The sequence below is a fragment of the Pseudomonas sp. FP2254 genome (assembly GCF_030687695.1).
GTDB classification, from domain to species: domain Bacteria; phylum Pseudomonadota; class Gammaproteobacteria; order Pseudomonadales; family Pseudomonadaceae; genus Aquipseudomonas; species Aquipseudomonas quebecensis.
Window position 1 is genome coordinate 3,129,140 of the sequence record NZ_CP117444.1, and the last position, 922,746, is coordinate 4,051,885.

Below are 922,746 nucleotides of genomic sequence, written 5' to 3' on the forward strand. Positions count from 1 at the left end.
CGTGAACGCCCCCTTGCGGTAGCCGAACAGTTCGCTTTCCAGCAGCCCCTCGGGGAAGGCGGCACAATTCTGCACCACGAAAGCCTTGCCCTTGCGCGGGCCTGCGTCGTGGATCGCACGCGCCACCACCTCTTTGCCGGTTCCGGTCTCGCCCCGCAGGAGCACGGTGCTGGGGGCAAATAACACCTTACCGATCAAGCGACAGGTTGCCGCCATAGCGGCGCTGTTGCCGATCAGCCCGAATGCACCCATACGAGGCGTGGCGCCCATACGCGTGTGTGCAGGCCCCGTACGCTTGAGCAGCGTGAGCTGCCTCAAGGCAAAGCTGCCCAATTGCCCCAATGACGACGCGTAACCCTGCAACGATTGTTTACGCAGGCTGGCGCACAGCAACAGGCCGGCAACGCACTTGCGCCGCCCGAACAACGGTATGCAGGACAACGACTGCCAGGGTGTCGCCATTGCCGGCAGGAAGCCGCACGCATAGACGCTGCGCGTCAACTCATCGAGCGACAGCGGGGTAGCCTGATCGATTACGTAGTGCAGCAGTTGCTCATGTTGAAAGTCCGGCCCGCACGTGGGGTCAGCGGGTCGCGTGACCCCTGGCAAATGCTGGGCAGTCAGCTCGAGCCGACCCGTTGTCTCGTCGCGCCAATACAACTGGCTCAGTTCACAACCGCTGAGCTGGGCCGCCGCCGCGACGCACGCGTCAGGCAAGCTGGCTTCGTCACACTCACTGCCCAGGCGAGTGAACCAGGCCAGCAAAGCCTCGGCATAGTCCAGGGGATGGGGTACTTGGCTGAACGGATTGTCTGTCATTGGCTGAACTCGCAGATCGGCTGGGCGTTGGCGTCCAGACCGGCATGCACGCGCGCTACGGATTCGCCGACAGCCATGGTCTCCAGAAGCCGGTCAACCATCTGCGGCAACAGGCAGCTGTCGATCCATTGGTCGATATAACGGGCGCCACTGTCGCTGTGGCTGCAACGTTCGGCCATGTGCTTGACCAGATCGTCCGTATAGCTGAACGACAAACGACGCAATTGCAGCCTGCAGCCGAGACGCTCCAGCTTGAGCCTGGCCAGATCGTGAAGCACGTCACCGGCGATCGGGTAATAGGGCACCACACGCATTCGAGCCAGCAGGGCCGGCTTGAAATAATCACGCAACATCGGATAGATGGCCGCTTGCAGTACCTGCGGGTCGGGCCGCTGAGCGTCGGCACACAGCTCGGTGATGCATTCGCTGCCCAGGTTGGAGGTCATCAGAATCAGCGTGTTGCGAAAATCGATCTCACGCCCCTCGCCGTCGTTGGCCAGGCCCTTGTCGAAGATCTGATAAAACAGATTCAACACGTCGGGGTCAGCCTTCTCCACTTCGTCCAGCAGCACCACTGAATACGGGCGCTGACGCACCGCTTCCGTCAGTACGCCGCCCTCCCCGTAGCCGACGTAGCCGGGAGGTGCACCAATGAGTCGAGACAGCGCATGCTTTTCCTGATATTCAGCCATGTTCAGGATCGTGACAAAGCGCTCGCCGCCATAGAGCAAATCCCCCAGGGCCATGGCCGTTTCGGTCTTGCCTACGCCACTTGGGCCCACCAGTAGGAATACGCCAACAGGCGCGTCGGGCGTGTTGAGACCTGCGGCGACGGCACGCAAGTTGCGATCAAGGGCCTGCACGGCATGCTCCTGACCCAGGATGCGCGAGCGCAGCGCGTCAGCGAATCCCAGGACCGTCTCACTGTGCTCGACCGCCAGGCGTTCAACCGGAATACCTGTCCAGGCGCTGACGACCTGGGCCACCAGGCGCGGACACACCTCGAGATGAACCAGGGGATGTGCGCCCTGTCGGGCACGCTGTTCTGCCAGCACCTGTTCCAGGGCATCCACGTCCTGCCCTGCCTGGCGGGCATCGTCCAATTGCTGTCGCAGTGCAAGTACCTGTTGCGCGCACGCCTGCTCTTCAAGCCAACGTGCTTGTAACTGTTGGTACGCGTGCTCGACAGCCGCCAGTCGCCGTTCCAGCGCGCGCAATGCCTGCGCATCCACCGGCAACCCTGCGTCTGTGTCTCGCAACAGCGACAGACGCTGTCGCAGACATTCAGCCTTCTGCGCACCCAGCCGCTGCAGCGACTCGGGTGCGCAGACCCGGCTGATACGTGCACGGGCACAGGCGGTATCCAGTACGTCCACGGCCTTGTCGGGCAACTGGCGCCCAGCGAGGTAGCGGGCACTCAGGCAGGCGGCGGCCACCACGGCGTCGTCTCGTACATAGACGCCATGGCTGGCTTCATGCACCGGCACCAGGCCACGCAGGATCGAAACCGCCTCCTCAACACTCGGCTCGCCGACCTTGACCGGTTGAAAGCGCCGGGCCAGGGCGGGGTCTTTCTCGAAGTAACGTTTGTATTCCGACCAGGTGGTGGCGGCGATAGTGCGCAACTCACCTCGGGCCAGCGCCGGCTTGAGCAGGTTGGCCGCATCGGCGCCACCCGCCTGGGCACCCGCGCCCACCAGCGTATGCGCTTCGTCGATAAACAGAATGACCGCTTGTGGCGAGGCGTTGACCTCATCCATCACGCCCTTGAGGCGCCGTTCGAATTCGCCCTTGAGACTGGCTCCGGCCTGCAGCATGCCCATGTCCAGGGTCAGCACCCGTGCGTTTCTGAGCGGTTCCGGCACCTGATCGCTGGCGATCCGCAAGGCAAGCCCCTCGACCACGGCCGTCTTGCCTACGCCGGCTTCGCCAACGAGAATCGGGTTGTTCTTGCGTCGTCGCGCAAGGATATCGATCAGTTGGCGAATCTCGCCATCGCGACACAGCACCGGATCGATCCGGCCTTCATGGGCCTGCCGGGTCAGATCGTGAGTGAACCGTGCCAGGCACGACTCACCATCGCTTGCCGGGGCGCCCTCCACCTTCCGACTTGCAGCAAACTCGCGCACGCGCTGCGCATCCAGGCGGCTCAGCACGCGTTGATAAGCGCAACCTTCAGGCTGTGGCGGGTGACACAACAACGCCAACAACAGCGCGGCATGGTCCACCTCGGTTTGATGCAACTCCAGATGGGCCACCAGCAAGGCGTTTTGCAACCATTGCACCAGGCCCTTGGCGAACACCGGATTAGGCGAAGCACTCGTTTCAATCCTTGGCCGCAGCGTGGCTGCCAGTTCAGCGCTGTCAACCTCGGCGTCAGCCAATGCCTTGATTAACAGGCCTTCGCAGTGTTCCAGCAGGACGCCCAGCAGATCCTCTACAAGAACCTCGCCGCCTCCGCGCGTCACGCAACGCTCGGCTGAGCGTTCCAAGTCTCGCCGCGCCTGGGGATTCAATGCGCGGATAAGTTGTTGCAGGTCTACATTCATCATATGCCTCTGCCCTTGCGGCGAATATTGCCGGTCACGATGACCGCGCCATCGGCGCGTGCAGGCGTCAGCCAACTGGCCCAGCCCAATCGACAAACGTTGTGTTCGCCAAGCTGCAACGGTCTGATCTCTTCTTTGCTCAATACCAGGCGCAGGTCATAGTCCAGTGGTTCGCGCGCGATCAGCCCTATCAGTGCACACAGCGGCGGGTGGTCGGTGCCCGAAGGTAAAAAATCGTGAAAACGCTGCCAGTCGAGGTCCGGCAGGTGCACCCTGAATTTCCCGCTGCGGTCGTCGACTCGGCAGCCAAGGACATGGTCCACACCCAGCGCGTTGTTGGCGTCGCCAAGCCTGTTGCGCTGCGTCGGTGAAATAACAACCGAGCGCGCCACCCATTGCTCGACCCACAGGCGGGAGTGCCTGAAGTAGTAACGCAGCACCGTCTCGATCAAGGCCGCGGAATGCACGCGCAGGCTGAGCAACCCGAGATAAGGCAGCAGTCGCTTGCAGTTCAACTGGGCGGCATCGCGAATCGGCTGGCCTCTCAACCCGGCCAAGGCGAACATCTGTTCGGAAAACCTGTCCCGCGCGCCCCCCTCGAAGCACGCGCGATAGCGGTACTTACGCCAGATCGGCAGCATCAGGCGGTGCAGCCGGTGGTGGAACAGGTCCAGGAAGTCACGGGCAGCATTACCGCCCGCCCCATCGGCAAATGCCTGCTCGCCGTAGAACGCCGGCAGCGGCGAGCCTGCGCCACATAGGCTCAGCACGTTTAGACGAAGACGCGCGTGCCATTGTCCCTGCTCGACAAAAAACTCCAATCGATCGATATCGTGACCGGGAAATCCGAGGCCTGGGTTGGCCTGGAATTCCAAACGGTCATACAGCGCGTCGTTATCCAGCAACGGATGCGCATCGCGTAAACGCCGGATCACCTGCGAAATTGCCTGGAACAGCGAATATTCACGGATGACACGGGACAGTTGCGTTAAATCAGAGGCTGCTGGCCCATCCGGGTTGGCCATAGGTACACATCTCCTTGTGTGCTGGTGACACGTAGTTCGTGGCAAGTGTTGAGGCCCGCATAGAGCGCGAAGAATTCGTTGAGTACCGAGGCGAATACAAATATCTCGCCCTGCCCCAGGAAGCCTTGGGCGTCGATGCTCAGGTCGATCAGCACGCCTCGCAACGGCATGCCTCGATGCAATCGATCAACCTGGACGTGACTGATGGAGCGCAATGCGCCCAGTCTTCTCTGGCTGATTTTCCTGGCCTGCCGGTCGTGATAACGCGGCAGGTCGTAAGTTTCCAGAACGCCCTTCAACGCGTTGATATCGCTCAACGACAGGTAGTTGAGCGACATATTGCTGATCAGGCGCCAGAGAAAATCCTGGTCCAGGGGCGGTGCGAGGCTATCGGTCGGCGCGCAGATGTTGCGAAACGACAGCCCTTCGGGGGTCTGCTCGCAGGGCTGGTTGATCGCTCCAGCCGCTAGTTGTCGAGTGAGGTTATGGTTGGTGCAGGTCAGCTCGATCGACAGCGTTTCCTGCTCGTGTCCGACGCCATCGGCAAAACCCAACCAGGTGTCGAGCCCACCATGCTGCGCCGAAGCGCGCTGGCGAATGGTGTAGCTGGGCGGGCCTGCGGAGGCGTTCCCATGGCCATCGTGTTCAAACGATTCAAAGGGGACGTACGCCCGGTAACCCTGGCCGCCAGGACGCCAGCCTGTCACTCGGTCGACGGAAAACACACCGGCGTTACCTCGCGCATACTCTCCGGGAATCAGCAGATACTCGTCCTGCTTGCCATCCAGGCGAATCGGTACCGCATCATGTGTGAACAGGTTGACGATGGGCGTGCAATACAGCTTTACGTTGTCCCGAGTCAGATGCTGGAGCTGCGAGGGTTGGTTGTGTAACTCAAAGCGCAACGTCACGCCGCAGATTCGCTTGATGACCTCGTTGGGCAAGCGTCGCAGCGCATCCAGCCCCGTCACATCGACGAACAGGTACTTGTCGGGGAAGATGAAATACTCCTGCAAATGACGGTAGCCAGTGAAGGTGTTCGGCGGATAGGGGATCAGCGCCTGATCCTGCGCGAAGCCCACCGGCTGCACCTGATCCGCGCCAATGCGCAGCGATAACGCCTGGCCATCACGCTCGGAAATCGGCGCACCTGCACGGTCCAGTGGCAGTAACTGCACACCCGTAAGATGACGCAGCAGCCCCAGGTACAGGCCTTGGCTGATGTAGCGGTCCCCGGTCAGGTGCAGGCGCAACTGGTCAAATGCGCACTGACTCAAGTCGCCCTCGGCACTGATGCGCAACTGCAGGCTCAACACTGCCTGCTCTCCCTGAACGCTGTAGTCCAACGCGCTCAGTTGAAGGGGCAAGACCTGGGTCGCGTAACAGGTTCGAAAGCGGCAACGTTCGCCTTCGACCGAACCACTTTCCACCGGTGTATCCCGCGCAACCATGACCCCAGGCCCAGCCGTCTTCAATGGGTCGAACTGCAGGATGCTGAGTGCTGGAATCGGGCGCATATAATTGGGCCATAGCAAATGCATCAGGGAGTGCGTCAGCTCCGGCAATTCGTCATCCAGTTTCTGACGCAGGCGCCCGGTTAGAAAAGCGAAGCCTTCCAATAACCGCTCGACATCCGGGTCCTGGCCGGCTTCGCCGAGAAACGGCGCAAGCGCCGGATTGCGTTCGGAGAACTGCCGTCCCAGCTGACGCAAGGCGCTGAGTTCGCTTTGGTAATAACGGTTAAAGGACATCGGGCAACACCTCGATACGTCCCGCATCACGCAGGTGTGCGGTAAAGACCACCGGTTGCACGACGCCATCAATACGCAGTGTGGCGTCGATGGCAAATGCCAGGCACAAGGGGTCATGATCGCGCGGCAGCACACGCACACGAACGTGGCTCAAACGTGGTTCGTAGGCTCGAATAAAACGCTCGATCAGCAAGCGTGACTGGCTCAATGATTCGTGCAGGCTCTGGTTCATCTCATTGAAGTCAGGCAACCCATAATCCGGCAGCGTCTGCACGCTCCCCGCGCGGATGCTGAGCATCTTGCCCAGGTGAGCCGCGACAGATGTCACGCCACAGCCGGGCTTGGCCGACGGTGCTGCAAATCGTTCGAACAGGCTGTGGTTGCGAGTCATGACCTGGCGCTTGCTCATTCTTTGTCGAGCTTGCCGACGAGGGACAAGGTGAAATCGGCCCCCATGTATTTGAAGTGCGGTCGCACGCTCAGGTTGACGCGGTACCAGCCCGGTTCGCCTTCCACATCACTGACGACAATACGCGCCGCACGCAGCGGGCGCCGTCCACGGACTTCGGCGCTGGGGTTTTCCTGATCGGCGACGTACTGACGAATCCACTTGTTGAGTTCCAGCTCAAGGTCGGTGCGCTCCTTCCAGGAACCCAATTGCTCGCGCTGTAGAACCTTGAGGTAATGCGCCAGACGGTTGACCACCATCATGTACGGCAGCTGGGTGCCCAGCCGGTAATTCAGCTCCGCCTCCCTGCCCTCGGTACTGATGCCGAAATGTTTGGGTTTCTGTACGGAGCTGGCGGAAAAAAACGCAGCATTGTCACTGCCCTTGCGCATCGTCAGGGCAATGAAGCCTTCTTGCGCCAGCTCATATTCACGGCGGTCGGACACCAGCACTTCGGTAGGAATCTTGGTTTCGATCTCGCCCATGCTCTGGAAGTGATGCAGAGGCAAGTCTTCCACTGCACCGCCGCTTTGCGGGCCGATGATGTTCGGGCACCAGCGAAACCGTGCAAAGCTGTCGGTAAGGCGCGTGGCGAAGGCATAGGCGGTATTGCCCCACAGGTAATGTTCGTGGCTGTTCACCACGTTTTCCCGGTAAGCAAAGGTCTTGACCGGGCATTCCAGTGGGTCGTAAGGCGTGCGCAAGAGGAAGCGCGGTACGGTCAAGCCGATATAGCGCGAATCTTCGCTCTCGCGAAAGCTTTGCCACTTGGCAAACTGCGGCCCCTCGAAATGGTCCCTGAGATCCTTGAGGTCAGGCAGGCCCGTGAAGCTCTCCAATCCGAAGAAACCCGGGCCGGCAGACGCGATAAACGGCGCATGAGCCATGCAGGCCACACTGGCGGCGTACTGCATCAGTTTCACATCGGGCGCGCTGGGAGAGAGGAAGTAGTTGGCGATGACGGCGCCCACGGGCTGGCCGCCGAACTGACCGTACTCGGCGCTGTAAATGTGTTTGTAGAGCCCGGACTGCGTCACTTCCGGAGAGTCTTCAAAGTCATCCAGCAGGTCCTGTCGTGAAACGTTCAGCAGTTCGATCTTGATGTTTTCGCGAAAATTGGTGCGGTCGACCAGCAACTGCAAACCCTTCCACGACGATTCCAGGGCCTGGAACTCCGGGTGGTGCAGGATCTCGTCCATTTGCAGGCTGAGCTTCGCGTCGATTTCGGCGATCATTCGATCAACCAGGCGTTTTTTCACCGGCTCGCCGCTGTTGTGCGGCTTGATCAATTCTTCGATAAAGGCTGAGACGCCACGCTTGGCAATGCCATAGGCTTCGTCGTCCGCGCTCAACAATGTCTGGGCAATGATGTTGTCGAGAATGCCGTGCTCTTGAGCGGCGTGGGCAACGGTTTGAGTGTGTTGGGTATTCATGGCGTCAGTGTCCTTTTACTGAGGTATGTCAGGCGGATGGGTCGCTCAGGCCCAGCTCCGCCAGTACCCGCACGCGGGATTCGTCGTTGGTCAGGGCTTGCTCTATGGCCTTGCGAAAGCTTGGTGTGTTGCCCAAAGGCCCCTTGAGCGCCACCAGCGCCTCACGCAGCGCCATCAGTTTTTGCAGTTGAGGAATCTGCTCAACCAGATGCGCAGGGTTGAAGTCCTTCATCGAGTTGATGCGCACCTGAATCCCCAACTCCTCGGCATCGGCGCCCTCCTGAAGTCGATTGGGCACATTCAGGGTCAGGTTCAATGCCTGGTTGGCCAACACTTCGTCCAGGGTGTTCTTATCGATGGCGATAGGCTTGCGGTCTTCGAGCTTGCGCACGTCTTCGCGCTGGGTGAAATCCCCCAGCACAAGCAGTTTCAACGGCAGCTCGACTTCTTCCTGGGCGCCACCGATAGCGGGTTTGAACGTAATATTGATGCGTTCCTTCGGGGCTACGGAACCTTCTTTGGCCATGGTATTTCTCCTTGTTCGGGGGGCTCGAGAGCCTATTCAAGTACCGCTTCAAGATCGAAGAGGCACAGCCTGCGATGGGTGTCTTCCTTGCGCTCGCGCACGGCATGGCTTTGCGGCACGAGGTCACAGCAACGGTGCAGCAATTGGGCGACATGCAGCGCAAGCTCCGGCTCCCAGCGGTCCAGCCCGGTGCGCTGCAGTTCTAGATCGAGTTGGTCGAGCTGGATCTTTGCCAGTTCATGCTTGCCCGCTTGTACACACAGGCGCGCCTGGGCCAGGCGCCAGTAAAAGCGCTCACGGTCGCCGCGAGCTCCGTGCAGGCCTTGCTTGAGTTCATGTACGACGGCCTTCAGGCCCTCCTTTCGCAGCCTGGGCTGCAGCGCCTGCAGGGCGACCTCCCAAGGCTGGGCATCGGCGGCCTCACACAGCGTTTCGGGCGGCTGCCTATGAGGCCGCACCTGCAAGGCAATCCAGGTCCGGGTGCCCGCATCGGCAAACGGACTGCCGTCGTGAAAGCGAAATTCAGGCAGGTCGGGCAGCCGTTGCAGCAGCAGGGCAAAGCTCACTTCCAGCTCGCTCATGGCCAATGGCGCCTGCGGGGCCTCCAGGCATTGCCAGACCATGTGCAGCCCATCAAACCAGAACATCGCACCCGCCAGGCTGGCCTCGAGCTCAAGCAGCAGATCGGCGTACTGGCCCTGGGCGAGCCACTCCCGGTAACGCTTGAGCTTGTCGGGCGCCGGGCCACGCAGCGTGGTGATCCGCTCCGTGTCGGCTTGCGGATAGCTGATCAGGGTCATCCACATCAACGTGCGATTCAGGCGCAATGCACGCAGGTCGGTAGCGTTCTGACGCAGCCACCAGGCGCACAATGGCCGAGCTTGTTCCTGCAAGGAACGCAGCCATTTATGGGCGTCCTTTTCGCTGTCCAGCGACAGTTCGGCTCGCAGCAATTGAGTGGTCGCACGGTTGGCCTGAGCAACGACACCGCTCAACTGGGCGTCAGCAGGATCGCCTGGCGCGGTATGCTCCAAGCGCTGGTCCCATTGCCTGCGGATCGACAGCAACAGCGGCGCGTCATCACCCAGGTGACTGCTCAACAACTCATCCAAATGGGCCAGTCGCTCGAGCAAAGCGCGATGCAGCGGCTGCTGGTCATGCAGCGAAACAATCTGCGCCGACAATGACTCGAGACGCAGAACCAACCACGCGAATGCCGCGGCTCGGGTACGGTTTTTTGCAGGATAAACAATCGACCAATGACGGTCGCACAGGTGACACAACATCCCAAGGCCCGCCAGCAGACCCGCAAACGACTCACGCTGGTGCAGCGCCCAGGTCAGCCAGACAGTCACGCGCAGATCCTTGGACTGACGGCGCAGCAGCTGCTCACTGACTTCAATGACCTTGTGCCAATCCGGCTGGGAGGTGCCGTGCATTGAGTGGACCTTAATTAGTTTCCAATTCCAAGGCCTCGTACTCGGGCGAAAAGCGCACGTCACCACCCGCGAAATGTTCTTGCGAACAGGGCGCACGGACAACTTCAATATAATAAACACAGAGCTTTTCATAATAATTCATTTTAACCACGCGCAACTTAAGAGCACGAGAAGCCAACTAATCGCATTGCATAAACGCATCATATTTCAGATATATTTCGCCAGAACGACAACGAAGTCTGCAAACAGTAGACTTGCCTCCAGCATTCAGCAAGCCACCAGTCGCCACTTAAGCAATTTCCTACAACCCAATAAAATCAAGGCCTGCGCAGCATTTTGCACAGTCAACTAAGCCCAATTCGTCAATTAAATACTAAACCCCAGCCTTTGAAGCCCGTTCACTGCGAGCAATTAACTGCGCACTCATGCGCAAACAATCCACCATTAACTTAACTCTCACTCGATCATATTCGACCAAAACAAGCACGTTATCGCAGCAACCCCGCGCCTTTATTGGCTCACGCACTTTCCGGCACGCTTTTTGTTATAGGCATTTGACCAGTCGACGCAGCTGTCGTCTGGAACTACCTATTTAACCAGGCAAGGAAAACCGTCATGCCAACACCCGCGTATCTCTCCATTACCGGCGTCAAACAAGGTTTGATCACGGCAGGCACGTTTACACAGGACTCGGTAGGTAACATCTATCAGGAGGGGCACGAGGATCAGATCCTGGTCCAGGCCTTCGCCCACCAGGTCATCATTCCCCGCGATCCGCAATCCGGGCAGCCGACCGGGCAGCGGGTTCACAAGCCGCTGATGATCAGCAAGGTCTTCGATAAATCCTCACCGTTGCTGTTCAGTGCGCTGACCAGTGGCGAAGAGGTCAAGTGTCGACTGGAATGGTTCCGGACTTCGTCGGCCGGTACCCAGGAGCATTACTTCACCATCGAGCTGGAGGGTGCCACGCTGGTGGATATCCAATCGCGCATGCCCAACTGCCAGGACCCGGAAAACGCCCATTTCACGCACTTGGAGGATGTGTACTTCACCTATCGCAAGATCGTGTGGACACACGAAGTGTCCGGTACTTCCGGCTCCGACGATTGGCGCAGCCCGGTAGCGGGTTAAGCCGCTCGGCACGGAAACGGCGCCCATGGACGGCACCGTTTCCGGTTGCGGCTAGACCATTGCCAACCGATGTTTGCGCTGGGGCGGCCCGAAGACACGGTCGATGGCGTCCAAGTCGTGCTTGTCCAGAACCAGGTCGGCAGCCGCCGCGTTAAGCCGGATGTGTTCCGGCGTAACCGCCTTGGGAATGGCGATCACACCGTCCTGGCGCAGCACCCAGGCCAGGGCCACCTGGGCGGGAGCTGCCTCGTGACGAGTGGCGATCTGCTTGAGCGTCGGACTGGACAACAGTTCTCCGCCCTGGGCAATCGGACAGTAGGCCATAAGGGGTAAGTGATGTTGTTGCCACCAGGGCAGCAAATCAAACTCGATGCCGCGCTCTTGAATGTTGTAGAGCACCTGGTTCGTCGCACAGGCCGGGGATGCCAGTTCCTGCAGGTCGGCTACGTCGAAGTTGGAAACGCCCCAACGGCCGATCTTGCCTGCCTCGCGCAGACGCTCAAAGGCTTCGACGGTTTCTTCCAGGGGGTACTGACCACGCCAGTGCAGCAGATACAGATCGATATAGTCAGTGCCCAAGCGCTGGAGGCTGGCTTCACATGCACGCGGAATGCCCTTTTGGCTGGCATGGTGCGGATACACCTTACTCACCAGAAACACCTGGTCGCGTTTACCATGAATGGCCTCGCCGACCACCCGTTCAGCGCCGCCTTCGCCATACATTTCGGCGGTATCGATCAAGGTCATGCCCTCGTCGATGCCCAGTTGCAACGCCGCGATTTCAGCCCGGCGATGATTCGGGTCTTCGCCCATGCGCCAAGTGCCCTGGCCGATGACAGGGACGGGCACGCCCGCCAGATCAATGCTACGCATGACAACCTCCTGCTCAATTCACGGGTTAACACTGTGGCATTGACCGGACAAAAGGGTTCAATCGAAGTATGGTTGTGCCTTGCTCAATCGCCAGGAAGGACCTGCAATGCTGTTTGTCGTGATGCTCGGGGGCAAACACCCACGGGCCAGTATCGAAGTTCATGATGTGGTGTTCGCTGCGGCGGATACGCTGCAAGGCACTTACCCGCAACTGCGCGATGCCTGGTTCGGCAATGCCAAGGGCGTGCACATCGATTCGTGGATGGAGGTCGACGGCGTCGACGGTTGGAAAATCGAACTCAGCCACCTGGCGCCCCAGGCCGGCGCCCATCATCTGTATTTCATCAATCTGGGCGGCTATGAGACCGACAGCTTCGGCGAGGCCCATCATTATGTGCTGGTGGTTGCCCGTAACAAGCAGGAAGCCACGAGCAAAGGCAAGCAACAGATGCGACGGCACTGGTCCCAGGCCCATACCGACGCAGTGCTGGATGTGGACGACTGCCTGCCCATCGACCTGGTGGATGGCCGCTACCTGCACCTGGTCCAGGGCGCACATCTTCCAATCGTCCAGCGCAACGATTACATCGTTCTATAGTGAAACGTCAGCCTGCCTGCCAAAGGCATGGCCCGCCGCCGCACCGCTCAGGCAATCCCTGGGAACTTTGCCGGGAAATAGCCGCCTGATTCCGGTACGCTCACCCTTTTCATTCAAGGAGTTACTCTCATGGCCAAAGCCACCGCCCGCCACATCCTCGTGTCCACCGAAGACAAGTGCAACGAACTCAAGGCCCAAATCGAAGGCGGCGCCGACTTCGCAGAAATCGCCAAAGCCAACTCCAGCTGCCCATCCAGCCGCGACGGCGGCAACCTGGGTTCGTTCGGTCCAGGCCAGATGGTTAAAGAATTCGATACCGTGGTATTCAGCGCTCCAGTCAACACCGTGCAAGGCCCGGTCAAGACTCAGTTCGGCTACCACCTGCTGGAAGTCACCAGCCGTCAGGACTGATCCGCCCTGCGCTGATGCGTGAAACAACGGCCCGCCATCTGGTGGGCCGTTGTGCATCCGATCACTGGCGACGGTGCCGCCGTTAGCGTACAAATCCCTATTCTTTTATCCGGCGTTCAAGGCTGACAATGCGATTGGCTTTTTCCACACCCCTTCTCGGCACTGCGCTGGCCCTTGTGCTGGCGAGTACCGCCGTGATCGCGGCGCCACAAGCGTACCTTACGGTGTACGGTGAACCGGCCAAGTACTCGGCCGGTTTCACCCATTTCGACTATGCCAACCCCAATGCACCCAAGGGCGGCAGCCTGCGGCGTTCGGCTATCGAGATCGGGCGCTTCGATCATGTGCTGCCGTATATCGACAAAGGCATCGGCGTGTCCCAGGTCGATGGCTGGCTTTACGCGCCCCTGGCCCAGCGCTCCCTGGATGAGCCTTATACGGTCTATGGCCTGGTCGCCGAGAAGATGGAGCGTGCCGAGGACGGCCTGTCGCTGCGCTTTTACCTGAACCCGAAGGCGCGCTTTGCCGATGGCAAGCCGATCACCGCCGAAGACGTACGCTACAGCTTTGACCTGTTGATGACCCAAGGCAGCCTGCGCTTTCGTACGCTGTTCGCCGACGTCAAGCACGTAGAAGTGGAAGGCGAGCGCCAGGTGCGCTTCGACTTTTCCAGCAATGAGAACCGCACCCTGCCCCTGGATATCGCCACCCTGCCGGTGTTTCCTCAGCACTGGTGGAAGACCCGCGATTTTGCCAACGGCGGCGGCTACGAAGCGCCACTGGGCAGCGGCCCCTACAAGGTCAGCAAGATCGATTCGGGCAGCACCATCACGTTTACCCGCGACCCCGACTGGTGGGGCAAGGACCTGCCCATCAGCCGTGGCCTGTACAACTTCGATCACCTGAGCCTGGAGTACTTCGGCGACACCGAAGTCGCACGCCAGGTATTGCGCGGCGGTGCCTACGACTTCAATCGCGAGTTTTCCGCCACCGGCTACTCCATCGGCTACAACGGCCCTGCCCTCGACGATGGACGCCTGCAACGCGCGCATTTGGCCAAAGAGATGCCGCAACCGGCACAAGGCTATGTATTCAATGTGCAAAAGCCGATGTTCAAGGATCGCCGCGTACGTCAGGCCCTGGCGATGTTGTGGGATTTCGAGTGGGCCAACCGGCAGATGATGCGCAATATGTACATCCGCCAGCAGAGCTTCTTCTCCAACAGCCCGCTGGCCGCCAGCCAGTTGCCAACCAAGGAGGAACTGGCGATTCTCGAACCGCTGCGCGGGCAAGTACCCGATGAGGTATTCACCCAGGTGTTCAAGGCACCGGTCACCGACGGCAGCGGCATGATCCGCGACAAACAGCTGCAGGCCCTGAGCCTGCTTGAGGAAGCTGGCTGGAAGCCCGACGGCGACAAACTGGTAAATGCCCAGGGCGAGCCGCTGGAGTTCACCTTCCTGAATGCCCAGGCCGGCCTCGAGCGGCTGCTGCTGCCCTACAAGCGCAACCTGGCGCAGATCGGTATCACCCTGAATATTCGTCGCATCGACTCCTCGCAGTATGTAAACCGCTTGATGAGTCGAGACTACGACATGATCGTCACCGGGTTCCCGGTCACCACCTCTCCGGGGATGGAGCTGTACAACTACTTCGGTTCGGCCGCCGCGTTCGATTCGGGGGCCAATAACTACATGGTGCTCAAGGACCCGGCCGTCGACACCCTGATCAAAGGCCTGGTCAAGGCCGACACCCAGGCACAGATGCTCACCTACGCCCATGCCCTGGACCGGGTGCTGCAATGGAATTATCTGTGGATTCCCAATTACTACCCGCCCGGTACGTCGGCGGCGTGGTGGAACCGCTTCGGCCGCCCGGCCATCGAGGCCAAGAACGATGAGGCCCTGGAAACCTGGTGGGAAATCAGCCCCACACCGCTGACGAATGAACAAATGAAAGCCGAACTGAAAAAACGCGCGGAGGCCCGCTGATGTTTGCCTATATCGTGCGGCGCCTGCTGTTGATCATCCCGACCCTGGTGATCATCCTGCTGGTGAATTTTGTGATTGTGCAGGCCGCCCCCGGCGGCCCGGTGGAACAGGCGATCGCCCACCTGCAAGGGATTGGCGGCGGTGGCGTCGGCGGCTCGTCCGGCGAAGGCATCGGCAGCGGTTCGCGCGCCAGTCGCGGCCTGGACCCGAAACTGATCAAGGACATCGAAAAGCAATACGGCTTCGACAAGCCCGCGCCGGAACGCCTGTGGTTGATGCTCAAAAGCTACGCCCAGCTGGACTTCGGCAACAGTTTCTTCCGTGGCAAGAGCGTGATCGACCTGATCCTCGAAAAAATGCCCGTGACCATTTCCCTCGGCCTGTGGGCCACTCTGATCACCTACCTGGTGTCGATCCCCCTGGGCATTCGCAAGGCCGTGCGCCATGGCAGCAGCTTTGACGTGTGGAGCAGCACCGCCATCGTCATCGGCTATGCCATGCCGGCGTTCCTGTTCGCGATGTTCCTGATCGTAGTGTTTGCCGGTGGTACCTCCCTCAACTGGTTCCCGGTGCGCGGCCTGGTCTCGGAGAATTTCGAAGAGCTGAGCACCGTGGGCAAGGTGGCCGATTATTTCTGGCACCTGGTGCTGCCGGTGACCTCCCTGGTGATCGGCGGGTTCGCCACCTTGACCATCCTGACCAAAAACTCATTCCTGAATGAAATCACGCGTCAGTACGTAGTCACTGCGCGCGCCAAGGGTTTGAGCGAGCGCCGCGTGCTGTACGGTCATGTATTTCGCAACGCCATGCTGCTGGTGATCTCCGGAATTCCCCAGGCGTTCATCAGTGTGTTCTTTGCCGGTTCGCTGCTGATCGAAGTGATCTTCTCCCTCGACGGTCTGGGCCGCATGAGCTACGAAGCCGCCGTATCACGGGACTACCCGGTGGTGTTTGGCTCGCTGTTTATCTTCACCTTGTTCGGCCTGCTGATAAAACTGATCGGCGACCTCTGCTACACCCTGGTGGACCCGCGTATCGACTTCGCCGCGAGGAACGCCTGATGCTCAATCTGTCACCGGTGGCCCGCCGACGCTTCGAGCGGTTCAAGAAAAACCGTCGCGGCTGGTGGTCGCTGTGGCTGTTTATCGGTCTGTTTATCCTGACCCTGGGCGGCGAGTTGATCGCTAACGACAAACCCTGGGTGGTGAGCTACAAGCACGAATTGTATTTCCCGGTGTTCAAGCGCTACACCGAGCAGCAGTTCGGAGGGCAATTGCCATTTCAGGCCGATTACCGCAGTGATTACGTACAAAAGCTGATCAAGCAGGACGGCGGCTGGATGCTGTTCCCGCCGATCCCATTCAGCGACGACACGCCCAACTACGAACTGACCCGCCCTGCCCCCAGCCCGCCCTCGGCGGTGAACTGGTTGGGCACCGACGACCAGTCGCGGGATGTGCTGGCGCGGGTCATCTTCGGCGCTCGGGTATCGATCCTGTTCGCCCTGGCGCTTACCGCGATCAGCGCGGCTATCGGCATTGCCGCCGGCGCGCTGCAGGGATACTACGGCGGCTGGGTGGATTTGATCGGGCAGCGTGTACTTGAGGTGTGGTCCGGCCTGCCGGTGCTGTACCTGCTGATCATCCTGTCGGGTTTCGTCGAGCCGAATTTCTGGTGGCTGCTGGGGATCATGGCGCTGTTTTCCTGGCTCGCGCTGGTGGACGTGGTGCGCGCCGAGTTCCTGCGCGGGCGCAACCTTGAATACGTCAAGGCGGCGCGGGCCCTGGGCCTGGGCGATGCCAAGATCATTGGTCGGCATATCCTGCCCAATGCAATGACTGCGACCTTGAGCTACCTGCCATTTATTTTGACCGGTGCCATTTCCACGTTGAGCGCCCTGGACTTCCTCGGCTTCGGCATGCCGGCGGGCAGCGCGTCGCTGGGTGAGCTGATCGCCCAGGGTAAACAGAACCTGCAGGCGCCGTGGCTGGGCCTGACGGCGTTTTTCACCCTGGCGCTGATCCTGTCGCTGCTGGTTTTTATCGGCGAGGCGCTGCGTGACGCCTTCGACCCACGCTCATGAGTGATTGCAAATGAACCTGATCGAGATCCGCGACCTCTGCGTCGCCTTCAACGGCCAGGCCGTGGTACGCAACTTGAGCCTGGAGGTGCGCCCCGGCGAGTGCCTGGCGCTGGTGGGCGAATCGGGCTCGGGCAAGTCAGTGACCGCCCATTCGATTCTGCAACTGTTGCCTGAAGCCGGCAGCGCCACCACCGGCTCGGTGAAATATCGCGGCAAGGAACTGGTGGGAGCGCCTGCGACGACCTTGCAGAAACTGCGCGGCAACCGCATCGCCATGATTTTCCAGGAGCCGATGACCTCCCTCAACCCGCTGCACAGCATCGAAAAACAGATCGGTGAAACCCTGTTGCTGCACAAGGGCCTGGGCGGCAGGGCGGCGCAGGCGCGCATCCTGGAATTGCTTGAGCTGGTCGGTATCCAGAAGCCCAGGGAACGCCTCAAGGCCTATCCTCATCAGTTGTCCGGCGGCCAGCGTCAGCGGGTGATGATTGCGATGGCCCTGGCATGCGAGCCGGAGCTGCTGATAGCCGATGAACCGACCACCGCGCTGGATGTGACCGTGCAGCGCAAGATTCTGCTGCTGCTCAAATCCCTGCAGCAACGCCTGGGCATGTCGCTGCTGTTGATCAGCCATGACCTCAACCTGGTACGCAGCATCGCCCAACGGGTGTGCGTGATGCACGCCGGCGAGATCGTCGAGCAGGCCGAATGCCAGGCGCTGTTCAGCGCGCCGCAGCACCCTTACAGCCGCCTGCTGCTGGATGCCGAACCGGCGGGCGACGCCCTGTGCAGCGAGGAACGCGAGACGGTGTTGCAAGTGAATGACCTGAGCGTGCAGTTCCGCCTCGGCGGCGGGCTGTTTCGGCGCAAAACCTACCTGCGCGCGGTAGACGGCATCAGCCTCAGCGTGCAACGTGGCAAGACCCTGGGCATCGTCGGTGAATCCGGCTCGGGCAAATCCACCCTCGGCCAGGCGATCCTGCGCCTGCTGGATTCACACGGCGGCATATGCTTCCAGGGCCACGCCCTAGAAGCCCTCAACCATCAACAGATGCGCCCGTGGCGCAAGCAGATGCAGGTGGTGTTCCAGGACCCTTACGGCAGCCTCAGCCCGCGCATGTCAGTGCAGCAGATCATCAGCGAAGGTCTCGAAGTGCATGCCCCGTGCAGCCTGGCCGAGCGCGAAGCGCAGGTCATCCAGGTGCTCAAGGATGTGGGCCTGGACCCCGCCAGCCGGCATCGCTACCCCCACGAGTTTTCCGGCGGCCAGCGCCAGCGCATCGCTATCGCCCGCGCGCTGGTGCTCAAGCCGGCGCTGATGCTGCTGGACGAACCCACCTCCGCTCTGGACCGCACCGTGCAGAAACAAGTGGTGGCGCTGCTGCGGGAACTGCAGGAAAAATACGGCCTGACGTATCTGTTTATCAGCCATGACCTGGCCGTGGTGCGGGCCATGGCCCACGACATGATCGTGATCAAGGACGGCCAGGTGGTGGAGCGCGGCGCCAGCCATGACCTATTCGAGTCACCGCAGCACCCCTACACCAAGGAACTGATGGCAGCGGCGCATATCCCGCTGTAGGACGTTATGGGATTCCACTCACCCTTTTGCTGGCGGCATGGGCATGAACCTCACCGATAACCTCACCGATTACCAACAGGTACGCGGGCTGGCGATCCAGTCGCTGTTCGAGATCATCGAGCAGTCCAGCGAAGGCACGGTGATTGTCGACCGTGATGCCAACATCGTGTGGATGAACGAGCGCTACGCCAGGCGCTTCGGTCTCAAGAGCGCCGAAGAGGCCATCGGCCAACCGTGCGAACAAGTGATCTCAAACAGTTTGCTGCGCCAGGTGGTGCGCACCGACCGGCCGATCCTGCTGGATATCCAGGACACGCCCAAAGGCCCGCTGGTGGTGATGCGCCTGCCGATTCACAACGATGCCGGCGCGGTGATCGGCGCCATCGGCTTCGCGCTGTTCGATGAGCTGCGCAACTTGTCGCCCCTGATCGAGCGCTACCTGAGCATGCAGCAGGAACTGGCCTCCACCCGCTCGTTGCTGCGCTCACGCCAGAGCAAGTACACCTTCGCGCATTTTATCGGCACCAGTGCCGCGAGCCTGGAGGTCAAACGCCGGGCGCGGCGCAGTGCAAAGGCCGAGTCGCCCGTATTGCTGCTGGGGGAAACCGGCACCGGCAAGGAGCTGCTGGCCCAGGCCATTCATGGTGCGTCGTCGCGGGCGCACAAGGCGTTCGTGAGCATCAACAGCGCGGCGATCCCCCACGACCTGCTGGAAGCCGAATTTTTCGGCACGGCACCTGGCGCGTTTACCGGGGCGGACCGCAAGGGTCGCTCCGGCAAGTTCCAGATCGCCGAGGGCGGTACGTTGTTTCTGGATGAAATCGGCGATATGCCGCTGCCGCTGCAAAGCAAACTGCTGCGGGTGTTGCAGGAAAAGGAATTCGAACCGGTCGGCTCCAACGAGATGCTGCACAGTGATGTGCGGGTGATCGCGGCCACATCGATGGACCTTGAAGCGGCAATCAAGCGCGGCGAATTTCGCGCAGACCTGTACTACCGCCTGAACGTGCTGCCCATCCAGGTGCCGCCCCTGCGCGAACGCCTGGAAGATATTCCGGCGCTCAGCGAGGCGATCCTCGAAGAACTGCGCAGCCACCACGAACTGGACCGCGAAGCCCTGGCCCTGCTGGCCCAGCATGCCTGGCCGGGGAATATCCGCGAGTTGCGCAATGTGCTGGAGCGCGCGGCGCTGTTGAGCGATGACCTGGTATTGAACGCCGAGGAAGTCCGCGCGGCGATCGGCACCTTCAGTCCGGTGGCGCGTAGCAATGCCGTGGCGGCGGTAGAAGGCGAAAGCTACAACGCGGCGCGAGAGCGGTTTGACCGGCAGGTGATTGTGGCGGCGCTCAAAGGGTGTGAAGGCAATGTGGTGGAGGCGGCTAAGCGGTTGGGGCTGGGGCGATCGACGTTGTACAAGAAGATGGTGGCCCTGGGCATTACGCAATCTCTAAATAGAGACAAGCATCTCAATAAATAGACAGACTGGGTGGGAGGGGGCTTGCCCCCGATGGCATTGGGTCAGCCGCTATTTTCCTGGCTGATAGACCGCTATCGGGGGCAAGCCCCCTCCCACATTTGATCCGCGCCTGTCTTGAAATTGAGACACGGCTTAAAACCTGTTGAAAAATATCCATATATTTCAAGCAATTAACCACTTGGCACACATCTCGCTATAGCCCTTCCCACAGCGTCACCCACAAAAATAACAATCCCATCTGGAGACACACCATGAGTGTGATCATTGCCCTGGCAGCCCTCGCGCTGCTGATGCTGGCTGCCTACCGTGGCTATAGCGTTATCCTGTTCGCCCCCATCGCCGCCCTTGGCGCGGTGCTGCTGACCGACCCTTCCGCCGTCGCCCCTGCCTTTACCGGGGTGTTTATGGAAAAAATGGTCGGCTTTATCAAACTGTATTTCCCCGTGTTCCTGCTCGGTGCGGTATTCGGCAAGTTGATTGAGTTGTCGGGCTTCTCGCGTTCGATCGTGGCGGCGGCGATCCGTTTGCTCGGCACGCGCCAGGCGATGCTGGTGATCGTGCTGGTCTGCGCCCTGCTCACCTACGGCGGCGTGTCGCTGTTTGTGGTGGTATTCGCGGTGTACCCGTTCGCGGCGGAGATGTTCCGCCAGAGCAATATCCCCAAGCGCCTGATCCCGGCGACCATCGCCCTGGGTGCGTTTTCCTTCACCATGGACGCCCTGCCCGGCACGCCGCAGATCCAGAACATCATCCCCAGCACGTTCTTCAACACCACCGCCTGGGCGGCGCCGTGGCTGGGGCTGATCGGCACGATCTTCGTGTTCTGCGCCGGCATGCTCTATCTGGCACGCCAACGCAACAAGGCCCAGCGCGCCGGGGAAGGCTACGGCACCGACCTGCGCAACGAGCCGGAAACCGCTGAGAACCTGGCGCTGCCCAACCCGTGGATCGCGCTGTCGCCGCTGATCCTGGTAGGCGTGATGAACCTGCTGTTCACCCACTGGATTCCGCAGTGGTACGGCAAGACCCACAGCCTCAGCCTGCCTGGCATGAGCGCGCCGGTGACCACCGAGATTGCCAAACTCACGGCGATCTGGGCGGTGCAGGCGGCGCTGCTGGTGGGGATTATCGTGGTGCTGGTGTTCGGCTTCTCGGCCATCAAGAGCAAACTCGCCGAAGGCAGCAAGAGCGCGGTCAGCGGTGCGTTGCTGGCGGCGATGAATACCGCGTCGGAATACGGCTTCGGTGCGGTCATCGCTTCGCTGCCGGGGTTCCTGGTGCTGGCGGACTGGCTTAAGGGCATCCCCAATCCGTTGGTCAACGAGGCGATCACTGTGACGTTGCTGGCCGGTATCACCGGTTCCGCCTCGGGCGGCATGAGCATCGCCCTGGCGGCGATGTCCGAGAGTTTTATCGCGGCGGCCCACGCGGCCAATATCCCCCTTGAAGTGCTGCACCGGGTCGCGGCCATGGCCAGTGGCGGCATGGACACCCTGCCCCACAACGGCGCGGTGATCACCCTGCTGGCGGTCACCGGCCTGACCCACCGCGAAGCCTACAAGGATATTTTCGGCATCACGATTATCAAGACCCTTGCGGTGTTCGTGGTGATCGGTACTTTCTATGCCACTGGCATTGTATGAGGTGTACATGACGACATTGAATGGCAAGACCGCCCTGGTCACCGGCTCCACCAGCGGCATCGGCCTGGGTATCGCGCTGAGCCTGGCCAAGGCCGGCGCCAACCTGATCCTCAATGGCTTTGGCGATGCCAGCGCGGTAATCGCCCAGGTGCAAGCCTATGGCGGCCAGGTCGGCCACCATCCGGCGGACGTCAGCGACCCGGCGCAGATCGCCGACATGTTCGCCTACGCCGAGCGTGAGTTCGGCGGCGTGGACATTCTGGTGAACAACGCCGGCATCCAGCATGTGGCGGCGGTCGAAGACTTCCCGGCCGAGCGCTGGGACGCGATCATCGCGATCAACCTGTCGTCGGTGTTCCACAGCACACGCTTGGGCCTGCCGGGCATGAAGGCCAAGGGCTGGGGGCGTATCGTCAATATTGCCTCGGTGCATGGCCAGGTCGGTTCGGTGGGCAAGGCCGCTTATGTGGCGGCCAAGCACGGCGTGATCGGCCTGACCAAAGTGGTGGGCCTGGAGACCGCCCCCAGCAACGTAACCTGCAACGCGATCTGCCCCGGCTGGGTGCTGACGCCGCTGGTGCAGAAGCAGATCGACGACCGCATTGCCCAAGGCGTGGACCCGCAGCAGGCGCAGCATGATCTGCTGGCGGAGAAACAGCCGTCGCTGGAGTTCGTGACCCCGTCGCAACTTGGCGAGCTGGTGCTGTTCTTGTGCAGCGAGGCCGGCGCTCAGGTGCGTGGTGCGGCGTGGAATATCGATGGGGGCTGGCTGGCCCAATAGATCAAACACAGTGGAACGCTGTTGTTTGGAAGACGTGCATAAGAACAAGAGACCTGGCTGATGTCCGAAATCCTCTGGCAACCCTCCCCGGAACGCATCCGCAACACGCGCATGGATCAGTTCCGGCGCTTTATCAATGATCGCCACGCCGTGCAGCTTTGCGACTACCCGGCGCTGCACCAGTGGAGCATCGACCGGCGCGCCGAGTTCTGGCAGGCCATTGTCGCGTTTTTCGACGTGCAGTTTCGCAGCCCGCCCAGCGCCGCGCTGATCGAAGGCGACGCGATGCCCAGCGCCCAGTGGTTTCCCGGTGCGACCCTGAATTTTGCCGAGCACCTGCTGCGCCGCCGCGACCATCACCCGGCCGTAGTCGCCGTCGGCGAAGACGGCCAGCGCGAACAACTCACCTACGCCGAACTCGCCGCCCATGTCGCCGGCCTGCAAAACAGTCTGCGAGCGGCGGGCGTCAGTATCGGCGACCGCGTCGCGGCGTGTATGCCCAATACCTGGCAAACCCTGGTTGCCATGCTTGCCACCACCAGCCTTGGCGCGATCTGGTCGTGCTCTTCGCCCGACTTCGGCACCCAAGGCGTGATCGATCGCTTCGGCCAGATCGAACCCAAGGTGCTGATCACCTGCGCCGGTTATCGGTATGCCGGCAAAACCATCAATCAGAGCGCCAAGCTCAATGAAATCCTCGAACGCCTGCCGTCTTTGCAGCAGTTGATCGTGGTGCCGTACGCACGGCCGCAGGCTCGGGTCGAGGACTATCGCACCCGGGCCCGCGTGACGCTTTGGCAGGACGTTTACCAACCCGGCGGCGAGCCTGCGTTTGTTGCGGTGCCGTTCGATCATCCGCTGTACATCCTGTATTCCAGTGGCACCACTGGGGTGCCCAAGTGCATCATCCATGGCACCGGCGGTGTGCTGCTTACCCATCTGAAGGAACACGGCCTGCATGCCGACCTGTCCCGCGACGACTGCCTGTTCTACTACACCACCTGCGGCTGGATGATGTGGAACTGGCTGGTGTCGGTATTGGCCCTGGGCGCTACGGCGGTGCTCTATGACGGCTCGCCGTTTCACCCAGGGCCTGCGCGCTTGATCGACCTGATCGACGCGGAACGCATCAGCGTGTTCGGCACCAGCCCCAAGTTTCTCGCCACCCTGGAAAAGGCCGGCCTGCAACCGCGCCTGAGCCATGCGCTGGGTAGCCTCAAGGGGCTGATCTCAACCGGCTCGCCGCTGTCACCGCAGAGCTACGACTACGTGTACCGCGAGATCAAGGCCGAGCTGTGCCTGTCGTCGATGTCCGGCGGCACCGACATCGTCTCCTGTTTTGTCATCGGCAACCCGGTGCTGCCGGTGCGCCGTGGCGAAATGCAGTGTAAGAGCCTGGCGATGGCCATCGAGGTGTGGGACGACCAGGGCCAGCCGTTGATCGGCGGAAAAGGTGAGCTGGTGTGTACCCGTCACTTCCCCGCCATGCCAATCGGACTGTGGAACGACCCCGACGGGCAGAAACTGCGTGCGTCGTATTTCAGCCAGTTCCCCGGCGTATGGGCCCAGGGCGACTACGCCGAGGAGCGCGCCAACGGCAGCCTGTTGATCCACGGGCGTTCGGACGCGGTGCTCAACCCCGGCGGCGTGCGCATCGGCACCGCCGAGATTTATCGCCAGGTGGAAAAAGTCCCTCAGGTGCTGGAAAGCCTGGCCATCGGCCAACGCTGGCAGGACGACGTTCGGGTCGTGCTGTTTGTGCGCCTGGACCCTGGCGTCGTGCTCGATGAGGCGCTGGAACAGCAGATCCGCCAGGTGATCCGCGCCAACACCACACCGCGCCATGTGCCGGCGAAGATCCTCGCCGTCAGCGATCTTCCGCGCACCATCAGCGGCAAGATCGTCGAACTGGCGGTGCGCAACGTCGTGCACGGCGAACCGGTGAAGAACACCGACGCCCTGGCCAACCCCGAGGCCCTGGAGGCGTTTCGCGACCGTCCCGAACTGGCTTGAAGATGAAAGGTTTCAGCTCTGAGGGGCCGATTTGCGAGACAAAACGCCAGGGCGTGCTATTTTTCCAGGGTAGTCACTTATTGCCCACTCACGGGATAATGGGTGTTTTTATCTTTCAAAGCGTTACGCTCAGGGCTTTTTCATGAATGGAACATCCACCGGTAGCGAAGCCGCTGCATTGATTGCACGGCTGGACTGGGCACGAAGCCCGCTCGGTGAGGCCAATGACTGGCCGCAAAGCCTGCGCACAGCCGTCGATATCGTGGTCAATTCACCGATGCCGATGCTTTTGCTGTGGGGCCACCAACTTATCCAACTGTACAACGATGGCTTTGCCCGGCTGGCGGGCAACAAGCACCCCGATGCCATGGGCCAGCCGGCGCATCAGACCTGGCCGGAGCTGGAAAGCTTTACCGCACCGATCTACAGCGCCGTGCGCGACGGGCAGACGCGCACCTTCAGCGAGCAGCGCTTTGTGCTGCAGCGCAACCACCGCGACACCGAAATCTGGCTGGACCTCACCTACAGCCCGATCCGCGACGAAAGCGGCCAGGTTGCCGGCATCCTGGTCACCGCCATCGACACCCACGAGCGCCGCAGCAAGGCCCTCGAGCTGCAACAACGCTCCGAAGCCAGCCTGAAGGCCCAGCACAACAGCGAGCAACGCCTGCAATTGGCGCTGGCCGCTACCGACGCGGTGGGTACCTGGGATTGGGACATTGGCGAAGACCACTTCATCGCCGACGCGCACTTCGCCTATCTGCACGGCGTCGCACCCGGCGACGCCGGCCTCTTGCCCATCAGCGCCTACCTGCAAGGTGTTCACCCCGAAGACCGTGGCACGGTGGCGCGCAGCATCAAGCATTGCATCAGCCACGGCACCGAATACGCCGAGGAGTACCGTTTGTTGCTGCCCGATGGCGAGGTACGCTGGATCTTCGCCCGCGGCCGCTGCTACAAGGACCACCAGGGCCGGCCGGCGCGGTTCCTCGGCGCCGCCCTGGACCTGACCGAACGCAAGACCACCGAACAGGCCCTGCGCCACCTCAATGAAAACCTCGAAGAGCGGGTCGCCCAGCGCACCCAGGCGCTGGCCGAGGCCAACCAGCGCCTGCAAAACGAAATGTACGAACGCGAGCGCGCCGAAGATGCCTTACGCCATGCGCAAAAGATGGAAGCGGTAGGCCAGCTCACCGGCGGCATCGCCCATGACTTCAACAATATGCTCACCGGCATTATCGGCAGCCTGGATCTGATGCAGCGTTACATCACCGCAGGGCGCAGCGAGGAGATCGGCCGTTTCATCGAGGCCGCCGTGTCCTCCGCCCATCGCGCCGCCGCCCTCACCCATCGGTTGCTGGCGTTCTCCAGGCGCCAGTCGCTGGACCGGCGCCCACTGGACCCGAACCAGCTGGTGGCGTCCCTGGAAGACCTGTTCCGTCGTACCAAAGGCGCGCACATTCGCCTGAATGTGCAACTGGGCCAGGACATCTGGCCGGTCAACACCGATGCCAGCCAGTTGGAAAACGCGTTGCTCAACCTGGTGATCAATGCCCGCGACGCCATGCCCGACGGCGGTGAAATACTGATCGAAACCGCCAACAGTTACCTGGACGGCACCGACATCACCACCCTCGAACCCGTCAAGGCCGGCGATTACGTGATGCTCGGTGTGTGCGACAACGGCACCGGCATGGCGCCGAAGATTCTTGCCAAAGCGTTCGACCCCTTCTTCACCACCAAGCCTATCGGCCAGGGTACTGGCCTGGGGCTGTCGATGATCTACGGGTTTGCCCAGCAGTCCGGCGGCCATGTGACCATCCAAAGCGAGCCGGGCCAGGGCACCTGCGTGCGGCTGTACCTGCCGCGCCTGCACGGCACCTCCCTTGAGAGCAGCCTGCCGGCCAGCCTCGGCGAAGCGCCGGTGGCCCAGGCGGGCGAAGCAGTCGTAGTGGTCGAGGATGACCTGGCGGTGCGCATGCTGGTGGTGAACCTGCTGGACGAATTGGGCTACACGGCACACCAGGCAGCGGACGCGCGTACCGCGTTGCCGCTGCTGGAATCGGACCTGCGCGTGGACCTGCTGGTGACCGACGTGGGCCTGCCGGGCATGAACGGCCGGCAACTGGCGGAAATCGCGCGCCAGCACCGTCCGGGGCTCAAGGTGCTGTTCATGACCGGCTACGCCGAAAAAGCCTCCGAGCGCCAGGGCTTCCTGGAGGATGGCATGGACATGGTAGCCAAGCCGTTTTCCATTGATCTGCTGGCGACGAAAATCCGCGCGATGATCGGCGTCGACGAACGACTTCAGGCATAATCGCGCGCCGTCGCACACCTGGTAGAAAACCATGAAAGCCCAAGCCCGTCATATCCTGGTGAAAACCAGCGAGGAAGCCGAACAACTCAAGCAGCGCATTGCCAAGGGCGAAGCTTTTGATGTGCTGGCCAGGAAGTACTCCACCTGCCCGTCGGGCAAACGTGGCGGCGATCTGGGCGAGATCCGGCCAGGGCAAATGGTTGGGGCGATCGATGCGGTGATTTTCAAGAAACCGCTGCGGGTGGTGCATGGGCCGGTCAAGAGCAAGTTCGGGTATCACTTGGTGCAGGTGTTTTATCGCGATTGAGGGATGCCTTCAGGGCCCTATCGGGGGCAAGCCCCCTCTCCCACCGTGGAATGCATATATCTGGAGGAATGCAATCGACTGTGGGAAGGGGCTTGCTCCCGATCCGCCGAAGGCGGCCATTCACTCCAGGGGAATCAATGCCCCCGGAACCTGAATCACCCGACTGGCCAGACGATGTCCAGCCAACGCCGCCACCTCGGGTGAACCACCCTGGAGCCGGCTGGCCAGATACGCCGCACTGAACGAATCCCCCGCCGCCGTGGTATCCACCACCTTCTCGATCTTCAACGCCGGCACGGCAAAATGCTCGCCGTTGCAGCGGATAAGGCATGTATCGGCGCCACGCTTGAGCACCACCTCGGCAATGGCTGGATAGGCCGCGAACACCTGCTCGGCGTCCTGATAGCCAAACAACCCGCGCTCGTCATCTTCGGTGAGCAAGGCGATGTCCACTTCGGCGAGCACCGCGTGATACGCCGCGCGCGCTGCTTCCACACTGGGCCACAGGCGCGGACGGTAGTTGTTGTCGAACACTACCTGGCCGCCACGGCGGCGGGTTTCGATCAGCGCCTGCAGCAGGCGCGCACGGCCGACCTCACCGAGCACGGCCAGGGTGATACCGCTGAAATACACCACGTCGTAGCTCGGCAGCGCCGCCAGAACCGGCTCGGCGGCAGGCGTGGTGAAGCAGTCGCGCACGGCGGCTTCGTTGCGCCAATACAGAAATTTTCGCTCGCCCTGGGCATCGGTCTGGATGCAATACAAACCCGGCAACCGCCCCGGCAGGCGTTGGACCAGGCCGAGACCGAGACCTTCGTCGGCCCATTGCCGGCACATTGCATCGCTGAAGCTGTCATCGCCCAGGGCGGTGACGTAGTCGACGCTGCCGCTTTCGCCCAGCTCACGGCGCAGGTACACCGCGGTGTTGAGGGTGTCACCGCCGAAGCTCTGGTGCAGGCTGCCGTCGGCGCGGTGTTGCAGTTCGATCATGCATTCGCCGATCAGGGCGATGCGAGGGGTTGTGTTCATGCCTGAGTCTCTGATGTGGCTGAGGGCTCTATCGGGGGCAAGCCCCCTCCCACATGGGAACGCATTTCAACAGGTGGGTGGGGGCTTGCCCCAGATAGGGGCGGCGCGGTTTAGAAGCAGGTGTGCAGGGATTCGATCACTTGCAATTGCTCATCCACCAGGCAGCCGACTTGCCATTTGTCGAAGGTCAGGCACGGGTGCGAGGTGCCGAAGGAAATGATGTCGCCAATGCGCAGTTCCAGCCCCGGCGCCACAGTCATAAAGGCGTGCTGGTCCATCACGGCCGTGACGCTGCAGGCACTCACGTCATCGCCTTCGGCCGGCAGGACACCGGCCTTGTAGCGCTTGAGCGGCATCGGCAGGCCGGCGTCGTAGGCCACGTCGCGCTTGCCCAGGGCGATGACTGCAAACCCCGGCTCGGGCAGCGATTGCACGTGGGCCCAGACTTCCAGGGCCGGGCGCAGGCCTTCGCTGAGGTCGCTGCGGCGGTCGAGCACGCAGCACTGCGCATCTTTGTAGATACCGTGGTCGTGGGCCACGTAGCTGCCGGGGCGCAGTACGCTGAGAAAACGCCCGGCGGCGTTCTGGGCTTCGAACGACTCGGCGATCAGGTCGTACCAGGCCGACCCCGAAGCGGTGACGATGGGCTTGGCCAGATCGAAAGCGCCGCTGTCCTGCAGTTCCATCGCCAGGCGCACCAGGCTCGCGGCAAAATCGCGAATACCGCGGATGGCGTGTTCGCCGTGGATCACCCCTTCGTAGCCTTCGATCCCCGTCAGTGCCAGGGCCGGCTGCGCCTTGATCGCCTTGGCCAGGTCGCGCACGTCCTGCTCGCTGCGGCACCCGCAACGTCCGCCGAGCACGCCATACTCGATCATCACGTTCAGGCGCAGGCCACGGGCGGCAAAAAACCGCCCCAGGTCGGCGACGTTGTCCGGATGGTCGACCATGCAATGGAACTCGAAATCCTGGTCGGCCAACAGCTCAGCAATCAACGCCATGTTCGGCGCGCCCACCAACTGGTTGGCCATCAATACGCGGCGCACGCCACCGGCATAAGCAGCACGGGTCTGCACCGCGGTGGCCAGGGTAATGCCCCACGCGCCCTGCTCGATCTGCCGTTTGAACAGCGCCGGCATCATGCTGGTCTTGCCATGGGGCGCCAGCTCGGCACCGCTGTTGCGGACAAACGTCTGCATCCAGCGAATGTTGTGTTCCAGGGCGTCACGGTGCAGCACCAGGGCCGGCAGGCTGACGTCGCGGACCAGATGGGCACCGACCGCGGCGGCGCCTTTTTCAACGGCATTGAGGGCAGGCATAAGAGGTTCCTATTCGTTGATGCGACGGGCCAGATGGTTGGCGCTTTCGATCAGCACCCGGCGATAGTCGTTGTAGTTGTTGAGGGCGTCGGCCCGTGGCGCGACGATGCACAAAGTCGCGATGCTCACCCCTTGGGCATCCCGCACCGGGGCGGCGAAACAGTGGGTGAAGGTGTCGGCCACGCTGTCGAACGAGAAGAAGCCGTCGAGGCTGGCTTGACGAATCTGCGCCAGGAAAGTCTCCAGCGGCAGGCGCTGGCCGTCCGGCAGGATGAAGTCGTCGGGGTCGATCAGGTCGACGATCTGCTGATCGCTCAAGTGCCCCAGCAGCAGACGCCCGGAGGCAGTCCAGGGGATGGGCGCGTTTTCGCCGATGTCCGAGGAAATACGGAAATGCCGCTCACCTTCGCGCATCAGCGCCACGGTGTATTTGCGCCCGTTGAGCAGGCACATCTGGGCGGTCTCGTGGGTCTGGCTGACGATCTCCTGCAAGGCATGGTCGGCCTCGCGGGTCAGGTCGAAATGGCGCAGGTGCGCCTGACCGAGAAAGTACAGTTGGCGGCCCAGGTAGACGTGACCGTCCTTGCCCACCGTTTCCAGGATGCGCCGCTCCAGCAGCGAGGCGACCAGTTCATAGACCGTGGACTTGGGGCTGCCGATGCCGCTGGCGATATCGTTCGGGCGCAGCGGTTGGCCGATTTCCTTGAGAAAATCGAGAATATCGAACGCGCGGTCCAGGCCTTTGGCGCGGCGTTTGATGGTGTCTTCGGTCATGGTGGTTTTCGGTCCGGTCGAATGTGGGGGGAGCCACTCCCTCCCACATGGGTTCTGTATGGAAGTCGAAGCATTTAGCCTTTTTTCTTGTAGGCCACGCAATCGATCTCGACCTTGCAATCGACCATCATGCTGGCTTGCACGCAAGCCCGCGCAGGGGCGTGTTCAGGGGTGAAATATTCGCCGAAGACTTTGTTGAAACTCCAGAAGTCCCGTGGGTCTTCCAGCCATACGCCGACCCGGACCACGTCTTTCAATTCGTAGCCGGCTTCTTCCAGAATCGCTACCACATTGCGCAAGGTCTGGTGGGTTTGCTCGACAATGCCGCCGGTAATGATTTCGCCGTCCACTGCCGGCACCTGGCCTGACACGTATAACCAGCCATCCGCCTCCACGGCACGCGCGAAAGGACGAGGCTGGCCACCGCCGGCAGTACTGCCGGCTCCGTAACGAGTGATGCTCATAACGATGTGCTCCTGATTAAAAACGAATGTTCTTCAAAAATTCCGCCAGGCGCGGCGATTGCGGACGTTCGAAGATATCCTTCGACGAACCCTGCTCCTCAATACGCCCCTGGTTCATAAATACGATCTGGTCGGACACTTCATAGGCGAAACGCATTTCATGGGTGACCAGCAACATGGTCATGCCCTCTTCGGCAAGGCCCTTGATCACACTGAGCACTTCGCCGACCAGTTCCGGGTCCAACGCCGAGGTCACTTCATCGAACAGCATCAGGCTGGGGTTCATCGCAATGGCGCGGGCAATCGCCACGCGCTGTTGCTGGCCACCGGACAATTGGCCGGGAAAGTGATTGCGCCGCTCTAGAAGTCCTACGCGCTCAAGCCATTTTTCCGCGAGCGCTACCGCCTGGTCCTTAGGCATTTTCTTAACTTTCAGTAAGCCCAGGGTGACGTTCTGCAACGCGCTCAAATGCGGAAACAGGTTGAACTGCTGAAACGCCATGCCCGTCATCGCCCGATGCTGAGCGATCACGCGCTCCGGGTGACGCACGCGTTTGCCACCGACGTCGCTGTAGCCAATCGACTCGCCGTCCAGGGTGATCTGGCCGCCCTGGAACTCTTCCAGCAAATTGACGCAACGCAGCAGTGTGGTCTTGCCTGAGCCGCTGGAGCCGATCAGCGTCACCACATTGCCGCGCTGCATCGACAGGTCGACGCCCTTGAGCACTTCGACCTCGCCGTACTGTTTGCGCAGGCCGCGAATGTTCAGCAGCGGTTCGGTTGTGTGAGATTGGTTCATGGCAAGGCCACCCGCTTTTCAATGTAGCGCCCGAATAACTCGATGGCGTAGTTGATGACAAAGAACAGAAACCCGGCGAACAGGTAGAACTCCAGGGTCATGAAGGTGCGTGCGATCACTTGTTGGGTGCTGAGCAGCAATTCGGCCACGCCGATTACCGACAGCAACGTCGAAGCCTTGACGATTTCGGTGGAGGAATTGACCCAGGTCGGCAGGATCTGGCGCAATGCCTGCGGCAACAACACGTAGCCGAGCGACTGCCGGAACGTCAGACCGATCGCCTTGCTTGCTTCGAGTTGCCCACGGGGAATGGCTTGCAATGCGCCGCGCACGATTTCCGACACGTGGGAGCCGCAGAACAACGTAAGCCCGACCGCACCGGCCTGGAATGCGCTGATCTGCCAGCCGAGCGCCGGCAGCATGTAGAAGCATGCGAGCACCAGCACAAACACCGGGGTGCCACGGATCAGGTCGACATACAGGCGAAACGGTGCACGCATCCAGAACCTGCCGTAGGTCAGGATCAACCCGGCGACGATACCGATCAGCGTGCCAAAGATAATAGCCAGCGCCGACACATAGACACTGGCCTGAAACCCCGCCCAGAGCGTGTCCCGGGCGATCCACAACGCATGCAACCAGCTGGGAGATTCGTACATGGGGAACCCTCCTTAACGACGGATCGCCAGACGTTGTTCCAGGTAGCGGAGCAACAGGGCAATGAGGTAACAGGCGGCCACGTAGAGCGCGGTCGTGACCAGCCAGGTTTCAATCACCCGGTAGCTTTCGACGTTGATCTTGCGGGCGTAATAGGTCAGTTCCGGCACGGCGATCGCAGCGGCCAGGGAGGTGTCCTTGAACAGCGAGATAAAGTTGTTCGACAGCGCCGGCAGCACATTGCGCAGCATCACCGGCACGGTGATATAGGCCCGAATGCGCCACTCGCCCAGGCCGATGGCCAGGCCGGCTTCGCGCAGCCCCTTGGGAATATTCAACAGCCCGGCGCGGAACACTTCGGTCAGGTACGCCCCGGCGTAAAGCGACAAGGTGATGATGAACGAAGGAATCTTGTCCAGACGAATGCCCAGGCTGGGCAACGCAAAGTAGATCAATAGGATCAACACCAGGATCGGTGTATTGCGCACCACCGTCACATACACCGAGGCCAGCATGCGCAAGGCGCGGTGCCTGGACAGCATGGCAAACGCCATCAGCAGGCCGATCGCGCAGCCGATGGCGATCGACAGCAATGCCAGTTGCAGACCCAAACCGAGCCCCGCCAGCAAGGTGTCGAAATCGCGCCAGACGGCGGCAAAGTTCAACTGATAATTCATGGTCAACGCTACCTGAGAGGGGCGCCAGTGTTGGCGCCCCGGTTTTTACACGTCACTTGAACTCGACAGGGAAGCCAATCGCCGGCTCCGGCAGGTCCACGCCAAACCATTGCTTGAAGGACGCTTTGTAGGTGGGGAACTCCACGCCGGTCATGGCTTCATGCAGAGCCGTGTTGACGAAGTTCAGCCAGTCCTGATCGCCGCGCTTGACCGCGCAGGCGTAGGTCTGCGGGCTCCAGGCGTAGGCCGGGCTGCGGTAGCGGCCGGGGTTCTGCACCATCAGGTATTTGACCGAGGACTGATCGGTGGCGGCGGCATCGGCGCGGCCGGAGTTCACGGCCTGGTACATCAGGTCAACGCTGTCGTATTGATCGACCTTGGCCTTGGGCAGCGCCTGGTGCACCAACTCTTCGGCGTACACGTTCTGCAGCACGGCCACGGTAACGCCATCGCCCGCGGCCTGCAGGTCGTCGATTTCCTTGTACTTGCTGTTGTTCGGCAGCAGCAGGCCCACGCCTTCGCGGTAGTAAGGCAAGGTAAACGCCACCTGCTGCGCGCGGCTGGCGGTGACAGTGATGAACTGGCAGCTCATGTCGACCTTGTCGGTGAGCAGGTTGGGAATTCGCGCGTCGGACGACTGCACCACGAACTCGACCTTGCTTGGGTCGTTGAACAGCCCCTTGGCCACGATGCGGCCGATATCGATATCGAACCCTTGCAACTTGCCATCCGCTCCCTGGAAGTGCCACGGCGCATTGGTACTGCCTGTACCCACGATCAGATGCCCACGTTTGAGCACATCATCGAGCTTGCTGCCCGCCGCCTGCGCAACGCTGGCGAGGGAAGCCGATGCGGCGAAGAGAAAAACACACGCTTTGAACACGGAAGGTCGGTGATGCATGACAAGCACTCCAGGGGTTGTGTATTCCGCTATACCGGAACTTAGTTTGTAACAACGGAATAGACAGCAGAAAGTGTGCCATACGTAGACGCGGAAAAATATGCTGGTGGGAAATACCTTTTAGATCAGTGAGATAGGCTTTTGATGAAATACGGCTAAGAGCCAGTATCGGCTGCTAAGGTGCTACCTGCGGCCACAGGTTGGGTGATAACGCCTCAATTGGGGGCGGTGGGAGCGTGGAAATATCGAGAGGGGGAGCTAGGCTTTCAGGGTCAGGCGCGGCGTGTTGTTTTGGTTTTTTTGAAGGCGGGGTGCGGGGGCGATGATGAAGACGAGTGTTGTCGGGTTAGTGGTTTTTGCGATGTTTGCCGGGCATGCACTGGGCAGCGAGGACCGTCGCGCGTGCAAGGAGGAGTTGGCGAGGCTCAAGGAGTCCTTCGATGCCAATTACAGCAGCCAGAACCATCACGACTATCGCCGCGCCAAGGCGTCTCGCGACAATGAGGAATACCGCAAGTGCGCGAACCAGGCGCGCAAGGCGCGCGAACGCGCGGAACGGGAGGCTGACCTGTAAAGGTTGACAGTAGACGCAGGCGTGGGCCCGGCTTAGCGTTGGTGAAAACTAACTCTATCCAGGAGGCTCACGCCATGGGGTATGCCACCGCAACGATTGCCAACGCCCAGGAATATCAACGGATCTTGAACACCAAGCGTCCGGTATTCATTTTGTTTGTCTCTGAGCATTGCCCAGCCTGCGTAACGGCCGGGCCGCTGTTTGACCGAATTGCCCGACAGTACCCGCGCGTGCGCAGCCTGGTGGTGGATTGCGCGAAGACGCCGAGGCACCCTGACGTGACGGGTACCCCGACGTTACTGATTTATATGCGCGGCACCTTGATGGAGAAACTCAAGGGCTTCGGGCCCGAGACCAAGCAACTCCGTGTCGTGCGCAGCACCTTCAAACACTATTCACGTCGCAAGGTTGCAAAACCACTTGCGTCACCCGCCGCTCTTCTACCGCGACCACCGTCAAACGCCAACCCTCATGCTCCAGCCGGTCGCCCACCACGGGCAGACGATCGAGCAGGCTCATCACCAATCCCGCCAAGGTCTGGTAATCCTGGGTAGCGATGGCGTTGAAGCCGATGCGTTGGCGCACGTGCTGCAGATTCAGCGCGCCGTTGACGCGAAAGCCCGCGCCTTCTTCAACAATGTCCGGGCCTTCAATTTCGCTGGCATCCGGCAGTTCGCCTGCGATGGACTCAAGAATGTCGGTCATGCTCAGTACGCCGATAAAATCACCGAATTCGTTGATCACAAACGCGATGTGGGTCGACTCCTGGCGCATCTGCTCCAATGCATTGAGGATCGAAAAACTCTCCAACAGATTGATCGCCCGGCGCGCCAGGTGCTCAAGGTTCGGCTCGTTACCAGCCAGGCATTCCTTGAGCAGTTCCTTCTTGTGCACAAAGCCTAATGGCTCATCAATGGCACCGTTACGGATCAACGGCAGCCGGGAATAGGACGAATGCATCAGTTTCAGGCGAATAGTGTCGCGATCGTCCGACAGATCGATGAAGTCGACCTTGGCCCGCGGTGTCATCAGCGTGCGGATCGGTCGCTCGGCCAATTGCAGTACGCCGCTGATCATGACCCGCTCGCGTCGGTGGAACAGCGGACCTTGCGCCGCGTCCGGTTCGCCCAGCAGATCGGCAACCTCTTCACCGACCTCTTCCACCGCCAGGCTGCGGCCGCCCAACAGGCGCATGACCGCATGGGCGGTGCGCTCACGCACCGGCAGCACGCCCTGCGCCGATTTCCTGCGACGGGCGCGGGCAATCTGGTTGAACACTTCGATCAGAATCGAGAAGCCGATGGCCGCATACAGGTAGCCCTTCGGAATATGAAAGCCCAGGCCTTCGGCGGTCAGGGCGAAGCCGATCATCATCAGAAAGCCCAGACACAGCATAATCACCGCGGGGTGGGCATTCACGAAGCGCGTCAACGGTTTGCTCGCGACAATCATCAGGCCGATGGAAATGATCACGGCGATCATCATCACCGCCAGCTCGTCCACCATGCCCACGGCGGTAATCACCGCATCCAGGGAAAACACCGCATCGAGCACCACGATCTGCGCCACGATCGGCCAGAACAGCGCATAAGCCGCATTGCCCGAACGCTGTGCCACATGGCCCTCCAGACGCTCATGCAATTCCATGGTCGCCTTGAACAGCAGGAACACACCGCCGAACAGCATGATCAGATCGCGCCCCGAGAACGTCTTGTCAAAGACCTCGAACAGCGGCTGGGTGAGCGTTACCAACCAGGAAATACTCGCCAGCAGGCCCAGGCGCATCAGCAACGCCAGGGACAAACCGATCAACCGCGCACGGTCGCGCTGCTCGGGCGGGAGCTTATCCGCCAGGATCGCGATAAACACCAGGTTGTCGATACCCAGCACCAGTTCCAGCACAATCAAGGTCAACAAGCCGAGCCAGGCCGTTGGATCCGCTAACCATTCCATTTATGAAGTCTCCTGGTTGAATTCAGAATGCCGGACACGGCAAGACGCGGTCAGAAGACCGGGACAAGGTTAGCAATCGAAAAACGGGATGTTTCAGCGGGAACGGCAGCAACAAGCGCCTTGGGGAGAGACGACTGGGGGGCTCCGAGAGGGTATTCATGCAAGTCCTGTGATCAGAAAAGGACTTAAATCCTACATTCGAAACGCGACTTTCCCACAACACAAAACCATTACAAAACCTGTACCTGACACATAAACCAGGTGGGATGGGCTTGCCCCCGATCGCTCACCACAGCAAGCCCGCTCCACACAGTTATTTATCAGCCTTAAGATGTGTGCACAGACCCACGCCCACAATCACACTGCATTCTGAATCCAGGTTTACCAAAAGCGCTGCTGAGTCAACCGACTCCACCACGTCAACAACACTCGATCCACCGACCCGCTCGCCGCCAACCCCACGCGCTCCTGCAAACTCTTGCGCTCGGCATAGTGCAAATGAAACACCTCGGCCGTCTTCGCCTTCGTCGCCAGGTATTCATCGCTGGTCTGCAGTTCATCAACCAGCTGTTTATCCAACGCAGCCACACCCAGCCACACTTCGCCGGTCGCCACTTCGTCAATGGCCAGTTGCGGGCGATAACGCGAGACAAAGTTCTTGAACAGTTGATGGGTAATGTCCAGATCCTCCTGGAACTTCTCCCGGCCCTTCTCGGTGTTTTCGCCAAACACCGTCAAGGTGCGCTTGTATTCACCAGCGGTGAGGACTTCAAAGTCGATATCGTGCTTCTTGAGCAGGCGATTGACGTTGGGCAACTGCGCCACCACGCCAATGGAGCCGAGGATGGCAAACGGGGCGCTGATGATCTTCTCGCCGATGCATGCCATCATGTAGCCGCCGCTGGCCGCCACCTTGTCGATGCACACCGTCAACGGCACGCCGGCCTGGCGGATACGCGCCAGTTGCGACGAGGCCAGGCCATAGCTGTGCACCATACCGCCGCCGCTTTCCAGGCGTAGCACCACTTCGTCCTTAGGCGTGGCCAGGCTCAGGAGTGCGGTGATTTCATGGCGCAGGCTCTCGGTGGCCGAAGCCTTGATGTCACCGTCGAAATCCAGCACGAACACGCGTGATTTAGCTTCGGCTTTTTGCTTGCCCTTCTTTTTCTCAGCCTTGCCCTCGGATTTGCGCAGGGCCTTGAGCTGGTCCTTGTCGAGCAGGCTCGACTCCAGACGTTCGCGCAGGCCTTTGTAGAAATCGTTGAGTTTGCTGACCTGCAATTGGCCGGCGGACTTGCGCCGACCTTTGCTGCGCAGCGCCGCGAAGCTGATCAGCACCACCAGAATGGCGACCACCAGGGTGACGGTTTTAGCTAGAAAACTTGCGTACTCGGCAAGAAACTCCATAAGACACCTATGAGGCTCGAAAGCCGCAGTCTACGGGGATTGGCGTCGCTGTGTCTAACGCTGTTCACTCGGTCAGAAACCTACAAAAAAAACGACAGGGTCCTACTTGAGTAGTTCGATTCCCACACAATTTTCAGACGTACAACTCAGCATTTACAGGGGAAAACGACTTTAAACTTCGCGTTGAAAGCATTCGACAGGACCCCTGCTCATGCGTCCCTTCCCGCTCGATATTCGCGCCTGCCTGCTCACGGCCCTGTCCATTGCGTCGAGTGCCGCCACGCCCGGTCTGGCCGCTACCGTGCAGGCCAACCCGGTTGAGCTGCGCACACAGGAATTCGAACGCCGAACCCGTGAACATCTGGAACGCGAGCAACGCTTGCGCCAGCTCGAACGCGAACCACCGGCGCCGGCAAGCCCCTGCGCACCGTCGCCCGTCACCGACGAGCCCTGCTGGCACACGAGCGGGCTGAGCCTGGCGGGCAATTCCCTGTTGGACCCTGCGCGCGTGCGCAGCCTGCTGCAGTCACACCTCACCGCCTGCATGAGCGCTACGCAGATAAACCAACTGCTCGCGGCATTGACCGCGCTGTATGTCGACGCGGGCTTTATCGCCAGCCGGCCGTACTTGCGGCAGGCGCCCGAAGATGGCCAACCCTTGGATATCGTCATCGAACAAGGCTTTGTCGAGAGCATCGAGCTGGCCGACCCGAGCCTGCCCGTGTCGCTGCGCGGTGCGTTTCCCGGGATGCTGGGCCAGCCGCTGCAACTGCGCGACCTGGAGCAGGGCCTCGACCAGTTGAACCGCCTGCGCTCACTCGACCTGACGGTGCAGGTATTGCCCGGCACCGAGCCCGGCGGCTCCCATCTGCGGGTGCATCCGCGCAGCGTTGCATCGCGCCTGAGCAGCATTGCGCGGTACAACAACCGGGGCGCCGACACCACCGGGCGGCACACGGGCGTGTTCAACCTCGCCTACGACAGCCCGCTGGGCCTGAATGATTTCATCAACCTCAGCGCCAGCACCTCCCTGGCCGGCAGCACCCGTTACAGCCGCTCCGAGGGCATCTACTATTCGCTGCCCTACGGGTACTGGACCCTGGCCCTGACTGCCAGCCAGGCGCATTACCGGTACGGCATCGAACTGCCCAGTCAGACCATCAGGGCCAACGGTCAGGTCAATCAGTATGGCGTGGGCCTCAACCGCCTGTTGTGGCGCGACCAGCGCACCCTGCTGAACGGCAACCTGCGCCTGAGTACCAAACGTTCACGCAGCTATATTGCCGACACCTTCCTGGCGATTCAGAGCCCAAGCCTCACGGTGGCCGAAGCCAGCCTCAACCTGCTGAGGATCTCCGACGGCATCTGGAACGGCACACTCAGCTACGCCCAGGGCCTTCGTGGGCTGGGCGCCGACCGGGACAGCCAGCACCCATCCCCGGGCCTGCCGCGCGCGCAGTTTCGCAAGTACCGCCTCGACATCGACTACACGCGTCAAAGCCAGCGTGTCGAGCGGTTATGGAGCAGCCAATTGACGCTGCAATACAGCCCCAACCCGCTGCCAGGCCTGGAGCAGCTGCTGGTCACCGACCATTACGCGGTGCGCGGCTTTCGCCTGAGCACACTGGCCGCCGCCAACGGTGCGGTGTGGCGCAATACCCTCAGCCTGCCACGCCCGCTTGCCGAGCAATGGCATATCAGCCCCCGATTGGGCGTCGACCTGGGCTGGAGCCAGTACGTAAACGGCGCCGACATCCAGCGCGTGGGCGGCGCCAGCCTTGGCATGGCGCTGTCCCGGCGCGACTGGCAGCTGGACCTGGATTACCAGCGCGCCCTGTTCGGGCCGGCGTTGCCCGCCAAGGCGCGAGGCTTCTGGCTGATGGAGTTGAGCCTGCCTCTGAAATGACCCTTTCACAACAACAAGAAGACCACACCATGAGCCGTCATTCTCGATTTCCCCGCGTTCACCTCAAACCCTCCCAGACCCTGCGCTGGGCAATCTGCAGCCTGATCAGCCTTCACTCAGGGCAACAAACCTTCGCCGCCGACGTGCTACCGGTGGCCGGCAATGCGCAGCTTGTCACCGCACAGGGCGTGCCGGTGGTGAACATCGTCGCGCCCAACGCGGCCGGGGTCTCCCACAACAAATTTGTCGACTACAACGTCCAGCGTGCAGGCCTGGTGCTGAACAACGCCTTGACCGCGGGCCAGTCGCAACTGGCCGGGCGGCTGTCGGCCAACCCACAGTTGCGCGGGCACGAGGCACGCTTGATTCTGAATGAAGTGGTCAGCCGCAACGCCTCCCGCATCAATGGCGCACAGGAAGTGTTCGGCCGCCCCGCCGACTACGTCCTGGCCAACCCCAATGGCATCCACGTCAATGGCGCCAGCTTCATCAATACACCGCGCGCCAGCTTTGTGGTGGGACGCCCGGAGTTCGAGAACGGTGCGCTCAAGCGCCTCACCACGTTCGATAGCGTCAACGCGCTGAACGTCGGCGAGCGAGGTGTGCACAACAGCACCGGCGCTATCGACCTGATTGCCCCGCGCATCGACACCACCGGGCCTGTCAGCGCACGAGACGACCTCAACCTGGTCCTCGGACAGAACCGCCTGCGCTACAGCGACAGCAGCCTTGAAAGCAGCCGCCGGGCCAACACGCGCCCGGTGGATGCGCAACTGCTGGGCGCCATGCAAGGCGGGCGTATCACGCTGGTCAGTACTGCCGAAGGCGCCGGGGTCAGGATCGCCGCGCCGTTGACGGCACGCGGCGATATCAAGGTCACCTCAGCCGGCAATCTGGAAATCTCCGGCATTCCCGACCCCCTGCGTATGCGGGTCAGCAGCACCTCCGGCGATATTGCGCTGCAGGCTCGGGATGACCTGAACCTGTCGGCGGTAGACGTGCAGGGCCGCGCCATCGATGCGAGCGCCGGGGGCACCCTGCGGCTTGACGCCAAAACCCGCACTAGCCGGGACGAGAAACGTGAGTCCTGGAAAAAGAAGGTGCTGTTCGTCACCCACGAAACCTACGACAAAACGACCCTGAAAACCCGCGTCGAGCAATTCGGCACCCACCTCAAGGCGCGCACCGACCTAACGCTCAAGGCCGGCGCAGACCTGCAGCTGGCCGCCTCCACCGCGACCGCCGGCGGCACCTTGCGCGCCACGGCCGGCCGGGACCTGCGCCTGACCGCGCTGAACGACGCTGAGACTACACGCGAAACGCTCAAACACCGCAAAGGCCTGTGGCGCGGCGACTACGACACCACCCGCGGCACCGAGACCGCGCGCGGCAGCAGCCTCTCGAGCGGCGGCGCGATGACCCTCAGCAGTGGCAAAAACCTTGCCGTGCTCGGCAGCCAGGTGCAGAGCCGGCGCGACCTGACCATCGAGGCCGGGAAACAGGTCAACATCGGCGTAACACGGGCCGCCCGCAAGCGCATTGAGCAGAACTACGAAGGCGACCTGGTCTCCGGCGCGTTCTTCGGCAATAAAAACAAGGACAACCTCTCGCAGGACACAGCGGTCGGCAGCCGCGTCGGCGCCCAAGGTACGCTGCGCGTGCAGTCCGAGGATGTGCTGATCAGCGGCAGCCAGGTGCTCGGCCAACGCGATGCGCTGCTGATCAGCAACAGCGGCGCCTTGACGATTGACGGTGCCGAGAGCCGGGTGAGCTCGGACAAATCCAATACCGACAGCAAACTGTTCGGCTTGCTCAAGGATCACACCGGCGAGCGAAAAGACACCAGTACTCAGGTGCGCAGCCAGGTGCAATCGCACAGCAACCTGCGCCTGCAAAGCGCCAAAGACCTGAACGTGATCGGCTCCGATGTCCAGGCAAAGGCCGAACTGGCGTTGAGCGCCGCCGCAGATATCAATGTGCTGGCAGCCACCCAGCGCGAGACCACCGTCACCCAGACCGTGCGCAATGGTTTTTCCCCCTCCACCAGCGAGACCAAACAGCAAGCCCCCGGCATCAAGGACTCCAATCAGTTCCAGGCGGGCGTCAATTACACTCAACAGCAGAACACCACCACCCTGGAGCGGCTGACCCATGAGGGCAGTCAACTCAAAGGCGGCACGGTGGACCTTACCGCAGGCGATAAGCTGCGCGTCACGGCCTCTGACGTCAGCGCAACCCTCGGCGACTTGAACCTGAGCGCCTCATCCATTGAGTTGCTCAGCGCCGCCGACCAGACCACGCAGACCCATGAAAACGACAATTTTGCCATTGGCTATTACACCACCGGTGGCATGGACCGTGCGGGCGGCGGTTACACAGTCGGCAAGGAGCAAGGGGTGCAAACCCAGACCACCAATACCGTCAAGACAAGCCAATTGGACAGCGCGGGCGACCTCACGCTTGTCGCCGGGCAGGTTGTTACCGAAGCGGCGCAGCTCAAAGCCGGCCAGGACCTGACAATCAACGCCGGCAGCGTGGAGAACCGCGCGGTGTCCGACAGCACGGTCGAAACCGAGCAGGTCAGCCGCTGGACCGCCAGCATCGGCGGCAATGTGGAATACAAAGACGTCACACGGCCGGTGCAGAAAGTCGTCGACGGGGTGGATCAGAGCAAGTTCTACCAGCCCTCGGTGCTGGATGCGCTTGACCCACCCAACCTGGGCGTCGACCTGGCGTTCAATGCGCTGGAAACCGGCGCCGAAAAAGGCGTCAGCACGGCGGTGGTTACGACGCTCGAAGGTGCCTCGGTGAAGGTGCAGGTCGACGGGGCGCTGGTGGACACCGGCACTCGCTATGTGGCGAACGCCGGCAGCGTCTCGATCAACGCCGACAGCCACGCGTTCACGGCCGCCGAAAACCGCACCTGGCAACGGGACACCGGCACCGACGCCGATGTTTCACTGCGGCTCTACACCACCACTGGCCGAGACATCAACGGGCGAATCCTCGGTGTGGGCGGCAGTTTTGATCTGGCGGGCGCCACCGGCACCGCAGTGCCAGGCAGCCTTGAAGCGACACACGGCATCAGCGTGCAATTGGGCAGCGACGGGCGCTATGAGGGCACCCGTTTCAACGCCGGGCTGGGTGACCTGAAGGTGCACACGCCGGGCTCGCTGACCTTTGATGAAGCCCGTAACTGGCAGCGCTCCGGCGAAGGCACCTTGAGCGGTTTCGGTTGGCTCGAAGTGGGCAGCAGCCCCGCCAGCAGTAAAAAAGCCAACGCCGGCGGGCAGTTGGATAAGGCCGAGCTGACCGTAGAGGACTCCCAGGGCCGCGCAGCCAGCCTGGTCGCCGCAGGGCTGACCGAGATCAGCGCCGGGCAGGACTTGACCTTGCACGGTACGCAAGTCGGCGCGGCGGACGGCGGCGACGTTAGCCTCACGGCCGGCAACCGCCTTGAGTTCCTGGCCGGCATCGATACCCACACGGCCGACGGTAACAGCCTCGGCGGCGGCGGTCGCGCCAGCGTCAAAGGCTCTCGCAGTGACACGGCCAACAGCAAAAGCGGCAGTGCCGGTGCCCAGTTCAGCCTGGCCGATGTCAATGAACGCAGCACCGTGCAGCGCAGCGGCTCCCTCGACAGCTCCGGGCGTGTGCGCCTGCAGGCCGGCAGCGTGCGACTGCAAGGCGTCCAGGGCCAGGCGCGGGCATTCGAGCTGGCCGCGACGCAAGGCCAGCTGTTGCTGGAGTCCGCGCTGACCCACGAACAGCGCAACAACCGCTCCATCGCCGGTGGCCTGGGGCTCAGCGGCAGCCGCGGTTCGGACGCAGCCAGCAACGGCGCCGGGCTGTTCGCCCGGGCCAAGGGTGGGGTCGATACACTCAATAGCCAGACCCACACCAATACGCGCCTGCAGGCCGATCGCATTCAACTCGACAGCCGGGGCGATACGCGGCTGCTGGGCGCTGTGGTCACGGCGCACGACGTCAGCGGCACTGTCGGCGGCGACCTGATCGTGCAGAGCCGGCAAGACCAGGTAACCGGTTTGAAAGTGCAGGTGGATACGCAATTGACCACCGAGAAGAACCCGGCCGGCACCGTGGATAAACTCAGCGTGGCCAGCGGCCCCCTGGCCGGCAAGCTCAAGAGCGGCAGCAAAAATCTCTATGAAAAAACCGCCGACAAGGCGCGTACGCTCAAGGACAAGCTGACCGGCAGAACCGCCGCCGCGCCCTCGGGCAGTCCCGCAAGCGGTGCTGCCGATAGCGGCTCCGCGTTGAAAAATCTGTTGTTCCAGAACCCCGCCCATCGCAGCACCACCCCGACGCTGCTGGTAGATGTCACCCGGTTGAGCAATGACACAGTCGCCCAGGCGTCCGGCATCAGCGGCCGCGACGGCGTGGCCCTGCAGGTGGGCGGCGAGGTCGAGCTGACCGGCGCTCGCATCCGTTCCAGTGATGGCGGCGTGACGCTGGGTGGCGCGAACGTCACTACCCACGATGTGCGGGGCCGTGACACCCGTACGGACTTCTCGCTGAATGTCTCCACCTCCCCCGAGCAGCTGAGCAAGGCCTTGTACGCGCAATTCACCGACAGCGCTGATCCACAGCGCCAGCGCGATGAACAATTCAACCTGGGCCTGCTGCGCGGTGGCGGCCATGACCAAAGCCAATGGTTGACCGGCGGGATCGATCAACGCCTGCGCTGAAGTGCACGGGCCCCGCACGGCGGGGCCCTTGAGCGAACTCTAAGGAGCTTTTAAAACAAGCGTATGTTTTTTCATTGACAGCTCTCCGGCATCCTCATAACCTCGCCAGACTTTCAACGTACCGGGTGACGGACGTGGGCAGCATCTATTTGATTCGACATGGCCAGGCCTCTTTCGGTGCAGACGACTACGACGTGCTGTCGCCCATCGGCGTGGAACAAGCGCAAGTACTCGGTCGCCACCTGGCGGACATGGGCCTGGTGTTCGACCGCTGCATCGCCGGCGACCTGCGCCGCCAGCAGCACACCGCGACGGCCGCCTTCGACCAGTACAGCGCGCTCGGCCTGCCGATACCAGCCCTGGAAACCGACAGCGCCTTCAACGAGTTCGACGCCGACGCCATCATCCGCGCCCTGCTCCCCGACCTGCTGACCAGCGAGCCCGAAGCCCTGGACATCCTGCGCAATGCCGCGCAGAACCGCAGTGAATTCCAACGCATCTTCGCCCTGATCATCGAGCGCTGGCTGGCCGGCACCTACGACCCGCCGGGGCTGAAGAGCTGGCTGGGGTTCATCGAACGGGTGCAAGGCGGCCTGCAACGCATCCTGGACGCGGCGAGCAACTCGCACAAAATTGCGGTGTTCACCTCCGGCGGCACCATCACCGCCCTACTCCATCTGATCACCCGAATGCCCGCCGCCCAGGCCTTCGAACTGAACTGGCAAATTGTAAACACCTCGCTCAACCAGCTGAAATTCCGCGGCCGCGAGGTGGCCCTGGCTTCCTTCAACAGCCATACCCACTTGCAACTGTTGAAGGCGCCGCAGCTCATCACCTTCCGATGAACCGCGGCCAACCGTGACCCCAAGGTCACTGGACTCTACCCTTAAGGATCGAAACCATGACTGACGTAGCCAAAGCTGTAGAAGCAATGAAAGCCAAATTCAACCCAAGCGCCGCCGAAGGCCTGGACCTGGTGTTCGGTTTCCGTATCGACGACACCAAGAACTTCTCCCTGATCGTCAAGGACAAGACCTGCGAACTGCAGGAAGGCGAAAACCCAGACGCTCAGGTCACCCTGGTGATGGACAGCGAAACCCTGGAAGGCATCGTCAGCGGCGAGACCGATGGCATGCAGGCCTTCATGGGCGGCAAGCTGCGCACCGAAGGCGACATGATGCTGGCGATGAAGCTGAGCGAACTGTTTCCGTCCTGATTCGCGGGCGACCCTGAGTCTCTGTGGGGGGGCTTGCTCCCGATGGCGGGTTGTCAGTCGCTTCATCAGTTGACTGATCCACCGCTATCGGGGGCAAGCCCCCTCCCACATTGGGACTGCAGCAACAACGCCACCAGCGCACTCCAACCCGTTTGGTGTGAAGCTCCCAACCCCCTCCCCGTCTCGCCATGGAAATACTCATGGAACAACACCAGGTCACGACTGGCCGGGTCTGCCTCCAATTGTGCATACCCTGCCATCGACGGTCGTGAACCGTTTTCATCCCGCAGAAACAGGCGGGTCATCCGCTGGCTGAGGCTGTCGGCCACTTCCCCCAGCGACGCCAGGTAGCCGCTGCCCACCGGGTACTCCACCGAGAAATTATCCGCGTAGTAACGCTGAAATTCGCGCAACGATTCGATCAGCATGTAGTTCACCGGCATCCACAATGGCCCGCGCCAGTTGGAATTGCCGCCGTACAGGCGCGAGTCGGATTCACCCGGCTGGTAACGGGCGCACAGGGTATCGCCATTCATCTTCAGCGCCAGTGGCTGCTCGGCGAACGCCTTGGACAGGGAGCGCACGCCAAAGGCCGAGAGGAATTCGTCGGCATCGAGCATCCGCCGCAGCAAATCCTTCGTACGCTCGCCACGCAACAGCGCGAGTAGCAGGCGATTGCCCTGGCCCGGTTCGTTCCAGCGCGACACCAGCTTGGCAAGGTCCGGCCGGTGATGCATGAAACCCAACAGCCGTTCACGCAACCCCGCCAGCCCTTCGTGTTCGCGCTGTTCCAGCACCAGCACGGCAAACAGCGGCATCAGGCCGACAATGGAGCGCAGGCGCACCGGCTCGTTCTGGCCGTCGGGACGGTGCAGTACGTCGTAAAAGAACAGGTCCTGCTCGTCCCACAGGCCTTCGGCGCTGTCGTCGACCCGGTTAATGGCGCCCGCGATATACAGGAAGTGCTCGAAAAACTTCACCGCGATATCGACATATACGGCATTGCGCTTGGCCAACTCCAGAGCGATACGCATCAGGTCCAGGGCATACGCCGCCACCCACGCCGTGCCGTCGGCCTGATCGAGCTGATAGCCCGGCGGCAGCGCGGCCGAGCGATCGAACAACGCAATATTGTCCAGGCCCAGGAAACCGCCCTGGAACAGGTTGCGCCCCTCGGCGTCCTTGCGGTTGACCCACCAGGAAAAATTCAACAGCAGCTTGTGGAAGATACGCTCAAGAAAATCCAAATCGCCGATACCGGTGAGCGCCTTGTCCTGCTGATACACCCGCCAACTGGCCCATGCGTGCACCGGCGGGTTGGCGTCGTCGAAACGCCATTCGTACGCTGGCAGTTGGCCGTTGGGGTGCATGAAGCGATCTTTCACCAGCAGCAACAACTGATGCTTGGCATACCCCGGATCGATCAGCGCCATGGCAACGGCCTGGAACCCTTGGTCCCAGGAGGCATACCACGGGTATTCCCAGGTGTCGGGCATGGTCAGGATGTCGAAATTGGACAGGTGCCGCCAATGGCTATTGCGCAGATGCAGGCGCTCGCGAGGCGGCGCAGGCTGGGTGGGATCGCCGTCGAGCCATTGATTGACGTCGAAGTAGTAGAGTTGTTTGGACCACAGCAACCCCGCCAGAGCCTGGCGCTGGACATTGCGCGCGTCCGCGTCGCTGATGCCGTGTTGCAACGCCGTATAGAAATCATCTGCCTCCTGGCGACGCTGCTCGAACAGCTTGCGCGCATTGACCTGGGGCGCTGCCAACGGCGCGAAGCGCACGTACAGGGTCTGGCTGGCCAGCCCCGCCAGATCGAGGATGAAACGCGCGGCGACCTTGGTGCCGGCATCGCGACGAATCGCCGAATCAACGCCGCCCACCAGGTAATCGTTGATGCCATCTTTGAACGGACCCGGCGCTGCCTGCCCGTTCAACCGAACGACATTGCTCTCGTTTTCACAGAACACCCATTCCAGCCCGTCCTGGCCCCAGGCGCTGAGACGGCGATCCGCCAGCTCAGGATGACGCGCCAACACCTGCTCGCCGTCCAGGCTCAGCCGTGGCTTGGGTGCATCGAATGTCCAGCTCCAGTCATTGCGCGCCCACAATTGCGGCAGCACCTGCAGGCGCGTGGGCTGCTGCGAGCGGTTGTGCACGGTGATACGCATGAAAATATCGTCGGGCTGGTGCTTGGCGTATTCGACGCTGACATCGCAATAACGGTTGTCCTCGAACACCCCGGTATCGAGGATTTCATACTCGGCATCGCTCAAGCTGCGCCGGGCGTTCTCGGCGACCAGATCGTCATAGGGGAACGCGGCGTGCGGGTACTTGTACAGCATGCGCATGTAGGCATGGCTCGGTACGCCGTCGACGAAAAAGTACAGCTCCTTGACGTCCTCCCCGTGGTTGCCCTCGGCGTTGTTCAGGCCGAACAGACGCTCCTTGATGATCGCGTCGCGCTCGTTCCACAGCGCCAGGCCCAGGCACCAGTGTTGCGCCTTGTCGCTGAAACCGGCCAGGCCATCCTCGCCCCAGCGATAGGCACGGCTGCGCGCGTGATCGTGGGGAAAGTAGCGCCAGGCATCGCCGTCGGCGCTGTAGTCCTCGCGCACCGTGCCCCACTGGCGTTCGCTCAGATAGGGCCCCCACGCGCGCCAGGCGTCGGCGCACTCACCAAGCAGGCGCCGGCCCTCGATCGTTTGCAGAATAGACGCGCTCATCCAATCCTCCATCAGGCAATGGGTGGCGGCCAGTGTAGAACCCCTGCGCGTATCAATGCACATGAACTCGGTTTTACCTTGACTCATTCGTTTGCAGAATGAAGTCCAGAGGATTCTTCGTTTGCAAGCCGCCCCAGGGCTCAACAAAATCCAGCCGACGCTCACGCCCTCTTCCATTGTCATCAGGAATTTTTCTATGCCAGCCAGCGCACCTGTCAGCCCAGACGAGATTCGCAAGGGCTTTTCCAAGGCCATGTCCGAGATGTACCGCGAGGAAGTCCCGCTGTATGGCGCGCTGATGGAACTGGTGGCGCAGGTCAACGCGCAGGCGCTTGAGGCCGACCCGGTACTGGCGCAACAGCTGCATCGCACCGGCGAAATCCAGCGCCTGGACATGGAACGTCATGGCGCCATTCGCCTGGGCACGGCCGCCGAGCTGGCCACCATCCGCCGTTTGTTCGCGGTCATGGGCATGCAGCCGGTGGGCTATTACGACCTGACCCCGGCGGGCGTACCGGTGCATTCCACCGCGTTCCGCGCGGTGCATGAAAGCGCGCTGCAAGCCAGCCCGTTTCGCGTATTCACGTCGCTGCTGCGCCTGGAACTGATCGAAAACCCCGAACTGCGCGTCTTCGCCGAAACCGCCCTGGCCAAACGCTCGATCTTCACCCAGGGCGCCCTGGCGTTGATCGAGCAGGCGGAGCGAGACGGCGGCCTCAACGCAGCGGATGCCGATGAATTTATCCGCCAGGCCCTGGAAACGTTCCGCTGGCACCACACCGCGACGGTTACCGCCGCGCAATACCGGCAACTCAGCGACCAGCATCGCCTGATCGCCGACGTGGTGGCCTTCAAGGGCCCGCATATCAACCACCTCACCCCGCGCACCCTGGACATCGACCAAGTACAAGCCGCCATGCCCGGTAAAGGCATCACGCCCAAGGCCGTGATCGAAGGCCCGCCCCGCCGCCAGTGTCCGATCCTGCTGCGCCAGACCAGCTTCAAGGCCCTCGACGAACCCATCGCATTCACCGACGCCCAAGGCAGCCACAGCGCACGTTTCGGCGAAATCGAACACCGCGGCGTCGCACTCACGCCCAAGGGCCGCGCGCTGTATGACCGCCTGCTGAATGCCGCCCGTGATGAGTTGGGCGCCTTCCCCAACGAGAGCAACGCCGCGCGCTACACGCAGTTGATGGCGCAGCACTTCCAGGCGTTCCCCGATAACTACACGCACATGCGCGAACAGGGCCTGGCGTACTTTCGCTACTTCGCCACGCACACAGGCATGGCAGCCCGCGGCCAGGCCGACCAACCCCGCACCCTGCCGGCGCTGATCGACGCAGGACACATCGATGTAGAACCATTGGTCTATGAGGACTTCCTGCCAGTGAGCGCAGCCGGAATCTTCCAGTCGAACCTGGGGGACGCTGCGCAAAGTCACTACGCGGCCAACTCGAACCAGGCCGAGTTCGAGCAGGCCCTGGGCAGCCCGACCCTTGATGAATTGAAGTTGTATGCAGAGACGCAACAGCGATCGATGGAGGAGTGTTTGCGGGTGTTGTTGGCCTGAACGCTGCCGTTCATGCGGTCCTGGATAAAACTGCCCTTTGAGTGGGAGCGAGCTTACTCGCTCCCAGGTTGTGCTCAGCCCAATTGCGCCACGATCTTGTCTTTCACCAATAAGCGTTTTTTCTTCAGTTTTTCCACGTCCTCATCGCTGGCACTTGCTCCTTCGGCCTTCACTACGTCCGCATCGGCGGCGTCGTATTGGCTGAGCAGCGAGTCCAGACGTTTATCGCTTGCCCTGCGTTCGTGAACGGCTTCCTTGCTCAACCCCAAATCCTGATACAGGTCGTGTTTCACTGGCATGGCGTACCTCCGCATGTTGATCAATGGCTGACGCCCTTGAAGCTAGACCATTGACCGGGGTCTTGTCATGTCCAGGATCAATCTCGCCCCGTTCGTCGCGGCAGGAGAGATGAGATCAAACCTTTTGCGCAGTCCTGCCCTCCACTGCAGATCGCACACCGAGGGAGACCGGTTCATGACTCACCCAGCCACTGCTGTCGACACCCAATGCATCAACACCCTTCGCACCCTGGCGATGGACGCCGTGCAGAAGGCCAATTCCGGCCATCCCGGCACGCCCATGGGCCTGGCGCCGGTGGGGTATACGTTGTGGAGCCGGTTTCTGCGCTACCACCCGGAGCAACCCGACTGGCCTAACCGAGACCGCTTTGTGTTGTCGGTGGGCCATGCCTCGATGCTGCTGTACTCGCTGCTGCACCTGGCCGGTGTGGTGGAGATCGACGCTCATGGCCAACGCACCGGCGAGCCGGCGATCAGCCTGGACGATATCAAGCAGTTCCGCCAAGCGGACTCCAAGACGCCCGGCCACCCGGAATACCGCATGACCACCGGTGTGGAAACCACCACCGGCCCGCTCGGCCAGGGGTGCGCCAACAGCGTCGGCATGGCGATGGCCGAACGCTGGCTGGCCGAGCGCTTCAACCACGACGGCCAGGTGGTGTTCGACTACAACGTCTACACCCTGTGCGGCGACGGCGACATGATGGAAGGCATCAGCAGCGAAGCGGCGTCCATGGCCGGGCACTTGAAGCTGGATAACCTGTGCTGGATCTACGACAACAACACCATCAGCATCGAAGGCCACACTGAGCTTGCTTTCAGTGAGGATGTGATCAAGCGCTTCCAGGCCTATGGCTGGCACACGTTGCACGTCACCGATGCCAACGATCTGGCCGCGTTGAGCCACGCCCTGCAAACATTCCAAACCAATACCGGCGCGCCCACGTTGATCGTGGTCGACAGCGTGATCGGCTACGGTTCGCCTCACAAGCACAACACCGCCGCCGCCCATGGCGAGCCGTTGGGCGACGAGGAAATACGCCTGACCAAGGCCGCGTACGGCTGGCCGCAGGATGCCAGTTTCCTGGTGCCCGACGCCGCGCGCACGGCCCTGCGCGATGCGCTGTACGAGCGCGCCGAGCCGTTATTCCAAGCGTGGAACCAGGCGTTGGCCGGCCTCGACCCGCAGCGCGCCGATGAGTTACGCCGCATGCGCGCAGGCTTGATGCCCGAGCATTGGCAGACACAATTGCCCAGCTTTGCAGCGGATGCCAAAGGCGTCGCCAGCCGCGCCTCCGGTGGTGAGGTGCTGAACGCCTTCGCCCAGCAGATCCCGTGGTTGCTCGGTGGCTCGGCGGACTTGTCGCCGTCGACCAAAACCAACCTGACGTTCGACGGTGCCGGGCGTTTCAGCGCCGACGACTACAGTGGTCGCAACCTGCACTTCGGCATCCGCGAACATGCCATGGGCGCGATTGCCAATGGTTTGGCATTGTCCTACCTGCGGCCGTACACCTCGACGTTCCTGGTGTTCAGCGACTACATGAAACCGCCGATCCGCCTTGCGGCAATCATGGAATTGCCGGTGGTGTTCGTGTTTACCCACGACTCGATTGGCGTCGGCGAAGACGGACCGACACACCAACCCATCGAGCACCTGACCCAACTGCGCGCCACCCCCGGATTGCTCACCCTGCGGCCTGGCGACGCCAATGAAACCCTGGAACTGTGGAAGGTCGCCCTGGCCCAGACCCATCGGCCAAGCTGCATGGTGCTGTCACGCCAACCGCTGCCGACGCTGGACCGCACGCTGTACGCGCCGGCTTGCGGTGCCGCCAGGGGCGCCTATGTGTTGGCAGGCGCTGACGCGCCTGAAGTCATCCTGATCGCGACGGGCAGTGAGGTCAGCCTGGCCGTGGCGGCCTATGAACAGCTCAAGGCTGACGGGATCGGCGCGCGAGTGGTGTCCATGCCCAGCTGGGAGCTGTTCGAGGATCAGGACCAGGCCTACCGCGACAGCGTGCTGCCGCCGGCGCTGACCGCCCGAGTGGTAGTCGAACAGGCCGGCCCCTTGGGCTGGGATCGGTATGTGGGCCAGACGGGCGCCAAGGTGGTGATGAACAGTTTTGGTGCGTCGGCACCGCTGAGCAAACTCCAGGCGAAGTTCGGATTCACGGTTGAGCATGTGGTGAAAGAAGCCAAGGCCCAGATCCGACTGGCATCCCACTGACAGTCACCTCTTTGCCAGGGCGGCGCGGGGAGCTCGATTGAATCGGGCTCCCTCAGCTCTTTTTGCGACTACGACCTAGCGCCGATTTCACACTTTGCGCGCCATATGCTCGGCAATCCGCGCGCGCAACCAGCGCTCCGCCGGGTCGTTGTCATGGACCCCGCTCCACACCATCGATAACTCTGCCGCATCAATCTCGAACGGCGGGTCTTCGGCGCGCAATGACGTGCCCTCGGTCAGCGCGCATGCCGCGTAGTCCGGCACGGTGGCGATGATCTGCGTGCCGGCCAGCAAGGCTCGCAGGCCACTGAACTGCGGCACCGCCAGCACCACTCGCCGCGCCCGACCGATGCGCGCCAGGTCCAGGTCGATATTGCCGCTCAAGTCCCCGGAAAACGACACCATCGCATGGGGCCGCTCGCAATAGTCATCCAGGCTCAGCGGCGCTGCGCCGTCGTCACCGCGCAGGACCTTGCACGGGATATCCCGCAGCTTCCTGCGCTTGGCATTCGCCGGCAGTTCGGTGGTGTAGCTGACGCCCACCGAGATCTCGCCACTGGCCAGCAACGATGACATCAGCAGGTAATTGGCCCGACGTACCACCACGATAATCCCCGGTGCTTCTTCGCGCAGTTGGCTGAGCAAGGGCGGGAACAGGCCGAATTCGGCGTCGTCGGACAGGCCGATGCGAAATACCGCGCAGCTGGTGGAAGGGTCGAAATCCTTGGCGCGGCTGACCGCTCCGGAAATGGTGTCCATGGCCGGTTGCAGCTCCTTGAGGATCGCCACCGCCCGTGGCGTAGGCTCCATGCCCCGCCCATTGCGCAGCAGCAGCGGATCGTCGAACAGGTCGCGCAGACGCCCCAGCGCCGCGCTTACCGCCGGTTGCCCCATAAACAGTTTTTCGGCGACCCGGGTCAGGTTCTTCTCGAACATCAAGGCTTCGAAAATCACCAGCAGGTTCATGTCGACGCGGCGCAGGTCATTGCGGTTCATGGCGCTATCCAGACGGTTATCAGGCCGCCAGCTAAGCACATTCAGCATGTTGCGGGTTGCATGCCTGTGCTGTCTTTTTCGCCGATCCAGGCGGCCGAACCTGGCAAAATTAACAACGATTAACTCGTCAGGCACAGGCTCCGGCGCCAAGAATGCAGCGGTCTACACTGCATCCATTCACCGGGAACGTTCCCATCGACTGCGGATAACTGTCATGGCCCGACTTGAGTACTGTGCGCCCCGCCTGCCCGCCACCGGCGGCCTCTGCCCCCGGCGCGAACGTATCGCCAAACAACTGATCCTGGCCAACCTGGGCGAAAGCCTGACCATCGCCGACCTGGCCCAGGCCTGCGCGCTGTCGCGCAGCCATTTCTCCCGGGCGTTCAAATGCACCACCGGATTGTCGCCCCAGGAATGGATTCGTCAACAACGCATCCAGCGCGCCAAAGAGCTGATCATTTCGTCTTCCCTGAGCCTGACGCAAATCAGCCTGGAGTGCGGGTTCTGCGACCAGGCGCACTTCTGCCATATGTTCACCCGCAGCGAAGGGGTCAACCCGATGACCTGGCGAAATCACCAACTGCGTCACAAGTCGCAGGTGATCGCCGCCTAGTGGTATGCACGCGCCTGGCCTATGCTGGCCGCCTACCGTTCCCAGAGCATGGCCACCCATGAGTGACCTTCGTGATCAGGCCGTGCAGTTCGGCCCCTACCGCGTCCACCCACGCCAACGCCTGGTGCTGGAGGCCGATCGCCCCCTGCGCCTGGGCCGGCGGGCGGTGGATATTCTGCTGATCCTGCTGGAGCAGGCCGGCAATGTGGTGAGCAAGCAGGAACTGATCGCGCGGGTCTGGCCTAAAAGCGTGGTGGAAGACGGCAACCTGCGGGTGCACATGGCGGCGCTGCGCAAGGCATTGGGCGATGGCCAGGCCGGGCAGCGTTATATCGTCACGGTGGCCCAGCGCGGCTACAGTTTTGTTGCGCCACTGAGCATTGAACCGATGAGCCTGCCCAGCGATGGTGTTCCCCAGCGTCCATGCCACAACCTGCCCCTGCGCCGCACTCGCATGATCGGGCGCCATGCGCTGATCGACAGCCTGGTGCAGCAGTTGCCCGCACAACGCTTTGTCACCCTGACCGGCGCCGGCGGCATCGGCAAGACCACCGTGGCGCTGCGCGTGGCGGAATTGCTGATCGGCCATTACCGCGACGGGATTCACCTGCTGGACCTGGCGCCCCTGAGCACACCGTCGCTGATTCTGCCCAACCTCGCCGCCCTGCTCGACCTCGCACCGGCCGCACACGGGCCGCTGGTGACCTTCGCGCGCAGCCTGCAGGAGCGTCAGCTGCTGTTGGTGATCGACAACTGCGAGCACCTGCTGGACGACATCGCGCTGATCAGCGAAACCCTGCTGCGCCACGCCCCTCACGTGCACATTCTGGCCACCAGCCGCGAAGCGCTGCGCGCCGAGGGTGAGTACGTGCAGCGCCTGGACCCGCTGGCCTGCCCACCCGCCAGCGTCAACCGCGCCCAGGCCCTTGGCTACCCGGCCCTGCAACTGCTGATCGAACGGGCCATGGCGCATCAGGAGCACTTTGAACTCAGCGAAACCGAGCTGCCCCTGGCGATCGATATCTGCCAACGCCTCGACGGTATTCCCCTGGCCATCGAACTGGTAGCGGCGCAGATCGAGCGCTTCGGCCTGCCGGGACTGCTGACGCAACTGGACGACAATCCCGGCCTGCTCAACCGTGGCCGGGACAACGCCCTGCCCCGCCATCACACCCTGCGCGCCACGCTGGACTGGAGCTTCAACCTGCTGGGCGCCGACGAGCAGATCTGCCTGCGCCGTCTGGCGGTGTTTCGCGATGGCTTCAGTTTGGCCAGCGCCACAGCAGTCATCGCCGGCCAAGCGCTTTCGGCGGCGCAGGTGCCCGGCGCGATCACCCAGCTGGTGGGCAAATCGCTGCTGAACGTCGAGCCCGGCGATGACGACATGGTCTATCGCCTGCTGGATATCACGCGCGCCTACGCCCTGGAAAAACTCAGCCTCGCCCAGGAACTCGACGCGACCCGCGAGCGCCACGCCGAGCGCTGCCTGGCGCTGATGGAACAGGCGCAGGCCGATTGGTCATCGTTGGCCACGCAGCCGTGGATCGATCGCTACGCACCGCTGCGCGAAGATATCCGCGCCGCGCTCGATTGGGGCCTGGGCGAGGAAGGCGCGCACGCGCTGGCCATCCGCCTGACCGTCAGCACGATGCCGCTGTGGCAGGAGTTGTCACTGCTGCGCGAACACGGTTTGTACGTGGGCAAGGCCCTGGACCTGATGGCCAATACCGATGTGCCCTGCCCGCAGTTGGCCATGCAGCTGCAACTGGCCCTCGGCAGCCTGTCATACCATGCCGTGGGCGGCGCCTTTCAGAGCGGCGCGGCGTTCGACGATGCCAGGCGCCTGGCGGAGCAATGCCAGGACCTGGGCGGGCAGTTGCGTGCGATCTCCGGGCATTTGGCGGTGAATCTGTGTAGCGGTCGCTATGGCGAAGCGTTGGCGCAGAGCCAGCAGTTCGACCGCCTGGACCCGCGCACCGACCCCTTGCTGGGCGTGAGCAATCAACGCCTGCAAGTGTTGGCGCAGCACTACACGGGCAACCAGATTCTGGCCCGCCAGAATGCCGAGCAGGTGCTCCAGCGCATGGCCCACAGCGGCCACTTGAACCGGTTCGCCCACGGCATTGGTGTGCAATACGACCAGTGTGTCGCCTCGCTGACCGTGCTGGCGCGCATCCTGTGGCTGCAAGGCCATGCCGAACGCGCCTGGCGCACCGCCCGCCAGGCCTTGGAGCTGGCACAGCAAATCAACCACGGCACCTCGATCTGCTACACCCTGGCCCTGGCGGGCGTGGTAATTGCCCGCTATAACGGCGACCAGGCAGCGGCGCAGTCGCTGCAGGCGCTGCTGCTGGAGCAGTCGCACAAGCATGGCGTGCAGCTGTTCCAGACCTGGGCCGCGCATTACGCGGGGATCCTGACCGGCAACGACCTGCAGGGCCTGGGATTGATCGATGACATCCTGATCACCCTGGGCGCCAGCGACGTCGATGAGCACGGCGAGGCCCGCGCCCGCAGCGGTGCCGCAGGCTGGTGTGCGCCGGAGATTCTGCGAGTGAGCGCCGAACAACGGCTGCGCCAGGGCGACACGCTGGCCGCCGAAACCCTGCTGCAGGAGGCGATCGAGCTGGCGCGGCGCCAAGGTGCGCTGGCCTGGGAGCTGCGCAGCGCTGTGTCATTGGCGCGGATATGGCAGGGCCAGGGCCGCGCGGATGCTGCACGGGACATGCTCAAGGCCGTGTATGAGCGTTTCAGCGAAGGTTTCGCCACGGCGGATCTAGTCGACGCTCGCCGCCTGTTCGACCAGCTGCAGGACAAACGGCCGGCCTGAGAACGTTCCCAGGTAATGCGTGTAGCCGTGCTGCAGGCGCTCCACCTGGCGCGGGTCGCGCAATTGCGCCAAGGCGTAGCTGCGCAGGCAGTTAAGCAGGCGATAGCGACGGGCGCCTGGGCCGGGCTGGACGCTGAGCAGCGAGACATTCACCAGGCGCGCCAGCACGTATGACAGGTCGGCATGTTCCAGTTCGGTGCCGGTGACCAGCGCGCTCAATGTCGGCAGGTCCACCGCCTGTTTGAACAGGCCCAATTGCAGGAACAACCAGCGTTCCGGCAGGCTCAGGCGCTCATAGGTCCAATCGAGTGCGGCCATGAGGGACCGGTGACGTTCCACTGCGGTGCGGCGCCCTCGGGTCAATACCTGCAGGCCTTTGCGCAGTTGCGCCTGCACACCACGCATGCCCAGGGCGTCCACCTGCGCCGCCGCCAGTTCCAGCGCCAAAGGCAGGCCGTCAAGGCGCCATACGATATCGCGCAACGGCGCCAGATCCTGGAGGCGCAACACAAAGCCTTGCTGACCGGCGCGTGCGCGCGCCACGAACAACTGCACCGCCGGGCAGGCCAGCGCCTGTTCGACACTGCCCAGCGCGGCCGGCGCCGGCACCGCCAGGCGCGGCACCTGCTGCACCCATTCGCCGGGCAGGTGCAACGGTTCACGGCTGCTGATCAGGACGCTGACCCGTGGCGCGTACGCGCGTATTGCTCGCAGCCACTGGCGGCAAGCGCTCAGCAGCAGGTCGGCGCCATCGAGCACCAGCAGCAACTGACGCGACGCCAATTGACGCGCCAGCTCGTCGGGCGTGCCTGGGGGTTGCAGCTGCAACACCGCCGCCACTTGCTCGAACATTGCCCTCGGCGCCTTCACCGTGGCCAGGTCCACCCACCACACTCCATCGCGGTAGCGCGGCAGGACGCGTTCGGCCAGCGCCAGGGCCAAGGTGCTCTTGCCCACGCCGGCGTACCCGCTGAGGGTGATCAGGCGCTGCCCGGACAAGCGTCGGGCCAGCATGCCCAGCAGCTCGTCGCGCCCGATCACCGGGCTGAGTCGGGCGCCGAGGTTGTGCCGCGGCGCCGCAGCCAGCAGCGGCGCACCCTGTACCACGGCCGCAAAGCAGTAGCCGCGTTGAGGATCATTGAGGATGTAGCGCTGCCCATCGAAGGCACGGCGCAAGGCGGCGATGTGCACGCGCAGGTTGTTTTCTTCCACCACGCTGCACGGCCAGACGCGCTCGATCAAGGTCGCCTTATCGACGAATTGCCCTGGTGCCTCGAGCAGCACTGCAAGAATATCCAGCGCCCGCCCGCCCAGGGGCACGGGCCAACCCGCCTTGCTGACCAGGCGTTGCTGACGGTGGAAGACATAAGCACCGAAGCGCAGCGTGCCATCAGCGTCCATCGACTGAAGGTTGTTCATGTCTCGTCATCGCGCTGGAACACCCGGTCTTGGGCGTTCGCGCATCCTTTTCCGTGGGCCTGGCGCTATCTTGCCAGCTGGCCATGACGGGACAATGCTGGCACAGGGAGCGATACGGACAATCCGGTGCGCCAGACGGACACGCTGTCGTTAACTGAACTGTTGTCGGTATTGGGTCGGGGTCAGGCCGAGTTTTTCACTGAAGAGAAAGCGCATATGCCGCACGCTGCCGAACCCGGCGTGGAACGCCACGGTCTTGAGCGGCAGCTCGGTGGTTTCCAGCAGATGCCGGGCGCGGTCGATGCGCGCACCCTGCAGAAAAGCCATGGGCGTCATCTGCACGTCCTTGGCGAACAGCCGTGCAAAGTGGCGTGCGCTCATACCGGCCAGCGCGGCCATGGATTCGATGGTGAAAGACTGCTCCAGGTGCGCCAGGACATGGTTCTGCACGCGGGTGATCGGGGTTTCCTGAGGCGCCACGGCTGAGGTCATGGGGCTGAACTGGGCCTGGCCGCCCTGGCGCTTCATCACCACCAGCAGCACTTTGGCCACTTCCACCGCGACCTGTTTGCCATGGTCCTGGGCGACCACCGACAGCGCCAGGTCGATCCCCGCCGTGACCCCGCCGGAGGTGATCAGGCGACCATCCTGCAAGTAGATGCGATCGGTCTCGACGATGGCCTCGGGAAAGGCCTTGATCAATCGCTCGGTGTAGTGCCAGTGGGTGGTCACGCGATGGCCGCCCAACAGCCCGGCGTACCCCAGCACAAAGGCACCCGTGCAGATCGAGCCGTAGCGTCGCGCCCGTGGCACCGCCGCCCTGAGCCACGGCAGCAACGCCGGATGGCACTCGTTGTAGGCCCCCGGCCCACCGGGCACCAGCAGCAGGTCGTAGGCATCGTCGGCCTGCTCCAGCAACAGGTCGGCCTGCACCATCACGCCATTGGAGGCGCGCAACGGGCCGGGCTCGGTGCCCAGGGTAAGGATCCGATAATGCTGCGCGGGCGGCAGGTAGCGGTTGGCAATGGAAAACACTTCGAGCGGACCGGCCATGTCGAGCAGAAGGAAGTCCGGGAACAGCGCCATGGCCACGGTTTTCATACAGCGAAAGCTCCAGAGAAGGAAATGCGGCGGCCATTATGGCACGCCGGCGACTGTCAACCACAAGTGGACAGTTATTCAGTTTTGATCTTCTTAATGAATTCTACGGCAACCAGTAACCTTCTTCTCAACGCCAGCGCCCTGCATGTCGCAGCCCGCGCTTACTTGAGGACAAGACCATGCTGACCCTTCGCAAAGCTTCCGAACGCGGCGCCGCCAATCACGGTTGGTTGAAGTCGTTCCATACCTTCTCGTTCGCCAACTACTGGAACCCCGCCGAGCAGGGCTTTTCCGACCTGCTGGTCATCAACGATGACCGCGTCGCCGCCGGCAAAGGCTTCGGCCAGCACCCGCACCGCGACATGGAGATTTTCTCCTACGTGCTGGAAGGTGCTCTGGAACACAAGGACACCCTGGGCACCGGTTCGGTGATCCGCCCCGGCGATGTGCAACTGATGAGTGCCGGCCGCGGCGTGGCCCACAGCGAGTTCAACCATAGCCAAACCCGTGGCGTGCACTTCCTGCAAATCTGGATCGTGCCCTCGGTGGCCGGCGCCGAGCCGCGCTATCAGCAGGAGCACTTCAGCGAAGCGCAGAAACGTGGGCGTCTGCAGTTGATCATCTCGCCGGACGGCACCGACGGCTCCTTGAGCGTGCGCCAGGACGCGCGGGTGTATGCCGGGCTGTTCAACGGCGATGAAACCGCCACCCTCGATCTGCCGCCAGACCGCCATGCGTACATTCATGTCGCCCGGGGCAGCGTGCAAATCAATGGCCAACGCTTGCAGGAAGGCGACGGTGCCCGCGTGCGGGATGAACGTCAGATTCGCCTCAGCCAGGGCGAGGACGCCGAGGTGCTGGTGTTCGACCTGCGCCCGCATGACTTACCGCAGATGCCATGACCGACCGTGCGGTGACCCGGACAACGGGCCATCGCTGGCGTCGATAGTCACCATCAGCCCAATGAAGTTCTCTTCAAAAATGCAAGGCGTAACATTCAACCCATACCCGGCAACACCCCAACTTAATGACTCGGAGCACACACTCATGAAACGCCAACTCCTGCTTAGCCTCGCTTTCTCGGTACTCGCTACCAGCGCTTTTGCTCACCCCGTCGTGGCCGAAGGCGGCGCGGATCGTCTGATCGAAACACGTGTTGCCGAAGGTGGCGCGGACCGTCTGCAGGAACGCGGTCTGGCTGAAGGCGGTGCGGATCGTCTGCTGGAACGTGGCCTGGCTGAAGGCGGTGCGGATCGTCTGCAGGAGCGCGGCCTGGCTGAAGGCGGTGCGGATCGTCTGCAGGAACGCGGCCTGGCTGAAGGCGGTGCGGATCGTCTGCAGGAGCGCGGCCTGGCTGAAGGCGGTGCGGATCGTCTGCAGGAACGCGGCCTGGCTGAAGGCGGTGCGGATCGTCTGCAGGAACGCGGCCTGGCTGAAGGCGGTGCGGATCGTCTGCTGGACAACCATGCTTGACCCCTCGCTGTTTGCGAGGTACCCCAAACCGGCCTGATCAGCCGGTTTTTTTTCGCGTGTAATAGCGCCGATTCACCCAATCGCACGGTTTGCCTGAAATCAGTCATTTGCAGACCTACCCCAGCCCTCGCCCGCTCATTAAAGTGCCACCCTTTGATCAAGACTCGGATGGGCTGATGAATCTGTGGTTTCGCTTGCTGTATCTGCTGTGCCGTCGTCCCTGGCGCAAACCTGCCCATGGCCTGGCCACTACGGTGGTGCGTATGCGCGTATGGCCCCTGGACCTGGACATCAACCGGCATGTCACTAATGGCCGCTACTTTTCCCTGGCGGACGTGGCGCGCATGGATTTCGTGCTGCGCACCGGGGCGTTTCGCGTCGCACTGCGGCACAAAGCGCTGCCGATCGTGGGTGATACCTGGGGTAAATTCCGCCGTGAATTAAAGCTGTTCGAAGCCTTCGAAGTGCACACCCGCATGCTCGGCTGGGACGCTAAGTGGAGCCTGATGGAACATCGTTTCGTCAGTCGCGACCGCGTGGTTGGAGTGGTGGTCATGCGCGGGCTGTTCCGCTCGGCCAAGGGCACCTTGCCGCCAAGCGAGTTTGTCCGGGAACTGGGACTGGACGAAGCTTCGCCGCCCATGCCGCAGTGGCTGCAGGACTGGGCACGCAGTTGCGATGAAATGAGTGTGCAACTGCGCACTGAAGAGCAGATCCCCTAGGCATTTTTTCGTGACACAAACCCGGTGGAAGGCGCTCGGTCAGTCGATACCTGCGCTGCTGACCCACCGCTATCGGGGGCAAGCCCCCTCCCACCTTGGATTACCGCTGGCCTTTGGATGGCTGTAATACCTGGCGACCGAGCCGGGGACCACTGTGCTCAGGTGAACACCGTCAAAACTGTGGGAGGGGTGTACAACCCTCCCACCTTGGGTTACCGCTGGCCTCTGGATAGCTGTAATACCTGGCGACCGAGCCGGAGACCACTGTGCTCAGCTGAACACCGTCAAAACTGTGGGAGGGGGCTTGCCCCCGATGGGGCCTGCTCAGTCGATACCTGTGTTGCTGACCCACCGCCATCGGGGGCAAGCCCCCTCCCACTCTGGTTACCGTTGGCCTTTGGATGGGTGTAACACCTGACGACCGAGCCGGGGACCACTGTGCTCAAGTGAACACCGTCAAAACTGTGGGAGGGGGCTTGCCCCCGATGGGGCCTGCTCAGTCGATACCTGTGTTGCTGACCCACCGCTATCGGCCAAGCCCCATCCCACCTTGGGTTACCGCTGGTCTTAGGACTGGCGCAAGGCCCGGTCGGTCATTTGATGCGGTAGTGAAAGGTATTGCGCACCTCCGGCACGGCCACGGCCTTGCCATCAACGATCCTCGGCTGGTAGCGGAAGGTGTTGGCCGCCGCCAATGATGGGCGGATAAACAACGGGTGGCAGCCGTCCAGTACCTTGGGGTTTTCCACGCGGCCCTGGGGGTTGACGGTGTACTCCACCGAGCAGTCGCCCTCGATGTTTTTGTCCAGGGCCCGTTCGGGGTATTCCGGGGCTTCCTTGCTCAATGGCATGTATTGGCGGCTGTCGAACGCCGGAGCCGAAGCAGGTACGGCGGCGCGGGCTGTTTCGGCGGCCTGGCGTTGTTGGGCCTGGCGTTGCTGTTCCTGTTCACGCTCGCGCTGTTCGCTGGCCAAGCGCTGCTGTTGTTGCTGCTCTGCTTTCTTTTCTTCGACACGCTTGCGCGCCAGGGCGGCTTTTTCGAACTTTTGTGCTTGCACACGAGGATCGACTGCGGGTTTGACCGGCGTTGGCAGTACCACCGGTTCCGGCGCTGGCGGCGTTACCGCAACCGGTTCGGGGGCCGGTACTGGGACCGGCGCCGGGGGCAGCATCACCAGTTGGGTGTGCATCACGCTCGGGGCCTCCGGCGTGGGCGGTTGTGGCGCCCAGCCCAGCATCAACAGCACCAGCACGATTACGTGCAAGGCCACCGCCAAACCGGCGGCCAGGCTATTGCGCCAGAAGCCCGAAGGCGCCGCGGGAGCCATCGGCAAGGTTGGACTGTGCATATTCATCGCCGTCATTGCGGGGCCTCGGTCACCAGCCCCAGGTTACTGACACCGCCCTTCTGCAACACCGCCATGGCAGCCACCACACGGCCATAACCGGCATTGTCGTCGGCACGGATATACACCTGGGTGTCACTGCGCGCCGCCACCACCTGCGCGACCTTGGCGCCCATTTCTTCCAGGCTCACTGCGCTGTCGGTCTGGTGCCGGGTGTCCAGTTCCTCGCCGAGGTTCCAGTAGTAGCCGCCGTCGGCCTGCACCGACAAGGTGAGGATTTGCTGGCGGGTGTCGGTGGCCAGCGCCTCGGCGGCGACCTTGGGCAGTTCGATCTTCACGCCCTGGGTCAGCATCGGCGCGGTGACCATAAAGATCACCAGCAGCACCAGCATCACGTCGATATACGGCACCACGTTCATTTCGGCCTTGGGCCCGTGCTTGCGTTGTGGCCTGACTAACATCGGAGTGCTCCTGCTCAGGCGGCCACGGCCAGGTTGATTGGCGTACCGCGCAAGGTGCGATGCAACCGCACTTGCAGCTCGTTGCCAAAGGCGTAATAGCGGGTGAGCAAGGTCTGGCTGCGCGCCGAAAAACGGTTATAGGCAATCACCGCCGGAATCGCCGCAAACAGGCCGATGGCCGTGGCGATCAACGCCTCGGCAATCCCCGGTGCCACCGTGGACAGCGTGGCCTGCTGCACCTGGGACAAGCCCAGGAACGAATTCATGATGCCCCACACGGTGCCGAACAAGCCGATATACGGGCTCACCGAGCCCACGGTGGCCAGGAACTGCAAGCCCTTTTCCAGTTCGATTTCCTGCGCGGTGATCGCCACCTGCAAGGCCCGCTCCACGCCTTCGAGCACTGCCGGATCATGGCTGTGCAGGTGCTGGTATTCCTGGACCCCAGCGATGAAGATCGGCGCCACTCCACCCTCGCCCGCCTGCAGGGTGTCGCGGTAAAGCCCCGGCAAATCCGGCGCCGCGCGAAAGCGTTGCACAAACCCGTTCAACTGCCGCTCCAGACGCCGCAGCACCGTGCCGCGCTGAATAATCAGGTACCAGCTGCACAACGAGGCCAGCAGCAAAGTAATCATCACCGCCTTGACCAACAGGCTGGCGTCACTGATCAGGCCCCAGATCGTCATATGTTCCATCGTCGCGTGCATGGTGAATGTCCTCTATCGGTTTAACGTGCAGTGATTAAAAAGTCATGACTGGCTGATGACAGCTCAGGGCAGTTTCAACGTGCGGGTCACATCGGCCCAGGGCACAAACTTGAAGTTCTGGGTTTGCTCAGGCATGCGCTTGCGCCCGTCCTGCACCACCAGCATGCCCTGGCTCCACGGCCCGCCGAGGTTGACGGCAGTCGCTTCCAGGCCATCGGTTTCCGACGCGCCATCGATACCGGCAGCGGCATTCAGGCCGACCCGGAAGGCACCGCGACTGGCGAACGGCGGTTCGGCATCCAGCACCAGGTAGCTGTCATTGCCCTGGCTGGAGATCACCAGGTAGTCATGCTGCGCGCTCTGGTACAGCGCCAGGCCCTCGACGTCCGCCTGCAGGTGCGCGCCGACCTTGATCACACTGGTCAATGTCGCCGGTTGATCGGCGCGGGCATCCACGGCCCACACGCCTACGTCTTCCTCGCCGATAAACAAACGCTGGCGCTGATCGTCGGCGACGCAGCCTTCAGGTTGGCTGTCGACCTTGAACTGGCGCACCAACTCGCCCTGCACGTGACCGTCCGGGGCGCTGAGGCGGTATTGCAGGAAGGTGCCGTCCTTGCCGTTGGCAATCGCATAAAGCTCACCGCCGGCAGGCTGGAACAGGCACATGCCGTAGATCTCCTTGAGCGGCGTCGGCACCTCACCGGCCTCGCGCAACTCGCCGGTCTGCCGGTCGATGCTGAACAGGCTCAGGCTGTTGCGATCGCGATTACTCGCCACGGCCAGGTCAACCGTTTGCCGGCCGAGCTTGAAACGCGGGCGCACGTCGACGTTGTTCAAACGCCCCACCGCCAGCTCCTGCAGCAACTTGCCGTCGAGATCGTAGGCCAGCAGGCCCTGTTTTTTGTTGGTGCCCAGAACGCGGCTCTGCCCTGGGTGCTCGGGGTGAACCCAGATCGCCGGGTCATCCGCCGCATCGCCCTGGCGCCCCACCGGTTCGCTCTGGCGCAGCGCGGCGACCTCCGGCAGTACCGGCGCGACCGGCACGGGTTTGGCCTGCCAGTCGAGGGTGCCTTGGTACAGCTGGCCGTTGTCGTCATCACGTGCCAGCAATTGCCGACCGTTGATTGCCAGTTGCTCAGGCTCCTTGAGGCCGGGCAGGCGCAGGCTCGGTTGCTCCACCCAGCGCGTGCCGGTGTGCTGGAACAGATGCAGTTGCGCGGTTTTCGGGTCCAGCGCAACCATCCCCCCCGGCACGAGCGCCATGGCCCCGGCTTCACGCTTGGGATCATCGAACAGCGCCACCGGCGTGCGTTTGACCGCTGCCTCGGGATGCGCCGGGTAGGCCCACCACCCGACGTTTTCTTCGTTCACCACCAGTTGCTGCGTGGCGTCGTCCACCTGGCAGAACTGCGCCGATGGCGGCAGCGGCACCCCACGCACACGGCGGGCTTCAGCAAGCAGTGTCGAGCCGTTGCCTACCAGCCACTGCTCGCCCTTGCCCTCCTCCCCGACCAGGAACACAAACAGGTTGGCTGCCGCGTCGCGATACAGGCAAAGACCGTTCACAGGGAAGTCGCGAGGCGGCAGGTACAGCGGCTGGCTCCAAGTTTTGGCGGCGGTATCGAGGTTGACCAGCAGTGCCTGCTGGCGGTCGTTGTCGAGGCTGGCGACCACTGCCTGGGTGCCGGTGGCACGTGTATCGAGGCTGCTGAAGTGACCGTTGAAACGCGCCAGTTCGGCGCCCTGGCTGTCGAGCATCTGCAGACCGTCACGCGGGCTGGCGGTGAGGCGCGTCTGACCATTGGGCAGGAAGGCCACGGCTTCGGCCTTCAGACTGGGTGCCCAGGGGGTCAGGGCCAGGTCGGCGGCAGAGACATGGCCGCAGGTGGCCAGGGCGATCAGCAGGTACAGCTTGGAAATTCTCATGAACGAACAAATCCTTCGACAAAAATGCAGAACGCTGTGGGCTTGAGGGCTTCAGTGGGTCAGCTACTGATGCGTCAATTGCCAGGCCCTCATCGGGGGCAAGCCCCCTCCCACATTGGAATTGAGTGAGTTAGAAATGCGTGAAGGTCAGGCCCACTTTGTAGGTGGGGCCGTACTCTTCGTACTGGCCGTTGTAGCCGCGGTGGCCGGTGTAGACGAAGTACGACTCATCGGTCAGGTTCTGGGCCTCGAAGCTGACTTGCAGGTTCTTGCTGAGGGAATAGCGCGCGCTGAAATCGACGAAGGTCTGCGCGTCGACATGCAGGTCGTGGGCCTTGTCGTTGATCGACGCCAGCTCATACAGGTAGGCCGATTTATAGTTGGCCGACAGGCGCAGGCTGAGCTTGTCGTCTTCCCAACCAAGCATCAGGTTGCCGACGGTGTCCGACTGGCTGGGCAGGCTGATGTTGCGTTTGCGATTAGTGCCGCTGGCAGCGTCGAAACCTTCGATGTCCGCGCTGGAGCGGCTGAACGTGCTGTTGGCGCCCACCAGCAGGCCGTTCCACGGCGCGGGCAGCCAGTCGAATTTCTGCGAGTAGGCCAGCTCCAGGCCATACAGCTTGGCGCTGTCGCCATTGGCGTAGGTGTGGGCCTCGGCGAAGTTGGCCCAGGCCCCGCTGCCGGCCAGGTCGGTGTTGTAGACGAAGTTCTGGATGTCCTTGTAGAACACGAACGCCGAGACGGTGCCGGCACGCCCCATGAAATGCTCGATGCCCAGGTCCAGGTTGCTCGACTCCAGGGGTTTGAGGTCCGGGTTGCCGAAGGTGGCTTCGTCATCGTCGATCACAAACCCCGGCGCCAGTTGGCCGAAGGTCGCGCGCACCACGGATTTGGTCCAGGCCGCGCGCACCTGGGTGTTCTTGTCGATCTGATAGCGCGCGTGCAGGCCCGGCAGCCAGTGATGATAGCGGCGCCGAGTGTCGGTGGCGGTGAATTGCCCGTCGGTGGCGCCGGTGCCCTTGGCTTCGAACTCGGTGCCTTCGTAGCGCAGGCCGGCGATAAAGCGCCAGTCGTCGATATCGATCGTGTTCATCAGGTAGCCTGCGTTGATGTCTTCACGCAGGGTGAAGTCGTTGACCCGTGATTCGGTCTCGTCGTAGAAGTCCGCGCGGTTGAGGCCGCCGATCAACTGCTTGATGCCGCTGGCGCTGATGCCAGGGCCGTAGTTGCCCAGGCGATAGTCGACGTTGCCCTTCTGGAACTGCGTCAGGTTGAGCTGCTGGTCGGTAAAGCCCAGGCTGTCGAAATCCTTGTAGACCCAGGCTTGCAGGTCGTTGTCCTTGTTGCGCCGGCTGACCTTGCCGCCGAATTTGACCTGGGACGCGTAGCCGCTCAGGTCGTAGTCGCGGGCCAGGTCCAGGCGCAGGTTTTTCTCGGTGTCTTTGGTGTTCTGTTTTTCCCAGTCGACTTTGTCGAGGGTGAAGTTGGCCGGGTCGTAGAACGCGCTGCCGATGATCGGGCGCGGTTTGTCTTTGTCGTAGAAACCGCTGTCGGCGAAGTCGCCGCCGTCGAAGGTGGCGCCGGCAATGTGCGCCGGGCTGTCTTCGCTGGACTGGCTGTAGCCGGCCTGGCCGCTGAGAGTCCACAGGCCGAGCATGCGTTCGCCGCCGAACACGTAGGACTGGATCTCCTGGGTCTCTTCGCGGTTCTTGAGCTTGCGTTTGCCCTCGGCTTCGCCCAGCTGGCCCGGCGCCTGTGGGTCGGCAAATTCCAGGCTGGTGGAGTTGCGGGTTTCGGTGTCCGTATAGCGGCTATAGAGGGTGCGCAGGTAGTAGCTGCTCAGGTCATCGGGCTTGTAGTCGAAGTTAAGGCCACCGCCGGCGCGTTCGCGGCTGATGTCGTAGTCGCGCTGCTCGAACTCGTTGAGCCGCGCACCGTCGGTGAAGTCCCAGGCGCCACCGGTCTCGACGTTGTCCGAGCCGAAATCACGCTTCTGCCAGCTCAGCGCCGCGGCCACGCCGAAGTTGTCGATGCCATCGCCGAGGCTGAAGCGGTTACTGGCGGCCCCGGAGAATTTGGGGCTGGTCTGACGGGTGTTCTTGTCGTAGCTGGCTTCGCTGCTGCCGGTGTAGAACAGGCCCTTGTGATCGAAGGCCGACAGGCTTTGTACGTCGACGGTGCCGCCCAGGGAATTGGCGTCCATGTCCGGGGTGAGGGTCTTGATTACCGACAGCGACTGCACCAGCTCCGATGGCAACACGTCCAGGGCCACGGCGCGGCGGGCGCTTTCCGGGGATGGCACCAACGTGCCGTTGATGGTCACGCTGTTGAGGTCCGGGCCCAGGCCGCGCACGCTGACGAAGCGCCCTTCGCCCTGGTCGCGCTCTACACTGACGCCAGGCAGACGCTGCGCCGCTTCGGCGACGTTCTCGTCCGGCAACTGGGCCACGCCGTCGGCGTGCACCACGCTCTTGATGCTGTCGGCGCTACGCTGCTCCTTGAGCGCCTGGCTGATGGCGGCGGCCTGGCCGACCACGTCGACATGCTCGGTGGCGGCCGCGTCAGCCGCATAGAGCCGCTCGCTGGCTATCGCCAGGGCCAAGGCAGTAAGCGTGAAGCTGACGAGCCCGGTGCGCTTGTACATGCAATCCTCCCCAAGAATCCGTTCGGCGCCAGGCAAAGGGCCCGGCAACTGGGAGGGCACGCTAGGGGTGGGGGATGACGGTTCTGTGACAGCGATCCGCGTAAAGCCCTGTAAACCGCGGCTTTCAGCCATGAACTGAGATGAAATGAGCTGATATGACCTGCAAATCTCCGCTGTGGGAGGAGGCTTGCCCCCGATGGCTGTCTAGCAGCCGACAGATATGCCAGCTGCCCCACCGCCATCAGGGGAATTGGTATCTACATAGCATGAGAAAATGAGTTTGTTGTGGTGAGCAGGCTTGCCCTGCGCTGGGCTGCGAAGCGGCCCCATTCCACGCGATGTGGTTTTAGCTGATACACCGAGGCGCCTGGATTTGGGGCCGCTTCGCAGCCCAGCGCGGGGCAAGCCCGCTCACCACAACAAGCCCGCTTTTTGTGGCGCAGCGTGTTTGTGGTGAGCTGATTCGACCTTTCCCCGTTGTCATCCAACCGTCACATCCATCTGCTGTGCTGGCGCCCTTCGCTTCTTTGCCCAAGGACTCGCGGCCATGTTCTCCGTGCTCAAACCCCACCGCTGGAAACTCGCCCTGCTGCTGCTTGCCGCCAACCTGGGGCTGATGCTGCACCTGGCCTGTGGCGAGCTCAAAAGCGTCAGCGAATGGGAATGGCTGGATATCGTCGGCGAAGGCGGCTCGGCCCTGCTGGCGCTGGTGTGGCTGGGCCTGGTGCTGAAAAGCCGCCCCGCCGGACGGGTCACCAATTACCTGGTACTGGGCCTGTCGTGCATCTTCTTTTCCTGGTGGATCGACAGTCTGGACGAATTTATCCGCTTGCCCGACAGCGTCACCTGGGACCATTGGCTGGAGTCCGGGCCGATGCCGGTCGGCATGATCCTGCTGACCCTCGGCATCTACCACTGGCACCGCGAGCAACTGGCGATCAGCGCACAAATGGAGAAACGCGAGCGGGTGTTCCGCGAACATCGGCTGTTCGACAAGCTCACGCCCCTGGGCGGTGCCGACTACCTCAAGCGTCAGTTGGCCGAGAGCCTGCAGGACAGCCGCGAGCAGGTCCAACCGCTGTCGCTGCTGGCCCTGGACCTGGATAACTTCGCGGCCATCAACCAGGCCTATGGGCATGCCGAAGGCGATGCGGTGTTGCAGGCCCTCAGCCAGTTGCTGTTGCTCAACCTGCGTCGCCAGGACCTGCTGTGCCGACTGGCCGGCGACCGCTTTGTGGTGCTGCTGCCCAATACCGGCGAGCGCCAGGCCAAGGACATTGCCCTGGAATTGCAGCAAGCGGTGCGTGGCCTGGCCCACAAGACCCGCCAACAGGGCGAGCGCCTGCAGCTGGCGGCCTCCACGGCGGTGGTGATGGCCCTGGACGAGCCGCCCCACGACCTGCTCAAACGCCTTAACCTGGCCTTGGCCAAGGCCAAGCAACCCCTGGCGAAAAGTGCCTGACATGGCGATCAAAACACGCTGGTATGAAAGCGACAGCCGCTTCATCCCTGGGCACTATCAACCCGCCACGCTGATCGACCTGGCTTTGTCGCGGGACATCGACAGCCATCGCCTGCTGCGCGGCACCGGCTTGTTCCACGAAGACATCCTGGCCGGCAACGCGCGTTTGAGCCCGCAGCAATTTCTGGGATTGATCGGCAACAGCCGCAGGTTGCTCGACGCCGACGACAGCAGTTTTCTGTTCGGCCAACGCCTGTTGCCCGGTTACTACGGCGCCGCCAGCCACGCCCTGGGCCATGCGCAGAACCTGCACCAGGCGCTGGAGGTACTGATCCAGTTGCAGGTGCTGCTCAGCCCGCTGGTAGCGCTGCATCTGGAGTTGGACGAACACCATGCCTACCTGTACTGGCAGGACAGTTGCGGGGCGGGCGAGCACTGGCGCTTTCTGCTCGAGGCCAGCATGACTTCGCTGGTTGCCATGAGCCAATGGCTCAGCGGCCAGCGCCTGCCCTGGGCCTGCAGTTTGAGCCACGACGAGCCGCGCTACGTCGAGCAGTATTGGGTGCACCTGGGCGAAGACACCCGCTTCGCACGCCCCCTGGACATGCTGTGCATCCCCCGCGAGTACCTGGCGCAGGCCTGGCCCGGCGCCTCGGCCACCGCCGCTCAGGTTGCGCGTCAACAGGCCCGCGCACAGATCGACCAGCTGGGCTTCGCCGACAGTTTTCTCGACTGCCTCTACGATTATCTACGCGATCAGGTGCGCCAGCCGCCCAACCTGGAACAGGCGGCGCAGGCGTTCGCCATGAGCCCGGCGACCCTCAAGCGCAAACTGCACAAACACGCCACCGGTTTTCAGGAACAGGTCGACCGCGTGCGCAAACAGGTGGCCTTGCACCTGTATCAGGTCAAGGGTTATAGCAACGATGAGGTGGCGGCGTATCTGAACTTCAACGACGCGGCCAATTTCCGCCGCGCCTTCAAGCGCTGGACCGGCAGCACGCCGAGCCTGATCCGTCAGTTGTTCAACAGCCGCTAGCCAGGCGCTCGCGCAAAAACTCCACCAGCGCCTGGACCGGCCGTGAGCTTTGCCGGTGCTGCGGATACACCGCCGAGAGCGTCAAGGCCTCGGGGGCGAACGCATCCAGGACGGTGACCAGCCGCCCGTCCTGCAGGGCCTCGGCGACGATAAAAGTGGGCAGGTAGGTGACGCCTAACCCGGCAATCGCGGTGTCGCGCAGTAAATCGCCGTTGTTCACGCGCATGCGCCCGCTGACACTCAGCGCCTGCACCTTGCCTTTGAAGCGCCATTGCACTTGGCGGCCGTGGCCGTAGGGCAGGCAGTCGTGGTCGACCAGGTCTTCGGGTTTCAGCGGCGTGCCGCGCAGCGCCAGGTAATCCGGGCTGGCGCAATAGACCCGCGCGACACTGGCGATGCGCCGCGCGATCAATGTGGAGTCTTCCAGGGTGCCGATGCGCAGCACCAGGTCGTAGCCCTCGCCGATCAGGTCCACGGGACGGTCGCTGAGGTCCACCTCCACCGTGACCTGCGGATAACGCTGCAGGAACAATGGCAACAGGCAACCCAGGTGGGCAATGGCAAACGACAACGGCGCGCTGAGGCGAATGGTCCCGCGCGGCTCGCTGTTTTGCCCGGCGATGCCCTGTTCGACCTGCTCGACTTCACCGAGCAGGCGCAAGGCGGATTCGTAATAGCTCTGCCCCAGGGGCGTGACATCCAGGCGGCGCGTGGAGCGATTGAGCAAGCGCACGCCCAGTCGGTCTTCCAGCTGGATCAGGCGACGGCTGACAAACTGCTTGGACAGGCCCAGTTGCTCGGCGGCGGCGGTAAAGCTGCCGGATTCCATGACCTGGCAGAACAGGCGCATGTCTTCGAAGGGGTTCATTGTCGCTTCTCGGTGGACATTTGAAGGGTTTTATAACCGGACGGTCGCAACACCACAAATAAAATGTGGGAGGGGGTAAGCCCCCTCCCACATTGATGACCTACAGACTTGAAAACCGCTTACTTGGCCGTGAACGCCGAGTAGCTGTTCATCAGGTTGCGGTAATTGGGGATACGCGGCGACAGCAGGTTGGCCAGGCCTTCCATGTCGTTGCGCCAGTCAACCTGCAGCTCGCAGGCCACGGCGAACCAGTTGACCAGTTGCGCGCCGGCGGCGGTCATGCGTGCCCAGGCGGCCTGTTGCACGGTTTCGTTGAAGGTGCCGGACGCGTCGGTGACCACGAACACGTCGAAGCCTTCGTCGAGGGCGCACAGGGTCGGGAACGCTACGCACACATCCGTCACCACACCGGCAATGATGATCTGCTTGCGACCGGTCGCCTTGACGGCCTTGACGAAGTCTTCATTGTCCCAGGCGTTGATCTGGCCAGGCCGGGCGATGTACGGCGCGTCCGGGAACAGTGCCTTGAGCTCCGGCACCAGCGGGCCGTTGGGGCCGCTTTCGAAGCTGGTGGTGAGGATGGTCGGCAGGTTGAAGAACTTGGCGACATCGGCCAGGGCCAGCACGTTGTTCTTGAACTCGTTGGGGGAGAAATCCTGCACCAGGGAAATCAGGCCGGTCTGGTGATCCACCAACAGCACCACTGCGTCATCTTTGTTCAAGCGCTTGTACGTCATGGGTTAACTCCTTGGGTTGGGATTAGAAGGCAAAGCACGAGCAGCCGAACGCGCCCCAGAAACCCTGGAAGTCGCTGACCGGCACACTGGAAAGGCGCGCCTTTTCATGGCTGTGGGCATGCACGCCGCACGGGCCGCTGCATTGATGAACCTGGGCCTGCAACGGCGAGATGGGGCGCCAGTGCCCCGGCACCTTGACCACCGGCGACCAGTCCGGCAGCACCGGCACGCGCGGCGGTGCGTAATCTTCGAAGTCGCCGGCGCCATACACCACCTTGCCGCCGACCACGGTCAACACCGACTCGATCCACTTGATGGCTTCTTCATCGACGCTGAAAAAATCCGCCGACAGCGCGGCGACGTCCGCCAATTGGCCGACCTTGATCTGGCCCTTCTTGCCCTGCTCCGAGGAGAACCAGGCGCTGCCATGGGTAAACAGTTCCAGCGCGGTGAGACGCGGCAGACCTTCGGCGTGCAGTTCCAGGCCGCCGACGGTGCGACCGCTGACCATCCAGTACAGCGAGGTCCACGGGTTGTAACTCGAGACCCGCGTGGCATCGGTGCCGGCCCCTACCGGTACGCCTTCGGCCAGCATGCGCTTGATCGGCGGCGTGGCTTCGGCCGCTTTGGCGCCGTAGCGCTCCACGAAATATTCGCCTTGGAACGCCATGCGGTCCTGGATCGCGATACCGCCGCCCAGGGCGCGTACGCGTTCGATGTTTTTCGGGGTGATGGTCTCGGCGTGGTCGAAGAACCACGGCAGGCCATTGAACGGAATATCGCGGTTGACCTTCTCGAACACGTCGAGCATGCGCGAGATCGATTCGTCGTAGGTGGCGTGCAGGCGAAACGGCCAGCGCTGCTCCACCAGGTGACGCACCACCGGTTCCAGTTCCTGCTCCATGGTCAGCGGCAGGTCGGGGCGCGGTTCGAGGAAGTCTTCGAAGTCGGCTGCGGAGAACACCAGCATTTCACCGGCACCGTTGTGGCGCAGGTAGTCATCGCCCTGATGCAGGGTGACGCTGCCGGTCCAGTTCTTGAAGTCGCTGAGTTCTTCCTTGGGCTTTTGGGTGAACAGGTTGTAGGCGATGCGCACCGTCAGCTGCTGGTCCTTGGCCAATTGCTCGATCACGGCGTAGTCATCGGGATAGTTCTGGAAACCGCCGCCGGCATCGATGGCGCTGGTCAGGCCCAGGCGATTGAGTTCGCGCATGAACTGGCGAGTCGAATTGACCTGGTATTCCAACGGCAGTTTCGGGCCTTTGGCCAGGGTCGAATACAGGATCATCGCATTGGGCCGCGCCACCAGCATGCCGGTTGGGTTGCCATTGCTGTCGCGCACGATCTCGCCACCCGGCGGGTTCGGCGTGTCCTTGGTGTAGCCAGCCACGCGCAGAGCCGCTCGGTTGAGCAAGGCGCGGTCGTACAGGTGCAGCACGAACACCGGGGTGTCCGGCGCGGCCTGGTTGAGTTCTTCCAGGGTCGGCATGCGTTTTTCGGCGAACTGGAATTCGTTCCAGCCGCCCACCACCCGCACCCACTGCGGCGTCGGGGTGCGGTCGGCCTGGTCCTTGAGCATGCGCAGGGCATCGGCCAGGGACGGCACGCCTTCCCAGCGCAGTTCGAGGTTGTAGTTCAGGCCGCCACGGATCAGGTGCAGGTGCGAGTCGTTGAGGCCGGGGATGACCGTGCGCCCCTTGAGGTCGATAACCTGCGTTGCGCTGCCGCGCAGCGCCAGGGCTTCACCGTCGGTGCCGACGACGACAAAGCGCCCCTGGTGAATGGCGACGGCGGTCGCACGCGGGTTTTCACGGTCCACGGTGTGGAACTGGCCATTGAACAGGATCAGATCGGCGTTCATAGGGTTTCCTTTACAGAGGCTTCGAGCCAGGGAGCGAACAGGCGTGTGGCGGCCGGCATCAGCAGGTACACCACCAGTACCACGATGGTCACGGTGACCAGGAACGTGGACACCACATAGTTGGAGAGCAAAGGATGCAGGCGCAGCACCGGGCCCCAGACGATCGGCACCAGCAAGGTCAGCGGCAGGATGACGCAAAGCGTCACCACGGCCTGCTTCCAGCGCGGTGGCTTGGCGGCGCTGTCGGCCAGCGGGGTGAACCAGAATTCATTGGCGGCGCCGATTTCGGTCTGGTCGCCATCGGCCAGCATCGGTGCGGCTTCGTCAATCAGGGCCTTGCGTTGGGGGGAGTCGAGCCAGCGTTCCAGGTCATCGGTGGAGCGGTAGCGCAGCACGCAGGTAAACAGCGCGAGGCCGTCCTGCTTGCCGCGTACCACGTCGACGCCCAGGTGCCCGGGCCGTTCGCCGGCAATGCGCACGATGCGCCGCAGCCAGGCTTCGTAGTCCGCCTCAAGGCCGGGTTTGATGCGGTGTTTGACCACCAGGGTGACGATTTCGTCGGGCCCTGTCTTGGGTGCTGGTTCCATGGCGTGCCCCTCTGCTTCGAGATTTCAGCGATGAGGGGAGTTTGCCGGGGGCGGGCTTGGGAAAATTGGATATACGTGCTGTGTGGATGAAGTGGCCTACCAGCCTTCTTTCAACATCCGCAACTCTAGGTGCTGCAGCAGCATGATGGTCTTGCCATCCACGATCTCGCCGCTTTGCACCATCGCCAATGCGTGTTCGAAACCCAGCTCCAGCACTTCGATGTCTTCGCCCTCTTCTTCCAGGCCACCGCCCTGGCCGACCTGGTCGGCGGGTTGGTATTCGCCGATGAAAAAGTGGATGCGCTCGGTCACCGAGCCGGGGCTCATGAATGCCGCGTACACCTTCTCGACATGCCCGACGCGGTAGCCGGTTTCCTCCTCGGCTTCCAGGCGGATGCGTTCTTCGGGACTGGCATTGTCGAGCAGGCCGGCCGCTGTTTCGATCAGGTAGCCATGGTAGTCATTAACGAATGTGGGCATGCGAAACTGGCGGATCAGCAACACGGTGCGTTGCGCACGGTTGTACAGCAGGATGGTCGCGCCATTGCCACGGTCATACACCTCGCGTGTCTGGGCCTGCCAGCTGCCATCGCGACGGCGCAGGTCGAAGCTGTATTTCTTGAGGTTGTACCAGTTGTCCGAGAGCGTTTCTTCGGCGGTGATGCGTACGGGGCTGCTGTCCATGATCGGGCCTTTGCTCAAAAGAGCAGGAGCATGTCCCGCAGCTGTCGCCAGCGTCAAGCCGGCCTACGATGGTCGAAATAGTTCCTGCCGGTGCGGCGCATCTGGTAAAAACCCTGCTTGATCCGTTGACCTGGAACGTTCATGTCGTCTCGTTTGCTGTCTCGCCTGGGCCTGCGCTGGTTTCCCCTGCTGTGCATGGCGTTATTGATCGTGGGCCTGCCGGTGGGCTGCAGTCTGCTGCAACACAAGGAGCGCGAGCTGGTGTTTCGCATCGAGCCGGGCACCGCCAGTTGGTACAGCGGCCTGCCCAAGGCGGTGCAGGAATTCGAACTCAAGCCGGCCAGCTTCAAAGCGGGGCAGAACATTCACGCCTGGTGGTACCCGGCGGCCAGCAAGGACGCGCCGGCGATCCTCTACCTGCACGGCGTGCGCTGGAACCTGACCGGGCAACTGTTTCGCATCGAGCAATTGCATGCCCTGGGTTTTTCGGTGCTGGCCATCGACTACCGGGGCTTTGGCCAAAGTCACGGCGACCTGCCGTCCGAAACCACGGTATATGAGGACGCACGCATCGCCTGGGAACGCTTCCAGGTGCTGCAACCCGATCCACGCAAACGCCTGATCTACGGACACTCGCTTGGCGGCGCGGTGGCCATCGACCTGGCGGCGGAACTGGGCCGGCAATCACCCGTGCCGGTACGCGGGCTGGTGATCGAATCGACCTTCACCTCCCTGGCCGATGTGGCTACGGCCGTCGCCGATACGTCGTTGCCGGTGCGCTGGCTGCTGTCGCAGAAGTTCGACTCCATCGACAAGATCGCCGACATTCGCATGCCGCTGCTGGTGGTGCACGGCCTGGACGACCGCTATGTACCGCCGCGCTTCAGCGAGCAATTGTTCGCCGCCGCTCAGCAACCCAAGCGCCTGTTGCTGGTGCCGGGTGCCAGCCATAACAACAGCATGAGCCTGGCCGGCCGCACATACCGTGAGGCCCTTGATCACCTGATGCAATCGAAGATGCCGACGCAGGCCATTACCCACTCCACAAGCCGTGACGGCGACTCTTGAGCGCTTTTCGGCACTGGGTTCGAACAGGCCTGTCAAGCGCAAACCCTGGCCATGCTGGGCCAAACCACCGGTTGATCAAATAATGACCTTCGGCGAAATCGCCAACCCCGCCGGGGTCCGGCAAAGTTATCCACAGAGATACCCACGGTTTTCGTGGACAACTCTTTTTATTTTTTTACGATTTTTTTGTGCGGTATGGCACTTCGGCAAAGGGGCTTGCCAGCAAAACCCTCGCCACTGCGATTGCGCAGCCTGATCACCGAGTCGCATGCGTCGAATATCGAGGCATATACGCAACCCCAGCTGGAGGCGCTGCACGGGGATGCCTAGCCACCGCAGTGGTGCGGGTTTGTCCTATGGCTTAACGTGTGACGTCGCATAATCGATGGCCAGTTGAACCGTGGTGATTTTCTCGGCCTCCTCGTCTGGAATTTCCATTTCAAACTCATCCTCCAAAGCCATCACCAGTTCCACCGTGTCCAGTGAGTCGGCCCCCAGATCGTCCACGAATGAACTGTCGTTCTTGACGTCGGCTGCTGCGATGCCCAGCTGTTCGGCAACGATTTTTTTTACACGCTGTTCGATGTCACTCATTTAAATATCCTCACTGGGTGACCTTGGAGCCGAGCGTTTCTTTGGGGCCCAGTACGCCGGTCGCATGCAGTAGTTTGTCGACGGCATGCAACACGCCAATGTCCTCAAGGGTTGCGTTCTTATTCAGGATGCGCCGCAGACAGGCGTAAATTTTCAACTCGCCGATAGCTGCGTCGTCATACCGCACACGCTCGTCGAGGATGATGTTGGCTTTTCGGTCGATATTGACTTGTAAAAACTGCTTCAACTCGGATTTAGTCATGGCCATTCTCCTGGCTGAGTAGGTGTACACCTATAACTATATCCACCGTAGCCAAAGTGCCTACTGTCAGATCTGACAGGTCTATAGAACGATTGGCAATAAACAGCGACTAACCGCCAGTCATAGCGCGCTGAACCCTGCCCGCTCTTGCTCAAGCAAGTACAAGGCATCATCCAGCGCGTGGCCACTGGCGGTGTTATCGAAGATGCACCACGTGGGAATACCGTCCTCGATGGACTGAGCCAGACGTTGCGCATACGCGCGCACCCGTTCGGGTCCATATGCGCTGTGGTAGATGCGTGGCGAGCCGTGCAGGCGCCAGTAGCGCACACCCTGCCAGCCGCCGGGCGCCTCGCCCCCTTCCAGTACCAGCGGGTCGGCGGCGACCCGAGCGATGTGCAGGTCCTGCAGCAACCCCTCGGCTTCAAGCCAACTGCAATGGCGAGGTTCCAGCACCACCGCGCCGAGATAGCGTTGACGCAGGGCACGAAAAAACACCGCGGCCGTCACCGGCTCGTACGCCAGCGACGGCGGCAATTGCACCAACAGACAGCCCAACGTGTCGCCCAGTCGCTGGCACTGCGCGAGGAATTCGTCCAGCGCGGTTTCGCAGTGCGCAAGGCGCAGCTGATGGGTGATGAGCTTGGGTACTTTCACCGCAAACCGAAACGTAGGCGACACGGACTGCGCCCAGCGCGCGTAGGTCGCGGGCAGGTGTGCGCGGTAAAACGAACTGTTGATTTCCACCGCATTGAAGCGCGAGGCATAGCGTTGTAAATGTGTGCCTTGGGCGGCAAACGCCGGCCACTGTTCGCGCGGCAGGCTCCAGCCGGCGCAGCCGATGTACAACGGCGCCGTCAAAACAGCACCTTGGCGGCGTCGCGCATAAAGATTTCAATGGTCTTGGGCCCTACGCCCTCGAACTCGCCCAAGCGCTTTTCGAACCCATGGCGGTCAGCGCTGGCACGGCGGATATGCGTGATCCTGCCGGCGTACTCGGCGTTGAGCTTGGCGCTCAGGTCCAGCAGGCGCTGGGCCGTGCTCTCGTCATATCGCACGTAGTGGGCACGCCCAAGCATCGACACCAGCTCGCGCGACGTGCAGTGCTGCAACTTGCGCGGCGTGTCACGCCCGTGCTCCTCGACGATCACCTTGTACGCCTGCGCCGCAATGGGCGCCTGGATTCGCTTGCCCATCAGAAAGCTGGCGACAAACCACTTGAACAGGCTGGCGTCATCCTCGGGCTTGAGGTCGATGCCCAGCTCGGCCGCGCTGATCGCTTTGGCCATGCTCAGTGGCCCAATTTGCGCTCAGCCTTGGCGGCCTGCTCATTGATCGCATCGGTCTGGCGCTCGGTGTCCTTGATGGAGGTGGGTGTGAGCACCTTGTCGACCTTTTCGGTGTTGGGATTGGGGCGCTCCAGGGTCTGTCCCTTGACGGGAGTGTCCGTACCTTTCTGCGCCTCTTCGGAGCTGACGGGGGTGGGGGTTTTGTCGGCGTTTTTAAGGTCGGTCATGGGGAATTCTCCTGAGATTGAAGAGCCGGCATCACGCGCCGGACTCATTCAGCAGAGCCTGGGGCATTTCGATAGTTCAAGGAAATTGCCCAGCCAAACCGTTGGTGAAAAAAGCGCAAAAAAATTTAAACCTTTTGCGTGCGTGCCGGCTCAACACCCAGGTAGCGACACTCGTCATTCACAAGGAGAGACACCATGACTACCAAGCTGATGAAACAGATGGGCCTGACTTTTGCGCTGGTTGCCGGTTCGATATCCGTTGCCTTCGCCGCCACCTCCAACGACTTCGTGGACAACGCTGCGCAAAGCGGTATCACCGAAGTCGAAGCCGGCAAACTGGCCTTGCAGAAAAGCAGCTCGGCTGACATCAAAACCTTCGCCCAGCACATGGTGGATGATCACACCAAAGCCAACCAGCAGCTGATGGCCCTGGCCAAAAAGCATGACCTGGAAGTGCCGGACGACGCCGCACTGATGGACAAGGCCAAGAAAGCCATCCTGGAAATGCGTGACGAGTCCTTCGACAAGGCCTACGCCAATAACCAGGTGAACGCCCATGAAGAAGCCGTGGAGCTGTTCAAGAAAGAGGCGAGCTCGTCTGACAATGCCGAGCTGAAAGCTTTCGCCACCGAGAAGCTGCCGACCCTGGAAAAACACCTGCAAATGGCCAAGGAGCTGCAAAGCAAATACGCCAAATAAAGGGCGCGATCAGCCCTGCGCATGAATACGGCGCGGGGCTTTTTACGTGCGGATATTGATGCCCCTCAGACAGGAGACACGCGATCATGAGTACATCACTCAACGGTAAGAACATCCTTATCATCACCTCCAATACCGGTATTGAACGCGACGAACTGGTCAAGCCGCTGGAAGCGTTGCGCGGTTTCGGCGCCAATGTCACTCACGCCTCCAGCAAGGGTGGCACCACCCAGACATTTGTAGGCGACACCGAAAAGGACAAGACCGTAGAGTCCGATGCGCAACTGTCGGATGTGGTCAGCCAGGATTTCGATGCGCTGGTGATTCCCGGCGGCACGGTCAACGCCGACACCCTGCGCCAGGACGCGGCAGCGCTACGACTGATCAAGGACTTTGCCGACGCCGGCAAGACCATCGCCGCCATCTGCCACGGCCCGTGGACGCTGATCGACGCGGGCGTGATCAAAGGTAAAACCCTCACCTCCTACAAGAGCGTGCGCATCGACCTGGAAAACGCCGGTGCGGCAGGCTGGGTGGATGAGCAGGTCAAGCAATGCACGGCCAATGGCTGGACCCTGATCACCTCGCGCACGCCGGATGATCTGCCGGCCTTCAACGACGCGATTGCCAAGGCATTGGCCGGCTGATCAGTGGATCGTTAAAAAAACAGGCGCCCCATGGGGCGCCTGTTTGCTGTACAGCGGATGCTCAGTGTTTATCCTGCTGCGGCATCTCGCGCTTAGGCCCGAACATTGCCCACGCAATCAACCCCAGCAACGGCACGAAGATCAGGATGATCAGCCACAACCCCTTGGTTTCCCAGCCGCTGGTGCTGCGCAGCACGGCATTGATCGCCCACAATTCCAACAGCAGCACAACCACCGCCAACCCGATCCAGACATATTCTAATTGCATGTTTCACCTCCTGAGGTCTAAGGCTTAGGTCAACCGGTTGCGCCCAGGGTTCCATCGGATTTTTATGCGTGCCTCCAGCACCCCGCACGCGCCTCTCGGTTCGGTGCGGCGTAATGCAAGGTAACCGGTGCCGGACCATGCAAGCTGCACGATCGCGCCTCTCGTTGATGTCGTCTAACTTGCTGATTAAAAACATCTTTATGCAAAAGCCTAAGTTGGTACGGCTGATGCAACAGCCTGACGGACGAGGCGCGCACTTCGACGCGCCCGAATCCTATCCGTGAGGTTTCACCATGAATGCCATCGACCTGCTCAAAGCCGACCACGAACGCGTCAAGGCACTGCTGACCCAGCTGAGCGAATCCACCGAGCGCGGCGTGAAAAAGCGTACTGAGCTGCTGGCCAAGCTCGAAATGGAGATCACCCTGCACACCAAGCTTGAAGAGGAAATTCTCTACCCGGCCTTCCGCAAAGCGGGTGGCAAAGAGCAGGACATCATGTACCACGAAGCCAAGGAAGAGCACCGCACCGTCGACAGCCTGGTGCTGCCTGATCTGAAGCAGACCGAGCCGTCCACCACCGAATTTTCCGGGCGTGTGAAAGTGGTCAAGGAACTGCTGGAGCACCATATCGAAGAAGAGGAAACCGAGATGTTCCCCCAGGCCCGCAAGCTGCTGGGCAAGGCGCAGCTGGAAGAGCTCGGCGCCGCGATGGAGGCCATGAAGGCCGACTATAAAAAAACCATGACCAAGCCGATGGCCGCCTAACCGCCGGCCGGACCGCGGGCCACCCTCCAGGGGCCCGGGGTTTGTGCAATGACATAAGGGGATCGCGTCATGAAGACCACCACGTCCCGCAGGATCGCACTTTCCGTCTGCCTGTCGGCGCTGCTCGCCGGCCCCGTCCTTGCAGCATTCGGCGATAACAACAGCGCAGCCGGTTCGGCACTGCCGCCGGGCAACTACCCCAGCAGTCCCAGCAGCGCCCCCAGCACTGGCAACAGCGACAGCAAACACACCGACGACAGCCCCCGCAAACAGCCTCAGAAAAAAGCCCCTAAACCTGCCGAAACTTCCAAAGAGCGCAAGGACAAAGCGCGTTCAGGTAACTGACGGGTTATCTGCGGTTGTAGGGCGATTCAAATGTGAGGGGTGCGATTTGCTTGCGTTAACCATAGGTGTCTACACAGCTTCGGTGAAAACCTGATCTGACAAATAACTCCGTGGTTATCGGCGCAAGTCGCACCGCCCCTCTCACAGGTTCGAGCGCAGCACCGCCATTGGAACCCTCGGCATGCATTGTCCACACAGGTGAATCTCCCTTCACAGTGAAGACACCTGCATGCGTACAGCTCAATCTCCCGCGAGTCGCTTTCCAGCCTCGGCCTTCGCGCGGCAAAACCCGCAGAATGTAGACAGCCTTGGGCCCGGCGAAACGTCCAACAGTGGCCGATCGACACGCGCGGCACCGGGCGACTCGGTAAAGGAGGCGGACGACTTACTGAGACGCTCGTGCTCCGCCGCCCTCATGGACAGAGTGATTGCACTGCAAGCCAACCCGGCAAACGCCCCACCCGCCGCAACCATCGACAATATCCCGGTCAACTCTACCTTCGGCCAGGCATTGGCGCGGTTTACCGAAACGCTCAAGCAAGAGCCGTTTGCTTCGTTCGCGCGTAATAAAAAGATCAACCTCACGCACTTCAGCGTGGTCCCGTCAGAGGGTCGGATCGAATGGGTCAGCAATGGCGTACGGATGAAGCTCACCCGTAACAACCCAGCCTGGAACCAGGTATCCGGCGACCTGCTCGCCGCAACGCGCGAGCTGATGCCAACCTTGCCGGGCGCCTTCGAATACACCGGCGCGCGCAGTGCCCCCTGAACATCATCAGCAACTTTTATGCGGCCCGTGGCGCCACCGACCTGCCCACGACCTCGCTTGCAAGCAACGGCCTGAAGCCATCACGCGACGTCCCTTCCCTGCAGGTACCCCTGGCGACGGATGCGAGCTATCAACCATCGGACTACCAACGCGTCGCACAAAACCGCAAACATTTGGTCGACTCCTTATCCGGCACCCTCGGCCCCGCAGCGGCGTCCATGTTCGGCGTAGCGTGGTCGGTTGTGCAGCAATCACTGTCGAGTAAGCCTCGCGACGCGTATGAGCAACGCCTGGTCACCGCCTTCACCGACGAGCTAAGCAAGGCGAACCGGGGCGAGGAGCCTGCCTGGGTGCGCGTGCCCGCCCAAACGGGGTTAGGCCAATGGCTGGAGCTGTATCGCAGCCTGTTCGACCATCCAGCGGTGTGGGAGTGGATGCAGGTCAAGGGGCTCGACCTGGCACAACTGGAACTGAACCCGTCCACCGGTACGCTGTTGGTCAAAAAAGCCGATGATGTCGCGGTGTTTACACCGACCGACGAATCCGGCTGGGGGGCTATCGCCGGCCCGATCATGACGGTGGCCAGGGTGATCGCGCCTTCACCCGATCAGTCGCTGCAGATCGTTCCAGGCAACGGTTTCATTGCCACGCCACTGGGCGTGGTTGCCGACTTCCAGAGCGAACCGCCCCAGGCCGACAGCGCTGCCCAACGCGCGCGTATCCAGTACCTGAACGCACAGCGGGCCTTTGATCCGATTGCACCAAACGACCCACTGCGGTCTGCCGACACCCGATCTTACGTAGCCCTTGGCAACCTCGGCACCCAGGCTCAGGCGCAGTTCGCGGCATTGGCCCAGTCCAGGGCCGACAAGCGTGATTTCGCTACGCGCCTGCTCAATGTCAATCGAGCGCTGCCGAATGTTCGTCAGGAAGCGAAAAAGTGGGCCGAAGCAATCATCCTCAAGTTGACCGGCAAGCCCTTCGATGCCGACACAATCTATCTGAACCGATTCGACGGCTCCCAAAGCGCGGACACCCAGACAGGATGGGAGCACATGGGCAAGGAACCGAAGTCTTCACTGCGCTTGCCCGATGCCTTGCTCAAGAATTTTTCGGAACACGACGCGGTGCCCAACAACCTGGATTTCGAAGCCGGCCTCTACTTCGACGGCCCCGGTAAAAGTCATGCCGGAGGCTACGGCAAACATAACGAATTCCCCCTGCCCCCCTCAAAGATCATGCACGAAGCGTGGTCCACCGACTTCCAGAAACACATGAACGACAAGCTGGACAGTTTCTGGACGGACCACGCCGACGAGTATCGCGACATCCTTAAAGGCCAGTTTATCTACAGTGCCCGCAACCAGTTCAATGCGTACGAACGAGCCTCCCCCGCCGAACGCGCCCGAATCCCGGCCGCAGAACAATTTACCCGCAGCGACTATGAGTGGGTCATGAAGGCCGTCTCTAATGTGCCGGTGGGTCCCGAGCAACCGGTGCCGCTCCAAGCACTGCAGGCACGCGCACCGGTCAAGGGCAAGGTCCGCGTGCATGCATTCGATATCAATGGTTTCAGATCCACGGACATCCTGCGATTCACCGAGCAGGACGACGGCCGGTACCTCTACCTCAAAGGCCGTCGTGACGGTCGGCAGATCCTCTACATCCCAGGCCGCACGCCAGAGTTCCTGAAGTTCGCCTCGCTCGAAAGCATGGACAAATGGATCGCCGATGAATGCAAGGACCCGAACAAGCGCACAGCGTTGGCATCGCACTTCAGCCTGTCCGACCGCCAGGACACCTCCAGCAGCGCTGTCGTGAGCCTCTTCAAAGCGCTGATTCCGTTTGGTGACCAGCTTCTCAAGGATCGCCCGGAGAAAGGCGTCGACACCGCCCTGCGCAACTTGAGCACCGGCGCCTGGGATCGTCTGGAGGGCACCGTGATCGACAGCGGCAACCTACGCATCACCGGCGATGTGTTCGACAGCATCATGCGGGCGACCTGCCAGCGGATGAGCCGTGATGCAGAGGTCACCATCAAGTCCAACGATGAAGTGACGCGCGACACCTGGCTCAACGACCTTTGTGTGGCAGCCGGCCTGCTGGGCAAACTGGCCCCCATCGCCGAACCGGTGGCGGCGCTGGCGTTTCTGGCAGGCCTCGGCGAAAGCGTTCTGGGGGCGCAAAAATCCCTTTCAGGCGACACCGAGGCCGAACGCCGCGACGGCGCAGCAAAGGCCCTCGACGGTTTGCTCAATACGTTGTTCTCCATAGGCGCCGCCGAGCGGCCCGAAGATCCCTTCTCTGTCTCCCGCGAGGCGGCGGCCACAGGTACAGCAGTCGGCCGGCAACGCTTCGCCGACGGTGCCGCGCCGCTGATGCTCGAACGGCCTGTTTCGTCCGACGCTTACACCATTGCCCGCTCCAGCGGCTTCGATCTGGTAGAGGGCGAAAAGGTCTATCGCTACGATGCCGACCAGCCTGGGCTGTTGAGTGATCTGGAGTCCACCGAACGCACGGACCGCCTCGACCGGTTCGAGGATGTTTGTCCGGCGCCGACTGCCCTGTCGCGCAGAGCCAAACGCGGCGCCAATGATAGGTGCTTCACCAAAGCCCTGGAGCCCGTCACCGACTTGGCGGGCAAAGAGCTGCAATCGCTGGAGCACGTTCGGCTGTTCCCCGCTGCGCGCAAATCCTTGTTCAACGGCGACCGGGAAGTGATTTTCGAAAAGCGCATCAATCGAGTGGTGGATACCGAACTGGGGAGCAAGCTGGTGCCGCTGCCCGGTAAAGCGCACGTCCGATACAAAACCGTGGTCAAAGGCGACATCAGCAAAAACGCTCGATTCGGCATGTACGACAACAGTGACAGCGCGTTCCTGCGCGAGCGCACCTATGCGGTGAAACTTGGCCGAATCAGCGACGTTTGTAATGATTCCCGTGAAGTCCGTGGCGTTGTGGTTTCCAGTTCCAACCCTGCCGACACACGCAAGTACCTGATCGTCGAAGCAGACACCGCAGCGTTCTACAAAGCGCTGATTACGGATGGGCAGACCGGCAAAGTGAACTTCATTCGCTGCGAAGCCACCGCGGCGGATCTGGATCTGGTCAAGCACTACCGCAGTGAACTGACCCAGCGCCAAGGCACTGCCGCGGTGCCTTTCGACGCCGACTTGATTGCGCTGCCACAGCTGGACAAGGCCCTGAAACAGTTGCGAAAAAATGGCTACACAAAGGCCCAGATCCAGGACCTCAAAGCCAGCGTTTCAGGTATGACCGCCGAGCAAAAACGCGAAGTGGTGTACCAACTGCAAAGCCGCCACGCCATCGAAAAGCCGGATATTGCCCTCAAGCCGGCACGTGTGCGCCCATTGACCAAACCCGCTCGATTCAGCACGTTGACGGCCGAGCAAAAAAACGCCTTCTACGCTAAAGGCACGCAGGACTCGGTCAGTCGCGGGCTCAAGGCGACAGGCCTGGGGCCGGGTAACCAGGTGCATTCAGCCAGCGATCTTGCACGCGCCGAAGCGGCCGCCACCACCGTGGAGTGGATGCGCCGTACCACCAACCCCCATGCACCGAATCGAGGGGACATGATCCTGAAGGCCGGAGCCGGCAACTGTGGCGAAATGAGCCAGCTGTCGAAGGACATCGTGACCAAAAGCGGTGGCCGGGCTTATGAATGGTCGGCGGGTAACGCTCATGCGTTCACCGTGATCGGAGGCCCTGTGGAGCGCCCGCCGGCAACCCGTGATTTTTCCGAGGCTATATGGCGGGATGCATGGATCGTCGATCCCTGGGCCGGTATTGCCTGCCCGGCCCGTGAGTACACGAGCCGGCTCAAAGCGGTAATGACCGAATGGCAGGCCGGTGGGCGGAAAATACTGAATGGTCCCACCGGCGTTATGAGCCCCACCGATCCAAAGTGGCTGGACGAGCTGATCGAACAGCCCAAGGCTCCTTACGACCACAGCTATGAGACGCCCACCGCGCCAGGCACCCTCGCCGAGGTCATCTCTCCCCGGACGGCCCCCCGCGAAGAGGTGGAAATGGGGTTCAGCCGCACGCTCGATGACAGCGATACGGTGTTGTCCACCCGAGGTCTGTCGGACTGCTCAGCGCTGGTGGTACTGACGGACCTTAAGAACGGCGTCTATGGCAAACGCACCTTGATGCACCTGACCGGCAGTAACGTGGCGATGGGCTTGAGCCATGGACACGCGGCCACTGAACTGGCGGCCCTGGAACAATCATTGGACGGCGGCGGCAAGGTCATTTTCGTCGGCGGCAGCAACTCAAAATCCGTTGTGGGCATGGCCAGTGTATTGGGTCAGGAAGTAGACGGTCGCAAACCTCTGCTCTCGATTGTGCAAAAACCCGGTGTGACAATGACCCTGGCCAGCGCGACCGCCATCGATGTGAAGCCGGACGGGACCTTTACCCTGGTCACAGACGGCGGCACGGAAGGTGTCTTCAGACCGGACAAAATCAAGGAGGTCTTGGATTTCATCGACTGAAGACAGGTCAGCGCCGCGAACAACTGAGTCAGATCAAGTCAGCGCCTGCCAGCCGCGGAACTCACCGCGCCGGGTCAGCGCGCTCCAGGCGAAATCCCAACCGGGCGGCGGCAAAGGCGGTTGTTCAACGGTGACGGGCGGCGTGGCTTTCCAATCGAATACCCGCAGCGTGCGCCACGCCAGCACGATACCTTCGGCCCGGCTGTGATCGGTATTGATCCAGCCTGCCGCAGCGGCGGCCATGAACGCTTCAACGGGTTCCTCATTGATGCGCGTGCGGTAGGCCGAGCCGAGCAACCAACGGCACACGTTCAGGTGGTAGGTCCAATCCCCGGCCGGCTGGTTGCGGTAGGCCCAGGTCATAAAGCTGCGAAACAGGTTCAGGCCTTCGGGCGGGTCGAGTTTGAGCAGCGCCGGGCAGATGTCGAACAGGCTGTGCCAATAGGGCAACAAACGGGCGTCCAGGTGGACGAAACAACGGGCATTGCTGGGGTATTGCGCAGGCGCCGGTGCTGCGCGCAGGCGAACGGCGCCGGTTGGCGATGGATAGCTCATGAAACGCACTCACAGTCGTGACGATAGAATGCCCCCTGGTCACAGGAGGCCCAAGGCACACGTCAGAAGGCGGGAGAAGCGCGAGGGTTGGCCGAGGGCCAGGCGTAGCGCGGCGGCGCTTTGTTGCGCTGGGCATGGGCCGGGCGCGGGGTTTGACCCAGGCCCAGGAGCCAGGCCAGGCCGATCAGGAACACCAGGGCCACGTTCAGGGCTGCGCACACCGGGCAGGCAATGTAGTTCGAAATGTTGCTGGAAGCCGCGTCACCCGACCCTTTATCGGAAAGTGGCGCGGGTTTGCCGTCCACTGAACAGAACGCCCCGCCGATCCCGTTGAGCTGCTGGCCGAGCATCTGACCATGGCTCAAACCGCACACGAACAGGTTCATCAGCACGCAGCAGTACAGGGTCCAGGCGATCAGGGAACGGTCGGGCAGGCTCAATTTCATGGCGGCGACTCTACCATCACCGCCGCCAACGGATGAAGCGCGACGCGCCCCTGTGGCAGAACGTCGCAGATTACGCAGGCGGGTAGGGGTTGGTAGACTTGGCGCCCTTCGCGTTTCTTACTTCAAATGCCTGCTTTTCCCAGCCTGACGGCTAGACCCGGCGCAATGCAGGCGTTTTACAGGATGCACAGTTGATGAGTACGTTATTCACCCGCCGCAAGGTCCTGGCCGGTATGGGCCTGATGGGCCTGGGCCTGCTGGCCGGTTGTGACAACAGCCCCAAACTGAACTTCAAGTACGGCAAGGACTTGAGCGACAAGATCATGGGCCGCACGTTCAAGCTCAAGAACACCGAGGGCGACACCGTCACCCTCAGTTCCTACCGTGGCCTGATGCCGGTGGTGTTCTTCGGCTTCACCCAGTGCCCGGCGGTGTGCCCTACTACCCTCGCCCGCGCCGCCCAGGCCAAGAAGCTGATGGGCCGCGACGGTGAAATCATGCAAGTGATCTTCATCACCCTGGACCCGGAGCGCGACACGCCGGAGATTCTCGACAAGTACGTCAAGGCCTTCGACCCCAGCTTTGAAGCGCTGTACGGCACGCCGGAAGAAATCGCCGTGGCCGCCAAGGAATTCGGGATCTTTTATGAAAAGATCCCCGCCGGCGACACCTACACCCTGTCCCACACCGCCACCAGTTTTGTCTTCGACACCCGTGGCAACCTGCGCCTGGGGCTCCAGGCATCCCTCACCGCTCAAGAGTGCGCAGAAGACCTGCTCACCGTCATGGAGGTCTGCTAATGACTGCCGTTCAACACCTCAAGCGCCTCACCCTTGGCCTGGCCCTGCTGGGCCTCGTCGCTCACGCCAGCGCCCAGGTGCAGGTCAGCGACGCCTGGGTTCGCGCGACCGTTGCGGGCCAGCCCTCCAGCGGCGCGTTCATGACCGTCACCGCCGACGTCGACAGCAAGCTGCTGCGTGTAGCCTCGCCGGTGGCCAAGGACGTGCAGATCCATGAGATGAGCATGAAGGACGACGTCATGCGCATGGGCCCCGTGGACTCGGTGGCCCTGCCTGCCGGCAAAGCCGTGACCCTCGACCCCAACGGTTACCACGTAATGCTGATGGGCCTGACCGGGCAGATCAAGGAAGGTGACCCGGTGCCGCTGACCCTGACCGTGGAAAATGCCAAGGGCGAACAGCAGGCGATTGAAGTCAAGGCCACCGCCCGAGGCGTAGACGGCATGGACCCTAGCCATAAGCACTGATTGCAGCTGCTTGGTTCGGGTTGGCTCACCTCAACCCGTCCATCAGTCCACGATAAACAGCTTCGCACCGTCCAGCGTCGATGAACGGTGCGCTTCCATATCATTGCCCACCTGATAACTCATCCCGGCCGTCAACGTAAACCGACGCCCATCCGCCAGCTCGGTGTGCAACTCGCCTTCCAGACACAACAGCACATGACCGCGCGTGCACCAATGATCCGCCAGGTAACCGGCGCTGTACTCCACCATGCGCACGCGAGTCGTGCTAAAGTGCCCGGTGCGCCAGGTGGCACTGCCCGTTACGCCGGGATAGATGACGGGTTCAACGCTGGACCAATCGGTGGTGCAAAACGGGACGGCGGTAAGATCCATGGGGGCTCGGGTGTGAGTTAAGGGGGCTTGAGGCTAAGGGGCTGACAGGGGGGGCGGTAGACACAGATGGAGTAGTTTTGCGGCATACAGGCAACCGTGCTTGTTATTCTGCTTCCCCATCACCGAGGAGGCATGCTGATGCTGATCGACCCCGCTTACGTCTTGTTTGAGACCGACCATTGGCAGCTCAATCATCACCTGACGTCCAGGCTAGCGGGTTACTTGATGCTGGGCGCCAAGGCGCCGGTGGACTCTCTTCGCCAGTTCCCGCGCGAGACTTTCAAGGTGATCCAGCATGGCCTTGCCATACCCGCGTCCGGTGAATGCGGGCAACACGAACAGCGCACCGATTTCGTTGTTGTCCAGGTCAAGCATGCCGGTGGCTACAGGCTCATCGTTAAGCCAACCCAGATAAAACGATTTGTCCATCAGTGCGCTGTAGCCGTCCTCGGCTTTGCCACGCGTCCAGACTGCCATTTGTTCAGCGGTGTAGGCGCCGACGCATTGGCTGCGGATGGCTTCGCGGCGGATGTCAAAAGCAGCGACTGCGTCGTTGAGGGTCGCGCGTTTTATTTCCAGCATTGATCCTTCCCTTTATGCGTTTTCATTACCCGCTCGGGTGAATGAATAACGGTCCCTGTCCGTGCGTAATTGCCAATCCTGGTTTCGTCAATGATATGCGGCGCGGGTTCAGTTATAGATGCGCTGACCGACACGCCGCCATCGGGGGCAAGCCCCCTCCCACATTGGTATCCCGGTTACCGTCAGATTTTCACACTGCCCTTGACGTCGATGACCATGGCCAAAATTGTCGAAAAAGTATCCGCTACGATGCCTGACGCGAACAAGCCCATTCCCATTTTTTGAGCCGTGTTCAACGCAGAGTCCCAGCGAGGCCGCTATGATGTGGCCTTCCGCTTAACGCCCCAGGAACACCGATGCCCGCCCTCACCCTGCGCAACGCCATGCCCACTGACGCCGCTCGCTGCTATGCAATTGAAATCACCGCCTACGAAGGTGACGAAGCCGCGACCCTGGAAAAGATCGCCACGCGCATTGCGCTATACCCGCAAGGCTTTTTGATCCTGGAAGCCGACGGCGAAATAGTGGGTTTTATCAACGGCGGCTGCGCCCATGAAGTGGTGATGTCGGACGAGGCGTTCAAGGAACTGGTGGGGCATTCGGCCGAGGCGCCGAATGTGGTGATCATGTCGGTGGTGGTCGACCCGGCGCATCAGGGCAAGGGGTATTCCACGGTGCTGATGACCGAGTTTGTGCAGCGCATGCGCGCGATGGGCAAGCGCACGATTCACCTGATGTGCAAGGAACAGCATGTGCCGTTGTACACCCGCATGGGCTACACCTATGTGTGCCCTTCACCCTCGGATCATGGTGGCATGGCCTGGCATGAGATGGTGATGACGCTTTAACCAACGGAGGGTTTCGCGATGACCGCAGCGCTTATTGAAATCAGCGACCAACCCAACCCCGACGCCGAGCGTATTCTCGGCAACGGCCTGGCCGCGTTCAACGAAGGTATCACCGGCTACAACGACCGCCTGCCGCTCACGGTATTGATCAAGGACCCCGATACCGATCAGGTCATCGGTGGCATCACCGGCAAAACCACCTTGGGCATGGCCTTTCTCGACCTGTTCCACTTGCCCGAGACCCTGCGCGGCACAGGCCTGGGCAGCCGGTTGCTGCACGCCTTTGAGGATGAAGCCCGACGCCGGGGTTGCCTGAATGCCGTGCTGTACACCCTCAGCTTCCAGGCCCCGGGGTTTTACGAGAAGCATGGCTGGGTGCGGTTCGGGGAAATACCCTGTGCGCCACAGGGCAGCAGCCGCCTGTTTCTGTCTAAGCAACTGTAACCGGGACAAGCGCCTCGCCGAAAAGCCTGCCGTCACCAGCTCCCCGAAGCCCCGCCGCCACCGCTGGAACCACCATCGCCGGAAGAGCTGCTGGAGTCTGAGCTTGAATCTGAACTCGAACTCGAACTCGAGCTTGAATCCGAGTCCGAACTCGATCCCGAACCGCCACTGCTCTTGATGAAAATGAACAACGCCGCAAACGACGCGATTGGGAATGCAAACAGCCAGCTGTTGCGCCCAAGGTCCATCAACATTCCCGCCGCCCCATACACCGCCACCGCTGCCAGCAACCGCGCGATAAAACCCACGCGGCTTTGCTGCCACGCCATCCTCATGACCACGAACAGGGCCAGGTACAACCCCAGCACCACCAACGCGCCCACCGGATACGCCAGCCAATGGATAAAGTCGACGTCGGCGTACCAATGATTCACCACGACCAATCCCAGGATGTAAACCAGCAGGCCAATGACGCCATAAAACACAGCGCGCGCCAGCCACAATGCACCGAATGTCGCGCCACCGATCAGCATGACCAACGGCATCACCAGCAGGAACAGCAACCCGTCGCGGCCGCCACCAAAAACCGCCAGCAGCACGGTAACCGCCACCGCGGCGATCAAGGCACGCCGCCAGTGCAGTTTGCCGGCGGCAAGCAGTACGCCGCCGATGGCACCCGTGATAAAGGCCAGCAACAGCGCGATGATCTGGGGGTTAAGGTCTGGCTTGGCGACTTGGGGCAAGTCACCACCGTCCACCAGCACAACCAAGTCATTGACGCCCTGGGTAACGCCACCCGCATAGTCGCCCTGACGAAACGCCGGGGTGATGTGCTCCTCGATGATGCGGTGCGCCAGCAGATCGGTGACGGTGCCCTCAAGGCCATAGCCCACTTCGATGCGCACCTTGCGGTCATCTTTGGCCACCAGCAGCAGGATGCCGTCGTTGACGTCCTTGCGCCCCAGCTTCCAGGCGCGGAACAGTTGGTTGGTGTAATCCTCAAGGTCCGCGCCGCCGAGCGTGGGTATCAACAGCACGGCGACTTGCGCGCCTTTGCGTTGTTCCAGATCGGCCAGTTGCTGTTTGAGACGCACGGTGGTGGAGGCGTCAAGCGTATGGGTAAGGTCGATCACCCGCTGGTCCAGGGCGACACCAATGGCCGACGTCTGGGCGTGAGCCGTCGCCAACAGGCTGGCGCACACAAGCAACAGCAGACTCAAGGCGGATTGCCGCAACCGACGCATCATAATTTGTTACCCGAGGTTTCTTCCTGAAGGCGCCGACTTTACTCTATCGGCGCTATAACGCGTGACCCAAAGCGTTTGACTATCTAAAATGGCCGCCAATAGCAATACGCCATAATTTTCGAGATGCCCATGGATTTACGTCACCGCAATAACGTCAACGTCATGGGCAACGGGACCTCGACCCTGGTGTTCTCCCATGGTTTTGGCTGCAACCAGGCCATGTGGAACGATCTGGTGCCGGCGTTTCTAGAGCACTTTCGCGTGGTGCTGTACGACTTGGTGGGCGCGGGCCTGTCGGACCTCAGCGCGTTCGACAAAACCCGGTACGCCACGCTGGACGGCTACGCCCGCGACTTGAACGAGATTATCGACGCCTATGCCGAAGGCCCGGTGATTCTGGTCGGGCATTCGGTCAGTGCGATGATCGGCACCCTCGCCGACCGCCTGGCGCCAGGACGTATCGCAGCCCATGTGATGATCGGGCCGTCGCCGCGCTATATCGATGACGAGGGTTACATCGGTGGATTCAAGCGCAGCGACATCGATGAACTGCTCGACACCCTCGACAGCAACTACCTGGGCTGGTCCAGCGCTATGGCGCCCGTGATCATGGGCGCACCTGAGCAACCGGCGCTCAGCGACGCCCTGACCGACAGTTTCTGCCGCACCGAGCCGGAGATCGCCAAACACTTTGCGCGGGTGACGTTTACCTCGGACAACCGCCAGGACGTAATCGGCCTGGCTACCCCGGTGTTGATCCTGCAATCGAGCGACGACCTCATCGCCCCGGTGGCGGTGGGCGAATACCTGCACCGTGTGTTGCCCAACAGCACGTACTGCCTGGTGGACAACGTCGGCCACTGCCCGCACATGAGCGCACCCCAGGCATGCGCGGCGGCCATGCACGGTTTCCTGGCGCGGTGGACGGCCACCCGTGCCGGCTGACGTGTTCGACAGCGCCGCCTGCGCCCTGGCCGTTACCGGCGAAGATGGCACGATCCTCAAGGCCAATGCGCGCTTCGGCGATTGGCTGGGGTTCAGCACCGCCGAGCTGTGTGCGCGCAGGTTTCAGGACCTGCTGACCATGGGCGGGCGAATCTTCCATCAGACCCACCTGGCACCGATGCTGCGCATGCACGGCAGCATCACCGAAGTGAAACTGGACATCCTGCACCGCGACGGCCACAAGGTGACCGTGCTGCTCAACGGCAATAAACGCGTGCAGGCCGATACGGTGGTGTACGACCTGGCCCTGTTCGGCACCACCGACCGTGACAAGTACGAGCGCGAACTGCTGAACGCCCGCAACCTGGCCGAAGCGCTGCTGCAGGAAAAAACCGCCACAGAGCTGGCGCTGCAGAACGCCCAGGCCGAGTTGAACGCGGCCTATGCCATCTCCCAGCGCCGCGCGGTGTTCGCCGAGCAGATGATGGCGATCGTCAGCCACGACCTGAAAAACCCGCTGACCGCGATCCGCATGGCCTCGGACTTTCTCAGCCGCAGCGAACGCACCGCCAAGGAGCGTCAGCTGCTGGGGCATATCGGCCAATCCTCCGAACGTGCCCAGCGCATGATCGCCGACCTGCTGGACTTCACCCAGGCGCGGGTCGGCCACGGCATCGTGATCAAAGCCGCGCCACTGGACCTGCACCAGGTGATTCAGCGCGCGGTGGATGAACTGCGCGTGGCCTTCCCCAAGGCCACCCTGTTGCATTGCACCGAAGGCAGCGGCCAAGCGTGCCTGGACGCCGACCGCGTGCAGCAGATTATCGGCAACCTGGTGGCCAACAGCGTGGCGTATGGCGATCTGCAGGAGCCCATCACCATTACCTCGCATCTTGGCGACAACGCAGGTGCGGTGTCGGTGCATAACCACGGCGCCCCCATCCCGCAGGCCTTGCTCGAAGGGCTGTTCGAACCCATGACCCGCGGCACCGACCAGGGCAGCGATGTACGCAGCGTGGGCCTGGGGTTGTACATCGTGCGCGAATTGGCCAAGGTGCACGGCGGGGATGTGGCGGTGAATTCCTGCGCGGCCGCCGGCACTACGTTTACGGTGACGTTTCAGAACACGTAGGCGCTGGCCACTGAACTATCCAAGGACCACACCATGCTCATCGTCTTCAGCGGATTGCCCGGCACCGGCAAAACCACCATCGCCCATGAACTGGCGCGGCGGCTCAACGCGGTTTACCTGCGGATCGATGTGATCGAGCAGGCCATTCGCGATGCCGAGGTGCTGGCGGGTGATGTGGGGGCCAGCGGTTACGGCGTGGCCAATGCCGTCGCGCTGAGCAATCTTCTGTTAGGGCATCGGGTGATCGCCGACGGCGTCAATCCAGTGCGGGAAAGTCGTGCGGCGTGGCAGGCGGTGGCCCTGGCGGCGGGCGTTAAGTTAGTGGATGTACAGGTGATTTGCTCCGATCGGCAGGCACATCAAGGCCGGGTTGAAAGGCGCACCGGGGATATCCCCGGCCTGACGCCACCCACTTGGCACTCGGTGATGACCCATGAGTATGAAGCCTGGGCGCAAGCGCCGTTGACCGTCGACACGGCGACGCTGTCCGCGACCGAGGCGGTTGAAACGCTGCTCGCTCATCTAGGGCGATAAGTGGAATCGCGGTGGTGTTTTTGGGGCCGCTTCGCGCCCCGGCGCGGGGCAAGCCCGCTCACCACTTATAGCCACCCTGAGCACGCTTTTGCAGTGAGCTTTTAGGTGATGAGCGGGCTTGTCGCATCGTCGCACCTCCCGCGCTGGGGCGCGAAGCGGCCCTATATTCAGAGCACGCTGCCCATCGCCTTCATCAGCACCAGGTCCCGCCCGTAGATATCCGGCGCGTACACCAGGCCGCCCTGGCGGTCCACTTCCACTGTCCAATAGCCCAGCAGTACCGGCACCGGGGTAGCCAGGCGAAATTCATGGGTCACGCCGGTGGCCAGCAGTTCGTCGGTGCGAGCGCGCTCGGCAGGACTGACCAGCAGGTCGCGCAGCAGCAACGGTTGTTCAACCCGCACGCAGCCGGAGCTGAACGCGCGCGGGCCCTTGGTGAACAGCGGCTGGCTGGGGGTGTCGTGCAGGTACACCGAGTAGGGGTTGGGAAAGCGCATCACGATTTTGCCCAGCGGATTGCGCGGGCCGGCTTCCTGGCGCAGCAGGATGTTGCCGGGGTGTGCCCAGTCGATCTGTTCCGGGGCCAGCGGCTGGCCTTGGGCGTCGAGCACCTGCAGGTTCTGCTGGCGCAGGTATTCGGGATTGAGGCGAATGGCCGGAAGTTTGTCCTCGCGCATAATCGTGGGCGGGATGGTCCAGGTGGGGTTGAGCGTCAGCCGGGTGATGCGCGATTTGAGCAACGGTGTCTGGCGCTCGGCGCGGCCCACTTGCAGACGGGTTTGCCACACGGGGATGCCGCTCTGATAGACGCTCAACTGTGCCGCGGCGACGTTGACCAGCACGCCTTCGGGCTCCAGGTCCTGGGCCAGCCAGCGGAAGCGTTCGAGGTTGATGCGCAACTGCTCGCGACGCACCGCCGGGCTGAGATTAAGTTCGGCAACCGTGCCGGCACCGATCACGCCATCGGCCTGCAATGAATGGCTGAGCTGAAAGGCTTTGACCGCGTCTATAAGCTCCGCGCGGTATTGCTTGCCGACGCCCTGGGGCTCAGCGGCCAGGTAGCCGCCGTCGTAGAGACGCCGTGCCAGCTGCGGCACCCGCGTGTCTTCCATGCCGGGGCGCAACAACGGGCCACTGCCCACGGCGTCCCAATGCGGCAACGGTTGCAGGCGCACGCTCGCATAGGCATTGCGCAGGCTGCGATACAGATCGGCGCCGGGGCGCGCTTGATCGAACGCCTGGGCCATGTCCTGCAGGCCCACCGCAGCAAGGGCGAGCACTTCAACGTCGGGGTCGCGGGCAGGCGGCTGGGAATGCCACAGCGGTTCGAAGCGTGATTGTTGCAATCGTCCGTAGTGCAGGTCCTGCAGGGCCTGCAGGTAGTGGCGGCTGCTGTCGATATCGCTGCACAGCACGTTAGCCGTGGCATCCACGGCAGGCAGGCTATAGTGGGAAGGGTCCAGGCCGTCGTCGGCGAGCAGTTGCAGTTGGGCGTGCAAGGCTTGGCGACGGGCTTCGTCGGACCACAACGCGACATCACCTTGCTGCTGATAAAAGGCTTGCAGGCGCCCCTGTGCGGCGGCGTCGATCTGCGGCGCAAGGCCGGGGCAGACACTGGGCAACTGCGCCAGCGCCTGCTGCACGGGCGCCAGGTCGACCGGTGCCGGCGTCGTCACCGGCAAGGGCTCGACCGGCAGCGCGTCGGCCGTGGCGACCAATGGTGCAACGAGCAAGCAAATGCTCAAGTAACATGCGTGTTTTTTGAACAATGCTTTAGCTCCAATCCACAGTGGGGGGTTGTACTGTAGATGCTGACTTTCCTGTGCCGCCTCGGCCTGATGGCCGCAAGCCTGGCTGCGTTGAGTAACTCTGTGCTCGCCGCCAATGGCAACGTGCCTTCCTTGTATAACAGCCTGGCGCGATCGGCTCCAGAACTCAATCCCACTGTGCTCAAAAGCGCCCTTAACGCGGTGCAATGTGCAGTCAGCAACGGCGAAGAACGCTCCGAACGCCTGGCCGTGATCGATTATTCCCAACCTTCGACCGCCCGTCGCCTGTGGATCTTCGACCTGCGCAAGAAAACCCTGGTGCTGCGCGACCTGGTGGCCCACGGCGCCAAGTCCGGGGAAAACTTCGCCACCCAGTTCTCCAACCTTGAAGGCAGCCACCAGTCCAGCCTTGGCCTGTTCCGCACCCAGGAAAGTTACCTGGGCACCCATGGTTATTCACTGCGCATGGACGGGCTGGAGCCGGGGTTCAATGACTCGGCCCGCGACCGCGCTATTGTGATTCATGCCGCCGATTACGTCAGCCCACTGTGGAGCAAGCGCGAAGGCCGTATTGGCCGCAGCCAGGGTTGCCCGGCCGTGCGCCCGCAAGTGGCGCGTCAAGTGGTGGACAAGCTCAAGGACGGCCAGTTCATGTTTTCGTGGTATCCCGACCAGCGCTGGTTGAAGTCTTCCACTTACCTCAATTGCAAGCCCCAACAGGTGGCCAGTAGTCGTACAATCCGTGGCGGTTAGCCTGTCCCCACCGATTAAAGAGAGCACCCCATGCTTCTACATAAGTCCACCTGGATCGAGATCGAGCAGTTTCTGCAGCGCAGCCGCACGGTGGTGGTGCCCATCGGTTCCAACGAGCAGCACGGCCCGACCGGTCTGCTGGGCACCGACTGGATGTGCCCGGAAATCATCGCCCATGAGGCACAACGGCACGCCGACCTGCTGATCGGCCCCACGTTCAATATCGGCATGGCCCAGCACCATCTGGGGTTTCCCGGCACCATCTCTCTGCGCCCCTCCACTTTTATCGCCGCGATTGGCGATTGGGTGCGCTCGCTGGCCGGGCATGGCTTCGAGAAGATCCTGTTCCTGAACGGCCATGGCGGCAATATCGCCACGATTGAAGCGGCGTTTTCCGAGTTGTACGCCGAAGCCAGCTTCGCCCGGCGTCCGGCCGGGTTCGCGCTGAAACTGGTGAACTGGTGGGATCTGGAGGGTGTCAATGAGCTGGCCCATCGTCAGTTCCCCGTGGGTCATGGCAGCCACGCCACGCCGTCGGAAATCGCAGTGACGCAATGGGCTTACCCGGATGCAATCAAGACAGCCGACTATTCGCCGCAGATCGCCAACACCGGGCCGATCCGCGAAGCGCTGGACTTCCGCGCACGCTTCCCCGATGGGCGCATGGGTTCCGACCCGGCGCTGGCGACGGTGGAAAAAGGCGGGGAACTGGTGGCGTTGGCCGCACAGGGGCTGATCAAAACAGTGCGTCACTTCGCTGACGAAGTTAAACCGTAAATCCGCTTGGCGGGAGGGGCCAGGCCCCTCTCCTATCAGCGCATCGCGTTATTGGCATTCCTTGGCCGCTATCTCCAGGCGCGACGGCGTAATAGTCGACGCCAGCGGCTTGCGCTCATACAAAAACACCTTGGCGCCCTCCCCGGCCTTGTAGGCTTCGAGCACATCGTCGGCGGCAATCCGGCTGGTCAACAGCACTTTGGCGTGACGCGAGTTTTGCGTCACCGTGGAGGTGATAGCGTGTTTTTCCAGCTTGGGCAGCACGCACTGCACATAGCCTTCAGGGGTTTTGGTGGTCTGCAGGGTCAAGCTCGGAGTGTTAGGGGCAGAGACGCAACCGGCCAGCAACAAAGAAGTGAAGGCCGTGGCCGGTACGAAAAAAGAGCGCATGAAAACATCCTGACGATAAAAGTAAAAGTTCATATCAACCCGCACGCATCAGCGCCTTGAGCGATGCATCGAACTGCTTCAAGGCGTCGAGCTGTACATCGCGCTGCTGTTCGATCTGCGCCGCAATCTCCGGCGCAGCCTTGTCGCGCACCCACACCGACGGCACATGACGGTGTACCGAGCCCTCGGCCTTGGCGATGTATTGCAGATCGGCATCATAGAACCGCGCCACAAACCGCGCTTGGACCTGGTCATTACGCGGGGTCAGCAACTGGTTGTGAGTGTCGAGCATCACCACCACATCCGGATGCGCTCGCACCAGGGCATCCAGGTTGTCGTAGACGGTGACCGAGACGAAGCTGCCCTGCAGCGAATGCATCAACCAGTCCATGGCAAGTTCCGGGTCGGAGCTGTTGACGAACGCTGCGCGGATGCGTGAATCGAGGGCATCCTTGGCGCCGTTCAAGGCCATGTCGTGGTAGCGTTCAAGGTAGCTGAGATTGTCGCGGGTGTTGTCGCTCAGCAACACACCCACCGATTGCGTAGGCTGCAGAGAGTCTACGCTACCGACGATAGGTAGCAAATGGCCTGCACGCAGATCGCCGGCAATTGCCGCGTTATTGAGCGCAGCCGCCCCCAGCATCAGAATGATTGAACACAATTGAATAAACGTTCTCATCGCGCATTTCCCTGAACGGCGTGTCGATGAGGCAATTTTGCGCTTATGCGGCAAAAACAGAACTTGCGTTACGTGATGGTGACTATTATCTGAAGCGATAGTGCACCGCTAAAACTATAAGGACCACGCCATGAAGCCCCACCAGAAAACCTTCGACCGCATCCGCGAAGCCGTCCTGCCGGAGTTTCGCGATCGGGTCGCCGATTACCTGGCCGAGTATGAGCAGGTGCTGCAGGATAAGACGGTGGACGCCGACCGGTTCCAGGCCAGCGCGCAGCAGTTGCGCGGCTACCTGCGCGGTTTGAACACCACGCGGGTGTTGGGCATGGCCGATTGGGAAGACCTCGACCGGCGTGCCGCGCAACTGGCCGAGCCGGCTACAGCGCCGGACGTGGCTGATTGACCCACGCCTGCACCGACGGCCGCTGCCACTGGCGCTGCGCATACGCCACCAGCTCGGCGGGCACTGCGTCGCCATTGAGGATCAGGCGGTTAAGCATCACCGCCAGGTCTACATCGGCAATTGACCACTCGCCGCACAGGTGAACCGGGTTATCCGACAGCAGTGCCTGGGCCGCCGCAATCAATTTAGCCGCGGCCGCTTCGGCCACTGGCGACAACGGCGGCATTTTCTGCCCGCAGAACACCACCAGCGTCGAGCGCTCCTGGCGGATCGGCAGCAAATCACTGCGTAACCAGGCCTGTACTTGGCGCGCTTTGGCACGCTGCTTCGGGTCGGTGGGATACACCGGGATAGGCGGGTAAACCTGCTCCAGGTACTCGGTGATCGCGGAGGACTCCGACAAGGCAAAATCCCCCTCGATCAGCGTCGGCACCCGTTGTGTCAGCGACAGCCGCGCATAGTCGGCCGCCTGGTTTTGCCCTGCCTCCAGGTCCAGAGGGATCGTATCGAACGCCAGGCCTTTTTCTTGCAGGGCGACGAAAACCGACATTGCGTAAGGGCTGGTGTAGAGCGAATCGACGTAAAGACGCAACGGTTCGTGGCGCATGGCGATCTCCTTGAAATGAAGCCCTACGCTACGAGATCGACGACGATAAAGACAATGCAGGCTTTTTATGGGGGCATTCCCGGCAGGAATAGCCGTTACCCGGCAAAGCCTCCGGTGTCCAGGAACGCCTGCTCCTCTGCCGTGGTGATCCGCGCCAGCACTTTATTGCGATGGGGGAAGCGCCCAAATCGTTCGATGATGCGCGCATGTTCCTTGGCCCAACGAAAGGTGTTCGCATCCAGCGTCTGATTGAGTTGCAGGGAGCGTTGCTGGTCGGCGCGTTCTTCGGAGTGCTCGAATGGCAGGTAGCAGAAGGCGCGCAACGCCGGTTCAACCTGCTGGTCCAGCCCGGCGTCGAGCATGCGCTGCGCATACAGCCGCGCCAGCGGGTCGGTGGCGAACATATGCGCGGTGCCGCGAAAGGCGTTGCGCGGGAATTGGTCCAGCAGGATCAGCAGGGCCAGCGCGCCTTGCGCCGAGTCCAGCCAACCCTCCAGCTCGCGGCGGGCGGCTTGCAGATGGGTGGCGTAGAACGTGTCCCGGAAAGTGGCGTCGAAGGCTTCGCTCTTGGCGAACCAGCGCTTGGGGCCGGCGGTTTTCCAGAAATCGAGAACGTCCTGGGCGGTGTGACTGGCTGTGGCGTCATGGGGGATCACGGTGGCGGACTCCAGTAAGGCTTAAACAATAACGGTATCAGAAGCACGGCACGACACACTCGAATGTTATAGGATAACACTCCTTCTCAACCGGCCCTGTGACCCTCGCCCATGACCGACGCTGCCCCTGCGCGCCAACGACTGCTCTCCATCGACGCCCTGCGTGGCCTGGTGATTCTGTTCATGCTGCTCGACCATGTGCGCGAGACCTTCCTGCTGCACCGCCAGGTCAGCGACCCGATGAACATTGACAGCACGGAGCCGGCGCTGTTTATCAGCCGCACGCTCGCCCATCTCTGCGCACCGGTGTTCGTATTACTCACCGGGCTCTCGGCCTGGCTGTATGGTCAAAAACACCAAGGGCGGCGCGATGTGTCGGCATTTCTGTTCAAGCGCGGGCTGTTTCTGGTGGTGCTGGAATTTACCCTGGTCAACTTCGCCTGGACCTTCCAGTTACCGCCCAGCGTGATCTACCTGCAGGTGATCTGGGCCATCGGCGTGAGCATGCTCGCCCTGGCCGCGCTGGTGTGGCTGCCGCGCGCGTTGCTGATCGGGCTGGCGCTGCTGCTCATTGCCGGCCACAACCTGCTTGACGGCGTGCACGTCGCAAACGGGTCGGCGCTGCAACACCTATGGGCGATTGCGCATGAACGCAGCTGGATAGACCTCAGCGAGAACCTGCGCCTGCGCGTCACCTACCCAGTGTTGCCGTGGATCGGTGTGATTGCCCTGGGCTACGGCCTCGGCCCGTGGTTTGCGCAGATGACCTCCCAAAGCGTACGCCAGCGTTATCTGTTGTGGGCCGGCGCGAGTGCGCTGGTGGGGTTTGTGGGGCTGCGTGCAGCCAATGGCTATGGCGAAAAACCCTGGCAGGCGTATGACAGCGACGTGCAAACGTTGATGAGTTTTTTTAATGTGACCAAGTACCCGCCTTCGCTGTTGTTCCTGATGCTGACACTGGGGATTGGGCTGTTGCTGTTGCTGGCGTTTGAACGCGCGGGGCATCGACGCTGGATTGGCGTGTTGGCGGTGCTGGGTAGCGCGCCGATGTTCTTTTATCTGCTGCATCTTTATGTATTGAAAGTGCTGTATGTCGCCTGTGTCGCGCTGTTCGGCCTGAACCATGGCAACTACTTCGGCTTCGACACTATCGGTGCGGTATGGCTGCTGGCGCTGGTGTTGCCCTTGGCGCTGTACCCGCCCGTGCGCTGGTTCGCCACGCTCAAAAACCGTCGCCGCGACCTGGCCTGGCTTAAATACCTTTGAGCTGACACCGATCCAGTTGTGGGAGGGGGCAAGTCCCCTCACCACAACAAGCCCCCTCCGCACTTTTTACCGTGTCAAGCCAGCTCGGCGCGCAGTTGGCGGGCCGCGGTGACCATATGAATCAACGCCGCTTCCGTCTCCGGCCAGGCGCGTGTCTTCAACCCGCAATCCGGGTTCACCCATAAGCGCTCGGCGGGGATGCGCCGGGCGGCCTTGCGCAGCAGGTTGGCCATCTCCGAGGCATCCGGCACACGAGGCGAGTGAATGTCATAGACGCCCGGGCCGATGTCGTTGGGGTAATCGAACGCTTCGAAGGCCTCCAGCAACTGCATGTCCGAGCGCAAGGTTTCGATGGTAATCACATCGGCATCCATGGCCGCGATGGACTCGATCACGTCGTTGAACTCGCTGTAGCACATGTGCGTATGGATCTGGGTTTCATCGCGCACGCCAGCGGCGCACAGTCGGAACGCTTCGGTGGCCCAGTCCAGGTACGACTGCCACTGCGCCTGACGCAACGGCAAGCCTTCACGGAATGCCGCTTCGTCAATCTGCACGATGCGGATGCCCGCGGCCTCCAGGTCCAGCACTTCATCCCGAACCGCCAGGGCCAATTGCCGGGCCTGCGCTTCGCGGCTCACGTCTTCGCGCGGGAATGACCACATCAACAGGGTCACCGGGCCGGTCAGCATGCCTTTCATTACCTTGCGGGTCAGGCCCTGGGCGTAGCGGATCCACTCGACGGTCATGGGGTGCGGACGGCTCAGATCGCCGACAATCACCGCCGGTTTCACGCAGCGCGAACCGTAGCTCTGTACCCAGCCGAACCGGGTAAACGCATAGCCGTCCAGTTGCTCGGCAAAATACTCGACCATGTCGTTACGTTCGGCTTCGCCGTGTACCAGTACGTCCAGCCCAAGGTGCTCCTGCACCTCGACTGCGTGGCGGATCTCGCTGTGCATGGCTTCGACGTATTCGGCCTCACTCAACTTGCCTTGCTTGTAGGATTGACGCGCCAGGCGGATCGACGCGGTCTGCGGGAATGAGCCGATGGTGGTCGTGGGAAACAGCGGCAGATCAAGGCCGGCGCGCTGCCGCTCGATGCGCTGGGCAAATGGCGACTGGCGCTGGCTGTCCTCGGCCGTGATGGCGGCTACGCGCGCCTGCACCGCCGGTTTGTGGATACGTGGCGAACCCGCGCGAGCTGCCTGCACGGTGCGGCTTTCAGTGAGTGCGGCGCGCACATTGGCGGCGTCTGGCTGATCGACCGCCTGGGCCAACAGCACCACTTCGGCGCATTTCTGTACGGCAAACGCCAACCAACTTTTCAGCTCGGCGTCGAGCTGGTCTTCACGACCGAGGTCCACTGGGCTGTGCAGCAACGAACACGACGGCGCCACCCACAGCCGATCGCCAAGGCGCTCATGCGCGTGCTGCAGGGTCGCCAACGCCTTTTCCAGGTCGCAGCGCCAGACGTTGCGGCCGTTGACCACGCCCAGCGACAACACTTTGTAGGCGGGCAAACGGTCGAGGATGGTCGGGTACTGGTCCGGCGCGCGCACCAGGTCGATATGCAGGCCGTCCACCGGCAGGTTGGCGGCCAGGCCGAGGTTTTCCTCCAGGCCACCGAAGTAGGTGGCGAGCAGTTTTTTCAGCGGATCGCGCTGGATTTGGTTGTAGGCGCGTTCAAACGCGTTCTTCCACGCCTGCGGCAGGTCGAGCACCAGGATCGGTTCGTCGATCTGCACCCATTCCACCCCCAGTTCCGCCAGGCGCTGGAAGATCTGACCGTACAGTGGCAACAGGCGATCGAGTAAATCGAGCTTGTCGAACTCGCCACCCTTGGCTTTGCCCAGCCACAAGTAAGTCAGCGGGCCAATGATCACCGGCTTGACGGTGTGCCCTAGGTCGCGGGCTTCCCTGACCTCATCGAACAGTTGGTCCCAACCGAGATGGAAGTGCTGGTCGGCGCTGAACTCAGGTACGAGGTAGTGATAATTGGTGTCGAACCACTTGGTCATTTCCTGGGCATGGGCACCGCCGCAGCAGGGGTCGCTGACCCCTCGGGCCATGGCGAACAGAGTATGCAGCGTGGCCTGGCCATCGGCTGGGCGAAAACGCTCGGGGACCACGCCGAACATCAGCGAGTGGGTCAGCACTTGGTCGTACCAGGCAAAATCACCGGCCGGCAACAACTCGATACCCGCCTGTTTCTGCAGCGCCCAATGTGCCTGGCGCAGCTCACGGCCCACGGCACGCAGGCCGGCTTCATCGAGTTCGCCCTTCCAGAAGGCTTCCTGGGCTTTTTTCAATTCTCGGTCGCGTCCAATGCGTGGAAACCCGAGGGAATGAGCGACTGCCATGACGTGCAACTCCAATACAAGTGGTAATGGCGGCTATTGTCGGCAGGTGATCAGAGTGAGACAAACTCATTTTATTTTAGATGAACACAAGATTCGCTCATGTTAACCCCAAAGTCGGGCAAGTCCTGGCTGGCGGCCACCCCTGCATCGGGCATACCATGCGTCAAAATAATTACTCATTTGAGCATTCATGATCAAAACCAGTCTGCGTAGTCACTTGACCCTGTGGTTTGCCGGTTTGTCATTGCTCACGCTGTTGAGTGTCGGATTCTATGTGGGCCATATCGCCACCGGCCAGGTGCGTCAGGCCAGCGGTAATGCCTTGCTCGGCGCTGCTCGTTCCACCGCTGCGCTGCTGGCCATGCAACTGCGCGAACGCCAACTGGAAGTGTCGCTGCTGAGCAAGGCGCCGTTGATGCGCCTGGGCAACTTGGACGCGCCGGATATCCTTACACTGATGGAATTGCGCAGCCAATCGCGCGCCGAGTATGCATGGATGGGCGTGGCCGACACCCAGGGGCGTGTGCATCAGGCGGTCAACGGGCTGTTGGTCAATCAATCGGTGCAGCAACGCCCCTGGTTCCAGGCCGGCATGCGCGGCGAGTACACCGGCGATCCCCACGAAGCGGTGTTGCTGGCCAAGCTGATGCCGGGGTCGCCCAGTGGTGAGCCGTTGCGCTTCATCGACTTTGCCGCGCCGATCCGCAACGCCCAGGGCGAGACGATCGGCGTGCTTGGAGCCCACGCGCATTGGAGCTGGGTCACCCATATCGTCGAGTCGGCCACCCAGCAAAAAGACGCCGTGCCGGACCTGCAAGCGCTGATCATCGACGGCGATGGCAAGGTGCTCTACCCCGAGGCACTCGCCGGCCAACAGATACCCCCAACCCACCTGAACAGCCCCTCCGGCTGGACCTCCGGCAACGGCTACGTGACGGCATCGGTGGCGGTGCCGAGCCCGTCCAATGCCCAGCTGTCGTGGTACATCGTACTGCGCCAACCGCTGGATATCGCCCTGCAACCGGCGCGCGAGTTGCTGTACAAACTGCTGATACTGGGCGTACTCGCCGCAGTGGTGTTCGGGCTGGTTGCCTATTATCTGGCGTCGACCCTCAGCCGTCCGATCGAACGGCTGGCCAAGTCAGCCAAGCAGGTGCAGGACCAGCAGCCCGGCGCGGTGTTTCCCCAGGAACACGCGGTGCTGGAGATCGCCCAACTGGGCCGCTCGCTGGCCGGCATGACCCAATCGCTGTTGAGCAAGGAGCGCGAACTGCAGGAAGCCAACGCGTCCCTGGAGGCCACCGTCGCCCAGCGCACCGCCGACCTCACCCAGGCCAATGCCGAACTGCTTAAACTGGCCACGCACGATGCCCTTACCGGCGTTTATAACCGCCGCCGCTTCGACGAAAAACTCGCGGAAAACAGCCTGCTGTTTCAGCGCACCGGCCGCACCTTCGCCCTGCTGCTGATCGACGCCGACTACTTCAAGCGCATCAACGACACCTACGGCCACGCTATCGGGGATGAGGTGCTTGCGCACCTGGCCTCGGTGATCGAAAAAACGACCCGCGCCACCGATTTCGTCGCCCGTTACGGCGGTGAAGAATTCGCGGTGCTGCTGCCGGAGGTGGACGAACCCGACAGCCCCGAAGTGGTCGCCGAAAAGATCCGCGCCGCCGTGGCAGCGGCAGTGTTTCCTACGGTAGGCCAGATGACGGTGAGCATCGGCATCGGCGTGGCCGAACCCGCCGACCGCGATTCCCTGGCGCTGCTCAAACGCGCGGATCTGCGGTTGTATGAGGCCAAGGCGGCGGGTAGGAATAAAGTGGCGTGAGCTTAGGGGCAGGTGTACGGATGGACCAGATTCTTCAGGCCGACCCAGGCTTTTCAATACGCAGACTCCAGGCACTTGCGGAACCGATTCGTGCGCTGGAAGCCGAAGCAGTGGCCGAGGGCTTTCGTTTTGTGACGCGACTGATCAATGAGTGGGAGCATCGCACCGCGCGATTCGAACGACCCGGAGAGTGCCTGCTGGGCGTGTTCTACCAAGGCCAATTGATTGCCGTCGGCGGTCTGTCCATCGACCCCTATACAGGCCCAGCAGTGGGTCGGCTACGCCGGGTATATGTGACGCGCGCAATGCGTGACCGCAAAGTGGGCAAGACACTGGTGCAGGCGCTGCTGGAGTTCGCAACGCCCAGCTTTCGCACCGTGCGCCTGTCTACCGATACACCTGACGCTGCAGCGTTTTATCTGCGCTGCGGCTTTCATCGAATCAACGATGCCACGGCCACCCACGCGATCAAACTCAAGCGAGCCGGCTGATTGTGGGAGCGCGTGCGTGACAGTCTGGACGCCCCTCAGTCATGCTGGGGAAGGCAAGCTAAGCGAAATCCCGGCGTCAGAGTGGCCCATCATACTGACGGCCTGTCACATTGGCAGGCCAGATTAAAAGTGGCGCAGCAAAATCCGCCCACGAACCTTTCGATCTGTTCCAAGTGCGGGCACAATGCGTGTCCTTTTTTGGCAGGCACCGCCGCAGGCTCTCAAAAATGATCAAAACGCCGTACTACCTCATCGATAAACAGAAGCTTCTGGTCAATATGCAGAAGATTGCCTATGTGCGCGAGCAGTCCGGCGCCAAAGCGCTGCTGGCGCTCAAGTGCTTTGCCACTTGGTCGGTGTTCGACTTGATGCAGCAATACATGGACGGCACCACCTCGTCGTCGCTGTATGAGTTGAAGCTCGGTCGCCAGAAGTTCGAAGGTGAAGCGCACGCCTACAGCGTGGCCTGGGCCGACGATGAAATCGAAGAGATGCTGGAGAACTGCGACAAGATCATCTTCAACTCCATCAGCCAACTGCAGCGCTTTGCCGAACGCAGCGAAGGCAAGACCCGTGGCCTGCGTGTGAACCCGCAGGTGAGCAGCTCCGACTATCTGCTGGCCGACCCTGCGCGTCCGTTCAGCCGCCTGGGCGAATGGGACCCGGTGAAAATCGAAGGCGTGATCGAGCAGATCAGCGGCTTCATGTTCCATAACAACTGTGAGAACGGCGATTTCAGCCTGTTCGACAAGATGCTCGGCACCATCGAAGAGCGTTTCGGCGAACTGCTGCACAAGGTCAAGTGGGTCAGCCTCGGCGGTGGCATCCACTTCACCGGCGAAGGCTATGCGCTGGACGCCTTTTGCGCGCGCTTGAAGGCGTTCTCCGAGAAGTACGGCGTGCAGGTCTACCTGGAACCGGGTGAAGCGGCGATCACCAACAGTGCCTCCCTGGAAGTCACCGTGCTCGACACCCTCTACAACGGCAAAAACCTCGCCGTCGTCGACAGCTCCATCGAGGCCCACCTGCTGGACCTGCTGATCTACCGCCTCAACGCCAAGCTGGCACCGAGCGAAGGCGAACACACCTATATGGTGTGCGGCAAATCCTGCCTGGCCGGGGATATCTTCGGCGAATATCAATTCGATCGTCCGCTGGCCATCGGCGATCGGTTGTCGTTCATCGACACCGCGGGCTACACCATGGTCAAGAAAAACTGGTTCAACGGCCTGAAAATGCCGTCCATCGTAGTGAAACAACTCGACGGTACAGTCGAGGTGGTTCGTGAATTTGGTTACGAAGACTACCTGTCCAGCCTTTCGTAAGCTGGCGGATAAAGGAGAGATAAAGCAATTGAAAAAGAACGTTCTTATCATTGGTGCAGGAGGTGTCGCCAAGGTGGTGGCCCACAAGTGCGCGCAGCACAACGACGAGCTCGGTCGTATTGCTATCGCGTCGCGCAACATCTCCAAATGCCAGGCCATCATCGACAGCGTCAAGGCCAAGGGTAGCCTCAAGGTACCCGCCGATATCCAAGCCTTCGCGCTGAACGCCCTGGACGTGGAAGCGACCAAGGCCCTGATCCGCGAGACCGGCTCGCAGATCGTCATCAACGTGGGGTCCGCGTTCCTCAACATGTCGGTCCTGCGGGCCTGCATCGACACGGGCGTAGCGTACCTCGACACCGCCATCCACGAAGAGCCGGGCAAGGTCTGCGAGACCCCGCCGTGGTACGGCAACTACGAATGGAACCACCTGGAAGAGTGCAAACAGAAGAACATCACCGCCATCCTCGGCGTGGGCTTCGACCCGGGTGTCGTCAACGCGTATGCCGCGCTGGCGCAGCAACAGCATTTCGACCGCATTGATTCGATCGATATCCTCGACGTCAATGCCGGCTCCCATGGCAAATACTTCGCCACCAATTTCGACCCGGAAATCAACTTCCGCGAATTCACCGGACAGGTGTGGAGCTGGCAGAACAGCCAGTGGACCAGCAACACCATGTTCGAAGTCAAACGCACCGACGACCTGCCGGTAGTCGGTTCGCAGAACCTGTACCTGACCGGCCACGATGAAGTGCACTCGCTGTCGAAAAACCTCGACGTGCCCAACGTGCGTTTCTGGATGAGCTTTGGCGAGCACTACATCAACGTGTTCACCGTGCTCAACAACCTCGGTCTGCTGTCCGAAAAGCCGGTCAAAACCGCCGAAGGCCTGGAAGTGGTGCCGTTGAAAGTGGTCAAGGCCGTACTGCCCGACCCGTCTTCGCTCGCCCCTGGCTACACCGGCAAGACCTGCATCGGTGACCTGGTCAAAGGCACCAAGAACGGCCAACCGCGTGAGGTGTTCATCTACAACGTCGCCGACCACGAAGAAGCCTTCGCCGAAACCGACAGCCAGGGCATCTCCTACACCGCCGGCGTACCACCGGTAGCCGCCGCGCTGCTGGTAGCCCGTGGTGAATGGGACGTGCAGCGCATGGCCAACGTCGAGGAACTGCCGGCAGAACCGTTCCTGAAGGCGCTGGACGTGATGGGCCTGCCGACTCGGATCAAGGACGAGCACGGTGATCGTGCGTGGGATGCGATTGCCTGATAGGTAATGGCTGACCGAACAAAAAAATGCGCTCGAAGGGGCGCATTTTTTATTTGGGCGGATACCTATCTCCAAACCACATTGCAATTGCGACGACCAGCCACACCGAGCACTGTCAATTCTCACAGGTTACCGCGCACGCAATACCCGCTAGGCTTAACCATGGAGTGGCTGACCTGCAGGTTTGCTGCCCATTCATCCTGTGGGTAGGGCAGACTCATGAACCTCAACAACAACCGCGCCGCCCGTGCCATCGCACTGGTGTACAGCGCCTGCTGTTACGTGGTGTTCCTAATCACATTCTTATATTTGATCGGCTTCGTCGGCAGTGTGGCGGTGCCCAAAAACATCAACGATGGCCCCCTCCTCGCTTGGCCACTCGCCGTGCTGATCAACTGCGCACTGATCCTGCTGTTCGGCGTCCAGCACACGGTCATGGCACGCAAAGGCTTCAAGCGGTGGCTGGCGGCAGTCATTCCGATGTCCTTTGAACGCTCCACGTATGTACTGCTCAGCAGCCTGGTGCTTGTACTGATGTTCTGGCTGTGGCAACCGATGACGCTCACCGTTTGGGAAGTTGAAACGACGTGGGCCAGGGGCCTATTGATTGGCCTGTTCTGGTTGGGCTGGGGCATCGCTTTACTGGCAACCTTTTTAATCGGCCACTTCGAACTGTTCGGGCTCAAGCAGCCCATCGACCGTTGGCGCAGGGCCACGCCACAGGCGCCAGAATTCAGAACGCCATTGTTTTACAAGATCGTGCGTCACCCGCTGTACCTGGGTTTCCTGATCGCCTTTTGGGCAACACCGCACATGACGGCTGGGCACCTGTTGTTTTCGATGGGGATGACGGTTTACATCTTCATTGGCGCCAGCTTTGAAGAAAAGGATCTGGTGGCGTTGTTTGGTAAGCGGTATCGGCGGTACCAGCAGGAGGTGGGCATGATTTTGCCGTGGGTGAAGTCACGCAAAAAAGACGCTGAATAAACCTTTGTGACGAGCGGGCTGATCGTTCCCACGCTCTGCGTGGGAATGCCGCCCGGGACGCTCCGCGTCCCGCCAAACGGTGCACGGCTTGAGTACCTCGCACTTCGTTCTGCAGCACAACGAGAAAAATCCTGGCCTGCGACGGCAGCGTGGCATTCACTTTCCGCGTTTGCTCTTCTCGGATTTTTCCGACAAGGCTTTCAGGTTGTCGCTCGGAACTTCGCTGACTAACCTCTCCTCCGTCGCTGCCAATTCAGCGACCGGATTTGACCGTCCGACTTCAAAGAGCAACTGCGCCAACACCGAGCTTAGGCGTTTTTTTACGTCTGATGTATCGTGTCGCGGCAGCTGTACGCGGGATACCTTCGGGTATGCCGGTTTTGTTCTTTGGGCCGGTCGGTCAACCCGCGTACAGCTGCCACCCTCTTCGATTGACCGCGAATCGTGGCAGCCCTATTTACAAAGGAGCTTCACCATGATCAAAGACACCCCAAATCCCCCAGATAGACTCTTCACCGTACGCCCCAACCTGGGCACAGAAATCCTGCTGGTCAACGCATCCCAGGATCTATCCTCCATCACCGACATCGCCACGCACCTGGCCTTTGAAATCGACGGTGCACAACGCAATGTCGCGCTGGGCATCTGCCGAATGCTGGAAGGTGTCCAACTGTTGGTAGACAAAGCATTGGATGACGCCCATCCAGCGGCATGACACTCAGGTAATCGTTCCCACGCGCGTGGGAACGATCTCAAAACACCGACCACCCAATCCGCTCACTCAACAGCTCCAACGCCTTGATCCCAGCCAGCGAATTCCCCGCTGCGTTCAACTCCGGCGACCATACGCATACGGTAAATTGCCCCGGCACCACCGCGACGATGCCGCCGCCCACACCGCTCTTGCCCGGCAAGCCCACGCGATAGGCAAAGTTGCCCGCCTCGTCATACAGCCCGCTGGTGGCCATGATCGAGTTGACTTGCTTGGTCTGGCGAGCCGTGAGGATCTGCTCGCCGCTGTGGGCGCTCGTGCCCTCGTTGGCCAGGAAGCTGAACGCCTTGGCCAGGTCCAGGCAGCTCATCTGCAGGGCGCAGTAGTTGAAGTAGCTGTGCAGCACCGCGTCCACGTCATTGTGGAAGTTGCCGAAGGATTTCATCAGGTAGGCCATGGCTGCGTTGCGTGCGCCGTGCTGGGCCTCGGAGTCGGCGACGACGCTGTTGACCAGGATCTGCGGGTTGCCCGACAGGCGCCGCACGAAATCGCGCATCGACAGGATCGGCACGGCGAAGCGCGACTGGTTGATGTCGCAGATCACCAGGGCGCCGGCGTTGATGAACGGGTTGCGCGGACGGCCGCGTTCGAACTCCAGCTGCACCAGGGAGTTGAACGGCTGCCCCGAAGGCTCGTGGCCCAGGCGTTCCCAGATGCTTTCGCCGCCATGATCGATCGCCTGCACCAGGCTGAACACCTTGGAAATACTCTGCACCGAGAACAGCGTGTCGGCGTCGCCGGCGCGGTAAGCCGAGCCGTCGTTGCCGTACACCGCAATGCCAAGTTGGTTGGCCGGCACATCGGCCAGCGCGGGGATGTAATCGGCGACTTTGCCGAGGCCGATCAAAGGGCGCACTTCGTCGAGAATCGACTCCAGCAGCGCCTGCATGTCTTGTCCTGTCATCGTGGATTGAATCAGTGGTAAACGGGGCGCGCAGGATACTTCAGTGGGCGCGAAAGCCCCACACAATCTCTACCACTCGCTCGGCCACGACCAGATACACCAGGATCAACAACAGTTGCAGCGCCAGGTGGTAGCGCAACCTGGCGAGGCGGCGGATGCCATCGCTGACGTTCAACAGCATCAGCATGCTCGACAACACAATCAGCCCCCACCCCGCCACAGTCGAGGCAAACACGCCAATAAACAGCGGCTGCTGGCCCAGCAACGTGTTGGTACCGGCGGCGAATAACAGCGCACACACCAGCAGGTTTTTCACATTGTCGAAAATCTGCGCACTCAAGTCGTTTTCCAGCAGGGCCACATATCGCTTCCAGAACGTACGCATCAGTCATCACCGGGCAGGAATCGGTCGTCAATCAAAGTAGTTCAAATGCCAAGGTGCTGCACCGTCCCATGAGTCCAGACAGGCGCCAGATTGACCCACGCTCAGCGCCGGACAAATAAGAACGCACTGAATCAATCACAAGAAGCGCAGAACCTTACCGGGGTGAACTACTCCCGCGGCCCCACCCCCGTCCCAAACCGCCGAATCGCCAGGCAATACCCCACCAACGCCAGCGCCGCCAGCAGCCCACCCGCCGCGCCAATCCAGGCGAAGCCGAAGTGGCTGCCGACCCAACTGCCCATCAGGGCGCCGCCGCCGATGCCGATGTTGTAGATACCGGAGAACATCGCCATGGCCACATCCGTGGCGTCGGGAGCCAGCACCAGCACCTTGGATTGCATGGCCAGCCCGAAGCCCATGATCGCCATGCCCCAGAACACGCTCAAGCCCACCAGGTAGGATTGGGCGCCACTCAATGGCAGCAACAGCGCCAGACAGGCCGCCAGCAGGAACACAGTACCGACCACGAACAGATGCGGATTGAAGCGGTGCACCAGGCTGAACAGCAGCGAGCCGATAATGCCCGCGCCGCCGAACACCAGCAGGATCAGGGTCACGGCGCCGCCGCCCATGCCCGCCACGCCTTCGACGAAGGGTTCGATGTAGCTGTAGGCGGTGAATTGCGCGGTGACGGTCATCGCCGTGAGCACGTACAACGCCACCAGCGCCGGGCGCTTGAACAGCAGTGGCAGGCTGCGCAGGGAGCCGGAGTTCTGGCTCGGCAGCGGCGGCAAGGTACGCGCCAGCCAGAACACCAGCCCGCCCGCAAACGCGGCGATCACCAGGAAGGTGGTGCGCCAGCCCATGGCCTCGCCTAGCAGGCGGCCAAGGGGAATGCCCAGCACCATCGCCAGTGATGTACCGGTGGCCAGCAGCCCGAGGGCTTGCACCTGTTTGCCTGCCGGCGCCAGGCGCACCGCAAGAGACGCCGTGATCGACCAGAACAGCGCATGGGACAAGGCGATGCCGATGCGACTGACCATCAGCAGGCCAAAGCTGGTGGCCACGCTGGAGAGGATATGGCTGGCGATAAACAAGCCGAACAACACGATCAGCAATTTGCGCCGCTCGATGTTACGCGTCAGCAGCATCACCGGCAGCGAGGTCAGAGACACGATCCAGGCATAGATCGTCAGCATCAGGCCGACGCTGGAGACCTGCATGTCGAAGCTGGCGCCGATGGCGCTGAGCAGCCCGACGGGCACGAACTCAGTGGTATTGAAGACGAACGCGGCCAACGCCAGGGCGATGACCGGTTGCCAATTGGTTTGGGGGGTTGCGGCTGAAATGCTCATTTACAGGTCGTCGTACTCGGTTTCCGCGCGGTTCAAGGCGACCCAATGCCGGCCCTTGAGCAGCGCGGAAAAATAGTAACACGGACCTTCAAGGATCGACCCGTGCCATGAGTTCTGGAATTGACTCCGGCCGTTTGGCATAACGCTGCGCCAGCGCCGCACACACCATCAGCTGGATCTGGTGAAACAGCATCAACGGCAGAATCAATACGCCCATGCTCGCCCCGGCAAACAGCACCTGAGCCATCGGCACACCGGTCGCCAGGCTTTTCTTCGAGCCGCAGAACAGGATGGTGATGCGGTCCTCCTGGTTAAACCCAAAGGCCTTGCCCAACACGGTGGACGCCATCAGCACCAGCGCCAGCAGCACGCAGCAGGCCACCACCAGCCCGCCCAGTTCCCACAGCGGGATCTGGTGCCAGATGCCTTCATTCACCGCTTCGCTGAACGCGCCGTACACCACCAGCAGGATCGAACCCTGGTCGACGAACTTCAGCCACGCCTTGTTGCGCCCTACCCACTCGCCGATCCAGCGCCGCGCGATCTGCCCGGCGATAAACGGCAGCAGCAATTGCACGCTGATTTTCACGATGGCATCGACGGTGGAGCCGCCGTCGCCATGCACGTTGAGTAAGAGGGTCACCAGCAACGGCGTGAGGAAGATCCCAAACAGGCTCGACGCCGCCGCGCTGCAGATCGCCGCCGGGATATTGCCCCGCGCCAGGGAAGTGAAAGCGATGGCCGACTGCACCGTGGCCGGCAACGCGCAGAGATAAAGCATGCCCATGTACAGGTCTTTGCCGATCAACGGCGACAGCACCGGCTTGAGTGCCAGCCCCAGCAACGGGAACAGCACAAAGGTCAGGCCGAACACCAGCAGGTGCAGGCGCCAATGGCCGGCGCCGGCCACGATGGCCTGGCGCGAAAGCTTGGCGCCGTGCAGGAAAAACAGCAGCGCGATGGCCAGGTTGGTGACCCAGCCGAATGCCACGGCGGTCTGGCCGCTGGCGGGCAATAGGGAGGCGAGGATCACCGTGGCGATCAGCGTGAGGGTGAAGTTGTCGGGCAGAAAGCGGGGCCGGGTCATAGTGAAGTCTTCCAGGGGTTGCCAAGAGCGTCACCGCGACTCTAACGTAACGCCTTGTTACCGACTAACGCCAACGAGCCAGTAAATGCCGCCTAAAGGACATGCCAACACCGTGCGCCGTAGCATTCCGGGGCTTTCCAGCCTGCCACGGCCGGTGTACGGGCGCACCGAATCGCTGCCCAATCGCGCGTTGACCCGTCGCCACAGTCACCCGTGGGTGCAATTGTCCTACGCGATTTCCGGGGTGCTGGAGATCCAGACCAGCGCCGGCCGCTTCGTCGCGCCGCCACAGCGGGCCGTGTGGATTCCGGCGGGCATGCCGCACCGGGTGTACAGCACGCCCCACACCGAGATGCGCAGCCTGTACCTCGATTGCAGCGTCACCCCATGGGCGGCCGGGCATTGTCACGTACTGGAGGTGAGCAACCTGCTGCGCGAGCTGATCCGCCGCTTCAGCGAACTGCCGGTGGAATACGCCGAGGACGGCCCCGACGGACGCCTGGCCCAGGTGATCCTCGACCAACTCGCCGCCGCGCCGCAGGTCGACCTGATGCTGCCGCTGCCGATGGACCCGCGCCTGCGCCAGATCTACCGCAGCCTCAACCAGCGCCCGGAACAGCAGACCACCCTGGGGCAATGGAGCGACAAACTGGGGGTCAGTGAAAAAACCCTCAGCCGCCTGTTCCTGCGCGATACCGGCCTGACTTTCCGCGCCTGGCGCCAACGCCTGCGCCTGCTCAGCGCCCTGCCCGCCCTCGAACATGGCGAACGGGTCACGGACGTGGCGCTGGCCAGCGGGTATGAATCGACATCGGCGTTCATCAATGCGTTTCGCCAGCAGTTCGATGCCACGCCGGGGGAGTTTTTCCGCTGATTCCAGCGTCAGGATGAAATATCAAATACAGCAGCCAGGCGCTTGCGGCCTTTGGGGGTGAGCGTTAACGCGCGGGTATCGAGCGTGCGCATCAGCCAGCGGTCATGCAGCATATGCGTCAGCAACTGCGCGCCCAACGCACCGCCCAGGTGCGAGCAACGCTGGCTCCAGTCCAGGCAGGGATAAGCAAATCGGCGGCGCGCCGAGCTGTCCGGAACTGCCTGCAGCGCCAGCGCCGTCAGCCGTTCGGTGCCTGTGGCGGTCAGTTGATATCCGCTGTCCTGCAGGCACATCCACTGCTTGCGCAACAACGCATCGTGCACTTGGACGCCAAGTTCTCCGGCCAGGTGGTCGTAGCAACTGCGAGCGTGGCGCAGGTGGCAAGGCGTCGAGGGTTTGAAGGCCGGCGCGTCGAATGAGCTGATTGAAAGCAAGCCTTCCAGCGCCCTGGCGACATCGGCACTGACCAATTGAAAGTAGCGATGCTTGCCTTGAGTGACCAGGGTCACCAGCCCCTGTTCCAGCAGTTTCTGGAAATGGCTGGAGGCGGTCGACGGGCTCTTTTGCGCCACTACCGCCAATTCGGTCGCCGTGCGCGCGCGGCCGTCCAGCAGGCAGCAGAGCATACGCGCCCTGGCGGGGTCGGCGATGGCGGCGGCGACACTGGCCAGTCGCAGCTCGGACTGCTCAACATCCATTGTTCGATGCTCCTCGAAGTGAACGACAGGGCGCAAGCATAGCCTGTGCGTCCACCAAAAGGAGATAGCCATGCGTGACAAGCATTTTTTCGGACACACCGTGCTCAGGTGCACATTCATTCTGGCGATGCTCGGATGGGGCATCGGCTTTTACGGCCCGCCGATTTATCTGCAGGCGGTGATGGAGCGCACGGGCTGGCCAATCGCTCAAGTGTCGGGCGCCGTCACCCTGCACTTCCTCAGCGGCACGCTGGTGATTGCCAATCTGCCCCGCCTGTACGCACGGTTCGGCGTGCCGGCGATCACACTCGCGGGCTGCGCGATGCTGGGCATCGGTGTGAATATCTGGGCCCGGGCCGACACCGTGCAGGTGCTGTACCTGGGCGCGATCTGCTCGGGTATCGGCTGGGTGACCCTGGGCGCCACTGCGGTGAACACTTTGATCGCGCCCTGGTACGTCAAGGAGCGGCCAAAAGCCTTTGGTAAGGCTTACAACGGCGCCAGCCTGGGCGGGGTGATTTTTTCGCCGTTGTGGGTCGTGCTGATCGAGCGCTTCGGCTTTGCCGTGGCTGCGCTGATGGTGAGCCTGGTCGCCGTGGTCGTCATCGCCGGGTTCTCGCTGCGGGTCTTCAACCGGACGCCGCGTGATCTCGGGCAACATCCGGATAACCAAGCCCAGGCGGAACCGGTGAGCGTCTCCCAGGCCGATTCGCCCTGGACCACCGCACAGGCGTTCAGGTCAGGTTCGTTCCGCTCGTTGGCCGCCGGCATGTCACTGGGCCTGTTCGCCCAGATCGGCCTGATCGCGCATTTGTATTCCCTGCTCAGCACACGTCTGGGCAGTCATGAAGCCTCCGTGGCCATGGCGCTGGCCACCGCCAGTGCAATGGGCGGTCGCTACGTTGCCGCCCATTTGATGATCGGCGGCTTCAACCGTCGCCACCTCGCTTGCCTGGGGTACGCGGTGCAGTTGCTGGGGACCTTGATGCTGCTGGGTCTGGACCTGCATCCGGCATTCGCATGGGCCGCCGTGCTGCTGATCGGCTCGGGCATCGGCAATGCGACTTCGCTGCCGCCGCTGATTGCACAGGTTGAATTCAATCGCGCGCACACTGCCAAGGTCATCGCCCTGATGGTGGCCGTCAGCCAGGCCACTTACGCCTGTGCGCCGGCGTTTTCCGGGTTGATCCGCTCCGTCTTCGACGACCCCGGCCACACGATCATGGCGATGGTGGGCGCGACGGTGGCCGTTCAATTGCTGGCGATGCTGTCGTTCTATCGCAACTCATCCACCCGCGAGCGCAAATAGTGCCCAAACCCGCCCCCGGCTGTTATTGTGCGGCGCTTTGAAAAGCTGCCATGCCACTGCGAGGAAACGGACGTTGAACACTGACGAAAAAATGACCGGAGACCTGTTCGAGGTCGATAAGCGCCTGTCACTCAAACCGGTGGTGGAGTTTAACGCTTACCTGCGCAGCGCATTTGGCGACGGCCCGTGCACCTGCATTCGTTGCACGGCCAGTGGTGGCGACGAAAACGGCTATGAGTTCCAGCACACCTTCGGTTTCGACGGTAAACCCACGCATCGCCGCTTTGCTTCAACGGCGGGCAGCGATGTGTTGCAGGCATTGAAAAAGGCCTGGTTGTCGTATACCAAGGCAGAGCTGCCCGCGAGCGGCGTGTTGGCCCTCGATACGGTAAAAGAATTTGTCGAGCCGCAACTGCACAAACGCCTGGCGCCATTGTTTTTGGCCAGCGGCCTGGCCAGCGAGGTAGACGGTCACTTGAACCTGTTGCCCCAGCTGGCTTAAAGCCCCCCGCAATACGCGCCGAACCGGGATGAACCGGCGTTTTACGCAAAGGATTGAGATTGATGACCCGAGAAAGCATTACCCGCTACTGGCACGCCGTGGAGCTGCTGCAACCGCAGTCGGCCCCCAAAATCGAAAAGCGCGACAGTCTGTTTGCATCGTTCCTGCATGACTGCAATGCGGCGCGTCCGGTGATGCCATGGGCTGCCGGCAGCCCGGCGCACGGCCAGCAAAAACCTAAAGACCGGGTCTGGAGCCACACCCTCTTCGCCCACCTGTATGACAGCCGCCGGGTGGCCGAAAGCCTTAAGCAGCTGTACGGTGCCGACCAAGGCTACAAAGAGCCGCCGAAAACCCGCGAATCCGCGCTTTTCGCGCTGAAGTTCACCGAGCAGGGCCTGATGGTGCAAGACAGTCTGGTGCTCTCCAGCGAAGCCTGGTTCCTCGGCCGCGCCCTGGCAAACAGGGATTGGACCCGCGGCTTCGACGAGGAGCAAAACTATCTGCGCGAGGACATCAAGTCGCTGATGGGCGGCCCAGTCGATGCGGCGATGTTGGTCGAGCTGACCGAGAAGATTCGAAATTTCCTCGGCCTGGACGACTTCTTCAGCGCCCCTGAGCGCTACAACCACCGCTGGCGCTCCACGCCCATCAAAATCAAGAACCCAGCCCAGGAAGACGACCCGCTCAACAGCTTTCTGCTCGCCGACTTGGCCGACGTGGCGGACAGCCTGCGCAATGGCATCACCAGCGCACCGCTGGCGCAGTACCTGGCGCGACATGCCCCGGAACAGCGCTTGCACGTCGACGATGACGATGCGTCCCTGGCGTTAATCGAGCGTCTGGCGCCCAAGCACTACCCGTTGGGCTGCTGGCCGGCCGAGCATCACCTGGGGCTGGTGCATTCCCAGCAATTGGCGGTGAATACCCTGCTGCATACCTTGAGCGATGGCGAAGGGGTGCTGGGCATCAACGGCCCGCCCGGCACCGGCAAAACCACCCTGTTGCGCGATCTGCTGGCCGCCGTGGTCACCCAGCGCGCCGATGCCCTTGCCACACTGCCCCGCGCGTCTGCCGCTTTTGTCGACGGCACGCCCGAACGGGTGAGCGACGGCACGGACTTCCAAACGGTGCATGCGCTCAACCCGGCATTGTTCGGCTTTGAGATGGTGATCGCATCGTCCAATAACGGCGCCGTCGAGAACGTCACCTTGGAGCTGCCGCAGCGCGACAAGATCGACCCCAGTTGGCTGCCGGATGCTGACTATTTCGGCGAACTGGGTGAACTGGTCAGCGGCAAACCCGCCTGGGGCCTGATCTCCGCAGCGCTGGGCAGCAAGGCGCGGCGCCGCACCTTTATCAGCCGCTACTTCTACGGCCAGCCACCACGCAAACCCAAGGCCAGCGACCTCGAAGAACAGGCGCACGACTGGCTGTCGGCCTTGGAGGCCGAGGAACTGGACGACGACCAGGAAGAAGAAGACGAGCCCGGCGAAGACAGCCCAGATCAGGCGCGCCGTGGCTTCCTCGGCTGGCTCGGAACCCAGGCCGATATCAGCCGCACCTCCGCGCAACGCCTGAGCACCTGGCAGCAGGCAGTGGCGGATTATCAGGCGGCCAAGGCTCACGCCGAACACTTGAGCGCCGATGCCCAGCGCATCAACGACCATTTGCAGACTGTCAGCGCGTTGCGCGCGCAAATCGTTGAGCAAGAGGAAGCACTCAAGCGCTTGACCCACACGATCAAAGAGACCGATGCGCGTATCGCGCAACTCGACGAGCGCGAGTTCAAGCCCGCCCATGACGCTCTGCAACACAGCCTGAACGAGGTGCAGCAGCATCTGGCGGCCAAGCCCGGGTTCTTTGCCAACCTCCTGAGCCTGTGGGGCACGCAGCGACGTTGGAATGAAGTACAAGGTGTTATCCGCAGCCGGCACACCCTGGCCGAGGATAGCTTTGAACAGGTCAAACGCAGCGCCGCGCGCCTGACCGGCGAGAGCAAGGCGCTCAATAACCTGAGCGCGGAACACCAGCAGGCTCTGGGAGGTTTGCGCGAGCGTCAGCGCCAGCAGATCGAGCAAATCACCACCCTGGCCAAGGCGTGCAAGGCAGAGCACCTGCTGGCCTGGCTGCGCCACGGCATTATCGGACGCGGCGAGGCCATTGAGCTGATTGAACCGTGGTCGATAAAAGGTTGGCGCCAGGCCCGCGCCCGAGTGTTTATCCAGGCCCTGAAGTTGCACCAATGCTTCTTCGAGCTGGAAGCCAAGCGCGTTCGCGCCAATCTGTATTTCATCAACCGTGTGTTACAGGGCGGGCGCTTCCAGGGCGTCTCGCGCGCGGCGATCCGTTCGAGCTGGGCGTCGTTATTTATGCTCGTGCCGGTGTTGAGCAGCACCTTTGCCTCGTTCGCGCGCTCGTTCGGCTCCCTGGGCGTCGGTGAAATAGGCTGGCTGCTGGTGGACGAAGCCGGCCAGGCCACCCCGCAAGCGGCGGTCGGTGCTCTATGGCGCGCACGCCGCGCCGTGCTGGTGGGCGATCCGCTGCAACTCAAGCCAATCGTCACCGTGTCGGAAGCGGTGCTGGAACATATGCGCACCCGCTACGGCGTCGACGAATACTGGCTGCCGACGCGCCAGTCTGCGCAAACCCTGGCCGACGAAGCCACCCGCTGGGGCCGAATGATGGGGCCGCCGCAGGCCAAGCGCTGGGTCGGCTTGCCGCTGGTGGTGCATCGTCGCTGCGACCGTCCGATGTACGCGCTGGCGAACCGCATCGCCTACGACGGCGCCATGGTCTTCGGCACCGTGCCGCCCTCCCCGGCCAAAGAAACACCGGCCAGCCTGGCCACCGGCTGGGTCGAAGCCCATGGCCCTTCATCCGGCAACTGGGTTGCGGCCGAAGGCGATGCCCTGATGCGCCTGTTGGCGATGCTGCGCCAGGACGGAGTGAAGATCGCCGACATTGCCGTAGTCACGCCCTTCCAGGCGGTGCGTGATCGCCTTAAAGAGCTGCTGCCGCGCAAAATGCTCTACGGCACCATTCACACCATGCAGGGAAAGGAGGCACCCGTGGTGATCATGGTGCTAGGCGGCAGCAGCGAAAACGCCGGTGCGCGGGACTGGGTGGTCAGCGAGCCGAACCTGCTGAACGTGGCCGCCACCCGGGCCAAGCGTCGCTTGTACGTGATCGGCGACCGCAACGACTGGCAAAAGCGTGCGTTGTTCTGCGATGTGATGACGTTGCTGCCGCATCAGGCGCTGGCACCTGGTCGCCCGAGCGAGACAAACGCCTGAATCCGCGCTATTGCTGACGGTCATACCGGCCCACAGGCTCAACGGAGTACTCGATGACCACGCCAGGCAAAAAGATGAGCTGTGATCCAGGGCATCGTGCCAAACGCCGAACTGGCGCACGCCTCCGCGCCCTTCGCGGTGGTGTATGCCCAGATGTTCGCGCCGTGGGTCGGCAACGTGATCATCGCGCTGGCGGTGGTGGCCTGTATCGGTTCATTGGTGGGCTGGCAGTTCACCCTGGCCCAGACGGCCAAGATGTCGGCGGATCAACGCATGTTTCCGCGTTTTTTCAGCCGGATCACCCAAGCCAACGCGCCACTCCTGGGCCTGTTGGCCTGCGCCGCGCTGCAAAGCCTGATCGCCTTGTCGACGATCTCGACCACCGCCTCAGCGCAGTTCAGCAAATTGGTCAGCCTGGCGGTGGTGACCAACCTGGCGCCCTACGTCACCGCCCTCACCGGGCTGATGGTGATGATGCACAAGGAAGCCGTGCAGGTACGCAATACGCTGGCGGTGCTAGTGGCTACGGCGTATTCGCTGTATGCGATCCACGCCTGCGGCGCAGAGGCGGTGTTTGGCGCGATGTTGGTGCTGGCGTTCGGTTACGTGCTGTATGGTTTTCTGGCTAAACGCTTCGTCGGCGATGGGCGGGCCGAGAGTTGCTAAGCCGGCCTCAGCGCAAACGGGTCACTGCCAATGCGACCACGGCAATCCGCTCCACGCGCTCGTAACCCGGTTTTTCCAACTCCTCGCCGAACACGTCCGGGTCCAGTTCGCGGTAGGTCCAGCCGTAGGCATCGCTGCCGAGCAACGGCTTGACTGCGGCGAGGAAGGGGTCCTCACCGGCGACAATCGCCGCACCGGTGTACAGCACCAGGGTGCCGCCCACCGCCAGGCGACCGAGGGCCTCGCTGACAATCCGCACCGACAGTTGCTCGCCCAGGGCACCGCCGCCGTGCCGGTAGGCGCGCTGGCGGTCGTCGTTCATATAGGGCGGGTTGGCGACAATCAGGTCGAATTCGCCTTCGACGCTGTCCAGCACATTACTGTGATAGGCGCTGACGTTGCCCAGGCCGGCCAGCTCCGCGTTCACGGCAGTCAGGCGCAGGGCGCGGGGATTGATGTCCACCGCGAGCACTTCGGCGTCGTGGCGCGCCCGGGCGATCACCAGCGCGCCGACGCCGGCGCCGCAACCTATGTCTACCGCGCGTTTGATCGGCTCGAAACGCTGTTGCAGGTGGGCCTCGATCAGTTGCGCGAAGCGGTAGCTGTCCGGGCCGAAAAATACCGCGTCCGATTGGGTGGTGGGGTACGCCGAATGGGCGATCAACAGATCATCCAGGCTCGACCAGCGCACCGTACTGCGCCACAGCGAATCGTGCTCTTCGACCACGTCGGCATGCTGCAACGCTTCGCGCACGCTGTCAGGCAACAGGTCGCGGTCGAACGGCATCGACCAGCCGAACACGTCGCGCAGGTTCATCGCCTGCGGGGTCGCGAGGCGACGATAGACGCGGTCATGGGTCAGCGGCGTGGGGGTGATGAAGTGATAGCCGTCGTGTTTCAACCCTCGGCCCAGGTCCAGCAAGGCGCGGTCGGCGAGTTGTTGTGCGGACATAAGCGGGTTCCTTAGCGCAGGCGCGCACGCAGTTGGATAAAGCGCCGCGTGGCATACAGCCCCGCAGGGGTGCAATGGCGGCGGGCCGACAGCCAGGGAATCAGCGCCGTGAGCTGCTGTTCATCGGTCAGGTTGCTCAGCGATTCGACCAGGGACTGAGTGTCCGGGTCCGTTGGACGGTGCGAGTCGCGGGCCAAGGGTCTGCCGCGTCCAGGCCGCACCGCCGGGACACGCTCGGCGCTGATCCAGTCACCGGCGATCCAGTCGTGCAGCACCTGCTTTTCATAACCGCTGAACACGCCGAACATCGCCGCGCCGGCGCCTTCGATCAGTTGCCAGAAACGGCTCTCGGTTGGGTCCTGATTGCGTTTGATCCAGCCCTTGTCTTCCAGAGCCTGGAGAAATGCGCCGATCTGCCCGGGCTTGGCCAGCCACTGGTTGACGGTCTTGCCTTCGAAGCGGCAGTAATCCGAATGCATGTGCTGGCCGAACGTGCGCTTGCGCTCCAGCATGGCCACCACTTCGTCATGCAGGTTGAGGCCGTCGATGACGGCGTTGGTGCCCGGGCCCAGGTCATTGAGGCGATAGCCCTCGGCGACACGTCGGTAAAAGTCCGCCCTGCCCTCGCCCAGCGGTAATAGATCGATCACCGATTGCGCCGCCTTGCAGGCGTGGCCGGTGCTGGCATTGTCGATGGTTACATGCAGGGTGAAGTAATAAGGGTCGATGCCCAGCTCGCTCAGCTCATACGAGGTGATGAGCAGGTGCAGGGGCAACTGTTCGTAGCCAAGGTTGTAGCCGATGATTTCCGGCAGGAAGTCCTCGCCGCACAGGCCCAGCGCCATTTGCAGAGCGCCTTGCAGGTAATGGTCGTCGTCCAGGCCGGCTTCGCTGGCGGCGTCGTGATCGCTGAGCAGCTTGCGGTAGATCACCACATGATTTTGCGCGGCCTGACCGTCGCCCAACTCTTCCAGGTAGGTGGTGAGCAAGCCGTCGAAACGCGGGTCGTGCCAGTGGGCCAGCAGCCCGTACAACCAGGCGCCGTCGACCTGTTTGGTCGGTGCTACGCGCTGCAGGCAATACAAGGCATGGGCCTTGTTCTGGAAAAAGCGCCGGGGCCGACCTTGCTGGCGTTGTTCCAGGTACTCGGCGTAGGCCTGGGCGACTTCGGCGCAGCGCTGCTCCACCCACGCCGTAAGATGTTCAGGCACTTCGGGCAGATCGCCGGGCAGCTCGCGCGCCAGGGTCAATTGCGCCTGCACGAAGTCGCGCGCGACCTCTTCGGCGCCCTCGACTTCGCTGTACAACTGCTGATACAGGTGTTGATAACGACCGTGAGCCGAAAGAAGCATCGAGGCCGGCTGGCCTGAGAGCGCAGTGAGGAACGTCATGATGGCAGTGTCCGCAAAGTCCTAAACAACCAGGCCTGCCGACAAGGCGGCCCCGTGAGCGCGTTGAAACACGCGTGTCTAGAATGCAGAGCGTCGGAGTGTGCAGAAAATTCAAATTGGGTTCAGATGGGCTGGACCAGCGGTCGATTGATTTGGCGCGCAGTGGGCCTGCATGGCTTGGCAGGGCTTATGGGGTGGATGGGCTTTCTGTGGCGAGCGGGCTTGTCCCGCGCTGGGCTGCGAAGCAGCCCCTTTTCAGGCGATGTGTTCCATCTGACACACCGAGGTGCCTTAAGAAGGGCTGATACGCAGCCCAGCGTGGGGCAAGCCCGCTCACTACAAAGGGCGCTTACTTGCGCGCCGCCTCCCATTGTTTAAGCAGGTCGTTGTAGCCGACAGTTTCGCCCTTGGGCTTTTCGTTGGCCAGTTTCGGCTTGGGTGCGCCCGGCTGGTCGAACCAGTATTGCGCGTCGCGCTCGGGGTTCATTTTCGGGCCGCACACCGGTTGCACCTTGGAACGTTCCAGGCGCGTCATGATCGCGTCCTGTTCCTTGGCCAGGTTGTCCAACGCCTGCTGCGGGGTTTTCTCGCCGCTGGCGGCGGCGGCGATATTGCTCCACCACAGCTGCGCCAGGCGTGGGTAGTCCGGCACGTTGGTACCGGTCGGGGTCCACTCCACGCGGGCCGGGCTGCGGTAGAACTCCACCAGGCCGCCCAGTTTCGGCGCCATGTCGGTCATGGCCTGGGAGTTGATGTCGGACTCGCGAATCGGCGTCAGGCCGACGATGGTTTTTTTCAGTGACACGGTTTTCGAGGTGACGAACTGCGCATAGAGCCAGGCCGCCAGTTTCTGCTTCTCGGGAGTGGACTTGAGGAACGTCCAGGAACCTACGTCCTGATAGCCCTTTTTCATGCCCTTTTCCCAGTAAGGCCCTACCGGCGACGGCGCCATGCGCCATTTCGGCGTGCCATCGGCATTTACCACCGGCAGGCCCGGTTTGGTCATGTCGGCGGTAAACGCGGTGTACCAGAAGATCTGCTGGGCGATATTGCCCTGGGACGGCACCGGGCCGGATTCGGAGAAGGTCATGCCCGCCGCTTCCGGCGGCGCGTAGGCTTTCATCCAGTCCACGTATTTCTGGGTGGCGAATACCGCCGCCGGGCCGTTGGTGTCGCCGCCACGGGTGACACTGGAACCCACCGGGTGGCAGTCCTCCACGCGAATGCCCCACTCGTCCACCGGCAAGCCGTTTGGCAGGCCTTTGTCGCCGCCGCCGGCCATGGAGAACCAGGCGTCGGTGAAACGCCACCCCAGGGACGGGTCTTTCTTGCCGTAGTCCATGTGCCCATAGATGCGCTTGCCGTCGATTTCCTTGACGTCTTCGCTGAAGAATTTGGCGATGTCTTCGTAGGCCGACCAGTTCACCGGCACACCGAGTTCATAGCCGTACTTTTCCTTGAACTTGGCTTTCAGCTCCGGACGCTCGAACCAGTCGGCACGGAACCAGTAGAGGTTGGCGAACTGCTGGTCGGGCAATTGGTAGAGCTTGCCGTCCGGGCCGGTGGTGAACGACAGGCCGATAAAGTCCTTGAGGTCCAGGGTCGGCGAGGTGAAGTCCTTGCCTTCGTTGGCCATCAGGTCGGTGATCGACTCGGTCTTGCCGTAGCGAACGTGGGTACCGATCAAGTCGGAATCGTTAACCCAGCCGTCGTAGATGTTCTTGTCGGACTGCATCTGGGTCTGCAGTTTTTCCACCACGTCGCCTTCCTGCAGCAGGTCGTGGGTCAGCTTGATGCCGGTAATCTCACTGAAGGCCTTGGCCAGCACCTTGGATTCGTACTCGTGGGTGGTGAGGGTTTCCGACACCACGTTGATCTTCATCCCACGGAACGGCTCTGCGGCCTTGATAAACCACTTCAACTCTTCGAGCTGCTGGGCTTCGGTGAGGGTGGACGGTTTGAACTCGCTGCCGATCCATTTTTTCGCGGCATCTTCGTAGGCATCGGCCCAGGCCGACGCGCTCAAACCGCTCAGGGCCAGTACGGCGGCCAATGAAATGCTATGTCGCAGCTTATTGTTCTTATTCAACATAGAGACCTCCTGGTTGTTTATTTCATAAGGGCATCAGCCCCAGCGCATCACACTCAACAGCCATACCAGGGACAGCGCGGACGCTACCCAGATGCTCCAGTCGGTAACGCCGATCACCAGCAAATGCAGGTAGGCGCTGCCGAGAAGACCGATAAACAAGCGATCACCACGGGTGGTGCTGATCGGCAGAAAACCGCGTCGAGGGATGCTCGGCGAGCGCAGCTCCCAAGTGGTCATGCCCGCCAGAATCAGGGCGATGCCGCCGAAGAACAGCGCGGTGGGGGTGGTCCAGGCCATCCATTCCATCATCGAATCCTCTAGACCCGGCCCAGGGCAAAGCCCTTGGCCACGTGGTTACGAACAAACCAGATCACCAGCATGCCCGGCAGGATAGTCAGCACCCCCGCCGCTGCCAGCACGCCCCAGTCGATACCGGAGGCCGAAACGGTGCGGGTCATCACCGCCGCAATGGGCTTGGCATTGACCGACGTGAGGGTGCGCGCCAGCAGCAGCTCGACCCAGGAAAACATAAAGCAGAAAAATGCCGTCACCCCGATGCCGGAGCCGATTAGCGGAACAAAGATTTTCACGAAGAACTTAGGAAACGAGTAGCCGTCGATGTAGGCGGTTTCGTCGATTTCCTTGGGCACGCCGGACATAAAACCTTCCAGAATCCACACCGCCAACGGCACGTTGAACAGGCAATGGGCCAGCGCCACGGCGATGTGCGTATCGAACAGGCCAATGGACGAATACAGCTGGAAAAACGGCAACAGAAATACCGCCGGCGGCGCCATGCGGTTGGTCAGCAGCCAGAAGAACAGGTGCTTGTCGCCCAGGAAGCGATAGCGCGAGAAGGCATAGGCTGCTGGCAACGCCACGCTCAGGGAAATCACTGTGTTCAGGCTCACGTAGTACAGCGAGTTGAGGTAACCGGTGTACCAGCTCGGGTCGGTGAAGATCACCTTGTAGTTAGCCAGGGTGAAATCCTGCGGAAACAGGGTCAGCCCACCGAGGATTTCTGTGTTGCTCTTGAAGGACATGTTCAGCAGCCAGTAGATCGGCACCAGCAGGAACAGGATGTACACCAGCAGCGGAATCAGCTTGCGTTTGCTCATGTTGGCGGCCTCAGCGGTTGGCGTCGGAGTGGGTCATGGCGGTGTAGAACAGCCAGGACACCAACAGGATGATCAGGAAGTACACCAGAGAAAACGCCGCCGCCGGGCCCAGGTCGAATTGACCTACGGCCATCTGGGTCAAGGTCTGACTCAGAAACGTGGTGGCGTTACCTGGCCCGCCGCCGGTCAGTACGAAGGGTTCGGTGTAGATCATGAAGCTGTCCATAAAGCGCAGCATTACCGCGATCAGCAGCACGCCCTTCATCTTGGGCAACTGGATATGCCGGAAAACCGCCCAGGCTGAGGCCCGATCGATACGTGCGGCCTGGTAGTACACATCCGGAATCGCCCGTAGGCCGGAATAACACAGCAGCGCCACCAATGAGGTCCAGTGCCATACGTCCATCACCAGCACCGTGACCCAGGCGTCCATGGTGTTGGCCGCGTAGTTGTAGTTGATGCCCAGGGCGTTGAGGGTCGAGCCCAGCAGGCCGATGTCGGCGCGGCCGAAGATCTGCCAGATGGTGCCCACTACGTTCCAGGGAATCAGCAACGGGATCGCCAGAATAATCAACACCAGCGACGACCACCGGCCCTTGGTCGGCATGGTCAGGGCGATGGCGATGCCCAGGGGGATTTCGATCAGCAGCACGCAGGCCGAATAGATGAACTGGCGCAGCAGCGAGTCGTGCAGGCGCGGGTCGAGCAGTACTTGCTTGTACCAGTCGGCGCCGACGAAGTAGCGGCTGGACTGGTCGAAAATGTCCTGCACCGAGTAGTTGACCACGGTCATCATCGGGATCACCGCACTGAACGCTACCAGCAGGAACACCGGCAGTACCAGCCACCAGGCTTTGTTGTTCTGCACCTTGTTCATGGCTGCACCTCCAGCAGGTAATCGTCGGCATAGAGCATCAGCCATTGCGCGGGAAAACTGATGGACGCCTGGCGTTGCGGCACCGGTTTGTCTTCGGCCAGGCGCACCTTAAGCGTCGCACCGTCGAGGTTGAGGGTCATGATCTTGTAGGTGCCGAGGTCTTCCAGATGAGTGATATCGGCTTGCAGGGCGTCAGGGTTGTACTCGTCCCATACATGGATAAATTCCGGACGAATACCTACCTGGAGCTTTTGGCAGTTCGACTCGGCAATGCGTTGCTGCAATGCGCCGGACAGCGGCAGGTGCGTGCCGGCAAAGCGTACACCGCCCGCCTCGGCCTGCACCTCAATCAGATTCATCCCAGGGCTGCCGATGAAATAGCCGACAAAGGTGTGGCTGGGCCGTTCGAATAACTCACGTGGTGTGCCGAACTGCACGATCTGCCCGCCGTACATCACCGCGATCTTGTCGGCGAAGGTCGACGCTTCCAACTGGTCGTGGGTGACGTAGACCATGGTGATATTGAACTGCTCGTGGATCTGCTTGAGCTTGCGCCGCAGTTTCCACTTCAGGTGCGGGTCGATCACCGTCAGCGGTTCGTCGAACAGGATCGCCGACACGTCGTCACGCACCAGGCCACGGCCCATGGAGACTTTCTGCTTTTCGTCGGCGGTGAGGTTGCGGGCTTTTTTATTCAGCAGGTTTTGCAGGTCGAGGACTTCAGCAATTTCCTGCACTTTGCTATGAATTTTCGCCTCGGCCATGCCCTGGTTGCGCAACGGGAAGGCCAGGTTGTCGAATACCGTCATGGTGTCGTAGACCACCGGGAACTGGAACACCTGGGCAATGTTGCGTTTCTCCGGAGTCAGGTCGTTGACCACTTGGGTGTCGAACAGCACCTGGCCTTCGGACGGGCTGAGCAACCCGGAGATGATATTGAGCAGGGTCGACTTGCCGCAGCCCGATGGGCCGAGCAACGCGTAGGCGCCGCCCTGCTCCCACACATGGTTCATTTCCCGGATAGCGTAGTCTTCAGGCCCTTTGGGCGTAGGGCTGTAGCTGTGCGCCAGGTTCTGCAAATGGATCTCGGCCATCAGGCAACCCTCGCGACACGGCGCCCGGGGGCCTGGACCAAACGGCCCTGGCCATCGAACACAAACAGTTTATGGGTGGGGATATACACGCGGATCGGCGCGTCGACATCGTACTCGTGCACTCCCGGCAAGTGCAGCACCAGCAGAAAGTGCTCGCTGCGCACATGCAGGAAGGTCTCCGAGCCGCTGATCTCAGCCACCTCCACGGTCACGGCCAACTCCAGGTCGTCGTCGTTGCTCGGCACCAGGCTGATGTGGCTGGGGCGCACACCGAAGCGGAACTCGCCCTCACCAATGGGGCGCAGGTCGACATTCAGCGGGAAGTGCACAAAGTTGGCGAAGCTGACTTCGTTGCCGCTGATCCGCCCGGGCATCAAGTTGATCGGCGGTTCGGAAAACAGCTCGGCGGCCAGCACCGTTTGCGGCTGGTGATACACCTCGGCGGCCTTGCCGCTCTGGATCACCCGGCCTTCATGAAGGATGGTGGTGGTGCCACCCAGCGCCAGCGCTTCATTAGGCTCGGTGGTGGCGTAGATGGCGATGGTGTGACGCGCGGCGAACAGCTCGCGCATTTCCTGACGCAGCTCTTCGCGCAGTTTGTAGTCCAGGTTCACTAGCGGCTCATCGAACAGGATCAGCTCGGCGTCCTTTACCAAGGCGCGCGCCATAGCGGTGCGCTGTTGTTGCCCACCGGACAACTCCAGCGGGTGCCGTTGCAGGAATTTCTCGATGCGCAGCATCCGGGCGGTTTCCAGCACCTTGCTTTGGATCAGCTCGTCGCTCACGCCGGCCTGGCGCAAGGGCGAGGCGATGTTCTCGAACACGGTCATGGTCGGGTAGTTGATGAACTGCTGATAGACCATCGACACGTTGCGCAGGCGCACCGGTTTATGGGTGACGTCCGCGCCGTTCATCAGGATGCGGCCGCTGTCGGGCTTGTCCAGGCCGGCCATCAGGCGCATCAGGCTGGTCTTGCCGGACAGCGTCCGGCCAAGCAGAACATTGAACGAACCCGGCTCGAAACGCAGGTTGGCGTCGTCGATCCAAGTCTGGCCTTCTACAACGCGGGAGACATGTTCCAGGGTCAATGACATGACACGACCTTTTTATTATTGGAATGAATCTGGCCATTCGTCAGAGCGAGTTTCGTGCCAAAAATGCAGGTGCTTGATTCACAAGCAAATGGCCTCAAGGTGATGTTCAGGAGTGAACAATTTGGCTGAACAAGTGAACAGCTTGGGGGTTGACAGTGAACAGTTCTGAACAACACTCTTTGAACCCGACTGACTGTTCAACACACAGGTCCAAGGTGGCCCGGTGGCGTCAGGTAGATCGTGCAAGACCCCAAAACAATAAAAAGAAGGTCACCCCATGGCCGAACCCTTGGCTCACGACACCATCATCCAGGACTCCTGGCGCCGTTGCCGCGCCTTTGGCCTGGACCACCAAAGTACGCCCAGCTTTGACCAGTTGCCCGCCGAGGGCATCAGCCAACTGCTGGAGAGCCAGCACTCCCTGGTGCAGACCACTCACCAGGAAGTACTGCCCTACTACGAAAATATCCTCAGCAATTCCAACTGCCTGATCATGCTGGCCGATAACCAGGGCCAGGTCCTGACGTCATGGGGCACCCAGCGTTTTATCGAACCCAAGCTCGCCCGTGGTTTCAGCGCCGGCGCCAGCTGGCTGGAACGCGCCAGCGGTACCAACGCCATCGGCACCGCGCTGGCCTGTGCCCAGGCGGTGCATATCGAGCATGACGAGCACTTCCTCAAGGCCAACCGCTTCATGACCGGCTCGGCGGCGCCGATCTTCGATGCCCAGCGCGAAATCATCGCCGTGCTGGATGTGTCCAGCGACAGCTACCTGCCGCCCTCCCATACCCTCGGCATGGTCAAGATGATGAGCCAGACCGTGGAGAACCGGTTGATTCTCAACCTGTTTCGCGGCGAGCACTTCCAGCTGACCTTCAACACCGGATTGAGCAACCTCGACAGCCAATGGGCGGGGCTGCTGATTTTCGATGAAAGCGGCCAGGTACTGTCGGCCAACCGTCGCGCCGACAACCTGCTGGGCATCAGTTTGTCGCGGGTGATGATCGACAGCCTGTTCAAGGTGTCGTTGCTGGAGTTGCTCAACCAGCCCGAAGGCTTGCCGTTTTCGTTGCAGGCGGCCGGGCGCAACCGCTTCCAGTGCCTGCTCAAGCGCCCCCTCCAGCAGCCGGTGCAGGCTCGCGTGTTTACCGAGCCCAAGACCAGCGAACCACCCGCGCCCCCGCCACCGGCGTCAATCGGGCTTAATACCCTGCATTTCGGCGACCCACGCGTGGAAAAAGCCGTGCGCCAGGCCGAGCGCCTGCTGGAAAAAGACATTCCCCTGCTGATCCACGGCGAAACCGGGGTGGGTAAAGAAGTATTCGTCAAAGCCCTGCACCAGGCCAGTTCCCGCAGCCGCCAGGCGTTTATCGCGGTGAACTGTGCGGCCATTCCCGCCGAGTTGGTGGAATCGGAACTGTTCGGCTACGAAAAGGGCGCGTTCACCGGCGCCAATCAGAAAGGCAGCATCGGCCTGATTCGCAAGGCCGACAAAGGCACACTGTTTCTCGACGAAATCGGCGACATGCCGCTGCCGACTCAGGCGCGGCTGCTGAGGGTGTTGCAGGAGCGCTGCGTGCAACCGGTGGGCAGCAGCGACGTGTTCCCGGTGGATCTGCGCATCATCTCCGCCACCAACCGGGCCTTGCGCGAGCTGGTACAGGTCGGGCGCTTTCGTGAAGATTTGTACTACCGCATCGGTGGCCTGACCCTGGAACTGCCACCGCTGCGTGAACGTCACGACAAACAGGCGCTGTTCCAGCAACTGTGGCAACGGCATCGCGAGCCGACGCAATGGGCCGGTTTGAGCGCCGAGGTGCTGGCCCTGTTCGAGCAACACCCCTGGCCAGGTAACCTGCGCCAGGTCAGCAGTGTGCTGCAGGTGGCGCTGGCGATGGCTGAAGAACAGCCGATCCGCGCGGAGCATTTGCCGGACGACTTTTTTGTCGACTTGGGCCGGGCAGCGCCACCGCCGGCCAATGACGGGCTGGAAGACAGTGGCGACCTGAACCAACGCCTGAAAGCCGCTGGCGGGAACATTTCCCATTTGGCGCGGGAACTGGGAGTAAGCCGCAATACCTTGTACAAACGTCTGCGCCAGCACTGACGCTTTAAGCGCAGGGAAGCTCGCTGCCCAGAACGATCACGCGCTTTTTGTGATGCGCGCTGGGCATGTGGATCAGACTGCTGTGGCTCAACGCCAGCTCCACGACACACCTGTGTAGACGCCGCGCCCCTGCGCCGGCGTAGAGCGCGCCATATCCAAACCTTGGTCGTCATAGCCCGGCGTAACGGTGTTGGCGTAGCGTCGATTGGTCAGATTGCGCAGATCGACCCAGGCCTGCCAGTCGCCCTTGGGGGCGTCGTAGCCGAGGGTTGCACCCAGGATGGTGTATGACGCGGCGTAATAGGAATTGGCATAGTCCACCGCTACCCGCGACGAACGCTCGGTGTTGAGGCTGCTGTAAAAGCCTGCCGGGTGGCTGTAGCGCAGTTGTGCCTGGTAATAATGCCTGGGGATGCCCGGCAACGTGTTGTCGCCGAAACGGTCGTCGTCACGGTAGTGAAAGTCGCTGAACGTGTAAGCCTGGCGCAGGGCGAGCCGGCCGTTGCGGCCGCCGTCCCACAGCGGGCTGAGCAGGTTCAGTTCCAGCCCCTGGTGCACGGTGGGGCTGGCGTTGGATTCGGCGATCACGGCATTGCTGGTCGGTGTTTGCGCCTGCGTCTCTACACTGAGCAACTCGTGGCGCACTTGGGAGCGGTACAGCGCCAGGTCCCATTCACCAAACCACTGCTCGCCGCGCCCACCGATTTCCAGGGTGGTGGCGGTCTGGTTTTTCAGTTTTACGCCTTCGCGTTGCAGGCCCGTGGCCGGGCCGCTGCCTTGGGGGAAATATTTATTGGAACCCCAAATCATCGACCATGCGTGCGGCGGCTCGACCGAGCGGCTCAGGTTGCCGTACACCTGCAACTGCGGTGTGAAGTCGTAACGCAGGCCGATGCGCGGCGCGTAGTCCCAATCGTGCTGACTGACCGGCGTGCCGGTATCCGGGTAGGTCACTTCGGTTTCGCGACGGGTGTAAATCGCCGCCAGACCGGTGGTCAGCCACAAGTCCGGCATCAATTCCAGGTCGTTGCCTACGTGCAGTACGGTGTCGGAGCCCAGGTAGCTGTAGTCGCGGGTCTTGGTGCCGGGCGCGTAGGAGGCGGTATTGCCGGCCGGCGTACGCACGTATTCCGACGTGCCGTTGTTGGGCATCGCCTGGGTGGTGCGCAGGCCGACCGTGGTTTTGCTGTCGTGGCCGAACAGCGTGTCCTGGCGGATGTAATTGAGGGTGCCGCTGATATCGGTATAGGCCACTTTCAGGCGATTGGTGCCTTCGCGCAGGTCCATCGGGTAATCGTGGTAGGCCAGGCCTGCTTCGAGCCGACTGTTGTCATCCAACTGCAAGGTGGTCTTGTTGGCCAGCCAGGTGGAGCCGGGTTGCAGGCGCTTGGAGTCGCGAGCGACATTGAGCGTATTGGCTGCCTCGGGATCATGGCTGATCTGATTGCGCGTGAGTTTGCCGGGGGTGTCGTTAGTGGTTTCGCGATAACGCAGGTAGAAACGCGTTTCCAGGTCCGGGTTGAACCGGTAGCCGAAGTTGGCGGCAACCCCCTTGCCCGAGCCGGCACTCTGGTGCTGATAGCCATCGGACTCGGAATCGGTGAGGCTGATGTAGTAATCGGCATCGCCCGAGACCTGGCCGGAACTGATCTCGCGCTGGCCATAGCCGCGACTGCCCAGCTCATAGCGCAATTGCAGCTTGGGCGCGTCGTAGCCGGTGCGGGTCACATAGTTGACCGCGCCGCCCAGCGCCAGCGCGCCCTGGTCGAAGCCATTGGCGCCGCGCAGCACTTCAACCCGGCTTTGCCATAGCGGGTCCTTGAGCTCGTAAGGTGTGCCGCCGGGGCCGGTCAGTGGCAGGCCGTCGAACATTTCGTAGAGGCCGGAGGCATGGGCGCCGGGGCCGCGATTGAGGCCCGAGCCGCGTATAGACAGCTTGACCCCTTCGTTGTTGGCCGCCTTGGCATACACCCCGGCCTGGTACTTGAACACATCTTCGTTGGTGCTGACCCGGCCCTGCTGCACGCTGTCCATGTCAATGTAATGAGTGCCGCCAGGCACGTCGCGCAATTGCGCCCGGGCCACTTCGCCAGCGCTGGGCTCACCGCCGGTGACTTCGACCGGCGCCAATTGCAGCGCATCGGCATGCGCAAAGGAAGTCAGGGTCAGTGCAGCAAAAAGAAACGCAGGTTGACGCGACAGCATGGGTAATCCTTGGAGTTCGGGGGCGTGAACGGCGTGGCCGAGCACGCTGGCAGTGTTGGGAAGGCAGCGGCACCCGGCAAGTCACGCCTAAGTGACCAACCGGAGCCCTCCCACGCTCACATCGGACGGCGTCGTAGGCTTGGGGCCACAACACCGACGAAACCTCTACGCCTTGGTTGAGGTCCACTGCCTAACTCATCGCGTTGCATTGAAAAGGAAACGCCCATGTCGCTGACACACGAAGGTACTGCCGATGTACTCCTGGCATCGCGCCATCTCGGCGCCGAACCGGAGGAATGCCCCAACCCATCGGTGACTATCAGACTGACGGAGCAAGGTACGCCGACCATTGCGCGCCTGGAAGTGGAAGGCCCGCTGCAATGGCCGGGGCACGCCAATCACGTCACGGTGACGCTGCCCAACGGACGGGAAATCAAAGGGGTGATCGTCGAGATCAATCGGGAAGCCGAAGGCGCGCATTGGCTGACGTTCAGCCTGGATGACTGAAAACCGTCAGCCGGGCAGGCAGGCCCGGCTGTAGAACACCGCCAGCAGGGTGCTGGCGGTTATTGCAGCTCGTTAGCGAAACGGCCCACCGCACTGACCACTTGCTTGGCGCCGCCCTGAATCTCAGTAATCACCGCACCGGCCTGGTTGGCAAGGGTCAGGCCCTGCTCGGCCTGTTCGCGGCTGCTGAACATCTCGGCGATGGCTTCATCGGCCAGCCGCTGGTTCTGCTGAACCACGCTGACGATCTCTTCGGTCGCGGCACTGGTACGACTGGCCAGTTGCCGGACCTCATCGGCGACCACCGCAAACCCCCGCCCCTGTTCGCCCGCCCGCGCAGCCTCAATCGCCGCGTTGAGCGCCAGCAGATTGGTTTGCGCGGCGATGCCACCGATGGTTTGCACGATGGCGCTGATCAGCAGCGATTGCTTGCCCAGCGCCTCGATGCTGCTGGTCGCCGACTGCATCTGCGCGGCGATGTTCTGCATGGTCTGCACGGTGTTCTGCACGACCGCCGCCCCACGTTCGGCGGTCACATCGGTCTGCTGTGACACTTCATAGGCCACTCCTGCGGCTTCCTTGACCTCGGATTCCCTCAAGACCTGGTCGGTCACCACACTGGCAAACTTGACCACTTTGCACAGGTTGCCTTCGGCATCGTGCACGGGGTTATAGGTAGCTTCGAGCCACACTTCATGCCCGCGGCTGTCCACGCGCTTGAAGCGACTGGCGACATATTCCCCGCGATTAAGCGTCTGCCAGAATTGGCTGTATGCGGGCGACGCGGCCTCCTGCGGGGTACAGAACATGCTGTGCTTCTTGCCCACGATCTGCTCGAGCGTGTAGCCCATGGCGTCGAGAAATTGTTTATTGGCAGTGACCACGGTGCCATCCAGCTTGAACTGAATCACCGCCGTCGAGCGCAGCAGCGCGTTGATGAACGCTTCGTTTTCCTTACCGATTTCGATGGCGCGGGTGACTTCGGCACCATAGGCCTGAACATATGACAGCTGGCCATCGCGCCCTTTAATGGGCAGCCAGGTCAGGTGGAACCAGGCCAGGCTGCCATCGCTGCGCAGGTAGCGGTAATCATCGTTGACCGGTTCACAGCGCGCGACCGCGGCGTTGAAGTTACGAAAGCAGGGTAGATCCTTGACGTAGGCAGGGACTATCTCATTCAACAAGCGCCCCTCGACTTGTTCGCGGGAATAGCCGAGGGCCCGTGCAAAGCCCTCATTGACGGCTGCGATGCGAAAGTCGGCATCCAAGCGTATGGAAATCATGCCTCGGTCACTCTGCGCGACGAGTTGACGTAGCAGGAAGAGTTCATCGTCCTGGTCCAGAAGGTCCTTCTTCAAGCGTCGATTAAACATGTTGGCGTCCACTGAGGGTTTTCATCACTGCATCGGCTCAGTCGCCCAATGCTTTAAACACAGGTCGACGAACTGTCATGATAGCTCCCGGTTGAAGACGCGCCAGGCCGCTTTTTCCCGGCCCTGGGCCCAGGAAAACTAGGGAGTGGACACCGTCAGGGTCTGCATCAACTCGTCGGCCTCCGAGCCCGGCGCAAACCTGAAGCCTGCCATCTCGTCAGTGCCGAGTATGTCCTTGAGCGCCCCCAGCAGTTGCGCCTCGTTCGGCGAATCGCGCAGTAACCTGTGGGCCGGCAGCAACACATCGGCAGGCACACCCTCCACCGTCGCGGCATCGATCAACGCAAAGAGCATGAAGCGCAGGCGTATTTCACGATCAGTAGGCCAAACCGTTTTTCGCTTACCCAAGGTAGGGCCTCGTTTTTTCGGAAAAGTCCGAGGCTATTGCCCAGGCCAGGGTGTTTCAAGCACCGGCAGGCAAGATAGGCCGCTTCCTACAGGGGAAAGGGAAACACCGCACCAGGCAGTGCGGCAGTCGGCTCATTGCACGGGCAGAAAGTTCATCAACAGCAGACTTTGTGCATAGTTCAGGCCGATACGTCGGTAGCGTTCATCAAGCATTTGGGTAAGCAAGTCGAGACGCGCCACGATCTTGCCGAACTCCACCGCAAAACTGAGGTTGCTGCCCTCCTCCGATATTTCGTTGGAAAATAGCAGTAAAACGCCATTGGCATCCTGGCGCTGGCTAAGCAGCCAGGTGGCCTTCTCGATATTGCGTGCAGCGTTGCTGACGAACTGCGGGTTGATCGAATCGGTCAGGTAGAACTCCGTGCGCCCGCCGTGAGCCGTCACGATCATGCTGCCGATCGCATAGATGAACGCACCGACACGATCGCCCTTGAACTCCGGACTCAGGGAATAACTCAGCGCCACCAGGTCGCGGCGCTCGCCCAGGGCCGCCAGTGGACGACGCTGTTCGATGGCCTGGCGAATTTCCCGCTCGGCGCTCACCGCGTCCGGGTAGCCCGACTGCCGCCATTGGTTGGGGTTGCGCAGATACAGCTTGCCCATCAGCAAATAAAGGCTTTGCAGGTTGTCACGCATGCTCAACGTGGCCATGCGATCGACACTGGTCTGAAAAAACTCATCGGGTTTGCCGTTGCTTAATTGCCGGGTGATATCGTGACCCTGCTGCTGGCTGCAGCCGGTGACCAAGACCCAAACTACCGCCAGCAGCAATGGCAAGCGCGCCCGGCAACTGACTGGCATTGATAATCTGAGATTCATCGGCACCCGATACTGAATAGTCTGCCCACGCGTGAATCGGCGTAGTTGGGACATCGATAGAGCGGGAAAATGTGAAAAAGTGCGGCGCAGGTGTCCAGATTGTTATGACGAATAGGCGGTAGAGCCGTGAATAATTCGTTTCACGATCTATACTTGCAGGACCAGCGACGTACATAAGCGGTCACTGTAATCGAGGGTCACAACAATGAGACATCCCATTCGAGCTCAAATGGTTGTGCAGATGATTTGCCTGCTATCGGTGGCTCAGCTTTTTTGTTGATTGGAAAGTAACCAGGCTGCCCTACACGTTGGCATCACAGCGACGCAAAGGTGTCGAATAAAGGAAAGCGTCGCCCGTGGCTGAGTACGGCGACGCTCAGCCTATCTGATCAGCATGCGCCTGGCGGAATGCCGTCCTTATTGAAATCTTTCAAACGCTCGCGCTCCTCTTCAGTAGCGTGCGCTGGTGTTTCCTGCTCGGGTTTTTTCTGCTTTTCGTCAGTCATGGACGCATCCTCTGGGTGGTTATGACTTGGGTTGCTGCAGCGAACAGCAGTTCAAGTTAATCGCTGAGGCGCGCGAATAAAACGCCGCTTCCCACCGTCATCTATCACCACCGTAGAAAATTTGAATTAGCCGGTTGTCCATCGGGTCAAGAATTATGAACGCAGTAATCTGATGAGGTAACAGCAATGACTATCCAAGCAGAGACACTCGTACAACTGACCGAAGCACTGCAGAAACGTGGCCTTAATCTAGTGTCGGATGTGCACTTCACGCGCGCACCTTATCGGCGTAATCATCGCTGGATTTGTATCGTAGAGTAACTCCATCTGCTGACGGCCTGGCTCGATGGCCGGTCGTCGGCACCTCTTCCCTTCCCATTCCTTAGATGGCACTGGCGCTTATCCACGCCCGATGTATTGGATGGAGCCAGCCGCGAATGACTGGCTCGAAGCAATGAGGCAGGAGTCGCGTTAGGTTGACTGCCCGTTTCCGAGATTTTGTGGTTTTTTTACATTTTTTCGATTCTTTCTCTCGTATTGGTGATGAACACACCAGACGATCAGAAGCAGTGCCGAAAATGCAAAAACGCCCATCAACAGCTCTAGCGCGGGACCTTCGTGTGAAAACATTTTTTCGTTCCTCGTCCTGAAGTAACGCACCTGAAAAAAGGCGCTTCCGAAATTGTTCGTAACAATTCATACATTTTCAGGGTAGTCGCCAAATGCGCAGGTGACAACCCAAAAAACCCCAGAACCGTTGATCCAGACACGTCAGTCGTCGAAAAAACGCCGAGCAGATACCCAAGCTCGATCCATTGCAGTTTCGCGCCGGACCCCAGAACACCCCCTGAAGCGCTTGATCATTAGCTAAATAGCGACTTGCTCTTCAGATTACTCTTCAAACCCCAACTTTCCACCACCCGCGCCCAATATCCGACTGCTCGCCGTTGCGTAGCGACCCTGTCAAGAGCCAGTTCTTGCGCTCCAACGCCCAGAGCCGGATCTGGTTCTCTTGCCACTTATTGTCAATGGGTAGCGCAACTGTCGACCTGAGACATCAGATGCTCGAGTGGATGCTGAAAGCCTGTACATGCTTTCTGAGGGTGTGCCTCTTTGAGGGCGGCCGTCGCGAGCCGAGCCGCCGGGGCGGCACCACCCTTCGGGCATTCATCCTTCACGCATAAGGGCTTCGACCTGCGCGCAGCGCTTGCGAGGGAACGCACCACTCCTCGTTAATCCGTAACCTGCGGGCAAGGGTTAAAAACCTCGGTTACGTCGACCATTGTATGCCACGGGATGGCAGTGCCTGACACCATTCCGCCTACGGTTTGCTGTCGACCCGACTTGCGTACATAGCCGCCATCCGTTCCAGTGAAGACGTGCTGCCCCGGCTTCGTCAGATAATCAAAAAAACTGACTTTCACAGGCAAATTCATTTGCCCACCCGGCGTGATGACGGCGAGCATGATCGCTCGGTCTTTGGTGAAAACAACGAACGGCTCGACCCCAGTGCGACCACCAACTGTCTTCACGCATTGCACTTGCTCTGGGAGGATGCGTGCGGTTTCAGTGTAGGTGTGGTTGTTGTAGAGGCTGAGGATCAGGCCTTTGCTGGTCAACACTCCCAAGCCTTGAGTGGCTCTGCAGCTGCCTTCGCTTCCATATGGGAACAAGCACCAGTTCGTTTCCGACACGGCTTGAATATCCGATGGTGCGATTTTCAGATCGCGCTGGATTTGGGCTTTTGATTCCGGCGTGTCGTAAGGGATCATCACGCATCCCCCGACTGTCAACGCCGCGATGAAGCCTATGGCCGCAGCTACGTTTTGGATTGATGATTTGAAAATGTTCATTGTTCGCTCTCCTTGCTGTATTGCCACCACTTGAACGCTGTGGTGATTTTGGTAGCGAACCTTACGGCATGAGCGGCAAACAGTCATGCTCGTGCTTGTAGCCGGATCGGTAAATGACTTGATTGGACGCTTACCTATTTCTGGATCTAGCTTTGACAGCGTGACCATAATTTCGGCAATGGTTTCGCGCCCCCAAGGATAGGGAGAACTCAGCTGGTGGTAACCCGGCTTTCGCCTGTATCTGCACTCGACGCCATCGTATGCCATGGGCGGCTACCGGCTTCTGGCGCGTTACCGACGCGCCATCAAGCATGCCGCTCATACGTGAGGTATCCATGCGCTCCCGTCCCGGTGCAAAAAAAACCCGCTTTCTGGTACATAAACTTCGCAGGGTTGTCAGGTCGTACACTTAAAAGCATTTGAGTGAATCCCTGTCCTGCCGCGTCCAGCGCGCACGCCTCGGTAGATCGCTGGGATATCAGTCACGCGTGCTTGCCTTAGTCGTATTGCCATTCCATTAGCCCCTGATTGAACGAGACCGGATGATATGGCGCACCTGGCCTTTCGCAAAGCTCGCGAACCACTGCGCTGAGCGACTGCTGCACATCAAAGACGGGCGCCACTGCCGTCAAAATAGACAAGTTTTCGGAAACCCTACCTCAACGTTTCGGAATGCCTATCAAAAACCGGCGTTATCGACCCAAACCCCAGAAACGCAAAAGCCCCGCAATAGCGGGGCTTTCGTGTGAATCTTGGCGGGAAACCAGGGATTCGAACCCTGGGAACGCTATTAACGTTCGCCGGTTTTCAAGACCGGTGCATTCAACCACTCTGCCAATTTCCCTTGTGCGATAACGGATGATAATAGCCCATCCCGTCTCAGCGGGCGCCATAATACCCGAATGAAACACACTGTCAAACTCTCGCCATCGCTTGTTACAGAGCGTCTGTTATGATCTTTGCGACTGAACGTTTCAAAACCCAAGGAGTGTCGCCATGCGCGAACAGAATTACGCAGTGAATGGCAACGCGCAGGCTGAGCAGCTTGAAGTCAGCCGCGTGTTGCGCAACACCTATGGCCTGCTCGCCCTCACCCTCGCCTTCAGTGGCGTGATGGCGTTCGTAGCGCAGCAAATGCGTGTCGGCTACCCGAATATCTTCGTGGTGCTGATCGGTTTCTATGGCCTGTTCTTCCTCACCAACAAGCTGCGCGACTCGGCCTGGGGCCTGGTGTCGGCGTTTGCCCTGACCGGCTTCATGGGCTTTATCCTCGGCCCGATCCTCAACCGTTACCTCGGCATGGCCGGCGGGGCGGAAGTGGTCAGTTCGGCGTTTGCGATGACCGCGCTGGTATTTGGTGGTTTGTCGGCCTACGTTCTCATTACCCGTAAGGACATGAGCTTCCTGGGCGGCTTTATCACCGCTGGTTTCTTCGTGTTGCTGGCGGCTGTGGTCGCAGGCATGTTCTTCCAGATCAGCGGCTTGCAGCTGGCGATCAGCGCCGGTTTCGTGCTGTTCTCCTCGGTGTGCATCCTGTTTCAGACCAGCGCCATCATCCACGGCGGTGAGCGTAACTACATCATGGCGACCGTGAGCCTGTATGTATCGATCTACAACCTGTTCATCAGCCTGTTGCAGATCTTCGGCATCATGAGCCGCGACGACTGATTCACAGCGGAAAAAAAATGCCCCGTATCGAAAGATGCGGGGCATTTTTGTTTTCAGGGGTTCAATACTGGTTGGGTTCCATTTCCAGCTCAACCTTGAAGCGCTCGGCGATATCATGCTGGATGCGCTGGGCCAGGTTGGCGATGTCGTGCCCTGAGGCGCCGCCATAGTTGACCAGCACCAACGCCTGCAGCGCGTGCACGCCTGCGTCGCCATCCCGGAAGCCCTTCCAGCCGGCCTTGTCGATCAGCCAGCCGGCGGCGAGCTTCATTTGCCCATCGGCTTGTGGATATGCCACCAGATCCGGATACAACGCCTTGAGTTCCTCTGCCAGCGCCTTGGACACCAGCGGGTTCTTGAAGAAGCTGCCGGCATTGCCCAGCACTGCCGGGTCCGGTAGTTTTTCCTGGCGAATACTGCAGATTGCGCGGCTCACATCACTCGGCGTGGCTTCGGTGATGCCTTGCCCGGCCAGGCGCTGCTGAACCGGGCCGTAATCGAGTTTGAGGTGGCTGGCACGGCTGAGGGCGAAGCGCACGCGCAGGATCAGCCAACGACCGGTCTCGTGCTTGAACACGCTGTCGCGGTAGGCGAAGCGGCACTCCTCCAGACTGAAGTCGCGCAACTCACCCGTGTGGCGATCCAGGGCGGTCAAGCCGGCGAACACGTCCTTGATCTCTACGCCATAGGCGCCGATGTTCTGCATGGGTGCCGCACCGACGGTGCCAGGGATCAGGCTGAGGTTTTCCAGGCCGCCAAAGCCGTGTGCGAGGGTCCACAGCACAAAGGGGTGCCAGGCCTCGCCTGCCTCAGCCTCGACCACCACCTGCATACCATCATCGTGCAATACCCGGATACCTTGGGTGGCCATGCGCAGCACCAGCGCTGGAATATCCCGGGTCAACAGCAGGTTACTACCGCCGCCAATCACCAGCAGTGGCAGAGCGTGCGTCGCGGCATAGGCCAGCGCTTCGCGCACATCATCATCGCTGCGGGCTTCGGCAAACAGCTGAGCACGCACATCAATGCCAAAGCTGTTGAATGGCTTGAGCGACGCCTGCGCTCGCATATGCAAGGTCATAGGCGCCCCTTCAATTCGATCACCAGTAAATCGCAGGCGGTCTCGATCAAGTCCAAGACCCGCTCAAAGCCTTGTTCACCTTCGTAATAAGGGTCTGGCACTTCATCCACCACCCCTTCGTAGCGACGCAGGAACAGGTCCAGTTCAGCCTTGCCCTGCGCGGGCTGCATCGCCTCGAGGTTGCGCAGGTTGCTGTGGTCCATGGCCAGGATCAGATCGTAGCGGGCAAAATCGGCGCGCGACACCTGTTGGGCGCACTGGGCCGACAGGTCATACCCACGCCGCAGCGCGGCCCGCTGGCTGCGTTGGTCGGGCGGGTTGCCGACGTGCCAGTCGCCGGTGCCGGCCGACGCCACCTCGACCTGTCCCGCCAGCCCGGCCTCACGCAATTTATGGCGCAGCACACCTTCGGCAGTCGGCGAACGGCAGATATTGCCCAGGCAGACGAACAAAACTTCCATCAAGCCCCCAGCAAACGACGAACGCGCTCAAGGTCTTCCTGGGTATCGACACCGGCCGGCGGCGCTTCGAGGGCATCGCCCACATGAATGCGCACGCCATGCCACAGGGCCCGCAGTTGCTCCAGGGATTCGGTGTTTTCCAACCAGCACGGGCCCCAACCGACGAAGTCATGCAGGAAACCGGCGCGATAGGCGTAGATACCGATGTGACGGCGATAAGGCACGCCTTCCGGCAATACGTCAGGCCGCTTGGCAAACGCGTCACGCGCCCACGGCAACGTGGAACGGCTGAACGTCAGGGCCAGGCCATTGATGTCGCTGACCACCTTGACCACGTTCGGGTTGAGTAGGGTCTCGATGTCTTCGATCGGTTCGGCCAGGGTCGCCATGCGCGCTTCGGCATGGGCGGCCAGGTTGGCGGCCACCTGGTCGATCACGCTCGGCGGAATCAGTGGCTCGTCGCCTTGCACGTTAACGACGATGGCGTCGGGTGCCAGGCCCAGTTGCGTGGCCACTTCCGCCAGGCGATCGGTGCCGGAGTTGTGGTCTTCACGCGTCAGCACCGCTTCGGCACCGAAACCCTTGCAGGCCTCGATGATCCGCGGGTCGTCGGTGGCTACGACCACCCGCTCGGCGCTGCTTTTACAGGCCTGTTCCCACACCAGCTGAATCATCGGTTTGTCGCCGATCAGTTGCAGCGGCTTACCGGGCAAGCGGGTCGAGGCATAGCGTGAGGGAATGACAACGGTAAAGGCAGTGGTCATTTATCCAGACGCTCGTCGGTGGTCAGGGTGCGGGCTTCACTCTCCAGCATCACAGGGATGCCATCACGGATCGGGTATGCCAGGCCGGCGCCTTTGCTGATCAGCTCGGTTTTGTCGGCACTGAGCTTGAGCGGGCCTTTGCAGATCGGGCAAGCGAGGATATCGAGCAGTTTGGTGTCCATGAATGTGTCCTGGAAAGAAGCGTTTTAAGGCAAGAAACGGGCGGGCAGCAGGCGCATCAACTGGTTGTCGAACCAGGCGACAAATGCCGGCGATGGCCGCGCATCCACCGCAAGGTACCACCAGTCGGGCTGGGCGAAGGCGCGGCACTTCACCGCGTCTTTCTCAGTCATGACCAGCGGCAACGACGGTGTAAAACTCAAGACTTCAGCGCTGTACGACGCATGGTCGGCAAACGCATGGGGTATCGGCCGCCAGTGTAGCGTTTCAAGGGTGTTGAAGAAACGTTGCGGGTTGCCGATGCCCGCGACCGCATGCACGGCCTGGCCCTTGGCAAAGTGATCCACCGGCAGGCGCTCACCGGTCTGCAGGTTGACCAGCGTGGTGGGTTGCAGGCTGAAGGCAAAGCCACCGTCCCGATCATCGGGGGCACCGTTGTAGAGCAGCGCGTCGACGCTCAGCAGTCGCTCCGCCGGCTCGCGCAGAGGCCCGGCAGGCAGGCAGCGGCGATTGCCCAGGCCACGCGCGGCATCGATCAGTACCAACTCCAGGTCACGGGCCAGGCGATAGTGTTGCAAACCGTCGTCGGAAAGGATCAGGTCCAGGGGTTCGCTGTCCAGCAGCGCCTTGACCGCACGGCCGCGGTCCGGATCGATCATCAGGGGTACGCCGCAGCGCTGCACAATCAGCAGGGGTTCGTCACCCGCCGTCTCGGCGCTGTGGCTGGCCTCGACCCGCCACGGCAAGTGCGGCGGCCTGGCGCCATAGCCTCGGCTGACCACGCCTACACGCAGGCCGCTGCGGCGGCAGTGCTCAATCAGCCATAGGATCAACGGCGTCTTGCCGGTGCCGCCCACGGTGATATTACCGACCACCACCACTGGCACGGGCGCCCGGTAAATTTCGCCCTCGCCCGCCAGGAAGCGCGCACGCTTGCGCTGCACCACCCGGCGATACAGGGCTTCCAGCGGCCGCAGCAACAGCAGAGCCGGATGACCTTCATACCAACCTTTGAGCAATCGATCGGACATGGCCATCAGGGTTGGCTCGCCGCCTCGACGGTGCTCATGCGCAAATGACTGAAGCCCAGCTTGCCGGCGGCATCCATCGCGGTGACCACGGCCTGGTGCTGGGTCTTGCCATCGGCGCTGATGGACAATGGCATTTTCGTATCGCCGCCGGATTCTTTCTGCAACGCGTCCATAAGACTGTTGAGATCGTTTTTCTCCAGCACCTGGTTATTCACCGAAAACACGCCCTCGGCGCTGATGGCGATCTCCAACTGCTTGACCTGCTGGTCTTCGGCCGGCGAACCGCTGACCGCTTCGGGCAAGTCGACCCGCAACTCGGTCTGCCGGGTAAACGTGGTGGTGACGACAAAAAACAGCAGCAGGATAAACACTACGTCGATCAAAGACGCCAGGTTGATATCGACATTTTCCCGTTGCTTGCGGCGAAATTTCACGCTTTGCCTCCAACCAGATCCACGTCGCGATCGCCCTGCACCACTTCCACCAATTTGATGGCTTCCTGTTCCATGCCCACGACCAGTTCATCGATGCGGCGCTGCAGGAAACGATGGAAGAACACCGAGGGAATCCCCACCATCAAGCCTGCCGCGGTGGTAATCAGTGCCTTGGAAATGCCGCCGGCCAGCACCGCCGCGTTGGTGGTCATACCCGCGCCCATGAACGAGCTGAAAATATCGATCATGCCCAGCACCGTACCCAGCAAACCGAGCAGCGGCGCCATGGCGGCGATGGTGCCGAGAGCGTTGATATAACGCTCCAGTTCGTGGATCACCCGCGCGGCGGCCTCTTCGATGCACTCTTTCATGATCTCGCGGCCGTGCTTGGAGTTGGCCAGGCCGGCGGCGAGGATTTCACCCAGCGGTGAATCGGCGCGCAGTGCCTTGAGCTTTTCCTTGTCCAGCTGTTTGTTCTTGATCCAGCCCCACACCTGCCCCAGCAGATGCTCGGGGGTGACACGGCTCGCGCGCAGGGTCCACAGGCGTTCGGCGACGATGCCGAGTGCGGCGATGGAGCTCAAGATGATCGGCAACATCATCCAGCCGCCGGATTTGACCAATTCCCACACAGTGAATGCCCCCTCGAAAAAGTGCGCCACTTTACCATATAGGTTCGACAGCGGGGCTCGTCGACCCTGGCATTGCCCAGGGTCGTCGCGCATACCGGGTCAGGGTAACCGTTCGCGCCAGAAACGCCGTTGACCGCGCGCAACCTCCGGGGTCGCAAAAGCGCCCAATTGCAGACGCACGGCGCCTTGCTGGGCGCTGTCGTAGACCCGGCTGCCCAGCGCCCGATAGCGCTCCATGACCTGCGGATGGGGATGTCCGAACGCGTTGCCGCGCCCGCGCGAGATCAGCACCGAACGGGGCGCAAGGCGCTCCAGAAAGGCCCAGGAGGACGAGCTGTGGCTGCCATGATGCGGCGCTTGCAGCCAGTCGGTCGGCACCGCCAGCGGCGAGTCGAGCAGCGCCCGCTCGGCGGCGTGATCGATATCGCCGGTCAGCAATAGGCGCTCCCCGTTGGCCTGCACTTGCAGGACACAGGATTTCGCGTTGCCGCTGATAGCCTCAGGCCATTGCCATAATTCAAAAGCCACCCCGTCCCATACCCACTGCCGGCCACTGACACACGCCTGCGCGCCGAGCAGGGCCGGCAGCCTTTGCGTTTCTCCGCTGATCACGCGGTCAACCGGCATGCCTCGCGCGATCGCCACCGCGCCGCCCGCATGGTCGGCATCGGCATGGCTGAGCAGCAGCAGGTCCAATTTGGCGACGCCAAGTTTCTTCAAGGACGGCAGCACCACGCGCGCGCCCAGGTCGAACGCTCCCGAGCGCGGCCCGGCGTCGTAGAGCAACGTGTGATTGCGAGTACGCAGAATCAGCGCTTGCCCTTGCCCTACATCCAGTTGCAACACATCGACCTGGCCGTGGGGCACCGGCGCGCGCGGAGGGAATACCGCCAGCAGCAGCATCGGCCAACCCAGCCCCCGCAGCGGCACGCCGCGGGGCAATAACAGCACCACCGCGCCGAGCAGGCTGACCAGCCAGGCAGCCCACGGCACTTGGGCCGGCAGCCAGGCGGGCATGTGCCCTGCGAGCCAGGCCAGGCCGACGAACAACCCATCCAATGCGCCGCCCGCGAGCCACAACAGCCCTTCCCCTACAACTGGCACGCTCAACAGGGCGGTGCCCAACAGCGCCAATGGCAGTACGACCAGGCTGATCCACGGCACGGCCACCAGATTGGCGAGCGGCGCACTCAGGCTGATGGGCAACCCCAGCACCAGCAGTACCGGAAACAGCCCAACGGCGATCGCGCATTGCGGCCGCGTCCATACCTGCCAGAGGCTCCACGGCCCCAGACGCCCGCTGAACGCCAGGATCAGCACCGCCACCGCCGCAAACGACAGCCAGAAACCTGCCTGCAGGCTGGCCAACGGCTCCAGGATCAACACCCCATTGAATGCCAGCAACAATGGCCACCACACGCCCAGATGACGAAAACGCAAACGCCACAACAGCACCAGCCCTACCATCACACACGCACGCTGCACCGGCACGCCGAAGCCGGCCAGCAATCCGTAACCCAGGGCGGCGGCAAACGCCAGGCCACAGGCCCACGGCAGCCACGGCCAGCCTCGCGGCCAGGCGCCCCGACGCGCCAGCCCGGCGATCAGCCCGTAGATCAGGCCTGCCAGGAGGCCGATGTGTTGCCCGGAAATCACCAACAGATGCACCGTGCCGGTGTCCTGCAAGACCTGCCAGTCCTCAATGGTGAGGCCGGAGCCATCGCCCAGCACCAGAGCGGCCAGGCCCGCCTCGCGACCATGGGCATCCACCGCCAGCAGCCGCTGGCGCACGCCGTCGCGCCAGGCATTGTGCGCTGGCGCCAGGCGTTGGCCGTCTTTCACCGAACCGGTCGCACCGACACGCTGGGCCAGCAGCCAGGCTTCGCGGTCAAAGCCATGGAAATTCAGCAGACCGGCAGGCCGTTTCAAGGTAATTGCCAAACGCCATCGTTCGCCGCTGCGTACCGGCGGGCCGTCACGCCAGGACACGCGAATACGCTTGGGTAATCGACCCGCCCGCGACCGTGCGTCGGTCAGTTCGAAACGCACCGCCTCTTCGGTTTGTTGCGGCAACCCCGTCACCCGGCCTTCTACCCAACGGGTCTGCCCATCCAGCGCCGGCGACAGCCGGTCATTAAGGGCCCACTGCGCGCCGATAGATGCCCAACTCAGTCCCAGGAGGAAAAACGCCAGTGGGTAGGTTCGAAATGGCAACAGCATCAACGCCAGCGCCAGCATGCCTATCAGCCATCCCGTGGCAGGCAGCGTGGGTAGGAACACCACCGCCAGCAGCCCCAACGCAAGCGCACACATCCCTGTCCTCATGAATCATCCTTTTCAAGTGATCCACTCAGTCTTAGACGGGCCTGCGACAAGGCCTATGATGTTTTGTCACAAAGTCTGAATTTCCTGTTTATAGAATGCGGGCATACTTGCCCCTCGAACCGACCTGGACCCCTTATGCCTCGGCGCTTATTCAAACGGTACATGCCCGACCCCACCAGTATCAGGGAACACAAGTCATTACAGTTTCTCGGTACGTTGCTGCATGATCCGAACCTCTGGCACCTCAACCGACACTCGGTGGCGCGGGCCATGGCCGTGGGCCTGTTCGCGGCGTTCATTCCGATTCCCTTGCAGATGCTGCTCGCAGCGATCCTCGCCATCACGGTGCGCGGCAACATGCCTATCGCCGTGAGCCTGGTGTGGCTGACCAACCCGATCACCATGCCGGTGGTGTTCATTTGCACCTATCTGACCGGCGCCTGGCTGATGAACGTCCCCGCGCGCAGCCTTCCCGACGACTTGACCTGGGAATGGATCAGCGGCCAGTTAAGCACCTTGTGGCAACCCTTTCTGCTCGGTTCGGTGGTACTGGGGCTGGTGCTGGGCGCACTGGCCTATTGCCTGACCATGGGCTACTGGCGTTGGTGGGTTGCCCATCAATGGAAGAAACGCAAACAGCGTCGCGGCTGAGATCTACAGCGCCGGCAGGCGTAAATGCATACGCAGGCCCGCGTCGGTATTTTCCGCCCACAGGCTGCCGTCCTGACGTTGCAGCGCATTGCGCGCGATACTCAACCCAAGGCCGAAGCCGCCATCGCCCGGGCGCGAGCCGTCCAGCCGAGTAAACGGCGCAAAGATGCGCTCCAGGTCCCGCTCATCGATTCCACCGCCCTGGTCTTCCAGCCATAAGTGCCAGTACTCCCCTTCGCGCCGCCCGTCCAGGCACACCACCCCGCCCGTCGGAGAATGCCGTATGGCATTGCGCAGGATATTTTCCAGGGCCTGGGCCAGCCCATTGAGGTTGCCCCGCACCCAGCATTCAGGCCCCAGCAGGCACGGCAGGCGCGACGCCGGCCAATCGCTTTCAAAGCAGGCGTTTTCACGCAACATGTCCCACAGCGCCTGCAATTGGATCGCTTCCTTGACCAGCGGCGCCCGTTCGGCGTCGAGCCAGGCCAGTTGCAGACTGTCTTCCACCAGCCGCTGCATCGCGTCGATTTCCCGGCCCAGGCGCTCACGCAGCTGCGCCAGGTCCTGCTCACTGTCGCAGGCCACGCGCAGGCGGCTCAACGGCGTGCGCAGTTCGTGGGACATGTCTCGCAGCAACTGCTGCTGCAGCACCACTGTGCCCTGCAAGCGCTCGGACATATGGTCAAAGGCGCGGCCCAGTTCGCCCAACTCATCCTGGCGACTGGTCGCATCTTGCGACAAGCGTGTGTTCAATTGGTCGGCGCGCCAGGCGTTGGCCTGTTCGCGCAACTGATTGAGCGGCATGATCAGCAGGCGATAGAGGCCAATGCACAACAACAGCGTGAACAAACCAGGGATCACGCCGTTGGTGACCACACGCCAGAACACTTGATAGCGACCGGGCATAAAACGCTGCGGCAATTCGATCACCAACGAACCGGCCTCGGGGTCGGTGGGGAATGCAATCTTCAACCAGGGCAGCCCTTTCACATGCCGGCTCACCGGCCAGTCCAAGCCGCGCAGAAAGGTCAGGCGCTGGCTCTCCGAGCTGCTCAGGGGATAACTGCTCAATGATTGCAGGTCGTTGCCGATCACGCCGACCCAGGTGGTTTCCCGAGCCCCCAGCATCTGCAGCCAGGCATCGACGCCTGCATGGCCACCTCGGTTCCAAGCCTGCTCCGCGCCCGCCGCATAACCGCCCAGGGTAAATTTCGCCTCTTCGGACAGGTAGGCGTTCTGCTGCTCCATGTAGCGGCCCCAGGACCAACTGAGCCAGATCATCAGTAAGCAGAAAGCAATCAACAGGCAGGCCAGCTTCCAGAACAACGAGTGCTTGCCCGGCAGGCGCTTCAAAGGACGTTCAAAGGCTGTCATCGCGACCGCTCAGCGTATAACCCCTGCCCCACACGGTGCGCACTTCGCGCTCGGTGTAGCCGATGGCCTTGAGCTTGCGGCGGATCTGGCTGATATGCATGTCGAGGCTGCGGTCATGGGGGGCATAACCGCGTTGCAGCACATGCTGATAAAGAAAGGCTTTGCTCAAGACTTCCTCAGCGTTGCGGTGCAGGGTTTCCAGCAGGCGGAATTCGCTGCGGGTCAGGCCGGCGGCGTGCTGCTGGTGGAAAACATCATCCAGCTCATCGTCAAAGCGCAGGCCCGGCACGTCTTCGCATAGGGCTGGCCGGGCAGGCAACGGCCGTCGGTCAAGCGCCACGCGACGCAGAATGGCCTCAATGCGCACACGCAGCTCAAGCATGCTGAAAGGCTTGGGCAAGTAGTCGTCTGCGCCCAGGCGAAAACCGCTGACCCGGTCGGCCTCGGCGCCCAGGGCCGACATCAGGATCACCGGGGTCGAATGACTTTTGCGTAAATCGGTGAGGATCGACAAGCCATCCAGCCCCGGCAGCAGAATATCCATCAACACCACGTCGAATGCACGCGCGCGCGCCATGTCCAGACCCTGTTGGCCGTTCTGGCACCAGGTGACCTGAAAGCCACTGCGCTCCAAGTGTTCATGAACGTAGGCACCGAGCACGGGATCGTCTTCGATGGTCAGGATACTGGCTGCGGGAGTCATTAGCGTCTGCAAGTCATTCTCAATCGCCAATTATTCAAGATTAGCCCGCCGCAGGCAATCGCCGCTCGCCCTCCAATATCCTGAAGATTGTCGGCGGTGTCGAATTTGCAAGATTACACCCCGCGCAAATGGCTACACTGCGCAGGTGGCGCGGGCGGGATGCCTGCGCGAACGATTGATTTCAATGTAGTAGCAGGAGAGTGGCGTGCTTAGAAGAATGGGGATAAAAGGCCGCGTACTGTTGCTGACCTTGTTGCCGACCAGCCTGATGGCCTTGTTGTTGGGTGGGTATTTCACCTGGATGCAGCTGTCGGAGCTGCAAACCCAGTTGCTGCAGCGCGGCGAGATGATCGCCGAGCAATTGGCGCCACTGGTGGCACCGGCCCTGAGCAGCAGGAACGTGGACTTGCTGGAGCGCATCGCCACCCAGTCCCTGGAGCAGCAGGATGTACGCACCGTGTCCTTCCTCGCGCCCGACCGCGGCACCCTCGCCCACGCCGGCCCGACCATGCTCAATCCGGCACCGATAGGCAACAGTTCTCACCTGTTGCAACGCACCGGCAACGACGCCACCCGTTACCTGCTGCCGGTGTTCGGCCGGCATCGCAACCTCGCGGGCGACCTGATTCCCGACGAAAGCGACCGCCTGCTGGGCTGGGTCGAAGTGGAACTGTCCCATAACGGCATGTTGCTGCGCGGCTACCGCAGCCTGTTCGCCAGCCTGCTGTTGATTGCCATCGGGCTGATCTTTACCGCCGCGCTGGCGCTGCGCATCAGCCGCACGATCACCTCGCCGATCGGCCTGATCAAGCAAGCCGTGGCCCAGCTCAAGGACGGTAATCTGCAAACGCGTCTGCCCGCGCTGGGCAGCCAGGAGCTGGATCAGCTCGCTTCGGGCATCAACCGCATGGCCGAGACCCTGCAGAACGCCCAGGAAGAACTGCAGCACAGCATCGACCAGGCCACCGAAGACGTACGCCAGAACCTGGAAACCATCGAAATCCAGAACATCGAGCTGGACCTGGCGCGCAAGGAAGCCCTGGAGGCGAGCCGCATCAAGTCGGAGTTTCTGGCCAATATGAGCCATGAAATCCGCACGCCGCTCAACGGCATCCTCGGTTTTACCCACCTGCTGCAGAAAAGCGAACTGACGCCGCGTCAGCTCGACTACCTGGGCACCATCGAAAAATCCGCCGACAACCTGCTGGGCATCATCAACGAGATTCTCGACTTCTCCAAAATCGAAGCCGGCAAGCTGGTGCTCGACAGCATTCCATTCAACCTGCGCGACCTGCTGCAGGACACCCTGACCATCCTCGCGCCCGCCGCCCACGCAAAGCAGCTGGAACTGGTCAGCCTGGTCTACCGCGACACGCCGCTGGCGCTGGTGGGCGATCCGCTGCGGCTCAAGCAGATCCTCACCAACCTGATCAGCAATGCGATCAAGTTCACCCGCGAGGGCACCATCGTGGCCCGCGCGATGATCGAGGAGGAGCAGGAAGACACCGTGCAACTGCGCATCAGCGTGCAGGACACCGGCATCGGCCTGTCCAGCCAGGACGTACGCGCGCTGTTCCAGGCCTTCAGCCAGGCCGATAACTCATTATCGCGCCAGCCCGGCGGCACCGGCCTGGGGCTGGTGATTTCCAAGCGGTTGATCGAACAGATGGGCGGCGAAATCGGCGTCGACAGCACGCCTGGCGAAGGCTCGGAGTTCTGGATCAGCCTGAACCTGCCCAAAACCCGGGACGACGTCGAGGACCTGCCCTGCGCGCCGCTGCTGGGGCATCGCGTGGCCGTCCTCGAAAACCACGAGTTGGCGCGCCAGGCCCTGCAACACCAACTGGAGGATTGCGGCCTGGAAGTCACCCCGTTCAACACCCTCGAAAGCCTGACCAACGGGATCACCAGCGCCCATCAGACTGAGCAGGCCATCGACCTGGCCGTACTCGGCGTGACGGCCAACGACATTCCCCCGGAGCGCCTCAACCAGCATTTGTGGGACCTGGAGCACCTGGGCTGCAAGGTCTTGGTACTGTGCCCTACCACTGAGCAGATGCTGTTCAATCAGTCGGTGCCCAACCCCAACAGCCAGTTGCAGGCCAAGCCGGCGTGTACCCGCAAACTGCGTCGGGCGCTGTCGGACCTGATCAGCCCGCGCCCTTCGCGCAGCGAGCCGGGCGAACCGTTGTCCAGCCGCGCGCCGCGTGTGCTGTGCGTAGATGACAACCCGGCGAACCTGTTGCTGGTGCAAACGTTGCTGGAAGACATGGGTGCCAAAGTGCACGCGGTGGAAAGCGGTTACGCCGCCGTCGACGCAGTCAAGCAGGAGGCCTACGATCTGGTGCTGATGGACGTGCAGATGCCCGGCATGGACGGTCGCCAGAGCACCGAAGCGATACGCCAGTGGGAAAGCGAGCGTCATGGCACGCCGCTGCCGATCGTCGCCCTCACCGCTCACGCCATGGCCAACGAAAAACGCGCCTTGCTGCAAAGCGGCATGGACGATTACCTGACCAAACCCATCAGCGAACGGCAATTGGCCCAGGTGGTACTCAAATGGACCGGGCTGGCGCTGCGCAACCAAGCGCCGGAGCGCACCACCGACGGCCTGGCCCCTGGCGTGCAACTGCCGGTGCTGGACCATGAGGAAGGCCTGCGCCTGGCCGCCGGCAAGACCGACCTGGCCGCCGACATGCTCGCCATGTTGCTGGCTTCGCTGGAAGCGGACCGCACGGCCATCAGCGTCGCTCGCCAAGCCAATGACAACAACGCGCTCATCGAACGCGTGCATCGCCTGCACGGCGCCACACGTTACTGTGGCGTGCCGCAACTGCGCGCTGCCTGCCAGCGCGCTGAAACCCTGCTCAAGCAGGACGACGCCAAGGCCTTGCACGCACTGGACGAGCTCGACATGGCCATCGCCCGATTGGCCAGTGAAGCGCGGGTCAGCGCCTGACGCGGCCCATTGATTTGAATACGCAGGGAGCTTTGCAATGCGCGTAATTCTGTTCAGCAGCCAAACCTACGACCGCGACAGTTTTCTCGGCGCGCCGCTGCCGCCGGGTCTGGAGCTGCAGTTCCAGCCGGCGCGGCTGAACCTCGACACCGTGGCGCTGGCCGAGCACCACGAAGTGGTCTGTCCTTTTATCAATGACGACCTCAGCGCCCCGGTGCTGGAACACCTGGCCAAGGGCGGCACGCGCCTGATCGCGCTGCGTTCGGCCGGTTACAACCATGTCGACCTGGCCACCGCCAAGCGCCTGGGCCTGACCATCGTGCGCGTGCCCGCCTACTCGCCCCACGCCGTGGCCGAGCACGCCGTAGCGCTGATCCTGGCGCTCAACCGCCGCTTGCACCGCGCCTACAACCGCACCCGCGACGGCGATTTCAGTCTGCACGGATTAACCGGCTTCGACCTGGCGGGCAAAACCGTCGGCGTGGTCGGCACCGGGCAGATCGGCGCAACCTTTGCCAGGATCATGGCCGGATTCGGCTGCGCGCTCCTGGCCTACGACCCCTTCCCCAATCCCGACGTGCAGGCGCTCGGCGCGCGCTACGTGAGCCTGCCGGAGCTGCTCGCCCAGGCCCAGGTGATCAGCCTGCACTGCCCGCTCACTACAGACACCCGGCACTTGATCAACGCCGTTTCACTGGCACAGATGCAGCCTGGGGCGATGCTGATCAACACCGGACGCGGCGCACTGGTGGACACGCCCGCCTTGATCGACGCCCTCAAGGACGGTCAGCTCGGCTACCTGGGGCTGGACGTGTACGAGGAAGAAGCCCAGTTGTTCTTCGAAGACCGCTCCGACCTGCCCTTACAGGATGACGTCCTCGCGCGCCTGCTGACCTTTCCCAACGTGATCATCACCGCGCACCAGGCGTTCCTGACCCGCGAGGCCCTGGCGGCCATCGCCACCACCACGCTGACCAACATCGCGGCATGGGCCGACGGCCAGGTGCGAAATCAGGTTGATGGTTGATCAGCGGTCACATAGCGCGCTGATGATAGGCCGGCACCCGTGATAGGATGCCGCGCCTATTTGGAGGATCCATGGCCGAACACGATTTCCGCTTCAGCTTGCTGAGCCCGCAACACACCCTGATCGAATGCCGCGCCCTGGTGCCGGGCCGTTACCAGGTCACCGGCAACGGTGGCTCGATCAAACATGGCGACGTTCTGATCGTCACCCTGCGCGGCAGTAAAACCCTGTCGATGCGTCTGACCGTCGAAGGCGATGCGCGCTACTCCATCCGCCCGGCCGGCCAATGGGTCGCCATGGCCCAGGGGCCGAAATTCGGCGAATTGGAGATCCACACCTGGAAGGTCAACTGCGACAGCTGCGACGCCGTGCTGGAATTTGAGTTCGCTGTGGAAACCAAGCTGACCAAGGAGCCGCTGCAACCGGCCGCCAAAGCGCGTGTCGCGGAGTTGGGCTGGGCCAGCGACGGCGACAAGCACCGCTGCCCGAGCTGCCGGAAGGCCACGCAATGAAAGGCGTGCTGCTGATGGCAGCACTCGGCGCGGGCCTGGCCGGCTGTGCGGGCGATGAGGTCAAACTCAAGCAGGACCACAGCTACGTGGTGGAGTGGATCGGTGAGCGGCCGCTGATGGATTACGCGCACCTGACCGTCACCCTTGGCAATGACGGACGTGCCTACGGCAATGGAGGCTGCAACCACTGGTTTGCGCCCTACATTCTGGACGGCGACAAACTCAGCTTCGGCAAGATCGGCAGCACCCGCAAACTCTGCGCCGAGGCCCTGATGGAGCAGGAGCACCGCTTCTTTCAGGCCCTGCAAAACGTACAACGCTGGGACGTCTCGCCCATCGAGCAGACCCGCTTCTGGCCGGCCGAAGGCAAGCCGATCCGCCTGTGGCTCGAAGAAGGCTGATCCGAGTTCTGACCGGATGAACATCCAACGGTGGGACCAGAGCCCTCTCCCACCGTTGCGTTGAGAGCTCGCTTTACCCGCGCAACGCCTTGAGCCTGGCCAGCACCCCTGCGGCCGTCTGCTCACCCATCAACTGCTCGCGCACCTTACCCTTGTCATCGATGATGTACGTCACCGGCAGCGCTTCGCTGCGCGGAATCTCGAAGATGCCATCCGGGTTCTGCGCCAGCACCGTGAACTTGATCCCCAGTTTCTCGCTGGCGGCCTTGAGTTCTTCGCCCTGCACATTGTCGAAATTGACCCCGAACACTCCGACGTTCTGGCCTTTGAGCTGTTCGGCCAAGGCATTGAGCTCGGGGATTTCCGTACGGCAGGGGCCGCACCATTCGGCCCAGTAGTTGATCACCACCCACTGTTTGTCCAAACGTTCGGCCGCGACTTTCTGGCCGTATTGGTCAATGCCATAGTCATTCCCGCAGCCGCTGAGCAGCAGGGTTGTAATGATCGCCAATGCACCGATCAGTCGACGTGTCATGGGGTAATCCTTCGTAAAAATAGACATGGGCTGCGACCGGATGCCTCTTACGGTTTAAGGACCGGGCGCCGCGCAGGTAGAATACCCGCCACCTCCTGCAAGATGCGACCCGCATATGACCGATCTGACGCTTTATCACAACCCGCGCTGCTCGAAATCGCGCGGTGCCCTCGAACTGCTGGAAGCGCGCGGCCTTACCCCGACCGTGGTGCGTTATCTGGAAACCCCGCTCAACGCTGCGCAAATTCAGGCGCTGCTGGGCAAACTCGGCCTGAGTGCGCGCCAGCTGCTGCGCACCGGCGAAGACGAATACAAAAGCCTTAACCTTTCTGACGCCAGCCTCAGTGAAACCCAGTTGATCGACGCCATTGCCGCCCATCCCAAGCTGATGGAACGCCCGATCCTGGAAACCGCCGACAAGGCCGTCATCGGCCGTCCTCCGGAGAACGTATTGGAGATTCTGCCGTGACTGCGCCCTATGTGCTGGTGCTGTATTACAGCCGCAACGGCTCGGTCAGTGAAATGGCCCGGCACATTGCTCGGGGCATTGAGCTGGGCGGCATGGAAGCACGCCTGCGCACGGTGCCGGCGGTGTCCACCGAGTGCGAGGCGGTAGCGCCGAGCATCCCGGACGAGGGCGCGCTGTATGCCAGCCTCGATGATCTGAAACACTGCTCGGGCCTGGCGCTCGGTAGCCCGACGCGTTTCGGCAACATGGCCGCACCCCTCAAGTATTTTCTCGACGGCACCAGCAACCTGTGGCTCACCGGCGCATTGGTGGGCAAACCGGCCGGGGTGTTCACCTCCACGGCCAGTCTGCACGGCGGCCAGGAAACCACGTTGATGTCGATGCTGTTACCGCTGCTGCACCACGGCATGCTGATCACCGGCCTGCCCTACAGCGAACAGGCCCTGCTCGACACCCAGGGCGGCGGCACGCCATACGGCGCCAGCCACCATGCCGGGCCGGACGGCAAGCGCCTGCTCGACCCCCATGAAATGGCGCTGTGCAAAGCCCTCGGCCTGCGCCTGGCCACTACCGCCACGTTGCTGGAGAACGGCCGTGGCCAGAAAGCCTAAGGTACTGCCACCGCAAGCGTGGCTGGAGCCACGGGTAAAAGTGGCGCGCGCATTAAGTCTGCTGGCGTTTTTGGCGCTGGTGGGTTTGTTGTGCGGGTATTACCTGTTTGTCGCCGATCTGCACGGCGCTCGCCCCTGGGTGATCCTGCTGATCGAGTTGGTGCCATTGCTGATACTGGCACCGGGCATGCTGCTCGGCAGCGCCCGCGGGCACTCGTGGATGTGCTTTGCGGTGAACCTGTATTTCATCAAGGGCGCGTTGGCGGCGTATGACCCAAACCGCCAGTGGTTCGGCGTGCTGGAAATGCTGGCGAGTCTGGCGGTGTTCTGTACCGCGCTGCTGTATGTGCGCTGGCGCCATCAGTTGAACCGACGCCTGGCCGCATAAATCCTCCGTGGCGAGGCGACTCGCCACGAACGCCGCGCTGACCGTGGGGGTCAGTGGTTGACGGTGTACGCCAGCATCATCGACAGCTGGCACATTGGCCGACCACTCTCGGCATGCCACTGGTTGAAGGCGCCCTGCACCGTCGCCAGGTCGCGCAGGCTGGTGGGGGCCTTGTCGACGATCTTCTGTGCATTCAACGCCGCGACCACGTCATCGCTGGGCACAAAAGTGTCCTTGCCGACCATGCGTAGAAAGCGTGGGGCCGACAGGCCGCCCAGCTGGTGGCCGTGCTTGCTCAGGTATTTCCACAGGCCAACGATGTCGGTCACCGGCCACTCGGCGATGAACGCGCCGAAGCTGCCTTTTTCCTGGGTGATATCCAGGATCATCTGCGCATTGCGCGGCACGCTCTTGAGCTTGCCCAGGTGACGAATGATGCGGGTGTCCTGCATCAGCCGCTCCAGATGCTCGGCGCCCATCAACACGACCTTTTCCGGATCGAAGCCAAAGAACACCTGTTCGAAGGCTGGCCATTTGGCGTCCACCACGCTGTGCTTGAGGCCGGCGCGAAATACCCGCAGTGCCAAGGTCGACAGGTAGCGATCATCGCTGATCCTGCGCAATTGCGCCGGGGTCTTGGGAGTCGGCAAATGAGCTTCCAGTTTGGCCGCCGAGCCAAAGCGATTCAGACAATATTCGTGCAGCCACTTGTAATCGCGCATGCCCTCTCCTGGCAGTGGAATTGAAAACGGCGCCCGCGAGCGCCGTGTGTCAGAGCCTTGAATCGACTCAGAGGTTCACCACATTAACGAAGCGCGACGCGGCGGTCTCATCGATCCTCAGGCTGGTGAAGTCGAACAGGTTGCGGTCGGCCAGCTGCGACGGGATCACGTTCTGCAGGCTGCGGAAGATGCTTTCGGTGCGTCCGGGCGTTTTGCGCTCCCAGTCCTGCAGCATCTCCTTGACCACCTGGCGCTGCAGGTTTTCCTGGGAGCCGCAGAGGTTGCACGGGATGATCGGGAATTGCTTGAAATCGGAGTAGGCCTGGATGTCCTTCTCGTTGCAGTAGGCCAGCGGGCGAATCACCACGTTGCGCCCGTCATCGGCGCGCAACTTGGGCGGCATGGCCTTGAGCGAGCCGTTGAAGAACATATTGAGGAAAAACGTCTCGACGATATCGTCGCGATGATGCCCCAGCGCCATCTTGGTCGCGCCGATCTCATCGGCAAAGGTGTAGAGCGTGCCACGGCGCAGGCGCGAGCACAGCGAGCAGGTGGTCTTGCCCTCCGGAATCAGCTCCTTGACCACCGAATAGGTGTCTTTTTCGACGATGTGATACTCGATGCCCAACTCTTTCAGGTAGGCCGGCAGCACATGCTCGGGAAAGCCCGGTTGTTTCTGGTCCATGTTGACGGCAACGATCTCGAACTTGATCGGCGCGACCTTTTGCAGGTGCAGCAGCACGTCAAGCAGGGTGTAGCTGTCTTTGCCGCCGGAGAGGCAGACCATCACCTTGTCGCCGTCCTCGATCATATTGAAATCGGCGACCGCTTCACCGGCCAGGCGACGCAGGCGTTTTTGCAGTTTGTTCTGGTTGACCGTAAGAGTGCCCATGGCGCTTGGATCCGCTTGAGGTGTGTGACGAAAAGCGCAGCATTTTACCGGGATGCGCCAACGAGTCCAATGCGCGGTTGCAGTGCTCCACCTACAGACCCTGGCGCGATTACGCCGCGTGTTTACAGTGCAATATGCTCTAACGGGCCTACGGCTTTTGCGGTCATCCGTTCCTATACTGCGACATAAGGTCGCATACAAGCTATCCAGACCTTTCAGGCCAACTGGCCCGTGGGCGCTCCGATGGGGGGCGATGGTAATAACGACAGGAGTGACTGGCATGATCCATCACGTCGTGGGGCTGTTTACCCATCCTGACCAGGAATGGCGGGAGATCCGTGGCGATAAGGAAGAAAGCATCGGCCACATGTACCTCACTCATACGCTGATTCTTGCGGCGATTCCCGCCCTGTCAGCCTTCATCGGCACGACCCAGGTCGGCTGGGTTATCGGCAACCGCGCACCCGTGATGTTGACTCAGGAAAGCGCGTTGTGGATGACCATCATGTCCTACGCGGCCATGCTCGCCGGCGTGGCGGTGATGGGCGCCTTCATCCACTGGATGGCGCGCACCTACGACGCCAATCCCAGCATGGCGCGCTGCGTGGCGTTCGCCACTTATACCGCGACCCCACTGTTTATCGGCGGGCTGGCGGCGCTTTACCCGCATATGTGGCTGGGCATGGTCGTGGGGACAGCGGCGATCTGCTATACGGTGTATCTGCTGTATGTGGGCGTGCCGACCTTTATGAGCATCGATCCAGATGAAGGCTTTCTGTTTTCCAGCTCCATACTGGCCGTAGGTTTGGTGGTGCTGGTGGCGATCATGGCGTTTACCGTGATTGTCTGGGGCCTGGGCGTCGGGCCGATCTACACCAACTGACGCCCCCCACCGCGCCGGCAGGGCCACCGCAAGGTGGCCTTGTGCGTCTGGCATGCCATTCGGCGCCTGACAGATTCGGAAACATCCGGTTTACGGCATACTGGGCGTCTCTGGAGATAGATACAGCATGCCCGAGCAACTCAATACCCGCGTCGAAGAGTGTTTCCAGCTAGCCGAGTCCTTTTTCAAACGAAGCTTCAAACGCCCCCAGGTCAGCCTCAAGCTGCGGGGCCAGAAAGCCGGTGTCGCGCATTTGCACGAGAACCTGCTGCGCTTCAACCCCCAGCTTTACCAGGAAAACAGCCAACACTTCCTCAAGCAGACCGTGGCCCACGAAGTGGCGCATCTGATCGCCCACCAATTGTTCGGCGAACGCATCCAGCCCCACGGCGAAGAATGGCAATTGATCATGCGCGGGGTTTACGAACTGCCGCCGGACCGTTGTCATACCTATGCGGTGAAACGGCGTCAGGTGACGCGCTACATCTACCGCTGCCCGTGTGCCGATAGCGACTTTCCATTTTCGTCGCAGCGTCATGGCATGGTGGCTCAGGGGCGGCGGTATTTGTGTCGGCGGTGTCGGCAGACCCTGGTGTTCAGCGGGGAAACGCGGGTGGAATGAGGGCCTCTTCGCGAGCAAGCCCGACTCCCATATCTGACCGCACGGTCATGTCGATCAACTTTCAAATGTGGGAGGGGGCTTGCCCCCGATAGCGCCAGATCAGTCACCCTACCACCTTGCTCCGCCGCAAATCGGCTATCCGCTGAGCACTGAAACCCAGCTCCACCAACACTTCATCACTGTGTGCCCCCACGGCGGCGCCAATGTGTCGGGGCGCCGGCAACCCTTCTGAAAATTTCAACGGGCAGGCAATCTGCGCCTGGCTCGATCCATCGCTTCTGGGCACTTGGCTGACCAGTGCCCGCGCCATTATCTGCGGATGGGCCACGGCTTCGCTGAGCGTCAGCACAGGCTCCACGCAGGCATCCACACCGGCAAACAACTCACAGAGCTGATCAAAACTGCGTTTTTCGAATTCCACCTGCAACGCCTGCTTGAACGCCGGCTGCCGTTCGGGTGTGAGGCCGTGGGCGGTCAACTCCGGCCGGCCCAGCGCCGTGCACAAGGCCTGCATGAACGCCGGCTCCAGGCTGCCCACCGACATCCAGCGCCCGTCCCGCGTGCGGTAGTAATCGTAGAAACTGCCGCCATTGAGCACCTGGGTTTCCCATTGAGGCTCTACACCGCACGCCAGATAACCCGCGCCAGCCATGGCGTTTAGGCTGAACGAGCAGTCCGTCATGCTCACATCCAGGTATTGCCCCACCCCACTCTGCTGCCGCGCGATCACTGCCGCCAGCAAGCCGACGACCGCGTGCAGCGAGCCGCCGCCCACATCCGCCACTTGCACGCCCAGGGGCAACGGCCCGCTGTCCTGGCGCCCGGTATAACTGGCCATGCCGGCCAGTGCCAGGTAGTTGATATCGTGGCCGGCACGGTCCTTGTAGGGCCCGGTCTGGCCATAGCCGGTGATCGACACGTAGATCAGTCGCGGGTTGATCGCCTTTAACGCCTCATACCCCAGACCCAGGCGCCCCATCACGCCAGGCCGGAACTGTTCGAGCACAATGTCGTAATCCGCGACCAGCGCATGCACGATCTCCAGCGCCTCGGCCTGCTTGAGGTCCAGCGCCAGGCTGCGTTTATTGCGATTGAGGTACGCGTGGCTCGCCGAGGTACCCTGGTCGTGGGGAGGCAACACACGCAGCAGGTCCGGGCGCGTGGGCGATTCGATACGCAGTACCTCGGCGCCCATGTCCGCCAGCATCAAACTCGCAAACGGGCCGGGCAGCAAGGTGGAGAAATCCAGCACTTTAAGGGACGCCAGTGGACCAGGCATGGAAACTCCTTTTGGGTGTCGAGTTCCCACAGACTAAGCAGCCCGTTGCCTACCGGCAATCGTCAGAACAGTCAGCGACAGTGACCGTTTTGATCACGGCGGGCTTTTTCGTGCAGGCGGCTTTATCATTGGCCCACGTTTGCTTGCCGAGTGTTCCATGAAGTTTGCGATTGCTTTGTTTTCCGCCGCCCATGCGCCCTCCTCGCGCCGCGCCCTGCTGTTTGCCCAGGCCGCGCTCGCCGGCGGGCATGAGATTGTGCGGTTGTTCTTCTATCAGGACGGCGTGTACAGCGCGGCGAATACCGTCGTGGCGCCCCAGGATGAGCAGGACATCGCGCGCCAATGGCGCGAGTTCGTCAGCCAGCATCAGCTCGATGGCGTGGTGTGCATCGCCGCCGCCCTGCGCCGTGGCGTGCTCAACGCCGAAGAAGCCACGCGCTATCAACGCAGCGCCGTGAACCTGGAGGCACCCTGGGCGCTGTCGGGCCTGGGGCAATTGCACGACGCCACCCAGGCCGCCGACCGCCTGATCTGTTTTGGAGGGCCATGACATGTCCAAATCCTTGTTGGTAATCAGCCGCCAGGCTCCGTGGTCCGGCCCAAGTGCGCGCGAAGCGCTGGACATCGTGCTGGCCGGCGGTGCCTTCGATCTGCCGATCGGCCTGCTGTTCATGGACGACGGCGTGTTTCAACTGGCCCCCGGCCAGGACGCCAAGGCCGTGCAGCAAAAAGACCTCAGCGCCAATCTGCAGGCCCTCGGGTTGTTCGGCATCGATGACGTGTTCGCCTGCAGCCACAGCCTGGCCGAACGCGGGCTTACGCCTCCCGCCAGTGCGCAGCCCTTGGACAGCGCCGCTGTTTCCCAGTTGATTGAACGTTACGACCAGGTGATGACCCTCTGATGTCGACTCTCCATGTGGTTTCCCACTCGCCCTTTACCGACAGCCGCCTCGCCAGTTGCCTGCGGGTCTGCGGCGCTCATGATGCAATCCTGCTGTGTGGTGACGGCACCTACGGCCTGCACAACGCGGCGCTGCAGGCCAAAGGCGTGAAGGTCTTCGTGCTGGCCGAAGACCGCCAGGCACGCAATCTGCCGCTGCCTGAATGGGCCGGCAGCGTGGATTATCCGGGATTCGTGCAATTGTCGATCGACTACGACAAGGTCAACACCTGGCTATGAATACGCTCATCGTCGGTACGCGCAGCCTGGAACTGGACAAGGACGGCTATCTGGTCGACCTGGATGACTGGTCCGTCGAAGTCGCCCACGCCCTGGCCGCCGCCGAAGCCTTGGAGCTGACCCCGGACCACTGGCAGATCCTCGATCTGCTGCGCCAGTTCTACGCCGAATTCCAGCTGTCCCCGGCCACGCGCCCGCTGATCAAGTACACCGCCTTGAAGCTGGGCCCGGAAAAGGGCAACAGCCTGCACCTCAACAAACTGTTCAACGGCACTCCCGCCAAACTCGCCGCCAAACTGGCGGGCCTGCCCCGGCCGACGAATTGCTTATGACCGACTTTGCCCCACTGACCCTGCAAACCCCCGACGAGCATCCGTTTGCGCCGTTCGTGCGCATCCTGGGCAAAGGCAAGCGCGGTGCGCGCAACCTCACCCGTGAGGAAGCCCGCGAAGCCATGGGCATGCTGCTCGACGAAAAAGTCGAGGACACCCAGCTCGGCGCCTTCCTGATGCTGCTGCGGCACAAGGAAGAAAGCCCGGAAGAACTCGCCGGTTTTACTGAAGCGGTGCGCGAGCGCCTGAACGCTCCGGCGCTGAACGTGGACATCGACTGGCCCAGCTATGCCGGTAAAAAGCGCCATCTGCCGTGGTTTCTGCTGGCCGCCAAGTGCCTGGCGCAAAACGGCGTGCGTATCCTGATGCACGGTGGCGGCGCGCACACCGCCGGGCGGCTGTACACCGAGCAATTGCTGCAAGGTTTGCAGATTCCATTGTGCCGCGACTGGCAGCAGGTCGAGGCCGCGTTTGCCCAAGGCAACCTGGCGTTTATCCCGCTAGGGGATTGGGCGCCGCAGTTGCAGCGCATGATCGACCTGCGCAACACCCTGGGCCTGCGCTCGCCGATACATTCCCTGGCGCGCCTGCTCAACCCGTTGAACGCCCGATGCGGCCTGCAGAGCATTTTCCACCCCGGCTATCAGGGCGTGCATCGCGATGCCAGCGGCCTGCTCGGCGACACGGTGATCGTGGTCAAGGGGGATGGCGGCGAGATCGAGATCAACCCCGACACCCTCAGCCATCTCTACGGCACCACCGGCGGCCAGAGCTGGGACGAAGAGTGGCCGGCCCTTTCCACCCAGCGCCATGTCAAACCGGCGACCCTGGAGCCTGAACACCTCAAATCGGTATGGCGTGGCGATGTCGAGGACAGCTACCCGCAACTGGCGCTGATCGCCACCATGGCCCTGGCGTTACGCGGCCTTGGGCAACCCCGGGAGCAGGCATTTGCGATGGCCGAGGAGTACTGGCAAGCGCGGGACAGATCGATTTAATCGATAATTGACCCGCAGTCTTTGCGCTTTTAAATCGAACCCTGAGCTTTAGACTGGCCTCCAACGCTTATTAGTCGAGGAGCCAGTCATGGGTTTGCTGATCGAAGGACACTGGAAAGACCAGTGGTACGAAAGTAGCGCGGATGGCGCTTTCCAGCGCGAGCAGGCGCAACGCCGCCACTGGGTCACCGCCGACGGCCAGCCCGGCCCGAGTGGCGAAGGCGGCTTCAAGGCCGAAGCCGGTCGCTATCACCTCTATGTCTCCCTCGCCTGCCCGTGGGCACATCGCACGTTGATCCTGCGCAAGCTCAAGGGCCTGGAAAACCTGATCGATGTGTCGGTGGTCAGCTGGCTGATGCTGGAAAACGGCTGGACCTTCGATAAGGCCAAAGGCTCCACCGGCGATCGACTCGACGACTTTGCCTACATGCACCAACGCTACACCGCCGACACGCCCGACTACACCGGGCGGGTCACCGTACCGGTGCTGTGGGACAACCAGCTCAAGCGCATTGTCAGCAACGAATCGGCGGAAATCATCCGCATGTTTAACAGCGCGTTCAATGGGCTGACCGGCAACACCCTGGACTTCTACCCCGAACCGTTGCGCGCCACCATCGACGCACTCAACGCGCGCATCTACCCGGCCGTCAACAACGGCGTGTACCGTGCTGGCTTTGCCACCTCGCAACAGGCCTACGAAAGCGCGTTCAATGATGTATTCGCCGAGCTGGACCATCTGGAACAGCACCTGGGCGAGCATCGCTACCTGGCCGGGGAATACCTCACCGAAGCCGATGTGCGGCTGTTCACCACGCTGATTCGGTTTGATGCGGTGTATTACAGCCACTTCAAATGCAATCTGCGGCGAATTGCCGATTATGCGAACCTGTCGAATTGGCTGAGGGAAATGTATCAGTGGCCTGGCGTGGCCGAGACGGTGGACTTCGAACACATCAAAGGGCACTACTACGCCAGCCACCGCACCATCAACCCCACCGGGATTGTGCCGAAGGGGCCATTGCAGGCGTTCGATACCGTGCACCATCGGCAGCGCTTGAGCGGAAAAGGGGTGTGGAGCTGATCCAACATCCTGGCTGACTGCCAGGCCGCGTCGGGGGCAAGCCCCCTTCCACAGGGTGATGGCGCTTCAGGCTCAGACCTGAGACTGGGCGCCTTCAAACCACTTCAGTTTCTCACGCAGCACCACCACCTCACCCACGATTACCAGTGTCGGCGCATGTACTTCATGCTCCGCCACCATGCGCGGCAAGTCCGCCAGGGTGCCGGTGAACACGCGCTGGTTGGACGTGGTGCCCTGCTGGATCAACGCCGCCGGCGTGTCCGGCGCACGACCATGCTGGATCAGCTGTTCGCAAATGATCGGCAAGCCAATCAAGCCCATATAGAACACCAGCGTTTGCGAAGGCCCTACCAGGTCCTGCCAGGGCAGGTCAGAGGTGCCGTTCTTCAAGTGTCCGGTGATAAAACGCACGGATTGGGCGTAGTCGCGGTGGGTCAACGGAATACCGGCATAGGCCGCGCAGCCGCTGGCCGCAGTGATGCCCGGCACTACTTGGAACGGGATGCCATGGGCGGCCAGTTCCTCGATTTCCTCGCCGCCACGGCCAAAGATGAACGGATCGCCCCCTTTAAGACGCAACACGCGCTTGCCTTGCCTGGCCAGGTCCACCAATTGCTGGTTGATCTGGTCCTGCGGCACCGCATGCTCGGCGCGCCGCTTGCCGACATACACGCGCTCGGCGTCACGACGGCACAACTCCAGGATCGCCGGGGCGACCAGGCGGTCGTAGAGCACCACGTCGGCCTGCTGCATCAGGCGCAAGGCGCGAAACGTCAGCAGGTCGGGATCACCCGGACCGGCACCCACCAGGTAGACCTCACCCGGCGCATGGGGCGGCGCACCGTTGACCTTCTCGACCAACAGGCGCTCTGCCTCGTCGCCCTGCCCGGCCAGTTGACGGTCGGCAATCGGGCCCTGGAAAACTTCTTCCCAGAACGCACGACGCTGCTGCACATCCGGGTACAGGCCTTTGACCTGGGCCCTGAAGCGCGCGGCCAACCCGGCCAACTGGCCATAGGTGGACGGAATCCAGGTTTCCAGTTTGGCCCGGATGAGTCGCGCCAACACCGGCGCGTCGCCGCCACTGGACACCGCGATCACCAGGGGCGAACGGTCGACAATTGCCGGGAAGATCACACTGCACAAGGCCGGTGCATCCACCACATTGACCGGCACGCACCGACGCTTGGCGTCGCTGGACACTTGCGCATTCAGCGGTTCATCGTCCGTCGCGGCGATAATCAGGGTGCAACCATCCAGGTCGGCTTCCTGATAACCGCGCAAAATCAGGTCCCCGCCACTGCCCTGCACCAGCACGCGCAACTGGTCTTCGATCTGGGGAGCAACCACCCGCAGCACGGCGCCGGCATCGGCCAGCAGCCGGGATTTGCGCAAGGCAATTTCCCCACCACCGACCACCAGCACCCGGCTGCCGCGCAGGTTGTGAAACAGCGGCAGAAATTCCATTTAGCCGATAACCTCGACGCCCGCCATGTACGGCTTGAGCACCTCGGGCACGCGGATCGAACCGTCGGCCTGCTGGTAGTTTTCCAGCACGGCGACCAGGGTACGGCCGACGGCCAGGCCCGAACCGTTGAGGGTGTGCACCAGCTCCGGCTTGCCGGTCTCCGGGTTGCGGAAACGCGCCTGCATGCGACGCGCCTGGAAATCACCGCAGTTGGAGCACGAGGAAATCTCGCGGTACTTGTCCTGGCTTGGCACCCACACTTCGAGGTCGTAGGTCTTCACGGCGCTGAAACCCATGTCGCCAGTGCACAGCGCCAGTACGCGATACGGCAATTCAAGCAGCTGCAGAACGCGCTCGGCGTTGGCGGTCAGGCCTTCCAGGGCTTCCATGGACTTGGACGGCTCGACCACCTGCACCATCTCGACTTTGTCGAACTGGTGCTGGCGGATCATGCCGCGGGTGTCGCGGCCCGAGGCGCCGGCTTCACTGCGAAAGCATGGGGTGTGGGCGACAAATTTGATCGGCAGTTGCTTGGCGTCGAGAATCTCGCCGGCAACGATATTGGTCAGCGACACTTCAGCGGTCGGAATCAGATAAAAGTCGGCTTCGCCGTCGCGACTGATCTTGAACAGCTCTTCCTCGAACTTCGGCAACTGGCCTGTGCCCTGCAGCGCCGGCGCCTGAACCAGGTAAGGTGTATAGGCTTCTTCGTAACCGTGCTCGCCGGTGTGCAGGTTGATCATGAACTGCGCCAGGGCACGATGCAGGCGCGCGATCGGGCCGCGCAGCAGGGCAAAGCGCGCGCCGGACAGCTTGGCGGCGGTCTCGAAATCCAGGCCACCGCTCAATTCGCCCAGGGCGACGTGGTCCTTGATCTCGAAATCAAAGGCTTTGGGCGTGCCCCAGCGGCGCACTTCGACGTTACCGTCTTCGTCTTCGCCGACCGGTACCGAGGCGTCCGGCAGGTTAGGGATACCCAACAGGATCTGATCCAGCTCGGACTGGATCTTGTCCAGTTCGGCCTTGCCGTTGGACAGCTCGGTGCCCATGCGCTCGACGTCCGCCATCAACGGCGCGATGTCTTCACCGCGCTGCTTGGCCTGACCGATGGATTTGGAACGCGCATTCCGCTCAGCCTGCAGTGCTTCGGTGCGGGTCTGGACGGTCTTGCGCTGTTCTTCCAGCGCTTCGATGCGCGCGACATCCAGGGCAAAGCCACGGGAAGCCAGGCGGTCCGCTACGTCCTGAAGGTTGCTACGTAACAGTTTGGAATCGAGCATGTCGGTCTCTCGTTTATCAAAGTTTGGTCAAGGACAGGCCGGCCCAGGTGGCGAGCAGCCCGCCGAACACGCTGATGCCCAGGTACCCGAAGGCGACCAGGGCCTGCCCGCTTTCCAGCAGGCGCAGCGTATCCAGTGAAAAGGATGAAAAGGTCGTCAGACCGCCTACAAAGCCGACAATCAAGCCGGCGCGAATCTCAATCGGCACTTCCGGGCGCAACAGAAACCAGCCGTACAACAGCCCGATAATCAAACAGCCCACCAGATTGACCGCCAGGGTCGCCGCATAAAAATGCTTCGGCCAGTTGGCGCTGACCCAGGTGCCGGTGGCGAAACGCAATAATGTACCAGCGATGCCGGCCACGGACACGGCAAGAATTGTCTTGAGCACTACTTTCTCCGCTGTTTGGGGCTGAGGCGATCGAGTTGCGCGAGATGGTTGAGCTTTTCGCCGATCTTCAACTCCAGGCCGCGAGGCACCGGCTGGTAGAACGGCTGGGGCTCCAGAGCATCGGGAAAGTAGTCTTCGCCGGCCGCGTAGGCGTCCGGTTCATCGTGGGCGTAGCGGTATTCGTCACCGTAGCCCAGTTGCTTCATCAACTTGGTCGGCGCATTGCGCAGGTGCAGCGGCACTTCCAGGGAACCGTACTCGGCGGCCGCACGCAGGGCGGACTTGAAGCCCATGTACACCGCGTTGCTTTTGGGTGCGCAGGCCAGATAGGTGATGGCCTGGGCCACGGCCAACTCGCCTTCCGGGCTGCCGAGGCGCTCCTGCACATCCCACGCCGCCAGACACAGGCTCAAGGCTCGCGGGTCGGCGTTGCCGATGTCTTCGCTGGCCATGCGTACCACGCGACGCGCCAGGTACAGGGGGTCGCAGCCCCCGTCGATCATGCGCGCGAACCAGTACAACGCGCCGTCCGGGTTGGAGCCGCGCACGGATTTGTGCAGCGCTGAAATCTGGTCGTAGAACGCTTCGCCGCCCTTGTCGAAACGGCGACGGGTATCGCCGAGCAGGCTTTGCAGGAGGTCGACGCCGATCTCGCTACCGTCTTCGGCCAGGTCCGACGCGTTTTCCAACAGGTTGAGAAAACGTCGGCCATCGCCGTCGGCGGCGCTGAGCAGGATTTTGAAGCCTTCGTCGCTGACGCTCAGTTGGCGCTTGCCCAGGCCTTTGTCTTCGCTCAAGGCCCGGTGCAGCAGCTTCTGCATGGCCGCTTCATCCAGGCTCTTGAGCACATAGACCCGTGCACGCGAGAGCAAGGCGTTGTTGAGTTCAAACGAGGGGTTTTCGGTGGTGGCGCCGATAAAAATCAGGGTGCCGTCTTCGACATACGGCAAAAACGCATCTTGCTGCGATTTGTTGAAGCGGTGCACTTCGTCGACGAACAGAATGGTGCGCTTGCCGTATTGGCCGGCCTGCTGCTTGGCGACTTCGACGGCCTGGCGGATCTCCTTGACCCCAGCCAGCACCGCCGAGACCGTTTCGAAGTGCGCGTCCGAGACTTTCGCCAGCAGACGCGCCAGGGTGGTTTTACCCACCCCCGGCGGCCCCCAGAAAATCATCGAGTGCAACGCACCCTGTTCCAGCGCCTCGCGCAGGGGCTTGCCGCGCGCGAGCAGGTGTTCCTGACCGACGTACTCATCCAGGTTGGTCGAGCGCAGGCGCGCGGCCAGGGGCTGGGCAATCGGGTCACTTCGAAACAGGTCCATGGGCAGCGTTTGAAACCTCTGGGCAGTTTATTCCTGGATCACGTCGGCACCCTTGGGGATGTCGAACTTGAACTTGGACGCAGGTACTGGCTGGTTGGCCTTGACCCCGCTGAACAGGATATCGGTGCGCTGGCCGACGCTGTCGACCAGGCGCATGTTATTGATCACGCCGTTGCCGAACGACAGGGACAATGTGTCAAACAGCGTGTCCTTGGATTTCGGCTTGAGGGTGAACTCGATCACGTTGCTGGTCTGCTTGGAGGTGATGTCGAAGCTTTCGTTGATTTTCGACACATCGCCCGACAGCAGCAGCGCCGGGGTCTGGTTCAGGCGCGGGTCAAGCTTCTTGATGGTTGCCTGCTCCAGGTCCGGGTCCCACAGCGTGACCTTCTGGCCATCGGAAACGATGGTCTGCTCAGCCTTGCCTTCGGTGTGCCAGTAGAACAGGCCTGGGCGCTGCACGGCCATCTCGCCCGCAGTTTCCTGCAACTGGGTGCCGCCCGCATCCAAGGTCAACTGGGAGAAGCGCGCGGTAAGGGTCTGGGATTTGTCCAACAGATTCTTCAAGCTGGTGACGGAAGCCGGGTCGGCATGCGCCGAAACAGCAGTCAGGGCCAGGGCCGGCAACAACAGCATGCGAATAAAGCGCATGGGAGTCCTCATTGAGTCGTTAGGGCATGCCGCATGCTGCCATGCGGCACGTAGTCAGTCGCGCATCTGCCCGGGGGCAATGACTTCGCGCGAGCCGTTGGTGTTCATTGCGGTGACGACACCGGCGTTTTCCATGGCTTCGATCATACGGGCGGCGCGGTTATAGCCGATCTTCAACTTGCGCTGCACGGCGGAAATCGAGGCACGGCGACTTTCCAGCACGAATGCCACGGCTTCGTCGTACAGCGCGTCGGTCTCGGCGTCATCGTCGCCACCGCTGCTGCCGCCGTCGAAGCCGCTGCCGGCCTCTTCAACGCCCGCGAGGATGTCGTCGTTGTATTCCGGCGCGCCGCGCAGTTTCCAGGCTTCCACCACGCGATGGACTTCATCGTCGGAAACGAAGGCGCCGTGTACGCGGATCGGCAGGCTGGTGCCCGGCGGCATGTAGAGCATGTCACCGTGGCCGAGCAGCTGTTCGGCGCCGCCCTGGTCGATGATGGTCCGCGAGTCGATCTTGCTCGACACCTGGAACGCCATGCGCGTCGGGATGTTGGCCTTGATCAGACCGGTGATGACATCCACCGATGGACGTTGTGTCGCAAGGATCAAGTGGATGCCGGCGGCACGAGCCTTCTGGGCGATACGTGCGATCAGTTCTTCGACCTTCTTGCCAACGATCATCATCATGTCGGCGAATTCGTCCACTACCACGACGATAGTCGGCAGCTTGGTCAGCAGCGGCGCTTCGTCGTGAATGCTTTCGCGTTTGTACAGCGGGTCGGTCAGCGGCGTGCCGGCGTCCTGGGCTTCCTTGACCTTGGCGTTGAAGCCCGACAGGTTACGCACGCCCATCTTCGCCATCAGCTTGTAGCGTCGCTCCATCTCGGCCACGCTCCAGCGCAGCGCGTTGGCGGCGTCCTTCATGTCGGTGACCACCGGGCAGAGCAAATGCGGGATGCCTTCATAGATCGACAGTTCAAGCATCTTGGGGTCGATCATGATCAGTTTGGCGTCTTCCGGGCCGGACTTGAACAGAATCGACAGGATCATCGCGTTCACGCCCACCGACTTACCGGAACCGGTGGTACCGGCCACTAGCAGGTGTGGCATTTTCGCCAAATCGGTGATGACCGGTTTGCCGCCGATGTCGTGCCCCAGGGCCAGGGTGACCGGCGACTTGAAGTTGTCGTACTCCGGCGTCGACAGCACCTCGGAAAAGCGCACGATCTGGCGGTCTTCGTTGGGAATCTCGATACCTACGGTGGTCTTGCCGGGAATCACTTCCACCACGCGCACGCTGGTCACGGCCAGGGAGCGCGCCAGGTCTTTGGCCAGGTTGGAGATACGGCTGACCTTGACGCCAGCCGCAGGCTGGATTTCGTAACGGGTGATCACGGGGCCTGGGTGAATGGAATCGACCGACACTTCGACGCCGAATTCCTTGAGTTTGATCTCCAGCAGATGGCCGACGGCCGCCAGGGACTCGGGGGAATAGTTGAGTTGTTTCTTTTCAGCCGCGTCGAGAATAGAGATAGGTGGCAAGGTGCCTTCGACCGCGCTGTCGATAAACAACGGGGCCTGTTTCTCTTTCTGCACGCGATGGCTCGGCTCCGGGGCCTTGGGCGGCGCGGGGGCGATGACCGGCGGTACCTGCTTCTCGCGGTCCGACATGTGCTTGCTCAGGGCCTGCTCGCGCTCGATCAGGCGCTCCTTGACCTTGGCCTGCTCGCGACGATCCGGCGTGCTCGGCGCCACCACTTCGTTGACGCGGGTATCCACCTCGCGCAGCTGGGCCACCATGCGTTTGCGCTCGACCCGGGCCGCCCACCAGCGATTGGCGGCGCCTTGGAACAATTCAAGCAGGTCAAGGGTGATCTTGCCGGTCACGTCCATCACTTTGAACCACGACAGGTCGGTGAACACCGTGAGGCCGAACAGGAACAGCGCGATAAACATCAAGGTGCTGCCCTGGATATTCAGGGTCCTGCGCGCCAGATCGCCCAGGCTTTCACCCAGGGCACCGCCCGCGCCCGCCGGCAGACCGGTGGGGGCATGAAAATGGATATGGGCCAGCGCGGCGCCGGACAGCACCAGGAACACCAGGCCGATCAGCCGCCAGGAAAACAGCCAGCCGCTCCACTGCCACGGCTCGTGGCGCTGGCGGAAGATCTGCCAGGTCTTGATCGCCAGCAGCAACGGGAAGATATAGGCGAAGTAACCCAACACCATGAACAGGATATCGGCGCTGTAGGAGCCGACGGGGCCACCGAAGTTCTGTACGTCGTCGATCTTGCTGTTATGGCTCCAGCCCGGATCGTCCTTGCCATAGGTGAGCAAGGCCATCATCAGGAACAGGCACAATGCGCCGATCGCGATCAGCGCACCTTCCTTGAGACGATAATGCAGGTGCTGACGCCAGGCCGGCACGACTGTTTTAGGTGTCGCGGTGGATTTCTTCAAAACGGGTCTTTTCCTGCGCTTTTAGCGCGTCCATCTGTTGAATGACTGCAAAATAATGCCGGATCCGGGCAGCTGAAAAATGAACCAACGGGGTGAAAATTACTTTCAGCACGGGTGCTTGCCGTGCGAAACGACGATAACGCCACACTGGCCGCATTGTACGGGTTTGTGACCACGATGCCACGCCATTGCCTGCAACTCGACGGCCTGGCCGATTACGCTGTTGCGACGGGTTCAATTTGAGCATGCATTGCCTTTGCTGACAAAGGCTTATGCGCTGTTTCCGACAATCCAAAGCAGCTTGGCAAATGGCCTGCATGTGACCGCCCCGCTTACGACCGCACCCTCGGCCCAGAGTTGCAGAAACACCCGCTCATGCTAATCCACGCCAACGGCCGATTCGGGCTGGCCCCAGGGCGCCGCGTCGACAATAATCAGCACTCGCGCGGCAGGTGCCAAGCCTGCCACTCCCCTCCCCTTTCGCTAGCCTGGATACCCATGCTGACCTGGTTACAACGCGACTCGCTGACTTTCCCCCCGCTGGCCAAGGCCATGCGCGAACCTAACGGCCTGCTAGCCGCCGGCGGCGACTTATCGGCCGAGCGCCTGATCCAGGCCTATCGCCACGGCTGCTTCCCCTGGTTTTCGGAGGGCCAGCCGATCCTGTGGTGGTCGCCGGACCCTCGTACCGTGATTTTCCCCGACGAACTGCACGTGTCCCGCAGCCTGGCCAAACTGTTGCGCCAGCAGCGTTACACCGTGACCTTCGATCAGGATTTTGCCGCCGTCATCCAGGCCTGCGCCGCACCACGCGCCTACGCCGATGGCACCTGGATCACCGAAGGCATCCAGGCCGCCTACCTGGAACTGCACAGGCGCGGCCATGCCCATTCAGTGGAGGTGTGGGACAACGGCACGCTGGTAGGCGGCCTGTACGGCCTGGCCATGGGCCAACTGTTCTTTGGCGAATCGATGTTCAGCCGCGCCGACAACGCCTCCAAATTCGGGTTTGCGACCCTCACACGGCAACTGCAGGCCTGGGGCTTTGTGTTGATCGACTGCCAGATGCCCAACGACCATCTGCACAGCCTGGGTGCACGCGGTATTTCCCGCAGCGAGTTTGCGGGCTTTCTGCGCGACCACCTGGACCAACCCAACGCCGGACCCTGGCTTTCTTAGGCGACTTGCGCTGACCTGGCTTACACTTATTTCAAAGCTTATCCCGAGGGTTGATCATGACCGAGCTGGCGCGCTTGAAGTTTTATGCCACTCAAGCTCACTCTTGCAGCTATCTGCCCGACGAGCAGGCCACCACGCTGTTCCTCGACCCCAGCCAGCCCATGGACGTGCATGTGTACGCCGATCTTTCGGAAATGGGCTTTCGTCGCAGTGGCGACCACCTGTACAGGCCCCATTGCCAGAATTGCAACGCCTGCGTTCCGGCCCGGATCCCCGTGGGGCAATTCCTGCCGGACCGCAACCAGAAACGCATCCTCAAGCGTAATGCCGACCTGACAGTAACGTCGGCCAGGCCGAGGTTCACTGAAGAGTATTTCGACCTCTACCAACGCTATATCGAGCAACGCCACGCCGACGGCGATATGTTCCCACCCAGTCGCGACCAGTTTTCCACGTTCCTGGTACGCGACCTGCCCTTCTCGCGATTCTATGAGTTTTGCGCGGGTGGTCGGTTGCTGGCCGTGGCGGTCACCGATTTGCTGCCTAACGGCCTATCGGCGGTGTACACGTTCTACGAACCCGGCGAGGAGCGCCGCAGCCTGGGGCGTTTTGCCATTCTCTGGCAAATCGGCGAAGCGCTGCGCCTGGAACTGGAGGCGGTGTACCTCGGCTACTGGATCAAAAACTGCAAAAAAATGAATTACAAGACCCAATATCGGCCCATTGAGCTGCTGATTAATCAAAGATGGGTCACGCTTAACTAGAACCCCTTGGCTTAAACACCCTTTTTCGGGCACAATGCACGCCGCTTTTGCCTGGCGCAGTTGCACCGGGCCATTCACTGGATACCGAGGGCTTTACTGCATGTCGAAAGAAGACAGCTTCGAAATGGAAGGCACTGTCGTCGACACCCTGCCCAACACCATGTTTCGTGTGGAGTTGGAAAATGGGCACGTCGTAACCGCGCATATCTCCGGCAAGATGCGCAAGAACTACATTCGTATTCTTACCGGTGACAAAGTGCGCGTCGAGCTGACGCCCTATGACTTGAGCAAAGGGCGCATCACTTACCGCGCTCGCTAAGCAAGTCAATACAAAACGCCCGGTTATGCCGGGCGTTTTTGTGTGCATGATTTTTCAAACATCGAAGGGGCTCTGCGGTGAGCTCTCTCCCACACTGGATCTTCATTGGTCTGGCAATCGCATTTCCACACAGCAAAAAGGCGCCTTTCCAGACTGTGTGAAAACCTAGCAATCTGTCCGGCCCTTTAAGAGAATGCTCCGTATCGAAAGATACGGAGCATTTTTCGTTATGGCCTACATACAAGGCGAGTCCCGCAGCCAGACCAGCCTGTTCCCGGTCTCGCTGGAGGAACTGATCCCTGAAGATCACCTCGTACGGGTCATCGACCTGTATGTCACCAAGCTCGATCTGGGCCAGCTCGGTTTTGAGAAGGCTCAGCCCAAGGCCACTGGGCGCCCAGCTTACGACCCCGCCGATCAGCTCAAGCTCTATCTCTATGGCTATTTTCAGCGCATTCGATCGTCGCGGCGCCTAGAAGCTGAGTGCCAACGCAACATCGAAGTGATGTGGTTGATCAACCGGCTTAAACCCGACTTCAAGACCATCGCCGACTTTCGCAAGAACAACAAAGTAGCGTTCGTTACGACGTGCCGAGCTTTTGTGCAGTTCTGCCGATCCGTCGGCTTGATTGCGGGCGATCTGGTTGCGATCGATGGCAGTAAGTTTCAGGCAGTCGCTTCCTCGCGACGCCACCTGAATTTGAATCAGCTCAAGCGTCAGGAGGAGAAGCTGGATAAACGGATCGCCCAATACCTGGCTGACCTGGATGCCGTTGATAAAGCAGAGGGCGAGCAAGTGGTCGATCGCACTGCGATCAAGGCGGCACTGGCGAAGCTTGAGGCCAAGCAGCAAGACAACCGTAGTTGCCAAGCTTTGATGAAGTCGATGGGGCTGGAGCAATTCAACACGCACGAAAGCGATGCCCGAATGATGCGCACGCCAAAGGGGGCTCGTGTTGCCTATAACGTGCAAACAGCCGTGGACGCAGAGCACTGTCTGATTTTGCACCATGAGGTGACGCAAGATGGTGACGACCGCAAACAGCTTGAACCCATAGCTAAAGCTGCCAAGGCCGAACTGGGGCAGGACACGCTGACCGTGACAGCCGATATGGGCTACTCAAATGGCCAGCAATTCCAGGCGTGCGAGGATGCCTCCATTACCGTGTACGTGCCGCCAAACCGAACTTCGAACCCAGGCGGAGAGACATTATTCGAGCGCCAGGACTTTACCTATGACGCTGAACAGGATCGATACCAGTGCCCGGCAGGTCAATGGCTAACCCTGAAGCAGCGTTGCAAAGGCGACCGGATCTACCAGGCGGCAGTCAGCGACTGCGCTGGATGTGCGCTGAAAGCCCAATGTACAAAGGCTCAGCGCCGCTATGTCTCACGTCACGCACAAGAGGAAGCCTTTGAGCGTATGGCACAGCGGATGCAACTGCATCCAGAGATGATGGAGCGACGCAGATCCATCGTGGAGCACCCGTTTGGCAATCTCAAACAATGGCTATTTGGGAACGGGCGGTTCTTGCTACGACAACTTGAAGGGACGAAAGCTGAAATGGCCCTGGCCGTGACCGCGTACAACTTCAAGCGGGCGATCAGTGTCTTGGGAGCCAAGAAAATGATGCAACTGATGGGCTGAAGAGCCTTTTTCAGCACAAAAACAAACGCCCCGAACAAGTCGGGGCGTTTGGTCTAAGGCCTGTCAGTGTGTTTTCACACAGTCTGTTTCGACGCCTTTTGCATGGGTGCGGTACGATCAGGCCATTTCAGCGGTGGTCTCGAACTCGAAGGTCAGCTCGCCATCCTTCAGGTCGATATGCACCACGCCACCATGGTCGGACAGCTCGCCAAACAGGATCTCCTCGGCCAGTGGCCGCTTGATCTTGTCCTGGATCAAACGCGCCATTGGGCGGGCGCCCATTGCCGCATCGTAGCCACCTTCGGCGATCCAACTGCGCGCCGCTTCCGTGACATCGAGCTGTACGCGCTTGTCTTCCAACTGCGCCTGGAGCTCGGTAAGGAACTTGTCCACCACGCTCTTGATAACCTCATGACTGAGGCGACCAAACTGGATGATAGTGTCCAGACGGTTGCGGAACTCCGGTGTAAAGCTCTTCTTGATCACTTCCATCGCATCGGAAGAGTGATCCTGATGGCTGAAGCCAATCGAAGCCCGCGCGGCCGTCTCGGCACCGGCGTTGGTGGTCATGATCACGATCACGTTGCGGAAATCCGCCTTGCGCCCGTTGTTGTCGGTCAGGGTCCCGTGATCCATCACCTGCAGCAGCAGGTTGAAGACTTCCGGGTGTGCCTTCTCGATTTCATCGAGCAGCAATACGCAGTGAGGCTGCTTGGTGATCGCCTCGGTGAGCAGACCGCCCTGATCGAAGCCCACATAACCAGGAGGCGCACCAATCAGGCGTGACACGGTATGGCGCTCCATGTACTCGGACATATCGAAGCGAACCAGCTCGATACCCATGGCCTTGGCCAATTGCCGCGCCGCCTCGGTCTTGCCGACGCCGGTAGGACCGGCGAACAGGAACGAGCCGACAGGCTTGTCCGGCGACTTGAGGCCCGCGCGCGACAGCTTGATAGCCGTGGACAGCGAATCGATGGCCGCATCCTGACCGAACACGGTCAGCTTGAGGTCGCGCTCCAGGTTACGCAGCAGCTCCTTGTCCGAGCTGGTGACGTGTTTTGGCGGAATCCGCGCAATTTTCGCCACGATATCTTCGACCTGCGGCACATCAATGCGCTTCACGCGCTTCTCGGCTGGCTGGAGACGTTGGTAAGCACCCGCCTCATCGATTACGTCAATCGCCTTGTCAGGCATGTGACGGTCGTTGATGTAGCGCGACGCCAACTCCGCGGCCGAGCGCAGCGCTTCATCGGTGTACTCGATGCCATGGTGCGCCTCGAAGCGGCCCTTCAGGCCACGCAGGATGCCGATCGTGTCTTCAACCGAAGGTTCGGACACATCGACTTTCTGGAAGCGCCGCGCCAGGGCGCGATCCTTCTCGAAAATCCCGCGAAACTCCTGGAACGTGGTGGAGCCGATGCAACGGATATCACCCGACGACAGCAACGGCTTGAGCAGGTTGGACGCATCCATGACCCCACCGGAAGCTGCGCCGGCACCGATGATGGTGTGAATCTCATCGATGAACAGGATCGCTTGCGGGCGTTTTTTCAACTCGCCCAGCAACGCCTTGAAGCGCTTCTCGAAATCGCCACGGTATTTGGTACCGGCAAGCAAGGCGCCCAGATCGAGGGAATATACGACACTGCTGGCCAGCAGATCCGGCACCTGATTGTCGACGATACGCTTGGCCAGGCCTTCGGCAATCGCGGTTTTACCCACGCCGGCCTCGCCGACCAGCAGCGGATTGTTCTTGCGACGACGCGCAAGGATCTGCGCTACGCGCTCGACTTCAAGCTCACGCCCCACCAGCGGATCGATCCGCCCCTGACGCGCCAGTTCATTGAGGTTGCTGGCATAGGCATCCAGTGGATTGCCCGAAGAAGAAGACTCGCCGCCCTCGTCGTCCTGCATATCCTGCTCACCCTCGGAATGATCGCCGTGCCCAGGCACCTTGGAGATACCGTGGGCGATGTAGTTGACCACATCGATACGGGCAACGCTCTGCTGCTTGAGCAGAAACACCGCCTGGCTTTCCTGTTCGCTGAAGATCGCCACAAGCACATTGGCGCCCGTGACTTCACGCTTACCGGAGCTCTGTACGTGGAAAACGGCACGCTGCAATACCCGCTGAAAACCCAGGGTCGGCTGGGTTTCACGGTCCTCGTCATGCACGGGGATCAGTGGCGTGGTGGAGTCGATAAACTCCTGCAGATCATGCTTGAGTTTGTCGAGGTTGGCGCCGCACGCACGCAGAACGGTGGCGGCAGCTTCATTATCCAAAAGTGCCAGCAGCAGGTGCTCGACGGTCATGAATTCATGACGCTTCGAACGAGCCTCCTTGAAGGCAAGATTGAGGGTGACTTCGAGCTCGCGGTTTAACATAGCTTCACCTCATACCCAAGTGGTCGGCGTTAACCGTCCTTCTCGATTTCACAGAGTAGCGGATGCTGGCTTTCCCTGGCGTACTGGTTGACCTGCATGGCCTTTGTCTCGGCGATGTCGCGGGTAAACACTCCACATACTGCCCGTCCTTCTGTATGAACGGCCAGCATTACCTTGGTCGCCAACTCGCGGTTCAGGTTAAAAAACACCTCGAGCACTTCGACCACGAAATCCATCGGTGTGTAGTCATCGTTGAACAAAACCACCTTGTACATCGGCGGCGCCTGTAAGGCAGGCTTGGCCTCCTGAACAGCAATGCCTGCAGAACCGTCGTCATCGTGTTCGTGATCCGGTCGATCCTGATTGAATGTTAGTCGAATCTGGCTGATTGCATGCATGGAAAGAAAGGTTCGTCAGTTGTTCAATACAGTGGTGGGGGCAACCTGTCAGAATTTCAACTCTGACCGACTGGTCGCCTTGACTATCGGCAAAACGGTGTTACAACCAATAGAACCCACAGTGGGTAAAAAAGGTCCGCGCAGTCAACCTTATTTATTCGGGTTAGGACGGATAAACTGGATGATACTCCAGTGATGGAGTCTGGTGCAGAAGGAAATGGGTTATGTCTGGCAGCAAGATCAAAGGTAAGGTCAAGTGGTTCAATAACGCCAAGGGATACGGCTTTATTAATGAAGAAGGTAAAACCGATGACCTTTTTGCGCACTATTCAGCGATCACCATGGACGGCTACAAGACGCTGAAAGCAGGCCAAAGTGTGGAGTTCGAAATCATTCAGGGGCCAAAGGGACTGCATGCCGTTGAAATTTGTGCGGCCTGCGCGGCGGCGCCCGGGACGGCCCACGACACGACGCACGAAAAAAAGCCCAAAAAAGATCAATCCTCTAAAGAAAAGAAGCAACTGGCCTGATCGCATTTGGGTAAATAGCCTGCAAAAAAAACGGCCATTCTGGTTCAGCAGAATGGCCGTTTTATTTAGCCTGCCTTACATATGCGAAATCAACGCATCACCAAAGCCTGACGACGACACCAGCTTCGCGCCGTCCATCAGTCGCTCGAAGTCATAGGTCACGGTCTTGGCCGAAATCGCGCCATTGGTCCCCTTGATAATCAGGTCCGCCGCCTCGATCCAGCCCATGTGACGCAGCATCATTTCCGCCGACAGGATCAGCGAGCCGGGGTTGACCTGGTCTTTGCCCGCATACTTGGGCGCGGTGCCGTGAGTCGCCTCGAACATGGCGACGGTGTCGGACAGATTGGCGCCCGGCGCAATACCGATGCCGCCGACTTCCGCCGCGAGGGCATCGGACAGGTAGTCGCCATTGAGGTTAAGGGTGGCGATCACATCATATTCCGCCGGCCGCAGCAGGATCTGCTGGAGCATGGCGTCGGCAATCGCATCCTTGACCACCACATTCTTGCCGGTTTTCGGGTTCTTGAACTGCATCCAAGGCCCGCCGTCCAGCAAGGTCGCGCCAAACTCCTGCGCGGCCACTTCATAGGCCCACTCTTTGAAGGCCCCTTCGGTGAACTTCATGATGTTGCCTTTGTGCACGATGGTCAGCGAATCACGATCGTTATCCACCACATATTGCAGGGCTTTACGCGCCAGACGCTGAGTACCTTCCTTGGACACCGGCTTGACGCCAATCCCGCAGTCCTGGTCGAAACGGATCTTGGTGACGCCCATTTCCTCCTTGAGGAACTTGATCACCTTGATCGCTTCAGGCGAACCGGCTTTCCACTCAATACCGGCGTAAATATCTTCGGAGTTTTCACGGAAGATGGTCATGTCCACGTCGCCAGGCTTTTTCACCGGGCTGGGCACGCCTTCGAACCAGCGGACGGGGCGCAGGCAAACATACAGATCGAGTTGCTGGCGCAGGGCAACGTTCAACGAACGGATACCGCCGCCCACCGGCGTGGTCAGCGGGCCCTTGATGGACACTACGTAATCCTTGACCGCGTCCAGGGTTTCCTGGGGCAGCCAGGTGTCCTGGTCGTAAACCTGCGTGGCTTTTTCGCCGGCGTAGACTTCCATCCAGGAAATCTTGCGCTTGCCGCCATAAGCCTTGGCAACAGCTGCGTCGACCACCTTGATCATCACTGGGCTGATGTCGACGCCAATACCGTCACCTTCGATGAACGGGATGATCGGGTGGTCAGGAACATTGAGAGAATGGTCTGCGTTGACGGTGATTTTGTCGCCGACTGCCGGAACCTGAATCTTCTTGTATCCCATGCTGAACTCCATCTATGGATTGAACATCTGGCTGCGTTCGAGCCTACTCCAGATAAATGACGACTGAAACCTAGCGCCATGCTCATTTGCATCGAAAACAGCATAAATTGTCGCCTACAAGCCTGAAAGCAAAGGGAAAAACGCCAATCTTGAGCACAACGTGCGACTTTAGGCGTAACCCGGTACCTGCGACCTTTAGACCAATGGACGACCCACCTTTTGTATGAAGGCTCAGCGTAAGCATAGCGACCTATGTATAATGCCGCCGCTGACCCAAGAGTCACGCCGGCAGACCGCTCTGGAACCGGGCCCTCCGCCAGAAAGCAGGACTATTACAATAGTCCACCCGCTTGACGCTCGACTGATGCAACCCAACATCACCGCGAAGAAACCTCGACATTTCGCTCATGGATGACTTTGAACGAACGCGCTCCACCCGGCGCATCTCGAGTTTCTGCGCACGCTTTCAGCAAAGAAGAGAGTTAATCCGAATATGCCCACCCGCTCGAAGATCATCTACACCTTCACCGACGAAGCCCCCGCCCTCGCCACCTATTCACTGCTGCCTATCGTAGAGGCTTTCACCGCTTCCGCTGATATTGCCGTGGAAACCCGCGACATTTCCCTCGCCGGGCGCATCCTCGCAAGCTTCCCGGAGCAACTGGGTACCAAGGCCGTGCCGGACCACCTCGCCGAACTGGGCGACCTGGCCGTAACCCCTGAAGCCAACATCATCAAACTGCCTAACATCAGTGCTTCGACCCCTCAATTGCATGCGGCGATCAAGGAATTGCAGGCCCAGGGCTACGCCCTCCCGGACTACCCGGAAACCGTAACCACCGACGCGGAAAAAGAAACCCGTGCCCGTTACGATAAGGTCAAGGGCAGCGCCGTGAACCCGGTACTGCGCGAAGGCAACTCCGACCGCCGTGCGCCATTGTCGGTCAAGAACTATGCGCGCAAGCACCCGCACAAAATGGGCGCCTGGGCGGCAGACTCCAAGTCCCACGTTGCCCACATGAGCAATGGTGACTTCTACGGCAGCGAGAAAGCCGTACAGATCGAAGCCGCCGACGCGGTCAAGATCGAGCTGATTGCCAAAGATGGCACCGCAACCGTGCTGAAGGAAAAGACCTCGGTACAAGCTGGCGAAATCCTCGACAGCGCAGTGCTGAGCAAAAACGCCCTGCGTGCGTTCATCGCCGCCGAGATCGAAGACGCCAAGAAACAAGGCGTATTGCTGTCGGTACACCTGAAGGCCACCATGATGAAGGTCTCCGACCCGATCATGTTCGGCCAGATCGTTGCCGAGTTCTATAAAGAAGCGCTGACCAAGCACGCTGCCGTGCTGGAACAGATCGGCTTTAACCTGAACAACGGCATCGGCGACCTGTACGCCCGCATCAAGGCCCTGCCGGCCGACCAGCAAGCGCAGATCGAAGCCGACATCCAGGCGGTCTACGCCGCTCGCCCTTCCCTGGCGATGGTCAACTCCGACAAAGGCATCACCAACCTGCATGTGCCGAGCGACGTCATCGTCGACGCCTCGATGCCGGCCATGATCCGTGACTCCGGCAAAATGTGGGGCACCGACGGTCAACTGCACGACACCAAGGCCGTGATTCCGGATCGCTGCTACGCCACCATCTACCAAGCCGTCATCGAAGACTGCAAGGCCAATGGCGCGTTCGATCCAACCACCATGGGCAGCGTTCCGAACGTTGGCCTGATGGCCAAGAAAGCCGAAGAATACGGCTCCCACGACAAGACGTTCCAGATCAAGGCTGACGGTGTGGTCCGCGTCACCGACAGCAAGGGCAACCTGCTGATGGAGCAAACCGTCGAAGCCGGCGACATCTTCCGCATGTGCCAGACCAAAGACGCGCCGATCCAGGACTGGGTCAAGCTCGCCGTCAACCGCGCCCGCGCCAGCAACACCCCGGCCATTTTCTGGCTGGACCCCAAGCGCGCCCACGACGGCGTGGTGGTCGAGAAAGTTCAGGCCTACCTGAAAGACCACAACACCGAAGGTTTGGACATCCGCATCATGTCGCCGGTCGACGCGATGAAGTTCACCCTGGAGCGTACCCGCAAGGGCCTGGACACCATCTCCGTGACCGGTAACGTATTGCGCGACTACCTGACCGACCTGTTCCCGATCATGGAACTGGGCACCAGCGCCAAGATGCTCTCGATCGTGCCGCTGATGAACGGCGGCGGCCTGTTCGAAACCGGCGCCGGCGGCTCGGCACCCAAGCACGTACAGCAACTGCTGGAAGAGAACTTCCTGCGCTGGGATTCCCTGGGTGAATTCCTGGCCCTGGCTGCATCCCTCGAGCACTTGGGTGTGACGTACAACAACCCCAAGGCCCTGGTACTGTCCAAGACCCTGGACCAGGCCACCGGCCAGTTCCTGGACAACAACAAGTCGCCATCGCGCAAAGTCGGCAACATCGACAACCGCGGCAGCCACTTCTACCTGGCGCTGTACTGGGCCCAGGCCCTGGCCGCTCAGTCTGAAGACACAGCGCTGCAAGCGCAGTTCGGCGAACTGGCCAAGACCCTGGCTGCGAACGAGGCGACCATCGTCGCCGAGCTCAATGCCGTACAGGGCAAGCCAGTGGACATCGGTGGCTACTACGCACCGAACCCGGAGTTGACCAGCAAGGCCATGCGCCCAAGCAACACCTTTAACGCGGCGATTGCCAAGTTGAAGTAAGGTTGTAAGGATGCAAAGAAGCCCCGGCCCCGTGCCGGGGTTTCTGTTTCCAGCGCTCAACTCAGGAAACCGGATCAAATATGGGAGGGGCTTGCCCCTTCCCACATTGACTGTAATCCAGATCCAAGAACGCACCGCCCCCTGAATCAAGAGGCACACCATGACCTGGCAACCCCACATCACCGTCGCCACCATCGTCGAAGACAACGGCAAGTTCCTGATGGTCGAAGAGCTCAAGGGCGGGCGCGCCGTACTCAATCAGCCTGCCGGTCACCTCGACCCGCATGAAACGCTAACCGAAGCCGCCGTACGCGAAACCCTTGAGGAAACCGGTTGGGACGTGGAAGCGACCGGTATCGTCGGCATCTACCTGTACACCGCCCCCAGTAATGGCGTGACTTATCAACGGGTCTGCTTCATTGCCAACGCCTTGAAACACCACCCGGACTATCAACTCGACGACGGCATCCTCCGCGCCCGCTGGCTGACCCGCGACGAACTGATGGGCCTGCGCGACGCCTGGCGCAGCGAGCTGATTATCCGCTGCATCGATGATTATCTGGCCGGCCAGCGGCACAGCCTGGAATTGATCCGCCCTTCTCTTTAGCCTTGCGGGCCCAGGCCTGCTAGAATCGCGTCCTTTTTCAAGACACCCGTTGAAACCCTATGCGTGATCCAGCCCCTTCTGACACACAAAAGAAGCGCGTCATCGTCGGCATGTCCGGCGGCGTGGATTCTTCCGTTTCCGCCGTTCTGCTCATGGAGCAGGGTTATGAGGTGGAAGGCCTGTTCATGAAGAACTGGGAAGAAGACGATGGAACGGAATATTGCACCGCCATGGACGACCTCGCGGACGCCCAGGCCGTGTGCGACAAGATCGGCATCAAGCTGCACACCGCCAACTTCGCGGCCGAGTACTGGGACAACGTGTTCGAGCACTTCCTGGCCGAATACAAGGCTGGACGCACGCCGAACCCGGACATCCTGTGCAACCGCGAAATCAAGTTCAAGGCGTTCCTCGACTACGCCATGATCCTCGGCGCGGACCTGATCGCCACTGGCCACTACGTGCGCCGCCGCGATATCGATGGCCGCACGGAACTGCTCAAGGGCCTGGACCCAAACAAGGACCAGAGCTACTTCCTGCACGCCGTCGGCGGTGAACAGATCGCCAAGACTCTGTTCCCGGTGGGCGAGCTGGAAAAGCCGGAAGTGCGCAGGATTGCCGAGCAGCACGGCCTGGCTACCGCCAAGAAAAAGGACTCCACCGGGATCTGTTTTATCGGCGAGCGCCGCTTCAGTGACTTCCTCAAGCAGTACCTGCCGGCGCAACCGGGCGAGATCAAGACCACCGAGGGAGAGGTCATCGGCCGTCATCATGGCCTGATGTACCACACCATCGGCCAGCGCCAGGGCCTGGGCATCGGCGGCCTCAAGGACGCTGGCGAAGAGCCGTGGTACGTGCTGGTCAAGGACTTGGAACACAACGTGCTGATCGTCGGCCAGGGCAACGAGCACCCGTTGCTGTTTTCCGGCGCCCTGCTGGCCTCGGAGATCTACTGGGTCAACCCGATTGACCTCACTACCCCACGCCGCCTGACCGCCAAGGTGCGCTATCGCCAGAGCGACCAGCCCTGCACCCTGGAAAAGACCGCCAACGGCTACCGCGCCACCTTCGATGACCCGCAGCGCGCCGTCACTCCCGGCCAGTCCGTGGTGTTCTATGACGGCGAGGTGTGCCTGGGCGGTGGCGTGATCGAAGTCGCCGAACCCTGGAGCAACCCGGCATGAGCCCGACCCAGGAGCAATTGACGGCATTGGGCGGGGTATTTCTGGCCGCGGTGCTGGTGGACAAAATCGCCAAGACCGGCCAGGTCACCGAGGCGGGCCTGACCTGCATGCTCGGCAGCCTGCTGATCCGCGACCCCAAGGACACCCTGGAAGTCTACGGCGGTGATGACCTGGCGCTGCGCGAAGGTTACCGCGCCCTGATCGGCGCCCTGGAGCGCGACCCCAGCACCTTGCAACGCGAGCCACTGCGCTACGCCCTGTCGATGCTCGGCCTGGAGCGTCAACTGGCCAAGCGCGAGGACATGCTGGAGACCATCGGCAAGCGCCTGCCACAGATCCAGTCCCAGGTGGAGCACTTCGGCCCGGCCCACGAAAACGTGATCGCCGCCTGTGGTGCGCTGTACCAGGACACCTTGAGCACCCTGCGCCAGCGCATCCAGGTGCATGGCGACATGCGCAACCTGCAGCAACCGAACAACGCGTCGAAGATCCGCGCCCTGTTGCTGGCCGGCATTCGTTCGGCGCGACTGTGGCGCCAGCTGGGCGGTCACCGTTGGCAGCTGGTCATCAGCCGTCGCAAATTGCTCAAAGAGCTTTACCCGTTGATGCGCAACGAATAAGTCGCAGCAGCAGGCTGTTTTCACGCCGTTACGCGTAATACGCCGGTCAGTTGGCGACGGACCGGCGGATTTTTTCATGTATGATACGCGCCCCATTTCGTTGCCCGACTGTCCGAGAACACCCCATGCAGCTTTCTTCGCTCACTGCGGTTTCCCCTGTTGACGGCCGCTACGCCGGCAAAACCCAGGCCCTGCGCCCTATTTTCAGCGAGTACGGCCTGATCCGCGCCCGCGTTCTGGTTGAAGTGCGCTGGCTCCAGCGCCTGGCCGCTCACCCCGCCATCAGCGAAGTGCCGGCATTTTCCGCCGAAGCCAACGCCGTGCTCAATACCCTGGCGGAGAACTTCTCCCTGGAGCACGCCGAGCGTGTGAAAGAGATCGAGCGCACCACCAACCACGACGTCAAAGCCATCGAATATCTGCTCAAAGAGCAAGCGGCCAAGCTGCCGGAACTGGCCAAGGTCAGCGAGTTCATCCACTTTGCCTGCACCAGCGAGGACATCAACAACCTGTCCCACGCCCTGATGCTGCGCGAAGGCCGTGACGACGTGATGCTGCCGCTGATGCGCCAGACCGCCAACGCCATCCGCGAGCTGGCGATCCGTTTCGCCGACGTACCGATGCTGTCGCGCACCCACGGCCAACCGGCCTCGCCGACCACCCTGGGCAAAGAGCTGGCCAACGTGGTGTACCGCCTGGAGCGCCAGATCGCGCAAGTGGCCGCTGTGCCATTGCTGGGCAAGATCAACGGTGCGGTGGGCAACTACAACGCCCACCTGTCGGCTTACCCGGAGATCGACTGGGAAGCCAACGCCCGCGCCTTTATCGAAGACGAACTGGGCCTGGGCTTCAACCCGTACACCACGCAGATCGAACCGCACGACTATATCGCCGAGCTGTTCGACGCCATTGCGCGCTTCAACACCATCCTGATCGACTTCGATCGCGATATCTGGGGCTACATCTCCCTGGGCTACTTCAAGCAGCGCACCATTGCCGGTGAAATCGGTTCGTCGACCATGCCGCACAAGGTCAACCCGATCGACTTCGAAAACTCCGAAGGCAACCTCGGCATCGCCAACGCCCTGTTCCAGCACCTGGCCAGCAAGTTGCCGATCTCCCGCTGGCAGCGCGACCTGACTGACTCCACCGTGCTGCGCAACCTCGGCGTGGGCTTTGCCCACAGCGTGATCGCGTATGAAGCCAGCCTCAAAGGCATCAGCAAACTGGAGCTCAACGAGCAGAAGATCGCCGCTGACCTGGATGCGTGCTGGGAAGTACTGGCCGAACCGATCCAGACCGTGATGCGCCGCTACAACATCGAAAACCCGTACGAGAAACTCAAAGAATTGACGCGCGGCAAGGGCATCAGCCCTGAAGCGCTGCAGACTTTCATCGACGGCCTGGACATGCCGGCCGCGGCCAAGGCCGAGCTTAAATTGCTCACCCCGGCCAACTACATCGGCAATGCCGTGGCCCAGGCCAAGCGCATCTGATCCAAGCAAGACCCTTGAGACGCCCGGCCGCGCCGGGCGTTTTTATTCCAGTCTGAAAAGTGCTTTTTTTCAATAGGTTACACATGAATCCTGATATTCCTCTTCAACTTCTGGGCGGCATCACGGCACGGGAATTCCTGCGCGATTACTGGCAGAAAAAGCCGCTGCTGATCCGTCAGGCCATCCCTGACTTCGAAAGCCCGATCGACGCCGACGAACTGGCCGGCCTGGCCTTGGAGGAGGAAGTCGAATCACGCCTGGTGATCGAGCATGGTGAGCGTCCGTGGGAACTGCGCCGTGGTCCGTTTGCTGAAGACGCCTTCAGCACACTGCCTGAGCGCGAATGGACCCTGCTGGTGCAAGCGGTCGACCAGTTCGTACCGGAAGTGGCCGAGCTGCTTGAGCAGTTCCGCTTCCTGCCAAGCTGGCGCATCGACGATGTGATGATCAGCTTTGCCGCGCCTGGGGGCAGTGTCGGCCCGCACTTCGATAACTACGATGTGTTCCTGCTGCAGGCCCAGGGCAAGCGCAACTGGAAGATCGGCCAGATGTGCAGCTCCGAGAGCCCGCTGCTGCAACACGCCGACCTGCGCATCCTGGCCGAATTCGAAGAAAGCGCCGAGTGGGTGCTGGAACCGGGCGACATGCTCTACCTGCCGCCGCGCCTGGCGCACTTCGGCGTCGCCGAAGACGACTGCATGACCTACTCGGTCGGCTTCCGCGCACCGAGCGCTGCCGAAGTGCTGACCCACTTCACCGACTTCCTCGCCCAGTACCTGACCGACGAAGAACGTTACACCGATGCCGACGCGCAGCCGGTCAGCGACCCGCACCAGATCCAGAGCGACGCCCTCGACCGCCTCAAAAGCCTGCTGGCCGAGCACATGAGCGATGAGCGCATGCTGCTGACCTGGTTCGGCCAATTCATGACCGAACCGCGCTATCCGGAACTGGTGGCTGGCGAAGAGCTGGGCGAAGAAGATTTTGTCGCCAGCCTGCAGGACGGCGCGATCCTGGTGCGCAACCCAAGCGCGCGCATGGCCTGGTCGGAAGTGGACGATGACGTGCTGCTGTTCGCCAGCGGCCAGAGTCGTTACCTGCCGGGCAAGTTGCGCGAACTGTTGAAAATGATTTGCTCTGCCGACGCCCTGCATGCCGAGAACCTCGGCCCGTGGCTGGCGGACGAAGACGGTCGCGACTTGCTGTGCGAATTGGTCAAGCAAGGAAGCCTGGGATTTGCCGATGAATAGAATTCACGTAAGTGTCGCGAACTGGCATAAGGATATCGCTGAGATTCGGCGCATTCGTGAAGCAGTGTTTATTGCTGAACAGTCGGTTCCACCTGAGCTGGAGTGGGACGCGGACGACGCAGAGGCCATGCATTTCCTGGCGTTCGAAGGCGACTTCCCGATCGGCACCGCGCGCCTGCTGCCCAGCGGCGAGATCGGTCGTGTATCGGTGCTCAAGGACTGGCGCGGGCTGAAGGTGGGCGACAAGCTGATGGAGGCCGTGATCGAAGCCGCTGAAAAACGCGGCCAGACCAGGCAATTCCTCAGTGCCCAGGTGTATGCCGCGCCGTTCTATGAGCGGCTGGGCTTTGAGATCGTCAGTGATGAATTCCTGGAAGTCGGGATTCCTCATGTCGATATGGTGCGCGGCGCCTGATTCGAGATCGCGTCGCTGCCATCGGGGGCAAGCCTCCTCCCACATTTGAAATGTACAGGGTCAACATGTGGGAGGGGGCTTGCCCCCGATAACTATTCCAGCCACACCAGCAATGCCCTGCCATGCGGGGCATTTTGCCGTCTACGATTCAATATGCGACCGGCCAGGCCGACAAACTGGCACTATCACGTCTAATTGACTCGCAGAGATAACGGACATGTCCCTACGCACCCTGCTCACCGCCCTCCTCCTGACCGTCAGCGTCTCGGCCAGCGCCGACACCGCAGTCGTCAACCTGAGCAACCGCACCAGTGCCGACCTGCTACCGGTGGCGCAGAACTTTATCGGCAAGGACGGCACTGTCAGTGCCTACGGCAACCAGCTGATCGTTAACGCTGCCCCTGGGAAGATCGAGGGCCTGCGCACCCTGCTCTCCCAACTGGACACACCGGCCAAGCGCCTGCTGATCACCGTCGATACCAATGAAAGCAACCAACAGGACACTGGCGACAGCCAGACCCGCATCATCAACTATGGCACCGTCAGCCGCGAGGGCGGCATTCAGCAGATCCAGGCCAGCGAAGGCGTGCCCGCGCTGATCCAGGTCGGCCAGAGCGTACCGCTGACCACCACCTCGCAAGACAGCTACGGGCGCCTGCAAAACCAGACCCAGTATCGCAACGTCACCCAAGGGTTCTATGTCACCGCCAGCGTCACCGGCGACACCGTACACCTGGCGATCAGTACCAACCGTGACCGCATGAGCCAGGAACGTCCCGATGTAGTGAACGTGCAGAGCACCGACACAAGTGTCAGCGGTCGCCTGGGTGAGTGGATCCCGCTCGCTGGCATCAACCGCCAGACTCAAGCCGATAAAACGTCCACGACCCGCAGCTACTCTACTCAGGGCCGGGATGACCTGACATTGCGGGTCAAGGTCGACACCCTGAACTGAAGCACCAAAAACTGACTGATGAGTCGTATAAGACTAAAGATGTAGTGCCTGAAAAAAAGCACTACAAAACATTTGACGATCCAAAAAAGCCTGGGCATGATGGCCTCGCTCCCGCTAATCAGGGGCCCTGGCAAGGGCCTTCGGATCGTCGCTCCAAGTTACCCACCCGAGCCGATTCGTGTCTGTACCGCCCACAAGGCGTGTTTGACGAGGTTGCGACTGGAACGAAGTTGTCCCGAGGGACGGAAGCTAACCAGGTAACCCGGCTACACACTGATGGATCGTACAAAGGCCCACGACGCCCGAAGACCGTTCGCAGTCTGCCCTTACCTGCTCAACTCCCCCTTGAGCCCATCGTTCAACCCGTCGCCCACTCCGTCGAACCTGACCTGACTGCCTACGCTTCTGATCAGCGAGCAGCCATGACCACGCACTGGCTACAGTAGCTGGCCAACGGAATGTTCAACCCAGTAGATTTTCCACAAGACGCGACGAGGTTTTTCCCCATGGCACTGACACGCGAACAGCAAATTGCAGCCCTTGAAAAAGACTGGGCTGAAAACCCACGCTGGAAAGGCGTGACCCGCGCTTATTCCGCTGCTGACGTCGTCCGCCTGCGCGGCTCGGTTCAACCTGAGCATACCTTTGCAAAACTCGGCGCCGAGAAGCTGTGGAACCTGGTTACCCAAGGTGCCAAGCCATCCTTCCGCCCCGATAAAGATTTCGTCAACTGCATGGGCGCCCTTACTGGCGGCCAGGCAGTCCAACAGGTAAAAGCCGGTATCCAGGCAATCTACCTGTCCGGCTGGCAAGTGGCGGCGGACAACAACTCCGCCGAATCCATGTACCCCGACCAATCGCTGTACCCGGTGGACTCCGTGCCGACCGTGGTCAAGCGCATCAACAACTCGTTCCGCCGCGCCGACCAGATCCAGTGGAAAGCCGGCAAGAACCCGGGCGACGAAGGCTACATCGACTACTTCGCACCGATCGTGGCTGACGCCGAAGCCGGCTTCGGTGGCGTGCTGAACGCCTACGAGCTGATGAAAAGCATGATCGAGGCAGGCGCTGCCGGCGTGCACTTCGAAGACCAACTGGCGTCGGTAAAAAAATGCGGCCACATGGGGGGCAAGGTACTGGTACCGACCCAGGAAGCCGTGCAGAAGCTCACCGCCGCGCGCCTGGCAGCTGACGTCGCCGGCACGCCGACCATTATCCTGGCCCGCACCGACGCCAACGCCGCCGACCTGCTGACCTCGGACTGCGACCCGTACGACCAGCCGTTCGTCACTGGCGAACGCACCCAGGAAGGCTTCTACAAAGTTCGCGCAGGCCTGGATCAAGCCATCGCCCGCGGCCTGGCCTACGCGCCGTACGCCGACTTGATCTGGTGCGAAACCGCCAAGCCGGATCTGGACGAAGCCCGTCGCTTTGCCGAAGCAATCAAGAAGGAATACCCGGACCAGCTGCTGTCCTACAACTGCTCGCCTTCCTTCAACTGGAAGAAAAACCTGGACGACGCGACCATCGCCAAGTTCCAGCGCGAACTGTCGGCCATGGGCTACAAACACCAGTTCATTACCCTGGCCGGCATTCACAACATGTGGCACAGCATGTTCAACCTGGCGCACGACTACGCCCGCAACGACATGACCGCCTACGTGAAACTGCAGGAGCAGGAATTCGCTGACGCCGCCAAGGGTTACACCTTCGTCGCGCACCAGCAGGAAGTGGGCACCGGTTACTTCGACGACATGACCACCGTGATCCAGGGCGGCACCTCGTCCGTGACTGCGCTGACCGGTTCGACTGAAGAAGAGCAGTTCCACTGATCGATCCAAGTACTCGGCCACCGCGGACCCGTTAAAAAGCTAACCGCAGTGCCGCACGATCTGACGCCCCGACTGGTTCGGGGCGTTTTTTTTGCCGATATACATCTTACCGATTCAATAAGGGCCCAATATGGGAGGAACCCTGCAACCTGAAGATTTTGTGCAAAACCTTGATCCAGAGCGGTATTCACCGCAGATAAATCGGTTAAAAGATCCGCTGCGACAACTAGCGGTAACCGATCAAGTAACGGCAACTTCCCTCGCCACACCACAACCGTCCGCTTAAAACCCGCCCAAACAATATTCATTATCATTTAGAACAAAGAAACTTCGTTACAACCTAAACAAAACACAATTGATCAAATGCCCGCTAATGCCCACCACGCAAGGGCTACAGCCCCAAGAAGGTGCACTATGTGCTTATTCCACCGAATAATTTCGCCATCGGAATTTTACTTGCCCGGTGTTTAGCCATAAAATCAACGCGATTGACTACGCTGCGACATATCGTCACTGCATCGTTACTTTTTCGAGCTCAGAGGCCTTTGCCCTCTGTTAAGGATTTCCAGCATGACCGAAGCGACAGGACTCATGGCCCACAACTGGGGCTTTGCCATTTTCCTTCTCGGTGTTGTCGGCCTTTGTGCCTTCATGCTCGGCGTCTCCAGCCTCCTCGGGTCAAAAGCCTGGGGCCGCAGCAAAAACGAACCGTTCGAGTCCGGCATGCTACCTACAGGTGGCGCCCGCTTGCGGCTCTCAGCCAAATTCTATCTGGTCGCGATGCTGTTCGTGATCTTCGATATCGAAGCCCTCTTTCTCTTTGCCTGGTCTGTGTCCGTCCGCGAAAGCGGCTGGACCGGATTCGTCGAAGCTCTCGTTTTCATAGCAATTCTGTTGGCAGGTCTTGTCTACCTGTTCCGAGTGGGCGCCCTTGATTGGGCTCCGGAAGCTCGTCGCAAGCGGCAGGCGAAGCTGAAACAATGAGGCTTTGGCGATGCAATACAATCTCACCAGGATCGACCCGGATGCTCCTAACGAGCAGTACCCCATCGGCGAACGGGAAACCGTTTCCGATCCGTTAGAAGATCAAGTCCACAAAAACATCTACATGGGCAAACTCGAAGACGTGCTGAGTGGCGCGGTCAACTGGGGGCGTAAGAATTCCCTATGGCCGTATAACTTCGGCCTTTCGTGCTGCTACGTGGAAATGACCACCGCCTTCACGGCGCCCCACGACATCGCGCGCTTCGGCGCCGAAGTAATCCGGGCATCGCCGCGCCAGGCGGATTTCATGGTTATCGCCGGTACCTGCTTCATCAAGATGGCGCCGATCATTCAGCGTCTCTACGAGCAAATGCTCGAGCCGAAGTGGGTTATCTCCATGGGTTCGTGCGCCAACTCCGGGGGCATGTACGACATCTACTCCGTGGTTCAGGGGGTGGACAAGTTCCTGCCCGTGGACGTCTACGTGCCTGGCTGCCCGCCCCGCCCGGAGGCATTCCTGCAAGGCTTGATGCTGTTGCAGGAATCGATTGGCAAGGAGCGTCGCCCACTGTCCTGGGTGGTCGGAGATCAAGGTGTTTACCGCGCCGAGATGCCGTCCCAAAAGGAACAGCGCCGCGAACAGCGAATCGCAGTCACCAACCTGCGCAGCCCCGACGAAGTCTGATCCAGCCCGCTTCTTTCATAGAACGAAAACCTGGCCTCATTCTTTACGTTGACCGAAAGCGATAAAAAACCATGACTACAGGCAGTGCTCTGTATATCCCGCCTTATAAGGCAGACGACCAGGATGTGGTCGTCGAACTCAATAACCGTTTTGGCCCTGACGCCTTTACCGCCCAGGCCACACGCACCGGTATGCCGGTGCTGTGGGTGGCACGTGCCAGGCTCATCGAAGTCCTGACTTTCCTGCGCAACCTGCCCAAGCCGTACGTCATGCTCTATGACCTGCATGGCGTGGACGAGCGTCTGCGCACCAAGCGCCAGGGCCTGCCAAGCGACGCCGACTTCACTGTGTTCTATCACCTGATGTCGCTGGAACGTAACAGCGACGTGATGATCAAGGTCGCGCTGTCCGAAAGTGACCTGAGCGTGCCGACCGTGACCGGCATCTGGCCCAACGCCAGCTGGTACGAGCGTGAAGTCTGGGATATGTTCGGCATCGACTTCCCGGGCCACCCGCACCTGTCGCGCATCATGATGCCGCCGACCTGGGAAGGTCACCCGCTGCGCAAGGACTTCCCTGCGCGCGCCACCGAATTCGACCCGTTCAGCCTCAACCTGGCCAAGCAGCAGCTTGAAGAAGAAGCGGCGCGTTTCCGTCCGGAAGACTGGGGCATGAAGCGCTCCGGCACCAACGAGGACTACATGTTCCTCAACCTGGGCCCGAACCACCCTTCGGCCCACGGTGCCTTCCGCATCATCCTGCAACTGGACGGTGAAGAAATCGTCGACTGCGTACCGGACATCGGTTATCACCACCGTGGCGCCGAAAAGATGGCCGAACGTCAGTCCTGGCACAGCTTCATCCCGTACACCGACCGTATCGACTACCTCGGCGGCGTGATGAACAACCTGCCGTACGTGCTCTCGGTCGAGAAGCTGGCCGGCATCAAGGTGCCGGACCGTGTCGACACCATCCGCATCATGATGGCCGAGTTCTTCCGGATCACCAGCCACCTGCTGTTCCTGGGTACCTATATCCAGGATGTCGGTGCCATGACCCCGGTGTTCTTCACCTTCACCGACCGTCAGCGCGCCTACAAGGTCATCGAAGCCATCACCGGTTTCCGCCTGCACCCGGCCTGGTACCGCATCGGTGGCGTGGCCCACGACCTGCCCAATGGCTGGGAACGCCTGGTCAAGGAATTCATCGACTGGATGCCCAAGCGCCTGGACGAGTACCAAAAGGCTGCGTTGGATAACAGCATCCTCAAGGGCCGTACCATTGGCGTTGCGCAGTACAACACCAAGGAAGCCCTGGAATGGGGCGTCACCGGTGCCGGCCTGCGTTCCACCGGCTGCGATTTCGACCTGCGTAAAGCTCGCCCCTACTCCGGCTACCAGAACTTCGAGTTCGAAGTACCGCTGGCGGCCAACGGCGATGCCTACGACCGTTGCATCGTGCGCGTCGAAGAAATGCGCCAGAGCCTCAAAATCATCGAGCAATGCATGCGCAACATGCCGGCAGGCCCGTACAAGGCGGATCACCCGCTGACCACGCCGCCGCCCAAAGAGCGCACGCTGCAGCACATCGAAACCCTGATCACGCACTTCCTGCAGGTTTCGTGGGGCCCGGTCATGCCGGCCAACGAATCCTTCCAGATGATTGAAGCGACCAAGGGTATCAACAGTTATTACCTGACGAGCGATGGCGGCACCATGAGCTACCGCACCCGGATTCGTACACCAAGCTTCCCGCACTTGCAGCAGATCCCTTCGGTGATCAAAGGCGAGATGGTCGCGGACTTGATTGCGTACCTGGGTAGTATCGATTTCGTTATGGCCGACGTGGACCGCTAAGCATGAACAGCACGCTTATCCAGACAGACCGTTTCACCTTGAGTGAAACCGAGCGCTCGGCCATCGAGCACGAGCTGCATCACTACGAAGACCCGCGCGCGGCGTCGATCGAAGCCTTGAAGATCGTCCAGAAGGAGCGCGGCTGGGTGCCGGACGGCGCCCTCTACGCCATCGGCGAAATCCTCGGCATCCCTGCCAGCGACGTTGAAGGCGTGGCGACGTTCTACAGTCAGATCTTCCGCCAGCCGGTCGGCCGCCACATCATTCGCGTGTGCGACAGCATGGTCTGCTACATCGGTGGTCACGAGTCGGTGGTCAGCGAAATTCAGAACAAACTGGGCATCGGCCTCGGCCAGACCACCCCGGACGGCCGCTTCACGCTGCTGCCGGTGTGCTGCCTGGGCAACTGCGACAAGGCGCCGGCGTTGATGATCGACGACGACACATTCGGTGACGTCCAGCCTGCCGGCGTGACCCAATTGCTCGAGGGCTACCCATGACCCTGACATCTTTCGGCCCGGCCAACCGCATCCAGCGGTCGCCCGAAACTCACCCGCTGACCTGGCGCCTGCGCGACGATGCCGAACCGGTATGGTTCGACGAATATCAGGCCAAGAACGGTTACGCCGCAGCGCGCAAAGCCTTCGCCGACATGGCCCAGGACGATATCGTCCAGACCGTGAAAGACGCCGGCCTCAAAGGCCGCGGCGGTGCAGGCTTCCCCACGGGCGTCAAATGGGGCCTGATGCCCAAGGACGAATCCATCAACATCCGCTATTTGCTGTGCAACGCGGATGAAATGGAGCCCAACACCTGGAAAGACCGCATGCTGATGGAGCAACTGCCCCATCTGCTGATCGAAGGCATGCTGATCAGCGCGCGCGCGTTGAAAACCTACCGCGGCTACATCTTCCTGCGCGGCGAATACACCACCGCCGCCAAGCACCTCAACCGTGCCGTGGCAGAGGCCAAGGCCGCAGGCCTGCTGGGCAAGAACATCCTCGGTTCGGGGTTCGACTTCGAACTGTTCGTGCACACCGGCGCCGGGCGTTATATCTGCGGTGAAGAAACCGCGCTGATCAATTCCCTCGAAGGCCGCCGCGCCAACCCGCGCTCCAAGCCGCCCTTCCCCGCCGCCGTGGGCGTGTGGGGCAAGCCGACTTGCGTGAACAACGTCGAAACCCTGTGCAACGTGCCGGCGATCATCGCCGACGGCGTGGACTGGTACAAATCCCTGGCCCGCGAAGGCAGCGAAGACATGGGCACCAAGCTCATGGGTTTCTCCGGCAAGGTCAAGAACCCTGGCCTGTGGGAGCTGCCGTTCGGCGTGACCGCGCGCGAGCTGTTCGAGGACTACGCCGGCGGCATGCGCGACGGCTATACGCTGAAAGCCTGGCAGCCAGGCGGCGCCGGTACCGGTTTCCTGTTGCCCGAACACCTCGACGCACAAATGTACGCCGGCGGCATCGGCAAGGTTGGCACCCGTATGGGTACGGGCCTGGCGATGGCGGTGGACAACACCGTCAACATGGTGTCCTTACTGCGCAACATGGAGCAGTTCTTTGCCCGTGAATCGTGCGGGTTCTGCACCCCATGCCGCGACGGCCTGCCGTGGAGCGTCAAGCTGCTGATGGCCCTGGAAAAAGGCGAAGGCCGCGAGGGTGATATCGAGACCCTGCTGGGCCTGGTCGGCTTCCTCGGCCCAGGCAAGACCTTCTGTGCTCACGCACCGGGCGCCGTGGAGCCATTGGGCAGCGCAATCAAATACTTCCGCTCTGAATTCGAGGCCGGCATCGCGCCAACCCGCGCGGGCGACCTCAATCAGGTGGTATCACCGACCATGGTCGGTGCGTAACGCTTAAAAAAGCGAAGGGTCCGTGCCCTTCGCTTTTCTCATGTGCTGACGCCTTGAAGGCTGTGTAGATGCACATGAATAACAAGATTCCATTAGCCACGCCCGCTGACAACGGGCCAACGAAGAACTTTGAACCATGGCCACTATCCACGTAGACGGCAAAGCGCTCGAAGTCGATGGGGCGGACAACCTGTTACAGGCATGTCTGTCACTCGGTCTCGACATCCCTTATTTCTGCTGGCACCCGGCGCTCGGCAGCGTCGGTGCCTGTCGCCAGTGTGCGGTCAAGCAGTACACCGACGAGAACGACACCCGTGGTCGTATCGTCATGTCCTGCATGACACCGGCCACCGACAACACCTGGATCTCCATCGACGATGAAGAATCCAAGGCGTTCCGCGCCAGTGTCGTCGAGTGGCTGATGACCAACCACCCCCACGACTGCCCGGTCTGTGAGGAAGGCGGTCACTGCCACCTGCAGGACATGACGGTGATGACCGGCCACAACGAGCGCCGTTATCGCTTCACCAAGCGTACCCACCAGAACCAGGACCTCGGCCCGTTCATCTCCCATGAGATGAACCGCTGCATCGCCTGCTACCGCTGCGTACGTTTCTATAAAGACTACGCCGGCGGCACCGACCTCGGCGTATTCGGCGCCCACGACAACGTGTACTTCGGTCGCGTTGAAGACGGCGTGCTCGAAAGCGAATTCTCCGGCAACCTCACCGAGGTCTGCCCCACCGGCGTGTTCACCGACAAGACTCACTCCGAGCGCTACAACCGCAAGTGGGACATGCAATTCGCCCCGAGCATCTGCCATGGCTGCTCCAGCGGTTGCAACATCTCCCCGGGCGAGCGCTACGGTGAACTGCGTCGCATCGAAAACCGCTTCAACGGTTCGGTCAACCAGTACTTCCTGTGCGACCGTGGCCGTTTCGGCTATGGCTATGTCAACCGCGAAGACCGCCCACGCCAGCCGCTGCTGGCCGATGGCGCCAAGCTGAGCCTGGACGCGGCGCTGGACAAAGCCGCCGATCTGCTGCGCGGCCGTAACATCGTTGGTATCGGCTCGCCCCGCGCCAGCCTCGAAAGCAATTTCGCCTTGCGCGAACTGGTCGGCGCCGAGCACTTCTACAGCGGTATCGAAGCCGGTGAGCTGGAACGCATCCGCCTGGTCCTGCAAGTGCTGAACGACAGCCCGCTGCCGGTGCCGAACATGCGCGACATCGAAGACCACGACGCCATCTTCGTCCTCGGTGAAGACCTGACCCAGACCGCCGCGCGTATCGCGCTGTCCCTGCGTCAGTCGGTCAAAGGCAAGGCTGAAGAGATGGCCGACGCCATGCGCGTACAGCCCTGGCTTGACGCGGCAGTGAAGAACATCGGCCAGCACGCGCTGAACCCGCTGTTTATCGCCAGCCTGGCTGAAACCAAGCTCGACGATATTGCCGAAGAGTGCGTACACGCCGCACCGGACGACCTGGCCCGCCTCGGGTTCGCCGTAGCCCATGCCCTCGACGCCAGCGCCCCTGCCGTCGAAGGCCTGGATACTGAAGCCGCCGAACTGGCCCAACGCATTGCCGACGCCCTGCTGGCGGCCAAGCGTCCATTGATCATTGCCGGTACCTCGCTGGGTTCCAAGGCGCTGATCGAAGCGGCGGCCAACATCGCCAAGGCGTTGAAGCTGCGCGACAAGAACGGCTCCATCAGCCTGGTTGTACCGGAAGCCAACAGCCTCGGCCTGGCCATGCTCGGTGGCGAGTCCGTGGATGCTGCCCTGCAAGCGGTGATCGACGGCAACGCCGACGCCATCGTGGTGCTGGAAAACGATCTGTACACCCGTACCGATGCGGCCAAGGTTGACGCTGCGCTGAACGCCGCCAAGGTGCTGATCGTCGCCGACCACCAGAAGACCGCCACCAGCGACCGCGCCGACCTGGTACTGCCGGCCGCCACCTTCGCCGAAGGCGACGGCACCCTGGTCAGCCAGGAAGGCCGCGCCCAGCGCTTCTTCCAGGTGTTCGATCCGAAGTACATGGACGCCAGCATCCTGGTTCACGAAGGCTGGCGCTGGCTGCATGCCCTGCGCGCCACCCTGCTGAACCAGCCGATCGACTGGACCCAGCTCGACCACGTCACCGCCGCCACTGCCGCGAGCGCGCCGCAGCTTGCCCGGATTGTCGACGCCGCGCCGTCCGCCGCGTTCCGCATCAAGGGCCTGAAACTGGCCCGTGAACCGCTGCGCTACTCGGGCCGCACGGCCATGCGCGCCGATATCAGCGTGCACGAACCGCGTACGCCGCAGGATATCGACACCGCGTTTGCCTTCTCCATGGAAGGCTACTCGGGATCGGCCGAACCGCGTCAGCAGGTGCCGTTCGCCTGGTCGCCGGGCTGGAACTCGCCACAGGCCTGGAACAAGTTCCAGGACGAAGTCGGTGGCCACATCCGTGCCGGCGACCCGGGCACCCGCCTGATCGAAACCCAGGGCGATTCGCTGAACTGGTTCACCGCCATACCACGTCCGTTCAACCCGGCTCAGGGCACCTGGCAGGTTGTGCCGTTCTTCCACCTGTTCGGCAGCGAAGAGAACTCTTCCAAAGCCGCGCCGGTAAAAGAGCGCATTCCGCAAGCCTACGTGTCCGTGGCCAAGTCCGAAGCCGACCGCCTGGGCGTCAACGACGGTGCCCTGCTCAGCCTGAACGTGGCCGGCCAGACCCTGCGTCTGCCGCTGCGTATCAACGAAGCGTTGGGCGCCGGCCTGGTTGCACTGCCTAAAGGCCTCGCCGGCATCCCGCCTGCGATCGAAGGTTTTACCGTTGACGGTCTGCAGGAGGCAGCGCAATGACCTGGTTCACCCCTGAAGTGATCGACGTGATCATCTCGGTCGTCAAGGCTATCGTGATCCTGTTGGCCGTGGTTGTAGCGGGCGCCCTGCTCAGCTTCATCGAACGTCGCCTGTTGGGCTGGTGGCAGGACCGTTACGGTCCGAACCGTGTCGGCCCGTTCGGCATGTTCCAGATCGCCGCCGACATGCTGAAGATGTTCTTCAAGGAAGACTGGACCCCGCCGTTTGCCGACAAGGTGATCTTCACCCTGGCACCGGTCGTGGCCATGAGCGCCTTGCTGATCGCCTTCGCGATCATCCCGATCACCCCGACCTGGGGCGTGGCGGACCTGAACATCGGCTTGCTGTTCTTCTTCGCCATGGCCGGCCTGTCGGTCTACGCGGTGCTGTTCGCCGGTTGGTCGAGCAACAACAAGTTCGCCCTGCTGGGCAGCTTGCGGGCCTCGGCCCAGACCGTGTCCTACGAAGTGTTCATGGGCCTGGCGCTGATGGGCATCGTGGTGCAGGTCGGCTCGTTCAACATGCGCGACATCGTCGAGTACCAGGCGCAGAACCTGTGGTTCATCATTCCGCAGTTCTTTGGCTTCTGTACCTTCTTCATCGCTGGCGTGGCCGTGACTCACCGTCACCCGTTCGACCAGCCGGAAGCGGAACAGGAACTGGCCGACGGTTACCACATTGAATACGCCGGTATGAAGTGGGGCATGTTCTTTGTCGGTGAGTACATCGGCATCATCTTGATCTCGGCCCTGCTGGTCACGCTGTTCTTCGGCGGCTGGCATGGTCCATTCGGCATCCTGCCGCAGTTGGCGTTCTTCTGGTTCTTCCTGAAGACCGCGTTCTTCATCATGTTGTTTATCCTGCTGCGCGCTTCCATTCCGCGTCCACGATACGACCAGGTGATGGATTTCAGCTGGCGCTTCTGCCTGCCGCTGACCCTGATCAATTTGCTGGTGACCGCTGCCGTTGTGTTGTTGAACACGCCAGCGGGCGCGGTTCAGTGAGGATTTGACCCATGTTCAAATATATTGGCGACATCTTTAAGGGTACCGGTACCCAGTTGCGAAGCCTGGTGATGGTTTTCGGCCACGGCTTTCGCAAACGCGACACCCTGCAATACCCGGAAGAAGCGGTGTACCTGCCGCCGCGCTATCGCGGCCGCATCGTACTGACCCGCGACCCCGATGGCGAAGAGCGTTGCGTAGCCTGCAACCTGTGCGCCGTGGCGTGCCCGGTGGGTTGCATCTCCCTGCAGAAAGCTGAAACCGAAGACGGTCGCTGGTACCCGGACTTCTTCCGCATCAACTTCTCGCGCTGCATTTTCTGCGGCCTCTGCGAGGAAGCTTGCCCGACCACCGCGATCCAGCTCACACCGGATTTCGAGATGGCCGAGTTCAAACGTCAGGACCTGGTGTACGAGAAAGAAGATCTTTTGATTTCCGGTCCCGGTAAAAACCCTGATTACAACTTCTATCGTGTTGCAGGTATGGCCGTTGCCGGTAAGCCCAAAGGCGCCGCACAAAACGAAGCCGAGCCGATCAACGTGAAGAGCTTGCTGCCTTAAGGAAGAAAGATGGAATTCGCTTTCTATTTCGCATCGGGTATCGCGGTTGTGTCCACGCTTCGCGTGATCACCAACACCAACCCCGTGCACGCCCTGCTCTACCTGATCATTTCGCTGATCGCCGTGGCCATGACCTTCTTCAGCCTCGGCGCACCGTTCGCCGGTGTGCTGGAAGTGATCGCCTACGCCGGCGCCATCATGGTGCTGTTCGTGTTTGTGGTGATGATGCTCAACCTGGGTCCGGCTTCGGTCGCCCAGGAACGCGTCTGGCTCAAGCCCGGCATCTGGCTCGGCCCGGTTGTCCTCGCGGCGCTGCTGCTAGGTGAACTGCTGTATGTGCTGTTCGCTCACCAGAGCGGCCAGGCCATCGGCCACACCACCGTGGATGCGAAAGCCGTCGGCATCAGCCTGTTCGGCCCGTACCTGCTGGTGGTCGAACTGGCGTCGATGCTGCTGCTCGCCGCAGCCGTCACCGCCTTCCACTTGGGCCGCAACGAAGCCAAGGAGCAATGACGATGCCTGCTATCCCTTTGGAGCATGGTCTGGCGGTCGCCGGCATCCTGTTCTGCCTTGGCCTGGTCGGCCTGATGGTTCGCCGTAACATTCTGTTCGTGTTGATGAGCCTGGAAATCATGATGAACGCTGCGGCACTGGCGTTCATCGTCGCGGGTGCACGTTGGGGCCAGCCGGATGGACAAGTCATGTTCATCCTGGTGATCAGCCTGGCAGCCGCCGAGGCCAGTATCGGCCTGGCGATCCTGCTGCAGCTGTACCGTCGCTTCCACACGCTTGATATCGACGCTGCCAGTGAGATGCGCGGATGAACATGATCTTTCTGACTTTCCTGTTTCCCCTGATCGGTTTCCTGCTGCTGTCGTTCTCTCGCGGGCGCTGGTCGGAAAACCTGTCCGCGCTGATCGGCGTGGGTTCGATTGGCCTGTCGGCGATCGTCGCCGCCTACGTCATCTGGCAATTCAACGTGGCGCCGCCGGAAGGCGGTCACTACACCCTGGTGCTGTGGCAGTGGATGTCGGTGGAAGGCTTCAAGCCCGACTTCGCCCTCTACATCGACGGCCTGTCGATCACCATGCTCGGCGTAGTGGTCGGCGTGGGTTTCCTGATCCACCTGTTCGCGTCCTGGTACATGCGCGGTGAAGCGGGCTACTCGCGCTTCTTCTCGTACACCAACCTGTTTATCGCCAGCATGCTGTTCCTGGTGCTCGGCGATAACCTGTTGTTCCTGTACTTCGGCTGGGAAGGCGTGGGCCTGTGCTCGTACCTGTTGATCGGTTTCTACTACAGCAACCGCAACAACGGTAATGCCGCGCTCAAGGCGTTTATCGTCACCCGTATCGGCGACGTGTTCATGGCCATCGGCCTGTTCATCCTGTTCCAACAGGTGGGCACGCTGAACATCCAGGAACTGCTGGTACTGGCACCGCAGAAATTCCAGGTCGGCGACTTCTGGATTACTCTGGCCACGCTGATGCTGCTGGGCGGCGCCGTGGGTAAATCCGCGCAACTGCCACTGCAGACCTGGCTGGCGGACGCGATGGCCGGCCCTACCCCGGTGTCGGCACTGATCCACGCCGCAACGATGGTAACCGCCGGTGTCTACCTGATCGCCCGTACCCACGGCCTGTTCACCCTGGCGCCGGAGATCCTGCACCTGGTGGGCCTGGTCGGCGGCGTGACCCTGGTACTGGCCGGCTTCGCCGCGCTGGTACAGACCGACATCAAGCGCATCCTCGCCTACTCGACCATGAGCCAGATCGGCTACATGTTCCTGGCCCTGGGCGTCGGCGCCTGGGACGCGGCGATCTTCCACCTGATGACCCACGCCTTCTTCAAGGCCCTGCTGTTCCTCGCTTCCGGTGCGGTGATCGTGGCGTGCCACCACGAGCAGAACATCTTCAAGATGGGCGGCCTGTGGAAGAAACTGCCATTGGCCTATGCCAGCTTCATCGTCGGTGGTGCCGCCCTGGCCGCCCTGCCGCTGGTGACCGCCGGTTTCTACTCCAAGGATGAAATCCTCTGGGAAGCCTTTGCCAGCGGTAACCAGAACCTGCTGTACGCAGGCTTGGTCGGTGCCTTCATGACCTCGCTGTACACCTTCCGCCTGATCTTCATCACCTTCCACGGTGAAGCCAAGACCGAAGCACACGCAGGCCACGGCATCTCGCATTGGCTGCCACTGTCGGTGCTGATCATCCTGTCGACTTTCATCGGCGCCATGATCACTCCGCCACTGGCCGGCGTATTGCCGGAAAGCGTGGGCCATGCCGGCGGCGACGCCAAGCACAGCCTGGAAATCGCCTCGGGCGCCATTGCCATTGCCGGTATCCTGCTGGCGGCCCTGCTGTTCCTCGGCAAGCGCCGCTTCGTGACCGCCGTGGCCAACAGTGGCATCGGCCGTTTCCTGTCGGCCTGGTGGTTCGCTGCCTGGGGCTTCGACTGGATCTACGACAAACTGTTCGTCAAGCCGTACCTGGCCATCAGCCATGTACTGCGTAAAGACCCGCTCGACCAGACCATTGGTTTGATCCCGCGCGCGGCCAAAGGCGGTCACACAGCCTTGAGCCGCAGCGAGACCGGCCAATTGCGTTGGTATGCGGCTTCCATGGCGGCTGGCGCCGTGCTGGTGATCGGCGCCATCGTAGTGGTAGCGGTCTGATATGAACTTTGCGAACTTGCGAAAGGAAACGAGCCCGTCATGATTCTGCCCTGGCTAATCCTGATCCCCTTTATCGGCGGCCTGCTCTGCTGGATGGGTGAACGCTTCGGCGCCACCCTCCCCCGCTGGATTGCGTTGCTGACCATGTCCCTGGAACTCGCGCTCGGCCTCTGGCTGTGGGCCCATGGCGACTATTCATTTGCTCCGGCACCGGGTGTCGATCCGACGTTCGCGCTTGAATTCAAGCACGTGTGGATCCAGCGCTTCGGCATCAACGTGCACCTGGCCCTCGACGGCCTGTCGCTGTTGATGATCCTGCTGACCGGCCTGCTAGGTATCCTCTCGGTACTCTGCTCCTGGAAAGAGATCCAGCGTCACGTGGGCTTCTTCCACCTGAACCTGATGTGGATCCTGGGCGGCGTGGTCGGCGTGTTCCTTGCCCTCGACCTGTTCATGTTCTTCTTCTTCTGGGAAATGATGCTGGTGCCGATGTACTTCCTCATCGCGCTCTGGGGTCACAGTTCTTCGGACGGCAAGAAAACCCGGATCTACGCGGCGACCAAGTTCTTCATCTTCACCCAGGCTTCCGGCCTGATCATGTTGGTGGCGATCCTGGGTCTGGTACTGGTCAATTTCAACAACACCGGCGTGATTACCTTCAACTACGCCGATCTGTTGAAGACCAAGATGTCGCTGACCACCGAGTACGTGCTGATGCTGGGCTTCTTCATCGCCTTTGCGGTGAAGCTGCCGGTGGTGCCGTTTCACTCCTGGCTGCCGGATGCGCACGCCCAGGCACCGACCGCCGGTTCCGTCGACCTGGCCGGTATCCTGCTGAAGACCGCTGCGTATGGTCTGCTGCGTTTTGCCCTGCCGCTGTTCCCGAATGCTTCGGCCGAGTTTGCGCCGATTGCCATGACCCTGGGTCTGATCGGGATTTTCTACGGTGCGTTCCTGGCTTTCGCGCAAACCGACATCAAGCGTCTGATTGCCTTCTCGTCCGTTTCCCACATGGGCTTCGTACTGATCGGCATCTACTCGGGCAGCCAACTGGCGTTGCAAGGCGCAGTGATCCAGATGTTGGCCCACGGTGTCTCGGCCGCGGCCCTGTTTATCCTGAGTGGTCAGCTGTACGAGCGCCTGCACACCCGTGACATGCGTGAGATGGGTGGCGTGTGGTCGCGCATTGCCTACCTGCCGGCGATCAGCCTGTTCTTCGCCGCCGCGTCCCTGGGCCTGCCGGGCACCGGCAACTTCATCGGCGAGTTCCTGATCCTGATGGGCGCGTTCGTACAAACGCCGTGGATCAGCGCCATCGCCACCTCGGGCCTGGTATTCGGTTCGGTCTACTCGCTGATCATGATCCACCGCGCTTACTTCGGCCCGGCCAAGTCCGACACCGTCCTGAAAGGGATGGATGCGCGCGAACTGATCATGGTGCTCGGTCTTGCGGTATTGCTGATCTATATCGGCGTGTACCCGCAACCGTTCCTGGACACGTCTGCCGCAACGATGCATGGCGTGCAGCAGTGGTTCGGCACCGCCTTCTCTCAACTCGCTTCGGCCCGGTAAGAGCGCTATGGAATTCACGATCCAACACTTTATCGCGCTTGCGCCGCTGCTGATCACCAGCCTCACCATCGTGGTGGTGATGCTGGCGATCGCCTGGCGCCGCAATCACTCGCAAACGTTCCTGCTGTCCTGTGCCGGGTTGAACCTGGCCCTGCTGTCGATCATTCCGGCCCTCAAGGTCGCGCCGTTGGCGGTCACCCCGCTGATGATGATCGATGACTTCGCACTGCTGTACATCGCGCTGATCCTGGTGGCCACCTTGGCGTGCGTCACCCTCGCCCACGCCTACCTCGGCGAAGGCGGCACCGGCTACCCGGGCAACCGCGAAGAGCTGTACCTGCTGATCCTGCTGGCTGCGGCCGGCGGTATCGTGCTGGTCAGCGCCCAGCACTTGGCGGGCCTGTTCATTGGCTTGGAACTGCTGTCGGTCCCAACCTACGGCTTGGTGGCCTATGCCTTCTTCAACAAGCGCTCCCTGGAAGCCGGCATCAAGTACATGGTGCTGTCGGCCGCCGGTTCAGCGTTCCTGTTGTTCGGTATGGCCCTGCTCTACGCCGAAGCCGGCAGCCTGAGCTTCACCGGTATCGGTCATGCCCTGGCCGCCACCAACATGCCTGCACCGATCGCTCAACTGGGCCTGGCGATGATGCTGATCGGCCTGGCGTTCAAGCTCTCCCTGGTGCCGTTCCACCTGTGGACCCCGGACGTCTACGAAGGCGCCCCGGCGCCGGTGGCGGCGTTCCTGGCGACCGCGTCCAAGGTCGCTGTGTTTGCGGTGATGGTGCGTCTGTTCCAGATCTCGCCTGCCGCCAACACCGGCGTGCTGAGCAACGTGCTGACCGTGATCGCCATCGCGTCGATCCTGTTCGGTAACCTGCTGGCCCTGACCCAGAACAACCTCAAGCGTCTGCTGGGTTACTCGTCTATCGCCCACTTCGGCTACCTGCTGATCGCCTTGGTGGCGAGCAAAGGCTTGGCGATGGAAGCCATTGGTGTGTACCTGGTCACCTACGTGATCACCAGCCTTGGCGCATTCGGCGTGATCACCCTGATGTCCTCGCCTTACAAGGGCCGGGACGCCGACGCTCTGTACGAATACCGCGGCCTGTTCTGGCGCCGTCCGTACCTGACCGCAGTGCTGACCGTGATGATGCTGTCCCTGGCCGGTATCCCGCTGACCGCAGGCTTTATCGGCAAGTTCTACATCATCGCTACCGGTGTCGAAGCCCATGAGTGGTGGCTGGTTGCGTCTCTGATACTGGGCAGCGCCATCGGCGTGTTCTACTACCTGCGCGTGATGGTCACCCTGTACCTGATCGAGCCGAACCTGCGTCGTGTGGATGCCGAGCTGCACTGGGAACAGAAAGCCGGCGGCGTGATGCTGCTGGCTATCGCCCTGCTCGCCTTTTTCCTCGGCGTCTACCCACAGCCGTTGCTCACCCTGGTGCAGCACGCGGTGCTGGGTGTTTGATCGCTTAGCGGGACGTGAGTAAACAAAAACGGCGCCTTTCGGGCGCCGTTTTTGCATTGAGGGGATTGGGTTGGAGGTTTTCAGCGCAGTGCCAAGCCGGGTTTAGCAATGCCTTTGGTGGGGCTGCTGCGCAGCCCGGCGCGGGGCAAGCCCGCTCACCACAAAAGCCTGTTCAGCATAAAAGCCGATACACCACAAAAGCTCAGTCACCACAAAAGCCCCTCTTATCCAATCAGCCAGCTCACTACAAACGGGTTAGAACGCGATACCGACCTTGAACCCATACTCGTCACGCTTGAGTTTGGTGTTGTCGGCCACGGGGGAGTCTTCATCCAGTTTGTATTCGGTGCGGGTGTAGTACAGGCCCGCCATCACAGGCAGGTTGCCTTTCTGATTCATCAGCAGGCTGACTTCCGCGTACGGGTTGGTGCGGTCTTTAAGGTCCACGGAATCGCTGCCCAGGCCGTCAACCTTAACTTTGACGCGGCCGTCGAGGGTGTGACGCGCACCGGCTTCAACCCGCAGGGTCATGTCATCAAATTGATGGTTGTAACCCAGTGCAGCTTTGGCAAATGGCGATTTGCTGGTCAACTCCAGGTCGTAGCCATTCGTCTGCGGCTCGTAGCGGGTCCAGCTGTAGCCGCCGCCCACAATGACGTCGACAAAGTTGCGTGCGTCCAGGGCGGCACGCCAGCCCAGGTCCAGGTCGGCCTGGCCTTCCTTGAGTTTGTTGTCGCTCTTTTCACCGTATTTGGCTTCGATACCGGCTTGGTAGATAAAGCCGGACTCAGCGGTGAGCTTGTTGCCGAAGGTGTAGAACAGGCCTGCTTCAGGCATGTGCTCCTTGTCGCTCTGGCTGCCGCCTTCGAGTTTGAAATCGTTGTAGCTGCCCTGCAGCCCGAAGATGGAAATCGGGTCGGTGGACGGTGCTGCGAACGCCATCGCCGGCGCGGTGGCCAGGGCGAACAACGAAGCGTTCTTGAGGAATGTTCCGAATAGTTTGGACATCGTTTTACATCTCCTTGTCAGGTGGACAAATTATTCAGGAATCGCTTCGAACCTTCGCACGTGCAAAAGGTTCGAAAAAAATCACCTGATTTTGGAGGTAAAACGGTTCAGCGAATGCTCTAGATCAAGGCTCTTGGCGGCTCGCCCGGATCAAGCCGTCCAGTGCGTCCTTCAAGTGCGGATGCGTCGGCACCTGAATGCCGAAGGTGTCACGCAGCAACGCCAGCAGTTCATCAGTGTGGTGCACCGTACGCTTGGCGCTGGGCCGGTCGAGGTAGTGAATCGCGTAGTGCGCGTTATTCAACGTGTGGCGCTCCCCCACGGCCAGCCGCGCGACTTTGAGTTGCCCCAGAAATGGCGAGCCAGGGTGAGTCGAGACATACCAGTTGCCGATTTCATAGTCGATGTCGGCCTGCACTTGCAGGTCGAACACATACAAGCCGCGCCATTCCCCGGCCACCTCGGCCCACAGCGTGTAGCTGCCCTCCCGTGCATCGAAAGTCACACGGTAGGGCTCATGGGCCGTGGCCTGCGCCGCTTGACTATCAAGCAGTAAGGGACTGCTGGGCACCATGCCACCAAAGCCCACGTCGGTGATGTAGCGCGCCCCGTCCAGGGTCACCAGGCTCAGGCGATGGGTACGCGCCGTACGCGCGTCCGGTGGGCCGCCCATAACCACTCGCCCCGTGATGCCGCGCGCGTCGAAGCCCAGTTCCTGCAGCAGTATCAGAAACATCTGGTTCAATTCGTAGCAGTAGCCGCCTCGCCCTTCGAACAGCACTTTATGCTCGACGCTCGGCAGATCGATCGGCACCGGCTGGTGCAGCAGGGTCGACAGGCTTTCGAAGGCGAAAGTGCTGACATGACGCAATTGCAGGTCCTGCAGGGTTTGCAGAGTGGGCGGCGGCGGCGTGTCGTAGCCCAGGCGTTGCAGGTAGCGTTGGCAATGGTTGAGTCGAGGCATGGCACGGTCCTTGGGCACGGGCAAAGGCGTCACTATGCCGCGCTCGCGTGCAGACTGTCATTTTGAATGAACCTTTTTAAACGCCTTCCTATCCATTTATAACAAGTCAGGGAGGCACCATGAGTACCGCAAAAATCTACACCATTAATTATCAGCTGCACGGTCAACCGAAGTCCTTTGTAGTACGCGCCGAAGTGATGAATAACGCCGAGGCCTGGCATTGGGCGGCGGTCGACGCCGACATTGCCCACGTGAGTCGCATAGGCCGCGTGGGCCATGAGCAAGTAAAGAAAACCACCCGTCCGTGGGCGGAGAAATACGGCATCACCGATGTCATCTGGATGCCACCTAAATAACCCCATCCCCTTAACGAAAAAGCCCCGCTCAATCGAGCGGGGCCTGCCTTACTTCTTCAAGTCGCCCAACGGATCGTAGGGCGGCTTTTTTTCCGGTTGATCCTTCTTGTCCCTGTCCAACGGCGCGATGGCCGGGCCGATGGGGTCGACCTGCGGGTCAGCGACATCCGGCGAGTCCGGGTCGAAACCCAGCTCATCCTTGCCACTGGCATGCTCGCTGGAGCGTGGGCCTTTGTCTGGAGCGTTCATGGGTGTCTCCTCTAGAGCGGACGGGCTTTATCGTGAAGGTGTTCCAGGTCTTGCTCGGCCTGCTCCACATCGTCGTCGGTGTCCGGACGATCCGCCGGGTCATTGGGACGCAGGGCGTCGTTGTCGCGCTCTTCTTCGCCGGGGGTACGGTTGGGGTCCGGCGTGCCGGGCGGCGGCTGTTTGTATTCGGGCATGGTGGTTCACCTCGCAAAGGTTGGTGGCCTGCATCAATTTAGAGAAAGCCCTGCGCACCAACGTTCAACTTGTTTGCCCAGGCGTGCGATGATGCCGCACCGCCACCCTCTGGAGACCTACCCCGGATGTTCGAGCTCAAACCCTGCGATCCTGCCACCTACCGTCGACAGACCCGCCGCAGCACGCTGATCGTGGCCTTACTGTTCCTGGCCCTGGCCATGCTGCTGTCGAGCCTGGCGGTGATGCTGTTCGGCGAACCTGGCGGGGACAATTTTCGTTTCAATGTCGGTGGTGTATTCGCGGGTGTGCTGATCACCGTGGCGCTGGTGCGCGGCCCGTTCTGGAGCCAGGCGTGGCTGGCGCCGGCGGTGTATGGCTGGCAGCTCAAGCGCAGCCTGATGAGGGTGACCAATGTGATGCACAACGTTACCGAGCGGGTGCAGGCCAACGACCCGACGGCCATGAAGCTATTGCGCTTCTATCATCTGGGGCTGACCCAGATGCACGCACTGGATGCCAACTCCAGCGCCCAGGCACAGTTGGTCGGTGAGATGCAGGCCCATGCCGGCAAGATGCAGGCGCTGGGGTTGGACACCGACCAGACCCGCCTGGACCCCGCCTGGCTCGACCGCATCAAGAGCGCCTGAGTCACACCACCGTGGGGCGTGCGCGCCAGCAAAACAGTGCACTCACGGCGATGGCCGCGCCGGCCAGGCCGAACACCAGCGGTGCTGACGCCACCGGCAGCAACACCCCCGCCAGCAGCGGCCCGAGGCCTGCGCCGATGTCGCGCCATACCGCATTGGATGCCAGCGCCGATACACGCATCGCACCGGGATTGCGCTCGGCCACCAGGGTGGTTACCAAGGGCAGTTGCAAGGCGCGCAATACCAACACCGCCGCCGCCCCGAGAATCACCCAATGGCTGCCGAACGCGCTCAACGCCAGGGCACTCAAGAACGAAAACAGCAGCAACATCGACGTCGCGCCGAAGCGTTGCGCCGCCTGCCCGCCCAAGGGGCTCAAAAGCAGCTCCGACACATACCGCAACGCCATCAGGCCGCCGGCGATCAGCACCGCGTCACCGCCCATACTCTTCTGCGCTTGAATCGACAGGCCAAAGATAAACAGCCCATCCAGCGCCACGCCCTCAATAAACGACCACAGGGCCACACTGTCGGGCCATCTGAAGCGACGTACGCCACTGTTTTGCAAGGCGTGGCCGGCGCTGGGTAAGCCGCGCGCCATCCACACCCCAACCAGGCAACAGCCGGCCAGGAGCATAAAGATCGGACGCGGCCCGGCCCATACTGTGAGCCAGCCGCCAAACGGCAGCGCGAGCATCGGTCCCAAGGCGACCAACGCCCGCGAACGCCCCGCGCGTCGTGCGGCACCCGCCGGCTCGGCGGTCGCCAGCACTTGGGTCGACAGGTTCAGCGCGGCGAAACACAGCCCCCACACCAGCCGCAACCCCAGCAAGGCGGCAAACCCGGACAGCAGCGAATTGCCGACGGCGCACAGGGCGGCCGCGCCGGCGGCGATCATGCAGGTCAGACGATCACCGTGGCGCGCGTAAAAATTCAGTACATGCCGGTAGCCGAAGATCCGCACCAGGCGATTGGCCGCCAGCAACACCCCGGCCTGGGCCAGGGTGATGCCAAAGGCCTGGGATTGCATGGGCAGCAACAGGTAGAGCAGGACATCGCTGGGCAGGCACAGGGCGAGAGTCAGCGCGGCGCGCCGTGAGGTGGAGTCGGCAGAGCGTTGGGCCTGGCTGGACATAAATCTGAAACATCCCGAAATCTTCAGGCGGTCAAGGTAGCGTTCCTCCACGGTTTTTTACAATGTCCGGTCAGCCCTTTTGCAGAGGACGATCACCGTGAGCCGCTGACCATACCCCCAGAAACTTCCTACATCCATGATGCTGCGTTCTCTGCACCCTTTGCGCTTTCCTTCATCCCTACTGCGAGAGCCCATCCATGTGCAACGCTCAACACCCTGCTGATGCCCCTTTAAACAACGGCCGCCGCAACTTTCTGCGCCTCACCGGCGTCGGCGCGGGAGCGATCATGCTGGCCGGTGCCTTGCCTGCCAGCCTGGTGCACGCGGCGCCTGCGCCTAAAGTCGCCAACGATCTCAACCCACAACAGGCATTGAAACGCTTGATGGAAGGCAACCAGCGTTACGTCGATGGGGTTACCAAGCGCCATGATTTCACGCATGAACGCGAGGCTCTGGTGGGCGGTCAGAACCCCTTCGTCGCGGTGCTCAGCTGCGCCGATTCGCGGATCGCGCCGGAATACGCCTTCGATACCGGCCGCGGCGACCTCTTTGCGGTGCGGGTGGCGGGCAATTTCGTCACCGAGGACGGGCTGGCCAGTCTCGAATACGCCGTGGCAGTGCTGGGTACACCGCTGATCATGGTGCTGGGGCACGACCGCTGCGGCGCCGTGGCGGCCGGGGTCAAGGCCGTCAAGGACAGCGCGCGCTTCCCCGGCAAAATCCAGGGCCTGGCCGACGCACTCAAACCGTCCGTCACCAAAGTGCTCAAGGCGCCGGGCGACACCCTGGATAACGCCATCGCACAAAACGTCCAGGACACGGTGGCCCGGCTCAAGGCCGAATCAAGCCTGCTGAGCGATGCCCTGGCCAAAGGCACGTTGCAAATTGTCGGCGGCGTATACCGCCTGCACAGTGGCGAGGTTGAGCTGATCGGCTGATCCACCCCGCAGCCGGTTCAGCCGGCGAGTGCGCTCAGGTCCAGATGGCCATCGAGTATCGGCGGGCACCAGTAATAGCCCCCGGTCAACGGCGTGCTGATGCGGTACAGGCCGTCGACAATCCCGTCTTCCATACCGCTCATGCGGCGCAGCTGCGCTTCGAATGCATCAAAGGAGTGGCCGAAGGCGAGAAACATTAACCCGGCCTGGCCATTCTCGGCCCAGGGCATGGAGCGGCGCACCACGAAGGCTTCGGGAGTGAAACTCTCCTGGGCGGTGCGCTTGGTATGGGCGGACTCAGGCGCGTCTTCCAACTCTTCGTTATCGCCATGGCGACGGCCGATAATATGGTCGCGCTCCTGGGCCGGCAGCGCGGCGAAACCGTCGAGGTCGTGCCGCCACTGCTGAAGGGCGGCGAAGCTTGCGCCACTGGCGCTCATCGCAGCGTCGACCGCAGCCTCATCGTGAGGGTTTTCGGTGCCGTCTTCGTAATCGGTGAGGTCGAAGCCTGTCTTGTAGCGGAAACCTTCAAGCGACTGCACCAGGCGAAACGCGGGGGCCAGGGCCTTTTCGAATGCGCGAGCGCGCAACAGCAGTTCGCCACGATCCACACCATGCAGCCATACCCACAACGCCTGCTGGGTCGACGGGTTATGTGCCCCCGGCCCGCTGATCGGTGCAAACGGCCGCAGACCGTCAATCGTCGCGCCCAGTGCAGTCACCAGCGGCTCGCCGAGGCCGACCACCGCCGCCGCATCGGTCAACCGCACCAGGGCGTCCAGCGCGACGGGCACAGCGGCCAGGGAATCCACGGCAAAAAACAGATGGCGTGCCTGCAACGGCACCGGTGCGGCAAGAATGCCCGGCTGGTACTGACTCATGTGAACTCCTTCAAGAAAGGCGCGCAGTTTACCCGGCACCCGTGGCGCTGCGTACTGCAAAGCGCACAAGCCTTGCCATAGAGCCCTTGGTTGGGTGACTCTCTAGTCAAGCACCAGTCAAGTTTTGTAACCATTACAGGGATAGCGCTATGACCACTCAGCACCTGCTCGCCCAGCTGTTTCCCACTTCCACCGCCCAAATCCCCGAGCAATACCGCCTGGCGGCGCCCATCGAACAGCGTGATTACCTGGTGGACGGCCAGTTGCAGGTGTGGAACGGCCCATTGGCCCAGGTCCACAGCCCGGTGCAGTTGGGTGATCAGCGCGTGGTGATCGGCAGCACGCCGTTGTTGGACGCCGACACTGCCCTCACCGCCCTTGATGCCGCCGTGCGCGCCTATGATCGTGGCCAGGGCGAATGGCCGACGATGCGCGTGGTCGACCGCATCCGCCACGTCGAAGCGTTTTTGCGGCGCATGCGCGAACAGCGTGATGCGGTGGTCAAGCTGCTGATGTGGGAGATCGGCAAGAACCTCAAGGACTCGCAGAAAGAATTCGACCGCACCTGCGACTACATCACCGACACCATCAATGCCCTCAAGGAACTGGACCGCCGCAGCAGCCGCTTCGAGTTGGAACAGGACACTCTCGGGCAGATCCGCCGCGTGCCCCTGGGCGTGGCGCTGTGCATGGGCCCCTACAACTACCCGCTCAACGAAACGTTCACCACGCTGATCCCGGCGCTGATCATGGGCAACACCGTGGTGTTCAAGCCGGCCAAGCTCGGCGTGCTGCTGATTCGCCCATTGCTGGAGGCGTTCCGCGACAGCTTCCCGGCCGGGGTGATCAACGTGATCTATGGCAGCGGCCGCGAAACCGTCAGTGCGCTGATGGCCAGCGGCAAGATCGATATCTTTGCGTTTATCGGCACCAACAAGGCCGCCAGCGATTTGAAAAAACTGCACCCCAAGCCGCACCGCTTGCGAGCCGCCCTCGGCCTGGACGCAAAAAACCCCGGCATCGTGCTGCCGGAGGTGGACCTGGACAATGCCGTCAGCGAAGCGCTCACCGGCTCGTTGTCATTCAACGGCCAGCGCTGCACCGCACTGAAAATTCTGTTCGTGCATGCAGACGTGGTCGACGCGTTTATCGAGAAATTCAACGCCAGACTGGCGACGCTCAAGCCCGGCATGCCATGGGAAGACGGCGTGTCCCTGACGCCGTTACCGGAAGTCGGCAAGGTGGATTACCTCAACGGCCTGGTGGCCGACGCGGCGCAACACGGCGCCCAGGTGGTGAATGCCAATGGCGGTGCCAGTCGCGGTTCGTTCTTCTACCCGGCGGTGCTGTACCCGGTAAACCCGCAAATGCGTGTGTACCACGAGGAGCAGTTCGGCCCGGTGGTACCGATCGTGCCCTACCGCGACCTGGAGACCGTGATCGACTACGTACTGGAGTCAGACTTCGGCCAGCAACTGAGCCTGTTCGGCAACAACGCCGAAGCCATCGGGCGCCTGGTGGACACCTTTGCCAACCAGGTTGGGCGCATCAATATCAACGCCCAATGCCAGCGTGGGCCGGACACCTTCCCGTTCAACGGGCGCAAGAACTCGGCCGAAGGCACGCTGTCGGTACATGATGCGTTACGCGTGTTCTCGATCCGCACCCTGGTGGCGACCAAGTTCCAGGACAGCAACAAGGCACTGGTCAGCGAGATCCTGCGCAACCGCGATTCAAGCTTCCTGACCACTGACTACATCTTCTAGGTTCACCTCGGTCAAACCATGTGGGAGAGGGCCTGGCCTCGATAGCGGTGTGTCAGCTAACCGATTGTTTACTGATCCACAGTTATCGAGGCATAAGTATCTACACAACGTTGGCTCAACGCCGAATTCCCGGCAGATAGGGCTGTTGTGGCGAGCGGGCTTGTCCCGCGTTGGGCTGCGCAGCAGCCCCAAAACCAGCCTCTACAGAGTGTCTGATACACCATATTCTTCTTTACTGGGGCTGCTTCGCAGCCCAACGCGGGGCAAGCCCGCTCGCCACAGGGGATTTGTCTGGATCTGAAAGTTGTGTAGATACCCATGGTCATCGGGGGCAAGCCCCCTCCCACATTCGAATTGTGTACATCTCCAGAATTGAGGCCCCGTTGTTATCAATGAATCTGCCTATGGTTGCCCGGCGCCTGTTGCGCCCGTTGCTCGACCCCTACCGCCGCTATCGCCATGCCAAGCTGATCCACGCCGTGCGCGTGTCCATCGGGCTGCTGGCGACGATCCTGCTGACCACCGGCCTCAACCTGCCCCACGGAGAGTGGGCGTCGGTGACCATGCTGATCGTCATCGGCGGTTTGCAGCACCACGGCAATATCGGCAAGAAAGCCATGGAGCGCGCCTACGGCACGTTGATCGGCGCCAGCGTCGGCCTGCTGCTCGTGGTGCAACAGGCCTACTTCGGTCTGCCGCTGCTGACTTATCTGTTGATGTCGATGGTGTGCGGGTTCTTTTCCTATCACGCCATCGGCAAGGGCGGTTACATCGCGCTGCTGTCGGCGATCACGGTGTTTATCGTCGCCGGCCACGGCGACAACCCGATCTCGGATGGCTTGTGGCGCACGGTGGATATCCTTATCGGCATCGGGCTGGCCCTGGCGTTCTCGTTTGCCCTGCCGCTGTACGCCGTCTACTCGTGGCGCTACAACCTGGCCGGTGCGTTGCGCGACTGCGCGCAGATCTACAGCCGGATCATCAACGGCCAGTCGGTCACCGACGACGAACACCTCAAACTGCTCAACCGCCTGAACGCGGCGATGCTGCAATTGCGCTCGCTGATGCCGTCGGTGTCCAAAGAAGTGCGCATTTCCATGACTGAGCTGGACGCGATCCAACGGCATTTGCGCCTGTGCATCAGCACGCTGGAGATCCTTGGCAATACCCGGCCCGACCCTCGCGATGAACAGGCGATGGCGCGGATGCAGGTGATGCTCAAGGCCGAGCATCGGCAGATTCGGGTGCAGTTGGTGGGGATGGCGCGGGCGTTGAGGTCGGGGGCAATACAGCGTCTTGAACGTTCCGGAGGACCGTCTCCCGTTGAACCGGTGTTGGAGGCCTCGGTTCAAAATGCGCTGGATGGCTACAGATTACTGACGCGGCAATTGGCGGCAAACATTGAGCACATGCGTCAACGGTTGGCGAAGACTTCACCGGCCTGGAGAATATGAACGAGCCGTTATAAAAAACGGGACAGCCTGAGATGAAACAGGCTGCCCCGTTAATGGCCTGGGTGAACTGTTACCTTAGGCCTACCCCCAACAATTGGTTACCTATCCACTGTTTGTAATTCCCCTCCCCACCCGTGTTTATGTTTCTCGCCCACCAATAGTTGAAGAATAAGAAGTTATGCGAATAAGTACTGGACCAGTACGGCGCATTGCCCATTGGCCAACGATGTCCATAAGCAGCACTCAACTCGCGCAGCTCACCCAGCGAGGCCACGCGCAAACCTTGATTCCTCGCCCTCGTGTCGATGTCAGTCTTGGTACCAGCGCCCAGGCCATAACACAACACCACCCCTCCGACAGACACGACATAGCTGCGTGTTTGCGACGGCACAGAAGAGTCGCGCACCGTAATCTTCGCAGAACCGTTGCCGCGAACAGTGACAAGACCCGTTGAGTCCACAACAGCTACACCCGTATTGCTTGAAGTGTAGAAGTAACCGGGCGTGCCGCCGGTAGGGGTGCGCCGGATAGAATTGCCACTGTTAAAGGCTGGCAAAACGTTCGGGCTACCGGGGATGATGTAAGTACGCCCCCAGAGAGTGGAGTTGGTCCCGTCGAAGTTCAGCGGCCTAACCAGCGAAATGCGGTACTGGGTCTCCAAGAAAGGTGTTGCCAAAAACTCATCTTCGCTGCCGTCAAACGTGACCTTCGTATGCACCGTGAACGACGCATTGTCGGGCAAACTCAACAACCAGGCGCGGCTGACCCGGATATTCGCCAAACCGTTGGCTTGCTCTATGGCCGTAATCGGATGGTTCGTCAACAACTCCAACGGCGCAATCCCAACTGCGGAAGTGGTAACTCTCATCCAGACACGCTGCCCCGTAACGCTCAGTTCCCACTTAGGGCAAGCCGCAATGGGATCGCCCGGCAGATCCGGCGGATTGAAGCTGCCGCCATTGGCCACGTTGTTGATCAACACCCTCGGCAAGTCGGCGGGCTGAATGTCTTTGACTTCGACCGTCTGCAGCTCGGAATTCCCTGCCCCACCCCTGCCTAGCACTACGGAGTAATGCAGGTTGATTGTGCGGCCAGCACTGGTGCCGAGAAATTCATTGCTGATGTGGAACCTGACCTCACCGCCATCCAGCCCATCCTGGGGTGGCAAATCCGGAAGTTCGACATGTGGATTCGGATGTATCCAATCAAGCTTAATCCTGTCCACGCCGTTGAGGTTCATGTTCGGATAACGTACTACAACCTGGCAATTGTCTTTCGACACAAGCGGTTCAATCGACACGACTTCGCCTTCCGCAGGCGTGGACAGATTGATTTCAGGATGCGGAAAGACGTTGACTTCCCTCTGAATCATGTGATGCCTGACATCAAACAACACCGCATCGTTGATATCGTTGCTGTTATTGAACGTCACCCAGAAACGGATAAACAATGGCGACCAGTCTTTGAGTTCGCGAAGCTGCGACACCGGGGTAAAACTTGCGATACCGGTCATCACTTCTGTGGCATTCACAATGCGTGCCCGAAGATCCTCGTGTTCAAAATGCTCGTCGTCAATGTGGAAGGTGCCTTCATAACTCAACCACATACGCTGGTCCACGTGCGCATACATCCAGGGCTGCACGCGCGTCCTGTCCAAGTTGGAAAGCAGAGGGATCTCCAGCACTGCGCTGTCGCCGATGCTGTCGATCACTGGGCTGGGCGGACTGTGCAGCGTAAGCAAACGCAGGGTCAACTTTTCGGATGGGGTCGAATGGCCGTTACGAATGACATTAAACGAGACGTCGATATCACGCCCGAGGGGATGAATGTTAAAACCAATCACCTCGGTCGGAATCGTAAAATCGATGTAGTCGCCACTCTGGTCTTGCTTGACTTCAAAATGGCTGCCTAGCCCTCCAAGCCCTTCCCACTGAACTTCGACCTGATCAGTGCGTTTTATGAAATCATACCTGACCCGAACAGTCGCGCCCCGTGGCCATACATCTGCTGGGGCAAGCTCATCAGGTTCTGTGGTGGCTTCCAGCACTTGAGGCAAATATAACCTGCCCAATTTGGTCCCAACGGTCACCACCAGCTCTTCAGAAAACTCAAATACGTCGAAGCGGTCAATCCAGTAACTGACGGTGAGCGTGCCATCCAGATTGCCGCTGAAAAGGTCCTTGGGGATGTCCAACACCAAATTACTAGCGTTAAAAAACAAATCGTAGTCAAACCAATGGTTGCCCGTGAGGGACCCCGTGTATTGGACGGTCAGTTTGTCACCAGCCTCGAACTCCGCAAACAACTCCAGGGTGCCGTAGGTACCTACATCGACTAGATCCACGTTGCCATTGATCGCCTCCTGAATGAAGGGTGGCAATAGCGTCCTGGGCGGACGGCCGATCTGCACCCAGGCACGCTCCGACTCCCGCACACCGTTCACGTCAGTCACGAAGTAATGGACGTTAGTCTCGTCCAAGCCGTCCAGACGCATGTACTCGCTATTGCGGAAATCTCGGAAGCGTGGGTGATTACCCGCGAACCGTTCCGACTCGACCGACTCGACGGAACCGTCAATGTACTTGCCACTGAGGACGACCTTCAGCAGATCGCTCAAGGTACCAGGTGGTTGGTAATCCGGCATTGCAGCCGTCATAAATGCAAGATCCGGTGGAATAAAGGGGCCAACGGCTTGCAGAACACTTGGGCGGGGCAATTGAAAACGGGTTCCGTAAACCCCGACGTTATTGTTTTCGGAGGGCAGATCATCCTCTCCATCGCGTTCCCGCACATAAGAAAACGTCACGGTTGATTGGACAAGCGACCTGATCCACTCATTACGGACAGAAAATAGATAATATTTAGGGATTCTGTCAACGCGTTGTCGTAGAGTCTGATAGACATGTACCCCGTCAGCAGTCTCGCCTTCTATTATCAGACGAATATGATCGCCGACGACGAACTGGCCCCCACGCCTGACTTCCACTTCCACAGTCACAGGCTTCAAATGCACCATGTCGCCTTCTATCGCGGAAGTTATCTCCAGAAAATTCTGAATGACCGTTGGTTTTGGCAGGAAATGTAGATCCAGATCTACGTTCACTTGCACCAGTTTCGACCAAGGCTGCTCCTCTCCAGAGCGATTACGTACCTCGTCATACAGGTAGAACTGCACAACATAGTGACCGCTGCCGACCAATGCCAGGAAATCCGGATCGATCTGAAACTCCAAATCCTGCCCCACCTGATCCTGTGTGATAGGTGGCACGTCGTAACGGGTGCCCCCCCAATAGAACATCACCAGATCGTTGACCCGCATGTTATCCCAGGCTTTGATCTTTGCTACGACAGGCGTATTGGCGCCGATTAACGTGGCTGACAGCGTCAAGATCAATTTTGAGTGCCAGGGTTCGTGAGGACGGTCATCGACCCCACCTGGCCGGGTGTCCTTGATAAAAACAATTTGAGGGGGAGAGGTGCTCGGTATGACCGAGCCCACTCTGATTACTTCTCCATATACATCAGGTATAAAACCCAACGGTATCTGGGGGCGGGGAATATTATAAAAAAACGCTGCCTTGTCAGATCATCCCGCGCTATGCGTTTTGACGCAAACAGTACGCCATTCATCCAAATGCGATACTCATCGCCCTCACTGAGACGCGCCCAGCGTTCAAATACGAAATTCACCCCCTCTACAACATGAACTATACCCAGGCCATACGCGGCGCCGGCCACAGGCCTAACCCTGCGAGGGGATGTGTAGGGTGAGTCCAGGTCTTCGATAATCGTCACGCCTGGACGCGTAGGTGATTCCTTTGGCACGGGAGGTTCACGCCGTACGGGTTGCAGTCTCACCCCGGACGGGCTAAGGGGTGGATCTGCAGAGGTGGGTCCAGCGGAAACGGTGTCGTTCGACATGATTGAGCTCCTCGATGAACCGCATGCGGTCAGGGCATGCGCGAGACTTGATCAAACAACCGATCCAGAAGAGCGTCTACCTGTCAGAATTGACAGTGACGACGAACGGTTAAATACCCTCCGCTTTCTAGGCAAAGTGCCATCAACCCGTAGCATGCGCATTTACACGAATGCTTACATTTTTTTCACGTTTTATTCACATCCCCAGCCGTAGTGTGAAGCCTCATCCGTTACAAATGCTGCATATCAAGCCCGCCGCCCCAGCGGGCTTTTTTTTGTCTGGAGAAATCCGGGTGGTCAACGCGAGGCTTTCAGGGCGGGGGCACTTGCCTGTTCACGAATGGCCCGCTGGGTATCCAGCACCTTCGCCAACGCGGTTTGCGCCTCCGGGCTTTGTTGCGGCACGCGAATGGCGGCCGAGACCAGCGTAATCAGCTTGGCCATCACTTCTGCATCCGTCGCCGGGCGGCCGAGACTCATGGAGTTCATCAGCAGTCGCAGCTCGGTGCCGGCCATCACCCCAGAGATCGCCTTGAGGGCAAATTGCAGGCGCACCCCCAGTTCGTTGCGCGGCAGATCCGGCAAAGCCAGGGCGAATGCTTCGAAGAAGCGCTGGAATACCGGCTGGTAATGCACCTTGAGGTATTCCTGGATAAATGGCGACGTATCGCTGTAGACGCGCCCAAGGAAACGAATAAATGAGCGCCCTTCCCCACTTGCCGGGTCGCTGCGCTCCAGGCCCATGGCCGGGGCGAACAACACACCCAGCAGCGTGTCGCAATCGAGCGGGCCATCGGACTCGGCTTCGCAGCGCGCCAGCAGTTCCAGGCGCTGTTCGTTGAGGGGCTCCAGGCGTTGCATCAACAGGGTCTTCATCAGGGAGTCCTTGTCCCCGAAGTGATAGTTCACGGCCGCCAGGTTGACTTGGGCGCGCTCGGTAATCTGCCGCAACAAAACCGCGTCGTATCCGTACTTGATGAAGAGAGCCTCTGTCGCATCCAGCAAGCGAGTCTTGGTAACGTTTGGAGCGCTGAGTTTCTTCGCGACCATGGGGATCTCACGGAAATATTGTTTTAAAAAATAATTTGATTTTTTATACCGGGGCGGCCCTGCGAAAGCAAGTAGTGAAGCACCACGATAGAGGTCAAAGCCTTGCTGCACGGCCGCTTGCCATTGGATACCGGTATTTCGTCCACGCATGGACGCCGGCGAAAACAATCATTTCAAAGGGTAAAAACGCTCTCCCATCGCGGCTGGCGAAGCGCAGGGAACGCGGTTAGTATTCAAACAATATTTTAAAAACAAGAAATAAAACCAGTCCGTGACGCGTACCGTTGGCTCCCGAACTTGTTTCAACGCTTTACCAGGGGAATGACGACAGCGGCGAGACTGAAGGCGCCGCGACCATGACCGACATCCACGCCCGCCCTGGGTTGATTTCCCTGCAAGGCATCGGCAAACGCTATCAACTGGCCGGGCAGGCGCTGTCGATTCTCAACGACGTGTGCCTGTCCATCGATCGCGGCGACAGCTGCGGCATTCTCGGCGCGTCCGGCTCCGGCAAAAGTACCCTGCTCAATATTCTCGGCTTGCTGGACCTGCCCAACTGCGGCCAGTACCACTTCGCCGGCCACGATATTTTCAGCGCCAGCCCCGACGAGTTGGCCGCGATCCGCAACCGCCAGATCGGTTTCGTGTTCCAGAGTTTCAACCTGCTGCCGCGCCTCAGCGCGCTGGATAACGTCGCCCTGCCCCTGAGCTATCGCGGCGTGTCGCGCCACGACTCGGTGGAACAGGCGCTGCGCATGCTCGATCAGGTGGGCCTGGGCGAACGCGCCCATCATCGTCCCGCCGACCTCTCCGGCGGCCAGCGCCAACGCGTGGCCATCGCCCGTGCGTTGGTCGGCAACCCGTCGGTGATCCTCGCCGACGAACCCACCGGCAACCTCGACAGCAGCACCGCCCAGGACATCATGGACCTGCTGCTGGCGCTCAATCGCGAGCAACAGGTGACGCTGATCATCGTCACCCACGACCCGCACATCGCCGAACGCCTGGAACGCAGGATCCTGGTGCGCAACGGCGTGGTGCACGAGGCCCCGCGCCCATGAGCCTGCGGGTAGAGCAAAGCCTCAGCCAACTGTTGCATGAAGCCTTCGTCAGCCTGCGCACCCTGGGCAAGCGCTCGATCCTCGCCCTGCTGGGCATTGTGATCGGCAGTTCATCGGTCGTGGCGCTGATCAATATCGGCCACAACGCCTCGGTAGATGCGGCGATGATCTTCAAGGACATGGGCACCGACACCCTGGTGGCGCAGTTCCCCCCCAAGGGTGCCAGCAACGTGCCGATGCGCACGCGCCTGGACCTGGACGCCGTGCGCCGGGCCGTTCCGGGCATCGCCCACATCGGCGCGCTCAGCCTGTTCAGCGGCCCCATCGTGTTCCACGGGCGCAGCGTCAACGCCAATCTGGTCGGCAGCACCCCAGGCATCGAGCAGGCCATGCGCCTGGCGTTGCAGCAGGGGCGCTTTCTGTCCGGGTTCGACGTCAACGAAACCTATGCCGTGATCGGCGCCGACATCGCCCAGGCCCTCAGTGCGCCGGGCGATCCGCTGCAACTGGGCGACCGCGTGCGCATCAACGATTACCTGTTCCTGGTGGTGGGTCTGCTGCACCGGCAACCGCGCGCGATGCTGATGCCGGTGCAGGCCAACGAATCGCTGTTCATGCCCGCCGAAGGCATGCGCCGCATCTACGCTGCTCCGCAGGTCGGCAACGTGATCATCCGCGCGGCGCCCGGCGAAGACATGGAGCGCATCGCCCGCGATACCGCAGCGGCCCTGACACCGCAGCTCGTCGACCATGATGTCGACATTCAGGTACCCCAGCAGATGATTGATGGCATGACCCGCCAGAGCCGCACGTTCGCGTACCTGCTGTTGGCCCTGGGCGCAATCTCTCTGGTGGGGGGTGGCGTGGGGGTGATGAACGTGATGCTGATGAACGTCTCGGAGCGGCGCCGCGAAATCGGCATTCGCATGGCGCTGGGCGCCCGGCAGCGAGACATCCGCAACCTGTTTTTACTTGAAGCGGTCACCCTCACCGCCGTCGGCGCCCTGTGCGGCGCGGTGCTCGGCATGACGGCTGCGTGGCTCTACGCCTGGCTCTCAGGCTGGACCTTCGCCCTGGCCGCCGCCGCCCTGCCGCTGGGGGTGGGCAGCACCTTGCTGGTGGGTTTGTTCTTCGGCATCTACCCGGCGGTCTCGGCCTCGCGGTTGCAACCGGTGGAGGCGCTGCGCGATGAGTAAATGGCTGCTGTGGCTCGCTTTGGTGAGCCTGCCCGGCGTGGCGGCGGATGTGGTCATCAAACCCTCGGCGCCGAGCACCACCCGCAGCGGCTATGACCGAGGGGTATCGCTGAATGCACAGGTGACCAGCCTGACCCTGGGCGACGCGGTGTACCTGGGCCTGCGCAACAACCCGGCGATCCGCAGCGCGTACCTGCAGCGGGTGGCGCAGAAGTTCGACCTGCGGGTCGCCGAGGATGTGTTCAACCCCAAGCTCACCCTCAACAGTTATTACCGCAGCAGCCGCGGATCGGTGGATAACGCGCGCAACGCCAATGTGGCGCCGTCCACCAGCCTGCTCGGCGAATACGGCACGCGCCTGAGCATGGCCTGGACCCAGCAACTGAACAACGCCGACCGCGCCGGACGCTACCGCAGCGATGGCCTGGACCTGGCGATCATCCAGCCGCTGATGCGCGGCGCCGGCTGGGATGCCACCACCGCACCACTGCGCCTGTCGCGCCTGTCGGAACAGGCCAACCGCCTGAACCTCAAGGCGACCGTGGCGCAGACCATCAGCCAGATCATCGCCACCTACCGCGAACTGCTGCGCGCCCAGGAGCAACTGAGCATCGTCCAGGACGCCCTCAAGCGCTCCGGCACATTGCTGGAAGTGAACAAGGCATTGATCAGCGCCGGGCGCATGGCCGAGTTCGAAATCGTGCAGACCGAAGCCGATATCGCCACCCAGCAATTGGGCGTCGAAGAAGCGCAGAATCAACTGGACACCAACCGCCTGGCGCTGCTGCGCCTGCTGGCCCTGGACCTGTCCACGCCGATTCGCGCCACCGAAGCCCTGGAGGCCAGGCCGATGCAGATCGACCAGCGCCAGGCCTTCAACCTGGCGCAGACCCAGCAACCGGAATACCTCGCCGCCCTGCTCGGCAGCCAGCAGGCCGACCTCAACTTGGTGATCGCCAAGGACTCCGGGCGCTGGCAAGTGGACCTGGTCGCCGGCGCGAACCAGATACGCGACACCTACAATAACGAGGCCGGCAGCAGCAACAACCGCACCTGGGACAGCTACGCCGGGGTGCAGGTGCAGATTCCCATCGGTGATATCAGCACGCGCCAGGCCGAGGTGCGTGCGCGGGTGAACGTGGAGGACCAGCAGGTGCGCATCACTGACGCCCGCCAGGAACTGGAGCGCAGCGTCAATGACGTCGTGCGTGACCTCGGCACACGCTGGCGCCAGTATGAGATCGCCCAGCGCGCCGTCGAGTTGTCGCGGCGCAAGATCGAGATCGAACGGGAAAAACTCAGCGCCGGCCGATCCACCAACTTCCAGGTGTTGAGCTTCGAGACCGACCTGCGCAACGCCGAAAACGCGCAGCTCAATGCGCTGATTGCTTATCTGAACGCCCAGACCCAGCTCGATCTGACCCTGGGCATGACGCTGGAAAGTTGGGAAATCGCCCTCAATGACTACTAATCGAAAACGCCTGTTGGGTGGGCTGCTGATCCTGTTATTGGGCGCCGCGGGACTGGCCCTGCGCAGCCCGGCGTCCGCCCCCACCGATACCGCCGAACAATGGTTGCCGATCAAGCCGGATGCGCTGGTGCACCAGATCGGCCTGGTGGGCAAGATCGAGCCCGATACCACGCTCATCCTCGCCGCGCCCTTCGACGGCAACGTGCAGGCCAATCTGGTCGAGCAAGGCCAGCGGGTCGAGGCCGGCCAGGTGCTGCTGCGCATGGACCCGGCCACCCTGGAAGTGCAATTGCGCGACGCCCTCTCCGCCCAACTCAAGGCCCGGCGCACCGTCCAGGAAATGCAGGACTGGGACAGCAGCCCGGCGGTCAGCCGTGCGCGCCGCAGCCTGCGCACCGCCGAGATGAGCGCCGGCAACACTCAGCGCAAACTCACCGAGAGCGAAAACCTGTTCAAGCGCGGCATCATCCCGCGTAATGAGCTGGACGACCTGCGCCAACAGGCCCAGCAGCAGCAGTTGGACCTCGCCTCCGCACGCAGTGAACTGCAGCAGGCGCTTGATCAGGGCAAGGGCGAGTACCGCCAGATCGCCGACATGGAGCTGACCAACGCCACGGTGAAATATGAGGCCCTGCGCACGTTGCTCGAAGGCCAGGAAGTCAAGGCGCCGTTTTCCGGCATCGTGGTGCCCGCGCCCGGTAATAATTCCCCCCAGGGCGGCGCCACTAACAACGTGCCTATCCAGGCCGGCAGCAAGGTCAGCCAGGGCCAGGTGTTGTTTGGGCTGGCCAATATCGAGCGACTGAAAATCGTCGCCAAGGTTTCGGAGCTGGACATCAACCAATTGCATCAGGGCCAGGCGGTGGAAGTCATGGGCGATGGTTTTGATGGCGAACGACTGAAGGGTTCCGTCAGCGTGGTCAGCGGCTTGGCCATCGCCAGCGACAGTCAAGGCAGCGCGCAGTTTGCGGTGACATTGTCGATTCCCAAACTCACCCCAGAGCAGCTGCAGCGAGTGCGGTTGGGGATGAGTGCGCGGCTGACCATCGTCACTTACAACAATGCCCAGGCGATCGTGATTCCCAGCCAGGCGATTGAGCCGGACATGACGGTGGCGTACCGCGAGGCGATGGATAAACCGGTGGAGCGGGTGAAGGTGACCACCGGGCAGTCGACGGCGCAAGGGGTGGAGGTGTTCGGCCTGAAGCCCGGCTTTGTGAAAATCTCAAGATAAATGGAGATCCTGGCGTCAGCTTCGAAGCCAGTGCTTTTCAAAATCATTCCCACGCTCCCGCGTGGGCATGCAGCCCGTGACGCTCTGCGTCACCTGTGCGTAATAGCCAGAACTTGCAGAACCTGGCGGGACGCGGAGCGTCCCAGGCGGCGTTCCCACGCAGAGTGAACTGACCCCCAAAGGTTGGACACAACCTTTGGGGGCGTCATGGGTAAGTACACAGAGCAAGCAAAACTCGCAGCCGTGCAGGACTATTGTTCCGGTAGCGCGGGTTTGAGGGATGTTGCACACCGTCACAATGTGGACTTTTCATCCCTTCGTCAGTGGGTCGCGGCCTATCAAGTGCATGGCGTTGCTGGGCTTAAAGAGAAAAAGCTGCAGCGCTATAGCAACGACTTCAAACTGTCTGTTTTGAACCGTATGCGTGAGGAACAGCTGTCCTATCGGCAGACGGCGGCCTTGTTCGACATCCGTAAGTTCGACATCATCGGCCTCTGGGAACGCCGCTTTGATGAGGGCGGTTTTGATGCCCTTACCAAGCAGCCTAATAGAGCCGGACGTCCGAAAAAAATGCCGACCACCATTCCTCCTGTTCAACCCAGCTCAACCGATGACGAATCACGCTCACGCGATGATTTGCTTGCCGAGGTGAAGCAGTTGCGGATGGAAAACGACTACCTAAAAAAGCTCGATGCCTTGGTTCAGGAGAAGAAACGAATAGCGCAGCAGAAAAAGCGCAAATCGTAATAGGACTGAGGCCGCTGCATTCTCTCGAAAGCCTGCTGAAATTTGCCGGTTTGGCACGCAGCACCTTTTACTATCAGCAAAAGGCGCTGCAAGCGGCTGATAAGTACGCAGAGCTGAAAGACAAGATTCGCTCGACGTTCGACGAGCACAAGGGCCGGTATGGCTATCGCCGCATAACGGCTGCTGTACGGAGCGCTGGTCATCTCGTCAATCACAAGACTGTTCAGCGACTGATGGCGCAGCTTCAGCTCAAGAGCTTGGTGCGGGTGAAGAAATACCGGGCCTACAAGGGAGAGGTAGGCAAGGCAGCGCCTAATCTTTTGAAGCGTGAGTTCGAAGCTCCGTCACCCAATCAAAAGTGGGTAACCGACGTTACAGAGTTCAAAGTTGGAGGTCAGAAGCTTTATCTGTCTCCCGTTTTGGATCTGTACAACGGCGAAATCATTTCCTACGAGGTTGCCAGAAGACCGTTGTTCGATATGGTCGGGAAGATGCTCAAAGGTGCATTCAAGCGGCTTCAGCCGCATGAAAAACCGGTTTTGCACTCAGACCAGGGCTGGCAGTATCGAATGCCCATTTACCTGCGGGCTCTCAAAAAATGCTCCGTTACGCCGAGCATGTCGCGCAAGGGTAACTGCTATGACAACGCGGCCATGGAGAGTTTCTTCGGCACACTGAAGTCCGAATTTTTTTATCTGAAAAAATTTAACGACCTGGATGAGCTTCACGCAGGCATCGACGAGTACATCCAGTATTACAATCACTCGCGTATCAGACTGAAGCTAAACGGCCTGAGTCCTGTTGAATACAGAATTCAGGCCGCTCAGGCATAGATAGAAAATCGTCCAACTTTGTGGGGTCAGTTCAGAGCGTGGGAACGATCAACTCGGTCCAAGATCGTTCCCACGCTCCCGCGTGGGCATGCAGCCCGTGACGCTCCGCGTCACCTGTGCGCAATAGCCAGAACTTGCAGCGCCTGGCGGGACGCGGAGCGTCCCAGGCGGCGTTCCCACACAGAGCGGGGGAACGATCAACTCGGTCCAAGATCGTTCCCACGCTCCCGCGTGGGCATGCAGCCCGTGACGCTCTGCGTCACCTGTGCGCAATAGCCAGAACTTGCAGCGCCTGGCGGGACGCGGAGCGCCCCAGGCGGCATTCCCACGCAGAGCGTGGGGACGATCACCATATGGGTGGGCTTGCCCCCTCCCACACTAAGTCCTCTGTCAGCTTCTTTTAGACCTCTGCCAGCTTCGAGGCCAATGCTTTGGCTTGCAGCGCCACATCCGTTACCGCAGTACTCTCCCACCACATCCCGCGCAACGGCGGGCCCATGGCGAACAGTCGCGCGCTGACCTGGCCCTGGGCATCCAGCACTGCACCGGCCGTGTCCGCCGCGATCCCCAACGCCAACGGCCCAGGCTGGATCAGCCCGCGCTTGAGCAACTGCTGCGGCAACGGCCGGGCCACGCGGCGCCAGTCGTATTCGATGCCGCTGGAGTTGATCAGGGCCGCGCCCGACACCTGGGTCAGCGCTTGCTCACCGCGATAGCGCAAACGGATCGTCACGCCCTCCCCCGCAGGCGCCAACCCCTTGAACGACGCCGCGCGAACGCGCAACCGCCCCTCCTCGTGCAACCGCGCCAGCAACTGCGCACTCAACGGCGGCGAGCGGTGGTGATGGCTTTCCCACCACGGCCGCACATGCCGCACGAACTGGCGCTTTTCACGCTCACTGGCCTGGCTCCACAACCGGCCGATATGCACGCGCACCGTGTCCAGCGGCGCCTGCCAATCAATGCCCTGCGTCGTTGCAATCCGACATTGACGTCGTACTTCGCGAAGCAACAGCCGGGGGCTGCGCAGGCTGTGGTCTTCGCCGAGGAAATCCACCCAGCTCGGTGGCTGGCGGCGCACATGAGGCAGCAGGCCATGGCGCGAAAACACCTTGATGGGTCCACGATGGCCAGCCTGTTCCAGGGACACCACGGCATCGACCATGGTCAGCCCCGAGCCGATGATCAGCACCGTCGAATGCGGGTCAAGTTCAGTCATGGCGTGTACGTCCCAAGGGTCCAGCGCCGCCGCGTTCAAACCGCTCGACTCGGTTTGTGGCGTGCGCGCCGCCGGGAACATACCGGTGGCCAATACCGCACAGGCGCCGCGCACTTGCTGGCCGTTATCGAGGGTCAGCAGGGTTGAATCCGCCTCCACTTGCACGTCGACCACTTCGGCCCTGACATGCTCCACCGTGGACGCCGAACGTGCCTGTGCTTCCGCCAGCCGCTGCTGCGCATACACACCAAACAGCCCGCGCGGCGGAAAAAGTTCGCTGATCGGCACCGGCTGCTCGGCCGACTCCGGCCAACCGCCGGCTGCGATGTGATCGGTGAGCCACTGCGTGAGGTCGTCGGGGTTGTCCGGCTCGACGCTCATGCGCGCGGCGTTGCCGTTGAGGGTGTGGCCCAACTCGACCGCACTGTAGGCTTCGCCCCGGCCCAGTTCGGCGCGCGGTTCGATCACCAGGATGCGGCGCCGGCCCGGCAGGCGCAGCAATTGCACGGCCAACATCGTGCCGCTCAGGCCGCCGCCGATGATCAGCACATCAGCGTTGCGGGTGGATTGCGTCATGCAGGTTCGCCCTTACTGTTTACCCAGGTAGATGTCATGCAGGTCGCCGCGCGCCAGCAGGTCAGCGGCGTTGCCGCTCAACGCCACGCGGCCAGTATCCAGCACATAGCCGTGGGCCGCATAGGTGAGCGCGACGTTGATGTTCTGCTCGGCGATCAGGAAGCTCACCTGCTGCTCGCGGTTGAGCTGCGCAATGATCTCGAAGATCTCCTGCACGATCATAGGCGCCAAACCCATGGACGGCTCGTCGAGCAGTACCAAAGTAGGACGGGTCATCAACGCTCGGCCGATGGCGACCATTTGCTGCTCGCCGCCGGAGGTCAGCCCGGCGCGGGTGTGGCGCTTGGTCTTGAGCCTTGGGAACCAGGTGTAGATGCGCTCCAGGTCCTGGGCCATGGCCTTGCGGCTCAAGCGCCGCACAAAGCCGCCGCTGCGCAGGTTGTCTTCCACCGTCAGTTGGCCGAACACATGGCGCCCCTCCAGCACGTGTACCATGCCTTGGCGCACACGCTGGCTCGGGTCGATGCCGGCCAGATCCGCCCCGGCATATTCGATTACACCCCGGCTGACCTCGGCACGCTCGGCCCGCACCAGTCCGGAGATGGCCTTGAGGGTGGTGCTCTTGCCCGCGCCATTGGCGCCGAGCAAGGCCACGATGGCGCCCTTGGGCACGCTCAGCGACACCCCGGCCACCGCCAGGATCGCGCCGTCGTAGACCACCTCGATATCGTTGACAGTCAACAGCGCCGGGCTCGCCGGCGCGCTGGCAGGTTGGTTCATGGCTTATTCATCCCCATTGCAGGTGCGTGGCGTCAGGCCTTTTTCCTTGGCGAACGCCGCGGATTTTTCATCGATCAACGGACGCAGCAGCGCGCGGTCGGCGGCGATCCAGTCGCTGATCAGCGTCCAGTTGGCGCCGTCCCACTGCTGCACCCGCGCCGAGCCGCCGCCTTCGTGGTCGCGGCACGACAGCTTGAGGTTCTGCATCAGCCCCAGGTAGCCCATGTCCTTCAAGCGCGCATCATCGATATTCAGGTGCTCCAGGCCCCAGCGGCCTTCTTCGCCATTGAGCGGGCGCTTGCCGAACCTGGCCTGGGCGGTGCGAATCGCCTCGACGGCCACGGCGGCGTTCACAAGGCCGGAGTTGTAGTAGACGCTGCCGAAGTTCTTCAGGTCCTTGAGGTCGCTGTGGCCTTTATCGAGCACGTATTGCTTGAGGCGCTTGTGAATCTCGAAATCGGCCCCGGCCGGGTACGGCGTGAGCGCCAGGTAACCCTTGGCGGCGGCGCCGGCCGGTAACACGTCTTCGCTGGAACTGGCCCAGATATCGCCGATGATGTGGTCCACCGGGAAGCCGAAGCGCGCGGCGGTTTTCACCGCCACCGGGGTTGACACGCCCCAGGTGCGCAGGAACACCCAGTCCGGGTTGGCCTGGCGCACCTGGCGCCATTGGCCGGACTGTTCGTTGCCCGGATCGGCCACCGGAATCTGGATGTTTTCAAAGCCGTATTTTTCCGCCAGCAGCTTCAGCGGGCCGAGGGTTTCGCGCCCGTAGGCCGAGTCGTGGTAGACCGTGGCGATTTTCTTGCCCTTGAGTTTGTCGAAGCCGCCTTCGCGCTGGGCAATGTAATTCACCAGGCTTGACGCCTCGCTGTAGAAGGTCAGCATTACCGGGAAGTTGTACGGGAACACCGTGCCGTCGGTGGCTTCGGTGCGACCGTAGCCAAGGGTGATCAGCGGGATCTTGTCCACCTCTGCCCTTTCGCTGAGCGCATAGGCCGCCGGTGCGCCGTTAGGCTGGTACACCGCGACCGGCGCGCCATCCAGGCCGTTCTTGAAGCGCTCGTAGCACTCGATGCCCTTCTCCGCCGTCCATTCGGTCTCGCATTCCTGCCACACCAGCTTCACGCCGTTGATGCCGCCTTCGACCTCGTTGATATAGCGCAGGTAGTCAATCATCCCGGCCCACACCTGCACGCCGCTGGAGGCGTAGGCCCCCACGCGATAGGTCGCCAGGGGGAAGAATTGCTGCTCGGCCGACGCCACGGCCTGGGGCACGGCAGCGGCCAATGTCGCCAGCGCAAAGGCAGCGCCGGCCAGGGAACGTTTCAAGGATGCACGCATGGAGGTTCTCTTTAGAAGGGTTAGAAACGTAGCGGCCACTGCCGCAGCCAATCGCGAAGGTTGTGCAACAGGCGAATCAAGCCCTCGGGTTCCTTGATCAGGAACACGATGATCAATACGCCAAAAATGATTTTCTGCAGGTTCTGCAACTGCCCCGCATCCACCGCACCGCCGAGCAGCGCCTGCCCGGCGTGGCTGAGGAAGATCGGCAGCAAGCTGATGAAGGCAGCGCCGACAAAATTGCCGGCGATACTGCCCATGCCGCCGATAATGATGATGAACAGGATCTGGAAGGAGCGATTGATATCGAAACTGCTGGCGCTGGCCGTGCCCAGGTAGGCAAACGCCCACAATGCGCCGGCGATGCCTAGGTAGAACGAACTGACCGCAAACGCCAGGCGCTTGTAACGCGCCACCGGAATGCCGACCACGGCGGCGGCGGTGTCCATATCGCGGATCGCCATCCAGTTGCGGCCCACCTGGCTGCGCACCAGGTTGACGGCGGCCCACGTCAACAGCAGCACCGTGACCAGGGTCAGCCAGTAGCGGCCCAACGGCGTGTTGAGGTCATGACCCAACAGCGCCAGCCTCGGTGCCGATATGGTCCCGGACGAACCGTAGTTGTAAAACCAGGGGAATTTGACGAACAGCCACTCCAGGAAAAACTGCGCGGCCAACGTGGTGACCATCAGGTAGAAGCCTTTGATTCGCGAACTCGGCAAGCCAAACAGCAGCCCGACCAGGGCGCTGATGATCCCGCCGCCGAGCAACGCCACCGGCAGGCCCAGCTCAGGCAGGCGCAGCAGAAAACCATAGGTGGCGAAGGCGCCGACGGCCATGAACCCGGCGGCGCCGACCGAGGTTTGCCCGGTATAACCGGTGAGCAGATTCAGGCCCAGCCCGGCCAGTGAAAGCACCAGAAATGGAATCAGGATCGCATTGAGCCAATAGTCATTGCCCCACAGCGGCACCACGATAAACGCCAACGTCAGCAGGCCGAGCAGGCTCCAGGGCACACGTCGCTGGATCAGCAGCAACGGTGCGGTGTGTTCAGCAACAGGAATCGACATGGTTTCAGACTCGCTCGATGGCGCGCTCGCCGAACAGGCCGGCGGGGCGCATATACAGGAAGGCCAGGGCCAGTACATAGGCGAACCAGGGCGTGATGCCGCCGCCGATCAGCGGGCCGATATACACCTCGGCAAGGTTCTCCGCCGCGCCGACGATCAGCCCGCCGGCAATCGCCCCGCCAATCGAGGTAAAGCCGCCGATGATCAACACCGGCAGCGCCTTGAGCACCACCAGCGACAGCGAGAACTGCACGCCCTGGCGCGCGCCCCACAGCAGCCCGGCCACCAGCCCGACGACGCCCGCCACCGCCCAGACGATCTGCCAGATACGGTTGAGGTGGATACCGATGGACAGCGCCGCCGTGGTGTCATCCGCCACCGCACGCAGCGACACGCCGATGCGGGTCTTGTTGAACAGCAGCGCCAGCACCGTTACCAGCACCACGGCCACGACGGCGGCGATCAGGTCGAACTGGCTGAGCATCAGCGGGCCGACAAACAGCGGCACATCATCGATGCCCAGGTCCAGCGCGCGTACCTGCGACCCCATCAAGCCCTGGGCCAGGCCTTCGATGATGAACGACAGGCCCAGCGTGGCCATGAACAGGGTGATTTGCGAACGGTTAACCAACGGGCGCAAGACCAACCGTTCGATAAGCAACGCGCCGACAATCATCACGATGACCGTCAGCAGTAACGCCAGGGCAAAGGGCACGCCCTGGTCATGCAGGCTGACAAAGGTCAGCGCGGCAAACAGCAGCATCGCGCCCTGGGCGAAATTGAACACGCCGCTGGCCTTGTAGATCAGCACGAAGCCGATGGCGACCAGGGAATACAGGGTACCGGCGAGCAGGCCGCCGAGCAGGGTTTCAAAGAAGAAGGTCATCAGTGTGCGACTCCCAGGTAGGCCGCGATTACGTCGGGGTTCGCCTGGACTTCGGCGGGGGTGCCGTCGCCGACCTTGCGCCCGTAGTCGAGCACCACCACATGGTCGGACAGGCCCATGACCACGCCAATGTCGTGTTCGATCAACACCACCGTGGTGCCGAGGTCGCGGTTCACATCGGCGACGAAGCGCGCCATGTCCTGTTTTTCCTCGGCGTTCATGCCGGCCATGGGCTCGTCGAGCAACAACAGGCTCGGCCCGGCGATCAAGGCGCGGCCCAATTCCACGCGCTTTTGCAGGCCGTAGGACAGGTTGCCCACCAGCACATCGCGGTGGGCCTGCAACTCAAGAAATTCGAGGATGCTTTGGCCACGCTGGCGAAACGCCTCGGCTTCGCGTCGCGCACGCGGCAAGCCGAGGGCCTGCTCGATCAACGTGCTGCGCATATGCCGCGACAAACCCGTGAGGATGTTGTCGAGCACGCTCATTTTTTTGAACAAGGCGTTGTTCTGAAAGGTGCGACCGATGCCTCGGCGCGCCGCGCCCAACGGGTCGATGCGCTGAAAATGCTGGTCTTCAAAAACGATCTCTCCGGCATCGTAGCGATACACACCGTTGAGCACGTTGAGCAGCGAGCTTTTGCCGGCACCGTTGGGGCCGATCAACGCGCAGATCTCGCCGCGCTGCACCTCGAATGACAGCCCATTGATCGCCTTGACGCCTTTGAACGACAGCGAGATGTCCCGCACCTGGAGGATGGCCTGGCTCATGCGCTTTTCCGTTTGAATTCGGCCAGCCAGGTCGGCTCGGCGTTGGATTTGACGGGCTGCCAGATGGAAGTCAGACGCTGAAAGCCCAATAACCTGCGGACGCGGTTTTTCAGAAACCGACGCAGGCCGCTGCGCGGATCGGCGATGGCCCACTCGCACAGGCGTCGGCGCCAGGTGCCGTGGGGCGCGAGGCGGGTTTCGATCTCGTCGGCCACCTGCTGCAGACGCGCCGGCGACAACAGCAGGCCGGTGGGCGCGACTTCGCTGCGATCACGTCGCGCCGACGCCGGACTCTCCGGGAAGGCCAGGCCGTGGCCGCTGTGCAGCCATTGCTCCAGAACCACCGCCAGGCCGCCTTGCCAGTGGGTGCCCTCTTCACTCCACAACGCGGTTTCGGCTGTGGAATTCCACCAACGCTGCACATGTTGCGCCGGGTCAACCGGGCCGAGCAGTTGGGCAAAATCCAACCGCTGGGTAAACGCCCAATCGGGTTGGCGACCTTGAACGTAGACGTGGCTGGGACGAATACGCCATAGCTGTTGTTCCAAGGTCTGGGGTTCCAGGTTGTCGGCCAGCGTCAGCACCTGCGCGCCGACGGACTGGGCCGCCAACGCCAGCAACAGCAGGTTCGGCTCAAAAGCACCGCTGAGTGCCAACCGTGACTGCTCGCTCAAACCTTGCTGGCGCAAACCATCGGCCAGGCGTTCTACATCGCGCAGGGTGTCGATCCAGCGCCACGCGTGCCACAGTCCCTGACGCTTGTGGCGCAGGGCAATGTGCAACGGCGTGAGTTGTGCCCAGTGACGCAGGTGTTCCAGGAGAGCCTTGGGTTCGTGCACGCTCATAGGGGGTTGCTCCTATTGGGGGGTATGCGTGCGGTGGTCCGCTGGCTTGAGTATTTGTATCAACACAGGACAACTGTGGGAGAGGGGCTTGCCCCCGATGGCGTTGGGTCAGTTACGAGTGCTCTAACTGGCCCACCGCTATCGGGGGGCAAGCCCCCTCCCACATTGGTTTTTTGTATCCCAGATAAATTGCGGTAGCTCGCGCCCGGATGGTTCGAGCCCAACCTTGCACCGTCACCAAACAACTTCTCACGCAACGTACCCTGGGCGTATTCGGTCTTGTACACGCCACGCTTCTGCAGCTCCGGCACCAGCCACTCGACGGCGTCGATAAAGGTTTCGTGGGTCAACGCATAGGCCAGGTTGAAGCCGTCCACGTCGGTCTCCTCTACCCATTCCTGCAACAGGTCAGCCACGGTCTGCGGGCCACCGACGAACAGCGGGCCAAAGCCGCCGATACCGACCCAGTCGGCCAGTTCATTGGGCGTCCAGACCTTGTTCGGATCGGCCGTGGAGAAGGCTTCCACCGCCGACTGGATCGCATTGGTGTGCACGTGTTTGAGCGGCTCATCCGGTTTGAACTGGCTGAAATCGATGCCCGTCCAGCCGGAGATCAGCGCCATCGCGCCTTCATAGCTGACGTAGGATTTGTACTCGTCAAACTTGGCCTTGGCCTTGGCATCGGTCTCATCGACGATCACCGTCTGCAAGTTGAAGATCAGGATTTTCTTCGGATCACGCCCGGCCTCAGCGGCACGACGGCGAATATCAGCGACGGTCTTTTTCAGCAGCACCTTGGACGGCGCCGCGACGAACACGCACTCGGCCTGCTCGGCGGCAAACTGCTTGCCACGGCTGGAAGCACCGGCCTGGTAGAGCACCGGCGTGCGCTGCGGCGACGGCTCGCACAGGTGAATACCGGGCACCTGGAAGTGCTTGCCGATGTGGCGGATCTCATGGATTTTGCTCGGATCGCTGAAAACCCGGCGCTCGCGGTCGCGCAGTACCGCGCCCTCTTCCCAACTGCCCTCCCAGAGCTTGTAGCAAACCTCGAGGTATTCCTCGGCATAGTCGTAGCGCGCGTCGTGTTCGGTCTGGGCTTTCTGGCCGAGGTTCTTGGCGCCGCTTTCCAGGTAGGACGTGACGATGTTCCAGCCGATACGGCCCTTGGTCAGGTGATCGAGGGTCGAAAGCCTGCGCGCGAACGGATACGGGTGTTCGAACGACAGCGATGCCGTCAGGCCGAACCCCAGGTGTTCGGTGACCATCGCCATGGGGGCGATCAGCGACAGCGGATCGTTGACCGGCACCTGGGTGGCCTGGCGAATCGCCGCGTCGCCATTGCCGTTGTACACGTCGTAGATGCCCAGCACGTCGGCGATGAACAGCCCGTCGAACTTGCCGCGCTCAAGAATCTTCGCCAGATCGGTCCAGTATTCCAGGTCCTTGTACTGCCACGACCGGTCGCGCGGGTGCGCCCACAGGCCGGGGGATTGGTGGCCGACGCAATTCATGTCGAAGGCATTCAGGCGGATTTCACGGGCCATCAGTGCACTCCGTTGAGGTGATAGTTGCCGACCACGTGGTATTTGTGGCGCAGCGGGTCATCCAGGGTTGACGGCAGCGCGCTGCGTTGGCCGGTCAGTTCGAACTCGGCGTTGCTGGCGGCGATCAGCGCTTCGGCCGCCGCGATCTGCGCTTCGGCGCGGGCAACCGGGCCGGGGTGGGTGTCGGCGCGTTCGAGCAAGGCGGCGGCCACGTCGACACGGATCTGCAGATCGCCGAAGCGGCTGATCACGTAAGGGTCATCGCTGCGCTCGATGTGCCGACGGGTATGTTCCAGCAGTTGGCGCGCAAGGGTCAGTGCGGTCATGGGTCAGGCTCCTCAGTTCCAGGCGTGGCGCGCAGGCTTGACGCCGTTGAGCACGAAATTGCCGATCAGGTGGTATTTCCAGCGGGCCGGATCGTGCAGGGTGTGGGTGCGGGCGTTGCGCCAGAAGCGATCGAGGTTGTGCTTGCCGGTCACCGAGCGGGTGCCGGCCAATTCGAAGAGTTTGCTGCTGGCGAGCAAGGCGGTTTCGGCCGACAGCACTTTGGCCTGGGCCACAATCAACGAGGCATTGGCGACGGTGTCTTCATTGGGTTGAGCAAGCGCCAGATCCACCGCCCGGCCTGCCTTGACGAGAATGGCTTCGGTGCCGTGCACACGCCACGCCAGGTCGCCGATGGCGGCGATGGTGAATGGGTCCTGCCAGCCATGATCCTGCTGGCTGTCGATCCACGGGCGAGCCTGACGGGCGTGGAGCTTGGCCTGCTCCAGGGCGGCGAGGGCGATGCCGGTGTCGACCGCCGCCTGGATGATCTGCGAGATCGGGCCGTTGGCGGTGGGCTGGTCGAACGCCAGGTGCGCGGGTATGACGGCACTCAAAGGCACCGTCACGCCGTCCAGGGTCACGCCGCCGCTGGCGGTGGTGCGCTGGCCGAAACCGTCCCAGCTGTCAATGACGCTAAGACCGGGCGCGTCGCGTTCGACGAAGGCAATCAAGGCCTGGCCATGCTCGTTGTTGCCGACGGTGGGCACCAGGTGGGCGAACAGCGCGCCGGTGCAGTAGAACTTTTCACCGTTGATCTGCGCGCTGTCGCCATCGATGCGGATTTGCGTGTCAAAGGTGCCGGCGTTCTTGCTCCTGGCCTCGGAGAACGCATTGCCGAAACGATAACCTTCGAGGACCTTGCCGAAGTAATAGCGCTTTTGTTCTTCGCTGGCGGTGTGCAGCAGCAGGTCCACCACACCGAGGTGGTTCTGCGGGATCTGCCCGAGGGACGGGTCGGCGGCGGAAATCAACTTGATCACCTCGGCCACCGTCACATAGGACACTTCTGCGCCCCCGTAGGCTTTGGGCACGGTGATGCCCCATAGGCCGCTGGCGGAAAACTCGTCGAGTTCGGCCACGGGCAGGCGGCGTTCGCGATCACGCTCGCTGGCGCCAACGGCAAAACGTTCAGCCAGGTGCGTGGCCACCTCGATGGCTTCGGCATCCGAGCGGATGATATGGGCAGGGTGTTGAGGGTGGGCTGACATGGGCCGACTCCAGGCTCCGAGGGAATACCAGGAGGATTGCAGGAGTCGTGCCTGAATTTAATCGTGAATAAATTCAGCGGGTTGCGGGTTCTTCAATGCCACATAGCGCAGTTCAAACCAGCAAAGTGTGCATCCACTGTTGCCAGGCAAACAGTTAGATGACCACGTTGCGTACAAAGCGCACGGCGTCGTGACCATCGCTGCGATAGACATGAGGCTGATGGCTGGCGAACCAGCCCGCACGGCAGAACAGCTCGCTGATCGGCACGGGTTGCTGGGCCGATTCCAGCCAGCCGTCGGCCACGATGTAATCGGTAAGCCATCGGGTCGTCGGCGTTGTTCAGGTCCACGCTCATGCGCGCGGCGTTGCCGTTGAGGCATGGTATATAGGAGTTAAAGCGGGACTTTCAATAAACCAGATGTTCGAAAGAAATGCGGAACTAGGCGGTCAAGCCGAGAAAAAAATTATCCCAATAGTATGGTGCCGTAAGTACTTGAAGCGGCCACGATGTTGTCCGACTCATTCGATACCCGACTTTAAATACTCAGGGCGATGGCCCTGAGTATTGGCACCACTAGAGCCTATAGCAATCCACGATCATTTCACCACGGTATATTCTTTCTCCTCAGAGTAACCCAGTACTTCATCATTATGCCAAACATAAAAACTGGCAACGACAGAGTCCGTATCGACGAATACGATATCAAACTTTAAATCAGCCTCATACGAGGGCGCTAACGTCTCCACTTCAAACCAGGAAAATGCAGTACCGTTCCCTCTCACACTCCAGGCAATCGTATGCCCTACAGCTATTCCTGGATACGACGGAATAACAATCCGACCGTTGCCACCGGTCACCTCGCTGTATTTCACAATATTGCCATGAGAGGGTGTAATTCTTGGAGCGGGTAACAGCTGCTCCCTGGGTAGGTATTTTGATTTCATCAGTATTTCCTCCATGAGATGATAAAACCACCCAACATTCATTGTATTAGCATGAATCAACTTTATTGAATGGCAACACCGACTCTAATCCCCTCCCCAAAGATTGTAAGCTGTGAAAGTTGACAGTTGACAGGCATAAATAACAGTGATCGTCAGATCACTATATTTCTAACGAATCGTACTGCCACACCCTCTGGGTTGCGATAAGAATGAGGCTGGTGGCTGGGAAACATGAAGAATTCGCCGGCATTGATGGCGTTTTCCTGCTCGCCCACCACTAACGTCAAGCTGCCTTCGAACACGAACACCTGCACGCTCCAACCTTCCGGGTCCGGCTCGGGGCTGTAGCGGTCCCCCGGCTCCAGACGCATTTCCCACAGCTCGACTTCGCGCCGGGCTTGAGCCCTGGCGAGCAAAACCGCCTTGCTGCCGGAAATCCCACCTGCCCATGCCAGCTCGTTGATGCGGCTGTGGTCGGGCGCATCGGGCGCCTGGATCAAGTCGCTGAACGCCACATCCAGTGCTTCGGCGACGCGGTCGAGGGTGGACAGGCTGACGTTCTTCTCGCCGGCTTCGATGGCCACCAGCATGCGCCGGCTGACCCCGGACTTTTCCGAAAGCGCAGTCTGGCTGAGGTCGGCGGCGTGGCGCAGGCGACGGACGTTCTGGCTGACGTGTTGCAGGACCGAAGCCCGCTGCGGATTTTCTTTGTGCACTATATTGCTCAATGGGTGGGTGTGCGCAGTATACTGCCCAGCGTGCGGCGCATTGTGCGGTCCGTGCCTTTCCTATGCAAGACCAGAGCCGCCATGACTGCCCCACCTCGTTGGCATTTCCATCGTTATCAGCAAAGCCGAGTTTATTCTGGTGTTTATCAACCTGATCCGAAGCGGTATGTTTGCTGGTGCAGCATGCCATGACCGTCAGCGGGCCGATATTTTTCGTGGGTCTGCGCTTTGCGGCGGCGGCGATTGTTTCGGATCGTTTACACACTGGCAAAGTGTTCATCCACAGTAATCAGGCGAACCGTTAATGCTTGCGCTGTTGCAGGACTAATATCCGTTACAGAAAAACATAAAGCTGTTCGGGGAACGCAAACTCCCAAACAGTTTAATTTAACTGCCCATTCAGCTTACGACGCTCACTGTTAGGTTTTCAGAACTCCCACGGTGTTCAACGCCTCTGTATATCACGTAATACCAAACATCAATCGTGCCTTGATTTTCATACCGTTCGAGCAGGTGGCGGGGAACCGGAATTGGGTGTTGTGTATTGGCATCGGTGACAGGATATTCAATCGCACTGTGGCCGCCTACGACTAAATAGATCTTGCTGGCTGCCCATATCAAGTCGTGCTGGTCCACTGTGCAGATCGCATTTTGAACGACCTCCGAGAGTTTAATGATATCGTCTTGAAATGCCTCAAATTTGGGGGCTGGGAACGTCGTGACGGCTTTACTTTTACTCATGGTCGAATCCTCGATTGTGTTGAGCGGAAATACTCACAAGGGATCAACTTATGCAAAAAACTACTAAACACCGTACTTGCATTCGTCCAACCCGTTGTCGTGATGATTAGACACAACCTCACTGCTGGTAACAACTGTCAGAAATAACAGGTAGGCCAAAAAAGCGTAACGTTCGCGGCCTGACTCAGGTCGGCGGCGTGGCGCAGGCGACGAACGTTCTGGCTGACGTGTTGCAGGACCGAAGCCCGCTGCGGATTTTCTTTGTGCACTATATTGCTCAATGGGTGGGTGTGCGCAGTATACTGCCCAGCGTGCGGCGCATTGTGCGGTCCGTGCCTTTCCTATGCAAGACCAGAGCCGCCATGACCTCCTCGAACTCCCCGTCGCGTTTCCATCGTTTCAGCAAAGCCGAGTGCATCCTGGTGTTTATCACCATGATCTGGGGCGGCACCTTCTTGCTGGTGCAGCACGCCATGAGCGTCAGCGGGCCGATGTTTTTCGTGGGCCTGCGTTTTGCGGCGGCGGCGCTCGTGGTGGGGTTCTTTTCCCTGCGCACCCTGCGCGACCTGAACGTGTTCGAATTGAAGGCCGGGGTGTTTATCGGCGTGGCCATCATGTTCGGCTACGGCCTGCAGACCATCGGCCTGCAAACCATCCTCAGCAGCCAGTCGGCATTTATCACCGCGTTGTATGTGCCGTTCGTGCCGTTGCTGCAATGGCTGGTGCTGGGCCGTCGACCGGGCCTGTTGCCAAGCCTGGGTATCATGCTGGCCTTTGCCGGGTTGATGCTGTTGACCGGCCCGGCGGGTGCATCGCTGAATTTCAGCGCCGGAGAGATCGCGACGTTGATCGGCGCCATCGCAATTGCCGCCGAAATCATCCTGATCAGTGCGTTCGCCGGGCAGGTGGATGTGCGCCGCGTCACCGTGGTGCAATTGGCCACGGCGTCGCTGTTGTCATTCCTGATGGTGGTGCCGATGGGCGAGGCGCTGCCGGGGTTTTCATGGTTGCTGCTGTTCAGCGCGGTGGGCCTGGGCCTGACCAGTGCGGTCATCCAGGTGGCGATGAACTGGGCGCAGCAGAGCGTTTCGCCGACCCGGGCCACGTTGATCTATGCGGGCGAACCGGTGTGGGCCGGCGTGGTCGGGCGGATCGCCGGCGAGCGCTTCCCGCCGATAGCGATGCTGGGGGCGGCGTTGATTGTGCTGGCGGTGATTGTGAGTGAAATGAAAAGGAACAGCTCGAACGTTGTCGACGCTGAGGCCGAAGTTGAACCGGAAAATCAGGGTTGATGGTTTAAGCTGTCAGCCACAAGCCGTAGAAAATACGCGGCCGGCTGTTCTCTTGCAGCTTGCCGCTTGTAGCTGCCTTCTACTGCCTCTGTAGGATCCTGCCACATCTTGCCGTTTGGTGATCATGAAAGCGGCACGTATGATGCATCCCAAACTCCCGCAGATTAGAAGCCTATGTCCTTGATAGTTCTACTGCTTCTGCCGTTCATCGGCAGCTGTCTGGCGGCCCTGCTGCCGCACAACGCGCGCAATACCGAATCCCTGCTGGCCGGCCTGGTGGCGCTGATCGGCAGCGTTCAAGTCGCCCTGCTCTACCCCCAGATCGCCCACGGTGGCGTGATCCATGAAGAATTCATGTGGCTGCCCAGCCTCGGGCTGAATTTCGTGCTGCGCATGGATGGCTTCGCCTGGCTGTTCTCGATGCTGGTGTTGGGCATCGGCACATTGGTGTCGCTGTATGCCCGCTACTACATGTCGCCGGACGACCCGGTGCCGCGCTTCTTCGCGTTTTTCCTGGCGTTCATGGGCGCCATGCTGGGCCTGGTGATCTCCGGCAACTTGATCCAGATCGTGTTTTTCTGGGAACTGACCAGCCTGTTCTCGTTCCTGTTGATCGGCTACTGGCACCACCGCGCCGATGCGCGACGCGGCGCTTATATGGCGCTGATGGTCACCGGCGCAGGCGGTCTGTGCCTGCTGGCGGGCGTGATGCTGCTGGGGCATATCGTCGGCAGCTATGACCTGGACCAGGTGCTGGCCGCCGGCGAGCAGATTCGCGCGCATGCGCTGTACCCGGTGATGCTCGCCCTGGTGCTGATCGGCGCCTTGAGCAAAAGCGCGCAGTTCCCGTTCCACTTCTGGCTGCCCCACGCCATGGCGGCGCCGACACCGGTTTCCGCTTACCTGCATTCGGCAACGATGGTGAAGGCCGGCGTGTTCCTGCTGGCCCGTCTGTGGCCGTCGCTGTCCGGCAGCGAAGAATGGTTCTGGATCGTCGGCGGTGCCGGCGCCCTTACCCTCCTCCTCGGCGCTTACTGCGCCATGTTTCAAAACGACCTCAAGGGCCTGCTGGCCTACTCCACCATCAGCCACCTTGGGCTGATCACCCTGCTGCTGGGGCTCAACAGCCCGCTGGCCGCCGTGGCCGCCGTGTTCCATATCCTCAACCACGCCACCTTCAAGGCCTCGCTGTTCATGGCCGCCGGCATCATTGACCACGAAAGCGGCACCCGTGATATCCGCAAGCTCAGTGGCCTGGTGCGTCTGATTCCGTTCACCGCGACTCTGGCGATGGTGGCCAGCGCGTCCATGGCCGGCGTGCCGTTGCTCAATGGGTTCCTGTCCAAAGAGATGTTCTTCGCCGAAACGGTGTTTATCTCAGCGACCCGATGGGTGGAATTCACCTTGCCGGTCATCGCCACCATCGCCGGCACGTTCAGCGTGGCCTATGCGCTGCGCTTTACCGTGGATGTGTTCTTCGGGCCGCCGCCCGTCGACCTGCCCCATACCCCGCACGAACCACCGCGCTGGATGCGCGCGCCGGTGGAATTGCTGGTGTTTACCTGCCTGTTGGTGGGGATCTTTCCGGCCCAGGTGGTCGGCTCGATCCTCGCCGCCGCCGCATTGCCGGTGGTCGGCGGCGTGCTGCCCGAGTACAGCCTGGCGATCTGGCACGGCTGGAACGCGCCGATGATCATGAGCCTGGTGGCCATGTCCGGCGGTGTGGTGCTGTACCTGATGCTGCGCAAGCAGCTCAAGCGCGGTCGTTTCAAGTACCCGCCGGTTATCAGTTATTTCAACGGCAAGCGCGGCTTCGAGCGCAGCCTGGTGATGATGATGCGCGGCGTGCGCAAGGTCGAAAAACGCATCAGCACCAAGCGCCTGCAACCGCAGTTGTTCCTATTGGTCGTGGTGGCGCTGATCGGCGGCCTGATCCCCATACTTAACAGCGGCCTTAGCTGGGGCGACCGCCCGAAAATCCCCGGCTCCGTGGTGTTTGTGACTTTGTGGGTGCTGGCGATCGCCTGTGCCCTGGGCGCCGCCTGGCAAGCCAAGTACCACCGGCTCGCCGCCCTGACCATGGTCAGCGTGTGCGGCCTGATGACTTGCATTACCTTCGTGTGGTTCTCGGCGCCCGACCTGGCGCTGACCCAATTGGTGGTGGAAGTGGTGACCACCGTGCTGATTCTCCTGGGCCTGCGCTGGCTGCCACGGCGGATCGAAGAGGTCTCACCGCTGCCCAACACCTTGCGTCGAGCCAGGGTCCGCCGGGTCCGCGACTTCCTGCTGTCGAGCGTAGTGGGCGGCGGCATGGCGTTGCTGTCCTACGCAATGCTGACCCGCCAGACCCCCAACGATATCTCCTCGTTCTACCTCAGCCGCGCCCTGCCCGAAGGCGGCGGCAGCAATGTGGTGAACGTGATGCTGGTCGACTTCCGAGGCTTCGATACCCTCGGTGAAATCACCGTGCTCGGCGCCGTGGCGCTGACGGTCTACGCCCTGCTGCGGCGTTTCCGCCCGTCCAAGGAAAGCATGGAGCTGCCGCCGCAACAGCGGCAGTTGGCGCCGGACGTGGCCACCGACCTGGTCAACCCGCGCCAGGCCAGCGACACCGCCCTGGGCTTTATGATGGTGCCGGCGGTGCTGGTGCGTCTGCTGCTGCCGATCGCCCTGGTCGTGTCGTTCTACCTGTTCATGCGCGGCCACAACCAACCGGGCGGCGGCTTTGTCGCGGGCCTGGTGATGTCGGTGGCGTTTATCCTGCAATACATGGTCGCCGGAACCCAGTGGGTCGAGGCGCAGATGAGCCTGCGGCCGATGCGCTGGATGGGCTTCGGCCTCTTCGCGGCCACCCTTACCGGGCTGGGTGCGCTGTTCTTCGGCTACCCGTTCCTCACCACTCACACTTTGCACCTGAGCGTGCCGGTGCTGGGCGATATCCATATCGCCAGCGCGTTGTTCTTCGATGTGGGTGTGTACGCCATGGTGGTCGGCTCGACCCTGTTGATGCTCACCGCCCTCGGACACCAGTCGGTGCGCGCGCATAAACCGAGCAACCAGCCCAAAGTAGTCGTCACAACCGAAGGAGCCGCCTGATGGAAGAAGTCATCGCAATGGCCATTGGGGTCCTGGCGGCCTCGGGCGTGTGGTTGATCCTGCGCCCACGGACTTTCCAGGTGGTGATGGGCCTGTGCCTGCTGTCCTATGGGGTCAACCTGTTCATTTTCAGCATGGGCAGCCTGTTTATCGGCAAGGAGCCGATCATCAAGGACGGCGTGCCGCAGGACCTGCTGCACTACACCGATCCGCTGCCGCAGGCCCTGGTGCTGACCGCCATCGTGATCAGCTTCGCCATGACCGCGCTGTTTCTGGTGGTGCTGCTGGCGTCGCGGGGCCTGACCGGCACCGACCATGTGGACGGCCGGGAGCCCAAGGAATGACGTGGGTGAACCAACTGATCGTCGCGCCGATCCTGCTGCCGCTGCTGACCGCCGCCCTGATGCTGATGCTCAGCGAGAAACGTCGGCCGCTCAAGGCGCGTATCAACCTGTTCTCCAGCGTGCTCGGCCTCGCCACGGCGATCCTGCTGCTGTACTGGACGCAGCAAGGCGGCCCCGGCTCGATCGGCGTCTACCTGCCGGGCAACTGGCAAGTGCCGTTCGGCATTGTGCTGGTGGTGGATCAACTCTCGGCGCTGATGCTGGTGCTCACCGGGATCATCGGCGTCAGTGCGCTGCTGTTCGCCATGGCCCGCTGGGACCGCGCCGGTACGAGTTTCCATGCGCTGTTCCAGATCCAGATGATGGGCCTGTACGGCGCATTCCTCACCGCTGACCTGTTCAATCTGTTCGTGTTCTTCGAGGTGCTGCTGGCGGCGTCCTACGGTTTGATGCTGCACGGCTCCGGCCGCGCGCGGGTGTCGTCGGGGCTGCATTACATCGCGATCAACCTGCTGGCGTCGTCGCTGTTCCTGATTGGCGCGGCGATGATCTACGGCGTCACCGGCACGCTGAATTTCGCTGACCTGGCGCTGAAAATCCCACTGGTGCCCGAAGCCGATCGCGGCCTGCTGCACGCTGGCGCGGCGATCCTCGCCACCGCGTTCCTGGCCAAGGCCGGCATGTGGCCGCTGAACTTCTGGCTGGCCCCCGCCTACTCCTCGGCCAGTGCGCCGGTGGCGGCGATGTTCGCGATCATGACCAAGGTCGGCGTGTACACCGTGCTGCGCCTGTGGACCCTGCTGTTCTCCGGCCAGGCCGGCGCGTCGGCGTTGTTCGGCGGCGACTGGCTGGTGTACGGCGGCATGGCCACGATCGTCTGCGCGGCGCTGGCGATGGTGGCGGCGCAGCGGCTGGAGCGCATGGCGAGCCTGAGCATCCTGGTCTCGGCGGGGATCCTGTTGTCGGCGGTGGGCTTTGCCCAACCGAGCCTGACCGCCGGCGCGTTGTTCTATCTGGTCAGCTCCACCTTGGCGCTGAGTGCGCTGTTCCTGCTGGCCGAATTGATCGAGCGTTCGCGCTCGGCCAACGATCTGCCGCTGGATGAGGAAATCGATGCGCTGCCCAAAGCCATGGAATCCCTGCACCCACGGCCCGGCGTAAACCTGGACGATGAGCAGAAGGCCGTGATCGGCCAAGTGATTCCCTGGACCATGGCCTTCCTCGGCTTGAGCTTTGTGGCCTGCGCGCTGCTGATCATCGGCATGCCGCCGCTGTCCGGGTTTATCGGCAAATTCAGCCTGTTGAGCGCGCTGGTCAACCCGCTCGGCCTGGGTGCCAGTGCCGACGCGCCGATCCGGCCGGCTGCGTGGGGCTTGGTGGCACTGCTGATCCTGTCCGGCCTGGCCTCGCTGATTGCCTTCGCGCGCCTGGGTATCCAGCGCTTCTGGACCCCGGAAGAACGCCCCTCGCCGCTGCTGCGGCGCTATGAATGCCTGCCGATCTTCTTCCTGCTGGGCCTGAGCATCCTGCTGACCTTCAAGGCCGAGCCGCTGATGCGCTACACCCAGGCCACTGCCCAGAGCCTGAACAACCCGGAACACTACGTGATGGCGGTGATGGCCACGCGTCCGGTCCCCAGCCCCGAAGCCAAGACCGCCGCGCTGGAGGTGCAACCATGAAACGCCTGCTCCCTGCGCCGTGGTTGTCCCTGGCCTTGTGGTTGTTGTGGCTGGTCCTGAACCTGTCCGTCAGCCCCGGCAACCTGCTGCTGGGCGCGCTGCTGGGCGTTCTCGCGCCGCTGCTGATGGCGCCGCTGCGCCCGCTGCCGATCCGCATCCGCCGCCCTGGCGTGATCATCCGCCTGTTTTTCCTGGTAGGCCGCGATGTGATCGTCTCCAACCTGCAAGTGGCCTGGGGCGTGCTGGTGTGCGGCTCACGCCCACCGCGTTCGCGCTTCGTCAAAATCCCCCTGGACCTGCGCGACGCCAACGGCCTCGCCGCCCTGTCGATGATCACCACCGTGGTCCCCGGCACCATCTGGTCGGAACTGGCGCTGGACCGTAGCATCCTGCTGCTGCACGTATTCGACCTGGAGGATGAAGTGTCGTTTATCGAGCACTTCAAGACCACCTACGAGCGGCCCCTGATGGAGATCTTCGAATGAGCGCCCTGCTCTCCAATGCGATCCTGTTCAGCCTGTTCCTGTTCTCCCTGGCCATGGTGCTGACCCTGATCCGCCTGTTCAAAGGCCCGTCGGCCCAGGACCGGGTCCTGGCGCTGGACTACCTGTACATCCTGGCGATGCTGATGATGCTGGTGCTGGGTATTCGATATGCCAGCGACACCTACTTTGAAGCGGCGCTGCTGATTGCGCTGTTCGGCTTCGTGGGCTCGTTTGCCCTGGCCAAATTCCTGCTGCGTGGGGAGGTGATTGAATGATGCCGTTATGGATGGAAATCGTCGTCGCGGTATTGCTGGTGTTGAGCAGCGTGTTTGCGTTGATCGGCGCGCTTGGCTTGCTGCGCATGAAAGACTTCTTCCAGCGCATGCACCCGCCGGCGCTGGCCTCGACATTGGGTGCCTGGTGTGTGGCGCTCGCGTCGATTATCTATTTTTCGGTGCTCAAGTCGGGCCCGGTGTTGCACGGCTGGCTGATCCCGATCTTGCTCTCGATCACGGTGCCGGTGACCACGCTGCTATTGGCGCGCACCGCGCTGTTTCGCAAGCGCATGGCGGGCGATGATGTACCCGCCGAAGTCAGCAGCCGCCGCTGACGCTTGAGGCGGACGCAACCCTTTGTAGGAGCCGGCTTGCCGACTCCTACAGTTTGGACATCAGGCGAGCGATCGGATATGCGCGGCCAATTGCGCCAGTTCCACATCATCCGCCCGCACAAAATCGTGGGACGAAATGTAGCCCTCATACGTTTCAAAAAACTTGTCCACCTTTGAACTGATCGGTTTGAACGCACTGTCCGACCCCGTCCCATGCATGGGAAACAACTTCGCATGCAGGTGATCCACGCCGTAGCCTTCCAGCATCATCCCGGTGCGCGCCACATCCGGAAACGCCCGATCAATCTGCAGCGCGGTTTTCTTCGCCGCGACCGCGAGCCCGGCCAACACCTCATCCGACTGCGCAAACGCATAGCTGCCGTAGTGCTGCTTGGGAATTACCACGCTGAAACCCGGTGTGTTGGGAAAGATCGAAAGAAACGCCATATGCTGGTCGTCTTCCCACAGAATGTGCGCTGGGGAGGTCTTTTGAACAATGCTGCAGAAAATACAATCCATTTGAATCACCGCCAGTTTCATCGTGGGTTTGGTCGTGGCGACTATCTAAAGCCAGGATTCGGGCGGCGTCAAAACAAATGGCAAATGACCGAAATATCCAAGGACGTATGCGATGAGTAAAACCTACACCCCTGCCACCGCTGCCGCCGACGTCGAAACCACCCTCGCCTGGCTTGGCGGGCGGTGGAAGCTGATCATCCTGTTCCATCTGTTCGGCGGCCAGGTGCAACGTTATTCGGACCTTGAGCGGCTGATCCCGGATATCTCGCAGAAGATGCTGGCCCAACAATTGCGCCAGCTCGAAGCCGATGGGCTGGTACAGCGCACGGTCTATCCGGTGGTTCCACCCAAAGTGGAATACCGCATGACCGAGTGGGGCCAGAGCCTGTGCCCGGTGCTGGATGGCCTGCTCAAATGGCAGGCTGCCAAGCCGACGACTTAAACCGTGGGAACGGTACCGCCATCGATCACGTACTCGGTCCCGCTGATCGACGCGGCGCGGGGCGAGACCAGGAAGGCGATCAAGTCAGCCACCTCCTGGGGCTTGGCCGGCCGTCCAAGCGGAATGCCGCCGAGCGCCTGCATGATGATCTGCTTGCCGCCCTCGTAATCCGTCCCCGCCTGCTCCGCCAGACGCTCCGCCAGCGCCACCGCCGCGTCAGTCTCCACCCAGCCTGGAGAAACCCGTACCACCCGAATGCCCTTGGGCGTCACTTCTTTCGACAGGCTCTTGCTATACGTCGCCAACGCCGCCTTTGCAGCGGCATACGCTGTGGTCGACTCCGGCAACGGCAACTCTCGCTGGATCGACGTGACATGAATAATCACCCCTGCCCGACGCTCGATCATCCCCGGCAACAACGCCCGATCCAACCGCACCGCCGCCATCAGGTTCTGGCCCAGCGCACTCGCCCACTGCTCATCGTCCAGTACCGCAAAACCACCACCCGGCGCGCTGGAGCCGCCGAGCACATTGACGATGATATCCACCTCACCAAACCGATCCTTCACCGCCTCGGTCACGCTCGCACAACCCGCGGCAGTGCCCAGGTCGGCAGCGATGAAATGCACGCCTTCAAGCGTCGAATCCGCCGCCGAACGCGCGACCGAAATCACCTGCGCGCCCTGTTCATGCAACACCGTCACCACGGCCGCGCCAATACCTTTGGTGCCACCGGTGACCAGTGCACGAAGGCCTTTTAGTCCGAGATCAAAACTCATGAAACCTACTCCTGGGTAAACGAAGACCGCAGGATAAGAACGAGATGGACAGCCCACAAGAACGCACAAAAAGGTGATGGGCTCACCAAAAAGTAAGTGCCTGGATTCAGGGGGCCGCGTCACACGTCGAACGGTAGGAACCGGCTTGCCGGCGATGTCGGCGTGTCGGTCGCGGTGGATGCAACTGACATACAGCAATCGCTGGCAAGCCAGCGCCTACAGGATCGGCGCGCCAAATCTGTTCAGGCGTGGCATCCAATGCTCCAGGATCTGCGCCGATGCCAGCACATGATGCGCCCGCCCGATCAACAGCCGACGTGGCACAAAGCCGATGTATCGCGAGTCATCGCTGTTATCGCGGTTATCCCCCAGCATGAAATAGCTGTCGGCCGGCACCACCACTGGTGCGAAATTGCGCATCGCCCGCACCGTCGGCATGAACTGCACAGTACGCTGGCGGTTGGCGGCCAATTCGTTCAGCTTGATCCCCGGTACCGTATGACCTGGGACAATTGGCTCGCTGATGTCCTGCGCATCACTGTAGGTGGCTGGCGTACCGTTGACCCACAGCACTTCATCGCGCATTTCCAGGGTGTCGCCGGGAACGCCGACAATCCGCTTGATCAGGCGCATGCCATCCTTGGGTGACGAAAACGTCACCACATCGCCGCGCTGGGGGTTATCGAGGTGGGCCAGGGAAATATCCGTGAGCGGGACCTTGAGGTCATACGCTACGCGATTGACCAGCACCACATCGCCTTCCAGCAGGGTTGGGCGCATGGAGCCGGAGGGAATCGGATTCCAGTCGGCCAGGGAGGTACGGAAAACACCGAAGCATATCCAGAAAATGATTGCGTAACGGTAACGGATCAACCAACTTCGCATACATCCTCGCACGGCAGAAAGGGGCATCAGACTGTTTCTCAGACGCCCGGTTGTGGCACCCGAGGATTAAATGAATATTAGCGTCAAAGCGCACTAAAAGGAGTTTTCGCCATGGATATCCACTGTTCCGTTTTTATCGCAACCAGCATCGACGGCTTTATTGCCCGTCCAAACGGTGATATCGAATGGTTGCACCGACCGGAATACGAAACCGCCGAGCTGAACGGCGTGACCTATGAACGCTTCATCGCCACGGTCGATGCACTGGTAATGGGTCGCAAAACCCTGGAGAAAGTCTTGTCCTTTCCGGATTGGCCCTACGAGGGCACTCCCGTCATTGCACTCTCCCATCAGCCTCTGCAGATCCCTGCGCATCTGGAGGGCAAGGTCGAGGTCATGGCAGCAGACGTCACCTCACTCGTGGCAACGTTAGCCGAACGCGGTATGAAGCACCTCTATATCGACGGTGGCCAGACGATCCAGGCGTTTCTTGACGCGGGCCTGGTCAATGAGCTGATCATTACGCGTATCCCGGTTTTACTCGGGCAAGGGATCCCACTCTTCAGCCAGATCGGTCGAGAACTTGAGCTTCGCCATATCGGCACGCATGAGTCGGACAATGGTTTTGTTCAAAGTCGGTATCAAGTGATGCAATCTTCATAGCGGCGGCAGACACTCATATCGCGCAAGACGGACAGGAGGTCAGGATGACTAAGCACATTATTGTTATCGGCGGCGAGTCCACCGAAGACATGCAGCGTATGACGCGTATCGATAAACACATCGTCGCGTCATCAGGCAAAACGCACCCTACTGTGCTCTACATCTCCACCGCCAATGGCGATGACCGAATCAAGATTTCCGATTTCACCGCCAAATATGAAAGCGCTGACTGCCGTGTAACCACGCTGGCATTTTTCATTTCACCCTTCTCCAACGCCAATCATATTTCATCACTCTTTGAGCAAGCCGACATTATTTACGTACCAGGCGGAAATACCCGCGCCATGTTGGCGATCTGGCGCGAATTTGCTGTAGTGGACCATCTGAAGAGGGCTTGGGAAAACGGCAAAGTCCTATGTGGTGTCAGTGCAGGCGCCATTTGCTGGTTCGAGCATGGGCATTCCGATTCAGGGGGAGTGTTTGAGCTGGTTCACGGCCTGGGCTTGCTGCCAGGAGCACTGTGTCCGCATTTCAGCTCAGAAGCAGGAAGGGAAACGTCGTTTGTCGAGCTTGTTCAGCGTGAGGGGATACGACCCGCCTACGCGGTCGATGATGGCGTCGCTTTGCATTTCAAGGACGGCAAGTACCACGAGACGATCTATAACGACGCAGCTAGTAACGCCTATAAAGTCAGTACAAGGCCCCCCTACCTAGCACAGGTATTGCAAACTTCAGGTGGGTAAACGCAGCAAGGAAATTTCCGACAGCGTTTTAAGGTTGCTGCCCGGAAGATGCCTGCCTAATCTTCGGCGGTCGCTGCAAATTCAGCGACCGGGTTTCGCAGCCCGGTTAAACTCTAGACGCACAGCGTCCACCACAAGATAGCGGGCGCTTTTTTATGCCTGATGTTATGGCGGCTGTGCGCGGGATACCTTCGGGTATGCCGGGTGCCTAGAGTCCCGGTCTGCGAACCTGCGTACAGCTGCCACCCTGAAATCGTTTCGCAGCGATGGGTGGCGACTCCACTACTCTAGGAGCTTCGCCATGATTAAAGACAGTCCAAATCCGCCGCTGGATTCATCCCAGTTTCAAGTTTCTGCTCATCAAGCGATTAACCATTATTTGAACCCATCTTCGAAACCAGAGCCGTCAGGTAACGGAACAGGTCTGTTTGCTGTGCGCGAAGGATTAGATGCAGAAACCTTATTGATCAACGCTTCAGAGGACCTGGCGTCAGTTCAAGCGCTGGCAAATCATCTGGCTTTTGAGATCGACGGTAATCCGCGCAGCGTGGCTCTGGGAATTTGTCGAATGCTGGAAGGGATTCAGTTGATGGTGGAGAAAACACTAAACCTCAATGAAAGTAGACTTCAGAGATAAATCTGAGATCGATTGGGCTAATCCATGGGAGGGGCTTGCCCCGGCGTGATCGCTCCCACGCTCTGCGTGGGAACGCTGCCTGGGACGCTCCGCGTCCCGCCAGCGACACGAGTCTCAGATCCTGCGCACTTGTGACGCAGAGCGTCACGGGATGCATTCCCACGCGGAGCTTGGGAACGATCGCCCCGAACCAGTCGGGGCGTTTTTCATCCGGCGTTTGCCAATCAGGCCTGATCAGCCAACCGCCACGTTGTCCCACCCTTGCCGTCTTCCAACACCACGCCCATTGCGGTCAGTTGGTCACGGATACGGTCGGATTCCGCCCAGTCCTTGTTAGCACGCGCAGCCAAACGCGCCTGAATCAACGCATCCACTTGCGCCGCATCCACACGCCCTTCGGCGCCAGCCTGCAGGAAGTCGTCGGCTTCCATCTGCAACACGCCCAATACGCTCGCCAGTTCTTTCAAGCGCGCCGCCAGGCCCGCCGCTGCGTCGAGATCGCTCTCGCGCAGGCGGTTGATCTCGCGCACCATTTCGAACAACACCGCACAGGCTTCGGGGGTGCCGAAGTCGTCGTTCATGACTTCGGTGAACCGCGACACGAACGCTTCGCCGCCGGCCGGCGCCACGGATGGCAAGCCTTTCAACGCGTGGTAGAACCGCTCCAGGGCGCCCTTGGCATCCTTGAGGTTGTCTTCCGAGTAGTTGATGGCGCTGCGGTAGTGGCTGGACACCAGCAGGTAACGCACCACTTCCGGGTGGTACTTTTCCAGCACGTCGCGGATGGTGAAGAAGTTGTTCAAGGACTTGGACATCTTCTCGCCATTGATGCGGATCATGCCGCAGTGCATCCAGGCATTGGCGTAGGTCTTGCCGGTGGCGGCTTCGCTCTGGGCGATTTCGTTTTCGTGGTGCGGGAACTCCAGGTCGCTGCCGCCGCCATGAATGTCGAAGGTCTCGCCCAGGCAGCAGGTGGACATAACCGAGCACTCGATGTGCCAGCCCGGACGGCCTGCGCCCCACGGCGACTCCCAGCTCGGCTCGCCGGGCTTGGTGGCTTTCCACAGCACGAAGTCGAGCGGATCCTGCTTGGCTTCGTCGACTTCGATGCGCGCGCCAATGCGCAGGTCTTCGATTTTCTTGCGCGACAGCTTGCCGTAGCCCATGAACTTGGCGACGCGGTAGTACACGTCGCCATTGCCTGGGGCGTAGGCGTAACCCTTGTCGATCAGGGTCTGGATCATCGCGTGCATGCCGGGGATGTGGTCCGTGGCACGCGGCTCCATGTCCGGCTTGAGGATGTTGAGGCGCGCCTCGTCCTCGTGCATGGCGGCGATCATGCGCTCGGTCAGCGCGTCGAACGACTCGCCGTTTTCGTTGGCGCGGTTGATGATCTTGTCGTCGATGTCGGTGATGTTGCGCACATAGGTCAGGTCATAGCCGCTGAAACGCAGCCAGCGGGTCACCAGGTCGAAGGCCACCATGCTGCGGCCGTGGCCGATGTGGCAGTAGTCGTACACGGTCATGCCGCACACGTACATGCGCACCTTGTTGCCATCGAGCGGCTTGAAGACTTCTTTGGTCTTGCTGAGTGTGTTGTAGATCGTTAGCACAACGGCTTCCTTAGAGAATCACTGGCCCCACGAATCACGCAGGGTCACGGTACGGTTGAATACCGGAGCACCAGGTTTCGAGTCCTTGATATCCGCGCAGAAGTAGCCTTCGCGCTCGAACTGGAAACGGTCTTCCGGCTGTGCGTCGCCAAGCGATGGCTCGGCACGACAACCAGTGAGTACTTGCAGGGAGTCAGGGTTGATGTTGTCGAGGAAACTGGCGCTGTCTTCGGCCTTCTCGGGATTCGGCGAGCGGAACAGACGGTCGTACAGACGCACTTCGCACTCGACGCTGGCGGCGGCCGGCACCCAGTGGATTACGCCCTTGACCTTGCGGCCTTCAGGGTTCTTGCCCAAGGTGTCCGGGTCGTACGAGCAGTGCAGTTCGACGATGTTGCCGTCGGCGTCCTTGATCGCTTCGTCGGCGCGGATCACATAACTGCCGCGCAGGCGCACTTCGCCGTTCGGCTCCAGGCGCTTATAGCCCTTTGGCGGTTCTTCCATGAAATCGTCACGGTCGATGTAGATTTCACGGGCGAACGGCAGCTTGCGCACGCCGAGCGCTTCGTTCTGCGGATGACGCGGCAATTCGAGATTGTCGACCTTGTCTTGCGGATAGTTGGTGATCACCACTTTCAACGGGCGCAGCACGCACATGGCGCGCGGCGCGTTCGCGTCGAGGTCCTGGCGGATGCTGAATTCGAGCATGCCGTAGTCGACCACGCCGTCGGAGCGGTTGGTGCCGACCATCTCGCAGAAATTGCGAATCGACGCCGGGGTATAGCCACGGCGGCGGAAGCCCGACAGCGTGGACATGCGCGGGTCATCCCAGCCATGTACGTGCTTTTCATCGACCAGTTGCTTGAGCTTGCGCTTGCTGGTGATGGTGTAGTTGAGGTTCAGGCGGCTGAATTCGTACTGGCGCGGCTGAGCCGGCACCGGCAGATTGCTCAGGAACCATTCGTACAATGGGCGATGGCTTTCGAACTCCAGGGTGCAGATGGAGTGGGTGATGCCTTCGATGGCGTCCGACTGGCCGTGGGTGAAGTCGTAGTTGGGGTAGATGCACCACTTGTCGCCGGTCTGGTGGTGATGGGCGTGGCGGATGCGGTACATGATCGGGTCGCGCAGGTTCATGTTCGGCGAGGCCATGTCGATCTTGGCGCGCAGCACACGGGCGCCGTCCGGGAACTCGCCGGCGCGCATGCGGGCGAACCAGTCGAGGTTCTCTTGCACCGAACGGTCGCGGAACGGGCTGTTCTTGCCCGGTTCGGTGAGCGTGCCACGGTATTCCTTGGCCTGTTCCGGGCTCAGGTCGTCGACGTAGGCCTTGCCGGCCTTGATCAACTCCACGGCCCAGTCGTGCAACTGGTCGAAGTACTGCGAGGCATAGCGCACTTCACCGGACCATTCGAAACCCAGCCACTTCACGTCGCTTTCGATGGCGTCGATGTATTCCTGGTCTTCCTTGGCCGGGTTGGTGTCGTCGAAACGCAGGTGGGTGACGCCGCCGAATTCCTGGGCCAGGCCGAAGTTCACGCAGATCGACTTGGCGTGACCGATGTGCAGGTAGCCGTTGGGCTCAGGCGGGAAACGGGTGACGATCTGCGTGTGCTTGCCCGAATCCAGGTCCGCCTGGATGATCGGGCGCAGGAAATTGACCGGGACGGCAGGTCCGGCCTTGGAATTCGAGGTAGGGTCGACAGTGGGCTTGCTCATAGGATCCTTGAACAGACAGGTTCGTGGCCGTTTGCGGCCAGATAAAACAAAGGGCTTATCATAGCCGAAGCGGTCAAGCCGCTGACAGAGCGTGGCCCAAAACTGCTGCATTTAATGCACGGGCGGTAAAAAACCACCTCGAAATTCCTGCCGGGCACGCTAAACTGCGCGCCTTGGCCGCCGTTTAGCCAGACAGGTCAGGCGCTCTGCGCGCCCAAACCCACGAATTCCCTGAAAAGAGTAGTGCACATGACTCAAGTCAAACTGACCACAAACCACGGTGACATTGTCATCGAGCTGAACGCCGAGAAAGCGCCGATCACCGTCGCCAACTTCATCGAATACGTTAAAGCCGGCCACTACGAAAACACGGTTTTCCACCGTGTCATCGGCAACTTCATGATTCAAGGCGGCGGTTTCGAGCCTGGCATGAAAGAAAAGAAAGACAAGCGCCCAAGCATCCAGAACGAAGCGGACAACGGCCTCTCCAACGACAAGTACACCGTCGCCATGGCCCGTACCATGGAGCCGCATTCGGCCTCCGCGCAGTTCTTCATCAACGTGGCCGACAACACCTTCCTCAACCACAGCGGCAAGAACGTGCAAGGCTGGGGCTACGCGGTATTCGGTAAAGTCACCGAAGGCCAGGACGTTGTCGACAAGATCAAAGGCGTGTCCACCACCTCCAAGGCCGGCCACCAGGACGTCCCTGCTGAAGACGTGATCGTCGAGAAAGCCGAGATCGTTGGGTGATATTGCTGATTTCAGATTTGCATCTGGAAGAGGAGCGCCCGGACATCACCCGGGCGTTTCTGGATCTGCTCCACGGCCGTGCCCGTGGTGCCCAGGCGTTGTACATTCTGGGGGACTTCTTCGAAGCCTGGATTGGCGACGATGGGATGACCGAATTCCAACGCTCGATCTGCGCGCACTTGCGCGAACTGAGCGACAGCGGCACCGCGATTTTCATCATGCACGGCAACCGCGATTTCCTGCTCGGCAAGGCCTTCTGCAAAGCCGCCGGCGCCACCCTGCTTAAAGACCCGAGCGTGGTGCAGCTGCACGGTGAGCCCGTGCTGCTGATGCACGGCGACAGCCTGTGCACCCGCGACCTCGGCTACATGAAGCTGCGGCGCATCCTGCGTAACCCCATTGTGCTGTTTATCCTGCGCCACCTGCCCTTGGCCAGCCGCCACAAGCTGGCGCGCAAGCTGCGCAGCGAAAGCCGTGCGCAAACGCGCATGAAGGCCAACGACATTGTCGATGTCACTCCCGAGGAAGTACCCCGGGTGATGCAGCACTTCGGCGTGCACACGCTGGTCCACGGCCACACCCACCGCCCGGCGATCCACAAGCTGCAGATCGGCGACCAGGCTGCCCGGCGCATTGTGCTCGGGGATTGGGACAAGCAGGGCTGGGCGTTGCAGGTGGATGAGCAAGGGTTTCAACTGGCGGCGTTTGACTTCGTCAATCCGCAGCTGGCGTTGCCTGGCGCCTGATCCTCAAACCCCGCGGATCCAATGTGAACACAGATCAAAATGTGGGAAGCGGCAAACTGCCTCCCACAATTGATTGCATTTGAGTCTTTGCCAATCAGTGGCCGGACGCTTCCGGCCCTGCCTTGGCACCAAACGGCGGCTTGGCCAGCCACACCAGCAGCATCAATGCCATGAACATCCAGCCCAGCAAAGTGAAGTAGTCCACGGTGGACATCATGTACGCCTGGCTGGTGAGGATGTGGTCCAGCTGCGTATAGGCCTTCTGCCCTGCTCCGCCCAACGCCTGCAAGGCATCGCGGGTGGCCGAGTCGTAGACGGTCATGTTTTCGCTCATGTACGCATGGTGCTGATCGGCGCGGCGGATCCAGATCCAGGTGGTCAACGAGGCAGCAAAGCTGCCGCCCAGGGTCCGCAGAAACGTCGCAAGACCGGCGCCGTCGGCGATCTGCTGCGGGGGCAGATCGGACATCAGGATGCTCAAGGTCGGCATGAAGAACAACGCCACGCCGATCCCCATAAACAGTTGCACCAGGGCGATATGGGTAAAGTCCACTTCATTGGTGAAGCCCGCGCGCATAAAGCAGCTCAAGCCAATTGCCAGGAACGCCAGCCCCGCCAGCAGGCGCAGGTCGAACTTGTGCGCGTACTTGCCCACGAACGGCGACATCAGCACCGGTAGAATACCGATCGGCGCCACCGCCAGCCCGGCCCACGTGGCGGTGTAGCCCATCTGGGTCTGCAACCACTGCGGCAGGATCAGGTTGATGCCGAAGAAACCGGCGTAGCCGAGGATCAACACGATGGTGCCGATGCGGAAGTTACGATAGGCAAACAACCGCAGGTTGACCACCGGATGCTCGTCGGTCATTTCCCAGATCACGAACACCGCCAGGGCAATCGCCGAAATCGCCGCGCCGATAATGATGAAATTCGATTCGAACCAGTCCAGGTCATTGCCCTTGTCGAGGATGATCTGCAACGCACCCACCCCCACGATCAAGCTGAGCAACCCGACGTAGTCCATGGGTTGGTAACTGGTGTGCACCGGACGTTTCTTCAATTGCGAGCGCACCACCATCACCGCAAAGATGCCGATGGGTACGTTGATAAAGAAGATCCACGGCCAGCTGTAACTGTCGGTGATCCAACCGCCGAGGATCGGCCCGGCAATCGGCGCCACCACCGTGACCATCGCCAGCAGCGCCAGGGCCATGCCGCGCTTGGCCGGCGGGTACACCGCGATCAGCAGCGTCTGGGTCATCGGGTACAACGGCCCCGCCACCAGGCCTTGCAGCACCCGAAACCCGATCAATTCGGGCATCGAGGTGGAAATCCCGCAGAGGAACGACGCCAATACAAACAGCATGGTCGCCCACAGGAACAGTTTCACCTCGCCAAAGCGCCGGCTCAACCAGCCGGTGAGCGGCAAGGCAATCGCGTTGCTCACCGCAAACGAGGTGATCACCCAGGTGCCCTGCTCCGAACTCACGCCCAGGTTGCCGGAGATAGTCGGCAACGCCACGTTGGCGATGGTGGTGTCGAGCACCTGCATAAAGGTCGCCAGCGACAGGCCAATGGTGGCCATCAGCAGGCTGGGCGGCGTGAACGAGGCTTCCTTGCTCATCAGCGTTGCGCAGCCTTGGGTGCGGCGACGCTGTTGGCATGGATCAGTTGCGTGATCATGGCATCGGCCTCGGCCAGTTGCTGGTCATACACCGAGGTGGTGAACGAAGCCTTCTGCGGCGGTTGCTGCGCCAGCACCGGGCCGCTCTGATCATGCAGGTCGACGTTGACCACGGTGCTCAAGCCCACGCGCAGCGGGTGCTTGGCCAGCTCTTCGGCATTGATATGGATACGCACCGGCACACGCTGCACGATCTTGATCCAGTTACCGGTAGCGTTCTGCGCCGGCAGCAAGGCGAATGCGCTGCCGGTGCCGGCGCCGAGGCTGTCGACGGTGCCGCTGTATTTAACGTCGCTGCCGTAGATGTCCGACTCAATGTCCACCGGCTGGCCGATGCGCATATCGCGCAGTTGGGTTTCCTTGAAGTTGGCGTCGATCCACAGCTGGTCCAGTGGGATCACCGCCATCAACGCCGTGCCTGGTTGCACGCGCTGGCCCAATTGCACGCTGCGCTTGGCCACGTAACCGGTGACCGGCGCGATCAAGGTGCTGCGCGCGTTGGTCAGGTAAGCCTGGCGCAGTTGCGCGGCGGCGGCCTGCACGTCGGGGTGCGAGCTGATGACCGTGTCGTCCACCAGGGCGTTGGTGGTTTTGAGTTGCTGCTCAAGGTTGGTCAGGGCGTTCTTAGCAGCGGTCAGGCTGTCGCGGGCGTGGGACAGTTCTTCCTGGGAAATCGCACCGCCCTGGGCCAGGGTCTTACGCCGGTTGTAGTTGTCCTGCGCAGTCTGCACGTCGGCTTTCTGCGCATTGACCTGAGCCTTCATGCCGTCGACGTTGCTGTACAAGCCGCGCACCTGGCGCACGGTGCGCGCCAGATTGGCCTGGGCACTTTGCAGGCCGACGGCGGCGTCGTTCGGGTCGAAATTGACCAGCACCTGACCGGCATGCACCAGGTCACCATCATCGGCGCCGATGCTCACCACGGTGCCGGTGACCAGCGGAGTGATTTCCACCACGTTGCCGTTCACGTAGGCATCGTCGGTGCTTTCATTGAAGCGCCCGTACAGTTCGTACCAGGCCCACACGCCGACCACGCCCAGGATGACGATCAGCGCGAGGCCGATCAGCATGACTTTGCGCTTGCGCGGGTTGCTGGTGGTGTTCGGTTGTGGTGTGGCGTTGGAGTGTTCGGCAGTGGCCATGACAAATACCTCGAATTATTCCGTGCGGGTGGCGGGGGTGGTCGACGCGACATTGCTGGCGCCGTAGCCGCCGCCCAGGGCCTGCATCAATTGGATCGACAGGGTGATCTGCCCGGCATTGAGGCTCGCCAGCTGACGCTGGGCCTGCAGCAGCTGCTGCTCGATGCTGAGCACATCCAGGTAGCTGCCGATGCCGGAGCCGTAGCGCTGGACCACTGTGTCGTAGGACTGCTGCGCAATGTCCGTAGCGTGTTGCTGGGCCTGGATCTGCCGGCCGGTGTCGCGCAGTTGGGACAAGGTGTTGCCGATATCGCCCAGAGCTTGCACCAGGGTTTTGTTGTATTGCGCCACGGCCAGGTCGTAGTCGGCGTCGCGGGCGTCGAGGTCGGCGCGCAGGCGGCCGCCGTCGAAGATCGGCAACGAGATCGTCGGCGCAATATTGAAGAAGCGACTGGCCGAGCCGAACATCGCATCGCCCAGCAACGACTCGGCGCCGGCGCTCGCGCTGAGATTGAGGTTGGGGTAGAAGCGGGTTTTGCTCGCATCGATGGTGCGACTCGCCGCCTCCACGCGCCAGCGCGCGGCAATCAGGTCGGGACGCCGGCCCAACAGCTCGGCGGGCAGCACCGCAGGCACCGCCACGGCGGCAGGCTTGAGCACGGCCGGGCGTGCCAGTTCGCCGCCACGGTCCGGGCCTTTACCGAGCAACACTGCCAGGGCGATCCTGGCGCTCTGCAGTTGTTTCTGCGCATCGATCAACTGCGACTCGGAACTCGCCGCCAGGCTTTCGGTTTGCTGGTACTGGTAGTGGCTGTCGATGCCCGAATCCAGGCGGCGCTGGCTCAGTTCGAGCATTTGCCGGGTGCGCTTGAGGTCTTCCTCGGCGAGGTCACGCACGATATGGGCCTGGCCCAGATCGCTGTAGGCCTTGGCCACATCGGCGGCCAGGGTCAGGCGCGCAGCCTGTTGATCGACCTGGGCGGCACGCGCCTGGCCCAATGCGGCCTCCCAGGCGGCGCGCTGGCCACCCCAGAGGTCGAAGGTGTAATTGAAGCTGGCGCCGATGTTGCGCACCGTCGAGTAGGCATCGCCCTGCCCGCGCGGGTCCTGGTCCTTGGCCAGGCGCGAACGGCTCACACCGGCGCTGGCATCCAGGGTGGGCATGCGCGCGGCGTCGGCGGCGTAGGCAGCGGCTTCAGCCTGGTGCGCGCGGGCGCTGGCCACCTGCATATCCGGGCTGTTTTGCAGGGCTTCGTTGATCAGGCCGTCGAGCTGCGGGTCGCCGAGGCTTTTCCACCAGTCGGCGCTCGGCCAGGCAGCGCTGGAGAGCGTTACCCCGCTCAGGGACTTGTCGGTGTGCAGGGTGTTGGCGTCAAGGCGCCGGCCCTGGGTGTCGAGGCCGCTGTAGTTGGCGCAACCGGCCATGCTCATGGCCACGAGCACCAGGCAAAGGGCGCGTGTGTTCATGCTTTACCTACCCGCTGCAGGGTGATGGGGTCGCCTGCCGCTATCAGAATTTTCTTGAGGATGCGTTCCAGGGTTTCCAGCTCGCCCGGTTCGAGCACACCGGCCAGCTGATTCAGCGCAGCGGCGCCGATGTGCGGCAGCATGTCCGCCAAGCGCTGGCCATCGGCGGTGAGGACCAGTTGCACCTGGCGCCGGTCCTGTTCGGAACGCTGCCGGCACAGCAAGCCCTTCTGCTCCAGCCGATCGAGCATGCGCGTCATTGAGCCGCTGTCCAGGGACAGGTTGCGACACAGCTCCGCCGGCGTATCGACGCCGAACTGGGCCATGATGATCAACACCTTGAACTGTGCGGCGGTGATGCCGTGGGGTTCCATATGGGTGTCGATGATGCGGTCCTTGAGGAGCGCGGCGCGGCCCAGCAGCAGGCCGAGGTGGCAGTTGTGGAAGTTGTCCGGGGTGAAGTGCGGCATTGGAAGTCACCTTATTACTGCCTAGGCAGTGAATGTGTGACGAGATATTACTGCCTAGGCAGCGAAAGTCAAATGGAATAATTAGCTTGCTTGGTAGTTTGGCGATGGGTGGGTGAAAGACAGACTTAATGTGGGAGGGGGCTTGCTGTGGCGAGCGGGCTTGCCCCGCGCTGGGCCGCGAAGCGGCCCCATTCCAGGCGATGTGGTTTAGCTGATACACCGACGTGCCTGGGTTTGGGTCTGCTTCGCAGCCCAGCGCGGGGCAAGCCCGCTCACCACAAAAAAACCGCTCACCACAGCAAGCTCCCTCCTACATTTCTATCCCCGCTGGGTTTAGAAATCGCGCTTGTAGAAGATATCCAAGGAGCTGGCCACGCCACTGGCCACTTCCAGGTAGACCTTTTTACTCAGCAGGTAGCGCAAGGCGATGGTGTTGGCAGGCTCGAATACGCCAACGCCATAGCGCAGGCTGAGTTTTTCGGTGATTTTGCCGCTGGCGACCACAGCGGTGTTGTTGCCGCTGCCCTGGGTGTCGAGGTCGAAATCGCGAATGCCGAGCTTGTTAGCGATGTCCGACGTCACCCCGGCGCTGCCCATCAGGCCCAGACCCAGGGCAGCCTGGGCGAGCATGTTGTTGTCTTCGCCGGTAGTGCTTAACGGGCGCCCCAGCACCAGGTAGGACAGCGCCTGTTCCTGGCTCATGGCCGGTTCCGAGAAGATTTGCGTAGTGGGCTGCTCGGCACTACCGCTCAGGCGAATACCGGCGGTCACGTCGTCGGTCTTGCGGATCGCTTCGATGTCCAGGTACGGCTGGTCCAGCGGCCCGGCGAACAGCAGGCGCGCACGGCGCACGTCAAGCTTCTGCCCATAGGCGCGGTAGCGGCCGTCGTTGAGCCACAGCTCGCCACGGGTGTCGAGGTTGTCGCCGATGTGCACCTGACCCTGGACCTTGGCGGTCAGGCCGAAACCGGAAAAATTCAGCCGGTCTTCACCCACCACCACGTCGATATCCATGGCCATGGCCATCGGTGGCTTGCCCTCTTCGGTCTGGCTGCCGATGATCACCGTGTCATCCGACACCTTGACGGTCGACGGCGGCAATTCGCGCACGGTGATGTCGCCACGCGGGATGCGCACCTTGCCGGCAACGGCCAACCTGTCGTTCTTGAGGCTGATTTTCAGGTCGGGCGCCACTTCCAGCTCGGCGTAGGGTTCCACCGTGACGGGCAGTTGCGTGCCCTGCAGTTGCAGGTCCATCGCCAAGGCCTGGCCCCAATCGACCTGCCCCTTGAGGCTGCCCTGCCCGGCTTTGCCGCTGCGCCAGCCGCCGTTCAGTTGCACACTTTCACCGGCAATCAACGCCTGCACATTCAGCCCTTCGAGACTGATGGGCAGTTCCGGCCCGGACACTTCGCCGCCCACCAGGTTAACGCTGCCGTTGACCTGCGGCGCCAGCAGGCCGCCGCTGATGCGGCCGTTGCCGTTGAGCTTGCCGCTGAGTTTTTCCACCATCGGCACGAACGGCCGCGCCACGGCCAGGTCCAGCCCCATCAGGCTGAAATTGCCAGTGATCGGCTTGTTTTTCGGCAATGGGTTGATCTGCGCCTGCAGCAGCAATTCGCCGAGCTGGCCGCCGCGGAAATTCAGCTGCGTATCGATGCGCCGAGGGTTGAGGGTGGTTTCCAGCTTGAGGGTCTCATAGGGAAAGTCCAACCACTGGGCCTTGTCCTTGACGCGCAGGGTGCCACCGCTGGCATCCACCGACACGATGCCCTTGGGACCGCTGGCGGGCAGGTCCAGTTGCAGGTCGGCATTGAGGCGACCCTGCCAGGCGAAATCCTTGGGCAAAAACGCCGCCAGGCTGTCGATGGGGAACTGCTTGAGGTGATAACGCAACTTCGGTTCGGGCATCAGACGCTGGTCTTCGCCGCACAGGCTCGACGCACCGGAGACCCAGCAGTGCGCCGCAAATGTCAGTCGGCCATCGGCCAGGCGTTCGATCCTGGCCGGAGCCTGCAGCCGCCAGTCCTGGCCGCCGGCCTGCACATCGCCGCTGGCCAGGCGCCCGCGCCAGTTGCCCTGGTCAAGATTGCCGTCCAGCGCCAAGGCCAGTTTGACCAACGGGCCGGCCAGGTCGAGCTGGACCTTTTGCTGCCGGATATCGCCCTGGGCGCTGGCGGTGAGCGTGCCGACCTGGGTGTCACCGCTCTGGAGGCCGCTGCCCTTGAGGTCGATCTTTGCGCGTTGGGCGTTATCCAGCGAGGCGTCGAGGCTGAGGGTTTGCAGGCGGTTGTCGGCAAACGCCAGTTGCTGGCCCTTGAGGCCAAGCTTGCCCTGAGGCACCTTGAGCGTGCCGGCCACGTCGAGCCGGCCGTTGATCTGACCGCGCAGCTGTGGCCACAACTGGGCCAGGCGTGTGAGTTTGATATCGATCTGCCCGGCCAGGCGCTGCTGCAGGCTGCCGCTGCCCTGGATGCGGTTGTCGCCCAGGCGCAGGTCGAGGTTGGCGAGGGTCCATTGCTCGCCGGCGCCGTCGGCCTTGGCCGCCAGCACGGCGGTCTGCCCGCGCAGGCGGCCCTTGAGGTCAAGGTCGGCGTTGAGTTTGAGTTGTTCGTTCTTGAATTCGCCCTTGCTGCGCAGCGGTCCGGCCAGAGTGCCGGGCAACTCCGCCACCCAGTACGCCGGGTTCAGCGCCGACAGGTCCAACGCGGTGTCCCACGCAACGCCGTCGGCGTATTGCAGGTTCAGGTGACCTTCGGCCTTGCCCTGACCGGCGCTCAGTTTCAGCTCCGGCAGGAACACTTGCGTAAGGTCGCCGCTGAACGGCGTGACCACCGAGAACGGGCCGGCCGGGCCATCGAGGTTGGCCGTAAGGTTACCGAGGTAGTTGCCGTCCTTATAGGCAATCTCGCCGTTGAAGGTACGCAACGCCACTTGGGGCTCGTCGATCAGCGGGTACAGCCGATGCCACGGGAAATCCAGCCAGGCGATTTTGGCATCGGCGCTGAAGCCTTGCTGCCAGTCCAGGTTGGCGCTGAGTTTCAGGCTTTGTTTGTCGCCGGCATTCACGTCCAGGCCGGTGATCTGCGCGCCTTTGGCGTCTACCTTGCCTTGCAGCAGCAGGTCCACCGGGCCTTTTTCCGCCGGCAACACGGCCTTGCCTTGCAGTTGGTAGCCACGGCTCAGGTCGCCCTTGGCGGTAAGGTCCAGTTGATTGAGTTGCAGGGTGTCGGGCAAATCAGCACTGGGCTTGAAGCCATCGGCGGTGATGCGCAGTTGGGCGGGCAGGTTTTCCGCCAGCGGTTGCAGTTCGCCGCTGAGTTTGGCCGGCAGGTAGCCGCTGCTGTCGGCGTCGAGTTTGAGGGTCTTGAGCAGGTCGCCGTCGATCTTCAGCGCCACCGTCCACGGCGCGCCGCCGGGTGCGTAAGGCAGGCTCAGATTGCCGCTGGCGGTCAACGGCCAATCGCCGCTGGGCTGCAACAGGCCGCTCAGGTCCAGGACCAGGTCGTCGCGCCGCAGGTGCACGGCGTCGATCTGCATCCCCGCCGCGGTCCAGTGCGCCGCCAGTTGCAGGCCCTTGAGTTCCTCGCTGCCGTTGAACAACAGACGACCGACACGGACGTCGCCCAACTGCAGGGCCACCGGCAATTTCAAGTCCGGCAGTTGAATCGGTCCGCTGCTCTCGTCGCCACTGGGGGGAAATTGCAGGCTGACCTGCTCCACATCCAGTTGATCGATGCACAAGGTCATGCGCAGCAGACAGGCCGGCGACCACGCGAACGTCGGCGCCTGGAGTTCGACGCGGCTGCTGTCCTGCTGCCAGAGCAGATGGTCGGCGCGCCATTGGCCGCCCAGGTGGCCGTGGAAATTCTCCACGCTCAACCCCGGCACACGCGCCAACGCCCAACGGCTGCCGGCCTGGGTGCCGAGTATCGCCCAGCCGGTCAGCACTGCCACGGTGAGGACGGCCATCACGGCCAGCCCGGCTATTTTCACACCCCGCATCACAACTCAGGCCCCATGGAAAAGTGCAATCGAATGCCGCCCGGGTCTTCCAGGGCATGGGCCAGGTCCAGGCGAATCGGGCCGACCGGCGAGACCCAGCGCACACCGACGCCGACGCCGGTCTTCAGGCTCGGCAGCTCCAGATCATTAAAGGAGTTGCCCTGGTCGATGAAGGTCGCGATCCGCCATTTTTCGGCGATGGAATATTGGTACTCGGCACTCAGCGCCACCATGTAGCGCCCACCGATGCGATCTCCCCGGTCGTTTTCGGGGGACAGGGTCTGGTACTCATAGCCGCGCACGCTCTGGTCGCCACCGGCAAAAAAACGCAACGACGGCGGCACCGACTGGTAACCATTGGTGGCGCTGCCGCCCACTTGGGCGCGGGCGAGAAACCGGTGGTTGTCCCACAGGGTAGTCAAGCCTTTGACCATGGCCGTGCCATACAGGAGGTTGGTGTCCGACCCCAACCCCTCCTTGGCCACCTTGGCGTCGAATTGCAGGCGGTAGCCGTGGTGCGGGTCAATACGATTGTCGCTGCGCAGGTAGGAATAGCTGACGCCTGGCATCAGCAGGTTGCTCAGGCCCGAGTCGTTGCCCAGGCGATATTCCTCGCGTTGCCACTTGAGCGAGATCACCCGTGTCCAGCCGCTGGGCAACTTGCTGTGCCACTCCGGCCCGAGGGTAAGCAATTTACTCAGGGTGTCGGTGTTGGCGATTTCTTCGTTCTGATAGCCGCCGGCAAAGCGCAATTTGTCGGTGAGCGGCGGGTCCATGGGAATGTCGTACCAAAGGCCGACGTTCTGCCGCGGTGCCGACAGCTCGGCTTCCCAGCCATAGCTATGGCCCTGGGGGTTGACCCAGTGCCGCGTCCAGTTGGCTTTGCCGCGCGGTCCGACGTCGGTGGAGTAACCCAGGCCCAGGCCCAGGGTGCGCGGTTTACGTGTATCCAGCTGCACGGCGACCGGGATCACATCATGGGTCGAGGCGGCGGGTGCGGCGTCCACCCGCACGCCTTCAAAAAAACCACTGGCCTGCAGGTTCTGGTTGAGCTCAGCGATAAGTTCGGAGTCGTAGGGGTCGCCGCTTTTGAACGGCACCATGCGGTGCAGCAGGTCCTCGTCAAATGGCGTATCGCCAGCAAAGCTGACTTTGCCCAGGGTGTAGCGCGGGCCGCTGTCGTAGACCAGTTCGATATCGGCGACGCCGGCCTGCGGGTCCACCGCAAGTTTCTGCCGGGTAAAGCGCCCGCTGAAAAAACCGTAGCGCGAGGCCTGGTTCTGGATCAGGCGCTTGGCGTCTTCGTAATGGCCGTGGTTGAGCACGGCGCCGGACTTGAGATCGTCACCGGCGGGCACGCGAAACGCTTTGAGGCTGGCCGCCGGGCCATCGACCCGAATCGTCACATCACGCAGGTGCACCGGTTCGCCGGGATCGACATTAAGGACCAGGCGCGGGTTCTTGCCGCCTTTCACATCGCTGTCGATGCGCGGTTGGTAGTAGCCCAGCGCCTGGGCGGCCTTGCGCGCCTGCTCCTCGGCGCCACGGCTGAACCGCAGCAGCGCCTCTTCGTCGCGATCGCCCACGCCGCCGATATAGCCTTCGATGTTGGCTTTCAGCGCGTCGTTGGCGGGTTTGATGCGCACGTCCAATTCGCTTTGCGCCAGTGCGCCGCAGCTTGTGAACAGCAGAATCAAGCTGCTGGTGAATCTTCCTGGAAACTTCATAGGCGCGGATGCTACACGAGCTGGCAAGGAACGTAGAACTCGGAAGATTCTGAAAAAATCTGCATTACGCCGTGGCAGCCTGCAGGACCTGCGGGCTGGGGTGGAAAAAAATATGCTCAAGGACAGGTCCTACAGCGACCTGGCCGATTTCCTCATAGCCCTGGCGCTTATAGAACTCCAGGTAGCGCGAGTTGCCCGTGTCGAGCACCACGCCCGAGGAATGCGGGTCCTCGGCGCACCAGTTGTGCACCGCCTGCAACAATTGCTCACCGTAATGTTTGCCCTGGAACTGTGGATGAATCCCCAGCAATGGCAGCACATGCACCGATTCGCTCGGCAGGCACGCCAGCACGGCATGGTGATAATCCAGGTAACGCCGCGTGCCACGCACGCCAGTGCTCAGCCACATGCGCAATTGCCAGGCCCAGCTCTCGGTGATGCCCAGGCGCCGTTGCGGCGGTGCGATCAGTGCAATGCCGATCAGGCGGTCATCGACAAACAGGCCGATGGCGGGAAGTTTCTGAAAGAAATGCTGCTTGACCAGCTCGCGCACGGTGGCGCGCACCCGCTGTTCATAGCCGGGACGTTCGGCCTCGAAGATGTAGGCAAACGTCGGTTCGTGGCGGTAAGCCTGGTACAACAGGGAGCGGGCTTCGCGGGAATAGCCGCTGTTGAGCACGCGGACGTCGGCGATGGCAGTCGAAGTGTCAGGCATACAGTCAATCTCTCTGGGCGCCACTCAAAAGATGGCGTTCTTATGGGTACGAACCTACACGGCACCAGTCGTTCCCAGACATTAGCAGTGCATCTGTCCTACCGCCACGCTGGCCCCCGTCTGACTTGTCGGCTAGCATCGCCCTTTTGCCAGAACCGGACCGCCGACCATGAAAATCGTCTCCTTCAATATCAACGGGCTGCGGGCCCGCCCTCATCAGCTGGCGGCGCTGATTGAAAAACATCAACCGGACGTAATCGGCCTGCAGGAAACCAAGGTTCACGACGACCAGTTCCCTCTCGCTGAAGTGCAAGCCCTGGGCTATCACGTGTATTACCACGGCCAGAAAGGCCACTACGGCGTGGCCCTGCTCTCGCGCCAGGAAGCATTGAGCGTGCACAAAGGCTTTGCCAGCGATGAAGAAGACGCCCAGCGCCGCTTTATCTGGGGCACCTTCGCCGATGAGAACGGCCACCCGGTCACGATCATGAACGGCTACTTCCCCCAAGGCGAAAGCCGCGACCATCCCACCAAGTTTCCGGCCAAGCAGCGCTTCTACGAAGACCTGCAGCAGTTGCTGGAAAGCCAGTTCAGCAACGACCAGGCGCTGGTGGTGATGGGCGACGTGAATATCTCGCCGCAAGACTGCGACATCGGCATCGGCGCCGACAACGCCAAGCGTTGGCTCAAGACCGGCAAATGCAGCTTCCTGCCGGAAGAACGCGAGTGGATGGAGCGCCTTAAAAGCTGGGGCCTGGTGGACAGTTTCCGGCACCTTTACCCGGACGTGACCGACCGTTTCAGCTGGTTCGACTACCGCAGCCGTGGGTTTGAAGATGAGCCCAAGCGCGGGCTGCGCATCGACGTGATCATGGCCTCTACCGGCCTGGTGCCACGGGTCAAGGATGCGGGCGTGGATTACGACCTGCGCGGTTTGGAAAAACCGTCGGACCATGCGCCGATCTGGCTTGAATTGAGCTGACCGGCAGTCTGGCTCGGTTAAATGGGGCGGCCTGTCAGTCATATTGATGCAACCTGACTGACTTAATCTCGCGGCACTCCCTTTGGCTTGAGAAGGTGCCGGCATGATGCTGCGCGTTCTGTTCCTGTTGTGTTGCGTATCCTCCCTCACCGCCATGGCCGCTCCCCTGCCCGTTCCCGATCAAGGCCCGGCCTTGCGCATCCAGGGTTCCAACACCATTGGCGCGGCGCTGGGCCCGGCGCTGGTCAAGGGATTGATGACCCAACAGGGTTTGCAAGGCCTCCACAGCGAGCCCAGCGACGGCACCAATGAACAGCGGGTGGTCGGCCAGACGCGCCAGGGTAAAACGGTGACCATCGAGGTCGCCGCCCATGGTTCCAGCACCGGTTTCGCCGCTCTCAAAACAGGCCGCGCCGACCTGGCTGCCTCGTCCCGTCCCATCAAGGATAGCGAACTGGTGGACCTCGAACCCGTGGGCGACCTGAAAAGCCCCGAGGCCGAGCAGGTGATTGCCATCGACGGCCTGGCCATTATCCTTAACCCGCGCAACCCGCTGAACACCTTGAACACCTGGCAACTGGCGCAGATCTTCAACGGCGAAGTCAGCACCTGGGACGCGTTGGGCGGTGTCGGCGGGCCGATTCATGTGTATGCGCGGGATGATCAGTCAGGCACCTACGACACCTTCAAGGAGCTGGTGCTGCGCCTGCGCGGTAAACCGTTGGTGGCGAGCGCCCAGCGTTTCGAGTCCAGCGAGCAGTTGTCCGACGCGGTCAGCCGCGACCCCCAGGGCATTGGCTTTATCGGCCTGCCCTACGTGCGTCAGGCCAAGGCGGTGGCGATTGTCGACGGCGACTCGCAACCGATGCTGCCGTTGAACAGCCTGATCGCCACCGAGGATTACCCGCTGTCGCGTCGTTTGTTCTTTTACCTGCCGCCATCGAACCGCAACCCATGGGCCGAGGCGCTGGTGGACTTTACCCAGAGCGCCAAAGGCCAGGCGATCGTGGCCGCCAACGGCTTTATCGCGCAGCAGGTGCAGGCCATGGCCGTGACACCGCGCCCGTCGATGCCCGACGATTACCAGGCGATTGCCCGCGATGCCCAACGCCTGAGCGTGAATTTTCGCTTCGAAGAAGGCAGCGCCAGCCTCGACAACAAGGCGCGCCAGGACCTGCAACGGGTAGTGGCGTACCTGAAGAGTCACGACAAGCTGAATAAACAGGTGACGTTGGTGGGCTTCGGCGATGCCAAGAACGACCCGCAACGGGCAGCGTTGCTGTCCAAGCTGCGTGCCATGGCGGTGCGGCGGGAGTTGGTACGCAACGGTGTAGTGCTGCGCGATATTCGAGGGTTCGGTGCGCAGATGCCGGTGGCGGCGAATACGGCGGACGAGGGACGGATCAAGAATCGACGGGTGGAGGTGTGGGTGTATTGAGGCTTGGGTGTTGTGTAGTTGGTAATGGCCTCATCGGGGGCAAGCCCCCTCCCACACTGACTGGAGGAATCCGATCAACTGTGGAAGGGGGCTTGCCCCCGATGCAGGCGCCACAGGCTTACTGCCCGCCGCGCATCAACTTCAAAGATCGTTACCACGCTCCCGCGTGGGCATGCAGCCCGTGACGCTCCGCGTCGCCTGTGCGCAGCCGCCAAGACTTGCGGCGGCTGGCGGGACGCAGAGCGTCCCAGGAGGCATTCCCACGCAGAGTGAACTGACCCCACAAAGTTGGACGATTTTCTATCTATGCCTGAGCGGCCTGAATTCTGTATTCAACAGGACTCAGGCCGTTTAGCTTCAGTCTGATACGCGAGTGATTGTAATACTGGATGTACTCGTCGATGCCTGCGTGAAGCTCATCCAGGTCGTTAAATTTTTTCAGATAAAAAAATTCGGACTTCAGTGTGCCGAAGAAACTCTCCATGGCCGCGTTGTCATAGCAGTTACCCTTGCGCGACATGCTCGGCGTAACGGAGCATTTTTTGAGAGCCCGCAGGTAAATGGGCATTCGATACTGCCAGCCCTGGTCTGAGTGCAAAACCGGTTTTTCATGCGGCTGAAGCCGCTTGAATGCACCTTTGAGCATCTTCCCGACCATATCGAACAACGGTCTTCTGGCAACCTCGTAGGAAATGATTTCGCCGTTGTACAGATCCAAAACGGGAGACAGATAAAGCTTCTGACCTCCAACTTTGAACTCTGTAACGTCGGTTACCCACTTTTGATTGGGTGACGGAGCTTCGAACTCACGCTTCAAAAGATTAGGCGCTGCCTTGCCTACCTCTCCCTTGTAGGCCCGGTATTTCTTCACCCGCACCAAGCTCTTGAGCTGAAGCTGCGCCATCAGTCGCTGAACAGTCTTGTGATTGACGAGATGACCAGCGCTCCGTACAGCAGCCGTTATGCGGCGATAGCCATACCGGCCCTTGTGCTCGTCGAACGTCGAGCGAATCTTGTCTTTCAGCTCTGCGTACTTATCAGCCGCTTGCAGCGCCTTTTGCTGATAGTAAAAGGTGCTGCGTGCCAAACCGGCAAATTTCAGCAGGCTTTCGAGAGAATGCAGCGGCCTCAGTCCTATTACGATTTGCGCTTTTTCTGCTGCGCTATTCGTTTCTTCTCCTGAACCAAGGCATCGAGCTTTTTTAGGTAGTCGTTTTCCATCCGCAACTGCTTCACCTCGGCAAGCAAATCATCGCGTGAGCGTGATTCGTCATCGGTTGAGCTGGGTTGAACAGGAGGAATGGTGGTCGGCATTTTTTTCGGACGTCCGGCTCTATTAGGCTGCTTGGTAAGGGCATCAAAACCGCCCTCATCAAAGCGGCGTTCCCAGAGGCCGATGATGTCGAACTTACGGATGTCGAACAAGGCCGCCGTCTGCCGATAGGACAGCTGTTCCTCACGCATACGGTTCAAAACAGACAGTTTGAAGTCGTTGCTATAGCGCTGCAGCTTTTTCTCTTTAAGCCCAGCAACGCCATGCACTTGATAGGCCGCGACCCACTGACGAAGGGATGAAAAGTCCACATTGTGACGGTGTGCAACATCCCTCAAACCCGCGCTACCGGAACAATAGTCCTGCACGGCTGCGAGTTTTGCTTGCTCTGTGTACTTACCCATGACGCCCCCAAAGGTTGTGTCCAACCTTTGGGGGTCAGTTCAGAGCGTGGGAACGATCATTGTGGGAGGGGGCTTGCCCCCGATGCAGGCGCCACAGGCTTACTGCCCGCCGCACATCAACTTCAAAGATCGTTCCCACGCTCCCGCGTGGGAAAGCAGCCCGTGACGCTCCGCGTCGCCTGTGCGCAGCCGCCTAGACTTGCGGCGGCTGGCGGGACGCAGAGCGTCCCAGGAGGCATTTCCACGCAGAGCGTGGGAACGATCATTGTGGAAGGGGCTTGCCCCCGATGCAGGCGCCACAGGCTTACTGCCCGCCGCGCATCAGCTCTTTAGGCACATACTTACCGATCTCGAACTTGCCGATCGCCGCGCGGTGCACTTCGTCCGGGCCGTCGGCCAGGCGCAGGGTACGTTGCATGGCGTACATGTAGGCCAGCGGGAAGTCGTTGGACACCCCGGCGCCGCCGTGGATCTGGATCGCACGGTCGATCACCTTCAGGGCCACGTTCGGCGCCACTACTTTGATCTGGGCGATTTCGCTTTTCGCCACTTTGTTACCCACGGTGTCCATCATGTAAGCCGCCTTCAGGGTCAGCAGGCGCGCCATGTCGATTTCCATGCGTGAGTCGGCGATTTTGTCGATATTGCCGCCAAGGCGTGCCAAAGGCTTGCCGAACGCGGTGCGGCTGACGGAGCGCTTGCACATCAGTTCCAGCGCGCGCTCGGCCATGCCGATCGAGCGCATGCAGTGGTGGATACGGCCAGGGCCGAGCCGACCCTGGGCAATCTCGAAGCCACGCCCTTCACCCAACAACACGTTTTCATAAGGTACGCGCACGTTGTCGAACAGCACTTCGGCATGGCCGTGGGGCGCGTCGTCGTAACCGAACACCGGCAGCGGGCGGAGGATTTTCACCCCTGGGGTGTCCACCGGTACGAGGATCATCGAGTGCTGCTGGTGACGCGGCGCGTCGGGGTTGCTCAGGCCCATAAAGATCAGGATCTTGCAGCGTGGATCGCAGGCGCCGGAGGTCCACCATTTCTTGCCGTTGATCACCCACTCGTCGCCCTGGCGTTCGGCGCGGGCGGCCATGTTGGTGGCGTCCGAGGAAGCCACATCCGGTTCGGTCATGGCGAATGCCGAGCGGATCTCGCCGCGCAGCAACGGCTCAAGCCAGCGCTGCTTCTGCTCTTGATTGGCGTAGCGCACCAGCACTTCCATATTGCCGGTATCCGGTGCCGAGCAGTTGAACGGCTCCGGCCCCAGCAGCGAACGGCCCATGATTTCCGCCAGGGGCGCATATTCGAGGTTGGTCAGGCCAGCGCCCAGTTCGGACTCGGGCAAGAACAAATTCCACAGGCCCTCGGCTTTAGCCTTGGCTTTGAGTTCTTCCATGATCGCGGTGGGCTGCCAGCGGTCGCCTTCGCTGACCTGGCGTTCAAACACCGGCTCGGCCGGGTAAACGTAAGCGTCCATGAACGCAGTGACGCGTTCACGCAGTTCCTGAACCTTGGGCGAATAGGCAAAATCCATGAGCAGCTCCCTTCTTTGAGAGGTTGTTTAGGTCATGCAATCGATGCTAGAACAGCGTTGATAATTTACCTAGCCTATTCTCGGCGTGTATTAACATTCATCACCGATATATGATCGGCGTATGAACACCTAACAATAAGAGCGCAACGAAATGAATCTGAGCAAGGTCGACCTCAACCTCTTCATCGTCTTTGACGCGATCTACACCGAAGCCAACCTGACCCGCGCCGGGCAGATTGTCGGCATCACCCAACCAGCGGTGTCCAACGCTCTGGCCCGCCTGCGCGAGACCTTCAACGACCCGCTGTTCGTGCGCACCGCCCAAGGCATGGTGCCCACGCCGATGGCGCAGAACATCATCGGCCCGGTGCGCAATGCGCTGTCGCTGCTGCGGGTGTCGGTGCAGGAAAGCCGCATCTTCAACCCGCAACAGGCGGCCAAAACCTATCGCATCAGCATGACCGACCTCACCGAAGCGGTGATCCTGCCGCCGCTGTTCCAGCGCCTGCGCCGTCTGGCGCCCACGGTGGTGATCGAGAGTTTCCTGTCCAAGCGCCGCGAAACCACCAAGGAACTGGCCGCCGGGCGCCTGGACTTTGCCGTGGACGCACCGCTCAACACCGACCCGCAGGTGCGTCACGTCAAACTGATGGAAGACCGCTACGTGTGCGCCATGCGCAAGGGCCATCCAATGGCGGGCAAGGAAAAACTGACCCTGGACGACTACTTGTCACTGACCCATATCCACATCTCCAGCCGCCGCAACGGCCTGGGCCATGTCGACCTGGCGCTGGGCAAGATGGGCATCCAACGCAAGATCGCCCTGCGCTCCCAGCATTACTTGATGGCCTCGCAAGTGCTGCAGCAGACCGACATGGTGATGACCGTACCCGAACGCTTCGCCCGACGCCATGAACTGCACTGGTTCAACTTGCCGGTCAACGATGTGCCGCCAGTGGAAACCCATTTGTACTGGCACGAAAGTACCGACCAGGACCCGGCCAACCGCTGGATGCGCGAGCAAATGATCGAGCTGTGCCAGCAGGTCACGGCCCACGAAAAGAAACTCGACAAACAACAAGCCTAGGCCCTCCTCTTGTGCAATGGACTACACAGAGGCCCTTGTGGGAGGGGGCTTGCCCCCGATGGTCCGCGCAGCGGACCTTGACGTTCACGTCAACCTGCCTTTAGCTTAGCGCCAGGACTTTCTTGAGCGCCGCCATGAGCACCACCTACAGCATTTCCGACCTCGCCCGCGAGCTCGACATCACCACCCGCGCCATCCGCTTCTATGAAGAACAGGGCCTGCTCGCCCCGGAGCGGCGTGGCCAGGAACGCATCTACAGCGCACGGGACAAAGTCAGCCTCAAGCTGATCCTGCGCGGCAAGCGCATCGGCTTTTCCCTGGCCGAGTGCCGCGAGTTGATCGAACTCTACGATCCGAGCAGCGGTAACCACATCCAACTCAACAGCATGCTGGCCAAGATCGCCGAGCGCCGTGAGCAGTTGGAACAGCAGTTACTGGATATCGAACAGATGAAGCTGGAACTGGACACCGCCGAAGAGCGCTGCACCCAGGCCCTGGCTCAAACCATGCGCCAGGCCGGCGATTAATCAAAAGGTAACCGCCATGACCCTCCCCTCCCACGTTCGCCTGGTTGAAGTCGGCCCGCGCGACGGTTTGCAGAACGAAGCACAGCCCATTAGCGTCGCGGACAAAGTCCAATTGGTGGACGCTCTCAGCGCCGCCGGTTTGAGTTATATCGAAGTCGGCAGTTTTGTCTCGCCCAAGTGGGTGCCGCAAATGGCCGGTTCGGCCGAGGTGTTCGCGCAGATCCAGCGCAAACCCGGCGTTACCTACGGCGCCCTGGCGCCGAACCTGCGCGGCTTCGAGGATGCGCTGGCTGCCGGGGTCAAGGAGGTGGCGGTGTTCGCAGCCGCGTCCGAGGCGTTTTCCCAGCGCAATATCAACTGCTCCATCAGCGAAAGCCTGGAACGATTCGCGCCGATCATGGCCGCGGCCCAGCAACATGGGGTCAGCGTGCGCGGTTACGTGTCCTGTGTATTGGGTTGCCCGTACGAAGGCGAGATCGCCGCCGAACAAGTAGCGACCGTGGCGCGGGAGTTGTATGCCATGGGCTGTTATGAAGTATCCCTGGGCGACACCATCGGCACCGGCACGGCGGGTGCGACGCGTCGACTGTTTGAAGTGGTCGGTGCGCAGGTGCCGAGGGACAAGCTGGCCGGGCATTTCCACGACACCTATGGCCAGGCCATCGCCAATGTGTACGCCGCCCTGCTGGAGGGCATCCAGGTGTTCGACAGCTCTATCGCCGGCCTGGGCGGTTGCCCGTACGCCAAGGGCGCCAGCGGTAACGTCGCCACCGAAGACGTGCTGTACCTGCTCAATGGCCTGGACATTCACACCGGGGTCGACTTGGACGCCTTGATCCTCGCAGGCCGGCAGATCAGTCAGGTGCTGGGGCGCCCCAGCGGTTCGCGGGTGGCCAAGGCGCGTAACGCTGTGTGAGTAGCACGCCTGTGACAATGTGTTACCCAAGCCCTACACATCGAGTAACACGGGAACATATTTTGTCGTATTTGCCCCCAGCTATTTCCTACATAAAAATCAAATCCTTGATTTTAAAGGTATTTTAAAAGTTGGCACGGCTTCTGCTATCTCTATGGCATAACAAGAATAAAAAGCGCCAAACCTAATAAAAATAAGACGAAACGACTCTGACATAACAAAAACAACACGGCAGAGACGCAGCTAACAGATTTTTTTGGAGAAGATGTGCTTCGCAGGGTACGGCGTGCCGAAACCCGCAACCGGACAGAGAAAAATAAAACTACCTTCAGGTAGCTGCCCACTGGTTGGATCGTTTACGAAGAAGCAGATCAGCGTTCAAAAAAATACGTTTGCTCTTGACCCCGGATGGGGGTCGCCCAAAACAGCGGTAAAGGGTAACGGTTGCCAAAAACAATAACAGACCGCCCCTCAATAATAAGAAAAGAGCACGCAACGATACGTTAAAGGGGACCTTCGGGTCCCCTTTGTGTTTTTGCGGTTGATGTTTCAGAGCTGGGTGCCGTGTTTCGCCGCGTGATTATTGAGTATTTTGCGCGTTAATAACGTTAGCCCCAGTTGTTCCTGTTGGCTTCGTAAGACGCCGAGCGCATCCATCTGCTTTTTATAAAAGCCACTGCGCATCGAGCCATCCACCAGCACCTCATCGCGGCTCACGCCCAGTACGCTGACCACCCTCTCGACCGCTTGATCCTCTGGAACACCCCCTTCCGACAATCCCCACAACTCCAACAAAGCACTGCTCTTTTCATCTATAGGCTTGATCTCGGGGGCTATCAGTGCTTCAAACTCAGCGCGGTAGTGCGTACGCAGGTACCTGTCCCAGAATGGTTGGTCAACCAAAAATGTTTCGTAATCACTGCTGACGGCTTCTGCTTTGAGTACGTCATCGAAGGCGGCGTTAATGGCCGCCGGGGTCACATTCGCCGTCCGAGCGAACAGCATCTCCCGCGACTTGACCGGTAGCTCTAGCTTGTCGGCCAACCCGATTCGATACGCCAGAATCACTTCACTCTGTTCTGTAAACGCAGCGCCTCTGGCCATCACATCCCGTTGTGCAATCTCATCGACCAACTTCAATCGAAACAGCTGTTTCGATACGTTCAGCAGTTGATCCTCGAGATACGGCCCATCTGCCAGTTCCGTAGCATTCAACACAAACAGCTCACGCTCCAGGTTCATGAACTCAAGCGTACTGCCATCACCACAGGTGGCCCTGTCATCGGCAATCTCGAACAACTTATTACGGATATTCTCGCTGTCGCTGACGGCCTTGAGCATCGCCCAGACACGCTCTCTCAATTGCGCTCGAGTGGTCGGGTTGCGGTATTCGGCCGATCGCGTGGTATCCGCCACCACGGTCAGCAATGCGCTCGACTCCGGTTCGGCCGCGAGCGAGTCCCAGAGGGTTTCACCGCGTGATCGCTCGGTTTGCTCCAACCCTTGCAACCATAAGTCTCGCCCTTCGCCAGCCGTCACATGTTCCCAGTTTGGCTGAACCACAAGGGCTTGGGGAGCGAGCCTTTGGAGTGTCTCTGCCGATAACGGATTTTCATGCAGATTGATCCGTTCAAGATGCTGGTACGCATACTCGGGCAATGTGCCGATCCGGTTCCCATGCAGATCGATCCTGGCCAGCTGCGTGAGCTGTTCCGCGCCGGCGGGGAAAGTTGTTGTTTCTGTCCCGCCCAGGTAAAGCTGATTGAGATTTCGCATTCCGCTCAGATTGGCGGTCCATCCCAAGCGGCGGTTGTCGGACAGCTTGAGGATTTTCAAACTGTGCATCCGCTCCAGACGTGCGTTCGCCTGGTCAGTCAGCCGAATATCATTTGCACTCAAGTCCAGCTTGGTCAGCCCAATGCCGTCATTGGCAAATTCCGGCAATCGGGTCAGAGCGTTCCCATTGAGTTTCAACCAGCGCAATCCGCCAAAAGACCTCAAGAACTCCATTGAATCGTCGGTCAAGCCCATACGGCTCAAACGCAGACTGCCCACGTGATCCATATTGGCGGTGATCATTGGAAGTTGCCCGATGGGCTCGTCAGCCAAATCAAGGCTGTAGCCAATGGGTGTTCCGTCCGCGGCATAGGCCTGGGCTGAGGTCCGCCGCCAGGCGGCTTTGATCGAATGGGCAACCCTGCGTCTGGCCTGGCTAAAGCCTGAACCCGGCTCAGTACTCCATTCGGTCAGCCCCGTTTCAAGCTGATCGAATTCACGCCCAAGTGCGGTCAATCTTTGCAGGACGTCAGCATCGCTGCTCTGCTCAAGGCCTAAAAAAGCTTCCACCTCTCCAAGTGCTTTGGAGGGATAGACTTTCGCTGCGGCAAGCCTGCACGCGAAGGGACGTTGGGCAGTTCCCGCAACGGGGCTCAATGGATAACCGAAACGCCCATCGGCAAGGCGCATGGGTGATTTGTAGCCGGGTTTGATCGGCTGCACACCCAACGCGCGCCGGGCCGCTGTTTGGTTCAATGGCTGACGTACAAGCTCGGCTTTGAGATCTTCAGTGCCTACCTTGAGCGTCTCCCAGTCCGTGAATCGCTCCCCGGCAGCGATCCAGAGCGCGCTGTAGAAAGCACCTGGGTCTGCCCGTGAGTACAGGGTTTTACCCGACGCATCGAAGACACTCCACTGCTTCATGTCCGTGCTCACCAGTTGAACGTGTTGGGGGGCTTCTGCGCTGCCTACGCGGTCGAGCAAGGGTCCCGTCGGGCTGTCGGCGCGCAGCTCGATGCTGACGCCTTCCAGTTTGCCGGGGATGGCTGCCAGCGTGTGCAACGCCAGCTGCGCACTGTCCATCGTCAGTTGAGTGTCAAAGTGAATAGCGGCGTTGGCCCGCAGGACGCGCACGCGTGGCAGATAAGCGCGGGCCTCTTGCGCCAGGCGCAATGGCAGGCGGGAATGTCGTGCCATTTGTTCCAGCTCACCAGCGTTGGCGTGGGCCAGGAGTTCTTCGATGACCAGTTTGGGCAAGCCGGGAAAGGTACGCTGGACCAACTGCACATTGCTGTCATCGGACCGGTTTGCAGAGGCGATGTCGCGCTCAATGATTTCACTGCGGTGTTCAGTTGCCAATCGCAGCAGACGCCGCTGGTAATTCGCGGACCTCTGGGCCTCAGACGGCACTTCGAGCGCCCGCCTCTTGAGCGAGCGTTGCAAGTGTTCCGGCAATTCGACCTCGGTCCTGCCAATTGGAAGATCAAGCGTGACGGTGTCGCGTGGAATACCCTCGTCCAGCAATTGACGCGCTTCGGCCAGGTCCATGTTTGCCAACAGCGTCGGCAATATCCGCCCGGCTCGAACGTCCGCTTCGTCCAGTCGAATCAAAGGCTTTTGCGCGTCTGTATCAGCCGATCGCCATACGACGTTGTCCGCCCCATCCACGACTGCGACCGCCTTGCTACTGGGCCACACGCCCTCGCGCATAATCAAATCCAGCTGCTGATAGCCGTCTATGCGCGTCAGTGCGTCAGGCTCCGTACTGCGCAGATGATCGAGCAATACCTGATGCCTGGCATTGGCCTCGAAGTGTCTCAAGCCCTCCCTGAACAGCGGCGCGGGTAATTGCTGATCGATATAGAGGCTACGCAGCGCTTGATCCGTGACCCCGCTCATGACCCTGAGATGCTCCAAGTCGGTATCGCTCAGGGCATCGACACTGTGCCCGATACGGCGTAACAATGTTTTGCGATCCCAGGTGAGGGGCTGTTCGAACTCATGCACCCAGGCACCGCCACCGTTATGTCGAATGCGCGGTGAATAGCGCGAAACGTTGTCTGGATGGATAAGCCGCGCATCGCTATCGGGATCGGCGATTTTGTAATGCCCGCCGTCCACGGGCAGATAGCTTTCACCTTCATGAGGGTACAACCCCCTGGCATCGGGCTTGAGCTCGACAGGCAGGGTGATCGAGTGCGTGAAAGAGCCCAGCCCGGAATCGAGCAGACGAACCTTGGCGCCCGCCAATTCGACGCGCACCAGGCGTTTGACGAACGCCGACTCCTTCGCGACCAGAAGGGCCTTGGGAATCGCCAGCCCCGCCACACCCAGCAAGACGGTGGAGAAATGCCCCCAGGCTTCTTGTACGTGCCCGTCGGACCACGCCTCGATGCCTTCGAACAGTTCATAGGACAGTTGTAAGGCGCCCACCACCAGCATGACTTCGCCAAGAACCGGGACCACCATCCCGGCCAGGTTCAGAATGTCCAGCAGCCTGTTCCCCCATAATGAGAGCCTGGCGCTGTAGACACGGTTGTCCAGGTCTTGAGTCGAAACAGCGGCGACGCTGCAGTTGGCCATGATCACGCGGATCTTCTGTAACGCGCTGTCCATCCAGACATCCCTGAATGACGGACCGTAACCGTAGTCGGCAGGACTCTGAATTCTGCTCTTGGCAGCAGGGTCGAAATCCTGGGAATGGGTGAACACGCCCGTAGGATCAAGCAATGTCTTGAGCTGGGTAAAAAACTCATCGTGCGCGGAAAGTGGCACGAACTGGCTGAAGAACGCCCGGTATTCGGCGCTGCACAACCGTGTGGTCAGGTCATCGGCAAACCAGTCGAGGCTGGGGTACGCCTTCAGTACGGAGTGCGGATCACCCGGGATGTAGACCAAGCATCGGCGAGGCAGAATCGACGCATTCCTTAAATGGGCGGCCACCGCTACGGGCCCGATGACCAGGATATTTTCCAGTATGCAGTCGCATAACGAAAACCTGGAAAACCGGATATTCTCGCCATCCAGCTGCCGGCCGCTCTGGTTGATCAGGATGTCTTTTATCAAGGCATGTCCCTCAGGCTGGATGTCCTGTTTCATCAACGCGATCTGCGCGGCCAGCTCCAATTGGTTGCGATGCGCGGTGATCATCGCGCTGTAAAGCTTGCCGGAGGCTGCACCGGGGATTGTCGAGGTGATCTGGGCATTGAGCGTGGCACGGACATGCTCGTAGTACTGCGCGCCCAGGTCCAGTTTCCTGCACAAGCGGGCAAACTCATGGGCCTTGATTCCCACAGGCAGGGACTTAACGTCGCCGGGATTGGGCAATGCCTGCGATGAACGCCGATGAAAGTTGTAGTGAGTAATCAGGTGACAGTCCCGGCAGACGGGAACCTTGGTTTCATCGTCGCTGAAGTTGCTCAACGCCGCTTCCAGAAGGCTCGCCCCTTGATAAAAGTAGAACTGCGACGCCAGTGTCGACTCGGCGCTGCGGGAAACCTCGCCGGGCAGGCGCTCACATTCCTTTTGTTCCATCTTGCGTGCATAAAAAACCCGCCTGACATCCAATCGAAGGCCGAAGGTCTTTTCGATCGCCTCGACCAGCAAGGGTTGCGCAAAGTCAGCGGCACTGTTCAACCCGATCAGCAGTTGATCCAACTGATTCAACGAGCGCCGGCTACGGCTGTGAATCGCCTTGAGCGCCTCCCTGGCTTGATCCGGCGCGCGTTTGAACCAACCCGGAATATTCAACGGCTGGAGAGCCAGTTGTGTTTTGTGGTCCGCCAGCGACTCGGTGTACCAGTCAGGCGTGTTGTCTCTGACGGTATGAAGGTGAACCTCTTGTTCGTTCTGGCCTGAAGCGGTAGCTGTCACGTGGGTAGCCCTGGTTAGCGAAATAGGTTCGCTACCCTAGGCCGCGGCCTGGATACACAGGCGGCACGCGAATATCACCCTGGGTATGGCGCAATGTGTCAGCCGCGACCCAGCGCCTCCAGGGTCATCTCACCGATGCCCTACGTCTCCTGCTTGCACACCTTTCCACTCGTCCGATTGCGGCAAATGGGCGGGTTTTCGTCTCTTTTCACCGCTCGGAACCCTGTTGTATAACCTTCTCTTCCCTATCGGGAAACGACGTACATGATTCAACCCGTCCTGCGGGCTGAAAGGTTCCGTTGAGAGCAGTTCTGCCGTCCAGCGTCTGAATGCACGTCCTTTTAATGGAGTAAAAGGAGCTGCCGATGACTACGCTACACACGTTCCACCTGCCTGAATCCATCAGCGCTACCCCTGAGGACATCGCCCTGGGCAAGGCAATGATCGAGGTCTGGCGTCGTGACGGTATTTTCCAAGTGGCCGCCACCCCCGCACAAAATCGCGCCATGCTGCAGGCCATGAAGGCCAGCCAGGGTTTTTTCAGACTGCAGCCCAGGAACAAGGCCCGTCGAATCAGCGACCTGACGTACAGCGGTTACATCGCGTCCGGCGAAGAGGTCACGGCGGGCCAGGCGGATTACTCGGAAATATTCACCGTCTGCAAGGATCTGCCCTTGGACGACGTACGGGTGAAGAACGGCTGGCCTTGCCATGGGCCCGTGCCCTGGCCGAACAAAAACTACCGCCTGCGCATGCACACCTTTATGGATGCGCTGGGCGACATTGGCGAGCGGTTGCTGACACTGGTCGCCCTGGGCCTGGAGCTTGAAGATCGCCATACGTTCACTGACCTGACCCGCGATGGCTGGCATCACCTGCGCGTGCTGCGTTTCCCTGCGGGCTCGTCGGCGACCGCCCGAGGTATCGGCGCGCATACCGACTATGGGTTGCTGGTCATTGCCGCGCAGGATGACGTGGGCGGGCTTTATATCCGCCCGCCGGTCGCCGGGGAAAAACGCAACAGGAACTGGCTGGAAAAAGAAAGCTCGGCAGGCAGGTTCGAAGACCAAGACCCTTGGACGTTTGTCCAGCCCATGCCCAGGGTCTTCACGGTGTTTCCAGGCGATCTCCTGCAGTTCATGACCGACGGCTATCTGTTGTCGACCCCACACAAGGTCAAGCTCAACACCCGCGAACGCTTCGCCCTGGCGTATTTCCATGAACCCAACTTCGAAGCGATCGCCCGGCCGGTGCGGGGCCAGACGCGGGGGTCATTCATTCACTACGGCGAACACTTCACTCGGATGTTCATGCGCTGCTACCCGGAACGGATCACCACCCGGCGCATCCTCAGGGAGAACCGGCTCGCTCACCTTGAGCTGATGAAGCGCCACGCCGACTCGGCCCCCGTCACGACGTGATCGGGGGCGAGCCGACGCACCTCAGGACTGGCGCAGCTCGTCGATGCTGATCTCGCGCATGCGAAACTTCTGGATCTTGCCGGTGACCGTCATCGGAAACTCATCGACAAACTTGAAATGCCGGGGCGTCTTGAAGTGCGCGATGCGGCCTTTGCACCAGGCTTGCAACGTCAGCGCGTCAGCCACATGGCCTGGGTGAAGCTTGACCCAGGCAACAATTTCTTCACCGTAATGTGCATCGGGAATGCCGACTACCTGCACGTCGGCCACCGCCGGGTGGGTGAAGAAAAACTCCTCCAGCTCGCGCGGGTACACGTTCTCGCCACCGCGAATGATCATGTCCTTGTTGCGCCCGGCGATGCACACGTAGCCGTGCTCGTCCATGGTCGCCAGGTCGCCGGTGTGCATCCAGCCGGCCTCGTCGATGGCCTCGCGGGTGCCTTCGGGGTTGTTCCAGTAGCCGAGCATCACGCTGTAGCCGCGGGTGCACAGTTCGCCGATTTCACCGCGCGCCACAGTGTTGCCGTCGGCGTCGACGATCTTGTTTTCCAGTTGCGGCTGGGTGCGGCCGACGGTGGTAACACGGCGCTCAAGGTCGTCATTCGGCCCGGTCTGCAAAGACACCGGGCTGGTTTCGGTCATGCCGTAAGCGATCTGCACTTCGCCCATGTGCAACTCGGCGATAACCCGGCGCATCACCTCGATGGGGCACGTGGCCCCGGCCATGATGCCGGTGCGCAGGCTGGACAGCTCGAACTCGCCTCGCCGTGGGTGATCGAGCATCGCAATAAACATGGTGGGCACGCCGTACAGGCCGGTGGCGCGTTCTTCGGCGACGGCGGTGAGGGTCAGCAGGGGGTCGAAAGCGTCGTTCGGGTAAATCATGGCCGTGCCATGGGTGATACAGCCTAGGTTGCCCATCACCATGCCGAAACAATGATAAAGCGGCACCGGGATCACCAGCCGATCCCGGGCGGTCAGGCCGAGGCTTTCACCGACCATATAGCCGTTGTTGAGAATGTTGTGATGACTGAGAGTGGCGCCTTTGGGAAAACCGGTCGTGCCGGAGGTGTACTGGATATTGACGGCTTGATCGAAATGCAGGGTGGCCTGGCGCTGGTGCAGATGTTCGGGCGGCACGCCTGTGCCGAGGTCGGCCAGTGTCGACCAGGGCGTAAAGCCTGCCGGCGGGTTGGGGTCGAGGCTGATGATGCCGCGCAGGTCGGGCTTCAATTCCTGGAGCATCGCGTGATAATCGGAACCCTTGAATGCACCGGCGCACACCAGCCATTGGCAACCGGACTGCTTGAGTACGTAGTCCAACTCACTGCTGCGGTATGCCGGGTTGATATTGACCAGAATCACTCCGAGCTTGGCGCTGGCGATCTGGCTGATCAGCCATTCGGCGCAGTTCGGCGCCCAGATGCCCACGCGGTCGCCGGTCTGCAGGCCAAGGGCGAGGAAAGCCCGCGCATGCAGGTCCACGGTGTCGGCCAGTTGTCGCCAGGTATAACGCCGCAACTGATGGCGCACCACCAGCGCTTCACCATCAGGGTAGCGCGCTACTGTCTGATCGAAGGCCTGGCCGATGGTCATGGCCAGTAAGGTCTTGTCCTGGGAGCCACGGCTGTAGCTCTGAAGCGGTTGATCCATAACGACCCCTGTTATCTTTTTTGTAGGTTGACGTAAACGTAAACTACGATTGACAGCGCCGTAACGCAAGCTTACGTTAACGTAAAGGTGAGCGCCCTCCTCCTGGCGCCCGACCCACAACAACAACGCTCACATTTAAGGTGCCTGTCCATGAGTTACCCGTCCCTGAACTTCGCCCTCGGCGAAACCATTGACATGCTGCGCGACCAGGTGCAGTCCTTCGTGGCCAAGGAGATCGCACCCCGCGCAGCGCAAATCGACAGCGACAACCTGTTCCCCGCCGACCTGTGGCGCAAATTCGGAGACATGGGCCTGCTGGGCATCACCGTGCCGGAAGAGTACGGCGGCGCCGGCCTGGGTTACCTGGCGCATGTGGTGGCCATGGAAGAAATCAGCCGTGGCTCGGCGTCGGTGGCGTTGTCCTACGGCGCCCACTCCAATCTCTGCGTGAACCAGATCAACCGCAACGGCAACCATGAGCAGAAGCTCAAATACCTGCCGCGGTTGATCAGCGGCGAACACGTCGGCGCCCTGGCCATGAGCGAGCCGAACGCCGGCTCCGACGTGGTCTCGATGAAGCTGCGCGCCGACAGACACGGCGACCATTACGTGCTCAACGGCAGCAAGACCTGGATCACCAACGGCCCCGACGCCAGCACCTATGTGATCTACGCCAAGACCGACCTGGAAAAAGGCCCTCACGGCATCACCGCGTTCATTGTCGAGCGCGATTGGAAGGGTTTCAGCCGCAGTAACAAGTTCGACAAATTGGGCATGCGCGGCTCCAACACCTGCGAGCTGTTTTTCGATGACGTCGAAGTGCCCGAAGACAACATCCTCGGCGTGCTCAACGGCGGCGTGAAAGTGCTGATGAGCGGCCTGGACTATGAACGCGTGGTGCTCTCCGGCGGCCCCACCGGGATCATGCAGGCGTGCATGGACCTGATCGTGCCGTACATCCACGACCGCAAGCAGTTCGGCCAGAGCATCGGCGAATTCCAGCTGATCCAGGGCAAGGTCGCCGACATGTACACCCAGCTCAACGCCAGCCGCGCCTACCTGTATGCCGTGGCCCAGGCCTGCGAACGCGGCGAGACCACGCGCAAGGACGCCGCCGGGGTGATCCTCTACAGCGCCGAACGCGCCACGCAAATGGCCCTGGACGCGATCCAGATTCTCGGCGGCAACGGCTACATCAACGAATTCCCGGCCGGTCGCCTGTTGCGCGACGCCAAGCTGTACGAAATCGGCGCCGGCACCAGTGAGATCCGGCGGATGCTGATCGGTCGCGAACTGTTCAACGAAACTCGCTGAGGGCACGCGCCATGGCCACCTTGCACACCCAGCTCAACCCGCGCTCGGCGGAGTTCGCCAGCAACAGCGCGGCGATGCGCCAACAGGTCGACGCCCTGCATTCCCTGCTTGCTCAGGTCCAGCAAGGCGGCGGCGCCAAGGCTCAGGAGCGGCATACCTCACGGGGCAAACTGTTACCGCGTGAACGCATCAATCGCCTGCTCGACCCCGGCTCGCCGTTTCTTGAACTCAGCCAACTCGCCGCCTATCAGGTTTACGGCGAAGACGTGCCCGCCGCCGGGGTGATCGCCGGAATCGGGCGCGTGGAAGGCGTGGAGTGCATGATCGTGGCCAACGACGCCACGGTCAAAGGCGGCTCCTACTACCCGCTGACCGTGAAAAAACACCTGCGCGCCCAGACCATCGCCGAGCAGAATCGCCTGCCGTGTATCTACTTGGTGGACTCCGGCGGCGCCAACCTGCCGCGTCAGGACGAGGTGTTTCCCGACCGCGAGCACTTTGGGCGGATCTTTTTCAACCAGGCCAATATGAGCGCCCAAGGCATCCCGCAGATCGCCGTGGTAATGGGCTCATGCACCGCCGGCGGCGCCTACGTGCCGGCCATGGCCGACGAAGCCATCATGGTGCGCCAACAGGCCACGATCTTCCTGGCCGGCCCGCCGTTGGTAAAGGCCGCCACCGGGGAAGTGGTCAGCGCCGAAGACCTTGGCGGCGCGGATGTGCATTGCAAAATCTCCGGCGTGGCCGACCACTATGCCGACAGCGATGAACACGCCCTGGCCTTGGCGCGACGCAGCGTGGCCAACCTGAATTGGCGCAAGCAGGGCCAGTTGCTGCAACGCACGCCGGTGGCGCCGTTGTACAGCGCCGAGGAGCTGTACGGCGTGATTCCGGCCGACGCCAAGCAGCCGTTCGATGTGCGTGAAGTGATAGCACGCCTGGTCGACGGCTCGGTGTTCGATGAGTTCAAGGCGCTGTTCGGCACCACGCTGGTGTGCGGTTTCGCCCACCTGCACGGCTACCCGATTGCGATCCTGGCCAACAACGGCATTCTGTTTGCCGAAGCCGCGCAAAAAGGCGCGCACTTTATCGAACTGGCTTGTCAGCGTGGGATTCCGCTGCTGTTTCTGCAGAACATCACCGGCTTTATGGTCGGCCAGAAATATGAGGCCGGCGGCATTGCCAAGCACGGCGCCAAACTGGTTACGGCAGTGGCGTGCGCCAAGGTGCCGAAATTCACCGTGATCATCGGCGGCAGCTTTGGTGCCGGTAACTACGGGATGTGTGGCCGCGCTTATGACCCACGCTTTTTGTGGATGTGGCCGAATGCACGCATCGGCGTGATGGGCGCCGAACAGGCAGCCGGGGTACTGGTGCAGGTCAAGCGCGAGCAGGCCGAACGCGCGGGCGCCGGGTTCAGCGCCGAGGAAGAAGCGGCGATCAAGCAGCCGATCCTCGACCAGTACGAAACCCAGGGGCACCCCTACTATTCCAGCGCACGCCTGTGGGATGACGGCGTTATCGACCCGTTGCAGACCCGCGACGTACTGGCCCTGGCCCTGTCCGCGGCCCTGAACGCCCCCATCGAGCCGAGCCGCTTCGGCGTGTTCCGCATGTAAATGGAGCTGCACCCATGAGCGATTTCAATACCCTCGAACTGATCACCGACCGCCGTGGCTTTGCCACGCTGTGGCTCAGTCGTGAAGCCAAGAACAACGCATTTAACGCCGAGATGATCCGCGAATTGATCATCGCCCTCGACCAGGTGCAGGGCGACGGCTCCCTGCGGTTTCTGCTGCTGCGCGGACGCGGCAAGCACTTCAGCGCCGGGGCCGACCTGGCCTGGATGCAGCAATCGGCTGAGCTGGATTACCACACCAACCTTGACGACGCCCGCGAGCTGGCGGAGCTGATGTACAACCTGGCCAAGCTGAAAATCCCCACCCTGGCGGTGGTGCAAGGCGCGGCTTACGGCGGCGCCCTGGGCCTGATCAGTTGTTGCGACATGGCTATCGGCGCCGACGATGCGCAGTTCTGCCTGTCGGAAGTGCGCATCGGCCTGGCGCCGGCGGTGATCAGCCCCTTCGTGGTGCAGGCCATCGGCGAACGCGCGGCGCGGCGCTATGCCCTGACCGCCGAGCGCTTTGGCGGCCAGCGCGCGCGTGAAATCGGCCTGCTGGCGGAAAGCTACCCGGCGGACGAGCTGGACATTCACGTCGAACATTGGATAGCCAATCTGCTGCACAACAGCCCGGCCGCGATGCGCGCCAGCAAGGACCTGTTGCGCGAAGTCGGCAATGGCGCCCTCACCCCGGCGTTGCGCCGCTACTGCGAAAACGCCATCGCCCGCATCCGCGTCAGCGCCGAGGGGCAGGAAGGCTTGCGCGCCTTTCTGCAGAAGCGTCCACCGAGCTGGCAGACGCAGGAGCCGCGTTCATGAGCACATTGACCCGCGTATTGGTCGCCAACCGCGGTGAGATCGCCTGTCGCGTGATGCGCACCGCCAAGGCCATGGGCCTGACCACCGTGGCGGTGCACAGCGCCATCGACCGTGACGCGCGACACTGCCGCGAAGCGGATATGTGCGTCGACCTGGGCGGCAGCAAGGCCAGCGAAAGCTACCTGCAGATCGACAAACTGATCGCCGCCGCCCACGCCAGCGGCGCCCAAGCCATTCATCCGGGCTATGGATTTCTCTCGGAAAATGCCGGTTTCGCCCGTGCCATCGAAGCCGCCGGGTTGATCTTTCTCGGCCCGCCCGCCTCGGCCATCGACGCCATGGGGAGCAAATCGGCGGCCAAGCAATTGATGGAAACCGCCGGCGTGCCCTTGGTGCCGGGCTACCACGGCGAGGCCCAGGACCTGGAGACCTTCCGCGACGCCTGCGCCCGCATCGGTTACCCGGTGCTGCTCAAGGCCACGGCCGGCGGCGGCGGCAAGGGCATGAAGGTGGTCGAGGATGTCAGCCAGTTGGCCGACGCCCTGGCTTCCGCCCAGCGCGAGGCGTTGTCGTCATTTGGCAACGGGCAGATGCTGGTGGAGAAATACCTGCTCAAGCCCCGCCATGTGGAAATCCAGGTTTTCGCCGACCAGCATGGGCACTGCCTGTATCTGAATGAACGCGATTGCTCGATCCAGCGCCGCCATCAGAAAGTCGTGGAAGAAGCCCCGGCCCCTGGTTTGAGTGCTGAACAACGCCGCGCGATGGGTGAGGCCGCCGTGCGGGCGGCCCAGGCAATCGGCTATGTCGGCGCCGGCACCGTGGAGTTCCTGCTTGACGCACGCGGTGAGTTCTTCTTTATGGAGATGAATACGCGGCTGCAGGTGGAACACCCGGTCACCGAGGCGATCACCGGCCTGGACCTGGTGGCATGGCAGATTCGTGTGGCGCAGGGTCAAGCGTTGCCAATTACCCAGGCGCAGGTGCCCTTGATCGGCCATGCCATTGAAGTGCGCCTGTATGCCGAGGACCCGGCCAATGATTTTATGCCCGCCACCGGCCACCTGACGCTTTATCGCGAATCCGCCCCCGGCCCTGGGCGCCGCGTGGACAGCGGCGTGGCTCAGGGTGACAGCGTCTCGCCATTCTACGACCCGATGCTGGGCAAGCTGATCGCCTGGGGCGAAGACCGTGAGCAGGCGCGGCTGCGGTTGCTGAGCATGCTCGACGAATTCGCCGTGGGCGGGCTGAAGACCAACCTGGGTTTCCTGCGGCGCATTATCGCGCATCCGGCGTTCGCCGCCGCGGAACTCGATACCGGGTTTATCCCGCGCTATCAGGAACAACTGCTGCCGCCGGCCGGTGCGTTGAGTGACGCGTTCTGGCAGGTCGCGGGTGAAGCATTCATGCAGAGCCTGCCCGCCGGCAAGGGTCCGTGGGCGGACATCCGTGGCTTTAGAGCGGGATTGCCCGCCGAGGTGTCACTGCACTTGAGCTGCAACGGGCAGGATCGACTGGTGACCCTGGCGCCGGACCCCGCGCAACTGCACGGTGAGCAGTTGATCATCGACCGCGACGGCGTGCGTTGCAGCCAATTGGCGGTGCGCCACGCAGACGTGGTGTTTGTACGCTGGGACGGCGAAATGCATGGGGTCAGCCTGTTCGATCCGATTGCCGCCGTGGGGGCCAACCAATCGCATCAGGGTGGCCTCGTCGCGCCCATGAACGGCAGCATTGTGCGGGTGCTGGTGGACGTCGGCCAGACGGTCGAGGCCGGCACTCTGATGGTGGTGCTTGAAGCAATGAAGATGGAACACAGCATTCGTGCGCCCCAGGCCGGGGTAGTCAAGGCACTCTTCTGTCAGGAAGGCGAAATGGTTGCCGAAGGATGCGTGCTGGTGGACCTCGAACCGGCCGGCTAGAACCTTGCCATGGCCAGCACCACGACGCCGAGGATACGCCACCCCTCGGTGAACAGTTGTTTCGGATAGGTGGGGTTGAGCGGTACCAGGTAAAGTTGACCGCTCTCCTCCAGCAATTGGCGGAAAGTGGCGTGGGGGCTATCGGGCCATTGTGCGACCACCAATTTGCCGGGTTGGGCGCTGATGGCCGGGTCCACCAGGATCATCATCCCTGCGCCAATGCTCAGGCCGCTGGGTGCGGTCATCGCGTCGCCCATGACCGGTAACCAGAAAGCGTCGCCCCTGGCGTGGTAGTCAGCGGCTTCATAGCGCGCACCGCCGTAGGCCGGGCGTTCCTCGCGAACTTCACACAGGCTGTTCCAGTCGTTGACCGGGTAGCGGTAATACGCGGGCCGGGGCATCGGCGAGGCGGTTTCGGCCTGCCGTTCGCGCACCTCCTGCACCACTTCCAGATCACCCAGGCCCAACGCCTCGAGCACCCGGTTCATATCCGCCAGGCTCGGCACGCGACGCTTGTTGAGCCAATGGCCGACACCGCCCTGGGACATGCCCAGGCGCTCAGCCAATTCACCCTGGGTGACCTTGCGGTCTTTCATGTTGGCTTTGACCAACCCGATCCATTTATCCATGGGCCAGACAATACGGCAGGACGTTTTCATGGCAATAAACAGTTTGTAGTAATCCATAAAACGACATAAATACGATACGTACTATTATCAGGCAGACGGTTTTCGACACCCCACCCAGAGTACTGCCCCTCATGACGACAAGCCCTTACCTGCTGCCTGAAACTCCCGAAAACGTTGATCTGCACGACCTGTGCAACAGCGGTGCCGCCCAGCGCGCGTTGGATTTTTACTTGAAAGAAGACATGTCCGCGCCCGTCGCGAACGAGGCCTTGTTCGCTATCAAGCCCGGTATCAGCCAGGAGGAAGCCCTGGTCCATGCGTCGGACCTGCTGCGCAGCGCAGCGGCCACCGCCTATGAGTCCGCCAGCAGCCATCAAGGCAACCATCGCGACCTGGCGTTTTCAGTGGTGTATTTAATCGATATGGCGAAGGCGATGGTGGAGCGGTCGATGCAGGCGCGGGAAGCACAGGCGGAGATCTGAAGGCGCCACGCCAGAATATTTCTATCGCGCAGATAAAAACATTTGACTTGCAAATGATAATGATTATTATTGGGCCTAGCTGATCGCGAGATCAGTCGATAGACCAAGAGACCTTAGGTCGGACTCTTGGAATATCTCCTCATCAGGCTAATCACGGTTTTTGACCCGGCTCTTTGGCCGGGTCTTTTTTTTGCCAGTGTTACTGGCATGGCTTCAGGCTAATGAAGACTGTGTGTTGCGTAATGGCACGCATGGTAGCAAAAGACTATCGCTGAAAGAAAGCCGCTCGCAGGCCGAGCACTCGATCTTTGGGAAATAGCGCTTGAGAATCAATCTCATAGACTCTAAGCTGCCGCAGCGTCATGGATGACGCCCCCGCCCCGCAACAATTTTGCAGCCTGGCTTTGCCGGACTCCTGTGTAATATAGCCGCCACAACAATCATACTCAGGCAATCAGACTATGACCGTGGCCTTGACCTCCATCAAGATCAGTACCGACTTCGACAGCGGCAATATCCAGGTGCTGGATGCCAGCGACGCCTACCAGTTGCTCCTGGCCATCAAGCCCGATACCCGCAGCCAGCATTTCCAGTGGTTCCACTTCAAGGCCGAAGGCATGCACGTGGGCCATACCCACACCTATCGCCTGAGCAACGCGGGGCGCTCGTCCTACCCCCATGCGTGGAGCGGTTACCAAGCCGTCGCGTCCTATGACCACGTCAACTGGTTTCGCGTACCGACACGCTTTGACGGGGAAATCCTACACATCAGTCTGGAAACTCGCGAAAAACACGCCTGGTTCGCCTACTTTGAACCCTACTCACGCGAGCGCCACGCCTGGCTGATCGAGCACGCGCTGGAACACCCCCACACGCAGTTGCTGGCGACCGGCAAAAGTGCCGAGAACCGTGATATTCAATTGCTGCGCCGCGGCAAGGGTGGCTCAGGTCGGCGCAACGTATGGATCATTGCTCAGCAGCATCCTGGCGAACACATGGCCGAGTGGTTCATGGAAGGCGTCATCGAACGCCTGCAGCAGGATGGCGATGCCGAGATGAAAAAGCTGCTGGCCGTGGCCGATCTTTACCTGGTGCCCAACATGAACCCGGATGGTGCCTTCCATGGTCACCTGCGCACCAACGCCCTGGGCCAGGACCTCAACCGCGCGTGGCAGAGCGCCAGCCAGGAGACCAGCCCGGAAGTGCTGTTCGTGCAACAGCAAATGGCGAAATATGGCGTAGACCTGTTCCTGGATATTCACGGTGATGAAGAAATCCCCTACGTGTTCGCCGCCGCCTGCGAAGGCAACCCTGGCTATACGGCGCGCCTTGAAGCGCTGGAAAAGCACTTTCGCACCCACCTGAGCGGGTTGACCCGTGACTTCCAGACGACCCACGGCTACACCCGCGACCTGCCGGGCGAGGCCAACATGACATTGGCCTGCAACGCGGTCGGCCAACAATACGATTGCCTGTCGCTGACCCTGGAAATGCCATTCAAGGACAACGACGACGCGCCCAACCCGCATACCGGTTGGTCCGGCAAACGCTCGATGCAACTGGGCAAGGATGTGTTGAGCAGCATCGCCGATATCGTCGGCCTATTGCGCTGACGCGACGAACCCCGGCCTCAGTGCCTGGTGCCGGTCATGCTTTGCAGCACGCCGTCCCGGCGAATCAGCCCGTGAAACAACGCCGCGGCCAGGTGCACCAACACCGTCAGGAACAGCAGGTATGCCAGGTAGCCATGGGCCTTGCGCAGTATGGCGAACAACGGCGCATCCGCCCCCACCAGCGCCGGCAACCGCACCGAACTGCTGAGCATCACCGGGTCGCCCGCCGCCGAAATCATCGCCCAGCCCAGCAGCGGCAGCACCAGCATCAAGCCATACAACATCAGGTGCGACGCCTTCGCCGCCAGCACTTGCCACAACGGTAAATCGCTGGGCAACGGCGGCTGTTGCGTAGAAAAGCGCACCACCAGCCTGACGATAACGAGTGCCAGGATCGCGATGCCCAGCGGTTTGTGCAGGTCGATCAACCAGGCATGCCGCTGCGACACCGAGGCCGCCAGGCCTGCGCCGATAAACAGCATGGCGATAACCAACAACGCCATCAGCCAATGCAGCAGACGGGCCAGGGGAGCGAAGAACTGGGGAGAGGCGTTCATGGTTTCGACTCCTGTGGAGCACTGTGCAAGGGGCTGACTTCGCTGGCGCGGCGCAGGTACGAACTGGCGTATGCGGCCGAACGGGCGGCCAGCAGAGGATCATGGGAGGCTTCGATGCCGCTGGGCAGGATCAGCGGATCGAAGTTGATGTCCCGGCAATCACCGTCGGCTTGCGGTTGGCTGCTGTCCAGCACCAGGGCACCGGCGTTCAGCACCTTATGGTCGCCGGTCCAGGGTTTGCTCGCATCGTCCAGTGGGTCACCAGGATTGGCCAGGGTCATGTTCAACTGCCAGCGCAACGGTCCGGCGGCCAGACGCTGTACCAGGTCCTTCTCGAGAAAGTCCGCGCCGTCGGCTGGCGCAGCGCCCGTCGCATCCTGGCTCTGAGGCACCACCGTCCAGCGTACGGCGTGGCGCTCGCCATCGGCGCTCACCAGGTAAAAAGCGTTGATGCCGTTGTAGGTCTCAGTCGCGTAGCTGGCCGACGGTTTGGCGGTCTTGACCCACGCCAGGAACGGTGCGGCCTCCGGATGGGCGGCGAAAAACGCGGGCATGCTCGCCGGGTTCGGCTTACCGGTGGCCGGATCCGGGGCGCCAGCCTTGAGCAATTGGTAAAACGCCTCGGGGGTGCCCACCGGGAACACCGGCATGCTGTTCATGCCGGTACGCCATTGCTGGCCGTTGGCCTGGCTGAACTGCACGGCAAAGCTGCGGATCGGTACGCTGCTGTCCGGGGCGTAGGGGTTACCGCTGGGCAAGGCGAAGCGGCCGACCACCGGGGTTTTCGCCTCGTTGAACACTTGTGCACGGGAGTAGGCACGAGCCTCGGGGCTGCTCTCGAAGTACCCGGCTACGCACACGCCCTTGGCGTGGTTGCGTCGAAAGCCTGGGTGCACGCCGTTATTGGTTTCCAGGGCATTGACCAGGGTTTTAGGCCGCAGTCGCTGTGGGTCCAGGCTGCCGTTGACGTAGGCAAACGCCGCGGCCACACCGGCAACCACAATGCCGATTGCAGTCAGGCGGGCCAACAGGCTCGCAGTGCTCAAGGCAGGACGGGGGGGTGGTGAGTGATCTACCATGACACAACTCCAAGACAATAAACCAGAAGGTCGGAGCATTGAGACGAACGCTGCGGTGGTCTATTCCCGGGCCCCGAGTTTATTTTTCACCGCCGGGAATAATCTCCGATCCCCGACGTCTCTCATGTCCCAGCGTAGTGGCCAGACAGATTCCCATGCACGAACTCGACGAACCGTTACGTGAACTCCTTCCCCGGCTACGGCGCTTCGCCGTCTCCCTCACGCGTAATACCAGCAGCGCAGACGACCTGGTCCAGGCTACGCTGGAGCGTGCGATCACCCGCTGGGCCCACAAGCGCCCGGAAGGCGACCTGCGCGCGTGGCTGTTCTCGATCCTCTATCGCCAGTTCCTGGACGCCCACCGCCGTACTCGACGCTATGCGCGCATGCTCGACTTCATCACCGGGCGCGAAGACGTGCAGCCCTCGGTCGAACGCACCGTGATCGCTCAGTCGACCCTGCAAGCCTTCGATCAATTGAATACCGAGCAACGCGCGCTGCTGCTGTGGGTGTCCGTCGAAGGCTTGAGCTACAAAGAAGTCGCCGAGATTCTCGACGTGCCCCTCGGCACCGTGATGTCGCGGTTGTCACGGGCGCGCCAGGCCCTGCGTCAACTCAGTGATGGCGAAATTGCCAGCCCTTCCCTGCGGATACTCAAATGATCAGCCTGCCCCCCAACGAACACGACCTGCATGCCTATGTCGATCATCAGCTCTCGCACAGTGACCGGCAGGTCCTGGAGACGTGGCTGGCGGCGCACCCGGAGGTGGCGGCCCAAGTGCAGGCCTGGCAACAGGACGCGCACACATTGCGTGCGGCCCTGGGCGGTGCGCTGCAACAGCCGGCCAACCCGCAGTTGGACCCGGCGCTGATCCGCCAGCGCATCAAGCGTCAGTCACGCCGCCACCTGGCTACGGCGGCGCTGTTGTTGATAGCGGTCAGCCTCGGCGGCCTGGGCGGCTGGCATGCCCGCGAGGCCACGCAACCGCCCCTGCAACCCATGGCCGATGCCATGCAAGCGTTTCGCCTGTTCGCTCAGGACGGCATCCTGCCCGCCGACTACAGCGCTCAGGACAGCGGCACCATGCAAGCCTGGCTCGACCGCTACTTCTACCAGGCCCATCGCCTGCCGGACTTGAGCCAGTCAGGTTTCCAGCCGGTCAGCGGGCGCCTGCTCACCACCGACCAAGGCGCTGCCGCCATGGTGCTGTACCAGGACGCGCAAGGCAGGCGCATCAGTTTCTACATCCGCCCGCCGGGGCCGGGCAATGGCTTCCTGCCCCGGGGCAGCCGCACCGCCGATGGCCTGCAGGCGCAATACTGGTCCGGGGGCGGCTATAACTACGCGGTGGTCAGCCCGGCGGATCACCCGGTGGCGCCGCTGCAGACCTTCTAGCCGCACGCGCGCCATGCGTTTTCGAGATGGCCGATTCGCGCCTTCGCTATTGGTCAAAGTGGCGCGCGCGTCCTAAAGTAAGCGACCTTTGCCCCACAGAGTGACCCGTATTGGCCGTGCCGACTTTGATCCGTCGCCTGCTTGGTAAACATCGCTCGCCACGCAACGACGCTTGCATCGCGCAATTCTTTGCGCAAAAAGCCCAGCAACAGGGCTACACCCTCAGCGCCGGGCAAACCCGCGCGATTGCCGCCATGGCCCGCGAAACCGCACACCTGCTCGCCGGCCACGCCACTCGCAGCCTGTACCTGCACGGGCCGGTGGGGCGCGGTAAAAGCTGGCTGCTGGACGGCTTTTTCCAGGCGTTGCCGTTGGCTGAAAAGCAGCGAGTGCATTTCCACGATTTTTTCGCGCGCCTGCACCAGGGCATGTTCCAGCACCGCGAACAGCACGATGCGCTGGGCGCGACGCTGGATAATTTGTTGGCAAACTGCCGGGTGTTGTGCTTCGACGAGTTTCACGTCCACGACATCGGCGACGCCATGCTGATCAGCCGGTTGTTCAAGGCCCTGTTCCAGCGCGGCATGCTGGTGCTGGTCACCTCCAACTACCCGCCCGAAGGATTGTTGCCCAATCCGCTGTACCACCAGCGCTTCAAGCCGGTGATCGACCTGATCGCCGCGCGCATGGACGTGCTCGAGGTCAGCTCGCCCCAGGACTTTCGCAGCCTGCCCCAGGCCCACGCCACACAACGCTTTACTGCCGGCCGCTACGTGTGGCCAGGCACGGCGGCGCAACGTGCCGCCCTCGACCTGCCGGCGACCCAAGGCCCGGCGCAGCACCTGCAGGTGGGTAACCGGCAACTGCTGTGTCGCCACCACCAGGCGCGCACAATTGCCTTCACCTTCGCCGATCTCTGCGAGGAACTGACGGCGGTGATGGACTACCTCTTGCTGTGCGAAGCTTTCGATCACTGGATCATCGACGGACTGCCCCGCCTGGCGCAGTGCCCGATTGCCGTGCAGCAGCGTTTTATCAACCTGGTGGACGTGCTCTACGACCGCGACAAGCACCTGATCCTGATCGGCAACGAGCGGTTGGCCGACTGCCTCGCAGGCCAGGCTATCGATCTGGCGCGCACCGCCAGCCGCCTGAGTCAATTGCAACAGACCGACCCGCAACCCCTGCCCGACCCGGTATCATGAGCGCCCTTTACGTCCCCTAGCCGAGTGACCGCGCCGTTCATGCATACCCTCGCCCAACTCAAGGCCGGCCAACTGGCCGGTATCACGCGCCTGGACTTGTCCTGCGGGCTCACCGAGTTCCCACGGGAAATCTTCGAACTGGCCGACACCCTGGAAATCCTCAACCTCAGCGGTAACGCCCTGAGCCGTTTGCCGGATGACCTGCACCGTCTGTCGCACCTGCGCGTGTTGTTCTGCTCGGACAACGCCTTTACCGAACTGCCGACCTGCCTGGGCCAATGCGCAAAGCTGAGCATGATCGGTTTCAAGGCCAACCGTATCAGCCAGGTGCCCGCCGCCGCGCTGCCGCCGCTGTTGCGCTGGCTGATCCTCACCGACAACAGCATCCGCCAGCTGCCCGACGAGTTGGGCGAGCGGCCTTTGCTGCAAAAGCTGATGCTGGCCGGCAATCAACTGGAACAACTGCCGCGCAGCCTGGCTCAGTGCCACAACCTGGAGCTGATCCGCATCGCCTCCAATCGCCTCAGTCATCTCCCGGACTGGCTGCTGTCACTGCCAAGCCTGACTTGGCTGGCCTATGCCGGTAACCCGGTGGAAATGGCGGTGGCCGTCACGGACGATGACGCCACAGCGGATATTGCCTGGGGCGAACTGGCACTGGCCGACGTCCTCGGCGAAGGTGCATCCGGCGTGATCCACAAAGCCGTGTGGACACCCCAGGCCCTGCCGGTGGCGGTCAAGCTCTACAAAGGCACGATCACCAGCGACGGTTCGCCGCTGCACGAGATGCAGGCATGCATCGCCGCCGGCCGGCACCCCAACCTGATCAACGTACAAGGTCGCGTGGTCGGCCACCCCGCTGACCAGGCTGCATTGGTGATGGACCTGATCGAGCCGAGCTACCGTAACCTGGCGGCCCTGCCCAGCCTGGCGTCCTGCACTCGTGACATCTATGCGCCCGACACCCGTTTCAGCGTCGATGTCGCACTGCGCATAGCCCGTGGCATCGCTTCGGTGGCGGCGCATTTGCACCGTCACGGCATCACCCATGGCGACCTGTACGCCCACAATATTCTGTGGAACGCGGCGGGCGATTGTTTGCTGGGGGATTTTGGCGCAGCGTCATTCCATGCCGTGGCGGACACCGTGGAAACCCGGGCATTGCAGCGCATCGAAGTGCGGGCCTTCGGCGTGCTGTTGGGGGAATTGCTGGAGCGGATCGAGGGGCAACCCGTGGAGGCGGCACTGGTGGCGTTGCAAGCGCGCTGCTGCCAGCCGGATGTACTGGCGCGGCCAGGTTTTGAAGAGATCGAGGAGCAGCTTCACTCCCTCTGCAGCTGTGATTAATTAAGGCAATGTCAGAGGGGGCTCGCCCCCTCCACCTTGCTCAGCCGTTTATCAGCCCGCCAGGCCGACGAACATGTCCTGCACGTCGTCATGGTTGTCCAGGCCTTCAAGGAAGGCTTCGACTTCGGCCATCTGCTCATCGGTCAGACCGCTTACCGGGTTCTTCGAGATATAGCCCAGCTTGGCCGACAGCACGGTGAAGCCTTGCTCCGGCAGGGCTTTCTGCACCGCGTCGAGGTCGGTGGTTTCGGTGATGAACAGGGTGGTGCCCTCTTCTTCGCCGTCTTCGAAATCCTGCGCGCCGGCTTCGATGGCGGCCATTTCAGGGTCGGCGTCCGGGCTGTCCGGCGAGGCCTCGATCAGACCGACGTGGTTGAAGTCCCAGGCCACGGAACCGGAAGCGCCGAGTTGGCCCTTGCGAAATGCCACGCGGATTTCCGCCACGGTGCGGTTGATGTTATCGGTCACGCATTCGACGATCAGCGGCACCTGATGCGGCGCGAACCCTTCGTAGGTCACGCGGTGGTACTGCACGGTTTCGCCGAGCAGACCGGCGCCTTTCTTGATGGCGCGGTCCAGGGTTTCCTTGGGCATCGAGGCCTTTTTCGCCTGTTCCACCACCAGACGCAGGTGGGCGTTGGTCGCGGTATCGGCACCATTGCGCGCGGCGATGGTGATTTCCTTCACCAGTTTGCCGAAGATCTTGCCCTTGGCATTGGCTGCCGCTTCTTTATGTTTGACTTTCCACTGTGCGCCCATGACTCGCTCTCTTCTCGTCCATCGCGCCGAAACGTCTACTGGCCGGCGCTTTGGGGGCAGAGTTTATAGCGCAGGGACGCATCGTTCCACCAAAAAACCGTCACGGCGCCAGCTCGAAAAACGCCTGAATCAGCCGCAGCGAACGGCGTCGCTCCATGCAGCCGAGGCTGTGCCGGTTCGATAAACCGACGCCGCGGATCGGCACCGCCCGCACCCGCGGGTCCGGGCTGGTCTCCAGTGACGACACCACCCCGACGCCCAATTGCGCGGCGACGGCTTCGGTCACCGCTTCACGGCTATCGAGCTCCAGCAGCACCTTGGGCTGCACATCGGCGGCTTGGCAGACAGCATCAAAGGTACGACGGGTGATCGAACCGGGCTCGCGCAGCACCATAATCACCTCGTTCAGTTGCTCCAGGCCAATGCCTTCGGACAATCCCGCCCAAGGGTGGCCGGCCGGTACCAAGGCGCAGATGTGCGATTCGCCCAAGAGCTGTAAGTGCACACCATGGCGGGGTTCAACCTCGGTCAGCACCGCCACATCGGCATGCTCGGCCAACAGCGCGGCGAGGGTCTCTTGGGCATTGCCCAGGCGCAGATTGACAGTGATGCCAGGATACCGCTCGCGCAGACTGGCGATCATCGGCATGACCAGATGCGGGCCGTCCGCCGCGACTTCCAGGCGCCCGCTGAGTAATTGGCGATTGGCTTCCAGCAGCGCCTGCGCCTCATCCACCAGGCCGAAGATAGCGCGGGTGATCGCCGCCAGCCGCGCGCCCTCCTCGGTCAACTCAACCCGCCGCGCCGTTCGACGTAACAGCGGGATCTGGTAGTGCTCCTCCAAGGCTTTGATATGCCCGGTCACCGCCGGCTGGCTGATAAACAGCCGCGCCGCCGCCCGGGTAAAGCTGCCCTCGCGGGCCACGGCATCGAATGCACGCAATTGGAACAGGTTCATGCTTATCGGCCTCGCTGATAGCTCGCATAACAACAAACAATTTGATTGATATAACGCTAAACCGCAACGTAAGCGCCGTAGATTCAACCCAACGCTTTCGAGAACCCGAGATGCTCCCTACCGCGCCGATACTATTGACCCCAGGCCCCCTGACCACGTCTGCCCGCACCCGCCAGGCCATGCTGGTGGACTGGGGTTCCTGGGATGACCGTTTCAACCAGCTCACCACCGATGTCTGCGAACAGTTGCTGGCCATCATCCACGGCGCCGACAGCCACCACTGCGTCCCTCTGCAAGGCAGCGGCACCTTCGCTGTCGAGGCCGCAATCGGCACCCTGGTGCCACGCGATGGCAAGGTTCTGGTGCTGATCAACGGTGCCTACGGCAAACGCCTGGCGAAGATCTGCGACGTGCTCGGCCGTGCGTCCAGCACCTTTGAAACCGCCGAGGACCAACCCACCACCGCCGCCGATGTGGACCGCCTGCTGCATGCCGACCCGTCCATCACCCACGTCGCGCTGATCCATTGCGAAACCAGCACCGGCATTCTCAACCCGCTGTCGGCCATCGCGCATGTCGTAAAGCGCCATGGCAAGCGCTTGATCGTCGACGCCATGAGTTCCTTCGGTGCGCTGCCGATCGATGCCCGCGACGTGCCTTTCGATGCGCTGATCGCCGCGTCGGGCAAATGCCTGGAAGGCGTGCCGGGCATGGGTTTCGTCTTTGCCGACAAGCAGTCGCTGGCCGCCGCCCAAGGCAACTGCCACTCCCTGGCGCTGGACCTGTTCGACCAGCACAGCTACCGGGCCAAAACCGGTCAATGGCGCTTCACCCCGCCCACCCATGTGGTCGCCGCGCTGCACGAGGCGCTGCTGCAATACCGTGAAGAAGGCGGCCTGCCTGCCCGTCATCAGCGCTATGCGCGCAATTGTCAGGCGTTGCTTGAGGGCATGGCCGAACTCGGCCTGCGCAGCTTCCTGCCGGCGGCGATCCAGGCCCCGATCATCGTCACCTTTCACGCCCCGCAGCACTCACGCTACCAGTTCAAGGACTTCTACGAGCGGGTCAAGGCCAAGGGTTTCATCCTGTACCCCGGCAAATTGACCCAGGTGGAAACCTTTCGTGTCGGCTGCATCGGCCACGTCGACGCAGCCGACATGCGCGCCGCCGTAACGGCCATCGCCCAGGTATTGCGCGCCATGCACATTCCGCTTCTCTCTGCGTCTGGAGTACCCGTATGAACTATCAAAACCCCACCACTCTCCAGGCCGCGATCCTCGATTGGGCCGGCACCGTGGTCGACTTCGGCTCCTTCGCGCCGACCCAAATTTTTGTCGAGGCCTTCGCCGAATTCGGCGTGCAGGTCTCCATTGAAGAAGCCCGCGGCCCGATGGGCATGGGCAAGTGGGACCACATCCGCACCCTGTGCAATCAGCCACAGGTGGCCGAGCGTTACCGCCAGACGTTCGCACGCACGCCCACCGATGACGACGTGACCGCCATTTACCAGCGCTTCATGCCCTTGCAGATCGAGAAGATCGCCGAGCATTCGGCGTTGATCCCCGGCGCGCTCGACACCATCGCCACACTGCGCGCCCAGGGGATCAAGATCGGCTCCTGTTCCGGCTACCCCAAGCAGGTGATGGACAAGGTGGTCGCCCTGGCCGCGCGCAACGGCTATGTCGCCGACCATGTGGTTGCCACCGACGAAGTGCCCAACGGCCGCCCATGGCCGGCCCAGGCCCTGGCTAACGTCATCGCCCTGGGCATTAACGATGTGGCGGCGTGCGTGAAAGTCGACGACACCGTACCGGGCATCCTCGAAGGGCGTCGCGCCGGGATGTGGACCGTGGCGCTGACCTGCTCGGGCAATGCGCTGGGGTTGACCTACGCACAGTTCCAAGCACTGGCCCCGGACACCCTCGCCCGCGAACGCCAGCGCATTGAGGCACTCTTCGCAGGCTCGCGTCCCCACTATCTGATCGACACGCTCAATGACCTGCCAACGGTGATCGCCGACATCAACCAGCGCCTGGCCCGCGGTGAAATGCCGCAAAGCTACTGATTAAGATCAAAAAAACCGCCATCGCACCGGGCAACTCGTTTGAAACAGGCATACAGTAGAAATACTTCGTCACAAAAGAACGAAGGCATGCCCTGATGAACGAGGAACCCAGCGATGCCGTGGAAAAATTCCGATACACGCTACAGCACCATGTCAATTGCGCTGCACTGGCTGATGGTGGTGCTGCTGGCGGTGGTGTACGCCTGCATTGAACTGCGTGGGCAGTTCCCCAAAGGCAGCGGCGCTCGCACGCTGATCGTGGAAATGCACTTCATGTTCGGCCTGACCGTGTTTGTGCTGGTGTGGCTGCGCCTGTTCGCACGCAGCCTGGGGGTGGCCCCGAAAATCGTCCCCGCCCCGCCGCAATGGCAACGCCTGCTGGCCACCCTGATGCACTTCGCGCTGTATGCGTTGATGATCGGCATGCCGATTGCCGGGTGGCTGATTGTCAGTGCAGAGGGACACTCGGTGATGTTTTACGGCATCGAGCTGCCGCCGCTGATCACAGAAAACAAGGCCTTGGCCAAGCAGATCGAAGGCTGGCATGTGCTGTTCGGTAAGGTCGGCTACTGGCTGATCGGGCTGCATGCAGTGGCGGGGATCGTTCATCACTATGTGATCCGCGATAACACCGCGCTGCGGATGATACCGGGCAAACGCGCTAGCCTTTGATACCACGGCGGCCCTGCAAGCCGCCGGTGTGCACAAAAATCAGACGCGTGCCGGGCACAAAGCGCCCGGCTTCGATCTGCTGCTTCAGCGCTGACAGCGCCTTGCCAGTGTAAAGCGGCTCAAGCGGCAATCCGGCGGCCTGCTCGGTGGTCTGAATGAAGTCGAGCAATGCCCCGTCGACCTTGGCGAAACCACCACGGCTGGCATCCAGCAGTTCGACACCTTGCGCTGCGATCGCCCGCACATTCTGCGCCACGCCGTGATCGTCCGGCACCGCCATCGCCCCATATACCGGGTGCGCGCCGGCTTCCGCCAACGCCAGCCCGGCCAGGGTGGTACCGGTGCCCGCCGCCAACCACCAGCCGTCGTAATCGGCCCAGCCCACATTGCTCAATTGCCCACGAGCCTGTTCAACCAGCACGGCGCAACCCAACGCCCCGGCCACCCCGCCGCCGCCTTCGGGCACGGGATACAAATGCGGGTATTGCTCGCGCCACGGCAACCAGAAATCCGCCGCGTGGCGCGCACGATAGCCACCGTAGCCCAGCCAGTGCAGCTGCATACCAAACGCTTTGAGGTCGAGGACGGTGGGTGTGTCCTGGGGATGGCCGCGCATCAGGCCGACCGTGGCGAAACCAAAGCGCTGGCCTGCCGCCGCCAGTGCGTGCAGATGATTGGAGTAAGCTCCGCCCAGGCTGATGATCCCACTGGCACCGGCCTGTTGCGCCTGCGTCAAATGCTCGGTGAGTTTGAACCACTTGTTGCCGCTGATCAGCGGATCGATGCGGTCCAGGCGCAGGACGGCCAGTTCGACGCCGTTCAGCCAATCGAGCACTAACGGTTCAAGAGGAGCCTGGGGATGCCAATCGAAGGGGCCCATGGGGTCGGATCTGCCGGTAAAACGGGGCGGTAGTCTAGCACCGCCCCGCTCAAGGCCTTACAGCTCGGCGGCGAGGCGCGAGCCCTGGTTGATCGCGCGCTTGGCGTCCAGTTCGGCCGCCACGTCCGCACCACCGATCAGGTGCACGTTCTGCCCGGCGGCGACCAGGCCGTCCTGCAAGTCGCGCAGCGGGTCCTGCCCGGCGCAGATGACGATGGTGTCCACCGCCAGCAACTGGGGCTCGCCCTCGGCGCCGATGCGGATATGCAGGCCGTCATCGTCGATCTTCAGGTACTCGACGCTGTTGAGCATCTGCACCTGTTTGTTCTTCAGACCGGTGCGGTGGATCCAGCCGGTGGTCTTGCCCAGGCCGTCGCCGACCTTGGAGGCCTTGCGTTGCAGCAGGAACACTTCACGCGCTGGCGCATGGGGTTGGGCCTTGATGCCGGCCACGCCGCCACGGGCCTGCAATTGGGTGTCGATACCCCATTCCTTCCAGAACGCCTCGCGGTCCAGGCTGGTGGACACACCCTGATGCACAAGGAATTCCGACACATCAAAGCCGATGCCGCCGGCACCGATCACCGCCACGCGCTTGCCCACCGGCTTGCGCTCCAGGATCACGTCCAGGTAGCTCAACACCTTGGGGTTATCGACGCCTGGGATGGCCGGGGTGCGCGGGGCAATGCCGGTGGCCAGAATGATCTCGTCATAGCCGCCGGCTACCAGTTGCGTGACATCCACACGGGTGTCGAGGCACACCTCGACATGGGTGGTCTGCAGCTTGCGTTTGAAATAACGCAAGGTTTCGAAGAATTCTTCCTTGCCGGGCACGCGCTTGGCGATATTGAACTGGCCGCCGATCTCGCTGGCCGAATCGAACAGCGTGACTTGGTGGCCACGTTCGGCGGCCACGGTCGCTGCGGCCAGGCCTGCCGGGCCGGCACCGACCACGGCAATCTTCTTGACCTGGGTGACGGGCAGGTAGTTAAGCTCGGTTTCGTAACACGCACGGGGGTTGACCAGGCAGGTGGTCAGCTTGCCGCCGAAGGTGTGGTCCAGGCACGCCTGGTTGCAGCCGATGCAGGTGTTGATCTCATCGGCGCGGCCGGCGGCGGCCTTGTTGACGAACTCCGGGTCGGCGAGGAACGGTCGCGCCATCGACACCATGTCGGCATCGCCTTCGGCGAGGATGCGTTCGGCAATCTCCGGCGTATTGATGCGGTTGGTGGTGATCAGCGGAATCTGCACCGCGCCGCGCAACTTGGCGGTGACTTTGCTGAACGCGCCACGCGGCACCTTGGTAGCGATGGTCGGAATACGCGCTTCATGCCAGCCGATACCGGTGTTGATAATCGTTGCACCGGCCCGCTCGATGGCCTTGGCCAGCTGTACGATTTCTTCCCAGCTACTGCCGCCTTCCACCAGGTCGAGCATCGACAGGCGAAAAATAATAATGAAGTTCGGCCCTACCGCTTCGCGCACACGGCGCACGATGTCTACGGCCAGGCGCATGCGGTTCTCGTAGCTGCCGCCCCACCGGTCGGTGCGGTAGTTGGTGTGCGCGGCGAGGAACTGGTTAATGAAATAGCCTTCCGAGCCCATGATTTCCACGCCGTCGTATTCGGCGACCTGAGCCAGCAGGGAACAGGTGACGAAATCCTGGATCTGTTTTTCGATGCCCTCCTCGTCCAGCTCCTTGGGCTTGAACGGGTTGATCGGCGCCTGGATCGCGCTCGGTGCCACCTGCTTGGGGCTGTAGGCATAACGCCCGGCGTGGAGAATCTGCATGCAGATCTTGCCGCCCGCCGCGTGCACTGCCTGGGTCACGATTCTGTGTTTCTGCGCTTCCTCTTCAGTGGTCAGCTTGGCCGCGCCGGCGTACACACCGCCTTCATCGTTGGGGCCAATGCCGCCTGTGACCATCAGGCCTACGCCACCCCGGGCGCGCTCGGCGAAGTAAGCGGCCATGCGCTCGAACCCACCGGGTTTTTCTTCCAGACCGGTATGCATCGAGCCCATCAGGGTGCGATTGCGCAAGGTGGTAAAACCCAGGTCCAGCGGGGCCAACAGATGCGGGTAAGCAGCGGCGGTCATGGTACAGCTCCACGGCAGATCATCACGGGACGTGGCAGGCTCATATGGCCGACCATCGGTTTATACCCGACAGACTAAGAGCCGTTCAGTGACCGCTCAATGACTGAAACTGACAAGTTATTGATCCAAATGCACACCGAGGCCGTCGCTGCCGCCTGCGTCACTCATGAGCGCGCAATTATTTAGCGCGCCTATCAACCCAATCTAATTTGCTCACTTCAAACCAACATCCAGAGCCATCACTGTGGCATCAGCGCCACTGCGGGGTTCCAACTCTCGTCTCGCCTGTGAATCCAGTCGTGCATGCCCTCACAAAACTTCCTGGCCTCTGGAGGCCTTATGACACTTCGATCAATCAACATTGCACGCCGCGCATCCATCTGCTTTGGCATGATCACGCTGCTTCTATTCGGTTTTGCCGGCTTCTCGTACGTGCAGATCGATCACCTGCGCAGCGCCGAGCAGGACATCGAGACCAACTCGCTTCCCAGCGTCCAAGTCATTGACGATATTCAGATCGCCCTGCTTCATGCCCGTCTTGAGAGCATCCGCATGCTTTCAAGCGTCACCACTGAGGTACACAGCGTGGCATTGGCCAGGGTCCACGAAGCTTTAGGGGCGCTCAAATCGCGAACCGAGTTCTACCGTGAACATCTGCTATCGGGCGAGCAGGACAAAATCCAGTTTGAAAAAACCAATCAGGCAATGAACGCCTATGTTGAGGGTTTGAACCAAGTCATCGCTTTGGATGGCTCCAATCACGAGCAAGCCATCGTGATTGCCAACGGCGAACAGGCGCAACGGGCAAGTGACTATCAGGAACAACTGACGTTGCTGCGCGAGCAAAACGCGCGTCAGGCGATTGAGTCAGGCAAAGAAGCGGCAAGGGTCTACGCACACAGCGTCATGGTGCTGATCGTGGTCCTGCTGGCCGCTGCAATGCTCACGGTCATTCTGGCAATCGTGTTCACCCGCAGCATAGTCAGCCCCATCACCTCGTCGCTGCGGTTAGCGGAAGATATCGCCGTGGGCAATTTGGCCCAGGGGCTTGAGGTCACTGGCACTGATGAAGCAGCGCGCCTGATGAGCGCACTCAACCGGATGCGGGAAAATCTGAGAAACACCATCCTGGAAATCTCAGGGGCGTCCGCTCAACTGAGCACCGCCGCCGTGGAAATGACGGCGATCACGGAGAGCGCTGATCGCACATTGCAGCAACAGAACAGCGAGATCGAGCAAGCGGCGACCGCCGTGACCCAGATGAGCGCCGCCGTTGAAGAGGTTGCCAGAAACGCCACCTCCACCTCCGCAGCGGCCAGGCAATCGAGCGTGTCGGCCGACCTCGGTAATACTCGCGTCAACGAGACCCTGACAGCGATGAATAGCCTGACCGGCCTGGTTGAATCCTCTTCAGATCAAGTCAAGTCGCTGGCTGGGCAAGCGCAGGACATCAGCAAAGTGCTGAGCGTTATCCGCGCCATTGCCGAACAGACCAACCTGCTGGCGTTGAACGCGGCCATCGAAGCTGCGCGCGCAGGCGAACAAGGACGCGGGTTCGCAGTGGTCGCCGATGAAGTGCGCGCCCTGGCGCATCGCACACAAACCTCGACCGAAGAGATCGAACAAATGATCGGCGCAATTCAATCAGGCTCACGCGCAGCAGTCAGCTCAATGCTGGAGAGTACCTCGCAGGTCTACAGCACCCGAGACACTGCGGAACAAGCAGGCCAGTCCCTGCGCCAAATCACCGATTCGGTACTCGAAATCAACGACCGCAACCTCCAGATTGCGACAGCTTCCGAAGAACAGGCGCACGTAGCGCGTGATGTCGACCGCAGCTTGATCAGCATCCGTGACCTTGCCGTCCAGAGCAGCGAAGGCACGCGCCAGACGCTGGCCGCCAGCAATGAACTCTCGCGACTGTCGGTCGACTTGAACGCCTTGGTTTTGCGCTTTAAAACCTGACGGTCTGCCCAGCTCGCGCTATGTTGGTTGTTCGGATCTCATTTCAGCATCCGCTTTATCGTTTATCGAGCACGCCGTCGGTGGCGGTTGCTCAACTGCAGGATCGAGAAAATGTCCAATTGCTTCTCAACGTTCGCAGAACAAATGCGCCTGTCCGAAGTGGAGCGGCTCACCGCCCATATCGAGAGCGGATCGGATGAGGTACTCAACAGCATCGTCGCGCTGGTGTCGGCACACTTTGGCGTGCCGATTGCGATGGTGAGCATCGTCGACCATGAGTTTCAGACGTATAAAGCCAAGCTCGGGATCGAGGCCGACGGCGCTCCGCTGGCGGATTCGTTCTGCGTCCACTGCATGCACGGCGAAGGGATACTGGAAATCCTGAACGCCGTGGACGATGCTCGATTCACCGACAACTCGCTGGTCACCGGCGCACCGTTCATTCGCTACTACGCCGGCGCCCCACTGGTCACCAAAGGACACGCGGCATTGGGTGCGCTGTGCGTCATTGATCAAAAGGAGCGGGCGCCGATGAGCGAGCAGGACAGAGTGTTCCTGCACAACGCCGGCGCCATTGTTGTTGCACGGCTGGAATCGATTCATCACAAGTTTTTTTTCGATGCCCTGACCGGACTGCCCAATCGCCAATGCTTCGAACTGGACGTCGTCAAGGGCGAAGCGTGCCTGGCCGACCGCCTGGCGATATTGATTGAACCGCTCACGGCCTCCGTGATGGACAGGCTGGTCAAGGCCCTGGGCCTGGATTGTTTCGTTGAATTCATGCTTGGCGTTAAAAACCTGCTCGCCAGCGTGCTGCCGGAAGGCGCCCGCTTGTATCGAGCCAGTACGCTGAGCTTCGCCATTCTGTTGGAGGACACTCCCCACCTGAAGGTGGATGAGCTGATCGAACGCATCAACGAAGCCCTTGCTCAGCCGGTGCATTTCAAAAATGTGCCGATCTTTGCCGATGTCGGCATCGGCGTGCTCAAAATCGGGCCCAACGCGCAGGCCTCTGTCGATAATTTGAGATTGATGGCCAGCGCGACCGACACGGCGCGGCGGTCCGAGCACCGCTGGCTGTATTACGACCCCGCCGTCGACGCTCATTCACAACGCAGCGCGCTGTTGCTCCACTCGATCGAATCGGCTTTGCTCGCCCATGACCAATTGCGGCTGGAATACCAGCCGCGCATAAACCTCACCAATGGCCAGTGCGAATCGGTGGAGGCGCTGTTGCGTTGGACGCACCCCACTCTGGGTGAAATAGGGCCTGCGGAGTTTATCGGGCTGGCTGAAACCACCGCCGTCATCCGCCGAATCACGAGCTGGGTGGTGAGAAACGTGTGCAAGCAGATCGACGCCTGGCGAACCCGAGGTCTACGCCTGACGGTATCGCTGAATGTCTCATCGATTGATCTTACCGATGGCCAGCTCATCGATGAATTGACGCAATCATTGGCTCACTTCAACCTAGCGCCGCAATGCATTGAACTGGAGTTTACTGAAAGCGTGCTGATCCCGGACTTCGATGCGGTACAGCAACAGCTCAAGCGCCTGCGTCTGCTCGGTGTGGAAATCGCCATTGATGACTTTGGCAGTGGCTACAGCAACTGGCGGTATCTGCGGGACATCCCCGCAAAAAGCGTCAAGCTCGACCGATCGCTGCTGGCAGACCTGCGCCCCGACACCAGCAATTGGCATATCGTGCAAGGCATTATTCGCCTTGCACGAAACCTGAACCTCACTGTGGTCGCCGAAGGCGTCGAAACACTCGCCAACTACAGGCTATTGCGCGACTGGCAATGCCACCAAGGGCAAGGCTATTTCTTCTCAAGGCCACTGTCGCCCGACGCGCTCTGTGAGTGGGTAGCCAACGGCCAGACCTTTGACGGCAACAGACCCAAGGGGGCTGACGCGACGTGAGCGCCGGTGTCCACAGAAACTTGCTCGGCGCAAAGGTCGAGCGCGGCAGGAACCAAGCCAGGACAACCGGTTCCAACATGCAGGTTCGTCCCACAGCGAATTGCCATTGAGCGCAGGAAATAATCGGCGCGCCTTGCCAATAATTCCTGTAAGCCGCTGACACTGTGTATCCTCAATTGCACTTGCGTCATAAATTCACGCCCCGCAATCGGTTTGTTGTCTGTTATCCATGCGTAAACTTCTAGCCTTCACCGCCTCCCTGGCCCTGGTTGCCGCCGTCGCCGCGTATCTGGTCTGGACCCAGGAGCGCCCCGTTGCGCATTACCTGTCGGACCTGCGCATTACACTGGCCGTCAACGAAGGCGTGCCAGCCGATCGTGGCAATCTGCTGGGCATCCAGCCCGAGCTGTTTCCCGCCGACTATCAGAGCCTTGAACGCCTGCATCTGAAACTCGCGGCCTACCTGCAAAACGCCCGCGATCAGGGCCTGATCAACGACAAGACCATCGTGGTACTGCCCGAACATATCGGCACCTGGCTGATGCTTACCGGCGAAAAGAACGAGGTGTATCAGGCGATGCATCTCAAGGATGCAATGAACTGGATGTCGGTCAGCAACCCGTTACAGTTCGCGCGCGCCTGGATCAGCGCCAGCGGCAGCGACCGCCTGGACGACGCCTACCTGCGCATGAAGGCGGCGGGCATGGCGCGCGATTACCAGGTGCTGTTCGGCGGCCTGGCCAAAGAGTTCGGCGTGACCGTGGTGGCCGGCTCCATCGCCCTGCCCGACCCGACCGTCAGCCAACGCCAACTGCAGATCGGCCACGGTGCCTTATACAACGCCAGCGTGGTATTTGCCGCCGACGGCATGCCTATCGGCGAGCCCCAGCGCCAGCTCTACCCAATCTACGACGAGCGCGAATTTATCCAGCCCGGCGACGAGAACACGGTCAACGTGGTGGACACCCCGGCCGGTCGCCTGGGGGTGCTGGTGGGCAGCGACAGTTGGTACCCGGACAACTACCGCAAACTCAACGACCGCGGCGCGCAGTTGATTGCCGTGCCGGCGCTGGTGACCGGACGCGACACCTGGGATCGGCCATGGCGCGGTTTCAAAAGCGTTTCGACGCCACCGGAAGTCAGCCTCAAGCCCGAGGAACTGAGCGAAGGCGAGGCCTGGCGGCGGCTCACGTTGATCAGCCAGCAGCCCGTCAGCCAGGCCACCGCCGGCATGAGCGTGTTCCTGCGCGGGCAGTTCTGGGACCTGGGCACCGCCGGGCACAGTTTCCTGAGCAGCAACGGGCAGATCAGCGCCGACGGCGACGCCCGGGGTGCTCGCATGCTCAATATCTGGCTGTAACGCAATGAAGCCCGTGCGCCTGGGGGATCTGTCGGTAGGCTTTGTGCACACGTTGGCCGATGCCGTCCACAGCCACGGCCTGGACCCGCAGCCCCTGCTCCTGCAATACGGTCTTGAACCGGCACGGCTGGCCGAAGCCGGTGCGCGGTTGTCGATCCCTCGCTATATGCGCCTGGGTCACGCGGCCATCCAACTGACCGGCGACCCGGCGCTGGGCCTGCGCATGGGACAGCTCAGCCGCCTGAGCCAGGCCGGGCTGGCGGGTGTCACCGCCGCCCAGGCGCCCAACGTTCGCGAAGCCGCGCGCACGCTGACGCGCTTCGAGCCGCTGTACGGTTCCAACTACCGAGGGCAATCGAGCTTTCATGAGGACGCCGAAGGCGCCTGGCTGCGCTTTTACTCCATCAGTCCCTACAACGCCTTCAACCGCTTCGTGGTGGACTCGATCATCGCCGGCTGGCTGCACCAACTCTCCAGCCTGGCCGAGCGACCGGTGCAGGCGCAGCGGATCGAGATTGAATTCGAGGCTCCGGACTACAGCGAACACTACAGCCTATTGGGTGACGGCCCCGTGCACTTCGGCGCGGATATCAACCAGTTGCGCCTGAGCCAACCCACCCTGGCCCTGCGCAACCCACAACATTGTCCAAGCACCTGGCACCTGTTGCTGCAACTGTGTGAACGGGAATTGGAGCAGTTGACGCGCACCCGCAGCCTGCGCGAGCGCATCACCCGGTTGCTTGGGCCGATGCTCAATGGCGGCCGGGAACCCGACCTGGAGGAAGTGGCGGCACGCTTGAAGCTGCCGACCTGGACCTTGCGGCGCAAACTGGCCGATGAAGGCACTCAATTTCGCGCAATTCTCAATGACACCCGTCGCGACCTGGCCATGACCTACATCCGCGATACGGAACTGGCCTTCGGCGAGATCGCCTATTTGCTCGGGTTTGCCTCTGCCCAGGCATTTCAACGCGCATTCAGGCGATGGAACAACCAAACCCCAGGGGAATTTCGCCGCAGTCAGCGGCATTCCGCCTGAGGCCGGTATTACAGCTCGGTGGCATCGTCGACCGGATCCAACGGATCCAGCTCAAAGGCCTGATACTCCAGCAGTTCTTCCTGGTAATCGTCCATGGTGTACTCCCTGTTTTCTGATCGTGAAAGCCGGTGCAATACGGCTTTAATGAATGACCCGCACCACCAGCCTAAAGTGCCGTGATGACGAAAAAAAGTCTGCGCCATGACGTTCCTGCACTTGAGGATTAAACGTAGCAGCGGCGCGGGGATTTAGCACAGGTAGGCTGTCGAGGAAGAAACCGCTACGGGGACAGGATCGACCCCGCAACGATCTGTTTTACTGCGCCGGCGTCGGCAGGGCTGGAATTGCCTCGGTCGGCGCGGGGAGCTCAGGATTGGTCGGTGCAGGTGCAGGCGTTGGCGCCGCTTGTGGCTCAACCTGCGGGGCAAACGGAGCAGGCTCGGCAGGTGGGGCAAGCGGTTGCGATGCAGCAGGCGCTGCCGGTTCTTGCTTGGGCGCCTCGACGTTCTCTGCGGCAGGTTCGGCTTTAGGCTCCGGCACACCCAGGTCCGCCTTCGGCTTCTCAGGGATATGCTCGGCCTTCTTCACTTCCTGCGGCAGGAACACGTCCACCAGGGCGAAGTAACGATCATAGAACTTAGGCGCAGACACCGTCTCGCTGGCGACCTTGACCATCGAGTCATCGGTGGAGCCGATCGGCATCGACACCGACCCCAATACGCCCACGCCGAGGCTCGCTGAGTTATTGACCTTCTTCAGCGCATAGCGATCCTGCAAGGCATTGGCAAACATCGTCGAGTGCTTTTTACCTTTGCCGTCATCGGCACACACGACGTTGAAACTGATCTGCAGATGGGTTTCGCCGGTCTGCTGGAAGCTCTTGTTACCCACCACCAGTTTCGGATCGCTGCTGGTGATGATGTAGCCCTGGCTCAGCAAGGCACGACGAGCGGCTTCGCACGCCGCTACGTCGCTGACCGGGTAGTCCCTTGAAAACGTACCGGAGTCGTCGAAGTTCTCATGTTCATAGATAGCGGTCTTGGGTGACGAGCAGCCCGCGGCGCCCGCCAACACCAACGCCAACCCGAGGCTGCGCAAGTGAAATGATGTCGACATTGAAAATCCTGAGGAAAACGGTCTGGGCGGTATTGTGCAACAGAACGGGGGACTGGCGCGCGTATTCCTGTCGGTAAAACGTCACAGGTTGACTATTGGCTCTGAACGAACCCCAATAAAAAACCCCCGGCCTTTACAGGCCGGGGGCTGGGTGTTCAAACCGACATCAATATTTTTTGATGTCAGCCTTTGTTTCCAACTGCTTGCGGTAAGCGGCAAAGTCCTGCTGGCCGACACGGGAAGCGAGGAAGCGGCGGTACTGTGCCTTTTCTTCGTCCGTTGGCGCGGCGGCTTCGTTGACACCGTTCAAACGCACGATCACCAGGCTGCCATCAGCCAGGGTCACTGTAGTGAACGTTGGCTTGTCCTTGGCCGCAGGCTTCGGCATGCGGAACAGGGCTTGCAGCACGGCCGGATCGATCGCTTCCTGGCTACGGGTAGCCGCTTCGGTGACCTTCCACGCCTGACCATCAATCGGCTGGTTCAGCGGGGTCTTGCCCTCACGCAGGCTGGCGATCAGCTCGTCAGCATGGGTCTTGGCGGCCGCGCTGGCGCGCTCCTTGGTCATCTGCGCGCGAATTGCCGAGGCAACACTTTCCAGCGGCAATTGCGCTGGTTTGCGGTGCTCCTTGGCACGCAGCACGATGACGGTGTCCGGATCCAGCTCAATAGCGGTGCTGTTGGCACCTTCGTCCAGCACTTCCGGGCTGAACGCAGCGGTCACCACGGCACGGTTGGCGGCGACACCTTCGCCACCGTCGCGGCCGAAAGGCGCGGAGGTGTGCACGGTCAGCTTCAGATCGGACGCCGGCTGGGCCAGATCGGACGCTTCGAATGCCGCATCTTCCAATTGCTTGGTGGCTTCGACAAAGCGCTGTTCGACCTGCTGGGCCTTGAGCTCGCGGGTCAGCTTGTCTTTCAGGCTGGCGAACGTCGGGACTTCAGGTGCTTCGACGCCGAGCAGTTTGATCAGGTGCCAACCAAAGGTGGTGCGCACCGGCGCCGAGACCTGGTCTTTATTCAACGCGTACAGCGCGGCTTCAAAGTCCGGATCGTAGACGCCGGGGCCGGCAAATCCGAGGTCGCCGCCGTTGTTGGCCGAACCCGGATCCTGAGAGAACTCCTTGGCCAGGGCTTCGAACTTCTCCCCCTTGGCCAGGCGCGCCTGGACTTCTTCGATCTTGGCTTTCGCCTGCGCGTCGGTCACCTTGTCGTTGACTTCAATCAGAATGTGCGCGGCACGACGCTGTTCAGCGAGGTTGGCGGTTTCTTTCTGATAGGCCGCCTGCAGCTCATCATCCTTGACGCTGACCTGGTCGAAGAACGACGACTTCTTCAATTCGAGGTAATCGATGACCACCTGGTCCGGCGTCATGAACTCTTTAGCGTGCTGGTCATAGTAGGCCTTGACCTCATCGTCGGTGAGCTTCACCGCCGCAGGGTCAGCCTTGATATTGACCGTGGCGAAATCGCGAGTCTGTTTTTCCAGGCGGGCAAAAGCCAGCACCTCGGCATCGGTCACAAAGCCACTGCCGGCGATACCTGCACGCACCTGGCCGATCAGCATTTCCTGAGTCAGCATCTGACGGAATTGCAGACGGCTGTAGCCCAGTTGGCGGATCACCTGATCGAAGCGTTCTGCGCTGAACTTGCCGTCCACCTGGAATTCCGGCGTTTGCAGGATCACCTGGTCCAGCGCAGCTTCAGAGAAGCCAAACTTGGCGTCGGCTGCGCCTTGCAGCAGCAGTTTGCGGTCGATCAGGCCCTTGAGGGCCGCTTCGCGCAGCAGTTTTTCGTCCAAGAGCGAAGCATCGAAATCCTTGCCCAACTGTTGCATCAGCTGGCGCCGTTGCATGTCGACGGCCTGGCTCAGTTCGGTCTGGGTGATTGCTTCACCGTTGACCTTGGCCACGTCCTGCTTGGTGTTGGTCGAAGCCTGGAAAATGGCTTCGATACCGGTGAACGCCATCAATGCGACGATGATCCCGATAATGGTCTTGGCAATCCAGCCTTGTGAATTGTCCCTGATATTTTGCAGCATGCGTCCCCCAGAAACGGTTGAACTTCAAAAATTGGCAACCGTGGAGCGTGGGTAGAGTCCGGATAGAAGAAAGGCGCATCCGAGGATGCGCCTTCTCGTAACTGGCGGAGCGGACGGGGGTCTGAACCCACACCCCCGGCTTGGCGACCCGATGGATAGTGGGTCGATTGCCGCTCCGCTGCCAGGCCAGACCTGCGTCGGACCCGGGTAGGTAAGGCTTGATCGAAGCTTAGTTAACGGCTTCTTTCAGGGCTTTACCGGCTTTGAAACCTGGTTTCTTGGCAGCAGCGATTTGCAGTGCTTTGCCAGTCTGTGGGTTGCGGCCAGTGCGAGCTGGGCGGTCAGTCACAGAGAACGTACCGAAGCCTACCAGTACCACGGAGTCGCCGGCCTTCAGAGCGCCAGTGACGGATTCGATTACTGCATCCAGCGCACGGCCAGCAGCAGCTTTCGGGATATCAGCGGATGCAGCGATAGCATCAATCAGTTCCGACTTGTTCACTCTAAGTCCCCTTATATATCTATTGAGTATGATTCTAAGTTTTTTGGTAAAAGCAAAAACCAGTGCTGAATGGCCTACAGACACTTAAGAGCCGCTTTATAACAAGGGCTCTAAAAAGCTGTCAAGGAAGCCCCCAGGCTCATTAATGCGTGCTAATTCTTTCCTTGGAATCAGACTCTCGTTTTTCGTCCTTAGCAACTATCTCCGGCGCCACGTCCGGCAAGGGCTCCGGCGCGTATTGCAGCGCAATTTGCAGGACTTCGTCAATCCATTTAACCGGTTTAATCTGAAGATCCTGCTTGATATTGTCAGGAATTTCCTTCAAGTCGCGAACATTCTCTTCAGGAATGATCACGGTCTTGATACCACCCCTGTGCGCGGCCAGCAGTTTCTCTTTGAGGCCGCCGATCGCCAATACCTGACCACGCAGGGTTATTTCCCCGGTCATCGCTACATCGGCGCGTACCGGGATGCCGGTCAATGCTGATACCAGTGCGGTGCACATGCCCACACCCGCGCTAGGACCATCCTTCGGGGTCGCCCCTTCCGGCATGTGGATATGGGTGTCGTGCTTCTCGTGGAAGTCCAGGGGGATCCCCAGGCTTCTCGCGCGGCTGCGCACCACGGTTTGCGCGGCGGTAATGGATTCGACCATCACGTCACCCAGGGAGCCGGTCTTGATCAACTGGCCCTTGCCTGGGATCACCGCAGCCTCGATGGTGAGCAGCTCGCCACCCACCTGGGTCCACGCCAGGCCAGTCACCTGCCCTACCTGATCCTGCTGCTCGGCTAGCCCGTATCGGAATTTGCGTACGCCGAGGAAGTGCTCCAGCGCATCGGCCGCCACCTTCACCGAGAAGCGTTTTTCCAGTGCGTGTTCCTTCACCGCCTTGCGGCACACCTTCGCAATCTGGCGCTCCAGCCCACGCACACCGGCCTCGCGGGTGTAGTAGCGGACCATGTCGCGGATCGCTTCGACGTCAAACTCGATTTCGCCCTTCTTAAGCCCGTTGGCCGCGATTTGCTTGGGCGCGAGGTACTTGACGGCGATGTTGATCTTCTCGTCTTCGGTGTAACCCGGCAGGCGAATCACTTCCATCCGATCCAGCAACGCCGGCGGAATATTCATGGAGTTGGAGGTGCACAGGAACATCACGTCGGAAAGGTCGTAATCGACTTCCAGGTAATGGTCGTTGAAATTGTGGTTCTGCTCGGGATCGAGCACTTCGAGCAACGCCGAAGCCGGATCGCCGCGCATGTCGCTGCCCATCTTGTCGATTTCATCGAGCAGGAACAGCGGGTTGCGCACGCCAACCTTGGTCATCTTTTGAATCAATCTTCCTGGCATCGAACCGATATACGTGCGGCGATGACCACGGATTTCCGCTTCATCACGCACACCGCCAAGGGCCATGCGCACGAATTTGCGGTTGGTGGCGTTGGCGATGGATTCGGCCAGGGATGTTTTACCCACGCCAGGCGGACCCACCAGGCAAAGCACCGGGCCGCGGATTTTCTTCACGCGTTTCTGTACGGCGAGGTATTCAAGGATGCGTTCCTTGACCTCCTCCAGGCCGTAGTGGTCGGCGTCGAGGATGTCCTCGGCGCGCGCAAGGTCCAGGCGCACTTTGGTCTGCGCCTTCCACGGCACCTGCACCAACCAGTCGATGTAAGAGCGAACCACGGTGGCTTCAGCCGACATCGGCGACATCTGCTTGAGCTTGTTCAGCTCAGCGGTGGCCTTGGTCAGAGCGTCCTTGGGCAAACCGGCGGCATCGATACGCTTTTTCAGCTCTTCGATTTCGTTATGGCCTTCCTCACCGTCGCCGAGCTCTTTCTGAATGGCCTTCATCTGCTCATTCAGGTAGTACTCGCGCTGGCTGCGCTCCATTTGTTTCTTTACACGGCCACGAATGCGCTTCTCGACCTGCAACAGGTCGATTTCAGCGTCCAGCAGGGCCAGTACATGCTCCACGCGGGCCGGCAGGTCGATGATTTCGAGGATGTCCTGCTTCTGTTCGATTTTCAGCGCCATATGCGCGGCCATCGTATCGACCAGGCGGCTCGGTTCATCAATGCTGTTGAGAGAAGACAGCACCTCAGCCGGGACTTTCTTGCCCAACTGCACATACTGCTCGAATTGCGAAAGCAGGCTGCGCACAAACACTTCGGACTCGCGCTCCGGGGCCTCGATCTCGTCGATCAACGCCACCTCGGCACGCAGGTGGCCATCCACCTCCATGAAGCGTTCCACGGCGCCGCGCTGCTCGCCTTCTACCAATACCTTGACGGTGCCATCCGGCAGTTTGAGCAATTGCAGCACAGTGGCAACGGTGCCGACGCGATACAGGGCGTCTTCACCTGGATCATCATCAGCCGGATTCTTCTGGGCCAGCAGCAGGATCTGCTTATCGCCCGTCATCGCAGCCTCGAGGGCTTCGATAGACTTCTCGCGCCCCACGAACAGCGGGATAACCATGTGCGGATAGACGACGACATCACGCAACGGCAGGAGAGGCAATTCAATGGTGGTCTTCATGAGTTCGCCTCTATGACAGTTCAAAATTAAGCATGAAGCCAAGATGGGGGCTGCATGCAAAAAAAACAAGCTTATTGCCGGCAGTTAAGCGCAGTAAAACGTTAAAAACACAAAGGGGCCCCTGGACAGACTGTGTGAAAACACACTGACAGGCCTTAGACCAAACGCCCCGACTTGTTCGGGGCGTTTGTTTTTGTGCTGAAAAAGGCTCTTCAGTCCATCAGTTGCATCATTTTCTTGGCTCCCAAGACACTGATCGCCCGCTTGAAGTTGTACGCGGTCACGGCCAGGGCCATTTCAGCTTTCGCCCCTTCAAGTTGTCGTAGCAAGAACCGCCCGTTCCCAAATAGCCATTGTTTGAGATTGCCAAACGGGTGCTCCACGATGGATCTGCGTCGCTCCATCATCTCTGGATGCAGTTGCATCCGCTGTGCCATACGCTCAAAGGCTTCCTCTTGTGCGTGACGTGAGACATAGCGGCGCTGAGCTTTTGTACATTGGGCTTTCAGCGCACATCCAGCGCAGTCGCTGACTGCCGCCTGGTAGATCCGGTCGCCTTTGCAACGCTGCTTCAGGGTTAGCCATTGACCTGCCGGGCACTGGTATCGATCCTGTTCAGCGTCATAGGTAAAGTCCTGGCGCTCGAATAATGTCTCTCCGCCTGGGTTCGAAGTTCGGTTTGGCGGCACGTACACGGTAATGGAGGCATCCTCGCACGCCTGGAATTGCTGGCCATTTGAGTAGCCCATATCGGCTGTCACGGTCAGCGTGTCCTGCCCCAGTTCGGCCTTGGCAGCTTTAGCTATGGGTTCAAGCTGTTTGCGGTCGTCACCATCTTGCGTCACCTCATGGTGCAAAATCAGACAGTGCTCTGCGTCCACGGCTGTTTGCACGTTATAGGCAACACGAGCCCCCTTTGGCGTGCGCATCATTCGGGCATCGCTTTCGTGCGTGTTGAATTGCTCCAGCCCCATCGACTTCATCAAAGCTTGGCAACTACGGTTGTCTTGCTGCTTGGCCTCAAGCTTCGCCAGTGCCGCCTTGATCGCAGTGCGATCGACCACTTGCTCGCCCTCTGCTTTATCAACGGCATCCAGGTCAGCCAGGTATTGGGCGATCCGTTTATCCAGCTTCTCCTCCTGACGCTTGAGCTGATTCAAATTCAGGTGGCGTCGCGAGGAAGCGACTGCCTGAAACTTACTGCCATCGATCGCAACCAGATCGCCCGCAATCAAGCCGACGGATCGGCAGAACTGCACAAAAGCTCGGCACGTCGTAACGAACGCTACTTTGTTGTTCTTGCGAAAGTCGGCGATGGTCTTGAAGTCGGGTTTAAGCCGGTTGATCAACCACATCACTTCGATGTTGCGTTGGCACTCAGCTTCTAGGCGCCGCGACGATCGAATGCGCTGAAAATAGCCATAGAGATAGAGCTTGAGCTGATCGGCGGGGTCGTAAGCTGGGCGCCCAGTGGCCTTGGGCTGAGCCTTCTCAAAACCGAGCTGGCCCAGATCGAGCTTGGTGACATACAGGTCGATGACCCGTACGAGGTGATCTTCAGGGATCAGTTCCTCCAGCGAGACCGGGAACAGGCTGGTCTGGCTGCGGGACTCGCCTTGTATGTAGGCCATAACGAAAAATGCTCCGTATCTTTCGATACGGAGCATTCTCTTAAAGGGCCGGACAGATTGCTAGGTTTTCACACAGTCTGTGGAGGCCCCTTTGTCTTTACGAATGCCGCGAAACGCTTACGCGTCTGGCGCAGCCTTGGCAGCCGGCTCACTGTTTTCGTAGATATACAGTGGCTTGGACTTACCTTCTATAACGCTTTCGTCGATCACCACTTTACTCACCTCGGACTGCGAGGGGATTTCATACATGGTGTCGAGCAGTACGCCTTCCAGGATCGAGCGCAAACCGCGCGCGCCGGTCTTACGCTCCAGTGCACGCTTGGCCACCGATTTGAGCGCGTCGGTACGGAACTCGAGGTCGACGCCTTCCATTTCGAACAGCTTGGCGTATTGCTTGGTCAGCGCGTTTTTCGGCTCGGTGAGGATCTGAATCAACGCAGCCTCATCCAGCTCGTCCAACGTGGCCAGGACCGGCAGACGGCCAACGAACTCAGGGATCAGACCGAACTTGACCAGATCGTCAGGCTCGACTTCACGCAGGGACTCGCCTACCTTCTTGCCTTCTTCCTTGCTGCGCACTTCCGCACTGAACCCGATGCCACCACGGGTGGAACGGTTTTGAATAACCTTTTCCAGACCGGAGAACGCACCGCCACAGATAAACAGGATATTACGCGTATCAACCTGAAGGAATTCCTGCTGCGGGTGCTTGCGACCACCTTGCGGCGGTACGGAAGCCACCGTGCCTTCGATGAGTTTCAACAGCGCCTGCTGCACACCTTCACCAGAAACATCACGAGTGATGGACGGGTTGTCGGACTTGCGCGAGATCTTGTCGATTTCGTCGATGTAGACGATACCCATCTGGGCCTTCTCCACATCGTAGTCGCACTTCTGCAGCAGTTTCTGAATGATGTTCTCGACGTCCTCGCCCACATAGCCAGCCTCGGTGAGGGTGGTGGCGTCGGCGATGGTGAACGGAACATTAAGCAGGCGAGCGAGGGTCTCAGCAAGCAGGGTCTTACCCGAGCCTGTAGGACCGATCAGCAAGATGTTGCTCTTGCCGAGTTCGACTTCCTCACCTTTCTTGTCTCGCTGATTCAAGCGCTTGTAGTGGTTGTACACCGCTACGGCCAGAATCTTCTTCGCACGCTCTTGACCAATCACATACTGGTCAAGGATGCCGCTGATTTCTTTGGGCGAAGGCAATTTATGCGCGCTGCTCTCGGCCTGGGCTTCCTGCACCTCCTCGCGGATGATGTCATTGCACAGGTCGACGCACTCGTCGCAGATAAAGACCGAGGGGCCGGCAATCAATTTGCGTACTTCATGCTGGCTTTTGCCACAGAAGGAGCAATAGAGCAGCTTGCCGTTGTCCTCGCCGTTGCGGGTGTCAGTCATTCGTTCGATCCAAATCCGATAGGCTTGCAACACAAGATGAAGGCTTATGCGGGCTTTTTCAAGCCCGCCGATGATCGGACACGCCGATCAGCCTTATTTTGAGCGGCTTATATTATGCGGGGCGGTGGTCAATCACTGCGTCGATCAACCCGTATTCACGCGCCATTTCTGCACTCATGAAATTGTCGCGGTTGGTATCGCGCTCGATTTCTTCAAGGGTGCGTCCACTGTGCTTGGCCATCAGCGTGTTCAAGCGCTCGCGGATAAAAAGGATTTCCTTGGCGTGAATCTCGATGTCCGACGCCTGACCCTGGAAACCACCCAACGGCTGGTGAATCATTACACGGGAGTTCGGCAGGCAGAAACGCTTGCCGTGAGCGCCGGCGGTCAGCAGGAACGCACCCATGCTGCAGGCCTGACCAATACAGGTGGTCGATACGTTTGGCTTGATGAACTGCATGGTGTCGTAGATCGACATGCCCGCCGTCACCGAACCGCCCGGCGAGTTGATGTAAAGATGGATGTCCTTGTCCGGATTTTCCGCTTCAAGGAACAGCAGCTGCGCACAGATCAGGTTGGCCATGTAGTCCTCTACCGGACCAACCAGAAAGATCACTCGCTCCTTTAGCAGGCGCGAATAGATGTCATAGGCGCGTTCGCCACGAGCGGATTGCTCGACAACCATCGGGACCAGGCCGCCGGCGGCCTGGATATCAGAGTTCTGCTGAATATAGGAATTACGGAACATGCTCTGCAGTTACTCCCAAATAGTCATGTCTTGAAAACGCATAAGCCAGCGCGAGGCTGGCTTATGGTTGTATTTCCAACGAGTTGGACAATCAGTCGGCTTGTGCTGCTTCCGCCGGTTTGACTGCTTCTTCGTAAGAGACCGCTTTATCGGTCACCTTAGCCTTCTGCAGAACAGTATCCACAACTTGTTCTTCCAGCACAACCGAACGTACTTCGTTCAGTTGCTGGTCGTTCTTGTAGTACCAAGCCACGACCTGCTCAGGCTCCTGGTAGGCCGAAGCCATTTCCTGGATCATTTCGCGAACGCGATCTTCGTCAGGCTTGAGGTCGTACTGCTTGACCACTTCAGCCACGATCAGACCCAGCACAACACGACGCTTGGCTTGCTCTTCGAACAGCTCGGCCGGCAGTTGATCAGGCTTGATGTTGCCACCAAACTGCTGAACCGCTTGAACGCGCAGGCGATCCACTTCGTTGGACAGCAGAGCCTTAGGCACTTCGATCGGATTGGCGGCCAGCAGACCGTCCATGACCTGGTTCTTCACCTTGGACTTGATGGCCTGGCGCAGCTCACGCTCCATGTTCTTGCGAACTTCGGCGCGGAAGCCTTCGATGCCGGTTTCCTTGATGCCGAATTGAGCGAAGAATTCCTCGTTCAGCTCTGGCAGCTTAGGCTCGGAAACGCTGTTGACGGTCACGGTGAACTCGGCGACCTTACCGGCCAGGTCCAGGTTCTGATAGTCAGCCGGGAAGGTCAGGTTCAACACGCGCTCTTCGCCGGCTTTAGCGCCAACCAGGCCGTCTTCGAAACCAGGGATCATGCGGTTGGAACCCAGCACCAGCTGAGTGCCTTTGGCAGAGCCGCCAGCGAATACTTCGCCGTCAACCTTGCCAACGAAATCGATGTTCAGCTGGTCTTCGGTCTGGGCGGCACGCTCAACCACTTCGAAGCGCGTGTTCTGCTTGCGCAGGATTTCCAGCATGTTGTCCAGATCGGAGTCAGCCACTTCAGCGCTCAGGCGCTCAATAGCGATACCGTCGAAGCCGGCAACTTCGAACTCAGGGAACACTTCGAATACGGCAACGTATTCCAGGTCCTTGCCCGCTTCCAGGGACTTGGGCTCGATCGAAGGCGAGCCAGCCGGGTTCAGCTTTTGCTCGACCACGGCTTCATAAAAGGAAGCCTGGATCACGTCACCGACAGCTTCCTGACGCGCATCGGCACCAAAACGACGCTTGATTTCGCTCATCGGCACTTTGCCTGGACGGAAACCAGCGATCTTGGCCTTCTGGGCAGTCTGCTGCAGACGCTTGTTGACCGCAGTCTCGATACGCTCTGCCGGCACGGTGATGCTCAGGCGGCGCTCGAGAGCAGTAGTATTTTCAACAGAAACTTGCATGGATATTCCTCGTTGCACAGACGTTAGCCGGCCATTTCCGACCCCAATCAAGGGCATGCATTCTAGTGGGTCAAACTCAAGAAGTCACCCTACTGGAAATATGCTCGTAAACAGCCGGCAATTTATCGGTACGAGAGCACTGCTGCTCCTCGTCCCGCTGACAAATACAGCCGATCAAGCCAGGGCCCTGCGCCGCCTCCTTCTATATATAGAAGGCGTCACCACCATCCCCCCCTGACGCGGCGACGCGGTAGCCGCGACTACCCAGCGTTCGAACCGCCAAAACCAAAAAAGGCGCCAGACTGTTAAATCTGGCGCCTTTCGAATATGGGGTGGACGAAGGGGATCGAACCCTCGACAACGGGAGTCACAATCCCGTGCTCTACCAACTGAGCTACGCCCACCATATTGCGTTAACAAAGAAACCAAACCACTTCTTTGTCGAGCCCTGCTCTCCCTTACGATTGAACAAAGCTGTGATTGGTGCGGATGAAGAGACTCGAACTCTTACGCCTCGCGGCGCTGGAACCTAAATCCAGTGTGTCTACCAATTCCACCACATCCGCGCTTGCAGCTCTTAAAGCAAAGGCGCCAGACCGTAAAATCTGGCGCCTTTCAAAATATGGGGTGGACGAAGGGGATCGAACCCTCGACAACGGGAGTCACAATCCCGTGCTCTACCAACTGAGCTACGCCCACCATATAGCGCTACTTGTGCCAAAGCTGCCTAATGGCGCACCCGGCAGGACTCGAACCTGCGACCATCCGCTTAGAAGGCGGATGCTCTATCCAGCTGAGCTACGGGCGCCTTATTAATCTGTACTCTTGGAGGATTACAAACTAAGTGCTTCCAGCCTTACAGAACAACTATTCTGCTCGACCTTCTTAACCAGTGCTAGGCTGTGCCCGACAAGTGCGACGAATAGTATAGAGGCCCCAGAAACCCGTCAAATCTTTTTTGAAAAAAATTCATTTTATTTAAGGGGTTAGGCCAATTTGCAGACCAAGCGCCTTTGCCCTCACGCCCTGGCATGCGAGAATGCGCGCACTTTTCTTCCCCCTCTCGATGGTTAATCACGCGTAATGACTGCACAACTTATCGACGGCAAATCAATCGCCGCCAGCCTGCGCCAGCAGATCGCCAAACGCGTCACCGAGCGTAGCCAGCAAGGCCTGCGCACGCCCGGGCTCGCGGTGATCCTGGTCGGCAGCGATCCTGCCTCTCAGGTTTATGTCTCGCACAAGCGTAAAGACTGTGAAGAGGTCGGCTTTATTTCCAAGGCCTACGACCTGCCTGCCGAGACCACCCAGCAAGCCCTCACCGACCTGATCGACAGCCTCAACGATGACCCGGCGATCGACGGCGTGCTGCTGCAACTGCCGCTGCCGGCCCATCTGGACGCGTCCAGATTGCTTGAGCGCATTCGCCCGGACAAAGACGTCGACGGCTTCCACCCTTATAACGTCGGGCGCCTGGCCCAGCGCATCCCATTGCTGCGCCCCTGCACCCCTAAAGGCATCATGACGCTGCTGGAAAGCACGGGTGTCGACCTGTACGGTCTCGACGCCGTGGTAGTGGGCGCCTCCAACATCGTCGGTCGCCCGATGGCCATGGAACTGCTGCTCGCCGGCTGCACCGTGACCGTTACCCACCGCTTTACCAAGGACCTCGCCGGCCACGTCGGCCGCGCCGACCTGGTGGTGGTTGCCGCCGGCAAGCCGGGTCTGGTCAAAGGCGAGTGGATCAAGGAAGGCGCCATCGTTATCGATGTGGGTATCAACCGCCAGGACGACGGCAAGTTGGTCGGCGACGTAGTGTACGACACCGCCCTGCCCCGCGCCGGCTGGATCACGCCGGTGCCGGGCGGCGTCGGCCCGATGACCCGCGCGTGCCTGCTGGAGAACACCTTGTACGCCGCAGAAACCCTGCACGATTAATAACCGCTCGTATTGAAAAAGCCCCGCCTTATCGCGGGGCTTTTTTGTTTCCGGAATAAAACCTGTTTTTTCTTATTTTTGAAGTACTTTCGTCTGGTTATGGAAGAACATTCGACAGTTTCTGATCCATACTCCTAAAATGTAACGCCATTTATCAAAAACCCGTTTCCCAACGGTATTTCTTACTTTTTAGCGAGTTCATCCGCGTGAAAATTCGTTTATCCATCATCAGCCTGTTTTTTGCTTTCTCAGGCACGCTCGCACACGCCGCCGAAACCACCCTGGCGCCGCGCGATCCCTCCAAACTGCAAATCGCTTCCGGCAGCGCCATGCTGGTCGACCTGCAAACCAACAAAGTCATCTATGCCAGCAACCCCGACGTGGTGGTGCCCATTGCCTCCGTGAGCAAGCTGATGACCGGTTTGATCGTGCTCGAAGCCAAGCAGAACCTGGACGAGTACATCGACATCAACATTACCGACACCCCTGAAATGAAAGGCGTGTTTTCCCGCGTGAAAATCGGCAGCGAAATGCCGCGCAAGGAAATGCTGCTGATCGCGCTGATGTCTTCGGAAAACCGCGCCGCCGCCAGCCTGGCCCATCACTATCCGGGTGGCTATTCGGCATTTATCGCAGCGATGAATGCCAAGGCCAAGGCGCTCGGCATGACCAGCACGCACTACGTCGAACCCACCGGCCTGTCGATTCACAACGTGTCCACCGCCCGCGACCTGAGCAAACTGCTGGCCGCGGCGCGCAAATATCCGCTGCTGAGCCAGTTGAGCACCACCAAAGAAAAGACCGTGGCGTTCCGCAAGCCCAACTACACCTTGGGTTTCTCCAATACCGACCACCTGATCAACCGCGCCAATTGGGATATCAAGCTGACCAAGACCGGATTCACCAACCAGGCCGGCCATTGTCTGGTGCTGGTGACCAGCATGGGTAATCGGCCGGTGTCTCTGGTGATCCTCGATGCGTTCGGAAAATTCACCCACTTCGCCGATGCCAGCCGCATTCGCAGTTGGGTCGAGACCGGCAAGGGCGGCGCGGTGCCGGACGTCGCGTTGCGCTACAAGGCCGACAAGAACCTGAAGAATCGTGGGAATGCCACTGAAGTGCGCCGCTAAACGACATTAAACAGTGACGCGGGAGGCACAACGCCCCTCCCGCGTTTTCACCGATGTTCCGCCAACACTTTGAGCGCCTGCGCCGCCGCCTGCTCCTGCCCGGCTTGGGCGGTTGCATTGGCCGCCTCGCGCCAGCGCTGCGCATCCACATTAGCCGGCAATTGGCTCGCGCGCTGGGTGAGGATCGCCCAATGCCCGGCACTGGCCCATTTCGATTCAAAATCGCTGAAGCTCATCACCAGTCGCCGGTCCATGCCCGAACGCAATAGCACTGTGCTCTTCTGCTGATTAAAGCCCACTACCACCACATACCGCGCGTCGGACCACAGCCCGCCGCCAAGGCGCGCCATCACCGGGTAACCCGCCGCCACCTGCGCCAGCACGGCGGTCAGCCTGGCCTCCAGCGGATACACCATGAGCCCGTACTCGCGCGCCAGTTCCGGCATCGTGCGCTCAAGGTTGGCTTCGCCGCCCGGCAACTGCAGCGGTTTATCCAGCAGCCCCGGTGTCATCACAATGCCTTGTTGCGACAGCATGCTGGCTAACGCAGCAGGGCCGCTCTGATAAGCCTCGCTGCGAAAGGTCGGCACGCCATTGAGCTCGACGCGTTCGGGCAGGCCCGCCAGTTTCGAAGGTTGCCCGGCACAGGCCGTGAGCCCCAGGGTGAAGGCCAGCAGCAGGGACGCTGTAAGGTTCGACCGTAACCGCACTTTTTTACTCTCTTGATCAGCCGTCGGTGAGGGGCCTGATCATAGCCCAATCACGTTTCCGTGGGGCCTGGATATAGCGAACCGGTTGGACGGACACGACCATTGGTCAATAGCAGGCAACCGCCCGTTGGCTAGACTGTCCATTGAGAAGACTGTGTGTGCCCCCTGCGGGGCGAAGGAGGCCCGAATGAGCCTTGCAACGACGATTTTTTTATTGATCTGCGGTTGGCTGGCAGTAGCCGGCGCCATGTTGTGGGGGGTGTTGCGCATCACCCGCCGGCACCATCACCCCCACGTCAAACCCGCCAAAGCGCATAAGTCAGTGGCGCGTCACGCCTAGCCAGGCATGCAATTGAAGTCCTGGGTCGTCGCGACTTCGTGACCGTGCGCATCCCTGAGGGATGCGCGCACGGTCATTCCCAGGCTGGACTCCACCAAGGTGTAGTGCTCGCCTGCCTTGAAGTGCTTGTACTCCACGCGTCCCTGGCAGTCCTGCTGGTTGTCGTCCCCAGGTTCGTCCTCGAACAACGTCACATCCAGCCGGTGGTCGCCCGGGGTAACCTCGAAGAAGCGCCCATCATCCACGCGTTTGCCATCCACGCGCTCGGCCAGCAGGTCATTGGGCGCTTCCTCTTTAAGGCCGATCCAGGCCTCGCTCGGGTCCGCCTTGGGCATCGGTCCGGCACAGGCCGATAACAGCAATACGGCGCTCAGGACAGGGAGTAACAAAAAGGGTTTGAGTGACATGGCAACGCTCCTCGGGTCAATCATTCGATGGGCGACAAGCTTGGAGAGCTGCTACGGCTGGAACAAATGAAAGCCTATGAAACGATCTTCAGCTGTTACCTAAATGTTCCTTCACCTGGCTGAAAGGTGCGTGTTAGGTGGGTCGGGCAAGACTGCCGGGGTTTGCAATCCTGCTCTGTTGGAGATCCACGCATGCTCGGGCTGGTAAAGACCGCACTGCACAAGCCGTACACGTTTATCGTGCTGGCCATATTCATCTGCATCATCGGGCCAATGGCGGCCCTGCGCACACCCACCGATGTGTTCCCCGATATCGGCATTCCGGTGGTCGCCGTCGTCTGGCAATACAACGGCCTGTCGCCGGACGCCATGGCCGGTCGGGTGATCTATACCTACGAACGCTCCCTGAGCACCACCGTCAACGACATCGAACACATCGAATCGCAATCCCTGCCCGGCATGGGCATCGTCAAAATTTTCTTCCAGCCCGGCGTCGATATCCGCACCGCCAACGCCCAAGTGACCGCCGTGTCACAAACCGTGCTCAAGCAAATGCCACCCGGCATTACGCCGCCGCTGATCCTCAACTACAGCGCGTCCACGGTGCCGATCCTGCAGATGGCGTTCTCCAGCCCGACGCTGTCGGAAGCCAAAATTCGCGACCTGGTGCAGAACAATATCCGCCTGCCCCTCAGTGCCCTGCCCGGCCTGGCGATGCCTACGCCGATGGGCGGCAAGCAACGCCAGATCACCCTCGACCTCGATCCTCAGGCCCTGGCTGCCAAAGGCCTGTCGGCCCAGGACGTGGGCACGGCGCTGGCCCTGCAGAACCAGATCATTCCGGTGGGCACCGCCAAACTCGGTTCGAATGAATACACGGTCCTGCTCAACAACAGCCCCAAGGCCATCGATGAGCTGAACAACCTGCCGATCAAGACCGTCGACGGCGCGCTGATTACCATCGGCCAGGTCGCCCATGTGCGCGACGGTTCGCCGCCGCAGACCAATATCGTGCGCGTCGACGGCCATCGCGCGGTGCTGATGCCGGCATTGAAAAACGGCAGCATCTCAACCCTGTCGATCATCGACGGCATCCGCCAGATGCTGCCGCGCATCAACGAAACCCTGCCGCCGTCGCTGAAGACCTCGCTGCTGGGTGACGCCTCGGTGTTCGTCAAGCAATCGGTGGGCAGCGTGGCGCAGGAAGGCATTATTGCCGCGCTGCTGACCAGCGCGATGATCCTGCTGTTCCTCGGCAGTTGGCGCTCCACAATCATCATCGCGGCATCGATTCCCCTGGCGGTGCTGGCGGCCATCGCGCTGCTGGCGGCCAGCGGGCAAACCCTCAACGTCATGACCCTGGGCGGGCTGGCGCTGGCCGTGGGGATCCTGGTGGATGACGCCACGGTGACCATCGAAAACATCAACTGGCACCTGGAACAAGGCAAGGCGGTGAGGACCGCGATTCTCGACGGCGCCGCGCAGATCGTCGGCCCGGCGTTCGTCTCTCTGCTGTGCATCTGCATCGTGTTCGTGCCGATGTTTCTGCTGCAAGGCATCGCCGGTTATCTGTTCCGGCCGATGGCGCTGGCGGTGATCTTCGCCATGGCCAGCTCCTTCGTCCTGTCGCGCACCCTGGTGCCGACACTGGCCATGTTTCTGCTCAAGCCGCACACCCCGGAGCAAGGCGCGGGGCACCATCCCGAAGACGAATTCATCAACCATCATGAAGGCGAGCAACACCCGAAACCACGCAATGCCGCGCTGCAAGCGGTGCTGAATTTCCAGCAGGGTTTCGAGCGCCACTTCTCGAATATCCGCGACACCTATCACGGTCTGCTGACGCTGGCCCTGGGCAACCGCAGGGTCTTTATCCCAGGGTTTCTTGCCTGCGTGCTGGCCTCCTTCCTGCTGCTGCCCAGCCTGGGCCAGGACTTTTTCCCGGCCACCGATGCCGGCGCACTGGCCCTGCACGTACGCCTGCCGCTGGGCACGCGCATCGAAGAAAGCGCCGCAGCCTTCGACCGTATCGAAGCGCGCATTCGCGAAGTCATCCCGGCCCAGGAGCTGGACACCATTGTCGACAATATCGGCATGCCGCTGAGCGGCATCGACATGGCCTACAGCAGCAGCGGCACCATCGGCCCGCAGGATGGCGATATCCAGGTCACCTTGAAAGCGCACCACGCCCCCACCGCCGACTACGTGAAAAAACTGCGTGAAGCCTTGCCGCAAAGCTTCCCCGGCAGCCACTTTGCGTTCCTGCCGGCGGACATCAGCAGCCAGATCCTCAACTTCGGCGCGCCGGCGCCGCTGGATGTGAAAATCTCCGGGCGCAGCGATGCAGAAAACCGCGCCTATGCCGTCGAGCTGGAACGCCGCCTGCAGCACGTGCCGGGCATCGCCGATCTGCGTATCCAGCAATCCACCGGCTACCCTTCGCTGCAGGTGAATGTCGACCGCCTGCGCGCTAACGGCCTGGGCATTACCGAGCGCGACGTGACCAACAGCATGGTCGCGTCACTGGCGGGCAGCTCGCAGATTGCGCCGACCTTCTGGCTCAACCCCGCAAATGGGGTGTCCTACTCCATCGTTGCCGCCACCCCGCAATATCGCCTGGACAGCCTGCCGTCGCTGGAAGCCTTGCCGGTCACCGGCGCGAACGGCCAGTCGCAGATCCTCGGCGGCGTGGCAACCATCTCCCGCGTGCAAAGCCCGGCGGTGGTGACCCACTACAACATCGAGCCGACCCTGGACCTGTACGCCAATGTGCAAGGCCGCGATCTTGGTGGTGTGGCGCGGGACGTGCAAAAGGTGCTCGACGACACCGCGGCCATGCGCCCCAAAGGCGCGACGATCAGCCTGCATGGGCAGATCGATGCACTGCATGAAGCCTTCAGCGGCTTGAGTTTTGGTCTGCTGGGCGCGGTGGTGCTGATCTATCTGCTGATCGTGGTCAACTTCCAGTCGTGGGTCGACCCGTTTGTGATCATCACCGCGCTGCCGGCGGCGCTGGCGGGGATCGTGTGGATGCTATTTCTCAGCGGTACCTCATTGTCGGTACCGGCCTTGACCGGCGCGATCCTGTGCATGGGCGTGGCCACCGCCAACTCGATCCTGGTGGTGAGCTTCTGCCGGGAACGCCTGGCCGAACACGGCGATGCTTTGAAAGCTGCATTGGAAGCGGGCTACACGCGCTTTCGCCCGGTGTGCATGACCGCCCTGGCGATGATCATCGGCATGCTGCCCCTGGCTCTGTCCGAGGAACAGAACGCGCCGCTGGGTCGCGCCGTCATCGGCGGTTTGATCCTCGCTACCACTGCCACCCTGTTGTTTGTACCCGTGGTCTTCAGCCTGGTCCACGGTCGTCACCCTACTCGCGTCACTGCTGGAGAAACGCCCCATGTCGTCTGATCACAAACCCTCGCGCAAGCGCCTGATGCTCCTGGGTGTCGGCGGCCTGACCCTGGCCGCCGTGTTGGTTGCCAACGGCCTGCATGCCCGCACGCTGCACGAACAATCGGTCACCGCCTGGACCGAGACCGCCGCCATCCCTCAGGTGAGAGTGTTCCAACCCAAGCAGAACGTGGCCGGCGACACCTTGCGCCTGCCGGCGCATCTGGAAGCCTGGAGCAAGGCGCCGATTCACGCTCGGGTCAGCGGTTATCTGAAGGACTGGAAAGTCGACATCGGCAGCCACGTCAACGCCGGGCAAGTCCTCGCGGAAATCGACAGCCCCGATCTCGACCAGCAATTGGCACAGACCCATGCACGTCTGGTGCAGGAACAGGCCAATGCGCGCCTGGCCGGCACCACCGCCACACGCTGGCAAAACCTGCTGGCCAGCCATTCGGTATCGCGCCAGGAGGCGGATGAAAAAACTTCCAATGCCGCTGCCGCCAAGGCCAACGCCGAGGCCGCCGCTGCCGACTATGCCCGGCTGTCGGCGCTGGAAAGCTTCAAGACCCTCCGCGCGCCGTTTGCCGGCACCATCACCGCGCGCAACACCGATATCGGCCAGTTGATCAAAGCCGACACCGACAGCGCTCCGGAACTGTTCAACATTGCCGACACCCACCAGTTGCGCCTTTATGTACCGGTGCCGCAGAACTACGCAGCGGTCATCCATCCGGGCCTGGAAGCCGAGCTGAGCGTGCCCGAGCACCCCGGCGAGCACTTCAAGGCGCGCCTGATCGGCGATTCCACTGCCATCGACCGACGGTCAGGCACCCTGCTCGCCCAATTCGCGGTCGACAACCCCAGCGGCGAATTGCTGCCGGGTGACTATGCCGAAGCGACTCTGCCGATTCCGGCCGACACCCACGGCGTGAGCATCCCGGCCAGCGCCCTGATCTTCCGTGCCCAGGGCACTCAGGTCGCAGTGCTGGATGCGCAGAATCATATCCACCTGCAAGCCATCCATATCGGCCTCGACCTGGGCGAACGCCTGGTGATCGACCAAGGCTTGAAACCCGCCGACCGCATCGTCGACAACCCGCCCGATGCGCTGCGCGAAGGTGATCCCGTGCAACTCGCCGATGCCTCCGGAGGTGCGCATGCGCATAAGGCTTAAACCGCTCGCCGCATTGACGCTGCTGGTCTTGCAGGGTTGCTCGATGGCGCCGACCTACAAGGTGCCGGCGATCGACCTGCCGGCCAACTACCGCGAACAGACCAGCGATGGACCCTGGCACAGCGCCCAGCCCTCCGACCAACTGGCGCCCCAATGGTGGAAGCTCTACAACGATTCGCGCCTGAATGACCTGCAACAGCGGCTGCTCAAGGCCAACCCGGACCTGGCGGCGGCGCTGGCGCACTTTGATGCTTCCCAGGCGTATGCCAGCCAACTGCACGCAGGCCTGTTCCCGCAGATCACCGCCAGCGCGCAACCTCTGCGCCAGCGGCAATCGGATTCGCGACCGTTGCGGGGGGATACGCAACCGTCGGTGTACAACAGCAACATCGCGGGTTTTTCCTTGAGCTACGACCTCGACCTGTGGGGCAAAATTCGCAATCAGGTCGCGGCCGGCGATGCCCAGGCGCAAGCGTCCGGGGATGACCTGGCGGTGGCGCGCCTGAGTTTGCAGCGTCAGCTGGCGACCTTGTACGTGCAGCTCAATGGGCTGGATGCACAGAGCCGGATTCTCACTGGCTCGCTGGATGATTTCAGCCAGGCATTGCAACTGACCCGCAGCCGCTACGAGGGCCAGATAGCCTCGGAGCTGGACCTGACCCGTGCGCAAAATCAACTGGCGCAGGCCAGGGCGCAATTGGACGAGGTACGCGGCCAACGCAACCTCACTGAGCACGCCATCGGCGAGTTGGTAGGTGTGGCAGCCAGTGACTTTACCTTGCCGCCCGACCAGCAACTGATCGCCCTGCCGGGAATTCCGTCGCAGTTGCCAAGCCACCTGTTGCAACGTCGCCCGGATATTGCAGCGGCAGAGCGACGGGTGTTTGCGGCCAACGCAAATATCGGCGTGGCCAAGGCGGCGTGGTATCCGGACTTCAGCTTGACCGGGTTGATTGGCGGGCAGACGCAGGGCGTCGGCAATCTGCTGACGGCGGGCAATCGGTATTGGGCACTGGGCCCGTTGGTGAACCTGCCGATCTTCGACGGTGGCCGCTTGAGCGCCAATGAACGCCAGGCCAAGGCCGAGTTTGAAGAGGCGTCGGCGCAGTACCGCAGCCAGGTGCTGAAGGCCGTGCGCGAGGTGGAAGATAACCTGGCGCAACTGCGGGATTTGCAGCAGGAAGCGCAGGATGAACAAGCGGCGGCGGATGCGGCGCAGCATACGCAATCGCTGGCGATGAACAGCTATCAAGCGGGTGCGGTGAGTTACCTGGATGTGGTGACCGCGCAGACGGCGGCGTTGCAGGCGCAGCGGACATTGCAGGCGGTGCAGACGCGGCAGTTGCAGGCCAGTGTAGGACTCATGACCGCACTCGGCGGCGGCTGGCAACCTGGTGCCTGACATCACCCCAGGCACAGTGATAGCGGTGGAACAGCCAGTTTATCCGTAGCTGAGCCCCCTCCCACACGGGTCCTGCGTCAGACACATAATGTATAAGCGTCGCTGAGCCAATGTGGGAGGGGGCTTGCCCCCGATTGCGGTGATTCAGTCAATCATCACTGACTGATCCACCGCATATTTCAGCCCTCTGGCCGACTATTAAGAAAAACACTCACCACTGTGTAATCACTACCATTGGCATGCCGATACAGGGTACTGCTGTGATAGTCGGATACATCCCCCGACACCGAAACCATAATCGAACGGCTCTCGACATCAACTTTTACCGCCCCGTCACGCGTAACTAGAAACGGATTGGCATCTTTCAATAAAGCCAATATTTCACTATCGGCTCCCAAGGTGCGGTAAACGTAATATCGGTAACTGAACGGCACAGTGGCCCCTCCGCGATCATCCTTGACGCCATAGATCGAAGCGTCATCACTGATCGGCACACGGAGTACAACCTCCGTCAATTGCGGACGGCCCGGCGAAAGCAGCCAATCACCAGCGATATACACCAAGCAAAGCGCCAGCAAGATCGTTGTGACCGTTGAATAAAGCGACTTTCTAGTAGTTCCTGAACCTGGCATACCTGATTCCTTTCTTGATCCAATATTGGTCCACTGGATCGTCACCGAAAGGCGCATCCCCCCACCAACGACCAAACTCGGGTTTATCCGTACCCGCCCTGGTTTGAGCAAGTCCCGCTGCACGTAAAAGCACTTCTTCGCTGAAACCCGCGGCAATCCCCACGGCGCCATAGTGAAAGTTTCCAAACGCTTCATATTCTTTGGAAATTTGCTTGTAGTCCCACGGGCCGCGATTGCGGACCTGAGTATAAAGCCAAGAATACATAAACGCTGAACCGGCTTTCAGTACATTCTTTTTATGAAAAGCGGGTGGCCATATTTTCGTCAACCGATACACCTTGCGGGGGCATAGGGTTCGCCATTGCATGCTTCCTCTGCATTAGGTTTTTGAGCGGCAGAACCTAACACCGGATAGCCAAGATTATGAGCGAGGAGAAGAGCAAAAGAGGATTCGTACGAAGGAGTAAGACATGCCTTACACCACAGCCTCAAAGCAAGATACTTCCAAGTGCAATGAGGTTGCGGCAGCGTCAGTTCTGGCCTCATCGGGGGCAAGCCCCCTCCCACACTGATCCTGCGTCAGACACATAATGTATAAGCGCCGCTGAGCCAATGTGGGAGGGGGCTTGCCCCCGATGGCGGCCGTCCAGACACATCCTGCCAAAAGCCTGCCGCTCAACCTCCTGCTCTCCAATCTAGCCTCTCTAAGCACATCTAAAGAGGGCCAGGGAATGGCAGATCTACCCGCTTCACACCGCCTGCGCATCGGCCGCTTCAGCGAGCAAGGCCGCATCTACCTCATCACCACCAACACTCACGAACGCACACCGCTATTCAGCCATTTCCACCTCGGTCGCCTGGTGGTCTGGCAATTTCGGTTAGCCCAGTACCAAGGGCTGGCCAACTCTTTGGCATGGGTGATCATGCCGGACCATTTTCATTGGCTGATCGAGCTACGCAAAGGCTCGCTGGCGGACCTGATGCGGCAGGTGAAGTCCAAGAGCACGCGATCCGTCAATGGTGTGAGTGGTCGCAAGGGCCGGCTGTGGCAGCAGAGCTTTCATGACCGGGCCCTGCGCGAGGAAGATGATTTGGTGAAAATGGCTCGGTATGTGGTGGCTAATCCATTGCGTGCGGGTTTGGTCGAACGGATTGGCGACTACCCACTCTGGGATGCCATCTGGGTTTAACGTCAAACACCGCCCAAATATGGGAGGGAGCAAGCGCCCTCCCATATTGTTAATCACACGTTCAGGCGGCGAGTGCAGCAGAGGCCGCCACCATCGCACGCAACAACACCGCACACCCCGCCGCCAGGTCATCCGGCGCGGCGTTTTCGATTTCGTTGTGGCTGATGCCGCCTTCACACGGCACAAAGATCATGCCTGCCGGCCCCAACTCCGCGATGAAAATTGCGTCGTGCCCCGCCCCGCTGACGATGTCCATGTTCGACAGACCCAGGCCGTTCGCCGCGTTACGCACCGCCTCGACGCAGCCTTTGTCGAAGTACAACGGCGGGAAATCGGCGGTGGGTTCCATCTCGAAACTCAATCCGTGTTTGGCACAGGTGACTTCGATCACTTGGCGCACCTGGGCAATCATCGAATCCAAGCGCGCCGGTTCCAGGTGCCGGAAGTCCAGGGTCATGCGCACTTCGCCGGGGATGACGTTGCGTGAGCCCGGATAGGCCTGCAGGCAACCGACCGTTCCGCAGGCGTGGGGTTGATGCCCCAGCGCCGCCGTATTCACCGCTGCCACGACCGCCGCCGCGCCGACCAGGGCGTCCTTGCGCAGGTGCATCGGCGTCGGCCCGGCATGGGCTTCGACGCCACGCAGTTTCAGGTCGAACCGCTTTTGCCCCAACGCGCCGAGCACCACGCCAATGGTCTTTTTCTCATCCTCCAGAATTGGCCCTTGTTCGATATGCGCCTCGAAATACGCACCGACCCTATGCCCACTTTCAGGCCGGGTTCCCGCGTAGCCAATTGCATTCAACGCATCGCCCACGCTGACCCCGTCCGCATCGACCTTGGCCAGGGTATCGGCGAGGGTGAATTTCTCGGCGAACACCCCGGAGCCCATCATGCACGGCGGAAAACGCGAGCCCTCCTCGTTGGTCCACACCACCACTTCCAGGGGTGCCTCGGTTTCGATTTTGAGGTCGTTCAGCGTACGCAGCACTTCCACGCCGGCCAGCACACCGAAGCAGCCATCGAACTTGCCGCCGGTGGGCTGGGTATCAATGTGGCTGCCGGTCATCACCGGCGGCAGGTCAGGGTTGCGCCCGGCGCGGCGGGCAAAAATGTTGCCGATGCCGTCGACGCTCACCGTACAGCCAGCCTCTTCACACCACTGCACGAACAGATCGCGAGCCTTGCGATCGAGGTCGGTAAGGGCCAGCCGACACACGCCGCCCTTGGGCGTGGCACCGAGTTTTGCCAGGTCCATCAGCGACTGCCACAAGCGGTCGCGGTTGATGTGCGGGTGGCTCGATTGCAGAACGTCGAGGGCAGCGTTCATGGGGGTCTCCTCAGGCTTGTATTTCTTATGAATTGACAACGATCGGGCTGGCTGCGCGCCTGGCGTTCAGGCCGTAATACAACAGCCCGCCCAACGCCGAACCGGTAAACCAGCCGTAACTGTAAAACCAGCTGAACGCATCGCTGCTCAGGGACAGCAAGGTCAGCACCACCGGCACACCAAAGGCGATAAACCCGCTCCAGTTCCACGCCGGGTAGACGTCGTCGCGGTACAGGCCGGCCAGGTCCAGCTGCTGCCTGCGGGTGATGAAGTAGTCCACCACCATGATTCCGGCGATCGGCCCCAACAGGCTCGAATAGCCCAGCAGCCAATTGGAATACACCGTCTCCAGGCTCACATCCGAGACAATCAGGCCGAGTTTCTTGAGCAGTTCATGCGCCATCAGCGCCAGCCCAACCAGGCCGGTGAGGATCACTGCGGTGGTGCGGTTGATCAGCTTGGGCGCGATGTTCTGGAAGTCGTTGGTGGGCGAGACAATATTGGCCGCCGTGTTGGTGGAGAGCGTGGCGATGATGATCAGCGCCATCGCGACGGCAACCCATACCGGGCTTTGGATATGGCCGATGAGGGTGACGGGGTCGGACACGCTCACGCCCACCAGTTTTACCGAGGCGGCGGTCATGATCACGCCGAGGGCGGCGAACAGAAACATGGTCAGCGGCAGGCCGAAAATCTGCCCGAGGATCTGGTCCTTCTGGCTCCTGGCGTAGCGGCTGAAGTCGGGAATGTTCAGCGACAAGGTGGCCCAAAAACCGACCATGGCGGTCAGGCCCGCCATGAAATAACCGGTGAGGCTCGCGCCTTCGGGCCGCTTGGGCGGGATCGCCATCAGCTCGCTGATCGACACATTCGGCATCGCCCACACCAGCAGACCGATGCCCACCGCCACCAGCAAGGGCGCCGACAGGGTTTCCAGGCGCTTGATCGACTCGGCGCCGCGCAGCACGACCCACAAATTCAGGCACCAGAAAATCATGAACCCGATCACCTCGCCGGTGCCGCCCAGGGACTTCCAGCCTTCGAAAATCGAGCCCAAAAACAGGTGGATCGCCAACCCGCCGAACATCGTCTGGATGCCGAACCAGCCGCACGCCACCAGGGCGCGAATCAGGCACGGCACGTTGGAACCGAGAATACCGAACGAGGAGCGCAGCAGCACCGGAAACGGAATACCGTACTTCGTGCCGGGAAACGCGTTGAGGGTCAGCGGCAGCAACACCACGATATTGGCCAGCAGAATCGCAATCAGCGCCTCCCCCACCGACAAGCCGAAATACGCGGTAAGCACACCGCCCAGCGTATAGGTGGGCACACAGATCGACATGCCGACCCACAGCGCGGTGATATGCCATTTGTTCCAGGTTCGTTCATGCACCTTGGTCGGTGCCATGTCGTGGTTGTAGCGAGGGCTGTCGAGGACGTCGGGGCCGGCGTCGAGTTCGTACAGGCCGTTGCGCTCAATGACTTGCGATCTGTTCTGTTGCATGGCCGCTCCACGGTTTTTTCGAATTATTGTTGCTCACCCCCTGCAACGCAGGAGATGGCCGGAGTACCTCGTAAACAACATGACATCACAGGCCCGGCCAGCCGCCACTGCACTCAATATTCGTGCCGTTAACCGCCGCCATGCCCTCACCGCTTATATAACTTGCTGATGTTAATCAACTTTCAGATTGAATCCGGGTTACTTGTTGCTGGGTTCAGCCGGGGCATTAAGCAAGTTGCCTGAACCGGTCGGACTCAATCTGGTGCAACACAATTATTTTCATTTTTCACTCCCGTCAAGCGGCATATCTCAAGCACCTGATTTGCAATAAGAAATGTTGCTCAATTTGCAAACCTGTCAAGTGCGTCAAAATGGTGAACGCCCGCTACATTTTGGTGATTCCAACATTTTTTAGTTTATTTTCAATAGGTTATATCTTGAATAAGCTTATAAAAAATACGCTTGCCCAATCGGAAAACTCGGGCTAGTTTCTATTCCTGTCACCGATGTCAGGAATAAACCTGAGATGGGAACGCAGCATTACAACACTTAGAACTGGCACAAGCCGGTCAAGCCTGTGAGGAATTCGACATGTCGCTGTTGATCCGTGGCGCCACCGTAATTACCCATGATGAAAGTTACCGCGCCGATGTTTTATGCGCAGGCGGTCTAGTTCGCGCTATTGGCATGGACCTGGACATTCCTGTCGGCACCGAAGTGCTCGACGGCAGTGGCCAATACTTGATGCCCGGCGGCATCGACCCCCACACCCATATGCAACTGCCCTTCATGGGCACCGTGGCCAGCGAAGATTTTTTCAGCGGCACGGCGGCGGGTTTGGCCGGCGGCACCACATCGATCATCGATTTCGTGATTCCCAACCCGCAGCAGTCGTTACTGGAAGCCTTCCATCAGTGGCGCGGCTGGGCGGAAAAATCGGCGGCCGACTACGGTTTCCATGTCGCGATCACCTGGTGGAGCGAACAGGTGCGCGAGGAAATGGCCGAGCTGGTCAGCCACCACGGTATCAACAGCTTCAAGCACTTCATGGCCTACAAGAACGCGATCATGGCGGCGGACGACACCCTGGTCGCCAGCTTCGAACGCTGTCTGGAACTGGGCGCGGTGCCCACCGTGCATGCGGAAAACGGCGAGCTGGTGTACCACCTGCAACGCAAGCTGATGGCCCAGGGCATCACCGGCCCGGAAGCGCACCCGCTGTCGCGGCCGTCCCAGGTGGAAGGCGAAGCGGCCAGCCGGGCGATCCGAATCGCCGAAACCATCGGCACGCCACTGTACCTGGTGCATGTGTCCACCCGAGAAGCCCTGGATGAGATCACCTATGCCCGTGGCAAGGGCCAGCCGGTGTACGGCGAAGTGCTCGCCGGCCATCTGCTGCTGGACGACAGCGTCTATCAGCACCCCGACTGGCAGACTGCAGCCGGCTATGTGATGAGCCCACCGTTCCGTCCGCGCGGGCACCAGGAGGCGCTTTGGCACGGCCTGCAATCGGGTAACCTGCACACCACCGCCACCGACCACTGCTGCTTCTGCGCCGAGCAAAAAGCCGCCGGGCGCGACGACTTCAGCAAGATCCCCAACGGCACCGCCGGGATCGAAGACCGCATGGCACTGCTATGGGATGAAGGGGTCAACACCGGCCGCTTATCCGTGCAGGACTTCGTTGCGCTGACCTCCACCAACACCGCGAAGATCTTCAACCTCTACCCCCGCAAAGGTGCGATCCGCGTGGGTGCCGATGCCGACCTGGTGCTGTGGGACCCGCAGGGCACACGTACCATTTCCGCCAAGACCCACCACCAGCAGGTCGACTTCAACATCTTCGAAGGCAAGACCGTGCGCGGCGTGCCGAGCCACACCATCAGCCAGGGCAAGCTGGTCTGGGCCGATGGCGACCTGCGCGCCGAGCGCGGGGCCGGGCGCTATGTGGAGCGGCCGGCGTATCCGGCGGTGTTCGATCAGTTGAGCAAGCGGGCCGAGCATTCCAGGCCAATTGCTGTGAAGCGCTGAACATACAGCGCACATGATCGTTCCCACGCTCTGCGTGGGAATGCAGCCAGGGACGCTCCGCGTGCCAAGAGCGGACGCAGAGCGTCCAGTGAGGCATTCCCACGCAGAGCATGGGAACGATCGCCCATCAGAGGCAGAACCTCAATAACCGTGAGGCCACCACCGTGATCCAGACCCTGACCCACCTCCCCCATCCCGTAGAAGATGGCGCAACCCTCGCCAGCCATTTCACCGACCTGGCACCGCCTCTCAACGCCCGCCAGGCCCAACTGGAAGCCTCACGCTGCCTGTATTGCTACGACGCGCCGTGCGTGAATGCATGCCCCAGCGAGATCGATATCCCCTCGTTCATCCGCAATATCCACACCGATAACGTGCAGGGCGCCGCGCAGAAAATCCTCTCGGCCAACATCCTCGGCGGCAGCTGTGCGCGGGTCTGCCCCACCGAAATCCTGTGCCAGCAGGCCTGTGTCCGTAATAACGCCGAAGAATGTGCGCCAGTGCTGATTGGCCTGTTGCAGCGCTATGCGGTCGACAATGCCCACTTCAGCGAACACCCGTTCCAACGCGCCGCGCCCACCGGCAAACGCATCGCCGTGGTCGGCGCCGGGCCCGCCGGCCTGGCCTGCGCCCATCGCGCGGCGCTGCACGGCCACGACGTGGTGATTTTCGAAGCGCGGGAAAAGGCCGGCGGCCTGAATGAATACGGGATCGCCAAATACAAACTGGTGGATGACTTCGCCCAGAAGGAGCTGGAGTTCCTGCTGCAGATCGGCGGCATCGAAATCCGCCACGGCCAGCGCCTGGGCGACAACCTGACCCTGAGCGAACTGCACCAGCAATTCGATTCAGTGTTTCTCGGCCTGGGCCTGGCCGCCAGCAAGCAACTCGGTCTACCCCATGAGGACGCCCCCGGCCTGCTCGCCGCCACCGACTATATCCGCGAACTGCGCCAGGCCGATGACCTGACCCAACTGCCGCTGGCCGACCGCTGCATCGTGCTCGGCGCCGGCAACACCGCCATCGACATGGCCGTGCAGATGGCCCGCCTCGGTGCCCGCGATGTCAACCTCGTCTACCGCCGTGGCCTGGCCGATATGGGCGCCACCCACCATGAGCAGGACATCGCCAAGGCCAACCAGGTACGTCTGCTGACCTGGGCTCAGCCTGAAGAGGTGTTGCTCGACGATAAGGGCCACGTTCGCGGCATGCGCTTTGCTCGCACACGCATGGAAAACGGACGTCTGAGTGCCACGGGAGAAACCTTCGAACTGGCCGCCGATGCGATATTCAAGGCCATTGGCCAAGGCTTCGATAACGAGGCGTTGCACGACCCACTGGCCCAGCAACTGCACCGCGTGGGCGAGCGGATTTTCGTCGACGAGCACCTGCGCACCAGCATTCCAGGCGTCTACGCCGGCGGCGACTGCGTCAGCCTCGGCCAGGACCTTACCGTGCAGGCGGTACAACATGGCAAGCTGGCCGCCCAGGCCATGCACGCCCAACTCATGCTGAATGTGGAGGCTGCGTAATGGCCGATCTCTCGATTGTCTTCGCCGGTATCAAAGCCCCCAACCCGTTCTGGCTGGCCTCCGCGCCGCCCACCGACAAGGCCTACAACGTGGTCCGGGCTTTTGAAGCCGGCTGGGGCGGCGTGGTGTGGAAAACCCTCGGCGAGGACCCGGCGGCGGTCAACGTATCCTCGCGTTACTCGGCGCACTATGGCGCCAACCGTGAAGTGCTGGGCATCAACAACATCGAGCTGATCACCGACCGCTCCCTGGAGATCAACCTGCGGGAAATCACCCAGGTGAAAAAGGACTGGCCCGACCGCGCGCTGATCGTGTCGCTGATGGTGCCTTGCGTTGAAGAGTCGTGGAAAAACATCCTGCCCCTGGTGGAAGCCACCGGCTGCGACGGTATCGAGCTCAACTTCGGCTGCCCCCACGGCATGCCCGAACGCGGCATGGGCGCGGCGGTGGGCCAGGTGCCGGAGTACGTGGAACAGGTGACGCGCTGGTGCAAGACCTATTGCTCGCTGCCGGTGATCGTCAAGCTCACGCCGAATATCACCGACATCCGCGTGGCGGCACGCGCGGCGTATCGGGGCGGGGCGGATGCGGTGTCGCTGATCAACACCATCAACTCCATCACCAGCGTCGACCTGGAGCGTATGGTCGCGCTGCCGACGGTTGGCACCCAGAGCACCCACGGCGGTTATTGCGGTTCGGCGGTCAAGCCGATCGCCCTGAACATGGTCGCTGAAATTGCCCGCGACCCGCAGACCCAAGGCTTGCCGATCTGCGGGATCGGCGGCATCGGCACCTGGCGCGACGCCGCCGAATTCGTCGCCCTCGGTTGCGGCGCGGTGCAGGTGTGCACGGCGGCGATGCTGCATGGGTTTCGCATCGTCGAAGAGATGAAGGACGGGCTGTCGCGCTGGATGGACAGTCATGGCTACCAGAGCCTGCAAGCGTTTTCCGGCCGCGCGGTGGGCAATACCACGGACTGGAAGTACCTGGACATCAACTACCAGGTGATCGCCAAGATCGACCAAGAGGCGTGCATTGGCTGTGGGCGTTGCCATATTGCCTGTGAGGATACCTCGCACCAGGCCATCGCCAGCCTGAAACAAGCGGACGGCACGCATAAATACGAAGTGATCGATGATGAATGCGTGGGCTGCAACCTGTGCCAGATCACCTGCCCGGTGGCCGATTGCATCGAGATGGTGCCCATCGACACGGGCAAGCCGTTTTTGAATTGGACGCAGGATCCGAGGAATCCGTACAGGGAGGCGGTGTAGCCCTTCAGGCCTCATCGGGGGCAGCCCCTTCCACATTCGACCGAGTCTGTCTGAATGAATGCGGTCAAGTGTGGGAGGGGGCTTGCCCCGATGAGGCCCCAAGCCCCACCACGATACTCAAGGCTCCAACCCAATCCCCCGCAGAATCACACTGGTCACCGTCTGGATCGCCTTCTCGAACTGCATATCCGACAACGGCTGGTGATCATTCAAAATCGTCACCTGGTAATCAAAGTCGGCGTAGTGCTGGGTCGATGCCCAGATCATATACAGCAGGCTCGACGGTTCCACCGGCAGGATGCGTTTGTCTTCCACCCACTGGCGAATTTTCGCTTCCTTCATCTTGGCCCAGTCGTACAGGCTTTCGTCGAGCGCCTCACCCAGGGTCGGCGCGCCGTGGATGATTTCGTTGGCCCAGACTTTCGAGCCGTACGGCCGTGTGCGTGAACGCTGCATCTTGGCGCGGATGTAGCTGCTGAGCACCACCCGTGGGTCATCGAAGGTTTCAAAACTCAGGGCATCCTGTTTCCACAGGTCCAGCAGATCGAACAGCACCGCGCTGTACAGCTCGCTCTTGGTGGTGAAGTAGTAATGCAGGTTGGAGCGCGGCAGTTGCGCTTGTTCCGCGATGTCGGCCATGGCGGTGCTGCCATAGCCTTTCTCGGCGAAGACTTTCTCCGCCGCCAGCAGGATTTTTTCGACGTTGGCTCGGCGAATGCCACTCTTGTGATTGCCCATATGGGCTCCCTGACAAAGACATAAACCAAAGACTACCACCGCTCTAGATCGGGGCGACAGGCACAGTCGAAACTTCGTACACTGCCCGCTCTTCCCCATTGATTGGTATTGCACAATGTTGATCAAGCAAGCCCTGACCACCGTTGCCCTGCTCGCGTCCCTGCTGGGCGCTTCGGCGGCATTTGCCCATGCCCACCTGAAAAGCGCCACCCCGGCGCAGGACAGTACCGTCACCGCACCCAAAGACCTGCGTCTGACTTTCAGCGAAGGCGTCGAGGCCACCTTCACCAAGGTGTCCCTGAGCAAGGACGGCACCGAAGTCGCTATCAAAGGCCTGGAAACCCCGGACGCCGACAAAAAAGTCCTGGTGGTCACACCGGCCGCGCCGCTGGCAGCCGGCACTTACACCGTCGAGTGGCATGCGGTCTCCGTCGACACCCACAAAAGCGAAGGCACTTATCGCTTCAAGGTCGGCCAATAAGCGATGGCAACCCTGCTGGTGCTGTGCCGCTTCGTGCATTTTATCGTCGTGCTGCTGATGTTCGGAGCCTGGGCCTTCAGGCCCTGGCTGCTGGGCGGCGATACACAGCCGGCGTTGGACCGCACCTTGCTGCGCCTCACCCGTGGGCTGGCCTGGATCGGCCTGGCGTCCGGCGCGGCCTGGTTGCTGCTGATCACCGCGAGCATGGCCGGCGGCTGGGACGCAGCACTGCAGCCGAACACCGTACGCCTGGTGCTGAGCAAGACGTTCTTCGGCCAGGTGTGGGTCTGGCACCTGTTGCTGAACCTGCTGCTGGTGATCGCCCTGGTCAAACCCTGGCCGGCGCTGCGCCTGCCGCTGCTGGCACTGTTGCTGGCCACTCTGGCCCCGGTGGGGCACGGCGCTATGCTGGACGGGACGAGCGGACGCCTGCTGATCCTCAACCAAGTGGTGCACCTGGTGTGTGTCGGCGCGTGGCTGGGCGGGTTGCTGTTGCTGGTGCTGATCTTCAGGCAAGCGCCGCGTTACCGGCTGGAGCCGGTCCTCAGGCGTTTCAGCGGCGTCGGCTATGGCCTGGTTGCGGCGTTGCTGGTGAGCGGGTTGATCAACGTACGTGTCCTCACCGGGCAACTGTGGCCCACGCCGTTGTTCAGTGGTTTTGCCTTGATTCTATTGATCAAGGTGATGCTGGTGCTGGGCATGTTGGGCTTGGCCCTGCTGAACCGGCTGCGCCTGGGTAGCGACGAACAGCGCTTGGCCAGTTTGAAAGGCAGCGTGATGCTGGAGTGGCTGCTCGGTGTTTGTGCGGTAGCGGCCGTTTCGGTGCTGGGCACCTTGCCTCCGATGGTCCTGGCTGGCTGAAATGTGGGAGGGGCGGTGCGACGATTCGACTTGCCTGCGATAGCCATAGGTATCTACACAGGTCTTAGAGGCCGACACATAACTCTGTGGGGAGCAGGCCTGCCCTGTGGTGAGCAGGCTCACCACAAGAGCCTCAAGGGATGTTTTCACTGATACCCGTGCCGCCCCCTCTCAAATTAACCTCGCGCACCTTAGTCATCGTATGACTTCTGCTTGACACTCCGAGAATTTCTCGCAAATATCCGCGCCAATGTTGTACGACGACGTATGACATCTAATAAAAACAACAAAAGAATGGAGCGTCACTGTGAGTCAACTCGCCCGCAATTCCTGCGCACGCCTGGGCCTGGTCGGCCTCGGCAGCCTGGCCATCACCCTGCCCTTCGCCGCGCATGCCGACGGCTTTGTCGACGACGCCAAGGCCACCCTCAACCTGCGCAACGCCTATTTCAACCGTAACTTCACTAACCCAGGCAACGCCCAGGGCAAGGCTGAAGAGTGGACGCAGAACTTCATTCTCGACGCCAAGTCCGGTTACACCCAAGGCACCGTTGGCTTCGGGATTGACGTGCTGGGGCTGTACTCGCAGAAACTCGATGGCGGTAAAGGCACCGGCGGCACCCAGTTGTTGCCGATCCACGACGACGGCCGCCCCGCCGACAACTTCGGACGCCTGGGCGTGGCGCTGAAAACCAAGTTGTCGAAGACTGAATTGAAAGTCGGCGAATGGATGCCGGTGCTGCCGATCCTGCGCTCCGACGATGGCCGCTCACTGCCGCAAACCTTCCGCGGCGGCCAGGTCACGTCCAATGAAATCGCGGGCCTGACCCTCTACGGCGGGCAATTTCGCGGCAACAGCCCGCGCAACGACGCGAGCATGGAAGACATGTTCATGAACGGCAAAACGGCGTTCAAGTCCGACCGTTTCAACTTCGGCGGCGGTGAATACACCTTCAACGACAAACGCACCCAGGTCGGCCTGTGGTACGCCGAGCTCAGCGATATCTACCAGCAGCAGTACGTCAACCTCATCCACAGCCAACCGGTGGGCGACTGGACCCTGGGCGCCAACCTCGGTTTTTTCAACGGCAAAGAGGACGGCAGTGCACTGGCCGGCGACCTCGATAACAAAACCGCGTTTGCCCTGCTCTCGGCCAAGTACGGCGGCAACACGTTCTACGTGGGCCTGCAGAAACTCAGCGGCGACAGCGTGTGGATGCGCGTCAACGGCACCAGCGGCGGCACCCTGGCCAACGACAGCTACAACTCCAGCTACGACAACGCCAAGGAAAAATCCTGGCAACTGCGTCACGACTTCAACTTCGCGGTGCTCGGCGTACCCGGCCTGACCTTGATGAACCGCTACATCAGCGGCAGCAACGTGCACACCGGAACGATCACTGACGGCAAGGAATGGGGCCGCGAATCGGAACTGGCCTACACCGTGCAGAGCGGCGCGCTGAAAAACCTCAACGTGAAATGGCGCAACTCGACGATGCGTCGGGATTTCAGCACCAACGAGTTCGATGAGAACCGGATATTCATCAGCTACCCGATCTCGCTGCTCTAAAGATTGCACAACCTGACACTGACGCCCAACTCATGTGGGAGGGGGCTTGCCGCCGATGAGGCCGGGTCAGCCGATGTTTCCTTAGCTGACCCACCGCTGTCGCGGCGAGCCGAATCGACGTTGACAACCCGGAGCTCCGTAACAATACTTCGACATAGTCATACGACAACCTACAACAAAAATCTGGAATGCTCATGACCACCATCACCCCAACTCCCTTCCATCGCCTGCTGCTCACCGGGGCCGCCGGCGGCCTGGGCAAAGTCCTGCGCGAACGCCTGCGCCCCTACGCCCACGTACTGCGCCTGTCGGATATCGCCGAGATGGCCCCCGCCGCCAATGCCCAGGAAGAAGTGCAGCCGTGCGATCTTTCGGACAAACAAGCCGTGCATCACCTGGTGGAAGGCGTCGACGCAATCCTGCACTTTGGCGGCGTGTCGGTGGAGCGCCCGTTCGAGGAGATTCTCGGAGCGAATATCTGCGGGGTTTTCCATATCTACGAAGCCGCGCGCCGCCATGGCGTCAAACGGGTGATCTTCGCCAGCTCCAACCATGTGATCGGCTTCTACAAGCAGGACGAAAAAATCGACGCCCGCTCCCCGCGCCGCCCGGACAGCTACTATGGCCTGTCCAAGTCCTACGGCGAAGACATGGCGAGTTTCTACTTCGATCGCTACGGCATCGAGACCGTCAGCATCCGCATCGGCTCCTCGTTCCCCGAGCCGCAGAATCGCCGGATGATGCACACCTGGTTGAGCTTCGATGACCTGACCCAACTGCTCGAACGCGCCCTGTACACGCCCAACGTCGGCCACACCGTGGTCTACGGTATGTCGGACAACCTCGACACCTGGTGGGATAACCGCTACGCCGCGCACCTGGGCTTCGTACCCAAGGACAACTCCGAAGTGTTCCGCGCCCAGGTCGAAGCCCAGCCGCCGGTGGCTGACAACGACCCGGCCAAGGTGTATCAGGGCGGCGCGTTCTGCGCGGCCGGGCCGTTTGGCGATTGAGCGTTCACCAACCCAGGAAGTGGCCATGACTGCTGAATTGATCGTCGACGCCCGCAACGCCGTGGGCGAATGCCCGGTGTGGGTACCCGAGGAAAACGCCCTGTATTGGGTGGATATCCCCAACGGCGGCCTGCAGCGCTGGAGCGCCGCCACCGGCCACCTGGCTGCGTGGAAAGCCCCGCAGATGCTCGCCTGCATCGCCCGCACCGACGCGGGCAATTGGGTCGCCGGCATGGAAACCGGGTTTTTCCAACTCACCCCGCATAACGACGCAAGCCTCGACGCCACGCTCCTGGCCGGTGTCGAGCACCCGCGCACGGACATGCGCCTGAACGATGGCCGCTGTGATCGCCAGGGGCGCTTCTGGGCCGGCAGCATGGTAATGGACATGGGCCTGAATGCGGCCGAGGGCATCCTTTACCGCTATGCGTCAGGTTCCGCGCCGCATGCTCAGCTGGAAGGCTTTATCACGCTGAACGGCCTGGCCTTCAGCCCCGACGGCCGCACGATGTACGTCTCGGATTCGCACCCGTTGGTGCAACAGATCTGGGCTTTTGATTACGACCTCGACACCGGCACACCGTCCAACCGCCGCGAGTTCGTCGACATGCACAACCACCTCGGCCGTCCCGACGGCGCCGCCGTGGACGCCGACGGCTGTTACTGGATCTGCGCCAACGACGCCGGGCTGATCCACCGTTTCACCCCCGACGGCCGCCTCGATCGCTCCTTGAGCGTACCGGTGAAAAAGCCCAGCATGTGCGCGTTTGGCGGCAGTCGCCTGGACACCTTGTTCGTCACCTCGATCCGTGATGACCAGGGCCCGCAGTCGCTCGCCGGCGGCGTATTCGCCCTCAACCCCGGGGTGACCGGCCTGCCGGAGCCCACCTTCACCCTCTGACTGATTCTTCCTGCGCGCCTGTGTGGGCATGCATCCTGTGACGCTGCGCGTCACGATCCAACAGCATCCAAGGCAGCGCTTCCACGTAGAGCGTGGGAGCGCTCAGCGGAGTGATCATGCTTGAACTTGAAGACCATGTGACTCACCTCACTCTGAACCCTGCCGTGGGCGGCAGCCTCGTCAACTGGTGCGTGCGCGCCACCGGCCAGCCGCTGTTACGGCATAGCGACCAGCAGGCACTGAACACCGGGCTGCCCGGCAAGCTTGGCTGCTACCCGCTGGTGCCGTGGTCCAACCGCATCGCCGAAGGCGGTTTTGAGAACCCCGACGGCTGGCTGGCCCTGACGCCCAACAGCCTTACCGACCCCTTTGCGATTCATGGTTCGGCCTGGCAGCAGGCGTGGCAAGTGGTCAGCCAAACGACGACTGAGGCAGTGTTGGAGGTGTTGTGCCAAACGCCCTTCGCCTATCGCGCCGAGCAACGGTTTCGCTTGAATAACGGCGAACTGAGCATTCAATTGTGCGTGACCCATCTGGCCGAAAAGGCGGCGTGGCATGGGTTGGGGTTGCACCCCTACTTTCCGCGCCGGGCCGGCACGCAATTGCAGGCCAGGGCGGCGCAGGTATGGCTGAGCGACGCGAGCAAGTTACCGACAGCGTTGGCGACGATTCCGGATGCCTGGGATTTCCACATATTGAAAAACCTGCCGGATGGCCTCGTGGACAATGGCTTCTGCCAGTGGGATGGGGCCTGCCGGATCGAACAGCCGGAGCTGGGCTATGCCCTGGAGTGCCGGGCCATCGGCGCCGATTACTTCCTGCTGTACTGCCCGCCGGGGCTCGGCTTCTTTTGCATCGAACCGGTAAGCCATCCGGTCAATGCCCATCACCTGCCGGGCAGGCCGGGGCTGAAGCTGCTGGAACAGGGCCAATCAACCCACCTCGATTTCACCCTGAAATACCTCCCGCATTGACCGCAATCCTTCAGGGCGGGCTGTTTTTCAGGCGGCCGGCGGTGTCGATACTCACCACCACCGACAACCCCGGCCGCAACCGTTCGCTCTCGGCCTGATCCGGGTCGACGGTAATCCGCACCGGCACGCGCTGGGCAATCTTCACAAAATTGCCGGTGGCATTGTCGGCCTGCAACAGGCTGAACTCGGAACCGGTGGCTGGGGAAATATGCTGCACCGTGCCGTGAAACCTGCGGTGGTTCAGCGCATCCACGGTAAAGGTCACCGGCTGGCCGACCTGCACATTGTCCATCTGGGTTTCTTTCATATTGGCGATCACCCACAACTGCTTCGGCACCAGCGCCATCAACTGCGCGCCGGAGTTGACGTAGGCGCCCAGGCGCACGCCGATCTGCCCTAATTGGCCGTCACGCGGTGCGGTAATGCGGGTATTGGACAGGTCGATCCGCGCCAGCTCCACCGCCGCCTCGGCACTGGCCACCGCGGCCTCAAGGGAGCCGCGGTTGACGATCACCGTTTGCAGATCCTGCCGGGCGATTTCCAGGCTGGCCTGGGCCTGGGCCACTGCCGCCTGGGTCTGGGCATTTGCTGCGCGGGTGACGTCCAGCTCGCGCTTGGACACCGAGCCATCGCTGATCAGCTCCTGGTTACGCCGCAGGTCGGCGGTGCTTTTGCGCGCCTGGGCCTGGCTGTCCGCCAAGGCTGCCTGACGCAGTTTGATCGTGGCTTCGGCGCTGTTGCGCTGCTGCACTACATTGGCCAGCGCGGCCTTCTGCACCGCCAGTTGCGCCAGCGCCTGATCGAGGCGCTGCTTATAAATGCGGTCGTCCAGGCGCACCAGCAGATCGCCGGCCTTGACGTACTGAAAGTCCTGCACCGGCACCTCGAACACATAGCCGCTGAGCTGCGGGCCAATGATCGTGACCTGGCCGCGTACCAGGGCATTTTCAGTGGTTTCCACCGCGCTGCTGAACGGCGGCAATTGCCAGGCGTACAGCACAATCAACACACCGACGATGGCAATCGCGGCAAAGCCCAGGGATGACAGGATGCGCACCCGCAGCGAGCGCGGTTCATTCACGGTCGCACCCGAGGGGGTGGTGCCTTCGGGGGTGGAGGCGATGGCGTTGGTGGTAGTCGTTGTTTCAGTCATGAAGTAACGCCGCTGGATTGAACGGGAGGGGTTGCTGCCTTGGTTGTACTCATCAGCCACAGGCTGCGGATGAAGATCCACAACATGGTCAGGATGGCGATGATCGCGATCAGCATGAACACATCGTTGTAGGCCATCACATTCGCCTCACGGGTGGCCGCCGTTGCCAGGCTGCGAATGCCCATGAGGTTGCGCAGTTCCGGGTCGGCGACCAGCCCGCCATAGGCCGAACCGCCGCTCTGCACGCGCGCTGCCACACGAGGGTCGAGCAGGGTCAGGTGCTCGACGATCATGCTGGAGTGATACTTCTCGCGCACCACCTGGAAAGTGCCAAGCAACGCCGCGCCAATCAGGCCGCCGAGGTTTTGGCAGATGCCGAACATTACCGAAAAACTCACCAGGTTGCGCGGGTTGGTCAGCACGTTCCTGGTCCCCAGCACCATGGTCGGCCCCAGAAAGAACGTACCGCCAAAGCCGAGCAGGAACTGGCTGACATACAGGTTCTGCGGCCGGGTCAGGTTGTTGGAAAAGCTGTCCATCACCGACCCCGTAGCCATCAGCGCCAGGGAGATGATCAGCGGCATCAACAGATGCGCCGGATTGATCGTCAACGAACTGACCACCAGCCCGCTGATCGCCCCGGCCAGCATCACCACATACAGGGTGTGCATCTGCTCGTAGCTCATATTGAGCACCTGCATAAAACCCACCGCGCCGGTGGACTGCTCGGACAACACCATGCGAATCAACACCACCGCCAGCGCCAGGCGGATCATCACACCGCTGCCCAGCCAGCGCGTCATCAGCAGCGGGTTGGCGCGATTATGTTCGATGGCCAGGCCGGCCATGATCAGCACGAGCGAGCAAGCCGAGGCGATGCCGATCCACGGCGCTTCCAGCCACCAGTCGATACGCCCCAGGGACAGCACCGCACACAGCAGCGCTACGCCGCTGGCGAGGATCGCAAAGGTGAGGAAATCGAGTTTTTCAAAGGTCTTGAAACGGTCACCGGGTGGCAGTTTGAGCAGAAACACGCAACCCAGGCAGATCAGCGCCAGGCCCAATTCGAACAGATACAAGCCGCGCCATTCAGCGATCTGCAGCAAATCCTCGGAGAACAATCGCGCCAGCGGCAGCGCCAATTGCGCGGTGCCCAACCCCAGCACCAGGGCTTTCATGCGCCACTTGGCCGGGAACGCCTGGATCATGTAGTACAACCCCAACGAACTCAGCGCCGCGCCGACCATGCCATGGGCCGCCCGCACGGCGATGGCCGAGTTAAGGTCGTTGACGAACAGATGGCCGAAGGTCACCAGCGCGTACAGCACCAGAAATACTTCGGTAAAGGCACGCAGACCGAACTGCTGGCGAAACTTCACCAGCAGCAGGTTCATGCACACGTTGGTCATTACATAGGCGGCAGGCAGCCAGGCCATTTCCGCGGTGGTCGCACCGAGTGCGCCTTGCAGGTATTGCAGGTTGGCGATCACCAACGAATTGCCCAGCCCACCGGTGATCGCCACCAGCACGCCGACCATCGCGAACAGCCAGCGCTTATAGGTGGGGTGCAATGGCGTCGACGGCGAACCGGGCAGGCTCGGGCGTTCGTGGGGTTGCCAGGTGCGGGGGGTGTATTTGTCCATTCAATGACCTAGATGACCGACGGGGGCGTCGGTAATACCTCTACTCAGAGAACAGTAAACCTGAGCGGAGTTCATCTTGCCATCTTGGGGTGGAATGGATGCCTGAAGTGGGTAGGGTCAGAAAGTGGGAGGGGCAAGCCCCCTCCCCCATTTGATCTCAGGTGCAGCCAGAGGCAAACGTCAAATCAAATCCAACCGAGCCAACTCCAGTAAGTCGCCGCCAGCACCCACATCAACCCATACCCGATCAACGTCACCAGAATCCCCACCTTGGCAAACTGTCGCGCGGTAAACGTTCCGGTGCCCAGGCACACCATGTTCTGCGGCGCGTTGATCGGCAGGATAAACCCGTAGCTCATCACAAACCCAAGCAACAGGGTCATGCCCAAGCGGTTGAATTCGCCGGGCAGGGTCTGCAGCACCGCAATCAGGATCGGCAACAGCGCCGAGGTCAACGCCGTGGCGCTGGCAAACCCCAGGTGAATCAGGATCAGGAACGCACCCAGTATCGCGAACACCCCCAGCGGCCCGACCTGATCCAATCCTGTGTGGGCCACCACCGCAGCCCCCAGCCACTGCCCGGCCTGGGTGGTCAGCAGCGCCGTACCCAGGCTGATACCCACGCCGAACACGATCACCGTACCCCACGGAATGCGCGACTGCACATCTTTCCAGGTCATCACGCCGATGCCCGGCAGCAGCAGGAACACCAACCCGGCGTAGGTGGTCGAGGTGGTGTCGAAAGGATGCAGGCGCCCTTCCGTGGCCCATGCCAACAGCAGCAGCACCGACACCGCCAGCAAGCGTTTCTGTGGGCCGGTCGTGGGGCCGATGTCCACCAGGGACTGGGCCACCGCTTCCTTGCCGCCGGGGATGCTGTCGGTTTCCGGCGGCAGCAGCTTGAGCACCAGCAACAGCAACACTGCCGACATGATCAGCGCCCACGGCGCGCCGGCGATCAGCCAGTCGAGCCACGACACGCGCTGGCCGAGCATCTTGTCCATAAAGCCGACGGTGAGCAGGTTCTGTGCTGCGGCGGTCTGGATGCCGACGTTCCAGATGCTGGTGCCCTGGGCCACCACAATCATGATCCCGGCGGCGATATTCGAGCGCTTGTCCACGCCGAAGGCGGCGATCACGCCCATCATGATCGGCACCACACAGGCACTGCGCGCCGTGGCGCTGGGCACCACCAGGCTGAGCAGGATCGTCACCGCAATCGCCCCCAGCAGGATGCGCCGGGTGCTGGTACCGATGCGGCTCAACGTCACCAGGGCGATGCGCCGGTCCAGGCCGGTGTGGGTCATGGCCGCCGCGATGAACAAGGCCCCCGCCACCAGCGCCAGCGCCGGGTTGGCGAAGCCGGTGAGCGCCATGCCGATGGCCGGGCTGGAGCCAATCAGGTGCGCGGGGTCCTGCAGCGAGGGTGCCGTGCCGAGCAGAAATGCCATGAGCGAAGTGATCATGATCGCGCTGGCTTCATAGGACACCGCCTCGGTGATCCACACCACCACGGCAAACGCAAGGATCGCCAACATACGCTGGCCGGCCACCGGCAGGTCGGCGGGCAGCGGCAACAGCAGCACGCCGGCCAGCGCCAGCACGGCGACCACCAGGCCCATGGGCAGTTTGAAAGGTGCGGCGTTCATGGCGTACTCCAGGCCTCCGGGTCAGGCCTTAAGCTTGCCGCAACGCCGGCTGCGACGTGTTGACAGGTATCAAGCTTCTAAGCCAGCAACTGGCTGAGCACGGCACGCAGCTTCCCAGGCTTGACCGGTTTGTTCAGCAGCGGCGCATCCAGCCTGCGCAGCGCGCGGCGGCATTGGTCGGTGCGGTCGGCGGTGATGATCACGGCGGGGATCTTGTGACCGAAATGCTCGCGCAGTTGCTTGACCACCAGGCAGCCCACCACCCCGTGGTCGAGGTGATAGTCGGCCAGGATCAACTCCGGCGCCCTGCCCTGCAGCGCCAGCACTGCGCCGGCCTGGTCGGTGGCGGTGACCACGTCGCAGCCCCATTGGCCCAGCAGCGCGCGCATGCTGTCGAGGATACTGATCTCGTTGTCGATCACCAGCAAACGCCGCCCCGGCAGCGGGTTGCCGGTGCTGGGCAGGGTCGGCAACTGGCTGATCGCGGGCGGCATCTCTGCGCTGATGGGCACCTCGATGCTGAACATCGAGCCGCGCCCCGGCCATGAACGCACGGCCACCGGGTAGCCGAGGATCTCGGCGATGCGCTCGACAATCGCCAGCCCCAGGCCCACGCCCTTGCGCTCCGACGCGCGGCCGACGTCGAGCTGGTTGAACTCCAGGAAGATCGCCTCCAGCCGGTCGGCGGCGATCCCGCGCCCGGTGTCCCACACTTCCAGGCGCAGGCAATCGCCACGGCGGCGGGCGCCGAGCAGAATGCAACCTTCATCGGTGTAGCGGCAGGCGTTGCTGAGGAAGTTACGCAGGATCCGCGTCAGCAGGCGCAGGTCGGTATGAATCGCATAACCGCCGGTGCGCGCACGCAGGTTCAGCCCCGCCGCCTGGGCCACCGACTGGAACTCCGAGACCAAAGGCGCAAACAGTTCCTCCAGGCGATACACCGCCACGTCCGGCTTGACCGCCGCCTGGTCGAGTCGCGAGATATCGAGCAGATCCGTGAGTAAGTCCTCGGCGCCTTCCAAGGCCTGATGGGTGCGCTCCACCAGTACCTGCTCGACACTGGGCAATGCCCGCTCGCGCAGGGTGGCGATCAGCAGGCGCGCGGCGTTCAGCGGTTGCAGCAGGTCGTGGCTGGCGGCGGCGAGGTATTTGTCCTTGCTGCGGTTGGCGGCCTCGGCGGCGTCGCGGGCGTCGCGCAGTTGCCGTTCCACCTGTTCACGCTGGGCGATCTGCTGTTGCAGATTGCGGTTGGCCTCCAGCAACTCATCGGTACGCGCCGCCACCCGCTGTTCCAGTTCATCGTTGAGACGGATATAGCGCCGCCGCTCGGCTTCCAGTTCGTCCAGGCGCGCTGTCAGTTCGGGGTAATGGCTCTTGCGCGCCGACTGGTCGCCCAGCCCGAGCAACCCGGCGAGAGCGCGCTGCTGGTCGTCAGAGAGCTTCGCCATACACAACCTCAACGTCACGCTGGCTCGACTCGCGCGGGTTGGTGAGGATGCACGGGTCGTGCATCGCATGCTGGGACAGGAATGGAATATCCGCCACCCGCACACCGTGCAGGCCGAGGGTTTCGTGAAAGCCGATGGCGTGCTTGAGCGCAATCAGGTGTTCCACCAGCCGCCCACAGATCTGCCGATGGTTCAGGCCTCGGCAGTCGATGCCGAAGGTCTCGGCAATCACCTTGAAGCGCTCCGGCGCCGAGTTGTAGTTGAACGCCACCACATGCTCGACCAGCACCGCGTTGCACAGGCCATGGGGCAGGTCGAGAAAGCCGCCGAGGCTGTGGGACATGGCATGCACCGCGCCAAGGATCGCATTGGAAAACGCCAGCCCGGCCTGCATGCTGCCGAGCATGATCTTCTCGCGCAGGGCAATGTCCGTGGGGTTGGCGATCATCTGCACCAGGTTGCCGTTGATCAATCGCATGGCCTCCAACGCATGGGGGTCGGTGAGCGGGCCATGGCCGGTGGACACAAACGCCTCGATGGCATGCACCAATGCGTCGATGCCGGTGCAGGCGGACAGGAACGGGTCCATGCTGGCGGTGGTTTCCGGGTCGATCAGCGACACATCCGGCACCACCGCCTTGCTGACGATGGAGAACTTCATGCGTTCCTGCTGGTTGGAAATAATCACGAACTGCGACACATCCGCCGAGGTACCGGCGGTGGTCGGGATCAGGATCAGCGGCGGGCTGGGCACGCGGATGGTGTCCACGCCTTCGAAGTCCAGAATGCTGCGCCCATGGGCCACCACAATGCCGATGGCCTTGCCGCAGTCCATGGGGCTGCCACCGCCGATGGCGACGATCACATCGCAATGGTTTTCCCGGTACACCTCGGCGCCGAGCATCACCTCCTCCACGCGCGGATTGGGCGACACCGCGCTGTACAGGCAGTAGTCGATGCCGATGGCCTGCAGGCTGGCTTCCACGTCGGCGACCCAGCCGGCGGCGATCACACCGGGGTCGCTGACCACCAGTACTTTGCGCGCACCGAAGGTTTTGGCGTAGTTGCCGACGTTATGCCGGCAACCGGCACCGAAGATGATTTCAGGCGAGACGAATTTACGCAGGAGGCTCAGGTTGGGGCTCATTGGAAAGCCTGTTCTTATTATTTTTAGAAGATGCGCTCCACACTAACCGATCCGCAGGCGTTTGCAATCAGACCAAAGGGTCATTCCCAATAGCGCACCGGCCAGCACTGGGCTGGCCGGGTTTGAATCAACGGCTGGCGAAGTACATGGTCACTTCAAAGCCGATACGCAGGTCGGTGAAGGCGGGTTTGGTCCACATGGGAGAGTCCTCTTGTTGTGCCGGAAGATTCCGGTAAACGCATTAGTGCATGGGGGGATGGGGGTGCGAATGCTACTTTCGAAGTAAATACCGCAGTGCATTGGTCGCGAATGTACAGGGAGCAAAACTATGGTATGGCGCTTGCCCCAATGCCGGTCAGTTAAGAGACGGAACGGGCAACCAGTACCCTGTGGCGAGCGGGCTTGCCCCGCGTTGGGCTGCGAAGCAGCCCCAAAACATAGTCCCGGAGCTGCCTGGCATACTGCGACGCTCCTATTGGGGGCTGCTGCGCAGCCCAACGCGGGGCAAGCCCGCTCACCACAGTTCCAGTGTTCCTCCTTAACTGACTGGCATCGGGGCTTGCCCCCGATGGCGGTGTGTCAGTCACAACTGTTTAAGCTGACACTCCCTCATCGGGGGCAAGCCCCCCTCCCACACTGGGTCGCATTGCAATTAGAAAATCAGAAGAACCCCAACGGATTGATGTCGTAGCTCACCAGCAGGTTCTTGGTCTGCTGGTAGTGGTCCAGCATCATCTTGTGGTTCTCACGCCCCACGCCCGACTTCTTGTAGCCGCCGAACGCCGCATGCGCCGGGTACAGGTGATAGCAGTTGGTCCACACCCGACCGGCCTTGATCGCCCGGCCCATGCGGTACGCACGGTTGATGTCGCGGGTCCACAGCCCGGCGCCCAGGCCGAATTCGCTGTCGTTGGCGATGGCCAAGGCTTCGGCTTCGTCCTTGAACGTGGTGATGCCCACCACCGGGCCGAAGATTTCCTCCTGGAACACGCGCATCTTGTTATGGCCCTTGAGCAGGGTCGGCTGGATGTAGTAACCGCTGGACAGGTCGCCCTCCAGGTGCTCGGCCGCGCCGCCGGTGAGCAGCTCGGCGCCCTCCTCCTGGGCAATCTTGAGGTAGGACAGGATCTTGTCGTATTGCTGCTCGGACGCCTGGGCGCCGACCATGGTGTCGGTGTCCAGTGGATTGCCACGCTTGATCTTGACGATCTTCTTCATCACCTCGGCCATGAACGGCTCGTAGATCGACTCCTGCACCAGCGCCCGCGACGGGCAGGTGCACACTTCGCCCTGGTTGAAAAACGCCAGCACCAGGCCCTCGGCGGCTTTTTCGATGAACTGGGGTTCGGCACGCATGATGTCTTCAAAGAAGATATTCGGCGACTTGCCACCCAGCTCTACGGTGGACGGGATGATGTTCTCGGCGGCCGCATGCATGATGTGCGCGCCAATCGGCGTGGAGCCGGTAAAGGCGATCTTGGCGATGCGCTTGCTGGTGGCCAGCGCCTCCCCGGCTTCGCGGCCAAAGCCCTGGACGATGTTCAGCACGCCCGGTGGCAGCAGGTCATTGATCAACTCGGCAAACACCATGATCGACAGCGGCGTCTGCTCGGCCGGCTTGAGCACGATGCAGTTGCCGGCGGCCAGGGCCGGAGCGAGTTTCCACGCGGCCATCAGCAGCGGGAAGTTCCACGGAATGATCTGGCCGACCACGCCCAGTGGTTCGTGGAAGTGGTAAGCGGCGGTGTGTTCGTTGATCTCGGCGGCGCCGCCTTCCTGGGCGCGGATGCAGCCGGCGAAATAGCGGAAATGGTCGGCGGCCAGCGGCACATCGGCGTTGAGGGTTTCGCGCACGGCCTTGCCGTTGTCCCAGGTTTCAGCCACGGCCAGCACTTCGAGGTTGTGCTCGATACGGTCGGCGATTTTCAGCAGCACCAGGGCGCGGTCCTGGGCCGAGGTCTTGCCCCAGGCATCGGCGGCGGCATGGGCGGCGTCCAGGGCCTTGTCGATATCGGCGGCGCTGGAGCGCGGGAATTCGGCGATCACTTCACCGGTGACGGGCGACGTGTTGGTGAAGTACTCGCCGTTGAGCGGTGCGACGAACTCGCCGCCGATGTAATTACCATAGCGCTGCTTGAAGCTGACGATGGCGCCAGGGGTGCCAGGTTGTGCGTAGATCATGTTGAAGCCTCTGTCTGGGTCCGGGCCTGTCGATCAACAGGCGATCACCCGATAGTAAGGTGCCCCCACGGCCGGGCGAATGCGCCGTTGGCAGGGGGGCGTTGCTCATTTGGTCGTAGACCTAGTGCTTGGCCACCAGGTCTTTGGGCAACTTGAAGGTCCAGAGCATGCCGCCCTGGTTGAAGTCCTTGATGCGCTTGGCCACTTCACCGCCCCACAGCGGCACCGCGCCGCCCCACCCGGAGACCACCGAGACATACTGCTCGCCGTCCATGTCCCAGGTAATCGGCGAGCCGAGCACGCCGGAGCCGGTCTGGAATTCCCAGACTTTCTCGCCGGTCTTGGCGTTGAAGGCCTGCAGGAAACCTTCCGGCGTGCCGGTGAACACCAGGTTGCCCTTGGTCGTGAGCACGCCCCCCCACAGCGGCGCGAAGTTTTTATGCCGCCAGACTTCCTTGCCGCTCACCGGATCAATGGCGCGCAGCACGCCGATGTAGTCTTCGTTCAACGGTTTGATGGTGAACCCGGCGCCGAGGAACGCCGCGCCTTTTTTGTAGGCGATGCCTTCGTTCCACATGTCCATGCCCCACTCGTTGGACGGCACATAGAACAGGCCGGTGTCGCGGTTGTAGGCCATCGGCATCCAGTTTTTCGCGCCGAGGAAGGCCGGCGCAACGAACACCGACGTGCCCTTGGCTTCGCTGCCCGGAGCGCCGGGGCGGCTGGCTTCGTTGTAGATCGGCCGGCCGTTCTTATCCAGGCCGGTGGCCCAGGTGATCTTGTCGACAAACGGGAAACCGCGGATGAACTTGCCGTTGGTGCGGTCCAGCACATAGAAGAAACCGTTGCGGTCCGCCGTGGCCGCTGCTTTGATTTCTTTGCCGCCTTCGGTGTAGTTGAAGGAGATCAGCTCGTTGACGCCGTCATAGTCCCAGCCGTCGTGGGGCGTGCTTTGGAAGTGCCATTTGATGCTGCCGTCGTCCGGGTTCAGCGCCAGGCGCGACGAGGAATAGAGGTTGTCGCCAGGGCGCAGGTGCGAGTTCCATGGCGCCGGGTTACCGGTGCCGAACAACAGCAGGTTGGTTTCCGGGTCGTAGTAGCCGCCCAGCCACGGCGCCGCGCCGCCGGTCTTCCACAGATCGCCCGGCCAGGTCTTGCCCGCTTCGCCGCCGGAGATACCGTTTTCCACGGCCTTGCCGTCCTTGTACACATAGCCCATGTGGCCTTCGACAGTCGGCCGGGTCCACAGCAGGTCACCGTTTTTCGGATCGTAGGCTTCGATCTTGCCCACCACGCCGAATTCGCCGCCGGCCACGCCGGTGATCAGCTTGCCGTTGACCACCAGCGGCGCGGCGCTGATGGAATAGCCTTCCTTGTGGTCGGCCACGCGTTTGCTCCACACCACCTTGCCGGTGTCTTTGTTCAAGGCCACCAGTTTGGCGTCCAGGGTGCCGAAGAACACCAGGTCGCCGTACAGCGCCACCCCTCGGTTGATCACGTCGCAGCAGGGGCGGATATCATCCGGCAGACGCGCATCGTACTGCCAGAGTTTCTTGCCGGTGCGCGCGTCCACCGCGAACACCCGCGAATAGGAGCCGGTGAGGTACATCACCCCGTCCTTGACCATCGGCTGCGCCTGCTGCCCACGCTGTTTCTCGCCGCCAAAGGAGAATGCCCAGACCGGGCGCAGGTCCTTGACGTTGTCCACATTCAGAGTGTCCAACGGACTGTAGCGCTGGCCTTGCACACCCAGACCGTTGGTGACGATCTGCCCGGGGGTTTTCGGGTCCTGGAGAATGTCCTGATCGCTCACGGCGGCCATGGCCTGGCCGGATAACAGGATGGCACCGAGCAACACACTCAAGGCGAAGGGTTGGCGGCGGGCGGGTTGGGTCATGACGGCTACCTCTGCGGTTTTTTGTTATACCCGGGAAATTTTCCCGGTCTGGTGCCGATTCTTGGGCGCAGGGGCAGTTGTCACAATTGACCGCAGTATCGAGATTGCTAGTTCCTTAGTAGCGGGTATCGACCCGTTGCATCTGCGCGCGTTCGTAGCGCGGGTACAGGTGGCTGACGCTGCGGATCAGTTCGTAGCGGCTCAGGCTGATCGCGGCGAAACGCTCAGGGATTGGGCTGCGGATCATCTCGGCCATGGCGCTGCCCTGAGCCGCGCCGTCGCGCAAGAGTTGGTCGAGCCAGGTGAGGTAGTCGCGCATCTGTGCGAAGGGCTGTGCATCGTCGGCCACCGGACCGTGGCCGGGCACGATCAGGCGCCAGGGCAAGGCTTGCAGGGTGTCGAGGTCGGCCAGCCACACCGCCAGCCCTGGGCTGTGCGGCGTGGTGAGGGCGCGCTGGTAGAACACCAGGTCACCGGCAAACAGCACGCCGGTACGCTGGTCGAGAATGGCCAGATCGGCGCCGGTATGCCCGGCCAGCGCAAGCAAACGCAGGTCATGCTGGCCCACGCTCAATACACCGGGTTGCAGCACCTGGGTCGGCAGCACCACCTCGGTGCCGCGCATCCAGTCGCCGACCATGCGGTAGAGGTTCTCGGCCATGCTGTCGCCCTGCTCCTGCAGCAGTCGCGCGGTGTCGGCCAGGGCACCGATGGGCACGTCCTTGAACGCCTGGTTACCCAGGGCGTGGTCGGGGTGATGATGCGTGATCAGCACCTGGATTACCGGCTTGGAGGTGACCTGGGCGATGGCCTGACGCAGGGCTTCGCCGTAGCGCCGCGACGGCCCGGTGTCGATCACCACCACGCCGGCCTCGGTGACGATAAAGGCAGTGTTGACGATATTGCCGCCATTGGCTTTGGCGAAGTTGTCGGTGCTGCCTTCAAGCAGCCAGGTGTCTTCGGCGATCAGCCGGGGCTTGAGGGCGTAGTCCAGGTCCGCCAGGGCCGGCAGGCTCAGGCCCAGGCATAACAGGAAAATCCAGCGCATGCCGCGCTCCTTCTGGTCAGGGGATGGCCGCGTCGAACTCATTGCCGCTGTTGTCGCGTAGCACCAGGCGAGTGGGTCCCGGCGCGTCGATATCGAAGGCCAGGTTGGGGTTCTCACTGACCGCCGGGAACAACTCCAGCTCGGCCAGCACCTGATCGTCCTGACCACGCAGTTGCGCATGATTGATAAAAAATTCGGGGATACCGCTGACCATGCCGTTGTCCATCGGGTGCGCCACCTGCACGCGCACGCGGCTGAATTCGCCACGGGGGTAGCGCCCGCCGAGCACCTCGCCGATGTGCTCTTCCCAACCCGGCTGGGTGCGTACCACGCTGGGCGCGGTGCAGCCGCCACCGGCCGCGTCAATCAGAGTCGAGCCCACATGCCACAGGCCGTCGTCGGTAAGCACTGCGGCGCGCAACGGCGTGGCCTGTTCGACACGAATGCGCAGCGACAACCACGGCAGCACGCCGGCCCTGGGTTGGAAGTCGACGATTTTCGGCAATGGGTTGAGCTCGGCCCAGGCGAGGATTTTCACCACATGACCGCTGAAGGCGCGCGCATCGATTTCCAGCGGCACCTGGCGCGCATCTTCGGCGAATGGCGGCGCCAGCAGCTTGACTCGGTCGTCGAACACGAACGGTGCCTGCGCCACGAACTGCTTGTGATAGAAGTCCCACATCACCGACGGCACCGGGTCGACCTCCACGGCGTGGGCCGCCAGCGGCAGCCAGCAAGCCAGGATGCAGCTCAGTCGCCAGTTCATCGCCTGCTCCTATTGATACATCTCGGGCACTTCGTAGCGCAGGCCGTAATGGGCATAGATGGCGTGCACCACGCCGTCACGGATCAGGCTTTCCAGCGCTTCTTCCACCGCATAGGCCAACTGGCGATTGCTCTCGTGCACCGCCATGCCGATCTCCCAGCGTTGCTTGCCCAGGTTCGGGTAGGCGTTTTCAGCCAGGGCCAATTGCGGGTCATGGGCCTCGTGCACCTGCCAGTCAACTTCGCCGCGCATCGCCATCACGGCGTCGACCTCACCGGCCTTCATCGCCGCAAAGGCCTGGGGCACGTCGGGGTAGTGATGGGTCCTGGCGGCGAGCATGCCGTTGAACACCGAGGTGAGGTAGAACGACGGTACGCTGTCGACCTCGACGCCGATCGGGTGCCGTTCGAACACCGCCACGCTGGCGAAGCTGGCCAGGCGCCGCCGGTCATAAGCCACCTGCCATTGTTCATTCTGGTACGGCCCGAACATCACCACATGGGCATTTTCCAGCTCGCCCTGATCGTTGCGCTTTTGCGCGTAATCGTGATCGTAGGGGGCACGCATCATAAGGTCGGCCAGTTGCTGGTTGTGCAACGGGCTGCCGCGCCAGATGTAGTCGCGCAGGTCGTCGTCGAGCTTCTCCCCGGCCGGCACCCAGATCAACTTGAGCTGCACCCCCAGCGCCTTGGCCAGGGCCTGGGCCAGCTCCACGTCGACCCCGCGCGGGGTTCCACCGTCCTGGAAACTGTAGGGGGCAAAGTCCTGGTACACCGCCACGTTGATTTCGCCGGCGGCGATCATCTGGTCATAGCTGCGCACCTGCGCCTGTGCCGGCTGGCAGCACAGCAGGGCCAGGCCAAGCACATAAGCGAACAGGCGCATGGCTTACTCCTCGACGTGCACGCTGTCCAGGTAGGTGCGCACCGCCCACAAGGCTTCCTGGCTCAAGTAATCGGCCATTTTCGGCATGTACACGCGGCCGTCGCGCACGGCGCCATGGCGCACGCGCTCGACGAACCACTCATCACCGGCTTCGCCCACATCGAGCATGCGCAGGTCGGGGGCGATCCCGCCGGACTTGGCCTCCAGGCCGTGGCAGGCGGCGCAGTTCTGGTTATAGGCCGACGCACCGATTTCCACGGCGCGGTCGTGTTCAGGCGAGGTGCGGTACGGATTGACCGCCGCCCAGCCGTCTTCGTTGACCGCTACGCCGGCGTCCTTGATCGAGGTCAGGCCCTTGGTTTCCACCGCTTGCGGGACCACGTTGCCATGGGCCCAGGCGGAGCCGGCAGCGATCACACCGGTCAGCAGCCCGGCCACGAGCAAGGCGTTGTGTTTTGTTGTCATTATTTTTGCCCTCAGGATTGCACGCAAAACCTCATTGCAGAGGCTATGGCAACCATCTTAGAAACCCCGGCGCATGGGCCGTATGCTGCTTTGGTGGGCGCGCTCTCCTCCCTTGGTAGTAGGGCTTGTGGGGCAGGCCTAAAACAGCGGCGCCTCGGGAAATCTTCCCGGCCACGGCGGGACTTTACAGTGCAGGCTGGCGGGGTCGCGCTCGGCGGTGTCGCCCAGTCAGGCCACCACCGCCGCGGCCGATTGCAATTCGCGCTCCACGTCCACCAAGGCTTGGTGCAGCAGCAGTGCCATACACGCGCCGGTCACCAATGAAGAAGCCGCACACCCACAGGTTGATGCGCCACAGGGCCGACAGCCCAGGCCAGGCGGTGAAGACGCGCATGCTCGTGTCACTCCTGTGAATGAGGCCAGGTGGTCCATGCTAAGACCGTCGCTCGCCGCCGCTACTACCTTGGTACTGCCCCAGCGCTACTTTCTGCATATTTGCAGCAACCCTAAGGCTTCCTATGCTGGCGCTACCTGTCATGGAGTGCCTTATGCGCCAGCTCGCCCCTTATGCCGTGATCTGCCTGCTGACAATGGCCTGGGCTAGCCACGGCCAGGCCGCTGAAGCGCCCTTGCAGGTGCAGATCGGCTACCTGGGCTATCGACCCGACCCAGGGCCGCTGCTGTCGAATGTGATTCCCGAACCCGCCGATGCCGGGCAGCGCGGCGCCGAGCTGGCGATCATCGACAGCAACAGCACCGGCGCGTTTCTCAACCAGCGCTACAGCTTGACCAGCGCCAGCGTGGACAGCCCCGAAGCGCTGCTCACTGCGGCCCAAGCCCAGCACGCTCAGGGCCTGCGCCTGTTCGTGGTGAATGCCCCGGCCGCCAGTCTGCGTCAACTCAGTGCCGCCCTGCCCGACAGCCTGCTGTTTAACGCCGGGAGCCCGGACGACCGCCTGCGCAGCACCGACTGTTTGGCCAATGTGCTGCATACCCTGCCCAGCCGCGCGATGCTCGCCGATGCGTTGGCGCAGTTTCTGGTGCTGCGCAAATGGCAGAAGGCGTTGCTGATTGTCGGCCCCACCGAAGACGATCAGGCCTACGCCGCCGCCCTGCGCCGTGCCGCCAAACGCTTCGGCGTGCAGTTGGTCGCGGAAAAAGCCTGGCGTTTCGATAACGACCAACGCCGCAGCGCCCAGGCCGATATGCCGCTGTTTACCCAGACCGCCGACTACGACGTGGTGCTGGTGGCCGACGAACGCGGTGACTTCGGCGAGTATGTCCCCTATCAAACCTGGTACCCGCGCCCCGTCGCCGGCACCCAGGGCCTTACACCCACCGGCTGGCACAAGACCGTGGAAACCTACGGCGCCGCCCAATTGCAAAAGCGCTTCGAAGCCCTGGCCGGACGCTGGATGAACGACCGCGATTTCGCCGCCTGGATGGCCGTGCGCAGCGTTGCCAGCGCGGTCAACAAACTGCGCCAGGTCGACCCTCAGGCGATTCGTCAACTGGAGCTGAGCGAACAGTTGCCCCTGGATGGTTTCAAGGGCCGCAAGCTCAGCTACCGCGCCTGGAACGGCCAACTGCGCCAACCGATTCCCATCGTGCAGCCGCGCGCGCTGGTCAGCACGTCGCCCCAGGACGGTTTCCTGCACCCCACCAATGAAATGGACAGCCTGGGTTATGACCAACCCGAGGTGACCTGCCGTTTTCCCTGATCGCTCACAATAATAAGGAACTCGCCATGCGCCGCACCCTGCTCTCATGCGCCCTGCTGCTTGCCGCCGGGCATGCCATGGCCAGCACCGCCTGGGTCTCCAACGAGAAAGACAACAGCCTGAGCCTGATCGACATGCAGACACTGCAAGTCACCGACACCCTCAAGGTCGGCCAGCGCCCACGGGGCCTGCTGTTGTCCCATGACAATAAGCTGCTGTACATCTGCGCCAGCGACTCGGACCGTGTGCAGGTGATGGACGTGGCCACGCGCAGAATCGTCAAGGAGCTGCCTTCCGGCAAAGACCCCGAGCAGTTTGCCCTGCACCCCAATAACCGCTGGTTGTATGTGTCCAACGAAGACGATGCGCTGGTCACCGTGATCGACACAGAGACCGCCAAGGTGCTCGGCCAGATCAGCGTCGGCGTGGAACCCGAGGGTATGGCCGTGAGCCCGGACGGCAAGTGGGCGGTCAATACCAGCGAAACCACCAACATGCTGCACTGGATCGACACCAGCACCCAGACCCTGGCCGACAGCACCCTGGTGGATCAACGCCCGCGCTTCGTCGAGTTCAACCATGATGGCTCGCAGCTGTGGGCCTCGGCGGAAATCGGCGGCACCGTGACCATTCTCGATGTGACCAGCCGCAAGGTGCTCAAGACCCTGACATTCGCCATCAAGGGCGTGCACCCGGATAAGGTGCAGCCGGTCGGTATCAAACTCAGCGCCGATGGCAAATACGGGTTTGTCGCGCTCGGCCCGGCCAACCATGTGGCGGTAGTCGACGCCAAGACCTTCGAGGTGCTCGATTACCTGCTGGTGGGCCGCCGCGTATGGCAGCTGGCATTCACCCCGGATCAGAAGCAACTGCTGGCCACCAACGGCGTCAGCGGCGATGTGTCGGTGATCGATGTGGACAGCCTGAAGGTGATCAAGTCGGTGAAGGTGGGGCGCTATCCGTGGGGCGTGGTGGTCACACCATGAACGCTCTTGAGGTGCGCGACCTGCACTTTGCCTATGGCGCTCGACAGGCGTTGTGCGAGGTGAGTTTCAGCCTGGCGCCGGGGCGCTTTAGCGCATTGCTGGGGCCCAACGGTGCCGGCAAATCCACCCTGATCGCGCTGTTGACGCGGCTGTATGACCTGCAACGCGGCGAGATCCACGTCGGCGGCCACTCCCTGCGCGACGCACCGCGGGCGGCCCTCACTCGACTGGGGGTGGTGTTCCAGCAAAGCACCCTGGACCTGGACCTGAACGTGGAACAGAACCTGCGCTATCACGCCGCCCTGCATGGCTTGTCACGCCGGCAAACCGACCTGCGCGTCGAGGCCGAGCTGGCGCGCCAGGGGCTCGGCGAACGGCGGCGCGAAAAGGTCCGCGCCCTGAACGGCGGGCACCGGCGCCGCGTGGAAATCGCCCGCGCCCTGCTGCATGAACCGCGCCTGCTGTTGCTGGACGAGGCCAGCGTGGGCCTTGACCCGGCCAGCCGCCTGGGGCTGAACCAGCATGTGCGCCGGCTGTGCCGGGAGCACAATCTGAGCGTGCTGTGGACCACGCACCTGCTCGATGAAGTGCACACCGATGACGCGCTGATGATCCTGCATCAGGGCCGGTTGGTGGCCAGCGGGCAAGTCGACACGCTGGTGCAGGACCACGACGGCGACCTGGGCCGCCTGTTCGCGGGCCTGACCCGCCCCACCGCAACGGGAGCGCCGGCATGAACGCGTATTGGCAGTGCCTGCGTGGCATCGTGCTGCGCGAATGGCTGCGCTTTGTGTTGCAGCGCACACGGTTTCTCAGCGCCCTGGTGCGGCCGCTGTTGTGGCTGGTGGTGTTCGCCGCCGGGTTTCGCGCCGCGTTGGGCATCTCGGTAATCGAGCCCTACGACACCTACATCCCCTATGAGGTGTACATCATTCCGGGGCTGGCCTGCATGATCCTGCTGTTCAACGGCATGCAGGGCTCGCTGGCGATGGTCTACGACCGTGAGATGGGCAGCATGCGCGTGCTGCTGACAAGCCCGCTGCCGCGCACGTTTTTGCTGTGCAGCAAATTGCTGGCCACGGCGTTGATTTCGCTGTTGCAGGTGTACGGGTTCCTGGCCATTGCCTGGGTCTACGGCGTGCAGCCGCCGGCCATGGGTCTGTTGCTCGCCTTGCCCGCGTTGCTGCTGGTGGCGTTGATGCTCAGTGCGTTGGGGCTGTTGCTGTCCAACGCGATTCGTCAGTTGGAGAATTTCGCCGGGGTGATGAATTTCGTGATTTTCCCGCTGTTTTTCCTGTCATCGGCGCTGTACCCGCTGTGGAAGATGCGCGATGCCAGCCAGTGGTTGTACTGGTTGTGCGCGGTCAACCCGTTCACCCACGCGGTGGAGCTGGTGCGCTTTGCCCTGTATGAACGACTGGCCGGCCTGGCCCTGGTGATCTGCCTGGGCCTGACCGGGTTGTTCACCCTGCTGGCGGTGCTGACCTTCAACCCGCAGCACGCGGCCTTGCGCAAACCTGGCTGAGGGCGCAAAAACTACTACTTTGGTACTGGTTTTGCTGTCTATCGTCGCATTCCCAAGGGCGCGGGACTCACGTGTAATGGGCGCATAACGATAAGGATCGCCCTGCCATGCTGCCCGCCCGACTGCCCCTGCTGGCGTTGCTGTGCCTGCTCACCGCCCAGGTCCAGGCCGACACGCCGCTGTTTTCCACCGACGGCTATCGCATCAGCCTGTACCGCAGCCCTACCCCCGACCATGTGCCGGGGGCGACCATCGTCGACACCCCGGCCCTGCAAGCCTTGCTCGGCCAGGTGCCCGCACCGGTGCTGATCGACGTTTACCGTCGCCAATGGCTGCAAGGTCGTTTCATCCAAGACCAGCCCCACGCCAACCTGCCCGGCAGCTATTGGCTGGCCAATACCGGCGACGGCGACCTGACGCCGGAGTGGCAAGGTTACTTCGCGCGGCACCTGTACAAGTACACCGGCGGCGACCTGTCGCGCCCGCTGGTGTTCTACTGCCGCTCCGATTGCTGGCTGAGTTGGAACGCGGTAAAACGTGCCGCCAACCTGGGCTATACCTCTGTGTATTGGTACCGCGACGGCTTGGATGCATGGGAAGCGGCAAACCTGCCAGTGACGGCTGCGACACCCGAGCCTTTTCAATAACCACAACAAGAAGGTGAACGGCCATGTACAAAATCCTGATTGCCGACGATCACCCGCTGTTTCGCGAGGCGATCCATAACGTCATCAGCGACGGCTTCCCCGGCAGCGAAGTGATGGAAACCGCCGACCTGCACAGCGCCCTCGCCCTGACCCAGGAACACGACGACCTCGACCTGATCCTGCTCGACCTGAATATGCCGGGCATGCACGGGCTCAACGGCCTGATCAACCTGCGCAATGAGTCGCCGACCATCCCGGTGGTGATCGTTTCCGCCGAGCAGGACAAGCAGATTGTGCTGCAAGCCATCACCTATGGCGCGGTGGGGTTTATCACCAAGTCCTCGCCGCGCCTGCAAATGACCGAGGCGATCCAGCAGATTCTCAACGGCAACGTGTACCTGCCGCCGGACATCATCCGCACCCAGAAACCTGGGGGCCAGCGCCGCCTCAACGAAAACCCCGGCTTCGCCCCCGAACTGCTTCAAGCCCTGACGCGCAAGCAATTGCTGGTGCTGGAACGCATGACCAAGGGCGAGTCGAACAAACAGATCGCCTACACCCTGGAAATCGCCGAGACCACAGTGAAGGCCCACGTGTCGGCGATCCTGCGTAAGTTGAACGTGCATAACCGGGTGCAGGCGATCCTCAGTGCCGGGGATATCGATTTCGGCTCATACCTGCGCCGCTGACCCGTCTGGCACAACACAAATCAAATGTGCTGATCGTTCCCACGCTCCGCGTCACGCCCGTTAAGAGCGGACGCAGAGCGTCCAGTGCGGCATTCCCACGCAGAGCGTGGGAACGATCAGTTGTCAGGGCCGACCAAGCAGGTGGCTCATGGCGGTCTTGAGTTTCATTCGGCGTACCGGCTTGTGCATCAAGGTATGGATGATCGTTCCCACGCTCCGCGTGGGAATGCATCCTGTGACGCTCCGCGTCACGCCCGTTAAAAGCCGACGCAGAGCGTCCAGTGCGGCATTCCCACGCAGAGCGTGGGAACGATCAGTTGTCAGGGCCGACCGAGCAGGTGGCTCATGGCGGTCTTGAGTTTCATTCGGCGTACCGGCTTGTGCATCAAGGTATGGATGATCGTTCCCACGCTCCGCGTGGGAATGCATCCTGTGACGCTCCGCGTCACGCCCGTTAAGAGCGGACGCAGAGCGTCCAGTGCGGCATTCCCACGCAGAGCGTGAGAACGATCAGTTGTCAGGGCCGACCGAGCAGGTGGCTCATGGCGGTCTTGAGTTTCATTCGGCGTACCGGCTTGTGCATCAAGGTATGGATGATCGTTCCCACGCTCCGCGTGGGAATGCACCCTGTGACGCTCCGCGTTACGCCCATTAAAAGCGGACGCAGAGCGTCCAGTGCGGCATTCCCACGCAGAGCGTGGGAACGATCAGTTGTCAGGGCCGACCGAGCAGGTGGCTGATGGCGGCCTTGAGTTTCATTCGGCGTACCGGCTTGTGCATCAAGGTATGGATGATCGTTCCCACGCTCCGCGTGGGAATGCATCCTGTGACGCTCCGCGTCACGCCCGTTAAAAGCCGACGCAGAGCGTCCAGTGCGGCATTCCCACGCAGAGCGTGGGAACGATCAGTTGTCAGGGCCGACCAAGCAGGTGGCTCATGGCGGTCTTGAGTTTCATTCGGCGTACCGGCTTGTGCATCAAGGTATGGATGATCGTTCCCACGCTCCGTGTGGGAATGCATCCTGTGACGCTCCGCGTCACGCCCGTTAAAAGCGGACGCAGAGCGTCCAGTGCGGCATTCCCACGCAGAGCGTGGGAACGATCAGTTGTCAGGGCCGACCGAGCAGGTGGCTCATGGCGGTCTTGAGTTTCATTCGGCGTACCGGCTTGTGCATCAAGGTATGGATGATCGTTCCCACGCTCCGCGTGGGAATGCATCCTGTGACGCTCCGCGTCACGCCCGTTAAGAGCGGGGACGCAGAGCGTCCAGTGCGGCATTCCCACGCAGAGCGTGGGAACGATCAGTTGTCAGGGCCGACCGAGCAGGTGGCTGATGGCGGCCTTGAGTTTCATTGGGCGTACCGGCTTGTGCATCAAGGTATGCCCCAACTCACGGATCTGCAGTTTCAGCTCGTTGCTGTAGTTGGCGGTGATCATCAGCGCCGGTATCGGGCGGCTGCGGCGGGCGTTGATGTGGGCCACGGCGTCGACGCCGTTCTGGTCGTTATCCAGGTGGTAATCGGCGATCAGCAGGTCGGCCTCGGCGTGGTAATTGTCCACCTGGCCAGCCAGGTCCTGCTCCGATAAGGCGGTGATCACCTCGCAGCCCCACCCTTCGAGTAACGTGCGCATACCCGCGCAGATCGCCGCGTCGTTATCCAGCACCCACACCCGCGCGCCCTGTAAACGCTCCAGCATCGGTTCGCTCATGCTGGGCGCAGGCAGGTTTTTTGGGGCGGTGGCGCTCAAGGGCACTTCCACGGCAAACATCGAGCCCTTGCCGGGTACGGATTTGACGCTGATGCGATGGCCAAGAATGCCGGCGATTTTCTCCACGATCGCCAGGCCCAACCCCAGCCCGCGATCCTGATCGCGGCGCTGCACATCGCCGCGTTTGAACTCCTGGAATATCTCCTCCAGGCGCTCCTCGGCGATGCCCATGCCGCTGTCCCACACCTGGATCGACAGGCGCTGATGCTGGCGACGACAGCCCAGCACCACGCGACCGCTGTAGGTGTAGCGAATCGCATTGCTCAGCAGGTTGCGCAGAATCCGCGCCAGCAGTTGGATGTCGCTGCGCACCAGTGCCGAACAACCGATGAAGCGCAGCTCCAAGCCTTCGCTGCGGGCCAGTTGGGTGTATTCGACGGCCAGGTTATCGAGCAGTTCGCTCAAGGCGAACGGCGCGATATCGGCCTTGATCACCCCGGCATCCAGCTTGGAAATATCCACCAGGGTGCCCAACAGGTTTTCCACGTCTTCCAGGGAATTGCTCACGTTGCGCACCAGCTTTTCGCTCGGGCGCTCCAGCAAAGCGCTGGTGAACAGACGCGCGGCGTTCAGCGGTTGCAGCAGGTCGTGGCTGACGGCCGCGAGGAATTTGGTTTTCGACAGGTTGGCCTGTTCCGCCTCCAGCTTGGCCTCGCGCAGGCGGGTTTCCATGCGCCGGCGCTCATCGATTTCCTTGAGCAACTGGCCGTTGAGCGCAGTGAGTTCCGAGGTGCGCTGGGCCACGCGTTGCTCCAGGTGCTGATAGGCCTGGTGCAACGCTTCGGCGGTGCGGCGGCGTTCGGTGATGTCGCGGATCAACACAAAGATCCCTACCACTTCGCCACTGGCCAGCATATTCGGCACATAGGAGCGCAGCATGTAGCGCTCCTGGTTATTGATGTTGGTCTCGGCGAACTCGAAGGTCACGCTCTCCCCGGCCAGGGCGCGGGCGACATAGGCGTCCAGGCGCTGGCAATGCTGCTCGCTGTGGACTTCGCGCAGGCTCAGGCCGAGCATCATGCCGCGCGGCCAGCAGTACCATTGTTCATAGACCTTATTGGTGAATTCGTAGACCAGGTCGGCATTCAAGTAGCCGATCAGGGCCGGAACGTTATCGGTGATCAGGCGAATCCAGCGTTCACTTTCCTGGGCCTTTTGCGCCGCCGCCTGTTCACCGCGCAGGGTCTCGGCGCGCAGCCTTGCGTTGATCAGCAAGTGGTTGCTGGCCTTGAGTTCGGCCATTGCCTGGTTCAAGGCATCGGTGCGTTCGCGCACTTGCTCGGCCAGTACCACCGAATGCTGAAAGGTGGTGTACGGGTTATTACCCTGGGCCATGCCGGACTCGATACGCTCGATCAGCGCCGCATTGATCCGCGCCAGCTTGTGGTTGTCCTGTTGCAGTCGGGCCACCTGGGCGAGCAGTTCAGCGCCGGCCTCGGGCAATGGCGACCCCGGTGAAGGTCTGGTTGATGTGCATGCCATTGAACTGTTCTCCGTAGGTGTTGAACCCCATCACCCGTTTGGCTTGCAGGAAGCTGCCGATCTGTTCCAGGCCCCCGGCGTCTTCCAGCTCCAGGCGGCGCAGGAAGCAGTCGCAGCCGACAGTCAGCAACAAATCGCCGAGGCGAGAGTGCAGGCCGTCGAACAGGCTTTCCAGGTTGGGCAGAATCGGGCCGGGTTTCATCACGGTCAGTACGATGCCGTTTTCCACGGCGCAGTAGAAACTCAGGCTCAGGTCTTCGTGCACCTGTTGGATGGCGCGCACGTAGTACTGATCATGGATACGCACCGCCAGCGGGTGGGCGGCAAAGACGCGGTGGTCGAGGTCGGCCACCGCCACGCCGATGTGCCGCGCGTACTCCTCGGCGGCGGGTTCGGCATTGAGCTCGTACACCCGTCGTGACGGGCTGTCGGCGCCGGTCACCACCAGTTTTTCCGCACGCGGCAGGATGTGGTGGGTGGTGAACACTTCGAAATCCAACCAGGTATTGACCAGCACCACCACCGCCGCGCCGCTGTGGAACGCGCCATTGAAATACACGTGGGTGTGGGTGAGGAAGTTGTCGTCACCGGCCGAACCGCCGAAGTGCGGGATATCGCCAAGGGCGGCGCTGAGGGCGGCGAGTACCATTTCTTCACGGCTGGAGAGGCCATCGAGCAGGGTCAGGGCGAAGGTATTGCCCTTGATCGGCGCCAGGGTATTGCTGCGACAGCCGCCGACCAGGCGTTCGACCATGTGCTGGGCGTCGATCAGGCTGAAGTGTTCCACTTGGTCGATCAGCTCGGTGGCGATAGAAAAATGCGCGTGATTAAAGCCCATCGCCGTAATGCAATTGCGGCCATAGCCTTGGGGCGTGATCTCGCCGGCGCTGGTACAGCCCACCACGCGCACGTTGCCCAGGCACGCTTGCAACGCTTGGCCCAGGGCCTGCAGGTCGTAAGACGCCGAGCAGAAAAACAGCACGAAGCCCAGGTACGGATGCAACAGTTGCTGCGCCAACTCCTCGGCGGCCTGCCCTTCATCGGTGGCCTGGGACATGGCACTGACTACGCCTTCACTGTTATGCATCGTTGCCTCCCCCTCTGAGGCATGAGTGTACGAAGGGCGGGGGATGAGACCTATGCTACTTGGGTACTGGGTGGGGGGATGCGATGGGATGAAGGCGCTTGATCGTTCCCACGCTCCGCGTGGGAATGCAGCGGGTGACGCTCCGCGTCACGACCGTCAAGAGCGGACGCGGAGCGTCCAGGGCGGCATTCCCACGCGGAGCGTGGGAACGATCAATGCAGGGCGTTGACCAGCATGCCAATCGCCACCACCACACATAGGCTGGCAAACCCCACCTGCAGGGTGCGTGCGGCGATGACCGAACACAGGCGCCGGCCGATCAGCATGCCGACGATGCTGGCTGCGATAAACACCCAGCCGACGGCGTCGATACGCACGCCGGCATGGAACGCGCCGACCACGCCGATCAGCGAAATCAGACTGATCACCATCAACGAGGTGGCGACAATGCCGCGCATCTGCACATCGGTAAGCTGTTTGAATGCCGGCACGATCAGAAAGCCACCGCCCACGCCGAGCAGACCCGACACCGCACCGGTGATGGCGCCCAGGGTGGCCAGGGTGGCGGTGCATTTGGCGGTCCAGGCCAGGCGCCCGGTCTGCTGGTTGAGCATGCAGTTTTTCTGGCCCCAGGAGGCGGCGCCATGGTCGCTCGGCCCGGCCTGGAGTTTCTCCCGTTGCAGCATGCGCCACGCCACCAGCACCATCAACGCGCTGAACAGGCCCTTGAGCAGCGCTTCGGGCATCTGATGGGCGACGAACACCCCCAGCGGGGAAAACAGCGCGCCGAGCAACGCGATCAGCAACGCGGCGCGATAACGCACCAGGCCATGGCGCAAACCGTCAATCGCCCCCACCGCCGCCGCCGCGCCCACAGCGAGCAGCGACACCGGCGCGGCCTGGGTCATGCTCAGGCCCAGCCCCAGCACCAACGCGGGCACACCGAGGATGCCGCCACCGGCGCCGGTCAAGCCCATGACCATGCCCATCAACACGCCCAACACACTGGCCAGCAGCATTCAGTCCACCTTGCTCAGGCGGGTCAGCCATTCGCGGCCCTTGAGCATGCCGTTCCAATAGAACCAGGGCAGCAACGTGGCCTTGAGAAACCACATGGAACGACGTGCCCGCGTCGGGTCGAGGGCGAACGTCGGCAGCAGCTTGCCACCGTAACCAAACTCGGCCAGCACCACTTTGCCCTTCTCCACCGTCAGCGGGCAGGAACCGTAGCCGTCGTACTTGAGCGGCAGCGGCGCCTGTTTGCGCAGGGCCAGCAGGTTTTCGGCGACCACCACAATCTGCTTGCGCACCGCCGCGGCGGTCTTGGCATTGCTGGTGCCGCACACATCGCCCAGGCCGAAGACACGCGCATAGCGCTGATGCTGCAGGCTGTGCGGGTGCACGTCGCACCAGCCGGCGGCGTCGGCCAGTGGGCTGTTGCGGATAAACTCCGGCGCCAGTTGCGGTGGGACCACGTGCAGCAGGTCGAAAGTTTTTTCGACACGGGTGACGTTGCCTTCGGCATCCTTGACGTCAAACCAGGCTTTGCGTGCCGGACCGTCGACTTTCACCAGGTTGGTGTTGAAGGCCAGGCGCGCGTTGTATTTCTCCACGTATTTCATCAACGGCGGCACGAAGGTCGCCACGCCGAACAGCGCCGCGCCGGCCAGGTTGAATTCCACGTCGATGTTTTTCAGATGGCCTTGCTTGAGCCAGTGATCGCAGGACAGGTACATGGCCTTCTGCGGCGCGCCGGCGCATTTGATCGGCATGGCCGGCTGGGTGAAGAGCGCTTTGCCGGCCTTGAGTTGCTTGACTTGCTGCCAGGTATAGGCGGCGTGCTCGTAGCTGTAGTTGGAGGTCACGCCGTGCTGGCCGAGGGTGTCCTGCAGGCCTTCGATTTTTTCCCAGGCCAGACGCAGGCCAGGGCAGACGACCAGGTTGTTCCAGGTCACGCGCTGGCCGTTGTCGAGCACCAGGCTCTGGCTGTCCGGCAGCACCTCGGTGACGGCGGCCTGCACCCAGGTCACGCCATTGGGCAATACGTCGGCCAGGGGACGGCGGGTTTTTTCCAGGTCGTAGGCACCGCCGCCCACCAGGGTCCAGGCCGGTTGGTAGCAGTGGTAGTCGCTGGGTTCGATCAGGGTGATGTTCAGATGGGGGTCGCGCTTGAGCAGGCTGGCCAGCAGGCCGATGCCCGCCGAGCCGCCGCCGATGACAACGATGTCGCCACTGATGGTTTGGCCCCAGTGTTGGTCGGTCATGGTCTATCGCCTTTTTTTGTCAATGCACACAAGGGTCGCCGCCGGATGGCGTTACGCCCAACTTTTTATGACCGCGCCGCAGTACAGCCCGGACAAGGTCTTCATCACTTGGATCACTTCGTGGCTGGCCAGCCCGTAGAAAATGTATTTGCCTTCGCGACGGGTGGCCACCAGCCCTTCGTCGCGCAGGATGCCCAGTTGCTGGGACAGCGTCGGCTGGCGCACGCCGGTCATGGTCTCCAGCTCGCCGACATTGCGTTCGCCCTGGGTCAACTGGCACAGGATCAACAGGCGGTCTTCATTGGCCAACGCCTTGAGCAAGGCGCAGGCTTTGGACGCGGACGCACGCAACTGGGCGACTTCGCCCTCACTCAAGGTAGATTCCATTTGCGTCGGGTCCTGTGTGTCACTTAATCTGAAAACATTATGTTTAAATATAAAGTGATTGTAATCACTTTTTTCCAGCATCAGGGGCTACCGCCATGCCAGCGTTGATTCAATCCTTTCTGGACGAGGCGTCGTCGACCTATACCTATGTGGTCTACGAAGCGGACGGCGGCGCCTGCGCCATCGTCGATTCGGTGCTCAACTACGACCCCGCCTCCGGCCGCACCGACACCACCCAGGCGGACAAGGTGATCGCATTCGTACACGAACACCGTTTGCAGGTGCAGTGGCTGCTGGAAACCCATGCCCACGCCGACCACTTGTCCGCCGCGCCCTACCTGCGCCGCAGGTTGGGCGGCAAGATCGCCATCGGCCAGTGCATCAGCAAAGTGCAGGACGTATTCAAGAACCTGTTTAACCTGGAGCCGGAATTCCGGGCGGACGGTTCGCAGTTCGATCATTTGTTCGCCCCGGACGAGTGCTTTCACATCGGCGGCCTGCAAGCCCAGGCCTTGCATGTGCCCGGTCATACCCCGGCGGACATGGCCTACCTGATCGAGGGTCGGTTGATCCTGGTCGGCGATACCCTGTTTATGCCGGATGTGGGCACCGCGCGCTGCGACTTTCCCGGCGGCGATGCGCGGCAGTTGTACGCCTCAATGCGCAAATTACTGGCGTTTCCACTGGAGACCCAACTGTACGTGTGCCATGACTATCCACCCCAGGGGCGCGAGGCGAAATGCCTGACCACGGTAGCCGAACAGCGCGCAGGCAATATTCATGTGCATGACGGCGTGGATGAAGCGGCGTTTGTGGCGATGCGCACCCAGCGCGATGCGGGGCTGGGGATGCCGACGCTGTTGTTGCCGGCGATCCAGGTGAATGTACGGGCCGGGCATCTGCCGCCGGCGGAAGACAATGGGGTGACCTACCTGAAGATCCCCCTCAACCAGCTCTGAAATGCGGGATTCGAGTTGCCCAAGATGGCGGTGTGACAGGCATCTTGGCGCTAGCTGATTCACCGCCATCGGGGGCAAGCCCCCTCCCACATGTGTGCCTGGGTTGCATCAGGAACCGAGGCTGATGCCGTTGGAGGGCAATGGCAACGCGGTCTTGTAGCGCACCTGCTTGAGCGCAAAGCTGGAGCGGATATTCGCCACGCCCGGCACTTTGGTCAGAAAGTCCATCATGAAACGTTCCAGCGCCTGGATCGTCGGCACCAGTACGCGAATCAGGTAGTCGGGGTCGCCGGCCATCAGGTAGCACTCCATCACCTCGGGGCGGTCGGCGATGGCGCTTTCGAACTGTTGCAGGGCCAGCTCATTCTGTTTTTCCAGGCTGACATGGATAAACACGTTGACGTGCAACCCCAGCAGATCGGCATCCAGCAAGGTGACCTGCTCACGGATCAGGCCCAGTTCCTCCATGGCCTTGACCCGGTTGAAACACGGCGTGGGCGACAGGTTGACCGAGCGGGCCAGGTCGGCGTTGGTGATCCGCGCGTTCTCCTGCAGGGCGTTGAGAATGCCGATATCGGTACGGTCCAGTTTGCGCATGAGACAAAATCACCTGTTTATTATGTTTATGCAGATTTTTTATCCGCAAATGATCATGAGCGCAATGAAACACAGATAAATATTCTTCTACGCCCCGCCTATGATTGTTGTAGGACAAGATTTCCCCTATCCGGGGACTGATTGTCAGCTAGCGCGCCCACTACAAGAAATTCACAAGATAGAGCGTAGAAAGCCATGACCCAGCAGTACGAACCGCTGCGCCTGCACGTTCCCGAACCCTCGGGCCGCCCAGGCTGCAAGACCGATTTCACCTACCTGCGCCTGAACGACGCCGGCCTGGTGCGCAAACCCGCCATCGACGTAGAACCCGCCGACACCGCCGACCTGGCCAAGGGCCTGATCCGCGTGCTCGATGACCAGGGTCAGGCCCTGGGGCCGTGGGCCGAAGGGGTTCCCGTAGAGATCCTGCGCAAGGGCATGCGTGCCATGCTCAAGACACGGATCTTCGATAACCGCATGGTGGTCGCCCAGCGTCAGAAAAAAATGTCGTTCTACATGCAAAGCCTTGGCGAGGAAGCCATCGGCAGCGCCCAGGCCCTGGCCCTGAACATCGACGACATGTGTTTCCCCACCTACCGCCAGCAAAGCATCCTGATGGCCCGCGAAGTGCCGCTGGTGGACCTGATCTGCCAGTTGCTGTCCAACGAGCGCGACCCGCTCAAAGGTCGTCAGCTGCCGATCATGTACTCGGTCAAAGACGCTGGCTTCTTCACTATTTCCGGCAACCTCGCCACCCAATTCGTACAGGGCGTGGGCTGGGGCATGGCGTCGGCGATCAAGGGCGATACCAAGATCGCGTCGGCCTGGATCGGTGACGGCGCCACCGCCGAATCGGACTTCCACACCGCCCTCACCTTCGCCCACGTCTACCGCGCGCCGGTGATCCTCAACGTGGTCAACAACCAATGGGCCATCTCCACCTTCCAGGCCATTGCCGGCGGTGAAGCCACCACCTTCGCCGGACGCGGCGTCGGTTGCGGCATCGCCTCCCTGCGTGTGGACGGCAACGACTTCATCGCGGTGTACGCCGCTTCCGCCTGGGCCGCCGAGCGTGCGCGCCGCAACCTGGGCCCGACCCTGATCGAATGGGTCACCTACCGCGCCGGTCCGCACTCAACGTCGGACGATCCGTCCAAGTACCGTCCCGCCGACGACTGGAGCCACTTCCCGCTGGGCGACCCGATCGCCCGCCTCAAGCAGCACTTGATCAGGATTGGCCAGTGGTCCGAAGAGGAGCACGCGGCGGTCAGTGCCGAACTGGAAGCCGAGGTCATCGCCGCGCAAAAACAAGCCGAACAGTACGGCACCCTGGCCGGTGGCCAGATCCCAAGCGCCGCGACCATGTTCGAAGACGTCTATAAAGAGATGCCGGAGCACTTGAAGCGCCAGCGTCAGCAGTTGGGGATCTGACATGAACGATCACAACAACAGCATCGAAGTGGAAACCGCCATGACCACCACCACCATGACCATGATCCAGGCCCTGCGCTCGGCCATGGATGTGATGCTCGAACGCGACGACAACGTGGTGGTGTTCGGCCAGGACGTCGGTTATTTCGGCGGCGTGTTCCGCTGCACCGAAGGCCTGCAGAGCAAGTACGGCACTTCGCGGGTATTTGACGCGCCGATCTCCGAAAGCGGCATCGTCGGCGTGGCGGTGGGCATGGGCGCCTATGGTTTGCGCCCGGTGGCCGAGATCCAGTTCGCCGACTACGTCTACCCCGCCACCGACCAGATCATCTCCGAAGCCGCGCGCCTGCGTTATCGCTCCGCCGGCCAGTTCACCGCGCCGCTGACCATGCGCATGCCCTGCGGCGGCGGCATCTATGGCGGCCAGACTCACAGCCAAAGTATCGAAGCGGTGTTCACCCAGGTCTGCGGCCTGCGCACGGTGATGCCGTCCAACCCGTATGACGCCAAGGGCCTGCTGATCGCCTCCATCGAAAACGATGACCCGGTGATCTTCCTCGAACCCAAGCGCCTGTACAACGGCCCGTTCGACGGCCATCACGACCGCCCTGTCACCCCGTGGTCGAAACACCCGCAAGCCCAAGTGCCGGACGGTTACTACACCGTGCCGCTGGACGTGGCCGCCATTGTGCGTCCGGGCTCGGCCGTCACCGTGCTGACCTACGGCACCACCGTGTATGTGTCCCAGGTGGCCGCCGAGGAAACCGGCATCGACGCCGAAGTCATCGACCTGCGCAGCCTGTGGCCGCTGGACCTGGAAACCATCGTCAAATCGGTGAAAAAGACCGGCCATTGCGTGGTGGTGCATGAAGCCACGCGCACCTGTGGCTTTGGCGCCGAGCTGGTGGCGCTGGTGCAGGAGCATTGCTTCCACCACCTGGAAGCGCCGATCGAACGCGTCACCGGGTGGGACACCCCCTACCCGCACGCGCAGGAGTGGGCGTATTTCCCAGGGCCGTCCCGTGTGGGCGCGGCGCTGCAACGGGTCATGGAGGTCTGAATGGGCACGCACGTTATCAAGATGCCGGACATTGGCGAAGGCATCGCGGAAGTAGAACTGTCGCAGTGGCATGTGAACGTCGGCGATATGGTGGTCGAAGACCAGGTGCTGGCGGATGTGATGACCGACAAGGCGATGGTGGATATTCCCTCGCCGGTGCACGGCAAGGTGATCGCCCTCGGCGGCGCGCCGGGCGAAGTCATGGCCGTGGGAAGTATTCTGATCAGCATTGAAGTGGAAGGCGCGGGCAATGCCAAGGACGTGCCGGTCGAGGCTGAACCGGTGAAGGCCGCTCCCGTGGTTGAAGCCAAGCCAGCCCCGGTCCAAAGCAAACCCGCACCAACTCAGGCTCCAGCGCAAGCCCCGGTAGCCCGCGAAGCCGACGAACGCCCGCTGGCCTCCCCCGCCGTGCGCAAGCATGCGCTGGATGCCGGCATCCCGCTGCGCCTGGTCCAAGGCTCTGGCCCGGCGGGCCGCATTCTGCACGAAGATTTGGACGCTTACTTGCTCCAGCCTGCGACGCAACATAAAACCGCTGCCGCCTCTTACGCCGAACGCCACGACGAAGAACAGATCCCGGTGATCGGCATGCGCCGCAAAATCGCCCAGCGCATGCAGGACGCCACCCGGCGCGCGGCGCATTTCAGCTATGTGGAAGAAATCGACGTCACCGCGCTGGACGAGCTGCGCGTGCACCTTAAAGAAAAACACGGTGCCACACGCGGCAAGCTGACCCTGTTGCCGTTTATCGTGCGCGCCATGGTCGTGGCGCTGCGCGATTTTCCGCAGATCAATGCGCGTTACGACGACGAAGCCCAGGTCATCACCCGCCTCGGCGCGGTGCATGTGGGTGTCGCCACCCAGAGCGACATCGGCCTGATGGTGCCAGTGGTGCGGCATGCCGAAGCCCGCAACCTGTGGGGCACCGCCGAAGAGATCGCGCGCCTGGCCACGGCCGCGCGCAATGGCAAGGCCAGCCGTGAAGAATTGTCCGGTTCCAGCATCACCCTGACCAGCCTCGGCGCGTTGGGCGGTATCGTCAGCACGCCGGTGCTGAACCTGCCGGAGGTAGCCATCGTCGGCGTCAATCGCATCGTCGAACGGCCGATGGTGATCAAGGGCCAGATCGTGATTCGCAAGATGATGAACCTCTCCAGCTCCTTCGATCACCGCGTGGTCGATGGCATGGACGCGGCGCAATTCATCCAGGCCATTCGCGGCCTGCTCGAACAACCCGCCAGCCTGTTCCTGGAGTAACGGCATGACGCACATTACGCATACCACCCTGCTGATCATCGGCGGCGGCCCCGGCGGTTATGTCGCGGCGATCCGCGCCGGTCAACTGGGCATCCCGACCATCCTGGTGGAAGCCCAGGCATTGGGGGGCACTTGCCTGAATATCGGCTGTATTCCGTCCAAGGCCTTGATCCATGTGGCCGAGCAATTCCAGCAAAGCGTGCATCACAGCCAGGGCTCGCCGCTGGGCATAGAAGTGGACGTGCCGACACTGGACATCCGCAAAAGCGTGGAATGGAAGGACGGCATCGTCGACCGCCTGACCACCGGCGTCGCAGCCTTGCTCAAGAAGCACAAGGTGCAGGTGATACACGGCTGGGCCAAGGTAGTCGACGGCAAGACCGTCGATGTCGGCGAGCAACGCATCCAGTGCGAACACCTGCTGCTGGCCACCGGTTCCACAAGCGTCAACCTGCCGATGCTGCCCATCGGTGGGCCGATTATCTCGTCTACCGAAGCCCTGGCGCCGACCCGCGTGCCCAAACGCCTGATCGTAGTGGGCGGTGGTTATATCGGCCTGGAACTGGGAATCGCCTACCGCAAGCTCGGGGCGCAGGTCAGCGTAGTAGAGGCGCAGGATCGCATCCTGCCCGCCTACGACGGCGAGCTGACCCAGCCGGTGGCCGAATCCCTCAAGCAACTGGGGGTAACGCTGTACCTCAAGCACAGCGTCACCGGGTTTGCCGACGGCAACCTGCAGGTTCGTGACCCCAACGGCGACACCTTGTCATTGGCCACCGACCAGGTGCTGGTCGCGGTGGGTCGCAAACCCAACACCCAGGGCTGGAACCTCGAAGCGCTGAACCTGGACATGAACGGCGCGGCGATCAGGATCGACAGCCGCTGCCAGACCAGCATGCGCAATGTGTATGCCATCGGCGACCTGAGCGGCGAGCCGATGCTGGCGCACCGAGCCATGGCCCAGGGCGAAATGGTTGCCGAACTGATCAGCGGCCTGCACCGCGAGTTCAACCCGGCGGCGATCCCGGCGGTGTGCTTTACCGACCCGGAACTGGTGGTGGTCGGCAAAACGCCCGACGATGCCAAGGCGGCGGGACTGGATTGCATCGTGTCGAGCTTCCCGTTCGCGGCCAATGGTCGGGCGATGACGCTGGAGTCGAAAACCGGCTTCGTGCGGGTGGTGGCGCGGCGGGACAACCATCTGATCGTCGGCTGGCAGGCTGTGGGTGTGGGCGTGTCCGAACTGTCCACGGCCTTCGGCCTGAGCCTGGAAATGGGCGCGCGCCTGGAAGACGTGGCCGGCACCATTCACGCGCACCCGACCCTCGGTGAGGCTGTGCAGGAAGCGGCATTGCGGGCGCTGGGCCACGCGCTGCATCTGTAGGCAACCCAGCTCCCACCCTTGAGATGCAATCAGCTGTGGGAGCCGGCCTTGCCCGCGATAGCGGCGGATCAGCCAATACAGATGTCGGATGGTCCGCCCACCTGCTCCCACACGAGCCAAGAATGAAGTATTGTTGCGCCCATCCAGAAAAAAATCCGACTTGACCAGAGATAGAGGGTGTCATGGGTAACGAAAGCATCAATTGGGACAAGCTGGGTTTTGACTACATCAAGACCGACAAGCGGTTTCTCCAGACCTGGAAAAACGGCGAATGGCAAGCCGGCACCCTGACCGACGACAACGTGCTGCACATCAGCGAGGGCTCCACCGCCCTGCACTATGGTCAGCAGTGCTTTGAAGGCCTCAAGGCCTACCGTTGCAAAGACGGCTCGATCAACCTGTTCCGCCCGGACCAGAACGCCGCCCGCATGCAACGCAGCTGCGCGCGCCTGCTGATGCCCCACGTACCGACCGACGCGTTCATCGACGCCTGCAAGCAAGTGGTCAAGGCCAACGAGCGGTTCATCCCGCCGTACGGCAGCGGCGGCGCGCTGTACCTGCGTCCGTTCGTGATCGGCACCGGTGACAACATCGGCGTACGCACCGCGCCCGAATTCATCTTCTCGGTGTTCTGCATCCCGGTCGGCGCCTACTTCAAGGGCGGCCTGGTGCCCCACAACTTCCAGATCTCCACCTTCGACCGCGCCGCGCCACAGGGCACTGGCGCGGCCAAGGTCGGTGGCAACTACGCCGCCAGCCTGATGCCGGGCTCGGAAGCGAAGAAATCCGGTTTTGCCGACGCAATCTATCTGGATCCGATGACCCACTCGAAAATCGAAGAAGTCGGTTCGGCCAACTTCTTCGGGATCACCCACGACAACCAGTTCATCACGCCGAAGTCGCCTTCGGTGCTGCCAGGCATCACCCGCCTGTCGCTGATCGAACTGGCCCAGACCCGCCTGGGCCTGGAAGTGGTCGAGGGCGAAGTGTTCATCGACAAGCTGGACCAATTCAAGGAAGCCGGCGCCTGCGGCACGGCGGCGGTGATTTCGCCGATCGGCGGTATCCAGTACAACGGAAAACTGCACGTGTTCCACAGCGAAACCGAAGTCGGCCCGATCACCCAGAAGCTCTACAAAGAGCTGACCGGCGTGCAGACCGGCGACGTCGAAGCACCTGCCGGCTGGATCGTAAAGGTCTAACCGCCTGTGGGAGGGGGCTTGCCCCTTCCCCCTTTGCTCTCCGGTATTCTCAGGCATCGCAGGACTACAGCACCTTCTCCATTACCAAGGTGCGCTCGTTGCCATGATGGACGTCACGTACCGTGCGAAACCCCAGCCGGGCGTAGAACGGCTCGGCCGTCAGCGATGACGGCACACTCAGCATTGCCACCCCCGCCTCCCTCGCACTTCGTTCGATTTCAACCATCAGCAACCGACCAATACCCTGCCCTTGCAGTGCTGGGTTGACGAACACCGAGCGCACCACATTGGCATCCAGCGCAGCGGTGCCGACGATCACCCGATCCTGAACCGCCACCAGCACCATACGACGCGCGAAGAGGTCCAGCACCGCCTCCGGCGTGAAGTTACCCGCCACCCGGGCAATCACCTGCGCCGGGTAATCCTGTGCATTACTGCCGTACAAGGCCGCCAGGATAACCTGGCTGACCCCCTCGGCATCGTCGGGCTGGGCGAGACGTACGACGGTAGACATGATCCCTCCTGTTTAACCTTGCCCGCTGGCAATACGCTTACCGGGCCTGCTGCCGATCATCTTGGCCTGACCATCCTTCTGCTTCCCCGTTCGCGCTTCGCTGATCAAGCTTGGGATCAGCTTGCCCTCCGGCAGGTTTTTCCAGAAACGACTGGGCAGGTGCCCTTCCATCACCTTGGGGTTCAACCGCGCCGGGTTGAATATATGGCTGTAATACGTCAGCCACATGGCGCTGTGAGGGTCTTCGACGTTCTGCGCCAGTTGCTGCCAGGGTTCGGGGCAATGGCGTTGATGAACCAGCTGTTCGCCATCGTAATACACGCCGTCCAACGGTGTGGCGATCATCCAGCGATGACGGCCCATGCGCCCGATAAAGTGCTGGCTGGCCGATTTCAGAATGTCGTGGGCGGGTTCATGCCAGGCTACGTATTCCGGTAGTTCCGGCCCAGCCTCCGGCGGCAGCGCGACAAAGCGCACGAACGCGTGCAGGTGGTGCGCTTCACGGCTGACCTGCTTGATCCGCCGCTGCAACTCGCTGCCCAGTTTGTCACCGGCCAGCATCGCGGTGCGGTCGCCGTGGCTGACGCGCCACAGCACTTCATACAACAGGCTCCAGCGTTGGTCGCCGTGGTAGCAGGCGGCCGACTCCAGCAGTTCGAGCAGTGCCTTGGGAATACGCGCCTGAAACGGCCCCGGCCCGGCAGGGATCGGCTCATCGGTGGCAAACAGATCCGCGGCCTGCGCCTCGCCCCAACTCACCTGGCTGGGGTCGACTTGATGGCTGAGTAACCAGCGCGCCTGTTCGCGCCAGGTGTCGAACAGGTTGTCGCATTCCAGGCTGATCATCCCCACAGCCCCATCTGCTGCGGCTGCGGGCGGTCCCGCAGTTGCTCGCGCAGCAACACGCTGGTGCTGTCCGCCTGCTGCGGGTGGTAGTCGCTGGTGATGAAAAACGGCTTGGCCTTGGCCAGCACGCAACGCATGCGGGCCAGGTCTTCAAAGCGGATTTTGCGCTCGCGGCGCAGGTCCACCAGGCGCTGGGTGGTGCGCAGGCCGATACCGGGAATACGCGCGATCAAGGTCGGTTCGGCGCGGTTGAGGTCCAGAGGGAACACCTCGCGATGCTCCAGGGCCCAGGCCAGCTTGGGGTCGATATCCAATGCCAGGTGACCGGGGCCTTCGAACAATTCGCCGGCGCTGAAGCCGTAGCTGCGCAGCAGGAAGTCGGCCTGGTACAGGCGGTGTTCGCGCATCAGCGGCGGCGCGGCCAGGGGTACGCTTTTCGGGCTGTTGGGAATGGGGCTGAACGCCGAGTAGTAGACGCGGCGCAGCTTGAAGTGGCCGTACAGCGCTTCGGCGCCGTGCAGGATGGTGCTGTCGTCGGTGTCGTCGGCGCCGACGATCATCTGCGTGCTCTGCCCGGCCGGGGCGAAACGCGGCGCGCGAGGTTCGTTGAGCACCGTCTGCTCGCCGGTGTAGATGGTCTGCATGGCCTGCTTGATCGAGCCGATCTGCTTCTCCGGCGCCAGCGTCTGCAGGCTGGCATCGGTGGGCAGTTCGATATTCACGCTCAGACGATCGGCATAACGCCCGGCCTCGGCAATCAGCGCCGGGTCGGCTTCGGGGATGGTCTTGAGGTGGATATAACCGCGAAAGTCATGCTCCTCGCGCAGCAGTTTCGCCACCCGGACAAGCTGCTCCATGGTGTAGTCGGCCGAACGGATAATGCCGGAGCTGAGGAACAGCCCGCTGACGCAATTGCGCCGGTAGAAATCCAGGGTCAGGGTGACCACCTCCTCCGGACTGAACCGCGCACGCGGCACGTCGCTGGAGCGGCGGTTGACGCAGTATTGGCAGTCGTAGAGGCAGAAGTTGGTGAGCAGCACCTTGAGCAGCGACACACAGCGCCCGTCAGGCGTATAGCTGTGACAAATGCCCATGCCATCGGTGGAACCCAGCCCCGCCTTGCCCTCGGAGCTGCGCTTGGGCGCGCCGCTGCTGGCGCAGGACGCGTCGTACTTGGCGGCGTCGGCGAGGATGCTGAGTTTTTCGATCAACTGCATGGCGGGTTACCGGTACTGGTTTTTTGTACAGTATCAGCGGTAACCCTTTGTCACAAGTACCGTCCGTAGGTGCGAGCTCAGCTCGCGGTGGCCAGCAGCAAATCCTGTATCGACCGCCCTGTGTCGCGCCCACGGTCCAGCGCATACAGCGACGCCGCAATCTCATCCGCGCGAATCGGCAAGACCGACAGCAGCGTATCGCTCAAACCATGGCTGGCCTGGCTGAAGCCCTGGATGTAGATACCGGCATTGCAGCGCTCATCGGTGACGATGCGGTAGTCGCGGCTCACTTCGAAATCGCCCATGTATGCTTCCAGCGGCGCCAGCAGTTCGCGGTGCATCTGACGCTCATAGCCGGTGGCCAGGATGACCGCGTCGTAGTGATTGACGCTGGTTTCACCCGTGGCGTTATTGCGCAGGGTCAGTTCGATGCCCAGCGGGCCGGGTGCGGCCTTCTCGACCACGGTCATGGTGCGGAAGGCCTGGCGCGCAACGCCGGAGACTTTCTGACGATAGAAAATGCCGTAGATACGCTCGATCAGGTCCAGGTCCACCACCGAATAGTTGGTGTTCTGGTACTCCGCCACCAGCCGCTCACGCTCGGCGCCGACCTGCTGGAACACGAGGTCGGTGAACGCCGGCGAGAACACTTCGTTGACGAACGGGCTGTCATCCGCCGGCTTGAGCGCCGAACCGCGCAGGATCATATCCACCTGCACCGAGGGGAAGCTGTCGTTGAGGTCGATAAACGCCTCGGCCGCGCTCTGGCCGCCGCCGATGATCGCGATGCGCATCGGCTTGCCCTGCACGCAGGGCTGGTTGGCCATGCGCTCCAGGTACTGGGAGTGGTGGAACACGCGGCTATCGCCCTTGAGTGCCTTGAAGCTATCGGGAATCCGTGGCGTACCGCCGGCGCTGACCACCACCGAGCGGGTGGTGCGCACATGCTGCTCGCCCAGCGCATCGCGGGAAATCACCCGCAGCGCCTCGACCTGCTGCTGATGCAGGATCGGCTCGATGGCCAGCACTTCCTCACCATAACGGGCCTGGGCCTGGAAGTGCCCGGCCACCCAGCGCAGGTAGTCGTTGAACTCCATGCGGCACGGGTAGAAGGTGCCGAGGTTGATAAAGTCCACCAGGCGGCCGTGGGCCTTGAGGTAATTGACGAAGGAGTACGGGCTGGTGGGGTTGCGCAGGGTCACCAGGTCCTTGAGGAAGGAAATCTGCAGTTCGCTCTGGGTCACCAGGGTATTGCCGTGCCAGCGATAGTCGGCCTGTTTGTCCAGAAACAGCACATCCAGTTTGCCCTGCGCCTTCTCGCGCTCTTGCAGGGCGATGGCCAGCGCCAGGTTCGAAGGGCCGAAACCGATGCCGATCAGGTCGTGAACCGCGGGCGAAGCAATTGCCTGTGTCATTCCAGTGTCCTCTGGATAAGCCCCGTGGCGGTGGGGCGGGAATACCTTCGAGACCTGCACAACAGGTCATGTGTTGATAGGAAACGAGGACAGTGAAATAAAATTTAACTGATGATGGATCAGTGCGCGTCCCACTCGCGCATCCGCACGCGGCAGTGCTTCATGGCATTGACGATGTGTTTTTCCACCAGGGCGCGGGAAATACACAAGCGTTCGGCGATTTGCAGGTGGCTCAGGCCATCGAGCTTGCGCAACATGAAACTCTCGCGACAGGCCGCCGGCAGTTCGGCCAGGGCACGTTCGAGCAGCGCCAGGCGCTGGCCCTGATCGTGGCAGGCGTGCGGGGTGCCGGGGGCGAAACGTTCTTCGCTGTCCAGCACGTCCAGCGGCTCGACCTGGCGCAGGGCGTTGCGCCGATGGCCGTCGATCACCAGGTTCAGCGCCGTGCGGTACAAAAAGGCACGCGGTTGTTCGATGGGGGTGTCGCTGGAGCGTTCCAGTACCCGCACATAAGCGTCATGCACCACATCTTCGGCCACCTGACGGTTGCCCAGCTTGGCGTTGAGGAAACACACCAGCTCGCGATAGTAGTTTTCCAACATGACTCCCGACATCTTGAAAGCGCATTGCGGACACGAGCGTGCTCGGGCCCGCAGAAGGATGCCATTGGATAATGGCAGTTTGGGTAGGTGCAATTTATAGTAATTCTCATCTACTTTTAAAGCAGTCTTGCCTCGACAGCGGTTTTTTTTAGCCGCAAGCCCTGTAACAGCGTGTGTAACCGCTTAAATCCTCGCGCGTTTATCTCGTTTAACTGTCAGCTCTGCGCAACCGCGCCTCGACTTTCCCTGGCTGGAATCCATCCATGAAACGCCCCCGCCCCGCCCGACGCGCCCTGCTTGTTGCGGCGTGCCTGATGCCTCTGATCGCCGTCGCCGCGTGGCAGGTGTTGCCGTCGGGCCGCGACGACCTGACCACCGTCACCGTAACCCGCGGCACTATCGAAAACAGCGTGACCGCCCTCGGCACCCTGCAACCGCGTCGCTATGTGGACGTGGGCGCCCAGGCGTCCGGGCAGATCCGCAGGATCCACGTCGAAGCAGGCGATCAGGTCAAGGAAGGCCAATTGCTGGTGGAAATCGACCCGTCCACCCAGCAGGCCAAGCTCGACGCCAGCCGCTACGCCATCGAAAACCTCAAGGCGCAATTGCAGGAGCAGCAGGCCCAGCATGAGCTGGCGCGCCAGAAGTATCAGCGCCAGCAACGCCTGGCCACCGGCAATGCCACCCGTGAAGAGGACGTGCAAACCGCCAAGGCCGAGCTGAGCGCGGCCCAGGCCAGGGTCGATATGTTCCAGGCGCAGATCCGGCAGGCCCAGGCCAGCCTGCGCAGCGATGAGGCGGAGCTGGGCTACACACGCATCTATGCGCCCATGAGCGGCACCGTGGTGGCGGTGGATGCGCGCGTCGGCCAGACCCTCAACGCCCAGCAGCAGACGCCGCTGATCCTGCGTATCGCCAAGTTGTCGCCGATGACCGTATGGGCCGAGGTGTCGGAGGCCGATATCGGCCACGTCAAACCCGGCATGACCGCCTACTTCACCACCCTGAGCGGCGGCACCCGGCGCTGGACCAGCACCGTGCGACAGATCCTGCCGATACCGCCCAAGCCCCTGAATGAAACCCAGGGCAGCGGCAGCCCCACCAGTTCCAACAAAAGCGGCGCCGGCCGCGTGGTGCTGTACACCGTGCTGCTGGATGTGGACAACACCGACAATGCGCTGATGGCCGAGATGACCACCCAGGTGTTCTTCGTCGCCGGCCAGGCCAAGGACACCCTGACCGCACCGGTCTCGGCACTGCTCGGCAACGGCACCACTGACACACAGATCGCCCGCGTGGTGATGCCCAACGGCAGCATCGAACAACGGGAGGTGCGCCTGGGCCTTAGCGACCGCCTGCGCGTGCAGGTGCTCGAGGGCCTGAACGAAGGCGACCACCTGTTGATCGGCCCGGTCGACGGCAGTGGAGGTTGAGATGGTCACGCCGCTGATCGAACTCAGGCACATCCGCAAATCCTACGGTGGCGGCGACAGCCCTCAGGTCGACGTATTACGCGGTATCGACCTGGCGATTCACGCCGGCGAATTCGTGGCGATTGTCGGCGCGTCCGGCTCCGGCAAATCCACCTTGATGAATATCCTCGGCTGCCTCGACCGTCCCACCTCGGGCGAGTACCTGTTCGCCGGGGAAAACGTCGCACACCTGGACAGCGACGCCCTGGCCTGGCTGCGCCGCGAAGCGTTCGGTTTCGTGTTCCAGGGCTATCACCTGATCCCGTCCGGCTCGGCCCAGGAAAATGTGGAAATGCCGGCGATCTACGCCGGTATCAGCGCCGCCGAGCGACATGCCAGGGCCAATGCTCTGCTCACGCGCCTGGGGCTGGCCGAGCGTACCGGCAACCGCCCGCACCAGCTCTCCGGCGGCCAGCAGCAACGGGTGTCGATCGCCCGCGCATTGATGAACGGTGGGCATATCATCCTTGCCGACGAACCCACCGGCGCCCTTGACAGCCACAGCGGCGCCGAAGTGATGAGCCTGCTGGATGAATTGGCGGGCCAGGGCCACGTGGTGATCCTGATCACTCACGACCGCGAAGTCGCGGCGCGCGCCAACCGCATCATCGAGATTCGCGATGGCCTGATCATCAGCGATTCGGCATCCGCCCACGACACCGCGCCCGCCGCTACCCCTGGCGCTCTGCAAGCGGTGGACCTGCGCCAGCGCCTGGCCGACGGCGCCGAACATAACGGTGCCTGGAAAGCCGAGCTGGTGGACGCGGTGCAGGCAGCCTGGCGCGTGATGTGGATCAACCGCTTCCGCACCGCGCTGACCTTGCTCGGGATCATCATCGGCGTGGCCTCGGTGGTGGTAATGCTGGCCGTGGGCGAAGGCAGCAAGCGCCAGGTCATGGCGCAGATGGGCGCGTTCGGCTCCAACATTCTTTACCTGAGCGGCTCCTCGCCCAACCCGCGCACGCCGCTGGGCATCGTCAGCCTGGATGACGTGGCCGCGCTGGCGGCGCTGCCTCAGGTGCAGCGCATCATGCCGGTCAACGGCAGCGAGGCCGGGGTGCGTTATGGCAACGTCGACTACATGGCCTATGTTGGCGGCAACGACACCAACTTTCCCGAGATTTTCAACTGGCCGGTAGTCGAGGGCAGTTACTTCACGGCGGCCGACGAGCGCGCCGGCGCCACGGTGGCGGTGATCGGCCATCGGGTGCGTGAAAAACTGTTCAAGGGCCTGGTCGACCCGATCGGCCAATACATCCTGATCGAAAACGTGCCTTTCCAAGTCATCGGCGTGCTCGCGGAAAAAGGCGCCAGCTCCGGCAACAAAGACAGCGACGACCGCATCGCCATTCCCTACACCGCCGCCAGCGTGCGCCTGTTCGGCAGTTACAACCCGGAGTACGTGGTGATCGCCGCCGCCGACGCGCGCAAAGTGCGCGAAGCCGAACAGGCCATCGACCAGTTGATGCAGCGTCTGCACCACGGCAAGCGCGACTACGAACTGACCAACAACGCCGCAATGATCCAGGCCGAGGCACGCACTCAGAACACCCTGTCGCTGATGCTCGGCTCGATTGCGGCGATTTCCCTGCTGGTGGGCGGCATCGGCGTGATGAACATCATGCTCATGACGGTACGCGAACGCACCCGCGAGATCGGTATCCGCATGGCCACCGGCGCGCGTCAGCGCGACATCCTGCGCCAGTTCCTTACCGAGGCGGTGATGCTCTCGGTGGTCGGCGGCCTGTGTGGTATCGCCCTGGCCCTGCTGGTGGGCGGCGTGCTGGTGCTGGCCAAGGTGGCAGTGCAGTTTTCCCTGGTGGCGGTGCTCGGCGCATTCGGCTGCGCATTGGTCACCGGCGTCGTATTCGGCTTTATGCCGGCCCGTAAAGCTGCCCGGCTCGATCCGGTTAAGGCATTGACCAGTGAATAAACCCTATGTCCCCTCACACCTGTGCGTACTCAGCCTGTGCCTGCTGATCAGCGCCTGCGCAGGCCGGCCGCCCAGCATCGACCGCGGTATCGTGCCGCCCGCCGCCTGGCAATACGCCGAACGCGATGCCGCCCAAAGCGTGAACGCCCAGTGGTGGACACGGTTCGGCAGTGCGCCGCTCAATCGCCTGATCGAACAGGCGCGCCGCGACAGTTTCGACGTGGCCGCCGCCATGGCACGGGTGCGTCAGGCCCAGGCCAGCGCGGTGATCGCCGGCGCGCCGTTGCTGCCGGAGGTGAAGGCCAACCTCACCACCAGCCATCAGAAGTTACTGCGTGGCGCAGGCGGCCCGGACCTCGACGCCAGCGAGAGCGACGATGCGGTGAACAACTTCGGCGCCAACCTGACCGCCAGCTACGAGGTAGACTTCTGGGGCGGTCGCGCCGCCGCCCGCGACAGCGCTCTGCACAGCCTGCGGGCCAGCGAATTCGACCAGGCCACCGTGGAGCTGACCCTGCTCGGCAACGTCGCCGACCGCTACGCGCAAACCCTTGCCGGCGACCAGCGCCGACACATCGCCGAGTTGAACCTGGCCAATGCGCGCAATGTGCTTGCGCTGGTGCAAACCCGCTATGACGCGGGCTCCGCCACGGCTCTGGAATTGGCCCAGCAAAAAAGCCTGGTGGCCGGCCAGCAACGCCAACTGCCGCTGATTGCGCAACAGGCCGAAGAGTCGCGCATCACCCTCGCCGCCCTACTGGGCCAACCCGTGCAGGCCCTGGACCTGGGCACCGAGCCCTTCCAGGCGCTGACGTGGCCGAGCATCGGCGCCGGCCTGCCCAGCCAATTGCTCAGTCGCCGCCCGGACATCGCCAAGGCCGAAGCGCAACTGGCGGCGGCGCAGGCGGACGTGACCGTGGCCCGCGCCGCCCTGCTGCCCGCCATCACCCTTGGCGCCACCTTGGGTTCCGACGCCTACAAGGCCATCGACGTGCTGCGCAGCCCCTACTACACACTGACCGCCGGGCTGGTGGCGCCGATCTTCAACAACGGCCGTTTAAGCGCTGAACGCGATAAGGCCCGCGCGCGCCAGGATGAACTGCTGCAGACCTATCGCGGCACGCTCATCAACGGTTTTGCCGACGTGGAAAAAGCCCTCAGCGGCATCACCCGCCTCGACCAGCAGCGCCAATGGCAGGAGGAAGAATTGCAACAGGCGCAGACCGCGTTCCAGATCGCCCAGCAACGCTACCAGGCCGGGGCCGCCGACTGGCTGACCGTACTCGAAACCCAGCGCACCCTGTACGCGGCCCAGGACCTGAACGTGCAACTGCGGCTGTCACGCCTGCAGGCCAGCATCGCGTTGTACAAGGCATTGGGTGGCGGCTGGAAAACCGACATCTGATAAACAAAACTCCACTTTCGTACGCGAGGCGTCTGTTAGCCCTACATTCCTGGCCTTGAGGTCCTTGGTAAAAAAGCCGTTATCACACGGCTGCCCCGGACCTCCTGATGACTGTCGTAAAACACTTGGCGTGCGGCGGCCTCTGGCTGCTGGCGAGCCTGGCCGCCGCCGAGCCGCTGATCAAACCCACCGCCATCGATTGGTTGCTGGACTGCCCGCTGCCTTCGGCTGACCGCCTGGCCGCCGACGTGGTGGAACGCACTCAGTGCGGCAGCGTATCGGTCCCCCGCGACTACGCGGCGCCTCGACAAGGCACTCTGCGCCTGTACGTGACCCGTGTCGGCGCGCGCCAACCGCTGAGTCGCCAGGGCGTAATCTTCGTGCACGCGGGCCTGCCACCGCCAAAGAACGGCGTCGGCACTTTTGCTCTCCAACTGGCCAGTCGCTGGAGCGCCAACGCCACACAGGCCTATCGCAGCCTGCTTGAGCGCTACGACGTCGTCGAACTCAGCGCGCGCGCCCTGGACCAGACCACCCAGGTGGAATACGCCGCGCGCGACATGGAGTATGTACGCGACGAACTCGGCGATGCTCAGCTGTATTACCTGGGCAACGCCGACGCCACTCGGCTGGGCAACCGCTATGCCGTGCTGTTCCCCGAACGCGTAGCGCGCATGGTCTTGGTCAACGCCGACGCCGACGACATCGGCACGCCGCTGGTGGACCTCCTGCGTCTAAAGGACCCTGCAAAAGCCGATGCTGGCAGTTGCGTTTACCGATGGGTCGGTGAATTCCTGGCCTACGGCAAACAACCCCCATCGTTCACGCGATGCCTGCCAATGAGTGACTGGCCTTAGATAACCGTTTGCGACCTGCTGCGACCGAAAACGACCTCGCGCATTGACGCTCCGGCCGGATCGTTATTAAGTGCTATTTATCCGCATTAATACGATAAATCGCCCACATGCTCAGCCGTCCGCTACGCCGCAAACGCCAGAAGCTGTCCGATGTGATTGTCGAATCGGTCAAGCGCTCCATCGTCACCGACGCTTTGAAGCCGGGCGATCGCCTGCCCACCGAGCGTGAGCTGATGGAGAGCTTCCAATGCTCGAAGGGCTCGGCCCGCGAAGCGCTCAAGGCTCTGGAGGTCGAAGGTCTGGTCAGCACCCGCACCGGCCCCAGCGGCGGTGCGTACCTGAACCAGGCGGGCACGGAACCTGCCAGCCGCGCATTGCGTAACTACCTGCATTTTCAACATTTGGACGGCGAGCAGGTGTACCAGTTACGCAAGGTCATCGAGGTGGAACTGGCGGTGTCGGTGTTGGGCCGCCTGAGTGAAGACGACTTCCAGGCCCTGCAGGACAACGTGGATTTTTGCAGTGCGCCGGAAGACAGCGAAGCCGGCCAGCGCGAACAGCGCCTGGCGGAATTGGAGTTCCACACCCTGCTGGCCAAGGCTTGCCCCAACCCGTTGCTGAGTTTTATGGCGCAGTTTCTCAATGACCTGCTACGTGACCTGGTGGTGCTGAAAAAAGCCTACAAGCCCAAGCGCAAGCAGTTCGATGCGGCCAACCTCGATTATCACAAACAGCTGTTGATCGCCTTTCGCGCCGGGGATGAGCGCGCGGTGCGCAGCTTGATGCACGAACACATGTGCGACGCCGAACACCATATGACCGCGCTGGAAGGCCAGGTCAGCCCGCACTTTCTTTTGGAGTTCGATCACTCCTAAAAAAACTTCGATCAAGGTGCGCTGGGTTTGCCCTCGCACACTGTGACCACGGTCCATGCTCGCCCCAATAACAGGCCTGCCCACAGGCCCCAGCTTCACCGTATCGCCCTTGCCGCTCCTGCCAATAACTAAACCAGGGAGTCACCCCATGCAGCGTCGTACGTTATTGAAAGCCAGCCTCACCGCCGCCGCCGCCCTCAGCCTCCCGCTGAGCGTGCGGTCGGCATTTGCCGCCGAGCCCTTTACCTTTTACGGCCTCAAGTCCATGTCCGGCGCCTTCGCCAGCTATGGCAAGTTTGCCGACATGGGTTCGCGCCTGGCGGTGGAGCAGTATCCCGAACTGCTCGGTCGGCCGTTGAACTACAAGGTCATCGACACCGAAGGCAATGCCGGCAAAGCGGTACGCAAGGTGCAGGAGGCCATCCAGCAGGACGGCGCGCGATTCTTCCAGGGCTGCACCTTGTCATCCTCGGCCCTTGCGGTGGCCAAGGAAGTCGACAAGGTTGGCGGCGTGTTCATGACTCCGGTGGGCGCCGATGAAGTCACCGGCAAGGACTGCAACAAAGCGACGTTCCGCTGGTCGGTGCCCACCTACGGCGCGATCCGCGAAACCCTGCTGCCGCTGATCAAGCTGCTGCCCGAGGCCAAGCGCTGGTACACCATCACCCCGCAGTACGTGTTTGGCGAAGCGTTGCTTGAAGGCGCCAGGACCGTGCTCAAAGAGAATGGCCTGGAGCATGTGGGCAACAGCTACCACTCGCTGCAGGAACAGGAGTTCTCCGGCTACCTGACCAACGCCATCTCGACCAAACCCGACGTACTGGTGCTGCTCAACTTCGGCAGCCAGTCGTCCAACACCCTGCGCCAGGCGGTGAACTTCGGCATCAAGGAGCGTATGAAAGTGCTGCTGGTGTGGTCCGCCGGCCTCGACCAATTCCAGGAATTGGGCAGCGATGTGCTCGAAGGCGTGTACCTCGGCGCCCAGTACTGGCATCAGGTCGACACCCCGCTCAACCGCGAGCTGGTCAAACTGACGAAAGCCAAATACGGCATCAACCCCACCTACCCGCTGGCCGCCGACTACATCAGCACCAAGGTCATGCTCGACACCATCATCGCCACCGGCAGCTTCGATGGGCCGACCGTGGCCAAGGCCATGCAGGGCCTGAGTTTCGATGGCCCGACCGGCAAGGAGTCGATCCGCGCCGGCGACCACCAGGTGATCAAGGACTACTACCTGTTGATCGGCAAGCCCGCCAGCGAGATGGCCGACAAGGACGACCTGGCCAACGTACTCAGTGCCGGCCAATCGTTCCCGCCGGTCGACGCCACAGGCTGCGCGCTCGCCTGATCCTGACCAGTCAAACGCGACAGGGCCGCCCCCGCGGCCAGCTGTCCGAGGGTTTCTGCATGCTTAATCTTTACCTGTTCCAGATACTCAACGGCCTGGGGTTGGGGATGATCTACTTCCTGATCGCGGTGGGGCTGACGATCATTTTCGGCCTGCTCAACTTCGTCAACTTCGCCCACGGTGCGTTTTTTCTGCTGGGCGCCTACATCTGCTACACCGCCGTGAGCCTGACCGGCAATTTCTGGCTGGCATTACTGATCGCACCGCTGGTGGTGGCCGCACTGGCCTGGGTCATCGAGCGGGTGTTGATCCAGCGCATTTATCACCTGCCCCACATGTTCCAGATCCTGGTGACCCTGGGTATTGCGCTGATCATCCAGGAGGCGAGCGTGATGATCTGGGGCCCGGTGGGCAAAAGCGTCGCCGTGCCGGAGCTGTTGCGCGGGGTGCTGGTGGTGGGTGATTTTGTCTACCCCTACTACCGCCTGTTTCTCATCGTGTTTTCCGCGTTGGTGGGCCTGGGCCTGTGGCTGCTGCTGGAGCGCACGCGCTTCGGCGCCCTGGTGCGCGCCGGCAGTGAAAGCACCGAGACCGTGTCGCTGCTCGGCACCAATATTTTCCGTTTGTTCTCCATGACCTTCGCCCTCGGCGTGGGCCTGGCCGGTATGGCCGGTGTGCTGTTCGCGCCATTGCGCGGCGCGCAGCCGTTCGTGGGCCCGGAGATTCTGGGCATCGCCTTCGTGGTGGTGGTGATCGGCGGCATGGGCTCATTCAGCGGCGCGCTGGTCGGCGGTTTGCTGGTGGGCGTGGTGCAAAGCCTGATGACCACACTCTGGCCCCAGGGCGCGAGTCTGATGATCTACGGCGCCATGGCCGCGGTGATTCTGGTACGTCCTTACGGCCTGTTCGGGAGAGCCTGACATGAGCGAGAAAAACCCCCTGCCGTTTGCCAGGACCCAGTCGCGGGCCATGCTGCTGTGGGTGCTGGCGGTGCTGATCGGCCTGCCGTTGATATTGCCCTCGGCGACCCTGGCCACCGAGATCCTGATCTTTGCCATGGCCGCCCTGGCCTGCAACCTGCTGCTGGGCTACACCGGGCTGTTGTCATTCGGCCAAGGCATCTTCTTCGGTGCTGGCGCGTATTGCGCGGCATTGCTGATGATCCACCTGCACCTGGGCCTGTTCAGCGCGCTGCTCGGTGCCGCCGTCGTCGGTGGTTTCCTGGCGTTGCTGGTCGGTGCCCTGGCGATTCGGCGTACCGGCATTTACTTCGTAATGCTCACGTTGGCATTCAGTCAGATGGCCTACTTTGTGGCCTACACCTTGAGCGACTGGACCGGTGGCGACAACGGCCTGCTCAGCGTGCCGCGCCCGGAGATTCGCCTGGGTGACACTGTGCTGCTGTCGCTGGCCGACGCCCGTGCGTTCTATGCTTTTGTGGCGGTGCTGTTCCTGCTGATTTTCATCGGCGCCCGTCGGGTCATCGCTTCGCCGTTCGGCAGCACGCTGATGGCGATCCGTGAAAACGAAACCCGCGCCTCGGCCATCGGCTACGACACGCGGCACTTCAAAATTCTGGTGTTCGTGCTGTCCGGCGCGGTCACCGGGATTGCCGGCGCGTTGTACGCCATGCTGCTGCACTTTGTGCCGTTGTCGAATATCGACCTGGCGATGTCCGAAAACATCCTGATCATGACCATCGTCGGCGGCACCGGCTCGTTATTCGGCTCGCTGCTGGGTGCCGGTTCCATCGTGCTGCTGGGGGACTTCCTGTCCGACCTGTGGCCACGCTGGCTGATGCTGCTGGGGGTGATCCTGATCCTGGTGGTGATCTTCATGCGCGGCGGTTTGTGGGGCGGCCTGGCCTCGCTGTTCGACAAAGTACGCGGCAGCCGCAAGGCCGGTGTCGTGGTCAAGGAGGACGTGTTATGAGCATCCTGCTGGAAACCCAAGACCTGGAACTGGCCTACGGCGCATTCCGTGCCGTGAACGGCGTGAACCTCAAGGTCGAAGCCGGCACCATCCACACCATCATCGGCCCCAACGGCGCGGGCAAGACCAGCCTGTTCCACTGCCTGACAGGCGAACGCCAGGCCACGGCCGGGGCGATTCATTTCGACGGCGGCAACCTGATGCGCAAGCCGGCCCACGCCCGGGTGGGCCTGGGCATGGCGCGCTCGTTCCAGCTCACCAGCCTGTTCCAGAACCTCAGCGTGCGTGAAAACCTGCGCCTCGCTGCCCAGGGCCGCGACGGTGCGCGCGCACTGAATTTCTGGCGCCACGTAGACAGCAAACGCGAACACCTGGAGATGGCCGACCAGGTGCTGGAGCGCCTGCAACTCAGCGCCCGCACCGATGCCCTGGCCGGCGAGTTGTCCCACGGCCAGCAGCGGGTGCTGGAGGTGGGCATGTCGATCTGCTCCAAACCCAAACTGTTGATGCTCGACGAGCCCACCTCGGGCATGGGCATCGATGACATCCCGATCATGACCCAATTGATCAGCGACCTTGGCCGCGACCATACGGTGCTGTTGATCGAACACAACATGAGCATTGTCATGTCCATCAGCCAACGCATTACCGTGATGAGCCACGGGCAGATTCTGGTGGAAGGCACGCCGGAGTTCGTGCGCGCCGATGAACGTGTGCGCAGTGCTTATCTTGGGGAGGCTGCCTGATGCTGATCGTCGAGAATATCCATTCCTACTACGACAAAAGCCACGTGCTCGAAGGCGTGTCGCTGAAGGTCAACCCCGGCGAACTGGTGACGCTGCTCGGGCGCAACGGCGCCGGCAAGACCACCACGCTGCGCAGCATCCTTGGGATTATTTGTCCGCGCCAGGGCCAGATCCACTTCAACGGTCAGGCGCTGGTGGGCCGGAAAATCTTCGAGATCGCGCGCCAGGGACTGGCGCTGGTGCCGGAGAACCGTGGGATTTTCCGGCTGCTCAGCGTCGAGGAAAACCTGCGCATCGCCGTCCGCAAGACCAGCCGCTGGCAGCTCGAAGACGTGTACGGCATGTTCCCGCGTCTCAAGGAGCGGCGCAAAAACGCCGGCCACGCGTTGTCCGGCGGCGAGCAACAGATGCTTGCCATCGCCCGCGCTCTGCTCAACGACCCCAAGCTGCTGATCCTCGACGAACCCACCGAAGGCCTGGCTCCGGTGATCGTCGACGAACTGGTAAAGATCCTGCGCAAGGTCAAGGACGACGGCCTGCCGGTGTTGCTGGTGGAACAAAACCTGATGGTCTGCGACAAGCTCGCCGACCGCCATTACGTGCTCGAACAGGGCCGCGTGGTCTATGAGGGCAGCTCCGAAGCCTTCCGCGCCGACCCGAGCATCAAAAACCGTTACCTGGCCCTGAGCGCCTGACCGGAGAGTGCCCATGAACAGCTTTGCACAACCGCTTCAGAGCAATGCCCCGCTGATCAACCGCGACCGCTTGTGGCAGTCGCTGATGGACCTGGCCCGCCTCGGCGCCACCGCCAAAGGCGGCGTGTGTCGCCTGGCCCTGACCGACCTCGACCGCCAGGCCCGCGACCTGTTTGTACAGTGGTGCGAAGACGCCGGGTGCAGCGTGACCGTCGACGCTATCGGCAACATCTTCGCGCGCCGCCCCGGTCGCAATCCGGAGCTGCCGCCGGTGATGACCGGCAGCCACATCGACACCCAACCCACCGGCGGCAAGTTCGATGGCTGCTACGGAGTGATGGCGGGCCTGGAAGTGGTCCGCACCCTCAATGATTTGAACATCGAAACCCAGGCGCCGATCGAAGTGGTGGTGTGGACCAATGAAGAAGGCTCGCGCTTCCCGCCATGCATGATGGGCTCCGGGGTATTTGCCGGTAAGTTCGACTTGCAGGACACCCTCGACAAACGCGACGACCAGGGCCTGTCGGTGGGCGCCGAATTGCAGCGCATCGGCTACGCCGGCGCGCGCGCGGTGTCGGGCCACCCGGTCGGCGCGTATTTCGAAGCGCATATCGAGCAAGGCCCGGTGCTGGAAGATCAGGCCACCACCATTGGTGTGGTGATGGGTTGCCTGGGCCAGAAGTGGTTCGACCTGACCCTCACCGGCGTCGAGGCCCACGCCGGGCCGACCCCGATGCACCTGCGCAAGGACGCCCTGGTGGGCGCCGCCGAGGTGGTCAGCGCGGTCAACCGTATCGCCCATCAGCACCAGCCTCACGCCTGCGGCACGGTCGGTTGCCTGAGCCTGCATCCGGGTTCACGCAATGTGATTCCCGGCCAGGTGCACATGACCCTCGACCTGCGCCACCTGCATGCCGACAAATTGCAGGCCATGGTCGAGGAAGTGCGCCGCGTAATCGACGCCACGGCCGCCCGGCACGGGTTGATGGTTGAGCTGACGCCCACCGCCGATTTTCCACCGTTGGACTTCGACCTGGCCTGCGTCAATGCCGTGCGCGAGGCAGCCCAGGCGTTGGGTTTGAGCCATATGGATATTGTCAGCGGCGCCGGGCACGACGCGATTTTCGTCGCCGAACTGGGCCCGGCCGGGATGATCTTCGTGCCGTGCGAAGGCGGCATCAGCCACAACGAAATCGAAAACGCCGCCCCGAACGACCTGGCGGCCGGTTGCGCGGTGTTGCTGCGCGCCATGGTCAATGCGGCGCAGGGAGACAGGGCATGAGTGAGATAGGCCAACTGACAGCGGTGCAACTGCTGGAGCATTTCCGCAACAAGACCTTATCGCCGGTGGACGTTACCGAAGATGCGCTGCTGCGTATCGAACGCTACAACCCGACGGTCAACGCCTACTGCCATGTCGACCCCGAGGGCGCGCTACGCACCGCACGGGCGTCCGAGCAACGCTGGTTGAAGGGTGAGCCCTGCGGCGCCCTGGATGGCGTGCCCGCATCGATCAAAGACCTGACGCTGACCGTTGGCATGCCCACGCGCAAGGGCTCGCGCACCACATCCGCCGAAGGCCCCTGGGATGTCGACGCGCCGTTCCCGGCGTTCCTGCGCAAGGCCGGGGCGGTGCTGCTGGGCAAAACCACCACCCCGGAATTCGGCTGGAAAGGCGTCACCGACAACCCGCTGTATGGCATCACCCGCAACCCATGGGACACGCGCACCACGGCCGGCGGTTCATCCGGCGGCGCCGGCGCGGCGGCGGCATTGAACCTCGGGGTGCTGCACCAGGGCAGCGACGCGGGCGGCTCGATTCGCATCCCCTGCGCGTTTACCGGCACCTTCGGCATCAAGCCGACCTTCGGCTACGTGCCGCAATGGCCGGCGAGTTCCATGACCATCCTGTCGCACCTGGGCCCGATGACCCGCACCGTGGAAGACAGCGTGCTGATGTTGCAGGCCGTCGCGCGGCCGGACGCGCGGGATGGTTTGATCGGCGCGCCACGCAGCACGCCGTGGTTATCCGACGCCTTGGATTTGAAGGGCCTGCGTATCGCCTACAGCCCCGACTTCGGTTACATCGACGTGGACCCGCAAGTGGCCGAGGTGGTCGCACGAGCGGTTGAGGGCCTGGTGCAGTTGGGCGCCCATGTCGAACAGATCGACCCGGGCTTCAGTGACCCGCTGGACGTGTTCAGCACCTTGTGGGCCGCCGGCGCCGCGCGCTTGACCGGTTCGATGAGCGAGGCACAAAAACACCTGCTGGACCCTGGCCTGCTGCACATCGCGCAACGCGGCGAACGCTTGAGCCTGGATGATTTCAACACCGCCCTGGAAGCCCGCGCAGCGTTGGTGGCGCGAATGGCGGCGTTCCATCAGCACTACGACGTGCTGGTCTCGCCGATGCTGCCGATCACCGCGTTCGCCGCCGGGCATAACGTACCGCCCGGTTCAGGCATGCAGGAATGGACCGAGTGGACGCCGTTCACCTACGCCTTCAACCTCACCCAGCAACCGGCGGCGTCAGTTCCGTGTGGCCTGGCCGCCAATGGCCTGCCGGTGGGATTGCATGTGGTCGCGGCGCGGTTTGCCGATGAGCAGGTGTTAAGGGTTTGCCAAGTGTATGCGCGCGCATTTCCAACCCGACACTTGCAGGCTCCCAAAGCCGCCACACCCCAGGCCAACAGGTGAGAGGTGGCGTACCGCCTCGCACATTTTCTGATCGCATTCCAATGCCCTGCCCCTACAATGTCCTCCATTCATTCCTGGGGGCTTCATGGATATTGAACTGGCACGCACCTTCCTTGAAATCACCCGCTGCGGCAGCCTGGCCGCGGCGGCCGAGAAACTGCACGTTACCCAGACCGCCATCACCGCCCGCGTGAAAAACCTTGAAAGCCAGCTGGGCTGTACGCTGTTCGTGCGCAACCGTGCCGGGGCGCGACTGACCGCCGATGGCGAGGCCTTCGTGGTGTATGCCAACCAATTGCTGCAAACCTGGGAAGCCGCGCGGCGCGACCTGCCGTTGCCCGACGGCTATCGCAACGTGCTGCATATCGGCGGTGAGGTGAGCCTGTGCAACCCGCTGATGCTCGGCTGGGCCAAGGCCTTGCGCGAGCACATCCCCGGCCATGCCCTGCGCACGGAAATCCGCGAAGGCGAGTACCTGCTGCGCCAGCTGGAGCTGGGCGTGCTCGACGCCGCGCTGGTGTTCCAGCCCCACTATTGGCCGGGCTTGCAGGTGGAACAGGTCCTGGAAGAAAAACTGATCCTGGTGCAGTTGGCGAGCAAGCCCGAACCCTACGTCTATATCGATTGGGGCCCGGGGTTTCGCCAGCAGCATGACGCCGCCCTGCCCGAGCGTGCCCGCGCCGCCGTGAGCTTCAGCCTCGGGCCGCTGGCGCTGCAGTACATCCTGGAGAACGGCGGCGCCGGGTATTTCCGCACGCGGGTGGTGCAGAGCTATCTCGACAGTGGGGTGATGCAACGCGTGCCCAAGGCGCCGGAGTTCAGCTTTCCGACGTACCTGGTGTACGCACGGGCGCGGGATTCGTCGGTGCTGCAGCGCGCGCTGGAACTGCTGCGCGGGGTGGTCAAGGCCGAAGGGGATTGGTCGCAGCGCTGGGATCCACTGATTTAAACCCTCAGAAATTGGCGCAAAAAAAGGGGGCAGCCTGTGCAGGCTGCCCCCTTTTTCACTGTTGCATCACGATCAATGCACGATGGTCTGGGTGCAGATATGCCCCAGGCTGACGTACTGCACATTGTCACCGCCAACGCCTACCCCCGGGAACTCAGCCAGTTCGATGCGCCAGCCGCCTTGGTTGTACGTGGTGTCCCATTTGTACGGCACGCCGGTACTGCTGTCGTTGATGACCGTGTGGTAATCGCCGAAGCAGCTGCCGATATTCGCCGTGGCCGACGTTTCACCTGCGCTGTTGGTGGTGGCCGGATAATTGACCCAGCGGTAGTTGAAGTCGATGAAGTGATTGTCCACGCGCAGCACCGGAGTGACGCCCAGCAACGGCGCGCCGGTGGAGTCGGACCATTGCGTTTTCCAGTTCAGCACACGTGCCGTTTGCGTGGCCAGCGGCATTTCCGAGACCGGCACACGCACGATGTTGTCGCCCTTCACGTCGTGGGTATTGAGGCGTGGCGTAGAGCCCAGGCTCAGTTGGTACTGCTTGGTCGCGTCCTGCGCGACGTCGGGGTTGGCCCGTACGCGCACTTTGACCGTGGTGCCCGGCGCCACGCTGGGGTAGGTCGACGACGAACCGGCCGGTACCGTGATCCAATTGACCCCATCAAACCGGTCGAAGATCCACTGGTTGCGACTGCCGGTTTCATCACCGGCCAGGTACATGCTCACGCTCTGGCCGCGCACGGCCTTGAAGTCGAAGTAATCGACATCGTTGGCGTTGTCGAGGTTGCCGCTGACTTTGTTCATCGAGTCCGGCAGCACGAAGGCGGTCTGCGGCGTGTCGTTGGGTTCGTAGGCATCGATGTTGCTGTCTACGGCGACGCCAAAGCTGAACTGCCCGTTGCTGGCGGTATTGGCCACCATGTACCAGTAATAGTCCCCCGCCGGCAGCACGCCATTGAGGTATTCATCGGCGTTGCCGGCGGCATCCGAAGACCCGACCAGGCTCAGGTTGCCCTGGCCGTCATCCAGGAACAGGCTCAGCGACATGTCGGTGCCGGCGCTCTGGTTGACCAGTTGCACTTGAATACGCGCATTCTGCGGCAGGTTGAAGTGATAGGCGAACTCGTTGCCGGCCTGCACCCCGTCCACGCTGTACAGCGTGTTGATATCAAGCGTGGGGAACAACGGCTCGAACGCAGCAATGGCGGCGGCGCTCAATTCGGCCTGCGCCGGTTTTTTCAGTTCACCGACCACGGTGTCGAACGGTGCGGTTTTCACCGCCTGGGTCAGCGCCTTGGACTGGCCGGTCTTGGCGGCCTTGAGTTTTTGCTTGAGCAAGGCCGGAACCTTCGCCGCATCCAACTTGCCGCCGGGCTTGAGCGCCTTGTCGACCGCCTGCCGGACGGCCTGGGCAGTGAGTTTCTGAGGGGTTTGCTCCGCCAGGGCAAAGGCCGAAACAAAGCAGGAGGCCGCCATGGCCGCGCCGAGCATAAAGGCTTTTTTCGATTTCATTTTTTATCCATCCATAGTTAAAAACTGAAGGTCAGGTGACATCCGGTCACCTGGGATGGACTGTAGGACATGACTGTATGGATGTACAGTATTTTTTGAAAAAAATGTGGGAAATTTCAAATTTCAATGCCGCCCCATCTACGCCAGACAGCCCCGATGAGCAACGCGAGAGCCCAAATGTGGCACAGGCGATAGGGCCATACAGCCCAGCGTTTGAGAGCTAACGGAACGCAGCCCAACTCAGCCTCGGTCACAAGTCCTTTTTTCACATAGCGCTTTGGCATTGAGAGGATATCGATCATCAAACCCATGCGATGAAATCTGGCGAATCTCTGGTTACGTCCCCATTTACGTTTGTGCTCAAGAACCACTGTGTTCTTACTGAAATAACTCTCCAGCTCTTCCAGCTTTCTATGTTCGGCAAATAACATCAGTCCCAGGATGACGAACGTCAAAATAATCAACAGGGTGGCGTAGACGAAAAAAAGGTCCATGACTACGCATCTTCCGGTTGGAATATAAAAACACCATCGATTTCCATGATCTTTCCACCTATGAACCCACCGAAATCGCCAACTTCGCTACCTCCCACATACCCAGCCCCAGCACCTCCGATAATTGCGCAGGCCAGTCTGGCGTTACCTTTCAGAGAAACCCCCAACACCACATCGCAAGCACGGCGAGCAAATGCAGCCCCGTACTTCCCCCTAACAGCCGCCCCCGACACCGCCCCCACCAACCTCCCCGTCTCCACATACTTCGCCCTCCTGCACTGCGTCTCCCGCCCCGCCACACACGCCTCCTTGATTTCCAACCCCGCCACGCCCACATCCAGCGCCACCCCCAGGTAGGTCCCCTTGCCCAACCACTTCGACATCTGCGCAGTCTCCCGAATCCTTTGCGCATACCCGGCGATCTCACCCTTATGCAGATAGCTTTTGGTCGATATCCCCAGCACCTTTTTCAACGACTCATTGCCCTGCAAACCCGTGCCGAACCGCGCCGCGCCTTGCAGCTGCAGGTCCAGGCGGCGGAACAGGGCCTGGCGCTGCTGGATAAAGGCATCGCGGTCCAACGCGCCGTCTTTCAAGCGTTGATGCAAGCGTTCGATGTCTTCCAAGGTTTGCGCCACCTCATTCAGGTGCCGCGCCCAGGCCGATGTGGCGCTGCCGATGCCAATGGAGGTGGACGCCATGAAGCTCTGCAACAAGTCGTAGTTGCCGATCAAGGCCTTGCCGGTGGATGAGTTCATATCCAGGTGGCGTCGCACCTCTTGGGCATGTCGCATCAACCAGGCTTCCTCGCCCGAAAACTCACGCTGTGGGAATCGGGAATAATCACCAGTTGCCCCGGCGTGACCAGGCCGGGGCGCAGGTGCCGGTTCAACACATCAAAATGCTCGGAGCGTTGTCGGCTCGGGGCGCTGCCCATCAGGCGCGATTTCAAGCTGTGGTAGTCCGTGGTGCGGTCGTTGATATAGCTCTGCGCCATGCCCTACATCCGGGATGCAAAGAAGATGGCGTGGAAATATAAGCAAGCGCCTGGGGCCCGGACACAAGCGCAAGTGGGGTCATTAACATTTGGGAAGTTGCCTACTTCGTGAAGAAACAGCGCCTACAGAAACACCCCTAATAACCGGTCATTTCCAGGTAACCCACCCCACCGTCAAAGCGCACCGGGCCTTCCCAGTACGGAATACTCAGGTTCATCCAGGCGTTGGGGTTGAGCGCTTCGGTGGTGATGTCCAGCTGTTTGCTGGGGATCTTCAGCGACCAGCGCGTCGGTATCTGGCGCCCGTCAATCGCGGTGGTGCTCAACGGCGTCAGTTGGATATCGGCGTTGTGCAGGGTCTGGGTGCGGCCTTCGCGGTCGATCCAGGTGCCGGTCAGGTACGGCGCGCCGTCGGTTTGCCGCACCCGGAACAGCATCAGGTGTGCGCCGCGATCCAGGTGCAGGGAGAACCAGTCCCAGCCTTTCTGGCTGGCGCTCAGTGGTTGGCTGCTCCATTCGCGGTCGAGCCACGCGGGGCCGCTGACCTGATAGGTCTTGCCATCGATGCTGACGCTGCCCTCGGCGCGCAAGAACGGCTGGCTGTAGTAATACGACGCCTGGCCCTGGTCGGATTTGCGGCTGTAGCCGTTGTCGCCCTGCAGCACCAGTGGGCGACTGGAGGTTAAACGCAGGTCGTAGGCAAATTGCGCACCGTTGGCCTTGAGTTGCATGTCGGCCAATGTGCTGGTGGCGCCGGGACGGCTGGTGAAATGCCAGTCATCGATCCAGGCGTTGAACGGCGCCGCTTGCGCCCCGGCCTGGCCTACGCCGCCACGGGCGAAGCGTTCGGCGGCGTAGTGGCGGGTGCCGGAGGTGACGGCGGCATGCCCGAGCCACAGGGTGGAGTCGTGCCAGCCCGGTTGCGTCGGTCCGGCCTTGAGGGCGTTGCGAAACAACGTCCACTGCACGCCGAACACGTTGCCTTGGGCATCCTTGAGGTTGGCGGTGACGTACCACCATTCGATGCGAAAGCCCGCGTGGGGACCATGGTCCTCGGGAAAGCTGAAGACCTTGCCTGGCACTACCTGGGCAAAGTCCGCCGCGTCGCTACCAAGGCCGGCGAAGCTTTCCTCGGGCGCGGGGGCTTTGTCGCAGGCCGCCAGCACGAGCAGCACCGCCCAGCACAGCGACTTAACCTTCATGGGCGAATGTCCTCAACAAATCCGTCGGGCGGCTGCGATACAACTGCCACAGCGGCCAGGCCGAGGCCAGCAGCGTGGCCAGCATTGCCAGGCCCAGCAACTGCGCCAGTTGCCAGGGGAATACCTGCAACGGCAGGCGCCAGCCGAAGGCCTGCACATTGATCACCGCGTCCAGACACCACGCCAGCAGCAGCCCCAACGGCAGCGCCAGGCACAAGGTGAGCACCGCCAGCAGCCAGGTCTGGCCGAGGTTGAGCAGCATCAATTGTCGCCGCGTCACGCCCAGCGCCCACAGCGGTGCAAGTTGGCCGAGGCGGCTTTGGCTTTGGGTCAGCAGGCTGATGAACAGTGCCACGCCGGCCACGCCAAGGGTGAGGCTGTTGAGCGCGGCCGTGGCGGCGAAGGTGCGTTCGAATACCTGGCTCGACCAGCCCTTGAGTTGCTGTTGATCGATGATGCGGCTGTCCTCCAGGGCAAACACACGCTGCACATCACGGATCAGCAGCGGCGCATCGGACGGTGCGACCCGCAGGTTGAACCGCGACGGAGACAGGCCCGGCCAGTGGTTCAGCAAATGCGTGGCATTGATCAACAGATGGCCTTTGGGGTTGCCGTAGTCGGCGTAGATGCCCACCACCTTGAGCGCCCAACGCCCTTGCGGTGTCGGCAGGTCCAGCGTGTCGCCCACGCTGAGGGCCAGGCGCCGCGCCAACTGTTCACTGAGCATCACGCTGTCACTGTCGCGCAATTGATCCCACGGCGCAGGGGCCGCTTCCAGCAATGGCCAGTGCTGACGATAGGTCGCGTCGTCGACCACACCCGCCAGGTCCGCCGGCCAACCCTCAAGCTGCACCGCCACCTGCCAGGTGGGCAACACCGCGCGCACCAGCGGTTGCTGCGCCAGCCAGGTGCCCAGTTGCTCGGCCTGGGCCGGGGTCTGGGGGTTGAGGTACAGCTCGGCAGTCAGGCGTTGTTCCAGCCAATGGTTGAATGTGAGGCGAAAACCCGAGGTCATGGAACCGGCACCGATATTGGCGGCCAGCGCCAGCAGCAGCGCCATCAGCGCCAGGCTCAGGGCCGGCAATTGCTGGCGACAATCGGCAAGAAACCATTGGCCAAGGACCGAGCGACTGCGGCCCAGCACCGCCTTGAGCAAGCCGTTGAGCAGCACCGGCAAGCCCAGGGCTGCGCCCAGCAGCAACGCGGCCATCAGTACGAACCCGGCGGCCAGGCTATCACCCCGCCACAGCGCCAACAGCGCCACCAGCAGCGCGGCGGCGGCCACATAGCCTTGACGCCGCAGCCAGCGCCCATGCGCCTCGTGCCAGGCCTGGGCATTGGCCAGCGCCAGCAACGGCAGGCGCGCCGCGCGCCACAGACTGTTGGCGCCGGCGAGCAAGGCACCGAACAGGCTCAAGCCCAAGCCGGCCAGCCACCAGCCTGGGCTCAGGCTCAGTTGCCCCGGCACCTCGGCGCCATACAGACCGCGCAGGCTCGCGGCCACGTCCGGCAGCAACAGGCTGGCCAGCAAGTAACCGCTGGCCACGCCGAGCACGCCGCCCAGCAACGACAACACCCCCAACTCCACGCCCAGGCCAAGGATCAGGCAACGCGCGCTGACCCCACACGCGCGCAACGTACGCAGCAGACCGCGCCGCTGTTCCAGAGCCAGGCCGATGGCGGCGTGCACGATAAACAGCCCCACCACGAAGGATAAAAAACCCAGCGCGTCGAGGTTCAGGTGGAAACTTTCAGTCAGCCGCGCAAGGTTGTTGTCCTCGCCTTGCTTGAGTTGCAGCTCGGCGGGCGGTGTCGGGTGGCTCGCAGCGAAGGCCTTGTCCACCAGCAGGCGCGACAACCGTTCGGGCATCGCCAATAGCGTTTGCGCGAAGCCGATGTCGGTGAGTAACAGCCCGGGTGCCATGTCCGCCTGGGCCTGCAACGGCGGCAGGCGCTGCCCCGTCACCGTCAACGGTTGCTCGCCCTCATGCAGCCCCAGGCCCCGCAGGGTCTGCGGCGCGATAAAGGTAAGCCCCGGCGGCGCAAAGAACGCGAGGATCTGCGCCTGGCTCATCCGCTGCCCCGCCACCGCGCCACTGCCCGGCAACGACAACGGCTCGATGCCCATCAACTGCAAGCGCTGGTCCTCATGCCCCTGAAGCTGAACACGCCCCTGCACCACCGGCGACACCGGCCAGCCGGCACGGCGCAATTGGGCGAACAGCGTCTGCGCAAAACTGGCCCCATCGGGCGTTGAGAGGCTGGCCTGGGGTTCGCCTCCGATCAACTGGCTGGCGCGGGCGTAGCTGTCGCGCGCCTGGCTGTTAAGGGCCTGCACACCGGTCAGCAGCGCAGTGGCCAGCCATAGACCGGTCAGCACGCTGAAAAATTGCACCGGGTGACGCCGCCAATGGCTGAGCAACGCGCGCAACGTCCAATAGAAGACCGACATGTCAGGCGGCACCCGCCGGCACGACCTGCCCGCGATGCAACAGCACCTGGCGATCCAGCCGCGCGGCTAGCCGTGGGCTGTGGGTGACCATCAACAGGCTGGTGGGGCTGTCGCGCAGCAGGTCGAGCAGCAATTGCAGCACCTCGTCGCTGGTGGCTTCGTCGAGGTTGCCGGTGGGTTCATCGGCCAGCAACAGGCCCGGACGCGAGGCCAGCGCGCGGCCCACCGCCACGCGCTGCTGCTGGCCGCCGGAAAGTTGCTCCGGGTAGCGCGCCAGCAGGTCGCCCAGGCCCAGTCGCTCGACCAATTGCGCCTGCCACCGCGCATCGAAACGCCCCGCCAGCCGTGCCTGGAACGCCAGGTTGTCGGCAACGCGCAAACTGCCGATCAAGTTGAATTGCTGGAACACCAGACCGATGTCGGTGCGCCGCCAATGCGCCAGTTGTGCCTCGCTCATCCGGTCCAGGCGCTGTTCGCCGACCTGGATACGCCCGGCATCGATCCGATCCAACCCGGCCACCAGGTGCAGCAGCGTGCTCTTGCCGCTGCCCGATTCGCCCATCAACGCCAGGCTGCCGCGCGCGGCCAACTGCAGATCGACGCCCGCCAGCACCGGCAACGGGCCTTGGGGAGTGGCATAGCTTTTAAACACGCCTTGCACCTGCAACATGGAAACGCTCGTGTAATGGCTGGGCAATCGAGAATAACGGCTGCAGGTCGAGACCACGCAAATTTTTCACATGGATTTCACCGCTCGCCCACTCACGGCTCTTTAAAGTGCCGGCCAAGCGTCACCCGTCGGCCACTTATTAGTTGCCACGTCTGGCAACTTTTAACCGCCGCATGTTCAGCGAAAAGACAGCCGCCCTGTGACAGCTTCTGGCTCCCCGGCAGGCATTCGCCGACCCGTAGCACCTGATCAAATAAAACGCTGCCGACAGCGCCCAAGGTGAATGAAGTGGTTGACCTTATCCTGACCGAACCGCGCACGCGCAGACACTTCATCAAGCGTTTGTCAGCCCTCTGGCTGGGCATCGTCGTCGTTGCCTTACTTGTGGCCGCCTTCATGTTCTGGCCATTGTCGCCACGGGACCTGGGCGTCGGTAATCGCTTGCTGAGTTCATCGGTATTGCCGCTCTGGCGCGACGGCGACCTGATTGTGCTGGTACGCCACGAAGAGCGCTGCGACCGCTCGAGCAACCCATGCCTGGGCCCTGTCGAAGGCCTGACGATCGCAGGCAGCCAACGCGCCGAACAGCTCGGCAAAGCCTTTAAATCATTGGGCATGGAAGGCAGCGACGTGCTCGCCAGCCCGGCCATTCGCACGGCCCAGACGTCCCGTTTCATGTTCGGCCAGACCGAGGTCACCGCCAGCCAGCAAGCCGTCTGCGGCACGGCGATGGGTGAGGAATTGCTCAGCCACAAACAGTCCGGACGCAACCTGGTATTCGTCACTCACAGCGGCTGCATCGCCGACTTCGAAGCCCGCCTGGGCTACCCCCATGCCAAGTTCCCTGAATATGGCAGCGCGCTGTTCGTGCAAGTTCTGCCCAATGGTCAATTCAAGCCTCTGGGCATCGTGAATAACCCCGACTGGCCGATGGCACTCAAGCAACTTTAAGTGGCAGGCAACTCATTACTGCAGTTTATGTTCAGCAAAAAGACAGCCCAGTTCTGGCATGTTCAATTACGCCTTTAATTTAAGGACGTCATGACTATTTCCCGCTGCTTAGTGAGCCCCGTGAATTCCGCCGCTGTTACTTCATTACTTAAAACCGACATTGTCATGACCCGCATAACCCCCCTGCATGTGCTATTAGCCGCGTTCGCCGCTTTTTATTTATTACCCCTGGGCCTGCACGGTCTATGGACGCCGGATGAAACACGTTACGCCCAAGTCAGCCAGGAAATGCTGCTCAGCGGCAACTGGATCGCACCGCATTTCATGGGCATCCGCTATTTCGAAAAACCTGCCGGCGGCTATTGGCTGATCGCCCTGGGCCAGGCGTTGTTCGGCCAGAACCTGTTCGGTGTGCGCATTGCATCGGCGCTCGCCAGCGGCTTGAGTGTGCTGCTGGGCTACCTGATCGCCCGCCGCTTGTGGAACGACCCTCGCAAAAGCTTCGCCTGCGCCCTGCTCTACCTGAGCTTTGGCCTGGTGGCCGGCCAGGCCGGGTATGCCAATCTTGATCCGCTCTTCACCCTGTGGGTCAACCTCAGCCTGGTCGCGCTGTGGTTTGCGCTGGACAGTCAAACCCTGTCTCGCCGGATGAGCGCCTGGGCCACTGTGGGGTTCGCCTGCGCCATGGGTTTCATGACTAAAGGGTTTCTGGCCTGGGCGTTGCCGGTACTGATCGCCGTCCCCTACATGCTCTGGCAACGGCGGCTGGGGGAATTGCTGCGCTATGGGCCGCTGGCGGTGCTGGTGGCCGTGCTGGTGTGCTTGCCGTGGGTGTGGGCGATTCATCGGCAGGAACCGGACTTCTGGCGCTTCTTTTTCTGGAACGAGCATATCCGCCGGTTCAGCGCCGACGACGCGCAGCACGTACGCCCGTGGTGGTTCTTCCTGCCCATCATGGTGGTAGCGTGCCTGCCTTGGGCCGGGCTGCTGCCCAATACCCTGCGTAAGGCCTGGCAGGCAAGAACCCAGGCACCGGTGCGCTTCCTGGCTCTATGGCTGCTGTTGCCGCTGGGCTTATTCAGCCTGAGCAACGGCAAGCTGCCGACCTATATCATGCCCTGCCTGTTGCCCCTGGCTTTGCTCATGGGCCACACGCTGGTCGATCTGGTGAACCAAGGCAAAGGTCGCGCGATCGGCCTCAACGGCCTGCTCAACTTCGTCATCGGCATGGCCGCAATGATTGGTCTGATCTACCTGCAAATTGCGCGACCGCTTTATGGCAACAGTCATGCCGAGATGTTCAGCCTGTCGCTGACCTTCATCGTGCTGCTGGGGTGGATTCTGACCAACCTGCTGCAGGCCTTCCGCCCGCTCGCCCTGTGGGCCATGCCGACCCTGGGCATCGGCCTGCTGGTGGTGCTGCTGCCGGCCGGTATGCCGGCGCTGATCACCGATAACGAAATGCCCGATCAGTTCGTGCTGGAACACCTGGACGAACTGCAGCAAACCAACGCCCTGCTGAGCAACCAACTGGAGAGCGCCAGCGCCCTGGCCTGGCGCCTGCAACGCACGCAAGTGACGCTGTACAACACCGAGGGTGAACTGCGCTATGGCCTGCAATACCCCGATGCAACGCAACGAAAAGTGAACCTGGCGCAGGTTCAGGACTGGCTCACACAGGCGCGCCGCCACGGCCCGGTCGGCGTACTGCTGCGGGTCGGCAGCACCAGCGAAATGGCCGAGGCGGGCCAGCTGCCGCCTGGGGGTAAGCGCTATAACAAGGGCTATCTGGAACTGACCCTGTATCCGCAGGTGCCCTGATGCCGCGCTTTTTCAGGACCGACCGCGGCGCCCTGTGCCTATTGCTCTGCGTTTCGGCCCTGTTGCTGCTATGCGGGCTCGGCGCGCGTGACCTCTGGGGCCCGGAAACCCGCTGGGCCAACATTGCGCTGCAGATGCTGCAGAGCGGCGATTACTTCGACCCCTACCTCAAGGGTGCGCCCTACTACGACAAACCCCTGCCTTCGTATTGGCTGATCACCGGCATGGCGCATCTGATGGGCGGCCTGGGCCCGTGGTCGCTGCGCCTGCCATCGGTCATCGCCGCATGGCTGAGCGTGTGGCTGATCTACCTGCTCGGCGAGCGCCTGTTCCGTAAAGGCACCGGCCTGATCGCCGGGTGGATGCTTGCCACCACGTTTTACTTTCTGTTCTGGGCCCGCGTAGCCACCGCCGATGTGCTGACCCTGTGCGGCGTACTGGCCGCAGTGTGGTGGTACTGGCGCGGGCCGGAGGACACGCGGTTTGGGCGTTACACGGTGTTCTGCCTGCTGCTGGCGGCAACTTCGCTGTTCAAAGGCCTGATCGGCGTGGTGCTGCCGGGCCTGGTTTTGCTGCCGCATCTGCTCCGCGAACAGCGTTACAAGCGCCACCTCAACCCGCGCCTGTTCCTGGCTCTGCTGCTCGGCGCCGTGGTGTACGCCGTGCCGTTCGTGCTATCCCGCCTCTACGGCGCACCGACTTACGGCGAGAGCGGCCTGGCGCTGGTGTTCCGGGAAAACGTGGTGCGCTTTTTCGCCCCGTTCGACCATATGGAGCCGATCTACACCTACCTGATCTACCTCCCTGCCTACACCCTGCCCTGGGCACCGTGCTGGCTGCTCGGCCTGTGGCTGGCGCTGCGGCACTGGCGCCGGACCCCGCCCAACGTGCGCTGGTTGGTGTGGGCCTTGGGCCTGCTGTTTGTGTTCTTTACCGCCAGCGGCAGCCGACGCAGTTACTACGTACTGCCGCTGGTGCCGTTCGCCCAGTTGCTGGCCGCCTGGTGGCTGAGCGAACGGCTGGCGACCCGGCCCGCCAGCGGTCCTCGCTGGCAGAAGGGTTTCGCCATCGCCGCCGTGGTCATGCTCGGTGTGCTCGGTGTGGCCTATCCCTGGAGCAACGGCCGTGGCGGCGTTACGCGCTTTGCCGAGGATGTACGGACCGAGGCGGTGAGAACCGCGCCGTGGGATCAATGGCAGATGGTCCTGGTGGAAGCCGACAACAAGGCGCCCCTGTACCTGCAAAACCCTGGCAGACCGTTTTACTACGTGAGCCAAGCCCAGGACTTCCCGCGCCTGGGTGACAGCGCCGCGTTCATGGCCTGGCTGGATACCACCAGCGGCCGGCACTTCGACCCGCAGCGCACGATTATTGTCACCGCCTTCTCCAAGGACGACCCGACGCCCTTGGCTTACCTCGCCGTGGACCATCAGGTGGTCACCACACAACCGGACAATGGCGAACGGCTGTTTCATGTACGCCAGGACGGCAGCCGGGCGTTCATTCCTCGTTTGCCCTGAGTTGAGCAGCTCGCGCCCTCCCCCTCCCGGCCGCAACATCCAAACGGATGGATCGGGTATCCATGAAGCCTGACGGCTGAAACGATTAAATTCCTGTAGGAAATTGCCTACTCGATAAATCGCACCACGTGCACAACGTGCGCAGTGATCTGAACATTTTATCTATTATTTTCAAACAGTTAATCAATACATCCAGACTCGTCCGCTGATTCCTGTCCGGAAAGGACCGTCAGAAACGTCCAATTAATGACGTGGTTTTTATGGCACGTTGTGTACCTCCTTTCAGCTGGATACGTAGGATCAGGTTTTTATGGGTCAACCAAATCTCCAACGTCTACCTCGCTCTCTACAGCGCAGAGCGGCGGCAAGGCCTCAGGGTGGCCATTAACGGTGCCCGATCTCGACACACAGCGGGCCGCGCCCCCGACCAGCCCACCTGAGAACACGCCGTTTTACGCAGAACTGGGCGAGGTCATTGCCCATAGCGGGCACGCCCGGTTCGCCGAGCACCTGCTGCATCTGGTGAACAAATGGGTGCCGATCCACTGCGTCGATCTCAGTGAATGCACCCTGGATGAACCGCACGAACGCGTCATCGATATCAAGCGGCTGGGCAGCGCCGGCCAGCATCCCGCACGCCCCTTACGCTTGCCTTCGGGCCCAGACCACCCGCTGTGGCGAGCCATGCTCGACATGCAGGACCCGCTGCTGATTCAAATGAACGCCAGGCTCAACAGCCCGCAACCCTGGGACAACCTGCACCAGTGCCACCTGGTGTCACGCCAGGGCGACAGGCGCTGGGTGATATCGTTCTCCCGCCCGTGCACCGAACGTGGGTTTTCCTTGAGCCAGTTGTCGTTTCTCAAGCGCCTGTCCGAGACCTTGCTGCCGTTGCTCGAACACCACGCCCACCTGCTGCGCCAGGCACCGTGCCCCCCGCCCGAACCGGGCCTCGCGCTATCGCAACCCTCGCACCTGCAGCAGGCGTTCTACCAGCGCCTGTCCCTGGACGACATCAGTCTGTCGGCGCGCGAGCAAGAGGTATGCCTGGGTTTGTTAACGGGCGGCACCGTGCCGCAGCTGGCGGAAAAACTCAGCGTGAAAAACAGCTCGATCGAAACCTACCTCAAACGCGCCGCCGCCAAACTGGGCGTGAGTGGCCGGCATGGTCTGGCCAAGTGGATGATCGGCACCGGTGAGTCTGGATACGGTACGGGGTAAGGCGTGGCGCGGGCTTGCCGCAAGAGCGGTCATCCCATCGCCAGACTGAACGGCGAAAACTCCGCAAACCGCCAGCGTAATGCCAGCGCGGCAGGGCGACGTGCGACGTGTTCCACCGTCACCGTCCACACGCGCTGGGCTCCCTCAAACAGCGCCACCTGCGGGCCGTCGAGGATCAGCGCGGTGCGTCCGGCAAGCTGCAGCACATCCCCGGTGTCGAAATCGATAAACAACAGTCCTGCCAGCGGGTTGGCCGCCAGGTTGCCCAGGGTGTTGAAGAACAGGTTGCCGGCGTAATCGGGAATGGTCAGCACGTTGCCCTCGACGCGCACGAAACCGGTGTTGCCGCCCCGGTGGGAAACGTCCACCGCGCGCTCGCCGTCGGTGTCCACGTAGGTGGCGACGAAGAAGGTGTCGGCGCTGCGAATCAGGTGCTGCGCGGCGGCGTCCAGGTGATCGCTGCGCTCAACCGCGTTGCCGGGTTTGCGCGCGACGCCTTCGACAGGGCGCAGTTGGATGTACTTGGGGCAATTGCCGAAGGTGTGCACCACATCGACCGAAAATCCGTCAGGGTCAAGGGCGTCGAGGCGCCCGTTCATGCGGTTGCGGCGACGGGTATTGAGGTCGATGCCGAGCACGCCGACCGAGGCACCCTGGTGCAACCCCGCGCGGGCAGGGTCGGTGGCCGACGGCAGGCTGTCGATCTGCAGGCGCTGCGGGTCGGGCGAGTGTACGAAGCCTGGCGCACCCTCCACGAGCGTTGCCCAAGGCGTGCCTTGCCCATCGACCACGCCGAGCACGAGGTATGGCAGCAGCGGGTAGAAATCCCGATGCTGCTCGGGCAAGTGGTCGCGAATGACCTTGGGCCCGATCACCGCCATGCGCTCGGCGACGCCGGCGCTCTGCTGCATCTGCCGTTCGCCGGCGTGCCAAGGGGATTGTTCGAGAGTGTTCATGGGTCACCTCCAGCAGGAATAGGTGAATGCTGCGCCCGGACACGCAACGAGGGAATCACCACCTGCGGCAATCCACTGTTACGCCAACTGAAATGCCGGATGCCCGCGCAACGCGCTCACACAGTGCTCGACAAAACTGCGCACGCGCATCGGCGCATGCCGGCCCTCGCGGTACACCACCTGCACCGGCAGCGGTGGCCCTTCGAAGTCCCGCAGCACCTGGCGCAGGGCCCCGCTGAGCACATGCTCATGCACCGGGTAACTGAGGCACTGCAGCAGCCCCGCGCCCTGCACGGCGGCGTTGATCGCGCCTTGCACCGTGGAGCACGTCAGGCGTGCGCGCGCCCTGAAGGGGTCCTGCGGGTCCGCACTGGCGATCAGGCGATGCTGCTTGAGTTCATCCGGGTGCCGGGGTTCGCCATGGACCGCCAGGTAATCGGGGCTGGCGCAGAGGATAGGCCGCACCTGCCCGAGCGGCCGCGCGATCAGCGACGAGTTGGGCAGCTCGCCCACCAGGATCGCCACATCCACGCCCTCTTCATGCAGGTTAGGGTGGGCGTCCTGATACCGCGCCAGCAGACGCACATCGGGGTAGCGCACCAAATAGCCGGCCAACACCGGCGCCATCGCATAACGACTGAACAACAGCGGCATGCACACCCGCAGGGTGCCCTGGACTTGTATCTGCAAGCCCTTGGCCGATGCTTCGGCGGCGTCGACGGCGGCCAGCAGCCGCACACAGTCGGCCAGGTAGGCGTCACCGGCGTTGGTCAGGCGGACGCCCTGCGTACTGCGTAGCAACAGGGCGACACCCAGGCGCGCCTCCAGGCGGGCCATCGCGCGCACCAGCGTCGGGCCGGAGACCCCAAGGGCGCGCGCCGCCGATGCCAGGCTCGGTTGCCCGGCCAGCGCGACGAACAGTTGCATATCGCGATAGCGCTCCATCAATGACGACGCCCGTGGGGCGGGTTCAACGCAGCATCCTGGCTCAGGCGCTGGCTGAGAAAGTCGACAAAACTGTTGATCCTGGCGGGCACGCGCCTACGGTTGTGGAACACCACTTGGATCGGCAGTGGCGGCGGCTCGAAGGCCTCGAGGACAATCTCCAGTTCGCCGGCCGCCACCGCCGCCGCGACCTGGTAGGACAACACTCGCGTCATCCCCCAGCCCAGGCGCGCCAGGTTGATCGCCGCGTTATTCGCCGAAACCACCAGCCGCGGCGTGATCGACACCGCCAGCGGCCGGCCGTTGTCGACGAATTGCCATTCACTGACCACCTGGCTGGCGGATGAGGTGGCGATCGTCGCCTCGCGCAACTGCGCGGGATGGTCGGGCCGGCCATGCTGATCCAGATACCCCGGCGCGGCGCATACCACGCGGCGCACCTCGCCAACCTTGATCGCCTGCTGCCCCGGCTCATGCAGGTGGCCGATACGCACGGCCACATCGACGCCTTCATCGGCCATGTTCACCACACGGTCGACCAGCAGCGCGTTGATCGTCACTTGGGGGAAGCGGTCGAGATATTCACCCAGCAGCGGTGCCACATACAGCTCGCCGAACAGCACCGGGGCGGTCAGCGTGAGGTGGCCCCAGGGGTTGGCATAACTGCCCGCCGCCGCTTCCTCGGCCTCGTCCAGCTCGGCGAGGATGCGCCGGCAATCTTCCAGATAACGCTGGCCGGCTTCAGTCAGGTGCAGGCTGCGGGTGGTACGCGCCAGCAACTGCGTGCCGAGGCGTTGCTCCATGGCGGCGATGGCGCGGGTCACGCTCGGCGGCGACGTGTTCAAACGCCGCGCCGCAGCGGCAAAGCCCTGCTCCTCGGCGACCGCCAGAAACACCTGCATCTCGTGAAATCGGTCCATCGGTGCTCCTTAACTGGATTGCAGCCCGGCGGCCGTGCGGGGCATGCCCACAAAACCCGGCAGGGCTTCAATGCGCCCGAGCCAGGTGCGTACCTGAGGGTAGTCGGCCAGCGACACATTGCCTTCCGGCGCGTGGGCCACGTAGCTGTAAAAAGCGACGTCGGCGATGCTCGGTTGCTCACCGACCAAAAACGGCGTCTGGCTTAGTTGCTGCTCCAGCAGGTGCAGCAAGGCGTGGGCACGGCTGATGGCCAACGGCGCATCCACATCGGCGCCAAACACCACCGCCAAGCGCGCGGTGGCAGGTCCGGCGTGCAGCGGTCCGGCGGCGGCCGACAGCCAGCGCTGAACCCGCGCCTGGCCGACCGGGTCGCTCGGCAGCCATTGGCCGTTGCCGTATTGGCTTGCCAGGTACACCAGAATTGCATTGGAGTCGGCAAGCACGGTGCCGCCATCATCGATCGCCGGCACCTGGCCGAAACTGTTGATATTGGCAAGGAACTCCTCGGTTTTATGAGCGCCTTGCTTGAGGTCCACCAGAATGAATTCACTGGGCAGCCCCAACAACGACAGCATCAACTCCACGCGATGGGAATGACCGGACAACGGGAAACCATAGAGTTTGATCGCAGATTGAGACATGACAGGCTCCAAAAGTGGTGTGGGCAACGCTGACCATCTTCCAGCGCTGCCGCCGCCGGAGGAATCACCACGATTCACAATCGAGCATTTCACCCTGCGAAACAATCACACACCTATGTCGGTGAGGGTGTCAATCAGTTGAAGGGCGTTGGCTGCCCCACCGCCACAGGGGCGGCACCGCGATTTCAGGTAAAAAATTCAAACTATCGCGGCCCCCATGGCTCAGAACTTCACGTTCAACGTTTTTGCAGGAGGCGACATGCAATACCGACAACTGGGCCATTCGGGTCTGCTGGTGTCCGAAATCATCCTGGGCACCGTGCCGTTCGGCGGGCGCGCCGAGTTTGAAAAATGTGGCGCCGTCGACGTGCCCCAGGCCAGGCGTATGTTCGACATCGCATTCGACGCCGGGGTGAACATGGTCGACACCGCCGACCTCTACTCCCACGGCCTGGCCGAAGAAGTCGTGGGCAAAGCCCTGGGCGACAAGCGTCACGACATCCTGTTGGCCACCAAGGGACGCAGCCCGGTGGACAACAACCCGAACAACTCCGGTTCCTCGCGCTACCACCTGATTCGCGCGTGCGAGGCCAGCCTGAAGCGCCTCGGCACCGACCATATCGACCTGTATCAATTGCATAACTGGGACGGCATGACGCCCATCGAGGAGACCCTCGAAGCCCTGCGGCTGTTGGTCGGCTCGGGCAAGATCCGCTACTTCGGCACCAGCAACTTCACGGCCTGGCAGATGATGAAAACCCTGGGCAAAGCCGAGTTGCACGGCATGCTCAAACCCATCACGCAACAGATCTACTACACCCCGGAATCCCGCGAGGCCGAATATGAGTTGCTGCCGCTGGCCCTCGATCAGCACGTAGGCACCCTGGTATGGGGACCGATGGGCGAAGGCCTGCTGACCGGTTCGACCCGCCGTGGGCACAAGCCGCCGGCCAACACCCGCCAGGGCAGCGATTGGCCGGAACCCTATGTGCACGATCAGGAACGCGCCCTGGACATCATCGAAACCCTCGCCGCCGTGGGCGATGAGCACGGCGTTTCAGTGGCGCGTACGTGCCTGGCGTGGCTCAAGGATCGTCCGGGCATCACCTCGTTGATCGTCGGCGCGCGCACCGAGGAACACCTGCGCGACAACCTGGCGGCCACCGAGTTGAAACTCAGCGAGGAACAATCCTCCCGCATCGAAGCCGCCACGCGGCGCCAGCCGTTGTACCCGTACTGGCACCGTTTCACCGCCGGGATCGACCGCTTCGACCCGGCAGAGCAACCGTTCCTGGCCGAGCACCAGAAGACCCTGGACGCGCGCCAGGACAAGTAAGCCAGAGCGGCCCTGCGCGCCAGGGCCGCCTTGCAATCGCCAGGCACACTGCCTATATTTGCGGCCTGGCGCGATCCACGCCACCTTCCGCGGAAAGGGCTGCGCCCAGGACATCGCATCACCCACTCGATTTCTACGACTCCCCACCTGACAGCGGAAAAGGTAAGCGCAAGGAGCTCGTATGTCGCAACGTCCCATTACCTCCACCACCGATGGCCGCCTCAACCTTGAGCAGCAGCGCAAGCGCGCCAAGGAACTGCTGACACGCCTGAAAGCCCACGACGCTCACGCAACCTTGTCCCAGGCCCAATGGCAAATCGCCAAACAATTGGGTTTCAGCAGTTGGCCCAAACTCAAGGCCCATGTCGACGCCCTCGACTTCGCCGCGCGCCATCCCAACTTCCAAGCCAGCGACGAAGCCCGCACCACCCATTGGCGCTGCGGCAGTGACATCGCCCATACCTTGCAACTGGCCGGGTTCCAGGGCCAGTTCCGTATGCTCACCGATCCGCTGTGCATGGGCCCGGTACGCGACCTGCCCGCCGAGGAATTTCGTGCCCTGCGCAGCGCCTTCATCAGCCAGACCTTTGCCATGGACCTGACCACCGTGGCGCAGCGGGTCGACAACGAATACCAGCACCTGCACGCCCTGGCCGACGATGCACCGAGCGTACTGTGGTGCGAAGCGGACGCCTACGATCAACTGTTCCTGATTCGCGCCCTGGCAGGCCTGGACCGAGCACCACGCCACTTGGAATTGATCCAGGTTGATTGCATTCCCGGCGTCGAACGCTTTATCGGCATTGGCCAATTGGCCCCGGATGTGCTCGCCTGGCTCTGGCCACAGCGGCGCCGGATCAACGACGACGCGGTGCAACTGGCCAAGCAGGCCTGGTCGGCCTATTGCAATCCGTCACCGCTCCGGCTGGCGCAACTGGCACACACCTATCACCCCGCCCTGCCATTGCTGGCCCCGGCACTGTTGCGTCAATTGCAGGAACTGCCGGGCGCCCAGGACGGCCTGTCGCTGACCGAGCGCCTGGCCCTGACCTGCCTCGCCGACACCGGGCCCATGGCCTTCGGGCAGGTATTCGCCGAGCTGATGGCCAAGCGCGAGCCGCTGCCGTTTCTGGGGGACATGATGTTCCACGCGCTGTTACGGCCGCTCATCGATGGCAAGCAACCCTTGCTTACGGAAAGTGAAACGCAACTGGAATGGCCCCGTCGCGTACTCGACCTGACGCCCCTGGGCCGTCAGGTGCTCAGTGGTCAAGCGTATTGGCCCGAACATGCCTCTCACGCACGCTGGGTGGGCGGCACCTGCATCCGCCCCGGCGAGCCGCATTGGGCGATTGACCAGGCGCTGCGGCCGATGTGGAGGACGTCCTAAAACGAGGCGGCTGAAAAGGTGCGGGGACGCGGCGTACCCAACCACGTGGGGATTGATTTTCATCAACCCGCCCGTGCTTCGCCGCTATGAGAGCGACTTCAGGCCTTCACGTTCTGCCGGATATTCCAGCCGAACCTCACGGGCCCACCCTCCTTGGCACCATCGGCTTTCTGAGCTTGGTAGCTGACGTCAACGGTGGCGAAATTCAAGGCGATGCTGTCGAAGAGCACTTCGTCCTGATTATTGGCACCGGTGCCGTAGGACACCACCATCACTTCCTTCAGGGTGATCACCAGATACTCCACTGGGCTGGAACCGCCCGCTTTGCGCACCACCAATCGTGCTTCGGGATAATGCTTGCCGCTGGCGCAGGCCATCATCAGGTTAGGGCTGGATTTATCCAGCGGCTTTTTCAGGTTCAGGTTGGCAATGTTGACCTTGCCCGTGCCCCCTCCGGTGCCTGAATGCATTGACCCGGTCTGCGACAGCCCCCACGCCCATTCGGTGATATCAATCTCGTCGCGATGGGCCTGGTCCCGTGATTCACCCTTGATATCGCCCAGTTTCAAAAACATATCGACTGCCATGTTGGTTCCTTGTCCTGTTGTTCGTCGGGAGTGACGTGGGGCGCACTGTTCCCGAATCGAGACGGCGCTCACAAGATGGTAAAGCTGGATCGGGAAGTGCCCGTCTTGAAAAGACGAAACGTCCGACATTAATTTGCGCTGCTGCGTCTTTACTCTCTCGACTCCCCAAAAACCCAGGAGTTAAGGAATGACAACCGCCCTGCTCAAGGATGGATTTCCCTCGGCCCACCACACTACCCGCCAACGCATTGAAAACAGCATCGACCTGCGTCGACTGTTCTTCGCCATCGACAGCGACCCGGTGCTGATTGGTGCGGGCGTGGTGTATATCGATGAGGGCTTCAACGTGGTCACGCTGCGTGAGTTCCAGGCGATGTGCAGTGTGCAGCCCATTAAGGTGGTGTTGCGTGAGGCGCCTCGCTATGTAGGGCCGGTGGAGTTCAAGCGGATGTTGGAGCATGAGCCGCGGGAATCGCGGTTGGTGAGTGAAGCGTTGAATACGGCGGTGACGTGTGCGGGGGCGATACTGAGTTGGGTGGTGATTTCAAGTGGTTTTGCACTGATGCCTTTTACAGCAGGGACGAGCGCGGTGATTTCCTTCGTGGGTCAAGCCGCAGCGGTGGCGGGTACGGCGCAGTGTATCGCTGGTGTCCTCCGAACGGGGTCAGAAGCCGCTTTCCCGGAATTCAATGATTATTTAGATAGCGAATCCTGGTATCAAGACGCAACGGTAGTGCTGGACGGAGTGGCATTGCTGGGCGTTTCAACTTCGATGTTAGTCACAGTGAAAGCCATTACTACAACCACAAGCGTATCCGGAAAATCCGTCCGCCAAGCACTCAAAGGATTGACTCGCCAGGAGCGGACTAAACTCAATGATGAGTTGCTGAGCATTCGAGACCCGAGGTTAACGCCCAAATTGCTCAAGTTGGAAAAAGCCAAGGGCAGACTCCCCAAGCGTATCAGCGCCGCAAAGATGCAGCATGCAACCGCTACCCACATTATGGACGTACTGGCTGCGACGCTTAGCTTCACCAGTAGTGCAACCAACGGAAATGTCAGGACGCTCGCAATAGGCATCTACGAGGAACTCAGCCAGTGAGCAAGCAGAACGGAATAAAAAACGAATATTACTCGGCCGTCTTTATTGAAAACCCTTGGACATTAATCAAGCGGTACATGCCGGTAATCGGAGCAGACCTGCTTGTCGCATGCGCCTCAATAGGATTGACGGCAATCCTGGCAATGCTCACTTATCTCTCGACGTGCCCCACAGGTTTTGCCACCAAAACATCTTTTTTCGGCGCTACGGGACTTGGCGCAGTATTCGCCCTCGCCAAATACGAAGTGCTCTACGGCCGCATCCATTGTGTCTGGATAAACGTCGCGATATACCTCATCTGCCTGTTGGTAGCACTTCCCACCATCGCCTACCGCCCCAACACTTACCTTTACGCCATCTGCCTGCTCTGCCCCTTGACCGGCCTGTTGATCCTCAACAGCAATCGCTGCCGCGAACTGCGCCACAAGATGGTAGACATCCGCCACAAGCGCGAAGACATCATCGCGACCCTGAAAAAACAAGGCCGCTGGAAATGGTGGTAATCCCACTCACAAACAAGGACAAGCCATGCAGAACATCAACACCCTCCTACGCCAATTCAGCGCCGAAGGCGCCACCCATCTCTACTCCAGCCCGCCCTCGGTGCTCACCCCCGCCGACCTGTATCGGGCCAAGGATGATGCCCGTTACCGCGAGCTGATTGCAGGCAGTAATATCTACCTCATCACCGCGCGGCGCCGGGTGCTGATCAACCCCTACGACGTTCAATTGCTCGACCGCACACTCCACGGCAGTTTCCTGGTGATGGACGAGCTGGGGGTGCGGTCCGTGCCTTTTCGCTATGACATCCCGCCGATCACACCGGACGATCACGATGCCATCGAACAAGTAACCGTTGCGCCAAACGGCACGCATTTGCTGATCATCACTGCCTCACGACAGATCACCACCGCCGCGCATATCGTGGTCGCGAGCGCCAGCAGTGCGCTTGAAGCCGACCACCGGGATATGGACGTGCTTTATGTCGGCCAGGGTATCGGCCGAGTCAATTCGCGTAGCGCTGTCGACCGTTTGCTCAACCACACCACCTTGCAACGCATCCTGGCCGAGGCCTCGACCAACCACCCGGAGCTGGAGATTTCGCTGCTGCTGTATCGCTTCGAATACGGCCGGACAATGATCAGCAATGGCGGCGACCTCAACCTCGACCCGCTTGCCAGCGAGCAGGAGGAGCACGCGCACTTCGAGCGGCTGCGCTCAGTGCGACTGAACCGCGATGAGGTGATCACCTTGGCGGAAGCGGCGCTGATCAACCATTTCAAACCGCACTACAACACCTTGCTCAAGTCCACGAACTTCGCTGCACATCACAAGATCAAACCGCTGAAAAAGCTACTGGCCAGGGGTATCACCGGTCTTACGGTGGAGATTTGCACGTCAAACATCAACGCACGCCTCAGCACCCGTGACGCGCTGCCGCTGGACCTGACCACGATGATGCCCACCCATGTTCTGGAGGGGCAGGCCTTCAGCGACGAGCAGCAAAAACAGGCCTGGTTCGAGGAGTTGCGGGTCATGGCGCACACCCAATACGCCAGCTTCCCGCTGACCACGCCCGAGGAGCGCGATACCTTCATGCATGGCATGGTGTGGGTCGGGCAGACACAGCGGGAACAGATGTGGCCGATGCACGGCGAGGCCAACAAGTAGAACGCGCAGAGTCCAGTGATCTGTTCCTTCATGAGCCAACATAAACCACCTGTGGCGAGCGGGCTTGCCCCGCGTTGGGCTGCGCAGCAGCCCCAAAACATAGCCCGGAGCTGCCTGGCACACTGCGGTGCTCTTATTGGGGCTGCTTCGCAGCCCAACGCGGGCGGTGCGACGATTCGACAAGCCCGCTCGCCACAGAGGACCGAACGGCATCATTACTCTTCAGGCGGCGGGGTGGGTTTTATCCAACGCCTTGTCCACCAGCAGTTGCACACCTTCGAGCATTCGGCATAGGCCCAACGCTACATTGCGCTGAGCCCCGTCAATTTCGAAGGCGAGGTGGGCGGCGATTTCGTTGATGGAAGCCAAGTCCTGGGAGGCGTTGACCAGCAAGGTTTCCGTGTCCAGGTCAGCGCGCACGGTGAAGAGCCCGTCGCTGGGTTCGGGTGTTGGTTTTTCAGGGTTCAGGTAATGGTTGATCGCACGGTAGGCCACGTCGTGCAGGGTGCCGGGGTCGAAGTCTTGAGGGCCTGGGGGGTTTGGACTGTCTTTAATCATGGTGCAACTCCTTGGGGAATGGAGCTGCCACGGTTCGCGGTCAAACGAAATAGGGTGGCAGCTATACGCGGGTTGACCGACCGGTCCCAAGGAACACCGGCATACCCGAAGGTATCCCGCGTACAGCTGCCGCGACACGATACAGCAGACGTAAAAAAAACGCCTGAGTCGATGTTGGCACAGGTGTACTTGGGATGCCGGACGGTCAAATCCGGTCGCTGAATTGGCAGCGACGGTCAGGAGGTTAGTCAGCGCAGTTCCGAGCGACAACCTGAAAGCCTTGTCGGAAAAGTCCGAGATCAACAATAGCGTCTTGTGGAGATCCAAACCCGTGTTTGCCGAACCACGCTCTATCAGAACGAACTGGAAGTGGCGCGAGGGACTGTCGACATCATGCCAGGCACGCGCGCGCAAGTAACACTGAGTGCACAGTTGCCGCAGGGCCGCGTGAAGTGGCAGATCGGCGTAGCGGATGGCACGCTGGCGGGTTTCCTTAACGCCAATCGACTGGCGTCCGAACACCCTTCTGACTCACGCATGGCGCCCTGGAAACCGCTGATCTATACGGTGGGGAGCAGCCCGTTGACCGACTTTCCGGCCGTGCAGTGGCGAGACGGCAACTCCCCGACAAGGATCAATTTTCGCGTCCGGTAAGACGGGCGATGGTTTTTTAAGCCCTGCGTTTGTGTACGACTGTGTTCAATGGATTGAGCAGTAAAGACGAGGCTCGCAAACCACTGGAATCTTGCATAAGCCATATCAGTCGACCGCATTCCTGTGGCCTGGTTTACTGAGCGGGCCGCAGCAACTGCATCTGCTGGCGATAATCATCCGTCACCTGCCTTGCCTGGCTGCTGCTGGTGATGACCCTTGGCGTGATCAACACGATCAGTTCGGTGCGGTCCTTGGATTTGCTGGTGTTGCCGAACAGCCAGCGCAACCCCGGAATTTTCCCGAGGTAAGGCACGGCACTGACACTCTCGGCGTTGTCCTGCTTGATCAGCCCTCCGAGCAATACCGTCTGCCCACTCTGCACCGCCACCTGGGTCGATACCGAGCGCGTGGAGATGCGTGGATTGTTTTGCGTGTCGCCATTGCTCGTCTGGTCCTGGGCATCGCTGACCTGCTGCTGGATATCCATGTACACCAGGCCACCCGGATTGATTCGCGGCACTACGTCGAGGATCACGCCGGTCTGCACATATTCAACACTGCTCAAGGTGGTATCGGAGGTGCCGGTATTCACCGTGGTCTGGCTGATGGGGATGTTGTCGCCCACCTGGATCTGCGCCGGCTGGTTATTCATCACCACCAGCGACGGTGCCGACAGCACTTGGGTGCGACCGTTGGTTTCCAGAGCGTGCAGCGCCACCTGCAGGTTGGAGCTGACGAAGGAATAGAACAATGAATCCGTCGCCCCCAGCCCTGCCCCGCCACCGCCCAGCGCACCCTGGCTCCCGGCGGCGTTGGCCACGGTGGTGCTGGTGGAATTACCGGCCAGGCGTCCCAGATACCACTGCACGCCGAGGTCCAGTTCGCCGGTGAGTTTGACTTCGAGGATGCGCGTCTCGATCTGCACTTGCAGCGGCGGGTTATCGAGGCGCTTGATCGCCGATTCGATCTCTTTCCACTGCACCGGGCGCGTGCGCACCAGCAGTTGGTTACTGCTCTTTTGCGCGGTGATGCGGGTACCGGCGTCGAGGCTTTTGGCCGGGGCGTCTTCGCTGGTGACCTGCTCGGCGTTGTCCTGCTCGGCTTCGGGCTCCTGCTCCTCTTCTTCTGCGGCGGGTTGGTTGCCATTGAGGTTGTTGCTCAGGCCGCCGGGCGTGCTGCCGGACGTACTGTTGGTGCCTGGCGAGGACAAGGTCGCGGTGCGCAAACCGGGGGCGACCTTGGCCGGAGCGTCGTCCTTGATCGCGCCCGTGCCGTAGATCTGCCGCAGGTACTTGGCCAGGTCGGTGGCCTTCATGTTGCGCACGTCATACACGTACATCTGCGGCTCGTTGCCGCCGCCCTCGTCGATGGTGTGGATCCAGTCACCGACTTCGCTGAGATACTGCGGTTGCGAGGAAATCGCCACCACCGAGTTGGTCCGTTCGATCGGCAGGAACCGCACCATGCCCGCCAACGGCATGCCGCTGTCGGGGCCGAACATCTTTTGCAGCTCGGGCATCAGCTCGGCCACCGAGGCGCGTTGCAGGCCGAACACGCCCACCGACATACCCTTAAGCCAATCCACATCGAAGGTGTCGATGGTGTCCTGGTAGTTGGCCAACTCTTCCGGGGTGCCGGCCAGGCTCAGCACATTGCGCGCCGGGTCCACCAGCAAGAATGCATTTTCGCGGGCGAACGGTTTGAGCAGTTTCTGCATCTCGGTGGCCGAGATATAGCGCAGCGGAAATAGGCGCGCCGACAAGCCGCTGGACGGCTGGGCCACGCGCATCTGCGGCACCAGCTTGCCCGCCACCGCCTGGTTGGCCGGCAGGATCACGTAGCGGTTGCCTTGCCGGATCATGGCGTTATCGGTCCAGGACAGCAGGGTTTCGAGGATCGACAAGGCCTGCTGCTTATTCACCGGTTTGGAGGTGGAAAAACTGACGTTGCCTTTCACGCCCTGGGCGATGCTGTAGTTCTCGTGCAACAGGTCGCCCATCACGCTGTTAATCACCGCTTCAATGGGCTGGTCGGCGAAGTTGAACACGATGTCACCCCCGCCCTCCTCGCGGCCGGCGGGCGCCGCACTTGGCGGGCGGACGAAGGACTGATTGCCACGGATCAGTTGACGCTGGGGCGGGGTCTTCGCGCTGGGCTGGGTGCTGTCGAGCGGTGCCTGTTCAGCCGCCGGGGCCACCGGCGGGCGTTGCGAACCGGTGCCTTGCAGCGCCTCGTGCAACAGCGCCGGGTCGGCATCCAGGTGCTCGGGAAAGGTCCCGCAGCCACCGAGGGTGACGGCGGTGGCCAGGCAAAACGCAGTGGTGCGCAAAGCGCCAGGGAAAGTATCGATCAAGGGGTGGACTCGTGAGGAAGGGTAATCGGGGGCGTGGTGGACGGTGGCGGCAAACGCGGGGTATTCAGGCTCAGGGTGTGCGTGCGGCCATCCAGCACAAAACGGGCGTCGCGGGCGGTCAGCTGTTCGAGCCGCCAGCCGTTGGGCAAAGTCTGGCCCTGGTGGACTTTGAGCGGCGGGCCGTCCGCGCGCTTGAGCAGCGCCACCTGTACGTTGCCGTCCAGGATGATGCCGGTCAGCACCAGGCTCGACAGGTCGGACACACCCGCCTGGCCGACGGCGCGGTCGGGGCTGCGATCCGGGCTGAACAGCGGCGCCTGCCAGGTTCCGGCCAGGCTGTCGAGGCTGGCACTCGGTGCATTCAGCACCTTGGCCGCTGCCTGGGTGCGCGCATCGGGCGCAGGCGCCGGCAGCCATTCGGGCGCGTCGCCGATGCTGCTGAGAATGCCGACCATCAGCAGGCTCAACACCGCGGCAACGCCAAGCAGGAGCCATTCAACGGGGCGCAGTGCACTGATCATGGCTGCACCTGCCGCGCGCCCGCCGGTTGCAGGTAGCCGCGCACCAACAGGTGCACCACCAGCTTGCCGGCACCGCCACTGACCGGCGCGTTGGGCGCGCGGCGGATGCTCATTTCATCGACGAACAGAAACGGCCGCTGATATTCCAGCTCATGCACAATCGCGGTCAACGGCTCGATGGCGCAGTTGAGCGTGAGGCTGACCTTGACCTGGCGATAGGGCTCGCTGTCGTCCTGTTGAGGGGTGATCGGCATGCGCTGGGTCAGGCTGCAACCGCCGCCGACCGTGGCGCGGCTGTTGATCAGGTCGGCGATGCGTTGCATCAGGTCGGCGGCGACCGCGCTGGGGTCATCGCCCGGCAACAGGCTGGTGCTGCTGGCCGGGTCCTGGCGCGCCTGCTCCAATTGTTGACGCAGGCTGTCGCCCTGGCGAAGCACGCCGGCGTAGCGTTGCTGTTGCTCACGCAGCTGCTCGGCCTGCTCGCTCATGGCGCGCAAGGGCCCGGCGAACCAGCTGTCGATCAACAGCCAGTAGACGGCTCCGAGCACCACGGCCAGGCCGATCAGGGCGGCGCCACGGCGTTCACGGGGTGTCAGCGGTCGGCGCATCAGCGGCCTCCTGGTGCAGGTGGGCGCGCAAGGAAAACTGATCCTTGCCGGTTTGCGCATCGGGTTGAATCACCCCTTCGAACTGGGCGTTTTCCAGGCTGCGGCAACCTTTGATTCGGGTGATCAGCGCGCTGGCCTTGGCGCTTTGCCCGGAGAAGGACACCTCGGCGCCGTCGTTGACTTCCAACTGATCGAGCCAGGTGTCGGGCGGCAGGCACGCGGTCAGTTCATTGAGCAGCGCCGACAGCGGCGGTTGCGCCATTTTGCGGCGAATCAGGTACTGCGCGGCGCCCCGGGTATTGAGCAGTTGCTGGCGCAGCGCCTGAATCTCGGCCACCTGGTTTTTTTGCTCGCGCACACTCTGCTGCATGGCCTCCAAAACCCGCTGGCGGTCGTCGAGCCACAGCAGCATGGCACCGATCATCAAGGCGCCGCACAACCACGGCAGGCTGCGTTGCAGGCCCTTTCCGGGCGGGCGCTGACGGCGGCGCAGCGGCAGCGGCAACAGGTCTACACCAAGGGCGTTGCCCGTGGCGTCCTGCACATCCACCGCATGGGGCCGCAGCCCCAGATCGGCGCAGTCGGCGAGGATCTGGTCCAGACGCTCGCGCAGAACGGCTATCAGCGTTACTTCTACATAGGCTGGCGTGCGCCGCTCCTGGCGAACGACGAAATAAAGTTGCGCCGCCTCGAACGGGGTGAAGCGATCCAGTTCGTAGCCGACCACGGTAGACAGGTTGCGCGCGGCGGCCGGCGGCAGCCGCAGGGTTTGTATCAGCACCGTTTGCGCAGTCAGCACCAGCACCTGGCGCACCTCGCCCACCACGGGCGGTACGGCGGCGGTCAGCGGCCAGTGGTAGAGCCGGTCCGCAATATCGTGCAGCAACAACCAGCGCGGCAGGCAGCCGCGCAGTTCCTTGAGCCACAGCCGCCAGCCCTGTTGCAACAGGCTGCCACGCCAGCGCTGGGCGATAGGCGCCGTGAGCGGCCGCACGCGCGCCGCGAGGTAGTCATTCATTCTTGCCAACGGAGTACTCGATAAGGTTGCGCGCTGCCTTGCGCGGGGCTCAATAACACGGTGGCCTGCAACCGGGCGTGGTAGCCGCCGGGCCGTTCGGCGTGGCTGTCGATCACCAGCACCTCGCCGGGGTCGGCGCCCACCGCACTCAGGGGCGGCAGGTTCAGGGCGCGGCGCATCAGGGCGCTGGCGAAGGCCGCATCGGGCCGGTCCAGGCCGCTCCACAGGCTGATCTCGGGGGCCAGCGCGCTGTACAGCTCCTGGGTCATGCCCGGCAACTGACGTACTTCTTCAACCACGCGAAACGGCGCCAGGCCCTGGTTGCGACGGGTCTCCAGGGCTCGCGCCAACTGGTTGGCCTGGGCCTGGCTGGCCCCGCAGGCCAGGGCCAGGCGGGCAAAATCGGCCACCTCGGCGCTGTTCAAATACAACTTGCCGCGCTCGCTGCGCAGGCTGACGCGCAATTGCGCATCGTCGAACACCAGTGGGATTTCGCGCCCATCGGCGATCCACTGTTTGCGCTGCTGCGGGTCGGCGAACGCCTGCATCGCCAGGGCAATCCCCGCTTCGGCGGCCAGCACCGCCTGGGTGTGCTGGCGATGCCACGCCGCCTGACGCGTCTGCAACTGCACCCAGCCGGCCAGGCCGCCCAGCAGCAGGCTGAGCAAGGCCAGCACCCACAGCACCAGCAGCAACGCGACACCGCGCTGATGGCGGATCATTCCGGAGCTCCGCTGGACAGGTTCAGGCGCAGCGCAATCACTTGGGTTACCCACGGCACCGGCCCGTTGACCTGCGCGGCAATACGCACCGCCTGGGGCAGCCGCCGCGACCACGGCCAGGCACTGATCCAGCCGGTGGGCTGGCCCGTGGGCGACAGGCCGCGATAGCTCAATTGCAAGTCCTCGACATCGCTGAGCAGCACCTGGGGCTCGCCGCGTGACGCCGGCACGCTGGCCTGGGCCGGCGTTTCAAACCGCGCGAACGTGACCTGCAAATCACGCGGCGCCGCGCCCGCGGTCAGTTGCAAGGTGAACCGCTGGATGCCGCCGCCGAGCACGCCGGGCAAGGTCGCGACAAATTGCATGCGCTGGGCGCTGCCGATGAAAAAACCGTCGGTCTGGCTGTCATCCTCGGTGACGTCCAGGGGCAGCGCCTCGCTGATCGAGCTGCGCAAAAATTGCTGCGCCGCGCGCATTTCATCCAGGCTCACCGTATACCGCTGCGCCTTGAGCACCGCTCGATTCGCTCCCAGCAGCGCACCGCCGACCAGCACCAGCAGTACCCCCAGCAAGCTGATGACGATGAGGATTTCCAGCAAGGTAAAGCCCTGTTGTCGCGTGTTCACAGGCTCGCCCCGCGTAATTTCAGGGTGCTGAATTGCGCGCTGCGCGAGCCTTCGCGAACGCTCAGGTCGAGGCGGAACAGGTGCGGCTGGCCGGGGCGACCGGGTTGCTGGGCGATGCGCAACTGCCAGGCGATGCCGTCCAGTTCGCCCTGGCGCACACCGTTGGCGAGGGGCCCGGAGGCTTCCTGGTCCATCACGCTGAGGGCGGCGTGGCTGAGGCGGTCGCTGTGGGTCACTTGCAGCAGCGAACGGGCGCTTTGGCCAAAGGCGACCAGCAGCACCGTGCTGCACAGGGCCATCAGCAGCAGCGCGGCGAGCATTTCCAGCAAGGTGAAACCGCCCTGGTTTTTCATGGCAACGCCTTGGATTGCACGCTGCCGGTCAGCCAGCCGACGTCGATGCGCCAACGCCGCGTGCCGTGGGCCAGCAGCAGGTGGCCACCGGTGGAGCTGCCGTCGGGGTAGAACTCAATCGCGGAGCCGGCCTGCTCGGCGGTGTGGAGGGTCACTTGCAGGTCGGCGGGCCAGTGTTTTGGCGGGCGATCCGGGGCCTGGAAACGGAGTGTTTTCAGGTCGAACAATGTACGTTGCGTGGCGCCACTGACAATCGCCCGCGCCCGTGTGCTGCGCAGCGCTTCAACCATCTGCCCCACTACCTGGCGTTCCTTCGCCGCGCGCAGGCCTTGTTGCAGACCAAACCCTACCAGGCCGGCCGCCAGGCTGATCAGCACGATCACCACCAGCATTTCCAGCAGGGTAAAGCCGCGTTGGCGGGTGGGCATGGGTTATTCCCAGTTGCCCAGGTCGGCGCTGTAGCCATCGCCGCCGGGCTGGCCGTCCTGGCCGTAGAAAATCAGGTCGAAGGCGCCGTGTTCGCCGGGGAAGCGATAACCGAAGGCGTGGCCGAACGGGTCTTTGAGGTCCGACGGTTTGGCATACGGGCCGGCCCAGCCGGTGCTGTTGGCGGGCTTGTCGACCAATTGCTGCAAGGTCTTGGGCGGCGAGCCGACGTCCAGGCCATAGCTTTCGATCTTCATGCTCAGGCTGGCCAGTTGGGCCTTGCCCGCGCCGTACTTGCCCTTGTCGACGTTGCCGCCGACCTGGCGCACCACGATGGTCGCGACAATGCCCAGCAGCACGATCACCGCGAGCATTTCCAGCAAGGTAAAACCGCCCTGGCGGCGGGCGGGCTTGAATCGGGTATGACGCATGGGAGTGGGTCCTTGTGGGTTCATATATTGCTGGTCAGGCTCATCAGCGGCAGCATGATCGCGAGCATGATCACCGCCACCAGCACCGCCATGACCACGGTCAGCGACGGCACCAGCGCGGCCAGCAAGCGGTCGATGCCGCGCTTGGCTTCAACGTCGAACACGTCGGCGACCTTGAGCAACATGCCGTCCAGGTCGCCGGCCTGTTCGCCGACTTCAATCATTTGCAGGGCCAGGTCCGGCAGCAGCGGCTCGGTGCCGAACGCACTGGCCAGGGTGCCGCCACCCTTGACCGACTCGGCGGCCTGGGCCACCTGGGCCTGCAGGGCACGGTTGGTGCAAACCTGTCGCGCAATCACCAACGCGTGCAGCAGGGCCACGCCATTGCTGAGCAAGGTGCCCAGAGTGCGTGCCAGACGCGCCGCTTCGACCCGTTGCAGCAACGGGCCGATAACGCGCAGGCCAAGCACGCGGCGGTCAAATTGTTCACGGCGCCGAGGGTCTCGCAGGCGCGCGGCCAAGGCCCAGACCGTCACGATCAGCCCGGCCAGCACGGCCAATCCATAAGCGCCGAGAAATTGCCCAAGGCCCAGAATCACTTCGGTGATCAGCGGAATCGGCACGCCCAGGTCCTTGAAAATCGGCACAAACTGCGGCACCACGTAGGCCAGCAACAGCGCCAGCGAACCGAGCACGCCCACCACCAGAAACGCCGGATAGATCAGGGCGTTGATCACCTCGCCTCGCAGCAACTGGCTGCGTTCCAGGTAATCGCTGAGCTGGCGCAGGGTGTTTTCCAGGGCGCCGCCCGCTTCACCGGCGCGCACCATGCTCAGGTACAGCGGCGAGAACTGCCCACCCTCCTCTTCCAGGGCTTTCGATAACGGCTGGCCGGCCTTGACCTGTTCGCGGATGCGCTCGATCAGCGCGCGGGTCTGCGGTTGGCCGGGTTGTTTGAGCAGGATGCCGAGGGCGCGCTCCAGGGGTTGGCCGGCGCCGAGCAACGTGGCCAGTTGCTGGGTAAAGCTGACGAGGGCGGCGCCGTTGAGCTGGCCACGGCCCAAGGCTTTATGCAGGCCGCTCAGGCCGGCGGGGTCGACCTGCAACACCAGCAGGCCGCGCTTTTGCAACAGGGCCACGGCGGCGGGTTGATCCTTCGCATCGACGGTGCCGTTCTGCGGCGCACCCTGAGCATCGAGGGCGCGGTATTTGAACAGGCTCACGTGCCCTCCCCACGCGTCACACGCAGCACTTCTTCCAGCGAGGTCACGCCGGCCAGGGCCTGGCGCAAGCCTTCTTCATGCAGGGTGTGCAGACCGCTGCGACGCGCGGCCTGCTCCAGGGTGGCGGCGTCGGCCTGGCGCATCAGCAGGCTGCGCAGTTCGTCATTCATCACCAGCAATTCGGTGATCGCGCTGCGGCCGCGATAACCACCGGTGCCGGGGCGATAGAGCACAATCGGACGCTGGTCCGTCAGGCGGTCCAGGCCATGTTCTTCGACCAGTTCAGGCGGCGCTTCAAAGGCCACCCGCGTGGCCGGGTCAAGCCGGCGCACCAGGCGCTGAGCCAGAATGCCGTTGACCGTCGAGGCGATCAGGTAGCTCTCCACGCCCATGTCCAACAGGCGCGTGATACTCGCCGCCGCGCTGTTGGTGTGCAGGGTCGACAGCACCAGGTGCCCGGTCAGTGAGGATTGGATGGCGATGCGGCAGGTCTCCAGGTCGCGGATCTCGCCGATCATGATCACGTCCGGGTCCTGACGCACGATGGAGCGCAGCGCCCCGGCAAAATCCAAGCCGATGGCGGGCTTGACCTGGATCTGGTTGATGCCTTCGAGCTGGTATTCCACCGGGTCTTCCACGGTGATGATCTTGCGCTCGGCGGTGTTGAGCCGCGACAGCGCGGTGTACAGCGTGGTGGTCTTGCCCGAGCCGGTCGGGCCGGTGACCAGCAGAATGCCGTGGGGCCGTTCCAGCACCTCGAGAAAAGTCTGCAGGCGCGCACCGTCAAAGCCCAGGCTCTGGAAATCGAAGCGCACGGTCTGCCGGTCGAGCAGGCGCATCACCACCGACTCGCCAAAACTGGTGGGCACCGTGGACACCCGCAGGTCCAGTTCCTTGCCTTGGATGCGCAGCATGATCCGCCCGTCCTGGGGCAGGCGGCGCTCGGCGATGTCCAGGCGCGCCATGATCTTGACCCGCGAAATCACCGCCGCCGAGGAACTGGACGGCGGTGCTTCGGCGTCGTGCAGCACGCCGTCGATGCGGTAGCGCACCTTGAGCTGGTTTTCGAACGGTTCGATATGAATGTCCGAGGCACGCTGCTCGACGGCGCGCTGCAGGATCAGGTTGACCAGGCGAATCACCGGCGCTTCAGAGGCCATGTCCTTGAGGTGCTCGATGTCTTCCAGCGCGCCGCCCTGTTCGTCGAGGTTTTCGATCAGGGTGCCCATGGCTGAGCGGCCCTGGCCGTAATAGCGCTCGATCAGAGTATCGACTTCGGTACGTGGCCCCACCGCCAGCCACACCGGCACGTCGCAGGCGTACGCCAGGGCCTGGAACGCATACCGCTGGGCCGGGTTGGCCGACAGCACCGTCAACCCGCCGTGGCTCCAGCCGACCGGCACTATCTGGTAATGACGCATGAAGCGTTCGGTCAATACCGGCAACGGATCGAGCAACGCCGGCGCGGCCTCGGCCGACAGCAGTGGCGCGCCGAGCAGATCCGCCCAGGCGCGGGCCAGTTCGATCTCGGAGACCAGCCCCAGGCGGGTCAGCAGGCCGAGCATTTCGTCGTCGGCGGACTCCTGAGCCAGGCGACGGGCGCGCTCCAGATCGACGGTCTTCAACCCGGCGTGATGCATCAGCCACGCGCAAACCTGTTCGGTGTGCGGGATGGGCAATTGGCAGGCATCGATGGGCGTCGAAGGGCTGGGCATGGGTGACTGTCTGAGGGGCTATGTTCTAAGGGCTATGGAGAAACCGTGTCAGGAGTGGGCTCGCCCACTCCTGCAGGGGAGCGCGTTTACCCGTCAGTTCGAGGCTTTGGGCGCGGTTTGGCTGCTGTTCAGCGGTCGCCCGCCCTTGGTGGTTTCGGCCTTCTGCTTTTTCGCGGCCTTGGCGTCGTGGGCCTGGGTCAACACGGTGGAATCGGCAGCGCCGGACTTGGCGTCGGCGTCGGTGGACTCAGCCGCCATGGCCGCGCCACTCAGCGCGACGCCCAGCACAAAACCGGCACCTAACAGGGAAACTTTCATAAACATTCTCCAGATAAAAACAGCAGGCCGCTCCAGTGGCGCCTTGAACGCGTTCAAGACCCTACACCAAAGCAGTGGGTAAAACAGCTTGTATAAAACATGGCACATTAGAACTACCGGACAAAGCCACTAGTTCGCCATGACGCAATGAATTTTCTTAAACCAATCGACTTGTAGGTTTAGTCTTAGTTCCGAAACGTAAGGAATTATTTCTAATTTCACGCAAAAATTAGCTTTTGTTTGACTTATAACCGCAAGAATTGCCTTAATTGTGCGGTTTTTGCGGTTCAAAATGCCATCGCGTGATATCGCTTAGACACTACTCACAACAATAACTCACACTTTTAATTAACTAATAAACCCGCGAATTTCGCCAAGTAGTTGCAATTAGCCATCGGTTAAAAATTGCGATCAAGGGCAACTATTGCCCAGAAAAAAGTGACGAGCGTGCCCTGAATGACACACGTCTCGTCGCGCCATGTTGAATGACCGTTGTCGGAGAGAGCCATGAGTAAACGCAAAATGATCGGTGCGCAGTCGGCGTTAGCCCTGCTGGCACTGGCGGTGTCCCAAGTGCATGCCGCCACCAGCCCGGCGCTGGACGAAGGACGGATGAGCCGCGCCGAAAAAGCCGCGGATAAAACCCTGGCGAAGATGACCATGGAAGAAAAGCTCGCCTACATCGGCGGCATCGGTGGCTGGGACGTCAAACCGCTGAGCCAATACGGCATCCCGCAGATCCACGGCGCCGACGGCGGCGTAGGCGTGCGCTACACCAGCGAAGGCAACGCCCAGGGCGTGGTGTACCCGTCCGGGCCTAACCTGGCCGCAAGCTGGAACCCGCGCCGCGCCATCGACCTGGGCCGCGCGCTGGGGTATGACACCGCCAGTGGCGGCTATCAGTTCGTCACCGGCCCCGGCGTGAACCTGTACCGCATGCCCTTCAGCGGCCGTGCATTCGAGTATCTATCCGGTGAAGACCCGTTCCTCGGCGCCAGCCTGGGCCCCGCGGTGATCAACGGCATCCAGTCCCGCGGCGTGTGGGCCAACGCCAAGCATTTCGCGGCCAACGACCAGGAAAGCAACCGCTTCCACCTCGACGAAATCATCAGCGAGCGCGTACTGCGCGAGATGACATTGCCGCCGTTCGAGTCCGCCTCCAAGAACAGCAAAGTCGCGATGATGATGTGCGCGTTCCAGAAGGTGAACGGTGAGTTTGCCTGCCAGAACAAACACCTGATGCGTGACATTCTGAAAACCGAATGGGGCTATCCGGGCTTCGTGCAGAGTGACTACAACGCGGTGGTCAATGGCCTGCCCGCGGCCCAGGCCGGTACTGACCTGGACATGATGGGTTACCAGATGAACAGCACGGTGCTCAAGCCGTATCTGGACAGCGGCGAGTTGAGCAGCGCGACCATCGACGACAAAGTGCGGCGCATCCTCAAGCAGATCTACCTGTACAAATTCGACAGCAAGGCGCCGTTGACCAGCCATAACATGAACAGCGCCACCAGCAACCGCGTGGCGCTCAATGCCGCGCGCGAAGGCATTGTGCTGCTGAAGAACCAGAACAACCTGCTGCCGCTGGATGCGAAGAAGGTCAAGCGCATCGCTGTGGTCGGCAGCCTCGCCAAGTACGCGCCACCCACTGGTTTCGGCAGCGCCAACGTGATGGCCGCCAACTACATCAGCGAGCTGAGCGGCCTGCAGCAACTGGCACCGGGCGCCAAGGTGGAGTTCATCGATGGGCTGTCCCTGGACCCGACCACTTCGATCTGGACCCATGTCGACAGCGACGGCAAGCCGGTCAAAGGTCTGAAGACCGAGTTCTTCAGCAACACCAACTGGTCCGGCGAGCCGGCCGCCAGCCGCACCGACCAGCACGTCGACCTGGACTGGTCCACCGACAGCCTGCCGGTCAATGGCGACACCGCCGCGACGTCGATTCGCTACAGCGGGCAGATCACCCCGACCGTCAGCGGCGAGCAGGTGTTCAAGGTGCGCGCCGACGGCGCGGTGCGCCTGTACGTCAACGGTCAGAAAATCCTCGACAACGGAGACGGTAAACCGCTGCCTAACAACAGCATTCCGCCGACCATTCCGGTGTTTGCCAAACTCAAGCTGGAAGCCGGCAAGCCGGTCGATATCAAGCTGGAATATTCACGCCGCAACGGCTACCTCTCGACCATGGGCGGCCTGGTCGGCGTGCAGATGAGCTGGGCCTCGCTGGTCGCGCCACAGGAGCTGGCCAACTACGACGCGGTATTGGTGGCCGCCGGTAACAGCAACGAGTACGAAGGCGAAGGGTTCGACCATAGTTTCGATCTGCCCGAATACCAGAACCTGCTGATTCAAAACATCGCCAAGGTCAACCCGAACACTGTCGTCACCCTGCACGGCGGCACCGGCTTGAAGATGAGTGACTGGGTCGACCAGGTGCCGGCTGCGCTGCATGCGTTCTACCCTGGGCAGAACGGCGGCCAGGCGCTGGCGGAGATCCTGCTGGGCAAGGTCAACCCGTCGGCCAAGTTGCCGATCAGCATTGAGCGTAACATCGAAGACAACCCGATCTACGCGACCTTCCCCACATTCGACAACCAGGAGAAACTGGACCGGATGAGCTACAAGGACGACCTGTTCCTGGGCTATCGCGGCTATGAGAAAAAAGGCATCAAGCCGCTCTATCCGTTCGGCTATGGCTTGTCGTACACCACCTTCGGCTACAGCAATATCAGCGTCACGCCTGGGGTGGCGGTGGCCGGTGCGCCGATCAAAGTCTCGTTCGACCTGGCCAACACCGGCAAGGTCGGCGGTGCCGAAGTCGCGCAGTTGTATGTAGGCCAGAACAACCCGAAAGTCGAACGCGCGCTGAAGGAACTCAAAGGCTACAAAAAAGTGTTCCTCAAGCCGGGCGAGAGCAAGCGCGTCACCATCGAGCTCAATGACCGCTCGCTGGCCTACTACGACGTGGCGAGCAAGCACTGGGTGGTGGATGCCGACAGCTTCACCCTGTCGGTGGGCGCATCGTCCCAGGACATTCGCCTGAACGCCAAGCTGGTCAACCCGTTCCGCCAGGAACTGTCGACCGGCACCAGCAACCCGCTGCCGCGTTCGGCGCTGAACTCGACGTTGCGTGAATCGACGGTCAAGACCGGCGGCGTGCTGCATCAAAACCAGGGTGACAGCGGCACCAGCGACGGTGATGGCTACGACATGAGTGATGACAGCAGCCAGGGCAGCGCTGCGGGCAACTGATCCAGTGCGGCCGGGTGTGGGTGGGCCTGCGCCCTCCCACATGTGACCCGCGCTCGGTTCAGGTTCTGATGGCCGCTTCGACCCGCGTAAGGTAGGTATCGAAGCGCGCCACCAGGTCCACGCGCGCGGGAAACCGCAGCCATTGGATTTGCAGGCCATCCATCATGGCCAGGATTTCTTCCACCAGCCCAGGGATGTCTACATCGCTGCGCACCTCCCCCGCCGAAACCAGCTCGGCGAACTGGTTTTGCAACCGTGCGTGAATCCCCGCATACCGTTCCTGGAACCACGACCAGGCAGGCTGCGTATCGAGCAGGCTTTCGGCATTCAAGATCGTAAAGGCGCGCACCACGCCCGGCGCCGTAGCATTCGAACGATTGATCGCCCGCAGGCTGCCGAGCAGACCGCTCAGGGATTTTTCCGCGCGCACTTGATCGGCAATGCGCTGGTTGACCTCATCGCGGCGTTGCAACACGCCCATCAGCAGCGAAATCTTGCTGGGAAAGTGGTGCAGCAGACCCGCCACGGACAGCCCCGCAATCGCTGCCACCCGAGCCACGGACGCACCGCTGTAGCCTTCCAGGGAAAACACCTGCAAGGCCGCATCCAGCAGCGCTTCGCGGCGTTTTTCACCTTTGGGTGCGCGACGGGTCTTGGGGGCGGGCTCGGTCATGGGGGTATCCTGAGGGGCAGGCATGCACCCTATCCAAATTGCCCCTGGGCCGCAATTCGAAAAGGCGCTGGCGCATTGCGCACGAAGCCGGTGCGACGATTCGACTTGCCTTCGACAGCCATGGGTAGCTGTACAAGCTTAAAGGCTGACACATAACGCTGTGGTGAACGGGCTTGCTGTGATGAGCAAGCCCGCTTCCCCATGCCGATCTGCCTTTAGAAATCGACGGTGGCAGAGAGCAGGTAGGTGCGCGGCGTCGAGAGGGTCAGCCCCGGTTCGCTGTCGTCCGAGGCGCCCGCCGAGCTCCAGTAGCGTTTGTCGGCGACGTTCTCCACGTTGGCGCGCAGGGTGATGTGTTTGTCATCCACCTTGAATGCGTAGCGCGCGCCGACATCGATGCGGTTCCAGGCGTCGATTTCCTTGACGTTGGACTGGTCCAGGTATTGCGAGCTGGAATGGATGCCGCGGCTGGTCAGGGTTAGGCCTTCGAGGATTGGCACATCCCACTCGGCACCGAGGTTGACGTTGTACTTGGGCGTGGCCGGCGCACGGTTGCCGTCGAAAGTGCCGTTGGTGGTGTTTTTCAGTTCGCTGTCGATGTACATCACGCCGCCCAGCAGGCGCACGCCCTTGAGCGGTTCGCCGAACACACTCAGCTCCACACCGTCGTTCTGGCGCTTGCCGTTGGGGCCGAATACGCGGGTGGTGGCGTTGGTCTCGTAGGCCGGCTGCTTGATGCGAAATACGGCGGCGGTCACCGCGAAGGCACCGGCGTCGTACTTGGCGCCCACTTCCACCTGGCGGCTGATGAACGGCGCGAAGATCTGGTCTTCGTTGACCGAGGTGGACGGCGCGATCTTGCCCTGGCTCAGGCCTTCCATGTAGTTGGCGTACAGCGACAATTTGTCGGTGGCCTTGAACAGCAGGCCGCCCGAAGGCGAGATTTTTTCTTCGTCGTAAGCGGTGTCGCCTTTGACGCCGTCGCTCCAGTCGTCGACCTTCACCCGCTGCCAGCGCGCACCCAGGGTGAGCAGCAGGCGATCGTCGAAAAAGCCCAGGGTGTCGGACAACGCCAGGCCGCTGAACGTGTTCTCGGTGTAGACCTTGGCGTCCTGGCGCGTAGGCGTTGACGGCGTCGGCGTTTGCACCGGGTCGTACAGGTTGCTCGGCGCGGCCGCATAGCGCGCGCCGCCGTTAGTGAAGTCCATATAGAAATAGCTGGCCGCCAGGTTGACCTCATGGGTCACCGGCCCGGTGTGGAACCAGTTGCGCACGCCCGCTGTGGCGGTGCGTACGTTTTCATCGCGGGTGAAGTCGCGCGGCTGCACACTGAACGCGCCGGCCGCATTGCTGACGGATACCGCATGGCGCAGGAAATCGTGATTGCTTTTGCGCGCGCCGACACCCCCGTAGAGCATCACGTTATCGCTGAGGTCGAACTCGCCGTTGACCGTGCCGAACGTGTCGTTGGTGCGTGCCTTGCTCCAGGATTGCGCATAGTTGCGGCTTACATCGCTGGCGCGGGGCACCGGGGCGGCGGCGGCGACTTGCACGCGCTCCTGGGGCGCATCGGTGTCGCGCTCGGTGTGGCCGATATCGGTGGAAAGGCGCAGGCGCTCGCCGCGAAAATCCAGGCCCAGTACCGCCATCTCGCGGTCGACGCTCTGGTGGTCCCATTCGGTATCGCCGGACTGTTTCACGCCGTTGAAACGCAGGCCGAACTGATTGTCCTCGCCGAAGCGCCGGCCCACATCCACCGCGCCGCCGGCCTGGCTGTCGGAAGCCCAGGTGCCGGTGAGCGAGGTGATGTCCTTGTCGGTGGCACGCTTGGGCACCACGTTGATGCCACCGCCGACGCTGCCTCGCGGCGAGATGCCGTTGATCAACTGGCTCGGGCCTTTGAGGATATCGACGCGGTCGGCCATTTCCATGTCGATGCTATAGGTGGGCAGCACGCCGTACAGGCCGTTGTAGGCCACATCGCTGTTGAACAGGCTGAACCCCCGGATGGTGAATTGCTCGTAGCGTCCACCGGCCGGGTTGGTGGCGCGCACCGAAGGGTCGCTGGCGATCAGGTCGCCGAGGGTGCGCGCCTGCTGGTTTTTCACCGCTTCCTGGGTGTAGGTGGTGATGCTGAACGGGGTCTCCATGAAGTCCCGCGTGCCCAGCAGCCCCTGGGAGCCACGTCGCGCCACCTGGCCGCCGGCATAGCTGTCGCCGTCGTACAGGCCGGTGGTGCCGAGAATCGAGGTGGGCGCCAGTTCCAGGCTGCTGCCGTCCGGCTGGGGCACCAGCATGTAGGCCTGCTCGCCCATGGGTTGCAGTTGCAGGCCGGAGCCTTGCAGCAGGCGCGCGAAGCCCTCCTCCACGCCATACTCGCCGGACAGGCCGGCGCTGCTGCGCCCGCTGACGAGCGCCGGGTCCACCGACAGGTTGACGCCCGCCAGCCCTGCAAACCGGGTCAATGCCGCGCTCAGGCTGCCGGCCGGCACCTGATAGCTGCGGCGCGCGGCGCTGTCTTCGGCATAGCTGACGGGGACGAACAACGGGCTGGTGCTCAGGCTCACCAGCAGGCTCAGTTTCAGCAAAGGGCGCAAGCGCAGGGGTCGGAAAACGGGCATTGGAGAAGCTCTCGATTTTGTTCACTTGCCTGGAATGACAGGCGAGGTGAAAAAAAGGGACAGCTTCGACCAACTTCTTCCAAAACAACAGGGGCAGCGACAGTACCGCCCCTGCTCGGCTCACCACACCGCGATATGCGCATCCGCCCTCGGTTCGGTACCGCCGCAGAGTACGCCACTGACAGGGTCGCGCAGGATGATCTGGCCGCGCCCATAGTCAGTGAGGTCACTGGCGATCTGCACCTGGTGGCCGCGCCGCGACAGGGCGTTGGCCAACTCGCGGGAGGCCCCGTGTTCGATGCCGACCTTCAGGTCGCCCAGCCATTGCCAGCGCGGCGCGTCCAGGGCCGCCTGGGGGTTGAGGCCGAAGTCCACCAGGTTCATCACCATTTGCACGTGGCCCTGGGGCTGCATGTAGCCACCCATCACGCCGAACGGCCCGAGGGCGTGACCGTTTTGAGTGAGAAACCCAGGGATGATGGTGTGAAAGGTTTTCTTGCCTGGGGCCAGGCAGTTCGCGTGGGCCGGGTCGAGGCTGAATTCCTGGCCACGGTTCTGCAGGGCGATACCGCTGTCGGGCAGCACAACGCCCGAGCCGAAGCCGTGGTAGTTGCTCTGGATAAACGAGACCATATTGCCTTCGGCGTCGGCGGTCGCCAGGTACACGGTGCCGCTGGCGTGCGGGTCGCCGGGTTTGGGCGGTTGCGCCTGTTCGCCGATCTGCCCGCGACGCCGGGTGCTGTAGCTGTCGCTGAGCAGGTCGTCCACCGCCATACGCATGTGCAGTGGATCGGTGATGTAGTGCAGGCCGTCGCTGTAGGCCAGCTTCATGGCTTCGAGCTGGCGATGCCAGGTCTGTGCGCTGTCGCGGTGATCGAAGTGGAAGCCTTCAAGGATTTTCAGCGCCATCAGGGCGACCAGGCCCTGGCCGCTGGGTGGAATTTCCCAGACGTCGACGCCGCGATAGTTGATGTGGATGGGGGCCACCCACTGTGCACGGTAATCCTCCAGATCACTGGCGCGCAGGTAACCGCCAGTGGCACGGGAATGCACGTCCAGGCGCTCGGCGAGTGCGCCGCGATACAGACTTTCACAGCGCGTGGCGGCCAGTTCCTCCAGCGTGCGGGCTTGGCCCGGATTGCGGAACATCTCCCCGGCCTTGGGCGCGCGCCCATCGATGAGGAAGGTGTCGAACCAGGCATCGAGCACCGGGTCGCGATGGGGGCTGAATTCGTTCACAGCCAGTTGCCATTGATGGGCGACCACCGGCGACAGCGGGAAACCGTCCCGTGCCAGGCGGATGGCCGGTTGCAGCAGCGCGTCGAAGGGCAGCTTGCCGAAGCGTTGCGACAGCTGCGCCCAGGCCGAGGGGCAGCCGGGCACTGTTACCGGCGTCCAACCGTACAGCGGCATACGCTCGTGACCTGCGCCCTTGACCGCCTCGATGCTCAACGCGGCCGGCGCGTGGCCGTTGCCATTCAGGCCGTGCAGCTGGCCCTTGCACCAGACCAGCGCAAACGCATCGCCGCCCAGGCCGCAGCCGGTGGGTTCCACCACGGTAAGCGCCGCCGCCGTGGCGATGGCCGCATCAATGGCATTGCCGCCCTGTTGCATGACTTCGATACCGGCCTGGGCGGCCAGGGGCTGGGACGCGGCGACCATGCCGCGCCGGGCGAACACGCTTTGGCGTTGCGACGCATAGGGATATTCATGGGCAGAGAAGTTCAACATGGCAAAAGCTCTTGAATAAGAGGGATTGGCGTGCGCTCAGAGCACGCGACTGAGAAAGGCTCGGGTACGCGGGTGGCTGGGATGACTGAAGATCTGTTCCGGCGGCCCTTGCTCGATGAGCTCGCCCTGGTCGAGCACCACCACGCGGTCGGCCACTTCACGGGCAAAGCCCATTTCGTGGGTGACCACCACCATGGTCATGCCCTCCTCGGCCAGTTCTTTCATCACCTGCAGCACTTCGCCGACGGTTTCCGGGTCGAGGGCGCTGGTGGGTTCGTCGAACAGCATCGCCTGGGGTTTCATCGCCAGCGCACGGGCGATCGCCACCCGTTGCTGCTGGCCGCCGGAGAGCATCGACGGGTAATGGTTGGCCTTGTCCGCCAGGCCGACGCGCGCGAGCAAACCGCGCGCCTGTTCCAACGCCTCGGCACGCGGGGTACCCAGCACCTGGATCGGCGCCTCGATGATGTTTTCCAGCGCGGTCATATGGGGGAACAGGTTGAAGCGCTGGAATACCATGCCGATGTCACGACGCTGGCGGGCGATGTTGCGCTCCGAATCGCGCACCAGGCTGCCGTCGCTGCGCTCGCGGTAACCCATGGCGCGGCCGTTGACGCGGATGCGCCCGCCCTGGATGTCCTCCAGCAGATTAATGCAGCGGATAAAGGTGGTCTTGCCGGAACCGGAGGCGCCGATCAGCACCACCACTTCGCCGCGCCGCACTTGCAGGGAGATGCCCTTGAGAATCTGCAACGCGCCGAACGATTTGTGGATGTTCAGCGCTTCGATGATCAGCTCTTCACTTTGATGCGCCATGGTTAACGTCCCCTCAGCAGTTTCAGGGTGCTGCGACCGAACATGCGGCTGGCGGCCGGCGGGGGCGCCGATGGCCGGTCGGACTGGCTGAAGCGGACTTCAAGCCAGCGCTGAAAAAAGCCCCACAGCGTGGTCAGCGTCAGGAAGTACAACGCGACCACCAGGTACAGCTCAAATACGCGAAAGGTCGCCGAGGTGATCATCTGGGTGCTGAGCAGCAGTTCCTGCACACCGATCACGCTGACCAGGGTGGTGTTCTTGAGCATCACGTTGAACTCGTTGCCCAGCGGCGGCACGATCACGCGAAACGCCTGGGGCAGCACGATGCGCCGCATCAACTTGGCGAAACCCATGCCCAGGGAACGTCCGGCTTCGTACTGACCTTTGTCGACCGCGCCGATGCCGGCGCGAATGATCTCGGCCATATACGCGCCTTCGTTCAGGCCCAGGGCAATGATCGCCGCCTGGATATTGCCGGGCACTACCAGGCCGAACAGCTCGATGTCCTCAAAACGGAAAATCCCGCCGGCCGCCAGCGCGGTGTAGAGAAACACGATCTGCACCAGCAACGGCGTGCCGCGCATCAGCCACACGTAAAAGCGCACCGGCAGGTGCAGCAGCGGGTTTTTCGACAGGCGCAGCAGCGCCGCCGCCAGGCCAAGCACACAGCCCAGCAGCATCGCCAGCACACTGATCAGGCAGGTCAGCCAGAGCCCGGTGAGGTACACCCCGCTGGGCTGTAACAGGTACTGCCAGAACACATCCCAATTGAAGTTCATCGCGCCGGACCTCAGTCGAGTGTGTCGCTGCTGACATGCCATTTATTCAGCAACTGCGCATAGCTGCCATCGCTGCGCATGTCGCTGATCACCTGATGCACGGCCGCCGTCAGTTGCGGGTCATCCTTGCGCATGCCCAGGCCCGTGAGGATGCGACTGAACGCGGGCACGCCCTCCTGGAACAGGTCCGGCGCCATCGCTGCGTAATAACCGGCGGTTTCCACGGTGGTGCCGTAAGCGTCGACCTGGCTGATGCGCAGGGCCTGGAAGGCATCGGTGTCGGTGTTGTAGACCACCAGTTTCATCGGCGGCTTGCCGGCCTTGGCCAGGCTGTCGTTCTGCGTGTCCAGCAGGGTCTTGATGGTGGAGCCGTTAAGCACCGCGACCTTGTGGCCGGACAGCTCATCCAGGGTCTTGATGCCCTTGGGGTTGCCCTTGGGCACCACCACCGACTGGCTGGAGTACATGTAGTTGACGATGTCGATCACTTGCCGCCGCTCGGGTTTGTCGAACAGCTGGTCGACAATCATGTCGCATTGCTGGGCGAGTAACGCCGGCACCAGGCCGGAGAACGGAATCACCTTCCATTGCACCTGCTTGTCGCCCAGGCGCTTGGCGATTTCCAGGCCCAGGTCGACGGTAAGGCCACGCGGTTTCTGGGACTCATCGAAGGACACCAGCGGCGGGGAATCCATCCCCGAGCAATAAGTGAGTTTATCGACGTTGCGCAAGCGCTCCGGCACTTGGGGCGCGGCGACGGCCCATTGCGTGCACAGACCGAGGGAGACAGCCACCAGCAAGGCGCGGTGTTTATGCATGACCAGACACTCCAGTTCGTTGAAAAACGGGGCAGGACTCAACGTCAAAACACAATGGATCTTATTGTTCTGTTTGCAGGAATTGGATCAGCGCCGGCACAGTGCCTTCGATGTGCTCACGCACCACCGCCTCAGCGCGGGCCGCATCGCCGGCACGGATCGCTTCCAGGATCACTGAGTGCTCCTGGCGCGCGCTGAGGGGCTTTTCACCGTGCTGCAGCCACAACCGCATTGGCGCTTCGACCAGGGAATACAACGCCGAAATCTGCTTCATCAACCGCGGCCGGCCGCTGAGGCTGCACAAGTACTCGTGGAAGGCGCGATGTCGGCTGACCCACTCGGCGCTTTCATCGCGGTAGTCATCCATTTCATCCAGCAGACGCTCCAGCGCCGCCAATTGACGCTCGCCGATGCGCCCGACCGCCACACGCACCGCGAGGCCTTCGAGGGCACTGCGCATTTCGAAAACCTCGTGCAACTCGTCAATGTCCAGGCCACTGACAATCGCACCCCGGTTGGGACGCAAGGTCACCAGGCCTTGAGCATCCAGACGGCGAAACGCCTCGCGCACCGGCATGCGGCTCATGCCGATCTCGCTGGCAATGTCTTCGGCAATCAACCGATCACCTTTGCGATAGCGTCCGCCGCAGATCGCATCGAGCAGGAAGTTATAGGCCTCCTCCTCGGCAGTCAGCGGCTGACGATCACCGTAAACGGGAGCAAATTGCATTGGCAGCACCTTTTGACTTTTTGTATCCAATTATCCACGAATACAAACAGAGCAGAATGTGTGCCAGGTGCGATGGGCACTGCTTAAGTGTTTGATTTGGCAGGCAGCATGGAAATGCGATCGCCATGGCCGGATTGATTGAAGATCGAATGTGCTACCAAATGGCTCAGCAGAGGCGCCATCTGTGTGCAGGAAAGTGCCGGGTAGCCCAATGTGTTGACCAGGTGATCCAGCGGTTCAACGTTCTTGCTGTGCACCAGAATGTGGAGAAATTGCTCCAGGTTTGGGCGGTGCGATTCGTCGTTCGGACAGGAACTCTTCACAGGTAACCGCCCTGCTCGACTCCCGCTCAAGATTGATGGCGAGGTCTGGGCCTGCCCGGCGAAAGCCATGGGCGATCTGTTTAAAGTTCCCGGCGCTGGTGCCGCTGCGCTTGGCCACCGACTCCACCGAAAGGTGTGTCGAGGGACCGGATGAGTTCGAGTAGCGTCATGTTAGTCTCCGAAAGAAGCTAAGATTACATTTTGCTAATTTAGATAGAAATAGCATTTTATATTTTACTGTTTGCTAACGCAGGGACACTATCGCCTATGGATATCAAAACTCTTCGGGTCGACGCGCTGCGGCGCGTCATCGGCCCACTCAGCCAGAAAGACTTCGCCGACCAGCACGATCTGGACGCTTCGTATTTGTCACAGATCCTCAATGGGCACCGCTCATTGGGTGAGAAAGCGGCGCTCAACCTCGAGCAGAAAATCGGGCTCACGCCTGGTGTGCTGGTCAACCCGAATGGGCACGGGCCGGCATTGATCGAGGGTGAGTACATCCGTCAGGATGTGGTGCGAGAGGCGGCGTCTGCTTACCAGGCCCTTCAGGACAAGGCCACGCCGCGGGCAGTTGCGGTTATCGAGAAACTCGCCAGGGCTGCGGCGAAGGGAAGACTCAAGGAGTCGGACTTGGTTCTGCTTGAGGGCATAGCCGCCCTGCTTGAGAAGGCCAACGCTGAAAAGCCTTGAGCCGGATGCAGAAAGCCCGGCACTTGGCCGGGCTTCAAGGTAATCATCGTTTCAAACGGCGTTGAGTCGCTCAACCATGTCAGGGAAGCGCTGAACCAACTTAATCAGCAGCGCCGCCTGGGCATTTGGCTTTGACTTCGATTGCTCCCAGTTCTTCAGCGTGTCAGGGCTAGTCCTGATTTGCCGGGCGAAAACCGGCTGCGACATGTGAAGGTTCTCACGGATGGAAACGATCTCAGCAGCCGTCACCTCTGGAGGCGCAAGAGCCTCAACTTCGTACTGTCGAAGTGTGATCTTCCCTTGCCGGTGCTCGCCCATCTCGTTTACGCCTTGCATCAGCTCAGCAAACAGATCGCGCTTCTTTTTCATTTGCCGCTGATCATTGCTGGGCTGAGCCAGGCGGCGTGGGGATATGAAGATATTGATAACCTGGCAGGGTCAACAGTCTTGACCTCTGGCGGACTTGAGAGAGTCACCTGCCCCATTGGCGGTGATTACGACTGCATGACTTGGCCTCAAGACCTGTACAAGCTGAGGCTGCAGAACATTTGCTTCACTGCCAGGATCATGATGTGCAGCTACTCCTGTGAAGGCTTTATTGCACAGAAGGCCAACATTCAAACGCTATATATAGTCGGTAGCACCAGCCTAGACAGCTCAGCGATTAGCCTCTACAAGTGCCCGAGCATGTACTGAGCACATAGCAGGCGCTTGCCACACCATGACAAAAAGACCAGAATAAAGACCTATCTAGGAGTCTTATCTATGCAAAATATTCTGGCTGATGTGGCCGTCAGCGTATCTGAACTCAAGAAGAAACCCTCCTCCGTCTTGAGCGGCGCCAACGGCATGCCTGTGGCTGTGCTGAACCACAACCGCGTTATGGGCTACATGGTTCCAGCAAACGTCTACGAGGCGATGGTTGAGCGCCTGGACGAACTGGAGCTGGTCCAACTGGTCAAGGCTCGGCTCGATGCTAAAGAAACACCTGTTCGGGTATCTCTGGACGATCTGATTGGCGAGGCAGAGGCAGATATCGCCAATGGCCGCTGAGTACGAGGTTGAGTGGGATCCGAAGGCACTGAAGGAGTTGCGTAAACTCGACGGAACAATACGCCTCCAGTTTCTGAAAAAGCTCCAGGAGCGGCAGTCCGGCCCGCGAGTACCAGGCGATGCGCTTCATGGCATGAAGGACTGCTACAAGATCAAATTGCGCGGCGCCGGCTACCGACTTGTGTACCGCGTTGAGGACGAGCGAATTGTCATCCTGGTGCTGGCTGTCGGCAAACGCGAGCGAAGCTCTGTGTATCAGCAGGCGGGGAAGCGGTAGGCAGAGACAAGAAACCCGGCGCGAGGCCGGGCCGAGCTCTATACAGCGAAAAAGCCTATTACTTGAGAAGCTGCTGATTTGCGTACGAAGAAATGGCTAACTGAGCTACAGATATCGGCAGAGCCTTGGCTTTGACCTTCGTTGTCAGGTACGCCTCAAACTTGCCAGCGCCTATGTATACCTCACGGAACCACCTCCGAAACTCCCCCAGGGCGGACTCTGGATAGCAGTTTGACTCTTGAGGGTTCGACAGGGCTTGCGGGAAATAATCTGGGTAGTTGTGTTCGTATTTGATTCGTGGGCTGTAAACGTTTTCTAACTCAGCGGTCTTCCAATGCTTTGCCCAATGTATTCCCACGCTACCGTCAGGAACAAAGGTGCTATCAATATGAATTCCGCTCTGCCCAAGATGGACGACCATATCAGCGATTTCTTTGAACCAAAGTAACCCGCTGGTACCGCGTTGTAGACCAGAGTGTAGTGGTCAACTAATCCCGGACACGACGTTAAGTTTTTCCTCGGCCCGCGCTGGTGCCAACCCATCGTTGAATTGATGAGGCCGAATCCAGTTGTACCGATGCATCAAAAAATGGCTGATATCGCGCTGTGCTTCCTGCGCAGTTCGATAGCCCACGGTCGGTATCCATTCTGTTTTCAAGCTGCGAAATACGCGCTCCATCGGTGCGTTATCCCAGCAGTTTCCTCGTCGACTCATGCTTTGGCGCATGCGGTATCGCCATAACCGCTGGCGAAAGAGTCGGCTTGCATATTGCGATCCCTGGTCAGAGTGGAATAGCAGATCCGAAGGCCTGCCACGCAGCTCGTAAGCCATATCCAGCGCTTTGATCACCAGTTCAGCGTCTGGCTTTTCCGACAGCGCCCAGCCCACGATCCGACGCGTACAAAGATCCAGGACGACAGCCAGGTAATGCCACTTTCCTTGCGCCCAAATGTAGGTGATATCGCCGCACCAGACTTGATTGGGCGCAGGCACGCCGAACTCGCGGTTCAATGTGTTCGGGATATCCAGTCTTTCTACTGTTGCTCGTTTGTAGGCATGGGAGCCGGGTTGTTTGCTGACTAAATCAAGCTCGCGCATCAAGCTACGCACTTTGAATCGACCGAGTTGCTCACCGTCTTCACGCATCAGTGACAGGATGCTGCGACTGCCCGCAGAGCTGCGACTTTGCGAGAACAGCTCACTGACGCGACTCCGCAATCGAAGCCGTTCAACATCCGGCGTGCGGCGCCGCAGGCGCTGGGCGTAGTAACACCAGCGAGTGACGTCAAACACCTTGCACAGCCAATCAACCGGCTCATGTGCCCTCAACTGGTCAATCAGCGCGAACGCTCGTGATCTTCCGACATCAAGAGCGCGGTAGCCTTTTTTAGTATTGATTTCTCTCGCTCAAGCCGAGCAATCCGGGCTTCCAGCTCCTGAATTTTTTGCTGTTCCGGAGTCAGTGCCTTGCTCTGCGGGGTGACGCCTTTATGTTCTTTCTGAATCTGGTCAACCCAGCGACGCAATGCCGACTCACCAATGCCGAGCGAACGGCTGGCTTCGATGTAGCTGTAGTTTTGTTTGAGCACAAGGTCGGCAGCCTCGCGCTTGAATTCAGGAGTAAAGGAGCGGCGTTGTTTGGTCATCTGACACCTCGATCTGGCGAGCATTCTCGCCTAAATGGGTGTCCGGTTTCATTAGACCACTACAGCAGCATCTGATTGAGGCTGCTAACAAAGTGTCGGCAACCGACTCTCGCGGGCCAGCGCTGACCATCTTAAGGAGGAAATTGGGATGATCCCCCGCAAAAGTCCCTACGCATGGAAAAGCCGAACTGGCTACAGTTCGGCTAAGTCATTGAATAATATGGTCGGGACGGAGTGATTCGAACACTCGACCCCTAGCACCCCATGCTAGTGCGCTACCGGACTGCGCTACGCCCCGACTAGGCGTGTTACTGGGTTTGCTTCGCAAGGAAGCGATCAGGAATATACCGCAAGCTTTTGAAATGTGGAAGTATTTTAAAAGCCGGATTTATTTCTTCAAAACCACCAGCACATCTTCGAGCTCGGAGATCATCTGGCGGATCAATTGCTTGTACTGAGTGGTGTCGTCTTTGGCTTCATCACCGGACATGCGCTGGCGCGCACCGCTGATGGTGAATCCCTGGTCGTACAGCAATGCGCGGATCTGTCGGATCATCAGCACATCCTGGCGCTGATAATACCGACGGTTCCCGGTGCGTTTGACGGGGTTGAGTTGAGGAAACTCCTGCTCCCAATAGCGCAGCACGTGCGGTTTAACCGCACATAACTCGCTGACTTCACCGATGGTGAAGTAGCGCTTGCCTGGGATGACGGGTAGCTCGTCGTTATGACTTGGTTCCAGCATAAGCCTCAACTCGGGCCTTCAACTTCTGCCCTGGACGAAAGGTGACCACACGGCGAGCCGTGATCGGGATTTCTTCTCCCGTTTTTGGATTGCGGCCAGGCCGCTGGCGTTTGTCCCGCAGGTCAAAATTGCCGAAACCGGACAATTTGACCTGTTCGTTGTCTTCCAGAGCGTGACGGATCTCTTCAAAAAACAGCTCGACCAATTCCTTGGCCTCGCGCTTGTTAAGACCCAGCTCTTCGTACAGACGTTCCGCCATCTCAGCTTTCGTCAAAGCCCCCATACGTCACTTCCTTAACGTGGCGTTTAACCTTTGTTCAAGCGAGGTGAGGATATTTTGTGTCGTGGCATTCACCTCATCGTCATTAAGAGTGCGCGATGGATGCTGCCAGGTCAAGCCGACCGCAAGGCTTTTTCTATGCGGATCAATACCTTTACCCTGATAGACGTCAAATAGCCTGAGGTCCGTCAGCCATTCCCCTGCATTTTCACGGATTACCTCCATAACGGCAGTGGCGGGCACTCCACGATCGGCGATCAGCGCCAGGTCACGGCGCACTTCAGGGAAGCGCGACAACTCGCTGAATTTGGGCATCTTGCCTGCAGCCACTTCAGCCAATACCAATTCGAAAACAAAGACCGGACGGTCGAGACCGAGGGTTTTCGACAATTCAGGATGCAGAGCACCAATGAAGCCCACCAGGCGCCCTTCGCGTCCGATGCGAGCGGTCTGGCCAGGGTGCAACGCTGGGTGGCTGCCCGGCACAAACGTGAAAGCGTCCAGTGCACCGGCGAAGCCCAACACCGCTTCCACATCAGCCTTGACGTCGAAGAAATCTACCGCGTCGCGGCCTTGCGCCCAGCCTTCGGGCAAGCGACTACCGCATACAACACCCGCCAACATCGGCTCTTGCTTGAGGCCGTCCAGTTGGCCGACGAAGCGCAGGCCGCTTTCGAACATGCGCACGCGGTCTTGCTGACGGTTCAGGTTATGAGAAAGCGCTTTCACCAGGCCTGGCCACAGCGAAGAGCGCATGGCCGCCATGTCGTTGGAAATAGGGTTGGCCAGCAGCAGCGGCTCGACGCCAGGGTTGAACAGTTCGAACTGCTTCGGATCGATGAAGCTATAGGTCACTGCCTCCTGATAACCACGAGCCACCAACAAGCGACGCAGCTCAGGCAGATGCGCACGCGCTTCGGCCTTGGGTTGCGGTGCCAGGCGCGCTTGCGGATAACGAACCGGCAGGCGGTTGTAGCCGTACAAGCGCGCCAGCTCTTCAATCAAGTCGACTTCCAGGCTGATATCGAAGCGATGACTTGGCACTTCAACGTGCCACTGTCCTTCCCCACTCGAAGAAATACCCAGGCCGAGAGCAGACAACAGCTGTTCGATTTCAGCCGGTGCGATCACCAGGCCAAGCATCTGCTCGACACTTTTGGCGCGCAGGGTGATCGGCGCAACGGACGGCAGGTACTGCTCGTTGACGGTTTCGGTGATCGGACCAGCTTCGCCACCGGTGATTTCCAGCAACAGGCCAGTGGCGCGCTCCATGGCCTCGCGGGCCAGCTTCCAGTCCACGCCACGCTCGTAGCGGTGTGATGCATCGGTGTGCAGGCCATAGGAACGGGCCTTGCCGGCGATGGCAATCTGGTCGAAGAATGCGCTTTCAAGGAACACGTCACGGGTGGTCGCGGACACACCGCTGTGCTCGCCACCCATCACGCCGGCAATCGCCAGGGCGCGGGAATGGTCGGCGATCACCAGGGTATCGGCGCGCAAGGCCACTTCCTGGCCGTCGAGCAGTACCAGCTTTTCGCCTTCTTCGGCCATGCGTACGCGAATGCCACCGTTGATTTCGGCGAGATCGAACGCATGCAGCGGTTGGCCCAGCTCCAACATCACATAGTTGGTGATGTCGACGGCAGCATCGATGCTGCGCACGTCCGCGCGACGCAGGCGCTCAACCATCCACAGCGGGGTAGGCCTGGACAGGTCGACGTTACGGATCACGCGACCCAGGTAGCGCGGGCAGGCGTTTGGAGCCAGCACTTCGATCGGCCGCACTTCATCGTGCACCGCAGCCACTGCGGCGACCACTGGGCGAGTGACTGGAGCGTTGTACAACGCGCCTACTTCACGCGCCAGCCCCGCCAGGGACAGGCAGTCACCACGGTTGGGAGTCAGGTCGACCTCGATGCTGGCGTCTTCCAGCTCCAGATAGACACGAATGTCCTGGCCCACCGGCGCATCGGCCGGCAGCTCCATCAAGCCGTCATTGCCCTCGCCTACCTGCAGCTCAGCCTGGGAGCACAGCATGCCGTTGGACTCAACACCACGCAGTTTGGCCTTCTTGATTTTGAAGTCGCCCGGCAGCTGGGCGCCGATCATGGCAAACGGAATCTTCAGGCCCGGGCGCACGTTGGGCGCTCCGCACACGACCTGGAACGTTTCGGCGCCATTGCTGACCTGGCATACACGTAATTTATCAGCATCGGGGTGTTGCTCGGTGCTCAGCACCTCACCCACTACCACGCCACTGAAAACACCGGCGGCCGGCGTAACGCTATCGACCTCAAGACCGGCCATCGACAGACGAGCGACCAGCTCGTCGCGACTTACCTGCGGGCTTACCCAGCCACGCAGCCATTGTTCACTGAATTTCATCCTGCTCTCCTAAAGATTCGTTACGACTAGCGAAATTGCGCGAGGAACCGCAAGTCGTTGTCGAAGAACAGACGCAAGTCGTTCACGCCGTAACGCAGCATAGCCAGGCGCTCTACGCCCATGCCGAAGGCAAAGCCCGAGAACTCCTCCGGGTCGATCCCGGACATGCGCAACACATTCGGGTGAACCATGCCGCAGCCCATGACTTCCAGCCAACCGGTCTGCTTGCATACGCGACAGCCTTTGCCGCTGCACATCACGCATTCCATGTCGACTTCAGCGGAAGGCTCGGTGAACGGGAAGAACGATGGGCGGAAACGCACCGCCAGTTCTTTCTCGAAGAACACCCGCAGGAATTCTTCGATGGTGCCTTTAAGGTCGGCGAAGTTGATATCGCGATCTACCAGCAGGCCTTCGACCTGATGGAACATCGGCGAGTGGGTGATATCGGAGTCGCTGCGGTACACACGGCCTGGGCAGACGATGCGGATCGGCGGCTTGTTCGCTTCCATGGTGCGGACCTGTACCGGCGAGGTATGGGTGCGCAGCAGCATGTTGGCATTGAAATAGAAGGTGTCATGCATCGACCGGGCCGGGTGATGGCCTGGGATGTTGAGCGCTTCGAAGTTGTGATAGTCGTCTTCGACCTCGGGGCCTTCGGCAATGCCGTAGCCGATATGGGTGAAGAACTGTTCGATACGTTCCAGAGTCCGGGTAATCGGATGCAGACCGCCCGAGGCCTGACCACGACCAGGCAAGGTAACGTCAATGGACTCGGCGGCGAGCTTGGCCGCAAGATCGGCCTCCTCGAGCGACGCCTTGCGCGCATTGAGAACCTCTGTGACACGCTCCTTGGCGACGTTAATCAGCGCACCGACTTGCGGACGTTCTTGCGCCGGCAAATTCCCCAGGGTCTTCATCACCTGAGTCAATTCACCCTTTTTGCCAAGGTAGTGAACCCGGATTTGCTCCAGGGCATTGATATCTTCAGCGCTTTGCACAGCCTCGAGAGCTTGAGCGACGAGCGCGTCCAGGTTTTCCATGTACAGACTCCAGATACAAAATAGGGGAAGAGCTTGAAGGCTCTTCCCCTATTTATGACGTTTAACACCTTGGGCTGCAGGAGCAACCCAAGGTGACTGTCGGGGGTACTTAAGCCAAGGTGGCTTTAGCTTTCTCGACAATCGCAGCAAACGCCGCTTTTTCGTTCACTGCCAGATCAGCCAGAACCTTACGGTCGATCTCGATGGACGCTTTTTTCAGACCGGCGATGAAACGGCTGTAGGACAGACCGTTAACACGAGCACCAGCGTTGATACGAGCGATCCACAGAGCGCGGAACTGACGTTTTTTCTGACGACGGTCACGGTAGGCGTATTGGCCTGCCTTGATTACCGCTTGCTTGGCAACACGGAATACGCGTGAACGCGCGCCGTAGTAGCCTTTAGCAAGTTTCAGAATTTTTTTGTGACGTTTACGGGCAATGACGCCACGCTTTACACGAGCCATGAGTTACTTCCTCTATTCTTGATCCAAAAATTAACGAAGGCGCAGCATGCGCTCGACTTTTGCCACGTCAGACGGATGCAGCAAGCTGCTACCGCGCAGTTGACGCTTACGCTTGGTCGACATTTTGGTCAGGATGTGGCTCTTGAAAGCGTGCTTGTGCTTGATACCGTTAGCAGTTTTCAGAAACCGCTTAGCAGCACCACTTTTAGTCTTCATCTTTGGCATGTTCGGATACTCCGCATTCAGTTGATAAACATAATCAGAAGGCCTGCCGTGCCCTGTTGATTACTTCTTCTTTTTCGGGGCGATGACCATGATCAGCTGGCGTCCTTCCATCTTAGGATGCTGTTCGACCGAACCGTACTCGAGCAGGTCAGCTTCAACCCGCTTGAGGAGTTCCATCCCCAGCTCCTGGTGGGCCATCTCACGGCCGCGGAATCGCAAGGATACCTTGGCCCTGTCCCCATCACTCAGGAAACGTACCAGGTTGCGCAGTTTTACCTGGTAATCCCCTTCCTCCGTCCCTGGACGAAACTTGATTTCTTTTACTTGAATCTGCTTCTGGTTCTTCTTCGCTGCAGCAATCTGCTTCTTCTTTTCGAAGATCGATTTGCCGTAGTCCATCACCCGGCAAACAGGCGGGACTGCGTCGGCGGAAATTTCCACCAGGTCCAACTTGGACTCTTCAGCGATACGAAGCGCTTCATCAATCGAGACGATGCCAATCTGCTCGCCGTCAGCGCCAATTAACCGAACCTCGCGTGCCGAGATATTCTCGTTGATCGGGGCTTTCGGTGCAGCTCGTTTATCTTGTCTCATTTCACGCTTAATAATAATTACTCCGAATCTGGGCGACCACGCCGGGAAACCGCTTGCGCGAGGAACTCAGCGAACTGGGCGACGGGCATCGAGCCCAGGTCAGCACCTTCACGAGTACGCACAGCGACAGTCTGCATCTCGACTTCCCGATCTCCGATAACCAAAAGATAGGGAACCTTGAGCAAAGTATGCTCGCGGATTTTAAAGCCGATCTTTTCATTTCTCAAGTCGGACTTGGCACGAAATCCGCTTTCGTTGAGAGTTTTTTCAACTTCAGCGGCAAAATCTGCCTGTTTATCAGTGATATTCATGATCACTGCCTGGGTTGGAGCCAGCCACGCAGGGAATGCACCCTCGTAGTGCTCGATCAGGATTCCGACGAACCGCTCGAACGAACCGAGGATCGCCCGGTGCAGCATGACCGGGTGCTTACGGCTGTTGTCTTCGGAGACGTATTCGGCTCCCAGACGGATCGGCAGGTTAAAATCGAGCTGCAAGGTACCACATTGCCAGACACGGCCAAGGCAATCTTTCAGCGAAAATTCAATCTTGGGCCCGTAGAAGGCGCCCTCGCCCGGCTGCAGATCGTACGCGAGACCCGCGCTGTCGAGCGCTGCGGCCAGTGCAGCTTCGGCGCGATCCCACAATTCGTCGGAGCCGACGCGCTTTTCCGGACGAGTGGACAGCTTCATCTCGACTTCGGTAAAGCCGAAATCGCGATAGACATCCATGGTCAGCTTGATAAACGCAGCCGACTCAGCCTGCATCTGCTCTTCGGTGCAGAAGATGTGGGCGTCGTCCTGTGTGAAGCCACGCACGCGCATAATGCCGTGCAGCGCACCCGATGGCTCGTTGCGGTGGCAGGCACCGAACTCGGCCAGGCGCATCGGCAACTCGCGGTAGCTCTTCAGGCCTTGGTTGAACACCTGCACGTGGCACGGGCAATTCATCGGCTTGATGGCGTAGTCGCGGTTTTCCGATTGCGTGGTGAACATGTTGTCGGCGTAGTTGGCCCAGTGCCCGGATTTCTCCCACAGGCTGCGATCAACGACCTGCGGAGTCTTGATCTCCAGGTAGCCGTTTTCGCGCTGAACCTTGCGCATGTATTGCTCAAGCACCTGGTACAAGGTCCAGCCATTCGGGTGCCAGAACACCATGCCCGGCGCTTCTTCCTGGAGGTGAAACAGGTTCAGGCGCTTGCCGATCTTGCGGTGATCGCGTTTTTCGGCTTCTTCGATACGCTGGATATAAGCGGCCAGCTGCTTCTTGTCAGCCCAGGCAGTACCGTAGATACGCTGCAGCTGCTCATTCTTGGCGTCGCCGCGCCAATAGGCGCCGGACAACTTGGTCAATTTGAACGACTTGAGGAAGCGCGTGTTCGGCACGTGCGGACCACGGCACATGTCCACGTATTCTTCGTGGTAGTACAGGCCCATGGCCTGCTCGTCCGGCATGTCTTCGACCAGACGCAGCTTGTAATCTTCGCCGCGGGCGGTGAACACATCGATCACTTCGGCGCGCGGCGTGACCTTCTTGATCACGTCGTAGTCTTTTTCGATCAGGGCGTGCATGCGCTGTTCGATGGCCGCGAGGTCATCCGGAGTAAAAGGACGCTCGTAGGCGATATCGTAATAAAAGCCTTCTTCAATGACTGGGCCGATCACCATTTTTGCAGTCGGGTACAGTTGTTTGACCGCATGGCCAATCAAGTGCGCACAGGAGTGGCGAATGATCTCCAGCCCCTCTTGGTCCTTGGGCGTGATGATTTGCAGGCTGGCATCGCTGGTGATCAGGTCGCTGGCATCGACCAGTTTGCCGTCGACCTTGCCGGCCACGGTGGCCTTGGCCAGGCCTGCGCCAATCGACGCGGCGACTTCGGCTACCGAAACCGGATGATCGAATGAACGCTGACTGCCGTCGGGAAGAGTAATAGTTGGCATGGCGCCTCCTCTCCTAGTGGTGACCCCTACCAAAGGTCACGTGGGTTGGGATGAGCCAGTACAAGATCCAATATCAGGCCGTTCATTTCTGAACGCCTGCCTTACAGCGGCAGGAGCCTTTCGGCCAACCGATCATCGAACCAGAGTGACTGGAGTGAACAAAAGTAACGTGGCAAGGCGGCCTTTGGCACACCGGGAAATAGCCAGGGCGTCGATGCTAGCACAGATGAACGGTCATCGCAGAGCCGCCGCCGCCGGTAATGCAGATTTCCAGGCTTTATAGCTGCAAAAGTGAACTTGAGCTGTACGCGGCGCCTCAAAGCCACTGAGAATCGCCGTTCGTCCTCGACCCATAGGAGCATCCCATGATGCGTTTTACCTCGACCCTCGCTCTCGCCGCCTCCCTGACTGTTCTTTCCTTCGGCGCTCAGGCCGCAGCCCCGTCTAACTGGCCAGCCGGTGCCCGTGAAAGCTTTGTCAGCGACTGCAGCGCCGCAGCCAGCCAGAACGTGGACGCCAAGACCGCCAAGGCCCATTGCGAATGTGGCGCGGACAAAATCAACGCGGAATTGAGTACTGCAGAAATCAAAGAACTCATGACTAACCAGAACGCCAGCCCGGAGCTTAAAAACAAAGCGGTGGCGGCTATTTCGTCCTGCAAAGTCGTGAAGAAAAAGTAATATCGCCGCCCGATCAGACGGCTATTTGCCTGAAAAAACGGCCTGAAATGCCTCGTTTCTCACAAAATACGCAGCTTTTACGGCTTTTTTTACACCCTTATGTTTTGCATCAAAGCCCCGTAGACCGGGGCTTTCAGCCAGTCAAAGGGCTAAACGCAACGCTATTGATTAGCAAACAATGCCTTGGGGGGGCTCCCAAGCCGAACATTTCGACTATGATAGCCCGGTGTGCCCAGTTGGCCTGAGCAGCACAGCACTACTGAAAATATATGTTTCTTGGAGATACACCATGTCTAATCGCCAAACCGGCACCGTTAAATGGTTCAACGATGAAAAAGGCTTCGGCTTCATCACTCCTCAAGGTGGCGGTGACGACCTGTTCGTACACTTCAAAGCTATCGAAAGCGACGGTTTCAAAAGCCTGAAAGAAGGCCAAACCGTTTCCTTCGTGGCTGAGAAAGGCCAAAAGGGTATGCAAGCTGCACAGGTTCGCGGCGAGTAATTCTCCGCTGAGCTAAAAAAACCCCGTCCATGTGACGGGGTTTTTTATGGGCGCTGCGAAGGTCGATGACGATCAGCCGCAATTAACCCGAGTGATCACCAGGTTGTCATCGGTATTCAGGTTCAGGCGGTCGGAGCGATATTCCAGGGTGATCATATCGTTGGGCTTGAGGATCCGCGCATTCTGCGCACCGGATCGCGCGCGTGCCTGCTCAAGCAGTTGCGCAGAGGCTTTCTGGCCAATCGCAAATTCGGCGGCCTTCGCCTCACAGCGGCTATGGCCGGCGTCGGCCACGGCATCTTTGGCCGGCTCAGAGGTACCCGAGGTGCTGCAACCCGCCAGTGCGAGTGCCGCCAACAAAGTACCGAATGATGCGAGCTTCCAAGGCATGAAGCCTCCTATGATAAAAAATGGACAGAGATCGTGCGACAGCGGTCTTACGATTTGGTTTCAAGACGTAAACCGTCAAGGGGCAAGTCTGCCTGACTCTTGCGGGGCATTCGCCAGGTCAATCGTGACCAGATATGAATGCAATCAGTAGATATCGATGTAGGCATCTGCCGGCGTAGGCCAGTTCTGCTTCAACGCGTTGAAAATCTGCGTGACCCACACTTCGTCGCTGGCTGCCACGTTTCCGACGTACCCGGAACCTTTGGCCCACGTCTCCAAGCGAAACAGCAACCCTGCGATGTCGACCCCACCCACGGCCTTTCCGGATGAGATGTAGCCTATGCCGGCCTTGGTCACCCGCAGTTGGGCATGTTCGTCGTCACTGGCACTGGCGAGCAATTGGCGCACGGCATCCCGTGTGAGGCTCTCGGGGTTATTCAAATCGATCTGCACGCGGTGGTTCCCGATGGTTAAACACGGTGCGAGTGTCGCACAGTTCGAGCGAACGCCTGAGCGTCTCATGCCTAAGTATCAGTGCCAAACAGCCTGCAAGATGATTAACTGCGTGGCCAGAAACCGCGCTCCAGCGCCCTGCCCAGTATTTTCAGCCTCGCGAGATTTTCATGACCACCGTAACGCTCCAAGCCGACATCAAAGCCAAGTGGCCTCAGGGCCAAAGCGCCTATAGCCCTGGCAGCCCTGAGGAGCTAGCGATTATCGGAATTGATCTGTTGGTCAAGGAAATGGGCACTGAGGCCGCACAAGCGTTCATCAGCCAGGTATTTGAAAAATACCCGGCCGATCACAGGGGCCCAGAAAAACCCGAGCGAGACTGAGAGCCGGCCGGCGAGCGCCGACCGACACAGGTTTACTTAAGGCGCGCCAGACGTTCGGTCAACAGATCGAAAAAGCCCTGGGCATCGCCGTTCTCAACCCAGAACGCGTTTTTCGGTTGTTTCAGGCCGTCGTACCAATCGACGATAGTCTGGCCGAAGGTCGGGCCTTCACGACTGTCTACCACCACGTTGACCGCTCGACCGCTGAACAGCGAGGGCTTGAGCAGGTAAGCAACTACGGTGGCATCGTGAACAGGGCCACCGGGAATGCCGTAGTGCTCCATGTCGCCTTTGACGTACTCATTGAGAATGTCGCCGACCACCTTGCTCGCATTGTTCTTGAGGTCGGCGATTTTCTTCAAGCGCGCCTCACTGGTGAGCACTTTGTGGGTCACGTCCAGCGGCAGGTAGGTGAGCTTGACGCCGCTCTTGAGCACGATTTCCGCTGCGACGGGGTCCGCGAACAGGTTGAACTCAGCCACCGGCGTGATATTGCCACCGTTGAAGTGCGCACCGCCCATCACCACCACTTCCTTGATACCTTGGGTGATTTCCGGATCCTGGGTCAGGGCCAGCGCCAGGTTGGTCTGCGGGCCGAGCATGGCGATGGTAATGCTGTGTGGTTTGGCGGCACGCAAAGTCTTGATCAGGTAATCGACGGCATTACCTTCAGCAAGCCCCTTCTTGGGCTCGTGCACGGTCACACCGGAAATGCCTTCCTTGCCATGAATATTCTCGGCATAGATCGGCGTGCGCAGCAGCGGCGCCGGCGCACCGGCGTATACCGGGATATCCTCGCGCCCCGCCCACTCGCGGGCCAGCCTTGCGTTACGGGAAGTTTTGTCCAGGCGCACGTTACCAGCGACGGTGGTGAGCGCGCGGATGCTCAGTTCTTCCGGAGAGGCCATGGCGAACAACAATGCCACCACATCATCGGCGCCAGGATCGGTGTCGATGATCAGGTCGATTTTCTCCGCCGCCTGGGCGCTTGCTGCAGTGAGTGCGGACAAAAGCAGAACACTCCGGAACAGATTTCTCAGGATGGGTAGACCACGTTGCATAGAACACTCCTTGTTGGAAAAGACTAGAACGTCACGCCGGACACCAGCGCAATATTGCAGTAAGGCTGACACTCGCCAGTGCGCACCACGGCGCGCGCCTTGCGACTCAGCTGTTTGAACTCATCATGGCTGAGCAGGTGACGCTCGCCGAGCGCGGCCTGGTCAGCCAGGGTATTGAGCTGCGCCAGCGCCGGTGGCTGTTTGAGCAGAATCTCGTTGGCCAGCACATGACTCTCCACCTGCATTTCACTGAGCACAATGCGCAAAGTGCTGATGAAGTCAGGAATACCCTGGGTCAACGCCAGGTCGATCAGCTCGACACCCGGCGGCACCGGCAGACCGGCATCGCCGATGACCAGGATGTCGCCATGGCCCAGGGAGGCGATCACACGCGACAGCGCGATATTGAGCAGCGGAGTCTTTTTCATGAGGGCACAAAACCTTGTACGTCGTGCAGCGTTGGAATGGAAGGTTGTGCGCCAGCGCGGGTGACCGACAGCGCGGCTGCAACCTGGCCAAAGCGGATGGCCTCGGCTTCGCTTTTGCCAGCGGACAATGCGGCTGCAAAACCGCCCACGAAGGTGTCGCCGGCTGCGGTGGTATCAACCGCCTTGACCTTGGGCGCCACCAAGTGCTCAAACCCTTGACCATCGGCAAACAACGCACCTTGCGCACCCAGGGTAACGATGACTTTGCCGGCACCGGCTTCGATCAGGCGAGTCGCGGCTTCTTTGGCGCTGTCGAGGGAATCGACCGTCACGCCACTCAGCGCACTGGCTTCGCTTTCGTTGGGAATCAGATAGTCGATCGAGGCGTACCACTCGGCCGGCAACGGGCCACTGGCCGGGGCCGGATTGAGGATCACGGTCTTGCCCAGTTCACGGCCACGCTTGAGGGCGTACCCTACGGTGTCCATGGGCACTTCAAGCTGGCAGACGATCACGTCGGCCCCCTGCAGCACCGCGTCGAACGTTTGCAATGAGGCTGGCGTCAGAGCGCCATTGCTGCCGGCCACGATCACGATCGCGTTCTGGCTGCTGTCATCCACCACGATCAACGCCACGCCGCTGGAGCCAGTGACGGCAGCCACAGCCTGACAATCGATACCCTCGACCAGCAAAGCATCGCGCAATTGGCTACCGTAGGCATCGGAGCCCACGCAGCCGATCATCGCCACCTCGCCTCCCAAGCGCGCCACCGCCACGGCCTGGTTGGCGCCCTTACCGCCGGGCACGGTGGAAAATGTCTGGCCGATCAACGTTTCACCGGCGCGCGGCAAACGGCTGGCGCGGGTGACCAGGTCCATGTTCAAGCTGCCTATTACCACTACTTTTGCGGGCATACATCAATACTCATCAATTCGGTTCAGCGGTATTGGGCAAACACACCGGCGACGGGTGCCGTCGATTCGCGCAACACAATGCTCGGCGTCACGATACGTTGATCGATCGGCAGTTGAGGGGTTGCGATCCGTCGCAGTAAAAGCTCGGCGGCCGTCTCGCCCAATTGCACGATGGACTGCCCCACCGTGGTCAGTGCCGGGTAAACGTAACGGCCCATTTGAATGTCATCGAAACCGATCACCGACAACTCGCCGGGCACGCGGATGTTGCGTTCCGCCGCCGCGCGCAGCACGCCGAAACCGATCATGTCATTGCTGGCGAAAATTGCGCTGGGCGGCTTATCCGCCAGCAATTGCACCGCGGCAGCATAACCGCCGGTGCTGGTGAAGTCGCTGTCGCGGACGCGCGCGGCCGGCACCTTCACGCCCGCTTCGTGCAGCGCCCGCTGATACCCCGCCAGGCGCATCTGCGCCACTCGGGTATGCGCCGGGCCACCGATACAGGCAATGTCGCGGTGCCCCAGTTCAAGCAAATGGCGAGTGGCCAGGTAAGCGCCCTCCTCATGGTCGATACGCACCAGATCGACGTCGATGCCATCCAACGCCCTGTCGACAATCACCATGGGCGTGCGCACCGCGCTCAAGCCTGCGGCAAGCCCACTGTCATCACCGCCTACGGACGTCACGATCAAGCCGTCGATTCTTTTTTCCAGCAACACCCGCAAATAGTTGCGTTGCTTTTCAGCGTTGTCGTCGGAGTTGCAGAGAATCACGCAGTAACCGTTACGCTCGCAATAATCCTCGATGCCACGGGCCAGTTCCGCGAAGTACGGGTTGAGGCTGTTAGGCACCAACAGGCCGATGGTAGCGGTGGTCTTGGCCTTGAGCGAACGCGCGACGGCACTGGGCACATAGTCGAGCTGCTTGATCGCCGCTTCGACCTTGAGACGCACCGGCTCGCTGACCGGGCGCGTCTTGTTCACCACATGGGACACCGTGGTGTAGGAAATACCCGCAAGTGCTGCCACATCCTTGATCGTTGCCATGGCTTAGCCTCGCCGACTGGCGCGCTGGCTGCGGTAGGTATCGAGGACCACGGCGATCACGATCACGGCACCGGTGATGATGCGTTTAGTCGGCTCGGTGGCGCCGATCTGCGCCAGGCCGGCAGCCAGGACCGAGATGATCAAGACGCCAAAGAACGTGCTGATCACCGAACCGCGCCCGCCCATCAGGCTGGTGCCACCGATCACCACCGCCGCGATTACTTGCAGCTCCAGGCCGGAACCGGCGTTCGGGTCCGCCGCTTCCAGGCGCGAAATCTGGAACAGCGCGGCCACGCCAGCCAGCAGGCCCATAAGGCTGAATACCAATATTTTGTAGGGCTTGGGATTGATCCCCGCCAGACGCACCGCTTCTTCGTTGGTGCCGATACCGATCAGGTAGCGACCGAATACCGTGCGCGTTAAAACCAGTTGCGCCGCAATGATCACCAGCAAGGCGATGATGAACGACGGTGAAATACCGAAGGCGATCGGGTTGGACAGCCAGGCGAACGAGTCGCCGATGTAGGCGGTGCGTGAGCCAGTCATCTGGTACGCGACGCCGCGGGCCATTTCCAACACACCGAGGGACACGATAAACGACGGAATGCGCCAGGCCACGGTGATCGAACCGGTGAGCGTGCCGGCCAATGCGGCGCAACCCATGCCCAGCACGGCGGCCGGCAAAACGCTCCAGCCCCAGCTGAGGATCGCCACACTGACCGCCGACGCCGCCAATGCGAGCACCGAGCCAACCGACAGGTCGATACCGCCGATGATCAGGATAAAGGTCATGCCCACCGCCAGCACCATCAGGTCCGGAATCTGGTTGGCTAACGTGCTGAACGTGTCGTAGGACAGGAAGTGATCGCTCAGCACCGAGAACAGCGCAATCATCGCGAGCAAGGCTCCTGCCAGGCCCAGGTAAGTCCCCAGGCCATAGAAGTTGCCGCCGGTTTTACCGGGAGAAATAGTTGTTTTCATGGGGTATCCCTAAGCACTGCATCGTTGAGCAGCGCATCACGTTTCTGATAGCCGGCAAAGGCGGCGGCGAGCAATTCGTCCTGGGTCCAACTGTCGCGCTCAAACGTGTCGATCAGGCGCCCGGCGGACAGCACGCCGATGCGATCGCAGATCAGCATGAGTTCACGCAGGTCGCTGGACACTACCACGAGCGCCTTGCCCTGGCGGGTCAACTCGCCGAGCAAAGCGTAGATGTCGAACTTGGCGCCAACGTCGATACCGCGCGTGGGCTCGTCGAACAGCATCACCGAGCAGTCGCGCTCCAGCCAGCGGCCGATCACCACCTTCTGCTGGTTGCCGCCGGACAATTGCGACACCAGTTGCGCCGGGCTGGAACTGCGGATGCGCATGGCATCGATCTGACGCTTGGCCAGGGCGGTTTCATCGCGGCCATTGACCACGCCGCCCTTGGAAATCTCCGGCATATTGCCCAGGGCAATGTTCGCGCTGATGGACTGGGTCAGCAGCAGACCTTCGCCCTTGCGGTCCTCGGTGATCAACGCAATGCCATGGCCTACTGCATCAACCGGTGAACGAATGCTCACCACCTGGGCCGACGTGCCCAGGGCTACAGTGCCGCTGTCGGCCTGGTCGGCGCCGAAGATCAAGCGCAGCAATTCAGTACGCCCGGCGCCGATCAGGCCGGAAATGCCATAGATCTCACCGGCACGTACCTCGAAAGACACATCGCGGACTTTGTCCGAGCGGGTCAGACCTTTGACCGTCAGCGCCGGACCGCCGATGGTACGGGGCCCCAGGTCGATGTGCTCGCCCAACTCGCGACCGACCATCAACGTGACCAGTTGCTCGCTGTTGTAGTTGGCCATCGGCTCGACGCACACCAGTTTGCCGTCACGCAATACCGCGATCCGCTGGGCGACCCGGGCCAATTCTTCCAACCGGTGCGAAATGTAGATGATCGCCACGCCACGGGCCTGCAGACGCGTGATCTGTTCAAACAGCATCTCGACTTCGCGGGCCGTGAGCATCGCCGTGGGCTCATCGAGGATCAGTACATGGCAGTCACCGATCAGGTTGCGCGCGATCTCGACCATTTGCTGGTGGCCGATGCCGAGGCTGCCGACCAGGGTGTCCGGATCAATGGCATCCAGGCCGACCTGGGCCATGGCTTCGATCGCCGCCTTGCGCAATTGCTTGCGGCTGATCCAGCCACCGCGGCTGGGCAGCTTATGCAAAAACAGGTTTTCGGCTACGGTCAGGGTCGGCAGCAGGTTGAGCTCCTGCATGACCATGCGCACACCCAGCGCCTCGGCTTGGGTGCGGCTGGCCGGGCTGTAATCCTGGCCGTTGAACTGCATGTGCCCGGTGGTCGGTGTGACCAGCCCGCCGATAATCTTCGACAAGGTACTTTTGCCTGCACCGTTTTCACCGGTCAGTGCCAACACTTCACCACGATTGAGCGTCAGGGTGATGTCGGCCAGCACAGGCTGGGCATAGGTCTTACCGATACCGCTGACCGAGAGGACAGCGTTCGGGGCGGAAGATGACATAGGAAAATCTCCAGGCGTCCGCCCGGGGCGAGCGGACGCTGTTTGGGTGCTGCCAGGATTACTTCTTGAGGACGAGTTCGACCGGGGTTTCGATCACGCCATCCTTGGCATCGACTTTCTCACCCTTGACCAGCTTGAGGGCGTTCTGGATACCGAACACGGCTTGCTGGGCAGCCGCCTGGTCGGCAGTGGCCAGCACGCGACCGTCCTGCAGCATCGGCTTGATGGCTTCGATATTGTCGTAACCCACCACCAGTACCTTGCCCGCCTTGCCCGCCGCACGTACGGCAGAGACGGCGCCCAGGGCCATGTTGTCGTTACCGGCCAGCAGAGCCTTGAGGTCAGGGTATTCACTCAGCATTGCAGATGCGACTTTCTGGCCCTGGTCGATCTCCCAGTTACCCGATTGGGTGGAAACGATCTTCATGCCCGCAGCATCCATCGCGTCCTTGAAACCGGCGGTGCGCTGCTGGGCATTGGTGGTGGTCGGGACCCCTTCGATGATCCCGACCTTATCCCCGGCGGCCAGTTGCTTGGCCAGGTAGTCACCCACCAGTTTGGCGCCCTTGCGGTTGTCCGGACCTACGAACGGGATGTCGAGATTTTTGCCTTTCAGCACATCCGGATCAAGGCGGTTGTCGATGTTGACGACCTTGATCCCGGCGTCGGAGGCTTTCTTCAGGACCGTGACCAGCGCCTTGGAGTCAGCAGGTGCAATGACGATGGCGTTGACCTTGGAAAGAATCATCTGATTGACGATGTCGATCTGCGCCGACGTATCGGTCTCGTTCTTGATCCCGTTGGTGATCATGTCGAAATCGGCAGCGTGGGTTTTCTGATAGTCCTTGGCGCCTTCCTGCATGGTCACGAAGAATTCGTTGGCCAGTGACTTCATCACCAGGCCGACCTTCGGTTTGGCGGCGGCGTCATCGGCAAATGCAGAGGAGAGAGGTAAAGCAGCGGATGCGGCAGCAAGCACAGCGATAGCAAGAAGACGTCCAGCAAATGGCAGCTTCATGGGGTCACTCCGATCTTATGATTATTGTGAGCAACGCTTGCTCCGAAGAGGACTTCGGCAGCTACCCACCCGGGCGGCTGATACGAGCTGTCACGGCGAACCTTGGGTAGCGTGAAACATCTCGCAAACGTTTGCGTTATCCAAACTATGAGAACCTTGTGGAAATTTGTCAACGGGTGAACGATGTCTTTCATACCCCCCTGTTGGACGTGATCGGCGCAGGCCGCGCCAACAGCATTAAATAACCTTCTTGATTCTCCGTTATCTGAAACGACAGGTGTGTACGGGTGATCAAGGAGGTTTCCGTCATGATTTTCGGACAACCGAACGCCTGGGCAGCACGTTGTTCGGAAAGCCGGACAGCTGAAGAAGCCGGTTCATTTGCAGAACGAAATAACGCCTTATTAATCATAAAGTTATTTTAAAAACCAGGCACGCAGCCGGCCTGGTACAGATCCTGCTCCTACGCAGTACCTCGCGGCATTCAGCATCGCCCGAGTGTTCTGGATGAACCTGCTACAGCACTCATCAACATCAGAGAGAAAAATAATGAAATCTGCACTGAAGAACTTTGTTCCGGGCGCTTTGGCCCTCCTGCTGCTGTTCCCTGCCGCCGCCCAGGCAAAGGATGTTGAATCCAAGGCCAAGCTATCCAACGTAGTGATACTTGCCACCGGCGGCACCATCGCCGGCGCGGGCGCCAGCGCCGCCAACAGTGCCACGTACCAGGCGGCCAAGGTCGGCATCGAGCAATTGATTGCCGGTGTTCCTGAGCTTAGCCAGATCGCCAATGTGCGCGGCGAACAAGTGATGCAAATTGCGTCCGAAAGCATCACTAACGAAAACCTGCTGCAATTGGGTCGCCGCGTCGCCGAACTGGCCGACAGTAAGGACGTGGATGGCATTGTGATCACCCACGGCACCGACACGCTGGAAGAAACCGCCTACTTCCTGAACCTGGTGGAAAAGACCGACAAGCCCATCGTAGTGGTCGGCTCCATGCGCCCGGGCACTGCCATGTCGGCCGACGGCATGCTCAACCTGTACAACGCCGTGGCCGTTGCCGGCAGCAAAGAGGCACGTGGCAAAGGCGTGCTGGTGACCATGAACGACGAGATCCAATCGGGTCGCGATGTCAGCAAAATGATCAATATCAAGACCGAAGCGTTCAAAAGCCCATGGGGACCATTGGGCATGGTGGTTGAAGGTAAATCCTACTGGTTCCGCCTGCCGGCCAAGCGCCACACCATGGACTCTGAGTTCGACATCAAAACCATCAAGAGCCTGCCCGACGTTGAGATCGCCTACGGCTACGGCAACGTGAGCGACACCGCCTACAAGGCCCTGGCCCAGGCGGGCGCCAAAGCCATCATCCATGCCGGTACCGGCAATGGCTCGGTGTCTTCCAAAGTGGTGCCGACTCTGGTGGACCTGCGCAAGCAAGGCGTGCAGATCATTCGTTCATCCCACGTCAACGCTGGCGGTATGGTGCTGCGTAATGCCGAACAGCCTGATGACAAATACGACTGGGTGGCTGCGCTTGATCTGAACCCGCAGAAAGCGCGGATTCTGGCGATGGTCGCCCTGACCAAGACCCAGGACAGCAAAGAGCTGCAACGGATGTTCTGGGAATATTGATTCCTGACCACCTGCTGTAGGAGCGAACTCGCTCCTACAGTGCCTTCTCCGCTTCCCTATTAAATATCCCGAATTGCCGTCAGACGAGTTTCTTGAAGTTTAAGCAGTTGCGAAATTGCCTACAGTTAAATACTGTATGCACGTACAGCTTATTAAGGAATACTCCGTGGCTAAATCATCCGCCGTGCCAACCCTACCTGACGCCTACGAACGCCTGGCCGTTCGCGTGCAAAAGATCATCAACTCCACCCAGGCCCAGAAAGCCAAAGCCGCCTTGATCTTCCGCCTGGCGGACGAACCCGAGGACGAATGGCAGCGCTTGCTGGAAGAAATCGCGGAGAACGATAACGTCACCCTCGCCTACCGCGACGACGGCGGCGTGCAGATTTTCTGGGTTGTGCCGAAGGAAGATTGATTCAATGCGCGTCCGTTTCATTGCCCTGTGCTGCCTGTTGCTTACCGCCACTGTCCAGGCTCAAGCGCCACGTACCTTCAGCGAAGCCAAGAAGATCGCCTGGAAGCTCTATGCCCCCCAATCCACCGAGTTTTACTGCGGCTGCAAGTACACCGGCAACCGCGTGGACCTTAAAGCCTGCGGCTACACCCCGCGCAAGAATGCCGGTCGGGCCGCGCGTATTGAGTGGGAACACATAGTGCCGGCCTGGCAGATCGGGCATCTGCGCCAATGTTGGCAGAACGGCGGGCGCAAGACCTGCACGCGCCATGACGAGGTGTTCAAGCGCGCCGAAGCGGATCTGCACAATCTGGTGCCCAGCATCGGCGAGGTCAATGGTGACCGGAACAACTTCAGTTTCGGTTGGCTGCCGGTGCAACGCGGGCAGTACGGCTCATGCCTGACCCAGGTGGACTTCAAGGCCAGGAAAGTCATGCCGCGCCCTTCGATACGCGGAATGATCGCACGCACCTATTTCTACATGAGCAAACAGTATGGCTTGCGCCTGTCAAAACAGGATCGCCAGCTCTATGAAGCCTGGAACAAAACCTACCCGGTACAAGCCTGGGAACGCCAGCGGAACCAGACCGTGGCGTGCGTGATGGGGCGCGGCAATGAATTTGTCGGCCCGGTGAACCTCAAGGCCTGCGGCTGAACAGGGGCGGGAATCCCGCCCGATCAACCGGTTACTGGGCGGCCTTGTGCTCCACCACTTGGGACTCGGTGTCGTTCTTCTTGGCCCGTGCGAGCTTTTCGGTGAGCAGCGCCTGCTTGGCTTCGGCCTCGGCCCTGGTCGCGAAAGGCCCGAGGAATACCTCGTCCTTGCCGTCCGCTTTCACGATATAAAAATTGAAACCATGTTCCAGCAACCAGGCGGTAAGGTCGGTGATCGCCTGCAGCTTATGGTCCGGCGGGCCTACCCGCACATCCCACTCCTGAGCAGCAATCGTACCGGCCTGCGGCTGGCTTTCGGTCACGGCGGGCTTGGCCTTGGGGGCATCGACGGGTTTGCCTTCGCCACAACCGGCCAGCGCCAACACCGCCATTGCCATCGCTACTTTACGCACTGCCCTGCTCCTTTAAGGATTAAAGAGGCGACTTTATCATTCACTGTCTATTCTGGCCGTCATAAACGTCAGGTTAAACAATGCGAATGATGTATCGCAGACCTGTATGATGCCGTCATGGGAATTAATAGTGCCTCTATGCGTCCTAAAGAGGCAGTCACAGGGAAGCGCTTAGCATTAAGCTACAAACATCCGACACCTGCCCTGTCTGAAACATGTGTCCTTAAAAGTAATCAAGGAGAAGTCCATGCTTATACTCACCCGCAAAGTCGGTGAAAGCATAAACATCGGTGATGACATCACGATCACCATTCTGGGCGTGAGCGGCCAGCAAGTACGAATCGGCATCAACGCACCTAAAGACGTCGCCGTGCATCGCGAGGAGATCTACCAACGTATCCAGGCCGGCCTGACTGCCCCGGACAAAAACCAGACGCCTTGAAACGCCCTCAGTAGCCAGCCCATTCATTCACGGTGAAGGCTGGCGAAAACCTCTCTGCACGGCCCGTGCTCGGGCGTAGCCGACATCGCCGTCCCCTTCTATCGCACAACAAGATGAAACTGTCCCACGGCCTGGAACTTGTTGCGTTATTGACAGCCGAAACTGCTGACTGACATCCACCATCCGTGTCCACTCAGGAGCGCGTTGATGAGGCCTCGCACCGCGGCGCCATTTTTCTCCAGATCCTGGCTGATCGCTCTGCTGATCGGTCTGGCCTTCGTGGGCCTGGAACTTGCGCTGCGGTTTGAAATCGCCGGCAGCGACCCCGCCGATCAACACCCGGCGCTGGACCTGACGCTGCTGCTGTGCGGCTATCTTTTCATGTTTTGCCTCAAGCCCATCCAGAAAACCGTGCACCATCGACTGTGTCGACGAAGCGCTGGAAAACCTGCGCGCTGACGGTCACCAACTGGCTAGCAGATTGCCGGTATTTACAGCGCCGCAGCAGTCCTTATGCTTGGTGTGTTTGATACGTCAGTAAGGGCTTTGAAGCCGATGGATAGCCTCAGTAAATCCGAAATCGAATCCGCCCTGGCAGCCCGCCTGCCCAGCTATTCGGTCACCTGCACCCTGCATACTGACGGCACATTATCCGTGGTACTCAGTGGCCCGGAGACCGACCACTTCGCTATCACCGGAATCGTACGCTCGCACTATCGCGGCGCCGAAGCGATTGCCCGGCTTGCCAACGAAATTCTGCGCGAGATGGTGCTGTCACGACGCGGCATGCGCAGCGAACGCAGGCATGCACCGGCTGCTCGGGCCGCCTGGCAGGAAGGCCAAGACCGCTAGGCCGTTGGTCCTTTTGCTTCAACCCGCCTTGTGGACCAATGTCAGCAGCCTGTCAGCGCTGCATCGGACCTGTAACTTGCCATACCCATCGATCGTTGGATGCGACGTCTCCATCGGTTGGAGGTGCGTCGACGTCACCACCATCACATCCGCCCCCGCCGCCTCACCGGCACGAATACCCACTGTCGCATCCTCGAACACCAGGCAATCTTGAACCGGAACGCCCAAACGCTGCGCCCCCAGCACATAACAGGCTGGATCAGGCTTACCCAGCGCAACATCCTCTGCCGTCACCATCACCGTCGGCGGTGTAATGCCCGCCGCTTGCAGCCGGCGCAACGCCAGCTCCCTGGGTGCCGACGTCACCAACGCCCATTGATCGGCAGGCACGCCGGCCAGAAACGCCCCGGCACCGGCAATCGGCACCACGCCGCGCACATCATTGATCTCGGCGTCGGTAATCCATTGCGCTTCAGCCTCCGGATCGACGCCGGGCAAGGCTTGGCGCGTGATGGTGTCGATCGCGCGAGCGCCGTGAATGGTGGTCAAAAACGCCGCCACGTCCAACCCGTGGCGCTCGGCCCACAAACTCCACACACGCTCGGCGGCGGCAATGGAGTTGAGCAGCGTGCCATCCATATCGAATAGAAAGGCACGGTAAGGACGGACAAATACGCTTGAACCTGGGGTGGACACGGCGTGAGTTCCTCATGGGCTGTAACAATCATCGAGCGTCGCAATCTACGGATGAACCGATGGCTTGTAAACGTCATCGGTGCCCGGACCAAGGCCGGCGGGATGCGAGGTTTTATGACGAACTTGTCATCATCCTGTTGGCCGGCTGTTTGGGCCGCCTGGTTACCGTGAGCGCACTGCCACGGTCCGGCACCCATCCTTCTGAGAGAGTCTTTATGAAACTGTTTATGCTTGGCGCCGCCGCCCTGTTTATAACCACCTCGGTCTTCGCAGCCGACAACACCTCCGTGATTCACGATACGACCGGTTTCTACGTGAACCTGGATGCCGCCAAAGTATTGTCGAGCACCGATACCTACGGGCAATGCGGGGTGGTCCCGGCGCAACTGCGCTATCTGGATCATCAGGGTCGCGAACATGTGCTGGACTATCGAGTCCTGGCCATCGGTTGCCCCAATGACAATTGATCGGATTACACTGGCGCGACGCATTGAACCCGAGCCCTTCCCATGAACATCCTTGTTGTAGAAGACGAACCCAAGGCCGGCAATTACCTGCTCAATGGCCTCCAGGAACTGGGCTATTGCGTCAGCCTTGCGCGTGATGGCGTGGACGGCTTGCATCAGGCGCTGGAAACGCCGTTCGACGTCATCGTCCTGGATGTGATGATGCCGAAAATGGACGGCTGGGAAGTGCTGCGCCGCCTGCGCAAGGAGACCGATACACCGGTACTTTTCCTGACGGCCCGTGACGATATTGCCGACCGCATCAAGGGCCTGGAACTGGGTGCGGACGATTACCTGATCAAGCCGTTTTCCTTTGCCGAGCTGGTGGCCCGCCTGCGTACCCTGACCCGGCGCGGCCCGATCCGAGAAGAAGATCAGTTGCAGATCGCCGACCTGCACATCGAAGTGCTCAAGCGCCGTGTCACTCGCGACGGCACACGCATCACCCTGACCAACAAGGAGTTCGCCCTGTTGCACCTGTTTGCCACGCACCAGGGCCAGGTGCTCTCGCGCTCGCTGATCGCCTCGCGGGTATGGGACATGAACTTCGACAGCGACACCAATGTGGTGGATGTCGCGGTGCGCCGCCTGCGCCTGAAAATCGATGACCCGTTCCCGCTCAAGCTGATCCACAGCGTGCGCGGCATCGGCTACCGCTTCGATACTCAGCCATGATTGCTCGCCGCCATTATTCGCTGACGCTGCGCCTGGCCCTGGTATTCGCCCTGCTCGCGTTTGCCCTGCTGGCCACGCTGGGCGTGGCGCTGTACCGCGAACTGGAGCGCGAGTTGATCCGCCGCGACGACGCCGCGCTGATATCGCGGGTAGACCAACTGCGCAACCTGCTCAACGACAGCAACACCCTGGAACTGATCAAGACCAAACCGGAACTGTTCCAGAACATGCTGGGCAATCGCGAATCGGTGTTGAGCATCGCCGCGCCCGGTCAGAAACCGCTGCTGCTGGTGAACCCCGCCAATATCGACTTACCGACGGTCAGCCCCGTCCCCAAAGGCCACGTCCTGGACCTTGCCGACGTGCACCATCTGCCCGGTGTCAACGGCGTGCCGTTCGCCACCCTCGCCGCCTCTATCGACTCCGGCGACTTGGGCAGCCTGCAGGTTACCAGCGGGCGCCTGATGACCGAGCGCACCGCCGTGCTCGCCAGCTATCGGCTGAGTGTTTATATCCTGGCGGGCATCGCCGCACTGGTCCTGGCGCTGGCCGGGTACCTGCTGGTGCATCGCGGCCTGCTGCCGTTGCGACGCTTGGCACGGCATGCCCAGGGCATCGGTGTCGGCAACCTGGCCGAACGCCTGGACAGCCATGGCGCGCCCAAAGAACTGCTGCCGATGATCGACGCCTTCAACACCATGCTTGAACGCCTGGCGAAGGGCTTTACGCAATTGAGCCAGGTGTCGACCGACATGGCCCACGAACTGCGTACGCCGATCAACAATTTGCTGGGGGAAACCCAGGTCGCCCTGCACCAGCAACGCAGCATGGACAGTTATCAGCAACTGCTGGCCTCGAATGTCGAAGAACTTGAACGCCTGTCGCGGATGCTCGACAACATGCTGTTCCTCGCCCGTACCGACCCGGCCAGCGCCCTGCGCCAACGCCAGGCACTCAGCGCTGCGGACGAAGTAGAACGCATCGCGGACTATTTCGAGGGGCTGGCGAGCGACCGAGGAATGCGCATTCTGGTGGAAGGCGAAGGCGAGATATGGGCTGAACCCATGTTGCTGCGGCGCGCCCTGGCGAACCTGTGTGCCAATGCAATCAAGTATGGGGCGGCCCATTCAGACTTGCGTATCGAGGCAATTACCACGACTGCAGGGCTCAAGCTGCGGGTCAGCAATCACGGCGAGACGATTGCGGCCGAACACCTGCCGAGGCTGTTCGAACGGTTTTACCGCGTGGACGAGTCGCGGGAACGTTCGGCTCACTCCAATGGGTTGGGTCTGTCGATCGTGGCGACCATCATGCAACTGCACAATGGTCGCTACAGCGTCAGCAGCCAGGACGGCGTGACGTGTTTCGAGCTGTTTTTCCCCAAACGGGAAGACGCCTGATCAGTTGAACGCGCCATTGAGGACTTCGTAGATGATGCCCGAGGCAATGGCCACCAGAATCAAATCAGTCCCCGCCTGCTGCCATTCGTAGCCATCGTAATGCGGCAACTGGCCGAGTAAACGGCCATCGAGTTTTTTCGCGATACCCGGCGGCAGCGGTTTGCCGCGCGCCAGGTTCTTCTGAATACCCGGCGGCAAAGCAGGGCCTGGGCGCCAGTAATCGCGATAGCCTCCCAGCACGTTCAACACCCCGCTGCGATCAACGCTGGGGCCGTGAGCGCCCGACGCGCCTTTGCCCTTGGGCTGGTCATACCCCTGCCCACCGGGATTGTTGCCTTTTCCGTTGCCGCCGCCCTTGCCGTTTCCGTGGCCATTGCCGGGATCGGCCAACGCCAGGCCGCTGCCGGCAAACAAAGCAAGCGCCAGCACGACGGACACGCCTTTAGAAGAGTTGGTCATGGCAGGTTTTCCGAGACAGGAAGGTTCCTGAACTGTAGTCGATATCAGCCCGTGGCGCACTGCACCCGGCGCGCTGCGATCAGCTCACCTGACCGCCCGCCTCCAGCACATCCACCGAGGTCTGCCAGGCCGCCGTCACTGCCACACGCAGCCCTTCAACCATGCTCGACAGCGGCATGAACGGCTCGCTTGCTCCTGGCAAGCGCGGTACATGAATAAACCCACTGCGCACCGCCGAGCCGGCGAGCTTGTGCTGCAAGTGATAAAACACCTGATTGCAAACGAACGTGCCCGCGGTGTGCGACACCGAAGCAGCCATGCCCGCCTCGCGCACTGCCCGCACCATCGCCTTGATCGGCAACGTGGTGAAATAGGCCGCCGGGCCATCCACTACCACGGCGGTGTCGATCGGTTGGGCGCCGAAATTATCCGGGATACGCGCATCGTTGAGATTGATCGCCACCCGTTCAATAGAGATATCGCTGCGCCCAGGCCCCAGTCCCGTGGCGATAACCATCGCCGGACGCAGTTCGTCGAGCATCTGCATGAGGCACGCCGGCGCCGTAGCAAATGCGCAAGGCAGCCGACGCGCCACAATGCGCACATCGTCGCTCAGCAACACACCGTCCAACTGGCGCACCGCTTCCCAGGACGGGTTCACCGGGTCTTGATCAAAGGGTTCAAACCCCGTCAGCAGCACAGTGTGCATAGTGGCCTCACATCAACAGATAAAGCAGGACGATATTGACCACCAGCATCATCAAGGCAGTCGGCAGTTGCGCTTTGATCACCGCGTTCTTGTCCGGCAGTTCCAGCAAGGCCGCAGGGACGATATTGAAGTTGGCGGCCATCGGGGTCATCAGCGTACCGCAATAGCCGGAGAACATGCCGATGGCCGCCATGACCGCCGGGTTGCCGCCGTACACCCCCACCAGCACCGGCACACCGACGCCGCCGGTCATCACCGGGAACGCGGCGAAGCCGTTACCCATGATCACCGTGAACAATGCCATGCCCAACACGTAGACCATCACCGCCACCAACTTGAAATCCAGGTTGATATAGGTGGTAGTGACATGGGCGACCGCCGTGCCCACACCGGCCTCGTTGAACAACAGGCCGAGCATTGCCAGCATCTGCGGCAGCACCATGGCCCAGCCCAAGGCTTCGGTCAGGCGCCGCGACTCGCGCAGGGCTTGCACCGGCGTATCGCGTGTCAGCCAGCACGCCAGGCCGAGGGCGATCAAACAGCCGATACCGAGGGAAACAAAGGTCGTGTTCTTCGGGTCCAGCAACGGCACGCCGCCGATCTCGGCGTGCTTGAGCAGGACCGAGCCGATCACCGTGGTCAGGGGCATGGCCAACGCGGGGATAAACAACTTGTGCCCCAGGCGACCAGCACTCGCGCGGCTGGCCTTGTCGTGCAACTGCGCATGCGTGCCACGCCCCACGCCGCCGAAACCGGCGATCAACGCCATCACCACCACGCCGGCACCGACCACCACCGATGGCAGCCGCTCGCCTACCAGGAACGGAATCGCGAACAGCAGCCAGAAGAGCGCGCTGGACCAGCGCTTGGGGTGGCTGCGGTCCAGCACAATCATGCCTGCGGTGATCAACAGCAAGACCCCGGCCAGCCAGTACAGGTATTGAATCGAAATAATCATTGCACCGCCTCCACGGCCGTCGCGGTGGGCGTCAGCTCACGGGTGAGCCGTCGATCGAAGCGGTGCAGACGGATCGCATGCACGATAAATGCACAGATCGCCGTAGGAATGCCCCACACCGCAATGTGCAACGGCTCCACATCGATCCCCGAGCCCAGCAGGAACGTGTGCATCAGCGCGATGGCGCCAAAGGCGACGAAGATGTCTTCACCAAAAAACAGCCCGACATTGTCCGTCGCCGCACACATGGCGAGCACTTTATGGCGCACCTTGTCCGGCAGTTTGCCGTAGCGTTTTTCCGCCGCGCCTTCGGCCATCGGCGCCAGCAGCGGGCGCACCATTTGCGGATGCCCGCCCAGGCTGGTCAAGCCCATGGCCGCCGTGGATTCGCGCACGAACAGATAGATGATCAACAGGCGCCCGACCGTGGCGCGCTGGAACCGTGCTATCCAGTTCTGCGCATGCAAACGCAGCCCGTGGCGCTCCAGCAGGCCGATAACTGCCAGCGGTAACAATAGAATCAATTGCAGGGCACGGGTCTGAAGGAAACCATCACCCATGGTGGCGAGGATTTTTTCCAGGGGAAAGTGGGCCGCAAGCCCCGTGGCGATGGCAGCGGCGGTCACTACCAGCAGCGGATTGAAGCGCAAGACAAAGCCAACCACGATGACAAGTACGCCGATCAACGGCCATAGGTTCACAACAGTCTGCATGACGATGAGGTCCTTTAAATGCGCGCTGCGGCGCCATTACAGCAGGATATGAACAAGGCGTTCACAGCAAGAGGTGGCGTGCAGTCGGCTCGGTTTTTTATTGTTGACCCGGAAGGTCGAGCGTCAGTGGCGGCAACTTTGCTGCCTGGGGGCGGGGGTGTCCAACAAGAAAAATTGTTGCTGCGATCCAATAAATTTTGTGGGTATCGAAGGCGATGGGGCGCGCCGGCGGCAGCGCCCCCTACACCAGAGTCAGCTCACGCCATTGGGGCCATCGAGCACGTACCTGACCTTCTTGGCCAGCACGTTGGGCAAGCAGGGCTTGGAGATCACTTCGAACTCCGCGCCGCCCAGGTCGGTACGTTCGATGGCGTTTTCCGCATAGCCGGTGGTCAACAGGATTTTCATATCGGGGTACAACTGGCAGACCTCTCGCGCCAGCATCACGCCGTTCATGCCGCCGGGCATGATCACGTCGGAGAACAGCAAGTCGTAGCGCTCCTCCCTGGCCAGCACCTCCAACGCCTCCGCAGCGCCGTAGGCGATGGTGGTGTGGTAGCCGTAGTCTTCCAGCACCATGCGCGCCAGCTCAGCGACATCCGGGCGGTCCTCGACGATCAGGATGCGTTCCGAACCGCTGCGTGCTTCCGACACCTTGGGCTCTTCATGGGGCGACACGCCGGCTTCGTCGGCCGGAAAATACAGGCGCACCGTGGTGCCCAGGCCCTCCTCGGAATAAATCCGCACTGCGCCGCCGGACTGCTTGGCAAACCCGTACACCATCGACAAACCCAGCCCGGTGCCCTTGCCTTCATCCTTGGTCGTGAAAAACGGGTCCATGACGCGCGTAAGAATACTCTCGGACATGCCGCAGCCGTTGTCCGTGAGGGCCATGCTGACATAGCGGCCCGGCATCAAGCCGTCGTAGGACATGGAGCTCAGTTCACGCACTTGGATGTTACGCGTTTCGATGGCCAGTGCCGGCTGATCACGGTCCACCAGCGCGTCACGCGCATTGATCACAATGTTGAGAATCGCCAGCTCGGCCTGGGTCGGATCGATGCGGCAGTTCCATAGGTCGGTTTGCAGGTCGGTACGAAAATCAATGTTGTCGCCCATGACCCGCTCCGCGGAGCGCCTGGCCAAATCGACAAAATGATTAAGGTTGATCACTCGTCCCTGCAGCTTTTGCTTGCGGGAAAACGCCAGCAGTTGCTGGGTTAGCGTGGAGGCTTTCTCCACCGCGCCTTTGGTCATGCTCAGGCTGCGAATCACCCGGCCTTCGTCCAGCACCGGCTTGCGCACGGCACGGTCAACCATCTCCACGTAGCCGCCGATGACCTGCAACAGGTTGTTGAAGTCGTGGGCGATACCGCCGGTGAGCTGGCCCAGCGCCTCCATTTTCTGCGCCTGGCGCAAAGCATCTTCCGCGTCGCGACGACGACTGACGTCCAGCTGCGAAGCGAAGAAGTACATCAATTGATTGGATTCGTTGTACACCGGCGAAATGAACAAAGCATTCCAGAACGTCGAACCGTCTTTGCGATAGTTGAGCAACTCGACCGAAATATCTTCTTCTTCGTTGATGGATTGCTTGATCTGCGCGACGACCTCGCGATCGGTGTCCGGGCCTTGCAGAAAGCGGCAGTTGCGCCCGTAAATCTCGTCGGTGCTATAACCCGTCATGTCCAGGAACGCCTGGTTGGCGAATATGATCGGGTTATCTTCGCGATTGGGGTCAGTGACGATCATAGGCATGCGGGTGGTGCCGACGGCGGCGAAGAAAATGTTCTTACCCGCCGATGTGATATCACCGGTTTCAGAGTTATCCACGCGGGTGTGGAGGTCTTTGGGTTGATGAGTCACGGGGGTCGATCCTGTCGGCTTGATAGAGGAGAAAACGGACTTCCTGCCTCATAGACAACCGGAATTAAAAAATAGTTTGGCGCCCCCGTGGCTCCGTTGCTACCTCACTGCTTTGCGCTCAGCTCAAGCGGTGGTGCTGACCATCGAGCCCTTCCCGCTGCCGCTTTCATCCATGACCGCCTGCAATAGAGCCCCAGTGACCGTCTGCAACGCCGCGCTGATGGTCGTAATCTGCGACTGAGCCGCTGCGACAGCCACGGCCTTGGCCTCTTCACTCTGTTTACTGGCCTGAGCTCTCTGCAACGCCTGCTGCGCCTCCAGAAGCTGCTCTTGCAACTGCTCGATCTGTTTTTTCAATTCCTTGACCCGGTCGGACTCCTGCGGGCCGGATGAAGCCTGGTCCGCGCCGCCTGCGGCAGCGGCGCCCTTGGCGCTGGGGTCCATGCGGATAGTCAAGGCGCCGGTGCTTTCGTTCTTGGTCGTCTCGCTGGTGATGGACGTGGTCTGCGGGACGACTACGGAGGTGGAATTACCAACGTTGGTAAGCATGTCGAGTATCCAATAACGAGATAGTGCTCACGTTATCGGCTGGTCTACCCAGCACTTTAGTCTGGGCGTCGATTTGCGTTGAAGTAAATCCAGGGATCGAGTAGGAGGCGGGATTTAACTCCCGCCGTCCTCTCACACCACCGTACGTACGGTTCCGTATACGGCGGTTCAAGCTATGCGGCTAAGCCGGTTTATTGTGTCCAGTATTGAGACCAGTCCGAGTCGATCCCACAGCTTCTTCGGTAGCGCCTGATTCATATGTGGCGCTCCTGAGTTCCACCATGGGCCTCGTCCATTGAACGCGGATTTGCAGGCACGTGCTTCGTCGAGCCCCAGACGCATTAGGTTGCGCGCCCTCGTTGAGGACTGCTTCCATTGGCGCCATGTGACACATCGAAGTTTACGGCGCATCCAGCCATCCAGCTCCTCAAGGGGCCGTTTGCTCTGGCTTAACTTGAAGTAACCCGCCCAACCACGTAACACCGGGTTGATCCGATCGATGACATTCGCCATCTTGTGGCCCCGCGCTCCGCGCAGCAGCTGTCTGAGCCGCTCGCGCAAGCGATTCAGGCTCATCGTGGCCACTTTCAGCTTCGGCTGTTTATGCAAGCTCATCCCGTAACCCAAGTAATCGCAGGCCCACGGCCGTGTTACACGGCTCTTTTCCTGGTTCAACGTCAGTTTCAAGCGTTGACTCAGGAAACGCTCGACCCTGGCCAGCACTCGTTCGCCAGCACGACGGCTACGCACATAGATGTTTGCGTCGTCGGCATAGCGCACAAAACGATGACCCCGCCGTTCCAGTTCTTTGTCGAGTTCGTTGAGCAGGATATTCGACAGCAACGGTGAGAGGGGGCCGCCTTGCGGCGTCCCCTCTTGCCGTCGGCTGGCGATCCCGCCTGACATAACTCCCGCTTCAAGGTAACGGCGGATCAGTCTGAGTACGCGTTTGTCTTCGACATGACGCTCAACTTTGGCCATCAACACGTCGTGATTCACTCGATCAAAGAACTTCTCAAGATCGAGTTCCACGCACCAGCGGTGTCCCACCGCCACATGAGCGCGGGCTGTTTTGATGGCTTGATGGACGCTTCTGCCCGGACGAAAGCCGTAGCTGTAATCCGAGAACAGAGAGTCGAAGATCGGCGTGAGCTGTTGCAGCACAGCCTGTTGGATCAGGCGATCCACGACGCTGGGAATACCCAGTTGCCGTGTTCCACCTTTGGGTTTGGGGATTTCGACGGCGCGTACACCTTGCGGGTGATACTCACCAGCCAGCAACCGAGCCTTGAGGATCGGCCAATACTGTTTCACGTAGCCCGCCAACTGGTCGACCGTCATGCCATCGGCACCCGGTGCGCCCTTGTTGCTGACTACGCGTTGATACGCTCGCTTGAGGTTAGCGGGTGCAAGCACCCGCGCCATCAGCGTGTCCGGCTCCGCGTTCGTCCACGCCACAGACGCCGCCGATGTTTGCGCCCTGTCAGCCGTCATCCTCGGATACCGTCCGGGACTTGGAGTAACAGTTTTCTCTTGAAGAATATTCTGCGTTTCAACATTCGACGAGACTCTGACGCCTACTGGCGGCATAACCTGTTCGGCCCTTGGTGGCGCGGTTACTCGCCACTTACTACAGCCTCGGCTGACTTCTGCAGGTTCATCCCGTCGCCTCTCGACGCTCGGTAGCACAATGGCAAACGTGCAGATCTCCCAGGGTAATTCGCGCGACCTTCCTGCTTATGCCTGTCGGATCTACGTCACAGCGCTCCGTGCAAGTATTGGGCTTTGAAGATATTGGCCTTCTTACCCCGCTGTGCCGCCTCTATCCGCTTCCTGTTCGTCAGGCCAGCATTTTGCCTCGGGCTTCCTTCAGATTCGCGGTCACCCGCGACACCCTTGCCTCTGGCTAACACTTCCCCTTGCCGGGTGTGTAGAGGACTTTCACCTCCAAGTCACCAGCGTGGCCACCATAGCCAAGCTGGTTGCGCTTCGCGCAACGCGCCATGCCTGGCGCACCAACAAAAAAGGGCCCACCTTTCGGTGAGCCCTTCTAGACCGCCCAGCAGAGCGGATTTTGTTTGGTAGGCGCGATTGGACTCGAACCAACGACCCCCACCATGTCAAGGTGGTGCTCTAACCAACTGAGCTACGTGCCTGCTGTGAGGCGGCATTCTACGGAATTCCAAAGGGGTGTCAACATCTTTTTTGCAGCTAACCCTATGAATATGCGAATTTTTTATTGAAGCGCACCCTGCCCGCTTTTTTTGCATGGCTGGCGGCCGATTTTCAACTCGGGTAGGATCGGCGCACTCGTAAAAAATATAAAACAGAGGTTCCAGGATGGCGAACACCCCCTACCCCCAGTCGTATTACGCCGCTTCCGCTAACGCCGTTCCACCTCGCCCCGTGCTGCAAGGCGAGATCGAAACCGATGTGTGCGTCATCGGCGCCGGCTATACCGGCCTTTCCAGCGCATTGTTCCTGCTCGAGAACGGCTTTCGCGTGACGGTGCTGGAGGCCGCCAAGGTGGGGTTCGGCGCCTCGGGTCGCAACGGTGGGCAGATTGTTAACAGCTACAGCCGCGATATCGACGTGATCGAGCGCAGCGTCGGCCCCAAGCAGGCGCAGTTGCTGGGGCAGATGGCGTTTGAGGGAGGCCGGATCATTCGCGAGCGGGTAGCTAAGTATCAAATCCAGTGCGACTTAAAGGACGGTGGCGTTTTCGCGGCACTCAACGGCAAGCACATGGCTCACCTGGAATCGCAAAAACGCCTGTGGGAGCGCTACGGCCATACGCAATTGGAGCTGCTCGACCAGCGTCGTATCCGCGACGTGGTGGCCTGCGAGAACTATGTGGGCGGTTTGCTGGACATGAGCGGCGGCCACATCCATCCGCTGAACCTGGCACTCGGCGAAGCCGCTGCGGTGGAATCCCTGGGCGGTACGATCTACGAGCAATCAGCCGCCGTACGAATCGAGCGCGGCGCGAACCCGGTGGTGCACACGGCCGAAGGCAGAGTCAGGGCCAAGTTCATCATCGTCGCGGGGAACGCCTACCTGGGTAACCTGGTGCCGGAGCTGGCGGCCAAGTCGATGCCGTGCGGCACTCAGGTCATCACCACTGCGCCGCTGGGCGATGAGCTGGCCAAGTCGCTGCTGCCGCAGGATTACTGCGTTGAAGACTGCAACTACCTGCTCGACTACTATCGCCTGACCAGCGACAAGCGCCTGATCTTCGGCGGTGGCGTAGTGTACGGCGCGCGTGATCCGGCCAATATCGAGGCCATCATCCGACCGAAGATGCTCAAAGCCTTCCCGCAACTCAAAGACGTGAAGATCGATTACGCCTGGACCGGCAACTTCCTGCTGACGCTGTCGCGCCTGCCTCAGGTCGGGCGACTGGGCGACAACATCTACTATTCCCAGGGCTGCAGCGGTCACGGGGTAACGTACACGCACTTGGCAGGCAAGGTACTGGCGGAGGCATTGAGAGGTCAGGCCGAGCGTTTTGATGCGTTTGCCGACCTGCCGCACTATCCGTTTCCGGGCGGGCAGCTGCTGCGCACGCCTTTTGCCGCACTGGGGGCGTGGTATTACGGGCTGCGGGACAAGCTGGGCTTCTGATAGACCACTGGAGCCGGTTCGCCGGCTTCAGCTTCAGTACGCGTTTCAAATCGCACAAACAAAAAACCCCGGTCTTTCGACCAGGGTCTTTGCTATCGAATCAAAGCAACGTTGAGTTTGCTTCGTGCTCCAAGGCGTTCAGTGGGCCTTGGGGCAGATATGGCGCAGCGGACGGGACTCGAACCCGCGACCCCCGGCGTGACAGGCCGGTATTCTAACCGACTGAACTACCGCTGCGTATCGCTTGACCGGTTGAACACACACCTCAACCACGTCGTTAACTTCTGATCAATCAACCTGGGCTGTTCGATCTCAGGCCCGACGTATCGAACCTGGAAAATATGGCGCAGCGGACGGGACTCGAACCCGCGACCCCCGGCGTGACAGGCCGGTATTCTAACCGACTGAACTACCGCTGCGCGTCGGTGCAACCTTTAACGTTGCGTCCTGCCCGAAGGCAAAACTCTCAAGAAGTGGTGGGTGATGACGGGATCGAACCGCCGACCCTCTGCTTGTAAGGCAGATGCTCTCCCAGCTGAGCTAATCACCCTTTGCTTCGTTGAGGCCGCGAAATTTACGCAGGTAGCCGACCTAAGTCAATAGCCCGCTTGAAGTTTTTCCGAAAAAGACAAAATGGCTTCAAGACAGGCATGCGCCCTACTCGCTGTAAATCATCTTCTTGCTCATACCACCGTCCACGACGAACTCTTGCCCCGTCACGAACTCGGCCTGGCGCGACAGCAGCCACGCCACCATCGCCGCCACATCCTCCACCGTCCCCACTCGACCGGCCGGATGCTGGGCATGATCGGCGTCACTCAACGGTTCGGCGCGCCGCGCTGCGGGATCACGCGCATCAATCCATCCCGGGCTGACGGCATTGACCCGTACTTCCGGTCCCAGGCTGATGGCCAGCGCGTGAGTCAGCGCCAGCAGCCCACCCTTGCTCGCCGCATAGGCTTCACAGTCCGGCTCCGACTGCCGCGCACGGGTCGAGGCCAGGTTGACGATCGCACCACCGTGGGCTCGCAGGTAGGGCGCACAGTGCTTGGCCAGCAACATCGGCCCGCTGAGGTTAACCGCCAGCACACGATTCCAGTACGCCAGATCCAGGCTTTCCAGCGTGATGTTATGCGGGTCGGCAACCGCCGCATTGCACACCAGCGCATCCAGGCGCCCGAATTGTCCGAGCACTTCGGCAACCCCTTGGGCGACCTGTTTTTCGTCCGCCACGTCCATGCTGATAAACCAGGCATTGTCGCCCAGCACCGTGGACACTTTGGCTCCACGCTCGCGATCCAGGTCGGTCAATACGACCTGCCAACCCTCGCTGATCAACCACGCCGCAATGCCCAAACCAATGCCACGCGCCGCGCCGGTCACCAGGGCAACACGACCGTTACTGGCGACCGCAGCTTCCATGGACCACTCGATCACAAGGCCGCCAGCCCGCGAGCCAGGTCGGCCTGCAGGTCAGCCACATCTTCCAGGCCCACCGCGACGCGGATCAGGCTGTCACGGATGCCGGCCGCTTCCCGCTCCTGCGGTGCCAGGCGCCCGTGGGACGTGGTGCTCGGATGGGTAATGGTGGTTTTGCTGTCACCCAGGTTGGCGGTAATGGAGATCAAACGCGTGGCGTCGATAAATCGCCAGGCGCCGTCCTTGCCGCCTTTGACCTCAAAACTCACCACAGCGCCAAACCCCCGCTGCTGACGCTGGGCCAACTCGTGCTGCGGGTGGCTCTTGAGGCCTGCGTAGTGAACCTTTTCGATGCCGTCCTGCTGCTCCAGCCACTCGGCCAGGGCCTGGGCATTGGCACAATGGGCTTTCATGCGCAGGTTGAGAGTCTCCAGGCCCTTGAGGAAGATCCAGGCGTTGAATGGGCTCAAGGTCGGGCCGGCGGTGCGCAGAAAGCCCACCACTTCCTTCATCTGTTCGCCACGACCGGCCACCACACCGCCCATGCAACGACCCTGGCCGTCGATGAACTTGGTCGCCGAATGCACCACAACGTCCGCGCCCAGCTTCAGCGGCTGCTGCAAGGCGGGCGTGCAGAAGCAGTTATCGACCACCAGCATCGCACCTTTGGCATGCGCCACTTCGGCCAGGGCAGCGATGTCCACCAGCTCGGCCAATGGGTTGGACGGCGACTCGACAAACAGCAGCTTGGTGTTGGCCTTGATCGCCGCGTCCCAGCCGGACAGGTCCGCCAAGGGCACGTAGTCCACTTCGACGCCGAAGCGCTTGAAATATTTTTCGAACAGGCTGATGGTCGAGCCGAACACACTGCGCGACACCAGCACATGATCGCCGGCACTGCACAGGCTCATCACCACCGCCATGATGGCTGCCATGCCGGTCGCGGTAGCCACCGCTTGCTCGGCGCCTTCCAGGGCCGCGATGCGCTCTTCGAATGCGCGCACGGTCGGGTTGGTGTAACGCGAGTACACGTTGCCCGGCACTTCACCGGCAAAACGCGCAGCGGCATCAGCGGCAGTGCGGAACACGTAGCTGGAGGTGAAGAACATCGGGTCGCCATGCTCGCCTTCCGGCGTGCGATGCTGGCCGGCACGCACAGCCAGGGTATCGAAAGCTACGCCATCGAGGTCGCTGTCCAACCGACCGGCATCCCATTCCTGACTCATGCTGCCACTCCTTACTCAATACGGTATTTAAGATACAAAACCGGCCCCTCAGGGCCGGTGTCTACTCAGTTGTTGTACAGATCGATGATCGCGCTGACCGCCTGGGTCTTGATCTTGGACGAGTCGTTACGCGCCTGCTCGATCTTGTTCAGGTAGGCCTCGTCGACATCCCCGGTCACGTACTTGCCGTCGAACACAGCGCAGTCGAACTGATCGATCTTGATCTTGCCGCCACCGACCGCTTCGATCAGGTCCGGCAGGTCCTGATAGATCAGCCAGTCGGCGCCGATCAGATCGGCCACGTCCTGGGTCGTGCGATTGTGGGCGATCAGCTCATGGGCGCTCGGCATGTCGATACCGTACACGTTCGGGTAGCGCACGGCGGGTGCGGCGGAACAGAAATACACGTTCTTCGCACCGGCTTCACGGGCCATCTGAATGATCTGCTTGCAAGTGGTGCCGCGCACGATGGAGTCGTCCACCAGCATCACGTTCTTGCCACGGAACTCCAGCTCGATGGCGTTGAGCTTCTGGCGCACCGATTTTTTGCGCGCGGCCTGGCCCGGCATGATGAAGGTACGGCCGATATAGCGGTTCTTGACGAACCCTTCGCGGAACTTGACGCCCAGGTGGTTGGCCAGCTCCAGCGCAGCGGTACGGCTGGTATCCGGGATCGGGATCACCACGTCGATGTCATGCTCGGGACGCTCGCGCAGGATCTTGTCGGCCAGCTTCTCGCCCATGCGCAGGCGCGCCTTGTATACCGAAACGCCGTCGATGATCGAATCCGGACGCGCCAGGTAGACGTGCTCGAAGATGCACGGCGTGAGTTTCGGCGCCACGGCGCACTGACGCGTGTGCAGCTTGCCGTCTTCGGTGATGTACACCGCTTCGCCCGGCGCGAGGTCGCGAATCAGAGTGAAGCCCAGCACGTCCAGGGACACGCTTTCCGAAGCGATCATGTACTCGACGCCTTCGTCGGTGTGACGCTGGCCGAACACGATCGGGCGGATGCCATGGGGGTCGCGGAAACCGACGATGCCGTAGCCGGTCACCATGGCCACTACCGCGTAGCCACCTACGCAACGGTTGTGCACGTCGGTGACGGCGGCGAATACGTCTTCTTCGGTGGGTTGCAGCTTGCCGCGCTGGGCCAGCTCATGGGCGAACACGTTGAGCAACACTTCCGAGTCGGAGCTGGTGTTGACATGGCGCAGGTCAGATTCGTAAATCTCCTTGGCCAGTTGTTCAACGTTGGTGAGATTACCGTTGTGCGCCAGGGTGATGCCGTAAGGCGAGTTGACGTAGAACGGCTGAGCTTCGGCCGACGTCGAGCTGCCGGCAGTCGGGTAGCGCACATGGCCGATGCCCATGTGTCCGACCAGGCGCTGCATGTGACGCTGATGGAACACGTCACGTACCAGGCCATTATCCTTGCGCAGGAACAACCGGCCGTCGTGGCTGGTCACAATACCGGCAGCGTCCTGGCCGCGGTGCTGGAGGACGGTTAGCGCGTCATACAGCGCCTGATTGACGTTCGACTTACCGACGATACCGACGATGCCACACATGCGACGCAACCCCTACTTAATGGATCTTGACTGAGTACCGCTTACTGAGGCGTTTTGGCCGGTAAGAGGTGCTCCTTGAACGGCATATCAGCGGGTACGCTGATGCCGCTGGCCAGCCACTGACTGCTCCACCCCAATATGAGGTTCTTGGACCAATCTGCAACCAATAGAAATTTTGGCACGAGTACCGACTCCTGCCACCATGCATCCTGCTGTACCGGCCCCAGGCTCAACAGCCCGACCGCCACGACCACCAGCAACGCGCCACGCGCGGCGCCGAAGGCCATGCCGAGAAATCGATCGGTCCCGGAGAGACCGGTGACACGTATCAACTCGCCAATAAGATAATTGACCATTGCCCCCACCAGCAGCGTGGCGATGAACATGATGGCGCAGCCCGCGATGACGCGAGCCGAAGGTGTCTCGATGTAACCGGCCAGGTAAACCGACAGTGAACCACCGAACATCCAGGCTACGACTCCTGCGATGATCCAGGTCAGCAACGACAGTGCTTCTTTGACGAAGCCGCGGCTTAGACTGATCAAAGCGGAGATGGCGACGATTGCGACAATCGCCCAATCAACCCAGGTAAATGGCACGTTTGAGCCTACGGACAGATAAGGCGGCGCATTTTAGCAGAGCGTCGGGCTATCGGTAAGCGGTGATTGCGGCTGCTTTGCAAATCAATAGTTTGTGGCGAAGCCATCACATTTCAACCTCACCACTAAACCCATGGGCAAGCCCCCTGCCCCATGTGATTGGCTTGCCGGTTTAAACGATGCTGGCTCAGCCACGCTCAGGCTGGAAACGAGTTACGAACCCTTTCAGGCCCTGCTGCCGATCCAGCAAGTCCCGCAAGCGGTCCGCTTCGGCGCGCTCGATCAGCGGGCCGATAAACACGCGGTTCTTGCCATCGGCGCTGCGGATATAGGAGTTATAGCCCTGGCTGCGCAGTTTTTTCTGCAACGCCTCGGCGCCCTCGCGATTACCCAGGCTGGCGACCTGGATCGACCAACTGATCGACAGGCCATTCGGGTCGATACGGCTCTGCCCTACCTCCGGCTTGCCCGGCGCGGCAGGCTGTGGCGCCACCGGCTTGGGCGCGGGGGCCGGCGCGGCAGGTTTGGCGGCCACGGCGGGCGCTGGCTTGACGACCGGCACGCTTGGCTGCACCGGCATCGACGGCGCCTGCTGCGCCGCCACGTCCGACTCGCTCGACACGGGCTCTTCTTCCGGCAAGGCCTGTGGCTCAGGCACCACTACCGGCTCGACCTGTACCTGCGGCATTACCGGTGCCTGCGGCGCAGCTGGCGCCTCGACCACGACCTGGCGTTGTTCGTCCTGACGGGAAAACAACATCGGCAGGAAAATAACCGCCAATGCCACCAGCACCAGCGCGCCGACCATCCGCTGCTTATAAGCGCTATCCAGTAATGCCATGTGCAGCTTCCTCCGTGGAGCGCCGGGCCAACCACTCGAGCGCCTCGGCAACACAATAAAATGATCCGAACAACAGAATCTCGTCCTCGGCCGTTGCCACCGCACACTGCGCCTCAAGGGCAGCGATGACGCTTGCATACGACGTCACCGGAGCACCAAGGTTCTGCAGCGCCGCCGCCAATTCCGAGGCGGGACGACTGCGCGGCGTATCCAGCGGCGCTACCGCCCACGCCTGGACGCTGCCCAGCAAAGGCGCAATCACCCCTTCCAGGTCTTTGTCGGCCAGCAGGCCGAAGACCGCCAGACGACGCCCGATCGGCGGCGTGCGCGCCAGGCGCCGTGCCAGGTATTCGGCGGCGTGGGGGTTATGACCGACATCCAGCAACACATTCAGGCGTTTGCCCTGCCATTCGACCACCCGACGATCCAGTCGCCCGGTGATGCGGGTCGCCAGCAACGTCGCCGCGATCTGTTCGGCGTGCCAGGGCAGATCCAGCAGCAGATAGGCCTGCAGCGCCAGGGCGGCGTTCTCCATCGGCAGGTTCAACAGTGGCAGCTCCGGCACTGTCACGACCTGGCCGCGCGCATCGCGCCCTTGCCAGTGCCAGTACTGATCACCTATCTCAAGATTGAAATCGCGCCCACGCAGGTAAAACGGGCAATCCAGCGCGCGTACTTTGTCCAGCAACGGCTGCGGCGGGTCAAGATCACCGCACAGTGCAGGCTTGCCCTGACGGAATATGCCGGCCTTCTCGAACGCCACGGACTCGCGGGTATTACCCAGGTAATCGGCGTGATCCACGCCAATGCTGGTGACCAGCGCCAGGTCGGCATCCACCACGTTGACCGTGTCCAGGCGCCCGCCCAGGCCCACTTCCAGCACCACCACATCCAGCTGCGCGCGCTCGAACAGCCAGAACGCCGCCAGGGTGCCCATTTCGAAGTAAGTCAGGGAAATATCGCCACGCCCGGCATCGAGCGCGGCGAAGGCCTCGCACAGTTGTGCATCAGTGACCTGGACGCCGTTGATCTGCACCCGTTCGTTGTAGCGCAGCAGGTGCGGCGAGCTGTACACGCCCACGCTCAGGCCCTGGGCCTGCAACAACGCGGCGACAAAGGCACAGGTCGAGCCTTTGCCGTTGGTGCCGGTCACCGTGATCACACGCGGCGCCGGCCGGCCCAACCCCAGGCGGGCCGCTACCTGTTGCGAGCGCTCCAGGCCCATATCGATGGCGGAAGGATGCAACTGCTCAAGGTAGGCGAGCCACTCGCCCAGGGTCCGCTGGGTCATAGGTTTGCAGGCACCGGCGGCACAACGATGGGCTCGACTTTAGGCGCGACGTAAACAGGCGTCGGCAAGCCCATCATTTGCGCCAGCAGGTTGCCCAGGCGCGGACGCAGTTCGCCGCGCGGGATGATCATGTCGATGGCGCCGTGCTCCAGCAGGAACTCGCTGCGCTGGAAACCTTCCGGCAGTTTTTCGCGTACCGTCTGCTCGATCACACGCGGGCCGGCAAAACCGATCAAGGCTTTCGGCTCGCCGACGATCACATCGCCGAGCATCGCCAGGCTGGCGGAAACCCCACCATAGACCGGGTCGGTCAGCACGGAGATAAACGGAATGCCTTCTTCGCGCAGACGCGCCAGTACCGCGGAGGTCTTGGCCATTTGCATCAGGGAGATCAAGGCTTCCTGCATGCGCGCGCCACCGGAGGCGGCGAAGCAGATCATCGGGCAGCGATTTTCCAGCGCATAGTTGGCCGCGCGCACGAAGCGCTCACCGACGATGGCGCCCATGGAGCCGCCCATGAAGGAGAATTCGAATGCCGACACCACGACAGGCATACCCAGCAGCTTGCCGCTGACGGAGATCAGCGCGTCTTTCTCGCCGGTCTGCTTTTGCGCTGCGGTCAAACGATCCTTGTATTTCTTGCCGTCGCGGAATTTGAGCCGATCGACCGGCTCCAGGTCGGCGCCCAGTTCATTGCGGCCGTCGGCGTCCAGGAAGATGTCAATGCGGGCGCGAGCGCCAATGCGCATGTGGTGGTTGCACTTGGGGCAAACGTCCAGGGTCTTTTCCAGCTCAGGGCGGTAGAGCACCGCGTCGCAGGATGGGCACTTGTGCCACAGACCTTCAGGAACCGAGCTTTTCTTCACCTCGGAACGCATGATCGAAGGGATCAGTTTGTCTACTAACCAGTTGCTCATGCTTTCTTTCTCCAGTACCGGTGGCTTGAACTCAGCCCCGCGTATGCCCTTGAGCTAAATTCATATGTGGCGATAACACAGACTGGACGGGGTCAGACGTTCGACCTGCCATTTCCAGCCTGTGCCCTCAGCCTTCCAGACAACCTGCCGATGCAAGGTTGCCACTTCGTTTCCGAGCCACCCGCAGGCGGCGTCGGGCTGTTTTACACAGTGGTAGTTATGGACGGCGGCAGACTGCCAGCCGTCACATCCCGCCACTGCTGTTGCGCACGGCCTGCATGAACGCGCGAATCCTGCTGTGATCCTTGATGCCCTTGGCCTGCTCCACCCCACCGCTGACGTCCACCGCGTAGGGCCGCACCTGCCGGATGGCGTCGCCGACATTCGCCGGGGTGAGCCCGCCGGCCAGGATAATCGGCTTGCTCAGCCCTTCGGGGATCAGCGTCCAATCGAACGCTTCACCGGTGCCGCCCGGCACTCCGTCGACATAGGTATCCAGCAGTATTCCGCGCGCACCGGCATAGGCGGCGCAGGCACTGGCGATATCATCACCGGCCTTGACCCTCAGCGCCTTGATATAGGGGCGCTGGTAGCTTTCGCATTCGTCGGGGGTTTCATCACCATGGAACTGCAGCATGTCCAGCGGCACGGCATCCAGGGTTTCGTTGAGTTCGCAGCGACTGGCGTTGACGAACAGCCCCACGGTGGTCACAAACGGCGGCAATGCGGCAATGATCGCCCGCGCCTGCAATACATTCACCGACCGCGGGCTCTTGGCGTAAAACACCAGACCGATGGCATCCGCCCCCGCCTCGACGGCCGCCAACGCGTCTTCCATGCGGGTAATCCCGCAAATCTTGCTGCGAACGGCGGACATATCGTAGAAACCTCAGGGGTTGAGCCGAGAAAGTCCCGGATGGTAACAAAAGCTATTCCGGGCGTCAGCCGCCAAGTTCACTGAAACCTGTGAGGAAGTGTGGACCGATGAAGCGCTCCGGCAACTCGAACTCATCCCGATATTCAACCTGCACCAGGTACAGGCCGAACGGGTGCGCGGTCACCCCACCGGTGCGGCGGATACGGCTTTCCAGCACTTCCCTGGCCCATTCCACCGGACGCTCGCCAGCGCCGATAGTCATCAGCACGCCGGCGATGTTGCGCACCATATGGTGAAGGAACGCCCCGGCGCGAATATCCAGCACAATCATCTTGCCGTGTCGGCTCACACGCAGGTGATGGACTTCCTTGATCGGCGACTTGGCCTGGCACTGGCCGGCACGGAACGCGCTGAAATCATGCACGCCGACCAGATGCTGCGCGGCCTCGGCCATGCGTTCGGCGTCCAGCGGGCGGTGGTTCCAGGTGATTTCTTGATTGAGGTGCGCCGGACGGATCTGGTCGTTGTAGATCACGTAGCGGTAGCGCCGCGCGATGGCCTTGAAGCGCGCATGAAAATGCGCAGGCATCACCTTGGCCCAACTGACGCTGACATCATGGGGCAAATTGATATTGGCCCCCATCACCCAAGCCTTCATCGTGCGCTCGGCCTGGGTGTCGAAATGCACCACTTGGCCGCAGGCATGCACGCCGGCATCGGTACGCCCGGCGCACATCAGCGACACCGGCGAGGCGGCGACTTTGGACAGCGCGTTCTCCAGGGTTTCCTGCACCGTCGGCACGCCTGACGCTTGACGCTGCCAGCCGCGATAGCGCGAGCCTTTGTATTCCACGCCCAGGGCGATGCGGTAAAAGCCTGCGGCCGCCATTTCGGCGGCCGCGTTATCTATATTTGCCAAGAACTGAGAGCCTGATGAGTTGCGCAAAAGCCGCCATTATAAGGCGACATGCTTGGGACGCCATGGGTTTGCAGAGCCGCAAAGCAAAACGGCGGCCCGAAGGCCGCCGCAGTATCACTGAACGACGATCATGCCAGCCGGCCGAGCATCTCCTTGGCCTCGCCGCGCTGCCCTTCGTCACCCTCGGTCAGCACTTCGGAAAGGATATCCCGCGCGCCGTCGGCGTCGCCCATGTCGATGTAGGCCTGGGCCAGGTCCAGCTTGGTCGCCACTTCATCCGTACCGGAGAGGAAGTCGAACTCAGGCTCATCGTCGCCCAACGCGGCGTCCTGCGCCGTGAAGGTTGGAGGTTCAAGGCTCTGGGACAAACGGTCCAACTCCGCGTTGACGTCATTCAGCTCCGAAGCGAACGCGTCCGGCTTGGCCTCTGACTCGGGCTCGTCCGCCAGGGACAAGTCAAAGTCTTCCGGCAGGTCGAAGTCTTCCAGCGCGGCCGGCGTCAGGGTTGGCGGCTCGACGGCCGGCACGTCTTTCATCTCGCCTTCCAGGCCCGAGAGGAAATCCTCATCCGATTGGGTCGACGTCGGTGCATCCAACTGCAAGTCGAAATCCGAGAGGTCATCTTTGGCCGCATTGGCTTGGGTCTGCTCCTTGAGCAGCGATTCGAACGTCTGCTGATCACCCTTGAGCTCGGCCGGCGACGTCGATTCCAGCTCGTCCAGGCTCAGGTCGAAATCCGTATCGAAGTTCTCGGGCGCCGCCGCCGGCTTGTCTTCCAGCAACTCCTTGACGTACTGCGCGTCGAGGGCCGCCGCGGCGACCGCTGCGCTGACACCTGCGGCGAGTACCGCCATTGCCGGGAACCGTGCCTTGAGCTGCTCGACCTGGGCGTGGTTTTCACCGTTGGCCACCAGTTGACGCTCCTGGGTCACGAAGCCGTCCTTGTCGTTTTGCAGGCCGTAGACTTCCATCAGCTTCAGGCGCAGATCGCTGCGCTTGGGCTCATGCTTGATCGCTTGTTCCAGCACATCGGCGGCCTGGTTGAGCAGGCCACGATCAATATGTGACTGAGCCAGCGCCAAGGCGTCATTGGCGTTCTGCGGCGCCACGGCGGCGGCCAGCGGCGCCAGCACGGAGGCAACGGTCGGTGCGGCGACCACCGGCTCGATCACCGGCGCAGGTGACGGCGTAGCCGCCAGCTTGACGTTCGGCGGCGGTACTTCAAGGCCTTCGAAGCTGTCCGGCGGCAGGTCCTGGTCGATATTGGAGCTGAACTCAGGCTCTTCGGCCAGCGCACGCGCCATACGCAGGTGCTTTTCTTCCTCGCGACGAGCGTTGCGATGGCGCACGAACAGCAACAGGAGCAACAACGCAATCAAGGCTGCCGCACCGCCGACCACACCGAGCACAATCGGGTTGGTCAGCAGCTCGTTGAACTTGCCCTCGGTCGGCGTAGCAGGCGCCGCGTCCGCCTTGATCGGCTCAGGCGCAGGCGCTACCGGTGCGGGCGTGGCCGGGGTTGTTTCAGCCGCGGCGGGAGGCACGGCCGGGGTTGCGGCGGGGTCGGCGGCCAGCTGTGCCGGGATGGCCGCTGTCGCCGCGGCGGCGGGGTCGACTTTTTCAGCCTGCAGACGCGCCAGTTGATCGTTTTTCAGTTGAATCAGCTTTTGCAGTTTGTCGAGCTGGCTCTGCAGGTCGGCGGCACGGCTTTTCAGCTCTTCGTTGTCGCGGCGCGTGGTGTCCAGCTGTTCCTGAGTCATTGCCAGCTTGTCGCTGAGTACCTGGCTGTCGCCGGCCTTGCCCTTGGCGCCCTTCTTAGCCGCCTCAGCAGAAACCAGGCTCAGGTTGTCCTGGGTTCCAGTGGTTGCGGGCGCGTTGCCTGCCTGGGTGCGCCTGGTAGCATCCAGTTGCTGCTTACCGGCCGGCTGGTTGGCCGCACTGCGCCGCCCCTGACGCCAGGCATCGTTCTGCGCCCTTACCTCGGCAATCGCCTGGGGTTGCGGCAGCGCCGTGCTTTGCACGGTGTCCGGCAGGCGCAGGACCTGGCCGGTTTTGAGGCGATTGATGTTGCCGTCGACAAACGCATTCGGGTTAAGCGCCTGGATGGCCAGCATGGTCTGCTGCACCGAGCCGCCATTGCGGTTTTTTTCGGCGATTTCCCAGAGTGTGTCGCGGGAGGTGGTGACGTGCTGGGCGGGCCTGGTCACCGCCGGTGCGACAGTGGCGGGCGCATTCAAACGTGGTGCCGCTGCGGCGGTGGTCGCCGGCTGATCGAACTTGGCCGGATCAAGCAGCACGCTGTAGTCACGCATCAAACGGCCGTTGGGCCACTGCACCTGCAGCAGGAACCGGATGTAGGAATCGGGCAATGGCTTGCTGGAGGTGACGCGCACCACGCTGCGGCCGTTGGGGTTGACCACCGGGGTAAACGTCAGGTCGTTGAGAAACGCCTGACGGTCAACCCCGGCATCCACAAACGCCTGAGACGACGCCAGGCTCGGCGTGATCTCGGAAGCCGTCAGGCCACCGACATCGAGCAATTCGATTTCCACCGACAAGGGCTGGTTCAGCTTCGACTTGAGGGTCATCTCCCCCAACTGGAGCGCCTGCGCCATACCGGAGGACAGCGCCGAGGCGGCCGCTATTGCTAACACCAGTTTGCGAACTTGAACCATAGCCTCATCCTTTGTTTGAACACTCCCCGGCTTGCGAGAAGGTTGGTAACCGCTGCCATATAAGGCATGGCGAGCCGATAGGTCACCGACGCGCAATTGTTCCTGCTTGGGGCCAAGCATAGCGCCTGGTTAGAATCAATCTACAAATTGCCGCCAAGTATCTTTTACGCAAGGCCTTTTATCAACAACTGCGCCAGTTGCACGGCGTTCAGCGCGGCGCCTTTGCGTACGTTATCTGACGTCACCCAAAGATTTAGTTCCGCCGGGTCATCCACGCCGGCACGTATACGCCCAACATAGACCACATCCTGGCCCACTGCGTCACCTACGGCAGTCGGGTAATCGCCCTCCTCGACCCGTTCAATGCCTGGCGCCGCATCCAGTGCACGATTCACGGCGGCCAGGTCGACCGGCGCCGCCAGCTGCAGGGACACTGTCAGGCTATCGCCAAAAAACACCGGGGCTTGAACGCACGTTGCGCTAATTTTCAGCAACGGAGTGTCCAGCACGGCACGCAATTCGTGTATCAGCCTTTTCTCCAGGTCGGTATGCCCCTGGGCATCGGGCTTTCCGACCTGCGCCAGCAAGTTAAAGGCCATCTGACGATCAAAGAACGTCGGTTCCAACGGGCGTACATTAAGCAGCTCCGCCGTCTGCCGCGCCAGCTCACTGACAGCTTCGCGCCCCTGGGCCGACACAGCCAGGCAGGCGGTGACGCTCACGCGCTGGATATCCAGCAGACCCCGCAGCGGGGCAAGCACCACCGCCAGGTGGGTCGCCGATGGGCTCGGGCTGCCAAGCTGGAAAGGTTTGCGCATGCCGTCCAGTACATGGGCATTGGCCTCCGGCACCACGTGCGGTGCCTGCTCGGCGGGCAGCGCGCCCGACAGATCGATCACCGAGCAACCCGCCGCGGTGGCGCGCGGGGCGAAGCTTACGGTCACGGCCGGACCGGCGGCGAAAAACGCCAGCTGCGCTTTGCTGAAGTCGAACTCATCGACCTCCCTGACCCGCACGTTCTTGCCACGAAACGGCACCGAGGCCCCGGCGGAGTTACTGCCCGCCAACAGGTACAGGGTGCCTACCGGAAAATCCAACTCTTCGAGAATCTGCACCAGGGTTTCACCCACGGTGCCGGTGGCGCCGATCACGGCGATTTCAAAGGTCTGGGTCATGGCGGTAGCCTCGGGCAGTGCGGGGGGAGCGGCACTTTACCGGGTGGCCGGGAGTGAGGCAATTGGTGTGGGGGTGTGGTGGGGCGGATGGCGCTATCGGGGGCAAGCCCCCTCCCACCTTTGAATTGTGAATACATTCCACTGTGGGAGGGGGCTTGCCCCGATAGCGCCCGAACGCACAACAAAAAACCCGCGCCTGTCACCAGAACGCGGGTTTCTCTTAACGCCTCAGGCGATCAACGCTCCAGCAGAATCCGCAACATGCGACGCAGCGGTTCGGCCGCGCCCCACAGCAGCTGGTCGCCGACGGTGAACGCGCCCAGGTACTGGGTGCCCATGTTCAGCTTGCGCAGACGGCCCACCGGCACGTTCAGGGTGCCGGTGACCTTGGTCGGGCTCAGCTCCTGCATGCTGATCTCGCGGTTGTTCGGCACCAGCTTGACCCATGGGTTGTGCTGGCTGATCAACGATTCGATATCGGCGATCGGCACGTCTTTGTTCAGTTTGATGGTCAGCGCCTGGCTGTGGCAACGCATGGCGCCGATGCGCACGCAGATACCGTCGACCGGGATCGGACTCTTGAAGCGACCAAGGATCTTGTTGGTCTCGGCCTGGGCCTTCCATTCCTCACGGCTCTGGCCGTTGGGCAGTTCCTTGTCGATCCACGGGATCAGGCTGCCGGCCAAAGGCACACCGAAGTTCTCGGTCGGGTAAGCATCGCTGCGCATGGCTTCGGCCACGCGGCGGTCGATGTCGAGGATCGCGCTGGCCGGGTCGGCCAATTGATCGGCGACAGCCGCGTGGGTCGCGCCCATCTGCTTGATCAGCTCGCGCATGTTCTGCGCGCCGGCGCCGGAAGCGGCCTGATAGGTCATGGCGCTCATCCACTCGACCAGCCCGGCTTCGAACAGGCCGCCCAGGCCCATCAGCATCAGGCTGACGGTGCAGTTGCCGCCGACGTAGTTCTTGGTGCCGGCGTCCAGTTGCTGGTCGATGACCTTGCGGTTGACCGGGTCGAGGATAATCACCGCGTCATCCTGCATGCGCAGGCTCGAGGCGGCATCGATCCAGTAGCCCTGCCAGCCGGCTTCGCGCAGCTTGGGGAACACTTCGCTGGTGTAGTCGCCACCCTGGCAGGTCAGGATCACGTCGAGGGTCTTGAGCTCGTCAATGCTGTAGGCATCCTTGAGCGGAGCAATGTCCTTGCCCACGGACGGCCCTTGGCCACCCACGTTCGACGTGGTGAAAAACACCGGCTCAATAAGATCGAAATCCTGCTCTTCCAGCATCCGCTGCATGAGCACGGAACCGACCATACCGCGCCAACCGATCAGACCTACACGTTTCATCGCAACTACACCTTGTTAAAAAGTGGGCCGCCTTGCAGCAACAACTGCAAGCGGGCCCGAGAGATTACAGATTCCGCAGCGCGGCGACTACTGCGTCGCCCATTTCTTGCGTACCGACCCGGGTGCAACCCTGCGACCAGATGTCGCCGGTGCGCAGGCCCTGGTCCAGCACCAGGCTCACGGCCTTCTCGATGGCATCCGCCGCGTCGCTCAGGTTGAAGCTGTAACGCAGCATCATCGACACCGACAGAATAGTCGCCAACGGGTTGGCAATGCCCTGCCCGGCGATGTCCGGCGCCGAACCGTGGCACGGCTCGTACATGCCCTTATTGTGGGTATCCAGAGACGCCGAGGGCAGCATGCCGATGGAACCGGTGAGCATCGAGGCCTGGTCGGACAGGATGTCGCCGAACAGGTTGTCGGTGACGATGACGTCGAACTGCTTGGGCGCGCGTACCAGCTGCATCGCCGCGTTGTCGACGTACATATGGCTCAGTTCGACGTCCGGGTAGTCCTTGGCCACTTCCTCGACGATCTCGCGCCACAGTTGGCTGGAAGCCAGGACGTTGGCCTTGTCCACCGAGCAGACCTTCTTGCCGCGTACGCGGGCCATGTCGAAACCGACACGGGCGATACGGCGGATTTCGCTCTCGCTGTACGGCAGGGTGTCATAGGCCTGGCGCTCGCCATTTTCCAGCTCGCGCACACCGCGTGGCGCGCCGAAATAGATACCACCGGTCAGCTCGCGCACGATCAGGATGTCCAGGCCCGACACCACCTCCGGCTTGAGGCTCGACGCATCGGCCAGCTGCGGGTAGAGGATCGCCGGGCGCAGATTGCCGAACAGGCCCAGTTGCGCGCGGATTTTCAGCAGGCCGCGCTCAGGGCGGATATCACGCTCGATCTTGTCCCATTTCGGCCCGCCCACGGCGCCCAGCAGCACCGCATCGGCGGCGCGGGCGCGGTCCAGGGTTTCGTCGGCCAGGGGCACGCCGTGCTTGTCGATGGCAGCGCCGCCGATCACGTCGTGACTCAATTCGAAGCCCAGGCTGTACTTGCTGTTGGCAAGCTCCAGGACCTTGACTGCTTCGGCCATGATTTCCGGACCAATACCGTCGCCAGGGAGAATCAGAATCTGCTTGCTCATGGGTTCCTCATTTCATCGAGCGACCTGCCCGCGGGCGGGTCGGGAAAATTAATCAGCGTTCGGCCCAGACCACCAGCACGTCGGTGCTGAAAGTGCCGTCGGCCTGAATCTCGTAGTAATCGCGCACTTCCTGGCCCATCGCCTGCTGTAACTCAAGGATCGCCGCGCGCAACGCCTGCGGTGTACGCATGCGCTCGACCCAGGAGGTGTATTCCAGGCGCAGACGCTGGCGGCTGCTGTTGCGCACGTGCAAGCCGGCTTCGCTGAGCTGGCGCATCCACTCAGCGCCAGAGTAATCGCGCACATGACTGGTGTCGCGCAGCACTTCGACGGTTTGCAGGTAAGTGTCCAGCAACGGGCTGCCGGGTGACAACACATCGATAAAGGCCGCCACACCGCCCGGCTTGAGCACCCGGCGCACTTCGCGCAGGGCCAGGCCCAAGTCGCTCCAGTGGTGAGCCGAATAGCGGCTGAATACAAAATCGAACTCGCCGTCGGCAAACGGCAGGCGCTCGGCGGCGCCGTTTACCGTGCTGATATTGGTGAGACCGCGATCCTGCGCGGCGCCAGCCACTACGTCGAGCATCTGCTGGGACAGGTCGTAGGCCACGACTTCCTTGACCAATGGCGCTACATGGAAACTCACATGACCGGCACCGCAGCCCAAGTCCAGCAGTCGTGCACTGCCCTGCCCGGCCAGCTCGGCCTGGAGCAGCGCGAATTCGGTGCCCTGGGCGTGCACGGCACTGCTCAGGTAGGCCGAGGCCTGTTCGCCGAATTGTTTTTGCACGACTTGGGTGTGGGCGGTGGCGTTCATGGTGTTTCCCCTGGATTTGTGTTGTTAACACTGGCCTCATCGGGGGCAAGCCCCCTCCCACATTTGGAATGCAGGCCCCTGTGGGAGGGGCTTGCCCCCGATGGCGGCGGTCCTGCCTACATCAATTTACGCGTCACGAAACAACCAAGGCTGGCTGGCCCGGTGTTTGGCTTCGAACGCCGCAATCGCATCGCCGTCCTGCAGGGTCAGGCCGATATCGTCCAGGCCATTGAGCAGGCAGTGTTTGCGGAAGGCATCCACTTCAAAGTGGTACACCTTGCCGTCCGGACGGGTCACGGTCTGCGCGGCCAGGTCTACGGTCAACTGGTAGCCCACAGTGGCTTCCACTTGCTGGAACAGCTCGTCCACCTCGGCGTCGCTCAGGATGATCGGCAACAGGCCGTTCTTGAAGCTGTTGTTGAAGAAGATGTCGGCAAAGCTCGGCGCGATGATGCTGCGAAAGCCGTACTCTTCCAGCGCCCACGGCGCGTGTTCACGGCTGGAGCCGCAACCGAAGTTTTCCCGGGCCAGCAATACACTGGCGCCTTGGTAACGCTCGGCGTTGAGCACGAAATCCTTGTTGAGCGGGCGCTTGGAGTTGTCCTGATAGGCGTAGCCCACGTCCAGGTAACGCCACTCGTCAAACAGGTTAGGGCCGAAGCCGGTGCGCTTGATCGACTTCAGGAATTGCTTGGGGATGATCTGGTCAGTGTCGACGTTGGCACGGTCCAACGGTGCGACAAGACCGGTGTGTTGGGTAAAAGCTCGCATCGGGTATTCCTCAGATCAATTCGCGAACGTCGATGAAACGACCGTTGACGGCAGCCGCAGCGGCCATGGCCGGGCTGACCAGGTGGGTTCGCCCACCGGCGCCCTGGCGCCCTTCGAAGTTACGGTTGGAGGTGGACGCGCAATGCTCGCCGGATTCCAAACGGTCCGGGTTCATCGCCAGGCACATCGAGCAGCCCGGTTCACGCCACTCGAAACCGGCTTCGAGGAAGATCTTGTCCAGGCCCTCGGCCTCGGCTTGCGCTTTGACCAGGCCCGAGCCCGGCACCACGATGGCTTGCTTGATGGTCGAAGCCACTTTGCGGCCTTTGGCGATCACCGCCGCGGCGCGCAGGTCTTCGATCCGCGAGTTGGTGCAGGAACCGATAAACACGCGATCCAGCTGGATGTCGGTGATCGCCTGGTTGGCCTTCAAACCCATGTACTTCAAGGCGCGCTCGATGGAACCACGCTTGACCAGATCGGCTTCCTGCGCCGGGTCCGGCACGTTCTGGTCGACGGCCAGCACCATTTCCGGCGAAGTGCCCCAGCTGACTTGCGGCTTGATCTGGGCAGCGTCGAGTTCAACCACGGTGTCGAACACCGCATCGGCATCGGACACCAGGTCCTTCCAGGCTTCGACCGCAGCGTCCCAATCGTCGCCCTGCGGTGCGAATGGACGACCTTTGACGTATTCAACGGTCTTCTCATCCGCCGCCACCATGCCCACACGCGCACCGGCTTCGATGGACATGTTGCAGATGGTCATGCGGCCTTCGATGGACAAATCGCGGATCGCGCTGCCGGCGAACTCGATGGCGTGGCCGTTACCGCCGGCGGTGCCGATCTTGCCGATCACCGCGAGGACGATGTCCTTGGCGGTCACGCCGAACGGCAAGGTGCCTTCGACGCGTACCAGCATGTTCTTCATCTTTTTGGCGACCAGACACTGGGTCGCGAACACATGTTCCACCTCGGAGGTGCCGATGCCATGGGCCAGGGCGCCGAATGCACCGTGGGTGGAGGTGTGCGAGTCGCCGCAGACCACGGTCATGCCCGGCAAGGTGGCGCCCTGCTCCGGGCCGATCACGTGCACGATGCCTTGACGCACGTCATTCATCTTGAATTCGGTGATGCCATATTCATCGCAGTAATCGTCGAGCGTCTGCACCTGCAGGCGCGACACCTGGTCGGCGATCGCTTCGATGCCGCCCTTGCGCTCTGGAGTGGTCGGTACGTTGTGGTCCGGGGTAGCAATGATGGAGTCGACGCGCCAAGGCTTGCGCCCGGCCAGTCGCAGGCCTTCGAACGCTTGGGGCGAGGTCACTTCATGGATGATGTGACGGTCGATGTAGATCAGCGACGACCCGTCATCGCGCCGTTTCACTTCATGGGAATCCCAAAGCTTGTCGTAAAGCGTTTTGCCGGCCATCAGTCGGTCCTCATCAGCGGTGTTTCATACGCCGGGCTTTTCAATAACCCTTTGGCTTGTGAGGCTGATGGTATGGCGCTACATTAAATAACTCAAATTCATATTTTTTATGCTTTGGATTACCAACTGGAATACGACAATGGACCTGGCCAACCTCAATGCTTTTATTGCCATCGCTGAAACCGGCAGCTTTTCCGGGGCCGGTGAGCGCCTGCACCTGACGCAGCCGGCCATCAGCAAGCGCATTGCCGGCCTGGAGCAGCAGCTCAACGTACGATTGTTCGATCGCCTGGGGCGCGAGGTCGGCCTGACCGAAGCCGGGCGCGCCCTGCTGCCGCGCGCGTATCAAATCCTCAATGTGCTGGACGACACCCGCCGTGCCCTCACCAACCTCAACGGCGAAGTCAGCGGACGGCTTACCCTCGCCACCAGCCACCACATCGGACTGCATCGCTTGCCCCCGGTGCTGCGCACGTTTACCCGGCAATTTCCTAATGTGGCGCTGGATATTCAGTTTCTGGATTCGGAAGTGGCCTACGAAGAAATCCTGCATGGCCGCGCTGAAGTGGCGGTGATCACCCTGGCGCCCGATCCTCATCACCTGGTAAGTGCCACCCCGGTGTGGGACGACCCACTGGATTTCGTGGTCGCGCCGGAACACAGCCTGGCCAGCCATGGCCGTGTGAGCCTGGCCGATATTGCCGGCCACCCTGCGGTGTTCCCCGGCGGCAACACGTTTACCCACCATATCGTCAGCCGGCTGTTCGAGGCCCAGGGGCTTACCCCGAATATCGCGATGAGCACCAACTACCTGGAAACCATCAAGATGATGGTGTCCATCGGCCTGGCCTGGAGCGTGCTGCCGCGCACCATGCTCGACGACCAGGTGGCCAGTGTCGCTTTGCCGGGCATACAGCTCAGTCGCCAGCTAGGCTATATCGTGCACACCGAAAGGACGCTGTCGAACGCTGCGCGGGCTTTTATGAGCCTGTTGGATGCTCAGGTCGAATTGCCGGGGCAACCGGCATGAGCCTGTGCGTCCCGGCTTCCTGAAGTCAAGCCGCGCTGTTTGCCCATGAGTGAGCCAAGGCCCTTTGATAATGCGCACCCCCGTCGATTCCGTGCCACCGCTGCCTCGCATCTACGCCCTCGACCCTCGCGAGGCCGAACAAAGCTGGGACAGCGCCCCGCAACTGCTGGCCGCGCTGAACGCCGCGCGATTGGGCGCCTGGTGCTGGGACATCGACAGCGGGCGTATCAGTTGGTCACGGGGCACCCAGGCGCTGTTCGGTTTCGATCCACGCCAGCCCTTGCCCAAGGACCTGGACTACCTCGAACTGCTGGACCCGGCCGACCGCGCCCGCGTGGTGCGCGCTTTTCATGCGGTGCTGGCGGGCGAGCCGTTCGAACAGGCCATGCACCACCGCATCCAATGGCCCGATGGCACGTACCATTGGCTGGAAGTCAACGGTAGCCTGCTGCCGGACAAAGCCGGACGTCGCCGCATGATCGGCGTGATCCGCGAGATCACTGAGCAGCGCGAGCGCGAACGTGCCCTCAGGCACTCCGAAAAGCGCTTCGCCACGCTGTTCCACCTGTGTCCGAATATGGTGCTGCTGACCCGCCAGGCCGACGGCCTGATCAGCGAAGCCAACCAATATTTCGAGATGCTCTTCGGCTGGCCTCTCGCCGAGGCGCTCGGCCGCACCACCCTGGAATTGGGCCTGTGGCGCCATCCCGCACAACGCGCGCAACTGGTCAAAGCCACCCAGCGCAAAGGCCAGCCCATCACCATGGAGGTGCAATTCTGCGCCAGCAACGGCCAAGTCCATGACGGCACGCTCAGCGCGCAAAAAGTCGAGCTCGAAGGCGAGGCGTACCTGATCAGCACCTTTCTCGACACCACCGAACGCAAGAACGCCGAGCAAGCCCTCAAAGACAGCCAGGAACGCCTCGACCTGGCCCTGGACTCCGCGCAACTGGGCACCTGGGACTGGCACATCCCCAGCGGCATGCTCTACGGTTCGGCCCGCGCCGCCCAACTGCACGGCCTGCCGCCGGAGCCCTTCCATGAATCCTTCGACGCGTTCTTCGAGGGCATGCCCGAGGAAGAGCGCGACAACATGCGCCACGCTTACCGTACCCTGCGCGAAGGCCCGGCCGGCAGCTATCAACTGACCTACCGCGTGCCCATGGAGGACGGCAGCTCGCGTTACTTGGAAAGCCGCGCCCGCCTGTACCGCGACGACCAGGGTGCGCCACTGCGCATGGCCGGGACCCTGCTGGACATCACCGACCAGGTCGAACGCGAACAACGCCTGAGCGCCTCCGAAGAAAAATTCGCCAGCCTGTTCCAGGCCAGCCCCGACCCGATCTGCGTAACCAGCCAGGACAGCGGCGTGTTTATCGAGATCAACCCGGCCTTTACCCAAACCTTCGGCTGGACCGCCGCCGAGGTGCTCGACAAGAACGCCGACCAGATCGGCCTGTGGAACGACGCCAGCCAGCGCGTCGGCAGAATCGAGCGGGTGATTCGGGAGAAAGCCCTGAATAATGTGGCCGTAGTGGCCCGGCATAAGGACGGCCGCAACCTGACCTGTGTGATTTCCAGCCGCCTGATCAAAGTGGGCGATCAACCGTGCATTGTTACGACCTTGCGCGACATTACTCAGCAGCAACGTTCGGAGGCCGCCCTGAAAGCCAGCGAAGAGAAATTCGCCAAGGCATTTCATTCCAGCCCGGACGCGATCTCGATCACCGAGCGCGACACCGGCCGCTACGTGGAAGTCAACGATGGCTTCTGCCGCCTGACCGGCTACCGGTCCGAAGAAGCCATCGGCCTGACCCTCTACCAGATCGGCATCTGGGCCGATGACAACCAGCGCTCGGCGCTGCTGGCCGAACTGCAGATAAAGGGCCGCATCAACCACCTGGAGATGCTCTGGCGCAACAAGCGCGGCGAGTTGCTGGCCGTGGAAGTCTCGGTGGAGCCCATCACTTTGAATGAAATCCCGTGCCTGCTGCTGACGGCGCGGGACGTCAGCCTGTTGAAAAACGCCCAGGCGCAGATTCGTCACTTGGCTTACCACGACCCGCTGACCAACCTGCCCAACCGCGCGCTGCTGATGGACCGTCTCAGCCAGCAGATTGCCTTGCTCAAGCGCCACAACCTGCGCGGCGCGCTGCTGTTCCTGGACCTGGATCACTTCAAACACATCAACGACTCGCTCGGCCATCCGGTGGGCGACACCGTGCTGAAAATCGTCACGGCGCGCCTTGAGGCCAGCGTGCGCATGGAAGACACGGTGGCGCGCCTGGGCGGCGATGAGTTCGTGGTGCTGCTCAGCGGCCTTGAGGGGTCGCGCCTGGAGGTCAGCCGCCAGGTGCAGGGCCTGGCCAACACGCTGCGCGAGCTGCTCTCGGAGCCGATGTTTCTGGATGGTCACCGCCTGCAGGTCACGCCAAGCATGGGCGTGGCGTTGATTCCCGATCACGGTTCCACGCCGGCCGATTTGCTCAAGCGTGCCGACATCGCCCTGTACCGCGCCAAGGACTCGGGCCGCAACACCACTCAGATGTTTCACAACAGCATGCAAAGGACCGCCAGCGAACGCCTGCGCATGGAAACCGACCTGCGCCTGGCCCTGTCACGTGGCGAGTTCAGCGTGCACTACCAGCCCCAGGTTGACGCGCGCGGCAACACAATCGTCGGCGCCGAAGCGCTGGTGCGCTGGCAACACCCGCAACTGGGCGCGCAGTCGCCGGCGGAATTTATCAAAGTGCTGGAAGACAGCGGCCTGATCCTGGAAGTCGGCACCTGGATTCTCGATGAGGCCTGCGCGGCGTTTGGGCAATTGCTTCAGGAAGGCAAGATCGACCCGTTGAATTTCAGCCTGTGCGTGAACATAAGCCCCAGGCAGTTCCGCCAGAACGACTTCGTCGAGCGAGTGGAGCGCAGCCTGCAGCAGCATGCCCTGCCCTGCAGCCTGCTGAAGCTGGAAATCACCGAAGGCATCGTGATCCAGAACCTGGATGACACCATCAGCAAGATGCGCCGCCTGAAGAAACTCGGCGTGAGCTTTGCCATGGATGACTTCGGCACCGGCTACTCGTCGCTGACCTACCTCAAGCGCTTGCCGGTGGACGCGCTGAAAATCGACCAATCGTTCGTGCGCGACGCGACCCACGACCCCAACGATGCCGAAATCATCCGCGCCATTGTGGCCATGGCCCGCAGCTTGAATCTGGAGGTGATTGCCGAAGGCGTGGAAACCCCTGAGCAACTGGCGTTCCTGCAAAAACTGGGCTGCCATTTATACCAGGGGTACCTGCACAGCCGACCGTTGCCGATCGAAGGGTTTACGGCACTCTTATAATGACGCAGACGCCCGCCGAACTTTAAACAACAGCAACCACTTAAATAAGGCCTGTTATCGATTCCGGCCAATAAGGTCTACCACCGCGCCGCCCCCACAACTCTTCGACCCCCTCTATTACCGCAACTGAATGACCGCGCCTTTCGATCGTACCGATCATGCCGTTCAACAATGCAGATAATGGCACCGCCTTAAGATGATGTTTCAAGCCTAACCGCAGTAAACCTTCCCTGGAGTATTCGCCATCATTCAAAGTTCTTATGGCGTGATTAAAACTGCGCGCCGCCGTGCCGTCATTATTTTCCATCTGGGCTCGCTTGGCACTCACGGCAAATAAGAACTGTGCGTCGCGCAGCATCTCCTGATCATTGCCTATAAATTGCGCCCGCCGAGCCGCGGCCTGCAACTCGGACTCACTGAGCTGCAGTTTAAAACCATCTCGCATCTTTACGTGATAACCGTCACTGACGCGTCTGACCTCGGCAAATATATCCGACGGTTTCTGGCCAAACCGCATCATCGCAGCCTTGATCGCAGACACCGTCACACAGTTGCCGTCCGGGCCCTGCCGGAATCCGCTCCATATATCCCTGGGCTTTTTACCGGGTGTCACATCAGGGCTGACGGGCGAAGGCAAGTCAGGTACGACGACCGAGGGCGGCAACGGAATCGTTGGTGGCGGTGGCGGCACAGGCTGCCACCATCGCCCCAATACGGCCATTACACTGCGCACCGTATTGAACAACGTTTGACTCCACATAAAGCCGGTATTGTAAGTACGCGGCGACTTGATAGTTTGAATTGACCGCGCCGCCCCACCAAAAGGCTGGATAGAAGCATTATTCGACATCGGTATAAACCCAGCCTCGCACCGAGACGTTTTTATACTCCGCTGTTCGTTATTCAAACGAGGATAAAAAATTTCACGCTTAAAAAAAGAAACACGCATCCTCCCCTCCCAGACTCAACGACCGTCATACCGATTATTTTCATTAGAGGATTAAGCTTTCAGTGATCATCCGAACAAATCAAAGCGCGCTTAATACGCTCAATCAGTGGCGCGAGGGACTGGCAAGTTCCAGTCTTACCGGTAACAACAAGCTGCTATTGCTGAAAAAACAGCAATTACGGCTTACGCTTGCTGGGAGTTTTCTGAATATTGCTCACGCATGGAATCGGCCAGCGCCCTGTGCTTGAGCGGTTTACGCGCGGAAGGCGTGAACTCGACATCGCGACAACAACATCGGAACGCAGGTCGAGCTCGCAGCTTCTTGCCACAATCAAGCGGCACAAAAAAGGCGCCTCAGGGGCGCCTCGGACTTCAAGCCATTCTCGTCAAGCCGCAATTGGGTGCGTCATGCCCAGCAAGCGGCTGACGCGCTCCAGTTGTGTCTCGCGGCGCATGGCGGTAAACAGCTCTACCGCTTCGGGGTAGTTGCGCGTGAGCATCGCCAGCCACTGCTTCAAGCGGCCGGGTGCCTGCTTTTCTGTCAGTTGCGCCACCGATTGCCGCCAGAATTCTTGCAGCATGGGCTGCAGCTCGGCCCAGGTCATTTCCACCACCTGGGCACCTGCGCGGGCCGCCGCGATTTGCCGCGCCAGGTCCGGACGCGCTACCAGGCCACGACCGAGCATGATGTCTTCGGCACCACTGACTTCGCGGCAGCGTCGCCAGTCGTCAACGCTCCAGATATCGCCATTGGCGAACACCGGCACCTTGACCACGTCCTGCACACGGGGGATCCATTCCCAGTGCGCAGGCGGCTTGTAGCCATCAGTCTTGGTACGCGCATGCACCACGATATGCGCAGCACCGCCCTCGGCCAACGCCGTGGCGCACACCAGCGCACCGTCCGGGCTGTCGAAGCCCAGACGCATTTTGGCGGTGACCGGGATATGCACCGGTACGGCGCGGCGCACATGCTCAACGATCCGGTTAAGCAACTCCGGCTCCTTGAGCAGCACGGCCCCACCGCGCGATTTGTTGACGGTCTTGGCTGGGCAACCGAAATTCAGATCGATCACCTCGGAGCCCAACTCGCAGGCCAGGGCGGCGTTTTCCGCCAGGCATACCGGATCGGAACCGAGCAACTGCACACGCAAGGGCACACCTGCGGCGGTGTGGGCACCGTGCAGCAGTTCAGGTGCGAGCTTGTGGAAATAGGCCGGTGTGAGCAGGCGGTCATTGACGCGGATGAATTCGGTCACGCACCAGTCAATCCCACCCACGCGCGTCAGTACATCGCGCAGGATGTTGTCGACCAACCCCTCCATGGGCGCCAAGGCAATTTGCATGGAAAACACTCAAGAAAAATCGTGGCGCAGTTTACTGGGTTTCCCACCGCAACCGTTAACCCCCTGTCAGGGCAGGCCCATAGCCGTCGAGAAAATCGACCGGCATGCGCTTGGGCTTGCCGCTGGACAGCTCGATGCATACAAAGGTGGTCTGCGCCCGTAGCAAGGTAGCGCCATCTCGGGGTCGGACCAGTTGGAAGCGGCGGGTCATCTTCAGCCGCTGGTCCCAATCGACGATCCAGGTGGCCAGTTGCAGCTCATCGCCTTCATAAGCGGCGGCCAGGTAATCGATCTCATGGCGCACCACCGCCATGGCACGGTCCAGGCGACGGTATTCGGCAAGGTCCAGCCCCAGGCGCTGGGAATGGCGCCACGCGCAGCGCTCGAGCCAAGCGACATACACCGCGTTGTTGGCATGCCCCAGCCCGTCGATGTCTTCAGCGGCGACCTGCAGATCGATGATAAACGGCGTTGCCAAATCCCAGCCCATGCCTTGCTCCCGGTCGATTAATGTCGGCGGGCAGCAGTGTATCAGGCACTTTGCCGTGCCTGTAGACGAGCGCCGCCCAGCAGCATCAGCACACCGTCGATCACCCGCGGATCGGCCAGTACCTTCTGATGGCCGCCCTGCTCCAGTTGCAGCAGGCGGCTGTCGAACCAGGCATCATGGATGGCCTTGGCGGCTCTGACCGGGACAAAGGTGTCGTCTTCAGCGTGCACAATCAGGCCTGGGATATTCATGTGGTAATGCGCCACGTCCAGATGCTTGAGCGGCATGCCAAAGGTCAGCTCGACCTCCTGGATAAATGCTGCACGCGCTCGCGCCGGCAAGCCCATCATGCGGGAAAAGCCGCCCAGCGCATCCAGAAACCGCGACGGCGCGGCGATGCTGACCAATGCCTGGGTGCGCAACCCCAGCTGCACGGCGAGCATCGCGCTGGCGCCGCCCATGGAATGGCCGATAACCGCATGCAGCGGCGGCAACTCGGCAGCCGCCTCCAGCATGGCGCGGGCGAATAGCAGCACGTGGGCTTCGCGCCCTGGAGAATGCCCATGGGCCGGCCCGTCCAGGGCAATCACCGAGTAGCCGTTGTCGATCAGTGCACCGATCAAGCTGGCAAATTGGGTCGGGCGACCTTCCCAGCCATGCATTAACAGCACCGCAGGCCCTTCGCCCCAACGCAGGGCCGACAAGCCGAACCGCAAAGTGATGCGCTGGGCCTGCGCCAGCATCGGCAACTCCCACTCACGGGGCGGCAGCGCGCGCGGGGTCATAAACACACGGCGCATTCTATTGGCTACCGTTTGCGGCGCCACGCGCCCCAACGTACCGTTGACACCTCGCACCCAGGTTAACGCGCCCATCGCCAGCTCCTTTTCAGCGCACCGCCGACTTGGCCGCGCGTATCACCCGATCCGACAATTCCCCCGGCCCGAGCGCACGCGCCAGGGTCAGGCCACCCACCATCAACGCCATGTCCGCCAGGGCTTTGTCGATGTCTTCCGGGCAGGCCGCCAACTGGGCCGCCATCAACTCAACGTGCTCGTTCAACACTTGTCGAAACGCCTCCGGCAAGCGGCCCATCTCTCCGACCGTGGCAGGTAGCGGACAGGCCTGAGAGGTTGAATCACGGTGTTTGCGCGACAGATAAAAAGCCGCCACCAAGGCGCGGCGCTCTTCGCCGGTGATCTGCTCGTCGAGGTCGTCGATGGACGCGCGGCGCTGGGCCAGCAATTGACTGAAGGCCTCCAGCATCATCGCGTCCTTGCTTTCAAAGTGTGCGTAGAAGCCACCCACGGTCAGCCCCGCCGCCCCCATGACTTCACCCACGCTGGGTTCAGCCGGGCCACGTTGAATCAACGCAGCGCTGGCGGCCTGCAGAATGCGTTCGCGGGTTTGCGCTTTTTTATCGTTCATCGTATGCCTCCGTCTTCATGGGTTGAATATTATTACCATAATAATATTCCGCAAGCGACCGGCATGACCATTGGTCAGAACGACAGGAAGGTATCGAAAAAGAAAATTGGCAAACGCCAGACAAACAAAAGGGCCATTCAATAATTGAATGACCCTTAAAAATCCCGCAGAGCGGGTAATCGTGGCGTCCCCTAGGGGACTCGAACCCCTGTTACCGCCGTGAAAGGGCGGTGTCCTAGGCCACTAGACGAAGGGGACACAAACCTTCTATACATTGATCAGATCGACTCTGATCGATTCAAGGACGGTGTGGCCGGAACCTTGAACCTGTAAATTGGTGGAGCTAAACGGGATCGAACCGTTGACCTCTTGCATGCCATGCAAGCGCTCTCCCAGCTGAGCTATAGCCCCGATTTTTCGCCTGGCGGCGCAGCAGACCTTTCGAGCTGCTTGTTGAAACTGGCGTCCCCTAGGGGACTCGAACCCCTGTTACCGCCGTGAAAGGGCGGTGTCCTAGGCCACTAGACGAAGGGGACAAAACCTTCTGTACAACGGATCAGAGCTGAGTTCTGATCGATTCAAGGACGGTGTGGCCAGACCTTGAACCTGTAAATTGGTGGAGCTAAACGGGATCGAACCGTTGACCTCTTGCATGCCATGCAAGCGCTCTCCCAGCTGAGCTATAGCCCCTCATCGGTGAGGACGGGGCGAATCTTAATGGCGGTTTGGAAACGTGTCAAATTTATTTTCAACAATTTCCAAAATTTTTTGCCGGGATAACAATCACTTACCGACGAAACCCCGGAAAACCGGGGTTTCGTCGTTACCGCCGCGTGCTTAGGCGATAGCGCCCAGCAGCTTTTCCCACTCTTTGTTTTCTTTCTTCGACACACCACCCAGCAAATCAAGCGCTTGGCGCAGACGGAAACGCGTCAGGTCCGGGCCAAGAATTTCCATCGCATCGAGCACGGACACCGAACTGGCCTGCCCGGTGATCGCCGCAAACATCAGCGGCATGGCATCGCGCAATTTCAATTCCAGGGACTCGACCACCGCCTGAATCGTCGCGGTGATCGCGTCCTTCTCCCACTGCCGCAGGCTCTCCAGCTTCCACAGGATCAACTGCATCAACTGGCGAACCTGGTCACCTGACAGCTTCTTGGATTCGAACAGCTTCGGATCCGGGTTCACACCCCCGGCAAAGAAGAAACTGGCCAACGGCGCGACCTGGCTGAACGTCTCCACCCTGCCCTGCACCAACGGCGCGATCTTCATCATGTATTGAGGATTCAACGCCCACTGCTGCACACGGCTGGCGAACTCTTCCACCGGCAAGTCGCGCAGCCATTGGCCATTGAGCCACGAGAGTTTCTCGATATCGAAGATCGGCCCACCCAGCGACACACGGGACAGGTCGAAGTTGTCGACCATTTCCTGCAGCGAGAACTTCTCGCGCTCGTCCGGCATCGACCAACCCATGCGGCCCAGGTAGTTGAGCATCGCTTCGGGCATAAACCCCATGCGCTCGTAGAACGTCACCGAGGTCGGGTTCTTGCGCTTGGACAGCTTGCTCTTGTCCGGGTTACGCAGCAGCGGCATGTAGCACAGTTGCGGCTGTTCCCAACCGAAATACTCGTAGAGCAGGATCAACTTCGGCGCCGACGGCAGCCACTCTTCACCACGCAGCACATGGGTGATGCCCATCAGGTGGTCATCGACCACGTTGGCCAGGAAGTACGTGGGCAGGCCGTCGGTCTTCATCAGCACCTGCATATCCATGCGGTCCCACGGGATCTCGACATCACCGCGCAGCATGTCCGGCACCACGCACACGCCTTCGCTCGGCACCTTCATGCGGATCACATGGGGTTCGCCGGCGGCCAGGCGGCGTGCCACTTCTTCCTTGGACAACAGCAGCGCGCGGCCGTCGTAGCGCGGGGTTTCGCCACGGGCCTGTTGCTCGGCGCGCATCTGGTCGAGTTCCTCGGCCGTGCAGAAGCACGGGAACGCGTGGCCCATGTCGACCAGTTGCTGGGTGTATTGCTTGTAGATCTCGCTGCGCTCGCTCTGGCGATACGGACCGTGCGGGCCGCCCACGTCCGGACCTTCGGCCCAGGTGATGCCCAACCAGCGCAGCGCATCGAAAATCTGTTGTTCCGACTCGCGGGTGGAACGCAGTTGATCGGTGTCTTCGATCCGCAGGATGAATTCACCGCCGTGCTGCTTGGCGAAGCAGTAGTTGAACAAGGCGATGTAGGCAGTACCGACGTGGGGATCCCCAGTAGGCGATGGCGCAATGCGCGTGCGGACGGTGGTCATGGCAGGTCTCGAATGGGCGATATAACTGAAAATTGAAACAAGGGGCGAATGGTAACAGCCCTGGGGGATTTCTGGAAAACCGCGGCGTGGCTATCGGGGGCAAGCCCCCTCCCACGGTTGAAATGTGTTCACAGATCAAAGTGTGAAGGGGCTTGCCCCAGATAAGGCCAGTCAATTCAGCGCAGATCAAACCGCCAACAAGCGCTCACGCAACTTGCCAATCTCGTCACGCGTCTGCGCCGCCGCTTCAAACTCCAGGTCGCGCGCCAACTGGTACATTTTCTCTTCCAACTGCCGAATCCGCTTGGTGATCTCACTCGGCGAACGCAGTTCGTTTTCGTACTTGGCGCTCTCCTCGGCGGCCTTGGCCATGCCCTTGCGCTTCTTGCTGCGCGAGCCGGGCACGGTGGCGCCTTCCATGATGTCGGCGACGTCCTTGAACACCCCTTTGGGCGTGATGCCGTTCTCCAGGTTGAACGCGATCTGCTTGTCGCGACGCCGCTGGGTCTCGCCGATCGCCCGCTCCATGGAACCGGTGATGCGGTCGGCGTACAGAATCGCGCGGCCATTGAGGTTACGCGCCGCGCGACCGATGGTCTGGATCAGCGAACGTTCGGAGCGCAGGAAGCCCTCCTTGTCCGCATCGAGAATCGCCACCAGCGACACTTCCGGCATGTCCAGGCCTTCGCGCAGCAGGTTGATGCCCACCAGCACATCGAAGGTGCCCAGGCGCAGGTCGCGGATGATCTCCACGCGTTCCACGGTATCGATGTCCGAGTGCAGGTAGCGCACACGCACGCCGTGGTCGGCCAGGTAGTCGGTCAAGTCTTCGGACATGCGTTTGGTCAGCGTAGTGACCAGCACCCGCTCTTCCAGGGCCACGCGCTTGTTGATTTCCGAAAGCAGGTCGTCGACCTGGGTCAGCGCCGGGCGAATTTCAATTTCCGGGTCGACCAGGCCGGTCGGCCGTACCAGTTGCTCAATCACTCGGCCGGCATGTTCGGCTTCGTAATTACCCGGCGTTGCCGACACAAAAATCGTCTGCGGGCTGATGGCTTCCCATTCGTCGAAACGCATCGGTCGGTTATCCAGCGCCGACGGCAGGCGGAAGCCGTACTCCACCAAGGTTTCCTTGCGCGAGCGGTCGCCTTTATACATCGCGCCCACCTGCGGCACGCTGACGTGGGATTCGTCGATCACCAGCAGCGCATCCGGCGGCAAGTAATCGTAGAGGGTGGGCGGCGGCGCGCCGGATTCGCGGCCCGACAGGTAGCGCGAGTAGTTTTCGATGCCGTTGCAGTAACCCAGCTCCAGGATCATCTCCAGATCGAAGCGGGTGCGCTGCTCCAGGCGCTGGGCTTCCACCAGCTTATTGTTGGCGCGCAGGTATTCCAAACGCTCGGCCAGCTCGACCTTGATGCCTTCGATGGCGCCCATCAGGGTTTCACGCGGCGTCACGTAGTGGCTTTTCGGATAGAAGGTGAAGCGCGGCAGTTTGCGGATCACTTCGCCGGTCAACGGGTCGAACGCCGAGAGGCTCTCCACCTCATCGTCGAACAGCTCAATGCGGATTGCCTCCAGGTCCGATTCGGCCGGGTAGATATCGATCACATCGCCGCGCACACGGAAGGTGGCGCGGGCGAAGTCCATATCGTTGCGGGTGTACTGCAGGCTCGCCAGGCGACGCAGCAGCTCGCGCTGGTCGAGTTTGTCGCCGCGATCGACATGCAGCACCATCTTCAGATAGGTTTCCGGGCTGCCCAGGCCGTAGATGCACGACACCGTGGTGACGATGATCGCGTCCTTGCGCTCCAGCAGCGCCTTAGTCGCCGACAGGCGCATCTGCTCGATATGGTCGTTGATCGACGCGTCCTTCTCGATAAAGGTATCGGAGGACGGCACGTAGGCTTCGGGCTGGTAGTAGTCGTAGTAGGAAACGAAGTACTCGACCGCGTTGTTCGGAAAGAACGCCTTGAACTCGCCGTACAACTGCGCGGCCAAGGTCTTGTTCGGCGCCAGCACCAGGGTCGGGCGGTTAACCTGGGCGATCACATTGGCAATGCTGAAGGTCTTGCCCGAACCGGTCACCCCGAGCAGCGTCTGGTGGGACAGGCCGGCCTCGATGCCTTCGACCATCTGGCGAATGGCCTCGGGTTGATCGCCGGCGGGTTCGAAACGGGTGACCAGTTGGAAATCCGACATAACGTACCTCTTGAAGTCACCCCAGACTGTAAAGCGGTCGGGGACGAAATAGACCACCACCCGCGAAGATTCAGAGCGGGCCGTAGGAAATAACCATGATAGCCATACAAGTGGAGGCGAATGTGACTGCTTTCAAGGCAAACGTCTGACCCTGGGTTTTCGATCAAGGTTGCAATATGACTAACGGTCGGCAAATAAACCGAAAAACTTGGCCGAAAAGCCGTTTCGGTGGTCGCCCTCGGCACTGATGGCCTCTATACTAGCTCCCCGTTTGTGCACCGCTCTAGTGCATTCGGCTGGAGCGCGACACGTCCCTCCTACCCCCCATAGAGCTGCCGCAAAAATGAGCCTGTTCTCCGCTGTCGAAATGGCACCACGCGATCCTATCCTGGGCCTCAACGAAGCATTCAACGCCGACACCCGAACCACCAAGGTCAACCTTGGCGTGGGCGTTTACTGCAACGAGGAGGGGAAGATTCCACTCTTGCGTGCCGTTGCCGAAGCGGAAGCCATTCGTGTGGCGCAGCATGCCGCTCGTGGTTACCTGCCGATCGATGGCATCGCCGCCTACGACAAGGCCGTGCAAACCCTGCTGTTCGGTCAAGCGTCGCCACTGCTCAGCGCTGAGCGGGTAGTCACCGTGCAAGCCGTTGGCGGCACCGGCGCGCTGAAGATCGGCGCGGACTTCCTCAAGCAACTGTTGCCGGGCGCCGTGGTGGCCATCAGCGACCCGAGCTGGGAAAACCACCGCGCGCTGTTCGAAACCGCCGGTTTCCCGGTGCAGAACTATCGCTACTACGATGCCGCCACCCACGACGTAAACCGTGCCGGCCTGTTCGAAGACCTCAACGCCCTGCCGCCGCAGTCCATCGTGGTGCTGCACGCCTGCTGCCACAACCCGACCGGCGTTGACCTGAGCCCGACCGACTGGCAAAACGTCCTGGACGTGGTCAAGGCCAAAAACCTGGTGCCGTTCCTCGACATGGCCTATCAAGGCTTTGGCGATGGCATCGACGAAGACGCCGCCGCCGTGCGCCTGTTCGCCGAGTCGGGCCTGACCTTCTTTGTGTCCAGCTCGTTCTCCAAGTCGTTCTCGCTGTATGGCGAGCGCGTGGGCGCGCTGTCGATCGTCAGCGAGTCCAAGGAAGAAAGCGCGCGCATCCTGTCCCAGGTCAAGCGTGTGATCCGCACCAACTACTCCAACCCACCGACCCACGGCGCGGCCATCGTCGCGGCGGTACTCAACAACCCGGAGCTGCGTGCTCAGTGGGAAGCCGAACTGGCCGAAATGCGCCTGCGCATCCGTGGCATGCGTGAGCAGATGGTCGCCGAGCTGGCCAAGGCTGCACCGGGCCACGACTTCAGCTTCGTCGGCCGCCAGCGCGGGATGTTCTCCTACTCCGGCCTGACCGTGGAGCAAGTCACCCGCCTGCGCACCGAGTTCGGCATCTACGCGTTGGATACCGGGCGCATCTGCGTGGCAGCGTTGAACCAGGCCAACATCGATGCGGTCACACAGGCAATCGTTCAGGTCCTGTAAACCTGCTGGTTGCACAAGGAGGGGAAGCCGATGGTTTCCCCTTTTTCGTATCCAGCCCCTAGACTGAACCCGACCGCCCCCTTCTGTGAGAGCCCTATGCGAAACGATGACCTGGATCTGCGCGCCGACCCCGACGATATGGACCCCTTCCCCCCGCGCGCCACCCACCACCCCAAGCGTGAAAAAAGCCTGGTGCTGCAAGTGGCGCTCGGCGTTTTCCTCGGTGGTCTGGCGTTGTGGCTGGTGCAACTGGGTGCAACGGCAATCATGGCGAAACTGGCCATGGGCACCTTCCAGTTCGGCGGCTGACGACCATCAGGTGGGAGGGGATACACCCACTCCCACCTTGATCACTCAGGCGACACCCAGGCTGCGCTCCTCCAGCAGCTTCACAAAACTGTTCAAACTCTGCGACACCGTGCCGCGCCGCCAGATCAACCAAGTATTCAATACGCGAAAGGTATCAGCCAGCGGCCAAACACTCACCGCCGCCGAACCCGGCATGCTTTCCAGCATGCTGCGCGGCATCAGTGCCAGCCCGGCGCCCGCACTGACGCACGCCAACATGCCGTGGTACGACTCGATTTCGAAGATTTTGCCCGGCACCGCGCCATCCTGGGAAAACCAGCGCTCAAAGTGATGCCGGTAAGAGCAATTGGAGCGAAACGTGTAAATGTTCTCGCCATTCACATCCTGCCCTCGCCTGATCGGCGCATGGTGCAACGGCGCGATCACCACCATCTCTTCCTCGAACACCGCTACGCCTTCCAGGGTCGAGTGCAGCACCGGCCCGTCGACAAACGCGGCCGTCAGGCGCCCCGACAGCACGCCTTCGATCATGGTGCCCGAAGGCCCGGTGCTCAAGTCCAACTCAACCTTGGTGTGCTTCTGGTTATAGGCCGCCAACAACGCCGGGATGCGCACCGCCGCCGTGCTTTCCAGCGCGCCCAGGGCAAACGCGCCCTGGGGCTCCTCGCCCGCCACCGTGGCACGGGCTTCCTGCACCAGATCGAGGATGCGCCGCGCATAACCGAGGAAATTCCACCCGGCCGGCGACAGGCGCAAACGGCTCTTCTCGCGGATAAACAACTCGACGCCCAGGTCCTGCTCCAACTGCTTGATGCGCGTGGTCAGGTTCGACGGCACCCGATGGATCAACTGCGCGGCAGCGCTGATACTGCCCTGCTCGGCAACGGCCTTGAAAATTTCCAACTGCACCAGATCCAAGTCATTCTCCGATCGTGAACGTATTGCTCACTATTATTCAGTTCTCAGAAAAGATCCAGGCCCGTACGCTGAACCCATTCCCCCTTCAGCAGGACGGCACCATGCACGCAGTTACCTCTCAGACCCACGCCCTCTCGATTAATCCGGCCACCGGCGAAACCGTCGGCAGCTACCCCTATGAAACGGCGGCGCAGTTGGACGCCGCTCTGGACCGCGCCACCGCCGCGTTCCGCACTTGGCGCCGCCAGCCGGTCGGCCAGCGTGCCGAGCTGCTGCTGGCCCTGGCCACCGCTCTGCGCGATCAGGCCGAAGCCATGGCGCAGATGATCACCCTCGAAATGGGCAAACCCATTGCACAGGCCCGTGCCGAAATCGAAAAGTGCGCCCAGCTCAGCGAGTGGTACGCCGCCCACGGCCCGGCCATGCTCGCCCCGGAACCGACCCTGGTGGACAACGGCACGGCCCACATCGAGTACCGCCCGCTGGGCCCGATCCTTGCCGTGATGCCCTGGAACTTCCCGGTCTGGCAGGTGCTGCGCGGCGCCGTGCCGACCCTGCTCGCCGGCAACACCTACGTGCTCAAGCACGCACCGAATGTGATGGGCAGCGCCTACCTGATCAAAGCCGCGTTCCAACAAGCCGGTTTCCTTGATGGCCTGTTCGAAGTGATCAACGTGACCCAGGACGGTGTGTCCACCGCGATTGCCGATCCCCGTGTCGCCGCCGTTACCCTCACCGGCAGCGTGCGGGCCGGCATGGCCATTGGCTCGCAGGCCGGCGCCGCGCTGAAAAAATGTGTGCTGGAACTGGGCGGTTCCGACCCGTTTATCGTGCTCAACGACGCCGACCTCGACGCCGCCGTGCAGGCCGCCGTCATCGGCCGCTTCCAGAACAGCGGCCAGGTTTGCGCCGCCGCCAAGCGCCTGATCATAGAAGAAGGCGTGGCGCAGGCGTTTACCGCCAAGTTCGTCGAAGCCAGTCGTGCCCTGGCCATGGGCGACCCGACCGCCACCAGCACTTACATCGGCCCGATGGCGCGCTTCGACCTGCGCGACGAACTGCATGGGCAAGTCCAGGCGACCTTGAACGAGGGCGCTACCCTGCTGCTGGGCGGCGACAAAGTTGAGGGAGCCGGCAACTATTATCAGCCGACGGTCCTGGCGGACGTCACCGATCAGATGACCTCTTTCAAACAAGAACTGTTCGGCCCGGTAGCCTCGATCATCACTGCCCGCGATGCCAACCACGCCGTGGCCCTGGCCAATGACAGCGAGTTCGGCCTCACCGCCAGCATTTTCACCGAGGATCCGGCCAAGGCACGCCAGATCGCCGACCAACTGGAGACTGGCGGTATCTTCGTCAATGCGTTCAGCGTTTCCGATCCGCGCGTCGCTTTTGGCGGTGTGAAAAAGAGCGGGTTCGGCCGTGAGTTGTCGCACTTTGGCGTGCGGGAATTCTGCAATGCACAGACGGTGTGGCTGGATCGCAAGTAGCCCCATTGAACAAATGGCGTTAGCATCCTGTCCACTCGGCTTAACAGCATGTTTTTAGGGTCAGGATCGCACTGTGGAAAAGCTAAATCGCCTTCAAAGCGGAATCGAAGGGCTGGATGCTCTGCTCAAGGGAGGGCTGGTGTCTGGGGCGTCCTATATCATTCAGGGGCGCCCCGGCTCCGGTAAAACCATCCTCGCCAACCAGCTGGGGTTTCATCATGCGCGCAACGGCGGCCGAGTCCTGGTCGCCACGCTGTTGGCGGAATCCCACGACCGCCTTTTCCAGTTCCTCTCCACCCTGAGCTTTTTCGACGCCGCCCGCGTCGGCGCCGAAATCCAATTCGTCAGCGCCTTCGACACCCTGGAAAACGAAGGCCTCGACGAGGTAGTGAAGTTGCTCCGGCGTGAGATCAGCAGGCAGAAGGCTACCGTTATGGTCGTAGACGGCTTGTTGAATGCACGCTCCAAGGCCGACTCGCCGATCGACACGAAGAAATTCATTTCCGAACTGCAAGGGCACGCCGCCTTCGCCGGTTGCACGGTGCTGTTCCTGACCAGCTCGCGCCTGGACGACGGCAGCCCCGAACACACCATGGTCGACGGCGTGATCGAAATGGGCGAGGAGCTGTTCGGTACCCGTTCGGTGCGCCGTATCCAGCTGCGCAAGACCCGCGGCAGCGGCGCGCTCACCGGCCTGCACGAATGCGAAATCACCAACGACGGCCTGGTGGTGTACCCGCGCCTGGAAAGCCTCTATGGCCGCCCTTCCGCACCGGACAGCGCCGACCTGACGCGCATCCCCAGCGGCATCACTTCACTGGACGCGATCCTTGGTGGCGGCCTGCACAGCTCCAGCGTGACCCTGGTAATGGGCCCGTCGGGCATCGGCAAGACCACCCTGGGCCTCAAGTTCCTGTCCGAATCGACGGTTGAAGCGCCGGGCCTGCACTTCGGTTTTTACGAAAGCCCGCAACGTCTGCAGCTCAAGGGCCTGTCCCTGGGCATCGACCTGCAGCAGATGCAGGACAGCGGCGCCCTGAGCGTGGCCTGGCAGCCCACCACCGAAGGCTTGCTCGACGGCCTGGGCGCACGCCTGCTGCGACTGGTGGAAGAAAAAGGCATCAAGCGGCTGTTTATCGACAGCCTCAGCGGCATGACCCGGGTGTCCACCAACCCGGCGCGCATCACCGATTTCTACAGCGCATTGATGAACGAACTGCGCGCCCGTGGTGTCACGGTATTCGCGACCTGGGAAATGCATGACCTGTTCGGTTCCGAGGTCAGCTCACCGGCATCCGAGCTGTCGAGCATTGCCGACAATCTGATGCTGATGCGTTTCTTCGAGATTCAGTCTGAACTTAGAAGGACGCTTTCCATTCTTAAGGTCAGAGACAGCTTCTATGACCCCTCGCTGCTGGAGGTGGTCATCCGCGACCAAGCCGTTGATCTAAGAAAGGTTTCAAGAAATGCCCCCTCAGTGGTGTCCAATTCAGCGCTGCCTGGTTCAGCTTTTTAAGTCTTTGTGTGGGTTGGACTGACATGACCACCATCCTGGTCGTCGATGACGAATATCTGATCGCCGACATCCTTGGCTTTGCGCTGGAGGATGAGGGGTTCATGGTCGTTACAGCGAGCAACGGACGCAAGGCATTGGACGTGCTCGAGCGCGAACGCCCGTCGCTGATCATCACCGACTTCATGATGCCGGTGATGGACGGCCAACAGCTCGCCGAAGCGGTGCGCGCCCTGCCGAACGTCAATCATCTGCCGATCATTTTGATGAGCGGCGCGCAGGCGCACATCGGCATGCAGCGCTCGGACCTGTTCGACGCGGTACTGGCCAAGCCCTTCAATATCGACCTGATTGTCGCCGAAGTGAAAAGGCTGCTGGCCTCGACTTGATGCCTCCCGCAGCCGGATACAGAGGGCTTTAACTCAGCCCCGCCATCAAGGCGTCCAACACCACGCGCACCTTGGGCAGTGCCTCGCGGCGCTTGACCCAGGCCACACTGATGGCTGCGCCTTCGGTGGCCAACTGCGGCAGCACCTCGACCAATGCCCCTTGCTGCAACGGTTGCTGAATCAACCACGATGGGAATTGCGCAATACCGCAACCTGCCAACGCAGCCATCATCAGCCCCTCCCCATTACCGACCACCAGCTGCGGCATAACCTGCCTGTGCCGGACCGGCCCTCGTTCATCCGCCACGTTCCATGGGCTGATGCGCCCATCCACCCAGCCATAGGCGATGCAGCGATGCTGGTCGAGGTCCGCTTCCAGCAACGGGGTGCCATGGTTCGCCAGGTAGGCCGGTGAAGCACACAGGGTGTGCCATTCACGGGCGAGCACACGGTGCCCCATCGACGGCGGCCAGGCCTCGGCGCCACCGATACGCACAACAATGTCAGCACCTTCCTTGATCGGGTCCACCAGCCCCTCGCTGAACGAAATATGCGGGATCAACAAGGGATGAGCCTGCAGGACCGGCAGCAGGACCGGCAGCACCTGTGAACGTCCGAACGCGCCGGGCAGGTCGATACGTACCCGCCCACGTGGCTCGATATGCTCGGCCTGCAGGCAACGCTCGGCCTCTTCGAGGTCGGCGAGCACGCCCGTGCACGTGCGATAGAACGCGCCCCCTGCCTCGGTCAACGACAGGCGCCGCGTGGTGCGCTGGAACAGTCGTGCGCCCAGGCGCTTTTCCAGGCGCGCGATGCTTTTACTGACGGCGGACGCAGTCAGGTTCATCTTTTCGGCGGCGGCGGTGAAGCTGCCGAAATCCGCCACGCACACAAACACATCGATACCTTTCAAACGTTCGGAGGAGAACATGCACGTTCCGTATTCATGAATTGAGTTCACAGCACTTGATAAAAACCATCCTAAATCAGAACCACGCTCCACAGTAATCTCTGGTGGGTTAACCCAACGCTTGAGGCCAGGATGCTGACCACACTGAAAAACTACCCCCGTACCGTTAACCTGCTGCTCTGCGCCGCCCTGGTGCTGACATTGGCCCGTGCGATTACCCTGCCCTATCTGGTTATCTATCTGTCGCGCCAATTTGCGCTGAGCGTCGCCCATATCGGCCTGGTGATCGGCAGTACGTTGATCGTCGGCTCGCTGCTGAGCCTTTATGGCGGTTTCCTGGTGGACAGAGCGCGCGGCTACCGATTGATCCTGGGGTGTTGCGCAGTGTTTACCGCAGGTTTTCTGGGCGCATATGGGGCGCGCGACCTTTGGGTGTTCTACCTGTGCCTGGTCTCGATCAACCTGGCGTATGCCGTCATCGACATCGCGGTGAAATCCGGATTCGGCAGGCTGCTGCCCGTCGCCGAGCGCAGCGAAGCGTTTTCGATCAAATACACCCTGACCAATATCGGTTATGCCGTCGGGCCTTTTCTGGGTGCCGGCCTGGCAACCCTGGCTATCAGCCTGCCCTTCCTTGCGTCGGCCGGGCTGGGGGCGGGGTTCCTGGTGATGTACTACGTAGCGGGCGACCGAACCCTGGCGCCGGCTTCGGCCAGCCAGCCGACCGCGCCGTTCCTTGCAGTGGGCAAGCTGCTGTTGAGTGACTACCGGCTGGTGTGCTTTACCCTGGGCGGCCTGCTCAGCGCCGTGGTGTTCGGGCAATTCACCGCGTATCTGTCGCAATACCTGGTGGTCACCACCACCGCCGAAGCAACGTACCGGATTATCAGTAGCGTGGTGGCTACCAATGCGTTGATGGTGATCAGCCTGCAGTATGTGATCGGCAAGCGTATTTCCCACCGGCACCTGAACCTCTGGCTCATGGCGGGGCTCGGCCTGTTCCTGGCAGGGCTGGCGGGGTTTGGCCTGTCCACCAGCCTGGTGGGGTGGGTGGCCGCGATGGCAATTTTCACCCTGGGTGAAATCATCGTGTTTCCGGTCGAATACATGTTCATCGACAACATCGCGCCCGAGCCGCTGCGCGGCATGTACTACGGCGCGCAGAACCTGAGCAATGTCGGCGCGGCATTGGGGCCGGTGTTGTGCGGGATCGTGCTGGCCACACAGCCCGCCCACTCTATGTTCTACATGCTGGCGCTGTTCGTGATCGCCGGCGGTGCGTTATACCTCTTCGGCGCCTCGCTGGCCGCGCGTGCGCGAACGCCCGCATGGCCAACGTGAGCGTCAGCAACGGGTATGCCGACGCACGCACTGCACCAGCCCGTCCAGCTCCCGCGACTTCACCGGCGCCAGTACGCAGACCGTGTGCTCGCGCTCGCCTTCGGACACCGTCAGGGTGTAGTGCACCTGCCCGGGGTTGCCGGGAGGCGGTGTGCTGCTTTGCGGCAACTGGAAAAACTTCGATGCTTCCACCAGTTGGCGCAACTCCTGCTGGTCCGGCTCGGGCAGTGAGTCCAGTTCCACCGTGCGGGGCTTGGCCAGTCCGGGAAAAAACGCCGGCCCACCGTTTTCCTTGATCGAAATGTGCATCGCTGTTCCTCACCGCCCAGGCGGTTTGTCAGACATTAATGCCGACCGCTTTCCAGCCTTCCTTGACTGCTTTGTGCTCCTCCTTGTTCTCGCCGTACAGTCGGGCGGCAACATCATAAGTAATACGCGCAAAGCGCAGGAACCCGGAATTGGGTCGCAGTCGCGCATCGCGCAACGCGTCGTACCAGATGCGCCCCGCGCGTTCCCAGGCAAACCCGCCAATCCGGGTGGCGACTTGATAGAACGCATGATTGGGGATACCGGAGTTGATATGCACGCCCCCGTTATCGTCGTAGGTTTGCACAAAGTCGTCCATATGCCCCGGTTGCGGGTCCTTGCCCAGCAGTTTGTCGTCAAATGCAGTGCCGGGGGCCTTCATCGAACGCAGGGCCGTGCCTTTGATTTTGCTGGTAAACAACCCCTGGCCGATCAACCAGTCGGCGTCTTCTGCCTTTTGCTTCAACGCGTACTGTTTGATCAACGAACCAAACACGTCCGACAGCGACTCGTTCAACGCACCGGATTGATTGAAGTACATCAACTTGGCTTCATCTTCGGTGACACCATGGGCCAGCTCATGACCAATCACATCGAGCGCCACGGTGAAGCGGTTGAACAACTGCTGGTCGCCATCGCCAAATACCATCTGGGCCGAATTCCAGAATGCGTTGTTGTAATCCTTGCCAAAGTGAACCGTGGCGTCCAGGGCCATGCCGGCGTCATCGATGGAATTGCGGTCGAATACCTCATCGAAAAAATCGAAGGTGGCGCCCAGGCCGTCGTAGGCTTCGTCCACGGCCGCATCGCCACTGGCGGGCTGCCCTTCGCCTCGGACCAGCTTGCCCGGCAGGCTATCGGAGCCTTCGGCGGTGTAGATCGACCGCCTTTTACCCGCGCCCATGGCCAGCGCCATGTGCGCCGGGCCTTTGGCAGGCACTGCAAGCATGCGCAGCGAACGGAATGTGCTGTCCTTGGCACGCGTGCGCAGGGCATTTTCCCGTTGCGCTTTATCGCCGTGGCGTGCGATCTGGTCGAGCATGTACGGCGGGATCAGGCAGAAAATCGGATTGCGGCTAGGGTGAACACACATAGGCTTGCTCCATAAGGCGTGTGGTGAATATCCGGTTGACCGTTCCAGCATAGCCTTGCGGACACTGCCTGGCCCAAATTGTCATGAATCTGTGTTGCAGTAGTATTTACCCAAGGCCCGCAAGGAATCGCTCATGCCCGCACGTAAAGCCACAATCGACCTGTCACACCGCCCACGCCTCGCCGACCTGCGCCCACTGGTCGCGCCCGGCCCGAGCCTCCTTGAGGCCAGGGCCGCGACCGCGCGTGTCACCGCCGCCAAAGACTTCAAGGACCGTCGCGGTTATGCCGAGGACTTTCTCAGCAGCTTCGCGGTGCCGTGGCCCACGGTCGACGATTCAATCGCCGACGACGTGCAGCCCGGGCGCCTGGACTACACGCATTTTTCGATCACCCTGTCGCGCTCGCGGCGACTGGCACTTTATGTGGGCGTCAATATCGACGGCGAACACCATGTGGATATCGTGCGCAGCAACGATACCTGGGCCTACGATGGCCGCCTGCCGATCGCCGCGCAGATCGGCGAAGACCTTTATGCCGGCAACGGCCTGGACCGTGGCCACCTGGTGCGGCGCCAGGACCCCAATTGGGGCGACGAGGCGAACACGGCCAATTTCGACACCTTCCATTTCACCAACTGCTCACCGCAAATGAGCGGCTTCAACCAGAAGACCTGGCTGGAACTGGAGGACTACATCCTGGACAACACCCAGCGCTGGAAAGCCCGGGCGACAGTATTCACCGGCCCGTTGTTCGCCGACGACGACCGCGTCTACCGTGGCGTTAAAATCCCCAAGGCCTTCTGGAAAGTGGTGGCCTATCTGGGCGACGACGGCAAGCCTTCCGCCAGCGCCTACATGATCGACCAAAGCCGTGAGCTGGGGCAGCTCGATCTGGTGTTCGGCCCACTGCGCACCTACCGACGCAGTGTGATCCAGATCGAACAACTGACCGGTATCCGCTTCGCCAACCTGGCCGACTATGACGGTTTCAGCAACGAAGAGCGCGCCACCGGCACGCGAATCGAGACGTTGATCCGCGGCCCGCAGGACATTCGTCTGTGACCGGGCGCTCTTCGGGCTATATCGCCTCGCCCTGATCGACTACCATACCGCGCCGGTTCCCGAACGGGACTAATAGGGAATCCGAAGCGCGGTACACCCGCGCCAATCGGAACTGCCCCCGCAACTGTAGGTGCCGAGCCTGCTCCCCACTGCCACTGGACGCGTCCGGGAAGGCTGGAGCGTGGCGATGACGCATCAGTCAGGAGACCTGCCGGCCCAGCAAGATCACTAACCGGCGGGGTGTCCGGGAAGGACCTCCTTGCCCGGCCCTTGGCGCCGGTGTTCAAGGGCGTGTTTCCATGAGCGTACCTCCCCCGTTGCACGTACGGTCCACACGGAGAACGCCCCATGCTGCCACGCGCTACCGCCCTGCTCGCCGGCTTCGGCCTGGCCACCCTGGCTCACGCCGCGCCCACTCACTACCCGCTGACGGTGCAGAACTGCGGCAGCACGCTGACCTTTGCCCAGGCGCCCGCGCGCAGCGTGACCATCGGCCAGACCGCCACCGAGATGCTTTACACCCTCGGTGTGGGCGACAAGGTGGTCGGCACGTCGCTGTGGTTCAACCCGGTGCTGCCGCAGTTCAAGGCGCAGAACGACACCATCGAGCGCCTGGCCAATAACGAACCGAGCTTCGAGGCGGTGATCGCCAAGCGTCCGCAACTGGTGGCCGCCGAGCTGGAATGGGTGGTCGGCCCCCAGGGCGTGGTGGGCACCCGCGAACAGTTTCATGAGCTGAACATCCCGACTTACCTGCTGCCCTCCGACTGCGAAGGCAAGGACAACCTGGTGGGCGCTGACGGCACGCGGCTGGAGCCGTTTCGCATCGACACCATTTACAAAAGCATCAGCCAATTGGCGGCCATCTTCGACGTCCAAGACCGTGGCCAGCAACTGAACGACAGCCTCAAGGCGCGCCTGGCCAAGGCCGTCGCCACGGCCCAGGGCAAGGGCCTCAAGCAGGCCAGCGCGCTGGTGTGGTTCTCCAGTTCCGAGATGGCCAGCGACCCGTACGTGGCCGGGCACAAGGGCGTGCCCGAGTTCATGCTGCAAACCTTGGGCCTGCGCAACGTGGTGCAGTCCGACGAAGAGTGGCCCGCCGTCGGCTGGGAAACCATCGCCAAGGCCAACCCGACCTTTCTGGTGATCGCCCGCATGGACCGCCGTCGCTACCCCGCCGACGACCATGAAAAGAAACTCGCTTTCCTGCGCAGCGACCCGGTCACGCGCAACATGGACGCGGTCAAACATAACCGCATTATCATCCTCGACGCCCTGGCCTTGCAGGCCAGCGTACGCACCTTCGATGGCCTGGAACAGCTGGCCGGCGCCATCGACGGCTACGACCTGCCGCAATGACTGCCAGCCTGCTGCGCACCCTCCTCGCCCTGGCGCTGCTGCTCGCTGCGGTACTCGCCGGGGTAGCCATCGGCGAAACCGCCATCGAACCCCAGGTGGTGTTGCAGGTGCTCGCCAACAAACTGTGGCACGCCGGTTATGTGCTCGACCCCATTGATGAAGGCGTGGTGTGGAACTACCGCCTGACCCGCGCCCTGGTCGCCGCCGCCTGTGGTGCGGGGCTGGCCACGTGCGGGGTGATCCTGCAATCGCTGCTGCGTAATCCGTTGGCCGACCCGTACTTGCTGGGCATCAGCGCCGGCGCCTCGACCGGCGCGGTGCTGGTGGCGCTGATGGGCGTGGGCGGTGGACTGGTGTCGCTCTCGGCCGGCGCATTCGTCGGCGCGATGGCGGCATTTGCCCTGGTGATTCTGCTTGCGCGCGCCAGCGGTTCGTCCAGCGGCACCGGCCAGATCATCCTCGCGGGCATTGCCGGCTCGCAGCTGTTCAATGCCCTTACCGCGTACCTGATCACCAAATCGGCCAGTTCCGAACAGGCGCGCGGCATTCTGTTCTGGCTGCTGGGCAACCTCAGCGGCGTGCGCTGGCCGTCGGTGTGGCTGGCGGTGCCGGTCGCGCTGCTGGGGTTGGCGGTGTGCCTGTGGCATCGTCGCGCGCTGGATGCGTTCACCTTCGGCAGCGACTCGGCGGCGTCCCTGGGCATCCCGGTGCGGCGGGTGCAGATCGTGCTGGTGGGCTGCGCGGCGCTGGTCACGGCGGTGATGGTGTCGATTGTGGGTTCCATCGGCTTTGTCGGCCTGGTGATCCCCCACGCCGTGCGCCTGCTGCTCGGCACCGGACACTCGCGCCTGCTGCCAGCCAGTGCGTTGGGCGGCGCGTTGTTTCTGATCGCCGCCGATGTGCTGTCGCGCACCTTGATCAAAGGCCAGGTGATTCCGGTCGGCGTGGTCACGGCGCTGGTGGGTGCGCCGGTGTTTGCGCTGATCCTGGTCGGCCGGAGGAACGCGCGATGACGGTGTTGAGCTGCACGGCGCTGGGCTTCAAGGTGCGTGACGCCGAGCTGCTGCGCGGGATCGATCTGCAGGTGGCTTTGGGTGAAACCCTGGGCATCGTCGGCCCGAACGGCTCCGGCAAGTCCACCCTGCTCAAATTGCTCGCCGGCCTGCGCACGCCGTCCAGGGGCGAAGTACGCTTGGGCGAACAGCGCCTGGGCGACCTGTCGCGCCGCGCCATCGCCCAGCAACTGGCGGTGGTGGAACAGCAGGCCGACACCGACGACGCCATTCGCGTGTTCGACGCCGTGGCCCTGGGCCGCACGCCCTGGCTGTCGGCGCTGAGCCCGTGGGCCGCCGAGGACGACGCCATCGTGCGCCAGGCCCTCGTCGACGTGGACGCCACCCACCTGAGCCAGCGCGCCTGGCGCAGCCTGTCCGGCGGCGAACGCCAACGCGTACACATCGCCCGCGCCCTGGCGCAACGGCCCCGGATCCTGCTGCTGGACGAACCGACCAATCACCTGGACATCCAGCACCAACTGGCGATCCTCAAAGGCGTGCAAGCGCTGCCGGTGACCACCCTGATCGCCCTGCATGACCTCAACCAGGCCCTGACCTGCGACCGCCTCGCCGTGCTGGATCGCGGGCGCCTGGTGGCGCTGGGCAAACCGCTGGAGGTGCTCACCCCGCAACGCCTGCAAGACACCTTTGGCGTGCAGGCGCACTACCTGACCGACCCGGTCGATGGGGCGCAGATACTGCGGTTGCGGTCCAACTGATAAGACAGCCAGGGCGTGGAGCGGATTCTGGAGGTTGCTCTATATGGTTGGTGGATAGGCTTGTTGTGGTGAGCGGGCTTGTCGAATCGTCGCACCGCCCGCGCTGGGCTGCGAAGCGGCCCCAAACCCAGGCACCTCGGAGTGTCAGATGAAACCACATTGTCTGGAGTGGGGCCGCTTCGCAGCCCAGCGCAGGACAAGCCTGCTCACCACAAAAAACCGCTCATCACATCACGTCGACGTGGGGCGGATTCTGGGGATTGCTCTATATGGTTGGTGGATAGGCTTGTTGTGGTGAGCGGGCTTGTCGAATCGTCGCACCGCCCGCGCTGGGCTGCGGAGCGGCCCCAAACCCAGGCACCTCGGCGTGTCAGATGAAACCACATTGTCTGGAGTGGGGCTGCTTCGCAGCCCAACGCAGGACAAGCCTGCTCACCACAAAAAACCGCTCATCACATCACGTCGACTCACCACGAAAAGAGTCGTCAGGCCCACTATCGATGTGATGCGCGGTGTTAGAGCGAAGAATGTTCCCTAGTGAGGCAACCGCTGATCCACTGTCGGCTATACCCCAATACCGCATCCGCCATGCCCACCGGAAAGTGAATAAACCCGTGGGCCGATTCAGGCAGCAAGTGCGCCTGCGCCTGCGGCCAGCGTTCGGCGAGCAACCGCGTGTCGTCCAGCAGCGGGTCCAGCTCGCCGACGAACATCAAGGCCGGCGGCATTCCCTCCACATCACCGTACAAAGGCGATAAAGGTGGCTGCCGACGCTGGTCATCGCTCAGCCCCGGCGTCAGCAGGCGCAAGGCGTCCACCATCCCTGGCCCGTCCAGCAGCAACGTATCGGGGCCTGCCGCCCGCACGCTGGGGCTGCCGGTGAGGTCGTACACGCCGTAATACAGCACCGCGCCGCTGATCCGTTCGAGCAGCGCCGGCCATTGTTTCAATGCAAGCAGCGTCGCGGCCGCCAGGTGCCCGCCGGCCGATTCCCCGACGACAATCACCGGCAACCCGGCAAACTCCGGCTCACCGAGCAGCCAACGCACGGCGGCCAGGCAGTCCTGCATCAAGCCCTGGACCGGTGTGTCGACCGCCAACCGATAGTCCACCGACACCACGGTCACGTCGCAGGCGCGCACCATGCCCAGGTTGAGGTCGTCGTCCATTTGCGCATTGCCGATCACCCAGCCGCCACCGTGAATATCCAGTACCACGCCTTTGGGCGGGCCGCTGGGACGCAGGATGCGCACCGGCACCTGCATGCCGTCCTGGCGGATCAAGCGGGTTTCAGCGGCTGGGCCTTTCTTGATTTTCTGGCTGATGCGCAACAACGTCTGCAACACGCGCGGCGTGACGCGATTGCGGATCTTGAAGCGCGGCATCCACCCCAGTTTCTGATTGAAGCGGCGCATCTGGGCCAGTTCGGTCGCACTGGCGGGCCATGGCTGCAGGGCCATCAGCGGTTATTACGCAGGATCGAAAAATTCAACGCCGCCGCTACACACAGCCACGCCAGGTACGGGAACAGCATCAAGCCGGTGAGCAGGTCCAGGCGCACGGCCAGCACCACCATCGCGGCGACAGTAAGCCAGAGCAGCACGATAATCACCATGCCCGCCAACAGCCGGTGGGCACCGAAAAACACCGGGGTCCACAAGGTATTCAAGGCAATCTGCGCCGCCCACAGCGCCAATACCATCTGGCTGCCGGGGATCAGGCTCAAGCGATAACCGGCCCAGGCCAGCAGCAGATAGATGATCGTCCACGCCACCGGAAACAACCAATTGGGCGGTGTGAAGCTCGGTTTAACCAGAGAGTCGTACCATGCGCCGGGCTTGAAAATAATGCCGGTACTGGCGGCGGCGGCGCAGGCGAGCAGGAAGATAAAGAAGGTCATCGTCGGTCCTTGGCTGAGGTCAGCGGGGCGAGTGGAAAGAAAACCAAGCGGTCTGCATGCTTCAAATGACTCAAGCAGGCGCGCATAAATTCAATGCGGGTCGGAAATTCGCGTCGGATCCCTCGCTTTCAGCCGTCATTAAAATTGGTTACCGTGCCTTCACTCCACCCGCCCGAGAGACCAATCTTGACCGACCCCATCAGCGATCGACACAGCAGCCCCTGGGCGGTGTTCCTGATTTTCCTGCGCCTGGGGCTCACCTCGTTCGGCGGCCCTATTGCGCACCTGGGGTATTTTCGCGAGGAGTTCGTGACCCGGCGACGCTGGCTGAGCGAGCGCAACTATGCCGAACTGGTCGCCCTGTGCCAGTTCCTGCCCGGCCCGGCCAGCAGCCAGGTCGGCATCGCCCTGGGCCTGACCCGCGCCGGTTACGGCGGCGCGGCGGCGGCGTGGGCCGGGTTTACATTACCGTCAGCGTTGCTGCTGATCCTGTTTGCCTTGGGCTTGGCCCACTACGGTACGGCCGTGCCCGCCGGTGTGCTGCATGGCCTCAAGGTGGTCGCGGTGGCGGTGGTCGCCCAAGCCGTGTGGGGCATGGCGCGCAACCTGTGCCGGGGCGCGGCGCGGCTGCTGCTGATGCTGCTCGCGGCCGCAGCAGTACTGTGGCAACCCTCGGCGTGGGCGCAGGTGGGCGTGATTGCCGCCGCTGGATTGGCCGGTCTGGTGCTATTCAAACCTGCACTGGCCACTGAACCCGACGCACTGCCCATCCCCCTCAGCCGACGCGCCGGGGCCTTGTGGTTACTGCTGTTTGCCGTGCTGCTGGTGGGCCTGCCGGCGCTGGCGCATGGGCTGCCCCATCACAGCCTGGCGCTGGTGGACGCCTTCTACCGCAGCGGCGCCTTGGTGTTCGGCGGCGGTCATGTGGTGCTGCCGTTGTTGCAAGCTGAAGTGGTGGCGCCGCAATGGCTGAGCAATGACGTCTTCCTCGCCGGCTACGGTGCCGCACAAGCCGTGCCGGGGCCGCTCTTCACCTTCGCGGCCTTCCTGGGTGCCTCAATGAACCAAGCCCCCAGCGGCTGGCTGGGCGGCGTGGTGTGCCTGCTGGCGATCTTCGCGCCATCTTTCTTGCTGATCTTCGGCGCCCTGCCCTTCTGGCAAAGCCTGCGCCACAGCCCACGCACCCAGGCCGCGTTGGCGGGGGTCAACGCGGCGGTGGTTGGCCTGTTGCTGGCGGCGCTGTACCACCCGGTGTGGACCAGCGCGATCTTCAACCTGTACGACGTCGCCCTGGCAGTCCTCGCGCTCGTCGCACTGATGGTCTGCAAACTGCCGCCGTGGCTGGTGGTGGCTGGCTGCGCCGCCTTGGGTGGCCTACTCGGCTGAACCGGGCGCGACGATCCTGAGCCAGGGCCAGCGCGCCTGATAACTGAGGGCCTTTTGCGCAAACAACGCGGGTTCCGAGTGCAGCGGGTTGATGCGCAGTACGCCCTCGGCCACATCCTGCAACCCGTAAGGTGCATACAACTCACCCGTCGCCACCTCCAAAGCGATGCAGGTGCCGGCCACCAGGTAACGATCCACGCCGTCGCGGGCCGAATGCAACTGGGGGTAAGGTCGACCAAAACGTTGGCCATACCACAGGTGAACCCGCGCCTGATTCCTGACCTCGACATTCACCCCCAAGTCCTTGAACAACGCCTGCGCCGCGCGAATCACCGCGTCCTCAGCTTCGTAGGACAGGTCTGGGTCGAAGTAAAAAACGTCGTAGTCCTTCACCCCCTGATCGGCCGGTCGATTCGCCTGATGGTTCCACACCGCCTGGAACAGGCAGCCCGCCGTGAGCATGCACTGCGCCACACCCAGGTCGGGTAGGCGTGCAGTGATTTCTGCATTGAGGGGGTTGGCCATGGCCAGGGAGATAAACGTGTCGACGGTCAATGTCATGGGCGCTCCTGCGGACGACGGTGCTTATTCAGGCGAAGGCGGCCACAATAATGCACCGCTGTAAATGGCGGAAACATTTACTCAACGTGACAGTCTCAGTGCCGACCCGCCCTCAATCGTCAAGGATAAAACGATGCGACTCAACGCCATGGCCCTCGCCGCCAGCGCCCTGCTGCTCACCGCCTGCAGCGACAGCCCGTCCGACACGGACATTCAAACGGCGCTCCAACCCCAGCTGCAAGGCCCTGCCTGCGTCAGCGCGCCAATGTTCAAAAGCTTCCCGGTCACCTTGAGCGAAGGCTTCAGCGCCGCCGTTTCCAGCGGCAACGCACCGGCGTTCGACGCCCTGGTCGACGCCGGCCTATTGGCCAAAAGCGACAAAACCTACAGCCTCACCGAAGCCGGTCGCACGGCCTACACCGAACAAGCACCGGGCTTCTGCTATTCCAAAGGCTACGAAATCGCCAAGATCAAGGACATCAGCCCCAACCCTGACCCGATGGGCGCCGCTGTGGACAAATCCTGGGTGGTCACCCTAGACATCCGCCAGATGCCCGTGGCCGCCTGGGCCAAAACCCCGGCCCTGGCAAAACTCACGCGCCACCCGGAAAACCTTTCCGAAGCGCCCAAGACCTACCATGTGACGGTCGGCCGCGTGAAAGGTGAACAGGGCCTCAAGCTGATCGACCCCAGGTTTTCCATCATGCGCGGTGTCAGCGTCAGCCAGGGGTTCTGATCGGAGCATGTGGACGGTGTTGGCGAAAATCGTCTGAAGGCAAAATCCGAATACCCTGCGACGCCTTGCTCCCTTGCCTACGCCTGCGTCAGAATCCGCCGGCTTGTGCGCTGGGGTGGCCGTCTCTAAGGTTGCCCGGTCGCTGAATTTCTCAGAGATCGGGTTTAGTAGCCTGAGTTGGGTATTGAAAAGTGCATGAACTTCATCATTTAGACATTGCGTCTGAACTTGATGGTGGCTGTGCGTAGGGCGCCTCCGGGCGCGCCGGCTTTAGATATCCACCGGTCTACTAACCTGCGTACAGCTGCCACCCATCGTTTAGTAGCGACAAGGTGACGGCATCATTCGGGATATCTTGTATGTACAAAGTCACGCCAGATTCACCCCATCTTTTTAGCGTCACCCCCGACGCCAGCACCGAAAGCCTCATCACCAACAGCTACGAAACCTTCACCAGCGTCAGCACACTGCTGCTCGACCTGTCCGAAGACCTCAGCGGCAAACACCGCGACATCGCCCTGGCCATCCACCAACTGAGCGAACTCGGCGTACTGCTCACCGCCCGCCTCCTCGACCGCGAAGCGCCCTGCTCGGCTTAACCTTTCAGCTCATCCGCCCGATGGCTCGCCGCGTCGTCGTAAGCCACATACAACGACTCGGCGACCTGGCTCTTGATCGCTTTGCTGGCTTCCAGCCCAAGCACAAACCCTTCGGCTTTACCCCCGGCGCGGTTGAGTTCTTCATGGGTGGCGGCGCCGGTAATGGCATCAAGAAGCTTGGCGGCCTGCGGGCCGACGCCTTTGGGGAGAGAAATGTGCTCGATGGACATTGCGGTACCTATTGAGGAAAAGAACGGTAGCGCGTGGAACCACTGCCGGGGCGTGCATGGTAGACCGATTGCAGGCGTGATGGGCCGGTTTCGGCCATGACCGGCCCGCCCACTTGCTCAGCGGCAGCGCGATTACTGATAAGTGTCCGCCTCTTGCGCCGGATAAAACTCGCCCTCCTTGCCCATCTTTACCAGCCGTTCGCGCACGATCACCTCAACACGGGCCACCGCAGCCTGATCGTCAGGATCGACCAGTTGCAAGCACAGGCGCCGAACATTCTGATCGTGGGTTCCCTCACTGAGCATCTCGTGGGTGAACACTTGCTCGCCACGCCATAGACACAGCTGCGTATGCGTGTCGCCGAGCCAGATCTCGTTGACCGATCTGAGGTCAGTGGTCGCCAGTTGGTCCACGGTGATTGTCTTATCCATTACGCCGTACCTTACCGATGAATAGGTACAGGTAGACTGAAAGGCACAGCGGGTCGTTCCACGCATCGGCGGGTCGACCGGACCTATGGTGTTGAACTGCGGTCTGGTTCAGGGTTGAACGGGCAGCAATTGCAGGGGGCGAGGAAGAAGAGTCCAGGGTGAACCAACACTGACTTGATAGGTTGACTCACAAAGGACCGTATGCAGATAAAGCTCTTTGTGACGGGCAGTAATCGTCCAGATGCAGACCGTGGACAGGCTATTACTGCATCAGTAATGATGCGTCTATCACTGCCGCGCTTTTACGTTTAATCTCGCGATTAGAAAATCAATTTTCAGGACAATCAAGAGGTCACGTGTCGCTATGGAAAGTTACACCACATGCATTCAGCAAAACCGCGGCAGTAGTGTCGACTAATAAATAATCAGGAGCAATCATGAAAATTGTTATAGCACTCACACTTTTATTATTTACATTAGCAGGATGCGCTACAGCTGTGAGCCAATCGCCACAGCAAGCTGCACAATCTGCGGCAATTTTGTTTGAGCAACAAAAATTCAATTTAATCTGGATTCCCGCAGCTAATAACGCTATCTCTGGAGCGATGGCTTCCGCCCTTATCGGAAGTGCAGGTCTAGACTCTCCGATTGTTTCAAGCATCCACCAAATAATTGCCCCTGCAAGCGAAGCTGACGTTCGTGTCGCCATCTCAGGAGTTAATAGTTCTTTTGCAGCTAACTCAGCTATTTCGGCTTTAAATAATACATCAACTATGCTTCCTAAATTACAACTTGCATTCATCGGTTCTAAATCAGACTCCGAGGCCGTTCGCTCGGCAGTTGAAGCTAAAGGCGGTAAATTCTTACACTCCACACCAAATGGCTCCTAAATAGCGACGAACGACGCTGGCCTGACCGGCGTCAGTCGACCTACAGCTATCGGTCGTGACAGGCAGAAATCGGCCAGAAGCGGCCTGTCGACACCGGCGCCCCCATTCCTTGTGCGGTACTGCGTTCATGCAACTAGACACTGTCCTAGGCGACTTCTTCCTAACGTACGGCAAACACCTCCACATAGAGGCCAACCATGCCCTATTACGGTCGGGAGACTTCGCTAAAAACCTCTACCTCATCAAAGCTGGTGCAGTGCGGATCTGCGTGCGCGACGCAGAAGGAACGGATACCAGCGTCCAATTCTTTTTTGAGGGCGAGGTCGTAAGCTCTCTGGAGAGTCTGGTTAGCGGCTGTCCAAGCGAGTTGGAAATTATCACGATGGAAGCGTGCCACCTGTGCGTGCTAGACCGGGACACCGTTCTGGCGCACACCCTTTCGAAACCAATCTTGCAGACTCAGTTGCTGGCACTCACGCAGTTGCGACTGGTCGACTACATCAAGCTCTACACCAGTGCCATCTCGCAAACCCCTACAGAACGATATCTGGGCATGCTCTCCACTCAGCCAGATCGATTGGCAAGAATTCCCATGCACGTGCTTGCAGGTTATTTGGGGGTGACCCCAGTTCACTTGAGCCGAATTCGGCGAAAGCTGAAAGCGAGCGCAGACAAAACCGGCATCTGAACATATGTAAATGACAACATAACGCCAGAGAAGCACGATTGGCCTTCACCACTGCTCTGACCAATCTGCGGCAGCTAACGGGCTGATGTTTCGACATAGCCCGCTGCCCTTGGTTACCACAGTAGCGATGAGACTTTTCAAGCATCCATCCACTTCTGGAGGTATCTCGATGGCATTGAATTTACTGGCTGTACTGCAGATTTCCGGCGCAGCATTTCTGACTTGGGCATTAGTCAAGCTAGCACGCTGGCTTTGGATCTACCTCTGGCTACCAGCGCGATTCAACGGCGAATCTTTAGCCAAACGCTACGGTAAAGGAAGCTGGGCATTCATCACTGGTGCCAGCGACGGTTTGGGTAAAGCTTTCGCCCGCGAGTTAGCCCACTGCGGCTTTAACCTGATCTTGGCAGCACGTACCCAGTCCAAACTTGATCGCCTCCAGAGCGAGTTGCAGGAGTTGGGGGTTCAAGTTAGAACTGTCGCGCTTGACCTGTCGGATTCGGCGCCACACACCTATCAAGCCCTGGCCGCCGCCGCAGAGGATGTTGATCTCTCGGTGCTGATCAACTGTGTAGGCACCACAGTACATCGGCGTTATGCGGATGTGCCGACTGCAACTCTACGCCGTTTGCTGGCTGTGAATGTCAGTACCACCGCTATCGTGACCCATACGTTGCTGCCTGGACTTCTCAGGCACAGCTCCTCGACAGGAAGACGTGCGGCGCTTCTGAACGTAGGCTCCATTGTGGGACGCTTTTATTGGCCGGGTACGCAGATCTATGGAGCCTGCAAGGCTTTCGTTGATCATCTCACTGTTCCGCTGGCATTTGAGTATTCAGATCAACTCGACGTTTTGTCCTTTCAGCCCACCGTCATGGCGACAGCTATGGCAGCAGGCACAGAACCAGCTGCCATTACCATTCCAGCAGAATTGGCTGCCAGCGCAGCGCTGTCTCATTTAGGCCACACACTCTCATCTCATGGCCACTGGCGACACGGTCTAATGGCAGCCCTTGTCACTATCCTTCCCGCCCGTGTACGAAATGCAGTGCTGCTCAGCGGAGCGTTGGAGATGGGGAGAGTTGAAATGGCCAAGGGCGAATAGGCCCTAGGCATCGAGCGTCCCCTTTGCTTGCTTCTCGACAATGCACCCCAGACCCCAACAGCAGCTTTATGGCGGTAGCTGCTCTTCGCTAAGGGCAGCTATGGGGTCGATTTTTGCCGGTCACCACGGTCAGAAAGCGGTCAGAACCAGGCGACTCGCGCTGGCTTTTTTGCCGCATCAGTCACTGCTGTAAACCAGATGAGGGTAGTTACCGTCCTCGCCTTTCACCCATCGAAACGCAAGAAATCTGGTCATTGCTATCCAAGTAATACATCCCTTCCAAGAAGCCGACCATCGGCGTGAGCCCGAGTAATGGTTCAGACTCAAATGTGATAGGGAAAGAAATCCGTTTCGCTTCATCTGAGGCTTCATCCCAGGATGGGTTTAACAATTCCTGCCCAGAACGAAACAACTGTGCCGTCATTGAGGAACAGCGTGGGTTGTCGATGGTTAATATGTTCAACCAGACTCCAGTGCACGTATCCCAGATAGCCAGTGCCATCGGCACCGAAAAACTCGGCTCGCACGATCATCGCCAAGCCTACTTCCTCGACACAAGGTCGATTAAAGTAAGTGCCCTCAAAGAAAGCGCCTCGAATCGTTTTTATACCCGATATGGTTTCCAGTTCGTCCAAAGCAGTGAGTTCGACAATTATTATGTCCGCCACAATCTTACGGTGAGCGGCCCAGCGTGTTAGTGGGTTGAAGGCAGAGTCGGTGGCAGATCCCATTGTTTAAATGTGGTCGCACCCCGTTTGCATGCTTCTACTTGCAGCGCCGGTTGTTCAATGCGGCGATTCTGTTGTGACTGACGGCCATTCAATAGGTATCAGCAAAAAACTCTGTCTTAATAGGCGCTTACTTGTACAGAGGCGTCTGTCTGATGATACGTAGCATTTTCACATTCCTTTTGGCGGCAGGCATTGGCTGCGTTCATGCTGCCGAGAAAGTCCCGTTGGCGCGTGACATCAAGGACTGGATTATCGGCTGCGATAACACACGAACATGCACGGCGATCAGTGCCGTGCAGGAGCGCGATGACACGGGCTTTTCAACGTTCAGCATACGAGTCACACGTGAAGCCGGCCCGCAAGGCGCCTTGCATGTCGGGGTGTTCAGCTATACAGAAACCCGTGGACAGCCAACACTTGATGACAAACCGCTGAAGTCTCAATTTGAACGTGGCGAACTGAAAGAAGGCGATACCCCCGAGGTTTATGCACTCAACGGTTCGTCAGCCCAAGCCCTGATCACAGAGTTGCGCAATGGGAACTACCTGGTGCTGCCGGTCAAGGAGGGCAAATCGTACGCATCGCTAAGCGGGATGAGTGCGGCGCTGTTGCTGATGGACTCGGTTCAGGGGCGGGTCGGCACGCAGGACGCATTGATTTCCAAGGGCCCGGCGCCCGCTAGCAGCGTGCCGTCAGCCCCTGCCGCTCCGATAGCGCCAATTTGGCAGGCACCTGCCGCGCTAACTGCGGACAAAGCAAAACAGATCGCGGATGCCGTGGTCGTTGCTACGCGCAAGGACTGGCAAGAAGATCTGAATGAAGACATCACGCCAAAAGCCAACGCCTACGCCTTGAGTTCAGATCAAGCACTAGTGATCATCGAAGCCGGCTGTGGGGGCTACAACTGCTTCTACAGTATTTACCAAGCGCCCTTGGACCACCCAGAGCAGGCGCGTGCAGCGCTGATCGCCGAAGTGCCAAACCTGCCGGAACGAGAGCCCCAGGGCTTCGTAGAGTTTGATCCGGCCACGGGTGTACTTAGCAGTCAGGAAAGAGCGATGAGGATGGGCGGTTGTGGTACTACGCTGCGCTGGCGTTACGACGGTAGCGGTTTCACGCTCACGCATGCGGCTGAAATGATCCCTTGCATGGGGCTGGATCAGGCTTATTGGCCTGTGCTGTGGCGTAGCCAGGGAAGTCGCTGATACTGCGAATATCCCCCAAAGGAGGCCGCTTGGCGGTGATGTGCCGATATCTGCCAGCTACCAGATACACGGGCATTATTCAGGAAGCGAACAAGCGTGCTTAAGACTATGGGGGCAGACCACTAATAGCCCAGCGCAGGGCAAGCCTGCTCACCACAAAAACCTGGTGTTCTCAGGTTATGTTTTCACCGAACGCGTTGTGTAGAGCCTCTTACCCCAATCTCACCTTGAGCAAACCCGGCTAGGCACGCGCGCCCCGCTATAGTCGACTCTATCGCCGACCGCCCTTCCAGGAGTTTCTCCCAGTGTCCGAAACGCCGACCCAACTCGCCTACACCAAGCGCTTCAACGCCGTCCTCGCCTACATCCAGGCCAATCTCGAAGGGGACCTGTCGGTGAATACGTTGAGCCGGGTGGCGAATTTTTCGGCGTTTCACTTCCATCGACAGTTCACCGCGTTTGTCGGCGTGCCGGTGTCGCGTTATGTGCAACTGATGCGCCTGCGTCGTGCGGCCCATAGCCTGGCGACCGCTGCCGATTATTCGGTGCTGGAGGCCGCGCTCAGTGCCGGTTTCGATAGCCCGGAGGCATTCAGCCGGGCGTTCCGGCGGGCGTTCGGTATGGCGCCGAGTGCGTTCAGGAAGGTGCCGAACTGGCAGACCTGGAATGCTGTGTTCGCTATCCCTCACTTTTCCAGGACGATCATCATGCAATTACGCATTGTAGAATTCCCCGAAACCCAGGTGGCCGCGCTTGAGCATTGCGGGCCCGCCGGGCTGGTCAATCAGACGACCAGCCGATTTATCGAATGGCGCAAGCAGAGCGGCCAGTCGCCGGTGGCGTCGAGCCGCACGTTTGGCATTCCGTATAACAACCCCGATACCACCGCGCCGGAGGCGTTTCGCTTCGCCGTTTGTGGCGAGATTGACGCGGCGGTGGCACCAAACGAGTTTGGCGTACATGCGCGCGTCATTCCTGCCGGGCGCTGCGTGGTGGTGCGGCATGTGGGCTCGCCGGATCATATCGGCGAAACCATCTATCCGATTTACCGCGATTGGCTGCCTGCCAGCGGCGAGGAGCTTCGCGACCACCCGCTGTTCTTCCATTACCTGAGCGTCTACCCCGAGACGCCGCAGGATCAATGGCAGACCGATGTGTATGTGCCGCTGCGCTAGCGGACCGATTAAGCCCGCTGGGCCTCCTGGCGCAACGCATCGAGGTGACGTTGCGCATGGGCGGCCTGGCAATAGCCGTTGAGGATCTCTGCGATCTGGTCGCAGTCCAGGGTGCGGCCGTCCTGCATCAGGCCGGCGGACTGGATGCGGATCTGCGGCTGGGGCTTTTTCAGGGCCAGGGCCTGGTTGCCGAACAGCTGTCGCGCGGAGCGATGAACAGGCAGGGGCGCATCCGCACGCAAAATCAGTTTCTGTACCGTCAGCCAGCCCTCCTCACTGATGGAAACATCGACAATGTCCACCAGGTCCACCGGCGCGCTCAGGGTGTCCACAAACAACTGGCGGCGGGTCAGGCGCATAAATGCGTGTTGCCCGGCGTTGCGGTGCTGCCACGTCAACAACACAAACAACACCGCCATCACTGCGGCACACACGCCCAGGCCGGTGGAACCCCGGTGCAGCGCGAACCCCAGCAAGCCCAGGGAAACCAGCAAAAACAACGGGCCGCGTATCTTGTACCGGCGCGAGTTGGTGAATTCGGTCTGCTCGGGCACGCGCTGGATAACCTGCTCGAGTTCGGCGACCGCACGCTCGCGCTGAGCGTCGCGGGAATCGGCGTATTCCTGGCTGAGTGTGCTGGCCAGATCCGACAGCGGATCGGAGGGTTGGGTCATGGGTCATTCTCCTTGGGCGATGGATAGTGGCGGTGATAAGGGCTGCGCGGCAGGCGCGGACGACGCCTGGGTGAGCTGGCTGAACCAGTGGCGGTCGTGTTCGGTGGGCACGCGCGTGGCCTCGGCCAGCAGGGCGTCATCCAGCACCACGCCCAGTTGCTGCAGGCGCAGCACTGTCGGCGGGTGCGTATCGAAAGGGTGCGCAATGGCATGGTCCAGCGCCGCTTCGTTCAAGCGCAGCGGTGTGCGACGCAGGTGGTCGGCCAGGGCCTGGATCAGGTTGGGGTGACGCTCGCTGAGCAGCGTGTTGATTTCGGCGTCCAGCGCGATAACCCGTAGCAGCGCCTGGCAGAACAACCGCTCGCCACCGATGTTGCCGCCCACCCGATCCGCCACCAGTTCCTGGGCGCGGCCCCAGTGGTGCACTGCCAGTTGAAAGTGGTGCAGGAAACGCTGCGTCATCCAGATCGCCGGGCGCTCGATCCACGCCGGGTCGGCATCCCCCGCACTGATAAACGAAAAGTGCACGCACATCAGGCTGAAATGCGCGCCGATTTCGCTGCCGCGCTCGGTGTCGCGACTGCTGAAATGCCCCAGCTCATGGCCGATGATCGACGCCGTCTCGGCCTGGCTCAGGGTTGAGAGGTAGGTCAGCGGCAGGTAAAGAGTACGCCCGGTGAGCAGATCACCGGCCGGTTGCAGCGCCACATCGACACTGGTGACAAAAAACGATTGGTCGATGCCCACCACGATATGGTCGGGCACCGGTGCGCCGGCGGTATGGGCCAGTTGCTCGATCCAGCCCCACAAGGCCGGGGCCTTGTCGCGACCCATGGCTTGCCCCAGAAACGCCGAGGACGGCCGGTCCAGGGCGTGCCATTGCCGGCGCAACCGCTCGATCAGCAGGCACCCGACCCACAGCACCGCAATCACCGGCACCGCCACCAACAGCATGAACCAGCCGCCGGCCTTGAAGTGGCTCCAGCCCCAGCTCAATTCATATAGCAGGCTTACCGCCAGCGCGCCGACCAACAGCCCGGTGTAGGCCACCAACCACTGCCCCAGGGCACGCCAGCAGAGGAACAGGCGGTCGTAGAGAAAGTCCCTGGATTGCCGCGCGCGCCAGGCGTCCAGCCGCAGCTTCAGCCACGTCGCAGGCCCTGCCACCAACGCGGCGAGGGCCAGCCAATACGCCAACCCGGCCAGAGCCTGACGCACGCGGAGCCAGGCGTAGTCGCTGCCGATACCCTGCGCCTCGCGCAGCACTTCATCGGCGCGCCAGCTCTGCACACTGGCCCACCCCATCAGGGCCAGCGGCAGCAGCAGCATCGTCAGCGCCCATGACCACCGTCCGAATCGGCTCATTGCTCAATTGGCCTGCAGGTAGTCAGTCAGGAACGCCTGCGCATTGCCTTGGCTGGACAGGAATTCGTCATAGCCGACGTTCAACTCTTGAGCTTCGCCGGGCAAGTACAGCTCGCCCCAGCCCTGTTGCAGCACCAGCACCACAAACTTCTGGCCGTCCACGGTGGTGGAATAGCGGGTGTCCTTACCGGTCTTTTCCACGGCCATTTTCTGGATCTTCATGTTCCAGTCGTGGTCTACGCCCTCCACCTGCACCAGCGCCTGATTGTCGCTGCGTGCACCGATGCGCAGGGTCCAGACCTTCACACCGCCCTCGCCAGCGTAGGCCAGCACTTTTTCCGCGACTTCCGGGCGATTGTCAGCGTGGGCGATCCCCGCGAACACGGCCAGCACCAAGCCCAACAGGGCCGCCCATTTGCGATAAATCAACATCATCGGCTTCCTCGACAGTTCAAAGCCGACCATTGAAATCAACGCACAAGGCTCTGCCAAGCGGTGCGGCCGCCGCGCACAACAATAAGGCCGTGGCTCACAACAACTGATCCCTTTGCGTGATGTCGGTATGATGCAACGTTGCCAACCAGCCTTGACGGAGGCTTTTTCAATGGACCGCCGTAACCCGTATCTGGATACCCAATTCTGCTTCGATCACCCGGAGGCCCTGGACCAGGCCGGCGTATTTGACGACAGCGCGCGGCAGGTCATGGGCAGCGCGATCGGGCATTACCGCGCGCAGACGGTGCGGTCGCACTTGCAGTATTTCGACTGTGACCTGCAGTTCCCCGAACCGTTGAGCATCCACAAGGTGCTGCCCGACAGCCTGTGCATCGTTCAGGTATTGGGTGGGCAGTGGCAACATCGGGTGGACGGCGTGCTGAATGAATACACCCCCGGCGCGCCCCATGTGCTGGGCTTGAGCGAAAGCATGGAAGCCATGGACCAGATGCCCGCGGGCAGTGGTGCGCGCATGGCCGGGCTGCGCATCGGCGGCGACTACCTGCGCGAAATGGCCGAAGAAGACGCGTCACTGCAGCCGTTGGCGTCTCTGCTCGACGATGGCATGCACTTTTCAGCGCTGAACGGCTGCCGCGCACTCGGACGTTTGCTCGAGCGGCTTTATCATTCGCCCTACCAGGGCGCGCTGGAGCGGCTGAATCAGGAAAGCCTGAGCCTGGCCGTGCTGGTCGAACTGGCCACGCATCTGGCGCCGCAGCCGGCCAAACCCGTGGCCGCGTTGCGCAGCCATTCGGACCTGGCGCACGAAGCACGCTTTCAGCTCGACGCCAACCTGATGAACCCGCCCGGCACGCTGGCGCTGGCCCGGGAACTGGGCGTGGGGGAAACCACCCTGAGACGCGCCTTCAGCCGCGTGTACGGCCAGTCGATGCTCGATTACGTGCGCCAGCAGCGCCTGGAACTGGCGCGCACCCTGCTGCGCCAGCGCAAATGGCACGTGGCGCAGATTGCCCACCGCTTGGGGTACGCCAACCCGGCCAACTTCAACCATGCCTATAAGGCGCATTTCGGCCATCCGCCGGGGGCTGAGTGCTGATATTCGGTGCGCCTATTCAGCCGCCTTGCGCACCAATACGCCAAAGAGCTCGCCTCTGGGCATCCTGCTCAGCGCAATGTCGGCGTCCTCGAACCACTCCTGCCCCGCCTCCGGATGCGGGCCGCTCAGCACCACCACACCTTTCGCATAGGTGTACCGCGCCGCCGCGACATCGCCATTGGCATAGGTGGCAATCACCGTATACGGCGCGCGCGCATCGGCCTTGGGAAAATAAGGTCCATCCTGATAAAACACGCTGTCGGCCTTGCCATCCCAGACCACCCTCACCGCCGCGTCCTCAATGCCCTTCACTTCAAAACCCGGCCGCCCGGCTTCGGAATCAAGGTCGTAGCGGATCAAACCGAAGTTGCCCTTATCGGCCAGATAAGCCCCCATGCACAACCCCAGGTAGCGCCCGCCCCTGGCCACGTATTCGCGGATGGCTTGCACGCGCGCCGCACCTAAACTGTCCAGCGCCGCAGAAATGTCCTGGCCTCCGCCGGGCTGAACATACAGGTCATAACGCGCGAGGGTTTGGGGGGTGATGTCGACCGCTTCGTCAGCCCCCACAAAATCGATCTGGTAATCGGGGCTGAGCCGCAGCAACGCCTGTTTGACGTTTTCGGAACAGTCCTCACAGCCCGCCGGGCCACGGTAGATGGCGACATGTGTGAGGGGTGTGGCGGCTTGCGTCCAAGGCGAGTGCAGCGTAACGAGTGCGATAAACACGGCGGCGATGGCGGGGAGCTTCATGCTTGCAGGCTCATTCAACGTGGGGTCGGGTCGGTAAGAAGCCTGACGCGAAGCCATCAAGCAATACGTAAACAGTTGTAAATCGGCCTGAGATCCTGATTGGCGCCGGTCACTGCCCCTCCTCCGAGGGCGCGCCGTAAGCCTCGCCGATCTCCACCCGGTCGGCCTTGACCCAACCGGTGTAGTCCTCGCCATCCTTGGCGACGAAGTTCACTTGCACCCACGACTGGTCTTCCAGCATGGCGTAGACCGTCAGGCCATCACCGGGGATCACGAACAGCATCTTGTCGGCACAGGCCTCATCCGGCGCGGTATGAAAATGCGCACGCCCGGTGCCGATCACCTTGCCCTGCACCGAAGGATGAAACTCAGGCGCCGTGCCGGAGATTTTTTCCGCCAGGGCGGAACAGTCGACGGCGGCCTGGCTCAGGCCGCTGAACAGACACAGGCACAACAAGCTCGAACGCAGAGGCATGGGGCGAATTCCGTGGGATGTAGCGTGGGCGTGTGATGCCGCAAATTAGTGGATAAACCGAAGCGGCACCAGCGTTATCTGGCCTGCGACAGCGGCCTGGCCACCGTCTCCAGTGCCTGCCGCTCCGCCGCCACGCCCCAGACTGCCTGCACCACCGCCGCGCCACACATGAGCACGGCGCCGATCAGATAGCCGATCAACAAACTGCCGCGCTGTTGCGTCTGGATAAGTTGCCCGAACAAGGTCGGCCCGATGATCCCGCCCAGCCCGGTGCCGAATGCGTAGAACACGGCGATGGCCAGTGCGCGGATTTCCAGGGGGAAGGTCTCGGCGACGGTCAGGTACGCCGAGCTGGCGGCAGCCGAGGCGAAGAAGAAAATCACCATCCACGCGATGGCTTGCTGGGTCACGTCGAACCAGCCTTGCGCAAACGCGTACCCGCTCAGCGCCAGCAGCACACCGGACACCGCATAGGTCAAGCTGATCATCACGCGCCGGCCGATCACATCGAACAGCCGACCCAGCAGCAGCGGCCCGCAGAAGTTTCCCAGGGCCAGCGGCAGCACGTACCAGCCGACCTGTTCGGCGGGTACCTGGTAGAAGTCGGTGAGCACCAGGGCATAAGTGAAGAAGATCGCGTTGTAGAAAAACGCCTGGGCGGTCAGCAGGGTCATGCCCACCAGCGCGCGGCGGCGAAAACTGACGAACAGGGTGTGGAAGATTTCGCCCAGCGGCGTGTGGTCGCGTGGGTGCAGGCGCAGGCCGGGGCCGCTCACGGCAGGCAATGCATGCCCCTGGTGGCGCAGCCGGGTTTCGATGCCTTCGACGATGCGCCGGGCTTCGTCGTGCTGGCCGTGAATCAACAGCCAACGCGGGCTTTCCGGCAGCCACAGGCGCATGACCAGAATAATCAGGCCCAGCGCAGCGCCGATGCCGAAACACAGGCGCCAGCCGAGGTCGCCGCCGACCACGTTCGGGTCAAGCAACACGATAGCCCCGCCGGCGCCCAGCGCGGCACCCAGCCAGAAAGTACCGTTGATGGTGAGGTCCACCCAGCCGCGATAACGCGCCGGAGTGAATTCCTGGATGGTCGAATTGATCGCCGTGTACTCGCCGCCGATGCCCATGCCGGTAAGGAAGCGAAACAGCAAAAAGCTTTCCAGGCTGAAGGAAAACGCCGTCGCTGCGGTGGCACCGATGTACAGCCACAAGGTGATGAAAAACAGTTTGCGTCGCCCCAGGCGGTCGGTGAGCCAGCCGAACAACAGCGCCCCGAGCACGGCGCCGGCGATGTACACGCCGCCGGCCAGGCCGATGTCGAAATTGCTCATGCGCAGGTCAGGGCTGTTTTTCAAGGCACCGGACACCGAGCCGGCCAGGTCACCTCCAGGCCGTCAAGCAGCCAGGTGATACCCAGCGCAAACACCAGCAAGGTGTGGAAGCGGCCCCAGGGCAAGCGGTCGAGCCGCGCCGGCAAGTCGGTTTCAAAGACGGCGCCGGGTGTGCCGGCAGGCAGGTGTTGATCGGTCATCGCGACATCCCTGGTGCAGAACCTATGAAGTAGGAGCCAAGCGGCGCCGCAGGAGTTCAAAGTCTTGGAACGCAGCGCCCTGCGCCACAGTCGGAACAACACCTCCCGGCAAAGAACCAGCCCCATGCCCTTCAAATCCAGCGCCCTCGCGACCCTCCTCACGTTAACTGCCAGTGCCGCCGCGTGCGCCCAGGAGCCGCTGCGCCTGGAAAACCTCAAGCGCTGCGGCAACCTGCTGGAGAACCGCCAACAGGACTGGTGCCTCAGCATACGTGGGCTGGGCGCCGCCACGCCGCAGCTGAAACTGGCGGGCAAGGCGCTGCCCGCGCCAGCCGTTGAGCGTGATGGCGACACCCTGCGCCTGCACCTCGACAGCAGCCACTACCAGAGCGGCCCGTTATGGCTGGAGGACGGCCCGCGCACCAGCAACGCAGCCTGGCTGACCCTGCGTCACAGCCACGTGGTGGCCGCACGACCCGATGAAGTGGCGAAGAACATGGACGGCCTGACCACCTATGTCGACCTGGTCAGCGTGCTGATCGAAGAAGACCAGAACGGGCGCCAGGAAGCCGAGCGTCTGGCGCGCAAGTATGGAGCGACGGTGGTCGGAGCCATCGCGCCGCTGAATGTCTACCAGCTGCGAGTGCCGGCCAAAGACCTGACGCAGCGTGACGCACTGGTGCTGCGCCTGGGCAGCGAGACCGGGGTGGATGCGGTGGTGATCGAAGAGTCCGGCGCCGAAGAGCAGGAACAGGCCGCGCCCCAGGCGAAACCGAACAAACCCGCGGCGGACTCCGACGAGTGGGCCGCCAACCGTTTTCTCGATGCGGTTGCCTACTATCAGCGACGCATTCCCGGTCACCACACACCGATTACGCCACAACCGATCCGCATCGGCGTGATCGAGCGCGGTGTGGATTTCGACACTGCGGACTTCGCCGACGACCTCGGCGCCTGTTCGCCCAAACGCACCTGCGTCTACGCCCGCGACAGCACCAAGCCCGACAGCCATGGCACCACCGTGGCCGGCATCCTCGCAGCGCGCTGGGACAAGGGCGGCAACCGCGGGTTCCTGCGCGGCCTGGATAAGGCCAGCGGCGGCTTCGAGGTCATCGTCGACCGCAATTCCGACGCCGGCATCACTGCCAACATCGCAGCTTCAGTCAACCTGGTGGAGGACGGCGTGCGGGTGCTGAACTGGAGTTGGGGTATCCATCGCGTCGGCACCCAAGACGTCAATGGCAAGGAGGTCGATTCCCTGGTGCGCTCGGGAATCGCCATGGGCGGCTATGAGGAACTGCTGGAGGAGTTTTTCCTGTGGCTGCGCAAGGAGCATCCCGACGTGATCGTGGTGAACTCGGCCGGCAACGGCTCGTCATTCTCCGGCACCGATGACTACCGCCTGCCCTCCTCGTTCATCACCGAACAATTGCTGGTGGTGGGCGGGCATCAGCGCAGCGAACGCGCCGACGTGGCGGTGGATGACCCCGGCTATGCGGTCACGCGCACCTCTTCGAACGTCGACATGCGCGTCGACATCACCGCCGCCGCTTGCACCCACGCCTCGACCCCGGGCGCTGATGAGCAAGGCGCCGTGCATTGCGGCACCTCGTACGCGACGCCGATGGTCGCCGGCCTCGTGGCGGCGATGCTGTCGATCAACCCGCAGTTGCAGCCCGAGCAACTGCGCATGCTGCTGCGCCGCAGCGCCATGACCATCGGTGACAACCATGACTTCGAACGCAGCGACGCCCAGGACCTCACCGCGCCGATCCTGCCCTCGGAACGCAACTATCAGCTTAACGACAAAGATGTAGGACGCTCGGCCCGCCTGGACATGCAAAAGGCCCTGGACCTGGCGGTGCAGAGCCGAACGCGGGTGCGCTGAAGCGCCGGGCCTTCAAGCCCGGCGAACAGGCAAGGCAGCGGCACGGTCGACGCCACTGCCGCCGGCATCATGCGGTCATTTGGCGAACGCGTACTCGCCGCCCTGCTCCACAGCGTTGCGATAGGCCGGGCGCGCCTGCAGGCGCTGCAGCCACGCCGCCAGGTGCGGGTAGGCTTGCAACTTGCCCTGTGCCTGAGCGATTTCACCGATGAAACTCATCTGGATATCCGCGCCGCTGAAGTCTTCACCCACCAGGTAAGGGGTGCGCTCCAGCACGTCGTTCAGGTAGCCGAGGTAGTTGGCCAGTTCCGATTCGATTCGCGGGTGCAACGGCGCGCCGGCATCGCCCAGGCGCCCCACATACAGGTTGAGCATCAATGGCAGCATCGCCGAGCCTTCGGCGAAGTGCAGCCACTGCACGTATTCGTCATAGGTGGCGCTGGCCGGATCGGGTTGCAGGCGGCCCTGGCCGTGACGGCGGATCAGGTAATCAACGATGGCGCCGGATTCGATCACCACATGCGGGCCGTCCTCGATGACTGGGGACTTGCCCAGCGGGTGGACCGCCTTGAGTTCAGGCGGCGCGAGGTTGGTCTTGGGGTCGCGCTGATAGCGCTTGATCTCGTAAGGCACGCCCAATTCTTCAAGCAGCCACAGGATGCGCTGGGAGCGCGAGTTGTTCAGGTGGTGGACAGTGATCATGCAAACTCCGCGAACGACAGTAGGTGTGTAGCAACAGACTACGCCAACGCGCCCGAGTGCCGTCTATTAAGCACCTGAATGAGGCGAGTGCAGGCCGAGCCGTTTCGCCCTCAACCGTTGACCATCGCCCACAGCGAAGCGCCGACGCCGGTGATGCTTTCCCCGGCGATCAAGCCGGCTGCGGCGGTGATCGCGAAGCGTTCGGTGAGGCTCGGCCAACGGCAACTCATCAGCCAGGTGAGCACGGCGCCGAGGGCCATCATCAGCGACACTGACGCGGGCAGCACGAACGCCAGGCCCAACGCGGCGGCGCTGGGCAGGTAACGCGTACGGTGTGCCGGCAACGTGCTGTCCAGGAGGCCGAGCAGCACGCCGATCACGCCGCCCAACGCTATGGCCCAACGGATGCTGGCCGACAGCGAGTCCAGCCCATGGGTGAGGGTTTGCGCCACGGCCTTCCAGGTAGCGACGGCCGGCGCCGGCCACTGCTCGGTCAACAACATGGTCTGCGGGTCGGGGATCAGCGCCAGGTAGGCAAATACGCCGACGATACTGCCGATAAAAATCCCCAGGATCTGCGCGATCACCTGCTTGTGCGGCGTGGCGCCAATCGCCTTGCCCACCTTGAAATCATTCATCAGGTCAGTGCACTGCCCGGCTGAACCACCGGCGGTGTTGGCACTCATCAGGTTGATCGGCACCTGGCCCGGCGCGACGATGCCAAAACTCAGCTGGGACAATTGCCCGATGGCGCCAATCGGCGGAATACCCGTGGCGCCCACAACCCGCGCGGCCACGGCGGCCAGGCAGATGGCCAACGGAATGGTCAGCAACGCCATCCACAGGTTGATGCCGAACAACAGCGCCTGCAGGCTGACCACCAAGGCAATCGCCAGCACGAATCCAGCGGCCGGACCGGGCTTGGGCACACGCCAAGCCTGCGCCCCGGTAGAGCGGCCGGACGCATATAGCGCCCACAACCGAATGGCCAGGGACGCCAGGGTCGAACACACCATCAGGCTCACGCCCGGCCACAACAGCCATTCCACCAACGCGGCGAACTGCGGGCCGGTGCTGCCGGCGGGCACGATCACCAAGCCTTCGGCCAGCAGCCATGGCGCAAGCCCACCCCACGCGAGCAAGGCGCCGAGCAATAGCGTCAGACCGACGCGAATGCCGATGATGCCGCCAAATCCCACCAGCAACAGCGAAGGGTCGGCAGTGAACGTCAGGCGCTCCAAGTGAGCGCTCGGCGACCAGCGCGGCAGCGCCCACAGGAACGTGTCGACCCACTTGACCAGCCCCGACAACACCGCCGCGCCCAGCAGTACTTTCAAGCGCGTCGCGGCCTCGCGGCCGTGGTTGTAGATGTGCAACAGGGTTTCCAGAGTGGCCATGCCTTCGGGGAATTTCAGCCCGTCGTCATTGAGCAACGAGGGCCGCAGGTACCAGGCGATCCAGATCCCCAGGAAACTCACCGAGAACACCCAGGCGATCATCGGCAACGCGTCCAACTGGTTACCGGTCAGCAAGGTATAAGCCGGGATCGGCGCCACCAGCCCGCCGGAGATGATCGACGCGGCGGCCGAGGCGACGGTCTGGTTGATATTGCTCTCGTGCAACGTCCACGGCAGCCCCTGCGACGAACGCCGCGCCAGGCCTTGCCAGATCGCGTAGCCCACCAACAGGGCGATGATCGACATATTGAACGACCAGCCGATTTTCAACCCGGCATAGACATTGGAAGGCGTAAGCAGGATACCGAGCAGCGTGCCGGTGACGACGGCACGCAGGCTCAGCTCGCGTTGGATAGGGCCGTGCTCAGGGAGCGCTGGCGGGGTGGAAGGCATGCGGAGTCCTTTCAGCAGGAGAACGGGACGACCTGACAAGTGAGCCCAGGCAGCCTCGAAGGTTCCTGAAACGACACCCGAACCTCTGTTTGTGCTGAGCGGACTTGCTGCTATGAACAGCCTTGTTGGATTGAGAGAGCTTGATGTGGTGAGCAGGCTTTTTGTGGTGAGCGGGCTTGCTGTGGTGAGCAGGCTTGCTGTGGTGAGCAGGCTTGCCCTGCGCTGGGCTGCGAAGCAGCCCCAAAACCAGCGACGCGGTTTGTCTGGGTGAACGCGGTGGTCTTATGAGGGGCTGCTTCGCAGCCCAGCGCGGGGCAAGCCCGCTCACCACAAAAGCCCCGCTCACCACAGAAGACGCTCTCGCCACAAATAAAACGTATGGACGCACACCCTCCCAGATGTTCCAAAGCCCGCTGAGATATCAGAGCCAGGCGGCGTCCCATAACGAAAAATCTCCGACCCGTTCCACCAGGCCGGCCCGCAAGGGATTGGCAATGATGTAGCGAGCCATCTTGCACACATCGTCCTGCGCACGTACCGCCCTGTCGTGATAACCGGGCTGCCAGACCCGCTCCTTGCTTTGGCGGCGTCGGTTGATGGTCAGCGTACTGCGCGACTTCACGCGCCTTATCACATCGGGCAAATTCCGTTGCTTCAACTCAAATAGCCAATGCACATGGTCTGGCATGATCACCCAGGCCATGGAATCGACCAGGCCCAGTTCATGCGCCTGCCGCAGCTCGATAACCAGCAGGCGACCCAGATAGAGGTCAGTAAATAAGGGGCGACGGTGATTCACGACGAAGGTCACCAGGTAGCTACGTCCATGTTCCGAATAGCGACCGTGACGCAGGCGATGGGATTGAGGTGTGGAGCGCATTGTGTGGCTCTATGTGACTGTTCTGAAGAGCTTTAACGCTAGCCCGAGATGAGTGACGAGCGCATGTCAGTTGATGACCGGATGTATCCAGACTTGCTCGCCTACAGCCCGGCAAGCTGGCCGTAAGCAGCGATGCCCTTTCTGGTGAGCAGACTTGTTGTGGTGAGCAGACTCGTTGTGGTGAACGGGGCTTGCTGTGGTGAGCGGGCTTGCCCCGCGCTGGGCTGCGAAGCAGCCCCAAACCCAGGCACCTCGGAGTGTCAGATGAAACCACATTGTCTGGAGTGGGGCTGCTTCGCAGCCCAACGCAGGGCAAGCCTGCTCACCACAGCAAGCCTAAAGCCCGCTCACTACACCCTAACAGCCGGCCGGCTCTGCGCTGGCCTGCGCCTTGTCTACCAGTCGCTGTATCCAGGCTGCATCCTGGGGGTTGATTACGCCGTAACGGTCCGGCGGGGAAAAGTGCCAGTGGTGCGCAAGCTCCGTGAGGCGCTTGTGTTCGTCGGCCGACAACCAGTACGTGGTGCGGGTCAACGGTATCGGTTCGCCATCGAAGCGGCGCCCGAGCATCACGTTGGTGCGGGGGGCGAAGGCCACGGCCAGGTTCTGGGCGGGGTGCAATTGTTTGTCGAGGGCTGGCATACATCCGACACGGTTGTAGGTGAAGTTGCCGGCGTATTCTTCCTTGAGCACCAGCCAGTGGCCCGCCGCCGTTGTGGCCACGATCCACTGTGAAACTCCGCTGCTCTGGGTACTACTCCACTCGCCATCCTTCCACTGCGTCAGCGTGTTGCAGTCCGGGTCGAAGTCCGACACCCACAGACACGTACCCGCCACCAGCCTGTGGCGTTCCAGTTCCACCAGGCCCTGGCCCGGCATCGCCGCCCAGTAGCGTATGACCGGGTCGCGGCGGTCGCGCAGGTAGTTACGCAGCCCCCAGGCCACGATGATTGTGAGCGTTACCAGCACTTGCCAGCCAAAGGTACTGCCGACGATGCGATCAACCGCCAGTGACGGCATGAACGTGGCGCTCAATAGCCACAAACCCGTCAGGAATACCAGAAAAGGCAGGATCGCACCCAAACACAGCGGCGCCATCAGCACCGTGAGCCAGTCAAAGCGTTGCCCGCGCGCGCGCTCGTAGGCCCACGCCTGCTCCTCAGCGAGCATCGGTGCCTGTTCGCGTGGGGCGATGTCGGGATCGGGAGTATGAAAGCGCCAGTAGCGCGTGTAGGGGTCTTCGTTCATGGCGCTCATCATGCCTTCCCCGCAGGGTCAGCGACACCGCTGATTACGTCGATCACACAGGCATTGCTCCAACCGCGATACAGTCATACGATGACTGATCACAACCATAAAAATAAAGGATCACCTGTGAACACGCCCCTCCTCCTGGCTACTGCAGTCATCTGCGGCCTCAGCGCCCACGCCAACGCGGCTACCTTCGCCTATATTTCCAGCCCCGGTGACGGGCTGATCTCCCAATACAGCCTGAACGAAAGCAACGGCGCATTGAGCCTGGTGAGTCAGGTGGCCGCCGGCGATCAGGTCAACCCAATGGCCCTGAGCCCCAACGGCAAAACCTTGTATGCCGCGTTGCGGGTCAAGCCATTCCAGGTGCAGGCGTTCAACGTTGACCCCACCACCGGGCGCTTGAGCGCAAAAGCCCAAGCGCCGCTGGCCGAAAGCATGGCGTACCTGGCCACCGACCGCACCGGGCGTTACCTGCTCGCCGCCTCGTATGGCGCCGACACCCTCAGCGTGCAGCCCGTCGATAAGGCCGAGCCGATCCTCACCTACAAGACCGGCCTGCACGCGCACTCCCTGCGCACCGACCCGAGCAATCGCTTTGCCTACGCGGGCAACCTGGGCACGGACCAGGTGCTGCAATACCGTTTCGATGCCGACACCGGCGCCCTCAGCCCCATCGGCAGCGGCTACGTGAGCGTGCCGGCCAATACCGGGCCTCGGCACCTGGCGTTTTCTACCGATGGCAAATTTTTGTACGTGGTGGGCGAAATGAGCGGCACCGTCACCGCGTTCGCCATCGACCACAGCAGCGGCGCGCTGACCCGGATCGGCGTAGCCAATGGCATCCCCGCACGCCTAAAACTGGCGCCCGGCCAAGTGCGGGACGCCCGCAATAACGACTTGAAAGACGACCCCACACCGCGAATCTGGGCGGCCGACCTGCGTTTGTCACCCGATGGCAAGCTGCTGTTGATGAGCGAGCGTACCAGCAGTTCGGTGTCGGCATTTGCGGTGGACACAGGCACCGGCGAGCTGCGTTTCCTGGACAATTACCCGGTCGAAGAAAAACAGCCGCGCAACATCGCGTTCTCGCCGAACGGGAAATGGCTGCTGGTCACGGGTGAAAAAAGCCAGAAGGTCGGCACCTATGCGGTAAGCCCAGGCGGTGCGCTGAAACGCGTGGGTGAAGCCCCATCGGGCAAAGGGGCATTGTGGATCGAGGTGTTGAGCCCTTCGGCGCACTGACTCGCAGGTCTGAGCACACTTCAAGGGGGAAGGAGCAAGCCCCCTCCCCCTTGGTTCAGCTCAGGCGGAACCGCGCCGTGTTATCGCTCAGGGCCTGGCTGCCTCTGCTCAGGGTGTCCGCCGCGCGGTTCACCGCACGGGCGCCGTCGAGCAAGCGCCCGGCGGCCTGGTCGACCTGCTGGATATTGCCGCTCACTTCATCCGCCGTAGTCGCTTGTTCCTCTACCGCCGTGGCGATTTGCGCCAGGGTGTCGGTGACGTTCTGTACCGCGCCGGCGATCTCGCCCAGCCGCACGCCAAGCCCGGTGACCGACTCGGCGTCGGTCAACGCTTGTTCGCACGCAGCGCCCATCAGGGTGACCGCCTGGGTCACGGTAGCGCGCAGACTGTCCACCGTGCCGGCGATCTGCGCCGTCGAGGCCTGGGTGCGTTGCGACAGGCTGCGCACTTCATCGGCCACCACCGCAAAGCCGCGCCCTTGCTCGCCCGCACGCGCGGCTTCGATGGCGGCGTTGAGCGCCAGCAGGTTGGTCTGCTCGGCGATACCGCGGATGGTGTCGACCACCGATTGAATCTGCTGGCCCTGGTCGCTCACTTGCTGCAAGGCTGCGGCCGTGTCGGTCAGGCGCTGGTTGAGTTGCTGGATGCTGGCCGTGGTGCGTTCGCTGTCGCGGCTGCTGTCCTCGGCGATGCGTCGGGTTTGCTGGGCGCTGTCCGAGGCCTGTTCGCAACTTCTGGCGACGCCCATGGAGGTGGCGGCCAACTGCGTGGCAGCGGCAGCGATCTGGCTGATCTGGTGTTGCTGGTCTTCGACTTCGTTGAGGGTGCTGCCCGATTGAGCGTTGAGGGTGATCACGGCCGAACCCAACTGCTGGGTTTCGTGATTGACCCCCAACAGGCTGGTACGCAGCTGCATCACCGCCACGTTCAATGCCGTGCTGATAGCCGCCAGTTCGTCGCGCCCCTGCACGGCCACTTCCACGCACAAGTTGCCGTCGCGCAGCGATTCGGCCAGGGTGGTGATACCGCTGGCGCTGCGTCGGATAGACGCTTGCAGGCTCATAAACAGGTACAGCGCCGCCAGGGCCAGCAGGCCGAACGTCGCCGCCCCCGGGATAAATTGCTGGAGTGAGCGATCGTGGTAATACGCCAGGCGGGCATCCAGGGAATTGAGCGACTGGTTGCGCAGTGCACCCAGGCTGCCGAGCATGGCGTCGACACTGCGGTCGAAGGCGGCGGTGTCGAGCTTGATGGTTCCGCCAAATACACCGTCGTCCAGCACTTTGAGTTCGCTATCGAGCACCTGCAGGCTGTTGTCGTACTGCGCGGTCCACGGTTCCATGCCCGCGTAGGGCTTGGCCTTGAGCGATACCGCGGCCTTGATCAACTGGTCCCGCGCATCGCCGATGCGGCTGCGCAGGTCACGCATCTGCAGGCGGCTCTGCAAGGTGAACTGCCCCGACGCGATGGACGACTGGCCGATACCCGCCATGCGGCCGATGCGCTCGATCAGGTCGGGCGTCTGCTGCGTGGCGATCTGCATCGTCAGGTAGGTTTCCATCCACGGGTCGAGGATCAGGCCGGCATCCAGCGCGATCTGCTCGCGCAACGCCTGCATGGCGCCGAGCGCCGATGTGAAGCGTTCGTAGCCGTCCGGCCACCAGCCCACGGTGCGCAGGGATTGGCTGTCCAGGCCCTTGACCGCGCCCTGCAAGGTGTCGAAGCGCGCCTGGATGTCCGCGCTGGCGTTCTGCGCCTTGAGTGTTTCGCCCAGTGTTTGCAGGCTTTGCTGGATCGGTGAGTAGTTGGCATCCACGGCGGCCATGGCGGCTTTCGCGGCGGGCGTGGGCTCGCGCAGCAGATCGACGGCCTTCCAGCGCGCGGCCAGGTTGCGCTGGGCGGTCAATTGCGCGTCCAGGCTGTCGAGCGCCAGCAACTGGCTGACGCCGGAGCGCTCGCTGGATATCACGTTTAATTTGTCCCGGTAATCCTGACCGATCATCCACAGGCTACCCGCCAGGGGCAGCATGAACAGCAAAAACAGAATCTGGAATTTACGCGCGAAACCGAAACGTCCGAGCAGGCGGATACCGGGTGATAACAAGCTGTGCATGTCCGACTACTCCCTCAAACCACCCAGGCGATGCAACGCTGGGCGAAGCCTTAAAATGACTAACGGCAAAATGCCATGTCATTGATTATTCTGGGACTAGCAAGATACGGGCCGTCGACCCACAGCCCCGAAACAGGGCAGGTGATGTACAAAAATGCGCCGTAGCGTGCTCGAAAATGGGGCAAAAGCACTCAATCCTGGCAGTGACGGTGTAACCGCCGGGGACGGCCGGCACAAGGATGTTTGAACGAGCACGCGCTGCAAGCATCCGCCGTTACACGCAGGCTATCGGCTGCGTACCGCCCAAACTTGAAGGCGTGGTGAAGCGTATTTAACCCAGCAGTTCACGGATCCATCGCACCTGCAGGGCGATTTGCGCGTGCTTGCCGTGCAGTACGCCCTGCTCCGACTGTTCAAGGCCGGCCAGAACCTTCTGCTTCAGACGCAACGCCCGTTGCCACTTGGCCAAAAACACCGGGCTGCGCGCCTGCATCTGCAGCGGGCCGAAGTACAGTTGTTCGGCGCTGTAGGCCACCGGCTCGGCGCGTTCGGCGACGATGATTTCGTAGTAGAAGCGGTTCTCGTGTAACAGCTCTTCGCAAAGGATCGTGTAACCGTTATCCATCAACCAACGCCGCAGCGGCGGTTCGCCGCCATTGGGTTGCAGGATCAGGCGTTCGCGGCCGCTCAAGCGGGCCTTGCCGCTTTCCAGAATGTCGCGAATCGTCTCGCCGCCCATGCCGCACAGGCTGATCGCGGTGATGCCGTCGGCCGGTTCGATGGCGGCCAGGCCGTCAGCCTGGCGCACCGTGATGCGCCCTTGCAGACCGTTATCGCGCACGGTGCGTTGGGCTGCGTGGAACGGTGTACTTGCCACCTCCCCCGCGACGGCCGCGCTGATTGCGCCACGGCGCAGCAAAGCGACCGGCAGGTACGCGTGGTCTGAGCCGATGTCGGCCAGACGCGCGGCCGAGGGCACGTGCGCCGCCACGCGCTCCAGGCGCCTGGATAAAGTGTGTTCGTTCAACTGAAGAGTCCTATGCGCGCGTTCGAGCGCCTTACTCGCCGGAAAACCGGTCCCGGCTGTTGGTCAAGTGCAGCACCATGGCGGCGCGGGCGGCGTCGGCGTCCTGGCGTTTGATCGCGTTAAAAATCGCCTCATGCTCCAGGTGGGCCAACTGCCCCAGTCTGGCGAAGTCCGCGCCGCCGCGCTCGGCGCCCTTGACCAGGCTGCGCGGAATCATGGCGTTGCCCAGGTGCTGCATGATCTCGGTGAAAAAAGTATTGCCGGTGGCTTCGGCAATCAACAGGTGGAAGCGTTTGTCTTCTTCCACACAACTGTCGTTGTTGGCCAGGGACGCCTGGTAGTCACCCAGGGCCTGGCGCATGGGAGCCAGTTGCGCATCGCAGCGACGCACGGCAGCCAACGCTACCGCCTGCACCTCCAGGCCCAGGCGCAATTCCAGCATGTTGCGCACGCTGGCCACTGTGTCCACGTGCAGACGCAAGCCAGGCTGGGGGCGTGCCTCCAGCACAAACGTGCCGATGCCGTGACGCGTCTGCACCAGCCCCGAGGCCTGCAATTTGGAAATGGCTTCGCGCACCACCGTGCGGCTCACGCCGTGCTCAAGCACGATGGTGGATTCGGACGGCAGCTTTTCACCCGGCTTTAACTGCCCCAGCAGAATGCGTTGGGTCAAGTCGTCGACCACGCCTTGGGCCAGGTTGGTGGAGCGCTTGTGAACGGCGGCTGGTGGTTGGATGGGCATTGCGACGGGTCCACGGGGTTGGGCTGGGAAGGAGCTTAACATTCCGTCCGGGCGGGGTGGCATACGAATCCGGAAAAGCTTAGCTTGTATGACAACCAACCAGATTGGGGCTTTTTCCTGCCGTACCTTTTTTGATCAGCGCCTTGCTCAACCCCGCTAAAAAAGCTTAATAAACGTCGCAATACAACCAATTTACAGGCTAAACGGCGGGCCTTATGAAATAAAAAATGCGTAACCACATTGCGAATTCCAGAATTCGACTTGTATGATGTCTATCAACTAAAACCCACATAAAAATAATCAGGGGGGAGTCTTGAATGGTTAACAATTCAAGCCATACAGCCGTTGCCTCAGAACGCAGTCCGGTCCTCGCGCGCGCCGTGAGCAAAGTGAAGAGCCATGTGCTCCCACTGTTCGTGGTCATGTTCATCCTCAACTACATCGACCGGGTCAATATCGGCTTCGTGCGCACGCACATGGAGCATGACCTGGGTATCGGCGCGGCGGCCTATGGCTTTGGCGCCGGGTTGTTTTTCATTGGGTATGCCCTGTTCGAAGTGCCCTCCAATATGCTGCTGCAAAAGGTCGGCGCGCGTATCTGGCTGACCCGCATCATGTTCACCTGGGGCCTTGTCGCCACGCTGATGGCGTTTATCCAGAACGAAACCCACTTTTATATCCTGCGCTTTCTGTTGGGGGTGGCCGAAGCCGGTTTCTTCCCGGGGGTGATCTACTACTTCACGCGGTGGTTGCCGGGTGTGGAGCGCGGTAAGGCCATCGCGATTTTCCTCAGCGGTTCGGCCGTGGCTTCACTGATCTCCGGCCCGCTGTCGGGTGCGCTGCTGCAGATCGAAGGGTTTGGCCTGCACGGCTGGCAGTGGATGTTCGCCATCGAAGGCCTGGCCTCGGTCGCCATCGGGTTCTTCGTGTGGTTCTGGCTCGACTCCAAGCCTCACGACGCCAAATGGATGACCCGCGAAGAACAGGACGCGCTGGTGGACGCCATCGACCAGGAACAACGCGAGCGCGAGGCGCTCACCAGCGTCAAGCCGACCCTCGGCAAGCTGCTCAAGGACCGCCAGATCCTGCTGTTCTGTGCGTTGTACTTCTGTATCCAGTTGACCATTTACGCCGCGACCTTCTGGCTGCCGAGCATCATCAAGAAGATGGGCGACCTCAGCGACGTGCAGGTGGGTTTCTTTAATTCGATCCCGTGGCTGATCTCGATCATCGCCATGTATGCCTTCGCCTCGCTGTCGGGCAGGTTCAAGTTCCAGCAGGCCTGGGTGGCAGCGGCGTTGTTGATTGCGGCGGCAGGCATGTTCATGTCCACCACCGGCGGGCCGATCTTCGCCTTTGTGGCGATCTGCTTCGCGGCGATTGGTTTCAAGTCGGCGTCCTCGCTGTTCTGGCCGATCCCCCAGGGCTATCTGGATGTGCGCATTGCCGCCGCGGTGATCGCGCTGATCAACTCCATCGGCAACCTGGGCGGTTTCGTTGCGCCGACCACCTTCGGGTTTCTGGAGCAAACCACCGGTTCGATCCAGGGCGGCCTCTACGGCCTGGCGGGCACTTCGGTGCTGGCTGCCCTCCTGGTGTTCTTCGCCAAGACCGCGCCCTCCTCCACCTTGAGCGCACCTGGCGCCGTGCCCAGCGCCGCGCTCGGCAAACCTCTTTAAGCTCACTCAGGAATCTGCCATGACTACGCCAATCGTCACTCACTTCCAAGTCATCCCCGTGGCCGGCCACGACAGCATGCTGCTCAACCTGAGCGGCGCCCACGGGCCGTTCTTTACGCGCAATATCGTGATCCTCAAGGACAGCAGCGGCCGCACCGGCGTGGGCGAAGTGCCCGGCGGCGAACGCATCCGCGAAACCCTGGAAGACTCGCGCAGCCTGGTGATCGGCCAACCCATCGGCCAGTACCAGCGCGTCCTCAACCAGATGCGCAGCACCTTCGCCTCGCGGGACGCCGCCGGGCGTGGCCTGCAGACCTTTGACCTGCGCATCACCATCCACGCGGTTACCGCCATGGAAGCCGCTCTGCTCGACCTGCTGGGGCAGTTTCTCGAAGTGCCGGTGGCCGCGTTGCTCGGCGAAGGGCAGCAGCGCGACGCGGTGAAAATGCTCGGTTACCTGTTCTATGTCGGCGACCGCACAGCCACCGACCTGGCCTACCGCAATGAGGCCGACAGCGACGATGACTGGTTCCGCCTGCGCCATGAAACAGCCCTGACCGCCGAAGCCGTGGTGCGCCTGGCCGAGGCGGCCCAGGCCAAATATGGCTTCAATGACTTCAAGCTCAAGGGCGGCGTGCTGAGCGGCGATGCGGAAATCGAAGCGGTCACTGCGCTGGCCGAGCGCTTCCCGCAGGCGCGCATCACCCTCGACCCGAACGGCGCCTGGTCGCTGAAAGAAGCCATTCGCCTGTGCCGCGACCAGCACCACGTACTGGCCTACGCCGAGGACCCGTGCGGCGCGGAGCATGGCTACTCAGGCCGCGAAGTCATGGCCGAATTCCGCCGTGCCACCGGGCTCAAGACCGCCACCAACATGATCGCCACCGACTGGCGCGAGATGGGCCACGCGATCCAGCTGCAATCGGTGGACATCCCCCTGGCCGACCCGCACTTCTGGACGATGCAAGGCTCGGTGCGTGTGGCGCAGATGTGCCACGAGTGGGGCCTGACCTGGGGTTCGCACTCCAACAACCACTTCGATATTTCCCTGGCGATGTTCACCCAGGTGGCCGCCGCCGCACCGGGCGACATCACCGCCATCGACACCCACTGGATCTGGCAGGACGGCCAGCGCCTGACCCGCGAACCGCTGAAAATCGAAGGGGGTTATGTGAAGGTGCCGGCCAAGCCCGGCCTGGGGGTGGACATCGACATGGACGCCGTGGCCCACGCCCACGAACTGTACAAAGGCATGGGCCTCGGCGCGCGGGATGATAGCGTGGCGATGCAGTTCCTGATTCCGGGGTGGCGGTTTGATAATAAGCAGCCTTGCCTGGTGCGCTGAAGCCTTCAGGTAAAGCGGATAAATGTGGAAGGGGCGGTGCGACGATTCGACTTGCCCCCGATAGACACAGGTATCTACACAAGTCTTAAAGGCTGACACATAACCCTGTGAGCGGGCTCGCTATGGTGAGCGGGCTTGCTGTGGTGAGCGGGCTTGCCCCGCGCTGGGCTGCGAAGCAGCCCCATTCCAGGCGATGTGATTTCAGCTGACACTCCGAGGTGCCTGGGTGTGGGGCCGCTTCGCAGCCCAGCGCAGGACAAGCCTGCTCACCACAGAGTTCGCGGCCTCTCCCCAGCGCTACTCACGCTTAGCCCCGCTTGGGCAACGTCCAATTTGGCCGGATGAAGTGGCACGTATACCCATTGGGTATGCGCTCCAGGTAATCCTGATGCTCCGGTTCCGCCTCCCAGAACTCGCGGGCAAGCTCTATCTGCGTGACCACAGGTCCCGGCCACAGCTTGGAGGCATCCACGTCAGCCGCGGTATCTTCGGCAATCTCCCGTTGCTGCTCGCTCAGGTAGTAAATCGCCGAACGATAGCTTGGCCCCAGATCATTGCCCTGCCGGTTCGGCGTGCTGGGGTCATGGATCTGGAAAAAGAACTCAAGAATCTGCCGGTAGGTGATCACCGCCGGGTCAAACACGATTTCAATCGCTTCGGCATGGTTGCCATGGTTGCGGTAGGTGGCATTCGGCACATCGCCGCCGGTGTAGCCGACACGCGTGTGCAGCACGCCGGGGTAGCGTCGCAGCAGGTCCTGCATGCCCCAGAAGCAGCCGCCGGCGAGGATGGCGGTTTCGGTTGGATTGGTCATGGTGTGTCCTTGCGCTTGGTGGATATGGGGTAGTTATGGGGTGATGTTGCGCAATACCAAGCTGGATCGAGGAAAAACGACCGCCGGGCCACCACTCGCCTGCCGTATCGCTCTGGGCCGCGTTGGCCTGCAGGATGATATAGGCGCTGCGGTTGCCGCGACCCTGTCCGATGACATGGCCTGGGCTGATCGGACGACGTTGGATATCTCAGGTGGGCAGTTTTTTGTAGCCTGCGTTGTATGGGCTCATTTTTAACCCAATCCGTTGAAGCCCACGACGGTACGCCGCAGGCCTTGAGGCTCAGCAGGCCAATGTGCGGGGCGATGGGCTGTTCTGGTCAGGGTGGGCATGTACTCAGGGTTTGAGATGTCTCATTAACTTGAAAAGATGTCCTGCCCAAGTCCATCGTGTCGCAGTGTTGCCGCGCGTATCTGCGAGAGCTTCAAGGACGCTATGCCGGGTCGCTTCACCGACGGAGGCATCCAACTGCACTGACTGATCGTCAGACGGCGGCCCTGGCTGGCTCATGTGGCCAGTAACCGGGTCTATCGTATAGCCTTCGGCCTTACCTTTGTCTGTAAGGGTCCATACACCATTGACGCAGCCGCTGAGGGCTTGGGAAGGTGGCAGCCTGTCAGATTTGTCCGTAGTTCGGACGATGTAGTCCTCGATTCTGATGTTTCTGTCGAAGGTGGCGAACTCGTTGCCCAACGGCGGTTGCAGGTCACCCTCACTGGAGAATTTGTTCACCATTTTCTCCAAGAACGGTATGCCGCCTATATTGGAAAACGCACCTTGTTCGGGTCGCAGGATATGGCGCAAAAAGCCTGGATCGATGCGGGTACTGTTGATCGCTGAACCATTCAGGATGCGTGCGGCAATGGCTTTATCTTCCTCTTTGAAGTCGAAGATCACCCGATAGCCCTGCGCATCGTAGCTGAGGCCATCCATTAATTGACGACCGTCGCTGAAGTGACGATAAGTACCGAGAATCCCGGCCAATCGATCAACGTAGCTCAGGTCCACCCCCTCCGCCTGTGCATAGGCATACATATCCGCAAACAGGGCTCGATCGTTATGGTTAAGAAAAAGGTTGGCGTTTTGAGCACCGTTTTCACTGGTATGGGGGGGCTTAGCCACAGGCGGCTCATATGGGGTACCAAACAAACGCTTAATCATGAGCTCGCGCTCGCTGGCGGGCGTTGACTTCTTAACGACAGCGGCCGATGGCGCGATTGATTGCAGCTCATCCCAAGCAGCGCGTCGCTCGTTAACGGTGAAGGGGCCGCCGTCATCGTGGGCAATCAGGATCAGTTGATCGCGTGCGATGCCTTTGAATGGGTTGGTATCAGATCCGTTGGCGAAGCCTGTCGCTTGGCGAGCGCGTGCCAGAAGTTCCGGGTTATCGGTATCGGGAACCTCCGCATCGTGCTGTGCTTTTTTGACGAGATACTGCTCGCTGACGATCGGGCCGAGCAAAACGTCGTTATTCTGATCACCACGAGTGTGTGCACGCGTTGCCGCCTCACTTAACTGACGAGCCAGGATCGAGACGGAACTGGAAGTAACGCTGCCGTGAGAGGTGACCATGGTTTGCTTCTCATCATTTGGTGACGCTGCCGCCAACGTCGTAGCGCTGGTAGAACTATGTACCAAAGGACTGTAAGACGACGAGGAAGAAGCATTGAGAATGACCATGAGCACGTACTCCGCGTAAGAAGACAGTAACGGCTACATTCACTTTATTTTTTAAGGGAGGAACTCTCTTAATTGAAAAGCGGCGAATCCATCATCGCTTGATCACTACCTGTACCGAAATGTCACTGAGTCGACACCAGCAGGCTGTATATAACGCGGTGTACCGCCATACACCCTGTGATAGATAGTGACATAGGCACCATGATCGAAAGCTTGAGCATTAAAGTCAAAAAGCGTTCCGGATGAATTAGGATAAATTGCTCTACAGCTCTCCTCAGTGCTGTAAGGCCGCGTGTAGCACAATTTAACTTCCTCCCCGAACCCTTGAGGATAGTAGGTTGTGCTCCACTGGATTTCCATTAGTTGCTTTTGATCAGCGAAGACGGCGGCAGGTATATCTGCAGTAAACACATGCAATCTCGCGAATCCAACGCCTGCTACAGTATCGGAATTGGATAATACCAGTATGGGATTGGGGGCCTTAATCTTTGTGATGGACCTTTCTTGCGCAATAGAGCCACTGGCAAAAAACACCCCAAAAAAACAAGTAACAGCTCCTGCCCCTTATAATTCCTGGCAATGCATTCAAGCTCATCATGACCGCCACCTCAGACTTAATAATAATTAAATATTTTCAGATAAATCCACCATTAGAATCACGCCACCACCCTTGCACGATTTATTAACGAAGAACAGCCATGCACTTCCTAAAATCCGGAAGGACAGGTCTGTCATTCGCAAAAGTAGGAACTTGTAAGTAACTTCCTAGTCCCGCACCTGCTCCCGCTCGAACGCCCTTCATGCGTTCAGCTTAAATCCACAGCGAAGGCGCATGGCTAATAAATTTGGGCAGTGCAAGCCAATTGGTTCGAAGCTAAACCAACTGGCGGACCCCCAGAGACAAAATCAAACCACCGCATAGTCGATCAATTATTTTTTTCCGCCGTTGATACCCCGAAGCAATCTTAGGGTGCGAAAGCGCGATTGCGACCATTCCATACCAGGTCGTTGAAACCACTACCACAACTGCCAACATCGAAAAAAACGTGGCTGGCGAAACATGGGCGGGGGCGGCGGCAGAAAAGACAGCGGCGTAGAAGGCCATGGACTTGGGGTTGCCAATGTTAGTAATCACCCCCTGAATAAAAGACTGCCGGTGACTACCGGCAACGGCATCATTTAGCGCGCCAAGTGCATTCTTCCCCGCGTTGATCAGCAGTCGAAGCCCGAACCACATGAGGTAGGCGGCCCCTAGAACCTTTACAACAAAGGCAGCCCAAGGGAACGCAGCAAATACAATCCCCAGACCCGCGATTGCACAGGTAGACCAGAACAAGTTGACCACTACGATACCCGCTACCAGGGCCAGCGCTTCTGACCGTGTAGTAGCCACCGCTTTATGGACCACTGCGACGAAATTTGGGCCGGGGGTAACGACACCGGCCAGGTAAACCAAAAAGACTGTCAAGACAGCGGAACCATCGATCATGTGCTTGCTCGCGAGTGGTGTGGGCGGTGTCATCAGGGAAACGAGTCAGGACGCTTATGGGTCCACCTCCATTGAGATAAGAGTTTTACACAGCGTTCAGAAGTTCCGGTTTTTTTACACGCGCTGAGCCGAGGGCAGCCGCTCATGGGCAACAGCCTCCGAACCCAGGTATACCTTGCTACCAACGCTGATCAGTGTGGGCTGGCGGTGGGACGCACCACAATCTCACTTACATCCACATCGTCGGGCTGTTCAATGGCATAGCCAATCTGGGCAGTTCTACATTGCATCATCGTTTCAAGGCAGTGACGGCCATGAGTCCGCTGCAGTATCAAAAACAACTGCGCCTGCAGGAAGCCCGCCGCCTGTTGCTCGGCGAAGGGCTGGATGTGGCGAGTGCCTGCTATCGAGTAGGCTACGAAAGCCCTTCGCAATTCAGCCGGGAATACAGTCGTCAGTTTGGGTGTCCGCCATCAAGAGATACCAACCGAGTTCGGCACCCTGTGTGAGAGTCGAAGCGCTTGCCTGGGCGTTGCATGAATTCACCCCATCAGGGCGTGAAGCTTGCGACGCGAGATACATGACGGACCCTGGCGTGCTGCATCACCGGTACAAGTCCTACAAGCAGCCTGTGCGCCTTGCTCCGTTGCCTACAGTTGCGTCAGAATCCGCCGGCTTGTGCGCTTGAGTGAGCGTCTCTAAGGTGGCCCGGTCGCTGACAACTCAGTGATCGGGTTTAGTAGCCCGTGGTCGAATTTCGCTTAGTGCACAAGCTTCATCCACCAGACTTCCGGTCTGTGCTTGATGGTGGCTGTGCGCAGGGCACCTTCGGGTGCGCCGGCTTTGCGGAATTCCCCGGTCTACTAACCTGCGTACAGCTGCCACCCTTTCGTTTAGTAGCGAAACGGTGTCGGCCCTGACAGGGAAATTCCGTTATGTACAAAGTCACGCCTAACCCTCCGAACAGTCCTGACCTGAAACTGAATCAGGCGGCGCATCGTGCGATTGATCACTACCTCAACGCGGGCGCCGAACCGCCACAACCGCCTCCTCCACCTTCGACCACGCTATTCAACGTTGCTGACGATGCCAGCAGCGAAGTGCTGCTCGTCAATAGCTATGAAACCTTTTCGTCGGTCACAGCATTGCTGCTTGACCTGTCGGATGAATTGACAGGAAAGCAGCGGGATGTGGCATTGGCGATTCATCAGCTGAGTGAACTGGGGGTGTTGTTGGTCGATAAATTGATGGCGCGGGAGGGGGCTGGGGCAGGCAGCTAACTATCGGCTCTATATAACGCTGAGTCTTCGTGACTTATTTTATGAAGACTCGGCGGTTTTCTTTTGGGAATAAATAGATTTGCTTCTAACCTGACTTAATCCGAGGTGTGATTGGCTGCTTCCGGCCAATAGCTGCCGGTCGGCACGAGCAGAAATCGCCAGACTATTCAACCGGTAGAGGCAACAGACTAGACACTGCACTGGCAGAAAGACTGCCTCAGATAAGGCGAGGCCATAGATGGCAAGCGAGCTAAAAGGATCTATATGTCGGTGACATTGATCACATCAAAATCCGTTTCTGGCGATGCTTTGGAAATTACGGGTCTCTTCGAAAAGAAAGCTCAGTTCCTCCTGTATCCCCTGGTTGACCTCCTCGTCCATCATCCACTCTAAGTTGGTGGCAATACGCATTGTCTCTGTACGCCATCACAATCCGCATCCCTTTGCGATAGGCTCAACGATAAGTGTTGAAGGCGCTTTCCCTGTCTGAATATCAATTACCTCCAATGCGCAACCGAATTTAGGAGCTGAGTGGGTCACTTGGTAGATCCCCCCCGCAGTAGGGACGAAGCTACTGAAGCTCAAACAACTCCTATGGATTAACGGCTGATCCGTATTCTCACGCTCCTTGATTCCTGAGCTGAGTGCGCTCAGGTAAATGCGCCGATCAGGCTGGATTAGAAATCGATTCTTTTCAGGTTCTGACGGTGAAACAACACCTAGCACACCGGTCTCTCTGGTGTCTTGGCAGTGAGCATCGTAGTAGGCCCAATACGCTTGGCTGCCTCCAGAAATGAATTCGTTTTTCCCCCAATGAGCATCAAGGGTGGCGTGCGGCGCATTCGGTGCCGGTTGCTGGTAGTGACCGACACAGCCAGTCAGAAAAACCGCACAGCAGATAAGTATGGATTTAGTCAACTTCACACCGATCGAGAAGAATTCAGAAATGGGGACATCTGGTCCGTTATCGGCCAGTCTGGTTTAAACAAGAGAGTTCGTCTCAAACGTTGACGACCCAAAATAGCCTTCGTGGTCGGCAGCAGTCGGCCAGAAGCTGCCTGTCATACTGACCGCTTTTTGTTGACCGAGATCGGTCTTGACGTAAAATCGCCGCCCCGGAAAAATCAGCTGTCATAGTGAGAAGGAGCTTCGATGCAACGGGTGATGATTGTTGGTCAACCTGGGTCAGGCAAAAGCACTTTGGCGCGTGAGCTTGGTCAGCGCACAGGTTTGCCGGTCATTCATATCGACACTATTCACTGGCAGCCAGGGTGGATCGAGCGAAGTCCGGACGAGAAGACACAGCTTTGTCTCGATGTAGAGGCCCGAGATTGTTGGATATTCGAAGGCGGCCATTCAGCCACTTGGGACAACCGGCTGGCCCGTGCAGACCTTTTGATATGGATTGATCGTTCGGCGACGCTTCGATTCTTACGCGTACTGCGCAGAACCCTGCTCCAACGCGGTCAGTCTCGGCCTGACTTGCCTGAGAACTGCCCCGAACTGCTGATGAACCTGCCGGAGTTTTTTAGATTCATGTGGCGGACGAAAAAATCAGCGCGAGAAAAGATGCGGCAACTTGTTGCAACAGCGCCACCAGCTTGCCGCGTGGTTTGTCTGCGTTCTAATCGGGATACCTGCAATTTTCTCGCGAGCATTGAAAATTCGAACGTCCAGACTCCGCGAGAATGATCGACGGTTGCCTGATGCGATGCGGGACTACCGTTTACGAGTGGCTGCTATTAGCCGATAACTGACTTTCTGATCGGACAGGCCGAGCTGGAATGGCTGATAGGCAGCCAGTACGCTTGAGTCCCTCTAGTGATAGCCATGGCGTTTTCATCGTACTGATAGTCGCCGTAATTACACTCCAAGATCTGCCCTATATTGGGTTCAAAGTTAATAGCCATCAATCGTCCTTAGAGCTGGATCGCTGCCAGAATTCATGATGCTACAGCGCCACGCATTCCGCGCGAAGGAGCGCTGGGCATATCCATGCGATGGCTTGCTGCGAAGGCTACGTGAGCGAGTGACGCCCGATTAGCGCCCCATGAGTGGGTAGTGCTCGATGCGACACGGATGCGGGTGGCCGTCGCCCTTGCAAATTCCATCCAGATACCGGTAGTCAATCTGCACAGACTGGCCTTTTCGAGGCCATTGCCGACGCGGGAGGGTGTTCTGGTAATCGGCGGTTTCCGGGGTGAAGGTGAGCGTCGAGCCTTGCTGGGGACATTGCGTGGTGGGGGTGGTCGGGGCGACCTTGAGGATCCGCCCCTGCAGCTGTGGGTACGGTTGTTTCAAGACGTTGACGATCTGTACGTCCAGCCGGCAAATCTGCCAGCTCGCCGCGTGGAGGGGGCTGCACAGGGTGGTGAGCGCAAAGGCCAGCGCTGCGTATGTTTTCATGGGTTAAATGTCCAGATCCTTGGAACAAGCAACCTGGCAAGGCCCTGAACTTCCGTCAGCTTCTGGCTGACTTAGTCCTTGGCGCCGGGTCAGTTGGGGAGTGGCAGCACTATGCCAATTACCCAGCGGCCAATACAAGTCTTATGACTTTAATGTTCCCCTGTGGCGAGGGAGCATGCTCCCGCTGGGCTTAGAGGGTCTTCAATACCCCCCAGTGAACTGGACCGCGAGAAGGGACCTATAGGGATATAGGTGTAAGCAATAAGCCAGAATGACTTTAGATATACAGTCGCATGCTGTGAGCCTTGACTATCGGGCTGAACCAGAACCGCGCCGGCGGTCCGCTTTTGGCCGAAAGCCCCCCTCACCGCGTCCTTCCGTCGCACCCCACCACCTCACCCTCCAGCCCCCACCCAACCCGCCGATAACCCTACTAACCGCATGCCCCCCCGCATCCCCATTCGACCGAGCCCCACCCCATGAATCCACTCGCCCTTCTGAAAAAATCCCGGCCCGCTCGCCAAGGCACCACCACCCTCACCTGTACCGCCAGCGACCTGGACGCTGCTTTAGCCGCCCAGCGCATCACGCCCACGCTGATCACCGGTTTCATCTCGCCGCACCTGGACATCGACGCCATCGCCGCCAAGCTCAAACGCCGGTTCCCGCACTCCACGATCAGCCTCTGCACCACCTCCGGCGAGCTCTGCAATGCGCCCAATTCGCTGTATTGCGCCACCGGCGAGCGCTGGGATCGGATTGTGTTGCAGTTGTTCGACGACAGTGTGATCGCCTCGGCCGAGGTGGTGATGGTGCCGTTGGAGTGCGAGGACATTCGCAGCGGTGGCAAGCGCCTGGGCATGCAGGAGCGAATTGCCAAGTTGGTGGCCAATATCAAGCGTGTGCAGGTGCGCACGTCGATCGATCATCGCGATACGCTGGCGTATGTGGTGTTCGATGGGCTGTCGGCGTCGGAGTCGTTTTTTATGGAGGCGTTGTATGAGTCGGGGCGGTTCCCGTGTTTGTTTGTAGGGGGATCGGCCGGGGGTAAGTCGGATTTCCAGAAGACGCTGATTCATGACGGCCAGCGCAGCTATCAGAACCATGCACAGATTGTGTTCCTGAAGACGGCGGAGCATGTGCGATTTGGGGTGTTCAAGAGCCAGAACTTTAAACCGGCGGATTTGACCTTCAGCGTGCTGACTGCTTCGGTGGAGGACCGCACCATTGACCAGGTCATCGACAGCGCGGGCAACATCAAGAGCATGGTGCAGGCGTTGTGTGATGCCTTCAATTGCACGCCCCAGGCGCTGGAGCCGAAGCTGGCGGATTATTCGTTTGCCATCCGCGTGGGCAGTGAGTTGTTTGTGCGCTCCATCGCGCGCATCGACTATGAGCAGCAGATCGTGCAGCTGTTCTGCGACGTGGCGCCGGGCGAAGAGTTGGTGATGGTGCGGCGTACACCATTGCGCGAGGCGACGCGCCGGGACTATGAACAATTCCTACGCGGCAAGGGCGGCCAACCGGTGGCGGGCATCTTGAATGACTGCATCTTGCGGCGGCTGAACAATGGCGCCGAACTGGGCAGCATGGCTGGCACGTTCGGCGATGTGCCGCTGGCGGGGTTCTCCACCTTTGGCGAAATCCTGGGTTTGAACCTTAACCAGACACTGACGGCGATTTTCTTTTTCCGGGTGGGCAAAGGCGCAAGTTTCAGTGACGAGTACGTGGACAATTTCATCGCCCATTACGGCGAGTTCAAGGCATTTTTCTTACGTCGGCAGGTGAAGAAGCTGGCGGGATTGAACCATGTAGTGGTCAAGCAGATTGCCGCGTTCAAAAACAACGACTTTGCTAACACCCTTAATACCCGCGGGCTGGATCGCAATATCCTGCCGGTGTTCGAGGGACTAGCGGACTTGGGTATGGTGCTGGCCCAGGCAGAGCGCCAGCAGGAAGACATCGCAGCGCAACTCAAGCATTACTCGGGCGAGTTGCACGCGTCGATGGATGAATTGGTGGGGACCATCGACCAGCAGAACGCGGTGTCGGCCCAGGCCGGGTCCACGGTGGAAGGCTTGTCCAGCCAGGCGGATGTGGCGGTGGAAGGGGCGCGTACGCTGGCGGGTTCGAGTTTGCGTATTCAGTCGATCGTGCAGGTGATCCAGCAGATCGCCGGGCAAACCAACCTGCTGGCGCTCAACGCGGCCATTGAAGCGGCACGCGCCGGTGACCTGGGCCGTGGGTTTGCGGTGGTGGCGGACGAAGTGCGCAAACTGGCGGAAATCACCCGTAAGAATGCGGCGGAAATCGGCGTGGATATTGACCTGCTGTCCAGTGAGATCCAGCGCGTTGCCCAACAGATCGAAGACCAATCCACCGGGGTCGGCGCGCTGCGCGAGATGCTCGATGCGCTTGAAGCGTCGAGCCGCGCCACTGAGGGCACGGCGCAGCGGACCAAGACGATTGCCGATACGTTGACGGGGCTGACGCATGCGTAGGGGCAAACCGCGCCGCCGGGGCTGTAACGCTCGTTCGCTGCTAGCCACCGCAGCGCTCGGCTGATGCACCGTTTCACGGTTTTAAACTTTTGATCAGGTTGAACACATTGCCGGCCCAGAACCAACGCTTGGTCGGCGTTTCGCGGTTGCCTGAAAGGGCCTCAAGCAGGGTGCGGTCACGCGTTGCGCCTGTGGCAAGGCCAGGCTCTGAGCGCTGCGGACCAGCAAGATCAGAAGGCTCGACTGGCTTGATCAGCAAGCCAGTGGCCTGGTCTATTGTATAGCCCGCTGCCTTGCCTTTTTCAAAGAGGGTCCAGACGCCGTTTAGTCTACCCGCAAGTGCCTCGGAGGGCGCAAGCCTCATGGATTCGTGGGTGGTCACAACGATGTTGTCTTCGACCGGGGTCGCTTTAAAAGTGGTGAACTCATCGCCGAGCGCAGTTTGCATGCCACCTTCGTCAGAGAACCTATTCACCATTTTTTCCAGGAACGGCAGGCCGCCGATATTGGAGAGCGCCCCGTAATCCGGATTGAGGATATGCCGCAAATAGCCCTGATCAAGTCGGGTACTGGTAATGGCCGTACCGTTCAATATGCGTGAGGCCGTTTCGGCGTCTTCTTGCTTGAAGTTGAACGTTACGCGATAGCCCTGTGCATCGTAGCCATTATTGGAGCTCAACTGCTGGCGCCCATCGGTCGCACGACGATAGCTGCCAAGTGAATGAGCCAGTTGGTCCACGTAGCCCAGATCGGCACCCTCCTCCTGTAAGTAGGCGTACATATCCGAGATCAGTGCACGATCATCGCGGTGCAAAAATTCAAAAACGCTCTGGCCCGCGTTCTCGTAGGTCGCAGGCGGCAGGGCGACCGGCGGCTCGTGGCTACCGAACAAGCGCGCAACCATCAGCTCGCGGCCGGGACCTGGCGTTGAACTGGCGACTGTCGGAGACACCGCAGACTGCATCTGCAACCAAGCGGCGCGTCGTTCATTAATGGTGAAGATGCCGCCGTCATCGTGGGCAATCAAGCTCAGTTGATCGCGGGCCAGGTCTTTGAACGGGTTGACGTCACTGCCGTTGACGAAGCCGGTAGCTTGCCGAGCCCGCGCCCTCAGGACCGGGTCATCGGCAACGGGAGTCTCTGCGTCGTGCTGCGCTTTACCGGCGATATAGTGGCCGCCTGTGATCGGTTCAAGCAGTTTGGGGTCTTGCTGGACGACACGGTTCTCGGCATGTATTGCGGCTTCACTTAACTGACGCGCAAGGATCGAAACGGTCTCGGTCGCCGTGTGACTATTGGGTGAAATAACCACACTCGCACGCTCACTCGCAGGCACGACAGCATGGTCGCCATAGACACTAACGGACCGACTTGCCAAATCACGGTAAGACGACGAGGCATCAGGATTTAGATTGACCACGACGGCACCCCTCCTTCATAAGGGAGTAGCGATAACGCTACCTAAAAACACCTCCAGTTACTATAAGTCATCCGCAGAGGATTTAGCTGCGGGCACTTCGCGCCGCATCAATATCGATATCGGAAAGTTACCGAGTCGGCACCCGCAGGTCGGGTATAAGGGGGTGTTCCACCTAATACATAATGCTTGATAGTGACGCGCACACCGTGATCAAAGCTCTGGTTATTAAAGTCGTAAAGAGTTCCGGACGATCCCGAGCGTATATCTACACAATTTTCTTGAGAACTGTAAGGACGGTAATAGCAAAACTGCACCCGTTGAGTCACGCTGCCTGGGTAATAAGTGGTATTCCATTGAATTTCCAGCAACTGCTTGGGATTTATGAGTGTGCCTTGTGGAATATCCGAGGTAAAAACATTAAAACTTACGAGCCCAACACCAGGACTGGTATCAGAATTCGACAAAACAAGTACGGGGCTTGGGGCGCCAACTTTGGTGATAGACTGCTCCTCCGCATCTGATTTTCCACCTACCAATATCATCCATACAAAAAGCAATACAACGGTGAATGTCTTTAAACTCAAACTACGTAGCAATAACGAGGACATAACTGGACTGCTCATATCGCACCTTCCTGTCATAATTGGCCAATCTAATTAATTCCAATCCTGCAATATGAATACGCCTCTACCATTGCATGAATTTTCAGCCAAGGTAAGTTACCAACGTCCTAAAAACATGAAGTCCCTATCTGTAAGACCTTTATGTAAGAACTCGCCAGCAACTTCCTAATCCCGTCTTGCAGCTATAAAAATGCCTGTTTTTCGGCGTCGTGTTCGCCCTTCAAACGCCGCGCAAACAGGTGTGGATATCGACGTGTTATCGGGCAAGCTCCAGCACGTTGCCCAACAGAGCGAAGACCAATGCTCCGGCGTCGGCGCGCTGCGCGAAATACTTGACGCGCTGGGACCGTCCAGCGCCACCGAAGGCACGGCGCAGCGAACCAATACGATTGCGGATACGGTGACGGGGCTGCCCCAAGCGTAAGTGGCGAGGACGTCCTTTCGTTGCGCTGCGGGAGGAGAAAACATCTACAATCGCGCTCCCCCAAGCTCGGAGTGCTGCCATGCCACGTTTCCTGCCCCTGCTTCTGCTGCTGTTACCCGGCATGGCTCATGCACTCCCGGCCCTGCAGGACACCACACTGTACGGCGAAAAAGCCAAGGACTGCCAAGACGTCGACCTCGCCACCTGGCAGCACCCGACCCGCACCCTGCTGGAGAAAAACAGTTTTCAGCTCGAACGCATCCAGCTCTGTAACGGAGGGCGTTATCCGATTTTTCACGTGCAGGCACCTTACGATCCCCGGGGTCAGACCAAGGATTTTTTCTTGCCGCTGTACGAAAATATGCGCAAGGCCAACGGTAAATGGCCCTTCGCATTAGTCGACCGCAGTGACGCGGTGGTGGTGTATGTGAGCTACCCGCAAAGCAACGGAATATCGCTGAATTATGAGGGTTACGCGATGCCGTAAGCGAACGCCCCGGGTCATGACACTCGGCCTCCGATCAAGGACGATATCACCAATGAAAACCGCACTGCGCACCCTGCTCCTGCTATCCCTGGCCACTCCCGCCTTCGCTGCCCAAAGCCCTGTCGACTTCAAGACCGCAACCCTGCCCGATGTGCAAAACAACCGCCCGTTGGAACTGACTGTCTGATACCCCGCCGCTACCGGCGCGGTGCCCGAGCTGATCGCCGACAATGCGGTGTTCGTCGGCGCCCTCGCCGTGCAGAACGCGCCGGTGGTGGCCGGGGAGCCTCCGCTGGTGGTGCTGTCCCACGGTTACGGCGGCAATTGGCGCAATCAGGTGTGGTTGGCCAGCGCATTGGCGCGGCTGGGCTATATCGTGGCGGCGGTCAATCATCCTGGGACCACCAGCAAAGACCGCAGCCCCGCCGCCGCCGCGCAGTTGTGGCAAAGGCCCAGGGACGTGAGCCAGGCCACGGGCGGTAATTCAGCAGCAGGTGGTGGGGCTGATCAGTGAGTTTTTGCGGCGCGCGTTTCGCAATTAAGCAACGCAGGTTGCTCACTCACAATGCATCAAATGATCGTTGCAACGCGCAGCGCGGGACCGATCATCACATACGCCTAGCTCAACCCCCTCACATCGATAGCACTGATGATTACTATCGAACCGCTCGCCTATAGGGTGGCCAGGCCCGATTCCTATAATCGCCTCCCATTCTTCCCCTTCGCCTGGCCTCAGGCGACATTCCCTTGGAACCCAGTACCATGCCAAGCGCCCCTCAGGCCCCCAGCGGCCGTCCCGAACATAATCAACAAAGCGTCAAACAGCAGTGGCTGGCGATTCTCTCGGTCGCGGTGGGGGCATTCGCCCTGGTGACCAGTGAGTTTCTGCCGGTGGGTGTGCTCAACGACGTGGCCGGCGACCTCGGTATCAGCGCCGGCCACGCCGGGCTGATGGTCACGCTGCCGGGCATCATGGCCGCACTCGCCGCCCCGTTCCTGTCGGTGAGCATCGGCGCGATGGACCGACGCTACCTGCTGATCGGCCTGACGCTGATCATGATCATCGCCAACTCGGTCGTGGCCTTTGCCAGTGATTTCAGCCTGCTGTTATTCGGCCGTGTCTTGCTGGGGATCAGCATCGGCGGTTTCTGGGCCACGGCCATCGCCCTCAGTGGGCGCCTGGCGCCCAGGGGCGTGGACGTGGCGAAGGCCACCTCGATCATTATGATGGGCGTGACCCTGGCCACCGTGCTCGGCGTGCCCGTGGGCACCTGGCTCAGCGGCCTGATGGGGTGGCGCATGACCTTTCTGGTGACCGCGCTGCTGGGCGTTCCGGTGCTGCTGGCGCAGGTGTTCCTGCTGCCCCGCCTCACCCCGGAAAAGGCCATTCGCATCAGTGACCTGCCGGCGTTGTTTATCAACCCACAGGCGCGGATCGGGTTGATCGCGGTGCTGTTGATCGGCCTGGCGCATTTTGCGGCCTATACCTATGTCGCGCCGTTCTTCAAATACAGTTCCGGCTTCGATGGGCCGACGATTGGTTCGCTGCTGTTGCTGTTCGGCGTGGCCGGGGTGTTCGGCAATATCTTCGCCGGTTTCGCCGCCAACCGCAGTGTGCGTCACACCCTGTTGCTGGTGGCCCTGATGATCGGCACCAGCACCGCGCTGTTCCCTCACTTCGCCACCGGTATGACCGGCGCCGCCATGCTGATCGGGCTGTGGGGCTTCGCCTTCGGTGCCTTCCCGGCCTGTGCCAGTATCTGGATGTTTGTGGTCGCACCCAAGGATGTGGAGCGCGGCATGCCGCTGTTTGTCGCGTTGTTCCAGGTGATCATTGCCTTGGGTTCGTTCTTCGGCGGGCGCATCGTCGACCAGTTGGGCAGCTCGGTGCTGTTGAGCCTGGCCACGGCCCTGGTGGGCTGCGGTTTTGTTACAGTGCTGGTGCTGGGGCGCAACATCAGTAATAGCTTGGCGGCCCAGCCTGGCTAACCCGAGGGCTCATGGATACCGCCGACGACGCTTCTTTCGCCTATCAGGCGGTGTACCGTTACCTCGTCGAGTTGATCGAGGCGAGCCCTTCGACAGCTGAACGCAAGCTGCCGTCCCTGCGCCAGTTGGCACAGCGCCTGGGGGTGTCGGTGTCGACCACCAAGTACGCCTACGCGCTGCTGGAGGACGAGGGACGTGTCCAGGCCAGGCCCAAGCTTGGCTATTTCACTCGGGCCGTGCCGGCGCTGTTCGCGCGCGAAGGTTCGCCTGATTTGCTCGACCGGGTATTCGCCCATGCCCGCCAGCCGGGCATGCTGGCCCTGAGCAGCGACGCCCCGGCGATGCTGCTGTCGTTGGAAAACCCCTTGTTGATGATGGAGCGCGAACTGGCCCGCCAGTACCCACGCTCCCTCACCCCTCTGTACCTGCCATTCGGCGAGCCCGAGTTGCGTGCGGCGCTGGCCGCGCGCTACACCCAATCCACTCACAACTATTGGCAAGCCGAACAGGTGTATATCGGCTCGGACCTGCACAGCGTGCTGGACCTGTCGCTCAGCGCTTTGGGGTTGCGCGGCACGCTGGCGGTGGTGGAATCGCCGTGTTCCTGGGCGGTGCTGCGTCAATTGCAGGCGGCGGATATCCGCGTGATTGAAATGCCCCTCGGCGCGGACGGGCGCTTCGACCTGGCCGCCTTCCAGGCGCTGCTGGAGCGAGAGCCGATCCGCCTGGCCGTGCTGTCATCCAGCGTGAACGCGCCCCAGGGCGGCGTGATGCCGGCGCAGGATAAACAGCAGATCTGCGCCTGGCTGGCGCAGCAGGATATCTGGCTTTTCGAAAACGACACCTACGGCGAGCTGTATTTCGAGGCGCGCCCCGCCCGCTACCGCGACTTTGCCGACCCGCAGAAGCTGTTGGTGTTCTCGACCTTCGACAAGGTGATCGGCGCGGAGGCGCCCTACGGCTATGTGCTGTGTCGCGCGCAAGGGTCTCAGTTGCAGCGGTTGTTCCTGGCGCGCGGGTTTCGCCTGTCGCCCATCCGACAGAAAGCAATCGCCAAGCTGTTCACCTCCAGGCGCATCGACCAGCACTTGGTGACGCTGCGCGCCGCATTGCGGGAACGGATGACGCGCCTGAAAGCCCTGCTCGGAACGCACGACGAGTGGCACGTGGTCGAACCCCAGGGCGGCGCGAGTTTCTGGCTGGAGGCCAGGCGCCCGGTGGACATGCGGCAGGTGTTCGAGCGCCTGCTGGCTCAACGCATCGTGATCGCCCCAGGCCAGTTGTTCAGCCTGCACGGCAGCTGGGCGCAGCACGTGCGCCTGAGCTACACCCTCGACTGGAGCAAGGACATCGCCCAGGCCGTGCAGTTGCTGGCCCGGGCGATCCGTCACAGCCCGTAGCAGTGCCGCGCTTCGGGGAAGCGGCCGTGGCGCACGTCGTCAGCGAACTGCCCGCACGCCTCGCGGATCACCGCGCCGACATCGGCGTACTGTTTGACGAAGCGCGGCAGACGCTCGCCGCCCAGGCCCAACAGGTCCTCGGTGACCAGCACCTGCCCGTCGCAGGCCGGTGAAGCGCCGATGCCGATGGTGGGCTTGTCCGAATCGTGGGTAATCTGCCGCGCCACGCCTTCGGCCACCCCTTCGAGCAGCAGGCTGAAGGCGCCCGCCTCCAGATTGGCGCGGGCGTCTTCGGCAATCACGGCGCCGGTTTGCGCCGTGAGCCCCTGCGCTTTGAACCCACCCATTACATTGACGAACTGAGGCATCAACCCCACGTGCGCCATCACCGGAATACCGCGCGCCACCAGAAACGCCACAGTGCCCGCCAACGCTTGGTTGGCCTCCAATTTGACCGCGTCGCAGCCCGTGCGCGCCAACACCTGGGCACAATTGCGAAAAGCCTGTTCATGGGATTCCTGATAGCTGCCAAACGGCATGTCGGCAATCACACAGGCCAGGCGGGTGCTGTCGACCACCGCGCGGGTGTGGCCGATGATTTCTTCGAGCTGCATGCTCAAGGTCGACGCCCGGCCATAGCCGACCATGGCCGTGGAGTCACCGACCAGAATGAAGTCCACCAGTGGGTCGATCAGCTTGGCGATAGCGCTGGTGTACGCCGTGAGGGAGACGATTTTCTGCTGGCCTTTCATGGCGACCAGCTCAGGCACGGTCATGCGTTGGGTTCGGATGTGCAGGCTCATGGTGTGTTCCTTATAGCGTTCAATACTCGGGAGTTGCGGGGCCCGAGTATTAGCCAAAGGCATGGCGATTCAATGCACAGATCGGCACTGAAAAACGACCCAGGCAGCGGGGCCGGGTTTTGAAGCTGGTATCATCCGCGCCTGCACACTCCAGGTAACTACCTATGAATCGCCAGAAAAAACTGCAACAGCTGTTCAAGGCCAAGGCCAAAAAGGCCAGCGCCAAATTGGCACCCAAAAGCAAGGACCGCTATATCAGCAAGGCCGAGCGGGAAAAGCTGGCGGCCGAGGCCGCACAGGCGCCAAGCGTTTGCCCGGAGGACTGATTCAGCAACCGCTCAGCGCCACCTGGGGCCGCTCGCCCGCAAAGAAAAACGGCCGCAGGCGCACACCCACGCTGTTACCGATAAACGCCGCCACCAGCCACACCCAGCCATGCAGGCTGCCCGAGGCGATGCCGCTGAAGTAGGCGCCGATGTTGCAGCCGTACGCCAGGCGCGACCCGTAGCCGAGCAGCAGCCCGCCGATCACCGCCGCCAGCAGCGAACGCGCCGGGATCTTCAGGCTGGGGGCAAAACGCCCGGCCAGGCCGGCAGCCAGCAGCGCACCGAGGACGATGCCGATGTCCATGACGCTGGTGATGTCTTCCCATACCGGCGCGGCCAGGGCCTTGGCATTGCCCGGCATTTGCCAGAACGCCCAGCTGGCCACGTCCACACCCAAGCCGCTCGCCACCTTGGCGCCCCACAGCGCGAATGCCGACGTAATCCCCCACGGCCGCCCGGCCAGCGCCAAGGTGGCGTAGTTGAGCAGCGCCAGGCCAATCGCGCCCCACACCAATGGCCAAGGCCCGCGCAGGAAGCGACGCAAGCCGTGATGTTCGCTCGTGACGCCCGCTTCCAGCTGGCCGTGACGGCGTTTTTCCAAGCGCACGGTGACGGCCGCAATGATCGCAAACATGGCCAGGCTGGCGAGCAGCGCGGGCATTACGCCGAAGCTTTTGACGATGGACACCGCCGGGAACGCCGGCAGCGCAAACCACCAATCCACATGGTGCGTGGCGATCAGCGAGCCGCAGATAAAGAACAACAGGGTCACCAGCATGCGTGCATTACCGCCGCCCACCGTGAACAACGTGCCCGAGGCGCACCCGCCGCCCAACTGCATGCCGATGCCGAAAATAAACGCGCCAACCACCACCGACACCCCGGCCGGCGCCACCAGCCCGACCACCGGTTGCCCGAACAAGGTGCCCGCCCCCAGCGCCGGGAAAAACAGCAGCACCGCCAGCGCCAGCATCACCATTTGCGCCCGCAGGCCGGCGCCACGGCGATCATTGATAAACACGCGCCAGGCGGAGGTGAAACCGAAAGCAGCGTGGTAGAGGGTCAGGCCCAGTGCGGCGCCGACCACCAGCAACAGCACCTGGCGCGAGCCGACGCTGCTTTGCAGGAACAAGGCGCCCAGCACCAGGATCATAAAGGCTACCAACGGTGCGACAGGCCGGCGCGCGGGAGCGAGAGGAAGCGAGGTGCTCATGAGGTATCTCGGTTGGTTTGAAGAGGTGATTGCGAACGGGTGAGTATAACCTGTGGGCGCTGTCGAGCTTCAGCGAGGCGGCGATAGCGCTGACAGGATGCGTCCCTTTACGGTTTTGCGAGGTGAAATCTTGGCTAAAGACATCGAAAACCCCTGCGTCTCCACTTGCCAGCTCAGCGGCGACCTGTGCGTCAGCTGCGGGCGCAGCAAGGACGAGATCCGCAAGTGGAAACGCATGAAACGCCCCGAAAAAATGGCCGCGGTGCAACGCGCAACCCAACGCTTGAAAGCGTTGAAAAAAGCCAGGTAAGCCGCTTGATCAGGTGCGCCCGACCGACCCCGACACCGGCAGATTACCCAGCAGTTTAAGCCCGGTGCTTTTCACGAAGGCGTCGTAGTCCATGGGCTTTTGAATGCGGGTCTCGGCGTTGGGCAACACGTAGGCCCAGGCGCGCTGGGACGATGCGTCGTACACCAGCTTGAACAGCCGCGTCGGCACCCAGACCTGGTTGGCACCGATGGTGCCGTAGCCCTCGTCGAACAACGGCCCGGTGAACACGTACACGTCGCCGCCGGCGCGCAAGGCGAACTTGCGAACATCGGCCTCGACCTTGCTCCAGATCTTGCGGTTGTTGGTGGGGTCCTGGGGCACCATGTTCGACAGCGCAAACGACTGGGCCATGGCCTTGGCGTCGGGTGCATCGGCAGCGGGGGATTGATGGCCGCGATCCATGGCCGGTTGCAGGCCACGGTAGTCGCTCAGCTCCGCGCGCGCGCCCTTGGGAATGCGCGGGTCCGCATAGAAATGGTTGGTACGTTCTTCGCCTTTCGCGTCCTTGAGCTGGCGCGCGTTGAGACGCTCCACCACCACCAGCGGCGTCTTGCTGGTCTGCGAATACAGCACCGCGAAATGGTCGGAGCACAACGCCAGGGGTTTCATGCCGGCGGGGATGGTCGCGGTTTTGATCGGCGTCGCGCCTGGAAAGACATCGGCGCAGTGGTCGAACGACAATTGCCGTTCCTGAGGGGAGTAAAGGTCTATCGCGCCACGAGCCTGTGCCCCGGCTGAAAACAAAACAAAGGCCGATAGCCCAACTGCAATTTTGCGTAGGTGCATGGATTGAATCTTCGAAAGAGAGTGACGCGGCAGGCCCCGCGTACGGGGCCAAGTGAATGATATTTCGAGGATTATGGACTAACGAATGTCAGATTAGTGCCCGAGCGATGTAGGTTTTCCCGCACCCCGCGCGCCCGGCTTGAAGCCATGGGCGCTGGCCGCCCAGGCAATGGCAAACGCCACGCCCACCAATAGCAGCATCGCCCACGCAAATGCGGCCACACCCCACGTGTCCAGCAGCACCCCACCTGCCACGCCGCTGCCCGCGATCGCGCTGTTCCACGCCACCACGTTCAGCGACAACGCCACATCCGCGCCATCCCCCGCCGCATCCGCCAGGGCGGTTTGCAGCAAGGTCGCGGCACCGCCGAAGCTCAGGCCCCATACCGCCACGCCGAGGTAGATCACCTGCGGCACATGCCCCAGCAAACCGAATAGCACGCTTACCGCCGCGAACGTCGCCAGGCTCACCAGCACAGTGTTGCGTAATAACGGCTCGACCAGTCTGGCCGTGACCCAAATGCCCGCTAACGCGGCGATGCCGAAGACCAGCAGCACCAGGTCCACGCGCTCGGCCAGGCCCGCCGGCGTCACGAATGGAGCAATGTAGGTGTACAGAATGTTGTGGGCCAACATCCAACTGATCACCACCGCCAGCACCGGGCGTACGCCCGGCGTGGTCAATACCTTGCGCAATGAGCGGCGTTGATGCGCGGGCTGCGGCGCAAAGTCCGGGACTTTCACCAACACCCAGCCGATCAGCACCAGGCTCACGCCCGACATCAGCCCGAAGGTGGTGCGCCAGCCCACCAGGCCACCGAGCCAGGTGCCCAGCGGCACACCCAGCGACAGCGCAATCGGCGTACCCACCATCGCCAACGCCAGCGCCCTGCCCTGTTGATGCGGCGCGACCATGCGCCGTGCGTAACCAGCCAGCAGGCTCCAGGCCAGCCCCGCCGCCACCCCGGCGAAAAAGCGCGCCACCAGGGTTACGCCATAGTGGGACGACAACGCGGTGATGGAATTGAACAGCAGGAAGCCGACGATGGTCAGCAGCAACACGTTGCGCCGGCGCCAGCCGCGAGTGGCAATGGTCATGGGGATCACCGCCAGCACCGACCCCAGCGCATACGCGGTGACCATCTGCCCGGCCATCGACGGCGAAATCTCCAGGCCGTCACTGATCAACGGCAACAGGCCGGCGGGCAGGGTTTCGGTGACGATGCAGATGAAACCGGTCATCGCCAGCGCGAGCAGGGCGCCGATGGGCAAGCGGTCGGACGAAGCCGATAACGTCAGTGAGGGGGTCACGGGAAACTCCTTGTGGAACGGATTTAGATACTGATCGATACAAATGTTGCAGGGGACCGCAACGCGTTGTCAACGACTTATGTATCGACTAGTATTTATCTCGTTTTGCAAAGGAGACGCCACATGGCACAAATAGGCCGCCCGCGTAGTTTTGACCGTGAACAGGCCGTGGAACAGGCCCTGCATCTGTTCTGGCAGCACGGCTATGACGCCACTTCCCTGGCCCAGCTCAAGGCCGGACTGGGCGGCGGTATTTCCGCGCCCAGTTTTTACGCCGCCTTCGGCTCTAAAGAAGCATTGTTCGAGGAGTGCGTGCAGCGCTACCTGGCCACCTACGCCCAAGTTACCGAATGCCTGTGGGACGAATCCCTGTCGCCGCGCCAAGCCATCGAAACCGCACTGCGCCAATCGGTACGCATGCAATGCGAAGACGGCCACCCCAAGGGCTGCATGGTGGCGCTCGGCGTGATGAGCGCGCCAAGCCCGGAGAACGCGCGGGTGGCGAATGCGCTTAGCCAGTCGAGGTTGCGCACGCGGGCCGGGATTGTGGCGTGTGTGGAACGGGCTGTGCGTGATGGCGAGTTGCCTCAGACGACCGAGGCTGCGGTGATGGCGAGCGTGTTTGACAGTTTTTTGCAGGGGGTGTCGATCCTGGCGCGGGATAACGTGCCCCATGCAAGACTCGATGCAGCAATCAGCCAACTGCTGGTGACGTGGGACGTCGCGGCCTCTACCGCGGCGCCCGCTGAGCGTGAAGTGGGTTGCGAAAAATAAAGGCGCTCCGAAGAGCGCCTTTATTCATTGCTGTATTACTGCTCGCTGATCGACTTCACGTCAGCCTTGCTCGCACCGCCAATCGCAATACGCTTAGGCTTGGCTTCCTCCGGCACGACTCTGAGCAGATCAATGCTCAACAAGCCATTGGAGAGCTGCGCGCCCTGCACTTCGATGTGGTCGACCAGGCGGAACGACAAGCGGAACGCGCGCTGGGCGATACCTTGGTGCAGGTAGGTGACGTTTTCATCGTGTTCGCGCTTGCCGCCGGCGACGGTCAACACACCTTTTTCTACCTGGATCTCCAGGTCGTCCTCCACCAGGCCGGCAGCTGCGATAACGATCCGATAGTGGTCATCACCGTGCTTTTCGACGTTATGGGGTGGGTACGTGGTACCGGCCTCGCTGCGAAGCGCCGATTCAAAAAGGTCGTTGAAACGGTCAAAGCCAACGGAGTGGCGGAACAGTGGGGCCAACGAGAGAGTAGTAGCCATTGCAAAATCTCCTGAGTTTTCTCCAAGTGATTTGATACGCGACCCGTACTCGGCATCGCGTAAAACCTAAGTAGGTTCAGGGGGAAAAATTTCAAGCGCCGACCAAAAAAAATTTTTCGCGGCAGATGGCTGGCCGTTCGGCCCTTCGGAAGGGGCGTGCTGGACAGGCCTATTCAGTGGTCTCGGCCACCCCCTGATCCTCCCCCAGAAACCCGCCGCTCTGGTGGTGCCATAAGCGCGCATACGTGCCGTTCTTCCTGAGCAGTTCAGCGTGGGTGCCTTGCTCGATGATACGGCCGTTATCCATGACGATAAGCCTGTCCATGGCCGCAATCGTGGACAGCCGATGGGCGATGGCAATGACGGTCTTGCCCTTCATCATTTCATCGAGGCTTTCCTGGATGGCGACTTCCACTTCTGAATCCAGCGCGCTGGTGGCCTCGTCAAGCAGCAGGATCGGAGCGTTCTTGAGCATCACTCGGGCAATGGCGACCCGTTGACGCTGGCCGCCGGACAGCTTGATGCCACGCTCGCCAACCAGCGTGTCGTAGCCCGAGTGACCTTGCTTATCGCTCAGTTGGCTGATGAAACCGTCGGCCTGGGCACTGGCTGCAGCACTGCGGATTTGCTCATCGGTCGCGTCGGGGCGCCCATAGGCGATGTTGTCGCGAATCGAGCGGTGCAGCAGGGACGTGTCCTGGGTGACCATGCCGATAGCGCTGCGCAGGCTGTCCTGGGTGACCTGCGCGATATTTTGCCCGTCGATGCAGATCTGCCCCTTGTCCACGTCGTAGAAGCGCAACAACAGGTTGATGAGCGTGGATTTACCGGCGCCGGAACGCCCTACCAGGCCGATCTTTTCGCCTGGGCGGATGTTCAGGTTCAGGCCATCGAGGACCTGGCGTTCGCCGTTGTAATTGAAGCTCACATTGTCGAAGGTCACCGCGCCGCCGCTGGTGACCAGCGTGGCGGCGTCCGGCGCGTCCTGCACCTTGGGCCCGCGGGTCAAGGTTTGCATGCCATCCTGCACGGTGCCGATATTTTCGAACAGCGAGGTCATCTGCCACATGATCCAGTGCGACATGCCGTTGACGCGCAGCGCCATGGCGGTAATTGCGGCTACCGCGCCGGTGCCGACTTCGCCTTGGTGCCACAGCCACAGGGCATAACCGCCCGCGCCCATGATCAGCGCGACCACCAATGCCTGATTGACGATCTCGAACTGACTGACCAGGCGCATCTGGCGAAAGCCGGTCTGCTTGAAATCCTCCATCGCCGCGCGCGCGAAATGCGCCTCACGCTTTGAGTGGGAGAACAACTTCACGGTGGTGATGTTGGTGTAGGCGTCAGAAATGCGCCCGGTCATTGATGACCGCGCATTGGCCTGTTCCTGCCCGACTTTGCCCAGGCGTGGCACGAAGTACCACATGGCCAGGCCGAATAACGCCAACCAGCCAATGAAAGGCAGCATCAATTTGGGATCAAAGCCGCCGGCCAGCGTGATAAGCGCGATGAAGTACACGCCGATTCCAGGCGCCATCTCGATCAGGGTGAACAGCACCTCGCGTACCGACAGCGCCGTCTGCATTACCTTAGTGGTGACGCGGCCGGAGAACTCATCGGAGAAAAAGGAAAGGCTCTGTCGCAGCATCAGTCGATGGAAATCCCAACGCAGCCGCAACGGCAGATTGATCGCCAATATCTGGTGCTGCACCATCGTGCGCAGCGCAACCAGGCCGATACTGGTCACCAGCACGATACCAATCCCCCACAGCACCCGGCTTTCCTGCCCGGCTGCATCGCCGCCGGCTTGCCAGGTCGACAGCAGGTCCACGACCTGTCCGAGAAAAGAAAACAGCCAGGCCTCGTAAATCGACACACCGGCGCTGAGCAGCGCGAGCACGACGATATAACCACGGGCACCACGGGTGCAGGCCCATAAAAATCGCGCCAGGCCTTCCGGAGGCGGGGGAGTCTCGTCGGGCGGGAAAGGGTCGAGCCGTTGTTCGAATACGCGAAGCATGGGGTTCTCCAGAACGGTCTAGTGAGGGGATTCTGGCATTTAAAGGATGGCTTGAGGGCGTATCGGGATAGAACCCCTCCCGGCAAGAAGGGTCTGCTCTTGAATCAGATCTCAGGAATCCATCGAATGTCAGCGCAAAACAGTCTTGTGATACTTGCTCGAGGAGGCTATGCCGCCCGGGGCGTGCTGTATCTGATCATCGGTATCTTCGCACTGCTGGCAGCCCAGGATTCGACCAAACCCAAGGATAGCCACAAGAGCCTGGAAGCCGTGCTCAGCCAACCGTTCGGCTATTTTTTAATTGGGATTGTGGTAGCAGGCCTGCTCTCATTCGCGTGTTGGCGCGTGCTGCAGGCTACCCGCGACGTCGATCATCACGGCAAGGAATTCAAGGGCCTGGTGATTCGAACCGGTTTATTTGCCGGGGGGATGGTCAATGGCGCTCTGGCGTTTTTTGCGCTGGGTCTACTGATAAGCGGCATTAAAAGCTCGGGCAATTCCACAGGGCAGGCCAAAGACTGGCTGTCCCATCTGTTGTCATGGGAACATTCGAACATGCTGGTGTACCTGATCGCCCTCATTCCGCTCGGAGTGGGCATTGCTCACATCATCAAGGGCTGGAAGGCATCGTTCGAAAAATATTTTGAGGCCGACGAAGATGTCATGCGCTACGTGCGCCCCGTCTCACGATTCGGACTGATCGCCCGTGGCGTGGTGTTTTTAGAAATTGCCGTGTTATTGGCGATCAGCGGTTCCACTTATCAAGCCATGGACCCACCCGGTATGAAAGAGGCACTGGATGCGCTCCAGAACCTACCCGCTGGGTGGTTGATCTTGATGGTGATGGCCCTGGGGCTGATTGCTTTTTCGGCTTACAGTTTCTCTGAAGCGTGCTGGCGCAAGATCAACATGGATGTGCCGGGGGTGGCGAGGACGTAAGACCGTGTTCATTCATAGCGGGATTAGAGACGCGTTCATGCTGTGAGCTTTGACTCCGCCGGAAAAATCCAAGGCAAAAAAAAGCCTGCATCGCTGCAGGCTTTTCCCTATCTGGCTCCACGACCTGGACTCGAACCAGGGACCCAATGATTAACAGTCATTTGCTCTACCAACTGAGCTATCGCGGAATGCGCCGTATGTTACTGATTGAAAAGGAGAAGTCAAGCATTGCCTGGTAAACGGAGCGTTTAGATTCTTTGCGCACTGCCCAGTGGCTGTTCGGCGGCCAGGTCCAGCCAAGCGCGGGCGGCGGGTGGCAAGTGGGCATTGGCGCGCCAGGCCAGGGCGATGTGCCAGTCGGTGTGCGGTTCGTCCAGTGCGATCAAGGCGATGCCGGCGTGTTGATGCTTGTGCGCCAGCATGCGCGGCAGAAAGGCCACGCCCAGGCCGGCGGCGACCAGGTCGACGATGAAGTCGATCTGCCCGCTGCGTGCGGTCACGCGAGGGTTAACGCCTTTGCGTTCACAGGCGGCGAGGATCTTGGCGTTCAGGGCGAAGCCAGCTTCGAACAAAATGAAGGGCGAGTCGGCCAGGTCGGTGAAGTCAATGCGTTCGCGCCCGGCCAAGGGGTGATTGAGCGGCAGCACCGCGATCAGCGGTTCATTACGCACTGGTTGGTAGTCGAACACGTCATCGACCGGCAGCAGCAAGGCGGCCAGGTCCACCTCCCCCGCTTCCAGGCATTCGCGCAGTTTTTTGCTGCCGTATTCGGTCAGTTCGATGTCGATGTCCGGGTAGCGGCTGCGGTAGGTGGCGAACATGGTTGCAAACAGCACGCCGCAGCCCACCGGGGGAAGGCCGATGCGCAACCTGCCACGCTTGAGGCCGCGCAGGTCGTTGATCTCGCTGACCAGGTCGCTGTGTTCGGCCAGCAGTACCTGGGCGCGGCGGTAGGCAATTTCGCCGGCAGCTGTCAGTTGGTTACGATGGCCGAGGCGATTGAGCAGCGGCATGCCCAGCTCCTCCTCCAGGGTCCTGACCGCCTTGCTTACGGTGGATTGGGTCAGGGACACCACCTCGGCGGCCTGGGAGAAGCCGCCCTGGCGCACCACTTCGACAAAGGCGCGCAACGTTCTGAGGTTCATCGGTATTCCCTTGGCGACTGGCAGCCAGTAATAAAAGTTGTTTTTATCATGCCAGAAGTTGGCTTATGGTGGAGCCACCTTGCCCTGTGGATTGACTGTTGATGATCATTTCGTCCGCCTCCGACTACCGCGCCGCCGCGCAGCGCAAATTGCCGCGTTTTCTATTCGACTATATAGACGGCGGTGCCTATGCCGAACACACGCTGCGAGCCAACAGCGCGGACCTGGCCGACATCAGCCTGCGCCAGCGCATCCTGCGCAATGTGGACAACCTCAGCCTCAGCACCACCGTACTCGGCCAGACCCTGGCGATGCCGGTGATCCTGAGCCCGGTGGGCCTGACCGGCATGTACGCCCGTCGAGGCGAGGTGCAGGCGGCCAAGGCGGCGGCCAACAAGGGCATCCCGTTCTGCCTGTCGACGGTGTCGGTGTGTTCGATTGAAGAAGTCGCCTCGCAAAGTCCGCAGGCGATCTGGTTTCAGCTGTATGTGCTCAAGGATCGCGGTTTTATGCGCAATGCGCTGGAACGCGCACAGGCAGCCGGGGTCACCACGCTGGTATTTACTGTGGATATGCCCACGCCGGGCGCGCGTTATCGCGATGCCCACTCGGGCATGTCCGGGCCGTTCGCGGCATCGCGGCGCATGCTGCAGGCCGTCACCAAGCCACAATGGGCCTTCGATGTGGGGCTGATGGGCCGCCCCCATGACCTGGGCAATATCTCCAAGTACCTGGGCAAACCCACCCACCTGGAAGACTACATCGGCTGGCTGGCCAGCAATTTCGACCCATCGATCAGCTGGAGCGACCTGGAATGGATCCGCGAGTTCTGGAAAGGCCCGATGATCATCAAGGGCATCCTCGACCCCCAGGATGCCCGGGACGCGGTGAGCTTCGGTGCCGATGGCATCGTGGTATCCAACCACGGCGGCCGCCAACTCGACGGCGTGCTGTCCACCGCCAAAGCGTTGCCGACCATTGCCGATGCCGTGGGCGATGACCTGACGGTACTGGTGGACTCCGGCATCCGCTCCGGCCTCGACGTGGTACGCATGCTCGCCCTCGGCGCCAAGGCGTGCCTGCTGGGCCGCGCGCCCTCCTATGCGTTGGCCGCCGACGGGCAGCATGGAGTAGAGAACCTGCTGGATATCTTCGCTAAGGAAATGCGCGTAGCCATGACCTTGACTGGCGTGACGTCCGTCGCGCAGATCAACCACGATACGCTCGTGCAGGCAGCCAAATAACTGACGTGGCCCGCTGCGCGCCAGCTCGGGCGGTAGGGAAGCGTCATTGATTTAAAAGGATATTTATTTATTTAAACAAAGTGGCATGAATCTCGCTCTAACCTCTTCCAAGCAGGTCGAGCGATGACACGACGTGCGGCGGTGCCCAGGGGTTAAAACCCTCTGCAAAGCGGTTTAGACTGTTCCCCTGTTTTACGTAACTGACGGAACAGCAAGACCCCTCGCACTCGCCACACTCATCGGGCCTGTAAGACACTTAGAGGCCCTACGCTTATGAAAGCTCCTACCCAGACCAACGCAATTGATTTCGACCGCGCCAAATTGCAACGTCTGGGTTTCGGCCAGCCGTCTCTGCCGCCTCGACGCCCTACGACCATTACTCAACTGCGCCAGCAACTGACCCTGCAGCTGCAGACCAGCCTGGAACCCGAGCGCATCCTCGGCGTGTTCTTTCGTGAGGTGCAACGCCTGGTTCCGCTGGACGCCCTGCATTACCGTCACGAAACCAGCGACCTGCGCCTGGAATTCGGCCAGCGCGGCCACCACTCCGTGAGCTACAGCCTGAGCCACGAAGGTGAACACCTCGGCGAATTGATCTTTCGGCGCAACCAGCGCCTGACAGAGGAAGAGCTGGGCCAGCTCGAATCGCTGCTGGCCACCCTGCTCTACCCGATGCGCAACGCCCTGCTCTACCGTGCGGCGACCCGCAGTGCCCTGCGTGATCCGCTGACCGAGACCGGCAACCGCATCGCCATGGACCAGACGCTGCAACGAGAAATCGACATGGCCCGTCGGCATATGAGCCCGCTGTCCTTGCTGATGCTGGATATCGATCATTTCAAGACGATCAACGACACCCACGGCCACGCCGCCGGCGATGACGTGCTGCGCAGCGTCGCGGCGACCATCAAAGCGCAATTGCGCAATGTGGACATGGTATTTCGCTTCGGCGGGGAAGAGTTTCTGATCCTGCTGTCCAACACCAGCCGGGAAGCGGCGGCAATGGTCGGTGAACGCCTGCGCAAGGCAGTGCAGGCCCAGGACTATTGGGCGGACGGCAAACGGATCGAATTGACGGTAAGCCTGGGTTGTTCGACTTTGCTGGCCGCCGAGTCGGTCGAAAGCGTGCTGCGCCGGGCCGACAACGCCCTGTATGTGGCCAAGCGCGAAGGCCGCAACCGCCTCGCAATGGCGGGGTAGGCACCCCGCCATCGCATCCTGTCAGGCCTCGCTGGCGACGCGTGCCGGGCGCTCGCGCACGGTGGCGCTCGCGATGCCGGCAGGCTTGTCTTTTTCCAGACGCATGCAGCTTTCCAGGAACAGGTACATATAGTCGTAGCTTTTGCACACGGCCTGGCGCAGCTCCACCTGCAGAGCCTTGCTGGGGTTCATCCCGGCCAGGGTGCAGATGATTTCCAGGGCTTCCCATGGGTGCGCATCGTCGTACTGGGCGTGCATCTTCAACCACTTCATCGCCCGCTTGCGCTCCTCCTCGGGGAAGGCCGCCGCGTACACGCCGGTGGAACACACCACGGCCGACCACTCCCCGGTCGCGCCCTCGATCGCGTAGTTGGTGGCGGCAATGGCCACGATCAGCGAGTCGGCCGAACTGGTGTGCCAGCACCAATGACTCAACGCGTGCAACTCAGGCGGTACGTTCTGGGCCTGCAGCTCTTCCAGGCTGACGCCATGGGCCGCGGCCCAATTCACCCAATAATCGGCGTGGTTGAGTTCCACGCGAATATTGCGCATCAGCCACCGGCGCGCCATATCCTCCCCAGGATGGCGGGCAAACTTGGTCTTGGTGAGGTTCTGTGCCATGTATAAGGCAAACTGTTCCACCACAGGCCAGCCACCGATGAGGTAGTGGCGCAGGGTACGTGCGCTCAGCGTGTTATCGCGCATGCGCTGGTACAGTTCGTGTTCGACCACCCGGCGCTTGCTCTCGCTACAGTCCTGGATCAGTTGCTGTGCCCAGGCGGGGTAACTTGAGGCTTCCATCAGCGGGCCGGTTCTGTTGAATGTGTCGATCACTATAAGGCTCCTTTTTAAGTGTGATTTACAGACCGGCGGTTGTTTCAGCGGAATGTGCCGGGCGCCTTGAGCAACAAAGGCTGCGGCCGCTCGGGTCGACACTGCAGGCTGTCAAAGGTAAACAATTGCGGCTGTTCGATCAGGTAGCCCTGAGCGTAATCCACACCTATGTCGAGCAGTGCCTGTTCGATCTGCGGTGTTTCAACAAACTCGGCAATTGTGCGCTTACCCATGACGTGGCCGATGTGGTTGATCACTTCGACCATGGCGCGGTTAATCGGGTCGTCCAGCATATCCTTTACGAAACTTCCATCGATCTTCAGGAAGTCTACAGGTAAATGTTTCAGATACGCGAACGAGGACATTCCGGCGCAAAAATCGTCCAGCGAAAAGTGGCAACCTAACGCTTTGAGTTCATTAATAAAACGAATGGCGCTGCCCAAATTGGCGATAGCGCTGGTCTCGGTTATTTCAAAACAAATCATTTCCGGCGCAATGCGATAAGTCTCGAATTTCTCATGTAAAAATCCTAAAAAGTCATCATCTCCGATGGTGATGCCTGACAGATTAATCGCACACATGGCCATAGAACGGCCCGGACGCTCCTGCTGGCAACGGGCTATGATCTTGAACACGTTCTCGACCACCCAACGATCCAGGGATGTCATCAGGCCATAACGCTCGGCCGCCGGGATAAAACTGTCGGGCAGGATGATGCGGCCGGCTTCGTCGTGCAGGCGCAACAGGATTTCGATGTGCCCGCTGCCACCCTCGGTGGGGCCGAGGGCCGCGATTTCCTGGGCATACAGGCAGAAGCGGTTTTCTTCCAGCGCCATGTGCAGGCGCTGCACCCAGGCCATCTCGCCAAAACGCATGGACAGCTCGGAATCGTCGGGGTGATACACCTGCACGCGGTTGCGGCCCTTTTCCTTGGCCATGTAGCACGCCATGTCCGCGGCGCGCAGCGACGCTTCCAGGCTGGTCGGGGTATGGGCGATATGCACCAGGCCGATGCTCACGGTGGTCACGAACGGCCGGCCCTTCCACACAAAATGCAGGCTCTGCACGGTATGGCGCAGGCTCTCGGCGATTTTTTCCGCCGCGTGCGCCGGGCAGTTTTCCAACAAAATGCCGAACTCATCGCCGCCCAGGCGGGCCAGGGTATCGCCTTCACGCAGGTCCGACTGCAACAACGCGCAGATATGCCGCAACAGTTCATCGCCCGCCGCATGGCCACAGGTATCGTTGACCAGCTTGAACTGGTCCAGGTCCAGAAACATCAACGCGTGCCGCGCGCCTGGCTGACTGGCCGCAGGATGCAGCACCTGCTCCAGGCGGAATTCGAATTCGCGGCGGTTGGCCAGGCCGGTCAGGGCGTCGTGGGTTGCCTGCCATGACAGGTTGGCAATGTATTGACGCTCCTGGGTCATATCATGCAACACCAGCACCGCGCCGCTGACCTGGCCGCCGCTGCGGATGGGCGCGCCCACCAGGGTGACCGACACCGTGCTGCCATCCAGGCGCTGGATGGTCTTGGCATGCTCGCTGCCGCCCCTGAGCTGGCCCTTGACGATGTGCTCGATCAGGGTAAAGGCATCGGGCTGGGCATTGTCATCCAGCAGGTTGAACAGCGCCGCCAGGGGCAGGCCCTGGGCCTGGCTCGACTTCCAATGGGTGAGCGCCTCGGCCGCCGGGTTCATGTAAGTAATGGCGCCATCGACATTGGTCGTAATCACACCGTCGCCAATCGACTCCAGAGTGATCTGCGCCCGCTCCTTCTCTACCTGCAAAGCATTGGCAAAGGCATGACGCTGGGCCAGCAACTTATGGGTGCGCAACAGCGCCAGCACGATCAACCCCAGGGCGGTGGCCAGGTTGGTGATCAGTAACAGCCGCAGGATCACCCGCGAACCTTCGCCCAAGGCGTCGCTGAAGGCTTTGGCGGCCGGCGTCACACCGTCGTTGATCGCGATGATATGCGCCTTCCATTGACGCACATCGTTGGCGTTGACCCGGTCGGCACTGATCGCGGCGTGCATCTCGCGGGCCAGGTTGTCCAGCTGGACCAGGTAGCCATCGCCCACCGTCCATAGCTCGATGGCCTTTTCCAGGTAGCTGAAATGGCGAAAGTTCAGGTACAGCCAGATCAGGCTGGAGACGTCGTCCGGGTGATTGCCGCCCTTGAGGATGCCCAGGCGCGCGGCGTTCAGGTCGGGCGTGGGACGATCCAGGGCGATGCGCAGCTCGTGGCCGCCCTGGGGCACCGCAATGGCCTGCTGGTATTTGAGGTAGGTGCTTTCGTCGCGGTTATCGGCGTACAGCGTCAGATAATAGATGGCATCCTTCTGGCCTTTGGACCACAGGCTTTCGCCGCCCACATAACCGCGCACCGCCGAAAGCATGTACAGGCTGACGCAGCCCAGCAGTGCCTGGAACAGCACAACCGCGATAAAGGGCCACACAATGCCCAACAGCCGAGGCGTTCCGAGAGTCCGCTTTCGCTTCATGAAGTCCCTTGCATATGCACCACTGACTACGCACGCTAAAAACCACTTTCATGTCGCACAGCCTAAGCTGAATCAACGCACTTGTTGCAAGTGTCCATAAAGCTTGGCGTATAGGCCGCCATCGGCGATCAGCTGCTGGTGGTCGCCATCTTCGGCAATATGCCCGCCATCAAACACTAATACGCGGTCCGCCTGTTTTACCGCCGACAGACGGTGAGCGATGATCAGTGTAGTACGACCGCTGAGAAACCGCGCCAGCGCCTGGTGCAGGTTGTACTCGGTGGCGGCGTCCAGGGCCGAGGTGGCCTCATCGAGGATCACCACTTTCGGCTCGGCCAGCACCATCCGCGCAATCGCCAGGCGCTGGCGCTGGCCGCCGGAAAACCGTACACCGGAACGCCCCACCACGCTGTCCAGGCCCAGAGGCAAAGCCTTGACGGTGGCGTCCAATTGGGCGATTTCCAGCGCCTGCCAGCAGGCCTGGTCGCTGCGATCACGGCCCATGGTCAGGTTGGCGCGTACCGTGTCGTTGAACAGCGCCGGGTGCTGCAGCACCACCGCGACATGCTCGCGAATCATCTCCAGGCCAATCGCCTGCTGGGTGGCGCCACCAAAACGGATGCTGCCGGCCTGGGGCGTATAAAGCCCCAGGAGCAATTGCACCAGGGTACTTTTGCCGCCACCGCTGGCGCCGACAATCGCGACTTTCTCACCGGGAGCGATGCTCAGGTTCAACTGGTCGAGCACCAGGTCTTCGCCGTAGCCGAAATCCAGCCCGCGCACGTCGATGCCGACGGTATCGTGCCCGCTGAACGGATCTTCACCGCCGGGGTATTGCGGCTCATCGGCGCGCGCCAGCAGTTCGTTGATCCGCGTCAGCGCACCGCCCGCCGCGTAATAGGCGTATTGCAGGTTCAGCAACTGTTCCACCGGGCCGATCATGAACCACAGGTAGCTGAACACCGCGAGCATCTGGCCGATGGAAAGGTCGGAAAACAGCACGGTGAGCATCGCCGCCGCGCGGAAGATGTCGATACCGAACTGGAACAGCAGCCCGCTGGCACGGCTGGACGCGTCGGTTTTCCACTGCGAATGGATCGCGTAGTCACGCACTTCCTGGGCGCGCTGGCCGAGCCGGCCGAGGAAGAAGCCCTGGCGGTTGCCGGCGCGCACTTCCTGGATGGCGTCCAGGGTTTCGGTCAGCGCCTGGGTAAAGCGCGAGGTGCTGTCATTTTCCAGCTTCTTGAGGTGTTTGACGCGCTTGCCCAATTGCACCGTGGCGTAGATCACCAGCGGGTTGAACAACAGGATCAGCAACGCCAGTTGCCAATGCATCCACACCAGGATCGCCGAGGTGCCGAACAGCGTCAGCATCGCCACCAGAAAGCGGCTGAGGGTTTCACCGACGAATTTGTCCAGCGTATCCAGGTCGGTGACCAGGTGCGTGGTCACCGTGCCGCTGCCCAGGCTTTCGTATTCACCCAGGGAGATGCGCTTGAGCCGCTCGATCAGACGCACGCGGATGCGGTACACGATGTCCTTGGCCAACCGGGCGAACAGCCGCGCCTGCACCACGTTGAACAGCAGCGCGCCGCAGCGCAGCAACAGGGTCACCAGCAGCATCAGGCCGATATAGCCGGCGGCTTTCTGCCAACCCAGAGGCAGCGCGTGGTTCATCACCTTGAGCGCGGCGTCGCCACGGCCCAGCAGCACTTCGTCCACCAGCAACGGCAACAGCAAAGGAATGGGCACGCTGCACAGGGTCGCCAGCACGGCGACGCCATTGGCGATCCATAGGGATTTCCTGTGACGCAGGGCCAGGCGGCGAATTTCCGCCCAGGTCAGTCGATCGGTGCGCTTGCCGGGTTCTTTATCGGGTTGATCATGCACAGGCTGCTCGCTCCAGCCATCGACCCAGTAACGGCGACAACTCGGACAGCGGCTGGTAGCCATTGGTCAACAGCGCCAGCTGGCCGTCGCGCTCGGCCAGCAGCGTCGGGAACCCGGCGATGCCCAGATCCTGCACCCAGGTGAAATCGGCGGCCGTGGCGGCATGCTGCTCGGCACGGTCGAACTCGCCGGCAAACTCGATTCGCGGGATGCCGGCTTGTTCGGCCAGTTCCACCAGCACCTTGGCCAGGGTCACGTCGCGCCCCTGGACATAAAAGGCCCGCTGGATCAGCCCCAGCAATGTCCACGCGCAATCCGGCGCCAGGCTGCGGGCGGTAACGATGGCACGGCACGCAGGCTCGGTGTCATACACAAAACCGTCGGGCAACGCCCCTTCGCGCTTGAACGGCTGCCCGGTGGCCTCGGTGACCGCCTGCCAATGTTCAAGGATATAGCGCCGCGTGGTCGGCTCCAGCGCCGCACCACTGCCGGTGCGCAGGCCGCCCACCACCAGGTGCACGTCGACGCCGGCCGCCTGGGCCTGCTCTACCAGTGCCTGCGCCACCGGGGCAAAGCCCCAGCACCAGGAACACATCGGGTCCATTACATAGAGCAGGCGCGCGGACATGGCTCAGGCCTCGGAAGGGGTTTGCTTGTAGTTGTAGCCAATCGGGTGCGGCATATTGCGGGCCTTGGCCAATTCAATCTGCTTTTGCCGGTCGATGGCGCTGCGACGGGTTTTCTCCGGCAGCTTATCCCAGCAATGCGGGCAACTGATGCCGGCCACATAGTGTTCGGATGCACGGTCTTCCACGCTCACCGGTGTGCGGCAGGCATGACATTGATCGTAGTCGCCTTCGCTCAAGTCGTGGCGCACGGTCACGCGGTTGTCGAACACAAAGCAGTCGCCCTGCCATTTGGTTTCTGCCTGGGGCACCTCTTCGAGGTATTTGAGGATGCCGCCCCTGAGGTGATACACCTCATCGAAGCCTTCGCTGAGCATGAAGCTTGAAGCCTTCTCGCAGCGAATGCCGCCGGTGCAGAACATCGCGACCTTCTTATGCTTGGCCGGGTCGAAGTGGGCTTTGATGTAGTCGGGAAACTCGCGAAAGCTGGTGGTCTTCGGGTCGATCGCGCCTTCGAAGGTGCCGATGGACACTTCATAGTCGTTGCGGGTGTCGATCAACAGCACGTCCGGATCGCTGATCAACGCGTTCCAGTCCTTAGGATCGACATAGGTGCCGACCTGCTTGTTAGGGTCGACGCCTTCGACGCCCAGGGTCACGATTTCTTTCTTGAGCTTGACCTTGGTGCGGTAGAACGGCTGCTCGTCGCAGTACGACTCTTTGTGGTCGAGGTCGACCATGCGCGGGTCGGTCTTCAGCCAGGCGATCAGGCCGTCGATGCCTTCGCGACTGCCGGACACGGTGCCGTTGATGCCTTCTTCGGCGATCAGCAGGGTGCCTTTGATGCCGTTGTCGACCATTGCCTGCAGCAGGGGCTCGCGCAGGGCGACGTAATCTTCGAGGGTGACGAACTTATACAGTGCCGCCACGACAATCGGTTGAGTCATGGGTGTTTTCTCCAGGTGGCTACCCTCGTAAAGGGTGAACCGGATACATAAAAAAGCGGGCCGGGGCGCGCGGCGCGCATTCTAGCAAAACCCTGGCGACGCCGCATCGACACTCAGTCGCCGATATTTCCTCGACACCCGCGCGGCATTGGCCGACCTCGGCACCGAAACCTGCGTGATAGCGTCTGGCGTTGCCCATTGGATCCACCTGTGGGCGCACTGGAAGACCGTCTTCATGCTCACTTCAAGCAGTCCGCTACTGGCCAGACTGGTAGAACGGCCCGTCCCTCCCGGCGAGGGAAAGGTCGACTTCTGCACGGCCCTGCATCAACTCGGCATCACCAGCGTCTTTGACATTGTGCGTCTGCCCCGCGCCGACTTCATCGGCCGACTGGGCCGCTGCAACGATGACGATGGCGCCCAGGCCTACGACACCGCGCTGGCCTACGCCACTCAGCTGCAATGGCTGCACGACCTGCAGCCGGACCATTCAGTGTCAGCCCCGGCACGCGACAAACGCGCGCTGGCGTCCGGCATTACCGGCCAGCCTGAGACAGACTGGGCCAACGCCTGCGCCCCCGACGCCCTAGCCGCGCTCGACTCGCCGGTGGCCTACCTGCGCACGCTGTTTCTATTCGCCCTGCAACTTGAGAAAAACGGCACGGGCACCCAGGACAAAATCCCCCTGGGCCAGCGGCGCCCGGACCTGGAAACCCTGCTGATCGACCACGACAGCACCTTTACCGAACGGCCCTTGCTCACGTTGGTCGATGAGCTGCTGCGCCGGCAGATCACGCTTCATCATCCCGGCCAACACCTCAATCGCCTGCTCAGCACCCGGCACTATCCGCTGGCGCTGCCGTATCACCATCACCACGCCCAGGTTCGCCTGGGGCTGGCGGGCACCGGGTATAGCCTTGGCGAATTGAACTACCGGATCAGCCGGCGCCTGCCCTTCGACGCCGCCGGCATTGCAGGTTACGCCACGGTGCGCGCGCGCAACGCCGATGTGCACTGCCTGATGAACGAACTGAACCCCGGTCAACACACGCTCCTGCTGCAGCCACCGATGGGCGGCAGCACGTTGTTTGAAACCTGTTTCGGCCAGGCGCTGGACCCGGTCACCCGACAGGCAGGCCCGCCGCCGACTCTGCAGGCGCTGCTCGACGCCACCGCAATGGACACCGCCCGGCTGCAGGCGCTGCTGGCACAGGAACGCTTCGCCCCATATGCCTCGCCCTCGGCCCGGCACGGGTCGCTGCCCACTTACGGCGCGCGCTATATCAACGGTGGCGGCCAACGGCCGCTGACGTTGACGGGCAACGCCGCGCAGTTGCTCAACGCTTCAGACGAACACTTCGACCGCCTGCAGCGCATGATCCGCCTGCAACAAGGGTTCGACCTGCCGTTTGCCGAACTCGACACCTTGCTCGTCAGTGCCATGGCGTGTGAACAGCCGGCCAACACCCAACTGCGCATCCGCCACGCCACCCTGCGCGCCCTCGGGGTGTATCGCTACCTGGCGCGACGCTACACGCTGACGCCGCTGGAATTCGGTGCGTGGCTGGACCGCCTGCCGCTGCAGGCCAGCGCCCCGGCCCAGCCGTTGTTCGACCAGGTGTTCAACCGCACCACGGTGGGCGCGCACGCCCTGGCATTGGACGAGCAACCCTTCGACGCAGCCACCCGACAACAGCTGTGCGCCGCGCTGCAACTGAACGACACCCCCCAGGCGCTGCAACTGCTGATCGACGCCAGTCCGACTCCAGTGCTGCGCAACCTGGCGACCTATACCGCGCTGTACCGGCAGGCGCATATCGCGCGCACCTTCGGCCTGTCGGTGTGGCACTGCAAACAATTGGCCGACCTGCTGGGCCCCTCAACCTGGACCACCCTCACGCGCCCCACCCTGCACGTCGAAGGCCACGGCGCGGCGGATTTCCTCGATGTGCTGATGCAACTGGACTGGGCCGTCACCTGGCTCAACGACAGTCACACCAGCGTGCCCCAACTGCGCCAGCGCCTGCTGCTGGAGGCGGACACCGATAACCCGGCCCTGGCACGTTGGGTCGAGTTGCTGCAGCGCCCGCCTTACGAGCTGCCGTCCACCCGCCAACTGGCGGCGTTGTCGCTGCCGCAACCTGGCGTCGCGGACAACCTGGCCGCCATCGAATGGGCCGGGGTGCTGGCCCAGGCGCTCGGCCCGGCGCCGGACCTTTCCCAACCCTGGCAGCCGACGCTTGCGCTGGCCCACGCGATCGACGCCCTGACCCTGAGCCGCACGCCGGCCGAGGACGCCGCATTGAAACGCCAAGCCAGGGAAATCCTGGTGCCGTGGCTGCAACGTCTCGCCGACCAAAGCCTGCGCCTGTGCATTCAACGGCTGTTGGACAACCCGGTGCCAGCCCCTTATAGCCGCGAGCTGACGCTGTACTACAACCAACACCTCAACACGCTGAAACAGCCGGTTGTGCTCAAGCACCTGATCCTGCTGGCCCCGGATATCACCACGCTGCTGGCGCTGCCGGTGAACGGCGCGAGCCTGCGGCAGTGGTTGCTTAACCCGCATTGGCTGGACAGCCACCTGACGCCCTCGACGCCGCTGGAACTGAACCTGGGCACGCTCTATCTGCTGCAGCGCTTCAAAGACTGCTGCGATACCTGCGGCCTGACCCAGGAGCGCCTGCTGGCGTTCTTCCAGGCCGCCAACCACCACGACGCTCAAGCCGCCGACGAGCGGCTCAGTCACTGGCTGGGCTGGAGCGAAACGGAGCTGCGGGTGCTCACCGACACCCTGCCCGCCGGCCGCGTGACGGCCATGGACCAATTGGACTGGGTGATGCGCTGCCGACAGGCGTGCGCGGTTACCCGCCTGTCCAGCCAGACCCTGCTGGACGCGAGCGAGCTGACCAGTACCAGCGATTTCAACCAATGGAAAGCGGTGGGCGAAGCGGTTATCGCCGCGCGTCACTGACGGCCGCACCCACCCAGGACTCAAGGAATGACGATGTCAGAGACCCTCGACAGCACCCTCAACCAAGCCCACCGCGATGCCATGCTGGGCTTCTACCTGGCGCACTGCGTCAGCGCGCCATTGAAAGCCGCGCTGCGCACCCCCAACGACCTGTACGACTACTGGCTGCTGGACGTACAAGTCAGCCAGGCCGTGCCCAGCAGCCCGGTGGCCAGTGCGATAACCAGCCTGCAGCATTACATCAACCGTATCCACGGCGGCCTGGAACCCGGCTACGAAACCCAGGGCCCGTCAGCGGATGAAAGCCAGGCCTGGCACGACAGCCTGCGCACTTACCCGTTGTGGCGCGCCACCCAGCAGTTGCGCTATCAACCGCACAACTTCCTCGACCCGGCGCTGCGCGAAGACAAGAGCGCCAGCTTCGAACAACTGGAAGCCGACCTCAACCAGCACCGCCTGCAGCCGGCCACGGTGCACAACGCCGTGCAAGGCTACCTGTCGCGGTTCGAAGCCATCGCCACCCTGCACACGCTCAATGGCTACATCGACGGCGATGTGCGGCAGTTGGATACCACCACCTATTACTTCGTCGGCAAATCCGCCAGCGACAACCTTTACTACTGGCGTTCGCTCGACCTGTCCAAGCGCTCCAGCGCCCGCCCCGACACACCGGCGCCGCTGGCCTGGACTGACTGGAAGCCGATCAACCTGGCTTTTTGCGCCGACACCCCCGCCCACAGCATTCGCCCGGTGCGGTTCAACAACCGGCTGTTTATCGCGTGGGCCGAGAGCATCAAGCCGGCGCCCTACCACGCCGCGCAGGTAACGGGAAACGGCAATGGCGAGGATGACGATGAAGAGCAACAACAGCGCCAGACCGAATGGCTCAACAGCCGGTTCGTGAAGTTTCGCCTGTGCTTTTCCTATCAGAAGCTCGATGGCAGCTGGAGCGTGCCGCACACGGCATTGGAGGAGCATTGCGTCACCCGCGGCGTCAACGCGCTGACCCGCGCGCAGCTCACCGGCATCACGCAGACCATCGCGGTGGTCGACGGCCGCACGCCCCATAGCCTGTTCCTCGGCATACGCGCCAACACCCTCAACCATGGCAGCGAACAGCCGGGAGAGTTCTTCCAGGCGGTGAGTGTCGATCAAACGCTGGGAGTGAAAGTCGTGGCATCCGCCGGCAGCCCCGGACGCTACAAGATCGTGCCGGGCTCGGCCGTTGCGCTGGAGACCATTCGCCTGTTGGAAGCCTACGAGTCAACGCAGAACACGCCCTTGCAAACCGCGCTGCTTGGCGGCCCCGACGAGGACGACGTGTTTTCCAGCGTCTTGCTGACGCCCTTTGCCCATCGCTATTTCGGCCTGTTCTTCGACATCAACCACGGCAACCTGCAATTCAAAGCCAGCGTGGCGCAGGACCCCGCGCTGCCGGTGCTGGCCCTGATCCCGGACACCTCGCCGCCGGTGAAAGACTGGAATTTCGAATACCGCAGCCAGGACATCCTGACCGCCGACAGCCCCCATACGACAGTTGACCCGATCACCCACGAGCTGGTTTTCAGCTCGAAAACCGCCAGGAGTTTCCTGCAGACCTATCGCATCAACCTGACAACCCGGCACGGTGAGGCGAGTATCCATTTGGTCACCGAGTCGGCCATGCATGACGCGGCCAGGGAAGACGTCGCCTTGAGCCGTGGCTCGGCCATCGTCCTGAACAGCGGGCTCGTCTCGGAACTGGATGTCACGCACTACGCGCTGTTTTTCAAAAACCCCAAGACCGGCAAGACCTTCGCCAATGCCATCTACGACCAGGGCAGCATGCTGTTGACCCTGTCGGGCCAGGCCGACACGCTGCGCGCCGAAAAAACCGCCGACAGGAATGTCACGAGGTATTCACTGGAAGGCAAGTTCATCAACAAAAATGCCTTTCTTCACCTTTATGCCCATGCCCAGGACAACGTTCTGGCGATCCTGGATCGCTACAGCGGCTACTTATTGCCGGGGGACGACTCGTCCAGCAGGAAGCTGCATTTCGTCAATGACCTGAGGCTGGTGTACAGCAGCGCGTCCACCCCGATCCGCCTCTATCGCCACGTGATCATGCAGTCCAGGCTCAAGGACTTGCCCACGCCGCAGGCCGTCGGCAACAACACCATGCATATCCTCAACTTTATCGACACCGAACATGAAAGCCTGTCGGGCTCGGCACCGGAGTTGCCCGCCGGGCATGTCGCGACGGCACGCATAAAACTCCCTGACGGGCAACCGACCTCGGCCGTCACGTTGATCCATGGCGTCATCACCCTGGAGAGCCTGGGCAACGGCGCGCGCGTGCTGGGCTATGCGCTCAAGGCCGTCACCTGCACCCTGAGCCAGACGCAGAGTATCGACGACCCGGCCCATTCTCCGCGTGTTCAACGCGTGCACGAGGAAACCGGCGAACCCAGCGAGTTCATCGACTTTTCCGCGAGCCTCAAGCCGGCTCTGCCGTCGATCCCACTCACCAGTCGGCTGGCCAGCCGCGTATTCAGCCAGGCCGGCGCCGGTCTTGAACAACTGTCTGCAGGCAGCCTGGCACGACTTGCCGGGGCGGCGCCGCAACCGAGCGACTTCCAAGGCGCGCATGGCCACTGCGTGCGCGAACTGTTTATCTATTTGCCCTGGACCCTGGCCCAGCGTCTGCACCAGCAACAGCAATACGCCGAGGCCGAGCGCTGGCTGCATGCGCTGTTCGACCCACGCCGGCCGGACACCGGGACACTGCGCATCCTGGCGACGGCCCCCATGGAACTGAGCTACGCCTGCCAGCATCCGCAGAGTCCCCATTACCTGGCCCTCAGTTTCCCCAGCTATCTGCGCAAGGCGCTGCACTTGCTCAACGTCGACATCCTGATCAACCGTGGCGACGCGGCCTATCGCCAGTTGAGCCCCGACAGCCTGGCTGAAGCCAAGCTCTGGTATATCCAGGCGCAGAACCTGCTCGGCCCGCGCCCGACGCTGACCCGCGCCGACAGCTGGACTCCGCGCACCCTGGCTAGCCTGGCCAACACGCCGGCCACGGCGATACGCGAACGGGAGCACTCGCCCGAGCAGCACCGCACACTCTTGCGTCAGTGCGGGACGTTCGGCCAGCGCACATGGCTCACCGACAGCGCTTACCTGCTCCGGCCGCTGAACACGCAACAGGTGGCGCGCTGGGACACGTTGGACAGCCGCCTGCATGGGCTGCGTAATCACCTGGACATCACTGCAAAGCCGTTACGCCAGCCGCTGTTCGCCGCGCCGATAGCGCCCGCCGACCTGCTCGCGCGACGGGCCGAGGGTGCCGCCGTGGGCATCGAGGGGTATATGCCGATGCGCCCGGAAGTCGGGCATTACCGCTTCCAGGTGATGGCCGCGCACGCCCTGAGTGCGGTCGACAGCCTGGCGCAGTTCGGCAGCACATTGCTCACCCTGATCGAACGCAAAGAGCAGGCGCACCTGCTGGAGGTGCAGCAGCAGAATGCCTGGGAGCTGGCCCGACTGGTGGTGACCCAACAGGCCCAGGCGCTGATGATCGACGAGAAAAACACCCACGCCCTGCAACGCAGCCGCGCGGTGGTCAAGGCGCGCCTGGACTTCCTTGCCCATCGCCTCGACGAAGGCAGCAGCGCCGGTGAAACCGCCGCCGGCCGACGCTATCTTGAGAGCGCCGCGTGGGAGCGCAAAGTGGCGATTGCCGGCGTCGGCGCCGGTGCGGCCATGCTCGCGCCGAACATCTTCGGCACCTCGTTCGGCGGCATGCGCTTTGAGGGTCTGTTCCACAGCTATCAGGCCTTTGCCCAAGGCGAGGCCAACCGCGCCCGCGCCACCGCGAACGACCTGGACCGCACCGAGCAGTTCAACCGCCGTGCCGAGGACTGGGCCCACGCCGCCCAACAGGCGCGCCTGGAACTGGCGCAGATCGACGCCCTGCTGCAGGCCCAGGCCGAGCAGGAAAAAGCCACCCGCCTGCAACTGCGCAGCGCCCGCACCGCCCTGGCCCACGCGCAGTCGGCCTATCAACTGTTGAGTACGCGCGTCTCCAGGGCGCAGCTGTATCAGTGGCTGAATTCGCAATTGGCGACGTTCTATTACGCCCTGCATGACAGCGCGCACTCGTTGTGCCTGGCGGCCGAAGCCTGCTGGCAGTACGAAACCGCCGAAGACCGCCGGTTCTTTCAGGGCGACAGTTGGCGGCAGGCCTCACAAGGCCTGCTGAGCGCTGAAGCCATGAAGCTCAACCTGATCAGCATGAACGCGGCCTACCTGCAACACACGCCCCGCGAGCTGGAGATCACCAAAACCGTGTCGCTGCGCGATCGCCTGATCGCGTGCGCGGTCATCATCCCGCAGGCCGGCGCGCCTCTCAGCGGCCAGACTTGGGACGATCACAAGGCCGCGCTGATGCAGCACGGCAGCCTGTGTTTCGAGCTGCCCCAGGCTGTGTTCGACGAGGACTACCCCGGCCACGTGCTGCGTCGCATCAAGCACGTCAGCGTGTCGCTGCCCGGCACACTGGGGCCGTTCGAGGACCTCAAGGCCACGCTGACCCAGACCCGCAACGAGCTGAACGTTGCCGGCGGCGGCACGCGCACCGAATGGCGCGCGCGCCAGCAAATCGCACTGTCGCGCGGGCTGGATGACAACGGCCTGTTCACGCTCACCTTCGACAACGACCCGCGCTATCTGCCCTTCGAGTACACCGGCGCGGTGTCGTCCTGGCGCCTGGACTTTCCCCATCCGCAGCGCCAGAAAGACTTGCTGGCGTCGATCACCGACATCATCTTTCACCTGCGCTACACCGCTCGGCCGGCAGGGAGTGACGCATGAATCCGTCTACCGATCTATCGCCCCTGCCGGCGCCGCCGACCACCGCCACCGCCCCGCAAGGCGCCGCCAAAGGCTGGGCCCCGGTCGGCGCCGACGGTGCCGCATGTTTCGAGATCGCGTTACCGATCAGCGCCGGCCGTGGCTACGCACCGTCCCTGGCCCTCACCTACCGCAGCGATGCCGGCAACAGCGCGTTCGGCTTCGGCTGGACGGTTGCCGTGGCGGCCGTCACACGCTGCAGCCGTCGCGGCGTGCCGACCTACACCGAAGCGGACACGCTGCTGGGGCCGGACGCCCAGGCATGGATGCCCGAATGCACTGCCGATGGCACGCCGCTGCGCACCCAGCGCGACACCTTCAACCAGGTGCCACTGGGCACGACCTACACCGTGACCCGCCACTTCCCACGCGTGGAGAGCGACTTCTCGCGCATCGAGCATTGGTGCTCGGCCCTCGACGGCGCCGGCTTCTGGTGGGTACAGGCCAGCGACGGCAGCCAGCACCTGTACGGCAAGACCCCGATCGCGCGGATCGCCGACCCCGAGCAACCGCACCATGTCGCGCAATGGCTGCTGGAAGAAAGCCTGAATGCCCACGGCGAACATATCGGCTACCGGTACCAGGCCGAGACCGATAGCCGCACCTTCCCCCATGACAGCCGCGCCCAGCGCTACCTGCACAGCGTTTACTACGGCAACGCCACCGCCCGGGAACAAGAAGCGCCGTACCTGCTCAAGAGCGACGACTTCACCCGCCACGCCTGGCACTTTCACCTGCTGTTCGACTATGGGCAGCGCACCGACGCCTTCGATCAGCGCCCCAGCTACGCGCCGCTGCACGCGTGGACGCCGCGCGCCGATCCCTTCTCCCGTTATGCCTATGGGTTCGAACAGCGCACCTTGCGCCTGTGCCGGCAAGTCATGATGTTTCATGCCTTTCCCGACGAGCCAGGCATGGGCCCCGAACCGGTCCTGGTGCGGCGTCTGCTGCTGGAGCATCACCTCAGTCGCAACGGGGTAAACCAACTGATGGCCGTGCACGAACAGGCGGTGGATGCCCACGGCAACCTCACCTGCCTGCCGCCGCAGGAATGCCTGTATCAGGGCAGCACACTGAAACTGGACAGCGCGCGCTATCGGCCGCTTGAGGATTTCCCCGGTTTGAACGACAGTCACCGTTATCAACTGGTGGACCTCTATGGCGAAGGCGTACCGGGGATGCTGTACCGCACCGCTCACGCCTGGTATTACAGCGCGCCGCAGCGGGCCGACGACCCCGCCGATGCCGACGCCGTCACCTATGGTCCGGCCCAGGCGCTGCCCATCAACCCGGCCGGCGAGTCGACGTTCCAGGCCTTGCTGGACGTGGACGGTGACGGCTGCCCGGAGTGGGTAGTGGCACGCCCGGGCATGGCCGGTTTCTTCAGGCTCGGCCCGCACTCGGCGCGGTTTGTGCCGTTCGACGCCATCCCGGTGGAGCTGTTGCACGCCGATGCGGTATTCGCCGACCTGCTGGGCAGCGGCGTGGCCGACCTGGCCCTGGTAGGCCCGCGCAGTGTGCGGCTGTATGCCAATCGGCAAGCCAAAGGCTTCGCGGCGGGCGTCGACCTGGCGCATGCCATCGACGGTGATGACTTGCCCAGTCTGCGGCCCTGCGCCAGCGAGTGGGTGGGGTTCAGCGATGTGCTCGGCAGCGGGCAGCCGCACCTGGTGCGCATCCGCCATGACCGGATCGAGTGCTGGCCGAACCTGGGCTGCGGGCGCTTCGGCAAGGGTCGGGTACTGGCCACGTTGCCATTTCGGCACACCGCGTTCAAGGCGGCCAATGTGCTGCTCGCCGACCTGGACGGCGGCGGCGCCAATGACCTGCTGTACCTGACGCCGGACGCGGTGCGCATCTACCTCAACCAGCGCGGCAATGGCTTCGCCGCCACACCGTTGGTGCTGCCGTGGCCGGCCGGGGTACGGCACGACGACCTGTGCCAGGTCAGCCTGACGGACCTGCGTGGCCAGGGTTTCGTCAGCCTGGTAGTCAGTGTCATGCACCCGCGCCCGCGCCACTGGTGCTACGACTTTTTCGATACCCGCCCCGGCTTGCTGCGCTACACCTGCAACAACCTCGGCACCGTCTCCCGGCTCACCTACCGCAGCAGCGCTCAGGAATGGCTGGATGAAAAACATCAGCGCCAGGCTAACGGCCTGCGCGCCCGCTGCCGGCTGCCGTTCGTTATCGATGTGGTCAAACAGCAGGTGCAGCACGACGAAATCACCGGCAACACGCTGACCCAGCGCCTGAGCTATCGGCAGGCGTATTACGCGCCCGAGGAACGCGCCTTTAACGGCTTCGGCCTGGTGCTGCAACGCGACAGCGACGCTGCGCCCGGCGGCCTGCTGAGCAAACGCTGGTTTCACACCGGCCAATCACTCGACATGCCGCGCGACGATTACAGCCAGCACGACCCCCACGCCATCACGCCAGGCCCCACGCTGATCGGGCGGCACACCACGCCCGATGCGATGCAGCCCACCGATCACCACGACAGCCTGATCACCCCGCCCACCCCACAGCAACAACGCGAGGCCGCCTACGCACTTCGGGGGTTGCCGTTGCGGGTCGAAGTGTTCGCCCTCGACGCCGCCGACGGGGTGCCGTTGTCCGTGCAGCAGCACCGCTACATGGTGCGCCGGCTGGCCCCGGCGCATGGCGCACAAGCCTGGGCGCGACTGCTGCCGCTGAGGCTGGAAACCCTGGACTGTCACTACGAGCGCGTGCCCGACGACCCGGTGTGTCAACACCAGCTCAACCTGCGCTGGGATGCGTACGGCAGCCTGGTGCACAGCGTCACGTTGCATCACGCGCGGCGCAAGACCGCCACCGATGCCCCACCCGTGCAGCTCAGCGATGCTCACGCACACCAGTGGTGGCGCGAGACCCACGACGCGGCGCAACAGCACTATTACCTGAGCGAAACCCTGGCGCAGTGGATTCACCTCCCTCGGCCGGATCAATGGCGCCTGGGCCTGCCCTACCGCCAGCGCAGCAATGCCTGGACGCTGCCCAAGGGCGAATGGCCCTCGGGCCTCGCCCCCGCGACCGTCAGCTACGAAAGGTTTATCGACCGGCACAGCGGGCCGCTGGGGCCGCAGGCGCCTCGGCAATTGAGCGGCTTATCGGTGCAGCGCTACCGCGAACCCGGCGGCAAGGGCCGCACGCTGGACGCGGGCGTCGCCACCGTGCATGCCCTGAGCGATTACCTGGAAAGCGCCGAACTGGGCCCCGACGCCCTGCAGGCCTACGCGCATATTCCCACGCTGCCGGGCCAACCGGCCTGGGACCGTCAGGCGCAGTTGCAGCACCTTGGCTACCAGCCCATGGCAGTGTTTTTCTTCGCCAATGCCGCAGAGCAAAACGCACCGCCGGAACTGTGGTCGGTGCGCAGGCGGTTTGCGCGCTACCTCAATGCCAAGCGCTTTTGCCGCCTGCGCAGCTGGCGCCTGACCCAATCCTTGGGCGAAACCACGCTGGAATACGACGCGTACGGCTGCCACGTGCGCCAGGTGACCCAGGCCGACAGCTGCGTGACCCGCGCCACTTACGACTATCGGCTGTTGCAGCCGCTCACGTGGGTGGACCCCAACGGCACAGTGCAGGAAGTGCGCTACGACGGGTTCGGACGGGTCCTGGCCAGCAGTGTCTACGGCCACGAATCCGGCACGGCCACGGGTTTCGCCCCCTTGTCGTCCGCCGAAGCCGCGCAGCCAGCGCCCATCGCGCAGGTGATCGAAGCGCCCGAGGCCGCGCTGGGTAACGCCGCCAGCGCCTGGGTGTACGCGCCTTTCAGTTGGATGGGCACCCTTGCCGAGGCCGACCTGCGACCGGAATGGGTGAGCCAGCACTACCTGTTGCCCGGCGGACAGATCCGCGCAACCGCGCGGCTGCGCCTGCAAAAAAGCCTGTCGACCGCCAGCCAGGATCAACAACTATTGAGCCGGCTGATCAGCCAGGCGCATCGCGAACCGGTGCACTGCCTGACGCTGCAGGCCGATCGTTACCCCGACGATCCGGCCAGGCAGGTTCGCCTGCTGCTCAGTCACTGGGACGGCTTTGGACGCGCACTGCAGAGCAAGCACAAAACCGAACCGGGTCCGGCCTATGCCGTGGCGGTCGACGGCACGCTGATCCTGCACAACCAGCGCATCCGGGAGGTCGACGCCAACCCGCGCTGGCGCGTCAGCGAGCGGGTGGAGTACAACCTGCGGGGCCAGCCGATGCGCGTCTACCGGCCCTATTTCGCCGACCGGCACGGCTACATCAATGACGCGTCGCTGCGCACCGGGGGGCTGTGCGACCAGCACACCTACGACGCGGCCGGCCGCGTGGTGCAGACCCTCAACGCCGACGGCACGCTCAAGCGCACCACCTATTGGGCCTGGTACACCGTCAGCGAAGATGAAAACGACACCGCCGCCGACGGTTGACCCGCCCCCAGGGCTCAGCGCCGATGGGGCTGGCGCACGCCTTCGACGCGGTACCGGCTGCCGCCCAGGTGGCTGACCATCAGGCGGTAAGCGCCGCGCCCCCGTGCGGCGGCATAGCCGTGCAGGTCGGCGGACCACAGGCGATCCTGGTGCTGGTGCCAATGGACCGCACCAAAGCGCCGCTCGCGCAAGTGGCTGAGCGTGAGGGCGATGCTGCGACCGGCGCGGCTGACGGGGTCGACATCGGCGACGGCGCCGCTGTCGATCTGCATCATCGGCAGACCGGCGCTGCTGGCCGTCGACGCCACGCCGGGCAACGTCGCGCCCGGCTTGCGCATCCGGCGCCCGGCACCGCTCGCCTGGATCGTCGGGCCGACCTCGAAGGCACTGGCAGCGCCTGATTTACCGCCGGCGGCCAACGCCTCCCTGACCGGCCCGCGCAGCACAATGGCGCTGTAGCCCATACGCTTGAGCTCCGGGACGGGGTTGCGACTTTCCTTCAGAGCCCTGTCGGCTTGCGCGCTTTCTTCCACCGGCCCCACATAGCCATAGATGCGTTCTTCACGGGCTGACAGGTAGATCGAAACACCCTCTTCAGCGTGCCGACGCTCATAGGCGAAGTTGACCAACCGCGCCGTTTCTTCGTGACTCAAACTGGCCTGTTGCGCCAGTGTGAGCGCCATTTCCGCGACCGACTGGGCAAACAGCGCCTCCTGCGCCTGCGTGTTCTGGTCCTGCGGTTGCAGTTGCCGGTAACCAGCGTAACGGCTGGTGCCAAACAGCACACCGCCCACCAGCCCACCCACGGCGGCACCGGTGGCGGCATTGCCCAGCAACGCGCCGACGCCCAGGCCCACAAAAATAAATGCTGCGAGGAGGATAAGCCCGCCGAGGATGCGCGTGCTCTCGGCGCTGGCCGGCTGCAGGCCCATGAAATCAACCAAAGTCACCGGGTTGTTGGCGGCCATCCGGTAGGGGTTCGATCCGCCCTGCTCGGCGATCGAATCGGGGTTGATCCAGCGCTGCAACCACGGTGCGTAATAGCGAAAACCGTAGTAGTACAGGCCGCTGGCATCGCGCTCCTTTCCGCAATAGCGGCGGCTCCTGTCGCGCACGTCGACGGCACTGTGCGACGCCCACCAGGCGGTGCCGCCGTAGGGAAAGTAGCTCTCCTGGCTGAGCACTTGTGCCTGCTCATCCAGCTCGAGGCTGTGACTGGACTGATGGTCGGCCAGGCAAAAACGCAGCGCCTCATGACGGTCGCCCGGCTCGCGCCCGTGTTCCCATTGCAGAACCTCGACCGTGCACAGCGCCAGCTCAAGGCGCACCACATTCAGATGGCGCTGCGCGCTCTGGCGGATCTCCAGTCCCGGCAGGTAATACACCCGCGTCGTGCGGCGCTGCCCGCCGACCTGCTGTCGACTGAGCTTGAGCGCGCGCTGGCCGTCACTGGCGTAAACGTAGACTTCGTCGTCGGCCGGCCCATCCTCGCGCGCTACCTGCGTGACCCCGGCCAACTGATTGCGCACATTCCACTGCATCGCCTGCCCCTGGGCCAGTTCCTGCTGGTTGCCGTTGGCATCGAATCCCTGTGTGGGCCTGTCGCCAGCCACGGCGCGATTGCTGTCGGCCGCCACCTGCAACGTGCGGGTATAGCCGACACCGCTCGATGGCGTATGCCGCAACCGCGTCAGGTTGCCGCCTTCATCGTAGGCGTACTGTTGGGTGTAAGTGCGCCACAAGCCGTCGTCGGTAGCACCGAATGTCAGGCGCGGCGGCAAGCGCGGGCCGACACTGGCCGCCGCGCTTTCGCGGCCCGTGGCTTGGGTGAGCTGGTACAACGAGTCGTAGGTATAGCGGCTCACCGCGTCGACTTGAGTGTTGTGCCGCCATTGCGTCGGTTGCGCCTGATCACGCAGGCCCAGCACATTGCCCACCGGGTCGTAGACGTAGTGCAGGTCCTGCAAGGCCGTCCGCCGCGCCGCCGTGCGATACGCCGTCAGCCGCTGCAGGCGACCATTCTCGGCGCGGTAGTGCGCTTCGCGCTGAACGCCGTTGCCCAGCAGCGCCGATTGCACCTGGCCGGCGGCGTTGTAGACATGGCGTTGCAGCAGCGCTTTTTGCGCGCCGCCCTTGAAGCTGAGGCTGCTGGTTTGCAGCAGACCATCGACCCCATACAGAAATTGCCGACCGTTGCCCTTGGCGTCGATCTGTTCCAGGGTGGCGCCCAGTGCGTCGAATCGCCAGCGCGTGGTGTAGGCCTCGGGTTGTAGCTGCGCGTCCTGCTCGGTGACAGCCTGGGGCCAGTCGACCTCAAGGGCGCCCGCGTGAAAGCGCCGAGTCTGACTCAGCACTTGTCCGTCGATGCCATAGGCGTCATACAGCTGGGTGCCGGCCGGATCGGCATGCCGCACCAGGCGACCGCTGCGGTTGAGCGCCTGGTGGTCGAGCGTCGGCGCCGCGTAGACCAACCGCTCGACGCAACGCGGCTGCGCCTGCGAGGCGGCCTGCTCGTAGACCGCCACCGGGCGCTGCAGCGTGTCGTATTCATGCCGCTGATGGGCACCGCGCCCATCCCAGGCCTGCACCAGCTGCCCGCCAGGCGCGGACAGCAGCAGGCGCAGGCCGGCGTCGACGTCCTGTCGGCGCACCACCGTGCCGGACAGACTGTAGACAAACTGCTGATTGGGCACGGTGCGTGGTTCGCGCTGGCGCAAGGCATGCAGGCGCGGGTCCCACTGTTCCAGCACCAGACCGCTGGCGCTGTGGACGCGACGACTCACTCGCGGCGCAGGGGCCGCCTGGGCCGTGGCACGGTGATAGGCAATGGTGCGGACCGTCAGACCACGCGAGTCGAACGCCGTCAGCGAGGGGGTGTTGCGATGCAGTGAAGCAGACATGGACTCATGACCCCAATGACACAATGGTCACCTGAGCCTAGGGAGCCTGTACGGGGAATGGCGGTAGCCGCGTATGCGGGCTCCAGCCGGTGAGTACCGGTTGAAGCCCGCCACTTTTTACGCGTGCCCGCCGGCGCAGGTCGGCGAGGCCGGCGCTGCGTCGATGGTCGCCCATTCTTCGGGCGTGTAGGTGTGCAGCGCCAGCGCATGAAATTCGCTCATCAGGTCACCCAGGGTGGCGTAGACCTTCTGGTGGCGCTTGACGCGGTTAAGCCCTGCGAACTGCTGGCTGACCAGCACGGCCTTGAAGTGGGTCTGCAACCCACGGCTGTGCATATGGCTTTCGTCCAGCACGCTCAAGTGGTCCGGGGCCAGGGCGGCGAGCGCCGTTTCGATACGCTGTTGCATGGTCATTGCTGCTTACTTCTTCTTGGCCGGAGCGGGGGCTTTTGGCGCCAGCTCGTTGGTCATGTCTTCCAGCAGCTTGTTGACCACCGGTACGGCGCTTTCCAGCTTGGCCTGGGTCATCTGGGCCGATTGCTGGGTCAGCTGGGGCATTTTTTCCAGGACTTTCTTGCCCAGGGGCGACTGGTAGAACGCGACCAGGTCCTTGAGCTCGGACTCGCTGAAGTTGGTGGTGTAGAGCTTGACCATGTCCGGCTTCAGCTTCGGCCAGCCGATAGCCTGGTCCAGGGCGGCGTTGGCCTTGGCCTGGTAGCTGTCGAGCACCGATTGCTTGGCGGCGGGTGCCTTGGTCTGTTCGAAACGCTGGGCGAACATTTGCTGCACTTGCATGTACACCGGGGTACCCAGCTTGTCAGCATGGGCCAGGGTCAGGAACGCTTCGGCACTGGCGTTGTGGCTGGCGGTATCGGCAAAAACCTGGCCGCTGGCGCAAACCAGAGCAACCGCGGTACAGATGGCACGAAGACGAGTCATCGAGTTTCCTTTCTAGCTGGCGAGGTAAAACCCCAAGGGCGACCATTCTGCGCCTAAAAAACCTCGCGGCTCAACCCCACCCCCTTGCGAGGCCTGGTTTTACGGGGCGCGGTCGCACAAATGCAAGTTTGTGGAACCCATCGCGGCGGCCAGGGCCTAAACTGACCGATCACGACTGGATTAAGGAGGATGCACGATGAGCCGTATCGAAACCGACAGCCTGGGCGACGTCGAGGTGCCGGAGGACGCGTATTGGGGCGCGCAGACCCAACGCTCGCTGGTCAATTTCGCGATTGGCGAGCAACGCATGCCCCTGGCGGTCCTGCATGCGCTGGCCCTGATCAAGAAAGCCGCAGCGAGGGTCAACGACCGTAACGGCGACCTGCCCGCCGACGTCGCCCGCCTGATCGAACAGGCCGCCGACGAAGTACTCGCCGGCCAGCACGACGATCAGTTCCCCCTGGTGGTCTGGCAGACCGGCAGCGGCACCCAGAGCAACATGAACGCCAACGAAGTGATCGCCGGGCGCGCCAACGAGCTGTCGGGCAAGACCCGCGGCGGCAAGAGCCCCGTGCACCCCAACGACCACGTAAACCGCTCGCAGAGCTCCAACGACTGTTTCCCCACGGCCATGAGCATCGCGGCCGTGCAGGCGGTGCATCAACGTCTGTTACCGGCGATCGCCACGCTGTCCGGCGGTTTGGCGGAACTGGCAGCACGGCACATGAAGCTGGTGAAAACCGGTCGCACCCATATGATGGACGCCACGCCAATCACCTTCGGCCAGGAACTCTCGGCCTTCATCGCCCAGCTCGACTACGCCGAACGCGCCATTCGCAGCGCCCTGCCCGCCGTGTGCGAGCTGGCCCAGGGCGGTACGGCGGTGGGCACCGGGCTCAATTCGCCTCAGGGTTTCGGCGAGGCGATTGCGTCCGAACTGGCCGCACTGTCGGGCCTGCCCTTCGTGACCGCGCCGAATAAATTCGCCGCGCTGTCCGGCCATGAGCCGTTGGTGACGCTGCACGGCGCGCTGAAGACCCTGGCGGTGGCGCTGATGAAAATCGCCAACGACCTGCGCCTGCTGGGTTCTGGCCCACGCGCCGGGCTGGCCGAGGTGAAACTGCCGGCCAACGAACCGGGCAGCTCGATCATGCCGGGCAAGGTCAACCCCACCCAGTGCGAAGCGCTGTCGATGCTGGCCTGCCAGGTGCTGGGCAACGACGTGACCATCGGCCTGGCCGCCAGCCAAGGGCATTTGCAGTTGAACGTGTACAAGCCGGTGATCATCCACAACCTGCTGGAGTCGATCCGCCTGCTCGCCGATGGCTGCAACAACTTCCAGGAACACTGCATCGCCGGGCTGGAACCGGATGCCGGGCAAATGGCCGAGCACCTGGAGCGCGGCCTGATGCTGGTGACCGCGCTCAACCCGCATATCGGCTATGACAAGTCGGCGCAGATCGCCAAGAAGGCCTATGCCGAAGGCGTGACGCTAAGGCAAGCGGCGCTGGACCTGGGCTACCTCACCGACGCCGAGTTCGATCAGTGGGTGCGGCCGGAGAACATGCTGGAGGCGGGGCATTAAGACGTCATGCGCAGTCGCCGGGCCTTGAGCCCGGCGAACAATGACGGCGCCAGGGCGACCGCCGCCGAGCCCAGCACCACCACCACCGCGCCGAAATAGCCGAGCGCGTTGATCTCTTCGGCCTGCACATAATCGGGCCACAGCCACGCCGCCAGCGCCACGGCAACAAACGTCACCAACGGCGTGAGCGCCAAAGTCGCGCTGACCCGCGAGGCTTCCCAATGGGCCAGCGCTTCGGCGAACGCGCCATACGCCACCAGGGTATTCATGCAGCAGGCCAGCAGCAGCCAGCCCTGCAGCGTACTCAGTTGCAGGGCCTCCAACGGATGCGCCCAGGGCGTCAGCAGCGCGGCGCAGCAGAGATAAATCACCATCATCACCTGCAACGAATTCCACACCGTGAGCAATTGCTTCTGGCCCAGGGCGTAGAACACCCAGATAGAGGTGGCGAGCAGTACCGTGAGTACACCGGCGGTGTAGGCGCCGAGGGAGGTCAGCAGATCCGTCAAACGCTGGTTGAAGAACAGCCCGAACCCGACGATCAGCACCACCAGCCCTATCACCTGGCCCAGGCTGAAGCGCTCCTTGAACACGAACACGCTGGCGATCATCAGAAAGATCGGGCCCATCTGCACCACCAGTTGCGCAGTGCCGGGGCTGAGCAACTTGAGGCCCACCAGGTACAACACGTAGTTGCCCACCAGCCCGCACACCGCCATGGCCACCAGCCAACCGCCCTTGGGACCCAGCACCTTGCGGCTGGGCAGGCGCCGGGTAGCGGCCAGGTAAACGAACAGGCAACCGCCGGCCACCGTCAGGCGAAACCAGGTGACAGTGATCGGGTCCATCACCTGCAGCACTTGCTTGAGTTTGATCGGCAGAATGCCCCACAGCAGCGCAGTCAGCAGGGTCAGGAAGAAACCGTAGACCCAGCGGCCGGAAGAGATATGCATGAGTGCCCCAAAAAAGACCAGAGGTGGAGGAGCGGCCATTCTAGGGGCAAGTGCACGAATTGGGATACGGCGCCGTTTAACGGTGGGAGCGGTTGCACCCCTCCCACCTGTGGCTCAGCGCACGGCTTCGAAGAGTCCGGTGCCCCCCATGCCGCCGCCCACGCACATGGTGACGATGCCGTAACGCAGGTTGCGCCGTTGCAGTTCACGCACCAGATGCCCCACCTGCCGCGAGCCGGTCATGCCGAACGGATGGCCGATGGAAATCGAGCCGCCGTTGACGTTGTATCTGGCGTTGTCGATTTCCAGGCGATCGCGCGCATACAGGCACTGCGAAGCGAACGCCTCATTGAGTTCCCACAGGTCGATGTCCGCCACCTGCAGGCCCTTGGCCTTGAGCAACTTGGGCACCGAGAACACCGGGCCGATGCCCATTTCATCCGGCTCGCAGCCCGCGACGGCGAACCCGCGGAAAAACGCCTTGGGCTTGAGCCCCAGCGCCAGGGCCTTGTCCAGGCTCATCACCAGGGTCATCGAGGCGCCGTCGGAGAGCTGCGAGGAGTTGCCCGCCGTGACCGAACCGTCTTCGGCAAACACCGGCTTCAACCCGGCCAGGCTGTCCAGGGTGGTGTCGGGGCGGTTGCAGTCGTCGCGGTCGACCACGCCATCGAGGATCTGCACCGCGCCGGTGGCTTTGTCTTCGACTTTGTATTTGACGGCCATGGCCACGATTTCATCGTCGAACAAGCCGTCCGCCTGGGCCTGGGCCGTGCGTTGCTGGCTTTGCAGGGCGTAGAGGTCCTGGGCCTGGCGGCTGACGTGGTAGCGCCGCGCGACGATCTCGGCGGTCTGGCCCATGGGAAAATAAATGCCGGGCACCTGCTCCTTGAGCAATGGGTTGATCAGGTTGTCGGTGTTGACGCTCTTCATGGTCAGGCTGATCGACTCCACGCCGCCGGCGACAATGATGTCGCTGCAGCCGGAGGCGATCTGGTTGGCGGCGATCGCGATCGCCTGCAACCCCGAGGAGCAGAAGCGGTTGAGGGTCATGCCCGCCGTGCCGGTGCCCAACTGCGAAAGCACCGCCACATTGCGCCCGATGTTGTAGCCCTGAGCGCCCTCGTTGGAGCCGGCACCGACGATGCAGTCCTCGACGCTGGCCGGGTCGATGCCGTTGCGCGTCAGCAGCGCATTGACGCAATGGGCGGCCATGTCATCGGGGCGGGTCTGGTTGAACTTGCCGCGAAAGGACTTGGCCAGGCCGGTTCGCACGCTGTCGACGATCACTACTTCACGCATGGGCTACCTCGATCTTGTCATTGTTGGGAGATGGATCGAGGATAGATCCGTGCCTGCCCGACCGCGATGATCATTCATCGGGCGTATGCAAAAGCATGGTTCGGTGCAGGCGCTTGCTGTGGTGAGGGGCCAGTTGTGGTGAACGGGCTTGTCGAATCGTCGCACCGCCCGCGCTGGGCAAGCCTGCTCACCACAAAAAACCGCTCGCCACGACAGTCCCGCCTTTCATACAAGGGGATTATTTTTTGGTTTTCTTGCCGTGTTTATCGGATTGCGCAAACGCCTCTTCCAGCGCGCGGTTGATGGTGCGCAGGACCTTGATCCGGGCCCAGCGTTTGTCGTTGGCTTCCACCAGCGTCCATGACGATACCTCGGTGCTGGTGCGGTCGACCATGTCGCCCACGGCGGTGCGGTAGTCGTCCCACTTGTCGCGGTTGCGCCAGTCGTCTTCGGTGATCTTGAAGCGCTTGAACGGGATCGACTCGCGGGCCTGGAAGCGTTCCAGCTGGGTTTGCTTGTCGATGGCCAGCCAGAACTTGACCACAATCACTCCCGCATCGCGCAGTTGCTCTTCGAAGTCATTGATCTCACCGTAGGCACGCATCCAGTCCGCCGGGGTGCAGAAGCCTTCGATGCGTTCAACCAGCACGCGGCCGTACCACGAGCGGTCGAATACGGTGAACATGCCCCGCGCCGGGATTTTCTGCCAGAAGCGCCACAGGTATGGCTGGGCACGCTCGTCCTCGCTCGGCGCGGCAATCGGCACGATGTGGTACTGGCGCGGGTCCAGCGCCGCCGCCACGCGACGGATCGCGCCGCCCTTGCCCGCCGCGTCGTTGCCTTCGAACACCGTGACCAGCGCGTGCCGACGCATACGCTTGTCGCGCATCAGGCCTGAGAGGCGCGCCTGTTCGGTGATCAGTTGTTCTTCGTACTCGTCCTTGTCCAGGCGCAGGCTCATGTCGAGGCTGTCGAGCAGGCTCTTGCGGTCAACCGACGCCAGCAGCGGCGCGGGGTTCATGCCGCTGGTCCTGGCCTTGGCCAGTTTCAGGGCATTGTGCAAGCCATCGAGGAGGATCTTGCCCACGGTCAGCCCACGATAATGCGGGTCGACACCTTCGATCACATGCCACGGCGCATAGTCGCGACTGGTGCGGCGCAGCACGCGTTCGCCGAAGTGCACGAACTTGTCGTAGGTTTTGGACTGCTGCCAGTCCAGCGGGCTGATGCGCCAACTGTGCAGCGGGTCGTCGGCCAGCGCCTTGAGCCGCGCCTTCATTTGTTTCTTGGAAAGGTGGAACCAGAACTTGAAGATCAGCGCGCCTTCGTCGCAGAGCATTTTCTCCAGGCGTTCGGCGCCGGCGATGGCCTGGTCGAGCCGCGCGTCCTTGATCTGGCCGTGCACGCGGCCTTGCAGCATCTGGCTGTACCAGTTGCCGAAAAACACACCCATGCGCCCCTTGGCGGGCAGCTGGCGCCAATAGCGCCAGGCCGGCGGGCGCGCCAGTTCTTCGTCGGTCTGCTGGTCGAAGGTGCGCACCTCGATCAGGCGCGGGTCCATCCATTCGTTGAGCAACTTGACGGTCTCGCCCTTGCCGGCCCCTTCGATGCCGTTGATCAGCACGATCACCGGAAAGCGTTTTTGCTGCTGCAGCTCGTACTGCACTTCCAGCAAGGCTTCGCGCAGGGCCGGCACTTCGGCGTCGTAGGTGGCTTTGTCAATGGCGTGACCGATTTCGGCAGATTCGAACATGGGCGGCTCCGTTCCAGAAGTGAGCAAGACTAGCGGATTGGGCAACGCCGCGCGGGAGGAAATTCAATGCACCGTTGCCGTAGATCAATTCAGATCGAGTTGATCGGCTAGAATGGCGGCCTCGCCTTTACCTGCTGCCATTTTTCAGAGCCGCCCATGAACCCCGTACCGCCCAACGCCCAACTCGACTGGGACGCAGAAGGTCGCCCGCATTCGCGGGTATTCGACGACGTGTATTTCTCCGACCAATCGGGCCTGGAAGAAACCCGTTATGTGTTCCTGGAACAGAATCGCCTGCGCGAGCGCTTCGCCGCCCTCAAGCCCGGCGAGCGCCTGGTGATCGGCGAAACCGGCTTCGGCACCGGCTTGAACTTCCTCTGCGCCTGGCAATTGTTCGCGCAGCACGCCTGCGCCGGGGCGCGCCTGCACTTTATCAGCGTGGAAAAATACCCGCTTACCCATGCCGACCTGCACCGCGCCCTCGCCCTCTGGCCGCAGTTGCAACCGCTGGCCGAGCAGTTGCTGGGCCAGTACCAGGCAATCCATCCAGGCTTTCAACGGCTGCTGCTGGACCGCGGCCGTGTGACACTGACGCTGCTGGTCGGCGATGCCATGGAGCAATTGTCGCAACTGGACGCCCAGGTCGACGCCTGGTTTCTCGACGGGTTCGCCCCGGCCAAAAACCCCGACATGTGGACCGCCGAGCTCTTCGCCGAACTGGCGCGGCTGGCGGCGCCTGGGTCGACCATCAGCACGTTCACCAGCACCGGTTGGGTGCGGCGACTGATCAACGCCGCCGGGTTCAAGATGAAACGCACTCCGGGCATCGGGCATAAATGGGAGATCCTGCGCGGCGAGTTTGTCGGTTGGCCGGCCGACACGCCGCCACCGGCGCCGGATAAACCGTGGTTCGCCCGCCCGCCTGCGGCCCACGCTGAGCGCAGCGCCCTGGTGATCGGCGGCGGCCTGGCCGGCTGCACCACGGCGGCCAGCCTGGCTGCGCGCGGCTGGCGCGTGACCTTGCTGGAACGCCACGCGGGCCTGGCGCAGGAAGCGTCGGGCAACCCGCAGGGGGTGCTGTACCTCAAGCTGTCGGCCCATGGCACGGCGTTGTCGCAGCTGATCCTCAGCGGCTTCGGCCACACCCGGCGCCTGCTCGAACACCTGCAGCGCGGTGTCGACTGGGACGACTGCGGCGTGCTGCAACTGGCGTTCAATGCCAGGGAAGCCGAGCGCCAGGCCCAGTTGGCCGCCGCCTTCGCGCCGACGTTGTTGCACCCCCTGGACCCGGCCCAGGCCCAGGCCCGCGCCGGCGTGGCTGTGGATCATGGCGGGCTGTTTTTCCCGGAAGGCGGCTGGGTACATCCGCCGGCCCTGTGCGAATGGCAAGCGCGTCACCCGCTGATCGAGGTGCTGCAGCACCGTGAAGTGGTGCATCTGCAACGGGCGCAAGGCCAGTGGCAGGCCCGCGACGGCGACACGGTGCTGGCCAGCGCCAGCGTGGTGGTGCTGGCCGGTGCCGCCGAGATCAAGCGCTTCCCCTTCAGCGCCGAGCTGCCGCTCAAACGCATTCGCGGGCAAATCACCCGCCTGCCCCAGACCGTCGCCAGCCAGGCCCTGGCCACGGTGGTCTGCGCCGAAGGCTACGTCGCCCCGGCGCGCCTGGGGGAGCACACCCTGGGCGCCAGTTTCGATTTCAAGCACGACGACCTGACCCCGACAGTGGCCGAGCACGTCGGCAACCTGGCCATGCTGCGCGAGATCTCCCAGGACCTGGCGCAGCGCCTGGACGCCGACCGCCTGGCCCCCGAACACCTGCAAGGCCGCGCGGCGTTTCGCTGCACCAGCCCCGACTACCTGCCGATTGTCGGGCCGTTGGCCGAGCGCGGCGCCTTCGACGAGGCCTACGCGGCGCTGCGCAAGGATGCGCGCCAGGTGCCCGACGCCGCCTGCCCGTGGATCGACGGCGTGTATGTGAACAGCGGCCACGGCTCACGCGGCCTGGTGACGGCGCCCTTATGCGCCGAACTGCTGGCGGCCTGGCTGGACAACGAGCCGCTGCCCGTGCCACGCAGTGTGGCCGAGGCGTGCCACCCCAATCGCTTCGCCTTGCGGGCGTTGATGCGCAATCAATCTTGAGATTCGCGCCAGGTATGGGGCGAGCGGGCAGGCTCTACCGTGGCCAATCAAGGTCACGGAACAGGAGCCTCGCATAAGCCCTGCGCATCGTTTTTCAGGGCCTCTTCGGTCAGACCATTGAGTTCGGCTTTTTCCGCGGCCGCCTGCTCCACCATCAGCAGGTTCACCTGCCGGCTGTAGTCCGCGTACTCCAGCGTATCGACCTGCTCAAACAAGGCATTCATGCGTTGGTCGAACGGCTCGTACAAGCGTTCGAACCGGTCTCTGTAGGTTTTTTTCAGATAGCGGACCCATAACGGTAACTCGACCAGATAATTGACCAGCGCCGGGGACAACTCCGCCGAGCGGAGTTCAAAGGCTGCGCTCGTCATGTCTTGCGGCGTCACCCCACCCAGGCGGGCATAACGCATATGCCGAGGCTGGCCCGGCAGATAAAACCGGTCGGCCAGGCCGGTCCGGAACGCGAGGCTCACCTCCAGAGGATCGGCAGCCGGATTCTGGTCACTGTGGCGCTTGGCATATTGCTCAAGCCGGTCAAGACGAAACAGTCCCTGGCCCAGACGCAAAAGCGGCTTGGCCGTGAGCACCCCACCTTCAACGCTTTCGGCCGCGATATGCACTTCGACGAGCACCTCAAGGCTGGCGAAGTTCACAGCGGCGGCGTCATCACAATTGATCGGGGTGGCCGCGCGATCGAAGATTTCGTCGCGCAGGTTTTCGTCGTCGGCGGCGGCCTCCAGTACCCGCCAGACCCGCCGGCGCATGTCTTCACGCACCTGGGTGGCATCGGCCGTGCCCCCCACCTCGGTGAGCAACTTGAACAGGCCCTCGGAGCGAGGCTCGTTCTTGAGCGCCGCCCAGGTCGCCTCGCGGATCGGGAAGTCCGCGCCGCTGTCCTGCAGCCATAAATCGCGGGCCTTTTGTTCGTTCATGCGTGCGATGTTGTCTTCCAGAATGCCCATGCCGATGCCCGTACGCTTGCGGTAATCGCCAAGCAACCGGTGGCTGGGCGTGTCCAGGGGGTTTTGGCGCAGGTTGAGGGTTCTGGCCACGCGGCTGGGCAACTCGAACACCCACGGCGGCAGGCTGGAGATGTCGTTCTCGCGCAGGTCCAGGTACTCCAGGTAAGGCAGCCTGGCCAACCCGCCGGGCAGTTCCTTGAGTCGGCAGTTGCGCATGAACAAAGCGCGCAGGCTGAACAGGCGGCTGATGGGCGGCGGGTCTACCAAGGGGTTGTCATTGAGGCCCAACACCTCAAGGTCGGTGAAGCCCGCCAGTTTGGCGCGGGTGTATTGGGTCAGTTGCAGCCGGTTGTTATCCAGATACAGGCGCTTGAGCTGGGGCATCCGCGACAGCGCTTCGGGCAGCCGGCTTATGCGGTTGCCTTGCAGCTCCAGCGTTTGCACGCCCGGGAAGTGCTTGAGGAAATACGCCACATCGTCATTAAGCCCCATGTGGTTAAGCGACAACTTGCGAATAGCTGCAAAGCTGACCTCGGCCGGCAACGTCGGCAGCGGCCCCACTTCCATGCCATCGAGGTTCAGCGCCAGTACCCTCACCCCTTCGGCATCCGGCTGCCGGGTCATCTGCTTCCAGGCGTCTTCGATCCTGCGCATCGTGTAATGACGGCTCATGCGGTAGTCATCGATGGGCCTGGGCAAGCCGGCCAATGAGGTCTTGTCCCGCCGCCAGGCCTTCAGCGCGCGGTGCAGGGCGTCGAACTCTTGTTCAAGCGCCTGCACCGCTCTGGCACGGGATAAAGGGTCGGCGCCCTGCTCATCAAGAAACGCCGCGATCTGCGCATCGCTGAACAACGGGTACAGATGCCTGACCTTGGCCACCAGTGCGCGCGGGTGCTGCGCCGGGTTGATCTGGGCAGCCACTGTGCACAGCACCGGCGGCTCGGGCACGGCACGCTCCGGATACAGGTAGCGCGACAGCCGCGGGCGCCGGGTTTCGGCCTCCGTCATCAGCGCATAGCGCAGATAGCCACTGTTTGCCCTGCCGGTCACGCTCAGGTCACGGCGCTGATCCGGCGAGAGGGTGTCGAGAAGCGCTTGATAAATGCCCTCGTGGCCCGAGGCGATTTCACCCACGGCGCGGCCCTGCTCGTCAAACGCCTGAAAGCCCTGTTCGGACTTGACCACGACACGCCGCACAGTGGCCGCCTCGGCACTGGACTCACCGAGCACACGCCCACTGAAAGAACCCTCGCGCAGTTGCACGGATAACTCGCCCGGCCAGCCGGGTACCCGCCTCAGCAGGCCGACGGCCAGACGCTGGGTATTTTCATTGGCCAGTTCCGGCAGCAACAGGCCGAACAGCGCCTGGTCTTGCTCCAGATCCTGCAGTGCCGCACGGGTACGCTGCGCCAGCCCCAAGGGCACGCGCCGGCTGTCGCGCAGGCGCCAGCGCTGTGTGGTGGGGCTGTCTGACAGCAACTCCCAGGCGACCCGGTTCGGCAATGCGGGGTAATGGGACTTGAGCACGCCGTAGTGGGTGTCCACCTGCGCTTCGGTTTGTTCGTACAACTGCTCGTAGAGCGGGCGGTGGGTGCGCGCGAGGGAGGCGAGCAACTGCCGCGCCAACGTGGCCTGGCGCGCTTGAGGCGCTACTTCGGCACCAAGCAAAGTCTGGACCTCCTCGGGCTCCAATGCGTCCAGCACAGTGGACATCACCTCGCCCTCGTGCAATTGCTGCTCGGTGATGTGAATGCTCAGGTCCTCATAATCAGAAGGCGCTGTGTCGGGGTAGCGCTCGATCAAGTAGCCTTCACTGTCCAATACCTCGAAAAAACGCCCCTTTGGCCACCCCGACATCAGCGGCAACGCCAGCAATTGCGTAGGGGCCGTGTCGGCATCCGGACGCGGCTGATGCTCCAACTGCCAGATCAGGTCACGCACCTTCTGGTTCTGCTGCACGCGCACGATGCCGTCGCGAAAACGCTTGGGCAGCGCAAGATTCTGCCGGAAATGCAAGCGCAGGCGCGGCACGTCCAGGCCGGTGATGCTCGCCACGCTCCGCACGTGCTCCGGCGGCAAGGTCGCCAGGCTGGGGTCGAGCCGGATCAACAGGCGGTAAGCGTCGTCCCAGTCGTCCGGGCGCTCGAAAGTGAACCGCCAGCCGCCCTGGAAGTTGTGGCTCAAGGGCGGACGATACGCGCTGTCACGCAGGGGGTGGCGGACCCGCCAATGGCCGGAGGGCGCATCGTAGGCGATGGAATAAAGCGCGCCGTCGATCTTGACGTAGGACTGGCCGTTGACCTGATAAATACCGCGCGTGTTGGCACTTGTCTGCGCGTCGACGTCCAGGGACTGCCGATAGGTCCCTAGACGTCGTCGCCACAGCCGCGGTCCGACACCCTGTTGTTCGATGGCTTCCATTTTGTCGAAGAAGCGCGTCGCGCCGATGCGGGTCGTCTGGACGACCTTGCTGACAGCCTTGACCCCGGCGGCGAACAGTGCCATGCCGGCGAGGTTCTCCGCTACGTTGACCAAGTGCCCGAACGCCTCGGTTTTCTCGCCGTGGGTCCAGTCATCAATGCCTTCGAAGACTTCACCGAGCAGTTGCCCGATGGCCACGCCGGTCATCAGTTGCCCGAGTACCGGCACCACCAGTCCGGCTAGGCCCAACACGGTCAGCCCCGCATTGAGGTAGTCCTGCAGGCGCCGCCGCTGTTGCTCCTGGTCCGCGCTGGGCACGGGCACCGCCAGCACTTCGGCATCGCGCTGGAGCTTGCACACCAGCGCCGTAAAAAAGAACCACGACAGGTTGGCGGTGACGGGCATCGGTTCAACCCGACCGAGGGTTTTGTCCTGGTCGATGTGCTGGAAAAAGTCGAACCGCTGCGACTCGTCGAGGTAGCGGGTGAAAAAGCGCCGGTACTCGGGCACCTGCAGCTTGAGCGACAGGTAGGTGGTGAAGTCCTCCAGCGACGGGTATTCGAACCATGGCCTCAGAGGATCGCCGGGCATATACACCAGCACGGGGCCGGTGGAAAAATCCTCGGCGCCCGCCTGACTGAACACCAGCACACCCCACAGGTTGGCATGATGAGCCGCGATGCCCTGCCAGCGCAGCGGCTGCCCATTGAACCGCACGTGGGTGAGGCGGTTGGCGGGCCGATCGGCATCGACCAGTGTTTGCAAAGCCGCGTACGCCGCCTGGCCGACATCGCCTTTGGCGAAAGCGATATGCAGGTCGACCAGCATGTTCATGCACATGGCCGGGCCGATGGCAGCGATTGTCGGGTTGTAATCCAGTTCAGCGTTCACCGGTTCGTCAGGTGCCGGCAGGTTGAACACCTCGCGCAGGTGCTGCTGGTAAGCGCCGCCGACATCCAATTCGCGGCAAGCGTCTACAAAGGCCTGGGCGCTGAGCGCCTTGACCACGGACTGATCCGAAGCGCGTCGAATCACCGACCCTGGCGGCAGGCTGACTGACGCCACGGTTTGCATGGCGGCGTGCAGCAAGGTGTCGTTTTGCGCAGGCTCCATTTCAACATGGGGGCCCTCCAGCAGGCCGCCCGTCAGGAAATACACCCTGGGTACCTGCAGCAGGTCCCGTTCGACATTCAGGTCGGCCAGCCCCTTGGCGACCAACAGTGCCTGCAATCGGTCGCGGCAGAATTGCCGCAGCGGTATGACCCGTTCAAGCAGGCGCGCTGCCGTGTCGCGCGCGGGCTGACCGGCCTCGTAGCTGTTGAGCAGCGCCTGGCGCACCTGCGAGCTGGCGCCGGTCAGCCAGGTCGGCAACGTGCCTTGCAGTACCTGGGCCTTGTCCAGGTCGCCGGTCAGCTCCAGCAGCGTCGCCATCATGCTGTCGGGTGCGGTGGGATCGGGCGCGGTGGTGCCGTCAAGGGGTGAGTCCATGGCAATCGTCCTTATTGCATTGAATGATGCCTGCGGACGATACGTGCACAACGCCGGATAAAGGGTTCGAATACTGGGTGGATCGAGGCGCCTGAACCGCCGAACTTTGGATAAAAGCTTGACCTGTGCACCGCACATTCCGGGCAGGCCGCGCGCGCCGGTGAGGCGTCAAGGCGGATTGCCTTATAACGTATTGTTCTAAAACTCCCACAATCTGCTCGGGTCAGTTTCTGGGTACCCGCCGTTTTGGCGCGCGGTACTTCATCCCTCCCCAACGGAAAAACCGGTAAGGAATTTATGTGCGGATTAGCTGGTGAGTTACGTTTCGATGCCCAACCTGCCGACCTGGCTGCGGTTGAGCGCATCACCCATCATTTGGCGCCACGCGGCCCTGACGCGTGGGGCTTCCATGCCCAAGGGCCGATTGCCCTGGGCCATCGCCGTCTGAAAATCATGGACCTGTCGGATGGCTCCGCCCAACCGATGGTCGACGCCCAATTGGGGCTGTCCCTGGCGTTCAACGGTGCGATCTACAACTTCCCGGAACTGCGCCATGAGCTTGAAGCCCTCGGCTACGCGTTCTATTCCGGCGGCGACACCGAAGTGCTGCTCAAGGGTTATCACGCCTGGGGCGAAGCGCTGCTGCCCAAGCTCAATGGCATGTTTGCCTTCGCCATCTGGGAGCGCGATGCGCAGCGGCTGTTTATCGCCCGCGACCGCCTCGGCGTGAAGCCGTTGTACCTGTCGCGCACCGGTCAGCGCCTGCGCTTTGCCTCGGCGCTCCCGGCGCTGCTCAAGGGCGGCGATATCAACCCGATCCTCGATCCGGTGGCGCTCAACCATTACCTGAACTTCCACGCCGTGGTGCCGGCGCCGCGCACGTTGCTGGCGGGCATCGAAAAGCTGCCGCCGGCCAGCTGGATGCGCATCGACGCCGACGGCAAGACCGAGCAGAAAACCTGGTGGACCCTGCCCTACGGCCCCCATGACGATGAAAAAAGCCTGACCCTGCAAGACTGGACCGACCGCGTGCTCGACAGCACGCGCGAAGCCGTGGCGATCCGCCAACGCGCCGCCGTGGATGTGGGCGTGCTGCTCTCCGGCGGTGTCGATTCGAGCATGCTCGTGGGCCTGTTGCGGGAAGTCGGCGTGCAGGACCTGTCGACCTTCTCCATCGGTTTTGAAGATGCCGGCGGCGAGCGTGGTGACGAGTTCCAGTATTCGGACTTGATCGCCAGGCACTACGGCACGCGCCATCACCAGTTGCGCATTGCCGAAAGCGAAATCATCGAGCAACTGCCGGCGGCCTTCCGGGCCATGAGCGAGCCGATGGTCAGCCACGACTGCATCGCCTTCTACCTGCTGTCGCGGGAAGTGGCCAAGCATTGCAAGGTGGTACAGAGCGGCCAGGGCGCCGACGAATTGTTCGCCGGTTACCACTGGTACCCGCAAGTGGACGGCGCGAGCGAGCCGTACGCGGCCTATCGCGAGGCGTTTTTCGACCGCAGCTACGACGACTACGCGGCCACCGTCGCGCCCAAGTGGTTGACCGCCAACGACGCCGCCGGTGACTTCGTACGCGAGCATTTTGCGATGCCGGGCGCCGATGCCGCCGTGGACAAGGCTCTGCGCCTGGACAGCACGGTGATGCTGGTGGACGACCCGGTCAAGCGCGTCGACAACATGACCATGGCCTGGGGCCTGGAAGCGCGCACGCCCTTCCTCGACTATCGCCTGGTGGAACTCTCGGCCCGTGTGCCAGGTAAGTTCAAACTGCCCGATGGCGGCAAGCAGGTGCTTAAAGAGGCCGCGCGCCGAGTGATCCCCAGCGAGGTTATCGACCGCAAGAAAGGCTACTTCCCGGTGCCGGGTCTCAAGCATTTGCAGGGCGATACCCTCAACTGGGTGCGTGAATTGCTGCTGGACCCGAGCCAGGATCGCGGCCTGTTCAACCCAGCGATGCTCGATCGTCTGCTGACCGACCCCCAAGGCCAGCTGACCCCGCTGCGCGGCTCCAAGCTGTGGCAACTGGCAGCGCTGAACCTGTGGCTCAGCGAACAAGGAATCTGATTGATGAAACCTCACGCCGCGGCTTACAGCCAACGTTTGTTGAAGGGCCAGGCGCCGACCTATGAGCGCCTGCAGGCCCGCCTGGCCGAGGATGGCAGCCCCCTGGCCGCCGAGCCGATTGCGGTGCATTGCGGCTGGGGTCGCCTGTTGATCGGTCACACCTTTCCCGACCCGACCAGCCTGGCTAAAGAGTTGCTCAAAGAGCAGCCGGGGGAGCGCGATATCGCACTGTACGTGGCCGCGCCCCAGCAGATTCTGGGGATCGACCCGCAGCAATTGTTCCTCGACCCGTCCGACACCCTGCGTTTGTGGTTCAGCGACTATCGCCCGGCCACGCGAGTATTTCGCGGGTTCCGCATTCGCCGTGTGCAAAGCGAGGCGGATTGGCACGCGGTTAACCTGCTGTATCAAGGCCGGGGCATGTTGCCGGTGGACGCCGAGCGCCTCACTCCACGTCATCAGGGCGGCCCGGTGTACTGGCTGGCCGAGGATGAAGACAGCGGCGCGGTAATCGGCAGCGTCATGGGCCTGAACCATCAAAAAGCCTTTCACGACCCGGAAAACGGCTGCAGCCTATGGTGCCTGGCGGTCGACCCGCAGTGCACCCGCCCCGGTGTGGGCGAAGTGCTGGTGCGCCATTTGGTCGAACACTTTATGAGCCGTGGCCTGAGCTACCTCGACCTGTCGGTGCTGCACGATAACCGCCAGGCCAAGAACCTCTATGCCAAGCTGGGTTTTCGCGCGCTGACGACCTTTGCGATCAAGCACAAGAACGGCATCAACCAACCGCTGTTCCTTGGCCCCGGCCCCGAGGCGGGGTTCAACCCGTATGCGCGGATCATCGTCGAAGAAGCCCATCGGCGCGGCATCGATGTGCAGGTCGATGACGCCGATGCCGGGCTGTTCACCCTCAGTCATGGCGGGCGCCGGGTGCGCTGCCGCGAATCGTTGAGCGACCTGACCAGCGCCATCAGCATGACCCTGTGCCAGGACAAGAGCCTGACCCACAAGACCCTCGAGGCGGCCGGGTTGAACGTGCCGTCGCAGCAATTGGCGGGCAGCCCCGACGACAACCTGGAGTTCCTCGATCGACACCAGCGCATCGTGGTCAAGCCGCTCGATGGCGAACAGGGCCAGGGGGTGGCGGTGGATCTGCGCACCATTGAAGAGGTCCAGCAGGCCATCGAAGCGGCGCGCCAGTTCGACAGCCGCGTGCTGTTGGAGAGCTTCCACGAGGGCCTGGACCTGCGCATCCTGGTGATCGGTTTCGACGTGGTCGCCGCCGCGATTCGGCGTCCCGCCGAAGTCACCGGCGATGGTCAGCATTCCATCCGTGCGCTGATCGAAGCCCAGAGCCGACGTCGCCAGGCCGCCACCGACGGCGAAAGCAAGATCCCACTCGACGCCGAGACCGAACGCACCCTCGCCGCCGCCGGTTATGACTACAGCAGCATCCTGCCACGCGGCAAAACCCTGGCGGTGCGGCGTACCGCCAACCTGCACACCGGCGGTTGCCTGGAGGACGTCACCGCAATCCTGCACCCCACGCTGGTGGACGCCGCCGTGCGCGCCGCCCGTGCCCTGGACATCCCCATGGTGGGCCTGGACCTGATGGTGCCCGCCGCCGATCAACCCGAGTACGTGTTTATCGAAGCCAACGAACGGGCCGGCCTGGCCAACCACGAACCGCAGCCGACGGCCGAGCGATTTGTGGACCTTCTATTTCCACACAGTTAGAAGCCTCGAGTTACAAGCTGCAAGCTTCAAGAGTAGAGCATTGCCGGCAAGCCTCAGATACCGCTTTTAACTTGAAGCTTGCAGCTCAACGCTTGCAACTAAAGGAAACCTTTATGACCCGAACCATCCCAGAACCGGATCTCAACTACCTGCAAAAAGTCCTGCTGGAAATGCTCGCCATTCCCAGCCCTACCGGCTTCACCGACACCATCGTGCGCTATGTGGCCGAGCGCCTGGAAGAACTGGGCATTCCGTTTGAAATGACCCGGCGCGGCACTATTCGCGCCACGCTCAAGGGTCAGAAAAACAGCCCGGACCGCGCGGTGTCGGCGCACTTGGACACCATCGGCGCCGCCGTGCGCGCAATCAAGGACAACGGCCGCCTGACGCTGGCGCCGGTCGGTTGCTGGTCGAGCCGCTTTGCCGAAGGCAGCCGGGTCAGCCTGTTCACCGACAACGGTGTGATCCGTGGCAGCGTGTTGCCACTGATGGCCTCCGGGCATGCGTTCAACACCGCCGTGGATGAAATGCCGGTGAGCTGGGACCATGTCGAGCTACGCCTGGACGCCTACTGCGCGACCCGCGCCGACTGCGATTCCCTGGGGATCAGCGTGGGCGACTACGTGGCGTTCGACCCGTTGCCCGAGTTCACCGAAAGCGGGCATATCAGTGCCCGCCACCTGGACGACAAAGCCGGCGTCGCCGCCCTGCTCGCGGCGCTCAAGGCAATTGTCGACAGTGGCGAACCGTTGCTGATCGACTGTCATCCGCTGTTTACCATCACCGAAGAAACCGGCAGTGGTGCGGCGGCGGCGCTGCCTTGGGATGTGAGTGAATTTGTCGGTATCGACATCGCCCCGGTCGCGCCCGGCCAGCATTCCAGCGAGCATGCGGTGAGTGTGGCAATGCAGGATTCCGGCGGGCCGTACGACTATCACCTGTCCCGGCACCTGCTGCGCCTGGCGGCGGATAACGAACTGCCGGTGCGCCGTGATCTGTTCCGCTACTACTTCAGCGACGCCCATTCGGCGGTGACCGCCGGCCACGATATCCGCACCGCCCTGCTGGCATTCGGCTGCGATGCAACCCACGGCTATGAACGCACGCATATCGACAGCCTGGCCGCGCTGAGCCGCCTGCTGGGCGCGTATATTCTCAGCCCGCCGGTGTTCGCCAGCGACGCGCAACCGGCCCAAGGCTCACTGGACCGCTTCAGTCATCAGATCGAGCACGAAACGCAGATGGAGAGCGACACGCGAGTGCCATCGGTGGACAGCCTGATCGGTCAAAAGTCCTGACGCTGGCAACTGGAGTCCCGGCGCAGTAGGATCGCCGGGATCCAACACCCGAGGCTTGTATGCTGATTCCCTACGATGCACTTGAAGTCGACACCCTGACCCGCCTCATCGAAGACTTCGTCACCCGCGACGGCACCGACAACGGCGACGACACGCCGCTGGAAACCCGCGTGCTGCGCGTGCGCCAGGCGCTGACCAAGGGCCAGGCCCTGATTGTGTTCGACCCTGAAAGCGAGCAGTGCCAACTGATGCTCAAGCACGACGTGCCCAAGCATCTGTTCGACTGAGCGGATCTTTCAGGGGTTGGGCACCACCACCGGATGAGTGGCGGGTCCCTGGCGCTTGAGGATTTTCTGGTACACCTCGGCGCGATGAACATTCACCCCGGCCGGGGCCTGGATGCCGAACTTCACGTGGTTCCCGTTCAATTCGACGATGTGCAAGGCGATGTCATCGCCGATGGAAATGCTTTCGCCTACGGCGCGGCTTAAGACCAGCATGGCGGTTGTCCTTTTAGAGTGACAGGACCCCGACCATGCGCGCCGGATGTAAAAGCATCAATGCCCTGCCCCTAAAACAGGCAGGCCCTACATCGACCGGTAATTTAACTGACAGACTGGGTGAAAGATGCGAAGGGGTTTTCCACTCTCTCACCTATGGTTTTCTACATAAATTCATCACCCTCGGGGGCAAGCCTGAGAAATTGAGGCTCTTGTGATGTTTCAGCCTTTGGTCGCCTGCGCCTTGGCGCGCATTTTGTCGGCCATGCTGGCCATTTCGTCATAAAGCAGTTGCGGGTTCTTTTGCTTCAATGCCCAGGCCATCCGCCCCTGTTCATGGGGCAGAATCATGAACTCGCCCTCGGCGACACGCTGGTAGATGTAATCGGCGATATCCGCCGCCGAGATCGGCGAACTCTCAAGCAACTTGCCTACCTGCGCTTTCATAGCCGGCGTGGGGCCTCGGAACGAGTCCAACAGGTTGGTCTGGAAAAACGATGGGCAGACCACGTGTACCCCGACTTCCTGTTGCCTGAGCTCCACCAGCAGGCTCTCCGACAGCGCCACCACGCCGGCCTTGGCCACGTTGTAGTTGCTCATGGCCGGGCCCTGCATCAGCGCCGCCATGGACGCGATGTTGATGATGCGACCCTTGCTCTTTTCCAGCAGCGGCAGGAACGCTTTGCAGCCCTTGACCACGCCCATCAGGTTGATTGCGATCTGCCAGTCCCAGTCTTCCAGCGACAGCTCCGCAAAGAACCCGCCGGAAGCCACCCCGGCGTTGTTGACGATCACATCGATCCCCCCCAACTTGACCTCGCAGGCCTGGGCAAACGCGGTGAGCTGGCTGTAGTCGCGGACATCGCAGCGCTGTACGAAGCCTTCGCCGCCGACTTCGCGTACCTGTTTGAGGGTTTCCTGCAGGCCGGGCTCACTCACATCCGACAAGGCCAACTGCCAGCCCTCGCGCGCCCAGCGCAGCGCGATTTCGCGACCCAGGCCGGAGCCGGCACCAGTGATCATCATGCGATTTTGCATAAGAAGTAGCCTTGTGGTTCACAGAAGAAGTGATCGGCAGTGTAGCGAAGGTTGTTGGGCGGCCCACTCACCATCAGAGTGATGAATGCCCCGGGCAAACCGGCGGCCAGGTCTGATGCCTGCGCTCGGCCTAAGTTCAATCTTTTTTCAACTAAGGCTTAGTCCGACGCAGTATTTAAAGGAAATAAGCTAGTTATCGAAATGGATTAAAAAAACAGGGAATTTTCTGTACGGCACTACAGTCGGAGTTGTTAAGGCGCCGGTAATTAACATTACGGTCCTACCGTTAAATAACCTGTCCTTGCATAAGGCCTATAAGGAAATAAAACCATGAGCCTCATTTTAATCATCATTCTGATCCTGCTGCTGGTCGGCGGTCTGCCGGTGTTCCCGCACTCGCGTAACTGGGGCTATGGCCCGTCGGGTATTCTGGGCGTGGTACTGGTAGTGCTGCTGGTGCTGTTGCTGCTCGGCAAGATATAAAAGCGCAGTCAAAAAAAAGAGGCCTTCAAGAAGGCCTCTTTTTTATTGCCGGTCAATCAGTCCGGCTTGCCGTCTACCACGCCCGCGGTATTGTCCAGCAGGCTCTTGGTGGCCGTTTGCAGGAACGACTCAAGTTTCTGCTTGAGTGCCGCCTCGTCCGAGGACTCGGGAATTAATTTACCGGTCGGGTTGGCGCCCAATTCGTACTGCCACAACTTTGGTGGCATTTCCTTGGGCAGTACCAGGATGCGGTCCGCCGTCACCAACGCCACGGTCTGATCGCTGCCCGAAGGCTTGATCACGCCGAAGCCCTTGTCGCCCTCCGGCAGGTTCAGCAGGTCGCGCCCCCAGCACTGGTGCAGGGTTTCGCCACCGAGGCGTCCCATGATGGTCGGCACGATGTCGATCTGCGTACCCACCGTGTGATCGCGCTCGCCGAACTTTTCCTGCATGCCCGGCGCGATCATCAGCATGGGCACGTTGAAGCGGCCCAGATCCATCTCGGTGATCTGCTGTTCGTTGCCGAAACCGTGATCGCCGACGATCACGAACAGGGTTTCCTTGAAGTACGGCTCTTTACGCGCCTTTTCAAAGAACTGGCCCAGGGCCCAGTCGGAGTAACGCATGGCGGTCAAGTGTTCGTTGAGACTGCCACGGTCGGTGACTTTCTCTACCGGCAATGGCGTGGGCAACGCGTACGGCGTGTGGTTGGACAGGGTTTGCAGCAGCGCGTAGAACGGCTTGCCGCCTTCACGAGCCTTCAGCTCTTGCAGGCCACGGTTGAACATGTCCTGGTCGGACACGCCCCAGGTCGGATCGGAGAACACCGGGTCGACGAAGTCGTTACGGCCGATGAAGTTGGTCATGCCCTGGTTGCTGAAGAAACCCGACTGGTTGTCCCAGGCGAAGTCGCCGTTGTAGACATACACGTCGTCGAACTTGCGCGCGCTGAGCAGCTGCGGCAGACCCGACAGTTTGTGGCTGCCTTCGGGGGTCTGCATCAGGTATTCGAAGCCCGGCAGGTTCGGGAAGCAGGCCATGGTGGCGAACATACCCTGGTGGGTGTGGGTACCGTTGGAGAAAAAGCGGTCGAACAGCAGGCCTTCCTTGGACAATTTGTCGAAGTATGGCGTGATGTCGCCCGGACGGCCCAGCGCACCCACCGAGTGGCCGGCGAAGCTTTCCATCAGGATCACGACAACGTTTTTGATCGGCAGGGTCTTCTCGGCCGGCGGCAGGTAGTCACGGCGTACGGCGGCAGTGTCGGTGTCTACCAGTTTTTCCGCCGGCAGTACCAGCATGTCGCGCACAGTCTGGGTCGCCAGCGGCTGTTCCAACGTGGCTTTCCAGATGTTGGAGCGGTCCTCGGAGAAGCGCGCCTTGGCCGCTGCAATCAGTGACAGTGTGCCGTTGAGGCCCAACTGGTTGGCGAAGTTGGACTCGGTGGTGTACACGTCGCCCCAGCGCAGCGGCGGGCCCTGGCGCAGGGTGCCACGGGCGGCGACCACGGCCACCAGCAGGCACACCACAAATACGGCGATGCGCGAATACCACGGCGCTACCTGGCGCGTACCGATGCTGCCGCCGCTGAACGGGCCGCGCGGGCGCGTGGCGCGGTCGGCGCCTTTGAATGCCATGCTCAGGATCAATGTACCCACGGCCCACGCCAGCAGGTAACGCACCACTGGGAAACCGTACCAGAGCATGCTCATCACGGTTTTGGGGTCTTCTTTCACATACTGGAACACCAGGCCGTTGAGACGCTGGTGGAACTCGCGATAGAAGTCCATTTCCATCAGGCCCAGGAACAGGGCAATGCTGGACGCGACGGTCAACCAGAAACGGAAGACCCCCCGCGCAGCCATCGCGCGCACGCTGAACAGCGCCAGCAACAGCGGGATGCTCAGGTACACCACCAGGCGCAGGTCCAGGCGCAGGCCGTTGCCGAACGCTTCGAGGAACGTCGAGGCCGGCGTGTCGAGGATCATCTCGCGGTTGTACACCAGCAGCGCCAGGCGCAGCAGGGAGAACATCACCATCATGATCAGTGCGCACAGCAGCGTGTAGGCCAGATGGGATTTGACGGTCGGTTGCAGCAGGCGAGTCGAGGCTCGCTGCTGGCTCAGGGCGTCCGGGTTTGCCATGTCGTTTCAGGACCCATTGGAAGTTGAAGTGACGAAGTATTGCAGTGGCGCGAATGGTGCCCGATCAATGCCATCAAGGCTATTAATTACTGAACGAGCACCGCTGCGCCGCCTTTAAAAGCGCCTGAGGCAGGGGCCTTGGCCGGGAGATGGAGCCGGGGGATTGTCTTGAATGGGATGTGAAAATTTTGTGCAGCGAATATTTGGACACACAAATCTGTGCAATGCGCTGAAAACCAGGCTGGGAGGGAGCAGGCCCCCTCCCACGCTTACCGTGCCGCTGAACGAGCTGTCAGATCCGCACGTTACCGCGCGGCCCGGCGATCGCCCAGATGATCAGGCCCAGCACCGGCAGCAGCAGGATCAGCAGGATCCACAACACCTTGGCCCCAGTGCTGGCGCCGCTTTTGAAGACGTTGATAATCGCCCAGATATCCAGCGCGAGGATGATCAGGCCGATCAGGCCGTTGAAAGTGGAACCCATGGTGTCGCTCCTAAGTGAGGGCATGCCCTTGTAGGATAGTCAGCCCCTGCCAGGGTTCCGTTTTATTTCAAACATGTACGGCGATTTTCAGGGCTTCCAGGGACGGCTCGGCCTTGATCCCGATCTCTTCGCACAACGCCAGCACGCGCGGCAAGGCATTGCCGTGGACCAGCACCACCTGGATGTCGTCGTCCAGCAACTGGCTGAAGTTCACCAGCACATAACCGCCGTCTTCCCGGCTCAAGGCGCTCATTTGCACCTGGATACGATTGAGCGCGGCCAGCGCCTCGGTCTTGGCCAGTTGCTTGGGCTTGAGGTTGAACGCCACGCCGGGGCCGAACGAAGCGACGATCTGGGCAAACAGGTCGCCATAAGTGTCGGCCTGGAACAACACCGTGTCGGGCAGGCTGCCGACTACGACCCACTCTCCCAGCGGAATCGGGAAGGTGTCGTCGTAGTTGATATCCGGGTTGGCCGCCAGAAACGCTGCCGGATCGGCGTAGGCCTGGGCTGCTTCCTCGGCGATGCGCGCCACCTCATCCTCGCCCATGACGCCGGCGCTGATGTGACTGATAAGTTCGACGAGGGCGGTTTTCATGGGGCATTCCTGCAGCGGTGTGATTTTCGAGGGCGCAAAGCCTACACCAGATTCTGCAAGCGCGCCGCCGTATCCATCGCACCCATGGTTTGCGCCGCCGCCAGCGCCGTAGCGCCCTGGGCGTCGGTGGCGTTGGGGTTGGCGCCCTGGGCGAGCAGGTAGTCGAGCATTTCAACGCGATTGAACATCGCCGCCATCATCAACGCGGTGCGACCGTCCGAAGATGCGGCCTCCACCGGTGTACCGCCTTCGATCAGGGCCTTGACCACGGGCAGGTTGCCTTTGAACGCCGCGCCGGCGATCGGTAATTGATTCTTGTCGTTGGCGATCAGCGGGTCGGCCTTGAACTCCAGCAATACTTTGACCGCTTCGGCATGGCCGTGGTACGCGGCGAGCATCAGCAAGGTGTCCCCATTGTGGTTGCGCAAGTTGGCCGGCAAACCCTTGGCCAGCAGCGCGGCGAGCATGGCGGCGTCGCCTTTGCGGGCCACATCGAAGACCTGTTCGGCAAATTCGGCGGCTTCGTCTTCGGTCATTTGTCGAGGGGTGGACATGCGAGGCTCCTTAGCGGGTGAGAATTCAAGTACTCATAGGGCGCCCAGTGTCGCGACGGAGTTCCCCACTGTCATGGCTTTTTTGTCAAAAGCCCCCATAGCCACAATCAATAGCGGAAATGGCCGCCCTGGATTTGCGCCAGTAACTCGCCGGTGACGGGTACGTACCCCTGCGACCCCGGCAGCCAGGCATACACCGGGTCGTTGCCCGCCCTGGCCGGGTCAAAGGCTTCCTCCTTAAGCCGTACTTTCTGGTACTTGAAGGTGCCGGTGGTTTCCATCTGCACCTTGATCCGCAGGAATAGCGGCACTGCGTAGGGGGGCAACTGACTGTGGGCAAATTGCAGCAGTTCACGCATGTCCAGTGCGGCCAGAGACTCGCTTGGGGTGATCGCGACCATGCCGGCGCGCCCGTTGGTGTTGTTGATTTCAACGCCATAGGCCACCACTTCGGCGATCTGCGGATGCTGCAGCAGCACATTCTCGACCTCGGTGGTGGAAACGTTTTCACCCTTCCAACGATAAGTGTCCCCCAGGCGATCGACGAACTGCGCATGGCCGAACCCGATGCTGCGCAACAGATCGCCGGTATTGAAGTAGCGATCACCCGGTTCGAAGACGTCGGTGAGGATGACCCTGAGATTCTTTTCCGGGTCGGTGTAACCGTCGAAGGGCGACTTGTCATCGATCCTGGCCAGCAACAGCCCCTGCCCGCCCGTCTGCACCTTGCGCATGAAACCATCGCCGCCACGAATGGGTTCGCCGCTGTCATGGGCGTAGTCCACCAGTGCCCAATGCTGCAGGCAAAAGCCGATGGTGTTGTCGAAATTCAGCACGTTGGTAAAACCGATATTGCCGTCACTGGCAGCGTATAACTCGCAGACATGCGCCACGCCGTATCGCGCCTTGAACTGGGCCCATACACCGGGGCGCAGGCCATTGCCGACCATTTTGGTGACACGGTGGGCTCGATCGCTTTCGCTCGGCGGCTGGTCGAGCAGGTAACGGCACAACTCCCCCACATAGCCCAGGGTGGTCGCGTTGAACGTGCGCACATCGTCCCAGAACTGGCTGGCGCTGAACTTGCGGCGGATAGCGAACCCCGACGCGCCGACAATCGCCGAGCCCCAGCACACACACAGGCCGGTGGCGTGGTACAGCGGCAAGGTGCAATAGAGAACGTCGTCAGGGCCCATGTCCAGGGCGATACGGCCGAAACTCACGGCGGTCCTGGTCCAGCGCCCGTGTTTCATGATGCCGGCCTTGGGCAGGCCAGTCGTGCCGGAGGTATAGATATAGAAACAGGGGTCGTTGAAGAACACCTGGGCAGTGCTGGCCGGGTTGCCCTCCGGGCAGTCGGCACTGGCCGCGATCAGTTCGATATAGCCCTCGGGCTCTGGTGCGGGCTGGTCAGGAATGAACCAGGTGCGCGCGGCCTGGATCGATACCTGATCGCGCACAGCGTCATAGGCCCCCATCAATTCCCCGCCGACCACAATCGCCACCGGGCTGACCAGGTTGAGGCTGTGCACCAACGTTGCCTGGGTTTGCGCGGTATTGACCATCGCGCAGACGCCACCCAGCTTGGCTACCGCCAGCACACACAGCAGCAACTCGGGGCGGTTTTCAATAAACAGCGCAACGACGTCCCCCTTGCCCACGCCTTGGGCCTGCAGGTAATGGGCGATACGGTTGGCCTGCCGATTGACGTCGGCGTAACTGAGCACGCGGTCGCCATACAGCACCGCGTGGCCGTGCGGGTTGCGCAAGGTGGCTTGCTCGAAGTGCCAACCCAGCCCGCACGGTTGGCCGGGGTCGGTGACATTCGCCGCGCGCAGACCGCGCACCACGCGCGGCAGCGCGCGGACAATGGCGGGCACCTTACGCAGCATCTTGCCCCAGGTGATCATGTCGCCGTGCGGAGGGTTCATGGTGGAACGTCCTTTTTCTTATTCTTCGAATGATGCACAGGCAGCAGCTTCACCGTAGGACGCTGCCAGATACCTAGCGGGAAAATACGTGAGCCCCTCTTCAGCTGTACACGCGGGATTTGAAAAGTTTTGTATCCCGACAGGCGTGCTCGGCAAAAGGGAATTTAGCGGCGCCTGCGCAGTCTTTAAACATAACCAGATGCCGATTGCACCGCATCGAGTAACGCAAAATGCAGGATGCATGATGGCCATTCATGCAAATTGCACGAAATCGAAAATTCTGATTTTTTGCAAGCCGATGATTTATAAAGAGTTTTTTAATTTCTGCTAGCTGGCACAATCGCTGCACCTATCACTCCATGCTTGCCCACTTGAGCCAATGGAGCTGATAAACATGAGCCTGATACAAGATAAATTCGCTTCGGTATTCTCCAACTACGACGTCACCACTCAGCCTCGTCCGGACGGCGGCATCCTGTTGACCCTGCGCAACAGTGAAGGCAAGCAGGTCAAGCGTTCGATCTCTTACCAGCAGTTGCACACCGCCGACCAACTGACCTGGGTGATCAGCGCGATCCGCCGTGACCTGGCCGAGCAAGCCAGCGAGCTGCCGCAGATTTCCATGCTGCAAAGCCAGAATCGCTTCGCCCTGCCGACTTACCATTCCGCGTAAGTCAGCAGCGCAAAAAAAGGGCCGCGACGCCGTTGAGCGTCGCGGCCCTTTTTTGTGGGTTCAACATAGGCCCCGGCGGGCGGCTTCGTTCATCGCTTGCACACGGTTGTTGACCTGCAATTTGCCGTAGATATTGCGCAGGTGAAATTTCACTGTGGCCTCGGACGTGGCGCGAATCTGGCTGATTTCCCAGACAGTCTTGCCTTCCGAGGCCCATCGCAGGATCTCCAACTCTGAACAGGTCAGCGGTTTGCCGAACAGGTTAAGGCGCCTTCTGACAGCATTAGGCACGGAATACGACGCTTCAAACGGCTCCTCTGGGCGATTCATCGGTTCTCTCCTTTTATTGGCTAATGCCTTATCACCCTTCGGATTCCTCCTATTGACAGGCGATACAAACACTGAGGCCGCAGAAGAGTTACACAACCAGGAGCGCCCATGGGCAGGGCTCAGGATAAACAGCAGCGCCCTACAACTGACTCAGCTACTTCCCACACAAACTTACAACGTTTCGGGGTTGAAGATTCTGACGCAAGGGCCTAATCGTCCAAACCGGGAAAACAGCCGGCGATGGCGTCTGCGGTCAATACCGGCACGCAATCCTCGGCGCTGTTGAACATGCGCAGCGCCACGGCATGGGGATGCTCACCGAAGTCCAGCCAGTGCGCTGTGTCGGCCGGCACGATCAGTAGATCGTTTTTCTCGCAGCGCACGATGTAGACGTCCTCGCCCATGTGCAGGCCGAAGAGTCCTTGGCCGGCGATGAAAAAATAGCCGTGGGTGTCTCGGCAACGCTGTTCGGCGCGTGCCGGGAAAGGGTGTGTGATGTTGAGTACCTCGACGTTGTTGTAGCCCAGGTCATTGATCGGTGCGCGATAGGCCTCGATCATCACGGCGTCGCTGGCGCCCTTCTCGATCGGGCCGGGTTGCCAGCGCTCGAACCGTACACCGTGCTCGGCCAGGGTGCTGGCGATATCTTCGACATGGGTCAGGACCTTGTTCGGCGTATCCGGTGCAGCGACGTGGTAGACGGCGACATAGCTCATTGAGGGGTTCCTTGGTTCTGCTCGTGCAATCGAAAGCCGATGATAACGGCCGCGGCCAGGGCGGCGACGCTGGCAAGACTAAAGGTGAAGGTCGGGCCCAACAGGTTCCAGCTGTAACCGGCATACAGCGCGCCCAAGGCACCGCCGGTGCCGGACAACGCAGCGTACAGCGCCTGGCCCTGGCCCTGTTGTCTGGCGCCGAAGCTGCGCTGCACGAAGGCAATCGCGGCGGCATGGAAACTGCCGAAGGTCGCGGCGTGCATCACCTGCGCCAGCAGCAACACCCAGAAGAATTCGGCAAAGCTGCCCAACAGTAACCAGCGCAGCGCCGCCAGCACAAAGCTGGCCAGCAGCACCCGGCGCAGCGAAAAACGCGTGAGGATACGGCTCATGCCGAGGAACATCAGCACTTCGGCCACCACCCCCAGCGCCCATAGCAACCCGATCACCCCACGGCTGTAACCCAGGTGCTCGAGGTGCAAGGTCAGAAATGTGTAATACGGGCCGTGGCTCATCTGCATCAGCGCCACGCACAGGTAAAACGCCAGCACGCCGGGGCTGCGCAGTTGCTTGAGGAAACCATCCCCGGCCAGGCGATTGCCGTGGCTGGCCGGTTGCGCATTCGGCACCCACAGGCTGGCGCCGATAATCCCGGCCATGATCACCACGACCACCACCGGGTAAATGTCCAGGCTCAGCCAATCGAACAGGCGGCCCATGATGACCACGGTGAGGATAAAACCGATGGAGCCCCACAGGCGGATCTGGCTGTAGCGTGAAGTCTGTGTTTGCAGGTGAGCCAGGGTGATGACTTCAAACTGCGGCAACACCGCGTGCCAGAAGAACGCATGCAGCGCCATCACCAGCGCCAGCCAGGCGTAGCTGTGGCTGACGAAAATCAGCGAAAAACTCAGCAACGTACACACCGCGCCAAACCGCACGATGGCCAGGCGACGACCGGTGTGGTCCCCCAGCCAGCCCCACAGGTTCGGGGCCACGCAGCGCATCAGCATGGGGATGGCCACCAGCTCGCCGATACGCGCGCTGGAGAACCCCAGGTGATCGAAGTACAGCGCCAGGAACGGTGCCGTCGCCCCCAGCAGGGCGAAGTAGAACAGATAGAAACTGGAGAGGCGCCAATACGGAAGGGCTGTCACAACCAGCCCGTCACAGCTGGCCCAGCACCGGTGTACTCACACGCACATCGGCGTTTTGCCCGCGATTGCGCAGCAGATGGTCCATCAGCACGATGGCCATCATTGCTTCGGCGATCGGCGTGGCGCGGATGCCGACGCAGGGATCGTGACGACCCTTGGTGATCACGTCCACCGGGTTGCCGTGCACGTCGATCGAGCGGCCCGGGGTGGTGATGCTCGACGTGGCTTTGAGTGCCAGGTGCGCAACGATGGGCTGGCCGGAAGAAATACCACCGAGGATGCCGCCCGCGTTGTTGCTGAGGAAACCTTGCGGCGTCAGCTCATCGCGATGCTCGGTGCCGCGCTGGGCAACACAGGCGAAACCGGCGCCGATCTCCACGCCCTTGACCGCATTGATGCTCATCAGCGCGTGGGCCAGTTCGGCGTCGAGACGGTCGAAAATCGGCTCGCCGAGGCCCGGCTTGACGCCTTCGGCGACCACGGTGATCTTGGCGCCGACCGAATCCTGGTCACGGCGCAACTGGTCCATGTAGGCCTCCAGCTCGGGCACCTTGTCCGGGTCGGGGCAGAAAAACGCGTTGTCTTGCACGCTGTCCCAGGTCTTGAACGGGATTTCAATCGGGCCCAGCTGGCTCATGTAGCCACGGATCAGGATGCCCTGGGTTGCCAGGTATTTCTTGGCAATAGCCCCGGCGGCCACGCGCATGGCGGTTTCCCGCGCCGAACTGCGGCCGCCGCCACGGTAGTCGCGCTCACCGTATTTGTGGTGGTAGGTGTAGTCGGCGTGGGCCGGGCGGAACAGGTCCTTGATCGCCGAATAGTCCTTGGACTTCTGATCGGTATTGCGAATCAGCAGGCCGATGGCGCAGCCGGTGGTGCGGCCTTCGAACACGCCGGAGAGGATCTCGACTTCGTCGGGCTCCTGGCGCTGGGTGGTGTGGCGGCTGGTGCCGGGCTTGCGGCGGTCGAGGTCACGCTGCAGGTCGTCCAGGCTCAACTCAAGGCCGGGCGGGCAGCCGTCGACAATGGCGACCAACGCCGGGCCATGGCTTTCGCCCGCGGTGGTGACAGTGAACAGCTTGCCGAAGGTATTGCCGGACATGCAGGGCGCTCCGTGAAATCAGTTGTAATCACTCAGGGGTGATAACCAAGCGCGCCAGTATACGCGGGCCCACCGACTAGTTCATCCTCGAAACCTTACCGGTCGGCATGGGTCCAACCGGCACCTCCCTGATGATGGCGCGATGATGCTGCGAGTTTTGCTGTTCACCCTCACCCTCTTGACCACCCTGGCTCACGCCGCCTCCCCCGTTGTACTGCAACGGCCTATCAGCCTCGATACGGGCAATGGCGAGTTGTTCGGCTCGCTGCTGCTGCCGCAGTCGGACCGCCCAGTGCCGGTGGTGTTGATCATTGCCGGTTCCGGGCCTACCGATCGCAACGGCAACAGCGCCGACGGCGCACGCAACGACAGCCTCAAGCGCCTGGCCTGGGTGCTGGCCCGGCACAACATTGCCAGCGTGCGCTACGACAAGCGCGGCGTGGCCGCCAGCCTGGCCGCCACCCCGGACGAACGCAACCTGACTCTGGATGCCTATGTCGCCGACGCTGTAGCCTGGGGCAAGCTGCTCAAGGCCGACAAGCGCATGGGCCCGTTGATCGTGCTGGGTCACAGCGAGGGCGCACTGGTGGCGGCGCTCGCGGCGCCGCAGCTGCAACCGGCTGGCGTGATTTCCTTATCGGGCAGTGCGCGCCCGGTCGACCAGGTGATCCGCCAGCAACTGGCCGATCACCTGCCCCCTGCGCTGCTGCTGCGCAGCAATGAGATCCTCGACCACCTCAAGGCCGGCCAGGTGGACGCCGATGTCCCTGCCCCGCTGGAAGGTATTTTCCGACCGAGCGTGCAGCCGTATCTGATCAGCCTGTTCCGCGCCGACCCGTCGGCCGCGTTCGCCAAGCTGAGCATGCCGGCACTGATTATCCAGGGCACCCACGACATCCAGGTGGGCGTGAGCGACGCACAGCAACTCAAGCAGGCCAAACCTGACGCGCAATTGGTGGTGATCGACGGCATGAATCATGTGATGCGCATCGTGCCCAAGGAGGTGAAACAGCAGCTGGCATCCTACAACGACCCGCAACTGCCGCTTGCCGCAGAGCTGGGCAACCGCATAGTGCGCTTTATCGACGGACTTCAAACCCGATAAGCGACAAATTACCTCCAGTCCTGGCAAATCCGGCCGATAAGCCCAGGGTCGACAGTAAAAAGACTGTCGGCTCGCTGGGCCTGGACAGGATCGCACCGCATGACAACCACTGAAGTACTACCCGAACCGACCGCCGACGCCTCGGCCGCGCCACCCGAGGTTGCTGACGCGGCGCCTTTGCCGTGGGCGGATGTTCAAGCCGAACATTTCAAGATGCTGCGCCTGGCGCCCCTGGCCACCGACCGCGCCACCGGTGCACGGCCGCTGCGGTTCGTGCAGTTCGGCTATGCCGAGCGCAACGACAAGCACCGCAGTTTGCTGCGCATGGTTATCCAACTGCCCGGCCAGCGCGTGCGCCGTGAGCAGAACCATCTGGATGTGTGGGTCGACCACGATACACATCGCGTGCATTTCGGCCCCGGCAACAGCCTGGAAATCGAACCGCCCAACCGTGGCATCGGTCGATTCCTGGTGGCCCAGGCTGCGGCGTGGGCGAAAAAGCACGGGGGCCATTACCGCGTCGACGGCGTCGACCTGGCCAACAAGGACGCCCTCAACGAATCCACACGCCTGCGCCGCGATCACTTCTTGCGCGTCCAGGGCTTCGACGTGGCCTACGCCGACGTGCAGCACCTCAAAGGCAATGTGCAACCCGGCAAGGTCAGCGCCGTGCTGGACAGCTGGAACACCGAGAAGGTGCAGTTCGTGGAAATCCTTGAAGCCGCGCAGATGCTGCAACAGGCGGAGCAGAACCTGCTGGAACAGGAAGTGAAGCTGCGCAAGGAAGAAGAAAAGGTCACCAAGTTCAAACGCGAAGACAGCGGCTTGCGCTTTACCATCACCTGCCTGGTGGCGTTTACGGTGTTTCAAGCGGGGTTGTTGATCTGGATTGCCACGCACCGGTAGCCGTTTGAAAGGCGATCCATGTGGGAGGAGGCAAGCCTGCCTCCCACCTTTTTACCTGTGCCCCTGCCGTTAAACCTTGGCGGCGAACACCGCTTGATGGGCGCGGCACTGTTCGGCAGTCAACATGAACACCCCGTGCCCGCCGCGCTGGAACTCCAGCCACGCAAAGTCCACTTGCGGGTACAGCGCTTGGACATGCACCTGGCTGTTGCCCACTTCGACGATCAGCAAACCTTTTTCGGTCAGGTGGTCCGCCGCTTCGGCGAGCATCCGCCGTACCAGGTTCAAGCCGTCATCCCCGCAGGCCAGGCCCAACTCCGGCTCGTGCTGGTATTCGTCCGGCATGTCGGCAAAATCCTCGGCGTCCACATACGGCGGGTTGGAGACAATCAAGTCAAAGCGCTGCGCCGGCAGGCCGTCGAAACCGTCGCCCTGCACGGTGTACACACGCTGATCGACGCCATGACGCTCGATGTTCTGGTTGGCCACTTCCAGGGCTTCAAAGGACAGATCCCCCAGCACCACTTCGGCATCCGGGAACTCGTACGCACAGGCGATGCCGATGCAACCGGAACCGGTGCACAGGTCGAGGATGCGCGCCGGGGGCTGGGCCAGCCAGGGTTCGAAGCGGTTTTCGATCAGTTCGCCAATCGGTGAGCGCGGGATCAGCACCCGCTTGTCGACGATAAACGACATGCCGCAGAACCACGCCTCGCCCAGCAGGTAAGCCGTGGGCACGCGCTCATGGATGCGGCGATGCAGCAGGCGCTGGACGTGAGAGATTTCCTCTTCTTCGAGGTTGCAGTCCAGGTAGCTGTCGGCCATTTCCCATGGCAGATGCAGGGCGCCGAGCACCAACTGACGGGCTTCATCCCAGGCATTGTCGGTGCCATGGCCAAAAAACAGGTCTTCCCCATGGAAACGGCTGACAGCCCAACGGATATGGTCGCGCAAGGTGCGCAGGCGGGAAGTGATCACGGGGGCAGACTCCTGGAAAAAACGACTGGCGATTCTAACAGCCTTCGCCTGTACCGACGATGTACGAAAAACCTGGTGCCATACGTCGGATTTCATCCAAATTGCCAGTATTGCGCCAGACGAGTTCGCCTCTTGACATGGCTGCACGCCAGCAACGGCGTACCTTACGATGGTAGCGATTCACAGAAGCGCTCAGCCAGTGGACAATGTCGCAAATGCCCCCCTCACAGGAGCCCCCAGAATGTCCGTTCCAAAGACGATGTTTCAACTCAGCGGTCGTGGTTACGCAGCTGCCAACCTCAGCCATGCGACCCTTGTGATCATCGACGCCCAGAAGGAGTACCTCAGCGGCCCACTCGCCCTCTCGGGCATGGACGCGGCCGTGGCCAATATCAAGCAACTGGTCGCGGCGGCGCGCGAAGCCGGGCGCCCGATCGTGCATGTGCGTCACCTGGGCACCGTGGGCGGCCTGTTCGACCCACAAGGCGAGCGCGGTGAATTCATCCCGGGCCTGGAACCTGCCGCTGACGAAACCATCATCGGCAAACTGCTGCCCAGCGCTTTCCATGGCACCGAACTGCTCGACCGACTGCAAAACCTGGGTTCCCTGGACCTGATCGTCTGCGGTTTCATGAGCCACTCCAGCGTCAGCACCACGGTGCGCGCAGCCAAGAACCTGGGGTTTCGCTGCACCCTGGTGGAAGATGCCTGCGCCACCCGCGACCTGCCCTACAAAGGCGGCGTGCTGGGTGCCGAGCAGGTGCAGCAAACCGAAATGGCGATCATGGCCGACAACTTCGCCACCCTCGCCCTGACCAAAGATCTGATCTGATCGCTGCCGGGATGAGCGGGTTTATTCCCCCGCTCATCCGCCACGCCCTTTCATTTGGCGCATTTACCCCTCCCGCCGGAACAACCTGGGTATCTTCCGGTCGAAGGGCCGATACCCTGGAGGAAAGGTCGGGATGAAGATATCCGATGGTTTCGACGCTCGTCGCTTGCGCCCCAAGGGCCCGAGCAATTGGCGTCTGCGCCTGGTGGCCGGCATTGCCGCGTTGCTGGCGATTGTAGGTGTGCTGTTGGCGGGCGCTGGTGGCGCCGGTCTGTTTGGTCATTCACCGGCGCTTGGCGAATTGAATGCCAGCCCGGGCGGTTCGGCCCTGCTGCTGGGCATTGGCCTGCTGGTGCTGTGGCTGGGCGTGTGGTTGTGGCGCCGCAGCCGACGCCGCATGCGGCAGCCGCTGTCATTGAACATTGCCTCGCACTTGATGAAGAAGCACGACTAGTGGCGCTTGGATAGCGTTTCCTGCGCCCGGCCGCCGCGATTTAGGTAAACTGCCCGCCCTTCGCGGAGGCTGACATGCAAGACGACGATTTTTCCCTGTTCAAAAACGAGCTGCGCGGCGTCAAGCCGATCAAACACGATCGTGCCGACACCGGTAAACCCAAGGCCGACCGCGCGCAGATCGCCACACTGCGCCAGGCCGCGACCGTGCGCACCGACGCCACCACGGTGGATGGCCTGTCGGACCAGTTCGTGATCGACGTCGGCCCCGAAGACGAGTTGATGTGGGCCCGCGACGGCGTGCAGGAAAGCCAGATGCGCAAGCTCAAGGCCGGCCAGATCCCCTTCGAAGGCAGCCTGGACCTGCACGGAATGACCGTGGAAAAAGCCCGGGAAACCCTGTGGGCCTTTCTCGCCGAAGCGACCAAGTTCGAAATCCGCTGCGTGCGCGTCACCCACGGCAAGGCCGTGCGGCTGGACGGCAAGCGGCCGATGATCAAGAGCCACGTCAACACCTGGCTGCGCCAGCATGCCCAGGTACTCGGCTTTACCTCGTGCCAGGCCCGCCACGGCGGCGCGGGGGCGGTGTATGTGATGCTCAAGCGGACCATGATGGAAGGGCGCGACGAGTAACAAGTGCCGTCGTCGTGCTTGCAGCGATGTGCCCGCCACCGTAACCTTGCGCTTTGCGAAAATCCCACAGGTAGTTTCATGTCCCTGGAACAGAATTACACCGCGATCCTCGGCCAACTCGGCGAGGACGTTTCCCGCGAGGGCCTGCTCGATACGCCCAAGCGTGCCGCCAAGGCGATGCAGTACCTTTGCCGCGGCTATGAACAGACGCTCGAAGAGGTCACCAACGGTGCCCTGTTCAGTTCCGACAACAGCGAAATGGTGCTGGTCAAGGACATCGAGTTGTACTCGCTGTGCGAACACCACCTGCTGCCGTTCATCGGCAAGGCCCATGTGGCCTACATCCCGAGCGGCAAGGTGCTGGGCCTGTCCAAGGTGGCGCGGATTGTCGATATGTACGCGCGCCGCCTGCAGATCCAGGAAAACCTCAGCCGCCAGATCGCCGATGCCGTGTTGCAGGTGACCGGCGCGCTGGGCGTGGCGGTGGTGATCGAAGCCAAGCACATGTGCATGATGATGCGCGGTGTGGAGAAGCAGAATTCGTCGATGATCACCTCGGTGATGCTCGGTGAATTCCGAGAAAACGCGGCCACTCGCAGCGAATTCCTCAGTCTGATCAAGTAACGGGCTGCGTAAAAAAAAACCGGCGCTCATCGCCGGTTTTTTTTCGCCTGCACAAATCAGGTAAGCTGCGGCCCCTTCTGTGTTCGGCAAGAGGTTTCAGCCATGTTCGTCAAAGCACTTCGAGTGGGCCTCGGCCACGTCATCATCGCGGGCGATTTGCTGACCCGTCCTCGCAAAAAGCAGCGCCCCGCCGAGCAGCAGGCACAGGTCAACGAAGCGGCCAAGGGCCTGACCCTGTACCAGTTCCACGCCTGCCCGTTCTGCGTGAAGACCCGCCGCACCCTGCATCGCCTGAATGTGCCGGTGGCGTTGAAGGACGCGAAGAACAATGAGCAGGACCGTCAGACCCTGCTGGAGCAAGGCGGCAAGATCAAGGTGCCGTGCCTGCGTATCGAAGAAAACGGCCGGACCACCTGGATGTACGACTCCAAGGTGATCATCGATTACCTGGACAAGCGGTTTGCGGCGATCTGACACGCCTGCACCGCCCCCACCGTCAGTTCGGTATTGGCACATCCAGGTCCAGCAGCGCCGAGCCGAGGCACTTGCCATGGGCATCCAGTGCCAGTGAGCGGGTCACGCCGCCGCGCAGTATCCCCGGCAGCACGAAGTTCAGCGCGTGCACGTTGGGCAGTTCATAGCGCCGCACCGGCGCCGCGCCCGGCGTGAGCAGCCCGGCAAAAAACGCGGCGACCCGCTCGGCGGTGAGCTGCTCGCACAGTAACGGGTAATCCTCGGCGCGGTAGGCAATGATCGAGATGTTCGACGTATCGCCCTTATCGCCGGTACGGGAATGGGCCAGAGTGTGCAGTTTCATGCCTGGATCCTCGGGTTGACCGCGTCGCGCGGCAGCAGCAGCGACGCTACCGCCACCACCTGGCGCACGCTTTTGCTGGCACCGCCGCCGCCGGACGGGCCGTTGGTGTACAGGGTTTCCACTTCGTTACCGACGCGCACGGCGTCGCTGCGTTCTGCACAGCGAGCGGCGACGCGCAGGCGCACTTCCCAGGGCTCCACGCTATTGCGCGGACCGTGCAGCGAATCCATGCCGATCAATTCGGCGCGTACGTCCTGCATCTTCACTCCCATCCATTCAAGACGCTTGAGCACCACATCCCGCGCCAACTGCGCCCGTGCGACAGCGCCGGGGCCGCCGTAGGACATCTGCCCTTCCCCGATCCAGCCATCCAGATAGCCCACGCTGACCTTCAACTGCGACGGCCGCCCACGGCCATCGGCGCCCAGAGCGCGCACACGGTCCACGCCCTCCTCGACAAAACTCACCTGGGAAAAGTCCGCAGTCACATCGGGGGTGAGATAGGCCGCCGGGTCATGCACCTCATAGATCAACTGCTCGGTGCAGGTGGCAGCGCTGACTCGTCCACCGGAACCTGCGACCTTGGTGATCACCGCGCCGCCCTCAGCATCGATTTCGGCCAACGGAAAACCCAGCCGCGCCAGATCCTCCACGTCCTTGAACCCCGGATCGGCAAAATAGCCGCCGCTGACCTGCCCCGCGCACTCGAGCAAATGCCCGACCAGCGTGCCACGCCCCAGACGCGGCCAATCGTGCGCGGCCCAGCCGAATTCAAACATCTGCGGCGCAAGGAACAGCGATGGGTCGGCCACGCGCCCGGTGATGACAACGTCGGCCTCGGCGCGCAGGGCCTCAAGGATGCCGTCGACGCCCAAGTAGGCGTTCGCCGAGATCACTCGCGCGCCGAGTGAGGCAAGGGTCTGGCCGTTGTCCAGCACCTGCTCGTGACGCAGCAGCGGCAATACGTCGTCGCCGACCACCGCCAATACTTTGAGATCCAGGCCCAGCTCATGGGCGATGCGCCGCACCTCATCAGCCGCCGACAGCGGGTTGGCCGCGCCCATATTGGTAATCACCCGCAGACGCCGACGCCCCGACTGCGCGCCCACAAACGGCAGCACCCGACGCATGCGCTCGCCCAGCAGCGGGTCGTAGCCGCCCTGGGGGTCGCTGATGCGGGCTTGCTGGGCCAGGGCGATGGTGCGTTCGGCCAGGCATTCGAAAACCAGATAATCCAGGTCGCCGTGCTCGGCCAATTCGACGGCCGGTTCGATGCGGTCGCCGGAATAGCCGGCGCCGGAACCGATGCGCAAAGTGTTCATGTCAGATCACTCCCAAAAGCAACGCGGTCAGGGTCATCAACACTGACGCGGCAAACAGAAACGGAATGGTGAAGCGCTGGTGATCGGCCAGTTCGATTTTGCACAGGCCCACCAACAGGAACGTCGCCGGGGTCAACGGGCTGACCGGGAAACCGGTGGTGTGCACGCCCAACAGCGAGGCCTGGGCCACTTGCAGGGGGTCGACGCCGAGGGCCTTGCCGACTTCGGCAATCACCGGCATCACACCGAAATAGTAGGAATCGGGATCGAAGAGCATGCTCAGCGGCATGGATATAAAGCCCACCACCGCCGGGATCAGCTTGCCGTGGCCCGCCGGAATCTGCGCCACCGCTACTTCGGCGATGGCCTTGAGCATGCCGGTGCCCTGCATGATGCCGGTGAACACTCCGGCGGCGAGCAGGATACTGGCCATGGTCAACGCGGTTTTTGCGTGGGCATCGATGCGCGCACGCTGGGCGTCCACGTTCGGGTAATTGATGCACAGCGCCACGACGGTGCCGAGCATGAACATCACCACCGGGTCGACCCAACCGGCAATCATCACCACCATCACCAGCACCGTCAGGATCAGGTTGAGCCAGAACAGGCGTGGGCGCCGCAGCTTGAGGTCATCCTCGCTGAGCACGCGTTGCGGCACGGCGTCCACCGTGGACCCCGCGCCCAGGCCCAGGCGTTTTTCTTCGCGGCGGCCCAGCCACCAGGCGCAGGCGAACACAAATATCAACCCCACGATCTGCACCGGAATCAGCGGCTGGAACAGATCCGCCACCGGCACATGCAGCGCGGCCGAGGAGCGCAGCACCGGGCCGGTCCACGGCAAAAAGTTGACCCCGGCGGCCATGGCGCACACACAGGCAAGGATACGTTTGTCGATGCCCAGCCGCGTGTAGAGCGGCAACATCGCCGGCACCGTCACCAGGAACGTCACCGCGCCGGAACCGTCCAGGTGCACCAGCAACGCGAGAGTCGCGGTGCCGACGACAATCCGTGTCGGGCGCGTGCCCACCGTGCGCAGGATGCGGTCAATGATGGGATCGAGCATGCCCGCGTCGGTCATGATCCCGAAAAACAGGATCGCGAAGACAAACATGCCGACCACGGGGGCGACGTTCTTGATACCGGTGATGATGAAGGCGCTGGTTTGCAGGCCGAACCCACCGAGCAGCGCGGCGATGATCGGCAAGGCGATCAGCGCCACCAGCGGCGAGAGGCGTTTGCTCATGACGGCAGCGAGCAGGCACAGGATGGTGATGACACCCAGGGTAGCGAGCATGGGGACTCCAGAGCGGCCTTTGGTGGCCGGTTATTGTTTTCCCCGGAGTATTGGAAGCGCGGTAGTCTTTGTAAATTGGAATATTCAGCCCGGCACGTTCGGAAAAACAAAACGATGAAAAATTCGATCCAGCATATCCAGGCCTTTCTCGCCGTCGCCCGCACCGGCAGCTTTACCAAGGCCGCCAGCGAACTGAACCTGTCGCCCTCGGCGCTCACTGTGCAAGTGCAGCAACTGGAAGAGTGGCTGGGCATTACGCTGCTCGACCGCAGCCCGCGCCACGTCAGCCTCACCACTGCCGGCCAGGAAGCGCGCGGCCCCATGGAAAAACTGCTGCTGGACCTGGATAACATCGTCACCGGCTCGCGCGACCTCGCTGCGTTGCGCCGGGGCGTGGTCACCATTGCCGCCCTGCCCTCGGTGTGTGCCGGTAGCCTGCCCCCGGCGCTGCGGCTGTTTCGCGAGCGCTTTGCCGGGATCGAAGTGCGCCTGCACGATGTGGTGGCCCACCGCATTCATGCTCAGGTGCGCACCGGCGACGTGGACTTTGGCATCGGCGTGCGGGCCCGGTTAAGCCATGGGCTGGATTTCGTGCCGGTGTTCAATGACCGTCTGTGTGCGTTCGTGCCATTGGATCATCCCCTCGCGGCTTTGCCACGCCTGACCCTTGAACAACTGGCGGACCAGCCGATCATCCTCACCGGCCGCGACAGCAGTGTGCGCGAGCAGGTGGACGCGCTGTTCGACCAGACGCGGCTGAGCATGACGGCCGGCATGGAGGCTAACTACATGTCGACGGTGCTGGCTTTGGTGCGTCAGGGATTGGGGATCAGTGTGTTGCCGGAATCGGCGGCGGACAGCCTGGAGGGGTTACAGCGGATCGCCATCGATCATCCCGGGGTGAGCCGGGAGATCGGTTTGATCTGTCGCAGTGGGACAACACTGAGCCCGGCAGCGCAGCGTTGTTTCGACCTGCTGAACGATGAGTTATCTGGCACGTCATCGAACTGAATGGAGTGATCAGTCCAGCATCGCCACATGCTGGGGATGACTGGCTACCCGCGCCAGCCAAGCCTGCACCGCTGGGTACGGCGCCAGGTCGAAGCCACCTTCGTGCGCCACATGGGTGTAGGCATACAACGCGATATCGGCAATCGAGTACTGATCACCCACCAGATACGGCGTGGCTTGCAGTTGACGCTCCATCACCCGCAGTGCCTTGTAGCCGCCTTTATGGGTGGTTTTGTATTCCTCCAGACGGTCTTGCGGCATGTTCAGGTAGTACTGGATAAACCGCGCCACGGCGATGTAGGGCTCGTGGCTGTACTGCTCGAAGAACTGCCATTGCAGCACTTGCGTACGCAAACGCGGCTCGGTCGGCAGAAACGCGCTGCCGTCGGCGAGGTAGTTGAGGATTGCGTTGGATTCCCACAGGCAGGTGCCGTCTTCCAGCTCCAGCACCGGGATTTTGCCGTTGGGGTTCTTGGCCAGGAATTCGGCGGTCTGGGTGTCGCCGTTGAGGATGTCGACATTCACCCATTCATACGGGATGCCCAGCAGGTTGAGCATCAATTTGACCTTGTAGCAGTTGCCCGAGCGGTAATCGCCATAAACCTTGTACATGGGGTTCCCCTTATGCCGCTTGCGCGTGCTGTGCTTGACGGATCACGGCGGCCAGACGCATCAGACCTTCATCCAGGCGGGACGGGTCGATATGGCTGAAATTGAGCCGCAGTGAGCCCAGGTGCTGGTCCGGCTCGGAAAAGAAGGGTTCGCCGGGCATGAAGGCGACGTTCTCAGCGAGCGCGGGCGCCAATAAGGTGCGGGTATCGAGCGGCTGTTTCAAGGTCAGCCAGAAGAATAATCCGCCCTGGGGCACCTGCCAGTCGGCGAGTGCGCTGAAATGCCGTTCCAGTGCGGCCTGAAACCCATCGCGGCGCTCGCGGTAAAAACGGCGCAGTTCAACCAGGTGCTGCTGATAATTTGGCGTGCCGATCCACTGCATCGCCTGCCACTGGCCCACGCGATTGGTGTGCAGATCGGCCGACTGCTTGAGCTTGAGCAGATGCGGGAACAGGTCGGGGCTGGCAACCAGGTAACCGACGCGCAGGCCCGGCAGCAGGGTTTTGGACACGGTGCCGGTGTAGATCCAACTGGCCTTGTGCAGGCGGCTGACGATGGGCCGCGCGCTGGCGCCGTCGAAGGTCAGTTCGCGGTAGGGTTCGTCTTCGATCAGGGTCACGCCGAATTCGTCGAGCAACGCGGCGACGGCGTCGCGCTTGGCCTCGCTATAGCGCACCGCCGACGGGTTCTGGAAGGTGGGGATCAAGTAGATGAACGCCGCGCGATGACGCTCAAGCTTGGTGCGCAACGCGGCCAGGTCGGGCCCGTCGTCCTCCAGGGGCACAGTGAGGCAATCGGCGCCGAACAGCTGGAAGATCTGCAACGCGGCCAGGTAGGTCGGGCCTTCGAGCAGGATGGGCGTGCCTTGATCGATATACAGCTTGGCCGCCAGGTCCAGGGTCTGCTGGGACCCGCTGACCACCAGCACCTGGCTGGCCTGGCACGGCACGCCCAGGGCGCGCGCCTCGGCCGCCAGCAATTCCCGCAACTGGGGCTCGCCTTCGCTCATGCCGTATTGGCCGATGTTTAATGGCATATCATCCCAGTTCAACGCCGGCAGCATGCTTTCGGCCGGCAGCCCGCCGGCGAACGACATCACTTCCGGGCGCTGCGCCGCGGCGAGGATTTCACGGATCAAAGAGCTTTTAAGGCGCGTAACACGTTCGGAGAAGGCCATAAGGTCACCGCTGGCGAAAACTGTGGGAAATACGTCAAACTGGTTGACCGAAATTACGACAGCTCACCTGGATACGTCAACATGCTTGACCTTAAAAACCAAAACAGCCAGCAACAAGCCATGGAAGCGTTTTTCTTCGGCTACCAGGCATTCACCGCCAAGGCCGATGAAATGCTCGAACGTCGCGGCCTGAGCCGGGTACATCAGCGCATTGTGTTTTTTATCGCCCGCTACCCGGCCCTGAGCGTGACGCAGTTGCTGGCATTGCTGGGGGTAAGCAAGCAGGCGCTGAACATGCCGTTGCGCCAATTGCAGGAAATGCACTTGGTGAGCAGCGTGGCGTCGCAGACCGATAAGCGCAAACGCCTGCTGGAGCTCAGCGAAGACGGCCGGCGGTTCGAACAGTCTTTGCGCCGCGAGCAGGTGAAGTTGCTGCAGCGCGCTTTCAGTGAAGCCGGCGAAGAGGCGGTGAAAGGCTGGCTGGCGGTGAATATGGCGCTGAGCGCGAATAACTAGAGGTTTGCCTTTCATCTCTTTCGCACACAAAATAGAAAACATTATTTGCTTTCTTTGTATACAAAAGCATAATTCGCTTCGTGCGAGTTCCTGACCTATCAGTCAACAAAACCCGCCGGTAACCTCACAGCGCTTCGCGCTGGCCATAACAATAAAATGCTTGAGGAGTACTCGCTGTGGATAGCCGCAAATCCGAAGCCCCTACGCTGGACCTGTCGCCCTCCTCCCAGGGCGGTTGGCTGGAACGCCTGTTCAAACTGCGCATGCATGGCACCACAGTGAAGACCGAGCTGATCGCCGGCCTGACTACTTTTATCACCATGGCCTACATCATCTTCGTTAACCCCAACATCATGGCCGACGCCGGCATCGATCATGGCGCGGCGTTCGTCGCCACTTGCATCGCCGCCGCCCTCGGTTGCCTGCTGATGGGCCTGTATGCCAACTGGCCGGTGGGGCTGGCGCCGGGCATGGGCCTGAATGCGTTTTTCACCTACACGGTGGTCGGTACCATGGGCTATCACTGGGAGACCGCGCTGGGTGCGGTATTTATCTCCGGGGTGTTGTTCATGCTGTTGACGCTCTCACGCATCCGCGAATGGCTGCTCAACAGCATTCCGGTCAGCCTGCGCCATGCCATGGGCGCCGGTGTCGGCTTGTTTCTCGGGGTGATCGGCCTGAAAACCGCCGGCATCATCGTCGACAGCCCAGCCACCTTGATCAAGCTGGGGTCACTGCACGAGCCGGCGCCGTTGCTGGCGGCGGTGTGTTTTTTGCTGATTGCGATCCTCAGCTATCACCGTGTGTTCGGCGCGATCCTGATCAGCATCATTGCCGTGACGCTGGCCGGTTGGGGCCTGGGCCTGGTGCATTACAACGGCATCCTCTCCACCCCGCCGAGCCTGGCCCCGACCTGGATGGCAATGGACGTCAAAGGCGTGTTCAACGTCAGCATGATCAGCGTGGTATTCGCCTTTCTGTTCGTGCACATGTTCGACACCGCCGGCACGCTGATGGGCGTCGCGCAACGGGCCGGGCTGGTGAATGCCGACGGCAGGATCGATAACCTGTCACGCGCACTCAAGGCCGACAGCGCCTCCAGCGTGTTTGGCGCCATGGTCGGCGTACCGCCGGTAACCAGTTATGTGGAAAGTGCCGCCGGCGTGGCGGCCGGTGGACGCACCGGGCTGACCGCCGTGACCGTGGGCGCGCTGTTCGTAGCGGCGATGTTTTTTGCGCCGCTGGCGGGCATGATACCGGCCTACGCCACCGCCGGTGCGCTGATCTATGTGGCGATGCTGATGATGGCGAGCATGGCTCATATCAACTGGGACGAAGCCACCGACAGCATTCCGGCGATCGTCACGGCGATCATGATGCCGCTGACGTTTTCGGTCGCCGACGGCATCGCCCTGGGCTTTATCACCTATGTGGCGCTCAAGGCCGGCACCGGCAAGTACCGCGAGATTTCCGTCAGCCTGTGGGTGCTGTGCGCGATCTTCGTCGCCAAATTTATATTTTTATGAAACAGCGGCAAGGGACAAGAGGATGATTTGTCGTTTGCCGCCGCCCCCTGGAGCAATGAAATGACCCTTGAAACCTGGCTGCTGTTCAGCGGCGCTGCCTTGATCGTGATCCTGATTCCCGGCCCGTTGTCGCTGTTGATGATCAGCAACAGCCTCAACTATGGCGTGCGCCGTTCGTACCCGGCATTCCTGGGCGGGGTATTTGCCTCGATCTGCCTGCTCAGCGCTTCGGCCCTGGGGCTTGGCGCATTGTTGCTGGCCTCGGAGCAGCTGTTCAGCGCCCTGAAAATCGTAGGTGCGCTGTATCTGTTCTACCTTGCCTGGCAAAGCTGGCAGCAGTCGCGCCAGCCGGCCCAAGGTGCCGACGTGCCGCGGACGGCAGCTGTGCCGCGCTTTCGCACGCTGTTTGGCCGCGCATTCGTATTAGGCGCCAGCAACCCCAAAGACATCCTGTTTTTTGCCGCGTTCCTGCCGCAATTCCTGAGCAGCCAGCAGGCGTTTGTGCCGCAGCTTTTGGTCATGATCGCCACCTGGACCGTGCTCGACCTGCTGTGCAAGCTGGCCTACGGCCTCGGTGCCCATGGTGCGGCGGGCTATCTGCGCAGCGGCCATGGCCAGAGCTGGTTCAATCGCATCAGTGCGGCGCTGTTCGGTGCCGCCGGCGTGGCGGCGCTGAGCAAGGCTAGGACGGGTTTACTTTGACAAAATAGACGGTCGGTGCAAGCGTACCGAGGGTAGGCCATTGAACGCCCGCCACGATACGAACCAGGCGGTTTTCTCTCATGGCGCTCTCGACGCCCGCCAATAGAAGCGAATTCGGATTTTTTTTGATCGCGACATTCACCCAACTGTCCGTAAGCCTCGTATTCAAAGGAATACCCGATCGCTCCAGCCAATGCGGGGAGATGTAGTACACCCTGTTTGAACTGGACAGAGGATGAGTCGCGATCAATTCATCAACGGTCCTGCGCCCGCGCAGGACTTGCAGGCGCTGCACGTTGAAACCTTGCTGTTGCAACACGCGCTCGATGCGCGCGCTCTGCGCAGCGCTTCGCTCAGCGGCACGCCCACGGCCGAGACCGCGACCGCGAGCGCGATCCCGCAGCGCAGGGGCCAATCCGGATACGTTGAAGTCAACGCGAGTGAAGCCAGGTGCCTTGCCTTCATAGCCGATGTTTATTGTGTCCTGCCTTTCGGTAGGCCGAAGCAGCCTCAGCAGATCATCCGTCTGGCCAAGCCCATTAGCGGTCGGGGTCAACCAATTATCCAGCGTCGCGCGGATATTGAGCAGGTGAGTGGCGGTGGCCGGGCGAGACGAATCTGCCAGTTCAATCAGCCTCTGCGCGGTGAAGACTCGGCTTTGAGAGGTCATCTCAGGGAAAGCGATGCCGACATAATTAGCCAAGGGCCTGTCGAACTGTACGCTGTGCAGCCTCCACTCACCGGTTGCGCTGCGTGATACCGGAATGGGCTGCTCTCCAAGCGCAGTGGTTGTCCACCGATCAATATCTACATGCGCGCGTGAAACCAGCGGCTCATTCCTGGTGATAAACGCAATGCCATCCAACGGTGCATTGGCTCCCTGGTGGAGCAACCGGTAGTACCCCGCCCCTGCCGTCGTCGGACTGTCGTACGTTCTGCCCACATAGATGACATCGAAGGGAAAATTCGGGGATTCCATATGCACATGAAACGTCCCCATGGACGACGTAGCAGACAACTGCGTCGTGGAGAGCTGCACTTTCCAATCACACCAATAGGTCGTCGGCGCCGGTGATTGACGGATGCGGTTTTCGGTCGCCGCGCGCACCACTGGCGGCCGCCAGTCCGGCGCCGGTGACACGGGGGCGCGCCATGGGCTCAGCGCCCCCGCGCTGCTGCCCGGCGCAGGTTGAGGAGCGTCCGCGTCGAGCAACCACTCCCTGGAGTGGCGGATGTTCAGAATCAGTTCGTCTTGCCCTGGCGCGTGTTGATTCTTCAGGCGATACATCGGTTCGTCGCTGCGTCGGTACACCGGGTAATGGTGCACGCCATCCGCCACGAAGGATTCGCCATTTTTCACATAGATACCGTGTTCGCCCGGCGCTTTTAACGCCACCGCTTCGTCAGGCAACCCTTTGGTTTTGAAGCGCGCCAGGGCGTCAAGTTGCGTCACGGGTGACGGCACCACACGGGCGCCTCCACTTGTCGTCACCGGCAAGCGACGCATCCGCGCCAACGCTGTCCTCGATCTGGGCCGTATCGCGCGCGCAGCAGAGCCGCCCACCTTTTTCGGGCCGGGTACAAAATTCAGTAGCAAATCAATCGCCAACACGGTGCTCATAAAGCCCACATCCAGTGCATCTCGTGCGTCACCAAAACGATGAAAACGTCGCGCCGCCAGCAGCAACTCGTAGAAATCGTTGAACATTCCAAAGAGCGGAGAGAAAAAAGCCTTCACCGCCCGGTCGCGGGTATCGCTCTGCTCACCAAGACGGCGAGTGCGGTAGGCTTGCAACGCTTTGCCGGACTGGCTGGCGGCCTGGGTAGTGCGTTGCAGCTCAAGCACACTGGCGCGGTACAGCAATGCCTGGGCGTCGCTGTGGGACGTGGCAACGAGGGCCAGCCAGTCAAGCGGGTCACTGGCAATCTGCTCGAGGGCTTGCTTTTCGATCTCATCCAAAAACGGCACTGGCTCCAGATGTCGAGTGCCAAATGAGCGAATGAACTCGATACCTTGCCAAATGCCTTTGGCCATGACGAACGCCGGTATCAGGTCAAGATAATCAAGGGTCGGGCCAGACTGGTCAGCGCCATCGGGATGGTGGACGACTGCCTCGAATGCCCAGCCGGGTGCGACCTGCCGCGCCAGTGCCTTGACGTTGGCCGGCGACGCACCGAGACGGTTCAGCTCGTCATGGGCATGCTGCAGGCTGCCGTATTCGGTAAGAACCAAATCGTGCGCAGCCTCGGGCCAATACACCACGCAGAGCCCGGTGCGCTTGTCCTGTACCACGACTATTCCCGCAATGTAGCGATCATGCAGCATCGTGTGCCCAATCAAATGCACCACGTACAGCTGCAGCTCATGCTGGTTTTTCAGCAAGTCTTGCGGCGTGCGTGCCGCCATAGCCGTGCTGAAGACGCTTTGTGCCGCAGCAGTGACCCCCCGCTGGATCGCCGACAAAAGATGATGTTCATAGCCTGTGCGCAATGCGCGATTCAATAACGCCGGAACACGTCCCACGCCGGGTGCCTGGCTGCCTGCGACACGCGGATAAAAGACCCGAAGAATCGATGCGTCGTATTGCCCGCCGATATCCAGCGAGGACACCATGCGGATCAGATAATCGGCATTCAGCGATTGTTTCCATTCCGGTTGCAGAAAGCGTGCGCGATTGAGTCGCCAGCGTGTCCAGGGCGCCAGCGGGTCGAGGTTATGCATCGCCAGTTGTAACAGACTGAAGGAGGTACGCGTGACAGTCGGGGTCAATTGGATATTGCGGTCGCCTGCGGTACAGCCGCTTGTCCAGCCACAAAAGCTGCCCTGAACGTCATCAGGCAGTTCAATAAAGGGTTGGCCGATATCAAGCTCTGGGGAGATGCCGTCCTCGCGCAATCGGGCAGTCAAAACGCGCCGGGCGAAGGTGTACAAGTCAGGCAGCTCGTGTTCAAGCCCGGTTCTAAAAGCAAAGGTGCCGCTCAGATAAAGTTTTAGCGAGCGCCTGAAACGTTTACGCTGACCACGCGTTGCGCGCGTCAGCCAGGCCGGCATGGTTTTGGCTTCGGACGCGGCCTTGCGCACCAGCTCAATGGCGGCCTGGGCCTGGCTCAGGGCGACGTTGGCAGGAATCTTCAACTGTTGTTCCAGCTCGACGGTCAACAGCGCGCGACTCAACTCGGCATCCTTGACCTCACTGAAAAGACGCACGAGCTCTTCGTGGCTTGTTTGCAGGCGGTCGTAGCTACCAAGCAGTTTCTTGAGCGCGGCCAGCGCAGGCTTGCCCTTGATGTTCAGGTAGCGTACAGCCAATGTTCGATTGGTCGCATGGGCACGCAGATCGCGACGCTTGTCACGCTCGATATAACCCCACAGCGGGGAGTCGTCCCGACTGCCCAGGCTTGCCTTGAGGCTTCGGGTCAGTGCCTCCACCCCGGAAAAAGCCACCACCCCACCGTCCATGCCAAACGCGTACAGCACCACCGGATGCTGGCGGGTCGGAACCCTCATCGCGGGCGCCGTGGTCACCACCCAGACGTTATGCAACGCATAGAAGGCGTCCGGCTCACTGCCCACCGCGATCCAATACACCTGGGCATCGCTGTCGGTGCGTTTGTAGGCCCAGGGCTGCTCCACCACATCAATGACCAGGTCGCGATGCGCCGTGCTTAGAAGCTTGAGCTGGTGCTGCAGGTGAACTTCGCAACGCAGGGCCTCGGTTTGCGCGTTCATGAACAACGTCACACGCCGCGCAGTCCACGCACCGCCTGGGCGCTCAGCCCAAAAACCCAGCTCGAGCAAGCGGGCCCGCGCGCCCTTCATCAACGTGTCCAACGCCTGCGTATGGGCCTTAAGCTGTTCCACCAGCGTCGTGAGCGCCTGATAGGTCGGCGTGTCGGCGCCTGGGTCGGAGGGGTCAAGCAACGCAAGCACCCGTTGTTCGTAGCGCTTTGCCCGTTCCTGTACGGTGCGCAAGGCCAGCCCGGACGTGGTACTGGCGAAGATAATTTCCGCGCGCCGTCGTCGATGATCCCAATCAAGCAATTGATCGCCAAGGGCACCGAGTCGAGCGCTGCCGACCATTTGCTTCCTGAACCCCTCCGCGTATGCGAGCAGACGCACGGCGTCCAGCGGCGGTGGCCGGGGCCGATCACTGGAAAACACGTGCGCGTGGTTGACACTGACCGCACAGGCCAATTCGTTGCTCGATTGCCCTGTGAGCAAGGCCTGCGCGCCCAGTTCTAACGCATTGCTCATCACCTCAAGGCCGCGCATGACCGTGGAGGCTGCCGACAAGTCAGCAGGCCTGCATAACCCGTTACGACGGTTTAACGGCAGGCACTGCCACAGGTCGTGGAGCCGAGACGATTCCAGCTCCAGCAAGCCGCACTGAAGGCTTGCGAAAGAGCGATACTCGTAGAAATTGCGCGCCGCACCCGGCAGGTGAATAACATGGGGCGCATCCACCGGGTCGCCTTCACGATAGAGGTGCAGTGCGCCCGGGATCGCTACCGCCGAGGTACCTGGCCACATCAACTGAGCCACGCGCACACTGGCCCAGTCACCGCCCGCGCGCTGGCGCGCCTCGGCGGTCGGCGCATCGATCAGCGCCTTTACCATGGCAATACCTGCACTTGACAGTTCATCAAGTTGGCGCGCCATAAACGCCTGATCGGCGAACAGCTGCGTGTATAAATCGACCCAACGCTCCCGCCGTGTGCGCCAGGAACCCTGGGCCGGCGTGTCCCAATAATCGCTCACCGCGTGGGCCAGGCGCTCGAAAAGCCGCATTGCGATAACTCGTCGCAGCACTTGCAGCGGTGTATACGGCAACCGACGTTGCGGCTCTCCTTCGATGCTCAGGACGGTAAATTGATTGACATTGATCGACACCGAAGGCAGCACCAGCAGCAACAAAGCCCGCTCCGTCAAACTGTCCACTTTGTGGACCACCCCAGGCGCCTTGGTCTCAGTAAACAACAGGCGGTCGGGGTCAACGTCGAACGCTTTGCGCAGCTCTGCGCGGATCACCGTCAACACCTTGGGCGAACGCCCTATCAGACGAGAGAGGGCTTGGGTCGACTCTCGGCAACGGCGCTCGGCAAGACCGATCTGATTTATCAGGCGGCTGGGATGGGCGCAGGTGTTGACTCGTCGGGTCAACTGGTCGCGAATGAACTGCGACGCTGCTTCGACCGCGGCGTCGGAATCAGCGCCGTCGGGTGGTGACAGGCTGAAGGGCGGTGAGGACATAGCGTTTTCGTCTCTATGATGAAAAGGCCAAGCCTATGCACCGCAGCGCCTCAAGGGGCGCTAGATAGTTGAATGTGTGACGAAAGAAAAAAAGCCCGCAGTGTGGGCGGGCGAAACCAACGAAGAGCTTTGGGGGTGATGCGCGGTGACGACTCAGCTACCGCGATAGGTCGAGTAGCTGTAAGGCGAAATCAGTAAGGGCACATGGTAGTGATCCTGTTCGGCGCTGATGCCGAAACGCAGCACCACTACGTCCAGAAAGGCCGGCTGCGGCAGTTGCACGCCGCGGGCGCGGTAGTAGTCGCCCGCGCTGAACTGCACTTGGTAGACGCCGCTGCGATAGTCGTCGCCTTGCAGCAGCGGCGCGTCACAACGGCCGTCGCTGTTGGTCACCGCAGTGGCCACCAGTTCCAGTTGCGTGCCTTCGACGCGGTACAGTTCGACCTTGATGGCGCTGCCGGGGCAGCCGTGGGCCGCGTCGAGTACGTGTGTGGTCAGTCGTCCCATGGGTCGGGGCTCCGTTCAGTCAGGTCAATGAGGCCGCACTTTTTCAGGGCGAGAAAAACGTGGCGATGGCTGATTAAGACACTTTCAACGAAAATTGTACACAATAAAAATGACAAATTTCAGCCTGCGCCGCTTGGCCCAGTGCTGGTGTTTGAATTCTTGGTAATCCTCGCTTTTGAACGACCTTTTAGACATTTACTGACCGACCGGGCAAGTTTCTTGCAGTGCTAAGCTGTGCAAGCGGTCTGGAAAAAATGCGGAAATACAGGCTTACAAAGTGGCTATCAAGTTGTATACAATCAGCCCATCGCTGTGACGCCACCCAGTCTTTCCGCTGGCCGCCACACACTCGCTACCACGCACAAGAAGGAAGACTGCAGTGAGCGCTGACTACCCACGCGACCTGATCGGTTACGGCAGTAACCCTCCTCATCCCCACTGGCCGGGCAAGGCGCGCATTGCCTTGTCGTTCGTACTCAACTACGAAGAGGGCGGTGAACGCAACATTTTGCACGGCGATAAAGAGTCGGAGGCGTTCCTTTCGGAAATGGTCTCGGCCCAGCCGCTGCAAGGCGAGCGCAACATGAGCATGGAGTCGCTGTATGAATACGGCAGCCGTGCGGGGGTGTGGCGCATCCTTAAGTTGTTCAAACAATTCGATATCCCGCTGACCATCTTCGCCGTGGCCATGGCCGCCCAGCGTCACCCGGACGTGATCCGCGCCATGGTCGCCGCCGGTCACGAGATCTGCAGCCACGGTTACCGCTGGATCGACTACCAGTACATGGACGAAGCGCAGGAACGCGAGCATATGCTCGAAGCCATCCGCATCCTTACCGAACTGACCGGTGAACGGCCACTGGGCTGGTACACCGGGCGCACCGGCCCCAACACCCGGCGGCTGGTGATGGAGGAAGGCGGCTTTCTCTATGACTGCGACACCTACGACGACGACCTGCCCTACTGGGAACCGAACACCCCCACCGGCAAGCCGCACCTGGTGATCCCCTACACGCTGGACACCAACGACATGCGCTTCACCCAGGTGCAGGGGTTCAACAAGGGCGATGACTTTTTCGAGTACCTCAAGGATGCGTTCGATGTGCTTTATGCCGAAGGCGCCGAGGCCCCGAAAATGCTCTCCATCGGCCTGCATTGCCGCCTGATCGGTCGCCCGGCGCGCCTGGCCTCGCTCAAACGCTTTATCGAATACGCCAAAAGCCACGAACAGGTGTGGTTCACCCGCCGCGTCGACATCGCCCGTCACTGGCAAGCCACTCACCCTTACAAGGGAGCGGCGAAATGACTGCGTTCCGAACCCTGCAACCCTCGACCTTGAGCCGTGATGCTTTCGTCCAGGCCTTTGCCGATATCTACGAACACTCGCCATGGGTGGCCGAAAAGGCCTTCGACCTCGGCCAGGACGCGCCGATCGATCAGATCGAAACCCTGCACCAGCGCATGAGCGATATCCTGTTGAGTGCTGATCACGCCTCGCAACTGGCGTTGATCAATGCTCACCCCGACCTGGCCGGAAAAGCTGCCGTCCAGGGCCAACTGACCGAAGCCAGCACTAACGAACAGGCCGGCGCCGGTATTCACCAATGCACGGCCGAAGAGTTTTCTCGCTTCACCGAGCTGAATGAGGCCTACAAAGCCAAGTTCAAGTTTCCCTTCATCATGGCGGTAAAAGGCAGCAACCGGCATCAGATCCTCGCCGCGTTCGAAACGCGCATCCACAATTCGGCAGACACCGAGTTCAAGTGCGCCCTGGACGAGATCAACAAGATCGCGTTGTTCCGTTTACTGACCCTCTAAACACCATCCCCAGCCACTCTATCTAAGGCAGACAAGAAGAATGAAAGCGCAACCCGTACCTTTCGAAAAGTTCGTCAACCTGGCCGACGCCCGCTTGGGCACCAAGATCATCTCCGTGACCGATGACTGGTTCGCCGACGCCAACCGCTTGTTCCAGCCGACCCCGGCCGTGTGGAAGGAGGGCGTGTTCGATGACAACGGCAAGTGGATGGACGGCTGGGAGTCGCGCCGCAAACGCTTCGAAGGTTACGACAGCGCAGTGATCCGCCTGGGCGTGCCGGGTTCGATCAAGGGCGTGGACATCGACACTTCATTCTTCACCGGCAACTACCCGCCGTCGGCCTCCCTGGAAGCCTGCTTCCTGGTCTCCGGCGAGCCGGACGCAAATACCCAGTGGACCGAAGTACTGTCGGCCGTCGAGCTGCAAGGCAACAGCCACCACTACCACGAGATCAACAACGACCAGGCGTTCAGCCACTTGCGTTTCAACATCTACCCGGATGGCGGCGTGGCCCGTCTGCGTGTGTACGGCGTGCCGTTCCGCGACTGGTCGGCGGTGGGCGACAACGAACAAGTCGACCTGGCGGCGGCGCTCAACGGCGGTCGCGCCCTGGCGTGCTCCGACGAACACTTCGGCCGCATGAGCAACATCCTCAACCCAGGCCGTGGCATCAACATGGGCGATGGCTGGGAAACCGCGCGTCGCCGCACGCCAGGCAATGACTGGGTGATTGTCGCCCTGGGTCATCCGGGCGAGATCGAAAAAATCATCGTCGACACCCTGCACTTCAAGGGCAACTACCCGGACACCTGCTCGATCCAGGGTGCTTTCGTGAAAGGCGGCACCGACAGCCAGATCGAAACCCAGTCGCTGTTCTGGCGCGAACTGCTGCCGGCGCAGAAGCTGGAAATGCACGCCGAACACACCTTCGCCGAGCAGATCAAGGCGCTGGGGCCGATTACCCACATCCGCCTGAACGTGTTCCCGGATGGAGGTGTAAGCCGCCTGCGCGTGCTGGGCAAGGTCGCTAAATAAGCGGTGAACCCAATCGCGGGCAAGCCCGCTCCCACATTCGGAATGCATTCCCCTGTGGGAACGGGCTTGCCCGCGATAGCAATAGACCAGACAACACAGAACTCGGATAAGAAGACAGCCATGCGCACACTGATGATCGAACCCCTGACCAAAGAAGCCTTCGCCCCTTTCGGAGACGTTATCGAAACCGACGGCAGCGATCACTTCATGATCAACAACGGGTCGACCATGCGCTTTCACAAATTGGCCACGGTCGAAACCGCGAAGCCGGAAGACCACGCCATCATCAGCATCTTCCGCGCCGACGCGCAGGACATGCCGCTGACCGTGTGCATGCTGGAGAGACACCCGCTGGGCAGCCAGGCTTTCATTCCGCTGCTCGGCAACCCCTTTCTGATCGTGGTCGCGCCACTTGGCGATGTACCTGTATCAGGCTTGGTCCGCGCCTTCGTCACCAACGGCAGGCAGGGCATTAATTACCATCGCGGCGTCTGGCACCACCCGGTGCTGACGATCGAAAAGCGGGATGACTTCCTGGTGGTTGATCGCAGTGGCACAGGCAATAACTGCGATGAGCATTTTTTCCAAGAGGATGAGCGGTTGATCCTCGCCCCCCACCAATAAGAGAAGGCCGGATCACCCGACAACAAGGGTGACAGGCGAGAGGTAAAGACTGTGGAAGCACATCTGTTGGAATGGCTGAACCTGAGCGTGCGCTGGGTTCACATGATCACTGGCGTCGCCTGGATCGGCGCTTCGTTCTACTTCGTCTGGCTGGAAAACAACCTCAACCGCGTCAACCCCAAGGACGGCCTGGCCGGCGACTTGTGGGCGATCCACGGTGGCGGCATCTACCACCTGGAAAAATACAAACTGGCCCCGCCGACCATGCCGGACAACCTGCACTGGTTCAAATGGGAAGCCTATTTCACCTGGATGTCGGGCGTCGCGCTGCTGTGTGTGGTGTTCTACTCCAACCCGACCTTGTACCTGCTGGCACCGGGCAGCAGCCTCAGTGGTCCGCAAGGCGTGTTGCTGGGCATCGGCTCGCTGTTCGTCGGCTGGTTTATCTACTCCTTCCTCTGCGACTCGGCCCTGGGCAAGCGCCCTGCCCTGCTCGGCTTCATCCTGTTCGTGCTGTTGATTGGCGCCGCGTATGGCTTCAGCCAAGTGTTCAGTGGACGCGGCGCTTACCTGCACGTAGGCGCGGTGATCGGCACCATCATGGTGGGCAACGTGTTCCGCATCATCATGCCGGCACAACGCGCGCTGGTGGCGGCCATCGCCGAGAACCGCACACCCGATCCGGCCTTGCCGGCCAAGGGCCTGCTGCGCTCGCGCCATAACAACTACTTCACCTTGCCGGTGCTGTTCATCATGATCAGCAACCACTTCCCGAGCACCTACGGCAGCCATTACAACTGGCTGATCCTGGCCGGTATCGCGGTGGCGGCGGTGTTGGTGCGGCATTACTTCAACACCCGGCACAACAGTCAGAAATACGCATGGACCCTGCCGGTGGGCGCTTTGGCGATGATTTGCCTGGCGTATGTGACCGGTCCCAAGCCGGTCGCGGAAGTGGCCAAGGCACCGGCGGCCATCGAGTACCAGCCACTGCCGGAAACCGCCCTGGGCGGTGGTGCCAAGCCCGCCGCGCCTGCTGCGGCACCGGCGCCTGCGCCAGCCCAGGCGACGGTGGATTTCGACAAGGTGCATGGGGTGATCCAGGAGCGCTGCGCCGTATGCCATTCGGCCAAGCCCACCAGCCCGCTGTTCAGCACCGCGCCGGCCGGCGTGATGTTCGATACACCGGCGCAGATCCAGCAGCAGGCGGCGCGCATCCAGGCCCAGGCCGTGGCGAGCCAGATCATGCCGCTGGGCAACATTACCCAGATGACCCAGCAGGAGCGCGATCTGATCGGCACCTGGATCAACCAGGGGGCGCATACCAACTAACAGCCTGGTGCAACTCCAAAATGTGCGAGGGGGCTTGCCCCCTCCCACAGGTGACTTGCAGTGGTTTAGAGATTGCGTTCCACACAATACAAAAATAAAAAAGATTCGAGGTGTTGCATGTCCCCGTTAGAACCGCAGACTCCTGCCGCGCCCGCCATGGTGCGGCTGCCCCTCTTGCAACTGATTCTGGTCGGCCTGCAACACGTCTTGTTGATGTACGGCGGCGCCGTCGCCGTGCCTCTGATCATTGGCCAGGCCGCCGGCCTGAGCCGTGAAGAAATCGCCTTTCTGATCAACGCCGACCTGCTGGTGGCCGGCGTCGCCACCATGGTGCAGTCGTTCGGCATCGGCCCTCTGGGCATTCGCATGCCGGTGATGATGGGCGCCAGTTTCGCCGCCGTCGGCAGCATGGTCGCCATGGCCGGCATGCCCGGTATCGGCTTGCAGGGAATCTTCGGCGCAACCATCGCCGCCGGGTTCTTCGGCATGCTGATCGCGCCGTTCATGTCCAAGGTCGTGCGCTTTTTCCCACCGCTGGTGACCGGCACCGTGATCACCGCCATCGGCCTGTCGCTGTTCCCGGTGGCCGTGAACTGGGCCGGTGGCGGCAGCGCGGCGGCCACCTTCGGCTCCCCCATCTACCTGACGATTGCCGCGTTGGTGCTGGCCACCATCCTGCTGATCAACCGCTTTATGCGAGGCTTCTGGGTCAATATCTCGGTGCTGATTGGCATGGGCCTGGGTTACGCCCTGTGCGGCGTCCTCGGTATGGTCGACCTCAGCGGCCTGGCGCTGGCGCCGTGGGTGCAGGTGGTGACGCCGCTGCATTTCGGCATGCCCACTTTCGAGTTGGCGCCGATTCTGTCGATGTGCCTGGTGGTGGTGATCATCTTCGTTGAATCCACCGGGATGTTCCTGGCGCTGGGCAAGATCACCGATCGCGAGGTCACGCCGAAGATGCTGCGTCGAGGCCTGCTGTGCGACGCCGGCGCGTCGTTCGTGGCCGGGTTCTTCAACACCTTCACCCATTCCTCGTTCGCCCAGAACATCGGCCTGGTGCAGATGACCGGCGTGCGCTGCCGCTCGGTGACGATCATGGCCGGGGCGTTTCTGATCGTGCTCAGCCTGTTGCCCAAAGCCGCTTACCTGGTGGCGTCGATTCCGCCGGCGGTGCTGGGCGGCGCGGCGATTGCCATGTTCGGCATGGTGGCGGCCACCGGCATCAAGATTCTGCAGGAAGCCGATATCGCCGACCGCCGCAACCAGTTGCTGGTGGCGGTGAGCATCGGCATGGGCCTGATTCCCGTGGTGCGCCCGGAGTTCTTCGCCCAACTGCCGCTGTGGATGAGCCCGATCACTCACAGCGGCATCGCCATGGCCACCCTCAGCGCGTTGTCGTTGAATGTGCTGTTCAACATCCTCGGGGGCGCCGAGCGAGCGGTGGTCGAGCACGCGCACACCTGATTGCCCCATCATCGCGCTGTACGCCCTGTAACAGCGCGCTTGAGGCCAGGCAGGGTTATCAGTATTCTCCGCGCCCGCTCGAATCGATTGCTCTTCAACGCGTTGGCGCGGCTCTTGCTAAACCCATAAAAGCTGACCGATCAGACGATATTCACAGCGAACCAAAGGCGCCGCATCAGAGCGCCTGCACTAAAAGAAAAACATAAAACTTTAACTCGGGAGCAACCGAATGAAACCTATGTTCAAAGGCCTGGTACTGGCGGGATCCCTGCTGGCCGGCGGCCAGGCCGTGGCCGGTGACTTGTTGCAGTGGCAGAACAACAGCCTGACGTATTTGTGGGGCAAGAACTTCACCGTCAACCCGCAGATCCAGCAGACAGTCACGTTCGAACATGCCGACGCGTGGAAGTACGGCGACAACTTCTTCTTCCTCGACCGCATCTTTTATAACGGCAAGGAAGACGGCAACGTCGGCCCGAACACCTACTACGGTGAGTTCAGCCCGCGCTTGTCGTTCGGCAAGATTTTCGACCAGGACTTGTCCTTCGGCCCGATAAAAGACGTATTGCTGGCAATGACGTACGAGTTCGGCGAAGGCGACAACGAGTCGTACCTGGTCGGCCCCGGCTTCGATTTGAACATCCCCGGTTTCGATTACTTCCAGTTGAACTTCTACCAGCGCCAGACCGAAGGCAATCGGCCAGGTGACGGCGTGTGGCAGATCACCCCGGTATGGTCGTACACGATCCCGGTGGGCAACTCGAACATCCTGATCGACGGCTTCATGGACTGGGTGGTGGACAACGACAAGAACGCCCGCGGCACCTACCACGCTAACCTGCACTTCAACCCTCAGGTCAAATACGACCTGGGCAAAGCCATGAACTGGGGCGAGAAACAGCTGTACGTCGGTTTCGAATACGACTACTGGAAGAACAAGTACGGCATCGAAGATTCCGGCGCGTTCAAGACGACTCAGGACACGGCGAGCTTCCTGGTCAAGTATCACTTCTGATCGAACACCGCAGGTGAGCGTGTGAGAGGGGCTCGCCCCTCCCACAGTCAGACAGGCTGCAAACCCAGGAACCGGGTGATCTCTTCACGCTTGGCCAGCGCATCTTTCCTGCCCAACTCGATCAATTCGCTGCAATACCCCGCCTCGAACAACAAGTAGCTCAGCACCCCTGCCCCGCTGGTCTTGGTCGCACCCGGCCCGCGCAGGAACACACGCAACGCCGCCGGCATTTCCTGGCGATGCCGCGCGGCGATTTCGTCGATGGGCTGGCTGGGGGCGATCACCAGCACCTCCACCGGCGCCAGACCGCGCGCCGCGCTGTCGGCCGGTTGCAGATGGCTGAACTGATTGAGGCGTTCCAGCAATTCGATATCGCTTTCCAGGCTGTCGATGAAGGTGCTGTTGAGCATGTGCCCGCCAATCTGCGCCAAGGTCGGTTGCTGTCCGGTGTAGACGCGCTGCACGACCGGCTCGTTGCCACGCGGGTTGCCGCTGACGCCAACCACCAGCACGCGACTGGCACCCAGGTGCAGTGCCGGGCTGATGGGCGCCGACTGGCGCACCGCACCGTCCCCGAAATATTCCTGGTCGAGCTTCACCGGGGCAAACAGCAGCGGGATCGCCGAACTGGCGAGCAGGTGCTCAACCGTCAGTTGGGTCGGCACGCCGATGCGTCGATGGCGCAGCCAGGCGTCAATGGTGCCGCCGCCCTGGTAGAAGGTCACGGCTTGCCCGGACTCATAGCCAAAGGCTGTGACCGCCACCGCATGCAGGTGCTTTTGCCGAATGGCTTCGTCGATACCCGGCAGGTGCAGCTTGTCCTGCAACAGGTCACGCAATGGCGAGCTGTTGAGCAGCGCCACCGGCACCTGGCGGCCCAGACCCAACAGGCTGTGAATCAGGAAGCGCCCGGCCTGGCGCGCCACGCCGGGCCAATCGCTGCGCAGCACCAGGTGGCTGCGAAAGCCCTGCCAGAACGCGGTCAGGCGCTCGATGGACGCGCGAAAATCCATGGCGCCACTGGCCAGGCTCACGGCATTGATCGCCCCGGCCGACGTGCCGACGATCACCGGAAACGGGTTGGGCGCCCCCGGCGGCAACAGCTCGGCAATCCCCGCCAGTACCCCCACCTGATACGCCGCTCGCGCCCCACCGCCGGAAAGAATCAAGCCTGTAACCGGTTCAGCTGGGCGCATCGCGTCACTCCATGTGGGGAAAGGTCGGTCTTATCGACGGCGTTTTTCGTACAGTTTCGGTTCACCCGCCGGCCGGCTCTTGAAGCGGCGGTGGGTCCATAGGTATTGCTCGGGGCATTCACGCACGCAGGCTTCGATCCACTGGTTGATGCGCAGGCAGTCGACCTCATCGCTGTCACCGGGGAAGTCAGCCAGCGGCGGGTGGATCACCAGGCGATAGCCACTGCCATCGGCCAGGCGCTCCTGGGTGAACGGCACCACCAGCGCCTTACCCAGGCGGGCGAACTTGCTGGTGGCAGTGACGGTGGCGGCCTGAATGCCGAACAGCGGCACAAAAATGCTTTGCTTGGCGCCGTAGTCCTGGTCCGGTGCATACCAGATGGCGCGGCCGGCGCGCAGCAGCTTGAGCATGCCGCGCACGTCTTCGCGTTCCACCGCCAGGGAGTCGAGGTTATGCCGCTCGCGGCCACGGCGCTGGACATAGTCGAACAACGCGTTGCCATGCTCGCGGTACATGCCGTCGATGGTGTGCTTCTGGCCGAGCAGCGCCGCGCCGATTTCCAGGGTGGTGAAATGCAGGGCCATCAGGATCACGCCCTTGCCGTCCAACTGCGCCTGCTTGAGGTGTTGCAGGCCCTCGACATGGGCCAGCCGCGCCAGGCGCTGGCGCGACCACCACCAGCTCATGGCCATTTCAAAGAAGGCGATGCCGGTGGATGCGAAGTTCTCCTTGAGCAGCCGCTTGCGCTCCTCGGCGGATTTTTCCGGGAAGCACAGCTCCAGGTTGCGCGCGGCAATGCGGCGGCGCTCGCCGGCCACACGGTACATGCCCGCGCCCAGCAGCCGACCAATGGCCAGCAGCGCGCGGTACGGCAATTGGGTCACCAGCCAGAGCAGGCCGAGTCCCAGCCATAACAGCCAAAATCGCGGGTGAAAAAATACAGCTCGAAAACGCGGGCGATCCATTACAGATTCCGGTAAAGACAAGGGCCGCGCATTCTACAACGGTTCGACTCGGCTTGCGGCGGGTGAGTGTTCTCGTTATAAGTCTCGACACTTTTCGTGACAAGCCGCTTTATGCCGACCATGAGCCAAACCGAACCGCTAGACCAAGATCCCGTGTTCCAGTTGAAAGGCAGCATGCTCGCCATCACCGTGCTGGAACTGGCGCGCAACGACCTCGAGGCCCTGGACCGCCAGCTCGCCGCCAAGGTCGCCCTGGCCCCCAACTTCTTCAACAACGCCCCGCTGGTGCTGGCCCTGGACAAACTGCCCGCCGGTCAAGGCGCCATCGACCTGCCCGGCCTGATGCGTGTGTGCCGCTCCCATGGCCTGCGCACCCTGGCCATCCGGGCCAGCCGAATCGAAGACATTGCCGCGGCAATCGCCATTGAACTGCCAGTACTGCCACCGTCGGGTGCACGCGAGCGACCGCTCGATCCGACCGAAGGCGAGCTGAAGAAAAAACCGGAAAAACCACCCGAGCCGACGATCAAGCCTACAAAGATCATCACCACGCCCGTACGCGGCGGGCAGCAGATTTACGCCCAGGGCGGCGACCTGGTGATCGTCTCCTCCGTCAGCCCCGGCGCGGAACTTCTCGCCGATGGCAATATCCATGTATACGGCCCGATGCGCGGACGCGCCCTCGCCGGGATCAAGGGTGACACCAAGGCCCGTATTTTCTGTCAGCAGTTGACCGCTGAACTGGTGTCCATCGCCGGCCAGTACAAGGTTTCCGAAGATTTGCGCCGCGATCCGCTGTGGGGCGCCGGGGTGCAGATAAGCCTGTCGGGCGATGTGTTGAACATCGTCCGCCTTTAACGGATACTGCCGCATTTTCCAAGCATCTCTAGACTCTGATAGCACAGCGAAACCGGCAAGACTTGCGTAGGAATAACTGAAAGCTGGCGTTCCCCATGGGAGCCACAGCTTTTTTCCTACAAGGGCTGTCCGCCTGCAGCGAGTTTCAAGAGATGTTTTTCAGGGGCTGAAAAGTCCTTTTTCCTTAGGGGTGAAACACCTTGGCCAAGATTCTCGTGGTTACATCCGGCAAGGGTGGTGTGGGTAAGACCACCACCAGCGCCGCTATCGGTACCGGTCTCGCGTTGCGCGGCCACAAGACAGTCATCGTCGACTTCGACGTGGGTTTGCGTAACCTCGACCTGATCATGGGCTGCGAACGCCGCGTGGTGTACGACTTCGTCAACGTGGTCAACGGCGAAGCCAACCTGCAACAGGCTCTGATCAAGGACAAGCGTCTTGAGAACCTGTACGTGCTGGCCGCCAGCCAGACCCGCGACAAAGACGCGCTGACCAAGGAAGGCGTAGGCAAAGTTCTTGCCGAGCTGAAGGAAACCTTCGAATACGTGGTCTGCGATTCCCCTGCGGGTATCGAGACCGGCGCGCACCTGGCGATGTATTTCGCCGACGAAGCCATCGTCGTGACCAACCCGGAAGTCTCCTCGGTACGTGACTCGGACCGCATGCTCGGCCTGCTGGCCAGCAAATCCAAGCGCGCCGAAGAAGGCCAGGACCCGATCAAGGAGCACTTGCTGCTCACCCGCTACAACCCTGAGCGCGTCAGCAACGGCGAAATGCTCGGCGTTGAAGACGTGAAGGAAATCCTTGCCGTGACCCTGCTGGGCGTGATTCCAGAATCCCAAGCGGTGCTCAAGGCCTCCAACCAGGGTGTTCCGGTGATCCTCGATGACCAGAGCGACGCCGGCCAGGCGTACAGCGATGCGGTCGATCGCCTGCTGGGCAAGTCCGTGGAACATCGCTTCCTCGATGTCAAGAAGAAGGGATTCTTCGAGCGTATCTTTGGAGGCAATTGAACAATGAAATTTCTCGACTTCTTTCGCGCCAACAAAAAGCCAAGCACCGCGTCGGTCGCGAAAGAGCGTCTACAGATCATCGTGGCGCACGAACGCGGCCAACGCAGCACCCCGGATTACCTGCCAGCCTTGCAGAAGGAACTGGTCGAGGTGATCCGCAAGTACGTCAATATCGGCAACGATGACGTGCATGTCGCCCTGGAAAACGACGGCAGCTGCTCGATTCTGGAACTCAATATCACCCTGCCCGATCGTTGATCGAACGGGCGGTCGCCACGGCGGCTCGGTCATTCGGCTCCCTTCGCGGGAGCCGGGTGGCCCAGCCGCCGTTGGCGTTTGTTACGAGGCTGTTTAATGCCGTTGTCCAACATTCATATCCTTTACCAGGACGCCGCTGTGCTGGTGGTGAACAAGCCGACCCTGCTGCTCTCGGTGCCTGGGCGCGCCGACGACAACAAGGATTGCCTGATCACGCGCCTGCAGGAAAACGGCTACCCTGAAGCTCGCATCGTCCACCGGCTGGACTGGGAAACCTCGGGCATTATCCTGCTGGCCCGCGACGCGGATACTCATCGCGAGCTGTCGCGCCAGTTTCACGACCGTGAAACCGAAAAGGCCTACACTGCCCTGGCCTGGGGCCAACCGACGCTGGACAGCGGCAGCATCGACCTGCCCCTGCGCTACGACCCACCCACCAAGCCCCGCCATGTGGTCGATCATGAATTCGGCAAACATGCGCTGACCTTCTGGAAGGTGCTGGAGCGCTGCGGCGACTGGTGCCGCGTCGAGCTGACACCCATCACCGGACGCTCGCACCAATTGCGTGTGCATATGCTATCCATCGGCCACCCTCTGTTGGGGGATGGCCTGTACGCCCACGAACAAGCCCTGGCTGCGTGGCCGCGCCTGTGCCTGCACGCGAGCATGCTCAGCTTTACCCATCCGCAAAGCGGCGAGCGCCTGCGCTTCGAGTGCCCTGCACCCTTTTAAGTGGTCAACACAGGCAAATGTGGGACGGGGCTTGCCCCCGATGACGGCGTATCAGTGACAGATGTACTGACTGACACACTGCAATCGGGGGCAAGCCTTCTCCCACATTTGTTATGTGCACTTGCCGCCATCGAACGGTAAACTCCGCGCATTGCTGTCTGGAGCTATTTATGCGCGAAGCGTTGAATCAAGGCCTGATCGACTTTCTCAAGGCCTCCCCTACTCCTTTTCATGCCACCGCCGCCCTGGCCCAGCGCCTGGAAGCGGCCGGTTACCAGCGTCTCGACGAGCGCGAAACCTGGACCACCGAAGCCAACGGGCGCTACTACCTCACCCGTAACGACTCCTCGATCATCGCCTTCAAACTCGGCCGCCATTCACCACTGCAGGGCGGCATTCGCCTGGTCGGCGCCCATACCGACAGCCCGTGCCTGCGGGTCAAGCCGCAGCCGGAATTGCAACGCCAGGGCTTCTGGCAGTTGGGCGTGGAAGTCTACGGCGGTGCCCTGCTGGCACCGTGGTTCGACCGCGACCTGTCGCTGGCCGGGCGCGTGACCTTCCGCCGCGATGGCAAGGTCGAAAGCCAATTGATCGACTTCAAACTGCCGATCGCGATCATCCCCAACCTGGCCATCCACCTCAATCGCGAAGCCAACCAGGGCTGGGCGATCAATGCCCAGACCGAGCTGCCGCCGATCCTGGCGCAGTTCGCCGGTGACGAGCGCGTAGACTTCCGCGCCGTGCTCACCGACCAACTGGCCCGCGAACACGGGCTCAATGCCGACGTCGTACTCGATTATGAGTTGAGCTTCTACGACACCCAGAGCGCCGCGGTGATCGGGCTCAACGGCGACTTCATCGCCGGCGCGCGCCTGGACAACCTGCTGTCGTGCTACGCCGGTCTGCAGGCCCTGCTGACCAGCGACAGCGAGGAAACCTGCGTGCTGGTGTGCAACGACCACGAAGAAGTCGGCTCCTGCTCGGCCTGTGGCGCCGATGGCCCGATGCTGGAGCAGACCCTGCGTCGCCTGTTGCCCGAAGGTGATGAATTCGTGCGCACCATCCAGAAATCCCTGCTGGTGTCGGCCGACAACGCCCACGGCGTGCACCCCAACTACGCCGACAAGCACGACGCCAACCACGGCCCCAAGCTCAACGCCGGCCCGGTGATCAAGGTCAACAGCAACCAGCGCTACGCCACCAACAGCGAAACCGCCGGTTTCTTCCGCCACCTGTGCATGGCCCAGGAAGTGCCGGTGCAGAGCTTCGTGGTGCGCAGCGACATGGGCTGCGGCTCGACCATCGGCCCGATCACCGCCAGCCACCTGGGCGTGCGCACCGTGGACATCGGCCTGCCGACGTTTGCCATGCATTCGATCCGTGAACTGTGCGGCAGCCATGACCTGGCGCATTTGGTGAAGGTGTTGGGCGCGTTCTACGCCAGTCACGACCTGCCCTGAAACCAGGACTGCCTGTAGGTGGGAGGGGACACCCCCCCTCCCACATTGGTTTTGCATCCACCTGACCTGCATCACCTGCACTTTGCGCAATCCGACCTAGACTGGTCGATATTCCCCTCAGACAAGGCCGTCGCTCCATGATCCCCATGTCCTCGTTCCACGCCATGCTGATTCCCATCCTGATCGGCATGATCCTGCTGGCGGTAGGCTTCAACTTTCGCGACAAGCCTCTGGGCGTGTTCGGCATGTGGATCGGCATGCTGCTGATTCTGGGCACCGTGGTGTACAAAATCCTGGCCAAGCTGGCCGAATGACAATTGCACTCGCATCTGGCATAGCGCCCTCGTACACTCGGTCAATTCGTCGTCTCCAAGGTTGACCGCCTCGTGCTTTCCCGTCTGTTTGCCCTGCCCTGTTGCCTGCTGCTCGCCCTGCTCATTCTGCTGCCGACCTCGCCCGCCCACGCGGCGGGCCTGCCCGGGTTACTCGCAGGCTCCAGCAAGCCCCAACCACAGGCCGAGGTGCCCTTGGGGCAATCGCTGGACGAGGTGATCAAGACCCTGGAGAACGACCAGCAGCGCACCCAGTTGCTCAGCGACCTGAAAAAGCTGCGCGCCGCGACGCAAAAGGCCCAGCCGGTCGCCGAGCAAGGCGTGCTCGGCTTGATCGGCAGTACGCTGTCAGGCCTGGAACAGCAATTCTCCGGCAGCGACAGCCCACTGGGGCGCTGGTCCGATGAAGTCGACCAGGCCAAGGACGAACTTGAAGCCCTGATGCTGCCAGCCAGCGAATGGCTGCCGATCATTTTCGGCTTTGCCTTGATCCTGGCGGTGTGGAGCCTGCTGGCCGCCGCGCTGATCTGGCTCAGCCACCGCGTGCGCGAACGTTTCGGCCTGCCCGAAGAATTGCCGCAACATCCACGCACATGGGACATGCTGCGCTTCGCCCTGCGCAAACTCGGGCCGTGGCTGATCGCCCTGGTCATCACCGTGTACCTGAGCTACGCCCTGCCTTCGTCCCTGGGCAAATCCCTGGCGATGGTGCTGGCCTATGCGCTGGTGGTGGGCACCTGTTTTTCGGCGATCTGCGTGATTGCGTTCTCCCTGCTCGACGGTCCGCACCGCCATCGTGCGCTGTACATCCTGCGCCACCAGGCCTTTCGCCCGCTGTGGCTGATCGGCAGTTTCGCTGCCTTCGGCGAAGCCCTGAGCGACCCGCGCATGATGCAATCCCTGGGACCGCACCTGGCCCATACCGCCGCGACCGTGGCCAATGTGATGGCGGCCCTCTCCACCGGTGTGTTCATCCTGCGCTTTCGCCGGCCGATTGCGCACCTGATCCGCAACCAGCCGCTGTCGCGCCGTCTCACTCGCCGCGCCCTCAGCGACACCCTCTCGATTATCGGCACCTTCTGGTACCTGCCGGCGTTGTTGCTGGTGGGCATTTCGCTGTTCGCCACCTTCCTGTCCGCCGGCGACACCAGCACCGCCCTGCGCCAGTCGCTGCTGTGCACGGTGCTGTTGGTGTTGTGCATGGTGATCAACGGCCTGGTGCGTCGCCATGCGCTCAAGCCGCAGCGCGGGCACAAGCGCCATGCGCTGTATTCCGAACGCCTGAAGAGTTTTTTCTACACCCTCGCCCATCTGCTGGTGTGGCTGGCGTTTATCGAGTTGGGCCTGCGGGTGTGGGGCCTTTCCTTGATTCGGTTTACCGAAGGCGACGGCCATGAAATCAGCGTCAAGCTGTTCGGCCTGGGCGGTACGCTATTGTTTGCCTGGCTGATCTGGATCCTCAGCGACACCGCGATCCACCACGCCCTGACGCGCTCGCGCAAAGGCCTGGCCAATGCCCGCGCCCAGACCATGATGCCGTTGATCCGCAACGTGCTGTTCGTGACCATTTTCATCATCGCCGCCATCGTCGCACTGGCGAACATGGGCATGAACGTCACGCCGCTGCTGGCCGGTGCCGGTGTGATCGGCCTGGCCATCGGCTTCGGTGCACAATCGCTGGTGGCGGACTTGATCACCGGTCTGTTCATCATCATCGAAGACTCACTGGCCATCGACGACTACGTCGACGTCGGCGGCCACCTGGGCACGGTCGAAGGCCTGACCATTCGCACCGTGCGCCTGCGCGACATCGACGGCATCGTGCACACCATCCCGTTCAGCGAAATCAAGAGCATCAAGAACTACTCGCGGGAGTTCGGCTACGCGATCTTCCGCGTGGCGATCCCGTACAACATGGACATCGACGACGCGATCAAACTGATCCGCGAGGTCGGCCAGAAAATCCGCAACGACCCCATGCAGCGCCGCAATATCTGGTCGCCGCTGGAGATCCAGGGCGTGGAGAGCTTTGAGTCCGGCAGCGCCATTCTGCGCGCGCGGTTCAAGACGGCGCCGATCAAACAGTGGGAAGTGTCGCGGGCGTTCAACCTGTCGCTCAAGCGCCAGCTGGACGAAGCGGGCCTGGACCTGGCCACGCCGCGCTTGAGTGTGCAGGTAGTGACGGCGGCATCCGGGCAGGAAAAAGACAAAACCGTCTGACTCCCGATCCCATTGCAGGATCGGGAGCGGCGCAGATCAACCGGCCAGTGCCGCGCCGTCCATCTTCTGGCGCAGGCTCAGGGGACGCATGTCGGTCCAGACTTCTTCGATGTAGGCCAGGCATTCTTTCTTGAAGCCGCTCTTGCCCACGGTGCGCCAGCCTTCGGGCACGGCCTTGTAGTCGGGCCAGATGGAATACTGTTCTTCGTGGTTGACCACCACCTGAAACAGGATGTCGTCGCGGTCAAATACTGAGGTCATTGCGGTTCTCCGTCGTTCATGGGCTGGCTGCGCAGCGTGCGCAGCGTCGATATCTGTAGAAACGTAGCGCGCCTACAAAAAATTAGAGGCTGGCGACGGCTGCCGCGAGGGCGCGACCGAAAATCTCGGCCACCTGGTCGATTTCGCCGGCGGTGATCACCAGCGGGGGCAGAAAGCGCACCACGCTGGCGTGGCGACCGCCCAGCTCCAGGATCAGCCCGCGCTTGAGGCATTCGCGTTGCACCAACGGCGCCAACTGGCGATGCACCGGAGGGTGGCCCTGGTGGTCGAGCGCGCCGTGCGGGTCCACCAGCTCGACGCCGAGCATCAGCCCGCGCCCACGGATGTCCCCCAGGTGCGGGAAGTCACGCTGCAGCAGGCGCAGGTGTTCGCCCAGGCGCTCGCCCATCGCTGCCGCGTGGCCGGGCAGGTCATGGGCCTTGAGGTAGCGCATCACCGCCGAGCCTGCCGCCATGGCCATCTGATTGCCGCGAAAGGTCCCGGCATGAGCACCCGGCAACCAGGTGTCGAGCCAGTCGCGGTACACCACCACTGCCAGCGGCAGGCTGCCGCCGATGGCCTTGGACAGCACCACCACGTCCGGAATGATGCCGGCGTGTTCAAAGGCAAACATTTTGCCGGTGCGACCGAAGCCGCTCTGGATTTCGTCGACGATCAACGCGACGCCCGCCTGTTCGGTGATACGCCGCAGACCGCGCAGCCAGTCGAGGTCCGCCGGAATCACGCCGCCCTCGCCCTGCACGACTTCCACAATCACCGCAGCCGGCAACAACACGCCGGCTTCGGGATCGTTGAGCAGGTTCTCGAGGTAATGCAGATTGACCCGCACCCCCTCCGCGCCGCCCAGGCCGAACGGGCAACGGTAGTCGTAAGGGTATGGCAGAAACTGCACGCCATGAGCAAGCAAGGCGCCCAGGGGTTTCTTAGGGCCCAGGCTGCCCATCAGGCTTAACGCGCCCTGGCTCATGCCATGGTAACCGCCCTGGAACGACAACACGGTGCTGCGTCCGGTGGCGGTGCGCACCAGTTTCAGCGCGGCTTCCACCGCATCGGTACCGGTGGGGCCGCAGAACTGGATCTTGGCCTGGCGCGCCAGTTCGGCCGGCAACAGGCCGAACAGGTCCTGCACGAATTGATCCTTGACCGGCGTAGTCAGGTCGAGGGTGTGCAGCGGCAGCTCATCGATCAGCACCTGCCGGATTGCGTCGATCACCACCGGGTGGTTATGCCCCAGCGCCAGCGTCCCCGCACCGGCCAGGCAATCGATAAAGCGGCGACCTTCCACGTCTTCCACATAAATACCCTTGGCGCGTTTGAGCGCCAGGGGGATGCGCCGTGGGTAACTGCGCGCGTTGGACTCCTGCTGACGTTGACGCGCCAGCAGCGGGGTTTCGTCGAACTGATAGAGCGTTTCATGCACCTGGGTATCTTCGATACGGCTGGTAGCGACTGACATCTCTGGATCCCTCAATACGCTGGATGATGGTGACCAAACTGCCGATCCGTTGGCGTCTGGCCCAAGGGCATGCGCACGGATTTCCTGTTCTGGAAACGCACCAGCGAGAAGAGGATTTAGGCGGCAGTGATGAATGCCCCTGATGACCCTAGGCATCTACCCAACTTCGGTGAAAACATAACCTGAAAAAATGAGGTTCTGGTGGCGAGCAGGCTTGCCCTGCGCCGGGCTTCAGAGCCCGCGGTATTTTTCATTCAAGGCATACAGAATCGCGCAGGTTTCGGCGTCCAGCACGCCGCAGTAATCCCGTGGCCGGAAATGCATTTGCAACGCACGGGTTCTCAGTTCGAACGCCTGGCGATTCTGCGCCGGTTTGTACCCATAGCGCTGGAAGGCCCGCTCCACTTCGACTTCCGGTGGCAGACCGACACAGAAGCGTCGTTGGTACATGGCCCGCGTCGGCTCATCGAACCAGGCGCCGATACCTGCCGTGTGCAGTCGCTCCCAGGGCAGCCGAGGCCCCGGATCGCTCTTGCGCCAGTAGGCCACGTCGGAGTGGCCGAGGATATCGGTCGGCGTAATCCGCGGATAGCGACCCAGGATATCGTGCAGCAGCGCGATCAGTACTTCGATCTGTTCCTCGGCGTAGGCGGGAAAGCTGAATACGCCCGCGTCGCCCCGCGCCAGGTTGACGAGCTCGATACCGATCGAGCGGCTGTTAAGGTTGTCCCCTGCGTCCCAATGGCTCGCGCCGGCATGCCAGGCGCGCTGGGTCTCGTCCACCAGGCGAAACACGCGCAATTCCTCATAGCCGACGGCGCGATAGCCGGGATCATCGGGGTCGGGCAGCAGGTAATGCGCACTCACCCCATCCTGCGTCAACGTGCGCAGGGAGGATGCAAACGGCGCCGCGGTGTAATGCACGATGACCTGGCGCACGGGCTCGCCATTGCGCCCGTTGAAGCCGGTGGCGGGATAACTGGTGTCGATGACCAACATGAGAGCCGTCCTTTTCAATACAGGCCAAGTCGTTCAGCCCGTTCAAACGCAAAAAAATTACCGCCATCCTGAAGGTTCGGACGCCAGGCGGGCGGTAACTATTTGGCTCTCAAAGAAAAGCGATTAGCGCCGCAGCGGCATGCTCAGCTCGACGCGCAGGCCATCGGGGAGGCTGTCGAAGGTCAGCGAGCAGGCGCAGCGCTGCACGATCGCCTGCACGATCGCCAGGCCCAGGCCACAGCCTTCGCTGCTGCCGTTGCGCCAGAAGCGCTGAGTGAGGTATTGCAGGTCTTCGCTGGAGATCTGCTTGCCATGGTCGCGCACGCGAAACACCACCTTGTCGGCGTGGTTGAACACGTTCAATTCCACGCGGGTGTGCGCCGGAGTGTGGCGCAACGCGTTGTCCAGCAGGTTGCGCAATGCGGCGACCGCCAGGCCCACCGGCATGTCCACCGGGGCGCCGCAGAGGTTGTCCGACAGGCTCAGGTCGATGCGCGCGTTGTCGCCGGCGTTGGCGTCCTGGATGGCCAGGCGCGCGACTTCTTCGGCGCTGGACTGCAGCCCATCGTCAAACGAAAGACTGCCTTCCACCCGCGCCAGCAACAGCAATTGCTCCAGGGTGCGATGCAGGCGGTCGGCGCCCTCCTCGGCGTGGGCCAGGGATTGGTCGCGGGCGGCACCGTCGGTCATGCGCGCCACCTGCAGGTGAGTCTTGATCGCCGTCAGCGGGCTGCGCAGCTCATGGGCCGCATCGCCGGTGAGGCGGCGTTCGCGCTCGATGGTCTTGGCGATGCGCTGCAACAGTTGGTTCTGGGTGTCGAGCAGCGGTTTGAGTTCGCTGGGCAGCGGGTGGATCTGTAGCGGTTCGAGGGAATCGGCGCTGCGCCGCATCAGCGCGTCGCGCATGCGGTTGAGCGGCAACAGGCTTTGGCCGATGCCCAGCCACAGCAGGCACAAACACCCCAGCATCGCCACGCCCACCGGCACCGAGGCTGCCAGCAGGATCGACAGGTTCAATGCCTCGCGCTCCACCTGGCGGTCGGCGGTGGTGATCAGCAGGTCGCCACGGGACAAGGTAAAGCTGCGCCAGCCCACGCCATCAATGACCTGGTCGCGAAAGCCGCTCTTGCGCGACTCCAAGCCCTCATCCGGGGTGGTATGGCTACGCGCGAGGACTTCCCCGCGCAGGGAACTGACCTGACAGGCCATACCGCCCGGCACATTGAGTTGTTCGGCACTGAAATGCGCACCACCGCTGACACTGGCCAGGCCCGGCATCTGTTCGGTCAGCCCGGCCACCATGCGCGCAGACGCCACGAGGCGCTGGTCGAGGGAAAACATCATCTGGTTGCGCAGGTCGTTGAGCATCCAGGCCGCCGCCAGAGCCCAGATCAACACAAACGCGACGCCCAACTTGAACGTCAGGCGCAGACGCAGGCTTTTCAAGACGCGTCCTTTGCCGTGCCCGCCGGCCCCAGGCGGTAACCGAGACCGCGCACCGTTTCGACGATACCGTTGCCCAACTTGCGCCGCAGGTGGTGGATATGCACATTGAGGGCGTTGCTTTCCAGCTCGTCATTAAAACCGTAGACGCTGTCTTTGAGCTGCTCGCTGGAGAGCACGCGGCCCTTGTTGTGCAGCAGCGCCTGCAACAGCGCCTGTTCACGGCGGGACAGGTCCACCGGCTGACCGCTGAGGAAGGTTTCACGGCTGCTGGGGTCGTACGTCAGACAGCCGTGCTCGATCAGGTTGACGCTGCGACCCGCCACGCGGCGCAGCAGGGTTTGCAGGCGTGCGGCCAATTCGCGCAGGTCGAAGGGCTTGAGCAGGTAATCGTCGGCGCCGGCCTGCAGGCCATCGACACGGTTGGTCACCGAGTCCCGGGCGGTGAGGATCAGCACCGGAATCTCCAGGCCCTGGCTGCGTTGTTGCTGCAGCAACTTGAGACCGTCTTCGTCGGGCAGGCCGAGGTCGAGCACCATGATGTCGAAGGTCGCGGCCTTGAGCATCGCGCGCGCGGCGGCGGCCGAGGCCACGCGCTCGACGGTAAAGCCCTGGGCAGTGAGGCCGGCCACGATGCCGCTGGCGATCAGTTCGTCGTCTTCGCAGACCAGTACGTGCATGCTGAACCCTTCATGAAAGATGGGGCGATTAGAAACACAGCCGATTAAGCGCCGATTATGCCGCGAAAAGAGGCCGCCCCAAGATAATCCCTACACTCTAGAATAGCGCCCGGTTAATCATCGGTTAATCAACGCCACACATTGTGGCCTCACTTGCATCGAACTAAGGCTTGACCATGCGGCATCTGTTTACCTTTCTGCTGGTGTTGTTCGCCGGGTTCGCCCAGGCCGCGCCGGGCAGCCCCTTCGACACCAAACCCGAGTTCCTGCCGGTGGGCAAGGCATTCACCTTTACCTCCGAGCGGCTTGAAAGCGGTGAGACCCAGCTGTATTGGCAGATTGCCGACGGTTACTACCTGTACCAGCAACGCATGAAGTTCGACGGCCTCGCCGAAAAGCCCGCGCTGCCGCCGGGTGAAGCCCATAGCGACGAGTTCTTCGGCGAGCAGCAAGTGTATCGCCAGGGCCTGGAAGTCAAGCTGCCGGCGGGCACCACCGGCCGGGTCAAGCTGGGCTGGCAGGGCTGCGCCGACGCGGGCCTGTGCTACCCGCCGCAATCGATCACCGTGGACCTGGGCGGCAACCCGGCCGTCGCCGCCACTGCGCAGGCGCAGGATCAAAGCCTGGCCAGCGGCCTGCAACAACGCAGCCTGGGTTGGAGCCTGCTGGTGTTCTTCGGCCTGGGCCTGCTGCTGTCGTTCGCGCCGTGCTCGTTGCCGATGCTGCCGATCCTCGCCGGCCTGGTGGTCGGCAGTGGCGCCAGCCCACGTCGCGGCCTGGCCCTGGCCGGCAGCTATGTGGTGTGCATGGCGCTGGTGTATGCAGGCCTGGGCGTGCTGGCCGCCCTGCTCGGCGCCAACCTGGCGGCGCTGCTGCAAACCCCTTGGATCCTCGGCAGCTTTGCAGCGTTGTTCGTGATCCTGGCCCTGCCGATGTTCGGGTTCTTCGAGCTGCAACTGCCGGTGGCCTTGCGCGATCGCCTGGATAACGTCAGCCGCAACCAGCGCGGTGGCAGCCTGCTCGGCGCCGGGATGCTCGGCGCGTTATCCGGCCTGCTGGTCGGGCCGTGCATGACCGCGCCCCTGGCCGGCGCCCTGCTGTATATCGCCCAGAGCGGCAATGCACTGCACGGCGGGCTGATCCTGTTCGCCATGGGCATCGGCATCGGCATCCCGCTGTTGCTGCTGGTAACCGTGGGCAATCGTTTCCTGCCCAAGCCGGGCACCTGGATGAACGTGCTCAAGGGCGTCTTCGGCTTCCTGTTCCTGGGCACTGCGGTGTTGATGATTCGTCCCGTGGTGGATGACAACCTGTGGCTCGGCCTGTGGGGCGCCCTGGCGATTGCCATGGCTTATTGCGGTTGGCGCCTGGCTCAGGACTTCGGGCGGGTGGCCATGCTGTTCGGCGCCGGCTCCGTGGTGCTGGGCCTATGGGGCGCGTTGATGCTGGTGGGCGCCGCCGGTGGCAGCGACGATCCGTGGCAACCGTTGAAGGTCTACAGCGGCTCGGGTATTGCCGGCGCGCCGACGGCCCACGACGCGTTCCTCACGCTCAACGACCCGGCCGCGCTGCAAACCCAACTCGACAGCGCCAAGGCCCAGGGCCAGTGGGTGCTGGTGGATTACTACGCCGACTGGTGCGTGGCCTGCAAGGTCATGGAAAAACAGGTGTTCGGCCGCCCCGAAGTCCTCGCGGCGCTTAAGGACGTACGCCTGCTGCGCCTTGACGTGACTGCCGACAACGCCGCCAGCCGCGAACTGCTGGGCCGCTATCAGGTGCCAGGGCCGCCGAGTTTTGTGTGGATCGGCCCGGACGGTCACGAGCGCCGCGCCCACCGCATTACCGGTGAGGTCGATGCCATGACCTTCCTGCAACGCTGGACCCAAGCCCGGGACGCCCTCTGATGCTGACCCTGACCATCGGCACCTTCGCCATCGCCCTGAACCACATCCTGCTGATCGGCGCGCTGATTCTCGCCACATTGGTGGGCTGGCGCGTGGCCAAGCGTGGCGGTGAAAACCCGGAGTCGGTGCTGTTCAGCCTGTTCCTGCTGGGGATGCTGGCCGCGCGCATCAGTTTCGTGCTGGCGTACTGGGGCTATTACCGTAACGACCCACTGCAGATGATCGATCTGCGCGACGGCGGTTTCCTGGCCTGGCCGGGCGTGATCGTGCTGATCCTAGGCGCCCTGCTCTACGGCTGGCGACGCCCGTCACTGCGCAAACCGCTGAGCGCCGGGGTTATCACCGGCCTGCTGTTCTGGGGCATGACCAGCCTGTCGTTGAACGTATATGAAAAAGGCACGCGGCTGCCCGACATCACCTTGCGCAATGCCAATGGCGACGTGGTGCAATTGGCCGACTATCAGGGCGGCCCGCTGGTGATCAACCTGTGGGCCACCTGGTGCCCGCCGTGCCGCCGTGAAATGCCGGTACTGGAAAGCGCCCAACGCATGCGCCCCGACGTGACCTTCCTGTTCGTCAACCAGGCCGAGAGTATGCAAAGCGTCAGTATCTTTCTCATCACCCAGGGCCTGACCCTGGACAACGTCTTGTTCGATGCCAGCGGCCGCCTGGGCCAGGCCGTGGGCTCCATGGCCCTGCCAACCACGCTGTTCTATACCGCCGACGGACGCCTGATCAACAGCCATCTGGGGGAGTTGTCCCAAGCCAGCCTGGCCCGTGCCCTGGAACCTTTCGACACCGTCCCCGCCGCCACAAGGAAACCGACATGCCCCGCCTCCGCCACCTGCTGACCCTGCTGCCGCTGACGCTGGCGGCCGCCCTGGCGCACGCCGAAGACTGGCCCGCGCCGATCAAACAGATCGAAGCCAAAGGCGCCAAAATCATCGGCAAATTCGACGCTCCCAGCGGCCTCACCGGCTATGCCGCGCAGTACCAGAACCGCGGCATGGCGCTGTACCTGACCGCCGACGGCAAACATGTGATCGCCGGCAGCCTCTACGATGCCCAGGGCAACGACCTGAGCAACGCGCCCCTGGAAAAACTGGTGTATGCGCCAATGGCCAAGGAAGTCTGGGCCAAGATGGAAAAAAGCAGCTGGATCCAGGATGGCGACGTTAAGGCACCGCGCATCGTCTACCTGTTCAGCGACCCCAACTGCCCTTACTGCAACATGTTCTGGGAACAGGCGCGACCTTGGGTGAAGGCCGGCAAGGTGCAACTGCGCCACATCATGGTCGGCATCATCCGCGAAGACAGCCCCGGCAAATCCGCCGCGCTGTTTGCCGCCAAAGACCCGCAAAAAGCACTGGAAGAACACGAAGCCGCCGGCAAAGGCAGCAAGTTGCAAGCCCTGACCAAGATCCCGGCGGATATCGAAGCCAAGCTCGATGCCAATATGAAGTTGATGGATGAACTGGAGTTGTCGGCGACGCCGGCGATTTTCTATCTGGATGACAAGGGCGGGTTGCAGCAGCAACAGGGGGCGCCGTCGCCGGATAAATTAGAGAAAATACTGGGAGCAAAATAAATATCTTGAGTCATGTAAAAACGAAGCCTCCACATGGGAGGCCTCGTCCGTGTTTCAAGGGAAGCCAGATTAAATTTCCTGCACTGTAATTTGGGTCACATCGAAGTCGTTGCCAGGCGCTACTCCCATCTGAAGATTATCCAGACTGAGGCGCATGGTGCTTGAGTCGGCCTCGAATACACCCGTCACGAACCTGAGCACTGAACTTGTACTTACGCCCCTGTTCCAGTTCTACGTAGTTTTTGAACAGTTTCTCACGTTGCGTAACAGGATTGCTGGTGTTGGTATTGCCGTAGTCAAACAGGTAGTAGCCTCTCGGGTTGCCAGGCACTGCGCCTGTCTTGAGTATCAAATCCGAGCTATGCGCGGCGCCCGGTCCTTTCTGCCAAGCATTCCAGGATTCGCCGTCCGGATCAAAGTCGGTGTAATCGTAATACCGATGACGCACGTTCAACTCCAATACAGGGAACTCAATAGCCGCACCCTCGGAAGTGCTGCCGTCCGCAGTCACTTTGCAAGTAAACGTCAGGTCGCTGCGATTCTTCAGTAACTCAAGTTCGGATCGCTGCAGAACCTCTTTCAATCCAATGTCCAACTCTTCTGCAGTTACTCCTTTGCCCAAATACACCTCAACGGTGTAGTTGCTCCCATCTTTATGGGTGCCCTCACCTCGCAACCAAACCATCTGCTCCGGCAAAATAAACCACCAATGCGAACGGTATTGCCCGTTTGGTGCAACCCCAAAGGGTCAAGACGTCCGTCCTGCGCTTCGCGCAGTGTTAGCTCAGGCACGATCGCAGCAAAGTTTGCATTCATCTCCATAACTCCCTTAAGTGTATTCATCGGCGCCAGAACATACGGTCACCGTCGAATCTCACTCGCAAAGGGCATAGTTTTCTACTGTCTGAATTGACAGTTCTTTCGCAAAATCGGTAAATTACCGATCAACGATTATTCAGCAAGCTTTTCTTGGAACAATACCTGCACTGCATTTTTTATATGGATGACTGAGGCGGGTTGCAGTAATAGCAGGGGGCGACGTCGGCCGATGTTGATGAAGATACTCGGCGCAAAATAGTCCTGGCATCATCAGAAGAATGCCCGCACAAGGCGGGCATTCCTGCATATCATGGAAGAGCAAGTAGCAGCTCCGTTACCCTGATGTTATCAATTGCGTAATCATTACCTATTCCAGTAGCCACATGATTGTAGAGCTCCAACGACATGGTCGTGCCAGTGGCTGTAAAAATACCACTCATGGATTGCCAGCTCTGGCTTGAAATAAGTGCCGGCCCAACCAATGTTCTACCTCCCACCAATAACGACACCTGGGGCACAGCCGGGACGCTGTTGACGCGCCGAATTGAAATACTGAACTTATAGTCAAAGCCAACTTCCAGGCCTGAATAATCTCGCTTGAGAAAGACACCCGCGGAGTTATTCGTATACGTCCAGTTATACAAAAACCAGTTTCCATCTTCCTGCTTTATGACCAAGTCTCTTGAATCAACCGCTGCCGGACCTTTTTCCCAATGATTCCAGTTGTTGTCATCAAAGGTTGTCAGGTCATCGAAAGGCAGACGCACTTTCAACTCCCGCGATGGACATACCACGTTCTCATTCAAACTGCCGTCCGTCGCCACACTGAAGGTGAGGGATACCGAGGTGTTGTTGTTCAACTTTTCCAACTCAGACCGCAACACAGGACTGGCTACCCCTTCCGTCACCTCTCGCTCAGTAATAGTTCTGCCCTCATAGACGACAAAGGAGTAAGGGCTACCATTTTTGCCTGTGCCGGTTACGCGCAACCAACACTTCTGCCCCGCCCGCAAGAACCACATCTGACCATTGGCCGAGCGACCATCCTGAAGTGAGTTGGCATTGCCGGTAAACGTACGCAAATCCAAAGTGGCGCCTTGTGTCCGGCGCGGCGTGGCTTCATTTACGTTCGGCGCTTCCAGGCGCGTCGGCAGGCTGATCTTCAAGTTCAACGTCGGTGACGTCTGCACCTTGCACGCTGTGATAACGGTGTAAGTAATCCGCACTGTCTTGCCCAGGCTTTCGATCACCGCTTCCGGCGGCAGGGCAAAGCTGACAGCGCCCTCCGTACTTCCGGGTCTGGAAGCCAGCTCCCAGCAAGTACCGCCCGGCCTTTCCCAGCAGACGCTGATGCGGTGATTGGGGTTGATAGCATCGTAAGCCACTTCGATGTGTACGCCATCAGCTCCATTCCAGGCGGTCAGCTCGGAGCCTATTGCTTCAGTGACCGTGGGGGCAACCAGCTTCAGCGGTTCCTGCTCGATATCGAAAGTCTGGACCGCAAACTTGCAAGCGTGGTCGAAGTCGTTGGCATCGCAGAAACTAACCGCGAAGTGCAACTCAAACTTGCTGCAATCGGCCAGGGTTTTCAGCCCTTGCCTGGAAACAGAGGTACGCACGCCTTGCCTCTTCCACTCATCCGTGACCGGCGCTCCCACCAAAATATCGAACCGATGATCGCTACCGTCTTCACGCTTGCCAGTGAGCCACATCCAACACGTGTTTGAGCACTCGGCATAGGCCCAGGCCGGTACTGTCGCGTTCGCATTCCCTTGGAATGTACTGAGGTCCAGTTTTTCGGCAGTAACCTCTTCAATATCGGAGAAGGTGAACTCTGGCACCGAAACGCTGATCTCCCTTTTAGGGGATTCCTGTGGCTCATCACTGTTGGGAAATTGAACGGTGTAGGTCAGCGTCATCGACTGGTGGAAAAAACACGCGACCACACAGGCGGGCAACTTGACCGAAGGTTGGTCCCCATCGTGTTCAATGCTCACACAGCCCAGCGATTTCTTATCGTAATTGGACCCGCTGACATAGAAACAAATCTGATCACCTGCATAAGTGTCCAACCCGGGAGCCCCTACATCGCCGCCCTCTTTGGTGAGTTCAGGGTTGAGGCACCACGTATTGTTGTATTGCGTGGATTGGCTCAGGTGTGGAGGCGGCAGATTTTGCAGGCCTTGATCGCCAATGAAATCAGCGGTACGACGATGTGGGATTTCAAGCGCATTCCTTGGAAGGCGAGTCTCTTCATCAGGATTTTGAACTTCAGCCGGCGGTTGGGCCGGCAAGCCACTCGTGATCCAGGCCGCTTGGCAAGTGATCGACTCATAGAGTGGTTTTTGCCGTGCCAGCCAGCCACGGGCAATGGGAAAAGATAGGTTCTCACCGGAAGCTATATCATCAGCCGTTAACGCGTAGTCGTACGCCACAATGTAGAACGCCGGTTTCTGACTAAATTGCTCAATCACAACGGAGCAGTAAAGCTTATCTCCTTCCTGAGCAAGATCCGGCAGAGGGATCTTAACGATCTCGTCCCCTTCGTGATCGTGCATGTAGTACTTTGGCGTGTTCTGGTGGATTTTTTCATGAAGTAATCGAGGTGCGAGCACTTTACCTTGCTCATATGAGTAGAAATTTATGCCTACGTCCTTGGGCAGTGAAACAGCGATTTTTCCGTTTACTGTTCCCTCGTACCATACGACCAGTGTGAACCTCATGGTCTTGGTCAGGTACTTCAAAGGAATCGGCGTTTTCCTGGCTCCCGATTCACCGCTTGAATCCACAATATCCTCAAAAACCAGCCCCTCCTCAATTTCCCCGGTAAGCGTATTTTTCGCGCGGAATTTAAAGGTAATAGGCGAAGCATCCATGACTGAATCGACCGTCAGGAATGACCCTCTCATTCGGGAGGGAGACACCGTACCGTTTTCCTCGCTGGAAACCAGCGGAGCGGCGACTTCCACTGCATCGGGTGCCAAGCCGGTTTCAGCTGCGAGTGTTTTTTTTGTCTTCATAAGAACTCCGTATTCCAAAGGGGATTTTCGCGGCAGCGCCAGCCGCGAACTCCTTTAGTGAGCTCTCTCGTACAAAGTTTGCCTACTGTCAGAATTGACAGTTATTTCGCAAAAACGGTGAATTTCCGATTAACGGTTAACCAGCAGTCGCTGCATTTATCTGGATGACAGCGCAGGTTGCCGCAATAGCAAGGCGCGCCGTGGCTGGAGAAGTGAGCGCAGATAGCCGCGCAAACACGGACTGGCGCCATCGGGGCATTGGTATCTACACATCCTCGATAAAAACACAGCCTGAAAACGTGAGCTTTTATGGTGAATGGGGCTGCTTCGCAGCCCGGCGCGGGGCAAGCCCGCTCACCACATGTGTCAGTCTTCAGGACTTAAGTAGATGCAACGAGCATCGCAGATCAGAGCCCTTCCAACTCGGCCATCAGATCACTCAACCGATCCACCTTCTCCACACTGATCTCATTACCCGCCAACCCTTCGATGTACTCGGCCAACTCCGCCACGGTGCTGCACTCGAACATCGCGCGCAGCGGTACGTCCCGTTGCAGGGTTTTCTGCACGCGCGATGCAATCTGTGTGGCCAGCAGCGAGTGCCCGCCCAGTTCGAAGAAGTTGTCCTGTACGCCTACCCGTTCGACTTTGAGCACCTCGGCCCAGATAGCGGCCAGGGTGGTTTCCAGTTCATTGCGCGGTGCCAGGTAGTCCTGGCGGTGCAACTGGCCGATGTCCAGGGCCGGCAGGGCATTGCGGTCAAGTTTGCCGTTGGCGTTGAGCGGCAGGCGCTCAAGCCATAGCCAGTGCAGCGGCACCATGTATTCCGGCAGTTCGGCGCGCAGGCGTTGCTTGATGCGGTCCAGGCGTTCGCTCGGGTTGAGCGCCGTATCCGCAGCGACCAGGTAACCCACCAGGTGCTTGCCGTTGGCGCCTTCCTGTACACCGACGGCCGCGTCGCGCACGTGCGGTTGCTCATGCAGGCGCGCTTCGATTTCCCCCAGTTCGATGCGGTAGCCGCGAATCTTCACCTGATGATCGACACGCCCGACATATTCCAGCACGCCATCGCTGCGCCGCCGCGCCAGGTCACCGGTGCGGTACAGGCGCTCGCCCGGCGCGCCGAACGGGTCGGGTACGAAGACCGGCGCGGTGCGCAGCGGGTCGCCGACATAGCCGCGCCCTACCCCGGTGCCGGCCACGCACAACTCGCCGACGGCGCCTTGAGGCACCAGTTCCAGCGCGCCATCGAGCAGGTACAAACGGTTGTTGTCGGTGGGTGTGCCGATCGGCAAGTAGGTGCCACGGGTGGAGGCCAGGTCAACGCGGAAGAACGCCACGTCATCGGAACATTCCGCCGGACCGTACGCATTCACCAGGCCAATCTCGGGGTAGCGCTGCAGCCACTGGTGCGCCAGCTCCGGCGGCATCGCTTCGCCGGTCGGCAGCATCCAGCGCAGGCCGTCCAGGCTGATACGGTCCTGGGCCAGCATGCCCTGGATCAGCGACGGCACGCTCTCCAGCACGCTGATGCCCTGGGCCTGCACATGCATCAGCAAGCCTTGCGGATCGTGGGCCAGGGTATTGGGCACGATGTCCACCCGTGCGCCGAACAACGGCGCGGCGAGAAATTGCCACACGGAAATATCGAAACTCTGGGACGCGGTCTGGGCAATCACATCCGCCGAGGTCAGACCCAGGTACGGCACCTTGCTCAATTGGTTATTGAGCATGCCGCGCTGTTGCACCATCACGCCTTTGGGCAAGCCGGTGGAGCCGGAGGTGTAGATCACGTAGGCGAGGTTGTCCGGGCCGCTATACACCCCTGGGTTTTCGCCTCGCGACGGCACGTCGTCCCACACCAGCAACTGGCAGTCAATCCCGTCCAGCAGCGCGATGGCCTGCTCGCGACAGGCCTCGCTGCACACCAGCAGCGGCGTGCGGCTCAGCTCGATAAGGCGACGCAGACGCTGGCTCGGCAAGCCCGGATCCAACGGCAGGTAGCCGGCACCGGCCTTGAAGCTGCCGATGATCATGCCCAGCAGATCCAGGTTGCGTTCAGCCAGCAACGCCACCGGTTGATCCAGGCCGACACCCGCTGCGATCAAGGCATGACCCAGGCCATTACCGCGGCGGTTCAACTCGTCATAGCTCCATTGCTGATCAAGGCAACTGGCGGCGATACGCTGCGGGTGCGCGGCCACCTGGGCTTCGAACAGCTCCACATAGCTGCGCTCCAGCGGGTAGGCGTGCGCGCTCCGGTTGCAACCCTCCACCAGAAACTCGCGCTCCTGCTCACCGATCAGCGGCAACTCGGCCATGTCGCCATGGAAGCCCTGCACCAGCGCCAGCAGCAGGCGTTTGAACTCGGCGAGCAAGCCTTGCACGGTGCTCTCGTCGAAGTAGCGCTGGTCGTAGGACAGGTGCAAACCGAGGTCATCACCGGGGTAGCACACGGCGGTCAGCGGGAAGTTGGTGTGGGTGCGGCCGGAGTCCGAGGTGGCGTTAAGGCTGTGGGCACGGTCCAGCACCGTGGTGTCCACCGGGGCGTTTTCGAACACGAACAGGCTGTCGAACAGCGGCTGGCCCTTGGGCAGTTCGCTGTGTTCCTGCAGAGTCACCAGCGGCAGGTATTCGTACTCGCGCAATTGCATGTTGCTGTCGAGCAGGCCGCTCAGCCACTGACGCACACTGCAGGGCTGGCCGTCTTCGGGCAGTTGCACCCGCAGCGCGATGCTGTTGATGAACAGGCCGACCGTGTGTTGCATTTCGGGCATGTCCACCGGGCGACCGGCCACTGTCACACCGAACACCACGTCACGATCGCCGCTGACCCGGCGCAGGACCAAGGCCCAGGCCGCCTGGGCGAACGTATTGACGGTCAGCTGATGGGCCTGGGCCAGCTCCCGCAGTTGTGCGCCGTCACGCGCATCGAGGCGGGTGTAGCAATCGCCCACCACCATGCCGCCGCTGTGGCCGGCGTGTTCGCGCAGGAATGGCCGGTCGCTGGGGATTGGCGTGGTTCGTTCGAACCCTTGCAGGTTCTGCTGCCACCACTGGCGCGCCTCATCCAGGTTGCGGCGTTGCAGCCAGGCGATGTAGTCGCGATAGCGCGGCGGCGTGGCCAGTTGCGCATCGCGGCCTTCACCGAGGGCCAGGTAGATTTCAAAGAAGTCGTTCATCAGCAGCGAACGGCACCACGCATCGATGAGGATATGGTGGTTGCTCATCATGAACCAATAGCGTGCCTCACCCACGCGAATCAGGCGCAGGTGGAACGGTGCCTGGTTGAGCAGATCGAACCCGGCCTCGCGCTCGGCCTTGAGCAACGCTTGCAGACGCGGCTCGTGCTCGGCTTGCGGGTCGTGGCTCCAGTCCAGGTATTCAATCGGCGCACGGCCCGGCTTGTGGATCACCTGCAGCATGTCTTCGCCGACGTTCCAGCAGAACGAGGCGCGCAGGGCTTCGTGGCGGGCGATTACCGCTTGCCAGGCCTGGGCGAAACGTTCGGGGTCCAGCGCGCTGTTGATGCGGTAGCGGTCCTGCATGTAGTAGAGGCCGGTGCCCGGTTCCAGCAGGGTATGCAGCAGCAGGCCCTCTTGCATCGGCGTGAGTGGGTAGACGTCCTCGATCGCCTGGGCAGGCACCGGCAGGCTGTCCAGTTGCGCCTGGGTCAAGCGTGCCAGGGGGAAGTCGGACGGCGTGAGGCCGCCGGCATCGGTCTTGAGGCAATGCGCGATCAGGCTGTGCAATTGGGCCAGGTAGGCGTCGGCCAGCTCGCGAATCACCTGTTGATCATGGCGTTCGCGGCTGAAGGTCCAGCGCAGCACCAGCTCGCCGCCGTACACCTGGCTGTCGACGCTCAGTTCGTTGGGCAGCGGCGCATCCGGATCATGGGCCAGGCCGGTGGACTCCTCCAGCGGATGGAACAGCGCATCGGCGCCGAAGCTCTGGTCGAACTGACCAAGGTAGTTGAACGTGATTTGCGCGCTCGGCAGTGCGGCCATGCGCTGTGTGCACAAGTCATCGGCCAGGTAGCGCAGCACGCCAAACCCCAGGCCCTTATGGGGCAAGGCGCGCAGTTGCTCCTTGATTGCCTTGATCGAGTCGCCCAGCTCCGCCTGCGGTGTCAGGCGCAATGGATAAGCGCTGGTAAACCAGCCGACGCTGCGGCTCAGGTCGATATCGTCAAACAGGGGTTCGCGGCCATGACCTTCCAGCTGGATCAGTGCCGAGTCATGGCCGCTCCAACGGCACAGCACCCGCGCCAGGGCCGTCAGCAGCAGGTCATTGACCTGGGTGCGATAGGCGCTCGGTGCCTGTTGCAACAACTGGCGGGTGTGTTCGGCATCCAGGCGCACGCTGACCGTCTCGGCATCGCGATTACGCCGTGCGCCTTGGGGGCGCTGCACCGGCAATGTCACGGCCGGGCCGGCCAACTGCGCTTGCCACACGCTCAATTCTTCGCGCAGGGATTCACTCTGGGCATAGGCCTGCAACCGCGCAGCCCAATCGCGCAGCGCACTGGTCTTGGCCGGCAAGCTGACGGGTTGGCCGTCGCTGAGTTGGCGATAGACGGTTTGCAGGTCTTCCAGCAGCACGCGCCACGACACGCCGTCGACGACCAAGTGATGAACCGCAATCAGCAAGCGCTGCTGGCCTTGCGGGCCGTCGACCAGCAGGGCACGCAGCAGCGGCCCGTGCTCCAGGTCGAGGCTGCGCTGGGTGTCGGTGAACAAGGCGCTGCACTGCGCCATGTCGCGCACCTGCGCCTGCATCAGCACGCCGGCTTCCGGCACATCCCGATAGTCGGCATGCCACTGCGCGCCGCGCTGGCTGAAGCTCAGGCGCAGGGCGTCGTGGTGCGCCAGCACCGCCAGCAATGCCTGCTCCAGGCGTCGGGGATCGAGCAGGTGCAGCGGTTTGAGCAGCAATGCCTGATTCCAATGCTGGCGCGCGGGGATGTCGGTGTCGAAGAACCAGTGCTGGATCGGCGTCAGCCCGGAGCTGCCGGTGAGTACACCTTGCTCGGCCACGACCCGCTCCGATCGGGTGGCGACGGCGGCCAGGCTTTGCACGGTCTGGTGCTGGAACAGGTCGCGCGGGCTGAAGTGAATGCCCGCCTGGCGCGCGCGGCTGACCACCTGGATCGACAGGATCGAATCGCCGCCCAGTTCAAAGAAGTTATCGTCCAGGCCGACTTGCCGCACGTTCAACACCGCGCACCAGATCGCGGCCAGGGTACTTTCCAGGGCGTTGCGTGGCGCCACGTAGTGTTGGCGATTGGCCTCGGGGTCCGGTTGCGGCAAGGCGCGGCGGTCGAGCTTGCCGTTGGCGGTCAACGGCATGCTGTCGAGGATGATCAGGTGCGCGGGCACCATGTAATCCGGCAGTTGTGCCTTAAGGTGGGCTTTGAGCGCCTCGCGCAAGGCGGCGTGGTCGGCGCCCCCGACCAGGTACGCCACCAGTTGATGGCCGCTTGGGGCCTCCAGCGCCAGCACCACCGCTTCGCGCACCTGGGGATGTTCCAGCAGGCGGGTTTCGATTTCCCCCAGCTCGATGCGGAAACCGCGAATCTTCACCTGATGGTCGATGCGCCCCAGGTACTCCACCAGGCCGTCGGCGCGCTGGCGCACCAGGTCGCCGGTGCGGTACAGGCGCCCGCCATCGGTGGCAAACGGGTCGGCGACAAAACGCTCGGCGGTCATGCCTGGACGCTGGTGGTAACCCTGGGCCAGCCCGGCCCCGCCGATGTACAACTCGCCGCTCGCGCCCTGGGGCACCAGGGCCAGATCGGCATCCAGAATGTACGCCACACGCTCACCGACAATGCTGCCGATCGGCACGCTGCCGGTGCCCTCCTCCCACTGCGGCGGCGCCAGGCTGGCCAGCGGCATCACCACGGTTTCGGTGGGGCCGTAGGCATTGAAAAACAGCTGGGGCTGGAACGCCGCGCGGATGCGCTGCAAGTGCTCGCCGGTCAGGGCTTCGCCGCCGGTGATGCACATGCGCACCGGCAATGTCTGCCGTTGGGTCGCCAGCCACTGCGCCAACTGGCTGCCGTAGCTCGGAGTAAAGCCCAGCACCGTAACGCCATGGGTGCGGATCAGCGCGCAGATCTGCTCGGCGTCCCATTGCCCCTCGGCCCGCAGCACCACGTGGGCGCCGCTGAGCAACGGCACCAGCAAACGCTCGGTGGCGGCGTCGAAGTTGATCGAATAGAAATGCAGCTCACAGTCGTCGGCGCGCATGCCGAAACGCTCGATCACGGCCCGGCAATGCATGGCGATTTCACCGTGTGACACCACCACGCCTTTGGGTTTGCCGGTGGAGCCGGAGGTATAAATCAGGTACGCCTGGTGCTGCGGCAGGTTGATAAAGGGCAGTTCATCAGCCGGGTAATCGGCAAGCGCTGCAAGGTCATCTTCCAGGCACCAATGAGCCACCGTCGCCGGCAATTCGCCGAGGGCTTGGAACATCGCCGCATCGCTGAGCAGCAGGCCGATGCCGCTGTCTTCGATCATGTAATGCAGACGGTCGAGCGGGTATTCCGGGTCCAGCGGTACGTAGGCGCCGCCGGCCTTGAGGATCGCCAGCAGCCCGACCACCATCTCCAGGGAACGGGGCAGCGCCAGGCCAACGCGCACCTGCGGCCCCACGCCACGCTCGCGCAGCATCCAGGCCAGGCGGTTGGCGCGCGCATCCAGCTCGCGGTAGCCGAGGGTTTCGCCGGCAAAGGTCAACGCCGGGGCGTCGCCACGCCGCTGAGCCTGTTGGCTGAACAGCGGATGCAGGCACTGGTCGAGGCGATGCACGCCGGGCTCGGCGCCGAGGCTGCGTTGCAGTTGGCGCCGCTCGGCGGCACTCAGCAACGGCAATTCGCTCAAGCGCTGACGCGGGTCGGCGATCAGCGCTTCGAGCAGATTGCGCCAATGTTCGGCCATGCGCGCGATGCGTGGTTCGTCGAACAGGTCGGTGCTGTAGGTCAGGCAGCACCCCAGGCGATGATCGAGGTCGGTGACTTCCAGGTTGAGGTCGAACTTGGTGGCGCGCGCATCGTTGGCCAGGTACTCGACGGTCATCCCGGCCAGTTGGCGGCTCTGCTGGAACTCCCAGCGCTGCACGTTGCACATCACTTGGAACAGCGGGTTGTATGCCGCGCTGCGTGGCGGTTGCAGGGCTTCGACCAGGTGATCGAACGGCAGGTCCTGATGGGACTGGCCTTCGATCACGGTGTGGCGGACGTGCTCAAACAATTGGTGGACAGTCATCTGCCCATCGAGCCGGCAACGCAGCACCTGAGTGTTGAGGAACGCGCCGATCAGCCCCTCGCTCTCCGGCCGGATGCGGTTGGCCACAGGGGCGCCGATGCGCAGGTCGGTCTGGCCGCTGTAGCGGTAGAGCAACACGGCCAGGGTCGCCGTCATGGTCATGAACAGCGTCAGGCCGTGCTCGGCATTGAACGCCCGCACGCGCGCGGCCAGTTCATCGCTGAGGTCGAAGCGATACAGCTCGCCTCGGTGGCTTTGCACCGGCGGCCGTGGGCGGTCTGCGGGCAATTCCAGCAAGGGGTGTTCGCTGCCCAGTTGCGCGGTCCAGTAATCCAGCTGGCGCTGACGCTCGCCGCTTTCCAGCCATTGGCGCTGCCACACGCTGTAGTCCAGGTACTGCACCGGCAACGGCGCCAGCGGCGACTCGCGCTCGTCGATAAACGCTTCGTACAGCGCGCTGAGTTCACGGGCAAAGATGTCCATGGCCCAGCCTTCGGTGACGATATGGTGCAGGGTCAGCACCAGGTAATGCTCCTGCTCGCCGGCCTTGACCAGGCATGCGCGCAGCAATGGCCCGGTTTCCAGGTTGAACGCGGTGTGGGCTTCGTGATCGGCCAACTGCTGCAGGCGCTGCTGGCGCTCGGTAGCATCGAGCGCGGACATGTCCCGCCAATCCATGCGCACGCCGGTCTGCGCCGAGACCTGCTGACAGGCCACGCCGTCGACGCTGGGGAACGTGGTGCGCAGGGTTTCGTGACGCATGATCAGGGCCTGCAACGCGGCCTCGAAACGCCCCACGTCCAGCACGCCGCGCAGACGCACCATGCCACCGACGTTGTAGGCCGGGCTGTCCGGTTCCATCTGCCAGAGGAACCACATGCGCTGCTGGGAATAGGACAGCGGCACCGGCTGGCGACGGTCGACCCTGGCGATGGCCGTGTGTTGATTGCGCTGGCCGGCGGCCTGGATCAGCGCGACCTGCGCGACGAATGCTTGCAGCTCGCTGGCGTCGAACAGGGTGCGCAACGGCAGCTCGACGTCGCAGGCCTGCCGGGTGCGAGAGACGATCTGGGTGGCCAGCAGTGAGTGGCCGCCGAGGGCGAAGAAATCATCGCGCAGACCCACTTGCGGCATACCGAGCACCTCACGCCAGATCGCGGCGATCTGCTGTTGCAAGGGCGTCTGGGGTTCCACGTGTTCGCGGGTATGCCACACCGGCTCGGGCAATGCGCGGCGGTCGAGTTTGCCGCTGGGGCTCAGGGGCATCGCGTCCAGGCGCATCAGCTGCGCGGGCACCATGTACTCCGGCAGCTCGGCGGCCAGGGCGGCTTTGACCGCGTGTTCATCCAATGCGGTGTGCGCGGTGTAGTACCCGATCAATTGCGCGTCACGCACCTGCACCACGGCCTGGGCGATGCCGTCCAGGGCCAGCAGGCGCGCTTCGATTTCTTCCGGCTCCACGCGGAACCCGCGCAGCTTGACCTGCTGATCGAGACGACCAAGGTATTCCAGCACGCCGTCGCGGCCCCAGCGCACCCGGTCGCCGGTGCGATACAGGCGCGTGCCCGCATCCCCCAGCGGGTCGGCGACGAAACGTTCGGCGGTCAACCCCGCACGTCCCAGGTAACCGCGCGCCAGGCCGATGCCGGCGATGCACAGCTCGCCCGGCACCCCGGCCGGCAGCGGGTTGAGGTGTTCGTCGAGCACGCGGCAGATCACGTTACCCAGGGGCCGACCAATCGGCGAGCGCTCGCCATCCTCGGCCTGGCAGTGCCAGTGGGTGACGTTGATCGCGGTTTCGGTCGGCCCGTAACGGTTGTGCAACTGCACCGCCGGCAACTGCGCCAGCACGCGGTTGCGCAGCTCGGCGGGCAAGGCTTCGCCACCGCAGAACAGGCGACGCAGACTGGTGCATTCGGCGCTCAGCGGCTCGTCGATAAACAACTGCAACAGCGGCGGCACAAAGTGCAGCGTGGTCACGCCGTAGGTCTGCACCAACTGTGCGATGCGGTGCGGGTCGCGGTGTTCGCCGGGCCCGGCCAGTACCAGGCGGCAGCCGCTGATCAACGGCCAGAAGCACTCCCATACCGATACATCGAAACTGATCGGTGCCTTTTGCATCAGCACATCGCTGGCGTCCAGCCGATAGGTGGCCTGCATCCATTGCAAGCGCTCGGCCAAGGCCCGATGGGTGTTGCCCACGCCTTTGGGCTGGCCGGTGGAGCCGGAGGTGTAGATCACGTAGGCGAGGTTGTCGCCATGCAGGTGCAGGCCCGGCGCTTGGGTCGGCCAGCTGTCCAGGTGCAGGCTGTCCATGGCGATCACGCACACGCCGTCGGCGCTCGGCACCCGGTCGAGCAGTGCGGTCTGGGTCAGCAGCAAGTGCACGCCGCTGTCCTTGAGCATGTAGGCCAGGCGCTCGGCCGGGTAGTCCGGGTCCAACGGCACATAGGCGCCGCCGGCCTTGATGATCGCCAGCAGGCCGATCAGCAACTGCGGCGAACGCTCGGCGGCGATGGCCACGCACACATCCGGGCCGACGCCTTTGTCGCGCAGGTAATGGGCCAGGCGGTTGGCCTGGGTGTGCAGTTGGGCGAAGCTCAGGCTGCCGCCGTCCCACACCAACGCAGTGGCGTGCGAGGTGTGCCGCCCGAGGGCTTCGGGCAGCCATTGCCGGGCCGGTGCGCAGGGCGCGGCGTTCCACGCCTGCTGCTCGTCATGTGGCAGCAATGGAAGGTCGCCGAGGGCCTGTCGCGGCTGTTCGCACACACCGTTCAGCAGGTGGATAAAGTGCTCGGCCAGGCGCTGGATAGTCGCCGCGTCGAACAGTTCGTCGGCGTAGTCGAACGACAGGCTCAGGCGCCCATTGCGGTCCTCTTCGCTGTGCAGCTGCAGGTCGAACTTGGCCTCGCGGCTGTGCCACGGCAATTCGTCGGCGAGCATCCCAGGCAGGCGGCGCAGGGCGCTCAAGTCGCGCTGTTGATGGTTGAACATGACTTGGAACAGGCCCTGTTCGCGGGCCTGAGGGAAGGCTTCCAGCAGTTGCTCGAACGGCAGGTCCTGATGGGCCTGTGCCCCCAATGCGGTGTGGCGGGTGGCGGCCAGCAGCTCACTGAACGGCATACGCCCGTGCAGTTCGGCGCGCAGCACCAAGGTATTGATGAAAAAGCCCACCAGCCCCTGGGTTTCCTGGCGCGGGCGGTTGGCGTTGGGCACGCCGATGCGAATATCGCGCTGGCCGCTGTAGCGATAGAGCAGGGTCTGGAACGCCGCGAGCAACAGCATGAATGGCGTGGAGTCGTGCGCCAGGGCGGTCTGGCGAATGGCTTCGCTCAGAGGCGTGCTCAAGCGCACGCTGTGCCGCGCCGCGCTGCGGCGGTGCTGCGCGGAACGCGGATGATCGGTAGCCAGGCTCAGCACCGGATGTTCATCGCCCAGTTGCGCCTTCCAGTACGCCAGTTGGCGCTGGCCCTCACCGTCGGCCAGCCATTGGCGTTGCCAGCTGCCGTAATCGGCGTAGCTCACAGCCAGGGGCGCCAGCGTCAGCGCCTGGCCCTGGACGGCGGCGGCATACAGGCGCGAAAACTCGTCGAGCAGAATAGTCAGCGACCAGCCGTCGGCGATGATGTGGTGCAGCGTCACCAGCAACTGGTGATCCTCATCATCCAGGCGCACCAGGGTCAGCCGCAGCAGCGGGCCTTTTTCCAGATCGAACGGGGTGTGCGCCTGGTCCTCGCGGATCCGCGCCGCGCGAGCCTCGCGCTCGGCGGTGGGCAGGTCGCCGAGGTCGATGAGCGGCAGGTCGAACACCACCTCGGCATCGATGCGCTGACAGGCCTGGCCGTCGCGTTCGTAAAAGCGTGTGCGCAGGGCATCGTGGCGCTGGATCAACTGCGCGAAGCTGGCGCGCACGGCGTGTTCATCCAGCTCGCCGCGCAGGCGCAAAGCGCCGGGGATGGTGTAGGCGCTGCTCCGTGGGTCGAGTTGCCAGGTAATCCACAGGCGGTTCTGCGCCAGGGATTGGGGCCGTTCATCGTCGCGCGACAAGACGCGGATAGCACCCTGGGCCACACCGCCATCCTGTTGCAGGCGCGCGACCTGCGTGGCGAAACCGTGCAAGGTCGGCGCCTCGAACAGCAGGCGCAGGTTCAGCTCCAGGCCCAGGCTTTCACGCAGACGCGCGATCACTTGGGTAGCGTTGATGGAGTTGCCGCCGAGCAGGAAGAAGTGGTCGTCGGCGGCAACGCTCGGGACCTGCAATTGCTCGCACCAGATCGCGGCGATCCGGCGCTGCAGATCGGATTCCAATGCGGCCTGAGCGGCCGGCACCTGCCGACCGGGGAATTGCGCATAGCTGTCGAGGCTGCCGTCGGCATGGCGCAGCCCACAGGCCGCGCGCTGCACTTTGCCGCTGGAGGTCTTGGGCAAACCGCCGGGGTTGAGCAGCACCACCACCGATGGCGCCTCTTGATAGGCCTCGGCTACTGCCTGGCGGATCGCTTTGATCAGCGCTTCGGGCGACAGGATTTTCTGCACGCTGCGGCTGATTTCGGCGGCGATGCCAATACCCTCCACGCCCTGGTCGCTCACGGCGAACGCCGCCACCCGGCCTTTGCGCACCCCTTCCACTTCGCGTTCGATGGTTTGTTCGATGTCCTGGGGATAGAGGTTGTGACCGCGCACGATCAACAGGTCCTTGAGACGGCCGGTGATGTACACCTCGCCGTCACGGATAAAGCCCAGGTCGCCGGTGCGCAGCCAGGTACGTCCGGCGTGCTGCACAAAGGTCCTGGCGGTGGCTTCGGGGTTGCGCCAGTAGCCGTGGGCGATGCTCGGGCCGCTGGCCCACAGCTCGCCGACGGCGCTGTCGGGCAGTTCGCTCAAGGTGTGCGGATCGGCGATCAGCACCGCGTGTTCCGGCTGGCTGGTGCCGCAGCTCATGATCGCACTGCCCTGCCCCGGCTCGGCACGGTTGGCGGCCAGCGCCTGGTCGTCGACCCGAAGTGCCGCGATGCCCTGGCCGCGAGTACCGCCGGCCACGAACAACGTAGCTTCGGCCAGCCCGTAGGAGGCGAAGAAATGGTTCGCGGTGAAGCCGCACACCGCGAACTTCTCGGCGAAGCGCTCCAGGGTGTCGAGGCGGATCGGTTCGGAACCCGAATACGCCACGCGCCAGCGACTCAGGTCGAGGCGCTCCAGGGCGGACTCGCTGACCCGCTCGCTGCACAGGCGGTAGGCGAAATCCGGGCCGCCGCTGATGGTGCCGCCGTATTCGCTGATCGCTTGCAGCCAGCGCAAGGGCCGGCCAAGAAAGTACGAAGGCGACATCAGCACACACGGCACGCCGCTGAAGATCGGTTGCAGCAGACCGCCGATCAGGCCCATGTCGTGGTACAGCGGCAACCAGCTGACGATCACGTCGTCCGGGTTGAGGTCGATGCCGAAGCCGCGGCGGATCAGCACTTCGTTGGCCACCAGATTGCCGTGGCTGACTTGCACCCCCTTGGGCAGCGCGGTGGAACCGGAGGTGTATTGCAGGAAGGCGATGTCATCGGCCTGCAAGTCGGCGGCGACCCACTGCTCGGCGAGCTGCGCATCGAGGGTGTCGACGCTCAGCACCGGCGGCGCGTTGTCGAGTTGCGCCAGGCCGTCGCTCAGGCTGGCGATGGTCAGCAACAGGCGCGGCTCGGCGTCGCCGATAATCGACAGCAGGCGCTCCTGATGGTGACGACGCGTGGACTCCGGAGGGTAAGCAGGCACCGCGATCACGCCGGCGTACAGGCAACCAAAGAACGCCGCGACGTAATCCGGGCCGCTGGGGAACAACAGCACCGCGCGGTCGCCCAGGCTCGCGTGCGCCTGCAGGGCGGCGGCGATGGTGCGGGCGCGCAGGTCCAGGTCGCGGTAACTGAGCACCACGTTGTGCTCGACCGACTCGGCCAGGAAGCGCAGCGCCACCTGATCCGGGGTGTGCGCGGCGCGACGTTGAAGGGACTGGACCAGGGTACGGGGAAGTTCGAAGGCGTCCATCATGGGGTTCCTGCCTGAAATCGGCTTACGGGGAAATCGGAAAAATTGAGGGCGTTCAGCTGGCGGCCAGTTGCCGCGCCGCGCCATTGCGCCAGCGCGCCAGGTGCGCCTCGGCATAGCGCCGCACGCAGCGCAGCACTGCGCTTTCCTGCTGCATCAGGAAGAAGTGGTGACCGTCGAACCAGTCCAGGGAGAAGCCGCTCGCGGCCTCGCGCTGCCAGTCGAGCAATTGGTCGGCGCGTACGCTGTCCTGCTTGCCGCCCAACACATGGATCGGCATGCCCAGCTGCGGGCGCTCGCCATAATTGAAACTGCCGCAGAGCAGAAAATCGGCGCGCAGGATCGGCAGCATCAGCTGCATCAATTCGGGGTTGGCCAGGGCTTCTTCGGTGGTGCCCTGCAATTGGCGCAGGCGGGCGATCAGTTGCTCATCGGTTTTTTCAATCGCGTATTCGCTGACGTCGCGCTGCGCCGGCCCGGCGGTGCCGGAGGCGAACAGCGCCAGCGGCGCGGGAAGGTTGCGGGCATGCAGCGCGTGGGCCAGTTCGAAGGCCAGCAGGCCACCAAGGCTGTGGCCGAACAACGCATAGGGGGCGCTCAGGTCGTGGCTGATCTCCTGCGCAAGTTGCGCCGCGAGGGCCTTGATGTCGCGCTGCAAAGGCTCATCCATGCGCATGCCACGGCCGGGTAACTCCAGCGGACAGATGTGCAGCCAGTCCGGCAGCGCGCGCCGCCAGCGCATATACACCATGGCGCTGGCGCCGGAATAGGGCAGGCAATACAGACGCATTCGGCTCGGTGCGCTCATCGCTGGAGCACTCCGATGTGAGACACGCTGTGTGCACGATAAAAACCCATCTCGCCCTCCTGCGGGTGCTGATCCTTGGCCGCTGCGCTAACGGACCTGTCACCCAAGAGAACGGACGGCATCGGCAAATAATTAGTCGCCGGCGGCGCACACGAGGCGTGCCTATGCCGCGCCGAAAGGCATAAGATTAGTTCGTCTTCTCATTTGACAATCATTATCATTAAGCATAATTTGTTGCCCGATGTGTAGGAGGCCTCAGCAAGGAAGCCCTCCCCTAACCTCTCAGCGACAAGGTGATTTCCATGACGGAACCAGTAACCACAGGCAGGTGCGACTCACCCCTTCTCCAGGCATTCGTCGACAATCGAACGATCCTGGTGAAGATCGCGGCACGTATCACCGGGTGCCGCTCGCGGGCCGAAGACGTAGTGCAGGACGCCTACTTCCGGTTGCAGTCGGCGCCGACGATTACGTCATCGTTCAAGGCCCAGCTCAGTTACCTGTTCCAGATCGTGCGCAACCTGGCGATCGATCACTACCGCAAGCAGGCGCTGGAACTCAAATACTCCGGGACCGAAGAGGAAGGCTTGAATGTGGTGATTCACGGTGCTTCGCCGGAGACGTCCCACATTAATTTCAACACCCTGGAAAACATCGCCGACGCGCTGACGCAACTGCCCCAGCGCACCCGCTATGCATTCGAGATGTACCGCTTGCACGGGGTACCGCAAAAGGACATCGCCAAGGAGCTGGGCGTCTCGCCAACCCTGGTGAACTTTATGATTCGCGATGCGCTGGTGCACTGCCGCAAGGTGTCGGGAAACCACAGCGATACGTTTGCGCGGCGGGTTTGATGGAGGTTGTGCCCGCCGAGCAACGCGCCGCCGTTCAAGGCACCGGCATCACATCGATGCGGTAAGGTTCGAAAATTTTCAGCATCTGGCCGTTGTCGCGCAGGCCTTTGAGCAGAGCGGCGAAGGCCTCGCCGGTGATCGGCGCATTGGGGCGCAGCAGCGCGTAGTGGTGATACACCTGGTCGATACGTTCGGAGACCAGGAACTGCTCGCCGACTTTCGGATTGCGCACCATGAAGTCACTCAGGTACGAACGCGTCACCAGCGCAATGTCGGCGCGGTCGCGGGCGACCATCTGCAGGTTGCTGTCATGGGAATAGGTCAACGTGGCGTTGAAGCGTTCGGCCAGGAACTTGGGGTCGGCGTTGAAGTTGGCGAAAGCGTAGTGATACCCGCTGAACACCGCCAGACGCTTGCCGGTCAGATCGGCGAAATAGCGCTGGTCGCGCCCGTCCTCACGCTGGGCGACGAAGATTTCCGCGTCTTCCAGGCCCATGTCGACGCTGATGTGGGGAATGCCCTGCCAACCCCAATCGGGGTTTTCAAAGATCGCCATATCGACCCGGCCTTGCTCGAAATCACGGAAACGCCGGGGAATGGAAGTGGGCACCAGCACAAACTGATAATCGCCCTGGGCGCCGTTCAACGCTTCCACCAGCTGGGGCAGCAACCCCGTGTCGGCGCCCTGCTCGGGGCGCACGGTGTAGGGTGGGAAATGCGCCGCACCGATCCGCACCAGTTGCGCAGCCGAAGCGGGCATCCACCCCGCGGTGCCCAGTGCCCATAAAGTAACTCCTGCAGCCAACCGCCATGGCGATAACATCAAGGCAAACACCGTTCAACACTCTGATGGCATTAAGCTAGGCGTTTTTGCCCACAGAGACAACTTAACCATCGGCAAATTAACCACTTGCGCCTCAAACCCCCTCTAAAACCATCAACAACGCTTCCTGCGCCAACTGCTCGAGGGTCAGGCTTCCCTCGGCGCGGAACCACGTAGTGGTCCACGACAGTGCACCCGTCAGGAAACGCCGGGTGATGCACACGTCGCCGCGAATGTAGCCGGCGGCCCTGGCCTCACCCAGCACCTGCAGCCAGATCTGTTCATACACGTCTCGCAACGCCAGCACGTGCGCCTGGCCCTCGGCCGACAACGAACGCCATTCATACACCAGCACCGCCATGGCTTCGCCGCTGCCGCCCATGATCGACTGCAATTCACAGCGGATCAGCGCCAGCACACGCTCGCGCACGTCACCCGCCTCTTCCAGCGACGCACGCATCAATGCGGTGTTGTAGTGGATGGTCTCTTGCATCACCGCCCACAGAATCTCGTCCTTGCTCTTGAAGTGATGAAAGATACTGCCGGACTGGATGCCCACGGCGCCGGCCAGGTCGCGCACCGTGGTGCGCTCGAAGCCCTTATTGCGAAACAGGTGAGCCGCCGTCTGCAGCAACTTGCCCCGGGCGCTGTCGGGGTCGGTCAATTGGCCGCCGTCGACCAGGGTGCGCATCACCCGCAGGGCTTTTTGCTCATCCATGTTTCTCTCCTTTCCTGCTCGCGAACGTCTTGGCCGGCAATTTAGGCGGTGCCGGCCACCCAAGCAAGCGCTCGGGCTTAACGTGCAAGTGCAATGTACAAACCAAGTGCTTGCCTGGTAGCCGGTGTGGTGGATTGCCGAGGCGGTGACCTGAGGAGGCAGGCAAAGACACCAGGCTCCCACGAAAAAACAGCGCGGAACTACAAGGGCCGTCTACGCTCTATCCCCCAGGACGGGAAGAGTACGGGAACCTGCACCATGCCTCATTGGCTGATTATTGACCTTGAAGCCACGACGGATGAAGGCGGCTGGCCCGTGACGGAGATGGAAGTCATCGAGATCGGCGCGAGCCTGGTTAACCGCCAGGGCCGCGAAGTGGATCATTTCCAGCGCTTTGTACGGCCGCAGCGCCGCCCTTTGCTGACGCCGTTCTGCCGCCAGCTCACCCATATCACCCAGGCCAATATCGACGCGGCGACGCCGCTGAGCGAGGTGTGGCCGCTGTTCGAACGCTGGCTGGGCCAGCACCAGACGCGGTTGGAAGGCTGGGCCAGCTGGGGCGACTACGACCGCCAGCAACTGGAACTGGAGTGGCAACGCCACGGCCTGGACAGCGCCCTGGCCCACACACCCCACATCAACCTCAAGCAACGCTTCGCCAAGGCCCGGCGCCTGGACAAACCGCTGGGGCTCAACGGCGCGCTGCAACTGGCCGGCATGCAGTTCCATGGCCAGCAGCACCGGGCACTGGAAGACGCACGCAACACTGCCCGCCTGTTGCCGCTGATTTTGCCGGTCTAGGCAGCCTTGCCACGCTTGGGCATACTGGCCGACCTTTTCCATAACGCTGCCCTCGCTCCTGCAGGGAAGGCAACTTTTCCGAGGATTCGCCCATGTTCAAAGTCAACGAGTACTTCGACGGCACCGTCAAGTCGATCGCGTTCGGCACCGCTGAAGGCCCGGCGACCATCGGCGTGATGGCCCCGGGTGAATATGAGTTCGGCACCGCCCAGCGTGAAATCATGCACGTGGTCTCGGGCGCCCTGACCGTCAAACTGCCGGACGCCGACGACTGGCAGACCTTCGCCGCCGGCAGCCAGTTCAACGTACCGGCCAACAGCAAATTCCAGCTGAAGGTCGAGGTCGACACCGCTTACCTGTGCGAATACCGCGGCTGAGGATTCAGCCCGGCAAAAAAATGCCCGTCTCCTGGAGACGGGCATTTTTGTATGGGCGCTGAATTATTCGAGGATTGTCACCGGCATGCCGACTTCCAGGCGGCCCACGCCATCGTTGACCAGGTTCTGGCCAAACATCGCGCCGGCTTCGGTCTTGCGGTAACCATTCAAGGTGGCGAACGGTTCGCGATCGGCGCTGCGCTCGCCGGTGCGCGGGTCGATGGTGGTGAGAATGCACCGCGAGCACGGCTTGACCACCCGGAACTCCACGTCGCCGATGCGCAGGCGCTTCCAGCTGTCTTCGGCAAACGCGTCGGCGCCTTCGATCACCAGGTTGGGCCGAAAGCGCAGCATCTCCATGGGGCGGCCGACCTTCTCGGACAGGTCGTCCAGGGAGGCCTGGCCAATCAGCAGCAAGGGATAACCGTCGGCCAGCGCCACCTGATCATCGTCCCGGCCATAGCCGGACTGCGTGGTACGCGCACGTTGCGGCGGCATGTGCACCAGTCGGGTCGGCTTGCCGATAAATTCGCTGACCCACGCCGCCGCGGCGTCGCCGGCGTCCGGCAGGCGCACGGTGTCGCGCCAGATGGTCACGCCACGCAAGTTGGCGTCTTCGCCGGGCAACGCAACGTCGAGGGAGGTGTGGCCGGGGGAACTCAGGGTCAGGCCGCCGGCGCTGTTCCACAACGCCGACAGTTGGCTCATTTTGTTTTCGGTGCGCTGCGTCAGGAAGCGCCCGCTGGGTTCGTCCACCAGCATCCAGCGTCGATCCCCGTCCAGCCCGAGTTTATCCAGGCCGACATGCGGCAAGGGCTGGGCCTTGCCGGATTTCAAGGGATAACGGTACAACGCGCTGAGACGAAGCATGGGCCTGCATTCCTGGGAGACGAAGCCGTCACCCTAAGGTCAAGCCGGCTGTTCGTCCAGCATCAGTCGCTGACGCACCACATCCACCAGTTTGTCGGGTTGGAATTTGGACAGGAAGTTGTCGCACCCGACCTTCTTGACCATCGATTCGTTGAAGCTGCCCGACAGCGACGTGTGCAGCACCACGTACAGCTTGCGCAGGCGTGGGTCGTTGCGGATCTCCGTGGTAAGGCGGTAGCCGTCCATTTCCGGCATTTCCGCGTCGGTGAAGATCATCAGCAGCTTGTCGGTCATCACGTGCCCGGCGTCGGCCCAGGACTTGAGCATGTTCAGCGCTTTGAGGCCGTCGCTGGCGATGTGCATCTTGATCCCCAACTGGCCGAGGGTGTCACGCAGCTGCGACAGCGCCACGTTGGAGTCGTCCACCAGCAGCACTTCGCGGCCGCGAGCCCGTTCGAGCACCGGGTCTTCGAGCTTCTCCCGCGAGACCTTGGCGTTGTACGGGACGATCTCGGCGAGGACTTTTTCCACGTCGATGATTTCCACCAACTGGTCATCGACCTTGCTGATGGCGGTGAGGTAATGCTGGCGACCGGCGCTGGTCGGCGGCGGCAGAATGGCTTCCCAGTTCATGTTGACGATGCGGTCCACGCCGCCCACCAGGAACGCCTGCACCGAGCGGTTGTACTCGGTCACAATAATGGTGCTGTTCGGACCCGGCACCAGCGGGCGCATGCCAATCGCCTGGGACAGGTCGATCACCGGCAGGGTCTGGCCCCGCAGGTTGACCACGCCGCAGACAAACGGGTGGCGCTGGGGCATCAACGTGAGCTTGGGCAGTTGCAGCACTTCCTGCACCTTGAACACGTTAATGGCGAACAGCTGCCGCCCGGCCAGGCGAAACATGAGGATCTCCAGGCGATTCTCACCCACCAATTGCGTGCGTTGATCTACCGTGTCGAGAATGCCGGCCATTAAGAGCTCCTGAAATGCGCTGGTAAGTGCTGCGCCTGGGGATTGTGCAGTTCACTAAGTGGTTTATCGGCGGCGAGCGCCAGATCTTGACCCCGTTAACATGCCACGTAAATTAATTGATGTCACACTGACATCATGCTTTACTGGGCGTGCCTCTTCATGACGGCAAATGAGCCCATTGCGCGACACTCAAATCGACGTAAGGTTCCACCGTGTAAGGGATTCCCCTATACGCAATCAGGCCCAACCTGATATTCGCAATATCTAATAGCCATTAATGTGACGCCATTCTCATTGCATGAATGGAGTCAGGCTTTTGTTTGCCATCCCAAGTCCTCGCCCCCTGGGTCTTCCAGGCGTCCACGTCGCGACAACAGAAGGTGTGCAATCAAGCCCGCGCATGGCGGCTGCGCCGCGCCGTCACCGCCATTTCAATAAGTTTCCTACTCAAAACTCAGAAGCCACCTACAGGTACGAGTCAAATTTCAGCGCTAGTTTTAAGCCATTCACCCGCAGCGACATCTCATCACCCGACCGTATGTTGTGGAGACTTGCATGATGAACGACGGTAAAGAATGGCAGCGCGCACTGCCCGAATTTCTGCTCGAAGCAGAAAAGCTGCTGAACAAATCGGAAGAATGCCTGAGCCACCTGCACCTGATTCGCAATGACAGCGACGCGATCGACTGCATGAAAATCAGCCTCAGCAGGCTCGCCGAAAAGGCCGACGCCCTGGCCCTGCAGGCGATCGGTGAATTCTCGCGGCATATCCAGACCCTGATCGCCAACGCGCAGAACCCATTGCAACTGCATGACCAGGCCCTGGAGGCATTGCATGCCTGCCTGACCTTGCTGGCGTGGCAGCTGGAGTTGATCGACACCAGGACCGGCGAATTGGCGCTGGATGACACCGAACAAACCACCCTCATCGCCACGGTTACGCTGCAGATTCCGCAGAAGACATTCAGCCACAAGCCGCAGCAACGTTTGCATCATATGTGGTGATGGGCAGCGGTCTTCTAAGGCGACGGATTATCTAAAAGCGACATACGCAAAATATCATTTAGCCATCAACGACAGAATAACTATACAAGTTCGCATAACTTGTAAAACATTCTGAGTTAATGCGTTGAGACTGTCTCTGTCCATTAACCGGGATAATCGACCAACGCCGCCTGGTGCCAGGCGACCAACGGTTACAGGGGTGGTACTATGCGCCGCTCGAAGTCATTGAACTTCCTGTATATAAACGCTTCGGCCATGCACTTCAGACTGAGCCTCGTCAGACGTGTCCGAACTTTCGCAACTACTTCTCATTGGCTCCATCCGCTATGTACGCCAGCCTCAAGTCACTCCTCGCCAGGTCCGCGTCCCGCAGCCATGCTCGCCGCCTGATCTTTGGCCTGTGCCTTGCCTCGCTGCTGATCAGCCTGTGGGCCTTTAACCACGCCGCCCCGTTGCCGCTGAGCGTATTGCTGCTAAACCTGGCCACGCTGCTGGTACTCGGCCTGCAACAGTGGCGCTCGCGCAAGTCCATTCGCCTGCAGCCGCAGGAACTGGCCGATCGCCTGCTGCAGGTGCAGGAAAACGAACGTCACCGCCTCAGCCGCGAACTGCATGACGACATCGGCCAATTACTGACCGCCGCCAAGCTGCAAAGTGAATGGCTCAAGCGTCGCCTGCCGCAAGACCTGCAAAGCCAATGCGCGGTGCTATGCAATACGCTGAACGAGACCCTGGCCAAGGTGCGCGACGTGTCGGCCATCCTCAATCCCCGGCAACTGACCAGCCTGGGGCTGGAAGCCAGTCTGCGCGCGCATTTGCTCAAGACCCTTGAAAACACCCCTGTGCACTGGAGCCTGGAATGCCAGCAGCGGCTTACCGGCATCCCGGAAGAGATGGCCGTGGCGGCGTTTCGCATCACCCAGGAAGCGGTAACCAACATGCTGCGTCATGCTCACGCGCATAACCTGCTGGTGCGCCTGCAACGCCTGCCCGAAGGGCTGTCGCTGAGCATCAGTGACGACGGCCAGGGCTTCCTGCCCGCCGGCAACCCAGGCCGCGAAGGCCAGCGGGGCATGGCCGGCATGGCCGAACGCATTGATCAACTGGGCGGCACGCTGTCGGTCAACAGTCAGCCTGGTCATGGCACACGTATCGACGCACTTTTCCCCTGGGCGCCGCGCGCCCTCGAACGGGCCAGTTCCCCTAAGGTTCTCGAGTGACCTGCACATTACTCCTGGTGGATGACCATGCACTGATCAGGGCCGGCGTGCGTGCGTTGATCCAGGATATTCCCGGCTATACGGTAATCGGCGAAGCCAGCGACGGCGCGCAGTTGCTGGAGCAATTCCACGTGCTGCAACCCGATATGGTACTGCTGGACCTGTCGATGAAGCACACCAGCGGCCTTGACGCGCTGCAGCAGCTCAAAAGCGCCTATCCCCGCTGCAAGGTGCTGATCCTGTCGATGCACACCGACCCGGAACTGATCATGTGCGCACTGGAAGCCGGCGCCCATGGCTACCTGCTCAAGGACACCAGCGCCAACGAGCTGGAACACGCCCTGCGCGCCCTGCGCAACAATGAGCGCTACCTGAGCCCGGCGATCGCCCACACGGTGATCAGCCAGGCGCTGGTACGCAGCCAGGGGCCCGCCGTGCCGGTCGGCCACAGCCACAACCTCACGCCGCGCCAGTTGGAGATCCTGCGCCTGATCGTACGCGGCAAGTCCACCCGCGAGATCGCCCACGGGCTGGGGCTGAGCATCAAGACCGTGGAAGCCCATCGCTCGCAGATCATGAAGCGCCTGCAGATATTCGACGTGGCGGGGCTGGTGTTATTCGCGGTGCGCGAGAAGATCATCAGCCTGGACGACTAGGGGCGAGCCCGGCGGCAGGTGCACCCGCAGCGCCTTGGGCAGTGTTTCGAAACGCAGGTCGTCGCCCTTGAGCGGTTCGCCGTCCAGATTGATGTAGAGCCCTTCGGCCTGTTTGATCTGCACCCACGGCAGGCGCGCGCGCACGAACATGTTGTCCAACCCCCAGCCATTGCTCATCAGCTCGCGCAAAGTGCCGACCACTTCCTGCGGCGCCGGCAGAATGCTCACATCGAGCAAACCATCATCGGCCATTGCCTGCGGGCACAGCACATGCCCACCGCCGGCCTGGCGACCGTTGCCGATGCCCAGCGCCAGCATCTCGCCCTTCCACTGGAAATCCGGGCCTTCCAGCTCGCCGTAGGCAGCCTTCAACTCGCTGAAACGCGTGAGGCCGGTAAACAGATACGCCGCGCCGCCCAGGACTTTCTTCAAGTCTTCGGAGGTATTGGCGGTGACCTGGCTGCCGAACCCACCGGTGGCCATGTTCAGAAACACCTGGCCGCCCACCTGGCCCAGGTCGATCGCCCGCGGCGCCACGTCCAGCAGTGCCAGGGCCTGGGCCGGTTCCAACGGCACCCCGGCGGCCTTGGCAAAATCATTGGCGGTGCCCAGCGGCATCAGTACCAGGCTGGCATCGGCCCTGGCCTGGGCCATCGCCTCGGCCACGTCGCGCAAGGTGCCGTCGCCGCCGCCGGCAATGATGTGCGTATAGCCCTGCTCCAACGCCTCGCCCACCAGGCGCCGAGCGTCGCCACCCTCCCACGTCACCCGCACTGCCAGCTCCCAACCCTGCTCACGCCGGGCCAGCACGGCGCTGCGCACGTCCTCGTTGAGGGCTTGCTTGCCGTGAAGGATCAACAGTGCCTTGGGGGTGCTCATGCGGGGAATCTCCTGATTCAAAGGTGCTTGAAGGATGTGGACCTTGGAGGAGAAGAAAAAAGTCAGTGGGATTGGAAATTAATTGGGCGGCCGGGCGCTACCCATCGCAGGCGCGACGCTCCTTAACGCCTGACATCTGATTCTGTAGTGAGCAGGCTTGCCCTGCTCGGCACAGACGCAATCAGCTCTTGTGCAACTTACTCATCAACTGCGCCTCAGCCTGGGTCAAGCCGCACGACTGGGTCAGGTCGTCCACCGTCGCGCCCATCCCCACCAGCTTCGCCGCCTGGGCAAACGACAGGTTGGCAGGATCGCGCTGCTCCAGCTGCTCGAGCTTGTCCGGCATCGGAGCGAGGATCGCGCGCAGTTCATGCACCTCATCCCCGACCCGCACCGCACTCTTCTGGTAATGGTCGACACGCTTGACCAGTTCCAGAATGCGCCGATCGCGCACAGCCTCGCGCTCGGCCTGCTGCAGTGCCAATTCGCGCTGCCGGGCCATGTAGCGCAGCAGAAAACCCAGGGTCCCGGCCCACAACAGGGCCAGGACGATCACCGCGACCTCAAGGAACAATCAGATGCTCTCCAGTTCCGACCACTCTTCTTCGCTCATCATTTTGTCCAGCTCAACCAGAATCAACAGTTCGTTGTTCTTGTTGCACACGCCCTGGATAAACTTGGCCGACTCTTCGTTGCCCACGTTCGGCGCGGTTTCCACTTCCGATTGGCGCAGGTAGACCACTTCGGCGACGCTGTCGACCAGGATACCGACCACTTGCTTGTCGGCTTCAATGATGACGATGCGCGTGTTGTCGGTGACTTCAGCGGTGTCCAGGCCGAAACGCTGGCGCGTGTCGATCACGGTCACGACGTTGCCGCGCAGGTTGATGATGCCGAGCACATAGCTCGGGGCACCCGGGACCGGGGCGATCTCGGTGTAGCGCAGCACTTCCTGCACGCGCATCACGTTAATGCCGTAGGTCTCGTTGTCCAGCTTGAAGGTCACCCATTGCAGAATCGGATCGTCCGAGCCTTTTTGTGCTGATGCTGACATATTCATACCCATGACCCCTTCAAATGCCGTTGGATACGGCGTGTGTGCTTCGTTCGGCGACCGCACACCCGTGCGGCCGGCGTGTTCAATCAACTGCGTTTGTTACCGGGCATCGACTTGACGGCACCGCTGGCGATCAACTCGGCCAGTTCGGCGACGTCAAGCAACGCGCACATGTGTTCGATCACGGTGCCGGCCAGCCAGGGCCGCTGGCCCCGGTGGCTGCGCCATTTGATTTCGTTGGGGTCCAGGCGCAACGAGCGGCTGACCTGATGCACCGCCAGCCCCCACTCGTAGCCCTGAACGGAGATCACGTACTGCAAGCCCTGGCGGAAATCGTCGCGGTAGCGGTCGGGCATCACCCAGCGCGCGGTATCCAGCACCTTAAGGTTGCCGGCCTGGCTGGGCAGGATGCCGAGGAACCATTCCGGCTGCCCGAACAGCGGCGTCAGCTCGTGACCTTCGAGCGAATAGATCGAACCCAGGCACACCAGGGGCACCGCCAGGGTCAGACCGGCGACGTCGAACAACAGGCATTCGAACGGCTCGGCGGCCCATGCCGGGCGGCCATCGCCGCTTGCCGGAGGCGGAGTGATGCTCGGTGGCAGGTGCACTTGCACCACCGGTTCGACGACCACGGGCGCCGGCACCACAGGCTCCGGCACCACAACGACGGCCGGCGCGGCGACAGGCACCACGATCCGGGCGTCCCGTGCCTGCTCTTCCAGCACGGCCAATTGGAATTCATCCAGCGCACTGCTGGTTTCGACTATCGGCTCCAGTACCAGCACCGGTTCCGGCAGATCTTCGTCGGTTGCTTCCTGCAGCAGGGCATCCAGGTAGGATTCCAGCGCCAGCTGCGGCCGGGTCTTGGTCTTGAGGTCGACGGGACGGTTCATCATGCCACCTGCGCCACGAGTTGCTGGGACAACAGGTGCTTGAGCAACGCGCGATAAGCCAGCACGCCACGGCTCTTGCCATCGAACTGCGAAGGGGTGAGCCCGGCGCGGCTGGCGTCACGCAGGCGCGTGTCCACCGGAATGTAGCCTTGCCAGATGGTGTCCGGGTACGCATCGCGCAATACACGCAACGTACCGAGCGACGCCTGGGTGCGGCGGTCGAACAGGGTCGGCACGATGCTGAACGGCAGCGGCTGCTTGCGCGAGCGGTTGATCATCGCCAGGGTGCTGACCATGCGCTCCAGGCCCTTGACCGCCAGGTGCTCGGTCTGCACCGGGATCACCAGTTGCTGGCTGGCGGCCAACGCGTTGACCATCAACACCCCCAACAGCGGCGGGCTGTCGATGACGGCGTAGTCAAAGTCCTGCCACAGTTGCGCCAGGGTCTTGGCGATCACCAGGCCCAGACCGCTCTGACCTGGCGACTGGCGCTCGAGGGTGGCCAGTGCGGTGCTGGACGGCAACAGCGAAATACGCTCGTCGCTGGTGGGCAGCAGCAACTGCCCAGGCAGGTCGCCGGGCACGTTGCCCTTGTGCAGGAACAGGTCAAAGCAGCTGTGTTCCAGCGCATCCGGGTCATAGCCGAAATAGCTGGTCATCGAGCCGTGGGGGTCCAGGTCGACCACGACCACGCGCTTGCCCGCCTCGGCCAGCAAACCGGCCAGAGCGATGGAGGTGGTGGTCTTGCCGACTCCACCTTTTTGATTGGCAACTGCCCAGACTCTCATTCGGATGGTTCCTCCCGGCAGGCACAGGCGCGACCGAGACATTGCATAAAGTTATTGAGCCGGTGACGGAGAATTGACGGCGCTCTGACGAACCGGCGGCTTAATCGCTGGCGGTGCAGTTTGTGTGCCAGCACGCCTCAAGGCCGCATCCGGTGTTGCATTGGCGGTGCCGGTGCCGGTCAGGCTGCGGCGCACATCCAGGTTGCGCGACACCACCAGCACCACCCGACGGTTGCGCGCACGTCCTTCCAGCGTGGCGTTATTGGCCACCGGCTGGAACTCGCCATAACCCACCGACGCCAGGCGACCGGGGTTCACACCCTGCATCGCCAGCATGCGCACGATGCTCGCTGCGCGCGCCGACGACAGTTCCCAGTTGGTGGGGTACTGCGCGGTGCTGATCGGAATATTGTCGGTGAAGCCTTCGACGTGGATCGGGTTCTCGAACGGTTTGAGGATAGCCGCCACTTTATCGATGATGGTGAACGCCTGGTCGCTGGGCATCGCATCGGCACTGGCAAACAGCAGGCTGGAATTAAGCTCGATCTCGACCCACAACTCATTGCCGCGCACGGTCATCTGGTTGGAACTGATCAGGTCGCCGAATGCGGCGCTGATGTCATCGGCGATGCTCTTGAGCGGGTCGCTGGTGCCCCCCACCCCGGCGGCGGTTTCATCGCTGTCGTTGACCAACGGTTTGGCCGGGGTCACGGTGCGGGGCCGTTCCTCACCGATGGGGATCGGCTTGAGCGAACGGTCGGCGTCGTTGAATACGCCGATCAGCGCCTGGGAAATCACTTTGTACTTGCCTTCGTTGATCGACGAGATGGAGTACATCACCACGAAAAACGCGAACAGCAGGGTGATGAAGTCCGCGTAGGACACCAGCCAGCGTTCGTGGTTAACGTGTTCTTCAGGCTCGCGACGGCGACGGCTCACAACCCATACCTCCCATCAATCCATGAAGCCCTGGAGCTTCAATTCGATGGAGCGCGGGTTCTCGCCCTCGGCAATCGACAGCAGGCCCTCGAGCAGCATTTCACGGTAACGCGCCTGGCGCATGGCGATTGACTTGAGCTTGCTGGCCACCGGCAGCAGCACCAGGTTGGCGCTCGCCACCCCGTAGATGGTGGCGACGAAGGCCACGGCAATACCGCTGCCCAATTGCGACGGATCGGCCAGGTTACCCATCACGTGGATCAGGCCCATTACCGCACCGATGATGCCGATGGTCGGCGCGTAGCCGCCCATGCTTTCAAAGACTTTGGCGGCATTGATGTCGCGGCTTTCCTGAGTGAAGAAATCCACCTCCAGGATGCTGCGGATCGCTTCCGGCTCGGCGCCGTCCACCAGCAACTGCAGGCCTTTGCGCGCGTAGCTGTCGGGCTCGGCATCGGCCACGCCCTCCAGGCCCAGCAGGCCTTCCTTGCGGGCGGTAAGGCTCCAGTTGACCACGCGGTCGATGCCGCCGGCCAGGTCGACGCGCGGCGGGAAAATAATCCAGATCAGGATCTGCATGGCGCGCTTGAACGAACTCAATGGCGACTGCAGCAATGCGGCCCCCACCGTGCCGCCGATCACGATCAGCGCCGCCGGCCCGTTGGCCAGGGCGCCGAGGTGGCCGCCCTCAAGGTAGTTGCCGCCAATGATCGCGACGAACGCCATGGTGATGCCGATCAGGCTCAAGACATCCATCAGAGGCAGGCCTCCACCAGGTGCTTGCCGATGTCATCCAGGCTGTAGACCGCATCGGCCAGGTCGGCCTTGACGATCGCCATGGGCATGCCATAGATCACGCAGCTGGCTTCGTCCTGGGCCCAGATCGCACTGCCGCCCTGCTTGAGCAACCGCGCACCTTCGCGACCATCGGCGCCCATGCCGGTGAGCACCACCGCCAGAACTTTGTCGCCGTAGGACTTGGCCGCCGAACCGAAGGTGATATCAACGCAGGGCTTGTAGTTGAGGCGTTCGTCACCCGGCAGGATTTTGATCGCGCCACGCCCGTCGACCATCATCTGCTTGCCGCCCGGGGCCAGCAGCGCCAGGCCCGGACGCAGGATGTCGCCATCTTCGGCTTCCTTGACGCTGATGCGGCACAACTTGTCCAGGCGCTCGGCGAAGGCCTTGGTGAATGCCGCCGGCATGTGCTGGATCAGCACGATCGGCGCCGGGAAGTTGGCCGGCAACTGAGTGAGCACGCGCTGCAACGCTACCGGGCCACCGGTGGACGTGCCGATGGCCACCAGCTTGTAGGCTTTGCGCTTGGGCGCCGGCGAGTGGCTTGTCGATGCCGATGCCCGCGCGGGAGCCGCCGCCGGCCGGGCAACCGGCGCGGGGGCCGGACGCCCGAACGTCGAACTGCTCGGCGCCGCCGGAGCAGCCGGAGCAGGTGCCGGCGAAGGCGAAGGCGCGCTGAACAGGCTGCGACGGTTGCTGCGGGAAATGCTGTGGACTTTCTCGCACAGCAGTTGCTTGACCTTCTCGGGATTGCGCGAGATGTCTTCGAAATTCTTCGGCAGGAAGTCCACGGCCCCCGCATCCAGCGCGTCGAGGGTCACTCGGGCGCCTTCATGGGTCAGCGAGGAGAACATCAACACCGGAGTCGGGCAGCGCTGCATGATGTGCCGCACCGCCGTGATGCCGTCCATCATGGGCATCTCGTAGTCCATGGTGATGACATCCGGCTTCAACGCAATGGCTTGATCAATCGCCTCTTTGCCGTTGGTGGCCGTGCCGACCACCTGGATGCTTGGATCGGCGGAAAGAATTTCCGAGACGCGGCGGCGGAAGAAACCCGAATCGTCCACCACCAGGACCTTGACTGCCATAAACACTCCGTTAGGCGGGGCGGGCTGACCGCCCTGCCCCGCCAGAATCAAATACGCCGAGCGGCGTAACGCTTGAGCATGCTCGGAACATCGAGAATCAGCGCGATCCTACCGTCACCGGTGATGGTCGCACCCGACATGCCCGGGGTTCCCTGCAGCATTTTGCCCAAAGGCTTGATGACCACTTCTTCCTGGCCGACCAGTTGATCGACCACAAAGCCGATACGCTGGGTGCCCACGGAGAGAATCACCACATGGCCTTCGCGCTGTTCTTCATGCGCCGCCGATGCCACCAGCCAGCGCTTGAGGTAGAACAGCGGCAACGCCTTGTCGCGCACGATCACCACTTCCTGGCCGTCCACCACGTTGGTGCGCGACAGGTCGAGGTGGAAGATCTCGTTGACGTTGACCAGCGGGAAGGCGAAGGCCTGGTTGCCCAGCATCACCATCAGGGTCGGCATGATCGCCAGGGTCAACGGCACCTTGATGACGATCTTGGAACCCTGGCCCTTGGTCGAGTAGATATTGATCGAGCCGTTGAGCTGGCTGATCTTGGTCTTGACCACGTCCATGCCCACGCCACGGCCCGACACGTCGGAGATCTCGGTCTTGGTCGAGAAGCCTGGGGCGAAGATCAGGTTGTAGCACTCGGTGTCGGTCAGGCGGTCGGCGGCATCCTTGTCCATCACGCCACGCTTGACCGCGATGTTGCGCAGGATGGCCGGATCCATGCCCTTGCCGTCGTCGGTGATAGACAGCAGGATATGGTCGCCTTCCTGCTCGGCCGCCAGGATCACCTTGCCGCCACGGGACTTGCCCGAGGCTTCACGTTCTTCCGGGGTTTCCACGCCATGGTCGACGGCGTTGCGCACCAAGTGGACCAGCGGGTCGGCCAGGGCCTCGACGAGGTTTTTGTCGAGGTCGGTTTCTTCGCCTACCAGTTCCAGGTTGATTTCTTTCTTCAGCTGGCGCGCCAGGTCGCGAACCAGGCGCGGGAAGCGGCCGAAGACTTTCTTGATCGGCTGCATCCGCGTTTTCATCACGGCGGTCTGCAGGTCGGCGGTCACCACATCGAGGTTCGACACGGCCTTTTGCATGGACTCATCGCCACTGCTCAGGCCCAGGCGCACCAGGCGGTTACGCACCAATACCAGTTCGCCGACCATGTTCATGATGTCGTCCAGGCGCGCGGTATCGACCCGCACGGTGGTTTCGGCTTCAGTCACAGGCTTGTCGGCCACCGGCGCGGCGGCGGCCGCTCGTGCAGGGGCAGCCGCCGCGGCCGGAGCAGGCGCAGGCTTGGCGGCCGGGGCGGCGGCCTTCGCGGCTACCGGTGCAGGCTTGGCGGCGGCGGCCGTCGCTGCGGCGGCCGGGGCCACTTCGCTGAACTTGCCTTTGCCGTGCAGATCGTCCAGCAGTGCTTCGAACTCATGATCGGTGATCAGCCCGTCGCCGGCGGGTTGGGCCGGTGTCGCCGGTTTGGCGGCGGCCGGTGCCGCAGGGGCTGCCGCGGTGGCGGCCACTTCCGGCAGCGCGTCGGCGGCGAAGGTGCCCTTGCCATGCAACTGGTCGAGCAACGCTTCGAATTCGTCGTCAGTGATATCGGTGCTGGCAGTGGCAGTGGCCGGCGCCGGCGCTGCGGCGGCGGGTGCCACGGCGTCGGCGGCGAACTGGCCCTTGCCGTGCAACTGATCGAGCAGCGACTCGAATTCGGCGTCGGTAATGTCTTCGCTGGTCGGCGCCTGCGCCGGGGCCGCTGCGGCAGGTGCTTCAGCTTCGGCCTTGACCGCGCTGAGAGAGCTGAGCAGCTGTTCGAACTCGCTGTCGGTAACGTCCGGTTCCGGCGCCGGCTCAGGTTCCGCCACCGCCTCAGCCACGGGCTCGGCCGCCAGATCGGCAGGCTCCGCGTAACGCGCCAGGGCGGCCAGCAGTTCCGGGGTGGCAGCGGTGATCGGGGCCCGTTCGCGCACTTGGCTGAACATGCCGTTGACCGCATCGAGTGCTTCGAGAATCACGTCCATCAACTCCGAGTCGACGTGCCGCTCACCCTTGCGCAGGATGTCGAACACGTTCTCGGCGATGTGGCAGCACTCCACCAGCTCATGGAGCTGGAGGAAGCCGGCGCCCCCTTTTACAGTATGAAAACCGCGAAAAATTGCATTGAGCAGGTTCGCATCATCCGGGCGGCTTTCCAGCTCGACCAGTTGTTCGGACAGTTGCTCTAAAATTTCGCCGGCCTCTACAAGGAAATCCTGAAGGATCTCTTCATCGGCGCCGAAGCTCATGTGGGTGCTCCTTAGAAGCCTAAACTGGATAACAGGTCATCTACGTCATCCTGACCTGACACAACGTCTTCACGTTTATCGGCATGAATCTGCGGACCTTCACCCTTGGCGAGATGTTTTTGTGGATCTTTTTCCGAGAGGATCGCTTCGCGGTCATGTTCGATGCCGGCGAAACGGTCAACCTGGCCTGCCATGAGCACCAGTTTGAGCAAATTGCTTTCCACTTCGGTGACCAACTGCGTCACACGCTTGATCACCTGACCGGTCAGGTCCTGGTAGTCCTGGGCCAGCAGAATATCGTTGAGGTTGCTGGACACCGTGCGGTTGTCCTGCTCGCTGCGTGACAGGAACCCTTCGACCCGGCGTGCCAGCTCGCGGAACTCTTCAGCCCCCACTTCCCGCCGCATGAAGCGGCCCCAGTCGGCATTCAGGGCCTGGGCTTCATTGGCCATGCCGTTGACCAGAGGCGTGGCGTTTTCCACCAGGTCCATGGTGCGGTTGGCCGCGGCCTCAGTCAGCCTGACCACGTAGGACAGGCGTTCGGTGGCATCGGTAATCTGCGAGATTTCTTCGGCCTGGGGCATGTGCGGGTCAATCTGGAAATTGACGATTGCACTGTGCAACTCGCGCGTGAGCTTGCCCACTTCCTGGTACAGGCCTCGGTCACGGGTCTGATTGAGCTCATGGATTAACTGCACCGCGTCGCCGAAATGACCTTTTTCAAGGCTGTCGACCAGTTGGTGAGCATGTTTTTTCAGGGTTGACTCAAAGTCTCCCTGTGACGTTTCTTTCTGCTCCATAGCTCCCCCGCGATGGCATTAGCCGTGGATGCGTTCGAAGATTTTTTCGATCTTCTCTTTCAACGCCTGTGCAGTGAATGGTTTGACCACATAACCGTTAACGCCGGCCTGGGCAGCTTCGATAATCTGTTCACGCTTGGCTTCGGCGGTCACCATCAGCACGGGAAGGCTGCGTAGTTTTTCGTCAGCGCGCACGTGACGCAGCAAGTCGATGCCGGTCATGCCCGGCATGTTCCAGTCGGTTACCAGAAAGTCGATGCCCCCGCTGTTGAGGATCGGAATCGCCGTAAGGCCATCATCCGCCTCGACCGTGTTTGTGAACCCAAGGTCACGCAACAGGTTTTTTATGATCCGCCGCATCGTTGAGAAGTCATCAACGATGAGGATTTTCATGTTCTTGTCCAATTCGACCTCCAAGCAGTCTTAAACGCGCCCAGCACCTGGACGCGCCATTTCAATCAACAGGCATTACACAAAAAGGACTGCCGGGGCCACCACGGGCCGAACCCGCGCAGGCCCATGGCCCACGCGGTATCGCTCTGCAGTGTCCCCACACTGCCTGTCAGCGCGCTCGCCACTCTCCCAGACGTCCCCGCAAGCGGGCGGCGCACTGGCTATGCAACTGGCTGACCCGCGATTCGCTGACCCCCAGCACCTCACCGATTTCCTTGAGGTTCAGCTCTTCGTCGTAGTACAGCGCCAACACCAAACGTTCACGCTCCGGCAAATTGGCGATTGCGTCCGCCAATGCCCCCTGGAAGCGTTCATCCTCCAGGTCGCGCGACGGCTCCATGTGAGCGCTCGCGCCGTCCTCGTGCAGCCCTTCATGCTCGCCGTCCTGCAACAGGTCGTCGAAACTGAACAGGCGGCTGCCCAAGGTATCGTTCAAAATCCCGTAATAATCGTCGAGACTCAATTGGAGTTCGGCCGCAACTTCATGATCTTTAGCGTCACGACCGGTTTTTGCTTCAATTGCTCGAATTGCGTCACTGACCATGCGCGTATTGCGATGCACCGAACGGGGTGCCCAGTCACCTTTACGCACTTCATCGAGCATCGCGCCGCGAATACGGATACCCGCATACGTCTCGAAACTCGCACCCTTGGTGGCGTCGTACTTGGTCGACACCTCCAGCAGGCCGATCATGCCCGCCTGGATCAGATCCTCCACCTGCACGCTGGCCGGCAACCGGGCCAGCAAATGGTAGGCAATGCGCTTGACCAGGGGCGCATAGCGCTCGATCAGTTCACCCTGGCTGTCACGCGCCGATTTTTTGTAGAGGTTGTAACCGCTCGATGTCATAGCACTGGCCCTGCGCTCGTCTGATGCACCAATCGCTCGACGAAAAACTCCAGATGCCCACGCGGGTTGGCGGGCAGCGGCCAGGTATCGACCTTCTGGGCAATAGCCTTGAACGCCAAGGCGCATTTCGAACGAGGGAATGCTTCGTAGACCGCGCGCTGTTTCTGCACGGCCTTGCGCACACATTCGTCGTAGGGAACTGCGCCGACGTATTGTAAGGCGACATCGAGAAAGCGATCCGTGACCTTGGTCAACTTGGCGAACAGGTTGCGCCCTTCCTGCGGGCTCTGGGCCATGTTGGCCAGGACGCGGAAGCGGTTCATGCCGTAGTCACGGTTAAGGAGTTTAATCAGGGCGTAGGCGTCGGTGATCGAGGTGGGTTCATCGCAGACCACCAGCAATACTTCCTGCGCGGCGCGCACAAAGCTGACCACGGACTCGCCGATCCCCGCAGCGGTGTCGATCACCAGCACGTCGAGGTTGTCGCCGATATCGCTGAACGCTTGAATCAGCCCGGCATGCTGCGCGGGGCTCAGGTGCACCATGCTCTGGGTGCCGGAAGCGGCCGGCACGATGCGGATCCCGCCGGGGCCTTGCAGCAGCACATCGCGCAGCTCGCACCGGCCTTCGATCACATCGGCCAGGGTGTGTTTGGGCGTCAGCCCCAGCAGAACGTCGACGTTCGCCAGTCCCAGGTCGGCGTCCAGCAGCATGACGCGACGGCCAAGCTCTGCCAGCGCCAGGGACAAATTCACTGACACGTTAGTTTTTCCGACGCCACCTTTGCCGCCGGTCACCGCGATCACCTGTACGGGATGCATGCTGCCCATTTTATTTCTTTACCTTGTCTTGCTTAGACGCAGGCTACATGGCTTGGCCGCGTGAATCGCTTGCAGACCATCAATGTAGGTACATTGCATTGTGTTCATGTTGCTCAGCCCACCCGTTTTGCCGGGCTGTGGTACAGGTCAGCGAACATATCGGCCATCGCTTCCTCGCTAGGCTCGTCCTGCATTTGCACGCTGACGGCACGGCTGACCAACTGATGACGGCGCGGCAGATGCAGATCATCCGGAATCCGCGGCCCGTCGGTCAGGTAGGCGACCGGTAATGCATGACCGATAGCCAGGCTCAACACTTCGCCCAGGCTGGCGGTTTCGTCCAATTTGGTCAGGATGCAACCGGCCAGCCCACAGCGTTTGTAACTGTGGTAGGCAGCGGTAAGAACCTGTTTCTGGCTGGTGGTTGCAAGCACCAGGTAATTTTTTGACTTGATCCCACGCCCGGCCAGGCTTTCCAGCTGCATGCGCAGCGCCGGATCGCTGGCTTGCAGGCCGGCGGTGTCGATCAGCACCACGCGTTTGCGCAGCAGCGGGTCCAGGGCGTTGGCCAGGGACTGGCCCGGGTCGACATGAGTCACCGGCACGTTAAGAATGCGCCCCAGGGTCTTGAGCTGTTCCTGGGCACCGATACGGTAGCTGTCCATGCTCACCAGCGCGATGTTATGCGCGCCATACTTGAGCACATAACGCGCCGCCAGCTTGGCCAGGGTGGTGGTCTTGCCCATGCCGGCAGGGCCGACCATGGCGATCACGCCGCCCTCTTCCAGAGGTTCGATTTCCGGGGTGACGATCATGCGGGCCAGGTGCGCCAGCAGCATGCGCCAGGCCTGGCGTGGCTCGTCGATTTCAGTGGTCAACGCCAGCAGGTCGCGGGACAACGGGCCGGACAGGCCGATGCGTTGCAGGCGACGCCACAGGTTGGCTTGCTGCGGCTTGCTGCCTTGCAACTGGTTCCAGGCCAGGGAGCCCAGTTGCACTTCCAGCAATTCACGCAGGCCATTGAGTTCAAAACGCATCGAATCGAACATGCGCTGGTCGACGGCGGCGGCCGGGGCTGGCGCGGCGGGACGCGGCGGTTCGACAAACGTAGGTTCAACCAGCGGCTCGGCGGCGGTCAGCGGCAGGCCGGCGAACAACTGGCGATTGGTGGTGGCATCGCTGTCGCCGCGCATGCTCAGTTCGGCCTGGGCCGAGACGATGCGCGAAGCGGTCTTGCGCAACTCGTCCTCGAGCTCCATGTTGGGAACGCGTGGCGCCAGCGCCGAGGGGGTGTAGTCCAGGGCAGCCGTCAGCTCGACACCGCCGGCAATACGACGGTTACCGATAATCGCGGCGTCGGCGCCCAGCTCATCACGGACCAGTTTCATGGCCTGACGCATATCGGCGGCGAAAAAACGCTTCACTTGCATAACCCACTACCCTCAGCCGTTGGGCCCTACTGTCGCGACGATAGTCACTTGCTTGTTGTCAGGAATTTCCTGATAAGCCAACACGTGCAAATTCGGTACTGCCAGGCGTCCAAACCGCGACAACATCGCTCGGACCGGACCCGCCACCAGCAGAATCACCGGTTGGCCCTGCATTTCCTGGCGCTGTGCGGCGTCGATCAACGAACGCTGCAGTTTTTCAGCCATGCTTGGCTCCAGCAGAACGCCTTCTTCCTGGCCTTGCCCTGCCTTCTGAATACTATTGAGCAATATTTGTTCCAACCTTGGTTCCAAGGTGATAACAGGCAGCTCGGAGTCAAGCCCTACAATGCTTTGCACGATTGCGCGGGACAATCCGACGCGCACCGCGGCCACCAGCGCGGCGGTATCTTGACTCTTGGCGGCGTTATTGGCGATGGCTTCGGCAATGCTGCGGATGTCGCGCACCGGCACTTGTTCGGCCAGCAGCGCCTGCAGCACTTTGAGCAATTGCGACAGCGACAGCACGCCCGGCACCAGCTCTTCGGCGAGTTTTGGCGAGGCTTTGCCGAGCAACCCCATCAATTGCTGGACTTCCTCGTGGCCGATCAGCTCGTGAGAGTGCTTGTACAGGATCTGGTTCAGGTGCGTGGCAACCACGGTGCTGGCGTCGACCACGGTGTAGCCCAGGGATTGGGCCTGGCTGCGCTGGCTGATTTCGATCCACACCGCTTCCAGGCCGAAAGCCGGATCTTTGGCGGTAATGCCGTTGAGGCTGCCGAACACCTGCCCGGGGTTGATCGCCAGTTCGCGATCGGGGTAGATCTCGGCTTCGGCCAGGATCACGCCCATCAGGGTCAGGCGGTAGGCGCTGGGCGCCAAATCGAGGTTGTCGCGAATGTGCACGGTGGGCATCAAAAAGCCCAGGTCCTGGGACAGCTTCTTGCGCACGCCCTTGATCCGCGCGAGCAATTGGCCACCCTGGTTGCGGTCCACCAATGGGATCAGGCGGTAGCCGACTTCCAGGCCGATCATGTCGATCGGGGTCACGTCATCCCAGCCCAATTCCTTGGTTTCCTGGGCGCGGGCCGGGGATGGCAGCAGTTCCTGCTGGCGAGCGATCTCTTGCTGGGCCTGGACCTTGACCATGTTCTGTTTTTTCCAGAACAGGTAAGCCGCGCCACCGGCCATGGCTGCCATGCTCAGGAACGACACGTGCGGCATGCCCGGCACCAGGCCCATGATCGCCATGATGCCCGCCGCCACGGCCAGGGCCTTGGGCGAGGCAAACATCTGCCGGCTGATCTGCTTGCCCATGTCTTCGGAGCCCGACGCACGGGTCACCATGATCGCCGCCGCTGTGGATAACAACAGTGATGGCAATTGCGCCACTAAACCGTCACCGATGGTCAGCAAGGCGTACACCTTACCGGCATCGCCGAAACTCATGCCGTGCTGGAAGATACCGACCGCCATGCCGCCGATCAGGTTGATGAACAGGATCAACAGGCCAGCGATGGCGTCACCGCGCACGAATTTACTGGCACCGTCCATGGAGCCGTAGAACTCGGCTTCCTGGGCGACTTCCAGGCGGCGCGACTTGGCCTGGTTCTGGTCGATCAGACCGGCGTTGAGGTCGGCGTCGATGGCCATCTGTTTGCCGGGCATGGCGTCGAGGGTGAAACGCGCGCTCACCTCGGAAATACGCCCGGCGCCTTTGGTCACCACCACGAAGTTGATGATCATCAGGATGGCGAACACCACGATACCGACCACGTAGTTACCGCCGATCACCACTTCACCGAAGGCCTGGATCACCTTACCGGCGGCGGCGTGGCCGTCCTGACCGTGCAGCATCACCACGCGGGTCGACGCGACGTTGAGCGCCAGGCGCAACAGGGTCGCCACCAGCAGGATGGTGGGGAACACCGCGAAATCCAGCGGACGCAGGGCGTACACGCAGACCAGCAGCACCACCACGGACAGCGCGATGTTGAAAGTGAAGAACACGTCCAGCAGAAACGGCGGCATCGGCAACATCATCATTGCCAGCATCACCAGCAACAACAACGGCACACCCAGATTGCCCCGCGACAGGTCAGTCAGGGTGCCACGGGCCGTGCTGAGCATTTGAGAGCGATCCACCACCGGTATTCCTCGTTTCCTTGAAGCAAACTTTTGACGCCAGCTGGCGACTTGCAGGCGGTATTGCAAGAAGCCTTCCAACTTTACTTTTGTGCCTGGAGAACCTCACAAACACTCGGGGGATCGGATGTTGTCATCCAAATGTAATGAGGGGGCTTGCCCCCGATTGCAGTCTGTCAGGCCTGGATCAGGTGCCTGATACACCGCCATCGGGGGCAAGCCCCCTCCCACATTTGCGCTATGTGCAGCCAGCGCTGCTGAGGACATTTATTGCAAGAATTGGGGACCGTCTCTAGGAGGCCCGCTCGCTAGTCCAACACCGAAGAACTGAAGCTCAAAGGGCGCGAACGTTTTCAGCCTGAGCACCTTTGGGCCCCTGGGTAACCTCGAACTCCACTTTTTGCCCCTCTTCAAGGGTCTTGAATCCGTCGCTCTTTATGGCCGAGTAGTGGACAAATAGATCGCCCCCACCGTCCTGAGTGATAAATCCAAAGCCCTTCTCCGCGTTAAACCACTTCACAGTACCTGTTGCCATTGCCGTTCTCCGTACACTTCAATTAAACGCAGATCAGCTTGATCTCGCACGCATAGACTCCATCAGGACGATGGATTTTCTGAAATGCCACTCTCTGGCCCTGCGAAAGCAAACGACCGCCTGAGCTGAGCAGATAGACCGCCACCACCTCACCCCACTCCTCCGGAGCGATCAAACCCTTGCCGGTCTGTGGGTCATACGCTTGAACCCAGCCTTTAAACATCTGCATTTCCCACTCCCTGCATCTTGATGCGCAGCGAGGTTATGGAACCGCGAGAAAGCGATGCTGGCTACTGTCAAAGTTGACAGGTAGACACTGATCAGCGACGAATGGTAACGGCCAATGGGAGGACTTATGGATGAGGAGACCTTGCGGTGAGAGCAGGCCTGCCACAGCACGACTGATCACCCGACGGCTCAGGAATCGCGGCGCAGATCCGGCGGAATCGGCAGATCCTTGAGCGGATCAGGACGCTTGCCCTTGCCGGCGCGATACTGGCGAATCTGATAGACATACGCCAACACCTGGGCCACCGCCAGATAAAGCCCGGCGGGAATTTCCTGGTCGAGGTCGGTGGAGTAGAAAATCGAGCGCGCCAACTCCGGCGATTCCAACAGCAGGATGTCGTTGGCCACCGCGATTTCGCGGATTTTCAGCGCGGTGAAGTCGCTGCCCTTGGCCAGCAGCATCGGCGCCCCGCCCTTCTCCGGGTCGTACTTGAGCGCCACCGCGTAGTGGGTCGGGTTGGTGATGACCACGTCGGCATCCGGCACCGAAGCCATCATCTTGCGCTGCGACATCTCGCGCTGCAGCTGACGGATGCGCTGCTTGACCTCGGGCCGACCTTCCTGGTCCTTGTGCTCGTCGCGCACCTCCTGCTTGGTCATCAGCAGTTTCTTATGGCTTTCCCACAGCTGGATCGGAGCGTCCACCGCAGCGATGAGGATCAGCCCGGCCGCCATCCACAGCGCACTCCAGCCCACCACCTGCACGCTATGGATAATCGCTGACTCCAACGGCTCATGGGCAATGCGCAGCAAGTCATCGATATCGGACGACAACACCGCCATGGCCACGAACAGAATCAATATGAACTTGGCCAAGGCCTTGAGCAGCTCGACCAGCGCCTTGGCCGAAAACATGCGCTTGAGCCCCGCCGCCGGGTTCATGCGGCTGAACTTGGGCGCCATGCTGCTGGCGGCGAACAGCCAGCCGCCAAGGGACACCGGGCCGATCAGCGCGGCCAGCAGCAACGTAATCAGAATCGGCTGTACCGCCAGGATCGCGATCTTGCCCGAGTGCAGCAGGTACTGGCCCATCGCGCCGGGGCTGAGCAGTACCTCGCGGGGCAAGGCGAAGTTGAGCTTCATCAGCTCCATCAGATCCAGGGCCAGGCCGCCGCCATAGATCAGCAGCGCACCGGAGCCGGCCATCATGGTGGCGACGGTATTGAGCTCTTTGGAGCGGGCGATTTCGCCCTTTTCCCTGGAGTCCTTTTTGCGTTTCTCCGTGGGGTCTTCTGTCTTGTCCTGACCACTCTCGCTCTCGGCCATGGCTCAGCGCGCCCGTGCCAGATCACGTAAAAACTGCAAGGCGTCGGTCGCCAGCGGTTGATACTGATTGAGAATGTCGGCCAGGCCGATCCAGAAAATCCCCATGCCCAACACCAGGGTCAATGGGAAACCGATCGAGAAGATGTTCAGTTGCGGCGCCGCACGGGTCATCACGCCAAACGCGATGTTGACCACCAGCAGCGCCGTGATCGCCGGCAATACCAGCAACAGTGACGCGCCCAGCACCCAGCCGAGGCGCCCGACGATTTCCCAGAAATGGTTCACCACCAATCCTGAGCCCACCGGCAGCGTGATGAAGCTTTCGGTCATGACTTCGAACGCCACCAAATGACCGTTCATGGCCAGGAACAGCAAGGTCACCAACATGGTCAGGAACTGCCCGATCACCGCCGCCGACACACCGTTGGTGGGGTCGACCATGGAGGCAAAGCCCATGCCCATCTGGACCGAGATGATTTGCCCGGCGATCACGAAGGCCTGGAAAAACAGGCTCAGGGAAAAGCCGAGCAAGGCGCCGATCAGGATTTGCTCGGCGATCAGCAGCAGCGCGCTCAGGTCCAGCGCATTTACCGGCGGCATCGGCGGCAGCCCGGGCACGATCACCACGGTGATCGCCACCGCGAAGTACAGGCGCACCCGCCGCGGTACCAGGGTCGTGCCGAACACCGGCATGGCCATCAACATCGCCGTCACGCGAAACAGCGGCAGGATGAACGAGGCCACCCAGGTGCTGATCTGCGTGTCGGTCAAGGCCAGCAAGGATTGCATCGGGTCAGCCGATCAACTGCGGAATACTGCCGTACAACTGCAGGATGTATTCCATGAACGACTGCACCAGCCACGGCCCGGCGACGATCAGCGTGACCAGCATCACCAGCAGGCGCGGCAGGAAGCTCAAGGTCTGTTCGTTGATCTGGGTCGCGGCCTGGAACATCGCCACCAGCAGGCCCACCAACAGGCTGGGCACCACCAGCACGGCGACCATCACGGTGGTCAGCCACAGCGCTTCACGGAACAGGTCGACGGCGACTTCTGGGGTCATAGCGCTATACCCCTCCGAAACTGCTGGCCAAGGTGCCGATAATCAACGCCCAGCCATCCACCAGTACAAACAGCATGATCTTGAACGGCAACGAGATGATCAGCGGTGACAGCATCATCATCCCCATGGCCATCAGCACGCTCGCCACCACCAGGTCGATGATCAGGAACGGGATAAAGATCATGAAGCCGATCTGGAACGCGGTTTTCAATTCGGAGGTGACGAACGCCGGCACCAGAATGGTCAGCGGCGCCTGGTCGGGGCTGGCGATGTCGGTACGCTTGGACAGGCGCATGAACAGCTCAAGGTCGCTGGAGCGGGTCTGCGACAGCATGAAATCCTTGATCGGGCCCTGCGCCTTGTCGATGGCGTCCTGGGCGGTGATTTTCTCCGCCAGGTAAGGTTGCAGGGCTTGCGTGTTCACCTTGTCGAACACCGGCGCCATGATGAACAGCGTCAAGAACAGCGCCATGCCGGTGAGGATCTGGTTCGAAGGCGTCTGCTGCAGGCCCAACGCTTGCCGCAGGATCGAGAAGACGATGATGATCCGCGTGAAGCTGGTCATCAGCATGACAAACGCCGGGATAAAGCTCAGCGCGGTCATGATCAGCAGGATCTGCAGGCTGACCGAATACTCCTGCGCGCCGGCCGCGTTAGTGCCCAGCGTAATAGCCGGGATCGACAGCGGGTCGGCGGCGAACGCCAGCGGCGCCGCAAGCCACAGCATGAGCGTCAATAAAACGCGCATTACTTATTATCCTTCTGGTCCTTGCCCAGCAACTCCATCAGGCGCTGGGCAAATTCCGGCGTGGCGGACTGGGTCTTGTCGACATTCACAGGGGTCTTGAGCACGTGCAATGGGGTGATGCGGCCGGGTGTGATACCCAGCAGAATCTGCTCCTCGCCCACTTGCACCAGCACCAGGCGATCACGCGGGCCGAGGGCGCGGGCACCAATCATCTCGATGACCTGGCCGTTGCCCGGCCCCACGCGCTGCACGCGGCGCATCAGCCAGGCCAGCACAAAGATCAAACCCACCACCAGCAACAGGCCCAGCACCAACTGGGTCAGTTGCCCGCCCACGCTGCCCACCACCGGCGCGGCAGCGGCCTGAGCCACTGGCTCGGCCGCCCAGGCCGGCAGGGGCAGCGCGATTAACAGTCCCACCGTGAGCCGGTTCATATCAGCGCAGCTTCTTGATGCGTTCGCTCGGGCTGATCACGTCGGTCAGACGGATACCGAACTTTTCGTTGACCACTACCACTTCGCCGTGGGCGATCAGCGTGCCGTTGACCAGCACGTCCAACGGCTCGCCGGCCAGGCGATCCAGCTCGATCACCGAGCCCTGGTTGAGTTGCAGCAGGTTGCGGATGTTGATTTCGGTGCTGCCCACTTCCATGGAAATCGACACCGGAATATCCAGGATAACGTCCAGGTTCGGACCGTCGAGGGTCACCGGGTCGTTGTTCTTCGGCACGCTGCCGAATTCTTCCATCTGCAGGCGGTTGCCGGCTGGCGCGGTGGCGGCATCAGCGGCCAGCAGGGCATCGATATCGTCCTGGCCGACATCGCCGGTTTCTTCCAGGGCAGCCGCCCATTCATCAGCCAGGGCCTGGTCTTCGGCGGAAGTGTTTTCGTGTTCGGTAGCCATTACATGTCCTCGGCGAAGCAAACATTTATAAATTAGGGGTCAGCGGCGGGTGATCGGCTCAACCACTTGCAATGCCAGGTTGCCCTTGTGGGAACCGAGCTTGACCTTGAACGACGGCACGCCATTGGCGCGCATGATCATTTGTTCCGGCAACTCCACCGGGATGATGTCCCCAGGCTGCATATGCAGGATGTCGCGCAGACGCAGCTGGCGGCGCGCCACGGTGGCGCTGAGCGGCACGTCGACGTCCAGCAGGTCTTCGCGCAGGGCCTTGACCCAGCGCTCATCCTGGTCGTCCAGGTCGGACTGGAAGCCGGCGTCGAGCATCTCGCGCACCGGCTCGATCATCGAGTACGGCATGGTCACGTGCAGGTCGCCGCCACCGCCGTCGAGTTCGATATGGAAGGTGGAGACCACGATGGCTTCGCTGGGCCCGACGATGTTGGCCATGGCCGGGTTCACTTCCGAGTTGATGTACTCGAAATTGACTTCCATGATTGCTTGCCAGGCTTCCTTCAAGTCGATGAAGGCCTGCTCCAGCACCATGCGCACCACCCGCAGCTCGGTGGGGGTGAATTCACGGCCTTCGATCTTGGCGTGACGGCCGTCGCCGCCGAAGAAGTTGTCCACCAGCTTGAACACCAGTTTGGCGTCGAGGATGAACAGCGCGGTGCCGCGCAGGGGCTTGATCTTGACCAGGTTGAGGCTGGTGGGCACGTACAGCGAATGCACGTACTCGCCGAACTTCATCACCTGCACGCCACCCACCGCCACGTCCGCCGAACGGCGCAGCATGTTGAACATGCTGATGCGCGTATAGCGGGCGAAACGTTCGTTGATCATTTCCAGGGTCGGCATGCGTCCACGGACGATGCGATCCTGACTGGTCAAGTCATAACTTTTGACGCTGCCGGGCTCGGCAGCCATTTCGGTCTGTACCAGACCATCGTCGACGCCATGCAACAGCGCATCGATTTCATCCTGGGACAGCAGGTCCTGCACGGCCATGTCGTGATCCTACTGCAATACGAAGTTAGTGAAGAGCGCCTGTTCGACCACTACTTTGCCGAGCTCTTTCTGGGCCACTTCCTGCACGCTGGCGGTGACCTTCTGGCGCAGCATTTCCTGGCCGACCGGGGTGGCCAGGGTGTCGAAGCTCTGGCTGGAGAACAGCATCACCAGGTTATTGCGGATCACCGGCATGTGCACCTTGAGGGCATCCAGGTCCGATTGGTTGCGCGCCAGCAAGGTGATGCTCACCTGCAGGTAACGCTGACGGCCGTTCTGATTGAAGTTGGCGACAAACGCCGGAAGCATCGGCTCGAAGATTGCCGGTTGCTTGACGTTGGTAGCGGTTTCGGCGGCGGGAGCCGGTTTGCTGGCACTGCTGTGCATGATGTACCAGGTGCCGCCCACCGACGCGCCAATGGCCAGGAGCAGGCCCACGACTATCAACAGAATAAGCTTGAGCTTACCTTTGCCCGCGGGTGGTTTTGCTGCTGCGTCTTCGCTCTTCGCCATGCCAATAATCCGTCACTATTCGGGGATTCATAGATCTACGGGAAGGCAAGAGCAAGTGTTATGCCAGAGTTGTCTGGCTGAACACAGACAAAGGAACACCACAAATCAAGTGTGGGAGGGGGCTTGCCCCCCAATAGCGGTGTATCAGCCAACCGATGTATGAACTGACACATCCTCATCGGGGGCAAGCCCCCTCCCACATTGTGATCTGGTTTCGTCAGTGGGTAATTAAGTTGGAATGCGATTCGAGTGGGAGGGGGCTTGCCCCCGATGAGCATGGGTATCTACACAGACCTTAAAGGCTGACACATAACTCTGTAGTGAGCGGGCTTGCCCCGCGCCGGGCTGCGAAGCGGCCCCAAACCCAGGCACCTCGGAGTGTCAGCTGAAACCACATCGCCTGGAATAGGGCCGCTTCGCAGCCCAGCGCGGGGCAAGCCCGCTCACCACATCAAAGCCAGCTCACCACAGCAAGCCCCCTCCCCCATTTTGTCCTATGCCATACCTACATCAGGCGTAGTAATCGACGGCGCTGGAGCCGATCACCGTTGAAGTCACGGGCGCCACTGCTTCGGCCACATCAATGTGGCTGCCGTTGTCACCGCTGTCGCCGCCCCGCCCGCTGCGGCTAACGCCCCCCGTCTGCGCCTGTTGTTGCTGCTGTTCCTGACCACGGGATTGGTCGGACACGTTCACATCCACCTGCCCCATGCCTTGCTGGGCGAACATTTCACGCAGGCGGCCGGACTGGCTTTCCAACGCTTCACGCACCACCGGGTGGGCACTCATGAAGTTGACCTGGGCCTGCTGGTCGGCGGTCATGTTGACCTTGATATCCAGGCGCCCGAGTTCGGCCGGCTGCAACTGGATTTCCGCCGACTTGAGGTTGGCGCTCGACAGGTACATCACGCGGTTGACGATCTCATCGGTCCAGCCGCTCTGGTGCATGGCCAGCGGCGCATTCGCGACGGGCGGCAAAGCGTTGGCGGTTTTCGGCGTGGCGGCCTGGGTCAGGGCGGCCAGGCGGTTGGCGAAGTCATCGACACGCGTGTCGCTGCCGGCGCTCTTGAGGTCCTTGAGGCCGTCGTCGATCAAACCGCCAAAGGCCTTGTCGCCCCCTTGGTCGGTGCTGTCCTTGGTAGCCTGCTGGTCGACCAGGGTGGCCAGGCCGGCAGCGAAATTCTGCGCGGCGGTCGGTTGGTCCAGGGTCGGCGTCGACGCATTTTTGGCTGGCGCCTGGCTGCTGGCCGACACATGACCGCCCTGCTCCATGGCCAGGCGCACGGCCGGCATTGCATCCAGCGGGTCGGCCGCAGGGTCGAACGCGGGATTGGCCTCTTCGCTCGCGGCCACCGGCACCGGCGGCGCGGCAACCAACGGCTGGGCGTGATCATCCGGCGTGTCGGCGACTGGTGTCGGGGCTTCCACCGGCACCGGCACGGCGACCGGGGTGACGGCCGCGATCAGCGCCGGGTCGACCACCGGGTCGGCCGGGAGCTGCTGCACCAGGGCCGGATCAACCGGGGCATCATCGTCCGAACCGACGCTGTCGTCCGCCTTGGCCGCAGGCGGGCCGGCAGGCAAAGGATTGCCGCTATCGGCAACCGCCGGTGCCTTGGCGGCAGGCTTGTCACTCCCGGCAGCCGGCTTGGCGCTGCCATCGACGGGCTTGTCGCGGCTGGGTCTGGTGGAGTTGTCGTCGCCTTTGGACGCAGGCTTTGAACCCTGGCTGGCGAACACTTGAGCGAAGCCAGGGCCCTTGTCCCGTGGCTCCGCAGCCACCGCCGGTAGATTGGCGGAGGGCGCTTGAGGCTTGGCCGCGGGGGCAGCCTGAAGAAGCGAATTCGGGGCGACTGGCATGGTAAAGGTCTCCACTGCATGGGGATCGGGGATGCAGTATGAGGAGATAGAGCAAGAGTCGGGCCAGGTTTGGTTTCGGCTGGGCGAGGGTTGGTTGCCACCGTCACATCTGGAAGCGCTGACGCTCCGACTCGTACAGCGGCTTGACCAACGCAAACTCAAGATCGATCTGATCCACCAGTGCCTCCAGATCGCCGGCCGCCTCGGCGGATTCGGCCTCCAAGCGCTGACACAAGTGCGCCAAGCGCACCGCTCCGAGGTTGCCGCTGCTGCCTTTGAAACTATGGGCAATACGCCCCAGCGCCTTCGCGTCGCCCCGAGACTGGCGCAATGCTTCGATGCGTTTTTGCGAATCGTCAAGAAAAGTATCGAGCAACTTGGGGTACTCGCTTTCCATGACTTCCTGCAAACCCGACAACACTACCGGGTCCAGATGAACATCAACCACTTGCTCGCTCCTTGATCAAGAATCGGCGGATTATGCCAGAGCCTCCCACGAAAACTCCACGCACACACACCGCCCGCCGTCGGACCAACGCACGTCATGACTGAGCCGACGTACCAGGCTCAAGCCGCGACCGGACAGACGGTCGATATCCAAGGGCTGCGCCAACACCTTGTCCACATCAAATCCCGGCCCGCTGTCCTCGATGCGCAGGGTCATCGTGCCGCCGGCGTCGGTAGGCACCACTTGTACCTGCACTCGCACGTAACCGCTGTTCAACTCGGCCAATCGTTCGTTGCGCCGGCGATAGTACTCGGCAAACCCCTGGGCATCGCGTTTGAGCCGTGAGTCCAGGCCCAGCACGCCATGTTCCAGCGCGTTGGAGTACAACTCGGCCATCACGCTGTAGAGTGCGCCGCTCTGCGCGCGCAGGCCATGGATCTCCAGCAGCAATTGCAACAGGTAGGGCAGCGGGTTGTAGCGCTTGAGGGTCTCGGCGCGGAACTCGAAATTCACCGACCAGTCCAGCGGGCACGACTGGCCGCTGTCGGCATACAGCGGCCCACTCGCACGCAACGCCGGGCCGGACTGCAAGGTGATCTCCACCATGCTCACGTCATCGCGCGCCTCCCCGCGAAATGCCGCCAGGGCCTGCTCGACATCTTCGAACAAGCGATCAGGCTCGCGGTTGGCAGCGAACACCTGCTGCAAGCGCTCGACCCCGAACAACTGGTTATTCGCGTCGGCGGTCTCCAGCACGCCGTCGGACAACAGAAACACACGATCCCCCAACGCCATGGGCCAGACTTCAGTGCAGTCATTGAACAGCTCGGCCGACAGCACACCCAACGGCAAGTGCCGCGATGCCAGCGATGTGCGTTTGCCTGTGGCGACCTGATGCACATAGCCCTCGGGCATGCCGCCGTTCCATACCTCCACCACATGGCGATCGGTGCTCAGGCACAACAAAGTGGCGCAACAGAACATGTCCACCGGCAGGATGCGTTTGAGCTTGGCGTTCATCTCGCGCAGGATCTGCGCCAGGCCATAGCCCTTGGCGGTCATGCCGTAGAACACGTCCGCCAGGGGCATGGCCCCCACCGCCGCCGGCAAGCCGTGGCCGGTGAAATCCCCCAGCAGCACATGCATATCGCCCGACGGCGTGTAGGCCGCCAATAACAGATCGCCATTGAACAGCGCGTAAGGCGACTGCAGGTAGCGGATATTCGGCGCGGCGTTGATACAGCCGGAGTGGGCGACCTTGTCGAACACCGCCTTGGCCACCCGCTGCTCGTGCAACAGGTGGTCATTGTGCTTGGCGATCAGGTCGCGCTGCTGCAGCACCGTGGCCTGCAACCGACGCAGGCGGTCCATGGCGTTGATTTTTGCGCCCAGGATCAGCGGGTTGTAGGGCTTGGGCAGGAAGTCATCGCCACCCGCGTCCAGACACTCGGCCAGGTCGGCGCTGTCGCTCAGGGAGGTGAGGAAGATGATCGGCACCAGGGCTTCCCCCGACAGCTGCTTGATCCAGCGCGCAGCGGCGAAGCCATCCATCACCGGCATCAGTGCATCCATCAGCACCAGTTGCGGGCGCTCACGGGTAAACACTTCGACGGCTTCGCGACCATCGGCAGCGGTGAGCACCTGATGGCCCTGGCGTCGCACAATGGTCGACAGCAACAGCAGGTCGGCCGGGCTGTCGTCGGCGATCAGGATCGTGAGCGCCTCATGGGCGGGGGCCAGAGCGCTCAATTGATGTCAAACAGCCGATCGAAGTTGGCGATAGCGAGGATCTTGCGCACGTCAGGGTTGCTGTTGATCACAGTAACCTGCGATTCGTCGCCACCGGCGTGGTCGCGCAGCAGCAGGAGCATCCCCAGCGCCGAGCTGTCCATGTAAGTGGTTTCCTTGAGGTCCACGATATAGGCCTGCGGGACCTTGTAGAAACGCTCGTAGGAATCACGAAACTTCTGATGCTGGCCGAAATCGAACCGGCCTTTGATCACGATCGTCAACTTCTTCCCGTCCGGGGATACTTCTGACTCGACTGCCATGCGACTGCTTCCTTGTCGTGGGACTACACACAAGGTTTAGCAGGTGAACGGGATGTGAGCAACAGCGCACCCTGATTTAGAACTGCTCCGGACGCGGCAGACGCTGCGACAGTTCATCGAGCAGTTTCTGTTCGCGCTTGTCTTCGATCGCGCGTGCTTCGTCAATGTAACGCTGCACCAGCTTGCGCAGGCCTTCGACGCGGGCGAATGCCTGTTGCCAGCTCTCGCGGGCTTTTTCCAGGTTGTTCTGATGCCAGGCCAGGCTCTGGCGCTGCTGGCCGACTGCTGTTTCCAATTGGTTGAGAAAACCCTGATAACCCATCAGCCACTGGCCCGACACGCCTTTGGTGCCACGCTCGATCCATTGCTGCTGGTACTCGCCGCGAAAACGTTCGAGGTCGCCCAACTTGCTTTCCGCCAGGCGCACTTGGCCCTGGAAATACCCCAGGCGCTGCACGGCGGTTTTTTCGGCCTTCTCGGCCATTTCCACCACCGGGGCCAGGCGTGACGCGCGGCTGCTGGCCATGGCTTAGCCGCCTGGCGCCGGGGCGAAGATCGACTGCAGGTGCGCTTCGCTTTCGCCCATGCTGATCTTGTCGTTCAGGCCCTGGCGCAGGTAGGTCACCAACTGCGGCTGCAGGGCGATGGCCAGGTCGGTGTCGCGATCGCCGCCGGCCACGTAGGCACCGACACTGATCAGATCGCGGCTCTGTTGATAGCGCGACCACAACTGTTTGAACTGCTGCGCGCGAACCATGTGCTCGGGCGTGACCACCGCCGGCATCACCCGGCTGATGGACGCTTCGATGTCGATGGCCGGGTAATGCCCCTCCTCCGCCAGGCGCCGGGACAGCACAATGTGCCCATCGAGCACGCCACGCGCCGAGTCGGCAATCGGGTCCTGCTGGTCGTCACCTTCGGACAGCACGGTATAGAACGCAGTGATCGATCCTCCGCCGGCCTCGGCATTACCGGCCCGCTCCACCAACTTGGGCAGCTTGGCGAATACCGACGGCGGATAGCCCTTGGTCGCGGGCGGCTCGCCGATGGCCAGGGCGATTTCCCGCTGGGCCTGGGCGAAACGCGTGAGTGAGTCCATCAGCAACAGCACGTTCTTGCCCTTGTCGCGAAAATATTCGGCGATGCGCGTGCAATACATGGCGGCGCGCAGGCGCATCAGCGGCGCATCGTCGGCGGGCGACGCGACCACTACCGAGCGCTTGAGGCCCTCTTCACCCAGGCTGTGTTCAATGAACTCCTTCACTTCGCGACCACGTTCGCCGATCAGCCCGACCACGATAATGTCGGCCTCGGTAAAGCGCGTCATCATGCCCAGCAGCACCGACTTACCCACGCCGGTACCGGCGAACAGGCCCAGACGCTGGCCGCGGCCGACCGTCAATAAACCGTTGATGCTGCGAATCCCCACGTCCAGCGGCACGCTGATGGGGTTGCGGTTGAGGGGATTGATGGTGGGGCCGTCCATCGGCACCCAGTCTTCGGCCTTCATCCCGCCCTTGCCGTCCAGGGCGCGGCCGGCGCCGTCGAGCACGCGACCGAGCATGCCCATGCCCATCGGCAGGCGACCGGTATCGGCCAGCGGCACCACGCGGGCGCCGGGGGCGATGCCCGCCAGGCTGCCCACGGGCATCAGGAAAATCTTGCTGCCGGAAAAGCCCATCACCTCGGCCTCGACCTGTACCGGATGATAGCTGTCGTCATTGATGACCATGCAACGGCTGCCCATGGCGGCGCGCAAGCCCTCGGCTTCGAGGGTCAGGCCGACCATGCGCAGCAGGCGACCTTCAAGGATCGGCTGGCCGGGCAACTCGGTGGCTTCGGTGTAAGCGCTCAAGCGCTTGGCGAAGCTGGTGCGATCAAGGCGCATCTGGGGTGTCCAGGTCGATGCTCAGGTCAGGTTCGGCAGGATTCAGGACCTGTTCGTGCTGCTGATCGAGCAACTTGGCCATGATCTGGCTGATACGGGTTTCCACCGTGGCATCGATACGGCTGTGCTCGGTCTCGACGCGGCAACCGCCGGGCTGCAGCGCAGCGTCCTCGACGATGCGCCAGGTTTCCTCATGGCGCTCGCGCAGGGCTTTGACCTGTTCGAAATCCTGCGGGTTGATGTACAACCGCACATTGCCGACGCCCAGGGGCAGCAGCTTGAGGGCCTCGCGCATCACGCTTTCGATCTGGCTGGAGTCCAGCGCCAGCTCACGCTGGATCACCTGGCGAGCGATGTGTTCCACCAGGCGCACCATGGCCTTTTCGAGCTGTGTGTCCTGCTCGGCGATCGGGTCGAACAGGCTGCCCATCAAGCGTTCCAGGCTGGCCAGCTTGACCGCGAGCGCCGCGTCGGCCTCCTGGCGCACCTTGAGGGTGGTGCTGCGAAAACCGTCTTTTTCACCGGCGGCAAAGCCCTCGTTGTAGGCTTCCTGGCGGATGCTTTCCAACTCTTCCAGGGTCAGTGGCTGGACTTCTTCCAGCGGCACTTCTTCCATTTCCACCGGAAGTTCTTCCACCGGTTCCGGCTCGGGCTCAGGCACGTGCGGATCGAAGCTGGGCAACGACCAGATGTCGAACCCGCCGACATCCCGCGCGCGAATCAGATCGCTGGGAGCCTCATCTTTGTTCGACATGGACAACGCCTTAGATCATTTCTTCGCCGCCCTTCCCACCGAGAACGATTTCTCCGGCTTCGGCCATACGGCGGGCAATGGTGAGGATTTCTTTTTGCGCGGTTTCCACGTCGCTGACGCGCACCGGCCCCTTGGCTTCCAGGTCGTCGCGCAACAGTTCGGAGGCACGCTTGGACATGTTCTTGAAGATCTTTTCCTTGACCCCGTCGTCGGAACCCTTGAGTGCCAACACCAGCACGTCGGAGGACACTTCGCGCAGCAACGCCTGGATGCCACGGTCGTCGACATCGGAGAGGTTGTTGAACACGAACATAAGGTCTTCGATCTGGCCGGACAGGGTGTCGTCGATCTCGCGGATCGAGTCCATCAACTGGCCTTCGACCGAGCTGTCGAGGAAGTTCATGATATCCGCCGCGCGCTTGATGCCACCCAGGGTGGTGCGCGAAGCATTGGAATTGCCCGAGAACTGCTTCTCCAGGATGGTGTTCAATTCTTTCAACGCCGCCGGCTGCACGGTATTAAGCGAAGACACCCGCAGGATGATGTCCAGGCGCACTTTATGGTCGAAGTGGCCCAGCACCTCACCGGCCTGGTCGGGGTCGAGGTAAGCCACCACGATGGCCTGGATCTGCGGGTGCTCATAGCGGATCACATCGGCCACGGCGCGCGGCTCCATCCACTTGAGGCTGTCCAGGCCGCTGGTGTTGCCGCCCAGCAGGATGCGATCGATCAGGCCGTTGGCCTTGTCTTCGCCCAGGGCCGAGGTGAGCATTTTGCGAATGTAGCTGTCGGAGCCGACGCCCAGGCTGGTCTGGTCGCCGACGATCTCGACGAACTCGCTCATCACCTGTTCGACTTGCTCGCGGTGCACATTGCGCATTTGCGCCATGGCCACGCCCACCCGTTGAACCTCTTTGGGGCCCATGTGCCGCAGCACTTGGGCGGCGTCGGTTTCCCCCAGCGACAGCAGCAGGACTGCGGCTTTGTCGACCCGGGAGAGCTTGGCAACAGCGGCTCGATCACTCATCTGCGTTAATCCACTCTTTCACGACCTGGGCCACACGGCCCGGGTCTTCTGCTACCAGACTCTTGATTGCGTTCAACTGAGCGTCATAGCCTTCGCTCGGGCTCGGCAACAGGATGCTTTGCGGGCCGCCGAGGCTGACGCGGTCGTTGGCCAGCTCGCCGTCCAGGCCGCCCATGCCACCCAATTCGACATCGCTGCCGCCGGCCAGGGCCAGTTGTTTCTTGCCGTTGCCGGTGATGTTGTTCAGCACCGGACGCAGTACGCCGAACACCAGCACCAGGATGAACAACACGCCCAGCACTTGCTTGACGATGTCCCAGAACCAGGGCTGCGAGTAGAACGCAGGCTCGGCAATCACTTCGCCACGCTCGGCGGAGAATGGCATGTTGATCACGCTGACGCTGTCGCCACGGCTGGCGTCGAAACCGACGGCGTCCTGCACCAGACGGGTGAAGCGCGCCAATTCGTCGGCGCTCCACGGGGCACGGGTGACCGCACCGTCGGCCGCATTGACCTTGACTTGGTCATCGACCACCACCGACACCGACAGGCGATTGACACGGCCCTGTTGCTGCTTGGTGTGGCTGATGGAACGGTCCAGCTCAAAGTTTTTGGTGGACTGGTTACGCTTGTCCGCCGGGTACGGCGCGAGCATCGGCTGGCCGGTCGCCGGGTCCATGATCTGTTGGCCGTTGGCGTCCAGCAGCGGTTGGCCAGGCTGGATCGCGCCGGCAGTGGCGGCGGCGCCACCGGTGGTCTGCGGAGCCGAAGCCGGCGAAGGCGGTTGGTTGCTCAGGGCGCCCGGTACGCCTTGCGGGCCATTGCTGGCGGTGCGTTGTTCGCTGGTGGACTGCTCGCTGCGCAGGGCCGGCTGGTCCGGGTTGAACTGCTCGGAGGTCGACTCGACGGCGCTGAAGTCCACGTCGGCGGAAACTTCGGCTTTATAACGGTCGTTGCCCAACACCGGTTGCAGAATGTTATGCACGCGCTGGGTCAGCATGCTTTCCACGCGGCGGCTGTAGTCGAACTGCTTGCCGGCCTGGGTCAGCGCCGAGTTCTCGGCCTGGTCGGACAGCAGGTTGCCCTTCTGGTCCACCACGGTGATCTGCGATTTGCTCAGTTCGGGAACACTGGTGGCCACCAGATTGATGATCGCCATGACCTGGCCCGGCTCCAGGGAGCGGCCGGAAAACAGCTCCACCAGCACCGACGCGCTGGGCTTGCGCTCATCGCGCACAAACACCGAGCTTTTCGGAATGGCCAGGTGCACACGGGCACCCTTGACGTTATTCAGGCTGGAGATGGTGCGTGCCAGTTCGCCTTCCAGGCCACGACGATAACGTGTGGCTTCCATAAACTGGCTGGTACCCAGGCCCTGGTCCTTGTCGAGGATCTCGAAACCGATGTTGCTGTCGGACGGCGTGACACCCGCAGCGGCCAGCTTCATGCGCGCACGGGCGACGTCGTCGGCCTTGACCAGCAGCGCGCCGGAGTTGGGCTCTACGGTGTAGGCGATGTCGGCCGCGGCCAGGGTTTCCATGATCTGCTTGGAATCCATGCCCGCCAGGCTGCCGTACAGCGGCCGGTAATCGGGCTGCTGCGACCACAACACCACAGCGAAACCAATCGCCACGCTGGCGGCCAGACCGACCAACAGGCCGACCTGACGCAACATGGTCATTTCCGAGAGGTTTTCCAGGAACGACAGGCCAAACAGCGGCGGCTTGCCGTCTGTCTTGGCGGGTACGTTGTCCACGACTGCTTCTGCCATGACTTAAATCTCGCCCTTAAACCGGCATCTGCATGATGTCTTGATAGGCCTGCACCAGCTTATTACGCACCTGGGTCAGAGCCTGGAACGAAACGCTGGCCTTTTGCGACGCGATCATCACGTCGGTGAGGTCCACGCCGCTCTTGCCGATTTCGAACGCGCTGGCCAACTGGTTAGAGGCTTGCTGGGTGTCGCTGACTTTGTTGATGGCCTGGCCGAGCATGTCGGCAAAGCTGCTTTGGCCCAGTTGCGGCGCTGGCGCGACGGATTTCGGTTGAGCCATGGCATCCATCTGCATGGAGCGCATATCCAACATCAACCGATTGAACTCAATACCCTGGCTCATGACCTTCTCTCTCCGACCCGCAAAAATTTGACACTACGCAGCAGTTACTAGGGGAGGTAGCAACAAGGGTGCCAGATCCGTGGCGACTCGTAAGAAAAGGCGACAAACCCTGTACGCCTTAGGAAATTTCACGTGGCGAAAAGATACGCTTCCACATCCATGCCAGCGTCGCGCATCTGCGCCAGCTTGTAGCGCAGCGTGCGCGGGCTGATGCCCAGGCGCTCGGCGGCCTCTTTGCGGCGGCCGCGCTCGGCGCGCAGGGTATCGATGATCATCTGGAATTCGCGGCGACGCAGGTCATCGCCCAAAGCGCTGACGGTTTCCACCTCGGCGACCAACGGTGCGGGGGCCAGTGTCGGCAGCGGCGCCGCGCCACTGCCCATGGCCAGGCAGAAATCCTGGGGCTGGATCAAGCCGCCCTGCTGCAGGATCAGGGCGCGCTGGATGGCGTTGTCCAGCTCTCGCACATTGCCCGGCCAGGGGTAAGCGATCAGGCACGCCTGCGCCTCGGCCGACAGCCGCGCCTGGGCGTGCTTCATTTTTTTGACGTGGTTATGCAGCAGGCGCTCGGCCAGCGGCACGATGTCCGCCGGGCGCTCGCGCAATGGGCGCCAGGCCAGGGGAAATACCGACAGGCGGTAGAACAAATCTTCACGGAAACGCCCCGCCGCGACTTCGCCGGCCAGGTCGCGGTTGGTGGTGGCAATCACGCGGATATCCAGCTGGATCGGCTTGCGCGCACCGACGCGCTCCACTTCGCGCTCCTGCAGCACCCGCAACAACTTGGCCTGCAGGCCCAGGGGCATTTCTGAAATTTCATCGAGCAAAAGCGTGCCGCCGTCGGCCTGTTCGAACTTGCCCGCTTGCGCGGCGATGGCGCCGGTGAACGAACCTTTTTCGTGACCGAACAGCGTGGCTTCCAGCATGTTATCGGGGATCGCCGCGCAGTTGATGGCGATAAACGGCTGACTGGCGCGGGTCGATTGCTGATGGATGTAACGCGCCAGCACTTCTTTACCGGTGCCCGACTCGCCGGATATCAACACCGTGGAATCACTGCGCGCCACGCGGGCCGCCAACTCCAGCAACTGGGCACTGGCCGGCTCGATGGCGATCGGCCCCTCGCCTTCGCTCGCTGCGATCACGCCCAGGGCGTGACGCGCCACCAGCTCGATCAATGCCTTGGGCTCGAACGGCTTGACCAGATAATCCGCCGCGCCCTGGCGCATGGCATCCACCGCGCGCTCGACGGCGCCATGGGCAGTCATCAACAGCACCGGCAGTTGCGGCTGACGGGCGCGCAACAGGGCCAGTAACTGGTGACCGTCCATGCCGGGCATGTTGACGTCGCTGACCACCAGGCTGAACGCCTCCCGGGCCACTGCCTCCAAGGCCTCTTCGGCCGAACCGACCGCCCGGTAGTCATGGCCCGCCAGCAGCAGCGTGTCAGCCAATGCTTCACGCAGGGCGCGGTCGTCTTCGACCAATAGAACCTTGATAGCCATCGTTCGTTACTCCGTGCCGGCCGCGCCTGAAAACAGCGGCAAGCTCATCAATGCACAGGTGCCGCGCCCCAGTCGGGAACGCAGTTGCAAGTGTCCCTGATGCGCGCGTGCCACAGCCTTGACCACGGTCAGGCCCAGGCCGGTTCCGTTGGTCTTGGTGGTAAAAAAGGGTTCTCCCAGGCGCCGCAGCACCTCAGGGTCGATGCCGCTGCCGCTGTCGCTGATGCACAGGCGCAGCGTGTCTTCGCGACGGTACAGGTGCACCTTGAGCCGCGCGCCGGACGCGCTGGCCTGGGTGGCGTTTTCGATCAGGTTGAGCAGCGCACCTACCAGTGTGTCGCGATTGCACAGCAGCTCGCCCTGGTGGCTGTCGCACTGCCAGCGCACCTGCGCGTCCTGAATGTGGGGGGCGGCCGCAGCCTGCAGCGCGTGCATCAGTTCGGCCGGCGTGATGCGGTCGGTCAGCGGCAATTCTCCGCGAGCAAACACCAGCATGTCGCGAACCTGATGCTCCAGCTCATGCAGGCGCTCCTTGAGGCGCCCGGCAAAACGCTGGTGGGTGGCGGCCGGCAATTGCTCGTCAGTCAAATGACTGGCGTAGATCAATGCCGCCGACAATGGCGTGCGGATCTGGTGCGCCAAAGAAGCGACCATGCGCCCCAGGGACGACAATCGCTCATGGCGTGCCAACTGGTCCTGCAGGTGACGGGTTTCAGTCAGGTCGTTGAGCAGCACCAATTGGCCAGGTTCGGCGTCCAGGGAACGGGTGGAAATCGACAGGCGCCGCCCGTCCTTGAGGGACACTTCATGGCCGTCATCCTCACGCGGGGCGAAGCAACGGGTGATGACGTGACGCCACAGCTCGCCTTCCAGCGGCAGGCCCAACAGGTCGCAGGCGGCCGGATTGGCTTCGCGTACGCGGCCCTGATCGTCGATCACGATCACGCCGCCAGGGAGCAAATCGAGCAGGTTTTGCAGACGGTTGGCCAAGCGCTCTTTCTCAGCCAGTTCCTGCATGCGCTGGGCACTGACTACCGCCAGCTCGCCTTTGAGCTCGCAAACGCGCGCTTCAAGCAGGCTGTAGGAGTCGCTCAGTTGGCTGGACATCTGGCTGAACTGCGAGAACGCCTGTTCAAGACCCTGCCGGGCAAGCGGCTCTGCGGATGGAACAAGCCCCTGGATGGCAGGGGCTGAGGCTAATTGGGCGGCGTGGGGCATGATGCTCTCTCGCTTGGCTGACCGTCAGTTAAACGGAACGTTGCGAGGGCTGTAGCAATACCCGTGCCTAAAAAAATAGGCTTAGTTTTCAGTCAGTTGAAAAACAGGCGTCAATCATCCGCCTGTTCGTCTCCTTCCCGTCGGCTCATGCCGTACTTGCGCATCTTCTCCACCAGGGTGGTGCGACGGATGCGCAGGCGTTCGGCGGCACGGGCGACGATGCCACCGGCGTCATCCAGGGCCTGCTGGATCAGGCCTTGTTCCAGGTTGCCGAGGTAGTCCTTCAGGTCCAGGCCTTCCGGCGGCAGCATGGCGGTGGAACCGAAGTCCGGGGTGTGGCCGTTGATGGCGACCCGTTCTTCCATGTCACTGCGCAGGCTGTCGACCAGTTGCTCGTCTTCGTCGTCGACGTAGCGGAATTTCTTCGGCAGCTCGACCACGCCGATCACACCGTAGGGATGCATGATCGCCATGCGCTCTACCAGGTTGGCCAGTTCTCGCACGTTGCCCGGCCAGCCGTGACGGCACAGGGACATGATCGCGGCGGAGTTGAAGCGAATCGAGCCACGCTTTTCATGTTCCATCCGCGAGATGAGTTCATTCATCAGCAGCGGGATGTCTTCCACGCGCTCACGCAGCGGGGCCATCTCGATGGGGAATACATTGAGGCGGTAGTACAAGTCCTCACGAAAGCTGCCGATCTCGATCATGCTTTCGAGGTTCTTGTGGGTCGCGGCGATGATGCGCACGTCCACGCTCTGGGTCTTGTTGCTGCCGACGCGCTCGAACGTGCGCTCCTGCAAGACGCGCAGCAGCTTGACCTGCATAGGCAGCGGCATGTCGCCGATTTCGTCGAGGAACAGAGTGCCGCCGTTGGCCAGTTCGAACCGTCCGGCACGGCTGGTGATCGCCCCGGTGAAGGCGCCCTTCTCGTGGCCGAACAGTTCGCTCTCCAGCAGCTCTGCCGGGATCGCCCCGCAGTTGACCGGCACGAAAGGCCCGTCGCGGCGCTTGGAGTGGTAATGCAGGTTGCGCGCGACCACTTCCTTGCCGGTGCCCGATTCGCCGAGGATCAGCACGCTGGCGTCGGTGTCGGCCACTTGCTGCATCATCTGGCGTACATGCTGGATGGCACGGCTGGTGCCGACCAGGCTGCGGAACAGGTTGGGTTCGCGGTGACGACCGCGCTCGCGGGCCTGGTCGTACATCTCGCGATAGACCTGGGCACGGTGCAGGGAGTCGAGCAATTTGCTGTAGCTGGGCGGCATTTCCAGGGTGGACAGCACACGGCGGCGCTGGTCTTCCGGCAGGTCCGCCGAAGAATTTTCACCCATCAGCAACACGGGAAGGAACTCATCCCAGGTCGACAGTGTCTTTAACAAGCCCAAAATAGCGCCAGGAGCGTTTACGGTCCCGATCAGCACACAAATGACTTCACGGCTCGACGACAACGAGCTGACCGCCTGCTGCCAGTCGTGGCTGCCGCAGGGCAGATTTTCTTCGCCGAGAAAATTCAAAATCACCGCTAAATCGCGGCGGCGGACGCTATCGTCATCAATCAGCAGAATTTTGGTTTCACGCCACATGCAATAGCAACTTCCCTAGTAAAACTTCCTGCCCCAGTGTAGGGACAATCGAGACGGCCGTAGGACTTCTTACTCTATAGACGTCTGAACTCTGAAAACAGCACTAGTTAAGTGAAAAAAGCTGGCACGGTCAAATTTATGACGCGCCGGTCGGATTAACTGCGTCTGTTCACCCGAACAGATGGTAGACCTTGGACGCATTCTTCGCCTGGTTGATCTGCGACATCTCCTCGAAAATCGCCTGGCGCTCGCCCGTCGTTACCGTCAGCAGTTGCTGGTACACCGCCAGCAGACTCTCCAGCTTCTCCCGCAGCGCACTTTCATCCACCGGGGCCTCATTGAGCACTTCGTCGATCACGCTGCGACAGCCCATATCCAGCTCGCCGATGGCTTCCCAGTTACGTTCCGCCAGCGCGCCGATCAAGGCTTCGCGGGTTTCATCAATGCGTTGCAGTGCGTGGCTCATGACGTGTTCCTCAAGACCCGTGGTCTTATTGTGCGACGCCCTGCGGCGCCCCGATGGCATCCCAGCCTTCTTTCACGGTAATCAGCAGCTGCGCGACTTCGTCGATCATGTCGGCATCGTTGTGCAGATTGGCTTCCATGAGGCGGTTGCTCATGTACACATACAGGCCTTCCAGGCGCTGGACGTATTCCTTGTTGTCGCTTTTTTCCGCATTCAGGCCATCACGAAGGCCGATAATGATATCGGTGGCCTTGCCCAGCATCAGACCCTTCTGAGCAATATCACCGCGCGCCAAGGCGCCCTTGGCTTGTGCCATACGGTCCAGGCCGCCTTCAAGCAGCATCTGTACCAGGCGATGCGGGCTGGCTTCGGAGATCTGGGCGTGGGAATTGACCTTCTGATATTGGCGAAGGGCTCTCATGGGATTCATGTTTCTACCTCGTGACAAGCAACAGCGAGAAGGATTTCACTAACTAATATGTCGACTGGGTTGCAGGAAACTTTAACCCGTCGGCGGCTTGAAGAACAAAGCCCAGGTCAATGAACCTGGGCTTTTTTTCGACCATTCAATCAGTTATCGCTTTTTGAATTACTGATCGCATTGAGCGTGCCGAGAATGCTGTTGCTCTGCTGCCGCAGCTGCGCCACCAAGGTGTCCATGGCGGTGTACTTACGAGTCAGCGCATCCTGCATTGTGGTTATGCGCTCATCCAGGCTGATCTGGTCTTTGTTCAGGTCTTTGAGGCTCTCGGACAACGACGCGGTGCGCGTGGCCAGGATGCCAGTGGACGCCTTCGCGTAGGGCTCGGTCGCCGCCTTCATGCGCGCCAGCAGGCCTGACTTGCCACTGAAGATGCTGTTGATATCCGCCGGATTGCTCAGCACCGCCTTGTCCCATTGCTTGGCGTCGATGCTCAGTGCACCGGTGTCCTGATCGGTACTCACGCCGAACTGCGCTAGGGACTTCAAGGTGCCGTTGCCGGACAACATATTGAACTCGTTGCGGATCGCCGATTGCAGGGTGCGCATGGTCGAGTCGCCGGTCAGCGTTGCCGCGACTGAGTTACCGGCGGCATCCTTGGTCACTTTGGTCTCGGCGTTCATGGCCTTGAGCAGAGCGTTGTAGGTGTCGACAAACCCCTTGACCCCGGACTTCAGTGCGGTAGTGCTGGTGCTTACCGAGATGGTCAGGGCATTGCGAGCCGTGGATGTCGTATCGGAGGGTGTGGTTAAAGGCGACACAGTCAGCAGCTTGATACTCACGCCACTCACGGCATCAGTGATGCTGTTGGACTTGGATTCCGCCGCAATGCCGTCGATGGTGTACTTGGCGTTCTGCGGCACGTCGACCACTTTGTAGCCCGTGTCGATCCCGGAGTTGCCCGACATGGTCAGGTCAGACCCTACCCCGCCGTTGGTGGACGTCAGGATCATCCGCGAACCGTTGGAGTCGGTGAGAATGTTGGCACTCAGACCGGCAGTGCCGAACTGCGAGTTGATCGAATCGCGCACCTGTTGCAAGGTCGCACCGGCCGGCACACTCAGGTCGAAGTTCTTGCCTGACTGGCTGATGGTCAGCGTCGTCGCTTTGCCCGTGCTGTTGACGACCGTGGATTGACCACCGGCAAAACTGGTGGTCGACAGCTTCGAGGGTTTTGCGAGCTGGTTGACGACCAGCGAGAAACTGCCGTTGGCCGCGCCCTGGTTGGCCGTCATAGTGGCGACTTTTTCGTCCGAGGACGTGCCGGTCAAACCACTGAAGCTGTTATCGGTCGCCATGCTGTCCAGCGCGCCGCGGAACGCATCCAGCGCGGCCTGGATCTTGCCGATCGACGACAGCTGGGTCGTTGCCTTTTGCGACTGTGCGTTGATCTGCGCCTGCTTCGGCGCGCGTTCGGCATCCACCAGGGATTTCACAATTGCCTGGGTGTCGAAACCAGACCCCACGCCAGTAATCGTTGTACCCGCCATCATCTTTCTCCTAGTCCGGTGGCTGCCGTTATCTTGACGAATTACGCATCAGACAGTAGCAGCAACAAGTTTCATGCCAGCTCAAGCCTTGTCGTCAAACAGCACATGACTGGCGCTGGACAAGCTCTGCGCCAATTTCAAGGCCGTTTCCGATGGGATCTGGCGGATCACTTCACCGGTGTCGGTGGCAATGACCTTGACCACGACCCTGTGAGTGGAATCATCAATGGAAAAATCCAGATTACGCTGGGCCGCTTGTACGAATTCTTTAATGTCGGTGACCGCTTTTTCCAGATCGCCAGGTTTGGCCTTATCCGGGGTTGGTGCAGTCGCTTCAACCTTGCTTTTGTCTTTATCCACAACCACAGGGGCCACAGCGCCTTGAGGGGCGAGCGACGGATAAGACAAGTTCAAATTTACGTTCATGTCCATGCCCAATCTCCTCTGATTGGAAAAGACGAAAGGGCACGTAAACGCGCCCTTCCGTCAGCTACCAAGCGCTTGAATTACTGAAGCAGCTTCAGTACAGCGGATGGCAGTTGGTTAGCCTGCGACAGGATCGCGGTCGAAGCCGACTGCAGGGTTTGCTGCTTGGTCAGCTCAGCGGCTTCGGAAGCGAAGTCGACGTCCTGAACAGTACTACGGGCAGCAGTGGTGTTTTTCTGGATGTTGGTCAGGTTATCCACAGTGCTGGTCAGACGGTTCTGAACAGCACCCAGACCCGAACGGGCGCTGGAGATGGAAGCGATAGCCTGGTCGATCACGGACACAGCGTTCTGTGCCTTGGTGGCGTCGGTCACGTCGGTTTGCGACACGGTGGTCTTGGCCGAAGCAGCCGAAGTACCGGCACCGAAGATACCAGTCACACCAGCGCCTTCCAGGGAGTAGCCCTTGGAGGAGTTCAGGTTCACAGCACCGGTAGCGATGATGCCGTCAGCCAGGGCGGTAGCAGTGCCGTAGGTACCCGAACCGTCTTTGGTGGCGACAGTGATGGTACCGGCAGCGGTCGAAGCGCTGAAGGCCAGGTTTTCACCGGTGTCGGATTTAACCGACAGGGTGCCTTTGGACTCATCGTAGTTAACGCTGATACCCAGTTTGGCGGAGTTGGACTTCAGCTGGTCAGCCAGGCTGGCGGTATCGGTCACGCCGACGAACGTAGTGGCTTGGCCGCCAACGGTCATGGTGAACGAAGCAGGAGCAGTAGCAGCACCTGCGCCGACCACGAACTGAGCTTCTGTGCTGGCGGTAGCGCCCAGGCCACCGATGGCGCCGTTCAGTTGGGCAGCGATGGTTTTGGCCGAAGCAGCAGCCGCTACGGTGACGCTGCTAGTCTGGCCGTTACCGGTTACAGCGATTGCGCCGCCAGCAACACCGGCACCTGGGGTGATGCCAATGCTCTTGACTTGCTGCGAACCAATGTTGTTGGCCGCAACGTTGTCCAGGCTGACGTTGATGGTTTCGTTAGCGTTGGCGCCAACCTGGATGGCTTTGGTACCGTACGAACCGTCCAGCAGTTTCTGGCCACCGAAAGTGGTGGTTTGCGAGATACGGGTCAGTTCCGAAGTCAGAGCCTGGTATTCGTCGTTGTTCGACTTACGGTCGTCGGTGCTCAGGGAGCCGGTAGCCGAGGACAGAGCCAGGGTACGCATTTTTTGCAGAATGTCGGTCGAAGCCTGCATTGCGCCTTCAGCGGTCTGCGCGATGGAGATACCATCGTTGGCGTTCTTCACTGCTTGACCCAGGCCGTTGATCTGGCTGGTCATACGGGTAGCGATACCCAGGCCGGCAGCGTCGTCTTTAGCGCTGTTGATACGCAGGCCCGAAGACAGGCGCTGCATGGAAGTGGCCAGGGCGGTGCCAGCTTTGTTCAGGTTGCCCTGAGTGGAGACGGAAGCAATGTTGGTGTTTACTGTTAAAGCCATGACGAAATCCTCGTTGGATGGATACTGCGGCTTCCGGCCCTGGCAACTGCCGGGTGTGGCCTAGAGAACCTACGTAATAGTTATCGTCGTGGTAGCCGGTTGCTTGAGGGTTTTTTTGATTTTTTTTACTGGCGTGGTGCCACCCCTTGCAATTCAAGGGTTTAGCCCGAGCCCCAGCGTCGATTTCACGGGCTTTTTTGGCGCCAAATAAAAAACGCCGATGATTTTTCAATCATCGGCGTTTGCATTTACCAGAGAAGCCGTCTACTGAAACGTCACGGTCGATAGAGAATCGCCGATCCCCACGACAGGCCCACACCGAAACCACTGATCGCCACGCGCTTCCAGGTGGCGTCCATCACGTGCTTTTCCAGCAGCAACGGAATGCTCGACGACACAGTGTTGCCGGTCTCGACCATGTCCTTGATGAACTTGTCCACCGGTGCGTCTTCGAAACGACGGGCCACCGCGTCGACAATCGCCGCACTGCCCTGGTGAATGCAGAACGCATCGATGTCATCGGCCTTGAGCTCCGATTCATTGAGCAGCTCGTGCAAATGCGCCGGCACCTTGAGCAGGGCAAAGTTGAACACCTGCCGACCGTTCATGAAGAACACGCCGTCGCTGACCTTCAGGTGCGGCGCGCCGGAACCGTCGGTGCCGAACTTGGACTTGCCCAGCTGCCACGAAGCGTCTTCGCCCATCCAGGTCGCGGTGGCGGCATCGCCGAACAGCATGGTGGTGTTGCGATCTTCCGGGTCGACAATCTTCGAATACGGGTCGGCGGTGATCAACAGGCCGTTTTTCAGGCCGGTGGCTTCCATGAAGCCCTTCATCGCGTAGATGCCGTAGACGTAACCGGAGCAGCCCAGGGAAATATCGAACGCGGCGACGTGGGTCGGCAGGCCCAGTTTGTCCTGGACGATAGCGGCGGTATGGGGCAAGCCCTCCTCGTCGCCGTTCTGGGTCACGACGATCAGCGCGTCAATCGACTCGCGCTTGAGATCCGGGTTGTTGGCAAACAAGGCGTTGACCGCTTCGACACACAGATCGGAGGTTTCCTGCGCGGCTTCCTTGCGCGGCAGGAACGCCGAACCGATCTTGCCAATGATGAACTCTTCATCCTTGGCGAATTTGGCACCCTGGGCGTAGTTATCGATACCGTCCGCCGGCACGTAACTGGCGATGCTTTTTATGCCAATCATTGTGGCTTCCCAATACTAAATAGCTGGAGAACACCCCAAGGCCGACGCCTGGGGTGCTGACAATAAAGGGGGTAACCCCATAAAAATCTCGCTGAAAGCCGCCCCGCAAGGACCCTGTGACGACTTATCCTTTTCACACGATACAGTGAAGATGCGCTTTATGACTCACAGGTCACTCAATTTTCTGCGGTTTATGCAAAACCTTTAAACAATTGAGCCCCAAAAACGACTGCGGCCCAACCTGTTTCCAGGCTGGGCCGCGGCGTTCACGCGCTGAAATTACATCTTATTGAACAGGCTCAACTGCGAGATCTTCACGAACGCCAGTTGCGAGGCTTGCAGCATGGTCTGCTGCAGCGACAGGTTGATTGCCGCCTCGCCCATGTCGATGTTGGCCAAGTCGCTCATCGTGCTGGTGTTGGCGATACCAATGCTGGCGTTTTCGTCGGACTGGATAGTCAACGCCTGGCCTCGCGCACCGATGGAGCCCCGCACGTTGACGATCTGGGACGTCGAATTGGCCAGGTTGGCGATGGACGTATCCAGTACGTCCTTCAGCTTGACGGTCGCCGCCGGGTTGCCATCGGCCGGCAGCTCCAGGGCATGACGCAACTGCCCCAGGGTATCGAGTGCATTCTGGGTCTTCTGGGTGTTGGCCCCGACGGAGAACTGATCACCCGGCTGCGGTGGCCCGGCACTCACATCGAAGGTCACGCCGGCCGCTGTCACCGTGGTACCGCCACCGGTATCACCGGTGGCAATGGTCTTGCTGTCGGTGGTGTACGGCTGGGCATACACCTCATAGGCCGTGGCACTGGTGAACTTGATGATCGCGCCGCTGTTGGTTGGAAAGGTGCTGGCATAGTCCGTCTGGTTTGACACACGAGCCCCGGTCAGTTGGGCGTTTGAGGCGTTGCTCGGCGTGCGCGAGACGCTGAAGGTGTCGGGTTTGGACTCCAGGCTGAACGTACGGTCCTTGACCAGCGCATCGGAGGGCGCGCCTGGCGCGACATCGTCGCCCAGCTTCAGGGTGATATCGAACTTCACACCACGCAGCGCAACGCTGGAGCTGCCTTCTTTGGAGGCATCGAACGTGCCGTTGCCGGGGATTTCGGAAGTGATATCGGTACCGTTTTTATCCTCCACCTTAAATTGCGTACTGCTGGTGAACGTGAGCTTGTATGGCTGGCCATCGGCAAATTTATTCGAGTAGTCAGCGCTCGACGTGACCAGGCCGGCGGACAGGGCCACCTTGTTGTCGTTGACAGTCGGCGGCACCGTCTGAGGCACCGGCGCCAGCCACGGGGCCTGGGTACGACCCGAGTTGGCCGCGCCTTCCAGGACAGTCTTGCCGGTATCGCCGGCGTTGATCGTCAGCGTATTGGAAACCTGCAGGCTCAGCGGTGTTTCATCACCCTGATAGCTGTAGGTCCCATCGTTGTTACGCGTATAAGGCGGAGTCTGGGTTTTGGAGCCGGAAAACAGATAGTTACCGGAAGAGTCTTTGCTGTTGAGCAAACCCAGCACCTGATCCTCGATCGCCCCCACTTCGCTGGCGATCGAGCGTCGATCCGCGTCGCTGACCGAACCACCGGCACGCAGCGCCAATTCAGTGGCGCGCTGCATGGCATCGCTGATCGCGCCCAGCACGCTCTCTTCGTTGGTCAGCTTGTCCTTGAGGCTGGTGATATTGCCGTTGTACTGGGTCAGCATGTCTTTCTGCTGCTGCAGCATCAACAAACGTGCCGCCGCCACCGGGTCATCCGCGGCGGTTTGCACGCGCACGCCGCTGCTGGCCTGGTCCTGGGCTTTCACCACGCCGGAATAGTTGTTCGAGTACTTGGTGGAACTGGTCTCGAAATACTGCTGGGTAGAAATGCGCATCGTCCCTGGCTCCCTTAAAGACTATTGATCAGCGTGCTGAAGGTTTCTTGCGCAGCCTTGATGATCTGCGACGACGCGGTGTAGTACTGCTGGAACTTGATCATGTCACCGGCCTCTTCATCCAGGTTGACCTGGGACACCGAATTGCGCGCGTTTTTATTGGCGGTTAACAGCGCGCCGGTGGCGCTGGTGTCGGTGCCGGCCGCAGCAGCCTTGGCACCGACGGTCGACACCAGCTTACTGTTGGCCCCTACCAGGCTGGTGCCGCCGGTGCCATCAGCCGCCGTGCCAATGGTTGCCTTGGTCTGCAGATTCAACAGTTGCAACGCATTGCGGTTGTCCGACTTGCCGCCGGCATTGAACGAGAAGGAAGTGCTGTCACCATCCGCTGGCACCCCGCCCACCGTGGTATCAAAACTGAAACTGGTGGCCGGCACTACCAATGCGCCGCTGGCATCGCGCATCGGCACATTAATGGTGACTTTGTTGCCCTGCCCCGGAACGATAGTCCCGCTGCCGATCGGATTACCCTGGGAATCATTGAGCTTATACGGCTGGGTGCCATCTGCCGCGGGCTTGCCGAACACCATCTTCACCGGCATCGAGTTTTCAATGCCGACGCGCAACTGAGCAGTGGCGGCGCCGCCCTGGATATCCAGGGGTACGGTCAGCGCCGGCGGTGTGAAGTTGCCGGTGCCCTGGTTGGTTTTGCTGGCTTCGCCCAGCAGCGGCGCGGCAAAAGCGAGCTTGGTAGGGTCGGTGAGAACGGTGCCGATTTCCTTCGCGCCGTTAGCTGTGGGGCTGACCTTGAAGCTGTCACCGGCCTGGACCGCACCACTCTTGACCGCCAGCGTGAACCCATCAATGACCGGCGGCGGCGTGGCGCTGAGGTCGTAAACCCCCATGGCCTTGCCGTCGGAACGCAGCACGGTCGCCTTGGTGAGGTCGGTGCTGTCGTTGAAGGAAACCTTGTAATCGTAATTGGTCAGCTTGCTGGTGTCTTTGATCGTCACGCCCAAGGCGCCATTACCGAGATTGCCTTGGGCAGCCTGGCTACGCAGGGCAACGGCCGACGCACTGTTAATGTCCGTGAACAACGAGGAGCCGAACTCACCGTTGAGGTCCAGGCCCTGGCCCAGCTGACTGTTGACCACATCAGCCGTCGTCACTGCAATGCGGCCCAGGTCATTGATCGCCGGGATCAGCGCATCGCTGCGATAACGCAACAGGCCACCGATGCTACCGCCGCTGATCACGTTGCCTAGATCGAGCTTGGTGCCGCCGGGTGCATTCAGCTCAATGGTGTACTGGCTGGTATCGCCTCTGCTCGGCACGGCGGAAATGGTGCTGAACTGGTCGCCCAGGACCAGGGACTGACCACTGCCGGTGCTGACACTGAACACGCCATTCTTTTCGACTGCGGTCACGCCGATCAATTCGTTGAGAGAACGCACGGCCTCGGCGCGGGAGTCGAGCAGGTTGGCGGGTGTGGTGTTGGTCGAACCCTGCGCCTGATTGATCTGCTTGTTGAGCGAGGCAATCGAGGCAGTCAATTGGTTGACCTGATCGCTCATTGAAGTCAACTGACCATTGATGGTCTCTTTCTGCTGGCTCAACTGCGAGGAAATCGCGTTGAAGCGATTGCTCAACGTCTGAGCGTTGGTGATCATCACCTGGCGGGCGGTCACGTCGCTTGGGTTGCTTGCCGCCGTCTGCACCGCGGCAAAAAACGAACTGAGCACCGCCGACATGCCGGTCGTCTTGTCCGATAAGGTCTTGTCGATAGCACTGACCTGATCCTGATAAGCCTTGGCATCGCCGTTGAGCGCGGTGCTGTTCTGATAAGCAGTGTCCAGAAATTCGTTATACACCCGGCGCACATCGGCCAGAGTGGTACCGCTGCCGATGTACACGCCGCCGAACTGGTTCACGGCGTTCGCGCTTTGCGTGGTCTGCTGACGCGAATAGCCTGCGGTATTGGCGTTGGCGATGTTGTTACTCAAGACCGACAACGATCCTTGAGCGGCGTTAAGCCCCGACATCCCGATATTGAGCAAACTCATGGTTCAGACCTTATAAAAGAGTGGTCGCGCCCGCGGCGGCGTAATTCTGGTAACTGTTCATCGAATTGGCGATCTGCGAAATCTTGTTGGCGTAGTTAGGGTCGGTGGCGTACCCCGCCTTTTGCAACTCGCGTACAAAGCGTTCTGGGTTATCGGCCGATTTCACCACGTCTTTATAGCGATCATTGCTTTGCAGCAACGTCACCAGGTCGTGGAAGCTGTCCTGATAGGAATCGTAGGAGCGGAACTGCGCGGTCTCCTTGACCATCGCCCCATCGCGAAACTCGCTGGTAATCGCACGTGCCTGGCCGCCCTGCCAGCTCTTGCCGGCCTTGATGCCGAACAGGTTGTGGCTGCTGGTTCCGTCCTGGGCACGCATCACCGATTTGCCCCAACCGGTTTCCAGGGCGGCCTGGGCCACCAGGTACTTCGGATCGATGCCGATACGCTTGGCGGCCGCTTCGGCCATCGGCAGCATGGTGGCGACAAATTCGTCCTGGGAGCTAAACGCCTTCTTGGGCGGCGCCAACGGTGGTTGGGCCACGGCGCGGCCATAGACCTGCATGCTGCCGTTGGCCGCGGCAACGCTGCGTGCGCCGCTGTTGATCACGTTGTCCTGCAAGGCGCTGTTGCGCAGCGGCGCGGCCTTGGCCTCGGTGGCAACCTGGGCGCTCGGCACGATGCCGGCCAACAGCCGACCGGTCAGCTTGCTCGGCAAGGCAATGCGGCGCTGGTTCATCAGTTCCATGTCGTTGCCGTGGCTGGCTGCGGCGCCGGCTTGAGGCTCGGCGACACGGAACGCCCACAGCGGACGTTGGCCATTGGAGCGTCCAAGCGGACCGTCGGCCTGGGTACCGGCGGCGATCTCGGTCGGCACATCGACTTTCTTGACCGCTTCGGCCGCTGCAGGCCCCTGCAATGTAGCCGCCTGCGCGTCCACCGGTTTGGTCTTCTGCATCTGGCGCATCAGCACGTCGGCCAGGCCAATGCCGCCGCCCTCGCGGGACAGCGAGACCGCCAGTTGCTGGTCGTACATTTCCTGGTACTGCTTGGCCGCCGGGGTGTTCATCGGGTTGTCTTTGCCCAGCGCTTCGGTAGCCGACCGCATGGATTTGAGCATTTCGCTCAGGAACAGCGACTCGAACTCCTGCGCCACTTTGCGCATGTTGCCTTCGCTGTTCTTGTCACCGACCTTGAGCTGGTTAAGCCGGTTCAGGTCGGAGTAAGACCCCGAGTCCGCCGTGCTGCTGATTCCGCTTTTATGCATATCCATGGCCATGGCCTCAGATGACGATCAGGTCGGCCTGCAAGGCGCCGGCCTGTTTCAAAGCTTCAAGGATCGCCATCAAGTCGCCGGGCGCCGCGCCCACCTGGTTCACCGCGCGGACAATTTCGTCCAGGGTGGTGCCGGGGCCGAATTTGAACATCGGCTTGGCTTCTTGCTGAGCGTTGACCCGCGAGCGTGGCACCACCGCCGTCTGGCCGTTGGACAACGGCCCAGGCTGGCTGACGATCGGGTCTTCGGTGATGGTCACCGTCAGGCTGCCGTGGGTCACCGCCGCCGGCGAAACCTTGACGTTCTGGCCGATCACAATGGTACCGGTACGCGAGTTGATGATGACTTTGGCCACCGCCTGGCCTGGATCGACTTCCAGGTTTTCCAGAATGGACAGGTAGTCCACGCGCTGGCTTGGGTCCAGCGGCGCGGTCACGCGGATCGAACCGCCGTCGATGGCCTGGGCAACGCCTGGGCCGAGCATGTCATTGACCTTGTCGACCACGCGCTTGGCGGTGGTGAAATCCGAGCGGTTGAGGTTCAAGGTCAGGCTGTTGCCCTGATTGAAACCGCTGGGCACGGTGCGTTCCACCGTGGCCCCGCCGGGGATGCGACCGGCCGATGGCACGTTGACGGTGATCTTGGAACCGTCGCGACCTTCGGCGTCGAACCCGCCCACCACCAGGTTGCCCTGGGCGATGGCGTAGACATTGCCGTCAATACCCTTGAGGGGCGTCATCAGCAAGGTACCGCCGCGCAGGCTTTTGGAGTTACCGATGGACGATACCGTGATGTCCACCACCTGGCCCGGCTTGGAGAACGCCGGCAAATCGGCACTGATCGACACCGCCGCGACGTTTTTAAGCTGCACGTTGCCCGACCCCGGCGGCACTTTAATGCCGAACTGCGAGAGCATGTTGTTGAAGGTCTGCAGGGTAAACGGGGTCTGGGTGGTCTGGTCACCCGTACCGTTGAGCCCCACCACCAGGCCATAGCCGATCAACTGGTTGGAGCGCACGCCGGAAATACTGGCGATGTCCTTCAAGCGCTCGGCCTGGGCGACAGCGCTCAAGGAGAGCAGGAGTGCCGCCGCCATCAGCTGTTTGAATTTCAAAGTGGCCACCTAGAAAGGGAACAGCGGGCTGAGGAAGAACCGGTCGAACCAGCCCGGCTGGCTCGCGTCGGCAAACGCGCCGGTGCCGGAGTAGGTAATACGCGCGTCGGCAATGCGGGTCGACGGCACAGTGTTATCGGTGGAGATATCGTCGGCACGCACCATGCCGGCAATCCGCACCAGCTCGTCGCCGGTGTTGAGGGTCATCCACTTCTCACCGCGCACGGCGATGATGCCGTTGGGCAACACGTCGGCCACCGTCACGGTGATCGACCCCGTCAGGCTGTTGCCCTGCCCCGCCGCGCTCTTGCCGTTGGTGGCGCGATCGCCGCTGTAGCCGGCATTCAGGCTCAAGTCGCCGTCACCCAGCGGGTTGTTGGTGTTGGGAATGGCACCGAACAACGAGGTCAGGCCAATCCCTGCCTTGCTGGTCTTGCCGACCTGGGAGTTGGCGTTCTTGCTGGCCTGGGTCTTCTCGTTCAGGGTAATGGTGATGATGTCACCGACCCGGAAGGCCTTGCGGTCGCTGTACAGGTTCTGTTCGAAACCGGCCTGGTAGATCGAGCCGTTGTTGGCCGCCGCCGGCAGCGGTGTGCGTGGCAACACCGGCGCGTAGTACGGGTCATTGGGTTTTGGCGTCGGGGCGACACAGCCCGCGAGCACGGCGATCCCACTCAATGCCAGAACGGAAACATAGCGATTCATGACCCTTACCTCACGGTGTTGCAGGCGCCGTCAGGGCGCCCCATAGACTTGATTACAGATTCTGCGTTACGAACGAGAGCATCTGGTCGGCGGTGGAGATCACCTTGGAGTTCATCTCGTAAGCGCGCTGGGTGGTGATCATGTTGACCATCTCTTCCACGGTGCTGACGTTGGAGGTTTCCAGGGTGCTTTGCAGCGTGGTGCCGAAACCGTTCAGGCCAGGGGTGCCGATCTGTGGCGCGCCGCTGGAGGCGGTTTCCAGGAACAGGTTGTTGCCCGTTGCCTGCAGGCCCGCCGGGTTGATGAAGTCGGCGGTCTGCAGGTTGCCGATCACCTGCGAGGCCGGGTTGCCGGCCACGGTGATGGACACGGTGCCATCGTTGCCGACGGTGAAAGTCTTGGCATCGGCCGGCACCACAATCGCCGGTTCCAGGGCAAACCCGTTGGCGGTAACGATCTGACCGTTGGAGTCCAGGTGGAATGTGCCGTCACGGGTGTAGGAAGTAGTGCCGTCCGGTTGCAGGATCTGGAAGAAGCCACGGCCGTTGATGGCCATGTCCAGCGGCTGGCCGGTCTGTTGCAGGTTACCGGCGCTGAAATTCTTCTGGGTGCCGACGATCTGTACACCGGTACCCAGTTGCAGGCCCGACGGCAACTCGCTGTCCTGGGTCGACTGGGCGCCCGGCTGTTTCTTGATCTGATAGAGCAAGTCCTGGAACTCGGCGCGGTCACGTTTGAAACCCGTGGTCGACACGTTGGCCAAGTTGTTGGAAATGGTGGTCAGGTTGGTGTCCTGGGCGGACAGACCGGTTTTGGCAACCCATAGAGCCGGAAGCATATCGTTCTCCTTCGTGCGCCTGTTTGTTGGCGCTGCGCTGCAAAATTAGTGGTTCAGTGAAACCGCAATCAGCTCATCTGCATGACGCGCGTCATGGCCTGGTCGTCTTCCTTGGCGCTGTTCATCATCTTGACGTGCAGCTCGAACTGTTTGGAAAGCGCCAGCACCGCCGTCATCTCTTCCACGGCATTGACGTTGCTCGCCTGCAGGAACCCCGAGGTCAGCCTGACGCCCGCATCGGCCTGGGCCGGTTGGCCATCCTTGGTATGGATGGTGCCATCCAGGCCTTTATTCATGTTCTTCAAGTCCGGCTGAACCAGCTTGATGCGGTCCACTTCGGCCATTACCCGCGGGCCTTCGCCCATGGCGCGGATGCTGATGGTGCCGTCGGCGCCGACTTCGATTTTCTGCTGCGGCGGCACCGCGATCGGGCCACCGTTGCCCATGATCGGCATGCCGTTACCGGCACGCAGCACGCCCAGGGCGTCCACGTTCATGCTGGCGCTGCGCACATAAGCTTCGCCGCCGTCCGGGGTCTGCACGGCCATCCAGCCGTTGCCGTTGACGGCCACGTCGAGGTCGCGCCCTGTCTCGATCATCGCGCCGGGGCTGAAGTCGGTGGCGGGACGCTCGGTCATGGCAAAAGCCCGCGCCGGAAAGCTGTCACCAAACACCGGCATCGAACGCGCCTGCTCAAGGTCACGTTGGAAACCGTTGGTGGAAATGTTCGCCAGGTTGTTGGCATGGGCCTTCTGCGCCAGAGCATTCTGGCTGGCGCCGGTCATTGCCACGTAAAGGTACTTGTCCACGCTCTTTCCTCTTTCTGACGGACGCTTGCCGCCCACCGCTGTACTGATGAGGCTTAAGCAATTAGCGAACCAACTTTTGAAAAGTCAGGAAAGTCCAGGCGGGACGGGGGTTTGGCGGCAAGCCTCAATAAAGGCGCCGGGGTGGGAGTCGAAAAAACGGCGGACTTATGCCGCTTACGGCAAGTACCCGGGCTACGGGTGACAGAGAACCCATGTGGGAGGAGGCTTGCCCCTCCCTCATTTGTGCCCCCGCTGTGCCAGTTGATTATTTTTCGGTCTTGAAGATGTCGTAATCGCGCAATTTGTTGGCGACGGTGGTGTGGGATACCCCCAGTCGCTTGCCCAATTGCCGACTGCTCGGGTGCTCGGCGTACAGGCTCTCCAGCACCGCCTTCTCGAAACGCCCGACGATCGCCTCCAAGCTGCCCTCCAGGGAAAAATCGCCAAGCGGCTGACGCACGCCGTAATCCGGCAAGCGAATATGCTCAGCCTTGACCGTGCCGCCCTCGCACAACGACACCGCCTGAAACAGCACGTTTTCCAGCTGCCGCACATTGCCCGGCCAATGGTAATGGCTGAGGCGATCCATCGCCGCCGGCGCCAACCTGGGCAGCGGGCAGCCAATCTGGCGGCTGGCCTGGTCGAGAAAGTGCTCCACCAGCGGCGCGAGGCCGTCGAGGCATTCGCGCAGCGGCGGGATGTGCAGCGACAGCACATTGAGGCGGTGATAAAGGTCCTGGCGGAATTCGCCGCGCGCGCAGAGTTCGGACAGATCCACCTGGGTGGCGCAGATCACCCGCACATCCAGGTAGACCTCCTCGTCACTGCCGACACGACGGAAGCAACCGTCCTGCAAAAAGCGCAGCAATTTCACCTGCAGGCGCGCGCTCATTTCACCTACGCCATCCAGAAACAACGTACCGCCCGCAGTCAGCTCCAACAGCCCCAACTTGCCTTCGGCCCGCGCGCCTTCGAAGGCACCGGGGCCGTAACCGAACAGTTCGGTCTCGGCCATCGACTCGGGCAGGCCGGCGCAATTGAGCGCCATCAGCGGCGATTGCCCGCGCGGACTGGCCAAGTGGCAGGCGCGGGCCAACAGTTCCTTGCCGGTACCGGTTTCGCCTTCTATTAATAGAGGGGCGTCCAACGGGGCCATACGGCGTGCTTCACGCACCACCGCAGCCATGACCTTGGAGCTTTGGAAAATACTGTCAAACCCGCGCAGCTCCTGCTTGCGCACATTGTAGATACGCTCGCCGACGCGGTCAGCGCGGTGCAGGGTCAGCACGGCACCGGCCATGGCTTCACTGTCATCGTGCTCGGAGGATTGCAGCGGCGCGATATCCGCCAGGAACACGTCGCCCTTGACCTTGACCCGCAAGCCGTTGATCCGCGACTTGCTGGCGCGCACCAGTTCCGGCAAATCGAAATCCTCGGCGTAGCGCGACAGCGGGATACCGGGCACCTCATCGACCCGCACGCCGAGTAACTGCGCCGCTGCGCGGTTGGCCGCCACGATGGAGCCGCCCATGTCGATCGACAGCACCGGAAACTCCAGCGCGCCCAGCAAGGCGTTGAGTTCCATGTGTCGCCGCTCGCTGGGCATCAGCCCGACCCGCTTGACGCCGAACACCCCGGCAATCGCTTCGAACTGCGGGCGCAGGGCTTGAAACTGCATATTCACCAGGTTCGGGCAGAACAGGTAGATGGCATTGCCGTGCTCGCCGCCGACCTCGCCCTTGGCGACGTTGACGCCGTATTCCACCAACAGGTTGAGAATGTCCCGCAGGATGCCGATGCGGTTCTGGCAATGCACTTTGATACGCATGAAAGAGGCCCGAAAAGTGGGGAGGCGCCGCGGCTTTTTGTCGCTGGGCGCAGATAGTCGTCAAGATTATGTGACAGTCCAGGCACATTTCCCAGCCCGACACTGCGCGCAACGGCGTGTGCGTAACGATTAGTTTACGAATATCAGTAAATATTCCTACGCAGGCGCGCAGCAGGTGGCTGGCACGCAAGCCTGAACGGGTTATCAATAGACCCATCGCAGGACATAACAAGAATGAATGCCTAGCAGGAGAGCCGTATGAAGCAGACGCACTACGTGGCCCGCGAGCCCGACGCGCAAGGTTTTATCCACTACCCGCCGGAAGAACATGCGGTGTGGAACACCCTGATCACACGTCAGTTGAAGGTGATTGAGGGCCGCGCCTGTCAGGAATACCTGGACGGCATCGACAAGCTCGGTCTGCCCCTTGACCGCATTCCGCAACTGGGCGAGATCAACCAGGTGTTGCCCGAGACCACCGGCTGGCAGGTCGCCCGCGTGCCGGCGCTGATTCCCTTCCAGACTTTTTTCGAATTACTCGCCAGCAAACAGTTTCCGGTGGCCACTTTTATTCGCACCCGTGAAGAATTGGACTACCTGCAAGAGCCGGATATTTTCCACGAGATCTTCGGCCACTGCCCGCTCCTGACCAACCCCTGGTTCGCCGAATTCACCCACACTTACGGCAAGCTCGGCCTGGCGGCGACCAAGGAGCAACGGGTCTACCTGGCGCGCCTGTACTGGATGACCATCGAGTTCGGTCTGGTAGATACCCCGGCCGGCCGGCGCATCTACGGCGGCGGGATTCTGTCGTCGCCCAAGGAGACGGTGTACAGCCTGTCCTCCGAGCCCGAGCATCAAGCCTTCGACCCGTTGGAAGCGATGCGCACGCCGTACCGCATCGACATCCTGCAACCGCTGTACTTCGTGCTGCCTGACCTCAAGCGTCTGTTCGAGGTGGCGCAGGAAGACATCATGGGCATGGTCGAGCGCGGCATGCAGTTGGGTCTGCATGCGCCGAAATTTGCGCCCAAACCAAAGGCCGCTTGAACCGCGCCTTTTAAGGCCAGGTGAGTCTGTTCCCTGGCCGCGCGTTGCTTTAGGGTAACGCCACTGACCTCTACCTATTCGAATTCAGGACACTTGCACATGACCACCTTGAACCAAGCCCACTGCGAAGCCTGCCGCGCCGATGCCCCGCAAGTCAGCGACGAAGAACTGCCGGTGCTGATCAAGCAGATCCCCGACTGGAACATCGAGGTGCGTGACGGCGTGATGCAGCTGGAAAAGGTTTTCCTGTTCAAGAACTTCAAGTTTGCCCTGGCCTTTACCAACGCCATGGGTGAGATCTCCGAAGCCGAAGGCCATCACCCTGGCCTGCTGACTGAATGGGGCAAAGTCACCGTGACCTGGTGGAGCCACTCCATCAAGGGCCTGCACCGCAACGACTTCATCATGGCCGCGCGCACCGATGAAGTGGCCAAGACCGCCGAGGGCCGCAAGTAATGCATTTCAACGCCATTGGCCGCGTGCCCGGCGATCCGATCCTGGGGCTGATGGACCTGTACGCCCAGGATGCCAATCCGAACAAGTTCGACCTGGGCGTGGGCGTGTACAAGGACGACCAGGGCCTGACGCCGATTCCGCCGTCGGTAAAACTTGCCGAACAGCGCCTGGTAGACCGGCAAACCACCAAGACCTACATCGGCGGTCACGGTGACGCCGCGTTCGGCCAACTGATCAGCGAGCTGGTGCTGGGCGCCGACTCCGCGCTGTTGCACGGGCGGCGTGCCGGCGCGACCCAGACGCCGGGCGGCACCGGCGCGCTGCGTTTGAGTGCCGACTTTATCGCCGCCAACCTGCCGGGCCGTGGTGTCTGGCTGAGCAACCCGACCTGGCCGATCCACGAAACCATCTTCGCCAAGGCCGGGCTCAAGGTCAGCCATTACCCCTACGTGGGCGCCGATAACCGCCTGGATGTGGCGGCGATGCTGGCCACCCTCGCCACCGTGCCGCAAGGCGATGTGGTGCTGCTCCATGCCTGCTGTCATAACCCGACCGGCTTCGATCTGTCCCACGACGATTGGCGCCGGGTGTTGGAGATCGTGCGCGAACGGCACCTGCTGCCGCTGATCGACTTCGCCTACCAGGGCTTCGGCGATGGCCTGGAGCAGGACGCGTGGGCCGTGCGCCTGTTTGCCGCCGAACTGTCGGAAGTGCTGATCACCAGTTCCTGCTCGAAGAACTTCGGCCTCTATCGCGACCGTGTCGGCGCGCTGATTGTATGTGCGGCGGATGCCGAGAAGCTCACGGATGTGCGCAGCCAATTGGCCAACATCGCGCGCAATCTGTGGTCGACCCCGCCGGATCACGGCGCGGCGGTGGTGGCGACCATCCTCGGCGATGCCCAGCTGAAACAGCAGTGGAGTGAGGAAGTCGAAGCCATGCGGGCGCGCATTGCGCAGTTGCGCTCCGGGCTGGTGGAGGCTCTGACACCTCACGGTTTATCCGAGCGGTTCGCGCACATTGGCGCGCAACGCGGGATGTTTTCCTATACCGGCCTGAGTGCCGAGCAGGTCAAGCAACTGCGCGAGAAGCACAGCGTGTATATGGTCAGTTCGGGAAGGGCCAATGTGGCTGGGATTGATGCGACACGCTTGGCGTTGCTGGCCGAGGCGATTGCCGACGTCTGCAACTGAACACTGCGCATCTAAGTCAGTCACCGGTTGACTGATACACCGCTATCGGGGGCAAGCCCCCTCCCCCATTTGGTCGCATTCCAATGTGGGAGGGAGCTTGCCCCCGATGGCGATCTGAAGTTACAGAATGTGTGCCTGAGCCACCTCGGCCTTCAGTTGCGCTTCTTTGGCCTGGGCGTCCGCCAGCCGATACAACTCGATACTGCCATCCCAATGTTCAATCAACGCCGTGCACGACTCCACCCAGTCCCCGCAGTTGAGGTAATCCACCTCGCCCACCTTGCGAATCTCCGCGTGGTGGATATGCCCGCACACCACCCCATGCAGTTCACGCCGCGTCACTTCATGGGCGATCGCTTCTTCAAAATCGCTGATGAAACTCACCGCCGTCTTGACCTTATGCTTGAGATACGCCGACAGCGACCAGTAGCCATAACCATAGCGCGCGCGCCAGTGGTTTAACCAGCGGTTCAAGGTGAGGGTAAATTCGTAGGCTGAGTCGCCGAGAAACGCCAGCCAGCGGTGATAACGGGTAATCACGTCAAATTGGTCGCCGTGAATCACCAGCAGGTGGCGACCATCGGCGGTCACATGCACGGCTTCGTCGACCAACTGGATATTGCCCAGGATCAGCTTGGAATAACGGCGCAGGAATTCATCGTGGTTACCGGTGACGTAGATCACCTCAGTGCCACGCTTGGCCATGGTCAGCAGACGGCGGATCACGTTGGTATGCGCCTGGGGCCAGTACATGCCGCCGCGCATTTTCCAGCCGTCGATAATGTCGCCCACCAGATAGACCTTGTCGGCATGGTAGCCCTTGAGAAACTGCGAGAGATGTTCAGCCTGGCAATCCCGGGTGCCCAGATGCACATCGGAGATCCACAGGGTACGCACCCGTTGCTTGCGGCTGGGCTTGGCGAACTCGGCACTGGTCATGGGCATCCCTCGACGGTGTTTTCGCGAGCTTGCGCCATGGCGGTTAATGCCCCATGACAAGTGTGGGTCAGTCTGATGACAGCGACCGGCGCCCGCGATGCGTTGTAGACTGGCGCCTCGCCGCCCAGGAGACCGTGATGAGACCGTCCCTCACCCTACGCCACTACCTCGAAGCGCCCATCGCCCACAGCCATGAGCATGCGCAACTGGTGTTCGGGCTGTCCGGCCATCTGGACCTGGAGGTCGATGGTCATGGCAGCCAGGTGCGCGAGAGCAGCGTGATGGTGCTGCCCTACTCCGCCCACCATGCCTGTGGCAGTCGCGATGGCAGTCGCTGCCTGGTGCTGGACGTACCCACCGAACACTGGGTAGTGCAGTCTCTGGGCGAGCACGCGGACGCCAGCCGCCGGCTGCTTGACCAGCCGGCGCGCCTGGCCCTGGATGCCCGCCAGCACCAGCTGGTGCAGTGGCTCGCCCAGAGCCCGGTGGACGACCCGCTGATGGTGCAGCAAGGCGCGGTATTGCTGCTCGCCAGCCTCAACCATCCGCAGGCCCAGCCCGTGCCAGGTCGACGCCTGCCTTATGCAGCCTTCAATGCGCATATCGAGCGGCACGTGTCACACCCTCTGCAGGTGGCCGACCTGGCGCGCATCGCCGGCCTGTCGGTGGCACGCCTGCATGCGCGATTTGTCGCCGAGTGCGGTCAGACGCCCATGGACTACATCCGCAGCCGTCGCCTGCACAAGGCACGGCGCCTGCTGCAGGACACGGCGCTGCCCATCGGTGAAATCGCCGAGCGCGTCGGCTATGCCTCGCAAAGCGCATTCGCGGCCGCCATGTTGCGTGAGTTCGGCGCGTCTCCCGGAACCTTGCGGCGCTCGTCATAGTGCGAGTCCTGCGCTAAAACGCGCGAGCCCCACGACAGACGCCCGCCACCCCAAGCCACTAGACTGCGAGCTGTCACTCTCGTGGTTTGAAGGATCGCAATGACTCCCCGCACAGCCCTGGGCGCCCTGCATATCGGCGCATTGATGTTTGGCCTCACCGGCGTATTCGGCAAACTGGCGGCTGCCTCGCCGGCGATCATCGTATTCGGCCGGGCGCTGTTCGCGGTGCTTGCCCTGGCGATGTTCGCCCGGTTCGCCAGCCGCACCCCATGGAAGCGCCTTGAGCGCCGCGATGGGCGGCGGCTGCTGCTCAGCGGCGTGTTGCTGGCGGCCCACTGGGTAACGTTCTTTATCGCGGTGAAGGTGGCGGGCGTAGCGGTGGCGACGCTGGGCTTTACCGCGTTCCCGGCCTTCACCGTGATCCTGGAAGGGTTGATTTTTCGCGAACGTATCCGCGCCAACGAAGGGCTGCTCGTGGTGCTGGTCACAGTCGGCCTGGTGCTGGTGACACCCGACTTCAACCTGGCCAGCGAGGCCACGGGCGGTCTGCTCTGGGGCATCGCTTCGGGTTTGCTGTTTTCCCTGTTGTCGTTGAACAACCGTGCCGGCTCCGGGCGCATCCCGGCGGTGCAGGCGGCACTGTGCCAGAACCTGGTGGTAGCGGTGTGCCTGTTGCCGGTGGCGGCTCCGGGCCTGGCGGATGTGCGCGCGCTGGATTGGTTGTGGATCGGCCTGCTCGGGGTGTTCTGCACCGGCCTGGCCCACAGCTTGTTCGTGGCGAGCCTGGCGGTCATCAAGGCGCGCACGGCGTCGGTGGTGTTTGCCATGGAGCCGGTCTACGGCATCACCGCCGCATGGCTGCTGTTTGCCGAAACCCCTACCCTGCGCATGCTGTTGGGCGGTGCGTTGATCATCGTCGCGATCGTGATTTCCGGCCTGATGGGCAGCGCCGCCCCGGCCAAACAGCCCACCGCAGCCGCCTGATCTATACTCCTGGCATCCGCAACAGTCTGTCGTCGTTCAACGGATATCGATTCCTCGACGACAGCCAGGGCATGTTCCGCCATTGCTGCCGGCGCGGGGTCGCTCCCTTAACGCTACGCAGGAATTGATCATGGAAATGCTCATCAATGTATTGGTTCAGATCATCAGCGGCATCATTGGCGGCAATATCGCCGGCATGACCAAACAGAGCCTGGGGACCGGGCTCAACACGCTGCTCGGTGGCGTCGGCGGATTGCTGCTGGGCCAGGTCGTCGCCGCGCTGACCGGCACCTCAGGCGGCGAACCGCTGGATGTCGCGGCCATCGGCGGCAACATCGCCGGCGGCGGTGTCGGTGGCCTGGTGCTGACCTGGGTGGTCGGCTTCATCAAGCAAAAGATGACCGCCAAATAGCAATCACGGTCGCCGTGCCGTTCGCTGCGGTGACCGTTTTTTTATTGCGTCCGGTCGTTGTGGCCAAGGTCGCGCGCCGGGTCGATCTGGTCACGTACGCGCTTTTTAAGCTCCTTGGCTTCGGGAAAACCGCCATCGGCTTTACGCTCCCAGAGCTGCACGCCGTCGCAGGTGATCTGAAACGCCCCACCGGTTGCAGGCACCAGCGAGACTTTGCCCAGGTCATCGGCAAATGTGCTCAACAGCTCCTGGGCCAGCCACGCGGCGCGCAGCAACCACTGGCATTGGGTGCAATACGTGATGACGACCTCGGGTTTGATCGAAGACATAATTTGACAGGTTCCTGGCATGACGGGCGCGAAGGATCGGGTGGCTATAATAGCCGCCTTTATCGTCCAGCCCCGAGATTCAAGATGCGCCGCCTGTTGTCCTGCCTGTTCCTGTGTCTGCTGCCCCTCCTCGCGCACGCCGTCGACATACCACGCCCAAAGGTCGGCCTGGTGCTGTCCGGCGGCGCCGCCCGTGGCCTGGCGCATATCGGTGTGCTCAAGGCCCTGGAAGAGCAAGGTATCCAGATCGACGCGATCGCCGGCACCAGCATGGGCGCCGTGATCGGCGGGCTGTATGCCTCCGGCTACAAGATCGACGAGCTGGAAAAACTGGCGCTCAACATCGATTGGCAACAGGCGCTGTCGGACGCGCCGCCGCGCGAAGATGTGCCGTTTCGCCGCAAGCAGGATGACCGGGATTTCCTGGTCAAGCAGAAGCTCAGTTTCCGCGACGACGGCAGCCTCGGCCTGCCGCTGGGGGTGATCCAGGGCCAGAACCTGGCGCTGCTGCTGGAAAGCATGTTCGCCCACAGCAGCGACACCCGCGACTTCGACAAACTGCCGATCCCTTTCCGCGCGGTGGCCACCGATATCACCACCGGCGAAAAAGTCGTCTTCCGCAAGGGCCATTTGCCCAAGGTGATCCGCGCGAGTATGTCGATCCCGGCGGTGTTCGCGCCGGTCGAGCTGGACGGTCGGTTGCTGGTGGACGGCGGCATGACCGATAACATCCCGCTGGATGTCGCGCGGGAGATGGGCGTGGATATCGCCATCGTGGTGGACATCGGCACGCCGCTGCGCGCTCGCAAGCAACTGGCCACGGTGGTGGATGTGCTCAACCAGTCCATCACGCTGATGACCCGGCGCAATTCCGAAGAACAACTCAAGGCCCTGCACCCCAGGGACGTGTTGATCCAACCGCCGTTGGCTGCCTACGGGGTGACCGATTTCGGTCGCGCCAAGGACATGATCGACGCCGGCTACCGCGCCACCCGCGCCCTCGACGTGCGCCTGGCACACCTGCGCCCCGCTGCGCCGGTTGACCCGCAACTGGTGGCCGCACGTACGCCGGGTGAGCGCACGCCGGTGATCACCGCCATCCGCGTGGAAAACGACTCGAAAGTCAGTGACGATGTGATCCGCTATTACATTCGCCAAGCCTTGGGCGAACCGCTCAATCTAGGGCGCCTGCAAAGCGACATGGGCACCTTGTATGGCCTGGATTATTTCGACCAGGTGCAGTACCGCGTCATCAAGAAAGGCCAGGACAACACCCTGGTGATCAGCGCGCGCGGCAAACGCAGCGGCACCGACTACCTGCGCCTGGGGCTTAACCTGTCGGATGACATGCGTGGCGACAGCGCCTTCAACCTCGGCGCCAGCTACCGCGTCAATGGCATCAACCGCCTCGGCGCGGAATGGCTGACGCGAGTGCAGATCGGCGATCGCCAGGAACTGTACAGCGAGTTCTACCAACCGATGGACGCCGGCTCGCGGTACTTCGTCGCGCCGTATATCAGTGCCCAGGCGCAGAACGTGGAGCTGATCCTGGACAACGACCCGATCTCCGAATACCGCCTGGAACGCTACGGTTTTGGCCTGAATGTGGGACGGCAGATCGGCAACAGCGGCGAGATCCGCTTCGGCATCGGCGAGGCCTGGGGCCAGGCCGACGTGCGCATCGGCGACCGCGACCTGCCGAGCGTGAGCTTCAACGAGGGTTTCTACGAACTGAAATACTCCTTCGACTCTCTGGACAACGTGTACTTCCCCCACACGGGGGAGGACATCGGCCTGGCCTACCGCGAATTCGAACCCGGCCTGGGTTCGGACCAGCGCTACCGCCAATGGGAATTCAAGCTGGACAAAGCCATGAGCCACGGCCCGGACACCCTGGTGCTGGGCGGGCGCTACGGACGCACTCTGGACGATTCGGACGTGGTGATTTCCAGCTTCCTGCTCGGCGGCGCGCGGCAGCTCTCAGGCTTTCGCCAGGACGCGATTTCGGGGCAGAACATCAGCCTGATGCGCGCGGTGTACTACCGCCGGCTGACACCGCGCTCGTACTTGCCGCTGGATTTCCCGCTGTATCTGGGCGCATCCCTGGAGCGCGGACGGGCGTGGAACAATGACAATGAATTTGATAGCGGTTACATCAACGCAGCCAGTATTTTCCTGGGCTTCGACACGCCGTTGGGGCCGCTGAATTTCAGTTACGGGTTTAACGATGACAACCAGAGAGCGGTTTACCTGAACCTGGGGCAGACCTTTTAAGGGCTCGGCAAGCTATTTATTTGTGGTGAGCGGGCTCACCACAACAAGCTCGGCCTGCTGAGGCTCAGGACTTTTCCAGATTCGCCAGAATATGCCCGTGCACACGCATGCACACTCGCAGGTCCGCCTCATCCACGCCCACGAACAGTTCATGGCGCAAGGCGGTGGCGATGGTTTCAATCTGATCGATCAACGGCCGCGCGCTGTCGCACAGGAGGATGCGCTTGGCACGTCGATCCTCCAGCACAGCCTGGCGTTGCACCAGGCCCTGGCCTTCGAGGCTGTCGAGCAGTCGTGCAAGGGTCGGCCCTTCCACCCCGACGCTTTGCGCCAGTTCACGTTGAGTGGGGGCTTCCTCGAAACGGGCCAGGTGCAACAGCACCAGCCAACGCGCCTGTGACAGGCCCAGACCCGCCAAACGGCGGTCCAGTTCGGCGCGCCAACCTCGGGACATTTGCGCCAGTTGCATGCCAAAACGGTGTTGATCGGTTAACGGCATAAAAAACTCATGTTTTAGACTGAAAATAAAATGTGGCTAATTATTAGTCAGCTAAGCATGAGCCTTGCCCATAGGCAAGAGTGGCCATGTACTGATTCGTTACATTGTCGTAATTGGCACACTAAATTTCGAATTCCGACTGCAAAGCGGCGCGTACGCAGTACAGAACACCCTCAGGCACGCGGCCGGTAAACAACGGTGCAATCTCCGTCACCGGTGGCAATTCGCCTTCGCCGTCGAGGAAAGCGTCCTGTATTTCACCGAGCAAATCTTCCGGTAAATCAAGCGCCTGCTCCAGGGACAGCTGCTGCTTGCCAATGGATTCGGCCAGCAAGGTGTAGACGTTTTTTTCCGAGCATTGCAACTGCCCCGCGATCTGGATAGGGGTCATGCCCGCACGGGCCAGGCTGATCAATTCATGGCGAATGTCGGCCACTTCCTTGGGCGCTTCGGCCTGGCCACCGAGTACTTCAAGGAAGGCTTGGCCATAGCGCTCCAGCTTGCGCGCCCCCACGCCGCTGACACGCGCCATTTCCGCCAGGGTGGTGGGTTGCTCGCGCAGCATCTCCAGCAAGGTGGAGTCGGGAAAGATGACATAGGGCGGCACGCTGTGTTCCTGCGCCAGTTTGCGCCGCAGGGTACGCAAGGCTTCCCACTGTTCGCGCTCTTCCCCACGCACCAATTGGCTGGCCTGGCTGGTGCTGCTCTTGGCGGTGGTCTGCGGCTTGAGGTCGCGGCGCAATTGCAGGCTCACTTCGCCCTTGAGCAGCGGCCGGCAACTGTCGTTGAGGCGCAGCCCGCCATACCCTTCAAGGTCGATGCCCACCAGGCCGCGAGCGACCATCTGCCGGAACAACGAGCGCCACTCGCCTTCGGCGCGCGCTTTGCCGACGCCGTACACCGAGAGTTTTTCATGGCCGAAGCTGCGAATCTTTTCGTTGTCCTTGCCCAGCAAAACATCCACCAGATGACCCACGCCATAACGCTGGCCGGTACGATAAATGGCCGACAGGCCCTGGCGCGCCGGTTCGGTGGCGTCCCAGGTCTGCACGCCGTCCACGCAGTTGTCGCAATGGCCGCAAGGCTCGGGCATGTCTTCGTCGAAATAGGCCAGCAAGGTCTGACGACGGCAGCGGGTTTCCTCGCACAGCGAAAGCATGGCGTCGAGCTTGTGCTGCTCCAGGCGCTTGTGGCGCTCATCGCCTTCGGAGTTCTGCAGCATCTGCTTGAGCATCACCACGTCCTGCAGGCCGTAGACCATCCACGCATCCGCCGGCAGGCCATCTCGGCCGGCACGTCCGGTTTCCTGGTAATAGGCCTCGAGCGACTTGGGCAGGTCCATGTGGGCCACGAAGCGCACGTTGGATTTGTCGATCCCCATGCCGAACGCGATGGTCGCCACCATGATCAGGCCCTCCTCGTTGAGGAAGCGCTTCTGGTGATAGGCACGCAGGTCGTTTGGCAGGCCGGCGTGGTAAGGCAATGCCGGGTAGCCCTGCTCGCACAGGAAGGCAGCAACTTCATCGACCTTTTTACGCGACAGGCAGTAGACAATGCCCGCATCGCTGCGCCGCTCGGACAGGAATGCCAGCAACTGCTTGCGCGGCTGCTCCTTGGGCACGATGCGGTAGAAGATATTCGGGCGGTCGAAGCTCGACAGGAAGCGTTCGGCGTTCTGCAAGTGCAGGCGCTCGACGATTTCTTCGCGGGTACGCTTGTCCGCAGTGGCCGTCAGGGCAATGCGCGGCACGTCGGGGAACAGTTCCGCCAACTGACCCAGCTGCAAATATTCGCGACGGAAATCGTGGCCCCATTGCGATACGCAGTGCGCTTCGTCAATGGCGAACAAGGCAATCTCCAGGCTCTGCAGGAACGCCAGCATGCGCGGCTGCACCAGGCGCTCAGGAGCGAGGTAGAGCATTTTGACTTCACCACGCTTGATCCGCGCGGCCAGGTCGCGTTGCTGCTCGGCGCTGAGGGTGGAGTTCAGGGATGCGGCGGCCACGCCGAGTTCTTCAAGGGTCGCCACCTGGTCGTCCATCAAGGCGATCAACGGCGACACCACCACCGCCAGCCCGTTGCGCAACAGCGCCGGCACCTGGAAGCACAACGATTTGCCGCCGCCGGTAGGCATCAGGACCAGGGCATCGCCACCACTGGCCACGCGCTCAATGATCGCACCCTGACGGCCACGAAAACTGTCGTAGCCGAAGATGTCCTTGAGGACGCGTTGAGCCTGCTCGAGCATGTAGAACTCCAAAAAAGTACCGAAACCCTCTGTACAGGCTGGCCGAAAAAAACCGGTGTCACGGGAAATAATCCGTAAGCGAAGTTTTCTCGGGTGGCAACCAGGCCGGCAGGGGCATCACAAAACGCGGCAGTATACCCGAGCGTCATCCGCCAAAGGGCGCCACTGACGAATTGCAGCCCGTCTTTAAAACCGGGCAAATATGCATGGCGGCTGGCCTGCGGGCGCAAGAACGCCTAGAATTCAGCATCGTTTATCCCCAAGGTAGTCCTTCATGTCCTTCGCTGAGCAACTAACCCGCCTGCAAGCCTTCCTCGACGCCGATGAGCTGCATGAGGAGGCGCTGGACTATGTAGCCGCCCACGGCTACCTGACCGCCCTGTCCATCTGTTCCGAGGTTGTGCCGGACCGCGAATGGATCGACGCGCTGTTTGCCGAAGAACCGCACTACGCCGATGCCGCCCAACGCGAAGAAATCGAATCTACCCTGCTGGCCCTCAAGGCCCACATCGGTCGCCAACTGGCGTCCGACGAGGAGTTCGAGCTGCCGTGCGAGCTGGACCTGGGCGACGACCCGGACGACTCCGACCTGCGCGGCTGGTGCATCGGTTTCATGGAAGGGGTGTTCCTGCGCGAAGCCGCCTGGTTCGAAACCGCCGAGGAAGAGGTCAGCGAGATGCTGCTGCCGATCATGGTCGGTTCGGGCCTGTTCGAAGAAGAGGCGGAATTTTCCGACATCGCTGCCGACGCCAACCTGATGGACGACATGATCGTACAGATTCCGGAAGCCCTCACCGCCCTGTACCTGCTGTGCAACGCTCCTGACGAAAAACCGGCGATCCTCAAGCCTCGTCACCACTGAGTCGCTTGCCCGTGACACCCATGGGCAAGCGCTCGCCGCTCCTGCGCTACGCGCTGCTGGCCATCGGCTGGCTGAGCGTGGCGTTGGGCGTAATCGGCATTTTCCTGCCGGTGCTACCGACCACCCCATTCCTCTTGCTTGCCGCCGCCTGCTTTGCACGAAGCTCCCCGCGTTTCTACCAGTGGCTGGTGGAGCACCCGCGCCTGGGCCCGTGGATCCGTGACTACCTGGATGGCAATGGCATACCGCTCAAAGGCAAGGTCTACGCCATCGGCCTGATGTGGCTGAGCATCGGCCTCTCCTGCTATCTGGTGCCGCTGCCCTGGGCACGCGGTTTCATGCTGACCAGCGCGGTGGTGGTCAGCATCTATATCCTGCGCCAGAAAACCCTGCCGCCGCGCTGATCGCCGCCTGCGACATAAGATCCCACACGACCTTGGTCGACACTGACTAACCCCAGGCATCATGCGAGACTGTCCCACCGGGCCTGGAATGCCCGGGTGTTCCCTTGCTCGGAGTTCCCATGACGCTGTCCAGCGGGCTGATCGCCGCCGTTGCCCTGGCCTATATGGCCATTATGTTTGCCATCGCCTTCTACGGTGACCGTCGTCGCGCGCCCTTGCCGCCGCGCATGCGTGCCTGGGTATACAGCCTGTCGCTGGCCGTTTATTGCACCAGCTGGACCTTCTTCGGCGCTGTCGGCCAGGCGGCCGAGCAGCTGTGGGCTTTTATACCCATCTACCTGGGACCGGTGCTGTTGCTGGTGCTGGCACCCTGGGTGCTGCAAAAGATGGTGCTGATCAGCAAGCAGGAAAACATCACCTCCATCGCTGACTTTATCGCGGCGCGCTACGGCAAATCCCAATCCCTGGCGGTGGTGGTTGCGCTGATCTGTCTGGTGGGCGTGCTGCCGTATATCGCCTTGCAGCTCAAAGGCATTGTGCTGGGCGTTAACCTGTTGATCGGCGCCGGTGCCGACACCACCGGCACGCGGGCCCAGGACACGGCGCTGGTGGTGTCGCTGGTGCTGGCGCTGTTCACTATCGTGTTTGGCACGCGCAACCTCGACGCCACCGAACACCATCGCGGCATGGTGCTGGCCATTGCCTTTGAATCCCTGGTCAAGCTGTTCGCTTTTCTTGCCGTGGGCGCGTTCGTGACCTACGGCCTGTACGACGGTTTCGGTGACCTGGTCGACCAGGCGATGCTTGCGCCACGCCTGGAAGAATACTGGCAGGAGACCGTTAACTGGCCCTCGATGGTGGTGCAGACCGGCGTGGCAATGATGGCGATCATTTGCCTGCCCCGGCAATTTCACGTGACGGTGGTGGAAAATATCGAACCCCAGGACCTGCGCCTGGCCAAGTGGGTGTTTCCGGCCTACCTGGTGCTGGCCGCGCTGTTCGTGATACCCATCGCCCTCGGTGGCAAGATGCTGCTGCCCGCCTCGGTGCTGCCGGACTCCTACGTGATCAGCCTGCCCTTGGCCGAGGCGCACCCGGCGCTGGCGGTGCTGGCGTTTATCGGCGGCGCGTCGGCGGCCACCGGCATGGTGATCGTGGCGAGCATCGCGTTGTCGACCATGGTGTCCAACGACATGCTGCTGCCCTGGCTGCTGCGCCGCTCCAGCGCCGAGCGGCCGTTCGAAGTATTCCGCCACTGGATGCTGTCGGTACGCCGGGTGAGCATCGTGATCATCCTGCTACTGGCGTACGTCAGTTATCGCCTGCTGGGGTCCACCGCGAGTCTGGCGACCATCGGCCAGATCGCCTTCGCCGCCGTGACTCAATTGGCGCCGGCCATGCTCGGCGCGTTGTACTGGAAGCAGGCGAACCGGCGTGGTGTATTTGCCGGCCTCGCCGCAGGGACGTTCCTGTGGTTTTACACCTTGGTCCTACCGGTCACCGCGAAAAGCCTGGGATGGTCCTTAAGCCTTTTCCCTGGGTTGACGTGGATGCATTCCCACCCGCTGGGCTTGTCCGTGACTTCACTGACCCTGGGCACCGTGCTGTCACTCGCGGGTAACTTCACGCTGTTCGTCTGGGTTTCGATGCTGTCGCGCACACGGGTGTCAGAGCATTGGCAGGCCGGACGCTTTATTGGCCAGGAAATCAGTCAACGCGCCAGTGCCCGTTCGATGCTCTCGGTGCAGATCAGCGACCTGCTCAGCCTGGCCGCGCGGTTCGTGGGTGAGGAACGTGCCCAGCAGAGCTTTATCCGGTTTGCGTATCGCCAGGGCAAAGGCTTCAACCCCAACCAGAATGCCGACAATGAATGGATCGCCCACACCGAACGCCTGCTGGCGGGCGTGCTCGGCGCCTCTTCGACGCGCGCAGTGGTGAAAGCCGCGATTGAAGGTCGGGACATGCAGCTGGAGGACGTCGTGCGCATCGCCGACGAAGCCTCGGAAGTCTTGCAGTTCAACCGCGCCCTGCTGCAGGGCGCCATCGAGAACATCACCCAAGGCATCAGCGTGGTGGATCAGTCGCTCAAGCTGGTGGCCTGGAACCGGCGTTACCTGGAGCTGTTCAACTACCCCGAGGGCCTGATCAGCGTGGGCCGGCCGATTGCCGATATCATCCGCTACAACGCCGAACGCGGCCTGTGCGGACCGGGCGAGGCCGAAGTGCACGTGGCGCGCCGCCTGCACTGGATGCGCCAGGGCCGCGCGCACACTTCCGAACGCTTGTTTCCGAACGGCCGCGTCATCGAGTTGATCGGCAACCCAATGCCCGGTGGCGGCTTTGTCATGAGTTTTACCGATATCACCGCGTTCCGCGAAGCTGAACAGGCGCTGACGGAGGCCAACGAGGGCCTGGAGCAGCGCGTGGTCGAACGCACCCATGAACTGTCCCAACTCAACCTGGCACTGACCGATGCCAAAGGGGTGGCCGAAACCGCAAGCCAGTCGAAAACCCGCTTCCTGGCGGCGGTAAGCCATGACTTGATGCAGCCGTTGAACGCCGCGCGCCTGTTCTCCGCCGCGCTGTCCCACCAGAGCGACGGACTCTCCGACGAGGCCCGTCAGTTGGTGCAGCACCTGGACAGTTCGCTGCGCTCGGCAGAAGACCTGATCAGCGACCTGCTGGATATTTCTCGCCTGGAAAACGGCAAGATCACACCCCAGCGCCAACCGTTCGTGCTCAATGAGCTGTTCGATACCCTGGGCGCCGAATTCAAGGCGCTGGCCCAGGAGCAGGGCCTGCGCTTTCGCCTGCGCGGCAGCCGCCTGCGGGTGGACAGTGACATTAAATTGCTGAGGCGCATCCTGCAGAATTTTCTGACTAACGCTTTCCGTTATGCAGACGGCCCGGTGCTACTGGGCATACGCCGACGCGGGGGCCAATTGTGCCTGGAGGTATGGGACCGCGGTCCGGGCATCCCGCCGGATAAACAGAGCGTGATCTTTGAGGAATTCAAGCGCCTGGACAGCCACCAGACCCGCGCGGAAAAAGGTCTGGGCCTGGGCCTGGCGATCGCCGACGGCTTGTGCCGCGTACTCGGCCATCGCTTGAGCGTGCGTTCGTGGCCGGGCAAAGGCAGCGTGTTCAGCGTAAGCGTGCCGTTGGCGCGCAACCAGGCCATCGCGCAGCCCCAGGCGGCGCTGGAAAACGGTTTGCCACTGAGCGGCGCGCAGGTGCTGTGCGTGGATAACGAAGAAAGCATTCTTATTGGCATGCGCAGCCTGCTCAACCGCTGGGGATGTGAAGTATGGACGGCCAAGGACCAGGCCGAGTGCGCCGCCCTGCTGGCCGAGGGGGTGCGCCCGCAACTGGCGCTGGTGGACTACCACCTGGATCATGGTGAAACCGGCACCGAGTTGATGCGCTGGCTGCGCGCGCAGTTAGCCGAGCCGATTCCAGGCGTGGTCATCAGTGCCGACGGCCGTCCGGAGAGCGTGGCCGAAGTGCATGCGGCGGGTTTGGATTACCTGGCCAAACCGGTCAAGCCCGCGGCGTTGCGTGCGTTATTAAATCGGCACTTGCCGTTGTAGGCCGGGTTTGCATCGGGGCGTTCATTCAGGCAGGTGCGCCACGCCATCCGAGTCGCTCATCGCACGCTCCAGCAGGTCCGTCGGCAGGCTTTTGCTCGCACGCGCGCCGAGCAACCTCAATTGCTCGGTACGGCTGACCAGATTGCCGCGTCCGTCTGTCAGCTTGTTTCGCGCCGCGCTGTAGGCTTTATCCAATTGCTGCAGACGATTGCCCACCTCATCCAGATCCTGGATAAACAGCACGAACTTGTCGTACAGCCAACCGGCACGCTCGGCAATTTCGCGGGCATTCTGGCTTTGGCGCTCCTGTTTCCACAGGCTGTCGATCACCCGCAGGGTCGCCAGCAACGTGGTGGGGCTGACGATGACGATATGGCGATCAAAGGCTTCCTGGAACAGGTTGGGCTCAGCTTGCAACGCGGCGGAAAACGCCGCTTCGATCGGTACGAACAGCAGCACGAAATCCAGGCTGTGCAGGCCTTCCAGGCGTTTATAGTCCTTGCCGGCCAGGCCTTTGACATGGTTGCGCAGCGACAGCACGTGCTGCTTCAGGGCCGCCTGGCCGATCACGTCGTCCTCCGCGGCGACGAATTGCTGGTACGCGGTCAGGCTGACCTTGGAGTCCACCACCACCTGTTTATCACCGGGCAGCATGATCAGCACATCCGGCTGGAAGCGCTCGCCGTCCGGCCCCTTGAGGCTGACCTGGGTCTGGTACTCGCGGCCCTTCTCCAGCCCCGCGTGCTCCAGCACCCGCTCAAGAATCAGCTCACCCCAGTTACCCTGGGTTTTCTGGCCCTTCAACGCACGGGTCAGGTTGGTGGCTTCATCGGACAGACGCAGGTTCAGTTGCTGCAGGCGTTCAAGTTCCTTGGCCAGGGAAAAACGCTCGCGCGCCTCGTTCTGATAGCTCTCTTCCACACGCTTTTCGAAGGACTGGATGCGCTCCTTCAATGGATCGAGCAACTGGCCCAGGCGCTCCTGGCTGGTCTCGGCGAAGCGCTGCTCGCGCTCATCGAAAATCTTGCCGGCCAGTTCGGCGAACTGGGCGCGCAGCTCATCGCGTGACCCCTGCAGGTCGGCCAGGCGTTGCTGGTGGCTGTCCTGCTGCTCGCGCAGCTCGGCGCGCAGGGCGGCCGCCAATGCATCAAGGCGACGCAGTTCGGTTTCCTTGGCGCTGCGGTCGAGGTTCCAGGCGTGGGCGGCATCGCGGGCGTTGTCGCGGTCGATCTGCAGCAGTTCGACTTCGCGACGCAGCGCTGCCAGGTCGGCTTGCTTGGCGGCATTGGCCTGGCTCAGATCGCTGATTTCATCGCGACTGGCTTCCAGTTGGGCAATGAGGCCTTCCTGGGCCAGTTGCGCCATGGCCAGGCGCTCTTCAAGCAACTCCCAGCCGGCCATGCGCGCGCTCAAACGCCGTTGAAGCTGCCAGCACACAGCGAGTAAGGGCAGCGCGGCGCCCGCAAGGCCCAGGGCAATACTGGTCCAGTCAAAAGCCATAGCCATGTCTGCCATCACCGAAAAAGTGCAAGGTTAACCAAGCGCGGGGCTCGAGGACAGCTCAGTCTTCGACCTGACCCAGTTCGCGCCGGGCCTGCACATCGCCGGCGCGGGCGGCCGAGCGCAGCAGGTCGTGGCCGATGCGACGGTCACGGGCACTCCCGCATTCGCGGCACATCAATTGCCCCAGGCGGCTCTGGGCCGCGACCACACCTTCACGGGCCGGCTGCTTGAGCAGGCGCCCGGCGAAGTGCTTAACGTTGGTGTTATGCCCCAGGCGCGGGCTGTCGAGTAGCCACAGCGCGACTTTCAAGGAAAACCGCTTGGATGCGGTAACAGTCTGGAGGGTATCGGTAACAGCAGGTGATACTGAGCGAAACTTCATAAAGCACTGTGGGACGGAACGGAAGGCGCGCCACTCTACTCTTTTTTTCGTACAGGTAAAGCTGAAAAAACCCTGCACGCCCGTTCTAGAGCAAGCGCTTGGGACAATCCACAGAAGCTGTGGATAACTCAGTGGACAACCCTCTTCGAACCCTCGCAAAGCCCCATGGAACGTGGCCCGCAGTCAAACTGACGATTTTTTCACCAATAAAAAAAAGCCAGATTTTTCATTGACTTAAATTTCCATTGCAGGCAAATGGCGGGGCGTTGCAGCGAACGTCCGCTTGGTTACACGCGACACAACTAATGTGCACAAGTACACATCCCGCGGTTATAAACGGGGCCTTTTTTGAAGCGACCGGTGCAAAAAATGTTACCGGCAGGTCCTGCAAGGACTTTTCAAATCATTGCAGGCTGGCCACACTGCCCGACCTGCAACGCAATGGGGAATGGCTCGATGAAGGGAATGCTGGTGTTCGCGGTGCTACTGCTGGCCATCTGCGGCGTTTCCCTTGGGATCAATGCTGCACTGCCTCCGCCGGACGGCGCCTTGTTCGCCATTGCGATCCTGCTGTCAGCTGCGTTCACCGCCATTAGTCTGTGCATCGAACTGGGTGAAGGCCGCATCAACGACATGAGCGATGTGCTCAAAGCCGTCGAAACCGGCCAGTCGCTGCGCCTGACGCTTGCCGCCTACGGGCTTGGCTGTTCCCTGGCGGCGGCCGCGACGGTGCTGGTCTATCGCGGCCTGCTCGGCGGCTGATGTAAACTTTTTGGCTAACACACTTCCCTTAGCTGTTTCAATCCGTTACTATCCGCCCCGTTAGTACCAAGCTGAAAGTCAATTCTGGTCGAACAACTCCCTTGAACAACATGGGATCGACCACCTCGATGGTTTCCAGGTATCACTTGCGACGACACTGCCTTTGAACAAGTAAAGGGTGTCGCGAAGTCCAGTACTCTGACCGAACCAACCTGCAAATTGATCAGGATCTTCACCCCGGGCCCAGAACCTTTGCCCCTGTTGTGTTGCCTGCCCTCCTAAGTACCTACCTGCCAGCCCAAGCGCGCCTATTGAATAGCGCTTCAAACTGGCTGCTTTGTTCCAGTCGGGTTCTTCGTTTGATCAATGGTGATCAACGTCACTGGAACGTTTTAACGTTGCACGGTTCTTAACCGTGTCATTTGTAGGAACACCAATAATATGTCCACTCAAATTCATACTCAGGATGCCATTCGCACCCTCACCAATGCTTTTGCCCCAATGAACTGCCTGATCATGGCCGCTCGCAAAGGCTGCTTCAGCTTCACGCTGGTCAACGAACACGGCATCGCGCGTCACAGCGAACGCCTGTACCCCGATCAATACTCCAGCGCAGAACCGCTGCAGGCTGTGATCGAGCGTACCCGCCAGGCACTGGTTGCCTGATCGACCCGAGTCGCCGAAGCAAAAAAAACCCTGTTTGAAACACAGGGTTTTTTATTGCCAAAAATTTACTTCACAGCCCCAGCGCCTAAGTACAAATAGATATAAACGCTATAACTGAATGGATAAGACGTTTTAAAAACAATCCTTTACATCATAAATATGACACTACACTTCAACTCAAGCGGCATGATCCGCTTACGGCGAGCCTGAGATCCGATCCACCGCTGCCAAGCCCGACTCTCTCAGGACTCGCCTACCCTTTTCACGATTGAGGCGTCTATGGGTATCGCGGCCAGTGAATTGTGTCGTTATGTGATCCGGCCAACGCTGACCTACCTCGGCCAGCACAGCCCCACGGCAGAGTCCCTGCTGCTGGGCATCGCCGCCAGCCAGTCGGAGCTGGGCTCGGCGCTGCACGAACGCCGCGGCCACGGCCTGTATGGCATCACCAAACCGCGCCATTGCGCCCTCTGGGACAACTACCTGGCGCTCGATCCTGAACGTGCCAGCCTGGTGCGCGGCCTGGCCAGCCAACATGCATTCCTCAGCGCGCCCCAGCTTGAGCTCACGGTGAACCTGCGTTACGCCACGGCCATCGCCTGGCTACTGGTGGAACAGCACACCGTCACCCTGCCGGCGACCGGCGATGTGTTAGGCATGGCGCGTATCTGGAAAGAAATTTTTCACCCTCAAGGCAGGCTGCGAGATTTCAGCCAAGCGTGGCAAACCTGTGTTTCGCCCAAGAATCACGTGAGCTGCTGACCGGGCAATTTGCAAGATTCGCCAAAAACTGCCGATTTTGGTCGGATTGTCCTACAAAACCGCTCTATCTCCTGCATTACAGCCTATAGCGCGATGTTAAATTTATTGATACTTTCCGCAGCGGTGATCACCACGGAGTTCTAATAATGAAAAAAGTAATGCTCAAGACCACACTTAGCCTCGCCGTTGCCATGGCATCCTCCCACCTGTTTGCAAGCGGTTTCGCACTCAACGAACAGAGCGTCAGCGGGATGGGTACGGGTTTCGCAGGTCGCTCTTCTTCTGCCGATGATGCAAGCACTGTGTACGGCAACCCTGCCGGTATGGCGCGCCTGAATGGCCAGCAAATCACCGGCGGCGTAGCAGCCATTGATGCCTCCACCGATATCAGCGATGTCAGCGGCCGTTCCCGCGGCAGCAACAAAGGCGACATGGTGCCTTTCACCGCCGTGCCTTTCGGTTTCTACACCAATAAACTCAACGATCAGTGGGCTGTCGGTTTTGGCGTATACGCCCCGTTCGGCCTGGTGACCGACTACGAAAGAGGCTTCCAGGGCCGCAGCTTCGGCAGCAACAGCGAAGTCAAGGTTATCACCCTGCAACCTACCGTCAGCTACGCCTTCAATGATCGCGTCTCGGTAGGTTTTGGCCCGACCATCAACCGCATCGCCGGTACCCTGGAATCGGACCTGTCGTTCAACCCGGCGGCGCCCGATACCAACATCAAGATCAAAGGTGACGACACCGCGCTGGGCTTTAACGTCGGCGTGCTGGTACAAGCCACCGATACCACGCGAGTGGGTCTGACCTATCACTCCAAGGTCAGCTACAAGCTGGACGGCCACACCGAGGTAAGCGCACCTACCGTGACTTCGGGCCTGTTGCGCAGCAACCGTTATGACGCCTCCCTGAAGATCGATACGCCTGAGTCCTACGACCTGTCGGTCACTCAAGACCTGACCGATGCCTGGAAACTCTACGCCGGTGCAACCTGGACCCGCTGGAGCCGCCTGAAGGACATTACGGTCAAGAACGAAGGCGTTGTCGGTGGCGCGAGCGGCGGCCTGCTCGCCCCGTCCCTGGTCAGCACCATCAAGGAAGAACAGAACTGGCACGATACCTGGGCCTACGCCGTGGGTACTTCGTATCAGTTGACCAAGCAGGTGGTACTGCGTACCGGCCTGACGTTCGACCAATCGCCGACCAACAACACTGATCGTTCGCCGCGTATTCCTACCGGTGACCGTACTATCTTCAGCCTGGGCCTGGGCTATGAAGTCATGCCGAACATGACGATCGACGTGGCCTACTCCTACCTGAAGGAAGAAGACGTCAAGGTTGCGCGCTCCAACCAACTGGCCAGCTACAACGCCAAGTACGAAAACAGCGCCAATGGTTTTGGCCTGGGCATGACCTATCGCTTCTGATTTCACCGAGGCGTAAAAAAGCCCCGCTCTCCTGCAAAGGAGGCGGGGCTTTTCAATGGGTGTCGATCAGGGTTTGGAAGCCAGTGCTTTCTCCACCGCCTCGATCAGATCCGGGCTGTCCGGCTTGGTCAGGCTGGAAAAATCGGCGATCACCTTGCCCTGTCGGTCGATCACGTATTTATAGAAATTCCATTTCGGTGCATTACTCTGCTGTGCCAGCACCTTGAACAAGTGCACCGCGTCCGGGCCCTTGACCTTCTGCGGTTCAGTCATGGTGAAGGTCACGCCGTAATTGACGTAGCAGACCTTAGCCGTCTCTTCACCCGTCTTGGCTTCCTGCTTGAAGTCATCGGAAGGCACGCCAATCACCTCCAGGCCCTGATCCTTGTAACGCTGGTACAACGCCTCAAGACCTTTGAATTGCGGGGCGAACCCACAGAAGCTCGCGGTGTTGACGATCACCAGCGGCTTGCCGGCAAAGCGCTGGCACAGGTCGATGGACTCCTTGGCGCGCAACTTGGGCAATTGGCCTTCCAGCAAGGGTGGACAGTCGGCTGCCAACGCTATGCCGCCAAAGGCAGCCATCAGCACGGGTACTGCAAGCCAGCGCATCTGCATGGGAAATGTCCTTTTAAGAATTCAGGGATCGAACTTAACAGATCGACATGCCCAGTTGCATCAACGCCAGGCCGCCGCGCTGCCAGCCCCACCAGGCCAGCGCCAGCAACAGCGCCATGGCTGCTGCGCCGCCGAGCCAATACCAGGTTGAACTCATGCCGCCTCCATCTGCGCCTGCAAGCGCGCCACCGGACGCTCGCGCACCGGCCAGTTCAAGGCCGCGGCGAGCAGGCTCAATAGAATCGCCATCTGCCAGATCAAATCGTAGTTGCCGGTTCGATCATAGACCACCCCGCCCAACCAGCCGCCGAGGAATGAACCGAGCTGGTGAAACAGGAACACGATCCCGCCGAGCATGGACAGGTTTCGTACACCAAACAGCGTCGCGACCGTGCCGTTGGTCAGCGGCACGGTGGACAGCCACAAAAAGCCCATGGCCATGCCGAACAGGTAAGCCGAGAGCTCTGTGACCGGCGCCCACAGAAACAGCACGATCACCACCGCCCGCAGCAGGTACAAAGCCGTCAGCAGGCGCGGCTTGGACATGCGCCCACCAAGCCAGCCGGCGGTGTAGGTGCCGAAGATATTGAACAGCCCAATCAGCGCCAACACCGTGGTGCCGACCGTGGCCGGCAGGTGTTGGTCCACCAGGTAGGCCGGCAGGTGCACCCCGATAAACACCACCTGGAAACCACAGACAAAAAAACCGAAGGCCAGCAGCCAGAAACCGGAGTGGGAGCAGGCTTCCTTGAGCGCCTCAGCCAGGGTCTGCTGGCCGGCCGTGACCGGCAGCGGACGATCCTTGAGCATGCCGACCAGCGGCAGAATCAGCGCCACCATCAAGCCCAGCGCCAACAGCGCGGCCGACCAGCCCAACCAGCTGATCAGGCCCAAGGTGCCCGGGACCATGGCGAACTGACCAAAAGACCCGGCTGCGCTGGCGATGCCCATGGCCATGCTGCGCTTCTCCGGCGCCACGGCGCGGCCCACCACGCCCAGGATCACCGAGAACGAGGTGCCTGACAGGCCAATCCCGATCAGCAGGCCTGCGCTCAGCGACAGCGACCACGCCGAATCGGACATGCCCATCAACACCAGGCCAGCGGCGTACAAGACCCCACCGACGAACACGGCCTTGGTCGCGCCGAAACGGTCGGCCAGGGCACCGGTGAACGGCTGCGCCAGGCCCCAGATCAGGTTTTGCAAGGCAATGGCGAACGCAAACGTTTCACGGCCCCAACCGAACTCGGAACTCATCGGCGCGAGAAACAGGCCGAATCCGTGACGCACGCCCAACGACAGCGCCAGGATCAGCGCACTCCCCACAAGAACCCAGCCACTGGTGCGCCACATCGAGGTCATTTCTTATTCTCCGTACGCGGGTATATACCCGCTTGTCATCGAACAAACCCGCGCTCAGGCGAGTTCGTCCAGCAAGGCCAACAGGGTCTCGCGTTTTTGCGCGCCCAGTTTATCGATCAACTTCTGCTGCGCCGCTTCCCATGCCGGCAGTGCGGCGGCCAGGCGTGCTTCACCGGCTGCCGTCAACTGCACCAGGCGATTACGCAGGTCGTCGCCCTCCACCAATTGCACTAACCCTTCCCCTTCGAGCACCCGCAGGTTGCGGCCGAGCGTACTGCGATCCAGGCCCATCGCATCGGCCAGACTGGAGATACTGGGTTGATCCAGACGCTGCAGATTGCACAGCAGAGAATACTGGGCAACGTTGATCCCGAAGCCGTCGAGAGCGCCGTCGTAGTGCCTGCTGACGCCACGGGCGGCGCGTCGCAGGTTGGTGCATAAACATTGGGAGGAAAGCATGGAACGTGTATATACCCGCGATTCTACAAATGCAAGAAAGTGTTACAGCGCCAGGCCGACCAGCACGACGACTTCCAGCAGCTCCAGTAACGCGCCGGCGGTGTCGCCCGTGGTGCCGCCGAGGCGCCTGACCATCAACTGACGCAGCGCCACAAACCCGAGGGCGGCCAGCAGTACGGCAATTGCGCCGCTGAACCCGCCGATCAGCACACAGGCCAGGCCGCTGAGGACCAACACCAGTTGGCCGACAGCCCTCGGTAAATGCTCTGACAATGCCTGGCCTAATCCGCCGGCACGCACATAACGCGTGGTCAGGAATAACGCGAGCATCGACGCCCGGCCAATCAGCGGCGCCAGAATCAATGCGACGGTATTGTGCTGTTCGATCAAGGCCACCAGCGCAGCGAACTTGAGCAGCAGCACCAGGCCCAGCGTGACCACGGCAATCGGCCCGCTGCGCGGGTCCTTCATGATGGTGAGGGTGCGCTCGCGATCGCCGAAGCCACCCAGCCAGGCATCGGCGCTGTCCGCCAGGCCGTCCAGGTGCAGGGCGCCGCTGAGCAGCACCCAGGCAGTCAGCAGCAGCGCCGCGTGCAGCAGCAACGGCGCGCCCGCCAATGCGCTGCTCAGCCCCCATAACAGCACACCGAACAACCCACCGACCACCGGGTAAAACAACAGCGAACGTCCCATTTCCTGGGGCTGCGGCATGCCTGGCAGGCGAATCGGCAGGCTGCTCAGAAACTGCAGGGCAATCCAGAACGGCGACATCGTCAGTCTCCTTCGCGCAACACGCCATCGGCCGCGACACGCAGGCTGAACAACCCACCGTGACCGACTTCGACATTCAGCAGGTGCTCACGGGGCAGGCCTCGTGCGCGCGCCAGCAGCAGACGCATCACCCCGCCATGACTGATCAACAGGACGCGCTCACCGGCATACGCGCGATGCAGCCGTGCGACCGCACCCAGAACCCGCTGGGAAAAATCCTCAACCGCTTCACCCTCGGGCGGCGTGAAGCTGTACGGGTCGGCCCAGAACCGTCCGAGCCCGTCGGCATCGGTTTGCATCAGTGCGGCGGCACTCTGCCCTTCCCACGCGCCGAAGTGCAATTCCTGCAGGTCCTTTTCCAGACTCACGGGCAGGTTGAGCCGGGCCCCCAGCTCGTCGGCAAACCGTGCGCAGCGTTGCAGGGGTGAACTGATCAAACGATCCCAGGGCCCCTGCTGCGCTACGGCGGCGCGCATCTGTGCCCAGCCGTTGGCGGTGAGTGCGTCGTCCAGGCTGCCACGCAGGCCGCCGCCCAGTTCGGTTTCACCGTGGCGCAGCAGGTCCAGATGCAAGGTCATGCGGGGCGATCCGCCACGGCGGCTTCGGCGAAGGTCGCCATTTGCCCGTGCAGTGCGCAGGCCAGGCGCAACAACGGCACCGCCAGTGCCGCGCCGCTGCCTTCGCCCAGGCGCAGGCCCATGTCCAGCAGCGGTTGCGCGTCCAAGTGTTGCAGCACATGGCGGTGGCCTGGCTCGGCGCCGCGATGGCCAAACAGCAGCCATGGGCGGCAGGCCGGATTCAAGCGCGTGGCCACCAGTGCGGCGACGCTGCAGATGAAACCGTCCACCAGCACGGCGATACCGGCCTGGGCACAGGCGAGATAAGCGCCCACCAACGCGGCGATTTCAAAGCCGCCGAGGTTGAACAGCGTCTGCAACACATCGCCGCGCTCGGCAGCATGCCGTGCCAACGCGCGTTCAATCACCGCTACCTTGTGACTGACGCCCTGGGCATTCAAGCCAGTGCCCGGCCCGGCCAGGTCGCTGACTCGGCAATCGAGCAAGGCACACGCCAGCGCGCTGGCCGCCGTGGTGTTGCCGATGCCCATTTCACCGCCGATAAACAGTTGCGTGCCCAGTTCCAACGCGCGCCGTGCGCTGTCGCGTCCGGCCTGCAACGCCTGTTGGCCTTGGGCGGCGCTCATCGCCGGGGCATGCACGAAGTTGGCGGTACCCGCGCCGATATTCAGGTGACGTACGCCGGGCAGGTTCAGCGCGGGTGTCACCGTGCCCAGGTCGACCACCTCCAACCGTGCCTGCAGTTGCCGCGCCAATACGCTGATGGCTGCGCCGCCGCTGACAAAGTTGTGCAGCATTTGTGCGGTCACCGCCTGGGGAAACGCCGACACGCCCTCGGCTACCACGCCGTGGTCGCCGGCAAAGATTGCGATCCACAGCTGATCCACCACCGGCTTGACCTGGCCTTGCAGGCCGGCCAATTGCACCGCCACCGCTTCGAGCTGGCCGAGAGAACCGGCGGGCTTGGTCAATTGCTGCTGGCGTGCCAAGGCGTTTTCATACGCGATGGTGTCGACTGCCTTACAGGGATCCAGCCACCAGGTGTCAGTCATAACGCAATACCTTTCAATGTCAGGGGCAGTCCGGCGACCGTCAGCACCACGCGCTGACACCGCTCGGCCAAGGCTTGATGCAGCCAACCGACTTCATCCACGTAGCGGCGAGTCAATTCGCCCAGCGGCACGACACCCAGACCGGTCTCGTTGCTGACAAAAATAATCTCCCCCGGCAGCGTGGCCAGGGTTTCAAGCAAGTGGTCGCGTTCCAGCGCCAGGCGCTCGGAGTCTTCGAGCATCAGCAGGTTGGTCAGCCACAGGGTCAGGCAATCCACCAGCAGACAGCGGTCGGTGGCGGCATTTTCGCGCAGCACCCGCGACAGCTCGATCGGTTCTTCGATCAGGCCCCAGTGCGCCGGACGCCGCTGGCGATGCAAGGCCACCCGTGCGTTCATTTCGCCGTCCCGCGGTTGACTGGTGGCGATATAGATAACCGGCAACGCGCTGTCGGTGGCGAGCGTTTCCGCCAGGCGACTTTTGCCGGAGCGGGCGCCGCCGAGGATCAGTTGGTGCATGGGGCCACTCCACACAGGGTGCGCAATAAATCGGTATCCAAATGCTGCTCCACCAGATCCGCCAGGCGCTCGATATCGCGCTCGCGCAGGGCGTGATAATCCACCGCCTGCACCTGCGCCAGCCCGGCCCAGCGCAGCAATGCGCCGCAAGCGGCCGGCGTTTCGAACAAACCATGCAGGTAGGTGCCGAAGATCTGCCCGTCGGCACTGCGTGCGCCATCATGGCGCCCGTCGTCCAAGCGCACGGCGGGGCTTGCCAGGGCTTCGCCGGACGTCACCCCGGCATGGATCTCATAACCGTTGACCTCGGCATCTTCCAGCAGCAAGCGCCCGCGCACGTTGCGCAACTGCTTGTCCTCTTCCAGGGTGGTGCTGAACGCCAGCAGCCCCAGGCCGGCGCTGGAACCGGGCGGCCCTTCCAGGCCCAGCGGGTCATGCACCTGCTCGCCGAGCATCTGCAGCCCGCCGCAGATGCCCAGCACCTTGCCGCCGTAGCGCAAGTGTCGCGCCACGGCATTGTCCCAGCCATTGGTGCGCAGGTAGGCGAGGTCGGCGCGCACGCTTTTGGAGCCCGGCAGGATGATCAGGTCGGCGGCCGGGATCGGTTGGCCAGGGCCGATAAATTGCAGGTCCACCTGGGGGTGCAGGCGCAGTGGGTCGAAATCGGTATGGTTGCTGATGCGCGGCAGCACCGGCACAACTACTTTGAGTACCTGGGCGGCCTTGTCGATCTGGCGCCGATCGATGCCGTCCTCGGCTTCCAGGTGCAGATCCATTACATAGGGCAGGACGCCGACCACCGGTTTGCCGGTGTGCGCCTCCAGCCAGTCGAGGCCGGGCTGCAACAGTGCGATGTCGCCGCGAAAACGGTTGATGATAAAGCCCTTGACCCGCGCCTGTTCGCTGGGCGAGAGCAATTGCAGGGTGCCCACCAGGTGCGCGAACACGCCGCCACGGTTGATATCGGCAATCAGCAGCACCGGGCAGTCCACCGCTTCGGCGAAACCCATGTTGGCGATGTCATTGGCGCGCAGGTTGATCTCCGCCGGGGAGCCCGCGCCCTCCACCATCACCACCGGGTAAGCCGCGCTGAGTCGCGCGTGGGAGGCGAGTACGGCCTGCATGGCAATGGCTTTGTAATCGTGATAGGCCACGGCGTTCATGGTCGTGACGGCACGGCCATGGATGATCACTTGAGAACCGGTATCGCTGTTGGGTTTGAGCAGCACCGGGTTCATGTCGGTGTGGGGCGCCAGGCGCGCGGCCTGGGCCTGCACGGCCTGGGCGCGGCCGATCTCGCCGCCCTCGGCGGTCACGGCGCTGTTGAGCGCCATGTTCTGCGGTTTGAACGGGGCGACGGCGACGCCCTGGCGGATCAGCCAGCGGCACAGCGCAGTCACCAGCGTGCTTTTGCCGGCGTCGGAGGTGGTGCCTTGCACCATCAGCGTACTCATGGAAGGGCCTTGTAGGCAGCCAGGGCCTCATCGAGGCGCAGCCAGTCGGCCTCGGTGTCGGGCAGGCCGAAGCGCAAGCTGCTGTTGTGAACAAACAAGCGCAACAGGATGCCGCGCTGGGCCATGAATTCATGCATGCGCTCGGCATGCGGGGTGATCAGCCACTGGAACAACGCGCAGCCGCCGTGGGGCTCGAACCCCTGTTGTTCAAGCAATGCGTACAAGCGCTGGCCGGCCTCCAGGCAGCGCGCGCGCTGGCGTGCCTGCCCTTCTGTGTCGCGCAGGCAGGTTTGCCCCACCACCCGCGTAGGGCCGCTGACCGCCCATGGCCCGACCTGCTCGGCGAGCAACTTGAGCAATTTGCGCTCGGCCAGCACAAAGCCCAGTCGCACGCCGGCCAGGCCGAAGAATTTGCCGAACGAACGCAGCACGATCAAACCGACAAGATGGGTTTGACCGGCCAGGCTCAAGTGCGGCGTCACATCCATGAACGCTTCGTCCACCACCAGCCAACCACCACGCTGGGCCAGGCGCGCGTGCCAATCCAACAGGCGTTGCGGGCTCAGGCTCAGGCCGGTGGGGTTGTTGGGGTTGACCACCACCAGCACATCGAGACCGTCGAGGAAAAAGTCGACTTCCTGCTCCTGCACCTCGCGCACCACGTAACCGGCGCGACGCCAGGCCTCAGCGTGTTCGGCGTAGCACGGCGACACCACCCCGACCTTGCCGGCCCGGCGCAGACGCGGCAGCAACTGGATCGCCGCCTGGGAACCGGGCACCGGCAACAGGTGAGCCGCGCCGTAGTACGCGCTGGCGGCCTGCTCCAAACCATCGTCGGTTTCCGGCAGGCGTGCCCAGGCGCGCAGCGGGATTTCGGGGATCGGCCAGGGCCAGGGCGCGAGGCCGCTGGACAAGTCCAGCCAATTAGCCTCAGCGATCCCGTATTGAATGGATGCCTTACGCAGTCGACCGCCATGTTCAAGCATAGAATTGCGCCCCCGCGCATAGGATCAGCAGCCACAACCATACGCCGCGCTGCACCAGTTGCCAGCCCCGCTCGATGGCGTCGGCGTCCGCTGCCGGGCCTTCGCCCAGTGGCGGGCGTTGGTGCAGTTGGCCGTGATAAATCGCTGCACCGCCCAACTCGACGCCCAATGCACCGGCGCCTGCCGCCATCACCGGGCCGGCGTTGGGGCTGTCCCAGGTCGGGCCCTGGGTGCGCCAGCATTTGAGCGCCAGACCGGTTTTGCCGAGCACGGCGTAGGTCAACGCCACCAGGCGTGCCGGAATATAATTGAGCACGTCGTCGATTTTTGCCGCCGCCCAGCCGAACCGTTCGAAGCGTTCGTTGCGATAGCCCCACATGGCATCCAGGGTGTTGCTCAGTCGGTACAGCACCACGCCAGGCACCCCGGCCACCACAAACCAGAACAGTGCGGCAAATACGGCATCGCTGCCGTTTTCGAGTACCGACTCGGTAGCGGCGCGGGCCACTTCGGTGCTGTCCAGTTCGCTGGTCTGGCGGCTGACCAGATAACTCACACGCGTGCGCGCTTCTGCCAGGTCATCGCTGCGCAGCGCCTGGGCCACGGGCAGCACATGCTCGCCCAGGCTGCGCATGCCGAGGGCGCAGTACAGCGCGAGGATCTCCAGCACCCAACCGATATAAGGCGCCCACGACAACGCCGTGGCCAGCAGGGTCAGCGGCACCACCACGATCACCCAGGCGGTGACCCCATGGCTGCGCCAGCCGCGCCCGCCGCTGTTGAAACGCTGCTCGATGCGCCCGGCAAAATTGCCGAACGCCACCAGCGGATGCCAACGCCTGGGCTCGCCCAACAGCGCATCCAACGCCACGGCGGCGACACACAGCAAAGCCACACTCATCGACTCACTCCCCACGTATTTTCATACAACATGTCACTCAGCGGTCGAGGCTCGGCCCAGCCTTCGAGCTGCAACATCGGTGCTGGGTAAAACTCGGCCACCGGGCCCAGGCATAACACCGCAAGCGGCTTGGCACCGGCGGGCAGCCCCAAAAGATCCGCCAGGGCCTGGGGCTCGAACAACGAGACCCAGCCCATGCCCAGCCCTTCGACGCGGGCCGCCAGCCACAGGTTCTGGATCGCACAGGACAGGGAAGCCATGTCCATTTCCGGCAAGGTGCGGCGACCGAAGATATGCCGCTCACGATCCTCCATCAGCGCCGCCACCAGGACTTCGGCGCAGTCGTGGATGCCTTCGACCTTGAGCTGCATGAACTCGTCAGAACGCTCGCCGAGCGCTTCGGCGGTGCGCACGCGTTCTTCCTCCACCAATTGTTGAATCTGCCCACGCAACACGCGGTCGCTGATGCGGATAAAACGCCACGGCTGCATCAGGCCGACACTCGGCGCCTGGTGCGCGGCCTGGAGCAGGCGCTGCAGCAATTGGGGAGCGACGGTGCCACCGGTGAAGTGGCGCATGTCGCGGCGCTCAGCGATGGCGCGGTAGACGGCGTCGCGGTCGGCCTGGGGGAAAGCGTTGTCGGTCATGACCCTATCGGGGGCAAGCCCCCTCCCACAGTGGAGGGGGTTTCAGCCAGGTCCGGGGCAAACAAGGCGGCGACCGCCGTCGGATTCGACGGGAAATAGAAGTGTACGTAAGAGGCAGTCATCCGCCCCTGTCGGAAGACTGCCTCGGCACCGCGCCCACCGTTCGGGCTTTGGCCACGGGCAATCGGCTGCCACTCCGTGCTGGTCAGGGAATGATGGTAGGTATGGCCACGCAGTACGCCTTCGGGCAATTCGACGCTTTGCAGGGCCAGGGCGGCGAGTTTTTTCTGCATGACGGCATCGCCCTGCAGCAGGCCGACCAGTTCGGCTCGATTGCCGTCGACATCGGTGAGCGAGTCCAGCAGATACAACATGCCGCCGCACTCGGCGAGCAACGGTTTGCCGGCCGCGTGGTGGGCGCGGATCGCGGCCAGCATCGGGGTGTTTTGCGCCAGGGCCTGATGATGCAGCTCCGGGTAACCGCCGGGCAGGTAGAGACTGTCGGCGTCGGGCAGTGCGCGGTCGTGGATCGGCGAGAAGAAGTGCAACACGGCGCCCATCGCCCGTAGGAGGTCGAGGCTGGCGCCGTAGGTAAACGCGAAAGCTTCGTCGCGGGCCACGGCGATGCGCACACCGGCCAGCAACGGCTCGGCTTCCACGATCGTCGGCGCGGCGAAAGTGACCGGCGGCGGCACCGCGACTTCGCAACTGCTGCCCAGGGCTTGGGCGGCAGCGTCCAGGCGCAGGTCGAGGTCATTCAGTTCGCTGGCCTGCACCAGCCCCAGGTGACGGCTGGGCAGCTCGATCCCGGTTTCGCGGGACAGCGCGCCGTACCAGCGCAGGCCTTCGGTAAGGCTGCCTTCGAGCAGTTGCGCATGGCGCAGGGTGCCGACACGGTTGGCCAGCACCCCGGCGAACGGCAGGTCCGGCTGGTAGCGCGCCAGGCCCAGGGCCAGGGCGCCGAAGGTCTGGGCCATGGCGGTGCCGTCGATCACACCCAGCACCGGCACGCCGAAATGCCGGGCCAGGTCGGCGCTCGAAGGTGTGCCGTCGAACAGGCCCATCACGCCTTCGATCAGGATCAAGTCGGCCTCGCCGGCGGCTTCCCACAGCAGACGGCGACTTTCCTGCTCGCCCACCATCCACATGTCCAATTGGTACACCGGCGCACCGCTGGCGCGCTCGTGGATCATCGGGTCCAGGAAGTCCGGGCCGCATTTGAACACGCGCACCTTGCGCCCCAGGTTGCGATGCAAACGGGCCAGCGCGGCGGTGACCGTGGTTTTGCCCTGGCCGGACGCCGGTGCGGCGATCAGAACCGCCGGGCAATGACGGGGCTGATTCAAAGTTCGACGCCTTTCTGTGCCTTGATACCGGCCTGGAAGGCATGTTTGAGCATGCCCATTTCGGTGACGGTGTCGCCCATCTCGATCATTTCGGGCTTGGCGCCACGGCCGGTGACCACCACGTGCTGCATCGGAGGGCGGGCTTGCAGGTCACTGAGCACTTGGTCCAGGTCGAGATAACCGTGCTTGAGGGCGATGTTCAGTTCGTCCAGCACCACCAGGCCGATGGCAGGGTCTTGCAGCATCGCGCGGGACACGGCCCAAGCGGCCTCGGCGGCGGCGATGTCGCGTTGGCGGTCCTGGGTTTCCCAGGTGAAGCCTTCGCCCATGACGTGAAAGCGCACTTGTTCGGGGAAGCGTCGGAAGAACAACTCTTCGCCTGTGCTGTGGCGGCCCTTGATGAACTGCACCACGCCGCATTGCATGCCGTGGCCCATGGCCCGGGCCAGCATGCCGAAGGCCGAGCTGCTCTTGCCTTTGCCATTGCCGGTCAGTACCAGCAGCAAACCGCACTGATTGGGGGAATTGGCGATGCGCTCGTCGATCACGGCTTTTTTGCGCAGCATGCGCGCCAGGTGGCGTTCGTCGCGGTCGGGGGAATCGGTCATGGCAGCTCTCCGTTGGGGCTGGACAAAAACGGCGGGCAGGAAAAAACACAATCAGACAGCCAAGCATCGCCCACCGTGATGCTGTTGAATGGTCCAGGCCGGTCTCCGGGCTCATAAGTGGCCGTACCCTGGCGAACCAGGAGCGGACCCACGCTGCGCCTTCCCATATCGCACGCGATACAGTGGCCAAAGGCAGCGTCTTGACTCATTTACCGTTGCGGGGGCAGCGCCGGAATTGCGGCAGCACTGTGTATAAGTGCGCTCACTCACCGGCTTCCCTGTTTCACTCCGTCGACCCTTGGGTCACAGAGCACCTGAAACAAGCCGCGAAGGTTAGTGGGTTGGGGGTGGAGCGTCAATTAAAGCCGGCCTTGTACTTGAACCATCGTACCCGCGCCCTCCTCTATCCCTACAGGTATCAAGGAGAACACCATGCGTAAAACCAGACTCGCCTTACTGATCATGCTCGCCGGCACTCTTGCCGCCTGTGGCGAAAGCTCCACGTTGCAGATCAGCGACGGCACCGGGCCATCGCCTAAGCTGCCGGAACCGAACAAGACGCTGATCCCCACCGTCAATATCGCCCCTGCCATCGGCTGGCCCGAGGGCGTCCAGCCCACCGCAGCACCCGGCCTGCAGGTGAGTGCTTTTGCCGAAGGCCTGGACCACCCGCGCTGGCTGTACGTATTGCCCAATGGCGACGTGCTGGTAGCTGAAACCAATGCACCGCCCAAGCCGGACGATTCGAAGGGTGTGCGTGGCTGGGTAATGGAAAAAGTCATGAGTCGCGCAGGCGCCGGTGTACCCAGCCCGAACCGCATCACCCTGCTGCGCGATGCCGACCACGACGGCGTGGCCGAAACCCGTACGGTGTTCCTGGAGAACCTCAATTCGCCGTTCGGCATGACGCTGGTGGGCAATGACTTGTACGTGGCCGACTCGGACAAACTGCTGCGTTTCCCCTACCAGCCAGGTGAAACCGCGATCAAGCAAGCCGGCACTAAAGTCGTGGACCTGCCGGGCGGCCCGCTGAATCACCATTGGACGAAAAACGTGGTGGCCAGCAAGGATGGCAACCAGTTGTATGTGAGTGTGGGCTCCAACAGCAACGTCGGCGAAAACGGCCTGGAGGCCGAACAGGGCCGCGCCGCGATCTGGGAAGTCGACCGCGCCAGCGGCCAGCACCGCCTCTTCGCCTCAGGCTTGCGCAACCCCAACGGCATGGCGTGGGAACCCCAGAGCGGCAAGTTGTGGACCGCAGTGAATGAGCGCGACGAAATTGGCAGCGACCTGGTGCCGGACTACATCACCTCGGTCAAGGACGGCGCTTTCTATGGCTGGCCTTTCAGCTACTACGGCCAGCACGTGGACGAACGCGTCACGCCGCAGAACCCGGATCTGGTGGCCAAGGCCATCGCCCCGGATTACGCGGTAGGGCCACATACCGCCTCTCTGGGCCTGACCTTCGCCGACGGCAGCAAGTTGCCAGCCGCCTACAGCAACGGCGCCTTTATCGGCCAGCACGGCTCGTGGAACCGCAAACCCCACAGCGGCTACAAAGTGATCTTCGTGCCATTCGAGGGCGGCCAGCCCAAAGGGCAACCGCTGGATGTACTGACCGGCTTCCTCGATAAAGATGAGAAAGCCATGGGCCGGCCGGTGGGCGTGGTGATTGATCGGCAAGGCGATTTGCTGGTGGCCGATGATGCCGGGAATAAGGTGTGGCGGGTGTCGGCCGCTCGATAGGCGCTGTGAAAAACTGTGGGAGGGCGTTGCACCCTCCCACAGCGGATTCAGGGATTGCGCGCCAAATGCTCAGCCGGCAATACGCGTTTGGCACTCAAGTAAGCATTCTGCCAATACGCCTTGGACAAGGTGTCCAGCTTTACCGTGCCGCCGGTTTGCGGGGCGTGCACAAAGCGGCCCTCGCCCACGTAGATGCCGGCATGGCTGACTTGGGAGCCTGCGCCGGTGGCAAAGAACAACAGATCACCGGTCTGCAGGTTCTGCGCGCTGACGTCCTGCGCACGCATGCCGATCAGCTCTCGGGTAGTGCGAGGCAGGGAAATGCCGGCGGCGTCGCGGAACACGAAGCCGATCAGGCCGCTGCAATCAAAGCCTGAATCGGGCGTGTTGCCGCCCCAGCGATAAGGCGTGCCGACCAGGCCGAGCGCACGAAACAGCACGTCTTCGGCGACAGGCGAGTCATTCTGGGTGGTATAGGTGAAGACCGGCTTGGGCTTGACCGCAACAGGCGCGGGCGGTGGCCGGTTGGCGCAGGCGCTGATCAGCGCGGCGCAGAGGATAAGAATCAGGCGGGCCGAGGTCGACATGTGCAGAACAATCCTGGTCTGGATGCGGCTTTCGCTGCCGAACGTTGAAAACCAGAACGCGCGAGCAAGGCTCGCGCGAACGGATTACAACAATGTCCAGGGATTCTAGCGCTTACACGTCAAACTTCAAGTATCACTTTAACTTTACTTGCTGGCGGTAACCGTGGTCGGAGCCATCGCCAGGGCACGCTTGGCCTCGATGAAGGTTTTGCTCCAGTAGCTGTCACCCAGACTGTCGACTCGGACACCGCCACTGCGACGGCTGCTGGAGTGAATAAACTGGTTATCGCCCAGGTAGATACCGGCGTGGCTTACGCGGCCACGACCACTGGTACTGAAGAAAAGCAGATCGCCGGGCTTGAGGTTGTTACGCGCGACCAGCGGTGCATTAACGTTGATCATTTCACGCGTCGAACGCGGCAGATTCATGCCGGCCTCTTCACGGAACAGATAACCGATAAAGCCGCTGCAATCGAAACCGGCTTCCGAGGTGCCGCCGAAACGGTAGCGAGTACCGATCAGGGACATGCCGCGTTCAAGGATGCTGTCGGCCAGAACTGGAAGCTGGTAAGGCTTGTTGCCGGAGAAGTCGGCCAGTTCCTTTTCGGTCGCCACTTCTTCCTCATAAACAGTGGAGGACTGGGCTGCGACGAATTTTGCCTGGTTTTGAACCTGTGGTTTCTGCTGTTCCGCCACCTGTTGAGGGTGGGACGCGCAACCAAACAACAGGGTAACGAGTGCGAGAGGCACGAGGGGTGCGAAGCGATTTAGCATGGGCACGACCGTGGCTGATGGATAAAGAAGCCGCGACTATGCCCTCTATCACATCGATTTGCAAATTCAATCGTGGCTTTTGTGACTTGGCGATTAGACGCTGACATCTAAGCCGTAATTCCATTTATCGACAAAATTGCGTAGCTCACCGGGCTTAAACGCAGGTTTTCTGACGCCTGTAAAATGTCGAAACATTGAAAATCCACGAGTTACCAACCCAACGTCTCTTTGAGAAAAGGGATCGTCAATTTTCTTTGCGCCTGCAATGAGGCCTGGTCGAGCTGTTCAAGCAGATCGAACAGCGCGCTCATGCTGCGGGTACCCCGGGTCAGAATAAAGTGCCCGACTTCATCGGTCAGGTGCAGACCGCGACGCGAGGCGCGTAGTTGCAACGCGCGCAATTTGTCTTCATCGGACAGAGGGCGCATCTGGAAGATCAGCGCCAGGGTCAGGCGCGATTTGAGGTCGGCGAGTTTTATCGGTAATTCCCGCGGCGAAGTCGAAGCCGCAATCAACAGGCGCCTGCCGCTGTCACGCAGGCGGTTGAACAGATGGAACAGTGCCTCTTCCCAATCCGCTTTGCCGGCGATGGCCTGCAGGTCGTCCAGGCACACCAGCTCGTATTGCTCGAGGTGGTCGAAAATCCCGATACCGCGATCCATCAACTCCGCCAGCGGCAAGTACACCGCCGGCTCGCCCATCTGTTCGAAACGCAGGCACGCGGCCTGCAACAGATGAGTACGCCCCACGCCGTGCTTGCCCCACAGATAAATCAGGCTTTCAGTCCACCCGGCGTCGGCTTCGCAGAGCCGCTCGACATAGCCGAGTGCAGCGGCGTTGGCGCCTGGGTAGTAATTGATGAAGGTGGCGTCGTCACGCAGACGCACACCCAAGGGCAGCTGAATCGGTTTCATGCTGACTGAACGGCTCCCATCGAACCGTTAGTGGCCTCTGTGAAAAGTTTGCGAAGTTTATACCCGTGACGTCGGGCGCACAATGCAGCAGACCCCAAGCAAAATCAAAGGTTTGCGTTAACCCGTTGGTTTTACGCGAATTGTTTGACGCCAAGCCTGCCTGAACGCCACACCCGGCGTTGCGCCGGGTGTGGGTCATAGCGACTACAGGTCGGGGTCTTCAATCCCGGTATAGACATCCGAATCCTTGTAGAGATCATGCGCATGGCGCACCAGCACCATGATCACCGCCGCCACCGGCAGCGCCAGCAGGATACCGGTGAAACCGAACAGCTCACCTCCTGCCAGGATCGCGAAGATTACCGCCACCGGGTGCAGACCGATTCGGTCACCGACCAGCAGGGGCGTGAGCACCATGCCTTCCAGGGCCTGGCCGACCATAAACACAGCAACAATGCCCAGCATCGGGTACAGGTCACCGCCAAACTGGAAAAGACCCGCCACCAGCGCCGCGCCGATCCCGATGACGAACCCCATGTACGGCACGATGGCGGCCAGACCGGCAATCAGGCCGATCAACAGACCCAGCTCCAGGCCAATAGCCATCAAGCCGGCGGCATAGATAATCCCCAGTGCCAGCATCACCAGTAACTGGCCCCGCACGAACGCACCCAGGACTTCATGGCACTCTTCGGCCAGGGACACAATGCGCTCTTCGCGGTCACGCGGCAGCAGGCTGCGGACCTTGGCCATCATGATGTCCCAGTCACGCAGCAGGTAAAACGCCACCACCGGAATCAGCACCAGGTTGGTCAACCAGCCGATCAATGCCAGGCCGGACGCCGTGGCCTGGCTGAGTACCACCCCGACGATGTCGCCGGTCTGGCCCATATGCTCGCTGATCGCCGCCTTGACCTTGTCGAACTTCCAAAAGCCATCCGAAAGCCCCAGCTTGGCCTGGGCCCACGGCATCGCCGTGTGCTGCAGCCAGTCGAGCATTTGCGGTGCCAGTTCGTACAGCCGGTACAACTGCTTGACCAGCATCGGCACCAGCACCAGCACCAGAGCCGTGATGATCAAGGTGAACAGCGCGAACACCGTGACAACACCGAGCGTGCGCGACAGGCCAGCCTTCTCCAGGCGATCCACCACCGGATCGAACAGATAGGCCAACAGCAACGCGACCAGGAACGGCGTCAGGATCGAATGCAGCAAAAACACAAAAACGCACAGCAGGACGATCCCGCCAAGCCACACCCAACGACGCGTATCCGCCATAAACCACTCCATTTATTTGCTTCTATCTATATAAGGAAGAACATTTACCAGCGAAACCGCAGTTGCGCCTGGGGTTCGGATGCGCTGGCCGGTGGCGTTCCATCGCCCACAGGCTGCGCTTCACCTGCCGCAATCTCCTGCAACTTGCCCAGGCTCAACTGGGTGCGCAACTGCTCGGCGTTGCCATTGACGCGATACACAATGCGATTGCCATCAACCAGCAGCGGCTGAGCGCCAAATGGCTCCAGCAGATGCCCCAGCGTCGCATAGCGCTCCAGATTCATGCCCTGCACCTCCAGTAACTGCTCAGTGCTGACACCCGGCTTGACCGCAAAGCGCGGCGCCAGCTTCTGGCTGACCGCCAGCATCACCGCATCCGCCAGCGCAGCGGTGTCTGTGCCTTGGGCGGTGCCCTGCTCGGCCTTGTCGCCCAACCACAGGCGCCACTTGGCCTGCCATTGATTGCCTTCCTGACGCGCGTGCACCGCCAGCAAGGCGTCGGCACCGTAGCGTTCGGAAGCGGCGCGCAACGGCGTGGCATCGGCGCTTTCCAGATTCGGCGCGGTGGCCACCACTTGCTCTTCCAGATCGCCCATGGGCAGACGCAGCGGCAAGCCGCGGTGTTGCGCTGCACGGCGCAGGGCCTGGGCAACGGCCTGGCCATCGCCGACCAGGCTGCTGCCTTCGGTGGAGTCGTTCAGCCACCAGCCCAGGATCGAAGGTCGATTGCTGCCCCAGATCGACAGGCCCGCGTCACGCAACGCGCGGTCGGTACTCACCGGGTCGAAATCCACCTGCAGGCTTTCCGGCGGACCGGCGTCGTAGCCGTACTGGCTGATGATTTGCTGCGGGTCTTTGCGCACCGCCGCCAGGCCCGGCCCTTCGGCGGCCTTGGCATCGCCGGTCAGGCGAATCACCAGCGTCTGCACCGCGCGCTGGGTGGCCTGGTCGCGCTCCTGGGGCGACTGGCTGCTGACCGGTTCAAGTACTTGATAAAGACCATTGAGGGTTTCGGCATGACTCGCCAGGCTGACCAACGACAAACAGCCCACAAAAAACACATTACACAGACGCATGAAAGATTCCCGAACGACAGATTTAGCGGCTGGAACAAACCGCGCGAACTCGGTTTCGCCAGGCTGTGACCATGGCAACCGGTGAAACATTCGCGGGGTCTCGGTAAGTTTTCGTACTGTCACAGTACTAGCGGATTCAAGGCTATACCTTAATACGCGCTGAAGCCGAGCCGATTAGCATTTTTTAATCCGCTTTTTTAGTCGATATGGCCCTGCCCGTCGGCCCGAGGATGGCCGCTGCCCCGCAAGCCTGATAAAATCGCGCGCCTTCGCAGACCGTCAACGGCTGGGCCTCTTTTTCAAACGCCCCCGCCCGCCCGGTCGTTACCCAGAAATCCCCCCTAAAGGCCTGGATCATGAGCAAGCAACCCTCCCTGAGCTACAAGGACGCCGGTGTAGACATCGACGCCGGTGAAGCATTGGTCGAACGCATCAAGAGCGTCGCCAAGCGCACTGCGCGCCCTGAAGTCATGGGCGGCCTGGGCGGTTTTGGCGCCCTCTGCGAAATCCCGGCCGGCTACAAGCAGCCTGTGCTGGTGTCCGGCACCGACGGTGTGGGCACCAAGCTGCGTCTGGCCCTGAACCTGAACAAGCACGACAGCATCGGCATCGACCTGGTAGCCATGTGCGTCAACGACCTGGTGGTGTGTGGCGCCGAGCCGCTGTTCTTCCTCGACTACTACGCCACCGGCAAGCTGAACGTGGACACCGCGGCACAAGTGGTCACCGGCATCGGCGCCGGCTGCGAGCTGGCGGGTTGCTCCCTGGTGGGCGGCGAAACCGCTGAAATGCCGGGCATGTACGAAGGCGAAGACTACGACCTGGCCGGTTTCTGCGTCGGCGTGGTGGAAAAAGCCGACATCATCGACGGCTCCAAAGTGGCCGCCGGCGACGCCCTCCTCGCCCTGCCATCCTCCGGTCCTCACTCCAACGGCTACTCGCTGATCCGCAAGATCATCGAAGTGTCCGGTGCCGACATCGAAAACACCCAGCTCGACGGCAAACCGCTGACCGACCTGCTGATGGCGCCAACCCGCATCTACGTCAAGCCACTGCTCAAGCTGATCAAGGACACCGGCGCGGTAAAAGCCATGGCCCACATCACCGGCGGCGGCCTGCTGGACAACATCCCGCGCGTGCTGCCAAAAGGCGCCCAGGCCATCGTCGACGTGGCCAGCTGGCAGCGCCCTGCGGTGTTCGACTGGCTGCAGGAAAAAGGCAACGTCAACGAGACCGAAATGCACCGCGTGTTGAACTGCGGCGTAGGCATGGTCATCTGCGTGGCGCAGGAACATGTGGAAACCGCGCTGAACGTATTGCGCGAAGCCGGCGAGCAGCCTTGGGTCATCGGCCAGATCGCCACCGCTGCGCAAGGCGCGGCTCAGGTTGAACTGAAGAACCTTAAGGCGCACTGATGCCTGCAACCTGTGATGTCGTGGTGCTGCTCTCCGGCACCGGCAGTAACTTGCAGGCCCTGATCGACAGCACGCGCACCGGCGACAGCCCGGTGCGCATCGCTGCGGTGATTTCCAACCGCAGCGACGCCTACGGCCTGCAACGCGCCAGGGATGCGGGGATCGAAACCCGCTCGCTGGATCACAAGGCGTTCGACGGCCGCGAGGCCTTCGACCGCGCCCTGGTCGAACTGATCGACGCCTTCAACCCCAAGCTGGTGGTACTGGCCGGCTTCATGCGCATCCTCAGCGGCGATTTCGTGCGCCATTACGCCGGGCGCCTGCTGAATATCCACCCTTCCCTGCTGCCCAAATACAAGGGCATGCATACCCATCAGCGTGCCCTCGACGCCGGTGACCGCGAGCATGGCTGCAGCGTGCACTTCGTCACCGAGGAACTCGATGGCGGCCCTCTGGTCGTACAGGCAGTGGTTCCGGTAGAGTCTGACGACTCGGCGCAGACGCTTGCGCAACGGGTTCACACCCAGGAACACAGGATTTACCCGCTGGCGGTTCGCTGGTTTGCCGAGGGGCGGTTGATTCTCGGTGACCAGGGTGCATTATTGGACGGTCAGTTACTCGCGGCCAGCGGCCACTTGATTCGAACCTAGGAGATTTTATGCGTCGCGCCTTGCTCTTCGCTTTTGCGCTATTCGCCTTGCCTGCCGTGCAAGCGGCAGACCTTCATCCCTTCTCCGTAAGCTATACCGCTGACTGGAAACAGTTGCCCATGAGTGGTTCGGCCGAACGCAGCCTGACCAAGAACCCAGACGGCACGTGGACCTTGAACTTCAAGGCCTCGATGATGATCGCCAGCCTGACCGAAACCAGCGTGATCCTGTTTGACAAGGACAGCCTGCAACCGAAGAGCTACACCTTCGAACGCGGCGGCCTGGGCAAGGCCAAGAAAATCAACCTGGACTTCGACCAGGCGACCAAGAAAGTCACCGGCTTTGAAAACAAGGACGCGGTCAATGTGCCCCTGCAAAGCGGCATGCTCGATAAGTCGACCTACCAGTTGGCCCTGCAGCGTGACGTCGCCGCCGGCAAAAAGAGCATGAGCTACAACGTGGTGGAAGGCACCGACGTCGACACCTATGACTTCCGTGTAATCGGCCCGGAAAAAGTACAGACCAAGGTCGGCGCCATCGACGCGATCAAAGTCGAGCGCGTGCGTGATCCGACGCAAAGCAAGCGCATCACGCAGATGTGGTTTGCCAAGGACCAGGGCGGCATCCTGGTTGCCCTGCGCCAGGTCGAGACCGACGGCAAGGAATACAACATCATGCTGCAGGACGGCAAAGTTGACGGTAAAGAGGTCAAAGGCAGCTGATCCAAACGCAAGACCAGGAGCCCCGCAAATGCGGGGCTTTTTTTCGCCTGGGTTTTGTCGCTCGCACCCGTGCGATAAGCCTTTGCACATGAAACTTTCGTCATCTAACCCAGCGCTCTAAAGCGCAACGCCTTGGTTTATCTGGCCTGCAGCATTGTTGCGTATGACGCAATGAATTGTTGCGGGCAAAACCGGTTTACTTAGCAAGCTAACAAAACATATAACGAAGGCCTGCGACGACTTGCCGCAGATCCACCAGAGATTGGAGCAAGCAGATGACTGTAAAAGTAACTGAACGCGACGATGCACATATGTCCCACGAAGCCTTGGGCCATGGGATTCACATCTGGGATGTACACCAACAAGACCTGCTGGTCGGCATGTTTCACAACGAGAGCGACGCTCAGAACTACAAGAACGAGCTCGAAACCCTTGAGATGAGACGCCAGGCACAAAACGTCTGAACCGCTGAAAGTGCGCAGGCGCTGCGTCCACGACACGGAGCACCTGCGAAACAAAACCCCGCCTTCGAGCGGGGTTTTGCGTGGTCAAGACGGTACTTTTTAATCACCGCATAAAACCAGACACGTCTTACAAAAATTGCATCTACGTACTACGGGCTGCGTTAAAAAACCTGAACAGGCCCATTCCAGAGCCTCCCAAGCCCGCCTCCCCGCCTCCAAAGCGACACAGTTGCCTTGAGACACCCCGCCCCAGCCAAGCGCGAATAAACGTGGGCGTCTATTCGAGTAACAAAAAATAGACATTTGATAATGGTTCTCGATACTATCGCGCCGCCTTCGACTCAGTATCCAGGATAAGGAATTCGACTTGATGTACGGAAACAGCATGACGCCTGAATCGTCCCTGCTCGCACGGTGGAGCGAAGCACTGGCCACCTCGACCTTCCAGGCGAATCACATCACCCTCGAAGACCTTGCCGGCACCTTGCAACCCGCCGCTGAACGTAGCTTTCAACGGCTGCTCCAGGCACTGTTCCGCGAAGCGCTGCTGGCTCCCGACACCTGTACCTACGACGGTCATGGCCATTGCTGGCTGGTGTTGCCGGACCAGTCGCGCCTGTGCTTCGAGCATCTGCGTCCAGGCCGTATGGCCAGCTGGGATCTGCGCGGGCGCGTCGTGCATGTGCGCGAGGGTCAGCCGGCGCTCAAACTGCAGTTCCCCTCGCAATTGCTGACGCTGCTCAACAGTACGCTTCAAACCCCTGCCGCGCCGGATGTACTGAATCGTCTGAACACTGAAATTGACGACAGCTTCGTGAACGACACGCTGTGCCTGGCCTTTCACGCGCATTGGACGCTGAAGCTTCAGGCCGCCATGCTACCTGCCCACGCGGGCAACCTGCTCAGCTATCTCAAGCAGGATCCACAGGTCGCCAACGCGACCTGCGTGTTGGAGCAATGGGGCACGCTGGGCCATCCCTGGCACCCCAACTACAAAACTAAATTGGGCTTGAGCACCGAGCAGGTGATCGCGTTCTCGCCGGAGTTCGAAGCGCGCTTCCCGGTGTTGCTGTGCGCCTTGCACCGTCAATACGCACACGTTGAAACGCTGGCCGGTTCTGCGGATTACTGGCCGTGGTGGCAACAGCATTTTCCCCAGGCCGCCCGGGAATTGGCCGACGTGCTGACCGCGCAAGGCCTTGCACCCGCGGACTATCTGCCGCTGCCCGCTCACCCCTGGCAGGCTCGCCAGGAGTTGCCACAGCTGTTCGCCAATGAGATCAGCGACCGGCTGCTGGTGCTCAGCGAGATTGTCGCGTTTACAGCCCACCCCACCATGTCTTTTCGCACCGTATTGCCGGACGGCCGCTGCGATGCACCGATGGTCAAGCTGCCAGTCTCGCTACGCCTGACCAGCGTGCAGCGTACCGTTTCACCACGTTCGGCGCGTATGGGGCCGCGTATCAGCGAGCTATTGTTGAGCATTCTTTCCCGTGAGCCGGGTATCTCCAAGCGGCTCAGCATCGTACCGGAGCGAATCGGCGTGCACTTCAAGCCGCAACCGGCCAATGACGAACATTCCCGTCACCTCGCCGTGCTGTACCGCGATAACCCGCTGAGCCAGCTGCAATCGGGGGAAATGGCTGTGCCGGTCGGCAGCCTGTTCGCCCTCGACCAGCACGGCGAACCGCTGCTGCGACACTGGGTACGCCTGAGCCAGGGCCGGGACGATGCCCAAGGCATGCGCGCGTTTTTCCGTGATTACGCCGCGATCACGGTGCCGGCGCTGTTGGGCATGTACCTGCGCTACGGCGTCGCATTCGAGGCCCATCAGCAGAATTCCTTTATGGTCATGAGCGACGACGGGCAACTGAGCCGCCTGTTGCTGCGCGACTTCGGCGATATCCGTATCGACCGCAAGACCTTGCATGGCCAGGGTCTGGACATTGAGCTGCACGACCCGAAAATGACCTTGTACGACGACGCCAGCTTCGTACGTGACAAGTTGCTGCACACGGTTTTCATGTGTCATTTGGGCGAGCTGGTCCTGCTCAGCGCGCGTCATTTCGAAATGCCCGAGGCGCAGCTGTGGGATGAACTGTCAGCCCAGGTCAGCCAGTGTTTCGACGCGCTGCGCGACCAGGTCGAGCCCCAACGCTGGCGGACCGAACGCGCAGCACTGCTGGAGCAGGCATGGCCGGCCAAGTCGTTTATGCGCATGCGCCTGTTGGAAAGCCACGCCGATATTGTCGGGCGGCTGCGCAACCCGCTGAGTGCCGCCGCCAATGGGCTCTGACCGTACGGCGTTGCGGTTGCTGGTGATGATTCAGTTGGTGTCGATGGGCGCCATGGAAATGAGCGGGCCTTTCTGGCCGTTGCAAATCCAGAAACTGCTCGGCGTTGCCGATGCTCATTACACTGGGCTGCTGTCATCTCTGGTGTACGCCGGGCCGATGATGGCGGCGATGCTCCTGACACCGATGTGGGGCCGTCTGGGTGACCGCACCGGTCACAAGCCGATGATCCTGCGCGCGCTGCTGGCGCTGGCGGTGTGCCAGGCGCTGGCAGCGATCGCACAGGATCCGTGGTTGCTGGTGGCAATCAGGGTCGTGCAAGGCGCGTTGGCGGGCTTTATCGCAGCGGCCCAGGCCTACGCTCTGGCGTGCTGCGGCGACGGCGGACGCGGGCACATCCTAGCGCGGCTGCAATCGGCGACCGCCGTGGGTTCGCTGGCAGGCCCGGTATTGGGCGGCTGGCTGATGGACGTCTCGGGGTTCGCCCTGCTGTGCTACAGCGCCACTGCGGTCTGCCTGCTCTGCGCAGCGCTAAGCCTGTGGCTGCCCAGCGATACACCGCGCGCACGACCGGCGCGCAACGCGACCCGCGCCGCGCTGCCCAAGGGCTGGCTCGGCGCGATGCTTGGCATCATCGTGTTGATCCAGGCGGCCAAAATGATGCCGCAGCCGTTCTATGCGCTGTACGTGGCCGATGTGCTGCACGCGCCGGCGTGGTTGATTGGCGCCAGCTATGCCGCCAGCGCGCTCACCCTGGCGCTTTCCGCGCCGCTGTGGGGTCGCCTGTTCGACCGGCACCCACCGGCGCATACGCTGCGCATCATCGAATGGGTCACGTGGGCCTGTGCCCTGACGCTGGCATTCACCGCCATGGCCAGCGAGTGGCTGGGGTTTCTCGCCAGCCGGCTGCTGTGGGGCGTATGGCAAGGCGCATTGCTGCCTGTCGCTTATACGTTGATCGCCAGCACCGTGCCCCCCAGCCAGCAAGGGTTTGCCCTTGGGCTGGGTAATAGCGCCGCCAAGGCCGGCGCGCTGTGTGGCGCGCTGATCGGCGGTATCGGCATGGGGATGGTGGGCCTGGCGCACAGCTTCTGGCTGGTCGCGCTCACCTATGCCGTGGCGGCCGTGGGCATCCGGGGGATCCGCGGGCTGGCGCGCGCGCCTGAGCCGTCCGATTTTTCTGTCAATACTTCTAATAACTCAAAGGCAAGGTCATGAATAAACCACACTTGGCACTTCTACTGCCCTTCCTCGGCTCACTCAGCAATGCTGCCTGGGCCGATACCGCGGAGCAAACCCAGGCAGCTCCCACTAACCTGCAGTTGCAGGCAACCGTGGTCTCGGCCACGCGCAATGAAACCAGCATCGCGGCGATCCCGGGCTCGGTGCAGGTCATCGACGAAGCGCAGATCCGTCAGCAAACGGGCGCCGGGCGCCGGGTCGCGGACATCCTCGGGCAGTTGGTGCCGGGCATTGCCCCTTCCAGCGGCGGAATGAGTAACTTCGGCCAGACCCTGCGCGGGCGCAATACGCTGATCCTGATCGACGGCGTGTCCCAGAACGCCACGCGCGACAACTTCCGCCAGCTCAACAGCGTGGCGCCGGAGAGCATCGAGCGTATCGAAGTAATTTCCGGCGCCAGCAGTGTCTACGGTGCGGGGGCCTCCGGCGGCATCATCAACATCATCACCAAGCGCAACAAAGGTGAGGACCTGGCGTTCAGCAGCAAAATCGGCATGACCTCCGGCAACAATTTCAACCGTAAAGGCTTTGCCTACGAGGCATTCCAGAGCGCCACCGGCCGCCAGGGCCCGGCGGACTGGTATTTGTCCGCCAATACCGTGCAACGCAACGACCAGTTCGACGGCAACGGCAAGCGCATCCCCCAGGACACGTCCCAGGGCAGCAACATGGACACCGACACCTACGACCTGCAAGGCCGTTTCGGCTACGAGTTGGATGACGATAAAAAGATCAGCCTGTCGCTGCAGGACTACAAGGACGAACAGGATACCCGCTACACCAAGAACCCACGCATCACCAGCACTGCCGTTGCGGTCAAAGGCCTGGACCTGGACGACCAGCCGTCCACCCACAACCAGGCCGTCAACCTCAACTACACCGACCGGGACTTCTACGGTCAGGGCCTGCAGGTGGAAAGTTACTGGCGCCGCGCCGACGCGCTGTTCTTCCCGGACCTGTCTCGAGGCCGCGCCGGGGTATCGGACAATAACAGCGTGCAGGACGTGTACGGCCTACGCGCCGCCATCGACACGCAAATGCCGGACATCGGCCGCGCCACCGGCAACCTGGTGTGGGGCGCGGATTACGATCACGAGACATCCCGCCAACGCGGTGACCAGTACCGGGTCAATGGCCTGACCTACACCAAGACCGGCACTACCTTCGAGTTGGGCCCGGACATCCAGACCACTACCAAAGCCATCTTCGGGCAGCTGTCCTACGACATTGATGACTGGACCCTACGCGGTGGTGTGCGCCGCGAATGGATCGAAAGCGATGTGGACGACAGCATCGCCTACGGCGAAATCGTGCAGACCGGCAATCGCGCGACACTGCCGGGGGGCACCCTCAAGTATGACGACACCCTCTACAACCTGGGCGCGGTGTACCACCTGAGCGAAAACCAGGATGTGTTCGTCAATTTCAGCCAGGGGTTTTCCCTGCCGGATATCCAGCGTTTCCTGCGTGACGTGAGCAGTCGATACGATATCCAGAACCTCAACGCCCAGGCGCTGAAAGTCGACAGCTACGAGCTGGGCTGGCGTGGCAATTGGGACAAATGGCTGGCCAATGTCACCGCGTATGAAAACACCTCGGACGTCACACAGTTCTACGACGCCAACGACCGTGTGCTGCGCCTGGTCAGCCAGAAAGAGCGCGTGCGCGGTATCGAAACCAGCCTGACGTATAACGTTACCGATGAGTGGTCAGTCGGCGGAACCTACGCCTACGCCAAGGGCGAGACGCGCCAGAACGGCCAATGGATTGACCTTCCGGCCACGCGCATCGCGCCAGCCAAGACTACCGCCTTTATCGGCTATGACCGCGGCGACTACAGCCTGCGCCTGCAAGGTATGCGCCTGGCCGACTACGACGTCGCGTTCAAGGACAATAACGGTCGCGATATCAAGGGCTACACATTGGCCGATCTGCTGGGATCGGTGCGGTTGCCGGTGGGGCGCCTCGAAGGCGCGGTCTACAACCTGACTAATCGCAACTACCAGAACATGTTTGCCCAGGCGAATGCGCGCGCGCCCTATCCGAACGCAGAGGGGCGCACGTTCAGCTTGAGTTACGCCGTGGATTGGTGAGGGAAACTCCCCTTGTAAAAGCGCTTCAAGAAGAAAAACAAACCCCGCCATTGAGCGGGGTTTGTTGTTTGCAGCGGGACGCGCCGCTTACCACATCAGGTCGTCAGGGATCTGGTAAGCCGCGTATGGATCATCCTCGTCCGGCACCTGGCTCTCGGTGAGGATATTGAGCTGCACGATGCGCTCGGGTGCGCGTTCCTGAATCTTCAGCGCGGCTTCACGCGGGATCACTTCGTAACCGCCGCCGTGGTGCACGATCGCCAGGGAGCCGTTACTCAGTTTATTGCGCATCAGCGTGTTGACCGACAGGCGCTTGACCTTCTTGTCATCCACGAAGTTGTAGTAATCCTCGGTGGTCAACTTGGGCAGGCGCGAGGTTTCGATCAGTTGCTTGACCTGGGCCGCGCGGGCCTTGGCTTCGGCTTTTTCCTGCTGCTGACGGTTCAGTTCCTGGTCGCGCTTGACCTTTTCCGCCTTGGCTTCAAGGGCCAGGCGCGCCTGGGTGTCGTCGGCTTCGGCCTGGCCTTTGTGGACCAGGCGCTGCTGCTTCTGTTTCTCTTTGCCGACCTGTTTGGCCTGCTTTTGGTTGACCAGACCTGCTTTAAGCAACTGGTCGCGAAGGGAAAGGCTCATGGTGCTTACTCACTTAGGCAACTGCTCAACCGCAGCTGGACACGTTCTTTTCCTGACGTTTGGCTTCGCCCCACAGGGCGTCCAACTCTTCGAGGGTGCAATCTTCCATGGGACGCCGGGTCTCGCGCAATGCCTGTTCGATAAATCGGAAACGTCGTTCGAACTTGGCGTTGGCGCCACGCAGCGCGGTTTCGGGGTCGACCTTGAGGTGACGGGACAGGTTGACCGCCGCGAACAGCAGGTCGCCGACTTCATCGGCAATGGCCGCCGGGTCGTTATCGGCCATGGCTTCGAGGACTTCATCCAACTCTTCGCGCACGTTGTCGACCACCGGCAAGGCGGACGGCCAGTCGAACCCGACCTGGCTGGCGCGCTTCTGCAACTTGGCGGCACGGGACAGGGACGGCAAGGCGTTGGGCACGTCATCGAGCAGCGACAACTGCTGCGGTGCGTCGGACTTTTCCGCACGCTCCTCGGCCTTGATCTGCTCCCAACGCTCCTTGACCTGGTCTTCGCTGAGTCGCGGAACGTCCAGCGGCGCATACAGGTCGCCGCTCGGGAACACATGGGGATGACGCCGAATCAGCTTGCGCGTGATGCTGTCGACCACCCCGGCAAATTCAAAGCGCCCCTCTTCCCGCGCCAGCTGGCTGTAGTACACGACCTGGAACAGTAGATCGCCGAGCTCGCCTTGCAGGTGATCGAAGTCGCCACGCTCGATGGCATCGGCCACTTCGTAGGCTTCTTCGAGGGTATGCGGGACGATGCTCGCGTAGGTTTGTTTGATATCCCACGGGCACCCGTATTGCGGGTCCCGCAGGCGATTCATCAAGTGCAGCAGGTCTTCGAGGCTGTACATCGGGTTACTCATGATGGCGTGCGATTACGCCGCGTCTCGATGATGTTCGGCAACTGGGAAATCCGCCCCAGCAACCGCCCCAGCGCATCCAGCCCGGGAATCTCGATGGTCAGGGACATCAGCGCGGTGTTGTCCTCTTTATTCGAGCGGGTGTTGACCGCCAGCACGTTGATCCGCTCGTTGAGCAGCACCTGCGAGACGTCGCGCAGCAAGCCCGAACGGTCGTAGGCGCGGATCACGATGTCCACCGGATAAGTGAGCACCGGCACCGGCCCCCAACTGACCTGGATGATGCGTTCCGGCTCGCGCCCGCCCAACTGCAGCACCGAGGCGCAGTCCTGGCGGTGAATGCTCACGCCACGGCCCTGAGTGATATAGCCGACGATGGCATCGCCCGGCAGCGGTTGGCAGCAGCCGGCCATCTGCGTCATCAGGTTGCCCACGCCCTGGATCTGGATATCGCCGCGCTTGCCAGGCTTGTAGCCGGTGGCTTTGCGTGGGATCAGCTCCAGTTGTTCGTTGCCGCGTTCCGGCTCGACCAACTGCTGGGCCAGGTTGACCAGCTGCGCCAGGCGCAGGTCGCCGGCACCGAGGGCGGCGAACATGTCTTCGGCGATCTTCATGTTGGCCTTTTCGGCCAGCTTGTCGAAGTCCACCTGGGGCAGGCCCAGGCGCGCCAGTTCGCGTTCGAGCAGGGTCTTGCCGGCAGCGACGTTCTGGTCGCGGGCCTGCAGTTTGAACCAGTGGACAATCTTGGCCCGCGCCCGCGACGTGGTGATGTAGCCCAGGTTCGGGTTCAGCCAGTCGCGGCTCGGCGTACCGTGCTTGCTGGTGATGATCTCGACCTGTTCACCGGTCTGCAGGCTGTAGTTGAGCGGCACGATGCGCCCGTTGATCTTGGCGCCCCGGCAGTTGTGGCCGATTTCGGTGTGCACCCGGTAGGCGAAGTCCAGCGGCGTGGCGCCCTTGGGCAAGTCGATGGCATGGCCGTCCGGGGTGAAGATGTAGACCCGGTCCGGTTCGATATCCACCCGCAGCTGTTCGGCCAGGCCGCCGATGTCGCCGAGTTCTTCGTGCCATTCCAGCACTTGGCGCAGCCAGGAGATTTTCTCTTCGTACTGGTTGGAGCCGGCCTTGACGTCGGTGCCCTTGTAGCGCCAGTGCGCGCACACCCCCAGCTCTGCCTCTTCGTGCATGGCGTGGGTGCGGATCTGCACTTCCAGCACCTTGCCCTCGGGGCCGATCACCGCGGTGTGCAGCGACCGGTAGCCGTTTTCCTTGGGGTTGGCGATGTAGTCGTCAAACTCTTTGGGAATGTGCCGCCACAGCGTGTGGACGATGCCCAGCGCGGTGTAGCAGTCGCGCATTTCCGGCACCAGCACGCGCACCGCGCGCACGTCGTAGATCTGGCTGAAAGCCAGGCCCTTGCGCTGCATTTTGCGCCAGATGGAATAGATGTGCTTGGCGCGACCGCTGATGTCGGCATCGACGCCCGTGGCCTGCAGTTCGGCGCGCAGTTGGCTCATCACGTCACTGATAAAGCGCTCACGGTCCAGGCGCCGCTCATGCAGGAGCGTGGCGATCTGTTTGTATTGATCGGGTTCGAGGTAGCGGAAGGACAGGTCCTCCAGCTCCCATTTGATATGGCCGATACCCAGGCGGTGCGCCAGGGGCGCGTAGATATCGAAGACCTCGCGGGCGACGCGATTGCGCTTTTCGTCGTCGGCGGTCTTGACCGCACGGATCGCACATGTGCGTTCGGCCAGTTTGATCAGGGCCACGCGCACGTCGTCGACCATCGCCACCAGCATCTTGCGCAGGTTCTCGACCTGGCCCTGGGTGCCCAGCACCATCGACTGGCGCGGACTGAGGCTGGCGCTGATGGCGGCCATGCGCAGCACGCCGTCGATCAGCTTGGCCACCACTGCGCCGAAGCGCTGGCTGACCGTGGGCAATGGAATATGCCCTTCACGCACGCCGCGATAGAGCACGGCGGCGATCAGCGAATCCTGGTCCAGCTTGAGATCGGCGAGAATCTCGGCGATCTCAAGGCCGGTGCGAAAACTTGAAGTGCCTTCGGCCCACAGATTCTTCGCCGCGTTGTCCTGTTGTTCAGACTCACGGGCGAACTCGCAGGCGGCCTTCAAGGCTTCACGGTCCAATGCCGGATCGACACTGACCGCATGATCCAGCCATGCCTCGAGATTGATACTGCCGTCAGTGTTGATCGGCTGGTGTGCTCTCACCTGTACCATCTTGCTTACCTTCCCTACGACGCACCTTCGATGCGTCAAAAATCATCGCCGACCGGCTTTATCGCTAAAGCTCATCCTGCAGATTCCCTGGCGGATCATGGCCCTGGAGAATGCAGGCCAGTCGGATTAAACGGGCATCCTAGCCCGCCTCAAATAACGCCATGGCCTCGACATGCGCTGTCTGCGGAAACATGTCGAGGATCCCGGCACGTTTTAGCCGGTAGCCTTGCTTGACCAACTCAACCGTATCCCGCGCCAGCGTCGCCGGGTTACAGGACACATACACCAGACGCTTGGCCCCCAGGGTGGCGAGCTTGCGCACGACCTCCTGGGCACCGTCGCGAGGTGGGTCCAAGAGTACCGCAGAAAAGCCCTGTTTGGCCCATTCCGCGTCAGTCAAAGGCTGGGACAAATCGGCCTGAAAAAACCGCGCATTATGCAAATTGTTACTGACGGCATTGAGCGCCGCCCGGTCCACCATGGTCTGCACGCCTTCTACCGCCACCACTTCGCGCACTTGGCGCGCCAGTGGCAAGGCAAAGTTGCCCAGACCGCAAAACAGATCCAGCACCCGCTCGTCGGGTTGCGGCGCCAGCCATTCCAGCGCCTGGGCCACCATCGCGTCATTGACCGCCGCATTGACCTGGACAAAATCCCCCGGCCGATACGCCAGGTCCAGACCCCACGCCTCCAGGCGAAAGCCCAGGGCCGTATCGGGGTCCACCGGTGCCGGTGGCCCCTCGCCGTGCAGCCATAATTGAGCGTCATGGAACGCGCAGAATTCTTTCAACACCAGCAGGTCCGCTTCGCACAGTGGTGCCATATGCCGCAGTAACACAGCAATGGACGACCCACTGAACAACTCCACATGCCCCAGGGCTTGAGGTTTGCTCAAGCGACGCAGCATGTTCGGCAAGCGCTGCATGATCGGCTGCAAAGCCTGTACCAGTACCGGGCATTCATCGATGGCGACAATGTCCTGGCTGGCCACGGCGCGAAAACCCACTTCAAGGGTCTTGGCCTTGGCATCCCAGCGCACGGCCACGCGGGCCCGGCGACGGTAGCCGAATTCGGCGCCGCTCAACGGCTCCGCCCATTCCTGGGGTTCGACGCCGGCCACGCGGGTCAGCTGCTCGGCGAGCATGCGCTGTTTCAGGGCCAGTTGTTCGTCATGGGCCAGGTGCTGCACGCTGCAGCCACCGCAGCGGCCGAAGTGAGCGCAAGGGGCCGGACGACGCAGTTCACTGGCCGTGAATACCCGTTCGGTACGGGCCTCGACCACTTTGCCGTGGGCACCCAACACCCGCGCCTCAACCTCTTCACCGGCCAGCGCACCATTGACGAACCAGGTGCGGCCTTCGAAAAACACGATGCCGCGTCCGTCGTTGGCCAGGCGCTCGATGGTCAGGCGTTGTTTCTTGCCCACCGGAATCTGCGGCGCTCGGCTGCCGCCCGTCGGTTGGAAGCGCAGGCCTCTTTCATGCTTGGCCATCAGTTGGGTTCGTCGAAAATGCCGGTCGACAGGTAACGGTCGCCGCGGTCACAGATGATCGCGACGATCACCGCGTTTTCCAGTTCTTTCGACAGACGCAACATGCCGGCCACGGCACCGCCGGAGGACACGCCGCAGAAGATGCCTTCTTCACGCGCCAGGCGACGAGTGGTGTCTTCGGCTTCGCGCTGGGCCATGTCGATGATGCGATCGACCCGCGAGGCGTTGTAGATCTTCGGCAGATACGCTTCGGGCCAGCGGCGAATGCCGGGGATGGCCGCGCCTTCCATCGGCTGCAGGCCGACGATCTGAATCGCCGGGTTCTGCTCCTTGAGGTAACGCGAGTTGCCCATGATGGTGCCGGTGGTGCCCATGGAACTGACGAAATGGGTGATGGTGCCTTGGGTCTGGCGCCAGATTTCCGGGCCGGTGCTGGCGTAGTGCGCCTCGGGGTTGTCCCCATTGGCGAACTGGTCGAGCACCAGGCCACGGCCTTCGGCGGCCATGCGCTCGGCGAGGTCGCGAGCGCCTTCCATGCCGTCTTCCTGGGTCACCAGCACCAACTGGGCGCCATAGGCGGTCATCGCCGCCTTGCGCTCGGCGCTGCCGTTGTCAGGCATGATCAGGATCATCTTGTAACCCTTGATCGCGGCGGCCATGGCCAGGGCGATGCCGGTGTTACCCGAGGTGGCTTCAATCAGGGTATCGCCCGGCTTGATCTGCCCGCGCAGCTCGGCGCGGGTGATCATGGACAGCGCCGGGCGGTCTTTTACCGAGCCGGCCGGGTTGTTCCCTTCGAGCTTGAGCAACAGGGTATTGCTGGTTTCACCCGCCATGCGTTGCAAGCGGACCAGAGGTGTATTGCCGACGCAATCGGCGATTGTTGGGTACTGCAAGGTCATGGCGTATTCGCAATCCAGACTGCGGGGCGGACATCATACCGGGAAAGGCTGGCGGGCCATATCACGCAAAGTGTGGTGCTTATGGCTTATGGGAATAAGCAAGGAAAATGGGCAGCTGTGAGGGCCCTATCGGGGGCGAGCCCCCACCCACATGCGAGCGCATTTCATGCTGCATCGCCCCCCGCCTACTCCCAATGCCCGCCGCCATGATTTTTCTGGAAAACCTCCTCCCCCATCGCCGCAATCTGCCCATCGATCAACGCTTCAAAAGGTTTGAGCAGCGGCTCGAAAGAAGTGGGTGCCTCCAGCACCTGCAACGCCTGCGCAATTGCTTCAACCGTCGACAAGGCTCCCGGCCCGGGTGCCTTGCGCAGCCGATAGCGCGACACACCGCCCTCGGCCAGCGACACCCGTGGCAACGCCGCCAACAACGGATTCAGGTGCAGCAATTTACGTGCTTTTCGCCAGGTGCCGTCGGGGACCACCAGCAACAGCGGCTGATCGACAGGCCCATAGGCTTGCAGCGGCTGGGCATCGTCAGCGGGAAACAATAACCGTGCCTGATAGCCGGGTGGATTCAGCAAGGTCTGCAGATCGTCGAATACCTCGCCCACCACCAGCTGCGCATTGTTCAGGCCCAAAGCAGCCAGGCGTGCGGTATTGAGCGCATGGTTGACCTCGCTCGGGTGCTGCAAAACAAGCACCCGTGTGCGGCTGTCGAGGCTGGGGATCAGTGCGCACAAGCAATGCGCAGCGGGCCTGAGGCAACGGGAACATTGGGGTCTGGGCATGGCGGTATCAGGCCTGATTGAGCTGGGCTTTAAGTAAATCGCGGAAAGTCTGGATCAGCGGTTCGCGGCTGCGGCCCCGGCGCATGATCATCGAAAACGGTGCCTGATAACCAAAGGTGGCCGGCAACAACACCCGCAGATCGCCTTTGTCGGCCCAGGCCTGGGCGTAGTGTTCAGGCAGGTAACCGATATAGGCGCCGGACAGCACCAGGATCAATTGCGCTTCCATACTTTCCACCGTGGCGGCGCTGTGCTTGAAGCCGTGGCGCGCCAGTTCCGCCTGGCTCCAGTAACCACGACCGACCATGCGCTGTTGAGTGATCACCTGTTCAGGGATGCGCCGCTCGCTGAACAACGGATGCCGCGAGCTGCAATACAGCCAATGCTGCTCGCGGTACAGCGGCATATACATCAGCCCACTCATGCGGTTGGAGAAGGCGCCGATGGCCAGGTCGAGGCGGTTGTCCTGCACGCCCAGCTGCAGTTCGTAGGGGCTCATGACCGACAGGTGCAGGTGCACCGCCGGGTGCTCCTGGCTGTAGGCACCGATGACCTCGGCAAATGGCAGGGCGTTGTCGCTGACCGTGGAATCCAGCACACCGAGCTTGAGCGTCCCGCGCAGCTCACCCTTGAGCGCGGCGGCGTATTGCTCGAAGCCTTCCAGTTCGCCGAGCAGGCGCAAGGTTTCCTGGTGGAACAGCTCGCCCTTGCTGGTCAGGCTGAACCCGCCCCGCCCGCGATGGCACAGCACCAGGCCCAGCGCGCTTTCCAACTGGCTCATATAGGTGCTGATGGCCGAGGTGGACAGGTTGAGTTCGTGCTGGGCGTTGGCGAACCCCTGGTGCCGCACGACACTGACGAAGATGCGCAGGAGTTTCAGGTCGGGCAAGGCGTTGGCCATGGTCGGCTCCGGGGGTCGAGAGCAGCAGTCTACCCGCCCCTTTAGTTTAGAAAAACCTGAACTAAGTATTTGCCTCAGCCGATTCTTCCCTCTCCAGGCTTTTCGCAGAATCGGCCCCCAACAACCAAAACAACGATGAGGCACTCCCGTGGACAAGATTTTTCACCAACCACTGGGCGGCAACGAAATGCCGCGCTTTGCCGGCATCGCCACCATGATGCGCCTGCCCCACCTGCAAACGGCCCAGGGCCTGGACGCCGCGTTTATCGGCGTGCCCCTGGACATCGGCACTTCACTGCGCGCCGGCACCCGCTTCGGGCCACGCGAGATTCGCGCCGAATCGGTGATGATCCGCCCTTACAATATGGCCACCGGCGCCGCACCGTTCGACTCGCTGTCGGTGGCGGACATCGGCGACGTGGCGATCAACACCTTCAACCTGCTCGACGCGGTGCGCATCATTGAAGAGGCGTATCACCAGATCCTCGAACACGACGTGATCCCCCTGACCCTGGGCGGCGACCACACCATCACCCTGCCGATCCTGCGGGCGATCCACAAGAAATACGGCAAGGTCGGGCTGGTGCACATCGACGCCCACGCCGACGTCAACGACCATATGTTCGGCGAGAAAATCGCCCACGGCACCACGTTCCGCCGCGCCGTGGAAGAGGGCCTGCTCGATTGCGACCGCGTAGTGCAGATCGGCCTGCGTGCTCAGGGCTATACCGCCGAGGACTTCAACTGGAGCCGCAAACAGGGCTTTCGCGTGGTCCAGGCCGAAGAATGCTGGCACCACTCCCTTGCGCCGCTGATGGCCGAAGTGCGGGAAAAAGTCGGCGGTGGCCCGGTCTACCTCAGCTTCGATATCGACGGCATCGACCCGGCCTGGGCGCCCGGCACCGGCACGCCGGAAATCGGCGGCCTGACCACCATCCAGGCGATCGAAATCATCCGCGGCTGCCAGGGGCTTGACCTGGTGGGTTGCGACTTGGTGGAAGTGTCGCCGCCCTACGACACCACCGGCAACACCTCGCTGCTGGGTGCGAATCTGCTGTACGAAATGCTCTGTGTACTGCCCGGCGTGGCGCACCGCTGATGAGCACGCAGGAGGTGCTGCAAGCGGCCGCCGATCTGGTGGCGGCCTTCGCCCGTAATGACCGCACCGCTTACTTCGGCGCGTTCACGGCCGATGCCAGCTTTGTGTTCCACACCTTCCCCCAGCCGCTGCTGAGTCGCGACGCCTACCAGTCGTTGTGGGACAGCTGGCGCAGGGACGATGGATTCGAGGTGCTGTCCTGCACGTCGAGTAACGCCCACGTCAGCCTGCACGGGGATGTGGCGATTTTCATGCATGACGTGGCCACCGCGTTGCGCATGCACGGGGAGCAATGCTTCAGCCAGGAACGCGAGACCATTGTGTTTATTCGACAAGGGTCTGGCACACAACAAGAACAAGGCCTGTGGCTGGCCTGTCACGAACATTTGTCCGCTATGCCGGAAGGGCTGCCGCCCCCTTAGCCAATGTGATCGGAGCTGATCATGAATAATAAAAACAACCAAAAAAGTATTCGCACCATAGAAACCAACGGGGTCGAACAGATCCCGGACCACGAGCGTACCGCCAGCCCCAAGGATCTGTTCCGACTGATCTTCGGCGGTGCCAATACCTTTGCCACCGCCGTGCTGGGCTCCTTCCCGGTACTGTTCGGCCTGTCGTTCCAGGCCGGCGTGTGGGCGATTGTGCTCGGTGTGCTGGTGGGCGCGCTGATCCTGGCGCCCATGGGCCTGTTCGGGCCGATCAATGGCACCAACAACGCCGTATCGTCCGGCGCGCATTTTGGCGTGCATGGGCGCATTGTCGGCTCGTTTCTCTCGCTGCTGACGGCGATTGCCTTCTTCTCCTTGTCGGTGTGGAGTTCAGGTGACGCACTCGTAGGCGGCGCGAAACGTCTGATCGGCCTGCCGGAAACCGACCTGACACTGGGCCTGGCCTACGGCCTGTTCGCCTTGCTGGTGCTGACGGTGTGCATCTACGGCTTTCGCTTCATGCTGTGGGTCAACCGCATCGCCGTGTGGGCCGCGAGCCTGCTGTTCCTGCTGGGCATCTTCGCCTTCGCACCGGCCTTCGACAGCCACTTCGCCGGCAGCGTGGCCCTCGGCCAGAGCGGTTTCTGGGCGGCCTTTATCGGCGCCGCGCTGGTGGCCATGAGCAACCCGATTTCCTTCGGTGCGTTCCTGGGCGACTGGTCGCGCTACATCCCGCGCCAGACGCCGAAACTGCGCATCATGCTGGCGGTGATTGCGGCGCAGATCGCCACGCTGATCCCGTTCCTGTTCGGGCTGGCCACCGCGACCATCGTGGCAGTCAAAGCACCGGACTACATCGCGGCCAACAACTATGTCGGCGGTCTGCTGGCGGTGGCGCCGACGTGGTTCTTCCTGCCGGTTTGCCTGATCGCAGTGATCGGCGGCATGTCCACCGGCACCACCTCGCTGTATGGCACCGGGTTGGATATGTCCAGTGTGTTCCCGCGTTTGCTCTCTCGGGTCAAGGCGACGTTGCTGATTGGGGTGATGTCGATTGCCTTCATCTTTATCGGACGTTTCGCCGCCAATCTGGTGCAGAGCGTGTCGACCTTCGCCGTGCTGATCATCACCTGCACCACGCCGTGGATGGTGATGATGATCATCGGCCTGATCGTGCGCCGCGGCTTCTACTGCCCGGATGACCTGCAGGTGTTCACCCGTGGCGAGACCGGCGGGCGCTATTGGTTCAGCCATGGCTGGAACTGGCGCGGACTGGGGGCATGGATCCCGAGCGCGCTGGTGGGCCTGTGCTTCGTCAACCTGCCGGGGCAGTTCGTCGGCCCGCTGGGCAACCTGGCCGATGGCATCGACATCAGCCTGCCGGTGACCCTGGGGCTGGCCTCGGTGGTGTACCTGACGCTGCTGCGAATGTTCCCGGAGCCGGCCTCGGTTTATGGACCGACCGAGTCGGCCAGGGCTTTGGCCACAACCCGCGCGCAAACCGCCTGAAAAAAACAATCGGAGACTCGCCGTCATGGCTTTGGATTTATTCGTCGTACTCATCTACGCCGCCGGCATGCTCGTGCTCGGCTGTTACGGCATGCGTCGCGCCAAGACCCACGAAGACTATCTGGTGGCCGGCCGCAACCTGGGCCCGTCGCTGTACATGGGCACCATGGCCGCCACGGTGCTGGGCGGCGCGTCCACCGTCGGCACCGTGCGCCTGGGCTATGTGCATGGCATCTCCGGCTTTTGGCTGTGCGCTGCGCTGGGCATGGGGATCATCGCGCTGAACCTGTTCCTGGCCAAGCCGCTGCTCAAGCTGAAGATCTTCACCGTGACCCAGGTGCTGGAAAAACGCTACAACCCCATGGCACGCCAGGCCAGCGCGGTGATCATGCTGGCGTATGCGCTGATGATCGGCGTGACGTCCATCCTGGCCATCGGCACCGTGCTGCAAGTGCTGTTCGGCCTGCCGTTCTGGGTCTCGGTGCTGCTGGGCGGTGGCGTCGTGGTGGTGTATTCGACCATCGGCGGCATGTGGTCGCTGACCCTCACCGACATCGTGCAGTTCGTGATCAAGACCGTCGGCCTGATGTTTATTCTGCTGCCGATCTGCCTGTATCGCGTCGGTGGCTGGGACGAACTGGTGGCCAAGCTGCCGGCGTCGAGTTTCAGCTTCACCGCGATAGGCTGGGACACGATCATTACCTACTTCATGATCTACTTTTTCGGCATCCTGATTGGCCAGGACATCTGGCAACGCGTCTTCACCGCCCGCGATGAAAAGGTCGCGCAGTACGCCGGGACCTTCGCCGGCTTCTATTGCGTGCTCTACGGGCTGGCCTGTGCGCTGATCGGCATGGCGGCCCATGTGCTGATCCCGGACCTGGACAACGTCAACAACGCCTTCGCCGCCATTGTGAAACTGTCGCTGCCGGACGGCATTCGCGGCCTGGTGATCGCTGCGGCCCTGGCGGCCATGATGTCCACCGCCAGCGCCGGCCTGCTGGCAGCGTCCACGGTATTGACCGAAGACCTGCTGCCCCGACTGCGTGGCGGTAAACAATCGAGCCTGAGCATCAACCGTCTGTTCACCCTACTGACCGGCACCGCAGTGCTGGGCATTGCGCTGGTGGTCAATGACGTCATCAGCGCCCTGACCCTGGCCTACAACCTGCTGGTGGGCGGTATGCTGATCCCGTTGATGGGGGCGATCTTCTGGAAGCGCGCCACCACGTCCGGTGCCATTGCTTCCATGACCCTGGGCTTTGTGACGGCGCTGGTGTTTATGTTCAAGGACGGGCTGGATGCAAACACGCCGATCTACTACAGCCTGGCAGTGGGCTTGGTGAGTTTCGTGGCGGTGAGCCTGCTGTCGCGCAAACCACAAGGTGTGGCTGCGCGCGCGGTGTGAGGCGTGGGAATTTCTTCAACGGGTGCGACGTCGGAGGTCGCACCCGTTTTTTCAGTGGGCGTTCATGGCCAAGACCATAGGCGCTTTGGCCTGGATAATTTCCTGCACCAGAGCGGCCCACAGCAACCCCTGTGTGGTGCCTGCGGCATAGGTTCCGCCGGCGGCGATGCGGTTGTGGGCGCAGTAGTACACGATGGATATTTCTTCGAGTCCGTCGCCCTCCAAAGTCGACACTACGCAGTGTCGCCTACTCAGCGCGGCAATTTGGGGCGGACTCAACGGCTCAGACAAAAACTGGACCCCGGAGCCACGCAAGAGCGCCTCGAGTTCATCGAGCAAAGGGGCGATCGCCTGCTTGCACGCAAGTCGCGCCAGCGCAGGGTTGTCCGCCAGCAGCTTTTCGAACAGCTCAAGGCCTGCGCAATGACATTCAATGGGTAATCGGTCGTCCGGCTCAGGCTCCGCCGCCGTCTGCGTTGTTGGCATAGACCAGATACTTAAACGCTCAGGGCTGTCTTCATCGTTATGTCGCTCTGTTCCATACACCGTGACCTGATAGTTGGCCAAGCGAAACATCACGGTTTGAAACAGGCCATTGATCCCCCTGCCGAGGATCGACACACGTGGCGCAGCAGCCTCGGTTGGCACAGTCGGAATAGTGAAAGATTTCGCAAGGGTGCGCTTGAGCAGGCCGCGCAAGGCCGTCAGGCTCTGCTGAACGCAGACGGCGTAGTCGAGGTCGCTATGGCAGGCATCGCTGGAGGTCGCTTGCACCGTGATCGTCACCGGCCTGCGCCAGGTGTCGAGACGGCAGCCGAGCCGTCGAGTGCGCAAACGAAACGCACCCAATGTGACGGCCCCGCAGCCCAGCACCAGTTGAAGGTGTTCAGCCGCTGCCAGGGCTTGAATCGCATCGTCGCTGAACACGTCTGGCTCGGCAACGCAGACCAAACGGGCGTGTGGGTGCAGACATTCAATCAGGGCGCCATCGATGCAACGCGTAGTTTCTTCACTCCGGGCCTGGCATAGGGCGACGGCATGGGCTCCCGTCAGCGCTCCAAATCCGTCCACGACAAATGACACTCTGCTGTCGGTGGTCTCTTGGGACTCGTGCTCGCCCAGCACCTTGATTCGCACCTGGGGGTCGCGCTCAAGCAACAATCTGACAAGCGCCTTGCCCACGTTCCCGTAGCCCAGTACACCGATCTCAGGGGGGATGGTGCCATCGGCGAGCGTCAGCCAGTGCGCCACATACGCCGCCACATGCGGCGCGTTCACGCCTGGGGTATTGATCACCCGGATATGGTTCGCTTCGCACAGGTCCAGCCGTACTTTATCCAGGCTGGTGCCTCTACGAATCAGACAAAGGTCGCCAAACGGGTGAGCGACGCGCCATCGCTCAATGAGGTCGGCATCGATGACTTGGTCCGCGACAATCAATGTGGACGGGCGCAACAGGGCGATCTGCAACAGCAGCGTTTGTTGGGGGATGGTTGGGGGAAGAAACACGACATTGCCGGGAGCCTCGGCCCGCCAGCGTCTCGACACCGGAGCGATGTGTAAGACTGTGTCTAGGGTGGCGATCAGTGAGGCGACGACGGGCGGCACACAAGAGAGGGTCATGTCCTCATCTCCAGCAGGTTCAAGTAGGCGCTGGAGAATTTTCTACGCTGATTTTTCGAATTAACTAAGCCAGCCGATTCTGACAAATAAGTAGTCTGATTCCGACGCTTGAAGACGAAAGTCTGACAGGCAGGGAAGCATAAGTATCTTATTGGCGAGGGAGCTTGCCACAGCAAGCCCTCTCCCGCGGTGGGGTCCTCAGTGTCCTATCAACCGCGGATTACCGGCGACGTGGGCGACGCTGTTCATCATCCGTACGAATCGGCACCGGCTGCAGCGGCGGCTCGATCAGGCCCAGCGCGACGCCGAGGTCATGGAGCCAGGTTTGAATTTTCTCTTTCATAGTGGTGCCCCCTTTGAGGGTAATGCGGATCGGCGGTAGCTGAATTGCCTTACATAAAATGTCGCCGCTTCCTACTGATAATAGCCCTAAGTACTACGTATTGCTTGAACCAAACCACAACGAACTATTACCGAATGGGTCCGAATCCTGACGGATCGCTCAAGCAATCGCGCGCGTGTCCGACAGCACCTCGGCCTTGCCTTTTTGCTGCAGGTCGATCCATGCGTTGAGGTTAGCGCCGAGCATACCCTTTCGCCACATTAACCAGGTGGTCGCAGTGGCAAATTGCCCTATCAGCGGATGAACGGACACGCTGTCCCTGCCCGGCAGGCTGGCAAGCATGGATTCGGACATCAATGCCACTCCCGAGCCGGCGATGACACAGGCGAGCATGCCCTGATATGACTCAATCTCGATGGCGCGGCCCATGGCTACGCGATCCTGGGCAAACCAGCTTTCCAGACGCGTACGGTAGGCGCAGCTGCGGCGGAAGGTGAACACTGAGCGGCCGGCCACATCCTGCGGCCCGCGTACCGGCGGGTGGTCCGCTTCACAGATCAGCACCAGGCGCTCCTCACATAGCGGGATCCCGTCCAGGGAGGCGATGGTCAGCGGGCCGTCCACCAAGGCCGCGTCCAGGCGTCCGGTGATCAGGCCTTCAAGCAATTCGCCGCTGGGCGCCGACTGGACCTGCAGGTTCACCATCGGGTAAGCCTTGTGATAACGCGCCAGCAACGTCGGCAAGTGAATCGCAGCGGTGCTGTACATGCTGCCCAGCACAAAATCCCCGGCCGGTTGGCCACCTTGCACCGCGCCGTGGGCTTCGTCATGCAAGGCCAATAGCCGCGTGCTGTAGTCCAGCAAGACTTTGCCGGCCGGGGACAGCTGCAAGCGCTGACGTTCGCGCACGAACAATTCGACGCCGAGCTGTTCCTCCATCTGCTTGAGGCGAGTCGACAGGTTCGACGGCACGCGGTGCAGGCGCTCGGCCGCGCGGGTGATGGAGCCCTCTTCGGCCACGGCTTGGAAGATGCGCAATTGACTGAACTCCATACCTTTCTCCAAAGCTGAACAAGTTGCTCACTATTATTCATTTTTACAGAAAGTCAATGCACCTTAGGCTGATCGTCATTCGCCTCTCGCCGGAGCCTGACCATGTCGCCGTTGATTCGCTTACTTGCCAGCTTTGTCGCCTTGATGATGGCCATGGGCATTGGCCGCTTCGCCCTCACCCCGCAGCTGCCGCACTTGCTCAATGAAGGTCAGATCGACCTGACGGGGGCGGGATTGATAGCCGCCGCCAACTACCTGGGCTATTTCGTCGGTGCCGTGGATTCGATGTTCGCCCGCAGCCATCACCACATTCGTGGCCGTCTGTACGGCGGGCTGTGGCTGTGTGCGCTGCTGACCCTGGCCTCGTACTGGGCCCACGGGTTCTGGCCGCACCTGCTGCTGCGATTCGGCACGGGGGTGGCGAGCGCCTGGGCGTTGGTGATGATTACCAGCCTGAGCCAGCCGCTGGCTATTGCCGCCGGCCGGCCGCGCGCGGGGACGCTGGTGTTTGCCGGGCCGGGGTTCGGGATTGTGCTGACCGGCCTGCTGGCGCTGGGCTCCAACCTGCTTGGGCAAAGCAGCGCAACGCTGTGGCTGGTGTATGGCGGCGTGGCGTTGGTGATGCTGCTTGGGATACTACCGTTCCTGCCGCCGGTCAACGCAACGGCCGCCCCGGTGGCCGACACCAGCGTCGGCGGCAACGCCAGCATCACGCATCTGTGCTGGACGTACGTGTTGTACGGCGTGGGCTACATCATCCCGGCGACGTTTCTGTCGCAGATGGCCAGCGCGCAATTCAAGGGCGCCTGGCAGGCAGACCTGTTCTGGCCCTGCTTTGGCCTGGCATCGGCTCTCGGTGTGGTGGCCGCGAGCCTGCGCCGCAAGGATGCGCACACCACACGCCGCTGGCTGATGACGACCCTATGGCTGCAAGCGGCCGGCGTATTCGCCTGCCTGCTGGGCAATGTCTGGGGCCTGGCTTTGGGGGTGCTGTTGTGCGGCGGGCCGTTCCTGGCGTGCATGCAGCTGGTGATGGCGCGCCTGCGAGAGATCGCGCCCCACGGCTACCAGCGCAACACCGGCCTGCTCACCGCCAGCTTCGCCATCGGGCAATTGAGCGGGCCTTTGCTGGCGTCGTTCAGCAGCCATTTGAGCGGCGGCCTGCAGCCGGCGCTGGTGATGGCCGGTGCAGGTCTGTTACTGGCGGGCGGGATCGTACTCAGCTCGCGACCAACGGCGCCGGCATGCGAACCTGCTCGCGTCGCGCCAGCACCAGGAAGAACAGCCCACCCAGCAAACACCCGGTGAACCAGGCGAAGTTGGCCAGCCCCTGCAATGCCGGGGTGAAGGTGATCGCGACGCCCACCAGCGTCGCGGGCACCAGCGCCTTGACCGCCGTCCAGTTCACGCCGCCGTCGAAGTAGTAACGCCCGCTCGGGCTGTCGTCGAACAGCGCATCCACGTCGATCCGCTGCTTTTTGATCAGGTAGAAGTCCACCAGCAGGATGCCGAACAACGGCCCGATAAACGCCGCGAGAATATCCAGGGTGTAGTGGATCATCAGCGGGTTGTTAAACAGGTTCCACGGGGTGATGAAGATCGAAGCCACCGCAGCGATCATGCCACCGGCACGCCAGCTGATTTTGCTCGGCGCGACATTGGCGAAGTCGAACGCCGGGGACACGAAGTTGGCGACGATGTTGATGCCGATGGTGGCGGTCACGAACGCGAAGGCGCCGAGCAGAACGGCCATGCTGTTATCGATCCGCGAGACGGTCGCGATCGGGTCGTGGAGCATCTCGCCAAACACCGGCAAGGTGCCTGAAACGATCACGACGGTGACCAGGGAAAACGCCAGAAAATTCACCGGCAGGCCCCAGAAATTACCGCGTCGCACGTCCTGCATGCTGCGGCAGTAGCGGCTGAAATCGCCGAAATTCAGGGTAGGCCCGGAAAAGTACGACACCACCAAAGCCGTAGCGACGATTACCTGGCCGAACGCCTGCCAACCCGAGAGGGATTTCTCCGCCAGGGTGAAACTGATATTCGCCCAGCCGGCCTTCCACACGATCCAGCCGGCCAGGATAAACATCACGGCGTACACCACCGGACCTGCCCAATCGATAAAACGACGGATGGACTCCATCCCGGCCCAGAACACCGCGGCCTGCAGTACCCATAAGCTGAGGAATCCGAACCAACCCAAGTAGGAAAGACCCGCAAAATGCGGCTCGGCGTACACCGCCATCTGTGGGAAAAAGCGCAGCACCACAATGATCAAGGCACTCGATGCCAAGTAGGTCTGAATGCCGTACCACGCCACGGCGATCAGGCCGCGAATCACAGCAGGAATATTCGCACCGAACACCCCGAATGCCAGCCGGCAGATCACCGGGTAAGGTACGGCCGCCTGCTGGCTGGGCTTGGCCACCAGATTGGCGATCAACTGCACGATACAAATGCCGGCGAGCAAGGCGATCAACACCTGCCAACTGGCCAGCCCCAGCGCGAACAGGCTGGCGGCGAACACGTAGCCGCCGACGCTGTGTACGTCGCTCATCCAGAAGGCAAAAATGTTGTACCAGGTCCACTTCTGCGGCAGTGGTCCCAGGTCCTGGTTATACAGGCGTGGGCTGTAGCCGTTGGGCAATTGCTCGGTCATCGCTGGGCTCCTCGTCATACCCGCCTGCGCTGCCGTAGCGGGTGCATACGGGAGGCGGCATAGTTTGTATACGGAAGAGTCAGCAGAATACGTGCCAATGGCACACAATCCCTGTGGCACGGGGCTGCAAAGCGATCATCAAGCTTTAACCAACGGCACTTCGCTCAGCAACGGTGCAGGTTGATCCTGTACACAATCATCGGTGCACCCGATCTGCACACGCATAACCCACCGTGCAGCAGGCCGCTGTGAGGAAGGTGCCCCAGGCCATATCCATCATTGCCAATTGGGCGGACCACCCCTGCAGCGTGGCCCAATTGCTCAAGTCATAGGTGCCATAGGCCACCAGGCCCAACAATGCCCCCAGGCGCGCCGCACGTTGCCAGCTGGCACTGGGCAGCACCACGAACACGACGCATCCGAGTACATATAAGAGATAGAAGAGTGCTGCGGGCAACAACCGCGGCTGATCGAGCATCAGCGGGCCCAGCAGGGATTTGTAGGTGGGGCCCATGACCACGCCGAGCCAGAGGCCGTCCAGAATCAGAAACGCGAGCATAGTGCCGAGGTAGGCAAACAGGGTCTTCTTGGTCATGGAAACAGCCTCCGTAGGCACCGATTGGTGCCTACAGAAGAGCAAACCGCACTCAGCTTAGTTCAATGCGATCGGCATGAATCACAATCTGCCCCTGCTTGTAGAGCGCACCAATGGCCTTCTTGAAGTTGCCTTTGCTCACCCCGAACAAGTTGCTGATCAGCGCCGGGTCACTTTTATCGCTGACCGGCAAGGTGCCGTTGTTGTCGCGCAACTTGGCTAGGATCTTCGAGTTCAGGCTGGACGCCGCTTCCTGGCCGACCGGTTGCAGGCTCAGGCTGATGTTGCCATCGGCGCGGATCTCTTTGATAAAGCCCTTCTCTTCCTTGCCAGGACGCAGAAACTTGAACACTTCGTTCTTGTGGATCAGGCCCCAATGCTTGTTGTTGATGATCGCCTTGAACCCCATATCGGTGGCTTCAGCGACCAGCAGATCGACTTCCTGACCCACCTGATAGTTGGCGGGGGTCTTGTCCAGGTAGCGGTCCAGGCGCGCCGTGGCAGTGATGCGCTTGGTGTGCTTGTCGAGATAGACGTGCACCACGCAATACTCACCCGCGCTCAATTGACGTTTTTCTTCCGAATACGGCAGCAACAGATCCTTAGGCAGCCCCCAATCGAGAAACACGCCAATGCTGTTAACTTCCACCACTTTCAAACTGGCGAATTCGCCGACTTGAACTTTGGGTTTTTCGGTAGTGGCGATAAGTTTGTCATCGCTGTCCAGATAAATGAAAACGTTAAGCCAGTCTTCATCTTCACTGGGAATATCCTTGGGAATATACCGATTAGGCAAGAGGATTTCGCCATCTTGCGCACCATCAAGGTACAAACCAAAGTTCGTGTGTTTGACTACTTGCAAACTGTTGTAGCGCCCGACTAAAGCCATTTCCAAACCCCTCGTTACGTGGGCGGCATTCTACCCGAGTTGTGCCCGCCACGCGCGCACGCCTGAAAAATCGCGGGGTTGCGTGGCTTTCTACTGGCCCTGCTCCGCTCGTCAGATCATCGTGGTGAATTCCACAGTGGGAGAACGTCACGCCGATGCGCGGCTTTCGAGTTAAAACAGCAAGTTAGCGGCTTATTTGCGTGACGAACTTCCGCCATTGCGGACAGCAGCACTTATTCGAAAGGGATATTTGCCAAGCAATTGTCAAGTATTTCCTGTACGATGCCTGGCCAAGTTAATTTTCTACAGGTTAGTGGCCGCCATGCGTGTAAAAGCATCCAACAGCAAAGCAAAGCCAGCTCCCGCCGTTGAAACCAGCGAATCGATCAACAGCCAGATCGCTGCGTTCCTCAAGTCCGGTGGCGAAATCCAGCAAATTGCCAAGGGCGTGAGCGGCCAGACTTTCGGCCCGTCCAAGCAAATCAGCCTCGGCAAGAAGTAACCCCCCGCACCACACCCTGGTTCCTGAGCGCCTTGCCTTCAAGGCGCTAGGACTGGCGTCTGAAACACCCTCACATCGCATTCAATAGCACGCTAATCGACGAGCGGAGCTCAACGCCCGCCATTCGCCGGTATCCTTGCACACGTCTAGCACGGGCATCCGCCCGATTTTCTCCGTCACTGCTCCTCGCTTTTCATGGAGTGAAGCATGTTCAAACCCTGCATATTCCTGATCACTGCCCTGGTCGCCAGCCCGCTGGCCGAAGCGCAAGTCTTCCAGCGTGAATTGGGCGACTTCGACCTCAAGCTGGGCACCACCCCCAGCCGCAGCATGGCCCAGGGTCTGGTCAAACCGACGTCGCCGGGCAGTGATTCGTTTCACGGTGGCCTGGACCTTAGCCACGACAGCGGCCTGTACTTCGGCCAATTTTCGCCCAACATGGGCCTGTCATCGTCCAGCAACCTCGAAGTCGATTCCTACATGGGCTTCAAGCACCCCTTTGACCAGACCCTGGGCTATGAAGTGGGTCTGATTCACTACAGCTACCCCACGCTCAGCCCGATGAACAGTCAGGAGTTCTACGGTGGCCTGAACCTGCTGGGCAATCGCTTCGGGGCCTCATTCAGCAACGACCCGGACCGTCAGGACAGCACCCTCTTCGCTGACCTGGGCGGCACGCAGCCCTTCGGTATCGGCGTGAGCATGAAGTACACCACCCATCAGCTGGGCTCCCCGGTCTCGGTGAACGGTGGCTCCATCAGCAGTTTCAGCGATTGGTCGGTGCAATTCTCCCGCGCCTGGAAAGGCATCGACCTGGACCTGATCTACAGCGATTCCAGCCTCAGCGGCGGCGACTGCTCGGCCTACTCCGGGCACAACACAGAATGCGATGGCCTGCTGACCCTCAAGGCCGTGCGCTCGTTTTACTAACCGGCTGAACTGTCGGACCCGGCCAGCGTTCACATGCACTAATCCCCTCTGCGCAAGGTTTCGCTCATGCTGCGTCGGCTCAAATTAACGGTGGCACTGCTGGCCCTGAGTCTGCTGCTCGCCGGCTGCAATCGCGTGGGCCTGGCCTATCGCAACCTGGACGTGATCATTCCCTGGACCCTCAACGACTATCTGGACATGAACGCCGGGCAGAAAAGCTGGTTCAACGACAGACTCAAGGAACACCTGGCCTGGCATTGCACCACCCAATTGCCGGGTTATCTGGACTGGCTCGACCGCCTGCAACAGATGGTCGACAGCAATCAAGTCACCGACGTCGAACTTCAGGCCCGTACGGCAGAGGCCAAGCGAGCGATCGCCGAGGTCGCCCGCGAAATCACGCCCTCGGCTATCGAGCTGCTCAAGGGATTGGACGATGAGCAGGTCAACGCGATGAACGACGCGCTGGCCAAAGACCTGCGCAAACGCCAGGACGAGTACCTCAAGCCGCCATTGGAGCAACAGATAAAGGAACGCGCCGAGCGGATGCGCAAGCGCCTGGACAGTTGGATGGGCCCACTCAGCGCCCGCCAGCAAGCCAGGGTCATGGCCTGGTCGGTAGCGTTGGGCCAGCAGAATGAGCAGTGGATCGGCAACCGCGCCCATTGGCAGGCGCAGTTTATCGACGCGGTGCAGCAACGCCGTAGCGCCGATTTCCCACAAAAAATGCAGCAGCTGCTGGTGGACCGGGAAAGCCTGTGGACCCCGCAGTACCGAGCGGCCTACGCGCAGACGGAAGCGCAGGCGCGCAGCCTGATTATCGACCTGATGGCGGACAGCACTGCGCAACAGCGGCTGAAACTGACTCAGAAAATCGACGGGGTGCGCAGCGACTTCAAAGCCCTTAAATGCCTGAAGGCCACTGAGCGCTAACGGGGCGGGGTGCCCCCCGCCACGACAGCGTCGTACAGACCTTAGATCGCGCCGCCCGCATTCGCCGCTTCGCAGGCCACACGCTCAAAGGTCGCTTCGTCCAACGCGTCTTCCTGTTCGTCCAGGATCTGACGCGAACGGGCATCGCCGGGAATGGAGCTGTCGATCAGCGCCAGCAAACTCGAACCCCGCGGGGTCAAGATGAAATTTTCACCGTTACCGCCCTCTTCTTCCGGGCGCGATTGGATAAAGCCGCGCTTGAGCAGCAGCGCCTCATAATCGGCGGCGGTTTTTTTCAGTGCATCCAGATTACCGATGGATTCGCCGGCCGTGGCCTTATCGGCGGCTTCCTGCTCCGCATACTTGCGCGGGGCAAAGCTGCCCTCGCCGTTCTGCACTTCATGCAGCAAACGTTCGATCAAATCCCAATTGTAAGTCGTCATCCTGATTCCTCCTGCGGGCGTGAGGAAAAGTAGCCCGTCAGCAGGTGTGACCTGTGACGTCAGCGGCCGTTCAGCCGAATGCACGGGCGGTATTTCTCTGAACTTTCCAGACGTTCGCCCCCTCAACTGACTACTAACGCCAAGGAGGTCGATCATGAAAACCCTGATGAACCTGGCTGCCGCTGCCGCCCTGCTCACCGCCCTGCCCGCCTGGGCCTGTACTCCGGAAGAAGCCACCGCCAAGCGCGAGGAACTGGCCAGGCAAGTCACCCAGCTCACCGAACAGAACCCGGCCAAAGCCAAGGAGATGAACCAGCAATTGCAGAAAATGGACCTGGACACCGAAAGCGCGGAGTTTCCCGACAAATGCCAGTTGATCGACGCGCGCCTCAAAGAGTTGAAAGAGGCTGCCGCCAAGGCCAAAAACTGAGCCTATAAAAAAACCGGACATTGTCCGGTTTTTTTTATATTGCCTCAGGCTTATTCAGCGGCCGGCACTTGCGGCTTGCGGCGCTTGAGCGGGGCCATGCCGTCCTTGCTTACCAACGACAGGTTGTCGGTCTTCGGGCGGTTGGCGATCTTGCGCTTGGTCGGCGACTTCGCGCCGGCTTTCTTCTTTTCTCCCTTGGCGTCGGTCTTTTTCTTCTTCACGCCGACGGCCTTGCCCGACGCCTTGACCTTTTTCGGCCCGGTGTAGGTGCCTTTGACTTCCTTGATGGTGCGGCGCTCGAACGACTGCTTGAGGTAGCGCTCGATGCTCGACATCAGGTTCCAGTCGCCGTGGCAGATCAGGGAGATCGCCAGGCCATCGTTACCGGCTCGCCCGGTGCGACCGATGCGGTGCACGTATTCGTCGCCGCTGCGCGGCATGTCGAAGTTGATCACCAGGTCCAGGCCATCCACGTCCAGACCACGGGCGGCGACGTCGGTGGCCACCAGGATCTTTACACCGCCGGCCTTGAGGCGGTCGATGGCGAGCTTGCGATCCTTCTGGTCTTTCTCGCCGTGCAGCACGAACGCCTTGTATTCCTGAGCGACCAGACGGCCGTAGATGCGGTCGGCGGCGGCGCGAGTGTTGGTGAACACAATGGCTTTCTGATACGTCTCGTTGGCCAGCAGCCAGTTGAGGATCTGCTCTTTGTGCACGTTGTGGTCGGCGGTGACGATCTGCTGGCGGGTGGTCGCATTGAGGTCGCTGACGTTGTTGACCTGCAGGTGCTCCGGGTTGTTCAGCACCTTGGCTACCATGTCGCGCAGGGTCGAGCCGCCGGTGGTGGCGGAGAACAGCATGGTCTGCTGACGGTTGACGCACTCGCCCACCAAACGCTGCACATCGTCGGCAAAGCCCATATCAAGCATGCGGTCGGCTTCGTCGAGCACCAGCACTTCGACTTCCTTGAGGTCCAGGTTGCCGGCGTTCAGTTGCTCGATCATGCGCCCTGGCGTGCCGATCAGAATGTCCGGCACTTTACGCAGCATGGCGGCCTGGACCTTGAAGTCTTCGCCGCCGGTGATGATGCCGGACTTGATGAAGGTGAACTGCGAGAAGCGCTCGACCTCTTTCAGGGTTTGCTGGGCCAACTCGCGGGTCGGCAGCAGGATCAGGGTCTTGATGCTGACGCGGACCTTGGCCGGGCCGATCAAACGATTCAGGACCGGCAGGACGAACGCGGCGGTCTTGCCGCTGCCGGTTTGCGCCGTCACCCGCAGGTCACGCCCTTCAAGCGCGAGCGGAATGGCCGCGGCCTGCACTGGCGTAGGCTCGACAAATTTAAGCTCGGCCACGGCTTTGAGCAGGCGTTCGTGCAGGGCGAATTGGGAAAACACGGGTGCTACCTCGAAGAAATGCAAAATATCAGCTGCATAGGGTAACGGTTTCGGGCGTCCAAACCGAGTTTCTTTACGCGAGCGGTGCCAATCAGGCGTTTTTTTGTGCGTGATTGTGTCAATGACATCAACTTTGTCGCACTCAGATGCTCTAATCGCCCCCGACCTGTCTTACCGAGGAACCGCTTCATCCATGGATATCAAACAGCTTTGGCGCAACGTCCAAGACCTCTGGGGCGCACTGGATCAACACCCGCTGTTGCACGCGAGCCTGGGCCTGCTGGTATTGCTGGTGGTGGCGCTGGTACTGGGTCGGGTGGCGCGCTACCTGATCCTGCACGCGGTCAAATTACTCGGCCGGCAACCGGCCCTACACTGGCTCAACGACTTGCGCCACAACAAAGTCTTCCACCGCCTGGCGCAACTGACCCCGTCACTGGTGATCCAGTTCGGCCTGTACCTGGTGCCCGACCTGAGCAAGACCGCCACCCTGTTCATCGGCAACGTTGCCCTGGCGTTCACCATCCTGTTCCTGGTGCTGGCCATGAGCGCCCTGCTCAACGCCCTGCTGGACATCTATGCCCGCACCGAACATGCCCGCACCCGCTCGATCAAGGGCTATGTGCAATTGGCGAAGATGGTGCTGTTTGTGTTCGGCGCGATCATCATCGTCGCCACCCTGATCGACCGTTCGCCGTTGCTGCTGCTATCCGGCCTGGGTGCGATGTCGGCGGTGATCCTGTTGGTCTACAAGGACACGTTGCTGTCGTTCGTCGCCAGCGTGCAGCTGACCAGCAACGACATGCTGCGGGTCGGCGACTGGATCGAAATGCCTCAGGTCGGTGCCGACGGCGATGTGGTCGACATCACCCTGCACACGGTGAAAGTGCAGAACTTCGATAAAACCATTGTCTCCATCCCGACCTGGCGCCTGATGTCGGAGTCGTTCAAGAACTGGCGCGGCATGCAGGTTTCCGGCGGGCGTCGCATCAAACGCAGCCTGTTCATCGACGCCAGCGGCGTGCGCTTCCTGCGTGACGATGAAGAAGTGCGCATGACCCAGGTGCACCTGCTCACCGATTACATCAGCCGCAAACAGGCCGAACTCAAGGCGTGGAACGAAGCCCAGGGCCACAGTGCGCAACTGTCGGCCAACCGCCGGCGCATGACCAACCTGGGCACCTTCCGCGCCTATGCGCTGGCCTATCTGAAAAGTCATCCGGACATCCAGCCCAACATGACGTGCATGGTCCGCCAGATGCAAACCACCGCCGAGGGCGTGCCGCTCGAGATCTACTGTTTCACCCGCACCACCGTGTGGGCGGACTACGAGCGCATCCAGGGGGATATTTTTGACTATCTGCTGGCAGTGTTGCCGGAGTTCGGATTGAACCTGTATCAGCAACCCAGCGGCACCGACTTGCGCACCGCAATACTGACCTTGGCACGCGATACCCACGCCTCGCAATCCTCCGAGCATTGACAGCGATACCGGCGAGGCACTGGCAAGCGCCTCGCTCCAAGGTCAGCCACTGCTGACTCACCCGCCGTAAAAAAGCCCGCCACTATGTGTAGCCGCCACGGCCCATTCTTCAACCGGCACAGCCCACAAAGAAAATTCTTCCTACGCGTTTAGTGAATTTCACTACGCGCGCGCACTGTTTCTAATCTGTTTTAAAAAAAACCAACTGCTTAGCATCTGGGCCATCGAACAACGCCAGCAAAAGGCCCTCGCCATGTTATGGACAACTCAGCTTTCCGTTAATGCAGTAGATTTTGTATTAAGTTCGAATGCCGAAGCCCTGACCCACTATTGTGGTGCCGCCGCCTTTGCTCAACCCCACGACTTTTATACCCAAAGCCCTTATCAGCGACCGTCGCGGCCACAGGACGTCACCGATTCAATCATTACCACCTGCCTGACCAGCGATCAACTTTCAAACAGTCAGCATCTCTTGGCACAGCGGTTATTGTTGAATATCTACGAACAGGATCTGGTCTTTTTACCCAAGCCGCCATTGGAACTGGATTTAAAGGCTTTTAAAAGTTTCTACGATCCCGTTCACACCGCCAGTGGTAAAAAGATCCGGCCCTTGTTGGAACACTATCTGTACAACTGGCTCAAGGAAGAAGTGCATATCAACGGCCCTTGGTGCCTGGATTCCTTTATTGCCCACACCGATAAAGTATTGGACGACGTCGCTCACTCCGAGTCCAAACTCCATGAAGTGTTAACCACCAGTCGCCAGCCGGAACGTGCCGCCAGGTTTTTCATGACGCAATGTGCGGGAGACTTTCTCAGTGAAGCATCGGCGATGGCCCGCAACGTACTGGGCAACAGCGGTGTGTACACCAGCGAATTGTTCAAGATCCTGATCGACGAATATGGCTACGGCGTCGACAAAAAGAAGCACAGCACCATTTTCGAAGACATGCTCCAGGACATGGGCATGTCCCATCACGTACACCATTACTGGCAGTTCTATACGCCGGCGTCGCTGTCGCTCACCAACTACTTCCACTACGTATCGGCCAACCACGGCGAACTGTTCCGCTATATCGGCGCGATGTACTACACCGAAGCCACGTTGGCACTGACGACCAAGCACCAGTCACGCGCAATCAAGAGCATCTTCAACGGCACCGTCTCCACGGACTATTTCGACGAACATGCCCACATCGATGTACACCACGGAAGAATGGCGCTGCAGCGCTTGATCATGCCCATGATCAAGCAGTTCGGCACCCAGATCATTCCCGACCTTATACGCGGCTTCGAAGAGTTCAGGCTGCTTCAGGACATCGCCGACGAAGAGCTGTATGCCCATATCCAATGGCATGACGAGTTGGATCAGCATCGCGCACGGGCAGCGGCGCTGCAGGGCCAAAAACCCGTGGACCTGAGGATTACCGAGACTGAACTCGAACTGTCGGTGCTGCATACCCACCCCAATGACGAACTGTTCTGGGTCGAATCAGGCGAGCTGGAGTTTGTCGCCAGCCCCGAACTGACGGTACGCCTCAAAGCCGGCGAAGGCGTTGTGATTCCCAAGGGAATGCTGCATGGCACGCGCATCTGCAGTCCCTCCTGCACCTACACCGTAACCGCCATTTGAGTGGGCAACCCCATGAAAGCCATCAGCCTGAATATCTCCCACGCCAACTATGTGGCCGTGGAGGAACGCACCTACTTTCTCAAGCGTCACGCGTATTCGACGCAATTGCTGCCCACCAAGTGCCCCCACCGTGGCGGCCCGCTGCACATGGGCGAAGTGACAGGCGACGGCCAAAGTGTGATCTGTCCCTGGCACGACAACGCCTACAGGGTCTGCAACCTGGAAAAGAGCGCACTGCCCACCGTGCGTGTCAGGAACCGGATCAGCACGGTCGTCGGCGACACAGAGCGTTGTGTGCCGCTGCTTAAAATTTCCCGCTACGACGGATGAAGCTCATGAAGACTAAATCGACACTGACAGCGTTCTACTCAATCGTGACGCTCTTCACCGGCCTCGACATGGCGATTGTCATCGCGATGGTCTGGTTCGGCCTGGAGACTACCGGTTCGACCTTCCTGGTCGGCGCCACCTTGTGCGTGGCGACCGTCGTGCCTTATCTGTGCGAACAGTACATCGGCCGGTTCTTCACCATTGAACTGAGCCTGAAACGGCTGTTGTACATTCGCCTGGTGGCCTTTGCGGCAGTCCTGGGCTTGTCGTTTACCGAGGCCGCCCTGCTACCGATCGGCTTCCTGGCCATTGCGTTCGTAGTGGGCGTGACCGACTACTTCACCATCAGCACACTGGAATCGAAAAATACCAAGCTGGTGCTGGCCGGCCTCACCGACAGCGATACCTGCGCGCGGTTGATGCAAACCTCCATACAGATCGGTGCCTTCGGCGGCGCGCTCCTGGGCGGGTTGATTGTGGATGTGTTTTCGGTCAACCAGACGCTGCAGATCATCAGCCTGGCAGCGATTGTCTCGCTCGCGGCCATCCTTCTGGTAGCCGACAGCCCCAACGAACACGCCACCGAACAGGCCACGGCAACCTCCACCGCGCGGCCACTGGAGCTACCGCGAAACCTCTATATCCTGATCATCGTGTTGAGCATGATCGGTTTCCATATCGGCGCGTTCAACAGCCTGGTGCCCATCGTTTTTCAAAAACTCAATGAGTGGAATGCCACGCTGTTCGGGGTCGCCAGCGGCCTGGCGGGCCTGGGTGCCTTCAGCGCTGCGGTGTTGCCGCGCATCAAGCTCAACCGCTACGGCGCGATCTCGCTGGTGATACTGGCGGACGTGGCGATCGTCTACTTCCACAACCTCTACGTGATGATGGCCGCGGCCTTCCTGCTGGGTTTTTGCATCAACAGCCTGCGCATCCAATTGCGCAGAACCTTGATCGAGTCGGCACCCAACGCTCGGGTAGCCGACGTGATCGCGGCCAAAAGCTCGCTCTACTACCTGCTGGTCAGTGGCTCGGCGCCGATGATCCTGACCTTCTTCACCACCTCCGGCTTCCTAGGACTCGAAGGCGCCCGCCTGTTGATGATCGTCTCCGCCGGCCTGTTGGCCACTGCCGTACTGGCGTGGAACCTGACCCCGGCCCCCGCGCCCACCGCCACCACGGAATAAGGAATACACGACGTGACAGTAGTGAAAACCGTATTGATCGTTGACCCGTTCTCCACGGGCAAACTGTATGCCCCCCTGCTCAACGCGCAGGGCATCCGGTGCATCGCCGTGATCTCCACCCGTGACTTGCCGGAACACTTCACCCAAGACTTGATCGCAGACAACTTTGATCAGGTGTATCACTGGGAAGAAAGCCTGTTGATCACTCTGGAAACCTTGTCGCTGAGCGCCGTGATCGCCGGTTGCGAAACCGCGATCTATCTCACCGACTACCTGACGGAGCTGCTCGACATCCCCGGCAACAGCCGCATCACCAGCGACCTGCGCCGTAACAAGTTCTCCATGCAGCAGGCATTGAAACACCACCAGTTGTCCCACATCGCCTCGCACCTGCTGAGCTCACCGAGCCGCATCGGCGAGGTGGTGGCCAAACTCGACGAGTCGGCCACCTATGTGGTCAAGCCACTGAACTCGGCCGCCACTGAAGGCGTGGTGTTTGCCCAGGGCAAGCGCGAAGTGGAAACCGCCTTGAAAAACGCCGCCTGGCAGCAGAAAAACGACCTCGGCGAAGTCAACCTCGGGTTTATCGTGCAGTCGTTCATAGCGGGGCCTGAGTACGTGGTGGATATGGTCGCCTTCGGCAGCACCTACATCGTCGCCAGCGTCTGCAAGTACACCAAGATCCAGAAGAACGGCAGCATGTTTGTCTACGAAAGCCTCGACACCCTCGACCCTCAGGCGCCCGAACTGCAACCGCTGACCGATTACGCCCGCCAGGCGGCGGCGGCCCTGGGCGTACGCGTCGGGCCGATCCATATGGAGATCATTTGGTCCGACGCCGGGCCGGTAATGATTGAGGCCGGCGGTCGCTTGCACGGCGGCATCGCGCCCCTGCTGTTCCAGCAGGTGTATCTCCCCGACTTGCTGTCACTGTCGATCGACAGCTACCTCGGCCACCCCCGCCCACAGGCCGCTGCGGCCAGCCAGATCAGCCATGGCCGGATCGGTTTCTTCTGCTCCGATGAAAGCCGAACCTTCGAGCCGCCGTCACCCCAGGCCTTACAAAGCGCCCAGGCGGACGAAGCCTACTGCGGGCACCGGTATTTCATGCGCGCCGGCGATACCACGCCGGTCACTATCGACTTCGCCACCTGTCCAGGGCTGTTCTGGCTGCAAAGCCCCTCGGCGCAGCAACTGGACGTGAGTACCGCCAATCTGCGAAAAAAACTGTGGGCCTAAGGTTATGAGAAGCCGTTTGATTATCAAAAAGTCAGCTTGCGAGCTGGGCATCAACAATGCATGCGCTGCCGTTATCGAGGACGTCACCGTCTCGGATGATCGGAGCTTCGTCGGGGTACTGCAAAGCAACCTGAACCACGTGGCCTCGCATCTTAACGAGCTGGATTCGAACGTCGTCTACGAAGGGTTTTCCAGGCAGCTCAAAAAACTCGGCTACGAAAATACCGTCAGCGCCAATGAGAAGCTGCTGCGACGCTTCATCGCCAAAGGCGTTTACCCCATCAACAATATCGTCGATGCCTATAACGCGGTCGCAATCCGGCATGGGGTCAGCATCGGCGTGCACACGTATCACCAGAAGGATGACATCTATGTGATGCGCTCGGACAAACCGAGGGTGCTACGCCCGCTGTTCGCCAAGAAGCCCATCACGATTCCTGTCGGCGACATCGTCTATACCTGCGGGGATGTGCCGTTGGCGAGCATCGGCAAGGTGGACGCCGATGCCCATGACTTCCGGCTGACGAAAGACTCATCGAGGCTGCTGGTGGTGATCCTGGGACATGACGACACATCGTTCCAATTCAACCAGGCGGTCATCGAAGAACTCGTGGACACCCTTCGTCAGCAAATGCCGAACCTGAGTCATCATTTTCTTGAAACCGTTCGCGATCATGCGTGAAGCCATGCCGGCCATGGCCTGGGCCTAACGCCAGGCCTTCAGCACGGGGTTGACCACCACTTCCTTCACATGCTCGATCTTCAACAGGCTTTCCTTGAACACCATCAGCTCTTCAAAGCTTCTGTAGCGAACGTCGAGCATCATGTCCACGTCGCCAAACAGTGAGTAGGTATGCACCACCTGGCTGAACTGCTGAAGCATCGGATACACCAGGTGACAGTGACTGCCATTGAGCGTCAGCATCAAAAACGCCGCTTGCAGGGTGCCATCGCCCTCCGCGACGTTGATGGTAAAGCCCAGGATGACGCCTTTTTCAATCAGCTTTTGGACGCGCGACTCTACTGCGGTTCGAGACTTGTGAACTTGCCGCGCCAATTGCGCCAGGCTGACGCGGGAGTCATCCTTCAAGGCCGCAATGATCAGTTCATCAATCTTGTCCACTCTGCCGCCCCCACACCGTTCTTTCCGATAGCAGACTTTCATCGCCGCTCACGCCGCCCAAGGCCCATCACGTCGCAGACTGTACGCCAGGCGCGGGTTTTACGCCCAGTCGACTTATCCAGACCGCCGCCAGAATCACCAGGCCACCCAAGGCCAGGCGGCCCAGCGGCTCGTGCTGGTTCCAGATCAGCAGGTTGAGCAGCAGGCCCACCGGTACGTGCAGGTTGTTCATCACCGCCAGCGTGCCGCCGTTGACCAGACACGCGCCTTTATTCCACCAGTACAGGCCCAGCGCCGTACTGACCAGGCCGAGGAACACCAGCACGCCCCATTGCAGCGGCGCCTCCGGCAGGAAGTCAGCCTTGCCGAACAGCAGGAACGCCGGCAGCACCACCAGCAACGCGCCAAGGTAGAAGTAGCCGAAGCGTCGATAGTGCGGCAGGTCGCTCGGGTAGCGCGCCACCAGGTGCTTGTACATCACCTGCCCGGCGGCATAGGTGAAGTTGGCCAGTTGCAGCAGCAAAAAGCCCATCAGGAAGTGGGCGGTGATCTGATCGAAGCGAATCACCGCCGCGCCCGCCACCGCTACCAGCGCGGCCAGCAGCGCCCAGAAGTTGAAACGCCGGTTCAGGGCGTCCTCGATCAGGGTCACGTGCAACGGCGTAAGGATGGTGAACAGCAGCACCTCCGGCACCGTGAGCACGCGAAAGCTCAGGTAAAGGCACACATAGGTCACGCCGAACTGCAGCGCGCCGATCACCAGCATGCCGCGCATGAACGCAGGCTCCACCGAACGCCAGCGCGTCAACGGGATAAATACCAGCCCGGCCAGCACCACGCGCACCAGCACCGCGAAGTAGCTGTCGACGTGACCGGCGAGGTATTCGCCGATCAAGCTGAAGGAAAATGCCTGAATCAGGGTGACAACCAGTAGATAGCCCATGCGCGCCTCGTTTCGAATGGGCGGGACATTAAAGCTTTTCGTCGCGGGACGAAACTGGAGGCAAAAAAAACCCGACCTCGCTATAGCGGCAGTCGGGCAGGAGCACTCAGGAGCAACAAGTGCAAAGGGAGGTTCGTTACGCGTACTTGAAGGGTTGGCGTGGAGCGATATAAACACCGGGCGATTACGTGGCGATTAAAGGATCACGCCACCTGGGCAATCAGTGCCTTGGCGTGGTTGATGCCCTTCTCCTGGAAGTCACCGCTCAGGTTCACCCCTTCGGCATGAATGAAGGTGACGTCGTGAATCCCGATGAAGGCCATGACCTGACGCAGGTACGGTTCCTGGTGATCGGAGCTGGCGCCGGTATGAATACCGCCGCGAGCGGTGAGCACGATGGCGCGCTTGCCGGTCAGCAGCCCCTGAGGCCCGGTGGGGGTGTATTTGAACGTCACACCGGCACGCAACACGTGGTCCAGCCAGGCTTTCAGCGTGCTGGGGATGGCGAAGTTGTACATCGGCGCCGCCAGCACCAGCACGTCGGCGGCGAGCAGTTCATCGGTCAATTCGTTGGAGCGGTCGAGGGAGATCTGTTCGTCGTCATTGCGCTGCTCCGCCGCCTTCATCCAGCCGCCGAGCAAATTCGCGTCCAGGTGCGGCACCGGGTTAAGGGCCACGTCGCGCACGCTGATGCGGTCCGCCGGGTGAGCGGCGCGCCATTGGCCGATGAACTGCCGGGTGAGCTGGCGGGAGATCGAATCCTGCTGACGTGCACTGCTTTCAATAATCAGAACGTTGGACATGGCTTTGTAGGCTCCATCTGAAACTGCTGTAAGTCGATGGAGAAAAGATTATCCAGGGCTGATTCGATTAAAAAGCGCAAAAAACTGCTATAACCCATCTAGAAATTTGTTGATTAACCGAGTATCCCTGTAGAGCGCTCCACCGGCGCGCTATTTCGGGGCGCACTCCAGAGCGATACGCATCTTGATAATGGAGCGGGTGAACTTGACCGTGGTGTTTGTGCTTTTGCCGGCCGGTACCGAGACATTACGTCGACGGGGCGATTCCGGACCGTTGGTGAAGACTACCGAACACTGTGCGTCAATGGTGCCGTAGTTATTCAGTTGAATCGAACTGATGTCATCGTCCACGTCGGACGCCGTGTAGTCCAGGCTCACGCCTTCGATCTTTTTGGTCACATCGATGGGGTAGGCATACGCACTCATCGGCAACAGCGCCAGCAACACACAACAGAATTTTCTCATTCGGCAGTCTCCAATAAGGACCGCCAGCTTAGGACAAGAGGAACCTATCTTGAAAGCGCCCCGCGTTACCCTCGATCAATGGCGCACGCTGCAAGCCGTGGTCGACCATGGCGGCTTCGCCCAGGCGGCCGAAGCGCTGCACCGTTCGCAGTCTTCGGTGAGCTACACCGTGGCCCGCATGCAGGACCAGCTCGGCGTGCCGCTGCTGCGCATCGACGGGCGCAAGGCGGTGCTCACCGATGCCGGCGAAGTGCTGTTGCGCCGCTCGCGGCAACTGGTGAAGAACGCCAGCCAGCTGGAAGACCTGGCCCACCATATGGAGCAGGGCTGGGAAGCCGAAGTGCGCCTGGTGGTGGACGCCGCCTACCCCAACGCCCGGCTGGTGCGCGCCTTGAGCGCATTTATGCCGCAAAGCCGGGGTTGCCGCGTGCGGCTGCGCGAGGAGGTGTTGTCCGGTGTCGAAGAGCTGCTGATCGAAGGCGTGGCCGACCTGGCGATTTGCGGGTTCAGTATCCCCGGCTACCTGGGCACCGAGATGAGCGATGTGGAGTTCGTCGCCGTGGCCCACCCCGAGCATGCCCTGCATCGCATGAACCGCGCGCTGAGCTTCCAGGACCTGGAGAGCCAGATGCAAGTGGTGATCCGCGACTCCGGTCGCCAGCAACCGCGAGATGTGGGCTGGCTCGGCGCCGAACAACGCTGGACCGTCGGCAGCCTGGCCACGGCGGCGTCCTTTGTGGGCAGCGGCCTGGGTTTTGCCTGGTTGCCACGCCACATGATCGAACGCGAACTCGCCGAGGGCGTACTCAAGCAGCTACCCTTGGAACAGGGCGGCAGCCGCCACCCGACGTTCTTCCTGTATTCAAACAAGGACAAACCCTTGGGCCCGGCCACGCAGATCCTTGTCGAATTGCTGCGCACCTTCGACACCGCCCCGCTGGACGCGCCTTTCGCCGCGCCTCGGCAAGCCTGAAACGGAGTTCGTGCATGGCCTGGTTCGACCATCAAGGCTGCACCCTGCACTACACGGAATACGGCCACGGTACTCCGCTGATCCTGATTCACGGCCTGGGTTCCAGCAGCCAGGATTGGGAGCTGCAGGTGCCGGTACTGTCCCGGCATTACCACTTGATCGTGGTGGATGTACGCGGCCATGGGCGCTCCGACAAGCCGCGCGAGCGTTACAGTATCCCGGGCTTCAGCGCGGATCTGATCGCGCTGATCGACCACCTCGACCTGCCGCCGGCCCATGTGGCCGGGCTGTCCATGGGCGGTATGATCGCCTTTCAGCTGGCGGTGGACGCGCCCGGCCTGGTGCGCAGCCTGTGCATCGTCAACAGCGCGCCCGAGGTCAAGGTACGCAGCGTCAATGACCATTGGCAATGGGCCAAGCGCTGGACACTGGCGCGCGTGCTCAGCCTGAGCAGCATCGGCAAGGCCCTGGCCGAGCGGTTGTTTCCCAAACCGCAGCAGGCCGATCTGCGTCGCAAAATGGCCGAGCGCTGGGCAACAAACGACAAACGTGCTTATCTCGCCAGCTTCGATGCGATTGTGGGCTGGAGCGTGCAGGAACGACTTTCCAGGATCGCCTGTCCAACCCTGGTCATCAGCGCCGACCACGACTACACCCCCGTGGCGCAAAAAGAAATCTATGTAAAACTGCTGCCCGATGCGCGACTGGTGGTCATCGAAGATTCCCGCCATGCCACGCCTTTGGATCAACCCGACGCCTTTAACACGACCCTGCTCGATTTTCTAAAGACCGTCGACACCACTACCAGGATCACTGACCCATGCTGAAAAAAATCGCCTTCTTCGCCGGTTCCGCCTTGTTCGCTGCCAACCTGATGGCGGCAGAGCCGGCCAAGGCGCCGCACGTTCTGCTCGACACCACCAATGGCCAGATTGAAATCGAACTGGACCCGGTCAAGGCGCCGATCAGTACCAAGAACTTTCTGGCCTATGTCGACAAAGGCTTCTACACCAACACGATTTTCCACCGTGTGATTCCGGGTTTCATGGTCCAGGGCGGCGGTTTCACTACGCAGATGGTGCAAAAACCGACCGAAGCCCCCATCAAGAACGAAGCCAGCAACGGCCTGCACAACGTGCGTGGCACGCTGTCGATGGCGCGCACCTCGAACCCGGATTCGGCCACCAGCCAATTTTTCATCAACGTGGCTGACAACGCCTTCCTCGACCCCGGCCGCGATGCCGGCTACGCGGTATTCGCCAAAGTGGTCAAGGGCATGGACGTGGTCGATATCATCGTCAACTCCCAGACCACCACCAAGCAAGGCATGCAGAACGTGCCAATCGACCCTGTCGTGATCAAGTCGGCCAAGCGCATCGACTGAAGTCTGCAGGACGCACCGCGCGCAGCCCACAAGGCTGCGCGCGCACCTGAAAGGAGAGCCCGCCCGGCGGGCGTCAACCCCAATGCTCTATCGTCGTTTCGAACAACTGATCGATATTTTCCGCGACGCGCCCAGCGCCGCCCCGCCTGACAAAGTCCTGCCCTTCTACCTCTATTACCTGCGCCAGGTATGGCCGCACTTCGCCGCCCTGCTGGTGGTGGGCTTGATCGGCGCGCTGATCGAAGTCGCGCTGTTCAGCTACCTGAGTCGCATCATCGACCTGGCCCAGGGCACGCCGCCCGCGGACTTCTTCCAGGTACACAGCACCGAGCTGATCTGGATGGCCGTGGTTGCCCTGCTGCTGCGCCCGATCTTCGGCGCCCTGCATGACCTGCTGGTGCACCAGACGATCAGCCCCGGCATGACCAGCCTGATCCGCTGGCAGAACCACAGCTACGTGCTCAAGCAGAGCCTGAATTTCTTCCAGAACGACTTCGCCGGACGAATCGCCCAGCGCATCATGCAAACCGGCAATTCGCTGCGCGACTCCGCCGTGGCGGCAGTGGATGCCATCTGGCACGTGGCGATCTATGCCATCAGTTCCCTGGTGCTGTTTGCCGAGGCGGACTGGCGTCTGATGATCCCACTGGTGAGCTGGATCATTTGCTACAGCCTGGCATTGCGTTACTTCGTACCGCGGGTCAAGGAACGCTCGGTGATCTCCTCCGAGGCGCGCTCCAAATTGATGGGGCGCATCGTCGACGGCTACACCAACATCACCACCTTGAAGCTGTTCGCACACACTCAGTACGAGCAGCAATACGCCAAGGAAGCGCTGATCGAGCAGACTGAAAAAACCCAGTTGGCCAGCCGCGTGGTCACCAGCATGGACATTGCCATCACCACCATGAACGGCCTGCTGATCGTCACCACCACGGGCCTGGCGCTGTGGTTGTGGACCCAGTCGCTGATCTCGGTGGGCGCCATCGCCCTGGCCACTGGCCTGGTGATCCGCATCGTCAACATGTCCGGCTGGATCATGTGGGTGGTCAATGGCATTTTCGAAAACATCGGCATGGTCCAGGACGGCCTGAAAACCATCGCCCAGCCGCTGGCCGTGACCGACCGCGACAATGCTCCACGCCTGAACGTACCCCATGGCGAAGTGCGCTTCGAGCAGGTGGATTTTCACTACGGCAAAAAGAGCGGGATCATTGGCGGCCTCAACCTGAGCATCAAGGCCGGGGAAAAAATCGGCCTGATCGGCCCGTCCGGCGCGGGCAAATCGACGCTGGTCAACCTGCTGCTGCGCCTTTACGACCTGCAGGGTGGGCGTATCCTCATCGACGGCCAGAACATCGCCGAAGTGACCCAGGAGACCCTGCGTGAACAGATCGGCATGATCACCCAGGACACGTCGCTGCTGCACCGCTCGATCCGCGACAACCTGCTGTACGGCAAGCCCGATGCCACTGACGAAGAACTCTGGAGGGCGATTCATAAAGCGCGCGCCGATGAGTTCATCCCCTTACTGTCGGACGCTGAAGGCCGCACCGGGCTGGATGCTCACGTCGGCGAGCGCGGGGTGAAACTCTCCGGCGGGCAACGCCAGCGCATCGCCATTGCGCGGGTGCTGCTCAAGGACGCGCCGATCCTGATCATGGACGAGGCCACCTCGGCGCTGGACTCGGAAGTAGAAGCGGCGATCCAGGAAAGCCTGGAAACCCTGATGCAAGGCAAAACGGTGATCGCAATTGCCCACCGCCTGTCGACCATCGCCCGCATGGACCGCCTGGTGGTGCTGGAGAAAGGCACGGTCGCCGAAAGTGGCAGCCATGCCGAACTGCTGGCCCATGGCGGGCTGTATGCGCGGCTCTGGCAGCATCAAACCGGTGGCTTCGTCGGTATCGACTGACTGACAGATCGGTGAGGGGCCACGTTGTCGTGAGCGGGCTTGCCACAGGCAAGCTCCTCACGGGCAACGCGGTAAGGGGATTACCGACGTGTATCGTCGCTCAGGTCAGCGACAGTACGGTCGCCGCAGCGCCGTTGTGAAAGTGGGGCTGGATAAAGGGCCTCCAGCTTGACACCCCATGCAAAGAAGGATCAGGGCACCTGCTCACCCCTGATGGGCCTGCATGTATTGGCGCAACAACTGGTTGATCCGCGTCTGATAACCCGTGCCTTGACCTTTGAACCACTCAAGAACGTCGGCATCCAGCCGAATAGTCACTGCCTGTTTTACAGGCACACGTAACTCCGCACGACGGAAAAATTCGGCGTCCAATTCAGGGATATCGCTGGTATCGATCTCTTTATCACTCATTTTGGCCAGGCGCTCCCAATCAGTTTTGGATGTTTGCGTCATAGTATTTGGCCTCCTTCTTAGTTGCCTTTCGCGCGGAGATGATACGAATCACATCACCACATCGCTCGGTGTATACGACTACACCCATTAACAGTTTTATCCAACCAATACATATCCAACGCTCTTCCCCATAATCCGCTCGATCATCGCGCAAGGCCAGCATTGGATGGCGAAATATATCGGGGACGTCATTGAAATCGATGCCGTGCTTGGAGATATTGGCCTTGTTCTTGGAATCATCCCATTCAAAATGCATGGCAAACGCCTGTATGTACTTTTGTACATACATGATAGCCAGATTATTACCTGTGAGTACCGATGCAGACCAACGGTCTTTATACCTGCCGATACGGCAGCGCCACCTTCGCCTCCTCGGCATACGCCAGAATCCCTACCCGTTCGCGCTCGAGAAAATCCTCCACCGCGCTCTTCAAGCCCGGATGCCGCAGGTAGTGCCATGAACGCGTGATCACCGGTTCGAACCCACGGATCAGTTTGTGTTCGCCCTGGGCGCCGGCGTCGAATCGTTGCAGGCCGTGGGCGATGGCGTAATCCATGCCCTGGTAGAAACAGGTTTCGAAATGCAGGCGGTCGAACTCCGCCAGGCAGCCCCAGTAGCGGCCGTAGAAGCTGTCGCCACCGGTCAGGCTGAAGGCCATGGCCACCGGACGTGTGCCTTGCTTGGCCAGGACCACGCGGATCACCTCGGGCATACGCTCGGCCAGCAGGCTGAAAAAGGCGCGGGTCAGGTACGGCGCCTGGCGACGGACCGCGTAGGTATTGGCGTAACAGGCGTAGACAAAATCCCACTGCGCCTCGCTCAGTTCGTGACCTTGCAGCCATTCGAACGCGATGCCCTGCCCCGCTACCTGCTCGCGTTCCTTGCGCATCTGCTTGCGCTTGCGCGAGCTCAGAGCGTCGAGGAAGTCCTGGAAGTCGCGATAATCGCGGTTCTGCCAGTGGAATTGACAACCCAGGCGCTGCAACCAGCCCGGTTGGCCGGCCAAGGCTCCATCGGCCAGCCCGTCGGTGAAGTTGATATGTGCGCTGGAGAGCCCTTCTATTTCCAGGTAACCGGGCAGACTGTTGAGCAGTTCGAAACCGTCCTCGACGCTGGCGGCCAGCAAACGCGGGCCGCTGACGGGGCTGAAAGGCACCGCCACCAACAGTTTGGGGTAGTACTCGATCCCGGCACGCGCACAGGCATCGGCCCAGCCGTGATCGAACACGTACTCGCCATAGGAATGCCATTTGCGATAACCGGGCAGGGCCGCCACCAGTCGATCGCCCTCCCAGTGCAGCAAATGCTCCGCTTTCCAGCCTGACTGCGGACCGAGGCTGGCACTGTCTTCCAAAGCGCTGAGGAAGGCGTGACGCACAAAGGGCTGGGCGCTCGGCACCAGCGCATCCCATACCTGCGGGGAGATTTCGGACAGGTTGTCCAGACGTTGCAACGGCATCGGCATCCTCACTACATCATGGCGTGAAAGCCTGGCGAGTATCGCCTATCGCCAGCATCGATACACGCCCGAATCGCCGGACAAGGCTCTAAACCGATAGTTCCGCGCTCGATTCATTTGTCATCGACATGACATCACTTTGCCACCGCTCCGTCATAAACCATCGCGATACTGACGCCTGTTTTTAGAGCACCTGGTTCTAGCAGGTGGTTACTTTTCCGTCCGTCATCGGTCGGTTGTGTCCTGGATGGTTTGCCATCCCTCCTCACTTTCGGAGATTGATATGCGTCTTGCTTCCACTAAAACTGCGGCGGTCCTGTGCGGCGGCCTGTTGCTGGCCCTGAGTGTTCCGGCCAGCGCCGCAGTCGACGCTAAATTGCTCGACATGCTCAAGGCCAACGGCCAGATCACCGCGGCGCAGTACACCGAACTGCAAACCGAGTTGGCCAAAGACCAGAAAGAACAGCAGATCGCACGGCAAGCTCAACAAGAGACCAACGAACAGATCGCGGCCACCGCCAAAAAGACCAACGATTTGAGCGTGTTCGACCAGAAGCTGGCGTGGGCAGCCAAGACGCAATTCAAGGGTGATGTGCGTTTCCGCCAGGAAACCATCAAGATCGACGGCGAGCCCAACAACGGTGGCCGCGACAAGGATCGTCAGCGTATCCGTGCCCGTCTGGGCGCCTACACCGAGATCAACCCGCAAGTGGACACCGGTATCCGTATCGCCACCGGCGGCGGCGACGACGCCCGCTCCACCAACCAGGATCAGGATGGCTACTTCGACAAGAAGTCGATCTGGCTGGACCTGGGCTACATCGACTACCACCCTGACCAGATCAAGAACCTGCACGTAATCGGCGGCAAGATGCTGCAACCGTGGGTCAATATGGGCGACGTGATCTGGGATAGCGACATCAACCCTGAAGGTCTGGCGCTGACCTACAAGTATCCTCTGGGCAGCAGCGCCGAGCTGTTCGGCAGCATCGGCAACTACAACCTCAAGGACAACGTCGACGGCGACGGCGTGCAGTTCCGTCACGACCTGCGCCTGACCGCCGGCCAGTTGGGCTCGCGTATCTCGCTCACCGACAACCTGAAACTGACCGTGGGCGGCAGCGTCTACGCGTACAAGAACGATGAAGACAGCCGCTGCACCACGACCACCACGCCGTGCGCGCTGGCGGTCAACGGTAACTCGGCCAACGAAGAGTTCCGCCTGTACGAAGGTTTCAGCCAACTGGACATCGGCGGACTGGCTGTACCGCTGTCGCTGTACGGTCAATACGTGAAAAACAACGACGCCTCCACCGATCAGGACACCGCCTGGCTGCTGGGTGCCAAGTCCAAGGTGTTCGGTTTCAACCTGGACTACAACTACCGCGACACCCAGCGTAACGCCGTGGTCGGCGCCTTCACCGACTCGGACTTCGCCAACGGCACCACCGGTTCACGCGGCCATAAGTTCAAAGTGGGCTACGACATCGACAAGAACTTCGCCGTCGGTGCCACCTACTTCCTGACCAAAGCGGATTTCTCCAGCCGTACCCAGCGCGACGCCGACACCAACACCCTGCAGTTGGATGCCGAAGCCAAGTTCTGAAGCTAAGCGTTGTACACCTTGGGCCAGGAAGGCCTGAGGTGGTTGTCACAGTCTGGCGTGGGCGGGGCGATCCCCATCATCCGTTCGGCTCACCCACGCGAGCCTGGTTATTTCCCGTCTTTCTGGTCTTTGCGCCGCTCGTCAGCGAGCCGCTGCGCCAAGGCATCCACATCCGTGACCGGCGCATCAGGCATGATTTTCAAGGTCGCCTGCATCAGGCGCATCTGCCGGATAAAGCGACGGCAGTTCGGGCAGAACATCAAATGATGACGCACCAGCAGGCGCTCGCGAAAGGTTAATTGCCCATCGAGATAGTCACTGGAACGCGCCACTTGTTCTTTACAGGTCAGCATTCGCCGGTTTCCTCAAAATGCTCCACCGTGGCGAAGACTTTAAGCCGTGCCCGATGCAACAGCACTCGCACATTGGAGAGCGAGAGGGACAGCAAATTACAGATCTCCTCCAATGCCAGGCCCTGACGCTCGCGCAACACCAGCACGCTGCTTTGCAGCTCGGACAAACTGAGCAACGTATGTTCCAGGCAGTCGCGCAGTTCGTCCTCCGTGAGTAAAGCCTCCGGCGTGTCCTGGTGCCAGGCGTAGGGGGCGACGGCCCAGTGACCGTCATCGGGGCTGAAACGGTCATCGCCGATGGTGCCATGGGGCGAGGGCAAATCGTCGAGCAGCACTTCCCGACGATTCTGCTTGTAGCGGCCCTTGGCGGCGTTGGCCGTAATGGTCAGCAACCAGGTCTTTAAGCTGGAGCGCCCTTCGAACTTGCCGAGGTTGCGCACCACCGCCAGCCAGGCGTCCTGCACGATTTCATCGGCGTGGCGCTGGCCGACGATGGCATACGCCACCGCCCGCATCGCACTTTGATAGGTGCTGACCAGCTCCTTATAGGCACGCTGCTCGCCCTTGAGCAGGCGCTCAAGCAGGTGAGCGTCGTCCGCGGCTGCCATAGATGACCTCGGTGTTATCAACGTTTGCGCAGAATGACACTGCCGATCGAATAACCCGCGCCAAACGAGCTGAGCACCGCGACGGAGCCCTTGGGCAAATCGTCCTGGTAGGTGTGAAAGGCAATCACGGAACCGGCCGAACTGGTATTGGCGTAGGTGTCGAGAATCACCGGCGCCTCTTCCACGGAGGCTTCACGGCCCAACAGTTTCTTCACGATCAGGTGGTTCATGCTCAGATTAGCCTGATGCAGCCAGAAGCGCTTCACATCCGCCACATTCAGTTGGTTTTCTTCCAGATGTACACCAATCAGCTCAGCGACCATCGGGCACACATCGCGGAACACCTTGCGACCTTCCTGCACGAACAGTTTGTCCGGCGCGCCGATGCCTTCCGGCGCCGCGCGATTGAGGAAGCCGAAGTTGTTGCGGATGTTATTGGAAAACTTGGTCAGCAATTTGGTGCTCACCACCTCGAACTGATGCTCGGACGTGGCCAGGTCGGCGCGCTCCAGGATCACCGCCGTGGCTGCATCACCGAAGATGAAGTGGCTGTCGCGGTCACGAAAGTTCAGGTGGCCGGTGCACACTTCCGGGTTGACCATCAGGATCGCCCGCGCCTGCCCCAGCTGGATGCTGTTGGCGGCGTTCTGGATGCCGAACGTGGCGGAGGAACAGGCTACGTTCATATCGAAACCGAAGCCCGCAATACCCAGGGCTTCCTGGACTTCGATGGCGATGGCCGGGTAAGCGCGCTGCAGGTTGGAGCAGGCGACGATCACGCCGTCGATGTCGGCGGCGGTCTTGCCGGCGCGCTGCAGAGCCTGTTCGGCGGCGCCAACGGCCATCTGGCAGAGCACCGACCACTCATCGTTGCTGCGCTCCGGGAGGCTTGGGGCCATGCGCTGAGGATCGAGAATGCCGTGCTTGTCCATCACGAAGCGGCTCTTGATACCCGATGCTTTTTCGATAAAGGCCGCGCTGGATTCGGTCAGCGCCTGCACATCACCGCGCTCGATGGCCTCGGCGTTGTCGCGATTGAACTGATGCACGTAGGTATTGAAAGACTGCACCAGCTCTTCGTTGGAGATGCTGTTGGCCGGGGTGTACAGGCCAGTGCCGCTGATGACGACGTTATGCACGGTCGTTCCTCTAAATCTGTCAGGCAGAAGATATTGGTACCGTCGTACCAAACTGTAAGTAGTCCGATTCCGCACTGCGGACACCAAACTGGCATCGCTTTATTCCATCGCGTCGCAGACTTTTGCGACGATCCCGGCATTTATAGCGGCGAAGTTTGCCACAAACCCAGGGATTTGGCGTCATCTGCCAGATGGTTTCACCATGAGAGGGGACACGCCCCCTCTCATATTGTGGTCTGCCTGCTTGGATAACGAGAAAGAGATCAGGCCTCGACCAGGCTCCACTGCTTGCTCAATCGCTTGTCGGAAATCGGCACCTTGGTTCCAAGCTGTTGGGCAAACAGTGACACGCGGTATTCCTCCAGCCACCAGCGGTACAGCTCAAGTTGCGGGTCGCGCTTGCCTTCCTGGGTGTGTTTGTTCAGGCGGTTCTGGTACTGCATCCACAGGCCGCTGAGTTCGCCGCTCCACACCCGGTCTTTCTGTACCTGGCTGGGCAGCTTCTCCAGGCGCAGCTCGATGGCCTTGAGGTAGCGCGGCAGTTCCTTGAACCATTGCGCCGGGGTTTCGCGCACGAAGCCTGGGTACACCAGGTTGCTCAATTGCTGCTTGATGTCATTCAAGGCCACCGCCTGGGCCAGGTCGATCTTGCCTTTGAAGCGCTTTTGCAGGCCATGCCAGAGCTTCAGCACCTCAAGGGTCAGGCGCGCCAGGCGCTCGGCGTGCTCGGTCCAGCCGCCGCGCTTGCGGTCGGCCAGCGCTGCCAGGCCGGCACCGTCACGCGGCAGGCTGGTTTCGCCTTCCAACACACAGGTGTCGAGGCTGGCCAGCAGGATGTCCTCGACCAGCGCGTCGACACGCCCCAGTTCACGGTACATCAGGCCCAACTCGGTAAGACCGGGCAATTTGCCGCGCAGGAATTTGGCCGGTTCCGCCAGTTGCTGCATCAGCAGGCGCTGCAACGCCCGACGGTGCTGGAATTCAGCCTCGGCGGCGGTCGAGAAGCGCCCTTCCTTGACCGTGCCATTCTCTTCCACCAGGGCCGGGTACACCGTCATCGACAGCCCGGCGATGTTTTGCTGGGTCTTCTCGGCCACCGCCGCAAACACCTTGGCCTCCACGGGTTGCTGGCTCTTCGCGGTCTGCGGCACGGCCAACGCGGCCTGGCTGGCTTCGGCGAAGCGTGCGGTCAGTTCGGCCAGGTCACGGCCCTCGCCTAGGAACTTGCCCTGACCGTCGACCACTTCCAGGTTCATCTTCAGGTGACTCTCCACCTGCTGCGCCGCCTCGGCCCAGGCTTCGTCGCTGACCCGAGCACCGGTCATGCGCAGCAGTTCGCGCCCCAGTGCCTGGGGCAATGAGCCCTGGCCGAATTCGATGCGCTGCAGCGCAGCCTTGACGAAGTCCGGCACTGGCACAAAGTTCTTGCGCAGGGCCTTGGGCAGGTTGCGCACCAGCGCGATGCACTTGGCTTCGATCATCCCGGGCACCAGCCACTCCAGGCGTTCGGCGGGCAACGCCGGCAACAGCGGCGCCGGCACGCGCAGGGTCACGCCGTCGCGCGGATGATTGGGTTCAAAGTGGTAACTCAAAGCCAGCGCCAGATCGCCCAGGTGCAGGGTGTCGGGATAATGCGCGGCGGTGACTTCACTGGCCTCGCGGGCCAGCACGTCCTCTTCGCGCATGATCAGCAATTGCGGGTCTTTCTGGCTGTTGATTCTGTACCAGCTGTCAAAGGTCGCAGTCTGGTGGATCTCCGCCGGCAAGCGCGCATCGTAGAAGGCGTACAGGGTTTCTTCGTCGGCCAGGATATCGCGGCGGCGGGCCTTGGCTTCCAGTTCGTCGAGCTGTTCCAGCAAGCGCTGGTTGGCGCTGAGGCACTTGGCGCGCGACTGAATCTCACCGCGCACCAGGCCTTCGCGGATAAACAATTGCCGAGAGACGACCGGGTCGACCGGCCCGTAATGCACCGGCCGGCGGCCGACCACAATCAGCCCGAACAGGGTGATCTGCTCAAACGCCACCACTTGGCCGCGCTTCTTCTCCCAATGCGGCTCGAAGTGGTTTTTCTTGATCAGGTGCCCGGCCAGCGGCTCGATCCAGTCGGCGTCGATCTTGGCCACCATGCGTGCATACAGCTTGGTGGTTTCCACCAATTCGGCGGTCATCAGCCACTGCGGGCGCTTTTTGCCGATGCCCGAGGACGGGTGAATCCAGAAGCGTCGCTGACGCGCGCCCAGGTAATCGCCGTCCTCGGTTTTCTGGCCGATCTGGCTGAGCAGGCCGGACAGCACGGCCTTGTGCAGTTTGGGGTAGTCCGCCGGTTCTTTATTAAGGCTCAGCTGCATGTCGCGGCAAATCAGACTCAACTGGCGATGAGAATCGCGCCATTCGCGCAGGCGCAGGTAGTTGAGGAAGTTCTTGCGACACCAGTTACGCAGCGGGCTGGCTGTCAGCTCCTGGCGCTGCTCTTCAAAACCGCGCCACAGATTCACCAATCCGGCGAAGTCCGAGTCCGGATCCTTCCACTGCGCGTGGGCCTGGTCGGCGGCCTGCTGGCGCTCCGGCGGCCGCTCGCGCGGGTCCTGGATCGACATGGCGCTGGCCACGATCAGCACTTCCTGCAGGCTGCCAAGCTTGGCCGCTTCCAGCAACATACGCCCCATGCGCGGGTCCACCGGCAGGCGCGCCAATTGCCGGCCGAGCGGCGTGAGCTGGCTGTTGCGGTCCACCGCCGACAATTCCTGCAGCAGGTTGAAACCGTCGCTGATGGCCTTGCCGTCCGGCGGTTCGATAAATGGGAAGTCGGTGATTTCGCCCAGGCGCAGGTGCAGCATCTGCAGGATCACGGCGGCGAGGTTGGTACGCAGGATCTCCGGGTCGGTAAATTCCGGGCGACCGTTAAAGTCCTCTTCGCTGTACAACCGCACACAGATACCCGGCTCAACCCGGCCGCAGCGACCTTTACGCTGGTTGGCGCTGGCCTGGGAAATCGCCTCGATCGGCAGGCGCTGCACCTTGGCGCGGTAGCTATAGCGGCTGATGCGCGCGGTGCCGCTGTCGATCACGTAGCGAATGCCCGGTACGGTCAGCGAAGTTTCCGCGACGTTGGTCGCCAGTACCACGCGCCGACCTGGATGTGACTGGAAAATCCGCTGCTGTTCGGCGGGCGACAGACGCGCGTACAGCGGCAGGATCTCGGTGTGCTTGAGTTGGGCCTTGCGCAGCATGTCGGCGGCGTCGCGAATTTCGCGCTCGCCCGGCAGGAACACCAGGACATCGCCGGGGCTGCGGCGCTCGCTGCGCTCATAGGCGGCGATTTCATCGAGGGTGGCGAGGATCGCCTGGTCCACGGTCAGGTCATCCTCGACGCGGTTGCCCTCCTCGTCCTGCTCCAGCGTCAGCGGGCGGTACCAGGTCTCCACCGGAAACGTGCGGCCCGACACTTCGACAATCGGCGCATCGTCGAAGTGCTTGGAAAAGCGCTCCAGATCGATAGTCGCCGAGGTGATGATGACTTTCAGGTCCGGGCGGCGCGGCAGCAGGGTCTTGAGGTAGCCGAGCAGGAAGTCGATGTTCAGGCTGCGTTCGTGGGCTTCGTCGACGATGATCGTGTCATAGCGTTCCAGGTAGCGGTCGTTCTGGGTTTCCGCCAGCAGGATGCCGTCGGTCATCAGTTTGATCAGCGTGTTGGCGTCGCTCTGGTCTTCGAAACGCACCTGGTAACCGACCAGCGCGCCCAGGGGCGTGGCCAGTTCTTCGGCAACGCGGCTGGCCACGCTGCGCGCAGCGATCCGGCGAGGCTGGGTGTGGCCGATCAAACCGTACTGGCCGCGACCGATCTCCAGGCAGATCTTCGGCAACTGGGTGGTCTTACCCGAACCGGTTTCGCCGGCGATGATCAGCACTTGATGCGCTTGCAGCGCGGCCTTGATCTCATCGCGCTTGGCGGCAATCGGCAGGCTGTCGTCATAGCGGATCACCGGCAGGCTGGCGCGCCGCGCTGTCACCTGGGCACAGGATGCCTGCATGCGCGCGACCCACTGCGCCAACTTTTCCTCGTCGGGTTTCTTGCGCAACTCAAGCAGTTGCCGACGCAAGCGGTGACGGTCGGCGAGCATGGCGTGATCGAGGTTTTTGAGCAGGTGGTCGATAGTGGGCGCTTGTTCAGTCATCAGGGCGGCAAGGGTCTTTTGGGTGAGGCAGGTGAGACCTGCGCAGCGTCGGTCGATGGAATGCGGGGGATTGTCGCAGATTTTGAGACGTCAGGAGATGTTGCATCACATTGCAACCACTCGTGCCTGACCTGGCAGCGATTTTTACTACAGCTCCTTGTATTACTTTCGCACTACCCAAAAGCGGAAGTCCGATTTGATGGGTGGAATACGCAGGTTTCAATAGATTGCCGGGTATATCTGAATACCAAAACACTATCACTGAAAACGGAGCTTATTATGCCAATAGACCGTATGTCTTCCTCCCGCGACGGCGGCTATGGACACTCATTTGCGGTAAAGCACCAACGTACACCCGACAGCATGCCGCAAGGCGCATCAGCAGCCTCTTCCGGCTCATGGAAGACAATTGAAACCTTAAAAAGTCTCCCCACCGACTTTCCCGCGACCAACTTCGATCGAAGCTCCGTTGATAGACCTATAGGTTTGCTACAGAGAAAAATTGAACTGCAGGACAAGGGGCTTCCAACCAAAAATATTGACAACGCTTACAAGGAGTCGATGAACCAGCTCTATCAGGCAACTTCTAAAAGCCAGAGCACTTCGTCCAACGAAACCGACAGAAATCGTTTGAGCAACTGGAGTGACAAGCTGCTGGAAACTAACAAAGACACGCCCTTTCTGGCCAAAAAGTAAACTCGCCTCCTACTACCCTCAACTACTGGCAATTTTATAATTGCCGGTAGTTTGGGATAGCGCGCTCCAGAATTTGCTTAACGACCGTTGCTCAAGATATTTCTCCCCACCTGCGCCGGTACGGAAACACATCGATCACCTTGCCCGCGCGAATCGCCTCCTGCAGGCCTTTCCAGTAATCGGCGTTGTACAACTCGCCATGCAATTCATCGAACAGCTTGCGCTGGCCGGCGTCGGCGAACAGGAACGGCGGGAATTCTTCCGGGAACACATCCAGCGGACCGATGGAATACCAGGGTTCGCTGGCCATTTCGTCTTCGGGGGTGCGCGGCGCGGGTATGTGACGAAAGTTGGCCTCGGTGAGAAAGCAGATTTCGTCATAGTCGTAGAACACCACACGGCCATGGCGGGTGACGCCGAAGTTCTTGAGCAGCATGTCGCCGGGGAAGATGTTCGCGGCCGCCAACTGCTTGATGGCCAGGCCGTAGTCTTCCAGGGCTTCGCGCACCTGGGCATCGTTCGCGTTTTCCAGGTAAAGATTAAGCGGGGTCATGCGCCGTTCGGTCCAGCAGTGGCGGATCAGCACGGTGTCGCCCTCCACTTCGACGGTGTCGGCGGCGACCTCCAGCAGTTCGGCCAGACAGTCGGGGTCGAATTTGCTCAACGGAAAGCGAAAATCGGCGAACTCCTGGGTATCGGCCATGCGCCCGACGCGGTCGACGCTTTTTACCAGCCGATACTTCTCAATTACCGTGGCGCGGTTGACGTTCTTGGACGGCGAGAAACGGTCCTTGATAATTTTGAACACCGTATTGAAGCCCGGCAGGGTAAACACGCTCATGACCATGCCGCGCACGCCTGGGGCCATGATGAACTGATCGTCGGTGCTCGCCAGGTGGTTGATCAATGCGCGGTAGAACTCCGACTTGCCATGCTTGTAGAACCCGATCGAGGTGTACAGCTCGGCGATGTGCTTGCCGGGCAGGATGCGCTTTAAAAAACCGACGAACTCCGCCGGCACCGGCACATCCACCATGAAGTAGGAGCGGGTGAACGAGAAGATGATCGACACCTCGGCCTCGTCGGTGATCAATGCGTCGATGCGGATGCCCTGGCCTTCACTGTGCAGCAGCGGGATCACCAACGGCCATTGTTCGTCGCGGGTATAGATGCGCCCCACCAGGTAGGCCCCTTTATTGCGGTAGAGCACCGAGGAAAACAGCTCGACTTTGAGGTCCGGGTCCTTGCACACCCAATCCGGCAGGTTTTCCCGCAGTTGGGCTTCGAGCCTGCGCAAGTCGGCCGCCAGGTCGGCGTAGGGCTCGCTGAACCGGAAGTCCTCAACGATCTGCCCGAGCATCTCGCCAATCTGCCCGGCCGGCGCGTAGACGCGGGTTTGCGCCGCTCGTGCGCGCCGCAGGCTGGGCCGGGTGGTGTGGATAAACATGCAGCCGTCGCTGATCAGGTCATGGCTGAACAGGCCGCAGAAGATCGAGTTGTACCAGGTCTCGGACAACTCATCGTCGAAGCGCAGATCGATCAGGCCGATATAGGCGCTTTTCACCAGGGGCCACAGGTCGATGTCCAGCAGATCGCCGGCATCGAACGCGGCGCGCAGACGCGCGGTGACTTCACCGACCTTTTCTTCATACAGATTGATACGCGCCGCCGATGCCGCCTGGCCCAGCTGCCACTGGGCCTTTTCGAACCGCTCGCGGGCACCGTCGGTGATCCGCCGAAAATGTTCGCGGTAATCGTCGAAGCCTTCGAGGATCGTACGGGCGATGGCGAGGGCGGGCGTGGGTTGCGACATGCGGGAAACCTCGAACGGGCATCTGGAAGCCCTTGAGCTTAGCCAGTGCGCGAACCCAGGAGAAGAAGGTTTTTTTGCGGCGCGGGTCCGCCCCATGCAAACCCTGCATCCGCCATGGAGCGGCTTTACCTCGCCCTGCACTCAGGGATTGTGTCAGGCAGGCCTCTGGGCAACACTCGCCGGCTTATTGGCGTAGGAGTTTTCCGTGAGACCTGTCGACACCCTGTACCTGCTGGGGCTGGCCGCTATCTGGGGCGCGAGCTTTCTGTTCATGCGCATCATCGCGCCGGAGATCGGTACGCTGCCGACTGCATTTTTTCGCGTGTCGATCGCCGCCGCCGGGCTGCTGGTGATGTTGGCCGCGATGCGCGTGAAATGGGATTTCCACGGCAAATTCTGGACTGTCCTGCTGCTGGGGGTGATCAATTCCGGGATCCCCGCAACGATGTACTCGGTGGCCGCCCAAGTCCTGCCGGCCGGCTATTCAGCGATTTTCAACGCCACTACGCCGCTGATGGGCGTATTGATTGGCGGGCTGTTTTTCAGCGAACGCCTGACCTTCTCGAAAATCGCCGGTGTGTGCCTGGGCCTGATGGGCGTGGCCGTGCTCACCCGCGCCGGGCCGATGGCATTCGACCTGCCCTTGCTGATGGGCGCCCTCGCCTGCCTGCTGGCCACCACTTGCTATGGTTTTGCCGGTTTCCTGGCACGCCGCTGGCTGGATCAACGCGGCGGCCTGGACAGCCGCCTCGCCGCCCTGGGCAGCATGCTCGGCGCTAGCTTGTTTCTGTTACCCCTTTTCGCCGTCAGCGCGGTGTATCAGCCTCCGGCCAGTTGGGGTGGCTGGCGGGTCTGGGTATCGTTGCTGGGCTTGGGGTTGGTGTGTACGGCGTTGGCCTACGTGCTGTACTTCCGCTTGCTGACGGCCATCGGTCCAGTGCGTTCGATGACCACCACGTTCCTGATCCCACCGTTCGGGGTGCTGTGGGGCGCGTTATTACTGGATGAACCCCTGTCGATGGCCCACCTGTATGGCGGGGTGTTGATTGCGGGCGCGTTGTGGCTGGTGCTGCGCGTAGGGAGGCGGGCCAAGACCTTGTAGCCAGGTTTCATGCGGGTTGCAGGGATGCTCGCTATAATGCCGCCCGTTTTTTTCAAGGATCTTCCCATGCTGACATTGCCCTGGCTGTACCTGGCACTGCTTTCCATCGGTTATGTAACAGCCCTGGCTTACGGCCAACTCGGCGCGCTGGCGGTGGTATCAGTCGCCCTGTTGTGGGTCGCCGGCTATGCCGTGCGCCGGCAACGCGCACCCTGGGCGCGCTACGTGGGCCATGGTTTGTTTATCGTAGTGGCGCTGGGCCTGGCGATGCACTGGCTGCCCGGTTTCTACAATGGTCGCGGGATCGACCCGCAGCGCTTCACCCCCGATGCGGTGCCGTTCTCGATGTACTTGAACCAGGACAAACCCCTCATCGGCTTCTGGCTGCTGCTGGCCTGCCCCTGGATCGTGGCCCGGCGTGCGTTGCGCCTGTCGATCTGCGTCACCGCCCTGGCCTTGACCCTGACCGCCATCGCGGCCCTGGGCGGCGCGGCCCTGCTCGGTGTCATCAGTTGGGCACCGAAATGGCCGGACCAGGCCTGGCTGTGGGTGCTCAATAACCTGCTGCTGGTCACGCTGGTGGAAGAAGCGCTGTTCCGTGGCTACATTCAAGGCGGCTTGAGCCAACGGTTCCAGCACCTGCCCTACGGCGATAACCTCGCACTGCTGCTGGCATCGCTGTTGTTCGGCCTGGTGCATGTGGGCGCGGGGTGGCACTGGGTGCTGCTGGCGAGCATCGCCGGGGTCGGCTACGGCCTGGCTTACCGGTTTGGCGGCCTGGGCGCGGCAATTGCCACGCATTTTGGCTTGAACCTGCTTCACTTCGGGTTGTTTACGTATCCGATGCTGGCCGGCTGATTGTTGCAAAAATAAGTTAAATAAACCTCCGTGCCGGTCGATACCCCCTGAAAGCCTTGCGGATTGAACAATCATGCGTAATAACCAACCCGTTACCCAGCGCGAACGTACCTTCCCCGCTCAGCAACGGTTGATCTCCACCACGGATGCCAAGGGCGTGATCACTTACTGTAACGACGCGTTTGTCGAAATCAGTGGGTTCAGCCGTGAAGAACTGCTGCGTGCCCCGCATAACCTGGTGCGTCACCCGGATGTCCCGGCGGCTGTATTCGCGCACATGTGGTCGACGCTCAAACAAGGCTTGCCATGGATGGGCATTGTCAAGAATCGCTGCAAGACCGGTGATCACTACTGGGTTAACGCCTATGTAACGCCGGTCTTCGATGGCAACCAGGTGATCGGCTACGAATCGGTGCGGGTCAAACCCACCGCCGAGCAGATCCGCCGGGCCGAAGCGCTCTATCAACGCATCAACCAGGGCAAGTCGGCGATCCCACGGCGCGACAAATGGCTGCCGGTGCTGCAGGACTGGCTGCCGTTTATCCTGGTAAGCCAGTTGAGCTTTATGATCGGTGCGTGGCTCAATTCCCATTGGGGCTTCGCCCTGGCCGCCGCACTGTCGGTGCCGTTGGGCCTGCTGGGGCTGAGCTGGCAACAGCGTGGCCTCAAGCGCCTGCTGCGCCTGGCCGAGCAGACCACCTCCGACCCGTTGATCGCGCAGATGTACACCGACAGCCGTGGCGCCCAGGCGCGCCTGGAGATGTCGATTCTCAGCCAGGAGGCGCGCTTGAGGACATGTCTGACGCGCTTGCAGGACACTGCCGAGCATCTCAACGACCAGGCGGCGCAATCCAACACCCTGGCGCACAACAGCTCCAGCAGCCTGGAACGCCAGCGTGTGGAAACCGAGCAGGTTGCCACCGCCGTCAACCAGATGGCCGCGACCACCCAGGAAGTCGCCAGCCATGTGCAACGTACTGCCGATGCCACGCAGGAAGCCAACCGCCTCACCGGTCGTGGCCGCGATATCGCCGGGGAAACCCGCGAGGCGATTCAGCGCTTGTCCACCGCCGTGGGCGAAACCGGCGTGACCGTGACCCAACTGGCCAAGGACAGCGACGAGATCGGTGGTGTGGTCGACGTGATCAAAGGCATTGCCGACCAGACCAACCTGCTGGCCCTGAACGCGGCCATCGAAGCGGCGCGCGCCGGGGAAATGGGTCGCGGCTTCGCGGTGGTGGCCGACGAGGTGCGTCAGCTGGCGCAACGCACCACCGAGTCCACCGGACAAATCCATGCGTTGATCGCCAAGCTGCAACAAACCGCCAGCGCGGCCGTGCAGACCATGGACGCCGGGCATCGCCAGGCCGAAGAAGGCGTGGCGCGGGTGATGGAAGCGGATCAGGCGCTGGTGGGTATCAGCGAGGCGGTGGCGCACATCACCGACATGACCAGCCAGATCGCCGCCGCGACCGAGGAGCAAAGCTCGGTGGCCGAAGAGATCAGCCGCAATATCAGCACGATTGCGCTGCTGGCCGATCAAACCTCGGAACAGGCACTGAACTCGGCGCAACTGAGTGAGGAGCTGACTCATACAGCTAACAGCCAGTATTCCTTGGTCGAGCGTTTCAACCGATAGACCGCTATCGGGGTGTAGAACCCTCCTGCATTTTGATTGTGAGTACATCAAGTGTGGGAGGGGGCTGCCCCCGATAAGCCTTAACAGGCACCGAGAAACCTGCCCACCTGCACCGCCGCAGCCTCCAGATGCTGCTCATGACTGAACCCGGAAGCCTTCAATGGCTTCAAGTCATGATCCCCCGCCACCAGCCACATCACCTCGATGCTCGGCGATAACGCATAACTCTCTACCGCGGCCCGATTGCCCAAGGCATCGCGCTCACCCTGCACGATCAACGTCGGCGTCTTCAGCTCGGCCAAATGTTCGACCCGGGGTTTCTGCGGTTTGCCTACCGCGTAGAACGGGTACCCCAGGCACACCAGTGCGTCGGCGCCCAGCTCGTCGGCCAACAGGCTGGCCATGCGCCCGCCCATGGACTTGCCGCCAACAGCCACGGCCCCAGCGACATGACGTCGCACCTCGGTGTACACCTCGCGCCAGGCCTGCAGCAATGTCGGCGCCGGGTTTGGCGGGCGTTTTCCACCGTCGATGCGACGCTGGGCCATATACGGAAATTCGAAGCGCAACACGCTCACGCCATGCCCGGCGAGGCGTGCAGCCATGTCGTTCATGAAGGGTGAGTCCATCGGAGCGCCGGCGCCGTGGGCCAGGATCAGCGTCACCGGCCGCCCCGCCGCCGTGTTCGAGGCGACATCCCAGAGCCAGCCGCGTTCCCGCACACACTGCGCCCATTGATCCCCGTCAATACTGGCCTTGTGCTCTTTGCCCATGCTTGCCTCGCTATTCAGTCTGCCTATAACTCCAGCCCAAGTGCCGCTCTGCTTGGGTTGAACCGTGGATGGGGAACCATGAACACTACTTTAAGTACCGCCTATAACTACAAGGTGGTCCGCCAATTCGCCATTATGACGGTGGTGTGGGGCATCGTCGGCATGGGGCTCGGGGTTTTTCTCGCTGCCCAATTGGTCTGGCCTGCGCTCAACTTCGACTTGCCCTGGACCAGCTTCGGCCGCCTGCGCCCGCTGCATACCAACGCGGTGATCTTCGCGTTCGGTGGCTGTGCGCTGTTCGCCAGCTCCTTCTACTCCGTGCAGCGTACCTGCCAGACCCAGCTGTTCGCGCCGAAAATCGCTGCGTTCTGCTTCTGGGGCTGGCAACTGGTGATTCTGCTGGCCGCGATCAGCTTGCCGCTGGGCTACACCAGTTCCAAGGAATACGCCGAGCTGGAATGGCCGATCGACATTCTGATCACCATCGTCTGGGTGGCTTACGCCATCGTGTTCTTCGGCACGGTGATGAAGCGCAACACCAAGCACATCTACGTCGGCAACTGGTTCTTCGGTGCGTTCATCATCACCGTGGCGATCCTGCATATCGTCAACAACCTGGAAATCCCGGTCAGCCTGACCAAGTCCTATTCACTGTACGGCGGTGCGACGGATGCCATGGTGCAATGGTGGTACGGGCACAACGCAGTAGGCTTTTTCCTCACCGCCGGTTTCCTCGGCATGATGTATTACTTTGTGCCCAAGCAAGCCGAGCGTCCGGTGTATTCCTATCGCCTGTCGATCGTGCACTTTTGGGCATTGATCACCCTGTATATCTGGGCCGGTCCGCACCACCTGCACTACACCGCGCTGCCGGACTGGGCACAGTCGCTGGGCATGGTGATGTCCCTGGTCCTGCTGGCGCCAAGCTGGGGCGGCATGATCAACGGCATGATGACCCTCTCGGGCGCCTGGCATAAGTTGCGCAGCGACCCGATCCTGCGCTTTTTGGTGGTGTCCCTGGCGTTCTACGGCATGTCGACCTTCGAAGGGCCGATGATGGCAATCAAGACCGTCAACTCGCTCTCCCACTACACCGACTGGACCATCGGCCACGTACACGCCGGCGCCCTCGGCTGGGTGGCGATGATCTCCATCGGCGCGCTGTATCACATGATCCCGAAAGTCTTCGGTCGCGAGCAGATGTACAGCCTTGGCCTGATCAACGCGCACTTCTGGCTGGCCACCATCGGCACCGTGCTCTACATCGCCTCGATGTGGGTCAACGGCATCGCCCAGGGCCTGATGTGGCGTGCGATCAACGACGATGGCACCTTGACCTACTCCTTCGTCGAAACCCTGGTGGCCAGCCACCCAGGCTTCATCGTGCGGCTGGTGGGCGGTGCGGTATTCCTCAGCGGCATGTTGCTGATGGCTTACAACACTTGGCGCACCGTGCGTTCGGCACAGCCTGCCGAAGTTGCCACCGCCGCGCAGATGGCCTGAGGAGTCGATGATGAAACACGAAACGATTGAAAAAAACGTCGGCCTGCTGATGCTGCTGATGGTGCTTGCCGTAAGCATCGGCGGCCTGACCCAGATCGTCCCGCTGTTCTTCCAGGACGTGACCAACAAGCCGGTCGAAGGCATGAAGCCCTACACCGCGCTGCAGCTGGAAGGCCGCGACATCTACATCCGCGAAGGCTGCGTGCAGTGCCACTCGCAGATGATCCGCCCGTTCCGCGCCGAGACCGAACGCTACGGCCACTACTCGGTGGCCGGTGAAAGCGTGTGGGACCACCCGTTCCTGTGGGGCTCCAAGCGCACCGGGCCGGACCTGGCACGCGTCGGCGCGCGCTACTCGGACGACTGGCACCGTGCGCACTTGTACAACCCGCGCAACGTGGTGCCTGAGTCGAAAATGCCGGCCTACCCGTGGCTTGTCACGGCCCAGGTCGACAGCAGCCACACCGAGACCAAGTTGAACGTAATGCGCACCCTCGGCGTGCCATACACCGACGACGACATCAAGGGTGCCGTGGCCAGCCTCAAGGGCAAGACCGAGATGGACGCACTGGTGTCGTACCTGCAAGTGCTCGGCACTGCCATCAAGAGCAAGAGGTGAGCCATGGGATTTGAATTCGATGCGGGCACCATCCGCGGCCTTGGCACGCTGGTCGTCGCCATCGCTTTTATCGGCCTGTCGCTGTGGGTGTTCAACAATCGGCGCAATGCGGAGTTCGAGCAGGCGCGCCTGCTGCCGTTCGCCGATGAGCCCACCGCCACCCCATCCGACGCTCAAGAAGAGCCTGCAATAAGGAGCACTCGGCCATGACCCTGTTCTGGAGTACATGGATCTGCGTACTGACCCTCGGCAGCCTGATCGGGCTGACCTGGCTGCTGATCGGCACCCGCAAGGGCGAGACCAAGGGCAGTGTCGACCAGACCATGGGCCACGCCTTCGATGGCATCGAGGAATACGACAACCCGCTGCCCCAGTGGTGGTTCATGCTGTTCGCCGGCACCCTGGTGTTCGCGGTCGGCTACCTGATCCTCTACCCGGGCCTGGGCAATTGGAAAGGCGTGCTGCCGGGCTATGAAGACGGCTGGACCTCGGCCAAGGAGTGGGAGAAGGAGATGGCCAAGGCCGACACCAGGTTCGGGCCGATCTTCGCCAAATTCGCAGCGATGCCCGTGGAAGAAGTGGCCAAAGACCCACAGGCGCTGAAAATGGGCGGCCGCCTGTTCGCCTCCAACTGCGCGGTGTGCCATGGCTCGGACGCCAAGGGCGCGTATGGCTTCCCGAACCTGGCCGACAACCTGTGGCGCTGGGGCGGTTCGGCCGAGGCGATCAAGGCCACCATCATGAATGGCCGCCACGCAGCAATGCCGGCCTGGGGTGAAGTGCTGGGCGAGGACGGGGTGAAAAACGTCGCGGCCTATGTGCGTCATGACCTGGCTAAGTTGCCGCTGCCGGCCGACAGCGCCGCCGATCTGGCCGCCGGCCAGGCCACCTTCAATACCACCTGCGTCGCCTGTCACGGCCCGCAAGGCCACGGTGTGGAAGCCATGGGCGCGCCTAACCTGACCGAGCCCGGCGGCTTTATCTACGGCACCAGCCTGGCGCAACTGCAGCAGACTATCCGTCACGGCCGCCAAGGCCAGATGCCCGCGCAGGAAACCCTGCAGGGCAATGACAAGGTGCATTTGCTGGCGGCTTACGTGTACAGCCTGTCCCACAACGCTGATGGCGCAAAGCCAGAAAGCCAGGCGCAATAAGCGCTGACGGCCGCCCCTCCCGGGGCGGCCCTTTTTTTACCGGCGGCGGTTCCTGACCGAGCCGCGTGACCAAGTGTCGCACCCCTCTCAGGCAAACCTTTCCCCTCCTCCCATTCGGGTCTACGCTTGCTTGCACAGTGGACCGATCCTGGTGTGCGCGACGAGCAGCGTTGCGACCCGCAAATTTTCCTGTCCACTCGATCAGCTTTCTATTTCGGATTTTGTCCTTACGCTAAACATGGAAAGGGCGCAGAATCTGGCGTGGAACGCATTGATACAGGTCAGCCATTGCGTTGCAATGACCCCTCGCTTTCTACATACTTGCGGCCGATTTTTACCTATAAAAAAACCTAAACCGTGGAACCTTAGAATGAGCACAGCAATCAGTCCGACTGCTTATAACTATAAGGTAGTCCGCCAGTTCGCCATCATGACGGTGGTCTGGGGGATCCTTGGCATGGGGCTCGGGGTGTTCATCGCCTCGCAACTGGTCTGGCCGGAATTGAATTTCGACCTGCCCTGGACGACCTTCGGTCGCCTGCGCCCGCTGCACACCAACCTGGTGATCTTCGCCTTCGGCGGATGTGCATTGTTTGCCACCTCCTACTATGTCGTGCAGCGAACCTGCCAGACGCGACTGATCTCCGATAGCCTCGCCGCCTTCACCTTCTGGGGTTGGCAAGCGGTCATCATCGGCGCCATCGTCACCTTACCGCTGGGTTACACCACCACCAAGGAATACGCCGAGCTGGAATGGCCGATCGCGATTTTGCTCGCCATCGTCTGGGTGACCTACGCAGTGGTGTTCTTCGGCACCATCGTCAAGCGCAAGACCAAGCATATCTATGTGGGCAACTGGTTCTACGGTGCCTTCATCCTGGTGACGGCGATGCTGCATATCGTCAACCACGCCTCGTTGCCGGTCAGCCTGTTCAAGTCCTACTCGGCCTACGCCGGTGCAACGGACGCGATGATCCAGTGGTGGTACGGCCACAATGCCGTAGGTTTCTTCCTGACCACCGGGTTCCTGGGGATGATGTACTACTTCGTGCCCAAACAGGCCGAACGCCCCATCTACTCCTATCGCCTGTCCATCGTGCACTTCTGGGCGCTGATCACCCTGTACATCTGGGCCGGCCCTCACCACCTGCACTACACCGCGCTGCCGGACTGGGCGCAGTCCCTGGGCATGGCCATGTCGATCATCCTGCTGGCGCCAAGCTGGGGCGGCATGATCAACGGCATGATGACCCTCTCGGGCGCCTGGCATAAGTTGCGCACCGATCCGATCCTGCGCTTTTTGGTGGTGTCGCTGGCGTTCTACGGCATGTCGACCTTCGAAGGGCCGATGATGGCGATCAAGACTGTCAACTCGCTCTCCCACTACACCGACTGGACCATCGGCCACGTACACGCCGGCGCCCTCGGCTGGGTGGCGATGATCTCCATCGGCGCGCTGTACCACATGATCCCCAAACTGTTCGGCCGCGTGCAGATGCACAGCGTCGGGCTGATCAATACGCACTTCTGGCTCGCCACCATCGGCACGGTGCTTTACATCGCTTCGATGTGGGTCAACGGCATCACCCAGGGCTTGATGTGGCGTGCGATCAACGATGACGGCACCCTCACCTACTCCTTCGTCGAAGCGCTGCAAGCCAGCCATCCGGGTTACATCGTCCGTGCCCTGGGCGGCGCGTTCTTTGCTACCGGCATGCTGTTCATGGCCTATAACGTCTGGCGCACCGTGCGTGCCTCCGACCCGGCCGAAGCCGAAGCCGCCGCCAAGATCGCCGTTGTGGGAGCCCACTGATGAAGCATGAAGTCGTCGAGAAGAATATCGGCCTGCTGGCCTTCTTCATGGTCATCGCCGTGAGTATCGGTGGGTTGACCCAAATCGTTCCGCTGTTCTTCCAGGACGTGACCAACAAACCGGTCGAAGGCATGAAGCCGCGCACCGCCCTAGAACTGGAAGGCCGCGACGTCTATATCGCCAACGGCTGCGTGGGCTGCCACTCGCAGATGATCCGCCCGTTCCGCGCCGAAACCGAACGCTACGGCCACTACTCGGTGGCCGGTGAAAGCGTGTGGGACCATCCGTTCCTGTGGGGTTCCAAGCGCACCGGCCCGGACCTGGCCCGTGTCGGCGGGCGTTACTCCGATGACTGGCACCGTGCGCACTTGTACAACCCGCGCAACGTAGTGCCTGAGTCGAAAATGCCGGCGTACCCGTTCCTCGTGGAAAACAAGCTCGACGGCAAGGACACCGCGAAGAAGATGGAAGTCCTGCGCACCCTGGGCGTGCCCTACACCGACGAAGACATCGCCGGTGCAGCCGCTGCGGTGAAGGGCAAGACCGAAATGGACGCATTGGTGGCCTACCTGCAGGGCCTGGGCACCATCATCAAAAGCAAACGGTGATTCTTCATGGATATCGGGATGATTCGTGGCCTGGGCACCGTTGTGGTGATGGTGGCCTTTATCGGCCTGGCGCTGTGGGTGTTCAGCCCCAAGCGCAAGTCGGAGTTTGACGACGCAACCATGCTGCCCTTTGCGGATGACCCCGAAGCCATCAAGCACGTCGAGCAAGCTTCTAGGAGTAACAAAGAATGACTACGTTCTGGAGTCTGTACGTCACAGTCCTCAGTCTGGGTACCATCTTCGCCCTGACCTGGCTGCTGCTGTCGACCCGCAAGGGCCAGCGCGCCGAGCAAACCGACGAAACCGTCGGCCACTCGTTCGATGGCATCGAGGAGTACGACAACCCGCTGCCCAAGTGGTGGTTCATGCTGTTCGTCGGCACCATCGTCTTTGCCCTCGGTTACCTGGTGCTTTACCCGGGCCTGGGCAACTGGAAAGGCCTGCTGCCGGGCTACAACTACCTCGACAACGACAAACAAACCCCTTTCGCCAACGGCCAGACCGGCTGGACCGGCGTACACGAATGGGAAAAGGAAATGGCCAGGTCGGATGCCAAGTTCGGGCCGATCTTCGCCAAATTCGCGTCGATGCCGATTGAAGAAGTCGCCAAAGACCCGCAAGCACTGAAAATGGGCGGCCGCCTGTTTGCCTCTAACTGCTCGGTGTGCCACGGCTCCGACGCCAAAGGCGCCTATGGCTTCCCCAACCTGACCGACGCCGACTGGCGCTGGGGCGGCGAACCCAACACCATCAAGGAAACCATCCTCAAAGGCCGCCACGCGGTGATGCCAGGCTGGGCCGAAGTGATCGGCGAACAAGGCGTGGCCGATGTGGCCGGCTTTGTGGTGACCAAACTCGACGGGCGCAAATTGCCTGAAGGCGCCAAGGCCGACGTGGCCAACGGTGAAAAACTCTTCGCCGCCAACTGCGTGGCCTGCCACGGCCCTGCCGGCAAAGGCACCCCCGCCATGGGCGCGCCCGACCTGACTCATCCCGGCGCGTTCATCTACGGTTCGAGCTTCGCTCAGTTGCAGCAAACCATCCGCTACGGCCGCCAGGGCCAGATGCCTGCGCAGGAGCAACTGCAGGGCAACGACAAGGTGCACTTGCTCGCGGCGTATGTTTACAGCTTGTCACAGAAGCAGGATTAGAACTCAAGCCGCAAGCGACACGAGAAAAGCCCCGTACAGCGAACGCTGGCGGGGCTTTTCTCGTTCAAGATGCAGCGATAACTCAAACGTCGCTCTACCGCTTGTGGCTTGCCGCTGGAAGCTTGCTACCGCAAAGTAGTAACGTAACTACATTCATCCCGACAAGTGGGAGGCCCCCATGACCATCACGACCATTTCCAGCCGCGAATTCAACCAAGACACAAGTGGTGCCAAAAAAGCCACCCGCCAAGGGCCGGTTTTTATCACCGATCGCGGCAAGCCTGCCCATGTACTGCTAAGCATTGAGGACTATCAAAAACTGACAGGGCTCAATGCCGACATCGTTGACCTGTTGGTGATGCCGGAAGCGGCAGAGATCGACTTCGAAACCGAACGTGCCGTGATCACTCATCGACCCGTGGACCTCTCTTGATGTATCTACTCGACACCAACGTCATTTCTGAACTTCGTAAACCCCAGGCTGATGCAAACGTGGTCGCCTGGGCCAAAAGTGTCATTGCTCCGCGTCTGTTTATTTCGGCAATCACCTTGAAAGAATTGGAAACCGGGGTCTTGCGTATGGAGCGGCGAGACCCGGCTCAGGGGAAAGTGTTGCGAACCTGGCTCAAGCGTCATGTGATACCCGCTTTCGATGCCAGAATTCTGCCGGTGGATGCAGCCGTCGCGCTGCGTTGTGCGCACCTGCATGTGCCGGACCAAGCGAACGAAAGCGATGCATTGATTGCCGCGACCGCTCTGGTCCATGGGCTCACAGTTGTCACGCGCAACGTCAGCGATTTCAAATCCAGCGGCGTTCCACTGATCAATCCGTGGGACGAATGACCGCGTAACCGATAGGAACCGTCCATACTTCCCAAGTCAATTGATCCAGATCACGTACACCATCAATTGATTTCCCCCAACGCGACCAAAGGTCGCACCCTTGACGTACCATCGGGGGCGTATCATTACGCTACTGCAACACCCCTAATTTGACCGCGGTTGGCACGTACTGGCCGAGGCAAATCTCCACCGCCGTGGGATGCAATGATGAGCGACCAAATACCGGTACATGACGTTACCCCGCCTGCCAAACATTCGAGCCAGACGGTCGATCTCTACGCCGCGCGCGAGAAAATCTACACCCGCGCCTTCACCGGCCTGTTCCGTAATCTGCGTATGCTCGGCGGTGCCGGACTGTTCCTGCTGTACTTCGGCACAGTGTGGCTGAACTGGGGCGGTCACCAGGCCGTATGGTGGAACCTGCCGGAACGTAAGTTCTTTATTTTTGGTGCCACGTTCTGGCCCCAGGATTTCATCCTGCTGTCGGGCATCCTGATCGTCGCCGCGTTCGGCCTGTTCTTTATCACCGTGTACGCCGGGCGTGTGTGGTGCGGCTATACCTGCCCGCAAAGCGTGTGGACGTGGATCTTCATGTGGTGCGAAAAAGTCACCGAAGGCGACCGCAACCAGCGCATCAAGCTCGACAAAGCGCCGATGAGCGCCAACAAATTCCTGCGCAAGTTCAGCAAGCACAGCCTGTGGCTGATCATCGGTTTCGTCACCGGCATGACCTTCGTGGGTTACTTCTCGCCGATCCGCGAACTGGTATTCGACTTCTTCACCGGCCAGGCTGATGGCTGGTCGTATTTCTGGGTGGGCTTCTTCACCCTGGCCACCTATGGCAATGCCGGCTGGCTGCGCGAGCAGGTGTGCATCTACATGTGCCCGTATGCGCGGTTCCAGAGCGTGATGTTCGACAAGGACACCCTGATCGTCTCCTACGACCCGCGCCGTGGCGAACTGCGTGGGCCGCGTAAAAAGGGTGCGGACTACAAGGCCCAGGGCCTGGGCGACTGCATCGACTGCACCATGTGCGTCCAGGTCTGCCCGACCGGCATCGACATCCGTGACGGGCTGCAGATCGAATGCATCGGCTGCGCGGCGTGCATCGACGCCTGCGACAACATCATGGACAAGATGGAATACCCGCGCGGCCTGATCAGCTACACCACCGAACATAACCTGTCCGGTCAGAAGACCCACAAGCTGCGCCCTCGCCTGATCGGCTACGCACTGGTATTGCTGGCGATGATCAGCCTGCTGGTCACAGCGTTCTTCATGCGCTCGCTGGTGGGCTTCGACGTCAGCAAGGACCGCGTACTGTTTCGCGAAAACGCCGAAGGTCGCATCGAAAACGTCTACAGCCTGAAAATCATGAACAAAGACCAGCGCGACCATACCTACGTGCTCGATGCCGACGGCCTGCCGGACCTCAAGCTGCAGGGCCGACGCGAAATCAAGGTGGCCGCCGGGGATATCGTGAGCATGCCGGTGGAACTGTCGAGTGCGCCGGAACAGGTGCCGTCGAGCACCAACGAGGTGACGTTCATCCTCAAGGATGCCGATGACCCGAGCATTCACGTCGAAGCCAAGAGCCGATTCATCGGCCCCCAGGTTCGTTAACCAATACGCCGTTAGACAGAGAGCAGAACAATGCCCGCAGCCACTGCCGCAAGCCCTTGGTACAAGCACCTCTGGCCCTGGATCATCATCGGGATCCTCGCCTGCTCGGTGACCTTGACCTTGTCCATGGTGACGATCGCGGTGAACAACCCGGACAACCTGGTCAACGACAACTATTACGAGGCCGGCAAAGGCATCAATCGTTCGCTGGACCGCGAACGGCTGGCCCAGACCCTGCAACTGCGCGCCAAGCTGCATCTGGACGAACTGACCGGTGAGGTCGAGCTGAACCTCATCGGCTACAGCAACCCCAACACCCTGCAGTTGAGCCTGATTTCGCCGACCCAGCCGGAGAAAGACCGCAAGATCAACCTGACCCGCAGCGACAGCGAACCGGGCCGTTACCTGGGCCAGGTCACCGACAAGGTCGAAGGCCGCCGCTTCGTGGAATTACTCGGCACCGAGGGTGACCGGACCTGGCGCTTGTTTGAGGAGGAAGAGGTCAGCCACGACAAGGATTTGCTGTTGGGTGATGAGCCGTTGCAGGGCGCCGAAGACCTGAAGAAGTAACTTGATTGATCGTTCCCACGCTCCGTGTGGGAATGCAGCCCGTGACGCTCAGCGTCACAAAAGCGGACGCGGAGCGTCCAGCGAGGCGTTCCTACGCAAAGCGTGGGAACGATCTGCGGAACTAAGCCATGACCAGCCCAACCCCCTGCTACCACTGCGCCCTGCCCGTGCCGCCCGGCAGCCGGTTCACCGCCCGGATCCTCGGCGAGCGCCGCGAACTCTGCTGCCCCGGTTGCCAGGCGGTGGCCGAAGCGATTGTGGCCGGGGGCCTGGAAAGCTATTACCAGCATCGCAGCGAAGCCTCGGCCAACCCCGAAGCGCTGCCGGTGCAACTGGTAGAGGAGTTGGCGCTGTATGACCGCGCCGACGTGCAAAAACCCTTTGTGCGCCATGACGGCGAACTGGCCGAAACCACCCTGCTGATGGAAGGCATCAGTTGCGCGGCCTGTGGCTGGCTGATCGAAAAGCATCTGCGCAGCCTGCCCGCCGTGGCCGAGGCGCGACTGAACTTGTCCAACCATCGTTTACAGGTCCGCTGGGCCGATGGGCAGCTGCCGTTGAGCCAGGTGCTCGGCGAACTGCGCCATATCGGCTACGCCGCCCATCCGTATCAAGCGGACCGCGCCGCCGAACAACTGGCCAGCGAAAACCGCCTGGCCCTGCGCCAACTGGGTGTAGCCGGGTTGCTGTGGTTCCAGGCGATGATGGCAACCATGGCCACTTGGCCGGAATTCAATATTGATCTAAGCCCGGAGCTGCATGTGATCCTGCGCTGGGTGGCGATGTTTCTGACAACCCCCATTGTGTTCTACAGCTGCGCGCCGTTCTTCAAGGGGGCACTGCGCGACCTGCGTACCCGCCACCTGACCATGGACGTGTCGGTGTCCCTGGCCATTGGCGGGGCCTATCTGGCCGGAATCTGGACCGCGATCACCGGTGTCGGCGAGCTCTATTTCGATGCGGTGGGCATGTTCGCGCTGTTCCTGCTGGCCGGGCGCTACCTGGAGCGGCGAGCCCGCGAACGCACGGCTGCGGCCACTGCACAGTTGGTCAACCTGCTGCCCGCCTCATGCCTGCGCGTGCAAAGCGACGGCCAGAGCGAACGCATTCTGCTCAGCGAACTGGCCGTGGGCGATCGGGTCCACGTACACCCGGGCGCGGTGCTGCCGGCGGACGGGGTGATCCTTGACGGTCAGTCCAGCATCGACGAATCGCTGTTGACCGGCGAGTACTTGCCGCAGGCGCGCCAGGTCGGCGATAGCGTCACCGCCGGCACCCTCAATGTCGAAGGCGCGTTGACCGTTGAAGTACGCGCCCTGGGCCACGACACCCGACTGTCCGCCATCGTGCGCCTGCTGGAGCGGGCCCAGGCCGAGAAGCCGCGCCTGGCCCGGATCGCCGACCGTGCCGCGCAATGGTTCCTGCTGGGCTCGTTGATCGCCGCCGCGTTGATCGGCCTGCTGTGGTGGCAGCTGGATGCGTCGCGAGCCTTCTGGATCGTGCTGGCGATGCTGGTAGCGACTTGCCCGTGCGCGCTGTCCCTGGCCACCCCGACAGCCCTCACCGCCGCCACCGGCACCCTGCACAAACTCGGTCTGCTGCTGACCCGCGGCCATGTGCTGGAGGGCCTGAACCAGATCGATACGGTGATTTTCGACAAGACGGGCACCCTCACCGAGGGGCGCCTGGCGCTGCGCGCGATTCGTCCCTTGGGCACGCTGGACAGCGACGCCTGCCTGGGCCTGGCCGCCGCCCTGGAAAACCGTTCCGAACACCCGATCGCCCGTGCCTTCGGACGCGCGCCGCTGGCCGCCGACGAAGTGCTCAGCAGCCCCGGTCTCGGCCTGGAGGGGCGTGTGGGCGAACGCCTGCTGCGCATCGGCCAGCCGGGGTTCGTGTGCGAACTCAGCGGCTGCCCGCTGCCCGCCTCGCCGGACGCCGCCGGGCAATGGCTGTTGCTCGGCGACAGCCAAGGCCCCCTCGCCTGGTTCGTGCTCGACGACCGCCTGCGCAGCGATGCACCGGCCTTGCTGCAGGCTTGCCAGGCACGTGGCTGGCGCACTCTGCTGCTGTCGGGGGACAGCTCGCCGATGGTCGCCAGCGTCGCCCTTGAACTGGGTATCGACGAGGCCCACGGTGGCCTGCGTCCCGACGACAAGCTGCACGTACTGCAACGCCTGCATCAGGAAGGCCGCACCGTGCTGATGCTCGGCGATGGCGTCAACGATGTGCCGGTACTCGCCGCCGCCGATATCAGCGTGGCCATGGGCTCGGCCACCGACCTGGCCAAGACCAGCGCCGACGCGGTGCTGCTGTCCAACCGCCTGGACGCCTTGGTGCAGGCCTTCAGCCTGGCGCGGCGCACCCGACGGGTGATCATTGAAAACCTGGTATGGGCGGGTCTATACAATGGCCTTATGCTGCCGTTTGCCGCCTTGGGCTGGATCACGCCCATTTGGGCGGCAGTGGGCATGTCCCTCAGTTCGTTGACCGTGGTGCTCAACGCCCTGCGCCTGACTCGCGTGCCGAGCGCGCCGGCCGCAGGCGCCCCCCAAGTAACCCGCCCGCTGCCGGCATGAGCCGCGCGGGCATGGAGTGCAGATGCCAGCTTTATACGTGATGATTCCGGCGGCGCTGCTGTTAGTCGGCGTGGCCATTTACATCTTTTTCTGGGCCGTGGACAGCGGCCAGTACGACGACCTCGACGGCCCGGCTCACAGCGTGCTGTTCGACGACCAGGACCCCAACCACCTGGCCGCCATCGACGAAGCCAACGGCCCCGAGCAGGCGTCCAAGCCCCAGGCCCCGCCCCGTGTTTGAACTGGCGCCATTGCTGGTCTCCGCGCTGATCCTCGGCCTGCTCGGCGGCGGCCATTGCCTGGGCATGTGCGGCGGCCTGATGGGGGCGCTGACCCTGGCCATTCCCAAGCAACAGCGCAGCCGCCGCTTTCGTCTGCTGCTGGCGTACAACCTGGGGCGTGTGCTCAGTTACGCCTGCGCCGGGCTGTTGATCGGCATGGCCGGCTGGGCCGTAGCCAATAGCCCGGCGGCGATGATCTTACGGGTGCTGGCCGGTCTGCTGCTGATCGGTATGGGCCTGTACCTGGCCGGCTGGTGGAGCGGCCTGACCCGCATCGAACAGCTCGGTCGCGGCCTGTGGCGGCATATCCAGCCGGTTGCCAACCGGTTGCTGCCGGTGTCCAGCCTGCCTCGCGCGCTGCTGCTGGGCGCGCTGTGGGGCTGGTTGCCGTGCGGGTTGGTCTACAGCACTTTGCTGTGGGCGGCCAGCCAGGGTAATGCGCTGGACAGCGGCTTGCTGATGCTCGCGTTCGGCCTTGGCACCTGGCCGGTGTTGCTGGCCACCGGGCTGGCGGCGGAACGCGTCACCGCGCTCCTGCGCAAACGCAGCGTGCGCATGGCCGGCGGCATGCTGGTAATGCTCTTCGGCATATGGACACTGCCCGGCCCCCATCAGCACTGGTTGATGGGCCACTAGACAACGTGTGGCATAGCGCCGCTCCCCGTTGATGCAAATCAAGGCGCCCTCCCCGGCCAGCCCCTAGACTCGGCCCACTAGCCTATCCGGGGGACGCCCGCATGCTCGACGCCATTCGTTGGGACACCGATCTGATTAACCGCTACGACCTGGCAGGGCCGCGCTACACGTCCTACCCAACCGCCGTGCAATTCGACAGCCAGGTCGGAACATTCGACCTGCTCCACGCCCTGCGTGACAGCCGCAAGGCCACGCGGCCACTGTCGCTGTACGTGCACGTGCCGTTCTGCGCGAACATTTGCTATTACTGCGCCTGCAACAAAGTCATCACCAAGGACCGTGGCCGCGCCCATGCCTACCTGCAGCGCCTGGAACAGGAGATTCAACTGGTGGCTTGCCACCTGGACCCCAGGCAGGCGGTGGAACAGTTGCACTTCGGCGGCGGCACCCCGACCTTCCTGAGTCACGACGAACTGCGCCAGGTGATGGCCTGCCTGCGCCAGCACTTCAACCTGCTGGACGATGACTCCGGCGACTATGGCATCGAGATCGACCCACGCGAAGCCGACTGGGCCACCATGGGCCTGCTGCGCGAACTGGGTTTCAACCGCGTGAGCATCGGCGTGCAGGACCTCGACCCCGAGGTTCAGCGCGCAGTGAACCGCCTGCAAAGCCTGGAAGAAACCCGCGCGGTGATCGACGCGGCGCGCACTCTGCAATTTCGCTCGATCAACATCGACCTGATCTACGGCCTGCCCAAACAGACGCCGATCAACTTCGCGCGTACCGTGGAGGAAGTCATCAAGCTGCAACCGGACCGTCTATCGGTGTTCAACTATGCGCACCTGCCGGAGCGTTTCATGCCCCAGCGTCGCATCAACGGCGACGACCTGCCCTCGCCGGCGCAAAAACTGCTGATGCTGCAGACCACCATCGAACAGCTGACCCAGGCCGGCTATCGTTACATCGGCATGGACCACTTCGCCCTGCCCGATGACGAGCTGGCCATCGCCCAGGAGGAAGGCCGGCTGCAGCGCAACTTCCAGGGCTATACCACACACGGTCATTGCGACCTGATCGGACTGGGCGTGTCGGCGATCAGCCAGATCGGCGACCTGTATTGCCAGAACGGCAGCGACCTCAACAGCTATCAGAACACCCTGGCCGGCGCGCAGTTGGCCACCAGTCGTGGCCTGGTGTGCACCACCGATGACCGCTTGCGGCGCGAAGTCATTCAGCAGTTGATCTGCAATTTCAGCCTGGCTTTCGAACCCGTCGAGCAGCGTTTCAACATCGATTTTCGCGGGTATTTCGCTGACCTCTGGCCTCAACTGGAGGCGATGGCCACGGATGGCCTGATCGTGCTCGACGAGCAGGGCATTCGCGTCCTTCCGGCCGGACGGCTGCTGGTGCGCTCGGTATGCATGGTGTTCGATGCCTATCTGGAGCATCAGAACCGGCAGCGGTTTTCGCGGGTGATCTGAAAGCCGAGCGACGCCGGGACGCTGCGCAGGTTGCTATACCATTGCTGCTTTTTTGTACAGGCTGGCCTGACTGCACCACAGTGCGTTACCCTTACGCATTATGTGTGTTTTCCCACAAGGATTTAAGAAATGTCTGAGCCAGTCAAACTGCGCGCTCACAGCCAGGCCCATTGCAAGGATTGCAGCCTGGCGCCCCTCTGCCTGCCACTTTCGCTGAATCTGGAAGACATGGATGCGCTGGACGACATCGTTAAACGCGGTCGCCCGCTGAAAAAAGGCGAGTTTCTGTTTCGCCAGGGTGACAAGTTCGATTCCGTCTATGCAGTACGTTCCGGCGCGTTGAAGACTTTCAGCCTGAGCGATGGCGGCGAGGAACAGATCACCGGCTTCCATCTGCCCAGTGAACTGGTGGGGCTGTCGGGCATGGACACCGAGATTCATCCGGTGTCGGCCCAGGCGCTGGAGACCACCTCAGTATGCGAAATCCCCTTTGAGCGCCTGGATGAGCTGGCTCTGCAATTGCCGCAACTGCGTCGCCAGTTGATGCGCGTGATGAGCCGCGAGATCCGTGACGACCAACAAATGATGCTGCTGTTGTCGAAAAAAACCGCCGACGAGCGCATCGCTACGTTCCTGGTCAACCTGTCGGCCCGTTTCCGTGCCCGTGGGTTCTCGGCCAACCAGTTCCGCCTGAGCATGTCGCGTAACGAAATCGGCAACTACCTGGGCCTGGCGGTAGAAACCGTGTCCCGCGTATTCACCCGTTTCCAGCAGAACGAATTGCTCGCCGCCGAAGGCAAGGAAGTGCACATCCTCGACCCGATCCAGCTGTGCGCGCTGGCCGGAGGCTCCCTGGAAGGTTGATGCAGACACCTGCGGCCGCGCCAATCGGCGAGGCCGCAGGTATACTTCGAGTCCGTTTTCCGCACCCAGGACTCTTCGACGATGACCTCCGACTCGTTCGACATCAAATCCCTGATCCGCCCCGTCATCGACTTCCCCAAGCCTGGGGTGATCTTCCGTGACATCACGCCGCTGTTCCAATCGCCCAAGGCCCTGCGCCTGGTGGCTGACAGCTTTGCCCAGCGCTACGTAGAGGCCGACTTCACCCATATCGGCGCGATGGACGCCCGTGGCTTTCTGATCGGTTCGATCATTGCCTACCAGTTGAACAAGCCGCTGATCCTGTTCCGCAAACAAGGCAAGCTGCCGGCCGACGTGCTGGCCGAGGGTTACCAGACCGAATACGGCGAAGCCTTCCTGGAAGTGCACGCCGACAGCCTGTGCGAAGGCGACTCGGTGCTGATATTCGATGATCTGATCGCCACCGGCGGTACCTTGATCGCAGCGGCGAACCTGGTACGGCGCATGGGGGCCAAGGTCTTCGAAGCGGCGGCGATTATTGATTTGCCGGAGCTGGGCGGCTCGCAACGCTTGGAAGATATGGGGATTCCGGTTTTTTGCCTGACGCAGTTTGCGTTGACTGATCGTTAACGGTTGCTCGGACTGACGCCATCGGGGGCAAGCCCCCTCCCACCTTTGACAGTCATTGCCTGGGCTGGATCATACGGCGCAGCACCGCGTAGTTTGCGGCATTGCCAATCCATACTGTTCCCCCAGTACTAACTGAAAGAACCGTCTCAAAATGTGGGAGGGGGCTTGCCCCCGATAGCAGTGGGTCCTGCGGTGGTCTTTAGAGAGCGATCGGCTTGCGACCAGCGAACGAATGCGCCAGGGTGCCGCCGTCCACCAGTTCCAGCTCGCCACCCAACGGCACGCCGTGGGCGATACGCGAGGTGATCAGGCCTTTGTTGGTCAGCAGTTGCGCGATGTAATGCGCGGTCGCTTCGCCTTCCACCGTGGGGTTGGTGGCGAGGATGACTTCGGTAAAGGTGCCTTGTTCCTCGATGCGCGCCACCAGTTGCGGGATGCCGATGGCTTCTGGCCCCAGGCCGTCAAGCGGCGAAAGGTGGCCCTTGAGCACGAAGTAGCGTCCGCGATAGCCGGTCTGCTCCACCGCGTATACATCCATCGGCCCTTCCACCACGCACAGCAAGGTGTCGTCGCGGCGCGGGTCGGCGCATTGCGGGCAGAGTTCTTCTTCGGTGAGGGTGCGGCACTGGCGACAATGGCCAACGCCCTCCATGGCCTGGCTCAGGGCCTGGGCCAGGCGAGTGCCGCCGCTGCGATCACGCTCCAGCAGTTGCAGCGCCATGCGCTGGGCGGTTTTCTGGCCGACGCCCGGCAACGTGCGCAGGGCGTCGATCAGTTGACGAATCAGGGGGCTGAAGCTCATGGGGCATGGGTCCGACAAAACGACGAGACGCGGTTTATACCCGCGCCCCGGATTAGCGTCAAATGATCAATCCTGCGCGACGCGCACCACCAGCTTGCCGAAGTTACGCCCTTCGAGCAGGCCGATAAAAGCTTCAGGCGCCTGTTCCAGGCCGTCGACCACGTCTTCGCGGAACTTGATCTTACCGTCGCGCACCCACGGCGCCATGGCGCTGAGGAATTCGGGCTGGCGGTCGCCGTAGTCGTCGAACACGATAAAGCCCTGGATACGCACGCGCTTGGTCAGCAATGTGCGTTGCAGGGCCGGCAGACGGTCGGGGCCGCTGGGCGCTTCATGGGCGTTGTAACCGGCGATCAAGCCGCACAACGGCACCCGCGCCTTGGGGTTGAGCAGCGGCATCACTGCATCGAACACCTTGCCGCCGACGTTTTCGAAATAGATATCTACGCCATTGAAGCAGGCCTGAGCCAGCTCGTCGGCGAAGTCCTCGCTTTTATGGTCGATACAGGCATCGAAGCCCAACTCATCCACCACATAGCGGCACTTTTGTGCGCCGCCGGCGACGCCGACCACACGCAAGCCCTTGAGCTTGGCCACCTGCCCCACCACCGAGCCCACCGCACCGGACGCTGCAGCCACCACCAGGGTTTCGCCGGCCTTTGGCTGGCCGATGTCCATCAAGCCCATATAGGCGGTCATGCCAGGCATGCCCAATACACCCAGGGCCATGGACGGGCTGGCGAGGCCATTAGGCACCGGTATCAGGTTGCTGCCATCGGAAATGCTGTGACTCTGCCAGCCAGTGGCACCGACCACCAGATCACCCACTTCAAATTTCGGATGACGCGACTGTTCGATACGGCTTACAGCGCCACCCGTCATTACCTCGTTTATTTCAACCGGTGCCGCGTAGGACGGTGCGTCACTCATCCGCCCGCGCATATAAGGATCGAGGGACAGGTAAAGCGTCTTAAGCAGCACCTGGCCGTCCGCCAGCTCCGGCAGGGTCACACGTTCCAGGCGGAAATTCTCCGGTGTCGGTGCGCCTTTGGGGCGCGAGACCAGAACAATTCGCTGGTTGAGTGTCGGTTCTTGAGGCATCAGAGGGCTCCTTATCGAATTCGTCGGTATAGGGTGCAGACCATCGATGCCGGGCCGGGGTTCGATCGGATCGGCATAAACAAAAATGCCAGGCGCGATGCCTGGCATTTGAGTCTAGCCAATGCCTGTGGATCAGAACGGCAGCTTCATGCCCGGCGGCAGTTGCATGCCGGCGGTCACACCGGACATTTTGTCCTGGCTGTTGGCTTCGATCTTGCGCACGGCGTCGTTCACGGCAGCCGCGAACAGATCTTCCAGCACCTCACGGTCATCATCGCTGACGCCTTCGAGCAGGCTCGGGTCAATGCTCACGCGCTTGATGTCATGGCGACCCGTCATCACCACGCTGACCATATCGCCACCGGCTTTACCGGTGACTTCGGCGTTGGCCAGTTCTTCCTGCATCTTGGCCATTTTTTCCTGCATCTGCTGGGCCTGCTTCATCAGGCCGGCCATGCCACCTTTCATCATGGGAATCACCTCAAAAGTACGTGGATCAAGTTAGTAGCCCGGTGTCATGACGCCTGAGGCACCGGGGCTTCGACAGGTTCAATAGTATCGTGGCGGACCACTGCGCCGAACTGTTGCATCATTTGCTGGATGAGCGGATCGGTGTGGATCGCTTCCTCGGCTTCCCGCTGGCGGTTCAGACGTCGGCGGGTCGCGGCCTGGGCCGGGGTTTCCTGCTCAGGCTTGATCAATTCGATGCTGATCGTCAACGGGCGACCGTGGTACTGGTTCAACGCGTCGTTCAGGCGACGCTGCTGGGTCGCGTTGAACAGGGCGCTGTGGGCCGGGTCCAGGTGCAGCGACCAATGGTCGCCCTCGATGGCGACCAGCGTGCAGTTGGCGGCGATGCTGCCGGTCATGCCGGAAATCGGCAATTTCGGGAACAGTTCCAGCCACTGCAGGGCCAGGCCGGTGGCCGGCGCCGCGGCGGGTTCCGGCTCGGGCTCCGGGGCCGGTTCGGCGGCGTGTTCGCTGGCCAACTCGTCCAGGTAGCTGTAGGCCGAATCCATGTCCGGTTCGATGTAATCTTCATCCAGCGGCGGCTCATCGTCGAGATCGATGCCCGGCGTGGCCGCTTCGACCTGTGCCACCGTTGGCTCGGGCACCGGCGCGCTGACCCACTCCGGCGCATCCGGCACTGCGCTGTCAGGCGTCGGCGTGGGCATCGGGGTCAGCTCGGGCTGCTCGCCGAGGGTTTCCAGCACCGGCTCGACGGCGGGCTGCAGTTCGGGCTCGGGCTCGGGGTCCGCCGGCGCGTTCCACGGCAGGTCGACCTCCGCCACAGGCTCAGGGGGTTCAACCGCCACCGGTTCCACCACCGGCGCCGCTGGAGGCTCTACAAGCGCCGGCGCGGCAACGACTGGCGCGACCACGGCGACGCCAGCCACGGATTTGGCGGAATCAACTGTGGCCTGGCTGATCCCCACTGGCTTTAGCGGCTGTCTCGGTGCGTCCGCCGTATCGGCGGGCCGGAACGCCAGCATGCGCAACAGCACCATCTCGAACCCGCCGCGCGGGTCCGGCGCCAGGGGCAGGTCGCGACGGCCGATCAGGCCCATCTGGTAATAGAACTGCACGTCTTCGGCCGGCAATGCCTGGGCCAGCGCCAGCACGCGGTCGCGGTCGCCATGGCCGTTGTCGACCCCCTCGGGCAGCGCCTGGGCGATAGCCACGCGGTGCAGCACATTGAGAATTTCCGAGAGCACGCCGTTCCAGTCCGGGCCTTGCTCCGACAAATGGCGCACGGCTTCCAGCAATGCCTTGGCGTCACCGTCGATCAACGCGTGCAGCACGTCGAAGACCTGGCCGTGATCCAGCGTGCCGAGCATGGCACGCACATCGGCGGCCATGACCTTGCCTTCACCGAAGGCGATAGCCTGGTCAGTAAGGCTCATGGCATCACGCATCGAACCATCGGCCGCGCGGCCCAGCAGCCACAGCGCGTCGTCTTCGAACGGTACGTTCTCGACGCCCAGCACATGGGTCAAATGCTCGACCACGCGCTCGGGGGTCATGTTCTTCAGGGAGAACTGCAGGCAACGCGACAGAATAGTTGCGGGAAGTTTCTGCGGGTCGGTGGTCGCCAGGATGAATTTAACGTAGGGCGGCGGCTCTTCCAGGGTTTTCAACAAGGCGTTGAAGGAATGGCTGGAGAGCATGTGCACTTCGTCGATCAGGTAGACCTTGAAGCGGCCTCGGCTCGGCGCGTACTGCACGTTGTCCAGCAGCTCGCGGGTGTCTTCGACCTTGGTGCGGCTGGCGGCGTCGATCTCGATCAGGTCGACGAAACGTCCTTCGTCGATTTCCCGGCACACCGAACAGGTGCCGCAGGGCGTCGAGGTAATACCGGTTTCGCAGTTCAGGCACTTGGCGATGATCCGCGCAATGGTGGTCTTGCCGACCCCGCGGGTACCGGTGAACAGGTAGGCGTGGTGCAGCCGCTGGCTGTCCAAGGCATTGATCAGAGCCTTGAGCACATGGGTCTGGCCGACCATTTCGCGGAACGAGCGCGGGCGCCATTTACGTGCAAGAACCTGATAACTCATCGAAAACCGTCGCAACTGGGAAGCGGAAGCCGGTAATGCTAGCGGAGCAAGGGGGAAATTGCATCCGGCACGCTCGTCTAATCTGACTAAGCTCTGCTCACTGGCCCCCAATCGGCCTGAACCCGGAGAGTGTATGCGCGTAGTCCTGGGCGCTTTATGGATGATTACCACGGCCAGCCTGGCGGCGCCCGCCCCGCTGCGCTTTTCGGTTTCCGACAGCTGGGCGATGCCCATGGTGCAGCTGGAAAACGGCCAGCCTACCCAAGGGATTATGTATGACGTGATGGCGAGCCTGGCCAATCAGCTCGGCCAACCGGCCCGGTTCCAGGTGCTGGCACGCGCGCGCATCGCCACCGCCATGCTCCATGGCGATATTGATGTGCGCTGTTATGTCACCCAGGCCTGGCTGGATGACCTGCCGGGAGACTACGCCTGGAGCGTGCCGCTGATGATGCAGCGCAGTGTCCTGGTCAGTACGAGCGAGCAGCCGGTCACGCTGGCCGAGCTGGCGCCACAAGCCATCGGCACCGTGCTCAATTACCGCTACACCGGCCTGGCGGCACTGTTCGCCAGCGGCCGGCTGACCCGCGACGAGGCGCGCAGCGAGGAGCAGGTATTGCACAAACTCCTGGCCGGACGCTTTCAGTATGCGGTGATCAACGAGTGGACGGTGGACCGCTTCAATCAGACCCTGACGCCTGAGCACCGTCTGCACAAGGTCGCCGTGGTCGATGAGCTGAGTCTTGGCTGCATCGTGCGCAACGATCCGAAACTGCCGGTACAGCAGATCCTGCGTACATTGCTGCGTATGAAAGTGTCGGGAGAGATCGACGAAATCATCCAGCTGTATACCGGCCAGGTTCCAACGCAAGCGCACGCTCCTGACAAGAACTGACAGTGCGACCTTTTAGACTGGACCCATTCAATCGCCTGCCCTCAAGGAACCTGCATGTCTACCGTCGCTCATTATTTCCTGCTCTATGTCGACAGTCCGGCCACCAGCGCCAATTTCTACAGCCGGCTGCTCGACAAGCCATCCGTGGAACTGAACCCGACCTTTGCCCTGTTCATACTCGATAACGGCGTCAAGCTGGGGCTGTGGTCGCGGCACACAGTGGAACCGGCCGCCACGCTGACGGGCGGCGGCGCTGAAGTGGGGCTGTCACTGGCGGACAAAACCGCCGTGGACACCTTGCACGCGCAGTGGTCCGCACGTGGAGTCACGATCATCCAGTCACCGACGGCCGCGGACTTCGGCTACACCTTCGTCGCCCAGGACCTGGACGGCCACCGGTTGCGCGCGTTTTGCCTGCACGACTAAGCGCCAGCGCCCCTCCAGACTGATGGCCGCCACGCTGGCCAGCACGATCAGCGCGCCGAGCACCACCCACGGCGTCACCTGCTCACCCAGCAGAGTGGCGGCCATCAGCATCGCCACTGGCGGAATCAGGTACATCGCCACCGCCGCGCGGCTGACCTCCACATGTTTCAACACATAGCCCCACGCCAGATAGGCCAGAGCGCTGGGGAAAATGCCCAGCACCAGCACCGCCAGGTTCTCTGCAACCGGTGCCCGCAGCACCGCCGCGGGCAGGTCCGGCAGGTTCACGCAGAGCATCAGGGTGCCCGCCCACACCATGTAGCACGCCATGGTCAGCGGGCTGTAGCGATGGGCGTAGTGTTTCTGAAGGGCGAAATACACACTCCAGGACAGCGCCGCCAGCAGGATCAGCACGCCGCGTGGGTCGATCTCGCCGATGCCCCGATCACCGCAGATCACCACCCCTACCCCGACCAGCCCCAATGACACACACACCCAACGCCACACACTCACCCGCTCCTTCAAAACCAGAAACGCGATCAGCACACTGAAAAGCGGTGCCGACTGCGCCAATACGCTGGAAGCCGCCGCCGTGACCCATTGCTGTCCATAGTTGAGGGCTGTGTGGTGCAGGAACACGCCGAAGAACCCCAGCACCAGCAACCAGGGCACGTCCCGCCAGCGCGGTCGGCCGATGCCCAGTACCAGCGCCACCCCGGCCATAAACAGCGACGCGATCAAAAAGCGCAACAACGCCAGTTGACCAGGGCTGTAGCTATGCAGGCCGAGGTGCACGCCAATCGGCGAGTAGGCCCAGCAGAGGATCACGCTGGCGGTGACTAGCGTAAGCTTCAGGCGTGACGGGGTGTTCATCGAGAATGTCCAGAAACCGCGAAAGAAGGCTGTCAGTCTTGGCCGGGTCGCGGCGCAGGACAATTAAGCGTTTCTGACTTCTGAAATCACGGGAATTGAGCAATGGAACTGGCCCAACTGAAAATGGTGCGCGCCGTGGCGCAGACGGGCAGCGTGGCCCAGGCAGCCGTGCAACTGCATTGCGTGCCGTCCAACATCACCACGCGCATCAAGCAGCTGGAGAGCGAACTGGGCACGCCGTTATTTATCCGCGCCGGACGCGGGCTGGCGATCAGCGCGGCGGGTGAGATTTTTCTCGACTATTGCGAGCGCATCCTGGCGCTGGTGGATGAGTCCAAACGGGCAGTGGATGCCACTGCCATCCCCCGTGGCACCTTGCGCATCGGCGCGGTGGAATCCAGCGCCAGCGGCCGTCTTCCGCCATTGCTGGCGGAGTATCACCGGCGTTACCCGCAGGTCAGCCTGGAACTGGTGACCGGCGCCTGGAGCCAATTACTCGACGACCTGCAACACCATCGCCTGGATGTGGCCCTGGTAGCTGCAGGCAGCCCGCGCGCCAAGCTCGAACACAGCGTGGTCTACCGCGAACGCTTGGTACTGGTCGCCAGCGCATGCAGCGCGCCGATCCAAGGCGCGCAGGACCTGGCGGGCCGCAGCCTGCTGGTGTGGCCAACCGGTTGCCCCTATCGCGCGGCGCTGGAGAACTGGCTCAAACCCCATAACGTCACACCTAGCACGGCCAGCTACGCCAGTTGGGGCACGATTATCGGGTGCGTGAGCGCCGGCATCGGCGTGGCGTTGGCGCCGGAAGGCATTCTGGCTCGCTACGAGCAGGCCAGCCAGTTGACGTCCTACCGGTTCGCGGAGCTGCAGGCGGTGGACAATCTGCTGTTCTGGCACAAAGACACCCAGCGACATCTGGCGCGCGATGCCTTTGCCGCGCTGCTGCACGAGACGTTCGGTTGAGACTTATTTGAATGCCCCATAGCAGGTTTTTCAGTTATCCTTTCGCGAAATTAATTCAAATTGTAAGGGACTACCGTGAATTACCTCCGCTTATTACTCGCGGCGGCCGCTCTGAGCCTGCCCGCCCTCCCCGCCTTCGCCGCCGCCACGCCTGCTCCGGTCGAAGCCAGTGCCGCCGCCGAGCCGGCTGAAACCGCCGAACATTTCCTGGCCTCGCTCAAGAAAAAAACCGGTACGGTCACCCTGCCCAGCGGTATCGCCACCCTGAAACTCAACGACGAGTTCTACTACCTCGACCCGGCCGACACCGAGCGCCTGCTGACCGATGGCTGGGGCAACCCGCCGGGCTTCAAGACCCTGGGCATGATTGTGCCCAAAGCCGTCAGCCCGCTGTCCGAGCGCGGCTGGGGTGTGATCGTCAGCTACAAGGCCGATGGGCATATTTCCGACGAGGATGCGGCAAAAATCGACTACGCCGATCTGCTCAAACAGATGCAGGAAGAAGACGAAGCCGAGAACCAGGAGCGCCAGAAACAAGGCTACGCCGGCCTGCACCTGCTGGGCTGGGCCGAGCCGCCGCATTACGACGACACCACCCACAAAATGTACTGGGCCCGCGAACTGAAAGCCGACGACGCCGATCAGAACACCCTCAACTACAGCATCCGCGTGCTGGGCCGTGAAGGCGTGCTGGAACTCAACGCCGTCGCCGCCATGGCCGACCTGCCTACCATCAAGCAAGAGTTGCCCAAGGTGCTGGCCTTCACCAACTTCACCGATGGCAACCTGTACACCGACTTCAACCCCACCACCGACAAAATGGCCACCTATGGCCTGGCGGCGCTGGTGGCCGGCGGAATCGCCGCGAAGGCCGGGCTGTTCGCCAAGATCGGCATTTTCCTGCTGGCGGCGAAGAAGTTTCTGGTGATCGGCGTGGTGGCACTGCTCGCCGGTATCCGTAAGCTGTTCAGCCGCAACAAGGGCTGAAACCCGCACACAAAAACGCCGCCGCGTGCCCTGGCACACGGCGGCGTTTTTTTACGGCTCAGTTTTGCGCGGTGGGCGCCGCCAGACGGCTGTACTGGTCCTGACTGATCCAGCCGATGGACGAACGGCCCTCGGCGTTGACGAACTCGACCTGCGCCCAGCCGTCCTTGTACGCCAGCACACCGACCACGTCACGCTTGACGATGTACGGGCGCTTGGCGACCTTGGCACCGAGGGTTTTCTGCAGGTAAGCCTTGTCGGCGGACACCGTGACCAGGCCGATCCAGTTTTTGCTGGCGGTCTGGCTCAGGTCCAGGCCGGTGGCGATTTCCGGCATCAGCACGTTCAGGCAGCCGGGATGCTGGCGGCCCTGTTCCACGGTCAGGGTCACGCCATCGGCGGACGGTGCCACGCTGCCCGGATAAGCCTCCTGGCCCCAGGTCGTCAGCGCACCGGGCTTGCCCTGCAGGTAAAACGTGCAGCCCCGGGTGACGCCCTCGCCCATTTCTTCGGCGTAGTAACCTTCGACCTGCTGCTGCGGCGTAACCGCCAGCATCAGGCCCTCGTACTTGCCTGAATGCAAAGCGCTGCTGGCGGCCAATGCCGGCATTGCACAGCACAACGACAACACACCCATCGTCAGAAAACGCGTCATCCTATTTTTTCCCTTCAAGTTTTTCGTAGGCTTTCTTCATCAGGACATCGTAGTTGCCGTAGTCCTCGCCATTGTAGTTGCGCGCCATGCCGGTGAAATCCTTGGCCTTCATGGCTTTCATCAAGGCCGGGCTCTTGCTGCAGAAACCCAGGAAGGCTTTGAGTTGGTTGCCGGCATTCACTTTCAAGGCTGCCGCAAATTCAAACACCGTCTTGTAACCGCACGACGAAAAGTTGAACCCCATGATCTGGAACATGCCCCACGACGCCGACATCAAGGCCGCTTCCTGGTCCAGGGCAAACGCGGTGGCCATGGTTTCCCAGGCCTTGATCTGGTCCTTGTTATTGACCTGCCACTGCGGCCCGGCCTTTTTCACGTAGGGGTAAGACAGCAGCGGGTGCGCCTGGTCGTAGATGCGCTTGGTGTATTTGCGAAACAAGTGCCCTTCGAAGGCGATCACCGGCAACTTGGCCGGCCCGAACCCTGAACGCCCGCCCGATTCCACGGTGGCGAAGGCCTTGATGATGTTCACCGAAATGCCATTGCCCAACTGGGTGGCGGCGTTCTGGAAGTCTGTATCGGAGAGGGTCATGCCGCCGTCGCAGGTGGGCTGCAACATCAATTGGCGGTTGCGCCGCTCTGCCTCGATCATCGCGCGCATGCGGTCCAGGTACACATTGACCGTGGCGTGCACCGCGTCGCCCTGGTTATTGCCGAAGCCGTTGAGGAACGTTGGGATACGCAGGGTCGGCGAGGCCTTCACCGGCACCTTTACCGCTTCTTCGATCAGGCTGTTGAACGTGCGGCCGGTGGGGTCGATCACGCCGTCGGGGTGAGCATATTTGAGGTGACGGAACTGGTACTGGCTGATGCACTGCACCAACTGGCCGTCGCACTTGCCGTTTTCGGCCAGTGGAGCGCCCATCTTCGGAATGATCAGATTGAAGAGATACTGGATGCACTGCACATCGGCGGGCAAATTGCGGGCTTTACCGGGAGCACCCACCGAAGCGCTGATCAGACGGGGCAACCCTTGCAGGCTTTTCATCGGAGACATCCTTGTTGGTTAAAGAAGTGATGCCACTTCAAAATCAATGCGTTGCCGTTGTCATATTCTGAAACATGCGGCTGGCGGAAACTAGCAAGGCGATTTTGGGTTGTCCAGAGGGGCGCTTGAAAGTTGTGAAACAACCGAACCAATTTTCTAATAACCATGAGTTTCACGGGTCTTCTGATACTTGTGGTAATCGATCCACTCGACCACATCGTAAGGCAGGTACAACTGCCGCCTGGCTCTTGAAATCGCGATATACACCTCGCACAGTCGCTGGTCGAACGCATAGGCATCCTTGAATTTCACATTGGTCAGCAGTGCCGGGGTGAGCAGCACGCTGTCAAACTCCATGCCGCCGGCCTCCTGTGCAAGCATCAGCCGGCAGCACTTGTCAGGCTGGCCGCTCAACCGGTTCAGACGGGTCACATCGGCCACATTGAAACCTTTCTCCAGCTCGTCCTCGACCCACAGGAACGCTTCGTCGAACTGGCCGGCCTCGCGCACCTGCTGCCAGTCGGCCAGGTCGCTGAAATAGGCGTGAGGGCCTTTGTCGGTGTGTTCGGTGCTGTAAAACTGCGGTTTGAACAGGGCAATGGCGCTGATCATGAAACGCTCCAGATCGCGCTGCGCTGCGCTGTCGAACACGCCGAACGGGCAATTGGCCTGCTGCAACTGGATTGCCCACTTCATGGTGTCCCAGTGGGACGCGGTCAACACGACGCAGCCTTCGGGCGGCACGAAACCCTGGGGGTAATGCTCGATGCCGACATCGGCGTCCCGCGCGCCTTCGAACGGAACCTTGCTCTTCTGCGAGTGCACGCTGATCAACGGGTTGACCAGGCGTTCGACATTGCGACCGGAACGCACCGAGTAGCTGATATCGGTGTGCCGGACTTCGCGTTTGCGCCGCACCATCACGCCTGTGGCCAGCTGGTATTCGTCGCCCAAGGTAATCAACACCTGACGGCCGCGCTCAATGATCTGCAGCAACGAGGCCGGGATGTCCTGGCTTTCATCGATCAACACATGGGTAAAGCGCGGTGGCACCTCGCAGCCCGCCAGGCTGGCGCGCTTGATCAACCACAGGGTGGCAAACTCGGTCTGGTTGACCCACTGCGGGTTGCGCTCCAGGTACGTCCAAACGCGACTTGCGTATTCCAGCAAGACTTGGGCATCCAGGCTGCTCAAGGCGTGCTTGAAGTGGGGCAAGTGCCGGGCCGAGAGGCTGTGATGGCTGGAGGTGCAGTAGTTCTCAAGCACCTTGAGGCACACATTCAGCGTCGCTTGGCCATCGTGGCCGCGCCACCCCAGGATATCCAGGGCTTGGGACACCGCCTGTTTGCCGGGCAATCGGGCCGGCGTTTTGTCCGCGCCGGGGCGCCCCGCCTGCAACAGGGCCTTGGCAAAGGCGGCGAAGGTCGAACCGGCCTTGCCGTCCCGCGCCAGCCCCATGCGCTCGCGAAGCGTGGCCAGTTTGGCCCCGGTGCGCGCCAGGACCAGGGTTTTTTCCGGGCGCAGGCATTCCAGCAACGCGCCCAGCAGATGGCTCTTGCCGATACCGGCGTAACCCTGCACATGCAGGTCTTCATTGAGATTCGCGCGAAAGGTGCGCACCAGCTTGTCCTGGGCCGGGCTGAGCCAACGCTCACGGTGCCGGGGGGTGATCATCTGCTGGCTGAAGGGGTCGTTGCTGCGCCGCTGTCGGACTTTGAAGGTCACATCCCACTGGCCGTCGGGCAACAGGTAATCGCGCGCCGCGACTTCTTCGGGCAGTAACAGGCGCAGGTTGAGGTTTTTGAGCGCATTGATGCCGAAGTACAACTTGCGCGGGTCAAACAGGCGCCGCGCTTCGGACAGCAATGCCGGCGTGCCGGACGTCGGCGCGTTCACCACCCACCCCATCAACTTGACGAGCACACGCTCGGCGGCCGCGCCGTTGAGGTCCGTTTGCGCGGCCTGCGCCAGATTCTGAATGACCAGTATTGCGGCCAGCTCCGGGTCCGTCAGGCTGTCCAGGTGCGCGGCACCGTCGGCACCGAGCAAGGCGCTGCAGGTTTCGTCGGTGACCGGCAGGAAGACGGGGCTGGATAAGTCGAAGTGTTCCGGTTGCATACATCCTCGCGGCCAGGGGCCGAATGAGGTCAATCAAATGGATTCAGCGGTCAAGCTTGTCAGGCATCCTGACCGACGCCCACCTCGAATTGATAACCGCCCAGAGAGCCCGTCATGCCGCCGGGGTAACGCCGTGGTTCGGTGGACGCCGAAGCGCCGGCCACTTCAATCTGCCGTTGCAGTTCGTGAACGGCCATATCGAGCAAACGCCGCAGATCTTCGGCGCTGTGGGCAGACACGTTCAAGTGCAATTGGTAGGTAGCGGTGACCGATGGAAGCTGATCGATGCTGGGCTCAGGGCTTGGCTCGGCGGTGCGGATAAACTGCGCAGCGCTCATGATTTGAGCGTGCTCCTCGTCCATCAGGTCCAACACTTTCGACAACGCCAGCGTTTGCTCCGGATGGGCCTGGATACGGTCCTTGATCTCCAGGCGCCGCATCTGCCATTCCCGCAGTTTTTCTCGAGTGAGGTCGTCAACTTTTTCCACTTACGCTGCCTCCGAATGCCAGGCAGTGAAGTATGCCACCGATCAAACGACGGGCTGACGTGAGTTTTCAACCGTCGCGACAATGCCACCATCGACTGCTCGAAGGCAGATGGTTCGCATACGTTTTTTTAAGATTTGGATAGACAACAAAGGAAGAGCGTTATGGAGGCAACCCCACCAGCCACACCCCGGCACACAATGTTCCCGCTGTGGCTGCTCCCTTCCGGGCCTGACCAGGTTAACGGGTAATCGTTGCGGGGGGACCGATGGGGTCACCATAACGACGCTGGCCTCTCGGCAAGCCGCGCCATTGTACCGATCTCATGGGAAGTTACAACCGTTGGTGACCGATTAAAAATATGAAGAGGTTCAAGCACTTGCCTTGACCACACGCTTTGCCCTCACACACGGGTTAATCACTGTGCCTGCAACACCTCGTCCGCACGCCCACCCTCCTCCTGGATCACCAGGTGGATAAAGTGCAGTTTGGCGATCACCGCCGGTGGCAGTACGAAGGGGTAGAAATCCGGCTGGCCCATGCTGCGCGAGAGTTCGTTCAGCATGCCGGCCAGTTCGATCCAGGCGTTGACGAACGAAAGAAATGCCGGACCGCCTGGGTGTTCAGGGTCGTAGAGGGTGGCGAGGGGGAACGGCTGATAATCCAGGTCCATCTCGCGGGCGCTCATGCCGAAGCCCAGGGCGGTGTCCACGGCGTCCATCATGTGCAGGTAGTGCGCCCAGGTCTCGGCCCAGTCTTCCCACGGGTGCATGGTGGCGTAGGCGCTGACGCAGGTGTGCTGCCAGTCCGGTCGCGGCCCGTGCTGATAGTGGCGCTCGAGAGCATCGGCGTAGCTGGCGCGTTCGTCGCCGAATAATTGGCGAAAAGGTTCGAGCCAGTGGCTGTCGGCGATCAGTCGATCCCAATAGTAATGACCGACTTCATGGCGAAAGTGGCCGAGCAAGGTGCGGTAAGGCTCGTGCATCTGCACGCGGACTTGCTCGCGGTGGGCGTCATCGGCTTCTTTGATGTCCAGGGTGATCAGACCGTTGGCATGTCCGGTGGTGGGCGCGTTGCCCTGCAGGTCGATGCCGATAAAGTCGAAGGCCAGGCCGGTATCTTCGTCGACGCGCTTGGGCACCACTTGCAAGCCCAGGCTGATCAACTGCGCCACCAGGCGGCGCTTGGCGGTTTCCACTTTGCGCCAGCGCTCGTGGTTTTCCACGATGGACAGGTCCGGAATGGTGCGATTGAGGCTGCAAGCCACGCACAGCGGCGCGGTGCTGTGCGCCGGGATCAGCCAGTTGCAGGCCGCCGGCGTGTCGAGGTTGGCGCAGCGACGAAAAGCACCGGCGTCGAGATTGCCGTCCTGCAGCCACGTCCCGGTCACGGGGCCGGGCTGCAGGGACGCCAGGCGACTCTGCTGCGGCTGATAACCCAGCAGCGCCGAGCAGGCCAGGCACTGACTGTTGCGAAAGAACAGCGCCTGGCCGCAACGGCATTGCCAGACCTTGCCGTTGCGCGAGGTATCGGCCATGAACGGTGCGGCAATGCGCGAACTGAGCTGCTCGAAATAGCGGAACATGGCGATCTCTCCCAGGGATGACCAAGACTAGATCATCGCGGACTCCGGATCGTTCCACTTGGCAGGCACGAGGTGCGCAGCGCAGCCCGCGCGCTGCTGACGCCGTCAGACAGATAAGTTGTGCCGGGCCAGGAAAGCGATAAATGCCTCTTCATCCAGTACTTTCAAACCGAGCTCGGTAGCCTTGGTCAGCTTGGAGCCGGCGCCGGGGCCCGCGACCACGCAGTGAGTCTTGGCCGAGACGGAGCCGGCCACCTTGGCGCCCAGGCTTTCCAGCTTGTCCTTGGCCACGTCGCGGCTCATCAGCTCCAGCGAGCCGGTCAGCACCCAGGTGTGGCCGGCTTCGGGCAACCCTTCGATGACTTTTTTCTCGCTGTGCCAGTGCATGCCGAAGTCCTTGAGCTGCTGCTCGATCGCCAAGGCGCGGCGCGCATTCTGCGGGTTATCGAAAAAGTCACGCACGGCCTTGGCCTGCTTCTCGGGCAATGCCTGGCGCATGTCCAGCCAGTCGGCCTGGATTACGCCGTCGAGGCTGCCGAATCTGTCCGCCAGTTTCTGCGCGGCGCCGGGACCGACGCTGGGCACATTGAGCTTGTCGAGCAACCCGCCGAGGGTGGCGCTGGCGGCGAATTCGGCGCTCAGATCGCCCTGCTCCTGCAACTGCAGGCCGCATTCGTCCGGCGACAGCAACGCGCCGATCACCTGTTGGTTGTGGCCGTCCTCAAAGAAACTGTGGATCTCATGCGCCACTTCCAGGCCCACGTCCGGCAAGTACGTGAGCACTTCCGGCAAAGCCTGTTGCACGCGCGCAAGGGAGGCCAGCGAGCGCGCCAGCACCTTAGCGGTCTCCTCGCCCACATCGGGAATACCCAAGGCGTAGATAAAGCGCGCCAGGGTCGGCGACTTGCTGTTTTCGATGGCGGCGATCAGCTTTTTGCTGGAGATATCGGCGAAGCCTTCCAGGTCGATGATCTGCTCGTACGTGAGCTTATAGAGGTCAGCCGGGGAACCGATGAGGTGTTCATCCACCAGTTGCTCAATGGTCTTGTCACCCAGGCCGTCGATGTCCATGGCGCGACGCGACACGAAGTGGATGATCGCCTGCTTGAGCTGCGCGCCGCAGGCCAGGCGCCCGACACAGCGGTACACCGCGCCCTCGCTGACGGTTTCCTTGCCTTTGCTGCGCTTGACCAGTTGCGTGCGCTCCACATGGGAACCGCACACCGGGCAGCTTTCAGGGATCTGCACCGCGCGTGCGTGTTCCGGGCGGCGCTCGGTGACCACCGAAACCACCTGCGGGATGACATCGCCGGCGCGGCGGATTATCACGGTGTCGCCAATCATCAGGCCCAGTCGCGCCACTTCGTCCATGTTGTGCAAGGTGGCGTTGGCCACGGTTACACCAGCAACCTTGACCGGTTTCAAGCGCGCGACCGGCGTCACGGCGCCCGTGCGGCCGACCTGGAATTCCACATCGAGCAGTTCGGTCAGTTCTTCCATGGCCGGGAATTTGTGGGCGATGGCCCAGCGCGGTTCGCGGGCGCGAAAGCCCAGCTCGCGTTGGGAGGCAAGGCTGTTGACCTTGAACACCACACCGTCGATTTCATACGGCAGGCTGTTACGCCGCTCGCCGATGTCGCGGTAGTAGTCGAGGCATTCCTGAATACCCTTGGCCAGTTTCAGCTCATGACTGATGGGCAGCCCCCACTGTTGCAATTGCTTGAGGTTGCCGATATGCGTGTCGCTGATATCGGCGGTGACCTGGCCGATGCCGTAGCAGCAGAACTCCAGCGGGCGGCTGGCGGTAATCTTCGAATCCAGCTGGCGCAGGCTGCCGGCGGCGGCGTTGCGCGGGTTGGCGAAGGTCTTGCCGCCCACTTCCAACTGCGACGCGTTGAGCCGCTCGAAACCGGCCTTGGACATGAACACTTCGCCGCGCACTTCCAGGGTCGCCGGCCAGCCGCTGCCATGCAGCTTTAAAGGGATATTGCGCACGGTACGCACGTTGACGCTGATGTCTTCGCCGGTGGTGCCGTCGCCGCGGGTGGCACCGCGTATCAACTCGCCGTCCTGGTACAACAGACTGACCGCCAGCCCGTCGAGCTTCGGCTCGCAGCTGTATTCCACCGCCGCACCGCCGCCGAACAGATCGCCCACCGGCAGATCGAGGCCCTCGGTGACGCGGCGATCGAACTCAAGCATGGTGGCTTCATCGAACGCGTTGCCCAGGCTGAGCATCGGGATCTCATGCTTGACTTGAGTAAACGCCGACAACGCCGCGCTGCCGACCCGCTGCGTCGGAGAATCGCGCGTGACCAGCTCCGGGTGCTCGGCTTCGAGGGCCTTGAGCTCGTGGAACAGGCGATCGTACTCGGCGTCCGGAATGCTCGGCTCGTCGAGAACGTGGTAGCGGTAGTTGTGCTGATCCAGTTCAGCGCGCAGTTCGAGGATGCGGGTGTGGGCGGCGGTCATGGTGTTCTCTCATAAAGCAAAAGAGCAGCCGAAGCTGCTCAAATGTTGGTGCGCTTATTCTAATGACAACGCTGGAAGCCAATCCTCAGCGTTTCTGTGTCAGGGCGCGACGCTCGAACTCGACGATACGCTGACGGTAGTGTTCGATGGTCTGGGCGGTCAGCACGCTGCGCTGGTCGTCCTTGAGCTCGCCGTTGAGCTCCTGAGACAGCTTGCGCGCTGCGGCCACCATCACGTCGAACGCTTGTTTGGGGTGACGCGGGCCCGGCAGGCCGAGGAAAAAGCTTACCGCCGGCGTGCTGAACAGGTCGATATCGTCCAGATCAAAAGTACCCGGTTTGACCGCGTTGGCCATGGAGAACAGCACTTCGCCATTGCCGGCCATGCTTTCGTGGCGGTGGAAAATATCCATCTCGCCGAAGCGCAGGCCGCTTTCGAGGATGTTCTGCAGCAATGCCGGGCCCTTGAAGCCGCCCGCATCGCGGCAAATAACGCTGATCACCAGGACTTCTTCGGCAGCCGGCTGATCGTTGACCGATTGGCGCGGCGCGTTCCTGCTGGTGTTTTCATCCGGGAAATCGTCGTCGCGGCTGCTGAAACCGGGGCCTTCGTTTACGTCAAGATTCAAGTCGCCCTGTTGTGGCTCGGCCACCGGGTTGGCACGCTTGCCGCGTTTGGACGACGGCTCGCGGGCTTCACGCACCGGCGCACTCATCGACGGCAGGTCGTGCTCGTCCAACTGAGGCTCTTTATGGGTGTCCAGCACACGGGGCGGGCCCAGCAACTCGGCGCTGCCGTCATCGTCGGGCAAGTTGGACAGGTTGCGGTCCAGGCGGAACTTGAGCTTGCCCTTGCCACCGCGCATGCGGCGCCAGCCATCAAAAAGAATACCGGCAATGACAATAATGCCGATGACGATCAGCCACTCGCGCAGACCGATTTCCATGTAATCCCGTGCCTCTAATAAAAAATGCTGAAAAATAAGGGGTTTAGCACCGTGCAAACCGCTTTAAAACGTGGCGCCAACTCTATGTTCTGACTGACGTTTTGCCCACGCACACGAAAAATTGACATTAAACTAGCACGACCAAAGATAACTTTACACAGTTGGCGCGAAATGTGTCGAATTGCCAGCTTTCAGGCGTAGCAGGCAATCTCCTACAGCAGACGCCAACTGTGACCCACAGGCCCTGAGCGACAAGCTTCAAGCTGACTCACTTGCCGCTTGAAGCTTGCCGTCAGGCGTCCACCATCGCCATCGCCTCTTCCACGTCCACCGCCACCAGGCGCGAACAACCCGGCTCGTGCATCGTCACCCCCATCAATTGATCAGCCATTTCCATGGCGATCTTGTTGTGGGTGATATAGATGAACTGCACGGTCTGGGACATCTCCTTGACCAGCCGCGCATAGCGCCCCACGTTCGCATCATCCAGCGGTGCATCCACTTCATCGAGCATGCAGAACGGCGCCGGGTTCAGCTTGAAGATGGCAAACACCAACGCCAACGCAGTCAGGGCTTTTTCGCCGCCGGAGAGCAAATGGATGGTGCTGTTCTTCTTCCCTGGCGGACGCGCCATGATCGTCACCCCTGTATCGAGTAGATCTTCGCCCGTCAGTTCCAAGTAGGCGCTGCCGCCACCGAAAACTTTTGGGAATAAGGCCTGTAAACCGCCATTAATCTGATCAAAGGTATCTTTGAAACGGTTGCGGGTTTCCTTGTCGATCTTGCGGATCACGTTTTCCAGGGTATCCAGTGCCTCCACCAGGTCGGCGTCCTGGGCATCCAGATAACGCTTGCGCTCGGACTGCTGCTGATATTCATCGATAGCGGCGAGGTTGATCGCGCCCAGGCGTTGAATCCGCGCGGCAATGCGTTCGAGTTCTTCTTCGGCGTCTTTCTCGTTGGCCTGGGCGGTCAAGGTATTGAGCACGCCGTGCAGGTCGTAGCCGTCTTCCAGCAATTGGTCCTGCAGGGTTTTGCGACGCACGGTGAGGGCCTGCCATTCCATGCGCTGTTGTTCGAGCTGGCCGCGGATCAACTGGGAATGCTGCTCGGCCTGGGTCCGGCGTTTTTCTGCGTCGCGCAATTCGCGGTCGGCATCTTCCAGGGCGATCTGCGCGGTCTTGAGCTCTTCGTCGACGGTCATGCGCTTGTCGAGCAACTCTTCGAGCTTGAGACGCAACTCTTCCAGCGGCGCTTCGCCCTCCTCCAGGTTGAGGCTCAGTTGCTCGCGCTTTTCGGTCAGGCGTTCGGACTGCATCTCCAGGCGCTCAAGAGCCTGGGCCGTGGACGCGTGCTGGGCCTTGAGCGAGCCCAGGCGCACGGCCAACTGATGGGCGTGGTCCTTGTGCTGGCGCGCTTCCTGGCGCACACGGTCGAGGCGCTCGCGCAGGCTGTCACGCTGGGCCAGCAGCAGTTCGCGCTGTTCGGTGTCCTGGGCCATGCTGTCGAGCGCCTCCTGCAAGTGCAGGCGCGCTTCGCCGATCTGTTCGTGCTCCAGGGCGCGTTGTTCGCCCATCTCGGCGACCTCTTCGTCGAGCCGGGTGCGGCGCAGGGTCAGTTGCTCGACCTTGGCCTTGCTCGCCGACAGTTGCGCCTTGAGTTCGCCTTGCTGGCGCGCTTCATCCTGCAACAGGCGACGCAGGTGTTCGCGGCCGGTCTCTTGCTGGCGCTGGGTGGCGCGCAGGGTTTGCAGTTCGGTTTCGAGACGTTCGAGGGTGGCTTCGCGTTCTTCGCGCTCGGCGCTCAGGCTGACGATTTCCTGGCCACGGGCCAGAACGCCGCTTTCCGCTTCGCTGGCGCGGCGCACACGCAGGAAGTGGCGGCCAACCCAGTAACCGTCACGGCTGATCAGGCTTTCGCCTTCCGCCAGCTCACCGCGCTGGGCCAGGGCCTGCTCCAGGGAGTCGACCGGCTTGACCTGGCCCAACCACGGCGACAGATCAATCGCGGCCTCGACCTTATCCAGCAGGCTGCCCGGCACCCGTGCGCCATCGGCGGCGGGGCTGAGCAAACGCAGATCGCCCTGGGCAAACCCGGCGAGGTCGAAGCCGCCGAAATCGTCCACCAGCACGGCTTGCAGGTCGGCCCCCAACACGGTTTCCACGGCCAGCTCCCAACCGGCGTCGACTTTCAAACCTTCGGCCAGACGCGGGCGCTCGGCCAGGTGCTGGTCGCGCAGCCATTCGGCGGTGCCGGTGCCGGGGTCCAGCGCGGCTTGCTGCAGCGCCTCAAGGGATGCCAGACGCCCGTTAAGCCGCTGCAAATCGCCCTGAGCCTGCTGCTGCGCCTGGGTCGCCTGTTGCAATTGCTGGCGCAGTTGCTCCAGGCGCTCGACTTGCTGTTCTTCGCTGGCTTCCAGCTCCTCCAGCGTCATTTCGCTTTCGGCCAGTTGCTCGCTGAGGTCCATGATCGCCGCGTCTTCCGGGTCGGCGGCAAGCAGCACGCGCTCTTCCTGCAAGCGGCGCTGGCGCTCGGCCAGGCGTTCCATGCTGGTTTCCAGTTGCTGGATGCGCGACTGCTGCACCTCGGCCTGGCGTCGCGGTTCGGCCGATTGCAGGTTGAAAGCGTCCCACTGCTCCTGCCAGCCGTGCATGGTGGCTTCGGCTTCCTCCAGGGCAGCGGCGGCTTCTTCAGCGGCGGCGCTGGTGATCTCTTGCTCGGGGATGAGCATGTCCAGCTCTTCGCCGAGGGTCAGCAACAAGGTGCGGTCGTGGCCCAGGTGGGATTCGGTCTCCAGGCGCGCGCGCTCGGCTTCCTTGAGATCGTCCTGCAATTGGCGCAGGCGTTGCTGTCCGTGCTGAATGCTCTGCTCCACGCGAGCTATATCGCCGCCCACGGAATAGAAGCGGCCCTGCACCAGATTGAAGCGCTCGGACAGATCGTGGTGCCCGTCGCGCAGGCGTTCGATGCTGGCGTCGGCGTTGCGCTGCTCGGCCACCAGCGCTTCGAAGCTGATTTCCTGGGTGCCGATGATGGCTTCGCGCTGGCCCACCTGATCGTTCAAGGCCTGCCAGCGCAGGGCCGACAGTTGCGCCTTGAGCTGGCGCTCTTCGCCCTTGTACTCCTGATACTTTTCGGCGGCCTGGGCCTGGCGGTGCAGGCGCTCCAACTGGCGCTCGAGCTCTTCGCGCAGGTCGGTCAGGCGGGCGAGGTTTTCGTGGGTGCGGCGGATGCGGTTTTCGGTCTCGCGACGGCGCTCCTTGTACTTGGAGATGCCGGCCGCTTCTTCGATGAAGTTGCGCAGGTCCTCGGGCTTGGCTTCGATCAGCTTGGAGATCATGCCCTGTTCGATGATCGAGTAGCTGCGCGGGCCGAGGCCAGTGCCGAGGAAGATATCGGTAATGTCGCGACGTCGGCACTTGGTGCCGTTGAGGAAGTAGCTGTTCTGGCTGTCGCGCGTGACTTTGCGGCGGATGGAGATTTCCGCGTAGGCCGCGTATTCGCCGATCAGGGTGCCGTCGGAGTTGTCGAACACCAGCTCGATGCTGGCCTGGCTCACCGGCTTGCGGCTGGTGGAGCCGTTGAAGATGACGTCGGTCATCGACTCGCCGCGCAGGTTCTTGGCCGAGCTCTCGCCCATCACCCAGCGGACGGCGTCGATGATGTTCGACTTGCCGCAGCCATTGGGCCCGACCACCGCCGCCATGTTACTGGGGAAGTTCACCGTGGTCGGGTCGACGAAGGATTTGAACCCCGCCAGTTTGATGCACTTGAGCCGCACGTTCAGGCGTCCGTTAACGCAGCGATGACCAACGAGCAACTGCGCTGGCCGTAGGCCGACAGCACTTGGCGAATCTGCGGCAGGTCACGGGCCAGCACGGCGGCGAGCAGTTGCTCGAACAACGCCAGGTACTCGCTCATCTCGGCCTTGCGCTGGTCCAGCGCCAGGTAATAGGCGCGGTTCATCGCCGGTTGCAGGTTTTCGACGGTTTCCTGCAGGTACGGGTTGTTGGCGAAGGGGTACGCGGCGCGCATCACATTGAAGCTTTCTTCGACGAAGGCGCGGATATCCTGACGCTCGAAGTTGCTCACCAAACGCTGCTGGATCTGCACGAACGGCGCCATGTCGGCCTGGGTCTGCCAGCCCTGCGCCACTGCATTGCCGAGCAGGATGTACAACTCGCCCATCAACGTGCACAGGCTCTGCACCTTGTGTGCGGTCAGCTCGGTGACGTGAGCGCCACGGCGCGGCAGGATCGCGATCAGGTGCCGGCGTTCAAGGATCAGCAGGGCTTCGCGCACGGAGCCGCGGCTGACATTGAGCGCCAGCGTGACCTTCTGTTCCTGGATACGCTCCCCAGGCTTGAGATCGCCGCGAATGATACGTTCGGCGAGGTGGTGAGCGATCTGCTCGGCGAGACTGTCCGGCGCCTTGAACGTCATGGGTTTCCTTCAAAATCGTCTATCGATACAAGCGCGGCAGTGTAGCGCATTGGCCCGCTGATGGCGCTACGCCCACTGTCGCGAATTGGCATGAAATAAGCAGCTCTCCCCATCTACAAGCCGCCAAAAACGCCGTTTCCAGAAGACTGAACCATAATTGAATGGGTTGTGACCGCATTTTCTTGACCCTTAGGTCAGAAAACAATTGACCGAAAAGTCAGACATGACTAGATTCGGCCCACAGCGGTTAACAACAATAATGAGTCTGCGAGGCCTTCCGTGATCCAGTTTTTACTCAACCAGGAACTCCGTAGCGAGCACGCCCTGGACCCCAATCTGACCGTGCTCAATTATCTTCGCGAGCACCTGGGCAAACCCGGTACCAAGGAAGGCTGCGCCAGCGGCGACTGTGGTGCATGCACCGTGGTAGTCGGCGAGTTGCACACCGATGATCAAGGCGTCGAGCACATTCGCTATCGCAGCCTCAATTCGTGCCTGACCTTTGTGTCGTCTTTGCACGGCAAGCAACTGATCAGCGTCGAGGACCTCAAGCACCAGGGCCAACTGCACAGCGTGCAGCAGGCCATGGTGGAGTGCCACGGCTCGCAATGCGGTTTTTGCACCCCCGGTTTCGTGATGTCGTTGTTCGCACTGCAAAAGAACAGCGACGCCCCCGACAGCGCCAAGGCCCACGAAGCGCTGGCCGGCAATCTGTGTCGCTGCACCGGTTACCGGCCGATTCTCGCCGCCGCCGAACAGGCCTGCAGCAACAAGCCCAAGGACCAGTTCGACAGCCGCCAGGCCGACACCATCGCGCGCCTCAAAAGCATCGCACCAACCCAGACCGGCGAACTCAACAGCGGCGACAAACGTTGCCTGGTGCCCCTGACCGTGGCCGACCTGGCCGACCTTTACGACGCCTATCCGCAAGCCCGTCTACTGGCCGGCGGCACCGACCTTGCGTTGGAGGTCACTCAGTTCCACCGCACGCTGCCGGTGATGATCTACGTCGGCAACATTGAAGAAATGAAGCGCATCGAGTCGTTCGACGACCGCCTGGAAATCGGCGCCGCCACCCCGCTCTCCGACTGCTACGCCGTATTGCACCAGGCATACCCGGACTTCGGCGATCTGCTGCACCGCTTCGCCTCCCTGCAGATCCGCAACCAGGGCACCCTAGGCGGCAATATCGGCAACGCCTCGCCGATCGGCGATTCGCCGCCGCTGCTGATCGCACTCGGCGCGCAGATCGTGCTGTGCAAAGGCAACACCCGGCGCACCCTGGCGCTGGAAGACTACTTCATCGATTACCGCGTCACCGCGCGCCAGGACAGCGAATTCATCGAGAAGATCATCGTGCCCAAGGGCCATACGCTGTTCCGCGCCTACAAGGTGTCCAAACGCCTGGATGACGATATTTCCGCCGTCTGCGCCGCTTTCAATCTGACCCTCGACAACGGTGTGGTCCAGACCGTCCGCGTGGCCTTCGGTGGCATGGCCGCCACGCCCAAACGCGCTCGACACTGCGAGGCCGTACTGGTGGGCGCCACCTGGAACGCCGCCACGGTCGAGAAAGCCTGCGCCGCCCTGGCCGAGGACTTCACGCCGCTGTCGGACTTCCGCGCCAGCAAGGAATACCGCCTGCTCAGTGCGCAGAACCTGCTGCGCAAATACTTTATCGAGCTGCAAACACCGCACATCGAGACTCGGGTGACCGCTTATGTCTAACCATCACGCCGTGGAAAAAACCCAGGCCGAGCTGGCCGAACTGTTCGCCCAGGACTTGACCAGCGGAGTCGGGCGCAGCGTCAAGCATGACAGCGCCGCCAAGCACGTCTCGGGCGAGGCGCAGTACATCGACGACCGCCTGGAATTCCCCAATCAGTTGCATGTGTACGCTCGCCTGTCCGACCGCGCCCACGCGCGCATCCTCAGCCTCGACACCGCACCCTGCTACGCCTTTGACGGCGTACGTATTGTCATCACCCATGAAGACGTGCCGGGGCTTAAAGACATCGGCCCGCTGCTGCCCGGCGACCCGCTGCTGGCCATCGACACCGTGCAGTTCGTCGGCCAGGTGGTGCTGGCCGTGGCCGCCCGCGACCTGGAGACCGCGCGCAAAGCCGCCATGGCGGCGGTGATCGAATACCAGGACCTGGAACCGGTGCTGGATGTGGTCGAGGCCTATCGCAACAAGCACTTCGTGCTCGACAGCCACACGCACCAGCGCGGTGATTCGGCGGGTGCATTGGCCACGGCCAAAAATCGCATTCAGGGCACGCTGCATATCGGCGGCCAGGAACACTTCTACCTGGAAACCCAGATCTCCTCGGTGATGCCCACCGAAGACGGCGGCATGATCGTCTACTGCTCGACCCAGAACCCCACCGAAGTACAGAAGCTGGTGGCCGAAGTGCTGGACGTGTCGATGAACAAAATCGTCGTGGACATGCGCCGCATGGGCGGTGGCTTCGGCGGCAAGGAAACCCAGGCCGCCAGCCCGGCATGCCTGTGCGCGGTGATCGCGCACCTGACCGGCCAGCCGACCAAGATGCGCCTGCCGCGGGTCGAAGACATGCTGATGACCGGCAAACGTCACCCCTTCTATATCGAATACGACGTGGGCTTCGACGACAGCGGTCGTCTGCATGGCATCCAATTGGAACTGGCGGGCAACTGCGGCTGCTCGCCGGACCTGTCGAACTCGATTGTCGACCGCGCCATGTTCCACGCCGACAATGCCTATTACCTGGGCGACGCCACGGTCAACGGCCATCGCTGCAAGACCAACACTGCGTCCAATACCGCTTACCGGGGTTTCGGCGGCCCGCAAGGCATGGTTGCGATTGAGGAGGTGATGGACGCCATCGCCCGTCATCTGGCGCTGGACCCGCTGGCGGTGCGCAAGGCCAACTACTACGGCAAGACCGAGCGCAACGTCACCCACTACTACCAGACCGTCGAGCACAACCTGCTTGAGGAGATGACCGCCGAACTGGAAGCCAGCAGCCAATACGCCGAGCGCCGCGAAGCGGTTCGCCGCTACAACGCCCACAGCCCGATCCTGAAAAAAGGCCTGGCGCTGACCCCGGTCAAATTCGGCATTTCGTTTACCGCCAGTTTCCTCAATCAGGCCGGCGCGCTGATCCATGTCTACACCGACGGCAGCATCCACCTGAACCACGGCGGCACCGAGATGGGCCAGGGCTTGAACACCAAGGTCGCCCAAGTGGTAGCCGAAGTGTTCCAGGTCGGCATCGATCGCGTGCAGATCACCGCCACCAACACCGACAAGGTACCCAACACGTCGCCGACCGCCGCTTCCAGCGGTGCCGACCTGAATGGCAAGGCCGCGCAGAATGCCGCCGAAACCATCAAGCAGCGCCTGGTGGAATTCGCCGCGCGCAAGTACGACGTCAGTGAAGCGGATGTGCAGTTTCACAACGGTCATGTGCGCGTGCGCGAGCAGATCCTGACCTTCGAGACGCTGATCCAACAGGCGTACTTCGCCCAGGTCTCGCTGTCGAGCACCGGGTTCTACAAGACCCCGAAAATCTTTTACGACCGCAGCCAGTCGCGCGGCCGACCGTTCTATTACTACGCGTTTGGCGCGGCCTGCTGCGAAGTGCTCGTCGATACCCTGACCGGCGAATACAAGATGCTGCGCACGGACATCCTTCACGATGTGGGCGCTTCGCTGAACCCGGCCATCGACATCGGCCAGGTGGAAGGCGGTTTCATCCAGGGCATGGGCTGGCTGACCATGGAGGAACTGGTGTGGAACGACAAAGGCAAACTGATGACCAACGGCCCGGCCAGCTACAAGATCCCGGCGGTCGCCGACATGCCGCTGGACCTGCGGGTCACGTTGGTGGAAAACCGCAAGAACCCGGAAGACACGGTGTTCCACTCCAAGGCCGTGGGTGAACCGCCGTTCATGCTCGGCATTGCCTCGTGGTGTGCGATCAAGGATGCGGTCGCAAGCCTTGCAGGTTATCGCCATCAGCCGAAGATCGACGCGCCGGCAACACCGGAGCGGGTGTTGTGGGGGTGTGAACAGATGCGCCAGTTGCAGGCGGCGACAGCCATTGAGACTGAAACCGAGATGGCTTCGCTCTAGATCGAGGTGCTGCCATCGGGGGCAAGCCCCTTCCACATAGTGATCTGCGAATGCTTTCAAATGTGGGAGGGGGCTTGCCCCCGATAGCGGCCTGACAGACACCACAAGAGGTGACTATGAACAACTGGATCAGCGCCCTCGCCGACCTGCAGAACCAGGGCGAACCCTGCGTCCTGGTGACCATCATCGAAGAACTCGGCTCCACGCCCCGCAATGCCGGTTCCAAGATGGTCATCAGCGCCGCCCAGACCTTCGACACCATCGGCGGCGGGCACCTGGAATACAAAGCGATGCAGATCGCCCGCGAGATGCTTGCCCGTGGCCAGCAGAACACCCACCTGGAGCGCTTCAGCCTGGGCGCGAGCCTGGGCCAATGCTGCGGTGGCGTCACCGTGCTGCTGTTCGAACCCATGGGCCAGGTGCAGGCGCAGATTGCGGTGTTCGGCGCCGGCCATGTGGGCCGCGCGCTGGTGCCGTTGCTGGCGGGCCTGCCGTGCCGAGTGCGCTGGATCGATTCGCGCGAGCAGGAGTTTCCGCAACAGATCCCCGAGGGCGTGCGTAAAATCGTCAGCGAAGAACCGGTCGACGAAATCGCCGACTTGCCGGTGGGCAGTTACTGCATCGTCATGACCCACAATCACGCCCTCGACCTGGAACTCAGCGCGGCCTTGCTCAAACGCAACGATTTCGCCTACTTCGGCCTGATCGGCTCGCAGACCAAACGCGTCAAGTTCGAACACCGCCTGCGCGATCGCGGCTTCGACACCGCCCAACTGCAACGCATGCGCTGCCCCATGGGCCTCGCCGAGGTGAAGGGCAAATTACCGGTGGAGATCGCCATCTCCATCGCCGGCGAAATCATCGCCACCTATAACGCCAATTTCGGCCAGCACAACGCAAGCGCCGAACCCATTGCCAAACTGCTGCCGGTGTCACGCCGCAGCCAAGCTACCCATTGAGACCACCATGCCTTTGACTCGCAAAGCCTACCGCGCCGCCATCCTGCACAGCATCGCCGACCCCGCCGAGGTGGGGATCGAAGCCTCCTATGAGTATTTCGAAGACGGCCTGCTGGTGATCGACAACGGCCGCATCAGCGCCGTCGGGCACGCCGGCGACTTGCTGCCGACGCTGCCGGCCGATATCGACGTGACCCATTACCAGGACGCGTTGATCACCCCCGGCCTGATCGACACCCATATCCATTTGCCGCAGACCGGCATGGTTGGCGCTTATGGCGAACAGTTGCTGGATTGGCTCAACACGTACACCTTCCCCTGCGAAAGCCAATTCG

General features: G+C 61.6%; 825 protein-coding genes, 15 tRNA genes, 1 other RNA gene, 20 pseudogenes and 2 riboswitches (2 of these 863 only partly in view). Of the genes and pseudogenes, 379 read left to right on the forward strand and 482 right to left on the reverse strand.

Annotated elements, in window-relative coordinates; all coding sequences use genetic code 11:
* The 8 genes and pseudogenes from PSH94_RS14275 to tssA form a co-directional block, all read right to left on the reverse strand.
* Positions 1-819, reverse strand: the 5' portion of a protein-coding gene (locus PSH94_RS14275; protein ID WP_305434908.1) for a sigma-54-dependent Fis family transcriptional regulator. Its footprint begins 702 nt before the window's first position; 819 of the gene's 1,521 nt are visible here — the first part of the coding sequence; it begins with the start codon at positions 817-819; its stop codon lies off the left edge, out of view.
* Complete coding sequence (gene tssH / locus PSH94_RS14280) at positions 816-3,371, reverse strand: type VI secretion system ATPase TssH (RefSeq protein WP_305434909.1); 2,556 nt, start codon at positions 3,369-3,371, stop codon at positions 816-818. Before tssH ends, PSH94_RS14275 begins: the two co-directional genes overlap by 4 nt.
* Positions 3,368-4,393: a type VI secretion system baseplate subunit TssG gene (gene tssG / locus PSH94_RS14285; RefSeq protein ID WP_305434911.1), complete on the reverse strand. Its 1,026-nt coding sequence runs from the start codon at positions 4,391-4,393 to the stop codon at positions 3,368-3,370. Before tssG ends, tssH begins: the two co-directional genes overlap by 4 nt.
* Positions 4,357-6,144 (reverse strand): type VI secretion system baseplate subunit TssF, encoded by a 1,788-nt coding sequence (gene tssF / locus PSH94_RS14290; RefSeq protein ID WP_181076903.1) that lies wholly within the window; start codon positions 6,142-6,144, stop codon positions 4,357-4,359. Before tssF ends, tssG begins: the two co-directional genes overlap by 37 nt.
* Positions 6,134-6,535, reverse strand: a complete 402-nt coding sequence (gene tssE / locus PSH94_RS14295; protein ID WP_305434914.1) for a type VI secretion system baseplate subunit TssE — start codon at positions 6,533-6,535, stop codon at positions 6,134-6,136. Before tssE ends, tssF begins: the two co-directional genes overlap by 11 nt.
* Positions 6,536-6,549: 14 nt before the next feature.
* Positions 6,550-8,025, reverse strand: coding sequence for a type VI secretion system contractile sheath large subunit (gene tssC, locus PSH94_RS14300; RefSeq protein ID WP_266247895.1), 1,476 nt, complete (start codon positions 8,023-8,025; stop codon positions 6,550-6,552).
* 28 nt (positions 8,026-8,053) lie between these two features.
* Complete coding sequence (gene tssB, locus PSH94_RS14305; RefSeq protein ID WP_181076898.1) at positions 8,054-8,551, reverse strand: type VI secretion system contractile sheath small subunit; 498 nt, start codon at positions 8,549-8,551, stop codon at positions 8,054-8,056.
* A gap of 32 nt (positions 8,552-8,583) precedes the next feature.
* Positions 8,584-10,132 (reverse strand): annotated as a pseudogene (tssA, locus tag PSH94_RS14310) (type VI secretion system protein TssA).
* Positions 10,133-10,605: 473 nt separating this feature from the next.
* Here tssA and PSH94_RS14315 point away from each other — a divergent pair.
* Positions 10,606-11,121, forward strand: a complete 516-nt coding sequence (locus tag PSH94_RS14315; RefSeq protein ID WP_181076895.1) for an Hcp family type VI secretion system effector — start codon at positions 10,606-10,608, stop codon at positions 11,119-11,121.
* A 51-nt stretch (positions 11,122-11,172) separates the two neighbouring features.
* Here the strand turns inward: PSH94_RS14315 and PSH94_RS14320 are convergent, their stop codons facing one another.
* Entirely contained in the window at positions 11,173-11,994 is an 822-nt protein-coding gene (locus tag PSH94_RS14320; RefSeq protein WP_305434918.1) for an aldo/keto reductase, read from the reverse strand.
* A gap of 106 nt (positions 11,995-12,100) precedes the next feature.
* On the opposite strand from PSH94_RS14320, the gene PSH94_RS14325 reads away from it, so the two are divergent.
* The 12 genes from PSH94_RS14325 to PSH94_RS14380 all read left to right on the forward strand — a co-directional run bounded on the left by PSH94_RS14325 (position 12,101) and on the right by PSH94_RS14380 (position 27,197).
* Positions 12,101-12,592 (forward strand): DUF1543 domain-containing protein, encoded by a 492-nt coding sequence (locus PSH94_RS14325; RefSeq protein ID WP_181076892.1) that lies wholly within the window; start codon positions 12,101-12,103, stop codon positions 12,590-12,592.
* Positions 12,593-12,721: 129 nt separating this feature from the next.
* Positions 12,722-13,003, forward strand: a complete 282-nt coding sequence (locus PSH94_RS14330; protein ID WP_010210937.1) for a peptidylprolyl isomerase — start codon at positions 12,722-12,724, stop codon at positions 13,001-13,003.
* A gap of 128 nt (positions 13,004-13,131) precedes the next feature.
* Positions 13,132-14,994: an extracellular solute-binding protein gene (locus PSH94_RS14335; protein WP_305434920.1), complete on the forward strand. Its 1,863-nt coding sequence runs from the start codon at positions 13,132-13,134 to the stop codon at positions 14,992-14,994.
* Positions 14,994-16,055 carry a microcin C ABC transporter permease YejB gene (locus PSH94_RS14340; RefSeq protein ID WP_181076889.1) on the forward strand — a complete coding sequence of 354 codons (1,062 nt, stop codon included), beginning with the start codon at positions 14,994-14,996 and terminating at the stop codon, positions 16,053-16,055. Before PSH94_RS14335 ends, PSH94_RS14340 begins: the two co-directional genes overlap by 1 nt.
* On the forward strand, positions 16,055-17,077 hold the full coding sequence (locus PSH94_RS14345) for an ABC transporter permease (RefSeq protein WP_181076887.1): 1,023 nt from the start codon (positions 16,055-16,057) through the stop codon (positions 17,075-17,077). The genes PSH94_RS14340 and PSH94_RS14345 overlap by 1 nt, the downstream gene beginning before the upstream one ends.
* A gap of 10 nt (positions 17,078-17,087) precedes the next feature.
* Positions 17,088-18,659 (forward strand): ABC transporter ATP-binding protein, encoded by a 1,572-nt coding sequence (locus PSH94_RS14350; protein ID WP_305434924.1) that lies wholly within the window; start codon positions 17,088-17,090, stop codon positions 18,657-18,659.
* 43 nt (positions 18,660-18,702) lie between these two features.
* Positions 18,703-20,136: a sigma-54-dependent Fis family transcriptional regulator gene (locus PSH94_RS14355; protein ID WP_305434926.1), complete on the forward strand. Its 1,434-nt coding sequence runs from the start codon at positions 18,703-18,705 to the stop codon at positions 20,134-20,136.
* 251 nt (positions 20,137-20,387) lie between these two features.
* Positions 20,388-21,779 (forward strand): GntP family permease, encoded by a 1,392-nt coding sequence (locus PSH94_RS14360; RefSeq protein ID WP_266247874.1) that lies wholly within the window; start codon positions 20,388-20,390, stop codon positions 21,777-21,779.
* A gap of 7 nt (positions 21,780-21,786) precedes the next feature.
* Entirely contained in the window at positions 21,787-22,560 is a 774-nt protein-coding gene (locus tag PSH94_RS14365; protein WP_181076883.1) for a 3-hydroxybutyrate dehydrogenase, read from the forward strand.
* Between the two features lie 60 nt (positions 22,561-22,620).
* On the forward strand, positions 22,621-24,573 hold the full coding sequence (locus PSH94_RS14370) for an acetoacetate--CoA ligase (RefSeq protein WP_305434930.1): 1,953 nt from the start codon (positions 22,621-22,623) through the stop codon (positions 24,571-24,573).
* A 142-nt stretch (positions 24,574-24,715) separates the two neighbouring features.
* Entirely contained in the window at positions 24,716-26,890 is a 2,175-nt protein-coding gene (locus PSH94_RS14375; RefSeq protein ID WP_181076881.1) for a PAS domain-containing hybrid sensor histidine kinase/response regulator, read from the forward strand.
* 31 nt (positions 26,891-26,921) lie between these two features.
* Positions 26,922-27,197 (forward strand): peptidylprolyl isomerase, encoded by a 276-nt coding sequence (locus tag PSH94_RS14380; protein ID WP_253508054.1) that lies wholly within the window; start codon positions 26,922-26,924, stop codon positions 27,195-27,197.
* A gap of 120 nt (positions 27,198-27,317) precedes the next feature.
* On the opposite strand, the gene PSH94_RS14385 is transcribed toward PSH94_RS14380, so the two are convergent.
* The 8 genes from PSH94_RS14385 to PSH94_RS14420 all read right to left on the reverse strand — a co-directional run bounded on the left by PSH94_RS14385 (position 27,318) and on the right by PSH94_RS14420 (position 33,817).
* Positions 27,318-28,226 carry a sugar kinase gene (locus tag PSH94_RS14385; RefSeq protein WP_305434934.1) on the reverse strand — a complete coding sequence of 303 codons (909 nt, stop codon included), beginning with the start codon at positions 28,224-28,226 and terminating at the stop codon, positions 27,318-27,320.
* 110 nt (positions 28,227-28,336) lie between these two features.
* Complete coding sequence (locus PSH94_RS14390) at positions 28,337-29,545, reverse strand: amino acid deaminase (protein WP_305434936.1); 1,209 nt, start codon at positions 29,543-29,545, stop codon at positions 28,337-28,339.
* 9 nt (positions 29,546-29,554) lie between these two features.
* The gene (locus PSH94_RS14395) at positions 29,555-30,319 is read right to left on the reverse strand and encodes an IclR family transcriptional regulator (protein WP_181076877.1); all 765 of its coding nucleotides are present in this window, start codon (positions 30,317-30,319) and stop codon (positions 29,555-29,557) included.
* A gap of 74 nt (positions 30,320-30,393) precedes the next feature.
* A complete protein-coding gene (locus tag PSH94_RS14400) occupies positions 30,394-30,783 on the reverse strand; it encodes a RidA family protein (RefSeq protein WP_181076876.1) in 390 nt (129 codons plus the stop codon).
* 16 nt (positions 30,784-30,799) lie between these two features.
* A complete protein-coding gene (locus PSH94_RS14405; protein ID WP_181076874.1) occupies positions 30,800-31,582 on the reverse strand; it encodes an amino acid ABC transporter ATP-binding protein in 783 nt (260 codons plus the stop codon).
* A complete protein-coding gene (locus PSH94_RS14410; RefSeq protein ID WP_181076873.1) occupies positions 31,579-32,241 on the reverse strand; it encodes an amino acid ABC transporter permease in 663 nt (220 codons plus the stop codon). Before PSH94_RS14410 ends, PSH94_RS14405 begins: the two co-directional genes overlap by 4 nt.
* Positions 32,242-32,253: 12 nt before the next feature.
* On the reverse strand, positions 32,254-32,916 hold the full coding sequence (locus PSH94_RS14415; protein ID WP_266247863.1) for an amino acid ABC transporter permease: 663 nt from the start codon (positions 32,914-32,916) through the stop codon (positions 32,254-32,256).
* 52 nt (positions 32,917-32,968) lie between these two features.
* Positions 32,969-33,817, reverse strand: coding sequence for a transporter substrate-binding domain-containing protein (locus PSH94_RS14420; RefSeq protein ID WP_040268561.1), 849 nt, complete (start codon positions 33,815-33,817; stop codon positions 32,969-32,971).
* A 325-nt stretch (positions 33,818-34,142) separates the two neighbouring features.
* Between PSH94_RS14420 and PSH94_RS14425 the strand changes: the two genes are divergently transcribed.
* Complete coding sequence (locus PSH94_RS14425) at positions 34,143-34,391, forward strand: hypothetical protein (RefSeq protein WP_181076968.1); 249 nt, start codon at positions 34,143-34,145, stop codon at positions 34,389-34,391.
* 74 nt (positions 34,392-34,465) lie between these two features.
* Positions 34,466-34,684 (forward strand): annotated as a pseudogene (locus PSH94_RS14430) (thioredoxin family protein); the annotation flags it as partial.
* A 91-nt stretch (positions 34,685-34,775) separates the two neighbouring features.
* On the opposite strand, the gene PSH94_RS14435 reads toward PSH94_RS14430, so the two are convergent.
* Together PSH94_RS14435 and sohB are read right to left on the reverse strand one after the other, a co-directional pair.
* Entirely contained in the window at positions 34,776-36,344 is a 1,569-nt protein-coding gene (locus PSH94_RS14435) for a TerC family protein (protein ID WP_305434944.1), read from the reverse strand.
* A gap of 381 nt (positions 36,345-36,725) precedes the next feature.
* Positions 36,726-37,751 (reverse strand): protease SohB, encoded by a 1,026-nt coding sequence (gene sohB / locus PSH94_RS14440; RefSeq protein ID WP_305434946.1) that lies wholly within the window; start codon positions 37,749-37,751, stop codon positions 36,726-36,728.
* Between the two features lie 211 nt (positions 37,752-37,962).
* Between sohB and PSH94_RS14445 the strand changes: the two genes are divergently transcribed.
* The 4 genes from PSH94_RS14445 (at position 37,963) to PSH94_RS14460 (ending at position 45,582) form a co-directional block, all read left to right on the forward strand.
* On the forward strand, positions 37,963-39,657 hold the full coding sequence (locus tag PSH94_RS14445) for a ShlB/FhaC/HecB family hemolysin secretion/activation protein (RefSeq protein ID WP_305434948.1): 1,695 nt from the start codon (positions 37,963-37,965) through the stop codon (positions 39,655-39,657).
* A 29-nt stretch (positions 39,658-39,686) separates the two neighbouring features.
* A complete protein-coding gene (locus PSH94_RS14450; protein ID WP_305434950.1) occupies positions 39,687-44,366 on the forward strand; it encodes a hemagglutinin repeat-containing protein in 4,680 nt (1,559 codons plus the stop codon).
* A 134-nt stretch (positions 44,367-44,500) separates the two neighbouring features.
* Positions 44,501-45,211 (forward strand): histidine phosphatase family protein, encoded by a 711-nt coding sequence (locus PSH94_RS14455; protein ID WP_305434951.1) that lies wholly within the window; start codon positions 44,501-44,503, stop codon positions 45,209-45,211.
* A gap of 56 nt (positions 45,212-45,267) precedes the next feature.
* Positions 45,268-45,582 carry an SCP2 sterol-binding domain-containing protein gene (locus tag PSH94_RS14460; protein ID WP_253508067.1) on the forward strand — a complete coding sequence of 105 codons (315 nt, stop codon included), beginning with the start codon at positions 45,268-45,270 and terminating at the stop codon, positions 45,580-45,582.
* 65 nt (positions 45,583-45,647) lie between these two features.
* Here the strand turns inward: PSH94_RS14460 and PSH94_RS14465 are convergent, their stop codons facing one another.
* Positions 45,648-48,311, reverse strand: a complete 2,664-nt coding sequence (locus tag PSH94_RS14465; protein ID WP_305434954.1) for a glucosidase — start codon at positions 48,309-48,311, stop codon at positions 45,648-45,650.
* A 196-nt stretch (positions 48,312-48,507) separates the two neighbouring features.
* On the opposite strand from PSH94_RS14465, the gene PSH94_RS14470 reads away from it, so the two are divergent.
* On the forward strand, positions 48,508-49,884 hold the full coding sequence (locus tag PSH94_RS14470) for a VOC family protein (RefSeq protein WP_305434955.1): 1,377 nt from the start codon (positions 48,508-48,510) through the stop codon (positions 49,882-49,884).
* Between the two features lie 74 nt (positions 49,885-49,958).
* Here the strand turns inward: PSH94_RS14470 and PSH94_RS14475 are convergent, their stop codons facing one another.
* Complete coding sequence (locus PSH94_RS14475) at positions 49,959-50,183, reverse strand: DUF465 domain-containing protein (RefSeq protein ID WP_253508070.1); 225 nt, start codon at positions 50,181-50,183, stop codon at positions 49,959-49,961.
* Between the two features lie 175 nt (positions 50,184-50,358).
* Between PSH94_RS14475 and tkt the strand changes: the two genes are divergently transcribed.
* Positions 50,359-52,413: a transketolase gene (tkt, locus tag PSH94_RS14480; protein ID WP_305434956.1), complete on the forward strand. Its 2,055-nt coding sequence runs from the start codon at positions 50,359-50,361 to the stop codon at positions 52,411-52,413.
* Positions 52,414-52,500: 87 nt separating this feature from the next.
* On the opposite strand, the gene PSH94_RS14485 is transcribed toward tkt, so the two are convergent.
* Complete coding sequence (locus PSH94_RS14485) at positions 52,501-53,409, reverse strand: LysR family transcriptional regulator (protein WP_181076858.1); 909 nt, start codon at positions 53,407-53,409, stop codon at positions 52,501-52,503.
* 214 nt (positions 53,410-53,623) lie between these two features.
* Here PSH94_RS14485 and PSH94_RS14490 point away from each other — a divergent pair, with 214 nt between their 5' ends.
* Both PSH94_RS14490 and PSH94_RS14495 read left to right on the forward strand, forming a co-directional pair.
* On the forward strand, positions 53,624-54,022 hold the full coding sequence (locus PSH94_RS14490) for a helix-turn-helix domain-containing protein (protein WP_305434957.1): 399 nt from the start codon (positions 53,624-53,626) through the stop codon (positions 54,020-54,022).
* 58 nt (positions 54,023-54,080) lie between these two features.
* Entirely contained in the window at positions 54,081-56,852 is a 2,772-nt protein-coding gene (locus PSH94_RS14495; RefSeq protein WP_305434959.1) for a winged helix-turn-helix domain-containing protein, read from the forward strand.
* On the opposite strand, the gene PSH94_RS14500 is transcribed toward PSH94_RS14495, so the two are convergent.
* Both PSH94_RS14500 and PSH94_RS14505 read right to left on the reverse strand, forming a co-directional pair.
* Positions 56,799-58,271, reverse strand: a complete 1,473-nt coding sequence (locus tag PSH94_RS14500) for a winged helix-turn-helix domain-containing protein (RefSeq protein ID WP_305434960.1) — start codon at positions 58,269-58,271, stop codon at positions 56,799-56,801. The two genes, PSH94_RS14495 and PSH94_RS14500, sit on opposite strands and share 54 nt — an antisense overlap.
* A 150-nt stretch (positions 58,272-58,421) precedes the next feature.
* Positions 58,422-59,372: a GlxA family transcriptional regulator gene (locus PSH94_RS14505; protein WP_305434962.1), complete on the reverse strand. Its 951-nt coding sequence runs from the start codon at positions 59,370-59,372 to the stop codon at positions 58,422-58,424.
* A gap of 179 nt (positions 59,373-59,551) precedes the next feature.
* On the opposite strand from PSH94_RS14505, the gene PSH94_RS14510 reads away from it, so the two are divergent.
* The 3 genes from PSH94_RS14510 to PSH94_RS14520 all read left to right on the forward strand — a co-directional run bounded on the left by PSH94_RS14510 (position 59,552) and on the right by PSH94_RS14520 (position 61,567).
* Complete coding sequence (locus PSH94_RS14510) at positions 59,552-60,274, forward strand: pirin family protein (protein ID WP_253508082.1); 723 nt, start codon at positions 59,552-59,554, stop codon at positions 60,272-60,274.
* A gap of 145 nt (positions 60,275-60,419) precedes the next feature.
* Positions 60,420-60,845, forward strand: a complete 426-nt coding sequence (locus PSH94_RS14515) for a hypothetical protein (protein ID WP_305434964.1) — start codon at positions 60,420-60,422, stop codon at positions 60,843-60,845.
* Positions 60,846-61,021: 176 nt separating this feature from the next.
* Positions 61,022-61,567 (forward strand): thioesterase family protein, encoded by a 546-nt coding sequence (locus PSH94_RS14520; RefSeq protein ID WP_305434965.1) that lies wholly within the window; start codon positions 61,022-61,024, stop codon positions 61,565-61,567.
* 593 nt (positions 61,568-62,160) lie between these two features.
* Here the strand turns inward: PSH94_RS14520 and PSH94_RS14525 are convergent.
* From PSH94_RS14525 to PSH94_RS14545, 5 genes are all read right to left on the reverse strand, one after another.
* A complete protein-coding gene (locus PSH94_RS14525) occupies positions 62,161-62,931 on the reverse strand; it encodes an energy transducer TonB (protein WP_305434966.1) in 771 nt (256 codons plus the stop codon).
* The gene (gene tolR / locus PSH94_RS14530; protein WP_181076844.1) at positions 62,928-63,374 is read right to left on the reverse strand and encodes a protein TolR; all 447 of its coding nucleotides are present in this window, start codon (positions 63,372-63,374) and stop codon (positions 62,928-62,930) included. Before tolR ends, PSH94_RS14525 begins: the two co-directional genes overlap by 4 nt.
* A 14-nt stretch (positions 63,375-63,388) precedes the next feature.
* Positions 63,389-64,081 (reverse strand): protein TolQ, encoded by a 693-nt coding sequence (tolQ, locus tag PSH94_RS14535; protein ID WP_253508086.1) that lies wholly within the window; start codon positions 64,079-64,081, stop codon positions 63,389-63,391.
* A 63-nt stretch (positions 64,082-64,144) separates the two neighbouring features.
* Complete coding sequence (locus PSH94_RS14540) at positions 64,145-66,010, reverse strand: phytase (RefSeq protein ID WP_305434968.1); 1,866 nt, start codon at positions 66,008-66,010, stop codon at positions 64,145-64,147.
* Between the two features lie 130 nt (positions 66,011-66,140).
* Positions 66,141-68,654 carry a TonB-dependent receptor gene (locus PSH94_RS14545; protein ID WP_305434970.1) on the reverse strand — a complete coding sequence of 838 codons (2,514 nt, stop codon included), beginning with the start codon at positions 68,652-68,654 and terminating at the stop codon, positions 66,141-66,143.
* 547 nt (positions 68,655-69,201) lie between these two features.
* Here PSH94_RS14545 and PSH94_RS14550 point away from each other — a divergent pair.
* Both PSH94_RS14550 and PSH94_RS14555 read left to right on the forward strand, forming a co-directional pair.
* Positions 69,202-70,116, forward strand: a complete 915-nt coding sequence (locus tag PSH94_RS14550) for a GGDEF domain-containing protein (RefSeq protein ID WP_266247849.1) — start codon at positions 69,202-69,204, stop codon at positions 70,114-70,116.
* A gap of 1 nt (position 70,117) precedes the next feature.
* Positions 70,118-71,155 (forward strand): AraC family transcriptional regulator, encoded by a 1,038-nt coding sequence (locus PSH94_RS14555; RefSeq protein WP_181076834.1) that lies wholly within the window; start codon positions 70,118-70,120, stop codon positions 71,153-71,155.
* Here the strand turns inward: PSH94_RS14555 and PSH94_RS14560 are convergent.
* From PSH94_RS14560 to PSH94_RS14580, 5 genes are all read right to left on the reverse strand, one after another.
* The gene (locus PSH94_RS14560; protein ID WP_181076832.1) at positions 71,142-72,023 is read right to left on the reverse strand and encodes a LysR family transcriptional regulator; all 882 of its coding nucleotides are present in this window, start codon (positions 72,021-72,023) and stop codon (positions 71,142-71,144) included. The genes PSH94_RS14555 and PSH94_RS14560 overlap by 14 nt on opposite strands.
* 119 nt (positions 72,024-72,142) lie before the next feature.
* A complete protein-coding gene (ycaC, locus tag PSH94_RS14565) occupies positions 72,143-72,760 on the reverse strand; it encodes an isochorismate family cysteine hydrolase YcaC (protein ID WP_181076830.1) in 618 nt (205 codons plus the stop codon).
* A 22-nt stretch (positions 72,761-72,782) separates the two neighbouring features.
* The gene (locus PSH94_RS14570; RefSeq protein ID WP_305434977.1) at positions 72,783-74,621 is read right to left on the reverse strand and encodes an amidohydrolase; all 1,839 of its coding nucleotides are present in this window, start codon (positions 74,619-74,621) and stop codon (positions 72,783-72,785) included.
* Positions 74,618-75,208, reverse strand: coding sequence for an antibiotic biosynthesis monooxygenase (locus PSH94_RS14575; RefSeq protein ID WP_181076827.1), 591 nt, complete (start codon positions 75,206-75,208; stop codon positions 74,618-74,620). Before PSH94_RS14575 ends, PSH94_RS14570 begins: the two co-directional genes overlap by 4 nt.
* A 96-nt stretch (positions 75,209-75,304) precedes the next feature.
* Positions 75,305-75,892 (reverse strand): NUDIX domain-containing protein, encoded by a 588-nt coding sequence (locus tag PSH94_RS14580; RefSeq protein ID WP_181076825.1) that lies wholly within the window; start codon positions 75,890-75,892, stop codon positions 75,305-75,307.
* A 141-nt stretch (positions 75,893-76,033) separates the two neighbouring features.
* On the opposite strand from PSH94_RS14580, the gene PSH94_RS14585 reads away from it, so the two are divergent.
* Entirely contained in the window at positions 76,034-76,960 is a 927-nt protein-coding gene (locus tag PSH94_RS14585; protein WP_181076822.1) for an alpha/beta hydrolase, read from the forward strand.
* A gap of 354 nt (positions 76,961-77,314) precedes the next feature.
* Here the strand turns inward: PSH94_RS14585 and acpP are convergent, their stop codons facing one another.
* From acpP to PSH94_RS14610, 5 genes are all read right to left on the reverse strand, one after another.
* Positions 77,315-77,554: an acyl carrier protein gene (gene acpP, locus PSH94_RS14590; protein ID WP_181076821.1), complete on the reverse strand. Its 240-nt coding sequence runs from the start codon at positions 77,552-77,554 to the stop codon at positions 77,315-77,317.
* 10 nt (positions 77,555-77,564) lie between these two features.
* Positions 77,565-77,816 carry a hypothetical protein gene (locus PSH94_RS14595; RefSeq protein WP_181076819.1) on the reverse strand — a complete coding sequence of 84 codons (252 nt, stop codon included), beginning with the start codon at positions 77,814-77,816 and terminating at the stop codon, positions 77,565-77,567.
* A gap of 120 nt (positions 77,817-77,936) precedes the next feature.
* Positions 77,937-78,677, reverse strand: a complete 741-nt coding sequence (locus tag PSH94_RS14600; protein WP_305434981.1) for a DUF72 domain-containing protein — start codon at positions 78,675-78,677, stop codon at positions 77,937-77,939.
* Positions 78,674-79,105: a DNA methylase gene (locus tag PSH94_RS14605; RefSeq protein ID WP_253508099.1), complete on the reverse strand. Its 432-nt coding sequence runs from the start codon at positions 79,103-79,105 to the stop codon at positions 78,674-78,676. The genes PSH94_RS14600 and PSH94_RS14605 overlap by 4 nt, the downstream gene beginning before the upstream one ends.
* A 2-nt stretch (positions 79,106-79,107) precedes the next feature.
* Positions 79,108-79,332 (reverse strand): hypothetical protein, encoded by a 225-nt coding sequence (locus PSH94_RS14610; RefSeq protein ID WP_253508101.1) that lies wholly within the window; start codon positions 79,330-79,332, stop codon positions 79,108-79,110.
* 195 nt (positions 79,333-79,527) lie between these two features.
* On the opposite strand from PSH94_RS14610, the gene PSH94_RS14615 reads away from it, so the two are divergent.
* Complete coding sequence (locus PSH94_RS14615; RefSeq protein WP_305434983.1) at positions 79,528-80,031, forward strand: DUF4142 domain-containing protein; 504 nt, start codon at positions 79,528-79,530, stop codon at positions 80,029-80,031.
* 86 nt (positions 80,032-80,117) lie between these two features.
* Positions 80,118-80,678: a type 1 glutamine amidotransferase domain-containing protein gene (locus PSH94_RS14620; protein ID WP_181076814.1), complete on the forward strand. Its 561-nt coding sequence runs from the start codon at positions 80,118-80,120 to the stop codon at positions 80,676-80,678.
* Between the two features lie 61 nt (positions 80,679-80,739).
* On the opposite strand, the gene PSH94_RS14625 is transcribed toward PSH94_RS14620, so the two are convergent.
* Positions 80,740-80,946 carry a PLD nuclease N-terminal domain-containing protein gene (locus PSH94_RS14625; protein WP_181076813.1) on the reverse strand — a complete coding sequence of 69 codons (207 nt, stop codon included), beginning with the start codon at positions 80,944-80,946 and terminating at the stop codon, positions 80,740-80,742.
* Positions 80,947-81,239: 293 nt separating this feature from the next.
* Between PSH94_RS14625 and PSH94_RS14630 the strand changes: the two genes are divergently transcribed.
* The 4 genes from PSH94_RS14630 to PSH94_RS14645 all read left to right on the forward strand — a co-directional run bounded on the left by PSH94_RS14630 (position 81,240) and on the right by PSH94_RS14645 (position 87,344).
* Positions 81,240-81,713, forward strand: a complete 474-nt coding sequence (locus tag PSH94_RS14630) for a hemerythrin domain-containing protein (protein WP_181076811.1) — start codon at positions 81,240-81,242, stop codon at positions 81,711-81,713.
* 69 nt (positions 81,714-81,782) lie between these two features.
* On the forward strand, positions 81,783-82,058 hold the full coding sequence (locus PSH94_RS14635; RefSeq protein WP_305434985.1) for a hypothetical protein: 276 nt from the start codon (positions 81,783-81,785) through the stop codon (positions 82,056-82,058).
* A 415-nt stretch (positions 82,059-82,473) separates the two neighbouring features.
* Positions 82,474-82,827 (forward strand): hypothetical protein, encoded by a 354-nt coding sequence (locus PSH94_RS14640; protein ID WP_305434987.1) that lies wholly within the window; start codon positions 82,474-82,476, stop codon positions 82,825-82,827.
* Positions 82,828-83,000: 173 nt separating this feature from the next.
* Positions 83,001-87,344 carry a dermonecrotic toxin domain-containing protein gene (locus PSH94_RS14645; protein ID WP_305434988.1) on the forward strand — a complete coding sequence of 1,448 codons (4,344 nt, stop codon included), beginning with the start codon at positions 83,001-83,003 and terminating at the stop codon, positions 87,342-87,344.
* 33 nt (positions 87,345-87,377) lie between these two features.
* Here PSH94_RS14645 and PSH94_RS14650 read toward each other — a convergent pair whose 3' ends face one another.
* Both PSH94_RS14650 and PSH94_RS14655 read right to left on the reverse strand, forming a co-directional pair.
* Positions 87,378-87,899: a putative natural product biosynthesis protein gene (locus tag PSH94_RS14650; protein ID WP_253508107.1), complete on the reverse strand. Its 522-nt coding sequence runs from the start codon at positions 87,897-87,899 to the stop codon at positions 87,378-87,380.
* A gap of 62 nt (positions 87,900-87,961) precedes the next feature.
* Positions 87,962-88,345: a DUF2946 domain-containing protein gene (locus tag PSH94_RS14655; RefSeq protein ID WP_285428149.1), complete on the reverse strand. Its 384-nt coding sequence runs from the start codon at positions 88,343-88,345 to the stop codon at positions 87,962-87,964.
* Positions 88,346-88,539: 194 nt separating this feature from the next.
* Here PSH94_RS14655 and PSH94_RS14660 point away from each other — a divergent pair, with 194 nt between their 5' ends.
* A complete protein-coding gene (locus tag PSH94_RS14660; protein ID WP_181076803.1) occupies positions 88,540-89,145 on the forward strand; it encodes an SCO family protein in 606 nt (201 codons plus the stop codon).
* Positions 89,145-89,612 carry a copper chaperone PCu(A)C gene (locus PSH94_RS14665; RefSeq protein ID WP_305434994.1) on the forward strand — a complete coding sequence of 156 codons (468 nt, stop codon included), beginning with the start codon at positions 89,145-89,147 and terminating at the stop codon, positions 89,610-89,612. The genes PSH94_RS14660 and PSH94_RS14665 overlap by 1 nt, the downstream gene beginning before the upstream one ends.
* Before the next feature lie 42 nt (positions 89,613-89,654).
* Here PSH94_RS14665 and PSH94_RS14670 read toward each other — a convergent pair whose 3' ends face one another.
* A complete protein-coding gene (locus tag PSH94_RS14670) occupies positions 89,655-89,984 on the reverse strand; it encodes a DHCW motif cupin fold protein (RefSeq protein ID WP_305434996.1) in 330 nt (109 codons plus the stop codon).
* Between the two features lie 138 nt (positions 89,985-90,122).
* Here PSH94_RS14670 and PSH94_RS14675 point away from each other — a divergent pair.
* Positions 90,123-90,254, forward strand: a pseudogene (locus PSH94_RS14675) (HIT family protein); the annotation flags it as partial.
* On the opposite strand, the pseudogene PSH94_RS14680 reads toward PSH94_RS14675, so the two are convergent.
* Positions 90,243-90,566, reverse strand: a pseudogene (locus PSH94_RS14680) (GNAT family N-acetyltransferase); the annotation flags it as partial. The pseudogenes PSH94_RS14675 and PSH94_RS14680 sit on opposite strands and share 12 nt — an antisense overlap.
* Before the next feature lie 356 nt (positions 90,567-90,922).
* Here PSH94_RS14680 and PSH94_RS14690 point away from each other — a divergent pair.
* Entirely contained in the window at positions 90,923-91,414 is a 492-nt protein-coding gene (locus tag PSH94_RS14690) for a GNAT family N-acetyltransferase (protein ID WP_253508118.1), read from the forward strand.
* 18 nt (positions 91,415-91,432) lie between these two features.
* A complete protein-coding gene (locus PSH94_RS14695; RefSeq protein WP_305434998.1) occupies positions 91,433-91,858 on the forward strand; it encodes a GNAT family N-acetyltransferase in 426 nt (141 codons plus the stop codon).
* A gap of 32 nt (positions 91,859-91,890) precedes the next feature.
* On the opposite strand, the gene PSH94_RS14700 is transcribed toward PSH94_RS14695, so the two are convergent.
* A complete protein-coding gene (locus PSH94_RS14700; RefSeq protein ID WP_305435000.1) occupies positions 91,891-93,105 on the reverse strand; it encodes a YgcG family protein in 1,215 nt (404 codons plus the stop codon).
* A gap of 129 nt (positions 93,106-93,234) precedes the next feature.
* Between PSH94_RS14700 and PSH94_RS14705 the strand changes: the two genes are divergently transcribed.
* The 3 genes from PSH94_RS14705 to PSH94_RS14715 are packed head-to-tail and all read left to right on the forward strand — an operon-like array spanning position 93,235 to position 95,716.
* Complete coding sequence (locus PSH94_RS14705; RefSeq protein WP_305435002.1) at positions 93,235-94,050, forward strand: alpha/beta fold hydrolase; 816 nt, start codon at positions 93,235-93,237, stop codon at positions 94,048-94,050.
* A complete protein-coding gene (locus tag PSH94_RS14710) occupies positions 94,040-95,182 on the forward strand; it encodes a PAS domain-containing sensor histidine kinase (protein WP_305435003.1) in 1,143 nt (380 codons plus the stop codon). The genes PSH94_RS14705 and PSH94_RS14710 overlap by 11 nt, the downstream gene beginning before the upstream one ends.
* A 33-nt stretch (positions 95,183-95,215) precedes the next feature.
* Complete coding sequence (locus PSH94_RS14715; protein WP_253508128.1) at positions 95,216-95,716, forward strand: AAA family ATPase; 501 nt, start codon at positions 95,216-95,218, stop codon at positions 95,714-95,716.
* 167 nt (positions 95,717-95,883) lie between these two features.
* On the opposite strand, the gene PSH94_RS14720 is transcribed toward PSH94_RS14715, so the two are convergent.
* The gene (locus PSH94_RS14720) at positions 95,884-97,485 is read right to left on the reverse strand and encodes a murein L,D-transpeptidase (RefSeq protein WP_305435005.1); all 1,602 of its coding nucleotides are present in this window, start codon (positions 97,483-97,485) and stop codon (positions 95,884-95,886) included.
* Positions 97,486-97,524: 39 nt separating this feature from the next.
* Between PSH94_RS14720 and PSH94_RS14725 the strand changes: the two genes are divergently transcribed.
* Both PSH94_RS14725 and PSH94_RS14730 read left to right on the forward strand, forming a co-directional pair.
* Positions 97,525-98,238: a murein L,D-transpeptidase catalytic domain family protein gene (locus PSH94_RS14725; RefSeq protein WP_181076789.1), complete on the forward strand. Its 714-nt coding sequence runs from the start codon at positions 97,525-97,527 to the stop codon at positions 98,236-98,238.
* Positions 98,239-98,268: 30 nt separating this feature from the next.
* Positions 98,269-99,015, forward strand: a complete 747-nt coding sequence (locus tag PSH94_RS14730; protein WP_181076787.1) for a creatininase family protein — start codon at positions 98,269-98,271, stop codon at positions 99,013-99,015.
* A gap of 48 nt (positions 99,016-99,063) precedes the next feature.
* Here PSH94_RS14730 and PSH94_RS14735 read toward each other — a convergent pair whose 3' ends face one another.
* Together PSH94_RS14735 and PSH94_RS14740 are read right to left on the reverse strand one after the other, a co-directional pair.
* Complete coding sequence (locus PSH94_RS14735) at positions 99,064-99,405, reverse strand: hypothetical protein (protein WP_305435008.1); 342 nt, start codon at positions 99,403-99,405, stop codon at positions 99,064-99,066.
* Between the two features lie 34 nt (positions 99,406-99,439).
* Positions 99,440-100,084, reverse strand: a complete 645-nt coding sequence (locus PSH94_RS14740) for an ATPase (protein WP_253508131.1) — start codon at positions 100,082-100,084, stop codon at positions 99,440-99,442.
* Positions 100,085-100,214: 130 nt separating this feature from the next.
* Here PSH94_RS14740 and PSH94_RS14745 point away from each other — a divergent pair, with 130 nt between their 5' ends.
* Positions 100,215-100,487: a hypothetical protein gene (locus tag PSH94_RS14745; RefSeq protein ID WP_181076782.1), complete on the forward strand. Its 273-nt coding sequence runs from the start codon at positions 100,215-100,217 to the stop codon at positions 100,485-100,487.
* On the opposite strand, the gene yfcF is transcribed toward PSH94_RS14745, so the two are convergent.
* Together yfcF and PSH94_RS14755 are read right to left on the reverse strand one after the other, a co-directional pair.
* Entirely contained in the window at positions 100,462-101,094 is a 633-nt protein-coding gene (yfcF, locus tag PSH94_RS14750; RefSeq protein ID WP_305435011.1) for a glutathione transferase, read from the reverse strand. The genes PSH94_RS14745 and yfcF overlap by 26 nt on opposite strands.
* Before the next feature lie 95 nt (positions 101,095-101,189).
* Positions 101,190-101,750, reverse strand: coding sequence for a DUF924 family protein (locus PSH94_RS14755; RefSeq protein WP_266247831.1), 561 nt, complete (start codon positions 101,748-101,750; stop codon positions 101,190-101,192).
* Between the two features lie 111 nt (positions 101,751-101,861).
* On the opposite strand from PSH94_RS14755, the gene PSH94_RS14760 reads away from it, so the two are divergent.
* Entirely contained in the window at positions 101,862-103,016 is a 1,155-nt protein-coding gene (locus PSH94_RS14760; protein ID WP_305435013.1) for a DUF1624 domain-containing protein, read from the forward strand.
* Positions 103,017-103,090: 74 nt separating this feature from the next.
* On the opposite strand, the gene metE is transcribed toward PSH94_RS14760, so the two are convergent.
* On the reverse strand, positions 103,091-105,379 hold the full coding sequence (metE, locus tag PSH94_RS14765) for a 5-methyltetrahydropteroyltriglutamate--homocysteine S-methyltransferase (RefSeq protein WP_305435015.1): 2,289 nt from the start codon (positions 105,377-105,379) through the stop codon (positions 103,091-103,093).
* A gap of 190 nt (positions 105,380-105,569) precedes the next feature.
* On the opposite strand from metE, the gene PSH94_RS14770 reads away from it, so the two are divergent.
* From PSH94_RS14770 to PSH94_RS14795, 6 genes are all read left to right on the forward strand, one after another.
* Complete coding sequence (locus tag PSH94_RS14770; RefSeq protein ID WP_253508142.1) at positions 105,570-107,213, forward strand: diguanylate cyclase; 1,644 nt, start codon at positions 105,570-105,572, stop codon at positions 107,211-107,213.
* Positions 107,214-107,233: 20 nt separating this feature from the next.
* Positions 107,234-107,704 (forward strand): GNAT family N-acetyltransferase, encoded by a 471-nt coding sequence (locus tag PSH94_RS14775; RefSeq protein WP_305435016.1) that lies wholly within the window; start codon positions 107,234-107,236, stop codon positions 107,702-107,704.
* Between the two features lie 227 nt (positions 107,705-107,931).
* A complete protein-coding gene (locus PSH94_RS14780; RefSeq protein WP_181076771.1) occupies positions 107,932-109,029 on the forward strand; it encodes a carboxynorspermidine decarboxylase in 1,098 nt (365 codons plus the stop codon).
* 28 nt (positions 109,030-109,057) lie between these two features.
* Positions 109,058-110,302, forward strand: a complete 1,245-nt coding sequence (locus PSH94_RS14785; RefSeq protein ID WP_253508146.1) for a saccharopine dehydrogenase family protein — start codon at positions 109,058-109,060, stop codon at positions 110,300-110,302.
* 219 nt (positions 110,303-110,521) lie between these two features.
* Positions 110,522-111,289 carry a methanethiol S-methyltransferase gene (gene mddA, locus PSH94_RS14790; RefSeq protein WP_305435019.1) on the forward strand — a complete coding sequence of 256 codons (768 nt, stop codon included), beginning with the start codon at positions 110,522-110,524 and terminating at the stop codon, positions 111,287-111,289.
* Positions 111,290-111,764: 475 nt separating this feature from the next.
* Complete coding sequence (locus PSH94_RS14795; protein WP_305435021.1) at positions 111,765-112,004, forward strand: DUF6124 family protein; 240 nt, start codon at positions 111,765-111,767, stop codon at positions 112,002-112,004.
* A gap of 37 nt (positions 112,005-112,041) precedes the next feature.
* Here the strand turns inward: PSH94_RS14795 and glsB are convergent, their stop codons facing one another.
* The 4 genes from glsB to PSH94_RS14815 all read right to left on the reverse strand — a co-directional run bounded on the left by glsB (position 112,042) and on the right by PSH94_RS14815 (position 115,792).
* Entirely contained in the window at positions 112,042-112,950 is a 909-nt protein-coding gene (glsB, locus tag PSH94_RS14800) for a glutaminase B (protein ID WP_032889526.1), read from the reverse strand.
* 55 nt (positions 112,951-113,005) lie between these two features.
* On the reverse strand, positions 113,006-113,350 hold the full coding sequence (locus PSH94_RS14805; protein WP_181076762.1) for a hypothetical protein: 345 nt from the start codon (positions 113,348-113,350) through the stop codon (positions 113,006-113,008).
* Positions 113,351-113,517: 167 nt separating this feature from the next.
* Positions 113,518-114,705 (reverse strand): sugar transporter, encoded by a 1,188-nt coding sequence (locus PSH94_RS14810; RefSeq protein WP_305435024.1) that lies wholly within the window; start codon positions 114,703-114,705, stop codon positions 113,518-113,520.
* An 88-nt stretch (positions 114,706-114,793) separates the two neighbouring features.
* A complete protein-coding gene (locus PSH94_RS14815; RefSeq protein WP_305435026.1) occupies positions 114,794-115,792 on the reverse strand; it encodes a bile acid:sodium symporter family protein in 999 nt (332 codons plus the stop codon).
* Positions 115,793-115,877: 85 nt separating this feature from the next.
* On the opposite strand from PSH94_RS14815, the gene PSH94_RS14820 reads away from it, so the two are divergent.
* A complete protein-coding gene (locus tag PSH94_RS14820) occupies positions 115,878-116,666 on the forward strand; it encodes a helix-turn-helix domain-containing protein (RefSeq protein WP_181076755.1) in 789 nt (262 codons plus the stop codon).
* 8 nt (positions 116,667-116,674) lie between these two features.
* Here PSH94_RS14820 and PSH94_RS14825 read toward each other — a convergent pair whose 3' ends face one another.
* A complete protein-coding gene (locus PSH94_RS14825; RefSeq protein WP_305435028.1) occupies positions 116,675-117,364 on the reverse strand; it encodes a helix-turn-helix domain-containing protein in 690 nt (229 codons plus the stop codon).
* 70 nt (positions 117,365-117,434) lie between these two features.
* On the opposite strand from PSH94_RS14825, the gene PSH94_RS14830 reads away from it, so the two are divergent.
* The 4 genes and pseudogenes from PSH94_RS14830 to PSH94_RS14845 all read left to right on the forward strand — a co-directional run.
* A complete protein-coding gene (locus tag PSH94_RS14830; RefSeq protein ID WP_305435029.1) occupies positions 117,435-118,673 on the forward strand; it encodes an MFS transporter in 1,239 nt (412 codons plus the stop codon).
* Positions 118,674-118,746: 73 nt separating this feature from the next.
* The gene (locus PSH94_RS14835) at positions 118,747-119,175 is read left to right on the forward strand and encodes a hypothetical protein (RefSeq protein WP_305435030.1); all 429 of its coding nucleotides are present in this window, start codon (positions 118,747-118,749) and stop codon (positions 119,173-119,175) included.
* Positions 119,176-119,237: 62 nt separating this feature from the next.
* The gene (locus PSH94_RS14840; RefSeq protein ID WP_305435032.1) at positions 119,238-122,471 is read left to right on the forward strand and encodes an AAA domain-containing protein; all 3,234 of its coding nucleotides are present in this window, start codon (positions 119,238-119,240) and stop codon (positions 122,469-122,471) included.
* Positions 122,472-122,552: 81 nt separating this feature from the next.
* A pseudogene (locus PSH94_RS14845) lies at positions 122,553-123,137 on the forward strand (amino acid permease); the annotation flags it as partial.
* Positions 123,138-123,144: 7 nt separating this feature from the next.
* Here the strand turns inward: PSH94_RS14845 and PSH94_RS14850 are convergent.
* From PSH94_RS14850 to PSH94_RS14885, 8 genes are all read right to left on the reverse strand, one after another.
* A complete protein-coding gene (locus tag PSH94_RS14850; RefSeq protein ID WP_305435034.1) occupies positions 123,145-124,089 on the reverse strand; it encodes a class I SAM-dependent methyltransferase in 945 nt (314 codons plus the stop codon).
* An 11-nt stretch (positions 124,090-124,100) separates the two neighbouring features.
* Entirely contained in the window at positions 124,101-125,480 is a 1,380-nt protein-coding gene (locus tag PSH94_RS14855; RefSeq protein ID WP_305435035.1) for an iron-containing redox enzyme family protein, read from the reverse strand.
* Positions 125,481-125,829: 349 nt separating this feature from the next.
* Positions 125,830-127,572 (reverse strand): ABC transporter substrate-binding protein, encoded by a 1,743-nt coding sequence (locus tag PSH94_RS14860; protein ID WP_034114134.1) that lies wholly within the window; start codon positions 127,570-127,572, stop codon positions 125,830-125,832.
* Between the two features lie 33 nt (positions 127,573-127,605).
* Complete coding sequence (locus tag PSH94_RS14865; protein ID WP_003232363.1) at positions 127,606-127,878, reverse strand: DUF2160 domain-containing protein; 273 nt, start codon at positions 127,876-127,878, stop codon at positions 127,606-127,608.
* An 11-nt stretch (positions 127,879-127,889) separates the two neighbouring features.
* The gene (locus tag PSH94_RS14870) at positions 127,890-128,690 is read right to left on the reverse strand and encodes a carbohydrate ABC transporter permease (protein WP_181076743.1); all 801 of its coding nucleotides are present in this window, start codon (positions 128,688-128,690) and stop codon (positions 127,890-127,892) included.
* A 10-nt stretch (positions 128,691-128,700) separates the two neighbouring features.
* Positions 128,701-129,567: a carbohydrate ABC transporter permease gene (locus PSH94_RS14875; protein ID WP_305435037.1), complete on the reverse strand. Its 867-nt coding sequence runs from the start codon at positions 129,565-129,567 to the stop codon at positions 128,701-128,703.
* Positions 129,564-130,661, reverse strand: a complete 1,098-nt coding sequence (locus PSH94_RS14880) for an ABC transporter ATP-binding protein (protein WP_181076742.1) — start codon at positions 130,659-130,661, stop codon at positions 129,564-129,566. Before PSH94_RS14880 ends, PSH94_RS14875 begins: the two co-directional genes overlap by 4 nt.
* On the reverse strand, positions 130,661-131,755 hold the full coding sequence (locus PSH94_RS14885) for an ABC transporter ATP-binding protein (RefSeq protein ID WP_181076741.1): 1,095 nt from the start codon (positions 131,753-131,755) through the stop codon (positions 130,661-130,663). The genes PSH94_RS14880 and PSH94_RS14885 overlap by 1 nt, the downstream gene beginning before the upstream one ends.
* A gap of 277 nt (positions 131,756-132,032) precedes the next feature.
* Here PSH94_RS14885 and PSH94_RS14890 point away from each other — a divergent pair, with 277 nt between their 5' ends.
* Positions 132,033-133,862, forward strand: coding sequence for a sigma-54-dependent Fis family transcriptional regulator (locus PSH94_RS14890; protein WP_181076740.1), 1,830 nt, complete (start codon positions 132,033-132,035; stop codon positions 133,860-133,862).
* An 87-nt stretch (positions 133,863-133,949) separates the two neighbouring features.
* Here PSH94_RS14890 and PSH94_RS14895 read toward each other — a convergent pair whose 3' ends face one another.
* A complete protein-coding gene (locus tag PSH94_RS14895) occupies positions 133,950-136,067 on the reverse strand; it encodes a TonB-dependent receptor domain-containing protein (protein WP_305435039.1) in 2,118 nt (705 codons plus the stop codon).
* Between the two features lie 225 nt (positions 136,068-136,292).
* Between PSH94_RS14895 and PSH94_RS14900 the strand changes: the two genes are divergently transcribed.
* Positions 136,293-136,574 (forward strand): hypothetical protein, encoded by a 282-nt coding sequence (locus PSH94_RS14900; RefSeq protein WP_305435040.1) that lies wholly within the window; start codon positions 136,293-136,295, stop codon positions 136,572-136,574.
* Positions 136,575-136,633: 59 nt separating this feature from the next.
* Here PSH94_RS14900 and PSH94_RS26155 read toward each other — a convergent pair whose 3' ends face one another.
* From PSH94_RS26155 to PSH94_RS14930, 7 genes and pseudogenes are all read right to left on the reverse strand, one after another.
* Positions 136,634-137,239 (reverse strand): methyl-accepting chemotaxis protein, encoded by a 606-nt coding sequence (locus tag PSH94_RS26155; RefSeq protein WP_370694779.1) that lies wholly within the window; start codon positions 137,237-137,239, stop codon positions 136,634-136,636.
* Positions 137,231-137,947: pseudogene (locus PSH94_RS26160) on the reverse strand (PAS domain-containing protein); the annotation flags it as partial. The pseudogene PSH94_RS26160 and the gene PSH94_RS26155, both read right to left, overlap by 9 nt.
* A 138-nt stretch (positions 137,948-138,085) precedes the next feature.
* On the reverse strand, positions 138,086-138,355 hold the full coding sequence (locus PSH94_RS14910) for a hypothetical protein (protein WP_181076734.1): 270 nt from the start codon (positions 138,353-138,355) through the stop codon (positions 138,086-138,088).
* Between the two features lie 132 nt (positions 138,356-138,487).
* On the reverse strand, positions 138,488-139,216 hold the full coding sequence (locus PSH94_RS14915; protein ID WP_370694731.1) for a hypothetical protein: 729 nt from the start codon (positions 139,214-139,216) through the stop codon (positions 138,488-138,490).
* Between the two features lie 1,422 nt (positions 139,217-140,638).
* Positions 140,639-140,770, reverse strand: coding sequence for a hypothetical protein (locus PSH94_RS14920; protein WP_370694780.1), 132 nt, complete (start codon positions 140,768-140,770; stop codon positions 140,639-140,641).
* 202 nt (positions 140,771-140,972) lie between these two features.
* Complete coding sequence (locus tag PSH94_RS14925; protein WP_305435044.1) at positions 140,973-141,593, reverse strand: hypothetical protein; 621 nt, start codon at positions 141,591-141,593, stop codon at positions 140,973-140,975.
* A gap of 753 nt (positions 141,594-142,346) precedes the next feature.
* A tRNA-Ser gene (locus PSH94_RS14930) sits at positions 142,347-142,437 on the reverse strand.
* 152 nt (positions 142,438-142,589) lie between these two features.
* Between PSH94_RS14930 and PSH94_RS14935 the strand changes: the two genes are divergently transcribed.
* Positions 142,590-143,261: a Bax inhibitor-1/YccA family protein gene (locus tag PSH94_RS14935; RefSeq protein WP_003174664.1), complete on the forward strand. Its 672-nt coding sequence runs from the start codon at positions 142,590-142,592 to the stop codon at positions 143,259-143,261.
* Positions 143,262-143,322: 61 nt separating this feature from the next.
* On the opposite strand, the gene murB is transcribed toward PSH94_RS14935, so the two are convergent.
* From murB to PSH94_RS14975, 8 genes are all read right to left on the reverse strand, one after another.
* On the reverse strand, positions 143,323-144,342 hold the full coding sequence (gene murB / locus PSH94_RS14940; RefSeq protein WP_181076691.1) for a UDP-N-acetylmuramate dehydrogenase: 1,020 nt from the start codon (positions 144,340-144,342) through the stop codon (positions 143,323-143,325).
* Positions 144,339-144,803, reverse strand: coding sequence for a low molecular weight protein-tyrosine-phosphatase (locus PSH94_RS14945; protein WP_305435046.1), 465 nt, complete (start codon positions 144,801-144,803; stop codon positions 144,339-144,341). The genes murB and PSH94_RS14945 overlap by 4 nt, the downstream gene beginning before the upstream one ends.
* The gene (kdsB, locus tag PSH94_RS14950) at positions 144,803-145,567 is read right to left on the reverse strand and encodes a 3-deoxy-manno-octulosonate cytidylyltransferase (protein ID WP_181076688.1); all 765 of its coding nucleotides are present in this window, start codon (positions 145,565-145,567) and stop codon (positions 144,803-144,805) included. Before kdsB ends, PSH94_RS14945 begins: the two co-directional genes overlap by 1 nt.
* The gene (locus tag PSH94_RS14955; protein WP_003174668.1) at positions 145,564-145,749 is read right to left on the reverse strand and encodes a Trm112 family protein; all 186 of its coding nucleotides are present in this window, start codon (positions 145,747-145,749) and stop codon (positions 145,564-145,566) included. The genes kdsB and PSH94_RS14955 overlap by 4 nt, the downstream gene beginning before the upstream one ends.
* 24 nt (positions 145,750-145,773) lie before the next feature.
* Positions 145,774-146,784 (reverse strand): tetraacyldisaccharide 4'-kinase, encoded by a 1,011-nt coding sequence (lpxK, locus tag PSH94_RS14960; protein ID WP_305435048.1) that lies wholly within the window; start codon positions 146,782-146,784, stop codon positions 145,774-145,776.
* Positions 146,784-147,212, reverse strand: a complete 429-nt coding sequence (locus tag PSH94_RS14965; protein ID WP_181076685.1) for a biopolymer transporter ExbD — start codon at positions 147,210-147,212, stop codon at positions 146,784-146,786. Before PSH94_RS14965 ends, lpxK begins: the two co-directional genes overlap by 1 nt.
* A complete protein-coding gene (locus PSH94_RS14970) occupies positions 147,209-147,844 on the reverse strand; it encodes a MotA/TolQ/ExbB proton channel family protein (RefSeq protein WP_159936015.1) in 636 nt (211 codons plus the stop codon). The genes PSH94_RS14965 and PSH94_RS14970 overlap by 4 nt, the downstream gene beginning before the upstream one ends.
* 99 nt (positions 147,845-147,943) lie before the next feature.
* Complete coding sequence (locus tag PSH94_RS14975) at positions 147,944-150,169, reverse strand: DNA internalization-related competence protein ComEC/Rec2 (RefSeq protein WP_305435052.1); 2,226 nt, start codon at positions 150,167-150,169, stop codon at positions 147,944-147,946.
* 135 nt (positions 150,170-150,304) lie between these two features.
* On the opposite strand from PSH94_RS14975, the gene PSH94_RS14980 reads away from it, so the two are divergent.
* Positions 150,305-150,820, forward strand: coding sequence for a DUF2062 domain-containing protein (locus PSH94_RS14980; protein WP_181076681.1), 516 nt, complete (start codon positions 150,305-150,307; stop codon positions 150,818-150,820).
* Between the two features lie 3 nt (positions 150,821-150,823).
* Here PSH94_RS14980 and PSH94_RS14985 read toward each other — a convergent pair whose 3' ends face one another.
* Both PSH94_RS14985 and PSH94_RS14990 read right to left on the reverse strand, forming a co-directional pair.
* Complete coding sequence (locus PSH94_RS14985) at positions 150,824-152,194, reverse strand: sensor histidine kinase (protein ID WP_305435053.1); 1,371 nt, start codon at positions 152,192-152,194, stop codon at positions 150,824-150,826.
* Entirely contained in the window at positions 152,181-152,897 is a 717-nt protein-coding gene (locus PSH94_RS14990) for a response regulator transcription factor (protein WP_181076678.1), read from the reverse strand. The genes PSH94_RS14985 and PSH94_RS14990 overlap by 14 nt, the downstream gene beginning before the upstream one ends.
* Positions 152,898-153,102: 205 nt before the next feature.
* Here PSH94_RS14990 and PSH94_RS14995 point away from each other — a divergent pair, with 205 nt between their 5' ends.
* The 4 genes from PSH94_RS14995 (at position 153,103) to PSH94_RS15010 (ending at position 157,796) form a co-directional block, all read left to right on the forward strand.
* Entirely contained in the window at positions 153,103-155,856 is a 2,754-nt protein-coding gene (locus PSH94_RS14995; RefSeq protein ID WP_181076676.1) for a response regulator, read from the forward strand.
* A 37-nt stretch (positions 155,857-155,893) separates the two neighbouring features.
* Positions 155,894-156,883 carry a 2-hydroxyacid dehydrogenase gene (locus PSH94_RS15000; RefSeq protein ID WP_181076674.1) on the forward strand — a complete coding sequence of 330 codons (990 nt, stop codon included), beginning with the start codon at positions 155,894-155,896 and terminating at the stop codon, positions 156,881-156,883.
* A 71-nt stretch (positions 156,884-156,954) separates the two neighbouring features.
* Positions 156,955-157,395, forward strand: a complete 441-nt coding sequence (locus PSH94_RS15005; RefSeq protein WP_305435057.1) for a hypothetical protein — start codon at positions 156,955-156,957, stop codon at positions 157,393-157,395.
* Positions 157,392-157,796 (forward strand): META domain-containing protein, encoded by a 405-nt coding sequence (locus PSH94_RS15010; RefSeq protein ID WP_305435059.1) that lies wholly within the window; start codon positions 157,392-157,394, stop codon positions 157,794-157,796. The genes PSH94_RS15005 and PSH94_RS15010 overlap by 4 nt, the downstream gene beginning before the upstream one ends.
* Positions 157,797-157,869: 73 nt before the next feature.
* On the opposite strand, the gene PSH94_RS15015 is transcribed toward PSH94_RS15010, so the two are convergent.
* Positions 157,870-158,331, reverse strand: coding sequence for a TlpA disulfide reductase family protein (locus tag PSH94_RS15015; protein ID WP_305435061.1), 462 nt, complete (start codon positions 158,329-158,331; stop codon positions 157,870-157,872).
* 115 nt (positions 158,332-158,446) lie between these two features.
* Here PSH94_RS15015 and arsC point away from each other — a divergent pair, with 115 nt between their 5' ends.
* Genes arsC through PSH94_RS15030 form a run of 3 tightly spaced genes read left to right on the forward strand, consistent with a single transcriptional unit; the run spans position 158,447 to position 159,799 of the window.
* On the forward strand, positions 158,447-158,800 hold the full coding sequence (gene arsC, locus PSH94_RS15020; protein ID WP_181076667.1) for an arsenate reductase (glutaredoxin): 354 nt from the start codon (positions 158,447-158,449) through the stop codon (positions 158,798-158,800).
* Positions 158,797-159,411 carry an NAD(P)H:quinone oxidoreductase gene (wrbA, locus tag PSH94_RS15025; RefSeq protein WP_181076666.1) on the forward strand — a complete coding sequence of 205 codons (615 nt, stop codon included), beginning with the start codon at positions 158,797-158,799 and terminating at the stop codon, positions 159,409-159,411. Before arsC ends, wrbA begins: the two co-directional genes overlap by 4 nt.
* The gene (locus PSH94_RS15030) at positions 159,395-159,799 is read left to right on the forward strand and encodes a DUF2069 domain-containing protein (RefSeq protein WP_181076665.1); all 405 of its coding nucleotides are present in this window, start codon (positions 159,395-159,397) and stop codon (positions 159,797-159,799) included. Before wrbA ends, PSH94_RS15030 begins: the two co-directional genes overlap by 17 nt.
* Positions 159,800-159,849: 50 nt before the next feature.
* Here PSH94_RS15030 and PSH94_RS15035 read toward each other — a convergent pair whose 3' ends face one another.
* Both PSH94_RS15035 and ttcA read right to left on the reverse strand, forming a co-directional pair.
* Positions 159,850-160,521 carry a DNA-3-methyladenine glycosylase I gene (locus PSH94_RS15035; RefSeq protein ID WP_181076663.1) on the reverse strand — a complete coding sequence of 224 codons (672 nt, stop codon included), beginning with the start codon at positions 160,519-160,521 and terminating at the stop codon, positions 159,850-159,852.
* A gap of 67 nt (positions 160,522-160,588) precedes the next feature.
* Complete coding sequence (gene ttcA, locus PSH94_RS15040; RefSeq protein ID WP_181076661.1) at positions 160,589-161,413, reverse strand: tRNA 2-thiocytidine(32) synthetase TtcA; 825 nt, start codon at positions 161,411-161,413, stop codon at positions 160,589-160,591.
* A gap of 280 nt (positions 161,414-161,693) precedes the next feature.
* Here ttcA and PSH94_RS15045 point away from each other — a divergent pair, with 280 nt between their 5' ends.
* Positions 161,694-162,296: a Yip1 family protein gene (locus tag PSH94_RS15045; RefSeq protein ID WP_034098638.1), complete on the forward strand. Its 603-nt coding sequence runs from the start codon at positions 161,694-161,696 to the stop codon at positions 162,294-162,296.
* Between the two features lie 127 nt (positions 162,297-162,423).
* Positions 162,424-162,918: a SprT family zinc-dependent metalloprotease gene (locus tag PSH94_RS15050; RefSeq protein WP_305435065.1), complete on the forward strand. Its 495-nt coding sequence runs from the start codon at positions 162,424-162,426 to the stop codon at positions 162,916-162,918.
* A 103-nt stretch (positions 162,919-163,021) separates the two neighbouring features.
* On the opposite strand, the gene PSH94_RS15055 is transcribed toward PSH94_RS15050, so the two are convergent.
* The gene (locus PSH94_RS15055) at positions 163,022-164,197 is read right to left on the reverse strand and encodes a CaiB/BaiF CoA-transferase family protein (RefSeq protein ID WP_305435066.1); all 1,176 of its coding nucleotides are present in this window, start codon (positions 164,195-164,197) and stop codon (positions 163,022-163,024) included.
* Positions 164,198-164,354: 157 nt separating this feature from the next.
* On the opposite strand from PSH94_RS15055, the gene tusD reads away from it, so the two are divergent.
* The 6 genes from tusD (at position 164,355) to PSH94_RS15085 (ending at position 167,791) form a co-directional block, all read left to right on the forward strand.
* Complete coding sequence (tusD, locus tag PSH94_RS15060; RefSeq protein ID WP_181076655.1) at positions 164,355-164,747, forward strand: sulfurtransferase complex subunit TusD; 393 nt, start codon at positions 164,355-164,357, stop codon at positions 164,745-164,747.
* Position 164,748: 1 nt separating this feature from the next.
* On the forward strand, positions 164,749-165,099 hold the full coding sequence (tusC, locus tag PSH94_RS15065) for a sulfurtransferase complex subunit TusC (protein ID WP_181076653.1): 351 nt from the start codon (positions 164,749-164,751) through the stop codon (positions 165,097-165,099).
* The gene (gene tusB, locus PSH94_RS15070) at positions 165,099-165,377 is read left to right on the forward strand and encodes a sulfurtransferase complex subunit TusB (protein WP_181076652.1); all 279 of its coding nucleotides are present in this window, start codon (positions 165,099-165,101) and stop codon (positions 165,375-165,377) included. Before tusC ends, tusB begins: the two co-directional genes overlap by 1 nt.
* On the forward strand, positions 165,374-165,709 hold the full coding sequence (locus PSH94_RS15075; RefSeq protein WP_181076650.1) for a TusE/DsrC/DsvC family sulfur relay protein: 336 nt from the start codon (positions 165,374-165,376) through the stop codon (positions 165,707-165,709). The genes tusB and PSH94_RS15075 overlap by 4 nt, the downstream gene beginning before the upstream one ends.
* A complete protein-coding gene (locus PSH94_RS15080; RefSeq protein WP_305435067.1) occupies positions 165,706-166,707 on the forward strand; it encodes a glycosyl transferase family protein in 1,002 nt (333 codons plus the stop codon). Before PSH94_RS15075 ends, PSH94_RS15080 begins: the two co-directional genes overlap by 4 nt.
* 88 nt (positions 166,708-166,795) lie before the next feature.
* Positions 166,796-167,791, forward strand: a complete 996-nt coding sequence (locus tag PSH94_RS15085) for a glutathione S-transferase family protein (protein ID WP_305435069.1) — start codon at positions 166,796-166,798, stop codon at positions 167,789-167,791.
* 72 nt (positions 167,792-167,863) lie between these two features.
* Here PSH94_RS15085 and cysG read toward each other — a convergent pair whose 3' ends face one another.
* Genes cysG through PSH94_RS15120 form a run of 7 tightly spaced genes read right to left on the reverse strand, consistent with a single transcriptional unit; the run spans position 167,864 to position 175,610 of the window.
* Positions 167,864-169,258, reverse strand: a complete 1,395-nt coding sequence (gene cysG, locus PSH94_RS15090) for a siroheme synthase CysG (protein WP_305435071.1) — start codon at positions 169,256-169,258, stop codon at positions 167,864-167,866.
* Positions 169,259-170,539 (reverse strand): serine--tRNA ligase, encoded by a 1,281-nt coding sequence (gene serS / locus PSH94_RS15095; RefSeq protein WP_305435072.1) that lies wholly within the window; start codon positions 170,537-170,539, stop codon positions 169,259-169,261.
* A 16-nt stretch (positions 170,540-170,555) separates the two neighbouring features.
* On the reverse strand, positions 170,556-170,930 hold the full coding sequence (crcB, locus tag PSH94_RS15100) for a fluoride efflux transporter CrcB (protein ID WP_034098661.1): 375 nt from the start codon (positions 170,928-170,930) through the stop codon (positions 170,556-170,558).
* Entirely contained in the window at positions 170,930-172,252 is a 1,323-nt protein-coding gene (locus tag PSH94_RS15105) for a replication-associated recombination protein A (protein WP_181076643.1), read from the reverse strand. The genes crcB and PSH94_RS15105 overlap by 1 nt, the downstream gene beginning before the upstream one ends.
* A 27-nt stretch (positions 172,253-172,279) precedes the next feature.
* Entirely contained in the window at positions 172,280-172,903 is a 624-nt protein-coding gene (gene lolA, locus PSH94_RS15110) for an outer membrane lipoprotein chaperone LolA (RefSeq protein WP_253508214.1), read from the reverse strand.
* A gap of 54 nt (positions 172,904-172,957) precedes the next feature.
* Positions 172,958-175,363 (reverse strand): DNA translocase FtsK, encoded by a 2,406-nt coding sequence (locus tag PSH94_RS15115; protein WP_181076639.1) that lies wholly within the window; start codon positions 175,361-175,363, stop codon positions 172,958-172,960.
* Positions 175,338-175,610: a hypothetical protein gene (locus PSH94_RS15120; RefSeq protein WP_305435079.1), complete on the reverse strand. Its 273-nt coding sequence runs from the start codon at positions 175,608-175,610 to the stop codon at positions 175,338-175,340. The genes PSH94_RS15115 and PSH94_RS15120 overlap by 26 nt, the downstream gene beginning before the upstream one ends.
* Positions 175,611-175,861: 251 nt before the next feature.
* Here PSH94_RS15120 and aat point away from each other — a divergent pair, with 251 nt between their 5' ends.
* The 4 genes from aat (at position 175,862) to PSH94_RS15140 (ending at position 179,273) form a co-directional block, all read left to right on the forward strand.
* Positions 175,862-176,542, forward strand: coding sequence for a leucyl/phenylalanyl-tRNA--protein transferase (gene aat / locus PSH94_RS15125; RefSeq protein ID WP_305435081.1), 681 nt, complete (start codon positions 175,862-175,864; stop codon positions 176,540-176,542).
* 56 nt (positions 176,543-176,598) lie between these two features.
* Positions 176,599-177,306, forward strand: coding sequence for an arginyltransferase (locus PSH94_RS15130; RefSeq protein WP_305435083.1), 708 nt, complete (start codon positions 176,599-176,601; stop codon positions 177,304-177,306).
* A gap of 100 nt (positions 177,307-177,406) precedes the next feature.
* Positions 177,407-177,625 carry a translation initiation factor IF-1 gene (gene infA / locus PSH94_RS15135; protein ID WP_002553999.1) on the forward strand — a complete coding sequence of 73 codons (219 nt, stop codon included), beginning with the start codon at positions 177,407-177,409 and terminating at the stop codon, positions 177,623-177,625.
* A gap of 229 nt (positions 177,626-177,854) precedes the next feature.
* The gene (locus PSH94_RS15140; protein WP_305435084.1) at positions 177,855-179,273 is read left to right on the forward strand and encodes an IS1182-like element ISPfl3 family transposase; all 1,419 of its coding nucleotides are present in this window, start codon (positions 177,855-177,857) and stop codon (positions 179,271-179,273) included.
* 117 nt (positions 179,274-179,390) lie between these two features.
* Here PSH94_RS15140 and clpA read toward each other — a convergent pair whose 3' ends face one another.
* Positions 179,391-181,661 carry an ATP-dependent Clp protease ATP-binding subunit ClpA gene (gene clpA, locus PSH94_RS15145; protein ID WP_181076633.1) on the reverse strand — a complete coding sequence of 757 codons (2,271 nt, stop codon included), beginning with the start codon at positions 181,659-181,661 and terminating at the stop codon, positions 179,391-179,393.
* A gap of 29 nt (positions 181,662-181,690) precedes the next feature.
* Complete coding sequence (gene clpS / locus PSH94_RS15150; protein WP_010567912.1) at positions 181,691-182,059, reverse strand: ATP-dependent Clp protease adapter ClpS; 369 nt, start codon at positions 182,057-182,059, stop codon at positions 181,691-181,693.
* 224 nt (positions 182,060-182,283) lie between these two features.
* Here clpS and cspD point away from each other — a divergent pair, with 224 nt between their 5' ends.
* Entirely contained in the window at positions 182,284-182,589 is a 306-nt protein-coding gene (gene cspD / locus PSH94_RS15155; protein ID WP_181076631.1) for a cold shock domain-containing protein CspD, read from the forward strand.
* A gap of 75 nt (positions 182,590-182,664) precedes the next feature.
* On the opposite strand, the gene icd is transcribed toward cspD, so the two are convergent.
* Positions 182,665-183,921, reverse strand: coding sequence for an NADP-dependent isocitrate dehydrogenase (icd, locus tag PSH94_RS15160; protein ID WP_181076630.1), 1,257 nt, complete (start codon positions 183,919-183,921; stop codon positions 182,665-182,667).
* 493 nt (positions 183,922-184,414) lie between these two features.
* On the opposite strand from icd, the gene PSH94_RS15165 reads away from it, so the two are divergent.
* The 22 genes from PSH94_RS15165 to nuoN all read left to right on the forward strand — a co-directional run bounded on the left by PSH94_RS15165 (position 184,415) and on the right by nuoN (position 210,511).
* A complete protein-coding gene (locus PSH94_RS15165; protein ID WP_305435086.1) occupies positions 184,415-186,640 on the forward strand; it encodes an NADP-dependent isocitrate dehydrogenase in 2,226 nt (741 codons plus the stop codon).
* A gap of 160 nt (positions 186,641-186,800) precedes the next feature.
* Positions 186,801-187,247 carry an NUDIX hydrolase gene (locus PSH94_RS15170; RefSeq protein WP_181076626.1) on the forward strand — a complete coding sequence of 149 codons (447 nt, stop codon included), beginning with the start codon at positions 186,801-186,803 and terminating at the stop codon, positions 187,245-187,247.
* A gap of 59 nt (positions 187,248-187,306) precedes the next feature.
* A complete protein-coding gene (mnmA, locus tag PSH94_RS15175; protein WP_253508224.1) occupies positions 187,307-188,431 on the forward strand; it encodes a tRNA 2-thiouridine(34) synthase MnmA in 1,125 nt (374 codons plus the stop codon).
* Positions 188,428-189,051, forward strand: a complete 624-nt coding sequence (gene hflD / locus PSH94_RS15180; RefSeq protein ID WP_016969254.1) for a high frequency lysogenization protein HflD — start codon at positions 188,428-188,430, stop codon at positions 189,049-189,051. Before mnmA ends, hflD begins: the two co-directional genes overlap by 4 nt.
* 125 nt (positions 189,052-189,176) lie before the next feature.
* Entirely contained in the window at positions 189,177-190,547 is a 1,371-nt protein-coding gene (gene purB, locus PSH94_RS15185; protein WP_007940861.1) for an adenylosuccinate lyase, read from the forward strand.
* Between the two features lie 83 nt (positions 190,548-190,630).
* The gene (locus tag PSH94_RS15190; protein ID WP_305435089.1) at positions 190,631-191,797 is read left to right on the forward strand and encodes a cupin domain-containing protein; all 1,167 of its coding nucleotides are present in this window, start codon (positions 190,631-190,633) and stop codon (positions 191,795-191,797) included.
* The gene (locus PSH94_RS15195; RefSeq protein WP_181076620.1) at positions 191,790-192,212 is read left to right on the forward strand and encodes a GNAT family N-acetyltransferase; all 423 of its coding nucleotides are present in this window, start codon (positions 191,790-191,792) and stop codon (positions 192,210-192,212) included. Before PSH94_RS15190 ends, PSH94_RS15195 begins: the two co-directional genes overlap by 8 nt.
* Positions 192,213-192,429: 217 nt before the next feature.
* Positions 192,430-193,167: a secretin N-terminal domain-containing protein gene (locus PSH94_RS15200; protein WP_285428113.1), complete on the forward strand. Its 738-nt coding sequence runs from the start codon at positions 192,430-192,432 to the stop codon at positions 193,165-193,167.
* 506 nt (positions 193,168-193,673) lie between these two features.
* Positions 193,674-194,999, forward strand: a complete 1,326-nt coding sequence (gene aceA / locus PSH94_RS15205) for an isocitrate lyase (protein ID WP_003174717.1) — start codon at positions 193,674-193,676, stop codon at positions 194,997-194,999.
* 570 nt (positions 195,000-195,569) lie between these two features.
* Positions 195,570-195,983, forward strand: coding sequence for an NADH-quinone oxidoreductase subunit A (locus PSH94_RS15210; RefSeq protein ID WP_003219575.1), 414 nt, complete (start codon positions 195,570-195,572; stop codon positions 195,981-195,983).
* Between the two features lie 10 nt (positions 195,984-195,993).
* Positions 195,994-196,668, forward strand: a complete 675-nt coding sequence (locus PSH94_RS15215; protein WP_003174719.1) for an NADH-quinone oxidoreductase subunit B family protein — start codon at positions 195,994-195,996, stop codon at positions 196,666-196,668.
* Positions 196,669-196,739: 71 nt separating this feature from the next.
* On the forward strand, positions 196,740-198,524 hold the full coding sequence (gene nuoC, locus PSH94_RS15220; protein WP_285428111.1) for an NADH-quinone oxidoreductase subunit C/D: 1,785 nt from the start codon (positions 196,740-196,742) through the stop codon (positions 198,522-198,524).
* Positions 198,525-198,526: 2 nt separating this feature from the next.
* Positions 198,527-199,024, forward strand: coding sequence for an NADH-quinone oxidoreductase subunit NuoE (gene nuoE, locus PSH94_RS15225; RefSeq protein ID WP_003174721.1), 498 nt, complete (start codon positions 198,527-198,529; stop codon positions 199,022-199,024).
* Positions 199,021-200,379, forward strand: coding sequence for an NADH-quinone oxidoreductase subunit NuoF (gene nuoF, locus PSH94_RS15230; RefSeq protein WP_181076615.1), 1,359 nt, complete (start codon positions 199,021-199,023; stop codon positions 200,377-200,379). The genes nuoE and nuoF overlap by 4 nt, the downstream gene beginning before the upstream one ends.
* Before the next feature lie 136 nt (positions 200,380-200,515).
* Positions 200,516-203,230 carry an NADH-quinone oxidoreductase subunit NuoG gene (gene nuoG / locus PSH94_RS15235; RefSeq protein WP_305435093.1) on the forward strand — a complete coding sequence of 905 codons (2,715 nt, stop codon included), beginning with the start codon at positions 200,516-200,518 and terminating at the stop codon, positions 203,228-203,230.
* A complete protein-coding gene (nuoH, locus tag PSH94_RS15240) occupies positions 203,227-204,234 on the forward strand; it encodes an NADH-quinone oxidoreductase subunit NuoH (RefSeq protein ID WP_181076612.1) in 1,008 nt (335 codons plus the stop codon). Before nuoG ends, nuoH begins: the two co-directional genes overlap by 4 nt.
* Before the next feature lie 11 nt (positions 204,235-204,245).
* Positions 204,246-204,794 (forward strand): NADH-quinone oxidoreductase subunit NuoI, encoded by a 549-nt coding sequence (gene nuoI / locus PSH94_RS15245; RefSeq protein ID WP_305435094.1) that lies wholly within the window; start codon positions 204,246-204,248, stop codon positions 204,792-204,794.
* Between the two features lie 9 nt (positions 204,795-204,803).
* A complete protein-coding gene (nuoJ, locus tag PSH94_RS15250) occupies positions 204,804-205,307 on the forward strand; it encodes an NADH-quinone oxidoreductase subunit J (RefSeq protein ID WP_016974048.1) in 504 nt (167 codons plus the stop codon).
* Between the two features lie 2 nt (positions 205,308-205,309).
* Positions 205,310-205,618, forward strand: a complete 309-nt coding sequence (gene nuoK, locus PSH94_RS15255) for an NADH-quinone oxidoreductase subunit NuoK (protein WP_003174727.1) — start codon at positions 205,310-205,312, stop codon at positions 205,616-205,618.
* Positions 205,615-207,468 carry an NADH-quinone oxidoreductase subunit L gene (gene nuoL / locus PSH94_RS15260; RefSeq protein ID WP_305435096.1) on the forward strand — a complete coding sequence of 618 codons (1,854 nt, stop codon included), beginning with the start codon at positions 205,615-205,617 and terminating at the stop codon, positions 207,466-207,468. The genes nuoK and nuoL overlap by 4 nt, the downstream gene beginning before the upstream one ends.
* Positions 207,469-207,507: 39 nt before the next feature.
* On the forward strand, positions 207,508-209,040 hold the full coding sequence (gene nuoM / locus PSH94_RS15265) for an NADH-quinone oxidoreductase subunit M (protein WP_034098707.1): 1,533 nt from the start codon (positions 207,508-207,510) through the stop codon (positions 209,038-209,040).
* A gap of 7 nt (positions 209,041-209,047) precedes the next feature.
* Positions 209,048-210,511, forward strand: coding sequence for an NADH-quinone oxidoreductase subunit NuoN (gene nuoN, locus PSH94_RS15270; RefSeq protein ID WP_305435098.1), 1,464 nt, complete (start codon positions 209,048-209,050; stop codon positions 210,509-210,511).
* 255 nt (positions 210,512-210,766) lie between these two features.
* On the opposite strand, the gene PSH94_RS15275 is transcribed toward nuoN, so the two are convergent.
* Both PSH94_RS15275 and PSH94_RS15280 read right to left on the reverse strand, forming a co-directional pair.
* A complete protein-coding gene (locus tag PSH94_RS15275; protein WP_285428108.1) occupies positions 210,767-211,519 on the reverse strand; it encodes an outer membrane beta-barrel protein in 753 nt (250 codons plus the stop codon).
* Positions 211,520-211,643: 124 nt separating this feature from the next.
* Positions 211,644-212,483 carry an arylamine N-acetyltransferase gene (locus PSH94_RS15280; RefSeq protein ID WP_181076607.1) on the reverse strand — a complete coding sequence of 280 codons (840 nt, stop codon included), beginning with the start codon at positions 212,481-212,483 and terminating at the stop codon, positions 211,644-211,646.
* Positions 212,484-212,602: 119 nt separating this feature from the next.
* On the opposite strand from PSH94_RS15280, the gene PSH94_RS15285 reads away from it, so the two are divergent.
* On the forward strand, positions 212,603-212,839 hold the full coding sequence (locus PSH94_RS15285) for a DUF6555 family protein (protein WP_305435100.1): 237 nt from the start codon (positions 212,603-212,605) through the stop codon (positions 212,837-212,839).
* Between the two features lie 48 nt (positions 212,840-212,887).
* On the opposite strand, the gene PSH94_RS15290 is transcribed toward PSH94_RS15285, so the two are convergent.
* Both PSH94_RS15290 and PSH94_RS15295 read right to left on the reverse strand, forming a co-directional pair.
* On the reverse strand, positions 212,888-213,088 hold the full coding sequence (locus PSH94_RS15290) for a DUF6021 family protein (protein ID WP_181076604.1): 201 nt from the start codon (positions 213,086-213,088) through the stop codon (positions 212,888-212,890).
* An 11-nt stretch (positions 213,089-213,099) separates the two neighbouring features.
* Positions 213,100-213,282 (reverse strand): hypothetical protein, encoded by a 183-nt coding sequence (locus PSH94_RS15295; protein WP_181076603.1) that lies wholly within the window; start codon positions 213,280-213,282, stop codon positions 213,100-213,102.
* Positions 213,283-213,408: 126 nt separating this feature from the next.
* On the opposite strand from PSH94_RS15295, the gene PSH94_RS15300 reads away from it, so the two are divergent.
* Positions 213,409-213,930 carry a DUF3087 family protein gene (locus tag PSH94_RS15300; protein WP_181076601.1) on the forward strand — a complete coding sequence of 174 codons (522 nt, stop codon included), beginning with the start codon at positions 213,409-213,411 and terminating at the stop codon, positions 213,928-213,930.
* Between the two features lies 1 nt (position 213,931).
* Here the strand turns inward: PSH94_RS15300 and PSH94_RS15305 are convergent, their stop codons facing one another.
* Positions 213,932-215,065, reverse strand: coding sequence for an MFS transporter (locus tag PSH94_RS15305; protein WP_253508239.1), 1,134 nt, complete (start codon positions 215,063-215,065; stop codon positions 213,932-213,934).
* 197 nt (positions 215,066-215,262) lie between these two features.
* Here PSH94_RS15305 and PSH94_RS15310 point away from each other — a divergent pair, with 197 nt between their 5' ends.
* Positions 215,263-216,003: a carbonic anhydrase gene (locus tag PSH94_RS15310; RefSeq protein ID WP_266247744.1), complete on the forward strand. Its 741-nt coding sequence runs from the start codon at positions 215,263-215,265 to the stop codon at positions 216,001-216,003.
* Positions 216,004-216,020: 17 nt separating this feature from the next.
* Here PSH94_RS15310 and PSH94_RS15315 read toward each other — a convergent pair whose 3' ends face one another.
* Entirely contained in the window at positions 216,021-216,884 is an 864-nt protein-coding gene (locus PSH94_RS15315) for a Dyp-type peroxidase (RefSeq protein ID WP_305435102.1), read from the reverse strand.
* A gap of 149 nt (positions 216,885-217,033) precedes the next feature.
* Here PSH94_RS15315 and PSH94_RS15320 point away from each other — a divergent pair, with 149 nt between their 5' ends.
* Together PSH94_RS15320 and PSH94_RS15325 are read left to right on the forward strand one after the other, a co-directional pair.
* Entirely contained in the window at positions 217,034-218,650 is a 1,617-nt protein-coding gene (locus tag PSH94_RS15320; RefSeq protein WP_305435104.1) for an NADP-dependent glyceraldehyde-3-phosphate dehydrogenase, read from the forward strand.
* A gap of 392 nt (positions 218,651-219,042) precedes the next feature.
* Complete coding sequence (locus tag PSH94_RS15325; RefSeq protein WP_305435105.1) at positions 219,043-220,104, forward strand: FUSC family protein; 1,062 nt, start codon at positions 219,043-219,045, stop codon at positions 220,102-220,104.
* Between the two features lie 70 nt (positions 220,105-220,174).
* On the opposite strand, the gene PSH94_RS15330 is transcribed toward PSH94_RS15325, so the two are convergent.
* On the reverse strand, positions 220,175-223,498 hold the full coding sequence (locus PSH94_RS15330) for a hypothetical protein (protein WP_305435107.1): 3,324 nt from the start codon (positions 223,496-223,498) through the stop codon (positions 220,175-220,177).
* An 824-nt stretch (positions 223,499-224,322) separates the two neighbouring features.
* Positions 224,323-225,075 carry a TetR/AcrR family transcriptional regulator gene (locus tag PSH94_RS15335; RefSeq protein WP_305435108.1) on the reverse strand — a complete coding sequence of 251 codons (753 nt, stop codon included), beginning with the start codon at positions 225,073-225,075 and terminating at the stop codon, positions 224,323-224,325.
* A 356-nt stretch (positions 225,076-225,431) separates the two neighbouring features.
* Between PSH94_RS15335 and PSH94_RS15340 the strand changes: the two genes are divergently transcribed.
* From PSH94_RS15340 to PSH94_RS15360, 5 genes are all read left to right on the forward strand, one after another.
* Complete coding sequence (locus PSH94_RS15340; protein ID WP_181080916.1) at positions 225,432-226,136, forward strand: ABC transporter ATP-binding protein; 705 nt, start codon at positions 225,432-225,434, stop codon at positions 226,134-226,136.
* Positions 226,133-227,332, forward strand: a complete 1,200-nt coding sequence (locus PSH94_RS15345; protein WP_181080917.1) for an ABC transporter permease — start codon at positions 226,133-226,135, stop codon at positions 227,330-227,332. Before PSH94_RS15340 ends, PSH94_RS15345 begins: the two co-directional genes overlap by 4 nt.
* Positions 227,325-228,803, forward strand: a complete 1,479-nt coding sequence (locus PSH94_RS15350; protein ID WP_266247732.1) for a TolC family protein — start codon at positions 227,325-227,327, stop codon at positions 228,801-228,803. The genes PSH94_RS15345 and PSH94_RS15350 overlap by 8 nt, the downstream gene beginning before the upstream one ends.
* Positions 228,793-230,037, forward strand: a complete 1,245-nt coding sequence (locus PSH94_RS15355) for an efflux RND transporter periplasmic adaptor subunit (RefSeq protein ID WP_253508260.1) — start codon at positions 228,793-228,795, stop codon at positions 230,035-230,037. Before PSH94_RS15350 ends, PSH94_RS15355 begins: the two co-directional genes overlap by 11 nt.
* 207 nt (positions 230,038-230,244) lie before the next feature.
* Positions 230,245-231,617, forward strand: a protein-coding gene (locus PSH94_RS15360) for an IS3 family transposase (RefSeq protein ID WP_305435112.1) whose coding sequence is annotated in 2 segments (ribosomal slippage) — positions 230,245-230,716 and positions 230,716-231,617 — 1,374 coding nt in all. Because the reading frame shifts where the segments join, the coding sequence is not laid out codon by codon here.
* A 400-nt stretch (positions 231,618-232,017) separates the two neighbouring features.
* On the opposite strand, the gene PSH94_RS15365 is transcribed toward PSH94_RS15360, so the two are convergent.
* From PSH94_RS15365 to PSH94_RS15425, 13 genes and pseudogenes are all read right to left on the reverse strand, one after another.
* Positions 232,018-233,412 carry an FAD/NAD(P)-binding protein gene (locus tag PSH94_RS15365; RefSeq protein WP_305435114.1) on the reverse strand — a complete coding sequence of 465 codons (1,395 nt, stop codon included), beginning with the start codon at positions 233,410-233,412 and terminating at the stop codon, positions 232,018-232,020.
* A gap of 12 nt (positions 233,413-233,424) precedes the next feature.
* A complete protein-coding gene (locus tag PSH94_RS15370; protein ID WP_253508264.1) occupies positions 233,425-234,192 on the reverse strand; it encodes an ABC transporter ATP-binding protein in 768 nt (255 codons plus the stop codon).
* Between the two features lie 3 nt (positions 234,193-234,195).
* Entirely contained in the window at positions 234,196-235,536 is a 1,341-nt protein-coding gene (locus PSH94_RS15375) for an ABC transporter substrate-binding protein (protein ID WP_181080922.1), read from the reverse strand.
* A gap of 20 nt (positions 235,537-235,556) precedes the next feature.
* The gene (locus PSH94_RS15380) at positions 235,557-236,606 is read right to left on the reverse strand and encodes a branched-chain amino acid ABC transporter permease (protein WP_266247724.1); all 1,050 of its coding nucleotides are present in this window, start codon (positions 236,604-236,606) and stop codon (positions 235,557-235,559) included.
* 4 nt (positions 236,607-236,610) lie between these two features.
* Positions 236,611-237,492 carry a branched-chain amino acid ABC transporter permease gene (locus PSH94_RS15385; protein WP_253508270.1) on the reverse strand — a complete coding sequence of 294 codons (882 nt, stop codon included), beginning with the start codon at positions 237,490-237,492 and terminating at the stop codon, positions 236,611-236,613.
* Complete coding sequence (locus tag PSH94_RS15390; RefSeq protein ID WP_181080925.1) at positions 237,492-238,262, reverse strand: ABC transporter ATP-binding protein; 771 nt, start codon at positions 238,260-238,262, stop codon at positions 237,492-237,494. Before PSH94_RS15390 ends, PSH94_RS15385 begins: the two co-directional genes overlap by 1 nt.
* Positions 238,259-239,107, reverse strand: a complete 849-nt coding sequence (locus PSH94_RS15395) for an AMP-binding protein (RefSeq protein ID WP_305435120.1) — start codon at positions 239,105-239,107, stop codon at positions 238,259-238,261. The genes PSH94_RS15390 and PSH94_RS15395 overlap by 4 nt, the downstream gene beginning before the upstream one ends.
* A 59-nt stretch (positions 239,108-239,166) precedes the next feature.
* Positions 239,167-240,654, reverse strand: coding sequence for an LLM class flavin-dependent oxidoreductase (locus tag PSH94_RS15400; protein WP_258197715.1), 1,488 nt, complete (start codon positions 240,652-240,654; stop codon positions 239,167-239,169).
* Positions 240,654-240,980, reverse strand: a complete 327-nt coding sequence (locus PSH94_RS15405) for an acyl-CoA dehydrogenase (RefSeq protein WP_181080927.1) — start codon at positions 240,978-240,980, stop codon at positions 240,654-240,656. Before PSH94_RS15405 ends, PSH94_RS15400 begins: the two co-directional genes overlap by 1 nt.
* Positions 240,981-240,992: 12 nt before the next feature.
* Positions 240,993-242,189 (reverse strand): SfnB family sulfur acquisition oxidoreductase, encoded by a 1,197-nt coding sequence (locus tag PSH94_RS15410; protein ID WP_305435123.1) that lies wholly within the window; start codon positions 242,187-242,189, stop codon positions 240,993-240,995.
* Positions 242,190-242,418: 229 nt separating this feature from the next.
* Positions 242,419-242,566: pseudogene (locus PSH94_RS26165) on the reverse strand (pyridine nucleotide-disulfide oxidoreductase); the annotation flags it as partial.
* A gap of 221 nt (positions 242,567-242,787) precedes the next feature.
* On the reverse strand, positions 242,788-243,135 hold the full coding sequence (locus PSH94_RS15420; RefSeq protein WP_305435124.1) for a hypothetical protein: 348 nt from the start codon (positions 243,133-243,135) through the stop codon (positions 242,788-242,790).
* A 152-nt stretch (positions 243,136-243,287) separates the two neighbouring features.
* Positions 243,288-243,851, reverse strand: coding sequence for a helix-turn-helix domain-containing protein (locus PSH94_RS15425; RefSeq protein WP_305435126.1), 564 nt, complete (start codon positions 243,849-243,851; stop codon positions 243,288-243,290).
* On the opposite strand from PSH94_RS15425, the pseudogene PSH94_RS26170 reads away from it, so the two are divergent.
* A pseudogene (locus PSH94_RS26170) lies at positions 243,810-244,111 on the forward strand (EamA family transporter); the annotation flags it as partial. The gene PSH94_RS15425 and the pseudogene PSH94_RS26170 sit on opposite strands and share 42 nt — an antisense overlap.
* Positions 244,112-244,262: 151 nt before the next feature.
* Here the strand turns inward: PSH94_RS26170 and PSH94_RS15430 are convergent.
* A complete protein-coding gene (locus PSH94_RS15430; protein WP_305435128.1) occupies positions 244,263-244,604 on the reverse strand; it encodes a hypothetical protein in 342 nt (113 codons plus the stop codon).
* Positions 244,605-244,777: 173 nt separating this feature from the next.
* Positions 244,778-244,873, reverse strand: a pseudogene (locus PSH94_RS15435) (Cro/Cl family transcriptional regulator); the annotation flags it as partial.
* Positions 244,874-244,966: 93 nt separating this feature from the next.
* Between PSH94_RS15435 and PSH94_RS15440 the strand changes: the two are divergent.
* The 7 genes from PSH94_RS15440 (at position 244,967) to PSH94_RS15470 (ending at position 252,110) form a co-directional block, all read left to right on the forward strand.
* Positions 244,967-245,896 (forward strand): DMT family transporter, encoded by a 930-nt coding sequence (locus PSH94_RS15440; RefSeq protein WP_305435129.1) that lies wholly within the window; start codon positions 244,967-244,969, stop codon positions 245,894-245,896.
* A 174-nt stretch (positions 245,897-246,070) separates the two neighbouring features.
* Entirely contained in the window at positions 246,071-248,992 is a 2,922-nt protein-coding gene (locus PSH94_RS15445) for a monovalent cation/H+ antiporter subunit A (RefSeq protein WP_305435130.1), read from the forward strand.
* Positions 248,992-249,336, forward strand: a complete 345-nt coding sequence (locus PSH94_RS15450; protein WP_181080932.1) for a Na+/H+ antiporter subunit C — start codon at positions 248,992-248,994, stop codon at positions 249,334-249,336. Before PSH94_RS15445 ends, PSH94_RS15450 begins: the two co-directional genes overlap by 1 nt.
* Complete coding sequence (locus PSH94_RS15455; protein WP_305435133.1) at positions 249,333-251,015, forward strand: monovalent cation/H+ antiporter subunit D; 1,683 nt, start codon at positions 249,333-249,335, stop codon at positions 251,013-251,015. The genes PSH94_RS15450 and PSH94_RS15455 overlap by 4 nt, the downstream gene beginning before the upstream one ends.
* The gene (locus tag PSH94_RS15460) at positions 251,012-251,500 is read left to right on the forward strand and encodes a Na+/H+ antiporter subunit E (RefSeq protein ID WP_141606735.1); all 489 of its coding nucleotides are present in this window, start codon (positions 251,012-251,014) and stop codon (positions 251,498-251,500) included. The genes PSH94_RS15455 and PSH94_RS15460 overlap by 4 nt, the downstream gene beginning before the upstream one ends.
* Entirely contained in the window at positions 251,497-251,775 is a 279-nt protein-coding gene (locus PSH94_RS15465; RefSeq protein WP_005789171.1) for a K+/H+ antiporter subunit F, read from the forward strand. Before PSH94_RS15460 ends, PSH94_RS15465 begins: the two co-directional genes overlap by 4 nt.
* The gene (locus PSH94_RS15470; RefSeq protein ID WP_065901007.1) at positions 251,772-252,110 is read left to right on the forward strand and encodes a Na+/H+ antiporter subunit G; all 339 of its coding nucleotides are present in this window, start codon (positions 251,772-251,774) and stop codon (positions 252,108-252,110) included. The genes PSH94_RS15465 and PSH94_RS15470 overlap by 4 nt, the downstream gene beginning before the upstream one ends.
* A 60-nt stretch (positions 252,111-252,170) precedes the next feature.
* Here PSH94_RS15470 and PSH94_RS15475 read toward each other — a convergent pair whose 3' ends face one another.
* A complete protein-coding gene (locus tag PSH94_RS15475) occupies positions 252,171-252,629 on the reverse strand; it encodes an HIT family protein (RefSeq protein WP_305437736.1) in 459 nt (152 codons plus the stop codon).
* Between the two features lie 112 nt (positions 252,630-252,741).
* Between PSH94_RS15475 and PSH94_RS15480 the strand changes: the two genes are divergently transcribed.
* A complete protein-coding gene (locus tag PSH94_RS15480) occupies positions 252,742-253,071 on the forward strand; it encodes a helix-turn-helix domain-containing protein (RefSeq protein ID WP_065940100.1) in 330 nt (109 codons plus the stop codon).
* Here PSH94_RS15480 and PSH94_RS15485 read toward each other — a convergent pair.
* Together PSH94_RS15485 and lepB are read right to left on the reverse strand one after the other, a co-directional pair.
* Positions 253,068-253,850 carry an SDR family oxidoreductase gene (locus PSH94_RS15485; RefSeq protein WP_305435136.1) on the reverse strand — a complete coding sequence of 261 codons (783 nt, stop codon included), beginning with the start codon at positions 253,848-253,850 and terminating at the stop codon, positions 253,068-253,070. The genes PSH94_RS15480 and PSH94_RS15485 overlap by 4 nt on opposite strands.
* A 216-nt stretch (positions 253,851-254,066) precedes the next feature.
* Positions 254,067-254,735 (reverse strand): signal peptidase I, encoded by a 669-nt coding sequence (lepB, locus tag PSH94_RS15490; protein WP_065940102.1) that lies wholly within the window; start codon positions 254,733-254,735, stop codon positions 254,067-254,069.
* A gap of 111 nt (positions 254,736-254,846) precedes the next feature.
* Here lepB and PSH94_RS15495 point away from each other — a divergent pair, with 111 nt between their 5' ends.
* The 3 genes from PSH94_RS15495 to PSH94_RS15505 all read left to right on the forward strand — a co-directional run bounded on the left by PSH94_RS15495 (position 254,847) and on the right by PSH94_RS15505 (position 256,778).
* Positions 254,847-255,398 carry a dihydrofolate reductase family protein gene (locus PSH94_RS15495; RefSeq protein WP_305435139.1) on the forward strand — a complete coding sequence of 184 codons (552 nt, stop codon included), beginning with the start codon at positions 254,847-254,849 and terminating at the stop codon, positions 255,396-255,398.
* A 44-nt stretch (positions 255,399-255,442) separates the two neighbouring features.
* On the forward strand, positions 255,443-256,141 hold the full coding sequence (locus tag PSH94_RS15500; RefSeq protein WP_305435141.1) for a peptidase E: 699 nt from the start codon (positions 255,443-255,445) through the stop codon (positions 256,139-256,141).
* A 301-nt stretch (positions 256,142-256,442) separates the two neighbouring features.
* A complete protein-coding gene (locus tag PSH94_RS15505; protein ID WP_124371107.1) occupies positions 256,443-256,778 on the forward strand; it encodes a DUF6124 family protein in 336 nt (111 codons plus the stop codon).
* Between the two features lie 224 nt (positions 256,779-257,002).
* Here PSH94_RS15505 and cysS read toward each other — a convergent pair whose 3' ends face one another.
* Both cysS and PSH94_RS15515 read right to left on the reverse strand, forming a co-directional pair.
* Entirely contained in the window at positions 257,003-258,391 is a 1,389-nt protein-coding gene (cysS, locus tag PSH94_RS15510; RefSeq protein ID WP_181080939.1) for a cysteine--tRNA ligase, read from the reverse strand.
* Positions 258,392-258,409: 18 nt separating this feature from the next.
* Entirely contained in the window at positions 258,410-260,110 is a 1,701-nt protein-coding gene (locus PSH94_RS15515) for a glutamine--tRNA ligase/YqeY domain fusion protein (RefSeq protein ID WP_305435145.1), read from the reverse strand.
* Positions 260,111-260,359: 249 nt separating this feature from the next.
* Between PSH94_RS15515 and PSH94_RS15520 the strand changes: the two genes are divergently transcribed.
* Positions 260,360-260,863, forward strand: coding sequence for a peptidylprolyl isomerase (locus tag PSH94_RS15520; protein WP_181080941.1), 504 nt, complete (start codon positions 260,360-260,362; stop codon positions 260,861-260,863).
* On the forward strand, positions 260,860-261,609 hold the full coding sequence (gene lpxH / locus PSH94_RS15525; RefSeq protein ID WP_305435147.1) for a UDP-2,3-diacylglucosamine diphosphatase: 750 nt from the start codon (positions 260,860-260,862) through the stop codon (positions 261,607-261,609). Before PSH94_RS15520 ends, lpxH begins: the two co-directional genes overlap by 4 nt.
* A 94-nt stretch (positions 261,610-261,703) precedes the next feature.
* On the opposite strand, the gene PSH94_RS15530 is transcribed toward lpxH, so the two are convergent.
* The 7 genes from PSH94_RS15530 to PSH94_RS15560 all read right to left on the reverse strand — a co-directional run bounded on the left by PSH94_RS15530 (position 261,704) and on the right by PSH94_RS15560 (position 272,819).
* Entirely contained in the window at positions 261,704-263,233 is a 1,530-nt protein-coding gene (locus PSH94_RS15530; protein ID WP_253508296.1) for a DHA2 family efflux MFS transporter permease subunit, read from the reverse strand.
* Positions 263,233-264,435, reverse strand: a complete 1,203-nt coding sequence (locus PSH94_RS15535; protein WP_305435151.1) for an HlyD family efflux transporter periplasmic adaptor subunit — start codon at positions 264,433-264,435, stop codon at positions 263,233-263,235. The genes PSH94_RS15530 and PSH94_RS15535 overlap by 1 nt, the downstream gene beginning before the upstream one ends.
* A gap of 15 nt (positions 264,436-264,450) precedes the next feature.
* Complete coding sequence (locus PSH94_RS15540) at positions 264,451-265,902, reverse strand: efflux transporter outer membrane subunit (protein WP_285428357.1); 1,452 nt, start codon at positions 265,900-265,902, stop codon at positions 264,451-264,453.
* Entirely contained in the window at positions 265,899-266,372 is a 474-nt protein-coding gene (locus PSH94_RS15545) for a MarR family winged helix-turn-helix transcriptional regulator (RefSeq protein ID WP_181080945.1), read from the reverse strand. Before PSH94_RS15545 ends, PSH94_RS15540 begins: the two co-directional genes overlap by 4 nt.
* 333 nt (positions 266,373-266,705) lie before the next feature.
* Complete coding sequence (locus PSH94_RS15550) at positions 266,706-270,377, reverse strand: translocation/assembly module TamB domain-containing protein (protein WP_305435153.1); 3,672 nt, start codon at positions 270,375-270,377, stop codon at positions 266,706-266,708.
* On the reverse strand, positions 270,377-272,104 hold the full coding sequence (locus tag PSH94_RS15555) for an autotransporter assembly complex family protein (protein WP_305435154.1): 1,728 nt from the start codon (positions 272,102-272,104) through the stop codon (positions 270,377-270,379). The genes PSH94_RS15550 and PSH94_RS15555 overlap by 1 nt, the downstream gene beginning before the upstream one ends.
* A 64-nt stretch (positions 272,105-272,168) precedes the next feature.
* On the reverse strand, positions 272,169-272,819 hold the full coding sequence (locus PSH94_RS15560; RefSeq protein WP_305435155.1) for an N-acetyltransferase: 651 nt from the start codon (positions 272,817-272,819) through the stop codon (positions 272,169-272,171).
* 169 nt (positions 272,820-272,988) lie between these two features.
* Here PSH94_RS15560 and xthA point away from each other — a divergent pair, with 169 nt between their 5' ends.
* Both xthA and PSH94_RS15570 read left to right on the forward strand, forming a co-directional pair.
* Positions 272,989-273,801, forward strand: a complete 813-nt coding sequence (xthA, locus tag PSH94_RS15565; RefSeq protein ID WP_181080949.1) for an exodeoxyribonuclease III — start codon at positions 272,989-272,991, stop codon at positions 273,799-273,801.
* Between the two features lie 103 nt (positions 273,802-273,904).
* Positions 273,905-275,239 (forward strand): substrate-binding domain-containing protein, encoded by a 1,335-nt coding sequence (locus tag PSH94_RS15570; protein ID WP_181080950.1) that lies wholly within the window; start codon positions 273,905-273,907, stop codon positions 275,237-275,239.
* A 304-nt stretch (positions 275,240-275,543) separates the two neighbouring features.
* Here the strand turns inward: PSH94_RS15570 and PSH94_RS15575 are convergent.
* Together PSH94_RS15575 and PSH94_RS15580 are read right to left on the reverse strand one after the other, a co-directional pair.
* Positions 275,544-276,916 (reverse strand): IS3 family transposase gene (locus PSH94_RS15575; RefSeq protein WP_305435112.1). Its coding sequence is split into 2 segments (ribosomal slippage): positions 275,544-276,445 and positions 276,445-276,916, totalling 1,374 coding nucleotides; the frame shifts between segments, so codons are not numbered across the junction.
* Positions 276,917-277,220: 304 nt separating this feature from the next.
* Positions 277,221-278,450, reverse strand: coding sequence for an acyl-CoA dehydrogenase (locus PSH94_RS15580; RefSeq protein ID WP_181080951.1), 1,230 nt, complete (start codon positions 278,448-278,450; stop codon positions 277,221-277,223).
* A 151-nt stretch (positions 278,451-278,601) separates the two neighbouring features.
* On the opposite strand from PSH94_RS15580, the gene PSH94_RS15585 reads away from it, so the two are divergent.
* The 3 genes from PSH94_RS15585 to PSH94_RS15595 all read left to right on the forward strand — a co-directional run bounded on the left by PSH94_RS15585 (position 278,602) and on the right by PSH94_RS15595 (position 280,980).
* Positions 278,602-279,537, forward strand: coding sequence for a LysR family transcriptional regulator (locus PSH94_RS15585; RefSeq protein ID WP_181080952.1), 936 nt, complete (start codon positions 278,602-278,604; stop codon positions 279,535-279,537).
* A 134-nt stretch (positions 279,538-279,671) separates the two neighbouring features.
* Entirely contained in the window at positions 279,672-280,064 is a 393-nt protein-coding gene (locus tag PSH94_RS15590) for a MerR family DNA-binding transcriptional regulator (protein ID WP_034098804.1), read from the forward strand.
* A gap of 16 nt (positions 280,065-280,080) precedes the next feature.
* Positions 280,081-280,980, forward strand: coding sequence for a hydroxymethylglutaryl-CoA lyase (locus tag PSH94_RS15595; protein ID WP_253508311.1), 900 nt, complete (start codon positions 280,081-280,083; stop codon positions 280,978-280,980).
* A 549-nt stretch (positions 280,981-281,529) separates the two neighbouring features.
* Here PSH94_RS15595 and PSH94_RS15600 read toward each other — a convergent pair.
* The gene (locus PSH94_RS15600) at positions 281,530-286,629 is read right to left on the reverse strand and encodes an NEL-type E3 ubiquitin ligase domain-containing protein (protein ID WP_305435160.1); all 5,100 of its coding nucleotides are present in this window, start codon (positions 286,627-286,629) and stop codon (positions 281,530-281,532) included.
* A 365-nt stretch (positions 286,630-286,994) separates the two neighbouring features.
* On the opposite strand from PSH94_RS15600, the gene PSH94_RS15605 reads away from it, so the two are divergent.
* Positions 286,995-288,050, forward strand: a complete 1,056-nt coding sequence (locus tag PSH94_RS15605; RefSeq protein WP_305435162.1) for a 2OG-Fe(II) oxygenase family protein — start codon at positions 286,995-286,997, stop codon at positions 288,048-288,050.
* Between the two features lie 21 nt (positions 288,051-288,071).
* On the opposite strand, the gene PSH94_RS15610 is transcribed toward PSH94_RS15605, so the two are convergent.
* The gene (locus PSH94_RS15610) at positions 288,072-289,703 is read right to left on the reverse strand and encodes an AMP-binding protein (RefSeq protein ID WP_305435163.1); all 1,632 of its coding nucleotides are present in this window, start codon (positions 289,701-289,703) and stop codon (positions 288,072-288,074) included.
* Positions 289,704-289,853: 150 nt separating this feature from the next.
* On the opposite strand from PSH94_RS15610, the gene PSH94_RS15615 reads away from it, so the two are divergent.
* Genes PSH94_RS15615 through PSH94_RS15630 form a run of 4 tightly spaced genes read left to right on the forward strand, consistent with a single transcriptional unit; the run spans position 289,854 to position 295,379 of the window.
* Positions 289,854-291,017 (forward strand): isovaleryl-CoA dehydrogenase, encoded by a 1,164-nt coding sequence (locus PSH94_RS15615; RefSeq protein WP_285428364.1) that lies wholly within the window; start codon positions 289,854-289,856, stop codon positions 291,015-291,017.
* Positions 291,018-291,028: 11 nt separating this feature from the next.
* Positions 291,029-292,636, forward strand: a complete 1,608-nt coding sequence (locus PSH94_RS15620; RefSeq protein ID WP_285428365.1) for a carboxyl transferase domain-containing protein — start codon at positions 291,029-291,031, stop codon at positions 292,634-292,636.
* 14 nt (positions 292,637-292,650) lie between these two features.
* Complete coding sequence (locus PSH94_RS15625; RefSeq protein WP_305435166.1) at positions 292,651-293,457, forward strand: gamma-carboxygeranoyl-CoA hydratase; 807 nt, start codon at positions 292,651-292,653, stop codon at positions 293,455-293,457.
* Positions 293,454-295,379 carry an acetyl/propionyl/methylcrotonyl-CoA carboxylase subunit alpha gene (locus tag PSH94_RS15630; RefSeq protein ID WP_305435168.1) on the forward strand — a complete coding sequence of 642 codons (1,926 nt, stop codon included), beginning with the start codon at positions 293,454-293,456 and terminating at the stop codon, positions 295,377-295,379. Before PSH94_RS15625 ends, PSH94_RS15630 begins: the two co-directional genes overlap by 4 nt.
* Here the strand turns inward: PSH94_RS15630 and PSH94_RS15635 are convergent.
* The gene (locus PSH94_RS15635) at positions 295,376-296,008 is read right to left on the reverse strand and encodes a LexA family transcriptional regulator (protein WP_305435169.1); all 633 of its coding nucleotides are present in this window, start codon (positions 296,006-296,008) and stop codon (positions 295,376-295,378) included. The two genes, PSH94_RS15630 and PSH94_RS15635, sit on opposite strands and share 4 nt — an antisense overlap.
* Before the next feature lie 131 nt (positions 296,009-296,139).
* Between PSH94_RS15635 and PSH94_RS15640 the strand changes: the two genes are divergently transcribed.
* Together PSH94_RS15640 and PSH94_RS15645 are read left to right on the forward strand one after the other, a co-directional pair.
* A complete protein-coding gene (locus tag PSH94_RS15640) occupies positions 296,140-296,490 on the forward strand; it encodes a DUF3077 domain-containing protein (RefSeq protein WP_181080962.1) in 351 nt (116 codons plus the stop codon).
* Between the two features lie 461 nt (positions 296,491-296,951).
* Positions 296,952-298,103, forward strand: coding sequence for a M14-type cytosolic carboxypeptidase (locus PSH94_RS15645; protein WP_305435170.1), 1,152 nt, complete (start codon positions 296,952-296,954; stop codon positions 298,101-298,103).
* Positions 298,104-298,120: 17 nt separating this feature from the next.
* Here PSH94_RS15645 and PSH94_RS15650 read toward each other — a convergent pair whose 3' ends face one another.
* Both PSH94_RS15650 and PSH94_RS15655 read right to left on the reverse strand, forming a co-directional pair.
* Entirely contained in the window at positions 298,121-298,660 is a 540-nt protein-coding gene (locus tag PSH94_RS15650) for a cytochrome b (RefSeq protein WP_285428367.1), read from the reverse strand.
* The gene (locus PSH94_RS15655) at positions 298,657-299,739 is read right to left on the reverse strand and encodes a catalase family peroxidase (RefSeq protein ID WP_305435171.1); all 1,083 of its coding nucleotides are present in this window, start codon (positions 299,737-299,739) and stop codon (positions 298,657-298,659) included. The genes PSH94_RS15650 and PSH94_RS15655 overlap by 4 nt, the downstream gene beginning before the upstream one ends.
* Positions 299,740-299,894: 155 nt before the next feature.
* Between PSH94_RS15655 and PSH94_RS15660 the strand changes: the two genes are divergently transcribed.
* The 4 genes from PSH94_RS15660 (at position 299,895) to PSH94_RS15675 (ending at position 303,687) form a co-directional block, all read left to right on the forward strand.
* Positions 299,895-300,401: a sigma-70 family RNA polymerase sigma factor gene (locus PSH94_RS15660; protein WP_181080966.1), complete on the forward strand. Its 507-nt coding sequence runs from the start codon at positions 299,895-299,897 to the stop codon at positions 300,399-300,401.
* Positions 300,398-301,135: an anti-sigma factor gene (locus PSH94_RS15665; RefSeq protein ID WP_305435173.1), complete on the forward strand. Its 738-nt coding sequence runs from the start codon at positions 300,398-300,400 to the stop codon at positions 301,133-301,135. Before PSH94_RS15660 ends, PSH94_RS15665 begins: the two co-directional genes overlap by 4 nt.
* A gap of 110 nt (positions 301,136-301,245) precedes the next feature.
* Positions 301,246-302,340 (forward strand): cell division protein ZapE, encoded by a 1,095-nt coding sequence (gene zapE, locus PSH94_RS15670; protein ID WP_285428369.1) that lies wholly within the window; start codon positions 301,246-301,248, stop codon positions 302,338-302,340.
* A 39-nt stretch (positions 302,341-302,379) separates the two neighbouring features.
* On the forward strand, positions 302,380-303,687 hold the full coding sequence (locus tag PSH94_RS15675) for a protein kinase (protein WP_285428371.1): 1,308 nt from the start codon (positions 302,380-302,382) through the stop codon (positions 303,685-303,687).
* A gap of 51 nt (positions 303,688-303,738) precedes the next feature.
* Here the strand turns inward: PSH94_RS15675 and PSH94_RS15680 are convergent, their stop codons facing one another.
* Together PSH94_RS15680 and PSH94_RS15685 are read right to left on the reverse strand one after the other, a co-directional pair.
* A complete protein-coding gene (locus PSH94_RS15680) occupies positions 303,739-304,446 on the reverse strand; it encodes a YebC/PmpR family DNA-binding transcriptional regulator (protein ID WP_034098834.1) in 708 nt (235 codons plus the stop codon).
* Positions 304,447-304,546: 100 nt separating this feature from the next.
* The gene (locus PSH94_RS15685; protein ID WP_305435174.1) at positions 304,547-305,404 is read right to left on the reverse strand and encodes a LysR substrate-binding domain-containing protein; all 858 of its coding nucleotides are present in this window, start codon (positions 305,402-305,404) and stop codon (positions 304,547-304,549) included.
* Positions 305,405-305,514: 110 nt separating this feature from the next.
* Between PSH94_RS15685 and PSH94_RS15690 the strand changes: the two genes are divergently transcribed.
* The 3 genes from PSH94_RS15690 (at position 305,515) to PSH94_RS15700 (ending at position 308,141) form a co-directional block, all read left to right on the forward strand.
* Complete coding sequence (locus tag PSH94_RS15690; RefSeq protein ID WP_305435176.1) at positions 305,515-306,645, forward strand: 2-aminoethylphosphonate--pyruvate transaminase; 1,131 nt, start codon at positions 305,515-305,517, stop codon at positions 306,643-306,645.
* Positions 306,642-307,469, forward strand: a complete 828-nt coding sequence (gene phnX, locus PSH94_RS15695) for a phosphonoacetaldehyde hydrolase (RefSeq protein ID WP_305435177.1) — start codon at positions 306,642-306,644, stop codon at positions 307,467-307,469. The genes PSH94_RS15690 and phnX overlap by 4 nt, the downstream gene beginning before the upstream one ends.
* Positions 307,470-307,583: 114 nt before the next feature.
* Positions 307,584-308,141, forward strand: coding sequence for a cytochrome b (locus PSH94_RS15700; protein ID WP_305435179.1), 558 nt, complete (start codon positions 307,584-307,586; stop codon positions 308,139-308,141).
* Here PSH94_RS15700 and PSH94_RS15705 read toward each other — a convergent pair.
* Entirely contained in the window at positions 308,131-309,021 is an 891-nt protein-coding gene (locus PSH94_RS15705; protein WP_305435181.1) for a 1-aminocyclopropane-1-carboxylate deaminase/D-cysteine desulfhydrase, read from the reverse strand. The two genes, PSH94_RS15700 and PSH94_RS15705, sit on opposite strands and share 11 nt — an antisense overlap.
* A gap of 57 nt (positions 309,022-309,078) precedes the next feature.
* Positions 309,079-311,118: an NADPH-dependent 2,4-dienoyl-CoA reductase gene (locus tag PSH94_RS15710; protein ID WP_305435182.1), complete on the reverse strand. Its 2,040-nt coding sequence runs from the start codon at positions 311,116-311,118 to the stop codon at positions 309,079-309,081.
* Positions 311,119-311,508: 390 nt separating this feature from the next.
* Here PSH94_RS15710 and PSH94_RS26175 point away from each other — a divergent pair.
* From PSH94_RS26175 to PSH94_RS15730, 5 genes and pseudogenes are all read left to right on the forward strand, one after another.
* Positions 311,509-312,177, forward strand: a pseudogene (locus tag PSH94_RS26175) (MCP four helix bundle domain-containing protein); the annotation flags it as partial.
* A 309-nt stretch (positions 312,178-312,486) separates the two neighbouring features.
* Positions 312,487-313,083 (forward strand): annotated as a pseudogene (locus PSH94_RS26180) (methyl-accepting chemotaxis protein); the annotation flags it as partial.
* A gap of 111 nt (positions 313,084-313,194) precedes the next feature.
* Positions 313,195-315,006, forward strand: a complete 1,812-nt coding sequence (locus tag PSH94_RS15720; protein ID WP_305435184.1) for an EAL domain-containing protein — start codon at positions 313,195-313,197, stop codon at positions 315,004-315,006.
* 229 nt (positions 315,007-315,235) lie between these two features.
* Complete coding sequence (locus PSH94_RS15725; protein WP_305435186.1) at positions 315,236-316,366, forward strand: carbon-nitrogen hydrolase family protein; 1,131 nt, start codon at positions 315,236-315,238, stop codon at positions 316,364-316,366.
* Between the two features lie 4 nt (positions 316,367-316,370).
* Positions 316,371-317,405: an AraC family transcriptional regulator gene (locus PSH94_RS15730; RefSeq protein WP_305435188.1), complete on the forward strand. Its 1,035-nt coding sequence runs from the start codon at positions 316,371-316,373 to the stop codon at positions 317,403-317,405.
* A gap of 8 nt (positions 317,406-317,413) precedes the next feature.
* On the opposite strand, the gene PSH94_RS15735 is transcribed toward PSH94_RS15730, so the two are convergent.
* The 13 genes from PSH94_RS15735 to PSH94_RS15795 all read right to left on the reverse strand — a co-directional run bounded on the left by PSH94_RS15735 (position 317,414) and on the right by PSH94_RS15795 (position 329,593).
* On the reverse strand, positions 317,414-317,608 hold the full coding sequence (locus PSH94_RS15735; RefSeq protein WP_181080984.1) for a hypothetical protein: 195 nt from the start codon (positions 317,606-317,608) through the stop codon (positions 317,414-317,416).
* A 112-nt stretch (positions 317,609-317,720) separates the two neighbouring features.
* A complete protein-coding gene (locus tag PSH94_RS15740) occupies positions 317,721-318,521 on the reverse strand; it encodes a DUF2242 domain-containing protein (RefSeq protein WP_181080979.1) in 801 nt (266 codons plus the stop codon).
* Positions 318,522-318,687: 166 nt separating this feature from the next.
* Entirely contained in the window at positions 318,688-320,562 is a 1,875-nt protein-coding gene (locus PSH94_RS15745; RefSeq protein ID WP_181080980.1) for a SurA N-terminal domain-containing protein, read from the reverse strand.
* Between the two features lie 229 nt (positions 320,563-320,791).
* Positions 320,792-321,064 (reverse strand): HU family DNA-binding protein, encoded by a 273-nt coding sequence (locus PSH94_RS15750; protein WP_003174819.1) that lies wholly within the window; start codon positions 321,062-321,064, stop codon positions 320,792-320,794.
* A gap of 142 nt (positions 321,065-321,206) precedes the next feature.
* The gene (gene lon / locus PSH94_RS15755; RefSeq protein WP_305435190.1) at positions 321,207-323,603 is read right to left on the reverse strand and encodes an endopeptidase La; all 2,397 of its coding nucleotides are present in this window, start codon (positions 323,601-323,603) and stop codon (positions 321,207-321,209) included.
* 212 nt (positions 323,604-323,815) lie between these two features.
* Positions 323,816-325,234: an IS1182-like element ISPfl3 family transposase gene (locus PSH94_RS15760; protein ID WP_305435191.1), complete on the reverse strand. Its 1,419-nt coding sequence runs from the start codon at positions 325,232-325,234 to the stop codon at positions 323,816-323,818.
* Positions 325,235-325,351: 117 nt separating this feature from the next.
* Positions 325,352-326,635, reverse strand: coding sequence for an ATP-dependent Clp protease ATP-binding subunit ClpX (clpX, locus tag PSH94_RS15765; protein ID WP_034098852.1), 1,284 nt, complete (start codon positions 326,633-326,635; stop codon positions 325,352-325,354).
* Between the two features lie 112 nt (positions 326,636-326,747).
* Positions 326,748-327,383, reverse strand: a complete 636-nt coding sequence (clpP, locus tag PSH94_RS15770; protein ID WP_181081753.1) for an ATP-dependent Clp endopeptidase proteolytic subunit ClpP — start codon at positions 327,381-327,383, stop codon at positions 326,748-326,750.
* A 91-nt stretch (positions 327,384-327,474) separates the two neighbouring features.
* Entirely contained in the window at positions 327,475-328,785 is a 1,311-nt protein-coding gene (gene tig, locus PSH94_RS15775) for a trigger factor (protein ID WP_305435193.1), read from the reverse strand.
* Between the two features lie 328 nt (positions 328,786-329,113).
* Positions 329,114-329,189: transfer RNA gene (locus PSH94_RS15780), tRNA-His, on the reverse strand.
* A 77-nt stretch (positions 329,190-329,266) separates the two neighbouring features.
* A tRNA-Leu gene (locus tag PSH94_RS15785) sits at positions 329,267-329,351 on the reverse strand.
* Positions 329,352-329,408: 57 nt separating this feature from the next.
* Positions 329,409-329,484 (reverse strand) — tRNA-His (locus PSH94_RS15790).
* 32 nt (positions 329,485-329,516) lie between these two features.
* Positions 329,517-329,593 (reverse strand) — tRNA-Arg (locus tag PSH94_RS15795).
* Positions 329,594-329,868: 275 nt separating this feature from the next.
* Here PSH94_RS15795 and folD point away from each other — a divergent pair.
* Both folD and pbpG read left to right on the forward strand, forming a co-directional pair.
* Complete coding sequence (gene folD, locus PSH94_RS15800; RefSeq protein ID WP_305435194.1) at positions 329,869-330,723, forward strand: bifunctional methylenetetrahydrofolate dehydrogenase/methenyltetrahydrofolate cyclohydrolase FolD; 855 nt, start codon at positions 329,869-329,871, stop codon at positions 330,721-330,723.
* 206 nt (positions 330,724-330,929) lie between these two features.
* The gene (gene pbpG / locus PSH94_RS15805) at positions 330,930-331,853 is read left to right on the forward strand and encodes a D-alanyl-D-alanine endopeptidase (protein ID WP_266247632.1); all 924 of its coding nucleotides are present in this window, start codon (positions 330,930-330,932) and stop codon (positions 331,851-331,853) included.
* A 47-nt stretch (positions 331,854-331,900) separates the two neighbouring features.
* Here the strand turns inward: pbpG and PSH94_RS15810 are convergent, their stop codons facing one another.
* Positions 331,901-332,563: a peptidase C39 family protein gene (locus PSH94_RS15810; protein WP_181081749.1), complete on the reverse strand. Its 663-nt coding sequence runs from the start codon at positions 332,561-332,563 to the stop codon at positions 331,901-331,903.
* Between the two features lie 187 nt (positions 332,564-332,750).
* Between PSH94_RS15810 and PSH94_RS15815 the strand changes: the two genes are divergently transcribed.
* The gene (locus tag PSH94_RS15815) at positions 332,751-332,903 is read left to right on the forward strand and encodes a hypothetical protein (RefSeq protein ID WP_181081748.1); all 153 of its coding nucleotides are present in this window, start codon (positions 332,751-332,753) and stop codon (positions 332,901-332,903) included.
* Here the strand turns inward: PSH94_RS15815 and PSH94_RS15820 are convergent.
* Positions 332,900-333,310 carry a hypothetical protein gene (locus PSH94_RS15820; RefSeq protein ID WP_253508357.1) on the reverse strand — a complete coding sequence of 137 codons (411 nt, stop codon included), beginning with the start codon at positions 333,308-333,310 and terminating at the stop codon, positions 332,900-332,902. The genes PSH94_RS15815 and PSH94_RS15820 overlap by 4 nt on opposite strands.
* Positions 333,311-333,502: 192 nt before the next feature.
* Between PSH94_RS15820 and PSH94_RS15825 the strand changes: the two genes are divergently transcribed.
* From PSH94_RS15825 to PSH94_RS15835, 3 genes are read left to right on the forward strand one after another with little or no spacing between them, the layout of a single operon-like run.
* Complete coding sequence (locus PSH94_RS15825) at positions 333,503-336,724, forward strand: efflux RND transporter permease subunit (protein ID WP_181081746.1); 3,222 nt, start codon at positions 333,503-333,505, stop codon at positions 336,722-336,724.
* Entirely contained in the window at positions 336,714-337,883 is a 1,170-nt protein-coding gene (locus PSH94_RS15830; protein WP_181081745.1) for an efflux RND transporter periplasmic adaptor subunit, read from the forward strand. The genes PSH94_RS15825 and PSH94_RS15830 overlap by 11 nt, the downstream gene beginning before the upstream one ends.
* Positions 337,867-339,285, forward strand: a complete 1,419-nt coding sequence (locus PSH94_RS15835; protein ID WP_305435199.1) for an efflux transporter outer membrane subunit — start codon at positions 337,867-337,869, stop codon at positions 339,283-339,285. The genes PSH94_RS15830 and PSH94_RS15835 overlap by 17 nt, the downstream gene beginning before the upstream one ends.
* A 179-nt stretch (positions 339,286-339,464) precedes the next feature.
* Here the strand turns inward: PSH94_RS15835 and PSH94_RS15840 are convergent, their stop codons facing one another.
* On the reverse strand, positions 339,465-339,917 hold the full coding sequence (locus PSH94_RS15840; protein ID WP_305435201.1) for a hypothetical protein: 453 nt from the start codon (positions 339,915-339,917) through the stop codon (positions 339,465-339,467).
* Positions 339,895-340,284 (reverse strand): polymorphic toxin type 44 domain-containing protein, encoded by a 390-nt coding sequence (locus PSH94_RS15845; RefSeq protein WP_305435203.1) that lies wholly within the window; start codon positions 340,282-340,284, stop codon positions 339,895-339,897. Before PSH94_RS15845 ends, PSH94_RS15840 begins: the two co-directional genes overlap by 23 nt.
* Positions 340,285-340,648: 364 nt before the next feature.
* Here PSH94_RS15845 and PSH94_RS15850 point away from each other — a divergent pair, with 364 nt between their 5' ends.
* Entirely contained in the window at positions 340,649-341,107 is a 459-nt protein-coding gene (locus tag PSH94_RS15850) for a transposase (RefSeq protein ID WP_253508363.1), read from the forward strand.
* Positions 341,108-341,168: 61 nt separating this feature from the next.
* Here the strand turns inward: PSH94_RS15850 and PSH94_RS15855 are convergent, their stop codons facing one another.
* The gene (locus PSH94_RS15855; RefSeq protein ID WP_305435205.1) at positions 341,169-342,437 is read right to left on the reverse strand and encodes a Zn-dependent hydrolase; all 1,269 of its coding nucleotides are present in this window, start codon (positions 342,435-342,437) and stop codon (positions 341,169-341,171) included.
* Positions 342,438-342,462: 25 nt separating this feature from the next.
* The gene (locus PSH94_RS15860; RefSeq protein ID WP_305435207.1) at positions 342,463-343,944 is read right to left on the reverse strand and encodes an NCS1 family nucleobase:cation symporter-1; all 1,482 of its coding nucleotides are present in this window, start codon (positions 343,942-343,944) and stop codon (positions 342,463-342,465) included.
* A gap of 591 nt (positions 343,945-344,535) precedes the next feature.
* Here PSH94_RS15860 and hydA point away from each other — a divergent pair.
* The 3 genes from hydA to preA all read left to right on the forward strand — a co-directional run bounded on the left by hydA (position 344,536) and on the right by preA (position 348,781).
* On the forward strand, positions 344,536-345,975 hold the full coding sequence (gene hydA / locus PSH94_RS15865) for a dihydropyrimidinase (protein WP_305435209.1): 1,440 nt from the start codon (positions 344,536-344,538) through the stop codon (positions 345,973-345,975).
* A 164-nt stretch (positions 345,976-346,139) separates the two neighbouring features.
* Positions 346,140-347,507 carry an NAD(P)-dependent oxidoreductase gene (locus PSH94_RS15870; RefSeq protein ID WP_305437737.1) on the forward strand — a complete coding sequence of 456 codons (1,368 nt, stop codon included), beginning with the start codon at positions 346,140-346,142 and terminating at the stop codon, positions 347,505-347,507.
* Complete coding sequence (gene preA, locus PSH94_RS15875; protein WP_181081738.1) at positions 347,507-348,781, forward strand: NAD-dependent dihydropyrimidine dehydrogenase subunit PreA; 1,275 nt, start codon at positions 347,507-347,509, stop codon at positions 348,779-348,781. Before PSH94_RS15870 ends, preA begins: the two co-directional genes overlap by 1 nt.
* A 117-nt stretch (positions 348,782-348,898) precedes the next feature.
* Here the strand turns inward: preA and PSH94_RS15880 are convergent, their stop codons facing one another.
* On the reverse strand, positions 348,899-349,519 hold the full coding sequence (locus tag PSH94_RS15880) for a TetR/AcrR family transcriptional regulator (protein ID WP_305435210.1): 621 nt from the start codon (positions 349,517-349,519) through the stop codon (positions 348,899-348,901).
* A 115-nt stretch (positions 349,520-349,634) separates the two neighbouring features.
* On the opposite strand from PSH94_RS15880, the gene copC reads away from it, so the two are divergent.
* The 6 genes from copC to PSH94_RS15910 all read left to right on the forward strand — a co-directional run bounded on the left by copC (position 349,635) and on the right by PSH94_RS15910 (position 355,319).
* Positions 349,635-350,000: a copper homeostasis periplasmic binding protein CopC gene (gene copC, locus PSH94_RS15885; RefSeq protein WP_181081736.1), complete on the forward strand. Its 366-nt coding sequence runs from the start codon at positions 349,635-349,637 to the stop codon at positions 349,998-350,000.
* Positions 350,001-350,003: 3 nt separating this feature from the next.
* Positions 350,004-350,861 carry a copper homeostasis membrane protein CopD gene (gene copD, locus PSH94_RS15890; protein WP_305435213.1) on the forward strand — a complete coding sequence of 286 codons (858 nt, stop codon included), beginning with the start codon at positions 350,004-350,006 and terminating at the stop codon, positions 350,859-350,861.
* 307 nt (positions 350,862-351,168) lie between these two features.
* Positions 351,169-352,431, forward strand: coding sequence for an OprD family porin (locus tag PSH94_RS15895; RefSeq protein WP_266247611.1), 1,263 nt, complete (start codon positions 351,169-351,171; stop codon positions 352,429-352,431).
* 194 nt (positions 352,432-352,625) lie between these two features.
* Complete coding sequence (locus PSH94_RS15900; protein ID WP_266247609.1) at positions 352,626-353,444, forward strand: NAD(P)-dependent oxidoreductase; 819 nt, start codon at positions 352,626-352,628, stop codon at positions 353,442-353,444.
* 25 nt (positions 353,445-353,469) lie between these two features.
* Positions 353,470-354,345 carry an SMP-30/gluconolactonase/LRE family protein gene (locus PSH94_RS15905; RefSeq protein ID WP_305435214.1) on the forward strand — a complete coding sequence of 292 codons (876 nt, stop codon included), beginning with the start codon at positions 353,470-353,472 and terminating at the stop codon, positions 354,343-354,345.
* A gap of 116 nt (positions 354,346-354,461) precedes the next feature.
* Complete coding sequence (locus tag PSH94_RS15910) at positions 354,462-355,319, forward strand: aldose 1-epimerase (RefSeq protein ID WP_253508381.1); 858 nt, start codon at positions 354,462-354,464, stop codon at positions 355,317-355,319.
* A gap of 10 nt (positions 355,320-355,329) precedes the next feature.
* On the opposite strand, the gene PSH94_RS15915 is transcribed toward PSH94_RS15910, so the two are convergent.
* The 13 genes and pseudogenes from PSH94_RS15915 to PSH94_RS15975 all read right to left on the reverse strand — a co-directional run.
* The gene (locus PSH94_RS15915) at positions 355,330-356,472 is read right to left on the reverse strand and encodes an HlyD family secretion protein (protein WP_181081730.1); all 1,143 of its coding nucleotides are present in this window, start codon (positions 356,470-356,472) and stop codon (positions 355,330-355,332) included.
* On the reverse strand, positions 356,469-358,115 hold the full coding sequence (locus tag PSH94_RS15920; protein ID WP_305435217.1) for an MFS transporter: 1,647 nt from the start codon (positions 358,113-358,115) through the stop codon (positions 356,469-356,471). Before PSH94_RS15920 ends, PSH94_RS15915 begins: the two co-directional genes overlap by 4 nt.
* Before the next feature lie 185 nt (positions 358,116-358,300).
* Complete coding sequence (locus tag PSH94_RS15925; RefSeq protein ID WP_181081728.1) at positions 358,301-359,764, reverse strand: DASS family sodium-coupled anion symporter; 1,464 nt, start codon at positions 359,762-359,764, stop codon at positions 358,301-358,303.
* A 77-nt stretch (positions 359,765-359,841) separates the two neighbouring features.
* Positions 359,842-361,212, reverse strand: coding sequence for a hybrid sensor histidine kinase/response regulator (locus tag PSH94_RS15930; RefSeq protein WP_305435220.1), 1,371 nt, complete (start codon positions 361,210-361,212; stop codon positions 359,842-359,844).
* Positions 361,196-362,359 (reverse strand): alcohol dehydrogenase-like regulatory protein ErcA, encoded by a 1,164-nt coding sequence (ercA, locus tag PSH94_RS15935; RefSeq protein WP_034098911.1) that lies wholly within the window; start codon positions 362,357-362,359, stop codon positions 361,196-361,198. Before ercA ends, PSH94_RS15930 begins: the two co-directional genes overlap by 17 nt.
* 127 nt (positions 362,360-362,486) lie before the next feature.
* On the reverse strand, positions 362,487-362,558 hold the full coding sequence (pqqA, locus tag PSH94_RS15940) for a pyrroloquinoline quinone precursor peptide PqqA (protein WP_010209364.1): 72 nt from the start codon (positions 362,556-362,558) through the stop codon (positions 362,487-362,489).
* A gap of 461 nt (positions 362,559-363,019) precedes the next feature.
* On the reverse strand, positions 363,020-364,540 hold the full coding sequence (locus tag PSH94_RS15945) for an aldehyde dehydrogenase family protein (RefSeq protein WP_253508393.1): 1,521 nt from the start codon (positions 364,538-364,540) through the stop codon (positions 363,020-363,022).
* A gap of 121 nt (positions 364,541-364,661) precedes the next feature.
* Positions 364,662-366,437: a PQQ-dependent methanol/ethanol family dehydrogenase gene (locus PSH94_RS15950; RefSeq protein ID WP_305435222.1), complete on the reverse strand. Its 1,776-nt coding sequence runs from the start codon at positions 366,435-366,437 to the stop codon at positions 364,662-364,664.
* Between the two features lie 115 nt (positions 366,438-366,552).
* Positions 366,553-367,485, reverse strand: a complete 933-nt coding sequence (locus PSH94_RS15955; RefSeq protein WP_181081723.1) for a quinoprotein relay system zinc metallohydrolase 1 — start codon at positions 367,483-367,485, stop codon at positions 366,553-366,555.
* 16 nt (positions 367,486-367,501) lie between these two features.
* Positions 367,502-368,251, reverse strand: coding sequence for a quinoprotein dehydrogenase-associated SoxYZ-like carrier (locus PSH94_RS15960; RefSeq protein WP_305435224.1), 750 nt, complete (start codon positions 368,249-368,251; stop codon positions 367,502-367,504).
* A 9-nt stretch (positions 368,252-368,260) separates the two neighbouring features.
* On the reverse strand, positions 368,261-369,136 hold the full coding sequence (locus PSH94_RS15965) for an ABC transporter substrate-binding protein (protein ID WP_181081721.1): 876 nt from the start codon (positions 369,134-369,136) through the stop codon (positions 368,261-368,263).
* 3 nt (positions 369,137-369,139) lie between these two features.
* On the reverse strand, positions 369,140-369,601 hold the full coding sequence (gene pedF / locus PSH94_RS15970; protein ID WP_305435227.1) for a cytochrome c-550 PedF: 462 nt from the start codon (positions 369,599-369,601) through the stop codon (positions 369,140-369,142).
* A 231-nt stretch (positions 369,602-369,832) separates the two neighbouring features.
* Positions 369,833-369,968: pseudogene (locus PSH94_RS15975) on the reverse strand (sensor histidine kinase); the annotation flags it as partial.
* Positions 369,969-370,149: 181 nt separating this feature from the next.
* Here PSH94_RS15975 and PSH94_RS15980 point away from each other — a divergent pair.
* The 6 genes from PSH94_RS15980 to PSH94_RS16005 all read left to right on the forward strand — a co-directional run bounded on the left by PSH94_RS15980 (position 370,150) and on the right by PSH94_RS16005 (position 375,169).
* Entirely contained in the window at positions 370,150-371,322 is a 1,173-nt protein-coding gene (locus PSH94_RS15980) for an ABC transporter substrate-binding protein (RefSeq protein ID WP_253508401.1), read from the forward strand.
* 26 nt (positions 371,323-371,348) lie between these two features.
* The gene (locus tag PSH94_RS15985; RefSeq protein WP_305435229.1) at positions 371,349-372,308 is read left to right on the forward strand and encodes a YVTN family beta-propeller repeat protein; all 960 of its coding nucleotides are present in this window, start codon (positions 371,349-371,351) and stop codon (positions 372,306-372,308) included.
* Positions 372,305-373,045, forward strand: coding sequence for an ABC transporter ATP-binding protein (locus PSH94_RS15990; protein ID WP_305435230.1), 741 nt, complete (start codon positions 372,305-372,307; stop codon positions 373,043-373,045). Before PSH94_RS15985 ends, PSH94_RS15990 begins: the two co-directional genes overlap by 4 nt.
* Positions 373,042-373,833 (forward strand): ABC transporter permease, encoded by a 792-nt coding sequence (locus PSH94_RS15995; protein ID WP_181081716.1) that lies wholly within the window; start codon positions 373,042-373,044, stop codon positions 373,831-373,833. The genes PSH94_RS15990 and PSH94_RS15995 overlap by 4 nt, the downstream gene beginning before the upstream one ends.
* A gap of 107 nt (positions 373,834-373,940) precedes the next feature.
* Positions 373,941-374,480, forward strand: a complete 540-nt coding sequence (locus PSH94_RS16000; protein ID WP_181081715.1) for a PQQ-dependent catabolism-associated CXXCW motif protein — start codon at positions 373,941-373,943, stop codon at positions 374,478-374,480.
* A 23-nt stretch (positions 374,481-374,503) separates the two neighbouring features.
* A complete protein-coding gene (locus tag PSH94_RS16005) occupies positions 374,504-375,169 on the forward strand; it encodes a response regulator transcription factor (RefSeq protein WP_266246020.1) in 666 nt (221 codons plus the stop codon).
* A gap of 1,307 nt (positions 375,170-376,476) precedes the next feature.
* Here the strand turns inward: PSH94_RS16005 and PSH94_RS16010 are convergent.
* From PSH94_RS16010 to PSH94_RS16030, 5 genes are all read right to left on the reverse strand, one after another.
* Positions 376,477-378,420: a NahK/ErcS family hybrid sensor histidine kinase/response regulator gene (locus tag PSH94_RS16010; protein ID WP_305435234.1), complete on the reverse strand. Its 1,944-nt coding sequence runs from the start codon at positions 378,418-378,420 to the stop codon at positions 376,477-376,479.
* Positions 378,362-379,507, reverse strand: coding sequence for a nitric oxide-sensing protein NosP (nosP, locus tag PSH94_RS16015; protein ID WP_181081786.1), 1,146 nt, complete (start codon positions 379,505-379,507; stop codon positions 378,362-378,364). Before nosP ends, PSH94_RS16010 begins: the two co-directional genes overlap by 59 nt.
* A gap of 212 nt (positions 379,508-379,719) precedes the next feature.
* On the reverse strand, positions 379,720-380,526 hold the full coding sequence (locus PSH94_RS16020; protein WP_305435236.1) for a sulfite exporter TauE/SafE family protein: 807 nt from the start codon (positions 380,524-380,526) through the stop codon (positions 379,720-379,722).
* Positions 380,527-381,771, reverse strand: a complete 1,245-nt coding sequence (locus tag PSH94_RS16025) for an FAD/NAD(P)-binding oxidoreductase (RefSeq protein WP_305435238.1) — start codon at positions 381,769-381,771, stop codon at positions 380,527-380,529. It abuts the gene before it with no gap.
* Between the two features lie 51 nt (positions 381,772-381,822).
* Positions 381,823-382,158, reverse strand: coding sequence for a helix-turn-helix transcriptional regulator (locus PSH94_RS16030; RefSeq protein WP_017527038.1), 336 nt, complete (start codon positions 382,156-382,158; stop codon positions 381,823-381,825).
* 95 nt (positions 382,159-382,253) lie between these two features.
* Between PSH94_RS16030 and PSH94_RS16035 the strand changes: the two genes are divergently transcribed.
* Entirely contained in the window at positions 382,254-383,117 is an 864-nt protein-coding gene (locus PSH94_RS16035) for an MBL fold metallo-hydrolase (protein WP_253508411.1), read from the forward strand.
* Positions 383,118-383,225: 108 nt separating this feature from the next.
* Here PSH94_RS16035 and bkdR read toward each other — a convergent pair whose 3' ends face one another.
* Positions 383,226-383,714, reverse strand: coding sequence for a Bkd operon transcriptional regulator BkdR (bkdR, locus tag PSH94_RS16040; protein ID WP_034137807.1), 489 nt, complete (start codon positions 383,712-383,714; stop codon positions 383,226-383,228).
* A 195-nt stretch (positions 383,715-383,909) separates the two neighbouring features.
* Here bkdR and PSH94_RS16045 point away from each other — a divergent pair, with 195 nt between their 5' ends.
* The 5 genes from PSH94_RS16045 (at position 383,910) to PSH94_RS16065 (ending at position 390,048) form a co-directional block, all read left to right on the forward strand.
* Positions 383,910-385,145: a 3-methyl-2-oxobutanoate dehydrogenase (2-methylpropanoyl-transferring) subunit alpha gene (locus PSH94_RS16045; RefSeq protein ID WP_285429024.1), complete on the forward strand. Its 1,236-nt coding sequence runs from the start codon at positions 383,910-383,912 to the stop codon at positions 385,143-385,145.
* Between the two features lies 1 nt (position 385,146).
* Positions 385,147-386,205 (forward strand): alpha-ketoacid dehydrogenase subunit beta, encoded by a 1,059-nt coding sequence (locus PSH94_RS16050; RefSeq protein ID WP_305435242.1) that lies wholly within the window; start codon positions 385,147-385,149, stop codon positions 386,203-386,205.
* On the forward strand, positions 386,206-387,462 hold the full coding sequence (locus PSH94_RS16055; RefSeq protein ID WP_305435243.1) for a dihydrolipoamide acetyltransferase family protein: 1,257 nt from the start codon (positions 386,206-386,208) through the stop codon (positions 387,460-387,462).
* A 4-nt stretch (positions 387,463-387,466) separates the two neighbouring features.
* Positions 387,467-388,846, forward strand: coding sequence for a dihydrolipoyl dehydrogenase (gene lpdA, locus PSH94_RS16060; protein ID WP_253508417.1), 1,380 nt, complete (start codon positions 387,467-387,469; stop codon positions 388,844-388,846).
* Between the two features lie 182 nt (positions 388,847-389,028).
* Positions 389,029-390,048 carry a branched-chain amino acid aminotransferase gene (locus PSH94_RS16065; RefSeq protein WP_181081794.1) on the forward strand — a complete coding sequence of 340 codons (1,020 nt, stop codon included), beginning with the start codon at positions 389,029-389,031 and terminating at the stop codon, positions 390,046-390,048.
* Positions 390,049-390,115: 67 nt separating this feature from the next.
* Here the strand turns inward: PSH94_RS16065 and PSH94_RS16070 are convergent.
* The 5 genes and pseudogenes from PSH94_RS16070 to PSH94_RS16090 form a co-directional block, all read right to left on the reverse strand.
* Positions 390,116-390,562, reverse strand: a pseudogene (locus PSH94_RS16070) (GNAT family N-acetyltransferase); the annotation flags it as partial.
* A 12-nt stretch (positions 390,563-390,574) separates the two neighbouring features.
* Positions 390,575-391,408 carry a TIGR03915 family putative DNA repair protein gene (locus PSH94_RS16075; RefSeq protein ID WP_305435245.1) on the reverse strand — a complete coding sequence of 278 codons (834 nt, stop codon included), beginning with the start codon at positions 391,406-391,408 and terminating at the stop codon, positions 390,575-390,577.
* Positions 391,405-392,625, reverse strand: a complete 1,221-nt coding sequence (locus PSH94_RS16080; RefSeq protein ID WP_181081796.1) for a putative DNA modification/repair radical SAM protein — start codon at positions 392,623-392,625, stop codon at positions 391,405-391,407. The genes PSH94_RS16075 and PSH94_RS16080 overlap by 4 nt, the downstream gene beginning before the upstream one ends.
* Positions 392,626-392,702: 77 nt before the next feature.
* Entirely contained in the window at positions 392,703-394,040 is a 1,338-nt protein-coding gene (locus PSH94_RS16085) for a lysine N(6)-hydroxylase/L-ornithine N(5)-oxygenase family protein (RefSeq protein WP_181081797.1), read from the reverse strand.
* Between the two features lie 119 nt (positions 394,041-394,159).
* Positions 394,160-394,642, reverse strand: coding sequence for a sigma-70 family RNA polymerase sigma factor (locus PSH94_RS16090; protein WP_181081798.1), 483 nt, complete (start codon positions 394,640-394,642; stop codon positions 394,160-394,162).
* A gap of 263 nt (positions 394,643-394,905) precedes the next feature.
* Between PSH94_RS16090 and PSH94_RS16095 the strand changes: the two genes are divergently transcribed.
* The 13 genes from PSH94_RS16095 (at position 394,906) to PSH94_RS16155 (ending at position 409,554) form a co-directional block, all read left to right on the forward strand.
* Positions 394,906-396,075, forward strand: a complete 1,170-nt coding sequence (locus tag PSH94_RS16095; protein ID WP_305435248.1) for an efflux RND transporter periplasmic adaptor subunit — start codon at positions 394,906-394,908, stop codon at positions 396,073-396,075.
* Position 396,076: 1 nt separating this feature from the next.
* Positions 396,077-398,047 (forward strand): MacB family efflux pump subunit, encoded by a 1,971-nt coding sequence (locus PSH94_RS16100; RefSeq protein ID WP_305435250.1) that lies wholly within the window; start codon positions 396,077-396,079, stop codon positions 398,045-398,047.
* Positions 398,040-399,452, forward strand: a complete 1,413-nt coding sequence (locus PSH94_RS16105; protein WP_305435252.1) for an efflux transporter outer membrane subunit — start codon at positions 398,040-398,042, stop codon at positions 399,450-399,452. Before PSH94_RS16100 ends, PSH94_RS16105 begins: the two co-directional genes overlap by 8 nt.
* A 107-nt stretch (positions 399,453-399,559) precedes the next feature.
* Positions 399,560-400,309, forward strand: coding sequence for an alpha/beta fold hydrolase (locus PSH94_RS16110; RefSeq protein WP_305435254.1), 750 nt, complete (start codon positions 399,560-399,562; stop codon positions 400,307-400,309).
* A gap of 107 nt (positions 400,310-400,416) precedes the next feature.
* Positions 400,417-401,184, forward strand: coding sequence for a FadR/GntR family transcriptional regulator (locus tag PSH94_RS16115; RefSeq protein ID WP_181081803.1), 768 nt, complete (start codon positions 400,417-400,419; stop codon positions 401,182-401,184).
* 148 nt (positions 401,185-401,332) lie between these two features.
* The gene (locus PSH94_RS16120; RefSeq protein ID WP_305435256.1) at positions 401,333-402,535 is read left to right on the forward strand and encodes an ABC transporter substrate-binding protein; all 1,203 of its coding nucleotides are present in this window, start codon (positions 401,333-401,335) and stop codon (positions 402,533-402,535) included.
* A gap of 59 nt (positions 402,536-402,594) precedes the next feature.
* Positions 402,595-403,455, forward strand: a complete 861-nt coding sequence (locus PSH94_RS16125; protein WP_181081805.1) for a branched-chain amino acid ABC transporter permease — start codon at positions 402,595-402,597, stop codon at positions 403,453-403,455.
* 1 nt (position 403,456) lies between these two features.
* Positions 403,457-404,467 (forward strand): branched-chain amino acid ABC transporter permease, encoded by a 1,011-nt coding sequence (locus PSH94_RS16130; RefSeq protein WP_253508430.1) that lies wholly within the window; start codon positions 403,457-403,459, stop codon positions 404,465-404,467.
* Positions 404,464-405,213 carry an ABC transporter ATP-binding protein gene (locus PSH94_RS16135; protein ID WP_305435260.1) on the forward strand — a complete coding sequence of 250 codons (750 nt, stop codon included), beginning with the start codon at positions 404,464-404,466 and terminating at the stop codon, positions 405,211-405,213. The genes PSH94_RS16130 and PSH94_RS16135 overlap by 4 nt, the downstream gene beginning before the upstream one ends.
* Complete coding sequence (locus PSH94_RS16140) at positions 405,213-405,908, forward strand: ABC transporter ATP-binding protein (protein ID WP_305435262.1); 696 nt, start codon at positions 405,213-405,215, stop codon at positions 405,906-405,908. Before PSH94_RS16135 ends, PSH94_RS16140 begins: the two co-directional genes overlap by 1 nt.
* A gap of 13 nt (positions 405,909-405,921) precedes the next feature.
* A complete protein-coding gene (locus PSH94_RS16145; RefSeq protein ID WP_266246050.1) occupies positions 405,922-407,190 on the forward strand; it encodes a Zn-dependent hydrolase in 1,269 nt (422 codons plus the stop codon).
* On the forward strand, positions 407,187-408,605 hold the full coding sequence (locus PSH94_RS16150; RefSeq protein ID WP_305435264.1) for an amidase: 1,419 nt from the start codon (positions 407,187-407,189) through the stop codon (positions 408,603-408,605). Before PSH94_RS16145 ends, PSH94_RS16150 begins: the two co-directional genes overlap by 4 nt.
* Before the next feature lie 85 nt (positions 408,606-408,690).
* Positions 408,691-409,554 (forward strand): LysR family transcriptional regulator, encoded by an 864-nt coding sequence (locus tag PSH94_RS16155; RefSeq protein ID WP_181081811.1) that lies wholly within the window; start codon positions 408,691-408,693, stop codon positions 409,552-409,554.
* A 72-nt stretch (positions 409,555-409,626) separates the two neighbouring features.
* On the opposite strand, the gene PSH94_RS16160 is transcribed toward PSH94_RS16155, so the two are convergent.
* The 6 genes and pseudogenes from PSH94_RS16160 to PSH94_RS16185 form a co-directional block, all read right to left on the reverse strand.
* Positions 409,627-411,069 carry a hypothetical protein gene (locus PSH94_RS16160; protein ID WP_266246054.1) on the reverse strand — a complete coding sequence of 481 codons (1,443 nt, stop codon included), beginning with the start codon at positions 411,067-411,069 and terminating at the stop codon, positions 409,627-409,629.
* Positions 411,070-411,185: 116 nt separating this feature from the next.
* Positions 411,186-411,563, reverse strand: coding sequence for a hypothetical protein (locus tag PSH94_RS16165; protein ID WP_181081813.1), 378 nt, complete (start codon positions 411,561-411,563; stop codon positions 411,186-411,188).
* A 2-nt stretch (positions 411,564-411,565) separates the two neighbouring features.
* A pseudogene (locus PSH94_RS16170) lies at positions 411,566-412,560 on the reverse strand (hypothetical protein).
* A 137-nt stretch (positions 412,561-412,697) separates the two neighbouring features.
* Positions 412,698-413,762, reverse strand: coding sequence for a lipocalin-like domain-containing protein (locus PSH94_RS16175; protein ID WP_305435268.1), 1,065 nt, complete (start codon positions 413,760-413,762; stop codon positions 412,698-412,700).
* On the reverse strand, positions 413,752-416,214 hold the full coding sequence (locus PSH94_RS16180) for an FtsX-like permease family protein (protein WP_305435270.1): 2,463 nt from the start codon (positions 416,212-416,214) through the stop codon (positions 413,752-413,754). Before PSH94_RS16180 ends, PSH94_RS16175 begins: the two co-directional genes overlap by 11 nt.
* 1 nt (position 416,215) lies before the next feature.
* Entirely contained in the window at positions 416,216-416,884 is a 669-nt protein-coding gene (locus PSH94_RS16185; RefSeq protein ID WP_305435271.1) for an ABC transporter ATP-binding protein, read from the reverse strand.
* 261 nt (positions 416,885-417,145) lie between these two features.
* Between PSH94_RS16185 and PSH94_RS16190 the strand changes: the two genes are divergently transcribed.
* The 4 genes from PSH94_RS16190 (at position 417,146) to PSH94_RS16205 (ending at position 422,397) form a co-directional block, all read left to right on the forward strand.
* Positions 417,146-417,835, forward strand: coding sequence for a histidine phosphatase family protein (locus PSH94_RS16190; protein ID WP_181081302.1), 690 nt, complete (start codon positions 417,146-417,148; stop codon positions 417,833-417,835).
* Between the two features lie 165 nt (positions 417,836-418,000).
* Positions 418,001-419,656 carry a lipid IV(A) 4-amino-4-deoxy-L-arabinosyltransferase gene (gene arnT, locus PSH94_RS16195; protein ID WP_305435273.1) on the forward strand — a complete coding sequence of 552 codons (1,656 nt, stop codon included), beginning with the start codon at positions 418,001-418,003 and terminating at the stop codon, positions 419,654-419,656.
* Positions 419,656-421,176, forward strand: a complete 1,521-nt coding sequence (locus PSH94_RS16200; protein WP_253508440.1) for a glycosyltransferase family 39 protein — start codon at positions 419,656-419,658, stop codon at positions 421,174-421,176. The genes arnT and PSH94_RS16200 overlap by 1 nt, the downstream gene beginning before the upstream one ends.
* A gap of 390 nt (positions 421,177-421,566) precedes the next feature.
* Complete coding sequence (locus tag PSH94_RS16205) at positions 421,567-422,397, forward strand: helix-turn-helix transcriptional regulator (RefSeq protein ID WP_305435275.1); 831 nt, start codon at positions 421,567-421,569, stop codon at positions 422,395-422,397.
* Between the two features lie 29 nt (positions 422,398-422,426).
* Here PSH94_RS16205 and PSH94_RS16210 read toward each other — a convergent pair whose 3' ends face one another.
* The 4 genes from PSH94_RS16210 to PSH94_RS16225 all read right to left on the reverse strand — a co-directional run bounded on the left by PSH94_RS16210 (position 422,427) and on the right by PSH94_RS16225 (position 425,860).
* On the reverse strand, positions 422,427-423,353 hold the full coding sequence (locus PSH94_RS16210) for a pyridoxamine 5'-phosphate oxidase family protein (protein WP_305435276.1): 927 nt from the start codon (positions 423,351-423,353) through the stop codon (positions 422,427-422,429).
* A gap of 78 nt (positions 423,354-423,431) precedes the next feature.
* Positions 423,432-424,298, reverse strand: a complete 867-nt coding sequence (locus PSH94_RS16215; RefSeq protein WP_253508446.1) for a LysR family transcriptional regulator — start codon at positions 424,296-424,298, stop codon at positions 423,432-423,434.
* Positions 424,298-425,218, reverse strand: coding sequence for a LysR family transcriptional regulator (locus tag PSH94_RS16220; protein ID WP_305435277.1), 921 nt, complete (start codon positions 425,216-425,218; stop codon positions 424,298-424,300). Before PSH94_RS16220 ends, PSH94_RS16215 begins: the two co-directional genes overlap by 1 nt.
* A 9-nt stretch (positions 425,219-425,227) precedes the next feature.
* Complete coding sequence (locus PSH94_RS16225) at positions 425,228-425,860, reverse strand: glutathione S-transferase family protein (RefSeq protein ID WP_285429043.1); 633 nt, start codon at positions 425,858-425,860, stop codon at positions 425,228-425,230.
* Between the two features lie 259 nt (positions 425,861-426,119).
* Here PSH94_RS16225 and PSH94_RS16230 point away from each other — a divergent pair, with 259 nt between their 5' ends.
* Both PSH94_RS16230 and PSH94_RS16235 read left to right on the forward strand, forming a co-directional pair.
* Positions 426,120-427,196, forward strand: coding sequence for an aldo/keto reductase (locus PSH94_RS16230; RefSeq protein WP_305435279.1), 1,077 nt, complete (start codon positions 426,120-426,122; stop codon positions 427,194-427,196).
* Positions 427,197-427,377: 181 nt separating this feature from the next.
* On the forward strand, positions 427,378-428,586 hold the full coding sequence (locus tag PSH94_RS16235; protein ID WP_305435281.1) for a DUF1835 domain-containing protein: 1,209 nt from the start codon (positions 427,378-427,380) through the stop codon (positions 428,584-428,586).
* A gap of 98 nt (positions 428,587-428,684) precedes the next feature.
* On the opposite strand, the gene PSH94_RS16240 is transcribed toward PSH94_RS16235, so the two are convergent.
* The gene (locus PSH94_RS16240; RefSeq protein WP_305435282.1) at positions 428,685-429,173 is read right to left on the reverse strand and encodes a type VI secretion system tube protein Hcp; all 489 of its coding nucleotides are present in this window, start codon (positions 429,171-429,173) and stop codon (positions 428,685-428,687) included.
* Positions 429,174-429,360: 187 nt separating this feature from the next.
* Between PSH94_RS16240 and PSH94_RS16245 the strand changes: the two genes are divergently transcribed.
* The 3 genes from PSH94_RS16245 to PSH94_RS16255 are packed head-to-tail and all read left to right on the forward strand — an operon-like array spanning position 429,361 to position 431,946.
* The gene (locus PSH94_RS16245) at positions 429,361-430,275 is read left to right on the forward strand and encodes an NAD synthetase (protein ID WP_305435283.1); all 915 of its coding nucleotides are present in this window, start codon (positions 429,361-429,363) and stop codon (positions 430,273-430,275) included.
* Positions 430,272-430,778: a hypothetical protein gene (locus tag PSH94_RS16250; protein WP_305435284.1), complete on the forward strand. Its 507-nt coding sequence runs from the start codon at positions 430,272-430,274 to the stop codon at positions 430,776-430,778. The genes PSH94_RS16245 and PSH94_RS16250 overlap by 4 nt, the downstream gene beginning before the upstream one ends.
* A 25-nt stretch (positions 430,779-430,803) precedes the next feature.
* The gene (locus PSH94_RS16255) at positions 430,804-431,946 is read left to right on the forward strand and encodes a hypothetical protein (protein ID WP_305435286.1); all 1,143 of its coding nucleotides are present in this window, start codon (positions 430,804-430,806) and stop codon (positions 431,944-431,946) included.
* A gap of 222 nt (positions 431,947-432,168) precedes the next feature.
* On the opposite strand, the gene PSH94_RS16260 is transcribed toward PSH94_RS16255, so the two are convergent.
* Positions 432,169-432,504: a DUF6124 family protein gene (locus PSH94_RS16260; protein WP_305435288.1), complete on the reverse strand. Its 336-nt coding sequence runs from the start codon at positions 432,502-432,504 to the stop codon at positions 432,169-432,171.
* A 393-nt stretch (positions 432,505-432,897) separates the two neighbouring features.
* Between PSH94_RS16260 and PSH94_RS16265 the strand changes: the two genes are divergently transcribed.
* Positions 432,898-433,158: a polysaccharide lyase family protein gene (locus PSH94_RS16265; RefSeq protein ID WP_305435290.1), complete on the forward strand. Its 261-nt coding sequence runs from the start codon at positions 432,898-432,900 to the stop codon at positions 433,156-433,158.
* Between the two features lie 133 nt (positions 433,159-433,291).
* Here PSH94_RS16265 and gspD read toward each other — a convergent pair whose 3' ends face one another.
* The 12 genes from gspD to PSH94_RS16325 form a co-directional block, all read right to left on the reverse strand.
* On the reverse strand, positions 433,292-435,511 hold the full coding sequence (gene gspD / locus PSH94_RS16270; protein WP_305435292.1) for a type II secretion system secretin GspD: 2,220 nt from the start codon (positions 435,509-435,511) through the stop codon (positions 433,292-433,294).
* Complete coding sequence (locus PSH94_RS16275; protein ID WP_253508469.1) at positions 435,508-436,032, reverse strand: general secretion pathway protein GspN; 525 nt, start codon at positions 436,030-436,032, stop codon at positions 435,508-435,510. Before PSH94_RS16275 ends, gspD begins: the two co-directional genes overlap by 4 nt.
* Positions 436,029-436,640: a type II secretion system protein GspM gene (gene gspM, locus PSH94_RS16280; protein ID WP_181081280.1), complete on the reverse strand. Its 612-nt coding sequence runs from the start codon at positions 436,638-436,640 to the stop codon at positions 436,029-436,031. The genes PSH94_RS16275 and gspM overlap by 4 nt, the downstream gene beginning before the upstream one ends.
* A complete protein-coding gene (locus tag PSH94_RS16285; protein WP_181081279.1) occupies positions 436,615-437,658 on the reverse strand; it encodes a PilN domain-containing protein in 1,044 nt (347 codons plus the stop codon). The genes gspM and PSH94_RS16285 overlap by 26 nt, the downstream gene beginning before the upstream one ends.
* Positions 437,655-438,380 carry a type II secretion system protein GspK gene (locus PSH94_RS16290; protein ID WP_305435300.1) on the reverse strand — a complete coding sequence of 242 codons (726 nt, stop codon included), beginning with the start codon at positions 438,378-438,380 and terminating at the stop codon, positions 437,655-437,657. The genes PSH94_RS16285 and PSH94_RS16290 overlap by 4 nt, the downstream gene beginning before the upstream one ends.
* Positions 438,377-439,006 carry a prepilin-type N-terminal cleavage/methylation domain-containing protein gene (locus PSH94_RS16295; RefSeq protein WP_305435302.1) on the reverse strand — a complete coding sequence of 210 codons (630 nt, stop codon included), beginning with the start codon at positions 439,004-439,006 and terminating at the stop codon, positions 438,377-438,379. The genes PSH94_RS16290 and PSH94_RS16295 overlap by 4 nt, the downstream gene beginning before the upstream one ends.
* Complete coding sequence (locus PSH94_RS16300; RefSeq protein WP_181081276.1) at positions 439,003-439,359, reverse strand: prepilin-type N-terminal cleavage/methylation domain-containing protein; 357 nt, start codon at positions 439,357-439,359, stop codon at positions 439,003-439,005. The genes PSH94_RS16295 and PSH94_RS16300 overlap by 4 nt, the downstream gene beginning before the upstream one ends.
* The gene (locus PSH94_RS16305; RefSeq protein WP_181081275.1) at positions 439,356-439,787 is read right to left on the reverse strand and encodes a type II secretion system protein; all 432 of its coding nucleotides are present in this window, start codon (positions 439,785-439,787) and stop codon (positions 439,356-439,358) included. The genes PSH94_RS16300 and PSH94_RS16305 overlap by 4 nt, the downstream gene beginning before the upstream one ends.
* Positions 439,788-439,790: 3 nt before the next feature.
* On the reverse strand, positions 439,791-440,216 hold the full coding sequence (gene gspG / locus PSH94_RS16310; RefSeq protein ID WP_181081274.1) for a type II secretion system major pseudopilin GspG: 426 nt from the start codon (positions 440,214-440,216) through the stop codon (positions 439,791-439,793).
* A gap of 20 nt (positions 440,217-440,236) precedes the next feature.
* The gene (gene gspF, locus PSH94_RS16315) at positions 440,237-441,439 is read right to left on the reverse strand and encodes a type II secretion system inner membrane protein GspF (RefSeq protein ID WP_253508478.1); all 1,203 of its coding nucleotides are present in this window, start codon (positions 441,437-441,439) and stop codon (positions 440,237-440,239) included.
* On the reverse strand, positions 441,436-443,154 hold the full coding sequence (gene gspE / locus PSH94_RS16320; RefSeq protein ID WP_305435305.1) for a type II secretion system ATPase GspE: 1,719 nt from the start codon (positions 443,152-443,154) through the stop codon (positions 441,436-441,438). Before gspE ends, gspF begins: the two co-directional genes overlap by 4 nt.
* 93 nt (positions 443,155-443,247) lie before the next feature.
* Positions 443,248-443,472, reverse strand: coding sequence for a hypothetical protein (locus PSH94_RS16325; RefSeq protein WP_181081271.1), 225 nt, complete (start codon positions 443,470-443,472; stop codon positions 443,248-443,250).
* A gap of 507 nt (positions 443,473-443,979) precedes the next feature.
* On the opposite strand from PSH94_RS16325, the gene PSH94_RS16330 reads away from it, so the two are divergent.
* A complete protein-coding gene (locus tag PSH94_RS16330; protein ID WP_305435307.1) occupies positions 443,980-446,730 on the forward strand; it encodes a glycoside hydrolase family 3 protein in 2,751 nt (916 codons plus the stop codon).
* 58 nt (positions 446,731-446,788) lie between these two features.
* Here the strand turns inward: PSH94_RS16330 and PSH94_RS16335 are convergent, their stop codons facing one another.
* From PSH94_RS16335 to PSH94_RS16370, 8 genes are all read right to left on the reverse strand, one after another.
* Positions 446,789-447,403, reverse strand: a complete 615-nt coding sequence (locus tag PSH94_RS16335; RefSeq protein WP_305435309.1) for a TetR/AcrR family transcriptional regulator — start codon at positions 447,401-447,403, stop codon at positions 446,789-446,791.
* Between the two features lie 215 nt (positions 447,404-447,618).
* Complete coding sequence (locus PSH94_RS16340; protein WP_305435311.1) at positions 447,619-450,024, reverse strand: TonB-dependent receptor; 2,406 nt, start codon at positions 450,022-450,024, stop codon at positions 447,619-447,621.
* Positions 450,025-450,144: 120 nt separating this feature from the next.
* Positions 450,145-451,755: a gamma-glutamyltransferase family protein gene (locus tag PSH94_RS16345; protein WP_305435313.1), complete on the reverse strand. Its 1,611-nt coding sequence runs from the start codon at positions 451,753-451,755 to the stop codon at positions 450,145-450,147.
* 36 nt (positions 451,756-451,791) lie between these two features.
* Positions 451,792-452,571 (reverse strand): amino acid ABC transporter ATP-binding protein, encoded by a 780-nt coding sequence (locus PSH94_RS16350; protein WP_305435314.1) that lies wholly within the window; start codon positions 452,569-452,571, stop codon positions 451,792-451,794.
* A gap of 2 nt (positions 452,572-452,573) precedes the next feature.
* Positions 452,574-453,350 (reverse strand): amino acid ABC transporter permease, encoded by a 777-nt coding sequence (locus PSH94_RS16355; RefSeq protein WP_285429060.1) that lies wholly within the window; start codon positions 453,348-453,350, stop codon positions 452,574-452,576.
* Positions 453,351-453,361: 11 nt separating this feature from the next.
* A complete protein-coding gene (locus PSH94_RS16360) occupies positions 453,362-454,168 on the reverse strand; it encodes an ABC transporter substrate-binding protein (RefSeq protein ID WP_305435315.1) in 807 nt (268 codons plus the stop codon).
* Between the two features lie 61 nt (positions 454,169-454,229).
* Complete coding sequence (locus PSH94_RS16365; RefSeq protein ID WP_253508486.1) at positions 454,230-454,898, reverse strand: GntR family transcriptional regulator; 669 nt, start codon at positions 454,896-454,898, stop codon at positions 454,230-454,232.
* An 83-nt stretch (positions 454,899-454,981) separates the two neighbouring features.
* Entirely contained in the window at positions 454,982-455,290 is a 309-nt protein-coding gene (locus PSH94_RS16370; RefSeq protein ID WP_305435319.1) for a hypothetical protein, read from the reverse strand.
* Between the two features lie 198 nt (positions 455,291-455,488).
* Between PSH94_RS16370 and PSH94_RS16375 the strand changes: the two genes are divergently transcribed.
* Positions 455,489-455,914, forward strand: a complete 426-nt coding sequence (locus tag PSH94_RS16375; RefSeq protein WP_305435321.1) for a hypothetical protein — start codon at positions 455,489-455,491, stop codon at positions 455,912-455,914.
* A 51-nt stretch (positions 455,915-455,965) separates the two neighbouring features.
* On the opposite strand, the gene PSH94_RS16380 is transcribed toward PSH94_RS16375, so the two are convergent.
* Complete coding sequence (locus PSH94_RS16380; protein WP_034099046.1) at positions 455,966-456,283, reverse strand: DNA-binding transcriptional regulator; 318 nt, start codon at positions 456,281-456,283, stop codon at positions 455,966-455,968.
* Between the two features lie 396 nt (positions 456,284-456,679).
* Here PSH94_RS16380 and PSH94_RS16385 point away from each other — a divergent pair, with 396 nt between their 5' ends.
* Positions 456,680-456,967: a type II toxin-antitoxin system Phd/YefM family antitoxin gene (locus PSH94_RS16385; protein WP_305435324.1), complete on the forward strand. Its 288-nt coding sequence runs from the start codon at positions 456,680-456,682 to the stop codon at positions 456,965-456,967.
* Positions 456,957-457,244: a type II toxin-antitoxin system RelE/ParE family toxin gene (locus tag PSH94_RS16390; RefSeq protein WP_181081260.1), complete on the forward strand. Its 288-nt coding sequence runs from the start codon at positions 456,957-456,959 to the stop codon at positions 457,242-457,244. The genes PSH94_RS16385 and PSH94_RS16390 overlap by 11 nt, the downstream gene beginning before the upstream one ends.
* Before the next feature lie 484 nt (positions 457,245-457,728).
* Here the strand turns inward: PSH94_RS16390 and PSH94_RS16395 are convergent.
* Positions 457,729-458,891 (reverse strand): IS3 family transposase gene (locus tag PSH94_RS16395; RefSeq protein WP_305435326.1). Its coding sequence is split into 2 segments (ribosomal slippage): positions 457,729-458,636 and positions 458,636-458,891, totalling 1,164 coding nucleotides; the frame shifts between segments, so codons are not numbered across the junction.
* A gap of 71 nt (positions 458,892-458,962) precedes the next feature.
* Here PSH94_RS16395 and PSH94_RS16400 point away from each other — a divergent pair.
* Positions 458,963-459,043, forward strand: a pseudogene (locus tag PSH94_RS16400) (integrase); the annotation flags it as partial.
* A 69-nt stretch (positions 459,044-459,112) separates the two neighbouring features.
* Here PSH94_RS16400 and PSH94_RS16405 read toward each other — a convergent pair.
* The 9 genes from PSH94_RS16405 to thrS all read right to left on the reverse strand — a co-directional run bounded on the left by PSH94_RS16405 (position 459,113) and on the right by thrS (position 466,569).
* Positions 459,113-459,189, reverse strand: a tRNA-Pro gene (locus tag PSH94_RS16405).
* Positions 459,190-459,279: 90 nt separating this feature from the next.
* Positions 459,280-459,636: a MerR family transcriptional regulator gene (locus PSH94_RS16410; RefSeq protein ID WP_003174972.1), complete on the reverse strand. Its 357-nt coding sequence runs from the start codon at positions 459,634-459,636 to the stop codon at positions 459,280-459,282.
* Entirely contained in the window at positions 459,617-459,919 is a 303-nt protein-coding gene (ihfA, locus tag PSH94_RS16415; RefSeq protein ID WP_002553164.1) for an integration host factor subunit alpha, read from the reverse strand. The genes PSH94_RS16410 and ihfA overlap by 20 nt, the downstream gene beginning before the upstream one ends.
* Before the next feature lie 3 nt (positions 459,920-459,922).
* Positions 459,923-462,301: a phenylalanine--tRNA ligase subunit beta gene (gene pheT, locus PSH94_RS16420; RefSeq protein ID WP_305435328.1), complete on the reverse strand. Its 2,379-nt coding sequence runs from the start codon at positions 462,299-462,301 to the stop codon at positions 459,923-459,925.
* A 26-nt stretch (positions 462,302-462,327) separates the two neighbouring features.
* Positions 462,328-463,344 (reverse strand): phenylalanine--tRNA ligase subunit alpha, encoded by a 1,017-nt coding sequence (pheS, locus tag PSH94_RS16425; RefSeq protein WP_266246125.1) that lies wholly within the window; start codon positions 463,342-463,344, stop codon positions 462,328-462,330.
* Between the two features lie 109 nt (positions 463,345-463,453).
* On the reverse strand, positions 463,454-463,810 hold the full coding sequence (rplT, locus tag PSH94_RS16430; RefSeq protein ID WP_002553161.1) for a 50S ribosomal protein L20: 357 nt from the start codon (positions 463,808-463,810) through the stop codon (positions 463,454-463,456).
* A 30-nt stretch (positions 463,811-463,840) separates the two neighbouring features.
* Entirely contained in the window at positions 463,841-464,035 is a 195-nt protein-coding gene (gene rpmI, locus PSH94_RS16435; protein ID WP_002553160.1) for a 50S ribosomal protein L35, read from the reverse strand.
* A 60-nt stretch (positions 464,036-464,095) separates the two neighbouring features.
* Positions 464,096-464,647, reverse strand: a complete 552-nt coding sequence (gene infC, locus PSH94_RS16440) for a translation initiation factor IF-3 (protein ID WP_169850653.1) — start codon at positions 464,645-464,647, stop codon at positions 464,096-464,098.
* Positions 464,647-466,569, reverse strand: coding sequence for a threonine--tRNA ligase (gene thrS, locus PSH94_RS16445; protein ID WP_003192490.1), 1,923 nt, complete (start codon positions 466,567-466,569; stop codon positions 464,647-464,649). Before thrS ends, infC begins: the two co-directional genes overlap by 1 nt.
* Positions 466,570-466,934: 365 nt before the next feature.
* Between thrS and PSH94_RS16450 the strand changes: the two genes are divergently transcribed.
* Both PSH94_RS16450 and PSH94_RS16455 read left to right on the forward strand, forming a co-directional pair.
* Positions 466,935-467,249: a hypothetical protein gene (locus tag PSH94_RS16450; RefSeq protein WP_181081250.1), complete on the forward strand. Its 315-nt coding sequence runs from the start codon at positions 466,935-466,937 to the stop codon at positions 467,247-467,249.
* Between the two features lie 289 nt (positions 467,250-467,538).
* The gene (locus PSH94_RS16455) at positions 467,539-467,751 is read left to right on the forward strand and encodes a cold-shock protein (RefSeq protein ID WP_003234260.1); all 213 of its coding nucleotides are present in this window, start codon (positions 467,539-467,541) and stop codon (positions 467,749-467,751) included.
* A 72-nt stretch (positions 467,752-467,823) separates the two neighbouring features.
* On the opposite strand, the gene PSH94_RS16460 is transcribed toward PSH94_RS16455, so the two are convergent.
* Both PSH94_RS16460 and PSH94_RS16465 read right to left on the reverse strand, forming a co-directional pair.
* Complete coding sequence (locus PSH94_RS16460; RefSeq protein ID WP_181081249.1) at positions 467,824-468,141, reverse strand: I78 family peptidase inhibitor; 318 nt, start codon at positions 468,139-468,141, stop codon at positions 467,824-467,826.
* Positions 468,142-468,285: 144 nt separating this feature from the next.
* Positions 468,286-468,594 carry a hypothetical protein gene (locus PSH94_RS16465; RefSeq protein ID WP_305435332.1) on the reverse strand — a complete coding sequence of 103 codons (309 nt, stop codon included), beginning with the start codon at positions 468,592-468,594 and terminating at the stop codon, positions 468,286-468,288.
* A 170-nt stretch (positions 468,595-468,764) separates the two neighbouring features.
* Between PSH94_RS16465 and PSH94_RS16470 the strand changes: the two genes are divergently transcribed.
* Positions 468,765-468,977 carry a hypothetical protein gene (locus PSH94_RS16470; RefSeq protein WP_305435333.1) on the forward strand — a complete coding sequence of 71 codons (213 nt, stop codon included), beginning with the start codon at positions 468,765-468,767 and terminating at the stop codon, positions 468,975-468,977.
* Positions 468,978-469,009: 32 nt separating this feature from the next.
* On the opposite strand, the gene PSH94_RS16475 is transcribed toward PSH94_RS16470, so the two are convergent.
* Genes PSH94_RS16475 through PSH94_RS16505 form a run of 7 tightly spaced genes read right to left on the reverse strand, consistent with a single transcriptional unit; the run spans position 469,010 to position 475,975 of the window.
* Positions 469,010-470,038 carry a nucleoside hydrolase gene (locus PSH94_RS16475; protein WP_181081246.1) on the reverse strand — a complete coding sequence of 343 codons (1,029 nt, stop codon included), beginning with the start codon at positions 470,036-470,038 and terminating at the stop codon, positions 469,010-469,012.
* A 23-nt stretch (positions 470,039-470,061) separates the two neighbouring features.
* On the reverse strand, positions 470,062-470,466 hold the full coding sequence (gene rbsD, locus PSH94_RS16480; protein WP_181081245.1) for a D-ribose pyranase: 405 nt from the start codon (positions 470,464-470,466) through the stop codon (positions 470,062-470,064).
* On the reverse strand, positions 470,463-471,380 hold the full coding sequence (gene rbsK, locus PSH94_RS16485; RefSeq protein ID WP_305435335.1) for a ribokinase: 918 nt from the start codon (positions 471,378-471,380) through the stop codon (positions 470,463-470,465). Before rbsK ends, rbsD begins: the two co-directional genes overlap by 4 nt.
* A gap of 23 nt (positions 471,381-471,403) precedes the next feature.
* Positions 471,404-472,426 carry a LacI family DNA-binding transcriptional regulator gene (locus PSH94_RS16490; protein ID WP_181081243.1) on the reverse strand — a complete coding sequence of 341 codons (1,023 nt, stop codon included), beginning with the start codon at positions 472,424-472,426 and terminating at the stop codon, positions 471,404-471,406.
* 3 nt (positions 472,427-472,429) lie between these two features.
* On the reverse strand, positions 472,430-473,407 hold the full coding sequence (locus PSH94_RS16495) for an ABC transporter permease (RefSeq protein WP_181081242.1): 978 nt from the start codon (positions 473,405-473,407) through the stop codon (positions 472,430-472,432).
* Entirely contained in the window at positions 473,404-474,957 is a 1,554-nt protein-coding gene (locus tag PSH94_RS16500) for a sugar ABC transporter ATP-binding protein (RefSeq protein WP_266246133.1), read from the reverse strand. Before PSH94_RS16500 ends, PSH94_RS16495 begins: the two co-directional genes overlap by 4 nt.
* Positions 474,958-475,015: 58 nt before the next feature.
* Positions 475,016-475,975, reverse strand: coding sequence for a sugar ABC transporter substrate-binding protein (locus PSH94_RS16505; RefSeq protein WP_253508516.1), 960 nt, complete (start codon positions 475,973-475,975; stop codon positions 475,016-475,018).
* A 549-nt stretch (positions 475,976-476,524) separates the two neighbouring features.
* Between PSH94_RS16505 and PSH94_RS16510 the strand changes: the two genes are divergently transcribed.
* From PSH94_RS16510 to PSH94_RS16520, 3 genes are all read left to right on the forward strand, one after another.
* Entirely contained in the window at positions 476,525-477,613 is a 1,089-nt protein-coding gene (locus tag PSH94_RS16510; RefSeq protein ID WP_181081239.1) for an asparaginase, read from the forward strand.
* 166 nt (positions 477,614-477,779) lie between these two features.
* Positions 477,780-478,028 (forward strand): DUF1654 domain-containing protein, encoded by a 249-nt coding sequence (locus PSH94_RS16515; protein WP_181081238.1) that lies wholly within the window; start codon positions 477,780-477,782, stop codon positions 478,026-478,028.
* Between the two features lie 4 nt (positions 478,029-478,032).
* On the forward strand, positions 478,033-478,722 hold the full coding sequence (locus PSH94_RS16520) for an endonuclease I family protein (RefSeq protein WP_305435338.1): 690 nt from the start codon (positions 478,033-478,035) through the stop codon (positions 478,720-478,722).
* A 31-nt stretch (positions 478,723-478,753) separates the two neighbouring features.
* Here PSH94_RS16520 and PSH94_RS16525 read toward each other — a convergent pair whose 3' ends face one another.
* Positions 478,754-479,134: an SPOR domain-containing protein gene (locus PSH94_RS16525; RefSeq protein ID WP_181081236.1), complete on the reverse strand. Its 381-nt coding sequence runs from the start codon at positions 479,132-479,134 to the stop codon at positions 478,754-478,756.
* A 247-nt stretch (positions 479,135-479,381) separates the two neighbouring features.
* Between PSH94_RS16525 and csrA (PSH94_RS16530) the strand changes: the two genes are divergently transcribed.
* The 3 genes from csrA (PSH94_RS16530) (at position 479,382) to PSH94_RS16540 (ending at position 480,428) form a co-directional block, all read left to right on the forward strand.
* A complete protein-coding gene (gene csrA, locus PSH94_RS16530) occupies positions 479,382-479,576 on the forward strand; it encodes a carbon storage regulator CsrA (RefSeq protein ID WP_003192511.1) in 195 nt (64 codons plus the stop codon).
* 207 nt (positions 479,577-479,783) lie between these two features.
* Positions 479,784-480,035: a hypothetical protein gene (locus PSH94_RS16535; protein ID WP_181081235.1), complete on the forward strand. Its 252-nt coding sequence runs from the start codon at positions 479,784-479,786 to the stop codon at positions 480,033-480,035.
* Between the two features lie 96 nt (positions 480,036-480,131).
* Positions 480,132-480,428 carry a hypothetical protein gene (locus PSH94_RS16540; RefSeq protein ID WP_253508518.1) on the forward strand — a complete coding sequence of 99 codons (297 nt, stop codon included), beginning with the start codon at positions 480,132-480,134 and terminating at the stop codon, positions 480,426-480,428.
* An 18-nt stretch (positions 480,429-480,446) separates the two neighbouring features.
* Here the strand turns inward: PSH94_RS16540 and PSH94_RS16545 are convergent, their stop codons facing one another.
* Positions 480,447-481,124: an HAD-IA family hydrolase gene (locus tag PSH94_RS16545; RefSeq protein WP_305435340.1), complete on the reverse strand. Its 678-nt coding sequence runs from the start codon at positions 481,122-481,124 to the stop codon at positions 480,447-480,449.
* Between the two features lie 215 nt (positions 481,125-481,339).
* On the opposite strand from PSH94_RS16545, the gene PSH94_RS16550 reads away from it, so the two are divergent.
* From PSH94_RS16550 to PSH94_RS16560, 3 genes are read left to right on the forward strand one after another with little or no spacing between them, the layout of a single operon-like run.
* The gene (locus PSH94_RS16550) at positions 481,340-481,591 is read left to right on the forward strand and encodes a DUF2790 domain-containing protein (RefSeq protein WP_305435342.1); all 252 of its coding nucleotides are present in this window, start codon (positions 481,340-481,342) and stop codon (positions 481,589-481,591) included.
* Between the two features lie 42 nt (positions 481,592-481,633).
* Positions 481,634-482,305 carry a heavy metal response regulator transcription factor gene (locus tag PSH94_RS16555; RefSeq protein WP_181081231.1) on the forward strand — a complete coding sequence of 224 codons (672 nt, stop codon included), beginning with the start codon at positions 481,634-481,636 and terminating at the stop codon, positions 482,303-482,305.
* Entirely contained in the window at positions 482,302-483,705 is a 1,404-nt protein-coding gene (locus PSH94_RS16560; RefSeq protein ID WP_305435343.1) for a heavy metal sensor histidine kinase, read from the forward strand. Before PSH94_RS16555 ends, PSH94_RS16560 begins: the two co-directional genes overlap by 4 nt.
* On the opposite strand, the gene PSH94_RS16565 is transcribed toward PSH94_RS16560, so the two are convergent.
* The 8 genes from PSH94_RS16565 to PSH94_RS16600 form a co-directional block, all read right to left on the reverse strand.
* Positions 483,706-484,164, reverse strand: a complete 459-nt coding sequence (locus tag PSH94_RS16565) for an anti-virulence regulator CigR family protein (RefSeq protein WP_253508524.1) — start codon at positions 484,162-484,164, stop codon at positions 483,706-483,708.
* 79 nt (positions 484,165-484,243) lie between these two features.
* The gene (pcp, locus tag PSH94_RS16570; RefSeq protein WP_305435345.1) at positions 484,244-484,873 is read right to left on the reverse strand and encodes a pyroglutamyl-peptidase I; all 630 of its coding nucleotides are present in this window, start codon (positions 484,871-484,873) and stop codon (positions 484,244-484,246) included.
* Positions 484,874-484,880: 7 nt separating this feature from the next.
* Entirely contained in the window at positions 484,881-485,831 is a 951-nt protein-coding gene (locus PSH94_RS16575) for a DUF979 domain-containing protein (protein WP_305435347.1), read from the reverse strand.
* Positions 485,828-486,544 (reverse strand): DUF969 domain-containing protein, encoded by a 717-nt coding sequence (locus tag PSH94_RS16580; protein ID WP_253508528.1) that lies wholly within the window; start codon positions 486,542-486,544, stop codon positions 485,828-485,830. The genes PSH94_RS16575 and PSH94_RS16580 overlap by 4 nt, the downstream gene beginning before the upstream one ends.
* A gap of 252 nt (positions 486,545-486,796) precedes the next feature.
* Positions 486,797-488,353: a histidine kinase famiy protein gene (locus PSH94_RS16585; protein ID WP_305437738.1), complete on the reverse strand. Its 1,557-nt coding sequence runs from the start codon at positions 488,351-488,353 to the stop codon at positions 486,797-486,799.
* A gap of 180 nt (positions 488,354-488,533) precedes the next feature.
* The gene (locus PSH94_RS16590) at positions 488,534-488,959 is read right to left on the reverse strand and encodes a hypothetical protein (RefSeq protein ID WP_181081224.1); all 426 of its coding nucleotides are present in this window, start codon (positions 488,957-488,959) and stop codon (positions 488,534-488,536) included.
* 168 nt (positions 488,960-489,127) lie between these two features.
* Positions 489,128-490,549 (reverse strand): group II intron reverse transcriptase/maturase, encoded by a 1,422-nt coding sequence (ltrA, locus tag PSH94_RS16595; RefSeq protein ID WP_266246145.1) that lies wholly within the window; start codon positions 490,547-490,549, stop codon positions 489,128-489,130.
* A 489-nt stretch (positions 490,550-491,038) separates the two neighbouring features.
* Positions 491,039-491,115: transfer RNA gene (locus PSH94_RS16600), tRNA-Val, on the reverse strand.
* A 184-nt stretch (positions 491,116-491,299) separates the two neighbouring features.
* Between PSH94_RS16600 and PSH94_RS16605 the strand changes: the two genes are divergently transcribed.
* Positions 491,300-492,583 (forward strand): FAD-binding oxidoreductase, encoded by a 1,284-nt coding sequence (locus tag PSH94_RS16605; RefSeq protein ID WP_181081658.1) that lies wholly within the window; start codon positions 491,300-491,302, stop codon positions 492,581-492,583.
* Between the two features lie 160 nt (positions 492,584-492,743).
* Here PSH94_RS16605 and PSH94_RS16610 read toward each other — a convergent pair.
* The 19 genes from PSH94_RS16610 to leuC form a co-directional block, all read right to left on the reverse strand.
* Positions 492,744-492,820, reverse strand: a tRNA-Asp gene (locus PSH94_RS16610).
* A gap of 105 nt (positions 492,821-492,925) precedes the next feature.
* Positions 492,926-493,002 (reverse strand) — tRNA-Asp (locus PSH94_RS16615).
* 55 nt (positions 493,003-493,057) lie between these two features.
* Positions 493,058-493,133: transfer RNA gene (locus PSH94_RS16620), tRNA-Val, on the reverse strand.
* Positions 493,134-493,240: 107 nt separating this feature from the next.
* Positions 493,241-494,005 (reverse strand): SDR family oxidoreductase, encoded by a 765-nt coding sequence (locus PSH94_RS16625; RefSeq protein ID WP_305435350.1) that lies wholly within the window; start codon positions 494,003-494,005, stop codon positions 493,241-493,243.
* 11 nt (positions 494,006-494,016) lie between these two features.
* Positions 494,017-495,228: an O-succinylhomoserine sulfhydrylase gene (locus PSH94_RS16630; protein WP_181081660.1), complete on the reverse strand. Its 1,212-nt coding sequence runs from the start codon at positions 495,226-495,228 to the stop codon at positions 494,017-494,019.
* Positions 495,229-495,293: 65 nt separating this feature from the next.
* Positions 495,294-496,799, reverse strand: a complete 1,506-nt coding sequence (gene purF / locus PSH94_RS16635) for an amidophosphoribosyltransferase (protein ID WP_181081661.1) — start codon at positions 496,797-496,799, stop codon at positions 495,294-495,296.
* 41 nt (positions 496,800-496,840) lie between these two features.
* A complete protein-coding gene (locus PSH94_RS16640) occupies positions 496,841-497,398 on the reverse strand; it encodes a CvpA family protein (protein ID WP_034099153.1) in 558 nt (185 codons plus the stop codon).
* Between the two features lie 187 nt (positions 497,399-497,585).
* Positions 497,586-498,239, reverse strand: coding sequence for an SPOR domain-containing protein (locus PSH94_RS16645; RefSeq protein ID WP_305435352.1), 654 nt, complete (start codon positions 498,237-498,239; stop codon positions 497,586-497,588).
* Positions 498,223-499,530 (reverse strand): bifunctional tetrahydrofolate synthase/dihydrofolate synthase, encoded by a 1,308-nt coding sequence (gene folC, locus PSH94_RS16650; RefSeq protein ID WP_305435354.1) that lies wholly within the window; start codon positions 499,528-499,530, stop codon positions 498,223-498,225. The genes PSH94_RS16645 and folC overlap by 17 nt, the downstream gene beginning before the upstream one ends.
* Positions 499,527-500,447: an acetyl-CoA carboxylase, carboxyltransferase subunit beta gene (gene accD, locus PSH94_RS16655; RefSeq protein WP_034099158.1), complete on the reverse strand. Its 921-nt coding sequence runs from the start codon at positions 500,445-500,447 to the stop codon at positions 499,527-499,529. The genes folC and accD overlap by 4 nt, the downstream gene beginning before the upstream one ends.
* A 244-nt stretch (positions 500,448-500,691) precedes the next feature.
* Entirely contained in the window at positions 500,692-501,324 is a 633-nt protein-coding gene (locus PSH94_RS16660; protein WP_181081664.1) for a phosphoribosylanthranilate isomerase, read from the reverse strand.
* 64 nt (positions 501,325-501,388) lie between these two features.
* A complete protein-coding gene (truA, locus tag PSH94_RS16665; protein WP_181081669.1) occupies positions 501,389-502,213 on the reverse strand; it encodes a tRNA pseudouridine(38-40) synthase TruA in 825 nt (274 codons plus the stop codon).
* A 158-nt stretch (positions 502,214-502,371) separates the two neighbouring features.
* Positions 502,372-504,918, reverse strand: coding sequence for a FimV/HubP family polar landmark protein (locus PSH94_RS16670; RefSeq protein ID WP_305435356.1), 2,547 nt, complete (start codon positions 504,916-504,918; stop codon positions 502,372-502,374).
* A 164-nt stretch (positions 504,919-505,082) separates the two neighbouring features.
* The gene (locus tag PSH94_RS16675) at positions 505,083-506,093 is read right to left on the reverse strand and encodes an aspartate-semialdehyde dehydrogenase (protein ID WP_181081666.1); all 1,011 of its coding nucleotides are present in this window, start codon (positions 506,091-506,093) and stop codon (positions 505,083-505,085) included.
* 236 nt (positions 506,094-506,329) lie between these two features.
* The gene (asd, locus tag PSH94_RS16680) at positions 506,330-507,442 is read right to left on the reverse strand and encodes an aspartate-semialdehyde dehydrogenase (RefSeq protein ID WP_181081916.1); all 1,113 of its coding nucleotides are present in this window, start codon (positions 507,440-507,442) and stop codon (positions 506,330-506,332) included.
* Positions 507,443-507,506: 64 nt separating this feature from the next.
* Positions 507,507-508,589 (reverse strand): 3-isopropylmalate dehydrogenase, encoded by a 1,083-nt coding sequence (gene leuB, locus PSH94_RS16685; RefSeq protein ID WP_181081915.1) that lies wholly within the window; start codon positions 508,587-508,589, stop codon positions 507,507-507,509.
* 52 nt (positions 508,590-508,641) lie between these two features.
* Positions 508,642-509,406, reverse strand: coding sequence for a class I SAM-dependent methyltransferase (locus tag PSH94_RS16690; protein WP_253508540.1), 765 nt, complete (start codon positions 509,404-509,406; stop codon positions 508,642-508,644).
* Positions 509,407-509,532: 126 nt separating this feature from the next.
* Positions 509,533-510,177: a 3-isopropylmalate dehydratase small subunit gene (gene leuD, locus PSH94_RS16695; protein WP_034099174.1), complete on the reverse strand. Its 645-nt coding sequence runs from the start codon at positions 510,175-510,177 to the stop codon at positions 509,533-509,535.
* Positions 510,178-510,187: 10 nt separating this feature from the next.
* The gene (leuC, locus tag PSH94_RS16700) at positions 510,188-511,606 is read right to left on the reverse strand and encodes a 3-isopropylmalate dehydratase large subunit (protein WP_266246156.1); all 1,419 of its coding nucleotides are present in this window, start codon (positions 511,604-511,606) and stop codon (positions 510,188-510,190) included.
* 139 nt (positions 511,607-511,745) lie between these two features.
* On the opposite strand from leuC, the gene PSH94_RS16705 reads away from it, so the two are divergent.
* Both PSH94_RS16705 and PSH94_RS16710 read left to right on the forward strand, forming a co-directional pair.
* The gene (locus tag PSH94_RS16705; protein ID WP_305435361.1) at positions 511,746-512,636 is read left to right on the forward strand and encodes a LysR family transcriptional regulator; all 891 of its coding nucleotides are present in this window, start codon (positions 511,746-511,748) and stop codon (positions 512,634-512,636) included.
* 70 nt (positions 512,637-512,706) lie between these two features.
* A complete protein-coding gene (locus PSH94_RS16710) occupies positions 512,707-515,982 on the forward strand; it encodes a PAS domain S-box protein (RefSeq protein WP_305435363.1) in 3,276 nt (1,091 codons plus the stop codon).
* Positions 515,983-516,022: 40 nt separating this feature from the next.
* Here the strand turns inward: PSH94_RS16710 and PSH94_RS16715 are convergent, their stop codons facing one another.
* The 11 genes from PSH94_RS16715 to uvrB form a co-directional block, all read right to left on the reverse strand.
* Positions 516,023-516,931 carry a hypothetical protein gene (locus tag PSH94_RS16715; RefSeq protein WP_305435365.1) on the reverse strand — a complete coding sequence of 303 codons (909 nt, stop codon included), beginning with the start codon at positions 516,929-516,931 and terminating at the stop codon, positions 516,023-516,025.
* Positions 516,932-517,317: 386 nt separating this feature from the next.
* Complete coding sequence (locus tag PSH94_RS16720; RefSeq protein ID WP_305435367.1) at positions 517,318-518,277, reverse strand: tRNA-dihydrouridine synthase; 960 nt, start codon at positions 518,275-518,277, stop codon at positions 517,318-517,320.
* A gap of 55 nt (positions 518,278-518,332) precedes the next feature.
* The gene (locus PSH94_RS16725; RefSeq protein ID WP_305435369.1) at positions 518,333-518,767 is read right to left on the reverse strand and encodes a thioesterase family protein; all 435 of its coding nucleotides are present in this window, start codon (positions 518,765-518,767) and stop codon (positions 518,333-518,335) included.
* A gap of 41 nt (positions 518,768-518,808) precedes the next feature.
* The gene (locus PSH94_RS16730; protein ID WP_181081515.1) at positions 518,809-519,642 is read right to left on the reverse strand and encodes an alpha/beta hydrolase; all 834 of its coding nucleotides are present in this window, start codon (positions 519,640-519,642) and stop codon (positions 518,809-518,811) included.
* A gap of 13 nt (positions 519,643-519,655) precedes the next feature.
* The gene (locus PSH94_RS16735) at positions 519,656-520,195 is read right to left on the reverse strand and encodes a TetR/AcrR family transcriptional regulator (protein WP_181081514.1); all 540 of its coding nucleotides are present in this window, start codon (positions 520,193-520,195) and stop codon (positions 519,656-519,658) included.
* A 182-nt stretch (positions 520,196-520,377) separates the two neighbouring features.
* Positions 520,378-520,453 (reverse strand) — tRNA-Glu (locus PSH94_RS16740).
* Positions 520,454-520,530: 77 nt separating this feature from the next.
* A tRNA-Ala gene (locus PSH94_RS16745) sits at positions 520,531-520,606 on the reverse strand.
* A 49-nt stretch (positions 520,607-520,655) separates the two neighbouring features.
* Positions 520,656-520,731: transfer RNA gene (locus PSH94_RS16750), tRNA-Glu, on the reverse strand.
* A 78-nt stretch (positions 520,732-520,809) separates the two neighbouring features.
* A tRNA-Ala gene (locus tag PSH94_RS16755) sits at positions 520,810-520,885 on the reverse strand.
* 147 nt (positions 520,886-521,032) lie between these two features.
* The gene (gene gltX / locus PSH94_RS16760; protein ID WP_181081513.1) at positions 521,033-522,514 is read right to left on the reverse strand and encodes a glutamate--tRNA ligase; all 1,482 of its coding nucleotides are present in this window, start codon (positions 522,512-522,514) and stop codon (positions 521,033-521,035) included.
* A gap of 186 nt (positions 522,515-522,700) precedes the next feature.
* Positions 522,701-524,716 carry an excinuclease ABC subunit UvrB gene (gene uvrB, locus PSH94_RS16765; protein ID WP_181081512.1) on the reverse strand — a complete coding sequence of 672 codons (2,016 nt, stop codon included), beginning with the start codon at positions 524,714-524,716 and terminating at the stop codon, positions 522,701-522,703.
* Between the two features lie 343 nt (positions 524,717-525,059).
* On the opposite strand from uvrB, the gene PSH94_RS16770 reads away from it, so the two are divergent.
* Both PSH94_RS16770 and PSH94_RS16775 read left to right on the forward strand, forming a co-directional pair.
* Complete coding sequence (locus PSH94_RS16770; protein ID WP_305435373.1) at positions 525,060-526,256, forward strand: amino acid aminotransferase; 1,197 nt, start codon at positions 525,060-525,062, stop codon at positions 526,254-526,256.
* A 96-nt stretch (positions 526,257-526,352) separates the two neighbouring features.
* Positions 526,353-526,565 (forward strand): hypothetical protein, encoded by a 213-nt coding sequence (locus PSH94_RS16775; protein ID WP_034099195.1) that lies wholly within the window; start codon positions 526,353-526,355, stop codon positions 526,563-526,565.
* Positions 526,566-526,610: 45 nt separating this feature from the next.
* Here PSH94_RS16775 and PSH94_RS16780 read toward each other — a convergent pair whose 3' ends face one another.
* The gene (locus tag PSH94_RS16780; RefSeq protein ID WP_305435375.1) at positions 526,611-527,483 is read right to left on the reverse strand and encodes a LysR family transcriptional regulator; all 873 of its coding nucleotides are present in this window, start codon (positions 527,481-527,483) and stop codon (positions 526,611-526,613) included.
* Positions 527,484-527,584: 101 nt separating this feature from the next.
* Here PSH94_RS16780 and PSH94_RS16785 point away from each other — a divergent pair, with 101 nt between their 5' ends.
* The 3 genes from PSH94_RS16785 (at position 527,585) to PSH94_RS16795 (ending at position 530,878) form a co-directional block, all read left to right on the forward strand.
* On the forward strand, positions 527,585-528,976 hold the full coding sequence (locus tag PSH94_RS16785; RefSeq protein WP_305435376.1) for an aldehyde dehydrogenase family protein: 1,392 nt from the start codon (positions 527,585-527,587) through the stop codon (positions 528,974-528,976).
* 73 nt (positions 528,977-529,049) lie between these two features.
* On the forward strand, positions 529,050-530,492 hold the full coding sequence (locus PSH94_RS16790) for an ATPase domain-containing protein (protein ID WP_181081507.1): 1,443 nt from the start codon (positions 529,050-529,052) through the stop codon (positions 530,490-530,492).
* A 23-nt stretch (positions 530,493-530,515) separates the two neighbouring features.
* Positions 530,516-530,878: a response regulator gene (locus PSH94_RS16795; protein ID WP_181081506.1), complete on the forward strand. Its 363-nt coding sequence runs from the start codon at positions 530,516-530,518 to the stop codon at positions 530,876-530,878.
* A gap of 28 nt (positions 530,879-530,906) precedes the next feature.
* On the opposite strand, the gene PSH94_RS16800 is transcribed toward PSH94_RS16795, so the two are convergent.
* A complete protein-coding gene (locus PSH94_RS16800; RefSeq protein WP_266246166.1) occupies positions 530,907-531,809 on the reverse strand; it encodes a LysR family transcriptional regulator in 903 nt (300 codons plus the stop codon).
* A gap of 111 nt (positions 531,810-531,920) precedes the next feature.
* Here PSH94_RS16800 and PSH94_RS16805 point away from each other — a divergent pair, with 111 nt between their 5' ends.
* The gene (locus PSH94_RS16805; RefSeq protein WP_305435377.1) at positions 531,921-533,129 is read left to right on the forward strand and encodes an MFS transporter; all 1,209 of its coding nucleotides are present in this window, start codon (positions 531,921-531,923) and stop codon (positions 533,127-533,129) included.
* A 3-nt stretch (positions 533,130-533,132) separates the two neighbouring features.
* Here PSH94_RS16805 and PSH94_RS16810 read toward each other — a convergent pair whose 3' ends face one another.
* Positions 533,133-533,438 (reverse strand): protealysin inhibitor emfourin, encoded by a 306-nt coding sequence (locus PSH94_RS16810; protein ID WP_181081503.1) that lies wholly within the window; start codon positions 533,436-533,438, stop codon positions 533,133-533,135.
* Positions 533,439-533,466: 28 nt separating this feature from the next.
* Positions 533,467-534,528, reverse strand: coding sequence for a M4 family metallopeptidase (locus PSH94_RS16815; protein WP_181081502.1), 1,062 nt, complete (start codon positions 534,526-534,528; stop codon positions 533,467-533,469).
* Positions 534,529-534,661: 133 nt separating this feature from the next.
* Between PSH94_RS16815 and PSH94_RS16820 the strand changes: the two genes are divergently transcribed.
* The 4 genes from PSH94_RS16820 to PSH94_RS16835 all read left to right on the forward strand — a co-directional run bounded on the left by PSH94_RS16820 (position 534,662) and on the right by PSH94_RS16835 (position 538,724).
* Entirely contained in the window at positions 534,662-535,591 is a 930-nt protein-coding gene (locus PSH94_RS16820; protein ID WP_305435378.1) for a DNA/RNA non-specific endonuclease, read from the forward strand.
* Positions 535,592-535,627: 36 nt separating this feature from the next.
* Positions 535,628-535,822, forward strand: a riboswitch (cobalamin riboswitch).
* 117 nt (positions 535,823-535,939) lie between these two features.
* On the forward strand, positions 535,940-536,950 hold the full coding sequence (locus PSH94_RS16825) for an ABC transporter substrate-binding protein (RefSeq protein WP_253508568.1): 1,011 nt from the start codon (positions 535,940-535,942) through the stop codon (positions 536,948-536,950).
* A gap of 8 nt (positions 536,951-536,958) precedes the next feature.
* Positions 536,959-537,963 carry an iron ABC transporter permease gene (locus PSH94_RS16830; RefSeq protein WP_285428596.1) on the forward strand — a complete coding sequence of 335 codons (1,005 nt, stop codon included), beginning with the start codon at positions 536,959-536,961 and terminating at the stop codon, positions 537,961-537,963.
* Positions 537,960-538,724, forward strand: a complete 765-nt coding sequence (locus PSH94_RS16835) for an ABC transporter ATP-binding protein (RefSeq protein ID WP_181081499.1) — start codon at positions 537,960-537,962, stop codon at positions 538,722-538,724. The genes PSH94_RS16830 and PSH94_RS16835 overlap by 4 nt, the downstream gene beginning before the upstream one ends.
* Positions 538,725-539,239: 515 nt before the next feature.
* Here the strand turns inward: PSH94_RS16835 and PSH94_RS16840 are convergent.
* Together PSH94_RS16840 and PSH94_RS16845 are read right to left on the reverse strand one after the other, a co-directional pair.
* Positions 539,240-540,184 (reverse strand): alpha/beta hydrolase, encoded by a 945-nt coding sequence (locus PSH94_RS16840; protein ID WP_305435380.1) that lies wholly within the window; start codon positions 540,182-540,184, stop codon positions 539,240-539,242.
* Positions 540,184-540,624 carry a TspO/MBR family protein gene (locus tag PSH94_RS16845; RefSeq protein ID WP_034099216.1) on the reverse strand — a complete coding sequence of 147 codons (441 nt, stop codon included), beginning with the start codon at positions 540,622-540,624 and terminating at the stop codon, positions 540,184-540,186. The genes PSH94_RS16840 and PSH94_RS16845 overlap by 1 nt, the downstream gene beginning before the upstream one ends.
* A gap of 186 nt (positions 540,625-540,810) precedes the next feature.
* Between PSH94_RS16845 and chrA the strand changes: the two genes are divergently transcribed.
* Positions 540,811-542,010 carry a chromate efflux transporter gene (gene chrA / locus PSH94_RS16850; RefSeq protein WP_305435382.1) on the forward strand — a complete coding sequence of 400 codons (1,200 nt, stop codon included), beginning with the start codon at positions 540,811-540,813 and terminating at the stop codon, positions 542,008-542,010.
* Here chrA and PSH94_RS16855 read toward each other — a convergent pair.
* Complete coding sequence (locus tag PSH94_RS16855) at positions 541,999-542,571, reverse strand: nucleotidyltransferase family protein (RefSeq protein WP_253508578.1); 573 nt, start codon at positions 542,569-542,571, stop codon at positions 541,999-542,001. The genes chrA and PSH94_RS16855 overlap by 12 nt on opposite strands.
* Positions 542,572-542,704: 133 nt before the next feature.
* Here PSH94_RS16855 and PSH94_RS16860 point away from each other — a divergent pair, with 133 nt between their 5' ends.
* Together PSH94_RS16860 and PSH94_RS16865 are read left to right on the forward strand one after the other, a co-directional pair.
* A complete protein-coding gene (locus PSH94_RS16860; RefSeq protein WP_253508580.1) occupies positions 542,705-543,307 on the forward strand; it encodes a hypothetical protein in 603 nt (200 codons plus the stop codon).
* A gap of 359 nt (positions 543,308-543,666) precedes the next feature.
* Positions 543,667-543,906: a DUF6124 family protein gene (locus tag PSH94_RS16865; protein WP_285428591.1), complete on the forward strand. Its 240-nt coding sequence runs from the start codon at positions 543,667-543,669 to the stop codon at positions 543,904-543,906.
* Here the strand turns inward: PSH94_RS16865 and PSH94_RS16870 are convergent.
* Together PSH94_RS16870 and PSH94_RS16875 are read right to left on the reverse strand one after the other, a co-directional pair.
* On the reverse strand, positions 543,903-544,136 hold the full coding sequence (locus PSH94_RS16870; RefSeq protein ID WP_034099224.1) for a hypothetical protein: 234 nt from the start codon (positions 544,134-544,136) through the stop codon (positions 543,903-543,905). The two genes, PSH94_RS16865 and PSH94_RS16870, sit on opposite strands and share 4 nt — an antisense overlap.
* 132 nt (positions 544,137-544,268) lie before the next feature.
* Complete coding sequence (locus PSH94_RS16875; protein WP_094066784.1) at positions 544,269-544,568, reverse strand: hypothetical protein; 300 nt, start codon at positions 544,566-544,568, stop codon at positions 544,269-544,271.
* Between the two features lie 437 nt (positions 544,569-545,005).
* Between PSH94_RS16875 and PSH94_RS16880 the strand changes: the two genes are divergently transcribed.
* The 6 genes and pseudogenes from PSH94_RS16880 (at position 545,006) to PSH94_RS16905 (ending at position 550,362) form a co-directional block, all read left to right on the forward strand.
* The gene (locus PSH94_RS16880; protein ID WP_305435386.1) at positions 545,006-545,458 is read left to right on the forward strand and encodes a hypothetical protein; all 453 of its coding nucleotides are present in this window, start codon (positions 545,006-545,008) and stop codon (positions 545,456-545,458) included.
* Between the two features lie 127 nt (positions 545,459-545,585).
* The gene (locus PSH94_RS16885) at positions 545,586-546,146 is read left to right on the forward strand and encodes a Crp/Fnr family transcriptional regulator (RefSeq protein ID WP_181081491.1); all 561 of its coding nucleotides are present in this window, start codon (positions 545,586-545,588) and stop codon (positions 546,144-546,146) included.
* Positions 546,147-546,315: 169 nt separating this feature from the next.
* Positions 546,316-547,251: an SDR family NAD(P)-dependent oxidoreductase gene (locus PSH94_RS16890; protein WP_181081490.1), complete on the forward strand. Its 936-nt coding sequence runs from the start codon at positions 546,316-546,318 to the stop codon at positions 547,249-547,251.
* 563 nt (positions 547,252-547,814) lie between these two features.
* Positions 547,815-547,949, forward strand: a pseudogene (locus tag PSH94_RS16895) (GNAT family N-acetyltransferase); the annotation flags it as partial.
* Positions 547,950-548,134: 185 nt separating this feature from the next.
* A complete protein-coding gene (locus PSH94_RS16900) occupies positions 548,135-549,187 on the forward strand; it encodes a DUF1176 domain-containing protein (RefSeq protein WP_305435389.1) in 1,053 nt (350 codons plus the stop codon).
* A 305-nt stretch (positions 549,188-549,492) separates the two neighbouring features.
* Positions 549,493-550,362: a GyrI-like domain-containing protein gene (locus PSH94_RS16905; protein WP_305435391.1), complete on the forward strand. Its 870-nt coding sequence runs from the start codon at positions 549,493-549,495 to the stop codon at positions 550,360-550,362.
* A gap of 8 nt (positions 550,363-550,370) precedes the next feature.
* On the opposite strand, the gene PSH94_RS16910 is transcribed toward PSH94_RS16905, so the two are convergent.
* The 3 genes from PSH94_RS16910 to PSH94_RS16920 are packed head-to-tail and all read right to left on the reverse strand — an operon-like array spanning position 550,371 to position 552,833.
* The gene (locus PSH94_RS16910) at positions 550,371-551,036 is read right to left on the reverse strand and encodes a hypothetical protein (RefSeq protein WP_305435393.1); all 666 of its coding nucleotides are present in this window, start codon (positions 551,034-551,036) and stop codon (positions 550,371-550,373) included.
* Positions 551,037-551,039: 3 nt separating this feature from the next.
* Positions 551,040-552,401, reverse strand: coding sequence for a M48 family metallopeptidase (locus PSH94_RS16915; RefSeq protein ID WP_305435395.1), 1,362 nt, complete (start codon positions 552,399-552,401; stop codon positions 551,040-551,042).
* Between the two features lie 3 nt (positions 552,402-552,404).
* Positions 552,405-552,833, reverse strand: coding sequence for a hypothetical protein (locus tag PSH94_RS16920; RefSeq protein WP_305437739.1), 429 nt, complete (start codon positions 552,831-552,833; stop codon positions 552,405-552,407).
* A 172-nt stretch (positions 552,834-553,005) separates the two neighbouring features.
* Between PSH94_RS16920 and PSH94_RS16925 the strand changes: the two genes are divergently transcribed.
* On the forward strand, positions 553,006-553,953 hold the full coding sequence (locus PSH94_RS16925; RefSeq protein ID WP_266246191.1) for an AraC family transcriptional regulator: 948 nt from the start codon (positions 553,006-553,008) through the stop codon (positions 553,951-553,953).
* A 12-nt stretch (positions 553,954-553,965) separates the two neighbouring features.
* Here PSH94_RS16925 and PSH94_RS16930 read toward each other — a convergent pair whose 3' ends face one another.
* The 3 genes and pseudogenes from PSH94_RS16930 to PSH94_RS16940 form a co-directional block, all read right to left on the reverse strand.
* A complete protein-coding gene (locus tag PSH94_RS16930; protein WP_305435397.1) occupies positions 553,966-554,706 on the reverse strand; it encodes a BPL-N domain-containing protein in 741 nt (246 codons plus the stop codon).
* 109 nt (positions 554,707-554,815) lie between these two features.
* Complete coding sequence (locus PSH94_RS16935; protein ID WP_305435399.1) at positions 554,816-555,181, reverse strand: hypothetical protein; 366 nt, start codon at positions 555,179-555,181, stop codon at positions 554,816-554,818.
* Between the two features lie 74 nt (positions 555,182-555,255).
* A pseudogene (locus tag PSH94_RS16940) lies at positions 555,256-556,712 on the reverse strand (MFS transporter).
* A 124-nt stretch (positions 556,713-556,836) separates the two neighbouring features.
* On the opposite strand from PSH94_RS16940, the gene PSH94_RS16945 reads away from it, so the two are divergent.
* Positions 556,837-558,600, forward strand: coding sequence for a S8/S53 family peptidase (locus PSH94_RS16945; RefSeq protein ID WP_181081481.1), 1,764 nt, complete (start codon positions 556,837-556,839; stop codon positions 558,598-558,600).
* A gap of 75 nt (positions 558,601-558,675) precedes the next feature.
* On the opposite strand, the gene PSH94_RS16950 is transcribed toward PSH94_RS16945, so the two are convergent.
* The 4 genes from PSH94_RS16950 to PSH94_RS16965 all read right to left on the reverse strand — a co-directional run bounded on the left by PSH94_RS16950 (position 558,676) and on the right by PSH94_RS16965 (position 563,280).
* Complete coding sequence (locus PSH94_RS16950) at positions 558,676-559,302, reverse strand: glutathione S-transferase family protein (protein WP_181081480.1); 627 nt, start codon at positions 559,300-559,302, stop codon at positions 558,676-558,678.
* 110 nt (positions 559,303-559,412) lie between these two features.
* Positions 559,413-561,152: an OPT family oligopeptide transporter gene (locus PSH94_RS16955; protein WP_305435401.1), complete on the reverse strand. Its 1,740-nt coding sequence runs from the start codon at positions 561,150-561,152 to the stop codon at positions 559,413-559,415.
* A gap of 421 nt (positions 561,153-561,573) precedes the next feature.
* Positions 561,574-562,032 carry a transposase gene (locus PSH94_RS16960; RefSeq protein ID WP_181081478.1) on the reverse strand — a complete coding sequence of 153 codons (459 nt, stop codon included), beginning with the start codon at positions 562,030-562,032 and terminating at the stop codon, positions 561,574-561,576.
* A 357-nt stretch (positions 562,033-562,389) separates the two neighbouring features.
* On the reverse strand, positions 562,390-563,280 hold the full coding sequence (locus tag PSH94_RS16965) for a hypothetical protein (protein WP_305435402.1): 891 nt from the start codon (positions 563,278-563,280) through the stop codon (positions 562,390-562,392).
* A gap of 126 nt (positions 563,281-563,406) precedes the next feature.
* Here PSH94_RS16965 and PSH94_RS16970 point away from each other — a divergent pair, with 126 nt between their 5' ends.
* On the forward strand, positions 563,407-564,528 hold the full coding sequence (locus PSH94_RS16970) for a lactonase family protein (protein ID WP_370694732.1): 1,122 nt from the start codon (positions 563,407-563,409) through the stop codon (positions 564,526-564,528).
* 55 nt (positions 564,529-564,583) lie between these two features.
* Here PSH94_RS16970 and PSH94_RS16975 read toward each other — a convergent pair whose 3' ends face one another.
* The 3 genes from PSH94_RS16975 to PSH94_RS16985 all read right to left on the reverse strand — a co-directional run bounded on the left by PSH94_RS16975 (position 564,584) and on the right by PSH94_RS16985 (position 568,410).
* Positions 564,584-566,641, reverse strand: a complete 2,058-nt coding sequence (locus PSH94_RS16975) for a methyl-accepting chemotaxis protein (RefSeq protein WP_305435406.1) — start codon at positions 566,639-566,641, stop codon at positions 564,584-564,586.
* Positions 566,642-566,972: 331 nt separating this feature from the next.
* Positions 566,973-567,668 carry a tRNA (adenine(22)-N(1))-methyltransferase TrmK gene (locus PSH94_RS16980; protein ID WP_305435407.1) on the reverse strand — a complete coding sequence of 232 codons (696 nt, stop codon included), beginning with the start codon at positions 567,666-567,668 and terminating at the stop codon, positions 566,973-566,975.
* Positions 567,669-567,699: 31 nt separating this feature from the next.
* Positions 567,700-568,410 (reverse strand): FadR/GntR family transcriptional regulator, encoded by a 711-nt coding sequence (locus PSH94_RS16985; RefSeq protein WP_305435408.1) that lies wholly within the window; start codon positions 568,408-568,410, stop codon positions 567,700-567,702.
* Between the two features lie 317 nt (positions 568,411-568,727).
* Between PSH94_RS16985 and PSH94_RS16990 the strand changes: the two genes are divergently transcribed.
* Both PSH94_RS16990 and gudD read left to right on the forward strand, forming a co-directional pair.
* Complete coding sequence (locus tag PSH94_RS16990) at positions 568,728-570,089, forward strand: MFS transporter (RefSeq protein ID WP_181081473.1); 1,362 nt, start codon at positions 568,728-568,730, stop codon at positions 570,087-570,089.
* Between the two features lie 19 nt (positions 570,090-570,108).
* Positions 570,109-571,434, forward strand: coding sequence for a glucarate dehydratase (gudD, locus tag PSH94_RS16995; protein ID WP_305435411.1), 1,326 nt, complete (start codon positions 570,109-570,111; stop codon positions 571,432-571,434).
* A 307-nt stretch (positions 571,435-571,741) separates the two neighbouring features.
* Here gudD and msrA read toward each other — a convergent pair whose 3' ends face one another.
* The 4 genes and pseudogenes from msrA to PSH94_RS17015 form a co-directional block, all read right to left on the reverse strand.
* Positions 571,742-572,248 (reverse strand): peptide-methionine (S)-S-oxide reductase MsrA, encoded by a 507-nt coding sequence (gene msrA, locus PSH94_RS17000; RefSeq protein ID WP_305435412.1) that lies wholly within the window; start codon positions 572,246-572,248, stop codon positions 571,742-571,744.
* 355 nt (positions 572,249-572,603) lie between these two features.
* Positions 572,604-573,947, reverse strand: a complete 1,344-nt coding sequence (locus PSH94_RS17005) for a hypothetical protein (protein WP_305435414.1) — start codon at positions 573,945-573,947, stop codon at positions 572,604-572,606.
* Positions 573,948-574,821: 874 nt separating this feature from the next.
* Complete coding sequence (locus PSH94_RS17010) at positions 574,822-575,436, reverse strand: LysE family translocator (protein WP_305435415.1); 615 nt, start codon at positions 575,434-575,436, stop codon at positions 574,822-574,824.
* 191 nt (positions 575,437-575,627) lie between these two features.
* Positions 575,628-575,705: pseudogene (locus PSH94_RS17015) on the reverse strand (oxidoreductase); the annotation flags it as partial.
* On the opposite strand from PSH94_RS17015, the pseudogene PSH94_RS17020 reads away from it, so the two are divergent.
* Positions 575,697-575,945, forward strand: a pseudogene (locus tag PSH94_RS17020) (helix-turn-helix domain-containing protein); the annotation flags it as partial. The pseudogenes PSH94_RS17015 and PSH94_RS17020 overlap by 9 nt on opposite strands.
* A gap of 426 nt (positions 575,946-576,371) precedes the next feature.
* Positions 576,372-576,716, forward strand: coding sequence for a DUF6124 family protein (locus tag PSH94_RS17025; protein ID WP_266246209.1), 345 nt, complete (start codon positions 576,372-576,374; stop codon positions 576,714-576,716).
* A 285-nt stretch (positions 576,717-577,001) separates the two neighbouring features.
* On the opposite strand, the gene PSH94_RS17030 is transcribed toward PSH94_RS17025, so the two are convergent.
* Positions 577,002-577,127 carry a hypothetical protein gene (locus PSH94_RS17030; protein WP_305435416.1) on the reverse strand — a complete coding sequence of 42 codons (126 nt, stop codon included), beginning with the start codon at positions 577,125-577,127 and terminating at the stop codon, positions 577,002-577,004.
* Between the two features lie 741 nt (positions 577,128-577,868).
* On the opposite strand from PSH94_RS17030, the gene PSH94_RS17035 reads away from it, so the two are divergent.
* On the forward strand, positions 577,869-578,408 hold the full coding sequence (locus PSH94_RS17035; RefSeq protein ID WP_285429360.1) for an AAA family ATPase: 540 nt from the start codon (positions 577,869-577,871) through the stop codon (positions 578,406-578,408).
* Positions 578,409-578,756: 348 nt separating this feature from the next.
* Here PSH94_RS17035 and PSH94_RS17040 read toward each other — a convergent pair whose 3' ends face one another.
* A complete protein-coding gene (locus tag PSH94_RS17040) occupies positions 578,757-579,122 on the reverse strand; it encodes a hypothetical protein (protein ID WP_305435418.1) in 366 nt (121 codons plus the stop codon).
* A gap of 479 nt (positions 579,123-579,601) precedes the next feature.
* Here PSH94_RS17040 and PSH94_RS17045 point away from each other — a divergent pair, with 479 nt between their 5' ends.
* Positions 579,602-581,623: an FIST N-terminal domain-containing protein gene (locus tag PSH94_RS17045; RefSeq protein ID WP_305435420.1), complete on the forward strand. Its 2,022-nt coding sequence runs from the start codon at positions 579,602-579,604 to the stop codon at positions 581,621-581,623.
* A 73-nt stretch (positions 581,624-581,696) separates the two neighbouring features.
* Here PSH94_RS17045 and PSH94_RS17050 read toward each other — a convergent pair whose 3' ends face one another.
* A complete protein-coding gene (locus PSH94_RS17050) occupies positions 581,697-583,043 on the reverse strand; it encodes a hypothetical protein (RefSeq protein WP_305435423.1) in 1,347 nt (448 codons plus the stop codon).
* Positions 583,044-583,150: 107 nt separating this feature from the next.
* A complete protein-coding gene (locus tag PSH94_RS17055; RefSeq protein WP_181075613.1) occupies positions 583,151-583,666 on the reverse strand; it encodes a hypothetical protein in 516 nt (171 codons plus the stop codon).
* Between the two features lie 190 nt (positions 583,667-583,856).
* Here PSH94_RS17055 and PSH94_RS17060 point away from each other — a divergent pair, with 190 nt between their 5' ends.
* The 5 genes and pseudogenes from PSH94_RS17060 to PSH94_RS17080 all read left to right on the forward strand — a co-directional run bounded on the left by PSH94_RS17060 (position 583,857) and on the right by PSH94_RS17080 (position 587,966).
* The gene (locus PSH94_RS17060; RefSeq protein ID WP_305435424.1) at positions 583,857-584,090 is read left to right on the forward strand and encodes a hypothetical protein; all 234 of its coding nucleotides are present in this window, start codon (positions 583,857-583,859) and stop codon (positions 584,088-584,090) included.
* Between the two features lie 79 nt (positions 584,091-584,169).
* Positions 584,170-584,577: a hypothetical protein gene (locus PSH94_RS17065; RefSeq protein WP_181075617.1), complete on the forward strand. Its 408-nt coding sequence runs from the start codon at positions 584,170-584,172 to the stop codon at positions 584,575-584,577.
* 52 nt (positions 584,578-584,629) lie between these two features.
* A pseudogene (locus PSH94_RS17070) lies at positions 584,630-585,049 on the forward strand (alpha/beta hydrolase family protein); the annotation flags it as partial.
* 290 nt (positions 585,050-585,339) lie between these two features.
* Positions 585,340-586,566, forward strand: a complete 1,227-nt coding sequence (locus tag PSH94_RS17075; protein WP_253508639.1) for an MFS transporter — start codon at positions 585,340-585,342, stop codon at positions 586,564-586,566.
* Between the two features lie 11 nt (positions 586,567-586,577).
* Entirely contained in the window at positions 586,578-587,966 is a 1,389-nt protein-coding gene (locus tag PSH94_RS17080; protein ID WP_305435426.1) for a PLP-dependent aminotransferase family protein, read from the forward strand.
* Here PSH94_RS17080 and panB read toward each other — a convergent pair.
* Positions 587,954-588,769 carry a 3-methyl-2-oxobutanoate hydroxymethyltransferase gene (gene panB, locus PSH94_RS17085; protein WP_305435428.1) on the reverse strand — a complete coding sequence of 272 codons (816 nt, stop codon included), beginning with the start codon at positions 588,767-588,769 and terminating at the stop codon, positions 587,954-587,956. The two genes, PSH94_RS17080 and panB, sit on opposite strands and share 13 nt — an antisense overlap.
* A gap of 164 nt (positions 588,770-588,933) precedes the next feature.
* On the opposite strand from panB, the gene PSH94_RS17090 reads away from it, so the two are divergent.
* Positions 588,934-589,095, forward strand: a complete 162-nt coding sequence (locus PSH94_RS17090) for a DUF2986 domain-containing protein (protein ID WP_181075625.1) — start codon at positions 588,934-588,936, stop codon at positions 589,093-589,095.
* Between the two features lies 1 nt (position 589,096).
* On the opposite strand, the gene PSH94_RS17095 is transcribed toward PSH94_RS17090, so the two are convergent.
* Positions 589,097-590,308 carry a YeeE/YedE family protein gene (locus tag PSH94_RS17095; protein WP_305435431.1) on the reverse strand — a complete coding sequence of 404 codons (1,212 nt, stop codon included), beginning with the start codon at positions 590,306-590,308 and terminating at the stop codon, positions 589,097-589,099.
* Between the two features lie 130 nt (positions 590,309-590,438).
* On the opposite strand from PSH94_RS17095, the gene PSH94_RS17100 reads away from it, so the two are divergent.
* Complete coding sequence (locus PSH94_RS17100) at positions 590,439-590,618, forward strand: DUF1289 domain-containing protein (protein WP_027604002.1); 180 nt, start codon at positions 590,439-590,441, stop codon at positions 590,616-590,618.
* 9 nt (positions 590,619-590,627) lie between these two features.
* Here the strand turns inward: PSH94_RS17100 and PSH94_RS17105 are convergent, their stop codons facing one another.
* Positions 590,628-591,425 carry a DNA/RNA non-specific endonuclease gene (locus PSH94_RS17105; protein WP_181075629.1) on the reverse strand — a complete coding sequence of 266 codons (798 nt, stop codon included), beginning with the start codon at positions 591,423-591,425 and terminating at the stop codon, positions 590,628-590,630.
* Positions 591,426-591,518: 93 nt separating this feature from the next.
* Entirely contained in the window at positions 591,519-592,736 is a 1,218-nt protein-coding gene (locus PSH94_RS17110) for an MFS transporter (protein ID WP_305435435.1), read from the reverse strand.
* A 123-nt stretch (positions 592,737-592,859) separates the two neighbouring features.
* Between PSH94_RS17110 and PSH94_RS17115 the strand changes: the two genes are divergently transcribed.
* Positions 592,860-593,510 carry a TetR/AcrR family transcriptional regulator gene (locus PSH94_RS17115; protein WP_305435437.1) on the forward strand — a complete coding sequence of 217 codons (651 nt, stop codon included), beginning with the start codon at positions 592,860-592,862 and terminating at the stop codon, positions 593,508-593,510.
* A gap of 35 nt (positions 593,511-593,545) precedes the next feature.
* Here PSH94_RS17115 and PSH94_RS17120 read toward each other — a convergent pair whose 3' ends face one another.
* Together PSH94_RS17120 and PSH94_RS17125 are read right to left on the reverse strand one after the other, a co-directional pair.
* Positions 593,546-594,004: an Hsp20 family protein gene (locus PSH94_RS17120; RefSeq protein WP_181075634.1), complete on the reverse strand. Its 459-nt coding sequence runs from the start codon at positions 594,002-594,004 to the stop codon at positions 593,546-593,548.
* Positions 594,005-594,173: 169 nt separating this feature from the next.
* Positions 594,174-596,027, reverse strand: coding sequence for an ABC transporter ATP-binding protein (locus PSH94_RS17125; protein ID WP_305435439.1), 1,854 nt, complete (start codon positions 596,025-596,027; stop codon positions 594,174-594,176).
* Positions 596,028-596,153: 126 nt separating this feature from the next.
* On the opposite strand from PSH94_RS17125, the gene PSH94_RS17130 reads away from it, so the two are divergent.
* A complete protein-coding gene (locus PSH94_RS17130) occupies positions 596,154-596,966 on the forward strand; it encodes a DUF1206 domain-containing protein (RefSeq protein ID WP_181075638.1) in 813 nt (270 codons plus the stop codon).
* 112 nt (positions 596,967-597,078) lie between these two features.
* Here the strand turns inward: PSH94_RS17130 and PSH94_RS17135 are convergent.
* Positions 597,079-597,154, reverse strand: a tRNA-Asn gene (locus PSH94_RS17135).
* Positions 597,155-597,214: 60 nt separating this feature from the next.
* The gene (locus PSH94_RS17140) at positions 597,215-598,111 is read right to left on the reverse strand and encodes a LysR family transcriptional regulator (RefSeq protein ID WP_181075640.1); all 897 of its coding nucleotides are present in this window, start codon (positions 598,109-598,111) and stop codon (positions 597,215-597,217) included.
* A 101-nt stretch (positions 598,112-598,212) separates the two neighbouring features.
* Between PSH94_RS17140 and lldD the strand changes: the two genes are divergently transcribed.
* Both lldD and PSH94_RS17150 read left to right on the forward strand, forming a co-directional pair.
* Positions 598,213-599,355, forward strand: coding sequence for an FMN-dependent L-lactate dehydrogenase LldD (gene lldD / locus PSH94_RS17145; protein WP_266246224.1), 1,143 nt, complete (start codon positions 598,213-598,215; stop codon positions 599,353-599,355).
* A 273-nt stretch (positions 599,356-599,628) separates the two neighbouring features.
* Positions 599,629-600,555 carry a GGDEF domain-containing protein gene (locus tag PSH94_RS17150; protein WP_181075644.1) on the forward strand — a complete coding sequence of 309 codons (927 nt, stop codon included), beginning with the start codon at positions 599,629-599,631 and terminating at the stop codon, positions 600,553-600,555.
* Between the two features lie 21 nt (positions 600,556-600,576).
* Here the strand turns inward: PSH94_RS17150 and PSH94_RS17155 are convergent, their stop codons facing one another.
* From PSH94_RS17155 to PSH94_RS17175, 5 genes are all read right to left on the reverse strand, one after another.
* Positions 600,577-601,356, reverse strand: a complete 780-nt coding sequence (locus PSH94_RS17155; RefSeq protein ID WP_219855123.1) for a TenA family transcriptional regulator — start codon at positions 601,354-601,356, stop codon at positions 600,577-600,579.
* A 77-nt stretch (positions 601,357-601,433) separates the two neighbouring features.
* Positions 601,434-603,896, reverse strand: coding sequence for an EAL domain-containing protein (locus tag PSH94_RS17160; RefSeq protein WP_285427919.1), 2,463 nt, complete (start codon positions 603,894-603,896; stop codon positions 601,434-601,436).
* Positions 603,897-603,968: 72 nt separating this feature from the next.
* Positions 603,969-605,786 carry an ABC transporter ATP-binding protein gene (locus PSH94_RS17165; RefSeq protein ID WP_253508658.1) on the reverse strand — a complete coding sequence of 606 codons (1,818 nt, stop codon included), beginning with the start codon at positions 605,784-605,786 and terminating at the stop codon, positions 603,969-603,971.
* The gene (locus PSH94_RS17170; protein WP_181075651.1) at positions 605,779-606,414 is read right to left on the reverse strand and encodes a DsbA family protein; all 636 of its coding nucleotides are present in this window, start codon (positions 606,412-606,414) and stop codon (positions 605,779-605,781) included. Before PSH94_RS17170 ends, PSH94_RS17165 begins: the two co-directional genes overlap by 8 nt.
* Before the next feature lie 3 nt (positions 606,415-606,417).
* The gene (locus PSH94_RS17175; protein ID WP_305435446.1) at positions 606,418-607,359 is read right to left on the reverse strand and encodes a rhodanese-related sulfurtransferase; all 942 of its coding nucleotides are present in this window, start codon (positions 607,357-607,359) and stop codon (positions 606,418-606,420) included.
* Positions 607,360-607,594: 235 nt separating this feature from the next.
* Here PSH94_RS17175 and PSH94_RS17180 point away from each other — a divergent pair, with 235 nt between their 5' ends.
* Genes PSH94_RS17180 through PSH94_RS17190 form a run of 3 tightly spaced genes read left to right on the forward strand, consistent with a single transcriptional unit; the run spans position 607,595 to position 619,668 of the window.
* Positions 607,595-610,333, forward strand: coding sequence for a Tc toxin subunit A (locus PSH94_RS17180; RefSeq protein ID WP_305435448.1), 2,739 nt, complete (start codon positions 607,595-607,597; stop codon positions 610,331-610,333).
* 27 nt (positions 610,334-610,360) lie between these two features.
* Positions 610,361-615,190 carry a neuraminidase-like domain-containing protein gene (locus tag PSH94_RS17185; RefSeq protein WP_305435450.1) on the forward strand — a complete coding sequence of 1,610 codons (4,830 nt, stop codon included), beginning with the start codon at positions 610,361-610,363 and terminating at the stop codon, positions 615,188-615,190.
* Positions 615,187-619,668, forward strand: coding sequence for a SpvB/TcaC N-terminal domain-containing protein (locus PSH94_RS17190; protein ID WP_305435451.1), 4,482 nt, complete (start codon positions 615,187-615,189; stop codon positions 619,666-619,668). Before PSH94_RS17185 ends, PSH94_RS17190 begins: the two co-directional genes overlap by 4 nt.
* Before the next feature lie 14 nt (positions 619,669-619,682).
* On the opposite strand, the gene PSH94_RS17195 is transcribed toward PSH94_RS17190, so the two are convergent.
* The 3 genes from PSH94_RS17195 to PSH94_RS17205 all read right to left on the reverse strand — a co-directional run bounded on the left by PSH94_RS17195 (position 619,683) and on the right by PSH94_RS17205 (position 623,507).
* Complete coding sequence (locus PSH94_RS17195) at positions 619,683-622,568, reverse strand: RHS repeat-associated core domain-containing protein (protein WP_305435453.1); 2,886 nt, start codon at positions 622,566-622,568, stop codon at positions 619,683-619,685.
* A gap of 117 nt (positions 622,569-622,685) precedes the next feature.
* Complete coding sequence (locus PSH94_RS17200; RefSeq protein ID WP_034099304.1) at positions 622,686-622,982, reverse strand: BolA family transcriptional regulator; 297 nt, start codon at positions 622,980-622,982, stop codon at positions 622,686-622,688.
* A 6-nt stretch (positions 622,983-622,988) separates the two neighbouring features.
* The gene (locus PSH94_RS17205) at positions 622,989-623,507 is read right to left on the reverse strand and encodes a DUF2059 domain-containing protein (RefSeq protein WP_181075663.1); all 519 of its coding nucleotides are present in this window, start codon (positions 623,505-623,507) and stop codon (positions 622,989-622,991) included.
* A 196-nt stretch (positions 623,508-623,703) separates the two neighbouring features.
* Between PSH94_RS17205 and PSH94_RS17210 the strand changes: the two genes are divergently transcribed.
* Complete coding sequence (locus PSH94_RS17210) at positions 623,704-625,092, forward strand: class II fumarate hydratase (RefSeq protein WP_181075665.1); 1,389 nt, start codon at positions 623,704-623,706, stop codon at positions 625,090-625,092.
* Here the strand turns inward: PSH94_RS17210 and PSH94_RS17215 are convergent.
* The 3 genes from PSH94_RS17215 to pap form a co-directional block, all read right to left on the reverse strand.
* Positions 625,089-626,045, reverse strand: a complete 957-nt coding sequence (locus tag PSH94_RS17215; protein ID WP_305435456.1) for a DMT family transporter — start codon at positions 626,043-626,045, stop codon at positions 625,089-625,091. The genes PSH94_RS17210 and PSH94_RS17215 overlap by 4 nt on opposite strands.
* Before the next feature lie 114 nt (positions 626,046-626,159).
* The gene (locus tag PSH94_RS17220; RefSeq protein ID WP_305435457.1) at positions 626,160-627,344 is read right to left on the reverse strand and encodes a thiolase family protein; all 1,185 of its coding nucleotides are present in this window, start codon (positions 627,342-627,344) and stop codon (positions 626,160-626,162) included.
* Positions 627,345-627,582: 238 nt separating this feature from the next.
* Positions 627,583-629,097 carry a polyphosphate:AMP phosphotransferase gene (gene pap, locus PSH94_RS17225; protein ID WP_305435458.1) on the reverse strand — a complete coding sequence of 505 codons (1,515 nt, stop codon included), beginning with the start codon at positions 629,095-629,097 and terminating at the stop codon, positions 627,583-627,585.
* Positions 629,098-629,253: 156 nt separating this feature from the next.
* On the opposite strand from pap, the gene mnmC reads away from it, so the two are divergent.
* A complete protein-coding gene (gene mnmC, locus PSH94_RS17230; RefSeq protein WP_305435460.1) occupies positions 629,254-631,236 on the forward strand; it encodes a bifunctional tRNA (5-methylaminomethyl-2-thiouridine)(34)-methyltransferase MnmD/FAD-dependent 5-carboxymethylaminomethyl-2-thiouridine(34) oxidoreductase MnmC in 1,983 nt (660 codons plus the stop codon).
* A gap of 53 nt (positions 631,237-631,289) precedes the next feature.
* Here the strand turns inward: mnmC and PSH94_RS17235 are convergent, their stop codons facing one another.
* Positions 631,290-636,107, reverse strand: a complete 4,818-nt coding sequence (locus PSH94_RS17235; protein ID WP_305435461.1) for an NEL-type E3 ubiquitin ligase domain-containing protein — start codon at positions 636,105-636,107, stop codon at positions 631,290-631,292.
* Positions 636,108-636,404: 297 nt separating this feature from the next.
* Between PSH94_RS17235 and PSH94_RS17240 the strand changes: the two genes are divergently transcribed.
* From PSH94_RS17240 to PSH94_RS17255, 4 genes are all read left to right on the forward strand, one after another.
* A complete protein-coding gene (locus PSH94_RS17240) occupies positions 636,405-638,177 on the forward strand; it encodes an N-acetylglutaminylglutamine amidotransferase (protein ID WP_305435463.1) in 1,773 nt (590 codons plus the stop codon).
* Between the two features lie 3 nt (positions 638,178-638,180).
* Positions 638,181-639,914: an N-acetylglutaminylglutamine synthetase gene (gene ngg, locus PSH94_RS17245; RefSeq protein WP_305435465.1), complete on the forward strand. Its 1,734-nt coding sequence runs from the start codon at positions 638,181-638,183 to the stop codon at positions 639,912-639,914.
* A 113-nt stretch (positions 639,915-640,027) separates the two neighbouring features.
* A complete protein-coding gene (locus tag PSH94_RS17250) occupies positions 640,028-641,212 on the forward strand; it encodes an osmoprotectant NAGGN system M42 family peptidase (RefSeq protein WP_181075680.1) in 1,185 nt (394 codons plus the stop codon).
* Between the two features lie 59 nt (positions 641,213-641,271).
* Positions 641,272-641,499 (forward strand): YheU family protein, encoded by a 228-nt coding sequence (locus PSH94_RS17255; RefSeq protein WP_003192759.1) that lies wholly within the window; start codon positions 641,272-641,274, stop codon positions 641,497-641,499.
* A 9-nt stretch (positions 641,500-641,508) separates the two neighbouring features.
* On the opposite strand, the gene csrA (PSH94_RS17260) is transcribed toward PSH94_RS17255, so the two are convergent.
* Entirely contained in the window at positions 641,509-641,712 is a 204-nt protein-coding gene (gene csrA / locus PSH94_RS17260; protein ID WP_181075682.1) for a carbon storage regulator CsrA, read from the reverse strand.
* 222 nt (positions 641,713-641,934) lie between these two features.
* Positions 641,935-642,750 carry an SDR family oxidoreductase gene (locus PSH94_RS17265; RefSeq protein WP_181075684.1) on the reverse strand — a complete coding sequence of 272 codons (816 nt, stop codon included), beginning with the start codon at positions 642,748-642,750 and terminating at the stop codon, positions 641,935-641,937.
* Positions 642,751-643,080: 330 nt separating this feature from the next.
* On the opposite strand from PSH94_RS17265, the gene PSH94_RS17270 reads away from it, so the two are divergent.
* Entirely contained in the window at positions 643,081-643,233 is a 153-nt protein-coding gene (locus PSH94_RS17270) for a DUF3309 family protein (protein ID WP_003192767.1), read from the forward strand.
* Positions 643,234-643,289: 56 nt separating this feature from the next.
* On the opposite strand, the gene PSH94_RS17275 is transcribed toward PSH94_RS17270, so the two are convergent.
* From PSH94_RS17275 to PSH94_RS17295, 5 genes are all read right to left on the reverse strand, one after another.
* On the reverse strand, positions 643,290-645,377 hold the full coding sequence (locus PSH94_RS17275) for an LTA synthase family protein (protein WP_305435467.1): 2,088 nt from the start codon (positions 645,375-645,377) through the stop codon (positions 643,290-643,292).
* A 292-nt stretch (positions 645,378-645,669) separates the two neighbouring features.
* Entirely contained in the window at positions 645,670-645,861 is a 192-nt protein-coding gene (locus tag PSH94_RS17280) for a PLDc N-terminal domain-containing protein (RefSeq protein WP_003172956.1), read from the reverse strand.
* Positions 645,862-645,928: 67 nt separating this feature from the next.
* Positions 645,929-646,459, reverse strand: coding sequence for a hypothetical protein (locus PSH94_RS17285; RefSeq protein ID WP_305435469.1), 531 nt, complete (start codon positions 646,457-646,459; stop codon positions 645,929-645,931).
* 41 nt (positions 646,460-646,500) lie between these two features.
* On the reverse strand, positions 646,501-647,013 hold the full coding sequence (locus PSH94_RS17290) for an ankyrin repeat domain-containing protein (protein ID WP_253508684.1): 513 nt from the start codon (positions 647,011-647,013) through the stop codon (positions 646,501-646,503).
* 107 nt (positions 647,014-647,120) lie between these two features.
* The gene (locus PSH94_RS17295; protein WP_285427930.1) at positions 647,121-648,944 is read right to left on the reverse strand and encodes a long-chain-acyl-CoA synthetase; all 1,824 of its coding nucleotides are present in this window, start codon (positions 648,942-648,944) and stop codon (positions 647,121-647,123) included.
* A 394-nt stretch (positions 648,945-649,338) separates the two neighbouring features.
* On the opposite strand from PSH94_RS17295, the gene PSH94_RS17300 reads away from it, so the two are divergent.
* Positions 649,339-649,617 carry a DUF3509 domain-containing protein gene (locus PSH94_RS17300; RefSeq protein ID WP_003172952.1) on the forward strand — a complete coding sequence of 93 codons (279 nt, stop codon included), beginning with the start codon at positions 649,339-649,341 and terminating at the stop codon, positions 649,615-649,617.
* 60 nt (positions 649,618-649,677) lie between these two features.
* Here the strand turns inward: PSH94_RS17300 and PSH94_RS17305 are convergent, their stop codons facing one another.
* The 4 genes from PSH94_RS17305 to aroC all read right to left on the reverse strand — a co-directional run bounded on the left by PSH94_RS17305 (position 649,678) and on the right by aroC (position 652,922).
* A complete protein-coding gene (locus PSH94_RS17305; RefSeq protein WP_305435470.1) occupies positions 649,678-649,947 on the reverse strand; it encodes a response regulator transcription factor in 270 nt (89 codons plus the stop codon).
* Positions 649,948-650,156: 209 nt separating this feature from the next.
* Positions 650,157-650,663, reverse strand: a complete 507-nt coding sequence (locus PSH94_RS17310) for an acireductone dioxygenase (protein WP_305435472.1) — start codon at positions 650,661-650,663, stop codon at positions 650,157-650,159.
* Entirely contained in the window at positions 650,660-651,826 is a 1,167-nt protein-coding gene (locus PSH94_RS17315; protein WP_181076163.1) for an MFS transporter, read from the reverse strand. The genes PSH94_RS17310 and PSH94_RS17315 overlap by 4 nt, the downstream gene beginning before the upstream one ends.
* A 4-nt stretch (positions 651,827-651,830) precedes the next feature.
* Positions 651,831-652,922, reverse strand: coding sequence for a chorismate synthase (gene aroC, locus PSH94_RS17320; protein WP_181075697.1), 1,092 nt, complete (start codon positions 652,920-652,922; stop codon positions 651,831-651,833).
* Between the two features lie 142 nt (positions 652,923-653,064).
* Between aroC and PSH94_RS17325 the strand changes: the two genes are divergently transcribed.
* Both PSH94_RS17325 and PSH94_RS17330 read left to right on the forward strand, forming a co-directional pair.
* Positions 653,065-654,027 carry an alpha/beta hydrolase gene (locus PSH94_RS17325; protein WP_181075699.1) on the forward strand — a complete coding sequence of 321 codons (963 nt, stop codon included), beginning with the start codon at positions 653,065-653,067 and terminating at the stop codon, positions 654,025-654,027.
* A 99-nt stretch (positions 654,028-654,126) separates the two neighbouring features.
* Entirely contained in the window at positions 654,127-654,933 is an 807-nt protein-coding gene (locus tag PSH94_RS17330; protein WP_181075701.1) for a hypothetical protein, read from the forward strand.
* Positions 654,934-655,002: 69 nt separating this feature from the next.
* On the opposite strand, the gene prmB is transcribed toward PSH94_RS17330, so the two are convergent.
* A complete protein-coding gene (gene prmB / locus PSH94_RS17335) occupies positions 655,003-655,911 on the reverse strand; it encodes a 50S ribosomal protein L3 N(5)-glutamine methyltransferase (protein WP_305435473.1) in 909 nt (302 codons plus the stop codon).
* 241 nt (positions 655,912-656,152) lie between these two features.
* Here prmB and PSH94_RS17340 point away from each other — a divergent pair, with 241 nt between their 5' ends.
* From PSH94_RS17340 to PSH94_RS17360, 5 genes are all read left to right on the forward strand, one after another.
* The gene (locus tag PSH94_RS17340; RefSeq protein WP_181075704.1) at positions 656,153-656,743 is read left to right on the forward strand and encodes a cysteine hydrolase family protein; all 591 of its coding nucleotides are present in this window, start codon (positions 656,153-656,155) and stop codon (positions 656,741-656,743) included.
* 133 nt (positions 656,744-656,876) lie between these two features.
* Positions 656,877-657,197, forward strand: a complete 321-nt coding sequence (locus tag PSH94_RS17345; RefSeq protein WP_034099345.1) for a hypothetical protein — start codon at positions 656,877-656,879, stop codon at positions 657,195-657,197.
* Between the two features lie 74 nt (positions 657,198-657,271).
* Positions 657,272-657,829: a Smr/MutS family protein gene (locus tag PSH94_RS17350; RefSeq protein ID WP_181075706.1), complete on the forward strand. Its 558-nt coding sequence runs from the start codon at positions 657,272-657,274 to the stop codon at positions 657,827-657,829.
* A 78-nt stretch (positions 657,830-657,907) separates the two neighbouring features.
* Positions 657,908-658,453 carry a GTP cyclohydrolase I FolE gene (folE, locus tag PSH94_RS17355; RefSeq protein WP_003236739.1) on the forward strand — a complete coding sequence of 182 codons (546 nt, stop codon included), beginning with the start codon at positions 657,908-657,910 and terminating at the stop codon, positions 658,451-658,453.
* 102 nt (positions 658,454-658,555) lie between these two features.
* A complete protein-coding gene (locus PSH94_RS17360; protein WP_305435474.1) occupies positions 658,556-658,927 on the forward strand; it encodes a glutathione S-transferase N-terminal domain-containing protein in 372 nt (123 codons plus the stop codon).
* Positions 658,928-658,949: 22 nt separating this feature from the next.
* Here PSH94_RS17360 and PSH94_RS17365 read toward each other — a convergent pair whose 3' ends face one another.
* Genes PSH94_RS17365 through PSH94_RS17375 form a run of 3 tightly spaced genes read right to left on the reverse strand, consistent with a single transcriptional unit; the run spans position 658,950 to position 661,886 of the window.
* Positions 658,950-659,270 carry a hypothetical protein gene (locus tag PSH94_RS17365; protein WP_266246263.1) on the reverse strand — a complete coding sequence of 107 codons (321 nt, stop codon included), beginning with the start codon at positions 659,268-659,270 and terminating at the stop codon, positions 658,950-658,952.
* A complete protein-coding gene (locus PSH94_RS17370; RefSeq protein WP_305435475.1) occupies positions 659,267-660,592 on the reverse strand; it encodes an acyclic terpene utilization AtuA family protein in 1,326 nt (441 codons plus the stop codon). Before PSH94_RS17370 ends, PSH94_RS17365 begins: the two co-directional genes overlap by 4 nt.
* Before the next feature lies 1 nt (position 660,593).
* Positions 660,594-661,886 carry a CitMHS family transporter gene (locus tag PSH94_RS17375; RefSeq protein ID WP_181075718.1) on the reverse strand — a complete coding sequence of 431 codons (1,293 nt, stop codon included), beginning with the start codon at positions 661,884-661,886 and terminating at the stop codon, positions 660,594-660,596.
* Positions 661,887-662,000: 114 nt separating this feature from the next.
* Here PSH94_RS17375 and PSH94_RS17380 point away from each other — a divergent pair, with 114 nt between their 5' ends.
* Positions 662,001-662,897, forward strand: a complete 897-nt coding sequence (locus PSH94_RS17380; protein WP_305435476.1) for a LysR family transcriptional regulator — start codon at positions 662,001-662,003, stop codon at positions 662,895-662,897.
* 9 nt (positions 662,898-662,906) lie between these two features.
* On the opposite strand, the gene PSH94_RS17385 is transcribed toward PSH94_RS17380, so the two are convergent.
* Together PSH94_RS17385 and PSH94_RS17390 are read right to left on the reverse strand one after the other, a co-directional pair.
* Positions 662,907-663,509 carry a glutathione S-transferase family protein gene (locus tag PSH94_RS17385; RefSeq protein ID WP_305435477.1) on the reverse strand — a complete coding sequence of 201 codons (603 nt, stop codon included), beginning with the start codon at positions 663,507-663,509 and terminating at the stop codon, positions 662,907-662,909.
* A gap of 10 nt (positions 663,510-663,519) precedes the next feature.
* Positions 663,520-664,686, reverse strand: a complete 1,167-nt coding sequence (locus PSH94_RS17390) for a PLP-dependent aminotransferase family protein (RefSeq protein ID WP_305435478.1) — start codon at positions 664,684-664,686, stop codon at positions 663,520-663,522.
* An 81-nt stretch (positions 664,687-664,767) separates the two neighbouring features.
* On the opposite strand from PSH94_RS17390, the gene PSH94_RS17395 reads away from it, so the two are divergent.
* The 3 genes from PSH94_RS17395 to PSH94_RS17405 all read left to right on the forward strand — a co-directional run bounded on the left by PSH94_RS17395 (position 664,768) and on the right by PSH94_RS17405 (position 667,430).
* Positions 664,768-665,202 carry a MarR family winged helix-turn-helix transcriptional regulator gene (locus PSH94_RS17395; protein ID WP_253508701.1) on the forward strand — a complete coding sequence of 145 codons (435 nt, stop codon included), beginning with the start codon at positions 664,768-664,770 and terminating at the stop codon, positions 665,200-665,202.
* Positions 665,203-665,465: 263 nt separating this feature from the next.
* The gene (locus tag PSH94_RS17400; protein WP_370694781.1) at positions 665,466-666,728 is read left to right on the forward strand and encodes an NCS2 family permease; all 1,263 of its coding nucleotides are present in this window, start codon (positions 665,466-665,468) and stop codon (positions 666,726-666,728) included.
* Positions 666,729-666,788: 60 nt separating this feature from the next.
* Complete coding sequence (locus tag PSH94_RS17405) at positions 666,789-667,430, forward strand: LysE family translocator (RefSeq protein ID WP_305435479.1); 642 nt, start codon at positions 666,789-666,791, stop codon at positions 667,428-667,430.
* On the opposite strand, the gene PSH94_RS17410 is transcribed toward PSH94_RS17405, so the two are convergent.
* Both PSH94_RS17410 and uraH read right to left on the reverse strand, forming a co-directional pair.
* Positions 667,411-672,681 (reverse strand): dermonecrotic toxin domain-containing protein, encoded by a 5,271-nt coding sequence (locus PSH94_RS17410; protein WP_305435480.1) that lies wholly within the window; start codon positions 672,679-672,681, stop codon positions 667,411-667,413. The two genes, PSH94_RS17405 and PSH94_RS17410, sit on opposite strands and share 20 nt — an antisense overlap.
* A gap of 153 nt (positions 672,682-672,834) precedes the next feature.
* Positions 672,835-673,188 carry a hydroxyisourate hydrolase gene (gene uraH, locus PSH94_RS17415; protein WP_181075732.1) on the reverse strand — a complete coding sequence of 118 codons (354 nt, stop codon included), beginning with the start codon at positions 673,186-673,188 and terminating at the stop codon, positions 672,835-672,837.
* A gap of 379 nt (positions 673,189-673,567) precedes the next feature.
* On the opposite strand from uraH, the gene puuE reads away from it, so the two are divergent.
* From puuE to PSH94_RS17450, 7 genes are all read left to right on the forward strand, one after another.
* Positions 673,568-674,494 carry an allantoinase PuuE gene (puuE, locus tag PSH94_RS17420; RefSeq protein WP_181075734.1) on the forward strand — a complete coding sequence of 309 codons (927 nt, stop codon included), beginning with the start codon at positions 673,568-673,570 and terminating at the stop codon, positions 674,492-674,494.
* On the forward strand, positions 674,491-675,006 hold the full coding sequence (gene uraD, locus PSH94_RS17425; protein WP_305435481.1) for a 2-oxo-4-hydroxy-4-carboxy-5-ureidoimidazoline decarboxylase: 516 nt from the start codon (positions 674,491-674,493) through the stop codon (positions 675,004-675,006). Before puuE ends, uraD begins: the two co-directional genes overlap by 4 nt.
* 40 nt (positions 675,007-675,046) lie before the next feature.
* Entirely contained in the window at positions 675,047-676,042 is a 996-nt protein-coding gene (gene alc / locus PSH94_RS17430; protein ID WP_305435482.1) for an allantoicase, read from the forward strand.
* 120 nt (positions 676,043-676,162) lie between these two features.
* Entirely contained in the window at positions 676,163-676,666 is a 504-nt protein-coding gene (locus PSH94_RS17435; RefSeq protein ID WP_181075740.1) for an ureidoglycolate lyase, read from the forward strand.
* Between the two features lie 51 nt (positions 676,667-676,717).
* Positions 676,718-677,998, forward strand: coding sequence for a urate hydroxylase PuuD (locus PSH94_RS17440; RefSeq protein ID WP_305435483.1), 1,281 nt, complete (start codon positions 676,718-676,720; stop codon positions 677,996-677,998).
* Positions 677,999-678,115: 117 nt separating this feature from the next.
* Entirely contained in the window at positions 678,116-679,462 is a 1,347-nt protein-coding gene (locus PSH94_RS17445) for a nucleobase:cation symporter-2 family protein (RefSeq protein WP_181075744.1), read from the forward strand.
* Between the two features lie 229 nt (positions 679,463-679,691).
* The gene (locus PSH94_RS17450; RefSeq protein ID WP_181075746.1) at positions 679,692-680,477 is read left to right on the forward strand and encodes an outer membrane protein OmpK; all 786 of its coding nucleotides are present in this window, start codon (positions 679,692-679,694) and stop codon (positions 680,475-680,477) included.
* A gap of 47 nt (positions 680,478-680,524) precedes the next feature.
* On the opposite strand, the gene PSH94_RS17455 is transcribed toward PSH94_RS17450, so the two are convergent.
* Positions 680,525-681,673 carry a patatin-like phospholipase family protein gene (locus PSH94_RS17455; protein ID WP_181075748.1) on the reverse strand — a complete coding sequence of 383 codons (1,149 nt, stop codon included), beginning with the start codon at positions 681,671-681,673 and terminating at the stop codon, positions 680,525-680,527.
* A 30-nt stretch (positions 681,674-681,703) separates the two neighbouring features.
* Positions 681,704-682,639: a lipid A biosynthesis lauroyl acyltransferase gene (locus PSH94_RS17460; RefSeq protein WP_181075750.1), complete on the reverse strand. Its 936-nt coding sequence runs from the start codon at positions 682,637-682,639 to the stop codon at positions 681,704-681,706.
* 120 nt (positions 682,640-682,759) lie between these two features.
* On the opposite strand from PSH94_RS17460, the gene minC reads away from it, so the two are divergent.
* The 7 genes from minC to PSH94_RS17495 all read left to right on the forward strand — a co-directional run bounded on the left by minC (position 682,760) and on the right by PSH94_RS17495 (position 689,512).
* A complete protein-coding gene (gene minC / locus PSH94_RS17465) occupies positions 682,760-683,497 on the forward strand; it encodes a septum site-determining protein MinC (RefSeq protein WP_181076166.1) in 738 nt (245 codons plus the stop codon).
* A 200-nt stretch (positions 683,498-683,697) separates the two neighbouring features.
* Positions 683,698-684,510, forward strand: coding sequence for a septum site-determining protein MinD (gene minD / locus PSH94_RS17470; protein ID WP_034099397.1), 813 nt, complete (start codon positions 683,698-683,700; stop codon positions 684,508-684,510).
* A gap of 3 nt (positions 684,511-684,513) precedes the next feature.
* Entirely contained in the window at positions 684,514-684,768 is a 255-nt protein-coding gene (minE, locus tag PSH94_RS17475; protein ID WP_003175252.1) for a cell division topological specificity factor MinE, read from the forward strand.
* Positions 684,769-684,864: 96 nt separating this feature from the next.
* Positions 684,865-685,500: an RluA family pseudouridine synthase gene (locus PSH94_RS17480; protein ID WP_181075752.1), complete on the forward strand. Its 636-nt coding sequence runs from the start codon at positions 684,865-684,867 to the stop codon at positions 685,498-685,500.
* Positions 685,501-685,670: 170 nt separating this feature from the next.
* Positions 685,671-686,960: a M18 family aminopeptidase gene (locus tag PSH94_RS17485; RefSeq protein WP_181075753.1), complete on the forward strand. Its 1,290-nt coding sequence runs from the start codon at positions 685,671-685,673 to the stop codon at positions 686,958-686,960.
* Positions 686,961-687,097: 137 nt separating this feature from the next.
* Positions 687,098-687,274, forward strand: coding sequence for a hypothetical protein (locus PSH94_RS17490; RefSeq protein WP_181075755.1), 177 nt, complete (start codon positions 687,098-687,100; stop codon positions 687,272-687,274).
* Between the two features lie 72 nt (positions 687,275-687,346).
* The gene (locus PSH94_RS17495) at positions 687,347-689,512 is read left to right on the forward strand and encodes a mechanosensitive ion channel family protein (RefSeq protein ID WP_253508714.1); all 2,166 of its coding nucleotides are present in this window, start codon (positions 687,347-687,349) and stop codon (positions 689,510-689,512) included.
* A gap of 36 nt (positions 689,513-689,548) precedes the next feature.
* Here the strand turns inward: PSH94_RS17495 and PSH94_RS17500 are convergent, their stop codons facing one another.
* The 5 genes from PSH94_RS17500 to PSH94_RS17520 form a co-directional block, all read right to left on the reverse strand.
* A complete protein-coding gene (locus PSH94_RS17500) occupies positions 689,549-689,773 on the reverse strand; it encodes an MbtH family protein (protein ID WP_181075759.1) in 225 nt (74 codons plus the stop codon).
* Positions 689,774-689,855: 82 nt separating this feature from the next.
* Positions 689,856-691,250 carry an aspartate aminotransferase family protein gene (locus PSH94_RS17505; protein WP_305435484.1) on the reverse strand — a complete coding sequence of 465 codons (1,395 nt, stop codon included), beginning with the start codon at positions 691,248-691,250 and terminating at the stop codon, positions 689,856-689,858.
* Positions 691,251-691,481: 231 nt separating this feature from the next.
* A complete protein-coding gene (locus PSH94_RS17510) occupies positions 691,482-692,249 on the reverse strand; it encodes an N-acetylmuramoyl-L-alanine amidase (protein ID WP_305435485.1) in 768 nt (255 codons plus the stop codon).
* A gap of 123 nt (positions 692,250-692,372) precedes the next feature.
* The gene (locus PSH94_RS17515; RefSeq protein WP_181075765.1) at positions 692,373-693,695 is read right to left on the reverse strand and encodes an ATP-binding protein; all 1,323 of its coding nucleotides are present in this window, start codon (positions 693,693-693,695) and stop codon (positions 692,373-692,375) included.
* Complete coding sequence (locus PSH94_RS17520; RefSeq protein WP_181075766.1) at positions 693,692-694,372, reverse strand: response regulator; 681 nt, start codon at positions 694,370-694,372, stop codon at positions 693,692-693,694. The genes PSH94_RS17515 and PSH94_RS17520 overlap by 4 nt, the downstream gene beginning before the upstream one ends.
* A gap of 176 nt (positions 694,373-694,548) precedes the next feature.
* On the opposite strand from PSH94_RS17520, the gene dsbD reads away from it, so the two are divergent.
* The 3 genes from dsbD to dsbG are packed head-to-tail and all read left to right on the forward strand — an operon-like array spanning position 694,549 to position 697,864.
* Entirely contained in the window at positions 694,549-696,276 is a 1,728-nt protein-coding gene (gene dsbD, locus PSH94_RS17525) for a protein-disulfide reductase DsbD (RefSeq protein ID WP_305435486.1), read from the forward strand.
* Entirely contained in the window at positions 696,276-697,127 is an 852-nt protein-coding gene (locus PSH94_RS17530; RefSeq protein WP_181075770.1) for a TlpA disulfide reductase family protein, read from the forward strand. Before dsbD ends, PSH94_RS17530 begins: the two co-directional genes overlap by 1 nt.
* Positions 697,103-697,864: a thiol:disulfide interchange protein DsbG gene (dsbG, locus tag PSH94_RS17535; RefSeq protein ID WP_305435487.1), complete on the forward strand. Its 762-nt coding sequence runs from the start codon at positions 697,103-697,105 to the stop codon at positions 697,862-697,864. The genes PSH94_RS17530 and dsbG overlap by 25 nt, the downstream gene beginning before the upstream one ends.
* A gap of 136 nt (positions 697,865-698,000) precedes the next feature.
* Here the strand turns inward: dsbG and PSH94_RS17540 are convergent, their stop codons facing one another.
* The 4 genes from PSH94_RS17540 to PSH94_RS17555 form a co-directional block, all read right to left on the reverse strand.
* Positions 698,001-698,561 carry a hypothetical protein gene (locus PSH94_RS17540; protein ID WP_305435488.1) on the reverse strand — a complete coding sequence of 187 codons (561 nt, stop codon included), beginning with the start codon at positions 698,559-698,561 and terminating at the stop codon, positions 698,001-698,003.
* Positions 698,562-698,991: 430 nt separating this feature from the next.
* Positions 698,992-701,703, reverse strand: a complete 2,712-nt coding sequence (locus tag PSH94_RS17545) for a hypothetical protein (protein ID WP_305435489.1) — start codon at positions 701,701-701,703, stop codon at positions 698,992-698,994.
* Between the two features lie 407 nt (positions 701,704-702,110).
* Positions 702,111-715,007, reverse strand: a complete 12,897-nt coding sequence (locus tag PSH94_RS17550; protein ID WP_305435490.1) for a non-ribosomal peptide synthetase — start codon at positions 715,005-715,007, stop codon at positions 702,111-702,113.
* Positions 715,008-715,059: 52 nt separating this feature from the next.
* Entirely contained in the window at positions 715,060-715,812 is a 753-nt protein-coding gene (locus PSH94_RS17555) for a thioesterase II family protein (protein WP_305435491.1), read from the reverse strand.
* A 302-nt stretch (positions 715,813-716,114) separates the two neighbouring features.
* Here PSH94_RS17555 and PSH94_RS17560 point away from each other — a divergent pair, with 302 nt between their 5' ends.
* A complete protein-coding gene (locus tag PSH94_RS17560; RefSeq protein WP_181075780.1) occupies positions 716,115-716,666 on the forward strand; it encodes an RNA polymerase factor sigma-70 in 552 nt (183 codons plus the stop codon).
* A 34-nt stretch (positions 716,667-716,700) separates the two neighbouring features.
* Here the strand turns inward: PSH94_RS17560 and PSH94_RS17565 are convergent, their stop codons facing one another.
* Both PSH94_RS17565 and PSH94_RS17570 read right to left on the reverse strand, forming a co-directional pair.
* Positions 716,701-717,489, reverse strand: coding sequence for an ABC transporter substrate-binding protein (locus tag PSH94_RS17565; protein ID WP_181075782.1), 789 nt, complete (start codon positions 717,487-717,489; stop codon positions 716,701-716,703).
* A gap of 94 nt (positions 717,490-717,583) precedes the next feature.
* Positions 717,584-718,207: a TetR/AcrR family transcriptional regulator gene (locus PSH94_RS17570; protein WP_305435492.1), complete on the reverse strand. Its 624-nt coding sequence runs from the start codon at positions 718,205-718,207 to the stop codon at positions 717,584-717,586.
* A gap of 258 nt (positions 718,208-718,465) precedes the next feature.
* Here PSH94_RS17570 and PSH94_RS17575 point away from each other — a divergent pair, with 258 nt between their 5' ends.
* Positions 718,466-719,008, forward strand: a complete 543-nt coding sequence (locus tag PSH94_RS17575; RefSeq protein WP_181075786.1) for an exonuclease domain-containing protein — start codon at positions 718,466-718,468, stop codon at positions 719,006-719,008.
* 92 nt (positions 719,009-719,100) lie between these two features.
* A complete protein-coding gene (locus PSH94_RS17580; RefSeq protein WP_181075788.1) occupies positions 719,101-719,385 on the forward strand; it encodes a pyrimidine/purine nucleoside phosphorylase in 285 nt (94 codons plus the stop codon).
* 63 nt (positions 719,386-719,448) lie between these two features.
* On the opposite strand, the gene PSH94_RS17585 is transcribed toward PSH94_RS17580, so the two are convergent.
* Positions 719,449-720,255 (reverse strand): MOSC domain-containing protein, encoded by an 807-nt coding sequence (locus tag PSH94_RS17585; RefSeq protein ID WP_253508730.1) that lies wholly within the window; start codon positions 720,253-720,255, stop codon positions 719,449-719,451.
* Positions 720,256-720,294: 39 nt separating this feature from the next.
* The gene (locus PSH94_RS17590) at positions 720,295-721,230 is read right to left on the reverse strand and encodes a chemotaxis protein CheV (RefSeq protein ID WP_181075792.1); all 936 of its coding nucleotides are present in this window, start codon (positions 721,228-721,230) and stop codon (positions 720,295-720,297) included.
* Between the two features lie 555 nt (positions 721,231-721,785).
* Between PSH94_RS17590 and PSH94_RS17595 the strand changes: the two genes are divergently transcribed.
* The 3 genes from PSH94_RS17595 (at position 721,786) to PSH94_RS17605 (ending at position 724,111) form a co-directional block, all read left to right on the forward strand.
* Positions 721,786-722,235 carry a hypothetical protein gene (locus tag PSH94_RS17595; protein WP_253508732.1) on the forward strand — a complete coding sequence of 150 codons (450 nt, stop codon included), beginning with the start codon at positions 721,786-721,788 and terminating at the stop codon, positions 722,233-722,235.
* Between the two features lie 326 nt (positions 722,236-722,561).
* Complete coding sequence (locus PSH94_RS17600) at positions 722,562-723,455, forward strand: sensor histidine kinase (protein WP_181076168.1); 894 nt, start codon at positions 722,562-722,564, stop codon at positions 723,453-723,455.
* Positions 723,452-724,111 (forward strand): response regulator transcription factor, encoded by a 660-nt coding sequence (locus PSH94_RS17605; RefSeq protein WP_181075795.1) that lies wholly within the window; start codon positions 723,452-723,454, stop codon positions 724,109-724,111. The genes PSH94_RS17600 and PSH94_RS17605 overlap by 4 nt, the downstream gene beginning before the upstream one ends.
* Here PSH94_RS17605 and yegS read toward each other — a convergent pair.
* The 52 genes from yegS to PSH94_RS17865 form a co-directional block, all read right to left on the reverse strand.
* Positions 724,070-724,990: a lipid kinase YegS gene (gene yegS / locus PSH94_RS17610; protein WP_305435493.1), complete on the reverse strand. Its 921-nt coding sequence runs from the start codon at positions 724,988-724,990 to the stop codon at positions 724,070-724,072. The genes PSH94_RS17605 and yegS overlap by 42 nt on opposite strands.
* A gap of 181 nt (positions 724,991-725,171) precedes the next feature.
* On the reverse strand, positions 725,172-725,564 hold the full coding sequence (locus PSH94_RS17615; protein WP_305435494.1) for a DUF2802 domain-containing protein: 393 nt from the start codon (positions 725,562-725,564) through the stop codon (positions 725,172-725,174).
* Entirely contained in the window at positions 725,565-726,050 is a 486-nt protein-coding gene (locus PSH94_RS17620; protein ID WP_370694733.1) for a chemotaxis protein CheW, read from the reverse strand.
* A gap of 83 nt (positions 726,051-726,133) precedes the next feature.
* Positions 726,134-726,943, reverse strand: coding sequence for a CheW domain-containing protein (locus PSH94_RS17625; RefSeq protein WP_253508738.1), 810 nt, complete (start codon positions 726,941-726,943; stop codon positions 726,134-726,136).
* Positions 726,943-727,731, reverse strand: coding sequence for a ParA family protein (locus PSH94_RS17630; protein WP_181075803.1), 789 nt, complete (start codon positions 727,729-727,731; stop codon positions 726,943-726,945). The genes PSH94_RS17625 and PSH94_RS17630 overlap by 1 nt, the downstream gene beginning before the upstream one ends.
* A gap of 51 nt (positions 727,732-727,782) precedes the next feature.
* Positions 727,783-728,670 (reverse strand): flagellar motor protein MotD, encoded by an 888-nt coding sequence (motD, locus tag PSH94_RS17635; protein ID WP_181075805.1) that lies wholly within the window; start codon positions 728,668-728,670, stop codon positions 727,783-727,785.
* Between the two features lie 15 nt (positions 728,671-728,685).
* A complete protein-coding gene (locus PSH94_RS17640) occupies positions 728,686-729,426 on the reverse strand; it encodes a flagellar motor protein (RefSeq protein WP_181075807.1) in 741 nt (246 codons plus the stop codon).
* Entirely contained in the window at positions 729,426-730,559 is a 1,134-nt protein-coding gene (locus tag PSH94_RS17645) for a chemotaxis response regulator protein-glutamate methylesterase (RefSeq protein ID WP_266246281.1), read from the reverse strand. The genes PSH94_RS17640 and PSH94_RS17645 overlap by 1 nt, the downstream gene beginning before the upstream one ends.
* Before the next feature lie 47 nt (positions 730,560-730,606).
* Entirely contained in the window at positions 730,607-732,844 is a 2,238-nt protein-coding gene (locus PSH94_RS17650) for a chemotaxis protein CheA (protein WP_305435495.1), read from the reverse strand.
* Positions 732,845-732,855: 11 nt separating this feature from the next.
* Complete coding sequence (locus PSH94_RS17655; RefSeq protein ID WP_253508746.1) at positions 732,856-733,644, reverse strand: protein phosphatase CheZ; 789 nt, start codon at positions 733,642-733,644, stop codon at positions 732,856-732,858.
* A gap of 18 nt (positions 733,645-733,662) precedes the next feature.
* Positions 733,663-734,037, reverse strand: coding sequence for a chemotaxis response regulator CheY (locus tag PSH94_RS17660; protein WP_305437740.1), 375 nt, complete (start codon positions 734,035-734,037; stop codon positions 733,663-733,665).
* 169 nt (positions 734,038-734,206) lie between these two features.
* The gene (gene fliA, locus PSH94_RS17665) at positions 734,207-734,947 is read right to left on the reverse strand and encodes an RNA polymerase sigma factor FliA (protein WP_181075814.1); all 741 of its coding nucleotides are present in this window, start codon (positions 734,945-734,947) and stop codon (positions 734,207-734,209) included.
* Complete coding sequence (gene fleN / locus PSH94_RS17670; protein ID WP_003192912.1) at positions 734,944-735,777, reverse strand: flagellar synthesis regulator FleN; 834 nt, start codon at positions 735,775-735,777, stop codon at positions 734,944-734,946. The genes fliA and fleN overlap by 4 nt, the downstream gene beginning before the upstream one ends.
* Before the next feature lie 104 nt (positions 735,778-735,881).
* Positions 735,882-737,198 carry a flagellar biosynthesis protein FlhF gene (gene flhF / locus PSH94_RS17675; protein ID WP_181075816.1) on the reverse strand — a complete coding sequence of 439 codons (1,317 nt, stop codon included), beginning with the start codon at positions 737,196-737,198 and terminating at the stop codon, positions 735,882-735,884.
* 12 nt (positions 737,199-737,210) lie between these two features.
* The gene (gene flhA, locus PSH94_RS17680) at positions 737,211-739,325 is read right to left on the reverse strand and encodes a flagellar biosynthesis protein FlhA (protein WP_219855131.1); all 2,115 of its coding nucleotides are present in this window, start codon (positions 739,323-739,325) and stop codon (positions 737,211-737,213) included.
* A 349-nt stretch (positions 739,326-739,674) separates the two neighbouring features.
* Entirely contained in the window at positions 739,675-739,875 is a 201-nt protein-coding gene (locus tag PSH94_RS17685) for a cold-shock protein (RefSeq protein WP_181075820.1), read from the reverse strand.
* Between the two features lie 22 nt (positions 739,876-739,897).
* Complete coding sequence (locus PSH94_RS17690; protein WP_305435496.1) at positions 739,898-740,104, reverse strand: cold shock domain-containing protein; 207 nt, start codon at positions 740,102-740,104, stop codon at positions 739,898-739,900.
* A 188-nt stretch (positions 740,105-740,292) separates the two neighbouring features.
* Positions 740,293-741,429, reverse strand: a complete 1,137-nt coding sequence (gene flhB / locus PSH94_RS17695) for a flagellar biosynthesis protein FlhB (protein WP_181075823.1) — start codon at positions 741,427-741,429, stop codon at positions 740,293-740,295.
* 3 nt (positions 741,430-741,432) lie between these two features.
* Entirely contained in the window at positions 741,433-742,218 is a 786-nt protein-coding gene (gene fliR, locus PSH94_RS17700; RefSeq protein WP_181075825.1) for a flagellar biosynthetic protein FliR, read from the reverse strand.
* A gap of 4 nt (positions 742,219-742,222) precedes the next feature.
* A complete protein-coding gene (gene fliQ, locus PSH94_RS17705) occupies positions 742,223-742,492 on the reverse strand; it encodes a flagellar biosynthesis protein FliQ (protein WP_034099472.1) in 270 nt (89 codons plus the stop codon).
* A 4-nt stretch (positions 742,493-742,496) separates the two neighbouring features.
* Entirely contained in the window at positions 742,497-743,240 is a 744-nt protein-coding gene (gene fliP, locus PSH94_RS17710; protein ID WP_253508748.1) for a flagellar type III secretion system pore protein FliP, read from the reverse strand.
* Positions 743,240-743,674, reverse strand: coding sequence for a flagellar biosynthetic protein FliO (gene fliO / locus PSH94_RS17715; RefSeq protein WP_181075829.1), 435 nt, complete (start codon positions 743,672-743,674; stop codon positions 743,240-743,242). The genes fliP and fliO overlap by 1 nt, the downstream gene beginning before the upstream one ends.
* A gap of 1 nt (position 743,675) precedes the next feature.
* Positions 743,676-744,143, reverse strand: coding sequence for a flagellar motor switch protein FliN (gene fliN / locus PSH94_RS17720; protein WP_181075831.1), 468 nt, complete (start codon positions 744,141-744,143; stop codon positions 743,676-743,678).
* 39 nt (positions 744,144-744,182) lie between these two features.
* Positions 744,183-745,151: a flagellar motor switch protein FliM gene (gene fliM, locus PSH94_RS17725; RefSeq protein ID WP_181075833.1), complete on the reverse strand. Its 969-nt coding sequence runs from the start codon at positions 745,149-745,151 to the stop codon at positions 744,183-744,185.
* 9 nt (positions 745,152-745,160) lie between these two features.
* The gene (gene fliL, locus PSH94_RS17730) at positions 745,161-745,664 is read right to left on the reverse strand and encodes a flagellar basal body-associated protein FliL (RefSeq protein ID WP_181075835.1); all 504 of its coding nucleotides are present in this window, start codon (positions 745,662-745,664) and stop codon (positions 745,161-745,163) included.
* Between the two features lie 510 nt (positions 745,665-746,174).
* On the reverse strand, positions 746,175-747,524 hold the full coding sequence (locus PSH94_RS17735) for a flagellar hook-length control protein FliK (RefSeq protein WP_305435497.1): 1,350 nt from the start codon (positions 747,522-747,524) through the stop codon (positions 746,175-746,177).
* A 103-nt stretch (positions 747,525-747,627) separates the two neighbouring features.
* Positions 747,628-747,972, reverse strand: coding sequence for an Hpt domain-containing protein (locus tag PSH94_RS17740; protein ID WP_181075839.1), 345 nt, complete (start codon positions 747,970-747,972; stop codon positions 747,628-747,630).
* Between the two features lie 30 nt (positions 747,973-748,002).
* Positions 748,003-749,721 (reverse strand): fused response regulator/phosphatase, encoded by a 1,719-nt coding sequence (locus PSH94_RS17745; protein ID WP_253508753.1) that lies wholly within the window; start codon positions 749,719-749,721, stop codon positions 748,003-748,005.
* Positions 749,718-750,023: an STAS domain-containing protein gene (locus PSH94_RS17750; RefSeq protein WP_181075843.1), complete on the reverse strand. Its 306-nt coding sequence runs from the start codon at positions 750,021-750,023 to the stop codon at positions 749,718-749,720. Before PSH94_RS17750 ends, PSH94_RS17745 begins: the two co-directional genes overlap by 4 nt.
* Before the next feature lie 76 nt (positions 750,024-750,099).
* Entirely contained in the window at positions 750,100-750,549 is a 450-nt protein-coding gene (gene fliJ / locus PSH94_RS17755; protein ID WP_181075845.1) for a flagellar export protein FliJ, read from the reverse strand.
* Positions 750,550-750,552: 3 nt separating this feature from the next.
* Complete coding sequence (gene fliI, locus PSH94_RS17760; RefSeq protein ID WP_181075847.1) at positions 750,553-751,911, reverse strand: flagellar protein export ATPase FliI; 1,359 nt, start codon at positions 751,909-751,911, stop codon at positions 750,553-750,555.
* Positions 751,901-752,665, reverse strand: a complete 765-nt coding sequence (fliH, locus tag PSH94_RS17765) for a flagellar assembly protein FliH (RefSeq protein ID WP_181075849.1) — start codon at positions 752,663-752,665, stop codon at positions 751,901-751,903. The genes fliI and fliH overlap by 11 nt, the downstream gene beginning before the upstream one ends.
* A gap of 10 nt (positions 752,666-752,675) precedes the next feature.
* Complete coding sequence (gene fliG, locus PSH94_RS17770; protein WP_181075851.1) at positions 752,676-753,692, reverse strand: flagellar motor switch protein FliG; 1,017 nt, start codon at positions 753,690-753,692, stop codon at positions 752,676-752,678.
* Positions 753,685-755,463, reverse strand: coding sequence for a flagellar basal-body MS-ring/collar protein FliF (gene fliF, locus PSH94_RS17775; protein WP_181075853.1), 1,779 nt, complete (start codon positions 755,461-755,463; stop codon positions 753,685-753,687). Before fliF ends, fliG begins: the two co-directional genes overlap by 8 nt.
* A gap of 16 nt (positions 755,464-755,479) precedes the next feature.
* The gene (gene fliE / locus PSH94_RS17780) at positions 755,480-755,809 is read right to left on the reverse strand and encodes a flagellar hook-basal body complex protein FliE (RefSeq protein ID WP_181075854.1); all 330 of its coding nucleotides are present in this window, start codon (positions 755,807-755,809) and stop codon (positions 755,480-755,482) included.
* A 128-nt stretch (positions 755,810-755,937) separates the two neighbouring features.
* Positions 755,938-757,314, reverse strand: coding sequence for a sigma-54 dependent transcriptional regulator (locus tag PSH94_RS17785; protein WP_266246284.1), 1,377 nt, complete (start codon positions 757,312-757,314; stop codon positions 755,938-755,940).
* A 6-nt stretch (positions 757,315-757,320) separates the two neighbouring features.
* Positions 757,321-758,532 carry a PAS domain-containing sensor histidine kinase gene (locus tag PSH94_RS17790; RefSeq protein ID WP_181075858.1) on the reverse strand — a complete coding sequence of 404 codons (1,212 nt, stop codon included), beginning with the start codon at positions 758,530-758,532 and terminating at the stop codon, positions 757,321-757,323.
* 110 nt (positions 758,533-758,642) lie between these two features.
* Positions 758,643-760,118, reverse strand: a complete 1,476-nt coding sequence (locus PSH94_RS17795) for a sigma-54 dependent transcriptional regulator (protein ID WP_181075861.1) — start codon at positions 760,116-760,118, stop codon at positions 758,643-758,645.
* A 169-nt stretch (positions 760,119-760,287) separates the two neighbouring features.
* Complete coding sequence (gene fliT, locus PSH94_RS17800) at positions 760,288-760,584, reverse strand: flagellar protein FliT (RefSeq protein ID WP_181075863.1); 297 nt, start codon at positions 760,582-760,584, stop codon at positions 760,288-760,290.
* Positions 760,585-760,609: 25 nt separating this feature from the next.
* Positions 760,610-761,014 carry a flagellar export chaperone FliS gene (gene fliS / locus PSH94_RS17805; protein ID WP_181075865.1) on the reverse strand — a complete coding sequence of 135 codons (405 nt, stop codon included), beginning with the start codon at positions 761,012-761,014 and terminating at the stop codon, positions 760,610-760,612.
* A 140-nt stretch (positions 761,015-761,154) separates the two neighbouring features.
* Complete coding sequence (fliD, locus tag PSH94_RS17810) at positions 761,155-762,555, reverse strand: flagellar filament capping protein FliD (RefSeq protein ID WP_181075867.1); 1,401 nt, start codon at positions 762,553-762,555, stop codon at positions 761,155-761,157.
* An 81-nt stretch (positions 762,556-762,636) separates the two neighbouring features.
* Positions 762,637-762,987: a flagellar protein FlaG gene (locus PSH94_RS17815; RefSeq protein WP_181075869.1), complete on the reverse strand. Its 351-nt coding sequence runs from the start codon at positions 762,985-762,987 to the stop codon at positions 762,637-762,639.
* Between the two features lie 74 nt (positions 762,988-763,061).
* On the reverse strand, positions 763,062-764,477 hold the full coding sequence (locus PSH94_RS17820) for a flagellin (RefSeq protein ID WP_253508763.1): 1,416 nt from the start codon (positions 764,475-764,477) through the stop codon (positions 763,062-763,064).
* 275 nt (positions 764,478-764,752) lie between these two features.
* Positions 764,753-765,682 (reverse strand): ketoacyl-ACP synthase III, encoded by a 930-nt coding sequence (locus PSH94_RS17825; RefSeq protein ID WP_181075873.1) that lies wholly within the window; start codon positions 765,680-765,682, stop codon positions 764,753-764,755.
* A 279-nt stretch (positions 765,683-765,961) separates the two neighbouring features.
* Positions 765,962-767,566: a flagellar hook-associated protein 3 gene (locus tag PSH94_RS17830; RefSeq protein ID WP_181075874.1), complete on the reverse strand. Its 1,605-nt coding sequence runs from the start codon at positions 767,564-767,566 to the stop codon at positions 765,962-765,964.
* A gap of 14 nt (positions 767,567-767,580) precedes the next feature.
* Positions 767,581-769,629 carry a flagellar hook-associated protein FlgK gene (gene flgK / locus PSH94_RS17835; RefSeq protein WP_181075876.1) on the reverse strand — a complete coding sequence of 683 codons (2,049 nt, stop codon included), beginning with the start codon at positions 769,627-769,629 and terminating at the stop codon, positions 767,581-767,583.
* A 10-nt stretch (positions 769,630-769,639) separates the two neighbouring features.
* A complete protein-coding gene (gene flgJ, locus PSH94_RS17840; protein WP_305435498.1) occupies positions 769,640-770,908 on the reverse strand; it encodes a flagellar assembly peptidoglycan hydrolase FlgJ in 1,269 nt (422 codons plus the stop codon).
* A gap of 4 nt (positions 770,909-770,912) precedes the next feature.
* On the reverse strand, positions 770,913-772,001 hold the full coding sequence (locus PSH94_RS17845) for a flagellar basal body P-ring protein FlgI (protein ID WP_034099860.1): 1,089 nt from the start codon (positions 771,999-772,001) through the stop codon (positions 770,913-770,915).
* A 27-nt stretch (positions 772,002-772,028) separates the two neighbouring features.
* Positions 772,029-772,724: a flagellar basal body L-ring protein FlgH gene (gene flgH / locus PSH94_RS17850; RefSeq protein ID WP_181075879.1), complete on the reverse strand. Its 696-nt coding sequence runs from the start codon at positions 772,722-772,724 to the stop codon at positions 772,029-772,031.
* A gap of 52 nt (positions 772,725-772,776) precedes the next feature.
* Positions 772,777-773,562 carry a flagellar basal-body rod protein FlgG gene (gene flgG / locus PSH94_RS17855; protein ID WP_181075881.1) on the reverse strand — a complete coding sequence of 262 codons (786 nt, stop codon included), beginning with the start codon at positions 773,560-773,562 and terminating at the stop codon, positions 772,777-772,779.
* A gap of 68 nt (positions 773,563-773,630) precedes the next feature.
* Positions 773,631-774,371 (reverse strand): flagellar basal body rod protein FlgF, encoded by a 741-nt coding sequence (locus PSH94_RS17860; protein WP_181075883.1) that lies wholly within the window; start codon positions 774,369-774,371, stop codon positions 773,631-773,633.
* A 265-nt stretch (positions 774,372-774,636) separates the two neighbouring features.
* Positions 774,637-776,199 (reverse strand): sigma-54-dependent transcriptional regulator, encoded by a 1,563-nt coding sequence (locus PSH94_RS17865; protein ID WP_181075885.1) that lies wholly within the window; start codon positions 776,197-776,199, stop codon positions 774,637-774,639.
* A gap of 258 nt (positions 776,200-776,457) precedes the next feature.
* Here PSH94_RS17865 and phhA point away from each other — a divergent pair, with 258 nt between their 5' ends.
* The 3 genes from phhA to PSH94_RS17880 all read left to right on the forward strand — a co-directional run bounded on the left by phhA (position 776,458) and on the right by PSH94_RS17880 (position 778,898).
* Complete coding sequence (gene phhA / locus PSH94_RS17870) at positions 776,458-777,249, forward strand: phenylalanine 4-monooxygenase (protein WP_305435499.1); 792 nt, start codon at positions 776,458-776,460, stop codon at positions 777,247-777,249.
* A gap of 99 nt (positions 777,250-777,348) precedes the next feature.
* A complete protein-coding gene (locus tag PSH94_RS17875) occupies positions 777,349-777,705 on the forward strand; it encodes a 4a-hydroxytetrahydrobiopterin dehydratase (protein ID WP_003192995.1) in 357 nt (118 codons plus the stop codon).
* Positions 777,705-778,898 carry an amino acid aminotransferase gene (locus PSH94_RS17880; protein WP_305435500.1) on the forward strand — a complete coding sequence of 398 codons (1,194 nt, stop codon included), beginning with the start codon at positions 777,705-777,707 and terminating at the stop codon, positions 778,896-778,898. Before PSH94_RS17875 ends, PSH94_RS17880 begins: the two co-directional genes overlap by 1 nt.
* A 120-nt stretch (positions 778,899-779,018) precedes the next feature.
* Here PSH94_RS17880 and PSH94_RS17885 read toward each other — a convergent pair whose 3' ends face one another.
* Positions 779,019-779,837, reverse strand: a complete 819-nt coding sequence (locus PSH94_RS17885; RefSeq protein WP_253508770.1) for a UDP-2,3-diacylglucosamine diphosphatase — start codon at positions 779,835-779,837, stop codon at positions 779,019-779,021.
* A 137-nt stretch (positions 779,838-779,974) separates the two neighbouring features.
* Between PSH94_RS17885 and PSH94_RS17890 the strand changes: the two genes are divergently transcribed.
* The 3 genes from PSH94_RS17890 to PSH94_RS17900 all read left to right on the forward strand — a co-directional run bounded on the left by PSH94_RS17890 (position 779,975) and on the right by PSH94_RS17900 (position 782,120).
* Entirely contained in the window at positions 779,975-780,724 is a 750-nt protein-coding gene (locus PSH94_RS17890) for an AraC family transcriptional regulator (RefSeq protein WP_305435501.1), read from the forward strand.
* Positions 780,725-780,823: 99 nt separating this feature from the next.
* Positions 780,824-781,708 (forward strand): DMT family transporter, encoded by an 885-nt coding sequence (locus tag PSH94_RS17895; RefSeq protein WP_253508773.1) that lies wholly within the window; start codon positions 780,824-780,826, stop codon positions 781,706-781,708.
* Between the two features lie 130 nt (positions 781,709-781,838).
* Positions 781,839-782,120 carry a hypothetical protein gene (locus PSH94_RS17900; protein ID WP_181075896.1) on the forward strand — a complete coding sequence of 94 codons (282 nt, stop codon included), beginning with the start codon at positions 781,839-781,841 and terminating at the stop codon, positions 782,118-782,120.
* 41 nt (positions 782,121-782,161) lie between these two features.
* On the opposite strand, the gene PSH94_RS17905 is transcribed toward PSH94_RS17900, so the two are convergent.
* Entirely contained in the window at positions 782,162-782,449 is a 288-nt protein-coding gene (locus PSH94_RS17905) for a SelT/SelW/SelH family protein (RefSeq protein ID WP_181075898.1), read from the reverse strand.
* A gap of 84 nt (positions 782,450-782,533) precedes the next feature.
* Between PSH94_RS17905 and PSH94_RS17910 the strand changes: the two genes are divergently transcribed.
* Positions 782,534-784,723: a patatin-like phospholipase family protein gene (locus PSH94_RS17910; protein WP_305435502.1), complete on the forward strand. Its 2,190-nt coding sequence runs from the start codon at positions 782,534-782,536 to the stop codon at positions 784,721-784,723.
* A gap of 64 nt (positions 784,724-784,787) precedes the next feature.
* Here the strand turns inward: PSH94_RS17910 and PSH94_RS17915 are convergent, their stop codons facing one another.
* Both PSH94_RS17915 and recQ read right to left on the reverse strand, forming a co-directional pair.
* Positions 784,788-785,222, reverse strand: coding sequence for a MarR family transcriptional regulator (locus PSH94_RS17915; protein WP_181075901.1), 435 nt, complete (start codon positions 785,220-785,222; stop codon positions 784,788-784,790).
* 121 nt (positions 785,223-785,343) lie between these two features.
* Positions 785,344-787,470, reverse strand: a complete 2,127-nt coding sequence (recQ, locus tag PSH94_RS17920) for a DNA helicase RecQ (protein WP_305435503.1) — start codon at positions 787,468-787,470, stop codon at positions 785,344-785,346.
* 274 nt (positions 787,471-787,744) lie between these two features.
* On the opposite strand from recQ, the gene PSH94_RS17925 reads away from it, so the two are divergent.
* From PSH94_RS17925 to PSH94_RS17935, 3 genes are all read left to right on the forward strand, one after another.
* Positions 787,745-788,332: a YecA family protein gene (locus PSH94_RS17925; RefSeq protein ID WP_253508779.1), complete on the forward strand. Its 588-nt coding sequence runs from the start codon at positions 787,745-787,747 to the stop codon at positions 788,330-788,332.
* Positions 788,333-788,352: 20 nt separating this feature from the next.
* The gene (locus PSH94_RS17930; RefSeq protein ID WP_181076170.1) at positions 788,353-788,736 is read left to right on the forward strand and encodes a YbaN family protein; all 384 of its coding nucleotides are present in this window, start codon (positions 788,353-788,355) and stop codon (positions 788,734-788,736) included.
* Between the two features lie 119 nt (positions 788,737-788,855).
* Positions 788,856-792,326 carry a PAS domain-containing hybrid sensor histidine kinase/response regulator gene (locus tag PSH94_RS17935; protein WP_305435504.1) on the forward strand — a complete coding sequence of 1,157 codons (3,471 nt, stop codon included), beginning with the start codon at positions 788,856-788,858 and terminating at the stop codon, positions 792,324-792,326.
* Between the two features lie 21 nt (positions 792,327-792,347).
* Here the strand turns inward: PSH94_RS17935 and rmuC are convergent, their stop codons facing one another.
* Entirely contained in the window at positions 792,348-793,712 is a 1,365-nt protein-coding gene (gene rmuC / locus PSH94_RS17940) for a DNA recombination protein RmuC (RefSeq protein ID WP_266247502.1), read from the reverse strand.
* A 175-nt stretch (positions 793,713-793,887) separates the two neighbouring features.
* The gene (locus PSH94_RS17945) at positions 793,888-794,211 is read right to left on the reverse strand and encodes a sel1 repeat family protein (RefSeq protein WP_305435505.1); all 324 of its coding nucleotides are present in this window, start codon (positions 794,209-794,211) and stop codon (positions 793,888-793,890) included.
* A 456-nt stretch (positions 794,212-794,667) separates the two neighbouring features.
* Here PSH94_RS17945 and PSH94_RS17950 point away from each other — a divergent pair, with 456 nt between their 5' ends.
* The 4 genes from PSH94_RS17950 to PSH94_RS17965 all read left to right on the forward strand — a co-directional run bounded on the left by PSH94_RS17950 (position 794,668) and on the right by PSH94_RS17965 (position 797,828).
* A complete protein-coding gene (locus tag PSH94_RS17950; RefSeq protein ID WP_181075910.1) occupies positions 794,668-794,973 on the forward strand; it encodes a hypothetical protein in 306 nt (101 codons plus the stop codon).
* A 441-nt stretch (positions 794,974-795,414) separates the two neighbouring features.
* A complete protein-coding gene (locus PSH94_RS17955; protein ID WP_007898912.1) occupies positions 795,415-795,639 on the forward strand; it encodes a hypothetical protein in 225 nt (74 codons plus the stop codon).
* Between the two features lie 279 nt (positions 795,640-795,918).
* Positions 795,919-796,401, forward strand: a complete 483-nt coding sequence (locus PSH94_RS17960) for a hypothetical protein (protein ID WP_181075913.1) — start codon at positions 795,919-795,921, stop codon at positions 796,399-796,401.
* Positions 796,402-796,547: 146 nt separating this feature from the next.
* On the forward strand, positions 796,548-797,828 hold the full coding sequence (locus PSH94_RS17965) for an OmpP1/FadL family transporter (RefSeq protein WP_181075914.1): 1,281 nt from the start codon (positions 796,548-796,550) through the stop codon (positions 797,826-797,828).
* Between the two features lie 66 nt (positions 797,829-797,894).
* Here PSH94_RS17965 and PSH94_RS17970 read toward each other — a convergent pair whose 3' ends face one another.
* The 14 genes from PSH94_RS17970 to cobO are packed head-to-tail and all read right to left on the reverse strand — an operon-like array spanning position 797,895 to position 809,128.
* Entirely contained in the window at positions 797,895-798,446 is a 552-nt protein-coding gene (locus PSH94_RS17970) for a glutathione peroxidase (protein ID WP_181075916.1), read from the reverse strand.
* A gap of 34 nt (positions 798,447-798,480) precedes the next feature.
* Positions 798,481-798,603 carry a hypothetical protein gene (locus tag PSH94_RS17975; protein ID WP_258197626.1) on the reverse strand — a complete coding sequence of 41 codons (123 nt, stop codon included), beginning with the start codon at positions 798,601-798,603 and terminating at the stop codon, positions 798,481-798,483.
* Positions 798,600-799,808: an MFS transporter gene (locus PSH94_RS17980; protein ID WP_370694734.1), complete on the reverse strand. Its 1,209-nt coding sequence runs from the start codon at positions 799,806-799,808 to the stop codon at positions 798,600-798,602. The genes PSH94_RS17975 and PSH94_RS17980 overlap by 4 nt, the downstream gene beginning before the upstream one ends.
* 54 nt (positions 799,809-799,862) lie before the next feature.
* The gene (locus PSH94_RS17985) at positions 799,863-800,267 is read right to left on the reverse strand and encodes a MarR family winged helix-turn-helix transcriptional regulator (RefSeq protein ID WP_305435506.1); all 405 of its coding nucleotides are present in this window, start codon (positions 800,265-800,267) and stop codon (positions 799,863-799,865) included.
* Between the two features lie 42 nt (positions 800,268-800,309).
* Positions 800,310-801,038 carry an adenosylcobinamide-GDP ribazoletransferase gene (locus PSH94_RS17990; RefSeq protein WP_181075920.1) on the reverse strand — a complete coding sequence of 243 codons (729 nt, stop codon included), beginning with the start codon at positions 801,036-801,038 and terminating at the stop codon, positions 800,310-800,312.
* A 2-nt stretch (positions 801,039-801,040) separates the two neighbouring features.
* Complete coding sequence (gene cobC, locus PSH94_RS17995) at positions 801,041-801,616, reverse strand: alpha-ribazole phosphatase family protein (RefSeq protein ID WP_253508786.1); 576 nt, start codon at positions 801,614-801,616, stop codon at positions 801,041-801,043.
* Complete coding sequence (cobT, locus tag PSH94_RS18000; RefSeq protein ID WP_305435507.1) at positions 801,613-802,668, reverse strand: nicotinate-nucleotide--dimethylbenzimidazole phosphoribosyltransferase; 1,056 nt, start codon at positions 802,666-802,668, stop codon at positions 801,613-801,615. Before cobT ends, cobC begins: the two co-directional genes overlap by 4 nt.
* Positions 802,665-803,186: a bifunctional adenosylcobinamide kinase/adenosylcobinamide-phosphate guanylyltransferase gene (gene cobU, locus PSH94_RS18005; protein WP_305435508.1), complete on the reverse strand. Its 522-nt coding sequence runs from the start codon at positions 803,184-803,186 to the stop codon at positions 802,665-802,667. The genes cobT and cobU overlap by 4 nt, the downstream gene beginning before the upstream one ends.
* Positions 803,174-804,640: a cobyric acid synthase gene (locus PSH94_RS18010; protein WP_305435509.1), complete on the reverse strand. Its 1,467-nt coding sequence runs from the start codon at positions 804,638-804,640 to the stop codon at positions 803,174-803,176. Before PSH94_RS18010 ends, cobU begins: the two co-directional genes overlap by 13 nt.
* Positions 804,637-805,626, reverse strand: coding sequence for a threonine-phosphate decarboxylase CobD (gene cobD / locus PSH94_RS18015; protein WP_285427968.1), 990 nt, complete (start codon positions 805,624-805,626; stop codon positions 804,637-804,639). The genes PSH94_RS18010 and cobD overlap by 4 nt, the downstream gene beginning before the upstream one ends.
* Positions 805,619-806,527, reverse strand: coding sequence for an adenosylcobinamide-phosphate synthase CbiB (gene cbiB / locus PSH94_RS18020; protein WP_181075932.1), 909 nt, complete (start codon positions 806,525-806,527; stop codon positions 805,619-805,621). Before cbiB ends, cobD begins: the two co-directional genes overlap by 8 nt.
* A complete protein-coding gene (gene bluB / locus PSH94_RS18025) occupies positions 806,524-807,174 on the reverse strand; it encodes a 5,6-dimethylbenzimidazole synthase (protein ID WP_181075934.1) in 651 nt (216 codons plus the stop codon). Before bluB ends, cbiB begins: the two co-directional genes overlap by 4 nt.
* Positions 807,171-808,520, reverse strand: a complete 1,350-nt coding sequence (locus PSH94_RS18030) for a cobyrinate a,c-diamide synthase (RefSeq protein WP_305435510.1) — start codon at positions 808,518-808,520, stop codon at positions 807,171-807,173. The genes bluB and PSH94_RS18030 overlap by 4 nt, the downstream gene beginning before the upstream one ends.
* On the reverse strand, positions 808,517-809,128 hold the full coding sequence (gene cobO, locus PSH94_RS18035; RefSeq protein WP_181075938.1) for a cob(I)yrinic acid a,c-diamide adenosyltransferase: 612 nt from the start codon (positions 809,126-809,128) through the stop codon (positions 808,517-808,519). Before cobO ends, PSH94_RS18030 begins: the two co-directional genes overlap by 4 nt.
* A 78-nt stretch (positions 809,129-809,206) precedes the next feature.
* Positions 809,207-809,461: riboswitch (cobalamin riboswitch) on the reverse strand.
* A gap of 99 nt (positions 809,462-809,560) precedes the next feature.
* Between cobO and PSH94_RS18040 the strand changes: the two genes are divergently transcribed.
* Positions 809,561-810,874, forward strand: coding sequence for a sorbosone dehydrogenase family protein (locus tag PSH94_RS18040; RefSeq protein ID WP_305435511.1), 1,314 nt, complete (start codon positions 809,561-809,563; stop codon positions 810,872-810,874).
* A 47-nt stretch (positions 810,875-810,921) separates the two neighbouring features.
* Here PSH94_RS18040 and PSH94_RS18045 read toward each other — a convergent pair whose 3' ends face one another.
* The 5 genes from PSH94_RS18045 to PSH94_RS18065 form a co-directional block, all read right to left on the reverse strand.
* Positions 810,922-811,461, reverse strand: coding sequence for a C40 family peptidase (locus PSH94_RS18045; protein ID WP_181075942.1), 540 nt, complete (start codon positions 811,459-811,461; stop codon positions 810,922-810,924).
* Positions 811,462-811,605: 144 nt separating this feature from the next.
* On the reverse strand, positions 811,606-812,235 hold the full coding sequence (locus PSH94_RS18050) for a C40 family peptidase (RefSeq protein WP_181075944.1): 630 nt from the start codon (positions 812,233-812,235) through the stop codon (positions 811,606-811,608).
* A gap of 209 nt (positions 812,236-812,444) precedes the next feature.
* Complete coding sequence (gene hda, locus PSH94_RS18055) at positions 812,445-813,149, reverse strand: DnaA regulatory inactivator Hda (protein WP_025855817.1); 705 nt, start codon at positions 813,147-813,149, stop codon at positions 812,445-812,447.
* Between the two features lie 204 nt (positions 813,150-813,353).
* A complete protein-coding gene (locus tag PSH94_RS18060) occupies positions 813,354-814,427 on the reverse strand; it encodes an AI-2E family transporter (protein ID WP_305435512.1) in 1,074 nt (357 codons plus the stop codon).
* 44 nt (positions 814,428-814,471) lie between these two features.
* Entirely contained in the window at positions 814,472-815,503 is a 1,032-nt protein-coding gene (locus PSH94_RS18065; RefSeq protein ID WP_253508797.1) for a DUF2066 domain-containing protein, read from the reverse strand.
* 356 nt (positions 815,504-815,859) lie between these two features.
* Here PSH94_RS18065 and purM point away from each other — a divergent pair, with 356 nt between their 5' ends.
* The 7 genes from purM (at position 815,860) to PSH94_RS18100 (ending at position 824,383) form a co-directional block, all read left to right on the forward strand.
* Complete coding sequence (gene purM / locus PSH94_RS18070) at positions 815,860-816,918, forward strand: phosphoribosylformylglycinamidine cyclo-ligase (protein WP_181075949.1); 1,059 nt, start codon at positions 815,860-815,862, stop codon at positions 816,916-816,918.
* On the forward strand, positions 816,918-817,568 hold the full coding sequence (purN, locus tag PSH94_RS18075) for a phosphoribosylglycinamide formyltransferase (RefSeq protein WP_181075951.1): 651 nt from the start codon (positions 816,918-816,920) through the stop codon (positions 817,566-817,568). The genes purM and purN overlap by 1 nt, the downstream gene beginning before the upstream one ends.
* Positions 817,569-817,576: 8 nt before the next feature.
* Positions 817,577-818,290, forward strand: a complete 714-nt coding sequence (locus tag PSH94_RS18080; protein ID WP_181075953.1) for a DUF3108 domain-containing protein — start codon at positions 817,577-817,579, stop codon at positions 818,288-818,290.
* Between the two features lie 275 nt (positions 818,291-818,565).
* On the forward strand, positions 818,566-818,754 hold the full coding sequence (locus tag PSH94_RS18085; RefSeq protein WP_181075955.1) for a hypothetical protein: 189 nt from the start codon (positions 818,566-818,568) through the stop codon (positions 818,752-818,754).
* Positions 818,755-819,124: 370 nt separating this feature from the next.
* On the forward strand, positions 819,125-821,050 hold the full coding sequence (locus PSH94_RS18090) for an IucA/IucC family siderophore biosynthesis protein (RefSeq protein ID WP_305435513.1): 1,926 nt from the start codon (positions 819,125-819,127) through the stop codon (positions 821,048-821,050).
* The gene (locus PSH94_RS18095) at positions 821,040-822,266 is read left to right on the forward strand and encodes an MFS transporter (protein ID WP_181075959.1); all 1,227 of its coding nucleotides are present in this window, start codon (positions 821,040-821,042) and stop codon (positions 822,264-822,266) included. The genes PSH94_RS18090 and PSH94_RS18095 overlap by 11 nt, the downstream gene beginning before the upstream one ends.
* Positions 822,263-824,383, forward strand: a complete 2,121-nt coding sequence (locus tag PSH94_RS18100) for a TonB-dependent receptor (protein ID WP_305435514.1) — start codon at positions 822,263-822,265, stop codon at positions 824,381-824,383. The genes PSH94_RS18095 and PSH94_RS18100 overlap by 4 nt, the downstream gene beginning before the upstream one ends.
* 87 nt (positions 824,384-824,470) lie before the next feature.
* Here the strand turns inward: PSH94_RS18100 and PSH94_RS18105 are convergent, their stop codons facing one another.
* The 7 genes from PSH94_RS18105 to PSH94_RS18135 all read right to left on the reverse strand — a co-directional run bounded on the left by PSH94_RS18105 (position 824,471) and on the right by PSH94_RS18135 (position 832,216).
* Complete coding sequence (locus PSH94_RS18105; protein WP_034114768.1) at positions 824,471-825,016, reverse strand: DUF2058 domain-containing protein; 546 nt, start codon at positions 825,014-825,016, stop codon at positions 824,471-824,473.
* 25 nt (positions 825,017-825,041) lie between these two features.
* Positions 825,042-825,875, reverse strand: a complete 834-nt coding sequence (mazG, locus tag PSH94_RS18110) for a nucleoside triphosphate pyrophosphohydrolase (protein ID WP_305437741.1) — start codon at positions 825,873-825,875, stop codon at positions 825,042-825,044.
* Positions 825,876-825,883: 8 nt separating this feature from the next.
* On the reverse strand, positions 825,884-828,130 hold the full coding sequence (gene relA / locus PSH94_RS18115) for a GTP diphosphokinase (RefSeq protein WP_181075962.1): 2,247 nt from the start codon (positions 828,128-828,130) through the stop codon (positions 825,884-825,886).
* A gap of 139 nt (positions 828,131-828,269) precedes the next feature.
* A complete protein-coding gene (gene rlmD / locus PSH94_RS18120; protein ID WP_181075964.1) occupies positions 828,270-829,622 on the reverse strand; it encodes a 23S rRNA (uracil(1939)-C(5))-methyltransferase RlmD in 1,353 nt (450 codons plus the stop codon).
* The gene (cysM, locus tag PSH94_RS18125) at positions 829,622-830,524 is read right to left on the reverse strand and encodes a cysteine synthase CysM (protein ID WP_181075966.1); all 903 of its coding nucleotides are present in this window, start codon (positions 830,522-830,524) and stop codon (positions 829,622-829,624) included. The genes rlmD and cysM overlap by 1 nt, the downstream gene beginning before the upstream one ends.
* 185 nt (positions 830,525-830,709) lie before the next feature.
* Positions 830,710-831,315: a tRNA-uridine aminocarboxypropyltransferase gene (locus PSH94_RS18130; protein ID WP_285427975.1), complete on the reverse strand. Its 606-nt coding sequence runs from the start codon at positions 831,313-831,315 to the stop codon at positions 830,710-830,712.
* A 7-nt stretch (positions 831,316-831,322) separates the two neighbouring features.
* On the reverse strand, positions 831,323-832,216 hold the full coding sequence (locus tag PSH94_RS18135; RefSeq protein ID WP_253508810.1) for a LysR family transcriptional regulator: 894 nt from the start codon (positions 832,214-832,216) through the stop codon (positions 831,323-831,325).
* 148 nt (positions 832,217-832,364) lie between these two features.
* Between PSH94_RS18135 and speB the strand changes: the two genes are divergently transcribed.
* Genes speB through PSH94_RS18155 form a run of 4 tightly spaced genes read left to right on the forward strand, consistent with a single transcriptional unit; the run spans position 832,365 to position 836,663 of the window.
* Positions 832,365-833,315 (forward strand): agmatinase, encoded by a 951-nt coding sequence (gene speB / locus PSH94_RS18140; RefSeq protein ID WP_181075972.1) that lies wholly within the window; start codon positions 832,365-832,367, stop codon positions 833,313-833,315.
* A complete protein-coding gene (locus PSH94_RS18145) occupies positions 833,315-833,737 on the forward strand; it encodes a nuclear transport factor 2 family protein (protein ID WP_305435515.1) in 423 nt (140 codons plus the stop codon). The genes speB and PSH94_RS18145 overlap by 1 nt, the downstream gene beginning before the upstream one ends.
* Before the next feature lie 21 nt (positions 833,738-833,758).
* Positions 833,759-835,255: a cytosine permease gene (locus PSH94_RS18150; RefSeq protein WP_285427978.1), complete on the forward strand. Its 1,497-nt coding sequence runs from the start codon at positions 833,759-833,761 to the stop codon at positions 835,253-835,255.
* A gap of 25 nt (positions 835,256-835,280) precedes the next feature.
* Positions 835,281-836,663, forward strand: coding sequence for a sodium:solute symporter (locus PSH94_RS18155; RefSeq protein WP_305435516.1), 1,383 nt, complete (start codon positions 835,281-835,283; stop codon positions 836,661-836,663).
* Between the two features lie 51 nt (positions 836,664-836,714).
* Here the strand turns inward: PSH94_RS18155 and PSH94_RS18160 are convergent, their stop codons facing one another.
* The 3 genes from PSH94_RS18160 to PSH94_RS18170 all read right to left on the reverse strand — a co-directional run bounded on the left by PSH94_RS18160 (position 836,715) and on the right by PSH94_RS18170 (position 839,682).
* On the reverse strand, positions 836,715-838,286 hold the full coding sequence (locus tag PSH94_RS18160; protein ID WP_305435517.1) for an amino acid dehydrogenase: 1,572 nt from the start codon (positions 838,284-838,286) through the stop codon (positions 836,715-836,717).
* Positions 838,287-838,506: 220 nt separating this feature from the next.
* Entirely contained in the window at positions 838,507-838,629 is a 123-nt protein-coding gene (locus tag PSH94_RS18165) for a PA1414 family protein (protein ID WP_017737772.1), read from the reverse strand.
* 159 nt (positions 838,630-838,788) lie between these two features.
* A complete protein-coding gene (locus tag PSH94_RS18170) occupies positions 838,789-839,682 on the reverse strand; it encodes a LysR family transcriptional regulator (protein ID WP_181075982.1) in 894 nt (297 codons plus the stop codon).
* Between the two features lie 102 nt (positions 839,683-839,784).
* Between PSH94_RS18170 and PSH94_RS18175 the strand changes: the two genes are divergently transcribed.
* The gene (locus PSH94_RS18175) at positions 839,785-840,990 is read left to right on the forward strand and encodes an MFS transporter (protein WP_285427979.1); all 1,206 of its coding nucleotides are present in this window, start codon (positions 839,785-839,787) and stop codon (positions 840,988-840,990) included.
* Here the strand turns inward: PSH94_RS18175 and PSH94_RS18180 are convergent.
* The 3 genes from PSH94_RS18180 to PSH94_RS18190 all read right to left on the reverse strand — a co-directional run bounded on the left by PSH94_RS18180 (position 840,902) and on the right by PSH94_RS18190 (position 843,828).
* Positions 840,902-842,344, reverse strand: a complete 1,443-nt coding sequence (locus tag PSH94_RS18180; protein ID WP_181075986.1) for an NCS1 family nucleobase:cation symporter-1 — start codon at positions 842,342-842,344, stop codon at positions 840,902-840,904. The genes PSH94_RS18175 and PSH94_RS18180 overlap by 89 nt on opposite strands.
* A gap of 196 nt (positions 842,345-842,540) precedes the next feature.
* Positions 842,541-842,939, reverse strand: a complete 399-nt coding sequence (locus tag PSH94_RS18185; protein WP_253508818.1) for a DUF2177 family protein — start codon at positions 842,937-842,939, stop codon at positions 842,541-842,543.
* A 52-nt stretch (positions 842,940-842,991) separates the two neighbouring features.
* A complete protein-coding gene (locus PSH94_RS18190) occupies positions 842,992-843,828 on the reverse strand; it encodes a S1 RNA-binding domain-containing protein (RefSeq protein WP_181075990.1) in 837 nt (278 codons plus the stop codon).
* A 322-nt stretch (positions 843,829-844,150) separates the two neighbouring features.
* Here PSH94_RS18190 and PSH94_RS18195 point away from each other — a divergent pair, with 322 nt between their 5' ends.
* From PSH94_RS18195 to PSH94_RS18205, 3 genes are all read left to right on the forward strand, one after another.
* Positions 844,151-844,330 carry a hypothetical protein gene (locus PSH94_RS18195; RefSeq protein ID WP_003193095.1) on the forward strand — a complete coding sequence of 60 codons (180 nt, stop codon included), beginning with the start codon at positions 844,151-844,153 and terminating at the stop codon, positions 844,328-844,330.
* Positions 844,331-844,537: 207 nt separating this feature from the next.
* The gene (locus PSH94_RS18200) at positions 844,538-845,260 is read left to right on the forward strand and encodes a TorF family putative porin (protein ID WP_305435518.1); all 723 of its coding nucleotides are present in this window, start codon (positions 844,538-844,540) and stop codon (positions 845,258-845,260) included.
* 66 nt (positions 845,261-845,326) lie between these two features.
* Positions 845,327-846,193: a DUF6279 family lipoprotein gene (locus tag PSH94_RS18205; RefSeq protein WP_305435519.1), complete on the forward strand. Its 867-nt coding sequence runs from the start codon at positions 845,327-845,329 to the stop codon at positions 846,191-846,193.
* 41 nt (positions 846,194-846,234) lie between these two features.
* On the opposite strand, the gene PSH94_RS18210 is transcribed toward PSH94_RS18205, so the two are convergent.
* Positions 846,235-846,636: a transcriptional regulator gene (locus PSH94_RS18210; protein ID WP_181075996.1), complete on the reverse strand. Its 402-nt coding sequence runs from the start codon at positions 846,634-846,636 to the stop codon at positions 846,235-846,237.
* Positions 846,637-846,790: 154 nt separating this feature from the next.
* On the opposite strand from PSH94_RS18210, the gene PSH94_RS18215 reads away from it, so the two are divergent.
* Positions 846,791-847,066 (forward strand): hypothetical protein, encoded by a 276-nt coding sequence (locus PSH94_RS18215; RefSeq protein ID WP_181075998.1) that lies wholly within the window; start codon positions 846,791-846,793, stop codon positions 847,064-847,066.
* A gap of 50 nt (positions 847,067-847,116) precedes the next feature.
* Here PSH94_RS18215 and PSH94_RS18220 read toward each other — a convergent pair whose 3' ends face one another.
* Positions 847,117-848,463, reverse strand: a complete 1,347-nt coding sequence (locus tag PSH94_RS18220; RefSeq protein ID WP_253508829.1) for a DEAD/DEAH box helicase — start codon at positions 848,461-848,463, stop codon at positions 847,117-847,119.
* A 193-nt stretch (positions 848,464-848,656) separates the two neighbouring features.
* Here PSH94_RS18220 and PSH94_RS18225 point away from each other — a divergent pair, with 193 nt between their 5' ends.
* The 6 genes from PSH94_RS18225 (at position 848,657) to PSH94_RS18250 (ending at position 855,017) form a co-directional block, all read left to right on the forward strand.
* Complete coding sequence (locus tag PSH94_RS18225) at positions 848,657-849,946, forward strand: mechanosensitive ion channel family protein (protein WP_253508831.1); 1,290 nt, start codon at positions 848,657-848,659, stop codon at positions 849,944-849,946.
* Positions 849,947-850,556: 610 nt separating this feature from the next.
* The gene (locus tag PSH94_RS18230; protein ID WP_305435520.1) at positions 850,557-851,579 is read left to right on the forward strand and encodes an iron-containing redox enzyme family protein; all 1,023 of its coding nucleotides are present in this window, start codon (positions 850,557-850,559) and stop codon (positions 851,577-851,579) included.
* Between the two features lie 12 nt (positions 851,580-851,591).
* Positions 851,592-851,909, forward strand: coding sequence for a Rieske 2Fe-2S domain-containing protein (locus PSH94_RS18235; RefSeq protein ID WP_181076004.1), 318 nt, complete (start codon positions 851,592-851,594; stop codon positions 851,907-851,909).
* Positions 851,910-851,914: 5 nt separating this feature from the next.
* On the forward strand, positions 851,915-853,096 hold the full coding sequence (locus PSH94_RS18240) for an MFS transporter (protein ID WP_181076006.1): 1,182 nt from the start codon (positions 851,915-851,917) through the stop codon (positions 853,094-853,096).
* A 12-nt stretch (positions 853,097-853,108) separates the two neighbouring features.
* Entirely contained in the window at positions 853,109-854,335 is a 1,227-nt protein-coding gene (locus PSH94_RS18245) for an ATP-grasp domain-containing protein (RefSeq protein WP_266246303.1), read from the forward strand.
* 16 nt (positions 854,336-854,351) lie between these two features.
* On the forward strand, positions 854,352-855,017 hold the full coding sequence (locus PSH94_RS18250) for a phenylalanine--tRNA ligase beta subunit-related protein (RefSeq protein WP_181076008.1): 666 nt from the start codon (positions 854,352-854,354) through the stop codon (positions 855,015-855,017).
* 24 nt (positions 855,018-855,041) lie between these two features.
* On the opposite strand, the gene PSH94_RS18255 is transcribed toward PSH94_RS18250, so the two are convergent.
* The 4 genes from PSH94_RS18255 to PSH94_RS18270 all read right to left on the reverse strand — a co-directional run bounded on the left by PSH94_RS18255 (position 855,042) and on the right by PSH94_RS18270 (position 857,669).
* Positions 855,042-855,458 carry an Lrp/AsnC family transcriptional regulator gene (locus tag PSH94_RS18255; RefSeq protein ID WP_305435521.1) on the reverse strand — a complete coding sequence of 139 codons (417 nt, stop codon included), beginning with the start codon at positions 855,456-855,458 and terminating at the stop codon, positions 855,042-855,044.
* A gap of 67 nt (positions 855,459-855,525) precedes the next feature.
* Positions 855,526-856,401 (reverse strand): carboxylate/amino acid/amine transporter, encoded by an 876-nt coding sequence (locus PSH94_RS18260; protein WP_253508841.1) that lies wholly within the window; start codon positions 856,399-856,401, stop codon positions 855,526-855,528.
* A 203-nt stretch (positions 856,402-856,604) separates the two neighbouring features.
* A complete protein-coding gene (locus tag PSH94_RS18265; RefSeq protein ID WP_253508843.1) occupies positions 856,605-857,204 on the reverse strand; it encodes an FMN-dependent NADH-azoreductase in 600 nt (199 codons plus the stop codon).
* A 150-nt stretch (positions 857,205-857,354) separates the two neighbouring features.
* Positions 857,355-857,669, reverse strand: a complete 315-nt coding sequence (locus PSH94_RS18270) for a 3-phosphoglycerate kinase (protein WP_181076016.1) — start codon at positions 857,667-857,669, stop codon at positions 857,355-857,357.
* 49 nt (positions 857,670-857,718) lie between these two features.
* Here PSH94_RS18270 and PSH94_RS18275 point away from each other — a divergent pair, with 49 nt between their 5' ends.
* The 4 genes from PSH94_RS18275 (at position 857,719) to PSH94_RS18290 (ending at position 861,941) form a co-directional block, all read left to right on the forward strand.
* The gene (locus PSH94_RS18275) at positions 857,719-858,642 is read left to right on the forward strand and encodes a LysR family transcriptional regulator (protein WP_181076018.1); all 924 of its coding nucleotides are present in this window, start codon (positions 857,719-857,721) and stop codon (positions 858,640-858,642) included.
* Between the two features lie 14 nt (positions 858,643-858,656).
* Entirely contained in the window at positions 858,657-859,469 is an 813-nt protein-coding gene (locus tag PSH94_RS18280; RefSeq protein WP_305435522.1) for an alpha/beta fold hydrolase, read from the forward strand.
* Positions 859,463-860,026, forward strand: a complete 564-nt coding sequence (locus tag PSH94_RS18285; protein ID WP_253508849.1) for a peptidylprolyl isomerase — start codon at positions 859,463-859,465, stop codon at positions 860,024-860,026. Before PSH94_RS18280 ends, PSH94_RS18285 begins: the two co-directional genes overlap by 7 nt.
* Before the next feature lie 82 nt (positions 860,027-860,108).
* Positions 860,109-861,941 (forward strand): ABC transporter ATP-binding protein, encoded by a 1,833-nt coding sequence (locus tag PSH94_RS18290; RefSeq protein WP_305435523.1) that lies wholly within the window; start codon positions 860,109-860,111, stop codon positions 861,939-861,941.
* Positions 861,942-862,145: 204 nt separating this feature from the next.
* On the opposite strand, the gene PSH94_RS18295 is transcribed toward PSH94_RS18290, so the two are convergent.
* The 3 genes from PSH94_RS18295 to PSH94_RS18305 form a co-directional block, all read right to left on the reverse strand.
* Positions 862,146-862,394: a BrnA antitoxin family protein gene (locus PSH94_RS18295; RefSeq protein WP_181076025.1), complete on the reverse strand. Its 249-nt coding sequence runs from the start codon at positions 862,392-862,394 to the stop codon at positions 862,146-862,148.
* A complete protein-coding gene (locus PSH94_RS18300) occupies positions 862,372-862,650 on the reverse strand; it encodes a BrnT family toxin (RefSeq protein ID WP_181076027.1) in 279 nt (92 codons plus the stop codon). Before PSH94_RS18300 ends, PSH94_RS18295 begins: the two co-directional genes overlap by 23 nt.
* Positions 862,651-862,729: 79 nt before the next feature.
* Positions 862,730-863,854: a GNAT family N-acetyltransferase gene (locus PSH94_RS18305; RefSeq protein WP_305435524.1), complete on the reverse strand. Its 1,125-nt coding sequence runs from the start codon at positions 863,852-863,854 to the stop codon at positions 862,730-862,732.
* A 283-nt stretch (positions 863,855-864,137) separates the two neighbouring features.
* Here PSH94_RS18305 and PSH94_RS18310 point away from each other — a divergent pair, with 283 nt between their 5' ends.
* On the forward strand, positions 864,138-865,460 hold the full coding sequence (locus PSH94_RS18310; protein WP_181076031.1) for a putative porin: 1,323 nt from the start codon (positions 864,138-864,140) through the stop codon (positions 865,458-865,460).
* A gap of 107 nt (positions 865,461-865,567) precedes the next feature.
* Here the strand turns inward: PSH94_RS18310 and PSH94_RS18315 are convergent, their stop codons facing one another.
* The 4 genes from PSH94_RS18315 to hrpA form a co-directional block, all read right to left on the reverse strand.
* The gene (locus PSH94_RS18315; RefSeq protein WP_181076033.1) at positions 865,568-865,813 is read right to left on the reverse strand and encodes an anti-sigma factor; all 246 of its coding nucleotides are present in this window, start codon (positions 865,811-865,813) and stop codon (positions 865,568-865,570) included.
* Complete coding sequence (locus PSH94_RS18320; protein ID WP_181076035.1) at positions 865,807-866,421, reverse strand: RNA polymerase sigma factor; 615 nt, start codon at positions 866,419-866,421, stop codon at positions 865,807-865,809. The genes PSH94_RS18315 and PSH94_RS18320 overlap by 7 nt, the downstream gene beginning before the upstream one ends.
* A gap of 17 nt (positions 866,422-866,438) precedes the next feature.
* Positions 866,439-867,560 carry a beta-ketoacyl-ACP synthase III gene (locus PSH94_RS18325; RefSeq protein WP_305435525.1) on the reverse strand — a complete coding sequence of 374 codons (1,122 nt, stop codon included), beginning with the start codon at positions 867,558-867,560 and terminating at the stop codon, positions 866,439-866,441.
* A gap of 263 nt (positions 867,561-867,823) precedes the next feature.
* Positions 867,824-871,735, reverse strand: a complete 3,912-nt coding sequence (gene hrpA / locus PSH94_RS18330; RefSeq protein ID WP_305435526.1) for an ATP-dependent RNA helicase HrpA — start codon at positions 871,733-871,735, stop codon at positions 867,824-867,826.
* On the opposite strand from hrpA, the gene PSH94_RS18335 reads away from it, so the two are divergent.
* The gene (locus PSH94_RS18335; protein WP_305435527.1) at positions 871,685-872,431 is read left to right on the forward strand and encodes a hypothetical protein; all 747 of its coding nucleotides are present in this window, start codon (positions 871,685-871,687) and stop codon (positions 872,429-872,431) included. The two genes, hrpA and PSH94_RS18335, sit on opposite strands and share 51 nt — an antisense overlap.
* Before the next feature lie 91 nt (positions 872,432-872,522).
* Here PSH94_RS18335 and aceK read toward each other — a convergent pair whose 3' ends face one another.
* A complete protein-coding gene (gene aceK, locus PSH94_RS18340; protein ID WP_305435528.1) occupies positions 872,523-874,244 on the reverse strand; it encodes a bifunctional isocitrate dehydrogenase kinase/phosphatase in 1,722 nt (573 codons plus the stop codon).
* A gap of 205 nt (positions 874,245-874,449) precedes the next feature.
* Between aceK and PSH94_RS18345 the strand changes: the two genes are divergently transcribed.
* From PSH94_RS18345 to PSH94_RS18355, 3 genes are all read left to right on the forward strand, one after another.
* Positions 874,450-875,346, forward strand: coding sequence for a DMT family transporter (locus PSH94_RS18345; RefSeq protein ID WP_181076044.1), 897 nt, complete (start codon positions 874,450-874,452; stop codon positions 875,344-875,346).
* 66 nt (positions 875,347-875,412) lie between these two features.
* Complete coding sequence (locus PSH94_RS18350; RefSeq protein WP_253508859.1) at positions 875,413-876,204, forward strand: CPBP family intramembrane glutamic endopeptidase; 792 nt, start codon at positions 875,413-875,415, stop codon at positions 876,202-876,204.
* Between the two features lie 73 nt (positions 876,205-876,277).
* Positions 876,278-877,843: a PAS domain-containing methyl-accepting chemotaxis protein gene (locus tag PSH94_RS18355; RefSeq protein ID WP_181076047.1), complete on the forward strand. Its 1,566-nt coding sequence runs from the start codon at positions 876,278-876,280 to the stop codon at positions 877,841-877,843.
* Positions 877,844-877,923: 80 nt separating this feature from the next.
* Here PSH94_RS18355 and PSH94_RS18360 read toward each other — a convergent pair whose 3' ends face one another.
* Positions 877,924-878,616 (reverse strand): alpha/beta family hydrolase, encoded by a 693-nt coding sequence (locus PSH94_RS18360; RefSeq protein ID WP_285427989.1) that lies wholly within the window; start codon positions 878,614-878,616, stop codon positions 877,924-877,926.
* Positions 878,617-878,694: 78 nt separating this feature from the next.
* On the opposite strand from PSH94_RS18360, the gene ccoN (PSH94_RS18365) reads away from it, so the two are divergent.
* From ccoN (PSH94_RS18365) to PSH94_RS18450, 18 genes are all read left to right on the forward strand, one after another.
* Positions 878,695-880,119, forward strand: coding sequence for a cytochrome-c oxidase, cbb3-type subunit I (ccoN, locus tag PSH94_RS18365; protein WP_181076051.1), 1,425 nt, complete (start codon positions 878,695-878,697; stop codon positions 880,117-880,119).
* A 10-nt stretch (positions 880,120-880,129) separates the two neighbouring features.
* Positions 880,130-880,738, forward strand: coding sequence for a cytochrome-c oxidase, cbb3-type subunit II (gene ccoO / locus PSH94_RS18370; protein ID WP_181076053.1), 609 nt, complete (start codon positions 880,130-880,132; stop codon positions 880,736-880,738).
* A gap of 3 nt (positions 880,739-880,741) precedes the next feature.
* Entirely contained in the window at positions 880,742-880,948 is a 207-nt protein-coding gene (locus PSH94_RS18375; protein ID WP_003175459.1) for a cbb3-type cytochrome c oxidase subunit 3, read from the forward strand.
* A complete protein-coding gene (gene ccoP / locus PSH94_RS18380; RefSeq protein ID WP_181076055.1) occupies positions 880,945-881,892 on the forward strand; it encodes a cytochrome-c oxidase, cbb3-type subunit III in 948 nt (315 codons plus the stop codon). Before PSH94_RS18375 ends, ccoP (PSH94_RS18380) begins: the two co-directional genes overlap by 4 nt.
* A 370-nt stretch (positions 881,893-882,262) precedes the next feature.
* A complete protein-coding gene (ccoN, locus tag PSH94_RS18385) occupies positions 882,263-883,705 on the forward strand; it encodes a cytochrome-c oxidase, cbb3-type subunit I (protein ID WP_181076057.1) in 1,443 nt (480 codons plus the stop codon).
* A complete protein-coding gene (gene ccoO, locus PSH94_RS18390) occupies positions 883,705-884,313 on the forward strand; it encodes a cytochrome-c oxidase, cbb3-type subunit II (RefSeq protein ID WP_181076059.1) in 609 nt (202 codons plus the stop codon). Before ccoN (PSH94_RS18385) ends, ccoO (PSH94_RS18390) begins: the two co-directional genes overlap by 1 nt.
* A 6-nt stretch (positions 884,314-884,319) precedes the next feature.
* Positions 884,320-884,505: a CcoQ/FixQ family Cbb3-type cytochrome c oxidase assembly chaperone gene (locus tag PSH94_RS18395; protein ID WP_016775513.1), complete on the forward strand. Its 186-nt coding sequence runs from the start codon at positions 884,320-884,322 to the stop codon at positions 884,503-884,505.
* The gene (ccoP, locus tag PSH94_RS18400) at positions 884,502-885,464 is read left to right on the forward strand and encodes a cytochrome-c oxidase, cbb3-type subunit III (RefSeq protein ID WP_181076061.1); all 963 of its coding nucleotides are present in this window, start codon (positions 884,502-884,504) and stop codon (positions 885,462-885,464) included. The genes PSH94_RS18395 and ccoP (PSH94_RS18400) overlap by 4 nt, the downstream gene beginning before the upstream one ends.
* A gap of 178 nt (positions 885,465-885,642) precedes the next feature.
* The gene (locus tag PSH94_RS18405; protein ID WP_181076063.1) at positions 885,643-885,897 is read left to right on the forward strand and encodes a type II toxin-antitoxin system Phd/YefM family antitoxin; all 255 of its coding nucleotides are present in this window, start codon (positions 885,643-885,645) and stop codon (positions 885,895-885,897) included.
* Positions 885,897-886,307 (forward strand): type II toxin-antitoxin system VapC family toxin, encoded by a 411-nt coding sequence (locus tag PSH94_RS18410; RefSeq protein ID WP_181076065.1) that lies wholly within the window; start codon positions 885,897-885,899, stop codon positions 886,305-886,307. Before PSH94_RS18405 ends, PSH94_RS18410 begins: the two co-directional genes overlap by 1 nt.
* 207 nt (positions 886,308-886,514) lie before the next feature.
* Positions 886,515-887,930 (forward strand): cytochrome c oxidase accessory protein CcoG, encoded by a 1,416-nt coding sequence (gene ccoG, locus PSH94_RS18415; RefSeq protein ID WP_181076067.1) that lies wholly within the window; start codon positions 886,515-886,517, stop codon positions 887,928-887,930.
* Between the two features lie 30 nt (positions 887,931-887,960).
* Entirely contained in the window at positions 887,961-888,500 is a 540-nt protein-coding gene (locus tag PSH94_RS18420) for a FixH family protein (protein WP_181076069.1), read from the forward strand.
* Between the two features lie 128 nt (positions 888,501-888,628).
* A complete protein-coding gene (locus PSH94_RS18425) occupies positions 888,629-891,079 on the forward strand; it encodes a heavy metal translocating P-type ATPase (protein ID WP_305435529.1) in 2,451 nt (816 codons plus the stop codon).
* Between the two features lie 22 nt (positions 891,080-891,101).
* Positions 891,102-891,320 (forward strand): cbb3-type cytochrome oxidase assembly protein CcoS, encoded by a 219-nt coding sequence (ccoS, locus tag PSH94_RS18430; RefSeq protein ID WP_305435530.1) that lies wholly within the window; start codon positions 891,102-891,104, stop codon positions 891,318-891,320.
* Positions 891,313-891,996, forward strand: a complete 684-nt coding sequence (locus PSH94_RS18435; protein ID WP_181076075.1) for a sulfite exporter TauE/SafE family protein — start codon at positions 891,313-891,315, stop codon at positions 891,994-891,996. The genes ccoS and PSH94_RS18435 overlap by 8 nt, the downstream gene beginning before the upstream one ends.
* 101 nt (positions 891,997-892,097) lie before the next feature.
* Positions 892,098-893,480, forward strand: coding sequence for an oxygen-independent coproporphyrinogen III oxidase (gene hemN / locus PSH94_RS18440; protein WP_181076077.1), 1,383 nt, complete (start codon positions 892,098-892,100; stop codon positions 893,478-893,480).
* 129 nt (positions 893,481-893,609) lie between these two features.
* Positions 893,610-894,344, forward strand: a complete 735-nt coding sequence (gene fnr, locus PSH94_RS18445; RefSeq protein WP_181076079.1) for a fumarate/nitrate reduction transcriptional regulator Fnr — start codon at positions 893,610-893,612, stop codon at positions 894,342-894,344.
* Between the two features lie 81 nt (positions 894,345-894,425).
* Entirely contained in the window at positions 894,426-894,974 is a 549-nt protein-coding gene (locus PSH94_RS18450; RefSeq protein ID WP_305435531.1) for an adenine phosphoribosyltransferase, read from the forward strand.
* 199 nt (positions 894,975-895,173) lie between these two features.
* Here PSH94_RS18450 and recR read toward each other — a convergent pair whose 3' ends face one another.
* The 4 genes from recR to dnaX form a co-directional block, all read right to left on the reverse strand.
* A complete protein-coding gene (gene recR / locus PSH94_RS18455) occupies positions 895,174-895,776 on the reverse strand; it encodes a recombination mediator RecR (protein WP_014719453.1) in 603 nt (200 codons plus the stop codon).
* Positions 895,777-895,842: 66 nt separating this feature from the next.
* Positions 895,843-896,877 (reverse strand): NADP-dependent oxidoreductase, encoded by a 1,035-nt coding sequence (locus PSH94_RS18460; RefSeq protein ID WP_181076083.1) that lies wholly within the window; start codon positions 896,875-896,877, stop codon positions 895,843-895,845.
* Positions 896,878-897,009: 132 nt separating this feature from the next.
* On the reverse strand, positions 897,010-897,348 hold the full coding sequence (locus PSH94_RS18465; RefSeq protein WP_017527493.1) for a YbaB/EbfC family nucleoid-associated protein: 339 nt from the start codon (positions 897,346-897,348) through the stop codon (positions 897,010-897,012).
* A 44-nt stretch (positions 897,349-897,392) separates the two neighbouring features.
* The gene (gene dnaX / locus PSH94_RS18470; RefSeq protein ID WP_305435532.1) at positions 897,393-899,432 is read right to left on the reverse strand and encodes a DNA polymerase III subunit gamma/tau; all 2,040 of its coding nucleotides are present in this window, start codon (positions 899,430-899,432) and stop codon (positions 897,393-897,395) included.
* A gap of 133 nt (positions 899,433-899,565) precedes the next feature.
* Between dnaX and PSH94_RS18475 the strand changes: the two genes are divergently transcribed.
* Positions 899,566-900,327, forward strand: a complete 762-nt coding sequence (locus PSH94_RS18475) for an ABC transporter substrate-binding protein (RefSeq protein WP_253508874.1) — start codon at positions 899,566-899,568, stop codon at positions 900,325-900,327.
* A 54-nt stretch (positions 900,328-900,381) separates the two neighbouring features.
* Positions 900,382-900,753: a VOC family protein gene (locus PSH94_RS18480; RefSeq protein ID WP_305435533.1), complete on the forward strand. Its 372-nt coding sequence runs from the start codon at positions 900,382-900,384 to the stop codon at positions 900,751-900,753.
* Here the strand turns inward: PSH94_RS18480 and PSH94_RS18485 are convergent.
* The gene (locus PSH94_RS18485) at positions 900,667-901,626 is read right to left on the reverse strand and encodes a DMT family transporter (protein ID WP_305435534.1); all 960 of its coding nucleotides are present in this window, start codon (positions 901,624-901,626) and stop codon (positions 900,667-900,669) included. The two genes, PSH94_RS18480 and PSH94_RS18485, sit on opposite strands and share 87 nt — an antisense overlap.
* A gap of 102 nt (positions 901,627-901,728) precedes the next feature.
* On the opposite strand from PSH94_RS18485, the gene PSH94_RS18490 reads away from it, so the two are divergent.
* Entirely contained in the window at positions 901,729-902,592 is an 864-nt protein-coding gene (locus PSH94_RS18490; protein ID WP_305435535.1) for a LysR family transcriptional regulator, read from the forward strand.
* Between the two features lie 75 nt (positions 902,593-902,667).
* Entirely contained in the window at positions 902,668-903,579 is a 912-nt protein-coding gene (locus tag PSH94_RS18495; RefSeq protein ID WP_253508878.1) for a DUF2167 domain-containing protein, read from the forward strand.
* A gap of 58 nt (positions 903,580-903,637) precedes the next feature.
* Here the strand turns inward: PSH94_RS18495 and PSH94_RS18500 are convergent, their stop codons facing one another.
* The 10 genes from PSH94_RS18500 to PSH94_RS18545 all read right to left on the reverse strand — a co-directional run bounded on the left by PSH94_RS18500 (position 903,638) and on the right by PSH94_RS18545 (position 917,332).
* Complete coding sequence (locus PSH94_RS18500; RefSeq protein WP_305435536.1) at positions 903,638-904,234, reverse strand: hypothetical protein; 597 nt, start codon at positions 904,232-904,234, stop codon at positions 903,638-903,640.
* 1 nt (position 904,235) lies between these two features.
* Positions 904,236-905,282: an N-acetylmuramidase family protein gene (locus tag PSH94_RS18505; protein WP_181076099.1), complete on the reverse strand. Its 1,047-nt coding sequence runs from the start codon at positions 905,280-905,282 to the stop codon at positions 904,236-904,238.
* A gap of 156 nt (positions 905,283-905,438) precedes the next feature.
* On the reverse strand, positions 905,439-907,400 hold the full coding sequence (locus PSH94_RS18510) for a hypothetical protein (protein WP_305435537.1): 1,962 nt from the start codon (positions 907,398-907,400) through the stop codon (positions 905,439-905,441).
* Between the two features lie 59 nt (positions 907,401-907,459).
* Positions 907,460-907,888 carry a hypothetical protein gene (locus tag PSH94_RS18515; protein WP_305435538.1) on the reverse strand — a complete coding sequence of 143 codons (429 nt, stop codon included), beginning with the start codon at positions 907,886-907,888 and terminating at the stop codon, positions 907,460-907,462.
* 172 nt (positions 907,889-908,060) lie between these two features.
* Positions 908,061-908,157: signal recognition particle sRNA small type (gene ffs, locus PSH94_RS18520), an RNA gene on the reverse strand.
* Positions 908,158-908,304: 147 nt separating this feature from the next.
* The gene (locus tag PSH94_RS18525) at positions 908,305-909,471 is read right to left on the reverse strand and encodes a putative zinc-binding metallopeptidase (RefSeq protein ID WP_181076104.1); all 1,167 of its coding nucleotides are present in this window, start codon (positions 909,469-909,471) and stop codon (positions 908,305-908,307) included.
* A gap of 105 nt (positions 909,472-909,576) precedes the next feature.
* Positions 909,577-911,943: an NAD-dependent DNA ligase LigA gene (gene ligA, locus PSH94_RS18530; RefSeq protein ID WP_305435539.1), complete on the reverse strand. Its 2,367-nt coding sequence runs from the start codon at positions 911,941-911,943 to the stop codon at positions 909,577-909,579.
* An 85-nt stretch (positions 911,944-912,028) separates the two neighbouring features.
* Complete coding sequence (zipA, locus tag PSH94_RS18535) at positions 912,029-912,889, reverse strand: cell division protein ZipA (protein WP_253508888.1); 861 nt, start codon at positions 912,887-912,889, stop codon at positions 912,029-912,031.
* 292 nt (positions 912,890-913,181) lie between these two features.
* Positions 913,182-916,670, reverse strand: coding sequence for a chromosome segregation protein SMC (smc, locus tag PSH94_RS18540; RefSeq protein WP_305435540.1), 3,489 nt, complete (start codon positions 916,668-916,670; stop codon positions 913,182-913,184).
* 2 nt (positions 916,671-916,672) lie between these two features.
* On the reverse strand, positions 916,673-917,332 hold the full coding sequence (locus PSH94_RS18545; RefSeq protein WP_181076111.1) for a GntR family transcriptional regulator: 660 nt from the start codon (positions 917,330-917,332) through the stop codon (positions 916,673-916,675).
* A 279-nt stretch (positions 917,333-917,611) separates the two neighbouring features.
* On the opposite strand from PSH94_RS18545, the gene xdhA reads away from it, so the two are divergent.
* The 4 genes from xdhA to guaD form a co-directional block, all read left to right on the forward strand.
* A complete protein-coding gene (gene xdhA / locus PSH94_RS18550) occupies positions 917,612-919,060 on the forward strand; it encodes a xanthine dehydrogenase small subunit (protein ID WP_305435541.1) in 1,449 nt (482 codons plus the stop codon).
* Positions 919,053-921,452, forward strand: a complete 2,400-nt coding sequence (xdhB, locus tag PSH94_RS18555; protein ID WP_253508896.1) for a xanthine dehydrogenase molybdopterin binding subunit — start codon at positions 919,053-919,055, stop codon at positions 921,450-921,452. The genes xdhA and xdhB overlap by 8 nt, the downstream gene beginning before the upstream one ends.
* 116 nt (positions 921,453-921,568) lie before the next feature.
* Positions 921,569-922,411, forward strand: coding sequence for a xanthine dehydrogenase accessory protein XdhC (gene xdhC, locus PSH94_RS18560; RefSeq protein ID WP_181076117.1), 843 nt, complete (start codon positions 921,569-921,571; stop codon positions 922,409-922,411).
* A gap of 7 nt (positions 922,412-922,418) precedes the next feature.
* Positions 922,419-922,746 carry the 5' portion of a guanine deaminase gene (guaD, locus tag PSH94_RS18565; RefSeq protein WP_305435542.1) on the forward strand. The gene runs 977 nt beyond the window's last position, so 328 of the gene's 1,305 nt are visible here — the first part of the coding sequence; its start codon is at positions 922,419-922,421; the stop codon falls past the right edge of the window.

Bases quoted from the DNA above. Each gene is read 5' to 3' on its own strand.
- PSH94_RS16460 (WP_181081249.1), bottom strand. From the start codon at position 468,141: ATGCCTTGGAAGCTCGCATCATTCGGTACTTTGTTGGCGGCACTCGCA.
- PSH94_RS18360 (WP_285427989.1), bottom strand. From the start codon at position 878,616: ATGGGCAAAGAGCACAAGGCCAGTATTGACGGGGATCAATGGGCGCAG.
- pedF (WP_305435227.1), bottom strand. From the start codon at position 369,601: ATGACAACAAAACACAACGCCTTGCTCGTGGCCGGGCTGCTGACCGGT.
- PSH94_RS14375 (WP_181076881.1), top strand. From the start codon at position 24,716: ATGAATGGAACATCCACCGGTAGCGAAGCCGCTGCATTGATTGCACGG.
- PSH94_RS16605 (WP_181081658.1), top strand. From the start codon at position 491,300: ATGGCGAACACCCCCTACCCCCAGTCGTATTACGCCGCTTCCGCTAAC.
- fliG (WP_181075851.1), bottom strand. From the start codon at position 753,692: ATGAGTGATCGAGCCGCTGTTGCCAAGCTCTCCCGGGTCGACAAAGCC.
- PSH94_RS18135 (WP_253508810.1), bottom strand. From the start codon at position 832,216: ATGGCCAACGCCTTGCCCGACCTGAAACTCCTGCGCATCTTCGTCAGT.
- gspG (WP_181081274.1), bottom strand. From the start codon at position 440,216: ATGCGTCATACCCGATTCAAGCCCGCCCGCCGCCAGGGCGGTTTTACC.
- nuoJ (WP_016974048.1), top strand. From the start codon at position 204,804: ATGGAATTCGCTTTCTATTTCGCATCGGGTATCGCGGTTGTGTCCACG.
- PSH94_RS16160 (WP_266246054.1), bottom strand. From the start codon at position 411,069: ATGAAATCGAAAAAAGCCTTTATGCTCGGCGCGGCCATGGCGGCCTCC.
- PSH94_RS15445 (WP_305435130.1), top strand. From the start codon at position 246,071: ATGTCCTTGATAGTTCTACTGCTTCTGCCGTTCATCGGCAGCTGTCTG.
- PSH94_RS16575 (WP_305435347.1), bottom strand. From the start codon at position 485,831: ATGATTATTTCGATTCAATACCTGTACTGGCTGGCCGGGGTCTTGCTG.
- PSH94_RS17530 (WP_181075770.1), top strand. From the start codon at position 696,276: ATGCTGACCCTGACCATCGGCACCTTCGCCATCGCCCTGAACCACATC.
- zipA (WP_253508888.1), bottom strand. From the start codon at position 912,889: ATGGAAATCGGTCTGCGCGAGTGGCTGATCGTCATCGGCATTATTGTC.
- PSH94_RS17965 (WP_181075914.1), top strand. From the start codon at position 796,548: ATGAAAAAAGTAATGCTCAAGACCACACTTAGCCTCGCCGTTGCCATG.
- PSH94_RS17300 (WP_003172952.1), top strand. From the start codon at position 649,339: ATGAGCCTGATACAAGATAAATTCGCTTCGGTATTCTCCAACTACGAC.
- PSH94_RS16885 (WP_181081491.1), top strand. From the start codon at position 545,586: ATGCAACTAGACACTGTCCTAGGCGACTTCTTCCTAACGTACGGCAAA.
- PSH94_RS17080 (WP_305435426.1), top strand. From the start codon at position 586,578: ATGGATACCGCCGACGACGCTTCTTTCGCCTATCAGGCGGTGTACCGT.
- minE (WP_003175252.1), top strand. From the start codon at position 684,514: ATGAAATTTCTCGACTTCTTTCGCGCCAACAAAAAGCCAAGCACCGCG.
- PSH94_RS17095 (WP_305435431.1), bottom strand. From the start codon at position 590,308: ATGAGCACCTCGCTTCCTCTCGCTCCCGCGCGCCGGCCTGTCGCACCG.
- lldD (WP_266246224.1), top strand. From the start codon at position 598,213: ATGATCATTTCGTCCGCCTCCGACTACCGCGCCGCCGCGCAGCGCAAA.
- PSH94_RS14730 (WP_181076787.1), top strand. From the start codon at position 98,269: ATGCTTCTACATAAGTCCACCTGGATCGAGATCGAGCAGTTTCTGCAG.
- PSH94_RS14330 (WP_010210937.1), top strand. From the start codon at position 12,722: ATGGCCAAAGCCACCGCCCGCCACATCCTCGTGTCCACCGAAGACAAG.
- rbsK (WP_305435335.1), bottom strand. From the start codon at position 471,380: ATGCCCGCAAAAGTAGTGGTAATAGGCAGCTTGAACATGGACCTGGTC.
- tusB (WP_181076652.1), top strand. From the start codon at position 165,099: ATGTCGACTCTCCATGTGGTTTCCCACTCGCCCTTTACCGACAGCCGC.
- PSH94_RS15735 (WP_181080984.1), bottom strand. From the start codon at position 317,608: ATGGCGCAGACTTTTTTTCGTCATCACGGCACTTTAGGCTGGTGGTGC.
- flgK (WP_181075876.1), bottom strand. From the start codon at position 769,629: ATGAGTTTGCTCAATATCGGGATGTCGGGGCTTAACGCCGCTCAAGGA.
- PSH94_RS16800 (WP_266246166.1), bottom strand. From the start codon at position 531,809: ATGTTCTCCTCCGAACGTTTGAAAGGTATCGATGTGTTTGTGTGCGTG.
- PSH94_RS15495 (WP_305435139.1), top strand. From the start codon at position 254,847: ATGGATATCCACTGTTCCGTTTTTATCGCAACCAGCATCGACGGCTTT.
- PSH94_RS18130 (WP_285427975.1), bottom strand. From the start codon at position 831,315: ATGCCCAGACCCCAATGTTCCCGTTGCCTCAGGCCCGCTGCGCATTGC.
- PSH94_RS16845 (WP_034099216.1), bottom strand. From the start codon at position 540,624: ATGACCTTCTTTATCTTCCTGCTCGCCTGCGCCGCCGCCGCCAGTACC.
- PSH94_RS14425 (WP_181076968.1), top strand. From the start codon at position 34,143: ATGAAGACGAGTGTTGTCGGGTTAGTGGTTTTTGCGATGTTTGCCGGG.
- PSH94_RS17750 (WP_181075843.1), bottom strand. From the start codon at position 750,023: ATGGCAGTCGAGTCAGAAGTATCCCCGGACGGGAAGAAGTTGACGATC.
- PSH94_RS15055 (WP_305435066.1), bottom strand. From the start codon at position 164,197: ATGCCTGGTCCACTGGCGTCCCTTAAAGTGCTGGATTTCTCCACCTTG.
- PSH94_RS16720 (WP_305435367.1), bottom strand. From the start codon at position 518,277: ATGCAAATTGCCTTGGCGCCCATGGAGGGGTTGGTCGACAACATCCTG.
- PSH94_RS15320 (WP_305435104.1), top strand. From the start codon at position 217,034: ATGACCACTCAGCACCTGCTCGCCCAGCTGTTTCCCACTTCCACCGCC.
- PSH94_RS16690 (WP_253508540.1), bottom strand. From the start codon at position 509,406: ATGAACGCCACCGCCCACACCCAAGTCGTGCAAAAACAATTCGGCGAA.
- PSH94_RS17960 (WP_181075913.1), top strand. From the start codon at position 795,919: ATGGGTATCGCGGCCAGTGAATTGTGTCGTTATGTGATCCGGCCAACG.
- PSH94_RS16920 (WP_305437739.1), bottom strand. From the start codon at position 552,833: ATGTTGATTTATCGCAAATGGGCGGCCCTGTTGGGCTTGGTGCTGGCC.
- PSH94_RS18150 (WP_285427978.1), top strand. From the start codon at position 833,759: ATGAATAATAAAAACAACCAAAAAAGTATTCGCACCATAGAAACCAAC.
- PSH94_RS18080 (WP_181075953.1), top strand. From the start codon at position 817,577: ATGCGTCGCGCCTTGCTCTTCGCTTTTGCGCTATTCGCCTTGCCTGCC.
- PSH94_RS15370 (WP_253508264.1), bottom strand. From the start codon at position 234,192: ATGAACCAACCTGCCAGCGCGCCGGCGAGCCCGGCGCTGTTGACTGTC.
- PSH94_RS15035 (WP_181076663.1), bottom strand. From the start codon at position 160,521: ATGCGCGATTACAAGTGGCTGCACGAATATTGTCTGAATCGCTTTGGC.
- PSH94_RS17330 (WP_181075701.1), top strand. From the start codon at position 654,127: ATGACAACCACTGAAGTACTACCCGAACCGACCGCCGACGCCTCGGCC.
- PSH94_RS16715 (WP_305435365.1), bottom strand. From the start codon at position 516,931: ATGCGTGTTTCTTTTTTTAAGCGTGAAATTTTTTATCCTCGTTTGAAT.
- PSH94_RS17065 (WP_181075617.1), top strand. From the start codon at position 584,170: ATGCCACGTTTCCTGCCCCTGCTTCTGCTGCTGTTACCCGGCATGGCT.
- PSH94_RS14830 (WP_305435029.1), top strand. From the start codon at position 117,435: ATGCGTGACAAGCATTTTTTCGGACACACCGTGCTCAGGTGCACATTC.
- PSH94_RS16950 (WP_181081480.1), bottom strand. From the start codon at position 559,302: ATGATCACTGTCCACCACCTGAACAACTCGCGCTCCCAGCGCATCCTG.
- PSH94_RS15990 (WP_305435230.1), top strand. From the start codon at position 372,305: ATGAACGCTCTTGAGGTGCGCGACCTGCACTTTGCCTATGGCGCTCGA.
- PSH94_RS16100 (WP_305435250.1), top strand. From the start codon at position 396,077: ATGGTCACGCCGCTGATCGAACTCAGGCACATCCGCAAATCCTACGGT.
- PSH94_RS16225 (WP_285429043.1), bottom strand. From the start codon at position 425,860: ATGTCTCAATCTGCGATCAAACTCTATGGTTTCCCGTTGTCCGGTCAT.
- PSH94_RS17990 (WP_181075920.1), bottom strand. From the start codon at position 801,038: ATGTCGCCGTTCTGGATTGCCCTGCAGTTTCTGAGCAGCCTGCCGATT.
- PSH94_RS18225 (WP_253508831.1), top strand. From the start codon at position 848,657: ATGGATATCAAACAGCTTTGGCGCAACGTCCAAGACCTCTGGGGCGCA.
- PSH94_RS14540 (WP_305434968.1), bottom strand. From the start codon at position 66,010: ATGAGAATTTCCAAGCTGTACCTGCTGATCGCCCTGGCCACCTGCGGC.
- PSH94_RS18100 (WP_305435514.1), top strand. From the start codon at position 822,263: ATGAATAAACCACACTTGGCACTTCTACTGCCCTTCCTCGGCTCACTC.
- PSH94_RS17950 (WP_181075910.1), top strand. From the start codon at position 794,668: ATGAAGGGAATGCTGGTGTTCGCGGTGCTACTGCTGGCCATCTGCGGC.
- nuoN (WP_305435098.1), top strand. From the start codon at position 209,048: ATGGAATTCACGATCCAACACTTTATCGCGCTTGCGCCGCTGCTGATC.
- PSH94_RS16065 (WP_181081794.1), top strand. From the start codon at position 389,029: ATGGGTAACGAAAGCATCAATTGGGACAAGCTGGGTTTTGACTACATC.
- PSH94_RS15960 (WP_305435224.1), bottom strand. From the start codon at position 368,251: ATGAACTGGCGACTGAGCTGCATCCTGGCTTGCTGGCTGCCGCTGGCG.
- PSH94_RS16125 (WP_181081805.1), top strand. From the start codon at position 402,595: ATGCTTAATCTTTACCTGTTCCAGATACTCAACGGCCTGGGGTTGGGG.
- PSH94_RS15595 (WP_253508311.1), top strand. From the start codon at position 280,081: ATGACCCTCCCCTCCCACGTTCGCCTGGTTGAAGTCGGCCCGCGCGAC.
- PSH94_RS14935 (WP_003174664.1), top strand. From the start codon at position 142,590: ATGCGCGAACAGAATTACGCAGTGAATGGCAACGCGCAGGCTGAGCAG.
- xdhC (WP_181076117.1), top strand. From the start codon at position 921,569: ATGAACAACTGGATCAGCGCCCTCGCCGACCTGCAGAACCAGGGCGAA.
- PSH94_RS17625 (WP_253508738.1), bottom strand. From the start codon at position 726,943: ATGAACCGTCCCGTCGACCTCAAGACCAAGACCCGGCCGCAGCTGGCG.
- PSH94_RS17160 (WP_285427919.1), bottom strand. From the start codon at position 603,896: ATGAAGCGAAAGCGGACTCTCGGAACGCCTCGGCTGTTGGGCATTGTG.
- PSH94_RS16900 (WP_305435389.1), top strand. From the start codon at position 548,135: ATGATACGTAGCATTTTCACATTCCTTTTGGCGGCAGGCATTGGCTGC.
- PSH94_RS15105 (WP_181076643.1), bottom strand. From the start codon at position 172,252: ATGGACCTGTTTCGAAGTGACCCGATTGCCCAGCCCCTGGCCGCGCGC.
- fliP (WP_253508748.1), bottom strand. From the start codon at position 743,240: ATGCGCGTTTTATTGACGCTCATGCTGTGGCTTGCGGCGCCGCTGGCG.
- PSH94_RS17280 (WP_003172956.1), bottom strand. From the start codon at position 645,861: ATGGGTTCCACTTTCAACGGCCTGATCGGCCTGATCATCCTCGCGCTG.
- PSH94_RS17890 (WP_305435501.1), top strand. From the start codon at position 779,975: ATGAGACCGTCCCTCACCCTACGCCACTACCTCGAAGCGCCCATCGCC.
- yegS (WP_305435493.1), bottom strand. From the start codon at position 724,990: ATGAGCACCCCCAAGGCACTGTTGATCCTTCACGGCAAGCAAGCCCTC.
- recQ (WP_305435503.1), bottom strand. From the start codon at position 787,470: ATGCTCGAGCAGGCTCAACGCGTCCTCAAGGACATCTTCGGCTACGAC.
- metE (WP_305435015.1), bottom strand. From the start codon at position 105,379: ATGGCAGTCGCTCATTCCCTCGGGTTTCCACGCATTGGACGCGACCGA.
- PSH94_RS17215 (WP_305435456.1), bottom strand. From the start codon at position 626,045: ATGCATATCTCTTCCGGCCGCTGGGTCTACGGTTTCTTCCTGACCCTG.
- flgG (WP_181075881.1), bottom strand. From the start codon at position 773,562: ATGCTTCCGGCTCTATGGGTTGCCAAAACCGGTCTGTCCGCCCAGGAC.
- PSH94_RS14380 (WP_253508054.1), top strand. From the start codon at position 26,922: ATGAAAGCCCAAGCCCGTCATATCCTGGTGAAAACCAGCGAGGAAGCC.
- PSH94_RS15985 (WP_305435229.1), top strand. From the start codon at position 371,349: ATGCGCCGCACCCTGCTCTCATGCGCCCTGCTGCTTGCCGCCGGGCAT.
- PSH94_RS18040 (WP_305435511.1), top strand. From the start codon at position 809,561: ATGCGTAAAACCAGACTCGCCTTACTGATCATGCTCGCCGGCACTCTT.
- PSH94_RS17865 (WP_181075885.1), bottom strand. From the start codon at position 776,199: ATGCGTATCAAAGTGCATTGCCAGAACCGCATCGGCATCCTGCGGGAC.
- PSH94_RS17125 (WP_305435439.1), bottom strand. From the start codon at position 596,027: ATGCTTCGCGTATTCGAACAACGGCTCGACCCTTTCCCGCCCGACGAG.
- PSH94_RS18500 (WP_305435536.1), bottom strand. From the start codon at position 904,234: ATGACGCGTTTTCTGACGATGGGTGTGTTGTCGTTGTGCTGTGCAATG.
- PSH94_RS14400 (WP_181076876.1), bottom strand. From the start codon at position 30,783: ATGAGCATCACTCGTTACGGAGCCGGCAGTACTGCCGGCGGTGGCCAG.
- hda (WP_025855817.1), bottom strand. From the start codon at position 813,149: ATGAAACCGATTCAGCTGCCCTTGGGTGTGCGTCTGCGTGACGACGCC.
- PSH94_RS18305 (WP_305435524.1), bottom strand. From the start codon at position 863,854: ATGCCGTTGCAACGTCTGGACAACCTGTCCGAAATCTCCCCGCAGGTA.
- tusD (WP_181076655.1), top strand. From the start codon at position 164,355: ATGAAGTTTGCGATTGCTTTGTTTTCCGCCGCCCATGCGCCCTCCTCG.
- PSH94_RS15140 (WP_305435084.1), top strand. From the start codon at position 177,855: ATGGCCTACATACAAGGCGAGTCCCGCAGCCAGACCAGCCTGTTCCCG.
- PSH94_RS14570 (WP_305434977.1), bottom strand. From the start codon at position 74,621: ATGAACGCCGATCTGATCCTGTTCAATGGCCAGTTCCACACCGTGGAC.
- PSH94_RS17875 (WP_003192995.1), top strand. From the start codon at position 777,349: ATGACCACCTTGAACCAAGCCCACTGCGAAGCCTGCCGCGCCGATGCC.
- uraD (WP_305435481.1), top strand. From the start codon at position 674,491: ATGACTGCGTTCCGAACCCTGCAACCCTCGACCTTGAGCCGTGATGCT.
- PSH94_RS15590 (WP_034098804.1), top strand. From the start codon at position 279,672: ATGAGCACCACCTACAGCATTTCCGACCTCGCCCGCGAGCTCGACATC.
- PSH94_RS15650 (WP_285428367.1), bottom strand. From the start codon at position 298,660: ATGAACGCCTCTCCCCAGTTCTTCGCTCCCCTGGCCCGTCTGCTGCAT.
- PSH94_RS18085 (WP_181075955.1), top strand. From the start codon at position 818,566: ATGACTGTAAAAGTAACTGAACGCGACGATGCACATATGTCCCACGAA.
- PSH94_RS17455 (WP_181075748.1), bottom strand. From the start codon at position 681,673: ATGCGCCCAGCTGAACCGGTTACAGGCTTGATTCTTTCCGGCGGTGGG.
- PSH94_RS17350 (WP_181075706.1), top strand. From the start codon at position 657,272: ATGCAAGACGACGATTTTTCCCTGTTCAAAAACGAGCTGCGCGGCGTC.
- PSH94_RS14640 (WP_305434987.1), top strand. From the start codon at position 82,474: ATGGACAGAGTGATTGCACTGCAAGCCAACCCGGCAAACGCCCCACCC.
- PSH94_RS14760 (WP_305435013.1), top strand. From the start codon at position 101,862: ATGACCGACGCTGCCCCTGCGCGCCAACGACTGCTCTCCATCGACGCC.
- PSH94_RS15965 (WP_181081721.1), bottom strand. From the start codon at position 369,136: ATGCGCCTGTTCGCTTATGTGCTTGGCCTGGCCCTGCTGTGCTGCCAG.
- PSH94_RS15660 (WP_181080966.1), top strand. From the start codon at position 299,895: ATGCACGAACTCGACGAACCGTTACGTGAACTCCTTCCCCGGCTACGG.
- PSH94_RS17910 (WP_305435502.1), top strand. From the start codon at position 782,534: ATGCGCCGCCTGTTGTCCTGCCTGTTCCTGTGTCTGCTGCCCCTCCTC.
- bluB (WP_181075934.1), bottom strand. From the start codon at position 807,174: ATGACCGACAACGCTTTCCCCCAGGCCGACCGCGACGCCGTCTACCGC.
- PSH94_RS17405 (WP_305435479.1), top strand. From the start codon at position 666,789: ATGACCCTTGAAACCTGGCTGCTGTTCAGCGGCGCTGCCTTGATCGTG.
- fliH (WP_181075849.1), bottom strand. From the start codon at position 752,665: ATGTCGAACAAAGATGAGGCTCCCAGCGATCTGATTCGCGCGCGGGAT.
- PSH94_RS17485 (WP_181075753.1), top strand. From the start codon at position 685,671: ATGCGCGAAGCGTTGAATCAAGGCCTGATCGACTTTCTCAAGGCCTCC.
- PSH94_RS17210 (WP_181075665.1), top strand. From the start codon at position 623,704: ATGAGCCGTATCGAAACCGACAGCCTGGGCGACGTCGAGGTGCCGGAG.
- mnmA (WP_253508224.1), top strand. From the start codon at position 187,307: ATGCGTGATCCAGCCCCTTCTGACACACAAAAGAAGCGCGTCATCGTC.
- PSH94_RS15165 (WP_305435086.1), top strand. From the start codon at position 184,415: ATGCCCACCCGCTCGAAGATCATCTACACCTTCACCGACGAAGCCCCC.
- PSH94_RS14545 (WP_305434970.1), bottom strand. From the start codon at position 68,654: ATGTACAAGCGCACCGGGCTCGTCAGCTTCACGCTTACTGCCTTGGCC.
- PSH94_RS17040 (WP_305435418.1), bottom strand. From the start codon at position 579,122: ATGAAAACATACGCAGCGCTGGCCTTTGCGCTCACCACCCTGTGCAGC.
- PSH94_RS14345 (WP_181076887.1), top strand. From the start codon at position 16,055: ATGCTCAATCTGTCACCGGTGGCCCGCCGACGCTTCGAGCGGTTCAAG.
- PSH94_RS16795 (WP_181081506.1), top strand. From the start codon at position 530,516: ATGACCACCATCCTGGTCGTCGATGACGAATATCTGATCGCCGACATC.
- leuB (WP_181081915.1), bottom strand. From the start codon at position 508,589: ATGAGCAAGCAGATTCTGATTCTCCCTGGCGACGGTATTGGTCCGGAA.
- PSH94_RS17595 (WP_253508732.1), top strand. From the start codon at position 721,786: ATGATGAACGACGGTAAAGAATGGCAGCGCGCACTGCCCGAATTTCTG.
- PSH94_RS17900 (WP_181075896.1), top strand. From the start codon at position 781,839: ATGGAAATGCTCATCAATGTATTGGTTCAGATCATCAGCGGCATCATT.
- PSH94_RS15285 (WP_305435100.1), top strand. From the start codon at position 212,603: ATGAGTACCGCAAAAATCTACACCATTAATTATCAGCTGCACGGTCAA.
- PSH94_RS16925 (WP_266246191.1), top strand. From the start codon at position 553,006: ATGGACCGCCGTAACCCGTATCTGGATACCCAATTCTGCTTCGATCAC.
- PSH94_RS16230 (WP_305435279.1), top strand. From the start codon at position 426,120: ATGCAATACCGACAACTGGGCCATTCGGGTCTGCTGGTGTCCGAAATC.
- PSH94_RS17620 (WP_370694733.1), bottom strand. From the start codon at position 726,050: ATGAATATGTCAGCATCAGCACAAAAAGGCTCGGACGATCCGATTCTG.
- rbsD (WP_181081245.1), bottom strand. From the start codon at position 470,466: ATGAAAAAGACTCCGCTGCTCAATATCGCGCTGTCGCGTGTGATCGCC.
- PSH94_RS14335 (WP_305434920.1), top strand. From the start codon at position 13,132: ATGCGATTGGCTTTTTCCACACCCCTTCTCGGCACTGCGCTGGCCCTT.
- PSH94_RS17115 (WP_305435437.1), top strand. From the start codon at position 592,860: ATGGCACAAATAGGCCGCCCGCGTAGTTTTGACCGTGAACAGGCCGTG.
- PSH94_RS16670 (WP_305435356.1), bottom strand. From the start codon at position 504,918: ATGGTTCAAGTTCGCAAACTGGTGTTAGCAATAGCGGCCGCCTCGGCG.
- PSH94_RS15830 (WP_181081745.1), top strand. From the start codon at position 336,714: ATGTCGTCTGATCACAAACCCTCGCGCAAGCGCCTGATGCTCCTGGGT.
- purB (WP_007940861.1), top strand. From the start codon at position 189,177: ATGCAGCTTTCTTCGCTCACTGCGGTTTCCCCTGTTGACGGCCGCTAC.
- PSH94_RS17370 (WP_305435475.1), bottom strand. From the start codon at position 660,592: ATGAACACTTTGCGCATCGGTTCCGGCGCCGGCTATTCCGGCGACCGC.
- PSH94_RS14860 (WP_034114134.1), bottom strand. From the start codon at position 127,572: ATGTTGAATAAGAACAATAAGCTGCGACATAGCATTTCATTGGCCGCC.
- fliN (WP_181075831.1), bottom strand. From the start codon at position 744,143: ATGGCTACCGAACACGAAAACACTTCCGCCGAAGACCAGGCCCTGGCT.
- PSH94_RS18405 (WP_181076063.1), top strand. From the start codon at position 885,643: ATGACCATCACGACCATTTCCAGCCGCGAATTCAACCAAGACACAAGT.
- PSH94_RS16050 (WP_305435242.1), top strand. From the start codon at position 385,147: ATGAACGATCACAACAACAGCATCGAAGTGGAAACCGCCATGACCACC.
- PSH94_RS16380 (WP_034099046.1), bottom strand. From the start codon at position 456,283: ATGAAAAAGAAGCGCGATCTGTTTGCTGAGCTGATGCAAGGCGTAAAC.
- fliL (WP_181075835.1), bottom strand. From the start codon at position 745,664: ATGGCGAAGAGCGAAGACGCAGCAGCAAAACCACCCGCGGGCAAAGGT.
- PSH94_RS18510 (WP_305435537.1), bottom strand. From the start codon at position 907,400: ATGCAACCGGAACACTTCGACTTATCCAGCCCCGTCTTCCTGCCGGTC.
- PSH94_RS15460 (WP_141606735.1), top strand. From the start codon at position 251,012: ATGAAACGCCTGCTCCCTGCGCCGTGGTTGTCCCTGGCCTTGTGGTTG.
- PSH94_RS15815 (WP_181081748.1), top strand. From the start codon at position 332,751: ATGAGCCTTGCAACGACGATTTTTTTATTGATCTGCGGTTGGCTGGCA.
- folC (WP_305435354.1), bottom strand. From the start codon at position 499,530: ATGACCCAGCGGACCCTGGGCGAGTGGCTCGCCTACCTTGAGCAGTTG.
- PSH94_RS15980 (WP_253508401.1), top strand. From the start codon at position 370,150: ATGCGCCAGCTCGCCCCTTATGCCGTGATCTGCCTGCTGACAATGGCC.
- PSH94_RS16000 (WP_181081715.1), top strand. From the start codon at position 373,941: ATGCTGCCCGCCCGACTGCCCCTGCTGGCGTTGCTGTGCCTGCTCACC.
- PSH94_RS14770 (WP_253508142.1), top strand. From the start codon at position 105,570: ATGATCAAAACCAGTCTGCGTAGTCACTTGACCCTGTGGTTTGCCGGT.
- PSH94_RS16360 (WP_305435315.1), bottom strand. From the start codon at position 454,168: ATGCATAAACACCGCGCCTTGCTGGTGGCTGTCTCCCTCGGTCTGTGC.
- PSH94_RS16145 (WP_266246050.1), top strand. From the start codon at position 405,922: ATGAACAGCTTTGCACAACCGCTTCAGAGCAATGCCCCGCTGATCAAC.
- PSH94_RS15450 (WP_181080932.1), top strand. From the start codon at position 248,992: ATGGAAGAAGTCATCGCAATGGCCATTGGGGTCCTGGCGGCCTCGGGC.
- PSH94_RS14945 (WP_305435046.1), bottom strand. From the start codon at position 144,803: ATGGAAGTTTTGTTCGTCTGCCTGGGCAATATCTGCCGTTCGCCGACT.
- hemN (WP_181076077.1), top strand. From the start codon at position 892,098: ATGCTCGACGCCATTCGTTGGGACACCGATCTGATTAACCGCTACGAC.
- PSH94_RS16330 (WP_305435307.1), top strand. From the start codon at position 443,980: ATGAGTAAACGCAAAATGATCGGTGCGCAGTCGGCGTTAGCCCTGCTG.
- PSH94_RS15350 (WP_266247732.1), top strand. From the start codon at position 227,325: ATGAGTAAATGGCTGCTGTGGCTCGCTTTGGTGAGCCTGCCCGGCGTG.
- PSH94_RS15910 (WP_253508381.1), top strand. From the start codon at position 354,462: ATGCTTGAACTTGAAGACCATGTGACTCACCTCACTCTGAACCCTGCC.
- gudD (WP_305435411.1), top strand. From the start codon at position 570,109: ATGACTACGCCAATCGTCACTCACTTCCAAGTCATCCCCGTGGCCGGC.
- nuoM (WP_034098707.1), top strand. From the start codon at position 207,508: ATGATTCTGCCCTGGCTAATCCTGATCCCCTTTATCGGCGGCCTGCTC.
- lon (WP_305435190.1), bottom strand. From the start codon at position 323,603: ATGAAGACCACCATTGAATTGCCTCTCCTGCCGTTGCGTGATGTCGTC.
- gspM (WP_181081280.1), bottom strand. From the start codon at position 436,640: ATGCGCCGACCGCTGACACCCCGTGAACGCCGTGGCGCCGCCCTGATC.
- PSH94_RS15625 (WP_305435166.1), top strand. From the start codon at position 292,651: ATGAGCGATTTCAATACCCTCGAACTGATCACCGACCGCCGTGGCTTT.
- PSH94_RS14490 (WP_305434957.1), top strand. From the start codon at position 53,624: ATGGCCCGACTTGAGTACTGTGCGCCCCGCCTGCCCGCCACCGGCGGC.
- PSH94_RS15045 (WP_034098638.1), top strand. From the start codon at position 161,694: ATGATCCATCACGTCGTGGGGCTGTTTACCCATCCTGACCAGGAATGG.
- PSH94_RS15900 (WP_266247609.1), top strand. From the start codon at position 352,626: ATGACCACCATCACCCCAACTCCCTTCCATCGCCTGCTGCTCACCGGG.
- PSH94_RS17925 (WP_253508779.1), top strand. From the start codon at position 787,745: ATGTCCTTCGCTGAGCAACTAACCCGCCTGCAAGCCTTCCTCGACGCC.
- PSH94_RS16135 (WP_305435260.1), top strand. From the start codon at position 404,464: ATGAGCATCCTGCTGGAAACCCAAGACCTGGAACTGGCCTACGGCGCA.
- PSH94_RS15010 (WP_305435059.1), top strand. From the start codon at position 157,392: ATGAAAGGCGTGCTGCTGATGGCAGCACTCGGCGCGGGCCTGGCCGGC.
- PSH94_RS14885 (WP_181076741.1), bottom strand. From the start codon at position 131,755: ATGTCATTGACCCTGGAACATGTCTCCCGCGTTGTAGAAGGCCAGACT.
- PSH94_RS16500 (WP_266246133.1), bottom strand. From the start codon at position 474,957: ATGTCATCTTCCGCCCCGAACGCTGTCCTCTCGGTCAGCGGTATCGGT.
- PSH94_RS14470 (WP_305434955.1), top strand. From the start codon at position 48,508: ATGCCAGCCAGCGCACCTGTCAGCCCAGACGAGATTCGCAAGGGCTTT.
- PSH94_RS14810 (WP_305435024.1), bottom strand. From the start codon at position 114,705: ATGAGCATTTCAGCCGCAACCCCCCAAACCAATTGGCAACCGGTCATC.
- PSH94_RS17820 (WP_253508763.1), bottom strand. From the start codon at position 764,477: ATGGCTTTAACAGTAAACACCAACATTGCTTCCGTCTCCACTCAGGGC.
- clpS (WP_010567912.1), bottom strand. From the start codon at position 182,059: ATGCATGCAATCAGCCAGATTCGACTAACATTCAATCAGGATCGACCG.
- PSH94_RS15120 (WP_305435079.1), bottom strand. From the start codon at position 175,610: ATGCTCAAATTGAACCCGTCGCAACAGCGTAATCGGCCAGGCCGTCGA.
- PSH94_RS17295 (WP_285427930.1), bottom strand. From the start codon at position 648,944: ATGAACCCTCCGCACGGCGACATGATCACCTGGGGCAAGATGCTGCGT.
- PSH94_RS16265 (WP_305435290.1), top strand. From the start codon at position 432,898: ATGCCAGGCACGCGCGCGCAAGTAACACTGAGTGCACAGTTGCCGCAG.
- PSH94_RS18525 (WP_181076104.1), bottom strand. From the start codon at position 909,471: ATGTTCCGCTATTTCGAGCAGCTCAGTTCGCGCATTGCCGCACCGTTC.
- PSH94_RS16340 (WP_305435311.1), bottom strand. From the start codon at position 450,024: ATGCCCGTTTTCCGACCCCTGCGCTTGCGCCCTTTGCTGAAACTGAGC.
- purN (WP_181075951.1), top strand. From the start codon at position 816,918: ATGCCTGCAACCTGTGATGTCGTGGTGCTGCTCTCCGGCACCGGCAGT.
- fliJ (WP_181075845.1), bottom strand. From the start codon at position 750,549: ATGGCCAGCAGCCGCGCGTCACGCCTGGCCCCGGTGGTGGAAATGGCC.
- PSH94_RS16120 (WP_305435256.1), top strand. From the start codon at position 401,333: ATGCAGCGTCGTACGTTATTGAAAGCCAGCCTCACCGCCGCCGCCGCC.
- PSH94_RS15395 (WP_305435120.1), bottom strand. From the start codon at position 239,107: ATGAGCGTGCACGAACCCAAGGCTCTCCTGGAACACCTGCGTCACTGG.
- PSH94_RS16835 (WP_181081499.1), top strand. From the start codon at position 537,960: ATGACGGTGTTGAGCTGCACGGCGCTGGGCTTCAAGGTGCGTGACGCC.
- PSH94_RS14670 (WP_305434996.1), bottom strand. From the start codon at position 89,984: ATGGATCTTACCGCCGTCCCGTTTTGCACCACCGATTGGTCCAGCGTT.
- PSH94_RS17955 (WP_007898912.1), top strand. From the start codon at position 795,415: ATGTCCACTCAAATTCATACTCAGGATGCCATTCGCACCCTCACCAAT.
- PSH94_RS16865 (WP_285428591.1), top strand. From the start codon at position 543,667: ATGTACAAAGTCACGCCAGATTCACCCCATCTTTTTAGCGTCACCCCC.
- PSH94_RS15945 (WP_253508393.1), bottom strand. From the start codon at position 364,540: ATGATCTACGCACAACCTGGCACCCCTGGCGCCATCGTCAGCTTCAAG.
- PSH94_RS17560 (WP_181075780.1), top strand. From the start codon at position 716,115: ATGACGGAACCAGTAACCACAGGCAGGTGCGACTCACCCCTTCTCCAG.
- PSH94_RS15655 (WP_305435171.1), bottom strand. From the start codon at position 299,739: ATGGTAGATCACTCACCACCCCCCCGTCCTGCCTTGAGCACTGCGAGC.
- PSH94_RS15955 (WP_181081723.1), bottom strand. From the start codon at position 367,485: ATGCGCTGGATTTTCCTGTTATGCCTGGGCCTGAGCCTGCCGGCCCTG.
- PSH94_RS14350 (WP_305434924.1), top strand. From the start codon at position 17,088: ATGAACCTGATCGAGATCCGCGACCTCTGCGTCGCCTTCAACGGCCAG.
- PSH94_RS15605 (WP_305435162.1), top strand. From the start codon at position 286,995: ATGACTACGCTACACACGTTCCACCTGCCTGAATCCATCAGCGCTACC.
- serS (WP_305435072.1), bottom strand. From the start codon at position 170,539: ATGCTCGATTCCAAACTGTTACGTAGCAACCTTCAGGACGTAGCGGAC.
- PSH94_RS14850 (WP_305435034.1), bottom strand. From the start codon at position 124,089: ATGTCCGCACAACAACTCGCCGACCGCGCCTTGCTGGACCTGGGCCGA.
- tolQ (WP_253508086.1), bottom strand. From the start codon at position 64,081: ATGCACGCGACGATGGAACATATGACGATCTGGGGCCTGATCAGTGAC.
- PSH94_RS16735 (WP_181081514.1), bottom strand. From the start codon at position 520,195: ATGAACGATAAAAAAGCGCAAACCCGCGAACGCATTCTGCAGGCCGCC.
- PSH94_RS16630 (WP_181081660.1), bottom strand. From the start codon at position 495,228: ATGAGTCAGGAATGGGATGCCGGTCGGTTGGACAGCGACCTCGATGGC.
- PSH94_RS15210 (WP_003219575.1), top strand. From the start codon at position 195,570: ATGACCGAAGCGACAGGACTCATGGCCCACAACTGGGGCTTTGCCATT.
- PSH94_RS17650 (WP_305435495.1), bottom strand. From the start codon at position 732,844: ATGAGCTTCGGCGCCGATGAAGAGATCCTTCAGGATTTCCTTGTAGAG.
- leuC (WP_266246156.1), bottom strand. From the start codon at position 511,606: ATGGCCGGCAAAACGCTTTACGACAAGCTTTGGGATTCCCATGAAGTG.
- PSH94_RS15015 (WP_305435061.1), bottom strand. From the start codon at position 158,331: ATGACACGTCGACTGATCGGTGCATTGGCGATCATTACAACCCTGCTG.
- purM (WP_181075949.1), top strand. From the start codon at position 815,860: ATGAGCAAGCAACCCTCCCTGAGCTACAAGGACGCCGGTGTAGACATC.
- copD (WP_305435213.1), top strand. From the start codon at position 350,004: ATGGCAACCCTGCTGGTGCTGTGCCGCTTCGTGCATTTTATCGTCGTG.
- nuoC (WP_285428111.1), top strand. From the start codon at position 196,740: ATGACTACAGGCAGTGCTCTGTATATCCCGCCTTATAAGGCAGACGAC.
- PSH94_RS16255 (WP_305435286.1), top strand. From the start codon at position 430,804: ATGCAGAACATCAACACCCTCCTACGCCAATTCAGCGCCGAAGGCGCC.
- PSH94_RS17360 (WP_305435474.1), top strand. From the start codon at position 658,556: ATGTTCGTCAAAGCACTTCGAGTGGGCCTCGGCCACGTCATCATCGCG.
- nuoF (WP_181076615.1), top strand. From the start codon at position 199,021: ATGACCCTGACATCTTTCGGCCCGGCCAACCGCATCCAGCGGTCGCCC.
- PSH94_RS17555 (WP_305435491.1), bottom strand. From the start codon at position 715,812: ATGAGCGCACCGAGCCGAATGCGTCTGTATTGCCTGCCCTATTCCGGC.
- PSH94_RS15470 (WP_065901007.1), top strand. From the start codon at position 251,772: ATGATGCCGTTATGGATGGAAATCGTCGTCGCGGTATTGCTGGTGTTG.
- PSH94_RS17240 (WP_305435463.1), top strand. From the start codon at position 636,405: ATGTGCGGATTAGCTGGTGAGTTACGTTTCGATGCCCAACCTGCCGAC.
- PSH94_RS15620 (WP_285428365.1), top strand. From the start codon at position 291,029: ATGGCCACCTTGCACACCCAGCTCAACCCGCGCTCGGCGGAGTTCGCC.
- PSH94_RS15485 (WP_305435136.1), bottom strand. From the start codon at position 253,850: ATGAGTTTTGATCTCGGACTAAAAGGCCTTCGTGCACTGGTCACCGGT.
- PSH94_RS18185 (WP_253508818.1), bottom strand. From the start codon at position 842,939: ATGACCAAGAAGACCCTGTTTGCCTACCTCGGCACTATGCTCGCGTTT.
- phnX (WP_305435177.1), top strand. From the start codon at position 306,642: ATGAACTATCAAAACCCCACCACTCTCCAGGCCGCGATCCTCGATTGG.
- ccoO (WP_181076059.1), top strand. From the start codon at position 883,705: ATGAAGCATGAAGTCGTCGAGAAGAATATCGGCCTGCTGGCCTTCTTC.
- tssF (WP_181076903.1), bottom strand. From the start codon at position 6,144: ATGTCCTTTAACCGTTATTACCAAAGCGAACTCAGCGCCTTGCGTCAG.
- PSH94_RS16030 (WP_017527038.1), bottom strand. From the start codon at position 382,158: ATGGAATCTACCTTGAGTGAGGGCGAAGTCGCCCAGTTGCGTGCGTCC.
- PSH94_RS14865 (WP_003232363.1), bottom strand. From the start codon at position 127,878: ATGGAATGGATGGCCTGGACCACCCCCACCGCGCTGTTCTTCGGCGGC.
- PSH94_RS14390 (WP_305434936.1), bottom strand. From the start codon at position 29,545: ATGCCTGCCCTCAATGCCGTTGAAAAAGGCGCCGCCGCGGTCGGTGCC.
- PSH94_RS16210 (WP_305435276.1), bottom strand. From the start codon at position 423,353: ATGAACACTCTCGAACAATCCCCTTGGCACGCCGGCGAACGGCAGATG.
- PSH94_RS14435 (WP_305434944.1), bottom strand. From the start codon at position 36,344: ATGGAATGGTTAGCGGATCCAACGGCCTGGCTCGGCTTGTTGACCTTG.
- PSH94_RS14320 (WP_305434918.1), bottom strand. From the start codon at position 11,994: ATGCGTAGCATTGATCTGGCGGGCGTGCCCGTCCCTGTCATCGGCCAG.
- PSH94_RS18090 (WP_305435513.1), top strand. From the start codon at position 819,125: ATGTACGGAAACAGCATGACGCCTGAATCGTCCCTGCTCGCACGGTGG.
- PSH94_RS18165 (WP_017737772.1), bottom strand. From the start codon at position 838,629: ATGAAAGAGAAAATTCAAACCTGGCTCCATGACCTCGGCGTCGCGCTG.
- PSH94_RS14410 (WP_181076873.1), bottom strand. From the start codon at position 32,241: ATGTACGAATCTCCCAGCTGGTTGCATGCGTTGTGGATCGCCCGGGAC.
- PSH94_RS17845 (WP_034099860.1), bottom strand. From the start codon at position 772,001: ATGGCGGCGGCACTCCTGCTCTCCTTGAGCGCTGTCGCCCAGGCCGAG.
- PSH94_RS14655 (WP_285428149.1), bottom strand. From the start codon at position 88,345: ATGAAATTGAGCCTGCCCGACCGTTCCCTGATCGCCTGGACCCTGTAC.
- PSH94_RS15390 (WP_181080925.1), bottom strand. From the start codon at position 238,262: ATGAGCCAGGCCATCCTCCAGGTGCGGGACATCTCGCTGTCGTTCAAA.
- dnaX (WP_305435532.1), bottom strand. From the start codon at position 899,432: ATGAGTTATCAGGTTCTTGCACGTAAATGGCGCCCGCGCTCGTTCCGC.
- uvrB (WP_181081512.1), bottom strand. From the start codon at position 524,716: ATGTCGGATTTCCAACTGGTCACCCGTTTCGAACCCGCCGGCGATCAA.
- fliE (WP_181075854.1), bottom strand. From the start codon at position 755,809: ATGAGCCAGGGTATTGAGTTCAATCGGTTGATGTTGGATATGCGCTCC.
- PSH94_RS17400 (WP_370694781.1), top strand. From the start codon at position 665,466: ATGCATGGCACCACAGTGAAGACCGAGCTGATCGCCGGCCTGACTACT.
- PSH94_RS17275 (WP_305435467.1), bottom strand. From the start codon at position 645,377: ATGGCAAACCCGGACGCCCTGAGCCAGCAGCGAGCCTCGACTCGCCTG.
- PSH94_RS15520 (WP_181080941.1), top strand. From the start codon at position 260,360: ATGACTCAAGTCAAACTGACCACAAACCACGGTGACATTGTCATCGAG.
- PSH94_RS16775 (WP_034099195.1), top strand. From the start codon at position 526,353: ATGCGAAACGATGACCTGGATCTGCGCGCCGACCCCGACGATATGGAC.
- sohB (WP_305434946.1), bottom strand. From the start codon at position 37,751: ATGGAGTTTCTTGCCGAGTACGCAAGTTTTCTAGCTAAAACCGTCACC.
- PSH94_RS14815 (WP_305435026.1), bottom strand. From the start codon at position 115,792: ATGACCCGGCCCCGCTTTCTGCCCGACAACTTCACCCTCACGCTGATC.
- PSH94_RS17660 (WP_305437740.1), bottom strand. From the start codon at position 734,037: ATGAAAATCCTCATCGTTGATGACTTCTCAACGATGCGGCGGATCATA.
- PSH94_RS15365 (WP_305435114.1), bottom strand. From the start codon at position 233,412: ATGACGCAATCCACCCGCAACGCTGATGTGCTGATCATCGGCGGCGGC.
- PSH94_RS18190 (WP_181075990.1), bottom strand. From the start codon at position 843,828: ATGGCTTTAGTCGGGCGCTACAACAGTTTGCAAGTAGTCAAACACACG.
- PSH94_RS15345 (WP_181080917.1), top strand. From the start codon at position 226,133: ATGAGCCTGCGGGTAGAGCAAAGCCTCAGCCAACTGTTGCATGAAGCC.
- PSH94_RS16165 (WP_181081813.1), bottom strand. From the start codon at position 411,563: ATGGACCTTTTTTTCGTCTACGCCACCCTGTTGATTATTTTGACGTTC.
- nuoL (WP_305435096.1), top strand. From the start codon at position 205,615: ATGAACATGATCTTTCTGACTTTCCTGTTTCCCCTGATCGGTTTCCTG.
- fliT (WP_181075863.1), bottom strand. From the start codon at position 760,584: ATGAGCCACGCACTGCAACGCATTGATGAAACCCGCGAAGCCTTGATC.
- PSH94_RS14625 (WP_181076813.1), bottom strand. From the start codon at position 80,946: ATGCAATTAGAATATGTCTGGATCGGGTTGGCGGTGGTTGTGCTGCTG.
- gspE (WP_305435305.1), bottom strand. From the start codon at position 443,154: ATGCCCAGCCCTTCGACGCCCATCGATGCCTGCCAATTGCCCATCCCG.
- PSH94_RS14505 (WP_305434962.1), bottom strand. From the start codon at position 59,372: ATGAAAACCGTGGCCATGGCGCTGTTCCCGGACTTCCTTCTGCTCGAC.
- tig (WP_305435193.1), bottom strand. From the start codon at position 328,785: ATGCAAGTTTCTGTTGAAAATACTACTGCTCTCGAGCGCCGCCTGAGC.
- clpX (WP_034098852.1), bottom strand. From the start codon at position 326,635: ATGACTGACACCCGCAACGGCGAGGACAACGGCAAGCTGCTCTATTGC.
- PSH94_RS16085 (WP_181081797.1), bottom strand. From the start codon at position 394,040: ATGACACAGGCAATTGCTTCGCCCGCGGTTCACGACCTGATCGGCATC.
- PSH94_RS15995 (WP_181081716.1), top strand. From the start codon at position 373,042: ATGAACGCGTATTGGCAGTGCCTGCGTGGCATCGTGCTGCGCGAATGG.
- PSH94_RS17895 (WP_253508773.1), top strand. From the start codon at position 780,824: ATGACTCCCCGCACAGCCCTGGGCGCCCTGCATATCGGCGCATTGATG.
- PSH94_RS16115 (WP_181081803.1), top strand. From the start codon at position 400,417: ATGCTCAGCCGTCCGCTACGCCGCAAACGCCAGAAGCTGTCCGATGTG.
- copC (WP_181081736.1), top strand. From the start codon at position 349,635: ATGTTGATCAAGCAAGCCCTGACCACCGTTGCCCTGCTCGCGTCCCTG.
- arnT (WP_305435273.1), top strand. From the start codon at position 418,001: ATGACCCGCATAACCCCCCTGCATGTGCTATTAGCCGCGTTCGCCGCT.
- PSH94_RS16130 (WP_253508430.1), top strand. From the start codon at position 403,457: ATGAGCGAGAAAAACCCCCTGCCGTTTGCCAGGACCCAGTCGCGGGCC.
- PSH94_RS18395 (WP_016775513.1), top strand. From the start codon at position 884,320: ATGGATATCGGGATGATTCGTGGCCTGGGCACCGTTGTGGTGATGGTG.
- fliS (WP_181075865.1), bottom strand. From the start codon at position 761,014: ATGAATCCCATGAGAGCCCTTCGCCAATATCAGAAGGTCAATTCCCAC.
- PSH94_RS15000 (WP_181076674.1), top strand. From the start codon at position 155,894: ATGCGCGTAATTCTGTTCAGCAGCCAAACCTACGACCGCGACAGTTTT.
- PSH94_RS16675 (WP_181081666.1), bottom strand. From the start codon at position 506,093: ATGACCCAGACCTTTGAAATCGCCGTGATCGGCGCCACCGGCACCGTG.
- PSH94_RS16505 (WP_253508516.1), bottom strand. From the start codon at position 475,975: ATGAAGCTGCCATTTGCTGGACGTCTTCTTGCTATCGCTGTGCTTGCT.
- PSH94_RS16625 (WP_305435350.1), bottom strand. From the start codon at position 494,005: ATGGAAGCTGCGGTCGCCAGTAACGGTCGTGTTGCCCTGGTGACCGGC.
- PSH94_RS15195 (WP_181076620.1), top strand. From the start codon at position 191,790: ATGAATAGAATTCACGTAAGTGTCGCGAACTGGCATAAGGATATCGCT.
- preA (WP_181081738.1), top strand. From the start codon at position 347,507: ATGGCCGATCTCTCGATTGTCTTCGCCGGTATCAAAGCCCCCAACCCG.
- PSH94_RS18235 (WP_181076004.1), top strand. From the start codon at position 851,592: ATGAAAGCCATCAGCCTGAATATCTCCCACGCCAACTATGTGGCCGTG.
- PSH94_RS16565 (WP_253508524.1), bottom strand. From the start codon at position 484,164: ATGACCAACTCTTCTAAAGGCGTGTCCGTCGTGCTGGCGCTTGCTTTG.
- PSH94_RS17445 (WP_181075744.1), top strand. From the start codon at position 678,116: ATGTCCCCGTTAGAACCGCAGACTCCTGCCGCGCCCGCCATGGTGCGG.
- tolR (WP_181076844.1), bottom strand. From the start codon at position 63,374: ATGTTAGTCAGGCCACAACGCAAGCACGGGCCCAAGGCCGAAATGAAC.
- cobU (WP_305435508.1), bottom strand. From the start codon at position 803,186: ATGCACCAACTGATCCTCGGCGGCGCCCGCTCCGGCAAAAGTCGCCTG.
- PSH94_RS15880 (WP_305435210.1), bottom strand. From the start codon at position 349,519: ATGGGCAATCACAAGAGTGGCATTCGCCGAGCCAACGTCGAAAAAATC.
- PSH94_RS15690 (WP_305435176.1), top strand. From the start codon at position 305,515: ATGCTCCCTACCGCGCCGATACTATTGACCCCAGGCCCCCTGACCACG.
- PSH94_RS15710 (WP_305435182.1), bottom strand. From the start codon at position 311,118: ATGACCGCCGCTGCTTACCCGCATCTGTTGGCCCCGCTGGACCTGGGT.
- PSH94_RS17380 (WP_305435476.1), top strand. From the start codon at position 662,001: ATGAAAAATTCGATCCAGCATATCCAGGCCTTTCTCGCCGTCGCCCGC.
- PSH94_RS16175 (WP_305435268.1), bottom strand. From the start codon at position 413,762: ATGAAGGTTAAGTCGCTGTGCTGGGCGGTGCTGCTCGTGCTGGCGGCC.
- PSH94_RS17290 (WP_253508684.1), bottom strand. From the start codon at position 647,013: ATGTCCACCCCTCGACAAATGACCGAAGACGAAGCCGCCGAATTTGCC.
- folD (WP_305435194.1), top strand. From the start codon at position 329,869: ATGACTGCACAACTTATCGACGGCAAATCAATCGCCGCCAGCCTGCGC.
- nuoI (WP_305435094.1), top strand. From the start codon at position 204,246: ATGTTCAAATATATTGGCGACATCTTTAAGGGTACCGGTACCCAGTTG.
- hydA (WP_305435209.1), top strand. From the start codon at position 344,536: ATGTCGCTGTTGATCCGTGGCGCCACCGTAATTACCCATGATGAAAGT.
- PSH94_RS14805 (WP_181076762.1), bottom strand. From the start codon at position 113,350: ATGCGTACGTTCTGGAAGCGATATGTGGCCCTGCTGGAAAACGACTTG.
- PSH94_RS14875 (WP_305435037.1), bottom strand. From the start codon at position 129,567: ATGAACAAGGTGCAGAACAACAAAGCCTGGTGGCTGGTACTGCCGGTG.
- PSH94_RS18175 (WP_285427979.1), top strand. From the start codon at position 839,785: ATGTCGCCGTTGATTCGCTTACTTGCCAGCTTTGTCGCCTTGATGATG.
- PSH94_RS15700 (WP_305435179.1), top strand. From the start codon at position 307,584: ATGCCGTGGAAAAATTCCGATACACGCTACAGCACCATGTCAATTGCG.
- PSH94_RS17930 (WP_181076170.1), top strand. From the start codon at position 788,353: ATGGGCAAGCGCTCGCCGCTCCTGCGCTACGCGCTGCTGGCCATCGGC.
- PSH94_RS16910 (WP_305435393.1), bottom strand. From the start codon at position 551,036: ATGACCCAACCCTCCGATCCGCTGTCGGATCTGGCCAGCACACTCAGC.
- PSH94_RS16385 (WP_305435324.1), top strand. From the start codon at position 456,680: ATGCAAAATATTCTGGCTGATGTGGCCGTCAGCGTATCTGAACTCAAG.
- PSH94_RS14500 (WP_305434960.1), bottom strand. From the start codon at position 58,271: ATGAACAACCTTCAGTCGATGGACGCTGATGGCACGCTGCGCTTCGGT.
- PSH94_RS15355 (WP_253508260.1), top strand. From the start codon at position 228,793: ATGACTACTAATCGAAAACGCCTGTTGGGTGGGCTGCTGATCCTGTTA.
- PSH94_RS16495 (WP_181081242.1), bottom strand. From the start codon at position 473,407: ATGAAAACAACTATTTCTCCCGGTAAAACCGGCGGCAACTTCTATGGC.
- PSH94_RS16860 (WP_253508580.1), top strand. From the start codon at position 542,705: ATGCGACTCAACGCCATGGCCCTCGCCGCCAGCGCCCTGCTGCTCACC.
- PSH94_RS15385 (WP_253508270.1), bottom strand. From the start codon at position 237,492: ATGACCTTCTTCTTTGAAACCCTGCTCGGCGGCCTGCTCGCCGGTACC.
- phhA (WP_305435499.1), top strand. From the start codon at position 776,458: ATGAAGCAGACGCACTACGTGGCCCGCGAGCCCGACGCGCAAGGTTTT.
- yfcF (WP_305435011.1), bottom strand. From the start codon at position 101,094: ATGCGCCACGAACCGTTGCGTCTTTACGTCGATTCGCTCTACACCAGC.
- fliA (WP_181075814.1), bottom strand. From the start codon at position 734,947: ATGACATCGAGCGGTTACAACCTCTACAAAAAATCGGCGCGTGACAGC.
- PSH94_RS17205 (WP_181075663.1), bottom strand. From the start codon at position 623,507: ATGACTCGTCTTCGTGCCATCTGTACCGCGGTTGCTCTGGTTTGCGCC.
- PSH94_RS15680 (WP_034098834.1), bottom strand. From the start codon at position 304,446: ATGGGCGCACAGTGGAAAGTCAAACATAAAGAAGCGGCAGCCAATGCC.
- PSH94_RS16240 (WP_305435282.1), bottom strand. From the start codon at position 429,173: ATGGCAGTCGATATGTTTTTGAAACTGGGCGATATCAAGGGTGAATCA.
- PSH94_RS17010 (WP_305435415.1), bottom strand. From the start codon at position 575,436: ATGATCGATGGTTCCGCTGTCTTGACAGTCTTTTTGGTTTACCTGGCC.
- PSH94_RS17580 (WP_181075788.1), top strand. From the start codon at position 719,101: ATGTTCAAAGTCAACGAGTACTTCGACGGCACCGTCAAGTCGATCGCG.
- PSH94_RS14795 (WP_305435021.1), top strand. From the start codon at position 111,765: ATGATCAAAGACACCCCAAATCCCCCAGATAGACTCTTCACCGTACGC.
- ccoP (WP_181076061.1), top strand. From the start codon at position 884,502: ATGACTACGTTCTGGAGTCTGTACGTCACAGTCCTCAGTCTGGGTACC.
- PSH94_RS17130 (WP_181075638.1), top strand. From the start codon at position 596,154: ATGTCAGCGCAAAACAGTCTTGTGATACTTGCTCGAGGAGGCTATGCC.
- PSH94_RS15545 (WP_181080945.1), bottom strand. From the start codon at position 266,372: ATGCCGCACTTCACCCCGGACAACTTCCACAACTGCCACCTCGGCCTG.
- PSH94_RS15555 (WP_305435154.1), bottom strand. From the start codon at position 272,104: ATGAAGTTTCCAGGAAGATTCACCAGCAGCTTGATTCTGCTGTTCACA.
- PSH94_RS14405 (WP_181076874.1), bottom strand. From the start codon at position 31,582: ATGAACCAATCTCACACAACCGAACCGCTGCTGAACATTCGCGGCCTG.
- cbiB (WP_181075932.1), bottom strand. From the start codon at position 806,527: ATGAGTGTGGCTTTGCTGTGTGTCGCCGCCGTGGCGTTGGATGCGCTG.
- PSH94_RS17600 (WP_181076168.1), top strand. From the start codon at position 722,562: ATGTACGCCAGCCTCAAGTCACTCCTCGCCAGGTCCGCGTCCCGCAGC.
- PSH94_RS18420 (WP_181076069.1), top strand. From the start codon at position 887,961: ATGCCCGCAGCCACTGCCGCAAGCCCTTGGTACAAGCACCTCTGGCCC.
- flhA (WP_219855131.1), bottom strand. From the start codon at position 739,325: ATGCTCAGCACGGCCCGTGGCACCCTGACTGACCTGTCGCGGGGCAAT.
- PSH94_RS14665 (WP_305434994.1), top strand. From the start codon at position 89,145: ATGACTGCCGTTCAACACCTCAAGCGCCTCACCCTTGGCCTGGCCCTG.
- aceA (WP_003174717.1), top strand. From the start codon at position 193,674: ATGGCACTGACACGCGAACAGCAAATTGCAGCCCTTGAAAAAGACTGG.
- PSH94_RS16705 (WP_305435361.1), top strand. From the start codon at position 511,746: ATGGACCTGGCCAACCTCAATGCTTTTATTGCCATCGCTGAAACCGGC.
- PSH94_RS18045 (WP_181075942.1), bottom strand. From the start codon at position 811,461: ATGTCGACCTCGGCCCGCCTGATTCTTATCCTCTGCGCCGCGCTGATC.
- PSH94_RS16955 (WP_305435401.1), bottom strand. From the start codon at position 561,152: ATGCCTTCCACCCCGCCAGCGCTCCCTGAGCACGGCCCTATCCAACGC.
- aceK (WP_305435528.1), bottom strand. From the start codon at position 874,244: ATGTCGCAACCCACGCCCGCCCTCGCCATCGCCCGTACGATCCTCGAA.
- ccoO (WP_181076053.1), top strand. From the start codon at position 880,130: ATGAAACACGAAACGATTGAAAAAAACGTCGGCCTGCTGATGCTGCTG.
- PSH94_RS17815 (WP_181075869.1), bottom strand. From the start codon at position 762,987: ATGGACATGAACGTAAATTTGAACTTGTCTTATCCGTCGCTCGCCCCT.
- PSH94_RS18300 (WP_181076027.1), bottom strand. From the start codon at position 862,650: ATGCATTTTGAATGGGATGATTCCAAGAACAAGGCCAATATCTCCAAG.
- accD (WP_034099158.1), bottom strand. From the start codon at position 500,447: ATGAGCAACTGGTTAGTAGACAAACTGATCCCTTCGATCATGCGTTCC.
- PSH94_RS15930 (WP_305435220.1), bottom strand. From the start codon at position 361,212: ATGGCGAAGCTCTCTGACGACCAGCAGCGCGCTCTCGCCGGGTTGCTC.
- fnr (WP_181076079.1), top strand. From the start codon at position 893,610: ATGTCTGAGCCAGTCAAACTGCGCGCTCACAGCCAGGCCCATTGCAAG.
- PSH94_RS17980 (WP_370694734.1), bottom strand. From the start codon at position 799,808: ATGACCTCGATGTGGCGCACCAGTGGCTGGGTTCTTGTGGGGAGTGCG.
- PSH94_RS15505 (WP_124371107.1), top strand. From the start codon at position 256,443: ATGATTAAAGACAGTCCAAATCCGCCGCTGGATTCATCCCAGTTTCAA.
- PSH94_RS16890 (WP_181081490.1), top strand. From the start codon at position 546,316: ATGGCATTGAATTTACTGGCTGTACTGCAGATTTCCGGCGCAGCATTT.
- PSH94_RS17975 (WP_258197626.1), bottom strand. From the start codon at position 798,603: ATGAGTTCAACCTGGTATTGGCTCGGCGGCGCAGCAGCCATGGCGCTG.
- PSH94_RS16355 (WP_285429060.1), bottom strand. From the start codon at position 453,350: ATGAACTTCAATTGGGATGTGTTCTGGCAGTACCTGTTACAGCCCAGC.
- acpP (WP_181076821.1), bottom strand. From the start codon at position 77,554: ATGAGTGACATCGAACAGCGTGTAAAAAAAATCGTTGCCGAACAGCTG.
- PSH94_RS18465 (WP_017527493.1), bottom strand. From the start codon at position 897,348: ATGATGAAAGGTGGCATGGCCGGCCTGATGAAGCAGGCCCAGCAGATG.
- PSH94_RS17025 (WP_266246209.1), top strand. From the start codon at position 576,372: ATGTACAAAGTCACGCCTAACCCTCCGAACAGTCCTGACCTGAAACTG.
- PSH94_RS15730 (WP_305435188.1), top strand. From the start codon at position 316,371: ATGAAGCCCGTGCGCCTGGGGGATCTGTCGGTAGGCTTTGTGCACACG.
- purF (WP_181081661.1), bottom strand. From the start codon at position 496,799: ATGTGTGGCATCGTCGGTATCGTCGGTAAGTCGAACGTCAATCAGGCG.
- PSH94_RS16275 (WP_253508469.1), bottom strand. From the start codon at position 436,032: ATGATCAGTGCACTGCGCCCCGTTGAATGGCTCCTGCTTGGCGTTGCC.
- PSH94_RS16090 (WP_181081798.1), bottom strand. From the start codon at position 394,642: ATGTTGGAAAACTACTATCGCGAGCTGGTGTGTTTCCTCAACGCCAAG.
- PSH94_RS15190 (WP_305435089.1), top strand. From the start codon at position 190,631: ATGAATCCTGATATTCCTCTTCAACTTCTGGGCGGCATCACGGCACGG.
- lpdA (WP_253508417.1), top strand. From the start codon at position 387,467: ATGACGCACATTACGCATACCACCCTGCTGATCATCGGCGGCGGCCCC.
- PSH94_RS16975 (WP_305435406.1), bottom strand. From the start codon at position 566,641: ATGCACAGCTTGTTATCACCCGGTATCCGCCTGCTCGGACGTTTCGGT.
- infA (WP_002553999.1), top strand. From the start codon at position 177,407: ATGTCGAAAGAAGACAGCTTCGAAATGGAAGGCACTGTCGTCGACACC.
- PSH94_RS15300 (WP_181076601.1), top strand. From the start codon at position 213,409: ATGTTCGAGCTCAAACCCTGCGATCCTGCCACCTACCGTCGACAGACC.
- PSH94_RS18460 (WP_181076083.1), bottom strand. From the start codon at position 896,877: ATGCCTCAAGAACCGACACTCAACCAGCGAATTGTTCTGGTCTCGCGC.
- PSH94_RS17305 (WP_305435470.1), bottom strand. From the start codon at position 649,947: ATGAATCGCCCAGAGGAGCCGTTTGAAGCGTCGTATTCCGTGCCTAAT.
- cysM (WP_181075966.1), bottom strand. From the start codon at position 830,524: ATGACCTTGCAGTACCCAACAATCGCCGATTGCGTCGGCAATACACCT.
- lepB (WP_065940102.1), bottom strand. From the start codon at position 254,735: ATGCGAAGTTGGTTGATCCGTTACCGTTACGCAATCATTTTCTGGATA.
- PSH94_RS16945 (WP_181081481.1), top strand. From the start codon at position 556,837: ATGCCCTTCAAATCCAGCGCCCTCGCGACCCTCCTCACGTTAACTGCC.
- PSH94_RS15860 (WP_305435207.1), bottom strand. From the start codon at position 343,944: ATGCAACAGAACAGATCGCAAGTCATTGAGCGCAACGGCCTGTACGAA.
- PSH94_RS14560 (WP_181076832.1), bottom strand. From the start codon at position 72,023: ATGAACCCCTTCGAAGACATGCGCCTGTTCTGCCAGGTCATGGAATCC.
- PSH94_RS16025 (WP_305435238.1), bottom strand. From the start codon at position 381,771: ATGACCGACCAACACTGGGGCCAAACCATCAGTGGCGACATCGTTGTC.
- PSH94_RS16075 (WP_305435245.1), bottom strand. From the start codon at position 391,408: ATGATCAGCCTGGAATGCGACAACCTGTTCGACACCTGGCGCGAACAG.
- PSH94_RS16725 (WP_305435369.1), bottom strand. From the start codon at position 518,767: ATGGGCTGGGATTTGGCAACGCCGTTTATCATCGATCTGCAGGTCGCC.
- PSH94_RS17170 (WP_181075651.1), bottom strand. From the start codon at position 606,414: ATGTCCGCGCGCCTGCTCTATGTAATGGACCCGATGTGTTCCTGGTGC.
- PSH94_RS17310 (WP_305435472.1), bottom strand. From the start codon at position 650,663: ATGAGCTATGTCGCCGTCTACCACGTCGCTGCACCGGATACGCCGAAC.
- flgJ (WP_305435498.1), bottom strand. From the start codon at position 770,908: ATGGCCATGGATATGCATAAAAGCGGAATCAGCAGCACGGCGGACTCG.
- PSH94_RS15675 (WP_285428371.1), top strand. From the start codon at position 302,380: ATGCATACCCTCGCCCAACTCAAGGCCGGCCAACTGGCCGGTATCACG.
- nuoH (WP_181076612.1), top strand. From the start codon at position 203,227: ATGACCTGGTTCACCCCTGAAGTGATCGACGTGATCATCTCGGTCGTC.
- cspD (WP_181076631.1), top strand. From the start codon at position 182,284: ATGTCTGGCAGCAAGATCAAAGGTAAGGTCAAGTGGTTCAATAACGCC.
- PSH94_RS15905 (WP_305435214.1), top strand. From the start codon at position 353,470: ATGACTGCTGAATTGATCGTCGACGCCCGCAACGCCGTGGGCGAATGC.
- xdhB (WP_253508896.1), top strand. From the start codon at position 919,053: ATGTCTAACCATCACGCCGTGGAAAAAACCCAGGCCGAGCTGGCCGAA.
- PSH94_RS17220 (WP_305435457.1), bottom strand. From the start codon at position 627,344: ATGCGTGAAGTAGTGATCGTCGACAGCGTGCGAACCGGCCTGGCCAAG.
- PSH94_RS14700 (WP_305435000.1), bottom strand. From the start codon at position 93,105: ATGATGCGTCGGTTGCGGCAATCCGCCTTGAGTCTGCTGTTGCTTGTG.
- PSH94_RS16960 (WP_181081478.1), bottom strand. From the start codon at position 562,032: ATGCGCTCCACACCTCAATCCCATCGCCTGCGTCACGGTCGCTATTCG.
- PSH94_RS15290 (WP_181076604.1), bottom strand. From the start codon at position 213,088: ATGAACGCTCCAGACAAAGGCCCACGCTCCAGCGAGCATGCCAGTGGC.
- PSH94_RS16710 (WP_305435363.1), top strand. From the start codon at position 512,707: ATGCGCACCCCCGTCGATTCCGTGCCACCGCTGCCTCGCATCTACGCC.
- PSH94_RS15615 (WP_285428364.1), top strand. From the start codon at position 289,854: ATGAGTTACCCGTCCCTGAACTTCGCCCTCGGCGAAACCATTGACATG.
- PSH94_RS18280 (WP_305435522.1), top strand. From the start codon at position 858,657: ATGGCCTGGTTCGACCATCAAGGCTGCACCCTGCACTACACGGAATAC.
- csrA (WP_181075682.1), bottom strand. From the start codon at position 641,712: ATGCTGGTCTTAAGCCGCGCCGTAGGCGAAAGCATTTCCATCGGCGAT.
- nosP (WP_181081786.1), bottom strand. From the start codon at position 379,507: ATGCATAACAGTGAAGGCGTAGTCAGTGCCATGTCCCAGGCCACCGAT.
- mnmC (WP_305435460.1), top strand. From the start codon at position 629,254: ATGAACCCCGTACCGCCCAACGCCCAACTCGACTGGGACGCAGAAGGT.
- PSH94_RS16815 (WP_181081502.1), bottom strand. From the start codon at position 534,528: ATGTGTGTTCACCCTAGCCGCAATCCGATTTTCTGCCTGATCCCGCCG.
- PSH94_RS17565 (WP_181075782.1), bottom strand. From the start codon at position 717,489: ATGTTATCGCCATGGCGGTTGGCTGCAGGAGTTACTTTATGGGCACTG.
- PSH94_RS17545 (WP_305435489.1), bottom strand. From the start codon at position 701,703: ATGAAGACAAAAAAAACACTCGCAGCTGAAACCGGCTTGGCACCCGAT.
- PSH94_RS14870 (WP_181076743.1), bottom strand. From the start codon at position 128,690: ATGAGCAAACGCAAGCTGATTCCGCTGCTGGTGTACATCCTGTTCCTG.
- PSH94_RS16350 (WP_305435314.1), bottom strand. From the start codon at position 452,571: ATGGCGCATCAAAGTGAAGAGCTGATCATCGAAGCGCTGAACATCCAC.
- PSH94_RS14325 (WP_181076892.1), top strand. From the start codon at position 12,101: ATGCTGTTTGTCGTGATGCTCGGGGGCAAACACCCACGGGCCAGTATC.
- PSH94_RS17195 (WP_305435453.1), bottom strand. From the start codon at position 622,568: ATGTCTGCTTCACTGCATCGCAACACCCCCTCGCTGACGGCGTTCGAC.
- PSH94_RS15440 (WP_305435129.1), top strand. From the start codon at position 244,967: ATGACCTCCTCGAACTCCCCGTCGCGTTTCCATCGTTTCAGCAAAGCC.
- gltX (WP_181081513.1), bottom strand. From the start codon at position 522,514: ATGACCACCGTCCGCACGCGCATTGCGCCATCGCCTACTGGGGATCCC.
- cobT (WP_305435507.1), bottom strand. From the start codon at position 802,668: ATGACTGACACCTGGTGGCTGGATCCCTGTAAGGCAGTCGACACCATC.
- PSH94_RS16110 (WP_305435254.1), top strand. From the start codon at position 399,560: ATGACTGTCGTAAAACACTTGGCGTGCGGCGGCCTCTGGCTGCTGGCG.
- ccoN (WP_181076057.1), top strand. From the start codon at position 882,263: ATGAGCACAGCAATCAGTCCGACTGCTTATAACTATAAGGTAGTCCGC.
- PSH94_RS17645 (WP_266246281.1), bottom strand. From the start codon at position 730,559: ATGGCAGTCAAGGTCCTGGTGGTGGACGATTCGGGTTTCTTCCGCCGC.
- PSH94_RS18210 (WP_181075996.1), bottom strand. From the start codon at position 846,636: ATGACGACTTACAATTGGGATTTGATCGAACGTTTGCTGCATGAAGTG.
- csrA (WP_003192511.1), top strand. From the start codon at position 479,382: ATGCTTATACTCACCCGCAAAGTCGGTGAAAGCATAAACATCGGTGAT.
- ihfA (WP_002553164.1), bottom strand. From the start codon at position 459,919: ATGGGGGCTTTGACGAAAGCTGAGATGGCGGAACGTCTGTACGAAGAG.
- aat (WP_305435081.1), top strand. From the start codon at position 175,862: ATGCTGACCTGGTTACAACGCGACTCGCTGACTTTCCCCCCGCTGGCC.
- dsbG (WP_305435487.1), top strand. From the start codon at position 697,103: ATGCCCCGCCTCCGCCACCTGCTGACCCTGCTGCCGCTGACGCTGGCG.
- PSH94_RS14980 (WP_181076681.1), top strand. From the start codon at position 150,305: ATGCCTCGGCGCTTATTCAAACGGTACATGCCCGACCCCACCAGTATC.
- PSH94_RS15820 (WP_253508357.1), bottom strand. From the start codon at position 333,310: ATGTCACTCAAACCCTTTTTGTTACTCCCTGTCCTGAGCGCCGTATTG.
- PSH94_RS14715 (WP_253508128.1), top strand. From the start codon at position 95,216: ATGCTCATCGTCTTCAGCGGATTGCCCGGCACCGGCAAAACCACCATC.
- PSH94_RS16580 (WP_253508528.1), bottom strand. From the start codon at position 486,544: ATGCAGACTGTTGTGAACCTATGGCCGTTGATCGGCGTACTTGTCATC.
- ercA (WP_034098911.1), bottom strand. From the start codon at position 362,359: ATGAGCCCCAACCTGAGCCTCCTGCGTAAATTCGTCTCGCCTGAAATC.
- mazG (WP_305437741.1), bottom strand. From the start codon at position 825,875: ATGTACAGCCTCGAAGACCTGCTGCACTTGATGAATCGCCTGCGGGAC.
- rlmD (WP_181075964.1), bottom strand. From the start codon at position 829,622: ATGGCCAAGCATGAAAGAGGCCTGCGCTTCCAACCGACGGGCGGCAGC.
- PSH94_RS14650 (WP_253508107.1), bottom strand. From the start codon at position 87,899: ATGAGCTATCCATCGCCAACCGGCGCCGTTCGCCTGCGCGCAGCACCG.
- PSH94_RS16535 (WP_181081235.1), top strand. From the start codon at position 479,784: ATGAGGCCTCGCACCGCGGCGCCATTTTTCTCCAGATCCTGGCTGATC.
- flgH (WP_181075879.1), bottom strand. From the start codon at position 772,724: ATGAATCGCTATGTTTCCGTTCTGGCATTGAGTGGGATCGCCGTGCTC.
- nuoG (WP_305435093.1), top strand. From the start codon at position 200,516: ATGGCCACTATCCACGTAGACGGCAAAGCGCTCGAAGTCGATGGGGCG.
- PSH94_RS14465 (WP_305434954.1), bottom strand. From the start codon at position 48,311: ATGAGCGCGTCTATTCTGCAAACGATCGAGGGCCGGCGCCTGCTTGGT.
- PSH94_RS17045 (WP_305435420.1), top strand. From the start codon at position 579,602: ATGAATCCACTCGCCCTTCTGAAAAAATCCCGGCCCGCTCGCCAAGGC.
- PSH94_RS14925 (WP_305435044.1), bottom strand. From the start codon at position 141,593: ATGAACATTTTCAAATCATCAATCCAAAACGTAGCTGCGGCCATAGGC.
- tssC (WP_266247895.1), bottom strand. From the start codon at position 8,025: ATGAATACCCAACACACTCAAACCGTTGCCCACGCCGCTCAAGAGCAC.
- PSH94_RS16870 (WP_034099224.1), bottom strand. From the start codon at position 544,136: ATGTCCATCGAGCACATTTCTCTCCCCAAAGGCGTCGGCCCGCAGGCC.
- pcp (WP_305435345.1), bottom strand. From the start codon at position 484,873: ATGCACACTGTGCTGCTGACGGGGTTTGAACCCTTTGATCAAGACCCG.
- PSH94_RS15530 (WP_253508296.1), bottom strand. From the start codon at position 263,233: ATGAGCAAGGAAGCCTCGTTCACGCCGCCCAGCCTGCTGATGGCCACC.
- PSH94_RS15550 (WP_305435153.1), bottom strand. From the start codon at position 270,377: ATGCGGGGTGTGAAAATAGCCGGGCTGGCCGTGATGGCCGTCCTCACC.
- PSH94_RS15855 (WP_305435205.1), bottom strand. From the start codon at position 342,437: ATGAACGCTGCCCTCGACGTTCTGCAATCGAGCCACCCGCACATCAAC.
- PSH94_RS15840 (WP_305435201.1), bottom strand. From the start codon at position 339,917: ATGCCAGGTTCAGGAACTACTAGAAAGTCGCTTTATTCAACGGTCACA.
- PSH94_RS17255 (WP_003192759.1), top strand. From the start codon at position 641,272: ATGCTGATTCCCTACGATGCACTTGAAGTCGACACCCTGACCCGCCTC.
- PSH94_RS15410 (WP_305435123.1), bottom strand. From the start codon at position 242,189: ATGTCAGCCCACCCTCAACACCCTGCCCATATCATCCGCTCGGATGCC.
- PSH94_RS18095 (WP_181075959.1), top strand. From the start codon at position 821,040: ATGGGCTCTGACCGTACGGCGTTGCGGTTGCTGGTGATGATTCAGTTG.
- clpA (WP_181076633.1), bottom strand. From the start codon at position 181,661: ATGTTAAACCGCGAGCTCGAAGTCACCCTCAATCTTGCCTTCAAGGAG.
- PSH94_RS16875 (WP_094066784.1), bottom strand. From the start codon at position 544,568: ATGGATAAGACAATCACCGTGGACCAACTGGCGACCACTGACCTCAGA.
- PSH94_RS15325 (WP_305435105.1), top strand. From the start codon at position 219,043: ATGAATCTGCCTATGGTTGCCCGGCGCCTGTTGCGCCCGTTGCTCGAC.
- PSH94_RS15570 (WP_181080950.1), top strand. From the start codon at position 273,905: ATGATGCTGCGCGTTCTGTTCCTGTTGTGTTGCGTATCCTCCCTCACC.
- PSH94_RS15050 (WP_305435065.1), top strand. From the start codon at position 162,424: ATGCCCGAGCAACTCAATACCCGCGTCGAAGAGTGTTTCCAGCTAGCC.
- PSH94_RS18050 (WP_181075944.1), bottom strand. From the start codon at position 812,235: ATGCTAAATCGCTTCGCACCCCTCGTGCCTCTCGCACTCGTTACCCTG.
- PSH94_RS15130 (WP_305435083.1), top strand. From the start codon at position 176,599: ATGACCGAGCTGGCGCGCTTGAAGTTTTATGCCACTCAAGCTCACTCT.
- PSH94_RS17200 (WP_034099304.1), bottom strand. From the start codon at position 622,982: ATGACCATGCAACAGCGTATCGAAACGGCGCTCGCCGCCCTGGCCCCG.
- PSH94_RS17685 (WP_181075820.1), bottom strand. From the start codon at position 739,875: ATGGCAACAGGTACTGTGAAGTGGTTTAACGCGGAGAAGGGCTTTGGA.
- PSH94_RS17175 (WP_305435446.1), bottom strand. From the start codon at position 607,359: ATGACTCAACCGATTGTCGTGGCGGCACTGTATAAGTTCGTCACCCTC.
- PSH94_RS15280 (WP_181076607.1), bottom strand. From the start codon at position 212,483: ATGCCTCGACTCAACCATTGCCAACGCTACCTGCAACGCCTGGGCTAC.
- PSH94_RS17935 (WP_305435504.1), top strand. From the start codon at position 788,856: ATGACGCTGTCCAGCGGGCTGATCGCCGCCGTTGCCCTGGCCTATATG.
- fliQ (WP_034099472.1), bottom strand. From the start codon at position 742,492: ATGACCCCAGAAGTCGCCGTCGACCTGTTCCGTGAAGCGCTGTGGCTG.
- PSH94_RS18065 (WP_253508797.1), bottom strand. From the start codon at position 815,503: ATGCGTCTGTGTAATGTGTTTTTTGTGGGCTGTTTGTCGTTGGTCAGC.
- PSH94_RS17790 (WP_181075858.1), bottom strand. From the start codon at position 758,532: ATGCCCCACGCCGCCCAATTAGCCTCAGCCCCTGCCATCCAGGGGCTT.
- PSH94_RS18195 (WP_003193095.1), top strand. From the start codon at position 844,151: ATGCGTGTAAAAGCATCCAACAGCAAAGCAAAGCCAGCTCCCGCCGTT.
- PSH94_RS17825 (WP_181075873.1), bottom strand. From the start codon at position 765,682: ATGATTGGCATAAAAAGCATCGCCAGTTACGTGCCGGCGGACGGTATC.
- PSH94_RS17905 (WP_181075898.1), bottom strand. From the start codon at position 782,449: ATGTCTTCGATCAAACCCGAGGTCGTCATCACGTATTGCACCCAATGC.
- PSH94_RS18170 (WP_181075982.1), bottom strand. From the start codon at position 839,682: ATGGAGTTCAGTCAATTGCGCATCTTCCAAGCCGTGGCCGAAGAGGGC.
- PSH94_RS17880 (WP_305435500.1), top strand. From the start codon at position 777,705: ATGCATTTCAACGCCATTGGCCGCGTGCCCGGCGATCCGATCCTGGGG.
- PSH94_RS14340 (WP_181076889.1), top strand. From the start codon at position 14,994: ATGTTTGCCTATATCGTGCGGCGCCTGCTGTTGATCATCCCGACCCTG.
- PSH94_RS17590 (WP_181075792.1), bottom strand. From the start codon at position 721,230: ATGGCCGGCATTCTCGACACGGTAGATCAACGCACGCAATTGGTGGGT.
- PSH94_RS15925 (WP_181081728.1), bottom strand. From the start codon at position 359,764: ATGAACGCCGCACCTTTCAAACTGCCCATGGGCCTGGTGGTCGCCGTG.
- hflD (WP_016969254.1), top strand. From the start codon at position 188,428: ATGAGCCCGACCCAGGAGCAATTGACGGCATTGGGCGGGGTATTTCTG.
- PSH94_RS18155 (WP_305435516.1), top strand. From the start codon at position 835,281: ATGGCTTTGGATTTATTCGTCGTACTCATCTACGCCGCCGGCATGCTC.
- PSH94_RS17435 (WP_181075740.1), top strand. From the start codon at position 676,163: ATGCGCACACTGATGATCGAACCCCTGACCAAAGAAGCCTTCGCCCCT.
- PSH94_RS15400 (WP_258197715.1), bottom strand. From the start codon at position 240,654: ATGGCCCGTGAAATCCGCCTGAATGCCTTCGACATGAATTGCGTCGGC.
- PSH94_RS18215 (WP_181075998.1), top strand. From the start codon at position 846,791: ATGAAAACCCTGATGAACCTGGCTGCCGCTGCCGCCCTGCTCACCGCC.
- PSH94_RS16555 (WP_181081231.1), top strand. From the start codon at position 481,634: ATGAACATCCTTGTTGTAGAAGACGAACCCAAGGCCGGCAATTACCTG.
- pap (WP_305435458.1), bottom strand. From the start codon at position 629,097: ATGTTCGAATCTGCCGAAATCGGTCACGCCATTGACAAAGCCACCTAC.
- PSH94_RS16140 (WP_305435262.1), top strand. From the start codon at position 405,213: ATGCTGATCGTCGAGAATATCCATTCCTACTACGACAAAAGCCACGTG.
- PSH94_RS15310 (WP_266247744.1), top strand. From the start codon at position 215,263: ATGTGCAACGCTCAACACCCTGCTGATGCCCCTTTAAACAACGGCCGC.
- PSH94_RS14445 (WP_305434948.1), top strand. From the start codon at position 37,963: ATGCGTCCCTTCCCGCTCGATATTCGCGCCTGCCTGCTCACGGCCCTG.
- PSH94_RS17505 (WP_305435484.1), bottom strand. From the start codon at position 691,250: ATGTCAGTCGCTACCAGCCGTATCGAAGATACCCAGGTGCATGAAACG.
- PSH94_RS14495 (WP_305434959.1), top strand. From the start codon at position 54,081: ATGAGTGACCTTCGTGATCAGGCCGTGCAGTTCGGCCCCTACCGCGTC.
- PSH94_RS16770 (WP_305435373.1), top strand. From the start codon at position 525,060: ATGAGCCTGTTCTCCGCTGTCGAAATGGCACCACGCGATCCTATCCTG.
- PSH94_RS16325 (WP_181081271.1), bottom strand. From the start codon at position 443,472: ATGAAAGTTTCCCTGTTAGGTGCCGGTTTTGTGCTGGGCGTCGCGCTG.
- PSH94_RS15585 (WP_181080952.1), top strand. From the start codon at position 278,602: ATGAATCTGAGCAAGGTCGACCTCAACCTCTTCATCGTCTTTGACGCG.
- PSH94_RS17985 (WP_305435506.1), bottom strand. From the start codon at position 800,267: ATGCTTTCCTCCCAATGTTTATGCACCAACCTGCGACGCGCCGCCCGT.
- PSH94_RS16455 (WP_003234260.1), top strand. From the start codon at position 467,539: ATGTCTAATCGCCAAACCGGCACCGTTAAATGGTTCAACGATGAAAAA.
- PSH94_RS14525 (WP_305434966.1), bottom strand. From the start codon at position 62,931: ATGACGGCGATGAATATGCACAGTCCAACCTTGCCGATGGCTCCCGCG.
- PSH94_RS18505 (WP_181076099.1), bottom strand. From the start codon at position 905,282: ATGAAAAGCCTGCAAGGGTTGCCCCGTCTGATCAGCGCTTCGGTGGGT.
- PSH94_RS16235 (WP_305435281.1), top strand. From the start codon at position 427,378: ATGTCGCAACGTCCCATTACCTCCACCACCGATGGCCGCCTCAACCTT.
- PSH94_RS18265 (WP_253508843.1), bottom strand. From the start codon at position 857,204: ATGTCCAACGTTCTGATTATTGAAAGCAGTGCACGTCAGCAGGATTCG.
- PSH94_RS16450 (WP_181081250.1), top strand. From the start codon at position 466,935: ATGATGCGTTTTACCTCGACCCTCGCTCTCGCCGCCTCCCTGACTGTT.
- PSH94_RS17075 (WP_253508639.1), top strand. From the start codon at position 585,340: ATGCCAAGCGCCCCTCAGGCCCCCAGCGGCCGTCCCGAACATAATCAA.
- PSH94_RS14955 (WP_003174668.1), bottom strand. From the start codon at position 145,749: ATGGACACCAAACTGCTCGATATCCTCGCTTGCCCGATCTGCAAAGGC.
- PSH94_RS14615 (WP_305434983.1), top strand. From the start codon at position 79,528: ATGACTACCAAGCTGATGAAACAGATGGGCCTGACTTTTGCGCTGGTT.
- PSH94_RS14585 (WP_181076822.1), top strand. From the start codon at position 76,034: ATGTCGTCTCGTTTGCTGTCTCGCCTGGGCCTGCGCTGGTTTCCCCTG.
- PSH94_RS18545 (WP_181076111.1), bottom strand. From the start codon at position 917,332: ATGACGTTCAAGGCGCCGGACAGTCTCGCCGAGCAGATCGCTCACCAC.
- PSH94_RS17150 (WP_181075644.1), top strand. From the start codon at position 599,629: ATGAAAGCTCCTACCCAGACCAACGCAATTGATTTCGACCGCGCCAAA.
- PSH94_RS18410 (WP_181076065.1), top strand. From the start codon at position 885,897: ATGTATCTACTCGACACCAACGTCATTTCTGAACTTCGTAAACCCCAG.
- PSH94_RS15640 (WP_181080962.1), top strand. From the start codon at position 296,140: ATGACGACAAGCCCTTACCTGCTGCCTGAAACTCCCGAAAACGTTGAT.
- PSH94_RS18310 (WP_181076031.1), top strand. From the start codon at position 864,138: ATGCGTCTTGCTTCCACTAAAACTGCGGCGGTCCTGTGCGGCGGCCTG.
- PSH94_RS17340 (WP_181075704.1), top strand. From the start codon at position 656,153: ATGTCCGTTCCAAAGACGATGTTTCAACTCAGCGGTCGTGGTTACGCA.
- minC (WP_181076166.1), top strand. From the start codon at position 682,760: ATGAGCCAAACCGAACCGCTAGACCAAGATCCCGTGTTCCAGTTGAAA.
- PSH94_RS15200 (WP_285428113.1), top strand. From the start codon at position 192,430: ATGTCCCTACGCACCCTGCTCACCGCCCTCCTCCTGACCGTCAGCGTC.
- PSH94_RS17410 (WP_305435480.1), bottom strand. From the start codon at position 672,681: ATGTCCTCACCGCCCTTCAGCCTGTCACCACCCGACGGCGCTGATTCC.
- PSH94_RS14580 (WP_181076825.1), bottom strand. From the start codon at position 75,892: ATGGACAGCAGCCCCGTACGCATCACCGCCGAAGAAACGCTCTCGGAC.
- PSH94_RS14735 (WP_305435008.1), bottom strand. From the start codon at position 99,405: ATGCGCTCTTTTTTCGTACCGGCCACGGCCTTCACTTCTTTGTTGCTG.
- PSH94_RS16410 (WP_003174972.1), bottom strand. From the start codon at position 459,636: ATGCTGGAACCAAGTCATAACGACGAGCTACCCGTCATCCCAGGCAAG.
- PSH94_RS14365 (WP_181076883.1), top strand. From the start codon at position 21,787: ATGACGACATTGAATGGCAAGACCGCCCTGGTCACCGGCTCCACCAGC.
- thrS (WP_003192490.1), bottom strand. From the start codon at position 466,569: ATGCCAACTATTACTCTTCCCGACGGCAGTCAGCGTTCATTCGATCAT.
- PSH94_RS15720 (WP_305435184.1), top strand. From the start codon at position 313,195: ATGTCCAATTGCTTCTCAACGTTCGCAGAACAAATGCGCCTGTCCGAA.
- PSH94_RS18105 (WP_034114768.1), bottom strand. From the start codon at position 825,016: ATGAGCCTTTCCCTTCGCGACCAGTTGCTTAAAGCAGGTCTGGTCAAC.
- PSH94_RS17265 (WP_181075684.1), bottom strand. From the start codon at position 642,750: ATGCAAAATCGCATGATGATCACTGGTGCCGGCTCCGGCCTGGGTCGC.
- flhF (WP_181075816.1), bottom strand. From the start codon at position 737,198: ATGCAAGTGAAGCGTTTTTTCGCCGCCGATATGCGTCAGGCCATGAAA.
- PSH94_RS18200 (WP_305435518.1), top strand. From the start codon at position 844,538: ATGTTCAAACCCTGCATATTCCTGATCACTGCCCTGGTCGCCAGCCCG.
- PSH94_RS16335 (WP_305435309.1), bottom strand. From the start codon at position 447,403: ATGACCGAGCCCGCCCCCAAGACCCGTCGCGCACCCAAAGGTGAAAAA.
- PSH94_RS17550 (WP_305435490.1), bottom strand. From the start codon at position 715,007: ATGATGGACGCCTTCGAACTTCCCCGTACCCTGGTCCAGTCCCTTCAA.
- PSH94_RS16930 (WP_305435397.1), bottom strand. From the start codon at position 554,706: ATGAAGCTCCCCGCCATCGCCGCCGTGTTTATCGCACTCGTTACGCTG.
- PSH94_RS15580 (WP_181080951.1), bottom strand. From the start codon at position 278,450: ATGGATTTTGCCTATTCGCCCAAGGTTCAGGAACTGCGTGAACGCGTC.
- PSH94_RS15405 (WP_181080927.1), bottom strand. From the start codon at position 240,980: ATGACCGCACTGACCCTTGCGCGCCAACTGCTGGAACATACCCGTCGG.
- murB (WP_181076691.1), bottom strand. From the start codon at position 144,342: ATGACCTTGCATATGCGAGCGCAGGCGTCGCTCAAGCCATTCAACAGC.
- PSH94_RS16180 (WP_305435270.1), bottom strand. From the start codon at position 416,214: ATGTCGGTCTTCTATTGGACGTTGCGCGCGTTGCTCAGCCATTGGCGG.
- PSH94_RS16290 (WP_305435300.1), bottom strand. From the start codon at position 438,380: ATGATCCGCCATCAGCGCGGTGTCGCGTTGCTGCTGGTGCTGTGGGTG.
- PSH94_RS15610 (WP_305435163.1), bottom strand. From the start codon at position 289,703: ATGGATCAACCGCTTCAGAGCTACAGCCGTGGCTCCCAGGACAAGACC.
- PSH94_RS16200 (WP_253508440.1), top strand. From the start codon at position 419,656: ATGCCGCGCTTTTTCAGGACCGACCGCGGCGCCCTGTGCCTATTGCTC.
- PSH94_RS17345 (WP_034099345.1), top strand. From the start codon at position 656,877: ATGAAGATATCCGATGGTTTCGACGCTCGTCGCTTGCGCCCCAAGGGC.
- PSH94_RS16645 (WP_305435352.1), bottom strand. From the start codon at position 498,239: ATGGCATTACTGGATAGCGCTTATAAGCAGCGGATGGTCGGCGCGCTG.
- PSH94_RS14420 (WP_040268561.1), bottom strand. From the start codon at position 33,817: ATGCATCACCGACCTTCCGTGTTCAAAGCGTGTGTTTTTCTCTTCGCC.
- cobC (WP_253508786.1), bottom strand. From the start codon at position 801,616: ATGACCTTGCATCTGGACCTGCTGCGCCACGGTGAAACCGAACTGGGC.
- PSH94_RS17185 (WP_305435450.1), top strand. From the start codon at position 610,361: ATGACGATGTCAGAGACCCTCGACAGCACCCTCAACCAAGCCCACCGC.
- tssH (WP_305434909.1), bottom strand. From the start codon at position 3,371: ATGATGAATGTAGACCTGCAACAACTTATCCGCGCATTGAATCCCCAG.
- PSH94_RS17395 (WP_253508701.1), top strand. From the start codon at position 664,768: ATGCTTGACCTTAAAAACCAAAACAGCCAGCAACAAGCCATGGAAGCG.
- PSH94_RS18350 (WP_253508859.1), top strand. From the start codon at position 875,413: ATGCTGACATTGCCCTGGCTGTACCTGGCACTGCTTTCCATCGGTTAT.
- PSH94_RS17480 (WP_181075752.1), top strand. From the start codon at position 684,865: ATGCCGTTGTCCAACATTCATATCCTTTACCAGGACGCCGCTGTGCTG.
- msrA (WP_305435412.1), bottom strand. From the start codon at position 572,248: ATGACCAATCCAACCGAAACCGCCATCCTCGCCGGCGGCTGCTTCTGG.
- PSH94_RS16470 (WP_305435333.1), top strand. From the start codon at position 468,765: ATGACCACCGTAACGCTCCAAGCCGACATCAAAGCCAAGTGGCCTCAG.
- tssG (WP_305434911.1), bottom strand. From the start codon at position 4,393: ATGGCCAACCCGGATGGGCCAGCAGCCTCTGATTTAACGCAACTGTCC.
- PSH94_RS15080 (WP_305435067.1), top strand. From the start codon at position 165,706: ATGACCGACTTTGCCCCACTGACCCTGCAAACCCCCGACGAGCATCCG.
- PSH94_RS18295 (WP_181076025.1), bottom strand. From the start codon at position 862,394: ATGACGCAAACATCCAAAACTGATTGGGAGCGCCTGGCCAAAATGAGT.
- PSH94_RS14740 (WP_253508131.1), bottom strand. From the start codon at position 100,084: ATGAGAACGTTTATTCAATTGTGTTCAATCATTCTGATGCTGGGGGCG.
- clpP (WP_181081753.1), bottom strand. From the start codon at position 327,383: ATGTTCCGTAATTCCTATATTCAGCAGAACTCTGATATCCAGGCCGCC.
- PSH94_RS17795 (WP_181075861.1), bottom strand. From the start codon at position 760,118: ATGTGGCGTGAAACCAAAATTCTGCTGATTGATGACGATAGCGTCCGC.
- pheS (WP_266246125.1), bottom strand. From the start codon at position 463,344: ATGGAAAACCTGGACGCGCTCGTCGCTCAAGCTCTCGAGGCTGTGCAA.
- PSH94_RS17270 (WP_003192767.1), top strand. From the start codon at position 643,081: ATGAGCCTCATTTTAATCATCATTCTGATCCTGCTGCTGGTCGGCGGT.
- ligA (WP_305435539.1), bottom strand. From the start codon at position 911,943: ATGACCGCCGCCCACACCCGCATCCTCGAACTGCGCGCTGAACTGGAT.
- PSH94_RS17375 (WP_181075718.1), bottom strand. From the start codon at position 661,886: ATGCTCGCTACCCTGGGTGTCATCACCATCCTGTGCCTGCTCGCTGCC.
- PSH94_RS15845 (WP_305435203.1), bottom strand. From the start codon at position 340,284: ATGCAATGGCGAACCCTATGCCCCCGCAAGGTGTATCGGTTGACGAAA.
- PSH94_RS18425 (WP_305435529.1), top strand. From the start codon at position 888,629: ATGACCAGCCCAACCCCCTGCTACCACTGCGCCCTGCCCGTGCCGCCC.
- kdsB (WP_181076688.1), bottom strand. From the start codon at position 145,567: ATGACCACTGCCTTTACCGTTGTCATTCCCTCACGCTATGCCTCGACC.
- PSH94_RS16520 (WP_305435338.1), top strand. From the start codon at position 478,033: ATGCGCGTCCGTTTCATTGCCCTGTGCTGCCTGTTGCTTACCGCCACT.
- PSH94_RS14900 (WP_305435040.1), top strand. From the start codon at position 136,293: ATGTCGCTGACACACGAAGGTACTGCCGATGTACTCCTGGCATCGCGC.
- ccoS (WP_305435530.1), top strand. From the start codon at position 891,102: ATGCCAGCTTTATACGTGATGATTCCGGCGGCGCTGCTGTTAGTCGGC.
- PSH94_RS14485 (WP_181076858.1), bottom strand. From the start codon at position 53,409: ATGAACCGCAATGACCTGCGCCGCGTCGACATGAACCTGCTGGTGATT.
- PSH94_RS16820 (WP_305435378.1), top strand. From the start codon at position 534,662: ATGCCCGCACGTAAAGCCACAATCGACCTGTCACACCGCCCACGCCTC.
- PSH94_RS16220 (WP_305435277.1), bottom strand. From the start codon at position 425,218: ATGGACCGATTTCACGAGATGCAGGTGTTTCTGGCGGTCGCCGAGGAG.
- PSH94_RS16150 (WP_305435264.1), top strand. From the start codon at position 407,187: ATGAGTGAGATAGGCCAACTGACAGCGGTGCAACTGCTGGAGCATTTC.
- fliR (WP_181075825.1), bottom strand. From the start codon at position 742,218: ATGCAATCCTTGCTGGCCTTGACCGACACGCAGATCAGCACCTGGGTG.
- PSH94_RS14475 (WP_253508070.1), bottom strand. From the start codon at position 50,183: ATGCCAGTGAAACACGACCTGTATCAGGATTTGGGGTTGAGCAAGGAA.
- PSH94_RS17500 (WP_181075759.1), bottom strand. From the start codon at position 689,773: ATGACCTCAGTATTTGACCGCGACGACATCCTGTTTCAGGTGGTGGTC.
- PSH94_RS14820 (WP_181076755.1), top strand. From the start codon at position 115,878: ATGCCGCCTAAAGGACATGCCAACACCGTGCGCCGTAGCATTCCGGGG.
- PSH94_RS16935 (WP_305435399.1), bottom strand. From the start codon at position 555,181: ATGCCTCTGCGTTCGAGCTTGTTGTGCCTGTGTCTGTTCAGCGGCCTG.
- PSH94_RS16305 (WP_181081275.1), bottom strand. From the start codon at position 439,787: ATGCCCACCCGCCAACGCGGCTTTACCCTGCTGGAAATGCTGGTGGTG.
- PSH94_RS15295 (WP_181076603.1), bottom strand. From the start codon at position 213,282: ATGCCCGAATACAAACAGCCGCCGCCCGGCACGCCGGACCCCAACCGT.
- PSH94_RS16390 (WP_181081260.1), top strand. From the start codon at position 456,957: ATGGCCGCTGAGTACGAGGTTGAGTGGGATCCGAAGGCACTGAAGGAG.
- PSH94_RS16035 (WP_253508411.1), top strand. From the start codon at position 382,254: ATGCCAGCGTTGATTCAATCCTTTCTGGACGAGGCGTCGTCGACCTAT.
- PSH94_RS17180 (WP_305435448.1), top strand. From the start codon at position 607,595: ATGCTCACTTCAAGCAGTCCGCTACTGGCCAGACTGGTAGAACGGCCC.
- PSH94_RS17140 (WP_181075640.1), bottom strand. From the start codon at position 598,111: ATGAACCTCAGAACGTTGCGCGCCTTTGTCGAAGTGGTGCGCCAGGGC.
- PSH94_RS14520 (WP_305434965.1), top strand. From the start codon at position 61,022: ATGAATCTGTGGTTTCGCTTGCTGTATCTGCTGTGCCGTCGTCCCTGG.
- PSH94_RS16490 (WP_181081243.1), bottom strand. From the start codon at position 472,426: ATGGCAACGATCAAGGATGTGGCAGCACTTGCGGGTATTTCCTACACC.
- nuoK (WP_003174727.1), top strand. From the start codon at position 205,310: ATGCCTGCTATCCCTTTGGAGCATGGTCTGGCGGTCGCCGGCATCCTG.
- PSH94_RS18475 (WP_253508874.1), top strand. From the start codon at position 899,566: ATGCGCGTAGTCCTGGGCGCTTTATGGATGATTACCACGGCCAGCCTG.
- PSH94_RS16915 (WP_305435395.1), bottom strand. From the start codon at position 552,401: ATGAGCCGATTCGGACGGTGGTCATGGGCGCTGACGATGCTGCTGCTG.
- fliI (WP_181075847.1), bottom strand. From the start codon at position 751,911: ATGCGCCTTGATCGCACCAGCTTCGCCAAGCGCTTGAGCGCTTACACC.
- PSH94_RS17690 (WP_305435496.1), bottom strand. From the start codon at position 740,104: ATGCAGATGTTTAAAGGCTGGGTTCAAGCGTATGACCCACAGACCGGC.
- fliD (WP_181075867.1), bottom strand. From the start codon at position 762,555: ATGGCGGGTACAACGATTACTGGCGTGGGGTCTGGTTTCGACACCCAG.
- PSH94_RS16825 (WP_253508568.1), top strand. From the start codon at position 535,940: ATGCTGCCACGCGCTACCGCCCTGCTCGCCGGCTTCGGCCTGGCCACC.
- PSH94_RS17915 (WP_181075901.1), bottom strand. From the start codon at position 785,222: ATGCCGTTAACCGATCAACACCGTTTTGGCATGCAACTGGCGCAAATG.
- PSH94_RS14555 (WP_181076834.1), top strand. From the start codon at position 70,118: ATGGCGATCAAAACACGCTGGTATGAAAGCGACAGCCGCTTCATCCCT.
- aroC (WP_181075697.1), bottom strand. From the start codon at position 652,922: ATGTCCGGCAATACCTTCGGCAAGCTGTTCACTGTCACCACCGCGGGC.
- PSH94_RS16260 (WP_305435288.1), bottom strand. From the start codon at position 432,504: ATGATTAAAGACAGTCCAAACCCCCCAGGCCCTCAAGACTTCGACCCC.
- PSH94_RS14825 (WP_305435028.1), bottom strand. From the start codon at position 117,364: ATGGATGTTGAGCAGTCCGAGCTGCGACTGGCCAGTGTCGCCGCCGCC.
- PSH94_RS14395 (WP_181076877.1), bottom strand. From the start codon at position 30,319: ATGACCGAAGACACCATCAAACGCCGCGCCAAAGGCCTGGACCGCGCG.
- nuoE (WP_003174721.1), top strand. From the start codon at position 198,527: ATGAACAGCACGCTTATCCAGACAGACCGTTTCACCTTGAGTGAAACC.
- recR (WP_014719453.1), bottom strand. From the start codon at position 895,776: ATGAGCTTCAGCCCCCTGATTCGTCAACTGATCGACGCCCTGCGCACG.
- PSH94_RS17630 (WP_181075803.1), bottom strand. From the start codon at position 727,731: ATGAGAGTCTGGGCAGTTGCCAATCAAAAAGGTGGAGTCGGCAAGACC.
- PSH94_RS14605 (WP_253508099.1), bottom strand. From the start codon at position 79,105: ATGGCCAAAGCGATCAGCGCGGCCGAGCTGGGCATCGACCTCAAGCCC.
- PSH94_RS14360 (WP_266247874.1), top strand. From the start codon at position 20,388: ATGAGTGTGATCATTGCCCTGGCAGCCCTCGCGCTGCTGATGCTGGCT.
- PSH94_RS16155 (WP_181081811.1), top strand. From the start codon at position 408,691: ATGGATATTGAACTGGCACGCACCTTCCTTGAAATCACCCGCTGCGGC.
- PSH94_RS17120 (WP_181075634.1), bottom strand. From the start codon at position 594,004: ATGGCTACTACTCTCTCGTTGGCCCCACTGTTCCGCCACTCCGTTGGC.
- PSH94_RS15665 (WP_305435173.1), top strand. From the start codon at position 300,398: ATGATCAGCCTGCCCCCCAACGAACACGACCTGCATGCCTATGTCGAT.
- PSH94_RS17390 (WP_305435478.1), bottom strand. From the start codon at position 664,686: ATGGCCTTCTCCGAACGTGTTACGCGCCTTAAAAGCTCTTTGATCCGT.
- rpmI (WP_002553160.1), bottom strand. From the start codon at position 464,035: ATGCCAAAGATGAAGACTAAAAGTGGTGCTGCTAAGCGGTTTCTGAAA.
- PSH94_RS14550 (WP_266247849.1), top strand. From the start codon at position 69,202: ATGTTCTCCGTGCTCAAACCCCACCGCTGGAAACTCGCCCTGCTGCTG.
- PSH94_RS15500 (WP_305435141.1), top strand. From the start codon at position 255,443: ATGACTAAGCACATTATTGTTATCGGCGGCGAGTCCACCGAAGACATG.
- ccoG (WP_181076067.1), top strand. From the start codon at position 886,515: ATGAGCGACCAAATACCGGTACATGACGTTACCCCGCCTGCCAAACAT.
- PSH94_RS15745 (WP_181080980.1), bottom strand. From the start codon at position 320,562: ATGCTGCAAAATATCAGGGACAATTCACAAGGCTGGATTGCCAAGACC.
- PSH94_RS15645 (WP_305435170.1), top strand. From the start codon at position 296,952: ATGACCGTGGCCTTGACCTCCATCAAGATCAGTACCGACTTCGACAGC.
- PSH94_RS18290 (WP_305435523.1), top strand. From the start codon at position 860,109: ATGCTCTATCGTCGTTTCGAACAACTGATCGATATTTTCCGCGACGCG.
- PSH94_RS14990 (WP_181076678.1), bottom strand. From the start codon at position 152,897: ATGACTCCCGCAGCCAGTATCCTGACCATCGAAGACGATCCCGTGCTC.
- PSH94_RS16990 (WP_181081473.1), top strand. From the start codon at position 568,728: ATGGTTAACAATTCAAGCCATACAGCCGTTGCCTCAGAACGCAGTCCG.
- ltrA (WP_266246145.1), bottom strand. From the start codon at position 490,549: ATGCCGCCAGTAGGCGTCAGAGTCTCGTCGAATGTTGAAACGCAGAAT.
- PSH94_RS15740 (WP_181080979.1), bottom strand. From the start codon at position 318,521: ATGTCGACATCATTTCACTTGCGCAGCCTCGGGTTGGCGTTGGTGTTG.
- PSH94_RS15950 (WP_305435222.1), bottom strand. From the start codon at position 366,437: ATGACCCAACCCGCCCGCCGCCAACCCTTCGCCTTGAGTGTGTTGCTC.
- PSH94_RS18450 (WP_305435531.1), top strand. From the start codon at position 894,426: ATGACCTCCGACTCGTTCGACATCAAATCCCTGATCCGCCCCGTCATC.
- PSH94_RS18060 (WP_305435512.1), bottom strand. From the start codon at position 814,427: ATGGCGGATACGCGTCGTTGGGTGTGGCTTGGCGGGATCGTCCTGCTG.
- tkt (WP_305434956.1), top strand. From the start codon at position 50,359: ATGACTCACCCAGCCACTGCTGTCGACACCCAATGCATCAACACCCTT.
- PSH94_RS18480 (WP_305435533.1), top strand. From the start codon at position 900,382: ATGTCTACCGTCGCTCATTATTTCCTGCTCTATGTCGACAGTCCGGCC.
- PSH94_RS15825 (WP_181081746.1), top strand. From the start codon at position 333,503: ATGCTCGGGCTGGTAAAGACCGCACTGCACAAGCCGTACACGTTTATC.
- PSH94_RS15685 (WP_305435174.1), bottom strand. From the start codon at position 305,404: ATGAACCTGTTCCAATTGCGTGCATTCGATGCCGTGGCCCGCGAGGGC.
- ccoP (WP_181076055.1), top strand. From the start codon at position 880,945: ATGACCCTGTTCTGGAGTACATGGATCTGCGTACTGACCCTCGGCAGC.
- tssB (WP_181076898.1), bottom strand. From the start codon at position 8,551: ATGGCCAAAGAAGGTTCCGTAGCCCCGAAGGAACGCATCAATATTACG.
- PSH94_RS18160 (WP_305435517.1), bottom strand. From the start codon at position 838,286: ATGACCCTCTCTTGTGTGCCGCCCGTCGTCGCCTCACTGATCGCCACC.
- PSH94_RS15085 (WP_305435069.1), top strand. From the start codon at position 166,796: ATGGGTTTGCTGATCGAAGGACACTGGAAAGACCAGTGGTACGAAAGT.
- PSH94_RS15335 (WP_305435108.1), bottom strand. From the start codon at position 225,075: ATGGTCGCGAAGAAACTCAGCGCTCCAAACGTTACCAAGACTCGCTTG.
- PSH94_RS15535 (WP_305435151.1), bottom strand. From the start codon at position 264,435: ATGGCCACTGCCGAACACTCCAACGCCACACCACAACCGAACACCACC.
- PSH94_RS16785 (WP_305435376.1), top strand. From the start codon at position 527,585: ATGCACGCAGTTACCTCTCAGACCCACGCCCTCTCGATTAATCCGGCC.
- PSH94_RS16730 (WP_181081515.1), bottom strand. From the start codon at position 519,642: ATGGGCGCGTTAACCTGGGTGCGAGGTGTCAACGGTACGTTGGGGCGC.
- PSH94_RS17575 (WP_181075786.1), top strand. From the start codon at position 718,466: ATGCCTCATTGGCTGATTATTGACCTTGAAGCCACGACGGATGAAGGC.
- PSH94_RS16965 (WP_305435402.1), bottom strand. From the start codon at position 563,280: ATGAACGAAGACCCCTACACGCGCTACTGGCGCTTTCATACTCCCGAT.
- PSH94_RS18355 (WP_181076047.1), top strand. From the start codon at position 876,278: ATGCGTAATAACCAACCCGTTACCCAGCGCGAACGTACCTTCCCCGCT.
- PSH94_RS15455 (WP_305435133.1), top strand. From the start codon at position 249,333: ATGACGTGGGTGAACCAACTGATCGTCGCGCCGATCCTGCTGCCGCTG.
- panB (WP_305435428.1), bottom strand. From the start codon at position 588,769: ATGAGCCTGCACATCCGAACCCAACGCATGACCGTGCCTGAGCTGGTC.
- PSH94_RS16805 (WP_305435377.1), top strand. From the start codon at position 531,921: ATGCTGACCACACTGAAAAACTACCCCCGTACCGTTAACCTGCTGCTC.
- PSH94_RS15480 (WP_065940100.1), top strand. From the start codon at position 252,742: ATGAGTAAAACCTACACCCCTGCCACCGCTGCCGCCGACGTCGAAACC.
- PSH94_RS15515 (WP_305435145.1), bottom strand. From the start codon at position 260,110: ATGAGCAAGCCCACTGTCGACCCTACCTCGAATTCCAAGGCCGGACCT.
- PSH94_RS16020 (WP_305435236.1), bottom strand. From the start codon at position 380,526: ATGCTGCTGGCCAGTGTGTTGGGCGTGTTGATGGGCATGGTCATGGGC.
- PSH94_RS18375 (WP_003175459.1), top strand. From the start codon at position 880,742: ATGGGATTTGAATTCGATGCGGGCACCATCCGCGGCCTTGGCACGCTG.
- PSH94_RS16510 (WP_181081239.1), top strand. From the start codon at position 476,525: ATGAAATCTGCACTGAAGAACTTTGTTCCGGGCGCTTTGGCCCTCCTG.
- PSH94_RS14745 (WP_181076782.1), top strand. From the start codon at position 100,215: ATGAAGCCCCACCAGAAAACCTTCGACCGCATCCGCGAAGCCGTCCTG.
- rplT (WP_002553161.1), bottom strand. From the start codon at position 463,810: ATGGCTCGTGTAAAGCGTGGCGTCATTGCCCGTAAACGTCACAAAAAA.
- PSH94_RS17105 (WP_181075629.1), bottom strand. From the start codon at position 591,425: ATGCACCTACGCAAAATTGCAGTTGGGCTATCGGCCTTTGTTTTGTTT.
- PSH94_RS16550 (WP_305435342.1), top strand. From the start codon at position 481,340: ATGAAACTGTTTATGCTTGGCGCCGCCGCCCTGTTTATAACCACCTCG.
- PSH94_RS17450 (WP_181075746.1), top strand. From the start codon at position 679,692: ATGAAACCTATGTTCAAAGGCCTGGTACTGGCGGGATCCCTGCTGGCC.
- cobD (WP_285427968.1), bottom strand. From the start codon at position 805,626: ATGCTTGAACATGGCGGTCGACTGCGTAAGGCATCCATTCAATACGGG.
- PSH94_RS16215 (WP_253508446.1), bottom strand. From the start codon at position 424,298: ATGGAGCGCTATCGCGATATGCAACTGTTCGTCGCGCTGGCCGGGCAA.
- PSH94_RS16185 (WP_305435271.1), bottom strand. From the start codon at position 416,884: ATGTTGCAGGTGCAAGGCGTGTTTAAAAGCTATGCCACTCCCCAAGGC.
- leuD (WP_034099174.1), bottom strand. From the start codon at position 510,177: ATGCGAGCTTTTACCCAACACACCGGTCTTGTCGCACCGTTGGACCGT.
- PSH94_RS15725 (WP_305435186.1), top strand. From the start codon at position 315,236: ATGCGTAAACTTCTAGCCTTCACCGCCTCCCTGGCCCTGGTTGCCGCC.
- PSH94_RS14460 (WP_253508067.1), top strand. From the start codon at position 45,268: ATGACTGACGTAGCCAAAGCTGTAGAAGCAATGAAAGCCAAATTCAAC.
- PSH94_RS18180 (WP_181075986.1), bottom strand. From the start codon at position 842,344: ATGACCGAGCAATTGCCCAACGGCTACAGCCCACGCCTGTATAACCAG.
- PSH94_RS17735 (WP_305435497.1), bottom strand. From the start codon at position 747,524: ATGCCAGTCGCCCCGAATTCGCTTCTTCAGGCTGCCCCCGCGGCCAAG.
- PSH94_RS15630 (WP_305435168.1), top strand. From the start codon at position 293,454: ATGAGCACATTGACCCGCGTATTGGTCGCCAACCGCGGTGAGATCGCC.
- ttcA (WP_181076661.1), bottom strand. From the start codon at position 161,413: ATGGGCACTCTTACGGTCAACCAGAACAAACTGCAAAAACGCCTGCGT.
- PSH94_RS17520 (WP_181075766.1), bottom strand. From the start codon at position 694,372: ATGCACGTACTGGTCTGCGAAGACGACGAACTGATCGCCAGCGGCATC.
- PSH94_RS15705 (WP_305435181.1), bottom strand. From the start codon at position 309,021: ATGGGCCCCTTCGATTGGCATCCCCAGGCTCCTCTTGAACCGTTAGTG.
- PSH94_RS17285 (WP_305435469.1), bottom strand. From the start codon at position 646,459: ATGAAAACCGCCCTCGTCGAACTTATCAGTCACATCAGCGCCGGCGTC.
- PSH94_RS18205 (WP_305435519.1), top strand. From the start codon at position 845,327: ATGCTGCGTCGGCTCAAATTAACGGTGGCACTGCTGGCCCTGAGTCTG.
- PSH94_RS14450 (WP_305434950.1), top strand. From the start codon at position 39,687: ATGAGCCGTCATTCTCGATTTCCCCGCGTTCACCTCAAACCCTCCCAG.
- PSH94_RS16810 (WP_181081503.1), bottom strand. From the start codon at position 533,438: ATGCACATTTCGATCAAGGAAAACGGTGGGCCGGCGTTTTTTCCCGGA.
- PSH94_RS16345 (WP_305435313.1), bottom strand. From the start codon at position 451,755: ATGTTGAACTTCTCTGCCCATGAATATCCCTATGCGTCGCAACGCCAA.
- bkdR (WP_034137807.1), bottom strand. From the start codon at position 383,714: ATGCGCAAACTGGACCGTACCGATATCGGCATTCTCAACGCCCTGCAG.
- PSH94_RS16840 (WP_305435380.1), bottom strand. From the start codon at position 540,184: ATGGCCCTGCAGCCATGGCCCGCCAGTGCGACCGAACTGGCCCAGATG.
- PSH94_RS14975 (WP_305435052.1), bottom strand. From the start codon at position 150,169: ATGAGGACAGGGATGTGTGCGCTTGCGTTGGGGCTGCTGGCGGTGGTG.
- PSH94_RS18285 (WP_253508849.1), top strand. From the start codon at position 859,463: ATGCTGAAAAAAATCGCCTTCTTCGCCGGTTCCGCCTTGTTCGCTGCC.
- PSH94_RS17005 (WP_305435414.1), bottom strand. From the start codon at position 573,947: ATGGTCATTCTCAATGCTTCTTCCTCGTCGTCTTACAGTCCTTTGGTA.
- PSH94_RS15420 (WP_305435124.1), bottom strand. From the start codon at position 243,135: ATGAAATCAAAATACCTACCCAGGGAGCAGCTGTTACCCGCTCCAAGA.
- PSH94_RS14780 (WP_181076771.1), top strand. From the start codon at position 107,932: ATGATCAAAACGCCGTACTACCTCATCGATAAACAGAAGCTTCTGGTC.
- fleN (WP_003192912.1), bottom strand. From the start codon at position 735,777: ATGGGCAGCATGCATCCCGTACAGGTGATCGCGGTGACCGGCGGCAAA.
- PSH94_RS17460 (WP_181075750.1), bottom strand. From the start codon at position 682,639: ATGGATCGCCCGCGTTTTCGAGCTGTATTTTTTCACCCGCGATTTTGG.
- PSH94_RS15635 (WP_305435169.1), bottom strand. From the start codon at position 296,008: ATGGATAAATGGATCGGGTTGGTCAAAGCCAACATGAAAGACCGCAAG.
- PSH94_RS17585 (WP_253508730.1), bottom strand. From the start codon at position 720,255: ATGCTTCGTCTCAGCGCGTTGTACCGTTATCCCTTGAAATCCGGCAAG.
- PSH94_RS14775 (WP_305435016.1), top strand. From the start codon at position 107,234: ATGGACCAGATTCTTCAGGCCGACCCAGGCTTTTCAATACGCAGACTC.
- PSH94_RS17970 (WP_181075916.1), bottom strand. From the start codon at position 798,446: ATGCAGATGCGCTGGCTTGCAGTACCCGTGCTGATGGCTGCCTTTGGC.
- PSH94_RS15920 (WP_305435217.1), bottom strand. From the start codon at position 358,115: ATGGACAAATACACCCCCCGCACCTGGCAACCCCACGAACGCCCGAGC.
- PSH94_RS14725 (WP_181076789.1), top strand. From the start codon at position 97,525: ATGCTGACTTTCCTGTGCCGCCTCGGCCTGATGGCCGCAAGCCTGGCT.
- fliO (WP_181075829.1), bottom strand. From the start codon at position 743,674: ATGAACCGGCTCACGGTGGGACTGTTAATCGCGCTGCCCCTGCCGGCC.
- PSH94_RS17570 (WP_305435492.1), bottom strand. From the start codon at position 718,207: ATGGATGAGCAAAAAGCCCTGCGGGTGATGCGCACCCTGGTCGACGGC.
- PSH94_RS14630 (WP_181076811.1), top strand. From the start codon at position 81,240: ATGAATGCCATCGACCTGCTCAAAGCCGACCACGAACGCGTCAAGGCA.
- truA (WP_181081669.1), bottom strand. From the start codon at position 502,213: ATGGCGGCCGCAGGCTTTTACCGCATCGCCCTGGGCGTGGAATACAAA.
- lolA (WP_253508214.1), bottom strand. From the start codon at position 172,903: ATGCGCTTTATTCGCATGCTGTTGTTGCCGGCCCTGGCCCTGACTGCT.
- PSH94_RS14985 (WP_305435053.1), bottom strand. From the start codon at position 152,194: ATGACAGCCTTTGAACGTCCTTTGAAGCGCCTGCCGGGCAAGCACTCG.
- xthA (WP_181080949.1), top strand. From the start codon at position 272,989: ATGAAAATCGTCTCCTTCAATATCAACGGGCTGCGGGCCCGCCCTCAT.
- PSH94_RS16370 (WP_305435319.1), bottom strand. From the start codon at position 455,290: ATGGCTTTCGCCGGGCAGGCCCAGACCTCGCCATCAATCTTGAGCGGG.
- PSH94_RS14510 (WP_253508082.1), top strand. From the start codon at position 59,552: ATGCTGACCCTTCGCAAAGCTTCCGAACGCGGCGCCGCCAATCACGGT.
- PSH94_RS17250 (WP_181075680.1), top strand. From the start codon at position 640,028: ATGACCCGAACCATCCCAGAACCGGATCTCAACTACCTGCAAAAAGTC.
- PSH94_RS14840 (WP_305435032.1), top strand. From the start codon at position 119,238: ATGACCCGAGAAAGCATTACCCGCTACTGGCACGCCGTGGAGCTGCTG.
- PSH94_RS17510 (WP_305435485.1), bottom strand. From the start codon at position 692,249: ATGTTGGTCATCGACACCAGTTATCCCGCCACCGGCTTCAACGGGCGC.
- PSH94_RS14575 (WP_181076827.1), bottom strand. From the start codon at position 75,208: ATGGAACCAGCACCCAAGACAGGGCCCGACGAAATCGTCACCCTGGTG.
- glsB (WP_032889526.1), bottom strand. From the start codon at position 112,950: ATGCAGGCGCTGCTGGAGTCGATTCTCGACGAAGTGCGCCCTTTGATC.
- PSH94_RS15560 (WP_305435155.1), bottom strand. From the start codon at position 272,819: ATGCCTGACACTTCGACTGCCATCGCCGACGTCCGCGTGCTCAACAGC.
- PSH94_RS18260 (WP_253508841.1), bottom strand. From the start codon at position 856,401: ATGGGCTATCTACTGGTTGTCACCCTGATTCAGGCATTTTCCTTCAGC.
- PSH94_RS16375 (WP_305435321.1), top strand. From the start codon at position 455,489: ATGGATATCAAAACTCTTCGGGTCGACGCGCTGCGGCGCGTCATCGGC.
- icd (WP_181076630.1), bottom strand. From the start codon at position 183,921: ATGGGATACAAGAAGATTCAGGTTCCGGCAGTCGGCGACAAAATCACC.
- PSH94_RS15005 (WP_305435057.1), top strand. From the start codon at position 156,955: ATGGCCGAACACGATTTCCGCTTCAGCTTGCTGAGCCCGCAACACACC.
- cysG (WP_305435071.1), bottom strand. From the start codon at position 169,258: ATGGAATTTCTGCCGCTGTTTCACAACCTGCGCGGCAGCCGGGTGCTG.
- ccoN (WP_181076051.1), top strand. From the start codon at position 878,695: ATGAACACTACTTTAAGTACCGCCTATAACTACAAGGTGGTCCGCCAA.
- PSH94_RS15850 (WP_253508363.1), top strand. From the start codon at position 340,649: ATGGCAGATCTACCCGCTTCACACCGCCTGCGCATCGGCCGCTTCAGC.
- arsC (WP_181076667.1), top strand. From the start codon at position 158,447: ATGACCGATCTGACGCTTTATCACAACCCGCGCTGCTCGAAATCGCGC.
- PSH94_RS17945 (WP_305435505.1), bottom strand. From the start codon at position 794,211: ATGAAGTTTCGCTCAGTATCACCTGCTGTTACCGATACCCTCCAGACT.
- PSH94_RS14315 (WP_181076895.1), top strand. From the start codon at position 10,606: ATGCCAACACCCGCGTATCTCTCCATTACCGGCGTCAAACAAGGTTTG.
- PSH94_RS17655 (WP_253508746.1), bottom strand. From the start codon at position 733,644: ATGGAGCAGAAAGAAACGTCACAGGGAGACTTTGAGTCAACCCTGAAA.
- PSH94_RS16005 (WP_266246020.1), top strand. From the start codon at position 374,504: ATGTACAAAATCCTGATTGCCGACGATCACCCGCTGTTTCGCGAGGCG.
- PSH94_RS17885 (WP_253508770.1), bottom strand. From the start codon at position 779,837: ATGACCAGTGCCGAGTTCGCCAAGCCCAGCCGCAAGCAACGGGTGCGT.
- PSH94_RS16540 (WP_253508518.1), top strand. From the start codon at position 480,132: ATGGATAGCCTCAGTAAATCCGAAATCGAATCCGCCCTGGCAGCCCGC.
- PSH94_RS17785 (WP_266246284.1), bottom strand. From the start codon at position 757,314: ATGGCTATCAAGGTTCTATTGGTCGAAGACGACCGCGCCCTGCGTGAA.
- PSH94_RS15475 (WP_305437736.1), bottom strand. From the start codon at position 252,629: ATGGATTGTATTTTCTGCAGCATTGTTCAAAAGACCTCCCCAGCGCAC.
- PSH94_RS14705 (WP_305435002.1), top strand. From the start codon at position 93,235: ATGGATTTACGTCACCGCAATAACGTCAACGTCATGGGCAACGGGACC.
- PSH94_RS16080 (WP_181081796.1), bottom strand. From the start codon at position 392,625: ATGCAGTTGATCGAAAAACTCAGCATCCTCGCCGACGCCGCCAAGTAC.
- PSH94_RS18270 (WP_181076016.1), bottom strand. From the start codon at position 857,669: ATGAGAAAATTCTGTTGTGTGTTGCTGGCGCTGTTGCCGATGAGTGCG.
- PSH94_RS18320 (WP_181076035.1), bottom strand. From the start codon at position 866,421: ATGGCAGCCGCGGACGACGCTCACCTGCTTGAGCGCCTGCTCAAGGGC.
- PSH94_RS16590 (WP_181081224.1), bottom strand. From the start codon at position 488,959: ATGCTTACCAACGTTGGTAATTCCACCTCCGTAGTCGTCCCGCAGACC.
- PSH94_RS16880 (WP_305435386.1), top strand. From the start codon at position 545,006: ATGAAAATTGTTATAGCACTCACACTTTTATTATTTACATTAGCAGGA.
- PSH94_RS15375 (WP_181080922.1), bottom strand. From the start codon at position 235,536: ATGCGTGCATCCTTGAAACGTTCCCTGGCCGGCGCTGCCTTTGCGCTG.
- PSH94_RS15540 (WP_285428357.1), bottom strand. From the start codon at position 265,902: ATGAACACACGCGCCCTTTGCCTGGTGCTCGTGGCCATGAGCATGGCC.
- PSH94_RS18240 (WP_181076006.1), top strand. From the start codon at position 851,915: ATGAAGACTAAATCGACACTGACAGCGTTCTACTCAATCGTGACGCTC.
- PSH94_RS16055 (WP_305435243.1), top strand. From the start codon at position 386,206: ATGGGCACGCACGTTATCAAGATGCCGGACATTGGCGAAGGCATCGCG.
- PSH94_RS15380 (WP_266247724.1), bottom strand. From the start codon at position 236,606: ATGTCGATTCCTGTTGCTGAACACACCGCACCGTTGCTGCTGATCCAG.
- PSH94_RS15465 (WP_005789171.1), top strand. From the start codon at position 251,497: ATGAGCGCCCTGCTCTCCAATGCGATCCTGTTCAGCCTGTTCCTGTTC.
- fliF (WP_181075853.1), bottom strand. From the start codon at position 755,463: ATGGCAGAAGCAGTCGTGGACAACGTACCCGCCAAGACAGACGGCAAG.
- PSH94_RS14610 (WP_253508101.1), bottom strand. From the start codon at position 79,332: ATGACCGACCTTAAAAACGCCGACAAAACCCCCACCCCCGTCAGCTCC.
- cobO (WP_181075938.1), bottom strand. From the start codon at position 809,128: ATGACCGATTCCCCCGACCGCGACGAACGCCACCTGGCGCGCATGCTG.
- PSH94_RS16285 (WP_181081279.1), bottom strand. From the start codon at position 437,658: ATGAATGACTACCTCGCGGCGCGCGTGCGGCCGCTCACGGCGCCTATC.
- PSH94_RS17090 (WP_181075625.1), top strand. From the start codon at position 588,934: ATGAATCGCCAGAAAAAACTGCAACAGCTGTTCAAGGCCAAGGCCAAA.
- PSH94_RS17325 (WP_181075699.1), top strand. From the start codon at position 653,065: ATGATGCTGCGAGTTTTGCTGTTCACCCTCACCCTCTTGACCACCCTG.
- PSH94_RS16365 (WP_253508486.1), bottom strand. From the start codon at position 454,898: ATGCAATTTGCTCCCGTTTACGGTGATCGTCAGCCGCTGACTGCCGAG.
- PSH94_RS18010 (WP_305435509.1), bottom strand. From the start codon at position 804,640: ATGAGTACGCTGATGGTGCAAGGCACCACCTCCGACGCCGGCAAAAGC.
- PSH94_RS15170 (WP_181076626.1), top strand. From the start codon at position 186,801: ATGACCTGGCAACCCCACATCACCGTCGCCACCATCGTCGAAGACAAC.
- PSH94_RS17830 (WP_181075874.1), bottom strand. From the start codon at position 767,566: ATGCGCATTTCTACCCAGCAGTATTTCGAGACCAGTTCCACCAAGTAC.
- PSH94_RS15305 (WP_253508239.1), bottom strand. From the start codon at position 215,065: ATGTCCAGCCAGGCCCAACGCTCTGCCGACTCCACCTCACGGCGCGCC.
- PSH94_RS16985 (WP_305435408.1), bottom strand. From the start codon at position 568,410: ATGCCCATCCAACCACCAGCCGCCGTTCACAAGCGCTCCACCAACCTG.
- PSH94_RS15075 (WP_181076650.1), top strand. From the start codon at position 165,374: ATGAATACGCTCATCGTCGGTACGCGCAGCCTGGAACTGGACAAGGAC.
- PSH94_RS17490 (WP_181075755.1), top strand. From the start codon at position 687,098: ATGATCCCCATGTCCTCGTTCCACGCCATGCTGATTCCCATCCTGATC.
- PSH94_RS17060 (WP_305435424.1), top strand. From the start codon at position 583,857: ATGCCTGTTTTTCGGCGTCGTGTTCGCCCTTCAAACGCCGCGCAAACA.
- asd (WP_181081916.1), bottom strand. From the start codon at position 507,442: ATGAAACGTGTAGGTCTGATCGGTTGGCGCGGTATGGTCGGTTCCGTG.
- PSH94_RS16855 (WP_253508578.1), bottom strand. From the start codon at position 542,571: ATGACATTGACCGTCGACACGTTTATCTCCCTGGCCATGGCCAACCCC.
- PSH94_RS17155 (WP_219855123.1), bottom strand. From the start codon at position 601,356: ATGGAAGCCTCAAGTTACCCCGCCTGGGCACAGCAACTGATCCAGGAC.
- PSH94_RS15760 (WP_305435191.1), bottom strand. From the start codon at position 325,234: ATGGCCTACATACAAGGCGAGTCCCGCAGCCAGACCAGCCTGTTCCCG.
- PSH94_RS15275 (WP_285428108.1), bottom strand. From the start codon at position 211,519: ATGTCCAAACTATTCGGAACATTCCTCAAGAACGCTTCGTTGTTCGCC.
- PSH94_RS15340 (WP_181080916.1), top strand. From the start codon at position 225,432: ATGACCGACATCCACGCCCGCCCTGGGTTGATTTCCCTGCAAGGCATC.
- PSH94_RS14880 (WP_181076742.1), bottom strand. From the start codon at position 130,661: ATGGCCGAGATCCATTTGCAGAACCTGGCGCACAGCTACAGCCCTACG.
- PSH94_RS15215 (WP_003174719.1), top strand. From the start codon at position 195,994: ATGCAATACAATCTCACCAGGATCGACCCGGATGCTCCTAACGAGCAG.
- PSH94_RS15835 (WP_305435199.1), top strand. From the start codon at position 337,867: ATGCGCATAAGGCTTAAACCGCTCGCCGCATTGACGCTGCTGGTCTTG.
- PSH94_RS17190 (WP_305435451.1), top strand. From the start codon at position 615,187: ATGAATCCGTCTACCGATCTATCGCCCCTGCCGGCGCCGCCGACCACC.
- mddA (WP_305435019.1), top strand. From the start codon at position 110,522: ATGAACCTCAACAACAACCGCGCCGCCCGTGCCATCGCACTGGTGTAC.
- lpxK (WP_305435048.1), bottom strand. From the start codon at position 146,784: ATGGCCATGTCCGATCGATTGCTCAAAGGTTGGTATGAAGGTCATCCG.
- PSH94_RS14385 (WP_305434934.1), bottom strand. From the start codon at position 28,226: ATGAACACAACCCCTCGCATCGCCCTGATCGGCGAATGCATGATCGAA.
- PSH94_RS14370 (WP_305434930.1), top strand. From the start codon at position 22,621: ATGTCCGAAATCCTCTGGCAACCCTCCCCGGAACGCATCCGCAACACG.
- PSH94_RS18145 (WP_305435515.1), top strand. From the start codon at position 833,315: ATGAGCACGCAGGAGGTGCTGCAAGCGGCCGCCGATCTGGTGGCGGCC.
- ycaC (WP_181076830.1), bottom strand. From the start codon at position 72,760: ATGACGTACAAGCGCTTGAACAAAGATGACGCAGTGGTGCTGTTGGTG.
- PSH94_RS18490 (WP_305435535.1), top strand. From the start codon at position 901,729: ATGGAACTGGCCCAACTGAAAATGGTGCGCGCCGTGGCGCAGACGGGC.
- PSH94_RS14660 (WP_181076803.1), top strand. From the start codon at position 88,540: ATGAGTACGTTATTCACCCGCCGCAAGGTCCTGGCCGGTATGGGCCTG.
- PSH94_RS16560 (WP_305435343.1), top strand. From the start codon at position 482,302: ATGATTGCTCGCCGCCATTATTCGCTGACGCTGCGCCTGGCCCTGGTA.
- alc (WP_305435482.1), top strand. From the start codon at position 675,047: ATGAAAGCGCAACCCGTACCTTTCGAAAAGTTCGTCAACCTGGCCGAC.
- PSH94_RS15915 (WP_181081730.1), bottom strand. From the start codon at position 356,472: ATGACTGAAACAACGACTACCACCAACGCCATCGCCTCCACCCCCGAA.
- PSH94_RS16660 (WP_181081664.1), bottom strand. From the start codon at position 501,324: ATGTCCGCCGTTCGCAGCAAGATTTGCGGGATTACCCGCATGGAAGAC.
- PSH94_RS15430 (WP_305435128.1), bottom strand. From the start codon at position 244,604: ATGAGTAAAAGTAAAGCCGTCACGACGTTCCCAGCCCCCAAATTTGAG.
- PSH94_RS18485 (WP_305435534.1), bottom strand. From the start codon at position 901,626: ATGAACACCCCGTCACGCCTGAAGCTTACGCTAGTCACCGCCAGCGTG.
- PSH94_RS14595 (WP_181076819.1), bottom strand. From the start codon at position 77,816: ATGACTAAATCCGAGTTGAAGCAGTTTTTACAAGTCAATATCGACCGA.
- tssE (WP_305434914.1), bottom strand. From the start codon at position 6,535: ATGACTCGCAACCACAGCCTGTTCGAACGATTTGCAGCACCGTCGGCC.
- fliM (WP_181075833.1), bottom strand. From the start codon at position 745,151: ATGGCCGTGCAGGACCTGCTGTCCCAGGATGAAATCGATGCGCTGTTG.
- PSH94_RS17030 (WP_305435416.1), bottom strand. From the start codon at position 577,127: ATGCGTATTGCCACCAACTTAGAGTGGATGATGGACGAGGAGGTCAAC.
- dsbD (WP_305435486.1), top strand. From the start codon at position 694,549: ATGCGGCATCTGTTTACCTTTCTGCTGGTGTTGTTCGCCGGGTTCGCC.
- PSH94_RS14890 (WP_181076740.1), top strand. From the start codon at position 132,033: ATGGCCGAACCCTTGGCTCACGACACCATCATCCAGGACTCCTGGCGC.
- tusC (WP_181076653.1), top strand. From the start codon at position 164,749: ATGTCCAAATCCTTGTTGGTAATCAGCCGCCAGGCTCCGTGGTCCGGC.
- flhB (WP_181075823.1), bottom strand. From the start codon at position 741,429: ATGGCCGAGAGCGAGAGTGGTCAGGACAAGACAGAAGACCCCACGGAG.
- PSH94_RS17365 (WP_266246263.1), bottom strand. From the start codon at position 659,270: ATGAAACTGCACACTCTGGCCCATTCCCGTACCGGCGATAAGGGCGAT.
- hrpA (WP_305435526.1), bottom strand. From the start codon at position 871,735: ATGACTGAACAAGCGCCCACTATCGACCACCTGCTCAAAAACCTCGAT.
- PSH94_RS14620 (WP_181076814.1), top strand. From the start codon at position 80,118: ATGAGTACATCACTCAACGGTAAGAACATCCTTATCATCACCTCCAAT.
- PSH94_RS14515 (WP_305434964.1), top strand. From the start codon at position 60,420: ATGAAACGCCAACTCCTGCTTAGCCTCGCTTTCTCGGTACTCGCTACC.
- folE (WP_003236739.1), top strand. From the start codon at position 657,908: ATGTCCCTGGAACAGAATTACACCGCGATCCTCGGCCAACTCGGCGAG.
- PSH94_RS14895 (WP_305435039.1), bottom strand. From the start codon at position 136,067: ATGCTGTCGCGTCAACCTGCGTTTCTTTTTGCTGCACTGACCCTGACT.
- PSH94_RS15315 (WP_305435102.1), bottom strand. From the start codon at position 216,884: ATGAGTCAGTACCAGCCGGGCATTCTTGCCGCACCGGTGCCGTTGCAG.
- PSH94_RS14915 (WP_370694731.1), bottom strand. From the start codon at position 139,216: ATGCCAGTCAGTTGCCGGGCGCGCTTGCCATTGCTGCTGGCGGTAGTT.
- PSH94_RS16475 (WP_181081246.1), bottom strand. From the start codon at position 470,038: ATGCAACGTGGTCTACCCATCCTGAGAAATCTGTTCCGGAGTGTTCTG.
- PSH94_RS17035 (WP_285429360.1), top strand. From the start codon at position 577,869: ATGCAACGGGTGATGATTGTTGGTCAACCTGGGTCAGGCAAAAGCACT.
- PSH94_RS14855 (WP_305435035.1), bottom strand. From the start codon at position 125,480: ATGACGTTCCTCACTGCGCTCTCAGGCCAGCCGGCCTCGATGCTTCTT.
- PSH94_RS14690 (WP_253508118.1), top strand. From the start codon at position 90,923: ATGCCCGCCCTCACCCTGCGCAACGCCATGCCCACTGACGCCGCTCGC.
- PSH94_RS17235 (WP_305435461.1), bottom strand. From the start codon at position 636,107: ATGGACTCACCCCTTGACGGCACCACCGCGCCCGATCCCACCGCACCC.
- PSH94_RS17055 (WP_181075613.1), bottom strand. From the start codon at position 583,666: ATGAGCAGTCCAGTTATGTCCTCGTTATTGCTACGTAGTTTGAGTTTA.
- PSH94_RS16095 (WP_305435248.1), top strand. From the start codon at position 394,906: ATGAAACGCCCCCGCCCCGCCCGACGCGCCCTGCTTGTTGCGGCGTGC.
- PSH94_RS17385 (WP_305435477.1), bottom strand. From the start codon at position 663,509: ATGTACAAGGTTTATGGCGATTACCGCTCGGGCAACTGCTACAAGGTC.
- PSH94_RS16245 (WP_305435283.1), top strand. From the start codon at position 429,361: ATGACAACCGCCCTGCTCAAGGATGGATTTCCCTCGGCCCACCACACT.
- PSH94_RS14635 (WP_305434985.1), top strand. From the start codon at position 81,783: ATGAAGACCACCACGTCCCGCAGGATCGCACTTTCCGTCTGCCTGTCG.
- ngg (WP_305435465.1), top strand. From the start codon at position 638,181: ATGAAACCTCACGCCGCGGCTTACAGCCAACGTTTGTTGAAGGGCCAG.
- PSH94_RS18315 (WP_181076033.1), bottom strand. From the start codon at position 865,813: ATGCTGACCTGTAAAGAACAAGTGGCGCGTTCCAGTGACTATCTCGAT.
- PSH94_RS16045 (WP_285429024.1), top strand. From the start codon at position 383,910: ATGACCCAGCAGTACGAACCGCTGCGCCTGCACGTTCCCGAACCCTCG.
- PSH94_RS14415 (WP_266247863.1), bottom strand. From the start codon at position 32,916: ATGAATTATCAGTTGAACTTTGCCGCCGTCTGGCGCGATTTCGACACC.
- PSH94_RS14695 (WP_305434998.1), top strand. From the start codon at position 91,433: ATGACCGCAGCGCTTATTGAAATCAGCGACCAACCCAACCCCGACGCC.
- uraH (WP_181075732.1), bottom strand. From the start codon at position 673,188: ATGGGACGACTGACCACACACGTACTCGACGCGGCCCACGGCTGCCCC.
- PSH94_RS14355 (WP_305434926.1), top strand. From the start codon at position 18,703: ATGAACCTCACCGATAACCTCACCGATTACCAACAGGTACGCGGGCTG.
- PSH94_RS16300 (WP_181081276.1), bottom strand. From the start codon at position 439,359: ATGAAAAACCAGGGCGGTTTCACCTTGCTGGAAATGCTCGCCGCGCTG.
- pheT (WP_305435328.1), bottom strand. From the start codon at position 462,301: ATGAAATTCAGTGAACAATGGCTGCGTGGCTGGGTAAGCCCGCAGGTA.
- PSH94_RS16010 (WP_305435234.1), bottom strand. From the start codon at position 378,420: ATGGCATGCACATCAACCAGACCTTCACCGGGGTCGCCATTGCCCGAG.
- PSH94_RS17640 (WP_181075807.1), bottom strand. From the start codon at position 729,426: ATGGATGTCTTGAGCCTGATCGGCATCACCATGGCGTTCGTCGCGATC.
- relA (WP_181075962.1), bottom strand. From the start codon at position 828,130: ATGGTACAGGTGAGAGCACACCAGCCGATCAACACTGACGGCAGTATC.